Annotated in this window: 810 protein-coding genes, 12 tRNA genes, 5 pseudogenes and 1 riboswitch (2 of these 828 running past the window's edge); of the genes and pseudogenes, 372 read left to right on the top strand and 455 right to left on the bottom strand. The window is 59.4% G+C overall.

The features are described from left to right. The 7 genes from gspG to A3OQ_RS0113475 form a co-directional block, all read right to left on the bottom strand. Positions 1-332, bottom strand: partial view of a type II secretion system major pseudopilin GspG gene (gspG, locus tag A3OQ_RS0113510; RefSeq protein ID WP_040581114.1) — the 5' portion only. It extends 136 nt beyond the left edge of the window; only the first 332 of its 468 coding nucleotides appear in the window; the start codon lies at positions 330-332; the stop codon falls past the left edge of the window. Positions 333-529: 197 nt separating this feature from the next. After that, entirely contained in the window at positions 530-2551 is a 2022-nt protein-coding gene (gspD, locus tag A3OQ_RS22390; protein ID WP_280109811.1) for a type II secretion system secretin GspD, read from the bottom strand. A gap of 859 nt (positions 2552-3410) precedes the next feature. After that, positions 3411-4016: an RNA polymerase sigma factor gene (locus A3OQ_RS0113500; protein ID WP_020175935.1), complete on the bottom strand. Its 606-nt coding sequence runs from the start codon at positions 4014-4016 to the stop codon at positions 3411-3413. Positions 4017-4381: 365 nt separating this feature from the next. Beyond that, entirely contained in the window at positions 4382-5350 is a 969-nt protein-coding gene (locus A3OQ_RS0113495; protein ID WP_020175934.1) for a UDP-glucuronic acid decarboxylase family protein, read from the bottom strand. A gap of 1003 nt (positions 5351-6353) precedes the next feature. Further along, complete coding sequence (locus A3OQ_RS0113485) at positions 6354-6554, bottom strand: hypothetical protein (RefSeq protein ID WP_020175932.1); 201 nt, start codon at positions 6552-6554, stop codon at positions 6354-6356. 66 nt (positions 6555-6620) lie between these two features. After that, positions 6621-7847, bottom strand: coding sequence for a tetratricopeptide repeat protein (locus A3OQ_RS0113480; protein WP_020175931.1), 1227 nt, complete (start codon positions 7845-7847; stop codon positions 6621-6623). A 26-nt stretch (positions 7848-7873) separates the two neighbouring features. Further along, positions 7874-10081: an O-linked N-acetylglucosamine transferase, SPINDLY family protein gene (locus A3OQ_RS0113475; RefSeq protein WP_020175930.1), complete on the bottom strand. Its 2208-nt coding sequence runs from the start codon at positions 10079-10081 to the stop codon at positions 7874-7876. 326 nt (positions 10082-10407) lie between these two features. On the opposite strand from A3OQ_RS0113475, the gene A3OQ_RS0113470 reads away from it, so the two are divergent. Further along, positions 10408-12204, top strand: a complete 1797-nt coding sequence (locus tag A3OQ_RS0113470) for a substrate-binding domain-containing protein (RefSeq protein WP_020175929.1) — start codon at positions 10408-10410, stop codon at positions 12202-12204. Positions 12205-12701: 497 nt separating this feature from the next. Here the strand turns inward: A3OQ_RS0113470 and A3OQ_RS0113465 are convergent, their stop codons facing one another. From A3OQ_RS0113465 to A3OQ_RS22365, 14 genes are all read right to left on the bottom strand, one after another. Then, the gene (locus tag A3OQ_RS0113465) at positions 12702-25394 is read right to left on the bottom strand and encodes a filamentous haemagglutinin family protein (RefSeq protein WP_161607339.1); all 12693 of its coding nucleotides are present in this window, start codon (positions 25392-25394) and stop codon (positions 12702-12704) included. Positions 25395-26120: 726 nt separating this feature from the next. Then, entirely contained in the window at positions 26121-26363 is a 243-nt protein-coding gene (locus tag A3OQ_RS22385; RefSeq protein ID WP_244427142.1) for a hypothetical protein, read from the bottom strand. 209 nt (positions 26364-26572) lie between these two features. Continuing rightward, positions 26573-27307 carry a lytic transglycosylase domain-containing protein gene (locus tag A3OQ_RS0113455; protein WP_020175926.1) on the bottom strand — a complete coding sequence of 245 codons (735 nt, stop codon included), beginning with the start codon at positions 27305-27307 and terminating at the stop codon, positions 26573-26575. A 59-nt stretch (positions 27308-27366) separates the two neighbouring features. Then, complete coding sequence (locus tag A3OQ_RS0113450; protein ID WP_161607338.1) at positions 27367-28374, bottom strand: peptidylprolyl isomerase; 1008 nt, start codon at positions 28372-28374, stop codon at positions 27367-27369. 47 nt (positions 28375-28421) lie between these two features. Continuing rightward, on the bottom strand, positions 28422-29024 hold the full coding sequence (locus A3OQ_RS0113445) for a hypothetical protein (protein WP_020175924.1): 603 nt from the start codon (positions 29022-29024) through the stop codon (positions 28422-28424). After that, complete coding sequence (locus tag A3OQ_RS0113440; protein ID WP_200860029.1) at positions 29024-30841, bottom strand: putative porin; 1818 nt, start codon at positions 30839-30841, stop codon at positions 29024-29026. Before A3OQ_RS0113440 ends, A3OQ_RS0113445 begins: the two co-directional genes overlap by 1 nt. A gap of 77 nt (positions 30842-30918) precedes the next feature. Continuing rightward, positions 30919-31431 (bottom strand): TonB family protein, encoded by a 513-nt coding sequence (locus tag A3OQ_RS25280; RefSeq protein WP_341872080.1) that lies wholly within the window; start codon positions 31429-31431, stop codon positions 30919-30921. 319 nt (positions 31432-31750) lie between these two features. Next, complete coding sequence (locus A3OQ_RS0113430) at positions 31751-32155, bottom strand: ExbD/TolR family protein (RefSeq protein WP_020175921.1); 405 nt, start codon at positions 32153-32155, stop codon at positions 31751-31753. 4 nt (positions 32156-32159) lie between these two features. Continuing rightward, entirely contained in the window at positions 32160-34154 is a 1995-nt protein-coding gene (locus A3OQ_RS0113425) for a DUF2341 domain-containing protein (protein ID WP_051116112.1), read from the bottom strand. A gap of 35 nt (positions 34155-34189) precedes the next feature. Then, positions 34190-35878 carry a ShlB/FhaC/HecB family hemolysin secretion/activation protein gene (locus A3OQ_RS0113420; protein WP_020175919.1) on the bottom strand — a complete coding sequence of 563 codons (1689 nt, stop codon included), beginning with the start codon at positions 35876-35878 and terminating at the stop codon, positions 34190-34192. Between the two features lie 449 nt (positions 35879-36327). Next, entirely contained in the window at positions 36328-37326 is a 999-nt protein-coding gene (locus tag A3OQ_RS0113415; protein WP_020175918.1) for a FecR family protein, read from the bottom strand. A gap of 979 nt (positions 37327-38305) precedes the next feature. Then, positions 38306-38995, bottom strand: coding sequence for an energy transducer TonB (locus tag A3OQ_RS24105; protein ID WP_083931577.1), 690 nt, complete (start codon positions 38993-38995; stop codon positions 38306-38308). A gap of 33 nt (positions 38996-39028) precedes the next feature. Next, entirely contained in the window at positions 39029-39796 is a 768-nt protein-coding gene (locus tag A3OQ_RS22375; RefSeq protein WP_020175915.1) for an STN domain-containing protein, read from the bottom strand. Positions 39797-43086: 3290 nt separating this feature from the next. Continuing rightward, a complete protein-coding gene (locus tag A3OQ_RS22365; protein WP_020175913.1) occupies positions 43087-43518 on the bottom strand; it encodes a hypothetical protein in 432 nt (143 codons plus the stop codon). A gap of 1017 nt (positions 43519-44535) precedes the next feature. On the opposite strand from A3OQ_RS22365, the gene A3OQ_RS25360 reads away from it, so the two are divergent. Then, entirely contained in the window at positions 44536-44781 is a 246-nt protein-coding gene (locus A3OQ_RS25360; protein ID WP_083931576.1) for a FecR/PupR family sigma factor regulator, read from the top strand. Positions 44782-46319: 1538 nt separating this feature from the next. On the opposite strand, the gene A3OQ_RS0113370 is transcribed toward A3OQ_RS25360, so the two are convergent. From A3OQ_RS0113370 to A3OQ_RS22350, 7 genes are all read right to left on the bottom strand, one after another. Then, complete coding sequence (locus A3OQ_RS0113370; protein ID WP_020175908.1) at positions 46320-47510, bottom strand: CaiB/BaiF CoA transferase family protein; 1191 nt, start codon at positions 47508-47510, stop codon at positions 46320-46322. 70 nt (positions 47511-47580) lie between these two features. After that, positions 47581-48381, bottom strand: coding sequence for an enoyl-CoA hydratase/isomerase family protein (locus A3OQ_RS0113365; RefSeq protein ID WP_020175907.1), 801 nt, complete (start codon positions 48379-48381; stop codon positions 47581-47583). Positions 48382-48424: 43 nt separating this feature from the next. Next, positions 48425-49183 (bottom strand): cupin domain-containing protein, encoded by a 759-nt coding sequence (locus A3OQ_RS24460; protein WP_051116038.1) that lies wholly within the window; start codon positions 49181-49183, stop codon positions 48425-48427. Continuing rightward, positions 49180-50103, bottom strand: coding sequence for an NmrA family NAD(P)-binding protein (locus A3OQ_RS0113355; protein ID WP_020175905.1), 924 nt, complete (start codon positions 50101-50103; stop codon positions 49180-49182). Before A3OQ_RS0113355 ends, A3OQ_RS24460 begins: the two co-directional genes overlap by 4 nt. A gap of 4 nt (positions 50104-50107) precedes the next feature. After that, a complete protein-coding gene (locus tag A3OQ_RS23610) occupies positions 50108-57991 on the bottom strand; it encodes a type I polyketide synthase (protein ID WP_051116037.1) in 7884 nt (2627 codons plus the stop codon). Positions 57992-58039: 48 nt separating this feature from the next. Then, a complete protein-coding gene (locus tag A3OQ_RS0113345) occupies positions 58040-58582 on the bottom strand; it encodes a 3-phenylpropionate/cinnamic acid dioxygenase subunit beta (RefSeq protein WP_020175903.1) in 543 nt (180 codons plus the stop codon). A gap of 17 nt (positions 58583-58599) precedes the next feature. Continuing rightward, a complete protein-coding gene (locus tag A3OQ_RS22350; protein WP_020175902.1) occupies positions 58600-59856 on the bottom strand; it encodes an aromatic ring-hydroxylating dioxygenase subunit alpha in 1257 nt (418 codons plus the stop codon). Between the two features lie 997 nt (positions 59857-60853). On the opposite strand from A3OQ_RS22350, the gene A3OQ_RS22340 reads away from it, so the two are divergent. The 3 genes from A3OQ_RS22340 to A3OQ_RS0113320 all read left to right on the top strand — a co-directional run bounded on the left by A3OQ_RS22340 (position 60854) and on the right by A3OQ_RS0113320 (position 64073). Continuing rightward, on the top strand, positions 60854-61774 hold the full coding sequence (locus A3OQ_RS22340) for a LysR family transcriptional regulator (RefSeq protein WP_020175900.1): 921 nt from the start codon (positions 60854-60856) through the stop codon (positions 61772-61774). A gap of 224 nt (positions 61775-61998) precedes the next feature. Further along, positions 61999-63414 carry a sensor histidine kinase gene (locus tag A3OQ_RS22335; RefSeq protein ID WP_244427299.1) on the top strand — a complete coding sequence of 472 codons (1416 nt, stop codon included), beginning with the start codon at positions 61999-62001 and terminating at the stop codon, positions 63412-63414. Beyond that, the gene (locus tag A3OQ_RS0113320) at positions 63411-64073 is read left to right on the top strand and encodes a response regulator (protein WP_020175898.1); all 663 of its coding nucleotides are present in this window, start codon (positions 63411-63413) and stop codon (positions 64071-64073) included. The genes A3OQ_RS22335 and A3OQ_RS0113320 overlap by 4 nt, the downstream gene beginning before the upstream one ends. On the opposite strand, the pseudogene A3OQ_RS25085 reads toward A3OQ_RS0113320, so the two are convergent. From A3OQ_RS25085 to A3OQ_RS0113300, 5 genes and pseudogenes are all read right to left on the bottom strand, one after another. Next, positions 64057-64299 (bottom strand): annotated as a pseudogene (locus A3OQ_RS25085) (integrase core domain-containing protein); the annotation flags it as partial. The gene A3OQ_RS0113320 and the pseudogene A3OQ_RS25085 overlap by 17 nt on opposite strands. 59 nt (positions 64300-64358) lie before the next feature. Further along, positions 64359-65240 carry an NmrA family NAD(P)-binding protein gene (locus tag A3OQ_RS0113315; protein WP_020175897.1) on the bottom strand — a complete coding sequence of 294 codons (882 nt, stop codon included), beginning with the start codon at positions 65238-65240 and terminating at the stop codon, positions 64359-64361. A gap of 130 nt (positions 65241-65370) precedes the next feature. Beyond that, positions 65371-65967, bottom strand: coding sequence for a carbonic anhydrase (locus A3OQ_RS0113310; protein WP_026595806.1), 597 nt, complete (start codon positions 65965-65967; stop codon positions 65371-65373). Positions 65968-66294: 327 nt separating this feature from the next. Beyond that, a pseudogene (locus tag A3OQ_RS22330) lies at positions 66295-67126 on the bottom strand (alpha/beta fold hydrolase). A gap of 212 nt (positions 67127-67338) precedes the next feature. Next, on the bottom strand, positions 67339-67962 hold the full coding sequence (locus A3OQ_RS0113300) for an HD domain-containing protein (RefSeq protein WP_020175894.1): 624 nt from the start codon (positions 67960-67962) through the stop codon (positions 67339-67341). Positions 67963-68402: 440 nt separating this feature from the next. Between A3OQ_RS0113300 and A3OQ_RS0113295 the strand changes: the two genes are divergently transcribed. Both A3OQ_RS0113295 and A3OQ_RS0113290 read left to right on the top strand, forming a co-directional pair. Then, complete coding sequence (locus A3OQ_RS0113295; protein ID WP_020175893.1) at positions 68403-68819, top strand: nuclear transport factor 2 family protein; 417 nt, start codon at positions 68403-68405, stop codon at positions 68817-68819. A 124-nt stretch (positions 68820-68943) separates the two neighbouring features. Beyond that, positions 68944-69945: a GlxA family transcriptional regulator gene (locus A3OQ_RS0113290; RefSeq protein ID WP_040580084.1), complete on the top strand. Its 1002-nt coding sequence runs from the start codon at positions 68944-68946 to the stop codon at positions 69943-69945. A 258-nt stretch (positions 69946-70203) separates the two neighbouring features. Here the strand turns inward: A3OQ_RS0113290 and A3OQ_RS0113280 are convergent. Together A3OQ_RS0113280 and recJ are read right to left on the bottom strand one after the other, a co-directional pair. Then, positions 70204-70279: transfer RNA gene (locus A3OQ_RS0113280), tRNA-Glu, on the bottom strand. Positions 70280-70474: 195 nt separating this feature from the next. Beyond that, entirely contained in the window at positions 70475-72295 is a 1821-nt protein-coding gene (gene recJ / locus A3OQ_RS0113275) for a single-stranded-DNA-specific exonuclease RecJ (RefSeq protein ID WP_020175889.1), read from the bottom strand. A gap of 71 nt (positions 72296-72366) precedes the next feature. Here recJ and A3OQ_RS0113270 point away from each other — a divergent pair, with 71 nt between their 5' ends. Beyond that, positions 72367-72957 (top strand): hypothetical protein, encoded by a 591-nt coding sequence (locus tag A3OQ_RS0113270; RefSeq protein ID WP_020175888.1) that lies wholly within the window; start codon positions 72367-72369, stop codon positions 72955-72957. A 13-nt stretch (positions 72958-72970) separates the two neighbouring features. On the opposite strand, the gene A3OQ_RS0113265 is transcribed toward A3OQ_RS0113270, so the two are convergent. Further along, positions 72971-74149, bottom strand: coding sequence for a patatin-like phospholipase family protein (locus A3OQ_RS0113265; protein ID WP_020175887.1), 1179 nt, complete (start codon positions 74147-74149; stop codon positions 72971-72973). Between the two features lie 346 nt (positions 74150-74495). Here A3OQ_RS0113265 and A3OQ_RS0113255 point away from each other — a divergent pair, with 346 nt between their 5' ends. Together A3OQ_RS0113255 and A3OQ_RS0113250 are read left to right on the top strand one after the other, a co-directional pair. After that, the gene (locus A3OQ_RS0113255; protein ID WP_020175885.1) at positions 74496-75278 is read left to right on the top strand and encodes a 3-hydroxybutyrate dehydrogenase; all 783 of its coding nucleotides are present in this window, start codon (positions 74496-74498) and stop codon (positions 75276-75278) included. A gap of 40 nt (positions 75279-75318) precedes the next feature. Further along, on the top strand, positions 75319-76113 hold the full coding sequence (locus A3OQ_RS0113250) for an acetoacetate decarboxylase (protein ID WP_020175884.1): 795 nt from the start codon (positions 75319-75321) through the stop codon (positions 76111-76113). A gap of 60 nt (positions 76114-76173) precedes the next feature. On the opposite strand, the gene A3OQ_RS0113245 is transcribed toward A3OQ_RS0113250, so the two are convergent. Then, on the bottom strand, positions 76174-77487 hold the full coding sequence (locus A3OQ_RS0113245; protein ID WP_026595805.1) for a homoserine dehydrogenase: 1314 nt from the start codon (positions 77485-77487) through the stop codon (positions 76174-76176). Between the two features lie 227 nt (positions 77488-77714). On the opposite strand from A3OQ_RS0113245, the gene A3OQ_RS0113240 reads away from it, so the two are divergent. Continuing rightward, complete coding sequence (locus tag A3OQ_RS0113240) at positions 77715-78035, top strand: hypothetical protein (RefSeq protein WP_020175882.1); 321 nt, start codon at positions 77715-77717, stop codon at positions 78033-78035. Between the two features lie 99 nt (positions 78036-78134). Here the strand turns inward: A3OQ_RS0113240 and A3OQ_RS0113235 are convergent, their stop codons facing one another. Continuing rightward, a complete protein-coding gene (locus tag A3OQ_RS0113235; RefSeq protein ID WP_026595804.1) occupies positions 78135-78530 on the bottom strand; it encodes a dihydrofolate reductase in 396 nt (131 codons plus the stop codon). A 103-nt stretch (positions 78531-78633) separates the two neighbouring features. Here A3OQ_RS0113235 and A3OQ_RS0113230 point away from each other — a divergent pair, with 103 nt between their 5' ends. Next, positions 78634-79110 (top strand): SRPBCC family protein, encoded by a 477-nt coding sequence (locus tag A3OQ_RS0113230; RefSeq protein WP_020175880.1) that lies wholly within the window; start codon positions 78634-78636, stop codon positions 79108-79110. A 77-nt stretch (positions 79111-79187) separates the two neighbouring features. Here the strand turns inward: A3OQ_RS0113230 and A3OQ_RS0113225 are convergent, their stop codons facing one another. After that, complete coding sequence (locus A3OQ_RS0113225) at positions 79188-80357, bottom strand: phosphoribosylamine--glycine ligase (RefSeq protein ID WP_020175879.1); 1170 nt, start codon at positions 80355-80357, stop codon at positions 79188-79190. Positions 80358-80550: 193 nt separating this feature from the next. Beyond that, complete coding sequence (locus A3OQ_RS0113220; protein WP_152428440.1) at positions 80551-81006, bottom strand: hypothetical protein; 456 nt, start codon at positions 81004-81006, stop codon at positions 80551-80553. A 123-nt stretch (positions 81007-81129) separates the two neighbouring features. On the opposite strand from A3OQ_RS0113220, the gene A3OQ_RS0113215 reads away from it, so the two are divergent. Beyond that, the gene (locus tag A3OQ_RS0113215) at positions 81130-83169 is read left to right on the top strand and encodes a PHA/PHB synthase family protein (RefSeq protein WP_020175877.1); all 2040 of its coding nucleotides are present in this window, start codon (positions 81130-81132) and stop codon (positions 83167-83169) included. A 44-nt stretch (positions 83170-83213) separates the two neighbouring features. After that, positions 83214-83753 carry a hypothetical protein gene (locus A3OQ_RS0113210; RefSeq protein ID WP_026595803.1) on the top strand — a complete coding sequence of 180 codons (540 nt, stop codon included), beginning with the start codon at positions 83214-83216 and terminating at the stop codon, positions 83751-83753. Positions 83754-83771: 18 nt separating this feature from the next. Here the strand turns inward: A3OQ_RS0113210 and A3OQ_RS0113205 are convergent, their stop codons facing one another. The 4 genes from A3OQ_RS0113205 to rplM form a co-directional block, all read right to left on the bottom strand. Next, positions 83772-84995, bottom strand: coding sequence for an MFS transporter (locus tag A3OQ_RS0113205; RefSeq protein ID WP_020175875.1), 1224 nt, complete (start codon positions 84993-84995; stop codon positions 83772-83774). A gap of 94 nt (positions 84996-85089) precedes the next feature. Further along, positions 85090-86046: an N-acetyl-gamma-glutamyl-phosphate reductase gene (gene argC / locus A3OQ_RS0113200; protein WP_020175874.1), complete on the bottom strand. Its 957-nt coding sequence runs from the start codon at positions 86044-86046 to the stop codon at positions 85090-85092. A gap of 234 nt (positions 86047-86280) precedes the next feature. Next, positions 86281-86757, bottom strand: coding sequence for a 30S ribosomal protein S9 (gene rpsI, locus A3OQ_RS0113195; protein ID WP_020175873.1), 477 nt, complete (start codon positions 86755-86757; stop codon positions 86281-86283). After that, complete coding sequence (gene rplM / locus A3OQ_RS0113190) at positions 86757-87227, bottom strand: 50S ribosomal protein L13 (RefSeq protein ID WP_020175872.1); 471 nt, start codon at positions 87225-87227, stop codon at positions 86757-86759. Before rplM ends, rpsI begins: the two co-directional genes overlap by 1 nt. 223 nt (positions 87228-87450) lie before the next feature. Here rplM and A3OQ_RS0113185 point away from each other — a divergent pair, with 223 nt between their 5' ends. Continuing rightward, positions 87451-88740 (top strand): O-acetylhomoserine aminocarboxypropyltransferase, encoded by a 1290-nt coding sequence (locus A3OQ_RS0113185; RefSeq protein WP_020175871.1) that lies wholly within the window; start codon positions 87451-87453, stop codon positions 88738-88740. Here A3OQ_RS0113185 and A3OQ_RS0113180 read toward each other — a convergent pair. Continuing rightward, the gene (locus A3OQ_RS0113180; protein ID WP_020175870.1) at positions 88719-89795 is read right to left on the bottom strand and encodes a COX15/CtaA family protein; all 1077 of its coding nucleotides are present in this window, start codon (positions 89793-89795) and stop codon (positions 88719-88721) included. The two genes, A3OQ_RS0113185 and A3OQ_RS0113180, sit on opposite strands and share 22 nt — an antisense overlap. 101 nt (positions 89796-89896) lie before the next feature. On the opposite strand from A3OQ_RS0113180, the gene A3OQ_RS0113175 reads away from it, so the two are divergent. Together A3OQ_RS0113175 and A3OQ_RS22325 are read left to right on the top strand one after the other, a co-directional pair. After that, on the top strand, positions 89897-90103 hold the full coding sequence (locus A3OQ_RS0113175; protein ID WP_026595801.1) for a DUF2842 domain-containing protein: 207 nt from the start codon (positions 89897-89899) through the stop codon (positions 90101-90103). A gap of 39 nt (positions 90104-90142) precedes the next feature. Beyond that, positions 90143-90958: a hypothetical protein gene (locus A3OQ_RS22325; RefSeq protein WP_152428439.1), complete on the top strand. Its 816-nt coding sequence runs from the start codon at positions 90143-90145 to the stop codon at positions 90956-90958. 6 nt (positions 90959-90964) lie between these two features. On the opposite strand, the gene A3OQ_RS0113165 is transcribed toward A3OQ_RS22325, so the two are convergent. Then, positions 90965-92014 carry a polysaccharide deacetylase family protein gene (locus A3OQ_RS0113165; RefSeq protein ID WP_020175867.1) on the bottom strand — a complete coding sequence of 350 codons (1050 nt, stop codon included), beginning with the start codon at positions 92012-92014 and terminating at the stop codon, positions 90965-90967. 113 nt (positions 92015-92127) lie between these two features. Between A3OQ_RS0113165 and A3OQ_RS22320 the strand changes: the two genes are divergently transcribed. Continuing rightward, the gene (locus A3OQ_RS22320; protein ID WP_020175866.1) at positions 92128-93336 is read left to right on the top strand and encodes a GNAT family N-acetyltransferase; all 1209 of its coding nucleotides are present in this window, start codon (positions 92128-92130) and stop codon (positions 93334-93336) included. A gap of 5 nt (positions 93337-93341) precedes the next feature. Here the strand turns inward: A3OQ_RS22320 and A3OQ_RS0113155 are convergent, their stop codons facing one another. Beyond that, positions 93342-95510, bottom strand: a complete 2169-nt coding sequence (locus tag A3OQ_RS0113155) for a GumC family protein (protein WP_020175865.1) — start codon at positions 95508-95510, stop codon at positions 93342-93344. Positions 95511-95814: 304 nt separating this feature from the next. Between A3OQ_RS0113155 and A3OQ_RS0113150 the strand changes: the two genes are divergently transcribed. Genes A3OQ_RS0113150 through A3OQ_RS0113135 form a run of 4 tightly spaced genes read left to right on the top strand, consistent with a single transcriptional unit; the run spans position 95815 to position 99582 of the window. Further along, complete coding sequence (locus tag A3OQ_RS0113150; protein ID WP_020175864.1) at positions 95815-96372, top strand: polysaccharide biosynthesis/export family protein; 558 nt, start codon at positions 95815-95817, stop codon at positions 96370-96372. A gap of 8 nt (positions 96373-96380) precedes the next feature. After that, positions 96381-97598: a glycosyltransferase family 4 protein gene (locus tag A3OQ_RS22315; RefSeq protein ID WP_020175863.1), complete on the top strand. Its 1218-nt coding sequence runs from the start codon at positions 96381-96383 to the stop codon at positions 97596-97598. A gap of 18 nt (positions 97599-97616) precedes the next feature. Next, a complete protein-coding gene (locus tag A3OQ_RS0113140; protein ID WP_020175862.1) occupies positions 97617-99155 on the top strand; it encodes an undecaprenyl-phosphate glucose phosphotransferase in 1539 nt (512 codons plus the stop codon). Between the two features lie 40 nt (positions 99156-99195). Continuing rightward, complete coding sequence (locus A3OQ_RS0113135; RefSeq protein ID WP_020175861.1) at positions 99196-99582, top strand: DUF423 domain-containing protein; 387 nt, start codon at positions 99196-99198, stop codon at positions 99580-99582. Between the two features lie 111 nt (positions 99583-99693). Here the strand turns inward: A3OQ_RS0113135 and lpdA are convergent, their stop codons facing one another. Beyond that, the gene (lpdA, locus tag A3OQ_RS0113130; RefSeq protein ID WP_020175860.1) at positions 99694-101139 is read right to left on the bottom strand and encodes a dihydrolipoyl dehydrogenase; all 1446 of its coding nucleotides are present in this window, start codon (positions 101137-101139) and stop codon (positions 99694-99696) included. 164 nt (positions 101140-101303) lie between these two features. After that, positions 101304-104759, bottom strand: a complete 3456-nt coding sequence (dnaE, locus tag A3OQ_RS0113125) for a DNA polymerase III subunit alpha (protein WP_152428634.1) — start codon at positions 104757-104759, stop codon at positions 101304-101306. Positions 104760-105155: 396 nt separating this feature from the next. On the opposite strand from dnaE, the gene A3OQ_RS0113120 reads away from it, so the two are divergent. Then, positions 105156-105374 (top strand): hypothetical protein, encoded by a 219-nt coding sequence (locus tag A3OQ_RS0113120; RefSeq protein ID WP_020175858.1) that lies wholly within the window; start codon positions 105156-105158, stop codon positions 105372-105374. 101 nt (positions 105375-105475) lie between these two features. Continuing rightward, positions 105476-105748, top strand: a complete 273-nt coding sequence (locus tag A3OQ_RS0113115) for a hypothetical protein (protein WP_020175857.1) — start codon at positions 105476-105478, stop codon at positions 105746-105748. 201 nt (positions 105749-105949) lie between these two features. Here A3OQ_RS0113115 and A3OQ_RS0113105 read toward each other — a convergent pair whose 3' ends face one another. Continuing rightward, entirely contained in the window at positions 105950-106261 is a 312-nt protein-coding gene (locus A3OQ_RS0113105) for a hypothetical protein (RefSeq protein ID WP_152428437.1), read from the bottom strand. 45 nt (positions 106262-106306) lie between these two features. Further along, positions 106307-107128, bottom strand: a complete 822-nt coding sequence (locus tag A3OQ_RS0113100; RefSeq protein WP_026595796.1) for an FkbM family methyltransferase — start codon at positions 107126-107128, stop codon at positions 106307-106309. Positions 107129-107281: 153 nt separating this feature from the next. Between A3OQ_RS0113100 and A3OQ_RS0113095 the strand changes: the two genes are divergently transcribed. Next, a complete protein-coding gene (locus A3OQ_RS0113095; RefSeq protein WP_020175853.1) occupies positions 107282-107629 on the top strand; it encodes a hypothetical protein in 348 nt (115 codons plus the stop codon). Between the two features lie 10 nt (positions 107630-107639). On the opposite strand, the gene A3OQ_RS0113090 is transcribed toward A3OQ_RS0113095, so the two are convergent. The 9 genes from A3OQ_RS0113090 to yidD form a co-directional block, all read right to left on the bottom strand. Continuing rightward, positions 107640-107879, bottom strand: coding sequence for a hypothetical protein (locus A3OQ_RS0113090; RefSeq protein ID WP_020175852.1), 240 nt, complete (start codon positions 107877-107879; stop codon positions 107640-107642). 272 nt (positions 107880-108151) lie between these two features. After that, positions 108152-108421: a hypothetical protein gene (locus A3OQ_RS0113085; RefSeq protein ID WP_152428436.1), complete on the bottom strand. Its 270-nt coding sequence runs from the start codon at positions 108419-108421 to the stop codon at positions 108152-108154. Positions 108422-108741: 320 nt separating this feature from the next. Then, a complete protein-coding gene (locus A3OQ_RS0113080) occupies positions 108742-108975 on the bottom strand; it encodes a hypothetical protein (RefSeq protein ID WP_152428435.1) in 234 nt (77 codons plus the stop codon). Between the two features lie 55 nt (positions 108976-109030). Next, positions 109031-110599, bottom strand: a complete 1569-nt coding sequence (locus A3OQ_RS0113075; protein ID WP_020175849.1) for a B12-binding domain-containing radical SAM protein — start codon at positions 110597-110599, stop codon at positions 109031-109033. A 307-nt stretch (positions 110600-110906) separates the two neighbouring features. After that, positions 110907-111173, bottom strand: coding sequence for a hypothetical protein (locus A3OQ_RS0113070; protein ID WP_152428434.1), 267 nt, complete (start codon positions 111171-111173; stop codon positions 110907-110909). A gap of 124 nt (positions 111174-111297) precedes the next feature. Then, entirely contained in the window at positions 111298-111552 is a 255-nt protein-coding gene (locus A3OQ_RS0113065; RefSeq protein ID WP_020175846.1) for a hypothetical protein, read from the bottom strand. A gap of 110 nt (positions 111553-111662) precedes the next feature. Further along, on the bottom strand, positions 111663-112262 hold the full coding sequence (locus tag A3OQ_RS0113060; RefSeq protein ID WP_020175845.1) for a nitroreductase family protein: 600 nt from the start codon (positions 112260-112262) through the stop codon (positions 111663-111665). A gap of 98 nt (positions 112263-112360) precedes the next feature. Then, positions 112361-113395: a sulfate ABC transporter substrate-binding protein gene (locus tag A3OQ_RS0113055; RefSeq protein ID WP_020175844.1), complete on the bottom strand. Its 1035-nt coding sequence runs from the start codon at positions 113393-113395 to the stop codon at positions 112361-112363. A gap of 105 nt (positions 113396-113500) precedes the next feature. Further along, positions 113501-113860 (bottom strand): membrane protein insertion efficiency factor YidD, encoded by a 360-nt coding sequence (yidD, locus tag A3OQ_RS22310; RefSeq protein ID WP_051116036.1) that lies wholly within the window; start codon positions 113858-113860, stop codon positions 113501-113503. Between the two features lie 155 nt (positions 113861-114015). Between yidD and A3OQ_RS22305 the strand changes: the two genes are divergently transcribed. Continuing rightward, positions 114016-114852: a MipA/OmpV family protein gene (locus A3OQ_RS22305; RefSeq protein WP_020175842.1), complete on the top strand. Its 837-nt coding sequence runs from the start codon at positions 114016-114018 to the stop codon at positions 114850-114852. Positions 114853-114965: 113 nt separating this feature from the next. Here A3OQ_RS22305 and A3OQ_RS0113040 read toward each other — a convergent pair whose 3' ends face one another. Continuing rightward, entirely contained in the window at positions 114966-115424 is a 459-nt protein-coding gene (locus A3OQ_RS0113040) for an iron-sulfur cluster assembly scaffold protein (RefSeq protein ID WP_020175841.1), read from the bottom strand. Positions 115425-115635: 211 nt separating this feature from the next. On the opposite strand from A3OQ_RS0113040, the gene folE reads away from it, so the two are divergent. From folE to A3OQ_RS0113020, 3 genes are all read left to right on the top strand, one after another. Then, the gene (gene folE / locus A3OQ_RS0113035) at positions 115636-116268 is read left to right on the top strand and encodes a GTP cyclohydrolase I FolE (protein ID WP_020175840.1); all 633 of its coding nucleotides are present in this window, start codon (positions 115636-115638) and stop codon (positions 116266-116268) included. A gap of 165 nt (positions 116269-116433) precedes the next feature. Further along, entirely contained in the window at positions 116434-116841 is a 408-nt protein-coding gene (gene hisI, locus A3OQ_RS0113030) for a phosphoribosyl-AMP cyclohydrolase (RefSeq protein WP_020175839.1), read from the top strand. 162 nt (positions 116842-117003) lie between these two features. Next, positions 117004-118026 (top strand): patatin-like phospholipase family protein, encoded by a 1023-nt coding sequence (locus A3OQ_RS0113020; RefSeq protein WP_020175837.1) that lies wholly within the window; start codon positions 117004-117006, stop codon positions 118024-118026. Between the two features lie 74 nt (positions 118027-118100). Here A3OQ_RS0113020 and A3OQ_RS0113015 read toward each other — a convergent pair whose 3' ends face one another. The 5 genes from A3OQ_RS0113015 to A3OQ_RS0112990 form a co-directional block, all read right to left on the bottom strand. Continuing rightward, positions 118101-118532, bottom strand: a complete 432-nt coding sequence (locus A3OQ_RS0113015; protein WP_020175836.1) for a CBS domain-containing protein — start codon at positions 118530-118532, stop codon at positions 118101-118103. Between the two features lie 538 nt (positions 118533-119070). Further along, complete coding sequence (locus tag A3OQ_RS0113010) at positions 119071-119907, bottom strand: rhomboid family intramembrane serine protease (protein ID WP_020175835.1); 837 nt, start codon at positions 119905-119907, stop codon at positions 119071-119073. A 46-nt stretch (positions 119908-119953) separates the two neighbouring features. Next, positions 119954-121085, bottom strand: a protein-coding gene (gene prfB, locus A3OQ_RS0113005) for a peptide chain release factor 2 (RefSeq protein ID WP_152428433.1) whose coding sequence is annotated in 2 segments (ribosomal slippage) — positions 119954-121015 and positions 121017-121085 — 1131 coding nt in all. Because the reading frame shifts where the segments join, the coding sequence is not laid out codon by codon here. 109 nt (positions 121086-121194) lie between these two features. Beyond that, the gene (locus tag A3OQ_RS0112995; protein ID WP_020175832.1) at positions 121195-121872 is read right to left on the bottom strand and encodes a methyltransferase family protein; all 678 of its coding nucleotides are present in this window, start codon (positions 121870-121872) and stop codon (positions 121195-121197) included. A 42-nt stretch (positions 121873-121914) separates the two neighbouring features. Next, positions 121915-122934: an alcohol dehydrogenase gene (locus A3OQ_RS0112990; protein WP_020175831.1), complete on the bottom strand. Its 1020-nt coding sequence runs from the start codon at positions 122932-122934 to the stop codon at positions 121915-121917. Positions 122935-123136: 202 nt separating this feature from the next. On the opposite strand from A3OQ_RS0112990, the gene A3OQ_RS0112985 reads away from it, so the two are divergent. Then, entirely contained in the window at positions 123137-124087 is a 951-nt protein-coding gene (locus tag A3OQ_RS0112985; RefSeq protein WP_020175830.1) for an aldo/keto reductase family protein, read from the top strand. Between the two features lie 122 nt (positions 124088-124209). Here the strand turns inward: A3OQ_RS0112985 and A3OQ_RS24885 are convergent, their stop codons facing one another. Together A3OQ_RS24885 and A3OQ_RS0112975 are read right to left on the bottom strand one after the other, a co-directional pair. Continuing rightward, positions 124210-124359: a hypothetical protein gene (locus A3OQ_RS24885; protein WP_020175829.1), complete on the bottom strand. Its 150-nt coding sequence runs from the start codon at positions 124357-124359 to the stop codon at positions 124210-124212. A 139-nt stretch (positions 124360-124498) separates the two neighbouring features. Further along, positions 124499-125977 (bottom strand): putative sulfate exporter family transporter, encoded by a 1479-nt coding sequence (locus A3OQ_RS0112975; RefSeq protein WP_020175828.1) that lies wholly within the window; start codon positions 125975-125977, stop codon positions 124499-124501. A gap of 305 nt (positions 125978-126282) precedes the next feature. Between A3OQ_RS0112975 and exaC the strand changes: the two genes are divergently transcribed. Beyond that, positions 126283-127803 (top strand): acetaldehyde dehydrogenase ExaC, encoded by a 1521-nt coding sequence (gene exaC, locus A3OQ_RS0112965; protein WP_020175826.1) that lies wholly within the window; start codon positions 126283-126285, stop codon positions 127801-127803. A gap of 192 nt (positions 127804-127995) precedes the next feature. Beyond that, positions 127996-128397: a DUF779 domain-containing protein gene (locus A3OQ_RS0112960; RefSeq protein WP_020175825.1), complete on the top strand. Its 402-nt coding sequence runs from the start codon at positions 127996-127998 to the stop codon at positions 128395-128397. 127 nt (positions 128398-128524) lie between these two features. On the opposite strand, the gene A3OQ_RS0112955 is transcribed toward A3OQ_RS0112960, so the two are convergent. Beyond that, positions 128525-129310 carry a VOC family protein gene (locus A3OQ_RS0112955; protein WP_020175824.1) on the bottom strand — a complete coding sequence of 262 codons (786 nt, stop codon included), beginning with the start codon at positions 129308-129310 and terminating at the stop codon, positions 128525-128527. Positions 129311-129438: 128 nt separating this feature from the next. Here A3OQ_RS0112955 and A3OQ_RS0112950 point away from each other — a divergent pair, with 128 nt between their 5' ends. Beyond that, entirely contained in the window at positions 129439-129885 is a 447-nt protein-coding gene (locus A3OQ_RS0112950; protein WP_020175823.1) for a MarR family winged helix-turn-helix transcriptional regulator, read from the top strand. 35 nt (positions 129886-129920) lie between these two features. Here the strand turns inward: A3OQ_RS0112950 and A3OQ_RS0112945 are convergent, their stop codons facing one another. Next, a complete protein-coding gene (locus A3OQ_RS0112945; RefSeq protein WP_020175822.1) occupies positions 129921-130679 on the bottom strand; it encodes a glycoside hydrolase family 25 protein in 759 nt (252 codons plus the stop codon). 273 nt (positions 130680-130952) lie between these two features. Between A3OQ_RS0112945 and A3OQ_RS0112940 the strand changes: the two genes are divergently transcribed. Together A3OQ_RS0112940 and A3OQ_RS0112935 are read left to right on the top strand one after the other, a co-directional pair. Next, positions 130953-132683 (top strand): ABC transporter permease, encoded by a 1731-nt coding sequence (locus A3OQ_RS0112940; RefSeq protein WP_020175821.1) that lies wholly within the window; start codon positions 130953-130955, stop codon positions 132681-132683. A 220-nt stretch (positions 132684-132903) separates the two neighbouring features. Beyond that, positions 132904-134214, top strand: a complete 1311-nt coding sequence (locus A3OQ_RS0112935; RefSeq protein ID WP_020175820.1) for an ABC transporter ATP-binding protein — start codon at positions 132904-132906, stop codon at positions 134212-134214. Positions 134215-134367: 153 nt separating this feature from the next. Here A3OQ_RS0112935 and mgtE read toward each other — a convergent pair whose 3' ends face one another. Further along, entirely contained in the window at positions 134368-135807 is a 1440-nt protein-coding gene (gene mgtE / locus A3OQ_RS0112930; RefSeq protein ID WP_020175819.1) for a magnesium transporter, read from the bottom strand. 197 nt (positions 135808-136004) lie between these two features. Between mgtE and A3OQ_RS22300 the strand changes: the two genes are divergently transcribed. Further along, positions 136005-136910, top strand: coding sequence for a polysaccharide deacetylase family protein (locus A3OQ_RS22300; protein ID WP_020175818.1), 906 nt, complete (start codon positions 136005-136007; stop codon positions 136908-136910). Between the two features lie 190 nt (positions 136911-137100). After that, positions 137101-137310: a hypothetical protein gene (locus A3OQ_RS24880; protein ID WP_152428431.1), complete on the top strand. Its 210-nt coding sequence runs from the start codon at positions 137101-137103 to the stop codon at positions 137308-137310. 6 nt (positions 137311-137316) lie between these two features. On the opposite strand, the gene A3OQ_RS22295 is transcribed toward A3OQ_RS24880, so the two are convergent. From A3OQ_RS22295 to A3OQ_RS0112905, 3 genes are all read right to left on the bottom strand, one after another. Beyond that, positions 137317-138864: a diguanylate cyclase gene (locus A3OQ_RS22295; protein WP_020175816.1), complete on the bottom strand. Its 1548-nt coding sequence runs from the start codon at positions 138862-138864 to the stop codon at positions 137317-137319. A gap of 237 nt (positions 138865-139101) precedes the next feature. After that, a complete protein-coding gene (locus A3OQ_RS0112910; RefSeq protein ID WP_020175815.1) occupies positions 139102-140436 on the bottom strand; it encodes a dihydroorotase in 1335 nt (444 codons plus the stop codon). A 5-nt stretch (positions 140437-140441) separates the two neighbouring features. Further along, entirely contained in the window at positions 140442-141392 is a 951-nt protein-coding gene (locus tag A3OQ_RS0112905; protein WP_026595792.1) for an aspartate carbamoyltransferase catalytic subunit, read from the bottom strand. Between the two features lie 314 nt (positions 141393-141706). On the opposite strand from A3OQ_RS0112905, the gene topA reads away from it, so the two are divergent. The 6 genes from topA to rpmG all read left to right on the top strand — a co-directional run bounded on the left by topA (position 141707) and on the right by rpmG (position 149781). Next, on the top strand, positions 141707-144718 hold the full coding sequence (gene topA / locus A3OQ_RS0112900) for a type I DNA topoisomerase (protein WP_020175813.1): 3012 nt from the start codon (positions 141707-141709) through the stop codon (positions 144716-144718). A gap of 35 nt (positions 144719-144753) precedes the next feature. Then, positions 144754-147072 carry a ribonuclease R gene (gene rnr / locus A3OQ_RS0112895; RefSeq protein ID WP_020175812.1) on the top strand — a complete coding sequence of 773 codons (2319 nt, stop codon included), beginning with the start codon at positions 144754-144756 and terminating at the stop codon, positions 147070-147072. Between the two features lie 106 nt (positions 147073-147178). Further along, entirely contained in the window at positions 147179-147643 is a 465-nt protein-coding gene (locus A3OQ_RS0112890) for a DUF983 domain-containing protein (protein WP_020175811.1), read from the top strand. A gap of 2 nt (positions 147644-147645) precedes the next feature. After that, positions 147646-148347, top strand: a complete 702-nt coding sequence (locus tag A3OQ_RS22290; protein ID WP_020175810.1) for an NUDIX hydrolase — start codon at positions 147646-147648, stop codon at positions 148345-148347. 32 nt (positions 148348-148379) lie between these two features. Further along, entirely contained in the window at positions 148380-149516 is a 1137-nt protein-coding gene (locus A3OQ_RS0112880) for an MFS transporter (RefSeq protein ID WP_020175809.1), read from the top strand. A 97-nt stretch (positions 149517-149613) separates the two neighbouring features. After that, a complete protein-coding gene (rpmG, locus tag A3OQ_RS0112875) occupies positions 149614-149781 on the top strand; it encodes a 50S ribosomal protein L33 (protein WP_020175808.1) in 168 nt (55 codons plus the stop codon). A 67-nt stretch (positions 149782-149848) separates the two neighbouring features. Here rpmG and dprA read toward each other — a convergent pair whose 3' ends face one another. From dprA to A3OQ_RS0112830, 9 genes are all read right to left on the bottom strand, one after another. Continuing rightward, positions 149849-151093 (bottom strand): DNA-processing protein DprA, encoded by a 1245-nt coding sequence (gene dprA, locus A3OQ_RS0112870; protein WP_020175807.1) that lies wholly within the window; start codon positions 151091-151093, stop codon positions 149849-149851. Next, complete coding sequence (plsY, locus tag A3OQ_RS0112865) at positions 151090-151698, bottom strand: glycerol-3-phosphate 1-O-acyltransferase PlsY (RefSeq protein ID WP_020175806.1); 609 nt, start codon at positions 151696-151698, stop codon at positions 151090-151092. The genes dprA and plsY overlap by 4 nt, the downstream gene beginning before the upstream one ends. A 205-nt stretch (positions 151699-151903) precedes the next feature. Continuing rightward, positions 151904-152221 carry an acylphosphatase gene (locus A3OQ_RS0112860; protein WP_020175805.1) on the bottom strand — a complete coding sequence of 106 codons (318 nt, stop codon included), beginning with the start codon at positions 152219-152221 and terminating at the stop codon, positions 151904-151906. A 184-nt stretch (positions 152222-152405) separates the two neighbouring features. Beyond that, positions 152406-153068 carry a hypothetical protein gene (locus A3OQ_RS0112855; protein WP_020175804.1) on the bottom strand — a complete coding sequence of 221 codons (663 nt, stop codon included), beginning with the start codon at positions 153066-153068 and terminating at the stop codon, positions 152406-152408. Positions 153069-153293: 225 nt separating this feature from the next. Further along, positions 153294-154145, bottom strand: a complete 852-nt coding sequence (panC, locus tag A3OQ_RS0112850; RefSeq protein WP_020175803.1) for a pantoate--beta-alanine ligase — start codon at positions 154143-154145, stop codon at positions 153294-153296. A gap of 3 nt (positions 154146-154148) precedes the next feature. Further along, positions 154149-154625 carry a gamma-glutamylcyclotransferase family protein gene (locus A3OQ_RS22285; protein ID WP_020175802.1) on the bottom strand — a complete coding sequence of 159 codons (477 nt, stop codon included), beginning with the start codon at positions 154623-154625 and terminating at the stop codon, positions 154149-154151. A gap of 5 nt (positions 154626-154630) precedes the next feature. Continuing rightward, positions 154631-156634 carry an acetyl-CoA carboxylase biotin carboxylase subunit gene (locus A3OQ_RS0112840; protein ID WP_026595791.1) on the bottom strand — a complete coding sequence of 668 codons (2004 nt, stop codon included), beginning with the start codon at positions 156632-156634 and terminating at the stop codon, positions 154631-154633. A 35-nt stretch (positions 156635-156669) separates the two neighbouring features. Continuing rightward, complete coding sequence (der, locus tag A3OQ_RS0112835) at positions 156670-158067, bottom strand: ribosome biogenesis GTPase Der (RefSeq protein WP_020175800.1); 1398 nt, start codon at positions 158065-158067, stop codon at positions 156670-156672. A gap of 107 nt (positions 158068-158174) precedes the next feature. After that, a complete protein-coding gene (locus A3OQ_RS0112830) occupies positions 158175-158834 on the bottom strand; it encodes a tetratricopeptide repeat protein (protein WP_020175799.1) in 660 nt (219 codons plus the stop codon). A gap of 250 nt (positions 158835-159084) precedes the next feature. Here A3OQ_RS0112830 and A3OQ_RS0112825 point away from each other — a divergent pair, with 250 nt between their 5' ends. The 5 genes from A3OQ_RS0112825 (at position 159085) to A3OQ_RS0112805 (ending at position 161409) form a co-directional block, all read left to right on the top strand. Continuing rightward, entirely contained in the window at positions 159085-159627 is a 543-nt protein-coding gene (locus A3OQ_RS0112825) for a TlpA disulfide reductase family protein (RefSeq protein WP_020175798.1), read from the top strand. Positions 159628-159818: 191 nt separating this feature from the next. After that, positions 159819-159950 (top strand): hypothetical protein, encoded by a 132-nt coding sequence (locus A3OQ_RS25200; protein WP_280109795.1) that lies wholly within the window; start codon positions 159819-159821, stop codon positions 159948-159950. Next, on the top strand, positions 159951-160292 hold the full coding sequence (locus A3OQ_RS0112815; protein WP_020175796.1) for a hypothetical protein: 342 nt from the start codon (positions 159951-159953) through the stop codon (positions 160290-160292). Positions 160293-160554: 262 nt separating this feature from the next. Then, positions 160555-160731, top strand: a complete 177-nt coding sequence (locus A3OQ_RS0112810) for a ChaB family protein (RefSeq protein WP_341872078.1) — start codon at positions 160555-160557, stop codon at positions 160729-160731. 15 nt (positions 160732-160746) lie between these two features. Further along, positions 160747-161409 (top strand): phosphoribosyltransferase, encoded by a 663-nt coding sequence (locus A3OQ_RS0112805; RefSeq protein ID WP_020175794.1) that lies wholly within the window; start codon positions 160747-160749, stop codon positions 161407-161409. Positions 161410-161499: 90 nt separating this feature from the next. On the opposite strand, the gene A3OQ_RS0112800 is transcribed toward A3OQ_RS0112805, so the two are convergent. The 3 genes from A3OQ_RS0112800 to A3OQ_RS0112790 form a co-directional block, all read right to left on the bottom strand. Further along, positions 161500-161919: a DUF3775 domain-containing protein gene (locus tag A3OQ_RS0112800; RefSeq protein ID WP_020175793.1), complete on the bottom strand. Its 420-nt coding sequence runs from the start codon at positions 161917-161919 to the stop codon at positions 161500-161502. Between the two features lie 25 nt (positions 161920-161944). After that, positions 161945-162391 (bottom strand): baeRF12 domain-containing protein, encoded by a 447-nt coding sequence (locus A3OQ_RS0112795; protein ID WP_020175792.1) that lies wholly within the window; start codon positions 162389-162391, stop codon positions 161945-161947. A gap of 94 nt (positions 162392-162485) precedes the next feature. Further along, a complete protein-coding gene (locus tag A3OQ_RS0112790; RefSeq protein WP_020175791.1) occupies positions 162486-163016 on the bottom strand; it encodes a flavin reductase family protein in 531 nt (176 codons plus the stop codon). Positions 163017-163370: 354 nt separating this feature from the next. Between A3OQ_RS0112790 and A3OQ_RS0112785 the strand changes: the two genes are divergently transcribed. The 4 genes from A3OQ_RS0112785 (at position 163371) to A3OQ_RS0112765 (ending at position 166474) form a co-directional block, all read left to right on the top strand. Further along, positions 163371-164018, top strand: coding sequence for a BON domain-containing protein (locus A3OQ_RS0112785; RefSeq protein ID WP_020175790.1), 648 nt, complete (start codon positions 163371-163373; stop codon positions 164016-164018). 115 nt (positions 164019-164133) lie between these two features. Next, positions 164134-164979, top strand: a complete 846-nt coding sequence (locus A3OQ_RS0112780; RefSeq protein WP_020175789.1) for a universal stress protein — start codon at positions 164134-164136, stop codon at positions 164977-164979. A 415-nt stretch (positions 164980-165394) separates the two neighbouring features. Then, positions 165395-165895 (top strand): peptide deformylase, encoded by a 501-nt coding sequence (locus A3OQ_RS0112770; protein WP_026595787.1) that lies wholly within the window; start codon positions 165395-165397, stop codon positions 165893-165895. Positions 165896-166015: 120 nt separating this feature from the next. Then, a complete protein-coding gene (locus A3OQ_RS0112765) occupies positions 166016-166474 on the top strand; it encodes a YybH family protein (RefSeq protein ID WP_161607336.1) in 459 nt (152 codons plus the stop codon). A gap of 139 nt (positions 166475-166613) precedes the next feature. Here A3OQ_RS0112765 and A3OQ_RS0112760 read toward each other — a convergent pair whose 3' ends face one another. Further along, positions 166614-166961 (bottom strand): ArsC family reductase, encoded by a 348-nt coding sequence (locus tag A3OQ_RS0112760; RefSeq protein ID WP_026595786.1) that lies wholly within the window; start codon positions 166959-166961, stop codon positions 166614-166616. Between the two features lie 170 nt (positions 166962-167131). On the opposite strand from A3OQ_RS0112760, the gene A3OQ_RS0112755 reads away from it, so the two are divergent. The 3 genes from A3OQ_RS0112755 (at position 167132) to A3OQ_RS0112745 (ending at position 171863) form a co-directional block, all read left to right on the top strand. Further along, entirely contained in the window at positions 167132-168016 is an 885-nt protein-coding gene (locus A3OQ_RS0112755; protein ID WP_040581050.1) for an NAD(P)-dependent oxidoreductase, read from the top strand. 289 nt (positions 168017-168305) lie between these two features. Continuing rightward, a complete protein-coding gene (locus tag A3OQ_RS0112750) occupies positions 168306-170618 on the top strand; it encodes an FdhF/YdeP family oxidoreductase (RefSeq protein WP_026595785.1) in 2313 nt (770 codons plus the stop codon). 261 nt (positions 170619-170879) lie between these two features. Further along, entirely contained in the window at positions 170880-171863 is a 984-nt protein-coding gene (locus tag A3OQ_RS0112745) for an NHL repeat-containing protein (protein WP_020175783.1), read from the top strand. Positions 171864-171895: 32 nt separating this feature from the next. Here A3OQ_RS0112745 and A3OQ_RS22275 read toward each other — a convergent pair whose 3' ends face one another. The 5 genes from A3OQ_RS22275 to A3OQ_RS22270 all read right to left on the bottom strand — a co-directional run bounded on the left by A3OQ_RS22275 (position 171896) and on the right by A3OQ_RS22270 (position 174896). After that, complete coding sequence (locus A3OQ_RS22275; RefSeq protein WP_020175782.1) at positions 171896-172399, bottom strand: DUF3016 domain-containing protein; 504 nt, start codon at positions 172397-172399, stop codon at positions 171896-171898. A gap of 69 nt (positions 172400-172468) precedes the next feature. Beyond that, positions 172469-172900, bottom strand: a complete 432-nt coding sequence (locus tag A3OQ_RS0112735) for a DUF1489 family protein (RefSeq protein ID WP_020175781.1) — start codon at positions 172898-172900, stop codon at positions 172469-172471. A gap of 8 nt (positions 172901-172908) precedes the next feature. After that, positions 172909-173565 carry a DNA-3-methyladenine glycosylase family protein gene (locus tag A3OQ_RS0112730; protein WP_020175780.1) on the bottom strand — a complete coding sequence of 219 codons (657 nt, stop codon included), beginning with the start codon at positions 173563-173565 and terminating at the stop codon, positions 172909-172911. Between the two features lie 22 nt (positions 173566-173587). After that, positions 173588-174160: a 2'-5' RNA ligase family protein gene (locus tag A3OQ_RS0112725; protein WP_152428429.1), complete on the bottom strand. Its 573-nt coding sequence runs from the start codon at positions 174158-174160 to the stop codon at positions 173588-173590. A gap of 124 nt (positions 174161-174284) precedes the next feature. Next, entirely contained in the window at positions 174285-174896 is a 612-nt protein-coding gene (locus A3OQ_RS22270; RefSeq protein WP_051116035.1) for a TetR/AcrR family transcriptional regulator, read from the bottom strand. A gap of 140 nt (positions 174897-175036) precedes the next feature. Here A3OQ_RS22270 and A3OQ_RS0112715 point away from each other — a divergent pair, with 140 nt between their 5' ends. Both A3OQ_RS0112715 and A3OQ_RS0112710 read left to right on the top strand, forming a co-directional pair. Further along, positions 175037-175897: an alpha/beta fold hydrolase gene (locus tag A3OQ_RS0112715; RefSeq protein ID WP_026595784.1), complete on the top strand. Its 861-nt coding sequence runs from the start codon at positions 175037-175039 to the stop codon at positions 175895-175897. Positions 175898-175990: 93 nt separating this feature from the next. After that, positions 175991-177610, top strand: a complete 1620-nt coding sequence (locus A3OQ_RS0112710) for a GMC family oxidoreductase (RefSeq protein ID WP_020175776.1) — start codon at positions 175991-175993, stop codon at positions 177608-177610. Between the two features lie 78 nt (positions 177611-177688). On the opposite strand, the gene A3OQ_RS0112705 is transcribed toward A3OQ_RS0112710, so the two are convergent. From A3OQ_RS0112705 to A3OQ_RS0112685, 4 genes are all read right to left on the bottom strand, one after another. After that, positions 177689-178213 (bottom strand): cytochrome P460 family protein, encoded by a 525-nt coding sequence (locus A3OQ_RS0112705; protein ID WP_020175775.1) that lies wholly within the window; start codon positions 178211-178213, stop codon positions 177689-177691. A 262-nt stretch (positions 178214-178475) separates the two neighbouring features. Continuing rightward, the gene (locus A3OQ_RS23605) at positions 178476-180497 is read right to left on the bottom strand and encodes an FRG domain-containing protein (protein ID WP_020175773.1); all 2022 of its coding nucleotides are present in this window, start codon (positions 180495-180497) and stop codon (positions 178476-178478) included. A 64-nt stretch (positions 180498-180561) separates the two neighbouring features. Further along, on the bottom strand, positions 180562-180696 hold the full coding sequence (locus tag A3OQ_RS24450) for a hypothetical protein (protein WP_020175772.1): 135 nt from the start codon (positions 180694-180696) through the stop codon (positions 180562-180564). Between the two features lie 117 nt (positions 180697-180813). Beyond that, a complete protein-coding gene (locus A3OQ_RS0112685) occupies positions 180814-182076 on the bottom strand; it encodes an alpha/beta fold hydrolase (RefSeq protein ID WP_020175771.1) in 1263 nt (420 codons plus the stop codon). 542 nt (positions 182077-182618) lie between these two features. On the opposite strand from A3OQ_RS0112685, the gene A3OQ_RS0112680 reads away from it, so the two are divergent. Next, positions 182619-183539 (top strand): hypothetical protein, encoded by a 921-nt coding sequence (locus A3OQ_RS0112680; RefSeq protein WP_020175769.1) that lies wholly within the window; start codon positions 182619-182621, stop codon positions 183537-183539. 131 nt (positions 183540-183670) lie between these two features. On the opposite strand, the gene A3OQ_RS0112675 is transcribed toward A3OQ_RS0112680, so the two are convergent. Further along, positions 183671-184567: a LysR family transcriptional regulator gene (locus A3OQ_RS0112675; RefSeq protein ID WP_020175768.1), complete on the bottom strand. Its 897-nt coding sequence runs from the start codon at positions 184565-184567 to the stop codon at positions 183671-183673. A 276-nt stretch (positions 184568-184843) separates the two neighbouring features. On the opposite strand from A3OQ_RS0112675, the gene A3OQ_RS0112670 reads away from it, so the two are divergent. The 3 genes and pseudogenes from A3OQ_RS0112670 to A3OQ_RS25075 form a co-directional block, all read left to right on the top strand. Continuing rightward, complete coding sequence (locus A3OQ_RS0112670; protein ID WP_020175767.1) at positions 184844-185578, top strand: SDR family NAD(P)-dependent oxidoreductase; 735 nt, start codon at positions 184844-184846, stop codon at positions 185576-185578. Between the two features lie 201 nt (positions 185579-185779). After that, entirely contained in the window at positions 185780-186382 is a 603-nt protein-coding gene (locus A3OQ_RS0112665) for an NADPH-dependent F420 reductase (protein WP_026595782.1), read from the top strand. A 23-nt stretch (positions 186383-186405) separates the two neighbouring features. After that, positions 186406-186495: pseudogene (locus tag A3OQ_RS25075) on the top strand (alpha/beta hydrolase); the annotation flags it as partial. Between the two features lie 190 nt (positions 186496-186685). Here A3OQ_RS25075 and A3OQ_RS0112660 read toward each other — a convergent pair. Together A3OQ_RS0112660 and guaA are read right to left on the bottom strand one after the other, a co-directional pair. After that, positions 186686-188017 carry a hypothetical protein gene (locus A3OQ_RS0112660; protein ID WP_040580074.1) on the bottom strand — a complete coding sequence of 444 codons (1332 nt, stop codon included), beginning with the start codon at positions 188015-188017 and terminating at the stop codon, positions 186686-186688. 25 nt (positions 188018-188042) lie between these two features. Next, entirely contained in the window at positions 188043-189650 is a 1608-nt protein-coding gene (guaA, locus tag A3OQ_RS0112655; RefSeq protein ID WP_026595781.1) for a glutamine-hydrolyzing GMP synthase, read from the bottom strand. A gap of 126 nt (positions 189651-189776) precedes the next feature. Here guaA and A3OQ_RS0112650 point away from each other — a divergent pair, with 126 nt between their 5' ends. Beyond that, on the top strand, positions 189777-190034 hold the full coding sequence (locus A3OQ_RS0112650; RefSeq protein WP_020175763.1) for a hypothetical protein: 258 nt from the start codon (positions 189777-189779) through the stop codon (positions 190032-190034). A 7-nt stretch (positions 190035-190041) separates the two neighbouring features. Here A3OQ_RS0112650 and A3OQ_RS0112645 read toward each other — a convergent pair whose 3' ends face one another. Genes A3OQ_RS0112645 through guaB form a run of 5 tightly spaced genes read right to left on the bottom strand, consistent with a single transcriptional unit; the run spans position 190042 to position 195398 of the window. After that, positions 190042-191322 (bottom strand): RsmB/NOP family class I SAM-dependent RNA methyltransferase, encoded by a 1281-nt coding sequence (locus A3OQ_RS0112645; RefSeq protein ID WP_020175762.1) that lies wholly within the window; start codon positions 191320-191322, stop codon positions 190042-190044. Then, positions 191319-191705: an MAPEG family protein gene (locus tag A3OQ_RS0112640; RefSeq protein ID WP_020175761.1), complete on the bottom strand. Its 387-nt coding sequence runs from the start codon at positions 191703-191705 to the stop codon at positions 191319-191321. Before A3OQ_RS0112640 ends, A3OQ_RS0112645 begins: the two co-directional genes overlap by 4 nt. After that, on the bottom strand, positions 191702-192706 hold the full coding sequence (locus A3OQ_RS0112635) for a ParA family protein (RefSeq protein ID WP_020175760.1): 1005 nt from the start codon (positions 192704-192706) through the stop codon (positions 191702-191704). Before A3OQ_RS0112635 ends, A3OQ_RS0112640 begins: the two co-directional genes overlap by 4 nt. Continuing rightward, complete coding sequence (locus A3OQ_RS0112630) at positions 192703-193896, bottom strand: ATP-binding protein (protein ID WP_020175759.1); 1194 nt, start codon at positions 193894-193896, stop codon at positions 192703-192705. Before A3OQ_RS0112630 ends, A3OQ_RS0112635 begins: the two co-directional genes overlap by 4 nt. Before the next feature lie 11 nt (positions 193897-193907). Continuing rightward, on the bottom strand, positions 193908-195398 hold the full coding sequence (guaB, locus tag A3OQ_RS0112625; RefSeq protein WP_020175758.1) for an IMP dehydrogenase: 1491 nt from the start codon (positions 195396-195398) through the stop codon (positions 193908-193910). Between the two features lie 341 nt (positions 195399-195739). Here guaB and A3OQ_RS0112615 point away from each other — a divergent pair, with 341 nt between their 5' ends. Then, a complete protein-coding gene (locus tag A3OQ_RS0112615) occupies positions 195740-197170 on the top strand; it encodes an MFS transporter (protein ID WP_020175756.1) in 1431 nt (476 codons plus the stop codon). On the opposite strand, the gene A3OQ_RS0112610 is transcribed toward A3OQ_RS0112615, so the two are convergent. The 15 genes from A3OQ_RS0112610 to katG form a co-directional block, all read right to left on the bottom strand. Continuing rightward, on the bottom strand, positions 197128-197832 hold the full coding sequence (locus A3OQ_RS0112610) for an RlmE family RNA methyltransferase (protein ID WP_020175755.1): 705 nt from the start codon (positions 197830-197832) through the stop codon (positions 197128-197130). The genes A3OQ_RS0112615 and A3OQ_RS0112610 overlap by 43 nt on opposite strands. Next, complete coding sequence (locus tag A3OQ_RS0112605; RefSeq protein WP_020175754.1) at positions 197829-198908, bottom strand: Ppx/GppA phosphatase family protein; 1080 nt, start codon at positions 198906-198908, stop codon at positions 197829-197831. Before A3OQ_RS0112605 ends, A3OQ_RS0112610 begins: the two co-directional genes overlap by 4 nt. A 273-nt stretch (positions 198909-199181) precedes the next feature. Beyond that, entirely contained in the window at positions 199182-203399 is a 4218-nt protein-coding gene (rpoC, locus tag A3OQ_RS0112600) for a DNA-directed RNA polymerase subunit beta' (protein WP_040581033.1), read from the bottom strand. 121 nt (positions 203400-203520) lie between these two features. Continuing rightward, on the bottom strand, positions 203521-207648 hold the full coding sequence (gene rpoB / locus A3OQ_RS0112595; RefSeq protein WP_026595780.1) for a DNA-directed RNA polymerase subunit beta: 4128 nt from the start codon (positions 207646-207648) through the stop codon (positions 203521-203523). A 400-nt stretch (positions 207649-208048) separates the two neighbouring features. Continuing rightward, positions 208049-208423 (bottom strand): 50S ribosomal protein L7/L12, encoded by a 375-nt coding sequence (gene rplL, locus A3OQ_RS0112590; RefSeq protein WP_020175751.1) that lies wholly within the window; start codon positions 208421-208423, stop codon positions 208049-208051. 57 nt (positions 208424-208480) lie between these two features. Continuing rightward, positions 208481-208996: a 50S ribosomal protein L10 gene (gene rplJ / locus A3OQ_RS0112585; protein WP_020175750.1), complete on the bottom strand. Its 516-nt coding sequence runs from the start codon at positions 208994-208996 to the stop codon at positions 208481-208483. 536 nt (positions 208997-209532) lie between these two features. Then, on the bottom strand, positions 209533-210228 hold the full coding sequence (gene rplA, locus A3OQ_RS0112580; protein WP_020175749.1) for a 50S ribosomal protein L1: 696 nt from the start codon (positions 210226-210228) through the stop codon (positions 209533-209535). Positions 210229-210231: 3 nt separating this feature from the next. Next, entirely contained in the window at positions 210232-210660 is a 429-nt protein-coding gene (gene rplK, locus A3OQ_RS0112575; RefSeq protein ID WP_020175748.1) for a 50S ribosomal protein L11, read from the bottom strand. A gap of 199 nt (positions 210661-210859) precedes the next feature. Beyond that, positions 210860-211390, bottom strand: coding sequence for a transcription termination/antitermination protein NusG (nusG, locus tag A3OQ_RS0112570; RefSeq protein ID WP_020175747.1), 531 nt, complete (start codon positions 211388-211390; stop codon positions 210860-210862). A 43-nt stretch (positions 211391-211433) separates the two neighbouring features. Continuing rightward, a complete protein-coding gene (secE, locus tag A3OQ_RS0112565) occupies positions 211434-211628 on the bottom strand; it encodes a preprotein translocase subunit SecE (RefSeq protein ID WP_020175746.1) in 195 nt (64 codons plus the stop codon). Positions 211629-211862: 234 nt separating this feature from the next. After that, complete coding sequence (locus tag A3OQ_RS22255) at positions 211863-212465, bottom strand: helix-turn-helix domain-containing protein (protein WP_020175745.1); 603 nt, start codon at positions 212463-212465, stop codon at positions 211863-211865. A 116-nt stretch (positions 212466-212581) separates the two neighbouring features. After that, the gene (locus A3OQ_RS0112555; protein ID WP_026595779.1) at positions 212582-214672 is read right to left on the bottom strand and encodes a molybdopterin-containing oxidoreductase family protein; all 2091 of its coding nucleotides are present in this window, start codon (positions 214670-214672) and stop codon (positions 212582-212584) included. A gap of 64 nt (positions 214673-214736) precedes the next feature. Then, positions 214737-215963 carry a chromate efflux transporter gene (chrA, locus tag A3OQ_RS0112550; RefSeq protein WP_020175743.1) on the bottom strand — a complete coding sequence of 409 codons (1227 nt, stop codon included), beginning with the start codon at positions 215961-215963 and terminating at the stop codon, positions 214737-214739. A gap of 18 nt (positions 215964-215981) precedes the next feature. Beyond that, a complete protein-coding gene (gene ndk, locus A3OQ_RS0112545; RefSeq protein ID WP_020175742.1) occupies positions 215982-216404 on the bottom strand; it encodes a nucleoside-diphosphate kinase in 423 nt (140 codons plus the stop codon). Positions 216405-216553: 149 nt separating this feature from the next. Further along, positions 216554-218797 (bottom strand): catalase/peroxidase HPI, encoded by a 2244-nt coding sequence (katG, locus tag A3OQ_RS22250; protein WP_051116034.1) that lies wholly within the window; start codon positions 218795-218797, stop codon positions 216554-216556. A gap of 244 nt (positions 218798-219041) precedes the next feature. Between katG and A3OQ_RS0112535 the strand changes: the two genes are divergently transcribed. Then, the gene (locus tag A3OQ_RS0112535) at positions 219042-219959 is read left to right on the top strand and encodes a LysR substrate-binding domain-containing protein (protein WP_020175740.1); all 918 of its coding nucleotides are present in this window, start codon (positions 219042-219044) and stop codon (positions 219957-219959) included. Positions 219960-220477: 518 nt separating this feature from the next. Here the strand turns inward: A3OQ_RS0112535 and A3OQ_RS22245 are convergent. The 3 genes from A3OQ_RS22245 to A3OQ_RS0112515 form a co-directional block, all read right to left on the bottom strand. After that, complete coding sequence (locus tag A3OQ_RS22245; RefSeq protein ID WP_161607335.1) at positions 220478-221485, bottom strand: energy transducer TonB; 1008 nt, start codon at positions 221483-221485, stop codon at positions 220478-220480. Between the two features lie 251 nt (positions 221486-221736). Continuing rightward, the gene (gene ahpD / locus A3OQ_RS0112520; RefSeq protein WP_020175737.1) at positions 221737-222276 is read right to left on the bottom strand and encodes an alkylhydroperoxidase, AhpD family; all 540 of its coding nucleotides are present in this window, start codon (positions 222274-222276) and stop codon (positions 221737-221739) included. A gap of 185 nt (positions 222277-222461) precedes the next feature. Next, positions 222462-223016 carry a peroxiredoxin gene (locus tag A3OQ_RS0112515; protein WP_020175736.1) on the bottom strand — a complete coding sequence of 185 codons (555 nt, stop codon included), beginning with the start codon at positions 223014-223016 and terminating at the stop codon, positions 222462-222464. 203 nt (positions 223017-223219) lie between these two features. On the opposite strand from A3OQ_RS0112515, the gene A3OQ_RS0112510 reads away from it, so the two are divergent. The 6 genes from A3OQ_RS0112510 (at position 223220) to A3OQ_RS0112485 (ending at position 228269) form a co-directional block, all read left to right on the top strand. Continuing rightward, on the top strand, positions 223220-223672 hold the full coding sequence (locus A3OQ_RS0112510; protein WP_020175735.1) for a MarR family winged helix-turn-helix transcriptional regulator: 453 nt from the start codon (positions 223220-223222) through the stop codon (positions 223670-223672). 17 nt (positions 223673-223689) lie between these two features. Then, positions 223690-224253, top strand: coding sequence for an isochorismatase family protein (locus tag A3OQ_RS0112505; RefSeq protein WP_020175734.1), 564 nt, complete (start codon positions 223690-223692; stop codon positions 224251-224253). A 2-nt stretch (positions 224254-224255) separates the two neighbouring features. Then, complete coding sequence (locus tag A3OQ_RS0112500; protein WP_026595778.1) at positions 224256-224585, top strand: hypothetical protein; 330 nt, start codon at positions 224256-224258, stop codon at positions 224583-224585. An 8-nt stretch (positions 224586-224593) separates the two neighbouring features. Next, entirely contained in the window at positions 224594-225850 is a 1257-nt protein-coding gene (locus A3OQ_RS0112495) for an MFS transporter (protein ID WP_020175732.1), read from the top strand. 75 nt (positions 225851-225925) lie between these two features. Then, complete coding sequence (locus A3OQ_RS0112490) at positions 225926-227806, top strand: ABC-F family ATP-binding cassette domain-containing protein (RefSeq protein WP_020175731.1); 1881 nt, start codon at positions 225926-225928, stop codon at positions 227804-227806. 82 nt (positions 227807-227888) lie between these two features. Further along, complete coding sequence (locus A3OQ_RS0112485) at positions 227889-228269, top strand: hypothetical protein (protein WP_020175730.1); 381 nt, start codon at positions 227889-227891, stop codon at positions 228267-228269. Positions 228270-228401: 132 nt separating this feature from the next. Here the strand turns inward: A3OQ_RS0112485 and A3OQ_RS0112480 are convergent, their stop codons facing one another. Together A3OQ_RS0112480 and A3OQ_RS0112475 are read right to left on the bottom strand one after the other, a co-directional pair. After that, entirely contained in the window at positions 228402-229436 is a 1035-nt protein-coding gene (locus A3OQ_RS0112480; RefSeq protein ID WP_020175729.1) for a phosphotransferase family protein, read from the bottom strand. Continuing rightward, the gene (locus A3OQ_RS0112475; protein ID WP_152428426.1) at positions 229406-230158 is read right to left on the bottom strand and encodes a class I SAM-dependent methyltransferase; all 753 of its coding nucleotides are present in this window, start codon (positions 230156-230158) and stop codon (positions 229406-229408) included. Before A3OQ_RS0112475 ends, A3OQ_RS0112480 begins: the two co-directional genes overlap by 31 nt. A 173-nt stretch (positions 230159-230331) precedes the next feature. Here A3OQ_RS0112475 and A3OQ_RS24875 point away from each other — a divergent pair, with 173 nt between their 5' ends. The 5 genes from A3OQ_RS24875 (at position 230332) to A3OQ_RS23600 (ending at position 234191) form a co-directional block, all read left to right on the top strand. Then, positions 230332-231459, top strand: a complete 1128-nt coding sequence (locus A3OQ_RS24875) for a hypothetical protein (protein ID WP_152428425.1) — start codon at positions 230332-230334, stop codon at positions 231457-231459. A gap of 231 nt (positions 231460-231690) precedes the next feature. Next, positions 231691-232335 carry an HAD-IA family hydrolase gene (locus A3OQ_RS0112465; RefSeq protein WP_026595777.1) on the top strand — a complete coding sequence of 215 codons (645 nt, stop codon included), beginning with the start codon at positions 231691-231693 and terminating at the stop codon, positions 232333-232335. A 38-nt stretch (positions 232336-232373) separates the two neighbouring features. Then, complete coding sequence (locus A3OQ_RS0112460) at positions 232374-233195, top strand: ATP12 family chaperone protein (protein WP_020175725.1); 822 nt, start codon at positions 232374-232376, stop codon at positions 233193-233195. Further along, on the top strand, positions 233192-233713 hold the full coding sequence (locus A3OQ_RS0112455; RefSeq protein ID WP_020175724.1) for a glutathione peroxidase: 522 nt from the start codon (positions 233192-233194) through the stop codon (positions 233711-233713). The genes A3OQ_RS0112460 and A3OQ_RS0112455 overlap by 4 nt, the downstream gene beginning before the upstream one ends. Then, positions 233697-234191: a GNAT family N-acetyltransferase gene (locus A3OQ_RS23600; protein ID WP_020175723.1), complete on the top strand. Its 495-nt coding sequence runs from the start codon at positions 233697-233699 to the stop codon at positions 234189-234191. Before A3OQ_RS0112455 ends, A3OQ_RS23600 begins: the two co-directional genes overlap by 17 nt. 101 nt (positions 234192-234292) lie before the next feature. On the opposite strand, the gene A3OQ_RS0112445 is transcribed toward A3OQ_RS23600, so the two are convergent. Next, positions 234293-234502 (bottom strand): hypothetical protein, encoded by a 210-nt coding sequence (locus tag A3OQ_RS0112445; protein ID WP_020175722.1) that lies wholly within the window; start codon positions 234500-234502, stop codon positions 234293-234295. 101 nt (positions 234503-234603) lie between these two features. Here A3OQ_RS0112445 and A3OQ_RS0112440 point away from each other — a divergent pair, with 101 nt between their 5' ends. Both A3OQ_RS0112440 and queF read left to right on the top strand, forming a co-directional pair. Next, positions 234604-235965 carry an acyl-CoA carboxylase subunit beta gene (locus A3OQ_RS0112440; RefSeq protein WP_051116033.1) on the top strand — a complete coding sequence of 454 codons (1362 nt, stop codon included), beginning with the start codon at positions 234604-234606 and terminating at the stop codon, positions 235963-235965. Between the two features lie 19 nt (positions 235966-235984). Continuing rightward, on the top strand, positions 235985-236476 hold the full coding sequence (gene queF / locus A3OQ_RS0112435; RefSeq protein WP_020175720.1) for a preQ(1) synthase: 492 nt from the start codon (positions 235985-235987) through the stop codon (positions 236474-236476). A 111-nt stretch (positions 236477-236587) separates the two neighbouring features. On the opposite strand, the gene A3OQ_RS0112430 is transcribed toward queF, so the two are convergent. From A3OQ_RS0112430 to tpiA, 7 genes are all read right to left on the bottom strand, one after another. Then, positions 236588-237751 carry a glutathionylspermidine synthase family protein gene (locus A3OQ_RS0112430; RefSeq protein WP_020175719.1) on the bottom strand — a complete coding sequence of 388 codons (1164 nt, stop codon included), beginning with the start codon at positions 237749-237751 and terminating at the stop codon, positions 236588-236590. Between the two features lie 5 nt (positions 237752-237756). Further along, positions 237757-238143, bottom strand: coding sequence for a hypothetical protein (locus A3OQ_RS24870; RefSeq protein ID WP_020175718.1), 387 nt, complete (start codon positions 238141-238143; stop codon positions 237757-237759). Positions 238144-238146: 3 nt separating this feature from the next. After that, the gene (locus tag A3OQ_RS0112420) at positions 238147-238554 is read right to left on the bottom strand and encodes a DUF350 domain-containing protein (RefSeq protein ID WP_020175717.1); all 408 of its coding nucleotides are present in this window, start codon (positions 238552-238554) and stop codon (positions 238147-238149) included. 89 nt (positions 238555-238643) lie between these two features. Beyond that, complete coding sequence (locus A3OQ_RS0112415; protein WP_020175716.1) at positions 238644-240272, bottom strand: CTP synthase; 1629 nt, start codon at positions 240270-240272, stop codon at positions 238644-238646. A 158-nt stretch (positions 240273-240430) separates the two neighbouring features. Continuing rightward, positions 240431-240736, bottom strand: a complete 306-nt coding sequence (locus A3OQ_RS0112410) for an HdeA/HdeB family chaperone (RefSeq protein WP_020175715.1) — start codon at positions 240734-240736, stop codon at positions 240431-240433. A 122-nt stretch (positions 240737-240858) separates the two neighbouring features. Next, entirely contained in the window at positions 240859-241254 is a 396-nt protein-coding gene (secG, locus tag A3OQ_RS0112405; protein WP_020175714.1) for a preprotein translocase subunit SecG, read from the bottom strand. Between the two features lie 138 nt (positions 241255-241392). Continuing rightward, complete coding sequence (tpiA, locus tag A3OQ_RS0112400) at positions 241393-242142, bottom strand: triose-phosphate isomerase (RefSeq protein ID WP_020175713.1); 750 nt, start codon at positions 242140-242142, stop codon at positions 241393-241395. 458 nt (positions 242143-242600) lie between these two features. On the opposite strand from tpiA, the gene A3OQ_RS0112395 reads away from it, so the two are divergent. From A3OQ_RS0112395 to A3OQ_RS0112380, 4 genes are all read left to right on the top strand, one after another. Continuing rightward, positions 242601-244505: a peptidylprolyl isomerase gene (locus tag A3OQ_RS0112395; RefSeq protein ID WP_020175712.1), complete on the top strand. Its 1905-nt coding sequence runs from the start codon at positions 242601-242603 to the stop codon at positions 244503-244505. An 8-nt stretch (positions 244506-244513) separates the two neighbouring features. After that, a complete protein-coding gene (gene trpE / locus A3OQ_RS0112390; protein WP_020175711.1) occupies positions 244514-246031 on the top strand; it encodes an anthranilate synthase component I in 1518 nt (505 codons plus the stop codon). Positions 246032-246054: 23 nt separating this feature from the next. Then, a complete protein-coding gene (locus A3OQ_RS23595) occupies positions 246055-247770 on the top strand; it encodes an FAD-dependent monooxygenase (protein ID WP_020175710.1) in 1716 nt (571 codons plus the stop codon). 88 nt (positions 247771-247858) lie between these two features. Continuing rightward, on the top strand, positions 247859-248194 hold the full coding sequence (locus A3OQ_RS0112380; RefSeq protein ID WP_020175709.1) for a carboxymuconolactone decarboxylase family protein: 336 nt from the start codon (positions 247859-247861) through the stop codon (positions 248192-248194). A 180-nt stretch (positions 248195-248374) separates the two neighbouring features. On the opposite strand, the gene A3OQ_RS0112375 is transcribed toward A3OQ_RS0112380, so the two are convergent. Next, the gene (locus A3OQ_RS0112375; protein WP_020175708.1) at positions 248375-248968 is read right to left on the bottom strand and encodes a cytochrome b; all 594 of its coding nucleotides are present in this window, start codon (positions 248966-248968) and stop codon (positions 248375-248377) included. A gap of 313 nt (positions 248969-249281) precedes the next feature. Here A3OQ_RS0112375 and A3OQ_RS0112370 point away from each other — a divergent pair, with 313 nt between their 5' ends. The 9 genes from A3OQ_RS0112370 (at position 249282) to A3OQ_RS0112330 (ending at position 256688) form a co-directional block, all read left to right on the top strand. Then, the gene (locus A3OQ_RS0112370; protein WP_020175707.1) at positions 249282-250772 is read left to right on the top strand and encodes a glycosyltransferase family 2 protein; all 1491 of its coding nucleotides are present in this window, start codon (positions 249282-249284) and stop codon (positions 250770-250772) included. 48 nt (positions 250773-250820) lie between these two features. Then, the gene (locus tag A3OQ_RS0112365; protein WP_020175706.1) at positions 250821-251420 is read left to right on the top strand and encodes an anthranilate synthase component II; all 600 of its coding nucleotides are present in this window, start codon (positions 250821-250823) and stop codon (positions 251418-251420) included. A 171-nt stretch (positions 251421-251591) separates the two neighbouring features. Next, a complete protein-coding gene (trpD, locus tag A3OQ_RS0112360) occupies positions 251592-252608 on the top strand; it encodes an anthranilate phosphoribosyltransferase (RefSeq protein ID WP_020175705.1) in 1017 nt (338 codons plus the stop codon). A 5-nt stretch (positions 252609-252613) separates the two neighbouring features. Then, positions 252614-253441, top strand: coding sequence for an indole-3-glycerol phosphate synthase TrpC (gene trpC / locus A3OQ_RS0112355; protein WP_020175704.1), 828 nt, complete (start codon positions 252614-252616; stop codon positions 253439-253441). Then, positions 253438-253929, top strand: coding sequence for a cyclic pyranopterin monophosphate synthase MoaC (gene moaC, locus A3OQ_RS0112350; RefSeq protein ID WP_020175703.1), 492 nt, complete (start codon positions 253438-253440; stop codon positions 253927-253929). The genes trpC and moaC overlap by 4 nt, the downstream gene beginning before the upstream one ends. Before the next feature lie 10 nt (positions 253930-253939). Next, positions 253940-255175, top strand: coding sequence for a molybdopterin molybdotransferase MoeA (locus A3OQ_RS0112345; protein ID WP_020175702.1), 1236 nt, complete (start codon positions 253940-253942; stop codon positions 255173-255175). Between the two features lie 33 nt (positions 255176-255208). Further along, on the top strand, positions 255209-255517 hold the full coding sequence (locus tag A3OQ_RS0112340; RefSeq protein ID WP_020175701.1) for a GlsB/YeaQ/YmgE family stress response membrane protein: 309 nt from the start codon (positions 255209-255211) through the stop codon (positions 255515-255517). Positions 255518-255552: 35 nt separating this feature from the next. Beyond that, the gene (locus A3OQ_RS22225; RefSeq protein ID WP_020175700.1) at positions 255553-256032 is read left to right on the top strand and encodes a hypothetical protein; all 480 of its coding nucleotides are present in this window, start codon (positions 255553-255555) and stop codon (positions 256030-256032) included. After that, positions 256029-256688, top strand: a complete 660-nt coding sequence (locus A3OQ_RS0112330) for a hypothetical protein (protein WP_020175699.1) — start codon at positions 256029-256031, stop codon at positions 256686-256688. The genes A3OQ_RS22225 and A3OQ_RS0112330 overlap by 4 nt, the downstream gene beginning before the upstream one ends. Before the next feature lie 162 nt (positions 256689-256850). Here the strand turns inward: A3OQ_RS0112330 and A3OQ_RS0112320 are convergent, their stop codons facing one another. Together A3OQ_RS0112320 and A3OQ_RS0112315 are read right to left on the bottom strand one after the other, a co-directional pair. Beyond that, positions 256851-257156: a hypothetical protein gene (locus tag A3OQ_RS0112320; RefSeq protein ID WP_020175697.1), complete on the bottom strand. Its 306-nt coding sequence runs from the start codon at positions 257154-257156 to the stop codon at positions 256851-256853. 628 nt (positions 257157-257784) lie between these two features. Next, entirely contained in the window at positions 257785-258426 is a 642-nt protein-coding gene (locus A3OQ_RS0112315; RefSeq protein WP_026595776.1) for a sensor histidine kinase, read from the bottom strand. A gap of 222 nt (positions 258427-258648) precedes the next feature. Between A3OQ_RS0112315 and A3OQ_RS0112310 the strand changes: the two genes are divergently transcribed. Next, the gene (locus tag A3OQ_RS0112310) at positions 258649-259485 is read left to right on the top strand and encodes a LuxR C-terminal-related transcriptional regulator (protein ID WP_161607334.1); all 837 of its coding nucleotides are present in this window, start codon (positions 258649-258651) and stop codon (positions 259483-259485) included. A 244-nt stretch (positions 259486-259729) separates the two neighbouring features. Continuing rightward, the gene (lexA, locus tag A3OQ_RS0112305; protein ID WP_020175694.1) at positions 259730-260446 is read left to right on the top strand and encodes a transcriptional repressor LexA; all 717 of its coding nucleotides are present in this window, start codon (positions 259730-259732) and stop codon (positions 260444-260446) included. Between the two features lie 54 nt (positions 260447-260500). On the opposite strand, the gene A3OQ_RS0112300 is transcribed toward lexA, so the two are convergent. Further along, positions 260501-260986: a MarR family winged helix-turn-helix transcriptional regulator gene (locus tag A3OQ_RS0112300; protein ID WP_020175693.1), complete on the bottom strand. Its 486-nt coding sequence runs from the start codon at positions 260984-260986 to the stop codon at positions 260501-260503. A gap of 61 nt (positions 260987-261047) precedes the next feature. On the opposite strand from A3OQ_RS0112300, the gene A3OQ_RS0112295 reads away from it, so the two are divergent. After that, a complete protein-coding gene (locus A3OQ_RS0112295; protein WP_020175692.1) occupies positions 261048-262010 on the top strand; it encodes a quinone oxidoreductase family protein in 963 nt (320 codons plus the stop codon). A gap of 5 nt (positions 262011-262015) precedes the next feature. Here the strand turns inward: A3OQ_RS0112295 and A3OQ_RS0112290 are convergent, their stop codons facing one another. After that, the gene (locus A3OQ_RS0112290) at positions 262016-264295 is read right to left on the bottom strand and encodes a ComEC/Rec2 family competence protein (protein ID WP_020175691.1); all 2280 of its coding nucleotides are present in this window, start codon (positions 264293-264295) and stop codon (positions 262016-262018) included. 174 nt (positions 264296-264469) lie between these two features. Between A3OQ_RS0112290 and gltX (A3OQ_RS0112285) the strand changes: the two genes are divergently transcribed. The 7 genes from gltX (A3OQ_RS0112285) (at position 264470) to A3OQ_RS22220 (ending at position 273240) form a co-directional block, all read left to right on the top strand. Further along, positions 264470-265891, top strand: coding sequence for a glutamate--tRNA ligase (gene gltX, locus A3OQ_RS0112285; RefSeq protein WP_020175690.1), 1422 nt, complete (start codon positions 264470-264472; stop codon positions 265889-265891). Between the two features lie 161 nt (positions 265892-266052). After that, complete coding sequence (gene gltA / locus A3OQ_RS0112280; protein ID WP_020175689.1) at positions 266053-267342, top strand: citrate synthase; 1290 nt, start codon at positions 266053-266055, stop codon at positions 267340-267342. A 58-nt stretch (positions 267343-267400) separates the two neighbouring features. Then, entirely contained in the window at positions 267401-268696 is a 1296-nt protein-coding gene (locus A3OQ_RS0112275) for an FAD-dependent monooxygenase (RefSeq protein ID WP_020175688.1), read from the top strand. Between the two features lie 65 nt (positions 268697-268761). Continuing rightward, positions 268762-269637: a lysophospholipid acyltransferase family protein gene (locus A3OQ_RS0112270; protein WP_020175687.1), complete on the top strand. Its 876-nt coding sequence runs from the start codon at positions 268762-268764 to the stop codon at positions 269635-269637. Between the two features lie 227 nt (positions 269638-269864). Next, complete coding sequence (locus A3OQ_RS0112265) at positions 269865-270050, top strand: hypothetical protein (protein ID WP_020175686.1); 186 nt, start codon at positions 269865-269867, stop codon at positions 270048-270050. Positions 270051-270240: 190 nt separating this feature from the next. Further along, positions 270241-271017 carry an exodeoxyribonuclease III gene (gene xth / locus A3OQ_RS0112260; protein WP_026595774.1) on the top strand — a complete coding sequence of 259 codons (777 nt, stop codon included), beginning with the start codon at positions 270241-270243 and terminating at the stop codon, positions 271015-271017. Between the two features lie 3 nt (positions 271018-271020). After that, positions 271021-273240, top strand: a complete 2220-nt coding sequence (locus A3OQ_RS22220) for a CHASE2 domain-containing protein (protein ID WP_020175684.1) — start codon at positions 271021-271023, stop codon at positions 273238-273240. A 207-nt stretch (positions 273241-273447) separates the two neighbouring features. On the opposite strand, the gene A3OQ_RS0112250 is transcribed toward A3OQ_RS22220, so the two are convergent. From A3OQ_RS0112250 to A3OQ_RS0112220, 6 genes are all read right to left on the bottom strand, one after another. Then, positions 273448-274242: a DUF72 domain-containing protein gene (locus A3OQ_RS0112250; protein WP_020175683.1), complete on the bottom strand. Its 795-nt coding sequence runs from the start codon at positions 274240-274242 to the stop codon at positions 273448-273450. Positions 274243-274503: 261 nt separating this feature from the next. Then, positions 274504-274899 (bottom strand): DUF4260 domain-containing protein, encoded by a 396-nt coding sequence (locus tag A3OQ_RS0112240; protein ID WP_020175681.1) that lies wholly within the window; start codon positions 274897-274899, stop codon positions 274504-274506. An 83-nt stretch (positions 274900-274982) separates the two neighbouring features. Further along, a complete protein-coding gene (locus tag A3OQ_RS22215) occupies positions 274983-275837 on the bottom strand; it encodes a tetratricopeptide repeat protein (RefSeq protein WP_040581015.1) in 855 nt (284 codons plus the stop codon). After that, the gene (gene ilvD / locus A3OQ_RS0112230; protein ID WP_020175679.1) at positions 275824-277554 is read right to left on the bottom strand and encodes a dihydroxy-acid dehydratase; all 1731 of its coding nucleotides are present in this window, start codon (positions 277552-277554) and stop codon (positions 275824-275826) included. The genes A3OQ_RS22215 and ilvD overlap by 14 nt, the downstream gene beginning before the upstream one ends. A 328-nt stretch (positions 277555-277882) precedes the next feature. Further along, positions 277883-278341: a manganese-binding transcriptional regulator MntR gene (mntR, locus tag A3OQ_RS0112225; protein ID WP_020175678.1), complete on the bottom strand. Its 459-nt coding sequence runs from the start codon at positions 278339-278341 to the stop codon at positions 277883-277885. A gap of 128 nt (positions 278342-278469) precedes the next feature. Then, complete coding sequence (locus tag A3OQ_RS0112220) at positions 278470-281265, bottom strand: valine--tRNA ligase (RefSeq protein ID WP_020175677.1); 2796 nt, start codon at positions 281263-281265, stop codon at positions 278470-278472. 181 nt (positions 281266-281446) lie between these two features. On the opposite strand from A3OQ_RS0112220, the gene A3OQ_RS0112210 reads away from it, so the two are divergent. Next, positions 281447-282238 carry an NAD kinase gene (locus A3OQ_RS0112210; protein ID WP_020175675.1) on the top strand — a complete coding sequence of 264 codons (792 nt, stop codon included), beginning with the start codon at positions 281447-281449 and terminating at the stop codon, positions 282236-282238. A 1-nt stretch (position 282239) separates the two neighbouring features. Continuing rightward, complete coding sequence (locus A3OQ_RS0112205) at positions 282240-282821, top strand: NUDIX domain-containing protein (protein ID WP_020175674.1); 582 nt, start codon at positions 282240-282242, stop codon at positions 282819-282821. Positions 282822-282832: 11 nt separating this feature from the next. Here A3OQ_RS0112205 and A3OQ_RS22210 read toward each other — a convergent pair whose 3' ends face one another. Further along, complete coding sequence (locus A3OQ_RS22210) at positions 282833-284194, bottom strand: DUF2336 domain-containing protein (protein ID WP_020175673.1); 1362 nt, start codon at positions 284192-284194, stop codon at positions 282833-282835. Positions 284195-284393: 199 nt separating this feature from the next. Continuing rightward, on the bottom strand, positions 284394-284957 hold the full coding sequence (locus A3OQ_RS0112195; protein WP_026595771.1) for a nitroreductase family protein: 564 nt from the start codon (positions 284955-284957) through the stop codon (positions 284394-284396). Positions 284958-285352: 395 nt separating this feature from the next. Between A3OQ_RS0112195 and A3OQ_RS0112190 the strand changes: the two genes are divergently transcribed. The 6 genes from A3OQ_RS0112190 to A3OQ_RS0112165 all read left to right on the top strand — a co-directional run bounded on the left by A3OQ_RS0112190 (position 285353) and on the right by A3OQ_RS0112165 (position 291823). Continuing rightward, entirely contained in the window at positions 285353-287800 is a 2448-nt protein-coding gene (locus tag A3OQ_RS0112190) for a YfhO family protein (protein WP_020175671.1), read from the top strand. Beyond that, the gene (locus tag A3OQ_RS0112185) at positions 287790-288782 is read left to right on the top strand and encodes a hypothetical protein (RefSeq protein WP_020175670.1); all 993 of its coding nucleotides are present in this window, start codon (positions 287790-287792) and stop codon (positions 288780-288782) included. The genes A3OQ_RS0112190 and A3OQ_RS0112185 overlap by 11 nt, the downstream gene beginning before the upstream one ends. A gap of 161 nt (positions 288783-288943) precedes the next feature. After that, positions 288944-289114: a DUF3311 domain-containing protein gene (locus tag A3OQ_RS24085; RefSeq protein ID WP_020175669.1), complete on the top strand. Its 171-nt coding sequence runs from the start codon at positions 288944-288946 to the stop codon at positions 289112-289114. After that, a complete protein-coding gene (gene mctP / locus A3OQ_RS0112175; protein WP_020175668.1) occupies positions 289111-290667 on the top strand; it encodes a monocarboxylate uptake permease MctP in 1557 nt (518 codons plus the stop codon). The genes A3OQ_RS24085 and mctP overlap by 4 nt, the downstream gene beginning before the upstream one ends. A gap of 14 nt (positions 290668-290681) precedes the next feature. Continuing rightward, positions 290682-291452 (top strand): COG4705 family protein, encoded by a 771-nt coding sequence (locus tag A3OQ_RS0112170; RefSeq protein WP_020175667.1) that lies wholly within the window; start codon positions 290682-290684, stop codon positions 291450-291452. Positions 291453-291592: 140 nt separating this feature from the next. Continuing rightward, the gene (locus A3OQ_RS0112165; RefSeq protein ID WP_020175666.1) at positions 291593-291823 is read left to right on the top strand and encodes a hypothetical protein; all 231 of its coding nucleotides are present in this window, start codon (positions 291593-291595) and stop codon (positions 291821-291823) included. Between the two features lie 43 nt (positions 291824-291866). Here the strand turns inward: A3OQ_RS0112165 and thrS are convergent, their stop codons facing one another. The 3 genes from thrS to thiL all read right to left on the bottom strand — a co-directional run bounded on the left by thrS (position 291867) and on the right by thiL (position 297531). After that, the gene (gene thrS / locus A3OQ_RS0112160) at positions 291867-293804 is read right to left on the bottom strand and encodes a threonine--tRNA ligase (RefSeq protein WP_026595768.1); all 1938 of its coding nucleotides are present in this window, start codon (positions 293802-293804) and stop codon (positions 291867-291869) included. Positions 293805-294106: 302 nt separating this feature from the next. After that, positions 294107-296239 (bottom strand): sodium-translocating pyrophosphatase, encoded by a 2133-nt coding sequence (locus A3OQ_RS0112155; RefSeq protein WP_026595767.1) that lies wholly within the window; start codon positions 296237-296239, stop codon positions 294107-294109. A gap of 296 nt (positions 296240-296535) precedes the next feature. Further along, a complete protein-coding gene (gene thiL, locus A3OQ_RS0112150) occupies positions 296536-297531 on the bottom strand; it encodes a thiamine-phosphate kinase (RefSeq protein ID WP_020175663.1) in 996 nt (331 codons plus the stop codon). 97 nt (positions 297532-297628) lie between these two features. Here thiL and A3OQ_RS0112145 point away from each other — a divergent pair, with 97 nt between their 5' ends. Next, on the top strand, positions 297629-298339 hold the full coding sequence (locus A3OQ_RS0112145) for a hypothetical protein (protein ID WP_152428422.1): 711 nt from the start codon (positions 297629-297631) through the stop codon (positions 298337-298339). 63 nt (positions 298340-298402) lie between these two features. Further along, complete coding sequence (locus A3OQ_RS0112140) at positions 298403-298939, top strand: hypothetical protein (protein WP_020175661.1); 537 nt, start codon at positions 298403-298405, stop codon at positions 298937-298939. A 24-nt stretch (positions 298940-298963) separates the two neighbouring features. Here the strand turns inward: A3OQ_RS0112140 and A3OQ_RS0112135 are convergent, their stop codons facing one another. The 4 genes from A3OQ_RS0112135 to glmU all read right to left on the bottom strand — a co-directional run bounded on the left by A3OQ_RS0112135 (position 298964) and on the right by glmU (position 303329). Beyond that, positions 298964-299542, bottom strand: a complete 579-nt coding sequence (locus A3OQ_RS0112135) for a gamma-glutamylcyclotransferase family protein (protein WP_020175660.1) — start codon at positions 299540-299542, stop codon at positions 298964-298966. A 115-nt stretch (positions 299543-299657) separates the two neighbouring features. Next, positions 299658-299945 carry a GIY-YIG nuclease family protein gene (locus A3OQ_RS0112130; RefSeq protein ID WP_026595765.1) on the bottom strand — a complete coding sequence of 96 codons (288 nt, stop codon included), beginning with the start codon at positions 299943-299945 and terminating at the stop codon, positions 299658-299660. 118 nt (positions 299946-300063) lie between these two features. After that, a complete protein-coding gene (gene glmS, locus A3OQ_RS0112125) occupies positions 300064-301890 on the bottom strand; it encodes a glutamine--fructose-6-phosphate transaminase (isomerizing) (RefSeq protein ID WP_026595764.1) in 1827 nt (608 codons plus the stop codon). Between the two features lie 80 nt (positions 301891-301970). Beyond that, entirely contained in the window at positions 301971-303329 is a 1359-nt protein-coding gene (gene glmU, locus A3OQ_RS0112120) for a bifunctional UDP-N-acetylglucosamine diphosphorylase/glucosamine-1-phosphate N-acetyltransferase GlmU (RefSeq protein WP_020175657.1), read from the bottom strand. A gap of 233 nt (positions 303330-303562) precedes the next feature. On the opposite strand from glmU, the gene A3OQ_RS0112115 reads away from it, so the two are divergent. The 3 genes from A3OQ_RS0112115 to A3OQ_RS0112105 all read left to right on the top strand — a co-directional run bounded on the left by A3OQ_RS0112115 (position 303563) and on the right by A3OQ_RS0112105 (position 308374). Further along, entirely contained in the window at positions 303563-305137 is a 1575-nt protein-coding gene (locus A3OQ_RS0112115; RefSeq protein ID WP_020175656.1) for an OpgD/OpgG family glucan biosynthesis protein, read from the top strand. Beyond that, positions 305125-307329: a glucans biosynthesis glucosyltransferase MdoH gene (gene mdoH / locus A3OQ_RS0112110; RefSeq protein ID WP_020175655.1), complete on the top strand. Its 2205-nt coding sequence runs from the start codon at positions 305125-305127 to the stop codon at positions 307327-307329. The genes A3OQ_RS0112115 and mdoH overlap by 13 nt, the downstream gene beginning before the upstream one ends. A gap of 205 nt (positions 307330-307534) precedes the next feature. Then, positions 307535-308374 (top strand): FTR1 family iron permease, encoded by an 840-nt coding sequence (locus A3OQ_RS0112105; protein ID WP_020175654.1) that lies wholly within the window; start codon positions 307535-307537, stop codon positions 308372-308374. A gap of 60 nt (positions 308375-308434) precedes the next feature. Here A3OQ_RS0112105 and A3OQ_RS0112100 read toward each other — a convergent pair whose 3' ends face one another. The 3 genes from A3OQ_RS0112100 to A3OQ_RS0112090 all read right to left on the bottom strand — a co-directional run bounded on the left by A3OQ_RS0112100 (position 308435) and on the right by A3OQ_RS0112090 (position 311211). Further along, on the bottom strand, positions 308435-309124 hold the full coding sequence (locus A3OQ_RS0112100) for a Crp/Fnr family transcriptional regulator (RefSeq protein ID WP_020175653.1): 690 nt from the start codon (positions 309122-309124) through the stop codon (positions 308435-308437). Between the two features lie 123 nt (positions 309125-309247). Further along, the gene (locus A3OQ_RS0112095) at positions 309248-310168 is read right to left on the bottom strand and encodes a bifunctional 5,10-methylenetetrahydrofolate dehydrogenase/5,10-methenyltetrahydrofolate cyclohydrolase (RefSeq protein WP_040581008.1); all 921 of its coding nucleotides are present in this window, start codon (positions 310166-310168) and stop codon (positions 309248-309250) included. Between the two features lie 53 nt (positions 310169-310221). Continuing rightward, on the bottom strand, positions 310222-311211 hold the full coding sequence (locus A3OQ_RS0112090; RefSeq protein WP_244427138.1) for an aldose epimerase family protein: 990 nt from the start codon (positions 311209-311211) through the stop codon (positions 310222-310224). A gap of 130 nt (positions 311212-311341) precedes the next feature. Between A3OQ_RS0112090 and A3OQ_RS0112085 the strand changes: the two genes are divergently transcribed. The 6 genes from A3OQ_RS0112085 (at position 311342) to A3OQ_RS0112060 (ending at position 319326) form a co-directional block, all read left to right on the top strand. Then, positions 311342-311713: a DUF2147 domain-containing protein gene (locus tag A3OQ_RS0112085; protein WP_020175650.1), complete on the top strand. Its 372-nt coding sequence runs from the start codon at positions 311342-311344 to the stop codon at positions 311711-311713. A 49-nt stretch (positions 311714-311762) separates the two neighbouring features. After that, positions 311763-313625 carry an AsmA family protein gene (locus tag A3OQ_RS0112080; protein ID WP_020175649.1) on the top strand — a complete coding sequence of 621 codons (1863 nt, stop codon included), beginning with the start codon at positions 311763-311765 and terminating at the stop codon, positions 313623-313625. Between the two features lie 122 nt (positions 313626-313747). Beyond that, positions 313748-316096, top strand: a complete 2349-nt coding sequence (locus A3OQ_RS0112075) for an ATP-binding protein (RefSeq protein WP_020175648.1) — start codon at positions 313748-313750, stop codon at positions 316094-316096. A gap of 153 nt (positions 316097-316249) precedes the next feature. Continuing rightward, complete coding sequence (locus A3OQ_RS0112070) at positions 316250-317389, top strand: response regulator (protein WP_020175647.1); 1140 nt, start codon at positions 316250-316252, stop codon at positions 317387-317389. Beyond that, complete coding sequence (locus A3OQ_RS0112065) at positions 317386-318060, top strand: Crp/Fnr family transcriptional regulator (RefSeq protein WP_026595762.1); 675 nt, start codon at positions 317386-317388, stop codon at positions 318058-318060. Before A3OQ_RS0112070 ends, A3OQ_RS0112065 begins: the two co-directional genes overlap by 4 nt. Positions 318061-318183: 123 nt before the next feature. Continuing rightward, positions 318184-319326 carry a calcium:cation antiporter gene (locus A3OQ_RS0112060; RefSeq protein ID WP_020175645.1) on the top strand — a complete coding sequence of 381 codons (1143 nt, stop codon included), beginning with the start codon at positions 318184-318186 and terminating at the stop codon, positions 319324-319326. A gap of 220 nt (positions 319327-319546) precedes the next feature. Here the strand turns inward: A3OQ_RS0112060 and scpB are convergent, their stop codons facing one another. The 6 genes from scpB to A3OQ_RS0112030 all read right to left on the bottom strand — a co-directional run bounded on the left by scpB (position 319547) and on the right by A3OQ_RS0112030 (position 327007). Next, entirely contained in the window at positions 319547-320356 is an 810-nt protein-coding gene (scpB, locus tag A3OQ_RS22205; RefSeq protein WP_020175644.1) for an SMC-Scp complex subunit ScpB, read from the bottom strand. A 35-nt stretch (positions 320357-320391) separates the two neighbouring features. Continuing rightward, positions 320392-321189: a segregation and condensation protein A gene (locus A3OQ_RS0112050; protein ID WP_020175643.1), complete on the bottom strand. Its 798-nt coding sequence runs from the start codon at positions 321187-321189 to the stop codon at positions 320392-320394. 48 nt (positions 321190-321237) lie between these two features. Then, positions 321238-322254, bottom strand: coding sequence for a beta-N-acetylhexosaminidase (gene nagZ, locus A3OQ_RS0112045; protein WP_020175642.1), 1017 nt, complete (start codon positions 322252-322254; stop codon positions 321238-321240). 27 nt (positions 322255-322281) lie between these two features. Further along, on the bottom strand, positions 322282-323817 hold the full coding sequence (locus tag A3OQ_RS0112040; RefSeq protein WP_020175641.1) for an SPOR domain-containing protein: 1536 nt from the start codon (positions 323815-323817) through the stop codon (positions 322282-322284). 170 nt (positions 323818-323987) lie between these two features. Beyond that, complete coding sequence (gene argS / locus A3OQ_RS0112035) at positions 323988-325769, bottom strand: arginine--tRNA ligase (protein ID WP_020175640.1); 1782 nt, start codon at positions 325767-325769, stop codon at positions 323988-323990. Between the two features lie 17 nt (positions 325770-325786). Then, positions 325787-327007 carry a deoxyguanosinetriphosphate triphosphohydrolase gene (locus tag A3OQ_RS0112030; RefSeq protein ID WP_020175639.1) on the bottom strand — a complete coding sequence of 407 codons (1221 nt, stop codon included), beginning with the start codon at positions 327005-327007 and terminating at the stop codon, positions 325787-325789. A gap of 128 nt (positions 327008-327135) precedes the next feature. On the opposite strand from A3OQ_RS0112030, the gene erpA reads away from it, so the two are divergent. After that, entirely contained in the window at positions 327136-327486 is a 351-nt protein-coding gene (gene erpA, locus A3OQ_RS0112025; protein ID WP_020175638.1) for an iron-sulfur cluster insertion protein ErpA, read from the top strand. Between the two features lie 493 nt (positions 327487-327979). Further along, a complete protein-coding gene (locus tag A3OQ_RS0112020) occupies positions 327980-329485 on the top strand; it encodes a DEAD/DEAH box helicase (RefSeq protein WP_020175637.1) in 1506 nt (501 codons plus the stop codon). 101 nt (positions 329486-329586) lie between these two features. Here A3OQ_RS0112020 and A3OQ_RS0112015 read toward each other — a convergent pair whose 3' ends face one another. The 9 genes from A3OQ_RS0112015 to A3OQ_RS22200 all read right to left on the bottom strand — a co-directional run bounded on the left by A3OQ_RS0112015 (position 329587) and on the right by A3OQ_RS22200 (position 338253). Further along, entirely contained in the window at positions 329587-330117 is a 531-nt protein-coding gene (locus A3OQ_RS0112015; protein WP_020175636.1) for a GlcG/HbpS family heme-binding protein, read from the bottom strand. A 155-nt stretch (positions 330118-330272) separates the two neighbouring features. Next, positions 330273-330791 carry a GlcG/HbpS family heme-binding protein gene (locus tag A3OQ_RS0112010; RefSeq protein WP_020175635.1) on the bottom strand — a complete coding sequence of 173 codons (519 nt, stop codon included), beginning with the start codon at positions 330789-330791 and terminating at the stop codon, positions 330273-330275. A 122-nt stretch (positions 330792-330913) separates the two neighbouring features. Continuing rightward, complete coding sequence (locus tag A3OQ_RS0112005; RefSeq protein WP_020175634.1) at positions 330914-331285, bottom strand: HesB/IscA family protein; 372 nt, start codon at positions 331283-331285, stop codon at positions 330914-330916. Positions 331286-331473: 188 nt separating this feature from the next. Further along, the gene (locus A3OQ_RS0111995) at positions 331474-331872 is read right to left on the bottom strand and encodes an iron-sulfur cluster assembly protein (protein ID WP_020175633.1); all 399 of its coding nucleotides are present in this window, start codon (positions 331870-331872) and stop codon (positions 331474-331476) included. A gap of 16 nt (positions 331873-331888) precedes the next feature. Further along, complete coding sequence (locus A3OQ_RS0111990; RefSeq protein ID WP_020175632.1) at positions 331889-333130, bottom strand: cysteine desulfurase; 1242 nt, start codon at positions 333128-333130, stop codon at positions 331889-331891. A gap of 99 nt (positions 333131-333229) precedes the next feature. Then, positions 333230-334558 carry a SufB/SufD family protein gene (locus tag A3OQ_RS0111985; protein WP_020175631.1) on the bottom strand — a complete coding sequence of 443 codons (1329 nt, stop codon included), beginning with the start codon at positions 334556-334558 and terminating at the stop codon, positions 333230-333232. 18 nt (positions 334559-334576) lie between these two features. After that, the gene (gene sufC, locus A3OQ_RS0111980; protein WP_020175630.1) at positions 334577-335332 is read right to left on the bottom strand and encodes a Fe-S cluster assembly ATPase SufC; all 756 of its coding nucleotides are present in this window, start codon (positions 335330-335332) and stop codon (positions 334577-334579) included. Between the two features lie 133 nt (positions 335333-335465). After that, positions 335466-336992: a Fe-S cluster assembly protein SufB gene (gene sufB / locus A3OQ_RS0111975; RefSeq protein WP_020175629.1), complete on the bottom strand. Its 1527-nt coding sequence runs from the start codon at positions 336990-336992 to the stop codon at positions 335466-335468. 73 nt (positions 336993-337065) lie between these two features. Beyond that, complete coding sequence (locus A3OQ_RS22200; protein WP_020175628.1) at positions 337066-338253, bottom strand: cysteine desulfurase family protein; 1188 nt, start codon at positions 338251-338253, stop codon at positions 337066-337068. Between the two features lie 405 nt (positions 338254-338658). Here A3OQ_RS22200 and A3OQ_RS0111965 point away from each other — a divergent pair, with 405 nt between their 5' ends. Further along, on the top strand, positions 338659-339348 hold the full coding sequence (locus A3OQ_RS0111965) for an alpha/beta hydrolase (RefSeq protein ID WP_020175627.1): 690 nt from the start codon (positions 338659-338661) through the stop codon (positions 339346-339348). 312 nt (positions 339349-339660) lie between these two features. Here the strand turns inward: A3OQ_RS0111965 and A3OQ_RS0111960 are convergent, their stop codons facing one another. Next, positions 339661-340767: an anhydro-N-acetylmuramic acid kinase gene (locus A3OQ_RS0111960; RefSeq protein WP_210162194.1), complete on the bottom strand. Its 1107-nt coding sequence runs from the start codon at positions 340765-340767 to the stop codon at positions 339661-339663. Between the two features lie 281 nt (positions 340768-341048). Here A3OQ_RS0111960 and tyrS point away from each other — a divergent pair, with 281 nt between their 5' ends. Further along, on the top strand, positions 341049-342305 hold the full coding sequence (gene tyrS, locus A3OQ_RS0111955) for a tyrosine--tRNA ligase (RefSeq protein ID WP_020175625.1): 1257 nt from the start codon (positions 341049-341051) through the stop codon (positions 342303-342305). Between the two features lie 113 nt (positions 342306-342418). Here tyrS and A3OQ_RS0111950 read toward each other — a convergent pair whose 3' ends face one another. After that, positions 342419-345889: a YhdP family protein gene (locus tag A3OQ_RS0111950; protein ID WP_161607333.1), complete on the bottom strand. Its 3471-nt coding sequence runs from the start codon at positions 345887-345889 to the stop codon at positions 342419-342421. A gap of 670 nt (positions 345890-346559) precedes the next feature. Between A3OQ_RS0111950 and bcp the strand changes: the two genes are divergently transcribed. The 3 genes from bcp (at position 346560) to A3OQ_RS0111930 (ending at position 349615) form a co-directional block, all read left to right on the top strand. Continuing rightward, complete coding sequence (gene bcp / locus A3OQ_RS0111940) at positions 346560-347030, top strand: thioredoxin-dependent thiol peroxidase (RefSeq protein WP_020175623.1); 471 nt, start codon at positions 346560-346562, stop codon at positions 347028-347030. Positions 347031-347127: 97 nt separating this feature from the next. Continuing rightward, positions 347128-348660 (top strand): M23 family metallopeptidase, encoded by a 1533-nt coding sequence (locus A3OQ_RS22195; protein ID WP_020175622.1) that lies wholly within the window; start codon positions 347128-347130, stop codon positions 348658-348660. Between the two features lie 103 nt (positions 348661-348763). Next, the gene (locus tag A3OQ_RS0111930; RefSeq protein ID WP_040580999.1) at positions 348764-349615 is read left to right on the top strand and encodes a formate/nitrite transporter family protein; all 852 of its coding nucleotides are present in this window, start codon (positions 348764-348766) and stop codon (positions 349613-349615) included. Positions 349616-349681: 66 nt separating this feature from the next. Here the strand turns inward: A3OQ_RS0111930 and A3OQ_RS0111925 are convergent, their stop codons facing one another. Together A3OQ_RS0111925 and A3OQ_RS0111920 are read right to left on the bottom strand one after the other, a co-directional pair. Then, positions 349682-350044, bottom strand: coding sequence for a hypothetical protein (locus A3OQ_RS0111925; protein WP_152428420.1), 363 nt, complete (start codon positions 350042-350044; stop codon positions 349682-349684). 129 nt (positions 350045-350173) lie between these two features. Beyond that, entirely contained in the window at positions 350174-350365 is a 192-nt protein-coding gene (locus tag A3OQ_RS0111920; protein WP_152428419.1) for a hypothetical protein, read from the bottom strand. Between the two features lie 204 nt (positions 350366-350569). Between A3OQ_RS0111920 and A3OQ_RS0111915 the strand changes: the two genes are divergently transcribed. Beyond that, entirely contained in the window at positions 350570-350809 is a 240-nt protein-coding gene (locus A3OQ_RS0111915) for a hypothetical protein (RefSeq protein WP_020175618.1), read from the top strand. 86 nt (positions 350810-350895) lie between these two features. Here the strand turns inward: A3OQ_RS0111915 and A3OQ_RS0111910 are convergent, their stop codons facing one another. The 3 genes from A3OQ_RS0111910 to A3OQ_RS0111900 form a co-directional block, all read right to left on the bottom strand. Then, on the bottom strand, positions 350896-356205 hold the full coding sequence (locus tag A3OQ_RS0111910; RefSeq protein WP_020175617.1) for an autotransporter domain-containing protein: 5310 nt from the start codon (positions 356203-356205) through the stop codon (positions 350896-350898). 312 nt (positions 356206-356517) lie between these two features. After that, entirely contained in the window at positions 356518-356802 is a 285-nt protein-coding gene (locus tag A3OQ_RS22190; protein ID WP_020175616.1) for a hypothetical protein, read from the bottom strand. A gap of 188 nt (positions 356803-356990) precedes the next feature. Further along, entirely contained in the window at positions 356991-357665 is a 675-nt protein-coding gene (locus A3OQ_RS0111900; protein WP_020175615.1) for a Crp/Fnr family transcriptional regulator, read from the bottom strand. A gap of 538 nt (positions 357666-358203) precedes the next feature. Between A3OQ_RS0111900 and A3OQ_RS0111895 the strand changes: the two genes are divergently transcribed. Further along, positions 358204-359100, top strand: coding sequence for a fatty acid desaturase (locus A3OQ_RS0111895; RefSeq protein WP_083931571.1), 897 nt, complete (start codon positions 358204-358206; stop codon positions 359098-359100). A 64-nt stretch (positions 359101-359164) separates the two neighbouring features. Next, positions 359165-359950, top strand: coding sequence for a phosphate/phosphite/phosphonate ABC transporter substrate-binding protein (locus A3OQ_RS0111890; RefSeq protein ID WP_026595757.1), 786 nt, complete (start codon positions 359165-359167; stop codon positions 359948-359950). 277 nt (positions 359951-360227) lie between these two features. On the opposite strand, the gene A3OQ_RS0111880 is transcribed toward A3OQ_RS0111890, so the two are convergent. Genes A3OQ_RS0111880 through A3OQ_RS0111870 form a run of 3 tightly spaced genes read right to left on the bottom strand, consistent with a single transcriptional unit; the run spans position 360228 to position 364170 of the window. After that, complete coding sequence (locus A3OQ_RS0111880) at positions 360228-360998, bottom strand: ABC transporter ATP-binding protein (protein WP_020175611.1); 771 nt, start codon at positions 360996-360998, stop codon at positions 360228-360230. A 5-nt stretch (positions 360999-361003) separates the two neighbouring features. Next, positions 361004-361747 carry an ABC transporter permease gene (locus tag A3OQ_RS0111875; protein ID WP_020175610.1) on the bottom strand — a complete coding sequence of 248 codons (744 nt, stop codon included), beginning with the start codon at positions 361745-361747 and terminating at the stop codon, positions 361004-361006. Next, positions 361744-364170 (bottom strand): DUF3604 domain-containing protein, encoded by a 2427-nt coding sequence (locus A3OQ_RS0111870; protein ID WP_020175609.1) that lies wholly within the window; start codon positions 364168-364170, stop codon positions 361744-361746. Before A3OQ_RS0111870 ends, A3OQ_RS0111875 begins: the two co-directional genes overlap by 4 nt. Before the next feature lie 151 nt (positions 364171-364321). On the opposite strand from A3OQ_RS0111870, the gene A3OQ_RS0111865 reads away from it, so the two are divergent. The 10 genes from A3OQ_RS0111865 to A3OQ_RS0111815 all read left to right on the top strand — a co-directional run bounded on the left by A3OQ_RS0111865 (position 364322) and on the right by A3OQ_RS0111815 (position 373646). Beyond that, complete coding sequence (locus A3OQ_RS0111865; protein ID WP_020175608.1) at positions 364322-365362, top strand: ABC transporter substrate-binding protein; 1041 nt, start codon at positions 364322-364324, stop codon at positions 365360-365362. Positions 365363-365452: 90 nt separating this feature from the next. Next, positions 365453-365821 (top strand): DUF971 domain-containing protein, encoded by a 369-nt coding sequence (locus A3OQ_RS0111860; RefSeq protein ID WP_020175607.1) that lies wholly within the window; start codon positions 365453-365455, stop codon positions 365819-365821. Continuing rightward, a complete protein-coding gene (locus tag A3OQ_RS0111855; protein ID WP_020175606.1) occupies positions 365818-367563 on the top strand; it encodes a fumarate reductase/succinate dehydrogenase flavoprotein subunit in 1746 nt (581 codons plus the stop codon). Before A3OQ_RS0111860 ends, A3OQ_RS0111855 begins: the two co-directional genes overlap by 4 nt. Positions 367564-367587: 24 nt before the next feature. Beyond that, the gene (locus tag A3OQ_RS0111850; protein ID WP_020175605.1) at positions 367588-367821 is read left to right on the top strand and encodes a 4Fe-4S dicluster domain-containing protein; all 234 of its coding nucleotides are present in this window, start codon (positions 367588-367590) and stop codon (positions 367819-367821) included. Between the two features lie 8 nt (positions 367822-367829). After that, positions 367830-368789, top strand: a complete 960-nt coding sequence (locus A3OQ_RS0111845) for a HEAT repeat domain-containing protein (protein WP_020175604.1) — start codon at positions 367830-367832, stop codon at positions 368787-368789. Positions 368790-368929: 140 nt separating this feature from the next. Beyond that, positions 368930-369709: a Crp/Fnr family transcriptional regulator gene (locus A3OQ_RS0111840; RefSeq protein ID WP_020175603.1), complete on the top strand. Its 780-nt coding sequence runs from the start codon at positions 368930-368932 to the stop codon at positions 369707-369709. Between the two features lie 196 nt (positions 369710-369905). Continuing rightward, positions 369906-371336 (top strand): ABC transporter substrate-binding protein, encoded by a 1431-nt coding sequence (locus A3OQ_RS0111830; protein ID WP_020175601.1) that lies wholly within the window; start codon positions 369906-369908, stop codon positions 371334-371336. Between the two features lie 2 nt (positions 371337-371338). Then, positions 371339-372235 (top strand): ABC transporter permease, encoded by an 897-nt coding sequence (locus tag A3OQ_RS0111825; protein WP_020175600.1) that lies wholly within the window; start codon positions 371339-371341, stop codon positions 372233-372235. 14 nt (positions 372236-372249) lie between these two features. Beyond that, positions 372250-373113, top strand: a complete 864-nt coding sequence (locus A3OQ_RS0111820; protein WP_020175599.1) for an ABC transporter ATP-binding protein — start codon at positions 372250-372252, stop codon at positions 373111-373113. Positions 373114-373208: 95 nt separating this feature from the next. Next, positions 373209-373646 (top strand): efflux RND transporter permease subunit, encoded by a 438-nt coding sequence (locus A3OQ_RS0111815; RefSeq protein WP_026595751.1) that lies wholly within the window; start codon positions 373209-373211, stop codon positions 373644-373646. A 71-nt stretch (positions 373647-373717) separates the two neighbouring features. On the opposite strand, the gene A3OQ_RS0111810 is transcribed toward A3OQ_RS0111815, so the two are convergent. After that, a complete protein-coding gene (locus A3OQ_RS0111810; RefSeq protein WP_026595750.1) occupies positions 373718-374596 on the bottom strand; it encodes a transglutaminase family protein in 879 nt (292 codons plus the stop codon). A 443-nt stretch (positions 374597-375039) separates the two neighbouring features. Here A3OQ_RS0111810 and A3OQ_RS0111805 point away from each other — a divergent pair, with 443 nt between their 5' ends. Next, the gene (locus tag A3OQ_RS0111805; protein WP_020175597.1) at positions 375040-375711 is read left to right on the top strand and encodes a Crp/Fnr family transcriptional regulator; all 672 of its coding nucleotides are present in this window, start codon (positions 375040-375042) and stop codon (positions 375709-375711) included. Positions 375712-375872: 161 nt separating this feature from the next. On the opposite strand, the gene A3OQ_RS25070 is transcribed toward A3OQ_RS0111805, so the two are convergent. Further along, the gene (locus A3OQ_RS25070; RefSeq protein WP_020175596.1) at positions 375873-376328 is read right to left on the bottom strand and encodes a Crp/Fnr family transcriptional regulator; all 456 of its coding nucleotides are present in this window, start codon (positions 376326-376328) and stop codon (positions 375873-375875) included. A gap of 163 nt (positions 376329-376491) precedes the next feature. On the opposite strand from A3OQ_RS25070, the gene A3OQ_RS25065 reads away from it, so the two are divergent. From A3OQ_RS25065 to A3OQ_RS24080, 5 genes are all read left to right on the top strand, one after another. After that, the gene (locus A3OQ_RS25065) at positions 376492-376824 is read left to right on the top strand and encodes a hypothetical protein (protein ID WP_244427136.1); all 333 of its coding nucleotides are present in this window, start codon (positions 376492-376494) and stop codon (positions 376822-376824) included. A 558-nt stretch (positions 376825-377382) separates the two neighbouring features. Then, entirely contained in the window at positions 377383-377571 is a 189-nt protein-coding gene (locus tag A3OQ_RS22180; RefSeq protein ID WP_026595748.1) for a hypothetical protein, read from the top strand. 608 nt (positions 377572-378179) lie between these two features. Continuing rightward, the gene (locus A3OQ_RS0111780) at positions 378180-378641 is read left to right on the top strand and encodes a Spy/CpxP family protein refolding chaperone (RefSeq protein WP_020175592.1); all 462 of its coding nucleotides are present in this window, start codon (positions 378180-378182) and stop codon (positions 378639-378641) included. Positions 378642-378899: 258 nt separating this feature from the next. After that, entirely contained in the window at positions 378900-379073 is a 174-nt protein-coding gene (locus tag A3OQ_RS22175; RefSeq protein ID WP_020175591.1) for a CsbD family protein, read from the top strand. Between the two features lie 348 nt (positions 379074-379421). After that, positions 379422-379586, top strand: a complete 165-nt coding sequence (locus tag A3OQ_RS24080; protein WP_020175590.1) for a DUF3309 family protein — start codon at positions 379422-379424, stop codon at positions 379584-379586. Between the two features lie 575 nt (positions 379587-380161). Here the strand turns inward: A3OQ_RS24080 and A3OQ_RS24075 are convergent. Next, positions 380162-380401 carry a hypothetical protein gene (locus A3OQ_RS24075; protein WP_244427135.1) on the bottom strand — a complete coding sequence of 80 codons (240 nt, stop codon included), beginning with the start codon at positions 380399-380401 and terminating at the stop codon, positions 380162-380164. 234 nt (positions 380402-380635) lie between these two features. On the opposite strand from A3OQ_RS24075, the gene A3OQ_RS0111760 reads away from it, so the two are divergent. Continuing rightward, the gene (locus tag A3OQ_RS0111760; protein WP_020175588.1) at positions 380636-380818 is read left to right on the top strand and encodes a hypothetical protein; all 183 of its coding nucleotides are present in this window, start codon (positions 380636-380638) and stop codon (positions 380816-380818) included. Positions 380819-381050: 232 nt separating this feature from the next. Further along, on the top strand, positions 381051-381512 hold the full coding sequence (locus A3OQ_RS24070; RefSeq protein WP_020175587.1) for a Spy/CpxP family protein refolding chaperone: 462 nt from the start codon (positions 381051-381053) through the stop codon (positions 381510-381512). 126 nt (positions 381513-381638) lie between these two features. On the opposite strand, the gene A3OQ_RS25355 is transcribed toward A3OQ_RS24070, so the two are convergent. From A3OQ_RS25355 to A3OQ_RS0111730, 4 genes are all read right to left on the bottom strand, one after another. After that, the gene (locus A3OQ_RS25355; RefSeq protein ID WP_020175586.1) at positions 381639-382730 is read right to left on the bottom strand and encodes a sensor histidine kinase; all 1092 of its coding nucleotides are present in this window, start codon (positions 382728-382730) and stop codon (positions 381639-381641) included. 207 nt (positions 382731-382937) lie between these two features. Further along, positions 382938-383669, bottom strand: a complete 732-nt coding sequence (locus A3OQ_RS0111745) for a Crp/Fnr family transcriptional regulator (RefSeq protein ID WP_020175585.1) — start codon at positions 383667-383669, stop codon at positions 382938-382940. Between the two features lie 468 nt (positions 383670-384137). After that, complete coding sequence (locus A3OQ_RS24065) at positions 384138-384302, bottom strand: DUF3309 family protein (protein ID WP_020175583.1); 165 nt, start codon at positions 384300-384302, stop codon at positions 384138-384140. Between the two features lie 124 nt (positions 384303-384426). Then, positions 384427-385149 (bottom strand): Crp/Fnr family transcriptional regulator, encoded by a 723-nt coding sequence (locus tag A3OQ_RS0111730; RefSeq protein WP_020175582.1) that lies wholly within the window; start codon positions 385147-385149, stop codon positions 384427-384429. A gap of 208 nt (positions 385150-385357) precedes the next feature. Here A3OQ_RS0111730 and A3OQ_RS22160 point away from each other — a divergent pair, with 208 nt between their 5' ends. Beyond that, the gene (locus A3OQ_RS22160; protein WP_020175581.1) at positions 385358-386485 is read left to right on the top strand and encodes a sensor histidine kinase; all 1128 of its coding nucleotides are present in this window, start codon (positions 385358-385360) and stop codon (positions 386483-386485) included. 176 nt (positions 386486-386661) lie between these two features. On the opposite strand, the gene A3OQ_RS0111720 is transcribed toward A3OQ_RS22160, so the two are convergent. Together A3OQ_RS0111720 and A3OQ_RS0111715 are read right to left on the bottom strand one after the other, a co-directional pair. Further along, positions 386662-386961, bottom strand: coding sequence for a hypothetical protein (locus A3OQ_RS0111720; protein ID WP_152428418.1), 300 nt, complete (start codon positions 386959-386961; stop codon positions 386662-386664). 165 nt (positions 386962-387126) lie between these two features. Further along, positions 387127-387200, bottom strand: a tRNA-Gly gene (locus A3OQ_RS0111715). A gap of 356 nt (positions 387201-387556) precedes the next feature. Here A3OQ_RS0111715 and A3OQ_RS0111710 point away from each other — a divergent pair. The 3 genes from A3OQ_RS0111710 (at position 387557) to A3OQ_RS0111700 (ending at position 388875) form a co-directional block, all read left to right on the top strand. After that, positions 387557-387808 carry a hypothetical protein gene (locus A3OQ_RS0111710; protein ID WP_152428417.1) on the top strand — a complete coding sequence of 84 codons (252 nt, stop codon included), beginning with the start codon at positions 387557-387559 and terminating at the stop codon, positions 387806-387808. A gap of 316 nt (positions 387809-388124) precedes the next feature. Beyond that, on the top strand, positions 388125-388406 hold the full coding sequence (locus tag A3OQ_RS22155; protein ID WP_020175578.1) for a hypothetical protein: 282 nt from the start codon (positions 388125-388127) through the stop codon (positions 388404-388406). Positions 388407-388518: 112 nt separating this feature from the next. Then, a complete protein-coding gene (locus A3OQ_RS0111700; protein WP_020175577.1) occupies positions 388519-388875 on the top strand; it encodes a hypothetical protein in 357 nt (118 codons plus the stop codon). Positions 388876-388964: 89 nt separating this feature from the next. Here the strand turns inward: A3OQ_RS0111700 and A3OQ_RS22150 are convergent, their stop codons facing one another. Together A3OQ_RS22150 and A3OQ_RS0111690 are read right to left on the bottom strand one after the other, a co-directional pair. Further along, positions 388965-389234, bottom strand: coding sequence for a helix-turn-helix domain-containing protein (locus tag A3OQ_RS22150; RefSeq protein ID WP_020175576.1), 270 nt, complete (start codon positions 389232-389234; stop codon positions 388965-388967). Between the two features lie 36 nt (positions 389235-389270). Beyond that, positions 389271-389528 carry a hypothetical protein gene (locus A3OQ_RS0111690; protein WP_152428416.1) on the bottom strand — a complete coding sequence of 86 codons (258 nt, stop codon included), beginning with the start codon at positions 389526-389528 and terminating at the stop codon, positions 389271-389273. 443 nt (positions 389529-389971) lie between these two features. On the opposite strand from A3OQ_RS0111690, the gene A3OQ_RS23590 reads away from it, so the two are divergent. Continuing rightward, positions 389972-390706, top strand: coding sequence for a C40 family peptidase (locus A3OQ_RS23590; protein ID WP_152428415.1), 735 nt, complete (start codon positions 389972-389974; stop codon positions 390704-390706). 51 nt (positions 390707-390757) lie between these two features. Here A3OQ_RS23590 and A3OQ_RS0111680 read toward each other — a convergent pair whose 3' ends face one another. After that, positions 390758-391195 carry a hypothetical protein gene (locus tag A3OQ_RS0111680; RefSeq protein WP_020175573.1) on the bottom strand — a complete coding sequence of 146 codons (438 nt, stop codon included), beginning with the start codon at positions 391193-391195 and terminating at the stop codon, positions 390758-390760. A 165-nt stretch (positions 391196-391360) separates the two neighbouring features. Here A3OQ_RS0111680 and A3OQ_RS0111675 point away from each other — a divergent pair, with 165 nt between their 5' ends. After that, the gene (locus A3OQ_RS0111675; protein ID WP_020175572.1) at positions 391361-391702 is read left to right on the top strand and encodes a hypothetical protein; all 342 of its coding nucleotides are present in this window, start codon (positions 391361-391363) and stop codon (positions 391700-391702) included. 125 nt (positions 391703-391827) lie between these two features. Next, positions 391828-392067 (top strand): hypothetical protein, encoded by a 240-nt coding sequence (locus A3OQ_RS0111670; protein WP_020175571.1) that lies wholly within the window; start codon positions 391828-391830, stop codon positions 392065-392067. A 125-nt stretch (positions 392068-392192) separates the two neighbouring features. On the opposite strand, the gene A3OQ_RS0111665 is transcribed toward A3OQ_RS0111670, so the two are convergent. Beyond that, positions 392193-392663 (bottom strand): J domain-containing protein, encoded by a 471-nt coding sequence (locus tag A3OQ_RS0111665; protein WP_020175570.1) that lies wholly within the window; start codon positions 392661-392663, stop codon positions 392193-392195. 571 nt (positions 392664-393234) lie between these two features. Next, positions 393235-395562 (bottom strand): molybdopterin-dependent oxidoreductase, encoded by a 2328-nt coding sequence (locus A3OQ_RS0111660; RefSeq protein ID WP_020175569.1) that lies wholly within the window; start codon positions 395560-395562, stop codon positions 393235-393237. A gap of 346 nt (positions 395563-395908) precedes the next feature. Between A3OQ_RS0111660 and A3OQ_RS0111655 the strand changes: the two genes are divergently transcribed. From A3OQ_RS0111655 to A3OQ_RS0111645, 3 genes are all read left to right on the top strand, one after another. Further along, positions 395909-396490 (top strand): TetR/AcrR family transcriptional regulator, encoded by a 582-nt coding sequence (locus A3OQ_RS0111655; RefSeq protein ID WP_020175568.1) that lies wholly within the window; start codon positions 395909-395911, stop codon positions 396488-396490. Between the two features lie 209 nt (positions 396491-396699). Then, positions 396700-397950 carry an efflux RND transporter periplasmic adaptor subunit gene (locus A3OQ_RS0111650; RefSeq protein WP_020175567.1) on the top strand — a complete coding sequence of 417 codons (1251 nt, stop codon included), beginning with the start codon at positions 396700-396702 and terminating at the stop codon, positions 397948-397950. Between the two features lie 4 nt (positions 397951-397954). Then, positions 397955-401131, top strand: a complete 3177-nt coding sequence (locus A3OQ_RS0111645) for an efflux RND transporter permease subunit (RefSeq protein ID WP_020175566.1) — start codon at positions 397955-397957, stop codon at positions 401129-401131. Positions 401132-401242: 111 nt separating this feature from the next. On the opposite strand, the gene A3OQ_RS0111640 is transcribed toward A3OQ_RS0111645, so the two are convergent. The 5 genes from A3OQ_RS0111640 to A3OQ_RS0111615 form a co-directional block, all read right to left on the bottom strand. Next, entirely contained in the window at positions 401243-401881 is a 639-nt protein-coding gene (locus A3OQ_RS0111640) for an outer membrane protein (RefSeq protein WP_020175565.1), read from the bottom strand. 494 nt (positions 401882-402375) lie between these two features. Next, positions 402376-403098 (bottom strand): outer membrane protein, encoded by a 723-nt coding sequence (locus A3OQ_RS0111635; protein ID WP_020175564.1) that lies wholly within the window; start codon positions 403096-403098, stop codon positions 402376-402378. Positions 403099-403280: 182 nt separating this feature from the next. Continuing rightward, on the bottom strand, positions 403281-403943 hold the full coding sequence (locus A3OQ_RS0111625) for an alpha/beta hydrolase family protein (protein ID WP_020175562.1): 663 nt from the start codon (positions 403941-403943) through the stop codon (positions 403281-403283). A gap of 213 nt (positions 403944-404156) precedes the next feature. After that, complete coding sequence (locus A3OQ_RS24435) at positions 404157-404921, bottom strand: hypothetical protein (protein ID WP_026595743.1); 765 nt, start codon at positions 404919-404921, stop codon at positions 404157-404159. Between the two features lie 113 nt (positions 404922-405034). Next, positions 405035-405119: transfer RNA gene (locus A3OQ_RS0111615), tRNA-Tyr, on the bottom strand. 184 nt (positions 405120-405303) lie between these two features. Between A3OQ_RS0111615 and rlmB the strand changes: the two genes are divergently transcribed. Further along, entirely contained in the window at positions 405304-406242 is a 939-nt protein-coding gene (rlmB, locus tag A3OQ_RS0111610; RefSeq protein ID WP_020175559.1) for a 23S rRNA (guanosine(2251)-2'-O)-methyltransferase RlmB, read from the top strand. Here rlmB and A3OQ_RS22135 read toward each other — a convergent pair. After that, positions 406239-406586: a hypothetical protein gene (locus A3OQ_RS22135; protein ID WP_026595742.1), complete on the bottom strand. Its 348-nt coding sequence runs from the start codon at positions 406584-406586 to the stop codon at positions 406239-406241. The genes rlmB and A3OQ_RS22135 overlap by 4 nt on opposite strands. 295 nt (positions 406587-406881) lie before the next feature. Between A3OQ_RS22135 and A3OQ_RS0111600 the strand changes: the two genes are divergently transcribed. Next, the gene (locus tag A3OQ_RS0111600) at positions 406882-408588 is read left to right on the top strand and encodes an MFS transporter (RefSeq protein ID WP_020175557.1); all 1707 of its coding nucleotides are present in this window, start codon (positions 406882-406884) and stop codon (positions 408586-408588) included. A gap of 95 nt (positions 408589-408683) precedes the next feature. Here A3OQ_RS0111600 and A3OQ_RS0111595 read toward each other — a convergent pair whose 3' ends face one another. Continuing rightward, the gene (locus A3OQ_RS0111595; protein ID WP_020175556.1) at positions 408684-408989 is read right to left on the bottom strand and encodes a hypothetical protein; all 306 of its coding nucleotides are present in this window, start codon (positions 408987-408989) and stop codon (positions 408684-408686) included. Between the two features lie 317 nt (positions 408990-409306). Between A3OQ_RS0111595 and A3OQ_RS0111590 the strand changes: the two genes are divergently transcribed. Continuing rightward, positions 409307-409382: transfer RNA gene (locus A3OQ_RS0111590), tRNA-Thr, on the top strand. Between the two features lie 105 nt (positions 409383-409487). Then, a complete protein-coding gene (locus A3OQ_RS0111585; protein WP_020175555.1) occupies positions 409488-409691 on the top strand; it encodes a hypothetical protein in 204 nt (67 codons plus the stop codon). Between the two features lie 136 nt (positions 409692-409827). On the opposite strand, the gene A3OQ_RS0111575 is transcribed toward A3OQ_RS0111585, so the two are convergent. Continuing rightward, on the bottom strand, positions 409828-410622 hold the full coding sequence (locus A3OQ_RS0111575) for an outer membrane protein (protein ID WP_020175554.1): 795 nt from the start codon (positions 410620-410622) through the stop codon (positions 409828-409830). 487 nt (positions 410623-411109) lie between these two features. Between A3OQ_RS0111575 and A3OQ_RS0111570 the strand changes: the two genes are divergently transcribed. The 3 genes from A3OQ_RS0111570 to A3OQ_RS0111560 all read left to right on the top strand — a co-directional run bounded on the left by A3OQ_RS0111570 (position 411110) and on the right by A3OQ_RS0111560 (position 412828). Further along, positions 411110-411385 (top strand): hypothetical protein, encoded by a 276-nt coding sequence (locus tag A3OQ_RS0111570; protein WP_040580039.1) that lies wholly within the window; start codon positions 411110-411112, stop codon positions 411383-411385. 346 nt (positions 411386-411731) lie between these two features. Then, a complete protein-coding gene (locus A3OQ_RS22130) occupies positions 411732-412106 on the top strand; it encodes a CidA/LrgA family protein (RefSeq protein ID WP_020175552.1) in 375 nt (124 codons plus the stop codon). Beyond that, positions 412103-412828, top strand: a complete 726-nt coding sequence (locus A3OQ_RS0111560; RefSeq protein WP_020175551.1) for an LrgB family protein — start codon at positions 412103-412105, stop codon at positions 412826-412828. The genes A3OQ_RS22130 and A3OQ_RS0111560 overlap by 4 nt, the downstream gene beginning before the upstream one ends. Before the next feature lie 44 nt (positions 412829-412872). Here A3OQ_RS0111560 and A3OQ_RS0111555 read toward each other — a convergent pair whose 3' ends face one another. After that, the gene (locus tag A3OQ_RS0111555; RefSeq protein ID WP_040580036.1) at positions 412873-413367 is read right to left on the bottom strand and encodes a DUF3455 domain-containing protein; all 495 of its coding nucleotides are present in this window, start codon (positions 413365-413367) and stop codon (positions 412873-412875) included. Between the two features lie 14 nt (positions 413368-413381). After that, positions 413382-413531 (bottom strand): hypothetical protein, encoded by a 150-nt coding sequence (locus tag A3OQ_RS24700; protein WP_020175549.1) that lies wholly within the window; start codon positions 413529-413531, stop codon positions 413382-413384. 39 nt (positions 413532-413570) lie between these two features. On the opposite strand from A3OQ_RS24700, the gene A3OQ_RS0111545 reads away from it, so the two are divergent. After that, a complete protein-coding gene (locus A3OQ_RS0111545; RefSeq protein WP_020175548.1) occupies positions 413571-413993 on the top strand; it encodes a cupin domain-containing protein in 423 nt (140 codons plus the stop codon). Positions 413994-414155: 162 nt separating this feature from the next. Here A3OQ_RS0111545 and A3OQ_RS22125 read toward each other — a convergent pair whose 3' ends face one another. Next, positions 414156-416522 carry an FdhF/YdeP family oxidoreductase gene (locus tag A3OQ_RS22125; RefSeq protein WP_020175547.1) on the bottom strand — a complete coding sequence of 789 codons (2367 nt, stop codon included), beginning with the start codon at positions 416520-416522 and terminating at the stop codon, positions 414156-414158. A gap of 297 nt (positions 416523-416819) precedes the next feature. Between A3OQ_RS22125 and A3OQ_RS0111535 the strand changes: the two genes are divergently transcribed. Then, positions 416820-417089 (top strand): hypothetical protein, encoded by a 270-nt coding sequence (locus tag A3OQ_RS0111535; RefSeq protein ID WP_020175546.1) that lies wholly within the window; start codon positions 416820-416822, stop codon positions 417087-417089. 82 nt (positions 417090-417171) lie between these two features. Here the strand turns inward: A3OQ_RS0111535 and A3OQ_RS0111530 are convergent, their stop codons facing one another. The 7 genes from A3OQ_RS0111530 to A3OQ_RS0111495 form a co-directional block, all read right to left on the bottom strand. After that, on the bottom strand, positions 417172-419361 hold the full coding sequence (locus A3OQ_RS0111530) for a sensor domain-containing phosphodiesterase (RefSeq protein WP_040580033.1): 2190 nt from the start codon (positions 419359-419361) through the stop codon (positions 417172-417174). 122 nt (positions 419362-419483) lie between these two features. Beyond that, positions 419484-419918, bottom strand: a complete 435-nt coding sequence (locus A3OQ_RS22120; protein WP_083931569.1) for a response regulator — start codon at positions 419916-419918, stop codon at positions 419484-419486. A gap of 119 nt (positions 419919-420037) precedes the next feature. Then, positions 420038-421567 (bottom strand): helix-turn-helix transcriptional regulator, encoded by a 1530-nt coding sequence (locus tag A3OQ_RS0111520; protein ID WP_020175543.1) that lies wholly within the window; start codon positions 421565-421567, stop codon positions 420038-420040. Positions 421568-421764: 197 nt separating this feature from the next. Continuing rightward, complete coding sequence (locus tag A3OQ_RS0111515; RefSeq protein ID WP_020175542.1) at positions 421765-422094, bottom strand: DMT family transporter; 330 nt, start codon at positions 422092-422094, stop codon at positions 421765-421767. A gap of 214 nt (positions 422095-422308) precedes the next feature. Continuing rightward, on the bottom strand, positions 422309-422740 hold the full coding sequence (locus tag A3OQ_RS0111510; protein ID WP_020175541.1) for a cupin domain-containing protein: 432 nt from the start codon (positions 422738-422740) through the stop codon (positions 422309-422311). Positions 422741-423113: 373 nt separating this feature from the next. Continuing rightward, positions 423114-423190: transfer RNA gene (locus tag A3OQ_RS0111500), tRNA-Arg, on the bottom strand. Positions 423191-423219: 29 nt separating this feature from the next. Further along, the gene (locus tag A3OQ_RS0111495) at positions 423220-423525 is read right to left on the bottom strand and encodes an ETC complex I subunit (protein ID WP_026595740.1); all 306 of its coding nucleotides are present in this window, start codon (positions 423523-423525) and stop codon (positions 423220-423222) included. Between the two features lie 402 nt (positions 423526-423927). Between A3OQ_RS0111495 and A3OQ_RS0111490 the strand changes: the two genes are divergently transcribed. Then, a complete protein-coding gene (locus A3OQ_RS0111490) occupies positions 423928-424428 on the top strand; it encodes a hypothetical protein (RefSeq protein ID WP_152428414.1) in 501 nt (166 codons plus the stop codon). A gap of 99 nt (positions 424429-424527) precedes the next feature. Here A3OQ_RS0111490 and A3OQ_RS0111485 read toward each other — a convergent pair. The 6 genes from A3OQ_RS0111485 to A3OQ_RS0111460 form a co-directional block, all read right to left on the bottom strand. Next, a tRNA-Pro gene (locus A3OQ_RS0111485) sits at positions 424528-424604 on the bottom strand. Between the two features lie 231 nt (positions 424605-424835). Next, entirely contained in the window at positions 424836-425318 is a 483-nt protein-coding gene (locus A3OQ_RS0111480) for a DUF192 domain-containing protein (RefSeq protein WP_020175538.1), read from the bottom strand. 77 nt (positions 425319-425395) lie between these two features. After that, positions 425396-425989, bottom strand: a complete 594-nt coding sequence (locus tag A3OQ_RS0111475; RefSeq protein WP_020175537.1) for a cold-shock protein — start codon at positions 425987-425989, stop codon at positions 425396-425398. A gap of 295 nt (positions 425990-426284) precedes the next feature. Continuing rightward, the gene (locus A3OQ_RS0111470) at positions 426285-427049 is read right to left on the bottom strand and encodes an SIR2 family NAD-dependent protein deacylase (protein WP_020175536.1); all 765 of its coding nucleotides are present in this window, start codon (positions 427047-427049) and stop codon (positions 426285-426287) included. Between the two features lie 149 nt (positions 427050-427198). After that, a complete protein-coding gene (locus tag A3OQ_RS0111465; RefSeq protein ID WP_020175535.1) occupies positions 427199-428041 on the bottom strand; it encodes an indole-3-glycerol phosphate synthase TrpC in 843 nt (280 codons plus the stop codon). A gap of 87 nt (positions 428042-428128) precedes the next feature. Next, positions 428129-428419, bottom strand: a complete 291-nt coding sequence (locus A3OQ_RS0111460) for a hypothetical protein (protein WP_020175534.1) — start codon at positions 428417-428419, stop codon at positions 428129-428131. Positions 428420-428996: 577 nt separating this feature from the next. Between A3OQ_RS0111460 and A3OQ_RS0111450 the strand changes: the two genes are divergently transcribed. The 5 genes from A3OQ_RS0111450 (at position 428997) to A3OQ_RS0111430 (ending at position 432212) form a co-directional block, all read left to right on the top strand. Beyond that, on the top strand, positions 428997-429506 hold the full coding sequence (locus tag A3OQ_RS0111450; protein WP_020175532.1) for a hypothetical protein: 510 nt from the start codon (positions 428997-428999) through the stop codon (positions 429504-429506). 148 nt (positions 429507-429654) lie between these two features. Beyond that, positions 429655-430104: an RrF2 family transcriptional regulator gene (locus A3OQ_RS0111445; protein WP_020175531.1), complete on the top strand. Its 450-nt coding sequence runs from the start codon at positions 429655-429657 to the stop codon at positions 430102-430104. A gap of 160 nt (positions 430105-430264) precedes the next feature. Then, positions 430265-431500 (top strand): molybdopterin-dependent oxidoreductase, encoded by a 1236-nt coding sequence (locus A3OQ_RS0111440; protein ID WP_020175530.1) that lies wholly within the window; start codon positions 430265-430267, stop codon positions 431498-431500. Further along, the gene (locus A3OQ_RS0111435) at positions 431500-431844 is read left to right on the top strand and encodes a hypothetical protein (protein ID WP_020175529.1); all 345 of its coding nucleotides are present in this window, start codon (positions 431500-431502) and stop codon (positions 431842-431844) included. Before A3OQ_RS0111440 ends, A3OQ_RS0111435 begins: the two co-directional genes overlap by 1 nt. A 131-nt stretch (positions 431845-431975) precedes the next feature. Continuing rightward, on the top strand, positions 431976-432212 hold the full coding sequence (locus A3OQ_RS0111430) for a hypothetical protein (RefSeq protein ID WP_020175528.1): 237 nt from the start codon (positions 431976-431978) through the stop codon (positions 432210-432212). Between the two features lie 256 nt (positions 432213-432468). Here the strand turns inward: A3OQ_RS0111430 and A3OQ_RS0111425 are convergent, their stop codons facing one another. The 8 genes from A3OQ_RS0111425 to A3OQ_RS0111390 all read right to left on the bottom strand — a co-directional run bounded on the left by A3OQ_RS0111425 (position 432469) and on the right by A3OQ_RS0111390 (position 437720). After that, positions 432469-432714 (bottom strand): hypothetical protein, encoded by a 246-nt coding sequence (locus A3OQ_RS0111425; protein ID WP_020175527.1) that lies wholly within the window; start codon positions 432712-432714, stop codon positions 432469-432471. A gap of 239 nt (positions 432715-432953) precedes the next feature. After that, positions 432954-433031, bottom strand: a tRNA-Pro gene (locus tag A3OQ_RS0111420). A 54-nt stretch (positions 433032-433085) separates the two neighbouring features. After that, on the bottom strand, positions 433086-433646 hold the full coding sequence (locus A3OQ_RS0111415; protein ID WP_020175526.1) for a MerR family transcriptional regulator: 561 nt from the start codon (positions 433644-433646) through the stop codon (positions 433086-433088). A 56-nt stretch (positions 433647-433702) separates the two neighbouring features. Continuing rightward, complete coding sequence (locus tag A3OQ_RS0111410; RefSeq protein ID WP_020175525.1) at positions 433703-434077, bottom strand: integration host factor subunit alpha; 375 nt, start codon at positions 434075-434077, stop codon at positions 433703-433705. Positions 434078-434338: 261 nt separating this feature from the next. After that, complete coding sequence (locus tag A3OQ_RS0111405; protein ID WP_020175524.1) at positions 434339-435331, bottom strand: beta-ketoacyl-ACP synthase III; 993 nt, start codon at positions 435329-435331, stop codon at positions 434339-434341. Positions 435332-435387: 56 nt separating this feature from the next. Then, on the bottom strand, positions 435388-436494 hold the full coding sequence (gene plsX, locus A3OQ_RS0111400) for a phosphate acyltransferase PlsX (RefSeq protein ID WP_083931672.1): 1107 nt from the start codon (positions 436492-436494) through the stop codon (positions 435388-435390). A gap of 48 nt (positions 436495-436542) precedes the next feature. Beyond that, on the bottom strand, positions 436543-437160 hold the full coding sequence (locus A3OQ_RS0111395) for a YceD family protein (protein ID WP_020175522.1): 618 nt from the start codon (positions 437158-437160) through the stop codon (positions 436543-436545). Next, positions 437157-437720, bottom strand: coding sequence for a ubiquinol-cytochrome C chaperone family protein (locus A3OQ_RS0111390; RefSeq protein WP_020175521.1), 564 nt, complete (start codon positions 437718-437720; stop codon positions 437157-437159). The genes A3OQ_RS0111395 and A3OQ_RS0111390 overlap by 4 nt, the downstream gene beginning before the upstream one ends. Before the next feature lie 281 nt (positions 437721-438001). Between A3OQ_RS0111390 and A3OQ_RS0111385 the strand changes: the two genes are divergently transcribed. Together A3OQ_RS0111385 and A3OQ_RS0111380 are read left to right on the top strand one after the other, a co-directional pair. Then, positions 438002-438439: an outer membrane protein assembly factor BamE gene (locus A3OQ_RS0111385; RefSeq protein ID WP_341872077.1), complete on the top strand. Its 438-nt coding sequence runs from the start codon at positions 438002-438004 to the stop codon at positions 438437-438439. 233 nt (positions 438440-438672) lie between these two features. Next, positions 438673-439149 (top strand): SRPBCC family protein, encoded by a 477-nt coding sequence (locus A3OQ_RS0111380; RefSeq protein WP_026595734.1) that lies wholly within the window; start codon positions 438673-438675, stop codon positions 439147-439149. A 125-nt stretch (positions 439150-439274) separates the two neighbouring features. Here the strand turns inward: A3OQ_RS0111380 and A3OQ_RS0111375 are convergent, their stop codons facing one another. Then, entirely contained in the window at positions 439275-442154 is a 2880-nt protein-coding gene (locus tag A3OQ_RS0111375; RefSeq protein ID WP_020175518.1) for an Rne/Rng family ribonuclease, read from the bottom strand. After that, positions 442087-442563, bottom strand: coding sequence for a hypothetical protein (locus A3OQ_RS24430; RefSeq protein ID WP_152428411.1), 477 nt, complete (start codon positions 442561-442563; stop codon positions 442087-442089). The genes A3OQ_RS0111375 and A3OQ_RS24430 overlap by 68 nt, the downstream gene beginning before the upstream one ends. Before the next feature lie 444 nt (positions 442564-443007). Here A3OQ_RS24430 and A3OQ_RS0111365 point away from each other — a divergent pair, with 444 nt between their 5' ends. Together A3OQ_RS0111365 and A3OQ_RS0111360 are read left to right on the top strand one after the other, a co-directional pair. Then, on the top strand, positions 443008-444363 hold the full coding sequence (locus A3OQ_RS0111365) for an N-acetylmuramoyl-L-alanine amidase (RefSeq protein WP_152428410.1): 1356 nt from the start codon (positions 443008-443010) through the stop codon (positions 444361-444363). Positions 444364-444785: 422 nt separating this feature from the next. Next, on the top strand, positions 444786-447188 hold the full coding sequence (locus tag A3OQ_RS0111360) for a penicillin-binding protein 1A (RefSeq protein ID WP_020175515.1): 2403 nt from the start codon (positions 444786-444788) through the stop codon (positions 447186-447188). A 436-nt stretch (positions 447189-447624) separates the two neighbouring features. Here the strand turns inward: A3OQ_RS0111360 and A3OQ_RS0111355 are convergent, their stop codons facing one another. Together A3OQ_RS0111355 and A3OQ_RS0111350 are read right to left on the bottom strand one after the other, a co-directional pair. Continuing rightward, a complete protein-coding gene (locus A3OQ_RS0111355; protein ID WP_020674452.1) occupies positions 447625-448995 on the bottom strand; it encodes a PleD family two-component system response regulator in 1371 nt (456 codons plus the stop codon). A gap of 33 nt (positions 448996-449028) precedes the next feature. Beyond that, positions 449029-449400 (bottom strand): response regulator, encoded by a 372-nt coding sequence (locus tag A3OQ_RS0111350; protein WP_026595733.1) that lies wholly within the window; start codon positions 449398-449400, stop codon positions 449029-449031. 105 nt (positions 449401-449505) lie between these two features. Here A3OQ_RS0111350 and A3OQ_RS0111345 point away from each other — a divergent pair, with 105 nt between their 5' ends. Together A3OQ_RS0111345 and A3OQ_RS0111340 are read left to right on the top strand one after the other, a co-directional pair. Next, positions 449506-449829 (top strand): DUF3572 domain-containing protein, encoded by a 324-nt coding sequence (locus tag A3OQ_RS0111345; RefSeq protein WP_020175511.1) that lies wholly within the window; start codon positions 449506-449508, stop codon positions 449827-449829. Continuing rightward, positions 449826-451115, top strand: a complete 1290-nt coding sequence (locus A3OQ_RS0111340) for a DNA polymerase IV (RefSeq protein WP_020175510.1) — start codon at positions 449826-449828, stop codon at positions 451113-451115. The genes A3OQ_RS0111345 and A3OQ_RS0111340 overlap by 4 nt, the downstream gene beginning before the upstream one ends. A gap of 247 nt (positions 451116-451362) precedes the next feature. On the opposite strand, the gene A3OQ_RS0111335 is transcribed toward A3OQ_RS0111340, so the two are convergent. Beyond that, positions 451363-452256 (bottom strand): cell envelope integrity EipB family protein, encoded by an 894-nt coding sequence (locus tag A3OQ_RS0111335; RefSeq protein ID WP_020175509.1) that lies wholly within the window; start codon positions 452254-452256, stop codon positions 451363-451365. Between the two features lie 330 nt (positions 452257-452586). Here A3OQ_RS0111335 and A3OQ_RS0111330 point away from each other — a divergent pair, with 330 nt between their 5' ends. After that, positions 452587-453063: a RidA family protein gene (locus A3OQ_RS0111330; RefSeq protein WP_020175508.1), complete on the top strand. Its 477-nt coding sequence runs from the start codon at positions 452587-452589 to the stop codon at positions 453061-453063. Beyond that, on the top strand, positions 453060-453821 hold the full coding sequence (locus A3OQ_RS0111325; RefSeq protein WP_020175507.1) for a glycerophosphodiester phosphodiesterase family protein: 762 nt from the start codon (positions 453060-453062) through the stop codon (positions 453819-453821). The genes A3OQ_RS0111330 and A3OQ_RS0111325 overlap by 4 nt, the downstream gene beginning before the upstream one ends. A gap of 41 nt (positions 453822-453862) precedes the next feature. Here A3OQ_RS0111325 and A3OQ_RS0111320 read toward each other — a convergent pair whose 3' ends face one another. From A3OQ_RS0111320 to A3OQ_RS0111310, 3 genes are all read right to left on the bottom strand, one after another. After that, complete coding sequence (locus A3OQ_RS0111320; protein ID WP_020175506.1) at positions 453863-454414, bottom strand: hypothetical protein; 552 nt, start codon at positions 454412-454414, stop codon at positions 453863-453865. Between the two features lie 74 nt (positions 454415-454488). Continuing rightward, positions 454489-455277: a class I SAM-dependent DNA methyltransferase gene (locus tag A3OQ_RS0111315; protein ID WP_020175505.1), complete on the bottom strand. Its 789-nt coding sequence runs from the start codon at positions 455275-455277 to the stop codon at positions 454489-454491. Positions 455278-455519: 242 nt separating this feature from the next. Next, entirely contained in the window at positions 455520-456035 is a 516-nt protein-coding gene (locus tag A3OQ_RS0111310) for a c-type cytochrome, methanol metabolism-related (RefSeq protein ID WP_020175504.1), read from the bottom strand. A 235-nt stretch (positions 456036-456270) separates the two neighbouring features. On the opposite strand from A3OQ_RS0111310, the gene A3OQ_RS0111305 reads away from it, so the two are divergent. Together A3OQ_RS0111305 and A3OQ_RS0111300 are read left to right on the top strand one after the other, a co-directional pair. Then, entirely contained in the window at positions 456271-456519 is a 249-nt protein-coding gene (locus A3OQ_RS0111305) for a hypothetical protein (RefSeq protein WP_152428409.1), read from the top strand. Positions 456520-456542: 23 nt separating this feature from the next. Continuing rightward, on the top strand, positions 456543-457211 hold the full coding sequence (locus A3OQ_RS0111300; protein WP_020175502.1) for an O-methyltransferase: 669 nt from the start codon (positions 456543-456545) through the stop codon (positions 457209-457211). Between the two features lie 47 nt (positions 457212-457258). Here A3OQ_RS0111300 and A3OQ_RS0111295 read toward each other — a convergent pair whose 3' ends face one another. Continuing rightward, positions 457259-458068 (bottom strand): sterol desaturase family protein, encoded by an 810-nt coding sequence (locus tag A3OQ_RS0111295; protein ID WP_020175501.1) that lies wholly within the window; start codon positions 458066-458068, stop codon positions 457259-457261. A 440-nt stretch (positions 458069-458508) separates the two neighbouring features. On the opposite strand from A3OQ_RS0111295, the gene A3OQ_RS0111290 reads away from it, so the two are divergent. Next, positions 458509-459207, top strand: coding sequence for an orotate phosphoribosyltransferase (locus A3OQ_RS0111290; RefSeq protein ID WP_020175500.1), 699 nt, complete (start codon positions 458509-458511; stop codon positions 459205-459207). A 190-nt stretch (positions 459208-459397) separates the two neighbouring features. Further along, a complete protein-coding gene (locus A3OQ_RS0111285; protein ID WP_026595731.1) occupies positions 459398-459991 on the top strand; it encodes a hypothetical protein in 594 nt (197 codons plus the stop codon). A gap of 154 nt (positions 459992-460145) precedes the next feature. Here the strand turns inward: A3OQ_RS0111285 and A3OQ_RS0111275 are convergent, their stop codons facing one another. Together A3OQ_RS0111275 and A3OQ_RS0111270 are read right to left on the bottom strand one after the other, a co-directional pair. Beyond that, entirely contained in the window at positions 460146-460385 is a 240-nt protein-coding gene (locus A3OQ_RS0111275) for a hypothetical protein (RefSeq protein WP_020175498.1), read from the bottom strand. Positions 460386-460554: 169 nt separating this feature from the next. Continuing rightward, positions 460555-461535, bottom strand: a complete 981-nt coding sequence (locus A3OQ_RS0111270) for a S1C family serine protease (RefSeq protein ID WP_020175497.1) — start codon at positions 461533-461535, stop codon at positions 460555-460557. 478 nt (positions 461536-462013) lie between these two features. Here A3OQ_RS0111270 and A3OQ_RS0111265 point away from each other — a divergent pair, with 478 nt between their 5' ends. Then, a complete protein-coding gene (locus A3OQ_RS0111265; RefSeq protein WP_020175496.1) occupies positions 462014-463645 on the top strand; it encodes a phytoene desaturase family protein in 1632 nt (543 codons plus the stop codon). A 217-nt stretch (positions 463646-463862) separates the two neighbouring features. Beyond that, positions 463863-465464: an esterase-like activity of phytase family protein gene (locus A3OQ_RS0111255; RefSeq protein ID WP_020175495.1), complete on the top strand. Its 1602-nt coding sequence runs from the start codon at positions 463863-463865 to the stop codon at positions 465462-465464. 80 nt (positions 465465-465544) lie between these two features. Here the strand turns inward: A3OQ_RS0111255 and A3OQ_RS0111250 are convergent, their stop codons facing one another. Both A3OQ_RS0111250 and A3OQ_RS0111245 read right to left on the bottom strand, forming a co-directional pair. Further along, complete coding sequence (locus A3OQ_RS0111250) at positions 465545-465868, bottom strand: hypothetical protein (RefSeq protein ID WP_020175494.1); 324 nt, start codon at positions 465866-465868, stop codon at positions 465545-465547. 114 nt (positions 465869-465982) lie between these two features. Next, positions 465983-467818, bottom strand: coding sequence for an ABC transporter ATP-binding protein (locus tag A3OQ_RS0111245; protein WP_020175493.1), 1836 nt, complete (start codon positions 467816-467818; stop codon positions 465983-465985). Between the two features lie 219 nt (positions 467819-468037). Between A3OQ_RS0111245 and A3OQ_RS0111235 the strand changes: the two genes are divergently transcribed. Continuing rightward, complete coding sequence (locus A3OQ_RS0111235) at positions 468038-468454, top strand: hypothetical protein (RefSeq protein ID WP_026595729.1); 417 nt, start codon at positions 468038-468040, stop codon at positions 468452-468454. 90 nt (positions 468455-468544) lie between these two features. On the opposite strand, the gene A3OQ_RS22115 is transcribed toward A3OQ_RS0111235, so the two are convergent. Then, the gene (locus A3OQ_RS22115) at positions 468545-469774 is read right to left on the bottom strand and encodes an MFS transporter (protein ID WP_020175490.1); all 1230 of its coding nucleotides are present in this window, start codon (positions 469772-469774) and stop codon (positions 468545-468547) included. 287 nt (positions 469775-470061) lie between these two features. Between A3OQ_RS22115 and A3OQ_RS0111225 the strand changes: the two genes are divergently transcribed. The 13 genes from A3OQ_RS0111225 to A3OQ_RS0111155 all read left to right on the top strand — a co-directional run bounded on the left by A3OQ_RS0111225 (position 470062) and on the right by A3OQ_RS0111155 (position 482979). Then, on the top strand, positions 470062-470358 hold the full coding sequence (locus tag A3OQ_RS0111225) for a hypothetical protein (RefSeq protein WP_152428407.1): 297 nt from the start codon (positions 470062-470064) through the stop codon (positions 470356-470358). A gap of 355 nt (positions 470359-470713) precedes the next feature. Next, entirely contained in the window at positions 470714-471184 is a 471-nt protein-coding gene (gene rpsF, locus A3OQ_RS0111215; RefSeq protein ID WP_020175486.1) for a 30S ribosomal protein S6, read from the top strand. Continuing rightward, the gene (gene rpsR, locus A3OQ_RS0111210) at positions 471184-471438 is read left to right on the top strand and encodes a 30S ribosomal protein S18 (RefSeq protein ID WP_020175485.1); all 255 of its coding nucleotides are present in this window, start codon (positions 471184-471186) and stop codon (positions 471436-471438) included. The genes rpsF and rpsR overlap by 1 nt, the downstream gene beginning before the upstream one ends. Positions 471439-471710: 272 nt before the next feature. Beyond that, entirely contained in the window at positions 471711-472775 is a 1065-nt protein-coding gene (locus tag A3OQ_RS0111205; protein WP_020175484.1) for a DUF2232 domain-containing protein, read from the top strand. A gap of 22 nt (positions 472776-472797) precedes the next feature. Beyond that, positions 472798-473367 carry a 50S ribosomal protein L9 gene (gene rplI, locus A3OQ_RS0111200; protein WP_020175483.1) on the top strand — a complete coding sequence of 190 codons (570 nt, stop codon included), beginning with the start codon at positions 472798-472800 and terminating at the stop codon, positions 473365-473367. 268 nt (positions 473368-473635) lie between these two features. Continuing rightward, positions 473636-475147 (top strand): replicative DNA helicase, encoded by a 1512-nt coding sequence (locus tag A3OQ_RS0111190; protein ID WP_020175482.1) that lies wholly within the window; start codon positions 473636-473638, stop codon positions 475145-475147. Further along, complete coding sequence (gene radA / locus A3OQ_RS0111185) at positions 475144-476553, top strand: DNA repair protein RadA (RefSeq protein WP_020175481.1); 1410 nt, start codon at positions 475144-475146, stop codon at positions 476551-476553. Before A3OQ_RS0111190 ends, radA begins: the two co-directional genes overlap by 4 nt. Before the next feature lie 298 nt (positions 476554-476851). Continuing rightward, positions 476852-477466 (top strand): CvpA family protein, encoded by a 615-nt coding sequence (locus tag A3OQ_RS0111180; RefSeq protein WP_020175480.1) that lies wholly within the window; start codon positions 476852-476854, stop codon positions 477464-477466. A 10-nt stretch (positions 477467-477476) separates the two neighbouring features. Beyond that, complete coding sequence (gene purF / locus A3OQ_RS0111175; RefSeq protein ID WP_020175479.1) at positions 477477-478955, top strand: amidophosphoribosyltransferase; 1479 nt, start codon at positions 477477-477479, stop codon at positions 478953-478955. Positions 478956-479244: 289 nt separating this feature from the next. Then, positions 479245-480015 (top strand): SDR family NAD(P)-dependent oxidoreductase, encoded by a 771-nt coding sequence (locus A3OQ_RS0111170; protein ID WP_020175478.1) that lies wholly within the window; start codon positions 479245-479247, stop codon positions 480013-480015. A 41-nt stretch (positions 480016-480056) separates the two neighbouring features. After that, complete coding sequence (locus A3OQ_RS0111165; RefSeq protein WP_020175477.1) at positions 480057-480635, top strand: DUF1214 domain-containing protein; 579 nt, start codon at positions 480057-480059, stop codon at positions 480633-480635. Beyond that, the gene (locus A3OQ_RS0111160; RefSeq protein WP_020175476.1) at positions 480632-481273 is read left to right on the top strand and encodes a DUF1254 domain-containing protein; all 642 of its coding nucleotides are present in this window, start codon (positions 480632-480634) and stop codon (positions 481271-481273) included. Before A3OQ_RS0111165 ends, A3OQ_RS0111160 begins: the two co-directional genes overlap by 4 nt. 176 nt (positions 481274-481449) lie before the next feature. Continuing rightward, on the top strand, positions 481450-482979 hold the full coding sequence (locus A3OQ_RS0111155) for a hypothetical protein (protein ID WP_020175475.1): 1530 nt from the start codon (positions 481450-481452) through the stop codon (positions 482977-482979). A 42-nt stretch (positions 482980-483021) separates the two neighbouring features. Here A3OQ_RS0111155 and A3OQ_RS0111150 read toward each other — a convergent pair whose 3' ends face one another. Further along, positions 483022-483213 carry a hypothetical protein gene (locus A3OQ_RS0111150; RefSeq protein ID WP_020175474.1) on the bottom strand — a complete coding sequence of 64 codons (192 nt, stop codon included), beginning with the start codon at positions 483211-483213 and terminating at the stop codon, positions 483022-483024. Positions 483214-483456: 243 nt separating this feature from the next. Continuing rightward, entirely contained in the window at positions 483457-483804 is a 348-nt protein-coding gene (locus A3OQ_RS0111145; RefSeq protein WP_020175473.1) for a DUF1491 family protein, read from the bottom strand. Between the two features lie 82 nt (positions 483805-483886). Between A3OQ_RS0111145 and A3OQ_RS0111140 the strand changes: the two genes are divergently transcribed. From A3OQ_RS0111140 to A3OQ_RS0111105, 6 genes are all read left to right on the top strand, one after another. Continuing rightward, positions 483887-485497 carry an inorganic phosphate transporter gene (locus A3OQ_RS0111140; RefSeq protein WP_026595727.1) on the top strand — a complete coding sequence of 537 codons (1611 nt, stop codon included), beginning with the start codon at positions 483887-483889 and terminating at the stop codon, positions 485495-485497. Between the two features lie 185 nt (positions 485498-485682). Next, a riboswitch (cobalamin riboswitch) is annotated at positions 485683-485879 on the top strand. A gap of 87 nt (positions 485880-485966) precedes the next feature. After that, complete coding sequence (locus A3OQ_RS0111135) at positions 485967-487031, top strand: HoxN/HupN/NixA family nickel/cobalt transporter (protein ID WP_020175471.1); 1065 nt, start codon at positions 485967-485969, stop codon at positions 487029-487031. Between the two features lie 101 nt (positions 487032-487132). Continuing rightward, on the top strand, positions 487133-488515 hold the full coding sequence (locus A3OQ_RS0111130) for a M20/M25/M40 family metallo-hydrolase (protein ID WP_020175470.1): 1383 nt from the start codon (positions 487133-487135) through the stop codon (positions 488513-488515). Positions 488516-488828: 313 nt separating this feature from the next. After that, positions 488829-490505, top strand: coding sequence for a formate--tetrahydrofolate ligase (locus tag A3OQ_RS0111120; protein WP_026595726.1), 1677 nt, complete (start codon positions 488829-488831; stop codon positions 490503-490505). A 466-nt stretch (positions 490506-490971) separates the two neighbouring features. Next, positions 490972-492000, top strand: a complete 1029-nt coding sequence (locus A3OQ_RS0111115; protein ID WP_020175468.1) for an FkbM family methyltransferase — start codon at positions 490972-490974, stop codon at positions 491998-492000. Further along, positions 491973-494171, top strand: a complete 2199-nt coding sequence (locus tag A3OQ_RS0111105) for a glycosyltransferase (RefSeq protein WP_200860003.1) — start codon at positions 491973-491975, stop codon at positions 494169-494171. The genes A3OQ_RS0111115 and A3OQ_RS0111105 overlap by 28 nt, the downstream gene beginning before the upstream one ends. A gap of 27 nt (positions 494172-494198) precedes the next feature. Here A3OQ_RS0111105 and murJ read toward each other — a convergent pair whose 3' ends face one another. After that, positions 494199-495752: a murein biosynthesis integral membrane protein MurJ gene (murJ, locus tag A3OQ_RS22110; protein ID WP_020175465.1), complete on the bottom strand. Its 1554-nt coding sequence runs from the start codon at positions 495750-495752 to the stop codon at positions 494199-494201. 237 nt (positions 495753-495989) lie between these two features. After that, on the bottom strand, positions 495990-496994 hold the full coding sequence (locus A3OQ_RS0111095; RefSeq protein ID WP_020175463.1) for a glycosyltransferase family 2 protein: 1005 nt from the start codon (positions 496992-496994) through the stop codon (positions 495990-495992). 219 nt (positions 496995-497213) lie between these two features. On the opposite strand from A3OQ_RS0111095, the gene A3OQ_RS0111090 reads away from it, so the two are divergent. Continuing rightward, positions 497214-498062 (top strand): ChbG/HpnK family deacetylase, encoded by an 849-nt coding sequence (locus tag A3OQ_RS0111090; RefSeq protein ID WP_020175462.1) that lies wholly within the window; start codon positions 497214-497216, stop codon positions 498060-498062. 289 nt (positions 498063-498351) lie between these two features. Beyond that, positions 498352-499998, top strand: a complete 1647-nt coding sequence (locus tag A3OQ_RS23585) for a methyl-accepting chemotaxis protein (protein WP_161607332.1) — start codon at positions 498352-498354, stop codon at positions 499996-499998. Here the strand turns inward: A3OQ_RS23585 and A3OQ_RS0111080 are convergent. Then, positions 499995-500612 (bottom strand): superoxide dismutase, encoded by a 618-nt coding sequence (locus A3OQ_RS0111080; RefSeq protein WP_020175460.1) that lies wholly within the window; start codon positions 500610-500612, stop codon positions 499995-499997. The genes A3OQ_RS23585 and A3OQ_RS0111080 overlap by 4 nt on opposite strands. Positions 500613-500872: 260 nt before the next feature. On the opposite strand from A3OQ_RS0111080, the gene A3OQ_RS23580 reads away from it, so the two are divergent. Further along, the gene (locus tag A3OQ_RS23580) at positions 500873-501898 is read left to right on the top strand and encodes a hypothetical protein (protein ID WP_020175459.1); all 1026 of its coding nucleotides are present in this window, start codon (positions 500873-500875) and stop codon (positions 501896-501898) included. Position 501899: 1 nt separating this feature from the next. Here the strand turns inward: A3OQ_RS23580 and A3OQ_RS0111070 are convergent, their stop codons facing one another. Both A3OQ_RS0111070 and msrB read right to left on the bottom strand, forming a co-directional pair. Continuing rightward, on the bottom strand, positions 501900-504020 hold the full coding sequence (locus A3OQ_RS0111070; protein WP_020175458.1) for a S9 family peptidase: 2121 nt from the start codon (positions 504018-504020) through the stop codon (positions 501900-501902). Between the two features lie 61 nt (positions 504021-504081). Further along, a complete protein-coding gene (msrB, locus tag A3OQ_RS0111065) occupies positions 504082-504498 on the bottom strand; it encodes a peptide-methionine (R)-S-oxide reductase MsrB (protein WP_020175457.1) in 417 nt (138 codons plus the stop codon). A gap of 449 nt (positions 504499-504947) precedes the next feature. Here msrB and A3OQ_RS0111060 point away from each other — a divergent pair, with 449 nt between their 5' ends. Continuing rightward, entirely contained in the window at positions 504948-505376 is a 429-nt protein-coding gene (locus A3OQ_RS0111060; protein ID WP_026595723.1) for a Ros/MucR family transcriptional regulator, read from the top strand. Positions 505377-505492: 116 nt separating this feature from the next. On the opposite strand, the gene A3OQ_RS0111055 is transcribed toward A3OQ_RS0111060, so the two are convergent. Together A3OQ_RS0111055 and A3OQ_RS0111050 are read right to left on the bottom strand one after the other, a co-directional pair. Then, complete coding sequence (locus A3OQ_RS0111055) at positions 505493-505921, bottom strand: SufE family protein (protein ID WP_020175455.1); 429 nt, start codon at positions 505919-505921, stop codon at positions 505493-505495. 104 nt (positions 505922-506025) lie between these two features. Then, complete coding sequence (locus A3OQ_RS0111050; protein WP_020175454.1) at positions 506026-506391, bottom strand: hypothetical protein; 366 nt, start codon at positions 506389-506391, stop codon at positions 506026-506028. Positions 506392-506728: 337 nt separating this feature from the next. On the opposite strand from A3OQ_RS0111050, the gene A3OQ_RS22095 reads away from it, so the two are divergent. Beyond that, a complete protein-coding gene (locus A3OQ_RS22095; protein ID WP_152428405.1) occupies positions 506729-508576 on the top strand; it encodes a sensor histidine kinase in 1848 nt (615 codons plus the stop codon). Further along, positions 508569-509246 (top strand): peptidoglycan-binding domain-containing protein, encoded by a 678-nt coding sequence (locus A3OQ_RS0111040; RefSeq protein WP_020175452.1) that lies wholly within the window; start codon positions 508569-508571, stop codon positions 509244-509246. Before A3OQ_RS22095 ends, A3OQ_RS0111040 begins: the two co-directional genes overlap by 8 nt. A 19-nt stretch (positions 509247-509265) precedes the next feature. Here A3OQ_RS0111040 and A3OQ_RS0111035 read toward each other — a convergent pair whose 3' ends face one another. Then, entirely contained in the window at positions 509266-510819 is a 1554-nt protein-coding gene (locus A3OQ_RS0111035) for a helicase HerA-like domain-containing protein (protein ID WP_020175451.1), read from the bottom strand. A 140-nt stretch (positions 510820-510959) separates the two neighbouring features. On the opposite strand from A3OQ_RS0111035, the gene A3OQ_RS0111030 reads away from it, so the two are divergent. Continuing rightward, positions 510960-511340, top strand: a complete 381-nt coding sequence (locus A3OQ_RS0111030; protein WP_020175450.1) for a DUF2267 domain-containing protein — start codon at positions 510960-510962, stop codon at positions 511338-511340. Positions 511341-511526: 186 nt separating this feature from the next. Here A3OQ_RS0111030 and A3OQ_RS0111025 read toward each other — a convergent pair whose 3' ends face one another. Together A3OQ_RS0111025 and A3OQ_RS0111020 are read right to left on the bottom strand one after the other, a co-directional pair. After that, on the bottom strand, positions 511527-511868 hold the full coding sequence (locus tag A3OQ_RS0111025; protein ID WP_020175449.1) for a c-type cytochrome: 342 nt from the start codon (positions 511866-511868) through the stop codon (positions 511527-511529). Positions 511869-511891: 23 nt separating this feature from the next. After that, positions 511892-513190, bottom strand: coding sequence for a PQQ-dependent sugar dehydrogenase (locus A3OQ_RS0111020; RefSeq protein ID WP_020175448.1), 1299 nt, complete (start codon positions 513188-513190; stop codon positions 511892-511894). 401 nt (positions 513191-513591) lie between these two features. Between A3OQ_RS0111020 and A3OQ_RS0111015 the strand changes: the two genes are divergently transcribed. Next, positions 513592-513963, top strand: a complete 372-nt coding sequence (locus tag A3OQ_RS0111015) for a hypothetical protein (protein ID WP_020175447.1) — start codon at positions 513592-513594, stop codon at positions 513961-513963. A gap of 203 nt (positions 513964-514166) precedes the next feature. Here the strand turns inward: A3OQ_RS0111015 and A3OQ_RS0111010 are convergent, their stop codons facing one another. From A3OQ_RS0111010 to A3OQ_RS22085, 11 genes are all read right to left on the bottom strand, one after another. Further along, complete coding sequence (locus A3OQ_RS0111010) at positions 514167-515381, bottom strand: ceramide glucosyltransferase (RefSeq protein ID WP_020175446.1); 1215 nt, start codon at positions 515379-515381, stop codon at positions 514167-514169. 107 nt (positions 515382-515488) lie between these two features. Next, positions 515489-516238 (bottom strand): phosphate regulon transcriptional regulator PhoB, encoded by a 750-nt coding sequence (phoB, locus tag A3OQ_RS0111005; protein ID WP_020175445.1) that lies wholly within the window; start codon positions 516236-516238, stop codon positions 515489-515491. Between the two features lie 94 nt (positions 516239-516332). Next, a complete protein-coding gene (pstA, locus tag A3OQ_RS0111000; RefSeq protein ID WP_020175444.1) occupies positions 516333-517172 on the bottom strand; it encodes a phosphate ABC transporter permease PstA in 840 nt (279 codons plus the stop codon). A 3-nt stretch (positions 517173-517175) separates the two neighbouring features. Next, the gene (gene pstC / locus A3OQ_RS0110995) at positions 517176-518171 is read right to left on the bottom strand and encodes a phosphate ABC transporter permease subunit PstC (RefSeq protein ID WP_020175443.1); all 996 of its coding nucleotides are present in this window, start codon (positions 518169-518171) and stop codon (positions 517176-517178) included. Positions 518172-518295: 124 nt separating this feature from the next. Then, on the bottom strand, positions 518296-519339 hold the full coding sequence (pstS, locus tag A3OQ_RS0110990; RefSeq protein ID WP_020175442.1) for a phosphate ABC transporter substrate-binding protein PstS: 1044 nt from the start codon (positions 519337-519339) through the stop codon (positions 518296-518298). A gap of 156 nt (positions 519340-519495) precedes the next feature. Then, a complete protein-coding gene (locus tag A3OQ_RS0110985; RefSeq protein WP_020175441.1) occupies positions 519496-520554 on the bottom strand; it encodes a glycosyltransferase family 4 protein in 1059 nt (352 codons plus the stop codon). Continuing rightward, on the bottom strand, positions 520551-521372 hold the full coding sequence (locus tag A3OQ_RS0110980) for a UDP-2,3-diacylglucosamine diphosphatase (protein WP_020175440.1): 822 nt from the start codon (positions 521370-521372) through the stop codon (positions 520551-520553). Before A3OQ_RS0110980 ends, A3OQ_RS0110985 begins: the two co-directional genes overlap by 4 nt. 275 nt (positions 521373-521647) lie before the next feature. Beyond that, a complete protein-coding gene (locus A3OQ_RS0110975; RefSeq protein WP_020175439.1) occupies positions 521648-522238 on the bottom strand; it encodes a D-sedoheptulose 7-phosphate isomerase in 591 nt (196 codons plus the stop codon). A 36-nt stretch (positions 522239-522274) separates the two neighbouring features. After that, a complete protein-coding gene (locus A3OQ_RS22090) occupies positions 522275-523288 on the bottom strand; it encodes a GDP-mannose 4,6-dehydratase (protein WP_020175438.1) in 1014 nt (337 codons plus the stop codon). Between the two features lie 145 nt (positions 523289-523433). Next, the gene (gene gmd / locus A3OQ_RS0110965; RefSeq protein WP_020175437.1) at positions 523434-524492 is read right to left on the bottom strand and encodes a GDP-mannose 4,6-dehydratase; all 1059 of its coding nucleotides are present in this window, start codon (positions 524490-524492) and stop codon (positions 523434-523436) included. A 115-nt stretch (positions 524493-524607) separates the two neighbouring features. Further along, the gene (locus tag A3OQ_RS22085) at positions 524608-526023 is read right to left on the bottom strand and encodes a glycosyltransferase family 4 protein (RefSeq protein WP_083931568.1); all 1416 of its coding nucleotides are present in this window, start codon (positions 526021-526023) and stop codon (positions 524608-524610) included. A 983-nt stretch (positions 526024-527006) separates the two neighbouring features. Here A3OQ_RS22085 and A3OQ_RS0110950 point away from each other — a divergent pair. Next, positions 527007-528074: a glycosyltransferase family 2 protein gene (locus tag A3OQ_RS0110950; RefSeq protein WP_020175433.1), complete on the top strand. Its 1068-nt coding sequence runs from the start codon at positions 527007-527009 to the stop codon at positions 528072-528074. A gap of 33 nt (positions 528075-528107) precedes the next feature. Here A3OQ_RS0110950 and A3OQ_RS0110945 read toward each other — a convergent pair whose 3' ends face one another. Both A3OQ_RS0110945 and A3OQ_RS0110940 read right to left on the bottom strand, forming a co-directional pair. After that, positions 528108-528836, bottom strand: a complete 729-nt coding sequence (locus tag A3OQ_RS0110945; protein WP_020175432.1) for an FkbM family methyltransferase — start codon at positions 528834-528836, stop codon at positions 528108-528110. A 418-nt stretch (positions 528837-529254) separates the two neighbouring features. Continuing rightward, entirely contained in the window at positions 529255-530082 is an 828-nt protein-coding gene (locus A3OQ_RS0110940) for a phytanoyl-CoA dioxygenase family protein (protein ID WP_244427131.1), read from the bottom strand. Between the two features lie 153 nt (positions 530083-530235). On the opposite strand from A3OQ_RS0110940, the gene A3OQ_RS24060 reads away from it, so the two are divergent. Together A3OQ_RS24060 and A3OQ_RS0110930 are read left to right on the top strand one after the other, a co-directional pair. Further along, on the top strand, positions 530236-531165 hold the full coding sequence (locus A3OQ_RS24060) for an FkbM family methyltransferase (protein ID WP_083931567.1): 930 nt from the start codon (positions 530236-530238) through the stop codon (positions 531163-531165). A gap of 84 nt (positions 531166-531249) precedes the next feature. After that, entirely contained in the window at positions 531250-532554 is a 1305-nt protein-coding gene (locus A3OQ_RS0110930; protein ID WP_020175429.1) for a glycosyltransferase family protein, read from the top strand. Between the two features lie 49 nt (positions 532555-532603). Here the strand turns inward: A3OQ_RS0110930 and A3OQ_RS0110925 are convergent, their stop codons facing one another. After that, on the bottom strand, positions 532604-534457 hold the full coding sequence (locus A3OQ_RS0110925; protein ID WP_244427130.1) for a methyltransferase domain-containing protein: 1854 nt from the start codon (positions 534455-534457) through the stop codon (positions 532604-532606). Between the two features lie 232 nt (positions 534458-534689). On the opposite strand from A3OQ_RS0110925, the gene A3OQ_RS0110920 reads away from it, so the two are divergent. The 8 genes from A3OQ_RS0110920 (at position 534690) to A3OQ_RS0110880 (ending at position 541850) form a co-directional block, all read left to right on the top strand. Further along, positions 534690-535919 (top strand): class I SAM-dependent methyltransferase, encoded by a 1230-nt coding sequence (locus A3OQ_RS0110920; RefSeq protein ID WP_026595720.1) that lies wholly within the window; start codon positions 534690-534692, stop codon positions 535917-535919. Between the two features lie 342 nt (positions 535920-536261). Next, positions 536262-537386 (top strand): glycosyltransferase family 2 protein, encoded by a 1125-nt coding sequence (locus tag A3OQ_RS0110915; protein WP_161607330.1) that lies wholly within the window; start codon positions 536262-536264, stop codon positions 537384-537386. A gap of 187 nt (positions 537387-537573) precedes the next feature. Continuing rightward, positions 537574-537960, top strand: coding sequence for a YidH family protein (locus A3OQ_RS0110910; protein ID WP_020175424.1), 387 nt, complete (start codon positions 537574-537576; stop codon positions 537958-537960). 159 nt (positions 537961-538119) lie between these two features. Next, the gene (rfbC, locus tag A3OQ_RS0110905) at positions 538120-538674 is read left to right on the top strand and encodes a dTDP-4-dehydrorhamnose 3,5-epimerase (RefSeq protein WP_020175423.1); all 555 of its coding nucleotides are present in this window, start codon (positions 538120-538122) and stop codon (positions 538672-538674) included. A gap of 17 nt (positions 538675-538691) precedes the next feature. Beyond that, positions 538692-539759, top strand: coding sequence for a dTDP-glucose 4,6-dehydratase (gene rfbB / locus A3OQ_RS0110900; protein ID WP_020175422.1), 1068 nt, complete (start codon positions 538692-538694; stop codon positions 539757-539759). Beyond that, complete coding sequence (gene rfbD / locus A3OQ_RS0110895; protein ID WP_020175421.1) at positions 539749-540690, top strand: dTDP-4-dehydrorhamnose reductase; 942 nt, start codon at positions 539749-539751, stop codon at positions 540688-540690. The genes rfbB and rfbD overlap by 11 nt, the downstream gene beginning before the upstream one ends. 4 nt (positions 540691-540694) lie before the next feature. Beyond that, on the top strand, positions 540695-541567 hold the full coding sequence (gene rfbA / locus A3OQ_RS0110890; RefSeq protein ID WP_020175420.1) for a glucose-1-phosphate thymidylyltransferase RfbA: 873 nt from the start codon (positions 540695-540697) through the stop codon (positions 541565-541567). A gap of 209 nt (positions 541568-541776) precedes the next feature. Continuing rightward, positions 541777-541850, top strand: a tRNA-Gln gene (locus A3OQ_RS0110880). Positions 541851-542567: 717 nt separating this feature from the next. Here the strand turns inward: A3OQ_RS0110880 and A3OQ_RS22075 are convergent. The 6 genes from A3OQ_RS22075 to A3OQ_RS0110845 all read right to left on the bottom strand — a co-directional run bounded on the left by A3OQ_RS22075 (position 542568) and on the right by A3OQ_RS0110845 (position 551338). Beyond that, entirely contained in the window at positions 542568-543530 is a 963-nt protein-coding gene (locus A3OQ_RS22075; RefSeq protein ID WP_152428404.1) for an efflux RND transporter periplasmic adaptor subunit, read from the bottom strand. Beyond that, the gene (locus A3OQ_RS0110865) at positions 543527-545533 is read right to left on the bottom strand and encodes a preprotein translocase subunit SecA (protein WP_020175416.1); all 2007 of its coding nucleotides are present in this window, start codon (positions 545531-545533) and stop codon (positions 543527-543529) included. The genes A3OQ_RS22075 and A3OQ_RS0110865 overlap by 4 nt, the downstream gene beginning before the upstream one ends. Beyond that, positions 545526-547613, bottom strand: a complete 2088-nt coding sequence (locus tag A3OQ_RS0110860; protein WP_020175415.1) for a PqqD family peptide modification chaperone — start codon at positions 547611-547613, stop codon at positions 545526-545528. The genes A3OQ_RS0110865 and A3OQ_RS0110860 overlap by 8 nt, the downstream gene beginning before the upstream one ends. 62 nt (positions 547614-547675) lie before the next feature. Beyond that, positions 547676-549550 carry an RND family efflux transporter gene (locus tag A3OQ_RS22070; RefSeq protein ID WP_020175414.1) on the bottom strand — a complete coding sequence of 625 codons (1875 nt, stop codon included), beginning with the start codon at positions 549548-549550 and terminating at the stop codon, positions 547676-547678. Positions 549551-549605: 55 nt separating this feature from the next. Continuing rightward, complete coding sequence (locus A3OQ_RS0110850) at positions 549606-549923, bottom strand: DUF3467 domain-containing protein (protein WP_026595718.1); 318 nt, start codon at positions 549921-549923, stop codon at positions 549606-549608. A gap of 38 nt (positions 549924-549961) precedes the next feature. Then, positions 549962-551338 (bottom strand): outer membrane protein, encoded by a 1377-nt coding sequence (locus A3OQ_RS0110845; RefSeq protein WP_026595717.1) that lies wholly within the window; start codon positions 551336-551338, stop codon positions 549962-549964. A 140-nt stretch (positions 551339-551478) separates the two neighbouring features. Here A3OQ_RS0110845 and A3OQ_RS0110840 point away from each other — a divergent pair, with 140 nt between their 5' ends. Then, complete coding sequence (locus A3OQ_RS0110840; protein ID WP_244427129.1) at positions 551479-552402, top strand: methyltransferase; 924 nt, start codon at positions 551479-551481, stop codon at positions 552400-552402. A gap of 146 nt (positions 552403-552548) precedes the next feature. Here the strand turns inward: A3OQ_RS0110840 and A3OQ_RS0110835 are convergent, their stop codons facing one another. The 8 genes from A3OQ_RS0110835 to A3OQ_RS0110795 all read right to left on the bottom strand — a co-directional run bounded on the left by A3OQ_RS0110835 (position 552549) and on the right by A3OQ_RS0110795 (position 603381). After that, on the bottom strand, positions 552549-595442 hold the full coding sequence (locus A3OQ_RS0110835) for an LEPR-XLL domain-containing protein (RefSeq protein WP_020674451.1): 42894 nt from the start codon (positions 595440-595442) through the stop codon (positions 552549-552551). A 96-nt stretch (positions 595443-595538) separates the two neighbouring features. Beyond that, positions 595539-596321, bottom strand: coding sequence for a SapC family protein (locus A3OQ_RS0110825; RefSeq protein WP_020175410.1), 783 nt, complete (start codon positions 596319-596321; stop codon positions 595539-595541). A 167-nt stretch (positions 596322-596488) separates the two neighbouring features. Then, the gene (locus A3OQ_RS0110820) at positions 596489-597391 is read right to left on the bottom strand and encodes a radical SAM protein (protein ID WP_020175409.1); all 903 of its coding nucleotides are present in this window, start codon (positions 597389-597391) and stop codon (positions 596489-596491) included. 62 nt (positions 597392-597453) lie between these two features. Beyond that, on the bottom strand, positions 597454-598332 hold the full coding sequence (locus A3OQ_RS0110815; RefSeq protein ID WP_020175408.1) for a hypothetical protein: 879 nt from the start codon (positions 598330-598332) through the stop codon (positions 597454-597456). Then, positions 598329-599144 carry a hypothetical protein gene (locus tag A3OQ_RS0110810; protein WP_020175407.1) on the bottom strand — a complete coding sequence of 272 codons (816 nt, stop codon included), beginning with the start codon at positions 599142-599144 and terminating at the stop codon, positions 598329-598331. The genes A3OQ_RS0110815 and A3OQ_RS0110810 overlap by 4 nt, the downstream gene beginning before the upstream one ends. Continuing rightward, positions 599141-600637, bottom strand: a complete 1497-nt coding sequence (locus A3OQ_RS22065; protein WP_020175406.1) for a tryptophan halogenase family protein — start codon at positions 600635-600637, stop codon at positions 599141-599143. The genes A3OQ_RS0110810 and A3OQ_RS22065 overlap by 4 nt, the downstream gene beginning before the upstream one ends. Before the next feature lie 84 nt (positions 600638-600721). Next, complete coding sequence (locus A3OQ_RS0110800; protein ID WP_020175405.1) at positions 600722-602041, bottom strand: B12-binding domain-containing radical SAM protein; 1320 nt, start codon at positions 602039-602041, stop codon at positions 600722-600724. Continuing rightward, positions 602038-603381: a B12-binding domain-containing radical SAM protein gene (locus A3OQ_RS0110795; RefSeq protein ID WP_020175404.1), complete on the bottom strand. Its 1344-nt coding sequence runs from the start codon at positions 603379-603381 to the stop codon at positions 602038-602040. The genes A3OQ_RS0110800 and A3OQ_RS0110795 overlap by 4 nt, the downstream gene beginning before the upstream one ends. A 112-nt stretch (positions 603382-603493) precedes the next feature. Between A3OQ_RS0110795 and A3OQ_RS0110790 the strand changes: the two genes are divergently transcribed. The 5 genes from A3OQ_RS0110790 to A3OQ_RS0110770 all read left to right on the top strand — a co-directional run bounded on the left by A3OQ_RS0110790 (position 603494) and on the right by A3OQ_RS0110770 (position 607303). Then, complete coding sequence (locus tag A3OQ_RS0110790; protein WP_020175403.1) at positions 603494-604312, top strand: 2OG-Fe(II)-dependent halogenase WelO5 family protein; 819 nt, start codon at positions 603494-603496, stop codon at positions 604310-604312. After that, positions 604287-605126 (top strand): class I SAM-dependent methyltransferase, encoded by an 840-nt coding sequence (locus A3OQ_RS0110785; RefSeq protein ID WP_244427128.1) that lies wholly within the window; start codon positions 604287-604289, stop codon positions 605124-605126. Before A3OQ_RS0110790 ends, A3OQ_RS0110785 begins: the two co-directional genes overlap by 26 nt. Positions 605127-605155: 29 nt before the next feature. Then, complete coding sequence (locus A3OQ_RS0110780) at positions 605156-605764, top strand: nucleoside/nucleotide kinase family protein (protein ID WP_020175401.1); 609 nt, start codon at positions 605156-605158, stop codon at positions 605762-605764. A gap of 152 nt (positions 605765-605916) precedes the next feature. Then, positions 605917-606288 carry a hypothetical protein gene (locus tag A3OQ_RS23570; protein WP_152428402.1) on the top strand — a complete coding sequence of 124 codons (372 nt, stop codon included), beginning with the start codon at positions 605917-605919 and terminating at the stop codon, positions 606286-606288. A 73-nt stretch (positions 606289-606361) separates the two neighbouring features. Next, positions 606362-607303, top strand: a complete 942-nt coding sequence (locus A3OQ_RS0110770) for an extracellular catalytic domain type 1 short-chain-length polyhydroxyalkanoate depolymerase (protein ID WP_020175399.1) — start codon at positions 606362-606364, stop codon at positions 607301-607303. Positions 607304-607437: 134 nt separating this feature from the next. Here A3OQ_RS0110770 and A3OQ_RS0110765 read toward each other — a convergent pair whose 3' ends face one another. After that, the gene (locus A3OQ_RS0110765) at positions 607438-609084 is read right to left on the bottom strand and encodes an alpha-keto acid decarboxylase family protein (RefSeq protein WP_020175398.1); all 1647 of its coding nucleotides are present in this window, start codon (positions 609082-609084) and stop codon (positions 607438-607440) included. 323 nt (positions 609085-609407) lie between these two features. Here A3OQ_RS0110765 and treZ point away from each other — a divergent pair, with 323 nt between their 5' ends. Together treZ and treY are read left to right on the top strand one after the other, a co-directional pair. Further along, positions 609408-611201 (top strand): malto-oligosyltrehalose trehalohydrolase, encoded by a 1794-nt coding sequence (gene treZ / locus A3OQ_RS0110760; protein ID WP_040580928.1) that lies wholly within the window; start codon positions 609408-609410, stop codon positions 611199-611201. Next, positions 611188-613974, top strand: coding sequence for a malto-oligosyltrehalose synthase (gene treY / locus A3OQ_RS0110755; protein ID WP_020175396.1), 2787 nt, complete (start codon positions 611188-611190; stop codon positions 613972-613974). Before treZ ends, treY begins: the two co-directional genes overlap by 14 nt. Positions 613975-613977: 3 nt before the next feature. Here the strand turns inward: treY and epsC are convergent, their stop codons facing one another. Then, positions 613978-614934, bottom strand: a complete 957-nt coding sequence (gene epsC, locus A3OQ_RS0110750; RefSeq protein WP_020175395.1) for a serine O-acetyltransferase EpsC — start codon at positions 614932-614934, stop codon at positions 613978-613980. A gap of 281 nt (positions 614935-615215) precedes the next feature. On the opposite strand from epsC, the gene A3OQ_RS0110745 reads away from it, so the two are divergent. Genes A3OQ_RS0110745 through A3OQ_RS0110735 form a run of 3 tightly spaced genes read left to right on the top strand, consistent with a single transcriptional unit; the run spans position 615216 to position 618208 of the window. After that, complete coding sequence (locus A3OQ_RS0110745) at positions 615216-616337, top strand: MlaE family ABC transporter permease (protein ID WP_020175394.1); 1122 nt, start codon at positions 615216-615218, stop codon at positions 616335-616337. A gap of 3 nt (positions 616338-616340) precedes the next feature. Then, the gene (locus A3OQ_RS0110740) at positions 616341-617129 is read left to right on the top strand and encodes an ABC transporter ATP-binding protein (RefSeq protein ID WP_020175393.1); all 789 of its coding nucleotides are present in this window, start codon (positions 616341-616343) and stop codon (positions 617127-617129) included. An 11-nt stretch (positions 617130-617140) separates the two neighbouring features. Further along, entirely contained in the window at positions 617141-618208 is a 1068-nt protein-coding gene (locus A3OQ_RS0110735) for an ABC-type transport auxiliary lipoprotein family protein (RefSeq protein ID WP_020175392.1), read from the top strand. Positions 618209-618283: 75 nt separating this feature from the next. On the opposite strand, the gene A3OQ_RS0110730 is transcribed toward A3OQ_RS0110735, so the two are convergent. Further along, positions 618284-618661 carry a hypothetical protein gene (locus A3OQ_RS0110730; RefSeq protein ID WP_026595713.1) on the bottom strand — a complete coding sequence of 126 codons (378 nt, stop codon included), beginning with the start codon at positions 618659-618661 and terminating at the stop codon, positions 618284-618286. A 224-nt stretch (positions 618662-618885) separates the two neighbouring features. On the opposite strand from A3OQ_RS0110730, the gene A3OQ_RS0110725 reads away from it, so the two are divergent. The 3 genes from A3OQ_RS0110725 to A3OQ_RS0110715 are packed head-to-tail and all read left to right on the top strand — an operon-like array spanning position 618886 to position 624061. Next, entirely contained in the window at positions 618886-620088 is a 1203-nt protein-coding gene (locus tag A3OQ_RS0110725) for an HlyD family secretion protein (protein ID WP_020175389.1), read from the top strand. Next, entirely contained in the window at positions 620085-622895 is a 2811-nt protein-coding gene (rbbA, locus tag A3OQ_RS0110720; protein ID WP_020175388.1) for a ribosome-associated ATPase/putative transporter RbbA, read from the top strand. Before A3OQ_RS0110725 ends, rbbA begins: the two co-directional genes overlap by 4 nt. A 17-nt stretch (positions 622896-622912) precedes the next feature. Continuing rightward, positions 622913-624061, top strand: a complete 1149-nt coding sequence (locus tag A3OQ_RS0110715; RefSeq protein ID WP_020175387.1) for an ABC transporter permease — start codon at positions 622913-622915, stop codon at positions 624059-624061. A gap of 90 nt (positions 624062-624151) precedes the next feature. On the opposite strand, the gene A3OQ_RS0110710 is transcribed toward A3OQ_RS0110715, so the two are convergent. The 12 genes from A3OQ_RS0110710 to A3OQ_RS0110655 form a co-directional block, all read right to left on the bottom strand. Further along, positions 624152-624541, bottom strand: a complete 390-nt coding sequence (locus tag A3OQ_RS0110710) for a hypothetical protein (protein WP_152428400.1) — start codon at positions 624539-624541, stop codon at positions 624152-624154. Positions 624542-624775: 234 nt separating this feature from the next. Further along, positions 624776-625342, bottom strand: coding sequence for a hypothetical protein (locus A3OQ_RS0110705; RefSeq protein ID WP_020175385.1), 567 nt, complete (start codon positions 625340-625342; stop codon positions 624776-624778). Continuing rightward, positions 625339-625728, bottom strand: a complete 390-nt coding sequence (locus A3OQ_RS0110700) for a response regulator (RefSeq protein ID WP_020175384.1) — start codon at positions 625726-625728, stop codon at positions 625339-625341. The genes A3OQ_RS0110705 and A3OQ_RS0110700 overlap by 4 nt, the downstream gene beginning before the upstream one ends. Then, positions 625728-626786 (bottom strand): protein-glutamate methylesterase/protein-glutamine glutaminase, encoded by a 1059-nt coding sequence (locus A3OQ_RS0110695; protein ID WP_026595712.1) that lies wholly within the window; start codon positions 626784-626786, stop codon positions 625728-625730. The genes A3OQ_RS0110700 and A3OQ_RS0110695 overlap by 1 nt, the downstream gene beginning before the upstream one ends. Continuing rightward, positions 626786-627682, bottom strand: a complete 897-nt coding sequence (locus A3OQ_RS0110690) for a CheR family methyltransferase (protein WP_020175382.1) — start codon at positions 627680-627682, stop codon at positions 626786-626788. The genes A3OQ_RS0110695 and A3OQ_RS0110690 overlap by 1 nt, the downstream gene beginning before the upstream one ends. Further along, positions 627679-628140, bottom strand: coding sequence for a chemotaxis protein CheW (locus A3OQ_RS0110685; RefSeq protein WP_020175381.1), 462 nt, complete (start codon positions 628138-628140; stop codon positions 627679-627681). Before A3OQ_RS0110685 ends, A3OQ_RS0110690 begins: the two co-directional genes overlap by 4 nt. 4 nt (positions 628141-628144) lie before the next feature. Beyond that, on the bottom strand, positions 628145-630337 hold the full coding sequence (locus tag A3OQ_RS0110680; RefSeq protein ID WP_020175380.1) for a chemotaxis protein CheA: 2193 nt from the start codon (positions 630335-630337) through the stop codon (positions 628145-628147). A 21-nt stretch (positions 630338-630358) separates the two neighbouring features. Then, on the bottom strand, positions 630359-630724 hold the full coding sequence (locus A3OQ_RS0110675) for a response regulator (protein ID WP_026595710.1): 366 nt from the start codon (positions 630722-630724) through the stop codon (positions 630359-630361). Further along, the gene (locus tag A3OQ_RS0110670; RefSeq protein ID WP_020175378.1) at positions 630721-631023 is read right to left on the bottom strand and encodes an STAS domain-containing protein; all 303 of its coding nucleotides are present in this window, start codon (positions 631021-631023) and stop codon (positions 630721-630723) included. The genes A3OQ_RS0110675 and A3OQ_RS0110670 overlap by 4 nt, the downstream gene beginning before the upstream one ends. A gap of 7 nt (positions 631024-631030) precedes the next feature. After that, on the bottom strand, positions 631031-632953 hold the full coding sequence (locus tag A3OQ_RS0110665; RefSeq protein WP_020175377.1) for a methyl-accepting chemotaxis protein: 1923 nt from the start codon (positions 632951-632953) through the stop codon (positions 631031-631033). A gap of 308 nt (positions 632954-633261) precedes the next feature. Continuing rightward, entirely contained in the window at positions 633262-633717 is a 456-nt protein-coding gene (locus A3OQ_RS0110660) for a DsrE family protein (RefSeq protein ID WP_020175376.1), read from the bottom strand. A gap of 79 nt (positions 633718-633796) precedes the next feature. Beyond that, positions 633797-634057, bottom strand: a complete 261-nt coding sequence (locus tag A3OQ_RS0110655) for a hypothetical protein (protein ID WP_020175375.1) — start codon at positions 634055-634057, stop codon at positions 633797-633799. Between the two features lie 1396 nt (positions 634058-635453). Here A3OQ_RS0110655 and ligD point away from each other — a divergent pair. The 5 genes from ligD (at position 635454) to A3OQ_RS22035 (ending at position 638488) form a co-directional block, all read left to right on the top strand. Next, a complete protein-coding gene (gene ligD / locus A3OQ_RS22050) occupies positions 635454-636347 on the top strand; it encodes a non-homologous end-joining DNA ligase (RefSeq protein ID WP_020175371.1) in 894 nt (297 codons plus the stop codon). 110 nt (positions 636348-636457) lie between these two features. After that, positions 636458-636934, top strand: coding sequence for a hypothetical protein (locus A3OQ_RS24415; RefSeq protein ID WP_152428399.1), 477 nt, complete (start codon positions 636458-636460; stop codon positions 636932-636934). Between the two features lie 16 nt (positions 636935-636950). Then, on the top strand, positions 636951-637316 hold the full coding sequence (locus A3OQ_RS22040) for a helix-turn-helix domain-containing protein (RefSeq protein WP_161607329.1): 366 nt from the start codon (positions 636951-636953) through the stop codon (positions 637314-637316). After that, positions 637316-637978: a DUF6941 family protein gene (locus A3OQ_RS24865; protein WP_200860001.1), complete on the top strand. Its 663-nt coding sequence runs from the start codon at positions 637316-637318 to the stop codon at positions 637976-637978. Before A3OQ_RS22040 ends, A3OQ_RS24865 begins: the two co-directional genes overlap by 1 nt. Before the next feature lie 57 nt (positions 637979-638035). Then, positions 638036-638488, top strand: a complete 453-nt coding sequence (locus A3OQ_RS22035; RefSeq protein ID WP_020175366.1) for an SOS response-associated peptidase — start codon at positions 638036-638038, stop codon at positions 638486-638488. Here the strand turns inward: A3OQ_RS22035 and A3OQ_RS0110605 are convergent. The 3 genes from A3OQ_RS0110605 to A3OQ_RS23555 all read right to left on the bottom strand — a co-directional run bounded on the left by A3OQ_RS0110605 (position 638428) and on the right by A3OQ_RS23555 (position 641047). Next, positions 638428-639105, bottom strand: a complete 678-nt coding sequence (locus tag A3OQ_RS0110605) for a Crp/Fnr family transcriptional regulator (RefSeq protein ID WP_020175365.1) — start codon at positions 639103-639105, stop codon at positions 638428-638430. The genes A3OQ_RS22035 and A3OQ_RS0110605 overlap by 61 nt on opposite strands. A 295-nt stretch (positions 639106-639400) precedes the next feature. After that, on the bottom strand, positions 639401-640369 hold the full coding sequence (locus A3OQ_RS23560) for a phytanoyl-CoA dioxygenase family protein (RefSeq protein ID WP_161607328.1): 969 nt from the start codon (positions 640367-640369) through the stop codon (positions 639401-639403). A gap of 21 nt (positions 640370-640390) precedes the next feature. Further along, positions 640391-641047: an acyl-homoserine-lactone synthase gene (locus A3OQ_RS23555; RefSeq protein ID WP_020175362.1), complete on the bottom strand. Its 657-nt coding sequence runs from the start codon at positions 641045-641047 to the stop codon at positions 640391-640393. A gap of 167 nt (positions 641048-641214) precedes the next feature. On the opposite strand from A3OQ_RS23555, the gene A3OQ_RS23550 reads away from it, so the two are divergent. Next, entirely contained in the window at positions 641215-641961 is a 747-nt protein-coding gene (locus A3OQ_RS23550; protein WP_020175361.1) for a LuxR family transcriptional regulator, read from the top strand. Between the two features lie 70 nt (positions 641962-642031). Further along, positions 642032-642244, top strand: coding sequence for a MerR family DNA-binding protein (locus A3OQ_RS25350; RefSeq protein ID WP_083931561.1), 213 nt, complete (start codon positions 642032-642034; stop codon positions 642242-642244). A gap of 266 nt (positions 642245-642510) precedes the next feature. Here A3OQ_RS25350 and A3OQ_RS0110575 read toward each other — a convergent pair whose 3' ends face one another. The 5 genes and pseudogenes from A3OQ_RS0110575 to A3OQ_RS0110550 all read right to left on the bottom strand — a co-directional run bounded on the left by A3OQ_RS0110575 (position 642511) and on the right by A3OQ_RS0110550 (position 646093). Next, a complete protein-coding gene (locus tag A3OQ_RS0110575) occupies positions 642511-642954 on the bottom strand; it encodes an energy transducer TonB (protein ID WP_020175359.1) in 444 nt (147 codons plus the stop codon). Between the two features lie 57 nt (positions 642955-643011). Continuing rightward, the gene (locus tag A3OQ_RS24410) at positions 643012-643560 is read right to left on the bottom strand and encodes a hypothetical protein (protein ID WP_152428397.1); all 549 of its coding nucleotides are present in this window, start codon (positions 643558-643560) and stop codon (positions 643012-643014) included. Beyond that, the gene (locus tag A3OQ_RS0110565; protein ID WP_152428396.1) at positions 643490-644359 is read right to left on the bottom strand and encodes a hypothetical protein; all 870 of its coding nucleotides are present in this window, start codon (positions 644357-644359) and stop codon (positions 643490-643492) included. Before A3OQ_RS0110565 ends, A3OQ_RS24410 begins: the two co-directional genes overlap by 71 nt. 455 nt (positions 644360-644814) lie before the next feature. Further along, complete coding sequence (locus tag A3OQ_RS0110560; protein ID WP_161607327.1) at positions 644815-645651, bottom strand: hypothetical protein; 837 nt, start codon at positions 645649-645651, stop codon at positions 644815-644817. A gap of 101 nt (positions 645652-645752) precedes the next feature. Then, a pseudogene (locus A3OQ_RS0110550) lies at positions 645753-646093 on the bottom strand (helix-turn-helix domain-containing protein). Between the two features lie 211 nt (positions 646094-646304). Between A3OQ_RS0110550 and A3OQ_RS0110545 the strand changes: the two are divergent. The 14 genes from A3OQ_RS0110545 to A3OQ_RS22000 all read left to right on the top strand — a co-directional run bounded on the left by A3OQ_RS0110545 (position 646305) and on the right by A3OQ_RS22000 (position 657000). Then, the gene (locus A3OQ_RS0110545; RefSeq protein ID WP_040580009.1) at positions 646305-646709 is read left to right on the top strand and encodes a hypothetical protein; all 405 of its coding nucleotides are present in this window, start codon (positions 646305-646307) and stop codon (positions 646707-646709) included. Then, positions 646702-647445 carry a hypothetical protein gene (locus A3OQ_RS0110540; RefSeq protein ID WP_020175352.1) on the top strand — a complete coding sequence of 248 codons (744 nt, stop codon included), beginning with the start codon at positions 646702-646704 and terminating at the stop codon, positions 647443-647445. The genes A3OQ_RS0110545 and A3OQ_RS0110540 overlap by 8 nt, the downstream gene beginning before the upstream one ends. A gap of 150 nt (positions 647446-647595) precedes the next feature. Continuing rightward, positions 647596-647976 (top strand): head decoration protein, encoded by a 381-nt coding sequence (locus A3OQ_RS22015; protein ID WP_020175351.1) that lies wholly within the window; start codon positions 647596-647598, stop codon positions 647974-647976. Beyond that, positions 647963-648184 (top strand): helix-turn-helix transcriptional regulator, encoded by a 222-nt coding sequence (locus tag A3OQ_RS0110530; RefSeq protein WP_026595708.1) that lies wholly within the window; start codon positions 647963-647965, stop codon positions 648182-648184. The genes A3OQ_RS22015 and A3OQ_RS0110530 overlap by 14 nt, the downstream gene beginning before the upstream one ends. Next, a complete protein-coding gene (locus A3OQ_RS0110525) occupies positions 648184-648663 on the top strand; it encodes a hypothetical protein (protein WP_020175349.1) in 480 nt (159 codons plus the stop codon). The genes A3OQ_RS0110530 and A3OQ_RS0110525 overlap by 1 nt, the downstream gene beginning before the upstream one ends. Continuing rightward, the gene (locus tag A3OQ_RS23545; RefSeq protein WP_020175348.1) at positions 648660-650024 is read left to right on the top strand and encodes a hypothetical protein; all 1365 of its coding nucleotides are present in this window, start codon (positions 648660-648662) and stop codon (positions 650022-650024) included. The genes A3OQ_RS0110525 and A3OQ_RS23545 overlap by 4 nt, the downstream gene beginning before the upstream one ends. 55 nt (positions 650025-650079) lie before the next feature. After that, positions 650080-650688, top strand: a complete 609-nt coding sequence (locus tag A3OQ_RS0110515) for an efflux RND transporter periplasmic adaptor subunit (RefSeq protein WP_020175347.1) — start codon at positions 650080-650082, stop codon at positions 650686-650688. Continuing rightward, positions 650681-651391: a hypothetical protein gene (locus A3OQ_RS0110510; protein WP_152428394.1), complete on the top strand. Its 711-nt coding sequence runs from the start codon at positions 650681-650683 to the stop codon at positions 651389-651391. The genes A3OQ_RS0110515 and A3OQ_RS0110510 overlap by 8 nt, the downstream gene beginning before the upstream one ends. Positions 651392-651485: 94 nt before the next feature. Further along, complete coding sequence (locus A3OQ_RS0110505) at positions 651486-651800, top strand: hypothetical protein (protein ID WP_152428393.1); 315 nt, start codon at positions 651486-651488, stop codon at positions 651798-651800. Positions 651801-651847: 47 nt separating this feature from the next. Beyond that, positions 651848-652153, top strand: coding sequence for a phage tail assembly protein (locus A3OQ_RS0110500; RefSeq protein ID WP_152428392.1), 306 nt, complete (start codon positions 651848-651850; stop codon positions 652151-652153). A 130-nt stretch (positions 652154-652283) separates the two neighbouring features. Continuing rightward, positions 652284-654728 (top strand): phage tail tape measure protein, encoded by a 2445-nt coding sequence (locus A3OQ_RS0110490; RefSeq protein ID WP_020175342.1) that lies wholly within the window; start codon positions 652284-652286, stop codon positions 654726-654728. 167 nt (positions 654729-654895) lie between these two features. Further along, the gene (locus A3OQ_RS0110485) at positions 654896-655471 is read left to right on the top strand and encodes a MarR family transcriptional regulator (protein WP_083931560.1); all 576 of its coding nucleotides are present in this window, start codon (positions 654896-654898) and stop codon (positions 655469-655471) included. Between the two features lie 142 nt (positions 655472-655613). Then, positions 655614-655874: a helix-turn-helix transcriptional regulator gene (locus A3OQ_RS0110480; protein ID WP_020175340.1), complete on the top strand. Its 261-nt coding sequence runs from the start codon at positions 655614-655616 to the stop codon at positions 655872-655874. A gap of 10 nt (positions 655875-655884) precedes the next feature. After that, on the top strand, positions 655885-657000 hold the full coding sequence (locus A3OQ_RS22000; protein ID WP_020175339.1) for a tyrosine-type recombinase/integrase: 1116 nt from the start codon (positions 655885-655887) through the stop codon (positions 656998-657000). Between the two features lie 454 nt (positions 657001-657454). On the opposite strand, the gene A3OQ_RS23540 is transcribed toward A3OQ_RS22000, so the two are convergent. Together A3OQ_RS23540 and miaA are read right to left on the bottom strand one after the other, a co-directional pair. After that, positions 657455-658705: a glycosyltransferase family 4 protein gene (locus tag A3OQ_RS23540; RefSeq protein WP_026595707.1), complete on the bottom strand. Its 1251-nt coding sequence runs from the start codon at positions 658703-658705 to the stop codon at positions 657455-657457. Between the two features lie 281 nt (positions 658706-658986). Further along, positions 658987-659922: a tRNA (adenosine(37)-N6)-dimethylallyltransferase MiaA gene (gene miaA, locus A3OQ_RS0110465; RefSeq protein ID WP_020175338.1), complete on the bottom strand. Its 936-nt coding sequence runs from the start codon at positions 659920-659922 to the stop codon at positions 658987-658989. Positions 659923-660009: 87 nt separating this feature from the next. On the opposite strand from miaA, the gene A3OQ_RS0110460 reads away from it, so the two are divergent. The 6 genes from A3OQ_RS0110460 to A3OQ_RS0110435 all read left to right on the top strand — a co-directional run bounded on the left by A3OQ_RS0110460 (position 660010) and on the right by A3OQ_RS0110435 (position 665100). Then, positions 660010-661017, top strand: coding sequence for a P1 family peptidase (locus A3OQ_RS0110460; protein ID WP_020175337.1), 1008 nt, complete (start codon positions 660010-660012; stop codon positions 661015-661017). Between the two features lie 37 nt (positions 661018-661054). Beyond that, entirely contained in the window at positions 661055-661876 is an 822-nt protein-coding gene (locus A3OQ_RS0110455) for an RMD1 family protein (RefSeq protein ID WP_020175336.1), read from the top strand. A gap of 191 nt (positions 661877-662067) precedes the next feature. Beyond that, on the top strand, positions 662068-663390 hold the full coding sequence (gene purB / locus A3OQ_RS0110450; RefSeq protein WP_026595705.1) for an adenylosuccinate lyase: 1323 nt from the start codon (positions 662068-662070) through the stop codon (positions 663388-663390). Beyond that, entirely contained in the window at positions 663390-664028 is a 639-nt protein-coding gene (locus tag A3OQ_RS0110445; protein WP_020175334.1) for a hypothetical protein, read from the top strand. The genes purB and A3OQ_RS0110445 overlap by 1 nt, the downstream gene beginning before the upstream one ends. Positions 664029-664034: 6 nt before the next feature. Further along, the gene (locus A3OQ_RS0110440) at positions 664035-664583 is read left to right on the top strand and encodes an RBBP9/YdeN family alpha/beta hydrolase (protein WP_020175333.1); all 549 of its coding nucleotides are present in this window, start codon (positions 664035-664037) and stop codon (positions 664581-664583) included. Between the two features lie 139 nt (positions 664584-664722). Further along, the gene (locus A3OQ_RS0110435) at positions 664723-665100 is read left to right on the top strand and encodes a hypothetical protein (protein WP_020175332.1); all 378 of its coding nucleotides are present in this window, start codon (positions 664723-664725) and stop codon (positions 665098-665100) included. A 3-nt stretch (positions 665101-665103) separates the two neighbouring features. On the opposite strand, the gene A3OQ_RS0110430 is transcribed toward A3OQ_RS0110435, so the two are convergent. The 3 genes from A3OQ_RS0110430 to A3OQ_RS0110420 form a co-directional block, all read right to left on the bottom strand. Continuing rightward, positions 665104-665427, bottom strand: coding sequence for a 2Fe-2S iron-sulfur cluster-binding protein (locus A3OQ_RS0110430; RefSeq protein WP_020175331.1), 324 nt, complete (start codon positions 665425-665427; stop codon positions 665104-665106). 261 nt (positions 665428-665688) lie between these two features. Next, positions 665689-666306, bottom strand: a complete 618-nt coding sequence (gene rpsD, locus A3OQ_RS0110425; protein ID WP_020175330.1) for a 30S ribosomal protein S4 — start codon at positions 666304-666306, stop codon at positions 665689-665691. Positions 666307-666588: 282 nt separating this feature from the next. After that, on the bottom strand, positions 666589-666876 hold the full coding sequence (locus tag A3OQ_RS0110420; protein ID WP_020175329.1) for a hypothetical protein: 288 nt from the start codon (positions 666874-666876) through the stop codon (positions 666589-666591). Between the two features lie 220 nt (positions 666877-667096). Between A3OQ_RS0110420 and A3OQ_RS0110415 the strand changes: the two genes are divergently transcribed. From A3OQ_RS0110415 to A3OQ_RS0110400, 4 genes are all read left to right on the top strand, one after another. Beyond that, positions 667097-667663 (top strand): dienelactone hydrolase family protein, encoded by a 567-nt coding sequence (locus A3OQ_RS0110415; RefSeq protein ID WP_026595704.1) that lies wholly within the window; start codon positions 667097-667099, stop codon positions 667661-667663. 128 nt (positions 667664-667791) lie between these two features. Continuing rightward, complete coding sequence (locus tag A3OQ_RS0110410) at positions 667792-668358, top strand: dienelactone hydrolase family protein (protein ID WP_020175327.1); 567 nt, start codon at positions 667792-667794, stop codon at positions 668356-668358. Positions 668359-668444: 86 nt separating this feature from the next. Next, the gene (locus A3OQ_RS0110405; RefSeq protein WP_020175326.1) at positions 668445-669227 is read left to right on the top strand and encodes a fumarylacetoacetate hydrolase family protein; all 783 of its coding nucleotides are present in this window, start codon (positions 668445-668447) and stop codon (positions 669225-669227) included. Positions 669228-669389: 162 nt separating this feature from the next. Then, positions 669390-670427 carry an alpha/beta fold hydrolase gene (locus A3OQ_RS0110400; RefSeq protein WP_020175325.1) on the top strand — a complete coding sequence of 346 codons (1038 nt, stop codon included), beginning with the start codon at positions 669390-669392 and terminating at the stop codon, positions 670425-670427. A 60-nt stretch (positions 670428-670487) separates the two neighbouring features. On the opposite strand, the gene A3OQ_RS0110395 is transcribed toward A3OQ_RS0110400, so the two are convergent. Both A3OQ_RS0110395 and A3OQ_RS0110390 read right to left on the bottom strand, forming a co-directional pair. Next, entirely contained in the window at positions 670488-671765 is a 1278-nt protein-coding gene (locus tag A3OQ_RS0110395; protein ID WP_020175324.1) for an aspartate aminotransferase type Ic, read from the bottom strand. Between the two features lie 141 nt (positions 671766-671906). Further along, the gene (locus tag A3OQ_RS0110390) at positions 671907-672911 is read right to left on the bottom strand and encodes an NAD(P)H-quinone oxidoreductase (protein ID WP_020175323.1); all 1005 of its coding nucleotides are present in this window, start codon (positions 672909-672911) and stop codon (positions 671907-671909) included. Between the two features lie 379 nt (positions 672912-673290). Here A3OQ_RS0110390 and A3OQ_RS0110385 point away from each other — a divergent pair, with 379 nt between their 5' ends. The 3 genes from A3OQ_RS0110385 (at position 673291) to A3OQ_RS0110375 (ending at position 676472) form a co-directional block, all read left to right on the top strand. Beyond that, complete coding sequence (locus A3OQ_RS0110385; protein WP_020175322.1) at positions 673291-674010, top strand: GntR family transcriptional regulator; 720 nt, start codon at positions 673291-673293, stop codon at positions 674008-674010. 86 nt (positions 674011-674096) lie between these two features. After that, the gene (frc, locus tag A3OQ_RS0110380; RefSeq protein WP_020175321.1) at positions 674097-675374 is read left to right on the top strand and encodes a formyl-CoA transferase; all 1278 of its coding nucleotides are present in this window, start codon (positions 674097-674099) and stop codon (positions 675372-675374) included. A 66-nt stretch (positions 675375-675440) separates the two neighbouring features. Next, complete coding sequence (locus tag A3OQ_RS0110375; RefSeq protein WP_020175320.1) at positions 675441-676472, top strand: 2-dehydropantoate 2-reductase; 1032 nt, start codon at positions 675441-675443, stop codon at positions 676470-676472. A gap of 91 nt (positions 676473-676563) precedes the next feature. Here A3OQ_RS0110375 and A3OQ_RS0110370 read toward each other — a convergent pair whose 3' ends face one another. From A3OQ_RS0110370 to A3OQ_RS0110360, 3 genes are all read right to left on the bottom strand, one after another. Then, positions 676564-677211 (bottom strand): 2OG-Fe(II) oxygenase family protein, encoded by a 648-nt coding sequence (locus A3OQ_RS0110370; protein ID WP_020175319.1) that lies wholly within the window; start codon positions 677209-677211, stop codon positions 676564-676566. Between the two features lie 211 nt (positions 677212-677422). Then, positions 677423-677809, bottom strand: a complete 387-nt coding sequence (locus A3OQ_RS0110365; RefSeq protein ID WP_020175318.1) for a response regulator — start codon at positions 677807-677809, stop codon at positions 677423-677425. Between the two features lie 214 nt (positions 677810-678023). Continuing rightward, entirely contained in the window at positions 678024-679631 is a 1608-nt protein-coding gene (locus A3OQ_RS0110360) for a porin (protein ID WP_020175317.1), read from the bottom strand. Positions 679632-680090: 459 nt separating this feature from the next. Between A3OQ_RS0110360 and A3OQ_RS0110355 the strand changes: the two genes are divergently transcribed. The 3 genes from A3OQ_RS0110355 to A3OQ_RS24400 all read left to right on the top strand — a co-directional run bounded on the left by A3OQ_RS0110355 (position 680091) and on the right by A3OQ_RS24400 (position 681548). Then, positions 680091-680184 (top strand) — tRNA-Ser (locus A3OQ_RS0110355). 62 nt (positions 680185-680246) lie between these two features. Beyond that, entirely contained in the window at positions 680247-680882 is a 636-nt protein-coding gene (locus tag A3OQ_RS21990) for a DUF2147 domain-containing protein (protein ID WP_020175316.1), read from the top strand. A gap of 393 nt (positions 680883-681275) precedes the next feature. Beyond that, a complete protein-coding gene (locus tag A3OQ_RS24400) occupies positions 681276-681548 on the top strand; it encodes a hypothetical protein (protein WP_152428390.1) in 273 nt (90 codons plus the stop codon). Between the two features lie 1695 nt (positions 681549-683243). Here the strand turns inward: A3OQ_RS24400 and gatB are convergent. The 7 genes from gatB to A3OQ_RS0110295 all read right to left on the bottom strand — a co-directional run bounded on the left by gatB (position 683244) and on the right by A3OQ_RS0110295 (position 690083). Next, on the bottom strand, positions 683244-684731 hold the full coding sequence (gatB, locus tag A3OQ_RS0110325; RefSeq protein ID WP_020175311.1) for an Asp-tRNA(Asn)/Glu-tRNA(Gln) amidotransferase subunit GatB: 1488 nt from the start codon (positions 684729-684731) through the stop codon (positions 683244-683246). Between the two features lie 92 nt (positions 684732-684823). Continuing rightward, on the bottom strand, positions 684824-685546 hold the full coding sequence (locus tag A3OQ_RS0110320) for a DUF1614 domain-containing protein (RefSeq protein ID WP_020175310.1): 723 nt from the start codon (positions 685544-685546) through the stop codon (positions 684824-684826). Between the two features lie 50 nt (positions 685547-685596). Then, positions 685597-687078, bottom strand: a complete 1482-nt coding sequence (gatA, locus tag A3OQ_RS0110315) for an Asp-tRNA(Asn)/Glu-tRNA(Gln) amidotransferase subunit GatA (RefSeq protein WP_020175309.1) — start codon at positions 687076-687078, stop codon at positions 685597-685599. Positions 687079-687131: 53 nt separating this feature from the next. Beyond that, the gene (gatC, locus tag A3OQ_RS0110310; RefSeq protein ID WP_020175308.1) at positions 687132-687419 is read right to left on the bottom strand and encodes an Asp-tRNA(Asn)/Glu-tRNA(Gln) amidotransferase subunit GatC; all 288 of its coding nucleotides are present in this window, start codon (positions 687417-687419) and stop codon (positions 687132-687134) included. 132 nt (positions 687420-687551) lie between these two features. After that, positions 687552-688895 carry a YhjD/YihY/BrkB family envelope integrity protein gene (locus A3OQ_RS21980; protein ID WP_020175307.1) on the bottom strand — a complete coding sequence of 448 codons (1344 nt, stop codon included), beginning with the start codon at positions 688893-688895 and terminating at the stop codon, positions 687552-687554. Further along, on the bottom strand, positions 688873-689286 hold the full coding sequence (locus A3OQ_RS0110300) for a phage holin family protein (protein WP_161607326.1): 414 nt from the start codon (positions 689284-689286) through the stop codon (positions 688873-688875). The genes A3OQ_RS21980 and A3OQ_RS0110300 overlap by 23 nt, the downstream gene beginning before the upstream one ends. Before the next feature lie 98 nt (positions 689287-689384). Further along, complete coding sequence (locus tag A3OQ_RS0110295; RefSeq protein ID WP_020175305.1) at positions 689385-690083, bottom strand: metal-dependent hydrolase; 699 nt, start codon at positions 690081-690083, stop codon at positions 689385-689387. A gap of 84 nt (positions 690084-690167) precedes the next feature. On the opposite strand from A3OQ_RS0110295, the gene ruvX reads away from it, so the two are divergent. Then, on the top strand, positions 690168-690653 hold the full coding sequence (gene ruvX, locus A3OQ_RS0110290; protein ID WP_020175304.1) for a Holliday junction resolvase RuvX: 486 nt from the start codon (positions 690168-690170) through the stop codon (positions 690651-690653). A 16-nt stretch (positions 690654-690669) separates the two neighbouring features. On the opposite strand, the gene A3OQ_RS0110285 is transcribed toward ruvX, so the two are convergent. Continuing rightward, positions 690670-690948, bottom strand: coding sequence for a hypothetical protein (locus A3OQ_RS0110285; protein ID WP_020175303.1), 279 nt, complete (start codon positions 690946-690948; stop codon positions 690670-690672). 270 nt (positions 690949-691218) lie between these two features. Between A3OQ_RS0110285 and A3OQ_RS21975 the strand changes: the two genes are divergently transcribed. Continuing rightward, the gene (locus A3OQ_RS21975) at positions 691219-692700 is read left to right on the top strand and encodes a methyl-accepting chemotaxis protein (RefSeq protein WP_020175302.1); all 1482 of its coding nucleotides are present in this window, start codon (positions 691219-691221) and stop codon (positions 692698-692700) included. Positions 692701-692892: 192 nt separating this feature from the next. On the opposite strand, the gene A3OQ_RS0110275 is transcribed toward A3OQ_RS21975, so the two are convergent. Further along, on the bottom strand, positions 692893-693513 hold the full coding sequence (locus A3OQ_RS0110275) for a YqgE/AlgH family protein (protein WP_026595701.1): 621 nt from the start codon (positions 693511-693513) through the stop codon (positions 692893-692895). 74 nt (positions 693514-693587) lie between these two features. On the opposite strand from A3OQ_RS0110275, the gene A3OQ_RS21970 reads away from it, so the two are divergent. Next, positions 693588-694475, top strand: coding sequence for a protein-disulfide reductase DsbD domain-containing protein (locus tag A3OQ_RS21970; protein ID WP_083931557.1), 888 nt, complete (start codon positions 693588-693590; stop codon positions 694473-694475). Positions 694476-694514: 39 nt separating this feature from the next. Beyond that, positions 694515-695000, top strand: coding sequence for a peroxiredoxin (locus A3OQ_RS0110260; protein WP_020175299.1), 486 nt, complete (start codon positions 694515-694517; stop codon positions 694998-695000). A 192-nt stretch (positions 695001-695192) separates the two neighbouring features. Here A3OQ_RS0110260 and rnhA read toward each other — a convergent pair whose 3' ends face one another. The 9 genes from rnhA to coaD form a co-directional block, all read right to left on the bottom strand. Continuing rightward, positions 695193-695663, bottom strand: a complete 471-nt coding sequence (rnhA, locus tag A3OQ_RS0110255) for a ribonuclease HI (protein WP_020175298.1) — start codon at positions 695661-695663, stop codon at positions 695193-695195. Further along, positions 695660-696625: a homoserine kinase gene (locus A3OQ_RS0110250; protein WP_020175297.1), complete on the bottom strand. Its 966-nt coding sequence runs from the start codon at positions 696623-696625 to the stop codon at positions 695660-695662. Before A3OQ_RS0110250 ends, rnhA begins: the two co-directional genes overlap by 4 nt. Positions 696626-696668: 43 nt before the next feature. Next, complete coding sequence (locus A3OQ_RS0110245; RefSeq protein ID WP_020175296.1) at positions 696669-697139, bottom strand: HXXEE domain-containing protein; 471 nt, start codon at positions 697137-697139, stop codon at positions 696669-696671. Positions 697140-697145: 6 nt separating this feature from the next. Further along, entirely contained in the window at positions 697146-697901 is a 756-nt protein-coding gene (locus tag A3OQ_RS0110240) for a DUF502 domain-containing protein (protein ID WP_020175295.1), read from the bottom strand. 628 nt (positions 697902-698529) lie between these two features. Then, positions 698530-699657: a tRNA guanosine(34) transglycosylase Tgt gene (gene tgt, locus A3OQ_RS0110235; RefSeq protein ID WP_020175294.1), complete on the bottom strand. Its 1128-nt coding sequence runs from the start codon at positions 699655-699657 to the stop codon at positions 698530-698532. After that, positions 699654-700742, bottom strand: coding sequence for a tRNA preQ1(34) S-adenosylmethionine ribosyltransferase-isomerase QueA (queA, locus tag A3OQ_RS0110230; RefSeq protein ID WP_020175293.1), 1089 nt, complete (start codon positions 700740-700742; stop codon positions 699654-699656). Before queA ends, tgt begins: the two co-directional genes overlap by 4 nt. A 186-nt stretch (positions 700743-700928) precedes the next feature. Then, a complete protein-coding gene (locus A3OQ_RS0110225) occupies positions 700929-701384 on the bottom strand; it encodes a peptidylprolyl isomerase (protein WP_020175292.1) in 456 nt (151 codons plus the stop codon). Positions 701385-701560: 176 nt separating this feature from the next. Further along, the gene (locus tag A3OQ_RS0110220) at positions 701561-702154 is read right to left on the bottom strand and encodes a peptidylprolyl isomerase (protein ID WP_020175291.1); all 594 of its coding nucleotides are present in this window, start codon (positions 702152-702154) and stop codon (positions 701561-701563) included. Between the two features lie 87 nt (positions 702155-702241). Next, a complete protein-coding gene (gene coaD, locus A3OQ_RS0110215; protein WP_020175290.1) occupies positions 702242-702742 on the bottom strand; it encodes a pantetheine-phosphate adenylyltransferase in 501 nt (166 codons plus the stop codon). Between the two features lie 123 nt (positions 702743-702865). Between coaD and A3OQ_RS0110210 the strand changes: the two genes are divergently transcribed. After that, complete coding sequence (locus tag A3OQ_RS0110210; RefSeq protein ID WP_020175289.1) at positions 702866-703759, top strand: helix-turn-helix transcriptional regulator; 894 nt, start codon at positions 702866-702868, stop codon at positions 703757-703759. A gap of 39 nt (positions 703760-703798) precedes the next feature. Here A3OQ_RS0110210 and A3OQ_RS0110205 read toward each other — a convergent pair whose 3' ends face one another. Next, the gene (locus A3OQ_RS0110205; protein ID WP_020175288.1) at positions 703799-704005 is read right to left on the bottom strand and encodes a TOBE domain-containing protein; all 207 of its coding nucleotides are present in this window, start codon (positions 704003-704005) and stop codon (positions 703799-703801) included. A gap of 139 nt (positions 704006-704144) precedes the next feature. Here A3OQ_RS0110205 and A3OQ_RS21965 point away from each other — a divergent pair, with 139 nt between their 5' ends. Then, positions 704145-704384, top strand: coding sequence for a hypothetical protein (locus A3OQ_RS21965; RefSeq protein WP_020175287.1), 240 nt, complete (start codon positions 704145-704147; stop codon positions 704382-704384). Positions 704385-704442: 58 nt separating this feature from the next. Here the strand turns inward: A3OQ_RS21965 and A3OQ_RS0110195 are convergent, their stop codons facing one another. The 7 genes from A3OQ_RS0110195 to A3OQ_RS0110165 all read right to left on the bottom strand — a co-directional run bounded on the left by A3OQ_RS0110195 (position 704443) and on the right by A3OQ_RS0110165 (position 713519). After that, positions 704443-705093 (bottom strand): class I SAM-dependent methyltransferase, encoded by a 651-nt coding sequence (locus A3OQ_RS0110195; protein WP_020175286.1) that lies wholly within the window; start codon positions 705091-705093, stop codon positions 704443-704445. 178 nt (positions 705094-705271) lie between these two features. Beyond that, positions 705272-708103: a DNA gyrase subunit A gene (gyrA, locus tag A3OQ_RS0110190; RefSeq protein WP_020175285.1), complete on the bottom strand. Its 2832-nt coding sequence runs from the start codon at positions 708101-708103 to the stop codon at positions 705272-705274. 163 nt (positions 708104-708266) lie between these two features. Further along, positions 708267-708821 (bottom strand): c-type cytochrome, encoded by a 555-nt coding sequence (locus A3OQ_RS0110185; RefSeq protein WP_020175284.1) that lies wholly within the window; start codon positions 708819-708821, stop codon positions 708267-708269. Next, positions 708811-710073: a sulfite dehydrogenase gene (gene soxC, locus A3OQ_RS0110180; RefSeq protein ID WP_020175283.1), complete on the bottom strand. Its 1263-nt coding sequence runs from the start codon at positions 710071-710073 to the stop codon at positions 708811-708813. The genes A3OQ_RS0110185 and soxC overlap by 11 nt, the downstream gene beginning before the upstream one ends. 210 nt (positions 710074-710283) lie before the next feature. Next, on the bottom strand, positions 710284-711369 hold the full coding sequence (locus A3OQ_RS0110175) for an E22 family MetX-like putative esterase (protein ID WP_020175282.1): 1086 nt from the start codon (positions 711367-711369) through the stop codon (positions 710284-710286). A gap of 163 nt (positions 711370-711532) precedes the next feature. Next, entirely contained in the window at positions 711533-712036 is a 504-nt protein-coding gene (gene ssb / locus A3OQ_RS0110170; protein WP_020175281.1) for a single-stranded DNA-binding protein, read from the bottom strand. A gap of 163 nt (positions 712037-712199) precedes the next feature. Then, positions 712200-713519 carry a dicarboxylate/amino acid:cation symporter gene (locus A3OQ_RS0110165; RefSeq protein WP_020175280.1) on the bottom strand — a complete coding sequence of 440 codons (1320 nt, stop codon included), beginning with the start codon at positions 713517-713519 and terminating at the stop codon, positions 712200-712202. 286 nt (positions 713520-713805) lie between these two features. Here A3OQ_RS0110165 and uvrA point away from each other — a divergent pair, with 286 nt between their 5' ends. Together uvrA and A3OQ_RS0110150 are read left to right on the top strand one after the other, a co-directional pair. Then, complete coding sequence (uvrA, locus tag A3OQ_RS0110155; protein WP_020175278.1) at positions 713806-716700, top strand: excinuclease ABC subunit UvrA; 2895 nt, start codon at positions 713806-713808, stop codon at positions 716698-716700. A 239-nt stretch (positions 716701-716939) separates the two neighbouring features. Further along, positions 716940-717104: a Flp family type IVb pilin gene (locus A3OQ_RS0110150; protein ID WP_020175277.1), complete on the top strand. Its 165-nt coding sequence runs from the start codon at positions 716940-716942 to the stop codon at positions 717102-717104. Between the two features lie 66 nt (positions 717105-717170). Here A3OQ_RS0110150 and A3OQ_RS0110145 read toward each other — a convergent pair whose 3' ends face one another. Then, complete coding sequence (locus A3OQ_RS0110145; RefSeq protein ID WP_026595698.1) at positions 717171-718100, bottom strand: histone deacetylase family protein; 930 nt, start codon at positions 718098-718100, stop codon at positions 717171-717173. Positions 718101-718391: 291 nt separating this feature from the next. Between A3OQ_RS0110145 and A3OQ_RS0110140 the strand changes: the two genes are divergently transcribed. The 7 genes from A3OQ_RS0110140 (at position 718392) to A3OQ_RS21960 (ending at position 722826) form a co-directional block, all read left to right on the top strand. After that, positions 718392-718997 (top strand): L,D-transpeptidase, encoded by a 606-nt coding sequence (locus A3OQ_RS0110140; RefSeq protein WP_020175274.1) that lies wholly within the window; start codon positions 718392-718394, stop codon positions 718995-718997. Positions 718998-719181: 184 nt separating this feature from the next. Next, the gene (locus A3OQ_RS24860; RefSeq protein ID WP_200860000.1) at positions 719182-719460 is read left to right on the top strand and encodes a hypothetical protein; all 279 of its coding nucleotides are present in this window, start codon (positions 719182-719184) and stop codon (positions 719458-719460) included. 346 nt (positions 719461-719806) lie between these two features. Continuing rightward, the gene (locus tag A3OQ_RS0110130; protein WP_020175272.1) at positions 719807-720595 is read left to right on the top strand and encodes a hypothetical protein; all 789 of its coding nucleotides are present in this window, start codon (positions 719807-719809) and stop codon (positions 720593-720595) included. Positions 720596-720609: 14 nt separating this feature from the next. Then, on the top strand, positions 720610-720945 hold the full coding sequence (locus A3OQ_RS0110125) for a hypothetical protein (RefSeq protein ID WP_020175271.1): 336 nt from the start codon (positions 720610-720612) through the stop codon (positions 720943-720945). Between the two features lie 33 nt (positions 720946-720978). Then, positions 720979-721263: a hypothetical protein gene (locus tag A3OQ_RS0110120; protein ID WP_020175270.1), complete on the top strand. Its 285-nt coding sequence runs from the start codon at positions 720979-720981 to the stop codon at positions 721261-721263. Between the two features lie 128 nt (positions 721264-721391). Then, a complete protein-coding gene (locus tag A3OQ_RS0110115) occupies positions 721392-722378 on the top strand; it encodes a hypothetical protein (protein ID WP_244427126.1) in 987 nt (328 codons plus the stop codon). A 232-nt stretch (positions 722379-722610) separates the two neighbouring features. After that, entirely contained in the window at positions 722611-722826 is a 216-nt protein-coding gene (locus tag A3OQ_RS21960) for a GIY-YIG nuclease family protein (protein WP_020175268.1), read from the top strand. Positions 722827-722864: 38 nt separating this feature from the next. On the opposite strand, the gene A3OQ_RS0110105 is transcribed toward A3OQ_RS21960, so the two are convergent. The 5 genes from A3OQ_RS0110105 to A3OQ_RS0110080 form a co-directional block, all read right to left on the bottom strand. Then, a complete protein-coding gene (locus tag A3OQ_RS0110105) occupies positions 722865-723212 on the bottom strand; it encodes a hypothetical protein (protein WP_210162193.1) in 348 nt (115 codons plus the stop codon). Next, the gene (locus A3OQ_RS0110100; protein WP_040579997.1) at positions 723212-723595 is read right to left on the bottom strand and encodes a hypothetical protein; all 384 of its coding nucleotides are present in this window, start codon (positions 723593-723595) and stop codon (positions 723212-723214) included. Before A3OQ_RS0110100 ends, A3OQ_RS0110105 begins: the two co-directional genes overlap by 1 nt. A gap of 9 nt (positions 723596-723604) precedes the next feature. Next, the gene (locus A3OQ_RS24855) at positions 723605-724072 is read right to left on the bottom strand and encodes a hypothetical protein (protein ID WP_020175265.1); all 468 of its coding nucleotides are present in this window, start codon (positions 724070-724072) and stop codon (positions 723605-723607) included. Positions 724073-724270: 198 nt separating this feature from the next. Further along, entirely contained in the window at positions 724271-724981 is a 711-nt protein-coding gene (locus A3OQ_RS24850) for a hypothetical protein (protein ID WP_020175263.1), read from the bottom strand. 54 nt (positions 724982-725035) lie between these two features. Further along, entirely contained in the window at positions 725036-728716 is a 3681-nt protein-coding gene (locus tag A3OQ_RS0110080) for a vitamin B12-dependent ribonucleotide reductase (protein ID WP_020175262.1), read from the bottom strand. 345 nt (positions 728717-729061) lie between these two features. On the opposite strand from A3OQ_RS0110080, the gene A3OQ_RS0110075 reads away from it, so the two are divergent. Together A3OQ_RS0110075 and A3OQ_RS0110070 are read left to right on the top strand one after the other, a co-directional pair. Further along, positions 729062-729475, top strand: a complete 414-nt coding sequence (locus tag A3OQ_RS0110075) for an NADH:ubiquinone oxidoreductase subunit NDUFA12 (protein ID WP_020175261.1) — start codon at positions 729062-729064, stop codon at positions 729473-729475. Positions 729476-729715: 240 nt separating this feature from the next. Beyond that, positions 729716-730405: a DUF2155 domain-containing protein gene (locus A3OQ_RS0110070; RefSeq protein WP_020175260.1), complete on the top strand. Its 690-nt coding sequence runs from the start codon at positions 729716-729718 to the stop codon at positions 730403-730405. An 18-nt stretch (positions 730406-730423) separates the two neighbouring features. Here the strand turns inward: A3OQ_RS0110070 and aat are convergent, their stop codons facing one another. Further along, a complete protein-coding gene (gene aat / locus A3OQ_RS0110065; RefSeq protein WP_020175259.1) occupies positions 730424-731107 on the bottom strand; it encodes a leucyl/phenylalanyl-tRNA--protein transferase in 684 nt (227 codons plus the stop codon). A 146-nt stretch (positions 731108-731253) separates the two neighbouring features. Between aat and A3OQ_RS23535 the strand changes: the two genes are divergently transcribed. Beyond that, on the top strand, positions 731254-732117 hold the full coding sequence (locus tag A3OQ_RS23535) for a hypothetical protein (protein WP_020175258.1): 864 nt from the start codon (positions 731254-731256) through the stop codon (positions 732115-732117). Positions 732118-732527: 410 nt separating this feature from the next. Then, positions 732528-734588, top strand: coding sequence for a carbohydrate porin (locus tag A3OQ_RS0110055; protein ID WP_020175257.1), 2061 nt, complete (start codon positions 732528-732530; stop codon positions 734586-734588). Positions 734589-734614: 26 nt separating this feature from the next. Here the strand turns inward: A3OQ_RS0110055 and cimA are convergent, their stop codons facing one another. From cimA to cysS, 3 genes are all read right to left on the bottom strand, one after another. Next, complete coding sequence (cimA, locus tag A3OQ_RS0110050) at positions 734615-736210, bottom strand: citramalate synthase (protein ID WP_020175256.1); 1596 nt, start codon at positions 736208-736210, stop codon at positions 734615-734617. After that, entirely contained in the window at positions 736207-736722 is a 516-nt protein-coding gene (locus tag A3OQ_RS0110045) for a GNAT family N-acetyltransferase (RefSeq protein WP_020175255.1), read from the bottom strand. The genes cimA and A3OQ_RS0110045 overlap by 4 nt, the downstream gene beginning before the upstream one ends. Positions 736723-736807: 85 nt before the next feature. Then, positions 736808-738172 carry a cysteine--tRNA ligase gene (gene cysS / locus A3OQ_RS0110040; protein WP_020175254.1) on the bottom strand — a complete coding sequence of 455 codons (1365 nt, stop codon included), beginning with the start codon at positions 738170-738172 and terminating at the stop codon, positions 736808-736810. Between the two features lie 305 nt (positions 738173-738477). On the opposite strand from cysS, the gene A3OQ_RS0110035 reads away from it, so the two are divergent. Further along, positions 738478-738807 (top strand): hypothetical protein, encoded by a 330-nt coding sequence (locus tag A3OQ_RS0110035; protein WP_020175253.1) that lies wholly within the window; start codon positions 738478-738480, stop codon positions 738805-738807. Between the two features lie 19 nt (positions 738808-738826). Here A3OQ_RS0110035 and A3OQ_RS0110030 read toward each other — a convergent pair whose 3' ends face one another. Next, on the bottom strand, positions 738827-739357 hold the full coding sequence (locus A3OQ_RS0110030) for a CreA family protein (protein WP_051116030.1): 531 nt from the start codon (positions 739355-739357) through the stop codon (positions 738827-738829). A gap of 274 nt (positions 739358-739631) precedes the next feature. On the opposite strand from A3OQ_RS0110030, the gene A3OQ_RS21950 reads away from it, so the two are divergent. Next, the gene (locus A3OQ_RS21950) at positions 739632-740795 is read left to right on the top strand and encodes a DUF2865 domain-containing protein (RefSeq protein WP_020175250.1); all 1164 of its coding nucleotides are present in this window, start codon (positions 739632-739634) and stop codon (positions 740793-740795) included. On the opposite strand, the gene gltX (A3OQ_RS0110020) is transcribed toward A3OQ_RS21950, so the two are convergent. After that, on the bottom strand, positions 740758-742098 hold the full coding sequence (gene gltX / locus A3OQ_RS0110020; protein ID WP_020175249.1) for a glutamate--tRNA ligase: 1341 nt from the start codon (positions 742096-742098) through the stop codon (positions 740758-740760). The two genes, A3OQ_RS21950 and gltX (A3OQ_RS0110020), sit on opposite strands and share 38 nt — an antisense overlap. Between gltX (A3OQ_RS0110020) and A3OQ_RS21945 the strand changes: the two genes are divergently transcribed. Further along, positions 742092-742619, top strand: coding sequence for a PilZ domain-containing protein (locus A3OQ_RS21945; RefSeq protein WP_152428387.1), 528 nt, complete (start codon positions 742092-742094; stop codon positions 742617-742619). The genes gltX (A3OQ_RS0110020) and A3OQ_RS21945 overlap by 7 nt on opposite strands. Positions 742620-742846: 227 nt before the next feature. On the opposite strand, the gene A3OQ_RS0110005 is transcribed toward A3OQ_RS21945, so the two are convergent. The 7 genes from A3OQ_RS0110005 to A3OQ_RS0109975 form a co-directional block, all read right to left on the bottom strand. Continuing rightward, on the bottom strand, positions 742847-743392 hold the full coding sequence (locus A3OQ_RS0110005) for a hypothetical protein (protein WP_020175246.1): 546 nt from the start codon (positions 743390-743392) through the stop codon (positions 742847-742849). A gap of 24 nt (positions 743393-743416) precedes the next feature. Continuing rightward, complete coding sequence (locus A3OQ_RS0110000) at positions 743417-745624, bottom strand: xanthine dehydrogenase family protein molybdopterin-binding subunit (protein ID WP_051116029.1); 2208 nt, start codon at positions 745622-745624, stop codon at positions 743417-743419. Between the two features lie 11 nt (positions 745625-745635). Beyond that, a complete protein-coding gene (locus A3OQ_RS0109995; protein ID WP_020175244.1) occupies positions 745636-746091 on the bottom strand; it encodes a (2Fe-2S)-binding protein in 456 nt (151 codons plus the stop codon). Between the two features lie 239 nt (positions 746092-746330). After that, positions 746331-747998: an NAD+ synthase gene (locus A3OQ_RS0109990; RefSeq protein WP_020175243.1), complete on the bottom strand. Its 1668-nt coding sequence runs from the start codon at positions 747996-747998 to the stop codon at positions 746331-746333. 257 nt (positions 747999-748255) lie between these two features. After that, positions 748256-749044 carry a DODA-type extradiol aromatic ring-opening family dioxygenase gene (locus tag A3OQ_RS0109985; RefSeq protein ID WP_020175242.1) on the bottom strand — a complete coding sequence of 263 codons (789 nt, stop codon included), beginning with the start codon at positions 749042-749044 and terminating at the stop codon, positions 748256-748258. Between the two features lie 263 nt (positions 749045-749307). Then, positions 749308-749511, bottom strand: a complete 204-nt coding sequence (locus tag A3OQ_RS21940) for a DUF1902 domain-containing protein (RefSeq protein WP_020175241.1) — start codon at positions 749509-749511, stop codon at positions 749308-749310. An 80-nt stretch (positions 749512-749591) separates the two neighbouring features. Continuing rightward, complete coding sequence (locus tag A3OQ_RS0109975) at positions 749592-750980, bottom strand: class II 3-deoxy-7-phosphoheptulonate synthase (RefSeq protein ID WP_020175240.1); 1389 nt, start codon at positions 750978-750980, stop codon at positions 749592-749594. A 312-nt stretch (positions 750981-751292) separates the two neighbouring features. Here A3OQ_RS0109975 and A3OQ_RS0109970 point away from each other — a divergent pair. The 4 genes and pseudogenes from A3OQ_RS0109970 to A3OQ_RS0109955 all read left to right on the top strand — a co-directional run. Then, a pseudogene (locus tag A3OQ_RS0109970) lies at positions 751293-752033 on the top strand (manganese catalase family protein); the annotation flags it as partial. A 174-nt stretch (positions 752034-752207) separates the two neighbouring features. Next, a complete protein-coding gene (locus tag A3OQ_RS0109965; protein ID WP_026595693.1) occupies positions 752208-752603 on the top strand; it encodes a PRC-barrel domain-containing protein in 396 nt (131 codons plus the stop codon). Positions 752604-752641: 38 nt separating this feature from the next. Then, the gene (locus A3OQ_RS0109960; protein ID WP_020175238.1) at positions 752642-753889 is read left to right on the top strand and encodes a DUF2252 family protein; all 1248 of its coding nucleotides are present in this window, start codon (positions 752642-752644) and stop codon (positions 753887-753889) included. 230 nt (positions 753890-754119) lie between these two features. After that, on the top strand, positions 754120-754575 hold the full coding sequence (locus tag A3OQ_RS0109955) for a response regulator (RefSeq protein ID WP_020175237.1): 456 nt from the start codon (positions 754120-754122) through the stop codon (positions 754573-754575). Here the strand turns inward: A3OQ_RS0109955 and gor are convergent. The 4 genes from gor to A3OQ_RS0109935 form a co-directional block, all read right to left on the bottom strand. Next, positions 754518-755936 (bottom strand): glutathione-disulfide reductase, encoded by a 1419-nt coding sequence (gor, locus tag A3OQ_RS0109950; protein ID WP_020175236.1) that lies wholly within the window; start codon positions 755934-755936, stop codon positions 754518-754520. The two genes, A3OQ_RS0109955 and gor, sit on opposite strands and share 58 nt — an antisense overlap. A gap of 35 nt (positions 755937-755971) precedes the next feature. Then, on the bottom strand, positions 755972-756523 hold the full coding sequence (locus A3OQ_RS0109945; RefSeq protein ID WP_020175235.1) for a DUF2059 domain-containing protein: 552 nt from the start codon (positions 756521-756523) through the stop codon (positions 755972-755974). A gap of 77 nt (positions 756524-756600) precedes the next feature. Further along, positions 756601-757311: a ribose-5-phosphate isomerase RpiA gene (gene rpiA / locus A3OQ_RS0109940; protein WP_020175234.1), complete on the bottom strand. Its 711-nt coding sequence runs from the start codon at positions 757309-757311 to the stop codon at positions 756601-756603. Between the two features lie 131 nt (positions 757312-757442). Next, positions 757443-757829, bottom strand: coding sequence for a hypothetical protein (locus A3OQ_RS0109935; protein ID WP_026595691.1), 387 nt, complete (start codon positions 757827-757829; stop codon positions 757443-757445). 108 nt (positions 757830-757937) lie between these two features. Here A3OQ_RS0109935 and A3OQ_RS0109930 point away from each other — a divergent pair, with 108 nt between their 5' ends. Then, complete coding sequence (locus A3OQ_RS0109930; RefSeq protein WP_020175232.1) at positions 757938-758633, top strand: HAD-IA family hydrolase; 696 nt, start codon at positions 757938-757940, stop codon at positions 758631-758633. 69 nt (positions 758634-758702) lie between these two features. Further along, positions 758703-758777: transfer RNA gene (locus A3OQ_RS0109925), tRNA-Val, on the top strand. Positions 758778-758791: 14 nt separating this feature from the next. Here A3OQ_RS0109925 and A3OQ_RS0109920 read toward each other — a convergent pair. Together A3OQ_RS0109920 and A3OQ_RS0109910 are read right to left on the bottom strand one after the other, a co-directional pair. Further along, positions 758792-759019, bottom strand: coding sequence for a hypothetical protein (locus A3OQ_RS0109920; protein ID WP_026595690.1), 228 nt, complete (start codon positions 759017-759019; stop codon positions 758792-758794). A 509-nt stretch (positions 759020-759528) separates the two neighbouring features. Further along, positions 759529-761013 (bottom strand): mechanosensitive ion channel family protein, encoded by a 1485-nt coding sequence (locus tag A3OQ_RS0109910; protein ID WP_161607325.1) that lies wholly within the window; start codon positions 761011-761013, stop codon positions 759529-759531. A gap of 143 nt (positions 761014-761156) precedes the next feature. Between A3OQ_RS0109910 and A3OQ_RS0109905 the strand changes: the two genes are divergently transcribed. After that, positions 761157-761567 carry a PaaI family thioesterase gene (locus tag A3OQ_RS0109905; RefSeq protein ID WP_020175229.1) on the top strand — a complete coding sequence of 137 codons (411 nt, stop codon included), beginning with the start codon at positions 761157-761159 and terminating at the stop codon, positions 761565-761567. A gap of 58 nt (positions 761568-761625) precedes the next feature. On the opposite strand, the gene A3OQ_RS0109900 is transcribed toward A3OQ_RS0109905, so the two are convergent. Further along, positions 761626-762369, bottom strand: a complete 744-nt coding sequence (locus tag A3OQ_RS0109900) for a TerC family protein (RefSeq protein ID WP_020175228.1) — start codon at positions 762367-762369, stop codon at positions 761626-761628. A 4-nt stretch (positions 762370-762373) separates the two neighbouring features. Next, entirely contained in the window at positions 762374-763063 is a 690-nt protein-coding gene (locus A3OQ_RS21935; RefSeq protein ID WP_020175227.1) for a pyroglutamyl-peptidase I, read from the bottom strand. A 90-nt stretch (positions 763064-763153) separates the two neighbouring features. On the opposite strand from A3OQ_RS21935, the gene A3OQ_RS24385 reads away from it, so the two are divergent. The 4 genes from A3OQ_RS24385 to A3OQ_RS0109875 all read left to right on the top strand — a co-directional run bounded on the left by A3OQ_RS24385 (position 763154) and on the right by A3OQ_RS0109875 (position 765945). Next, positions 763154-763480 (top strand): hypothetical protein, encoded by a 327-nt coding sequence (locus A3OQ_RS24385; RefSeq protein WP_152428385.1) that lies wholly within the window; start codon positions 763154-763156, stop codon positions 763478-763480. Positions 763481-763602: 122 nt separating this feature from the next. After that, entirely contained in the window at positions 763603-764760 is a 1158-nt protein-coding gene (locus A3OQ_RS21930) for an alpha/beta hydrolase (RefSeq protein WP_244427124.1), read from the top strand. A 77-nt stretch (positions 764761-764837) separates the two neighbouring features. Next, positions 764838-765194, top strand: a complete 357-nt coding sequence (locus A3OQ_RS0109880) for a hypothetical protein (protein WP_020175224.1) — start codon at positions 764838-764840, stop codon at positions 765192-765194. A gap of 46 nt (positions 765195-765240) precedes the next feature. After that, positions 765241-765945 carry a hypothetical protein gene (locus A3OQ_RS0109875; RefSeq protein WP_020175223.1) on the top strand — a complete coding sequence of 235 codons (705 nt, stop codon included), beginning with the start codon at positions 765241-765243 and terminating at the stop codon, positions 765943-765945. 112 nt (positions 765946-766057) lie between these two features. On the opposite strand, the gene A3OQ_RS0109870 is transcribed toward A3OQ_RS0109875, so the two are convergent. Beyond that, positions 766058-766366 (bottom strand): hypothetical protein, encoded by a 309-nt coding sequence (locus A3OQ_RS0109870; RefSeq protein ID WP_020175222.1) that lies wholly within the window; start codon positions 766364-766366, stop codon positions 766058-766060. Positions 766367-766564: 198 nt separating this feature from the next. Continuing rightward, positions 766565-766649 (bottom strand) — tRNA-Leu (locus A3OQ_RS0109865). 142 nt (positions 766650-766791) lie between these two features. Between A3OQ_RS0109865 and lipB the strand changes: the two genes are divergently transcribed. Together lipB and A3OQ_RS0109855 are read left to right on the top strand one after the other, a co-directional pair. After that, positions 766792-767523: a lipoyl(octanoyl) transferase LipB gene (gene lipB, locus A3OQ_RS0109860; RefSeq protein WP_020175221.1), complete on the top strand. Its 732-nt coding sequence runs from the start codon at positions 766792-766794 to the stop codon at positions 767521-767523. A gap of 4 nt (positions 767524-767527) precedes the next feature. After that, on the top strand, positions 767528-767986 hold the full coding sequence (locus tag A3OQ_RS0109855; RefSeq protein ID WP_020175220.1) for a hypothetical protein: 459 nt from the start codon (positions 767528-767530) through the stop codon (positions 767984-767986). A gap of 145 nt (positions 767987-768131) precedes the next feature. Here the strand turns inward: A3OQ_RS0109855 and A3OQ_RS0109850 are convergent, their stop codons facing one another. Next, complete coding sequence (locus A3OQ_RS0109850) at positions 768132-768371, bottom strand: hypothetical protein (protein WP_020175219.1); 240 nt, start codon at positions 768369-768371, stop codon at positions 768132-768134. A 146-nt stretch (positions 768372-768517) separates the two neighbouring features. Next, entirely contained in the window at positions 768518-770695 is a 2178-nt protein-coding gene (locus A3OQ_RS0109845) for a malate synthase G (RefSeq protein ID WP_026595688.1), read from the bottom strand. A 323-nt stretch (positions 770696-771018) separates the two neighbouring features. Between A3OQ_RS0109845 and A3OQ_RS0109840 the strand changes: the two genes are divergently transcribed. Continuing rightward, positions 771019-772314: an NAD(P)/FAD-dependent oxidoreductase gene (locus tag A3OQ_RS0109840; protein WP_040579990.1), complete on the top strand. Its 1296-nt coding sequence runs from the start codon at positions 771019-771021 to the stop codon at positions 772312-772314. A gap of 202 nt (positions 772315-772516) precedes the next feature. Here A3OQ_RS0109840 and A3OQ_RS0109835 read toward each other — a convergent pair whose 3' ends face one another. The 18 genes from A3OQ_RS0109835 to A3OQ_RS0109750 form a co-directional block, all read right to left on the bottom strand. Continuing rightward, entirely contained in the window at positions 772517-774184 is a 1668-nt protein-coding gene (locus A3OQ_RS0109835; RefSeq protein WP_020175216.1) for a ribonuclease J, read from the bottom strand. Then, positions 774181-774963 carry a biotin--[acetyl-CoA-carboxylase] ligase gene (locus A3OQ_RS21925; protein WP_152428382.1) on the bottom strand — a complete coding sequence of 261 codons (783 nt, stop codon included), beginning with the start codon at positions 774961-774963 and terminating at the stop codon, positions 774181-774183. Before A3OQ_RS21925 ends, A3OQ_RS0109835 begins: the two co-directional genes overlap by 4 nt. 162 nt (positions 774964-775125) lie before the next feature. Next, entirely contained in the window at positions 775126-776562 is a 1437-nt protein-coding gene (nuoN, locus tag A3OQ_RS0109825) for an NADH-quinone oxidoreductase subunit NuoN (protein ID WP_020175214.1), read from the bottom strand. Next, complete coding sequence (locus A3OQ_RS0109820; protein WP_020175213.1) at positions 776559-778244, bottom strand: NADH-quinone oxidoreductase subunit M; 1686 nt, start codon at positions 778242-778244, stop codon at positions 776559-776561. Before A3OQ_RS0109820 ends, nuoN begins: the two co-directional genes overlap by 4 nt. Next, on the bottom strand, positions 778244-780232 hold the full coding sequence (gene nuoL / locus A3OQ_RS0109815; protein ID WP_020175212.1) for an NADH-quinone oxidoreductase subunit L: 1989 nt from the start codon (positions 780230-780232) through the stop codon (positions 778244-778246). The genes A3OQ_RS0109820 and nuoL overlap by 1 nt, the downstream gene beginning before the upstream one ends. A gap of 5 nt (positions 780233-780237) precedes the next feature. Next, on the bottom strand, positions 780238-780546 hold the full coding sequence (nuoK, locus tag A3OQ_RS0109810; protein WP_020175211.1) for an NADH-quinone oxidoreductase subunit NuoK: 309 nt from the start codon (positions 780544-780546) through the stop codon (positions 780238-780240). Between the two features lie 24 nt (positions 780547-780570). Then, positions 780571-781179 (bottom strand): NADH-quinone oxidoreductase subunit J, encoded by a 609-nt coding sequence (locus A3OQ_RS0109805; protein ID WP_020175210.1) that lies wholly within the window; start codon positions 781177-781179, stop codon positions 780571-780573. A 159-nt stretch (positions 781180-781338) separates the two neighbouring features. After that, positions 781339-781827: an NADH-quinone oxidoreductase subunit NuoI gene (gene nuoI, locus A3OQ_RS0109800; protein ID WP_020175209.1), complete on the bottom strand. Its 489-nt coding sequence runs from the start codon at positions 781825-781827 to the stop codon at positions 781339-781341. A gap of 10 nt (positions 781828-781837) precedes the next feature. Then, a complete protein-coding gene (gene nuoH / locus A3OQ_RS0109795) occupies positions 781838-782875 on the bottom strand; it encodes an NADH-quinone oxidoreductase subunit NuoH (protein ID WP_020175208.1) in 1038 nt (345 codons plus the stop codon). A 7-nt stretch (positions 782876-782882) separates the two neighbouring features. Next, entirely contained in the window at positions 782883-784946 is a 2064-nt protein-coding gene (gene nuoG / locus A3OQ_RS0109790) for an NADH-quinone oxidoreductase subunit NuoG (protein WP_020175207.1), read from the bottom strand. A 76-nt stretch (positions 784947-785022) separates the two neighbouring features. Next, positions 785023-785289: a hypothetical protein gene (locus A3OQ_RS0109785; protein WP_020175206.1), complete on the bottom strand. Its 267-nt coding sequence runs from the start codon at positions 785287-785289 to the stop codon at positions 785023-785025. Between the two features lie 8 nt (positions 785290-785297). Continuing rightward, a complete protein-coding gene (gene nuoF, locus A3OQ_RS0109780) occupies positions 785298-786608 on the bottom strand; it encodes an NADH-quinone oxidoreductase subunit NuoF (protein ID WP_020175205.1) in 1311 nt (436 codons plus the stop codon). 1 nt (position 786609) lies between these two features. After that, positions 786610-787254, bottom strand: a complete 645-nt coding sequence (gene nuoE / locus A3OQ_RS0109775) for an NADH-quinone oxidoreductase subunit NuoE (RefSeq protein WP_020175204.1) — start codon at positions 787252-787254, stop codon at positions 786610-786612. Beyond that, positions 787251-788441: an NADH-quinone oxidoreductase subunit D gene (locus tag A3OQ_RS0109770; protein ID WP_020175203.1), complete on the bottom strand. Its 1191-nt coding sequence runs from the start codon at positions 788439-788441 to the stop codon at positions 787251-787253. Before A3OQ_RS0109770 ends, nuoE begins: the two co-directional genes overlap by 4 nt. A gap of 7 nt (positions 788442-788448) precedes the next feature. Further along, entirely contained in the window at positions 788449-788883 is a 435-nt protein-coding gene (locus tag A3OQ_RS0109765) for a thioesterase family protein (protein ID WP_020175202.1), read from the bottom strand. Then, positions 788880-789506 carry an NADH-quinone oxidoreductase subunit C gene (locus A3OQ_RS0109760; RefSeq protein ID WP_026595686.1) on the bottom strand — a complete coding sequence of 209 codons (627 nt, stop codon included), beginning with the start codon at positions 789504-789506 and terminating at the stop codon, positions 788880-788882. Before A3OQ_RS0109760 ends, A3OQ_RS0109765 begins: the two co-directional genes overlap by 4 nt. A gap of 134 nt (positions 789507-789640) precedes the next feature. Next, complete coding sequence (locus tag A3OQ_RS0109755) at positions 789641-790174, bottom strand: NuoB/complex I 20 kDa subunit family protein (protein ID WP_020175200.1); 534 nt, start codon at positions 790172-790174, stop codon at positions 789641-789643. Continuing rightward, the gene (locus tag A3OQ_RS0109750; RefSeq protein ID WP_020175199.1) at positions 790165-790530 is read right to left on the bottom strand and encodes an NADH-quinone oxidoreductase subunit A; all 366 of its coding nucleotides are present in this window, start codon (positions 790528-790530) and stop codon (positions 790165-790167) included. Before A3OQ_RS0109750 ends, A3OQ_RS0109755 begins: the two co-directional genes overlap by 10 nt. 919 nt (positions 790531-791449) lie before the next feature. Here A3OQ_RS0109750 and recG point away from each other — a divergent pair. After that, positions 791450-793558, top strand: coding sequence for an ATP-dependent DNA helicase RecG (recG, locus tag A3OQ_RS0109730; protein WP_020175197.1), 2109 nt, complete (start codon positions 791450-791452; stop codon positions 793556-793558). 22 nt (positions 793559-793580) lie between these two features. Then, on the top strand, positions 793581-794237 hold the full coding sequence (locus A3OQ_RS0109725; RefSeq protein ID WP_020175196.1) for a hypothetical protein: 657 nt from the start codon (positions 793581-793583) through the stop codon (positions 794235-794237). A 168-nt stretch (positions 794238-794405) separates the two neighbouring features. On the opposite strand, the gene ispH is transcribed toward A3OQ_RS0109725, so the two are convergent. Further along, positions 794406-795368: a 4-hydroxy-3-methylbut-2-enyl diphosphate reductase gene (gene ispH, locus A3OQ_RS0109720; protein WP_020175195.1), complete on the bottom strand. Its 963-nt coding sequence runs from the start codon at positions 795366-795368 to the stop codon at positions 794406-794408. A gap of 170 nt (positions 795369-795538) precedes the next feature. Between ispH and A3OQ_RS0109715 the strand changes: the two genes are divergently transcribed. After that, a complete protein-coding gene (locus A3OQ_RS0109715; RefSeq protein ID WP_020175194.1) occupies positions 795539-796444 on the top strand; it encodes an alpha/beta fold hydrolase in 906 nt (301 codons plus the stop codon). Here A3OQ_RS0109715 and A3OQ_RS0109710 read toward each other — a convergent pair. Then, positions 796428-796856 (bottom strand): nucleoside deaminase, encoded by a 429-nt coding sequence (locus A3OQ_RS0109710; protein ID WP_020175193.1) that lies wholly within the window; start codon positions 796854-796856, stop codon positions 796428-796430. The two genes, A3OQ_RS0109715 and A3OQ_RS0109710, sit on opposite strands and share 17 nt — an antisense overlap. Before the next feature lie 138 nt (positions 796857-796994). Here A3OQ_RS0109710 and A3OQ_RS21920 point away from each other — a divergent pair, with 138 nt between their 5' ends. Both A3OQ_RS21920 and rsmD read left to right on the top strand, forming a co-directional pair. Beyond that, positions 796995-798656: a pseudouridine synthase gene (locus A3OQ_RS21920; protein WP_020175192.1), complete on the top strand. Its 1662-nt coding sequence runs from the start codon at positions 796995-796997 to the stop codon at positions 798654-798656. 4 nt (positions 798657-798660) lie between these two features. Next, on the top strand, positions 798661-799215 hold the full coding sequence (gene rsmD / locus A3OQ_RS0109695) for a 16S rRNA (guanine(966)-N(2))-methyltransferase RsmD (protein WP_020175191.1): 555 nt from the start codon (positions 798661-798663) through the stop codon (positions 799213-799215). A 162-nt stretch (positions 799216-799377) separates the two neighbouring features. Here the strand turns inward: rsmD and purD are convergent, their stop codons facing one another. Then, the gene (gene purD, locus A3OQ_RS0109690) at positions 799378-800640 is read right to left on the bottom strand and encodes a phosphoribosylamine--glycine ligase (protein ID WP_020175190.1); all 1263 of its coding nucleotides are present in this window, start codon (positions 800638-800640) and stop codon (positions 799378-799380) included. A 71-nt stretch (positions 800641-800711) separates the two neighbouring features. On the opposite strand from purD, the gene A3OQ_RS0109685 reads away from it, so the two are divergent. Continuing rightward, the gene (locus A3OQ_RS0109685; RefSeq protein WP_020175189.1) at positions 800712-801707 is read left to right on the top strand and encodes a DUF3298 domain-containing protein; all 996 of its coding nucleotides are present in this window, start codon (positions 800712-800714) and stop codon (positions 801705-801707) included. A gap of 169 nt (positions 801708-801876) precedes the next feature. Here A3OQ_RS0109685 and mutL read toward each other — a convergent pair whose 3' ends face one another. The 11 genes from mutL to yajC all read right to left on the bottom strand — a co-directional run bounded on the left by mutL (position 801877) and on the right by yajC (position 816105). Further along, a complete protein-coding gene (mutL, locus tag A3OQ_RS0109680) occupies positions 801877-803694 on the bottom strand; it encodes a DNA mismatch repair endonuclease MutL (RefSeq protein ID WP_020175188.1) in 1818 nt (605 codons plus the stop codon). A gap of 440 nt (positions 803695-804134) precedes the next feature. After that, entirely contained in the window at positions 804135-805415 is a 1281-nt protein-coding gene (locus tag A3OQ_RS0109670) for a M16 family metallopeptidase (protein WP_020175186.1), read from the bottom strand. Between the two features lie 77 nt (positions 805416-805492). After that, positions 805493-806866 (bottom strand): M16 family metallopeptidase, encoded by a 1374-nt coding sequence (locus tag A3OQ_RS0109665; protein ID WP_020175185.1) that lies wholly within the window; start codon positions 806864-806866, stop codon positions 805493-805495. A 212-nt stretch (positions 806867-807078) separates the two neighbouring features. Next, positions 807079-807774, bottom strand: coding sequence for a hypothetical protein (locus A3OQ_RS0109660; protein WP_020175184.1), 696 nt, complete (start codon positions 807772-807774; stop codon positions 807079-807081). Between the two features lie 88 nt (positions 807775-807862). Beyond that, complete coding sequence (gene lspA, locus A3OQ_RS0109655; RefSeq protein ID WP_020175183.1) at positions 807863-808405, bottom strand: signal peptidase II; 543 nt, start codon at positions 808403-808405, stop codon at positions 807863-807865. Further along, a complete protein-coding gene (ileS, locus tag A3OQ_RS0109650; protein WP_020175182.1) occupies positions 808402-811461 on the bottom strand; it encodes an isoleucine--tRNA ligase in 3060 nt (1019 codons plus the stop codon). Before ileS ends, lspA begins: the two co-directional genes overlap by 4 nt. A 236-nt stretch (positions 811462-811697) precedes the next feature. Continuing rightward, on the bottom strand, positions 811698-812552 hold the full coding sequence (locus A3OQ_RS0109645) for a phytoene/squalene synthase family protein (RefSeq protein ID WP_020175181.1): 855 nt from the start codon (positions 812550-812552) through the stop codon (positions 811698-811700). Positions 812553-812637: 85 nt separating this feature from the next. Further along, positions 812638-813024 carry an Mth938-like domain-containing protein gene (locus A3OQ_RS0109640; RefSeq protein WP_020175180.1) on the bottom strand — a complete coding sequence of 129 codons (387 nt, stop codon included), beginning with the start codon at positions 813022-813024 and terminating at the stop codon, positions 812638-812640. Continuing rightward, entirely contained in the window at positions 813021-813986 is a 966-nt protein-coding gene (secF, locus tag A3OQ_RS0109635) for a protein translocase subunit SecF (protein WP_020175179.1), read from the bottom strand. Before secF ends, A3OQ_RS0109640 begins: the two co-directional genes overlap by 4 nt. A gap of 131 nt (positions 813987-814117) precedes the next feature. Then, positions 814118-815707: a protein translocase subunit SecD gene (secD, locus tag A3OQ_RS0109630; protein WP_020175178.1), complete on the bottom strand. Its 1590-nt coding sequence runs from the start codon at positions 815705-815707 to the stop codon at positions 814118-814120. Positions 815708-815748: 41 nt separating this feature from the next. Next, on the bottom strand, positions 815749-816105 hold the full coding sequence (yajC, locus tag A3OQ_RS0109625; protein WP_244427123.1) for a preprotein translocase subunit YajC: 357 nt from the start codon (positions 816103-816105) through the stop codon (positions 815749-815751). Positions 816106-816435: 330 nt separating this feature from the next. Between yajC and A3OQ_RS0109620 the strand changes: the two genes are divergently transcribed. The 4 genes from A3OQ_RS0109620 to A3OQ_RS21915 all read left to right on the top strand — a co-directional run bounded on the left by A3OQ_RS0109620 (position 816436) and on the right by A3OQ_RS21915 (position 819403). After that, complete coding sequence (locus A3OQ_RS0109620) at positions 816436-816900, top strand: globin family protein (RefSeq protein WP_020175176.1); 465 nt, start codon at positions 816436-816438, stop codon at positions 816898-816900. 282 nt (positions 816901-817182) lie between these two features. Next, positions 817183-818193: an ATP-binding protein gene (locus A3OQ_RS0109615; RefSeq protein ID WP_020175175.1), complete on the top strand. Its 1011-nt coding sequence runs from the start codon at positions 817183-817185 to the stop codon at positions 818191-818193. Positions 818194-818294: 101 nt separating this feature from the next. Next, positions 818295-818912: a DJ-1/PfpI family protein gene (locus A3OQ_RS0109610; protein WP_020175174.1), complete on the top strand. Its 618-nt coding sequence runs from the start codon at positions 818295-818297 to the stop codon at positions 818910-818912. 74 nt (positions 818913-818986) lie between these two features. Further along, positions 818987-819403 carry a ribbon-helix-helix domain-containing protein gene (locus tag A3OQ_RS21915; protein WP_020175173.1) on the top strand — a complete coding sequence of 139 codons (417 nt, stop codon included), beginning with the start codon at positions 818987-818989 and terminating at the stop codon, positions 819401-819403. Here A3OQ_RS21915 and dusA read toward each other — a convergent pair. Then, positions 819355-820365, bottom strand: coding sequence for a tRNA dihydrouridine(20/20a) synthase DusA (dusA, locus tag A3OQ_RS0109600; protein ID WP_020175172.1), 1011 nt, complete (start codon positions 820363-820365; stop codon positions 819355-819357). The two genes, A3OQ_RS21915 and dusA, sit on opposite strands and share 49 nt — an antisense overlap. Before the next feature lie 543 nt (positions 820366-820908). Here dusA and A3OQ_RS24845 point away from each other — a divergent pair. Together A3OQ_RS24845 and A3OQ_RS0109590 are read left to right on the top strand one after the other, a co-directional pair. Continuing rightward, positions 820909-821193: a hypothetical protein gene (locus tag A3OQ_RS24845; protein ID WP_020175170.1), complete on the top strand. Its 285-nt coding sequence runs from the start codon at positions 820909-820911 to the stop codon at positions 821191-821193. 112 nt (positions 821194-821305) lie between these two features. Then, on the top strand, positions 821306-822745 hold the full coding sequence (locus A3OQ_RS0109590; RefSeq protein WP_040580856.1) for a cobyric acid synthase: 1440 nt from the start codon (positions 821306-821308) through the stop codon (positions 822743-822745). 163 nt (positions 822746-822908) lie between these two features. Here the strand turns inward: A3OQ_RS0109590 and cbiB are convergent, their stop codons facing one another. Next, entirely contained in the window at positions 822909-823877 is a 969-nt protein-coding gene (gene cbiB, locus A3OQ_RS0109585; protein ID WP_020175168.1) for an adenosylcobinamide-phosphate synthase CbiB, read from the bottom strand. Positions 823878-823952: 75 nt separating this feature from the next. On the opposite strand from cbiB, the gene cobD reads away from it, so the two are divergent. From cobD to bluB, 3 genes are read left to right on the top strand one after another with little or no spacing between them, the layout of a single operon-like run. Continuing rightward, positions 823953-824942, top strand: coding sequence for a threonine-phosphate decarboxylase CobD (gene cobD / locus A3OQ_RS0109580; RefSeq protein WP_020175167.1), 990 nt, complete (start codon positions 823953-823955; stop codon positions 824940-824942). Beyond that, positions 824939-825964, top strand: coding sequence for a nicotinate-nucleotide--dimethylbenzimidazole phosphoribosyltransferase (cobT, locus tag A3OQ_RS0109575; RefSeq protein WP_020175166.1), 1026 nt, complete (start codon positions 824939-824941; stop codon positions 825962-825964). The genes cobD and cobT overlap by 4 nt, the downstream gene beginning before the upstream one ends. 20 nt (positions 825965-825984) lie before the next feature. Further along, positions 825985-826674: a 5,6-dimethylbenzimidazole synthase gene (bluB, locus tag A3OQ_RS0109570; RefSeq protein WP_020175165.1), complete on the top strand. Its 690-nt coding sequence runs from the start codon at positions 825985-825987 to the stop codon at positions 826672-826674. Here the strand turns inward: bluB and A3OQ_RS0109565 are convergent. Both A3OQ_RS0109565 and cobS read right to left on the bottom strand, forming a co-directional pair. Continuing rightward, a complete protein-coding gene (locus A3OQ_RS0109565) occupies positions 826667-827182 on the bottom strand; it encodes a tyrosine phosphatase family protein (RefSeq protein ID WP_020175164.1) in 516 nt (171 codons plus the stop codon). The two genes, bluB and A3OQ_RS0109565, sit on opposite strands and share 8 nt — an antisense overlap. After that, positions 827179-827952 carry an adenosylcobinamide-GDP ribazoletransferase gene (gene cobS, locus A3OQ_RS0109560; protein ID WP_051116028.1) on the bottom strand — a complete coding sequence of 258 codons (774 nt, stop codon included), beginning with the start codon at positions 827950-827952 and terminating at the stop codon, positions 827179-827181. The genes A3OQ_RS0109565 and cobS overlap by 4 nt, the downstream gene beginning before the upstream one ends. A 68-nt stretch (positions 827953-828020) precedes the next feature. On the opposite strand from cobS, the gene cobU reads away from it, so the two are divergent. Then, the gene (gene cobU, locus A3OQ_RS0109555) at positions 828021-828545 is read left to right on the top strand and encodes a bifunctional adenosylcobinamide kinase/adenosylcobinamide-phosphate guanylyltransferase (RefSeq protein ID WP_026595679.1); all 525 of its coding nucleotides are present in this window, start codon (positions 828021-828023) and stop codon (positions 828543-828545) included. 58 nt (positions 828546-828603) lie between these two features. On the opposite strand, the gene hmuQ is transcribed toward cobU, so the two are convergent. Beyond that, positions 828604-828945, bottom strand: coding sequence for a heme-degrading protein HmuQ (gene hmuQ / locus A3OQ_RS0109550; RefSeq protein WP_020175161.1), 342 nt, complete (start codon positions 828943-828945; stop codon positions 828604-828606). A 241-nt stretch (positions 828946-829186) separates the two neighbouring features. Between hmuQ and hemP the strand changes: the two genes are divergently transcribed. After that, entirely contained in the window at positions 829187-829366 is a 180-nt protein-coding gene (gene hemP / locus A3OQ_RS0109545; RefSeq protein ID WP_020175160.1) for a hemin uptake protein HemP, read from the top strand. A 128-nt stretch (positions 829367-829494) separates the two neighbouring features. On the opposite strand, the gene A3OQ_RS23530 is transcribed toward hemP, so the two are convergent. The 5 genes from A3OQ_RS23530 to A3OQ_RS0109515 form a co-directional block, all read right to left on the bottom strand. After that, complete coding sequence (locus tag A3OQ_RS23530) at positions 829495-831396, bottom strand: ice-binding family protein (protein ID WP_152428380.1); 1902 nt, start codon at positions 831394-831396, stop codon at positions 829495-829497. A 564-nt stretch (positions 831397-831960) separates the two neighbouring features. Then, on the bottom strand, positions 831961-833154 hold the full coding sequence (locus tag A3OQ_RS0109530) for an NAD(P)/FAD-dependent oxidoreductase (RefSeq protein WP_020175157.1): 1194 nt from the start codon (positions 833152-833154) through the stop codon (positions 831961-831963). Next, positions 833151-833858 (bottom strand): methyltransferase domain-containing protein, encoded by a 708-nt coding sequence (locus A3OQ_RS0109525; protein WP_020175156.1) that lies wholly within the window; start codon positions 833856-833858, stop codon positions 833151-833153. Before A3OQ_RS0109525 ends, A3OQ_RS0109530 begins: the two co-directional genes overlap by 4 nt. Positions 833859-833922: 64 nt before the next feature. Continuing rightward, positions 833923-834996, bottom strand: a complete 1074-nt coding sequence (locus A3OQ_RS0109520) for a type III polyketide synthase (RefSeq protein ID WP_020175155.1) — start codon at positions 834994-834996, stop codon at positions 833923-833925. 246 nt (positions 834997-835242) lie between these two features. Continuing rightward, positions 835243-835713, bottom strand: coding sequence for a (2Fe-2S)-binding protein (locus A3OQ_RS0109515; RefSeq protein WP_020175154.1), 471 nt, complete (start codon positions 835711-835713; stop codon positions 835243-835245). A 186-nt stretch (positions 835714-835899) separates the two neighbouring features. On the opposite strand from A3OQ_RS0109515, the gene A3OQ_RS0109505 reads away from it, so the two are divergent. Then, positions 835900-836430, top strand: a complete 531-nt coding sequence (locus A3OQ_RS0109505; RefSeq protein WP_020175153.1) for a phosphate-starvation-inducible PsiE family protein — start codon at positions 835900-835902, stop codon at positions 836428-836430. 147 nt (positions 836431-836577) lie between these two features. On the opposite strand, the gene A3OQ_RS0109500 is transcribed toward A3OQ_RS0109505, so the two are convergent. Next, a complete protein-coding gene (locus tag A3OQ_RS0109500) occupies positions 836578-837387 on the bottom strand; it encodes a family 1 encapsulin nanocompartment shell protein (RefSeq protein WP_020175152.1) in 810 nt (269 codons plus the stop codon). Then, positions 837384-838460 (bottom strand): Dyp-type peroxidase, encoded by a 1077-nt coding sequence (locus tag A3OQ_RS0109495; protein ID WP_083931668.1) that lies wholly within the window; start codon positions 838458-838460, stop codon positions 837384-837386. The genes A3OQ_RS0109500 and A3OQ_RS0109495 overlap by 4 nt, the downstream gene beginning before the upstream one ends. A gap of 277 nt (positions 838461-838737) precedes the next feature. Between A3OQ_RS0109495 and A3OQ_RS0109490 the strand changes: the two genes are divergently transcribed. From A3OQ_RS0109490 to A3OQ_RS0109475, 4 genes are all read left to right on the top strand, one after another. Further along, the gene (locus A3OQ_RS0109490; RefSeq protein ID WP_152428379.1) at positions 838738-839136 is read left to right on the top strand and encodes a DUF302 domain-containing protein; all 399 of its coding nucleotides are present in this window, start codon (positions 838738-838740) and stop codon (positions 839134-839136) included. A gap of 44 nt (positions 839137-839180) precedes the next feature. Continuing rightward, positions 839181-840149 carry an MBL fold metallo-hydrolase gene (locus A3OQ_RS0109485; protein ID WP_020175149.1) on the top strand — a complete coding sequence of 323 codons (969 nt, stop codon included), beginning with the start codon at positions 839181-839183 and terminating at the stop codon, positions 840147-840149. A gap of 132 nt (positions 840150-840281) precedes the next feature. Further along, a complete protein-coding gene (locus tag A3OQ_RS0109480) occupies positions 840282-840701 on the top strand; it encodes a DUF983 domain-containing protein (protein WP_020175148.1) in 420 nt (139 codons plus the stop codon). 148 nt (positions 840702-840849) lie between these two features. Beyond that, positions 840850-841884 (top strand): catalase family protein, encoded by a 1035-nt coding sequence (locus tag A3OQ_RS0109475; RefSeq protein WP_020175147.1) that lies wholly within the window; start codon positions 840850-840852, stop codon positions 841882-841884. 21 nt (positions 841885-841905) lie between these two features. Here the strand turns inward: A3OQ_RS0109475 and A3OQ_RS0109470 are convergent, their stop codons facing one another. Together A3OQ_RS0109470 and A3OQ_RS0109465 are read right to left on the bottom strand one after the other, a co-directional pair. After that, positions 841906-843132 carry a GGDEF domain-containing protein gene (locus A3OQ_RS0109470; RefSeq protein WP_020175146.1) on the bottom strand — a complete coding sequence of 409 codons (1227 nt, stop codon included), beginning with the start codon at positions 843130-843132 and terminating at the stop codon, positions 841906-841908. A 155-nt stretch (positions 843133-843287) separates the two neighbouring features. Beyond that, positions 843288-844082 carry an enoyl-CoA hydratase/isomerase family protein gene (locus A3OQ_RS0109465; RefSeq protein WP_020175145.1) on the bottom strand — a complete coding sequence of 265 codons (795 nt, stop codon included), beginning with the start codon at positions 844080-844082 and terminating at the stop codon, positions 843288-843290. Positions 844083-844617: 535 nt separating this feature from the next. Here A3OQ_RS0109465 and A3OQ_RS0109460 point away from each other — a divergent pair. After that, positions 844618-845700 (top strand): glycosyltransferase family 2 protein, encoded by a 1083-nt coding sequence (locus A3OQ_RS0109460; protein ID WP_020175144.1) that lies wholly within the window; start codon positions 844618-844620, stop codon positions 845698-845700. 90 nt (positions 845701-845790) lie between these two features. On the opposite strand, the gene A3OQ_RS0109455 is transcribed toward A3OQ_RS0109460, so the two are convergent. From A3OQ_RS0109455 to A3OQ_RS0109440, 4 genes are all read right to left on the bottom strand, one after another. Continuing rightward, positions 845791-847692, bottom strand: coding sequence for a propionyl-CoA synthetase (locus tag A3OQ_RS0109455; protein WP_020175143.1), 1902 nt, complete (start codon positions 847690-847692; stop codon positions 845791-845793). A gap of 173 nt (positions 847693-847865) precedes the next feature. Continuing rightward, the gene (gene prpB / locus A3OQ_RS0109450; RefSeq protein WP_020175142.1) at positions 847866-848786 is read right to left on the bottom strand and encodes a methylisocitrate lyase; all 921 of its coding nucleotides are present in this window, start codon (positions 848784-848786) and stop codon (positions 847866-847868) included. Between the two features lie 4 nt (positions 848787-848790). Beyond that, on the bottom strand, positions 848791-849984 hold the full coding sequence (gene prpC / locus A3OQ_RS0109445) for a bifunctional 2-methylcitrate synthase/citrate synthase (protein ID WP_020175141.1): 1194 nt from the start codon (positions 849982-849984) through the stop codon (positions 848791-848793). A 67-nt stretch (positions 849985-850051) separates the two neighbouring features. Further along, entirely contained in the window at positions 850052-851551 is a 1500-nt protein-coding gene (locus tag A3OQ_RS0109440) for an MmgE/PrpD family protein (protein WP_020175140.1), read from the bottom strand. Between the two features lie 199 nt (positions 851552-851750). Between A3OQ_RS0109440 and acuI the strand changes: the two genes are divergently transcribed. Together acuI and A3OQ_RS0109430 are read left to right on the top strand one after the other, a co-directional pair. Continuing rightward, entirely contained in the window at positions 851751-852749 is a 999-nt protein-coding gene (gene acuI, locus A3OQ_RS0109435) for an acrylyl-CoA reductase (NADPH) (protein ID WP_020175139.1), read from the top strand. 485 nt (positions 852750-853234) lie between these two features. Beyond that, on the top strand, positions 853235-853675 hold the full coding sequence (locus tag A3OQ_RS0109430) for a hypothetical protein (protein ID WP_026595675.1): 441 nt from the start codon (positions 853235-853237) through the stop codon (positions 853673-853675). Positions 853676-853820: 145 nt separating this feature from the next. On the opposite strand, the gene A3OQ_RS24695 is transcribed toward A3OQ_RS0109430, so the two are convergent. From A3OQ_RS24695 to A3OQ_RS0109400, 5 genes are all read right to left on the bottom strand, one after another. Continuing rightward, complete coding sequence (locus tag A3OQ_RS24695; protein ID WP_161607324.1) at positions 853821-854075, bottom strand: hypothetical protein; 255 nt, start codon at positions 854073-854075, stop codon at positions 853821-853823. Positions 854076-854449: 374 nt separating this feature from the next. Beyond that, entirely contained in the window at positions 854450-854866 is a 417-nt protein-coding gene (locus A3OQ_RS24380) for a hypothetical protein (RefSeq protein WP_152428377.1), read from the bottom strand. Between the two features lie 59 nt (positions 854867-854925). Continuing rightward, positions 854926-855789: a universal stress protein gene (locus A3OQ_RS0109410; protein WP_020175135.1), complete on the bottom strand. Its 864-nt coding sequence runs from the start codon at positions 855787-855789 to the stop codon at positions 854926-854928. A 220-nt stretch (positions 855790-856009) separates the two neighbouring features. Next, complete coding sequence (locus tag A3OQ_RS0109405; protein ID WP_020175134.1) at positions 856010-856519, bottom strand: hypothetical protein; 510 nt, start codon at positions 856517-856519, stop codon at positions 856010-856012. 49 nt (positions 856520-856568) lie between these two features. Continuing rightward, the gene (locus A3OQ_RS0109400) at positions 856569-857150 is read right to left on the bottom strand and encodes an HdeD family acid-resistance protein (protein ID WP_020175133.1); all 582 of its coding nucleotides are present in this window, start codon (positions 857148-857150) and stop codon (positions 856569-856571) included. 593 nt (positions 857151-857743) lie between these two features. On the opposite strand from A3OQ_RS0109400, the gene A3OQ_RS0109390 reads away from it, so the two are divergent. Then, the gene (locus A3OQ_RS0109390; protein ID WP_020175131.1) at positions 857744-858100 is read left to right on the top strand and encodes a phasin family protein; all 357 of its coding nucleotides are present in this window, start codon (positions 857744-857746) and stop codon (positions 858098-858100) included. Between the two features lie 439 nt (positions 858101-858539). Here A3OQ_RS0109390 and A3OQ_RS0109380 read toward each other — a convergent pair. Then, positions 858540-858613, bottom strand: a tRNA-Gly gene (locus A3OQ_RS0109380). Between the two features lie 298 nt (positions 858614-858911). Here A3OQ_RS0109380 and A3OQ_RS0109375 point away from each other — a divergent pair. The 7 genes from A3OQ_RS0109375 (at position 858912) to A3OQ_RS0109345 (ending at position 868577) form a co-directional block, all read left to right on the top strand. Beyond that, the gene (locus A3OQ_RS0109375; RefSeq protein WP_020175129.1) at positions 858912-860015 is read left to right on the top strand and encodes an acyltransferase family protein; all 1104 of its coding nucleotides are present in this window, start codon (positions 858912-858914) and stop codon (positions 860013-860015) included. 51 nt (positions 860016-860066) lie between these two features. Then, positions 860067-863183 carry a double-strand break repair protein AddB gene (gene addB / locus A3OQ_RS0109370; RefSeq protein ID WP_020175128.1) on the top strand — a complete coding sequence of 1039 codons (3117 nt, stop codon included), beginning with the start codon at positions 860067-860069 and terminating at the stop codon, positions 863181-863183. Next, entirely contained in the window at positions 863180-866626 is a 3447-nt protein-coding gene (gene addA, locus A3OQ_RS0109365; RefSeq protein WP_020175127.1) for a double-strand break repair helicase AddA, read from the top strand. Before addB ends, addA begins: the two co-directional genes overlap by 4 nt. A gap of 92 nt (positions 866627-866718) precedes the next feature. Beyond that, positions 866719-867039, top strand: a complete 321-nt coding sequence (gene trxA, locus A3OQ_RS0109360) for a thioredoxin TrxA (protein WP_020175126.1) — start codon at positions 866719-866721, stop codon at positions 867037-867039. 97 nt (positions 867040-867136) lie between these two features. Then, on the top strand, positions 867137-867772 hold the full coding sequence (gene queE, locus A3OQ_RS0109355; protein ID WP_020175125.1) for a 7-carboxy-7-deazaguanine synthase: 636 nt from the start codon (positions 867137-867139) through the stop codon (positions 867770-867772). Between the two features lie 24 nt (positions 867773-867796). Further along, positions 867797-868153: a 6-carboxytetrahydropterin synthase QueD gene (queD, locus tag A3OQ_RS0109350; RefSeq protein WP_020175124.1), complete on the top strand. Its 357-nt coding sequence runs from the start codon at positions 867797-867799 to the stop codon at positions 868151-868153. Then, entirely contained in the window at positions 868140-868577 is a 438-nt protein-coding gene (locus A3OQ_RS0109345) for a DoxX family protein (protein ID WP_040579979.1), read from the top strand. Before queD ends, A3OQ_RS0109345 begins: the two co-directional genes overlap by 14 nt. 57 nt (positions 868578-868634) lie before the next feature. Here A3OQ_RS0109345 and A3OQ_RS0109340 read toward each other — a convergent pair whose 3' ends face one another. The 6 genes from A3OQ_RS0109340 to A3OQ_RS21895 form a co-directional block, all read right to left on the bottom strand. Beyond that, the gene (locus A3OQ_RS0109340; protein WP_020175122.1) at positions 868635-868880 is read right to left on the bottom strand and encodes a hypothetical protein; all 246 of its coding nucleotides are present in this window, start codon (positions 868878-868880) and stop codon (positions 868635-868637) included. A 138-nt stretch (positions 868881-869018) separates the two neighbouring features. Then, a complete protein-coding gene (locus tag A3OQ_RS0109335) occupies positions 869019-870338 on the bottom strand; it encodes a bifunctional folylpolyglutamate synthase/dihydrofolate synthase (protein ID WP_020175121.1) in 1320 nt (439 codons plus the stop codon). Positions 870339-870360: 22 nt separating this feature from the next. Then, a complete protein-coding gene (gene accD / locus A3OQ_RS0109330) occupies positions 870361-871224 on the bottom strand; it encodes an acetyl-CoA carboxylase, carboxyltransferase subunit beta (RefSeq protein ID WP_020175120.1) in 864 nt (287 codons plus the stop codon). A 252-nt stretch (positions 871225-871476) separates the two neighbouring features. Then, entirely contained in the window at positions 871477-872313 is an 837-nt protein-coding gene (gene trpA / locus A3OQ_RS0109325) for a tryptophan synthase subunit alpha (protein WP_020175119.1), read from the bottom strand. Between the two features lie 121 nt (positions 872314-872434). Beyond that, a complete protein-coding gene (locus A3OQ_RS21900) occupies positions 872435-874360 on the bottom strand; it encodes an ATP-binding protein (protein ID WP_020175118.1) in 1926 nt (641 codons plus the stop codon). A gap of 209 nt (positions 874361-874569) precedes the next feature. After that, on the bottom strand, positions 874570-875856 hold the full coding sequence (locus A3OQ_RS21895) for a hypothetical protein (RefSeq protein ID WP_020175117.1): 1287 nt from the start codon (positions 875854-875856) through the stop codon (positions 874570-874572). Positions 875857-876192: 336 nt separating this feature from the next. On the opposite strand from A3OQ_RS21895, the gene A3OQ_RS0109310 reads away from it, so the two are divergent. The 8 genes from A3OQ_RS0109310 to A3OQ_RS0109275 all read left to right on the top strand — a co-directional run bounded on the left by A3OQ_RS0109310 (position 876193) and on the right by A3OQ_RS0109275 (position 883132). Beyond that, the gene (locus tag A3OQ_RS0109310) at positions 876193-876633 is read left to right on the top strand and encodes a DUF2214 family protein (protein ID WP_020175116.1); all 441 of its coding nucleotides are present in this window, start codon (positions 876193-876195) and stop codon (positions 876631-876633) included. 319 nt (positions 876634-876952) lie between these two features. After that, the gene (locus A3OQ_RS23525; RefSeq protein WP_152428376.1) at positions 876953-878098 is read left to right on the top strand and encodes an alpha-amylase; all 1146 of its coding nucleotides are present in this window, start codon (positions 876953-876955) and stop codon (positions 878096-878098) included. A gap of 22 nt (positions 878099-878120) precedes the next feature. Next, entirely contained in the window at positions 878121-879122 is a 1002-nt protein-coding gene (locus A3OQ_RS0109300; RefSeq protein WP_020175114.1) for an ABC transporter substrate-binding protein, read from the top strand. Beyond that, positions 879119-879856 (top strand): ABC transporter permease, encoded by a 738-nt coding sequence (locus A3OQ_RS0109295; RefSeq protein ID WP_026595673.1) that lies wholly within the window; start codon positions 879119-879121, stop codon positions 879854-879856. The genes A3OQ_RS0109300 and A3OQ_RS0109295 overlap by 4 nt, the downstream gene beginning before the upstream one ends. After that, positions 879853-880590, top strand: a complete 738-nt coding sequence (locus A3OQ_RS21885) for an ABC transporter ATP-binding protein (protein ID WP_020175112.1) — start codon at positions 879853-879855, stop codon at positions 880588-880590. Before A3OQ_RS0109295 ends, A3OQ_RS21885 begins: the two co-directional genes overlap by 4 nt. A gap of 40 nt (positions 880591-880630) precedes the next feature. Beyond that, the gene (locus A3OQ_RS0109285; RefSeq protein WP_020175111.1) at positions 880631-880960 is read left to right on the top strand and encodes a hypothetical protein; all 330 of its coding nucleotides are present in this window, start codon (positions 880631-880633) and stop codon (positions 880958-880960) included. A 37-nt stretch (positions 880961-880997) separates the two neighbouring features. Further along, complete coding sequence (locus A3OQ_RS0109280) at positions 880998-881444, top strand: thiol-disulfide oxidoreductase DCC family protein (RefSeq protein ID WP_020175110.1); 447 nt, start codon at positions 880998-881000, stop codon at positions 881442-881444. Then, on the top strand, positions 881441-883132 hold the full coding sequence (locus tag A3OQ_RS0109275) for a saccharopine dehydrogenase family protein (protein WP_020175109.1): 1692 nt from the start codon (positions 881441-881443) through the stop codon (positions 883130-883132). Before A3OQ_RS0109280 ends, A3OQ_RS0109275 begins: the two co-directional genes overlap by 4 nt. A 46-nt stretch (positions 883133-883178) precedes the next feature. On the opposite strand, the gene A3OQ_RS0109270 is transcribed toward A3OQ_RS0109275, so the two are convergent. The 5 genes from A3OQ_RS0109270 to A3OQ_RS0109250 form a co-directional block, all read right to left on the bottom strand. After that, positions 883179-883793, bottom strand: coding sequence for a hypothetical protein (locus A3OQ_RS0109270; protein ID WP_152428375.1), 615 nt, complete (start codon positions 883791-883793; stop codon positions 883179-883181). A 241-nt stretch (positions 883794-884034) separates the two neighbouring features. Next, a complete protein-coding gene (locus tag A3OQ_RS0109265) occupies positions 884035-884661 on the bottom strand; it encodes a hypothetical protein (RefSeq protein ID WP_020175107.1) in 627 nt (208 codons plus the stop codon). A 47-nt stretch (positions 884662-884708) separates the two neighbouring features. Beyond that, positions 884709-886004: a flavodoxin-dependent (E)-4-hydroxy-3-methylbut-2-enyl-diphosphate synthase gene (gene ispG / locus A3OQ_RS0109260; protein ID WP_020175106.1), complete on the bottom strand. Its 1296-nt coding sequence runs from the start codon at positions 886002-886004 to the stop codon at positions 884709-884711. Between the two features lie 183 nt (positions 886005-886187). Beyond that, entirely contained in the window at positions 886188-887147 is a 960-nt protein-coding gene (locus A3OQ_RS0109255) for a threonine dehydratase (RefSeq protein ID WP_020175105.1), read from the bottom strand. A gap of 127 nt (positions 887148-887274) precedes the next feature. Beyond that, complete coding sequence (locus tag A3OQ_RS0109250; protein ID WP_020175104.1) at positions 887275-887505, bottom strand: hypothetical protein; 231 nt, start codon at positions 887503-887505, stop codon at positions 887275-887277. Positions 887506-887788: 283 nt separating this feature from the next. On the opposite strand from A3OQ_RS0109250, the gene rpsA reads away from it, so the two are divergent. The 9 genes from rpsA (at position 887789) to A3OQ_RS0109205 (ending at position 896449) form a co-directional block, all read left to right on the top strand. Then, positions 887789-889579, top strand: a complete 1791-nt coding sequence (rpsA, locus tag A3OQ_RS0109245) for a 30S ribosomal protein S1 (protein WP_020175103.1) — start codon at positions 887789-887791, stop codon at positions 889577-889579. A gap of 95 nt (positions 889580-889674) precedes the next feature. Further along, entirely contained in the window at positions 889675-890958 is a 1284-nt protein-coding gene (locus A3OQ_RS0109240; protein WP_020175102.1) for an Hsp70 family protein, read from the top strand. An 82-nt stretch (positions 890959-891040) separates the two neighbouring features. Continuing rightward, positions 891041-892021: a signal peptide peptidase SppA gene (gene sppA / locus A3OQ_RS0109235; RefSeq protein WP_020175101.1), complete on the top strand. Its 981-nt coding sequence runs from the start codon at positions 891041-891043 to the stop codon at positions 892019-892021. A 129-nt stretch (positions 892022-892150) separates the two neighbouring features. Continuing rightward, on the top strand, positions 892151-892441 hold the full coding sequence (locus A3OQ_RS0109230; protein ID WP_020175100.1) for an integration host factor subunit beta: 291 nt from the start codon (positions 892151-892153) through the stop codon (positions 892439-892441). 67 nt (positions 892442-892508) lie between these two features. Further along, a complete protein-coding gene (locus A3OQ_RS0109225; protein WP_020175099.1) occupies positions 892509-892871 on the top strand; it encodes a LapA family protein in 363 nt (120 codons plus the stop codon). A 39-nt stretch (positions 892872-892910) separates the two neighbouring features. Further along, positions 892911-893585: a phosphoribosylanthranilate isomerase gene (locus A3OQ_RS0109220; protein WP_020175098.1), complete on the top strand. Its 675-nt coding sequence runs from the start codon at positions 892911-892913 to the stop codon at positions 893583-893585. 10 nt (positions 893586-893595) lie between these two features. After that, the gene (gene trpB / locus A3OQ_RS0109215; protein WP_020175097.1) at positions 893596-894810 is read left to right on the top strand and encodes a tryptophan synthase subunit beta; all 1215 of its coding nucleotides are present in this window, start codon (positions 893596-893598) and stop codon (positions 894808-894810) included. Between the two features lie 109 nt (positions 894811-894919). Further along, a complete protein-coding gene (locus tag A3OQ_RS0109210) occupies positions 894920-895768 on the top strand; it encodes an intradiol ring-cleavage dioxygenase (protein ID WP_020175096.1) in 849 nt (282 codons plus the stop codon). A gap of 201 nt (positions 895769-895969) precedes the next feature. Continuing rightward, positions 895970-896449, top strand: a complete 480-nt coding sequence (locus A3OQ_RS0109205) for a hypothetical protein (RefSeq protein WP_020175095.1) — start codon at positions 895970-895972, stop codon at positions 896447-896449. Positions 896450-896462: 13 nt separating this feature from the next. On the opposite strand, the gene pheS is transcribed toward A3OQ_RS0109205, so the two are convergent. Both pheS and A3OQ_RS0109195 read right to left on the bottom strand, forming a co-directional pair. Further along, positions 896463-897545, bottom strand: coding sequence for a phenylalanine--tRNA ligase subunit alpha (gene pheS / locus A3OQ_RS0109200; protein WP_020175094.1), 1083 nt, complete (start codon positions 897543-897545; stop codon positions 896463-896465). Positions 897546-897631: 86 nt separating this feature from the next. Further along, complete coding sequence (locus tag A3OQ_RS0109195) at positions 897632-899035, bottom strand: DEAD/DEAH box helicase (RefSeq protein ID WP_020175093.1); 1404 nt, start codon at positions 899033-899035, stop codon at positions 897632-897634. A gap of 743 nt (positions 899036-899778) precedes the next feature. Between A3OQ_RS0109195 and serB the strand changes: the two genes are divergently transcribed. Both serB and A3OQ_RS0109175 read left to right on the top strand, forming a co-directional pair. Further along, a complete protein-coding gene (serB, locus tag A3OQ_RS0109180; RefSeq protein ID WP_020175090.1) occupies positions 899779-900753 on the top strand; it encodes a phosphoserine phosphatase SerB in 975 nt (324 codons plus the stop codon). 95 nt (positions 900754-900848) lie between these two features. After that, positions 900849-901211, top strand: a complete 363-nt coding sequence (locus tag A3OQ_RS0109175; RefSeq protein WP_020175089.1) for a hypothetical protein — start codon at positions 900849-900851, stop codon at positions 901209-901211. A gap of 239 nt (positions 901212-901450) precedes the next feature. On the opposite strand, the gene cutA is transcribed toward A3OQ_RS0109175, so the two are convergent. Further along, positions 901451-901783 (bottom strand): divalent-cation tolerance protein CutA, encoded by a 333-nt coding sequence (gene cutA, locus A3OQ_RS0109170; RefSeq protein ID WP_020175088.1) that lies wholly within the window; start codon positions 901781-901783, stop codon positions 901451-901453. A gap of 213 nt (positions 901784-901996) precedes the next feature. Here cutA and A3OQ_RS0109165 point away from each other — a divergent pair, with 213 nt between their 5' ends. Next, entirely contained in the window at positions 901997-902560 is a 564-nt protein-coding gene (locus tag A3OQ_RS0109165; protein WP_026595670.1) for a urate hydroxylase PuuD, read from the top strand. Positions 902561-902624: 64 nt separating this feature from the next. Here A3OQ_RS0109165 and A3OQ_RS0109160 read toward each other — a convergent pair whose 3' ends face one another. Continuing rightward, on the bottom strand, positions 902625-904241 hold the full coding sequence (locus A3OQ_RS0109160) for a fumarate hydratase (RefSeq protein WP_020175086.1): 1617 nt from the start codon (positions 904239-904241) through the stop codon (positions 902625-902627). A gap of 134 nt (positions 904242-904375) precedes the next feature. Here A3OQ_RS0109160 and A3OQ_RS0109155 point away from each other — a divergent pair, with 134 nt between their 5' ends. After that, on the top strand, positions 904376-905374 hold the full coding sequence (locus A3OQ_RS0109155) for a glucokinase (RefSeq protein WP_020175085.1): 999 nt from the start codon (positions 904376-904378) through the stop codon (positions 905372-905374). Between the two features lie 48 nt (positions 905375-905422). Here A3OQ_RS0109155 and ptsN read toward each other — a convergent pair whose 3' ends face one another. Continuing rightward, the gene (ptsN, locus tag A3OQ_RS0109150) at positions 905423-905887 is read right to left on the bottom strand and encodes a PTS IIA-like nitrogen regulatory protein PtsN (RefSeq protein ID WP_026595669.1); all 465 of its coding nucleotides are present in this window, start codon (positions 905885-905887) and stop codon (positions 905423-905425) included. Here ptsN and A3OQ_RS25195 point away from each other — a divergent pair. Further along, positions 905853-905987: a hypothetical protein gene (locus tag A3OQ_RS25195; protein WP_020175083.1), complete on the top strand. Its 135-nt coding sequence runs from the start codon at positions 905853-905855 to the stop codon at positions 905985-905987. The two genes, ptsN and A3OQ_RS25195, sit on opposite strands and share 35 nt — an antisense overlap. A 45-nt stretch (positions 905988-906032) precedes the next feature. Here A3OQ_RS25195 and hpf read toward each other — a convergent pair whose 3' ends face one another. The 6 genes from hpf to A3OQ_RS0109115 form a co-directional block, all read right to left on the bottom strand. Next, entirely contained in the window at positions 906033-906602 is a 570-nt protein-coding gene (hpf, locus tag A3OQ_RS0109140; protein WP_020175082.1) for a ribosome hibernation-promoting factor, HPF/YfiA family, read from the bottom strand. 242 nt (positions 906603-906844) lie between these two features. After that, complete coding sequence (rpoN, locus tag A3OQ_RS0109135) at positions 906845-908398, bottom strand: RNA polymerase factor sigma-54 (protein WP_020175081.1); 1554 nt, start codon at positions 908396-908398, stop codon at positions 906845-906847. A gap of 171 nt (positions 908399-908569) precedes the next feature. After that, positions 908570-909523: an LPS export ABC transporter ATP-binding protein gene (lptB, locus tag A3OQ_RS0109130; RefSeq protein WP_152428374.1), complete on the bottom strand. Its 954-nt coding sequence runs from the start codon at positions 909521-909523 to the stop codon at positions 908570-908572. Between the two features lie 205 nt (positions 909524-909728). After that, positions 909729-910373, bottom strand: a complete 645-nt coding sequence (locus A3OQ_RS21875; protein WP_020175079.1) for an LptA/OstA family protein — start codon at positions 910371-910373, stop codon at positions 909729-909731. Between the two features lie 8 nt (positions 910374-910381). Further along, a complete protein-coding gene (gene lptC, locus A3OQ_RS0109120; RefSeq protein WP_026595668.1) occupies positions 910382-911035 on the bottom strand; it encodes an LPS export ABC transporter periplasmic protein LptC in 654 nt (217 codons plus the stop codon). Between the two features lie 425 nt (positions 911036-911460). Beyond that, complete coding sequence (locus tag A3OQ_RS0109115) at positions 911461-912075, bottom strand: ribonuclease D (protein WP_020175077.1); 615 nt, start codon at positions 912073-912075, stop codon at positions 911461-911463. Positions 912076-912306: 231 nt separating this feature from the next. On the opposite strand from A3OQ_RS0109115, the gene A3OQ_RS0109110 reads away from it, so the two are divergent. After that, entirely contained in the window at positions 912307-912723 is a 417-nt protein-coding gene (locus A3OQ_RS0109110) for a DUF1236 domain-containing protein (RefSeq protein ID WP_020175076.1), read from the top strand. A 49-nt stretch (positions 912724-912772) separates the two neighbouring features. Here the strand turns inward: A3OQ_RS0109110 and A3OQ_RS21870 are convergent, their stop codons facing one another. The 4 genes from A3OQ_RS21870 to A3OQ_RS0109090 form a co-directional block, all read right to left on the bottom strand. Further along, positions 912773-914710, bottom strand: a complete 1938-nt coding sequence (locus A3OQ_RS21870) for a tetratricopeptide repeat protein (protein WP_020175075.1) — start codon at positions 914708-914710, stop codon at positions 912773-912775. Continuing rightward, positions 914707-915153, bottom strand: coding sequence for a DUF6165 family protein (locus A3OQ_RS21865; protein WP_244427122.1), 447 nt, complete (start codon positions 915151-915153; stop codon positions 914707-914709). The genes A3OQ_RS21870 and A3OQ_RS21865 overlap by 4 nt, the downstream gene beginning before the upstream one ends. Before the next feature lie 201 nt (positions 915154-915354). Beyond that, positions 915355-915588 carry a hypothetical protein gene (locus A3OQ_RS21860; protein WP_210162192.1) on the bottom strand — a complete coding sequence of 78 codons (234 nt, stop codon included), beginning with the start codon at positions 915586-915588 and terminating at the stop codon, positions 915355-915357. Between the two features lie 138 nt (positions 915589-915726). Further along, entirely contained in the window at positions 915727-917070 is a 1344-nt protein-coding gene (locus A3OQ_RS0109090; protein WP_020175072.1) for a UDP-glucose dehydrogenase family protein, read from the bottom strand. 325 nt (positions 917071-917395) lie between these two features. Between A3OQ_RS0109090 and gloB the strand changes: the two genes are divergently transcribed. Further along, positions 917396-918166 (top strand): hydroxyacylglutathione hydrolase, encoded by a 771-nt coding sequence (gene gloB / locus A3OQ_RS0109085; RefSeq protein ID WP_020175071.1) that lies wholly within the window; start codon positions 917396-917398, stop codon positions 918164-918166. A 100-nt stretch (positions 918167-918266) separates the two neighbouring features. Next, a complete protein-coding gene (locus A3OQ_RS0109080; RefSeq protein WP_020175070.1) occupies positions 918267-918695 on the top strand; it encodes a cupin domain-containing protein in 429 nt (142 codons plus the stop codon). A gap of 4 nt (positions 918696-918699) precedes the next feature. Here the strand turns inward: A3OQ_RS0109080 and phaR are convergent, their stop codons facing one another. Further along, positions 918700-919344, bottom strand: a complete 645-nt coding sequence (phaR, locus tag A3OQ_RS0109075) for a polyhydroxyalkanoate synthesis repressor PhaR (protein WP_020175069.1) — start codon at positions 919342-919344, stop codon at positions 918700-918702. Positions 919345-919689: 345 nt separating this feature from the next. On the opposite strand from phaR, the gene A3OQ_RS0109070 reads away from it, so the two are divergent. Together A3OQ_RS0109070 and phbB are read left to right on the top strand one after the other, a co-directional pair. Further along, positions 919690-920865: an acetyl-CoA C-acetyltransferase gene (locus A3OQ_RS0109070; protein ID WP_020175068.1), complete on the top strand. Its 1176-nt coding sequence runs from the start codon at positions 919690-919692 to the stop codon at positions 920863-920865. A gap of 131 nt (positions 920866-920996) precedes the next feature. Then, the gene (gene phbB, locus A3OQ_RS0109065) at positions 920997-921722 is read left to right on the top strand and encodes an acetoacetyl-CoA reductase (RefSeq protein WP_020175067.1); all 726 of its coding nucleotides are present in this window, start codon (positions 920997-920999) and stop codon (positions 921720-921722) included. Between the two features lie 74 nt (positions 921723-921796). Here phbB and rpmF read toward each other — a convergent pair whose 3' ends face one another. Together rpmF and mtgA are read right to left on the bottom strand one after the other, a co-directional pair. Then, positions 921797-921985 carry a 50S ribosomal protein L32 gene (rpmF, locus tag A3OQ_RS0109060; RefSeq protein ID WP_026595667.1) on the bottom strand — a complete coding sequence of 63 codons (189 nt, stop codon included), beginning with the start codon at positions 921983-921985 and terminating at the stop codon, positions 921797-921799. 176 nt (positions 921986-922161) lie between these two features. Beyond that, positions 922162-922746, bottom strand: the 3' portion of a protein-coding gene (gene mtgA / locus A3OQ_RS21855) for a monofunctional biosynthetic peptidoglycan transglycosylase (RefSeq protein WP_040580836.1). The gene runs 72 nt beyond the window's last position; the window shows 585 of its 657 coding nt (coding positions 73-657); its start codon lies off the right edge, out of view; the stop codon is at positions 922162-922164.

The following is a 922746-nucleotide window of genomic DNA, read 5'->3' as shown; positions in this document are numbered from 1 at the left end:
GTGGGGACGCGGCCGCCTTTGACATAAGGCCCGTTCCAGATCTCGATACCGGTGGGACGCTCGGCGAGCGCGGTCAGCCCTTCCGACTCTGACGGGTAGCGCCCGGCATCGACGTAAAAGAGGTCGAGCGCCGAACTGAAACTTGCAATCTGCAATTTCGCGGTCTTAACACGCGATTCCCCGAGATATGCAAGCACGCGTGGTCCGACGAGGCCAAGGATCAGGCTGATGATCGTCAAAACGACGAGCATTTCGATCAGCGTGTAGCCAGGGCTCGCGGCGCCGAAGATGCGGTGACGGCTCAATTTATTTTGTGGCCTGTTGACGATCATGACGCAAGCTCCTGATAATGTCCGCGCATCGACATTGGCGCCCGCGATCATGAAGGCCGCGAGGAGAGTTGAGGCAGCCGCAAGGGGCCAAGGGAGAAAGAGAAAGGACAACAACGCGGCGGCCGTCGTCCCAATGAGGAGGATGGCGATATTCGGCGCCAAGCTTGGAACCGGTGTTTGCTCGCCCGAAGCCATGATCACTTGATAACAAGCGGCGCTCCTCTCGGCTCTGGCACATCCCTGCCGCTGATGACCGATGTATTACTGCGCATCGTGCTCATCCCGGCCCGGAAGGCCTCGGCCACGTTTTGAGCATCGTTCGCGTTTTGGATGACGCTCGGTTTGACGAAGATGATGATTTCCGTCCGAGTCTTGTTGCCGTTGGTGGTGCCGAAGAGATCGCCGAGACCTTGAATCTGGCGCAGAATTGGAATGCCGGTCTGCGTCTTGTCATCTTCCTCGCTGATGAGGCCGCCAAGGAGAACTGTCTGACCGCTTATGACAGAAACCGTGGAATGAACACGCCGCTCCGAAATCGTCGGGTTCAGATTGGTTGTTATGGCCGATGTGCCGCCGACGACATTGGAGACTTCCTGCTGGATCTCAAGATCGACCTGCCCGTTGCCATGAATGTGAGGCCAAACCTTCAAAATAATGCCAGTGTCCTGCATCGTGACCGTATTGACGATGGTATTGGTCGACGACAGCACGGTGGCAGAACCAGTGGAAATGGGAACTGAGTCACCGACTTGCAGATAAGCTGGCAGATTGTCGGCGACGACAAGCGTTGGCGCCGAAAGGACCTTCACGCTGGTCAAAGACGATAGAGCACTGAGAACGACACTAGGTGAAGCCTGCTGGCCCAAAAGCACATTGAGCCCGGGCAATTTTTGCGACAAAAGCGCGGTCGCGGTCGAGGTGGAAAGCGAAATCGATCCATTGTTGGTACCGGCACCGACCTGCGAACTGCCGAGATAATATTGAACGCCATATTGTAGCGCGTCTGTGAGGGTGACCTCGGCAATCGTCGCCTCGATCTCGACCTGCAATTGCGGTCGGTCGAGCTCGCGGATTGACCGCTCGATGACTTTGTAGTCCTCTTGGTTCGAATAGACCACAATCGAATTATTACTCGTATCGGGTGTGATATGAACACTCTGGAAAACACCCTTCGGCGGGCCGCTGCCGCCCGCCGCGTCGCCGGTCAGATCGCCGTTCGCGCCTTTCTTGTCCTTTTCGGACAAACCGTCCGCGAAATCGTCGAAAGACGCGGCGTTCTTGGCACTGCCTGAGCTATTGGCCATTCCATTGGCACTGCCAGCTGCATTACCGGAATTATTTGATCCACCGCTCGACGCGCTTGGCCCAACGGCATCGAGCTTAGAGAGTGCGCCGTTCGTTCCAGGCGCGACTTGGCTTCCGGAGGACTCGGAAGCCGACCCGCCGCTCTTGCCGACAAACATGTCGTTCAAGATCCGCGCGATCTTGAACGCGCTACCATGATCAAGACGATAGACACGTACCGTCGTCCCACTCGAATCCGACTGATCCAGACGTCTGATCCATTGCGTGGCCTGATCCAGAAATTTGCGATTATGAGCGACCGCCATCACGGCATTCATGCGGCTGATCGGTTGAAAACTGATCAAACCCTCGCCTTGCCCATCCTTGGCTGTTTCAAAGACGCGCCCGAGTTCGCGCACCATCGTGTCCGGCGAGGTGGACTTAAGAGGATAGATCCCAACCGACTGATTGCGCATCCACTCAACGTCGAAGCTCTGGATCATCTCCATGGCGTTTTGACGTTCCGCGGCCGTCCCTTGCACCATGACAACGTTTCGAGCCGCATCAGCGCGTATCGCGCCAGGCCGAGAGAGGAAATTCTCCGCGGTCTTGGCGACCGAAGCGGCTGATGTGTATCGAAGTGGAATCACAATAACGCCAAATCCCACCTTGCCACCGGCAAATGACCCTTTGCCGCTTCCGGCTGCTTCCGGAAGGGGCACAATCCTAACGAGATTACCCTCCCGAACAACCGCCGCATTGTACATTCGTATCGCGTTTTCAAATGTCGCCAACAGATCCTTTCGCGGGACAGGCGTTGAGGAGATAATCGTCACATTTCCCTGGACGCGGGGATCAACGATAACGTTAAGACCGAGGGTGTCGCTGACGACGGTTTTCGCGACTGTTTGGACATCCATATTATCGAAATTCATCTCGACGCCAGGATCATCCGCATTGTCCTGCGGCGGCAGAGACCCCGTGACTTCGCGGCCGTCGCTTTCACCGACAGCCGCAGATCGGCCGGCGGAGATCGTCTTGCCGCCTGATCCGGGAAAGATCTGAGGCAAGTTGACCCCTGGAAAGACTCGCGGCTTCGGCGGAGTGCCTGTCATGACAGCCTGGCCACCATTATTTGCCGGATAGTGGGCCGTGAGGTCCGTATTGCGCACCAGGTCAACCGCGTCCCCCGGCCCGACTCCTGCCAGCTGCAACGGCGACGCGCAGCTTGCTAAGGCAATGAAGCTACCCGCTGTCATAAACACTGGGAATTTAGACCGAAGACCCTGCCACAAGACATAGTTCACCGGCCCACTCCATTGCTGACGGCCTCGAATGACTCTGAGAACTCCGCATACATGCCGCAGATTTCATTTCGTCATCTACAAGTCGGCCAATTTAACGTTGCATCAACGTGAGTTCTGCTCTGAAAATTCCCGGCAGAAGCGAAACTCACGACGTTGCACGGACTATCTAACCCATAACCGCGTTTGCACTTCCGGCACCGACTGTAGAGGTGTGAGCAACGCCCGTCCTTTTGATGCAAGCGGAGCCATTTATTCACACAACACAAAGACCGCGATGTCGGTACTGACCAACCCACGCGCGAAAACACGGGCCCATCCAACGCTCCCTCGTTACCGAGGACGAGACTGTCTCTATCCCTCCAAGACAATTAGCGGGAGCGAAACCCGAATCAAAAACCTGAAAATAAAAAATAAGTTTCCATTTCCTGATCCCGATCTCCATCGCCCCAATGTTGCTTATTTCATTTGAGCGAGATAATTGGCGGACTCATTCTCCTGGTACTTCATTATGCTTCCGGTTTGTAACCCGAGTAGTACGAGCAGCGTGCTTGCCGGCTGCGCTTCTCCGGAGGGAAACGTCATATCCGGATTCTCTCAATTCGCGGATGCATTCCTGTATTGCGTGACTCAATTCGCTTTCGACAGTCCTGGTCGTGACGTTGAATGCAGCGGCCACTTCCTCTTTTTTTCTGTCCTCAAAGGCCATTGCAACCATGATTTTGCCGCGCCTCCCAGGCAACCTACGTACCGCATCCGCAAGAACGAGACTCCCTTCGATATCCAAGAATGCTTGGAGAGGTGACGGAGCCTTATCAGCAACCTTTTCCAACACCTCCTCGTCTCTCTCGCGATCGTCAATGCGCTTTGATTTCTTATGTTTTTTCTTAAGATGGTTGACTGCCACGCGTATCAGATAGGCTATGGAGTCTTTTCGAGGTACGATTTCCATCTTCGACATCACGATTAAATAGGCTTCGTGCAGGGCCTCCGTGGCAAGATCGAGCGAACCGACGGATAGCGCAAGTCGACGCCTCAAGTCGGCATAGTTCGTTTCCAGCACTTTGGCGAGATGACTGCGGTCAGGTTCGACCATCGCTGCACACGCCCCGTGTGTGTCGAGCCAGAAGGCACGATTGCTGCAAGCACGTAGAGAAATAGACCTATTGAATGTCCGATGGGTGACAAATGTCGATGGCAATCGAGTCTTGGCGTTATCCCGAGGATCTCGTTTTTGATGAGTTGATATGATGAACAACTTGCGTCCTTCGTCATAACCTAACGGCAACACAACACACGAACGTTGCAAATTAAAATGCTTTGCGATTCATCGTTACGTCGGTTCCGCGGCAATCTGTTTTGTCTTGATTCTGGGCGTTGATTTCCGCGTGACCCGGTAGGCATCGCGTATGAAACATCGCTTAAAATCTACGAAGGCCGTTATGCGGTCCCATTGCAATTTCAAGCTGCCGCGCGCCGGGCGCGGCCAACAAGGCTCTCGAAATAAGGAATGGTCCGTTCGAGACCTTCATCCAACGAAATATAGGGCTGCCAACCGAGGAGCTTCTCCGCTTCGCCAATCTCCGGGCGCCGTTGTTTGGGGTCATCCGAAGGCAGCGGCTTGCGAACGATCTTGGATTTTTCGCCCGTAAGGACCTTTATCTTTTCAGCGAGCTCAAGAATCGAAAACTCCGCAGGATTGCCGAGGTTGACGGGACCCATGATCTCGTCGGGCGCATTCATGAGGCGAACCAGTCCATCAATTAGATCAGAAACAAAACAAAAGGATCGTGTCTGAGAACCGTCGCCAAAGATCGTGATGTCTTCGGCCTTTAGGGCCTGGCAGATGAAATTCGACACGACGCGGCCATCGTCTGGGCGCATAGAGGGGCCATAGGTGTTAAAAATACGCGCAACTTTGATCTTGACTTGATGTTGCCGTTGATAATCGAAAAAGAGCGTTTCGGCGCAACGCTTTCCTTCATCATAGCAAGCGCGAAGACCGACGGGATTGACATGCCCCCAATAGCTCTCAGGCTGAGGATGGACCATCGGATCGCCATAGACCTCGGATGTCGATGCTTGAAGAATTCGGATCTTCAAGCGCTTCGCCAGTCCAAGCATGTTTATCGCGCCAAGTACGCTGGTCTTCGTCGTCTGCACGGGATCGAATTGATAATGTACGGGCGATGCAGGACAGGCGAGGTTATAGATTTCGTCGACTTCGACAAAAAGCGGAAACGTTATATCGTGGCGCAGAAGCTCAAAACGTCTATTGTCGAGAAGATGCTCGAGATTGCGCCGTGTTCCAGTAAAGAAATTATCGACGCACAGGACCTCGTGACCATCTTGAAGCAAACGATGGCAAAGATGCGAGCCTAAAAATCCCGCCCCGCCGGTTACAAGAATGCGCTTTTGTCCCAGAAGCATATGCCGACTCCCGAAAGGAGAAAAATTCTATTTGTTCGGTCAAATGTAAAACCGCATGCTCAATGCAGCACGAAAACTTCGACGGGCCAGACGATAGGAATATGCGGGCATCATCACGCAGGAAACGCAATGCACGCCGCATCGACTTCTTAGCCTGCTGATGGAGACAATTTCGATGCGCCAAACCCGCAGAAGATTCTCTAAATAAATTTCAGCGGACCGATGCCGATCGTTGTAGGAAAGTTTCTCTTCGACACGATTGCAGCCAGGTCAATTAGCAGAACCGCCGTGTTTCATTTAATTTGATGCATGCGGTTCCGGAATTCGATTCGGAGGTTGATGTGCAGTGTTGGGCGCTTGCGACGGGTGCGGGTGACAAGCGCGTGTAATGTGTGTGTAGATACACAAGTACGCGGTGAGCAACATCGATTTGTCATCAATACAGATTTCCGGACAAGGGATGTGACTTGGTCGACACGAGCGCTCGATATCGCCCTTACGTTGCATACGCCTTGACCATGATGCGTCTCAGACCGTTGGCCGAACCGTTAATTGGACCGGTTTGAATAGATGCCATAGGGTAAAAATCTGCGGTGTTGGCGAAGCCCGCCCCCCTTGAACACTTCGCTCTTGCGAATGTGGCCGTGGGCACGTTTTTGCTTTTGGTGGATGCGTTTCCAGGCAGGAAGGCGGGTCTGTGGCTCGCAGTTCGGATCGACGCAAGACTCGGAGATAAAGCGTTCGACTGGCGCAGGAGTTTTTTAGCTATTTATCAAGAGCACGGATCCGACTCCGGCGCGAGCGCGCGGAAGAGCGACAAGGACGGGCGTTTTGTTGGGAAACATGAGGGTCAATAACCGTGCCAATTTACGGGGTAAATAGCCCACCTCGTTCCGAATATGCTGTTATGGACTCGTGCCTTTGGCGCCGGGACAATCCCGACTGTTGGATGAAATCCATTCCGGTCGGCTAGCAGCCGTCTTAGCCTCACCCCGTCGCTTAATTATTTATCGACGCCGCAGACGGCGCGCTCGAGCGACTGAGAGATTAGCGTCTTAATAATGGGTCCGGCGATCCGCAACTGCATCGGGAGCCATAACGTTTTTCCCGGACGATGCTCGCGATCAGGATTCCTGGTAGAGGCGGAAACGGCAATGAAAAGCCTCGGCTCCGATATCGCGACGTGGATCAGATAGCCGGTCATCTGTGGCAAGCCCCCTCCAATTGATTTGGAGGCTATACCAAACGCAGGACGGCAATTCAGTTTGACTTAATGGCTCAGGCGGCACCGAAGAGCTTCGATCTCCGGATCAGATGGATAGGCAGAGAGCATGAGGTCCAATTGCGCTTTGGCATCAGTCGTTCTTCCGAGCGCCAGATAGGTCTCGAAGAGACCGCGTATTGCTAGTTTTAATCCCGGGGCCAAGGCCGCGGCGTGATTGAAGGGTATCTCTGCGCGATCGGGCGTTTCGATCTCGAGAAGTGCGGAGCCCAACGCGCAATAGAATTCCGGAGATTGATTCTGATTGAGCGTGACGGCTCGCTCGAAGTGAACGATTGCGTCGCGCGACTGACCTATCTTTTGGAGGGCCATAGCGCAGGACGCGTGAATTCCTGCGTCGCCTGGCGCAAGTTTGACAACGGCATCGATCTGGGAACGCGCCCTCTCGCTATCACCGAAGGTGATATAAGCTTCTGCCATCACCAGACGGCCGGGAAGAGCCTCCAACCTCGAGACAGGTACCTGGTCAAGTAGGACCCTAGCGCGATCGAGCAGCTCCTTGGCAAGACCTAGATGTCCCGCCTCGCGCTCCAGAATGGCGAAATTGCACATCGCGAGGTGGTGAGACGAATTAATCTCTAAAAGGCTTTCGAATAATTTCCGTGCACGATCTAGATCGTGATTGCTCTGATGCCGGGTCGCTTCGAGAAGCAGAGCGTCACAGAGAACAGATTGATCTCGCGAATGTGCTTTGTGCGATAGCGACTGTCGGAGATCCTCGCTTGTCTCCTGTGCCGCCAAAGCGTCCGTTTCATTCAAGGCGTCAGCGTGGCTTGTTGACAGGGCAAGCGCGTCCTTGAGACTGTTCTTTGCAAAATCAGTGAATCCTAATCGATTGAAGGCTTTTGCGAGCCAGACATTCCAATCCGGCTTTGCCGGGTCGAGAGTAAGAGCCGCGGCAAACGCGGCGGCGGCATGTGCAGGTTGATCGTCGAGCAATGTCTCGCCGAGGAGCGCATGCGCATGCGCATTGCGAGGGTTGGCCTCTAAAGCGGTCTTGAAGAAATGCTGAGCAACGTTCTTTCTGCCGAGGCCGCTTGCGGTAACTCCCCGCAAATATGCGACCTGTTCACGGACCGTCATTTCATCGGCCAAGGCTTCAAGCAGCACGTCCGCGCTGTTGAGTTGCCCATCATTGATGAAATGAACGGCGCGGTCCAAAACAGTGCGGATGAAGTCTGGATGCCTCGCCGGAGAAGTCTGCTGAAGGCTCATGTTATCCCCTTGGGACCGCGCCCCATTTATTGAACAGAAACGTTCGAATTCATAAGACGCTTCGTCGACCAGTCTCCCCAGAGTCGCATCAGCGCAGCCGAAAGATTATCGCCAAACCCAACTTGGTCGTTCAATGGCGAGAGCGAGACACGCTGGCGTAGCTCCGCACGCAGAATAGCGAGCTCTTCCGGGCGTCTGGCCCAATCCACGGCTAGGTCGATATAGGCTTCAACCGAATAGGTGCAAAAATCTTGAAGGCCTGCCGCTGTGAGATGGCTCGCCGAATGGCGGCCCGCGAAGGTGTCGCCGACAAATGTAACGGCGGGCACGCCCATCCACATCGCTTCAAGCGTCGTGACACCACCTGAGTAAGGAAATGGATCGAGCGCGAGATCAACTCTTTCAACATACGCCTCTAGAAGTTTTGGCTGCTCTGTCTCGCCGACGAGATCGATGCGGTCACGCAATAAGCCGCCGCTTTCTAAAATCTTGTAAACGGCATCCTGCGTGCTTTCCTCATCCAGGCCACCGTACACCATGAGAATGCGGCTTTCAGGCACCTGCTCCAATATCCTCGCCCAGGCACGCGCAACTTCTACATTGAGCTTTGCAGGACGATTAAAGCAGCCAAATGTGAAAGTCCCTGTCTTGAAAAATGGCAGCGGTCCTGGATCCGGAGCATCGATCGGCGGATGGTAGCAAACATAGCAATTGGGGAGACGGACAATGGGCTCGACATAAAAATCATCATGAGCGGGCGGAACTTCCACAGTGTCGGCAATGAGGCCGTCATAGGTGTCAAGCCCAATTGTGCCGACATAGCCGGCCCAGCTCAATTGCACCGGCGCCGCGCGTATCGCAAAAACGGAGAGTCGATTTCCCGCCGTATGTCCGGCCAGGTCGAAGAGCACGTCGATTTCATGCTCGGCGATTAGCGCAAGAAGCCCCTGATCGTCGAGATCGGAAACGTCAACCCATGACTGTGCTACAGCCTTGTAACGTTCACTGAAATCATCATCCTGTCGCTTCCGATCGGTCTTGTAGCAATAAATCTTATATCCCAGAATAGCGAGTTGCTCGATTGCGCGCAGGGTTAGGAATGCGGCGGCATGCCGATGCATGTCGGCTGATACGATCCCGATCCGGAGCCTCCGCCCCGGATCTGGATCATTCGCGAAAGACCATCTATCCCTTGGCGTTTGATTTCTATAGAGACTGGCCCATTTTTTGTGGGCATCAAACAAATCGGTTTCAGTGACACCAGGCTTGTGTTGCAAAGCAAAGAGCAGAGTGCCTGCTATATTGGCGCTTCCCGGGCTCAACTCACCGGCGTGGCGATAGCTCGCGACGGCTTCATCAATACGCCCTTGGCCAAGGAAGCCGAAGCCTCTGGCAACATATGGCTCGGCCTGCAATGGATCGAGCTCGATGGCCCGGCCTACATATTGGAGCCCAAGCTCATAGCAGCGATTGTTGATAAGGAATTGACCAAACACATATTGAGGCAAGGCAATATCGGGAGCGATTTTCGCCGCCATTTCAAAAAGCCGGCCCGCCTGATGATCGCGTGCTTGCTGACCTAAAGCTGCCCCGACCTCAAGCATGGCTCGATAGTTCTTGCTGTCAAGCGCAGCTGCCGCGTGCAGATCATCTGTGGATTTTTCGTAATTGCCATCCATCGCATGAGCGAGACCGCGCGTGCGATAGACATCCGCATAGGCCCCATCGAGCGCAATCGCGCGGTCGAAGGCTTCGATCGCTTCTTTGCGGCGGTTTTCGGTGAGCAGCGCGAGCCCGAGGCTATAGTGAGCAAGCGGCATGTTGGGCATGCGCTGAAGGCCCTTTTGTAACCAAGGAATGCCTTCGCGCGTACGCCCGGTTCGGGCGAGGCAAGTGCCGATTTCCGTTATCGCTGGAGCATGCCCCGGCGTGATCGAGAGTTCGCGCTGAAAGGCTTCGATCGCCTCATTGAAGCGATCGAAGCGGCAGAGTGCGACGCCATGCGCATAGTGAAAGCTCGGATGATCGGGTGCGCATCGGACCGCATCTTCGAATGCGCGCAATGCTTGCTTCCAACGATCGGCGCGGGCGTGTTCCACGCCCTGGCTGTGATGTTTGCGGCCGCGGCGGATTTGAACGCTTGGCGCAACGACAATCGGCTTGGTAGGCAGCTGAGCCTTAACCTCCGCGCGGTAGGAAGCTTGGGGAACGAAAGGCAGCGTATTCCCAGCCATTTTTAAATCGCTCTTCTGACCAACACTCTACCCAAAGCGTAGATTCCGACACATCTATGCGTCAAGGAATTTATTTGCAGATTTTCGCGTTTATTTTTTCGCAAAATGCTGGTTCGAGTCCTCTACCTAAATGTAGGGCATCACATCGGGATGACCCGTGATCGGGGCGGAGATTTTTATACTCAACTTCTCAAGACCTATTCATGGGTTTGTAGGCCAACTGAAATAGAAATGTCATGTTTAGACTTTGTGAAATCGACCTTTCGTTGAGAGGCCGAACCCTCTCGTGCGCTCTACAGGATACTTCCTACTGGAGAAACTTTGTGATGACTCGTAGATTAAATGAAAACCTGCGGAGCGGGACTTCGGTCCTCGCCATTTCAGCCGTCGCGCTCATCGGCGCCTCGGTCCTTCAACCGGCCTTCGCCCAGACAGCTGTGGACGGGATTTTCGGCGGCGGCAGCACGCTTGCTTCCGTCAGCGCCCGCAACATTTTCGATTGCTACGGCACGCCGATCAACGGTGGCACGTTGCCGACCGGCTGCCCCGGTAACAATGTCGAAGGCCTTTATGCTGGCGTCGGCAGCGGCAGCGGCGTGCGCGGCTTCATCAGCAACGATCCGAGCCAGCTCTTCAATGGCAGTGGATCTTTGCCCGCCGTTCCGCCGAACTACATCGACAGCGTTCTGACCTCGAATACGCCGGTCCTGAGTTCCTATCCCTATCCGCACGTTGACTTCGGCGCAGGCGACTCGCCGCTGCCAAGCAATTTCACCAGCGGCTATACAACGACAACCTATGTGGTGAATTGGAGCGGCGTCTCAACCGCGGCGGGCTCTGCCTCCTATCCCGCGACAAACTTCGGCGCCCCGATCCAGCTTCCGCTGTTCGAAGCCCCCGTCGCCGTCGCCGTCAACGTTCCGGCCGTCCCGGCGACCGGCTGGACGATCAATTCACAGAACACGTCGAATCCGGCCAGCGCCGGCGGCGCCATTCAGCTCTCGGCCGCGCAGATCTGCGCCATCTTCTCCGGTCTCGTGACTGACTGGAACTCCAACCCGAGCATTCCGGCAGGCGCTTCTGGGGCGACAACACCGTTTGATTCCACCAACACCCCCGGCACGCCGATGTCCTATTCAAGCTCGACCACCCCGATCAAGGTGGTTTACCGCTCGGACGGCAGCGGCACGAGCTTCATCTTCACCAATTATCTGAGCACCGTTTGCCCGCAGATCGATGCTACGAACGTAATGTATGCAGCTATTTTCTCGCCCACAATCACAACCGGTTCGCCGGCTTACACCTCTTATTCCACCTATGCTACCAATTGGCCTTTACCGAGCACCGGTTTCTCGAATCTTCTGTCGAGGATCAATGCTTATAGGACTGCGAATTCTACGGCGACGATCTCGAACTGGATCGGCACCAGCGGCAGCGGCAACGTGGCGGCGGCGATCGGAAACGCGGCCAACCAACCGTCGCAGATCGGCAACATCGGCTATCTAAGCAACGACTTCGTCCAGCCTTATAACACGGTCACCACGACCGCTCCGCTCGGCGCGAGCGTGCAAAACGAGTACCAGATCGCAAACGGGATCACCCAGCCGAGCTCGGCGAATCCTCCGACGTTCATCCCGCCGACGCCCACAAGCGCCGACGCGGCCTGGAGCTCCGCGTTTAGCGGTGTTACGCCATCGACGGCCTGGACCTATGCGGATTATAATGTCTATGCCAAAACCGACTCGAATGGCCGTTCCCTGTTGCCCTTGGCATCAGCTTCGGGCGCCTACCCGCTCACCGGCACGACCTTTCTCTACCTCTATAGCTGCTATGGGTCGGCAAATGACGGAAATGGCGGGTCAACTCCAGCTTCCACTCGTTACACCGATCTGGTGAACGATGGGAGAGGCAACGGCTTCCTCAACTGGTATTATGACGCCAGCGGCACATCACCGGCCGCAGACGTCATTACTGCGAGCGGTTTCAATCCGCTGTCCAGCGCTTGGCTCACAAATATCAACAGCGAATATGTTGATACGACCAATCTCAATGTCAACTCAATCGATTACGTCGGCAGCGGCAATGGCACGGGTTGTGTCACCGGAGCCACGGGCGCGAATTAAACAATCGTAGACCCATTCCACACTTCAGGCCGGGCGTGTCGCAAGACGCGCCCGGCTTTTTGCGCGCCGAGCGAGATGACGATGCGCTGCGCGGGGGCTGAGCCTTCGCGACGCTCTCTTCCGAATGCCCTATGATCCGGATTACCTCTGATCTGGCCGCCTATGACTTGGCGATCCCGGCATCGCCGAGTGTAGGCTTGGATGCACGGATCAAAGTCCACGCATGACGGCGGAGAGGCGTGAATCATTCATGACGTGGGGATCGTCATTGCGAGCCATAGGGCGTTGCGAAGCGACGCCCGTTGCAAGCAACGAGCTATGGCGAAGCAATCCAGAACGATTATTCAGAGAATGGCATTGGATGGAATGGATCGCTTCGTCGCGCACCTCACACTGACGGCTCGACGAATAAGTCCTGAGCCGGGTCAGTCATATCGGTCGGATGCGCATCGGTTGTGGGCGCATGGCCTCCACAAAAGCCTCAAAAAGCTCGTCCATTATAGGGGAGGCGATCCCCTTCTCCTCTGATCCATCTCGCTATTCGGCACATGCAATTCGTTGAGCGGCGCGCCGGTGCCTGAATTGCCGCCGTCGGAACTGCCGCCGCCATAGCCGAGCACTTCGACACTGATCAGCGAGGGCACCTCCGACGGCGCGTTGTTTTGCTTTTGCGGCTGGCTAACGCCGGCCTGGCTTGCGCCGGCCGTACTATTGGCCGATGTCAGAGCGCCGACATTCGGCGCTGCCGTTGTTTGCAGGCCTTGGGTCGTGCCTTGCGCCGAAATATTGTAGCTGTTCAGCACTTGTAACGCGACAATATTCAGATTGCCCGCGGTACGAATGCCCGCGGCTCCGGCATCCACCGTTCCATGCGGCGCGACCAAAGTTGCATTGCTCTTTTTCGGATCTTGATTTGGGAGACTAAGGACCGCGGCAATGCCGGCGCCGGTGACGAGGCCCCCCGCATTGGCCGCGCAATAACCATCCATGTCGCAGATTTCCGCGATGATGGGATTGGTGAAATAGGTTTTGGGTCCTGACCCAGCGTTAATATCGCCATTGGCGCTGAAAATGCCGATGTCGCCGCCCTCTTCCGTCATGATGCGGCTCTGGTTCACGAGCACGCTTCCATCGGTGAAAATGCTGATATCACCGCCGCGCAATGTGAGTATGCCTTCCTTACTCTGACCACCTCTGCCGGACGCGATCGAGTCCTGTCCGACCGTGCCGACGGTGATGCCGCCGCCGGGGCCGATAAGATTGATGTCGCCGCCTTGCTGTGTCTCGATCAGCGCATAACGCATGTTGAGATCGCCGGTCTTGATCGTCGCCGCCGCGCCATTGGCGCCGCTGCCCGTGGCATTATTCGTATAGCCATAGCGCGCCGGAAACAGCGTGTCGATCGCGCTATAGGCACGCGCATATTGCCCGTAATAAGGGCTCGAGGCATTGCGATAGTCGGTTGCGACCGTGGTCAGAAAATCAAGGAAGGCGCGATCGACCCATAATTGCTGCCTCTGGACCGAGAAGCCCTCGAATGTCGCCCAGGCTTGATCGGGCGATTGTCCCAGGCGCGCTGCGATATCGGTGAGGAAATCGATCCCTCCACTGCCAGCCGAAGCTGGATTGACATATTGGCTGATCGCATCCGCGTAATCGACGCCTGGCCCGACGCCGAAGAGCACCGTGACATTGGCGCTTTGCGCCGGCAAGTAGGCGCGGGTGTTGGTGCCGGCATAGGTGCCGAGATAAGTGCCTAATGTAATCATACTTTTTCCGAAAGAGGTACTGAGACTGGTTGTGCCTGCGCCGGCGGCGCCATTGCCGACGGCGACAATCCCGCCCGTCGTCACGTTTCGTCCGGCCTCGATCAGAAGCGCGCCCGGCCCGTAGAGCAGGTCCGACCCCAAGACATCGCGCCCGGCGATCAGGGCTGTGACATCACCATCGCTCAGATTCTCGCCGATAAAGCTGAGGTTGATATCCCGCCCGGCTTGGATCTCGGCCGGCCGGTTCACGCTCAACATGCTGCCGCCGGACGCAAGAGCGCCGGATAGGATGTCCCGCCCAGCATAGAGCACGACGGGATCGCTGGTCGCCAGATTTGCGGGGGCATAGGCATAAGAGGTCAGTCCGAGCGGATTGCCGCCGATGAGGCCAGTGTAGCTGTTTTCGGAAAGCAGCAAAGTGTCTTCCAGGGCGAGCATTCCGCCGCCGGCAAGAGTGATCGTGCCGCCCGCCGCGAGCGTGAGGCCGCCTGTGTCGTCGCCCGAGGCATCGGTGGAATAGGCCAGCATCACCGTTGTCGTGGAGTAACCGACCGGCGCGGCGGTATTGATCGTAATATTGCCCAGCGGCGCCGTGATGGACAGGAGGCCGGGCAAAACGATCGAACCGACAACAGAGCCAGATTGGGCATTGAACGTGCTGAAGGTCGCGGTCGCGTTGCCGGTGAGGCTCGTCAGCGACAGGCCGGCCTCGGGGCCATAAGTCGTGAAATAGGCGCCCCAATAGTTACTGTTAGAAGATCCGACTTGATAGCCACTTGCTAGGTTTACAAGGTTGGTCAAACCAAGGATATAATCTGTGTTAATGCCCAAGCTCGCCGGATCGGAAACGCTGCCAAGGCTGAGGGCGCCTCCCGCGACCATGTCGATATAGCTGTCCTGGATGAAAAGCTGCGGCGAACCTGTCACAGCCCCCGAGGCTGTGATTAAGCCCGCGCCCTGCCCGACATAGAAGGAACCGCCGTTCACATTGCCGCCAGCCTGCACCAGAAGGTCGCCGCCCCCGTAGACATGTTCCACCACCGGATCGGACGCGACCGTGCCGCCGCTCACGAAAAATGTCTGCGGCTGCGCCGTGGAAATATTGGTGATCGCGCCGCCCGCCCGCAGGCTGATATTGCCGCCGCCCAGCGCGCCGAAATTCTGGAAGAAGGTCGCATAATTGACCCAGGCCGCATTTTGGCAGGCGGTGGAGCCCGCCGCGGCGCAGGACGAGAAGGACGTCGCGGTGCCGTTCGATTTGCCATAGCGGTCGTACCAGTCCGCCGTCGTCTCGCTCACCGTGCCCACGGCAGCGAGGATCGATTGGCCAGCGTCCACTGTGATCGCGCCGCCGCCCGTGCCCCAGGCCAGAGTCGAGACGAGGCCATTGGGAGTGGCCGCATATTTGGCGCCGAGGCCCGGCGCGCTGAAATCGGACGGGGTCGTGACGGCCGCGCCCGCCGTATAGACCGCGCCTTCAATGACTGGATCGGTGAAGAGGACATCGCCGGGCGCCGCGAGCGTGATCGATCCCGTGCCGGTGCGCACCAAGGTCGGCACATTGACGGTCTGCGACGTGCTGAGCGGATCCGTATAGGATGTATGGCCCGAGATGACGATACTATCCACTGGGCTTGCGGTATTGACGGTGCTGGTAAGCAGGACAACGGCATTGGGATCGACGGACGCCGCGCCGCTGGCAGGGAAATAGGCGCCAGCGGTGAAACTATAGGAGAAGCTGTTCCCCAGGCTGGCCGGCATCAAGCTAGCGGCCGATGTTGTATTGTAGTCATTAGTGGCCACCGACGCATTCGCGGCGGGATTATTGGCGATCATATTCGCTGGTCCCGGTGCCCCCGTGGTGGGGATCGAAACCGCCGGCGTATCCGCCACCAAGGGCAGATAAGGAATCACATTGAGCCATAGGGACGAGCCGTAGCTGGTGGCCGTCGTCTTGCCTGTGACATGGCCCGGTTCGACCGCATAGGTATAATAATAAGTGTTATAATCGAGGTAATATGCATTATTGAGATATTGCGTTTCATAATCCGTCCTGTAGAGAGTCGCAACCTCCGTCGCCCCACCCGCATAGGCGGTTCCGACAGCAGGTGGAGGCAGCGGCGCAAGAATAGGTGAGGGTAGACCGCTGGTTTGGGTTGTATGGGCCGCATAATAACTCGACATAAACGTATGCATTACTGCGAAGTAATCTTTATAGGCGGTTACATAATTGACGTAGGATGTGTAGTCGGTGGGATTATTGTCAAAATTCGTGAGATTTTGTGTGGTCCCATTCACCGAGCTTGCCGGGGTCGCAAAAGTGGCGCTGAGTTCCCCGTTCGTATAAGTGCCGATCGAGGACGTGTAATAAGTGCTGCCGACGTAATATTTATTAAAGGCAGTCACATAGGCGGCGTAGCTTGTATAGTCGGTTGGGACATTATCGAACGTGCCCTTGGCCATGGCCGCGTTGTAAATTGCCGTGCTTGCGTAGTCGCCCGCATTCGGATCGTAGCTGCCACCTATGTAATTGGCGCTCGGTGCGATGCCGACGGTTTGAAGGGCCAAGTTCAGTCCATAATGGACATAATAATAATAATAATAAGCATACCACGTATTTTGTTCAGCCACCAAGCTATATGATGTGGGGAACGCAATGTTCTGAGGCGCGATGATTCCCGTGAAACCCGGCATGTAAGTTAAGGAAGCATATTGTCCCGGGCCTATCGTGTTTGTAGCGCCTGTCAGATTTCCATAAAGATACTCGTCTTGCTCAAGGGCTAGCGAATTGCCGGTGCCTGCAGGTGTGGTGATAGGAAACATCGGATCGCTGGTTTCGTAGAATCCATCGCTGATCGTGGCATCGATAAGAATATTATTGGTCGTGCGCAGGCTCAACACGCCCGGCGCGCCGCCCGTTGTCGTGCGGTAGTAAAGGCTGAAGGCCCCTGTCGCAGTGTTGTAGACGCCTGCCCCGAGGTTCCAATTGCTGGCGACGGTAATGTTGCCATTGTTGATGCTGGTGCTGCCCGTGGCCGGGCTGGGATTGACGAGATCGATCTCCGGCTGCAGGTGCAGCTTTGACGACGGAAGCGGTGATGTAGTGTTCGATCCAGCGATCTGAATCTGAGCTCCGGCGAAATCATTCTGCACCGCGGCCGTATTGGTTGTCGTGCCTGCCGGATCGTTGAAAGGATTATCGACAAACTTCAGCAGCGTGTTCTGGTAGAAATCCACATGCGGCAGATAGGCCCCCGTAGCAGGCGAAGCGTAAGTCGAATTCGGGTAGAGGCCGCCGGTCGCAGAGATAATTTGTGTCCCGGCGCCGTTGAAGAAACCGGCGGGATCGATGATGCCGTCGAAATGCGCTTCGAGCTGGGCCTGCTGCGCCGGAGTCAATGCGTTGAATTGGGCAACCGTGGTGATGGCACTGCAACCGCCCGCAATGAGCGTACAAGAATCTGTCGTGCTCCAAACGGCGTAGGCATCGGCGATGACGCCATTGCCGCTCGGGTTGCCATTGGCATCGGCATTGGTGACGATTGTGCCCTTGAAGCTGACATTGATGTTATTGGTTGTCAGGTTCGGAGCACGGACGGTGACCGACCCACCGGTATTGTTGATGTTGGTGCCACCGGGGCCACCTGAGACATCGAAGGTCGCGCCCGAGGCCACGGTGATGGCACCCGAAGCAGGGACATCCTCATAGCCATAGGCCGCATTCAGGGTCGTGTCTGGCACACCTGTTGTACCGAGCGTGATGGTGCCGCCGGTTTGGACCAGGTTTGATGTTCCGTTGGCATAGGCGGGATCGTTCGGGTCATCGGCTTGATAGCGGGCGTAGAGCTTGGCGTCCGAGCCGATGGTGACGCCATTGGCGCCTGCCGTTCCAGCTTGAGCCGTGCTCGTGCCTATCGCATAAAGCCCGATACTGCCGCCGGTCGGGCCGCTGGCATCGATGGTGCCCTCGACGTCAATGCTGCCATTATTGGCGACCAAAAGCACTTTGCCAGAGGTGAGGGTCTGGCCGGCGGCAATGGTGATATTGCCTTGGCCGAGTTCGACTGCGAAATTACCGGTAAAGCCGCTCGTGAAAGGCAATGAATCATTGGGGTTCAAGCTCCCGGCGACGAGGGTAAACGTGCCGCCAATATCATTATAGGCGGCGGCACCCTTCAATGTGCCTTCCAATGTCACGGCGCCATTTGGCGCATCAATGTTGACCGCTCCGGCATAACCGCTGCCAGCGGCAGCGACATTCACGAGACTGGAGAGCACGGCATTGCTGTAGAGCATGACATTGCCGTTCTGCGAAGTGAGATTCACCGTGCCACCCGGCGCATCCTCAACGACCGGGCCGAGGACGATCTCGGAGCCGCCCGCGTTGATGGTCGCGCCGGGATAGAGGGTGACGGCTCCCGCTGTGGGATCGCTCGGAGATGTTGCGCCTGTCGCCGTGAGCGAAACCGTGCCCGAAAGCGCAGTAATCGTGCCATAATCTTTAACGCTCGCCGCCGTAAGTGTGAGACTGCCTCCGATCTCCGTCGCTGCAACGGACGCGGCTAGGCCGTTTGAAGCGATCGTCAGATCGCCGCCCGTGGTGAGCGACTGCGAGCTGCCCGCCGCCGCGATAATATTCGGCGCCGTAAAGGTGACACTCGCCGCGCCGGCCCCGAAGTTGCCGCTGCCGCTGAAGGCAATCCCTTGATCGGCTGTGACGTTCACTTGGTTGAAATTGCCGATTGTAAAGCCGTAACTATTCGTTTGGCTGCCTTGCATGACAGCCGCGGGCGTCGCGCCGAATGTGAGTGTGCCGCCGGCATTGACATTAAGTGTCCCGGTCACCGCGGCGCTCGCCACATTGGCAATGTTCGGCGTCGCTTGGCTATTCGTGAACACGACGTTCGCAGCGTCGATCGTCGTCGTGCCGCCTTGGCTATAGAGACCTGCGCCGTCGAAGGTGAGCGTATCGATTGGATTGTTGGAATTGCCGACGGTGAGACCGCTCGCGTCGTAGAAATTGACCACCGAGGCGCTTTGCAGGAGAACGGATGCCGCCCCCGCGAAATTCGCAATGATGGCGTCGTCAAGCACGAGCCCCGACGTGCCGCCGCCGATGTTGATCACCTTTGCCGACAGATCGAAAGCATTGGCGGTGAGGGTCACATTCGAGCCGAGTTGATTGTTACCGCTCGAAGCGAGCGTCAGCGCACCGCCGCCATTGATCGTGACATTATCGCCGATCGAAATATTGCCGGTGCCGGACAAGGTCCCGCTGCGGGTCAGGTTGACCATCGTACCGTTCGAGACCCGCAACAGCGAGCCGTCTCCGCCGATGGTCATATTCCTGTTATTGCTTGACGGCAGGCTCCCGACGGCGGCGATAACACTGCCGTCTTCAACCGTGATTCCACTGCCACCCGCTTGCGTCACAAGAATGAGCTGCGGCGCGCCCAAGGGATGCGCCGCATCGGTCTCGACGTCGAGATTGGTGGCACCGGCAGTCAGCGCGAGATTGCCGGAGCCATCAATGCTGCTAGTGCCGCCGATAATGACAGTCATTGCACCGAGGCCGCTAATCTGATCGGCATTGAGAACGAGATAACCCGCATCCGCAGCCGGCGCGATTTTATCAGACGCGAGGACGAGAATATTATTGGCCGTGATGTCAGCTTGGCCACCAAGACCAGTGATGCCGGGCGCGAGCGAACTTATGCCGGCCGCAAAACGATTCGTACTCTCGATTGATAGAGTGCTGGAGGCCGCGAATGTCAGGATACCACCGTCGATCGGCAGCGCCGGGGGGGCTGTTCCCGCCGTCGCGGCGAGGCCGCTGAAGAAGCTCGTGCCCGAGGTGATGGTGATATCGGAATATTTAGACCATACAGGTCCCGATTGCAGTTCGAATAGAACCGTCTGCGAGGAACGAGCCCCAGTGATCATATTGGCGAAAGAGCCAGTTACGTAGAGCGAACCATCATCTGTCGTATAGCTCTGAGAGGCGGCGGTTTTAACGGGCGTCGAGGCAACGGTGACACGATAGGCGCCGGGCAAGGTCGCATACATGCCGGGCATCAATGTGTAATAGCCGGCTGCGATGCCATTGCCGCCGGCGATAAAGATGGCCGAACCGGCCGTGACGTTGATCAGGCTCGAGTTGTAGACGGCGCCGGCGTTGGTGCCGCCCGCGAAGGTCGGGTCATAGGGCGCTACCTTTGCCGTCGATGCCGGCACGAGCGCGTAAACCGTGCTGCCTGCCAGCACATTCGTCGTGCCACCGGTGCCCGAGACGAATTCGGTCGCATAGATGTCGCCGCCGCCGGAAAGATCGAGCACGGCGCCCGAAGCGGTGGTCACATTGGCGCCGGACAGCGTGATCGCCTTCGTGGGGCTCGCCGTGGCGGGGGTCCCCATAGTGCTGGTGACGTTGGCGCCTAAAGTTTCTGTATTACCGACATACCAAGCCAGGCCGTCAAGCGTGAAGCCATAAGGAACAAGCGAGCCGTTGCCCGAGACGGAGGTGAGACTGCCCGCGCCCAGCGTGACATTTTGGGTTGCGACGGAAGGCGCGAGCAGAGCGGATAGGCCGGAATTCGCCGCATCCAGGCTAGCGACGGTCGCCGGAGTCAGGCCGACGACGACTTGACCGAAGGGTGCCCAAACGGTGCCGTTTTGATTGATGTTCACCGCGTCGAGGATAAGCGTGCCGCCGGCGCTGAGCGGCTGGCTCGCGGCGCCCTTCTGATTGATCGTGAGGGAATTGTAATTCGCTGCCGTCCCCGTGGACATGAGCACAAAAGAGGTGCCGCTCGTGGGATAGATTTCCGCCGCCTGCAAAGTGAGATTGCCCGCGGTGTAGAGTCCTCCAAGAAAAGTGCTGGTCGCGTTCGTTGAAGTTGGATACCCAATCAAGCGGATGGCATCGGCGCTAGTGAAGGTCGCGTTGCCGACGTTGACGAGACTCGTCATTGAGGCACCATTAGCGCCTGTCATCGGCGAACCGAGATCGATCCATTGCGCGGTAACATTCAAAGTACCGTCCGCTGCGCTCGGTGACGGGCTGCTCGCGCCGCTCGAAAGCCAGAAATAGCCCGCCGTGAGATCTACGGTCGCTCCGCCGATCGAAGGAATGCACCCCGCGCCTGCACAAGTCGGCGCCTGGTAGCCGGTCGAATTGCTTGTTGCGTTATAGGTATAAAAATTAGTCACATTCGGCGCCAAAAGGCCTGTGCTCGCCTGCATGAGCATCAGATTGCCCTGAAGGATCAGCGAACCCGGCACATTGATGGCCTCAGACCCATTGAAGGCGATTACGCCGGTACCTGGGGCAGCGCTCGTTCCCGCATTCAAGATAATCGATTCAAAACCGCTGTTGTTGAGCGTATCCGTGCCGATGAAGGCCGCAGCGTTATAGGTATAAGTGTTGGTATTGACCGTCACGGTGGGTACGGCATAGGGAATTGGGGAGAGCAAAGACCCGATGAGGCCAGCCGGTTCGACGATAATCGAGCCTCCCGAGACATCGAGCATTCCTCCGCTGGCCAAGGGCGCGCCACCGGCCGCAGCAACGTTTCCAGCAAAGTAAACATTGCCATTCAGGGCCAGCGTGCCGCCATCGCTCCAGATCTCTTGCGTCACGAACCGTTGGCTCAGATTTACCGAACCCGACGGCATTTGAATCTGGGCGCTCGTGCCTTCGAGTTTGAACTGGGAGCCGGGCAACGCAACAACGGCGGTGTCCCCGGAAAGCGTGATCGTTCCGCCATCGAGCACACTGCCGGTCTGATAATTGGCGATGCTGGGGTTTGGAACATAGATGCCGCTGACATCGAGCACGGCATTGGCGCCGATCCAGACATCGCTGGCGCCGGTCACCCCAGTAAACCCAACGCCGGAAAGCAGCGTACTCGTTAAGGTAATGCTCCCACCCGGCGCAAAGATGCTGCCGAACACTGTCACCGGGCCCTGGGCGGTCAGATTAATTGACGCCTGTTTGGAGGCATTGGCCTCGGCTGTAATCGTGGCGCCCGCGTCGACCAGGACCGTCGCCCTCGTAGCTGGGCCGGTTTGATCAAAACCGTAAACTATCTGGTTAAGCGTCAGACTCACTGGATTACGCAAGCCATCAGGCGCGAGGCCGATTTCGGCGAAATCCCGGACAGTCGCGCCGGTCGGCTGCAAGGTGAGCGCAAGGACATCGGCGGGGATTACACCCGCCGCCGCGCCGAGCGTTGTCAGATTACTGAGCACCGTGCCGCCGCCGCCAACACCGCTCAGATAATTCGATTGCTGCAGCAGAAGATGAGTTCCGGCGGTGACCGTCGTGCTGCCATAGACGCTGGTCAACACATAATTCGAAAATCCATTGTCGGTGAAGAAAGATGTCGGCAGCACGATTGTGCCAGCATTCGCGCCTGACGTGTAAGACGTAACACTTGTCGCCGCGCCGTCGATCGTGATCGCCGGCGCCTGCAAAGTGAACGTGCCGCCGGTGTCGAAACTGTCGGCGTAGATGGTTCCCGCCATGACGACAGTCGCCGCGGTAGGTTCGTTACCGCCAGTAGGCGCTGAACGGAAGGTTCCATCCTTCCCGATTGCATAGGGCGCAGCCCAGCCACCGGAATAGGTGAGCAGCGAGAGGCTGCCGCCATTACCCTTCGGCAGTCCGTCTGAGCCGATAGCCAGCTTGCCATTGCTCCCGACATAACCGCCGCTCGACAGGTCGATGACACTGCCAGCGGCGAGGATAATGCTTTGGGTGACGTCGCTGCTGCTGAACCCATCGGTTGTGTGGTAGGCGGCGGCGGTGGTGCTGATGCTGACGCTGCCACCATTGATGAAAGCCTGGCCTTGAACTTCATCACCTATGGCGCCTGTGTCATTAACCCAGAGGCCCGCCACGTTGAGCACAGCGCCGGAGCCGATCGTGACCGGCGAAAGATTTGGAACGCCATTGCTGGAACTTGCACTCGTGTCGTAAACATAGCCGGAGAGGGTGATTTTGCCGGAGGGCGCATTGATGGTACCGTCAATCAGCTGTACGCCCTGAAGGTTGACGCTGCCGCCGGGCGCGACGGTGAGGACCGAACCGGCCGTCATGTTCACCGTGGGATAGCCGCCAGTGCTCGTCCCTTGGACCGTAATCGACGCGAAATCAACGGCCGAAAGCTTGTCCGTCAGCAGCGCGACCGTGCTGGGCGCCGTCCACGTGCTACCGAAGACATAATTTGAAAGGCCAAAGGGATCGCTTCCCGCCTGCGCGCTTGTCTCAAACCAGAAACTCGCACCGCTCGTGATCGTCAGCGACGCGCCCGCGGGCAGGGCTTCGAGCGAAGCTTGCGCCGTCGTGCCGCCGCCTATGGCATTGGCGCGCTGACGCCGCCCAGTGACGGTCTCCCCCAAAATCGTGCCGTCGAGAACCGGCAGGCCGGTGACGGAGAGAGAGCCCGCGCTGGCGCCCGCGATATAGGTCGGATCGTAATAGGTCCCACGGAGAAGCGGATTCGTAAAGGTCTGAGTGACGCCCCAATGCGGATGTTCGACGGTGAACTCCCCAGCGATCCCGACATAGCTGATGGCAGTGCTCGCCTTACCTATGTCATAGATGCGGCCATCCGAACCCAAAAGCTTGGTCGTGTTGATCGTCCCGCCGGTAAAGGTGACATAACCGCCGGAAATATCGATGAGCGAGCCGGGCTTCTGAATGAGGGTGGCAGCTCCGCCATTGGGGCTACTCACAGAGACAGAGCCACCCGCCGTCAGAACCTGGCCGATGGATTCCTGAATCAGATTAGCATAGCCCGTGTCGTCGATGATCGGAGAGCCAACGCGCGAGTCAATCGTTACCGTCGTGCCGATGAGGCTTCGCGCAAGCGGATCATTGGCGACTTCATTGGCTGTCACCACAAAAGTCACGAGATAATTAGTGACTGGCACCTCGACATTGGCCAGACCCGAGAGGTCGATGGTCGCGCCCGATTCAAGCACGACATTATTGTTGCTCATGAGCTTCAGGGCGGCGCTTGGAGCCCTGAGCAGCGAACCGGATTGGAAATCGATTCCCTGGTCGCCCTCGATCGTGATCGCAGGCTGAAGCCCAGTCGCCGCGCTGACCGGAACCGTGCCGCTATTGGGGTCCGGCAAAATGGCCGTGACGCTCGTTGGCGCGAAGATCGCCTCGCCTGCTGTCTGGAGCGTAATCGAGCCTATCCGCTGAGTACTTGTCGTCGCCTCGATCGCGCCATTCTGGGTGATCGTGCCATTGGTTAGATAGGTCCCAATCGTCACCGCGCCTTCATTCGAAATCAAAAGCCCGTTATTCGTGACACTATTGTCCCCGGCACTGAGGGTGAGCGTTTGCAGACTGCCCTGGAAAGCCGTGCTCGAAAAGGTCGCGACGCCGGTCAACGTTTGATTGAGCGAAATCGCCGTGTTGACGCCGGTCGCCGCGGAACTCGGTTCGGTAAGAAGTGCTGCGTTACCGGCGGCCAGAATGATCTGCCCGGCCTGCGTGACAATGCTGCCGGAATTGGTCACACTCGATCCGAGCAAAGCGACATAGCCGCCGTCTCCGGTCGCGTTGACCGTATTCGTGATGGACGCCCCCGCCTCGACCACAATCGAGCCGCGGCCCGATCCCGGAACACCCGGCAAGGCCGCGGTCGATAGCGACTGGTTGCCCATCGCGAACTGAACGGAATTGCCGTAATTTGGCTGGGAGGTGCCTGGCACCGCGAGGGTATAAAGACCATTGGCCACGAAATATAAGTTGGAAGACGCCTCCTCCGGCGGCGCCTCAAAGGTGATGCCGTTCACCGATAAAGCTGTGTAGGCTGAGCTTCCGTTGAATGCGCTGGCTGCCGTCGTGCCGTCGATGTCAAAAGATGTTGCGATCAGTGAATGGACATTGATTTGGCTCGCGCCACCGAAGATGATGCCGTTAGGGTTGATCAAAAGCACTGTGCCGTCGGCCTTGATCGAGCCTAAGATCTGGCTCGGTACACCCGTCGCGTCGATGCGATTGAGGGCGACCCAGCTCGGATTACCTTGGCCGAGCGGCAGTGTTACCCCACCGACTTCTTGTCGATAGACGACGGTCGTATTCGCACCAACATTGTAATAAAGCCAAGTCATGACCGCTTGCGGCGCGGTCTGGTCGATCGTGACGGTGGTTTGACCGTTGCTTGTCGTCTGCGTCGGCTGGCTGGCATTGATCCAAAGATTGGGAACGCCAGCGCCAACACGCGGATCGACGACAAGGCCCGGCAATTGCCCGTTGCCGCCTGTGCTTATGCCATTGGCGACAGTATTTGCGCCGCTTTGAAGCGCCGCCGCAGCAGCCTGCGCAGCCTGCTGCGGCGTCCACATACCGCGGATGGCGCTTGCTGCGGCATTGAGAGTTGCTTGAGACTGCGCGGCCACGGTAGCAGCTTGTTGAGAAGCAGCGGTGGCCGCCGCCGCCTGTGCTGCACTCGCTGCCGTGCTCGGACTCCACGAGCTGTGGGGCCCTGCGTTCGCCTGATGATATGTACCAAGACTCAGAGCCAGAGCGCTGGCGCTCGTTAAAAGATATGCAAACCGGTTTTTGCGGCTGTTTCGATACAGGCGCAACGTCATCGGAATTCCAAGCATGTCTATGTTATTTCTACTTGTATTTGCGCAAAGTTCGTCGCGCCCACAGCAGGAGCCGCAAGCGCACTGAGCCTAAGACAACTGGGAAGAAGCTAACCCGCAGCGTTTCGAAGAAATACTTCAAAAGTCCCAGTCGCGATGACGTATCGATCCACTGTTTGAAGGCGACAGAAGAAATCTGTCTTGAGAGCGTCATCAAACTGCTGCTCCACCCCCGGAGATCACCGTCGAAAAATCAATTTGGAGGAATTGGCATATCCGCAGGCGCTGCCCGGCCAGCCACGCATCATAAACACTGCTTTCGTCCGTCCGGGACGAGCCACCATTGGCCAATTTGATCTAAAAGACAGTCTTTGAAAGCGCCGACCCGCTTGCAGTTCAAAATCGATCGAGCCGGTCGGGGAAAGCTGGAGGCAAACGTACTCTTTGCCAATTATCGACATATGACCAATGATGGATTTACTGTGACGCACGTGGGATAATGCGGCTTCTGCCTTCGCCCCATTTACCAAGCCCTTACCTCGCCAGGAGCGGCGATGTGAATGTCGGCGTCGGCGGCCGGTAGGGAAAAGCCGAAACGCCGAAGTTCTTTCCATATTGTTCTCGCACGCCCGGAAGATTGATCACGCCTGTCTGCGGATCCGGCGATCGCGCGTCGATCGGCGGCGTGTTCAGGACCGGCGCAACCTTGTCCACCTGCCTGCGCAATTCCTCGTTGAGGCAATGGAAAGCACGCGAACCGTCGATTTCGACATCCACACAGCGTCCGACCCCCACGGTTAACGGCGGTGGCGTCGTATTGCCCCCGATGATGATTCCTCCCGGATCTCCGGCACGCGCGCTATTCGAGGTTAATGCAACGATCGTGAAGGCGAAAACGAAATAGCATCGCAGCGCGCGAAGACGCGAAGGACCGTGAGCGCTCTTCGCCGAGCGCGTGTCTCGCTTTACCGATCTAAACGGGCGGGCTACAGCCCGTGCGGCGTAAATGTCTTCGTCTGCCATACGAGCTCACTCAGTTTTTTGTTGAGAGGCGCTAAATCCGGCAAATGCGCGCCCGAGGCCATGAGGCAGCCCTTCCGGCAGGGACGTGCGCTGAGTAAACGTCCGAGACCCAGGGAAGGTTCACCAAAGGTCGCGATGGGAACGGTCCCGGTGACAGGATAGCCACGCGCCTGCAAATGCGACCTCACGGCAAGGCAATAGGCGACGGATCGGTCGGAGAAACGGGTCTCGCCATGGCCCGCACGATATTTCATCACGGTCGTGCAGAGGTCGCCACCAGCAATGCGCCAAGCTCGAGCCAAGTAGGTCGTGCCATAATGGATATTGGTTGCGGGAACGGCAAGATCGCTCAAACTGCCGCCGAAGCCGAGAAGCCGGGCGGTTGAAGGCATGACCTGCATGAGCCCGATCTCGCCTGAGGTGCCGATCACGTCAGGATTATAACTACTCTCGACCGCCATTACGGCATCGACGATTTCGGGCGCTATGTTTTCGCGGCGGGCTTCGGCCTTGATCAAAGCTTGCAGGTTTGCTTCTCCGCGCAGCTCCGAAACAGCTTTAGACGGGCTGGCCACGGCGCCGGAATCGCCGGACGGCTTTTCTTCCGTGCGCGCGACCTGCTCTAGTTTCACGTCTTCCGCGGCTAGGCAGGTGCGAACCATTTGTGCCTGCCCGGCCATCGCCAGAAGCAGAGACAAAAAGCTCCCCAAGATCCCTCGAATGAGACCTCTTCGCTTAGGTGTGGTTTTGAGCCGCATCATGGCGTCGGTGCAGCGACCACCTTTGAGAGAGCGAGTTCATTGATCGCTGGCGGGTCCTTTTTCAGCAATTCCCCGAGATAGGCACGGCGCATGGCATTGGCTCTCTCGTCGCGCAGCCGCTGGATCAATTGATCTTTTACATCGGAGAGCGGGAGCGTCGAGGCGGGCCTCGTGTCGATCAATTTGACGATATGCCATCCATCCTCGAGCTTAATCGGCTCAGAAACCGCGCCCTTCGCCATGCCAATGACCGAAGCCTTGATCTCCTGGCGCAATTGGGTCTCGGGGACCCACCCGACCGCGCCACCCTTTTCCGCCGCATCCTTAGCGTCGCTGTCTGTGCGGGCAACCGCGTCGAAATCGGCGCTCGGTTGTTTCAGTTTGGCCTGGACGTCACTCAATTTCTTGCGGGCCTTTTCCTCCGCGGCTTTGTCGCCGTCGGCGCCTGAAGCGACATAGAGTTGCGCGATTTGGAATTGGCGCGGCACGAGCATGGCGGATTTGTTCTGATCATAAACGGACTGCAGTGTCTCCTGATCAGGAAAATCCGCCGGAACGACCGAGACGGATCGCAGATAGCTCTCGACGATCGCAGCTTCACGAGCCTTCTCGATAGCTGCGGCAACTTCCGGTTTTTGATCCCAGTGCTTTGCCACCGCTTCTTTCAAGACCAGCTGGTTGGCGAGGAGAACGCGGACCATCTGTGCGAGAAGCGACGGATCGCGAGCGATGGCGGCCTGGTCGCGCGGATTGAGACCCGCGACAAGTGCCTTGACTTCGTCTTCCTTGAGTTCAGTTCCACCGACTCTAGCGATGGTTTCCCCCCCTCCACTCACTGGGGCCGGTGCGCTCTTCTCCTTTGCCGGAGCCGAATTGGTTTCAGCTTTCGTTCGAGCGGTTTCCGAAACCTTCACCGGCGGTTGACTGCGCAGCGGATGCGGCGGAACCGTTTGAGACAGTGCCGGTGTGGAGAAACCAATGAAAAGCCCTAGAGCGAGTTGCATTGCGAGGTAGCCAACCGACGAAGGCAGGATGTGCGACGGTATGCGGTTCATGGATTTGCCCTCTGTTCCAGGATCTTGTCCTGGTAATCCTGCAACATATTTTTGACATCTACCGCCTTGAAACCGATCACGGGTTCCTGGGCGGCAATCTGGTCACCAAGTTCGACACTCTCGAGCTTCTGTAACAGGTCCTTGCCGATCGCGACGAGCTTGATGTTGCGCTGAGCGCAGGCCTTCGTGCTCGCTTTGAAGGTCTTGTCCTCCGCCTCGAATTTGGCACGCTCGGCTTCCTTGCTCCGGGCGAGGTCAGCAGCTTCTTCATAAGCTGCCTTCCATTTGTCGAAGGCGTCAGCGTTTTCCTTCAATCGCTGATTGAAGGTCTCGACCGCCTCTTTGTATTGCTGCTCGGCGGTCTTCAGCTGGTTCTTTGTCGCGTCGACTTCCTTCTTGAGCCGCTCACGATCGCGATCGCTTTCGGCTTGTTTGGCCTGGAGCGATACACGCTCGTCTTCCAGGGTCCGCGTTTGCGCGATCGCAGCACGCAAGGCATCGCGCAGACGGTCAGTTTCGGATTGCTGTGCCCGGGCCGGCTGAGCAACGAGCCCGGAAAGCAACACAAGAACAGCAAGAGTGAGCAGAACGCGCATCATCAGAACTTTGCATTCAAATCGAGCTGAAAGACATCGGACGTATAAGGGGCCCCTGAGATGGAATTGGCGCTCATCCAACGCGCTGCCAGCCAGACGTTCGAACTCAAGCCTAGATTGCCACCGATGATATAGCCCTTGAGATTAGTGCCTCCCAATCCGCCGACCGCGCCGAAATCACTATCGGTGAAAGCGTCAATCACGGCATCAGATTCAATATATTTATAGCCGAAATTAACGTTCCAGTCCCAGAGTTTCGTGAGTTCTGGATAACCGACGGTGATACGGCCGAACCAACCGTTCGCACCGCCGGCGAAAGTGCCTGGGGCAGCAATACCAAAATCAGGACCGAGGTTGTTGACGGCAACCGATCCGATCGACGCAGAGTTGAACGCAACATTTCGGACATATTCGCCGTCGAGCGTAATATGAACAGGGTGGAATTGGCCAAAATCGATGAGGCCCGTCAAGACGACATCACGAAAAGGACTTGCCAGACCGAAATATTGATATTCCGACGCGCCGTTCGGAACGACGTTGCGCAGGAACATATAAGTGTTCCCGTTCTGCGCAAAGGATGGACGAAGATTATCCGTGTTGCAAGAATCTGTCGCACTCAAGACAACACATGGACTTGAGACCCTGCCCTGTACATTCGAAAAATCGTAATAAGCCGCGGCAAACTTGACGGTGTAATCTTGAGCGGGCTTCCACGAAACGCCAAGCTGTCCGCCGAAAAGCCACTTGTCCTGCGATGAATATTTAACTGGGTTCCCGGCGTTGGAATTGGCGAAATTCGTACTGCCGAAGTTCAAGTCCGTATTGTAGATTGGGAAAGCTCCGGCGTTCGCAAAGGGCACGACTCCCGGCGCGATCTCATATTTTGTCTGTACGGCGAAGCCGTCGAAATTGAGGTCCTGATCCCAAACAAGTTCGCTCGGTGCGAAGAAGGGATTTTCGAAGCGGCCGACCTTGAATGCGACGTTTTCGATTGGCTGATACTTAAGGAACGCGCGGTCGAGCCAGATTTGATATTTTGAGAAATTGCCACCAGAGCTGCCAAGGGTCTGATTCGTGGAAACAGGCGAATTGCTGTCGCCCGTGGCAAGCCTCAGCCCCACCGAGAATCCGTCGTAAACATTGGCATCGATACCAAGTCGCGCGCGCAAGCGGATGCGGTTGCGATCCTGGTCCGTATCAAGGGATGGAGGATAACTCGCACCAAGCATGTCGAAGGGACTGCCTCCGTTGATGGCCCCAAAGTTCACGAGCGAAGCGTTACCACTCGGATAATAATCGCCCTCATAGCGGGCTCGGAAATCGCCGTAGAGGCGGATACGCGACGCCCACTCCGGATAGAGGCCAGGCGAGGCCCAGTTGTCCCTTGCCGCGGTCTTCATGACCTCCTCCTTGAGTTCGTCGCGGATCTGCTTCTTCACGAATTCCGGCACATAGGTCACGCGTTTGGTGCCTGCCGGCATGGCGGCGGCCGCAGCCGCATTGGCAGCCTTCGCCGCCTCAACTGCCTTGACCGAAACGTCTTTTGCACTTTCGCGGGCGACCGAAGCCTGATCCTCGGCCTGTTTGATGAGCGCCTTGCCTTGCTCTTCGGTTACGACACCTTGTTGAACGAGAAGATTGACGAGATTAACCATGGCAATCGGCGACGTCGGCTTCTTGCGCGACACAGACGATTTACTTGGCGGCGCGCTCTGGTCCGTGTCCTGCGCAACTGCCGAAGAACTCAGATTCGTGACGAGGACCAAGCAAAGAGCGCACCCTGCCCCTGAGAGCAGCCCCCGGTGACGCGTCAAACGCATTCTCAACAACATTTGATCACTCGTCCTTCACTCTATAACTCAGTAACGGGCGGCGCGTTTTCCGCCGCGGTTAAGTGTCAACTTGGTTTGCGCGACGTGATGCGCATCACGATCGGCATCGGCATCTCCTTGGGCGGCGGCTCATGCAATATGAGGCCTGCGAGCACCTCGTTTCGGATTGCCGCGTCGACTTCGGGATTTCCCGAGGATGAATCGATTTGGACGCGGCTGATGCGGCCTGAAGGATCCGCCCAAAGCCTGACCTTCATTTGCATGACTGCGCTTCGTGTGCGCGGATTGGCATGAAGCGCCGTCTCGACCTGCGATTGCACGATCGACGCATACCAGCCCCAACGGCTTCCACCGCCACCACCCCCACCGATGAGACCATGGCCTCCGGGCTTGCCGCCCAATCCGAAAGAATCACCGGGGCCTACCGCCTTTGCATCAAGCGACAAAGGTCCGGGAGGCGGCATATCGAGTTTCGCCTCATCAAGCGGTTTTGGCTGCTCTTTCGCTTCCTCCTCCGGCTTTTCAACTGGCTTCTGCTCCTGAAAGTCCTGCTGCTTGACCGGCGTCTGCTCGATCATCTTCTGTTCGGGCGGAGGGGGTGGAGGGGGCGGCGGTGGCAAGATGTTGAAGAGTGTAATCTGCTGCACCTTCACTGGAGGCGGCAGATCGTCGCTTGACTTAAAGAAGAGGTAGATTCCTCCAATGACAGCGAACGCGAGGACACCGGCCGCGGTGGCGGCCCCATGCCGGCGCAAGCCGTTGCTGGTTTCCTCCTGCGTCTCTTCACGATCTTCCGTGACCGCTTGTCGTTCTCTGGTAAGTGGATCTCGCCTAGCCGGGCCACCCGATGGCTCGATCGGCAGATCGTATTCTAGGGGGTTCGAGCGCATATCCATGTCACTTCACCAGCGGCTTGGTTGCGAGCCCCACTTGCGTGATGTTCAAGCGTCCGAGGAGATCGAGGACGTCCATCACATTTTGGTATTGCGTTTGACTGTCGCCGCGCAGCACGACCGGGAATTCCGGTGTCAGTGCCTTTTGTTGGATAAGCCTTTGCTCGAGCTCCGTGAGCGTCACGGGGATCGTGTCGAGAAAAATCTTGCCTTCGCTTGAAACAGTAATGGCCTTTGTCGTTTGTTGCGCTAAGCTGGGCGCCGCGCTGGCCTTGGGAAGGTTGACCTTCATGCCCTGCACGGTCGCCGTCGTCATCACAATAAAAATGATGAGCAGCACATAGGCGAGATCGAGCATCGGGGTGATGTTGATGTCGTCATAGGGCTTGCTGTCGGCTTGAATCTGCATCGCGCTACTCCGCAGCCAGGGGTTGTTGGCGCTGCAGCGAATGAATCGCGTAGCGAGCAGCGGTCCGCGTCGTGAATTTATCGACGAAGACCTGCATGTCCGTGGACAGATCTTTGATTTGAGTAATGAGATAATTATAGCCAAAGAGCGCTGGGATCGCGACACCGAGACCCGCGACCGTCGCGACAAGCGCGGCGGCGATGCCAGGCGCGATGGCGTTTACGTTGACGTCTCCAGAGGCCGCGATTGCCGCGAAGGTAATCATGACACCCACGACGGTTCCGAGGAGGCCGAGAAACGGGCCGCCGGAGATCGCTATCGTTAGAAGCACCATGAGCCGGTTAAGTTTTTGGCTCTCGATGGCAAAGCCAGCATCGAGTTCAGCGCGTAATGCCGCAATCGCTTGGGCCGTCAAGATACCACCCCGCTGATAACCGGTCATGAGGAAACCGAGTTCCTCCTGCCCGACCCTATAAAGTCGATAGAGCGAGGAATGACGCAGCGCTTTCTGCATCTGAGGCGCCAACAAGCCTGATTCATTTTCGAGCTTGTCCACCTCGTCGCCTTCGGCCATTGCGACGCTGGTCGTTAATTGGCGGTAGATTCTCATGAAGCGCACATTCGCCTTGCGCTGCCGACCAACGAACATCGCCTTGTCGATCATCACGACCCAACTGACGACGGCCATGAAGACCAGGATCCCGATAACAACCCAGCCATCGAGCGTCACGGATTTCAAGATCACCGCGAAATAGCCGCTGAACCAGCTCGCAGTTTCTTCATCCACGCTGTAGGTGACGAATTTGGCGTGATCCGCGCCCTGCTCTTCTGCTGCGGCTTTGATATAGCCAGCGGAGCGCGCGACCTTTGCAATCTCAAGCTCGTCTAGATCTCCAGCGAAACCTGTATAGGCCGGCCCGGCGGGCGCCTGCGCAGAGGCGGGAATCTGCGCGTCGCCCGCCGGAGCCTGAGCACCGCCTGCGGCCGCCTGCGCATCGGCCGCGGGTGGGGATGCCGAGGACGCGCTGGACGTATCCGCCGGAGGCGGCGAAGCGGCGGGAGGCGCGCTATCGCCGCCCAGCAAGGCGGTGCTGTTCAAAGCCGGTAAGGTTGCATTCAACGTCGCGTAAGATGCGCCGTCGAGGTAGAGCGTAACGAGGCCGGGTGTGGCGCTGAGCGCGAGATGGTGCCAGCCATTCGGGGCAACAGGTGCGCCGGCAGCGCTGCGCTGAACCGTGCCATTATTGGTCACTTCAACGAAGGGCGCGCCATCATCGATGCCGATCAGCAGTGCGTTAGACCCGTCGCGGCGCGAATAGATGACCGCATTGCGTTGCAGCGAGGCCGGCTTGACCCAAACCGACCAAGTCATTGCGGCGTTGTCTGGAATGGCAAGCGACGGCGAGGCCGGAAGCGTGAAGCGTAATGTTCCGTCGAGCCTTAGGCCTGTGCCGATGATCGACCCTTCGGCGGTGACACCGACGCTTTGCGCATGATTGGCCCAGACGGAGGAATCCTGGGCCGGCGTACCCTTCTCCGCGAAATGATAGTCTAGAAGCTGATCTCCATCGTAGCTGCCCTTCGCATCGCCGCCGGCGGCCGCTTTTTTATTCCCATAATAAAGCCAGATATCTTCCTTGCTGCCAGGCTTCAAATCCGGAAGATAGACCCAGGCCAACCCTTCAGCGAGCAGAGGATCGTAATGCTCGATATGGAATTTAAGCGGCGTCTTGTCATCGCCCGCGACAAATCTCAGATCGCTCGCATCATCTTTCGCCTGGCCGAATCGGAAATTGCCGGCATGCAATCGGATCAAGACCGTCATGCCGTTGATCGGCTCGGTAATGTTGCCGCCCGTCGGACTCGTATCGAGCGTGATCTTCTTGCGCATCGACCAATCGTCGTTCCACCAAGCCGAAGCAGAACTCGACCACACGAAGAGGCCGAAAAAGACACAGGCCCAGAGAATTGAGAAAACCCGGTTGTGCGTTAGGGGCATGATGGGGCCTTTTTGCAGAAGAGTGAGAGGCATATTCAAAATTCCCCCCAGACTCGGAAATTCATGCGTGGATCTCGTGCTTGCGTGTAAGTTTGACTGATCATGGGTACGCTCAACACCACCATTCCGTTGAAATAGTCGGAGAGCTTGAACTTGGTGCCGATTCCATAGCTCCACAGATTGAAATGCGCCTGTTGTTCGGACAGTGGATCGTGGATGAACGAAGTCGCCCCGTCGGCAAAGCCAAAGAAACGCCACTCATTGAAGAAATTGGCCGTATGGCTTCCGTTATCCTCGAGCGCCTTGGTCAGCATCGGCCCAAGGTTCGGACTTCGGAACTCGAGCGTTCCGTACAGACTGTCGTCGGCAAGCACTTCCGATTCGAGATAACCGCGCACCGTATCAAGACCTCCCAACGAGCTTTGCTCGCTTGAGACAAGCGGTTGATCGGAGAGTTGCCCGGCCAATCTGCCATAGACCTGAAAGCCTGCCGGCAGGTCATGCGTGTGCGACACGTCAGCATTGACGTGCATGAAATTGGCCTGCGCATTATAGCGTTTGGCGTCGAACTCGGCGGGCGAGCTGCCAATACCGCGCAATCCAAACGTCGCCGCGGCGGTGAGCTGCGTCAGCGCGCCCTCGGTTTGCCAGCTCGCATTGTAACTGAGAACAATGGGCGCATATGTGACGGGTGTTGAATCGCTTGCTACGTTCTCGCCGACAACCTGTTCGAAGTGCTTGTAGTCGGCGCCAAACGAGACGGTGTGGAAGAAATTCTCTCGCGTTGGCAATGTCAGAACGATGCGGGCGCCCGCCACCTCGCCCGGTCCGACAACATCGGTGCCGCCGATCGTTGCAACATCACTGTTCGATTTGAGGCCATACATCAATAGGCTCAGGTATTCGAATTCGGGGATGCGCGCGAGATACGAGGCCGAGAAAACCTGCGCGTCCTTCACACGCTCCGGCGCAACTTGGTAAGTGAAACTGAAAGAATTGCCGAGCTGCCACAGATTGTCATAGTGAAACGTCGAGGTGATACGGAAGGGCGTCGTTCCAGGTGACTTCCGATTGTTGAATTCAACGTTTCCGTGGTACGGGACCTTGTCCTCGACATTGAGATCGATATCGACCGTGCCGGGCGCAACACCAGCCTTGAGCGCTGGTGTGACACGGCGATCCGGCCATTGGTTCAGGCCTACAATGTCCTTGGTTACGTCGTTGAAATTGACGATCTTCCCTTCGGCGACCGCAGGAGCGCCGCGCTTGATCGTATCAGGGTCATAATAGCGTGCACCTTTGACCCGCACACGCCCGACGCGATTTTCGGAAACAACAAGCGTAATCACGCCGGTGGATGCGTTCTGTTGTGGGATCGACACGACGACAGCCTGGTAGCCTTGATCGTGATAGACTTTTTCAAGAGCGGCGCGCGCCTTCTCGACATCCTCCGGCGTCCGGTTTGGACCGAGGAATGGATAAACAGCTTCCTCGACAACAATCTGCTCAAGCGCTTTGGCGCCCTGTATGCGATATTCATCGATTTCAAAACGTTCGAGCGCTTTCGGCTTGGTCGTCGGACTCTTTTTCTGGTCAGCCTCCTGCGCCTGACCAGCCTCCGTGATCGATACCTGCCCACCTGGATCGGCCATAGCAAACTGATCGAAGCTCAAGAAAAGGACGAGCGCGACCGCGGCAACCACGTCCGTCTGGACGAGCGGCACCGTGGAAGTTCCACAACTTCGAATCCGGCCACGAACTGTACTCTTCAACTTGGCGCCCCCGAGCCATTTTCGGATACGCACACTTCCCTGCATTTCGGGGCGTTACTTCGTACCTCAGGGTTTAGGACAACTGCGCGATGCCTAACCCGCAGAACTTTCTTGTCGCAGGTGTTGATTTGTTGGGCGTGGCCGCTATGGCGCCGTCAGAGCCGCGGGTCTCCGGCTGTCGGGACAGAAAATAATAAAGTTCAACCTCTAAAAGAAACATCCCATCATGACGATGAAATGACATCGCTCTTTTAGGAAATCGCGCATCTCGGCCCATGGGCCGGTATCGCATAATACGTTGCCGACGCGATGAAGTGACTGGCGGATCGCAGTCCGGGCCAACCATATATGAGAGTGGGCGTCGAGGCCCACCGACTTTCGAAGCTCAACTTATTTAAAGGTCAACTTAAAAGCGTGAGCCCACCAGGCAGTGAAATGACATGGGCACCGAACAATTGTTGAACCTGCCCGATGACATCATTAAGACGATCGATCTGAAAGGTGCCGTTCACGACCTTTTTGCCAAGCGCCGCATTGGTGACGACGATCCGGCCTGGCAGATAACGGTTCACCTCCTTGACGACTTCATAGAGCGGCCGGTTGCGGAAAATCAGGGATTTGTTCTGCCATGACGTGCGGTCTGCCGGGTCGGCTGCAGTCAACACGCCTAATCCCTGGTCGGTATAAGTAATTTCCTGATGGGCTTGGATACGCACGGATTGCTGGTTTTGCTCAACATTCACGGTGCCCTGAAGGCAGGTCACCTCGACTTGTTCGTCGAGGCAGCGGACGTTAAATCTCGCGGCGTCGTACGAAGAGATGAAACCGTCTCCAGCCCTTAAAACGAGGGGATTATCCGGTGCAGCTCGCGTTTCGACGAGTGCTTCTCCAGAAATCAAGTCGATCTCAAGTCCGCCTGCCAGGGCCTTCAAGCGAATGCTCGTTTGCGTATTCATTTCCATGGTAGCCCCACCGCCGAGGTCCACTCGACGCTGCTCGCCTTTTGCGGTGCGATAGTCCGCTCGGAGTTCAGCTAGCGACGGCCAAAGCTCGAATGGAGGGCGCACAACCATATAGGCCGCAACCGAGGTGGCTACAGCTCCACTGAGAAAAGCGCGGCGCCCAAGGAGATAGCGAGCAGCTGACAGAGGCGAAGCGATGACCGGTTCCGGGGCGCGTCTGGTCGCCTCTTCCTCACGGAGTTCTGCGGCGGCAATTCGCAATTGGCTCCAAAGCCTTGCGGCTTCGCGAAAGCGCGTCTCGTGCTCTGGAGATTGTGCCCGCCACGCGCGGCATGCATCGAGATCGCTCTGCTTCGGATCGCCCGTCTTGAGGCGGGTGACCCAATCGAGCGCCTGCCGCGTCACCTCATCAAGCGGGTCGTTATCGAGTTCACTCATAGCCAATCGAATTCCAAGGTCTATCTCGTCCGCATGAGAATTAGAGCCGCTTTCCTACCACCAGCAGAGTGGGCAGATGCGTATGACGCTAACTTTGCCTCGATTCGCCTTTCGTACTCCCAAAGACTTGGTTCCAGCAAACATAGGGGTCTCATGCTCATAAACGATACTAAAAATTTGATCACACTAGGCGAACCCCGTGCTTTATAATTCGCACGAGTGGGTTATTCGAGCCAATCAACGAGGCCCTAATGTTCCAGACAACTGAGATGCACTGAACCCGAAGTAGATTTGACGGAAATCTTATGGTCTCATGAATAAGATGACATGAGTAACCTGTCGGCCTGTGCCAGGCTTGCTTTCCATCAAGGGCACGACGCCCATCGCGAGCGGGTTTGAAAGCGGATCGAGTTTTGGGCTACGGGCCGCCGGGGCGACAACTCACGATTACGCTTTGCCGCACAATACCTTGCGTCTCGATTGAAGCTCCCTATGAAGCCGCGGGACACCATTACTGACCCCTTTTGAAACCATCCTTGGGGATAAGCTTTCAAGGCCGGGCTTAAACTCAGTCACCGTCTGCAAGAACGGCGGACAAGCGGTTCTTTGCAGGCGCGACAGGGAGCTTTCGCTTACGTGGAATCAGGATTTGAGACATCGATGGCAGCGCGAGGAAAATAATCGACAGCTCCGCCCCACAGGTCGACGCGACAAGTTTCGATCCAATCAAGGCCGCGGGTATCGTCGAAATCGTTGGAGCTGAAAGTAGCGGAAAGGATCGTCCAAGCGGGCACCGGAAGAACTGATCACGAGTGCCGGCCATAGATTGTGTAAATTCGCTGGCCTCACGTCACTCCCTGCCGCTTTCCTTTAGAGGGCTCATCCGAGGTGCGGTTGCCATGCTCTGCTGCACTGGGCTCTATTGAAAAAATATGACGCCTATGGATCGACGCACTGGGCTCCTGCCCTTGGCCTTGTCTTACGAAAGATCAAAGGCGATCGGCAATAGGATGCTGAGCTCGTCTGGCAGCTCCGATGGAATGTGAGGAAGGGGCTGAGCTCGGCGCAGCGTTTCCAGCGCCGCTTGATCTAGGATGGAGGTGCCGCTGCTCGTCTTTACTTGCATCGTCGCGATCGTGCCGTCACGGCGGATGGAAAACCGAACAAGAACTGTCCCTTCCGTGTGATTGCGTCTGGCTGCAGCGGGATAGGTTTGGAAGCGCGCAATATGATGCAGCAGAGCGCGCTCGAATTTGATCACGGCAGGATTTGTTGCGGTTGTCGGTGCTGGGGGAAGCCGTGCCGGTATGGCTTTCGCTGTGTCCAGCTCGGCAGACGTCTGAACTGGCTCCAGTGAGGCAGAGACTATCGGATTGACAAAAGATGCTGCTCGATCATGTTCCTCACTTGGTGCAGTTACGTCAACTGCCACGTCACGCTTGTTCACGGGCGCTATTGGAATGGCATCTGGCAGATTCAAAAGCCGAACCTGTATTGATCCGCCGGAGTCTGATGCCGTGGATCCGGCGGACATTTGACGCAGCCAATAGACGCCACCTCCCAAGAGCAAAGTGATGGTCAAAGGAACAAGGATGTAACGGACAACCTCTCCCCCCGGAGTGGCAGCTTCATCGTCTCGCGCGGATGCCCGGAAACCATATTCGACCATGTAAGACCTGCTGTTTTCTTACGACTCTGGATGCTACTGCAGCAGCGCACGGACGCTCACGCTGATGCGAACCGGCTGCGGCGTGTTGGCTGGCGCCGTCTGGCTGAGCAAGATGCCATGAAGCGCCGCGGCGATCGCCACATCCCGGTCCCTATCGCCGGTTGATTGAAAAATCTCCGTCTTTTGAACAGACCGAGTTCCATCGATCCAAATTTTGAGGCCTACGCGGTAAGTTCCGGATCGTGTGCGCGCGTTCTTGGCTAGTGCCGCTCGAATGTCGGCGCGAAGCGCCTCACTATAGATGTGTAAACGGCCCTCCTCCTCAGAATCTGCCGTGGCGTGCACCCGAAGCGTGTCGAGAGCCAGATCACCACCTTCGAGCAGACGATCCGGCGGAAGGTGATCATCGGCGGGCGCACGCGCGATCGTAATTGCTTCGGGTCGCGTATAGGAGACGTTGAGGTCGGTCGACGAAAGAAGCACGCGCAAGGCGTCTTCCGGAGAAAGATTTCCCACGACTGCAACGGAGCGCCGGCCTTCGGCAAGCGCACTTTCGTAAAGCACTTGTACTCCAGCGGTCTGACCGTAAGTTTGAAGCGCGCTTTCCAGAGACTGGCTCGGGATATTGAACCATCTCAATTCGGCTCCGTCGCCATCTCCATGATGAGACGCAGCAAAGGTAACGGCGGTGAAAGCGCAAAAAACCGCAGTTACAGGCAAATAGCATTTAAGAAAATATTTGGCGGCCTTGCCAGGCTTCAGCTGAGCGGACCACGGCGAAAGCCATGTTGCAAGTGACATTCTTGGAACCCTTACCCACCCGAGGTCTTCCGACCGTCAATACGCTTTCTACATGACAAAAATCCGGCCCCCCGGCAAATAACCGAGTGCCAACCGCATTACGATGACATGAAGCGATCACGCCTGTCCCATCCGAACGACGTCTCTTGCTTAGATCAAGGACAAAATGTCAAGGATTTCAATTAGCCGCCGATTTTATGTCTCGGCAAGCATAACCTGATCCGGGACGTGACCTAGAGCGGAATTGTCATTTTGCGAAAATAGCCGATCCCATTCGGGTTCCATTTTCAAAAGGTCCGTGAATGCGATGGCATCTCCGGTGAGATCGGGGGATAAGCGAATGCTCAGTGTGGAGGTATCTCCTTGAGGAGACCAGTAGTGAGTAGGAAGGTTTGCCGTAGTTATGTCAGTGCGAACGACGGTTTGACTTTCCTGCCGGTGACGGCGCTTTAAATAGTGAGAACGTGCTGCTGCGTTCCTCTTGCGCGAGAATGAGCTCGCGGGGCTCGATTACAGAGACCTTCCATCCGCCGATCTCATCGCCGATCTTTACCATGCGAATTTTATTAGGCGCGTCCGGCTGTACGATCGCACGGAGCCCCTGCCGCTCCATCAGGACGCCGAGTAGCGTAAGATTTGGTGGCGCTGGCGGGGGTGCGGGCGCTTGCACCTGCTGCGCAACGGGCGCGGCGGCCGGCGGGGGTCGGTGCCTAGCTGATGAGAAGAGAGGTCGTTGCAAGGTCGCATTAAGCTGGTCTATCTGAACCGCTGCGATGGGATTGGTCTTCATATGTTCGATCCCATCGGCCAACGTAACAGTCGTTTGAACCGCGAAAGCGTATGTCACAGAAAGCCAGAATTTTTTAAAAACTCGCGAGATTCCAGAAATGGCGAGCAAGCCCAGAAAGCTTCGTCGGCAAGCCACTAAAGCACATGCACGCGTTGGGCAATCCACCCACGCCGTTGATACAGACTCTCGACTTACGCTCATGACAATTTGTCTGCCGTAAAAATCTCTGGCCACGTAATGACCGCCTAAGTTTAGAGCGAGGTGCTACACCCGCAATCAATTTATTTTCGAAAATATCCTGCGGGTTAAGCCGTTCGGAATTGTCGTGGTCGCAATGAACGTTACGACCTGCTTAGTTCCTCAGTCGATAGCAGCACCGGAACCTCTCGCGACAGACGCAGGAATTAGCTCGGAGCCAACGGGGCAATCAATGGTGTCGAAACCGGAGAAGTTTTTCAAATTATTTTGCCACAACGTCTAAGCCAACTTGAAGGTCGGACTTGTATCGTCAGCAATGCTCGGCAGCTATCGGTTTCCCCGACAACTGACGCCGGCCGCAGTTGCTCGGTACGATTTGTATCGCTGCCGTTGGTGAATGCGCCAATCCGCCGCGGGCAAATTGGGCCTCGAAGCTGCGGGTTAGCTCTGCCCAATTGTCCTACATACAAATGAGCACATTTTTTGGCGAGTTCGGTTTGATGCAAAGACCTGGTGCCAGCGCGCAAGCAGGACACGCCCAATCAAGTAGGTTAACTCAAGTAATGTACACCGACTACGCCGACATCCGTGATCGCCTTGGAACGCCAATCTGGTTCGACGAGCACCGAGTCCCCCGCTATTGCACCTTCGATCCGAACCGCATAGCGCATTTCTACGCAAGCGAGACCGCGCTTCTCAGCATCAGCTGCGTGATCTGCCGGCAAGAATATATCGTTGCGATATCGATGCGTGCGCATAAACCAAGGCTCAGCGAAATGATTAACGGTCGCGTTTTAGACTACGGCGACCCGCCCAACGCAAATTGCTGCGGCAATCCGCATATGAGCAGTGAACCTCGCAGAGTGCTCCAATATTGGCGGCGGTCGCTGTCGGGAGAATGGCGGCGGAACTCTTCGTTCGAGATCGACATCAGGCCACAGTGGGTCCTCGATGAGGATTTAGATCGGCCGTGGAGGTCCGAATTCAAACCGAATTCAGCCTGCGAACCTCGACGCCGCTTGCACAATCAGGTTTCCCTCCCCATTCGGCCACAGGAAGAACGGTAATTGACGTAAGCCTCGCCTCCTGTCGGGTAGACTACATGCAACATGTCATCGCGCCCAACGTCGTGTGCGAGGGATAGCGACCCGAAACGGAGCGGAAACGGTCAGGTTTGGTCGACACAATTCGCGCCGCCGGCGATCAACCTGCATTCGATCAATCTTCCATTCTTAGTCCGGCAGTAAAATTCAAGAACCTTATCGGTCAGAACTCGCGAATGACCTGGCAATATCTCTATCTTTGTCGGGTCGCTTCCAGTGTGTCTGATCTAAGATCGCAAGCTTGTCCTTTGGTGTGAGTGCGGAGGCGCAAAAAGACGCCCTGAACATGGAACAGGACGGCCCGGCGAAATCGCCCGGCGAGCAATAGAAGAAAAGCACCTCTCCTCAAATATGATTCCAATGTGAGCTTTAAAGCGGGGTAGTGAGCCATGGCTCCAGGCTTTTTGACGGACATCAATTATCCTGCTTCAAGTCCTGACGGTAGCGCCACTCGTTGACTTGCGCTAACCGTATCGGATCGGCGCGCTGTGGCTCATGATGGGTCAGTTGTGAAGACAGCGATCCGCCTTGCGCGATGGATTGCTCACCTATGCGCGCCATAAAAAGCAACGCTCCTCACGTCGAAGCTGGTGCGAGAAAGGATTTTTAATAGACGAAATAAAAGTGAACCTGCAAGTTCGTTCCGCGTTCATCTCCTTGAGCAGGAAGGGCATTACTATGAAAAAGGTTTTAACTGCCACGGCTCTGGCGATCTCTTGTCTTTTCATCTCAAACTCTGCAAGGGCGCAAATTTGGGCCTATCCGCCGAATGCACCAAGCTACGCAATGCATGATTTGCGTCCGCAGTGTTTTGGGCCTGGTCATGTGATTTGGCCTGAGCGTAGGGGCGAGGTTTTTGGTCCGTGGCGCGAGGACCTTTATGTTGATGCGCCCATCGATGGCGGCGACTTTCCCCGGCCGGTTCCGTGCACACATCGCCCGCTCCGAACTGAAAGCGGAGCATGGTAGGCGGCTGCATTCTTGTCGATTAAACATACTTCATGCTGTAGCGTGAACGCCAATGAAGTCCGGCAATTCCGCGAACTTCAGACTTCCCCAAACGAGAGCCACTAGCCGGCAATCGGCGTGAGGACGGATCACTGATGCGTGATTAGATAGTGGACGACCTCAATATGGCGACGCTTATGGGTGGTTTAGCACCCAGGCTTTCGAAAAGCGGTGCTTTACACAATGCGACCTCAATGGGATTGGGGCTCGTGTGCAGCGGGTTGCGGCTCAGGATCCTTCTTCAGATTGAGCGAGAAGCGGAGGTTGAGAGGCTGCAGCATGTCTGGAGGCGGTGCCTCGCCGAGGTTGCCGCGCGTGAGGATGGTGTGCAAATCCGCATCGGCATGCGGATCGTTCAGCGGGCTGAACGAGACCCGCTCGACGGTGCCGTCGGAGTTAAGCCAAGCATGAACAACGAGCGTCTGCGGTACCGCGTCCTCTTTGCTGGCGTGATCGGTGATGTAGGCGCGGAAGCGATTTGAGACTTCATTATCCGCAGCGATCCATTCCTCGAACCGATATTTCACAAGTTTGCCGAACTGCGTCCAGGAGGGCGGCGCCTTATCGGGCTCGCGATAATCGAGCCCTTGCGCAATCGTGGCCGCGGGAAGGACAAGCGCCAAGATTATGGGGGCTGGTGATAAGAGCGCCATCAGCCACAAAACGACTGCAGGCAAGGAAACAGGGTGAAGACATTTGACCGGAGGCATGTTGAAACGATCCGCATTTGAACGAGGTTTTTAGGAATATGATGGCGTTCGCAGTTCAATGTTGCACACGAATGACAAGTACTAAGATCGAAGTGGCGCAGTTGATGTCTGGGCCCGATGCGGCAATCTGGGGAGAGCGTGTTGAAGCGAATCGCATTGGCCGCTAAGAACGCTTTCACCTTCCTTCACTGACGGCTACCACATGATTCTTTGGACTTCGGCGGCTGATCACGCTTTCCGTCAGGTCTTGGCTGTCTAAAACGAGGGCGACGCTTGCACCGAACGCCAACTATGAGTCGATCATGAAGTCGCAATGCGGTGCCCCATCGAAGCACAATATGACGATCGCGTTGGCGAGCATGCCGCTACCTGCGATCAGGTCCGTCAAACGATCGCAGGCCGCCGCGAAGGCCAGGTCATTAGCCGTGTGGCGAGGTCGGACTGGAAGCGAGCGCGACAACGCTGATTCCTAGCGTGCGACCTTCCCTGGAGATAAGGACGCCGGCGCGATTTTCGGCGACGCGCGTCGCTGTAAGCATATAGCCGAAGCCACCGACGAAAAACCTGTGCGGCTGTGTTCGTGGCAAGTGACGGGTGCTCAGACGATGTGCCAGCGGCGAATGCGCAAGGGTCCAAGGCGCCTGGGGCAGAAGGAACGTTGCTCATTGCTTGAGTTAATTGAGGTGGCAAAGCTTTTTCGTAACTATTTTCAAAAACCTGCTTCGGGTTTCATGCGGCTGAAGTGTCTATGGTTGTGAGACCTCTGCTTCTGCGCGGCGGTATCGATTGCACGCCGCACACCTTCTCTGAGACTACGCCGTTCTTAGAAAACGCGATGCTGCGAGTCTGGCCAATCGGCAGCTTATTACGGGACCATCGGAAAGTTGCGTGCGGATCATACCAGTCAGACTATACCGAACCGGCGCAGTGATGAGTAAATGTGACGCAAAGACGCTTGGTCGAATGCAAGAAGAAGCTCTCGATTGGATCGTGGTTCTCAAGGCGGGCTGGCCGACCTGGAGTGACATTGACGATTGCAGAGCTTGGCGAGCGCGCTCGCCGGATCATGAAGAAAGCTTTCGCCGAGCTGCCCTGCTTTGGCGTCAGCTTCGCGTGGCTGCGCGAGAGCTTAGAGATGAAGAAAAACGAAGAGCTGTCGGAGCGCCAGTTGCGTAGGATCGCCAGCGCCGCTTTCACATGGGGGATCTTATTATTTTCTCCCGTCAATTCTATTGCACAGCAACTCAATTGGTGCACCGAAGACGAAACGAAAGCGTGCGCTCTCGTAGATGGTTCACCGACCGGATTCGGATTTGCCGGTCCCCAGAACGCATCGATCGATAAGAGAGACGACGATCTGCAGCCATAAATCGTCAGAAGTTCGTCACACCTTCGGCTCAACAATCGAGGGATCGTTACCGCTGCCCTTGTTGACGCGCTTCGGAACGCGCTATTCGCGTGGAGCCTCTTCTGGCGGCATGTAGTCACTCTTTCTCACCCTTCGCCGCGATCCTCGGCATTTCCGACAGGCAACGGACCAGGAAGGCCCCGAGCCTCATCCGGGTCCGTCTTAATCGTTTGCGCGTTCTGCTGCTCTTGAGCGCCAGTCACATTATTGGCGCCGGCGCTCCCTCTTTTCTGTTTGACCGGTTCTGGGCTTGTCTCGGCTTTGGCGGGCGGCGTCGGTGCGGGCGGCGGAGGAGGAGGCGAAGTCGTCCGACGATCTGTTCGTTGGGGACGGTCTTAAGATCGAGGAAAAGCTCGACGTCGGCGTGTTGCAGACCGTTCGCGCAAGAGTGCCCTTTCCCCCTCCTCCAGAGCAGGTGACCGTGCAGTTCGTCTTAGACTTCTGACTTAAACACTGAAGCGAAATGCGACCAACCAACACTCGAGCGGACGCATCGAAGACAGGGCCAATTTTTCTGATGAGCCTCGCCGTCGGCGGGCGGCGCCATGCTTTGCGCACCGGCTCCGCGAAATCGGGCAACGCCCACAAATATTATGCCTGCTCCGCCTGCGCGCGGTAGCGCCGGACTGAGGCGGGCCTTCTCTTCGGGGCTTGTGTTCAAGACCGATCTTGCAGTTCTGGTCCTTCAGACAATATGTGGGACGAAACGACACTAAATCGCTCCGCAGGTGAATGATCGCCGCGACCTGATTTGACCTAAAGGAATCCGTGCTCTTTTGGGGCACTCATTAATGAAACGACCTGCGGAAAGTCAGCACGCCGGCTAACTTCGAAAGAGCGAAAGCAGGCGAATATGTTGGTGGCACCTTGATCAGGCCACCAATCTTGCCGCCGGGCGCTATGCCATGATCCAGACTTTAGGCGGCAACAATGGTCTCGGCTTCAGCCGCATCCCTGGCAACCTATCCTCGAGCAACGTATCGGCCGCCATATCACCGGTTCCATGCGCGATGACGGCCGCATCGAATGGGACCTCTGAAGGAAACGCGGATTGGGTCTGTGAAGGTATTGATAGCCACCTAGCATGAATCAGGTGCTGCCCAGAGAATTCACGCCATATTCAGGCGGCAAATCGTTTTATTGGTAAGAAATCGTCGCATCTTTCGAAGCATCGCGACCTTATTTGATTTGAACAAAGAGTTCTGATGCAGCTGATCCGTTCTTATTAAGATCGGCGTATGAGCGTTTAGCTGGGCATTTTCATTCTGGTGAAGCAGAGCTGCGGCCGCCTCCCCGCTGGGCTCAGCTAAACCACCTTCTTGGCACGCAGTGCGGCGATCTGCGCCTCGTCGAGGCCAGCCTCGCGCAGGATCTCGTCGGTGTGCTCGCCCGCTTCGGGAATCGGCGTAACGAGCGAGGCAGGCGTGCGCGACAAGGTCACGGGCTGGCCGACGAGACGGATGTCCGGCCTCCCATCACTGACCTTTTGCGCAATGCCCAGATGGCGCACCTGTGGATCAGCGAAGACCTCGTCCATCGCATAGATCGGCCCGGAGGGGACACCAGCCCTTTCCATCCTCTCGATCCATTCTGCCCCGCTCTTCGTCTTGAAGATTCCGTTGAGCAGATCCATCAGCGCCGCACGGTGCTGCTGGCGCAACGGCTGCGTGGCATAATCCGGATGGTCAGCAAGTTCCGGCCGCTCGATCGCGGCGCAGAAAGCGCGCCACTGACCATCGCCACCGACACCGATATTGATGAAGCCGTCGGCGACGGGCACGGTGCCCATCGGGGTCGCATAGGGATGGTCGTTTCCGGCCTTTTGCGGCACCTTGCCGTCCACGAGATAGAGGGCCGCCTGAAAATCGCAAAGCGCGATCTGCGCCTCAAGCAGCGATGTATGCACCCATTGCCCGCGACCTGAATGCTCGCGCTCTGCAAGCGCCACGAGAATGCCAAGCGCCGCATAGAGACCAGCCGAGCTGTCGGCAAGTGCGATACCGGCGCGCATCGGTCCGTCGCCCAGCTTACCTGTGATCGACATGAAGCCGCCCATACCCTGCGCGATCTGGTCAAACCCAGCGCGCTTGCGGTATGGTCCGTCCTGTCCGAAACCCGAAATGGAGGCGAGGATGATGCGCGGGTTTCTCGCGGCCAGAGCCTCGTAGCCGATACCGAGCCGGTCTTTCACGTCGGGGCGAAAATTTTCGACGACGATATCGGCCGTTGCGACCAGCTTCATGAACAAAGCGAGGCCGGCCTCCTGCTTCAAGTTGAGTGTGAGAGACCGCTTGTTACGATGGAGGTTCTGATTGTCATAGCTGCTGCGTTCCCCCAATATGTTTTCGTTGGGATCGACTCCAGGCGGTGCCTCGATCTTGATGACGTCGGCGCCGAAATCTGCCAACACGCGGCAGCAGGTTGGTCCGGCGCGCACGCGCGTCAGGTCGAGAACCTGCAAATGCTGCAAGGCGAGCGAAGCAACAGGACGGCTCATCCGCGTGATCTCCCTGGTCGAGGCAACCGATTCTCATGACAGAATGCCCGCACTGCGTTTTGAAATGTCCTTACCCGCCCTCCCAATCGATCGCCTGCTTCGAGCCGAAGGTTGCGACACCACGCTGGAAGTCGGCACTGCCATAGCAAGCCCGGATAAGATCACTAATATCCGCGTCGGGCGTGAAAGCGAGGCGCCTGATAGTCTCCCGCGCTGCTGCCATCGTGAGCGGTGCATGCCCAAGCAACCGGTTGCAGAGGCGAGAGATTTCTGCGTCGAGTGCTTCATAAGCAACGACCGCCGTCAGATACCCCGCCGGGAGCAGCGTCTCGGCCGTGGGCATCTCGGCCAGTAGGAGCATCCTCTTCACCCAACTCACGCCCAGAGTCGCGCAAAGCCGACGCATATTGGCAGCGGAAAGGCAGTTCCCCAAAGTTCGGGCAATCGGCACGCCGAAACGTGCTCCGGGTGTCGCAACGCGGATATCACACGCATTAGCAATAGCGAGCCCGCCGCCAACCGCATAGCCCTCCACGACAGCAATGTTGGGAACGCGCAGACTCTCGAGTGCCTCGACCCAGCCATCAATTCTGGATTCATTGACGACGCCGTCTTCACCCGTAGCGAACTGGCTAAATTGCGAAATGTCGCTACCGGCGATGAAAGCCTTTCCGCCAACGCCTCGCAACACGGCGACGCGGACTTGCGGATCGGCATTGATCTTCGCACAAGCGGCCGCCATTTCATCGTACATCGCCCAGGTCATGGCATTATGGGCTGCTGGCCGATCGAACAGGATATAAGCTACGGCGCCGTCGACACGCAACGTTACGTGTCCATCGCCGGCCGATTGTCTCAATTCCATTTTCATGGCGCTTGCTTTCACGTTGATCGAGACGAGCCGAAGCGAAAGTTTATTCGCCAAAGTTGACGACGGTGTTTTGCGGGCAGCGCGCAAGGACACCTCGCCAAGGTTGGTCGTCAAACGGATGATCGACAAGGTGAACCAGACCGGGCGGATCGAATGCGAAATCGCCGGGGCCCGGTTCGATGAAATCGTCGAAGTTCGGCCCGAAGCAGATTCGCGCGCGACCTGAAATGGTATAGGCGGCGGTATGCGTGCCGCCGTGGTGGTGCGGTTGGCCCCTCTCATGCGGATTGACGGAGAGATAGCACATCCAGATTTGCTTGGCCCCGACAGTCTCCGCGGAAATGGCAGCAATTCGCTGCATGCCTCGTGTCTGGGCTGTCGTACTGGTATCCTTTGGTGTTGGGACAACGCTCACGCCCCGGGCGGGGTTCAGCGCCTTCGATCCAGTAGGCGTGTTGGTGATCGACGGATCCAACGAGTAGGCGAGCACCAGCTTCACGGGTTCATCGTGAGGGTTCCGAATGACATAAGGCAATTGGACCGGTGTAAAGTAAAAGTCTCCCGCCCCGACATCCTTACTCTCAGCGAAGTCTTTCCCCGAAAGAATTTGCGCGCGGCCACTGACAATATAAGCCGCGGTCTCCGTATCGAGGTCGTTGCCGGGAACCGCCGTTTCACTTGGGTTCACCGTCAGAACCTGCATTGTTATCTTGGTTCCTGGAATAGTGGCGGCGGATACGCCGGACCGGCGACCGGGTTCGCTGTGAACCAATATCGACCTGCTCGCATCCAACACTATCATGACAGACTCCTATTCGTCGTTTCACCCGATATCGATCCATTGCGGTTGAGACCCCAAATGCGTTCGACGCAGGCTTGCAGGGGCGTCGGCGTCATTCCAAATTCGCCGGCCCAATCGGCTGATAAGGAATCGCCGATGGCGAGCCCGCGGTACAATCCGAGGTGCGACTGCTTCAAGGGATCGCCGCTGGAACTCATTGCGCTTTCGATGTGATCGAGCGGCATGTAATCGAGCACGAGCCTCTTACCGGTCATGTGCTCCGCCAGTTGCGCCACCTCGAGTTGAGAGTAGGTCTTGGGACCGCCCATAGGTATCGCACCCTTGCCAAGAGGCTCGGCTGCGCAACGGGCGGCGAGCCGCGCTACGTCCGACGTCGCCACGTAGCTGATCGGGCGCGTTCCGTCTCCGTAGATCCTGACCCGGCCTGCATTCACGTCGAAGCCCACCAGCGGCGTCATGAACTTTTCGGGAAAATACGAAGGCAACAGGATTGTGCATTCCATGGCGGAGTTTTCCAGCCGCCGCTCCGCTGCCCGCTTGAACCGCGACAGTGGCGTGTCGGCATCTATGCCGCGGCTGAAGGATACCAGAACGACATGATGCACGCCGTTTTGGATGCAGGCTGTGATCAATGTCTGCAGTCCCCGGCCATCGACAGCTTCGAGTGAGTCACCTTCCCGACGCGACAGAGTCGCTGTCGCGGTGATGATCACCGCACTAACTCCGCGAACCGCCATATCGATTTGCTTGGTGTCCTTTAGGTCCGCAACGCAAAGTTTCGCGCCAGCCGCGCGAAGGCGGACCGCCGCCGGTGACTGGCGATCCCGGACCATGGCGGCGACGGCATGGCCCTCCGCAAGCGCGGCTTCCGCGGCGAGAGAACCAAGGGTGCCTGTACTGCCCACGACAAGGATGGTCATTACCTCACTCCACCATCTGTGGCATTTGGCTGTGTTCGGGCGGCTGAAGCGACTTCAAAAGCCCGAGCAGTTCGGCCGGAAAGTTTTCGCTGCGTAGCGCGTCATCAGCATCACGATGGACCCAAAGCAATTGCTGGTGTCCAATGGCAAGCTTCTCGCTTGTGCCCTGCCTCTTTCGCACGAAGTCGTAGCGGATCCTGGCGCTGCGCTCGGTCGCGGCGATCAACCTCATCTCGACGTCTATGTCGTCGAATGGGAATGCCTCGCGCAGGTAGACCATCTCTTCGTCGATGCAAAGCGCTTCGCCGAGGCCCTTGGAGGAGGTGCCAACGCGGCGGACCATCTGTTTTGGAATGACCGAATGCAGGAAGCGGTCTCGAACATGGGCGAGCCATCCGAAGAACGTGATACTGCTCACATTGCCGACAAGATCCGAGTCGATTAGCGAGGGCCGCATTGTCTCGACAAACAAGACAGGACCGCCCCGCGGACCAGCCGGCGCTTCAAAAATCGGCTTGCCCTGGTGAAGTCCATCGAAACCCGCGCCTTCCTCCACTTCTGGGATGAAAGGCCTGGCTTGAGCGAACCTGCCATAGTCCCGAATGGCGTTCGACGCTCCCCGCGGCCGGCTTCCTTTGCTGCTCGCTCCTACAACGCCGCCTTCAGCTTCGACGGTTGCAACTGGCTTGCGGGCGCCTTCCGGCAACTTCTTGAAATAGTCGACGCGCCAGCTTGCCTCACCTTCGGACAGACGTGTTATCCAGATGCGGGCGCATAATTCATCATGAGCGGTCACTTCATCATGGAGTTTTGCGCGAATCGAACGAGCGACCAATCCGGCTGTTCCGTCGAGCACGCCTTCGACCCAGCGGCGTGCGTCCTGCGGCGAAAGCATCGCTTCACGTGTCCTGTGGAACCAATCGACGTAACACGCGGCCATTGCCTTGCGGCTGGGGGTCGTGCACTCCTTCCAGCTCACACTGAATTCATATTCCAGAACATCGCAGCCGAGACGCTCATCCTGGAGTATCCGTGCGCCCGGCTCTGAGGCCCCGTTTGGTTCATCGGCGCGAGGCGGGATCTTGACCGTCAGAGCGACGATGCTTTGCGGCCCGTGCGAGAAACGAAGCGGCAGCGTCAGGATGAAGGCTTCTTTGCCAGGCGTACGAGCCCGAAAAAGCACGCTCGTTTCGATGCGTTTGAGAAGCGTCAACTCTTCATCGTCTGTCGCGACAGCCTTTCGAGCCGCCTCCACTGCCGCCCAGATCCGGGTCCCTGCGACGTCGAGCGGCTCTTCGGCGCTTAAAGCATCAAAAAGAGGTTCGCGTGCGGAGCCGAGAAGGGAATACCAATATTCCTGATTGTGCTGTGAGATCGCAGCAAGATCACAGCCTTGCGCGCCCGGGCCGACCGCGCACATGCAGTACATCCCCTCGTGACTGAACGAGATATCGAGATCGAGATCGACCTCGAGCCGTGGCCGCCCATCCGGCAGCCAGCCCAAACTAGCCGCTTGCCCTGGAGCGACCGATGCCACGGCCCTCTCTGCGAGCGCATATTCATGGACATGGCGTTCTTCCACCAGAAAGTCAGCAAAGCCGCTGATGCATTCAAGCGTAACGAACGGGGCGACGACCGCGGTTTGTCCGGCGGCGTTTGCGATGCGCTCCGACAACTCGCATTCGTCCCTCGCCTTCGCTCGATCCAAATCGAGCAGATCTTGTAACTCAGGCCAGTTCGAGGATCTGGCGAGCGCCTTGGTGCAGAAGCCGGTCCAACGCTCGAGCATCTGGCCGTCTGTCGACGCCGCTACAAGTTCGTACTCGGAATCCTTGCCACCCGCCCACTGCAGCCGCGCGATGCAAAGGCGCCGCGCCGCCCGGGCCGGTTCGAATCCTTCAAAGAACTCGATTGTATCGATGCGTGAGGTGAAGGCCATATGGTCGAGATGGTGGAGCAGCGAGGTGTGCAAGAGCGTATCGCGAAAGAACGGGTCGCCGAGCACGAGTAGGTCGTCAGAACGCCCAGAGATGTCGTTGAACGCTTCACGGGCGGCCTCTTGATCGGCATGGCTTTCACCGAGGCAGACCGATTTGTTAGGATCTATGGAATAGATGGCTCCCATGCGCTGATACGTCGGACCGACGAAGAACTGCCGGCCGTAGAGGTCCGCACGCGCATCGATGGCGAGGGGTTTGCCAAGTGCGACGGGCTCTTGCTCCCCCGTTCGGCGCGGGGCGAAGACCACAGTCCCAGATAGCGCGGTGGTCTTGAACGCTGTTTGTTCGGTGGAAATTGAGACATTAACCCGCTGAAGCCCATCGGTTGTCACCGCCCGCTGCACTTCGGCACGCAATTCGATTTCAAGTCCATTCTCCGGATCAACCACAATCGGGTGAGGCATCTCGACAGCGTCGAGCCTGCACAAAGGACTTTCGCCGCCGGCCAAGGCATATGCGGATTGTGCAATGGCCTCGAGGGCAAGGACCGTGGGCACGATGTACATCCCGTTATAGATATGATCGTGCAAGTAGCGGTCGCGTTGAAGCGTTAGGCGGCAACGCGCGACAAGTTCCACTCCAGGCTCGATGTGGAGCACGCGCTCGATGAAGCGCAGGCCCGCCGGAATGACTGGCTTGAGCCGCAACTGATCCCATGGTCCGTATCCAACCGACCGGCCGTAGATGCAAAGGCGCTGAACGCCAGGATCGAGCATGAACGCTTCAACAAAGCGCCTGACCCCTTCTTCGGGAGGAATCTCGCCGTCGTGCAAGCCGACCGAAAGCAGGTGGTCGTTGGTTTTCAATACGGCTGGCCTTCCAACATGTCCCCAGAGCCCGAACGAAAGGATCTGCAGCGGCATCGGCGAGTCCGCCAGCGCGGCCGCCTGGACGATGCGCTCCATCACCTCGTTCGCGAACGCGTATCCAGCGCTCCAGGGCATGCCATGGTCCACGACGAGCGAAGAGAAGACTACGAACAACTTGAGGGCTCTTCCGTTCAGTACACGGCAGAGGTTCCAAGCGCCGAGCACCTTTGGGCTGACTTCTTGGAGAACACCTTCAACTGTCAGGTTGTCCGTCCGCGACGGCCGCAGGATCGACGCGCCGTGAATGACGCCGGTGATCGGGCCTGTCTGCGCTTCAATCTTCCTGACCAGCTCGGCCAGAGCGTCGAAATCGACGATGTCGCACGAGAAATAGAAATGGCGCAGCCCTTCGGCCTGGAACCGGTCAAGCGTGCGGTCGATCTCGCCATCGCCATTGACACCGGTGGCCGCAGGTTCTCCACGGCCGACCAGAACGAGGGTTGCACCGGTCTCGCGAGCGACGCCGAGAGCGCACTCGGCCATGATTCCTTTGGCCCCCCCAGTAACCAATATGACGTCTTGCTCCGTCCAGTCGATCTGCCGGGGCGGATAGCCAACCGGCTCGCTGAGGGTAGCGACGGGCGCTCGACGTATCAGCTCCGCATCGAATCCGACTGCTGCAAACGACTCATCTCCGGTGATTTCATCGAGCACGAGCCGGGCGACGGTTGCCGAAGCGGCTGACTTGGCAAAGTCTAGAACGCGTACGCGCAGCTCCTTGCGCTCAAGATGGAGAGTGCGCGCAAACGCAAGCGCGTTGCAGAGGTCAGGCTCCGCCCCGGTCTCATCGCTGCCGAAGAATCCCCCGCCGAATTGAACGAAAGCAACGGTCGTGCGGCAGTCCGGCGGCACGTCCTTAACGGGCGCCTGAGCCAGAGAAATTACGCGCGAGATCATTTCGCCAAGTCTAACCGAAGGCGTGCCTTCGCCAGGCAATCTCGGAAGCACGGCGATCTGGTGCGTGAAACGGCTGTCGCGCTGCAGCACGGCGCGTGCTGCGTCATCGAATGCTATCCGTTCAGCGCGGCCGCCGCGTGCCGTGATCTCCGCTGACAGCGCATCCGCCGGCTCGCGATCACGGGGGTCGAAGAAGATGAGAAAGATCGCATCTGCCAGATCCGCATCTGCCAACCCGAGGGCGCTCTTTTCGGCTTGACGCGGCGTCGGTTCGGCACGCACGACAAAATTCCTCGTCCATGTCTCATAACGTGACACGAATGACAGGTCACCGTCGATCGGCTGCATGGGCCGTGGCGGCAAGCTTGCCTGGGACGGCGAGATCGAAGTCTTTGCGCTGGGGTGGCTTGCGGGGAGCACTTCGATGAGTGCAGCTGCGATTTCTCTTAGAGACGAGTTCGCAAATCGGGTCGCATCAAGTGTACCGGCCGCGCCTAGGCGTCGCGACGCCTCCGCGACCAGTTCACCTGCCTTGATTGAATCAAGGTTGAGGTCATCCAGGAGCCGCGAGCCAACTGCAATCGAGGAACGAGGATAACCCGTCCTTTGGCTCGTCAGATCGACCAGCAATTCGATGACCGCTTCCATAGACGTTCCGCCGGTGGCAATGGCCGCGTCACCTCGTGCGGATGCTTGTGTCGGCGCCTCCACTCCAACAGCCTCGGGCGCAACCTCGTCGAGCGCCGTGGCAATCGATTGGATCGATGCATTTGCAAATTTTGTTGCGTCGATCGCACCTGCCGCACCAATGCGCCGTGACGCCTCCGCGACCAGCTCGCCAGCCTTGATCGAATCGAGATTGAGATCGTCGAGAAGGCGCGATTCAGCGGTGATGGAGGCCGCTGGATAACCGGTACGCTTGCTTGTTAGCCCGATCAGCAGTTCGATCAGATTATCGAGGGAAGGCCTGCCAACGGCTACTGCGCCCTGTCCCGGACGTGAGGAAGCCCGAGTCTCAACGGCGGTCGTGAGTTGGGGCAGATCAATTGCCATCTGCCCAGTGCTATTTGCGATGGACATCATGTCGAGACGCGCGACGCCGGCTAGAAATTTGCCTCGATGCCGCAGATATTCCGCGAGGTCCTTCCCATTCAAGCCGAGTTCGCGACTAAGAGCGCCTTCGGGCGTTTGGCCGTTTGCCAGAACCGATCGATTGCCCTGTATCGGAGACACGCTGTTCAGTGCAACGTGGTGCTCCGCGGGGTTACTCAAATACACCCGCTTTGACGGCTTTATGTATGTGCGGACCAACCGCTGAGCATAGAACGCTGGCCAGTTGAGGCTGGTGCCATTGATGAAAGCGACTGCCACCGCTTGATTTGGATTCCATTTGAGTGCGTTGGCAGCTAAGGGCGTGCAGATGTCGTCTTCGTCAAAGATATCGCGACAAAGCCCCGAAAGCGTCCGCCCCGGTCCGACCTCGATGAAGACGTCGCACTGGTCCTTCATCGCCCGCGCCAGCGCGATGAAGTTCACAGGGCTCGTGATCTGGCGTGCCAAATGCCGGCGTAAGTTCGTCGCTTCATCGATAGATACAGACTCGACGCCCGAGACGACGGGAATGCTCAGCGGTGGCAACGATGACAACATACTCAAAGCCGCTTCGAACGACTCTGCGCCATGTGCCACCAGCGGCGAATGGAACGCATTCGATACAGCGAGGCGGCGGCAGGGTATGTTTCGATCCGCTGCCGAAGAGACGACCGCATCAATGGCATCGACATCACCGGAAACGACGGTTTGATTTGGCGAGTTGATGTTGGCAACAACCACTGTGCCGGAAACCTGGGAAAGAATATTGTCGGCTTCCGTCCGCGAACACCCGAGGCTCGCCATTGCACCAGCGCGGTCAGCGCCGGCGCGCAGGGCCCAGCCACGGAGCGATACGATCGAGAACAGCGTCTCCGTGTCGAACGCGCCAGCCACGTGAAGAGCCGTGATCTCGCCGAGACTGTGGCCGCCGACCACCGCCGGGCGAATTCCGAGCGAAAGAAGGAAGCGGGCGCACAGAACCGACGCGAGACAGATCGTCGGTTGTGCGGTTTCGGTTGCCGACAGCAACGCAGTCCACTCGTCGATCTTCGACGCATCAGGAGCTCGATCGATCGGGCGGTAAATAACGTCGAGGAGTGACCGGTCTACCACTGAGCTTTGCGCCTCAGTGGCAAGCTGCCTTGCCCAGTCAAACCGCTCGATGAGCGTGCGAGCCATCAGCAGTTGATGCGAGCCCTGCCCTGGAAACAAGAATCCGATGCGCCCTACGTCGTTTCCGTTGGCGATGTATATGCCTGTGCGCGGCGCAGCCCTTCGTTCACCCACGGCCGGGGGATTGTCCACTAGCGCGCTGCGTAGCTCTGCCAGCTTCGCTGCGAGATCGTCGGCACTCTCCGCAATGACCGCGGCGCGGAACGGCATGGTGGGTGGCAACTCGTCTGTGAGCGCTGCGGCGAGATCGACGAGATCACTTTGACTGAGCATCGGCGCTTCGATAGCGACGGCATTGACCTGCGCCAGCACATCTTCTTTCGTGCTACCCCCGAAAACGAAGAGTTCGCTTTCCTGATGTGAGGCGAGAAGTGCCCGCTCATCGGTCCGCGTCGCCAGTCTGGGCGAAGGCGGCCCATCCGACTCTATAATGAGGTGGGTATTAATGCCCCCGAAGCCAAACGCGCTGACGCCGGCGCGCATCACAGCATCGGGCTGACGGACCTCTCCAAAGCGGATAGGGAATAAGCGCGCGCCCACACCGTTGAACGCATCGTTGGGTTCGTCACAACCGGCCGTGGGCGGCACGACTCTGCGGTTGACGGCGGCGACCGCCTTGATCAGCGACGCCACACCCGCCGTTGCCTTGGTGTGGCCAATCAAGGACTTGAGAGATCCAATGCCGCAAGCGCGTTCGAGGCCTTTGTCTGCGTCGTCTATGTCGCCGGAGTCCATAGCCATGGCGAGCGAAAGCCCTTCAAGCTCGGTACGATCCCCCGCGCGTGTTCCCGTCCCGTGGCCTTCAACGAAATCGAGTTCCCTCAATGTGCAGCCCGCACGGGCTGCTGCGCGCCTGATTGCGGCGGCTTGCTGGCCTGCGACTGGCTGCATGATCCCGGCTTTGCCATCCGAAGCGATACCCCAGCCCCGAATGACCGCGTAGACGGAATCGCCGTCGCGCCGCGCATCCGCGAGTCGTTTTAGCACGACCAAGCCGCCACCTTCTCCGGCAATGAATCCGTCTCCACGCCGGTCGTATGGGCGGATTTCGCCTTTGGATAGGGCGCCATTCCGCGAGAACCCTACGAGTTCAAACGGGTCCAGGCTGATGTCGACTCCTCCGGCTAGCGCAAGGTCCAGATCGTTGCTCGCCAGCATGTTTGCGGCGGTAATCACCGTGGCTAGCGACGAAGCGCAGGCGCCATCGATGACAAAGGCGCCGCCGTGGAAGTCGAAGTAATTGCATATCCTGCCCGCGATCGTCGCAGAAATGGATCCCGCGACAAAGTCTTCGGTGACGTCTGGAAAGATCGACTTGTAGCAATCCTCCGTTGTCTTCATGAATGAAGTAAGATCATCCGTTGATATGCCTTGTAGCTCGGCTGCCTTTGCCATCGCCCGTTGAACAACGGGCCAGCGCAGGCGCAGGCTGTTCGAACGCATCCCCTCGCCCGTGCAGGTGTTCCCGATAAAGACACCGGTCCGGTCCTTGGGCACCGAGTCACGCGAGAAGCCTGCATCCTTGAGCGCGCGATGAGCAATCTCCAAGGCAAGCCATTGGCACATGTCAGTGCGAAGGTAGCTGCTTTCGGGTATCCGAAAGGAAGCCCAGTCGAACGAGAAGCCGTCGATCACCGCTACCTTGCTCTGATAGAACTTGTCCGGATCAGAACCCGTCTGGTCATAATAGTCCGAAAGCGGCGTCCGGACGTCCGGCATGCGGCGGAACTCTCGCCGGCGCGCAAGGACATTCTCCCACAATTGCCGCGGGTCTGCGGCGCCCGGAAGCCAACATCCCATGCCGACAATCGCAATGGGAGACCTGACATTCGGAATATCAGCAAGCGGTTGGGGCATAGCAATTTCCCTTATTTCCTTAGGCAGACGTCCGTCAGCCTCAATTCGCTAGAAGAAGTTGCTGGCGTTTTTCGATGAAAGAACGTTCTGTGGTAGGATGATTTTTCGATAGGCAAGTTTCCAGTCCGCGCCGATGGATCTGAGGACGTCCTGCCGGCTTCCGACATAGAAGTCCTGCTCCGACTCACCGCGGGTGCGATAGAGGATGAAATTGGAATGCACGGCCATCTCGGAGTCCGAATCTCCTTCGCAAACACCGACATTGGAGATCATGTGGCAGGTCCGGGAAGGCGGATCCTCTGCCCACGCCATCCCTGAATCCAGGCGGGCTATCCGTCTTGCGAGAGAATCCTTCGTTTCGTCGAGGAGTGCCAACTCGCTTTCATTTGAAAGCTCCCTCTCTTCGTAGCGATCTGGATCTAGTATCGTTATTGCCTTGCTGGACGCGCGGTATCGGCGCCCCATCGATGGCATCCAATAGCGAATGTCCTCGGTGAGCAGGTTTAGCCATTCCTGGAATTTGCATTCGTCCAGAAGGCGGGCTTCTCGGTATAAAAACTGCTCGATATCGTGTACGACTTCGTGCTTCATCACGGCACAATCCCTGCTCAGAGGTCGGACCAATCCGTTGTGTCCATCATCTTCGCCCAGCGGCGATAAAAGTGACGGTGGTTGCTTTCGCTAATGCAAAACTCGCTGGTCCAGGCACCGAGCTCTTGGTCGAACCGCTCTCTTCCCAATCCCATCTGCATATTGAGGAAATGATTGCGCGACGCCACGCCGCGAGCGGTCTGAGTGCACTCCTGCCAATTATCGATGTCGTCTTGCTCGAATGTCCCGGCTGGGCCGAAGCTGCGCAGACCGGCAAGACGAACGGCTTCCTTGACGTGAGGCGGTGCGAGCTTATCGACAAAGATCCAAGACCAGATTTCGATCTGCTCAGGGCCGCGCGGATGCCACACGCGAATGGAATTGGCCGTACCGCGAACGAATGAAAAATTCGGGAAGACAGTTCCGGCGGCGGGTCTCACCAGGTCGATGCGACGACCAAGGCGCTCTCTGACTTCCGGTCGGACCTCTTTTTCATAGGCGACAACCTCCGGCGAATCGGATGCATCGTCAGGTTGTCGGGCCATCAAACAATGGCCGTTGCCGGGAGAAAGATGGAATCGATCAACATCATTCGGACGCGGCCGTCTCGCGCTGAATCCGGCGCTCATGCCGGATCGGTGCGACCAAGGTCCGTGGTAGCTATCGCCAGCGAAGTTCTCGGCAGCGAACTTCCAATTGCAAGGAACTGCCCATTTGTGCACGCCGGGAAATACTTCGACTCCGCCGTCACGCCGGTCGAAGATCGCGTCCAGATACCATGCCATCTCACCGAGGTACTCACGCAATGGCGGCGCGGAAGCGTCAAAGGTAGCGAAGACCAACCCTTTGTAGCTTTCCAATTGAGCTACGCCGATCAATGGCCATTGCTCTCTTTCGAAGCCATCAGGATAAGACGCTTGCTGATGTGGAACTCCCTTCAGGCTGCCGTCGTTGCCGTAGGTCCAGCCGTGGTAGGCGCAAGTGAACGCCGCCGCGTTTCCACTGTCGGCCCGGCAAAGGCGATTGCCCCGATGGCGGCAAATATTGAGGAAAGCCCGAACGGTGCCCTGGGTATCCCGCCACGCAATGACCGGATCTTCCCCTATGTAAGCTGTGCAGAAGTCGCCCGGCCGGGGAATCTGGCTTTCATGGCACAGATACATCCAGCATCGGGCAAACACCATCTTACCTTCCTGCTCATAGATCCTCGGATCGACAAAGATGGATCGGCCAATGAGGCCGCGGTCGACGTCGATGAGACTGTTAATGTCCATGTTCTTCCCTGAAGTCTCAATCCACTTGGAAGTCTCAATCCATTTGTGCAGTCCGCGTCCGGCTTGCCGCAGAGCAGGATGGCAATATTGAAAAAAGACGACTCTCCGGATGTATGAACCAACGGTCCAACCATTCTTTTCGAGGCCGTTGGCGTTCGCTTGAGATCACGCGAACGCCTTCCGCCCGTGCCATGTTCGTCTTCGACGCGTTGAGGGAATTAGATCAGCGATGTCGGGAGCGATAACGAGAAGCGCTCGTACGTATCGAAGTCGATCTGGATGAACGAACAATCGGGAGAAGCGAGATGACCGACGGCCATGTATGGGACGCCCATAGTGTTCTCATCCTGCGCAATGTCATTTCGCTTGCTCCGAACTGATGCAGTCGCAACAAGCAGATCATACACCCACACTTTCGAAGAACAGGATTGAAGATGTTTAATCACCGCGATGAGCAAAGCTCATGGATAAATTGAGCGGTACGCTCACTGATAATTTGAGAATTCAACTCATCGATAATTTGAGCTGTAAAGTATGATCACGACAAAGGCAGAGCAGTGATGAGCCGATGCTTAACGACACAATCCTCTGGCATGCCATTGCAACAATCAGCGGTTCCTCAGCTGAGCAAGCCGAGCAGGCGAATGACGCAACGTCAGGCCACGCTGATTTCAAATGCTTCGTTTCAAAAGCCACGCGCATGAAACCAGCAAATCGTAGTTAAGAGATTTGCCTGCAAAGTATGGGCAAATTGCCCGTCGATAGGTGGGTTGCTATCCATAGGCCAATGGCGCGTGTAGCGTTCCGTTGCATTGCGGAATCTCTATCCTAAATGGTCACTGACGCTTTCACCGCGCTGCTTGATATTCGGAAATCAACGAAGATGACGCTCGTTTCATTTTAACGACATTGAAAATGTCTAACGATGGTAAGCGCGGCTTATGGACAATTTGTGCGGCAAAACATGACGCGATGAGCTGGGAGGGGCGATAGGCTGATGCTTTACGACACCGTCCTCTTGCGGACCTTCGCCGCCATTTGCGATGTCGGCAGCTTTACCAAGGCAGCGCGTGAGGTAAACCTCACCCAATCTGCGGTAAGTCTTCACGTTAAACGCCTGGAAGATCAGATCGGTTCGTCCCTCTTCGTGCGCAATACGCATGGTGTTGGCTTGACCGAGCATGGTGAAGTTCTTTTGTCCTATGCGCGGCGCATACTTGCTTTGCACAAGGAAGCTGAATATCGCCTCGGTCGCGATGGTGGCGGCCTGATCCGGATCGGTGCGCCAGAGTATTTTGATCTTCGCACTTTATCATCTTTGCTTGGGCAATTCGCCGCCCGCTATCCTGCAGTCCGGCTGCAAATCGAGCTCGGCATAGGTCCTGACATCTCAGCCCTTTTAGACGAGGGTGAACTCGATATCGCGATCATTAGCCGTGAAATCGGAGAAGGCGACGGCGTCTTCCTATGCCGCGAGCGCCGCGTCTGGGCCGCTGGACGGGGGATGCAGCTCGACCCGGAAAAGCCAGCGCCACTCGCATTATATCCTCCACACTTTAGGTGGCGGCAACTGGCTTTGGAACAACTCGATCGGGCCGGCAGGACATGGACGGTCGTGCTTCAGAGCGCGGGTACAGCAGGCATCCTCGCCGCGCTCGACGCCGGCCTCGCGATAACGATGTTTCCGGAATATGGCTTACCCAATAAGCTGAAATCGCTCGGCAGCGCCGAAGCCTTGCCAACACTGCCCGATTTCGAATTCGTGCTGCGACGCGGTCGGAGAAGCTCCCTCGCGGCAGATCATCTCGCCGACATGATCATTAACTTCTTTCAGCTCTCAACAACCCTTAGCGCCAGAAACGGGATGTATTACGACGAGCACTCTCATTATCTTCTGCGGACCGGCCTCAATGCCTAGGACCGGACCATGCACCTGGAGATCTTTACAGAACATAGGATGAGTTCAAACCCCGCCTTGAAATATTCGAATCATGGGGTTACGACCGGCTGCGAGTTGACCTAGGTAAATACATATAGAGTATCGGCAAATTGCGGTTACTGTCGCCTATCAAAAGCTGGGCCGCTTTCTTTAGATCGACAGCATGTGTAGCCTAGCGTGCAATTCTGGAATGGTCCTTGGCAGTGGTAAACTCGCCGAATCTCGATCTCAGATGGTCGCTGACGCTCCGCGTCTTGGCAGCCGCGCTGTTTTGTTTTCTCATCACAGCCGCACTCACGTTGCTCGAAACCTATCATGACGTTCGGCAGGTCAATGAAAACGTAGCTGATATCATTGCCAAGCAGCTGCAAGTCCAATTGTTCCGCATCGACTCAAATATCGAAACTCCATCACGGTTTCCCGATTGGGACCCCGTAAGTGAACAAGTTCAAAGTCCAGGCCAATGCATACAATTTATAAGATCAGACGGAAGCCTTGGGCGATCAAGTTGTCTTGGTTTTAATCGAGGTAGTGCTATCCTACCAAGCTGGTTTTCGTCCTTAGGCACCTGGCTTATCACCACACGTACTGACGTTGCGCGCCCTATTTCCTACCATGGGAAATTTCCTGGGACCCTGGTCGTCACCACTGACCCCACCGCCGCTGTAGCCGCGATTTGGAAAGAGGTTTCTGGACTCCTGGGTTTCACTGCACTGGTCATCGGCGCGATTTGTGTGATGCAGTACGTAGCGATTAGCCAGGCTCTCCGCCCCACGAAAGATATCTTAGTCGGACTCGATAAGTTAGCGCTTGGCGACTTATCCAGTCGCCTGCCAAATTTCCGACTTATAGAACTGCAGCGCATAAGCGAAGTCTTCAACACGCTTGCGGCAAGCCTCGATCAGACGACGCGTGAGCGAACAGCGCTGGCAGCAAAACTCGTCGACGGGCAAGAACAAGAGCGTCGTCATTTGGCGCGGGAACTTCATGATGAACTCGCGCAAACCTTGAGCGTCATAAGTGCAGGCGCGGCATCAATCAGGGCAACCGCCGAAGCCGAGTGCCCCGCGCTCGTGCCCGAAGCGGACAATCTCTCGCAAACATCTATGGCCATGATGAGGTCTCTGCGTATCACCTTGCAGACCCTCCGCCCGCCCGAGATCGATGACTTTGGGCTCGCCGCCAGTCTTGCGGCTTTGGCGAGGGATCAAGAACGACGTGCTAGCGGGAAATTAAAAATATCGCTTGAGATTGATGGCGATCTCCAAGCTCTGCCACCGACATCGGCGTCGCATGTCTATCGAATTGTCCAAGAGGGTCTTACCAACATCTGCAAACATGCGAATGCGAGTCTGGCTCGCGTCGATCTCAGCTTTCGAAGAGAAGCCGAGGAACAGACGGCTCGCCATCGGCGCTGGCTAACGCTGACGATCGAAGACAATGGATATGGACGGGTCGACCGTGGCATAGCTGAGGAAGGGAGCAGGCTAGGATTAATTGGCATGCGTGAACGTGTGATGGCACTCGGCGGACAGCTAAACGTCATCAACCTCCCGCATCAAGGCCTCAAGCTCCATGCTATGATTCCGTTCGAGACGCCAGCGGAGCTCATACAATGAGCGAAAAAGCCATTCGCGTACTCCTCGTCGATGACCATGCTGTCGTTCGCGAGGGCTACCGCACCCTCCTCACGAAACACGAAGGGCTGACCGTCATCGGCGAAGCATGCGATGCGGCCTCCGCCTATCAGTGCTACAAGGATATGCAACCGGATGTTGTCATCATGGATATCTCGATGCCAGGTCGTGGAGGCATCGATGCTATCGAGCATATCCGCAAACTCGATGCCGACGCGCGTATACTCGTCTTCACGATGCACGGCGGGGCTATGTATGCCTTGCAGGCCTTTCGTGCCGGAGCTAGGGGCTACGTGACCAAGAGCAGCCCTCCCGATCTGCTCGTAAACGCGGTTCACGACGTTGCCGAGGGCCGAGTAACCATTTGCCCTGAGATCAGCGAGGTACTAGCGCTTCAACAGGTGCAGGAGGAAGGGACGGGGCTACAGCGTCTCTCACCGCGCGAGTTTGAGATTTTCCGCATGATCCTCCACGCAAAATCGACCGATGATATCGCAGCCGCACTTAATGTCAGCCGCAAGACTGTGGCGAACTATCACTACAGTATCAAGTCGAAGCTCGGAGTAGCTTCTGACATCGAGCTTCTTTATTTCGGCTTACGGCAGGGTCTAGTCGGGCCCTGGTCTACCCCTCTCGGGTGATCCGGGTGGATTGTTGGTTTAAAATTGACGGCCATGCCAGCGATCGAGCGCCCGGCGGAGCTGATTGAAGTTGCGCAGCCGGGCGCGGTAGAATGAAGGCCTCGGGTGCCGGCGGCTTGTAGCCGAGCGACGAGTGGGGCCGTACCTCGTTATAGTGTCGTCTCCAGCTTTCGATGATGATCCTCGCTTCTTCCAACGTGTAAAAAATCTCGCCGTTGACTAGATCGGGGACGCCCTTCGTCCCTCACGACTTTCATCAAGCTGCAGGGACTCTAAGCATCCTCGCTAAACAAAGGCGCTCCGGTACTTTTCGATGAAGGCCGGTACCGAAAGCGCAGGCGTCCCGGTGATCCTCTGGACAGCGTCGTTCGTGCCCGCGAAAATACCCTCGCGGTAGTTCTGAGCTACCTCGACGAGATGCTGCACCAGGAACGGCGGAAACTTGTAGAGTTGCACCATTTTCTGTTTGAATTCCTCGATCGATGTCGGCGCGTACACGATCTGCGCGCCGAGCACCTTGCTCATGGCGGCGGCGATCTCGGTATGGTCCATCTCGACCGGGCCATGGAGAGTGTAGATCTTACCCTCGTGGCCTTTTGGTTCGGCGAGGATATGGGCGATAACCCGCCCCTGGTCGTCAGTTGCGATGGGCGCGTGACGCCCATCCCCGAAGGGGAATTCGATCTTCTTTTTTGCCCAGATCTCCCGCGCGAAGTGCGGATAAACGAGCCAGTCGGCGAAAAAGGTTGGGCGCAGATGCGTCGTTGCGACTCCGGACCAGTCGAAGACCCGTTCGGAAATCCAATGGTCCTGCGCGGCGTGGCTCGTCGATTCTCGGCGCGCCGAGATCTGGGACATGTTCACGATCGCGGTAACGCCCGCCTCCGTCGCGGCTTGGGTGAAATAGGCGGCGGCGGCGACGATTCCCGGCGCGATCGGATGCAGAAAATAGGCCGCGCCGACGCCTTCCATCGCCGCACGGATGTGATCGATGTCGGTGAAATCGCCGACCGCGATGTCGACCCCGCGCTCACGGAGGGCTGCCGCCCGCTCGTCGTCCGAGCGCACATACCCCCGCACGCGCTTGCCCATCTTCAACAGTTCGTCGATGGCAGCGCTCCCGGTCCGTCCCGTCGCTCCGCTTACGAGAATGTCGGCTTCGCTCACGGCGCTGCTCCTTTGTAAGTCAAGGGTACATGCTGATCGAAATATAAGGGCCCGCGCGCAACGCGCTTCCGAACTTGGCCTATGTACGAGCGCAGCGACGCCACGCATCGCTCACTCATTTGCGTCCGATCTACGCGGGAATGTCTTTCACCACTTCGGTCAATTTTCCGGAATTCATCTCGTAGAAGAAGCCGTAGAGCTTGATATTCTTCGGAACCGCTGGGCTGGAACGAAGCAACTTGACGTCATGTTTGATCGATTCCTCGAAGTTTGTAATTGCGAGGCTGTCATGATCGAACATCGTTGAAATATCAGCGTGATGGTGATCGTGAAAGTCGCCGACAAGCGTGTCGGGTGTGAAAGCGGTCGCGCCGCAGAAGGAGTGGTGCACCACGACAACTTTCTGTACTTGGAATAGATAGTCCATGGTGGCGACCGATTGTAGGGCTGAAAGCGCGCGGCCGCCGGCGTTTGATACAGCGAATAACGTCCGTGTGTTGCCGACCCGATAACCATCTTCGTTGAGAATATTCTCTCCGGGATAGACCTCATCCCCGAAATAGTCGGCGACAGCCTGCGGGATCTCGGAGGCCCGCGGGTCGAAGCAGTGAATCACAATGGTCTTCATTGGGATGAAGTGACTAAATCCCTGGAATTTGGACCGGTCAAACCAAGCAGGGTCAAACCACGGTTGTGTTCTGAATTCGAATTCGCTGTATTTCGTCATTTCCTAGCTCCACTGCTCCGCGTTGTCGCTTTCTGAACGCGACGCCACGGAGTGCTGCGGTCATTTCCGAACATAGGCACACCTGCCAGCGGCTCAAATGACATTGCGCCCTCGATTTCTGCCATAAGTTCATTGTCCAAAATCGAGATGGGCCGCCCCCGCTCCCGATGAGGATTGGCTCGGCATGACGTCCGCCCAAGTGGTCAATTCAGCAACGAGAAGCCGCGCGGCTCAACCGTTTGAACACTAGCATTATCGGTAGCTAACGCGCTGTCGCGTGAGCTGAATAGCTCTCTAGCGTGGAGAAGAACCGCCGTGTTAGAAACATCAGCCTGGAACGAAAGCCAGAAGATCGTGATTGATCGTCTCCGCATAGGTGGTGAGCATGCCATGCGGAAAGCCGGGATAGAGCTTCAACGTCGCGTTCTTGAGAAGCTTGACCTGGAGCTCGGCCGCACCCTTGTACGGAACGATCTGATCATCGTCGCCTTGCATACATAACGTCGGGACTTCGATGCTCTTCAGGTCCTCGGTGAGGTCTGTCTCAGAGAACGCCTTGATGCCGTCGTAATGCGCTTTGGCGCCGCCCATCATGCCCTGACGCCACCAGTTGTCGATGACGCCATCCAGCGGCGGTTTGCTTGCCCGGTTGAAGCCGTAGAAGGGCTTGGAGGCAATCTCCCGGTAAAATTGAGCGCGGTTGGCAGCCAGGCTTTTGCGGAAACCATCGAACACCTCGATCGGCAGGCCACCCGGGTTATTCGGCGACATGACCATGATAGGTGGCACGGCAGCCACCAGAACCAACTTCGCGACCCGTCCCCTTACCGTGACGCGCGACATAGCGCGCCGCTTCGCCGCCGCCGGTGGAATGGCCAATGTGGACAGTATTGTGAAGATCCAGATGCTCGACAACGGCGACCGCATCGGCTGCGTAATGGTCCATGTCATGGCCTTCGGATATCTGATTGGAGCGGCCATGCCCGCGGCGATCGATGCCGATCACGCGGTAGCCGTTGTGGACGAAGAAGAGCATTTGGGTATCCCAGTCATCCGAACTAAGCGGCCACCCATGATGGAAGACAATCGGCTGACCTTGTCCCCAGTCCTTGTAGAAGATTTCGGCGCCGTCTTTGGTGGTCACCGTGCCCATCGTCATATCTCCGTTGCTCGTGTTGGGAGTGATTGCGTTCGTGCTGGCACGTCCAGAGGCGATTGCTGGAAGGGTGGTGGCTACCGCAAACACCGCACTCCCTACAACGAGATCGCGGCGGGAGAGATTTGCGTCACCGATTGGACTATTCTTCGGCATTGCGGCGCCTCCGAGCGATTGCGCTCACACAGGCAAGGCTTCTCTCAGTAATCGCGCGCTCACTCATCGAAGGGTGCCCAATCCAAAACAACCGGCGCGTCCACAATGGTGAGCGGCGACCTATTATGCGCAATGCGGGAGCAGATGTGGAACCAGTGCGGGTACGGATCCTTACAGTCCACATCATGGCTAAGCATTGCGTTAAATGCACGCTTGAAATTCAGCCTCGGATACCGGCGGACCACCTCGGCCACATCAGCAGGGTCGAGCTGCGCACCCTCCACACCAGAGACATCGTAGGCGAGCCCACGCTGCATCAAGCGGCTGGTATCGCCTCTGAATTGATTCATGTCCCAGGTGTGTAGCGCGATGTTGTCCCAGACTTTCTGGGCTCGGTCCTCCGAAACACCCCGGTCGACGAGGAACGTCCGTGCCGCTCCGGCGCCCTCAATCTCGAAGCGGTGCGGGCCGAAAGCATGGTCGGTAAGACCGAGATCGTGCAGCACGGTCGAAAGAAACATCAACTCGCTGTCGACCTTCGTTCCTTCCTGCCGCGCGAAAAGCTCGCCGAACCAGTAGCAGCGCATGACGTGGTTGAAGAGAATGTCATTGGACGCAGAACGAGCAAGCTCCTCGGCCTGGCGGGCAATGCTGGAGTCCGGAGCCTTGATATCTGCGATCATCACGATGCCTCAAAAGAACACCCGTCCCACTTGCTCGCGCCAAGGGTAGGAACCGGCGGCTATCGGCGGCAATGACATTCAGACCTCCTATTCTGCCAAGCTTCAGTTGGGCCGACTTCACTGGCGGTTGTTGAAATTTTGGCGGAGCTTCGATCTGTCCGGCGCCGCGCTTGGGGCTGCGCGGTTGACGTTTCCTTTTCGCCTCGTAGATCCACCCTCGATTTCAGGGCCAGGCCTCGCTCTCGCCGCGTGGCGCGCAGGATGTTGGCAGAATAGGAGGTCTGAACGTTGTTGCTGCTATAGCTCTCCAGCCGCTAGTTTGTGGATAAACATAGTCGCCGATTGCTTTGAGTCGCTGCATCGTTCTGCCGCATCGAGCCGCTTCCCAAAAGTGCGATTCCAGCTCGGCCGAGAGCCCCGTTCACATCGCGAGTGATGGCATGACCAAATTCTCTGCCGCGTCCTCGAACGACCCGATGGCGACCGTCGAAGCGTTCCGTGCCGCAATCACCAAAGGTGATGCTCAGGGCGTTTCCGACGCACATGTCGAAGGCGACGTCGCGATCATCGACAATGTGGCGCCCTTTATCTGGAAGGGGCCAACCGCTGTGGCTGACTGGATGCTGAGTATGACCGTCAGTGTGGAGGAACGTGGCATCAGGGATGGAAGCGTCGTCTACGACGACCCCGTCGCCGAAATCACTGACGGCGATCAAGCCTATGTCGTCGTTCCTGCCGTCTGGTCCTACGAGGCGAAGGGCATCCGAATGCGGGATGCCGCGACAATCGCCTTTGCGCTGCGCCGCACGTCGTCCGGTTGGAGGATTGCGGGTTGGAGCTGGAATCGGCACAAATGACCGCGTTTCGGTTGTCCGGCTCCGGCCGCCCAAGGCATTTGGGCGCGGCGGTCTGCCTTTCCTGCAGAGCGAACCTGCCGCGCTCTCAGCTGGACGGGCTGCCACGAGCCGCTTAGGCTGGGGTATGCCCTCAAAAACTGCCAAACCTGCCCGGGAAGGCCGGCGCAAGATCGTCATAGTCGCTTACGAGCGCGCAAAGTTGCTGGATGTATGCGGTGCGTTGCAGGCTTTCAGCGACGCTCGCCAGGAAGATGGTCATTCCGCCTATCAGGTAGCTGTGGTGTCCGAGGCGGGCGGCCTCGTCGCCACCGATACCGGTCTGATGCTGCAAACCGCGCGGCTTGATGAAACCACGCTCCAATCCGTCGACACGCTGCTTGTTGTAGGCTTCGACCCAGCAATGCCGCCTGTCACCACGGCTTCGCTGCGAGCCCGTCTCGCAAACTATCTGGACCGGCCGCGTCGGCTGGGTTCTATCTGTACCGGCGCGTTCATCCTTGCCGAACTCGGTGTTCTGGACGGTCTCGAAGCAACGACGCACTGGATCGTTTGCAACCGGCTTAAGCAGGAGCACCCAGCGATAAAGGTTAACCCCGACGCGATTTTTGTCACGTCGGGCCGCATCTGGACGTCGGCCGGGGTTTCTGCCGGAATAGACATGGCGTTAGCGATGATTGAGGACGATCTGGGCCACCTCGCAGCGCTCGACGTAGCCCGTGGGATGGTTCTTTTTCTCAAGCGACCGGGCGGCCAGTCGCAATTCAGCGTCGAGTTGCGTCAACAGATGCGCGATGCGCGCGGCCGGTTCGAGGACCTTCATGATTGGATTCGGAACAATCTCGAAGCGGACTTGTCCGTTCAGACACTGGCGGAAGTGGCTCGGATGAGCCCGCGCAATTTCGCTCGTGTCTATCTTCGCGAGACCGGGGAAAGCCCCGCACGGGCTGTTGAGAAGCTCCGCACAGAAGCGGCCAGACGCCTCCTCGAATCTGCACACGATCCAATCCAGGTCGTCGCGCGTCGGGCCGGCTTTGGCGATGACGAGCGCATGCGTCGCGCATTCGTTAAAGCCTATGGTGTGTCTCCACAGGATTATCGCGGTCGCTTCGGACGCCTGCAGGATTGAGGCGCAATCTGCTGGAGATCGCCCCTCGGTCGTGGCGAGAGCGCCGCGAACGAACCTTTCCCTTCGTCAAATGATTGCCTGCGCCGACAAGCCGAAGGTGATTTGGATGAAACGCAAGTTTGTCGCTTCCAAAAGACGCCACCGCGATCACGCCCCCGAAAGCCCGTAGCGAACTGGGAACGCGGAGAAGCCAGCGCGTCGCACACGCATCAACCGGGGCAAGCTGATATTTCGGAATATGATGCCATCGTTAAACGATGGCGCGCCCAAGGGGAATCGAACCCCTGTTTTCGCCGTGAAAGGGCGACGTCCTAGACCGCTAGACGATGGGCGCGGGAGACAGGGCTTTAACCTATGTCTCTAAACAAAGAGAGTGCCGGAAAGGGAGCCGATGAGGGCCGGCCGGCGCGCGAGGTATAAAGGCAGGCCGCGGGGCTGGCAAGACCGCGCAACAGGGCACTTTGTCTCTTTCCCCTGCCCCGCGACTCCCAAAAGGAACAATGTTTTCGGGGTCATAGGCCGAACCTCTTCAGACCCGACCGGAAGGCGTCGCCAGAGCCGCATCGATCACGCGGAGCTGGACCCGCTCGCGCCCGCCCCAGCGGTCGAGCGACAAGGTGCCTGCCAGATGGACCGCCTGCCCCCGCGCGGCCTCCAAGGCCATCCCCAGAGGCTCCCGCGCCGTCCTGAAGGCAATACCGTCGATCTTGGTACCGTCGCCCGCCTGCGCCCTCAGCCTTATATGGCCATTACCGACCTCTGCCACATCGATCAGCCGATGCGCGGGGAAGACGAAAACCGGCTCCGGATTGCCCTGGCCATAGGGGCCGGCGCGCTCGAGCGTCTCGAACAGAACGGGTTCAGCGCCGGCCGCCGTCAAAACCGCATCGACGAATAGCGCTTCCCCTGCCCGCGCATGCACCACGTCCTCGGCAAGCCGCGCCTCCAGAAAGGCGCGGAAATCGCTAAGCCTCTCGCGGGTGATCGTGAGCCCCGCCGCCATGGCATGGCCGCCGCCTTTGACGAGCAAGCCCGCCTCGACCGCCGCGCGCACGGCGCGGCCAAGATCGATTCCCGCAATCGAGCGGCCGGACCCGGTGCCGGTCTCGCCGTCGAAGGCGATCGCAAAAGCCGGACGGCGGAATTTCTCTTTGAGGCGAGAGGCGACGAGCCCGACGATCCCCGGATGCCAGCCGTCGGATGCGGTCACGATGGCGGCGCCTTTATCTTCGAGGCCGAGCAGACCCAGGGCTTCCGCCTCGGCCGCTTCCAAAGTGGCGGCTTCAAGCACCTGGCGTTCGCGGTTGAGCCTGTCGAGCTCTTCGGCGATGCGCCGCGCCTCGGCTTCGTCGGTGAGGGTCAAAAGCTTGGCGCCGAGCGCCGCGTCCCCGATTCGTCCGCCCGCATTGATGCGCGGACCGATGACGAAGCCCAAATGATAGGGCCGCGGCGGGCCGTCCATGCCGGCGCAATCGAAGAGCGCCTTGAGGCCGGGGCGGCCTCGCATCTGCATCACGGCGAGGCCCTTCGTCACGAAGGCGCGGTTGAGGCCCGTCAGCGGCGCGACATCGGCGACCGTCGCCAGTGCCACGAGATCAAGCCCCATCAGAAGATCGGGCTCGGGCCGCGCCTTGGTCCAGAAGCCGCGTTCGCGCAGTACCCGGTTCAACGCGACGAGCAGCATGAAGGCAACGCCCGCCGCGCAAAGCTGGCCCAGGCCAGACAGATCGTCTTGCCTATTCGGATTGACGACGATGGCGTCGGGCAAGAGTTCAGGGGCCTGATGATGATCGACGACGATCGCGTCCACGCCCAGCCTTCGCGCTTCGGCCAGAGGCACATGGCTCATCGTCCCGCAATCGACCGTTACGAGACAGGTCACGCCGGCTGCCGCCAGCGCCTTGATCGCCTCGACATTCGGCCCGTAGCCTTCGAAAATCCGGTCCGGAATGTGGATGATGAAAGACGTGCCGCAGCTTTTGAAAAAACCAGCGAGCAACGCCGAGGAGGTTGCCCCATCGACATCATAATCGCCGAAAATGCCGACGCATTCGCCTGTTTGAACCGCCTTTGCGAGCCGTTCGACCGCTGGCGCCATATCGACGAGGCTGAGCGGATCCGGCATCAGGCGGCGCAGGCTCGGATCGAGGAAAAGCTCGGCCGTCTCCGGCGAGACGCCGCGTCCCGCGAGCACGCGCGCCAAAAGCTCGCTATGGCCATGGACCTGGGCAAGCGCGAGCGCACGGGCCTCGCCCGCGCCGTCGAGGCGGCCGCGCCAGGCAAAGCCACGGGCCGAGCGCTCGACGCCGAGTACGGGGGGGGGTTGAAACAAGGGAGCCGATTCGTTCACGTCTTGATCTTATCGGCTTTCACCTCGAAAATCAGATATCTTCGGCAAGGCTTTTCAAGGATTTCCCTCTAATGCTGCGGCTTTTTCTCAGTTTTTTGATTTTAGCGGGTCTGCAGGCCCAGGCGAAAGCCGATTGCAGCGAGGAGCTTAAGGGCATTTTGAAGCGGGTTTTGAACAGCGGGCCTTTTCATGTGGACGGCAAGATGTCGGCGAAATCCCACGACAGTGTTTTATCAGCCGACATGAATCCGCCGGACGCGATGCATACCCGTATCACAACCGGCAATAAGACCGTCGAGATGATGAAGATCGGTCCGAAATTCTGGACCAATGACGGGAAAGCCTGGCATCAAATGCCGGAGGCCTATGGCGCAATGGCCGGCAAGATGACCACGAGCCTCGAAGATATCGCGCCGGACTATGTTCAAGGCGCGCAATGTCTCGGCGAGAAGACGGTCGATGGACAGACCTATCTCGCCTATAGTTTCAAGCTCGACATGCAGGGTGGACTTTTCTCCGCCCAAGGCATGCTCTACGTCGATCCCAAGACCAATCTTCTGGCGCGGCAGATCATCGACGGCGAGATTTTCGGCATTAAAAACCACACCGAAAAACAGTTCACCTTCGATCCCTCGATCAAGATCGAGCCGCCGCCGAAATAGACCCGGCGAGCGCTTATGCGCTTGGCGCCTCGCGCTCGGCGTCGCGATGCACGTCGAAGACGCAGATGCCGGCATCCTTCTTGGGCATGCGCAGATGGTCGCGGCGGGCGATCGTCTCCCGCGTGTCCTCATAGCCGCTCTGCCAATGCTCGTTCATCGAGGTGCGCGAGAACTCGTAATCCTTGGCATGGCCTTCGTAGGATCTTTGCTGATAGATCAATTGCAGGATGGTGATCTCCGGCAGCGCGGACAAATCCTCCTTCAGCGCGCGATCCTCGTCCGACAAATGCTCTTCGGGGATTTTGCACAGCGCGTCGTAGGTTTTCTTCTTCCAGCCGAGCAGCTTTTTATAGACATCCGTATTGTAGCGCGTGCGCGACGAATAGGTGATGTCCTTCTGCCGTCCCATGACGTCTTGAAGGCTGCGCGGCAGGTCGCCGCGCGCGCTGAAGAGATCGACCTGGAAGACGAGCTTGTTCAGCTTGTCTTCTTCTTCGAGCAGATGCTGCAAGGGCGTATTCGAGACGAGACCGCCGTCCCAGAAATAATCGGTACCGACTTTGACCATCGGCAGCGCCGGCGGCAGAGCCCCGCTCGACATAATATGTTCCGGCTCTATGTGATCTGTCGCATTGTCGAAATAGACGAAATTGCCGGTGAGCACATTCACGGCGCCGACCGAGAACCGGATATGCGTCGGATCATTGATGAGATCGAAATCGACGAGTTCGAGCAATGTCTGGCGCAAGGGCGCGGTATCGTAATAGCTGAGCGCGGTTTTGGCACCGGATGCGCTGAACACGGGCGACGTCTTCCAGGGCGCGAAGAATCCCGGCTGCCCGAGCGCGATCGTGTACCAGGAACTCAAGAGATTACGCATCTGCCGGTAAATATCGCCGTCGGGCGTATAGTAGCTGACCTTGCGGTCTGTGATGCATTCCCAGAATGTGCGCAGCCGCTCCAACCGGCGCTCCGGCCTATTGCCCGCGATGATGGCCGAATTGATCGCGCCGATCGAGACGCCCGATACCCAGTCGGGCATGATGCCCGCTTCCTCAAGCGCCTGATAGACGCCGGCCTGATAGGCGCCGAGCGCGCCGCCGCCTTGCAGCACGAGGCCGATCCGGTCGCAGCCTTCGGGACGCCAGCCGCGGCCCGAATGAATATCGGTTTTGGGAGTCAGGGCATCCATGCGCGTTCACCTTTTCGTTGCGAGCCACCGCCGCGATTTCGCGCAAATAGAGTGCAGTCTGTTCATCGGCTGGCCGGCTGCTCCGCCTCATGAAACGCACGCGCTGCGACAGCACCATGACAAAAGGACCAAGATCGCCAAATTCAGTGCTGTCGAAACCTTGGAGCGGCCAGACCCTCTCGTTAAAGTTATTAAAGAAAGAGCTTCATAAAAGGGTCACGGTGATTTTACGTGATCCGTTCAAGCTATTGTGCAGCTTGAATGGCTGGCGTTTTAGAGCCCTAATCGAGGCGCACGCTGAAGTGCAGCCTCGCACAAGCAGGCGGTTTTCGCGCGGGAGAAACATATGTTGAAAGGCAAATCGGCGGTCGTCACTGGCTCGACGAGCGGCATCGGATTGGCGATTGCACGGGCGCTCGCGAAGGAAGGCGCCAATGTCATGATCAACGGCTTTGGCGAGAAGGACGCGATCGACAAGGAGTTGGCCGGCATCAAGCAGGACTTCGGCGTGACCGCGGTCTATTCCGCTGCCGATATGTCAAAGCCGGATGAAATCGCTGCCATGATCGCGACGGCGCAGGCCGATCTCGGCTCCGTCGATATTCTCGTCAACAATGCCGGTATTCAATACGTCTCGCCGATCGAGGATTTCCCTGTCGAGAAATGGGATGCGATCATCGCGATCAATCTGTCGTCCGCCTTCCACACCATTCGCGCCGCCGTTCCCGGCATGAAGGCCAAGGGCTGGGGCCGGATCATCCAGACGGCGTCGGCGCATTCGCTCGTCGCATCGCCGTTCAAATCGGCCTATGTCGCCGCCAAGCATGGCATCGCGGGCCTGACGAAGACCGTCGCGCTCGAACTGGCCCAGCATAAGATCACCTCGAATTGCATCAGCCCCGGCTATGTCTGGACGCCGCTCGTCGAAAAGCAGATTCCCGATACGATGGCCGCGCGTCACCTGACCAAAGAGCAGGTGATCCACGACGTGCTTCTCGCCGCCCAGCCGACGAAGCAATTCGTGACGGTCGAGCAGGTCGCCGCCTTGGCCCTCTTCCTCTGCTCCGACGCAGCAAGCGAGATCACCGGCGCCAATATTCCGATCGACGGCGGCTGGACCGCCGAATAATCACCCGCTCCCCGATCCTCTCCCCATTCGGAGGTCTCATATGAAGAAGGCAGACGTCATCAAGCTCCCGTCGATGCCGCTCGGAAGCCCCAGCTATCCCGCCGGGCCCTACCGGTTCATCGATCGCGAATATATGGTCATTTCATACGAGACCGACCCCGAAGCCATCCGCACGCAATTGCCGGAACCGCTGGAACCGGCCGATCAGGCGATCGTCCATTACGAATGGATCCGGATGCCGGATAGCTCCGGCTTCGGCGACTATACGGAATCGGGTCTCGTGATCCCCTGCCGTTATAAGGGCGCGGACTATAATTTCGTCTCGCAAATGTATCTCGACGACGATCCGCCGATCGCCGCCGGCCGCGAGATCTGGGGCTTTCCGAAGAAATACGCGCATCCGAAGCTCGAGGTCGTCCACGATACTTTGACCGGCACGCTGACCTATGCCGGGCAGACCGTCGCCATGGGCAGCATGGGCTATAAGCATCACAGCATGACCGGCAATGGCGATCGCACCGTCGCCACTTTGTCGAAGACGCAGATCAATCTGAAAATCATTCCGAGCGTGACGGGCGAGCCCGAAATCTGCCAGCTCGTTGCGATCAACCTGACCGAGATCGTGCCGAAAGGCTCATGGTCGGGACCGGGCCGCTTGCATCTTGTGCCGCATGTCAATGCGCCGGTCGCCGATTTCCCGGTGCGCCATGTGATCGGCGCGCATCATTTCATCGCCGATCTCACCCTGCCCTATGGCCGCGTGCTCTACGACTATACCAAGGCCGAGGCGGAGCAAGAGAGCGAAGAAAAGCGCATTCTGATGGCCGGCGAATAAAGCCGCTTTCGCTTCGACGCCTCATCATCCCGGAAAGCCTCCAGCTTTTCGGGATGATGCTCACTCCCGCTCGATGCGTATGAGCTGCGGCTTTTCGGCGAGATAACCGTCGGCCACGACGGATTCGAGCGCCTGCCGGATCGTCTTCTCGTAAGTCGCATAGGTGATGAGCACCACCGGCACCGGATCGAGCGTGGCGGCCTTTGCACGCGACCCGGATACATTGCGCTGGACGATGCTCTCCAATGAAATGCCGTTCTCGGCCATGCGCGTCGCGATCGCCGCGGCGGCGCCCGGCCTGTTATGGACCGAGAGCCGGACATAATAGCCGCCCTCATGCATTTGCAGCGGGGCACGCTGCAAGGGCGCCAAGTCAGCCACGGGCAAGCCAAATGGCGCTATATGAGACCCGCGCGCCAGATCGGCGAGATCGGCGACGACAGCCGATGCCGTGGCCTCTCCGCCAGCCCCTGGCCCCGCCAAAGTCAGTTCATGTACTGCATCAGCATTAATGCTTACAGCATTGATAACGCCCATGATTTGTGCAATCGCCGACGACTTCGGCACCATAGTCGGATGGACCCGTTGCTCGATGCCTGACAGCGTCTTCTGCGCGACGCCCAAGAGTTTGACGCGATAGCCCAATTCGTCGGCGGCCTCGAGATCGGCCAGCGTGATCGTCTCTATGCCTTCGATCGCGATGGCGTCGGGATCGATCGTGGTGCCGAAGGCGAGCGCTGTGAGGATCGCGAGCTTGTGCGCCGTATCGAACCCGCCGATGTCGAAGGTCGGGTCGGCCTCCGCATAACCCAGCTCCTGCGCTTCGCGCAGGCAGGCAGCGAAGCTCAATTTCTCGGTTTCCATGCGCGATAGGATGTAATTGCAGGTACCGTTCAAAATGCCGTAGATGCGCTCGATCGCATTGCCGGCAAAACCCTCGCGCAAGGTTTTGATGACGGGAATCCCGCCGGCGACCGAAGCCTCAAAGGCCAGCGCCACGCCCTTTTCCTCGGCGGCGCGCGCGAGCGCCATGCCATGTTTGGCGAGCAGCGCCTTATTGGCCGTAACAACGGATTTCCCTGCCGCGATGGCAGTCTCGACGGCGGCACGCGCCGCGCCCTCCTCGCCGCCGATCAGCTCGACGAAAACGTCTATATCGGGGCTCGCCGCCAGCGCGACCGGATCATCGAACCAGGCAAAGCGCGAAAGATCGATGCCGCGATCCTTGTCGCGCGCCTTGGCCGACACGGCCGTGACCTCGATCCTTTGTCCGGTGCGCGCGGCAAGCGCTTGGGCGTGCCTGTCGAGCAGCCGCACGACCGCCGTGCCCACGGTGCCAAGGCCCGCAATCCCGACGCGCAAATGTCTCATCATCGATTTGATCGCTCGCAATGGGCCGGAAGATGCCCGCTTTTGCCTGAAATCCAGCCTGCCATCAAGGCGCCTCGACGGTAGACGCCGCCGCTTCTTACATTGATTTTTGGCCCCGACAGGGTATTAGAGCGCAGGCATTTGCAGAGGCTGTGCTGCAAGCGAGCATTTTCCCACAAACTGGTCTCAAGTTTGCTTTGAAAATGCAACGAGGAATTCAGGGGTCACAAATGGCGACGATCGATCTTAAAGGTGACTGGAGCGATGCTGACGTTTCCGCTCTGCTCGCGTCCGTGAAGGACGACCGGGAATGGCGGCTGGAAATCGATGCAAACGGCATCGTCTCCCTGCACGATATGACCGCCAACCCCACGGGCGACGATTACGACCAGGCCCTGCACGGGTTTTTCGAGATCTGGAGCGCCGGCACCGATTTCGTCGGCAAGAGCGCCGCGGGCGATAAGGACCTCGTCGGCAAAATCGCAAAGGCGATCCGCGAGAACTATCCGAAGCTCAAGGGCACCGAGAAGTTCATCTACGTCGCGCTTTAGAATCGATATCTCAAGGCGTCCAATTCCAAACCCTCATCCTGAGGAGCTTGCGCAGCAAGCGTCTCGAAGGACGAGGGTTTGAGTCATGGGGTTCGGCCCTTACCCTGCGACAAGCCAGGCGGGATCAAACCAGCTGTCGGCTTCGCCGTCATAGGGCAGCCGGTTGATGTCCCAATGGCGGATGAGGCGGGCATAGGCGGCATAGACCGACGGTCCGCCACCGATATAGACGATACGGTCCTGGAAGGGCGCCAGCGCCTCTTCCGGCGTCTGCGACGAGCGGATCGTTACGATCGTCCGATCTGTGAAGGCAAAGCTTGGGACCGACGCATAGGTCTTTGGCCCCATCAGCAGCACATGGCCGCGCGTCATTTCGAAAAATCGCGCCACATCCTCCCTGAATTCCGGCCTTTTATCGCCCTCCCAGGGCAATTTGCCGTCGAGGCCGAACTGGCCCCGTACCCCTATGGCGATCATGGCACGAACATCAGGCATAGCTTGCCTCCGAAAGGACGGGTGGACTAAAAGGCGGCTTAGATTTTGCTTCGACCCGGCAAACCTCGTGACGAGGACGGCCGCGACTTAATGGAGAGAACGAGTGGCAGAGGAAGAGGCAGCAGCACCGACACGCAGCATCGTCGCGTCCGTCGATATTAAGGACTATCCGATCGAAAAAATCTGGCGCGCGATCACCGATTCCGAGTGTATCGCCCTTTGGTTCATGAAGAACGATTTGAAGCCGGATTTCGGTCATAAATTCACGCTCCGTGCACGGCCGATCGAACGCTGGGACGGCGAGTTCCAGTGCCAGGTTCTGGATGTCGAGGAAAACCAGAAGATTTCCTACACCTGGAAGGGCGGCGCGAAGGAACTCAAGGGCTTCGGTCACTACATCGATACCTTCGCTATCTGGACGATCACGCCCAATGAGGATGGCAGCTTCAAAGTGACCCTCACCCATGAAGGCTTCCCGGTCGACGAGGAAACCGACCGTTGCTTCGCCGAAATGGAAAAGGGCAGCAATAGCGTGCTTCGCACGCTCGCCAAGATGATGCCCGACTTCGACGAGGAATAGGCTTCGGCATCCGCCGAAAAGGCCGTCAGTTTAAAAGCGCCTTCATTCGTGAAGGCGCTTTTTATTTTGCAGCGGGCTTAGCGCACCATGTCCAAAACCCTCGAGGCTGCCGCGTAAAGCCGCTTGCGTATGTCGGCGAGATCGGCGCCGGTCGCGGTGACGTTCAGTTCCTTTTCATCGTTCGAACGGTAGACGACGATATCTTCGTCTTCCGCTTCGATCGTATCGATGGCGATGCCGATCTTTTCCGTCGTCGCATTGGCGCCTTCCGCGCGCATCACGAGCGCGGCCGCCGAACCCGGATGCCAACGGAACGGATCGAATCGTTCCAGCATCTCGTCGTAGGAGGAAATCAACGCCGGGATCAGATCGCCATTGATACGCAACACGATCGCCTGCCATTCCGGATCGCTGAAGCGGACCTTGTAATCGATCACCTTGGGGCCTTCGGCGGTCAGGATCAGCCGCGTGTTGAGCAGGCCCTTGAAGGGCCGACGCATGTTTTTCATTGCATTGATGGTCGGGCGCAGGATCTTTTGCAGGATCTGCTTTTCGATTTCCGGCGTCACGGACGGCGCTGGCGACAGGCTGCCGCGATAGAGGCCCGGACCTTCGGGGTCCCAATCGTCCGTTGCCGACGTCATCGGCAGCACGATATGACCGTCGGTGACGGCGCAATAGCTGACTTCAGGGCCGGTCAGAAATTCTTCGAGGAAAATTTCGAGATCGCCCGCCGCGAAATGCGCGGCGACCGCGGCCTTGGCCTCTTCTTTCGTCTTGCAGATCGCGACCCGCGATCCGTCGACGGCGAAGTCGCCCTTCACCACGATCGGCAGCTCGCTCGCGTCTATATGTGCATCCGCCGAGGCCTGATCGGTGACGCGGACGAACTTCGCCATCGGAATATTGCCGGCTTGGCAGACCTCCCGCGAGAAAGCCTTGGATGTCTCGAGCCGCACGGCGCCCATATCCGGCCCGAAAGTCGCAAAGCCGTTGCGGTTCAGCATATCGACAATGCCGATCGACATGGTCTGCGTGTTGCTGACAATGATGAAGTCAATGTCGTTTTCTTCGCAGAAGGAGGCGATCGTATGCACGGCCTTGAGGCTGATCGGCACGCATTCGGCGATGAGCCCGACACCGATATTGCCCGGCGCGCAATAAAGCTCTTCGAGGACGGGCGACTCGCTGAGTTTCCAGCAGAGCGCATGCGCACGCGCGCCGTCGCCAATCACCAAGACATTCATCACAAGCCCCGTTTCTTCCGAGCCTTTCGGGCATCAAGCCGAATGGCCATGCGGCAGCGCGCAAAAACGCGTCGCGGGCACTCTTAAAGCAGCCCGTCCGCAAATCAAAGAACCGGGGCTTTCGGCCAACCCGCCAATTTGACGCAGAGTGATGATTTTTGGAGGCTTTGGGCGGGCGCGAAAAGCCAAAGACTTATTGCGTCGCCGTCGCCGGCTTCGGTTTGCTTGTCGAAGCCGAAGCCGCCGGAGCCGGCTTGATACCGGCCTTTTTATCAGCGCTCACGCGCGCGCTTTCGAGCTCCGTCTCCAGATCCTTGAGTTCGGCCGGCGTTCTCGGCTTCGGCCGCTCGGGATCGGTACCGGTCACCGGCTGGAATTTGAGCTTCTCTCTGTCGGGCCGGTGCTCTTTCACGAAATCCTTCGCTTCGGGCACATCGGCCCAGATGCGCGTCTGCATGATCGTATCGAGCGGCGTGTTGCGATGCCGTTCCTTCTTGGGCTTGTCCTGGCCGTCCTTGGGCTTTTGCTGATCGCCGGCCGCCGCCTGCGGCTTGTCCTGCGCGAAGGCCGGGCCGGCGGGCAAAGAGAGGCTGATGCTCAGGCCGAGACAGGCCAGCGCAAATCGGCAAGATTTTGGGAAAACCAGCATGACTTTCGTCCAGCCTTGTTCCAATCCTCGGATATTCGGCTCATCTTTAAGTGGTAATCAACTAGCGCTTTATTATGTCTGAACCGAGACCGGGGACTTAGACGCGCGGGGCAAGAATTGACCATGGACCAGAATGGGATCAACGAGCCTCCGGCGCAGGACGAAGACGGCGGACGCAAGAAAAAGAAAAAGAAGAAGAAGCCCTCGCAAGAGAAGCAGTTGCGCAAGGAGCGCAAAGCGGCCAAGCTCGTCAAGAAGAACAATAAATTATTTGCCGATCTCAAAAATGGCACGCCCGCGGTCAAGGTTGAAGAGCCACGCCCGACGCCTGCCGGCGCGCCTAGGGAGCCGCCTCTGACCGAGCCTGCGCCTCAAAAAGAGACCGGCAAGAACGGCACGCCGGATTTCGACAAGCTTGCCGCCAATGTGGCCGAACTCCTTGGCCAAAGCGGCAAGATTTTCGCCTCTTATCTTCAGCCTTTTGAGGCCTCCGAAACGCGCCAAGAGGCCTCGAACGAACTGACCAACGTGGTGCGAACGCTTGGCCGCGTCGCGGAACATTGGCTGAGCGATCCAGCGCGGACGCTCGAAGCGCAAGGCGCCTTGTCCAGCAATTTCCTCGGTCTCTGGGCCCAAACCTTGCGGCGTTTCTCGGGCCAGCCAGAGCCGCCCGTCGTTCCACGCGATCCGGCCGACAAGCGCTTTGCCGCGCCGCAATGGCAAAACAGTCCATTTTTCGATTTCTTCCGTCAGGCGCATGCGATCGCGACCACCTGGGCAGACGATCTCGCGGCCCGTGCGGAAAGCCTCGATCCGCATACGCGCGACAAGGCACGATTTTATCTGCGGCAGATTTCAGGCGCGCTGTCGCCCTCGAATTTCATCGTGACGAACCCGGAGCTTTTACACGAGACGCTGTCCAGCAATGCGGAAAATCTGCTGCGCGGCATCAGCCTCCTCAACGAGGATCTCGAAGCCGGCAAGGGCACGCTCAAGATTCGCCAAACCGACATTTCGAAGTTTCAGCTCGGGGTCAACATGGCTGCGACGCCCGGCAAGGTCGTCTTCCGCAACGATCTGATCGAACTCATTCAATATGCGCCGACGACAGAGACGGTCTGCAAGAGGCCCTTGCTCATCGTGCCGCCGTGGATCAATAAATTCTATATCCTCGATCTCAATCCCGATAAAAGCTTCGTCCGCTGGGCCGTAGCGCAAGGGCTCACCGTCTTCATGATCTCCTGGATCAATGCGGAGGCGCGCCATCGCGACAAGGACTGGAGCGCCTATATGCGCGAAGGCATTTTCGCTGCGCTCGATGCGATCGAACAGGCGACCGGCGAGCGCGATGTGAATGCGATCGGCTATTGCGTCGGCGGAACTCTGCTCTGCGCGACGCTCGCCTATATGGCCGAGACGGAGGATAATCGCATCAAGAGCGCGACGCTGTTTACCGCGCAGACCGATTTCAGCGATGCCGGCGATCTCAAAGTCTTCGTCGACGAGGAGCAACTGGCCTCGCTCGAAGCCTCGATGAGCGATACGGGCTATCTCGACGGATCGAAGATGGCGTCGGCCTTCAACATGCTGCGGCCGAACGATCTCATCTGGTCCTATGTCGTGAACAATTATCTCAAAGGTCAGGTACCGGGGGCCTTCGATCTTCTTGCCTGGAATTCGGACTCGACCCGCATTCCCGCTGCCAATCATTCCTTCTATCTGCGCGGCTGCTATCTCGAAAACCGGCTTGCGAAAGGCGAAATGGAGATCGGCGGCAAGAAACTGTCGTTGGGCAAGATCAGGATCCCGATCTACAGCCTCGCGACGGCTGAGGATCATATCGCGCCCGCGACCTCGGTCTTTCTCGGCGCCAAATATTTCGGCGGCGACGTCCGCTATGTGCTCGCAGGTTCAGGCCATATCGCCGGCGTGATCAATCCGCCCGCGAAGCAAAAATATCAATATTGGACCGGGCCGCGGCCGGAAAGCACGCTGGAAGACTGGCGTCGAAAGACGGTCGAACATCCGGGAAGCTGGTGGCTCGACTGGATCGCTTGGGTCATCGCGCAGGCGCCGGAAAAGGTCGCGGCCCGCAAGCCTGGCGGCAAGAAATTGAAGCCGCTCTGCGATGCACCCGGCGATTATGTGAAAGTTATGGCGTGATCCGGACGTCTCGGCCGCCGTTCTTATATCTTACGGGGATTATCATGCGTCTCGTTTTCGGCCTGAGCTTCTTTGCGATGTCATTTGCCGCGTGGCCCTGTTTGGCGGCGGCGCCGTCGCTGTGCAAAGCCGACGAACTCACCGTCTTCTCCTGCTCGACCGGCGCGCATGTCGCGTCGATCTGCGCATCGAAAGACATTTCGAAAAGCGGCGGCACCATGCAATACCGCTATGGCAAGGGAGACAAGCTGGACTTGGTCTATCCCGATCCTGCCGCGAAACCCGCCGATGTCTTTACCTCTGGTACGCTGAGTTTTTCGGGCGGCGGCGGCGCCTGGCTGCGCTTCGACAAGGCGCCATACCGCTACACGATCTTCACCGCCATCGGGAATTGGGGACGCTCGGGCGGCAAGGCGGAAGCGCAAGGGGTTGCCGTGCAAAAGGACGGAAAAGACTTCGCGAATTTCCCGTGCCGCGGCGCCGTCAGCAGCGAAATCGGACCGGACCTTTTCGACAAACTCGGCTTGAAAACCGGCGATAGCGCTGATGAGTTCGACATTCCGGACGCGTTTTTTCCGAAATGATCGCTGCGGCTCGAAAGATCAGACCGATGCGTCCCGATCCTTGCCGCGCTTCAAAAACTCGGTCGCGTAATAGAGAAGCGCGGCAAGGCCGAAGGCGACGCCGGTCCAGCAGGTGAGCGTCCAGCCGCCCTGCGCGAAAGTGAGCCCCGCCAAGGCGGAGCCGATCGCGCCGCCGCCGAAGAAAAAGGCCATGAAAAGCCCGTTGAAGCGGCTGCGCGTCTCGGGCCCCAGCGCGAAGATCGCCCGCTGACTCGAAATCAGATTCATCGACACGCCCATGTCGAGCAGGATCGCGGCTCCTGCCAGCAAAAGCACGGATTGAATATGCGCGGCCCAAAGGCAGAGAATGAAGGAAAAGCCGACAAAGACGATCGCGGCGCCCGTCAGGGGTCTCGTCCAGCCGCGATCGGCCGCGCGTCCGGCGAGCGGCGCGACGAGCGCGCCGGCGGCACCCGCAAGACTGAAGAGCGCGATACCGCTTTGATCGAGACCAAAGGGATCGCGGACGAGCAGCAAAGGCACCGCCGTCCAAAACAGGCTGAAGGCGCCAAAGAGCGCGGCATGATAAAGCGCGCGGCGGCGCAGCAGCGGATATTCGACGATATAGCCCGGCAGCGAGCGCAGAATGCCGGCGTAGCTCAGCGTCGATGACGGCTTTCCTTGCGGAAGTTTCTGCCGCATCACGGCGGCGAGCACCGCCATGACCACGGCGGAAATGACGAAGATCGAACGCCAGCCGAACCAATGCGAGAGAAAGCTCGATATTGGCCGCGACAGCATGATGCCGAACAAAAGTCCGCTCATCACATTGCCGACGACGCGGCCACGATGTTCGTCGGGTGCGAGATTGCCGGCGAAAGGCACGATCACTTGTGCGACGACCGATGTGATGCCGACGAGCAAGGACGCGGCAAGCACGAGCGCCGATGAAAACGCGTAGGCAAGCCCGAGAAGCGCCAAGGTCAACAGAGACAGGATCGTCACGATCAAGCGCCGGCCGGTGACGATATCGCCGAGCGGCACGACGAAGATCAGCCCGAGCCCATAGCCGATCTGCGTGAACGTCACGAGCAGGCCTGTGGCGGAAGCCGGCAGTCCGATGTCTTCGGCAACCCATCCGGCCAAAGGCTGAATGTAATAGATATTGGCCACGATCAGCCCGCAGGCGACGGCAAGCAACAGGGTCAGCGGCCCGGTGATGACCGGCGTGGGCGCAGGCGGAACTTTGATGGTTTGATTCATGTCACCGCTCACTTGCGGAGCGTCATACGCGGGCTTGACCCGCGTATCCAAGCATCGATGCATGCATCAATAAGGCTGTGCCTGGATGCCCGGCTCAAGGCCGGGCATGACGCGCGGAAAGATCGTTTTTATCGAGCCCGAGCATCAGGCTCATGTTTTGAACGGCCGCGCCGGATGCGCCCTTGCCGAGATTGTCGAGCTTCGCGACGAGCACGGCCTGACGCTGAGCTTCATCGCCGAAGACCGATAATTCGAGATCGTCGCGCCCGTTCAGAGATAGAGCTTCGATACGTCCGGAACCATTGTCCGTCATCACACGAACATGAGAGGTCGTGCCGTAGCGCGCTTTTAACGCAGCCTCCAGATCGGCGGCTTTCGGATGCGCCGGCAGTTCGTCCAGAAAGAGCGGTATGGAGACGAGCATGCCTTGCGCGAAATTGCCGACCGACGGCACGAAGATCGGCCGCCGCGTGAGGCCCGCGTAAGTCTCGATTTCGGGCAGATGCTTATGGTCGAGCTTCAAGCCATAAAGCTCGAAATCGGGCGCCGTCTTTTTCTCGTAGGACTCGATCATCGACTTGCCGCCGCCGCTATAGCCGGAGACGGCATTGATCGTGACGGGGAAATCGGCAGGCACCAGACCGGCATCGACGAGCGGCCGCAACAGCGCGATGGCGCCCGTCGCATAGCATCCCGGATTTGCGACGCACTTAGCCTTTGCGATGGCGTCGGCCTGCCCCGGCGCCAGCTCAGGAAAGCCATAGACCCAGCCCGCCGCCACGCGATGCGCCGTCGAGGCATCGAGAAGCTTCGGGGCTTTGTCGCCGAGCGTAGCTGCGAGCGCCACCGTCTCTTTGGCAGCATCGTCTGGCAGGCAGAGGATGACGAGATCGACCTCGCGCAGCAAAGCCAATTTGGCCTCGGGAGTCTTGCGATCCTTATCGGCGAGGCTTTTGAGCTCGATGCCCGGCATGGCGGCGAGCCGCGCGCGAATGCCGAGGCCCGTCGTGCCCGCTTCGCCATCGATGAAGATTTTCGCCATGCCGCACATCCCAAAGAAAAATTCGAACTACGGTGCGCGAACCTTCTCCCTGTGGGAGAAGGTGCCGAGCGAATGCGAGGCGGATGAGGGGTTACGGTCTCTCAACACCAAGACAGTAACCCCTCACCCGGCTTGCTCCGCAAGCCACCCTCTCCCACAGGGAGAGGGATCGCACAACCGCCATGACAGCCAATAAAAAAGGCGGCCGTGGCCGCCTTTTGATTCCGGGAACGATGATGAAGATCAACGTTTCGAGAATTGGAAGCTGCGGCGGGCTTTCTTCTTGCCGTATTTCTTGCGTTCGACGACGCGCGAGTCACGCGTGAGGAAGCCTTCCTTTTTCAAGACGGATCGCAGCTCCGGCTCATAATGCGTGAGCGCCTTGGCAAGACCATGACGCACGGCGCCCGCCTGCCCCGACAGGCCGCCGCCGGCGACGCTGACGATCAGATCGTATTGATCGACGCGTTTTGCAACGCCCAGCGGCTGCTGCAAGATCATGCGCAGCACCGGACGCGCAAAATAGACTTCGAGCGGACGGCCATTGATGGTCGTCTTGCCGGAGCCGGGCTTGATCCAGACACGCGCGACGGCATCCTTGCGCTTGCCCGTCGCATAGGCGCGGCCCTGCGGATCGAGCTTTTGCACATAATGGGCGGCTTCGGCCTGCGGCGCCGCGGCGCCCTTCAGATCCTGCAGCGAAGACAGGGTTTCGGCCATCAGGCGATCCTCACATTCTTGCGGTTCATGGCACCAACATCGAGCGTCTCGGGCGTCTGGGCCTCATGCGGATGCGCGGGCCCCTTATAGACGCGCAGATTGCCGAGCTGCTTGCGGCCGAGCGGGCCGCGCGGCAGCATGCGCTCGACGGCCTTTTCGACGATGCGCTCAGGGAATTTGCCATCAAGGTGGAAGCGCGCCGTGCGCTCTTTGATGCCGCCTTGAAAGCCCGTGTAGTGATAATAGACTTTGTCTTCGCGCTTGCGGCCGGTGAAAACTACCTTCTCGCAATTGATCACGATGACATTGTCGCCATCGTCCATATGCGGCGTGAAGGTCGCCTTATGCTTGCCGCGCAGCCGCATCGCGATCAGCGAAGCCAGCCGGCCGACGACGAGGCCCGTCGCGTCGATGAGAATCCATTTCTTCTCAATATCCGACGCTTTGGCCGAATAAGTTCTGCCATACATAGATGTAATCCGTTTGTAACTCGTGGCCGGGATCTTCCCGTGCCTGAGGAATGGCAGCTTATAGAGTCGCTTTGAATTCACGTCAAGGCCACGAATTATCATAAATTCAATGGCTTAATGATGATGGTTTTATAATACCACATCAGGCAACGTGAATTGATCCGCTCAAGCCTTCAGTCTATAAAAACACTAGAATAATCCCGCTCGACCCAGGAAACAGCTTATGACAGATCTCATCGCTCCCCCAGGCTTTGCCACACAGGCGGTTCATGCCGGCGCGCGGCCCGACCCGACGACGGGCGCCCGCGCCACGCCGATCTATCAGACAACCTCCTTCGTGTTCGAGGATGTCGATCATGCGGCGGCTCTGTTCGGGCTGCAGGCCTTCGGCAATATCTATACGCGCATCACCAATCCGACCAATGCCGTTCTGGAAGAGCGCATCGCCGCGCTCGAAGGCGGCACGGCTGGATTGGCCGTCGCCTCCGGCCACGCCGCGCAATTGCTGGTGTTCCATACATTGCTCGAACCGGGCGACGAGATCGTCGCCGCGACGAAACTTTACGGCGGCTCGATCAATCAGCTCAATCATGCCTTCAAGAAATTCGGCTGGGGCGTGAAATGGGCCGATCCCGATGATCTGCCGAGTTTCGCCGCGGCCATCACGCCGAAGACGAAAGCGATCTTCATCGAATCCATCGCCAATCCGGGCGGTGTCGTCACCGACATCGAAGCGATCGCGGCGATCGCGCATGAGAAGCATCTGCCGCTTGTCGTCGACAATACTTTGGCTACGCCCTATCTCGTGCGGCCGTTCGAGCATGGCGCCGATATCATCGTGCATTCGGCGACGAAATTTCTGGGCGGCCATGGCAATTCGATCGGCGGCCTCATCGTTGACGGCGGCACGTTCGATTGGATGGCGGATCAGCGCTATCCGAGCCTCTCCGCGCCGCGTCCCGAATATGGCGGCATGGTGCTCGGCGAGGTATTCGGCAATTTCGCTTTTGCGATCGCCGCGCGCGTTCTAGGCCTGCGCGACCTTGGCCCGGCGCTGTCGCCCTTCAACGCCTTCTTGATCTTGACCGGCATCGAGACTCTGCCGCTGCGCATGCAGCGCCATTCAGAAAACGCGCTCGCCGTCGCCGAACATCTCGCCCAGCATAATGCCGTCAATTGGGTGAGCTATCCGGGCTTAAGTGGCGACCGCTATCATAACTTGGCCAAGAAATATTGCCCGGCAGGCGCTGGCGCCGTGTTCACCTTCGGGCTCAAAGGCGGCTATGACTCTGGGATCGCGCTGGTGAAACGGCTGAAGCTCTTTTCGCATCTCGCCAATGTCGGCGACACGCGCTCGCTCGTCATTCATCCCGCTTCGACCACGCATCGGCAATTGGCCGACGACCAGAAGATATTGGCGGGCGCCGGCCCAGATGTCGTGCGACTCTCCGTTGGTATCGAGGACAAGGCCGATCTCATCGCCGATCTCGATCAGGCGCTATTGGCGGCATGATCCGGCGACAAAGCCTGCCGGTAGACGACAGCCTTGCCAAGCACCAGCATGGCGAAGGCCTGATGCAGCAATCCCGCCCAGAGCGGAACGGCAAGCAGCAAAGTCGCGATTCCAAGCGCGGCTTGTACCACGACGAGGGCGAAGAGGGTGAAGCCACGCAAGGCCAGCTTGCCGCCATATCGCGCGACAGCAACGGCTTGGATCGCAACAAGCGCGAGAAGCGTGTAAGCGACCAGCCGGTGGTCGAGCTGCACGAGCGCGACATTGTCGGTGAGATTGCGCCAGAGCGGCGTGAGGCTTGTGAGAACGTCTCGCGGGGGAATGAAAGCCCCATCCATCAAGGGCCAGGTGTTATAGACGCGCCCTGCCCTCAGGCCCGCGACGAGCGCGCCAAGCCCGATCTGTACGAAGACCACGAAGACGATCAGGCTGCCGAAGCGCCGCAAGCCCGGCGAGGTATTTGCTGGCGCGGCGCGCGTTACCGAAGCGGCAAGCCACACGAGGCAGGCGAAGGTGAAGCTCGCCAGCAGAAGGTGGATCGCAAGCCGCTCCTGTGTGACCTCGACGCGCTCCGAAAGCCCGGAGGAAACCATCCACCAGCCGACGAAGCCTTGCAGCCCGCCAAGTGCGAATATGCCGAGGAGTTTCAGCTTCAACGCGTTCGAAAGACGGCCCGCCGCCCAGAAGCCGATGAAAGGGATGAGCAGCGTGAAACCGAGCAAGCGGCCGATGAGTCTATGGCTCCATTCCCAAAAATAAATGAACTTGAAACCGCCCAGATCCATGTCCGGAAACAATGCGGAAAATTGCGGGATCTGTTTATATTTGGCGAATTCGGCTGCCCAATCCGCCTGGCTGAGCGGCGGGATCACGCCGGTCACCGGCTTCCATTCGGTGATTGAAAGCCCTGACTCGGTAAGCCGCGTCGCACCGCCGACGACGACCATCAAGAAAACCAGCGCCGCGAGGCTCCACAGCCAGATCGCGACCGGACGGACCGAGCGCGGCTTGGCTTCGGCTTTCGCGGTGGATACATCAAGGGCGAGATCGCTCATGAACGGCCTTCGTTAAGCGGAGCATTGACGGGGTGAACGAACGGACTTAAGCGCTCGTTTCGCATTAAGTCCATGCGCAGCCTGTCGCAGGGAGTCATAAAGTGCCACGTCGGATGCGCAAATTTCTGGGAACGATCCTGACGATCCTGTTTGTCGTGATCTATGCGCTTGTCGCGATGGCTCTGGCCCAAAGCCGGCTCATTCAAGGCGCGCCGGGGGTGCTGCAAGCTCTCTATTACGTCGTGCTTGGGCTCGCTTGGATTTTACCGCTGATGCCACTGATTAAGTGGATGGAGCGGCCTGATTGAGCTATAATTCGTTTATTATAACTTTTCCGAGTGATCAAATTGCGAAATCTTTTTTTGGGCTTCCTGTTTGCGACAATTGTCCAAGCCGCTTTGATTGCGCCCCCCTTCTTTGCTTGGGCACAAGCTCAAACACCTCCCACGCCACTCCCTCTACCATCAGACGTCGAACTCAATGCACTCGTGGACGCTCGCAATTGGAACGGCCTCGGCATGGCTTTCAACAAGCCGACGGACCCAGCTTCATTCAACAGAGGATTGGTTTGGCTGCGCAACCGTTTTTTCGGGGGCGGCGGCCTCATGGTCAGCCTTATCTATGCCCGCAACTTATGGCTCGCGGGCAGCCAACTCAATACGAGCGACCCGAACAAAGACATACGCCTGACGGCAGGAATGATGGCCCTTTATACTTTCGAGCAAATTGTGATCGACGGAGCAAAATGCGAGGATCAGACAGCGCCATCCCGTCGGATCACGCAAATGCTGACGACCAACCAAAAGGCAGCTTTGGATTTCGTGAAACAACAGCCGAATGAAACAAAGCTGAAGCTTGTAGATCTGGCCATAGCATTCGAAAATAAAACTGCCCCTTTGCGCAAGGATGACGACCTGATCTGCCGAGGCGGAATGGAGGAAATGAGGGTTGGCCTGGAAAGGGGAACCCAACATGAACTTCCGCCAGACGGGCATTACGGAAAGAACGTAGGGGTCGAAGCTCCGCCCGATTGGACACCGAAGTTTCGATCACCAGAAATCTATACGCCGATCCAAGAGAGCGCCCGGGCGAATATGCGGGCACAGTTGCTCAAGCTTGTCGACGCCGCGCCCATCGACCAGAAGCCGGCCGATCAGAAATAAGGCGCCTCAGGCCGCCGACACATGCCGCCCGCGATTCCAGAGCGCAAAAGGCGCACCGGACAGCAGCACTTCGACCATTTCCAATTTCTGCCACATGCCATTGATCGAAAGACGCGGCAGCGCCATCCGGTAGCGGTCGTGTTCAGGAAAGATCATTCCGGGCCGCGTCGTGACCGCGCTCGTAAACCGAAGCTCGCTTGCTAGCGCGAATTCCCGCGGGCCCGCGGAAGTCGGATCGCCGACCGGATAGGCAAGATGGCCGACCTCTTGTCCGAGCTTTTCCTCGAGCAGGCGGCGGCTCTCGGCAAGCTCATAATGCACAAGTGAGATATCATGCTTGGCGAGCATCGGATGCGTCAGAGTATGGACGCCAATCGTTGCAAGCGGGTGCTTTGCGATCTGCTCGAGGCCGCTCCAATCGAGGCAGAGATTTTCGACAAGGTCGCGCGCATCGATATTGGCAAGCCTTGCGAGCTCCGCAACCGTGTCGAGCAAAACCTCTTCCGGTCCGCCGCGTAACAAGCCATAGAGCGCCTCAAACGCCTGCGCCTTCTGCTCCGCGCTTTCCGTCGTAGCAATGAAATGCCGATCTCCGGCGATCACGTCGATCGACGGCAAGGCCCGGATCGCCTCTTCGAGTTCGACCCACCAGAGCCGCGCCGAGCGATCGGCATAGCCTGTCGTGACATAAAGCGTGAAAGGCGCGTTATGGCGCTCCAGCACGGGCAAGGCATGGATAGCAAAATCCTTATAGCCATCGTCGAAAGTCAAGGCGATGAACGGCCGCGCGGCCGGATCGCCAATCCGCGACAGCGCCTCGTCCAAGGACACGATGTCGAAACCCAAGGCGCTGACACGCGTCAACACCGCATCGAGAAAGTCAGGGGTGATTTCCAGAAGCCGGTTCGGCGCAAAAGCGTGCTCAACCCAAGGCCGCACATGATGGAACATCAGAATCGCACCCTGCCCGCGCGTCCAAGGCTCGACCAAACGGTGCAGTTTGGTCGCCTCGAAAACCGCGAAGCCCGCTGCGATCAATTGGCTTTTGCTCAACATGCTCTTCCTGCCCATCCCGAGACTTCATCGTTTATGCATGATCCTGGCAAGATGTCGTTGATCTTTCCTTGCTAGTTTCGAAGCGCAACACCGCAGCATGGTTAAGAAAATTAATGTCGCTCCTGGCATCCGGCGAGATCGTGACGGCACCGCAGATTGCGGCTTCCGAGAAGCGCCGCAGTCTCGGAGGCTTGCTCGAGGTTTGCGATGACCCGAGCCGCGCACTTTCCGTCTGGCAGGAACTCATCGCGGTTGCACCGGCGTCCCCCTATCAGACGCCAGGATTTCTCTTGCCTTGGCTTGCGACGCGCGGTGCCGAGGCCAAGATCGAGCCGCTGTTCATCCAACAAAGAGATGGTGGCGGTACGGCCTTGGCGCTGTTTTGTCTCGGTATCAAAAGCGTCGGGCCGTTTCGCGCAGCCGTGTTTCTCGGCGAGAAAGATTCGAATTTCAATTTCGCCTTGTTTCGGCCGGGCTTTGCGCCGGACCGCGCGGCGATCATTGCGATGCTTCACAGCGCGGCGCGGATGATGGGTGCAAAAGCGCCTGACTTGTTTCTTTTGCTGAACCAGCCTGTGGATTGGAACGGATGGCCCAATCCGCTCGCCACTCTTCCACGCCAATGGTCTCCGAGCTTTGCCTATAAGGCCACGCTCGGCTCGAACGCGGAGACATTCTTCAACGCCAAACTCTCAAAGGACACGCGTAAGAAATTGCGCAAGAAAGAAAATCGGCTCGCGGAGATCGGACCCGTCCGCTATGTCACCGCGGGCGGTGACAGCGCCATGCGGCAGAGGATCATTGAGGCCTTCTTCGCGCAGAAGATCGCGCGTTTCGAGACGCAAAAGATCGATGCCGGCTTCGATGGCGAGGCGATGCGAAACTTCGTCGAGACCGCGAGCCGGCCTTCGGACGCAAACCGTCTCGAACTTCATGCTCTGCTCTGCGGCGAAAACATCGTCGCCGTCTATGGCGGCGCGACGCACCAAACTCATTTCAGCGGCTTCTTCAATTCCTTCGACGCCGATCCCGAGATCGCGAAATCGAGCCCCGGCGATCTTCTGCTCTTGAAGCTCATCGCCGCGAAATGCGCGCAAGGCGTCACGACATTCGATCTCGGCATTGGCGAAGCGCGCTATAAGCAAATGGTCTGCGACGAGGCCGTGCCGCTCTTCGATTCCTTCATTCCAGTCACCTGGAAAGGCTCTATCGCAGCGATCATCTTGTCCCTGAGCCAGCGTGTCAAACGCGGCCTCAAGCAAAATCGGAAAGCCTTCGAGACCGCGCGGCGCCTGCGCGCGCTCTTATTTCGGAAGGCCTAAGTTCTTTAGGCGACGTCCAGGTGCTCGTGCTCAAGATCCGCAGGCACAGCATCCACGACGATAACCTCTTTCGCACCGGCTCCGATCAATTCCGCCTTGATCTTCGCTACTGTCTCGGACGCATCCGGAGGCGCGGAGACCAGAACGGCGTCGACTTGCGCGGCCAGGAGCTTGGCCATGTCGTTGCGCTCGAGCGGCGGGGTCATCAGGAGAATAAAATCGTAGGTCTGCGCCAGAGCTTCGAGCACGAGGTCGAAATCGCCGAAGTCGAAGCTCTCATGGCGGCCGGCCGAAATGAAGTGAAGCCTAGAGGCGTCGTCTCGGCGAATGACTTCAGCAAAGGACGCCTTGCCGCAAAGAAGATCGGTGAGGCCCAGCAGGTCTTCGTTCGGATGACCGTCCTCCGACCATGAGGCGAAGAGCGGATCGAAATTGGCTGGATGGCCGTCAAGATCGAGGATGATCGCATGCCCGTCCTGCGCGAGCTGGCGACCGATTGCGATCTCAACGCCGCTCGCGACGTCGGCGCGGGTCAGCCCCGTCGTGACGATACACATCCCGTCACCTTCCTTTTGTTTTCCTGCGATCTGCGCCGCAAAAGCCGCGGCCGAAAGCGCAATCGCATCGCTGCGCACCTCCGGCGCATCGGGAGGATCAAGCGAAGGCATGTCCACCCGCGGTTCGACGGCCATCGCGCGGCTGAAGACGGGTCCACCGCTTGCGGCCTCTGTCGCTGCCCGCGGAATGCGGTCCTTGCCGACCATGACGCGGCCCGAGAGAAGCTCGCCCGCCGTGATCCAGCCTGACGTCCCGAGGAAGGTCGCCAAAGTCGCGAAGACGATCAAAGGAATCTTTTTCGGATAGGAAGGGTCGTGTGGCACGACAGCGCGGGAGATGATGCGCGCATCGGACGGCGTCGCGGAGGAATCCTCCTGGGCGAGCGCTTCCTGATATTTCGTCGTGCTGCCTTCGAGCTGATCCTTGTAGGCGTCGGCGATGCGCTCAAGCTCGTGCAGATGAACTTCATCCGTATTGGCGACGCCCGCCGTCTTCTTTTGCTGGCTTAGCACCGATTCGAGATTGGTAACTCTGTCACCTGCGATGCGCGCCTCGTTTTCAAGCGCATGCTCGGTCTGTTCGCCCGCGGCACGCAATGCGGAATCCAGCTCGGCGACCTGGGCGTTCAGCTCCTTGATACGCGGATGGCCCGGCAGCAAGGTCCGCAATTCCGAGGCAAGCAGGGCGCGGACGGAGACCCTCTGCTCCGCGATACGGCGCACGAGATCATTATTGGCGACATCCGGAATATCGGAAATGCGGCCCTTTTTGATCATGTCGCGAATGAACGAGGCTTTGGCCTGAGCATCTGCCTGGCTCGTGCGCGCCTTCGACAATTCGGTGTTGAGCTCGGCCAATTGCTGACCCGTAATGGTCATATTATTGGTGCCGGCAAGAAGACCGGAACTCGAACGGAACTCCTCGACTTTCGCGCTTGCCTCAGCGAGCTTGCCGCGCAATTCCGTGGTCAGCGTCTGCAGCGATGCCGCCGCGGCCTTCGCCCGGGCGCGTTTCGCATCGGCCTGTTCCTTGAGATAGAGTTCGGCGACCTTGTTCGCGGCTCTCGCGGCAAGCTCCGGATCGCGCGATGTGAAGTCGATCGTGATCACGCGCGTTTTCGTCGGCGAAAAGGCGGCAAGCCTTTCTTGAAACGCTTCGAGCATCCTTTCTTCCGGCGACAAACGGGTCGGGTCGCGCGCGACGCCGAGCAGAATCAGGACCCGCGACAAAGGCCCGATTCCCTTGGCCAAAGGATCGAACTCCGGATTGCCTTCAAGATCGAGCACCTTGATCGCGCGGCGCGCGAGATCCCGCGATGTGATAAGCTGAAGCCCGCTGTTGACCGCCTCGGGGTCAATCAGAATGGTATTGTCCGCCTGAGCCTGGTCCTTTTGCGGGCGGGTGAAAAAGTTTTCCTGATTTTCGAGAAGAACTTGCGACTCGGCCGTGTATCTCGGCGTCACCAGCGAAACGATGAGCCAGGTCAGAAAAAACGCCGCGCAGGTCGGGATGAGGATGAAGGCCCGTTTGCGGACGAGAATCGCCCATAGGGCGCGTATGTCGATCTCGCCCGAGCGTTCCTCTCGACTCTCCTCAGAACCGAATCCGCTCTCCATCCCTCTGCTCCACTAGATCACGACGACTTTGGATGGACTTCGTGACGGCTTCTCCGCCAGGGGACACCGGATCGACTCGATCTTCCCTGGGCGTGCCCGCATGACCGATCCGAGGCGCATTTCCGGCAGACGATCTGACCAGCCGCGCCCCGGCACGGGCCCCATCAAGCAGAGTTATGGTTGCAACCAGGTTAATACCGGCCCGCAAACCTTAAGAGAGAGCATTTGTTAACCATGATTATCTAAAACTTCCTGGAGCGAGTGAGGCGTTTCAGTGACCGGATTTTAACCCACGGCAGGGACCATGCGGCTTGTCTTTTTAACTCTTTGCCTCGCGATGTCGGTGATCCTTGAAAGTTGCGCCGTGCCTCAGCACGTCCCCTATTTCGATGTCGATCCCAATGCCCCATATACTTTGGGGAGCGGCGACCGGCTTCGCATCATCGTGTTCGGGCAGGACTCGCTCAGCAACTCCTATGCGGTCGATGGTTCGGGCCATATTTCCATGCCCCTGATCGGCATTGTCGAGGCGGAGGGCCTGACGACGGCTTCGCTCGCAAGGCGCATCGAGGCGCAGCTTCGCAACGGTTTTTTGCGCGATCCCAAGGTGTCGGTCGAGGTCGAGGCTTACCGGCCCTTCTTCATTCTCGGCGAGGTCACGACGCCCGGCCAATATCCTTTCGTCAGCGGGATGACCGTGGAGACAGCCGTGGCCATAGCCGGAGGCTTCACTCCGCGTGCCTTTAAAGGCGGCGCCGATTTGAACCGCGTTATCGACGGACAGCCCTTCACTGGCACCATACCGATCACCCAGCTGGTGCGCCCCGGCGACACGATTTACATACACGAGCGGTTCTTTTGAAGGTGAACATGGATCGGTCGACAGCCATGGAAAGGACCGGGCAAGCCGAGCCGAAGCTTCGCATTCTTCATGTTTTGCGTGCCCCGGTCGGCGGGCTCTTCCGGCATGTGATCGATTTGACGCGAGAGCAGATCGCCCAGGGCCATGCCGTCGGCATCGTCGCCGATTCGACGACAGGCGGCGATAAGGCCGCGGCAATGCTCGAAAGCTTAAAGCCGTCCTTGGCTTTGGGGCTTTTGAGAATTCCGATGTCCCGGCAACCGAGCCCATCCGATCTCGTGACGGCCATCAAGATCGCGCGCTATGCGCAGAGTCTCGCAATCGACGTCATCCATGGCCATGGCGCCAAAGGCGGCCTCTATGCGCGCTTCCCGGGTCTTTGGCCCGGCTCGTTTACGGCCATACGAGCCTATACGCCGCATGGCGGAAGCTTCAGCATCACCATGCCTTATCAGCTGCAGCGTCTCTACATGTTCGTTGAGCGGCTTTTCGAACCCTTCACGGATGCCTATCTGTTCGAAAGCTCGTTTGTCGCCAGGCGTTTCGCGGAATATGTGGGAAAGACGCATGCCGTGACCCGGATCATCCCAAATGGCATCAGCGCCGCGGAATTTGCGCCGGTCGAGCCGCTGCCGGGCGCAGCCGACCTGCTTTATGTCGGGGAGCTCCGCCGGCAGAAGGGCGTCGAGCTCCTGATCGATGCCATGGTCGAGCTGACCAGCGTACATGGCCATAGGCTGCGTCTTCTCTTGGTTGGGCATGGACCGGACGAAGAAAAATTTGCCGCGCGCGTAAGTGCGCTCGGCCTTGAAAACCAGGTCACATTCGTTGGCGCCATGCCGGCACGCGAGGCCTTCAAACACGGACGTATTCTCGTCCTGCCGAGCCGCGGCGAATCCTTGCCCTACATCATTCTCGAAGCCGCCGGTGCTCAGCTTCCCATTGTCGCAACCAATGTGGGCGACATTGGAAACATACTTTCGCCTTACCGGGACCGCCTCGTTCCGGCGAATGATCTCAGCCGTCTAGTCGCGGCGATGCAGGACATGCTCGAAAAGAGCCCGGCCGAGCGGCAGCGGGAGTCGGCAAGCCTCGCAGCTCTCGTCGCCGAACGTTTTACGATCACGAATATGGTTGAGCAGGTTCTTGCCGTCTATCGCGAAGCGATCGAACGCAAGTCCGCGCGCCAGGCCAATTCGAAACCATCTTTCGCACTTCTCTCTTGAAAGTACCGAGGCATCCAGATGGCCGCCTTTTCCGTCGATGATCTGAGACATGTGGATCAAAAGGCCCCGGGGGACGAAGGCGCGCCCGCTCCCCGTCCCGCCGAGCTCTCCGCGCTCGCCGAGAGCCTCGCCACTTTTGCGACACCTCCCGCCTATTCGCGAATCGTTCTCGTGGGCGCCGTGCGGATTCTGGAATTCGCCTTGGTCGCTTTGACCGGCTTTCTGGTTCATATGAGCCATGTCGCTCCGGTGCGTGGCATCGAAACGGCCTATTTGATTACGATTCCATGCATTGCCGCGCTGACGGTTGTCATGTTTCAGGTTCTCGGCACCTATCGGATGAGCGCCTTGCGCTTCTTCGCCAAGGAAAGTTTGCGTGTGGCGACCGGCTGGACGCTTGTTCTGCTCATCTCGCTCGCGGTCTTCTTCTTTCTCAAGCTCGAAGATGTTTTTTCGCGCGTGTGGCTCTCGGGCTGGTTTCTCCTGGGACTAACCACACTTCTCGCCGAACGCGCGGCGCTATCGCTTTTCATCGATCATTTGACCAAGACAGGCCGGCTCGAGCGCCGCACGGTGATCGTCGGCGGCGGCCCTGCGGCCGATCTGTTGCTCGAACAGCTCGCGCATCAGCCGCATTCGGATCTGCGCATTTGCGGTGTCTTCGACGATCGCACCGACGAACGCTCGCCCGACATGGTTGCAGGCTTTCCGAAGCTCGGCACGGTCAACGACCTGCTTGAATTCGCAAGACGCGTCCGGCTCGATCTTGTGATCTTCACGCTTCCCATTTCGGCCGAGGCGCGTTTGCTCCAGATGCTGCGCAAACTCTGGGTCTTGCCGGTCGATATCCGCCTCGCCGCCCATATGAACAAGCTGCGCTTCCAGCCGCGCGCCTATTCCTATATCGGCACCGTGCCTTTGCTCGACGTGTTCGACAAGCCGATCGCCGATTGGGATATCGTCCTCAAATATCTGTTCGATAAAATCGCCGGAACTCTATGCCTCATCGCGGCCGCGCCTATTATGCTTTTGGTCGCGCTGGCGATCAAACTCGAGTCCAAAGGCCCAGTCCTGTTCAAACAAAAGCGCTATGGCTTCAACAATGAGTTGATCGAAGTTTTCAAATTCCGTTCGATGTATTGCGATCAGCTCGATTACAATGCGAAGAAACTCGTCACGCGCGACGACCCCCGCGTGACGCGCGTCGGGCGTTTCATCCGCAAGGCCTCTCTCGACGAACTGCCGCAATTCTTCAACGTCGTTTTCAAGGGCAATCTCTCGATTGTCGGCCCGCGCCCGCATGTCATGCACGCCAAGGCCGCTGAGCATCTCTATGACGAAGTTGTCGACGGTTATTTCGCCCGCCATCGCGTCAAGCCGGGCATCACCGGCTGGGCGCAAATTCACGGCTGGCGCGGCAGCACGGACACGCCGGAGAAGATCCAAAAGCGCGTCGAATGCGATCTTTATTATATCGAGAACTGGTCCATTCTGCTCGACCTCTATATTCTGTTTGTCACGCCCTTCGCGCTTTTGAAAACCGAGAACGCCTATTGAGGCGGAGCGCTCCTTAAAGCCGGCACGAGTGAGAGATAGAATGGCGGTCGAAAAATGGGCCTCTTGCCTCGTGGCCGCCGCAGGTCTTGCGGGTGCCGCGGGCGTCGCCGAGGCTGCCTATGCGGCGCATCAATCATCCGAGCCGCTGCTGCAGGTCTCGTCGCATTTCCTTCTGCTTCACGCCGCGGCGGTCATCGCCATCGCGGCCTTCGCTTGTTCCTTTCCGCAGAAGCCGCGATTGATGCTGAGCGCGGCCTCGCTGCTGCTCTTCGGCTGTATCCTCTTTTGCGGCGATCTGTCCGTCCGCGCCTTCGCAGGCTCACGGCTCTTTCCGATGGCCGCGCCCTTGGGCGGCAGCTCGCTGATCATCGGATGGCTTGCCACGGCCGTAGCAGCTCTTCTGCTTTTGCGGAAACCGGCGTCGTAAGGCGTTCTTAGAGCGTTTTCGAGCGAAGTGGATACCGGTTCGCGTGAAGAAAACGCGTCAAAAACAGAATCACAGAGCCTCGGTTCTGATTCCATCAGAACCGAACAAGCTCTATGTGTGAAGGACGCGCCCATAAGCGTCGAGCACGCTTTCGTGCATCATTTCAGACAGCGTCGGATGCGGGAAGACGGCCTGGATCAATTCTTCCTCGGTCGTTTCGCAATTCATGGCGATGACGAAGCCTTGGATCAATTCGGTGACTTCGGCGCCGACCATATGCGCGCCAAGAAGCCGCCCGGTCTTGGCATCGAAGATCGTCTTGACGAGACCGTCCGGCTCGCCGAGCGCGATCGCCTTGCCGTTGCCGATGAAGGGAAAGCGTCCGACCTTGATCTCGAAACCTGCCTCCTTGGCCTTGGCTTCGGTGAGGCCGACGGAGGCCACTTGCGGTTGGCAATAGGTGCAGCCGGGAATCATCGCTTTGTCGAGCGCATGCACGGGCAAGCCCTTGATCGCCTCGACACAGATGACGCCTTCATGCTCGGCCTTATGCGCGAGCATCGGCGGCCCGGCGACATCGCCTATGGCATAGACGCCCTTCACATTCGTGCGGCCATAACCATCCGTTTTGATGATGCCGCGATCGATCGCGACGCCCAGAGCCTCAAGCCCCAGATTTTCGATATTGCCAACGACGCCAACAGCGGAAATCATGCGCTCGGCTTCGATCACTTGCGATGCGCCCTTCTCGTCGGTGACGGTCGCTACGATCGAATTGGCCTTCTTCTCGACCTTGGTGACTTTGGTCGAAGTCAGAATCTTGATGCCTTCCTTTTCGAAACGCTTACGGGCAAGGGCGGCGATCTCCGCATCCTCGACCGGCAGGATCTGCGGCAAAACCTCGACGACTGTCACCTGCGTGCCCATCGTCTTGTAGAATGACGCAAATTCGATCCCGATTGCACCGGAGCCCATGACGATGAGCGATTTCGGAAAGGCCTCAGGCACCATGGCTTCGAAATAGGTCCAGATCAGTTTGCCGTCAGGCTCCAGGCCCGGCAGGACACGCGGCCGCGCGCCGGTCGCAACAATAATATGAGCAGCCTTGTAGAGGTCCGGCGGCAGGACATTTTTCGGAACCGGGTTTTGCGGCTGCATCGGTGCTTTCTTCGAGGCGGTGACGGTCACTTCGCCCGGCTTTGAAATCGCCGCCTCGCCCCAGATCACATCGACTTTGTTCTTTTTCAGAAGAAAACCGACGCCGCCGTTCAATTGCGCCGAGACGGCGCGCGAGCGCTTCACGATGGCGCCCGGATCGAAGCCAAGCTTGCCCTCGATCACGAGACCGTAATCCTTGGCTTGGTTGGCATAATGGAAGATCTCGGCCGAGCGCAGCAGAGCTTTGGTCGGAATGCACCCCCAGTTGAGGCAAATGCCGCCAAGATGTTCGCGCTCGACGACTGCCGTCTTCAACCCCAACTGGGCCGCGCGCAGAGCCGCGACATAGCCGCCAGGGCCGCCACCGATCACGATAATATCGTAGGATTTATCCGCCATCCCGTTTCTCGATCCGTCAAATGTCAGAGTGACGATTTGAGATCAAACCGCGCGGCGGATTTTTCAAGTCTTTCTTTCGGCGCATGATTTGTCTGCTGGCTTTATCTAGCCGATCGGCGGATCGGAGTCATGCATGGCGCAACACCGGCGAAATCACATCATGTTTAGACGTGTTCCACGGCGACAATCCCCGGAATGGCCTTCAAGGCGCCGGCCATATCGGTCGAAACCTGATATTTGCCCGGCAATTTGACCTCGATTTCGTCGTCGCCGCGCATGAGGATGAGCGAGACTTCCCCGTCGCCCTGCCTTGTGAGACGCTGGGCGATCGAGGCCAGAGGCGCTTCGTCGCGCAGGAAGACCCGCAATCCCTTTTGAATGCGCCCCGCGGCTATGTCCAAAGGCTCGGCCGAAATGATGCGGGCGCGCACATCCTCGCCTTCGACATTGGCCTGCAAGCCAAGCAGCAAAGCCGCGCCCTTCACAAGCAGATCGCGATAGAGATTGAGGCCCTCCTGAAACAGGATCGCTTCATATTGGCCGGATTGATCCGACAATTGGACGATGCCCATTTTCGTGCCGGATTTCGTGCGCCTTTCCTGCTTGTCGAGCACGATCGCGGCGAGCCGCCCGGCCGAGGCGCCTTGTTTCACGCTGCGAGCGAAATCGGTCCAGCGCGTCACATTCAAGCGGTTGAGGATCCTCGCATAGGCATCGAGCGGATGACCCGACAAAAAGAAACCGACGGCATCGAACTCGCGGCGCAGGCGCTCGGCGAGCGTCCAGCCGGTCGACTTCGGCAAGGCCAGTTCATCGACGGTCTCGATGGCAAAGAGCGCATTTTGCCCGGCGCGGCGCTCTTCGTCGCGGCGCGACGCGCAGGCCATGAGGGTCTCGATCCCGGCAAAGACCCGCGCGCGGTCTTGCTCGAGCGCGTCGAAAGCGCCGGCCGAAGTCAGACATTCGAGCATCCGCTTATTGACGTCATGCGGGTTGATCCTGGCGGCGAAATCGGCGAGATCGCGAAAGCCTTGCGCGCCGCGCGCGGCGACCAGCGCCTGCGCCTGCCCTGCCCCGACGCCCTTGATCGCCGACAAGGCATAATGAATGGAAAGCTCGCCCGAGCGGTCCTCGACCTCGAAATCGACGCCAGAACGCGTCAGCGACGGCACTTCGACCTTGATGCCGAGGCGGCGCGCCTCGTTGCAGAATTCGGCGAGCTTATCGGTGTTCGACTTATCGAGCGTCATCGACGCGGCCAAGAACTCGACCGGATGATTGGCCTTGAACCAGGCCGTCTGATAGGCGATCAGCGCATAGGCCGCCGCATGGCTCTTGTTGAAGCCGTAATCGGCGAATTTGGCGAGAAGATCGAAAATCTCGTCGGCCTGCTTCTTGACGAGGCCGCGCTCCACCGCGCCGGAGACGAAGCGGTCGCGCTGCGCGTCCATCTCGGACTTGATCTTCTTGCCCATGGCGCGGCGCAATAGATCGGCTTCGCCAAGCGAATAGCCGGACAGAACCTGCGCGATCTGCATCACCTGTTCCTGATAGATGATGACACCGCAGGTCTCTTTCAGGATGGATTCGATTTTGGGATGAATGTAATCGGCGTCTTCCTCGCCGCGCTTCACCGCGCAATAGGTCGGAATATTGGCCATCGGGCCCGGCCGGTAGAGGGCAACAAGCGCGATAATATCTTCGAATCTATCGGCATGCATTTCGACAAGCGCCTTGCGCATGCCGGCACTTTCCAATTGGAACACGCCGACCGTCTCGCCGCGCCCGAGCATTTCGAAGGTCCTGCGATCGTCGAGCGGAATTTTGGCGAGATCGATCTCGATCCCGCGTTTTGCCAAAAGCTTGACGCAGGTCGCAAGCGTGGTGAGCGTCTTCAGCCCAAGAAAATCGAACTTGACGAGGCCCGCGGGCTCGACCCATTTCATGTTGAACTGCGTTGCCGGCATATCGGATTTCGGATCGCGATAGAGCGGCACGAGTTCTTCGAGCGGCCGGTCGCCGATGACGATGCCCGCCGCGTGGGTCGAGGCATTGGAATAAAGCCCTTCGAGCGTTTCGGCGATCTTCAGCATTTGCGCGACGCGCGGTTCCGCCTCGGCCGCCTCGCGCAGGCGCGGCTCGCTTTCGATGGCCTGTTTCAGATGCACCGGCGCCGCCGGGTTCTGCGGTACGAGCTTCGCCAGCTTATCGACCTGGCCGAGCGGCATTTCGAGCACGCGCCCGACATTGCGCATCACGCCGCGCGCCAGAAACGAACCGAAGGTGATGATCTGCGCGACCTTATCGGCACCGTAGCGATCGCGCACATAGCGGATCACTTCGTCGCGCCGGTCCTGGCAGAAGTCGATGTCGAAATCCGGCATGGATACGCGTTCAGGATTAAGGAAGCGCTCGAACAAGAGCCCGAAGCGGATCGGATCGAGATCGGTGATCGTCAGGGCATAGGCGACGAGCGAGCCCGCGCCCGAGCCGCGCCCCGGCCCGACCGGAATGCCCTGCTGCTTCGCATATTGGATGAAGTCCGCGACGATCAGAAAATAGCCCGGGAATTTCATCTTCACGATGACGTCGAGCTCGAAATTCAAGCGCGCCCAATAATCCTCTTCGGAAATCCCCGGCGCGCGGCCGAGCCTCGAAAGACGCAGCCGCAGGCCTTCTTCGGCCTGCCGGCGCAGCAGACCCGCCTCTTCTTCTTCCTGGGCGGCGGGATTTTCCATCGACGTGCCGAAGCGCGGCAGGATCGGTTTGCGCGTCAAAGGCCGGTAGGCACAGCGCAGCGCGATCTCGACCGAGTGGCGCGTCGCCTCCGGCAGATCGGCGAAAAGCTTGCCCATTTCGGCGCGTGTCTTGAACCTATGCTCGGGCGAAAGCTGCCGGCGCGTCGTATCGGCGAGCACGGTGCCTTCGGCGATGCACATCAAGGCGTCATGGGCTTCATAATCGGAGGTTGCGGCAAAGAATGGCTCGTTGGTGGCGACGAGCGGCAGGCCATGGCTATAGGCCAGATCGAGGAGCTGGGGCTCGATCTCGCGCTCGCTCATCAAGCCATGACGCTGCAGCTCGATATAGAGCCGCGACGGGAAGGCCCGTTCGAGCCAGGCAAGGCGCTGGCCCGCGATCTCCGGCCGCCCGGAAGCCAATGCCCGGTCGAGCGCACCGCCCGGGCCGGCCGAAAGCGCGATCAGCCCACGGGTTCGTCCTTCAAGGCGTGCGCAAGAGACATGCGGCGTGTCGCCCGGCGCCGGATCGAGCCAGGCGCAGGAGGCCAAATGCATGAGATTTAAATAGCCGGCCTCGTCCTGCGCCAGAAGCACGAGCGCGGCGCGCCCGGCGCCCGTCTCTTCGCCGCGCGGCGCGAGCTGCGCGCCGTCGCCAAAATCGACGGCGAGCTGTAGCCCGATGATCGGCTGCACGCCCTCCTTGGCGAGCTTTTCGGAAAACTCCAAAGCGCCGAAGAGATTATTCGTGTCGCTGATCGCCAGCGCGGGCATGGCATCCGCCACCGCGAGCTTCGCCAATTTGGCGATCGAGAGCGCGCCCTCGCGCAGCGAGAAGGACGAATGGACATGCAGATGCACGAAGCCGACGGCATCGAGCAAAGCCGGCTCTACGATCTGCCGCGCATCCGGCTGCGGCACGGCTTCCGCGGGATCAGGAAGAACAAGGGTCACGAGGCCACTCCACCGAAGCGCCGGACAGTAGCTTCAGGCCGCGCCCCAAAGAAGCACCGGCCCAAAGTTCTCAACAAGATGCGGCCTCTCAGGCGACGGCCGCGATCAGCGCCAGAAGCGCCGCGAGAGACATGAGCTCGGCGAAATCCTCAAACATACGCAACATAGGAACACTCCCTGACCGATGTTGCGTTTATGTTCTATTTTTGTTCTTTTGTCAACACTACCAGGCGCTGGGTAGTGCATCAGTTTGAAATCTGTCCCTTTAATCGCCCGCTCGCCTATTCCTCCGCTATGCTTACGGGAAAGCATGGAGGTGCGACCATGGACCTAGATGCCACAATCATGGACACGCTTGGGTCTACCGACCAAGCGCTGACGTTTGAGGAGGTCGTCAAAGGCGTCGCGCAGAGGTTAGAGCCGCAGATCAGAGAAAAACTCAACGAGTTGGCAGGCAAAGATCATATCAAGCGCCACCAGGGCGGCAAAGATCAGCCTTGGCGCTACCAGGCCAATCCGATCACGCGCCGGAATTTGAATTAAGCCTGAGAACATCGTCGGTTGTTGTCGCAGTTTCTAAACTGAGACAGTACCCTGTTTTTCAAAGATCGCGCCCACGACCCACGATACGCGAGGATATTAAATTGGCGACATTCAAGAAAATCAGCAAAGCCGACATGAGCACCTATAAAGTGACGCTCGTTCCGATGCTGCGGGACGACAAAACAATCGCCGGCCGCGTCACCGCCATCGTGATCGGGGATTGCGGTTCCCTGGACGTCAGATCGACCGTGCCCGACGACCCCTCGATTTCGGAGGCCTTCGAACAAGCCTCCGGATTTGCCGGAGCAGACGGCATCATCGGTGTCTATGACCCGGAAGAGCTATGGGCGCCTGAATGGCCGCCGCTCGTGTAATCGAGCGCCCAGGGATCATAGCAACAGACCGATCTTCGATGGTGTCATGGCAGACCAAGCCCCAGGGTCATATTTTATAAGCCGCGGCTTTAGGCGCATCTTTCTTCGCATCGATCAAAGCCTCAATATCTTGCATGCTCCAAAGCCGATCAGAGATGCCAGCGTCGGCGGGACGCTTTGGCATTTGGGTCCTCTAGGCATCTACTGTTCTACCTGATTTTTCTCGCGCTCAACGCGCGCCGTAACGACCCTTTTTATACAATCCTGAATGTGCTCAGAGTCTGTTTGGGTTGGGCTTTTTGGATGCTCCTCAAGACAAGCTATCATCGCTAGATAATCTGAATAGCGCATCATCGCACTGTCCGGAGAATCAGGCCCGTTTGCGGCAATAGACGTTGTAAGCAGAACAATCGCGGCCAGCACCGCACCCTCCATGCTTTCCGCTAAGCATACCGGAAAGACATAGGGTTCGGCGAGCGGGCGATTAGAGGGACAGATTTCAAACTGATGCACGACCTCCCACGAGGCCTATCCTCGGACTCTGTGGAGCCATTTTGCTTATGAAAAAATGTTCCACCATCTATTTTTATTCGCCGCCGCCGCCGCCGCCGCTTTCTGTAGCGCTTCCAACTCCCGCGCGAGATCCAATGCTTGTCTTTCAGCGGTCTCGGCCCGTTCCAGGAGCTTAAAGGCAGACGCCGTAATAAAATTATCGTAGACGTTTGGAGGCACGAGAAAGGCGTTACGAAGCTCTTCGTGTTCCTTAGCCACGAAAAATCTATTGAGCCCATCGGAATAAACGAAGCAGTAATTTGCTTTACAAAGCAGATCTTCCCATGGCTGGTAGAAATTCACCATCGGGTCCGGGCCATGGGCTTCGCCAATGATGATCCATGGCCGCCATCGTGTGAAATCGGCGCCTTCAAAAACGGCAAGCTCGCCGCCTTCCACATCGACTTTTAGAAAATGAATGTCTCGGTCTTTGACATAGGTGCTGCAGACATCACGCAGCGTTGTTGTCGTGAGAGACTGCGAGATCACCTCACGTCCGCTTTCCTTGTGAAGAGCGGCCATATCTGGATTGAGCGTTGCGAAAGCTTCGCTTTCAGTGATGAGAAAAAGCGGCGCCTCGCCAGCTTCTTTCCAACACGCGGTTTTCAGATTGATATCGCGCGGCCGCGAAGCCTGAAGCTGCTCGAATGGATAGTCGGTCGGCTCGATATTTATGCCCGACCAGCCGCGATCGTAAAATGCCTTGGTGACGGATTCCGCTTCAGGGAGATTGGCGCCGACATCGATATAGAACCCGTTTTCGATAGCCTTTAGTGCGCGCCGAAGCATTACATCCTCAAAATTTTGAGCGTAGCTTATAAATTTCATCTTATTATCCAAACTTCAGAACAAAAAAATACGTTATTACGCAGCGTATAATATAGAAAAAACTGGGTAGTATCTCGGTTTGAAGAACTAACGAAAATGCATACTGTGAAGGCGACAGTTTCAATCTCGTAGATAGCCCGGCGGACCGCGCCCATGCACAAAATTTTCGCGATCCTTTTTCTCGCAACCAGCCTTGCCGGCTGCGGCTTGATCAGCATGCTGATGGACGGTTTCAAACATGTGAAGGCCGTCGGAGAGGACCTTGAACAGGTGACCGGACTAAAACCGGACGTCGGGTTCCACTGGACGAACGGCACGCTCGAAGTCGTGACGGTGACTTTTCCGCGCGTCTATGACGCCAAACCCTTAAGCGAGCTTTCCGAAGCGGTCCGCTTCGCCGTCCTCAAAGAGTTCAAGCAGACGCCCGAAAAGCTCGTGCTCGGCTTCTCATTGGGCTCCGCGGCTTCGGGTCAGTCGGCACAAATCGAATCGGCGCCTTAACGCCTCTGCCTCAGGCATCGTGAGCCATATTCCAAATCACGCCCGCGGCCCGTTCGCAATCCTCCGCGCTATAGGGCACTTCATAGGCCGTCTGGATGCTGGCCAAAGGCGCCTTCAGCGCATGGACGGAGTCGAGCTCCAAAGCCTGCCAAAGCACATCCTTCGCAAGGCGGCGCAATTCCTCGGCGTCCATATTCGCCGGCACGCCCAATTCGAGAAGCTCCCGTTCAACGATCGTGATCTGATCCATCGCGCCAACTCCCCCGTGTTTCCGCCCAAGCATGCGGTGAGACATAAGATCAGCATGTCATGGATCAATTATGAATAATCCGAAAGAAGGTTCCATCGCTGGCTGACCGCGGCCAAACAAAAGCCCCGCCGGCTGGAGCCGACGGGGCCTTGTGTCAGGCTATATGCGGCCTAAAGCGGTGGGCGTTCGCATCAAATTCGGTCCGGTGCTCTTGAGTCTTTTAATCGCATCGGGTTGGTCCGAAAACCGCTTCGCACTTTTCGGCCCGATGCTCAGTAGCCGTTGCGATCATAGCCATAATAGCCATAATAGCCGGGCGCGTTGAACACGCCGCGGTACGTGCCATCACCATAGGGCCAATTCCGATAGCCGAAATTCGTGCTGGCCTCTTCCATGGGCACAGCGGTGACGCCGAGCGGACCGTGAAGGACCGGAGCGCCGCGATAGGCCTGTGCATCGGCCGGCGACAGAGTCGCGATCGCAGTTGCGCCGAGCGTGAGTGCAGCCGCACTGGCCATCGCGAGGGTCTTTAAAGTTTTCATCAATAGATTCCTTCTCTTACCGTTACGCACAAGCGGCATGTTGCGCTCGCGAATTGGTTCTCAAGCCCCCCACTATGTCGCAGTGCAAGGCAGAGCTTCGCGACGACACGTCAATTGTGCCGAGCGCGCGAGACAAAGGCGGATGTTTTGAGCTTAGACCCCGCACCAGCCGGGCTTGCTGGGGTCGATCAAATATGTGCGAACGGGACTATGCCGCTGATGGCGATGACCGCCGGTTCAGGTGCGCCGCTACGTAAAATTATCTAGCAGAAGATCCAGCTCAAACGCTGCGATGTGCACGCATCGCGGCGACGCCAGGCTCAGCCTTCCGTCTTGTTCGCACGGTCCGAACTATAGACGAGCACGAGATCCTCCTCGAAGATCTTGAACGACGTGGCGCTGCCCCAGGAAAATCTGTTCGTCTGCATCAGAATATGCGCGGCTGTGATGGCGTCCGGCAGACGATCGCCTGGGAATGTCAGTTTTTCCGGTCCCGCCTGCGTGCCATCGGGCTTCGTTCCATAAAAATCGATCGCATACATGCGGCTGGTCATACTCCATTCCAAGCTCGAACAGGCCAAGCAAGACGCATGCGTATGTTCCGAAGAGTCAGAACATATTCACGAGATGCCCGTCCGCGTTCCGGCCCATGGTCGAGACCAGCTTGTGATAATGATAATGCATCACGAATTTGATCGCATAGGCCTGCACCACGAAGGGCGACGGGCGGCGGCGCAAAAGGTTCCAGGCGATGCGCCCATAGGCCTTCTTGAGGGCCGCGTCGTCGATGACTGTCCGCAATTTCACGAAAGCCCCGCCGGCGATGAGCAGCGCCTGCAGGCTGAGCAGGATACGGCGGACGGGTCGTTTGCTCAGCTCGGCATCGCGCGAACTCGGCTTCAGCCGGCCATCGAAATAAAGCGTATCGACGCGCTCGAAAAACCGCTGCGGATCGTAAAGTTCGCGCAGCACGCGCAGATAGCCATCGCGCAAGGTCGCGCGATCCATGCCGAGCGGAATGACATTGGTGCCATATTCCGTGCGATCTGCAAGGTCGAGGCGGTTCTCGCGCGCGACCCGGTCGTAGAGAGGCGTTTTCGGAATGGCGGACAACATGCCGACCGAGGCGTGCACGATACCTGCCTCCTCGACGAGACGGATCTGCCGGTCGAAAATATCCGGGCTGTCATTGTCGAACCCAAGGATCATGCCGCTCCAGACTTCGATTCCATGCGCCTGGATCGCCTCTACCTTCTCGGCAATACTGCGGTTGTGGCCGCGCAGATTCTGCGTCTTCTTGGTCTCTTTGAGGGATTCCTCATTCGGCGTTTCGATGCCGACGAAAACCGAACGGATATTGGCTTCGTCCATCAGCGCCATGAGCTCTTCGTCTTCGACGAGATCGAGCGAGGCTTCGGTAAAGAAGGTCAGCGGGTAGTCATGCGTCTTCTGCCAGGCGATGACTTCGCGCAACACCTCCTTGATGATCTTTTTATTGCCGATCAGATTGTCGTCGACGATGAAAACCGCGCGTATGCCCGCCGTTTTGCGCAACGCTTCCAATTCCGCGATGATCTGGGGCGTGGTCTTGATCCGCGGCGTCCGGCCGAAGGTCACGATGATATCGCAGAATTCGCAGGCGAAGGGGCAGCCGCGCGAAAATTGCACGGTGCCGACGGCATAGAATTTCATTTTCATGAGATCGTGGCGCGGCACCGGCACTTTCGTCATGTCGGTACGCTCAGCCTGCTCGTAGCGGCCGGCATGTTCGCCGTGCGACCAGTCGCTAAGAAATTTCGGCCAAGTCTCCTCCGCTTCGCCAACGATGATGACATCGGCGAGCGGTCCGAAATAATCTTCCTTCACCGAAACCCAGGGACCACCGACGACGGTGAAGCAGCCGCGGCGTTTCAATTCGGTGAGGATTTCCGTTGCGCGGAATCTCTGCACTGTCATCCCGGTCAGGCCGATGATATCGGCCTTGGCGCAAAGATCGAAATCGATCGGCTCGACGTTCTCGTCGATCAGCGTGATGTTATGTTCCCGGGGCGTAAGCGCTGCGAGCAAGGGCAGCGCCGCGACTGGCATATTGGCCTTGTATCCGATGAGATGAAGCGCGTGCTCCATCCCCCAATAGCTCGCCTCGAATCGCGGATTGATCAATATGATGTTGGCCATTCGCCATGGTCTCCAATCACATTTCTACCGGCAATAGGTCGTGTTTAAAAACGCAGCGTGTACGCTCTATCAAGCTGGCACGGCCCCGGCAGTCAACGAAAAAAATCTGAAGGAGCCGCAAGCCGCGATCATGGCGACCGAACTGAGGATTACGCTTTAAGCTTTTGAGTGAATGATCGATCCAAATCCTGGGCATTTGCGAAATCATGCGCCAGTTGAAAGCGCGAGGACGCGCGGCATCGCATGAGGCAATTCAATACCCCAATAGGGCTACGCTAGAAACGAGAGTCTTAGGACTTAAGCCGCCTCAGCTCTTGGCGTATTCTTTTCGTCTCTCGATGAATTCCTGCCGAAGCGACCAGCTTGCGACCTTGGCATCGCTCTCGTCCTTGATCTGAATGAGATCGGCGATGACTGGATGCGGTTCGACGGGACGCGGCTCTTTGCTGTCGCCGAAATAGCCGCGAATGATGTTGCGGGCAATGTCTTGCAGCGCATCGCGCCGATCGTCCGAGCCAAAGGAAAAGGCGAAAAAAACATTGCGATTATGGACGAATTCGATGCGGTACATCATGGGTCGCTCCCTCGATCGATGAAGGCGGGGAAGATGCCGGTCGGTTCAATGCAGGCGCGATCATCCTTGCGAGATGATGGACTCCGCATCCTGCGTCTTCGGCCGATGCGGAGCCGGAGTGGTCTTAAGCAGCCTTGGATTTTTTTACCGCTTTTGCGGGTTCCTTTACGGGCGCCGATGCTTTCGTAGGCGCAGGCGCAGCGATCTTCATCTTGGGTTTGATCGCGGTGGCCTTATGCGCCATCGGATCATTGCGCTGATCGTCCATGAGTCTCGCAGCCATGGACTTGATATCGGTCAAAGTTGCGGCTTCGGGATGTTTGAGGAAGTGCGCAGCTTTTTTGACGATTTCCGACGTGGGCTTCTGTTTCTCAGGCATGGCATCCTCCCTGTGGTGCGATGCCGTGTCAGAATAATCGAAGAGATCAGAGACTTCCACAGAAATCGCGACAAATTGGCACGTCCGTGGAAGGCAGCCCGCGGACCGGCTCACCCTCGCGGAAAGCCACCCTCGAAAATCAATTGCGTGAGGGGATTGCGGGCGCTTGGTTTTTCCCGCGCCTGCAAGGCTTCCGGAAGTACGCTTTTGTCGGCTTTCCGCCCGATCGCCATAGCCATTTCCACGCGATGTCCTTCGGGCAGGTTCAGTTCGCCCGGAGCACGGGCATGGTCGAAGCCGCCCATGCCATGCGTCGCCCAGCCCATTTTCAAACCCTGGAAGGCCAATGAGGCCCACGCCGCGCCTGTGTCGAAGGAATGGCTATAGGAATCGATCGGCGCCTGCTGCCCGGCCGGCGTGAAGCTCTTCTTCGAGACGACGAAAACAAGAGCCGCCGCGTTCTTGGTCCAGCTCTGATTGGTCTCCGACAAAAGGCCCAGAAATTTATCGAAGGCCGGCGTCTCCCGCCGCGCATAGCAGAACCGCCAGGGCTGCGAATTATAGGTGGACGGCGCCCAACGCGCCGCTTCGAAAAGCCGGAACAGGTCGGCTTCCGAAATGGAGTCTCCTGTAAAGGCGCGCGGCGACCATCGTTCGAGAAAGATCGGATCGATTTGGTGATCGGCTTTGCGCCCGTTTGCTTCGGTCATGGTTAAGGCTTTCGGAAGAGATAGCGGCCGCAACTTAGCCGGACTGGCCGAATTTTAAACCGGCAAGCTTCCTAAACGCATGTCGACGCTGAGAGGATTTAGCGGGACTTGTAGATTTGATCAAAGATCCCGCCATCGGCGAAATGCGTCGCCTGCGCCTTGGCCCAGCCGCCAAAATCCTTGTCGATCGTGACGAGATCGATCTTGTGGAAGCGCGCGATGTCCTCCGGCGCAGCGGACTCTGGAATCGTCGGGCGATAGAAGTTCTTGGCAATGATCGCTTGCGCCTGGGGCGTATAGAGGAATGCGAGATAGGCCTCAGCCAATTTGCGGTTGCCGTCCGCGTCGGCATTGCCGTCGACCAAGGCGACCGGCGGCTCGGCCAGGATCGAGATCGACGGCGTGATGATTTCGAACTTGTCCTTTCCGAACTCCTCGCTGAGCAGATAGGCGTCGTTTTCCCAAGCGACGAGAACGTCGCCTAGACCGCGTTGCGCGAAGCTAATCGTCGCGCCGCGCGCACCCGTGTCGAGAACCGGAACGTTTTTATAGAGCGCGGCAATGAACTCCTTGATCTTGCCCTCGTCGCCATTGAATTTTTTGGCGGCATAGGCCCAAGCCGCCAGATAATTCCAGCGCGCCCCACCGGAGGTTTTGGGATTGGGCGAGATCACCGCGACTCCCGGTTTGACGAGATCGTCCCAGTCCTTGATGCCCTTTGGATTGCCCTTGCGCACGGCAAAGACGATGGTGGACGTATAGGGCGTCGAATTATTCGGCAGACGCTTTTGCCAATCGGCAGGAATCTTGCCCGTTTTGGCCGCGATGGCATCGATATCGGCAGCCAGCGCCAAAGTGACGACGTCGGCGCCGAGCCCGTCGATCACCGCGCGGGCTTGCGCGCCAGAGCCGCCATGCGACGTCCGGATGTTGATGTCTTCGCCGGTTTTCTTCTTCCAATCGGCGATGAAAGCTTCGTTGATCGCGCGATAGAGTTCGCGAGTCGGATCGTAGGAAACATTCAGCAGGCTCGTGGCGGCATGCGCGAAAACCGTTGTGAAAACGATGGTCAAAAAAGCCAGCGCAAAAAAAGCCAGATCAAGGCTGCGGCGGAGGGTCCCAAATCTCGACACGACATTATCTCCAAGAAAGTAATTACACTTTCTATAGAAATACTAGACTGTCAATATAGAGCGGGATGAAACAGCTGCGGCATAGCTGCTCGTTCAGACATGAAATCAATGATCTGCAGCATCAAATGGGGAGGATGCCGGAGCGCAGGGCTCGCATATGAGCGGCCCACGCCAGGACCCATAACGCCACGGACGCCCCCAGTGCGCGCGTTCGGGCAAAACGGCCGGCACCGGGTCGAAACCTTCCGTTCCCCAAGGATGGCAGCGGCAAAGTCTTGCAAAGCCCATCCAGCCGCCAGCCCAAAGGCCGTGCGTCGTGATCGCTTCGTCCATATAGGACGAACAGGTCGGCAAGTGCCGGCAATGCCGGCCAAGGACGAGGGACAGGCTCAATTGATAGGCGCGGATGAGCCAATGGGCTGCCAGCCGCATAGGACGAATGCGCTTTTCGCGAGCCAAAGACATGACCACAATACCTCTTAACTTTCCCTGCGTAATTTCACGCATATGCTCACCGCGATTTGCTTCGCGTGTGTTGCATATATGCACTCGCGATTATGGGGCGACGGGTTCACACTGCACGTTGAAATTATAAGACTCAAACAGGATGCGGGGCTGCCTTGCGTATACAATCTCTTTTCTTCGCGACTGCCGCGGCGGCCTTGCTCAGCGGATCGGCCTTAGCCGCCGATCTCACCCCTCGGCCCCCAGTTGTCGTCCCGGACGAATGGCTTCTGACGCTCGGCGTCGGCGCCGGCGTCCAGAACCAATTTCCTGGATCCAAAACCTATACCGCGGTTCCGTTGGGCCAGATTACGCGCTGGCATTCCAACGAGCCTGCGCCTTTCATCGCATTGGATGACGGTTTCACCCTGGACCTCTTCGACTACGGCCCGTTCAAAGCAGGCCCGGTTGCGCGTTACATTTCGCGCCGTGGATTGAGCGACGGGAACGGCGCTTTCTTCGGCATGCATAACGTCGGCTGGTCAGCCGAGCTCGGCGGTTTTGTCGAATATTGGTTCGCCAATGTCATCCGGGCGCATCTCGAAGTCACTCAAGCCGTCAACGGCAATAAGGGTCTTGAAGCCAATCTGTCGATCGATGGCGTCTATCGTACCGGCCCCTGGACATTCTCGGCGGGCCCGCGCTTGGGCTATGGCGACACGCCCTTCATGGCCGCCTATTTCTCGGTGAATCCCATTGAAGCCGCGCTGAACGGAAGGGTCACACCCTATTCTGCATCGGGCGGCTTGGATACTGTCGGCGGCGTCCTGCAGGCCCGATATGATTTCAATCGGTCTTGGAATGTGATCGGTTACGGTGGCTACAACAGGCTGATCGGCGACGCCGGCGCGAGCCCGATCCCGAATAGGCTCGGCTCAAAGGATGAGTTCAAAGGCGGCGCCACGATCAATTACACATTTGCGTGGGGCGGTCTGGGCATCCTCGGATTCTAGACACTTGAAAGGCTGGCCCTAATGGCCAGTCTCGGAGCGTAAAAGCCAAGCTTAACTGCCCATCAAAGCCGCGCCCTGCGGCTTTTTTGGTCTTCCAGCTAAGCTTGCTGCGCTCAGCCCGCCTTCGCAGCCGGGTTGGCCGAGGCCTTTGCCTCGATCTGATTGAGGGCATCGACGGTCGCCTCAAAAGTCAAAAGCGTCGACGTGTGCCTCGGCTTGAAGTCGCGAACCGGCTCGAGCACCGCCATTTCCGCCCATTTGCCGTCCGGCGGCGGCCCGTTCTCCTTCAACATGGCACGCATCTTGTCACGCAATTCACGCAGCTCCGGAGCGGTCGAGCCGATGATATTGCGTGCCATGATTGATGCGGCGGCCTGACTCAGGGCGCAGGCTTTCACATCATGGGCGAAATCGACGACTTTGCCGTCCCGCATCACGAGATCGACGATAATCGTCGAGCCGCACAGTTTGGAATGCGCCTTGGCAGAGGCATCCGGAACTTCGAGACGACCCTGCCGCGGGATATTCGCGGCAAGGTCGAGGATATGTTCATTGTATATATTGGTGAGCATGATCGATTACGAAGCCTCGATGCGCCAGCCCTGGAACATTGTGCCCCGGTGACGGGCACCTACATATATTATATAGGAAGGCGGGGCTTGGCGAACGAGATCTGGCAAATTTCGAGGCGCGATTCTATTTCACCGGCCAAACGTCCGTCCGGTGTCCCCCGTCTGCGAAGCACTCCCAATGGACGAAGATTGAAACTTTTGGAGGCACCACATGGATGCCGTGGTTAAGTCCTTGCTCGAACGCACGCAAACCCAAGACAAAAACCCCGTCAAGCGCCCGACACGCGAAGAGGCGGAAGCCGCCGTCGAAGTTCTTTTGCGCTGGGCCGGCGACAATCCGGCGCGCGAGGGCCTGCGTGATACGCCCAAGCGTGTCGTGAAAGCCTATGAAGAGTTTTTCGCCGGCTACAAAGAGGATGCGTCCGACGTTCTCGCGCGCATGTTCGAAGAGGTCCACGGTTATGACGACATGGTCCTCATCCGCGATATACCGTTCTCGTCGCATTGCGAGCACCATATGGTGCCGTTCTTCGGTCACGCGCATATAGCCTATTATCCCGGTGAGGACGGCGTCGTCGGCCTGTCGAAACTGGCACGGCTCGTCGATATCTACGCCAAGCGCCTGCAGACGCAGGAGGCCCTAACGGCGCAGATTATCGGCGCGATCGACATCTTCATGAAACCGCGCGGCTGCGCCGTCATGCTCGAAGCCGAGCATATGTGCATGTCGATCCGGGGCGTGCAGAAGCAAGGCGCGAAAACGACGACGACGCAGTTCACCGGCATTTTCCGCGACGATCCGGCTGAGCAGATCCGCTTTCTAACGCTTGTGCGCGGAAAATAACGAGGCGCGCTCACCGTCTTTCTATGCATTTTTCGCGGCCGGCTTAGGTATAAACCTAGTCCGGCCGCGGATGCGTTTTTGACATCCGCGCCGCTTCATTTTTAGCGCGTGATCTTTTTCGAAAGTCTGCAGCTTTTGGGATCATGCTTTGAGAGGACATCCGCCATGGCGGACGCTTTTCCACCGCCGGGGACCAAGGCCGAACTCGAGGAAGGCGACGTGCTGACGCCGCGCTTCGATAAGGACGGGCTCGTCGTCTGCGTGACCGTCGACGTGAAGGATAACAGCATTTTGATGCTGGCTTATATGAATGCGGAAGCTCTGAAGCTCACGCTTGAAACCGGCACGGCGCATTATTGGTCACGCTCACGCCAAAGCTTATGGCGCAAAGGCGACACGTCGGGGCAGGTTCAAAAAGTGGTCGAGATCCGCGTCGATTGTGATCAGGACGCGCTTTTGATGTCGGTGGAACCAGGTGGCGACGGCGGCGCTTGTCACACGGGACGGCGTTCCTGCTTCTATCGCAAGATCGTCGCAGGCGACGGCGGCGCCAGACTCGTTTTCGAGTCCTAAAACCAGCCGTGCATTGGCCATCGAACACATCGATGGCAACACGAAACAAGCAGCAACGGAATATAAGCTTAATCGGCTCAAAAATGCGCCGAGACGGATTGATATGCCGCCCTACGCAACAATCTAGAAAACCGGAGCGATGCGCTTCGAGACGCGGATGCGATGTCCATACATACACAAAAACCCCAGAATACGGCCGGCGGGAACGGCACGATTCCGCTCGGGCCCCAAAGAGAGCACCGGCCGCGGCTGGGCCTTGCACTGGGTGCCGGCGCGGCACGCGGCTGGTCGCATATTGGCGTCATCCTGGAGCTCGCGAACCAAGGCATTGTTCCAGACATCATCGCAGGGACATCGATCGGCGCGGTCGTTGGCGGCTGTGCGGCGGCGGGCCGACTCGAGGCGCTCGAATCCTTCGCCCGAAGCCTCACCAAGAAACGCGTCTTCGGCCTGATGGATTTCAGCCTCTCGGGCATTGGGCTCCTCGGCGGAGGACGCCTGAAGACACGCCTCGATCAGGAACTCGTCGGCAAGAGAATCGAACATCTGTCGACAGTCTTTGCAGCCGTCGCGACGGAGGTCTCGACCGGCCATGAAATTTGGCTCAGCAAAGGCGATCTCGTTCAAGCGATCCGGGCGTCTTATGCGCTGCCCGGTATTTTCGAGCCTGTCCCGATTGGCGGACGCTGGCTTTTCGACGGCGCTTTGGTCAATCCCGTTCCGGTCACGGTTTGCCGCGCACTCGGCGCGGAAATGGTGATAGCGGTCAATCTGATCAGCGATCCGGCCTTTCGCGGCACCGTCATCAGCGATCATGGAATATTGAACAAAGCGCCGCCCGAACCTGAGCTTGACGTGCAGCCCGAACCCGAGCGCAAAAACCGCTTCCTCAACGGCATGCGCGGCAATCTTCATCGGCATTTCGGACGCAGACACGACGGCGCCCCAGGCATAGCCAATGCGATGATCGACGCATTCAACATCACGCAAGGGCGCATTTCGCGCTCGCGTCTAGCCGGCGATCCGCCCGACGTGATGATCAATGCGCGTCTCGGCGCCGTGGGCCTTTTCGATTTTCATCGCGCCGACGAATTGATCGCGATCGGCCGCGAGGCGGCCCGCCGCGCAATGCCGGACATTCGCGACAACATCACCCTCATGCCGCTCGGCGACAACAGCCTGTAGAGCACGGCCGCTCGAAGCCTTTGTTCGACGCATGATCTTGATCCGAAAAGTCTGCAACTTTTCGGGATCATGCTTCAGGCCGAAGCGATATATTCGCGCATGGCCGAATGTTCGTGCTCCATTTCGGCCAGACGATATTTGACCACATCTCCGATCGAGAGAATGCCGCCGAGCTTGCCGTTCCTCATCACCGGCAGATGCCGGAACCGCCCAAGGTTCATCTTTTCCATCGTTGCATGAATACTTTCATCGTCGGTCGTCGTCACGACCTTGGATGTCATATGCGTGGAGACGGCGTCGCCCAGCGCTTCGGCACCACGATGGCCGATGGCCCTGACGATATCGCGTTCCGACAATATGCCGAGCACGCTGCCCTGGATATCGGCGACCACGATCGCACCAATATCGCGCGTGGCCAGAAGCTCGGCGACCTCTTTTAAAGTCCTATGCGGCTGTGTGGTGACAACCTCCGTCCCTTTCACCGCGAGAATCCGCGCGACGGTCATGCTCGCCTCCTCCGATTAAATTCGCATCCCACATTAGGGTGCTGCAACATGACGCAAGCATGCCTGCGATTTGAGCAGGACGCAACAGTGCACTTTCCCTCTTTAGGTTGGGCTTCGGGCGCGTAAGATTAAACAATACTGGGATAAGTTCACCGGCTCTGACGCACTGCGAATGCCCTCGCACTTGCGGCAAGAGCAGGTGCCTGCTGATCATTTCGGCAATAGCCCCGTTTTTCCAAATTGGCGCTGAGCGGAGATTAAGGTCGAACCGCTAAGTTCGGGCCGCGAATTTCGGAGAGATTCCCGGGCAATGCCGCAAGGCGTGATTCATTTATTTTTGTTGGCGGCGGCGGGCCTGCCCATCAGGCTTTTCGATGCCGCGTTTCTGCCAGGCCTCGAAAGCCTGCTTTCGAGGCGGCCGAGGAGAGCTCGACGACGATCCGGTCGCCTTCGCCGTCAAGGATGGCGCGAGCCTGAGCCTGATGGGATTAACCGGCGTGCTGGTCCGCCGCCGCCTGGATCGGGCTTCCGTTTTAATTCAAGACTCGGGCTTCGGAGCCGCCGGCGTTGGATCAAACCAGGGAAACAGAAAAAAGCCCGCGAGAAATCCGCCGATATGGGCCTCCCAGGCAATCTGCGCGTTCTCTACGCTGCCTGCGCCGAGCGGCACCGAGAAAACCCCGAAAATAAAATTGATCAAAAACCAGATACCGAGAAAGGTCAAAGCGCGGCGGTCGGTCAGAACTTCGCGCAGAGGCGGTGCCGGTAGCTGATAGGTGCTTGGCTCTCCATGCCTGACCCCGAAGCCAAGCGTCTCGCCGAGCGGAGCGCCCGGCTGGAAGGCAAAGCGCGTGACGGCTGCCATCGTACCGGAGACGACGGCCGAGGCGCCGATCACCGGTTCAAGCGCCGTCATATGCGTCAGGAAATGCATCAGCGCGCCGGCGACGGCGGTCACGACGAAGAAGAGCATGAAACGCCACGTCGTGAGACGCCGTGCGACGGCCGCGCCGAAAGCCGCGAACCATAGGCAATTCAACCCGACATGCATCCAATTGCCATGCAGAAAAGCATAGGTGAGAGGCGTCCACCATTGCACGTCGCCGTCGCCCAAAAAGTAACGCGCGATCTCGGCCCGCAACGGGCTGGCTTTGGCGAGTTCGTTATAGGCCTGCGAAACCTTGTCCGGATCGAAGGCGAAGGTGAAACGCCCCGGCACGAAGGCAAAGCGCTGAAGGATGTCGAGGTCCTGTTCCGGCGTCAGCAGACCGCGCAACCCGTGGATCGCCAGCAAGACGGCGATGAGAGCTACCACGACGCCCGGCATGTTGAAGATGCGTTCGCGTTCGGGACGCTTGATGTCTAGCCGGTTCATCTTTACCGCCGTGCTTTGGAATCGAAGGCTAGACTCTTTAGCGAGATTATTCCACGTCCTCGACACTGACGGGTCCGCCGCCATAGGCCTTCTGCGCCAGAGTCGCCTCCATGAAATCGTCGAGTTCGCCGTCGAGCACCTCGCCCGGCGTACCCGATGTGTAGCCTGTCCGCAGATCCTTCACGAGCTGATAGGGTTGCAGCACGTAAGAGCGGATCTGATGGCCCCAGCCGATCTCCGTCTTCGACGCCTCGGTGGCGCTGGCGGCCGCTTCGCGGATCGCCATCTCGCGCTCGTAAAGCCGCGCACGCAGCATGTTCCAGGCCGTCGCCTTGTTCTTATGCTGCGACCGCTCGCCCTGACAGGCAACCACGATGCCGGTCGGAAGATGGGTGATCCGGACCGCGGAGTCGGTCGTATTGATGTGCTGGCCGCCCGCGCCGGACGAGCGATAGGTATCGATCCGGCAGTCAGATTCCTTCACGTCGATTTCGATCCGATCGTCGATGACCGGATAGACCCAGACCGAGGCGAAGCTCGTATGCCGCCGTGCATTCGAATCGAAAGGCGAGATGCGCACCAGCCGGTGCACGCCCGATTCCGTCTTCGCCCAGCCATGCGCATTATGGCCCTTGACCAGCAAAGTGGCGGATTTGATCCCGGCCTCGTCGCCCGCCGTCTCTTCGACGATCTCGACCTTGAACTTATGCCGCTCGGCCCAGCGCGCATACATCCGAAACAGCATGCGCGCCCAATCGCAGCTCTCGGTGCCGCCGGCGCCGGAATGGACTTCGATATAGGTATCGTTGGCGTCGACCTCGCCCGACAGCAGCGCCTCGACTTGGCGTCGTTCGGCCTCGGCCTTCAAGGCTTTAAGCTGTGTAATGCCTTCCTGCTCGGTCTCAGTGTCGCCCTCGCTTTCGCCCAGTTCGACGAGCGTCACGGCATCTTCAAGCTCGGCGTCGAAGCGCGCGAGCGCGCCCAGGCGATCTTCGAGCTCGGTGCGTTCGCGCATGATCTTTTGCGCGGCATCGGCATCGTTCCAGAGATCAGGATTTTCGACTTTGGCATTCAGTTCGGCGAGACGGCGCGTAGCGGTCTCGACGTCAAAGATGCCTCCTCAGCAATCCCATGGATTGCTTGATCGTTTCGACGAGCGCTTCGGCTTCGGCGCGCATAATGGACAACTCTCTTTTCTGTCGTGTTTCTATCGCGCGGGTTACGCGCGGCACTCCCCACACATAGGTGGCCGAGACGCGCCTGTAAACCTAGCTCCGCAGACTGGGGCTACCAAACGCGTGGGATAAGGCGGTAGCGCACTTTTTCCAAGTATCCCCCGTAGCCCGGCAGGTTTCGCTCCAAGAATTTTTCTTCGTCTAAAAGCCGCCAGATCAGCGCGGGCATGATCAGGGCGATCACGAGCACGCCCCACCAAGACCCGAGCGCGATCGGAATGCCGAGAAGCAGAACGAGCCCGCCCGCATACATGGGATGCCGGACAAGCGCGTAAGGACCGGTGTCGATCACCTTCTGGTCCGGCGCCAGCTCGATCGTCGAGGAAGAAAACGTGTTTTCCTTGAACACGAAATAGATTGCAAAATAGCCGAGAATGATAAGCCAGTCGCCTGCGAGGGCCACGGCGGGCGGCATATGAGACCATCCGAAGCGATGGTCGAGCGCCGGGATCACGATGAGACCGATAAATCCCGCTGAAGTGATGGACATGATGATCTTTTGAGCCGGCTCTTTCTCGGCCAATGGGCCGCCACGCATCCGCCGTTCCAGGAGCGCGCGATTCTCTTTGAACAAATACAGGATCATCGCGACAGAGGCCGCGGCATAGACGGTGAGAAAGACCCACGCCTGCCAATAATAGAGCGTTCCGGCTGGGATAAAGATCAGCGCCCCCATGACCAAAAAGAGGATCAGGAGACTGACGAAGGCTTTGATATTGAGCTTGCTCATCTCGAATCCCCGATGAGACGTCACGGTATTCGGTAACGCGCCCTACCCCATCGTCAAAACCATACGGAACCGCGCCTGCCCGCTCATCATTTTGGCGAAAGCCTCGGCGGCGCGCTCAAGCGGCATGGTTTCGATCATCGGCTTCACGCCGGTATTGACGCTGAAGGCGAGCGTATCCTGCGAATCCGAGGCCTGCCCATTGTACCAGCCTTCGATCGATTTGTGGCCGCCGACCAATTGGCCGGGCGTAACCTCCAAGGGATCACGCGCCACGCCAACGATCAAAAGCTTGCCGCCATATCCGAGCCCATCGATGGTGCGGCTCATGGCCTTGGCATCGGTAATGGTCGAGAGCACCAATTGCGCGCCGCCGAGCGCCTTCAACCGCGCGGCAATGTCCTCATTGTCGCTGTCGATATAATGCTTCGCGCCGAGCTTTTTCGCGAAGGGCTCTTTCTCCTTGCCGCGCGCGATCGCCACGGTCTCATAACCGAGCTTGGCGGCAAACTGCACGCCGAGATGGCCGAGCCCGCCGAGGCCCTGCACCGCGACGAGGCTGCCGGCACGCGCGCCCGAATGGCGCAGGGCATTGAAGGTCGTTACGCCCGCGCAGAGCAGCGGCGCCGCGTCGACCGAGGCGAGATCGTCCGGGATCGAGGCCAGGCTGGATATTGGCGCGACCATATATTCGGCATAGCCGCCGTCATAGGCGATGCCGGGAATCTCAAGCTTCGAGCAGGCGATGAAGTCTCCGCGCCGGCAGGCCTCGCAGACCCCGCAATGGCCGCCGAACCAGCCGAGCCCGACGCGCTGGCCTTTGGTCCAGCCAGTCACGCCTGCCCCCAGCGCGTCGATCGTGCCTGCGATCTCGTGGCCCGGCACGCGTGGATAGCGCAGCGAGGCCGACAATCCCGCGACGGTGACATTATCGCCGCGGCAGATACCGCAGGCCTCGACCTTGACCCGCACCTGCCCCGGACCCGGCTCCGGCATGTCCTTTTCGACGAGTTCCAGGGGGCTGCCCTTGGCGCCGATCTGCACGGCCCGCATCTTTTGGCTCATTCCTTGCTCCGCTGGTGCGAGCTTGATTTCGAGGTGCCCGCCAGATAGCACGCTCGACAGGGCACAACCACCATCCTTCGCGACGCGCTCCTGCGAAGCGCTCCTCAGGATGAGGGTCTACCACTCCAAGCCCTCATGCTGAGGAGGGTCCGCAGGACCCGTCTCCAAGCACGAGTGCCGCAGCTTAATTCAGGAGCCGCATTTGAAATATCGTCAGCTCGGCGACAGCGACCTGCAGGTCTCGACGATCTCGCTCGGCTCCTGGCTCACCTATTCCGGCGGCATCGAGAAGGAAAAAGCGATCGCCTGTGTGCATAAGGCGCTAGAGGTCGGAATCAACTTCTTCGATACCGCCAATGTCTATGGGCGCGGCGCGGCGGAGGAACTTCTCGGCGAAGCGCTCTCAGGCGTCGACAGGCAGTCCTATATCCTCGGCACCAAAGTCTATGGTCGCATGAGCGACACCGATCAGGGTCTCTCGCGTGCACAGATCATGAAGCAGATCGACGATTCCCTGAAGCGGCTCAAGACCGATTACGTCGATCTCTATCAATGCCATCGCTATGACGAGAACGTGCCGCTCGAAGAAACGATGGAAGCGCTGACCGAGCTCGTCGAAAAGGGCAAGGTCCGCTACATAGGCTATAGTGAATGGCCGGCCGATAAGATCGAAGCCGCGGGCGAGATGGAAGACGTCGCGTCTTTCGTTTCAAGCCAGCCGCAATATTCGCTGCTGTGGCCCTATCCCGAATCCCAGATCTTCGATCTGTCCGCCGAATATGGCGCGACGCAGATCGTCTGGTCGCCTTTGGCGCAAGGCGTGCTCACCGGCAAATATAAGCCGCAGGCCCCCGCACCCGCCGACGCGCGCGCGTCGAGCCCATCCATGGGCGGACAGGTCCCACAAGCCTGGCTTCAACCGCCCGTGCTCGAAGCGGTCGAACGGTTGAAGAAAATCGCCGAGGACGCCGACCTCACCCTGCCTCAGTTTGCCTTGGCCTGGGTCCTGCGCAAGGCCAATGTGTCGTCGGCGATCATTGGCGCGTCGCGGCCGGAACAGGTCGTGGAGAACGCCGCCGCCTCGGAGGCGCGGGTCACGCCAGAACTGTTTGGGCTCGCCGAGGATATTATCCGCCCCGTGCGGCAACCCTGAACCACCCTCGCCGCCGTTATGCCGGCCTCGAGCAGGCTTGACCCGGCCATCCAGGCGTTGCGCTTGAGCCTCGTGCCTGGATGCGCGGATCAAGTCCGCGCATGACGCACTCGAAAAGCCTGTCAAGACACCGGCAGGAAGTGATTGATAACGGCCAGCACGACCAGCAAAAATATGCCGAGCCCAAGGCTGAAACCGATCAACTTCTTTTCGATCGGCAATAGAGGCTCAACTTCCGCCTTCTTCAATTCCTCGCGTAGATCGGATGCCATACTGTCTCCAATAGTTTGTTGATTGAGGACCGTCATTGCGAGCGAAGCGAAGCAATCCAGGGCGACCAGTCAGACCATGGCATGGATTGCTTTGTCGCTCCGCTCCTCGCAATGACGGCTCGTTGATTTAAGTCCGACCTTAGCTCGCCAGCGGCGGGTGGACGCCGCCGAAGAAGATCCAGGAAATAAACAGCCCGACCCAGACCACGAAGCCGAACAGGCTGATGAGATAGACGGCTGCGAGCTTGCCAAATCCGTCTTCCCAAAGCTTGCGGAAATCGGACAGAACGCCGATCGAAAAGAAGGTCAGGATGAAGAAAATCACCCGGAACACATTGGCTTCGCCGATCGACGGCGTGAGCGCCTTGGCCGTCGCCGGAGAGGCGACGAGAGCGGTGATAAACGCCGCGAGGAAGGTCAGGACGAAGCCGATGATGAACTTCGGAAAGCGCTCCCAGATTTCGCCGATCTTCGCTTTGGCTTGGCCCGGCCGCACATTGATGTGGTTCGTCCAGATATAGGCGAGGATGAAGGCCCAGATGCCGATGAAGATGTCGATGAAGATTTTGATCGTCGTCGTCGTCGCCAGAATCCAGCCGGGCTCATAGCGCACACCTTCGACCGCCGCCTTGGCATTGACCAGAGCTTCCGTGATGCCGCCGGCTGCGACGGCCGCGCCGTCGGTTTTCACCGCGAGGCCGATCCAGGCCGCGGCAACGAGCGGGTCCTGCCATAGAAAATGCTCGGCCAAGAACGGCAGGATCAGCACTTCGACCATGGCGAAGAGCACGACGAGCGAAGAGACGAGGATCGGCACCTGCGGCCGCGCCCGGATCGCGCCACCGGTGGCAATGGCCGCCGCGACACCGCAGATCGAAATGCCGGAGGCGAGCGGCGCCGCCCATTCGCGCGAGAAGCCGAACCATTTGCGCGCGACGAAATAAACCACCGCCCAATAGATCAGATAGGCCTCGATGATCGCGGCTATGCCGCGCAGCAGGATCGACGATGCAAAATTGAGCTTGCTTGCCGCCGTCACCGCGATGAAAGCGCCGAGAATCACGATCGCTATTTTGATATAGAGCTCGGGCCGCACGGCCGGCTTCAGCCATGCCGCGAAGCGCGGGAAGAAATTGGCGATCACAACACCGGCGAGAAGCGCAACGATGAAGCCGCCTTCATTGGTGAGCCGGAGCGACCAGGAGATGTCGAATTTCTTCAAATCCGCCGGCGTGACCGCTGCGAAATGCGCATAGTTGCCGATAAACCAGCTTGCATAGGCGAGAAAGAAAAGCACCGTGAAGGTGACGGCGAAGCGCGCCACACTCGCCCCGGTGATCAAGGCGCCGAGGCCCAGGACCACGAGCAAAGATATATAAGTCAAAAGCAGCGCGGGAATACCGCCGAGGCTGGCGAAGGCTTTCGATGCCGGTGCGAGCGCCGCGCTTGGGTCGGTCCAAACAGAGGTGTTCACCGCCCAGCCGAGGAGATCGGTGCCCGATAGGCCTATGAAGGCAAGAATGACGATGAAAAGACCGATACCGGCCGCAAGCCAATCCTCCGTGAGAGGCTTTGGCGCTTCAATTTCAACGCTTTGTGTTTGTGTCGTATCCGTCATCGGCGTGTGGCCCCAGCATTCTATTACCGCTTTCCAGCGTTATATGAGTTAGTCTACTAGTCAAGTAGAAATATAGGACCACCTTCCCGGCCGCAAAGCGAAAAGGCCGGATTGAAACGTGAACACGGTTGATCCCGATCAATTGAGCCAAGCAGCACCGATGCCAAGTTTGCGCGGTCGGCGGCGGCGTCATCGCGACAGCCGCTTCATGCTTTTCTTATTCAAGCTCGACCGCGACTAAAGTGCCATTGTGCCGCCACACGCGAGGGCTCAAATAAAGAAAAACTTCACCAGGGAGGACGTCCATGCTCGCCAAAAGTCTCGAAGACCTCAAGACACAGATCGCGCTTCGCGAACGCTATGACAATTTCATCGGCGGTAAATGGGTGCCCCCCGTCAAGGGCCAATATTTCGATAATATCAGTCCCATCTCCGGCAAGCCGATCTGTCAGGTCGCGCGCTCCAGCGCCGAGGACATAGAGCTTGCGCTCGACGCCGCGCATGCCGCGCGCGAGAAATGGGCGCAGACGTCACCATCCACGCGCGCCAAGCTTCTGAACAAGATCGGCGATATCGTCGAAGACCGGCTGACCATTTTGGCCATGGCCGAGACGCTCGACAATGGCAAGCCGATCCGCGAGACGACGGCCGCCGACGTCCCATTGGTGGCAGACCACTTCCGTTATTTCGCCGGCTGTATCCTGGCGCAGGAAGGCTCCCTCTCGGAAATCGATCACGACACGATCGCCTATCATTTCCATGAGCCGCTCGGCGTCATCGGCCAGATCATTCCCTGGAACTTCCCGCTGCTGATGGCCGCCTGGAAGCTCGCCCCCGCGATCGCCGCCGGCAATTGCGTCGTGATGAAGCCAGCGGAACAGACACCGATGAGCATCATGGTGCTCATGGAGCTGATCGCCGACGTTCTGCCGCCCGGCGTCATCAATGTCGTCAATGGTTTCGGCGTCGAAGCCGGCAAGCCGCTCGCGCAAAACAAGCGCATCAACAAGGTGGCCTTCACCGGCGAGACGACAACGGGCCGTCTCATCATGCAATATGCGACCGAAAACATCATTCCGGTGACGCTCGAACTCGGTGGCAAGTCGCCGAACATCTTCTTCGCCGATGTGATGGCCGAGGACGACGATTTCCTCGACAAGGCGCTCGAAGGTTTCGCCATGTTCGGCCTCAACCAGGGCGAAGTCTGCACCTGCCCCAGCCGCGCGCTGGTGCAAAAGTCGATCTATGACAAGTTCATGGAAAAGGCGATCGCCCGCGTCGGCAAGATGATCCAAGGCCATCCGCTCGATTCAGACACGATGGTCGGCGCCCAGGCTTCGAACGATCAGATGGAGAAGATCCTCTCCTATATCGACATCGGCAAGCAGGAAGGCGCCAAGGTCCTGATCGGCGGCGAGCGTAACCGGCTTTCGGGCGAATTGGCCGACGGCTTTTATGTGAAACCGACCATTCTCGAAGGCCATAATAAGATGCGGGTCTTCCAGGAAGAAATCTTTGGACCGGTTCTCGCAGTCACCACCTTCGAGACGCAGGAGGAAGCGCTCGCGATCGCCAATGATACGCAGTTCGGGCTGGGCGCCGGCGTCTGGACGCGCGACATCAATCGCGCCTATCGCATGGGCCGCGGCATTCAAGCCGGCCGCGTATGGACCAATTGCTATCATCTCTATCCCTCGCACGCGGCCTTCGGCGGCTATAAGCAGTCCGGCATCGGGCGCGAGACGCATAAGATGATGCTCGATCACTACCAGCAGACGAAGAACTTGCTGGTCAGCTACAGCCCCAAGGCTTTGGGCTTCTTCTGAGCGGTTCGCGAGCAACTGCGATAATAGGGATCGTCATGGCCGGGCTTGTCCCGGCCATCCACGTTTTAAAGATGAAACCCGGCCCAAGACGTGGATGCCCGCGACAAGCGCGGGCATGACGCGTTATGCATGACGCGTTATAGAGTGAGCCGAGACATCGGAGAGTTTAGTCACTGACAAGGAACCCTCATCATGGTCGAACGAGTCGAGGCGACAGAGGCAGCGCTGGCGCTCATTGCCAAACTCGAAGCCATGCACGGGCCGTTGATGTTCCATCAATCGACCGGCTGTTGCGACGGTTCCGCGCCGATGTGCTATCCGCGCGGCGATTTCAAAGTCGGTGGCAGTGATGTCTATCTCGGCGAAATCGGCGGCCAGCCTTTTTATATCGGCGGGACGCAATTCGAATATTGGAAGCACACACATCTTTTGATCGATGTCGTGCCGGGACGCGGCTCCGGCTTTTCGCTCGAAACGCCGGAGAACTTGCGCTTTTTGACCCGCAGCCGTGTCTTTACCGACGACGAGGTGCAGGAACTGTCCAAGTCCCCTATCCTCGACGGCGAAGGCCAGCCGCTCAAGACGCCGGTGTAAACAGCAAAAAACTCCGCCGGCAGACGCCGACGGAGCTCATGGGGGGCGCTGACCGCAATTGATCAGCATCGCAGTCTAACTCCGGTCGCAAGCCCTGCGCGACCCGCAAATAAGGTAGGCGCAGCGCCTAATGGCTCTGCGGGCCGCCACGCGGTTCGACCAGCGCGAACATGGCACCTTGCGGATCAAGACATTGCACAATCATGCTGCCGCCGGGCACTTCCATCGGACCATTGAGGATCTGGCCACCGCCGGCCTTCACGCGTTCGACCGCGGCATTGATCTCCGCGACATTGAAATAGAAGAGCCAATAGGGCACGGGCTCCGCGGAGGGCTTTGTAAATATCCCTCCGGCCATGACACCATCATGGTTGAAGATCTGATAGACGCCCATCGGACCCATGTCCAAGGCATCGCCCTTGGTCCATCCGAAGAGTTTTGAATAATAAGCAAAGGCAGAGGGGCCATCGGCGGCATGCAGCTCGTGCCAGCCAGTGCGTCCCGGCGTCCATGGCGGCGGAGGCTCGCCCGGCGAACCTTCTCCCGGCTTGAACAAAGCAAAGACCACATTCTGCGGATCGGATACGACGGCGAAACGGCCGATGCCCGGAATATCGGTGGGCATGTGGCAGACGGCGCCGCCCGACTCCGCGATTTCCTTGGCCCGCGCATCGACGTCATCGACGGCCACATAGCCGATCCATCCGGGCCGGGCGCCGGCGGGCGCCTCGGGCGGCAGCGCCATCATGCCTGCGGTCGGCATCTCGCCGATCGTGAAGAGCGTATAGGCATGGTTGGGCAAGCCCGCGTCTTTCGCGCCCCAGCCGACGACATTGCGATAGAAAGCTTCCGCCGCTTTCATGTCGGTCGTCATAAGCTCGTACCAGACGAATTTGCCGTAAAAATTGGCCATGGCTTCCCTCCCCTGAGATGTATGGCGCATAGGGTTTGGCGCGATCCTTTGCTTAGTCCGGCCGGCAAACCCCTTGGGCGCTTTGGTTGCGCCTTGACTAAATAGGTTGATATCAACAGAATTATGACATGTCAAAAATCGTAACGATTCCATTCGAGACCACAGTTTATGTCCGCGATGCCTGCCTCTGCTTGCATGTGCAGCGCGCTGCGCGTGCCATGGCACGGCGTTTCGATGAGGCCTTGCGCCCGGTCGGTCTGACGAACGGGCAATTCTCGCTTCTCATGTCCCTGAACCGCCCGAACCCGCCCGGCATGAGTTCCGTCGCCGCGCTGCTCGCGATGGACCGGACGACCTTGACGGCGGCGTTGAAACCACTCGAACGGCGCGGCCTCATCGAAATCCTGGTCGATCCGAAAGACAAACGCAGCCGCTTGTTGAAGCTGACACCGGCCGGCCGCGCCGCATTGTCGAAGGCCGTGCCGATCTGGAAACGCGAACATATGAGCGTCGAAGCTCTGCTTCCAAGCCAAGATCCGGATCGGCTCCGCCGCGATCTGCAAGCCCTGTCCTGAACGATTTACGATGATGATCGAAGGGCGGCCTGAGACTACCCGTGCAGGCTCGACAGCCAGGCTTGCCATTCGCGGGCCGTGCCGTTGAAGCAATTGCGGTCGACATAGCCGCTGATGCCGGCGATCTTGCCTTCGGCCGTGTGCTGCCAGAAATGCCATTTTCGGTCGCCATATTTGACCGAGGGATAATATTTCACGCTGCGCACCCAGATCGGATAGTCGGTGAACTCGCCGGCCATTACATCGCGATGAAAATCGACGGATGTATAGATGATGGGGCGTTTGCCATAGGCGCGTTCCATCGCGACCAAAATGGTCTTCATCGTAGCGATGGCGACTTCGCGCGGTGGATGATGCGGGCAGGTCTTAGACTGGGCGTTCCATTCGACGTCGAGCACCGGCGGCAGAGCGTCGGGATCGTTCGGCACATGGCTCAGAAACCAGGCGGCCTGCTCTTCGCCCGAACGGCACCAATAGGCGAAATGATAGGCGCCGCGCGGGATGCCGACAGCCCTGGCGCCCTCCCAATTCTGCTGGAATTTTTCGTCGGCGTAATCACCACCTTCCGTCGCCTTGATCCAGGCGAAGCGCACGCCGGAGTCGTGCACCGCGTTCCAGTCGATATTTCCCTGATATTTGGAAACATCGATCCCGTGGATCTCGTAATCGGAAGGGTGTGGGAAAGGGTCGGTGACGCTCGGGCCACCGGCGCAGCCGGCTACCAAAGCCGTGAAGAAAAGCCCGGCGAGGCTCGAGAAAAGACGGCCGGCAACGGTCAAGGTCGAACGTGGCATGGGCTCAAATTATCGTTCACCTGGAAACGCCTCGTTAACAAGCTGCAGCGCCGAGGTCTAGTCCTGCCTCCCATACCGCGCCCAGCCGCTATCCTTGCAAAGAAGGTAAATAGAGCCTGAATTCAAGAATCTACCGGCTTCTCGTGCGACCGGCACCGCAATCGCTTGATCCACATCTTCTGTGGCAAAACCGGGGCCTGCGCGATTTCGTCACTTGAATGTCATCGCAGTCGGTGATGGACAGGGTTCAGCTTCCGCTATTGACCGGCATTTATGACGAAATTTGTGACCTTCCCCTCGCTCGGCCGCCGGACCCTTCCCAATCAATATGATCTGATGGCCATGGCGCTGATATTCGGCGCTTTCGTGGCCATCGGGGAGGCGGTGCGGGGTCTCAACGCGCCATTGGCTGCCCTGCCCGCGGCAGATATCTCGCTCGGATATGAGAACCTGCCGTATTACGCGTTGCGCACGACCTTGCGCATGTTCGCGGCGATCGGCGCCTCGCTCATCTTCACATTCACCTATGCGACGCTTGCCGCCAAAAGCCGGCGCGCTGAAATGGTGCTCATCCCGCTTCTCGATATTCTGCAGTCGGTGCCGATCCTCGGCTTCCTGTCCTTTACCGTGACATTCTTTCTCGGCCTCTTTCCCGGCTCGACGCTTGGCGCCGAATGCGCCGCAATTTTTGCGATCTTCACAAGCCAGGCCTGGAACATGGCCTTTTCCTTCTTCCAATCCTTGCGCAACGTCCCGCGAGATCTGAATGAAGTGGCGCGCGGCTTCGGTCTTTCCGGATGGCAGAAATTCTGGCAGCTCGAAACGCCATTCGCCATGCCGAGCCTGATCTGGAACATGATGATGTCCATGTCTGGCGGCTGGTTCTTCGTCGTCGCATCGGAAGCGATTACCGTCGGCGACACGACGATCAAATTGCCGGGCATCGGCTCCTATCTCGCGGTCGCGATCGAACACAAGCGCATCGACGCGGTGATCGCGGCCGTCATCACCATGTTCGTCGTGATCATGGCCTATGATCAGTTCCTGTTCCGGCCGCTCGTCGTCTTCGCCGGACGTTTCCGTGTTGAACTCTCCATGTCGCAGACCCAGCAGAGATCCTGGGTCATCGATCTTTTCACGCGCTCGCCTTGGCTGCGCGCCACGATAGATTGGCCGGGCGGCATATTGCGCAATGTTGCGCTCTGGCGTTTCGAGCTGCCGCTGCGCGCTTCGGGCCAGCCGGCAAACTCCCGCACGACAAAACTGATCGACGCGCTTTGGCTTGCCGTGATCGCGGCCGTGGCGGCGGGCGCGTTCTGGATGATCGTCAGCTATCTCAGCCAGACGCTCAAATGGAGCGACTTGGGGCAGAGCATCCTCCTGACGTTCTTCACGATGCTGCGGGTGATCCTCTTGATCCTCCTCGCCTCGCTCGTCTGGGTTCCGGTCGGCGTCTGGGTCGGCCTGCGCCCGGCGCTCGCCGAAAAGATCCAGCCGCTCGCGCAATTCCTCGCGGCCTTTCCGGCGAATGTGGTGTTTCCGATCGCGGTGGTCTTGATCCTGCGCTTCAAGCTCAATCCGGATATTTGGCTGAGCTTCCTGATCGTCTTCGGCACGCAATGGTATATTCTGTTTAACGTCGTCGCAGGCGCCCAGGCCTTCCCGAACGATCTGCGCGAAGCCGTGTCGAATTTCAAAATCACCGGCTGGGCCTGGTGGAAGAATGTGATCCTACCCGGAATCTTTCCCTATTATGTCACCGGCGCCTTGACCGCGTCGGGCGGGTCATGGAACGCCGCGATCGTCGCCGAATATGTGAAATGGGGTGACGACACGGTGACGGCGCATGGCATCGGCTCCTATATAGCGGAGGCGACCGCGGCCGGCGATTTTCCGAAAATCGTTCTCGGCGTCGCGATCATGTCGGTCTTCGTCACTTTGTTCAACCGCCTCTTGTGGCGGCCTTTGTTCGGTCTGGCCGAGCGCAGGCTGAGCGTCAATTAGAGCATCGGACCCAATTGGGTGCAACTCCAAACCCTCATCCTGAGGAGCGAGCGCAGCTCGCGTCTCGAAGGAAGAGGGTTTGGAATCGAGAAGATAACGTTGATCCCTCGCCCTTCGAGACGCGCGCCTATCGGCGCGCTCCTCAGGGTGAGGGAGCAGGTAAATAGGTTCAGACCCTAGGGCGTGATTGCTCTAAGTTGAATCGGGAAGGATGCAACCCATGCTCGATGCCCGCGCCAAACCTCTCTTCGAGATTCAAAACGTCTCGCAACATTATCAGACGGGCTCGGGCGAGATCGGGCCGCCGGTCCTCGACAAGGTCTCGCTCTCACTCAGCGACGGCGAAATCGTCGGCCTGCTCGGCCGCTCCGGCTGCGGCAAGTCCTCCCTGCTGCGCATCATCGCCGGACTCGCGAAGCCAGCCTCAGGCGAAGTTTCCTATTTGGACAAGCCGGTAACAGGGCCGGTCGATGGCGTCGCCATGGTGTTTCAGAGCTTCGCGCTGTTTCCCTGGCTCACCGTGCTCGCCAATGTCGAACTGGGATTGCGGGCGCGCAAAGTCGGCAAGGAGGAAGCCCGAAGGCGCGCCTTGAAAGCGATCGATCTGATCGGCCTCGACGGTTATGAATCCGCCTTTCCAAAAGAGCTTTCGGGCGGCATGCGCCAGCGCGTCGGCTTTGCCCGCGCGCTTGTCGTCAATCCGAACCTTCTCTTGATGGACGAGCCTTTTTCGGCGCTCGACGTTTTGACGGCCGAGACCTTGCGCACCGACCTCCTCGACCTTTGGGTCGAAGGCCGTATGCCGATCAAGACGATTTTGCTGGTCACGCACAACATCGAAGAGGCCGTGCTGATGTGCAATCGCATCATCGTGCTTTCGTCGCATCCTGGCCGGATCGTCGAAGAGATCACGGTCACCTTGAAACATCCGCGCAACCGGCTCGATCCCGAATTCCGGCAATTGGTCGATAAGATCTACGCCTTGATGACGCGGCGTCAGCCGAACGAGGCACCGCGCGACGGTACCTTCCCCGGCCTCGGCATGGCCATGGCCCTGCCGCGCATTTCGACCAATACGCTCGCCGGCATGATGGAGGAGATCGCGGCCGAGCCCTATCACGGCAAGGCCGATCTTCCGGAACTCGCCGAAGATCTGCAAATGGAAATCGACGAACTTTTCCCTGTCGGCGAAACTTTGCAGCTCATGCGCTTTGCCGAAATCGAGGAAGGCTCTATCAAGCTCACTCCGGCCGGGCGGCGTTTCGCCGACGCAGAGACCGATGCGCGCAAGAAGCTCTTCGGCGACCATCTGCTCGCCTATGTGCCGCTCGCGACGCATATCAAAGTCGTGCTCGACGACCGGCCGACGCATCGCGCTAGAGCCGTGCGCTTTCTCGAAGAGCTCGAAGATTATATGTCGGACGAATATGCCGACCGCACGTTAAAGGCCGTCATCACCTGGGGCCGTTATGGCGAGATTTTCGCCTATGACGAGACGTCGGAGACATTCAGTTTGGAAAACCCGGAGTGAGTCTGGGCCAGCCCCTCACCCTGAGGAGCGTTCCGGAGGAACGCGTCTCGAAGGGCGAGGGGCAGTATCAACAATCTAAGAAAACCCTCATGCTTCGAGACGGCACCTCCGGTGCCTCCTCAGCATGAGGGCAACAGGCTTCGGCTAATCACTTCACGACGCCAGATGAAACCAGAGCGTCGCGATCCCTAGGAACGACGAATAGCCGACGACATCCGTCACCGTCGTCACGAAGGCACCCGACGACACCGCCGGATCGACGTCGAAATGGTCGAGGATCAGGGGGATCAAGATCCCGCCGAGCGCGCCGGCGATGAGATTGGTCAGCATCGCCATCGCGATGACAACGCCAAGGCCCGTAAGGCCAAACCAGATGCTGGCAACGACACCCGTCAGAATGCCGAAAGCCAACCCGTTCCAGGCGCCGACCATGAGCTCGCGCATGACGATGCGAAACGCGTTGAAGCGCGACAGATCGCGTGTCGCAAGCGCGCGCACCGCGACCGTCATCGTCTGCGTCGCGGCATTGCCGCCCTGGCTCGCGACGATCGGCGCCAGCACGGCGAGCGCCACCATTTTCTGCAATTCATTCTCGAAAAGGCCGAGCACCGACGAGGCGACGAAAGCCGTGATGAGATTGACGAAGAGCCAGAGGAAGCGGCTGCGCGTCGTGCGCGCCACGCTGTCGGATAATTCTTCCGACATGGACACGCCGCCCAGCGCCTTCAAATCGGCGTCGGCTTCCTCTTGGATGACGTCGACGATATCGTCGATGGTGATGACGCCGACAAGCCGCTCGCCTTCATCGACCACCGGCACGGAGACGAGGTTGTAGCGCTCGAAGATTCGGGCGACCTCTTCGCGATCTTCAAGCACAGACACGCGGCGCCGATCCGCCAGCATGATCTCTTCGAGTCTCGCGCTGCTCCTTGCCCGCATCAAAGTGTCGAGAAACACATTTCCCAAAAGCCTGTGCGCCGGATCGACGATGAAGATTTCAAAGAACTGATCCGGCAGATCTTCCTCGTCCGCATCGCGCATGAAATCGATCGCCTGGCCCGCCGTCCAGAAGGGCGGCGCGGTGACGAGCGTCGTCTGCATGAGACGGCCGGCGGACTCCTCCGGATAATCGAGCGAACGTTGCAAAGCCGCGCGGTCGACCGGCGACAGAGCCTCGAGAATTTCGGCCTGCTCTTCTTTATTGAGATCTTCGAGCAGGCTGACGGCGTCGTCATATTCGAGATCTTGGACGCCCTCGGCGATATTGCGCGTCGGCAGTTCTTCGAGGATTTCGTCGCGGATATTATCGTCGACCTCGGTGAGCGCGGCGAAATCGAAGTCTTGCCCCATCAGCTCGATGAGCTTGGGGCGGAGGTTTTGATCGAGCGCCTCGATCAAGGCGCCAAGGTCGGCCTCATGCAAATCGCCGGCGAGCGCGCAGACGCGCTCCACCGATCCGGCTTCGATGGCGGCAGCGACCTCATGGACGAAGTCGGAGCGGACCTCGTCGTCGTCATCATAGATCGAGGCGGTCTCGACCGAAGGATGGCTCGCGGTCGCAAGTTCGGTGTGCTCGTCTTCGACATCGCTCATCTATCGATTCCGGGTTCGCTCCGGCCCTCAACTCTTTCAAGCCAAGGGATCGCGCTCGAAAATGGCCTGATTCTTATATTTAGACATCGGCTAAATCCGATGTCTCAGGAATGACGGGTTCTTAAGGGCGGCAGGCTACGAAGGCAAACGCCGAAACGGCTCTTCTTATGCGACATAGGGAAGGCTCAATCTGCAGAATGGCGATCGAGGACTGGAACACGCGCGTGAAACTCTCCCTGGCTGCGCTGATCCTCATGCTGGCGCTGCCAAGCCTTGCCGCGGCCGCGCCCTGCCCGCCCGACGCCCTGGGCACCAGCCGTGTTCTCGAAGTTGGCGCGCCGGGCGGCCTTCAGATCGGCTTCAAGACCTATCCTCAGACCTTGCAGCTTGAAGATCACGAGGTCGTGCTGACCTTCGACGATGGCCCGAATCCGGGCACCACGGACCACATCCTCGATGCGCTGGCGAAGCAATGCGTCAAAGCCACCTTCTTCATCATCGGCCGCGAGGCCATGGCCTATCCGGCGCTGCTGAAGCGCGAATATGAGGCCGGTGAAACGATCGGCCATCATTCCTATTCGCATCCAGCCAAGACCTTGCGGCTCATGACGGAAGAGGCAGCCAAAGCCGATATCGACAAAGGCTTTGCCGCGGATGATCGGATTCTTTACGGCTCCGCGGGGCCTGAGCCGCGCGTACCGTTTTTCCGGTTTCCAGGCTTTGCCGACACGCCTGCCCTTGTCACATGGCTGTCATCTCGGAACATCGCCGTCTTCGGCGCAGATTTCTGGGCCTTCGATTGGCTAGATATGTCGTCCGAGGAAGAACTTCAGATTGTCCTTCGAAAGCTCGAACGGGAAAAACGCGGCATTCTCCTGCTGCATGATTCACGGGCTTCGACGGCGGCTATGCTGCCTGACTTGCTCGACGAATTGAAGAAACGCGGCTTCAAGATCGTGCATCTCGTGCCGGGCGCGGCTCTGCCACCGCTTCAAAAGGCGCCAGAGGGTTGGTCGTCCGAGACGGAGGCAGTGATTGCTCGGACCTTGGCTGGAGCTTCTCCTCCTGCCAGTTCAAAAAAGCCGGAACATCTGCAACCATAAGTAGTATTCAAGCCATTTTGCGCTATACTAACGGTTAAGTCAGCTCGACGCTTCGAGCATGCCTGAACCAGGTCAACACTGAAAACTGCCTGCGGCTACCTTGGTTGCAGCCCTCTGCTTTGCGTTGAGAATCCGGCCTGGATCAATATTTAATACACTTATAAGTTGTACGGACCCGCGGTTGACCTTGATGCCATCACGCTCGCTGCCTCACACCACGAATCCTGCCGGTCAGCCAGAGGCTCCGCTTCGGGAGGCGCGAGAATCCACCGCGCAATATATCGCGCAAATGACCGCCGAACTCGCGAGCCTGGCAGAAACCGCGCAGCTCGATCTCCTGAACTATTTTCTGAAAATGGCGCAGATGGAGGCCGAGGCCTATCTGCGCGACGGGAAATGAGCCGTCCTATCCGACGCGCCGCACTTTCGACTCCGGCGGCGGTATGACTTGGTTGCGACCCGCCGCCTTCGCCAAATAAAGCGCCTCATCTGCCGCACGTAAAAGCTTCGCCGGATCGTCCTTTCGGCTCGGATATGCGCAGGCCAAGCCGATACTGGCCGTCACGACGCCATAGAGGCTTTTCTCATGCGTCAAGCCCATTGCCAAAACGCGCGCACGGATGGCTTCGGCAATGTAGAACGCGCCCTTGGGATCGGTCGCCGGCAATAGAACGGCAAATTCCTCGCCGCCATATCGTGCCGCGAGATCGGCCGGCCGGTTGATACCGGCTCTAATGCAATCGGCTATGCCGCGCAGCGCCTTGTCGCCAGCCTGATGCCCATAAGTGTCGTTATAGGCTTTGAAGAAGTCGGCATCGAGCATCAAAAGGGAGAAGGGTTTATTCTCGCGCTCGGCGCGGCGCCATTCGAACGCGAACACGTCGTCGAACTTCCGCCGGTTCGCGAGGCCCGTAAGCTCGTCCGTCGCGGCCAATTCCTCCAATGCCGTTTCGGCCATTTGCCGCCGCCGCAGTTCGGATTCAAGCTGTGACGTCAAAGCGAAGACAGCCGCGCAAAGGACGAGGAAGCATGCAGCGCTGATGATCGCCATGACCCAAAAGACGGTCGAGTTATCGCTGACGGAAATGCCGACGCTTTGGATGAGTGGCAAATTGCCGACCCTGCGATAATCCCGCAGCCGCTCAGCGCCGTTGGCTGAGGCCTTCACTGTCAGATGCCCATCCGGCGCCTGATCGATTTGCTTAAGGAGTTTGGGATCGCCCAGCTTCTGCCCGAGCACCGCTTCGGTAAAGGGCCAACGAACGACAATCGTCCCATCTCTATCAAAGAGCGTAATGGAATCGTTTTCCGCCAAAGTGATCTTGGTGAAAAGACGCTTGAAATGATCAAGCATGATCGCACCGGCCACCACCCCGGCGAAACTGCCGTCCGGATGGTTGATGCGGCGGCTCAAGGCGATCATCCACTCGCCGTTTCTTAAACGGTTGCGAAGCGGATGGCTGATATAGAGGCCCGTAGCGGAACTGGCTGTCTTGTGAACCAGGAAATACTCGCGATCGGATAGGTCGGCTTGCCGAGGCGGGGTGGATTCTGAATCCACAACCACCTTCCCGTTTTCATCAAGAACGATCAGGGATCCGATCCCCTCGTCATGATATAGTGAACGATGCTCGAACAGATTCTGCTGCTGCGTGTCCGGGTTTTGTCCCATAAGCTCCTGACGCGCGATACCATCGGCTACAGCCAGCAGCGAATGATCGTAAAACTCGATGTCGCGTTCGATATCCTGCTCGACCAATACGCTAATATTGTTGATCGATTGCAGAGAGCTCTGCCCTTGCGCGTTGCGGTCTTCAACGAGGTTCGCGACGGAAAAAAGGCGGATCGCAATGAGCGTGGCAAGCACAATCACAATGGCGATTTTGCTCGCCCGGCGCTGGAAGGCACCCTGGTTGGCTAAAGGAAACCATCGAGACAAAAATGAAATGAACATCGTGCCTGCGCATGAGATCAAGGTGATTTTGGATCGAACCGATCCATCATCGTGAACGTGATCGATACAAAGAGGTTAGAGCAGGATGCTGACGGAAAACCGCTACATAGTTCCCTCATCCCGCTCTAGTAATTCTGCGTAGTCATGCGACGATTATGTTAAGAGGCTTTAAAAATTCCCGCTGCGATACTTCTTATTTGAGGCTTTGAGCCTGAGGTGTGTCGCGAAAGCGATAAATTAGATCGTTTCGTGCGCGATTTTTCCGCCGACCAGCGTCAATTTTACACGGCCTTCCATCCGCGCATCGTCAAAGGGCGTGTTTTTGCTGCGGGAATGGAGCTTTGTCCGATCGACGACATAGGGTTCCGCCGGGTCGAATCGGATGAGATCGGCCGGTGCGCCCTTGGCAAGGCGTCCTTGAGGAAGGCCGAGCACTTCCGCCGGTTTCGTCGACATCGCATGCAGCAAGCGGAAAAGGCTTACCTCGCCCGAGGTCACAAGCCGTAACCCAGCGGAAAGCATGGTCTCAAGACCGATCGCGCCATCCTCCGCTTCGGCGAAAGGCAGCCGCTTGGTTTCGACATCCTGGGGATTATGATCCGAAACCACGATATCGATTACGCCTTCGGCCAAAGCTTCGACCAGCGCACGCCGTTCGTCCTCATGGCGAAGCGGCGGAGCCAGCTTTAAAAAGGTCCGGTAATCGCCGATATCATTCTCATTCAGCGTCAGATGATTGATGGATGTCGCGCAGGTCACCGGCAGGCCCGCGGCCTTCGCTCTTTTGATGATTTCGACGGAGAGTGTCGTCGTAACGAGCGCGGCATGGTAGCGCGCACGCGTGAGGTTTACGAGCCGCATATCACGATCGAGCATGATGGCTTCGGCCTCGCGCGGAATACCGGTCAGGCCGAGCCTTGAGGCGAATTCGCCTTCGTTCATCATGCCGCCGGCCGCGAGATCCGGGTCTTCGGCATGATGGATGATGAGCGCGTCGAAATCGCTGGCATAGGCCAAGGCCCGGCGCATCACTTGCGCATTGCGCACGCTGCGCGCTCCATCGCTGAAGGCGATGGCGCCGGCTTGCTGGAGAAGACCGATTTCGGCGATCTCCAGCCCCTGCAATCCTTTCGTCAAAGCCGCGGCCGGAAGCACCCGGACGCGGCCGGTGTCGCGAGCGCGCCGCAACAGGAAATCGACCACGGCCGCTTCATCGACCGGCGGCGTCGTATCGGGGCGCATGAGGATCGTCGTGATTCCGCCAGCTGCGGCGGCTGCCGTTGCGGAAGCAATCGTCTCGCGATGCTCGGCACCGGGTTCGCCCAGAAAAGCCCGCATGTCGATAAGGCCGGGCGCGACGACATCGCCGCCGCAATCGATGATTTGTGCGTGCGGCGGCAAGGCATCGGCGGTGATCGACGCTCCAAGGTCGCGGATGAATCCATCGGCGACCAAAACGCCGCCGCGCGTTTCGGTTGCCTGATCTGGGTCGATCAACCGCGCATTGACGAGCGCCAATGGCTGATGTGCGATCGACGGGGAGGAAATCGATGTGCCGGGGTTCGTCGCCATAAGCCCTAGCTATTCGGTAAATGTTGCGCGAGCGCTTCCAAGACGGCCATGCGCACGGCAACGCCCATCTCGACCTGTTCGCGAATAAGGCTCTGCGGACCGTCCGCGACGGCCGAATCGATTTCGACGCCGCGATTCATGGGGCCCGGATGCATGACCAAGGCATCCGGCTTCGCGAGGGCCAATTTCTCTTCATCGAGGCCGAAGAAGCGGAAATATTCCTTCGAGGATGGCACGAAGCCGCCGCTCATTCGCTCGCGCTGCAGGCGCAGCATCATCACGATGTCGGCGCCTTTGAGCCCCTTTCGCATGTCTGTGAAGACCTCGACGCCCATGCGCTCGATGCCGGGCGGCAGGAGCGTTGAAGGTCCGATCACGCGCACGCGCGCGCCGAGGCAAGCGAGAAGCAGAATATTCGACCGGGCCACGCGCGAATGCAGGATATCGCCGCAAATCGCCACCGTCAGGCCGGAGATGGAACCTTTGTTGCGGCGGATCGTCAAAGCGTCGAGCAGAGCCTGGGTCGGATGTTCATGCGCGCCGTCGCCCGCATTGACGACCGCGCAATCGACCTTTTTGGCGAGCAGATGCACGGCCCCCGCCTGGGCATGGCGCACCACGATAATATCCGGCCGCATGGCGTTCAGCGTCATCGCCGTATCGATCAGAGTCTCGCCTTTTTTCACGCTCGAGGTCGCAACCGACATGTTCATGACGTCGGCGCCAAGCCGTTTGCCGGCAAGCTCAAAAGAGGATTGGGTGCGGGTCGAGGCTTCGAAAAAAAGATTGATGAGGGTGCGGCCGCGCAGCGTCATCCGCTTCTTTTCGACCTGCCTCGACACTTCGACGGCGTCCTCGGCAAGATCAAGCAAAGCATTGATGTCAAGCGGCGAAAGTCCCTCAATCCCCAGCAAATGCCGGTGAGAAAATCGTATCTTTGGGGGCAATTCAGACATTAAACTCGCTGTATGGAGTGAATCCCTACCATTCGCAAGACAAACTCACGGAATTGGTGAAAAGGCTTGCCACGCCTCTCGCGCTGTGCCAATGGCGCTGCCGGCACTAAGCCGGGCGGCGCGCCGATACCGTTAAGCCGGTGTTGCTCCGCCTTAAGTCTTCGTGCCTATTTGACGATTGCACTGCCCTTACCCATCTTCTGTCATGAAGAACTGGGGCTAAGCTGAAAAGATAACGGCTGCTGCAAGCTTAATGCTTTCAAGTAAAGGCCTGTTCAAACTGCCTTCCTACGGGAAGAGGAGGACTTTCTTTTATGAATGTTGTCATCGTCGAATCGCCGGCGAAGGCCAAGACCATCAACAAATATTTGGGCCAGGACTACGAAGTTTATGCCTCATATGGTCATGTCCGGGACTTACCTTCGAAAGACGGCTCCGTCGATCCGGAGACCGATTTCACAATGGTCTGGGACGTCGATGCCAAATCGTCCAAGCGTCTGTCGGACATTGCCAATGCCGTAAAGCACGCCGATCGGGTTATTCTCGCAACCGACCCTGACCGCGAAGGCGAAGCCATTTCCTGGCATGTCCTCGAAGTCTTGAAGAATAAGCGCGTCTTGAAGGATAAGACGGTCGAACGCGTCGTCTTCAACGCGATCACCAAATCCGCCGTGCTCGAAGCGATGGAACATCCGCGCGAGATCGACGCGGCTCTGGTCGATGCCTATCTCGCCCGCCGCGCGCTCGATTATCTTGTCGGCTTCAATCTCTCGCCGGTGCTTTGGCGCAAATTGCCGGGCGCGCGCTCGGCCGGGCGCGTTCAATCCGTGGCGCTGCGGCTTGTCTGCGACCGTGAGCTTGAGATCGAGCAATTCGTCTCGCGCGAATATTGGTCGATCCTGGCGCATTTGAAGACGAAGGCCAGCCAGCCCTTCGCCGCCCGCCTGATCGGCGCCGACGGCAAGAAAATCGGCCGCCTCGATATCGGTACCGAAGCGGTTGCCAAGGATCTCCAGACCGCGCTCGAACGCGCCAAATTTTCGGTCGTAGACGTCGAGTCGAAACCGGCCAAACGGCATCCGTTTGCGCCTTTCACCACCTCGACCCTGCAGCAGGAAGCCTCGCGCAAACTGGGCTTTGCGCCGGCGCGCACCATGCAGCTCGCACAGAAACTCTATGAAGGCGCCGACATAGACGGTGAGACCGTCGGTCTTATTACTTATATGCGAACCGATGGCGTCGACATGGCGCCGGAGGCGATCAGTGCCGCGCGGCGCGTCATCGGCAAGGAATATGGCGACAAATATGTCCCGAAGGTGCCGCGCAAATATTTGGTGAAAGCCAAGAACGCGCAGGAAGCGCATGAGGCCATCCGCCCGACCGATCTCGGCCGTCTGCCGAAACATGTGATGCGCGCGCTCGATCCCGATCAGGCACGTCTCTACGAATTGATCTGGACGCGCACCATCGCAAGCCAGATGGAATCGGCAGAACTCGAACGCACCACGGTCGATATTGTCGCGAAGGACGGGACCCGCACGCTCGATCTGCGCGCGACCGGACAGGTCGTGCGCTTCGACGGCTTCCTGAAGCTCTATCAGGAAGGCAAGGACGACGATCCCGACGATGAAGAAGGTGGTCGCCTGCCGCCGATGGCGAAAGACGAGCCTCTGGCCAAGGACACGATCGACGCCAGCCAGCATTTCACCGAGCCGCCGCCGCGCTTCACCGAAGCCACGCTCGTCAAACGCATGGAAGAACTCGGCATCGGCCGGCCTTCGACCTATGCCTCGACGCTCGCTGTTCTGAAAGACCGCGAATATGTGCGGATCGAGAAGAAAAGGCTCGTGCCGGAAGATAAAGGGCGCCTCGTCACCGCCTTTCTCGAATCGTTCTTCACGCGTTATGTCAGCTTCGATTTCACCGCCGATCTCGAAGAAAAACTGGATCGCGTCTCCAATTCGGAGATCGATTGGAAACAAGTGCTGCGCGATTTCTGGGCCGATTTTTCAAGCGCGCTCGCAGGAACGAAGGATCTGCGCACCACGCAAGTGCTCGACAGTCTCAACGAGATTCTGGGTCCGCATATTTTCCCGCCGAAGGAAGATGGGTCCAGTCCCCGCGCCTGCCCGTCTTGCGGCACGGGGCAACTCTCGCTGAAGCTCGGCAAATTCGGCGCCTTCATCGGCTGCTCGAATTATCCGGAATGCAAATTCACCCGCACGCTGGCCGATACGGGCGCGGAGGCCAATGGCGTCGACGGCACCGATCGCCCCGGCGTCAAAGTGCTGGGCCAGGACCCGGCGACGGGTGAAGAGATCTCGCTGCGCGACGGTCGCTTCGGCGCCTATATTCAGCTTGGCGAGGGCGACAAGCCGAAACGGTCTTCGATCCCGAAAACCATGCAGCCGTCCGACGTCGATTTGGAAAAGGCGCTGAAGCTTTTGTCCTTGCCGCGCGAGGTCGCGAAACATCCCGAAACCAAGGAGCCGATTCTGGCAGGCCTTGGGCGTTTTGGACCCTATGTTCAGCACGGCAAGACCTACGCCAATATCGGCAAGGATGAAGACATATTGGAGATCGGCGGCAATCGCGCGATCGATCTCATCGTCGCCAAGGAAAGCGGCCTCAGCGGCCGGCGCTTCGGCGGCGATACGGCCGCCGCGACGCGCGCGCTTGGCGATCATCCGTCCGGCGGCGCGGTGACGATCAAGGCTGGCCGTTACGGCCCCTATGTCAATCACGGCAAGATCAATGCGACCTTGCCGCGCGAGGCGGACCCGACGACCTTCACGCTCGAAGAAGCAATCGCTCTGCTGGCGGGCAAAAGCGCCGGCAATGCGAGTGTGCAAGGCAGGCTTCTCGGCGAACATCCGTCGGGTGGCGCGATCACCGTGCGTAACGGACGCTTCGGCGCTTACGTGAATCACGGCAAGGTCAATGCGACTCTGAAAAAGGATATGTCGCCCGAGACCGTGACGCTTGAAGAAGCGATCCGCCTCATCGAGGACAAGGGTGGCCCGGTGCCCGTGCGGAAGGGCACGGCAAAGAAGGCCACGGCCAAGAAGGAAGCGCCCGCCACTAAAGTGGCGGCGAAAAAGACCGCTAAGGCCAAACCCGTGGTCGAGAACGACGAAGAGCCGCCATTCGAGGTCGCGCCTGCTAAAAAGACAGCGGGCACTAAAGCGGCGAGCACCGAGAAAGCACCGGCCAAAGCCAAACCCGCCGCTGCGGCGAAGGCCTCAGCGGCAAAGGCTCCAGCGAAGAAAACGGCAGTGAAAAAAGCACCCGCCAAAAAGGCGCCAACCAAGGCCCGCCGCGCGTGAGAAAGCCTGCCGGGACCCGCAAGACCGGCAGGCCCATGACCGAGGGAATGGATGCACCCGCTCCTCCCCCGCTTCCGACACGCGAGGAAATTCTGGCCTTTATCGCGCGCGAACGCGAAGCGCTCGGCGAAAAGACACCATCGAAGATTGGCAAGCGCGAAATCGCGCGAGCCTTCGGCATCAGGGGCTCTGATAAGATCGGTCTCAAACGTGTCCTGAAGGAGCTCGAAGCCGAAGGCGCGATCGAACGCCGCCGCAAAACTCTGCACAAGGCCGGACTTCTGCCGACCGTCGTTCTCGCCGAGATTTTCTCGCGCGACCGCGACGGCGATCTTCTCGCGGTTCCGGCCGAATGGGACCCGAGCGACGGCGACGTGCCGAAAATCGTTTTGCTTCTGCCGCGCGTGCAGCGGCGGGGCGCGCCGGTCCCAGGCCTCGGCGACCGCGCGCTCGTGCGCGTCGAGCCATTGCGCGACGCCGCGGCGCATGAGCCTGCCTATAGCGGCCGCATCATCAAGCTTTTGTCCCGCGCAAAGGCTCAGGTGCTCGGCATCTACCGCCGCGATCCGCAAGGCGGCGGGCGTGTGTCGCCGGTCGATAAGAAGATGGCCTCACGCGGGGATTACCGCATCCTGCCGGGCGACGAGAGTACGGCCGAGGAAGGCGATCTCGTCGCGGTGGAGGTTCTGGCCGCGAGCCGCCTCGGCCTGCCCTCGGCTCGCGTGCGCGAAAAGCTCGGCTCGCTCTCAAGCGAACGCGCGATCAGCCTGATCGCCATCCACACGCATGGCATTCCCAACCAGTTCCGCCCCGAAGCGCTCGCCGAGGCAGAGCATATGCGCCATGCTACGATGGAGCATCGCGAGGATTGGCGCGATCTTCCGCTCGTCACGATCGATCCGGCCGATGCCAAGGATCATGACGACGCGGTCTATGCGCGTGAAGATGATGACCCGAACAATAAAGGCGGTCATATTGTCGTTGTCGCCATTGCCGATGTCGCCTCCTATGTGAGGCCGCATTCGCAGCTCGACAAGGAAGCGCTCGACCGCGGCAATTCGGTCTATTTCCCGGATCGCGTCGTGCCCATGTTGCCGGAGCGGATCTCGAACGATCTCTGCTCGCTGCGCGCGCTTGAAGACCGGCCGGCCTTGGCGGTACGCATGTTCGTCGATGCGCATGGCCGCAAGCTTCGCCACACATTCCACCGCATCATGATGCGCTCGGCCGCGAAACTCTCCTATCCGCAGGCGCAGGCGGCGATCGACGGCGCGCCGGACGAAACAACCGCGCCGCTTCTAACCTTAACGCTGCGTCCGCTATGGGCCGCCTATGCCGCAATCAAGATCGCGCGCGACCAGCGCGCGCCGCTCGATCTCGACCTGCCGGAGCGCAAGATTCTGCTGAAACCCGACGGTTCGATCGATCGCGTGATCGTACCGCAGAGGCTCGATGCGCATCGGCTCATCGAAGAATTCATGATCATGGCCAATGTCGCCGCAGCCGAGTCGCTCGAAGACAAACGCGAGATGCTGATCTATCGCGTGCATGATGAACCGACCGTCGAGAAGCTTAATAATCTCGCAGAGTTTCTAGCCTCGATCGGCATCAAGCTCGCGAAGGGCCAGGTGCTCCGGCCGGAGCAATTCAACGGCATATTGAAACGCGTGCGCGGCACGGAGAACGAGCAGCTCGTCAATGAAGTCGTGTTGCGGTCGCAGGCGCAAGCCGAATATGCCGCCGAGAACTACGGCCATTTTGGCCTCAACTTGCGCCGCTACGCGCATTTCACCTCGCCGATCCGCCGCTACGCCGATCTCATCGTGCACCGGGCCTTGATCAAGGCTTTGCATTTCGGTCACGGTGGCATGCCAGACATGACGCGCGAGCAATTGGCGGAAATTGCCGCGCGCATCTCTGCGGCGGAGCGTCGCGCCATGGCCGCCGAACGCGAAACGACCGACCGCCTGATCGCTACGCATTTGGCCAATCAGATCGGCGCGCAATTCGAAGGCCGCATCTCGGGCGCGACGCGGGCTGGGCTTTTCGTGAAGCTCGCCGATACGGGTGCCGATGGGTTTATCCCGGCGGCGACGCTCGGAGCGGATTATTTCCGCTACGAGGAGACCCAGCATGCGCTCGTCGGCACGCGCTCCGGCATCACGCACAGGCTCGGCGATCCGGTGACGGTGAAGCTTGTCGAAGCAGCGCCCTTCGCAGGTGCGTTACGTTTCGAGTTGATCGACAGCGAGCCCCGGCGCGGTCAAAGACCGCTCAAGGGCAAGGTGCCACGCGACAGCGGGCCTCATGTTCCAAAGAGCCGATCGCGTCTATCTAAGGCGCATCGATCCTGACATTTGAGTCTCGACGCCTCAGTTGGATACCTATGAATTTTGATTCCCTGCGTTTGAGAATCTTTGCCTTTATCTCACTGAAAAGCACTGTTGCCTGGAGCTTGAAATGAAAGCTGTGCAAGTGTCTTATCCCGCCGTCGTAATGTCGCATGACGCGGGCATGCCAACATCCGAGCGCAGCGAGCGCAAGATTGGACGCTCGCTGTGGCGAGGCTTTCGCGGCCGCTGCCCCTCATGCGGCGAAGGCAAGATGTTTTACCGTTACCTCAAAGTTAACGATAAATGCCCGGCCTGCGGCGAAGAACTGTTCCATCAGCGCGCCGATGATGCGCCGCCCTATATGACCATCTTCGTCGTCGGCCATATCATCGGAGCCTCGATGCTGATCGTCGAGGACAAATGGCCGGACGCGCCGCTCTCGCTGCATATTGCGATCTGGCCGGCGCTGACAATCGTCCTGTCCCTGGCCTTGCTGCCGATGATGAAAGGCGCTTTGATCGGTTATCAATGGGCTTTGCGCATGCACGGATTTGACGATGCTGCGGAGGCCGAAAAAACACCTGCGGAGTAATCATGGTGACGGCGGCAAACGATCCGGAGCCGCGTCTCGCCGCAAGTCTGATCCTGATCGACCATAGTTTCAAAGCCGAACCGAAACTTCTTCTCGGACGCCGGCACGCCAATCACGTTTTTTTGCCGGGCAAATTCGTCTTTCCCGGCGGACGCAGCGAGCCCGAAGACGCCAAGATGACTGCGCTCGGCACACTTGCCCCGCAGGCGGCTAGACGATTGAGCCAACCCGCGACGGGCAACGCCATCGCCGCGCCCGAGGCACTCGCCCTGACGGCGATCCGCGAACTCTTCGAAGAAACGGGCATGCTGCTTGGGGATCGCAGCGAGCTTGCAGTGTCAGCCCCGCCCGATACCACCTGGGCGCAATTCGCGGCGGCGCAGGTGATCCCGGATCTCAACAAATTGCATTATGTCGCGCGCGCGCTGACACCGCCTGGATATCCGCGCCGCTTCGATACGCATTTCTTCGCCGCCGACGCGAAGGATATCTCCGCGACCAAAGAAGACGCGGTCAATGACGGCTCCGAACTCGTCGAGCTTCGCTGGGTGACCGTCGCGGAGCTGGCGCGCCTCGACATTCTGCCCGTCACTTATTTCATCGCCCTGGAGCTTGCGCATCGGCTCGCGGCTGGTCTAGGCCATGACCTGCCGGTTCCTTATTTTTACGCGCAGGACGATCGTTGGATACGCGCCGAAGTCTGAAAGAGCCTCGGTCCGACGCGTCCGCCGAGAACATGAAAACCGCGCTCGGAATCGCCGCGGCCATAGCCACGATCTCGATTGTCGGCGTCGGCCTGTCGCTCACCATCGCGCTTTTGTCGGTGCGCCTCGAAGAGGCCGGATATTCGGCGAGAGCCATCGGCTTGAACCCGGCGGCGGGCGGCCTCGCGACGCTCGCCTGGGCGCCCTTCGTACCGGTTTTAGCGCGATGGATCGGCACCCGCCGTCTTTTGCTGCTTGCGCTCATCATTGGCGCGCTCAGCCTCGCGGCTTTCGCTCTCACCGGCGATTATCTGTCCTGGCTCCTCATCCGCGCCATCTTCGGCGCCACGCTGACGACTTTATTCGTGATCAGCGAATATTGGATCAATGCGGTCGCACCGCCCGGCCGGCGCGGCATCGTCATGGGTCTTTACACGACGACGCTTGCCATCGGCTTCGCCCTTGGCCCGCTCATCCTTCTCGTCACCGGCGTCGAAGGGGCAAAACCCTTCGTCATCGGCATCGCGCTTTTCATCATCGCCACATTGCCGATCGCGCTCAATCAAAGCGCGCCGCAGATCGAGGCTCGCACCGCAATCCCCGTCTCCAGCTTTTTGACGCTGATGCCGGTCGCGACGCTGGCCGCGCTTCTCCACGGCGCCATCGAGACGGCGAGCATGAGCCTTCTGCCCGTCTATGCCTTGCGAATCCACCTCGGCGTCGAAGCCGGCGCCGGATTTCTCGGGCTCTTTCTTCTCGGCAATATGCTGTTTCAAATCCCGATCGGCCTGCTGTCGGACCGCTTCAACCGGCGCAGACTTCTATTCGCCGTCGCGCTCGGTGGCCTGCTCGGGACCATCGCGCTGCCTTTGGCGGCTTCCGTCAACTTTATCCTGTTCTGCGTGATGTTGACCGTCTGGGGCGGCCTCGTCGGCGGCTTTTATGCCATCGGCCTCGCGCTTTTGGGTTCGCGCTATGGCGGAGCGGAATTGGCGAGCGCCAATGCGGCTTTCGTCATGTTTTATTCGCTCGGCATGCTGGCCGGGCCGCCGGTGGTCGGTTTCGGGCTCGATCTTGTGACGCCGAACGGGTTTTTTATCGGGATCGCCGTGTTGATTTTGCCCTATTTGGCTCTCGTTTGGCGCAGCTTGCGACACGCGGATTCTTGACAGGCGGGGCGCGATCCTTATGGTGCGCGCAAATCTCCAATTCAGGTCGAAGCCGGCGTCTACGGCATTCGCCGTCGTTTGCGCTTAAGGATATCCCATGGCTAAGGCCGCGATGATCAAGATCAAGCTCCTGTCGACTGCCGACACGGGCTATTTCTATGTGACCAAAAAGAACGCCCGCACTAAGACCGAGAAGCTGACGTTCAAGAAATATGATCCCGTCGTGCGCAAGCATGTCGAGTTCAAGGAAACCAAGATCAAGTGAGCGGTCAGCTCACTTCTTCTATAAGATCAAATACTTATATAAATTTTCTCGCGTAGTGATTGAATAGTCAAACCAGCGAGACGAGATTGCCGCCATGCCGTTCGAGGCGGCCGGCCAGCTCCAGTTCGAGCAGGATTGCCCGAATCGCTTGTGCGGGCATGTCCGCCGCGCGGACCAATTCGTCGATCGAAACCGGCGACGGCCCTAAAAGACCGATGATCCGCTCCGGTCCCGAAAAGGGCTCGGCACCGGCAGAGTCGGCTTCATCGGCTGTCTGCTCGATGCCGTAAGGCGCCGGCGCCCGATCCGGAGAGTGAGTCTTAGGTACCGCGCCCGGCTCCAAACCCTCGTCGAGATCGAGTTCATCCCAGAGCGGTTCATTCGGATTTTCCGTCGCGCTCGGCTCAGAGAAGAGATCGCCATGACGCATATGCGCCTGCAGCCGCGCCGCTAGCGCGTCGAGCACATCCTCAACCCTCGTGCAGAAAGTCGCGCCATCGCGCAACAGAGCATTGGTGCCCTCGGCGCGCGGATCGAGCGGCGATCCCGGCACCGCGAAGACCTCGCGTCCCTGCTCGCCTGCGAAGCGCGCGGTGATCAGCGAGCCGGAGTTTTTTGCGGCTTCGACGACGACAATGCCGGACGAGAGCCCGGAGACGATACGGTTGCGGCGTGGGAAATCCCGGCCGCGCGCTTCCCAGCCAAACGGCATTTCGCTGATGGCAGCACCTCTTTCGAGAAGCTGCTCCAGAAGTTTCTCGTGATCGGCCGGATAGATCTTATCGTGACCGCCAGCGAGCACGGCAATCGTGCCGCTCTCGGTCGTAGCGCGATGCGCCCGTGCGTCGATGCCGCGCGCAAGGCCCGAGACCACGACATAGCCCGCTTCGGCGAGACCGCGCGCGAGGCGCTCGGTAAAGGCGAGCCCCGCCGCCGAGGCATTGCGCGAGCCAACGATCGCCGCTGTCGGTCGCGCGAAGACGGAGGGATTGCCGCGAATGGCGATCATTGGCGGCGCCGAATCGATCTCGCGCAAAAGCCAGGGATAGTCCGGCTCGGACCAGCCGATGAAACGCGCGCCGCAGCGTTCCGCCGCTTCGAACTCGGCTTCGATATCCTCGACATTGGCAAGCCGCAGCACACGGCCATTGGCGTTTTTCGCCGCAAGGCTTGGCAGCGCCTTGAGCGCCGCCGCCGCGTTGCCATGGCGCTTCAGCAGCATGGCAAAGGTGCGCGGCCCGACATTCTCGCAGCGCGACAAGCGCAGCCAATCGAAGCGCTCGCGATCGGAGAGCTGCGTGGCTGCGCTCATGCCTGCCCGATCTTATGTTCGGTGCCGCCCAAAAGCCGCATGATATTGGCGCGGTGCATGATCCAGAGCAGCACGGCGAGCCCCGTAAAGAGAAGCGCCTTCTGGCCTTGGCCCAAGCCCAAGAGAACCACGGGCACCAAGGCGCTGGCGCTGAGAGCCGCCGCCGAGGAATAGCGGGTGAGCGCGGCGACGCCGAGCCAGATGGCGACGAAGGCGAGCCCCGCCTGCCATTGCAGCCCGAAGAGACAGCCGAGAAAAGTCGCGACGCCCTTGCCTCCTTTGAAGCGCAACCAGACCGGAAAGAGATGGCCGAGAAAGGCGCCGGCAGCGGCACAAAGAGCCACCGGGATTTCGGTTTGGCTCACCGGCCAGAGACCATTCGCAACCAGAACGGCGAACGTCCCCTTCAGCGCGTCGAGCAGGAGTGTGAGCGCCGCCAGATCCTTGCGGCCGGTACGCAACACATTGGTCGCGCCTATGTTGCCGGAGCCGATCGCCCGCAGATCCTTGGTGCCGGCGAGCCGCGTCAAAATAATGCCGAAAGGAATGGAGCCGCAGAGATACCCAAAGACAAAGGCTGAAAAGGAGCCGATCACGCGGGACATCCATAAGCAAACAAGATTGCAAAGACCCTATCGCGGTTTTGGCAAATGAGTCCACGGAAAGCGCCCTCACCCTTGAGCTGCTGAAAGCAGCGTCTCGAAGGGCGACGGCACGCGAGCCATAGCCCGTTGCTTGCGACGGGCGTCGCTTCGCAACGCCCTATGGCTCGCTCCTCAGGATGAGGGATCCTTTCCTCCGATCGCGGACTCAGACGCTCGGCAGGATGACGAAGGAATCGCGCGGGCCGCCGGGCTCCAGAACCGACGCCTCCGCTTCGTCGATCAGGATTTGATCGACGCGCGCCATGGGCGGCCCCGAGCGGCAGAGTTCACATAGCGTCTGGACCGTTTCGGGAGGACCGGCCAAAACCGCCTCCACATCGCCGTTGCCGCGGTTGCGGGTCCAGCCGGTTACGCCGCGCGCGTCCGCCTCCGCCTTCAGCCAGACGCGATAGCTGACGCCCTGCACACGGCCGCTGATCGTCAAATGGAGGATGAGCTGAGGAGATGCCGGGTCTTCAGCCATGGTAGCAGATCATCATCTTGAAGAACGCAATGGAGCGGCGCGTCCCTTCTCCCGCTTGCGGGAGAAGGTGCTGATGAAATGAAGCGGATGAGCGTTCTTTCAGCTCCAACGACCCCTCATCCGACCTGACTTCGTCAGGCCACCTTCTCCCGCAAGCGGGAGAAGTAGCGCGCCCAACCTTTGGTTAGAAATCGATACCGATCGCGATCGCCGTGACTTTCGTCTCGACGAGATCGATCTTTTCCTTCCGCTTCGGCCGGAAACGGAACTTGTTGCGGAGGCTCGCGGTCAATTCCTTCTCGACGACCTTGACATCGGGGAATTTCGCCATCATCGCCTTATATTCGTCGTAGCGCGCTTTGTAGGTCTCGGAATCATGGGACCAGAACCGCAATTGCGCCGAAAACACCTTGCCGTATTTCTTGACGAGATAGGGGCGCGTTTCCGGGTTTTCCGGGATCAGCCAGCGCGGATCGAGAACGCCGTCATCGCAACTCATGGAGCGGATGCCGGTTTCAAGCATGTAGAAATAGCCGTCCTCGCCTTTCTCGTTGAGCGGGACGATCGCGCCGGTGTCCGGATTATAGAGATCGTAGCCGGTCTCGACCTCATATGCCGTGCTCGAGGCGAAAACCTCGAAGGGGCCAAGATGGTCCTCGTCCGTCTCCAGGACCTTTTCGGTGACGCCTTCCATCATTTTGCAGGCATTGGCGTAGATCAGGCTGACGCCGGTATTGCAGTTCTCGATCCACGACGGAAAGGAATTGTCGATGATCTTGTTCAGCCGCCCTTCGGCCGGCAGGTCGAAAAAGGCTTTCGCGAATTTGAGGTCGTAACCGGTAGGCATGCAGGTGATCCTTCATACGGTGCGGCCGGCTTTGCCGGTCCGAAAAGCGCTAACCCTTTGGGGCAGTTGGAATCCAAGCGGTTTTCCTCAGCCGGACCTCTCCGGTTGAGGAAAACCCACCTGGTCCACCCCGCCCCAGCAAATAAGGTGCCTCATTTAAAGGTCGGCGGCGGAAGCGGCAAGTCACTTGATTTGGCAGGGGAAGCTGAGACGGCTGGAAGCGCTCTATACAGCAATATTGTCGATGAGACGGGTCTTGCCGATCCGCGCGGCGGCGAGAAGCCGCACCGGCGCGCCGGCCAATTGATCAAGCGACGCCAGGGTTTCGGCATGCCGCGCCTCGACATAATCGATGGCAAATCCGGCTCCGGCAATAGCGATCCGAGCTTCTTCCAGCGCGGCCTCGACCGGCTGCCTCGTTTTGATGGCCTCGGCGCATTTTGTGAGCGCCCGATACAAGGCCGGCGCGTGCAGGCGCTCTTCGGCCGAGAGATAGACATTGCGCGACGAGAGGGCCAAGCCATCGGCCTCGCGCATGATCGGCGCGGCGACGATCTTCGTTTCAAAATCGAGATCGCGCGCGAGGCAGGTCAAGACTTTGAGCTGCTGATAGTCCTTCTCGCCGAAGACCGCGGCATCGGGACGGCATTGATTGAAGAGCTTGGCGACCACCGTGGCGACGCCTGCGAAATGCGTCGGCCGGAACCTGTCTTCAAGACCGACGGTCGCGGGTCCCGCGAGCGAGATCGTGGTCGCGAAGCCTTGCGGATACATGACATCGACAGAAGGGACGAAGACGAGATCGCCGCCGGCCTCTGTGAATTTTGCGACATCCGCTTCAAGACTGCGCGGATAGGTGGAAAGATCCTCGGTCGGCGCAAATTGCGTCGGATTGACGAAGATCGACATCACGATCTTCGTGCCATGGCTTTTGCCGGCATGGACGAGAGAAACATGTCCGGCATGCAGCGCGCCCATGGTTGGGACGAGCACGATGGTCTCGCCCGCCGCGCGCCAAGCCGAGAGCTGCGCCCTGAGGCTCGCAACATCATGCGCGATCGGAACCGGAGCTGCCATGCGTCAAATGCCTTTCAACTTGATCGCGCGCCGGGCGCCGGGCGCGGCTTCAACACTCGGGATGCCGCCCAGCGTCTCGAGCTGAGAAACATAGGCTTGCGGCAAGGCCCAATCCCGCGCCGCCTTGAGAATGGCCGGCCAGTAATCCGGCCTCGGCACGGCTTCCATCCGGCTGCCTCCGACATAGATCAAGGCCCGGACCGGCGCAGCACCCGTCCGTAACACGGGCTGCGTGACTTTTCGATAAAGCCCGCGCGAGACTTCTTCATAACGATCGAGCGCCGGCACATCGCTCAGCGCCAGATCATAAAGCACGCCATGCACGATCGCACTCGCCTCCGCACGAACGGACGCATAGCCCTCTTCCATGACAAAGATCCGGTGCTTCGCCAGCCGCGCGAGACCGAGCGCGCGCGACTTCGGGCAAAGCGCCCGCATCGCCTCGGTGTCCATGTTCGAGCCATAGGCGAAATAGAGCATGAGCCTTACTCGAACTCCAGGATCGGCATGTCGACGCCGATGAGATCGCCTGCGCTCACAAGAATTGCTTTCACGATGCCTCCGGTCTCGGCCCGCAGGACATGCTCCATTTTCATCGCTTCGATCATGCAAAGCGCCTCGCCCGCGGCGACCCTTTGGCCCGGCGCGACATGGACCAGTTTGAGCAGGCCCGGCATCGGACACAGAAGAATTTTGGGAGCGTCTTCAGCCCGCTTGCGCGGCAAGCAGGCGAAGAGCTCAGCCGCGCGGCGCGTCATGACACGCGCCTCCGCCTCGATGCCACGGCTCGATAGGCGCATGCCATTGGCGGCCACACGAACCTGCACGACGAGGCTTTGTCCCTCAACCGTGCCTTCCCATAAAGCAAGGCCAGGAACCCAGCCGGATCGGCAGCGCCAAGACCAATTGTCTTCTTCAAGCCGTGCGATCAAATCACCACCCTCTGCTTTTTCAAGCGTGAGGTCGAAGCGTTGATTGCCGAGGAAAACGCTGAGCGCCCTCGACCTGACTTCATGCGCATCAAGCTGCCCTGAGATTGCCCAGGCGCGCATCTCGGTGACATGATCGATCGAGGCCGCCACGCAGGCAAGCGCGCGTGCCATTTCCCCTTGCGGCAAGTGTGGCGCGAAGCCGTGCGGAAAGACGTCCGCGATAAAATGCGTCGAAAGATCGCCGGCCAGCCAGCGCGGATGGTCCATCATCGCGCCGAGAAAAGAAAGATTATGCGCGACGCCGTCGATCACGAAACGATCGAGCGCATCGGCCTGCATTGCAATCGCGGCCGCGCGGTCCGGCGCATGAGTGATGAGCTTTGCAAGCATCGGATCATAATGGACCGTGACTTCGCTCCCCTCGATCACGCCGCTATCAAGCCGCAAGGCGCCTGTCTCATCTGCCTTTTCGGGCGGCGGCTGAAATCGCGTGAGCCGGCCCGTCGAGGGCAGAAAATCGCGCTGCGGGTTTTCCGCATAGACCCGGCTCTCGATAGCATGGCCTTTGATCGTGACATCGTCCTGGCTCAGCGCCAGCGGCTCTCCCGCGGCAATGCGGATCATATGCTCGACGAGATCGAGACCTGTCACGCATTCGCTCACCGCATGTTCGACCTGCAGCCGTGTGTTCATCTCCAGAAAATAAAAGCGCTTGTCGGCACCGACGATAAATTCCACCGTGCCGGCCGAGTCATAGCCAACGGCCCGCGCGAGCGCGACGGCCTGCCGGCCCATGGCCTCGCGCATCACCGCATCGACGAAGGGCGACGGCGCCTCTTCGATCACTTTCTGATGGCGGCGCTGGATCGAGCATTCGCGTTCGCCGAGATGGACGACATGACCATGCCTGTCGCCGAGGATCTGCATCTCGATATGGCGCGGGCTTTCAATGAATTTCTCGATGAAGACGCGATCGTCGCCAAAGGCGGCTTTGGCTTCCGACGCGGCGCGCGCAAAACCGTCTTCGACCTCCTGGCGCGAGGCGGCGATCCGCATGCCTTTGCCGCCACCGCCGGCGGAAGCCTTGATCATGATCGGGTAGCCTATGGCCTCAGCGATCTCCACGGCGTCACGCGCGTTCGCGATGGCACCTCCCGAGCCTGGCACGATCGCAACACCGGCGTTGTGGGCACAAGCCTTCGCCGCGATCTTGTCGCCCATAGCCTCGATCGCAGCCGCGCTCGGTCCGATGAAAGTCATGCCTTCCGCCATCAGCGCCCGACAGAAATCGGCGCGCTCGGATAAGAATCCATAACCGGGATGCACCGCTTCGGTTCCGGACTTTTTACAGGCTTCGATGATGTTTTCGATCGAAAGATAAGAGTCGGCAGCAGGTGCGGGGCCGATGGGAAAAGCCTCGTCCGCGAGGCTCACATGCAAAGCCCGGCGATCGGCCTCGGAATAGACCGCGACACTCGCGATCCCCATGCGCCGCGCCGTCTTGATGATCCGGCAGGCGATCTCGCCGCGATTGGCTATGAGGATTTTCTTGAACATCGAATGGCGAACCGGTCTCATGTCGCCCGAAGACATTATCTCTGCGGGCGTTTTCTGTCGCCGTAAGGATTCTCGCTCGTCTTTTTCGAAATGCGGATCGGCACGCCGGGCAGATCGAAAGCCTGCCGCAGCCCATTAATCAGAAAGCGCTCGTAGCTCACAGGCAAGGCCGCAAGCTGATTGCCGAAGATGATGAAATAGGGCGGCCTTGCGCGCAATTGCGTCATGTAGCGGATCTTAATGCGGCGGCCCGCGGCAGCCGGCGGCGGCATGCGTTCGAGCGCATCGGCGAGCCAGCGATTGAGCCTCGCCGTCGAAATGCGCTTGTTCCAGATCTCATGCACGCGGATGACGGCATGCATCAAAGCCTCGAGCCCCTGCCCCTCGAGCCCCGACACGGGCACAACGAATGTGCCTTTGAGCTGCGGCAGAAGCCGCGATGCCTCCTCGCGCAAATGCACGAGCTGGCTCTTGTCCTCGATCAGATCCCATTTGTTGAGGCCGATGACGAGCGCACGGCCTTCGCGATAGACGAGATCGGCGATGGTCAGATCCTGCTTCTCGAAGGGGATCGTCGCGTCGAGCAGCAGCACGACGACTTCGGCGAATTTGGCGGCGCGCAAAGCATCCGCACCGGCCAGTTTTTCGAGCTTATCCTCGACGCGGGCACGACGGCGCAAGCCAGCCGTGTCGAAAAATTTCACCTTGCGGCCGTGCCATTCGAAATCGACGCTGATCGCATCGCGCGTAAGGCCTGCCTCGGGCCCGACCAGAAGTCGCTCTTCGCCGAGGATGCGATTGAGCAGAGTCGATTTGCCGGCATTGGGCCGGCCGACGATCGCAATGCGCAAAGGTTTGGTGAGATCGAGCTCGCTGCCGTCCTCATCATCCGCGAGCACGACATGTCTCGGCGCAATCTCTTCCTCGGGCTCCGCCGTCTCGATCGGAAAGGCTTCGCGCACGGCCTCGTAAAGTCCGGCCATGCCTTCGCCATGCTCGGCCGACAAAGGCACGGGATCGCCGAGGCCGAGATCGAAAGCCTCCATGGCGCCCGCTTCGCCGACCTTTCCTTCCGCCTTATTGGCGATGAGCACCAAGGGTTTGGCCGCGCGCCGCACGAGATTGGCGAAATAATTATCTTCGGGCGTCACGCCCACGCGCGCGTCGATCAAGAAGAAAAGCCCGTCGGCAGATTCGATCGCGGCCTCCGTCTGCGAGCGCATGCGCCCGGCCATCGTGGCCTCGGCACCTTCTTCGAGCCCCGCCGTATCGATGATGTTGAAGGTGAGATCGCCGAGCTTCGCCTCGCCCTCGCGCCTGTCGCGCGTCACGCCCGGCCGGTCGTCGACAAGCGCGAGCTTCTTGCCGACAAGCCGGTTGAACAGGGTCGATTTACCGACGTTCGGACGGCCTATGATGGCAAAGGTGAGCATTCGAGTTATGTGAATCCGATTGGGTCTGATGGAGTCTTCAAGAGACGCATGGTCTTATCTGAAAAGTCTGCAACTTTTCTTAGATCATGCTTTTTCTTAGATCATGCTTATTGTTGCGACGGCTTCCCGGCGCGGACGAATCCTAAGAAAGCCTCGGCCCGGCTGCGCAAACCCGCCGGAGCATTGGGATCGGAAACGATCTCGTCGAGCCAGCGGCCTGCGGCTTCGTAATCGCCCTGTTTGAAGGCGGCGAGCGCCAAAAGCTCGCGGGCCGAATAGCGGAAGGCACCGGTCGGGCCCGCCATGGCCGCCACTTTCTGCGCGAAAACCTTCGGATCTTCTGTATCGATCGCGAGCATGGCCGCGCGCAAGCGTGCCGCTGCTGCGAGAGAGGAATCATAAGTCGGGTCGCTCGCGAGAGTTTCGTAAGCCTTGATCGCAGCGGCCTGATCATGCGTCGAAAGCTCGTCGATCGCACGCAACCGCGCCAGCGCGCGATAGCCGGCAGGCGCGTCCTTGGCGATGGCCTCGAACGCGGCCTCCGCCTCGGCGGATTTGCCGTCATGCGCCAATTGTAGGGCAGCCTCGTAGCGCGCGCTGGCCTTTTCGGCAGCCTGCGTCTTGTAATAATCATAGATGCGCCAGCCCGCCGTCGCAGCGACGATGAGGAGGGCCGCCCCGACCAGCCAGAATTGATATTTCTCGAAGAATAAAACCGCTTTGTCGCGGCGGACTTCTTCGTCGACTTCACGGAAAATATCGGCCATCGGGGTCCTTTCACCCAACTCACATGATGTCGAGCTAGCACGGCTGGCTAAAAAGTGCGACAGGGCAGCAAAAGAAAGGTCGCCAAGCCTCACGGAAGCCGCGATTCATCATGATATCTCGGCCTTAACCTAACGAATGCCCAGGACGAATGCCCAAGTCATGATGGAACGCAAGTTTACACATGGGGATACACGCCGGGCCTTCCTGCGTCGTGCAGGTCAAGCTGCCGCCGCGGGCTGCGCCGCAAGCATGGCCGGCCGGGCATGCGCATCGGACGATCCGCCCTTTTTCGAGACAGCACGGCATCAATTCACCATTTTGGAGCCCCGCAAGGCGCCGCCCCCGGTGGCCTTCCAGCACCTCGACGGGAAGCCGGCGAGCCTCGCGGATTATCACGGAAAAGTGGTGCTTTTGAATTTCTGGGCGAGCTGGTGCCCGCAATGCCGGACGGAACTGCCGGTGCTGGACCGGCTCCAAGCGAGTCTCGATCCCGCCCGCTATCAAGTGCTCGCCGTCTCGACCGACCGTCAGGGAAAATCCGCCGTCGCACCTTATTTGAAGACATTCGACCTTCGGCATCTCGCCCTCGGCCTTGATCCCGAGGGCGTGCTCGGGCGGCCGATGCCGTCGGGCGGTGGCCCCGATCCGCATGCCGCCCCCTTCACCATTTACGGCATGCCCATGTCCTATCTGATCGACCCGGAAGGCCGCACGTGTGGCTATATGATCGGCGCCGCGGATTGGGATTCACGCGAGGCTCGCGCGCTTTTGAATTATTACGCAACATCATGAACCGCGCGGCTTAGACCCGCAGAATTCTTGTATTTTCGCTGCGCCGCCCCATGTTTACATGGTGCAGCGAAACATTTTCGCGTCGGCTGATCTTCCAAACTGGCAGCAGCCCGCTTGAGGCACGAAGCGTTCTATTGGCCCCGTGCCTCATCGAGGCGCGGGGTTTTCTGTTTTACGAACAGGAGGAACTCATGGCCAAAGGGCAGAAGCACGGCAACCGTGAAATCAAAAAGCCGAAGCAAAAGAAAGACCCGGTGACGGCGCCGGTCATCTCGACCAAAATCGCAACCGTTTTAAATAAAACGCCAAAGAAAGGGTCTTAAATGGCCAAGCACGAAGGTGCGCTTATGCGCTATCTCGGAGGAAGCTCAGGCAGCGGTGTGCTCCAACGCAACGGCGAGCAGATTGCACGAGCCTCTTATGATTTTGAAAGCTACTCCAAGAAACCAACAGGCGTTGCGAGTTCGGGCGAGATCCGCCTGTCTGTGGCAGCATTGGAAAATGTGTTCGGTTGCGACGGCCTCCAGCTTCTGACCGATGACGGCCGCCTGCTCGATCTCAAGTTCTCCGATAGGAAACTGCTGCCCGACAGTGGCGCCGCTCACGTCGATGTCACGGGAGAATCACGCGTCAAGCCGGCCGGTTTGCATCATCAAGCGGCTTGATGGCGCTTACGCTTCGGCGAAATTGGTCGCCGTCGATATAGGTCTCCCTTTCGGCATCTTGGCCTGAAGCGTACCCGCAGGCTGACGGTAGAGCTGCGCCCTCATTATCAATAAAGTCCGCTAACAGCGCAGACTTGAGGGAGTCCGCGCTTTGCGATGGATCAATTGCGGCGCCGGATGTGGTGCTATCCTGCCGACGGTCAATTTATCGACAATGGGGTTTTTGGTGCCCTATGCAACGATCGAGGATCTTCCTCAATCCGTGCGCGGTCATCTTCCGATTCACGCGCAGGAAATTTACCTCGCGGCCTTCAACAATGCCTGGACTGGTTATGCTTATCACAGCGAAGCGGAGCACGAAGAAACTGCTCATCGCGTCGCATGGGCGGCGGTGAAACGGCGTTATCGAAAAGCCGGCGCGGTTTGGATGGAGCGATAAGGACCGGAGGTTCAGATGCCTTTCCATGACCGATCGGATGCCGGCCGCAAACTGGCCAAGGCGCTTGCACATTATAAGGACCGCCACCCGGTCATTCTCGCTTTGCCGCGCGGCGGAGTGCCGGTCGCGGCGGAAGTCGCGGCAGCCCTCGATGCGCCGCTCGACCTCGTGCTTGTCCGCAAAATCGGCGTTCCCATGCAACCGGAATATGCCATGGGCGCGGTCATGGACGGCGCGAAGCCGGTCATCATCCGCAATGAGGACATTATCCGCGCCGCCGGGATCACCGCGGCGGAATTCGATACGGTCAGCCAAAGAGAACTTGCCGAAATCGAACGCCGGCGGCGGCTCTATATTGGCAAACGGCCGCGCATCGATCCGACTGGACGGGTCGTAATCGTCATCGACGATGGGATCGCAACTGGAGCGACCATGAAGGCCGCGTTAGGGGCCATCCGGAGGATCGGACCGAAAGAACTGGTGCTCGCGGTCCCCGTCGCACCGGCCGATGCGATCGACGATCTTCGCGGCGAAGTGGATAATTTGATCTGTTTGCATGCGCCGGCAATCTTCGGCGCCGTCGGCTACTTCTACGACGATTTCAGGCAAGTCAGCGACGAGGAGGTCATCGCCGCGCTTGCCAAATTCCCGGTCTCAAGCGGAAGCCATGTCGCATAATGTGCTGTTTCAAAGCAATGGGCTCTCAATCGCGTCATGCGCACGCGTGATCCGCGCATGACGCTTTAAACGATTCAAACGTCCACTGCTCTAGAGATGCTCGGCTTCCACGTCCTCGATCGACTCGTCGAATTGCGCCAGCCCCTCTTCGAGATAGTCTGCCAACATGGGCATGCCGAGCAGATAGGACGCCGTGCGCTTATTATGCTCCTGCAGCGCCTGCGCCCGAAGCTCATCCCAATCCGCGAGCTCGCCATCGCCGCGTCCAAGCCATGCCAGAGCGACAAGATCGGCGCGTTCGTCCTCATTCATCGCGTGGATAAATCCGACAAGTTCGGCGCGGACCGGATCGTCGCCATGGTCTTCAAGGACCGCGCCCTGCCCGTCGTCGGTCGGGTTGGAGCCCGGATCGGGTTCAGTGACTCCCTCCTTCACATCGAATTCGCGGGCCTTGATAATGATAAAGCCCAATTGTTCGAGCGAAACCGACAAGTCCGAAAATTCTGCCATGGCTTTCCTCCGGTCCGGCGAATTCTTAGGCGGCCAAATGTTTCTCGATCTCGGCCGTTGAAAGCTGCGCGAAATCCTTCGCCACTTCGGCTCGCACCAAAGCCTGAAGCTCCGGCGTCAAATGCTTTCGCAAAATGCCGAGTGCTTTGGGCGGCGCGATCAAAATCACATGTTTTACTTCATGGTCGCGCGTGGCCTTGTCGAGCCGTTCGGCGAGATCCTGTATGAAACTGGCCTCGGCCTCGGCATGAAAATCGGTGGTTTCGACGCTGCTGCGGCTCGACCCCTTGGATTGATGAACGCGCCCCGGCCGGTCGGTGCCTTGATCATGCGTCGGCGGGTCCGGCTCGACACGAATATCAAGCGGCTGAAGGTTGAGAAGCTCTGCGTCGCCCTCGTTGCTGAAGATCAGCGACTTCGTACCGTCACAGACCACCACCCAGCTCTTCCACGGAATCCTGATATGCTCCATCGCCGTTTCCTTTCTGCTTTTCTTCGATCACGCAAACTATTTCGAACGGGATGACGCGATCACGCATTGCGATCGATCAAATACCGATCCTGCGTCATGGCATGTGCGACGGCAGTTGGAGCGTGTCGCCGTCGACGACAAAGCTTCCGAACCCGCGATGGTGGATCGTCTTCGGTGCCGGCTGTTTCGTGTCCCGCCATGCTTTGATAACCTCCAGCACGAAAAGATTATATTTGTTCACGAGGCGCGTATCCGCCACCTTGCATTCGAGATTGACGAAACATTCCGCAATCAAGGGCGCCTCGACGTTTTCCGCCGGCAATTGCGTCAGCCCAAATACCTCGAACTTATCCGTATCGCGGCCCGAACAATTGCCGATCGCTACGACCTTTTCTGCGAGTTTTGCATCCGGTATGGCGATCACGCAGGCACGCGTCGCGCGCAATGCGGCAAAACTATAATCGCCCTGACTCACGACGCAGGCGATCAAAGGCGGCGTGAAATCGACCATCATATGCCACGACATGGTCATGACATTGGACCGACTCCGATGGCTCGTCGTCACGAGCACCACCGGCCCCGGTTCGATGAATTGATAGACGTCGGAGAGCGGCAGCGCCTTCATGAACGGCGGTGCGATACGGCCTTCACTTCGGCGCGTTTGGCTTCCGGAGCGCCGCGTAATGTAACTAAGGCGAAAGCGAGCGGGACAACAAGGGACATTATCATCACAATGGACATCATGGCTCTTCTCCGGCCGGGACAAGCGGGAATTCGTGCTTAATCTGCATATAGGGTCTGTCGTCCGGCATTGCGCCAAATCAAACGATTTCACGCCCGCACAGGTTCCTTCGGCAATCGTCAGCTCCGCTTTTGTGATCACTTGTTTGACCAATTGACGCAGGTCAAACCGTTTTCACCCCAAACCATGCGAGATGGTGTCACCAAGGCCAGCCATAGAAGCTCCGAGGAGGTAGCCATGAATGATCAGGATCTGCGCCAGCGCATTATCGATGAGCTCGAATTCCAGCCGAGCATCAATGCGGCAAGCATCGGCATTGCCGTCGAAAATGGTATCGTAACTTTGACCGGCCATGTCGCCAGTTTCGCCGAGAAATATGACGCGGAGCACGCGGTGCGGCGCGTGAAGGGCGTCCGCGGGATCGCCGAAGAAATTCAGGTGCGTTATCCCAACGAAAAGAAAACCGCTGACGATCAGATCGCGGCTCGCGCCCTTAACATCATCGGCTGGGATACGACGATCCCAGACGATGCCGTGCAGGTCAAAGTCCAGCAGGGCTGGGTCACGCTCAATGGAGCGGTCCATTGGCATTATCAGCGCGCGGGCGCTGAGGATGCCGTGCGTAAACTGTCGGGCGTGACCGGCGTCACCAATCTCATCGAAGTCAGGTCCCCGATCAAAGCAGAGGACGTCAAAAATCGCATCGAAAATGCGCTGAAGCGCAATGCCGAAGTCGAAGCCGCAAGCATCCAGGTCAAGGTAACCAACAATAAGGTTGTCCTCGACGGGCACGTGAGCAGCTGGCACGAGCGCACCGAAGCCGAGCGGGCCGCTTGGTCGGTACCGGGCGTAACCTCGGTCGAAGATCACTTGGCGATTCACTGAGCGATGGATTTCAGGGGCCGGGCGAGGCCTACGATTCGCCCGGACCCGCCATAACCTGCCGCAAGCGCGAGGACAACATCATGCAAAGCGGCCTCTTATCGATAGGGCGTAAGCTATGATCAAGGATATTGTCGTCCATCTAGATGGGTCTTCCGACGATACGATCAGGATCGCGCATGCCGACCGGCTCGCAGCTTTGTTCGGCGCCCATCTACGTGGCGTTTACACGCATCTGCTGCCCGAAATCTCAATGGCCATGGCGGATTTTGGCGAGGCCTCGGCCGCGCTCTCGATAAGCCAGGACGAAGCCTTGAGCGGTGGCGATCAGATCGAAGAGGCGCTGATCCGGCGCTTCGAAAGGCTCGCAACCCCGCAAGCGGAGGTGCGCCGTCTCGACATCGTTCCCGACGATCTGCGGGCAGGCTTCGCGAGCGAGGCGCGTACCACCGATCTCGTGGTGGGTCTCAGGCCTTACCGTCCTGACGGCATCGAGCGCTGGCCGGCGGTGATCGAAGCCGCCCTCCTCGGCGCCGGACGCGGCGTTTTTATCGTGCCGGATGAGGTGGTGCGCGTAAATTCATCCTTCGACACGATCTTCATCGGCTGGAGCAATACGCGCGAATCTGCGAGGGCCGTGACTGAGGCCATGCCCTTTCTCGAAAAGGCTCGTCAGGTCATCGTCGGTATGGTCGATCGCAAAGGGCCGCCCGAAGCGGAGCATGAGGCACCGGGCGCCGATATAGCGCGCTATCTCGACCGTCATAGCGTGAAAGTCGAATTGCGGCACATCCAGGATTGGGACAGCGTCGCAGATGCCCTTCTCAATGAAACCGTACGTATCGGTCCAGATCTCGTCGTGCTTGGCGCCTATGGTCATTCGAGATTGCACGAATGGATCTTCGGCGGCGTGACACGGGATTTTCTGACGCGCTGCGCCGTGCCGATTCTGATGGCTCATTGAGACAAAATGGACGGCTTGATTCAGATCAAAGCGCGAAATCCCGTTCCTGAACTTCTTAGGGTCATGTGCATGATCTGTGAAAACGCCACGCGGCTCGCCGCATGGGATCATGCTTCAAAATGAGGGCGGTTGACGCGGATCTTGCCGCAGTTGCTCCCCTCAAGGAGGGACCTTCATCCGGTCAGGAAAGTGGCGCTCCCAAGCCCTGGATGATGGTTTCCCGCCGGCGACTGCCCACGAGCTCGATCCTCCGTGGGCAGTCGCTTTTTCGCTCTGGCGCGATGGCCACCCGCATAACAAGCTGTTTTCACAGATATTTTAAACGCGATAAATATCTGCTCTCCCAAAGCCTCCAAAATCATTTATGTCAGGCCCCATAAGATGAGGCCGACGACGAGCGGACGCAGGAGGCAGCGTGACAATCCGACCCATTCTACAATTTCCAGATCCCCGCCTGCGCGAAGTGGCACTTCCCGTGACCGCTTTCGACGCGGAGCTTCGCACGCTTGCGGAGGATCTGCTGGACACGATGCGCGATGCGTCGGGGCTCGGGATCACCGCATCTCATATCGGCGTTGCGAAGCGGCTCGCCGTGATCGAACTCGAAGACGGCACCGGCGTCCGTACCTATATCAATCCGCGCGTCGTCTGGGCTTCCGACGACATGTCGTCCTATAAGGAAGGCAGCGTCTCGATGCAGGGCGTGCTTGAAGATGTCGAACGCCCTGCCCGGGTCCGCGTCGCCTATCAGGATTTGGACGGTGCCGAACAGGTCGAGGAGGCCGACGGATTGCTCGCCGTCTGTCTTCTCCATGAAATCGATCAGCTCGACGGGATCTTCTGGCTGCAGAAGCTGTCGCGCTTGCGCAAGGACCGCACCATCAAGCGCTACGAGAAAATTCAACGCGCTTCATAATTCCGTGCTGCTCGCGTCAGGCTGTTCAATCCGATGTGATCGTCCTGCGGGATTTTTTCTTTGAAGATGTCATCTCGGTCTGCTGCTATCCGCGCGGATAGAATGCAGGGAGACAAGCCCGTGTTGAAATATGTCTTCGGTTGCCTATGTGTCTTTGCCCTCGCAATACCGGCAAGCGCCGAAGAGATCACCGAGCAAAGCCTGATGCAGGCTGCGACCACACTCGCGAAGCAATATGACACCTATTACGGCGCCAAGGACGTCGATGGCATGACGAAGGTCTATGCCTCCGATGCTATCCTGATTTCGCCTTCGGGCGTGGTCGTGCGCGGCACGGCCGGCCTCAAACCCTATTATGAGAAGCGCTTTGCCTCCGGCGCCAAGGATCACGCGACCACGATCACCGAAGTCCATCTGCAAGGCAATGGCGGCTATGGCATCGGCCATTTCGCTGTGACCGTGCCCGAAAAAGATGGCAAGGAGAAGCGCGAAGAAGGCAATCTCGCGGTTGTCTATCAGCAGGAAGCCAACGGCTGGCACATCAAGCTGCTGGTGCCGAGCACATTGCCCGCGAAGTGAAAGTCAAAGACATCTCTAGCGTGATCGGAAGACCGTCATTGCGAGCGAAGCGAAGCAATCCAAGCAACCGCTCAGACAATGGCCTGGATTGCTTCGGAGCGAAGCTCCTCGCAATGACGCTCCCAGAGCGAGACATGCTTCATTTAAAAGCCTCGCTATAAAGATCAGCCTTGAAGCCGACCAACCGGCGTTTGCCGAGATCGACGACCGGGCGCTTGATCATCGAAGGCTGGGCCAGCATCAGCTTGATCGCCTTGGCTTCGTCGAGATTTTGCCGGTCCTCTTCGGGCACTTTGCGAAAGGTCGTGCCGGAGCGGTTGAGAATCGTCTCCCAGCCGAATTCACCGCACCAGGCTTTCAAGAGTGCCGGGTCGGCGCCCTCGATCTTATAATCGTGGAAGACATAAGTGACGCCATGCCCGTCGAGCCAGTCGCGGGCCTTCTTCACTGTGCTGCAAGCCTTGATGCCATAGACGGCGATGGTCATTGGTGCGCTCCAAAGTTGAACGGCAGTCATATTTTGAATTTTCTTTTGATGCGTCATGGCCTCTGAAAGTCTGGCACTTTTCCAGACAGGCATTACCCTACTCCGGCGAAATTGATCGCGCATCACCAACGTCACGTGCCTTTAAAAGTTACGAACAAGTGGAAGTGCATGTGGACATAGGCTTCATCGGTCTCGGCACCATGGGAGGGCCCATGGCGCTCAATCTGGCGAAAGCCGGAATGCCGCTCGCAGTGTGGAACAGATCCGCCGCCAAAACCGATGCGCTACGCGGTGCCGGAGCGCGCGTTGTGGCAACGCCGGCCGAACTCTTCCGTGAAACACGTATCGTGATTCTGATGCTCGCCGACGATGCCGCGATCGATTCGGTTCTCAGCCGCGGCACGCCGGATTTCGCTGCGACGGTCGCGGAGCACACGATCGTCCATATGGGAACGACCTCGCCCGAATATTCGCGCGGGCTCGAAGCCGACATCCGCGCCGCCGGAGGCCTTTACGTCGAAGCGCCCGTCTCCGGCTCGCGCAAGCCTGCCGAGAGCGGTGAGCTTGTCGCCATGCTCGCAGGCGACGAAGCCGCCGTAGAGGCGGTTCGCCCGCTGCTTAAACCCATGTGCGGCGAGACGATTATCTGCGGAGCGGTGCCGAATGCGCTTTTGATGAAGCTCGCGGTCAATCTCTTTCTCATCACCATGGTCACGGGCCTGGCGGAGGCGGTGCATTTTGCCAAATGTCATGCACTCGACCTCGATCAATTGCTGGCGGTGCTCGACGCCGGTCCGATGGCGAGCAGCGTGTCGCGCATCAAGGCGCAAAAGCTCGCCGCGCAAGACTTCGCCGTTCAAGCCTCGATTTCCAATGTGCTCGAAAACAACCGGCTGATCGCCGAGGCCGCGCGAAAGTCCGGCGTGGCATCGCCCCTGCTCGATGCCTGTCATGCGCTCTATGCCGAGACCCAAGCGCTAGGACACGGCGACGCCGATATGGCTGCCGTGGTCCGTGCGATGGAAGCGCGCACCGGCGCGCTTGATAGAAGCTGACGATCGCATGATCGCGATTCTATAAAGATCCGCTACCTCTCCTTGTAGAGCATCGAGATTGCGGGCGGCACTGCTCATACCTACATGCGCCTTTGAGCTTGGGATGCCGTGCGCTCATGCCGCCGATGATGTTTAATGATTGGTTTCAATCGAAATCTCCTATCGGCCATTCCAACAGTTTCATTGGATTGCGTGTGGCGCTTCGGTCTAAACGAGCTGCCAACGAGTGCTTCGATCTCGCCGCACGGCTGAGACCATGGAGCCGACGATCTCATGAATGGAGACTTGGATGTCACGGCCACGCAAGGTGCCGGGAATCAGACCCTATACACATCCGGCAGGAGGTTGGGGTGCATTGCGTGCGACGGCGAAGGCGATCCGGGAGCAGATGGATGCGACCGAAGCGGCGCTCACTCTGTTTCGCACGAACAAGCCGCGCGGATTTGACTGTCCCGGTTGCGCTTGGCCCGATAAGGAACATACATCCACCTTCCAGTTCTGCGAAAACGGCGCCAAAGCGGTTACGTGGGAAGCGACAAAAAAGCGCGTCTCGCCCGAGTTTTTCGCCGCGCACAGCGTTTCATCTTTGTGGAACTGGTCGGACTACGAGCTCGAAAACGAAGGCCGGCTCACGCATCCGCTCGCCTATGATGCCGCGAGCGACACCTATAAAGCGATCAGCTGGGACGCAGCCTTTCAGCGCATCGGTGAGGTTTTGCGCGCACAGCCCGATCCGAACATGGTGGAATTCTACACCTCGGGCCGCGCCTCGAACGAGGCGGCATTTCTCTATCAGATTTTCGCCCGCGAATATGGCACCAATAATTTCCCCGATTGCTCCAACATGTGCCATGAGGCGACGAGCGTCGGGTTGCCGCAATCGATCGGCTTGGGAAAAGGCACCGTCTCGCTCGACGACTTCGACCATTGCGAATTGCTCATCGCCATGGGGCATAACCCCGGTACCAATCATCCGCGCATGATGGGCACGCTTCATGAAGTGGCGAAGCGCGGTGTACCAATCATCGTATTCAATCCGCTGCGCGAGCGCGCGCTCGAACGTTTCGCCGATCCGCAGAACCCGATCGAGATGTCGACCTTCGGTTATGAAGAGATCGCCTCCTCCTATTATCAAGTGAAAGTCGGCGGCGACGCGGCTGCGCTCAAGGGCATCATGAAGGCGCTGCTGGCGCTTGACGAGGCCCGCAAGCCGACCGGCGGCGTGCTCGACCGCGATTTCATCGCGACGCATACGCATGGCTTCGATGCCTTGGTCGCCGATCTCGCCGCAACCGATTGGGCATCGATTGAAAAGGCTTCCGGCCTGCCTCGCGCAGCACTCGAATCCGTGGCCGAGGCCTATGCCAAGTCGAACGCGACCATCATCAGCTATGGTATGGGCATTACGCAGCACAGCAAGGGCACCGGCAATGTCCAGCAGCTCGCCAATCTTTTGCTGATGCGCGGCAATTTCGGCAAGCCTGGCGCGGGCATCTGTCCGCTGCGCGGCCATTCCAATGTGCAGGGCGACCGCACCGTCGGCATTACGGAAAAGCCCGGCGCCGACATGCTGTCGCGGATCGAGCAGACCTTCGGCTTCACGCCACCCGATGCGCATGGCCATGATGCCGTCGCATCGATGCAGGCAATCATCGACGGGCGTTCCAAAGTGCTGATCTGTCTCGGCGGCAATCTGGCAGTGGCGCTGCCCGATCCCGGACAATGCTATCCCGCCATGCGCAGACTCGATCTCGCGGTGCATGTGGCAACGAAACTCAATCGCTCGCATCTTTTAGTGGGCAAGGAATCGATCATCCTTCCCTGCCTCGGCCGCACCGAACAGGATGTTCAGGCGCAAGGGGCGCAAATGGTCACGGTCGAGGATTCCATGTCGATGGTGCACGCGTCGCGCGGCAAGCTTCCGCCCGTCTCCGAACATCTGCGCTCGGAGCCGGCGATCGTCGCTGGCATGGCCGCCGCGGCGCTGCCTGAGAGCAAAGTGGCCTGGATGGATCTCGTCGAGGATTACGACCGCATCCGCGACATGATCGAGTCCGTTTTTCCGGACTTCAAGGATTTCAACGAACGGGTCCGCAAGCCGGGTGGTTTCCGCTTGCCACTGCCGGCGACGGAGCGCGTCTGGAAGACGGCCTCCGGCAAGGCGGAGTTCATTCCCTTTAGCGGTCTGAATGAAGATCCAGAGGTGTCGAACGGCAATGTGCTGCGGCTGACGACGATCCGCAGCCACGATCAATATAATACGACGATCTATGGCCTCGACGACCGCTATCGCGGCGTATTCGGGCGGCGCGATGTCGTCTTCATGAATCAGGGCGATCTGACGGCGCGCGGCCTCAAGCACGGCGATACGATCAACGTCGAAACCGCTTTGCCGACGGGCGAGACCTTGCGTCTCGACGGCTTCATCGCTGTTGCCTATGACATCGCGCAGGGCTCCGTGGCCGCCTATTATCCCGAGGCCAATGGCCTGGTGCCGCTCTCCTATCACGATGCGCAAAGCGGCACGCCGTCCTATAAATCCGTGCCGGTGCGAATTATACGGCATGCGGATGAGACCGCATCGAGGACCTTGTCCTCATAAGAAGCCTAATAACCAAAGCTTATATTTGAGTCCTGTCTCGCAAAGGCAGGCTTGCATTGCCCGGGCGCTTTTTCGAGCGTTCGGGCAAATTTTTTCGTTGTCTGCGTTCGGTCGGCATCGGACGTCCGCTTCCCTCTTTAGGCATAGGCCTCCGTGAAAATTGATGACATGCCGCCACCTATGTCAGATCCGATCTTTCCATCGCACATGCCGGTCCTATATAGATGACGGAATAGCATAACACATACGGGGAAACTCCTAATGACGGCTCAAAAATACCTGACGGCATGCCGGATTGCGGCCGTCTCCATCGCAACCCTCATGATTTCGAACGCGTCGGCGCAATCCGCGCCGGACAGCGTGACTGTGCCCGGCGCGCGCGCCTTTCCCGAAAGCATCACATCCACGTCGGACGGCACGCTTTATGTCGGCAGCCTCGCGAGCGGCGGTGTCTCACGCGTTCCTCCGGGGGGCGCCGAGGCTCAGGCATGGATCGCGCCCGGCGCCTTCGGCACGCGCTCGACCTTCGGCCTGCTCGCGGATGAAAAGACCGGCACGCTTTGGGTTTGCTCGAACGATGCCTCGGCTCTGGGCGTGCCTGGACCCGGAGATGTCAAAGGCAGCTTTCTGAAAGGCTTCGATCTCAAAACCGGAGAAGGACGCGTCAGCGTTGCCTTCCCGGATGGGCCATCGCTTTGCAACGACATTGCCATAGGTCCGGACGGATCGGCCTATGTCACGAACAGTTTCGCACCGGACATTCTGCGCCTGCGGCCGGGAGCCAAGACATTCGAGGTCTGGCTGACAAATCCGCTGTTCACGCCGCCCGCCAAGGGCGCCGGCCTCGACGGCATCGCCTTCGGCCGCGACGGCACGCTCTACGTCGATACCTATAACAAAGCGCAATTCTTTCGCGTCGCGGTTCAGGACGGCAAGCCGGGCGCGGTGACGGAGCTCCATCCATCCCGCGCGCTGGTTCTGGCGGATGCGTTGCGCCCTTTGAGCGACGGCACTTTCCTGCTGGTCGAAGGCAGCGGCAGCCTCGACCGCGTCACGATCGACGGCGATACACCGAAGATCGAAACGCTCAAGGAAGGATTTTTGACGCCGACCGGCACGACCGTAGTCGGCAAGACGGCATGGGTCGCTGAAGGCCAACTCCCCGTGCTCTTCGACGCGGAGAAAAAGGGCGACGGCGCCAAGCTGCCCTTCCGTCTCTACGCCGTGCCTTTGTCGGCGCATTAAAGCCTTTAGATGCTAAAGGCCTCCGGCAGCGCTCAGTAGCGCGGCCCCGGCGCAGCGGTACCGAAGCGCGTGGCAAACCAGTCGCGCAAGGTCGCCTTTTCATAAACGAGCGGATCGCTCGAAAAACGCGCGTTCGTGTTTTGCAGATAGTCGATATCCGCAATCGTCTCCTGCGCATGCAGAATGGTTTTGCCATTCTGCATCAGCGCATATTGCACCTTGATGCGCGGCGGCGGCATCGTGCTGCTCACGATGCGGAGATCGCCAAGCGGGCGGCGCGGATCAACCATCCCAGCACGAGTAATGTCGAGCACCTCGATCTTCAGATTTTGGCCGGGCTTGAGATATTCCGCACCGAGTTGTTCGAAGGTCTGCCGGATCTCGTTCAACATCGACGCGCGGACGGCGGGCGCCTCCGCGTCGAAATCATGATAGCTCGCCGCCGGCAGAAAGCTCACCATGACGCCCGCTTGCGCGGGGCCTATGAACGCCGCCGCCGCGAGACCGGCGAAGACTGCGATTGCCGTGCGCCGCATGATGACCCTCCAGGATTGACGTATCGATATATTATGTCGGTCAGGAATTCACGGCGGCAAGGCTGGCTCTCACAGCAATCCCAAGGATATGAGTTCGCGCCGCAAGGCATCGGGCAAGTCCGCGCCCTTGGTCCATATGGCCATATCCGGCGGCGCATCCTTCGGGTCGAGATAGCGCCAGCCTTGAAAGGCGCGATGCGCGCGGGGCTCGACCGCAACAAGCTCCTTGTCATAGACGAGTGCGCAATGCGCGATGCCATTTTTCATCACCGGCCGGAATTCGAGCAGTCTTTGCCGCGCGCTGACCCAGCCCTTGATCACCCAATAGAGCGAACCGCCATCCAATATTTCCGCGGCGCGGCGCGGCGCATGACGGGTGACATGAATGAGTTCCTGTGTCTCGCCATCGCGTTTCTTTTCCTTGAGGCGCCGGCTCTGCCATGCCGCGAGGTCGGACAAGGTCTCGATGCCGACGCACAGCTTGATGAGATGAAGCGTCATGAGTGAGCTTAAACGGCCAATATTTTGGCGGGCTCGATTTCGCCGCGCCTGATGGCTCCATAATAGGACCAGAGCAAATGCGCGGCGACACCGCGATGCGGGCGCCAGGCTTCCGCGCGAAGATAGAGCGCCTTTTGGCTCAATCGTGCCTCGGCGCGATCGGCAAGACGCAGCGCCTCCTGCAAGGCAAGATCGCCGGCCGGAAAAAGATCGCCACGACCCTCGCAAAACATCAAATAGACTTCCGCCGTCCAGCGGCCGATGCCTTTGATCGCGGTGAGCATGGCGACAGCCGCCGCGTCGTCGAGGCTTCGCAGCGCCTCAAAATCCAATTGCCCCGCGACATTGGCTTCTGCAATCGCCCGGACGTAAGCCGCCTTCTGCATCGAAAGGCCAAAGGTTTTCAACGCATCGATATCGTGACGAAGGACTTTCTTCGGCGTGACGGCGCCAAGTCCGGCCTCAAGGCGCGCCCAGATGGCCGCGGCGGACGCGACCGAGACCTGTTGTTCGAGGACGAGCTTCACCAAGCCTGGAAAGCCGGCGGGCTTCGAGCGCCAGAGAAAGGCTGGCGTCGCTTCATGCGCAATGGCGAGCGCCGGGTCGAGAAGAGAGAGCGCGGCGCGGGCGGCGGCGATCTCTTCAGCCGATCGAGTGCTTTCCATCACGCAGCTTCTAACTCCACTGTCAGTCCTCAAGCGGCCAGCAGCCCAGCACATTATGGCGGCTCTCGCCATAGGGGCTATGGATCAGGCGGAATTCATCGACCTGCCAGCTCACCGGTTCAATGAAATCGTCCGGCAGCGCGGTAGTCTCGCGCGATAGAGTGAGATGCGGCGTGATGCGCTCGCGCGGACATCGCAGACCTTCCAGCCTCAGCGTCAGATAGATCGCGCCATAGAGCAAGTCTATACCGATCAATCCGTCATCGCCGGACAAAACGCAGGGGTGCAGGCCCTTCCTGTTTTGAAAGCTCATGAGGCGGTTCAGAGCAAGTTTGAACCGGCGGCGCTTCACCTTTGAGGCGGCCTCGCTGGCTCGACCGACCAAATCGTTGGGCGGGGCCTGATACGTGCCGAGGCCATTGAGCGAAATATGCAGACGTTCGCACGCCACGCGCGGACCTCTCAAAAGGCCCTTTTCGAACATGCGATCTGCGAAACGGGAAATGTGAGCCGCCGTCTCGACCGGCGGATAAAGCGCGAAGAAGAGAGCGTGCCGTGGCGCGCGGCCCAGCATAGCCGATAGCGAAGAACGCATGACAATAATTCCACAATGACAAGGACATGCTCATTGCCCTGCCCGTATGAAGCCTATCATCCGTTAAGAACAAATCAAGAATACATAATGGGACCGCGCATGTTCACGGTGCATCCTTCACGTGTCAGTTCTTGGCGAGTCTTCGGGCCTTGGCCATCCCATTCCCTGACTTGGGCTGTTTATGATCTTTGGCCTTTGCCTCGAGCCAGGCTCGCGTTTGATCGAGCACCTCATTGGACAGCTTCGGGTCGTCGCTCGCGCGCGCCAGGATCATCGCCCCGACCATCGCTGCCCAGCTGCCGATCGCTGTTTGGCGTTTCTGAACGCTATCTTCGCCCACGGCAACGCGGCTGAAACGCTCGATCTGCTGTCTGAGACCCTTCGTCAGCTCTGTGCGTGCGCCACCGGCCTGACGGATCGTCTCCGCGGCCAAAGCGGCGGTAGGGCATCCGCGGCCCAGATCGTCGCGATGCGCCCGCGACAGATATTCAGATGCGTAGGCCGACAGGTCGCTTAACGGCCCGGTCGTGGTCCGCGTCAGCGCTTCTGCGAGTGTTTCGGCGATGAGTTCATCCTTCGACTCAAAGTAGCCGTAGAAGCCGCCATGGGTAAGACCGGCCGCCTGCATGACGTCCGCGACCGTGACGGCCTCGAATCCACGCTCCCTGAACAGCCGGCCGGCGGCGTCGAGGATCGTCCGCCGGTTTTCCATCACCTTTTCGCGACTAACTCTCATGACCGTCTCCGGGGAAGCCTTGACAGATATACATGACATACATCATGTATACAAATACATGATGATGATCATGAATATCTCAAGCCGGAGCGCTCGTCATGAGCGTGAAGCGGCCCGTACTCGAGCGCCAGGAGGATGATATGACTGAACTCAAAGTCGCGAGCCGCGACCCCGCAACGCTGGAAACAGCGCCCACCCGTTACGTCGAAGCTGGCGGGATTCGCTTCGCCTATCGTCAGCTCGGCCCATCAACGGGGACGCCGCTGGTTCTGCTGCAGCATTTCTCAGGCAACATCGATGCGTGGGATCCCGCCGTCGTGAACGCCCTCGCCGCAGATCGCCCGGTGATCGCGTTTGACAACGCCGGGGTCGGCCGCTCGACGGGCCAAACCCCCGACAGTGTCGCAGCGATGGCGCGCGACGCGGTTACTTTCATTGGGCTGCTTGGTTTCGCCAAGGTTGACCTGCTGGGCTATTCCCTCGGCGGCTGCGTCGCCCAGCAGATAGCGGCCGAGCACGGTCAACTGGTTCGCAAGTTGATCCTCGTCGGCACCGCGCCGCAGGGCGGTGAAGAGCACTTGCTGGCGGTCCTCAAGGAGGCCTTCTCACACAAAGAAGCGCCGGATCCGCGGCTGCCGCTCTTCTTCACCCAATCGGCTGGCAGCCAGGCCGCCGGCAAGGCGTTTCTGGACCGGGTCTATGCCCGCAAAGAAGATCGGGACACGGACGGCGGCAGCGCTGTGACGGACCCGCAGGCCAAGGCGCTGATCACCTGGTGCGCCACGCCCGATCCTGAGCACGCCATGCTGCGGGCCATCAAGCAGCCTGCCCTCGTGGTCTGCGGCAGCAACGACACCATGCTGCCGGCCGACAACGCCTACGCGATGTTCAAGGGGCTGAGCAACGCTCAGCTGGTGCTCTATCCCGACTCCGGTCACGGTGCTCTCTTCCAACACCACGAAGCGTTCGTCAGCCATGTCCGGACCTTTCTCGACGCGTAATTGAGAGCCATCAACCCGGCCCGGTTCGCCACGCGACCGGGCCGTGCGGTCTGCGCCTGACGCGACATCCCCTTCTTATGTGTTGGAGTGCAAATGAGCGAAGCATCGACTCTTGACGCGAAATTCGTCCGCAAGGTTGAAGAAAACCAACTTCGGCTTCGCGGCTCCTTGCGGGACACCTACGATTTCATCGTCTGCGGATCCGGCTCGTCCGGCGCTGTCGTGGCGCGGCGGCTCGCCGAGAATCCGGCTGTCTCGGTGCTGCTGATCGAGGCCGGCGGCAGCGACAGCGTCCCCGAGGTGGAAATGGCTGTGGCGTGGCCGATGAATCTCGGCAGCACCCGCGACTGGGGCTTCACAGCCTTGCCCAACCCCCACCTCAACGGGCGTGCCATCCCGATGAGTATGGGCAAGGTACTGGGGGGAGGATCGAGCATCAACGTCATGCTCTGGGCGCGTGGCCACAAGACCGATTGGGATTATTTCGCCGCCGAGGCCGCCGACCCCGCCTGGAGCTACGATTCCGTTCTGGCCATCTACCGCGAGATCGAGAACTGGCAAGGCAAACCCGATCCGGTCCGGCGCGGAAAGAATGGCCTCCTTTACATCACGCCTCCGACCGAGCCGAACCCCGTCGCAGTCGCGATGCTCGACGCCGCCACCGAACTCGGCATCCCTGTCTTCGACGATCAAAACGGCGACATGATGGAAGGCCCGGGCGGCGCATCCTACTTTAACCTGCGCATTCGCGACGGCCGGCGGCAGTCGATTTTCCGGTCCTACACATTCCCCGTGATGCACCAGCCGAACCTTACGGTGCTGCCCGGCACTATGGTCACGCGTGTGCTCATTGAACGGGGCGCGGCGATCGGCGTGGAGTGCATCGTCGACGGCCGGGGCCGCCGTTTCCTCGCCTCGCAGGAAGTGATCCTGTCGCTTGGCGCCATCCACACCCCCAAGGTGCTGATGCAGTCCGGCATTGGTGATTCTGAGACGCTCGCGTCGCTGGATATCCCGTTGCTCCAACATCTCCCAGGCGTGGGCGCCAACTTCCAGGACCACATCATGGTCTCAAGCTGCATCTGGGAATATCCGGAGCCGATCGCCCCCCATGGCAATGGCGGCGAAGCGTCCATCTTCGCCAGGAGCGCGCCGGAGCTCGATAGTCCCGATATCCAATTGCTTCAGATCCAGTTCCCCGTGCCAACTCCCGAACTCGCGGCGCGTCACGCCATACCGGCCGGATCCTGGGGCATCTTTCCGGCGCTGCTGCGTCCCCACAGCGTAGGCCGTCTGCGCCTGACGGGCGCCAAACCCGAAGACCCCATCCTGATCGACTCGCAGATCCTTTCCGATCCGGCGGACCTGACCGCATTGCGGCGATGCGTCGAGCTCGCGCGCGAGGTCGGCAACACCAAGGCGCTTCGGAGCTTCGTGAAGCGGGAGGTCATGCCGACGGCACTCACCTCTGCCGCCATGGACGATTTTATCCGCGACGGCGTGACGACCATTTGGCACCAGAGCTGCACCGCCAAAATGGGGCAGGATGACATGTCCGTCGTGGACGGCCGTCTCAAGGTCTATGGCGTGGACCGTCTCCGCATCGCCGACGCCTCCGTGATGCCGCGGATTCCTCTGGCCAATACCATGGCACCCAGCGTCATCATTGGCGAGCAGGCAGCCAGGGCAATCGCCCGCGAACGTCAGCTTTGATCGGCTCGAAAGCGAACACGTAATCGACGCGCCGTTCGCTTCAACGATGATGCGCGGCGCGTTTTCAATTGTCGGTCATCACGGCGCGTAACGCGTAAAGACGAAGTCGTGGTCTTTCGCATTGGCCTGATGGCAGGGAAAGCAGGTCTCGTGCTGCGCTTCGTCGGTCGGCTTGCCGCCGATGAAGCGGCCGAAGCCCCAGCCGCCCGTCTCGGCATATTTTGACGAGTCCTTGACCATGATCTGAACCGTCGTAGGCGCGCCTGGGACATAGGCCTGCATGGAACCCAGCGCCGCGTCGTCGCCGACAGACGACAGTTCTTTCCAAGCCACTTTGGCGATGATCGTGCCGTCCGGGAAAGGCAGCGTGCCGTCGACAAAGGCTTTCATCGCGACGGGGTTTCCGAGAATGCCGCGCAGCTCGTTGAGCTGGCCTGCCTCATGCGACACGGCGATCATGGACCATTGCCTATAACCTGTAGGGATTCTGACGCCGAAGATCGGCGAGGCCTCGTCTTCGGCGCCTCCGGCGGGGGCGGACATCGATGCGATGATGCAGACGCTTGTCGCGGCTGCGAATGCCAAAAGTGGGATGCGTTTCATGGATGCGCCCTTTCACATGCATGAAAGTGAAAATGAATTTCACTTTGGATCGTTGGATCGCAATGCGTGCAGTCCTAATAGCCGCAATGGAATATCTGGCCGTCGCGGCCCCTCCCCGTATGCGGCGGGCTGGGCCTATGCAGAGGCTAACGCCGATCTCGATTGCCGTCGATGTCGACAAAGCTGCGGTGAAGCTCTGCTCGTCACATCATAGCACACGGCTGATGCCGTTTACTTCGCGGTTGATGCGGGCCTGCCGCGGCTAAGACACTGGCCCTGGCCAATCACGCGCACTCTCCGCGCGCGTCTGAAGGTTGGCATTTGAGATCATCAACTCGCCCCAGAACTCATCAAAGATAGGTTTTATATCTTCAAAAGCCTTACCATGGACTTCTGGAATCAAGCCCTTCGAAATCAGCCATATCTCAAATGCTCCAACTCCCTTAAAAACTTGCTGCTTTTCATCGTCCAGTGCCGAAGTCACCGAAGGGATAACGTCGAGTACAGAGATTCCACCAACTTCAACGATCCACTTCGATTGCTCGATAGCACGCTCAATCTCCCAAACTGGTCTCGGGTCAGAAGAATACCCATGAAATCTGACTTGGAATGGATTGTTCTTGCCCAAGACAGTTGGCAAGCATGAGATGAACAATTCCTCTAGGTCATGCCTGTCCATGTCAGGAAGGACATAGGCAATTTGCCGGCAATCCCTCTCACCCGCAATGGGCGAATAAAACCGGAACTCGAAGGGTGTTACATACCCAAGAAGTACTGGATTGAAGTTAATACTCCACAAGCAGCCAAGAGCGCCTTCGTACGATGCCAGATCTTCTCTCCAATAACCATCCACAGCGGTTGGAATGAATTGCTCAACAAACAGTTTCTTAAAAGCATTGAATCCAAAAAGCATCCAATGATCCGTGACGTACAACATCGGAAACTCTGGGTCTTCCTCGGCCTTTCTTTGCATGTACGCTGTCATCATGCCAAGGTATCGGCTCGACATCGCGCTCTTTAGGTCGGTTCTCGAAACTGCACCCGCTTCTATGTGCCCTCCTATCGGCGCAACTTCTATAGTTTTCAGCTCGCCGAAGAACTGTTTTGGCCAGTCATCAACGCCCTCTACCTCTTCTGCTCTAGCGAGAAGCAGCATCGCCGTTAGCGCCATCGATGCGGTCACCTCATCGGCTTGATAAGGCAATACTCGCACTCCGTCCCAGCATCGATTGATAAGCGTAGACACACTACCGGAGAGATGGGACTTCTGAGGAGAAAGACTTGCGACAAAACACATCAACCGACCTGTAGCGCGGCTTTGTCGAATTGGGCCTTGAAACGCCGTTACCAGCTCCTCCCTCGCCAAGTCTGGCTGAGTAAAATTTACAATTGGAAGAGTGATGATTTCAGGATCGTCAACGATTGAAACGCTTTCAATCGGCGGGAACACCCATGCGGGTTCTTGCTCAAACCAATTTGCTTCGAACTTCGGCATCGCACGCCATCGAAAAGAACCTGGGTACGTCTCTCGATGCGTAATAAATTTGTATCGAATGCCTTCCAGATTCTCCGTGACCTCTTCGACCTGCCTCCGATAAATCCACTGGTCGATAATACATTCGAGGGCGCTTTTTCTGACTGGATAAAGGCGAGTTCGTTCTTCGGCGGCTAAGCTTGACACGGGAAAGTAGATGCGGATTGCCTGGTCACGAAGCGTGTCCGCTAAGGTTTCATCAAGGAATTGAAGGAACAAGCCTTTCTGAGATTCCAATCGCCAGAGATTGTCAACATTGATCCTTGTTAGACGTGCTTCTTTAAGCGACGTCAAACCGGCTTCCAAAAAACAGTAGATGACAGCCTCGGATGATGCTTCTCCAGCGGCCGATGTCTTCGCGAAGAGTGCTGCGATTTCCGGATTTGTTGTCAGGTCAAGAAAGGCGGTTGGAATTCCATAGTGTTGTGCGATGGCGGTGATCGAAGCGTCTTCACCGCGGTAGACGGCCATTTGCGGCACGCTTCGGGCCCACTCTTTAAAGTACTCAAGTTCTTTCAATGCGGTCGCTCTGTACTCCCCCGAGGTGCGGAAGATGCTCGGAATGAGTTTCGGCCAATCGCGCGTTTGGCCACGAAATAGGTCGGCCTGTCCTTCCTGAACCAGCTGCCAACACTTCTCAACCGCGATCTGTACGCTCTCTACGTGAAAATCCATGCCCCCTCCGATGAAGCTGTCAAATCCTTTCTCCCACTCGGTAGTCGCCGGCGGCTCGCTTGCCACATCATACACAATGTATTGACGCCTTTCACTTCATTGATAATGCGTGGCTCGCTCCCTAACCCAAAAGCCGCGCCTACCCGCCATTCGTCTCGATCAGTTTCACGGCCTTCTTGTCGAAGGACACGAAAGCCTCAGCGCCGAGCCATCGGCCTTCATAGGCGATGACGCCATCGGCGAAGATGCCGCCCGACGCGGGGGCTGCCCCCATGGACGGAACTCCATCATGGCGGCGAGCTTAACGCGCCCTTTCTATTCTTGCCTTCGAATTCGACATTGGCCCGGCACCATCCAGCCACCCTCATCTCAAGTTACGTCGTGCGGCCCGTTATTTCTTCAGGAATGTGTCGAACCAATTCTTCTGCTCGATCACACCGAAAACGAATACGCCGCGATGGTCGGCAGAATCTCCCGCATCGATCGCCTGCGTCGGTGCGCCGCCCAGCAATGCCTGCGTCTCGGCCGGGAGCATGGCGATAAAATGCGGCGTGACCTCATCCTTGGCGCCATAGTAAGTGTGCAGCGGCATCGCACGCGTCCATCGATAGGCCTCGTCCTCTTCAAGAACCTGCCAATAGGGCGATCCGCCCAGTGCTACGCTGGCACGGAAGGCCGGATTTATGAAGTCCTGTAGCTTTGACGGAGTCTTGGCGGAGAAGGTCTCCCAATTCATCTTATTGTTGTAGAAGGCGCGCGCCGAATCCAGATATTCTGGCCGGATCGCCTCAGCCGTCAGCCCTGTCTGCTGATGATAATATTCCTGCGACTGCAACTGCAACGCGACCACAGCCGGCAGATAAACCGCATCGATGGGCTGATAATTATTCAGCCAGCGGTTCATCGTGAGCGTGATGTCGACTGGCGCACTTGCCACGGCGGCGGCCGTCACTTTCTCACCCAACTCCTGCAGTTTGTGCAGATAGATCATGGTTGCCCAGCCGCCCTGCGACCAGCCGCTGAGAAACAAATGGGTGGGTTCGATCTTCATCGACGCCAATACCGCGCGCGCGGCCAGCAGCATGTCGTAATTCGCCTGGCGCGTGCTGTCCCTGGACAGATAGCTATCTGGAAGATCCGAGATGCCGCGCCCGAAATAATCCGCGCCGATGACGATATAGCCATCCGATGCGAAGCGCGCGATCATGATCTGCGTCTCCGCCGAGCCGTCGGGATTCGACGGCACGTAGCTTTTGTCGAACACCGTCCCATGCTGATAGGAAACCATGGGCATCGCCTTGCTGGCGTCTGCGCCCATGTCGGGAATAGCCACCAGGCCGGAAGCGATGGTCGGACGATTTCCGAGTTCTGGCACCACCGAATGGTATTTTACCCGATAGAGCTTCACCGCATGGGCCGCCGGCGGGAAGGCTCCGTGAAAGGCCTTTGGCTCCGTCGAAGAACTCATGAAATCGTCGAGTTCAGAGCTGAGGATCGCGTTCAGTTTGGCGGTTGAATATGTCTCGATATATTCATATTCCACGCCCGACGAGACGGAAATCGCTTTATCCGGTGTTGCTGCTTGAAGCCGGTCGGCTGAGCCCAACGCGACGATCGCGCAAATTGTAACGGCAAAAGAGATAGATTTTTTCATGGGCCCGTTGTGTCCACTCGTTATTGCGATGCATCGGACACATAGCCGGTAACCCTTGATTTTTTCCTACGCTAGCGCCGAAGCGCCGAGCCATCGGCCTTCATACGAGATGACACCGTCGCCGAAGTCGCCACCCGACGCGAGCTAGCCGAGGCCGCTTTGTAATAGACGCTGCTGCTGCCGCCGCCGTGGATCACACAAGGTGATGGCGCGCAAGGAAGCCTTCAATGGCCTCGTTTACGGGCGCCGGATTGGTCAGGTTGACAGAATGACCACACTCGATGACGAACTCGACACATCGTCGCACAACGAGATGCACCGGGACGCATGAGTTATCAGTTAGCTCCGCCGACAGAATGTCCCGCATGCGAACGAACCACCGCGCGACCCTTGAGGTCATGAGCCGGAAAGCCTCTGGCGAAAATAAAATGCGCGTAACGAAATTATAGCTCCCTTCGAATGGTGATCAGCAAGACCGAACAGACGACTGTTCATCAATCGCGAAAACGTGAAGTCAACCTGATCGAGCGGAGATCAAAGACATGAAAGCACAATTTGCATTCGGGTTAGCCGGCTTGCTGCTCATCACGAGTCATGCAGTACAGGCTGCAACGCAGCCCGTGAATCCGGATAAGGCACCCATAGCAGCCGTGGACCGCTTCAGCGATAAAGCGGCGCATCTGCAGCTGCGCAAGCCCGGTAACGGCATCCCTGGTCCAAATCAACCGGTAGATTTCGACACCGGGCCGTTCATCACGCAAGGCTTTTCGCCCACCAGCGGCGCGCCAGTCCGCTACTATAATTTCGATGCGCAGAGCACCGTACCGGCACCCGACTATGTGCTGTATCGCGAAGGCGAAGACAAACCCGTGGCTGGCCAACTCGACATCATCGACAGCTTGCCTGGCGAGAAAGGCTACAACGATTTCCGGCAGGTCTGGAAAGTATGGGTGCCGAAGACCTATGTCGCAAATACGCTCACTGACGCGACGGAGCTGCGGAAGGCCGGCTATAAATTCGAGAAGACCGATGTGTTGCGCAACATGCCGGTAGTCCCGGACAAATCTGTGGCGCGCCTGCGACTCAACCACGAAAGTCCGGAGCTGCAGCGCGCTTGGTACCACGGCGAAGTTGCAAAATTTTTCGCTTTTAACGAAGCGAATTTATCGACTTCGGATGGAAGCGTTCCGGTTTCGCCAATCTTCGTAGCCTTCAATGTCAACCCGGATCAGCCAAACGGTGGCCCGGCGTCTGGTTTCAAAACGGAGGCGAATGCACTCCAAGCGCATAATGTGCCGGCCACGCTGCCAGGCGATCCGGGGTATTCGCCGCTTTGGTCGGTTGCTGTTTACGACAATGCCGATTGGTCGACGGTGCACGATCTCGCATCGGCTACCAAGGCAAAGATACTTGCCACTGGGGTGGCCGACGTGAACTGCCCGATAGTGTCCATTACGCCTTGAATATTAGGGCAGCAGCCCTTCAATAAAATCGATGGCCGGGCCAGCCCCGGCCATCCAAGCGCGTCCAATGCGGAATTGGGCGTGTGCCCTTCACTCGATTGCGGCAAGCGTCGCTGGCGATCTGCCGCGCGTCAGTCGCGCGATACGGACAGTCCCGCGAGAAGCGGCGCATACGCGGCGAGCCTGCGGGATACGAACTCCGTGAAAAGCCGCACGCGCTTCGTCTTGCGTGTCTCTCCCTGCGTGAGAAGCCAAAGCGTTCCATGCATGTGCAAGTCGGTGCCCGGCACCCTCGCCAGGAGGGGGTCGGCATCTCCGACGAAGCACGGCAATGTCGTCATCCCGAGCCCTTGCCGTACTGCAACGATCTGCGCCTCGGCGTCCGTGGTCCTGAACGGAACCCCCGTGGTGCGAACCTCACCCTCGCTGGCCCAATCCGGAATTCCATGCATGCTTATGACGATCCATCGGATGGGATCAGGCGCGCCCGCACGCCACGCGGCTAGTCGATCGCAGGACATGTAGACGCCGCCGAACAGCTCCGGTCCCTTCAGGCCGTGAAGATTGAGCGGCAGGGTTTTGCGGTCGTAGACGACGCGGATCGCGACGTCGGCCTCTCGGTTGGTCAGATTTGCCAGCTCGCCGGACGACAAGATTTCCATCTCGATGTCCGGATGCAGACGCGCGAAATCGGCGAAATCCGGCATAAGCAGGTGTGTTGCGAGGGGCGGTGCCAGCGTCACCCGCAGACGCCCGCGCACGCTCTGGTCGCGCCCGAAGACGCGCGTCTCCAGAAGGTGCGACGACGCTTCCATCTGGTCCGCGAACTCGAGGACCTCCTCGCCCGCAGCCGTCAGGCGGTAGCCCGAAGGCAGCTTTTCGAACATGTGCACCCCGAGGCGTTCCTCGAGCTGGGCGACGCGTCGCAGCACGGTCGAGTGGTTCACCCCGAGGCGCTCGGCGGCAGCCCGCACCGAGCCTCCGCGCGCGACGGCAAGAAAGTAGCGAACGTCATCCCAGTCGATCATGGTGCAATCCGGCACCGCGGGGTGCGCCTTCCAAAGCCCATATCTAACACATCGAACAGCAGTACAGGCGGTCATCATAGCCTATATCGACGAGTGGCGCGGCCCAATTCCGAACGGCGGACGCCGACGCTCGCGGCTGGCGTCAGTCGCCCATCCGGATCGATTTCGCACCACCGATGTGCGCGCTTCCGCACTCACCGCCTGACGCCGGCAGACCTAAGTCGGGGTCTCGGGGGCCTCCCCGAACGACCAAAGACGGAGCCTGAAGGAGAAGTCATGGGAAAGCTTGAGGGTAAGATTGCAGTCATCACGGGTGGATCGAGCGGCATGGCGCTGGCGAGCGCCAAGCGGTTCGTTGAAGAAGGCGCCTATGTCTTCATCACGGGCCGGAGGCAGGAGGCGCTCGACGAGGCCGTCAAGCTGATTGGCCGGAACGTAACCGGCGTGCGGGGCGACGCGGCCAATCTCGACGACCTCGACCGTCTGTTCGACACGGTCAGCCAAGAAAAGGGCAAGATCGACATCCTGTACGCGAGCGCCGGCATGGGCGAAGCCGTCCCACTGGGCGAGATCACCGAGCAGCATTTCGATGCGACCTTCAACCTGAACACGCGCGGCACGCTGTTTACGGTTCAGAAGGCGTTGCCGCTGTTCAACGATGGCGGATCGATCTTCATGACCGGGTCTGTTGCTTCGGTGAAAGGTTTTCCCGGTTACGGCGTGTATGCGGCCAGCAAGGCGACGTTGCGCTCATTCGCACGCACTTGGCTCAACGAACTGAAGGGCCGGAATATCCGGGTGAACGTGCTGAGCCCAGGGCCGATCGCCACGCCGATGCAGGACCAGGTGCTCACCGCGGAAGCGAAGCAGATGTTCGAATCCCTGATCCCGCGGGGAACGATGGGTCGACCCGAGGAAATCGCGGCGGTCGCGCTGTTTCTTGCCTCAGACGATTCGAGCTTCGTGAATGGGGTGGAGCTGTCTGTCGACGGCGGCTTCTCGGCCATCTGAAATCGCGCCGGATCGCGCCAAGAGATGAAAAGCTTCTACATCAATTCGCGAGGCCCTTACCTCTCGACGCGTCATGCGCGGACTTGATCCGCGCATCCAGGCACGACTCTCATTGATGCCTGGATGGCCGGGTCAAGCCCGGCCATGACGCAACTGAAAGTCTGTTGCTCTAGAGGCCCCTCGCCAAATCGGAGACACATGATGAGCTATGCGATTATAGGATTCGGCAAGATAGGCCAGGCCCTCGCCCACGCCTTCGCCCGTAAAAACATCGACGTGAGTGTCGCGAGCCGCCGGCCGCCCGAGGCGTTGGCGCCGCAGGCTCGGGTGATCGGCCCCACGGTCACCGCCAAGTCGCTGCGCGATGCACTCGAGGCCGACACGCTCATCTTGGCGGTCCCGTTCGGGGAGCATCGCGAGGTTGCAAAGGCCCTGCCGAGCTGGGACGGCAAGACGCTCATCGACGCGATGAACACGTTTGGCGTTCCCCCTGAAGAGCTGGACGGCCTTCCCTCCTCCGCCTTCGTCGCGAAGGCGTTCACCGGCGCCAAGCTCGTCAAAGGGTTCAACCACCTGATTGCGGCCACCCTGGCGACCGATCCGATCGTCGAGGGCGGCCACCGGGTCGTTTTTCTGTCAAGCGACGACGAGGACGCGATCGCTCCCGTCGCGGCCTTGGCCAAACAACTCGGGTTCGCACCCGTCAATCTGGGAAAGCTCGCCGAGGGTGGCGCGCTGGTGGAGGCGCGCGAGCGCATTTGGGGCCCGCTCATCTTCCAGGATCTGTTCAAGAAGGAGCCGTAAGCGATCTCGTGTGATCGACGCCCACGATCGAGGTGAAGGCCAGTCACCTATCGCTCATCTCGCATCCGCAGGAGATCGCCGGCCTGATCCTGAAGGCCGCGGGGTGCGGATAAGGCAAAATGCAGCGCGTCACGCAGTATCCGACAGCTAAGGCTTTTTCCGTCCTGTCCCGACGATAAAGCCGATGGCCGCGAGAATGGTGGAAAGCGCGACGTGCGCCCTCACGGCGCCTGCCGGCGCGGCAGCACGCCCTATACTTTTAAAAGTCCCGTTGTGCACCTGCTTCGATAGTCATCCTAGGTATCAGCCCAGCACTGCACCACCATCTGGCGACCATACGACTACGCCGCTCGGCTGCCCACGAAAAGCGTCTCCGAGAAGCGCCAAGCCATCTCGAAAGAGTGCGTATTGGTAGGCCTCTTCTGCCTCGCCTCTTAAAAGAGGCTCGCCCCCGTTAAGTCCAAAGCCGGTCGGCTCAAAGGTTGGTAAATCCATCGAGCCCGGCACCTGCCGCTCACCTCCACCTATCGCGGAACTCAGCGCATTTAAGAATTCTACTCCGGCCTTCTCCTCAATCGCGAACCAGCCGAAGTCCAAGCCCGGATGATGGCGTGACGATGTCAGACGCGCGCGCCGAGCAACTCGCCGCCAGTCGGGACGATAAAAAATATCTTCAATCCACCATGGAGGGCTATCAGATCGCCAAAGCCATGGCGGCGCTGCAAGGTAGGTACGTCCAGCATATTGAAGCCGAAGAAATACGACAGCGTCACGCTCTGGAATCGTGGTATCTCGTGAACTAAGCCAATCAATCCAGTTCGTGATTTCGGGTATCCCCATCAAGAGAAAGTTCGATCGATGTGTCGCTAGTATCATCGGCGCCGACGTACCTTGAAGCCGTGTAGTCGCTTGCGAGACCTTCATTGGCGCGGCAGCCGTTTTCCGAGGCTTTGAAATCCGCGTCTCCGACACAGCCAAGAAGCTGCCGGCGGCCGTTGGCTTCGACCCAAACGCAATTGAATATCCGTGGATGACTTTCCCGAATAGCGACGGCGTGGCGATGTAGGGCTTTACCTGCTTGACGTATTTACGCTTCGCTGCATTCGCCACTTTAGCAGCGGTCGTATCTTTTGCGAATGAGCCGTGTGCCTCAGCCAGAATCACGCCGTGGCCTGATGCATTGCCACCGTCATAGATAAAATCGGCATGGGGATCGAGCGCGGAGGACAGACACGCAGCATTCGCACGCCACGCGTACCCAAGCGCGTCCATATAAAGGTGGGCGATACCGGCACCGACCTTTGCGGCGAGTTGCGAGCCCGCGGTATCTGCAAGAAACTCGAAATAGGGCTCGAGCGCGAACGTTGTCCCATCTTGGAGCAGTGTCTCCAGCTCGATCAAAGCACTCAGTTGCAGTCCGTACAATAAGGCGGCGGGCGCGTTCTCCCGAGTAGTTGCGGTTCGGGCGATCGCTGCCGCCAGGGCTATTGGTTTGAATGACAGGCTCGGTTGAATTTGGGGCGCCACGAAGTTTGGAGTAACCGGACTCGGAACGTGCCGATGCTTAGTATGCCTCGTCAATCCAACCGACTTATTCGAGACCCCTAAACCGGCGGTTGAGATCAGTCCGTTCATTCTTCCTCCTTAACTGCGCGCGCCCTCACTCCCACTCGATCGTCCCGGGCGGCTTGCTCGTCACATCATACACAACCCGGTTGATGCCTTTCACCTCGTTGATGATGCGCGTCGCGGCACGGCCCAAGAAACTCATGTCGAAATGATAGAAATCCGCCGTCATGCCATCGACCGATGTCACGGCGCGTAAGGCGCAGACGAAATCATAGGTGCGGCCGTCGCCCATCACGCCCACCGTCTGCACCGGCAGCAGCACGGCGAAAGCCTGCCAGATCTGATCGTAGAGCCCGGACCTGCGGATCTCGTCGAGATAGACCGCATCGGCTCTGCGTAGGATTTCCAGTTTCTCGGGAGTTATCCCGCCCGGGCAGCGGATGGCGAGCCCCGGCCCGGGAAAGGGATGGCGCCCGACAAAGGCTTCGGGCAATCCCAATTCGCGGCCGAGCGCGCGCACCTCATCTTTGAAGAGTTCGCGCAAAGGCTCGACGAGCTTCATATTCATGCGCTCGGGCAGACCACCGACATTATGATGCGACTTGATCGTGACCGAAGGGCCGCCGCTGAAGGAAACGCTTTCGATCACGTCGGGATAAAGCGTGCCTTGCGCCAGAAATTCCGGCGCGCCGCGCCCGTCCTCTGCGATCTTTTTGGCTTCCGCCTCGAAGGTCGAAATGAACAGCCGCCCGATGATCTTGCGCTTTTCTTCCGGCTCCCGGATGCCGGTGAGCGCGCCGATGAACAGTGCCGAGGCATCGACATGCACGAGCGGAATATTGTAGTGGCCGCGAAAGAGCGAGACGATTTCTTCCGCCTCGCCTTGCCGCAACAACCCATGATCGACGAAGACGCAAGTGAGCCTGTCGCCGATCGCTTCATGGATCAATACGGCGGCCACTGCCGAGTCTACCCCACCCGATAGCCCGCAGAGCACACGGCCTTGGCCCACTTGCTTGCGGATCGAGGCGATGGCCTCGGCGCGGAAGGCCGGCATGGTCCAATCGCTTTTCAGGCCCGCGACCTTATGCACGAAGTTCGAAATAAGCTTGGCGCCGTCCGGCGTATGCACGACTTCGAGATGGAACTGCACCGCGTAGAATTTGCGCGCCTCATCGCCGATGACCGCGATCGGCGCGGACTCGGAGGTCGCCAGCCGCCGGAAGCCTGACGGCAATTGGCTGACCGCGTCGCCATGGCTCATCCAGACCTGATAGCGCTGGCCCTTCTGCCAGACGCCATCGAAGAGCGCGCTGTCTTCGACCACCTCGACCTCGGCGCGGCCGAATTCGCGATTGTCGCCCGCCTTCACCTCGCCGCCGAGCTGCGCCGCCATCACCTGCTCGCCATAGCAGATGCCGAGCACCGGCACGCCCGCCTTGAAGATGGCGTCGGGCACGCGCGGCGAACCCGCTTCAAGCACCGAGGCCGGACCGCCCGATAGAATCACGGCCTTCGGATTCAGGTTTTGGAAAGCCTGTTCGGCATTTTGGAACGGCGCCAGCTCGCAATAGACGCCGGCCTCGCGGACGCGGCGCGCGATCAATTGCGTCACCTGCGAGCCGAAATCGACGATCAGGACTTTGTCATGCGTCTCGAGCACATCTTTATGGAGGTCGGCCTCCGCCATTCCTGTCATCCTTCGTATGGGACGCCTGGCATCCTAGGAGAAATACGCATTTAGGGAGAATTCGAACGAATATTTTGAACGGGCCGCAATTCGCCTTGGATAGGGTTCAGTCATTCCAAGCTGGGTGCTGGCTCCATGTCCGAGTTTTTATTCATTCCTTCTCAATCGGCCAATGGCGAACGTATCCGCGTTCGCCTGAATGATATTCCGCAGCTCTTTTCCGAAGGACTCGAAGAGCCGCCGGCACCAGCCGCGTCATTCCCATGGCAAAGCCTCCGGCAGAGGTTCGCAACGGTTTTCGCGGCGGCGCTCCGCGACATCAGCCTCGATCTCAATCCCATCCCGGTGCGCGTACCGTCCAACCGCCGCCCCGATCCCTATCGTCCGGTTTAGAGCTGCTCTAGCGCCGCCTCAAACAGGCGATGTAAAACCCATCCGTGCCGCCGGCCAAAGGCGATAGGCGCAGCCCCGGCCCCAGGCTTGACGCAAAGGCCGCAAGCTCCGGCTGGCCCACGGCCGTCGCCATATCCTCCGCGCTTACGCTTTCGAACGCCGGGTGGGACGCTAGAAAGCGCTCGACCTGCGCCTCATTCTCGTCCCGCAAAAGCGAGCAGGTGATATAGAGCAGCCGACCCTTATCGTTGAGATAAGAGACCGCCTTTTCAAGTATTTCTGCTTGCTCATCGATATGATGCTCGAGCGAAGATGGCCTTATCCGCCATTTGGCGTCCGGATTGCGCCGCCAGGTGCCGGTACCGGTGCAAGGCGCGTCGACAAGCACGAGATCGCAGCGGCCCGCAAGATCGGCCAGCACGTCGGCGCCGCCCTTCGGCGGGCGAAGCTGAACATTCCGCACGCCTGCCCGCTCCAGACGCTTAAAGATCGGCATCAGGCGGCGGCCGTCACTGTCACTTGCGTAGATCTGCCCCTTGTTCTGCATCAGCGCGGCGAGCGCGAGCGTCTTACCGCCGCCTCCCGCGCAGAGATCCAAGACCTGCTCGCCTGGCTTGGCGTTGGAGAGAAGCGCCGCCAGTTGCGAGCCCTCGTCCTGAACTTCGACGAGGCCTTTCACATAGGCGGGCTCGGCCGAGAGCGCCGGTCCACGGCCGTCCGGCGTAAAGGGCAGGCGCAGCCCATCGGGCGAAAGCGGCGTCGCCTCAGCGTGTAAATGGGCCAAGGCCGTCAGGGCTTTCTGCCGTGTCCCCTTCAGACGGTTGGTGCGCAGATCGACGGGCGCGCGATCGGCCAAGGCACGGCCGAGCGCGATGGCGTCTTCGCCGAGCGCCATGGTCAGCCATTCGGGGAAATCGCCCAGGACATGCGGCGGCGCGCCTTCAAGCGTGGCTTCGGTGTAGGCGTGCTGCTCGGCCTCGCTCAGCGGCGGCGGCGCATGGCCCTCGCCCGAACAAAGCGCCGAGACCTCGGAAAGGCTCATCTGCCGCATTTCGCGCAGGCTCCCGAGCACGATCGCGCGGGATGTTTCCGCCCCCATGATCCAGGCGGCGGAGGCCTTGCAGCGCAAGGCGTCGAAGACGAAGGAGCCGATCGCGGCGCGATCCTTCGACCCGGCGAAACGATGCGACAGGCCCCAGTCTTTCAAAGCATCCGAGGCCGGCCTGTGACGATTGTCGATCTCGTCGAGCACTTCGATCGCAGCTGCTATGCGCGCGCCGGGAGTCATACCGTCGCGAAGGTCGGAGAGACGAGAATGCGCACCGCGAATATCGCCCACATGATCCCGAGGATCACGGCGCCAAGCATGAAAGCCATGCCGCGCTGTTTCAGATTATTCGACGTCGTGAAGATGAAGGCATGCCCCAAGCGCGTCAGAACGAAGAGCCATTCCAGGATCACGAAGGTCCAATCGGCCTTCCGGGTCATGATGGCGAGAATCACCAGGATGAAGAACAGCGGCGGCAGTTCGGCCTGATTGGAAAAGCAGGCACCGAGTTGCTGGGCTTTGGTTTGACCGCCCGCCATCCGCTCCTTAATCGTCCAGCTCAAAAGACAGAACATCAGGAAGACAAGAATGAAAACCGGTAAAAGAATCGATTGGATGCTCATGCGCTCTCTGCCAGAGCACTGTCCATTTTAACGAGTGCCAGAATTTTTTTAGCAAGGGCTTCGAAATCTCGCCGGCATTCAGCAACTGCCGATTGGTGGCCGCCTATGGCGCCGTCGGCTGGCTTCAATAAGAACATCGGCTTCCTTACTTCTTGAGCCATTGGCATAAGAGACCGGTAATCTTTCAGGCGCGCCAGATTCTTCGGATCGTCATCGACCGAAATCGAACCAGAAGCTCGGTCATTGTCTATAAATGAGTGATAGACACTTGGCGCCCTATCCAACCAACGCTGAAAAGCCTTGACTGGGCCGCGTGCGAAAACACTGTATCGTGAAAAGACATATCCGAGCGGTTGCATGTTTCCCGAAGGAAGCCCCAAGGAAAGGTTTTGGGGAGCGACTTCGAGCATTTTTTTCCATGTGTTGCGCCACTCGCGAAGCTTCGGCCCAACATTCTGCAGACCTCTTATCGCAAAAAGATCCGCCGAGAGAGGCACAACCACATAATCAGCTGCAACAAGACTGCTCCTGTTGATAGCGCCCAAGTTCGGACCAACATCAATAAGGGCAATCTCGGCGCCAACTTTTTCTCCAGCCGTCTGAATAATACGGCTGAATGCCGTCGTGACCCGAAATGCGCGCGGCTCACCAATTAGACATTTTGGCCAAGTTGTCGATAATTCGTCTTCGACAGCAGACAAAGTCAGATCGCCTGGAATCAGCCATAAACGCTCACTGATTTCTCGGGGCGTATCAACCGCAATATCTCCGATGCCTTCGATTAAAGGGCTAATAGCGCCATATATCGTTCCGCGCGCGCCGTCGTCCCAGAGCGCTTCGATCTGTTCGTCTCTCAGGAATGAGCTTGTTGCGTTAGCTTGCGGATCAAGATCTGCGACAATGACTTTGACCCCGGAGATGGCCATCATCCAGGCTAAATGGTAGACGAGAGAGGTTTTCCCGACTCCGCCTTTATTGTTGAAGAAAGCAATCGTCTTCAAAATCGTCTCCGCACAGTTATTTGCACGAAGTTAGGGAGTATTTCGACTTCCTTGGGAGGGTTTCCATTTTTTTGAAGCTCATTATCAACTATTTGTAAGCCGATGCCAAACCGTTCTACGAAGCCCAATGTGTACAGTGCCTCAGCCAAGGTAGGGTTACGATAATCCGTCACGCCGGGTTTGCCAAAAGTTTCAGGCGTTACTTGACCAAATAAACCGCCAGGGCTCTGGGCTTCAATCCGATCACCATACCAAGTTATTCGAACAGGTGAATTCGTTGCTTCGTAATTGCGGTGAATTATGGCGTTTCGAAATATCTGGCGCAAAGCTGAAACGGGATAATTGGGTGCGTCTTGTCTGGCTACGTCACCAATAGAGGTAGCAGTTTGTATCCACAAATCACTAACTTCGTCGAGCCGTCGAAGCTGGTCTGGCAGCGTGCCGGTCAATTCGTGCCGGTCGATAACATCATCTGTGAGCTGACTGCCATCGATTCTCAGCATCTGAACATATGCTCCAGGGAAATAATCCTGCGGAGATTTCCCTAATATCAACAACGCTGTGGCCGTCGGTATTCCGCGATTATCCACCAACCGTAATCCACGCATTTGCTGTTCGTCAGAACGTCCATTTTCTGCGAGCACATCGGCAGGCACAGCGGAAGGCACGTATTCCAACCTAAATCGTATCAGATCTATATCGTTGAGCGAAGCATCGGGGACAGCACGGGCGTCAAAGGGCAGATTTTGTGTCCTACGTTTTTCAGTCAGCCTTCTTTCTTCCTCCGCCGATGCCGTGCCACGTCTAGGTCCCACCCGGATCCATATACGCTCCTCATAGCGAACCGGAGTGTTCTCAGATGGGGCGACAGTCACGACAGCAACTACGCAGCCATCGATCTCTCTACGTTCAACGGACATCACCGGGAATGGCTGAAACTTTCCAGTGCTACGCCAACCACCTATTTTCTCAAGAAGCTTAGTATCGATCACAAGACCTGCACAAGTCAGATCCTTATCCCTCTGCCCAATGATGATCACACCGGGCAAACCACTTCCCGGCAGATCATTTGCAAAGGCGCAAATTGCCTGACAGATCTTATCCGGATCATTAATCGATTCCTTACGCTCAATTCGCTCGCTTTCTGCCGATCGAAACAAATCCGCTAAAGCTTCATCCGACAATCTCATCTGTGCACCCTTCACACATTCGTCGGGTAGTTCGGGCTCTCGCGCGTGATCGCCACATCGTGGACGTGGCTTTCGCGCAAGCCAGCCGCGGATATGCGCACGAAGCCCGCGCGCGCCTGGAACTCAGGGATAGACGGCGCGCCAACATAGCCCATAGCGGCGCGCAAGCCACCGCCGAGCTGATGCAGGATCGGCGCGGCAGGTCCGCGATAGGGCACCTGCCCTTCGATGCCTTCCGGTACGAGCTTCAGGCTGTCCTTGATGTCTTGCTGGAAATAGCGGTCAGCCGAGCCGCGCGCCATAGCGCCGACGGAGCCCATGCCTCGATAGGACTTAAACGAGCGGCCCTGGTAGAGATAGACCTCGCCCGGGCTCTCGTCGGTGCCTGCGAGCAGCGAGCCGACCATCACCGCATCGGCACCGGCCGCGATGGCCTTTGCAAAATCGCCTGAATATTTGATGCCGCCATCGGCGATGACCGGGACATTGGCGTGGCGCGCGGCCTCGGCGCAATCGAGGATCGCGGTGAGCTGCGGCACGCCGACACCGGCGACGATGCGCGTCGTGCAGATGGAGCCCGGCCCGATACCGACCTTGATCCCATCCGCACCCGCGTCGATCAAGGCCTTGGTGCCGTCGGCGGTCGCGACATTGCCGGCAATCAGCGCCACCTTATTCGAAGCACGCTTCACCCGCGCCACCTGATCGAGCACGGATTGCGAATGGCCATGCGCCGTATCGATGACGATGCAATCGACGCCGGCGTCGATCAGCATCAAGGCGCGCTCATAGCCGGAGTCGCCGACGGTCGAGGCGGCGGCAACGCGCAGCCGCCCTTCCGGGTCCTTGCAGGCAAAGGGATGCAGGATCGCCTTGTCCATATCCTTGACGGTGACGAGACCGACGCAACGGAAATTCTCATCGACCACCAAAAGCTTTTCGAGCCGGTGCTGATGCAAAAGCCGCCGCGCCTCGTCCTGCGAGACGCCCTCGCGTACCGTGATGATCTTCTTCGTCATCAGTTCCGAGACCGGCTGATCCGGATTATCGGCGAAGCGCACGTCGCGATTGGTCAGGATTCCGCAAAGCTTGCCGGCTTTGCCGTTCGGCCCGCGCTCGACAACGGGAAAGCCCGAAATGCCATGATGGCGCATGAGCCCTAAAGCATCGGCCAAGGTCTCGTCCGGAAAAATGGTGATCGGATCGACCACCATGCCGCTCTCATAGCGCTTGACCTTGCGGACCTCTTCGGCCTGCTCGTCGGGTGCGAGATTGCGGTGGATGACGCCAATGCCGCCCGCCTGGGCCATAGCAATCGCCAGCCGCGCTTCCGTCACCGTATCCATGGCGGAGGAGAGGATCGGCAGGTTCAGGCTGATCGTACTGGTAAGACGTGTCTTGAGATCGACGGCGCTGGGCAGGACCTCCGAATGGCCTGGCACGAGCAGCACATCGTCGAAAGTCAGCGCTTCATTGAGCGGGGGTCGCATGATGCGGGTCATTAGGCCAACTCCATTCGAGTCGTCGGGGGCGAGAGAGCCTTGTGGAGGCCATCACGCAGCGGGAAGGTCGAAAATGGGCCTCGACCTGAAGTTGGCAGCGGCTCATAGCATGCTTGTTTCGCCCCGCAAAGTGACGACCCTGCTCATATATGATCAATGCACGGTTTTGCCCGGCGCATGCGCCTCTATCCAGGGAAATTGACACGGTTTTTTGACGCATGTGGACAGCCCGGGCTCAATTCGCCGGGAATTTCACGCCTGATGCCTTGGCCGGCCTGCAAATGCCGCTAAATCGCTCATGACAACCGAATCGCTCGGAGGAAGCCCTGCCCCGTTACCTGTTGACGGCCCTGATCGTCGCCTGCGCCCTGTTCATGGAAAATCTCGACGGGACGGTGATTTCGACCTCTTTGCCCGCGATCGCGCTCGATCTCCATGAAGATCCGATCGCGCTGAAACTGGCGCTGACATCCTATCTTCTTTCGCTCGCCATCTTCATTCCGGCCTCCGGCTGGGCCGCCGACAAGTTCGGCGCGCGCACGGTCTTCCGGCTGGCGATTTTGGTCTTCACTTTGGGCTCGATCGCCTGCGGCCTGTCGAGCACATTGCCGGAATTCGTGGCGGCGCGGGTACTGCAAGGCATGGGCGGCGCGATGATGGTGCCCGTCGGGCGGCTCGTGCTGCTGCGCTCGGTGGAGCGTCCCGAGATGGTGCGCGCGCTTGCCTATCTCACGATTCCAGCTTTGATCGGGCCGATCGTGGGACCACCCGTCGGCGGATTCATCACGACCTATTTTCACTGGCGCTGGATCTTCTGGATCAATGTGCCGATCGGCGTGCTCGGCATCACGCTTGCCACGATCTTCATCGAGGATATTCGCGAGGCCAATGTCTGGCCGCTTGATCTGCGCGGATTCCTCCTGTCCGGCATTGGCCTGTCGTTGCTGATTTTCGGCTTGAGCGTCGCGGGCCGCGGCGTCGTGCCCTGGGCAATCATCGCTTCGATGATGGTTTTGGGCGGCGGCGCGCTTGCGCTTTATGTTTGGCATGCGCGGCGGACCGCGTATCCGATCCTCGATCTCAAATTGCTGCGGATCCGCACCTTTCGCGCCAGTGTAACCGGCGGTTCGCTGTTTCGGATTGCGACCGGCTCCATTCCCTTTCTACTGCCTTTGATGCTGCAGATCGGCTTCGGCATGAATGCCTTTCAGTCCGGCCTCACGACCTTCATTTCGTCTGCCGGCGCCATGGCGATGAAGACGACGGCGCCGTCCATTCTTCAGACCTTCGGCTTTCGACCCGTCCTCATCTACAACACTTTGCTGAGCGGGCTGATGCTCGCGGCCATCGGCTTTTTTTATCCCTCGACTCCGACCATCGTCATGATGGGTGTCCTGCTCATCGGCGGATTTTTCCGCTCTCTGGAATTCACCAGCGTCAATGCTTTGGCCTACGCGGATATCGAATCCGCCGTCATGAGCCGCGCGACGAGCTTTTCGTCGGTGGCGCAGCAATTATCCTTGAGTCTCGGCGTCGCCATAGGCGCGAGCGTGCTTCAGACGTTGCGCTGGTTTCGCGGCGGGACGCTTGAGATCGCCGATTTCCAATGGGCCTTCATCGTCATGGCGGTGATTTTGATGAGCGCGATCGCGTCCTTCATAGGCTTGCCCGAGGATGCGGGCTCCGACCTCGCACGAGGCACGGCCGCACCCGGCGAGCCGCGCTCAAATCAAGCCGATCCGGCACCGCGAAAGCCGCTCGCCAAGACGTAAAGCTCGGCCGACCCGGCACGGCTTGCCTTGGGCTTCACATGCCGCACGGTTGTAAAATCGCGCTTCAAGCGTGCGAGCACCATGCCCTCCGTGCCGCCCTGAAAGACCTTGGCAAGAAAACTTCCGCCCGGCGCCAAAATCTCGCAGGCAAAATCCGCCGCGAGTTCGATGAGGCCGACGATGCGCAAATGATCCGTCTTGCGATGGCCGGTCGCATTGGCGGCCATGTCGGACAAGACGACATCGGCTTTGCCGCCAAGCCATTCCTTGAGATGCGCGGGAGCGGCAGGATCGAGAAAATCCATCTTTCTGAATTCGACACCGGGCAAAGGCGCAATATCGAGCAGATCAATGCCGATCACCCGGCCACGGCCGTCGCGGCTGCCGGTCTTTTGCGCCGCGACCTGCGACCAGCCGCCTGGAGCCGCGCCAAGATCGACGATCTTCTGGCCCGGATGCAGGACATGATAGCGCTCGTCGATTTCGATCAGTTTGAACGCCGCGCGCGAGCGATACCCTTCGAGTTTTGCGCGCGCGACATAGGGATCATTGAGCTGGCGTTGGAGCCACAACGTCGACGACAGCGTACGCTTCTTCGCAGTCTTCACATGGGTCTTGAGCGAGCGCCCGCCTTCACGACCCGACGATTTGACTGGGCTCATGCGTCTTGCGCCGACCAGACATGGTCGGCGCTCATCAGCTGCATTAAAATCCCTTCGCGCAGGCCGCGATCGGCGATCCGCAACCGCTCGGCCGGAAAGGCGCGGCGGATCGCTTCCAAAATGGCGCAACCCGCGAGCACGAGATCGGCGCGCTCGGGTCCGATACAGCCATTGGCGGCGCGCTGTTCATAGGACATGTGGCGCAACTGCGTGATCGCCTGATCGACATCCTCGCTCACCATCCAGAGCCCATCGACCTTGCGCCGGTCGTAGCGGGCAAGGCCGAGATAGACGCCGGCAATCGTCGTAACGGTTCCCGAGGTGCCCAAAAGATGAAAACGCCCGCATCGCTGCTCGGATTGCGCCTTGGCGACGAAGGGTGCGAGCTGCTCGGCCACATGATCGACCATGGCCTCGAAGGTCGCATTCGAAACTTGCGTGCCGCCATATTTCTCGGCCAGCGTCACGACGCCTAGCTTCAACGACACCCAGAAGCGGACGCGATCCTGCTGCAAAACGCCGGCCGGCTGTTGCGTCGCCCGGCCATTGGCCACGCCGCGCGTCAGCCAGACGATTTCCGACGATCCGCCGCCGATATCGAACAAGACGACGCCTTCCGCCGCCTGATCCGCGAGAGCCGCGCAACCGGCGGCAGCAAGATGGGCCTCGGTTTCGCGATCGACGACCTCGAGCGCGAGTCCTGTCGCATCGCGCACTTTCTCCAGAAATTCGCCGCCGTTTTGCGCCGCGCGGCAGGCTTCCGTCGCAATCAGCCGCGCCCGCGTCACGCATCGAGCGTTCATCTTGTCGCGGCAGATTTCAAGCGCGCCCAAGGTCCGCTCGATGGCGGCATCGCCAAGCCGCCCGGTATGCGACAGGCCTTCACCCAGCCGGACGATGCGGGAGAAGGAGTCGACGATGCGGAACGCGCCGCGATCGCTGTCGCGCGGCTCCGGCTTTGCGACCAAAAGCCGGCAATTATTGGTGCCGAGATCGAGCGCCGCGTAAGTGGCGCCATCGCCTGGCCCGTGCGACGACCGGTAATGGCCGTGAGCCGGACGCGATCCGAAGTCCATATGGCCCTTGCCGTTGGAAAAAGAGGCTGCCGGGGAGCCGGGGCGCGATGCGTCGATGTTATGAGACCGCGCGATAGCCGCAGCGGTCCGATCCGTTGGTGCCACTCTTCGCTCCCTACACCCGGCGCAAGGACTTGCTCCTTTCGCGGGCACTTGATTAGAAGTGTAGCACGGGAATGCAAATCTCCAAGCGTCTTAAGAGCTTGAAAATCAGCCTATTCCTGAGGCATCGGATCGCTCCGACGCCTCAGGCTATGCCAGGACCCGCTTTTATCAGCTGCCCGACTTCGCCGTCGCGCGGCTCGGCTTGGCGGGGGCAGCCAGTTGCGGCACGGGTGCCGCGGGTTCCCCCGAGGACTCGGCCTTCTGCGCGAGGATCATCTCGTCGCGCATGGCCGCGACCCGGCGCAGTTTCGCCATGGCGGCGCCGGTGCCGGCCGGGATGAGCCGGCCGACGATGACGTTTTCCTTCAAGCCTTCGAGCGTATCCGCCTTGCCGTTGACGGCCGCTTCCGTAAGGACGCGGGTCGTCTCCTGGAAGGAGGCCGCCGAAATGAAGGACCGCGTCTGCAGCGAAGCCTTGGTGATGCCGAGCAGAACCGGTGTGCCGACGCCGGGCTTGAGCCCTTCTTCGATACATTTGGCGTTGGCCTCTTCGAGCTCCGTCTGATCGACCTGCTCACCGATGAGAAATTCGGTATCGCCGGGATCGGTAATATCGACTTTCTGCAACATCTGCCGGACGATGACCTCGATGTGCTTATCGTTGATGCTGACGCCCTGGAGCCGGTAGACTTCCTGGATTTCATTGACGAGATAAGCCGCGAGCTCCTCCACGCCCTTGATCGCCAGAATGTCGTGGGGCGCCGGATTACCGTCGACGATATAATCGCCCTTCTCAACGATATCGCCATCCTGAAGATGGATGTGCTTGCCCTTCGGAATCAAATATTCGACGGGATCGCCGCCTTCCTCATGCGGCACGATCGCGATGCGGGTCTTGTTCTTGTAGTCGCGGCCGAATTGCACAGTGCCAGAGATTTCCGCGATGATCGCGTGATCCTTCGGACGCCGCGCTTCGAAGAGTTCCGCGACGCGCGGCAGACCGCCAGTGATGTCGCGGGTCTTCGCCGATTCCATCGAGATACGCGCGATGATGTCGCCCGCTTTCACGCCGCCTTCCGGATCGACGCCGATGATGGAATCGACCGGCAAGGTGTATCGCGCATCGCCGCCGCGCTGGACCTTCAGGATCTTGCCATCCTTGCCCTTGATCACGATCGCCGGTTTCAACGTCGCGGACCGCTGGTTGAGGCGGTAATCGATGACCATGCGCTTGGCGATACCCGTCGCCTCGTCGATGGTTTCGGTCATGGACGAGCCTTCGACAAGATCCTCGAAACCGATCTTGCCGTCGACCTCGGTCAGGATCGGCCGCGTATAGGGATCCCACTCCGCGATGCGCTGGCCGCGCTTGACCTTGTCGCCCTCGTCGACCTTCATGCGCGCACCGTATTGGACGCGATGGACCGCCCGCTCGACACCGTCCGGCCCTTCGATGACGACCGCGACATTGCGCGCCATCACCATCAGGTCGCCATCGGTATTGCGCGCCAGATGCCGGTTGCGGATCTTCACCGTGCCATCGAAATTGCTTTCGAGGAACGACGAATCCGCGATCTGCGCCGCGCCGCCGATGTGGAAGGTGCGCATCGTGAGCTGCGTACCCGGTTCGCCGATCGATTGCGCGGCGATGACACCCACCGCCTCGCCCATGTTGACCGGCGTGCCTCGTGCGAGATCGCGCCCGTAACAGGTGGCGCAGACGCCGTTCTTGGCCTCGCAGGTCAAGACCGAGCGGATCTTCACCTCCTGAATGCCGGCGGCGTTGATCCGATCGATATGCCATTCCTGGATCATCTCGCCGGCGGCGACGATGATCGTGCCGTCCTGTTCCTTCAGATCCTCAGCCGTCGTACGGCCGAGAATACGGATGGCGAGCGAGGCCACGACCTGACCCGCGTCGAGGATGGCGCGCATGCGGATGCCGCCCGTCGAGCCGCAATCAGGAATCGTGATGATCGCATCCTGCGCCACGTCGACGAGGCGGCGTGTCAGATAGCCTGAGTTGGCCGTCTTCAATGCCGTGTCGGCGAGACCTTTACGCGCGCCATGGGTCGAGTTGAAATATTCAAGAACGGTCAGACCTTCCTTGAAGTTCGAGATGATCGGGCTCTCGATGATTTCACCCGACGGCTTGGCCATCAGGCCGCGCATGGCGGCGAGCTGCTTCATCTGCGTGGGCGACCCACGCGCGCCGGAATGCGACATCATATAGATCGAGTTGATCGGCTTATCGCGGCCATTATCGTCCTTATGGACGGCCGAAATACGCGCCATCATCTCTTCAGCGAGCTTGTCGGAACATTTGGCCCAGGCATCGACGACCTTGTTATATTTCTCGCCTTGGGTGATGAGACCGTCATTATATTGCTGCTCATATTCCTTGGCGAGCGCCGTGGTCGCCTCGATGATGGCAGGCTTGGTTTCCGGCACGACCATGTCGTCCTTGCCGAAGGAAATGCCGGCCTTGAAGGCTTCGCGGAAGCCGAGCGCCATGATCCGGTCGCAGAAAATGACCGTCTCCTTCTGACCGCAATTGCGGTAGACGACGTCGATCATGTTCGAGATTTCCTTCTTCGTCATCAGCTTGTTGACGACATCGAAGGGGATCTTCTTATGATCGGGCATGAGCTGGCCGAGGATGAGACGGCCGGGCGTCGTGTCGAAAATCTTCGACACGCGATTGCCGTTCTCATCATAGGTCCAGGCACGGCCCTTGATCTTGCTGTGCAGGGTGATCGCCTTCGCATGCAAGGCATGTTCGATCTCGCCTTGGTTGGCAAAGACCATGCCCTGCCCCGGCTCACCGTCGCGCATCAGCGTCACATAATAGAGGCCGAGCACGATATCCTGCGACGGCACGATGATCGGCTGACCATTCGCCGGATGCAGGATGTTGTTCGTCGACATCATCAACACGCGCGCTTCCAGCTGTGCCTCGAGCGACAGAGGCACATGCACGGCCATTTGATCGCCGTCGAAATCCGCGTTGAAGGCGGAGCAGACGAGCGGATGCAATTGGATCGCCTTGCCTTCGATCAGCTTCGGCTCGAAAGCCTGAATGCCAAGACGATGCAAGGTCGGCGCGCGGTTCAGCATCACCGGATGTTCGCGGATGACCTCATCGAGGATATCCCAAACCTCCGGCTTTTCCTTTTCGACCAGCTTCTTTGCCTGCTTCACGGTCGCCGACAGACCCTTCGCGTCGAGACGCGAATAGATGAAGGGCTTGAAGAGTTCGAGCGCCATTTTCTTCGGCAGGCCGCATTGATGCAGCTTCAGCTCCGGACCGACGACGATGACCGAGCGGCCGGAATAATCGACACGCTTGCCGAGCAGGTTCTGCCGGAAACGGCCCTGCTTGCCTTTCAACATGTCGGCGAGCGACTTCAACGGCCGCTTGTTGGCGCCGGTGATGACGCGGCCGCGGCGGCCGTTGTCGAAGAGCGCGTCCACCGCCTCTTGAAGCATGCGCTTCTCGTTGCGGATGATGATATCCGGCGCGCGCAGCTCGATCAGCCGCTTCAGACGATTGTTGCGGTTGATGACGCGGCGATAGAGATCGTTCAGATCCGATGTCGCGAAACGGCCGCCGTCAAGCGGCACGAGCGGACGCAGATCCGGCGGGATCACCGGCACTTCGGTCAGGATCATCCATTCCGGCTTATTGCCGGAGTGCATGAAGGCCTCGATGATCTTCAGGCGCTTGGCGAGCTTGCGCGGCTTCAATTCCGTGGTCGCCTCGGAGATCTCAACCTTGAGCTGCTCGGCGATGCGGGCTAGATCCATGTTGCGCAGGATCTCGCGGATCGCCTCGGCGCCAATCAAGGCAGTGAAGGAATCCTGGCCGTAGTCATCCTGAGCACGGAGGTATTCCTCCTCGTTCAAAAGCTGGCGGTCCTTCAGAGGCGTCAGGCCCGGATCGAGAACGATATAGGATTCGAAATAGAGAATCCGTTCGAGATCCTTCAGCGCCATATCGAGGAGAAGGCCGATGCGCGAGGGCAGCGACTTCAAGAACCAGATATGGGCGACGGGGGCCGCGAGCGAAATATGGCCCATCCGCTCGCGCCGGACGCGCGACAGCGTGACTTCGACGCCGCACTTCTCGCAGATGACGCCCTTGTACTTCATCCGCTTGTACTTGCCGCACAAGCATTCGTAATCCTTGATCGGCCCGAAGATGCGCGCGCAGAACAGACCGTCGCGTTCCGGCTTGAACGTGCGGTAATTGATCGTCTCAGGCTTCTTGATCTCACCAAAGGACCAAGACAGAATCTTCTCCGGGCTCGCGATCGAAATCTGGATCTGATCGAAAGCTTGGGGTTGCACCACCGGATTGAAGAGATTCATGACTTCTTGATTCATCATCATCTCCTAATTTCGGTTTGCGCGGCCAAATTGCCGGACCGCAAACCATTGAATTCGAATTCATCAAAGCGCAGCATGAGAAGAGCCGTCTCCGGCCCTTCTCTTTATTGGCTGCTGGCTATTCCGCCGCCTCGACCGGGGGCAGCGGGTTGACGGGCGCGATCGCGGAATTGAGCTCGACGTTGAGACACAATGACCGCATTTCCTTGACCAGCACATTGAAGCTTTCCGGAATGCCGGACTCAAATGTGTCGTCGCCGCGCACGATCGATTCATAGACCTTGGTACGGCCGGCCACGTCGTCGGATTTCACCGTCAACATTTCCTGCAGCGTATAGGCCGCGCCATAGGCCTCGAGCGCCCAGACCTCCATTTCGCCGAAGCGCTGGCCGCCGAACTGCGCCTTGCCGCCCAGAGGCTGCTGCGTGACGAGGCTGTAGGGCCCGATTGAGCGCGCATGGATCTTATCGTCGACGAGGTGATGCAGCTTCAAAATATAGATGTAGCCGACAGTCACCTTACGATCGAAAGACTCACCCGTGCGTCCATCGAAGAGCGTCACCTGGCCGGACGAGTCGAGCCCGGCCTTCCCCAACATCTCGACGATGTCCTTTTCGCGCGCCCCGTCGAAGACGGGGGTTGCGATCGGAACGCCGCGCATCAGATTCTCGCCGACTTCGAGCAATGTCGTCTCATCGAGATCTTCGATCGGCTGCTTATCCTTGTCGCCGTAGATCTCGATCAGCTTGCTGCGCAAAGGCTGCGTATCTTTATTCCTCATGTAGGAGTTCACCGTCTCCGCAACCTGCTTGCCGAGACCGGCGCAGGCCCAGCCAAGATGCGTCTCGAGGATCTGCCCGACATTCATGCGGCTTGGCACGCCGAGCGGGTTCAAGACGATATCGACAGGCTGACCGTCCGCGAGGAAGGGCATGTCTTCCTGCGGTACGATCTTCGAGACGACACCCTTGTTGCCGTGACGGCCGGCCATCTTGTCGCCCGGCTGGATCTTGCGCTTCACGGCGACGAAGACTTTGACCATCTTCATCACGCCGGGCGGCAGTTCATCGCCGCGCTGTAGCTTTTCGACCTTGTCGAGGAAGCGGCTTTCGAGACCCTTTTTGGCTTCGTCATACTGCTTGCGCATGGCTTCGATCTCGGCCATGAGCTTGTCGTCTTCGATGGCGAAGGTCCACCATTGCGAGCGCGGATAGCCGTCGAGGATCTCCTTCGAAAGAACCGTGTCCTTCTTGAAGCCCTTGGGGCCCGCGACCGCCTTCTTGCCGAAGAGCACTTCGGAGAGACGCGTGTAGACGTTGCGGTCGAGGATCGCGAGCTCGTCGTCGCGGTCCTTCGCGAGACGCTCGATCTCCTCGCGCTCGATCGCCTGGGCGCGCTCGTCCTTTTCCACACCATGGCGGTTGAAGACGCGCACTTCCACGATCGTGCCCTGGACACCCGGCGGCACGCGCAGCGACGTGTCGCGCACGTCCGAGGCCTTCTCGCCGAAGATGGCGCGCAGAAGCTTTTCTTCCGGCGTCATCGGGCTTTCGCCCTTCGGCGTGATCTTGCCGACGAGAATATCGCCCGCCTGCACTTCGGCGCCGATATAGACGATGCCCGCTTCGTCGAGGTTCTTCAGCGCCTCTTCCGAAACGTTCGGAATGTCGCGCGTGATTTCCTCCGGCCCGAGCTTGGTGTCGCGCGCCATCACCTCGAATTCATCGATATGGATCGAGGTGAAGACGTCGTCCTTGACGATACGCTCGTTCAGAAGGATCGAATCCTCGAAGTTGTAGCCGTTCCACGGCATGAAGGCGACGAGCACATTGCGGCCAAGCGCGAGATCGCCGAGATCGGTCGAAGGACCGTCCGCGATGATATCGCCCTTATGCACGAAATCGCCGACCCGAACCAAAGGCTTCTGATTGATGCAGGTCGATTGGTTCGAACGCTGGAACTTCATGAGGCGGTAGATATCGACGCCGGGCTTGCCGGCATCCATCTCTTCCGTTGCGCGCACGACGATACGCGTCGCATCGACCTGGTCGATGAAACCTGTCCGCCGTGCCGCGATCGCAGCACCTGAGTCCCGCGCGACGACCGATTCCATGCCTGTGCCGACGAGCGGTGCATCCGCCTTGACGAGCGGCACCGCCTGACGCTGCATGTTGGAGCCCATCAGAGCGCGGTTCGCGTCATCGTTCTCAAGGAACGGAATGAGCGCGGCCGCGACCGAGACCAACTGCTTCGGCGACACATCCATGAAGTCGACGCGATCACGCGGAACCATCATCACGTCGCCGGCATGGCGGCAGACGATGAGATCCTCGGTCAGGGCCTTGTTGTCGTCGACCAGCACATTCGCTTGCGCGACGTAATATTTGCCCTCTTCCATCGCCGACAGATAGACGACGTCATCGGTCAGATGACCGTCGCGGATGCGCCGGTACGGGGCTTCGATGAAGCCATATTTATTGACGCGCGCGAAGGTCGCGAGCGAATTGATCAGACCGATGTTCGGGCCTTCCGGCGTCTCGATCGGGCAGATACGGCCATAATGCGTCGGATGCACGTCGCGCACCTCGAAGCCGGCGCGTTCGCGCGTGAGGCCGCCCGGTCCAAGCGCCGACAGGCGGCGCTTGTGGGTGATCTCCGACAGCGGATTGGTCTGATCCATGAATTGCGAGAGCTGCGACGAGCCGAAGAACTCGCGCACCGCCGCCGCCGCCGGCTTCGCATTGATCAAATCCTGCGGCATCACGGTATCGATATCGACAGACGACATGCGCTCCTTGATCGCGCGCTCCATGCGGAGCAGACCAAGGCGATATTGATTTTCCATCAATTCGCCGACCGACCGCACGCGGCGGTTGCCGAGATGGTCGATATCGTCGATCTCGCCGCGGCCGTCGCGCAGATCGACAAGCGCACGCACCACCGCGATGATGTCTTCCTTGCGCAAGGTCCGCACGGTGTCGGCCGCATCGAGATCCATGCGCATGTTCATCTTGACGCGCCCGACCGCCGAAAGGTCATAGCGCTCCGGATCGAAGAACAGCGAATGGAACATGGCTTCCGCCGTATCGAGCGTCGGCGGCTCGCCGGGGCGCATGACACGGTAGATGTCGAACAGAGCCTCTTCCCGCGAGCTGTTCTTGTCGACGGCAAGCGTGTTGCGGATATAGGGGCCGATATTGATGTGATCGATATCGAGGATCGGCAATTCGTCGAAACCCGCATCGATCAAGGCGACCAATGATTTCGCGGTGATCTCGTCGCCCGCCTCGGCGAAAATTTCGCCGGTCGACGGATTATAGAGATCCGACGCGATATATTGGCCGTGCAGATCCTCATTCAGCACCTTGAGGAACTTGAGGCCCTTCTCGACGAGTTGACGCGCCGTGCGGACGGTCAATTTCTTGCCGGTTTCGAGCACGACCTCGCCCGTGTCGGCGTCGAGCAGATCGACGGTCGCCTTCATGCCCTTCATCCGCTCGGGATCAAAGGGAATGCGCCAGCCGTCGCCGTCCTTCGTATAGATGACGGTCTTGTAGAAGGTCGAAAGGATCTCTTCGCCATCCATGCCGAGCGCGAAGAGAAGCGACGACACCGGAATCTTGCGGCGCCGGTCGATACGCGCATAGACGATATCCTTGGCGTCGAATTCGATATCGAGCCAGGACCCGCGATAGGGAATGATACGTGCGGCAAACAGCAGCTTGCCCGACGAATGGCTCTTGCCCTTGTCGTGATCGAAGAAGACGCCCGGCGAGCGGTGCATCTGCGAAACGATGACGCGTTCGGTGCCGTTGACGATAAACGTGCCGTTCATCGTCATGAAGGGCATATCGCCCATATAGACATCCTGCTCCTTGATGTCCTTGACCGATCGCGCGCCGGTGTCGGGATCGACATCGAACACGATCAAGCGCAAAGTCACCTTAAGGGGCGCGGCAAAGGTCATCCCGCGCTGGCGGCATTCGTCAACGTCATATTTCGGCGGTTCGAACTCGTATTTGACGAATTCGAGAAGCGCCGTGTTGGAGAAATCGTGGATCGGGAAGACCGATTTGAAAACCGACTGCAATCCTTCATCCGGGCGTCCGCCTTGCGGCTCATCGACCAGGAGGAATTGGTCATAGGAAGCTTTTTGAACTTCGATCAGATTCGGCATTTCCGCGACTTCGCGGATATGCCCGAAGAACTTGCGAACACGCTTACGGCCAGTGAACGTCTGCGCAATATTTTGGGCCATGTCGCTCCTCGCATTCTCAAAACAAACCACGGCACCTGAGTGAGCGCCGCCGCTATGCCCGGTCTTGGGCCGTGATGAAGCGGGATCAACCATCCCGCCTTCGAGCAAGCCCCTGCCGGGACAGGCTCATTTCATTCCGCTCTATACCGTCACTTCGTACTCAAGCGACCCCGGTCGGTTTCGCCTGAAATGACTTATCCTCCCCGGTTTGATGCGTTTGCGTCCAAGCGACTCACCCGTCCAGAAGAATGGAAACACCTTCTGGAAAGGATCAACGGTCCCGAAGCTTTCTCCGGGACCGTTGCACAATAATTCGCTCCGCCCGCAGTCCCGGTGAAGCGAATCGATTCGCTTCGGGACGGCGCTCTGTCGGAGCAAGTCACGTGAATTACTTGAGCTCGACCTTGGCACCGGCCTTTTCGAGCTGGGCTTTGATCTTCTCGGCATCATCCTTCGTGGCGCCTTCCTTGACAGGCTTCGGCGCGCCTTCGACGAGGTCCTTCGCTTCCTTCAGGCCGAGACCCGTAATGGCGCGAACTTCCTTAATGACTTCGATCTTCTTGTCGCCAGCAGCGGCCAGAATGACCGTGAATTCCGTCTGCTCCTCAACCGGGGCAGCGGCGGCGCCGCCAGGAGCTGCCGCAACCGCAACAGCCGCGGCGGCGGAAACACCCCATTTTTCTTCCAGCAATTTCGCCAGCTCAGCAGCCTCAAGCACGGTGAGGCTCGAAAGGTCTTCGACGATCTTTTCAAGGTTAGCCATTTTTCAGTCCTTCGTATTGGTCGTGTTGTTCGATTGAAATCTTCAAGTGATCGCTGATCAGGCCGCGTCCTTGTCGGCATAGGCGGCGAAGACACGCGCGAGCTTCGCGGCCGGAGCCGTCGTGAGCTGAGCGAGTTTCGTAGCCGGAGCCTGGATCAGGCCGACGAGCTTGGCGCGGAGTTCGTCGAGCGACGGGAGCGTCGCCAGATTCTTCACGGCATTCACGTCGAGCGCTGTGCGGCCCATGGCGCCGCCGAGGATCACGAGCTTGTCGTTGTCCTTGGCAAAAGCCACGGCGACCTTGGGTGCTGCCACCGGGTCGTCCGAATAAGCGATCAGTGTCGGCCCCTTCATCAAATCCGCGATCGAGGACGTATCAGTCCCATCGATGGCGATCTTGACGAGGCGGTTTTTTGCGACCTGAACCTTGGCACCGGCTGCGCCCATCTGCTTACGCAGATTTTGCATCTGAGCCACGGTCAGACCCTTGTAATGCGCCACGACAACGACCGAGGTCTTGGTGAAGACCTCGTTCAAAGCCGCAACGGATTTCTTCTTTCCCTCTCTGTCCACAGTGCCTTCTCCTTCAACGGATCAGAGATCCGCCGGTTTCGCCCGCCACGTCGTCGAAACGTGGCGCTGTGCCTGCCCGCCGGGGCGATGCAATCGCCCGGACAGAGGGATTCGACCAACACGAAGGTTGCAGGAGATCCGCAAGGAAATCCCGCAATCAAATCCTGTTCTCTCACCCCGTCTATGCTGGCTACTTTCGCCTTGATCCGTGGAACCGGATCGAGGCTCTGGTCATTAAGGTCGGACAAACACCTCTCAGGGTTTGCCTTTCCGCCGGCAGTCTCGGACAGGATAAAGCCGGAAAGGACATGTCTGCCCTCCGGCCAATCCACCGCAAAACGAAACGCCCTTTTGGGAAAGAGCGTTTTCGAATCGCGGAAGCTTTTTTGGATGCGGGGTCGCAATTGCGATCGACCCCGAACGCCCTATTTAGACCGAACCGGCCCCGCTGCCAAGGGGGCATTCGGTATTTTTCGCTATTGTCAAGCGAGAAGTCACCCGCGCCGCGGTCCAGCTTGGCGGTCCGGCATGGCCGATCAGACGATCACCGTGCCGGGATCGACCTTCACGCCAGGCCCCATGGTCGAGGAAATCGCCACCCTTTGGATGTAGGTTCCCTTGGCGCCTTGCGGCTTGGCCTTAGCCACAGCATCGACAAAAGCAGCAATATTTTCAATAAGTTTTGCCTCATCGAACGACGCTTTGCCGACGCTGCCCTGGATGATTCCCGCCTTTTCGACGCGAAATTCCACGGCGCCGCCCTTGGATGCCTTGACGGCGGCCGTCACGTCCATTGTCACGGTTCCCACCTTCGGGTTCGGCATCAGGCCGCGCGGGCCCAAGACCTTACCGAGACGGCCGACCAGCGGCATCATGTCCGGGGTGGCGATGCAGCGATCGAAATCGATCGTGCCGCCTTGGACCGTGGTGACAAGCTCTTCGGCCCCGACGATGTCGGCGCCTGCCGCCTTGGCCTCATCCGCCTTGGCGCCGCGGGCGAAAACCGCGACACGCAGGGTGCGGCCGGTACCATTCGGCAGATTGACCACGCCGCGCACCATCTGGTCGGCGTGTTTGGGATCGACGCCGAGGTTCATGGCGATTTCGACGGTTTCGTCGAATTTCGCATTGGCGCGATCCTTGACCAGCTTTACCGCCTCGGTGATCGGGTAAAGCTTGGTCCGTTCGATGCCCTCTCGGGTCTTGACGACGCGTTTTCCGATATGTGCCATGGCTTACCCCACCACCTCGAGGCCCATAGAACGGGCGGATCCTTCGATCATCGTGGCCGCCGCTTCGATCGTGCCGCAATTCAAATCGGGCATTTTCTTTTCGGCAATCTCCTTGATCTGCGCGCGCGTGACCTTGCCGACGAAGCCACGGCCCGTGGTCTTCGCACCGGATTGGACGCCGGACGCCTTTTTCAGAAAATAGGAGACCGGCGGCTGCTTCATCTCGAAGGTGAAGGAACGGTCGGCATAGGCGGTGATGACGACAGGGATCGGCATCCCCTTCTCCAACTGCGCCGTCTTGGCGTTGAACGCCTTACAAAATTCCATGATGTTCAGGCCGCGCTGACCGAGCGCGGGACCGATCGGCGGCGACGGATTTGCCGAGCCGGCCGGCACCTGAAGCTTCACATAACCTGTGATCTTCTTTGCCATGTCTCACTCCAAACGAGCCGGTTCGTGCGAGCCGGCGGTTGCGGGTTCGTGGTGCAACGAGCTGCCCGGCTGGCTGACCGGACCCGTCTCCCACGTGCTTTTGGCTTCTCACCGGGGTCAAACTTCTCAGAATGACGCAGTTTCCACCAAACTCTCAGTTCCTTACCCTAAGTCAGGGAAAACTCAAACTTTTTCGAACTCAGACCTTCTCGACCTGCGCGTATTCGAGGTCGACCGGCGTCGCACGGCCGAAGATGGAGACTGCCACCTTGACCCGCGAGCGGCCCTCGTCGACTTCCTCAACGACGCCATTGAACGAGGCAAAGGGCCCGTCCGCCACGCGCACCGTCTCGCCGATCTCGAACGAGATCGAGGACTTCGGCCGATCGACGCCATCGGCCACCTGGCCCTTGATGCGGTCGGCCTCGGCATCCGAAATCGGCATGGGCTTATTGTCGGCGCCGAGGAAGCCCGTGACCTTCGGCGTATTCTTGATCAGGTGATAGAGATCGTCGGTCAGATCGCATTTCACCAGCACATAGCCCGGGAAGAACTTGCGCTCGGAATTGATTTTCCGGCCGCGGCGCACCTCGACGACATGCTCGGTCGGAACCAGAATCTCTTCGAACTTATCGGCCAAATGCCGTTGAGCCGCCTGCTCTCTGATCGATTCGGCGACCTTCTTTTCGAAGTTCGAATAGGCGTGGACGATGTACCAGCGCATGCTCATGGCAGAATCCGAAGAATTGGCTGACCCCGTAAAATGAAATGTTTCAATGGCCCAAACTCAAGATGAATCGGACCGCCAGCCGCAAAGTCTGATCGACCGCGACGAAGAAGAAGCTCGCGAAAACGACCATGATCATCACGAGGATCGTCGTGATGACCGTTTCGCGCCGCGTCGGCCACGTGACCTTGCCAGCCTCGGCGCGGACTTCCTGAAGGAACGTAAAGGGGTTGGTGGCCATAATCTCTCTAAGGTGAGTTGGTCTCTCGAAGGTGGATTGCCACCCGGCGCCGTCTTGCGTTCAAAACCGCTCTTGGATTCAAACCACCTGGGCAGGCGCCAGAAAAAATCGGGGCGCGGAGCCAGCCGGCCACGCGCCACAGAGGACTCATATAATCAAAGCGTCAAAAAACGCCAAGCCCCAATTTCAAAGCCCCAATTTCAAAACCGCGAAGCCCGAGCCATGCCAGCGGGCTTAGTTCGCGTCCTCCCGCGAAATCACTTGGTAGATGACCGCTTCATCCGCATCGGCGTTGCGGAATTGATGCGCAACGTTGGCCTCGTAGAAAAAGGCATCGCCCTTTTCGAGCCTATAGGTCTGGCCGCGCAGAGTGATTTCAAGCTGGCCGTGCAGGACCACAAGGTTTCCGACAGTGCCTTGGGGCAGAGGTTCGAATCGCTCGCTCGTGCCCGCGGCTAGCCGAAATTCGTAAAATCCCGCGCGGCTTCGCGCCGTCGCCGGAAACAGCGCGCGCGATGAAAAGCCCTTATCGCCCGAGACCAGCAGTCTGGCTTCGGCTTGCGGCAGCACGATCGTCGCCTGGCTTTCTGGCGCCGACATCAAAGCGGAGATCGGCAAGTCCAGCGCCTGGGCGATTTTCCACAAGACGCCCACGGTCGGCGAACTGCGCCCGAGCTCGATCTGCCCGAGCATGGCCCGGCTGACACCGCTTGCTTTGGAGAGCCGCTCAAGCGACAGGCCGCGGCGAGTCCGCCGCCGACGCAGGTTTTCGCCCAGGACGCCGATGACGTCGAAAGGCTGCGGCGCGGTATGCGCGGCGTGGTTAATATCGTCCATGGCGCAACGAACCTTTATCGCAATCAAGCATAAATCTATAATCTCTATAAAAATTATAGAGTGTCAACATTAAAAAATGGCCGCCGAAAAGGGGCCTGCATCCCACATCGTTCAGATCAAACTTTTCGCACCGCGACATGCGTGTCGTGAAAAGCCGCGCCGCCAAAGGGCGCGACGGGATCTGCGCCAGTCAGAGTATTGATGCCCTGCCCGTCTTCGAAGGACGCATTCGGCATTAAGCCTTCGGACACGAGCACGCCGCGCCGCAGGCCAGCGTCCAAGGCCGCGAAGAGCCGGACCTCGCCGCGCTCATTGGCGAGGATCACTTTGTCTCCGTCGCAAATCGCCAGTTCGGCGGCGTCCTCCGGATGAATGAGGACTTTCGGCACGCCTTCAAGGCTGCGGCTCGACGGCGTCTCGTTGAAGCTCGAATTTAGGAAATTCCGCGCCGGACTCGTCGCGAGCCGGAACGGAAAACGCGCATCCGCCGTTTCAAGAACATCCCAATGATCGGGGAGTGCCGGCATCTCCTGCCATGGCCCGTGCAGACCATGAGACCTGTCGAAGGGCACATGCGGCCAATCCGGCTTGAAGCGAAACTTTCGATCCGGCCAGGCAAAGCCGTCGAGATAATGCGAGGTGGCGAAATCCGGCTGCGCATCGATCCAATGGCTGGATTCAAGTTGCGCGAGCGCGGGCCAACCGGATTCCTTCAGCGTCGCTTCCAACAGCTCACGCGCGCTCATCTCAAAGCCTGGGTGGCTCGCACCGACGCGCTGCGCAATGGCGCAGACCACTTCATGATTGCTGCGGCATTCGCCGGGCGGATCGATGAGCTTCGGCCCCAACTCCAAATATTGATGGCCGCCGCCGAGATAGAGATCGTCATGTTCGAGGAACATGGTGGCCGGTAGCACGATATCGGCGAGCGCCGCCGTCTCGGTCATGAATTGCTCGTGCACGACCGTGAAGAGATCCTCGCGCATGAAGCCTGCCCGCACCTTGGACTGCTCCGGCGCGACGGCCATCGGATTGGTGCTTTGGATGAGCATGGCCTTGACCGGGGCGCCCTGCTTCAACGCTTCCGCATCGCCGGTGAGAATCGGGCCGATCCGCGATTGATCGAGTGCACGGACCTTGGTGTCGCAGACGTCGAGACCGTCGATGAGCGTCTGCTTGAAATGAAAGATCGCGCCATTGTTGTGAAAGGCGCCGCCGCCTTCATATTGCCAGGCGCCCGTGACGGCGGCGATCGACAAAGCCGCGTGCATATTGGCGGCGCCATTGCGTTGGCGCGCAAAGCCATAACCCAGGCGGAAGAAGGTCTTCTTGGTCTCGCCGATGAGATGCGCGAAAGCCTCGATCTCCTCAACTGAGAGCCCCGTGATCTCCGCCGCCCATTCCGGCGTCTTTGCGGCCAGATGCTCTTCGAGCTCGCGAGGATAATCCGTATAGCGGTCGAGATAATCCCGGTCGGCCAATCCGTCGCGAAACAGCACATGCATCGCGGCGCAAGCGAGCGCGCCATCCGTGCCGGGCCGCAGGCAAAGCGGCATGTCGGCCTGCTGCATTGTCACGTTATTGTAAATATCGATAACGACGATCTTGGCGCCGCGTTCTTTGCGGGCGCGCAACGCATGCGTCATCACATTGACCTGCGTCGCAACCGCATTGGTGCCCCAGATCACGACGCAATCGGCCTTCGCCATTTCGCGCGGATCGGAACCGGCCATGCGGCCAGTGCCGGCGAGAAAGCCGGTCCAGGCCATGTTGATGCAGATCGTCGAATGAAAACGCGAATATTTCTTCGCATGCGCAAGACGATTGATGCCGGTGCGCATGACGCGGCCCATCGTGCCGCCGTAATAATAAGGCCAGATGCTTTCGGGCCCGAAGTCGCGCTCCGCTTCCAAAAATTTTTGCGCGATCGTCTCCAGCGCCTCCTCCCACGAAACACGCGCGAACGCGCCGGAGCCCTTCGGGCCTATGCGCTTCAACGGATAAAGCAGGCGATCCTTGTGATGAATGCGCTCGGCATAGCGCGCGACCTTGGCGCAGACGACGCCATCCGTATAGGATTGATCCTTCGCGCCATGAATACGCCCGATCGTCCGGCCTTCGATCACCTCGACTTCGAGCGCGCAGACCGACGGGCAATCATGCGGGCATGCGGAGAACTTATGCTCTATCTTGGGCGTAGCGTTCATGCCGCCGATCATGCGGGCGGCGCATGGATTCAGCAAATGAAATCGGCATTTACCATGGAGACATTTACGCTATGAACATTACTTTCATAGCGTTCAGCAAAGGCAGCAGCACGACAATGACGATCGGCGGGATCTTCCAGACCACGCCGAGCAGAAAGCCCGTCAGCGCCATCAGGAAATCGAACGGCGTGCCGACGGCGCTCACCCAAACGGGATTATAAAGCGCGGCGCCGAGCAGGCCGACAACGGCGGCATTGGTGCCGCTCATGGCAGCTTGAGCTCGCGGCCGGGTACGAACCTCGGCCCAAAAAGGCAGCATGCCGTAGACGAGCAGCAAGCCCGGCAGGAAGATCGCGACCGTGGCGATCACGGCGCCGGTGAAGCCATGCGGTGCTGGACTCATCACCGCGCCAAGGTAAGTGGCGAAGGTGAAGAGCGGGCCCGGCACAGCTTGCGCCAGACCATAGCCGGTCAGAAAGGTGTCGCTCGACACCCAGCCTGGGACCACCACTTGCGTCTGAAGCAGCGGCAGCACGACATGGCCGCCGCCGAAGACGAGCGCGCCGGATCGATAGAAAGCCGCGAACAGCCGCAAGGTCTGCCAATCGAACAGCCAGGCAAACAGCGGCAGCAAAAGCAGAAGCGCGCCGAAAATCGCGAAGGCCACGAAGCCATTGCGGCGCGAGACCGCGACATGAAGCTCGCTTGGGCTGCGCATGGTGTCTCTGCCGCAAAGCAAAAGCCCGAGGCAGGCGCCGAGCGCGATGGCGAGAATCTGGCTGAAGCTTCCGCCGAGCAGCACCGTGATCGCGACGGCAAGCAATGCGATTGCCACCCGCTGACGATCCGGCGTCAATGTCTTGGCCATGCCCCAGACGGCTTGCGCGACCACGGCAACGGCGACGAGCTTCAATCCATGCAGCAGAGCCTCGACAAGCGGGCCATGCGAGACGCCGATGCCCAAAGCGAGGATGAAAAGGATAAGTGCCGAGGGGGCGGTGAAGGCGAAGGATGCCGTCAACCCGCCCAAAATACCGCGGCCCCGGATGAGACCGAGAGCGAAAGCAACCTGGCTCGACGCGGGTCCGGGTAGAAATTGGCAAAGCGCCACAAGATCGGCGAAACCCGCCTCATCCATCCATCGGCGGCGCAAGATCAGATCGTCGCGAAAATAGCCAAGATGCGCGATCGGACCGCCGAAGGAAGAGACGCCGAGCTTCAGAAATGCGCGGCAGATCTCGCCGAGGCCGCTGGCGCGTTCGTCCTTGTCTTCAGAGACATCATCGCGCACGGCATCCCCGCAGGCCGATCACCCCACGATTTCGTTGCCCGAAAACCATTGCGCGATTTCGATCGCAGCGGTTTCGACGGCATCCGAGCCGTGCGCCGAATTCTCGCCGACCGACAGCGCGAACTCCTTGCGGATCGTGCCGGCATCGGCCTTGGCCGGATCGGTCGCACCCAAAACCTCGCGATATTTCTTGATCGCGTCGTCGCCTTCCAAAACCTGCACGACGACAGGACCTGCGATCATGCTGTCGACCAGCTCTCCGAAAAACGGCCGGGCCTTATGGACGTCGTAAAAGGTCTCGGCCTGCGCCTTGGTCATCAAGACGCGCTTTTGCGCGACGATGCGAAGCCCGGCCTTTTCGATCAAGGCATTGACCGCGCCGGTGAGATTGCGGCGGGTGACGTCGGGTTTCAGGATAGAAAAGGTGCGTTCGATCGCCATAGGCGGCACATCCGGCATAGGAGAAAAGGGGAAGCGCCGGGCTTATAGCTGTGCCGTAAAAAGAGAGCAAGGCGATTGCTCGCCCTCCTCTCCTTGACACGGACGGAAAGTGGGAACTGGTTTTCCGTCCGTTAACTATGGCCCTTCGCCTATTCCGTTGCGACGAGCCGCTGCTCATGCACCGCTCTCGTGAGGAGATCGAAGCGATCGAGATTCATCACCTTGGTCCAGGCCGCGACAAAGTCATGCACGAACTTTTCTCCGGCATCCGAACTTCCATAGACCTCGGCCAAAGCCCGGAGCTGAGCGTGTGAGCCAAAGATGAGATCGACGCGCGTGCCGGTCCATTTCAATTCACCGGTTTTGCGATCATGGCCTTCAAAGAGGTCGGCAGCTTCCGAAACCGGCTTCCACTGCGTGCCCATATCGAGCAGATTGACGAAGAAGTCGTTTGTCAACGCGTCCGGCCGCTTGGTGAAGACACCATATTGGGTCTGACCGAAGTTGGCACCCAGGACGCGCAGGCCGCCGACAAGCGCCGTCATCTCCGGCGCGGATAGCGTCAGCAATTGCGCCTTGTCGATCAGCAAGGCCTCGGCCGGCACGGTGTATTTGCCTTTGAGATAATTGCGGAAGCCGTCGGCAATCGGCTCAAGCACCGCCATAGCCTCTACATCTGTTTGCGCCTGGGACGCGTCCGTGCGCCCGGGCGTGAAAGGCACCGTCACGGTGTGACCGGCGTTCTTGGCAGCCTGTTCGACGCCCACGCAGCCGGCGAGCACGATCAGATCGGCGAGCGAAACCTTCTTGCCGCCAGACTGCGCGCTATTGAACGCGCTTTGGATGTCCTCGAGCGTTTTCAGGACCGCCGCCAACTGGGCCGGCTCATTGACGTCCCAATCTTTCTGCGGCGCGAGGCGAATGCGGGCACCATTTGCGCCGCCGCGCTTGTCGGAGCCGCGGAAAGTCGACGCCGACGCCCAGGCCGTGGAGACGAGTTGCGCGACGGACAATCCCGAAGCGACAATCTTCTCCTTGAGAGCGGCGATGTCCTGCTCGTCGATCAACGGATGATCGACGGCCGGGATGGGGTCCTGCCAAATGAGCTCTTCCGTCGGAACGTCCGGACCGAGATAGCGCACGCGCGGGCCCATGTCGCGATGCGTGAGCTTGAACCAGGCCCGCGCGAAGGCGTCCGCGAACGCATCCGGATTCTCGAAGAAATGCCGCGAAATTTTCTCATAAGCAGGGTCGGCTCGCAGCGCGATGTCTGTGGTCAACATGGATGGGGCGCGATGCTTCGAGGGATCGAAGGGATCGGGTATGGTCCCGGCGCCCGCATCGCCTTTGGGTTTCCATTGATGCGCGCCGGCCGGGCTCTGCGTCAGCTCCCATTCATAGCCGAACAGATTCCAGAAGAAATTGCTGCTCCACTTGGTCGGCGTCGAAGTCCAGATGACTTCGAGGCCGCTGGTGATCGCGTCGGCACCGACGCCGGTGCCGAAGCTGTTCTTCCAGCCGAGCCCCTGCTCTTCGATACCGGCCGCTTCAGGTTCAAGACCGACATGAGACGCCGGGGCGGCGCCATGGGTCTTGCCGAAGGTATGGCCGCCAGCGATCAAGGCCACCGTCTCTTCATCGTTCATGGCCATGCGGGCAAAGGTCTCGCGAATGTCCCTCGCCGCCGCGATCGGGTCGGGCTTGCCGTCGGGGCCTTCCGGGTTGACGTAGATCAGACCCATCTGAACGGCGGCCAGCGGATTTTCGAGCTCGCGATCGCCGGAATAGCGATTGTTCGCGTTGGCGGGATCGGTGCTGAGGGTGAGCCATCCGGTTTCGGCGCCCCAATAAACGTCTTCGTCCGGCTCCCAGACATCTTCGCGTCCGCCGCCGAAGCCGAAGGTCTTGAACCCCATCGATTCCAAAGCAACGGTGCCCGTCAGTATGATGAGATCGGCCCAGGAAATCTTCCGGCCATATTTCTGCTTGATCGGCCAGATCAGCCTGCGCGCCTTATCGAGGCTGACATTGTCCGGCCAGCTATTGAGCGGCGCGAAACGTTGCTGACCGGAGCCCGCGCCACCACGCCCGTCGCCGGTGCGATAGGTACCGGCGCTATGCCACGCCATGCGAATGAACAAAGGTCCGTAATGGCCGAAATCCGCAGGCCACCAGTCCTGCGAGGTGGTCATCAGCGCCAGAAGGTCTTTCTTCACCGCCGCGAGATCGAGGCTCTTGAACTCTTCGGCGTAATTGAAGTCCTTGTCCATCGGGTCGGACAGGGATGAATGCTGATGCAGGATTTTCAGGTTCAACTGCTTGGGCCACCAGTCGCGGTTCGACGTGCCGCTGCCGCCGGTGTGATTGAAGGGGCACTTTGATTCAGCCGACATATGTTTCTCCTCTCGTTCCTCACACCCGCCTTCGTGGCTCGGCCCAACACCAAAATTGGAGCATCTTGCCATCGCTCAGGTGAAACAAGCTGAGCGATAACCGATGCTTTCAGGTCTATGTGGCAGCCGGACGAAAGAGCGCGGTTCTGCGCGTCGTTCCCACAAGCGCAGCCTTAATCTAGTCCCGCAGGCGTAATAGGAAAAATCGATTGTTTCTATAAGAGTCATTGTCTATAACTATGATATGAACCTACGCGATCTCCGTTACGTGCTGGCCGTCGCCGAGCTTGGCCACTTCGGCCGCGCCGCTTCGGCCTGCAATGTCAGCCAGCCGACGCTCAGCGGCCAAATTCTGAAGCTCGAAGAGGAGCTAGGCGTCGCCCTCTTCGAGCGGATCGGCAAATCCGTCAAAACGACCATGGCGGGCGAGGATATTTTGCGCCACGCGCGGCGCGCCGTGACGGCTGCGGACGATCTCGTCGCCTGCGCCAGAGCGCATCGCGATCCGCGCGCAGGGCCCTTGCGGCTCGGCGTGATCCCGACTCTTGGCCCTTACCTGATGCCGCTGGTATTGCCCCGCGTTCGCGCCGACATGCCGGAAATGCTGTTGATGCTGGTCGAAGATCTGACCGGGCGTCTCGTCAATCCGGTGGCCGACGGCCAGCTCGACGCGGCGATCATCGCGTCAGACCCCGAGGTCGCGGGGCTCACCGAAGATTTTCTGTTCGACGAGCCCTTCTGGGTCGTGGTTCCGGCCGATCATGCGCTTGCCAAGCAAAAGACGGTGTCGGCCTCGGACATCGATCCGAAAAGCCTGCTGTTGCTGCAGGACGGCCATTGCCTGCGCGATCAGGCGCTCGATCTCTGCGGCCAGCCCGAACTCGGCGATCAGAGCATGGCAGACATGCGCGCGACGAGCCTCGACACTTTGCTGCATATGGCGGCGGCGGGCTATGGCGTGACGCTGGTGCCGCAGCTTGCGCTACAGGGCGACAAACACCTGCCCGGCACTTTGGTGGCGCGGCCGCTTTCCGGCTATCACCCCTATCGCCGCGTGCGGCTGATTTCGCGAGTCACGAGTCCGAGACGCAAGGCTATCGAAGATCTGGCGGCGCTGATCCGGAAGAGCCTGCCGGAGGGGTTGGGGGCGATTGCGGATTAGCTTCATCGAAGCCGGCATTTCGGCCGTCCGACCATGGCGCTGACAGCACGACCGGCTTATTTACGGACGCGGCGGCTGGCTGCTTAACGGCTGCAGCCTTCACTGGCTTCTTTTTCTTGATCGGCTCGGGAGCTGGGGCTGGCGGCGGAGGCGGCGGCTCTTCCGCCTGCGCCGCGGGCTCGGTAGGCTGCGGCGCGGCCATCGGGCAATAGAATGAAAATAGCCCCCCGCACTGGTCCGGCTGCGCGTTATCTCGGACGTGTTGACTGAAAGCGAAAGAGGGTCCCGCGGCTATGAGCAAAGCCGCAAGCGCGAGCCCCAGAGGCCGGAGAAGTTCTTTTGACATCGAAAATGGCCCCCCGCGTTTTTGTTGTTCTTACGCGCAACGTTCTAGACGCGCAATCCTTGGCGCCTTATGACGACGTGCCGTCGCCCGCTCCACATCGCGGCTGCGGAAACAACGGTCTTGGATGCGCGGGGTAAGCCCGCTCATTGCGCCGATACCAAGTGCCCCCCTTCTACCTCCCTCGCTCAATATCCCTGCTGAAGAAGAACTTATGCGGGATATCGCGCGGCGGCGGCGGGAACGGCGCCGAGCGGCGCACGGCCTCCAAGGTCTCCTGATCGATGTCGGGAAAGCCGCTGCCCTTATAGACCACCTGATGGGTCAGATTGCCATTCTCGTCGAGCGAGAAGAAAATGACGACCTGCCCGGGCGAGCTGCGGACGACCTCCTTGTTCGACACGTGTTTCATGATGAGGCCGTAGAGAATCGAAAGATAGGTCGTGTTCTCGGTGCCGCCGCTCACGATCGCCGGCTTCGACATGGAGCCCAGCGTATAATCCGGCGTCGGCGCCAGCGCCGCGAGCTGCCGCGACAAGGCAGCTTTCTGATCGACCGGCAGCAGCTTCTTCGTCTTGGCCGGGTCGGAATTGCTCTTGGCCTTATCCGCCTTCATTTGAAGTTCGGCCTTGCTCAAGGCTTCGGCGTCGGGCTTGTCCTCATCCGGCACCGGCTGATTCGTTTGCTCCTGGCGCTCCTGAGTCGGCACAGCGGCGACTTTCGGCGTCTCGACCTGCGCGGGTTTTTCAGCCGGCGGCTGTTGAACGGGTTGCGGCTGTGGCTGCGGCGCATGGGTTTCTTTTTCGGGCGCCTCGCGTTCGACCTTTTCCTCATTGGGCGCGCGCGGCGCATCATAGGCAGGCTTCAGGCTCTGCTCATATTTGGGCTTCTGCTGCTCCGGCTTTTTTTGCTCCTGCTTCTTTTCCTCAGGCTTGGGCGGTTCGGGCTCCGGAGGCTTCGGCATCTCGGTGACGACTTCGATCGGAACTTCCTCGGACGGCGGCTGCTCGGGCGCATCGCCGGCGCGATAGAGGAGTGCCACCACCACAGCGAGATGCAGCAGGAGCACGAACACGAAAAGAAACGCGAACCGCCATTTCGCCGCGCGTGCGCCCAGCTCCGGCGGAAGCAGCCGCAGGGTCTTGTCGACGAAAGGAAGTGTTCCGAAGGAACGATCGAGCATATCTTCGCTTAGAAATCCGGCGGGCCGATCCGCGGGGCGCATCAATATCAGAGTCAGAGACGCAATTTAGCACTTCGCAGCATTTTAGCGGCGAATTTGGCGAAGCCGAGACGGATTTTAAACAGCCTCCGGCCGAGGAGCTTGAGCTTATCAAGCCTCTCGCTTGAATCGGCGGGTATTTTCGGGTTGAAACGACAAAAGGCCTGCTCCGGAGAGCAGGCCTCGATCTTCAATAATCGTTTAAATCCGACTTATTCCGCCGCGACCGCCAGCTCGCCTGCTTCCAAAGCCACGGCCGCCGACTGAATAATCGCGGCGAACCGCACGGCGGTCTGGATCTGATCCTCGGTGACACCCGCCTCGATCAGCACTTTTTCATGCGCGTCGATGCACATGCCGCAACCATTGATGGCAGAGACGCCGAGCGACCAAAGTTCGAAGTCGGTCTTGGAGACGCCCGGATTGCCGATCACATTCATCCGCAGCTTCGCCGGCATTTTCGCATAGGCCTTGTTCGTCGCGAGATGAACGAAGCGGTAATAGACATTGTTCATCGCCATGATCGAAGCGGCGGCGCGCGCGGCCTCTTGCGCCTCGAAGGAGAGATGCCGCGTCGCCTCCTGGCCGATGGTCGCGACGACGTAAGGGTTGCGTGTGGCAATGGCGCAGGCCAGCAGCAGACCATATTTGGTCTGCACCGCGAGCGTCTCGTCATTTGCCATGGTGGAGAGGTTCAAACGGACATCGCGTGCGAAGTCCGGGATCGCCTCCTTCAGCGTATCGATCGACATCGTCTTCCTTTCGTATCCTTTAGAAAGATATGCGGGCGCGCCCTTCTCCCGCTTGCGGGAGAAGGTGGCCCTCGCGTTAGCGAGGGGTCGGATGAGGGTACGTTGCGAACTGAGAGAACCCTCATCCGGCTCACTCCGTTCGCCACCTTCTCCCGCAAGCGGGAGAAGGGACGCACACCAAGGAATCATGCCGCCTTGAGGGTCTCGCCGCCGACTTCGCGCGAGCACGGGCAAAGATCGTCCGTCTGCAAAGCGTCGAGCACGCGCAACGTATCCTTCGGGGCGCGGCCGACGTTGAGATTGTTGGCGTAGACATGCTGGATCGTATTGTCCGGCGCGACGATGAACGTATAGCGATAGGCAACGCCGTCGGGCGAGCGCACGCCGAGACCGTCGGTCAGCGAGCCATTCGTATCGGCGAACTGCCAGATCGGCAGCTTGGCGAGATCCTTGTGATCGCGCCGCCAGGCGAGCTTGCAATGTTCATTATCGGTCGAGCCGCCGAGCACCACGGCATCGCGATCCGAAAATTCCGGGTTGAGCCGGGCGAATTCCGCGATTTCGGTTGGGCAGACGAAGGTGAAATCCTTCGGATAGAAGAAAATGATCTTCCACTTTCCGGCGAAGCTCTCTTCCGTCAGCGTTTCGAAGGCGCTTTCGCCGTTTTCTTCATGCTTCATGAAGCCGGGCTTCACGCCGACGACACTGAAACGAGGCATTTTTTCACCGATACCAAGCATTTAATCTCTCCTGTCTCGTCGAGTCGGGCTCGACCTGGACCGAGAGATAATGCTGCAATGCACATCGGTCTAATCGATAGTTTCAATAAAGATCATCGGTAAAACAAATTCTAAGGTGCCCGACGCCGCAGTTCACAAATCTTTGTAGGTTAACTTCACAGTCTACCTTTGAAGTTTAGCTTTATATCTCTTATAGTCTCGTCATGAACGAACAACCGGACGAGTCCGACGCCGCACGCGCGGCCGCCCTGGCAGGCGCGCTTCGCGATCTGATCGGCGTTTTGAAGCGGCGCTTCCGCGAACAGGGACAGTTGGGAGACCTGACCATGTCTCAGGTCTCGGTGCTGAGCCGTTTGGAGCGCGATGGGCCGGCGACGGTGACGAGCCTCGCCAAGGCCGAAGGCATGCGCCCGCAATCGATGAGCGCCAATGTCGCAGCCCTGGAGGCTGTGGGCTTCGTCAGCGGCGCCCCCGATCCGAAAGACGGACGCCAGACCATCCTCTCCGTCACGCCTGCCTTCACCGAATGGCTCAAGTCCCGCCGCGCGGCGCGTCAGGATTGGCTGATGCAGGCACTGCAATCGCATTTTACCGCAGCGGAACGCGACGAGCTCGCACATGCCGTCAGCCTGCTCAAACGCCTCGTCGACCTGTGACGGTAGAAAGAAATCTCATGGCCCTCACCACGCTCGATCCGAAGACCGCGCTCGTCGTCATCGATCTGCAAAAAGGCATCGTCGCACTCCCGACGGCCCAGCCGATGGCCGAGGTCGTGAAAAACGCCAGCGCGCTTGCCGCGGCCTTCCGCCAACAGAGCCTGCCCGTCGTGCTCGTCAATGTGGCTGGCCGCGCACCGGGCCGGACGGAACAGGTTCTCAGCCTCGCAGGTTTGCCAGCCGATTGGACAGACCTCGCTCCCGAGCTGAACCGGCAGCCAAGCGATCACACCGTCACCAAGAAGACCTGGGGCGCCTTCACCAACACGGACCTCGAAGCGCATCTGAGGAAACTGGGCGTCACGCAGCTCGTGATCGCGGGCGTTGCCACCAGCGTCGGCGTCGAATCGACCGCGCGTTATGCCTATGAGCTCGGGTTCAACGTCACCCTCGCCGTCGATGCGATGACCGATCGGAATGCCGACGCTCATACCAACAGCGTCACGCGCATCTTTCCGCGACTCGGCGAGACCGGCACCACGCAAGAGATCATCGCGCTCCTCGACAAAAGGAGCGCATGACGATGGAATGGGCTCACGACGCATCTTACTTTTTCGGCGCCGTTTTTCTCACGAACGCCATTCCGCATTTTGTCAGCGGCGTGATGGGGCGTCCGTTTCAAAGCCCATTTGCAAAACCGCCCGGCGAAGGGCTTTCCTCTTCGATCGTCAACGTGGTTTGGGGCTTCCTCAATCTGATCATCGGCTATTTTCTCATATGGCGGGTCGGAGACTTTGACGTGCGTTCGACGCAGCACGCCATCGCTCTCGGGCTCGGCATTTTTTTGATGGCTCTCATTCACGCACGCCTGTTTGGCCGGCTTCATGGCGGCAACGCCCCCGGTGAATTGTGAACGCACTGGTGAAGGACGCCCTGCGTTCGCTCGAAGGCTTCAACTACCGGATGTGGGCCGGCGGCGCGCTCGTGTCCAATGTCGGAACCTGGATGCAGCGGACGGCCCAGGACTGGCTCGTGCTGACCCAGCTCACAGACAATAATGCCACCGCCATGGGCGTGGTCATGGCGCTTCAGTTCGGGCCGCAGCTTCTCTTGCTGCCCTGGACCGGCTTCGCCGCCGATCATTTCGACCGGCGCAAATTGCTCATCGCCACGCAGACGGCCATGGGGCTGCTCGCCCTGGGACTTGGCGTTCTCACCGTCACCGGGCTCGTGCAGCTCTGGCATGTTTATGTGTTTGCGTTTCTGCTCGGATGCGTCACCGCCTTCGACTTTCCGGCCCGCCAGACCTTCGTTTCGGAACTCGTGGTCGAAGCGCATCTGTCGAACGCGGTCGCGCTGAATTCGACATCATTCAATGCCGCCCGGATGATCGGTCCCGCCATTGCCGGCGTGCTCATCGCCGCCGTCGGCTCCGGCTGGGTCTTCTTGATCAACGCAGCCTCTTTCGTCGCCGTCATCGGCTCGCTCTGTCTGCTTCGCATGGACGAGCTTCATCTGACCGACAGAGCGCCGCGCGCCCGCGGCAGCCTTGCCGAAGGGTTTCGCTATGTCCTGAGACGGCCCGATCTCAAAGCCGTCCTTTTGATGCTATTTTTGATAGGCACATTCGGGCTCAACTTCCCGATCTTCATCTCGACCATGTCGGTCACGATCTTTCACGGCGGTGCCGACCAATATGGGCTCCTGACCTCGGTCATGGCGATCGGTTCGGTCATCGGTACGCTCTTCGCCGCCATTCAGAGCCGGCCTCATATCGCACTGTTGATGGGCGGTGCTGCGATTTTCGGATTGGGCTTCGCGCTCGCCGCGATCACACCCAGCACATTTTTCTTCGGCAGCGCGCTCATGATCATCGGCGTCGCCGGGCAGATCCTCACCACTTCGACGTTGAGCCTGGTGCAGCTTTCGACAGAGCCCATGATGCGCGGGCGCGTGATGGCGATTCTTCTCGCCATTGCCTTGGGCGCCACACCGGTCGGCGCACCGATCGTAGGCTGGGTGGCGGACACTTTCGGCCCGCGCTGGGCGCTGGGCGTCGGCGCAGCCTCGGGTTTCGCCGCGGCCCTGGTCGCGCTTCGTTACCTCGCAAAATATCGTCATCTGCGTCTGCGCATCATCGCCGGGCGAATCCATTTTCAAACCGACGGTGCCGGATAGACTCTGGAGCATGCTGCGCTGCGACATAATGGCGCCCGCCTTGCGCCGGGACCTTCGCCAAGCCACAAGAACCCCATGCTGCACATTAATGATTTGACCTACCGGCTTGGCCCGAGGGTTCTCTTCGACAAGGCGACCGCCGCCCTGCCCGAGCAGGCGCGGATCGGCTTTGTCGGCCGCAACGGCGCCGGCAAAACAACGCTTTTCAATATGATCGCCGGCGAGCTGCATCCGGAAAGCGGCACCTTGACCCTGCCCCGCAACCAGCGGCTCGGCCGCGTCGAGCAGGAAGCGCCCGGCGGCCCGATGAAGCTGATCGATTTCGTGCTTGAGGCCGATGTCGAGCGCGCGCAACTCATGGCCGAAGCGGAAACCGCCACCGATCCCCAGCGCATCGCCGATATTCATACGCGCCTCGTCGATATAGATGCGCATGCGGCGCCGGCCAAGGCTGCCACCATTCTCTCCGGTCTCGGCTTCGACGAGGCAGCACAAAATCGTGCTTTGAGCGAGTTTTCGGGCGGCTGGCGGATGCGCGTCGCGCTCGCGGCGGTGCTGTTCTCATCGCCCGATCTGCTGCTGCTCGACGAGCCGACGAACTATCTCGATCTCGAAGGCACGCTCTGGCTCATCGACTATCTGCAAAATTATCCGGCGACGATTCTCGTCATCAGCCATGACCGCGACATGCTCGATGCCGTCGCCGATCACATCCTGCACTTGGATCAAGCCAAGCTCACTTTATGGAAGGGCAATTATTCCTCCTTCGAACGCCAGCGCCGCGAGCAGCAGGCGATCCAGCTCAAGCACAAAAAGAAGCAGGACGATCAGCGCAAACATTTGCAGTCCTTCGTCGATCGCTTCCGCGCCAAGGCGACCAAGGCGGCGCAGGCGCAATCACGCCTGAAGATGCTCGCCAAGATGGAGCCGGTCTCGGCCATCGTCGACGGGCAAGTGCTGCCCTTCCACCTGCCCTCGCCGCAAAAACCGTTGAGCCCGCCGATCATCGCCTTGGACGACGCCAGCACCGGCTATGGCGAGGTGCCCATTCTGAAGCGCTTGAACCTATCGATCGCCGATGACGACCGCATTGGTCTTTTAGGCTCGAACGGCAACGGCAAATCGACCTTTGCCAAGCTCGTCGGCGGACGGCTCGATGTGATGGGCGGCAGTCTCAAGAAATCCTCCAAAATGGAAGTGGGTTTCTTCGCCCAGCATCAGGTCGACGATCTCGACGAAAAATCGACGCCCTATCAATGCGTCGCCGAACTCATGCGCGAGCAGCCCGAGTCGAAGATCCGCGGAAAATGCGCGCAGCTCGGCTTTCCCAATGTGAAGGCCGATACGAAAGTGGCGCTTCTCTCCGGCGGCGAGAAGGCCCGCTTGCTGATGGGCTTGGCGAGCTTTCACGGGCCGCATCTCTTGATCCTCGACGAGCCGACGAACCATCTCGATATCGACAGCCGCGCCGCCTTGATCGAGGCGATCAACGATTATCAAGGCGCGATCATTCTCGTTTCGCATGACCGGCATTTGCTCGATTCCTGCGCCGACCGGCTTTGGCTGGTCGAAGGCGGAACGGTCAAGCCCTATGACGGCGACATGGACGATTATAAGAAATACGTCCTCGACCGTGCGGGCGGCAACACGTCACCGCGCAAGCGCGCCGAAGAGAAGTCACGCAACGAAGACAAAGCCGCCGGTGAAAAGCCCGCGGCGCTGACGCCGAAAGCCGCCATGCCGCTGAAGAAGCGCATCGCCGCCGCCGAAGACAAGATGAAGAAATTTCAGGACCTCTTGGCCCGCGTCGATAAGATGCTCGCCGATCCCAATGCCTTCGTGCGCGATCCGGCCAAAGCCAAGCAATTGTCGCAGCAGCGCGGCGATCTCGAACGCGCGCTGACGGCGGCCGAGGAAGAATGGCTGATGCTGACGAGCGAGCTCGAAGCATCCTAAATCTTCGGTTCTGCCGCGCCGCATTTTCTTCACGCGAACCGGCATCCACGTCGCTTGAAAACGCTCTAAAAAGGAGACAGCAATGGCCGATAATCTTCTGAAGCGCTTTTCCAATGCGACCGTCGGCCCGAACGGCAATCTTTGCTGGCGCGTCGAGACACGGTCGGGCGTGCTCGATGTCGAAGGCACTAAAGCGGACGTGATGGACTTGTTCACCTTTCTCGTCCATCTCGCAGCGGCAGCGCCGCTCGCGCCGGTCAAAGGACTTGAGACGCCTCAACAGGAAGATTTCGCATCTTTTCCGCTGCATAAGATCGGCCTGCAACCAGGCCCAGGCGCCGGGGATTTCACGCTTTTGATCCAGACGTCGGGCCAGATCAACATGGGCTTTCGCCTGCCAGCTGCGGAGCTCGAGCGTTTTGCAGGAACCGTCAGCCAGCTTGCCCAATCGCAGAAGCGTTAGATCTCGAAGTGTCGTAATCCGGCGCGACTCCCTCATCCTGAGGAAGGTCCGAAGGCCCCGTCTCGAAGGATAAGATCGGCGCTCCTCGTCCTTCGAGACGCGAGCTGCGCTCGCTCCTCAGGATGAGGAAGCTCAGTCTCTCCACCGGCTGATCGTCTCTGCGATTGCCTGCCGCGCGCTTTGAATGAATTCCGCCGACGCATGCGGCCGAAAGGACGATTCAACCCAAGCCAAGAGATCGGTCATGGCGGCAAGCGCGCGCCAATGGTCCGGCAGTGCACCGCCCGCCGCGCGATAGCCATCGGCGAGAGATTGGGTAAAGCCCGCGAGGCCACCTAAGGGTGCGCGGCAAATATTGCCGAGGTCGAAAAACGGCGTGCCGCTGAAAGCGAATTCCCAATCGATGATCCCTGCGATCGTCCAATCCGCGCCCGAGCGCGTCACGAGAATATTCGTGCCGCCGCAATCGCCATGCGTGAGACATGGCGGCCCCTGCCAGGTATCGAGGATTGACGCCTCCCGTTCTGCGAAAGCCAGCAAGGCATCGGAACATTCCGGCCCGAGCCGTTCGCGCCCAAGCCCTTGCGTCAAAACATCCTCGAAATAGCGCCGCATGCCGGCGCTGCCGAGATCGATCGGGCCATGGACATTGAGATCCGCGTCGAAGAAGCCGTACATGTCGAAATGCACGGCGTGAACCGCCGCCAAAGCCGCGCCGACCTTTTCGGCAAGCCCTTTGACGCTCGCCGCATCCCGATCGCGGATCGCCAGATCGAGCCGCTCGCCGCCGATCCATTCGAAAAGCGCATAAGGCGTGCCCGTCGCGGGATTATCATCAGCGCCGTCGAGAAGTTTCGGCATGGTTAGGCGGCGCGTAGCGCCCAGCCGATGCACGGCGCGTTCGACCGGCGCGAGATTACGCTCGTTTTGATAAAGCTTCGCCTCGATGCTCGACTGACCATCTCGAAACAGGAGACGATAATTGCTGTTGGTGAGGCCGCCCGGCAGCGGAAAGACGGCCGCGACCTCCGGCTGACCCGGCAGATTGGCGACAAGCTTCGTCGCCTCGGCCGGGGTCAGAGCGAGGACCGGGATCGTCCTTGGCCAATGATCGCGCGTGATGTGTCTATCCTCGTTTATGAGGCTCGGCGAAACAACACGCGCCAATGACGGCGCGCGACTTCCGCCGTAGCGCTGATGTCCTCGATCATGACCGGCGTGAGTCCTTGTCGCTTCGCCTCGTCTATAAAGGAAGGAGGCAGAGGCCAAGGCGGCCCGGAGACGTCGTCGTCTTCGCCGCGCCCGCGCGCGACGACGAGCAAATGCCCGCCGGGCGCCAAAAGCTGCGCCAATACGCCGAGCGCCTTCGGCACCAACGCGACCGACAGAGCCTGCAACGTGTAGCATTCATGCACGAAATCAAAAGAACCCTGCCATTTTGGCGGCAGCGTGAAGAGTTCGGCGACCTGATAATCGACTTTGCTTGCCGGAAACCGCTGCTTTGCCCAGGAAATCGCCTCGGCTACGAGATCGAAAGCCACGACCTCCGCGCCGGCCGCGGCGAGGCATTCGGCATTGTCGCCGAGCCCGCAGCCGACATCGAGCACCTTCAGGCCGGTCAACCCGCGCACTTGTCCTAGGGTCCATGCCCTTGTCAAAGGATGGGCGCTCAGATTGGCCCAAGGCACGCGCGCCGGATCGTTTTCCGCCAGACGATAGACCGATTCGAACCAATCGCGCCGCAAGGGGTCGGCGACGGTGCCATCCTGCATAGCGGGATCGAGGGCATCGAGCTTTTTGCGGGCTGCCGCGCGCCGTTCAGCAAATTCAGGAGATGCGGGATCGAGATCCGATGCACTTAGGTTGGATGAGTTTGGATTGGAGGTCATGTTCGACTCATAGAGGCGCCTCAGCTCTGCGTCCAGCTCAGTACCCCTCCCCTTATTTTGGATCACGATGAGTTTGGATTGAATCGATCCACAATCATGAAGGTGATCTATTTCAAAATTTTAGAGCGGAATACGGTGCGAACGACGTGCACTCTGGATGCGGATTTCGTTTCTTGATAACAAGCAATCGAGAGCATGTGCGGCGCCTGCGCAAAGGATCGGCGAAGTTGATTAATCGCGCTCGCGCGCTATGGCGCGTTCGAAACCCGATGCTGCTCGGCTTCACGTGGCACCTCATGCGCGCGGTGGGGCGACAATCCTGGTTAATCGATCTCGGTCGCGCGATCTTCCGCAAAAGGCGTGTGAAAGCGATATTTGGCACCGACCTCGTTAAATTGCGACCGGCAGCTTTCAGCTTCCACCAGACCTGCCATGCATCAGGTTGCGACCCAACTGTCGAACTTGTGGCGTCTTACGCTCGAATTTGCCTACGCGCTGAACAGGCGGCCCGCTGGAGCGGCCTGTTATATCCGACGCCGCTGGTTCTTGACCTCGGCCGTTTCGCGACTTTCGATATCTACCGCAAGGCGGTCTCGAAAGTCACCGGTGGGCGCTACCATCGTTCCGCGAACAAGGCAGCGCGCCTCGGCTACACCGCCCGGCCGATCGATGTTGGCGCATTCGCGGCCGGAGCGGCCCGCATTCGAACCTCGAAAGTTTGGCGTTCGCATGGCCCGGTCAGGGAGGCCATTTTCAGCAATTCTCCAGACTACGCCGATCTCGAAATTGAGCCGAGTGAGCCCGCTTGCCACGAACATTGGACGCAGGCTTGGGGCGTCTTTGGTCCACTGAAAGGAAGCCATGGACTCGTAGCGCACGCTGTGCTTCGGCGCGCTGGCAACGTAGTGTCGTTTGATTTTTTCATGGGGCATGCGGATGTATTGAAGGACGGGGTCACCAAACTGCTGATGTTCGAAATCATGAAATGGATGCTCGATCGGAAGGACCCGTCCGTTCGCGGCCTTGAATTTGCTTTTCAAGGCGTGGTCGAAGTCGGCAGGCGTGGCATCATCGACTGGAAGCGTTACGTTCAATTCGAGCCGCGCTGCTTGATTTTGGCGGATGATCGGCCCTTCGAGTATCCTGCGGGGTTCGACCCCGACGTCTACCTGCAACTCAACCCCGATGTCAGAGCGGCGGGCGTGGATCCCAAGCATCATTTCATCTGTCATGGCCTCGAGGAAGGTCGGCCTTATCGGCACCCGGCTAAGGAACGCACCAGTGAAGTCCGCGACAGCTAAGAGTCGAAATGAGGAGTTGCATAGCGGCGGGCGGCCTCGGTATACGAATATAAGCGAGTAGCGTTGCCCATTGCTGGTCGTAGCGCATCTTGCGCCTGCCGGTCCTCCCCGCGCCCTATGCGCTTCAGCATCTACAATTGTTGAGGAAACGGGCGGATGCGGGATTGTCCAGTGAATGGCTGGAGATCCCACCTGCCTCCGGCCATCTCCCCCTCGATGGCGACGGAAACAATGAAACTCATCATCTTCGACATAGACGGCACATTGGTCGACAGCCAGGATTTCATCGTCGAGGCGCAGCGGCGCGCCTTTACCGCGCATGGCATGAGCGTGCCCGACCGCGACGCCTGCCTCTCGATCGTCGGCTTATCGCTGACGGAAGCTTTTACGACACTTGTCGGCGCCGCGGGGCCCGTCACGAGCCTGGCCGATGCCTATCGCTCCGCCTGGCATGAGATGCGCGAAGACAAGAGCTTCGCTGAGCTTCTATACCCGGGGGCGCTCGACACCGTGGCCGAGCTCGCCAAGCGCCAGGATATTGTGCTCGGCATCGCCACCGGCAAGGCGAAGCGCGGCGTCACCCATCTTTTCGATCGCTGCGGCTGGCATGAGCATTTTGCGACCGTTCAGACCTCCGACGATCATCCATCCAAACCGGCGCCAGACATGATCCTCGCGGCGCTGAAGGAGACCGGGATCGATCCCGCCTCGACTTTCATGATCGGCGACACGACATATGATATGGAAATGGCCCGTGCGGCCGGCGTCCATGGACTTGGCGTCGCCTGGGGCTATCATGCTCACGACCAATTGAGAGAGGCCGGCGCCGAAGCCATCGCTCGCGATTTTACCGAGCTTCTGGCGCTGATTTCGTGAAACTCGCGTCGTCCAGGCGCCAATGCTAAAAGACCCCCATGTCAGACGATTTTACCAATACCGGGGTGCCAGTCCCCGGCGAGCCGATCGATCCTGTCGCCATGGCGCGGCGGGATCAGAAAAAGGCTCTCCCTAAACGCTTTTATAAGGAAGCCACTGCCGAAGCCCGCGACGGCGGCTTCGCTATTCTCCTTGATGGACGGCCGGTGAAGACTCCGGCGAAAAACGCGCTTGCGCTGCCGACACTCGCCGCCGCGGAGGCCGTCGCGGCCGAATGGCAGGCGCAAGGCGAATATATCGACCCGCAGGAGATGCCGCTGACCAGGCTTGTCCATAGCGCGCTTGACGGCGTCGCCGGCGAAAAAGCCGCCTGCGTCGAGGAGGTCGTGAAATATGCGGGCTCCGATCTCGTCTGTTACCGCGCAGCCGAACCCGACGCCTTGGTCAAGGCGCAGGCCGAGGTCTGGGACCCCTATTTGACTTTCGCGCATGAAAAATTCGGCGCGCGCTTTATCTGCGCCGAAGGCATCATTTTTGCTGCTCAGCCGGAGCCGTCCTGTCAGGCCGTGCATGAGGCTGTGCAAGCCATTGCCGCACCAAAAGCAACCGGAGCCTTCGCGCTCGCTTCGCTCAATGTGATGACCAGCCTCACCGGCTCGGCCTTGATCGCGCTTGGCGTTGTGCATGGGGCTTTCGATACGGAAGCTGCATGGGGTGCCGCGCATGTCGATGAAGATTTCCAGATGAAGATCTGGGGACGTGACGAAGAAGCCCTGCAACGCAGGGCAAGACGCTGGATCGAAATGGAAGCGGCAGCAAAGCTGTTCCGGCTTGTCCATCAAGAGGAGACAAAAGGATGAGCACAGAGCTTTATGACATTCCGCTGAAGACGATCGAAGGCAAGGATGCATCGCTTGCCGATTATAAAGGCGGCGTGGTGCTGATCGTTAATGTCGCCTCCGCCTGCGGGCTCACGCCGCAATATGGTGGCCTGGAGAAAATCTACGAGACCTATATCGACCGCGGCTTCAACGTGCTCGGCTTTCCCTGCAATGATTTCGGCGCGCAGGAGCCAGGCACCGAAGCCGAGATTTCGACATTCTGCGAAACCCGGTTCAATGTGCAATTTCCGATGTTCAGCAAAGTCACGGTCAAGGGCGCCGGCAAGCATCCGCTTTATGCGGCCTTGATGGCGGCGCAGCCAAAGGCCGTGCAGCCCGACGGCTCCCTCGACGGCAATGGCGATATTTCCTGGAATTTCGAGAAATTCCTGATCGGCCGCGACGGCAAGGTCATCGCGCGCTTCGCGCCGAGCGTGACGCCGGAGTCGCCGCAGGTGATTACCGCCATCGAAGGCGCGCTTGGCGCGGCGGGGTGATTGCGTCATCAAATCCGATTTGAAGATTCGGCCGATACAACCGGGCGATGCTGACGGGCTTATCAAGCTGATCAATGCGGGAACGGCCGCCGTTCCCGCATTGGCAAAACATTTACCTGACGCAATCCGCCATAGGATTGAGGGTGGCGATCAAAAGACTTTTCGTCTCGTCGCGCTGGTGGCTGCCGAGATTATCGGCCAAGCGGCGCTAACCTTCGGCTTCGCGCCGCAGTTAAGCACCGGCCGTCTGACAATGCTCATCCGCGCGGATCAACGCAGCCGGGGCGTCGGTACGGCGCTTCTCGCAGCGTTGCTTGCGCGAGCCAAGCGCGACATCGGATTGACACGCATCGAACTTGCCGTCTTGAGCGATAACCAAGCGGCTATCCATCTCTATCGGCATTTTGGCTTTGCAGAAGAGGCACGGCAGTCGGGCGTCAGAGGCTGCGAGGCTCTGCTGATGGCAAGGAGCATTTAAACATGTGAGCCAAAGGCCGGCAGGGAAGGATAACCGGGCCTTCAGCTCACATGGTTCAGCGCCTTATGATCGGTGCTTCACTCCGGACCAGCGCCTCGGCGTCAGCGTTTGACTTGCGGATCTTCGCCGTGCGCATGGCTCTTGCCAAGGACCTCGGCACCGATCAATTCCTTGCGCTCCTTGCCTTCGAGCGCTTTCTTCGCGTCTTGCGCCGCGGCCTCGACACGGCCGCTTTTTGCGAATTCCGTGGCGCCCTTATTGTATTTCTCAGCGGAAATCTTGTCGCCCTCGCCTTGATTCTTATCGGTCATTCTTTGCCTCCTGTTGTCATGGCGATGGCTGAACGTGAGATTTTGCCGAGGGTTCCAATCTCGCTCCACTTCGTTCAAGCTGCGCTTGAAGGGTGTTAAGCTTGGACATAGACGGAGCGCCATTGGCCAATCTCGTGACCGCCGCGCAGCTTGAGGACGAAAAGATCGAAGCGCAGCACGCGCGGGGCCGCCTGACCGCGCGCGAACGCATCGAGCTTCTTTGCGACGAGGGCTCGTCCGAGGCGTTCCTCGGCGACAAGAGCGTGGTGACGGGACGCGGCACGATTCATGGCCGGCCCGTGTTCGTCTTTGCCAAGGATCAGACGATTTTTTCGGGGGCGCTTTCCCCCGCTCACGCAGAGAAGATTGTGGCGCTTCAGAAGCAAGCCATCACCGCCCGTGCTCCGCTGATCGGGCTTTTCGATTCAGACGGCATGAGTTTACAAGACGGCATGGCCGCGCTGGCGGGCTATGGCGAAATCATCACGCATTACGTCGAAGCGTCGGGCACGATCCCGCAGATTTCCGTCATCATGGGACCCTGCATCGGTGCCGACGCTTTCGCGGCCAATATGGCAGATGTCATCTTCATGGTGGCGGAGACGAGCGCGCTTTGTGTCACCGGGCCGGAGATCGCCAATCGCCTGACTGGCGAAGACCTGACGCTTCAGGCCCTCGGCGGCAGCACGCTGCATATGGAGACGAGCGGCCTCGCAGACGCTGCTTTCGATGATGATATCGCCGCCTTGTCTCAATTGCGCAGGTTCATCGATTTCCTGCCGTCTTCCAATCTGGATCACGCGCTGGAGCGACCGAGCTTCGATCGATCGGACAGGATCGAGCCGTCGCTCGATACGCTCGTGCCCATCGAGGCCGCGACGCCCTATGACGTGAAAGAACTCATCCTGAAGATCGCCGACGAAGGCGATTTTTTCGAACTGCAAGAGGCCTATGCGGCGAATCTCGTCGTGGGCTTCGCGCGTCTAGAGGGACGCACCATCGGCGTCATTTCCAATCAGCCTTTGGTCCTGGGCGGCGTGCTCGATCGCGACGCAGCGCAAAAGGCCGCGCGCTTCGTGCGCTTCTGCGGCAGCTTCAATATCCCGCTTGTCACGCTCGTCGATGTGCCCGGCTTTTTGCCCGGCCTCGCTCAGGAAGAAGCAGGAATCGCCCAGGAAGGCGCGAAGCTCCTCTCAGCCTATGCAAAGGCGCGTGTGCCGAAAGTCACCGTGATCCTCGGCCAGGCCTATGGCGCTGCCTCTGTCATGATGGGATCGAAGCAACTCGGCGCAAACACCGTCTTGGCTTGGCCAAGCGCGCGCATCGGGCTTATGAAGACGGAAGGCGCCAGCCTTTCGGTAGAAGAAGCGCGGGCTAAGGGCCTCGTCGACGCCATCATCGAGCCGAGCCGGACGCGCATACATATTCTTGCGGCTCTGTCGGCGTCGCGCGACAAGACCTGATCGAGACTGAGAGACATCCATGGCCAAAAAGCCAGCATCGCCATCCAAACCTGCAACGCCCAAATTGGGCCTCACGCAACTCGGCGAGAAAACGCCCCTGCCCGCTTCTCCGAGCGAGGCCAAGCTCGAACGCGTGCCCAATCCGCATAAGGGAACACATTATATCGCGCGCTTCACCGCGCCGGAATTTACGTCGCTCTGTCCGGTGACAGGCCAGCCGGATTTCGCCCATCTCGTCATCGACTATCTGCCGCGCGACTGGCTGGTCGAATCGAAATCCTTGAAGCTTTATTTGACGTCTTACCGGAACCACGGCGCCTTTCACGAGGACTGCACAATCACGATCGGCAAGGACATCGTGGCGCTCTTGAAGCCGGTCTGGTTTCGCATCGGCGGCTATTGGTATCCGCGCGGCGGCATGCCGATCGACGTGTTCTGGCAGGCTGGCACACTGCCGGAGGGCACGTGGGTGCCGGATCAAGGCGTCGCACCCTATAAAGGACGGGGGTGAAGCTCAACCTTTCAGTGCGTCATGCCCGCGCTTGACGCGGGCATCCAGGCATTAATGATAAAGATTGTGCTTGGATGCGCGGGCAGACCGGCGCATGACGAACCCATCCGCTTATTCCTCAATGATCGCATGCGGCACGAAGCGCGAGGAATTGCGCGTGATCATCGTGTCGTCTTCCCGGATGCCTATCCCGCAAGCCTCATCGCCAATGATCCAACTCCCGATCACCGGATAATGGCCATCGAAGCATCGCAAGGGCGCAATCGCCTGGCGCACGAAACCTTCGGCGCCATAAGTGCCCTCTTCGCGCGCGAGCACCTGCTCGCCATCGACGATCAGCACGTTCTCGCCCTCGCGCGAATAGATCGGTTTGCGCGCGAAATGCGAACCGAGTTCGGCCTTCTGCGGGTCGGTCTCGAAAAAGGCCGGAAGAAGATTGGGATGTCCCGGCGCCATGTCCCAGAGAAGCGGCAGAATGCCTTTGTTGGACAAAACCGCCTTCCACGCCGGTTCGATGAACCGCGTACGCCGCATCGCGGGCGATGAGCCGAAGGCATCCGCCAGCATCCATTCCCAGGGATAGAGCTTGAACAGGCATTCGATCTTGCGGTTTGCGAGATCGACAAATTCCGCATGGCTGTCGACGCCAATATCCGAGATGGCAAGGCATGTCGTAGAAAGCCCCGCCTGCCTCGCGCAGTCTTCAAGATAGGCGATGAAGCCGCGATCCTCTTCATTGCCGGCCATGGCCGTCAGATGCAAAGGCACGCCCTTCACGATCGTACGAAGACGCGCGATCAGCTTCTCGTGGAGGCTGTTATATTGATCGGCGTCCTTATGAAACGTGCCCGCGCCGATCAAATCCTCGAGCCAGACCCATTGAAAGACGGCGGCTTCGAAAAGCGAGGTCGGTGTATCGGCGTTATATTCAAGGAGCTTGGCCGGCCCCGTGCCGCCATAGGCCAGATCGAAGCGTCCATAAAGCGAGGGCTCTTGCGCCCGCCAGCTCGACGCGATCAGATCCCAGGCATGTTTGGGAATCGCGAGCTTTTGCAGCAGCCGCTCGTCGGCACAGATGCGCCCGGCGAGTTCGAGGCACATGGCGGCGAGTTCCGCCGATGGCGCTTCGAGATCGCGCTCGATCTCTTGCAGGCTGAAGGCATAATAGGCGCTCTCATCCCAATAGATCTGATCGCCTTGCGCATGGAAGGTGAAACCATATTCTTTGATGCGCGCATCCAAATTGGCGCGTGGAGAGATCGGAAGTCTGCGCATGTGCCCTACTCGCCGCCGCTAGCATGCGCGGAACCGGTGAAGCCAAACCCGCCGCGGCTGGTCGAACTCGACTCCGAGGACGAGCTTCCCGAAGACGAGCTGCCGCCCCAGTAATGGCCGCCGCTGCCGCCTCCACTTGATCGGCACGAGGCCACTTGGTCGGGCGGATAGGACTCGCAGTTCCTCGAATGCGCCACGCCGTAAATCGCGGCGGCGCCTGCGCCGGCCGCCAGTAGGGTCACAACCACCGTGCGCTTGCGCCTGACGAGAAAACCTTGCGCCATTTGCGGCAGTGGCGGCTCAGGCCTGTGAGTCGGGCCGAGATTCGCCTCCCTGAAACTGAGACGCTTCGGCTTGTCGGGATCATCGGGCGGCGTACCGGTCTCGCTCATGGCTTAGGGGCTCATGCAGGCGGCGCTGAGGATGCCCGCTGAAACCGAGACAAAGCCAAGCCATAGGCCGCTCGCCAAGGCGTTCTGCCGGATGGCTTCGGAAATATGGGGATGCGCCAATCGCGCCAGATAATAGGCTGCGATTTGGACGATGAGCGCGACCAGACCCCAGATGATGCAATCGAGAATATTCACCGAATGAAGGATCGCGCTCGCCAAAGCAATGGCGAAGCCAAGAAGGCTCAGACCGAGCGCAAGAGCGGCCGAGGCATTATGCTCATGGATGATGAGGTCATATTCCTGATGCGGCGTGACCCGCGTGTAGACGACGAGGTAAAGGATACAGAGCGCTACTGCCGTCGCGAAATAGGCGGCGAAGGCCGGAAGCCCCGTCAAGGAATGGATCACCATGTAACCTGCCCGCGTATGGCGTTGTAAGTTCGAGTTGAACTCAACTTAACGCGGACGCAAAAAGCCGCTGTGTGCTGACACACTGCGCGCTAAACGAGCCGGCTCTGCTCCACGGCGGCGGCGATGAAGCTCGCAAATAAAGGATGCGGCGCGAAGGGACGCGATTTCAATTCGGGATGGTATTGCACGCCGATGAACCAGGGATGGTCCTTGGCCTCGATCGTTTCCGGGAGAAGACCGTCGGGCGACATGCCCGCGAAGATCAGGCCGTTTTCTTCGAGCCTCTCGCGATAGGCCGTGTTCACCTCGTAACGATGCCGGTGACGCTCGGAAATTTCCGTCGTGCCGTAGATTTCGGCGATCTTCGAGCCCGCGCTGAGATGCGCCGCATAGGCGCCAAGCCGCATGGTGCCGCCGAGATCGCCTTCGCTGGCGCGGATCTGCAGCTCGTTGCCGCGCATCCATTCCGTCATCAAGCCGATGAGCGGCTCGCGCGTCGGGCCGAATTCCGTCGAATTGGCATCGGCTATGCCGGCAAGCGAGCGCGCCGCCTCGATGACCGCCATCTGCATGCCGAAACAAATGCCGAAATAGGGCACTTTGCGCTGGCGGGCGAAACGCGCCGCGAGAATCTTGCCTTCAGCGCCTCTCTGCCCGAAACCGCCCGGCACGAGAATGCCGTTGACGTCCTCGAGATAGGCGGAAGGATCGTCGCTTTCGAACACCTCCGACTCGATCCAATCGAGCTTGACGCGCACGTGATTGGCGAGACCGCCATGGCCGAGCGCCTCGATCAGCGATTTATAGGCGTCCTTGAGGCCCGTATATTTGCCGACGATGGCAATCGTGACTTCGCCTTCCGGATTATGCACGCGCTCGGTGACGGCATTCCAGCGGCTCATGTCGGGCTTTGGCGCGGGCTCGATCTCGAAGGCCGCCAAGACTTCCTTGTCGAGGCCCGCCGTATGATAGGCCTGCGGCACATCGTAGATGGAAGCAACGTCGCGGGCTTCGATCACCGCGCCTTCCCGCACATTGCAGAAAAGCGCGAGCTTGCGGCGTTCCTCCACCGGAATCTCGCGCTCGGTCCGGCACAGAAGAATATCCGGCTGAATGCCGATCGAGCGCAATTCCTTCACCGAATGCTGCGTCGGTTTCGTTTTGAGTTCGCCGGCGCTCGGAATGAAAGGCAAAAGCGTCAGATGGACGTAGACCGCATGGTGGCGCGGCAGATCATTGCCGAGCTGGCGGATGGCCTCGAAGAAAGGCAGGCCTTCGATATCGCCGACCGTGCCGCCGATCTCGACCAGCACGAAATCCACAGTGTCATTGCCGCTCAGGATGAATTCCTTGATGGCATTGGTGACATGCGGGATGACCTGGATCGTCGCGCCGAGAAAATCGCCGCGCCGCTCCTTGTTGATGATGTCCTGATAGATGCGGCCGGTCGTAATATTGTCTTCGCGGCAGGCCGGGCGCCCCGTGAAGCGCTCGTAATGGCCGAGATCTAGATCGGTCTCTGCGCCGTCGTCGGTGACGAAGACCTCGCCATGCTGATAGGGACTCATCGTCCCCGGATCGACGTTCAGATAGGGATCAAGCTTGCGTAGGCGGACCGTATAGCCTCGCGCCTGCAAGAGTGCCCCAAGAGCTGCGGATGCCAAACCTTTGCCCAGGGATGAGACCACGCCGCCGGTGATGAAAATATACCGCGCCATGGGCTTTGAGAACTATCCTGTTTTCCGCGCTTTGGGGAGCCCTAAAGATGGCACGCCGGTCTCATCCACAATAGGTTTTTAGTCCAAACCGCCTCCGATCCGCGTTAATTCGACCGGAGACGGACTCAATCGGCGCCGCGCCGCGGCTGATTTTGGGCTTATTTGCCGAAAAGCTCTTCAGCGGCGGTGCCGACACCCACGTCAGGATGTTCCCCGCAATAGGCTCCGAGCTTGCCGGAATTGGCCTTCAGCTTGTCGAAGTCGATGATCGCGGCAGCATCCTCGTCCATGTAATATCCATCGAGCCAAGCCAGCGTATAACCGATCTCTTCCTTGCTGCTGTTCAGGAAATCCTTGCACTTGACCGTGCCAAGATCGAGCACATCGGCCTGAGCGAGAGTGGCGGTCGCGGCCTGGCACAGAAAAGCCGCGGCAAAACCCAACACGATATGAGACGCCTTCATAATCCCTCCCATTTTTCACGCTGGTCCGCTGAGCGAGCGGGCGAAGCCAAAGCTTTCTTAAAAGCGATTGCGCGGCGAAGCTAGCCAAATTCTCGGACGATAGAATGACCCTGCGCGCTCGCTTATTGCGAGCGCGGCACTTCCGGCGCCGCGGGAGCCTCGGGTGCCTGAGGCGCCTGCTTCTGCCGCTCCTCTTCGATTTTCTTCAAATCGTCGAGCACGCTGCCGCCGCCAGTGCTGGCAGGCGCGGTCGTGCTCACCGGCGGCGTCACGCCTTCCAAAATCGATTTTGGCGCGCGGTTCCAATTGGCTAGAAGCGTCAAGGACAGACTCGTGGCGAAAAATAGCGCAGCGAGAATGGCCGTCGCCCGGGTCAGCACATTGGCCTGTCCGCGTCCTGTCATGAAGCCGCTGCCGCCGCCGACCCCCAAGGCGCCGCCCTCCGAGCGCTGAAGCAGCACCACGGCCACGAGCGCGATGACGACCATGAGGTGAATGACGATCAAGACGGTCTGCATGTGGGTTTTATCGGCTCCGGGGCGGAAAGGAAGGAATCTAAGCTATTAAGCGGGCTTCTATCATCTTTTATTTGGCAAAAGCTAGGGTCCGCCGGTGAAAGCGCAAGGGCTTGGCGGCAAGCTCTTACTGGCAAAGGCTTACTGGAAGGCTTTTACAATCTGCATGAAGTCGGCGCTTTTGAGGCTCGCGCCACCGACGAGAACCCCGTTCACATTGTCGATGGCCACCCATTCCTTGACATTTTCCGACCTGACCGAGCCTCCATAGAGCAGCCTGACCTTCGTCCCGCCTACCCCCAGCCCGATGCCAAGTTCGCTCCGGATGAAAGTATGCATCTCGGCGACTTCCGTGGGCGTCGGCGTATGGCCAGTGCCAATGGCCCAGATCGGCTCATAAGCGACGACAAGCCCCGGGCCCGGATGCGGCGGAATCGAGGCCTTCAATTGCGCTCCAACCAAAGCCAGGGCCTCGCCTGCTTCGCGTTCGGCCCGTGTTTCCCCGACGCAAATGATCGGCATGAGACCGGCGCGGAGCGCCGCATGCGCCTTGATCCGGACCTCTTCGCTGGTTTCGCCATGCTCGGCGCGCCGCTCGGAATGGCCAAGAATGACGTAAGCGGCCCCGGCATCGGCCAGCATTTCGGCCGAGAGGTCGCCCGTATGCATACCGCTTGGCTCGTTATGGCAATCCTGGCCGCCCAAGCGCACCGCCGTGCCCGCGCAGATCTCGGCCGCCGCCATCAGCAAAGTCGCCGGAGGACAGATCAGGATCTCCGGCCGCGGCAGGTGCGCGCTTGCCCCGGCAATGGCGCGAATCTCGTCGAGGTCGCGGCGCAAGCCGTTCATCTTCCAATTTCCCGCAACGAGCGGTACCAGACCATCCGTCATTCAAATTTCCTGCAAATTTCCTGCAAAACGTCCTGAAGGCGCGCGGGTGCGGGATGGCATAGAGCAGGCTGAGACGCCGGCATGCCGGAAACGGTGAATATGCGCAGAAACCGGCATTATACCGGCCATAGAGTAAACCTATAATAGGATCAAATGGTTGCAGGACCGGAGCCTTGCCACAAGACATGCTCTAACATCGGATTCGACAAGACGCAAAACCGCAAGCTCTCGACAGGCCGCAAGTTGCGGGCGCATAAGCCGCTTCCTATAGTCCTATTCGATTGCCCTAGAGCGGGATGAGGAAAAGTGGGTACCGGTTTTCCGCCCGCATCCCGCTCTAAACTATGAGAATCGATCACGTTCATAATTTTGGATTAGTTCAAGTCGGGCTTGCCCGACTTGAACTAATCCAAAATCATCGTGATCTAAGTCTATCTTGTCACTGGAGAACAGCCTTCATGCTCGACAGCATGCGCGCCGCCACGCAAACTTGGCTCGGACGCGCCATCATGACTATCGTGATGGGTTTCATCATTTTGAGTTTCGCCGTCTGGGGCATAGGCGACATTTTCCGCGGCTTTGGCGCCAATGATCTGGCAAAGGTCGGCGGAACCAATATTTCGGCCGATGCCTATCGCTATGCCTATCAGACCGAATTGCAGCGTTTGCAGCGGCAATTGCGCCGCGCCGTCACCAATGACGAAGCGCGTGCCTTCGGCCTCGACGGCCAGGTTCTGTCGCGCCTCATCAGCGAGGCGGCGCTCGACCAGAAAGCGCGCTCGCTTGATCTTGCGATTTCGGATCAGCAGATCGCCAAGACGATCTACAACGACGACGCCTTCAAGGATGCAGCCGGGCGTTTCGACAAGCTGAAATTCGATGGGCTTTTGCGCGAGAACGGATTTACCGAGCGCAGCTTCGTCGCCGACCAGCGCGGCGTCTACTTGCGGCGCCAGATCGCCGACGCGGTGAGCGCCGATCTCGAGGTTCCAAAGGCCATGATCGAGGCGCTCAATCGCTTCCAAGGCGAGGCCCGCAGCGTGGACTATGTCGTGCTGCCGGCAACCGCCGCGGGCGAGATCGCGCCGCCGAGCCAGGATGTGCTCGAAGCCTATTACAAAGTGCGTCAGCAAAATTACCGGACGCCCGAATACCGTAAGCTTGTTGTTTTGGCCTTGACCCCCACCAAACTCGCCGAGACACAGCAGATCTCCGACGAGGATGCGCAAAAGCGCTACGACGAGGTCAAAGCGCAAAGATATGAGACGCCGGAAAAGCGCACGATCGAACAGATTCCTTATCCCGACGAAGCCTCGGCAGCGGCGGCCCGGGCGGAAATCGATGCCGGGAAAAGTTTCGACGACCTGATCGCGGAGCGCAAGCTGACGCCGAAAGATGTCAGTCTCGGCACGGTGACGAAGGACGCGCTCGTCGACAAGGCCGTGGCGGACGCGGCCTTCTCCTTGCCGGAAGGAAATGTCAGCGCGCCCATCAAAGCCCAGTTCGGCACGGTGCTTTTGCGTGCGAGCAAGATCGATCCGGCTTCGACACTGCCCTTTTCCGCCGTGGCCGGCGCGATCAAGCAGGAGCTTCAAGTCGTACGTGCAAAGCGCGAGATGAACCGGCTGCACGACGAGATCGAGGATCAGCGCGCGTCCGGCAAATCACTGACCGAAGCCGCCAAAAGCGTCGGTCTCGAACCCCGTACCATCGAGGCGATCGATTCACTGGCACATGACAAGACGGGCTTTCCGGTGCCCGACCTTCCGAACAGCTTGGCTTTGGTGAAAGCAGCCTTCGCCTCCGACGTCGGCGTCGATAATGATACGCTCTCGACCCCCGATGGCGGAACGATCTGGTTCGAGGTCGCAGGCATCGACCCGGCGCGCCAGCAGACATTCGACGAGGTCAAGCCGCAAGTCGAAAAAGCCTGGATGGCCGACGAAACAGCCAAGCGCCTGACCGCGAAAGCCGCGGATTGGATCAAGAAAATCGCAGCGGGCGAAACACTCGCAAGTCTCGCCGCCGAAGGCAATCTCGACGTCAAACATGCAAATGATGTCAAACGCGAAGGCGCCGCCGGCCTGCCGGCCCCGGCAATCGCGCAGATCTTTAACGTACCTGTCAAAGGCGCCGAATCGGCGGCCGACGGCGATGGCCGGATCGTGTTTCAAGTGCTGGAGTCCACCGTGCCGCCTCTGAACGAGCAGGATCCGTCCCTGAAAAAACTCGTCGATCAGGTGAAGGGAAGCCTGACCAACGAGATTTTGGGCGAATATGTCACCCAGTTGCAAAAGGATCTCGGCGTGAGCGTCAATAATCAGGCGTTGCGCGCGGCCTCCGGCACCGCCGCCAATTATTGAAGGCGGCGATGATCGATCCACCATACGATCTCTTCGCGAAGCGCTACGAGGCAGGCACCTCCTGCCTCGTCTCGACGAAACTGATCGCCGATCTTGAGACTCCCATTTCGGCCTTTCTTAAACTCTCCGCTGGGCGCCAGGGTCTCATTTTTCTGCTCGAATCCATCGAAGGTGGCGTGGTACGCGGGCGCTATTCGATGATCGGCCTCGATCCCGATGTGCTTTGGCGCGCGCAAGGCGACAAAGCCGAAATCAACCGGCAAGCGCTCAAGGACCGCACGGATTTCAAACCCTGCGACGCGCCGCCTTTGGAGTCGCTGCGGGCTTTTGTGGCGGAATCGCGGATCGACGCGGGCGAAGAGCTTCCGCCGATGGCAGCCGGCGTCTTCGGCTATCTCGGCTATGACATGGTGCGCCAGATGGAGCATTTGGCGCCCGCGAAGCCGGACCCGATCGGTGTGCCCGACGCTTTCATGATGCGGCCGACCGTCATGCTCGTCTTCGACACGGTGAAGGACGAGATGACCCTCGTGACGCCGGTGCGCCCCGCCGATGGCGTTTCGGCGAAAAGCGCCTATGAGGCGGCGATCGAACGAATCGACGCCATCGTTCTCACGCTCGAGGGGCCTTTGTCGCATGAGGGCTCGGCGGCCGACCCCTATCTTTTGACCGCGCCGCCGCAGTCCAATACGGACGAGACCCGCTTCTACGACATGGTCGAACGGGCCAAGGCCTATATTCGCGCCGGGGATATTTTTCAGGTCGTGCTGTCGCAGCGTTTCACGACGCCTTTCGCCCTGCCCGCCTTCGCGCTTTACCGCGCATTGCGGCGCGTCAATCCGGCGCCATTTCTCTGCTATCTCGATTTCGATGCCTTTCAGATCGTCTGTTCGAGCCCGGAAATCCTGGTGCGCGTGCGTGACGGCAAGGTCACGATAAGGCCGATCGCCGGCACGCGCTGGCGCGGCAAGACGTCCGCTGAGGATCTCGCGCTTGAAGCGGAACTGCTCGCTGACGAAAAAGAATGCGCCGAACATCTGATGCTGCTCGATCTCGGCCGCAATGACGTCGGCCGCGTCGCCGAGATCGGCACTGTCGAGGTGACGGACCGCTTTTCGATCGAGCGTTACAGCCACGTCATGCATATCGTGTCGAATGTCGAAGGCAGGCTCGACGCGAGCCATGACGCGATCGATGCGCTTTGCGCGGGCTTTCCAGCGGGCACCGTCTCCGGCGCACCGAAGATCCGCGCCATGGAGATCATCGATGAGCTGGAAGTCGACAAGCGCGGCATTTATGCCGGCTGTATCGGCTATTTCGGCGCCTCGGGCGAAATGGACACTTGTATCGTTTTGCGCACCTCAGTCGTTAAGGATGGTTTCATGCATGTTCAGGCCGGCGCTGGAATCGTCTATGATTCCGATCCGGCCTATGAACAACGCGAATGCGTCAACAAGGCCAAGGCGCAATTTCGAGCCGCAGAAGAAGCGGTGAAATTCGCGACGCGGCCGAAGCGAGGACAATAGGCTCGGCTCCTGGAGGAAATGCCATGGCGGACGCAGATGTTCAAATCGAATCCATGGCCGCGCCCGAGGTGGCCACGACCGAAGTGCTTATCGTCGGTGCCGGACCGACCGGCCTCATGGCGGCGGCGCTTCTCGCCCGCTGCGGCGTAAAATTCCGCATTCTCGATAAAAGCGAAACCGCGGTGCATGAATCCCGCGCCTTCGGTGTTCAGGCAAAGTCGCTCGAGCTTTTTCTATCGATGGGTCTCGCCGAAACGGTGATGGACAAAGGCCTGATCGCGGCCGGCGTGCAAATCTTCGTCGACGGCAAAGAAGCCGCTGAATTGAACCTCGACGATATCGGCCATACCGATACGCCTTATTCCTTCATCCTCATGGTGCCGCAATCCGAGATCGAGGCGATCCTGCTTGAAGATGTCAGGCGCCACGGGATCGAGGTCGAGCGCGGAATCGAAGTCACGACTTTCGACCAATCCGCCGACGGTATCGTCCTTCATGGCTTGGACAAATCCGGAGAAGCCTTCGACATAAAAGCTTCCTATCTCATCGGCGCCGACGGCGCCCATAGCGTCGTGCGCCATATTCTCGGCTTGAGTTTCGAAGGCGCCCCCTACCCGCAAAACTTCCTGCTCGCCGATTGCAAAATCGACTGGCCCTACGACTATGATCACGTCAAAATCTTCCTGCGCGGCCGCAACATGGCCGTGTTCATGCCGCTGCGCGGCAAGGAGATCGGCCGGATCATCGCGATCGAGCCCGCCGAAACCGATATGAACGCACCGATCGAACAGCAAGGTTCGTCCGAACTGCCGTTCAGCGAAGTTCAAAGGGCTTTCGCAGCGGTGAGCGGTGTCGATGTGCGCCTCTACGATCCGATATGGACATCGCGCTATCGCGTCCACCACCGCGCGGTAAAGAGCTATCGCCAAGGCCGCGTCTTCGTCGCTGGCGACGCCGCGCATATTCATAGCCCGGCCGGCGGCCAAGGCATGAACACGGGTCTTCAAGATGCGGCTAACCTCGCTTGGAAACTCGCACTGGTTTTGAAAGGCCATGCGCGCGACAAGCTTCTCGATACCTATCAGACCGAGCGCTGGCCGGTCGGCCAAATGGTGCTCAAGAGCACGGACCGGCTTTTTGGCAATATGACCGTTCAATCGGAACGGGCGACGAAGATCCGCAATTTTTTAGTGCCCATCGTCTTCGGGCTCTTGACCAAAAGCCGATGGGTCCGCGCCAAAGCCTTCCACTTCATGTCGCAGCTCGGCATCCGTTATGACGTCAATGATTATCTGCTGAACAGCGCGCCGCAACCTATGCCGCTTGGCTTCGCCTCGTCGCCAGTCGGGGCCGGACGCCGCGCGCCCGATGCCGCGATCGCGCATGACGTCTCGATCTTCGATCTGATCAAGAACTATCATTTTCACGTGCTGGCCCTGTCGCGAAAATCCTTGGACCGCGACGAGATCGAAACATTGAGCACGCAGCTCGCCAGCCTACCGAAATCGATCGGCCTGCCAGTCGAGACCCATATCGTCGCGCATTCGCTGATCGGCCGCGATCCGAGGCTTCACCGCGCGGAGTCGTCCGACGTGTTCGAAGCCTATCGCGTCACCCGCGCGCGGCCGCAGGCGCTTTTTCTCATTCGCCCGGACGGCTATATCGCCTTTCACGCCGAAAGCCTCGCCATCGAGGCTTTGCAGGATTTTCTGACAACGCGCTTCGGGCCCGTAGCATAATCGATCACACTGCCGCGACTTGCTTTTGGCAGTTCCATAGGCCACTTCAATCTTCGAACCCCATTCTGCCAAAAGAGGACTGTCCATCATGTTGGATTGGAGCGCCTATCGCACCGCATTGGGAAACACGCTGCGCAAGGTCAAGGATATCAGTCCGGATATTCTCAAGGCCAATAAGCTCATTTCCGAAGCCGCGACCTCACAGCCGCCGAAGCTCGATGCCAAGACGCGCGAATTGATCTCGCTCGCCGTCGCGGTCACGACGCGCTGCGACGGCTGCATCGCCTTTCACGCCGAGGCCGCGCGCAAGGCCGGCGCCACGAAAGAGGAAGTCGTCGAGGCGCTCGGCGTCGCGATCGCGCTCAACACGGGCGCGGCTTTGGTCTATTCGGCGCGTGCCTTCGACGCTTTCGAAGCGCCTTGATCGCAGTCCAGACTTGCTTAAGTCCAACCCCAAAACCCTCGTCCTGAGGAGCCCACAAAGTGGGCGTCTCGAAGGATCGACGGTTTACGCTTTGAGAACGTAACGCCGATCCCTCGCCCTTCGAGACGCCGCTTTTAGCGGCTCCTCAGGGTGAGGGATCGGGTAAATTAGATCTGAACCCTAGGAGCGGCTCCGCCCCGGCAATATGCGCTGAAACTCCGGCTCCTTGTCGAGAAACTGGTGCTTCAACGCGCCAGCTATATGCAAGGCCAGCACGGTGTAGAGCACGTAACCCAGGCCGGTATGAATGTTGCCGAGAAGCGTGTGCATCGCCTCCTTGGTCTGCGGTTCGAGATCCTTGATAACGGAAACCGGCGGCCAATAGAAAAGATCGAACCACCGCATCGGATGCAGCGCATAATCCTTCCAGGCGGAATCATGCATCCAGCCGGAGAGCGGCAAAGCGAAAATCAAAACATAGAGCGCCATATGCGCCACATGCGAGCCAACCTTCTCCCAGCGTGAATAATAGGTCGGCAGAGGCGGCGGCGTATGACCGAACCGCCAGAGAACGCGCAGAATCGCAAGGCCAAGCACCGTGATGCCGATCGACTTATGCGTATTGACGAAAGGCCTCACCCAATCGTCGGGCAGCGAGTCGACCGAAAGCGCAAGGCCGACATTGACGATCAGCAGCGCCGCGATCAGCCAATGCAGAAAAATGGCGACGCCCGAATAGCGGCGAAAGCCTTCCGTGGTGACATTGGCTTTCATACTTGCACCTTCGTTCTTGTGCGCTCGTCTCGGCGTTCCTATGACCTATATCGCAGCCGAATGACGCGATTTTATGGATCGACACGAGGCTCACCGCGATGTGATGCAGATGTTCACATGAATCTTGCTATAATCTAACGGTGTAGCGGCATAGGCCTCAATGGCCGGGTCGTTTTTAAAAGGGTCTCCAATAAAAAACCCATAATGGGCCCGCAAAAGACACATAAGCTATTGACTTAGCATATATTTATTAAGGCGGCGCTCCAACGTCGCCCGGACTTTTACGGCTCTGTTTCAAGGCTCAAAACCAACGATGTCCCCACTCGATCAAGCGCTCGCCGATGCTTCGCCGCGACTCAATCCGCGCCCCATGCCGCTGCTGAGCCTCGCGATTTATCTCGCGGTCTTCGCGCTTTGGATCGTGCTTTTTTTGCGCGGGCTTTTTCTCGATAATATTTTCGCCTGGTCGGCCGGCATTCTCTATGTCTCCTACGACACGTTTCTGTTGGCCTTCGTGACCTGGCGAACTTTACCTCTTAAAAATTGGCCGCTTCAAAATGCAGCCGCGGCGCATATCGAAGACCCATCGCATCTGTCGCTCGGCGTCATCATCGCCGCGCATAATGAGGCGGCGGTTCTCTCCGTCACTATAGAGGCGCTGCGCGCCCAATCCGACGCGCCCGATTTTATTGTGATCGCCGATGACGGATCAAGCGATGCGACGCGCGAGGTACTTTTCAACCTTTATGGGTTGATGCCGCCCGATCTCGGCGGCATCAGCGCGCCCGCCCCGCAGTTTCCGGCCCTGCGCTGGCTGCGCCTGCCGCATGGCGGCAAGGCGCGCGCACTCAATGCGACCGTCGCGCGTCTCGACGCAGATATCCTCCTCACCGTCGATGCCGATACATTGCTTGCGCCGGATGCGATTCACGCGATGCGGCAGGCTTTCATGCGCGAACCGCAGCTTGTTGCGGCCACAGGCATCCTGACGCCCGTCTGCGCCAAGACGCTCACGGGGCGCCTGTTCCAATGGTTCCAGACCTATGAATATGTCCGCAATTTCATGTCGCGCTTCGCGTGGATGCAGTCGCATGGGCTTTTGCTGATTTCCGGCGCATTCGCCGGCTTTAGGCGCGAGGCGCTGCTGAAGGTCGGCGGCTTCGATCCCGAATGCCTTGTCGAGGATTATGAAGTCATCCATCGCCTGCATCGCTGGTCGGTCGATCATCGCCTCGGCTGGAGCGTCCGCGTGCTCGGCAATGCGCATGCGCGCACCGACGCGCCGGGCACGCTGCCGGCCTTTCTGCGCCAGCGCCGCCGCTGGTTCGCGGGCTTTCTGCAAACCCAATATTGGAATCGCGATATGACCGGCAATGCGCGCTTCGGTCAGCTCGGCACCATCATGCTGCCGATCAAGGCTGTCGACACATTGCAGCCGGTCTATGGGCTCGTCGCCGTGGCTCTTCTGCTCGCTTCCCTTGTGACGGGCCATGTGACGCTCGCCGGCGCGATCCTCGGCGTCATCAGCGCGAAGATCGCGATCGACCTCGCCTTTCATCTGTGGTCGCTTCACCTCTACCGGCGCTGGACGGGCGACACCGAGAGCACCCATATCTGGCATGCCGTGATGGCGGCCCTCATCGAGCCCTTCAGCTTTCAGATCCTGCGCCATCTCGGCGCGGCTTTGGGCTGGGTCATGCTGCTCTCGCGCAAGACAAGCTGGGGACGTCAGAACCGCGCCGGGCTTCTCGCCATGAGCGGCAGCAGCCATAGAGATGAGCCTCGCCCCTGCCGCGCCCCATAGGCCGATAGAAACCTTGACCCGCGCGCGCTGGGGCGGCACAACCAGCCCATGCGCGTCACGCTCATCGACAATTACGACAGTTTCACCTTCAACCTTGTGCATTATCTGGGTGCGCTCGGCGCCGAGGTGAGCGTCCATCGCAACGACAAGATCAGCGTCGCCGACGTGCTCGCCGCGCGGCCGGATGCGATCGTGCTATCGCCCGGCCCCTGCACGCCGCACGAGGCCGGCATCTGCCTCGATCTCATTAACGCGGCGAGCGAAACGACACCGATTTTCGGCGTCTGCCTCGGCCATCAAGCAATCGGCGCCGCCTTGGGCGGAGACGTTGTCCGCGCGCCGCTGCCGGTGCATGGCAAGCTTTCGCTCATCGATCACCAGGGCGAGACGGTGTTTCACGGCTTGAATCAGCCGTTCAAGGCGACGCGCTATCATTCGCTTGTCGTCGAACGCGCGACGCTTCCGGATGAACTCAAGATCACCGCCGAGACGGATGGGCTCATCATGGGCCTCTCGCATAAGACAAGGCCGCTGCATGGCGTGCAGTTTCACCCAGAAAGCATAGCCTCGGAGCAAGGCCCGCTCATCTTGCGCAATTTTCTCGATCTTGCGATGGATTGGAACGCGAAGAACGGGCGGAGTTCATAATTGATGCTTCATCCTTCGAGACGCGAGCTTCGCTCGCTCCTCAGGATGAGGGTAGTGCCACGTGGCCTTGCCATGAAGCCCTCATGCTGAGGAGCGCTTTCTAAAAAGCGCGTCTCGAAGCACGAGGGCTTCACTATTTCTTTGCCGTCTCCTGGTGATATCGAAACCCGCATGGATGCCTTCAAACCCTTTCTCGCAAAGACCGTTTCCGGCGCACCGCTGGATCGCGCCGAAGCGCGCGCGGCCTTCGATCTCATTTTGTCCGGCGAAGTCACCCAGGCACAGATTGGCGGCTTTCTGATCGGTCTGCGCCAGCGTGGCGAGACCGTCGATGAAATCACCGGCGCGGTATCGGCGCTGCGCGCGCAAATGCGCCGCGTCGAGGCACCCGGTAACGCGATCGATATCGTCGGAACCGGCGGCGACGGCCATGGCACTTACAATGTCTCGACGCTCGCCGCTCTCATCGTCGCGGCCTGCGGCGTGCCGGTCGCCAAACATGGCAATCGCGCGGCCTCGTCCAAATCGGGTTCGAGCGATGTGCTCGCAGCGCTCGGCGTAAAGCTCGGGCTTGCGCCGGCGGATGTCAGTCGCTGCATCGCAGAAGCAGGCATCGGCTTCATGATGGCGCAGGCCCATCACGAAGCCATGCGTCATGTCGCCGGCGCCCGCGCCGAACTCGGCACACGCACCATCTTCAATTTGCTCGGACCTTTGTCCAATCCGGCGGGCGTCAAACATATGCTGCTTGGCGTCTTCTCGGCCGCCTGGCTTCAGCCTCTGGCGGAGGTCTTGCGCGAGCTCGGCACCGAGAAAGCCTGGGTCGTCCATGGCGCCGACGGGCTCGACGAGATATCGACGACCGGCCCGACGCAGGTGGTAGCCCTCGAAGGCGGCAAGATTCGCGCCTTCGAGATCACGCCGGAGGAGGCAGGACTGCCCCGCGCCGCTCTCGCTGACCTCAAGGGCGGGGACGCTGCTCATAATGCCGCGGCGCTGACGGCTGTTCTCAAAGGGGCGCAAACGCCTTATCGTGATATTGCCCTCTTCAATTCGGCCGCTGCCCTTGTCATCGCGGGCAAAGCGGCCAATCTCCAGGAAGGCGTGGCCTTGGCGGACGCGGCCCTGCGGTCTGGCAAGGCGGCAGACGTTCTGGCGAGGCTCGTAGACGTCAGCAATCGCGGATAGATCCATTGGCCGATATTCTGAAAAAGATCGAAGCCTATAAGCGCGAGGAGATCGCCGCCGCCAAGGCGCGCCTGCCCTTGGAAGCCTTGATCGCTAAGGCCCAGGCCATGCCGGTGCCCCGCGGCTTCGTCAAAGCGGTCGAAGCGAAATTGGCGGCGCATGAATTCGCGCTTATCGCCGAGATCAAGAAGGCGAGCCCGTCGAAGGGACTGATCCGCGCCGATTTCGATCCGCCGGAGCTCGCCCGCGCCTATGCGCAAGGCGGTGCCGCCTGTCTGTCGGTGTTAACAGATAAGCCTTCTTTCCAGGGCGATCCCACCTATCTCGAAGCGGCCCGCGCGGCGGCACCCCTGCCCGCTTTGCGCAAGGATTTCCTCTTCGAGCCTTATCAGGTGTACGAGGCGCGCGCCTGGGGCGCCGATTGCATCTTGATCATCATGGCCTCGGTCACCGATGCCGAGGCGCAGGCGCTCGCCGCCACGGCGCGTGAGCTCACGATGGATGTCCTCGTCGAGGTGCATAATGAGGCCGAACTCGATCGAGCCTTGAAGCTCGACACAAAGCTCGTCGGCGTCAACAACCGCGATCTCCACACGTTCGAGGTCTCGCTCGCCACATGCGAGCGCCTCGTGAAGCTGATCCCGCAGGATCGCATCGTTGTCGGCGAAAGCGGCATATTCACTTATGCGGATTGCCAGCGTCTCGCAGCATCTGGCATCAATACATTTCTGGTCGGCGAGAGCCTCATGCGCCAAGCCGATGTCGAAGTCGCGACGCGGCAGCTTCTGACCGGCTTCGAGGCTGCGCAGCCGCGCGTGCAGAAAGCCCTATGAGCGAGCTTTCGCATATATCGGCCACGGGCGAAGCCAATATGGTCGATGTTTCGGGCAAGCCCGTCACCGAACGTATCGCCGTCGCCGAGGGCTATGTGCTGATGCAAAAGGCGACGCTCGATCTCGCTCTCTCTGGCAATGCCAAGAAGGGCGATATTTTCGCGGCGGCGCGGCTCGCCGGCATCATGGCCGCGAAGAAGACATCGGACCTGATCCCGCTCTGCCATCCGCTGGCGCTCAGCAAGGTCTCAGTCGATCTCGAAGCCGATCCGGCCCTGCCGGGTATCCGCGTACAGGCTTTCACCAAAGTCTCGGGTCAGACCGGTGTCGAGATGGAGGCTTTGACGGCGGTCGCCGTCGCCTGCCTGACGATCTACGATATGTTGAAGGCCGCCGATCGCGGCATGCGAATCGACGGCATCGGGCTTTTAGAAAAACAAGGCGGCAAGTCCGGCATCTGGAAACGTGAGGCGCAGCGCCAAGAATGAGTTCTGAAGTATGAGTTCAAAGAATGCGCTTTCCGTCGCCGAGGCGCGCAGCCTGATCCTCGCGTCGGCTTCGCCTATAAAAGACATCGAGCCTGTCCCGCTTCACCAGACGCTTGGCCGGACTTTGGCCGAAGGGCTGGTCGCGCTGCGGACGCAGCCGCCGCTCGCCGTTTCCGCCATGGACGGCTATGCCGTGCGGGCGGAAGATCTCGCCACGCTTCCAACCAAGCTGCATCTCATCGGCGAGAGCGCTGCGGGGCATGGATTCGACGGCGCGCTCAAGCGCGGCGAAACCGTGCGCATCTTTACCGGTGCACCAGTACCAGCTGGCGCTGATGCGATCCTGATTCAGGAAAATGCCACGGCCCACGGCAGCGAGGTCGAGCCTCTGCAAAGCGTCGCCGCCGGGCGCTATGTCCGGCCGGCCGGATTGGATTTTAAAGAGGGTCAGCTTCTCCTGCCTGCGGGTACGCGCTTGGGCCCGTCTGAAATTGCACTCGCGGCCGCCATGAATCACGCCAAGGCTCCGGTCGTCCGGCGCCCGCGCGTCGCACTTCTCGCGACAGGCGATGAATTGGTGAAACCCGGCGAGCCCATCGGCCCCAATCAGATCGTCGCGTCGAATAGTTTCGCGGTCGGCGCGCTCGTCGAAGTGGCCGGCGGCGAGGTGATCGATCTTGGCATAGCAGGCGATGATTTCGCCGCGCTCGAGACCGGCATCAGAGCGGCGCGTGAAGCTCGCGCCGATATTTTGGTGACACTCGGCGGCGCTTCAGTCGGCGATCATGATCTTGTCAAGACGGCGCTCACGAAAGAGGGCATGGAACTCGGCTTCTGGCGCGTCGCCATGCGTCCCGGCCGGCCGCTGATTCACGGCAAACTCGGCGCCATGTCGATCTTGGGCCTCCCCGGCAATCCGGCTTCCGCCATCGTCTGCGGCCTGCTCTTCCTCACGCCGCTGATCCGTGCCATGAATGGAGATGCGCAGGCCAATGCCGATAATCTTGAAACGGCGGTTCTCGGTGCGCCTTTGCGCGCCAATGATGCGCGGCAGGATTATTTGCGCGCTACGCTCGCGCCAAAGGAGACAGGCTTACCCGTCGCTTTACCTTTCGAAGCCCAGGACTCATCACTGTTGCGGGTCTTCGCGCAATCGCAATGCCTGATCGTGCGAGAGCCCGATGCACCGGCCGCTAAATCCGGCGATCTGTGCAAGGTCATCAAGCTGACACCAGGACGTTTTTAGACTCGAAGCAATTTCCAATAGAGAGGGATCAGCATGAGCGTTTCGCACATTTTGTGGATCATCGCCGTAGGTTTCGTCGCCGGAATGCTGGCCCGCTGGTTTTCACCGGCCCCGAACAACCCGCAAGGGTTCATCCTGACGGTGATTCTCGGCATCATCGGCGCCTTTGTCGCGACCTTTATCGGTCAAAAGATCGGCTGGTATCATGAGGACCAGGGCGCAGGCTTCATCGGCGCGACGATCGGGGCGATTATCGTTCTCATCGTCTGGCGGGTGATTGCCGGCCAAGTCTATCCGTCGGCGGGCGGGCCGCCGTCCGTCGGGCCGCGACGCTGGCTCTGAAGCCGCGCGCCGCTCTCGGCCTGGTTCTGGCGGCATTGCTGATCGCGCCTCTTCAAGAGGCGCGGCAGTCTGCAGCGGCGACCATCATCGCCACCGAAGAACCCGTCGCCGTCATCTCGGCAATCTACCGGCAGGCGATCAAAGAAGCTGCTTCCTCCTGGCTCGAACCGAAGGAGCGGCGCAAATATCTATCGAAATCTCTGCTGGCCCTTTGGGCGAAGGCCGACGCGAAGAAGCCGCCCGATGGCGATGCCGGTCCGATCGATTTCGACCTGACGGCCGATACCAACGGCCTCACGCTCGAAAGCTTCACGGCCAGGCTGCAGATTCAAACCGCCGATACAGCGACCGTCGCGGTCGAGCTCGTCTATCAAAAACCCTATGTGCGGTCCGACGGCCCTTTCGTCGTGACTTATGATTTCCTGCGCGAGACCGGTGGCTGGAAGATCGATAATATTCACACCAAACGCTGGTCGGTCCGGGATCTTTTAACACGATGGCTGAAGGACGCATGAGCCGTAGGCCGAGACCGTCGCGCGCGGTCTTTAGCCTTGCCTGCCCCGTCGTTATTTTTCTTGCGAGCCTTGTCCTTCCGGCAGGCGGGACATCCGCGCTGGCAAAATCACCTTCAGCGCCGCTCGATGAATTGCGGAAAACATTCACAATCGATGGCAAGCCCGTGCCGCCCGAAGTCTTCCGCGATATGGGCGACGGAGACATGGCCGATTCCGGCAGCATCATCGTCACGATCGATGTGAAGGCGGCAATCGGCAGCAATCTCTATTTCGACGATATTAAAGCCAACGGAGACTGGTTCACGCAGACGCATAAGCGCATCGGCGACGATCTCACGGAGGAGTCCGCCTATCGCTTCATCGGCGCGACCGAGAACAAGCTGCTCGTGGTCATCGCGTCTTATAGCGGCGGCGGATCCGGTGTCTTCTACACGCTGCATATTTTGGATGCGCAAGCCGGACGCGGCTTCGATTTGGAAGGCAAGCTTTACGACCGCCTCAATCTTACGGTACTCCGCAGCGTCGCGCTGGGTGACCGCTGGGATGGCACGGTAAAGATCACCGGCAATGTAATTGCGATCACGGCGACCGGCGGTGTTCCTGCCGGCGAAGCGCGCAAGCCCACAACCGTCACGCTCAAAGCAGAACGGCCATAAATTCAAAGATCGATGGACTTCGCTTCCGGCCAGGCCAGCGGCCGAAGGAGGACGATGGTCGCTCCAGCGTGAGCAAAATGCGACGAGATCGTCATCCAGCAAAAGCAAAAGGGCTCCCCGAAGGGAGCCCTTGATCTGGCGTCTGTCGCGCGGGCGCTTTTATCAGCACCAACGGTGGCAGGAATGGTCGTCCGCATCGTTCGGCAGCTCGAGATGGCCGAGACGCCGCCACGCGTCCGAACTCGTCTCGTTCGAGGTTTCCCATTCGCGCAAAAGCTGCTGATAGGCATCTTCCTCGAAATTGAAGACGCTCTCGTAAGAGACGCTGACAATGCCGTGGTCGCCCGTTTCGATATCGGACAGCCGATCGGGATCGCCGACGATGATCTCGCTTTCCTCGGCGGTCATGAACACGCCCTTCAACGGCTTGCCGCAATCGCCTCTGAGGATCACAAATTTTTGGAGCATGGATGCCGACACTCTCTGAAAACGCACTTGCCGGGGGAGGCAATGGATGAGACGCCGTCTCTATGCCGCGAATTATGCCTATTTTCAAGCCCCTGTGGGCAAGAATCATCCTTCTCAATGCTTATATTTTAAGCTTTCTTTCCCCGCGGCGGACGGGTGGCAGCTGTTCACCCAACGAATCATTGGACGAATCCCTGAAACGCTCCCTTCGTCCTCAAGCCGCCGGGGTGCTTTTTACCGGGTGTCTTTGGCGCTATCGTCGCGCGGCCGAAACGGCCCGTATATTTATTTTAGGGAGGGAAGCGATGCGCAAACTGATCGTTACGCTCACCGCAACAGCCGCGATTTTGATAAGTGGAATGCCAGCAGGTGCCCAAACGTTACGTGGCGCCGCGAATGTCGTGGGAACCGCGCGCAATTATACGCCAGTCGAAGAAGCCGCCTGCCGGGGATGGGGCCGCTGGTGCGGTCCGGGCTATGTCAGGGCCTGCGGTCCGTATCGCTGCTGGTGTCGACCCTGCTGGTAGTCGATCCGCGGCGACGCCGCGCAGTTCAATAATGTGTTGCCGGGGGCCGCCGCAAGGCGGCCTTCGTATGCGCGGGTGACGGCATTCCGCCGCGTAAGGTTTCAAACGCCGGTGCGCATCTCGGCGCTGCAGGGATTCATGGCGAGCAACGGAAGCCGTATCCGTGCGATCGTTCCCGGAAATCCGTTCTCGATTTCCATTTGTGCGCCGATGGCGGCGCTCAATCGTTTCATTATGTTCAGCCCGAGGCCCTCGGATTTCAGCGCCTCTTGCGGCAAGCCCGTACCATTATCCGAGATAGTCAGTTCCGCCTCGGGACCCTTGCGTTTGAATTTGATTTGGACACGCCCTTCGACGTCGCCGAGGTGGTGCTTAACGCTATTGGTCACCAGCTCCTGGACGATCAAAGCCAGCGTGGACGAAACGCCTGGGCTCAAGTCGATGGAATCAACATCGGCTTCGATGCGAACCGTTTGATCCTTGAGCACGGATTGCCAGCTTTCTACAAACTCGGTGAGGTAATGACCGAAATTTGTTTCTCCATAACATTGCAGGCGTCGTTGAAGGACACAGATGGTTAGAAGAATATCGTTGATCCACGCCAATTGATCCCGCGCCGAGGGATCGGCTGTTTGGTTGAGCTTAAGACGAACGAGGCTCATGACGAGCTGAAAGGTATTCGCGCTTCTATGTTCCGTTTCCACCAATTGAAGCACGAAATCGCTTTCGGTGAGATTCATCATTTTGCCTGCTCCAATCTGTGGCATGAAAGTGCCGTAGCACGTCAACAATCGCGTCCTCCCCCTTGAGCTAGATCAAGGATGAAAGACGAGTTCTCATGTTGACTGCGATCGGTGCAATAGGCCGAAAGGACTGTTATAAGCCTTGGCTGATGCGCTGGGCGAATGCCGCTTTTTAATAAAATGCAATGCATTCATCTCGGTGCTGTCTGTGGATCCGCTCCAATGTCTGATCACTTGAATGAGACAGACGCAGCCGGGGCCTTTCAGGCGCTGAAAGCGCTACCCGTAAGCGCGGTCATTCTCGATGCCACCGGGCGGATCATATCGGTCAACGACACATGGAAAGAGTTCGCCCGTAAAAATGGGCTGCATATGCCGGATTTCGGAATTGGCACGAACTATTTTCAATATTGCCAATTTGACGGACCGCAGGCACCGCGGCTCGTCGAGGATCTTCGAGAGTTGCTGGCAGGCCGGATCGATGTCCTGACCTTCATCTATCCCTGCCATTCGTCGAGCGAGCAAAGATGGTATTCGCTCATCGGATTGCCGCTCTCGCTCGATCGGCCGACAGGAGTTGCGCTCCTGCATGTCAATCTCACGGACATGCTTCCGCATTTGACCCATGCGCGTCCGATCCTGGTCGAGCCCGACCCGAGCGCTGGTTCGGTAACGATCAGCGACGCCATCGAGCACTCGGTTTCACAGACGCTCGCCTCGCAATTAAGTCAGATGATCGAAGGACAGTTCACCGCTCCGCCTTCGCTTGAAAACGGAGAAAAGCCCTGCGCGCCCGATGAGGCTCTTGGCTCGCTCCTGAGCGAACGTCAGATGCAGGTTCTCCGTCTCCTCGGAGAAGGCAAGACGAACAAGGAGATCGCCGCGGCTCTCTTTCGCTCGCCCTATACGATCAAGCTACATGTATCGGCGATCTTGCAACGCTTGAAACTCAGGAGCCGGACCGAGGCGGCGCTTCTGGCCTCAAGACTGCTCGAAGCGGATGCGCCCGATCTGAATCAGGGGCGTCTCAAGTCGTGGATCAAGACGGACGCGGCGTAATCCTCAAGACTGGCTTATGCTAAAAGGCGAAGCGCGACCGGAGAACCGCGTAAAGCTCGCGCTTGGCTGATGCCCAAGCGTTGCCGGCGCGCGGCTGAAGCCCATATCCACCCCTTGCACAGCGTTGAGAGAACATATAGAGTACGTTCACTCTTTGTTTAAGGCTCTTTGAGTCTATGGAGGGGATGCGGCGCTTGATTCGAGCGTGTGCGGAAGGCGACGCCGCCTAGGGGATTAGGAACAGATGCTCACTAAGAAGCAGAACGAATTGCTGCGTTTCATCCACGAACGCCTGAAGGAGACCGGCGTGCCGCCCTCCTTCGACGAGATGAAGGACGCGCTCGATCTGCGGTCCAAATCCGGCATTCACCGGCTGATCCTCGCGCTTGAGGAGCGTGGCTTCATTCGCCGCCTGCCGAACCGCGCGCGGGCTCTCGAAATTCTGCGCCTGCCCGATTCCTCTTCACCGCCGTCTCCGTCGCGCGGCAAAAAATTCGAGCCAAGCGTGATCGAAGGCAATCTCGGCCGGGTCCATGCGATCGCGAGCCCGGCTTTGCCCGATGATGATTTCAGCCGCTCCGTCATCGCGATCCCTGTGATGGGACGGATCGCGGCGGGCACGCCGATCACCGCGCTACAGACCCGCAGCCATACGATCAGCCTGCCGCCCGACATGCTCTCGCCCGGCGAACATTATGCGCTTGAAGTGCGCGGCGATTCGATGATCGAGGCCGGCATTTTCGATGCCGACACCGTGGTCATCCGCAAGCAGGAGACAGCCGAGACCGGCGATATCATCGTGGCGCTCATCGACGACGAGGAAGCCACCTTGAAGCGCTTGCGCAAGCGCGGCGCCTCGATCGCGCTCGAAGCCGCCAATCCGGCCTATGAGACGCGCATCTTCGGGCCAGACCGCGTGCGCATCCAAGGCAAGCTGGTGGGTCTGCTGCGGCGGTATTGACGCCATTTCCTTCTCCCCGGCTGCGGGAGAAGGAGGGCCGCGACGCTCCAGAAATTATAGATCAGGCGGATCGTCCTTCACAGCATCGGCGAACTTCCGAGTGAGGCGAACGAACTCGCTGATATCCTGCGCGTCCCATGTCTTAAAAATCGCGCGGCCGATCCGGTCGCGCGCCGCATCGACAAGATCGGTCATGGCCTTGCCTTTTGGCGTGATGACGGCTTCGCGCACGCGCCGGTCGGCGGCGCTCTCCTGACGTTCGACAAGGCCAAGGCTTTCGAGCTTGGCGACCTGCCGGCTGACCGTCGTGTAATCGCGCCCGGCTCTGTCGGCCAAGTCCACGACTCCGATCGGGCCGAACCGTTCGATGCCGACCAATAGCGGAAACAACGCCCGGTCGAGCGGAATCCCAGCTTCCTTGATGAGGAATTCATCGCGCTGCGGCCGGTTCATGGCGCTGACAATATCCAGCAAAGCGTCATGGAACTGCCTGAGCTGCGCGCTAATATGTGTATTTTGCACTCTTTTGCTTGACGGCATCGGCGGCCTCTCATATATGTGTATTATGCACATAATAAGCGCATATGGAAAGGCAAACATCTTGAAAGCTGCACTCGTGAAGGGCGCCGGGCTGATTCCGGTTTATGGAGATTTCGCCGATCCCGCGCCGTCCGATGGCGAAAGCCGCATCGCTGTGAGCGCCGCCGCTCTCAGCCCTGTCGTGAAAAGTCGCGCATCGGGGACGCATTACAGCTCGTCGCAGCGGTTTCCTTTTGGTGTGGGAATAGATGGCGTGGGCCGGCTCGACGACGGCCGCAGGGTCTATTTTGTCATGCCGCGCGCGCCTTATGGCAGCATGGCCGAACGGACAGTGGCGCCCTCCGCCCAATGCCTCGCCATCCCCGACGAGCTCGACGATGTGACGGCGGCAGCTATCGCCAATCCCGGCATGTCGTCATGGGCAGCCTTTGTCGAACGCGCAAAACTAAAAGCTGGGGAGACAGTGCTGGTCAATGGCGCGACCGGCACCGCGGGGCGTCTCGCCGTCCAGATCGCGAAATATCTCGGCGCGAAGAAGGTCGTTGCGACGGGCCGCAACGCCGATGCTTTAAAATCCATCGCGGCGCTTGGAGCCGATATCACGATACCGCTCGCCGCAGATGACGCCGCCTTGGAAGACGAGCTCAAGATGCAGTTCGCGCAAGGCGTCGACGTCGTTATCGATTATTTATGGGGAAGAAGCGCCGAGCGTCTGCTGATCGCCGGGGCGAAAGCCGGGCTCGATGCAATACCGATCCGCTTCGTTCAGGTCGGCTCCGCCAGCGGGTCGGACATCGCCTTGCCGAGCGCGGCTCTGCGGTCTTCTGCAATCGAGCTGATGGGCAGCGGCATCGGGAGTATCCCACTCGATCGCTTCGTCAATGCGATCGGCAATCTCCTCCATGCGGCCGTACCGGGCGGCTTTCAGATCGCCACCAATCCTATTCCGCTATCGGATGTCGAAGACGCGTGGTCGCGTGACGATAGCAAAGGGCGCATCGTATTCACCTCCGCGCCTGCATAAGACATCTATTGCTCGAAAGCATCGCCGCCGCTTTCGATCGCGTCTTCGTCGTCGCGATTGGTCAGGGGAGACGCCTTTCCCCAATGTTGCGGCGGAGGCCGCGACCAAGGGCGGTCTTCGCCCGGTGCCCGCGCGGTGCGCATCAGCAAGCTGTCGCCCACGATCTTCAATGTGAGAGCGCCCGTATCTCTCAATCGGTCGCGGTCGATAATGAGCGGCGCGGCGCAGCCGCCCGGCGCAAAGAGCGGCGTCACGATCACCGCCGCGCGCGTACAGTCCTCGGCGAAAGCCTGTTTGTCGGTGACGAGCGAAACCGCGCGGCCGTCCTTCAGATGGCCCACGCAACCCCATTTGTCGCAAGCCTCTTTCTGAACGGCGGCGCGCGCAAGACGCCCGTCGGCGTCGGCGCGCAGCCATTGTTCGGCGGCAAAGGCGCTTGGCCTGCGGCCGATGACGGCGAGCTGGCCATCGGCGCCGCGCAGCGCCGCGGCATCGCCCGAAGGCGCAATGGCCATGTCGAAATCGGGGCCGGAGACCGCGCCGCTGAGCCCAATCAAGATCAAGGGAATGGCGCTCAGCCGGAAGATCATGCTGCGCCAGATCACGGCCGACAACACGCCGAGCGCCAGAAACACGATGGCCCATGGCGCGAAGGCCGGCAGATGGATCGTCGAGCCTGGCAGCGCACCGATGAGCCTGGCCGCCCACATGATGAAGCCGACGCCTGCGCCAACAAAATGCCAGACCCAGGCATCGAGCCCGAGCGGATAGAGCAGCGTGCCGAGCAGCGCGCCGGGCACTGCGAACATTTCGATGATGAGCAAAGTCAGCGGATTGCCGATGAGCACATAAGGGCTCAGCTCGTGAAAATTATAGGCCATGAAAGAGGCCGTCGCGGAGGTTGCGCAGAAGGTGGCAAACAAAAGCGCACCCGGGCCGTGCCGCAGCCAGTCGCGCAACGGCGCGAGCCGCGCCCATAGGTCTCCGTCGCGCACGGGAATGGCCGTGTGGGAAACCCGGTCGTCGCGCTCGCGCGAGAGGCTCGCCATGCGCGCCTCATAGACGGCGACGAGCGCCGCGACCGCGGCGAAAGACAATTGAAAGCTCGCGCCCAAAATGGCTTCCGGCTCGATGAGCATCACGGTTAGCGCGGCGAAAGCGAGATTGCGCATCGTCAGCGCCTGCCGGTCGAAGATGACGGCGGCGAGCATGATCGTGGTCATGATCAGAGCGCGCTCGGTGCCGACACGCGAGCCGGTCGCAATATCGTAGAAAATGGCGCCCGCGATGGCCGCCGCCGCGGCCCATTTTTTTATCGGCTGCCGTAAGGCAAGCGCCGGCGACAAGGCAAGGATGCGCCGCAGGCCGACGAAGAAAATCGCCGCGACAAGCGTCATCTGCACGCCGGAAATCGTGATGATGTGAAATATGCCCGCCTCGCGGATCACTTCCTTGGCATCGTCGGACAGAAGATCGCGCTTGCCCGTCACCATGGCCGCGGCGATGGCGCCCGCATCGCCGGTGACGATCTGATCGACGCGGCGCGCCAGAGCATTTCGGCCGCGATCGATCGCGCTCGTTGCTGCCATCAGCAGGCCCTGTGGCGCAGGCGGCTGCACGACGCTGATGACGCCAAGCACATTACCGACGCCGCCAAGCCGCATGAACCAGGCATCGCGGGCAAAATCATACCCCCCTGGAAGGCTTGCATGAGATGGCGGCAGGAGCCGCGCCTTCAGATGGACATAGGTGCCGGCCTCAAAGGGAGGCGTGCGGCGGATGGTGAGACGGACGCGATAGGGCATCTCGGCCGGTTTCAGGCCATCCGCCGAAGTCAGACGCAGCAGAAACCTTGCGCCTTCTCGGCGAAAATCCATTTCCTCTATGAAGCCTTCGAGCGTGGCAATGCGGATATGATCGAGCACGGGAGCCGCGACCCGCGCCGAGCGCCAGCCGGCCGAAACGAGCCCAAGGCAAATCGCGCAAAGCGCGATCAGCGGTATAAAGAGAAGGCGGTTGCCGCGCGCAAACCAGGACGCGAGCGCGAAACCCGCCGTGAGCGCTGCCGCGAAACCGAGCGAAGGCTCGCGATCGGCTTCAAGATAGAAAACGACGCCGGCACCGACGGCGACGGGTATCCAGAGAAAAAGCCGTCTCTGCGCGATCTCCTCTGCGAAGGCGCTTCGCAGCGCCGCCGACAGAAAAGAAAAGCGCCGCCACCGCACGGCGAAGGTCTGGCCGGCGGCAAAACGTCTCTTCGCGGCGGCTGATGCCGAATCCCCCATAACCCACTCGGGCGCAAACAATTGACTCAAAAGAGCGCAACAAGGGCTTCAAATATAAGGTGATCCGCCAAAACCCTTTGCTTTCGCGCCAGCCATGCTACACGACCGCGAGCGCGAAGCGAGCCAAAAGCTTCGTTTTTTGCATCGGTTTTGAGCCTCTCAGGAAAGTCCCGGATGTCCGACCCCGTGGTCACGCGTTTTGCTCCGTCGCCGACGGGATTTCTTCACATCGGCGGCGCGCGGACGGCTTTGTTCAATTGGCTCTATGCCTGCAACACCGGCGGCAAGATGCTGCTGCGCATTGAGGACACGGATCGGGAACGCTCGACCGATGCCGCCATCGCCGCCATTCTCGACGGGCTGTCCTGGCTCGGTCTGACCTGGGACGGCGATGTCATCTATCAGTTCCAGCGGGCGCAAAGGCATCGCGAGGTCGCGCAGTCTTTGCTCGACACAGGCAAAGCCTATTATTGCTATGCTACGCCGAAAGAGCTCGAGGAGATGCGCGAGAAGGCGCGCGCCGAAAGCAGGCCCCCGCGCTATGATGGTCGCTGGCGCGACCGCCCTGCCTCCGACGCACCGCCCGACGTGAAGCCGGTGATCCGCCTCAAAGCGCCGCAAGAGGGCGAGACCGTCGTCGAAGACAAAGTCCAAGGCCGTGTCTCCTGGGCGAACAAGGATCTCGACGATCTCGTGCTTCTGCGCTCCGACGGCACGCCGACCTATATGCTCGCCGTCGTCGTAGACGATCATGATATGGGCGTCACGCAGATCATCCGCGGCGACGATCATCTGACCAATGCCGCGCGCCAGATGCAGATCTATGAGGCGCTCGGATGGGCGGTTCCGGCCATGGCGCATATTCCGCTGATCCATGGTCCGGACGGCGCCAAATTATCGAAGCGTCATGGCGCTCTCGGCGTCGATGCCTATCGCGCCATGGGCTATTTGCCGGACGCCTTGCGCAATTACCTCGTGCGTCTCGGCTGGAGCCAAGGCGACAAGGAGTTTTTCTCGACGCAAGAGATGATTGAGGCCTTCGATCTCGCGCATGTCGGGCGCTCGGCGGCGCGCTTCGACTTCGTCAAGCTCGAAAGCATGAACGGCCATTATATGCGCTCCAGCCCGGACGAGGATCTGCTGAAAGCGCTCAATGCCGCCCTGCCCTTTCTGCCGAATGCCGAACCCATCCTGCAGAAATACGATGCCGCCATGCGTGCCAAACTCTTGCGTGCCATGCCGGGCTTGAAAGAGCGCGCGAAAACTTTGATCGAACTTTTGGACGGCGCCAATTTTCTCTTCGCGGAACGACCATTGCCCATCGACGACAAGGCGAAGACCATTCTTTCGCCCGACGGCCGCACGCATCTCAAGCAATTGATCCCGCGCTTCGCCGCCTTGCCCGACTGGACAGCCGCCGCGACGGAAGAGGTCGTGCGAAATTATGTCGAAGAAACCAAAGTCAAGCTTGGCCAAGTCGCGCAGCCGCTGCGCGCGGCGCTGACCGGGCGCTCGACATCACCCGGTATCTTCGATGTGCTTGAAGTTTTGGGGCGCGAAGAAAGCTTAAGCCGCTTGCAAGATCAATCGGACTAATGGACGGGCAGCCGGTCGCTTGACGAATTCAAATCCTCATGTAGGTGTGTTGCAGTGCAACACACTAGTGGATGCTCGAAATCTTCACCTGAGCGGCGACGTCGAAAGCTCACTTCGACATCCGTTTTGGTATACCAGTTCGGGCACCGAGGGCGGCATTCATGAGCGAGACGACCGGGTCTTTCAGCATTGGCGATCATAAGGTCGATATGCCCGTTAAAACGGGATCGATCGGTCCCTCTGTCGTCGATATCGGCAAGCTTTATGCGCAAACCGGGATGTTTACATTCGATCCCGGTTTCACATCGACGGCGAGCTGCGAGTCTCAAATCACATATATCGACGGCGATGAGGGCGTTCTGCTCTATCGCGGCTATCCGATCGAGCAGCTTGCCGAACATGGCGACTATCTCGAATCCTGCTATCTGCTGCTGTACGGCGAATTGCCGACGCCCACGCAGAAGGTCGATTTCGAACATCGCATCACGCGCCACACGATGGTGCATGAGCAGATGGCGCGCTTCTTCCAGGGCTTCCGCCGCGACGCGCATCCGATGGCCGTGATGGTTGCCAGCGTCGGCGCGCTCTCGGCCTTCTATCACGACTCGACGGATATTTCGGATACGGGCCAGCGCATGGTGGCCTCCATGCGGCTGATCGCCAAAATGCCGACGCTCGCCGCCATGGCCTATAAATACAACATCGGCCAGCCTTTCGTTTATCCGAAGAACTCGCTCGATTACGCCTCGAATTTCCTGCACATGTGCTACGCCGTGCCGTGCGAGGAATATAAGGTCAATCCGATCTTCGCCCGGGCGCTCGACCGTATTTTCATCCTCCATGCGGACCATGAGCAGAATGCCTCGACCTCGACGGTCAGGCTTGCCGGCTCCTCGGGCGCCAATCCTTTCGCCTGTATCGCCGCGGGTGTCGCCTGCCTCTGGGGACCCGCGCATGGCGGCGCCAATGAAGCGGCGCTCAAAATGCTCGAAGAAATCGGCAGGGCCGAGAATATTCCGAAATATATCGCGCGGGCAAAGGACAAGAACGATCCTTTCCGGCTCATGGGCTTTGGCCATCGCGTCTATAAAAACTACGACCCGCGCGCCAAAATCATGCAGCGAACCTGCCATGAAGTCTTGAACGAGCTCGGCAAGAAGGACGATCCGCTTCTCGAGGTCGCGAAAGAGCTCGAAAAAATCGCCTTGAGCGACGAGTATTTCGTCGAGAAGAAGCTCTATCCGAATATCGATTTCTATTCGGGCATCACCTTGAAGGCGATGGGTTTCCCGACATCGATGTTCACGGTTCTCTTCGCCGTTGCGCGCACTGCCGGCTGGATCGCGCAATGGAAGGAAATGATCGAGGATCCGGGTCAGAAAATCGGCCGGCCGCGCCAGCTCTATACCGGCGCGCCGCTCCGCGACTATATTGCCCCCGACAAGCGCTAGCGCATGATCCCGAAAAGTTGCAGACTTTTCGGATGAGATCATGCGTCAAGAGGCTAGTTTGAGTTCGCTTCCCCCCGCGGACATCATCGTTGCGGGTGCTGGCGCGGCCGGTCTGTCGGCCGCGATCGCCTTGGCCGATGCGGGTTTTCAGACTCTCTGCATCGGCCGCCTCGATTTCGGGGCGCATGGACGCACCGTTGCGCTGTTCGAAGGCTCCCTGCGTTTCTATCGCGCGCTGGGGCTTTGGCCGCACCTAACGCCGCTCGCCGCGCCGATCGAGACGATCAGCATGATCGACGACACGGGCGCAGCCATTCGCGCCCGGACCGTCACCTTCTCCGCGAGCGAGATCGGGCTTCCGGCCTTTGGTGCCAATATCGAAAATAACGCGCTCGTCGAGGCGCTGGCCGGCATCGCCCGCGCGCGGCCCAATCTCACGCTGCATGACGGGTTTTTAAAAGACATCGCTTTCGAAAAGGAAAGCGTTCGTGCGACCGCGGAAGACGGCAGCGTTTTCGAAGCCAAGCTCCTCGTTGCCGCCGACGGCAGAAAGTCTTTGGCTCGAGGCAAAGCCGGCATCGGCGCCCGCGCCTGGACCTATCCGCAAGTCGCGCTCACCGTTTTCCTCGCGCATGAACATCCCCATCGGCAGATCTCGACCGAATTTCACACGCGCTCGGGTCCCTGCACTTTGGTGCCTTTGCCTGCCAAAGCCGATGCCCCGCACCGTTCCTCCCTCGTCTGGCTGATGAGCGGCGCGGACGCGAAACGGCGCGCCGCGCTTGCACCCGACGCCCTCGCAGCCGAAATCCAGAACCAGGTCCATAGCCTTCTCGGCGCCATGCGCCTCGACGGACAGCCAGGCTTTTTCCCGATGACGGGCCTGCGCGTCAGCCGCCTCGCCGGGCACCGTATCGCGCTCATCGGCGAGGCCGCGCATGTTTTTCCGCCGCTCGCCGCGCAAGGCCTCAATCTGAGCCTGCGCGACACCGCCAATCTCGTCGAAATTCTGGAAGATGCACAGATGCTGGGCCGCGACATCGGCACCGCCGCGACGCTCGCGCCCTATAGCGTCGAACGGCGCAGCGATATTTCCGTGCGCACGCTCGGAATCGACGTGCTCAATCGCTCCCTGCTGACCGATCTTATCCCGGTCGATTTTTTGCGCAGCGCCGGGCTTCTGGCTTTCGCAATGATCGGCCCGTTGCGCCGCGCCATCATGCGCGAAGGCATTCTCCCGCACGGGCATCTGCCGCGCCTGATGCAGCCGCAGCCTTCGGGCCCCGCCGGGATCAACGAGCCTGCCCTCCGGCGAAACCGGGCCAGCCGGAACCGGTCTCAGCGCTTGACTTGATCTTCATTCCCCCTTCATACGCCTCAGCGAGCATCAGGTAGACGACATAGGGGCGTTTTCGATCGATGGGTTTCCGCCAATCCTCCTTGCGCTACAGACTCGAGGATATGGCCTTCGTTTTGGCTGGTTTCATCCTGACCGCCTTGCCGATCGAAGCGGCGTCATGGTTTTCCGGCCGCGTTTGGCGCTTTTTCGGCCCGAGAATCGGGCGCCGTCACGCGCGCGCGCTTGCCAATCTAGCCAAAGCCTTTCCCGAAAAAGGCGAGGCCGAACGCAGCGCGATCGCTTTGGATATGTGGGAAAACCTCGGACAGACCTTCGCCGAATCCTTTCGCCTTGCCGAACTCGCCGCAAGTCATCGCGTGGAGATGCAGAGCCAGGACATATTCGCCGCGATGGCTCCGGAAGAAGGCCGCGTCTTCTGCGCACCGCATCAAGCCAATTGGGAGATCGCCGTGCTTGCGATCACGGCGCGGGCCAAAACCCAGCCGGCCGGCGTCTATCAGCGCATCAAGAATCCCTTGGTCGACGCGCGCGTGCGCAAGATGCGCGGCTTTTTATATCCGGGCGGCCTCTATCCAAAGAACTCACAGACGGCGCGCCAATTGATCCGCCATACGCGCGAGGGCGGCACGATCGCCATGCTCGCCGACCAGCGTGATTTCCGCGGTCTCCGCGTACCGTTTTTCGGACATCTCGCGCCGTCTACCCCTTTCCCGGCCATCGTCGCCCGCACCTATGACGTGAAGCTTTATGCCGGCGAAATCATCCGCAAGCCCGGTGTGCGCTTCACCATCCGCCTGATCGAAATCGAAGTGCCTAAAACCGATGATCGGGAGGCCGATATTCTGGCCGCCACGGCTTCGCTGCAAGGCGAATTCGAGCGCACGATCCGCCAGCATCCGCAGCAATGGATGTGGTCGCATCGCCGTTGGGGCTGAGCATGATCCCGAAAAGTTGCAGAGTTTTCGGACAAAGATCATGCGTTAAAAAAGCTGCTCAGCCTCTGACGCTTCGGTCATACAATCTGAACGGGAGATGACGGGCGGGTTCAGGCAGCCGTCAGCTCGTGTTTGCGATTGTGGCTTTGGAGCAATCCCCCCCGGAGCATGATTTTCCCCGACGTCATGCTCCGGGTGCTTTCACAAAGGCTCCGAAGGAGATCTTAATGATTCGCCAAATCACTCTCAGCCTCGTCGCATTCGGCCTGATGGCCGCCGCCGCGGATGCCGCGCAGATGCCGGTTGCGCCCGAAAAGCCCGGCGTCGCCATGAAGGCCCCGGCTCTGACGACGGGACGTTCTGCTTATTACCACCATTGGCATCATCGCTGGCACCGCCATTGGCATCGTTGATACCGGCTCGATAAGCCGAACACGACGCATCCAGGGCAACCTGGATGCGTTTTCTGTTAAGATAGGTCCTCCAGAGCGCGATCGTTTTCCGGGATCATGCTCTAAGCTTGTTTTGACGCATGATCTTATTGCGAAGGGTCGAGCCGACTTTTCGGGTTCATGCTCTAGGCGCCGCTGGAGGATGACCGCCGTGCAAATCGCCACCTGGAACGTCAATTCCGTCCGGCAAAGAACGGAACACCTGCTTCGCTATTTGAAGGATGTTGGCCCCGACGTTCTCTGCCTGCAGGAAATCAAATGCGTGGACGAAGCCTTCCCGCGCCTGGAGGTCGAGGCGCTTGGCTATAATGTGGCGACCCACGGCCAGAAAGGCTTCAACGGCGTCGCGATCCTTTCCAAAGCCCCGCCCGAAGTGACGCGCGGCCTGCCGGGCGACCCCAGCGACGAACATGCGCGCTATATCGAGGCGATCATCCCGGACGGCGCCGGCGTCGTGCGTGTCGCCTGCCTCTATCTGCCCAACGGCAATCCGCCCGACACGGATAAATACCCCTACAAGCTCGGCTGGATGGACCGGCTGATCGCGCATGCGAAGACCTTGCTCGCCTATGAGGAGCCGCTCGTCTTTGCCGGCGATTACAATGTCATTCCGGACGCGCGCGACGCCTATGATCCGGCTGCCTGGGTCAACGATGCGCTGTTCCTGCCGGAGACGCGCGCACGCTTTCGCACGCTGCTCAATCTCGGCCTGACAGATGCCTTGCGCGCGACGACAGACGATGCCGGGCTCTATACATTTTGGGACTATCAGGCCGGCGCCTGGCAGCGCAACAAAGGCATCAGGATCGACCATCTCCTCTTGTCGCCGCAGGCAGCCGACCGGCTTTTGAAGGTGACGATCGACAAGGAGCGGCGCGCCGAGGAGAAGCCGTCGGATCACGTACCGATCCGCATCGATCTCGCGTGACGCGTGGACAAGCCCTCGCTGATCATTGGACTGGAAGATCAGCTAGCGAAGCTTTGGCGCGCGAGCCTCGGCGCAGCTCTGTGGTGCGCGCCGATCGCCATCGGCCTTGCGATCTGCTTTGCCAATCCGCCCGTCGCCGACAATCTCCGCAATCTCATTTTCGACAATTATCAACGCCTCAGTCCCCGCGCGTGGACGCCGGATCTGCCCGTCCGCGTCATCGACATCGACGATGCCTCGCTCGAAAAGCTCGGGCAATGGCCCTGGCCGCGCAGCCGGCTCTCGGACCTTGCCGAAAAACTCAATGAACTCGGTGCGGCCGCTGTGGTTTTCGACGTTCTCTTCGCCGAACGAGACCGTCTCACGCCGGAAAACATGCTGACGCAATTGCCGGATATCCCCGAGCGCGACGCTTTTCGCGACGCGCTTGTCGCCAAAGGCCTGATCAAGACCGATAGCCTCGCGGATACATTGGGCACGATCCCTTCGGTTCTCGCATTCGTGCTGACTTTCGAAGGCGCGCCGCGCGACATTCCGATCAAGACCGGATTTGCGACGATCGGCGACGATCCGATTCCGTTTCTGACGCGGTTTCACAGCGCCATCCTGCCTCTGCCGCGCCTGACCGAGAAGACGACAGGACTCGGCGCCATCAATTGGCTGCCCGACCGCGATCTCATCGTGCGAAAAGCGCCTTTGCTCTTTGCGCTCGATGATGCTCATGGCGCCCCGATGCTGGTGCCTTCGCTCGACACCGAAGCTTTGCGCGTGGCCCAAGGCGCCGATACGATCGTCGTGAAATCCTCCAACGCCTCCGGCGCGCAGGCCTATGGCGCATCGACCGGCATTATCTCGGTCAAGATCGGCAATGCCCTGATCGATACGGAATCGGACGGCATGGTGCGCGTCCGCTTCGCAGGAACGCAAGCGGGCCGCCGCATTCCGGCATGGCGCGTGCTCGATGGGTTCACCAGCGCTGACGATATCCGCGACAGGATCATGCTCATCGGCTCAAGCGCCTCGGCGCAAGCGGATATTCGCTCGACGCCATTGGAAGCCGCTGTCCCCGGCGTCGATATTCATGCCGAAGTGATCGAGCATATCGCCTCCGGCGCGCATCTGGCGCGGCCGGATTATGCGCCGGGACTTGAGGCTTTCCTCCTCGTTCTCGGCGGCCTCACGGCCACCTTATTGGCGCGCTTCGCCAACCCGGTCGCCGCCGCGCTCTTTACCTTTTTTGTGATCGCCGGTTTCGCAGGTGCGAGCTTTCTGGCTTTCTTGCGGGCCGATCTTCTGTTCGATCCGCTGCTGCCCGCTGCGACATCGCTCGCCTCCTATACAACGATGACGGTCGCCGTCTACCGCCGTTCGGAACGCCAAAGACGCTTCGTGCGTCAGGCCTTCGCGCGCTATCTCGCGCCCGCGCTGGTGGAGCGTCTGGCGGAAGATCCATCGCGTCTTCAGCTCGGCGGTGAAGCAAGGGATGTGACTGTGCTCTTCAGCGATATCCGCGATTTCACCGCGCGGGCCGAAGCCCTTTCGGCGCAAGAGGTCGTGCAATTTCTCAATATGCTGCACACGCCGCTGACCGAGATCGTGCTCAATGAAAACGGCACGCTCGACAAATATATCGGCGATGGATTGATGGCCTTCTGGAACGCGCCGACCGATGTTCCACATCATGCCGGACACGCCTGCCGGGCGGCGCTCGCCATGCGCGAAACGGTCGCTTTGATCGACGCGAGAGTCGCAGCCGAGACAATCGAAGCCGGACGCTCACATCAGCCGATCGACATCGGGATCGGCATTTCGTCCGGCGAAGTCTTCGTCGGCAATATCGGATCGCAACATCGCTTCGACTATTCAATCGTCGGCGATACGGTGAATATCGCAGCGCGGCTCGAAGCGACGACCAAGGTGCTGGGCGTCCCGATCATCGTCTCGGAAACGACCGTCGAAGCGGCGCCGGGTTTTCTCTTCGTCGGCCTCGGCGACATCGATCTCAAGGGCAAGAGTCACGCATTGCGCGTCTTCGCCCTGCATGGATCGGCGAAGGAGGAGTCCGCCGATTTCAAATCATTCCTCACGTTGCACGAGGCTGTGCTTTCGGCCGTCGAGCGAAAAGACATCAAGATCCACCAGATCGTCGCCGCCGCGCAGGCGCATCCTGAAAGCGCGCCTTATGTGAAATTCTACGCAAGCCTTTTGCGCGGCTTGGCTTAGGGTCAGGGCGCATAAATGGGAGGACTCATACTCAAAGGTCGAGCGCGTTCCTTCTCCCTGTGGGAGAAGGTGCCTCGCGGAGCGAGGCGGATGAGGGGTTTCGTTCCATCCGAATAAGAGTCTAACCCCTCACCCGGCTGCTTCGCAGCCACCCTCTCCCTCTGGGAGAGGGTTCGCCTCCCTCCTTTTTTGAATTCGTGACCTGGATCACTTCAACCGCTCCATCAGAGCCATGGCCGCCGCCGGATTGCGCTCCTTGGCCCCGGCGATGAAATAAAGGAAACAATCAAGGCCCTTGGCTTTCGCAGCGGGCGGCTTTGCGAGCAAGGGCAGTTCTGCAACCGCTTTGCCCCCGCTCCATTGCTTCACATATCCCGCCCAGCGATCGAGTTCCTTTTTCGGATAGCCTTGCTGCTCTTTCGCTTGGCTCGTCTGCAGCCGTGCATAGACGAAATCCGCGGTTGGATCAGCGATCAGCGGATATTTATCGGAGAGCGCAAGGCAGATCGCGACCTTGTGGCGCCGCGCGAGCGCGACGAAATCTTCATTGCAAAAACTCTCGTGCCGCACCTCGACGACGTGACGGAGTTTGAGGCTGTCCAATTTCGGTGGCAGGCAGCTGAGAAAAGCCTCGAAATCCTCCGGCTCGAATTTTTTCGTCGGCGCGAATTGCCAGAGGATCGGCCCGAGCTTCTTGCCCAATTCGGCAAGGCCGCTGTCAATAAAGCGCGTGACGGCCGGCGCCGATTCGGCGAGCACTTTGCGATGCGTCGTCAGCCGGTGCGCCTTGATGGAGAAGACGAAGTCTTTCGGCACTTCTTCCGCCCAGCGGCGGAAGCTCTCCGGCGATTGCGTGCGATAGAAGGTGCCGTTGACCTCGATCGTCGAGACATGCCGGCTGGCGAAGGAAAGCTCGTCAGCCTGCTTTAACCCGCGCGGATAAAAATTATCGCGCCAAGGCGCATAGGTCCAACCGCCGATGCCGACATATATCTTCGCCACGGCTCACCCCGGGTTAAAATGGCACACCGGTCTTAACGCGCTTGCACCATTCGCGTTTCAACGCATGGGCCGCGATCCGCATGATGTTAATCGTATCGTTCACCACCACAAGATGCGGCGCGAACAGGTCCGGAACTTCGTATGGGTCAGTGATTCGTCGCCGGTCCGTTCCGGGTTCCGTCTCGAAAGTTAAGATCGGGAAAGAATGGACCTGCAAAAGAACGAGAGCCTTCAGGGCTCGGTAACCATGAGGTCCTGCTCTCAAGCCTCTTTCCGTATGCCGAGCAGACCGAGATGCGTGTCCGAGAAGCCGGACGCATATTTCAGCCCAAAGCCGAGCATGCGATCGAGACCGATGTGAGCAAGCCATATGAGGCTCAAAGACAAGATCAAAGCACTGCCGGAGACGAGCCCTAACCCCAGAAGCATAAGGGAGCCCGTCAGAGTATGAACGGCATTGTAACTTGCTGCCCCTGCCCGCGCATTCACGAGATAGCCGAGCATGCTGAGATCCGGCGCCAGGATGAGCGCGGCAAAGGTCCACCACGATTGTCCCGTCTGACCATAGGCCAGAAGCGAGACGACAAGAATGGCGGCGCCTTCAAGACGCAGAAGAACCAAGGGTCCGCCCCGGACATATCCGTTCGACCTCTCCATTCACATTGCTCGCAATCGTTGATGCTTCAGCCGGCCATATCCGGGAATCGGCCTGTCGCCGATAGATCCTGGGATTTGGACGCTCAGTTGTGCTTGCTGTTCTTAAAATCGTCGCGATAGATCGTTGCGACCTGCCGGTCCGTATCGCTCGCCGCCGCCATGGCCTTGTCGTAGAGATCGACAATCCATTGGTCCTTCTTCGACAGCACCGCGTCTTTCGACGGCTGGACGGAGTCGCGCGCGATCGAGAGCCACATCAAACCGCGGGCGCGCTGCTTCTGCACACCATCATGGCCGGTGAAGAGCATCTGGCCGAGAAGCGCCTGCGCCTGCGGATGGCCCTTATCGGCCGCCAGATAGAGCCAACGTGCAGCCTGGCGGCCGTCTTTGGCCACGACATCGGCGCCGTCGAGATACATGCGCGCCAGATTATATTGCGCATTGGCGTCGCCGAAATTGGTCGCGGCATATTGGAACATTTCGAGCGCGCGCTCGGGATTCGCCACGACCTTGGTATTCGGGATGCCGTTCAAACTATAAATGCCGACGGCGACGAAGGCGCTCGCGACGACGGAAACTTCCCGGCGATTGGGATTGTCCTCGTCGTAAGTGTCGACGATCTGCGAAAAATATTCATAGGCCTTGATGTCGTCATGCGGGACGCCATCGCCATCCGCATACATCTTGCCGAGTTTCCAGCGCGCCAGCGACTCGCCGCCGGCCGCCGCATATTTCAAGGCCTCGACCGCCGAATGCTGATCGCCCGAGCGAAACCCTTCGAGTCCAGCCTGCAAAGCAGCGTGCGGATTTTTGAAGCTGCGGAACGGCGTCTTGTCACTGGCGACGGCGTCTGAGCCATCGAAGGCGTGCGAAGGCATGGCCAGGAACGCAGCCATCCCAATCCCGATAATGGCGGAGGAGACGCTAAATGTCAGCATAGGTTTGCGTCTCGCCGGAACCGCCCGGATGCGTCACCGCGCCATTGACGGCGGGACCGACGATCTGGGCGTATTTCCAAAGGGCACCTGAGCCGAAATCCGTCTTGCGCGGCTGCCACGCCTTGCGGCGCTCGGCGAGCTCCTCATCGGACACATGCAGCTCGATCGTGCCTTTGACGGCATCGATCTCGATGATGTCGCCATCCTTCACGAGAGCAATTGGGCCGCCGACCGCCGCCTCCGGCCCGACATGGCCGATGCAGAAGCCGCGCGTCGCGCCCGAGAAGCGCCCGTCGGTGATGAGCGCGACCTTCTCGCCCATGCCCTGGCCGTAAAGCGCCGCCGTCGTCGACAGCATTTCGCGCATGCCGGGGCCACCGCGCGGTCCCTCGTAGCGGATGACGAAGACGCAGCCTTCCTGATACTTGCGCTGGCTGACCGCTTCGAAGCAGCTTTCTTCAGTGTCGAAGCAGAGCGCCGGACCCTTGAAGACAAGGTGATCCTGCTTCATGCCGGCAACCTTCACGATCGCGCCTTCCGGCGCGAGATTGCCTTTGAGCCCGACGACGCCGCCTGTCACGGTGATCGGCTTATCCGCCGGATAGACCACGTCCTGGTCCGGATTCCATTTCACCTTGGCCATGTTCTCGGCAATGGTGCGGCCGGTCACGGTGAGACAGTCGCCATGCAGAAAGCCATGATCGAGCAGCGTCTTCATCAGGAGCGGGATGCCGCCCGCTTCGAACATATCCTTGGCAACATATTTGCCGCCCGGTTTCAGGTCGGCGATATAGGGCGTCTTCTTGAAGATCTCGGCGACGTCGAAGAGATCGAATTTAATGCCCGCTTCATGCGCGATCGCCGGCAGATGCAAAGCCGCATTGGTCGAGCCGCCAGACGCGGCAACCACCGTCGCGGCATTTTCGAGCGCCCGGCGGGTGACGATATCGCGTGGGCGGATGTTGCGGGCAATCAGCTCCATCACCATCTCGCCCGCCGTCAGGCAGAACCGGTCGCGGATTTCATAAGGCGCCGGCGCTCCGGCCGAATAAGGCAGAGCGAGGCCGATCGCCTCGGAAACTGTTGCCATCGTATTGGCGGTGAATTGAGCGCCGCAGGCGCCGGCCGAGGGGCAAGCCACGGTCTCGAGTTCGTCGAGATCCTCAGGCGTCATGTCGCCGACGGAATATTTGCCGACAGCCTCGAACAGGTCCTGAACGGTCACCGGCTTGCCTTTGAAAGTGCCGGGCAGGATCGAGCCGCCATAGATGAAGACCGACGGCACATTGAGGCGGACCATCGCCATCATCATGCCGGGCAGCGATTTGTCGCAACCCGCGAGGCCGACGAGCGCGTCGTAGCAATGGCCGCGCATGGTGAGTTCGACGGAATCGGCGATGACATCGCGCGACACCAGCGAGGACTTCATCCCCTGATGACCCATGGCGATGCCATCGGTCACGGTGATCGTGCAGAATTCGCGCGGCGTGCCGCCAGCCGAGGCGACGCCCTGCTTCACCGCCTGCGCCTGCCGCATCAAGGAGATGTTGCAGGGAGCGGCTTCGTTCCAACAAGAGGCGACGCCGACGAAGGGCTGATGAATCTGCTCGCGCGTCAGGCCCATCGCATAGAGATAAGACCGGTGCGGCGCCCGCTCCGGTCCTTCCGTCACATGACGGCTGGGAAGTTTCTTCTTATCGAAAACGCGCGCATCCATTTACTAAATCCCGGCAGCTTAGTTGAGCAGAATGTCGGCCCAGGCCACATTCTCGAAAGCCGCGCGGGGAAGCGGGCATTCAAAGAACCCTGTTACGCACGTTCTTCCAATCGATGTGCAGCCGACGGAAGAACCTTTTCTCAACTCGAGCGATTTCAGACTAGCCGTTGGTTTATGGCTGAAAAGCGGCTTTCTTCTTGTGAACCCAAGACAAGCGTAAGATGATTAATGGCTGTTGCTAGAAAGCAACAAATCTTACACAGCAAGGGCCAACCAGCCGGGCGGCGATCAACGCGAAGGGCAGCTTGGTTCGCCGCTCCGGTTCGCTTCAGCCGCGGCGTTTCAGGAAACGCGAGAAGGCTGCGAGCGCCACATCCGAAACATGGTGTTCGATACCTTCCGCATCAAGTTCCGCGCAGTGCTGCGGAACACCGACCGCGACCAAAAGATCGACGACGGTTCTATGGCGCGCGCGCACGCGCTGAGCCAGATCTTGGCCTTGCGGCGTCAGGAAGACCCCACGATAGAGCTTCGAAGTGGCAAGCCCCTCGCGCTTCAACCGGCCGATGCTCTTGATCGCGGTGGCGTGGGAGACGCCTAGGCGCCGCGCGATGTCGGTCGGCCGCGCCTCGCCCTCGCTGCGCAAAAGATCGTCGATGAGCTCGACATAATCTTCGAGAACGGCGGTCGCCTGCGCGGTGCGGGCGCGCTCGAACCTTTGAGCCTGGGCCGTCTCCGACGGAAGGACGATGTCCGAAGCGGCGGCAGCCAGTTTTTTCTCAGCCATGCGCGAACACGCCCCAATGATCCCGGATTTGAACTTTAACCCCGTTTGGTTTTCAAGCGGTAATCAGATTGTAGCCTGATCTACATAATGGACTTGGTGGAACAAAGCAGCCGGGTTGGAGCCCGAGCTCAGAGCCCCAGCCGGACCTGAGCCGCGCTCAATTTCTCGATGCGGGCGGCGATTTCCGCAAGCCGGTCTCGGTTTTCGTCCACCACTTCTTCCGGCGCCCTTGCGACGAAATCGGCATTTCCGAGCTTCGCCTCGATCTTGGCCGCCTCGCCTTTGAGCTTTTCGATTTCCTTGGTCAGACGCACTTTCTCGGCGGCGAAATCGATCACGCCCTGCAACGGCAGCGCCGCTATGGTGCCGCGCACAATGACCTGCACCGACTGCTCGGGCGCCCCCGCTGCGAAAGAAATCTCAGAAGCCCGGGCGAGCCGCTTGATCGTTTCGTCCCAGGCCCCGGCGCGGGCCTCGACCTCCGGCGGCGCAGCGACGAGCACCAGCGGCGCAAGGGCCCCCGCCGGGACATTCATTTCGGACCGGACCGAGCGCAATTCGGAGATGAGTTCCACGACCCAGCCGATCTCGGCCTCGGCGGCCGGATTTTCGCAGCCTTCCAGCACCGGCCATTCGGCGAGCGCCAAAACGGTCTTGCGTGGCAGGGCCTCGGTCGCCGTCAGACCCCAAAGCTCTTCCGTCAGGAAGGGCATGAAGGGATGCAGAAGCTTCAGGATCTGATCGAGCACAAAAGCCGCCGCGGCGCGGGTCTCGGCCTTGGCGGCCTCGTCCGTCCCTTGCAGCAAGGGCTTTGCCAGTTCGACATACCAGTCGCAGAAGATGTTCCAGACGAAGCGATAGGCCGCATTGGCCGCATCGTTGAAGCGATAGGCCATGATCGCGGCGGAGGTCTCGGCTACGGCTTTGGCGGCCTCGCCGATGATCCATTGATTGAGAGTGACTTTCGCGGCGCGCGGATCGAAGCTCTCGACGCCCGCGCAGCCGTTCAGCTCGGCGAAGCGCGCCGCGTTCCAGAGCTTGGTCGCGAAATTGCGATAGCCTTCGACGCGCTGCGTCGAGAGCTTGATGTCGCGGCCCTGCGCCGCCATCGCCGCGAGCGTGAAGCGCAAGGCGTCGGCGCCATATTGCTCGATGAGTCCCAAGGGATCGATGACGTTTCCCTTCGACTTCGACATTTTCGCGCCCTTCTCGTCGCGGACGAGGGCGTGGATATAGACGTCGTGAAACGGGATCTCGTGCATGAAATGCAGGCCCATCATCATCATCCGGGCGATCCAGAAGAAGATGATGTCGAAGCCGGTGACGAGCGCATTGGTCGGGTAATAGCGTTTGACCTCCGGCGTCTCGTCCGGCCAGCCGAGCGTCGAGAAGGGCCAGAGCGCCGAGGAAAACCAGGTGTCGAGGACGTCCTCGTCGCGTGCGAGAGGCGTCGGCGCACCATAATGGCTCGCCGCCGCGACTTCGGCCTCCGCAGCGGAGGCCTCGACGAAGACCTTGCCGTCAGGCCCGTACCAGGCCGGAATCTGATGACCCCACCAGAGCTGACGCGAGATGCACCAGGGCTGGATATTGTCGAGCCATTGAAAGTAGGTCTTTTCCCAATTCTCCGGGATGAACTTCGTCTTGCCTTCGCGCACGGCGGCGAGCGCCGGTTGCGCCAGAGTCTTGGCGTCGACATACCATTGATCGGTCAGGCGCGGCTCGATGACGACGCCGGACCGGTCGCCATGCGGCACTGCATGTTGTGTTGGCTCGATTTTATCGAGAAGCCCCTTGGCTTCCATCAGCTCGACAACGACCTTTCGTGCCTCGAAGCGATCTAAGCCTCGCAGTTCTTCAGGAATATCCTCGAAGGTGGGACGCCCAAGCCCAAGGGCCCCTTGATCCGCAAACGTGACATTCGGATTTCGTGGGTCCGGCGCGCGATGACCAAACGTAAAATCGTCGAAGTCCGACGACTTCAGTTTTCCATCCGGCGTAAAAATATCGATCGGGTCGGTACCCTTAAGTTCGTTGTCTTTGTGCCGTTGCCAGACTTCGAAGTCGTTAAAATCATGCGCCGGGGTGATCTTCACCGCGCCCGTGCCCTTCTCGGGATCGGAATAGGTGTCGGCGACGATCGGGATCAGCCGTCCGACCAGCGGCAGCCGCACCTTTTTGCCTTGCAGATGTTTATAGCGCTCGTCATCCGGGTGCACGGCCACCGCCGTGTCGCCCAGCATGGTCTCGGGCCTCGTCGTCGCGACGATGATAAATTCGCCGGTCTCCTGGCCCACATCGTCCACAATCGGATATTTGAAATGCCAGAGGCTGCCCTTCGTCTCGACCTGCACGACTTCGAGGTCGGAGATCGCGGTCAAGAGCTTCGGGTCCCAATTGACGAGCCGCTTGTCCTTATAGATCAGGCCCTCGTTATAGAGCTGCACGAAGACCTTCACGACGGCCTTCGACAGGCCCTCGTCCATGGTGAAACGCTCCCGCGACCAGTCGCAGGAGGCGCCGAGCCGCTTCAATTGATTGATGATGGCGCCGCCCGATTCCTCTTTCCAGCGCCAGACTTCTTCGAGGAATTTGGCGCGGCCCATCTCGCGGCGGCCTACGTTGCCCCGCTCGGCCAATCGCCGCTCGACGACCATCTGGGTCGCGATGCCCGCATGGTCGGTCCCCGGCTGCCAGAGCACGTCGCGCCCGCGCATGCGCTCGAAGCGGCACAGAATATCCTGCAATGTATTGTTGAGCGCGTGCCCCATATGGAGCGAGCCAGTGACGTTCGGCGGCGGAATCACAATGGTAAAGGGTTCCGCGCTGGCCCGTTCCGGCCGCCCGGCGCGAAACGCGCCGGCGTCCTCCCAAAGCGCCGAAATACGGCCTTCGACCGCGGCGGGATCAAATGTTTTTTCCATGGGGACCGTTAAAAGCGGAGGCGTTTCCGGGAGTCAACGCGCGGAATGACGCCAGTCAAAAGATGTTGCATGTCATGTAAGCCAGATGGAGCCGAACGCCAAACCTTTGCGGCCGGCGCCGCTTCCGGCTATGTCAAAGCTCAGGAGAATCCGAAAATCTGGGAGCCGGAGGCCCAAAGCCATGGCGGATGGGAATGGAGCGGGTCGCCGCTTCGAGCGTATCGCATTCCTCTCCTCCGGAACCCCGGCGGCGGACGAAGCGTTGGAGCGGCTTGCGCGCGCCTATGGCAATGTCGAGCCGGCGCAGGCGGATGTCCTCGTCACGCTCGGCGGCGACGGGCTCATGCTGCAGACGCTGCACCGCTTCATGGGCCACGCCAAGCCGATCTATGGGATGAACCGCGGCTCGGTCGGATTTCTCATGAACGAATATCAGGAGGAGGATCTGAAAGCGCGGCTCGAGGCGGCTGAGCCTTCCGTCGTGCATCCTCTGGTCATGACCACGACCGATCTTGCGGGACATACCGAAAGGGCCAATGCGATCAACGAGGTCGCCCTGCTCCGCCAAACCTATCAGGCGGCCAAGCTGCGGATCTGCGTCGATGGCCAGGAGCGGCTCGGCCAGCTTGTCGCCGACGGGCTGCTCGTCGCGACGCCGGCGGGCTCTACCGCCTATAATCTCTCCGTCGGCGGGCCGATCCTGCCGCTCGACGCGACGCTGATGCCGCTGACGCCGATTTCGGCGTTCAGGCCGCGGCGCTGGCATGGCGCGCTCCTGCCCGACCGGGCGCATGTCGAAATCGATATTCTGGAACCCGATCTGCGGCCGGTCGCGGCCACCGCCGATCACTTCGAAATCCGCAATGTGGTGCGCGTATCGATCGCGATGGATCACGCCACGGGCCTCGTCCTTTTGCATGATCCCGGTCATTCGATGAACGAGCGGATTTTGCGCGAACAATTTGGATATTGAAATGGCTCAAGCCCGCATTCTCGCGCGCCAGGTCTTGTCGCACGTCCGCTATCTGCTCGAAAAAGTCACGATCGAGCGGCAGCGATCCGACGGCAAGACGCAGACGATCTCGCGCGAGGTCTTCGATACGGGCCAGGGTGCCGTCATCCTGCTTTACGATCCGACGCGCGGACGCGTCGCGCTGATCAAGCAATTCCGGCTGCCGGTTTTTGTCAGCAATGGCGAAGGTCATTTGATCGAAGCGGTCGCCGGCAAGCTCGAAGGCGAAGATCCGGCCGTCCGTATCGTCATGGAAGTCGAGGAAGAAGCGGGCTTTAAGATCGAAAAGCCGGTGCGGATTTTCGAGGCTTTCATGAGCCCCGGCAGCGTCACGGAGAAACTGACCTTCTTCGTGGTCCGCTACAGGCCGGAAGACCGCGTCGGGCCCGGCGGCGGCCTCGCCGACGAAGGCGAAGATATAGAAGTGATCGAGCCGACTTTGGACGAGGCGCTCGCCATGATCGAGAGCGGCGAGATTTGCGACGCCAAGACCATCGCACTTCTCTATTACGCGAAGGTCAAAGGACTCATGAACGAGGCGTGAGTCTTTAAGATTTACGCCGCCAGCAATTCAGCTTCGAGCGCGGTGAAGTCGATGACAAAGGATGGCTGCGGATCGATCTCCGCCGGAATTTCGACCAAAGGCGCGGTCCTGCCAAAATCCTCGCTTGCGACCAAGTCCTCGCCGATGTCGGTCAGCACCAGCACAGGCTCCTCGTCGAGAATCGGCACGGATTCTTCCTCCGCGTGCTCAAAGACGATGGCGGGCGCAACCGGCGTTTCCTGCAGGAATGTCGGCGTATCGAGACGCGCCTCCTCGCGGGCAGCCTCGGCCTCGAAGCGCCGCAGCACCGCGAAGAGCTTGTCGGTCAGCGCAGTGTTCGGGCTTTCGCAAGCCGTCAAAACCCGCTCGACCATCTGGCGCGACAGACGCGCCGAGCCCGGATAATCATGGCCGCAGACGCGCAAGGCTTCGAGCGCGGCGCGAAACGCCGGCAGTAATTTCTCGGGCAGGCCCGCCCTGCGATAGAGCGCCGCGAAACCAGCCGACATGCAATCCCCGGTCAGACCGCGGACGCGGCTCATCGGCAGGCCGGACAATTCGCAAAGCGCGGCTTCGAAAAGGCTCATATTGCCGGAGAGCAGCGCCCGCAGCACAAGGCCTGCCGTCAATTGTCCGGAGGCGCGCAAATGCGCGACGAGTTTTTGCGGCCCATTGGCTTCCGCTTCGGACGAGACCGCGATGATGACATTGGCTTTCTCGCGCGCCTCGCGCGCCGCCCGCTCCGCCCGTTCCGTCGGCATCCAATTGCAATTGGTGACGAAGGCAAAGAGCGTCTTCGATGTCGCCGCGACAATATCCGAGAGTAAGGCTGCGGGAAGATGCGGCCGCGACAGCAGCGCCTCGCGCATCTCGCCGTCGTCGCCGAATCGTTCGATCATCCGGTGCATGGAAAATTCCGGCAGATCGGCGCCGGGATTGATGGCAAGCGAGATCGCGGCCTCGCGGCCGCCGACTTCGGCGATGGCCGCCGCGACCGGCGCCGAAAGACGCGGACGCAAGGCGATCGCCGATTGCGCGAAAGCATCGCCGATGGCGGCGCAATCGATGAGCTCGGAATCGGTGAGCAAAGGCGAGCGCCCAAGCACGATCGAGGAAATATCGGATTGGTCGTCGGCGAGCGCGAGAACGATATGATGCGGCGCCTCTGCGGCGCTGGCAAAACTTTCGGCAAGCGCGCGGCGCACCAGCGGCGAGGCGTCGTCAAGGAGGCTGGTTAAGGCTTGCTCCGCCTCCTGCCTCTGCTCGCCGTCGAGATCCGCGTAGAGATAGGCCCTTGCCAATGCGCTCGCCCCATCGGCCCTTTGGCTGGCCGATGCGGTCTGCACCCATTGCATGAATTTCCGGACGATCATTTCGCGACTCCGGCGAAGCCGCCTCGGCTTCGCGCGGTATGAGTTTCCGCGAACATGGTAAACGATGCTTTAAGACGCCCGGCTCAGCTCAAGTCCCAAGGCATAAGTTCTCGTTTTACTGCATGATCTTATGAGACCAGGCTGTTGTTTCAACGCATGACCTTGATCCGAAAAGTCTGCAACTTTTCGGGGTCATGCTCTAAAACCTGGTCACGATGTCGGCGATCACCGGGCGCGGCCGGTCATCGCGCGGGCCCGGCGGCTTTCCGATATGGATGAAGCCTGCGATCTTTTCATTGGGCTCGAGACCGAGCAGCGCCAGAACCGCCGGATCATAGGCGTACCATTCCGAGAGCCAAACGGTCGCAAAGCCCTGCGCATTGGCAGCGATCGTCAGATTCATGCAGACGGCGCCGCAGGTCATGACCTGCTCCCATTCCGGAATCTTTTCGTGCGGGCCGGCGCGGCAGACGACCGCGATCACCAGAGGCGCCAGCGCCAGACGCTTGCGCTCGATATCGAGTTTGGCCTCGTCGGCTTCGGGATGCGCCTTGGCATAGGTGTCGGCAATGATCTGACCCGCGCGGTGGCGGGCCGCGCCTTCGAACAGAATATAGCGCCAGGGTACAAGTTTACCGTGGTCCGGCACGCGCGAGGCGATTTTCAGCAGGGACTCGAGTTCTTCAGGGCTGGGACCAGGCTCGCTGAGGCTCGCGGCCGGCGCGGATCGTCGCGAGGCGAGAAGCTCTAAGGTTTCATTCATGCCGAGTTCACACGTTTCATGCGAAAAGATGCCGGATAGAACAAGGCTTTCTCCAGCATGGCAAGCCTCTTCCAAGTCTCTTCAATGCCTTGAAATGGTCACCTTGCAAAGGGATTAGGCGGAGGGTTTCCAGTTGGGCAAGGCTGCACCGCACTCATGAGAGATTTTCTGTCTAAACAGAGGCCCGACGCCAGAGCGGCGGCCGACATGAAAATAATACGTGACGGCTTTCGCCTCTTATGCCTTAAAAACAAGCTTCGACTTAGTTTTGACCCTGGTTTCAATGAAGCAGGTGCCGTTTTGGGAGAAAGCCGCCAGACTTTTTCAAGACAGCCCCCCTTGCGTTTCAGTCTTGCCGGCATCGGCATTGTTCCCTTGCGTAGCCCCTTTCGCCGATGACCCTTCTCGACACAGCCGTATCTCCCGCCGCGCCCCTCACCGGCCGGTTGCAGCCTTCCGCCACCGAGGCGGCGGCGCGCGCCCGTGCCTGGACGCGGCCTGCCACCTTGCTCGCAATTGCGAGCCTGTGCGGCCTTGCCGGCGCCGCCTTTGCCTGCTGGCTGGCGACCGGCGCCGTCGTGCCATGGGATTCCAAAAATCATTTCTATCCCATGTTCCGCTTTCTCGCGGACGCCTTGCAGCATGGCGAAATCCCGCTCTGGAACCCGTATCATTTCGCCGGCCACCCGTCGGTCGCCGATCCGCAATCCTTGCTCTTTACGCCGAGCATGGTGCTCTTCGCGCTCGTCGCGCCGCACGCATCGATGCAGGTCTTCGACGCGGTCATCCTGTCTCACCTGCTCTTCGGCAGCTTCGGCATCCTCTGTCTCTTCCAAAAGCGCGGCTGGCATCCGGCGGGCGCGGTTCTCGCCGCCATGGTCTTCATGCTGGGCGGCGTGGCGTCATCCCGTCTGCAGCACACCGGGATGATCATTTCCTATTCGTTCTTTCCCTGGGCTCTTTGGGCACTCGATCTCACATTGGAGCGCCGCTCCTATAAATTCGCGGCCCTTTTCGGTCTTTTTGCCTGCCTGATGGCGCTCGGGCGCGATCAGGTCGCCTTCCTTCTGGCTCTGGTTCTGATCGGCCGCCTGGTCTGGCTGACGGCCGCGTCGGGAGATGTCTTCACCTATGTGAAGACCCGCGCCGGCGTGATCGCGCTGATGGGCGCGATCGTCCTCGTCGTGATGGCTGCGCCGACCTTGCTGACGATGCAATTTCTCGGGACATCGAACCGTCCCGGCATTTCCTATGGGGTCGCGGCCGCGGGCTCGTTCGCGCCGGTCAATCTCATCACCCTGTTTGCCCCGAACTTCTTCGGTTCTCTCGACTGGAATTATGATTACTGGGGTCCGGGCTACGAGACCATGGCCGAGACGGACTGGACCGACCGCTGCATCAATTATCTCTTCATCGGCACCGTTCCGATCCTGCTCTTCGTCTGGCACGGGTTGGCGGGCGGACGCATTTTTGCGCGCGGCCTTCGTTTTTGCGTCGCGGTCACCGTCGCCATGATGCTCTATGCCGTCGGCCGCGAAACTCCGATCTTCTCCTGGGCCTTCGACTGGCTTCCCGGTGTGTCGCTCTACCGGCGACCGGCGGATGCGACTTTCGTCGTCAACATCATGCTGGCTTTGATCAGCGGTTATCTTCTGCATCGCTATATCGAAGACGGGCTTCCCTCCATCGCAGGTTTCCGGCCGCGTTGGCTTAGGTTTGTTCTGCCCGTCGCGGTTGGCAGCGCCGTCGCAACACTGTTCGGGCTCGGGCTCGCCTTTTCGCTGGCGCAGAAACACGCACTGCCGTCGCTGCGAGAGCTTGCAATCAGCGTGGCGCTCATGATCTGCGCCGCAGCCATCCTCGTTCTTTTACGGTCGCGCCGCCGCCGCGCGCTGGCGGCCATTCTTCTGGTCGCAGCGACCGGTGCCGAGCTGATCTGGCGCGATGCAGCCTCATCGCTCAATGCCGAACCCAACAGCCGCTATGCGGTCTATGCGCATCTGTCGCCAGGCGATGCCCGGGGCATAGAGGTGTTGCGGCAGGACATCGCGAGCAAAGTCGCCGAGGGCGACCATCCGCGGATCGAGGTCCTTGGCCTCAGCGGCCCCTGGCAGAATGCCTCCATGGTGCTGAAGTTTGAAAATACGCTCGGCTATAATCCGCTGCGCATTTCCGATTATGAACGCGCGGTCGGGCCCGGCGAGAATGCCGAAGATCCTTATCAGCGGCATTTTCCCGGCACGTTCCGCGGCTATAAATGCACGCTGGCCGCGCTGCTCGGCCTCGAATATCTGGTGCTCGACCGGCCCCTGACCAATCTGCCGCGGCATTTCCCGAGGCCGTCGCACATCCAGCAGCTCTATGTCGGCGACTCGATGTATATTTATAAGCTCGGCAAAGGCGCCCCCCGGACTTATGTCGCCACCAAAATCAAGCCCTCCGACAACGAAACCGTCATCGACGAATCCACGTTGCCCAATTTCGATGTGTCGAAGGAGGTGCTTATCGATGGGACAAGTCTCGGCGATCTCAGCACCTCGCTTCTCGATTCGAGCGGCGAGTCAGCGCAAACGCAGGCAGCCATCACGCATTATGCCGATAATAGCGTGACGATCGATGTGACGACCGATCAGCCCGGCGTCGTCGTCTTGCACGATCTCTTCTATCCGGGATGGGAAGCGCGCGTGGATGGTCAGAAAAAGCCGGTCCTGCGAACCAATATTCTCTTCCGGGGCGTCGAAGTTCCGCCGGGCCATCATACGGTCGAATTTTCCTTTCATCCTTTGTCCATGGCCAATCTGAGCGCCGCCGTCTCCGGGCTATTGCACAAAGATGACGAGTAGAGCCGCGAAAGCACTGAGCCTCCGGCCGTACGCAAGCCTTACGCATTCGCTCATCGACTGGGCTCTCATCCTTCTCCTCGGCCTGGCGAGCCTGAGCACGGCCGCGGCCGATCCCGCCTCCTCCTTCGGCAATCCGGGCGCGCCGGCATTGCCGCCGGCGGCGCCGAACGCGCGGTTCGGCGCCCCTTTCGAGACGAGCCAAGGTGCCCTTCACCTCACCGCCGTTCTGACAGCCAATGACCCGCAACCCATCCATGCCGGGCTCAAATGGCGGGTCTTCAACGAAGCGACGGACCAGGACCAATCGCATAAGCTCGTCGCCGAATCTTCAGATGCGACGCCAACGCTACCCCTGCCCGACGGCGCCTATATCGTTCACGCAGGGCTCGGTCTTGCCGGCGTCACCAAACGCGTGGTGATCAACGGACAGACGATCAGCGAAAAGCTGGTCCTGAATGCCGGCGGCCTGAGGATCGTCGGACTTTTGGGCGATGTGCCGATCAATCCGACCAAACTATCGATCGCGATCTATGTGCCTGAACGCGGCAATTCGGAAGCCAAGCTCGTCTTCGCCAATGCCAAGGCAGGCGACACCATTGGCCTTCCCGAGGGCAATTATCATGTCGTCTCGACCTTGCTCGATACGACGACCAGCGGCAGCGCCAGTGCAACCAATTCCGTCGTCGGCGCGGATCTGCGCGTGCAGGCCGGCAAGCTGACCGACACGACTTTGCGCCACCGCGCCGCCGTCATGACCTTGAAACTCGTCGGCGCACCGGGCGGCGAAGCCATGGCCAATACGGCCTTCACGATTCTGACGCCCGGCGGCGACGTCATCCGCGAATTGATCGGCGCTTTTCCGTCGCTCGTCCTCGCCGAAGGCGAATATGTCGCCATCGCGCGACATGACAACAAGACCTACCAAACGAACTTCAAAGTGACCTCGACGCTCGATCGCGATGTCGAAGTGATCATGAAATAGATCATCGGATTATCAATTAAAGTGTAAGCGGTGCGCCGATTACAGGCACCGCTAAATCTTGAAATCTTGGCGTAACACTTGCCACCACTCTTGCGGAGATCAGCTTTGCCAGCAAAGCTGCGCTCTGGCATTCTCATCATGTCCCAACCGAAATACGCTCAATGAAATTTCTTCTCCTGCTCATCCCCTGTCTGCTCGCGGTGCTGCCGATCGTCTATAATCTGATCGAGCCGCGGCTTTTCGGCTTTCCGTTTTTCTACTGGTTTCAGATCCTGCTGATCCCGGCATCATGCCTCACCATTTACATCTTTCATAAGCAGGCCGGCCGATGATCGATCATCTCAACTGGCCAGCGACGCTCGTCTTCATCGGCTTTTTTGGACTCGTCACGGTGCTTGGTTTCTTCGCCGCGCGCTGGAAAACCGCAGACCTCAATGATCTCGCGGAATGGGGCCTCGGCGGACGCCGCTTCGGTCCGGTGATCTCCTGGTTTCTGATCGGCGGCGATCTTTACACCGCCTATACGATCATCGCGGTTCCGGCCGTGGTCTATGCGATCGGCTCCTATGGGTTCTTCGCCATACCCTATACGGTTTTGATCTACCCCCTCCTCTATCTGACCTTTCCACGCCTCTGGTCGGTCGCGCATCGCAAGAATTATATGACCGCGGCCGATTATGTGTTCGGGCGCTATAATCATCGCGGCCTGGAACTCGCGGTGGCCATCACCGGCCTTCTCGCCACCATGCCCTACATCGCGCTGCAGCTCGTCGGCATGGAGAAGGTGATCCAGGCGCTCGGCTTCGAGGGCCAGGGCTGGCTCGCACATCTGCCGCTGACGCTCGCCTTCGTTATTCTCGCACTTTACACCTATACGAGCGGGTTGCGCGCGCCGGCCATGATCTCCTTCGTGAAGGACATCATGATCTATATTTTCGTCATCGCCGCGATCATCGTCATCCCGGCAAAGCTCGGCGGCTATGGGGCGATCTTCGACGCAGCGGGCGCGATTCTCGACGCGAAGGCCTCGGCTTCCGGCGGCAAGGTCGCGGCCGGGCTCCTGCTCAGCCCTCAGCAGATGGCACCCTATGCGACGCTCGCCATAGGCTCGGCCATGGCGCTCTTCATGTATCCGCATGCCATGACCGGGCTCTTATGCGCGTCGAGCGCCTCGACGATCCGCAAGAATGCGATCGCTCTGCCCGCCTATTCGGTCCTGCTCTGCTTCATTGCGCTGATGGGCTACATGGCGCATGCGGCGGGCATCAAAGTCGATAATCCTCAAGACGCGGTCCCGCAGCTCTTCCTGAAAATGTTTCCGTCCTGGTTCGCTGGTTTCTGCTTCGCAGCAATCGCTATAGGCGCGCTTGTGCCGGCCGCCGTGATGTCGATCGGCGCGGCCAATACGTTCACGCGCAATGTCTGGAAACCTTTCATCAACCCGGCGATCGGCCCGCGTCAGGAAGCAACGCTCGCCAAACTGATGTCGCTCGTCGTCAAGGTCGGGGCTCTGGCCGTGATCTTGTTCATGCCGACAAAATTCGCACTCGATCTGCAATTGCTCGGCGGCGTCTGGATGATCCAGATTTTTCCGGCCGTGATTTTGGGGCTCTTCACGCGCTGGTTTTCCGGCTGGAGCCTGTTTACCGGCTGGGCGGCGGGCATGATCCTTGGCACATGGCTCGCCTGGGGACCGACGGCCTGGGTGCCGGTGCACAAGCTCTTCGACACGGATATCGGGGTCTATAACGGTCTGATGGCGCTTGCCGCCAATGTCACGGTCGCCACCGTTCTCGCAGCGCTTCTGCCGAACACGGCGCCGGACGAGACGAAGGCCGCCGACTACGAAGATCCGCCGCTGGGCGAGATCACGATCTTAACATAAATGGCGAGAAGCGCATGAAGGATAATATTCCGGCTCACGCCAGCAAAGTTCCGGAAGTCACCCTCGCCTTCTGGCTCATTAAAATTCTTGCGACCACGCTAGGAGAGACGGGTGGCGATGCCGTCTCCATGACGATGCAATTAGGCTATGCCCTTAGCACCGTCATCTTCTTCTCTGTCTTCGTCGTCCTGGTCGCGGCACAGATCGCCGCGAAGTCCTTTCATTCCTTTCTCTACTGGGCCGTGATCGTTGCGACGACCACGGCTGGGACGACCATGGCGGATTTCGCAGACCGCTCTCTCGGCGTCGGCTATATCGGCGGATCGCTCATTCTCTTCGCGCTCGTGGTGATTGTGCTCGCCGCTTGGCATTTCACGCTCGGGTCCGTATCGGCGACCGACATTGCCACCCGAAAGGCCGAGGGTTTTTATTGGCTGACGATCCTGTTCTCGAACACACTCGGGACAGCGCTCGGCGATTTCCTCGCCGACGATTCCGGTCTCGGTTATGAAGGTGCGGCTCTGGTGTTCGGCGGCGCCCTTATTCTTGTGGCGGCGGCCTATTTCACCACGAGGGTATCCCATGTTTTGCTGTTCTGGCTGGCCTTCATTCTGACCCGTCCGCTCGGTGCAGCGGTCGGCGATCTCCTGACCAAGCCGCATGAGAATGGCGGCCTCGACCTCAGCCGCCTGACTTCTTCGCTCGTCATCATGATCGCTATGATCGGCTGCATTCTGGTCACATCGCAAAGGGCGGGATCTCATCCCGGGGCCGCCGTGCCTTGAACCAAGAGACATAAGCCGCCAATGGCCTATGGCGCCCTCTCGCGATCCATGCTATAAACGCTCATTTATAGGAAGCCTCTCGCGTCCCCTATCCTCGGGCGCAATGATGGCGGGCAAAGTCCAATCGGAAGGAGCGTTAAATGGTTCAAACGACATTGGTCGAAATGAGCGCCGACGGCATAGCGAAGCTGGCGAACCATGCGGTCTACCGCATTCCCACAGGCCATATAGCGCGCACAAAAGATTGGCCGGGGACCGAGATCATCGTCGAGCGCAGCGACAATGCCGCTTGGCAATATATTTTGAAAAGCGCCGCGACGCCGGCGCAATGGGTCTATGCCACGCCATCGGGCGGAGTCGTCTTCGCGTAAGACCAAAGCGATCGCCGCACAACGGCGATCGCCTCACGATCGTTCAGCCAGCCCTCACCACATCAGGCGCGCGCGCCTCTTCGGCGAGCGCCGCCAAAGCCTCGTCGAGGCCCATCGTCTTCTGCTCCTGCGAGCCGAGCCGACGGATCGAAACCGTACGCTCCGCCGCCTCCTTCTTGCCGACGACGAGCAGTACCGGCACCTTGGCAAGCGAGTGCTCGCGCACCTTATAGTTGATCTTCTCGTTCGAGAGATCGCCCTCGACCTTGAGGCCGAGCTTGCGCGCCGCCGCCATCACCTCGAAGGCATAATCGTCACCCTCTTTGGTGATCGTGGCGACGACCGCCTGCACCGGCGACAGCCAGAGCGGCAGATGACCGGCATAATGCTCGATCAGAATGCCGGTGAAGCGCTCGAGCGAGCCGAACATGGCGCGATGAATCATGACCGGCGTCGTCTTCTCGCTATTCGCCGCGATATAGAAGGCGCCGAAGCGGCCCGGCAGATTGAAATCGACCTGGGTCGTGCCGCATTGCCATTCGCGGCCGATCGCGTCGCGCAACGTATATTCGAGCTTCGGCCCATAGAAGGCGCCTTCGCCCGGATTGATGCCGGTCTTCAAGCCTTGCGCTTTCAACTCGTCGAGGATCGTCATCAAGGCAGCTTCGGCCTTATCCCAAGCCTCATCCGAGCCGACGCGCTTCTCGGGCCGCGTCGAAAGTTTCACGACGACATCGGTAAAGCCGAAATCCTGATAGATCGACAGGATGAGTTCATTGACCTTCAGCGCTTCTTCGCGGATCTGATCCTCGGTGCAGAAAATATGCGCATCGTCCTGCGTGAAGGCGCGCACGCGCATGATGCCGTGGATCGCACCCGACGGCTCGTAGCGATGTACGATACCGAATTCGGCGATCTTCAACGGCAGATCGCGATAGGACTTCAAGCCGTTCTTGAAGATCTGCACATGGCCAGGGCAATTCATCGGTTTCAACGCGAAGACGCGCTCATCCTCCGTCTGGGTGATGAACATGTTCTCGCGATAGGTCTGCCAATGGCCGGACGTCTCCCACAAAGCGCGGTCGAGCACTTGCGGGGTATTGACCTCGACGTAGCCTTCGGCCTGCTGACGCCGCCGCATGTAAGAGATGAGCGTCTGGAAGAGCGTCCAGCCTTTTGGATGCCAGAAGACCGTGCCCGGCCCCTCCTCCTGGAAATGGAAGAGATCCATCTCCCGGCCGAGGCGGCGATGGTCGCGCTTCTCGGCCTCCTCGAGCATTTTCAGGTAGGCGTCGAGTTCCTTCTGCGAGGCGAAGGCCGTCGCATAGATGCGCTGGAGCATGGGCTTGGTTGAATCGCCGCGCCAATAGGCACCGGCAACCTTCATGATCTTGAAGGCCGTGCCGACCTTGCCGGTCGACGGCAGATGCGGGCCGCGGCAGAGATCGAGCCAATCGCCCTGCCGATAGATCTTCAGATCCTCGTCGCCCGGAATGGAATCGACGAGCTCGACCTTGAAGGCCTCGCCATGTTTTTCGAACCAGGATTTTGCCTGATCGCGCGTCCAGATTTCCTTGGTGAAAGGCGAATCCTTGGCGACGATCTCCGCCATCTTCTTTTCGATGGCCGCGAAATCTTCCGGCGTAAAAGGCTGCTCGCGATAGAAATCGTAATAGAAGCCGTTTTCGATCACCGGGCCGATCGTCACCTGCGTGCCGGGGTAAAGCGATTGGACCGCTTCGGCCATCACATGCGCGGCATCGTGGCGGATCAATTCGAGCCCACGCGGGTCCTCGCGGGTCACGAATTCGACCTTGGCGTCGTTCGAAAGTCTGTCGGTGAGATCGGTCAGCTTGCCGTCGACCGCCATGGCAAGAGTTTTCTTGGCAAGCGAGGGCGAGATGCTTTGGGCGATCTCGAACCCGCTGATCCCAGGCTCGAAAGGGCGCGACGCGCCGTCCGGAAAGGTCACGGATATCATATCTGTCTCCTTGTGCTCACTCGCCGAGACCATCGGCGTAAGCTTCGGGTTTCATTGTAGCCTGCGGCAACTTTTCTTCCTACCGCCCTCGTGCTTCGAGACGGCGCCTTTCGGCGCCGTCTCGAAGCACGAGGGCCTCGGCAAGGGCCTTTCAAAGCCCCCATCCTGAGGAGCTTGCGAAGCAAACGTCTCGAAGGACGAGGGCGTCACCCTTAACTGCAAGAAGGCCGTATAGCAAAGCCAGCCCGCTCTATATGGGAAGAGCGGGCGGCTTCGCCTATAGCACGTGAATCTCTTGCTTGTCAGTGCGCCAAAACGGCCAAGAGCAGCAGCGCGACAATATTGGTGATCTTGATGGCCGGGTTCACGGCAGGTCCCGCCGTATCCTTGTAAGGATCGCCGACCGTATCGCCGGTGACGGAGGCTTTGTGGGCCTCGCCGCCCTTATAGTGCTTGACGCCGTCCTTATCGATGAAGCCGTCCTCGAAGCTTTTCTTGGCATTGTCCCAGGCGCCGCCGCCCGACGTCATCGAGATCGCCACGAACAGGCCGTTGACGATGACGCCGAGCAGCGAGGCGCCGAGCGCCGCGAAGGCCGACGCCTTCGAGCCCGAGATCAGCAGCACGCCGAAATAGACGACGAGCGGCGCCAGCACCGGCAGAAGCGACGGAATGATCATTTCCTTGATCGCCGCCTTGGTCAGCATGTCGACGGCGCGGCCGTAATCGGGCCGGTCCAGGCCCTGCATGATGCCGGGCTTTTCCTTGAACTGCCGCCGCACTTCCTCGACGACGGAACCCGCCGCGCGGCCGACGGCCGTCATGGCAATGCCGCCGAAGAGATAGGGGATCATGCCGCCGAAGATGAGACCCGCGACGACATAAGGGTTGGAGAGTTCGAAATTCACCGCGCCGACATTTTTGAAATAAGGTACGCCGCTATCGACGAAATGTTTGATGTCGTTGGTGTAGGCCGCGAACAGCACGAGCGCGCCGAGGCCAGCCGAGCCGATCGCATAGCCTTTGGTGACGGCTTTCGTCGTATTGCCGACCGCGTCGAGCGCATCGGTCGCGTGGCGCACATCTTTCGGCAGGCCCGCCATTTCGGCGATGCCGCCGGCATTATCCGTCACCGGCCCGAAGGCATCGAGCGCGACGATCATGCCGGCGAGGCCGAGCATGGTCGTCACCGCGATGGCCGTGCCGAAAAGGCCCGCGAGCTGATAGGTCGCGATAATGCCACCGACGATGACAAGCGCGGGCAGCGCGGTCGATTCGAGCGAAACCGCGAGGCCCTGGATCACGTTGGTGCCGTGGCCGGTGACGGAGGCTTGCGCGATCGACACCACGGGACGCTTGCCTGTGCCGGTATAATATTCGGTAATGACCACGATGCAGCCGGTGATCACGAGGCCAACCATCCCGCTGATGAAGAGCTTCGTCCCATTGATGACCTGAGTCCCGACCGTGCCGATGTCGCCCCAGCCGACCGTGAATTGCGTCGCAACGGCGACGCCCAGAACCGACAGCAGGCCCGTGGCGATCAGGCCTTTATAAAGCGCGCCCATGATCGAATTATTGGCGCCGAGCTTCACGAAGAAGGTGCCGATGATCGAGGTCACGATACAGGTGGCGCAGATCGCCAGCGGATAGAGCATGGCGGAGGCAAGCACGCTTTGGCCGCTGAAGAAGATCGAGGCGAGCACCATGGTCGCGACCACTGTCACCACATAGGTCTCGAAGAGATCGGCCGCCATGCCGGCGCAATCGCCGACATTGTCGCCGACATTATCGGCAATGGTCGCCGGGTTGCGCGGATCGTCTTCCGGAATGCCCGCTTCGACCTTGCCGACGAGATCGGCGCCCACGTCCGCGCCCTTCGTGAAAATGCCGCCGCCGAGACGCGCGAAGATCGAGATCAGCGAGGCGCCGAAGCCGAGTGCCACCAGAGCGTCAATGACTTCGCGGCTATCGCCGGCATGTTTGAGCGGACCCGTGAGGATCAAATAATAAACCGAGACGCCAAGCAGCGCGAGGCCGGCGACCAGCATGCCGGTGACGGCACCCGCCTTGAAGGAAATATCGAGGCCCGCGCCCAAGGATTGCGAGGCGGCCTGCGCGGTGCGGACATTGGCACGCACCGAGACATTCATGCCGATGAAGCCTGCCGCGCCCGACAAAAGAGCGCCGATCAGAAAACCGATCGCGACCGTCCACGACAAGAGAAAGCCGAGGATGATGAAGATCACGACGCCGACAAGGGCGATGGTGATATATTGGCGCTTCAAATAGGCTTGCGCGCCTTCGGCGATCGCGGCGGCGATTTCGCGCATGCGGGCCGAACCCGCGTCAGCCGCGAGAAGCTGGGACGACGTGACGATTCCATAGACGAGCGACAAGAGTCCGCACGCAATCACCAGCCAAAGTGCCATCATCGATTCCACCCTGTGTCTTGTTTTTGTGACCTATTGCCGCATTGGGCGCGCAACATGTGGCAGAAAGCGGAGCGCTTCGCAATCACCCGCAAGTTGGAGCGGCTACCTCTCAGAACCAGGCCCCACCCACATGCAGCTTGAAAATCCTCATCCTGAGGAGGGTCCGGAGGACCCGTCTCGAAGGACGAGGATTTTTCTACAGAAACATGCCGATCTCTCGTCCTTCGAGACGCTTGCTTCGCAAGCTCCTCAGGATGAGGGATCGGTCGGCTCCCAAGATATTCATAGAATCGGCGCTAAAAATGCTGGTAGGAGCCTGCCTCGAAAGACAGCAATTCGCCCTTGGCGTCCCGGATGCGGACCGGCTCGCGCCCAGGCGTGCACATGCCGATCTCCTGCACCTTGATGCCCGCCGCCGCGGCAGACGCGGCAAAGCCTGCCTTTTCTTCGGGCGGGACGGCGCAGAGGATCTCGTAATCGTCGCCACCCGTCAGGATTGTGGAAAGGCATTGCGGCTCGGCGGCGAGTGCCGCTCGGGCCGCCTCCGACAAGGGCACCTGCCCCGCGCCGATTTCGATTGTCAGACCCGCGAGCCGCAGCATTTTGGCGAGATCCCCGGCAAAACCATCGGAAATATCCATGGCCGCGTGGGCGTAGGCGCGTAGGGCTTGCCGAAGTCCCACCCGCGGTTGCGGCAGGAGATAGCGGTCGCGAAGATAAGCCGCCTGGGTCTCGTCGAGCCCGCCGATCCAGGGCCGGTTGCTTTCCGCGTTCTGGCGCAATTTGAGGCCAAGCGCCGCGTCGCCGATCGTGCCGGTCACGAAGAGATGATCGCCTGCCTTGGCACCGCCGCGCGGGATCATCTTACCTTCGGGCACTGTGCCCATCGCCGTGATCGAGAGGGTCAAAGGCCCGGGCGTGCGTACCGTGTCACCGCCAAGCAGCGGAATGGCGAAAGTGCCGGCATCCGCGCCCAGGCCCGCGGCGAAAGCCTTCAGCCAATCCTCCTGCCAATCGCCCGGCAGGCCGAGGCCCAGCAGAAAGCCGCGCGGCTCGGCGCCTTTCGCGGCCAGATCGGAGAGATTCACCCGCAGCGCCTTGCGGGCGATCATATCCGGCGGATCGTCGGCAAAGAAATGCACGCCCGCGACAAGCATATCCTTGGTGAGGACAAGCTCGTCGCCCGCCGCGACTTTGAGCAGCGCGGCATCGTCTTCGAGCCGCAACGCGCCCGGCCCTGCCAGCGGGGCAAAGATCGTCGCGATCAATGCGTCTTCGGAGAGGCGTGGCATGATGTGTCTATGTCAGCCATGAATGGCTTGCTATTAGCGCCATGATCGACGAACTTCGCGAGATCGCAGTTTAGCCATTAACCCGGCAATAAAGCCAATGAGCCTCACCATCTACTCTATGCAAGAACATGAAAGGGTGATCGAGGCTGAGCAGCGGTACGGGAATTTCTACGTAAATGCTTACAACACGACAATTCTTCTATCAAATATCATGATGTGGCCAGTTACAGACTGCGAAATATTCATCCGTTTCCTGTCTCAATTGAAAAAGTATCACTCACTATCACTGATATCGACGGTGCGGCTTCATCGAATTCAGGCAAAAATGGACCTGCGCTATTTTTTGGAATCAACCGTCAATGCTGCCTATGCGCTAACCCATCAGAACACCGAAATTTATTTCAATTACGAAGGTAGCAAACAGCCCGAAGCGCAAAAAGCATCTTTAAAAGCCTACAAATGGATCGACGACGCATATAAAGAACACTCGAAAATGATCCAACAAATTAAGAATCAGATCAACGACCAATCAGCTCACGCGAACATTTTTAATAGCCAACATAACTTTAATTATGTGCCCGGGACGCGAGCAGAAATTCACACGAGTTTTTTCGACTTTGAGGACGAGAAATGGATCAAGGCCGACCTCTATCAATGCGCACAAGCTGGGCTCATCGCTATTGATTTGCTGCTCGCCGTACAAAAGCAGCATGGTGGATTTTTACCTTCGACCGATGCGATTGATGGCCTTCCCGCGCTGATCGCAGACAACGACGCGCTGCTGGAAGAACTTGGAGTTAAAAACTAAGGCGCAGCAAGCGCAACTCCCACTGTATGCAGCGGTAGCTCAAACTCAGAATGGCGAGGTGCAATGGCGACAAAATACACAATCGACAAGATTCAACACCATCTCAATTATGAGATTTGCATGCTAAATGGATCTTACGCCTTGATAATGAAAATCGATGACCTGCTCGAAAAAGCTGGAGCTTCCCATCTGCAGCGGCAAGATGCTCTAAATGCGATGAAGGAGAACTTCTGTCTGCATACCCGTGTGCTTGCCGAATTCTTCATCCAAACAAGAACGAACTCAGCGTCTGATTTCGCGACCCCTGAATATATCCCCGGTAAAGCTCCTGCGGGAATGATACAGAAACTGAACAATCAATTATCGCATCTAATGGATAATCGCACAGAAATAGATACCGACAAGATTCAGGGTGCGGATCGTGATGCTTATCTTCGATGGATAAGCGATGAATTGCAACGATGGCTGCCCATGCGTGCTCCTGAGTATTCCATGATGGACATATCTAATGTCGACCTATCAGCGATCCCCTTAGGGAATTTGTTTTCGGGATCAACCGAGACTACGAACTACGTGAGCTCTGTTTCCTCCCCTCATTGAATATCATATTTTGAGCTTTTTTGGTCACTCCGCATGCTCAACGCTGTGCAAATGCGCCACCCATGCGTCGGGCAGTCCATGCGCCTGCGCCCCCTCGCGCAAGAGCGTGATGTAGCGCAGCGACGGGCGGCCGTCGGCCTCATTGCCCTCGGCGACATAGGTGAAGGCTGCGATCTCGCCGCCATCGCCATCTTCCGCGTTGAGCCACACGGGCCGGTAGCGCTTGCCGGGGACCCCTTCCGATAGATTGAGGCGCAGCATCTCGCGGCCGGTGATGCGATAAAGCACGCCCCAGACTTCCGCCTCGGGATCGGCGCAGATGTTGGCCGGCGCGGCTTTGCCCTTCGGCCTGCCGTCGAGATTGAATCTCAGCCGATAGCCCTTGACGCGCCCTGGCCGCCGCTCGATCGGCCGCATGCCGCGCCGCTCGATAAAGGCGCTCTCATGCATGTTCGAGCCATAGGCGAAATACCAGACCGTATGGTGAGGGCGGCCCGAAAGTTCGATCTTATGATGCCGATAATACCAGCGCGACAGCGTCCAGGAATTCGCCGTCAGCCTGCGCCATCTTGTTCTGACTAAAGTTGCGATCCGAACAATCATCGAAAAATGCTCGTTTCACCCGTCATTGCGAGGAGCGAAGCGACGAAGCAATCCAGTCCCGCCCTCTGGATTGCTTCGCTTCGCTCGCAATGACGACAGTGCAATGACGAAGCCCTTATGCCAATGAGTCGTAAAGATCGTTCCATTCCGGGTTGAAACTTTCAATCAGCGCCAGCTTTTTGGCGCGGCTGCCACCCTTGATCTGCTTCTCGCGCGCAATCGCATCGATCATCAAATCGTAATATTCATACCAGACAAACCTCTTACAGTCGTAGGCGCTTGTGAATCCTTTGACCAAGCCTTCGCGATGCTCGAATGCTCGCCGCGACAGGTTGGCTGTGACGCCAGTATAGAGCGTGCCGTTGCGTTGGCTCGCCATAATGTAAACGCAAGGCTGTCTCAGGCGTCGCTCCGATCCTGCAACCGTCATTGCGAGGAGCGTCCAGCGACGAAGCAATCCAGAAAGCAAAGGCCTAGAGCTCTGGATTGCTTCGCTGCGCTCGCAATGACGGCGGAGAATGCTATTCCACCGTCACGCTCTTTGCGAGATTGCGCGGCTGATCGGCGTCTTTCCCCAAAAGCACCGCCGTATGATAGGCGATGAGCTGGACCGGGATCGCATAGACGAGCGCGGCGAAATCGGGTGGCATCAGCGGCATCACGATTACCGCCTCGGCGTCTCTCGCAAAATCCTGCGCCTGACGCGGATCGCAGATCAGGATCAGCCGCCCGCCTCGCGCCGCGACCTCCTGCATATTGGAAATCGTCTTGTCGAGCACGGCATCGGTCGGCGCCAGGATGATCACCGGCATGTCTTCGTCGATCAGCGCGATCGGCCCATGTTTCAATTCGCCCGCCGCATAGCCTTCGGCATGGACATAGGAGAGCTCTTTCAGCTTCAACGCGCCTTCGAGCGCCAAAGGATAGGATGTGCCGCGGCCGAGATAGAGAATATCGCGGACCTTAGAGAGGTCATGTGCGAGCTTTTCGACCAGCATTTCATGTTTCAGCACTTCCGCCATGAAGCCGGGCAGCGCCATCAGCTCCGAGACGAGCCGCGCCTCATTCACCTCGTCCAACGTGCCGCGCGCGCGTCCGAAAGCGAGCGCGAGCGCGGCCAGCACGGCGAGCTGACAGGTAAAGGCCTTGGTGGAGGCGACACCGATCTCGGGGCCCGCCAGCGTTGCCGCCGCGACATCGGCCTCGCGCGCCATGGTGGAGGTCGCGACATTGCAGACTGCGATCGTCTTTTGCCCGCAGGCTTTCGCCATGCGCAGCGAGGCAAGCGTATCGGCCGTCTCGCCCGATTGCGAGACGACGATCGTCAGGCCGCCCTCTTCGAGCGGCACGTCGCGATAACGGAACTCCGAGCCGATCTCGACATCGACGGCGAGCCGCGCGAAACGCTCGAACCAATATTTGGCGGTGAGCGCGGCGAAATAGGCGGTGCCGCAGCCGGCAATCGTCAGGCGCTGCAGCTTTTTCGCATCGACCGGCAAGTCGAACGGCAAGGCGACGCGGCCGGCAGACATATCGAGATAATGCGCCAGCGTGCGCGCCACGACTTCCGGCTGTTCGTGGATTTCCTTCGCCATGAAGTGGCGGTAATTGCCCTTATCGACCATGAAGGCCGAGGCCAAAGTCTTGATCTTGCGCCGCTCGACCGGCAGCCCGCGCGCATCGCGGAACTCCGCCGAATGGCGCGTCAGCACGACGAAATCGCCATCTTCGAGATAGGTCAGCGTGTCGGTGAAAGGCGCCAGCGCCAGCGCGTCGGAGCCAAGATAGATTTCGCCATCGCCGTAGCCGACTGCGAGCGGTGCGCCTTGCCGGGCGCCGATCAGAAGATCCTCTTCGCCGTTAAAGAGCAGAGCCAGCGCGAAGGCGCCTTTGAGGCGCGGCAGGCTCTCGGCCACCGCCTCGACCGGCTTCATGCCGTTCTGCATCGCATCGGTGATCAGATGGGCGATGACTTCCGTGTCAGTTTCGGTGACGAATTTATGGCCCTTGGCCCGCAATTCCTCCCGCAATTCGCGGAAATTCTCGATAATGCCATTATGCACGACCGCGACTTTGTCGGTCGCGTGCGGATGCGCGTTATTCTCGGTCGGGCGGCCATGCGTCGCCCAGCGGGTATGGCCGATGCCGATCGGCCCGAGCAGAGGCTCCTTGGCGAGCAGCGCCTCCAGATTCTTGAGCTTGCCTTCGGCCCGGCGGCGCGTCAGCTTGCCGCCTTCGAGTGTGGCGATGCCGGCTGAATCATAGCCGCGATATTCGAGCCGCTTCAGGGCTTCGAGAAGCCCGCTCGCAACCGGCCCCCGCCCGAGAATGCCGACAATTCCGCACATCGCATGTCTTTCGGTTTGGAGTTCGACGATGTTTACGCATGATCTCGTCCAAAAAGCCGGCAACTTTTTGGGGTCATGCTTCAGCTCTTCTTGTTCTTGGCGCGAAACGCCGCCGCCCATCCGGGCTTTTCGATCTGGTGTACGCGCGCAAGCGCCAGCGCATCGGCCGGGACATCCTGCGTAATGACGGAACCCGTTCCGATATAGGCGCCGGCGCCGATCTTCACCGGCGCCACCAGAGCCGAGTGGACGCCGACGAAGGCATCCTCACCCACTTCCGTAAAAAACTTCGAGAACCCATTATAATTGCAGGTGATTGTTCCTGCACCAATATTGCTCCTGGCGCCGATTTTGGCGTCACCGATATAGCTCAGATGATTGGCCTTCACGCCCGCTTCGAGGACGGCGGCCTTCACCTCGACGAAATTGCCGACGTGCACATTCTCATGCAGCACGGCGCCCGGACGCAGCCGCGCAAAGGGACCGACGATGGCATTCGGCCCGACGCTCGCCCCTTCGAGATGCGAAAAGGCCAGGATTGAAGCCCCCTCGGCAACGGTGACGCCCGGTCCGAAAACGACATGCGGCTCGATGGTGACGTCGCGGCCAAGCACCGTATCGAAAGAGAAATAAACGCTCGTCGGTTCACGCATCGTCACGCCGGCTTGCATAGCTGCGAGGCGCAGACGTTCCTGCAGGTAGGATTCGGCCACCGAGAGCTGGAAGCGATCATTGACGCCGAGGACTTCGTCGGCCGGCACGTCGAAAACGGCGGCCAGGACGCCATGCGCCCTTGCGACGGCAACGGCATCGGTCAGGTAATATTCATTCTTGGCATTGGTATTGCCGATAGCGTCGAGAAGCTTCAAGGCGCCATGCCCGCCGAAGGCCATGAGGCCGGCGTTGCAAAGGCCGATCTCGCGCTCTTCCTCGCTCGCGTCCTTTTCCTCGCGGATCGCGACGAGTTCACCATTCTCGCGGATCAGCCGTCCGTAGCCCGTCGGATCCTCCGGCTCGAAGCCGAGCACGACGACGGCAGCGTGGTAATCGGCCAGCGCCCGGCGCATCGCCAGAAAAGTCTCGCCGCGCACCAGCGGCGTGTCAGCAAAGACGACGAGGAGATCGTCATAGCCGCGGGCGATCGCCTGCCGCGCCGCCAAGACCGCATGCGCTGTCCCGCGGCGCTCGGTTTGCAGGAAAATTTCCGCTCCGGGCTTCAGTTTTTGCACCTCGGCCTCGACCGCCTCATGCCCTGGGCCGACCACCACCGCGACGTGATCGACCTCGGCCGCCGCGAGCGCCGCGAGCACATGCGCCAGCATGGAGCGTCCCGCGAGCGCATGCAGCACTTTCGGCTTCGACGACTTCATGCGCGTGCCTTCGCCTGCCGCGAGGACCACGGCGAGGCATGTTCGTTTCGACGTCGGCTCAGAATTCATGAATAGTCGCGGTCCTCGTGGTTACGGCCGGGCTTTCGCCATGATCATGTGGTGAAAGCTTATCTAATGAGTGAAAACACATCCCGTCGCGGCCAAAATTAGGTTATAGATAAAATAAACCCTTCTCAGATGGCATGGCGCGAAAATACCCCTCGGTTTTGCGACCGATTGTCATCTGAACTTCCGTCAAATCATATAGTAAAGCGGTACAGCCCAGGTCCGCCGGTTAGGTTATGTTCGAGCGTCGGGACGTACTCAAATTCGCTCTCGGCAGCCTAGCGGTGCAGCAGGCTGCGCGCTTGGACGCGTCGGGCCTCGCCGGCTTCGGCGCATCCCCAGCCTTGGCCCAAGAGCCGGCTCAAAGCTTCGCTTTGTCAGACCCTACCCCTTTCGAGGCCGGGCTGGTCACGGAAACAGCCAGAAATCTGTCAAAACAGCCGTTTAAGGCGGCGAGCAGCGACCTGCCCGAGTCCTTGCGCGGCCTCACTTACGAACAATATGTGACCATTCGCAGCAAACCGTCCGCGAAGATCTGGGCAGCGGAGAATGTCGGCTTCGCGCTGGTGCCCTTGCACCGGGGTTTTATTTTTTCGACGCCCATGACGATCAATCTCGTTGCCCAGGGTCAGTCGCGCCGCGTTATCTATGATCAGAATCTGTATGATTTCGGCAAGCTCGCCGTCCCGCCCAATCTCGGCGATATGGGATTCTCGGGCTTCAAGGTCGAGGCGGCCCAGGGAACGGATGCATTTTCCGAGATCGCCGTCTTCCAGGGCGCCAGTTTCTTCCGGGCCATGGCGCGCGGGCAAAATCCAGGCACAATGGCAAGGGCGCTGTCGATCAAGACGGGCGATCCGCGCGGCGAAGAATTTCCGGCGTTTCGCGCGGTCTGGATCGAACGCCCGGCGCTGGCTGTCGATGCAATTGTCATCCACGCGATCATCGATTCGGAGAGCCTGACCGGCTCCTACCGCTTTACCGTAAGGCCGGGCGAGGCGACGATCATCGACACCGAATGCACCTTGTTCGCGCGCACGGTGGTCGACCATTTCGGTCTCGCCACGATGAGCGCCACGCATCTTTTAGGCTCGATCGACCGGCGCCGGTCGGATGATCTGCGGCCCAATGTCAGCGAGGTCGGCGGCTTGCAAATGCTGACTGGGACCGGCGAATGGATTTGGCGGCCGGTCGCCAATCGGGAGACCTTGCAAATATCGACCTTCGTCGACGACAAGCCGCGCGGCTTCGGCCTCCTGCAACGCGACCGCGATTTCGAGCGGTACCAGGATGACGACCAGCATTGGGAGCAACGTCCCTCGCTATGGATCGAGCCGATCGGCGACTGGAGTTCGGGCGGTATGCAGCTCCTCGAAATTCCGACCGAGACCGAAGCCAATGACAACATCATCACCTATTGGCGGCCCAAACAAACTTTGGCGGCAGGCAGCGAAACTTCTTTCGCCTATCGGCAGTTTTGGTGTTGGAGCCCTCCCGAACGCCCGTCCTTGGCCGTCGCCACCGGATCCTATTCCGGCCGCGGTCTCGCTCAGCGTCGGCGGCGTTTCATTGTCGAATTCACGGGCGACATTCTTGCCGATCAAATTCAGGGCCAGGATATAAAACCGAGCTTGAGCATCCAGCCGGGAACGATCACATTGATCCGGACTTTCCGCTACAGGGATTTTAAGGTTTTCCGGGTCTTGTTCGAATTCGATCCAGGTAGCGAGACTTCGTGCGAAATACGCCTCGTTCTCGAGGCATCAGGTAAACCAGTAAGCGAGACATGGCTCTATCGATGGACGCCCTAACGGATCTGCGCAGCGACGATGGCCTCGGCCCCAAATGGGACGACCGCAGCCAACCCATCGACATCGCGTCTCCGATGCCGCCCGAAGCGCCGCTCGCCATGCCGGTCCAGAGCCTCTATCATTTCGATACATCGCAGTGCCATAAGGCCAGCCGCCGCTGGGTGAACTTCGGGACGGTTATGGCGCGTCTGATCACCTTCGGCGGCGCTTTGGCGCTCACCGTCTACGGCACCCAGCAAATGTATGAAGTCGTCGCCGTCGGCGGCGTGACGCCGCTCGAATGGGCGCTCGTCTTTCTCTTCGTCATCAATTTTTCCTGGATCGCGCTTGCCTGCACGAGCTCCCTGGTTGGATTTTTCGGGCTTTTGTTCCGCTCGCCGAAACCGGCTGCCCTGCCCGCGGCGCTCACCGAGAAGACGGCCGTCGTCATGCCGATCTATAATGAGGCGCCGGCCCGCGTCTTCGGCACCCTGCAGGCGATCTACGAGGACGTGCAGGCAACGGGCTTGGGCGCGGCTTTCGATTGGTTCCTGCTGTCGGATACGACCGACCCGGATATTTTCATCGCAGAGGAACAAGCCTTTATCGCGATGCGCCGGAGACTCGGCCCGACCGCCCGCGTCTTCTACCGGCACCGTCCGAAGAACATTGCCCGCAAAGCCGGCAACATCGGCGATTTCGTCACCTCCTGGGGCGGCGCCTATCCGCAGATGGTCGTGCTCGATGCCGACAGCATCATGACCGGGCATGCGATCGTCACCTTGGCCGCGACCATGGAGAGCGATCCCGATGCCGGCATCATTCAGACGCTGCCGCTCATCATCAATCGCAACACGCTGTTTGCCCGCGTTCAGCAATTCGCGGCGCGCATCTACGGCCCCGTGATCGCGGCGGGCCTCTCGGCATGGATGGGCCGCGACGGCAATTATTGGGGCCATAATGCGATCCTGCGCACCAAGGTCTTCGCCGATCATTGCGGCCTGCCGCTCTTGCGCGGACGCCCGCCCTTCGGCGGCCATATCCTCAGTCATGATTTCGTCGAAGCGGCCTTGATCCGGCGTGCCGGCTACGCGGTCTATATGCTGCCCGATCTCGGCGGCAGTTACGAGGAAAGCCCGCCCTCGCTCATCGATCTTTCGGCCCGCGACCGGCGCTGGTGCCAAGGCAATCTGCAGCATTTGCGGGTCCTGCCAGCCGCCGGGCTGCACTGGGCCTCGCGGCAGCATTTCATCACCGGGATCATGGGCTATCTGACCTCGCCCTCCTGGATGCTGCAGCTCATCGTCGGTATCGTGCTCGTCTTTCAGGCGAGCTACATAAGGCCCGAATATTTTTCAAACGACTTCACTTTGTTTCCGGCCTGGCCGCGCTTCGATGCGGAAAAGTCGCTCGAACTTTTCGCGACGACCATGGTCATCCTTCTGTTGCCCAAGGTCTTCGGCCTTTTGCTCGCGCTCTGGCAAGGCCAAACGCGGCGCGGCAGCGGTGGCCCCATTCGCCTGATCATTTCGGCGGTCTTCGAGATCATCATGTCGGCCTTGCTGGCGCCCATCATGATGCTGATCCAGACCGGCCATGTCGCGCATTTCCTCTTTGGCTTCGACACGGGCTGGGACCCGCAGCGGCGCGACGACGGATCGATCCCCTTCAAGGCCATCGTGCGGCGGCACCGCTCGCATGTGGCCTTGGGCGTTTTGAGCCTGATTGCGGGCCTCTTGATCTCTCCGTCGCTCGTTGCCTGGATGTCGCCTACGATCGCCGGACTCATCCTCGCGATCTTCATTTCCTGGGTGACCGGCCTTCTCGGCCCTGGCGTCGCCTTGCGCCGCCTGGGGCTGCTGCTGACGCCCGAGGAAAGCGTCAAGCCGCCCGTGGTCGTCCGGGCGAATGCGCTTGCCGAGGAGCTCGGCGTTCACGCCGAAATCCCCGACGGGCTGCGCGCATTGCACGACGACGCGCATTTCAGGCTTCTGCACGAAGCCTTTCTGCCGCCGCGCCGCCGCCGCAAGCGCGGCGAGATCACACCGGAATGGGCACTCGCCGAAGCCAAACTCACCGACGCCGAAAATCTCGACGAAGCCCTGAGCTGGCTCAATCCGAAGGAGCGCATGGCGACGCTTCTCGACAAGGTCCTGATCGAGCGCCTGAGCCTGCTCACCGACCCGCGCGCCGAGAAGGCCGAGGCGGCCTGACGCAGGCAAAGTCCTGACCTTTCAAGATTATAATAGTTCTAAAGATTCCAGCGACTTATTGCGGAACGGCTATCTGTGAGCTATTTCTAAGATTGTCATATGATCATCGCAGCGCGATCCACGGTGATCGCGCTTTTCCTGGCCTGCTTGATGCTTGGCTAGAGTCAGGGCCGCCGCCAGCCTTCCCGATCAGGAGTTCTTGAGAATGATTGGTGCGTTGATCATCGTCTTGCGTGAAGTCATCGAGGCAGGACTGATCGTCGGCATCGTGCTGGCCGCCACCAAGAACATTCCGGGCCGGATGACCTATATCGTCGCCGGGCTTCTGAGTGGTCTCGCCGCCGCGGCGATCGTCGCCGTCTTCGCGAAAGAGATTTCAGACGCGCTCGAAGGTTTCGGGCAGGAAGTCTTCAACGCCTCGATCCTCGCAGTCGCCGTTTTGATGCTGACCTGGCACAATGTCTGGATGGCGCGGCATGGCCGCGAGATGAGCGATCACATCCGCCAGATCGGCCATGACGTCGAAACCGGCGCGCGGTCTCTCTTGGCACTTGCGGTCGTCGTCGGCATCGCGGTTCTGCGCGAAGGCGCCGAAGTCGTGCTGTTTCTCTATGGCATCGTTATTTCGAGCGGCGTGTCTGGGCTCGGCCTTCTGGCCGGCGGCCTCACGGGCCTCGGGCTCGGCGTCGCCATCAGCTTCGTCACCTTTGTCGGTCTGGCGAATATTCCGCTTCGCTATCTCTTCCGCGTCACCGGCGTGTTGATCGCCTTCATGGCGGCCGGAATGGCGGCACAGAGCGCCGGGCTTTTGCAGCAGGCAGGCATCATCACGACATTCGACAGGATCATGTGGAACACGACCGGCGTCCTGCCGGAAAACAGCATGATCGGCCGGGTGTTCCAGACGCTGCTCGGCTATTCCGACCAGCCGACGCAATTGCAGCTTGCCGTCTATCTCGGCGCGCTGCTGATCATCTTCAGCCTGATGAAACTGATGACGCCGCCGCCGAAGCCGATGCAAAGGCTCGCGACGCATAAAGCATGATCGCGAAAAGCTGCGGACTTTTCGGACCAAGATCATGCGTCCCAAAGAATAGAGAAAACGTCACCCGTCTTCGCGCATGGCCTCGTTGAGCCGCGCTTCAAGGACCTGCGGCTTCAGCAGAACCAAGGCGCCACGCGTCTTTTCGATGAGGCCCTCCTGCGCCATGGCGGAGAGCTCGCGCGTGACCTGCTCGCGCCGGCAGCCGATTCGCGCCGCCAGCACATGATGGAACGGCGGCGGGGTCACGGTTTTTTCGGCGGGCTTGCCGGGACGCGGGTTCGACATGCGCAAAAGCTCCGAATAAAGCCGGTGCTTCAGGTCGAAGATGGAATGTTCGGCCAGACGCGCGTTGAGTTCACGGACGCGGCCCGTCAGCAGGCGCAACACCCTGTCGCAGCTGATCGGCGAAGCGAAAATGATTTCGCGGAAGACGGCCGCCGGCATGATGCACAATTCCGACTTGGTCAAAGCCGTGACATTGGCGGAGCGCTTCGTGCTGTCGATCGCCGATAATTCGCCGAAAAACTGCCCAGCCCGCATTTCGGCCAGGATGATTTCCTTGCCGGCCATCGTCCGGATCAAGATGCGGACTTCGCCCGCGATGATGAAATAGACGTCGGAAGATTCATCCTCGTAATCGACCACGACCTCGCCGTCGTCGTAACGGCGCCAGGCGCAGCGGCGATCAAACCGATCGAATTCGAGATCCGAGATATCTTTAAAGAAAGGAACACGTCCAAGAGTTTGCATTGGCTATTCGCCCCCCAAACCGGAAGATTCCGATATAGGCAGACCGCTTTTGTGAAGCCTTTGCAGCTCTCTGACAAGCCGGGCGCCGAAGTTACGCCCGCCAAAGTGCCGTCCGTTAACGGATCAGCGCGCCGCGGCGATCCTGAGCGCCGCCTTCAGCGTATTGGCCATCAGCATGGCGATCGTCATCGGGCCGACGCCGCCCGGAACCGGCGTGATCGCGCCGGCATGTGCGATCGCCTCGTCGAAATTGACGTCGCCGACCAGCCGGGTCTTCGGCTTTCCGTCGGCGGTCAGGCCTTCCGCCGGAATGCGGTTAATGCCGACATCGATGACAAGCGCGCCTTCCTTAATCCAGCTTCCCGGCACCATTTGCGGCCGTCCGACCGCGGCGACAAGAAGATCGGCGCGCCCGACCACCCCCGCCAGATCCCTGGTTTTCGAATGCGCGATCGTCACCGTTGCGTTCTGCGATAGAAGCAATTGCGCCATCGGCTTGCCGACGATGTTGGAGCGGCCGAGCACGACCGCGTTGCAGCCCGAGACCTCGAAGTTGAGCGCCGCCGCGGCGCGCTCGATGAGCACCATGGAGCCGGCCGGCGTACAAGGCACGAGCGCCTTGTCGATCTCGCCGACGCCGAGCAGGCCCACGTTGACCGGATGAAAGCCGTCGACATCCTTGGCGGGCGAAATCGCCGCCAGCACGCGCGTCGAATCGATGCCCTTCGGCAAAGGCAATTGAACCAGGATGCCGTGAATCAAAGGATCGGCGTTGAGATCCTCGACGAGCTTCAGCACTTCGGCTTCAGAGACCGTATCGGGCAGCGTGTGCTGCACTGAGTAAAACCCGCAGGCTTCGGCCGCCTTGCCTTTCGATCGCACATAGACGGCGCTCGCCGGATCGTTTCCGGCGAGGACGACGGCGAGGCCGGGTTTCAAGCCGGAAGCGGCGAGCGAGCGCACCTTTTCGGCGGTCTCGGCCAGGACGAGTTCCGAAACGCGTTTGCCATCGATGATCAGGGCCTTGCCTGCCGATGGGCGCAAAATGCCGTCCGACGCGGTTTCAACCGTATTTGCCGCTGTGCTGAGTGCCTCGCTCAATCCCGCTTGCTCCCGTTTTCTGCCAAATGGGTCTTGTTTCGACCTTCTCTGTCAGACTTGCGCCGGGCTGCCAAGCCCCGCCCCGAATCCTGTCCCAAAACCGCCGGAGTGAAGGCAAAGCGCGCGTCATGGCAGGCGCTCTCCCCTGGGCGCAAAAGCCGCATCGAGGGTTTGGCGGATAAATCGCCGTCGAACCCGTCCGGGTCGCCATGGCCTGTCCAGAACTCTATGGCGAGAAATGGTGCCGGCGGCTTCGCCCAAAGCGCGATATGGGGAAAATCCTCAAGTTCTATGTCGAGCGCCGCGCCGTCTTCCGCCTGGAACCGAAGGCCTTGGCTTCTGGCATTCAAAAAGCACAGGGCCTCGCGCGCGAAAAGCTCCGGGGTCAATTCAAGCACGCGGCCGTCGAGCGGCACGGACCGGCTTGTCTTCGCGAAAAGTCCCGCAGCAGTAATCTCCGGCACATAGGGATCTTCTTTCGTATCGAAGATAATCCGATGCCGGATCTGGCCGCCAGAGCCAAGCGGCCAGCGGAAACCCGGATGCAACCCGCAGGCATAAGGCATAGGCCCCGGCCCGCGGTTGGTAACATTCAGGCCGACGCGCAAAGACCGACCCTCGAGCCTGTAATCGACGCAGAGCCTGAAATCGAAAGGATAGAGCGCCAGCGTGTCCGGCGTGCTGTCCAGCGTCAGCCGGACGAAATCTTCGGCGAGGCGCGCAACGCGAAACTGCATGTGACGCGCAAAGCCATGCAGCCCAAGCGGATAGAGCTTGCCGCCAACCCGCACCCCGCCGCCACGCGTCCAGCCGACCACAGGAAAGAGAATGGGCGCCGTCTCGGCCCAGATCGCCGCGTCCGGCATCCAGAGCAGCGGCTCGCCAGCTACGTCCCAGCGCAGCAGTTCCGCGCCTCCGCTGGAGATCTCCGCGACGGCATCGCCCGACCGCAGCCTGATACGGCCCCTCCACGAACCGTTACTCAATTGCAACGCTCCTGCACAAGATCGCGACTCCCTCCCCTCGAGTGTGACCTCGATCACAGAAGCCAAAACCCGACTCGATCATGCTTTTTAAGTCGAAGCCATTCCCACTTCACAGCACCAAGAGGACGTCATGAAAATTCTGTCTTTGATCGGAGCCGCTTCCGTTCTTTCGATGTCTTTTGCCGCGCAAGTCCTGGCTGGCCCCGTCGGGGAATGGCGCATCGCCGACGGAAGCGCTAATGTCTCGATCCGTCCCTGCGGCAGCAATTTGTGCGGCTTCGTGTCCTGGTCGCAAGAGGGGCAGAACGTGGTCGGCCAAGAAGTTTTGATCAGCATGCGCCCGAACGGCGCTTTGTGGTCGGGCACGGTCGTCAACGTCCGCGATGGGCAAAAATATGCGGCGCGCATGTCGATGCAAGACGACGAGACTTTGAAGGTCGAAGGCTGCGTCATGGGCGGCATGATCTGCGGCGGCCAGAAATGGGCCCGCGTCCAACACTGACTTTTTAGCGACATATTAGACCCGCCATCAATTTGATTGGAACGATACAATGAAATGGGCCTTGAAAATTGGCACGGCCGGTCTCGCAATAGCCGCGGCGGCCGTCGGCGCGGGATTTGCGCTCGAACATCTTTTCGTCGATGCGCTCGCCCGGCGCATTGAAGACAAGACCGGTCTCCAGGCCCATTTCACGAAAACCGATCTCGGCTTTTGGCCCGAGCTTCATTTCACCGGCGATGATCTGCGCTTGACCGATTCCGATCCAAGCCACGATCCCGTGCTCGCGGTGGACCGGGTGAGTTTCGATCTCACCTGGGAATGCCTCGTTTCAGGCAAACCGCGCATCGCGCATGCAACCTTGATCCACCCGCAATTCTATATTGTCGAGGGCGAGACGAAGAAGGCCGCGCCTACCGTCCCCGAAAACAAGATGAGCCGTCTCGCCGAGGAGGCGAAGCTCGACGGCGTCACGATCCAGAACGGCGCCATCACGATCGAGAACAAGGCGCGCAAGGCGAAGGTCCATGCCGAAGCCATCGACCTTCGTGTGCAGGCCGCGGACAATGGCGCGCTCGATCTTTCGGGCAACGGCCGACTGAGCGGACATGACGTCAGATTCAAAGCCGAGGCGGCTTCGCTCAAGGATCTTGCCGCGGGCACACCGACCACGCTGAAAGCCGAGATCAACGCCGATCTCGGCGCGACGCCGGTGACATTGCAAAGCGAGATTCTTCTGACCGATAACGCCTTGCATTTCGCGGCGGGCCCGCAGCAGCTCAGCCCCAATCAGGTGAAAGCGACAGGCGCGCTCGACTGGTCGAAAGACGTTCCGGCCCTCTCGCTCACGCTCGTCGCCAATGAGCTGTCGATCGGCGCCGTCAATCTCGACGCGGTCCCTGCCGGAGACCTCCGCGACACGCTCGACCGGCTCAATGATCAGCCTTTGGATCTGAGCCCGTCGCGGCTTTTGGACATTGCCATCGATGCGCGCGTCAAAACATTGAAAGCCGGATCGGTGAAGGCCGGATCGCTCCAGGCGAAAGCCAATCTGAGCGACGGGTTTCTAAAGCTCGGCCTGCAAAGCGCCGACTTCTACCAAGGGACGATGCGCGCCGATCTCGCCGTCGACGGCAATCGGCCAGTGCCGCAGGAAAGCCTCGACATGGTGCTTGCGAGCGTCAACACCGCCCCGCTTCTCGCCGATGCCGCGCGTTTCAATCATCTCGAAGGCAGGCTCGACATGGCCGTGAGCTTGAAGACGACCGGCTCCGATTCGCATGCCATGGCGAGCGCTTTGACGGGCACGAGCCGCCTGCATTTCCATGACGGCGCGATCACCGGCATCAACGCCCCTTCGACCTTGCGCGCTGTTCTCGCCTATCTGCCGCCAGCTTGGCAAAGCCTGTCGAACCGCATCGATGTGACAGTTCTCGACGGAACCTTCGCGATCAAGGACGGCATGGCCGTCACCAACGATCTGCATGCTGCGAGCCCGATCATCGATGCACGCGGCAAAGGCAACGTCGGGCTTGCCGATCAGACCTTCGATCTGCGCTTCGAGCCGAAGGTCGTGACCCAGGCCGGCAGAGATGCCGCCGCGGCCAAACAGCAAGCGGCGGTCTCACCCCTCGATCTCGGCGCGGCCATTCTCGTTCGCGGAGCTTGGACCGATCCGCAGGTTTCAGCCGATCTTAGCGGCCTGTTGAACGATCCGCACGCGATCGAAAAGCTCTCGACGCTTGGCCAGGAATTTCTAGGCGGTGGCGCGGGCGGTAGCGGCGGACTTGGTGGCGGGCTCGGCGCCGGCGGCCAAATGCCCGACGCAGAGACGATGAAAAGCATGGGCGATCTTTTGGGCGGTCTCCTTGGCGGCGGCGGCATGCCGGACCAGCCCGGCAGACGTGGCCGTTAACACGATCGGACAAGGCCTAGCTGCGGCGCACGGTATTCCTTGCCGCCGCTTTGCCGAATGTTCGCGAGTATGACATTTTGCGGCGAAACTCAGCCTGCGGACATTGGTGAGAGTATTTCGCGGTGAACCTTCACCTCAATCGGCCCTGGCGGCGGACGCTCTTCGGGAAATACGTCACCTCATTTGTCGGGCTGATGATTTTTGTCCTCGCGATCATTGGCGCGACGGATATTTGGATCACCTATCGCGACACGAAACATGCGCTTTTGCACGCGCAGGGCGAGAAGGCGGATGCCGCCGCGCTCAAGGTCGAGCAGTTCCTCGCCGAAATGGAGCGGCAGATCAGTTGGGCGACCCGCGCCAGTTCCGTCACATCCGAGCAGCGCCGCGCGGATGACGAAACAATCCTCGAACATACGCCTGCGATCGCGGGGATCGCGCAGCTCGACGGGTCCGGCCGCCTGATTCTCAATCTCTCGCGCGATGGATCGGCTACCGCGACCGAGGCCGATTATGCGCTGGCATTTCGCTCCGCGCAGATCGACAAGCCGCAATTCGGTCCCGTGCGCTTCACGCCGAATGGCCCGCGCATGCAGCTCTTCATGGCGCATCCGGGCAATCGCGGCGGCGTGACGATCGCCGATATCGAGCTTCGCTACCTGTCCGATATCGTCAACGGCATTCAAGCCGGCTCCGGCGTCTATGCCTATATCGTGACGGCGGACGGCCGCCTCATCACCCATGCCAATGCGGGCGTCGCGTCGCGCCATGCCGATTTCTCGCATCTGCCGCAAGTCGCCGCAGCCATGAAAGGCGCCGAACAGCCGGTCGAGATCGGCAAGAACCTCGACGGCGAGGAGGTGCTTTCGGCCTATGCGCCCATTCCCGGCCTGAACTGGTTCTTATTCGTCGAAGAGCCGCTGTCGCAGGCCTATGGGCCGGTCTATGCGCTCCTGGCGCGGCTGCTTTGGCTTTTCGCCTTCAGCCTGGCGCTTTGCATCGTCACCAGCATTGCGCTGGCCCGGCGCATGAGCGTCCCGATCAAAGCGCTAGAGGCCGGCGCCTCGCGGCTTGCGGCGGGCGATTTCAACCATCCGATCGATGTCCATACCGGCGACGAGATCGAAGCTCTCGCCAATGAGTTCAACCGCATGGCGCGGCAGCTTCAGGACTCCTACGTCCGGTTGGAGCTGAAGGTCGAAGACCGGACAAGAGAACTTGCCCAATCGGTCCGCGAATTATTGGCGCTTGATGAAGTTGGACGCTCGGTCGCGGCGTCTCTCGATCTGACCGACGTTCTCGCAACCATCGTCGGACGCGCCGCCGATCTTGCTCAGGCGGAAGGCGGCGCGATCTATAGTTTCGACCGCGATCTGCGCTCCTTCAAGCTCGCCGAGGCGCATGGGCTCGATCCCGGTTTCGTGCAGGCCATCCGCGCGGTGCGGCTCAACCGCATCGATGGTCTTTTGAGCGAGATCGCCGCGCATAAGAAACCGATCCAGATTCCGCAGATCGCCGACGCCATGGATTTTCCCTTGCGCGCCGCGACGCTCGCGGCCGGATTCAAATCGGCTCTGATCGTGCCGCTCGTCGGCTCGCGCGATGTGCTCGGCGTTCTCATCGTGGAACGCCGCACGCCCGGACGGTTTCCGGCCAATACGGTCGCTCTCATGCAATCCTTCGCGAACCAATGCGTGCTCGCCATGAACAATGCGCATCTCTTCCATGAGGTCGAGGAAAAGGGACGCCAATTGGCGATCGCGAGCGAGCATAAATCGCTCTTCTTCGCCAATATGAGCCATGAACTCAGGACGCCGCTCAACGCGGTTCTGGGCTATGCTGAACTTTTGCAGGACGGGCTTTACGGCGAATTGCCGGAACGCGCCAAGCCCGTCATCGCCCGCGTGCAGAGCAATGGCACCCATCTCTTGGGTCTCATCAACGATATTCTCGACCTCTCCAAAATGGAGGCCGGCGAAATGTCATTGATGCTCGAAGCCTATTCGATGCGAAACGTCATCGAAGCGGTCGTCGGCACCACCGGCTCGCTCGCTCATGCCAAGGGCCTTAAGGTCACTCAAGAGATCGCCGACAATCTTCCGGCGGGCTTCGGCGACGAACGGCGCCTGACGCAGGTGCTTTTGAACATTGTGAGCAATGGGATCAAGTTCACCGAGACCGGCGGCGTGACTATCCGCGCCAAGGTGATCGACGAAGATTTCGAACTCTGCGTGGAAGACACGGGGCCAGGCATCGCGCCCGAAGACCAAGCCCGTATTTTCGAGGCTTTCCAGCAGGCCGACAATACGAGCACAAGGATCAAGGGCGGTACCGGGCTTGGGCTCTCGATCAGTAAACGCTTCGTCGACATGCATGGCGGGACGATCAGCGTGACGTCGGCCCCTGGTACGGGATCGATTTTCCGGGTTCTGATCCCGATCCGCGTCGATCAGGAGCGCCGGGCAGCCTAAAGCATAATCTCAAAAAGTTCGGGCAGGTCCAATACACATGCGCCCGAAATGCCCCACCTTCCTGAAACAAACGGCCTAAGACCAAAAACTCGGCGAATCTCGACGTTTTTCAGGTAATAGTGTACCCAGCAGTTTTTTCAGAGGGTGGAAACAGTGCGCAGCCCGCCGCGTATTCTTGCGGTCGACGACGTTCCCGAAAATCTCGACATCGTGCGCATGCGCCTCGAGGCGCATGGCTATGAGGTCGTGACCGCTATGGACGGCGAAGAGGCGTTGACCCAGGCCCGCGAACATCTGCCCGACCTCATCTTGCTCGACATCATGATGCCGAAGCTCGACGGCATTTCGGTCCTGAAGATCTTGAAGCAGGATCAGCGCTTCGGCTTCGTTCCGATCATTCTCCTGACGGCCAAGGCCGACCGCACCGATATTGTCGCCGGCCTCGATGCCGGCGGCGACGATTATCTGACGAAGCCCTTCGATCAGGCGGCGCTCATCGCGCGCGTGCGCTCCATGTTGCGGATCAAGGCTCTGCACGATGTCGTTCAGGATCAGACCGTGCAACTGGCGGCGCAGACCAAGCAGCTTGAGAACTGGAACCAGTCGCTCGCTCAGAAAGTCACCGAACAGGTCACCGAAATCGAACGCATGAGCCGCCTCAAGCGCTTTTTGTCGCCGCAGGTCGCAGATGTCATCGCGGCCAGCAGCGAGCAGGAAGACCTTTTGCGCAGCCATAGGCGCGAAGTCACGGTCCTCTTCTGCGACCTGCGCGGCTTCACCGCGTTTACCGAGATCGCCGAGCCGGAAGAGGTGATGGCGGTCCTGCATGAATTCCATCACGCACTCGGGCAATTGATCGACCGCTATGAAGGTACGCTCGAACGTTTCGCAGGCGACGGGCTTCTCACCCTCTTCAACGACCCCCTCTCCTGCCCCGATCATACGATGCGGGCCGTGCGCATGGCGGTCGAGATGCGCGAGAGCGTCGAAGTGCTCGCACGGACATGGCGCAAGCGCGGTCATGATCTCGGCTTCGGAATCGGCATCGCGCTCGGCTACGCAACCTTGGGCAAGATCGGCTTCGAGCGCCGCTTCGATTATGCCGCGGTCGGCACGGTGACGAATCTTGCCTCGCGGCTTTGCGACGAGGCCAAGCCCGGCCAGATCCTCGTCGATCAGCGCGTCTTCAACGTGATCGAAGAGACATTCGACGCCAGATCCATCGGCACGCTCAACCTGAAGGGCTTCCGCCGCGCCGTCGAAGCCTTCGAGATCATCGGAGCGCGAAGCTGAATAAGCCCGGCGACTTCGCGGCGCTGCTACGGATCAATCCGTTCTTCGCCGGGCTCGATGCGCAAGCGATCGAGAAGCTTGCCAGTCTCTGTCAGAAACGCACCTTGCCCGAAGGCGAGACGCTTTTCGTCAAAGGCGACAAAGGCGATGCACTTTACGGCATCAGGCGCGGCCAGATCCGCATCGAAACGGGCACGCCGTCCGGCGACACTCTGACCTTGAACGTGCTTGGACCCGGCGATCTTTTCGGCGAGATCGCGCTTTTCGACGGCCAGGCACGCACGGCCGATGCCGTAGCGGCGGAAGCCAGCGAGCTTTTCGTGCTCCGTCGCAGCGACTTTCTTGCCTATCTCGAAAAAGATGCCCGTGTCGCGATCCGCGTCATCGAGCTTTTATGCCAGCGCATCAGATGGGTCAGCGACCGTATGGAGGAAACGGCGCTGCTGCCGTTTCAGGTGCGCCTGGCGCGGCGGCTCGCCATCCTCGTCGAGGATTTCGGCATGGAAATTCACATCTCGCAGGACCGGCTTGCGAATTATGTCGGCGTCGCGCGCGAGACGGTGAACCGGCAATTGCAGATCTGGCGGCGCGCTGGCCTTCTCGATCTCGGCCGCGGGCGCATTTTGATCCGCGACCGCGAGAAGCTCATGCGGGAAACAGGCGCGGAGTAGACGCGATCAAAAATGGTCAAGGCAAGCTTTCAAATATACGCATAAATTGAGACAAGCCTAAAGCGGATTGTCGAGATATTGGATATAGTTCCGTCTCGCGATCAAAATCACTCCGGGATGGTTATGCTTCAAAACGTGCAGGCGCAACCGGCGCGCAAGAAAGTCCAAATATCAAAGCTCATCCGCGAAGATTGGTTTTTAGGCTTTAGCTACGCGACGAGTCTCGCCTTTTTCGTCGCCGGCGACTTTCTGCTTGCCGATCTGGCGAACCCCTTCCGGTGGGCTCTGATTTTCGGATGGCTCTTCGCAACCGTGCTCGGCTCAGCTCTAAGTGTGGTGCGTCACGCCGAACAGCTCGCATTGCGGCTCGGCGAACCCTATGGCACGCTGATCCTGACCTTGTCGGTCACTTCGATCGAGGTGATGAGCATCTCCGCCGTGATGACGCACGGCGACAACAATCCGACCCTCGCACGCGACACCATGTTCGCCGTGATAATGATCGTCCTCAACGGCATGGTGGGATTGTCCTTGCTGCTCGGCGCCTGGCGCCACCGCGAACAGCACTATAATCTGCAAGGCGCGAATGCCTATCTCGGCGTGATCATCCCGCTCGCCGTGCTCGCACTGATCCTGCCGAATTACACATTGACGACGGAGGGCCCGACGCTCTCGACCATGCAACGGATGTTTCTCGTCGTGACCTCGGGCATCCTCTATTGCGCCTTCCTCGCCATGCAGACCGGCCGCCATCGCGGCTATTTCACGGTCGCCGGAGAAATCCCCGAGGATCATAAGGCCGAGAAAAGCGAGGCGCCGTTCATCGTGCATGCTCTTCTGCTCGCCGCCTATATGCTGCCGATCGTTTTTCTGGCCGAGCAGCTCGCGCATCCGGTCGATCATATCCTAGAGACGATGCACGCTCCGGCGGTGCTCGGCGGTGTGATCATGGCGGTTCTCGTTGCAACGCCGGAAGCCATCGGCGCCGTCCGCGCGGCCGTTGCCAACCATTTGCAGCGGTCGGTGAACATCTTTCTGGGCTCGGTGCTCTCGACCATCGGGCTGACCGTGCCGGGGATTTTGATCGTCAGCCATGTCACCGGCCGCGATATCACGCTTGGCCTTGAGCACACAGATTTTCTCATGCTGCTATTGACGCTCGCCGTCAGCGTCGTGACCTTTGCGAGCGGCCGCACCAACGTCCTGCAAGGCGCGGTGCATCTCATCCTCTTCATGGCGTTTTTCATGCTCATTTTTGAGCATTGAAAAACCGCTGGTTTAGGATCAGGACTCAATCATCGAGCCGTGAGCCAACGGGCGTGCTCTGCACGCCCGTCGAAAAGAATAAAGACGCCCGGCTGAAGGCCGGCTTATGGCTCCGAAGCAATCCATGCCATTGTCTGAGCGGGCTGCCTCTGGATTGCTTCGCTTCGCTCGCAATGACGCTCCTCAGGTCACGATGAAGTCCTGACCCCGGATCGTGCTTCTAATCTTCGATCTCGCCGTCGTCGTCTTCGAGCGGCTTGTCATTGAAATCGTCGCCCTCGCCGTCGCCCTCTTCCGGCTCTTGCTCGCGCTCCGGATCAGGCTGGTCGATGTCGAGCAAGGGCTCCAGGGCTTCGTCTTCGAGCGGATCTTCGTCCGCGGTCAAAGCCAGATCGTCGTTCGGCAGCGGAATCTGGAATTCCTTCGGCAGGCGGCCGTCGAAAAGCCCGGCCCCTTTCAGCTCTTCGAGGCCCGGCAGATCGCCGATCGCTTCGAGGCCGAAATGCAATAGGAAAGTCTCGGTCGTTGCATAAGTGACAGGGCGTCCCGGCGCTTTGCGGCGACCGCGCAGACGCACCCAGCCGGTTTCGAGCAACAGATCGAGCGTGCCTTTTGAAATGCCGACGCCGCGAATATCCTCGATCTCGGCGCGCGTCACAGGCTGATGATAAGCGACGATCGCAAGCGTCTCGAGTGCCGCGCGGGAGAGTTTCTTCGGCTCGGTTTCGGTCCGCGACAAAAGCCAGCCGAGATCCGCCGCCGTGCGGAACATCCACTTATGACCCACCCGCACGAGATTGACGCCGCGCGCGGCATAATCCTGCTTCAATTGCGCCAGCACCTGCGAAACGGCGATGCCATTGGGCATGCGCCTGGCGATCTCGCCTTCGTCCAGAAGATCAGCCGCGGCAAACAGCATGGCTTCCGCGATGCGGATGGCCTCGCCAAAAAGCGCGTCAGAGGACTCAGATTCGTTCTCGATCTTCGTTTCACCTTCAAGGTGCGGAAACAATCTTGCGATCTCGCCCAAAAATCTCTCCTCCAAAACTTAACCGCCGAGTGCCATCAAACCGGTGCCGCATCCACCACACGCGGCGCACTCTTGATCCAGATCGGGGCGAAGGCCCGGTCCTGTCTGATCGCGACCGTACCCTCCTTGACCATTTCGAGCATGGCCGACAAAGCCGAGGCGCGAACCGTGCGCCGCATCTCGGGCGTCGTGCAATATTCGATGAGATAGGAATCAAGCGACGTCCAGTCCAAGGCCTGACCGGCGAGCTTCTCAAGCGCCGCTCGCGCCTCGATCAGCGACCAGACCAAGCGCTTTGGCATATGCATGGTCGAGAGCGCCTGTTTCTGTCTTTGCCGTGCATAGGCGGACAGAAGATCGTAGAGGCTCACCTGCCAAAACGTGGTCGAGATGATGTTGAGCTGCTCGGGCTGGCCGCGGCGGAAGACATCGCGATCGAGGCGCGGCCGGTTGACGAGCGCATCGGCCGCGGCGCGGATCGCCTCCAGCCTTTGCAGGCGCAACGCGAGCGCTTCGGCAAGCTCGGTACCGTCGGGCTCCGCATCTTGCGGACCTTGCGGCAGCAAAAGCCTGGATTTCAGATAGGCAAGCCACGCCGCCATGACGAGATAATCGGCGGCGAGTTCGAGCCGCACGCGCCGCGCCTCGGCGATGAAGGAGAGATATTGATCGGCAAGCGCCAGGACCGAGATTTTGTGCAGATCGACCTTCTGCCGGCGCGCAAGATCGAGCAAAAGGTCGAGCGGCCCTTCGAAACCGTCGAGATCGACCAGAAAAGCAGCCTCGCCTTCGCTCTTGATTTGCTCTTGTTCGTCGAACGGCAGGTCCGCCACCGAATCAATCTCCTAACGCATGGTTACTTTATCGGAATCATGGCCCGATCAAGCGGTGATCGCAAGCTCGGCTTCGATCGCTTTCCAGGCGTCCACAGGATCGAAATCGCCCGCGGCAGGCTTGCCGCCGAGCCTGGCCATGGCGGCGTCCGCCCGTTCCAGAGCTTTGCCTTCGAGCAGAGGCGTGCCGGCGGCGACGGCGCGCGCCTCTTGCAGGTCGCCGTTGCAATGAAGCGCTATGTCGACGCCTGCCGCGAAAAGGCCCTCGGCCCGGTCGCGAAATGAGCCTTTCAGCGCGCGCATCGAGAGATCGTCGCTGATCAACAGCCCGTCGAAGCCGATTTCATGCCGGATGATCGTCTCGACGACCAGAGGCGAGAGTGTCGCGGGCCGCTCGGGATCGAGCGCCTCATAGACGACATGCGCAGTCATCGCGGCGGGCAGATCCGCGTTTGCCTTGAACGGCGCGAAATCGCTTTGCCTCAAAGCTTCGACCGGCACCGTTACGATCGGCAGTTCCATATGGCTGTCGGCCATGGCGCGGCCGTGGCCCGGCACATGTTTCATCACCGGCAGCACATGGCCATCGAGCAGCCCTTCGGCCGCAGCTCGGCCGAGCGTCGCCACGGTCTCGGGCGTATCGCCATAGGCGCGGTCGCCAATGACGCTATGGCTGCCCGGCACCGGCACATCGAGCACCGGCAGACAATCGACCGTGATGCCAAGTTCCCGGAGATCATGCGCCATGATCCGCGCGGCGCCGCGCACGAGCTTGGCTTGCCGGTCGAGCGGCAGACGCGTCTGCCCGAAGCGGAAAGCCGGCGGATAGGTCCGCCAATGCGGCGGCCCGAGGCGCTGGACCCTTCCGCCTTCCTGATCGATGAGGATCGCGGCATGGTCGCGGCCGAGACAATCGGCGAAAGCGTCGGCAAGCGCCTTCACTTGCGCGGGTGTGTCGATGTTTCGCTTGAAGAGAATAAGACCGAAAGGCTCAGTCTCACGCAGGAAGGCGCGTTCGTCCTCGCTCAGCACCAAGCCGGAGCAGCCGCAGACGAAAGCGCGCATCTCAATTGTGTGCTTTCAAGTTCCGGCCTAGTCCTTTGCGACAAAGCAGGAGCCACCGCTCGCCTGGAGCTTCTGGCAAATCCCTGTTGCCTCTTCGTGAGACATCCCGGCCGCGCGGACACGGAAGACGGTTTTGTCGTTCACTTTCGCCCGGTGATAGGTGAGGTGGTGGCCCTTAAGCTCGCTGCCGAATTTCGATGCGAGCTTGTTGGTCAGGTCATGCGCTTCCTGTTCGGATCCGGGAGCTGCCAATTGCACGGCGAATGAACCGCCCGAGGCATGTTTGTCCGCGCCATCCGGAATGGAATCCGTGGTTTCCGTTTCGGCGACCTTCATCGGCTTCGCAGATGCAGGCTTCGGTTTCACGGGCGCCGGAGCCACCGGCGTGGCGGCGGCCGGCGCAGTGGGCGCCTCGCCGTTGTCGTCGGCAACCTGCTGCTCGGCCGACTGCGGCTTCGGCGTGGTGACGACACGTGCCGTCGACTTCGGCGTTGCGGGCTTCGGCGTCGTTGCACCCGAGGTCGCGGGCGCTGCCGGATGCGGCGCCTGCATGGCAGGAGCAGCGGCGGGCGCGCTTTGCGGCATTTGCGGCGGCGTATCGTTTGGCAGCAGCGTGCCGTCGGACCGCACGGAGACGGTCTTGACCTTCTTCGGTTCGATCAGAGCACCGATCCCATAGGACTGGATGTTCTGCGGTGCCGCGGCTTGCTGGCTGGTTGGCGGCGGAGGAACGGGAACGCTGGCCGCGCCCATGGATCCTGCGGCATCCGCCATGATGGTCCGCGGCGCAGCCTGCTGACGCCCGAGATCGACGGGCCGCTCCTGGTGATCGACGAGTGCCACCGGCGTCGGCTGCGGCGTCTTGTCGAGAATGGATGCATCCTGGTTCGCAACATCAGCGCCGCCGGGCGAATCCGGCTGGACCTTGGTCGGGCCGCTCATCGCCTTGATCATAGCGAGTTCATGCGGCCCGGACTTGCTCTTATAGGCGAAGCTGACGCCGATCCCCGCGATGCCTGCTGCGATGATCGCAGCCATCACATAAAGCGGCCGGCGCGAACGCGGCGCATCGGCGAGCGCAGACCTCATCGGCTCGGCAGCCCCGACAGGCGCTCCCGCCTCCGACCAGGCATAATTCTCATCTTCGGCCGAGGCCGCGTGATAGCCGGCCTGAGCCGCCATCATCGCCTGCTCGTCGTGAGCATAAGTCTCGGCATAATCCGGTTCGGCATAGCTTTGATCGGCATAAACTTGCGGATGAATCGTGCCATGCAAATGCTGATCGCTCGCAGCATAGTCCTCGGCGCCGAAATCCTCCTGCACGACGCGCGGCGCGGCCTGCACCCGCGGCGCCGTCTGCACGACGCGCGCTGCGCCGCCCTGAGCCGATGCGAAGCGCGGCGAACGCGGCAGATGCCGGTCCTGCTCGAAAACGTTTTTGAATGGATCTTCCTGGACGCCGCCGACAAGGCGGGCGAGTTCGGCCAGCGGATCCTCCTGAGAATGCACAGCTGCTGGCGTCGGACGGCGCAGACGCCGTTCGAATTCGTCCAGATCGATCATCGGGCGCTTAGCTGCTGGCTCACTCATAACTCAATACCTCGCAACCGTAAGATTCGGCCCAATAGCATCATGACTTTCGGGCCAAAATATCGCGGCGATCCAGCAACAAACGGGCAAAAATTTGCGTTTATTTCCCGTAAGTCCTGTAAAACGCACTCTAAATCCGCGTTTTAACGCATTTCTTCTGGTGCGCTGACACCCAGGATATTCAGTCCCGAGGCAAGAACCGAAGTCAAGGCTGTCACCAAAGCCAGCCTCGCAAAGGTCAAATTTGAAGTATCTTCATTAACAAAGCGTAATTGTGGCTGATCTTTGCCCCGCGTCCAATGCGAGTGGAAGAGCGAGGCCAGGTCGTGCAAATAAAACGCTACTCTATGCGGCTCGTGCGCCGCGGCGGCAGCGTCTATCGCGCGCGGAAACTGCCCGATCAACTTTATAAGCCCGAGCTCACCCTCGTCGGTCAATAAAGAGAGGTCGGCTCCAGCCAAGCTCTCGGTTGAGAAATCACTTCCGGCAAATGTGGTAAGCGCCTGCCGTAGCACTGATTTTCCGCGTGCATGAGCATATTGCACGTAAAAAACCGCATTGTCTTTCGACTGTTCCACGACTTTGCTCAAGTCGAAGTCGAGCGGCGCGTCGTTTTTCCGAAACAGCATCATGAAGCGCACGGCATCGACGCCGACCTCATCGACGACTTCGCGCAGAGTGACGAAATCCCCTGCCCGTTTCGACATTTTGACCGGCTCGCCGTTCCGCATCAGCTTCACGAGCTGGCATAGTTTCACGTCGAGGACGGTTTTCTCGCCGGACAGCGCCGCGACCGCGGCCTGCATCCGTTTGACATAGCCGCCATGATCGGCGCCCCAGACATCGATCAAAGTCGCATAGCCGCGTTCGATTTTGATCTTGTGATAGGCGATATCGGAGGCGAAATACGTGTAGCTGCCGTCCGACTTCATCAAAGGCCGGTCGACGTCGTCGCCGAAATCGGTCGACTTGAACAGGGTCTGTTCGCGATCCTCCCAATCGTCCGGGAGCTGGCCCTTGGGCGGCGGCAAACGGCCTTCATAGACGAGACCTTTGTCGCGCAGGTCTTGGATCGCGCGTATGACCGCGTCGCCTTCCGCGCCGCGCGTCAGCGAGCGTTCGGAGAAAAAGACTTCATGGGTGATGTTGAGCGCGGCGAGATCGTCGCGGATCATGCCCATCATGGCCTCGATCGAAATGACCCGCACCATCTCGAGCCATTCGGGCTCCGTCTTGCTGAGGAGAGATATCCCGTATTCGTTCGCAAGCGCTTCGCCGACGGGCTTTAAATAGTCGCCAGGATAAAGCCCTTCCGGGATCGCACCGATCTCCTCGCCCGTCGCCTCGCGGTAACGCAGATAAGCGGAGCGTGCGAGCACATCGATCTGCGCGCCGGCATCGTTGATATAATATTCGCGCGTCACGTCATAGCCGGCATAGGCGAGAAGATTGGCGAGCGCATCGCCGAAGACCGCCCCCCGGCAATGGCCGACATGCATGGGGCCCGTCGGATTGGCCGAGACATATTCGATATTGATCTTGCGGGCGGCGAGCGCCGGCGCCGGTCCCGCTTGGCCGAAAGCCGCGCCTTGCGTCAAGGCCGCCAGCAGCACCTTGCTCCAGACTTCCGGCTTTAGGCGGATATTGATGAAGCCAGGACCCGCCACTTCGGCTTGCGCAACATCTGGATCGTCGGCAAGAACGGCCGCGATTTCGGTTGCGAGCTGGCGCGGATTGGCAAAGGAAGCCTTGGCTTCTTTCGCATAGACCATGGCGGCATTGGTCGCGAGATCGCCATGCGTCGCGTCGCGCGGCGGCTCGACGACAAAACGGCCGAGATCGAGATCGGCCGGCAAGCGGCCGGAAGCCACGATCCGCGCCAGATGCGATGCGATGCGCTCTTGGAATTCAGCAAAAATATTCATGGCGATAGTATCGCGCCCTATCTGAGTTCAGGTGCAACGTCAAAAAGACGGCGGTGTTCGGCCAGCGCGAAACGATCGGTCATGCCGGCAATATAATCGCAGACGAGGCGCGCGCGGCGCGCTTCTTCCTTCGGCGGCATCGCCGCTGCCATATGCGCCCATTCTTTCGGCATCAGCTCGACCTCGGCAAAGAAGCTGCGAAACAGATTGATGATGACTTCATGCGCATCGGCCCTGATGCGGGTGACGTTCGGGTGCCGATACATATGCTGGAACAGGAAGCTCTTCACCATGCGATCGACGCTGTTCGTCGCTTCCGAGAAACCGATGACGGGCTCGCCGCGGGCCCGGATCTCCTCGACGCTTTCGATCTTCGCTTCCGACAGACGACGCCGGCTTTCTTCGATGGCGTCCTCGATGAAATGGGTAATCATGCGCCGCACCAGCTCGTGAATGACGCGCGGCTTTTCGAGACCCGGATAAAGCGATTCGATCTCGCTGCCGATGTCGCGCAGAAAATCGGTTTCCGAGATCTGCTGGAAATCGAGGATTTCGGCGCGCAGCCCATCGTCTATATCATGTGCATTATAGGCGATATCGTCGGCGATGGCTGCCGCCTGGGCTTCGCCGCTGGCAAAGCTCGCAAGCTCCAAGGGATTGATCGCGTCATATTCGACGAGTGCCATCGGAAGGCCCCGCTCGGCATAACGCGGCACCGGCGTGCCATCCTTTTCCAGAAGCGGCCCATTGTGCTTGACGAGCCCTTCAAGCGTCTCCCAGGTCAGATTGAGGCCGTCGAAGGTCGCGTAGCGCCGCTCCAATTTGGTGACGATCCTGAGCGCCTGGGCGTTATGATCGAACCCGCCGTAAGGCGCCATCAGCTCGTCGAGAACGTCCTCGCCCGTATGCCCGAAGGGCGTATGGCCGAGGTCATGGGCCAGAGCCAGCGCCTCGGCGAGGTCGTCGTCGAGACCGAGCGCCCGGGCAATCGCGCGGGCAATCTGACCGACTTCGATCGAATGGGTGAGGCGCGTCCGGAAATGGTCGCCCTCATGCGGCACGAAGACCTGGGTCTTGTGGGCAAGCCTGCGGAAGGCGGTCGAATGGATGATCCGGTCGCGATCGCGTTGAAATTCGGTGCGAGTCGGCGAGGACGGCTCGCTCAAGAGACGGCCGCGGCTGCGGGCGGCGTCCGAGGCATAGGAGGCCCGCCGGGGGAGATAACTGGAATCTTTCATGAAAACTCGTTTTCCGGCCTAACTTGTTGCAGTTAGGGGCAAGGCGACGTATCTTCTCTAAATCGAAACGAGGCAAGCGCTGTGGCGCGGAGGCCTCCTCCAGTCCCAATCATTCCGAGGTTTTCCCCATGAGTGAAGCCGCAACCGTCGACGCCCCCGTCGTCATTCTTACCGAGGCGGCCGCGCGCCGCGTAGCAGAAATCATGAAGACCGAGGCCCCCGGCTCGGTTCTGCGCGTCGGCGTCGATGGCGGCGGCTGCTCGGGTTTCCAATATACCTATACCGTGACCACCGAGCGCAACGAAGACGATCTCGTCCTGGAGCGCGAAGGCGCGACCGTTCTCGTCGATCAGATCTCGCTCGAATTTCTGAAGGGCTGCCAGATCGATTTCATCGACGATCTGATGGGCCGCATGTTCAAGGTTTCGAATCCGGCGGCCACCGCTTCTTGCGGTTGCGGTTCAAGCTTCGCCGTATAAAATCCTTCGATTTCAAGCAAGGCTTCGCCAGAAATGGCGGAGCCTTATTGTTTTTAAAGAGAAAGCCCCAGTTGAGAGCCGTTAAACATAGCGCGGCATTTTGGCGCGTTTCAGCTTCTATCCCCAGGCAATCGGCCCTCGCAGGACTTGTCATTTCAGCACTTTAGCCTCATATGTGTGGGGAACGTGAGATGCCGCCTCGTCACAGACGCGGCACAAAAGAGCGATTTCGTTCTTTTCAAGAAAGCGAACGCACGTTTTTTGCTTTCCCATTAAAGACTAAAAGCAAGCCAAACTCTGTGTCGTCATTCGACTGTCGGCACGGGCTTTCGCAATCTCAAATTACAGAGCTGCGCTTCGGCAACGGGTAAGGCTCCGCTGCAAAATATGCGATTCGAACAGACGATGGCTGAAGCAGGTATTCGCCGGCACGCATTGCTCGATGCAATCGCCAACTCAACCAACCTCATGTTCGTTTTTTCTTAGGATTAGAATGTCGTTTCGAGAACTCGGCCTTAGTGAAAAGGTTCTGCAAGCCGTCGATGCCTCCGGCTATACAAACCCGACGCCCATCCAAGAGCAGGCCATACCCTATGCCCTCGCCGGCCGCGATATTTTAGGCATTGCTCAGACGGGCACGGGCAAGACGGCGGCCTTCACCTTGCCGATGCTGTGCCGCCTGGAAATGGGCCGCGCGCGGGCGCGAATGCCACGCACATTGATCCTCGAACCGACGCGCGAACTGGCCGCCCAAGTCGAAGAGAGCTTCACGCGTTACGGCGTCAACCACAAACTCAATGTCGCGCTTCTGATCGGCGGCATGTCCTTCGGCGATCAGGAAACCAAGATCACCCGCGGCGCCGATGTCCTGATTGCGACACCCGGCCGGCTGCTCGATTTTTCCGAGCGCGGCAAATTGCTTCTGACCGGCATTGAAATTCTGGTCATCGACGAAGCCGACCGCATGCTCGACATGGGCTTCATTCCCGACATCGAGCGCATCTGCAAGCTTGTTCCCTTCACGCGGCAGACCTTGTTCTTCTCGGCAACCATGCCGCCCGAAATCACCCGTCTCGTCGACACGTTCCTGCATAACCCCGTCAGGATCGAAGTCGCCCCGCCCTCCTCGACCGCAAGCACGATTACCCAAAAGCTCGTCGCCTCCGCGCCAGGCGCGGCCAAGCGCGAGACTTTGCGCAGGCTCATCGGCGAAGCGAAGGACGCCGAGAATTTCAAAAATGCGATCATCTTCTGCAATCGCAAACGCGATGTCGCGCTGCTCCATAATTCGCTGCAAAAACACGGCTACGCCGTAGGCGCCTTGCATGGCGACATGGATCAGCGCGCGCGCATGGCCTCGCTCGATGCGTTCAAATCGGGCGAAGTTGCTTTGATCGTCTGTTCGGACGTGGCGGCGCGCGGATTGGACATTCCCGACGTCAGCCATGTTTTCAATTTCGACGTCCCGACTCATGCAGAGGATTATGTGCATCGGATCGGACGTACAGGGCGCGCCGGACGTAGCGGCATAGCACTCTCCATCGTGACCCATGCCGATCAAAAATATATCGACGAAATCGAAAAACTCATCGCGACCAAGATCGAATGGATGAACGAAAAGCCATCGGCCTCGGAAGCGCCTGAAGAAGCACCGGCGGAAGAGCCGCGCGGACGCACGCGTGGCGGGCGTGGGAACTGGCGGCGTGCATCGCCTTCGTCGGGCGAGCGGCCGAGCCCCGCCATTGCCGCGGCTGAGCCAGATGACGTCCTGCCACCGCGCTTGCCGCGTCAAAACGTAAAATCGCGACGCCGCGACGGCCGCGAGGCGCCGGAACGCGCCGCGCCCGAACGTGTGGCCGCACCCGAGCGGACTGAAAGACGGCCGCGCGCGCAAGTCTCCAATGATCCGCCTGTCGTCGGCATGGGCGATCACGTTCCCATGTTCCTGCTGCGGCCAGTCAAGCTGAAACCGGTGAAGGTCGTCGAAGAGCAGGACTAAGGCACATGCCGGAAACGCATCCGGCATCCCAATGGCGTTCTTTTTCATTTTTTCTAACGCATGATCTCAGCCGAAAAGTCTGCAACTTTTCGGGATCATGCTTATTGCAGCTTGTCCGCCCCCGCCTTGCAGATGACGGCATCCTGCACGCTGGCACCGCCGCTGCAGCCGATCCCCCCGATAAGTTTGCCATTCTCGACCAGCGGCAGGCCGCCGGGTATGCCGACGAGCGTCGGGTCGATCACGGCGATCGACGGATGGCCCGTCTCGATCGCATCATAGAAAGCCGAGGTCGGACGGCGAAAACGCGCGGCCGTGCGGGCTTTAGCTTGCGCGATCTGGATCGACGCGAATTGCGTGTCGTCCATCTTCTCGAAATAGACGAGTTCGCCCGAGGGATCGACGATCGAGATCGCCATCTTCCAATGGCGCTTTGCGGCCTCCGTCTCGGCGGCGCCGGCAAGCTCCTTGGCTTTGGCGAGATCGATCGACCGGCCGATCGGAATGTTGAAAGGCATTTGCTCGGGCACGGGTGCCTGAGACGGCAGCGGCGTCGACGCCTGCGCAAAGGCCGCACCGCATCCGGCGATCATTGTCAAACCGATCACAAACCCCAAGCTCGCGCGCGCCATGATAGGTCCCTTCCCCGGTTCAATCCAGGAGGGAAATATGGCAGCCACCGTCGCCCCAAAGGGGTCGGGACGATCAATTGTTTCGTGAAGGCGAAAGCACAACGAAGACCATCATTGCGAGCGAAGCAATGACGGCTCGATGAGTGAATCGTGTTCTAGTGAAGTGTATCGACCGCTGCCTTGCAGACCACCGCGTCTTGAACCGGCGCGCCGCCGCTGCAACCGATCGCGCCGATCAGCTTACCGCCTTCGACGAGCGGAAATCCGCCGGCTGACGCCACCGGATGAGGATCGAGCGTCGCAACCGAGGGATGGCCTGTCTCCATCGCATCGTAGAAGACCGCGGTCGGCCGGCGATAGAGCGCCGCCGTGCTGGCCTTTTTCTGCGACACGATCACCGAGGCCAATTGCGTATCGTCGATCTTTTCGAAATAGACGAGAGCGCCGGAAGGATCGACGACAGAAATCGCCATCTTCCAATTATGCTTGATGGCCTCGGCCTCGGCGACCGCCGCGAGCTGTTTGGCTTTCGCAAGATCGACCGTCGGTCCATAGGGAATATTGAAAGGCATTTGCTCCGGCACGGGTGCCTGAGACGGCAGCGGCGTTTCCGCCATAGCCTTACCCCCCGCGATCAAGGCAAGGCCGATCGCAAGCCCAAAAATGGCGCGCATGATTTCCCCCCGCGTTTATCTTTGCTGGTCAATGAGCCAATTCTATTAGGCCTAAGCCCAAAGCCTATCCGCCGAAAGGCCGAAGTCAAAGCTTGCCGCGCGGGGTCGTGGCAAGCTTTGTTTCAGGAGGAAGCGCTGACCGCATCGGCCGGCTTCAATGTGACGGATTCACCGCAGCCGCATGACCCAACCTGATTGGGATTGCGGAAGACGAAGCCGGAAGAGACAGTGCTCGTCTCATAATCCATCTCCGTGCCGAGCAAAAACATGAGCGCCTTCGGGTCGACGACGAGCTTCACGCCTTTGTCTTCGACAACCTCATCGAGCGGCCCCAGCTCGTCGGCGAATTCGACAGTATAGGCCATGCCGGCGCAGCCGCCGTTCTTGACGCCAACCCGCAGACCCAGCACCGGCTTTCCGGCTGTTTCCGTCAAGTCCCGGACGCGCGCCGCCGCCGCCTCCGTCACGGACATAATTGCAAATCTCGAGGCCATGCCTAGCTCCTTGAGCCCTGAAGTCCATTTCGTGATCCGGATATGGGGACTCAATCGCCGATTTGCAGCCTCTGGCAGGCGAGGCAGCCCGCCGGCAATAAAAAAGCGGCTGATTTCTCAGCCGCTTATCAGAAGGAAAGATGAATTGAACGGTTTCGCGACCGCTAAGGCCGCGAAACATCTCAAGGTCAGAACATATCGAGCGAGACCCGAGCCTCGTCCGACATGCGGCCCTGCTCCCACGGCGGCTCGAAGACGATGCTCACGACCACGCCGAGGGTGCCAGGCACTGTGCCGATGGCCGTCTCGACCGATTCCGTGATCTGTCCGGCGACGGGACATCCCGGCGCCGTCAAGGTCATCTCGACGCGGATCAACCGGTTCTCGTCGACATCGACTTTGTAGATAAGACCCAGCTCGTAGATATCGCAGGGAATCTCCGGGTCGAAGATCGTCTTGAAGGCCGCGACGCAATCGCCCCTCAAGCGGTTGCGCTCCTTCTCCGAAACATCGTCGGAGAAGATCCACTGTGGGTCGTTCGGCGGAACCGTTGTGGCTTCTGCGTCTGCGGTTTGAGCCTCGGACATAAATCGCTCCTCGTTCTCAGGCGAACAAACCTTCGGCCCGGATCAGGGCCTCAGCGAGTTTGTCGACTTCTTCGAATGTATTGTAGACGGCGAAGGAGGCACGGCACGTCGAAGTGACGCCGAACCGCTTCAACAAGGGCTGGGCGCAATGCGTTCCAGCCCGCACGGCGATGCCGGAACGATCGATGATCGTCGCGACATCGTGGGCATGCGCGTTTTTCATTTCAAAGGCGACGATGGCGCCTTTGCCTTTCGCATGCCCGAAGATTTTGAGCGAATTGATCTTGCCCAGACGCTCATGCGCATAATCGCTCAAGGCCATTTCATGCGCATGGATGCGGGCGCGCCCGATCTTCTGCATGTAATCGACCGCGGCGCCGAGCCCGATCGCCTGGATGATCGGCGGCGTGCCGGCCTCGAAGCGATGCGGCGGCTCGTTGTAGGTCACGGTATCCATCGTGACCTCGTTGATCATCTCGCCGCCACCAAGGAAGGGCGGCAGCTTCTCAAGCCATTCCGTCTTGCCATAGACAGCGCCGATGCCCGTCGGGCCATAAAGTTTGTGGCCCGTCACGACATAGAAATCGACATCGAGATCGCGGACATCGACTTCGAGATGGACGGCGCCTTGCGAACCGTCGATCAGGACCGGAATCCCGCGCTCATGCGCGATTTTGACGATCTCCTTCACCGGCGTCACCGTGCCGAGCATATTCGACATATGCGTCATGGCGACGATCTTGGTTTTGGGCGACAAGGCCTTCTCGAAGGCCTCGAGGGAGAAATTCCCCTCGTCGTCGACATCGACCCATTTGATCACCGCGCCCTTGCGCTCGCGCAGGAAGTGCCACGGGATGATGTTGGCGTGATGCTCCATGATCGAGAGGACGATTTCGTCGCCCTCTTGAATGAAGGCCTGGCCGAACGAGGCCGCGACCAGATTAATGGCCTCGGTCGCCGATTTGGTGAAGATGATCTCGTTGACCGACCCGGCTCCCAAGAAGGCGCGCACGCTTTCGCGCGCCTGCTCGAAAGCATCCGTCGCGGCCGTCGCGAGATAATGCAGTCCGCGATGCACATTGGCATATTCGGTATAGGTCGCGCGGACCATGCGATCGACGACTTCCTTCGGCTTTTGCGCCGAAGCGGCATTGTCGAGATAGACGAGCGGTTTGCCGTAGACTTCCATCGAGAGGATCGGAAAATCCTCTCTGATCTTCATCACGTCCAAAGGCGCATCGGTGATATGCTTATTCATTGTCCGCACCATATCTGAGCCCAGTGCAAAGCCCCGTGCTCGATCCGTTGGGCAGGCAAGAGCAATATCCGGCCGCTCCTGCCATGCGCATCCAGGCCATTACTTCTTGACCCGCTCGTTGAGCCAGGTTGCAATCTCGGTCCTAAAGGTTCCGACGAGAGCCTCGTTTTGAATCTCGTCTGCCAGCTCACCGGCAAAAGCCTCAAGCAGAAGCGACTCCGCATCCGCATAAGGAATGCCGCGGGACTGAAGATAGAAGATCTGGTCTTCGCTCAAGCCGCCGCACGTAGCGCCGTGGCCGCAAGCGACATCGTCGGCGAAGATTTCAAGCTCGGGCTTGTTGTTCATCGCGACCATATCGGTCAGCAGCAGAGCCTTGCTCAGCATCTTGCCGTCGGTCTTTTGCGCACCCGGGGCGACGCGGATCTTGCCTTGGAAAATACCCGTCGCTTCATCGTCGAGAATGTAGCGGAAGGTCTCGCGGCCGACACAGCCTTGGCCGACATGCTCGACGAACAAAGTCGTGTCCGCATGCTCTTTTCCGCGCAGAAGGGATACCCCACGCAGCGAGCCCACCGTCTCGTCTCCGGCAAAGCGCATGAAGATCTGGCGACGGACGAGGCCGCTGCCGGCGATCAGCGCGAAACTGTCGAATTTCGCTTTGGCGCCCACCTCGACAATGAAGGTGTCAAGCCGAACGCTGCCGACCGCTGTCTTGGTCAGCATCACCGTATGGCCGACATCGGCTTCGTCGGCGACCGAGAAAATCAAGGCGCCGAAAGTCTGGCCGGTCCGGCCGCCATCGCCAATGCTCGACTCCGAGATCCGGACAGAAGCGCCTTTGCCGACGACAACGAGAGAGCGCGAGAAGGATGCCGAAGGCGTCGTGGACGCCGTTGCGTAAAGAAGGTTGATCGGCTCGGCGATCGTAGCACCCGGCGCCACTTCGATGACGACGCCGTCCTGCATCAAAGCGGCGTTCAAGGCGACGATCGGATCTTGTGCGCCCAAACCCATGCCGCTGACCAAAGAGATCAGCCCGGCTTTGCCTTCGGCGAGCACGCTTGCGAGCGAACGCACCGTGACACCAGAAGGCAGGGTATCCGACAATTCGGGAACGAACACGCCATCGACCAGAACGAGCTTCTGTTTCAGCTCCGTGCCGATGTCCTTGCGAAGCGCTTCAATCGCGGCAGGCGTCGGCGCCGGCGCGATCGGCAGAGCTTCACGCATCAAGGTGCGAAGATCCGTATAATGCCAGGACTCGACACGCCGATGCGGCAGTCCGGCCTCATTGAAGGCGCTGAAGGCGTCGTCGCGAAGCTTGATGACCTCGGCATTGCCGGGCAGCTTGGCTTTCGCCGCGCCATAGACCTCGGCAAGGCCCGTCTCGGCCTGCGTCTTTGAAGGGATGATTTGAGCGCTCATGAAAGATCACTCCCCTTCTTAGGCCGCGGCCGCTTCGGAAGCATATTCCGCATAACCGCTCTTCTCGAGCTCAAGTGCGAGTTCCTTGCCGCCGGTGCGAACGATCTTGCCGCCCGACATGACGTGAACCGTATCCGGCACAATGTAGTCGAGCAGGCGCTGGTAATGGGTGATGACCAAAAATCCGCGCTTCGGATCGCGCAGCGAATTCACGCCCTCCGACACGATGCGGAGCGCGTCGATATCGAGGCCCGAGTCGGTCTCGTCGAGAATGCCGAAGGACGGCTCAAGCAGAGCCATCTGCAAAATATCCATGCGCTTCTTCTCGCCGCCGGAGAAGCCGACGTTCAAAGCGCGCTTCATCATGTCGGACTTGATGCCGAGCTTGTCGGAAGAAACCTTGACCTTCTTCATGAAGTCCGGGGTCGACAGTTCGGCTTCGCCGCGATGCTTGCGCTGCGCGTTCAGCGCCGCCTTGAGGAAGGTCATGGTCGCGACGCCCGGGATTTCCAGCGGATATTGGAAAGCCAGGAACAGGCCCTTGGACGCCCGGACATCAGGCTCGAGGTCGAGCAGGTTGACGCCGTTGAGAAGAACCTCGCCGCTATGGACTTCATAATCCTTCTTGCCGGCGATGACGTAAGAGAGCGTCGACTTGCCGGTACCATTCGGCCCCATGATGGCAGCGACTTCGCCGTCCTTCACCGTGAGGGAGAAGTCATTGAGGATCTTGCGTCCAGCAACGGAAACATTGAGGTTCTTGACTTCGAGCATGGCAAATCCCGTTCTTTAATTAAGCAAAAGTTGAGGCGCCCTCGCCCTCAGGCGAATGTGCCTTGTGGTTGGCATGCCCGGGAGCCCCGGACATGCGCTTTCTTAGGTGTAGAGCTCATGGCTCGCGGCCCTGTTAGCCGACGCTGCCTTCGAGCGAGACCGCGATCAGCTTTTGCGCTTCGACCGCGAATTCCATCGGCAATTGCTGAAGGACGTCGCGAACGAAACCATTGACGATCAGAGCTGTCGCCTCTTCCGCCGAAAGACCGCGCTGCTGGCAATAGAAGAGCTGGTCTTCGGAGATCTTCGAGGTCGTCGCTTCGTGCTCGAACTGGGTCGAAGGATTTTTCGACTCGATATAGGGCACCGTATGCGCGCCGCAGGTTTCGCCGATGAGCAGCGAGTCGCAATTGGTAAAATTGCGCGCGCCGGTCGCTTTGCGATGCGCCGAGACCTGACCGCGATAGGTATTCTGCGAGTGACCCGCCGAAATGCCCTTCGAGATGATGCGGCTCGAGGTGTTCTTGCCGAGATGGATCATCTTGGTGCCGGAGTCGACCTGCTGATGACCATTCGAGATCGCGATCGAGTAGAACTCGCCGCGTGAATTGTCGCCGCGCAGGACGCAGGACGGATATTTCCAAGTGATGGACGAACCGGTCTCGACCTGCGTCCAGGAGATCTTGGAATTATTGCCACGGCAATCGCCACGTTTGGTGACGAAGTTGTAGATGCCGCCCTTGCCATCCGCGTCGCCCGGATACCAGTTCTGGACGGTCGAATATTTGATCTCGGCATCGTCGAGCGTGACGAGTTCGACCACGGCCGCGTGAAGCTGGTTCTCGTCGCGCTTAGGCGCCGTGCAGCCTTCGAGATAGGACACATAGGCGCCCTTGTCTGCGATGATCAGCGTGCGCTCGAACTGGCCGGTGTTCTGCTCGTTGATGCGGAAATAGGTCGACAGTTCCATCGGGCATTTCACGCCCGGCGGGATGTAGACGAAAGATCCGTCCGAGAAGACGGCGCTGTTCAGCGTCGCATAATAATTGTCGGTCGTGGGGACCACGGAGCCGAGATATTTCTGGACGAGTTCGGGATGCGTATGAACCGCTTCCGAGATCGGGCAGAAGATCACGCCGGACTTGGCCAGCTCTTCCTTGAAGGTCGTAACCACCGACACCGAGTCGAACACGGCATCGACGGCGATTCTGCGATCGGCGATCGGCTGGCCGTCTTCGTCGTAAAGCTGCTCTTTAGGCGCTTCAGGCTGCTGCTGGACGCCGGCGAGGATCGCCTGCTCCTTCAGCGGAATGCCGAGCTTCTCATAGACCTTCAGAAGTTCCGGATCGACTTCGTCCAGGGACTTCGGGCCGGACATCGATTTCGGTGCCGAATAATAATAGAGGTTCTGGTAATCAACCGGGGGGAAATTCACCCGCGCCCAGGTCGGCTCCCGCATGGTGAGCCAGCGCCTATAGGCTTCGAGACGCCATTCCGTCAGCCACGCCGGCTCGTTCTTCTTGGCAGAGATGAACCGAACAATGTCTTCATTCAGACCCTTCGGCGCCTTATCGGCTTCGATCTCCGACGAGAACCCATACTTATATTCGCTTACGTCGATCGATTTGACCTGATCAACCGTTTCCTGGACCGCAGCCATACTATTCTCCTCACCTTGGCGGTTACAAGGACCGCTGGTTCAGACATCATCTCAACCAGGTTGCCCCGGTCATTCACGCAGCAGATTTCACATGTTGTCTTTGTGCCAATCGCCTCATCCTGACCGTTCCGACCGCCTTTTCGAATGCCCGACTAAAAAGCTCTACATCCTCAACCTGCGAGTTCCACCCGAGACTGACCCGGATCGCCCCCCGCGCTACGTCCTTTGGGACGCCCATCGCAGCCAAAACATGCGATGGCTTCACTTTGCCCGACGAACACGCCGAACCAGACGAGACTGCTACGCCCTCAATGTCGAGTAGCATAAGCAAGACTTGTGCCTCCAGACCCTCCATCGCGAAGCAGGAGGTATTTGGTAAACGGCTCGCGCCGCGCCCAAAAAACACGGCGTCCCCAGCGAGACGCGCAACCTCGGCTTCGAGCTGGTCGCGCAGAGCACCGAGATGCGCCGCATCATGGCTCTGCCGGGCGATCGCCGCAGCCGCGCCGAAACCGGCGATGGCAGCGACATTTTCCGTCCCGGCCCGTAAACCGCGTTCCTGACCACCGCCGCCAAGCAAAGGCGCACCGATATGAATGTCTTCTGTCGCCATGCAAACCGCCCCTGCACCTTTCGGGCCGCCGAACTTATGGGCCGAAAGCACCAGAATATCCGCGCCGAGCATGGATATGTCGCAGGCGGTCTTGGCCGCCGCCTGCACGGCGTCGCAGACCAGCAATCCGCCCGCGGCATGGACCAGGGCCGCCGCTTCGGCGACCGGCTGCACCACGCCGGTTTCATTATTAGCGGCCTGCAAGGCCAGCATCACGTGCTGACCGGCGTATTTTTCAAGCGCCGCATGAAGCGCGGAAAGATCAATGACACCAGAGGATGTTAGAGCGATATCCTCAACCTTTTCGCGCGGAAAGCGATGACCGGAGCGCACGCAGGCATGCTCGCCCGCCGCGACCAGAAGCACATCGAAAGGCTTCGTCGAGCCTTTGGTCTCGATGAAAGGCGTCAAAGCCAGATTGAGCGCTTCCGTTCCGCCGGAGGTGAAAAAGGTCGATTTCGGATGCGCTCCGACAAGCTCGGCGACGTCGATTCGGGCTGCTTCGATCATAGCGCGGGCAGCGCGGCCCTCGGCATGGACAGAGGAGGCATTGCCCACCTGCTCCAAGGCCGCCCACATCGCAGCCTTCGCCGCCGGATGCAGCGGTGTCGTCGCATTATGATCGAGATAGGCACGAGACTGCGACACGGCGCCAGCCTTTTTGAAACCTGCGGACCCTACTTAGAGGGCAACAGCTTGCCAAAATACTTGCAATTCGGGCGATCAACCATGGTAGAAGGCGGATGCGCGCTCCAAATCATGGAGTCTGGGCCCGCCCGCCGAAATGGGCGCTCGCCAAGCCGTCAAGGGCTTAGAATTGTTCTAACCGCATATAGGCGCTGCAAGATGCCAGAGTCAAGTGCAGACGGCGTAAAGTTCGGCAGGTTTCAGAGCCAATTCTATAGTTTCATGAACGAGATATGCGCAAAAACTCAGCACCGCAGCCCGCTTTCCAAGCAACTGCAGCGATAGAGCCTGAGTCCACCGCCAGCTTGACAGTTTTATGTCGGGTTTAATCCCGCCACCCCGCGAATGAGCACATAAGGAACGACGATGCCCGAAGTCATCTTCAATGGTCCCGCCGGCCGCCTCGAGGGGCGGTTTCATCCCTCCACGAAACGCGGCTCCCCCATTGCGATCATCCTTCATCCGCACCCGCAATTCGGCGGCACGATGAACAATCAGATCGTCTATAATCTTTATTATGCTTTCGCCGAGCGCGGCTTCTCCGTGCTGCGCTTCAATTTCCGCGGGGTCGGACGCAGCCAGGGCGGTTTCGATCACGGCCAGGGCGAATTGTCCGATGCGGCCGCGGCGCTCGATTGGGCGCAGACGATCAATCCGGAGGCACGCGCCTGCTGGATCGCCGGTGTCTCCTTCGGCGCCTGGATCGGCATGCAACTTTTGATGCGGCGGCCTGAAATCGAGGGCTTTATTTCGATCGCCCCGCCCGCCAACCGATTCGACTTCTCATTTCTGGCGCCCTGCCCCTCCTCGGGGCTCTTCGTGCATGGCGATCAGGACCGCGTCGCTCCCTTGAAGGAGGTCACCGGCCTCATCGAGAAGCTCAAGACGCAAAAGGGGATCTTGATCGAACACGCCGTCATCCCCGGCGCCAATCATTTCTTCGAAAATTGCGTCGAGCCCTTGATCGAGGAGGTCGGCATCTATCTCGACCGTCGTCTTGGCAACCCGCCGCGCCTGCCGACGCCGACGCGTGCCGAACCGGCGGATCGCGGCTGACCGAAACTCCGGATTAAATCGGCCCGCGCAGGCCGATTTTCGGGAACTTCGCTGCGATCGACGCCGTTGGTTTGGGCGTTCGGCTCTGTCGTTTTCCGGTGACGGCAGGATTCTCAAACGCAGATAAGTGCGACTGCTCCTGCAGGCGCACGCGATGCGGAGGAAGAGGCCGGACAGGCCTTATTCGCTCGTTGCAATCGCGATTGGCGGCAGCACCTTCGTGGTGCTGTCGCTCGCGTTAAAATAGCGGGTTTTGCGCAAAGCCCTCGCTTCTGGTCTTGTCCGTTGAGCCGCACCGGCCAGTCATCACCTTCAAACAGTCAGAAGCCTTCCGCCTTCGAGCGGCCGCGTGATACCTGTCGTCGTCGGGAAGGTGATCGGCAGGTTCTTCAATCTGCGCACCGCGAGATAGGCGAAGGCCTGGGCTTCCATCGCATCGGCCGACCAGCCAAATGAGTCGGCGGTAATGACACGGCATGACAGACACAACGCGAGTTCGCGCATCAAAGTTGGATTATGAGCGCCGCCGCCGCAAATGATCGCGAGACTCGGCGCCGCGGGCAAATGCCGGAAGGCAAGCGCGAGGCTCGCCGCCGTGAAAGCCGTGAGCGTCGCGGCAGCGTCCTCCGTCGAGAGGTCACTCACCCGCACAGCCGAAAAATCATTGCGGTCGAGCGATTTCGGAAACGGCTTGTCGAAATAAGGATGCGCGAGCAGCTCCTGCAATATGACCTCGTCGACACGGCCGGCGGCGGCAGCGGCGCCGTCGAGGTCCACCGCGGCGCCGGTTCGCGCAAACATGAGATCGTCGAGGAGCGCATTGCCTGGCCCGGTATCGCAAGCGATCGGGTCTGAGCCCTGCGCGAGAAAGGTAAGGTTGGCGACGCCGCCGATGTTGACGACAACCACAGGCTCGGTGAGGCCGGCGGCTGCGACCAAAGCGCGGTGGTATGCAGGCACGAGCGGCGCGCCCTGCCCGCCCGCCTCGACATCGGCGGCCCGGAAATCATAGGCGACCGTCATCCTCAAAGATTGCGAGAGCGCGGCGCCATCGCCGATTTGGACCGTCAATCTGTGCTCCGGCCGGTGCAGCACCGTCTGTCCATGAAAACCTACGATGTCGATGCTGTGCCGGTCGATCTTCTCCGCCACGAGAAAGGCCTCGACCGCCTCGATATGGCGCTTCGAAATCAGCGCTTCGGCGGTAGCCAAAGCGCCCGGCCGGGCGGTCCGATCCGTCAATGCTGTGGCCTCCGCCATGGCGGCGCGCAGCACATCCCGGTCTTCGTCGCTATAGGCCAGAAACCGGCTCGCGCCGGCCGTGACGCAAGCTTCTCCGTCCGTATCGAGGAGCGCCACGTCGACACCGTCCATGGAGGTGCCGCTCATCAGACCGATCGCGCGCGTCATCGTGGTCATCGACTCCGAGTCTTGTCCAGCCTCAGTCTTTTCTATTTGCAGATCGCTTTCAAGGCCTGCCATCCGCGTCCGGCAGCAAAGGCGGCTTCAACAGAGAAGCCAGCCGCTGGCCGCGTTTGAACCGCGCCTAGCGCCGCGAGGTTGCTGAAGATGTCATTTTGGCCGGTGAAGCTCCCAGGGCCTATTTGGCGTAAAGCGCCGCTTTCTCTTGACCTACGAGGCCGGTTTTGTATTCGTAGCCGCCTTCCAAACCGGCCGAGGGCCGGGCGTGCGAGGTTATTGTGTCCGACGCCTTCCGGCCTGCATCCGACTTTCTCAACCTGCTCATCGAGCGCGGCTTCCTGCATCAATGTTCCGATCTCGAAGGCCTCGATCAAAAGGCCAAGAGCGGCGATCTGACCGCCTATATCGGATTTGATTGCACCGCCGCCTCGCTGCATGTCGGCTCGCTGGTTCAGATCATGATGCTGCGCTGGCTGCAGAAGACCGGCGGCAAGCCCGTCGCTCTGATGGGCGGCGGCACGACGCGCGTCGGCGATCCCTCCGGCAAGGACGAGAGCCGCAAGGTTCTGACGCTTGAGACCATCGCTGCCAATAAGGACGGGATCAAACAGGTCTTCTCGCGCTTTTTAACGTTCGGCGACGGCAAGACGGATGCCGTCATGCCGGATAATGCGGAATGGCTTGCGAGCCTCAATTACATCGATTTCCTGCGCGATGTCGGCCGGCACTTCTCGGTCAACCGCATGCTCGCGATGGATTCGGTCAAGATGCGGCTCGAACGCGAACATGAACTCTCCTTCCTCGAATTCAACTACATGTGCCTGCAGGCCTATGATTTCGTCGAATTGCACAAGCGCTACGGCTGCGTCCTGCAGATGGGCGGCTCGGATCAATGGGGCAATATCGTCACCGGCATCGATCTCGGGCGCCGCATGGGCACGAGCCAGCTCTATGCTCTGACCTCGCCGCTGCTGACGACGGCCTCAGGCGCCAAGATGGGCAAGACGGCGCAAGGCGCGGTCTGGCTCGACGCCGCCATGCTGCCGGTCTTCGACTATTGGCAATATTGGCGCAATTGCGAGGATGGCGACGTCGGGCGTTTCTTGAAGCTCTTCACCGAATTGCCGCTCGAGGAGATCGCCCGATTGGCAGCGCTCGAAGGCGCCGAGATCAACGAAGCCAAGAAGATTCTGGCGACCGAAGCAACCGCCATGGTGCATGGCCGGCAGGCCGCGCTCGAGGCGGCCGAGACGGCGCGCAAGACCTTCGAGGAAGGAACGCTGGGCGAAACCCTGCCGGCGGTCGCCGTCGAAAAAGCCGAAGTCGAAGCCGGCCTCGGCGTTCTGACAGCTTTCATGAAGGCCGGGCTTGTCGCCTCGACCGGCGAAGCGCGGCGTCAGATCAAGGGCGGCGGCCTCAAGATCAACGACAAGGCAGTCGAGGATGAGAAAGCCATGGTGGGTTTAGGCGATTTCACCGACGGCGTTGCCAAACTTTCGCTCGGCCGCAAAAAACATGTGCTTTTGAAGCTCTAGCCCCCATCCCGAGGAGCCGCATTCCCCTATCCCGAAAAGTCAGCACTTTTCGGGATCAGCTAGCTTTAGACGCATGATCTCATCCGAAAAGTCTGCAACTTTTTGGGATCATGCTATCGCTCCGTCGGCATGGGTGGCTGCTGCGGATTCATGTTCGCAGGATCGATCGAGCCGAAAATCTTGCGCAGGAATCCCGGCGCGAGCGATAGCGGATTGATCGCGAGCGTCGGCTGGCTGGCCAGGCCGGTGATGTGATAATTGATCGCGAAAAGCCCTTCGTTGGTTCCGCCGCCGAGGAACAAGCCGAAGACCGGTATCTTCGAGAACATATTGTTCAGTTCGTAGGCCGGCACGAATGTGCCGGTCAGCGCCACTTTGTCATGCGGAAAATCGAGCGAGCCGTCGACGGTCAGGCCGATTTCATTGCCATACATCACGCCGTTATGCAGATCGAGGCGGCTACCGGACCGCTGAAATTGGACCTGCAATTTCTGGAACGGAACCGCGTCGGCATCGATTCGCGGCGCATGCATGGGGTCCAGGCCCGGCGCCTGCTGCGAAACGCCCGCCACGAGCCTTTTCATCGCTGGTTCATCACGCAAGGTGAAATTCTCGATCTCCAGCCCTCCGGCAAGCTGGTCATTGCCGCCGAGCTGCAATGTCGCCAAAAGCCCGCCGCTCTCCATGTGACGGTAAAGATCGATGAAGGAGAGCAGAGATCCCGCATCCTCGCTTGAAATAACGAGCTGCGGCGAACCAGGAGCCATGGAACCCGACACCGCGTCACGGCCGAAATGGCCGGACATCGAGAATTGCCGCAAGAGGTCGTTTTGTTTGACGAAATGCATATCGAAGTTCGAGATCGACTTCTTGTTATGCCCTGTCAGCAGGCCACATTTCATATCGATGTCGATATTCTTGAATACGCCCGAGTCTTTCGCCGCATCTTTCGCATTGGCCGATGCGGTTGAGGCGTTCGCGCCGCCTCCAGGGCTGACAGAGAATGGCTTCAGGAAAGGCCTGGCGTCGATCGTCGTCCCGTGGATCGTCACTTTCAGCGTTTCGCCGGGTTTGCTGACCTCGACTTTCATGTCGTCGCCGGGCGACAATCGCACCTGCGAGAATTTCGCCGAGATAAGAGATTGATCCTGACCCAATTCGAGCGCACCGCGCACCTGGACCGCTCCCATATCGAGCGAGATCTGATCGATCTGCATCGGCCCGTCTTCGGGTGCCGCGATCGAGAAACTCGCCTTGGCTGCCGTCCCGGCAGACTTCGAGAGGCCCGGCAAAATGTTGTCGAGAACCGTCTTCGTCAAATCGAGTTCGACGAGCGCCTTCTGCTTGTCGGGCGAACCGAGCACAGCGCTGATCTTCGTTCCAATCGGTCCGCTCAGACCGGAAACAGTGGAGACGCCCAGTTTCGCCCGCGCGGCATCGTCGGTGGTGAAAGCGAGCGAGGCTTCTACCGTCTTGGCGCCCATCGGCCGTGCGAGTTCAAGCGTCGCGGGCACGCCGAACAAACGCCCCTGCCCGCTGGCTTTCAGCCCTGTCGCATCGACATTGACCGTCATGGTCGCCGCATCGAGCTTTTCTTTTCCGATCAGCTTCTCGATCGATACGTTCGTCCCCGTCGCGTTGATCAGGATCAATGGCTCGATCGGCGGCGACCCTGGTGTGCCTATTTTCAAATCCACTTCGAGCCGGCCATCGACCTGCCCGTGCATGGGCGAAGCATCGAGCGGCATGCTCGCATAGGGCTTGAGCGCGTCGTATGAGAGAAGATCGCGAACGCCTTCGAGCGGTCCAGTGACCTTGGCCGCGACGATCGCCGGCGTCGGCTTGAGCGCGTCGTCGGCGATACGGAAGCTTCCTTCGGAGATGGTAACCCGGTGCCCGGATTCGGTATCGAGCACGCCGCTCGAAACGGAAAAGTTCGTGGTCCTGCCGGTGATATGGGCGGTCCCGGTAATGTCGTGCAGCGGCGGCACGCCGGGAAGAAAGTTCACGCTGCCATCCGTCACCGTCAAATCGAGCGAGCTCGAATCGTTAGGCGGCGGAATATCCATTTTCATCGCGTTCACGGCGGCTTCGTCGAAATCGGCCCGCATCGTCGCGCTCTGGATGGTGCCGCCGAGGAAATGCGCAAGAAGCCAGGAGCGTACGGGCGGTGCGATGAAAGACGGCCATAATCTTTCAGCGATGCGCACCGAAGTTGGATCGATCGAGGCTCCCAGCCGTATATGCGGCCCATTGCGCCAATCGACGTCGGCTGCCAGCGCCAATCCGAAATCGGCGCCGGTAAAGCTCAATCGATCGACCACCAAGTGCTTGTCCTTCAGCAGCAGCCGTGCCGCGAGATCGCCCTTTTCGATCTTGATCGGCGTCTCGCCAGGGCGTTCGGCGCCATAGATGCCGGGCTCTGCCAGGCGGAAATTCAGGCCGAAGGCATCGCCTTCCAGCACGGGCGGCGTCACCGCGCCAGCGATCACAAATTTTGAACCGCCGGCTTTCATGCGGGCATTGTCGACAAGAATGCGGCGTGTCGCAGGGTCCCAGTGAAAATGCCCGTCGGCCGCATCGATCATCAAGGGCTCATCATTGGGATCGTCGATACGGAAATAGCCGGAATTCATTTGAAACTGACCGACGCCTTGCGAAACCGCACCCTCCGGAGTCAGCACCACCTTCAATTGCGCCGAGACCGGCATGTCGAAATCAACACCAAGGCTACGGACGCCCGAGGCAAGCGAGATCTCGTCGAGTGTGATATTGTCGAAAGCCATGTCCAGATGACGCTCGGTGCCGGGCGCGCCATTCGCCTTGAGCGACGCCTTCCAGCGGCCGTTGGGACCCTCGGCCGATAAATGAAAATTGGAACCGCCGCTCGGCTTGTCGAAGGCGAGTTCGAGATCGTTGAAGACAGTTGTCTCATCCGTCGTGCGATCATCGATCACGAGACGCCCGCGCTCCACGCCGACATGATCAATGGCGGCGATCGCGCTGTCCGGGTTGGTCAGCGTATCGATCAAAAGCCGCACGGCCGCGGCGGCCTGCTTGATGATGACGGCGCGCGCGACTTTGGGCTTTCCGTCCGCCCCGATCTGGTCGGGTTCGGCAGCCGGCGTCAGCAAGGATGGCTGTGGCGGCACAACAAGGCTCGGGCCATTGGAGTTGGAGCCTGCCGATACCGTCAAGGCACCATTGGCGAGAACCGAAAGCTTGATTTCGACGTCGAGGACCTCGAGCCGCTTCGGGATCACCCGGCCAATGACGAGAGCGAAGGGATCGACCGAGACTTCCGCGTATGGCGCGTTGAAGATCGTCTGGCCGTCGGCGCCCTTCAAGGACAGGCCGTCAATGCCGAGCGTTGGACCGTAGCCGCGCTGGGTAATGGCCGTTTCGCCAAGAGCGAAATGATAGCCGCGCCCGAATTTTTCATCGAGGCCCGCGGCGATCCTCGGACCGAGCCCTTCGATCACGATCGGCGAATGGCTGAGGCGCATCACGAATACGCCGCCGGCGACCAAGAGGAGTGCGGCGAGACCGGCGAGCAGCGTGCAGGCGGAAACGGCAACCTTCAACGATTTACGCCGCCCGCGCCAAGCCATGCCTGCCACATAAAAGCACGCCACCTTGCCAGCGGATGCACACCGCAGGAGCGAAAAACCGGACGGGGGGCGCGTTCCTATTTGATCGACCAATCGCTGACGGCCTTTCCGACATTCATGCTCTGGAGCTCATCTCGAAAGGCCCTGCCCCCTCCGGTCGGCGCTCCTGTTCACAAAGCGATAACGCGCTTTTCCGACTCAAACCTGAACGATCGCGCTTTCGCGAGACCATTCGCCGGCCGACGGCTCATCCAAGCCGCCCCGCCGCTACTTTTGGCCAAGGGCTCCCCGACATTAAACTCAAGGCACATGATCTCGATAAAATCATGGCCGCTCCCGTCTTTCGAGTGATTTTAATTTCAGTCATGGAAGCAAGGCGATACGAACTGAATGCCGTGCCGTTACTTTGCCCAATCGACGAAAATCCTTCAACCCGGCCTTTTTACATTCGCGTGGCGTTTTGGCTCGTCTTCGACGATAGTCGCCCCCGGATTGCCCTCAGGGTGCCGTTCTTAGCGTGCTGGAAACGCACACCGACTGCGACTATACGAGCAAAGCTCCCGAAAGGCCGCCGCAGACCCCTTTGGAGTTGTGTCAGCCGGGCTGAAGCAATCGCTGTTTAATGAGACGAAAGGAAGGCGACATGGCCAAGAAATGGGCGGCCGGCGACAAAGCTCCCGATTTCGAACTGCCGGACGATAAAGGTGGAAAACTTTCGCTCAAAGCATTCGCCGGCAAAAAACTGATTCTCTACTTTTATCCGAAAGACGATACGTCCGGCTGCACCAAGGAAGCCATCGACTTCAATGGTCTGAAGGACGATTTCACGAAGGCAGGCGTGACGATCGTCGGCGTGTCCCCGGATTCGGTTGCAAGCCACGTCAAATTCAAGACCAAACATGATCTTGGCCTCGTGCTCGGATCGGACGAAACGAAGGCCATGCTCGAAGCCTATGGAGTCTGGGTCGAGAAAAGCATGTATGGCCGGAAATATATGGGCGTCGAACGCACGACCTTTCTGATCGATTCCAAGGGCAAGATCGCGGCCGTCTGGAACAAGGTCAAAGTTCCGGGCCATGCGGAAGCGGTACTCGCCGCTGCCAAGGCTCTTTGATGCCGATCTGCACGAATACGTATGACCACGTCCTTTAGCGTAATATTAACCTTAACATAGTGTTCTTATCCCTGGTTCCCCCCGATCCAGGTGCAGGATGTCGCTGCGTTACAGTCATCTAGAAAGTAGAGAGGCGCGCCGTATCTGCCTTTCCTTCAGCTATGGCAGAGGCACGCGCAGCATTTCCATCCGGCCGTTCCTTTTCTACATTATCGCCGGGGTGCTGCCGGTGCTTGCCCTCTGGTATCTTTTCGCGACCGTCTACCTGATCTTCCGCGACGACATGCTCGCCTCGCTGATGAACCGTCAGGCCGAAATGCAATATGCCTATGAGGACCGGATCACGTCGCTGCGCGCGCAGCTCGATCAATCGACGAGCCGCCACCTGCTCGACGAAGCCGCCATCAGTGCCAAAATGGAAGACCTCGCCTCGCGGCAGGTCCGGCTCGAACGGCGAAGCGCCGTGGTGACAAGCTTGGCGGAGCGCGTGCTGCCGAAGCCGGACGCCAAGGGCAGCCTCGCGCAGGCTCAAAGCACTCGGGCTCCAAGCATTCTGGTTCAAGGCACGCCCGCCGCCGGCGACGCTCATGCCCGGCAGGCGTCCCCCCACACCACCCCCAATCCGCTGTTGAGCGGAGCTTTTTCGCCGAGCCCTTCGCAAGCTCTACCGCAAGGCGTCGCGGCTTTCGCGCCGCTTGAGAGCGCACCGCACGAAGCTTTGCAGGAAAGCGCGCCTGCGACCAAGCCGCGTCCAGACGGGCTCGACCTGCGCCATAGCGAGGACTCGGGCTTCGCTTTGCCCGCCGCTCCCGAAAAGACCAGCGATGCGCGCGGCCCCGGCGACGGGGCTGAATCCTTATCACGCATGACCGCTTCGCTCGACCGCATCGAAAAGGATCAAGACCGCATTGTCGCGCGGCTGCAGATGCCTTTGATCGGAGAGATGACACGCGTCCGCACCGTGCTTGCGCAGGCCGGACTTTCCGATCGTTTGGCTCTGCGGCAATCCTTTCCGGTCGAAGATCGCAAGAGCCGCGACGCCGGATCGAAAACGGCCGGAGCCCAAAGTGCCGTTGGCGGTCCCTTCATTCCTTTGAAGCTCGATGCGGATGGGTCGGCCTTCGAACGCGCCGCCGTTTCCTTGCAAGAGGCCATTCTCGCCGTCGAACATATGCGCCGGGCCATATCGTCGGTGCCTCTGCGAAAACCGCTCGCCGGCGATCCAGACGTCACCTCCGGCTTCGGTGCCCGTCTCGATCCGTTCTTCGGACGCCCGGCCATGCATGCCGGCATCGATCTTCGCGAAGACTACGGGACGGACGTGCATGCGACGGCTTCCGGCAAAGTGACGATCGCCGGCCCTGACGGCGGCTACGGCAATATGGTCGAGATCGATCATGGCAATGGGCTCTCGACCCGTTATGCGCATATGGCCTCGATCACAGTGAGCGAGGGCCAAGTCGTGCAGGCCGGTCAGGTCGTCGGCCATATCGGCATGACGGGACGCACGACCGGACCTCACCTGCATTATGAGACAAGGATCGATGGCGAGCCTGTCGACCCGCTTCGTTTTCTCAAGGCGGGCAACCGGCTTTTCTCGGAAAACCCGGACGCCTTCCCGCAAGACTGAGCGCTCCTGCAGCCGAGCCAGCGGTGAGCGATGAGCGAGCCAATGACGCTCCTATAAGCTTGGCATGGGGCTTGCTGCCTCATGCTTGCAGGAGGGCGAGGAGATGGATTACGTCAAGCCTATAGACATGGTGGCCAATATGGCTGAGTCCGGTGCGATCCGGGCCAAGCTCTCGATCACGGATATGCTGGTGCGTGGCATGATGGCCGGCGCTTTGCTCGGCATCGCGACAAGCCTCGCCATAACCGGCGCCGTGCAGACCGGCGTTCCATTTGTCGGAGCGATCGTCTTCCCCGTCGGCTTCGTGATGATCGTCTCTCTCGGACTTGAACTCGTGACCGGCAATTACGCGATCCTCGCGGTTGCCGGTCTCGCCAAAAAATGCACATGGGGCGCAGTCAACCGCAATTGGTTCTGGGGCTTCATCGGCAATCTGATCGGCAGCGTTCTCTATGCGCTCCTGCTCGTGATCGCGCTGACGAATACATGGCACGTCGCGGTGGCTCCCGGCACCATCGCGCAGAAGATCATCGATATCGCGCAAATGAAGACGACGGGCTATGAGCCCTTCGGCGCCGCCGGGCTCCTGAGCTGCTTCGTGAAGGCCATGCTCTGCAATTGGATGGTCTGTCTCGGCGTCACCATGTCGATGATGTCGACCTCGACCTTCGGAAAACTCTTCGGCGCCTGGCTGCCGATCTTCATTTTCTTCGCACAAGGCTTCGAGCACGCGGTCGTCAATATGTTTCTGATTCCGGCCGGCATGATGCTCGGCGCCAAAGTCACCATCGCAGATTGGTGGTTGTGGAATCAGATCCCGGTAACGCTCGGCAATCTGGCAGGCGGTCTCTTGTTCATCGCCGTGCCCTGGTTTCTAACCTTCCATCCGGAGCCAGGCGCCAAGGCGCCGGAAGGCGATCTTGATGTCGGAGCCTCGTCGATCCCGACGAACTAGATCGAAAGATGCACGAAGCTCGTGGCGTTGCACGGACAGGAGCTTCGATAGATTGATGTAAGGGATCTATTGATTCTGACCCGGCGTGGCGGACGTTCCGCCGGTGTTGCCGTTGCCATTCATGGAGTTGGGATCGCTCGCACTCGGCACACTTTCTGTGCCGATGCCCGGACCCGTATTTCCATTCATGCCGGTGCCGCTGCTTCGGCCTGTGGCAGTAGCGCCTGCACCACCCATGTTGCCGGGCGCCGTGGCATTGATGCCGGCGCTGCCGGACCCATTGGTCACACTGCCCGTACCTGTGCCCACGCTCCCGGTTCCGCCCGCGGCAGCGCGGCCAGCTCCTCCCGCTCCGCCGCCTGCGGCAAGAGCCGCCGAGCCAAGACCAAGAGAGATCATCGCCATCATTACAGATTTACCTACGCGCATCGCTCGCTTCTCCCATCCCAAGGCATCTGGGAATGTGCGGCGGCGAACATCGTTCCGGCGACATGCAATCACGCCGTAGAATAAGATTCTGCCCTGGCTGTTTCGTTCGAGCGAGACGATGCTTGATGCTTAACGCGTGGTGACGATTTTTTCGTAATGCGCCCAATCCGGACCGCGCGCATTGTCGGCCATCTCAACCTCTCCGGCGAGACCGGAAATCCCGAAGGGCACAGAACGCACGCTCGCATCGATTGCATGATGCCGATCGCAATTCTGCGGCGGCACGTAGACGCTGCAAATCAAAATCAGGGCCTGGATCATCATCTTTCCTTCAACAGCCAAGCATGGAACAAAAGCTTCATATGGTTGTCGAACGCACCAGCTTGCTTTTTGATCCATGCTCAAGGCTCACAATGCCGCGACAGATTATGCCTAACTGCGCCGGCTCACGCTTGTTTGAACGGATTCGGAACCGTTCCCGCGGAACGGCGTTGCGCTTCGCATTTCATCAACGGAGCACCACACATGAAATTAATCCTGATTTGTGCCAGCGCTTTCGCTTTCCTCACGGGCAGCGCCTTCGCCGAGGACGTCATCATTCACCGCGATTCGCCCGACATGGACCGGACAGTCGTCCATCGCAGCGTCGGCGGCGAGGTTGAAAAGAAGGTCATCACTCATGATGAGGACGGCTGCGCCAGCAAGACCGTGAAGAAGACGAACGGAATGGGCGACAGCGTCTCGAAGACCAAAACAAATTGCTAATGAAGATTAAGCATGTTCAGACGCCGGTTTTGAGGCCGGCGTCTGGGTACGTATTCCTAACAATGCACCGCAGGCGCGGCGCATCATCACCAGGTCAGTTTGATGCCGCCCTTGCCGCCATAGAGCTGGTCGCGACCGGAGAATTCGCCGTCGAAATTGGCGAAGGCCGCGGCGCCGGGCGCCAGCGCCAATTCAAAGCCCACTTTCGTCTGCGCGAAGTCGCGCGCGATGGCTGCGCCATCGACCTCGAAGGACGCGCCCGGCAAAGTGAGGAAGGTGGTCGTCAAATTCCGCTCCGGCGCGAAATCGTGGCCATAGGCCAGCGAAAGCACCGGCTTCACCGTCATGCCGTTGCCGATATCGAAGAACTTCTCGAAGCGTAGCCCGAGATAGGCCGGCACGGAGGCCGTGTCCCTGCCCTGGACATTGAGCGCGAAGGCACCTGGCCCCATTGTCGGCGTTTCGCTGAACCCATTGCTGCGCAGATCGGCGATCTCGAGCGCCACGAAAGGCGTAACCGTCGAGCCATAGAAATTGGCAAAGCGCCGTCCGGCTTCGAGCCTCGTGCGTACGGCCATCGAATCATAGCCGCCGTGATCTGTCTCGCCGCCAAGCGCGCCGAGGCCAGCGATCGTACGCGTCTCGCCATTGTGAAGGAACGACAGGCTGGTGGCCGACGCGACATAGGAAGCCCCAAAACTCGCGATGCTATAGGCACCGATATGGCCGCCGGTCACGTAACCATAAGTCGCGCGGCCCGGTACCGAGAAATTGCCGCTGGAGCCGCCGCCCGCGACACCGATGAGAAACGTGGGATTGACCTGATAGTCGATGCCCATGGCGCCGCCATAAAGCTCGGCCGATTGCGCGACGGTGCCGAGACCCGCGTTGCCATGCACGTTTTCGTCGGCGCCAAAGCCGCTCGCCCAAGCACTCCAGGTACGCACAGGCGGCAAGAGCGGGTCGTGCACGACGATCGGGCTCTTCGTGACCGGCGCATAGAAAAGCGCGCCGGGCGCCGGTTCGCTCAGCACGACGGAATTGGCATTGCTGCCGCCGTTGAGCCAGAGGGTTCCCTGGTCGCTCATCGCGCCGGTGAAAAGCTGGTTCATCCGCAGGCCAGTCGTATCGGCGGCGGTGATCCCCTCGCCCGATACGGAATCAAATCCGGCATTCGCCTGCCCTGTCGTCAGACTGTCGAAGGCAAGCAGGATGGGCGAGTTCGGATTGAGTTGGCCGCCGAGTGCGAGCGCGTTCGCGACGCTGAACTGATTTCGGGTCAGCGCCGCGGCGGCGAAATTGTAATTGGGCGTGATGCTGAGGAAGACATCGTTCGCATCATAGCTGAGCGACGGCGTCAGGAAGGCGAAATTGCCCCGGTCGACGCCGGAGAACATGCCGTTGACGCCGCCGGTCGCGGACAGGATCGTGTAGCGCGACGAAGGCTGATAGGTGCCGGTGCCGAATGCCAGATTCACCACGCCGCCGTTGATCGTCGTCACGCCGTTCACCTGCGTGAAATCGTTCGAAGCCGGCGTGATGCGCACATTGTAGAAGGAGCCCGGCTGGAAGGTCAGCGGACCATTGATAGTGAGCGTACCGATCGCCGATGAGGTGCCCGGCGCCAAAATGCCGCCCGCATTGATGATCGGATCGGTGATCGTTCCGCTGCCGGACAGCATGCCCCCGGCGTTCACGATCACATTGGAGGTCGTCGTCGAACCGTCGATCTCCAAGGCGCCGCCGTTGATCGTCGTCGTGCCGGTATAGGTGTTCGTGCCGGTCAGGACGGCCGTGCCGGTCCCCGCTTTGACGAGATTGCCGCTGCCCGAACCGTCGACGATCGAACCGCCGAAGATGAAAGAGGCGTTTGGATTGACGCCGCTTGTCGTGCCGAGCGTCAATGTATGGCCGTTGAGCGAGACCGAAGTCGTATTGGTCGCCTCCGAGGTCAGCATCGCCAGGGTTTGATCGGCGTTGAACGCGAGGGTTGCGATGGCTCCGCCGCCGACGCGGCCGAGATCGACGCCGGCCGATGTCTTCAATGTATCCGTCGCGCCGAGCGTCAAAGTGCCGGCCTCGACGAAGGTCATGCCGGTAAAGGCCTGCACCTGGCTCAAGGTGACATTGCCGGTGTTGGCGCCGGTGCTGTCGTCCTTGATGAAGGATCCCGATAATTTGGCCGTGCAGGCGGTTTCCATCTGACAACCGTCGCTGATGACGCCCGCATAAGTGCCGGTCGCCGCCTGATCGAAGACAACGAGACCGCCGGCATTGGTGATATTCGCATTGCCGGACGAGATATTGGCCGTCGTGAGGTCGAGAGTGGAACCCGCTTCGACGATCGTGCCGCCGGAATAGCTGTTGCCTGTGCCGGTAATCTGGAGCGTGCCGCCGATCAGATGCAGCGCGCCCAAGCCCGTCACGTTACCGGCATATATGCCGCCGCCGTTCTGCGCGAATTGCACCTCGGTGCCGGAAGCCAACGCGATGTTGTTCGTATTTTTGAAGGTACCCGCCGCTACCCGCAATTGACCGCCGGTCACGGAAATATTGCTGCCCGCGGTGAGTGTGAGCGTGCCGCCGGACAGATCGAGAAGGCCGGTGCCCGCCTTGATGATCGATGTCGAGCCTGCGGCAACGGCCGTATCGGTGATGGCGCTCGAAAGCGTCGAACTCAGATTAGTGCTGTCGCCGATCGTCAATTGCGTGGCGGCACCGTTGATCGTCACCGTGCTATTGTTGCCGGTGCTGTTCAAAGCGGCGAATTGGTTGCTGGCGCTGATCGTCAAATTGGCTTTCGCCAAATTCTTGGTGTCTTCCAGCGTGACGCCGAGGGAGCTTGACGAGAAGACATTGGCGGCCGACAGCGTCAACGAGCCGGAATTGACGACGATCGCACCTGTTTCGCTGCTCGCCGTCGAAACCGTCAAAGTGCCGGTGCCGGACAGAGTCAAGCCGCCGGTTCCGGAGATCGTCGATGAGATCGTGCTCGATCCACTGATGTTGATGACGGCCTCGCTGCCGCCAAAGGCCAAAGTGCCGCCGCTGATCCCCGAGCCGCTGCCGCCGTTGAAAATGAGACCCGCGGGATTGGTGCCGTCGCCGAGCGACAGCGTCCCCGTATTGGTGATCGAGATGCCTTTTTGAACATTCAGCGCATAGGCGGACGTATCTGCCCCGAGTGCCACATTGGCCGATTGCTTGACGACACTTGTGTTGGTCGCCGCCGCGATGCTCGTCGAATATCCAGAGCCAGAGAGGGCGGTGTAACCGGTGCCGGCATTATAAGTTGCGAAATCATAAGGGTTATTGGCGGCGCCACTGTCGACGATGACCCACGGCGAGACAATGCCGTTTGTCGTTCCCGTTCCTGCGCCGGCGAAGACCGTTTCCGCTGTCCCCAATGTGCCGCTGTTCGGCTTCAGGAAAACAACGGCATTGCCATTGCGGACGATGCCGTTCGTAAAGGTCAGGCTGGTCGATGTGCCGGTGCCTTTGTTCACAGTCAGTTCGAATGCCGACGCCGCCTGCAACGATCCGAAACTCACGGCGCCGGCGCCCGTCCCCGAATTCGTGAAGGTCAAATTGCGCTGAGTATCGGAGAGTGATCCTCCAAAGGAGGTCGTGAAGCTGTTCGTATCGAACGTGCTGCCGCTCGTCACGGTGACGTTGCGCACCGAGGAGAACGAGGCGAGCGGCTTGAATGTACCGCCGTCGAGATCGAGCGCGCCGATCGAAACGGCGGGGCCCGTCGTATTGCCCATGGCTGCGTCGCTCGAAACTTCGAGCGTGCCGCCGGAGACGATCAGATTGCCGAAGAAACCGGAATTGCTGCCGCTTGTAGGCGCGAGAACAACGGTGCCGGCGCCATTGATTGAAAGGTCCGACTCGCCGGTCGCATTGCCAAGGCCGACGCCCGCGGAACCCAGCGACACGATCTGACCGGTCAGAGTCAAAGTGGTGCCCGAAGCCGGTGCAAGCGTCGCGACCTCGCCATCGACAGCGATTGGACGATTCGTCGAGAAACTCGTGGTCGTCGCAAGCGTGCCCGCACCCTCGGAGAGGCTATTGAAGATAATGCCATTTGCGGCACGGACACTCGCCGCGATATTGTTCGGGTCGATCGTATAATTCGCCGGTGCCGCCGCACCTAAAGCTGCGTCGCTATTGACCGACAAAGTGCCGGCGATGATCGTGGTGCCGCCGGTGTAGGTATTGTTGCCGGTGAGCGTGACGCTGTTGCCCGAGTCATGACCAAGCTGCATGATGAAGCCGTTGAGCGGCGTGCCGATCGTGACCGATCCGACATTGATGCTGGTGACGCCGTTAAACGAGGCAAAGGTGGACGTTTCGTCGAAGGTGCCCGTCACCGTTCCGTCGAGCGTGCCATTGGCGAGCGTCGCATTGCTGATCGTACCGGTGATATTGATGTTGCCGCCGAGGATGAAGCCGGGCAATTGGCCGGCTTTCACCGTGCCGGACACGCCCGGCAAACTGGTTACGCTATTGGCATTGAGATTCCATTGCGTCGCAAGCGCGATGTCGCCCGGCGATAGATACGCCAAGCCAGTGCCGCCGAATTTCGTGGTGGCGTTGCGGTAGGCGTCCGCCTCGATGAAGTCCGAGTAGAAGCCGGTGATCTTGTCGAGACCCGCCGTCGAAGAGCCGACGGCGCCGGTGATATTCGCTGTCGTCGGAAACAGCTTCGAGCTTTTGTTCTTGAGGATCGAATATTCGAGGCCGCGATAGGGATCGCTGGACAATCCTGTCAACGTGGCCGGGATCGGCGCACCCGTGTTGACATTGAAAGTCTGCGGAATTCCATCATTGATCGAGAAAACGAAATTATTCGCCTGCATCATCGCCCAGAACTGGGCGGTGGTCAGGTTCGAGTAATTGGCGATGACATCGACATAGACGGTCGGGTTCGACGATCCGAAGGTCGAGCTTTCCAGCGCCGTAAACGTATGGTGGCCGTCAGTGAGATAGAGCTTGCCGCCGGGACCAATCACCACAGGCTCGATGTCGGTCAGTAGATTCGAGGTAAGCGCCGCTTGCGAGGTGAGAAGATTGAAACCCGCCGTCTTCTTGCCGACCTCGACGAAGCCTTCGTTCAACTGGGTCGGCGAAAGCGAGTCGACGTTGACGCTGAAGAGCGAAAAGGGCCCGGGTGTGATCGTGCTGAAATTGACCGACGAATAGGCCGTAAAAGCCGAAAGGTCGAGCTGGCCCGCATAAGCTGCCGGTAGCAGCACCAGATCCGCGAGAGCGACCAGCGCGGTACTTGCGAGCAGTCGTTGCGCAAGCCGCCTGCGGGTTTTGGCTGACCGAAAGCCAGCAACGCGCTCTCTTTGCCGGCCCATGCGGACCGGCAGCGAATGAATACTCAACATAACGCCCCCCACAGCGGTAGCCCTGGGCTACCACTCCCCGGCGGCGTTTAAGCTTAATGACGTGACATTTGGATGACGCCCATAAAAAAGCGGCCTCTTCCAGCTTCGGCCAAACCGGCCATTCGTTGCCTCTCCGCCTATGACACCATCATCCATGCGACTGCTGAGGCCTAACGGCGGCAATCCGCAACGCAGTTGCAGAAGGGTCGCCATTTAAACAGTGAGTTGGAAGCGATTTAGTTCCGAAAACTTATAAAAGCTTGTTTGCTTATCTCGAACTTGGAGAGAACGCCGCTCTCAGTTCGGCTCGGGTTACGCCGCATGAACGGCTTCCGTCGTTTGCTGGTCGTCGCGCTCAAGCGCTGACGTAAGTTCGGCCGGCTGGATCGGTACGCTTTGGCTCTGGCCGTCAGGTGCTGAGATCGACGGCGTTTGCAACGACGTAGCTATCCGCTGGTAAGCGAGAAACGAAAGGCCGAGGATTTCCTCTTCATCGGTTACAACCCGGTAGGTTCCAGCCGGCAGAAGGTCGTCAAAGGCGCTCATGCGAAAAGGATGGTTGAACGTAACCATGGACTCAGTCGAACGGATCGCCATCTCGCACTCCTCAACTTTATGTCTGGGGTTGTCACTGCTTTGTCCGGGAGCATGTCTACCGTTGCAGCGAACTACCTATTAACATGATGGGAGTGCCGCAAGGTTACAAGGCCGTCTTCGCTTCCCATAAAGTGCGGCGCGGAGCAAAATCGCTTTCCATGGCGACCGCGGCTGGAAGCGACGCGCGATCAGTCCTCAATCTTCTTGGTGGTGTCGTCAAGCAGGACGACATTCAGCAAAGAGCTATGGACTTCGATATGGCCGTTGTAATCGATGAAACCGAGCTGACGAAACTTATTCATGAAAAAGCTGACGCGAGACCGGGTGGTTCCGATCATCTCGGCAAGTGTCTCCTGGCTGATCGAAGGAATGATCGGCTCAGGTTTTCCTTCTTTACCGAAATTGGCAAGGATCAAGAGCATTCTCGCCAAGCGCTTTTCACTGGAATTGAACAGTTGATCGACAAGATCGGCTTCCACTCGAGCGTTGCGCGCCAATAGATAGGCGGTGAACTGCTCGGAAAACTCCTTGTCTTCATGGAGCACGCGAATGACCGCGGCCTTCTCCATGTGAATGGAGATGCAGTCGGTGAGTGCCACAGCGGACGCCATGCGCACCTGCTGCCCGGTGAGACACCCCTCGCCGAAGAAACTGCCAACCTTAAGGATCGCGATCACGGCCTCTTTTCCCTGTTCGGACACGACCGTGACTTTGACCCTGCCGTCCTGGAGGAAATAGAGAGAATCAGCGGGGTCGCCCTGAGCGAAGAAAACCGTATCCTTTCGCGATACGACGCCGGCTGTTACCCCGCTCACATTTGACAAGCGGGTCAGATCAATGAGTCTGGTCTGTTCTTCTGCCACCTAGCCCTCGCCCCGAGGGCGACCTACAGGCCGCCATAAATAGATTAATAGCAATCGTCATAAATCGAAGACATGGGCCTTTGCATCACCGGCAAATATGCGCCATCACGCGAGCAACCATAACCTGGGCACTGACGCATTTCATTGCCACAGATATCCCATACGCATGCCCTCCTGGTTCGGGTGAAGGCATAGCAGGAAGGCCTCTCATCGAGTGGTCAAAATTGACCACCCTTCACGCCGTCAGCGATGTTTCTCGCTCATAATGAATTGATCTCATTTGAATTCTACGGTCTCATGCCCGATCGCGACTGAGACTGAAGTAAGAGGCCTTTTCCGCGTCGGTTCGCGCCACCCGCCTATCGGGGCGGCCATTTCCACACATCGCTCGCAAACCGCTATCAGCCGATCGGTGGACGCTCAGGGCACATCCGCGACTTTGTCGCTAGGGCTCGACGGTGGCGCGACCTCACCTATTGACTTATTATATAGTTATTATGTAGACTAGCTAAACTTATGTCTGATAATCATGCTGCTAATGTCGAAATCGAAAATAATTGAATGGTTTACGGTTGGTCTAACGATCGTTATTTACGGCAGCTGGATCGCGTTAACTCTTTTCCATGCCCTCTTGCCGATATGGTTCATCGTGCCTGCAGGGGCGTGGCTCATCGCATGGCACTCTTCACTTCAACATGAGAATCTGCACGGGCACCCAACGCCGTGGCAAGGCGTGAATACACTGCTGGCTTTTCCGCCTTTGTCGCTTTGGCTGCCCTATCACGTCTACCGGGCCTCACATCTCGATCATCATCGCGCCGAGACATTGACCGATCCCTGCAACGATCCGGAATCTTACTATTGGACGCAGCACGGCTGGTCAGAGCTCGGCTCAATCGGCAAAACACTTGTTCAGTTGCAGACGACCTTGATAGGAAGACTCCTGCTAGGGCCAGCCTGGAACGCAGGTCGTTTGATCGCACGGGAGCTAGCTGCCGCTCGCGACAATCCGCGCGACGGCCTCATAAATTGGGGTGCGCATCTTGTGGGATGCACGATCATTCTGATTTGGATCGTCGGCATCTGTAAGATGAACCCATGGTTTTATCTGCTCGGCATCGTCTACCCCGGGACCTCATTGTCGCTTGTGCGATCGTTCGCGGAGCATCGGGCCGCACGGGTTGCGGGAGAACAGACTGCGACCGTCGAGAATGCCAAGGTCCTCGGACTTCTTTTCCTCTTCAATAATCTTCATATTGCACATCACTGCCGCCCTGATTTGCCTTGGTACAAAATCCCGGCTTGGTACAAAGAGCATCGCGAGAGCCTGATCTCGGCAGAGGTCACACGCGTTTACCGGAGCTACTTCGAAATCACGCGGCGCTATCTTCTGAAGTCGTTCGACGATCCAATCAACCCTCTTAGCTATGAATAGAAGCGCCACGCTGGACAATGATACCCGGGCTGCCGCGGCCTCACGAACCGTCGCGGCCCTTCCGATGTATGATCTGCCGCAATTGAAACCGGCGACCGACGCCTTCTGGCACGCGATCGCCGAGCGTCTGAAAAACGCCGGGCTGACGGCCGTCCCGGCCTCACTGACCAGAACAGATGATTATCAAGGAGCTTGGCGTGATCCCGACCTTCTGTTCGGCCAGGCCTGCGGCTACCCTCTGGTCAAGCAATTCAAAAGCGCCGTACAGATCGTCGCAACGCCAATTTATGGATCTTCAGGCTGCGAAGGCTTCGAGCATTGCAGCTTCTTCATCGTCAACGCGAAGGCTCAACATCGAACGTTGCGTGATGTGCGCGGAAGCGTCTGCGCCGTAAACAGCTTTGACAGCAACACCGGCATGAATTTGCTGCGAGCCGCGATTGCACCAATTGCCGAAAGCAATGATTTCTTTCGTTCCGTCGTCATAACGGGCTCCCACCACAAAAGCCTTGAAGCCGTAGCAGAGGGTCGCGCCGACATTGCCGCGATCGATTGTGTCAGCTTCGCGCACTTCGAGCGTTTTGAGCCTGAACTCACCGAGCGCGTGTCGAAGATCGGTGAATCGGTGCGCACGGCCGCTCCGCCATATATCACAGCCCGAAAAACCGATGCTGGCATTCTCCGCGTTCTGAGAGAAGTACTAAACGACGTTGCGACAGCACCCGGACTCGAATTAGTTCGATCGGCGTTGAATATCGAAGGCTTCGCATTCGAGACTGACGCTGACTACGAACGTCTATTGCTCATTGAAGAAGACGCCGCCGCACTGGGGTACCCAGAGCTGCGATAAAAGGACGGCTACCGGCTGTTTTCAGTGTGCCAAACACGCCGTCACCGGTCGCAGCGAACCCATATTCGGTGAACCTTTACGAGAACATCGAGAAGCTCAAACTCAATATCTCTCATCTTACGGCTTTGCATGGCCCAGGCGCCGTAACGTTCGCCGATCAGTGCGCCACCATCGGCGATGGTGAGACATAATAGTACCGTCACAATATGCGTTTAACGGTCACGTGCAATGACCGTAAACGCAGCATCAGCCGGTCCCTTATAAAGCCGCAGTTCGTTCAGATCACCCAATCGTCCCTTGCGATGGCTTCCGCCTTGAGTTCGTCTTTGACTCGCTGTGCATGGGCCTGCAAGACGCGATCTTGCCGCTCGCGCGGCCGTGGCACATCGATCGAAAGAGAGGCTTTGACCTCCCCGGGCTTGCCGCCGAGTGCAACCACGCGATCCGCCAGATAGACAGCTTCATCTATGTCATGTGTGACGAAAAGGACGGTCTTGCCGAACGCGTTCCAGACGCGGGTCAATTCATCCTGCAACGCTTGCCGCGTCAAAGCGTCGAGTGCGCTGAAAGGTTCGTCCATCAGCATGATCGACGGATTGACGGCAAGTGCTCTTGCAAGTGCTACCCGCTGCCTTTGACCGCCTGACAATTGATGCGGGTAGCGGTTCGCGAAGCTCTCCAGACCGACGCTGCGCAGAACGGTCAAAGCCCGTTCGCGCCGCTCGCTCTTGCCGAGCTTGGTCTTCTCGAGGCCGAAGCCCACGTTGGTAATGACGCGTCGCCACGGCAGCAGACGCGCATCCTGAAAAACCAGCGCCATGGCCCGTTCCGAATTTGGATCGGCGTGAACCTTAACCGTGCCTGACGACGGCGCGGCGAGCCCCATCAACACCCGTAGCAGGGTCGATTTGCCGACCCCCGAGGCCCCGACGATCGCAACGAATTCGCCGCGCTCCACAGTCAGATCGAGACCGCGGAGAATCTCGGTGACGGCGCCTTCGCGCTCGTAAGCGAGGCTCAGGCCTTCGATCTCGATGACCGGATCCATGGCGCTCACGTCTTCCATGACAGGAAGCGCGATTGGGCAAGCAGAAAGCCGGTGTCGACGAGGCCATAGAGCGCGGCGATCGTCAACATATAGACCACGACGATGTCGGTCGCGAGCAGGCTCGCCGCCTGATTCATCCTCTGCCCAAGCCCCGGAACGCCGAAAAGTTCGGCGGCGACGACCGCCATCCAGGCTTGTCCGAGAGCCGTGCGAACGCCAACCAGAATGCCTGGAAGGCTTGCGGGAAAGAGAACCTTCACGAGCTTCTCCCAGCCGCTTGTAAAGCCGAAGGCCTCAGCCACTTCGATGAGTTCGTGATCGACGTTGCGGATCGCCGCATGGGCCGCGAAAAACACGATCCAGAACACCCCGATCGCGATAATGAAGATCGCCGCGGCTTGCTCCACTCCGAACCAGAGAATGGCAAATGGAATCCAGGCAAGCCCCGGAATCGGACGCAGAGTCCGGATCACCCAGCTCAGCGCGACTTCCAGGCTGCGGTACATTCCCGTGAGGATACCGATCCCGATGCCGAACAGGATGCCGAGAACGAGACCATAGAAATAATGCGAGAGGCTTTGCCCGACGCAAACGATCCAGATGCCGCTTCGGACTTCACGCAAGAAAGCCGCCGGCAATTGGCTCGGCACCGGCAAGAGCGCCTGCGCGCTCGGATCAAGCAATGGAATCGATTGCCAAACCAGAAGGAAGACCGTCAGACCGATCGCAGATAAGAGATAACGGTTCAACGATCTTTTCCTGACTCCAGAGCTTCCGTGAAAGTGATGAATTGCGCCGAGGACCAGATCTTCGCGTCGTCGCGCTGGCGGCCGAACAGATAGACCGGCCTGAAGCCGAAGGGGCCATTGACCGGTTCAACAGTGAAGTGCCCGGAAATGTCCCGCGGCAAGGGGGATGCCGTCAAGCGCTCGAGCGCTAGAAAGAGATCGGTGCCGCCGAGATCGAGGCGCAACTCGCCATTTTCGAGAAGCTCGGCGCCGGAGATCTCCCAATGAAAATCCGGCCTGTGAATGAAGGGCGCAGGCTTGCGCGGATCACCAACTTTCACAAAGCCGCCGATCGTGCCTTCGACGATGAAGCGCGCAGCACTTAGATTGCTTACTTCAATCTCTATGGAATCCGCATCGCCATAGGTTTCCGAGCGAAAGCCAACATCCGTTGGTCCGGCACGCCATGCCGTTTCCTCGACATGTTCGAAGCCACTCGCCGAAAAGCGATGGATCGTTCCGTTCAAGATACGGATGCGGCCGTTCCAACTCGCCCAACGGTAACGATCCTTGATCCGTGCGCCGCCCCAGCGCAATCGGATGAGCCGGTCGGAGAAACCAAGCTCTTCGTGAAGGTTACGCCGCCAGATAAGGCCGGTTTGATCGAAGGCTGCAAGCTCATCCCATCCGAGATCGCCCAAAAAGCGATAGCTGATCTCGGCTGACCCTGTGTGTTCGAAAGCATCGCCTTGGATGTGGTCGCCGCAACGAACGATCAGTGCAGTGCGTTCACCCGTCGTCGCGAAGGTATGACGGGCACGCAAGGCCACACCGATCGCGGCACGATCGAGGCTTTCCGCGAAAATGCCTGTCAGCCCACCGCGCACCCCAAAGACCTGCACACCCGGCGCACCACCGGCAGGACGGCCGCGATGTTCGTCGCTATTGGCGCAGACTCCGAGTCTGTAGCCGCGTTCAATCACATCTTGATAGAGCCAGGGAAAATGCCCCCAGGACGAAGCAATCTCGACCAACCGTTCCAGCTCCGGGTGGTGCCAATCCGCGATGTAACGGCGGCCGCCGACATGCGGGATGACGAGATGCGCCTCGGGTCTGTCGAGATAGGCGTCCCAAAGCTCTTCGATCGGCCAGCGGCCGAGATTGGCCGAGGCGCCTTTCATATCTTCATTCCAGAGCAAAGTGCGATTGTGCTCGCCCTTGCGGTTATAGGGAAACTCCGGCGGCTCATCGCCCAAGAAGATCACTTTATGATCGCCGCCGGCCGTCGAACTGCCGCACCATTCCTGCACCGGATAGGCGATGAAGCGTCCCGGCTCGTTGAATGTGCCGATTGTCTCGACGCCGTCCTTCCAATTCGCATCGGTGATTTGAAAGTCGTTCGCGGTATAGCCAAAGACATCTATGCCGCCGATATCCCGCGCGAAAGCAGCATTATAAGCCGGGCTATTGGTGCCGACCGTGTCATGCGCATGAACGTGAAGATCGGCATAGTACGCGCGAGGACTTGGCGCGTCGTCAAAGACGGAAAGGAAGGCCTCGGCGGGAGCAATGTCGCGGGCTTGCAGAGCCTCTGCAACGAATCGCAGATCGCCACGATCCGACGGCAGATCATCAACGGCAACGGCGGCCCAGCCTTGCGCAGGCAACGTGAGGTCGCGGCTGAAAAGCACCCCATCTTGCCCGAAGGCAGTCAAATGGATAGCGCCCCCCGTGTCGCTCACGATATTGCCCCAACGATCCTGCAGCGACAGATGGAAGGGCGCGGCTACGCCGGGGCGCGCGAAACGTGGTCCATTGAGGATGATGCGGGCCGCGGGACCAGCCGCGATACGCAACGAGACATCGCCCGGCACCGCGACGAAACGCGAGGTACCGAGAATGTCGACATAGGCGCGAAACCTGAAATGGTCCTCGATAAAGGTCTGAACACGCGTGCCGGGTCCGCCGCCACGCCGGTCACCAAGCCGAATGAGGATATGATCGCCAGCGTTCAGATAACCATCGACAATATCGACGATGACCGCCTTTTGAAAAGGACGCTCGTGGCCCTTCTGATCGAAGCGAACGGATAGATATTGAACGCTTGCTGGCGACTGGCCTGCGGCCAAAGGACCTGCCTGGTATTCAGCGGAGAGGTAATTCGCCGCGGTGGGATCGGCCGTCTGGAATAAAGCCCAGTCCGAGTAGAACTTAAATGTCACTTTGAAAGTGGCACCATCAGCTATGCCGCCCGCGCCGACCTCATAATCGAGAAGAATCTCCTGCCAGGAACCGGCCTCGACGCAATCGACATTGCATCGAAGAGTTCCTGCAAAGGGAAGGTTTTTCGTCCTGGCATAGAGATCATGCGGCGCGATATGCGCGCCAAGCCTCGCGTTAAGCTTCGAGGCGCGCTCGTCATTGTCGTCACTGGAAGGTGGCACGCGATCTTGATCTCGGTTTATCGGCCCGGCGCGGCCAGCTCCGTATCCTATATCGAATTGACATCATGAATTAAATACCACCAAATCTATATCGTAACTTATTTGTGGTGATGCGCGGGGGACCGCCTCTCTCCAAAAATGGAGCCATTTCATGAAATTCAGCCGCGTAAGGCTTATTTTGGCAATGGCCTCGGCCTTGATGATGGCGACCCACGCCGAAGCCGAAACGCTCAAAGTCCGGGTCGGCGTCATTCCGGTGATCGGCGCTTCTCCGCTTTTTGTCGCCGACAGAGAAGGCTGGTTGCGCGAAGCGGGCCTCGATTTGTCCATCGCGACTTTCGAGTCGGGGCCAAACATCATTCAGGCCGCGGCAGGTGGAGGGATCGATCTTTATGTGGCAGGCATCGCGCCGCTCGCGGTTGGCCGCACGAAGGGCGTCGATTTCCGCGTCGTCGCGGCAACCGCCGTCGATGAAAACGTACTCGTCGCAGGCGCCAAGCTGCACTCCTATTTCAAGTCCGGCGTGGCGCCGGCCGCGGCCTTTAGACAGTTTCATGCCGACACGGGCCGGCCTGCCAAGATCGCGACCCAGCCGCCAGGTTCGGTGCCCGCCGCCAATCTGCAATATTGGCTGCGCGAAGCCGTTCATGTCGATCCGGCTGATGTTCAAATTGTTCCGATCGGCATAGATGCGACCCAACAAGCCATCCTGGCCAATGCGGTCGATGCGGCAACCGTGCGCGAGCCGACCTTGACGATTATCCAGCAGCGCAATCCCGCAATTGCGCTCATCGCATCGGGTGAAGAGCTGTTTCCCGGCCAGCCGGGAACCGTCGTCGCCGTCTACGGCCCATTCCTGGAACGGCATCCTGAAGCCGTACAAGCGATCGTCAACGGCATTGTGCGTGCGATCGACGAATTACAAAAGACGCCGGACCGCGCCGTGCCCCATATCGAAGCTGCGCTGTCGAAAGGTATCGTGGATCAGGCAACGATCCGCAAATCGCTGTCGTCGCCGGCCGTGCATTTCGTCGCCGATCCGCAAGCGATCATGGCGTCCACGAAGGCATTGCTCGCCTATCAAGTGAAGCTCGGCGCGGTTACCGAGGCCCCGAGCATCGACGGGCTTTTCGACCGGCGCTTTTATGAAAAAGCCCTGGGCAAGGAAAAGGAAAAGACGGTCAACGATTAGGCGCAGATGCCGGACATTCGGCGATTTTGCAACTAATTGCTGTCAAATCCTGCCATTTCGGGCGAGATCCTCCTCCGGAAAGGAGCCCGCATGACAGCCGATCCGATACGCCCGGCACGCGACGAAGCCATATTCGATCAAGCGGCCACACCTGAAGAGGTCGTGCTCGCGGCCGACCGCCGTCATTTGCGGCTGAGCTGGCGCAGCGGCGATAAGATGACGCTCGGCGCCGAAGACATGCGGCTTGCCTGCCGTTGCGCCTGGTGTTCGCGCGCCCGGATCGAAGGGACGTTCGAAGCGCATTTCGAAGACGCCTCCATTGCCTCCATCGAACCTATTGGAGATTACGCGCTTAACATTGGTTTCGCTGATGGCCATGCGCGCGGCATTTTCCCGTGGACCTATCTTCGTACGATCGGGGTCTTGTCTAAAGACTCAAACGCCGGATCATCAGAATGAACGCAAGCGACATCAAGAGCGAGACGATCGAGACGGATCTCCTCGTCATCGGCGGCGGAACCGGCGGCCCGATGGCCGCGATCAAGGCCAAGGAGCGCAATCCAAACCTGCGCGTCATCCTAATGGAAAAAGCCAATGTGAAGCGCAGCGGCGCCATTTCCATGGGCATGGACGGGCTGAACAATGCCGTCATTCCCGGCTACGCGACGCCTGAGCAATATGTGAAAGAAATCACCGTCGCCAATGACGGCATCGTGAATCAAAAAGCGGTCATGGCTTATGCGCAGGGCAGCTATCCGATGATCCGCGAACTCGACAAAATGGGAGTCAAGTTCGAGAAGGACGGTTCCGGCGAATTCGATGTACGCAAAGTTCATCACATGGGAAGCTATGTACTGCCCATGCCGGAAGGCCATAACGTCAAAAAAATCCTCTACCGGCAATTGAAGCGCAACCAGGTCGCGATCACCAACCGCTATATGGCGACACGGCTTCTGAAAGGTGCCGACGGCCGCATCGCGGGTGCGATCGGCGTCAATACGCGCACCGGCGAATTTCTCATCATCCGCGCCAAAGCCGTGATCCTGGCGTGCGGTGCGGCCGGACGCCTGGGCCTTCCGGCGTCCGGCTATCTCTTCGGCACCTACGAAAACGCAACCAACTGCGGCGACGGCTATGCCATGGCCTTTCATGCCGGCGCCGAACTCGCCAATCTCGAATGCTTTCAGATCAACCCGCTGATTAAGGATTATAATGGCCCGGCCTGCGCCTACGTGACGGGACCTTTCGGCGGCTATACGGCGAACAACAAGGGCCAGCGCTTCATCGAGTGCGATTATTGGAGCGGCCAGATGATGCTCGAATTCTGGCGCGAATTGCAAAGCGGCTCCGGACCCGTCTTCCTGAAACTCAATCATCTTGCCGAGGAGACGATCACCGAGATCGAAACGATCCTCCACAGCAACGAGCGGCCATCGCGCGGCCGGTTCCACGAGCGGCGCGGCACGGATTACCGCCATCGCATGATCGAAATGCATATTTCGGAGATCGGCTTTTGTTCGGGCCATAGCGCCTCGGGCGTCTGGATCAACGAACGAGCCGAGACGACCGTGCCCGGCCTCTACGCCGTCGGCGACATGGCGAGCGTGCCGCATAATTATATGCTCGGCGCTTTCGTCTATGGCGGCATCGCAGGGGCCGAGGCGGCGGCCTATTGCGCCGAACATGACTTGCCGGCGTTCGATGCCGAAGATGTCGCCCGCGAACAGACACGCGTACTGGCGCCGACCCTGCGAAGCGACGGCCTCACGCCGTTTGAAATGGAATATAAGGCCCGCCGCCTCGTCAATGACTACATCCAGCCGCCGAAAATCACCACCAAGATCGAGATCGCGCAGCAGCGGCTCGGCGAAGTCCGCGCCGATCTCGGTCAGCTTGTCGCCCGCGATCCGCATGAACTGATGCGGGCGCTCGAATTGCAATCGATCCTCGATTGTGCCGATCTCGCCGCCGCCGCTTCGCTCTATCGCACCGAAAGCCGCTGGGGCCTTTATCATCTCAGGGTCGACTATCCCGAAACCGACAATGAGAACTGGTTCTGCCACAGCATGCATTTCAAGGATCAGCATGGGCGGATCGCGCACCGAAAGCGTGAGGTCGAGCCCTATATCGTGCCGGTCGACGAAAGCGAAATGTCGGCCTATCATCAATTGCGCATCAAAACGCCAGCGGCTGCCGAATAGTCGCGTAGGCCACCGGAGAGCAAAATGCCCTTAGCCAATCATGCGACGAGCGTGCCCGTCATCGTCGACGAGGAGAAATGCATCGCCGACAAAGGCTGCCGGACCTGCATCGAGGTCTGTCCGCTCGATGTGCTCGCGATCAACGAAGGAAGCGGCAAGGCCTATATGAAATATGACGAATGCTGGTACTGCATGCCTTGCGAGGTAGATTGTCCGACCGGCGCCGTCAAAGTCAACATCCCCTATCTTTTGCGGTGACGCGGACTATGCCTGTCTTTGAAGCTTTCGAGCCGGAACTCGACGAGATCGCCGCGAAATGCACGAGCGAAGACGCGGGTGTGCGTCGCGTCGGCATGCTTGAACTGGCGGATATTGTCGAAGAGGGTGCCGTGCCTTTGCTGCTGCAAGGCCTGCGCGATGGCGACATAATGGTGCGCGAAGCCGCCGCCAAGGCGCTCGACGCACATGATGGTATCGAGGTCATAGAAGCACTGGTCGAAGCACTCGAAGACCCCGGTGCCGGCGTTCGGATGGCCGCCGCCGAAGCGCTTGCCGAGAAGAAGCTGCCAGCGGCCGTTCCTTTACTGGTTGCACGTTGCAGCCATCAGGATGCTTTCGTGCGCGCTGCGTCCTTGCATGCCCTCCGTGAATTGGTTGATCCGCGCGCCCTACCGGCGGCGCTTCAGGCGCTCGGAGATTCCGCGCCGGACGTGCGGCGCGAAGCGATCGGCGTGCTCGGCTATCTCAAGGCCGAAGAGGCTTTGCCCGCGCTTGTCGCAGCCGCGAAGGATCCGGATTTTTCCGTGCGGCGCGCAGTGATGTCGGCGCTGGTTTTCTCACAAGCCGGCGGACATGGCGCGAAGGCGCTCCTTGGCGGGCTTGGTGATGAAAATTGGCAAGTGCGCGAGGCCGCCGCCGCGTCGATCGGGAAGATCGCTTTTGCTGAAGCGGTCGACGCATTGATTGCCGCAATGAATGATGAAACTTGGCAGGTGCGCATCAAGGCCGCCAATGCACTTGGCCGTACGCATGCCGCGCGCGCCGTGCCGGCTCTCGGCGCGGCGCTCACGCATGAGGTGAGCAATCTCCGCAAGGAGGCCGCGGCGGCGCTCGGCGAGATCGCCGACCGCAAAGCGCTCACCTATCTTGAAGCGGCAAGCGACGAACCGGATCCGGACGTGCGCAAATTGATCCGCTGGGCAATTTCCCGCTGCCAAGCTGCGTGATCACGAAAATCTGTCTCAATTCTTGCGGCGCCAAAGCCACAATTCATTGCTGTTGAGCTAAGCGAAGATTATTTTTCTGCTCGCCATGGCATCGTGTTTGCAGCATCCTGAGCTATACTGTGAAAGCCTCAGGGAACACGATGGAAAGCTTTGTGGCCTCGGCCGAGCTGCGAACCAAACTTAATGTGAAGCAACCGGTGCAACCGGCATCTACGCAAGCGCTGCTGCTGACCGAAAATCCCACGCTCCTCGGCGGCCCCGTTCCTCTACTTCAAAATCTGTCGGAGCGCGAACGCGACATGGTGTTGAGCCATGGGCAGAAGCGTGTGCTGAACCGTGGCCAAACATTGTTCAATCAAGGCGCCTTGCATGACGGGATCTTTTTGATCACGAGCGGGCGCATCCGGGTGTTTTACATGGCGCCCTCCGGCCGCGAGATCACGCTGGCCTATTGGCTCCCCGGCAATTTCGTCGGCGGTCCCGAAATTTTTGGCGGCGGCCTGCATCAATGGTCGGGCATCGCAACTTGCGCCTCGAGCGTCGTCCATCTACCCGGCAAAAGTATGCGCCTATTGGTGCAGAAGATTCCCAATCTCGGCATTGGCCTGATCGAAGGCCTGACCTTCAAAGGCAAATGCTATTCGGCGCTGGCGCAAATGCTCGGCACACGCTCGGTGACGGAGCGTTTAGCACATCTGCTTTTACATCTGGTCGAGCTCTACGGCGTCAAGGATCGCGACGGCGCTCTGATCAGTGCGGGATTCACCCATGCGGACCTCGCCCATATGGTCGGAGCGACGCGGCAATGGGTGACGATCAGCCTCAAGCGTTTGCAAGACCAGGGCGTCATCCTCTGCCGGAAATCGAACATCGTCGTCTGCCGCACCGACCGGTTAGCCGAAATGCGCGGCGGCGAGTGATGAAAACAAACTCCTTTTGGTCGGTTCATCGCATCGTTTTTCATCAGTTCCGCCTCGATTTTAGACAGCTATTCCTTTTCGGCAACTAATCAACCTGCGGACGCGATCTCCGTTTGCGCCTCGCGGTGTCCAATCCGAAGATGGAAGGAGCGAGCCTGATCGCGACCTGAACCGGTGCTCATGCGAGGTTGATCCAATGATGATGCGAAGCTTTCTTGGCGCTGCGACCTTGGCCCTCGGATTTGGTTTGGCCGGACCAGCCGCCGCTGAGACAGTGACGATCGGCATCGGGACGCAGGACACGACGACCAATACGGCAACGACGGGCGTCATCATCCGTCAGCTTCATCTCCTGGAAAAGTACCTGCCCAAGGACGGTAAATATGCCGATATTAAATTCGCCTTCGATTGGCAGAACTTCACCTCAGGTCCGCCCGTCACCAATGCCATGATGGCTGACAAGGCGCAGATCGGCACCATGGGCGATTATCCGCTGATCGTGAACGGCTTTACCTTCTTGAGCAATCCGGAAAGCAAGAGCAAGCTCATCGCGGTCGCCGCCTATAATCTGTCGGGCTCAGGCAATGGCATCGTTGTCCATAAGGACTCGCCTTATTTCGAATTCGCCGATCTCAAAGGCAAGGTCGTCAGCGTGCCCTTCGGCTCTGCCGCGCATGGCATGGTGCTGAAAGCGCTGCAGGACCGTGGTCTGTCGCCGGATTTCTTTCAATTGGTCAGTCAGAGCCCGGAAGTGGGTTCGACCAATCTTCAAGAAAGGAAGATCGACGCGCACGCCGATTTCGTGCCCTTCGCCGAGCTTCTGCCGTTTCGTGGTTTCGCCCGCAAGATCTTCGATGGCGTCGAGACCAATCTGCCAACTTGGCACGGCGTCGTCGTCCGCTCCGATTTCGCGCAAAAATATCCCGAAGCGGTTGTTGCCTATCTGAAAGCCGTGGTTGCTGCCAATGAGTGGGTGCGCGCCGATCCGGCCGCCGCCGCCGCGAAGATCGAAGAATGGACAGGAACCAATAAAGAAGTCGTTTATATTTTCCTCGGACCCGGCGGCAATATGACGACTGATCCGACGATCAAACCCGTCCTTCTCAAAGCCGCGGAAGAAGACGTGAAAGTCTTGCAGAAACTCGGCAAGATGAAAGAGTTCGACGTTCAGAAATGGGCCGACGACAGTTTCATCCGCAAGGCCTATGCGGAACTCGGCAAAGATTACGACAAGGAGCTCGCGAGCACTGCGAATTACGAGGTGAAGGGCACGGATGACTTCTGCCACAAGCCCATCACCGAGCCGCGCAAGGCTGGTGAGATCTGGGTCGCGGACGAAGGCATCCATCCGTTCAGCAGCACGGCTTGCACGCTCGGCGCCTATAAGGATCTGACGACCAAGGGCAAGAAGATCAATGTCGCCTATGTCTTCGACACTGCGCGCGGCATTAAATTATTCGCCGACCAAGCCTTCTACGCCGTCACCGACAAAGACGGCAAGTTCGAGATCGCGCCCTTTCTGCTCAAGACCGAGGCTGAGGCTTATGCTAAGAAGACCGACGGCAAAGTCGTCAGCCTCACCGATGCCCTCAAGCTTGAAATCAAGACCGCGGCAAATGGAAATTGAGTATGGCGTCTCTTAAATCCGACGTCGCCGTCAACGGGCTGCGTCTCGATTCTGCTGAAACAACGACGCCCGCGTCAATGGCGGCGCCGGCAAAAGACTCGTCTCGGGCGAAGCCGCGCCGCATCTTCACGTTCCGCGGCAAGGATTTCCAAGGGGTCGTCCTCGGCGCCTTTTCACTCCTCGCTTTTCTTATGGCCTGGCATTTCTTGACGGCATACCGCGTCAATTTTTATGTCCGCTTCGTCAATGTTCCTTCGCCCGAACTCGTCTTCGAAAGCGCAGCGCGGGCGCTTCACGATCCAAAATTTTTTTCGGATGTGGTCCTAAGTTGCCGCCGAATCCTATTCGGCTTCGTAGCCGCCGCTGTGATGGCGATCCCGCTCGGTCTGTTGATGGGACGGTTCAAAGTTCTGCGCGATATCGTGTTTCCGGTCACGGAAGTGCTGCGGCCCATTCCGGCGATTGCCTGGGTTCCGATGGCGATCATGCTCTGGCCGACCAATGAAGAGAGCATCGTCTTCATCACCTTCATCGGCTCGTTCTTTCCGATTCTCATCAACACTTTGCATGGGATGAGCCTGGTCGATCCCGTGCTGGTGCGCGCGGCGCAATGCCTCGGCGCCCGCGAGAGCGCGATTTTCCGCGAGGTCTATTTCCCCGCCGCCCTGCCGCATATTTTCACCGGCCTCACAGTCGGAATGGGCGTTGCCTGGGTGTCGCTCATCGCAGCCGAAATGATCTCCGGTCAGTTCGGCATCGGCTATTTCACCTGGGAGGCCTATTCGCTGGTCCAATATGCGGATATCGCGCTCGGCATGATCTGCATCGGCGTGCTCGGCCTTGCCTCAAGCGCAGCGATCCGCGGCCTCGGCCGCCTCGTCATGCCCTGGAATCACTAAATGGGAAGACGATGATGGACGCAATCGCACCCAAGGGTTTCATCGAGGTCGAGAATTTTCATCTGACCTATCCGTCGCGCGACGGCGAAGTCGCGGCCGTCGACGATGTCTCACTACATGTCCGTCCCGGCGAATTCGTCTCCATTATCGGGCCGTCGGGTTGCGGCAAATCCACCTTGCTCAATTCCGTTGCCGGCTTTCTCAAGCCCACGCAAGGCAGCGTCATGGTCGATGGCGAACCAGTCGAAGGGCCCTCCGCCGATCGCGGCATGGTCTTCCAGCAATATTCGCTATTTCCCTGGAAGACCGTGCGCGGCAATGTGGAGTTCGGCCTCGCGATGAAGGGCAAAGGCCGGTACGCAAGGCAAACGGCCGCCCGCACTTTGCTTGGTCTCGCGGGTCTGCTGCCCTTTGAAAACCATTATCCCGACCGGCTTTCCGGCGGCATGAAGCAGCGCGTCGGAATCGTCCGGGCGCTGGCCACGAGCCCCAAGGTTTTGCTGCTCGACGAGCCCTTCGGCGCGCTCGATGCGCAGACGCGGCTCATCATGCAGCAGATCCTCACCAATATGTGGCAGCATTTGAAAATCTCAGTTCTCTTTATCACGCATGATATTGACGAAGCGATTTTTCTCTCCGACCGCGTCTATTGCATGACGGCGCGTCCGGGCACGATCAAGGCTGAGATCATCGTCCCGCTCGAGCGGCCGCGGCAGCCCGATATGATGCTGTCGGCGGAATTTCTCGCGCTCCGCAAAGAGCTGATGTCGCTTATCCGCGAAGAAAGCCTCAAGGCCATGGGCGGGGAGATCAGCACGGAGGCCCTGCAAGGTCTGAGTATCGACTTGCATGGCCAAAGTCTCGCGAACATTCTTTAATCCGCACTCGCTTCGGCCATTGGCGGTTCTGGTGCATGTCCTGAACTATGCCTGCGCAAGGGAAGCGACGAGCGACTCACGTTGCTTTTCCTTGCATGGTCATTGGGATTGCGATCATCGGCGGCGCCACTCTTCCAGTGGTCCGCGTCGAACTCAACCCAACCGCTTTGTTCAAATATGGCGTCGGTCTTGAAGATGTACGCGCGGCTTTGGCGTCTGCGAATGCGAACAGTCCGAAAGGCGCCGTCGAAGACGGCGGCTTCCATTATCAGATCTACGCCAATGACCAAGCCGCTCATGCCGCCGATTATCGGCCTCTCGTGGTCGGCTCTCGCAACGGCAATGCAATCCATGTGTCGGACCTCGGCGAGATTGTCGACTCGGCCGAGGATCTTCGAAACGCGGGATTTGCAAATGGCCAAGTGGCGGTTTTGGTGATCCTCATCCGGCAGCCTGGCGCGAACATCATCGAGACCAACGAAAGGTCAAAGCTGCCCTGCCCTATTTGCGCGCTTCGATGCCGAGCGGCATAAGCGCGCCTTTGATGAGTCTCTAATGGATAAGGTATCCAATCGCTCGCTCTTTGTGACGATCATATTTCGACTTAAGCTTTGGACGGCAGGGACGCGATGTGGACCTCAACTTCCATTCCGAGGAACGCATCGTTCGTTCCCGCGAAACTGCCGGCGACTGGTACGGCCAGACGAATGTCGCGTGCGACGGCGACAGGAATCAGATTGAAGCCGCCAACATGACGGTTCGTCGGATCGAATGTGATCCAGCCCGCACCCGGCACATAGACTTCCGCCCAGGCATGAGTCGAGCCTGTATCGCGCGAACCTTCCATCTCCTGATCTGGATTGTAAAGATACCCAGAGACGACTCTCGCGCCGAAGCCGAGACTTCGTATCGCTTCGACGAAGAGAACCGCAAAGTCCCGGCACGACCCCCATCTCCGCTCCAAGGTCTGCAAAGGCGTTTGCGTACCTTCGTCCTCACGGCTCTGATATGAAATCCACGACGCAATATTGGCGTTGATATCTTTCAGGAGCGAAAGCGTGTCGGTCGGGTTGCCGCGGACGAAAGCGTATGCCCATGCCCGCAATCGCCCTTCAGGATCGGTATATTGCTGGATCGTCAGAGCTCCGAGATCGATCCAATCATCGTCGGAATAGCGGAAGGGGTAAAAGATAGCCGCGGCGGCAATGTCAAAGATCGGCCAAGCGATCGTATTGAGCTCGAGATCTGTGACGCTTTCGATCACCAGCGTGTCAGCCATGGCCGCAAAACTCGCCGTCGCTACGACATTGCCGAAGACATCCCGCGCCCAAGTCATCGTCGCGGCAGGCGTCACCACCACATCGTTTGAAATGAGGCGAAGCTCGTGGCTCTCACGTGGACGGAGCATCAAACGGTGTGGACCGAGACTGACTGGCGTCAGATAGCGGTAGGTCGTTTTGTGATGGAGTCGGAGGGAGATCAAAGAAGCACCAATAGGAAAACTGCACGATGTTTTTGAAATCTATGAACGAGCTTGCAGGGCATGACTACGATGCATTTGGAAATGGACGGTGGTGAGTCCCGCACCTTCATTCGATGATATCTGCGTCAGTCTTTTTTATATGGCCGTCGGAACCTGCTGTTCCAGACAATGAGGCTGAATTTAAACAGAATAAAGCTTTGTTTCGCACGAGGTATTCCCGATTAGCGGTGACAATCACGCTGTCGTACCTAGCGATATTTCGGTTTGATCGGTGTCAATGCTCGCATTTTGACGGTTGGCTATAAGCACGCGAAACGTGAGCCAAAGCGAGCTTGTTCGCGCATTGCGCCGAGAGCCCAGTGGCTAGAATTGCCGATAAATCATTTTGGGAATTCAATGGGCGTTTTGGCGCTCATGAACGAAACTCTTCGGAGGTCCGAAGGATGGCTGAGGAACCAGCATCGTTCTTTGACTTGCATCGTCTGTTGAACTTGAGCGGTACGATAGGCGATGTCAGGTTGCTGAAGAACCAAGCTCTCTTCGCGCAGGGTGATCCTGCGGATGCGGTATATTATATCCTGGAAGGCAAGATCAAAGTTACCGTCGTTTCCAAACATCGGAAGCAGGCCGTGATCGCGATTCTTGAGGCCGGCAGTTTCTGCGGCGAGGGATGCCTCGCCACGGAGTTCCGCACGACGTCCGCTGTGGCGATGACCGCCTGCGTCGTGGTCCGGATGGAAAAAAATGCTGTCATGGGCGCCTTACATGAAGACCAGGAATTTTCGAACCAGTTCGCCACCTATTTGCTGACGCGCAACGCTCGTCTGGAGCAGGATCTTGTCGATCACCTTGTCAACCCGAGTGAAAAGCGCCTAGCGCGACTTCTTCTCATCCTCGGGAAGTTCGGCAAAGGCGGAAATCGGGACGCGGTTCTACCGGAGATAAGTCAGGAAATGCTGGCTGAGATGATCGGAACCACGCGGTCTCGCGTCAGCCATTTCATGAACAAATTTCGTCAGAAGGGCTTCATTGATTATAACAGCCATATCCAAGTTCATAAGTCATTGTTGAATGCGCTTCTGCACGGCGACATAGGAAAGCCAGAGGATGACTAACCGTGCAAAACCTATTGATTAGATTTGCGCAGAGACGACGCGTCGGGCCGCGCCTGTACCTCGAAGAAACTATGTAAACGCCGTAAATTCACCAGCTCTCGAATCGCCAGCGTGTGAGAATGAAATCATATTTGAGTCAGTCGCAAGTCGAACTGGGGACGCTATGTGTCGCTCGTCTTGCCCCGGCCTTTTGTGTTGCCCTGAACCGCGGTCGAGGGCGGCGTAAGGAAGGCGTCAAATCGCTCCTTCACGATCGCGTAGCATTCGCATGATGCCTTTTCGAGGCCGATGCGATCGAGAACTTGAATCGTTCCCCGCCGATAACTGATAAGGCCGGCCCTTTGCAGAGCTTGCGCTGCAACCGTTACCGATTTGCGATTGGCACCTAGGATGTGCGCTAGAAAGTCGTGCGTGTAAGGCAGGGCTTCGCCTTCGGCCCGATCATGCATCATCAAGAGCCATCGGCACATTCTCTCCTCAGTCGAATGCAGGGCATTGCAGGCCACAGTCTGCTGCACTTGCGAGAGTAGCGTCTCGGAATAGCTGACGAAGAGATCGCGCACGTGTTCGCTGCTCTTGAATTCCGCTTGCAAAACTTCGATCGGACATCGAACCATATGGCCTTCAAGTTGAACAATACATCGATTGAAGGAGACCCGGCTGTACATGGCAGCGAAGAGGCCGAACGCTCCTTCGCGCCCCTATGTTTGCGGTTTCGATTGCCGAGCCGTTCTCCAAAACCGTGAGCAACGAGAGGACGCTTCCCTCGGGGAAATAGGCGTGCCTGAGAAGGCCGCCCGCATCGCAAACAACCGCTCCAAGCTTGAACTTCACATTTTCCAGATGCGGGTCGATCCGCTTGCGACTGGCAGGCTCCAAAGCGTCGAGCAATTGGTTGCTCTGTGGTTTATGCGCTGGAGATTGTGCCATAGCGTAGTTCTAAGGGATCATCCTCGCGGTGACAAATACAAAGGGCAAGATGCTCTAAGCATTTTCGCGAAGCCGGCATCATCCATAATATCAGCCATGAGCAACCTCTCGTTGCCGATCATCATCGACAATCAAAACAACCGGCTGAGAGGATTTGCCTCGCTTAAGCCAATGATGCTTTAGCTAGAAGCTTATATGTATCCTCGCTTGGCTCCTGAACGGCTAATTCAGACCAGAAGATTGCCATCGCAAGGAAATGTGACTGCAAGCTAGAGGTATGAGCCTCTTGCGCCAATTGCCTGCAGTCAGCCTCAAGCCGCAGGCACTCTAAGGCATACTTTCTTTCGAACTCTGACATAGCGGATCATTCCAACCTCATTTGGAATCATTGCACGCTATGGCTCGTACTGTCGGTGGTCTGCGCCACAGAGAAGAGGAATAATGATAATGGGGCGTCGCCTCGAGCACTCCAGCCATTCATGGTCAAGATGCGAAGAAATCTCGCCACGGATGCCGGCTATAGGAAGGCGGTAGAACAGCAGAGGGGCGCCGAGCCATACTGAACTTCGGCGACCTTGAAGACGACGAAGAAGCAATCATCGCAAGCTGCAAAGCCCCCGTCTGACTCAAATCGAAAGCTCTTGCGGCGAAAAGGCTGAGCACGATCATGAGTGGGTCTATGGATGACAGCCTGATGATCCAGATCAAAGCAATTGTCTTTGTCATTTATGATAATGATCTATGCAGTGGGAACCGATTTCTACAGCTCCGCTCGATCGTGAGCTTGAATTGGCCGTCATCGATGATGATGAGCCTCATGCGCTCGTTTTCGCCTGTCGCCGAACGATCGATGGCTGGGTCAATGCCGAGACGGATAAAAAAGTAGATGTCCACCCCACTCATTGGCGGGACTGGCAGCATACATCCTAAGATTTTCGCGCGGTCTTCTGCCGCTCCGACGCGCTATGTAGGACTGCTAGTTTTCTCTCTTCTTCCTCAAGAAGTTGAAGAAGAACCTGTCGCTTGGCTTCATCGCGCTCTTTAGTCAGCAATTTATGAAAGTGCTCGATATTCAGGCGGGCTATGTACTCATCCATCGCTGTGCCTCACAGGCAGTAGCAGCCAATGATCAGATACGGCTTAATACGTAGTCGCAGCACTCAACACGCTCTAGATCATTTCAGCTCAACGCGGATGCTGCTCCAGTATGGATGACATTGAAAGCTGAAATGAGATCGTCGCCATGACAAAAGTCAGCAACAGCTTCACTTTTGGAGAATCCTTTCGATTTCGGAACCCTTTCCTCGGCTGATCAATATGAAATCATCGGCACGAATGTGTCATCGCGACATCCGTATTCGCGCTGTCAAACCCTGGGAGTCGACGCTGGGCGAGAAGGCCTCGTCCGCGGCGGACAAGGCTGTATGATTGATTCACCTCAAGGCGAGTGCAAGCCAATCAAGAAAACTGACCGGTGTCTTTAGGGAGAGATATTGTCGAGACATAGTGCTCGGCAAATATCCTTTGGAGAGAATGCCATGAAGAAAGTACTTCTGACCGCAGCAGTCGCAGCCCTCATCTCTGGTACCGGAGTAACAGGTTCAGCCTTTGCGCAGAGCCGCGCAGACCGAGCCGCACTCACCGCCAACCAAATTGTTGCTGAATCGGACGCGCACACGGCACGCGTCAAGGCAGATCTACGTCTCACGCCGGATCAAGAGAAGAACTGGCCCGGTTTCGAAAGCGCTGTGCACGACATCGACAAGACCCGCGCTGATCGTCAGGTCGCCTTTCAAGCCGAACGCGAACAGCGGGAGGACGGAAGCGACGTCATCCAATATTTGAACGACAGTGCGAAGTTTCTCGGTGAGCACTCCGCCAATGTAAAGAAGCTCGCCGATGCCGCCCAACCGCTCTATGCGAGCCTAGACGAACAGCAGAAGAAGAAGTTTGCAAACGAGCTGATCGGTCTCAGCCGAGAGCGTGAGATTGATGAGTGAGCCTCATTTCGGCGTTTCAAGCGTCACGTCTTACGCATCCTACGTGATCGTTCTCTGGCATGTGTTTCTTGCTCGCCATATCAATTCTCAGTCTGAAGACATACTTCAAGCGGACCACTTCAAGGCGCTATCTACCGTTAGTTGACGTAGATCAACGATGATTGCTCGCGCCCGGTGCAATATTTCGAATTGTGGGACTAGCTACGCTCTAGCCCAACTCTCCAGTTCGGGAGAGGTGCGAGGTGAGAGGAAAAAGTCATGGACAAAGATCGTATCGCCGGCGCGGCCAAACAAGCCAAGGGCGCCATTAAGGAGACCGTCGGCAAGGCCGTTGGTGACGCAAAATTGGAGTCGCAGGGCAAGGCCGACAAGGTCGAGGGCAAGATCCAGAACGCCATCGGCGGACTCAAAGACACGCTCAAAGGGAAATAGGCCTCCGCGCCGTTTTACTTCGATCCTTGCCATCGTAAGCAGGCAAGAGTGTGCAATTTTGCTCAGACGCCGAACGCGGCGCCTGAGCAATCTATGTATGGCGCACATAGACTCTATCCGGAGACTCCGGTTCAAGGGTTAGCCCGCATCTATACGTCGATAGCGCGACAAGGCGCTTTCGTCGCGAGCCTCAAATTCGCTGACAATAAGATTGCGCCGACAGGCGGCCTGCGTTCCAATATTCGAAGAAGTGATCGAGCGTAATGTGCCCAGTGTTAGTGAAGTAGCGTTCGCGCTCGCGAGTCAATTGGTAGATTTCAGCTGATCCAAGAAAAAGGAAATTCTAAAATGTCACTTTGGACCATCATTCTCATCATCTTGGTGATCGCGCTATTGGGCGGCTTTAGCGGACTAGGCGGCGGCCCATTCTACGGTACCGGCTACTATGGCGGCGGCGGTCTCGGCCTTGTGATCATTATTCTGGTGATTTTGCTTTTGCTGGGCAAGATCTGAGTCAGCAGAGATCAACCAGCTCTCGAACCCTAGTCTCGGCTTGCGATTGATTGTCTCAAACTGAGGACTTTCGATCCAGGTGTGACGATTTTCAAGTTCGACCGACACATATGGGAAATAGCCGCACCCGGAACCCAACGGGTGCGGAAATGAATAGAAAGACCGCCGCGAGATCCGTAGCTCTGAAGTCTCTAATCATGACTTCGGATTGAAGCCAATCCGAAGTGGCGCCCTCGCGACGATCTTGCCGGCGACCGCGCCGCTATGTGCATGAGAGTCATCCGACCCTCCTTTGGTCAAGAGGGAAGACAGTCATGACATGCGCCGAGAGTGGCGACTTCGGCGCCACGGGTTCCGATGCATTTCATGGCGCTCTTGCTCTTTGGGGTGAGTGGACTTTGCCGCCATCTACCGACACCAAGCGGCGGGGCTTTGAGTTACCTCAAGCAGCGCGACCAAACGAAAAAGCGCGGTGACGAGCTGTATCACGGAGAGATAGGCGCTTACAAAAGGACAGCGCCTAGCTCCTTTTCAATCTCGGCTATTAGGCCACGACTCGATCGGTCCAGCCCCGATTAATGATAATAACGATGATGGCGATGATAGTAGCCGTGGTGATGGTGCCGCAGTCCAAGCGCGCCCCTGACGCCGCCGACGACACCGCCGGTCACACCGCCGACCACACCACCAACCGCCCCGCCGACCGGACCAGCGGCGCGTTCACCAGTCGCCGCGCCTCGTTCACTTCCCCGCACGACGCCCTGGGCCTGCACGGCGAGAGGCATAGCGAGGCAAGCGAGCATGCTAGCAGTCATTAGAAATCCAACTTTCACAGTCATCTCCATTATCCGACATTTCCAGATGAATTCTGGAACCGCCTGTAAGATAGTTGATGCCCGCGGGACGTTGATTGATTTCTATCAACATAATTCAGTCCGGTCTCATAATACTGTCCCACCGCAAGGTGGCGTTCGAACCATCACTCCGAGTGCGCCCCTTGCGGCCGGTCCAGATTTGGTTCGTATATTCGTCCAGCACAGGGGAACGTTATGCTTTCGATTTTAATTGGAATTCTGATTATTTTAGTCGTGGGTGCAATTTGTTTTTGGGCCATCGATAAGTTTGTGAATGATGGTCGTTTGGCAAACCTTCTCAAATTGCTAGTCGCGTTGGTCTGCCTGGGGGCGATTCTTCAACGGATACTGTTGCTGGCCGGGATTAATTGGCTGTGACAGCAGCTCACGATGACGCCGTTCTTCTTCGTAAGAACCGTCTGAGTGGTCTCGACGTAGAAGCAACGCAATACGTCATGAAAACTTTACTCAAGCACGAATTCAATTGCGATGCGTATGATTGATCCAGCTCAATGCGAGCGCAGGCCAATCAAGAAGACTGATCACTGTCTTTAAGGAGAGACAGTGTCGAAGCATTGTGCTGAGGCAAATATCCTTTGGAGAGAATGCCATGAAGAAAGTCCTTCTGACTGCAACTGTCGCGGCCCTCATCTCCGGTGTTGGAGTCGCAGGATCAGCTTTCGCGGAAAACCGCGCAGATCGTGCCGCATTGACTGCCAATCAAATTGTTGCTGAATCGGACGCCCGCACGGCACACGTCAAGGCCGATCTGCGTCTTACGCCGGATCAAGAGAAGAACTGGCCCGGTTTTGAAAGCGCCGTGCACGACATCGATAAGGCTCGCGCTGATCGTCTGGTGGCCTTCCAAGCCGAACACGAGAAGCGGAAAGACGGAGGCGACGTCATCCAATATTTAAACGACCATGCGAAGTTTCTCGGCGAGCGCTCTGCCAATGTAAAGAAGCTCGCCGATGCGGCCCAACCGCTCTATGCGAGCCTTGATGATCAACAGAAGAAGAAGTTTGCCAACGAGCTGATCGGCCTCAGCCGAGAGCGTGAGATTGATGAGTGAGCCCTCCGCCCACGTTTGGGAGCACACCGGCAATACGGTCCGCTAAAACATCCCGCTTTCAAGTGGGATTACGTGAAAAGTGTAGAGCGTCGTTTAGGCTTCGCTGACACTTTTGCGCACGATGCTCTAGCACGCCGGAAACCGGATCAGATAGTGCACCCCAAGTTTTGACCGATTGAGTTCGATCGTTCCCATCAATTGTTTGGCGAGAAGCCGCATCAATGCGGTTCCACCGACATGCTCTGACGGATCGACGCCTGGGCCTGGGCCATTGTCTCCGATGGTCAGAAGAATATTGCCGTCACTTCGAGATAGGCCAACGCTGATCTCCGTCGCTCCTTTTGGCACGGCATGTTTGAAACTGTTGGTGATTGCTTCATTGATCAACAAGCCGATATTGGCTGCCGTTTTGGCCGGAACGTTGATGTCTTCGAGTTCGAGCCGAAAGGCAACGGAGAGAGGCGCAAGGCAGAACACGTCTTTGAGCTTTCCAACGAGCTGGCGCAGGTAGGTACTTAAGGCAATCGACTGCTCCTCGCGCGCGAGGAGAAGCTCGCCGCCGACGCCGCTCAAGGCCGCAATCCGCGTCTCCATATTATTGAGCTCGGCTTTAGCTTCGGGGCCGATCGGGCGCGCTTTCTGAAGGCGAATCATAGAAAGGATGACTTGGTGGTTGTTCTTCATGCGATGATGAAGCTCTTCCAAAAGAAGCGATTTTGCCTCGACCGCTTCGCTCAGTTCCTTCAAAGCAGCGCGCATATGATCTTCCTCTCGTTTGCGTGCCGAAATATCGCGCAGGACCAGAATACGGATCCGAGCCTCATTTTGACGAGCGGGGGTAATCGAGGCTTCGGCGAAAAATTGCTTCCCGTCACGTCGCTGTCCGACGACCTCCGCTCCTTGATTGAGAACGAGGGATTGCGTGCAAAATGGTTGCATTGCCTGCGCCTGCCAGGGTGTCTCCGAGGAAGAAATCAGCGTGCCGAGAGCCCGGCCCGCGATCTCCTTGGCTCCATAGCCGAACAATTCTTCGGCTTGATGATTGACGAAAATGATTTCGTCCGCATCGCTGGCAACGATGATCGCATCTGCGATGAGGTTGAAAAGCCGGGCGGCCAGATTGCTCTTCACAGCCTCGCAAGCGTCGGCCGAAATCGCAAACAACGTGCAGATTTGAGAAGGCACAAAGTCTGAGGTTGGTTGCGGTTCGATCTCCATGCACTACTCTTCAGCACGAGACCTGACGATAATAAATATAGCGCCGGGCATCTTCTACTGATTGCCAGAAAACCAAAAACCCACGCGATGGACCTTGACCTCGATCAAACAGTGATGAGGTATGGCGTAGCTCCCTATCATAATGACATGGAAGTCCACTTCATGCGGCGATCGCGCAGCCGAGCCAGCCTTAAAATACGTCACGCTTTAATCAAAGTTGACGAACGCCTTTAAGGTGCTTGGCTTAAGTTCGATCTTGCGGGCTGTGACGCGGCGAACCATGCCTTCGCTTTCCAATCGGCTGAGAGCGCGGGTCACGGTTTCGGCGGAAGTACCGAGATAATCTGCGATATCGTAGCGGTTCATCGGCAGCGTCAGAATGTTGGCGCGATGATCGAAATAACGTTCATGTGCCGAACAATCGAGCAGAAACGCCGCCAGCCGCCGCGGGATGTCAAGCCGTCCCATGACAATGAGCTGGCGTTGCGTATTTCGTAAATCATGCACGGCTTTCACTAAAAAAATTTCTTGGATATTCGGGTTCATCAGAAGGAATTGCTCAAGCCTCCCGACGGGAAATCGATAGACCTTGGAAGAAGCAATCGTTTCTGAGGAATCGAGATATTTGCCATTTTCGGCAAGTCCGAACAGATCGCCAGGCCAATGAAAGGCCAGGACTTGGCGCTCTCCATTATTCAGAACGTGATATGTTCGGACTACGCCACTCGCCAGCAGATACAGGTAGGCGGCTTCGCTGCCTTGTGAAAAGATAAGTGAACCAGCCGTTTTATACTCGACGATCTGTGCAAGACGACCGAGCTCGATTTTATCCGTAGCCGACAAGGTTAGATGCGGCGCTTCCTTGACGTGTTCGCGTGGCCAACTGCGAACCGCACATATTTGGAGATCCGCATGACCTCGTATCGTCATGCGGCGCATTGAGCGCTTCCTAAAGCTTCCGAGACGAGCACGTTCATAAAAATGCAGAGGAATATTTTACCAAGGAGCTGCTCGGCATCGGATCATCAAGCTATGTCCAAGATCAGAAAATGAGGGATCGCTCCCTGACTTTTGTCAGGAACAGCGCAGATAATTATTTAGCCTTAATGAGAAAGGATGCGCCGATGGCGGAGGAGCTTGATGCCTTGGGGTAGACGACTGCCGTTCTGCTCCCTGGTGGCAATCCTCGGCCCGGGCTTGGATGGTATCGTCACCGCGCTGGAATGCCGGACCGAAAAATTGTTTCTGCTAACGACAACCACATGTGTTCAATATTGAACACATGTGGTTCATCTGCGACCAGCCGCCGAGGGATCCAGCGTAAGGCCGCGAAACGGCACGGTAAGAGGCGACACCAAAGCCTTCCGGGGCAAAGCAAGTGTCATCCGGGCTAGGAGAGCCGAAAAGTCACACGGTGTGGAGGCCGCCCACCAGCCAGAGCACGAGGATAATGATGAGCACTAGGCCAAGGACACCGCCCAAACCGCCTGCGCCATAGCGGCTATAGCCGTAGTAGCCACCCCCGCCGCCGAATAGCAGGATAAGTATCACTATAATCAGAATTGTTCCCATTACCCCTCCTCTAACGATTCCGCCGGCTGCGGATTGCAGCGGCTAAAATAAGATCCAAAGTTATCCCCACCGTCAATTGATCGCTTCGCGATGCATCGGGACTTTGGCTATGCTGGTCTGATCTTCAATTAAGGTCGATGAACGCCTTCAAGATAGCTGGCTTGAGTTCAATCTTGCGGGCTGTGATGCGCTGAACCATCCCTTCACTTTCCAATCGATTGAGAGCGCGGGTCACGGTTTCCGCGGAGGTGCCGAGATAATCTGCGATATCGTCGCGGTTCATCGGCAGCGTGAGGATCTTGGTGCGATGATCGAAATAATGCTCATGCGCCGAACAATCGAGCAGAAACGCCGCCAGCCGTCGCGGAATATCAAACCGTCCCATGACGATGAGCTGACGCTGCGTGTTTCGCAGGTCATACACGGCTTTGACGAAAAAGCTGTCTTGGATACTCGGGTTCTTCAAAAGGAAGTGCTCAAGCCTCCTAATGGGAAATCGATAGACTTTTGAAGGTGTAATCGCTTCCGCGCAGCTCAGGTATCTACCATTTTCGGCAAGGCCGAACAGATCACCAGGCCAGAGGAAGGCCAAGACTTGCCTCTCGCCATTATTCAGAACGTGATGTGTCCGGACAACGCCCTCAGCTAACAGATACAGGTAGGTCGCCTCATCCCCCTGCGAGAAGATAAGTGAGCCGACCGTTTTATATTCGATGATCTGTGCAAGACGCCCGAGCTCGACCTTGTCAGCAGCCGACAAGGTCAGATGCGGCGCTTCTTTGCCATGTTCGCGCGGCCAACTACGAACCGCACGTATGCGGAGATCGGCATGACCGCGTGTCGTCATTGAGCCATTCCTAAGGCTTCCGAAATGCGCACATTCATAAAGATGCATAAAAACATTTTACCAATAGGCATCAGGCCATCCACGTGCGTTCAGAGCCAAAAGAAAGGTTTAATCCTGACTTTTGTCAGGGCGAGGCAAGGCACTTCTCCTAAGTTGCCATACGAGCTGGGATCAACCTTGATCCAAAGCAAAGAGAAAGCGGGCGCCGATGCCAGAGGAGCTCGATCCTTGGGCGGATCTCACGGCCATCGTATCTGGCGCCCAGGATGCGATTATCGGCCAGAGTTTAGATGGCGTCATCTCGAGTTGGAACGCAGGCGCCGAAGAATTGTTCGGCTACACGGCAGGTGAAGCACTCGGACGACCCGCCTCCATGCTCGCCGGTACCTCTGAAACCGAAGATAGGCTCGCGATCTCAACGCGGCGGATCAAGGAGGGCGAAGCAGTCCCCCCTTATGAAGGCTTATGCCGTCGCAAGGATGGCGAAATCGTGCATGTCTCTCTAGCGCTCTCCCCAGTTCTGGGTCGCTCCGGGCAGCTTCTCGGCATATCTCAAATTGCACGCGCGATCGTCGTGCCATCGGCTGAGAGATCGGCGCGGCCGGCGGCGCTAGGACGGCAAGAGCTGGACCTTATCCATTTCTCTCGGAGGAGCGACATGGGCCAGATGGCCGGCGCGGTGGCTCATGAACTCAACCAGCCTTTGACGGCGATTATCAATTATCTAAATGCCGCGCGCAGGCTTTTAGGCTCTGATGACGCCGGTCACTCCGCGCAGCTTACGATCGCCGTGGATCGTGCCGCGCAGCAGGCGCGCCGCGCCACGGATATTCTTCACCATTTGCGATCCTTTACATCGAGGTCCGATGGAGAAAGGGAGCATATGACCCTCAGGGCGATGCTTGCCGGCGTAAACGATCTCGTTTTGATCAGCGCACGCCAAAGCGGCGTTACCGTCGTTTTTCAATTGATCGCAGATGATATCGTGTTCATTGATCGCGTCCAGATACAACAGGTTCTGCTCAACTTGATGCGCAATGCCGTCGAGGCGATGGCCGAGACGATCGAGCGCGAGCTTCGGGTCTCAAGTGATCGGTCGGGGGCACATGTCCGTGTCAGTGTTGCGGACACCGGCCTTGGAATATCTTCCGATGTGGCGGCTCGTCTCTTTGAGCCTTTCGTCACAACGAAGCCTGACGGAATGGGAATCGGCCTGCCGATCTGTCAGGCGATCATCAAGGCGCACGGCGGCGAACTTTGGTTCGACCGCGCGTCATCGCTCGGGGCGACCTTTCATTTCACGTTGCCGATTGTGGCGCGAGTTGCTGAAAGTTAAAGTTCAAAAATCAATTTTGCGTGCAACGCCCGGCGCGATGACAATGCCACCGGGTATGGCGCACATCGAGTCCGGCGATATGTAAAATCATTGGCGGTTGCGGCGCCGCCATCCAAACGGCTGTTCCGCATCCCACCGGATTAGGCCACGACGGCGATATGTTCGTTCTCTCGCCTTTACCTGCCCGTGGCGGAAATCACTCCCACTATGTCGTCGCCCGTCTTAGCGGCCGCGGCGCGGACAAAAGTATTAAGCTGCTCGCGTGTTTCAATGATGCGGATGACCGGATTTCGCGGCACGCATGTGCGGTCACGCGTCGCTTCATCAACATCATCCTGATCGATGGGCAGTATGCGATAGGTCCCTTTGGCCAGCTTGCGGCCCAGCAGATATATATTATTGTTTTCGATATCAGCCTCGATCAGGAAATCGCTGCCGTCCATGGTGACTGTTTCAAGGCACGTATCGAGCGCCATTGCGCCTAATGAGAAACGGACAACCAGTACTGCTTGATCGGTCCATGACGCCCGCCAAACGCTGCGATTGTTACCAAGATTATTACCGGAATTCGGATCGTTGGACCCGAATCACTCGATGATCCTGATGAAAGGCTAACGATGACAGGAGGTTAATGTCAAAACTGGAGCGGGTGAAGGGAATCGAACCCTCGTATTCAGCTTGGAAGGCTGCTGCTCTACCATTGAGCTACACCCGCGTCGCCTTGGTTTATGCAACGCGGCGGCAAGCATTGCAATATCGGGAGCGGGTGCCATTCCGGAGAGGGCGAACCGGGAAAAGCCCAGCCGCGCAATCAAGCCGCTCAATTAAGCCCCGCCGGCTGCGCAACCAAATCGACATTCTGACGTTAGGCCTGGGCTGAAGATTCCGTTCCCTCCCACACTTCGCCCCGTTGGCTTTGGCCGGCGGGGCTTTTTCATCAAGGGCGCGGCCTTGCGTAGTTTCACGCAAAAAATACGGCTTTCGTAAAAGTTTTAACGATCGTTTTCACGGCCTTAGAAGAGGCTCCCGCCTAAGCTTGCTCCAGTTCAATTTGGGCTGGAGTTCATGTCCATGCGTAATTCATTCAAGATCGCCACGATCGCCGCTTCATTTGCGCTCATTTTGATGCCGGTGATGGCGTCGGCGCAGGTCCATTCGCATCCGAGCCGTCACACGGTGGCAAACCGGGCGCAGGCGGCCCAGAACCGCGACAATGCGGCGTTTGAAGCCTATTACGCTCAGCAGCCCCGCGTCGAGCAGCCGGCGCAACCGTCGTGCGGTTCGAACTGCCAGCCGATGCAAATGTACGGCATCGGCTACTAAACCGAGCCGAGATCTGAAACGGCGGGCGGAAAACCCCAATCGTTCGAGACGCTCATCACCACTGCTTTTGAATGCCCCGTCCGGTTCGCCGAACGGGGCATTTTGTTTGTGCGCGGCAGCACTTTTTATCGCGATCCGCCATGCCACAAGGATCTCGTTTCGAGTACCTAGCGATTTCGGCCCCTGTTCGGCTTCGGCCCGCAGGGGCTTTTTTGCAATTCCGCCAAGCAAAGCCAAGATGGAACCATCGGACCTTCCCCGGCATAGGCAGACATCGGGCCGCCGAAGCGCGGCTTTAAATGAAGGTGGAGAGATCATGTCACTCAAGCACACCATTCTGATCCTCGGCATCGCGGCGGCCGTTCCGTCTCTGGCTTATGCTCAAGGCACCATTCCGGGCGCGGAGCGCGGCGCACACGAAGGCGGCGAGGCCGCCGGTCCCGTGGGTGCCGTTGTCGGAGGCGCTGTCGGCGCCGCGGCGGGTACGGTCGGCGGCGTTGTCGGCGTACCAGACGATCGCGGCTGCGAGTCGAAAACCGTTCACAAAGAAAACAGCGAAGGCGATTCCGTCACGGTTCATCGTACAAACTGTCCATAGGAACGCGAGGACCGAGCGCCTTCCCGCGAAAGTGAAACCCCGGAGCTTACACTCGCCACAATCCACGCTTTAAACGCGGGCATCGATCGTGGACATGCTTCGGGGGAAGACAATGATAAAGATGCGCCATCTTGCCGGCTTGCCGGCTTTTTGTTTCGCGATCTTCGGTTTAGCCGCGTTTAATCCGGTCTTGGCGCAAAACAGCAGCGTTTCGATCGATGCCCCTGCCGCCACCAAGCCTCCGGCAAAACACGCGCAAAAGCCGAAGGCTGCGCCTCACGCGCAAAAACAGGACATCTCCGACATCGAAAAAAAGCCGGCGTCGACGAGCATTCCGATGGATTTCTCCTACATCAAAAAGCCCGGCGACTCGCAGTCCGAAACCAGTTCGTCTTCCAAGTCCGAGTTTGATGGACCGATCAAACCGACCGTCGGCCCCGGTGGCGGCGGAATGAATTTTAAATGGTGACGCGCGAGCGGAATGAAGAAGGCTGCGCGGTGATTCCTCGCGCAGCACGTTTACGCAGATTGCCAAGCCGACCGGCTTTCTCCCGCGCTTTAATGCTTGAGCGGGACGACAGAACCACCTGCTGAAACTTCGATAATTCCGTCGAGCGTTCTGATCTTCACGCCGGGACGATCGCCGAAGGTGAACTCGACGCCCTCGGTCTCAAAGGCAGCTTGCACTTTGGCAAGCGTATCCTCGTCCAAGGGCGCGCCGGCTTCGATCCGCAAGATGATATCGGCCGTGACGCCAGCCTTCTTCGCCAATTCCTCGACGGTGAGATCGAGGATGGCGCGCGCCACGCTGCATTGTGCTGCCAGCATTCTGACCTTTCCTTTTATTCTTTATCCCGCCGCCATTCATTTTGACGCCCATGCATAACCAATCTCGGTCAGCGCACAGGCCGTCTCGTCCCGATCGGCCCAAAGCAGACCCTTTGCCATCAGCCCCATGATCGCGTCGGAAAAGTCGACATTGGTGCCTCTCGCACCCCATTCCTGCCAGAGCCTCTGCACATCGATCATCTGGTTCGGACCGACACTGACATCCATGAAGAAGGATAGAATGTCCCGCTCCTGCCATGTCAGGCCCGGGGCTTGAGGCTGTTCCTCGTTCATCATCAGATCCATCAAAACCGCGCCCGCTCACATGAGCCAATTCGACCGGGATCGAAAGCGGCTTTTTTGGCGGCGTGAGATTACATGGGTTGCCCGCGTGCGGTTCGACGAGAAGACTCCCCGACTCCGCTCAAGAGACGCCGTATAGGCAAGTAACTTCGAACGATCGGATTACTTATCGAACATGGCCGCATAATAGCTAAGCTTATATGTGCATATATATGACATTTTTTAGCCATAGTACTTAATTTATAGCCTGCGATAAGTCAGGCTGTGCGACAATAATACCAATGTCATACGCTTTTCATTTATTCATTTCATCGGTAATACGAAGCCATCACTTGTAGCGATTGTCTTAACCGCTCGTGATTCGCAGGCGTGCCTGGCGCGTCTTCCTTGGCAGCTTGAAGCTGCATCCCCCCATAGAGTGAGTGAGTAAGCGTATGAGCGTTATTTCCATGTGCCGCCGTGAGGCGGCCAGTTCCTTGCTGCGGCCCAAAGCCAAAAAAGCCTTGGGCGGTCTCTGTGTTTCGGCCGGCGCGGTTTTTCTGGCGATCACCGTATCCGGCGCGGCGCAAGCCAGACCGGCCGCCGCGGAACGGGTCCATCACAGGGTCTTCGGCGCCGCCTTCCGATGGCAGCCGCACCACCAATATGTGAGACACTTTGGACATTGGACGCGTCACGGACATTGGACGCACTACGCGCACTTTCAGCGCCACGGGCACGCGACACGCTACTCGGCCGCAAGTGCGACGGCAGGCTACGGCTATAGCGCCGCCACGCCCGACACGAACGACAGCTCCGCACGCAGCGGAAACTGGTTCGACACGATGAGTTCGAATGCAAGCTCGGTGCTGAGCGAAGCCAGCCGCTGGATCGGCCAGGGCAATGTCACGGGCAGTCATCGCGCATGGTGCGCGGATTTCGCCAATTTCGTGCTCCAGAGGACCGGCCATAAGGCAAGCGGCTCGGGCATGGTCAGCAGCATGCTGCACGTCGGGCAGCGCGTCGCCACGCCCGCCAAGGGCGATCTCGTCGTTATGCGCAGCCATGTCACGATCTTCGCCGGCTACGGCGGCCGGGGCTTTTACGGCCTCGGCGGCAATCAGCATCATCAGGTCAGAATGAGCAACTTTCCGCTCAGCTCGGTCGTCGCCTTCGTCCGGCCGAGCTAACCAAACCCGTGCCGCCGCTGCATCCGGCGGCGGCACAGTTTCGTGCAGCCTTCAATAAGGCTCGGGCACATCGACGAGCGGATCGCCCATGCTGCCGAAGGGCCGCAGCAGGACTTGCGTTTCGCCCTCCGCGCCAACGATGAATTGCAGGTAATAGACTTTCCCGGGAATGGTGCGCGACATTTCAGCGTTCAATCGCAGCGGCAGGCATTGCACGAATGACGCGCGGAGCCCCGAAATCAGACGCTTTCGATCGTCCCTATTACCGCTGTATCCAAGCCAGACCACGCGCGGACGCCCATAGATCGCGCCATCGCTTTTCAGCGAGAAATAAAAGGTGATCCGCGTGCCATCCGCTTCCTGCGGCGGCTGGACACAGGCCGCGAAATAGGTCTGAAGATCGTGCATGCTCGCCGCCGGGTTTTCTTGCACGGGTGCGCCCTGCGCCGGGCCGGCAACGAGCGCCGCGACGATGATAAGGCTGCGCAAGATTGTCCCCGTCTCGGTATCTGATGCCGTTTTGCGCGGCGGCCTTCGCGGTTATGTCGCGCGCATGAGGGGGCGGGGCAAGCGCGATCGCGGGGTGACACGCGCTTTTTACCAGCCCGCAGCATGTGATAATCCTGTCCCCTTCATTTTTAAAAGAAGGCCGTCATGCCCCGCACATTCATCCATCTCGTTTTGGCCGCCGCGCTTGTTCTGTGTCATTCGAGTGCGCGGGCGGAGATGCAACGCCTGCGGGTCTGCATCGGCGAGAATGCGTCGCATTGCGACGGCACCTTCTCCGATTTCTACAAGATCCGCCGCGGCCTCAAGGGCGATGTGGATCAGATCGCAGGGAAGGCCATCTGCACCATGGCGAAAGGCCATCTGCTCAGCGTCAATGCCGACGAGGCCCGCGAAACGCATGATGGCGACTGCTGCGGCTATGTGTTCGTCACGATCGAATGCGAGATCGATCCGGTCAGTCAGCTTCCGCCAAGCCGCGCACGATAATTTGCAAGCCGCACGCGGTGATTTTAGAGGCGCAGTCCTCGCGCAAGCTCCGCCGCGCCAAATGACCTACGGCGAATCGAAAATCGTTCGGCTTTCAAATCATCGGCTCAGTGGAGAGGTTTTGCATGACTGTACCCCCGATCGGCGGCCTCGGCGCAGCGGCCAATATTCAACCGAGCTCGGCTTCGACCACGGCGCAAGTCCATCACAAGCATGGTGCGCATGCGCTCAAGGGCGGCTTCGCGGAGGTCGCGTCCAATGCGCTCGGCACCGTCGGCCAGGCGCATGTCGCGGTTTCAAACGTGGTCCACACGGCTTCGAATTTGGTCAACGCGGCCTTGAGCAATCTGAAGGCCAGCGGCTAGAGCATGATCCCAAAAAGTTGCAGACTTTTTGGATAAGATCATGCGTTAAACCGAAAGATTAGAAGCGGTCTTGGCGCCGATGCAATGCAATTGAAAAACTTAAGGTCATCGGATCACGAGCTGCCCTATGAGGCGTTCTCATATTGCTCGATCAGCGCGTCGCGCGCTTCCGAGATGCGTCGATAATCTTCGTTGCTGCCGCCTGCGTCTGGATGCGCCTTCTTGGCCAGCCGCCGAAAGGCGGCATTGATCTCCGACGGCAGAAGCTCGCCCTCCATCGGCAGCTTCAGGATCTCGCGATGCTCCTGACCGTCATAGGCGTCGCGAAGCATAAGGGCCCGGCGTTTCTTGAGGGCCTCGGCGCGGAGTTCGTCCTGAAGCTGCGCCCATTTCTGCAGCGACAGGACGATACATGCGCCAAAGGCGACCTGCCCTTGCGTTTCAAGTTCGTCGAGACTGAACGGACCCACGGCGTCATAGGGTGGTGCCAGACAGGCGCTCCTGCCGCCCTCCCCCTCCTCGACGAGGCCGATCGTCACCTTATCGGCGACTCCCAGCGAGCCGTTGTAAACGACCCATCCCTCTTTCTCCGTCATGCCGCGCGCTCTCGTGCAGGGGGCCGGCGCCGCGTCCCCGTCTTTTGGCGACAAGGGTTCGCGACAGCCGGGCCGTCCGCGCGTCCATGCATGTTCAGAGCCAAATCCAGGTGCACCCAAGCGGCAGCCGGAAAGCCGCGGCGGATGGACCCATCATAGCTGTGGATTAGAACGCTTTTTCAGGGGCTTAACAAAACTGGCGCAGCTTTGCCCCCGGTTGCCGAAGGCGGGAAGCTGGCGTTAGAGCCGGTCCATGAGATGTGGCGGCCTAACAGACTCGGGACCGAAGGAGGATTTGCGGCGCCATATCGCGCCGGACATATCGTCCCTTTCGGTCTTTGCCGGGCACGATCCTGCATGGCGGATCGCGTTGAGAAAACGGCGGCGGTCCCGGCTTTTATCTGGCGACGAACGATCTGCGCCCGCAAAAGTTGCGGCCGAGCTTTTCCGGAAAGAGGAGTTTTGCCTAACGGACGGTATATGCCGTCCCGGCAAGTCTAAACATGCCCTCGCGGCCGCACCGGGCTGTGCTGCTCGGCGCGTGCCGTTGCATCTCTGCACCTTTCGGCCGTCATTCGGCCGCAACCCTCGCATGAATGCAGCGCGAGTTTTCCTCCGCCTCCAAGGTCTCTATTGCGGTCGCACGCTCCAAGCGGACGGGAACATGCTTGTGATACGGCGTACCGGCGATCGGGTCACGGTTGTCGCATGCCGTCAGGAGGTTGATGCGCGGCCCATTGGTCAGCCTTTTGCCATCGGCGGAGGGATAGGCCTGGCCGAAACCATGCGGCAAGGCGAGCTGCCCGGGCCGCATTGAATCATCGGCCTGAGCGCGCACGATCAGCCGGGCCTTGTCCGACTCGACGGCAACCCAGTCGCCGTCTTGGCTTCCGAGCGCTGCCAGGTCCTGCGGATGAACCAGCAAGGCACCGTCCGGATCGTCGCGGCGCCAGGCTGGATCGCGAAAAATCTGGTTCGCATTATACATCCGCCGCTGGCCGGCGGCGAGAATGAAAGGAAAATCAGGCGACGGGCGGACCTGCGCGGGATCGAGCCGGGCAAGCCAGTCGAGCATTTCCGGTATGGCCAGCCGGATCTTACGGTCCGGATACTCGATGAACGACCAGACATCTTCGAGATCGTGATGCGCGAAGGCCGTACCCTGTCTCTTGTTGATCACCGCATCGAACAAGGCCTCGCCCAGCATCTCGTCCGGCACCGCGGCAGGCGCGTCGATCGCGCGCCGGACTGCCTGGGGCGAACGGGCAGCGAGCGCTTGCGTCGCAGGCCATAGCACGGCGGCCGGAGCCGTCCGGTCCGGCAGCGTGGCACCGAGCGTATTATAGAGCACCAGCGCCGCAACAGGCGCCGCATTCGGGTTCTCCTTCATGAAGCGGCCAAACGCTTTTGCAAAGTCAGACCGGGAGCGCAAAGCAGCCCGGCGCAACGCAGCGAGATCTTTGTCGGCGGGCAGCAGTCCCACTGCGCGGGCAAGCCGCGTATAGATTTCCGGTTCGGGAAGCGTGCCAGGCAGCGCCGGCAGAACGGGGCTGCGGACATGAAAGTAGTTCGTCGGAAATTCGAAATTGAAGAGCGTGAACTCGGTCTTCTCGAATTGCGATGACGCCGGCAGAACATAATGCGCGAAAGCCGCGGTCTCGGTCATCGCGACGTCGGTCACGACCAAGAGCTCGAGCGCGCGCAGCGCGTCTTCGACCTGATGCGTATCAGCCGCCGTGTTTGCCGGATTATTGCTGTCCACGAAGACGGCCCGCAGCCTTTGCGGATGATCGGAGAGAACGGCCTTCGGGAAACTGTTGGGCGGCAGCAGGCCGCCTATAACTTCAACGCCGGTGACGGGGTGAAACTCGCCTGGCGTGTTCATCCAAAGCGGCACAAGCCAGCTATGCAGCTGATTGGTGCCCGGCCGGCCGAAGCTGCCGGTGAGCATGATAAGAAGCTTCTCGAGATAGGAATTCAGCGTGGAATTGACGCCCTGCTGGATGCCGAGTTCGACGCGCACGACCATTGCCTTGGCGGCAAGGATCATATCCACGCAGCGCGAGACGTCAGCAAGCGTTACATCGGCCGCGTCCGCCCAGGCCTCAACCGGGATCAGCAGCAACGCATCGCGTACCATCTCGTAGCCCTCCGTGTGTTCGTCCAAAAAGGCCCGGTCTATGGCATCGCGCCGGATCAGGGTCGCGAGCAGAGCGCCCATCAAAAACGTATCGGCGCCTGGACGCACGGCGATATGCAGATCGGCAAGTTCGGCCGTTTCCGTGCGGCGCGGATCGATCACGATGAGCTTGCGGGTCTCATCCTTGCGAATGTGATTGAGCTGATCGCGCGCATTGACGAAGCCATGCGCAACCCAGGGATTGCATCCGATGGCGAGCAGCAGATCACAATGATGGATGTCTTCCGTCGCATGGCACGTCTGACTTCCAAAGAGCCGCCCATTGACCCAGAAGTCGCCGGTCTTCTCCTGAGCCAGCGCATTGAACCTGTAGCGGGAGCCGAGCCCCTGCATAAATCCGCGCGCGTGTGGACCGCCGGCATGGTTGCCCTGACCGCCGCCGCCATAAAGCGTGAAAGCTGCACCGCCATGCGCCGCATGAATCGTGCGCACCCGCTCGGCAATCTCCGCAATCGCAGCGTCCCAGGTGATGGCATCAAAGCCGCCGTCCGCGCGGCGCCTGAGCGGCGACGTCAGCCGGTCGGCATGATGAGCGTAATAAGGAATGCGAGAGGCTTTGTTGCAGAGATAGCCTTGCGACTTGGGGCTTTCCCGATCGCCGCGCACCTTGACCATTCGGCCGTTCTCGACCTTCACTTCGAGCCCGCAGTTCAAATAGCAGAGATTGCAAGCGGTCTTTTGCCATTCACTTGAAGACATAACGATTCTCCGCAACGGATCTGGGTGGATGCGCCACGCGATGCCGCTCTCGCAGCCCGTGGCACTGGTGCGGGTTGCTCACCGCTCATCACATAACGACGAGCATTAGGTGGAGTTTGAACTTGCCCAGGTACGGCATCATGTCGGACCAAATGAAATTTGGTTACGGCCGAAACACAACCCGCCCCTTGGCGGATTTCGCGGCGAGACGCGGGCGGCACAAGGCTCTTCGTCGCCCCAATGCAGGCGGTTAAGGCAAAGCGATACCGAACGGTACAAAATCGTGGACGGCGGCACTTTCCCGTCCTATATGTGGGCCTTCGGAAGAGGAAGGCATTGCCAGATCATGGGTCGCCCCCGCGAGTTCTGCGTTGACGGCGCGCTCGATAGAGCACTGCAAGTGTTCTGGCGGCGCGGGTTTGAAGGCACGTCGCTGACGGACCTGACGGAAGCCATGGGCATCACCCGCCCTAGCCTCTATGCGGCCTATGGCAATAAGGAAGAGCTGTTTCGCAAAGCCCTCGATCTCTATGACGAAACCTATCTCGCCTTCACGCGCGACGCCTTGAAGGAGCCGACGGCGCGCGCCGTCGCCGAGTGTCTCCTCAGGGGGTTTGCCGACATAGCGACCGACACCGGCCATCCGCCGGGTTGCCTTGGCACGAATGGCGCGCTCGCCTGCTCCGCCGCGGCGGAGCCCATAAGGGAGGAATTGGTGAAGCGACGGGCTGCCTATGAAGCGGCACTTCGCCGCCGGCTCGAAAAGGCAAAGGCCGCCGGAGATCTGCCTGACACGGCCCATCCAGGCGATCTCGCGCGTTACATCATGACGCTCACACAGGGAATGGCGGTAATGGCTTCGTCCGGCGCAACGCGCAAATCGCTACAGCACGTCGCCGAAATAGCTCTCGAAGCTTGGCCAAGCTGACCGAATATCCCGCATCTTGAAACAGTTCTGAAACACTGTGCACATAGATGCGTCACACGCCCAACGTTTAATCCCGTTCAACGCAGATTCAGTACCGCTTGGTACATAATTAGGCTTGACCCTTCCAGCTTTGTACCAATATCGTACTGGTCAGTCTATAATGCCTGCAAATCTGCTCGTAGCTTCTTTATCATCTTGGAGTTAAACAGATGTCCGGTGATCTCTGGCCGCCGATTGATGCCGAAGGCAATATCGAGGGCGCTCCTGCTTCCACGGCAGCTCCGCGCCGCAGGCGATTCGGGCTTGCGGCATTCGGTCTCATCCTGGCTGGCGCTGCCATCGTCGGTGGCTACAATTGGATGAACAATCAGTCGACGACGGCCGTCGCCGCGACACCGCCGGCTCCTGAAGTCACCGTCAGCGCTCCCCTTCAAAGACAGCTCGCGACCTGGACCGATTTCACCGGACAGTTTTCGGCTGTCGATCGTGTCGAGATCCGGGCGCAGGTCAGCGGCTATCTGACCGAGATTCATTTCACCGACGGTCAGATCGTCAAAAAGGGCGATCTTCTTTTCGTCATCGATCAGCGGCCCTATCAGATCGTGGCTCAGCAAGCCCGCGCGCAATTGGCGACGGCGCAAGCCAGCCTCGAACTCGCCAATAAGCAACTGACACGGACGACGGAACTGCGGCGCAGCGACTTTGCGTCTGTCGAACTCTACGACCAGCGTGTGCAACAGCTGGCCTCTGCCGCCGCGGCCGTCGATCAGGCAAAGGCAGCCGTCAATTCCGCCGAACTCAATCTGGAGTTCACACGGATCACGGCGCCGCTATCGGGCAAGATCAGCACGCACCGCGTCTCTCTCGGCAATCTCGTGACGGGCGGACAAGGCGGCGCGACGACCCTGCTTACGACGATCGTTTCGCTCGATCCGATCTATCTCGACTTCGACATGAGCGAGAACGATTATCTCGCCTATCAGCGCTTTCTGCATTCGCCGCATGGCGGCGGCGACATCGACCGAACCGTCCAGGTCAGCCTGAGCGACGAAGGCACCTGGAAGCACCGCGGCGTACTCGAATTCATGGACAATGAAATGGATCGCAGCAGCGGCACGATTCACGCCCGTGCGACGCTTGCCAATCCTGACTTCTTCATCGCGCCCGGCCAGTTCGCACGGCTGCGGCTACCCACGGCCGCCAGCGCCGACGTCCTCCTCGTGCCGGACTCCGCGGTGAATACCGACCAATCGCGCAAGCTGCTCATGACCATCGGGGCCGATGGAACGGTGACCCCCAAGGCGGTTGAGATCGGCACGCTCGACGGCAATCTGCGCGTCATCAAAAGCGGCGTTACCCGCGACGACAAGGTGATCATCAACGGATTGATGCACGCCCGTCCCGGCATGAAAGTGACGCCGAAGGCCGGAACGATCACCGCCCCACCCGACGAAGGCTGAACCGATGCGCCTTTCGCATTTCTTCATCGACAGGCCCATCTTCGCGACGGTGCTGAGCCTGTTCATCACGATCGTCGGGGCTGTCGCCTATTTCGCGCTGCCGATCGCGCAATATCCTGAGATCGCGCCGCCGACCATCCAGATCAGCGCGAGCTATCCCGGCGCTTCGGCCGAGGTCATCAGCGAGACGGTTGCGACGCCGCTCGAAGAGCAGATCAACGGCGTCGAGAATATGCTCTATCTATCGAGCCAGTCGACGGGCGACGGCAATCTCGTCATCACCGTCACTTTCAAGCTCGGCACTAATCTCGACACCGCGCAGGTGCTCACGCAAAACCGCGTCGCCATTGCGACTCCGCGCCTGCCCCCGGCGACCCAGCAGCTCGGCATCACGGTCAAGAAAAGCTCGCCGGATCTGTTGATGGTCATCCATCTTCTGTCGCCGGACGGATCACGCGATCAGCTTTATATGTCGAATTACGCGACGCTGCATCTGCGCGACACGCTGCTGCGGCTGAATGGCGTCGGCGACGTCCAGGTGTTCGGCAACCATGATTACGCGATGCGCATATGGCTCGATCCGGACAAGGTCGCGGGGCGCAATCTGACCGCCGGTGAAGTCGTTGCGGCTCTTCAGGCGCAAAACGTCCAGGTTTCGGCCGGCGTGCTCAACCAGCCGCCGGTGCCCTCCCCCGGCGCCTTCCAGCTCAATGTGAAGACGCTTGGCCGGCTGACCGACCCGGCGCAATTCGCCGACATCATCATCAAATCGGATGGCGCCGGCCACGTCACGCGCGTCCACGATGTCGGCTTCGTCGAGCTCGGCAGCCAGAACTATGGCGCCAACGGCTATCTCGACGTCTATAACGCCGTGCCTATGCTCGTTTATCAGCAGCCGGGCTCCAACGCGCTTGCCACCGCCGAGCGCATTCGCGCCGCCATGGAGAGCATGTCACATCAATTTCCGGATGGGCTGAAATATGACATCGTCTACGATACGACGATCTTCATCGCGCAATCCATCCATGAGGTCGTAACGACCATCCTCGAGGCCATCGCGCTCGTCGTCTTCGTCGTCATCCTGTTCCTGCAAACCTGGCGCGCCTCCATCATTCCGATCGTCGCGATCCCGATCTCGCTCATCGGAACCTTCACGGTCTTGGCGGGACTCGGTTTCTCGCTCAACAATCTGTCGCTCTTCGGTCTCGTGCTCGCCGTCGGCATCGTCGTCGACGACGCGATCGTCGTCGTCGAAAACGTCGAACGCAATCTGCGCCTCGGCATGACGCCGCGCGAAGCCGCGCATCGCACCATGGATGAGGTCGGCGGCGCATTGATCGCCATCGCGCTCACCCTTTGCGCCGTGTTCATTCCATCGGCCTTCATCTCCGGCATCTCGGGCCAGTTCTTCCGTCAGTTCGCCGTGACGATCGCGGCGTCCACCATCATTTCCTGCACCGTGTCGCTGACCTTGAGCCCGGCGCTCTGCGCGCTTTTGTTCAAACCGCATGTCGCAGCCGACCATGCGAAACGGCAACCGCTGATCGCGCGGCCGGTGATCGCCTTTTTCAACGGTTTCAATTTCGTCTTCGAGTGGCTGTCCGAACGCTTCGGCCGCATGACGGCGCGACTCATCCGCTTGAGCGCGGGCGTGCTGGTGGTCTATGCCGGCCTCATCGGTCTCACGGCCTACCAGTTCAACCGCGCGCCCACCGGCTTCGTCCCGGATCAGGATCTCGGCTATCTCATCACGATCGTCGCACTGCCGCCGGGCGCCTCCTTGCAGAGGACGGATGACGTCGTCCGCCGGACCGTGAAGGGACTTCTCGATACGCCCGGCGTCAAGCACGCGGTCGCCTTCGCCGGCTTCGACGCCGCGACCTTTACCAATGCCTCGAACGCGGGTGCGATCTTCACGCCGCTCGAACCGGCGGAGGAGCGCGCCAAGAAAGGCCAGAGCGTCGCCTATGTTCTTGGCGAGATCCAAAAGCGGACGGCCGCCATAGAGGACGCCTTCATCATCACCATCATGCCGCCGCCGGTCAGCGGTATCGGCAACGCCGGCGGCTTCAAGATGATGCTGGAGGACCAGAAAAATCTCGGGCCGCATGCACTTGAGGCCGCGGCGCAGGATCTCGTCGGCGCGGCCCGTCAGACGCCGGGGATGGCTCAGATGTTTACGCCCTTCTCGACCGGCACGCCGAGCGTCTATGCCGACATAGATCGCGAGAAGGCGGAGAAGCTCGGCATTTCTCCGGACAAGGTCTTCGAAACGATGCAGGTCTATCTCGGTTCGGCCTATATCAACGATTTCAACTACCTTGGCCGCACCTATCAGGTGACCGCCCAAGCCGACGGCCGGTTCAGGAACACGAAAGAGGACATAGCCCATCTCAAGACCCGCAATGCGGCGGGCGCCATGGTGCCGATCGGCTCGGTCGCGCGGCTTCAGGATTCGACCGACCCCTATCGCGTGCCGCGCTACAATCTGTTTCCGGCGGCCGAAGTCCAGGGCGCGACGGCGCCCGGCACGCCGTCGAGCTATGGTCTCGCGGTCATGCAAAAGCTCGCAGCCGAGCGTCTGCCGGAGGGGATAAACTATGAGTGGACGGACCTTGCCTATCAGCAGACGACGGCAGGCAATACGACGCTCCTCATCTTCGCGGCTTCGATCTTCTTCGTCTTCCTCGTGCTTGCCGCGCAATATGAAAGCTGGACCCTGCCTCTGTCGGTCGTGCTGATCGTCCCGATGTGTCTGCTCGCGGCGGTGACCGGTATTCTCTATCGCGGGATGAATGTCGACATTTTGGCGCAGATCGGCTTCGTCGTTCTCGTCGGACTTGCGGCCAAGAACGCCATTCTGATCGTCGAATTCGCGAAGCAGGCGCAAGAAGAAGGCGCGGCGGTTCCGGACGCCGCCGTTCAGGCGGCGAGGACGCGCCTGCGTCCGATCCTGATGACGTCCTTCGCCTTCATCCTCGGCGTCATTCCGCTGATGACGGCGTCGGGCGCCGGCTCCGAAATGCGCCAGTCGCTTGGGACGACGGTGTTCTCGGGCATGCTCGGCGTGACCCTCTTCGGCCTCGTCTTCACGCCGGTCTTTTTCGTGGTCATCCGGAGCCTGTTCAAGGGCAAGCGCAAGCTGCATATGGCGCATGGGCTCGAAGCCCCGGCCGAGTGAGCCCGGACACCGATCACGCCGCTCGCTCGTAAAAAACCTCCGGCCTGGACGGCCGGAGGTTCAAAGAGGGTCAGCCAAGTCTGATCCAGATTCGGCTAGCGTCAAAGGACCTCAATATTTGGCGACGACCGGGGCCGGCGGAGCATAAGTATCGAACTTATAGCTGAAGCCCGCCTGCACGCGATTATCCGTCGAGTGATGGTTCAACGGGAAAGCGAAGACAGCATCGCTGAAGCGGCCGTAATCGGTGTAGCGGTATTCCGCACGAACCGACCAATTGTTGGTGACGGCATATTCGATACCGCCGCCGACGGTCCAGCCGACCCGGGTGCGATCGAACGAAGCGAAGGCGCCGGGAGTGACGAAGCTGTCCTTGATATCGGCGAAGGCGACACCGCCCGTTGCGTAGATCAAGGTGCGATCCCAGGCATAACCGACGCGGCCGCGGATCGAAGCGTCGACCGAAATCTTCGTGGAGGCGGAGATCGGGCCGAGGATGTTGAATGCGTTGCCGGAATAGCTCGTGCCGTTCACGTCGCCTTCGAGACCAATGACGAACTGCTGGACCTGGTAGTTATAACCGATGTGCGCGCCACCGACGACACCCGACGGCTGCGAAGACACGAAGGTCATCGGCTCACGCCCCCATTCGTAGCCGATCTGACCGCCGAGATAGACGCCGGTCCAGGTGAAGAGCGGCGGCGGAGCATAAACCGGCGGCGGAGCGCGCGAAGGCAAATCAGCCGCCATGGCCACGCTCGACAGGCCGCATAATGCAACCGTTAGAATCAGCTTTTTCATTGAAAATAACCCCTAAGGAAACCAGACAACCAAATCCTATATTATCGGCTTCAGTCCGGCCTATTAACAAAAGTATAGTTCAGACTATTAGTCTGCTGATGTTGCATAAATGCCTCGCCAATACCACTAAGATACGTATCAATACGTATCGATGATTTAGAATATTTCTCTTTTAATGTGGAAGATCGCCTACGCGTCCAACTTCTATCGCATTCTCCAGCGGCTCCATGGCGCCAGTCGGGGCGGGCGCGGCGTTCCTTGGAACCATCAAATCGAATGGCGCTGGCAGATAGGAACGAGTCTGCCCCAATGTCGTGGCACACCTCAGTCGAAGCATTGAAGCTGCTCGCGGCGAAGGGCGGAAAAATAAGACCTCCGGCTTGGACAGCCGGAGGTCGATGGCGGATTCGTGCCGATCAGTTTTCAGTAGCGTTAAAGCAACTTCAATATTTGGCGAGGACCGGTGGCGGCGGCGCATACATATCGAATTTATAGCTGAAGCCGACCCGCACGGCATGTTCGACATCGTGATGCGAGACCAGTCCGGACCCGATTGCATCCGTCCCGCGGCCGAAATCCGTATAACGATATTCACCGCGCACCGACCAATTATTGGTCACCGCATATTCGAGGCCGCCGCCGACCGTCCAGCCGACGCGTGTCGCGGAGTTGCTGAAGAAGGGAGCCGCCGGATTGAACGATCCCACATAAGTGTGCTTGATATCGGCGAAGGCGGCGCCGCCCGTGGCGTAAAACAGCGTCCGGTCCCAGGCGTAACCAATGCGGCCGCGCGCCGATCCTTCGACGGGTATTTTCATACCGAAAGTTGTCCCGGTCGCGGTATCGAAGGTCGATTTCGAAAAGCTCGATCCATCGACATCACCTTCAAGGCCGACGACAAATTGGTTGATCTGATAATTGTAGCCAATATGGGCGCCGCCGATCACGCCTTCCGGACTATTGCTTTGGGCAAAGGGCGTGGCGACGATGTAACTGTTGCTGGTGCCCCAGGCATAGCCGATCTGGCCGCCGACATAGGCGCCGGTCCATGTGAAGATCGGCGGCGGGATAAAGACGGGCGGCGGAGCCCGGCGCGAGGGCAAGTCGGCGGCAAGAGCCGCTGTCGACAGACTGCCGAGCACGACGGCGAGCAAAATCTGTTTCATGGTCGTGTAGTCCCCCGATGGTTCCGCGCTATTGCAATCATATAATTCTTAAAGGCCGCTTGAGATGCATCGGGCCGCCGCTTTCAAAAGCCGCGTGATAAATTTGCACCGTTTGGCCGGTGACGCGGTAATGGATTGCCGCGAGATCGCGATCCGCCCAGTTGGCCACAAATCGCCACCGGTTATCGCTTGTCCAAATGCTCCAAGACCCAATCGGTCATCGCATCGAGAACCATCGCCAAGATCTCTGCATCGTTGCGGCCGGATCGCGCGGGCACGTGAAATGAGTGATCCGCATCATCGATGCTCAGCAGCGTTGCCGCGTTGCCGAGCCCGGCGACCATTGGAGCCAACAAAGACAGGTCTGCTAATGCGTCGCGGCTGCCTTGAAGAAACAGCATCGGGATCTGTATCTGCGCCAAGTGGCTCGCGCGCTCGACCGATGGCTTTCCGGCGGCATGAAGAGGGAACCCTAGAAAGATAAGGCCGCGGACTCCGGTCAATGGAGCCGCCGCCTGCGCCTGCGATGTCATTCGGCCGCCGAACGATTTGCCGCCGGCAAATAATGGAAGCGCCGGCACCAAGCGTCGCGCCGCGTCAACCGCCGCGCGAACCGTGACATGCGCCAGTGCCGGACGATCGGGACGCTTCGAGCCCTGCTCCATATAGGGAAACTGATACCGCAGACTGGCAATCCGCCGATCAAAGAGACCGTTTGCAACAGCTTCCATGAATGGGTGCGTCATGCCGGCGCCCGCGCCGTGAGCGATAACATAACAAGCCGCAGCCTCGTCCGGGACCAGCAACAGGCTGGAGACGCTGTGGGCGTCGTCGATGGCGATCATTGTGCTCGCGCCTCCACCCTGCGCGTCTCTCGTTTCATGCGCGCTTTTCATACCGGGCACCGCAGCGGCTATTAGAAGAATTATACAATTCGGAGTCTTAAACTGGGGAGTACCGCGCCCCTGGCAGCCAAACATCTTCAAGCATGGATGGTCAGGGAACCGATCTCGCCCATACAAATAAACACCGCTTTGATGCTGGCTCCGGAAGGCTCGTCAGGTCGCAGGTTCATCTCGCGCGTGATCAATTGTGGGTGCGTTGACGAGCGCTCGAAGTGCGTCTGATGTCATAAAATGGAGGACGTCCGAGGACTTGCTTCCTCGCATGATCATCCCAGCAAGGCCCATGAAGTCGCGCTGCCCGCGCCTACCCATATAAAAAACCGGGCCGCCGCTCATGCCGTCCGGATCAAATCCATCTGGCCGCACTATTCTCAGTTTGTGCAGATGAGGCGATGAAGTAGCTCCGAGGTACTGACCATCGATGTATGTCGGAACAGCTACCATTCCCTGACCATCGTCATGATAGGTTTGAAGCTGCGTTGGATAACCACAAACCCATAAGGGGCCGGAAGCATGCCGGGGCCAGCAGAGATCATCTTGCACATCGAAAAAATTGGCTTCGATGGGGATGCCATCATAATTTTCAGGTTTGTATTCAAATGCCCTTACATCAAGCAGATCGGTGTCATCAGAGACGGGCTCTGGATTGTGAGCCCATAGGGCAGAAGGTATGGCAATCTTATTTTCATGAGCTAAGCGAAAGCCAATCTTTTCGGGCTCGACATGTGAGATTTGGTGCTGGCAACAGAACAAAAAGAACCGACCATTTATTTGCAGGGCAGTCCCACTTCCTGGAAAGAAATGTGGAAACTGTTGGTCATCTGTCGAAGCGAAGAGGTGTTTGCAATAGGTGGCAAGTCTTAAACCCGCGTCCCGCGTCGGATACCAGAGATTGCCAATCTGAATGCTCTCAAACATCGCGACTCGCTACGATGCCTAGAGGCCCGCTTTCAGCGCAGAAACGTGTAGCATCGACATGTGTATTTAACTTTAGCTTAAAACAGTCTTTTAAAATCAATAACTTAAGGCAATGGTGGGGGAGGTAGGACTCGAACCTACGAAGGCATAGCCAGCGGATTTACAGTCCGCCCCCTTTGCCACTCGGGACACTCCCCCTTAAGCCAGGTCCTCAACAAAGACTTGGCAGGGTTTTGGTGAAGGCGCTTATGGAAAGGCAGGCCCTGCCTGTCAACCCATAACCTCCTGCGGCCGCCTGCGCTCTCCCGTGTGAACATTGCCCGCGCCTGTCTGGCGTGACAATAAATAAGGCAATCGAGGCGGCAAACGGCGGAAACAGATCTTGGACAAGACCCATCGGCCGCCGGATCGCAACCGTAAAACCGGTCAAAAAGCCGCGAAGCCGTCGCCTCGGCCCGCGTCCCTAAAGGAGCGCCATGCGGCCCCGGGCGGCCAAAAGCAGCGCGATCCTCATGCGGGCCCCTTGAGCCGCCAGCCTTCCCCCGCCCCTGCCCGGCCGGCTTCAAGCGCCACGGCGCCGCAGGCAGCCTTCCGGCGGCCTTCCGCCGAACTCAGCGTCCTTTACGGCATCCATGCCGTGCGCGCGGCGATCACCGCCAAACGCCGGAAGATTTTATCCGTCTTCGCGACGGCGCCGGTGGCGCAGCGCTTGGCCGCGGATCTCGCCGAGGCCAGTCTTGTGCCGCAGATCGTCGGCAACGAGGATCTCGCCCGCCGCCTCGGTCAGAACGCCGTGCATCAAGGCATCATGATCGAAGCACGGCCGCTCGAGCCGATCGATCTTTCGGACATTGTTCCAGCCAGCGGGATTGTGCTGGCGCTCGATCAGATCACCGACCCGCATAATGTCGGCGCGATCATGCGCACAGCCGCGGCCTTCGGCGTCGATGCCGTGGTCACCACCGAGCGGCATTCGCCGGAGCTTTCGGGCGTGATGGCGAAGGCGGCCTCCGGCGGCCTGGATCATGTACCGATCGCGCTCGTCGGTAATTTTGCCCGCGCGCTCGAACGGCTCGGCGATATGGGCTATCTGCGCGTCGGACTCGACTCGGAAGCACCCATCGCCTTCGAAGCCGCGCCGCTCTCAAGTCCGCTGGTGCTGGTGCTCGGCGGCGAAGGCAAAGGGTTGCGCCGCCTCAGCCGCGAGAAATGCGATCTTCTGGTCCGGCTCGACATGCCGGGGCCGATCAAGAGCCTCAATGTCTCGAATGCCTGCGCCGTGGCTCTCACGCTCGTGCGGCTGAAATTGGCGCGGCCCTAAGTCCCCTCGTCCCGGCACGGCAAAGGCCCGCCATAGACGACGCGCGGCAGGTGGGATTTCGGCGGCGCTTTGCCGATCGTGATGATCCGCGGTTTGAAACAGCTCTGATGCGGCGGCCCATAGCCGTAGAGCCAAGGTGGCGGAGGTGGCGGAGGTGGCGGATAGCCTTCCCCTGACGGCACGCTGGCCTGGCCGGCGTCGGTCGGGTCATAGCTGCCATCGCCCCACGGCAGACCGTAGCCAACCCCGGAGGCAAAGGCCCAGCCATGCCGGCCAAAGCGAAAGGCACGCTTGGGCTTAGGCGTTTCACCCGGCCGCGCCGCGACGGCGGGATGCGCGGCCATATGGCCGGCGCCTCGCAAACCTGCCCCGCCCGCAAAACCTCTGGCATCCGCCGGTTGAATCGCAGACAGGAAAAGAGTGCCGGCCGCAGCCATACACAACCATCGACACATAATTCACCCATCGACGCGGTTAATTTTCAAGCCTAACATAGCCGGTATTGGCCATCTTCACAGAGGGCCGATGTCGCAAAGGCCGATCAAACCGGCAGTGCGATCGTTAAAAAAGCAATCGGGAGGATGCCTGCCTCTAGCCAAACGCCTAGAGGCCGGAAAGCCAGGGGAAGCCGACATGACTATGTCCGTAACAGCCGCGACACCGGCCGGCCGCGCCGGGCCGATGACCAGCGCCGAGAAGATGGTGATCTTCGCCTCTTCGCTTGGAACCGTCTTTGAATGGTATGATTTTTATCTCTACGGTTCGCTCGCAACAATCATCGGGGCGCAGTTCTTCAGCGAGTTCCCGAAAGCCACTGCCGATATTTTCGCCCTGCTCGCCTTTGCCGCGGGCTTTCTCGTGCGCCCGTTCGGGGCCCTCGTCTTCGGCCGCATCGGCGATATCGTCGGGCGCAAATATACGTTCCTGATCACGATCCTGATCATGGGCCTTTCGACCTTCATCGTCGGCCTGCTGCCCAATTACAAGACCATCGGCGTCATCGCGCCCATCGTTCTGATCGGCTTGCGTCTGTTGCAAGGCCTGGCGCTTGGCGGCGAATATGGCGGGGCCGCGACCTATGTCGCCGAACATGCGCCGGAAGGCCGCCGTGGCTTTTATACATCATGGATTCAGACCACGGCGACGCTCGGCCTGTTCCTGTCGCTTCTTGTCATTCTCTTCGTCCGCAGCTTCTGGGGCGAGGGCGCCTTCGCCGATTGGGCCTGGCGCATTCCCTTCATTTTCTCCTTCTTCCTTCTCGCCATCTCGCTTTGGATTCGTCTGCAACTCAGCGAGTCGCCCGTCTTCCTGAAGATGAAGGAGGAAGGCACGACGTCGAAAGCGCCGCTGACTGAATCCTTCGCCACCTGGTCGAATGCCAAATATGTTCTGATCGCATTGTTCGGCATGACCATGGGCCAGGGCGTCGTCTGGTACACAGGGCAGTTTTACGCCCTGTTCTTCCTGCAAGCGATCCTCAAGGTCGACGGTTATACGTCGAACCTTCTGATCGCCTGGTCGCTGGTTTTGGGCAGCGGATTCTTCATCTTCTTCGGCTGGCTCTCCGACAAGATCGGCCGCAAGCCGATCATCCTCGCAGGCTGCCTGATCGCGGCGATCACCTATATTCCGATCTTCAACGCGATCACAACCAATGCGAATCCGGCGCTCGAAAATGCGCTGAAAACCGTACAGGTCACCGTCATCGCCGATCCGGCCGATTGCGGCAATCTGTTCAATCCGGTCGGCACCCGCGTCTTCACCAGTTCTTGCGACAATGCACGTGCGCTGCTCGCCAAGAGTTCGGTCAAATATAGGACCGAGGCGGGACCGGCTGGACAGCCGGCGGTCATCAAGATCGGCGATGCGGTGGTCACATCCTACGATGCGAAAACAGCAGCCGATCCGAAAGCCGCAGCGGGAGATCTCAGCAAGGCCACAGCGGCTGCGCTGGAAGCGGCTGGCTATCCGAAAGCCAAGGATCCGGGCATCGTGAAGATCTCGGAGCCGTTCGATATTTTCAAGCCGCAAGTCCTGAAAATCATCGGACTCCTTTGGGTGCTCGTGATCTATGTGACCATGGTCTATGGGCCGATCGCGGCGGCGCTCGTCGAGTTCTTCCCCTCGCGCATCCGCTATACGTCCATGTCGCTGCCCTACCATATCGGCAATGGCTGGTTCGGCGGTCTGCTGCCAGCGACGGCCTTTGCGATGGTGGCCCAGACCGGCGATATCTACTTCGGTCTCTGGTATCCGATCTTCTTCGCACTGGTGACTTTCGTGGTCGGGCTCTTCCTGGTCCCGGAGACCAAGGACCGCAATATCAACGAGAGCTATGGCCGCTGACCAAACGAAAACGAATCAGGCCCCTGACCAAACGAAAACGAATCAGGCCCCGCTACGAGCGGGGCCTGATAAAGCCGGAACCGGCGATTTTAAGTTTACTGGCAGACCCGGACGCGCTGCACGACATAGCCATAGCCGTCCCAAACCTGCTGCGGCTGCCACCAGCAACGCGGCGGGGGCGGCGGCGGGGGAGCGTAATAACCGGGATAATAGGGCGGCGGCGGAGCCGCGCTGGCGGCGGCCGCGCCGGCCAGAACTCCAAGGGCGGTGCCGCCGATAATGCCCGCAGCAATAGCGCCACCATCGCCCGCGGCGGCAGGAGCCGAAGCCGTGGCTAAGGCCGCGGCGGCAACAGCCGCCACCAAAGTGGTCTTGAACACGTTTTCAAGTCTCATCAACATGGTCCCCTCCAAAGCAAAACGCTCGGCGGCGAATCGCAGATTTCGTCAAAAGGTCAGCTCGCTAAAATTCGAGAAAACCGTCCGCAGCTGGTGAAGATATCGTGCGGATCGCCTCATCCATGTGACGAACCGGGCGGGTTTCTTGAAGCTGGGCGGGATCTTATTCGTTCCCATTGCGGCAAGGATGAGGCCGTGTCACAAAGACGGCCGAAACGACCCTCTGAGCGAGCGCTCGGGCCTCGCCTGCGGCGGGCCGTGGAAGAATGTTGCAACTCGCGTCCGACACTGCTAGCTGAGCGCCGTCGGCCGCGCCGCATGCCGGTTTAGCTCAGTTGGTAGAGCAACTGATTTGTAATCAGTAGGTCGAGGGTTCGACTCCTTCAACCGGCACCAGATGATATCAGTGACCCGAATTCGGACACTCGCCTGCGTGGTCCTGGGTTCGTCACTTGCCAGAGCATGAATTCCAATGGCTGCGCCATGCGAGGAGCATAGAAAATGAATTTGGAACCGGGTGAAGAAATCAAGATTGCGAAAAAGCCGAATGGCAAATGGGGCATTTTCCTGCATCTCAACGGATATGCCGAGCCCTTCGATATTCGCGAGCTGAAGACCGAGGAAATGGCAGAGGGCTGGGTCGACACGACGGAGTGCAACAATCTCGTCGATCAATTCATCACCAAATACCGTGGAAAGGCCTAAAGTCCTTCGTCTACGGAAAATGCCGAGGGGTTAGAGATTCCTTTTTTCGAACATGTTCGAAAACAATTGCGCATTGACCTGAAAGCCCCTCACCGGCTGAAGATCAATGCGCAATTTTTTTATGCGCCCGGCAGCCTCAATATTTGGCAACGACTGGCGCCGGCGTCGACCAGAAATCGAACTTATAATTGAGGCCGGCGCGCACCACGTTGAACGTTGTCCGCTCACTCAGCGAGGCGATGCCACCGATGCCGTCAGGAAGCGTGAAGACGGAGTTCTTGCCGAGATCGACATAGAGATATTCCGTCTTGAACGTCACGTTATGTGTGAGCGCATATTCAAGACCGGCACCGATCGTCCAACCCATAGGCTCGTGCGTCCTGGAAAAAGTGCCGGCCGCGCCGCCCAATCCGCCGAAACCAGCGACGCCAGACGCAAAGCTGTTCGTCTCGCCATAGGCAAAGCCGCCGGTGATATAAGGCATGGCCTGACCGAAGGCATAGCCTGCGCGACCGCGGACCGTACCGAACCAATCGACTTTGGTCCCGGCGTCCAAACCGGCGGCGGCGCCTCCGGCGAAGACTGAAGCTATATATTCCGACTTGATCCAGCTTCCTTGGGCGTCGGCCTCGAGACCGAGCACGAAATTCGACGCCGGAAACTGGTAATTGAAGCCGACCTGGCCGCCGGCGAGAAACCCGCTGGAGGAGGAACTTCTCTGGGCGGTGACACCTGTGCCCGTATCCGAGGTATAGGACCTGATACGATCGCCGCCATAACCGCCGTCGATACCAACGTAGACCCCTGTCCAAGACCAGGCGGGCGGCAGCGGCAGAACAGGCGGCGGCAGGCGTGATGGAAGGTCGGCGGCAAGTGCCGAACCGGCCATCGCAGCCAGCGCGACGCCGGATATTAAGAGTTTATCGAACATTGCAGGCACCCCTTGCCTATTGATCTAGGTCATGAGCCTGCCCAATGCATGGTAAGCACAAAGTTACTAAGGCTATACCTGTAGATAAATCACTTTCAACGTGGCATAAATGCATCATTTAACGTCACTATGTAAGCAGTTATACTTATATATACTAAAATATACTTATACTTTAGGACTTATGCTTCTCTACTGGATCGCCCGCAGCGCAGATGCGCTCGACCGCTCGCGCTTTCCGCCTCAAACCTTGACGCGCGTGCATCCAGCAGCGAGGCGACCCTCAATCGGTGCCATTGCCGCAAGTCCGCGAGGATGCGTCGAAAGACCCATAGGCGCGTCACGGAAGGAACGACGAAGACAAAAGAAATCCGAAGACTTATAATCACCGCGAATGTGAGCGTCGGCGAACCCGCCTGCGCTCTTGAATTTGGTCTTGGCTGAAGACCTGCGCAGGGATGGATCGACCTGTCAGGGAGGAGTTTTGGGGATGACGGACTTGAAAGAGTCGATGAAATTTGTCGAGGGCGGTGACGAATATGAACTGCTCGCAAGCGACGATAAGCTCACTTACATGCTCATCTTCAAAACCGAGAATCAGACCGCCATCCTTCATGGCGAACAACTCGACGCGTTTCATGCCGAATTCGATCTCGTGAGAAAGCAATATCCGGCCTATAGCCCGGATCAGAGACTGGCTCAGATTTGGGATCAGGGCGGCTATAGCTGGCTCGCCGCCGAGCAGGAAGAATCCGACCAAGGCTAGAGCGCTCGCGCCTTATCATCGAAACCGGCCACGATGATTCTGATTTAACCCAACTTGGGCCTGCCCGAGTCGGGCATTTTAAAAGGTCAAAGTCGGCAGGCCCGACTTTGACTGATCCGAAATCATCGTGATTTATGTCCTTCGCGCCAGCGCGGCCTGAGAAGCCGGCATGGCCGAACGGGCGCGCGACGCCGCGATCTCGCCAGTGCCTCGCGGCATCGGCGCACTGCCTTCTTTGAGCAGAAACACTCAGTCAAGATTGAGTGATGATGCCCCACGGCAAAGCCGATCGATCTATGTCTACATTTGATACGCAGCCGCGCGATTCGGCGAAGTGAGCGGACGAATGTTGAAAGCCATATTGACCCTGTTTCTCTGCCTTGCAGCAGGCGACCTGATCAACAAGCTGACAGGCCTGCCGCTGCCAGGCGGCGTCATCGGTCTTGTCATCCTGCTCGCGATCCTGATCTGGCGCCGCGGTCCCGACCCCAAGCTGAGAGAAACAAGTCATTTCCTGCTTCGCAACATGACCGTGTTGTTCATCCCGGCGAGCGTCGGCCTCGTCACCCAGCTCCCGGCACTGAAACAAGACGCATTGCCGATCGGCATTGCCATCGTCGTTTCGACCGTGCTCGGCATGGCCGTCACGGCGGCCATCATGCATTGGCTGGCGCGTGGAGGCCACCCGGCGCGCGAGCCCCAATCGCGAGAGGCGCAATGACGGCAGCTTTCGCCAGTCTCGGCCATGCGATTCTGACCGACCCGCTTTTCGGCCTGATCGGCACGCTGGCCGCCTATCAGTTCGGCATCTGGTTTCAGCGGCTCTGCGGCGGTTATGTGCTGCTCAATCCGCTACTCATCGCCGTGATCTTGCTGGTCACTCTGCTGCGGGTCGCGGACATCCCCTATGAACATTATATGCAAGGCGGCAGGCTGATCGCTTTTCTGCTGGGTCCGGCGACCGTCGCATTGGCCTTGCCGCTTTACGACAATCTGAAATCGATCCGGCACGCGGCAATGGCAATTTTCCCGGCCGTCATCATCGGCTCGCTCACGACATGCCTCAGCGCCATGCTGATCGGGCATTGGCTCGGCGCCTCACACGCGGTCGTCCTTTCGCTCGGCGCCCATTCTGCCACGACGCCCGTCGCCATGGGCATTACCGAACAGCTCGGCGGCGAGCCATCGCTGGCAGCGGCCTTCACGCTCCTGACTGGCCTGGCCGGCGTCATTCTCTTCGCGCCGGTCATGTCTATGATCCGCGTGAAGGATTGGCGTGCGCGGGGACTTGGGATCGGCACCGCAGCTCACGGTCTCGGCACGGCACGGATGCTTCAGCTCAATGAGACGGCTGGTGCCTATGGCGGGATCGCCCTCGGCCTCGGCGCCCTCATCACCGCCGTCATCGTCCCGCTTCTCGTGCGCTACGGATTTGCGAGTTGAGATCGAAAGCAGCCAGGTCAACCTGCCGGTTGACCTGTAAAAGCTTATTTTTTTAAAAACACATAATCCGCCGAATAGGGTTCGGCATGGAATGTGCCGACCTTCGAACAGGCGCCTTCGAAACCACCACCCTGAGTTTCGAGCCGCTGCACCGTCGTGACGTCTTTCAAGAGACCGTCGCCGCGTCTGTCCGAGACATTCAATTTGAGCCAGGCAATGTCCTTGCCCGTGGCGCCCGGCGCCTTCGCGACGACTTTGCCGATGACAGCACTGCCGTCGGCCGCCTCCCAACTGGGTCCGGCGAAATGCCGTCCGACCGTTTTGCCATCGACCAGCAAGGTCGCGATAGGCTCACGGAATTGCCATGTCATCGTGCCGGTCGGATCGGCTTTGCATTCGTAGATCTGCGCGCCCTCCGCACGAACCTTGAGGACGATCGTTTCATCTGTAACGGCAACCGCACTCGGTATCTCCGCCGCGCGCGCGGGTGAGGCGGCGAGCAGCATCGTCATCGCCGTCAGCAAGTGGCCTATTTGCATCGATTCCCCCCAAGTCAGTCCCGGGCTTCGCCGCCGCGCGAGGCAAGAGCTACGCCAATTCCACCAGGCTTCGCGAGGCGTTCGGCTTGCAGCCCTAGGATCACGATGAACGTGATCGATTCCAGCAAATGCAGGCTGTTTTCCTCGATCCCCTCGAAGCCCATCTTAGATGAGATCGATAAGCCCGCAAGGAGATCGCCACGATGAATGCACAGAGCAAAAGCCCGGATTTCGGGCGCTTCGACGTCTACGATATAGCCAAAGCCTTCCCGGCATCGGCGGACACGCTGCTGCTCGACACCTATCTGACCAATGAGGAGGAGGCAAGCGCGCGCATCTTCCGCGTCTATCGGGAAACCCCGCCGCATTATCACGAGAAGAGCGACGAATATCTCTATGTGCTGTCGGGCAAGGGCACGTTCTGGATGGGCAGCCCGGAGAACGGCGGAGAATTCGCGCAGGGCCAGCTTTTGTTCTTCAAGAAACGCACGGTCCATGCGTTGCCGACGATCATCGAAGGGCCGGTCGTATTTCTATCGATCGATACGCCGCGCCGCGATCCGAAGGACATCATCTTCATCAATCCGGCGGATGGCACACCCGAAAGCTTCATCAGCGGGCGCTGACCCGCCGATGACTGTTGATGAGGATCAGGACCTAATCATAGCGTGATCCGAGGGCCGTCATTGCGAGCGAAGCGAAGCAATCCATGGAAACCACGGACAATAGCATGGATTGCTTCGTCGCTCTGCTCCTCGCGATGACGGATCGATGATTGAGTCCAGATTCTAAGCGATCGGCACCGCCATCGGCGCGTAAGGCGAGTAGCCGTCCGCGGTCTCAAGCACGCGCTCCACAACGGGTTCCAGCGGCTGCATGGCCTTGATCGTCACCGGCACGGACTTCGCCGCCGGCGTATTGCTGCGCTCGTCGCGATGCGACAGAGGCAGCACATTGTTGGTCTCCGGATAATAGGCCGCGCAGCAGCCGCGCGGGACATCGAAGGGCACGACCTTGAATCCGCTGGCGCGCCGCTCGACCCCATCTTCGATGGCAGAGGTGAATTCGATCAACGAGCCCGCGGAAAGGCCGAGTTCCGCCATGTCGCCTTCGTTCATGAAGACGACCATCCGGTCGTTTACGATGTCGCGGTAGCGATCGTTCAAGGAATAGACGGTCGTGTTGAACTGATCGTGGCTGCGCACTGTCATCAATTGCAGATGAGGCGTTTCCGGCGCATCGTCGTCCTCGTCCATCATGCCGGGCTTGAAGAGGAAATTGGCCTTGCCCGTAGGCGTATTCCATACGCGCTCTCTGGCCCCGTTCGGCAGATGGAAGCCGCCGGGCTGCGCGATCTGCGCATTGAAGTTTTCGAACAGATCGGGGAAGACGGCCTCGATCTTGTCGCGGATCAGTCCGTAATCCGCGACGAAGGCATCCCAATCGATAACGGCGCGGTCGGCGACGGTCGCCTTCGCCAATTCCGAGACGATCCAGGGCTCCGAGCGGCAGAATTCGCTCGCAGGCGTCAGAAGACCGCTCGACCCATGCACCATCGAGAAACTATCCTCGACCGTCACCGTCTGCTTCACACCGTTTTGGAGATCGAGTTCGGTGCGCCCGAGCGCCGGAAGGATATAGGCCTGCCTGGCGTGGATCAGATGGCTGCGATTGAGCTTGGTGGCGATCTGCACGGTGAGCTTGATGCCGCCCACTTTTGCCGCCACCCGCTCGAAGTCGGGGACGGCGCGAAAGAAATTGCCGCCCATGCCGAGGAAAGCATCGACCTCGCCGCGCAGGATCGCTTCGCAGCATTCGACCGTATCATGACCGCCTGCACGCGGATTATGAAAGCCGAAGACCTTATCCAGTTTGGCGAGGAAAGGCTCCTTCGGCTTTTGATAAATGCCCACGGTGCGATCACCTTGGACATTCGAATGGCCCCGAATCGGCGAAGCGCCCGCACCGAGCCTTCCGATATTGCCGCGCAAGAGCAGAAGATTGACAATCTGCTGCATGGCGTCGCCGCCATGGCGATGCTGGGTGATCCCCATTCCCCAGCAGATGATGACGCGCTCAGCCTTCATATAGATGTCGGCCGCCTGCTCGATCTGCTTGCGCGTCAGTGCCGTGAAACGCTCGATCTGCTGCCAGGTGAGCGAACGGACGTAATCGGCGAAAGCCTCGAAGCCATGCGTGTGTTCCTCGATGAAGCCGACATCGAGAACACGCGGCGCACCTGCCGCCTTCGCGGCATCGTCGGCCTCGATCACGACCTTGCAGACGCCCTGCAGAGCCATGATGTCGCCGCCCGTGCGCAGCTGAAAGAAATTCGAGCTGATCTCCTGCCCCGTACCGGTCAGCATTTCGACGGGATTTTGCGGATCGGTGAATCTGACAAGTCCCCGCTCGCGCAGCGGGTTGAAGCTGACGATCGGGATGCCGCGCCTCGCCATATCGTGCAAATTGCCCAACATGCGCGGGCTGTTCGTGCCGGGGTTCTGGCCGATGATGAAGAGCGCATCGCAATGATGCCAATCCTCCATCACCACCGTGCCCTTGCCGACGCCGATGCTTTCGGGCAGCGCAACGGAGGTCGTCTCGTGGCACATGTTCGAGCAATCGGGAAAATTATTGGTACCGATCAAGCGCCCGTAAAGCTGCCAGAGAAAGGCTGCCTCGTTCGAGGTGCGGCCAGAGGTATAGAGTTCGACGCGATTGGGATCGAGCGACCGCACAAAGGCGCCAATCTCGCGCAAGGCCACATCCCAATCAACAGGCTCATATTTGTCCGTCCCCGGATTATAGCGCATCGGATGCGTTAGGCGGCCATTGTCTTCCAGTGCATGATCGCTCCAGCCCTTGAGCTCTTCGACCGTGTGTTGCGCAAAAAACTCCGGCGCCGTGCGCTTTCGCGTGGCTTCCCAGGCGACGGCCTTGGCGCCGTTCTCGCAATATTCGGCGACATGCGGCACCTTCGGATCCGGCCAGGCACAGCTTGGGCAATCGAAACCGCCGGGTTTGTTCATCGACAAAAGGACCCGGTTTCCCCTCAATAAAATCCCCTGCTTGCCGAGTTGCTGCTCTGCTGCGTTTACAGCACCCCAGCCGCCGGCCGAGGCATGCTCGTCAGAAGGCTTACGCATTTGAGCCATGGAGTTTTCCTATTCGTTCGCGAACCGGAGAAGTGTCGCTGCCGTAACGCGCCTGCGCTGCAACTCGTTCGGAAGGCACCGGTCACTCTTCTCGTGAAGACGTTGCTGCTGCGCATGGCAGGCGGGGCGGTAACGACGGCCAAGCTCGCCGAGCTTGGCTTAAAGAAGCGATCACGGCGCTCGAAGAGCTGCCTTCGTACCGGCCATTGCAAACCGCTTTTCGGCAGAAATTAAGGAAACCAAATCAGCAAACGGCCGTTCGGCTATGGCAAGGATCGGAAACCAAGGAGGATATAAATGGGCATTCGTACATTGGCTTTGTGCGCCACGGCTTCGCTGTTTCTGGGTGGGGTCGCGGTTGCACAGACCTCGAATCAGAATATGGGCAACACGTCCGGCCCTTCCGCCGGCGGCAATGTGAGCCCGAGCACGGAAATGCAGTCGAATCGCAGCAGCGCCAAGGGGACCGATATGAACACCGGCGCCGGTGCGCCCGGCGTCCAAGCGCCCGGCGTCAAAGGCGCGGAAGGTTCCAAGAACGGCCCGGCTCCGAAAAGCCCCAAGTAAGACAAAACCCCAAGTAAGACCTGGAGCGCCGTCTCGCCCTGCCCCGCCTCTGCGGGTCGGGGCTTTTTTGCCGACTCTCGGCTCAGGCAGCCTCCGACGCCGCGCCCTTTTTCAAAAGCTTCAAAAATTGCGCGGCTGGCATCGGCTTGCCGAAAAGATAGCCTTGGACTTCCTCACAGCCGAAATCGATCAGTTTCGCCAATTGCTGCGACGTTTCCACCCCTTCGGCAATGACGTGAAATCCCATGCTGCGGCCAAGCGCGAGCACGGCTCGCACGATCGCCGCATCATCGGGATCTGTCAAAAGTCCCTTCACGAATTCCACATCGATCTTTAAACGCGTCAACGGATAGCGTTTCAGCAAACTCAAAGAGGCGTAGCCCGTCCCGTAATCGTCGAAGGCGATGCTGACGCCGCGCTTACGAAGGTTGCGCAAGGACTCGATCACGCCGTCATGAAGCCCGAGTATTGTGGTCTCGGTGATTTCAAGCTCAAGCAAATTGGCGGGCAGACGGTGGGTCGAAAGAGCCGTGCCCACCATGATATCGAGATTTTCGGCGCGCAACTGAGCCGCGAATAGATTGACCCCCATGCGGATCATATGACCGGACAGGACAAGCTCCACGGCGAAAGCGCAGGCAGCATTGATAATCCATAGACCGACATCGACGGCGATCTCGCTCGACTCGAGGGTTGAGAGGAAGGCGCTCGGCAAGAGAAGACCCCGTTCGGGATGGTTCCATCGCAAGAGAGCCTCGGCGCCCACGATATCCCTCGTGCCCACCCGCACTTGCGGCTGGAAATAAAGCTCAAACTCGCGGCGCGCAAAGGCAAGCCGCAATTCGTCTTCAAGATGCCGGCGCTCTTCGGCTTGCTGGCTGAGTTGCGGCCGGTACAATTCAACCCGGCGCCCGCCCGTCTTTTTCGCATGCAGAAGAGCGAGCATGCTGCATTTCAACACGGCATCGGCATTTTCGAAATGCAACGGACCGGAACAGGATGCTATTCCTATGCTCGCGCCAACATGGCTGATAGATCCATGGACATGGAACGGCTCGCTCATAGCCGCGAGGATTTGATCACCGACGGATTTGGCATGATGCGAATCCTTGCTCCGCAGCAAGACGCCAAACTCGTCGGCGCCGATGCGCCCGACGAAAGCGTCAGGCCCCGCGGTTCGAACAATACGTTCGGCAGTCGCCCTCAGCACGGCATCGCCGCCGGCCATGCCGATCGAGGAATTGATCATCTTGAACCGGTCGAGCCCAACCTTGAGCACGCAAAATATGGACGCTCCTCTAAGCTCGTCCTCGATCACCTCGATAAACCGCACCCTGTTGGGAAGCGCCGTCAGCCGATCGAAATGGGTCAGGTAGCGCATGTGCTCCTGGGCGCGATGGCGTTCCGAAACGTCGCGTATGATTGCACCGAATTGCCTGCCCTCGCCATCGTTCCAAAAGGTCAGCGAGAGTTCCGCGGGAAATAGGGTCTTATCCTGCCGCACGCCCGTGATCTCGATCGCCTTCCCCAGCGAAGATCTTTCGGGCGTCCAATGCGCAGCCTCCCTTTCGGCTCGGATGGTCGCACGAAATTCAGGAATGATTATTTCGAGCGGCTGGCCCAGGACGTCATTCGCCGAATAGCCGAACATTCCCTCGGCCGCCGTATTCCAAAAGGTCATAAGCCCGTCTTCGTTCGAACACACGATTGCGTCAGAGGTCGCCGCCGCCATCCGCAAAAAAGCTTGCTTCAAAATGGCAATGCGACGCCGCTCAAGCTGATCCATGCTAAGCGTCGCAAGCTTTTTGAGAATGCCCTTCTCATGCTCGTTCAGCCGCGGACGCGGCTCCGGATCGATGACGCAGATTGATCCAATCCTGTGCCCCTCGGCGGTGATGAGAGGAGCACCCGCGTAGAAACGGATGAATGGCTCTCCAATGACATAGGGATTGTTCTTGAAACGCGGGTCCACGCGCGCGTCGGGAATCACCATGACATCGTCGCAAACGAGCACATGCGTGCAAAAAGAGACATCGCGAGAACTGTCGCACGCCTCGAATCCGACGCGCGCTTTGTAGAATTGGCGATCTTTTTCAACATAGGAAATCAGCGCGATCGGCACGTCGAAAAGATCGGCGGCGAGCTCCGCAATATGATCGAATTCGGGCTCGGGAGGCGTGTCGACGACGACATATTCGGCCAATGCCGCGAGCCGCTGGGTTTCATCAGTCGGGATGGGATAGTTTTGTGCGGGCTTCGCCAATTTAGTCATTTTGACCTCAGCGGATTTGCGGCCACTGTGGCGGAGCGCCCTGAAAAATCTTCACTCCCAAACGTTAAAATAAGCGTCAAATTCTAACGGTAAGGCTAACCGGCAAGCTCAGCCGTAAGACGTCACGCGCTAATGCCCCACTCCCTCAGAATTGTGTTCAGCATCTCCGGCTGGAACGGCTTCGTCAGAATCCGCGCAAACGGATCATCGTGCAGTTTCCGCCGCAACTCATTCGTATCGTAGCCGGTTGTGACGATGATCGGCATCTGCGGTCTCAGAGCCCGGATCTTATCGATCAGATGCTCGCCGCTCACATCGGGCAGGCCGACGTCGAGAATGACGCACCGCAGCTCTTCTCCGGCGGCTTCGATCGCCGCCAAAGCTGATCGGCCATTGGCCGCTTCGCTGATTTGGAAGCCCACGTCGGCGAGCGTTTCGGCGACCATCATGCGGATCAGAACTTCGTCCTCAACCACCAAAATAAGGGACGGCATCTCGACCGGCTCAGCCAATGGAGGAGATGAGGTAAAGCTTTGGGTTTTTGGCAGGAGTTCCATAAAGGCTTCCGGGGTGTGTCATGAAAGAATGACTCTCAGCGTCAGGATGACGTATGAGAACATCATGTCTCAGCCCAGCTAGACAAGATCAGCAAATACCAATTCGGTTAGTAGCCCTCTCACTTTTGAGCCGGCTTGCGCGCCTTTGGACGCTTGGCCTTGAGTCTGAGGCCGGCATCGCGCCCGCTGACGCCGCGCTCTCTTGCCCAGATGATCGCCGCGGCTCGGCGCCTGACGCCGATCTTGCGGAACAGCGAAGAGACGTGGTTGCGAATCGTGTTTGGCGACAGGCCGAGACTCTTGCTCATGTCTTCATCGCTCTGGCCTTGGCAGATCAGACCGAGGATGTCGCGTTCGCGATTGGTCAGCTCGTCAAGTTCGATCGACGGTTGGGACGACGGCTTTGTCGCGCGGCGCAGCCCGGCCAGTTTTTCGACGACGGTGCGGCTGAACCAGGAGGTATCTTCCATGACGGCTTCAATCGCCGCGACCAATTCATCTTCCGAGCGCTTGCGATCGGCTATGTCTTGGATAACCCAAAGAACGCAGAGTTCGTCGCCGATCGTCACGGTCGCCGCGGAGACGAGGCAATCGGCCGCCACTTCATTCTTGGTTTGAATCTTGAGATCGACCTTGTCGATAAAGCCGGTCTTTTCGAAGGTGCCTTCGATCTGGCGCTGGGCCATTTTATCGTCCCAAAGAATGAGATCCGTGGCTTTATGTCCGATGATTTCGTCCTCGGCATATCCAAAAAGATCGCGGAAGGCCTGATTGATTTCCGTGATCTTGAACTCTTTCAGAGTCGTGATCGCCTGCGGCGCCGGCGAAAGCTGAAACGATTTGGAGAATCGTTCCTCGCTTTGGCGCAAGGCATGTTCGGTACCTTTCAGCGGATCGAGATCGGCGAAGGTAAACAGCATGCAGGCTTCGTCACTGTATTGAATCGGTTCGCCGGCGACGATGACAAATTTCTTTTTGCCATCGGGAAGCGGAACCGCGGCCTCCATTTGCGGAATGGTACGATTCTCCTTCAACCGCTCCATCGCCAGCTCGCGTTTGGAGGCTTGCGAAAGCACATCGATCTCATAGGCTGAGCGCCCGACAAGATCCTCGCGCGCATAGCCGGTCATCTCGAGAAACCCGGGATTGACCTTGACATAGCGCAGATCGGACAGGCGGCAGATGATTGCCGGCGCCGGATTGGCATTGAAGGCCGCCTCGAATCTTTGCTCGGCCTGATATTGTTCGGTGAGGTCATTGATGATGAGAAAGGCGATCTTGCCGTCGGACGGATCATCGGCGTGGAAACTGCGCACCGAGTGCACCCATAAGGCTTCGTCTTCATCGGTCTTGCGCACCTCGACCACGACATCTTGAAACATTTCGCCGGCGACGGCGCGCGCCATGGGATAGGCGTTCTCGTCGAGCCTGTGATTATTGCGATATCGAAGCTCGAAGCGCGCCGCGTAATCCTTGTAATGCGCACCGAGACCTTTGAGGGAAGCCAATCCGTGTTGGCCTAGCGCGGCATCGTTTGCCCAGACGAGACTGCCGCTTTCATCGAGTACGATGACCCCTTCGGACAGGGAAGAGATGATCTCTTCCAAGCGCGCCGGATCGCAGAATGCACGTTCAGCCTTTTGATTCATCGCCTGTTTGACCTCGCTGCCACACGCCAACGCGGCTCAGCTGACCCGGTTCCAAACGACTAATTTTTGGGAAAAGCCCACTATGAGTGTTCAAACCGTGGGCATTCTGCCTAACTCAGGCAAAATTAAGAGGCTGACCAACTCCTGCCCCGATGAGAACGCGGGCCTAGCACCAACAAGGCACCAACAAGGAGCGCCTAATGCGCGGCTGCTTTGGAGAGTGCGGTCATCACGACGATGCCTGCGATGATGAGCGCGATGCCGATCACCGCGGCGGCATCCAGTCTTTGCCCTTGAAAGAGCCATGCGATCGCCGCGATCAAAACGATGCCGACCCCCGACCAGATGGCATAGGCGACGCCGGTCGGTATGGTCTTCAGCGTGAGCGATAAAAAGTAGAAGGCGAGCCCATAGCCAAGCGCCGTAACGATCAAGGGCATGGGCTTCGTGAAGCCCTCCGACAGTTTCAGAAAGGTCGTGGCGCAAACCTCTGAGGCGATAGCAATGAAAAGGTAAACATAGGTCATCGGCGCTATATACACAAAATTTGTTGCATTGCCATGCGCGCCGTCTCTCCCCACCGCTTGACCGGATCGAGGCACAAAAACTCCGCCGGACATCATGTCCGACGGAGCCTCGTGATCTGGGGGATCACAGCATGCTTAACGCGGATTGTGATCCACGGTTCCGCTTGAGCACCAATGGGCGCAATTGCGAACGGCCCACGCCGTGTGCGCCGGTTTAGATGTTCCGGTTCGGGGTGCCTAGGACATGCACGTCCGGCGCGATCATGGCATTGTCGAAATGCTGCGTGAACATTGGCGCCGCGAAAAAGGCGACCGCCCGCAATGTTTCCGTGCCCGTGTTCGCAAGGTCATGACGTATGGGCGTCGGAATGACGAAAACGTCGCCCGGCTTGACCTGTTGGATCTTGCCGCCCTCCATGCGCAATTCGCCGGTACCGGCGATGATATATTGCGTCTCCTCGGTCGCGTCCGTATGCCAGCCGAGCCGCCCGCCCGGCTCGATTTCATAGACGATTGTCGAGGATTGTGTGGCTCCATGTCCTCCGTATGACGCGAAGGCTCCGGCCCAACGCACCGACGGATCATCCACGCCACCAACCTTCGCACGCGGAAGATCTTTGGTTGCAACGACGAAAATTGAATTCATTGCCGCCTCCTGATGTTGCGATCGACTATGTCGAGATCGTCCATGATGGAATAAATCGGCGCCCCATCGGCGCCAGCTGAATCGATAAATCTTGACGCGATGTTTTCCGCGCCCACCGTACCCGGACAGGTTTAGGGCGCATGCGATTTTAAGATGCGCGCAATCTATAGAGGATGAAGAATTTCACTCCATTGCTTCGTTCCGTGCCGCAGACGCGGGGCTGCTTCGGACGCAATGGAGGGGCCGGCAATATCGGGCAAAAGGCGCGGCCGGTATATGGATAACGCGATGGACCGTTCGCGCATGCAGACCAAACAGCATGAAATAACTGGCTCATCTTCAGACAAGCCATATCGGCGCGTAAAATTATTTCTGGCGACCCCGGCAGGGCTCGAACCTGCGACCTGCCGCTTAGAAGGCGGCTGCTCTATCCAGCTGAGCTACGGGGCCTCGTCAAATCCGTCCCGTCCGATCGCGTTTTAATGCGTCCATTGGCCGAGACGGGACGATTTGAAATTGTCCGAATAAGATTGAATTTTCCGTGTCGCGGGCAAAGGCTCTTCGACGCGATAGGCAAGGCCGTTGCGTTCGGCATAGGCGACGGCTTCGTCCTTGCTGCCGAACCGCAGGCGGATCTGGCTCTTCATATCGCCGGAACTCGTCCAGCCCATCAAGGGCTCGACCTCGCGCGGCATTTCCGGATCGAATTCGAGAACCCATAATTTCGTGCGCGCCGTGCCGGACTGCGTCGTGGTTCTGGTCGGCATGTAGATTCGTGCGCTCATCGTCTTTCCTCGAAACTGACGGGTCCAAATGCGGTTTTGATCGGGCAAGCGTTCCGTCAGGGCCCGGATGCGGAGGCCATTTCGGCCATTTTGACCGGAATTTAGGCGATGTTTCTGAATAAACCAGCCGGGCTTCCCTGACAACGGCCCGCGCCGGCCCGCCCCTCCTGCCGTCGAAACATAATTTCTTTAGGGCTCGGGTCTAATTTGAGCGGATTCAACTCGCTCCGCGCAGGTGACGTCCGATCGAGGCCGCGTCTGCGAAGAAATGCCAGCCGAGGCAATGCGACTATGGCAATCATCTACGACTTTTTCGAGTATGGGCCGTCAGACAGGTTGATTCAAAATAACAAAAACGCTTACCGTGAGAGTCGATGCAATGAGAGAGTCGTGGAGTCCATGATGGCGGACAAGTCCGTTATTCCCGCGCATATGCTTGACGAGTTGACCCGCCTGAGAGGCGCTCCGAGGCGGATATCGGACCTCGATCAGCGCCTGGATCAGCGCCTCGACCAGCGCTCCGACACGGACGTAAAAGTCGAGCGATCGATCAAGATGATCGAGCACGCCTCTGGACTGATGAAAATCAAATCCGAACAAACAGTCAGACTCGAACAGCAATTGCAGGCCTTGAAGCAGGAAAATGGAAAATTGGTCGCAATGTGCGATCAGGCCCACAAAGCCATCACCGATTTGAAACGTCAGCTCGATGCCCAGACCGCGCGGGCCAACGCCGCCGAACATTATGCCGTGCGGCTCGAGACGCAGTTGAACGTGACCGAAACGGCGGGCCGGGAAACCAAGGTCAATCTCGCGCGTCTCGCGGAACTCATCGAACAGACCTTCGGGCCATCTGCCAATGAGTTTACCATCGAGTCGGATCGGGACGCGGCGGTCGCCTGAAGGCGAGCGTAATTCGCTGAGAAGGTCTTGTGCCGGTACGACGGCACAGACATGGGCCAGATGCGACGCGCTCGCCACGGTCACATCAATTGGTGCATTTGGTCGGGGCAGCAGGATTCGAACCTGCGACCTATAGTTCCCAAAACTATCGCGCTACCAGACTGCGCTATGCCCCGCAAAGCATCGGATCATCCAATGCCTTATATGGAATTCCGACATCGGAATTCATCCGATGTCTCAAAGCGTAAAATAACCGCCCTTACCTGAAGTCTCAGCTAGCGGCCAGAGCGGCTTTGCCGACCGGCAGCGCAAAATGCCCGCTTCGTCGCCAGCGTCTCGCTAGCATGAGGGGCCTGGGCCGACAAGGCGGCTTGCCAACTTACTTGCCCGATCTTATTGCCCCCATCCTATTTGCCGAAGAGGCTGTGATGGACCTCATCGCCGATTTTGAGGTCGATCTTGGCCGCCGTTCCGGCATTGAGCTCCAGCACGCCATAAGTCGGAGCCCCCGATGGGATGATTTTTTCCGACAAAGGCTCGGCATTCTCGGCAATGCCGACGACACGGCCCGATTTCGCGATAAAGACCATATCGAGCGGCAGATAGGTATTTTTCATCCACATCATGACCGGCCGCTCAGTCTTGAAATCGAAGAGCATGCCGCGGTCCGGCGGCAGAAACCGGCGGAACATGAGGCCATGTTCGAGTTCGGGCGGCGTGCGCATGACCTCGACCGAGAAGTCATGCGTCCCGCTTGCGGTGACGATCGACAGCTTTTCGAGCGACTGCGCTCGCTCCTCAGCCGAGACGCCAGAGGGGATGGCAAGGAAACCGAAAAGAAGAGCAAAAGCGCAAAGACAGCCAGAGACGGCAAAAACCCATCGCGTCATGAACACACTCCGTCCCCTGCCCGAGCTGCGGGCTTTACACATCAGTGGTCGGGATTTGCCGGAGCTTTCAATAAAAATCAATGTGAGGGCGGCAGGACGGCCTCGAGCGGGCGGACTTCCGCCGCCATCAATCCTTTCGGCCCGTCGCCAAAGCGCACGAGCAGGCCCTCGCCCGGATTGAGCTCCGTGATTCCATAACGCCGCAAGGTTTCCATATGGACGAAAATATCTTCCGTCCCATCGCCGCGCGTGAGGAAACCGAAACCGCGCGTCCGGTTAAACCATTTGACGATTGCGATCTCAAAGCCACCCGAAGGCGTCACTTGCACATGCGTGCGTGCTGGCGGCAATTGCGTCGGATGGACGGCGGTCGTTTCATCCATGGAAAGGACGCGGAAGACCTGAAGCCCTTTTGCTCGCACGGCCGCTTCGCAGACGACACGCGCGCCTTCGCGCGCCGTTTGAAAGCCATCCTTGCGCAGAACGGTGACATGGAGGAGAACGTCGGCCGCGCCATCGTCAGGGACGATGAAACCATAGCCCTTCGCGACATCGAACCATTTGATGCGTCCGGCAACCTCGACGAGGTCGAGCGCCTCGAGACTCGCAGCGCCGTCTAACGCAGTGGGTTCGCTTGATACCGAAGTGGGATTCTTGTGCTGAATACCCAATGGACCAATCCTCAAAAGCTACGCTCAAATGCTTACGAACAAACCGCCTGGCAATGGTCTAAGTCCCGATATGACGAATCAATCAACCGCGACTCAAACTCATATGCGACAAGATAGCATCGACACGAACCCGCAACAGGGGTGAAATGGCGCGAAGTTGTGGATGGTTCGAAAAGATCTTGAAGATCCAATCAATGTGATCCGCTTCCATCTGCCCTTCCTACCTCAGATTAGGGTGTGCGATTTCACACTATGAGGCGAGGCTTGAGCGAGGATGGATTCAGGACCTGAGCGGTCAGGATGCGAAAGGCTGCAGAATATCCCCGATATCCCCGCGCAAAACGAGATCCGCGACATCGTCGAGGGGCGTTTGCTCGCCATTGAGGATCACAAGCCGCGCCCCATGCTGGCGCGCAAGCGACGGGAAGGACGCCGCCGGATAAACCACGAGAGATGAGCCTATGGCCAGGAACAGATCGCAGTCGGCGGTTACGGCCAAGGCTCGGCGCATAGGCTCCTCAGGCATAGGCTGACCGAATGAAACGGTCGCGGCTTTGATCGGCCCTCCGCAAGCGGGGCAGTCGGGCGCGGCGCCGGTCGCGTCGAAGGCGCGGCGAATCTCATTGAGCTCGTAGCGCAGCCCGCATTTCACGCATGTGGCGTAAGTGCCGTTGCCATGAAGCTCGATGATATGCTCTTCGGCGACGCCTGACATTTGTTGCAAATTATCGATATTTTGAGTGACGATCGCCGCCATTTTGCCGCTTGCGATCAGATTGGCGAGCGCGTAATGGCCCCGCCCCGGCTCCGCCCGGCCATAGATATCGTCCAATGCGAATTTCCGCCGCCAAGCTTCTTCGCGCATCAAGACATCCGACATGAAGAGATCGAATTCGATCGGCTTGTAACGCAGCCAAGGCGAGTTCTTCGAGCGGAAATCAGGCACGCCGCATTCGGTCGAAAGGCCAGCCCCGGTGAAGGCAACGATTTTATTCGCCTGATCGATCGCTTCGCGCAATAAAGTTCGCGCTTCTTCCAGCTCCGACACAATGACGGTCAATGTTTCGAACCTCCATCGGCCTCAGGACCTAGACCGACGCAAACCTCGTTCCAACGCGCCTTTGAGGATGATGGCGGCGATAGAACGGTTCTATTGCTTGATGACGCGCCAATATGACGTGAATTGCGCGTGCCGGGATGCCAAAGCATTCAAGCCTCGGCTTCATCCTCATCCTCGGGCGGCGTTGTTCCGAGCAGAAGATGCAAGGCCTCATAAGGGTCGGGCGCCTCCATCAGGACGCTGGCGACGCGCACCGCCTTGGCACCGAGTTTCGCCATATGCTCGATATCGGCGAGCGTTCTGATGCCGCCTTCCGCAACCGCCAAAGCGCGATCGTTCGGAATGAGCGGCAAGAGCCGGTCGCAAATGCTCATGTCGAGTTCCATCGTCTCGAGATCGCGATTGTTGACGCCGATCAGGCTCGACCCGGAGCGCAGCGCGATTTCAAGCTCGGCTTCGTTGCGCACTTCGACCAGCGCGTCGAGCGCGACCGAATTGGCTCGCGCCGCATATTCGATCGTATCCTCGCCAAGAATGCCCACGATCAAAAGCACGCAATCGGCGCCGGCATAACGCGTTTCGAGGACCTGATATTGATCGACCACGACATCGTTGGACATGATCGGCAGATTGGCCGATTTGGCCGTCGCGAGATCGGCGATGCTGCCGCGAAAGAAGCGCCGGTCTGGTGAGGCCGAGATGCAGGTCGCTCCCGCATCGCGAAAATCCTCGGCGATGTCCATGACGTCGACCCGCGAACGCGTCGACTTCGACAGAGGCGATGCGCCGCGAATATCGGCGATGACGCCCGGCTTGCCGGTCTGCCGGAAATGCTCGAACAAATGGCTCATGAAGCCGCGCGTCATCGCAAACTCGCCGATGGCGCCGGTCAATTGGCCGGCGCTTTTCTTGGCTTTGGATTTATCGACGTCCGCCTGGCGCTGCTCGATGATCGATTTCAGGCGCGGCCCGATCGTGGGACTATAGGTCATGTCAGGCTTTCTTTGGGCTCATCAGCGAGCCGTAACGTAAGGTGCCTGGTCACGCAACTTTGCGCATCAGGCATGCTGACGGCTTCGTCAGTCTCCGTCCTTCAAGGCCTGCGCTTCAATGCGTCCACGCTGGCTGAGCCCGATGAAGCCGAATCTGGCCCGCTCGGCCACAAGACCTTCGTTCAGGATCGCCATATGGACCGCACGCAGCTCGTCGCGCGTAAACTCGAGATCCTTCTCGATCGAAGCCGAGGCCATCGCATGATCGGGCGGCGCGCCCTTTTCATACAGATAGAGCAATAGCTGTCTGCGCAGGACCTGCATCCGCTCCTCGGCGAGCGTGGGAATTGCCGAATATTTCTGTGTTTCTTCCGCCATGGCTGGTTCCGATCTTCAGCCCGAACCGCGCATCAATGTGCGCGGGGCTGACTGCCTCATATGCCGGCCGGACATCGCAGATATCTGCCAAGGCCCATTTCACCGAGACAAGGGTTCGACGCCGATCCGGTTGGGTAACAAATGACCTTCCCGTCTCGCAAGCTTCTTCTTTGAGCGTCCTGGTCATTGAAACAGCAGTCATCCGAGGCTTTTTCTCAGAGGCGCAAAAGTCTCGGCCCTGGTTCGCAGCCAAGGGAACCGCCAATAAGGAACGCCGTCGGCGATGGCGTATATATGATGGAAACCGAGGCTAATATGGAATGATTTTAAATATAAAACATAGATATTGCAGAATATTACTACGTGAATTATCGTTTACATGTCGTTTAGCTACGAGAAATGAAGATGGACTATATCCTATACCATGGAATTAGACTTATTCTACTTTCCGGGACGGGTCTGAAACATCTCATGCGCCTCCTGTAGCCCGGCAGCGAAGCCGACATCCCCCCGGGATTTTTCGGCCTCCATGGCCAATATCGCGCAGCCCCGTTCACACCCGCATTAGAGTTTCAAGATGGACAGTCATGAGAATTTGGTTCCGGTCATTACCGGCATTCATGCCAATGCTCCCGCCGAAAAGATGCTGATCGCGCAATATCGCTCCTGGATGCATTGCGACACCTGCCGCAATCTGGGATTTCTCGACTGCGCCTGGACGACGCTCGCAACAGCGCTACCCTTCGAGTCGGCGAAGGCGGTTTTCAGCGAGTGCTACATCTTCATGCGCATTTTGCGCAGACGCGCCTGCCGGCCGATCGAATGGCGCAATGATCTACGGCCGGGCATCTGCGATGACGAATGTCTCTTGCTGCGGCTCGTCGCAGCCTCGCAGAGGCATGACGCTTTTGCCGAAATTTCGGTCGCCGCCGAGCTTCTTGGAACCCATAAGGTCGAGGCGCTTGTCGCGGCGAGCCGATCCCTTGCCCGCGCGCTTGAGGCCCGCCACCTCAGGCTTGAGCCGATCGTCGAAGTGACGGCTTCGGAATTTTCGGCCTTTGCCCAGGGGTCGGTGACGGTTCATTGAGGGCCTGTGCAGGCAAGCTTAACCGCAGGCGTTCGAAAATCGTGCAAAGCCCATAAAAAAAGTAGACATTTGCCCCTCTCCCGAATTAGCGTCCAAAACTCCTCCGCTATGGTGCCGCGGCCCCTTAAAAGCCGCTTTCGGTTCGGGAATGCTGACAAAAAAGGGCAAATACGGTCTCAAGGCCATGGTTCATCTCGCCGGTCGAATCCCCGGCGAGACGACGCTCGTCACGGATATCGCCGATACCAACGATATCCCGAAAAAATTTCTCGATACGATCCTCGGCGAATTGCGCAATGCCGGCTTCGTCAATTCGAAAAAGGGCAAAGGCGGCGGCTATACTTTGGCCAAGGCCGCCCATGAAATCCGCGTCGGACATATTATCCGCGTGCTCGACGGACCGCTCGCGCCGATCCAATGCGCCAGCAAATCCTCCTACAGGCGCTGCGACGATTGCACCGACGAGAAGACCTGCAGCGTCCGGCTGATCATGCTCGAAACGCGCGAGGCCATTGCAACCATCCTCGACAATCGCACGCTCGCGGAAATGCGCGCGCTGGCGAAGAGCGAGGAAGCCGAGTTCATGTATAATATCTAGCACCGCTTCCTAGCGCCAAGCGAGAGCCGCTTGACGCGGCAAGGCCACGCGTCCGATCGTTCGGGATCATAGATCGAAACGATCGCAATAATCCGATGGATAGACTTCCCGAAGACGACATCTTTTCCGGCGGGGGCGAAAGCCGGAGGGATTTCGTACGATGGATCGATTCAACACGGGCCTCAACCGGCGCCGGTTCTTGACCGGTGCCGGCCTCGCAACACTATCGCTTACCTCATCATCGGCGCTTGCCAAAGAATTCGCCGATCTGAGCCCGCCGGGGGATACTAGCTTTCGCGCCTTCGCAACGGCCTTTCCCGGCAAAGGCCCGATGATCCTGCAGAGGACGCGGCCGCCGCTGCTTGAGACGCCGTTCAACGTCTTCGACAAGAGCATCATCACCCCGAACGATCAATTCTATGTCCGCTGGCACTGGGCCAATATTCCGACAAAGATCGATGCCGATGCCTTCCGCCTGAATGTGCGCGGACAGGTCAATTTGAACCTCAGCCTGTCGCTTCAAGATCTTGCCGCGATGCCTTCCGTCGATCTCGTCGCCGTCAATCAATGCTCCGGCAATTCGCGCGGCTTTTTCCAGCCCCGCGTGCCGGGCGCGCAATGGAGCAATGGGTCGATGGGCAATGCCCGCTGGACCGGCGTGCGCCTGAAAGACGTGCTCGATCGCGCCGGCGTCAAGGCCGGCGCCGTGGCCGTGCGATTCAACGGCCTCGATCAGCCGGTCATGCCCGATGGGCCGGACTTCATGAAATCTCTGGCAATCGATCATGCGCGCGACGGCGAGGTCATGATTGCCTATCAGATGAATGGCGAGCAATTGCCGCTTTTAAACGGCTTTCCGCTCAGGCTCGTCGTGCCCGGCTGGTATGCGACCTACTGGGTCAAGATGCTGAACGACATAGAGGTGCTCGACAAACCCGATGACAATTACTGGACGGCCAAGGCCTATCTCATTCCCGATACGCCGATGGCATCGATCAAGCCGGGTGAGACGGGCGTCAAAATGGTGCCGATCAACCGTATGGTGCCGCGCTCCTTCTTCACCAATATGCCCTCCGGCGACAGCGTCGCCGCCGATACGCCTGTCAGTCTGCGCGGGATCGCTTTCGGCGGCGATGCCGGCGTCAAAAGCACCGATCTGTCGCTCGACGGGGGGATGACATGGCTGCCCGCGCAGCTTGGGAAGGACGAAGGCAAATATAGCTTCCGGCGTTGGGAAGCCTCTCTCAATCTGCCGCGCGGCAGGCACAATGTTCTGGTGCGCTGCACCAACAGCAATGGAGACATGCAGCCGCTGGCCGCGAGCTGGAACCCATCCGGCTTCATGCGAAACCCGATCGAGACGGTCGGCCTCTTCGCCACGCACGGAGATCGATGATGGGCGTCGCGAAACGGGTTTTTCAGGCCGCCCCGATCCTGCTTGCAATGGCCTTCGCCGCGGGGCCTTCGCTGGCCGGCAATCTCGCCACGTTCAAGTCCGTCGACACCGATCTGCCGACGGGCGAGCGCATGTTTCAAGGTCCGGGCTCGGACGCGATCAATAATAATTGCCTCGTCTGCCACTCGGCTGGAATGGTGTTGACCCAGCCGCCCCTGCCGCGCCCGACCTGGCAAGCGATCGTGGAAAAGATGCGTGCGACCTATAAGGCCCCGGTCGCCGACGAAGACGTTGGCCCTATCGTCGATTATCTGACGCGGATCAAGGGCATTCGCACCCCTTGAGCCTGCCATGGGCTCTTCGAGGCACGGGCGCGGCAGCGGAATTGCTTCGCCGCCAGGATCGCGACTGCTGGCGCTACCGGGCCTGCTGGTGTATGTCAGCCGCGAATTTTATCCTGATGGGGGAGTAGAACGTGTCTTTACCGACAACAACCTTTGAACTCGGCGGCAAAGAAGTCGAAGTCATCACGCTCGAAGACAAGGGCACCAAGGTCCATAGTTTCGAAGTGCTGTTCCTCGACAAAGCCACGCAACAGAATATCGCCACCTATGCCGTCAACCATCCGCGCTTCAAGGAAAAGGGCTTCGTCTACGACGTCGCGGCCTTTTTCGACGCCGCCGTGGCCGATTTCAAGCGGATCGGCGCCTGAAGACCGGACCAAGCAAAAGGCTCGGTCCCTGATCAGGATCGAGCCTTTTTTGATTCAATATCGAGCGGCTGGTTGCAGGTCACTCTTCAGATTCGACGTGAAGACTTGCCTCAGTCTCGACGGCCTATCCGGCGTATGACATGCGATTGAAGAGATGCAATGGATTCATCTCTCCCCTTAAGCATCTGATCTTTATGAAAAAGACCAAGCCCTTCGGACCGAGCGGCTTTTGCGGACGGTGCCGCGCGCGGCTATGTCAGCCGGCGACGACGTCTTCGCTGTAGGGACCGGCTTCGCCCGGCTTCAGGCCAAGCTTTTCCATGACTTCCTTGGGAAGGTCGATGACCATTGAAGCGATGTCTTCTTCGGCCAAATTGAACGTCTTGATGACGAGCAAGACCGCCGCATCTTCCTTAGGTTCCCAGGAAGCATAAAGCGCAACGTCTTGTTCGCCCTCCGCCGGGTTGCCCTTTGTCACCTGAATGAGCCATCCTTCGAACATATTGAATTTCCTGTTTTCACATTTCGGAACGCTAGCGCGTCAGGTTGCCAAATCCTGCAGTTCAAATCGGCCCGCTTCGCCCGGGGCAGCCCGGCTATCCCTGCGCAGTTCAAGCCAGTTTTATGCCACTCGCGCGGCGGAAAGCCTCGATCTAAAGGGTTCAGCGAGAAAAGGCCGCCTTTCTGGGGCCTTAGGTCGATCCGAACCCGGATCACGAGGGATTTCATGTGCCTTCGTGATGGTCGGAGTGAGAGGATTCGAACCTCCGACCCCTAGTCCCCCAGACTAGTGCGCTAACCGGGCTGCGCTACACTCCGATGCCGGTCCTTATAGAGAAAGCCCTGTGCCGACGCAACGCGCCGCTCATGGCTTTAAGACCGCCGGGCGGCATGCAAAATCCGTTCACATTCATCGAGCTCGGCTAGCAACGCCTCAAGCCGGCGCAGATCGGCCTCGTGAAGCGCCATCGCCGAGCCGTCGGACCCTTCGCCGGCATAGGCCTGAAAATCCGCGCCGTCAGGCGAAATTCCGGCCGCGGCATAGGCGCCGTTTCGTGCCGGCGCCGGATGCATGGCCTCTTCATAGCGGGCTTGTGGGTCCGCTTCGGTCTCGGCGCCCGGCCCGAAGATGAGACTCATCCGCTCGCCGCCAGCGATCGACGCAGCGCGATAGGCAGCGATGACCGACCGCGCGCCCTGCTCTTTCAGGATTTTTTGGACGCCCTTGATCGTGTAGCCCTCGCCGTAGAGAAGCTGGCGAATGGCACGCAGAAGCTCGACATCGTCGGGACGGTAATAGCGCCGCCCACCGCCGCGTTTCAGCGGCTTGATCTGGATGAAACGGGTTTCCCAGAACCGCAGCACATGCTGGGGAAGATCGAGCTCGTCGGCGACTTCACTTATCGTCCGAAAAGCTTCGGCGCTTTTTTCCATCCGAATGTGTCCAGCAGCAGGCCGTCAGCGATTCGTCACGCCGCGGCGAGACAGATTCAGTCCGCTTCGTTGTCCGGAACTGTCTGTCCGTTGATCCGAGCCTTCAGCACGTTCGACGGCTTGAAGACCATGACGCGCCGCTGCGTGATCGGCACTTCGACTCCCGTCTTCGGATTACGGCCGATCCGTTCGCCTTTGGCGCGCACGACGAACGAACCGAAGGATGACAATTTGACGGACTCGCCAGCAACGAGCCGGTCCGACAATTCCGTCAAGACGGCCTGCACGAGCGCAGCCGATTCCTTGCGCGAAAGCCCGACACGCTGATAGACGGCTTCGGCCAGATCGACACGCGTCAGCGTGCGCGACCGGTTCTGCTCCCTGGTTTCTCCCCCTGTTTGCAGGGGTGTTGCTATTTCGATGTCCGGCATCGGTCAGCCTCGATAATCATTACGGAGTATGCTGAAAAGGAAAGGCGATGATCTACCTGACTGCCCGTTTGCTGCAGAGGATCGAAAGAGCCTGTCGCAAGCGACCGCTTTTTACACGACCACCAATGCAAAAGCCTGATCGCAACGCGTTCTAAACACCTATGAATTCACGCAATGGCTGTCGGAAATGACAATTTTTTGAAGCTTCTTACAAAGTTGCGCACAAATCAAGACATCTTGCCGCAAGGCAGCTCTGCCTTTTTACCAACGGATCAGCGCCGACCCCCAGGTAAATCCGCCGCCCATAGCCTCGATCATGACGAGATCGCCTTTTTTGATCCGGCCGTCGCCGCAGGCGACCGCCAAGGCCAATGGAATCGACGCAGCCGACGTATTCGCGTGATATTGGACGGTCGTCACAACTTTTTCCGGCGAAATGCCAAGTTTTTCGGCGGAAGCGTCGATGATCCGGCGGTTGGCCTGGTGTGGAACGAACCAGTCGAGGTCGGCTGGCCCGGTTCCGGTCGCGGCAAAGGCATCCGCCATGACATCGGTGACCATGCCGACGGCGTGCCGGAAGACCTCCCTGCCCGACATGCGCAAATGCCCGACACTGCGCGTCGCCGAGGGCCCGCCGTCGACATAGAGCTTATCGAAATGCCGCCCGTCCGAGCGCAGATGCGAGGTCAGAACGCCCCGGTCCTTCACCGTGCCTGCCGAGGCTTGCGCTTCGAGCACGATGGCACCCGCGCCATCGCCGAAAAGAACGCAGGTGGTTCGGTCGGTCCAATCGAGCAGCCTTGAAAAGGTCTCGGCGCCAATCACCAAAGCGCGCTTATGCGATCCGGACTGCAGAAACTTATCCGCCGTCGCGACACCGAAGACAAATCCGGAGCAGACGGCCTGCACATCGAAGGCCGCGCCGTGATACATGCCGAGACCGGCCTGGATTTGGGTCGCCACCGACGGAAACACATAGTCCGGCGTCGAAGTCGCGACGATGATGAGATCGATATCCTTGCCGGTCAGGCCTGCATCCGCGAGAGCCGCTTCGGCCGCCCGAAGCCCCAGCGTCGAGGTCCGCTCATCGTCTGCCGCGATGTGGCGCTGCGTGATGCCGGTCCGCTGAACGATCCACTCATCGGTCGTCTCGAGCGATTTTTCGAGATCCTGATTGCTGACGATCCGGTTGGGAAGATAGGAACCGATCCCGACGACGACGGACCGCAGCCGGTCTTTCTGTTCATGAGTCAAAACGAGAGAGTCTCCGAGTCTTTTGGGAACTTGAACGGCAAAGCGAGATGAATGCTCTAGCGATCGGATGCTTCCATCGGGGCCGGCGGCGCGGATGCGTCGCAGGCCTTCGCATTTGGCTCGACGCTCAGCACGGGCGCCTCCTCGTGCGAAACGGCAAGGGCTTCGCGGATCTTATGCAAGAGTTCGTGCCGCGCCATGGCATAGCCGATCTCGATGGCGCGCGCCGTTCCGATCGCATCCGAACCGCCGTGGCTTTTGATGACTACCCCGTCCAGCCCAAGAAAGACCCCGCCGTTCAGATTGCGCGGATCCATTTTTGTCTTGAGCCTTGCGAAAGCCGGCTGCGCCAGGAGATACCCGAGCCGCGACAGCCAACCATGGCGCATGGCTTCGCGCAAATATTGGCCGATCTGCTTGGCGGTTCCTTCGGCCGTCTTGAGCGCGATATTGCCGGCAAAGCCTTCCGTCACCACCACGTCGACCGTGCCCTTGCCGATGTCGTCGCCTTCGACGAAGCCGTAATAGTCGAGGCTCGCGAGCGGCGTCTGGCGCAAGAGGCGGGACGCCGCCTTCACTTCTTCGAGCCCCTTGATCTCTTCGACCCCGACATTCAACAGGCCGACGGTCGGACGCTGCAGATTGAAGACGATGCGGGCCAAAGCCGAGCCCATGACCGCAAGATCGAAGAGATGCTGGGCATTGGCGCCGATCGTCGCGCCGACATCGAGGACGACCGTCTCGCCGCGCAGCGTCGGCCAGAAGGCGGCGATCGCCGGACGCTCGATATGGGCCATCATGTGCAGGCAGATTTTCGACATGGCCATGAGCGCGCCGGTATTGCCGGCCGAGACCGCCACATCGGCTTCGCCTTTTTTCACGGCCTCGATGGCAAGCCACATGGACGAGACGCGCCGGCCTTTCCGCAAGGCCTGGCTCGGCTTGTCCTCCATCGACACCGCGACGTCCGTATGATGCAGGCGCGAGACGGCGGCGAGGCGCGGCGAGGCTTCGAGCACCGGCCTGATCCGTTTCTCGTCTCCGAAAAACAGAAAACGCACATCGGGGTGGCGTTCGAACGCATGCGCCGCGCCCGGGATGATCACTTCCGGACCATGGTCGCCGCCCATCGCATCCACGGCGATCCGGACCGGTTCGATTATCGCCACCGCTGAGCCCCTAGCTGCATCACCGCCCCGTCTGTCCGCCGTTTAAGAGGTCTTGTCCCATTTACGCAAGATGGCAAAGGGCGATTCCCGCTCTTCCGGCTTTTCCGTCAGAACCTCTTCGAAGCTGACTCCCGGCTTTTTCGGGTAGGGATCGAGCGCCAGCGCCAGAAATTCGGTGGCCAGCACGCCAAGATCGATCTTGCCGTTAACGATCGGATCCGGCGGATCTTCGTCCTCTTCCTCGAACTTCGCTTGATCGCGCGGCATGGCCTTTTCGCGTTTGGCCCTTTCCTTCTCAGCCTTTTCTATCTCTTCAGGCCGCATGAAATCGACATCCACCTGCTCGGCGACCGCCGATTCAAACGGATCGAGGCTGACGACGCAGGTTTGCGTGATCGTCGCTCTGACCTCGCCCCTGACATTGACCCGGCCTTGCGGCCTGCGCATGACATGAAAAACAGCGTCGAGTTTTCCGATATCGACCAGCCCGTCCAGAGCCGCGAGCGCCGCGCGTTCCGCCGCATCGGCTTCGATCGCGACCTCGAAGCCCTCGTCCGGCATCGGATCGACCGTGACGAGGCGCGAAAAGGGCACGCCCGCGTTGAGATCGCTGCCGCCGGATTTCGCGCCGGACGGTTTTCCGCTTGATTTAGGTTTCATGCGATGGCCTCCATCGGCACGGCCGAGGGTGAAGGAAATGGCACTGGCCCCTTGATAAAGGCCTCGACCGGCGCGGCGGCAAGCGCGGCATCGAGCGCCGCGACATAGATGCTCAGGGCCTCGCCGCCCTTCCGGCCAGCATAGACATTGCGCTTCAAGGCGTCCGCTAGCTCGCCATGGCCGCAGCGCAGCGCCTCGTCATAGGCTAGGCCCCGGCCGAAGAAAGCTTCGGCAAGGCCCTTCATTTTCTTCGGCACCGAGGAGTCGCCGACGCCTAGTTCCCGCAAGGCGACTTCGAAATGGCGAAACAGCGCATCGGCCAGATCTTGCGCGACATCGGGTGCGGGCGCCGGCAAGGTGCGGAGCCTTCGCAAGACAAGGGCGGCATGCAGCACGACGGACTCAAACCGGCCTTCGAAATTATCTTCGATTCCGAAACCCGTGAACAGAACCGGATTGCGTGCGGCTGCCACGATCTCGCCGTGAAGCCGGTCGATGACTAATCGATTGGACGATGAACCCAGCAACCTGACTTTCAACCGCGCGAGACTTGCAAACATGATTCTCTCCGGGCGCTCGCCGCGTTGGACAACCATCCGATAGACCTGTGACCGGCGAAGGACAAAAAAACGGCGCGGATCGAAACCAAGTGGGTGTCAGCTCTGTGCTGGCAAGTGCTGCGATCTTGCTTTTCGCTTTGTTGAGCGCTAGGCATCGCAAGGCTTTGAGGCAAGCGCAAGCCCATCCGTCGCAGGCTTTTAAATCGACAGATAGAGGTTCAAAAATGCGTTTCGAGAAGGCAATTTCCTTTTCTCGACAGATGACAAAGCTCCGGAACCCCATGGTTTTGCTTGCTAAACCGATTTTGGCTGCCACGCTCGCCTTGTCGCTTGGCGGTTGCATTACGGGCTATGACGGCGAAGTTCTACATGGCTACCAGCCCGATCAAAGATCGTTGGCGCAGGTTCGCCCGGGCTCCTCGGCCGAACAGGTTCTCGTTTTGTTGGGCACGCCGTCCACCACATCGACGGTCGGCGGCGACGCCTGGTACTACGTCTCGCAAGAAACCAAGCGCATGGTCGCCTTCATGGATCCGAAGATTGTCGACCGGCATATTTATGCCGTCTATTTCGACAAATCGAAAAAGGTTCAGCGGGTCGCCAATTATGGCATCGAAGACGGCAAGGTCGTGGATTTCGTGTCGCGCTCGACGCCGACAGGCGGTGCGGAATCGACCTTCCTGCGCGGCATGCTGCTCAATCTTTTCAGGTTCGGCTAGAACCTGAACCATCCGACATGCTTTCAGATGGTTCACAAGCTGAACCAATGGCTTAAAGCCAGATCCTCTAGCTTCGCCTACGGCAGAGGCCGGCAGTCGGACGCCGTTTGCTTGCGAAATCACCCAATGGGCGCGCCTCTCCGCCAGTGCGGGTTCACAGAGTGTTGTAAAATAGTCTAAGCTGATGCTCAGCCGCCCCAAAAGAGCGCGGCATTGCAGAGAGGATATGCACCATGAGAGGAATGATCGGGCTTGCCGGAGCTATGCTGCTCGCCCTGACGAGCGGCGCTTGGGCAGCCGAAGTCACGGAAAAGGTCGAGGTCAAAGCGACGCCCGCGGCCGCTTGGGCTGCGATCGGCGATTTTTGCGGGATCAAAAACTGGCACCCCGTTATCGTCGGCTGCGAGGTCAAAATGGACGGCGCCGACAAGGTCCGGACGCTCACCGCCAAAGACGGCGCGAAATTCGTCGAAAAGCAGATCGCTTGGGACAATGGCGGCAAATCCTACACTTATGCGATTTTGACGAGCCCTCTGCCTCTGACGGGTTATAAATCGACCCTCGGCGTCACGGGCACGGGCGAGACTGCCACCATTACCTGGACCGGCAGCTTTACGCCGAACGCAGCCGACAATGGCGTCGAGAAAGTCGTCAGTGGCATTTATCAGGCGGGCCTGACCGGCTTGAAGACCAAACTTGAGACCAAGTGATCCGGATCTCGGATCCTGAATGATGAGACAAATAAAGCCCTGACCGTTTCACCCGGTCAGGGCTTTTTCTCAAATCAGATCATGATGATGTCGGATAGAATCCAAAATCATAAATTCATCCCGGTCTAGCCGCCGAGCGATGCCCGCGCGCGCTGCCACCAGCCGGTTCGCTTCGGCCGGTTCGGATCCTCCTCGGCGACCACCGGCGCAGGCGATGGCGCATGAGGCGCAGGCGCTTCGGCCGCGACAGGCTCTCTCACCTGTACGTCGCCTTCTGCCGCGTGCTCCGTACTGGAGTGCTCTGTGCCCGGATGCTCAGTGCTGGCATGGCCGGCATCCGAGTAACCGGAATGCTCGGTTTCATGCGATGGAGCCGGCGCTTCCGCGGCGGCGGCCTCGGCAGGAAAAGCCTCGCTTACCGGCATTTCGAAAGCCGAAGCAGCGACGGCGTCTTCGCCGGCGCCAGCTTCCGAAATGTGAATCTTTTCGCCGTTGGATGCGAAATCGCGTCCGCCGCGGCCGCGCCGGCGCGACCGGCGCCTGCGGCCCTCGCCTGTCGGCGCGCCTTCCGGCTCCGCCTCACCGTTTCTCTCTTCGTCGCCTGCCTCATAGTCCGCGCCGTTGGAGACAGGCGGAAAAGCCCCCGTCTCGGCAGCGATCACCGCCAAGCCATCGTCGGAAGGTTGCGGCGCATTGGCTGCGATCCCCGACCCTTCCCGATCGCCACCATGCGAGCGGCGGCGGCGGCGGCGCTTGCGGCGGCGGTTGTCGCCATTGGCATCGGCTTCGCCCTCGCCTTCGCCATTGGTTTCCTCGGCGCCGCTCTCCTCGTCGGCTTCGGCCTCGAGATCGGCATCTTCTTCATCGAAAGCCGCGATATCCGCAGGACGCACGGAGTCGGTGCGAACGAATTCGGCGCGGGGCGCCGCTTCCGGTGTGCCCGAAGCCAGTTCGCCGCGCTCGATCGCATGATAGGTCGTGCCGGTCAGCGAATCGTCGGGCGTGATCGTGATTGTCACGCCGAAACGGGTTTCGAGATCGTGCAGATTGTCGCGCTTCTGATTGAGAATATAGAGCGCCACGATAGAACGCGTCTTCACCGTGATATTATGCGTCGCGCTCTTGATCAGCGTATCTTCCGTGACCCGCAGCACATGCAGCGCGATCGACGACGTCGAGCGGACCATGCCGGCGCCGGCGCAATGCGAGCAAACGACGGTCGATCCTTCGAGCACGCCGGTACGGATTCTCTGGCGCGACATTTCCAAGAGGCCGAAATGCGAGATGCGGCCGACCTGAATGCGGGCGCGGTCGTTCTTCAACGCCTCTTTCAACCGGCGTTCGACGGACCGGTTGTTGCGGTTCTCTTCCATGTCGATGAAATCGACCACGATGAGACCCGCGAGATCGCGCAGACGCAACTGCCGTGCGATTTCGTCCGAGGCTTCAAGATTGGTCCGAAGCGCCGTATCCTCGATATTATGCTCGCGCGTCGAGCGGCCCGAGTTCACGTCGATCGCAACCAAGGCTTCCGTCTGATTGATGACGAGATAGCCGCCGGATTTCAGCGTGACCTGGTTCGAGAACATCGCATCGAGCTGCGCCTCGGCGCCCGCCTTGGCGAAGATCGGCTGCGGATCGCGATAGGGCTGCACATTCTTCGCATGGCTCGGCATGAGCATGCGCATGAATTCCTTGGCCTCGCGATAGCCGTCATCACCCGAGACGACGACTTCGTCGATGTCCTTGTTGTAGAGGTCGCGGATCGCCCGTTTGATGAGCGAGCCTTCCTCATAGACGAGCGTGGGGGCTGTCGATTTCAAGGTCATCTCGCGCACGGTTTCCCACATGCGCAGGAGATATTCGAAGTCGCGCTTGACCTCGGCCTTGGTACGCGCGGCGCCCGCGGTGCGCAGGATCACGCCCATGCCTTCCGGAACCTCAAGCTCCTGGGCGATGGATTTCAGGCGCTGGCGATCGCCGGCATCGGTGATCTTGCGGGAAATGCCGCCGCCGCGCGCCGTATTCGGCATCAGCACCGAATAGCGCCCGGCGAGCGAGAGATAAGTGGTCAGCGCCGCGCCCTTATTGCCGCGCTCTTCCTTGACGACCTGGACGAGAAGAACCTGGCGGCGCTTGATGACCTCCTGGATCTTATATTGCCGGCGCGAGCGATAGCTGCGAACCGGCATTTCCTCCATGGCGTCGCCGCCCAATTGCTCGACGTGCTCGGCTTCCTCGTCCGTCTCGTCGGACTCATGATCGCCATCCGCGTCGTCCGGCTCCGAAGGTTGCTGACGGCGGGCCTCGAGTTCTGCGCCCTCGGCTTCGTCACTATATTCGGCCTCTGCGCTCTCCGACTCAACGGACACATGAACGAAAGAGTCTTCCGCGCTTGCCGCGGCCGCGGCATCACCAATCTCAAGTACGGGCTCTATGTCCGGATTGCCGCGATGCTCATGCTCGGCGGCTTCGGCTTCCGCCACCTCCTCTTCGGAAGGTTCAGTCTCTTGAACGACGCCGGTGTCGTCGCCGAAATCGTCTTCCTGACCGGGGCTTAGCGCCTCGAAGACCTGTTCGCCCTCCTCGGCGGCAGATTCTGTGAGGGTTTCGTCCTCATGCCCGTGCCGCTTGGCGGCATGCTGGCCGTTGCGATCGCCACGCGAATGACGGCGGCTGCGGCGCGAGCGCGGCTCGTCTTCATCTTCCTCGCGCTGGGCACGCGCATCTTCTTCGATAAGCGCCTGCCGGTCGCCGACCGGGATTTGATAGTAATCCGGATGGATTTCCGAGAAGGCGAGAAAGCCATGGCGGTTGCCGCCATAGTCGACGAACGCAGCTTGGAGCGAAGGCTCCACCCGCGTGACTTTGGCAAGGTAAATATTACCGCGAAGCTGTTTCTTATTGGCGGATTCGAAATCGAATTCTTCGACCCTGTTACCGCGCAGCACCACCACCCGGGTTTCTTCCGGATGAGAGGCATCGATGAGCATTTTGTTGGCCATGTGAAACTCGTTGAGACATGCCGCGCGCCGAGCCTTTGGCACGTGCATCACGGCGCCCTTGTGGCGCTATGGGCGGCCAATGAGACGGCGCGTCGGGCATGTTGAGGATGAGAAAGGGATTGATGCGGGTGGATCCGCCATTGAAGCTGTGAGCGTGGAAGCTGCGAAGAAGACACGAACCCTTCAAACGCGCCGAGGCATAGGGGAACTGAGCGCGCGCGGAAAAGTCGGAAGCACAGGCCGTCAAGGCCGGGCGGAAACTAGTCTGATTGGCCGATAATTTACCCTTCAAAGGGCTGACCATGTCTTCTTCACCTATTCGAATCGGCTGTGTTTCGAGCCATCCAAATTTTAAACTGGGCAGGCGTTGCTTGCAGCCTTCCAGATCGAGCCCGTGGACGATCTCCACCGGGAACTTTCCTCGCCGAGACCTTTGAGACAGCGGATGGTCCGGTGCCTCATGTTTGCTTTGAGCGCATCCCCCGCCTGACCCGCATCCCAAGTTTGGGAAGCGCAGTCCGTGCGGAAAAGGCCTTATACGACGAAGATCTGGCCTTTCGGTCGAAGCCTTTGAGGGCTGAGGATTCGAAAGGTCACCCTTCATATCGGGTTTATTGGCGATTTGGCAAGTTTCCCTATGACTGTTGCCTAACGGCCACGGCCACTTCAACCGGATTCTGGCATGGTGAGAAGGCGTTAACGGATTCGACCTAAGTTTTCGAAATAAATGCGAAAGATTGGCACCGTTGGCTGATCTTCGCGTTTCCGGTCATGGCCCAGCGATGCGACGGCTTTCATGGTGAAGCGCCCCGTTTCAACCCTTCTCGGCTTGGCCTTTGGCCTGTCTTTTGCCATGAATCCTGTTGTTTTTGCACAGGCTAAGGGATTTATCGGCACCCGGGCGGCCGCGCTCGGGGAGAAAACACAAGCTGGACCGCAGGCGATCGCATCCGCCGCCGAACTCACCGACAACGGCGAAGCCGCCACCCTTACCTTTACGACGTCGGCGCCGGTCGAGGCCGCGGCCTTCGTGCTGGGCGAACCGGACCGCGTGATCGTCGATCTGCCCGCCATGGCCTTTCAGCTCCAGCTTCCGACCGGCAAGCCTGCGAAGCCGCGGGCGCGGCGCCCCTCGCCCGCCCATCTGGTCGAATCCTACCGGTTCGGCTCTTTTGCGCCTGGCCGCTCCCGCGTCGTCATCGATCTTGGCGGCCCCGCGCGCGTGGTGAAGACCGACGTCGCGAAAATCGCCGATAAGGATGGTTACCGGCTGACGATTCAGCTTGCCAAGACCGATCGCGCCAGTTTCCTCGCCGCGGCGCAGGCCGCGCGATCCGAGATGGCCGCGGCCGAACCCGCCCGTCAAACCGAGCCTCTTCCACCCACCACCGCTGCGAGCTTGCCGCGCATCGTGATCGATCCGGGGCATGGTGGCGTCGATAGCGGTGCCATGGTCGGCGGCCTGATCGAGAAGAACGTCGTGCTCGATTTCGCCAAAGAGCTCGCTGCCAAGCTGACCGCGACGGGCCATTACACCGTCGTGATGACGCGCGACGACGATACGTTCATCTCGCTCGGTGACCGGGTGAAAATGGCACGCGACGGCAGTGCGGCCCTGTTCGTCTCCGTCCATGCCGATACATTGTCGGAAGCCGACGTGACCGGCGCGACGGTCTATACTGTCTCCGACAAAGCCTCGGATGCCCAAGCCGCCCGAGTCGCCGAAAAAGAAAATCAATCCGACGCCGCAGCCGGCGTCGATGGCAAAGAGGAGGCGTCCGGCGTCTCCGATATATTGTTCGATCTGACCCGGCGTGAAACCCGCGCCTACAGCCACGTCTTCGCCCATACACTGGCAAATTATTGGAAGGTCGCGGCAAGGCTCAACAAAAACCCGGAACGGTCGGCGGGCTTCAAGGTCCTGACAGCGCCGGACGTGCCTTCGGTACTGCTTGAACTCGGCTATTTGTCGAATGAGAAAGACGCTTCGGCGTTGAATTCCCAGGATTGGCGCGAGAAGACCACAAGCCAGGTCGCCGATGCGATCGAAAACTTTTTTGCGGCACGGGGCGCTTCGGCTTCAGAGGCGGCGAGCCCGCCTGTGCTTGCCAGCAAAACCGTCGCCCCGGCACCTGCCGCCGCAACCGCGGTGCTCGCAGGCGAGATCAAACCCTTCAGCCCGCCCTCCGTCGCCGCAGCATCACATTAGGGACGTTTGCGGCCATTTACTTTTGGCCAAAGGTCTCCCATAGCGGGCACGCCCAACTATCAACACAAAGACACCCGAGGAAAGCATCCACGCGCGCTGATGAAACATCGCGGGTGCGGAGGGGGACATTTCTCTCAACTTGCGTTAGAACGCAGCATTGGGGCCGCGGCAAATCGCTGTCCCGATTCTCCGTGACGCAAGACGCCATCGTCAGCATAGTCGGATGCAAGCCGGCATCCAGCATGCCTGGAGCGGGATGCGAAAAAGTGGGTACCGGTTTTTCGCTAAAAGCCCGCTCTAATTATTGAATCGATCACGTTCATGATTTTGGATCCCCAAAATCATCGTGATCTGGTGCGCGAAACCCGCGCCGATCTTTTTGGCTAAGCGCAGCTTTGCGCATAAGTTAGGGGCCTGCTGGCATGCGGTGGATTGCCCGGTTATTCGGTTTCATTTTCGCGACGGGCGCGATCCTTTTCGTTGTTGGTGCTGGCGCTGTCGGCCTGGTCGTCTGGAAATTCCAGCAGGACCTGCCAGACTATACCCAGCTCAAGAACTACGAGCCGCCGGTCATGACGCGCGTGCATGCCGCGGACGGCTCGCTGCTCGCCGAATACGCGCGCGAGCGGCGGCTCTATCTACCAAGCTCCGCCATCCCGCCCCTGGTCAAAGAGGCGTTCATCTCAGCGGAAGACAAGAATTTCTACACGCATAATGGCGTCGATCCGGAAGGCATCGTGCGCGCCGGCCTGATCCTGATCCAAGGCGGCCGGCGTGTCCAAGGCGCGTCCACCATCACCCAGCAGGTCGCCAAGAACTTCCTTCTGACCAATGAGCGTTCGTTCGAACGCAAGATCCGCGAGGCGCTGCTCGCGTTCCGCATCGAGGCGACCTATTCGAAGGAAAAGATCCTCGAGCTTTATCTGAACGAGATCTATCTCGGGCTGGGGAACTACGGGGTGGCTGCCGCCGCGCTGAATTATTACGGCAAATCGGTGCATGAATTGACGGTGGCCGAGGTCGCTTATCTCGCCGCGCTGCCGAAGGCGCCCAATAATTATCATCCCTTCCTAAAGCGCGAGCGCGCCATCGAACGCCGTAACTGGGTCATCGACCGCATGGTCGAAAATGGCTACGTCCCGAAGGCCGACGGCGAGAAGGCCAAGTCGGAGCCGCTCGGCGTCAATCCGCGCGTGCTGTCGCCGAACACCTATGCCGCCGGATTCTTCGCCGAGGAAGTGCGCCGCGAGCTCGCCGACCGCTACGGCGAAAAGAAGCTTTACGAGGGCGGCCTTTCGGTCCGCACGACGCTTGATCCCAAAATGCAGTTCATGGCGCGGCGCGCGCTGGTCGACGGCCTCGTGCGCTACGACGAAGCGCATGGGTTCCGCGGCCCGATGCGCCATATCGACATCAGCCAGGATTGGGGTATGCAGCTCGCCGATGTCCCGGCCCTGGGCGACGTGGCACCCTGGCGGCTTGCCGTCATCCTCGATACGACCGACAGTTCGGCCAAGATCGGGCTTCAGCCGAAACGCGAGAAATCCGGCGAAGTCGGACGCGAGCGCGAGACTGGCACCCTCGCATCCGTCGGCCTCAAATGGACGCGGCGGGTCAGCGAGCGCTCGTCGCTTATCCCCGGCGACGTCGTCTATGTCGAACCGGTCGACGGTTCGAACGGTCAATATCGGCTGCGTCAAATCCCCGAAGTCGGCGGCGCCATTGTCGTGATGGACCCCTATACGGGGCGCGTCTTTGCGATGATCGGCGGATTTTCCTTCGACCAATCGGAATTCAACCGCGCGACGCAGGCCTTCCGGCAGCCGGGCTCTTCCTTCAAGCCGATCGTCTATGCGACCGCGCTCGACAATGGCTATACGCCCTCCTCGATCATCCTCGACGAGCCGATCTCGATCGACCAGGGCCCCGGCCTCGGCGTCTGGTCGCCGCAGAACTTCGAAGGCAAGTCCGGCGGTCCGCATACGCTTCGCTATGGCGTCGAGCATTCGATCAACCAGATGACTGTGCGTCTCGCGCGCGATGTCGGCATGCCGCTCATCGCCGAATATGCGAAGCGCTTCGGCATTTACGACGACCTGCCGCCCTTCCTGTCCATGTCGCTTGGCTCGGGCGAAACCACCTTGATGCGCATGACCACGGCCTATTCCATGCTCGCCAACGGCGGCAAAAGGATCAAGTCGACGCTGATCGACCGCATCCAGGACCGCTGGGGCCATACGATCTACCGGCATGACGAGCGCATCTGCCAGGGCTGCGATGCCGCGAAATGGGACAATCAGCCGGAGCCGAAGCTCATCGACAAGCGCGAACAGGTGCTCGACCCCCTGACCGCCTATCAGATCACCTCCATCATGGAAGGCGTCATTCAGCGCGGCACCGGCGTCGCCATCCGGGAAGTCGGCAAGCATCTCGCCGGCAAGACAGGCACGACCAACGAGGCCAAGGATCTCTGGTTTGTCGGCTACTCGCCCGATCTCGCGGTCGGCGTCTTCATGGGCTACGACCAGCCGCGCTCACTTGGCGACAGCGCGCAGGCCGCGCTTTATACGGCGCCGATCTTTCGCGACTTCATGAAAATGGCTTTGAAGGATAAGCCCGACGTGCCCTTCCGCGTCCCGCCGGGCATCAAGCTGATCTCCGTCGACCCCAGAACCGGACAGCGTTCGAGCGGCGCCGGCTCGATTCTCGAAGCCTTCAAGCCGGGTACGGCGCCGCCCGATTCCTATAGCTCGACGCCGCAGGTGCTTTCGAACAGCCCTGACGCCGATCGCGTCGTCGGAACAGGGACCGGCGGTCTCTACTGAGCACGATCCCAAAAAGTCGCAGACTTTTTGGAAAGAGATCATGCGTTCAAACAGACCCTTAAGAGCGCGGTCTTAATTCGGCTTGGAGCGATCATGCCCTAGGCCGGGACTGACATCTGTCACGATGAAGAAAGTCGTGGTGAAGAAAGAGGTGGCCGGCGGCAAATAGCTGAGGAGGCCACTCCTGCCACTTACACGCCGGCCCACCCTACGGACCCAGGAGATGCGGCGGACCTGAGCACTCCGTAGGGTATCTCGTCAAAACTGCCATTCGCATCGCTCTGCACGGCAGAGGTCTATCAAACTCGCGTCGGACCTTTAGAAGCTAGCGCCGCGGATTCGAAATGCAATGCGAGAATCACCGAATCGATTTCCATGCTTACTTTTTAACGTATGACTGAATTCGGCGCAGCCGGGCCTGCCGTCTGAATCCGAGTTACGCCGCGTCGGCGCAGACTTTGTTCCGGCCGCCGTCCTTCGACTTGTAAAGCGCCTTGTCGGCGCGGCGGATCAATTCCTCCGCATTCGCATCATGGCCGCGTTCGGCAAGGCCGATCGAGACCGTGATGGGAATGGCGCGTCCCTCAGGCCGAATGCCGAAGACATCCTTCTCGACCGCCTCACGGACGCGTTCTGCAATTTTCATCGCCGTCTCGATATTTGTGTCCGGCATGACGACGACGAATTCCTCGCCGCCCAGCCGGCAGAAGAGATCGACACCGCGCAGGACTTTTTTGATGCGGCCGGCAAAGCCCTTGAGAACCTGATCGCCGGCCTCATGGCCGAACGTGTCGTTCACAGCCTTGAAATGATCGATATCGAGAATCATCAGGCAAAGCGGCTGCGCCTTGTCCACGGCCTGGCAGACGAGCGTCGCGAGATGCGTGTCGAGATAGCGGCGATTGTTCAGTCCGGTCAAAGGGTCGACCACGGTCAGCTCGATCGAAGCTTGAACGTTGTCGCGCAGGTTATCCACATAGCGCTTACGCCGGATTTGCGTGCGGACGCGCGCGATCAATTCGTTGCGGTCGATCGGCCGCAACAGATAATCGTTCACGCCGAGATCGAGTCCCCTCAAGACGCGGGGACGATCTTCGGTTTCGGCGATGCAAAGCAAGGGCAATTGGCGCGTCCGCTCGAGCGAACGCAGCTGGCTGCACAGCCGCAAGGCGTCGTAATCCTGCAGGCCGAGACTGATGATGAAAAGATCATAGTCTCCCTCGACCCCGCGAAACAGCGCGGCCTGCGGATCTTTTTCGACCTCGACCTTATGAAGACCGCGCAGCGCGGTGATGACGCGGTCGGCGGAGGATTCGCGATCGTCGACAAGCAGAATGCGCGCGCCTTCGCCCTTCTCGGCCATGGCCGTCGCCAGGCTCGTCTCCATACCGAGCTGTTCAAGTGTCAGGACGCGGGAGCGCAATTCGTCCAAGACGATCTTGAGACGCGAGAGCGAGCGCACTCGGGCGATGAGCGCCATTTCATCGAGCGGCTTCGTCAGGAAATCATCGGCGCCGGCTTCGAGACCCTTCACCCGGTCGGCGGGCTGGTCGAGCGCGGTCACCATGACGACGGGAATATGCAGCGTCGCAGGATCCTGCTTCAACCTGCGGCAGACCTCCAAACCGTCGATGCCGGGCATCATGACGTCCAAAAGCACGATGTCGCAATCGCCGCGGGCACAGATGTCCAAGGCTTCCAGGCCATTTGTTGCCGTCACGACGTCGAAATATTCGGCCATGAGGCGCGCTTTGAGAAGTTTCAAATTTGGAATGACGTCATCAACAATGAGTATCCGGGCGGTCATCTTGCTCAGGCCCCAATCTTCCGTGCACGCACGCTACTGTTCAGCGAGATAATTTTTGACCGTCTCAAGAAATTTGACGACCGAAATTGGTTTTGAAAGATAAGCCTCGCAGCCGCCCTGCCGGATTTTTTCCTCATCGCCCTTCATGGCGAAAGCCGTAATGGCGATCACCGGAATGTGGCGCAAGGTTTCGTCATCCTTAATCCATTGCGTCACTTGGAGCCCGGAGACCTCCGGCAATTGAATATCCATCAGAATGAGGTTCGGCATGTGTGTCCGCGCCAATTCGACGGCCTCGACCCCGCTTCTTGTCTGCACGGTCTTGTAGCCATGCGCTTCGAGAAGATCGTTGAACAACTTCATGTTCAGCTCATTATCCTCGACGATCAGGACACTTTTCTGCATTTTCATCCAGCTCCGCGCCCGATTGGCGAATCTTCCCCATCGGCGGGAGAAACCTTACGCATAAACCAGTAGCTGAGAGAAATTGACGAAAGGCAAATTCCGCCGATGAAACACGGACGCATTTCGCCACCGGCGTCAGGCTCAGGGGGCCCGTCGCGAGAGGCGGCGGAGGCCCTGGCGATCGAGGCTTTGACCTTTCTCGCCGCGGAGCCGGAGCGCCTCGACCGATTTATGGCTCTTGGCGGGTTATCCCCAGGAAATCTGCGCGAAGCGGCCGGAAGTCCAGGATTTTTGGCCGCAGTCCTCGATCACCTCGCACAGGACGAGTCTTTGCTGCTCGCTTTCGCGGAAACAGCCGCCTGCGACCCAAAATTCATTCTTCTGGCGCGAAATCGCCTCGATCCGCCGGCGGAGGACACGTTTCCGTGAGCCAAACGCAAGGCCTTTGCCGCGATTGTCTGTCACCGCAGATTTTTGCGACTGACCGCTCAGTTCGCCGCTGCCAGGCTTGCGGTTCGCCGCGCGCGCTCGTCCATCCCGAATTGGACGAGCTTACCATCGCACATGTCGATTGCGACGCCTTTTACGCAACCGTCGAAAAGCGCGACAATCCAAGTTTGCGCGACAAGCCGCTCATCGTCGGCGGCGGCAAACGCGGCGTCGTCGCGACATGCTGCTATATTGCCCGCACCTATGGCGTGCATTCGGCCATGCCGATGTTCAAAGCGCTCGCCGCCTGCCCGCAGGCCGTGGTTGTTCCGCCCGACATGGCGAAATATGCGCGTGTCGCCCGGCAAGTCCGCGCGCTCATGCTCGAATTGACGCCGCAGGTCGAGCCAATATCGATCGACGAAGCCTTTCTCGATCTTTCCGGGACGCAAGCGCTGCATGGCGGCTCCGCGGCATTCGTTTTGTCGCGCTTCGCCACGCGCATCGAAAAAGAGCTGGGAATCACGGTTTCGATCGGCCTCAGCTATTGCAAGTTTCTCGCGAAAATCGCCTCCGATCTCGATAAGCCGCGTGGCTTTCAGCTTGTCGGGCGCGAGGAGGCCATAGCCTTTCTACGTGGCCGCCCAATCGGACTGATCTCTGGCGTCGGCAAAGTCATGCAGGAGCGCCTCGCGCGCGAGGGATTTGTCCGCTTCGGCGATCTGCAAAGCCAAAAGGAAGAAGATCTCTTGCGGCGCTATGGTCCGGAGGGACAGCGCCTTCATCGCCTGGCACAGGGCATCGACCGGCGCAAGGTCACGCCCGAGCGGGACACGAAAAGCATTTCCGCCGAGACGACCTTCGACACGGATATCAGCCGCGCCGAGGATTTGCTTCCGGTCCTGCACCGGCTCAGCGAAAAAGTCGCTGTGCGGTTGCGGCGATCCGCGCTTGCGACGCGCGGCCTCTCGCTGAAACTGAAGAGCGCGGATTTCAAGACACGCACCCGCGCAAGATCGGGCTTCGCTGCGACCCAGCTTTCGAACCGATTGTTTACGGCCGCGCGCGACCTCCTGCTGCGGGAATTGGACGGCACGCGCTTTCGTCTGATCGGCATCGCCGCGCATGATCTGTGTCCGGCCGAAGAGGCCGATCAAGGCGATCTCGTCGATACGGGCCTCGCGCGCGAAAAGGCGACGGAAGCGGCGATCGATGCCTTGCGGGACAAGTTCGGCCCGGGCGCCGTGGTCAAAGGCATTTCGCTTCGGCCACGCACGCGACGATAGAACTGCAAATGTTCAATTGAAACCATTTGGGCGCATCATACGCGGACTCGATCTACGGCTATCAGGTTTAGCACGCGAGCGATGGAATTTGCGGCCCCACTCCCAGCGCGTCATGCCCGTGCTTGTCACGGGCATCCACGCGGAGACGCTGCATCATCCTTGAAATTGTGCTCGCAATGTTTCGGCGTGGATGGCCGGGTCAAGCCCGGCCATGACGCGATTGGAAGTTTGCGGCTTCGCGACCGCCTCACTTGCTGCAGGTTTGCTGCGGCAGCAGTTCGAGGCTGGTCATTTCGCCGCCGAGGATGAAGTCGCCGTAATCGAGTTTTAACGCGCGGGAGATGCCGTTTTCGTAGAGATCGAAGGACAGGATATAATTCGGGCCTTCGTCCTTTTTGCCGACTTCGAAATAGCTGATCGACACCGGCCAGCGCTTCATGTTTTCGAGCGCCGGAATATGGGCGGCCTGTTCCACCACGGGCGCCAGGATCGGATGTCCGATGATGGTCGTGGTTTCATAAAGCTTGTCGCCCGTCTCGGACCCGTCATAGACGGTCAATTCGAGAATGTTGCGGCCCTCTTCGGCCGCATCGAGAATGCGGCGCAGATGTTCGGTCGGAAATACGACGTCGGTATCGAGATTGAGCTTGCCCGGCTTCGGTTTGGACAAAGCGATGGAGAGCGCGCCGTCGCCGGCCTTCGTGGCCTTGCCGTCGATAATGTCGTTTTGCGCATTATCGACATTGGTCTGCATGTCGAAGGCGAAATTCTTGCCGTCACCATCTTCGAATGTCGCCGACCGCATGTCGGAGACGCGCGTCGGTCCTTCCGCCGGCTGCAACTCGGTCAATTGCCGGAAGTTCTGCACATAGCCGTCGCAGGCCGAGCCGGAAAAATCGAAAGCGATGCGGCCCCGCGCGGCGGTCGGACTTTTGTTGCCGGTGGATTTCAAAAGCGTCAGCTCGTAGACGGCGCGATGCGCGGCGAGCGGCATGGTCGGATTGGTCTTCACGCTCGTGGTGCCGCCTTCGGGAGCAGGCCCTGCCGGCGGATTGGCCCTGAGTTCCGTAAGCGGCAATGAAGACAGGATAGCAGCCGTCAAAATGCCCGCTCCAGCCAAAAGAAATGTCCGATTTCGCATAGGGCTCCCTTTATCCTTCTGTTACGAAGGCCATGCCGGGTTGGAATGGCAAAATTACGGGCAATGGCGCCGCCAGACGCGGACCCGGATTTTTTGTTGCGTTGCGATTGAAGCAGAACACGCGTTTGAAATCAAACCATTAGCGCCAAAGCAAAGCCCGAAGTCGGGGCAAGGCACGGAAAGATTTGAGTAAATATATCCCAAATCTTTTTGAGTCGCAGGCATTGGTTTGGTTAACCGTTCGTCCGCGGCGCCTGTCTTGTCCGCCTGTCTTGCACCTTTCACGCCGATCGCGCATGTCTCCGCCGCAATGGAAGCCAGGAGTTTGGGATGAGCGAAGTCGAAAAGAAATTGCAGGCGCTGGGCATCAGCCTTCCGACGCCAGCTGCGCCGGTGGCCAATTACGTGGCCTATGTCGTCACCGGATCGCTTCTCGTCATCTCCGGCCAGGTGGCCTTCGGAGCCGACGGCAAGATCCCACCCGCCCATGCCGGCAAGATCGGCGCCGCGGTCTCGGCCGAAGCGGGCATAGCAGCGGCGCGGCAATGCGCGATCAATATTCTGGCGCAAGCCAAGGCGGCCGTGGGCGATCTCGACAAAATCGTCCGCTGCGTCCGGCTTGGCGGTTTCATCAATGTCGCGCCGGGATTTTCGGCCATTGCGCCGATCATGAACGGCGCCTCGGATCTGATCGTCGAAGTTTTGGGCGATAAGGGACGCCATGCCCGCTCGACGATCGGCGTCGCCGAGTTGCCGCTCGATTCCGCCGTCGAAGTCGAAGCCATGTTCGAAATCAGCCCGTCTTGAAGTCGCAGTCACCAAATGCGCCGGATTGGCTGACGGCGCGCCCTATCGCGCATCGCGGCCTTCACGACAGCACAAAAGGCCGCGTCGAAAATTCGATCGCGGCGGCTGAGGCCGCGATCGCGCAAAATTATGCGATCGAATGCGACGTGCAAATCAGCAAGGATGGCGAAGCCGTCGTCTTTCATGATTTCAGCCTCGAGCGGCTGACCATGGCGCAGGGCAATGTCGATCATTTCTCCGCCGAAGAGCTGCAAAAGATCGCCTATAGAGACGGAGCCGGCGCACCTCCGCCACTGACATCCTTCCTCGCGGCGATCGCCGGGCGGACGCCTCTGATCATCGAGATCAAGAGCCGGTTCGATGGCGATCACCGGCTTGCCGCCCGCACCGTTGCGGCAGTTGCCGGCTATACCGGGCCGGTCGCGCTTAAAAGTTTCGACATTGATGTTCTGCGTGTGGTCCGCAAGGCCGCCGTCGCTTGCCCCGTCGGCTTTATCGGCGAAGCGCATTACGAGCATGAAGACTGGACTCCTTTGTCGGATGCGACAAAGGCGGTTCTGACCGATTTCTCCTTCTACCCTGAGATTCAGCCGGATTTTTTGTCCTGGTCCGCGCGCGATCTGCCACATGCCGTGCCGCGCCTGTGCCGCGACGGCATCGGCATGCCCGTCATGGCTTGGACCATACGCTCGCCCGAGGAGCGCACGCGTGTATCGCCCTTCGCCGATCAGATCGTCTTCGAAGGGTTCGCAGCCTGATCGTTTTCGCCTTATTATCGTTGTAGCGATTCCCGGCGCTCTTAGGGGCCGACGTAGCGGATGGCTTTGCCGTTTCCGCTATCGATCATGACGCCCTTGGCGAGCGGGATGGTGCTTGCGGAAGACCGCCCCGATCTCAGCTCAACGGAGGATTTCCATCCCCTCGTGCCATTTGGATGCGCGGGATCGACCGCGTCCAATGCGATCTTTTGGCTAGGCTTCACGCGAACGTCTTGAAGCGGGCTGAAATCGTCGCGATCATGAGACGCTTTCCGCGTTCCCGTAAAGATTCTGATGCCGGATTTTGTCATGACGGCATCGCCGTAACGCAAGGTCGCGTCATGCATCAGATCCGTCGGCGTCTGCCGGGCGATCTTTTCGTCGGCCGGCGCTTTCGCATGATGCGGCCTGTGCGGGCCAGAATGGCGATAAGACCCCCAGCCGCCATAACGCGGGGATTGTCCGTAATAATAAGGCTGAGGCTGGGGCTGCTGCGTGCCGAAAAAATCGAAAAAGCCGGCGGCCGGAAGAGTCATGCTGACAACGGCGGCAATGGCCACGGCCGTCCCCAGGATGCGTGAGGTGCAATCCATTTCATGTCCCAGCGCTTTAAACAGTTCAATAAATGGAATGCGATTTGGTTCAAAATAATCGTCGTTTAGTTCGCCTAATGAAGCTTTTGGCAGACGTAATAGACAAGGCCATCATCGCGATCGTCCGCGCCCTCTTTTAAGGTGCGCCCGTCGTCTCCCACGACTTCGACGAGCGATAGGCCCACGGCCTCGATCTGCCGTGTCTGCGTCGCACGGTCCGTATAGTAGAAAACACCTTGAAAGCCGTGAACGACATCGTTCAAAAGCGCATAATCCTCTTCGCGATGCTCGAAGGCCTTCATCTTGTGATGATTTATACAATCTCGGACGAAACGCGCTGAGGTCAATGGCCAGCGGATCGTCGAACCGGAGAATTCGAGCCGGGGCGGACAGCCTGCCTTCTTGTAGCGGCGGTTATGGAAAGAAAAAACGAAAAGCCCTTGCGGCGCCAGCAGCGTCACGCAATCGACGAGCGCCTGCAGCCGCGCCTCATGCGTCAGCACGTCGAGGACGCCGCTGGTTGCCAGGATGAAATCGAATTGGCGCGGCGCGAGCTTCGCCAGATCGCGCATATCGAGTTCAGAGATATCGGCGGTAGGCCAGGTTTTGCGGCACAGCGCCAGCATCGGCGGCGAGACATCGGTGCCAAGATAGCTCGCGGTGAAAGGCAGAAAATAGCGTGTCGTGCGTCCCGAGCCGACGCCTATGTCGAGAACGCTTTTGCCGGCGAAAGCCTCGCGGTGACGGATCATTATGATCGCTTCCGCGGCGGCCAGCGGCTCTCCGGCGTACCAGTTCGCGAGCTTCGGCCTGAAGAAGATCCGCGTATTGTGATCGATCAGATTGAAACCCGGATGTTCCATGATGAAACGCCTCGTCGCTTTTTTGCGCTTCCGGCAGCAAGATTGGAGCGCATCGCGGCCGAACTAAGCCGTGTTTCATTTCAAGATCACAAATATCATACCCATATGATGCCAGCCGTGAGCGCGGCAGTTTTAGCCGCGGACCCATCCCATGCAGGCCCACCCTCGAAAAAGTTCAAGCCGGGCATGCCCGGCTTGAACGATCAAAATCATCGTGCGAAATCATCGCGACCGAGACGGGCTCAGTCTTTCGCGTTGAGACAGGCCATTTCAGCTTCGGTCGTCTTCGGGTCCTTGTCTTCGCGCTTCATCGGACGGCCGGGTCCGACCGCATCCGTCGAGCGCGCCCGGATATAGGTGTAGATGTCGTTCAGGTAGCACATCACGTTCTTATTCTCGCCGAAGGCCGGCATGACGTTTTCGTTCGCAGTATTCACGTTCTGCCTGCCACCGACGACAATGCCATAGAACTCCTGATAGCCGATCGTCTTCAACGAGTCCTTCAGAGCCGGCGCGTAGCTCGACCCTTCGGCATTCGGGCCATGGCAGACATGGCATTCGGAATGGTAACGGCGGAAGCCGGAATAGGTCGGCCAATCGACAGTCCCGTCCGCCTGCACATTGTAGGTGGGATCACCCTTGACGTCGAAATATTTGTCGCCTTCGTGCTTGACGGCCTTCGGATCGGCCGGCCCCTCAGCGGCGACGGCAGCGCCCGCGGCGCCAAGAAGAACAAAAGCGCAGACGCTCGCCAACATGGTGATTTTCACGATAACTCCCCCCGAGAAAGGCTATAGCCTGTTTATCCGGGCCTTATAGGCAAGTCAGCCGGACGTTTCAATTCGGTGACATTCACAAATTTCAAAAAAACGAAAGTAATTTCGTCGCGCCTGCCAAAACTAACCAAGACAAGGGAAATTTCTGCCGAGAGCCGGATTTTCCGGGCTCTTTCACGTTACACACGACGTAAATCCTCGGTATCTGGAGTTCCTTATGCTGAAAACTCGTGTGTTCTTCTCAATTCTTGCCTTTACCTCGCTGGCCGGCCCGGCGATGGCGCAAGAGGAAGCCTTCTTCGGCTGGCCTTCGGCGATCGTGTTTCAGCCCTATCACCCATGGCGGGACAGCGCGATCTGGTTTCCTGCCCCGCGCGGGCCGATCCCGGTTCACGTCAGAGTTTACTCCACCCCGATGCAGCCTCCTTATTATAATGTCCCGCCTTATATCGTCCTCGATCCGTAAGCGGGACGAAACAGCGAGATATTATGTCGCAGGACCAATGGAGCGCGGTCGACCGCTATATCACCGACCTTCTCGTCCCGCAGGATGAGGCGCTCAAGGCCGCGCTCGCTTCGAGCGCGGCGGCTGGTCTGCCAGCGATCAATGTCGCCCCGAACCAAGGCAAGCTTCTCCATCTGTTGGCACAGACGGCCGGAGCCCGGCGGATCCTCGAAATCGGAACGCTCGGCGGCTATTCGACAATCTGGCTTGCCCGGGCGCTGCCGCCGGACGGACGGCTTATCTCGCTCGAGGCCGACCCGAAACATGCCGAAGTCGCAAGAGGCAATATAGCGGCGGCGGGCCTCTCAGGCGTGGTCGATATCCGTCTCGGCAAAGCCCTCGAAAGCTTGGCGCGCATCGAAGCGGAAAAGCTGCCGCCCTTCGACTTCATTTTCATCGATGCGGATAAGGCGGGCCTGCCGGATTATTTCGCCTTCGCGCTCAAACTGGCGCGGCAAGGCACCTTGATTATCGCCGATAATGTCGTGCGCGAAGGCGGGGTCATCGACAGCAATAATGCGGATCCGAATATCAAGGGCGTGCGCCGCATGAACGAGTTGATCGCGGCCGAGCCGCGCGTCTCGGCCACGGCCGTGCAGACGGTCGGCGTCAAGGGCTATGACGGCTTCGCGCTTATCCGCGTGATCGCATAATCCCGAAAGTTGCGGACTTTTCGCATCGGATTATGCGTCTTTGAAAATCAGAACATGGATTGCGCCGGGACTCTCGGTCTCGATCCATGATCGGCTTTATCCCAGCGGGTCCCGAACAGCGTGTCGCAAATCCCCGGACTGCCGAAACCGTCGCTGAAGCTGACATTGCTGCGCCGGTGATGTTCGCCATGCGCGTGGCTTGTAATGGCGGCTGCGATCCATCCGCCAAGCCGCGGCCTTTGCGCGAAAAAGCGCGTCTTTCGCAAGGGCACCGCGAAATCATAGCCGGAATGTTCGTAAAGCCCCCCGAACGCCCCGGCGCCCGCGACAAAGCAATGAAAGAAGACATCGCCGCCGCCGCCGCCGATCAGGACGAGCGGAACGAGATATGGCAAGACGATTTCGAGAAAGAAATCCGCGGCACTCATGTAACAGGCGGTGATCGCCTGGCTCGCGCCCGTCCCGTGATGAATGCCGTGCCCAAACATCCGGCCAATTCCTGGCCGGTGCAGGATATGGCGATGGGCGATATATTGAACGATATCGTGACTAATTCCCATGAGGACGAGGTCCAGCAGGAACTGCCAGGCAGGGAGATGGGTGACGCCGGTGAAGGCGAGCCCCGCCCATTGCACCAGCATCATGGCGGGCAGAAGCACGAAGACCTGATTAACGAGGACGCGCGGCAAAGCCGCCCGATAGCTCAACCGCCCCACGTTGCGCACTTTGGCGCCGGAGAGCCGGCCGGTCCGGTCGCACCATTCGAAGGCGAAACCGATCCCGTGAAAAACGGCCATCTGAACCGCCCAGGCCAGGACGGAAAGGGGAAGCCACCCCAGCAGGATCCCGTCAGACATATGTGTCCTTCATTGCTTTGACGATCAGCCAGCCGCGACCGCGTGGATCGGACAAATGCCCCGAAAGGCTATACCGAAATCAGGCCATCGGATCGTCGAAATTTCAAGACGGGGAATAGCAGAATATCCCAAGCCGTACCGATGAGTTCTGACTCAAAAAACGTCGAATGTAAATAATAATTACCTCGCAACCCCTTGGCTTTTCGCATGGTATCGGCGTGGGCTCATGGGCTTCCTCGCGATGATACGATCAAACGAGCCTCCTCCCCCTCAGCGCCTCCAAGCGATCAAGGCTTCGCGAGCACGGGCGGATTCTCATGCCCCGGCATCGGAGCAAAAAAGAAAAACTTATAGTCGCCGGGGACGGCTTGAAGATGTCGGGACTTTAGCATTAATCCACGCGTCTCGGCACGCATTGGCCGCCAGCCCTGGAGACTCGCATGTCCGAGCGCACGCAAGAAAAACAGTTGATCGCCACCGAGACCGCCAAAATGCTGATCGAGGTGAAGGCGATCCTGTTCAATGCCGAGACGCCGTTTATTTTCACCTCCGGCTGGGCCAGCCCGGTCTATACGGATATGCGCAAGATCATCTCCTATCCGCGCCTGCGCAACAGGATGATCGATTTCGCGGTCACGACGATCGAGCACGAGATCGGCTACGAAAGCCTCGAGGTCATCGCCGGCGGCGAGACGGCCGGCATCCCTTACGCAGCGTGGCTCGCCGACCGGCTGATGCTGCCGATGCAATATATCCGCAAGAAGCCGAAGGGCTTCGGCCGCAACGCCCAGATCGAGGGCGATATTCACGAAGGCAAGCGCGCGCTGCTCGTCGAGGACCTCGCGACAGACGGCCGCAGCAAGGTGAATTTTTGCAATGCGCTGCGCGACGCCGGACAGACCTGCGACCACGCTTTGGTGTTTTTCTTCTACGATATTTTTCCGCATGCCCAGCAGATCCTCGCGGACCTGGGACTCACGCTGCATTACCTCGTCACCTGGTGGGACGTGCTGGCTGTGGCCCGGGCGCATCAGTATTTCGAAACTTCGACCTTGGACGCGGTCGAAGCCTTTCTCCATGCGCCGGCCGAATGGTCGGCCGCCCATGGGGGCATCGCGGAGTTCAAGAGCGCCGGCTAGGCCGGAGCCGAAAGATCCCGGGCTTTGTTACCTTCTTGCAACAAGTCTGCCCATCAATTGACGCAATGGGGAACTCAAATCCCCTAAAGCACGGAAGCGCCGTGTTGCACTTATTTCGAAGCAGATCGCGACCCGACTCAAAACCGTTTTCGAATCGCGCGATGGGCTCAAGAATAATTGCGAGGGCCTTATGCAATTACCTTTGTTTTTTCACGGATTGACCGGAGCCTCGCCGCTTCGGCCCGCACTCCAAGCGGCAATCGTCGCGGCAGCCGCCGTCGCCGGTTATGTGACGTTTCTGCCGCTGACTCAGACGTCCGGTCCGGCGCATCTCACTGTGGCCGAGGCGGAGCAACCGCAATGGGCGGGCCATATCGAGGAGCCTGGCATGGACGCCCCGCCGCCTGCGGCGCGGGTGACCTCGGCATCCTATGTCGTTCCCGAAGCGGGCACGCTCGACAACGCATCGAAGAAAAACGGCCTGGCGAGCGCCGTCATTCCGAAAATCCCCGGCAAGCCGGTCCTGCCGCCGCGCCGCCCGGCATCCACCGAAGAGGCTGCCAAGACGGCGGCACCCGTGGCGGCTTCCCTCGCAACGCCTGCTCCCGGCGCGCTTATACCGCCCGCGCCGATTCCCGTCGCAGTGGCCGCATCCGAAGTGCCAGCGAAACCCGCCGCGCGGAATATGTTTTCACCCGTGACGGATCGTCTGCCCACAACGGGAACCCTGCTCAAACCATTCCGTGTCGTCGGCGACGCCTTCCACAACCTCATCAAGTTCTGACGATAACTCGATGATATTTTTAACATGATCCCGAAAAGTCGCGGACTTTCCGGGATCATGCGTGGAGACCGATTTGAACTTTATTCTCATCCGGAAAAGTCAGGGCTTTGTCCGGACCTAGGCTGAGCGCCGCCATCGGCGGCGGCTCGAGCAATCAGACCATCAAAAGATGATCGATCTTGGAATAGGGTACGACATAGGTGCGCGACCCATCCGTCCATGAGATGGCATAGTCGCCAATCACGATTTCCTGATCCATGACGGCATTGCCCGCGATCGTCTGGATGCCGCCCGCCGTCGTCGTCATCTTGAAATCCCGATGGGCGTTTTTGGCTTTCGCCAACAGGTTTTCGATCAAGGTTTTCATCACGGCTGCTTCGGTCGGGTCACTCATTGTTGCCTCTCGTCTCCAAATTTCACTTCCTTTGCGCCTTGCGCAAAGACCGCCCTGACGGGCGAGCAATTTCGGGGCCGCTGCCGGGCGGATGTTTCCGACCGTGAGCGCCAGCCCTTTCTTTAAAGAGAAATCGGCCCGAAAGCGAGTTTGAAGAGAGCGGTCGCGGTCAGTGGGTCCGCACCCGCCGGAGGAAATGCTGCCGGTCGCTCGACGTGACCCCCACGTCGAAGACATCGCCTTCGCGATCGAGCGTCAAAGGCACGTCGACGCCGGCCAGCCCCAAAGCCCAAATGGCGCGAAAGAAGCCGGCCAGAGTTTCAACCGGCCGGCCAGCGACTGCCAGCACGATGTCGCCTTCGCGCAGGCCGGCGCGCTGCGCCGGTCCACGGCTGGCGCAGCCGACGATGACGATGGTCTCCTGGGTTTCGGCCGCATAAATCCCAAGCCAGGGCCGCGGCGGCCGATCAGCCGATCCCATCCTGCAAAGATCGTCAAGGATCGGCGGCAGCAGATCGATCGGGACGATCATATTGAGAGGTACGACCTGGGAACCGTGGATTTGTTGAGGAACCTGCAAGGAACCGATGCCGATCAGGTCGCCTTCGGCCCCGATCACTGCCGTCCCACCCCAATTCGGATGGGCTGGTGCCGTAAAGACCGCTTCATCGAGGACATATTCCCAATAGCCGGCGAACTCCCGTCGCGCGACGACATGTGCTGCGACGGAGTGCTTGCGTCCGCCTGCCCCGCCGATCACGACCCGGGCGCCGACGACGGCCTGTTGCGAACAGCCGATGGCCATCACCGGAATATCGAGCGGACCCAGAGCCTGCACGAGGCCAAAGCCGGTCGGCTGATCATAGCCGAGAACATGGCCCGGCACGACACGGCCGCTATTGGTGGTCAGCCAGATCTCCTCGGCTTCCGTAACAAGATAACCAATCGTGAGGATGAGACCGTCCTCGCGAATCAAGACGCCATTTCCGGCCCGCTCTGTACCGAGCGATTCAGCCGTAAAGGCGCCGTGCGCTATTCGCGCGCCGACGCGCACGACCGATTCCAGGGCATGATCGAGATCATACCGGTAATGACCGGGTTGCGGCTGCTCCGCTTCCGGGACTTCCCAACCCTCGCCGTCGGCGGTCATTGAAACCCTCAAATGTCATCGGAGAAAACGAACGCCCGGCGCAGCGACGGAATCGGTTTTTCTCAGGAGCCCGTCGCCATCGGCTTTTAAAGATATGTAGGGATCCGAAACCCGCGCCCACCAAATGAGGTAGTATCTCAGACGAATTTGGCGAGGTGGCTCATTAAAAAATAGAAAACTTGCACAGGGCATGCGCAAGCCGAGCCTTCCGGCTACGCTGCACCTTTTTGGTTTAACAGCTTAGACGGATTTGAAAAAGCCGCTGCGCTAAAGTCGTTTGTGAAGCGGTATTGTGCGGCGCCTAAGTAGTGAAGCGTAAGGTCATATCCGCCTGATGCCTGCGCTCATCGCGGAGGTTACGATGGCCGTACGAGTTGGCGTCCGCCGCGGCGCGAGCCAAGACTTCCCGCCGGCACGGTAGCATGTTAGCAGGCGAAGCCATTTAGAGGCGAAGCCATGGGCGCACGCCGCCTGCCCCATGGATCTGCGGAGAGACCAAAGCAAGGTGCATGATGTCGCGATCATCGGCGGCGGCCATAATGGCCTCGTCTGCGCCGCCTATCTCGCGGGCGCCGGGCTGAAGGTTGTCGTTCTGGAACGCCGTCACGTCGCAGGCGGCGCCGCGGTAACGGAAGAATTTCATCCAGGCTTCCGCAATTCCGTCGCGGCCTACACGGTCTCGCTTCTCAACCCGAAGATCATCCGCGATCTCGACCTGGCCGCCCATGGCTTGCGGATCGTCGAACGCAAACTGTCGAATTTTCTGCCGCTCGACGATGGCCGCTATCTGAAGGTCGGAGCCAGCCGCACCCGCGCCGAAATCGCGAAATTCTCGGAGAAAGATGCCGATCGCTTCGAGGCCTACGAGACGGAGCTCGGCATAGCCGCCGATTTTCTGCGCCGGACGATCCTCGAAACGCCGCCCAATGTCATCGAAGGTCATCCGCTCGCCGCACTGCCCGAGTTGATCAAGAGCGGCAAGCTCGGATGGCGTCTGAGCAAGCTCGGTCTCGAAACCCGGCGGCAATTGCTGGCACTCTTCACGCAATCGGCGGGAGATTATCTCGACCAGTGGTTCGAAAGCGCACCCATCAAAGCGGTGCTGGGTTTCGACGGGATCGTCGGCAATTATGCGAGCCCCTATACGCCGGGCTCAGCCTATGTGCTGCTGCATCATTGCTTCGGCGAGATCAACGGCCGCAAGGGCCTTTGGGGCCATGCGATCGGCGGGATGGGCGCGATCACGCAGGCCATGGCGAAAGCTGGGATGGCGCGGGGCGTAGACATCCGCCTTTCAACGCCCGTGAAGGAAGTCATCGTCGAGAAGGGCCGAACCACAGGGGTCGTCACGGAGACGGGCGAACGTATCTATGCCCGTGCGGTGGTCTCGAACCTGAACCCGAAGCTTCTCTATCAGCACTTGATCGATCAGGCCGCATTGCCGGATGATTTTCGCAAGCGTATCGCCGCCTACCGCTGCGGCTCCGGCACATTCCGGATGAATGTCGCGCTATCCGAATTGCCGGATTTCACCGCCCTGCCCGGCCGCGATCAGGCCGAACATCACAGCGCCGGCATCATCATCGCGCCGAGTCTTGCGTATATGGAGCAGGCCTATTTCGACGCGCGGACCCATGGCTGGTCGAAGCAGCCGATCGTCGAGATGGTGATTTCATCCACGCTCGACGATACGCTCGCACCCAGGGGCCAGCATGTCGCGAGCCTTTTCTGCCAGCATGTGGCGCCAAGCCTGCCCGACGGCGCCTCCTGGGACGCGCATCGCGACACGGTCGCCGATCTGATGATCGCGACGGTCGACGCCCATGCGCCGAATTTCAAGCGCTCGATTCTCGGGCGGCAGATCATGAGCCCGCTCGATCTTGAGCGGACCTTTGGTCTCGTGGGCGGCGATATTTTTCATGGCGCGCTCGACTTGGGCCAGATGTTTTCGGCGCGTCCGCTGCTCGGCCATGCCGATTACCGCGGCCCCGTTCCCGGCCTCTATATGTGCGGCTCAGGCACGCATCCGGGCGGCGGCGTCACCGGCGCGCCGGGTCATAACGCGGCGCGCGAGATTTTGCGGGATTTCAAACGGCGCAAGCTGACTTAACCCGAAAGCCTCCGGCACTACCTCCAGCTGTAATATTGCCGACATGGAATTGAGTCAGCTTCGCGCCATCCTATCTCAAGCGGTTCGGATCGCGGCTTGGCCTGCCAAGACGGCATTCACTCCGCTTCCCTGAACAATGATGAAAATACCGCAAACCGTCGTGCGATCCGCACGGTATTCACGCGGCTGCGCGAATGTGTATTTTGGAGATGAAAACATGAATGGCGAGCAGCATCCAAAAGATATTTCAAAGGGATTGCGCCATTGCGTTGCAAGCACGATGGGTATGGCGCTGAGCGTTTGCATCGGCCTGACGGCGGCTTCGGCTCAATCGGTCAATTTCGAAGGCCAGACCTATATCAATAAGGGTCTCGTCGGCGTCGTCCGTGTTCCCTCAAATGCCATAGACAAATTTGGCGACACGCTGGGCGGATTTGGCTCCGGCATGGCGATGGACATCGAGGCTTGGCATAAGAAGGGCGACGGATCTTACGGCGGCACGCTCTACATGCTGCCGGATCGCGGCTGGAACACCCAAGGCACTGTCGATTTTCACGGCCGGCTGCACAAGTTCCAGGTTACTTTGACGCCCTTCACCGGCGCGTCGACCACAACTCAAAATCAGCTCGTACTCGATTACAAAGACTCATTTGAATTCAGCAAGCCATTCGGAGCCAAGACCACCGGCCTTGACCCTACGGGCGTTTTCGCGCGGACCCGGTTTTTCCCGGAACTTCCGATGTCGAATAAGGAGATTCCCGTCGATGATGAGGCGGTCGTCTTTCCCGGCGACGGAACGGTCTGGGTCAGCGATGAATATGGCCCCTATGTTTATCATTACACCCTTGAAGGGAAACTGCTCGAAGCCATTCGGCCGCCGGACGCCTTCATCCCGATGCGCAAGGATTCGACTGGCGCCACTGTTGACAATTTCTCGGCCGACAGCCCACCGGTTGGCGTGACCTATAATCCCGATCCCGGCAACCCGGTCTCAGGACGCCAGAACAATCAAGGCTTCGAGGGTCTCGCTATGAGCCCCGACCGCAAGAAACTTTATGTTCTGCTGCAAAGCGCCCTGATCCAGGACCTCGATCCGGCTAATATCAAGACCACCCGCCGCAATACGCGCATGCTCGTTTACGATCTCGAGCATCGTGAACCCTTCGTCGTCGGCAAGCCGAAGCTCGTCGCCGAATATGTCGTGCAACTGCCCCTCTACCAGGATCAGACCACGAGCAAGACGAAATTGCTGACCGCTGCCCAGAGCGAACTCTTCGCCCTGAACGACCATCAATTCCTAGTGCTTGCCCGCGACAGCAGCGCCGGTTTCACCACATCAAACCCCGCCTCGGTCTATCGCCACATCGATCTGATCGACATCTCGCACGCGACCAATATCGCCAATACCTCCTACGATAATACTGGCGGCTCAGTTGCGCCGCTCGGCGTGTTGAATAGCGCGATCACCCCGGTTGCTTATCAGAGCTTCCTGGACATCAACGACAATTCGCAATTGAACCGCTTCAATCTGCACAATGGCGCGCCGAACGATTCCAACGATCTCTATGAAAAGTGGGAGAGCATCAGCGTCGTGCCCGTCCACGACCCAAAAGCACCCAACGATTATTTCCTGTTCGTTGGTAGCGACAATGACTTCATCACCCAGAACGGACATATGGCTGGCACGGCCTATGCCGATGCGTCGGGCGCCAATGTTGACACGCTTGTGCTGGTCTATCGCGTCGCCCTGCCGAGCTATGTTGCGCCGCGGCCAACATTCATTTCTGAACTGATCGATCTTCTCCTCAGCAACCGTTAAAGGCGCTGCTCAGGCAATCTAACGAAGGAGAGCCGCAATAATGCAGCTCTCCTTTTTATTTTCACCATCAAGAACGGAGATCAGTCGTTCGCGACGGTTTCCGTGTTGAAGACCGTGCCTTCGAGCGCGTCGAACACGATGAGACTGTCGACGCTTTCGTGGGCGACGTCCAAGGAGTTGATCACCAGCTCCATCGAAGCCGGGCTCAGGGGCGTTGCAATATGTTCCTTGATCGCATCCTCGCATTCGCCCAGCAATTCGGAAATTTTCTTCAAGGTTTCGCCGAGCGGCACCGGCAATTCGCGCCGGCCCTCGGCGGCCCGGATGATGTTATCGTTCAGCTTTTCCAATTCCGTCTTCAGGCTCAGAATCGACTTTGTGCTCGCTTCGTCCAGATCGGCCATCTTGCATCTCCAACTCGAAAATCCTGCCGCTTACCGGCGTTTCGGGATTGGCTATAAATCAAGCCTGCACATGTGTCGAATGACTTTGGCACTGGCAGTTTAGGAGCGCCGCGATCAGGCCGCGTCCTCGGCGTCGATGAAGCCGCCCGACTGGCGATGCCAGAGCTGCGCATAAAGCCCGTTGCGGGCCAGAAGCTGGGCATGGCTGCCGGTCTCGATGATCCGGCCCTCCTGCATAACGACGAGCCGGTCCATCCGCGCGATGGTCGAGAGCCTGTGCGCTATGGCGATCACGGTCTTGCCTTCCATCAGGCTCGAAAGGCTTTCCTGGATCGCGGCTTCGACTTCGCTGTCGAGCGCCGAGGTCGCCTCGTCGAGGACGAGGATCGGCGCATTTTTCAAGATCACGCGCGCGATCGCGATGCGCTGGCGCTGGCCGCCCGACAATTTGACGCCGCGCTCGCCGACCTGAGCCTGGTAGCCCGCTCGGCCTTCCCAATCCTCGAGATCCAAGATGAAATCATGCGCCTGGGCGCGTTTGGCCGCCATGACGATCTCGTCGCCGCTGGCGAGCGGCCGTCCATAGGCGATATTGTCGCCGATCGAGCGATGCAACAGCGACGTATCCTGCGTCACGACGGAAATCGCGGCGCGCAGGCTCTCTTGCGTCGCTTCGGCTATATTCTGACCGTCGATCAGAATGCGGCCGCCTTCGATCTCATGAAAGCGCAGGAGAAGATTGACGAGCGTCGTCTTGCCGGCACCGGAGGGTCCGACGAGACCGATCTTCTCACCCGCCTTGATGGTGAGATTCAGATCGTCGAGCAGGCCGCGCTCGCGGCCATAGCCGAAGGTGACATGCTCGAAGCGGATCTCGCCGCGTCCGACTTTGAGCGTACCCGCTTCCGATTGATCGGCGAGCAAAAGCGGTCTGGCAATGGTGAGCATGCCTTCTTGCACCGCGCCTATATGCTCGAAGACGCCCGTCACTTGCACCGCCACGGAATTGGCGATCGATGCGATCTGCCAAGTGAGCGGAATCGTCATGGCGATGACGCCGACATCGACCGCGCCTTGCCGCCATAAGATCAGAGCGAGGCTCGTGGTTGCTGCGAGCAAGACGGCATTCAGAACCGACAGCGAGGTCGAAAACAAAGTCGTCAGCCGCAACTGTCTGCGGAAGGCGGAGGTATGCGCATCGACCGAACGGCGGACGTAATCGTCTTCGCGTTCGAGCTTGCCGAAGAGTTTGAGCGTCAGAATATTCGTATAGCTGTCGACGATGCGGCCGACGATCGTCGACTTAGCTTCCGACAAGCGCTTCGATTGATCGCGCAGCCGCGGCACGAAGATCCGCAGCAGGCTTAGATAAAGGCCAAACCAGGCGACGATCGGCAAAGACAGCCGCCAATCGGCCGCAGCCAGCATGGAAAGCGCAAGCAGGCCATAGACGAGAATGCCCCAGACGGCGGTGATCGAGACCACCACGCTTTCGCGCAGCGCCGGCCCCGTATCCATGACGCGCGCGGCGATGCGTCCGGCAAAATCGTTCTGGAAGAAGGGCCAGCTTTGCCGCACGACATGGCGATGGCTCTGCCAGCGGATAAGATTGGTGACATTGGCCACGATCGCCTGATTGGCGACAAGCCCCTGCGCCATCACCGCCAGGGGCCGCAGGATCACGACGGCGAGGCCAAATGCGAGGAAGGGTTCGGCAGCCTCGAAAAAGGCGTCGCGCGGCGTCGCGATCACGAGCCGCACGATGCGTCCGACAAACCACGGGATCGCCGCGTCGAGCGCGGCAACCGTTAGCCCCACCCCGAAGAGAAGCAGGAAGGGCACCCGGCTTTGGCGGATGAAATGCCAATAAAACGCCAGCAGGCCCGACGGCGGCTCTTCGAGCCTTCGGTCGTGTGTCGGGGCGATGATGGATTCAAAGAAGTGGAACATATTCGGTCGACGAGCCTATGCTCCTCCTTTGTGGCAGAGAGCGGGTGAAAGGGTCATGTGTCATCTTCGCACGGCGAATTTATGGATCGCATCGGCCATCGCCTTTGATTATAAAAAGATAGGCGTGCGTAGCGCGTCTTTGCACTTGCGCGCGGAAAAGCGCCGTTGATGATGCCCAAAGCCGATTCTTGATCGGCCCCGACTGCCAGGCCAGATGAGATGATGACAATTCCCGGGAAAGCCTGCGCCGAGTGCAGCCTCTGCTGCCAGGTGCTTGAAATCGAAGAATTCGCGAAGCCGGCGGGCGAGCTCTGCGAACATTGTCTTCAAGGTCAAGGCTGCGCCGTCTATCACGACCGGCCGCAAGTCTGCCACGATTACGAATGCCTCTGGAAGAACGACCGCGCGCTCGGCCCGCAATTGCGCCCGGATCGTGTCGGCACGATCCTGATGGAAGACCCGGACAGCGACGAATATCGCGCCGTCTGCGACCCGGCCAGACCCATGGCTTGGCGCAATCCGCTCATCTTCAAACATCTCGTCGCCATGGCCAAGGCTGGGCGCATCGTCGTCGCCAAGGCGGGCGTCAAAGCTTGGCGTGTGCATCCTTCCGGTCAATGGGGACCGTGCATTTAGAGCATTGACGCGTGAGGCGAGCAGTCTTCACGCTTCACCACACCTCGCCATTCATCCGATTGGGCGCTGGCTTCAATGCGACCTTTGCAATCAGAAATCCGCCTCGCGCTCCCTTCGCTCCATCTTTTTTAGATAGAGCCCGATGAGCACCGCCAAGCTCAGCAATGTGGTGACGAGACCGACGATCCCCGGCCATCCGGCCATGGACCAGAACTCGCCGCCGAATGAGCCGATCGTGCTCGAGCCCAGATAATAGCAAAAGAGATAGAGCGACGCGGCCTGCGCCCGCGCCACGATAGCGCGGTGGCTGACCCAGCCGCTTGCGACCGCGTGCGCCCCGAAGAAGCCTATGGTCAGCAAACAGAGCCCGGCAACAAAGAGCAAAAGCGTATCCGCGATGGAGATGAAAATTCCGGCCAGCATGAAGGCGAGGCCGGATAGAAACATGACGCCGCGGCCGAACCGTCCGACAAGCCGTCCGAAATAGGCCGAAGCGGCGCCGCCGACCAGATAGACGAGAAACACGGCGCTGGCCGCGGCCTGGTTCAGACCGAAGGGCGGTGCCAGCAAGCGGTAGCTCGCATAATTATAGACCGTGACGAAACTCCCCATCAGCAGAAAGCCTATGACGAAGAGCGCCGCGAGGCCTGGGTCCTTCAGATGGTTTGCGAAGGCCTTTTTCAAGGCAGCCAAGGATAGACCGCGCTCTGAAACGAAATAGCGCGACGGCGGCAGAGATGCGTAAAAGACGATCACCGCCAGGAGACCAAGCACGCCCACTGTCGCAAGCGCGATGCGGGCTGAATGCGTGAATTGAAGCACGATGCCGACGAGCACGCGCCCGGCCAAGCCGCCATAGGCATTGCCGGCGATATAAAGGCCCATCGCCGAGCCAAGATCCTGCGGATGCACTTCCTCGGCGAGATAGGCCATGCCGATCGCCGGCACGCCCGCCAAGGCAAGCCCCTCGAAAGCGCGAAAGACGAGCAGGCTCGTCCAATTGGGCGTGAAGGCCGATAGAATGCTCAAGGCGGCGACGGCAAAGAGCGAAACGGCCATCACATTCTTGCGACCGAAGGCATCGGAAATCGGCCCCATGATCAGCATGCCGATCGCGAGCATCGCCGTCGTCACCGATAAAGACAGACTGCTGACCGAAGGCGCGACGCCGAATGTCGCGGAAAAGACCGGCATCAAAGGCTGCACGCAATAGAGCAGCGCGAAGGTGGTGAATCCCGCCGCAACGAGCGCCAGCGTGACGCGCCGATAGGCGGGCGTTCCGCGTCGCAGATAGGTTTTGCCGGATTCGGTTTGCGTCACGTTGGGCCGCCGAAGGAATGGCCGAAGAGTCTCACGATCGCGAGGAAATGGCCGTTCAATATATCGTGCACGAAACCGAGCCCGCATGCAGCATAGGCGCGTCGAGGCCGCGTCCTATTCAACATTGTTTGCACAAGACAATATGTCTCGTCATATCGAACTCCGCGTTCTTGCCCCTAAGTCACTTGCAGGATCCTCCTCAGGCTTTCTCGCGCCCGCGGTCCAAACGCGGGCATCACAGCCGCGCAGATTTTTTCCTGCTCAAAAAACGAGAAAAGGAGCAAGGCATGCGGATCAATCAAACATTGGCCTTGGCGGCTGCGATCTCGATCGGGCTGGCCAATGCCGCGTTCGCCGCCAAGGGCGGTGCAGCCGTTCCGTTCCTGCCGCACGCAACGACGACTGTCCCGGCCGCGCCCGGCATGGATAATGGCATCGGCTACGGCGTTGGAAATACGCCGAGCCCTGGCACCGTCCGCGGCGCCAATGCCTCTGGCGCTGGCGTCGGCACCAACCCCACACTCCAAGGCGGGCTCGGGGCCGGCACCGGCATGGTGCCGAAACCGGTGGGTCAGGGATATTAACCCGGCCTTGAACTCAGCCCTGCCCGGTTCCTGCCGGACAGGGCTACGCTTCATGCCAAGCCTGCTTGCATCGAGGACAAATCCGCGTATAAAGCCCGCTTCCCGGCATCGGCTGGGGGCTGAACGGAGGGCTCGCCTCGGCGAGCAGGATCATTGATCCATCCTCCTGTGTCTCCGCCTTCGTTGTTTCCGTCGAGCCTTTCCGGGGCTCGAAGGGCTCTGCGCCGATGCTGAACGCATAAGTCCGAAAAGTTAGAGACTTTTCGGGGAAGCTTATGCGCAAAAGAGCAGCATCCCGAAAAGTCTCAGACTTTTTGGATCTGATGATGCGTTTGAGACAGTAGAAAGGCTCAGCATGGCTCTCTACGAGCATGTCTATCTCGCGCGCCAGGATATTTCCGCCCAGCAGGTGGAGACCCTGACCGAGCAATTCAAAACCATCATCGAATCTCTCGGCGGCAAGATCGAGAAGAACGAATATTGGGGCGTGAAGTCCCTCGCCTACCGGATCAAGAAGAACCGCAAGGCGCATTTCTCGCTGTTGAACATCGATGCGCCTCCGGCCGCGCTCACCGAGATGGAACGTCAGCAAGGCATCAACGAAGACATCCTGCGTTTCATGACGATCCGCGTCGATGAACTCGAAGCGGGCCCTTCGGCCATGATGCGCAAGCGCGACGATGACGATCGCGATCGCGGCGGCCCCGGCGGCCCGCGCGGCGGACGTCCGGACAGAGGCGACCGGCCCGATAGAGGCGATCGCGGCGATCGTGGACCCCGCCGCCCGCGCGACGACAACCCAATAGCTGATGAAGGAGGCTTCTGATGGCCATCGCAGCCACCACTGGCAGCGGCGGACGCCGCCCCTTCTTCCGCCGTCGCAAGACCTGTCCCTTCTCGGGCCCAAATGCGCCGAAGATCGACTATAAGGACACCCGTCTGCTGTCGCGCTATATTTCCGAGCGCGGCAAGATCGTGCCGTCCCGCATCACCGCCGTTTCCGCCAAGAAGCAGCGCGAGTTGGCGAAGGCGATCAAACGGGCCCGTTTCCTCGGGCTTCTGCCTTACGTGATCCGCTAAACGTGCTTGTAACCTTCTCCCTGTGGGAGAAGGTGGCCCGACGAAGTCGGGTCGGATGAGGGGTTGCTGCCCTTCATTTTAAGACCGTAACCCCTCACCCGGTCAGCTCCGCTGACCACCCTCTCCCTGAGGGAGAGGGTTGCCGTAAGTGCTACCGGGCAATACGCAATGAATAAAGACCGGATGGACATTAATCCGTCCGGTTCGGCTGGGATGAGACGGATGTTCAATCCGGATTTTTCCCTAACCGCGAACAGCGGGACAGCTCGGCGATGGTAACGAAAACTCTCGAAAGCCCCGGCTTTGGCTCGATCGTGATGGTCGGGGCCGGTCTTTGCGCGGCCCTGCTTTTCACCGTCGCGCGGCAAGACACGCTGCCCGCCGTGGTGCTTGCCTGTTTCGCGCCCTTGCCGATCATGATCGCGACGCTGGGCTTTGGCCCGGCCATCGGTCTCGGCTCCGTGGCCCTGGGCGCGCTTTCCGTCGCGCTTCTAGCGGCAGTTCATCACGGCGGTGCCCCGAACGCGGAGCTTTTGGCTGGCCTTGGCACCGGAACCATCTTTGCCGTGATCCCGGCTCTGCCCGCCTGGTGGCTTTCCTTCATCAGCGGTCTGGCGAGAGCCGAAGGCGCACGCCGCTGGCGGATCCAAAAGCCCGAGCAGAAGACCTCGCATATTCTCTTCTTCTTTCCGATCGGCGATATTCTCGTTCATGCAGCAGCGATCGTCATCGGCATTATCAGCTTCGCCATAGGCGCGGTCGCGCTTGGCTTTCGCGGGTTCGATGTCGAGATCGCTAAAGTCTCGGAAGATGTCGCGGCCTGGGTTCAAAAGCTTCTCGAAAAGCACCCCGAATTGCCGGGCGAACTCGGCGTCGCCGATCCGACCGAGATCATTCTGAAAAGCATGCCGATGATGATCGCGGTCTTTGGCCTGATGATGCTCATCTTCAATCTCTGGCTCGCCGGGCGCGTGGTTCTCACCTCGGACAGGCTCCCCCGCCGCTGGCCCGACATCGCGCATGAATTGCGCACGCCGCGTCTTCTCGTCCTGGTTTTGGGCGGCGCGCTCGTTCTCTGCCTGATGAAAGGCTGGCCTGCCGTCATCGGTGTCGTCGCGACGGTAACGCTGGTTCTGACCTATGCCTTGCAAGGCCTTGCCGTCATTCACGATCTCTCGCGCGGATCGCGCTGGCGCGGGCTGCTGCTCTTCATCGTCTATACGACTTTGGTCTTTCTCACGCCTTGGCCTTTGGCGCTGCTCGCCTTGGTCGGGCTCGCCGACACAGCCTTCCCGCTGCGCGACCGCAAGGCCGCTCTCTTATCCTCGAAATCCTAGAAAGCCTCCGAAGGAGTTAGTCATGCAGGTCATTTTGTTACAAAGGGTCGCCAAGCTCGGCCAGATGGGCGAGACGGTGCGCGTCAAGGACGGGTTCGCCCGCAATTTCCTCTTGCCGACCGGCAAGGCCTTGCGCGCGACCGAAGCCAATAAGCAGCGCTTCGAAGGCCAGCGCGCCGATCTCGAAAAGCGCAATGTCGAATTGAAGGGCGAGGCCGCAGCCGCAGCCGAGAAGATCGACGGGCAGGTCTTCGTCATGATCCGTCAGGCCGGCGAAACCGGCCAGCTTTACGGCTCCGTCTCGACAAGAGACGTTGCGGAAGCCGCGTCCACGGCCGGTACACCCGTCAATCGCAACCAGGTCGTGCTGGCAACGCCGATCAAGACGATCGGCCTGCATCAGGTGCCCGTCCATCTGCATCCGGAAGTCGAAGCCAAGATCACGATCAATGTCGCCCGCTCGCCGGAAGAGGCCGAACGCCAGGCTAAGGGCGAATCGATCAATATCGTCGAGGAAACGACGATGGACGATCTCGGCCTCGAAGTCGGCGCCGCTCTCGCCGACGCCAACGGCAGCTTGGGCGATCGCTGATCGGCTTTCAAACAGGTAAGGCGTGATCGTTGAGATCGCGCCTTACCATGCCATTCGAGACACAAGCCAAGCGAAGCAAGCGGTTGCGCAAAGCAAGCTGGTTTGCGCGCGCAATTGAAGATTCTTTTCGGGCGTTTGTGGATAGCGGGACGCGCAGCAGGCGGGTTAAGCTTTGCTTAACTCTTCCGTTCCATTCCGCCGCATTGGCGTGCGACAAGGGTGGTGAGGTACCGATTCGGTACGCATTTTCTCATCACTCGAAGCATAGATGCCCGCTGTAGAAAATATCGTCGGCCGGATCGGCCTACTGCAAGGACAAGGCTCCTCCGCGGAACCCAAATTTCGCGTCGCACCGCATAATATCGAGGCCGAACAAGCTTTGCTCGGCGCGATCCTCGTCAATAACGACGCCTTCGACCGCGTCTCGGATTTTTTGCTGCCCGAGCATTTTTCCGAGGAGCTGCACAGGCGCGTCTATGACGTCGCATCGCAACTCATTCGCGCCGGAAAAATCGCGACGCCGATCACGCTCAAGACCTTCCTGGGCGAGCATGATCTCGGCGGCATCACGATCCCTCAATATCTGGCGCGCCTCGCGGCCGAGGCGACGACCGTGATCAATGCCGAGGATTATGGCCGTACCGTCTATGATCTCGCCTTGCGGCGGCATCTGATCCTCATCGGCGAAGATATCGTCAATGCGGCCTATGACGCGCCTGTCGGCGCGACCCCGCGCGGTCAGATCGAGGACGCCGAACGCAAGCTCTATCAGGTGGCGGAAAGCGGCCGTTACGACGGTGGTTTCCAGCGTTTCTCGGATGCCTTGACGACCGCCGTCGACATGGCCGCGAAAGCCTGGGAACGCGACGGCCGTCTCTCCGGCATCGCGAGCGGCCTCACCGATCTCGACCGCATGATGGGCGGCTTGCAGGCCTCCGATCTTGTCATCATCGCCGGACGCCCCGGCATGGGCAAGACGGCGCTCGCGACCAATATCGCCTTCAATATTGCCAAGGCCTATGAGTTCGAGGTCCGTGCCGACGGAAGCCATGCGACCGTCAATGGCGGCGTCGTCGGTTTCTTCTCGCTCGAAATGTCGGCCGAGCAATTGGCAACCCGTATCATCTCCGAGCAATCCGGCGTCGCCTCCTACAAGATCCGGCGCGGCGACATTTCGGAGAACGATTTCGGTCATATCTCCGCCGCTGCCCAGGACATGCAATCGATCCCCTTCTATATCGATCAGACCGGCGGTCTCTCGATCGCGCAGCTCACAGCCCGCGCCCGCCGCCTCAAACGCCAGCGCGGGCTCGACGTGCTCGTCGTCGACTATCTTCAATTGCTGTCGGGATCGAGGAACCGGGGCGGCGACAATCGTGTGCAGGAGATGACCGAGATCACCACCGGCCTCAAGGCGCTCGCCAAGGAAATGAACGTGCCGGTCGTCGCTCTCTCGCAGCTCTCGCGTCAGGTCGAAAGCCGCGACGACAAGCGCCCGCAATTGTCGGACTTGCGCGAGTCGGGCTCGATCGAGCAGGATGCCGATGTCGTCATGTTCGTCTTCCGCGAGGAATATTATCTGAAGAACAAACAGCCGCGCGAAGGCACCGAGGAATTCCTGACCTGGCAGGCCGATATGGAACGCGTCCATGGCCGCGCCGAGGTCATCATCGGCAAGCAGCGCCATGGTCCGACGGGCACGGTCGAACTCGCCTTCGAGGCCGAGATGACCCGCTTCTCCAATTTGGCGCGCGAAGACAATCTGCCGGTGCGCCTTTGAAGACACGCGCCTCGTTCGTCTGCCAGAATTGCGGGGCCGTCACGCAGCGCTGGCAGGGACGCTGCGAATCCTGCGGGGCGTGGAATTCCATCCTCGAAGAAAACGCCGCCTCCGGCATCGGCGCGCAAGCTGCCCGCGGGGCCCAGAAAGGCCGCGTCTTCGAACTGATGGGGCTCGGCGATGCCACCACCCCGTCAGCGCCGCGCATGCTGACCGGCATTGCCGAATTTGACCGCGTCAGCGGCGGCGGCTTCGTGCCGGGCTCGGTTCTGCTGCTCGGCGGCGAGCCGGGCATCGGCAAATCGACGCTGCTCATCCAGGCCTGCGCGCTTCTGGCCAAGCAGGGCCAGCGCGTCGTCTATATTTCCGGCGAAGAGGCTGTCGATCAGGTGCGGCTGCGCGCCGAGCGCCTCGGCCTTTCCAAAACGCCGGTCGAACTCGCGGCCGAGACCAGCGTCGAAGATATTTTGGCTACGCTCAGCCACGGCCGCCGGCCGGCGCTGGTGGTGATCGATTCGATCCAGACCATGTGGACGCAAAGCGTCGAATCGGCGCCGGGCACGGTCACGCAGGTCCGGGGCTCGGCACAGGCGCTCATCCGATTCGCCAAGACGACGGGCGCGACCGTCATTCTCGTCGGCCATGTCACCAAGGACGGCCAGATCGCAGGCCCGCGCGTCGTCGAACATATGGTCGATGCAGTGATCTCCTTCGAGGGCGAAGGCGGGCGGGATGTCCGTATTCTCCGCGCGGTCAAAAACCGATTCGGACCGACGGACGAGATCGGCGTCTTCGAAATGACCGGCAAGGGCCTTGGCGAGGTCACCAATCCCTCGGCTTTGTTTCTCTCGGCCCGCGATGCCGCCGCGCCCGGCACCGCCGTTTTCGCGGGAATGGAAGGCACGCGGCCGCTGCTGATCGAAATCCAGGCTCTGGTGGCTGCGAGTTCGCTCGGCACGCCGCGCCGCGCCGTCGTCGGCTGGGACACGAATCGCCTGGCCATGGTGATCGCCGTGCTCGAAGCCCATGCCGGGCTCAAGCTTGGCCAGAACGACATTTATCTGAATGTGGCAGGCGGGTTACGCGTCAGCGAGCCGGCCGCCGATCTCGCCGCCGCCGCCGCGCTGATCTCGTCGCTGACCGGCGTCACTTTGCCATCGACCAGCGTGTTTTTCGGCGAAATCGGTCTCTCCGGCGCGATCCGCCCGGTCGCCCATACGCTGCCCCGGCTCAAGGAGGCGATGAAGCTCGGATTCGCCCGCGCCATAACGCCTCAGGAAGCGCCGGGCCAAGGCCGCAGCGCCGCTCAAACCATCGAAGTGAGCAGTTGTTCGCATATTTCGGCGCTCGTGGCGGAAATCGCCCGGATGCGCGGCCGCGCGGGCAAAAGTGCACAAGGCGGTTGAACTTCGCCTTTGGAAGGTGACGGAACCATTTCACTTCGTTATAAGATTTATGAACCCTGGACCCGTGAAGTTGTCGCATCCGAAGCGATGACCAAGCTCTATCGGTACGGCTGCCTCCGGCGGCGCCATGGAGCGAGTGCCGCAAAGCACTGCGAAATGCGAAAGCACATCGTAGCCGAAAAGCAGATGGAAACTTTTTTGCGGTGATTAAGCCATCTGCCACGTTTGGAGCGTGGTATGAGGGCGCGTCGCAAGTCTGAAAGTTCCTTTCGTAGGACGTGTTCCAGAGGCCAGAGTCATGCCATCCTATCTCGATCTCGGATTGATCGTCGTCGTTTTGATTTCCGCCCTGCTCGCCATGCTGCGCGGTTTTACGCGTGAGGTCCTGGCGATTGCCTCCTGGACCGCCGCTGCCGTGGCCGCGGTCTATTTTCACCCTCTCGTACTGCCTTATGTGAAACCCTATATTGGCAAGGAGGTCATCGCGCTGGCGGCCTCCGCGGCGATTGTCTTTTTCGTCACGCTGATCATCGTGTCCCTGATTACGGTCAGGCTCTCGGATGCCATTCTCGACTCGAAGGTCGGCGCGCTCGACCGGTCGCTGGGATTCGTATTCGGAGCGGTGCGCGGGCTTTTGCTTTGTGTGATCGCCTTCATTTTCTTCAGTTGGCTGGTGCCGACCGACAAGACGCCGGAATGGGTGAAAAGCGCCCGCATGCGTCCGCTGCTTCAGACGACCGGCGACGAGTTGATGGCCATGCTGCCCGACGACCCGGAGGGCCTGCTCGCCAAGCTGAAGACGCCGAAGTCGATAGGCGGCACCGAAGAAGCGCCGCCCGACAGCGATATAGATACGAAGCCTGTCCCGGCTCCGGCGGCTGCGCCGAAGCCCGACCCCGGCAAACATACATAGGAATAGATCCATGGATGATGGCCAAGCCCACCTGACGGATGACAATATTTTCGATCTGGATGCCGATAGGCTGCGTGAAGAATGCGGCGTCTTCGGCATCTTCGGTCATCCGGAGGCGGCCGCCATCACGGCACTCGGCCTGCACGCTTTGCAGCATCGCGGACAGGAGGCGGCGGGCATCGTCGCCTTCGACGGTCATAGGTTCAATTCGGAGCGCCGTCTCGGCCTCGTCGGCGATCATTTCTCCAAGGCTTCGACGATCGATCGTTTGCCCGGCACGGCCGCGATCGGCCATGTGCGCTATTCGACCACGGGCGAAACCATCCTGCGCAATGTGCAACCGCTCTTCGCGGAACTGAGCTCCGGCGGTTTCGCCGTCGCCCATAACGGCAATCTGACGAATGGGCTGACGCTGCGGCGCGAACTCGTGCTCGAAGGCGCGCTCTATCAATCGACTTCGGATACGGAAGCGATCCTGCATCTCGTCGCGCGCAGCCGCAAACCCCGTATCACCGAACGGTTCATCGATGCCTTGCGCGAACTCGAAGGCGCCTATTCGCTCGTCGTGCTCACCAATAAGAAATTGATCGGCGCCAGAGATCCGCTCGGCATCAGGCCGCTCGTCCTCGGCCAGTTGAACGGATGCTATATCCTCGCCTCCGAGACGTGCGCGCTCGACATTATCGGTGCCCATTTCGTCCGCGATATCGAGAATGGCGAAATCGTCGTGATCTCGGAAGACGGCATCGAGAGCCTGCATCCCTTCCCGCGCATGCCGGCGCGCCCTTGCATCTTCGAATATATCTATTTCGCGCGTCCCGATTCCATCGTGCATGGGCGCTCCGTCTATGACGTCCGCAAGGCGATGGGCGCCCAACTCGCGCGCGAAATGCCGGTCGATGCCGATGTCATCGTACCCGTGCCGGATTCAGGCGTCCCCGCGGGCATAGGCTATGCGCAGACGTCGGGCATACCTTTCGAGCTCGGCATCATCCGAAACCATTATGTCGGGCGGACCTTCATTCAGCCGACGCAAACGGTGCGCGAATTGGGCGTACGCCTGAAGCACAACGCCAACCGGTCCGTCATTGAAGGCAAACGCGTCGTTCTCATCGACGATTCGATCGTGCGCGGCACGACCTCGGTCAAGATCGTCCAGATGATCCGCGAAGCCGGCGCGAAAGAAGTGCATTTCCGGATCTCATCGCCGCCGATCACGCATCCCGATTATTATGGGATCGATACGCCAGAGCGCGACAAGCTTCTCGCCGCGACCCATACGCTTGAGGAAATGCGCCAATATATCGGCTGCGATTCATTGGCCTTTCTTTCGGTCGAAGGCATTTACCGCGCCATGGGCGAACCGGGCCGCGATCCGCTGCGTCCGCAATTCACCGATCATTGTTTCACCGGCCAATATCCGACGCATCTCACCGATGTCTCCGGCGAAACCAAGACCCAGCTCTCGCTGCTCGCCGAAGCGGGTTAGGTTAAGACTCATTCCAGCCATCTTATGTTTCATAGGTCGGGCGCGTTTCCTTCTCCCTGTGGGAGAAGGTGCCGAGCGAATGCGAGGCAGATGAGGGGTTACAATCCCAAACGTCTAAGATCGTAACCCCTTACCCGGCCGGTTCCACCGGCCACCCTCTCCCTCTGGGAGAGGGTTGTGCGCGTCCGGATTTAATTAGGTTCTAGCTCCAGAGCTTTTCGGAACGAGATCATTCGCTTAAACGAAGATATGAAGCGAAATCCCTCAATATCGAGCGAGATGACCTAGCTTGGCCTCCGAAAACGAACCCAACGCCCGCCCGCTCGCGAGGCGGATCGCGCTCGTGACCGGTGCCTCGCGCGGCATCGGCTGGGCTGTAGCTCGCGAACTCGCCCGCGCCGGCGCGCATATCATCGCCATGGCGCGCACCCAAGGCGCGCTCGAAGAGCTCGACGATGCGATCAGAGGCGACGGCAGCGAGGCGACGCTCGTGCCATGCGATATTAAAGATTTCGAAGCTCTCGACCGGCTTGGCGGCGCGATCTTCGGGCGTTGGGGCAAGCTCGACATTTTCGTCGGCAATGCAGGCGTGCTCGGCCCCGTCTCGCCGCTGGCGCATGTCGACCCGAAGCAATGGGATGAGGTCATGGCGGTGAATGTCACCGCCAATTGGCGGCTCATCCGTTCGCTCGACCCGTTGTTGCGGGCCTCGGACGCGGGCCGCGTCGTGCTGGTCACCTCTGGCGCCGGACATACGGCCCATTTCAAGCCCTATTGGGGCCCCTATGCGACCTCCAAGGCCGCCGTCGATGCCTTGGCGCGGACCTATGCGGCGGAGACGGTCAACACCTCCCCTATCCGCGTCATGGCGGTCAATCCGGGCCCGCTACGCACCCGCATGCGCGCCGCGGCCATGCCGGGCGAAGATCCGCTGAGCCTCAAGACGCCGGAAGAGCTCGCGCCGAAAATCCTGGCACTTTGCCACCCCGATTGGACTGAAACGGGCAAGCTCTATGATTTTCCTCAGGACCGTGTTTTGAGCTACATGGCGCCTAAATAAGATATCACTCTATTTCGATTCGCGGTCCGGCGGGCTTAACCGTGGCGATTCTGATCAAATCCTGCGTCGTCGTCGTCCTCGGGACTTTGCTCGGGCTGGCGCTCACGTTTTTCACGCTTGAGCACGGCTTTGGCTTCGGTGCGGTACGCGCCGGCCCCTGGACAGGATGGCCGAAGACCGGATCGGCCGATATCGATCCCTATGCGCGGGCGCTTCTGTCGCGCACCGGCGCCATTCCGCTCGGCACGGGCGAAGGCATTAGTTTTCTGGCGCGAACCGATAGCGACGGCGCGCCGCTCAATCCGAGATGCGAATATACTTTGAAAGGCCCGATGCCGCCGGCGCGGTTTTGGACCCTGTCGGTCTTTTCGCCGAACGGGGCTTTGATCGAAAATGCCGCCAAGCGCTATGGCTTCACGTCGGCGGAGATTTTGCGTGCCAGCGACGCGCCGCCCGAAATCATCCTCGCCTCAACCGCGCATCCCGGCAATTGGCTGCCGACCTCCCCGACATCGCCTTACGTCGTCGTGCTGCGTCTTTACGATTCGGTGCTGAGTGCAACGGCCGCGTCGCTCGACAGTTCGGTGATGCCGAAACTCGTCAAAGGCTTCTGCCGATGACCTCGCTCAAAATCACATCGGCCAACCCCGCCTCTTTCAGACTGAACCTGTTCAAGATCTCCTGGCTCGATTGGCTGCTGGCGTCGCTCTTATGGCTCCTGGCTATGCTCTTCGTGGCCGGCCTCGTCCATATCGTGTCCATCTTCGCCCTGCCGGAACTGGCCCAGAAGGATGCCTACTCGCGGCTCTCGACCTTGACCCAGCCGGGTCAGCTTTCCCTGCTGCCGGCGCCTTTGCCCGGACAGGAATATGCGCCCTTCGAAGATCCGGCACTTGTGCAAGGCGTCTGCCTCTACGATCTCGATCGCGGTCCCTTGGAACTCTCGGCCGATATCATCGGCGACGGGCTTTTGACCTTCTCGTTTCGCACGCGAACGGGCCGGGTTTTTTATTCGATGACCGATAAAGCCGCGTCGCATGGCAAGATCGATGTGCTCGTCTTGACGCCGAAACAGCTCGAGGCCGTCGAAGCCGACGACGATGAAGAGGAACTGCCACAGGAATTGCGGCTGACCGCGCCCGAAAAAAAGGGCTTCGTTCTCATCAATGCGCTGGCGGCTTTTCCCAGCGAGAGAGCGAATATCGAAACCCTGGTGAAGTCGATGAACTGCGAACTCGTCCAGGAAACCGCGAAATAGACTAAAATCGTAATATGTCCTTGCTACATCCCGCGAACTACGCGCGGAGATTCGGCGGCGGCATATCTTGTCTTCGACAGCTTGCCGGGCGAACATCGATGCCACTCACGATGATTGCTGCGTGACGGCCACAGGCCATCCTGCGCTATCCTGCTCATTTGCTGAAAGATGTTCCCATGATCGGGCAAAACCGCATGCATTATCTCGTCGGTGCGGGCATTTGCCTTGCCTATGCGGGCCTTCTCGCAGCTTCGAGCCCGGCTTTTGCGACCGACGACGCGCTCCGCAACAAGCTGGCGCGGAAGGACTGCGTGCGGGGCGCCTTCAAGGACTATTATCTTCAAGGCAAGGGCGGCGATCCTGCTTCCGACTATAAAGGCCGGGTTTTCAAACTCAGCCAGGACTATCCCGTCCAATTACCCCCGAAGGAAACCTATCCTTGGGAGAAGATCGCGTTCAAGAACGGCGGTCCGGTCGATCCAGAAGCCTATCTTCAGGCGCTTCTCCAATATGGCCTCGAAGGCAATATAGAAGTCGATTTCTACGTCCAGGATAACAAGCTCCGGAAATGGTACGGAATGCCATGGATGGACTGGAACACGGAAGTCGCCACGGATTGGCCGGGCACGGACGGGCGCGAATTCGTGCACGGCCTCACCCATGAATTCGATTCCGCCGGCAATACGTTCGGCGAAGCGCAAGCCGAATTCGTCGATACCTGGGCGCAAGCCTATGTCAACGACCGCTATGCGTTCAGCATCGGGCAGGTCTATTGCGATCCCGACGATCCTAAACCGGCGGCGCTGAACCCCGATCCCACGGCGCTCAACTCCATGCCGGATGGATCTTATGTGATCAAGCTCCTCTTCTCGACGGCGAACGAGACGGAACTGCCGACCGTCAAAGGCGCCTTTGAATGGGACGCGGATATTTACGCCAATAAGAGCCCGCCCTTCCGCAATGCAGGGCCGTTTTCGCGTTTCGAACGCAAGCTCGGCAAAGTCCGTCTCATCCAGATCGACCTCCAGGTGCGCGACAACCGCAGCACCACAGGCTGGCTTCTCGGCACCTATGGCTATAACGGCAATGCGAAGGGCGATACGCCGTGGAAGCGCATGGTGCCGCTCGGCCTCCAATGGGGCAATAATCCGACAGTGACCTTCGCCGAGACCTGCGCCTCGGCGGACGGGCCTTGCGACTACGACAAATTGACGGAGCAATGGATTAATCGCCAAGCGGTGAAGGATCTCGCGACGCCGCCGCTCAGTTTCAACCATCTCGGATTTGGCGGACGCCTCGCTGGGCCCGTCGACAATCCCAAAAGCTCCTGCATGGGCTGCCATCAGACGGCAGGCTTTCCGAGCGTGCCGATCCTTGCCGAATTCTCACCCAATGCGGGCGTGCTGAAACTCGATGCGCAGAAACACCCGGAAGCAGCGCAGAGCCTGCGCATGATGTATTTCGGCAATGTGCCCGGCGGTGCCGTCTTCAGCGATAGCCAGCTCTATTCGGCCGATTATTCGCTGCAGCTTTCTATGGGTCTGCAGAATTTCGTGTCGCTGCGCTGCGCCAAGGATGCGAGCCCGCCGCGTCCTTCTCTTTGCGACCAGTTGAGCGCCTGGACCGAAGCGCAAAAGCGGGGGACGGGTTTTGTATCGATATTCGGCACGCCCGGCTCCGATGGCGCTCCGCTGAAGCAACCATAGGCCGCGACCGGAAGAACGGTCATTGCGAACCAAATGGGTCCGCTACGAGACTTTCTCTGTGTCGGGCCGCCGCCTTGCGGGACGGCGGGAAACCCGTTTCGGCGGCTTCGCCGGCTCACTCATCCGCATATAGCGCACGCCGGGAAACAGAATGATCTCGGCGTCGCCTGACGGTTGCTCACGTCGCCGCTGCTGCGCGGTTTTATTTTGGTGGAACGCAAGAAGTTCGCCCATGTCGCCGTCCGGATTGCCGGCCTGATTCTTCCAGGCAGGCTTAATCTCGACATCTCATGGTTAATGATGCGTCAATTTCCAGAGCGGGATGAGCAAAAGTGTGAAGCGGTTTTGCGCCCGCATCCCCCTCTAAGTCTTTAGAATCGATCACGTTCATGGTTTTGGATCGTTCGATCCAAAACCATCGTGATCTGAGCGAAGTTTCCGCTGTGTGGTTTTTCGGTTGGCTGCACGACCAGCGTTTCAGGAGGCCAGGTCGAGAAACGATCGGCCCTGCCGGTCCTCGACCTCGACGATCCAAAGATCGGGATCGAAGTTGATTTCACGAGCGAGACGTTTCTCGGCTTCGCCCGGCTCGATCCGCGCATCTTTGTGCAACGCGGAAAATAGTCGGTCTTCACCGTCCTTGAGTTCGCTCTGCGGCGCCGGCCCGAACAAAAGCGCCGTGCCATCAAGCAGATCAATTTTGATGAAAATAGCGCCTGCCTCGGCGGCGCCGCGGCGGCGCAAAACCGCGAAGGCGCCCTCGACCGCGCATCGCCGCAAATAGGCCGAAACCCAGATATCGCTACGTAGCCTAGCCGTGCTCATTTACCACTTTATCGGTCATTGTCATACGGGTGTCACCTACACTCGCTTGGAGTCTGCCGCAGCCATTCCGGGGGCATTTTCCATGACATCCATTACATCTGCTGACCTGACAGAACCGAGTCATAAACCTAATCTCAATAGACCGATGGGGATCAAAAGCGTCCTCATCTATATGGCCATCGTTGCGCTTGGGTTGTTTTTCACAGCCTATAGCATCTATGCGGATATCTCCACGGTCGGCACGACGGTCACGACCATCCTGCCCTTCCTGCTCTTGGGCGTCGCCCTCTTGATCGCCTTGGGCTTCGAATTCGTCAACGGCTTCCACGACACCGCCAATGCCGTCGCGACCGTCATCTACACGCACTCGCTCGTACCGGAAGTCGCGGTCGTCTGGTCGGGCTTCTTCAACTTCCTCGGGGTCTTGACCTCGACGGGCGCGGTGGCCTTCGGCATCGTCTCGCTTCTGCCGGTCGAACTGATCCTCCAGGTCGGCTCGGAAGCAGGCTTCGCCATGGTCTTTGCCATGTTGATCGCCGCGATCATCTGGAACCTCGGCACCTGGTGGCTCGGCCTGCCGGCATCGAGCTCGCACACTCTGATCGGCTCGATCATCGGCGTCGGCGTTGCCAATGCCCTGATGCGCGGCCGCGACGGCACCTCGGGCGTCGACTGGGGCAAGGCGACCGAAATCGGTTATGCGCTGCTTTTGTCGCCGCTCTTCGGTTTCTGCGCTTCTGCTCTCTTGCTCCTGGTCATGAAGTTCCTTGTCCGCAAGCCTGAACTTTATCAAGAACCTAAAGCGACTGGGGCTCCTCCGCTCTGGATCCGTGGCCTTCTGGTTTTGACGTGTACCTTGGTTTCGTTCTTCCACGGATCCAACGACGGTCAGAAGGGCATGGGCCTCATCATGCTCATCCTGATCGGCACGGTGCCGACCGCCTATGCGCTGAACCGGGCTCTGCCCGAATCGCATGTCGCGGCTTTCACGGAAACCTCGCTCGCGGCCTCGAAGGTCGTCGACGCCAAGGCCGCCGGGTACAATGTCATCGGCGATCCGCGTCCGGCCGTGACCGGCTATATCACCCGCCATCATATCGACGAGGGCACCTATCCGTCGCTCGCCGCTTTGATCCGCGATATTTCGACCCAAGTCAGCACCTATGGCTCGCTTGCCAAAATCCCGGCAGCCGCCGTCGGCAATACGCGTAACGACATGTACCTGACCTCGGAAGCCCTGCGCTTCCTCGCGAAGGACAAGCAAGCGGATCTCTCCGCCGACGACGTCAAAGCGCTGAATGCCTATAAGAAAGAGCTCGACTCCTCGACGAAATTCATCCCGACCTGGGTGAAGGTCGCCGTCGCTCTCGCGCTCGGTCTCGGCACGATGATCGGCTGGAAGCGGATCGTCGTCACCGTCGGCGAAAAGATCGGCAAAACGCATCTGACCTATGGCCAGGGCGCCGCCGCCGAACTCGTCGCGGCAGGAACCATCGGCTTGGCTGATGGATTCGGCCTCCCTGTCTCGACCACCCACGTTCTGTCGTCGGGCGTCGCCGGCACGATGATGGCAAACGGCTCGGGCCTTCAAGTCTCGACGCTCATGAGCATCGCGACCGCCTGGGTTTTGACCCTGCCCTGCGCCATCATGCTCTCGGGCGGCTTGTTCTTCATCTTCCGCCACCTGTTCTGATTTCTTGACCGGAACGAAAAATTTAAAGCCGGGCTCAACGAGCCCGGCTTTTTCTTCTTCTTCGCCGCGACCCATCGGGGTTGGACCATCATACCGATCATGATTCGTGATTGCCGAACCGGCCATTGCGCCTTTTTCGTTCGCGCAGACGCCTCTGATCTCAATTGCCAAAAGCTGCGCGCTTCGCTAGGAGTCCCCGCGATGGTTCCCTTCGGGGATCAAAAGGGAACACGGTGCTGGCAGAAATGCCTCAATCCGTGACTGCCCCCGCAACTGTAAGCGGCGAGATCGATGCCAGCCTATGATCACTGGGCAAACCGGGAAGATCGGCATCCGTCAGAGACCCGTGAGTCAGGAGACCTGCCATCACCCGTGCAGCCGATCTCGGGCGGAGGTGTACCGATGGTCCATGGTTTTTGCGGCGTCACCCGCGATCGCGCTGTTTTCTCCAACAGCATGCGAGGGTGTCATGCCTGGATTTGTGACCCGTATTCTGAACGAAGGCGACGCTGATCTGCGCCGTAGATTGATTGTCATCTATGTTGTCTTGATCGGCGCCAATGTTCTTGCTTGGCTCTGGGCATTTGTTGTTCTGCATCAGCATCCCTTGCTGCTCGGCACGGCGTTACTCGCCTATACGTTCGGTCTGCGGCATGCGGTCGATGCCGATCATATCGCGGCGATCGACAACGTCACGCGTAAGCTGATGCAGCAAGGCGAAAAGCCGGTCGGCGTGGGCTTTTTCTTCTCGCTCGGCCACGCGGCCGTCGTTGTTCTTATGTCGGTCGGGGTTGCGTTGGCCGCGTCGGCAGTCAGCTCGCATTTTGACTCTATGAAGGCGTTCGGCAGTATCATCAGCACCAGCGCGTCGGCGCTATTCCTATTTGCCATAGCCCTCATGAACATCGTGGTGCTGATCGCAGTCCATCGCACATTCCAGGCCGTGAAACGGGGCAAGCCCTTTGTGGCGGATGATTTAGACCTTCTGCTCAATAACCGGGGTTTTCTCGCCCGCATCTTCCGTCCTCTCTTCGGGTTTGTGACCCAAAGCTGGCACTTGCTGCTCATCGGTTTCCTGTTCGGGCTTGGTTTCGACACCGCGACCGAGGTTGCGTTATTTGGCATTTCCAGCGCACAGGCGACCAACGGCGTGTCGTTCGGTACGATCATGGTGTTTCCGGCACTTTTCACAGCCGGCATGTCAGCGGTCGATACAACGGACGGCGTGCTCATGCTTGGCGCTTACGGTTGGGCTTTCGACAAGCCCATTCGCAAGCTTTATTACAACATGACGATTACCGCCGTTTCCGTGATCGTCGCACTTATGATCGGCGGCATCGAGACGCTTGGACTGGTCGGAGACCAATTCAAAATGGAAGGTCCTTTCTGGGACTTCATCGGCGCTCTCAATGAGAATTTCGGACTGCTCGGCTATATCATCATCGGCATTTTCATCCTGAGCTGGCTTGCCTCGGTGCTGATCTATCGGATCAAAAAATATGACGAACTGCGTGTCGGGATCGGCACGCCCTAAGGGAGGCCGACAACGATCGCATCTGGCACTTGCGGTCTCCGCCAGCCTGGCTAAATACGGGCTAGCATATCCATCCGTCACAAAAATCAAGGAGATCGCCCATGGCCTCGCTCGATAAAGTCCTCGCCAAGATCGACGCCAATCTCGATGCTTCCCTGGGCCGCCTCTTCAAGCTGATCTCCATCAAATCGGTCTCGACGGACCCTGCCTTCAAGGCCGATTGCGCCGAGGCCGCCCTATGGGTCGCGGGCGAATTGAAGGGCCTCGGTTTCGAGGCTTCGGTGCGGCCGACGGAAGGCCATGCCATGGTGGTCGCCGACGCGAAGGCATCTCGCCCCGATGCCCCGCATTTCCTGTTCTACGGCCATTACGACGTGCAGCCGGCGGATCCGCTGGAGCTTTGGGAAACCCCGCCCTTCGAGCCGCGTCTCGCCGACACGCCGACCGGCAAGCAGATCATCGGCCGCGGCGTCGCCGACGACAAAGGCCAGCTTATGACCTTCGTCGAGGCTCTGCGCGCCTTTAAGGAGACAGGCGAGCTGCCTTGCCACATCACCATCCTGCTCGAAGGCGAGGAAGAAACCGGTTCGCCGTCACTGCCGGGCTTCCTCGCAAAGAACAAGGACGAGCTCAAAGCCGATCTCGCACTCGTCTGCGACACGAGCATGTGGGATCGCAAGACACCCGCGATTACCACCATGCTGCGCGGTCTCGTACTGGAAGAAGTCGTGATCCGCGGCGCCGACCGCGATCTGCATTCGGGGATGTTCGGCGGCCCGGCGATCAATCCGATCCATGTGCTCTCCCGCATCATCGCCGATCTGCATGACGACCAGGGCCGCGTGATGCTGCCGGGATTCTACGATGGCGTCGCCGAATTGCCTGAGGATATCGCCGCGCAATGGCGCCATCTCCCGTTCAACGAAAAAACGTTCTTGGGCGATGTCGGGCTTTCGGTGCCAGCCGGCGAACATGGCCGCAGCACACTCGAAATGCTCTGGTCGCGCCCGACCTGCGACGTCAACGGCATCATCGGCGGCTATACGGCCAAAGGCTCGAAGACCGTGCTGCCGGCGGAAGCCAGCGCCAAGTTTTCATTCCGTCTCGTCGGCGCGCAAGATCCCGATAAAATCGCGGCGGCGTTTCGCGACTTCGTCCGCGCAAGATTGCCTGCCGACTGCCATGTCGAATTCGTTTCGCATGGCGGCTCGAGCGCGTTGCAATTGCCCTTCTCCTCCGACGCGCTCACCCGCGCCCGCGGAGCTTTACGGGAAGAATGGGGTCAGGAAGCGGTGCTCGCGGGCTGCGGCGGCTCGATCCCCATCGTCGGCTCGTTCAAGCATGATCTTGGCATGGACACTTTGATGATCGGCTTTGGTCTCGAAGACGACCGCATCCATTCGCCGAACGAGAAATATGATCTGTCGTCCTTCCACAAAGGCACGCGGAGCTGGGCCCGCGTTCTCTCGGCTTTGGCCGGCTGAACGCCGGGTTCAAGATCGACTTTCTTGCCTCTCGCCTCCGCGGATATGATGTGCTAGGTGCGCGTTCCAGCCGCTTGCGACGGCGGCGGGATTGTTTTGTCTTGATGCGCTGCCTTTCATTTTGCTGCAACGCGAACAGGCGCTGATCCCGGAAAGCGGCAGACGCCCCGGATAAGGATCATACGTTAAATCAAAAACTTAGCGTGTGACCGCAATCACGCTCCAAGTCCGGTTTTGACAAGACAAAAAATCCATTCTCATTAGGGCGCCGGACGCTTCCGGACCCGTGCTTGTATTCCAACGAGGAGTTTTCATGCCGACAGATCTTGAGATTGCCCGCGCCCACACAATGGAACCGATCGGCGCCATCGCCGAGCGCGCTGGCATCCCACAAGAAGCCATCAATCCGTTTGGCAAGCACATCGCCAAGGTCGGTGCGCAATTTCTGTCGGAGATCGAAGCGCGCGGCAAAAAGGGCAAGCTGATCCTCGTCACCGCGATCAATCCGACGCCGGCGGGCGAAGGCAAGACGACCACCACGGTCGGTCTCGGCGACGCTTTGCGGCGGCTCGGCAAGAAGGTCGTGATCGCGCTGCGCGAGCCCTCGCTCGGCCCCTGTTTCGGCATGAAGGGCGGCGCGGCCGGCGGCGGCCATGCGCAGGTCGTGCCGATGGATAAGATCAACTTGCATTTCACCGGCGATTTTCACGCCATCACGTCGGCGCATAATCTTCTTTCCGCCATCATCGACAACGCTGTCTATTGGGGCAATCCGCTCAACATCGACACGCGCAATATCGTGTGGCGGCGCGTGCTCGACATGAACGACCGCTCGCTGCGCCAGATCGTGACCAATCTCGGCGGCGCCACCAATGGCTTTCCGCGCGAGGCGGGCTTCGACATTACCGTCGCCTCCGAAGTGATGGCGATCTTCTGCCTTGCCAAGAATATCGACGATCTGCGCGAGCGACTGTCGAAAATGTACATCGGCCAGACGCTCGACAAGAAGCCGGTCTTCGCCGACGCCCTGCAGACGGTGGGCGCCATGGCCGTGCTGTTGCAGGATGCGATCGAACCCAATCTCGTGCAGACACTCGAAGGCACGCCCGTCTTCATCCACGGCGGACCTTTCGCCAATATTGCGCATGGCTGCAATTCGGTGATCGCGACGACGGCGGCGCTGAACCTCGGCGATTATGCGGTGACCGAGGCGGGCTTCGGCGCCGACCTTGGCGCCGAGAAATTCTTCGACATCAAATGCCGCCAGACCGGCTTGGAGCCCGCGGCCGCGGTGATCGTCGCGACCTCGCGTGCGATCAAATCGCATGGCGGCGTCGCCAAAGCCGATCTCGGCAAAGAGAACCTCGAGGCCATCAAGACGGGTCTCGCCAATCTCGGCCGGCATGTCGAAAATGTGCGCAAATTCGGCGTGCCCCCGGTTGTCGCCATCAATCATTTCTCCGGCGATACGCAGGCCGAGCTCGATCTCATCATCAAGATCTGCAAGGAGGAGTTCAACGTCGATGCCGTCATCTGCAAACATTGGGCGGACGGCGGCGCGGGCGCAGTGGGCCTTGCCGAAAAAGTCATCGCGCTCGCCGAGGGCGGCAGCGCCAAATTCAAGCCGCTCTACGAGACCGACAAGCCGCTCGCCGAGAAGATGAAGATCGTCGCCAAGGAAATCTATGGCGCGGGCGACGTCTCTTTCGCAGCCGCCGCGAAGAAACAGCTCGCCGATATCGAGGCGATGGGCTTTGGCCATCTGCCGATCTGCGTGGCGAAGACGCAATATTCTTTCGCGGCCGATCCGACCTTGCTTGGCGCGCCGTCAGGACATGTCGTGTCGGTCCGCGAAGTGCGGCTCTCGGCCGGCGCCGGCTTCGTCGTGATGATCTGCGGCGATGTGATGACCATGCCCGGCCTGCCGAAAGTGCCCGCGGCTTACACGATCACGATCAATGACAAAGGCGAGATCGAAGGGCTGTTTTAAGGATCGTGACGCCCTTCTTTCAAGATGATGATGTGCGCTTCGTAGGGTGAGAGCTAGCAATAGCTCTCACCGAGGAAGCGCACAAAGTCGTTTCGAAACATGACCACAATGATTTTTATGATCCGTCGACGGCCCTTTTCCGGGCTGGATATTGCTCGACGGTATGGGGTTATGGACCGCCCCCGCGCAGCGCTAGATCTTTCGCGCCCCGGTCCCCTCCCAGCGAAGATATTTACGGTGCAGTTCACATCCTAGCATCGATGCAAAAGCATGACCGCCGCTCAACGAACTGCAGTTGACCGAAGTTGGCACGAATGCTACCTCAGGTTGTAAAAAATAGAGCAGCCAATATAAGATAGCAATCGGATCCTAATTTACATCTGCTAATAAACTCGCACGGTTACGCAGCGTGTAAAGTATAGTTTGCAGCTATATTAAAATAATATGACGTATAAGAGTAATATAAATGCTTTATGACGCAATCAATTTCAAAAAAATCCAGGATGTCTTCGCGGAAAGCATTGAAGAAATTCCTCCTTGCGATAATTCCGGCCGCTTTATCTCTTGGGCCCAAAACTTCGAAGACGTCATGCTCTGGCGAGCGCTCAACGATATAAAAAAAGGTTTTTATATTGACGTTGGGGCATGCGATCCCCACGCGGAATCTGTGACCTTGGCTTTCTATCTCCGCGGTTGGCGCGGGGTTAACGTCGATGTAGTTGAAGATAACTGGCAGCGATTGCGGGCCGCCCGGCCCAGAGATGTTAATATTCATGCTGCTTTGGGTGCCTCGGAAGGGTCAAAACCTCTTTTCCTTGTCGACGGCGGCAACGGGCTCACAACCCTGCATAGAGACATTGCCCATCGCCAGGCCTGGGACGGCCGCAACGTTGAAGAAGTCGAATGCCAAATGTCGACACTCGCCCAAATTTGCCGCGAGTACGCAAACGACACGATTCACTTTCTCAAAATAGACGTCGAAGGTTGGGAATCGGAGGTCATCGCAGGCGCCGATTTCGATCGCTTCCGGCCGTGGATCATTCTGGCAGAAACGACTTTACCAACCACTCACCCGGACCATGCGCGCTACGATGCGAAATTGTCCGAAGCCAGGTACAAATTTGTTTATTTTGACGGTCTCAACCGCTTCTATATCGCGCTCGAGCATTGGCAAGCTTTAAGCCCGTCCTTCAACTCCCCTCCTAATGTCTTTGACAACTTTGTGCGCGCTTCTGAATATTATGCCGAAATAAATGCCGTAGCGTCGAACGCGAGATCGAAGGAGCTTCAACACGAATTGGAGAAGGCTCTCGCAGAAGGCGAGGCCTTCGAGCAGGACCTATACGAAGTCAACAGACACGCCGCGTGGCTGGCCAAGACAAATAGAGATCTGCGTTGGTGCATTGATGTGATGAATAATAGCTTCTCTTGGAAGGTCACAGCGCCGTACAGAGATGCGCGCCGAAAATGGAAACGCATCTTCGGCGGGACATGACAATGCCGTATCACAATACGCAAGAGGCCGACATATGTGTCGTCGGACGCTTCTCGTTTGGAAGCGGCATAGGGATGCTCACATATTCCGCATGCGAGATGCTGGCGCGCAGTTATTCGATCTGCGTATTGCCCACCGGGGCGTACCCATCTAACACAGTGACAGTCTCACTGCCGAATGGCAGAGAGTTGCCAATCTGCAGGGACAAATCCAGAATTAAAATCTGGTTTTTCGTCGATGTCCTATGGAACGGCGTCAATGATTTCAACTACTGCTTGGTGCCGGAGACGGGAGCGCGAATCGCATACGTTGTTTTCGATTCAGATGAATTTCCCTTTGAATGGGTTGAGATTCTAAATAATCGTTTTGATCTTGCGTTGATGCTCAGCCCACATTTGGAACCCGTTGCAATTCGTAGCGGCGTAAATATTCCAATCGGCGTCCTTCCGCTTGCACTGGATCTTGAACCATTGCTCTCATTGCCCGGTCCGAGGAAATGCAGCACCGGCCGTGTTCAATTCCTGACCATTTGCGCTTATCATCCGAGAAAAGAGCTTGATACGCTCTTGGAGGCTTTCGCCCAGGCCTTCGAGACACAAGATAGTGTGGAGCTGGTATTACATTCCAATCTCGCCTTTGGTGACACTCTGGATCGTCTGAAGAGATTGGCTGAACAACTCGGCTTAACGAACGTCAGCTTTTTGCACGAGAATTTATCGGAACAGGCGAAAAACAACCTGATCGCGAATTCCGATGTCTTTGTGAACTGCTCTCGAGGCGAGGGTTATTCGATAGGCGCAAGAGAAGCACTGGCGGCTGGCAAGCCGCTGGTGTTGAGTGCGGTCGGTGGTCATTTGGATTTAGCCGGATGCCCTGGCGTTCTGCTCATTCCCGCTCATCGTCGCGTACCGGCACGCTACCCCGAGATAGACAATCGCGTTTTTGGCGTTCAGTTCGCAGTAGAGGCAGCCGATTTGGCAACCGGATTGCGAGAAGCCGACACACTGGTCAGGTCTTCCCAGCATCTTGCCACCCAAACGATGCGCCGGCGTACGGCGGCACGTTACTCTTTTTCACATTCATGGCCGAGCTTTGCCAATATTATCGATACCGATTTCTACTCGTTTCGCCCTTCGGCGCCGCAACCGCCCGACGTTTCTTTACCGGATGGTTTCCGCAAAAAAATTGAAAGCGTCGCAGGCAGACGGGCGGCAAAAATAGGTAGCTCCACTGTCAGGGTGTCCCCTATGTACGATGGCGGCTACTATTCGAATTTCAACAGCTTCTTCAGCCATCTCGTCTGGGACCTTCGAGATGAACGAGTCCGAATGACATTGCCGGACTGGGATGTGCCTCGCTTATTGCAGCGCCACGATAGCGATAAGTTTATGAGCTTTTGCTACGGCACCCCGGAGGACGGCAACATCTGGCTCAAACTTTATGAGCCCCTATTCGGCCTCAGCGATATCGAGATGGAAGGTATACTGACTGGCCAAAATAACCCGACTGAAACGACGTTTAACGAGCATCGCGAGCCGTTGCTGACTTATGTTCATGCCTATCGGCTTTACACGTCACCGGAATTTCCGAAGTGGAGGCGCCAATATCATTCAGTCTATCGCGATCATGTGCATTTACGCCAGGACCTGTCATCGGAAGTTGAAACTTTCTGTGCGGAGCGTTTTCGCCGCAAGTATATGATCGCCGCGCATGTACGGCATCCGAGCCACGTCATCGAGCAGCCGGGGTTTCATCTCGCCAGCGTCGACGCCTATATCGACGAAATAAAGAAGCTTCTATTTCAGCGCGATCTCAAACCGGCGCGAGACGATTGGGGTGTGTTTCTCGCTACCGATCAAGATTGCGTCGTCGATCGGTTCGTAGAAGCCTTCGGCGAGCATGTTTGCTTTTTTGAAGACGTGCGACGTACCAGTCCCATCGAGGATGCGGCATTCGAGAAGCTGCCGAATGTAGAAAAGAATCGCCTGGGCCACCAATTGCAGCATCTCGTGTCGGCGGATCGCTCGGCTTGGTCAATTCGCATGGCAAGGGAAATCGTTCGCGATGCAACTGTGATGTCGCGCTGCCATTTTTTATTGCACGTCGTCAGCAATGTTTCGACAGCCGTATCCTACATGAATCCAAAGCTCGAAATGAAGTTCATGAATTAGTATGCCAACGCGCCAGATATTTTTCTCTCAACCAATAGTCCGCTTGAACTTTAAAAAGCGGATCGGCGGCATGATCCCATAGGCCGCGAAGCCTAGGGCGAGAATGAGCGCATAGACGATCGCGCCGCCCGCGCCGACAATGACGAGCGACAGCTCATTGCCGAAATGGCCGATCCTCAAGGCCAAAGGCAATGCCCATCTGCCTGCGAAGACGGCAAAGACCGACAGCGCGAAAGAGGCGACCGACACGCAGGCCACCATCTGCCCCAAGCCAAAGGTCGGTTTGGTGGCACCCTGCCGGAAGGCAAAGCCGATCAGCAGTAGAAAGTTGAGCCAGGCGCCGACCGCCGTCGCCATCGCAAGGCCCGCGGCGCCATAGGGTTTGAACAGCACGATTTTCAAGGCGACATTGACCGCTACCGCGAAGAGCGAAATATACATCGGCGTTTTCGTGTCGCCTTGCGATTGAAAGCTCGCCACCGCCGAGCGGATCAAAACAATGGCGATGAGGCCGAACCCATAGGCCTCGAGCACGGAAGCCGAGGCTTCGACGGCCTCTTCAGTGAAGGCGCCGCGCAGAAAAATCCCACGCATGATCAAGTCCGGGATCATGATGAAGGCGATGAAAAACGGCGCTGACAAAATGAGCGACAGCGTGAACGTGCCGTTTTGCGCAGTGAAGGCCGCGGCGGAATCGCCCGCCGCATGCCGCCGGCTCATTTCCGGCAAGAGCACAGTGCCGGCCGCGATCCCGATGACGCCGATCGGCAATTGATAGATACGGTCGGCATAATAGATGGACGATGGTCCGCCGGTTGGCAGAAGCGAGGCGATGATCGTATCGGCGAAAAGCGCGATCTGCACGCCGGCCGAACCGATGACGGCGGGCCCGAGAATGCGGAAGAATCTTTTGACGTCCTCGGTGAACTCAGGCCGGACGAGGCGCTCGAGTCCCCCCGCGTGCCAGACGCCCCAAAACAGCAAAAGGAATTGCGCGACGCCGGAGATCGTCACGCCCCAGCTCGCCGCATAGCCCGCGTTCGGAAATAGAAAGGCCAAAGCGAGACAGGCGATCATCGCGAGATTGAGCAGGACCGGCGCGAAAGCCGCTGCGGAAAAATAGCCAAGCGCATTCAAAGTGCCCGACTGCAAGGTGACGAGCGTGATGAACAAAAGATAGGGAAAGGTGATCCGTGTCAGCGTGACGGCGAGCGCGAATTTTTGCGGGTCTTCGCGAAAGCCCGGCGCCAAGAGATCGATGAAATAAGGCATGAAAGCCCAGGCCACGATCAGAAGAACGATCTGCGAGATCAGAAGAAGCGTGAAAATCTCGCTGGAGAAGGCGCGCGCCTTTTCATGCCCCTTCGTTTCGAGGAGCCGCGCATAGCAAGGCACATAGGCCGCATTGAAAGCGCCCTCGCCGAAAATGGCACGGAAATGATTGGGCAGCCGGAAGGCCACGACAAAGGCATCGGCAATGAGACCGGCCCCCAGAACGCTGCCAAGCAGAACGTCCCGGCAAAACCCCGTCGCGCGCGACAGAAGCGTCAGCGCGCCGACCGAAAGAAGATCCTTATGCATTGCCTCGCTTCACGCGAAACCGAAATGTCGGATCGACGTTTCGGCATCGGCCTTATTGCATTGAAAAGATATGGCGCATCCCTTCTCCCGCTTGCGGGAGAAGGTGCCGAGCGTATGCGAGGCGGATGAGGGGTTCTCTCGACCCGACAACCTTCCCTCATCCGACCCGGCTTCGCCGGGCCACCTTCTCCCGCAAGCGGGAGAAGGGACGCGCCGATCCATTGGGCATAATTAGACTTAACTCCCGCCGACTTTCCGATTCGCAACGGGATCATCGGCCACTCGCGCCGCAAGTCCAAGTTCGTCTCCGACGAGATAGAGCGGCCGCCGTTTCACTTCGGCAAAGATACGGCCGATATATTCGCCGAGTATACCCAGCGATAACAATTGGATGCCGGCCAGAAACGTCACCGAGACAATGAGCGAGGCAAAGCCCGGCACGTCGACGCCGAAGAGGATCGTCTCGCCGACGAAATAGACCGCCGAGGCGAGCGCCATGCCGGAAATGAAGGTCCCGATATAGCTCCAGACCTTCAAAGGCGCGTTTGAAAAGGACATGAGCCCGTCCAGCGCGAAACGCGTCAATTTGCGATAGCTGAATTTCGACGAGCCATAAGCACGCGGTGCGACATCGAAAGGCACGCCGATCGATTTGAAGCCGATCCAAGCATAAAGGCCTTTTGAAAACCGCGCCTGCTCCCGCATGGTGCGCAAAGCCGCGACGGCCTGCGCGTCGAGAAGGCGAAAATCGCCCGCCCCTTCCGGCAGCGGCGTCTCGCCGAAGCTTTCGAAGAGTTTGTAGAAACGCTGCGTCAGAAGCCGCCGCAGCCGGCTGTCGGCGGTTCTGTCTGTCCTCTGCCCATAGACATTCTTATAGCCCTGGCGCCAGAACGAAACGAAGGTCTCGATCATTTCCGGCGGATGCTGGAGATCCGCATCCATGATGACGGTCGCGGCGCCACGCGCATAATCCAACCCGGCGGCAATCGCGATTTCCTTGCCGAAATTGCGGCTGAGCGCCAAGGCCTTGACGCGGGGCTCTTGCGCATGCGCCTTGACCAATTGCAGATAGGTATCGTCACGCGACCCGTCATCGACGAAAATGACCTCGAAAGACGCGGCGCATCGTGCCAGCACCGGCAGAAGCTTTTCGAGAAGAATGCGGATATTCTCGGATTCATTATAGACCGGGATAACGACCGAAAGATCCACGGCTTCTGCGGCATCAGGCGATGATGTCATCAAGAACGATTTTCTCCGAGCATGACTCCGAAGTGCCTGCCGGCTTTCCGGGTCAAGATCATGCGTCCAAACAAAAACGGAAGCGACGCCGTGCTATAGGTGCTTCGATATCAAATCCTGCCAGATGACAAGACGTAAAAAGCGTCAATAAAATGTTGCCGGGCGCTACTTGTCGCGTTCGGGCAAGCTTAACCCAGCTCTCAAGGATTGAGCCTCCCTATGGCAACCGGCTTTTCATTTTGTCTTTGTGCCGATGATTTCGGCCTCTCGCCGGGCGTCAGCCGAGGCATTCTCGCGGGCCTCCAGGCCGGACGCCTGACGGCGACGAGCGTGATGACGACACGGCCGTCTTGGCCGGAGGCGGCCGAGGCGCTCCGCGCTTTTCAAACCACGGCCGACATCGGCCTGCACCTCAACCTGACCCTTGGCGTGCCGCTTACGTCCATGCCGCGCTTCGCGGCCTCCGGATCCTTGCCGCCGATCGGCAAAGTCATAGCCGCGGCTGGACGCAAGTCTTTGCCGGAGGCCGAGATCCGCGCCGAGATCGAGGCCCAGATCGATGCCTTCGCCACCCACTTCGGCAGGGCGCCCGATTTTATCGACGGGCATCAGCATGTGCAGATCCTCCGGCCTATTCGCCCCTGGCTCTTCGATGCGCTCGAGAGCCGCGGTCTCAGGGGTAAGGCCTGGCTCCGCGACGCCGGCGACCGGCTGCCCGCGCTTCTGGCGCGCGGGATCGAAATCAAAAAGGCTCTCGCCGTCGCCTGGCTCGCACGCGGCTTTGCCCACGACGCCGCGGCGCGTGGATTTCAAACGAATCAAGGCTTTTCCGGCTTTTCCAGCTTTGACGCCGACCGCGATTATGCAGGGGATTTCGACCGCTATCTCATTGCGCCCGGGCAACGCCATCTCGTCATGTGCCATCCGGGCTTTGTCGACGACGAGCTGATCGGCCTCGATCCGGTCACGGTCTCACGCCCGAAAGAGCTGGAATTCCTAATGTCTTCAAGATTTAAGGCCTGCCTTGACCTACGGGGAGCCAGTCTAGCGCGCCTTTCATCAGCTTGACTTGCGCATCATAACTCGGAAACGTTGTTTTAACCTGATTAATACATGTTCTGCTCATTATTGATTTTTGCTTGTTATTTTGTGGGCTGCGCCGCGCGAGATAACAAGCCCTTGTCGTTATCACGCCCACCCGCTCCCATACCGAACTCAGGACGAGGATCCTCTCGTCATAACGGCCGCGAAGACGGTTTTGAGTTGATAGATGATCTTAACGAGGCGAGGAATTTCAGACGCAGCCGAAAGCACGCCCGCGCCGGCCAGGTCGAGCGTGCCTGGCGGCGAGACGTCGATGCGTCATTCGATCGTCTCGCTCTCGCTGGCGATCATTGCCGCGGCCTTGATCATCACCATTATCGTCGCCGGGATTTATAATCAGCGGCAGGCGCTGGCGACGCTGACGTCGCGCGCCGAAATCTCGATCGACATCATCAAGCTGCCGTTGAGCAATGCGATCGAACAGACGCTTCCAGATCCCTCCAACCCGGCAAACCCCGTCTTCGGCGATCTGATAAAAGCCATCGCCCAAGGACTCATGAAGGATGGCGACGCAGTCGCCATCCTCGTCGCCGATCAAAACGGCCATGTGCTGGTGTCCGATGCGACGACGCCGGAATTGGGCCTGAACGACACCGCCATCAAGGCCGCCCTCAATCCTGCCGACGGAGCGACGCCGCTTCGAGGGTATGTGTCGGTGGACGATGACTCCGTCATTGTGGCGAGCCGCCTTTACGGCCAATCCGCACAAAAATCCTTCCTCGGCAGCGTCGCCGCGCGCTATTCGCGCGCGCATTCGCGCATGGGCGCAAATCATGAATTTCTCGTCTCGGCCGCGGGCGCTGCCCTTCTCCTAGCGATCGTCGGATCGATTCTCTACCTATTGCTCATAAGGATCACGTCGCCGCTCGATCAATTGGCAAAAGTCATTCTTCGAATGGGTGACGGCGATCTGAAAGTGCCCGTGCCTTGCTGCCAGCGCAGCGACGAAATCGGCGCCATGGCGCGGACGATTCAGTTTTTCAAAGAGAAACTGACGGAACGCCAGAGCCTGCAGGCGAGCGTGGAAGACGCCCGGCGGCATGCGGAAGAACGCCGGCACCAAATCGAGATCATGGTCGCCGATTTTCGCTCGATGGTCAGCGGTGCTTTGGCACAGGTCAATTCGCATAGCGACCAGATGGCGATGGTCGCGGACATACTCGCCACGATCGCCAAAGAGAACAGTCAGCGTGCCACCGATTCGTTGCAATCGATGAATGCAGCTTCGACCAATGTACGCATGGTCGCGCGATCTTCGGAAGAATTGTCGGCGTCCATCACGGAAATCGAACGGCAAGTAGAGCACGATCAGGCCGGAATGCGGGCGGCGGCACGCGCCACGACCGAGACGAGCGGCACCATTCACGGGCTCGCGGCCAAGGCCGGCGAGATCAGCGAAATCGTCGGCTTGATCCAGGCCATCGCGGCGCAGACCAATCTTCTCGCCCTCAATGCGACGATCGAGGCGGCGCGAGCCGGCGAAGCCGGCCGTGGATTCGCGGTCGTGGCGCAAGAGGTCAAGACGCTTGCAAATCAAACTGCGAAGGCCTCGCAGCGCATAGCCGAACATGTCGAAGCCATTCAAAGCGCGACCGCCAATGCCGTGAACGGTATTTCATCCATCGCCTCGACGATGACTGAGGCGCAGGGCTTCACGGCGATCATCGCCGGCGCTGTCGAACATCAGTCGCAGGCGACTGCGGAAATTCTGCAAAGCGTGATCAAGGCCGCCTCAAGCGCCGAGTCGGCGACCACAAGCATGAAGAGCCTGTCGATCGCCGTCGCGGAAGCGGATCAATCGGCGGCGCAGGTCCGTTATTCGGCCGCCGATGTCGCCGACCAGACCCGCCAGCTCAGCGCCACCGTGGATCATTTCCTGCGCCAGGTCGCGTCGGTCTAGGCTGCCTTCTGCACGCCCTTGATGGCATGCTCATATTTCTCGGCGGCATAGTCCCAGTTTACGAGGCTTTCCATGAAGGCCTTGAGATAATCCGGACGCCGGTTGCGATAGTCGATGTAATAGCCATGCTCCCAGACGTCGATCGCGAGCATCGGCATCGCGCCCTGGAGAAGCGGATTATCCGCATTTCCCGTCTTCGACACGCTGATCTTTCCGTCCTTCACGGAGAGCCAGGCCCAACCCGAGCCGAATTGGCTTGTGGCGGCTTCGACAAGCGCCTGGTGCATTTTGTCCATCGAGCCGAAGGAATCCTTCAGCGCTTTTTCCAAGGAGCCGGGAATTTTCCCGCCACCATTGGGCTTCATCGACTTCCAATATTCGTTGTGATTGTAATGCTGCGCGGCATTATTGAAAAGCGGTACGTTCTTACCATGAGCGCTCTTGATCACGTCTTCGAGTGACTTGCCTTCGAGACCACTGCCTTTCAACAGTTCATTGGCGGTCGCCACATAAGTTTTGTGATGCTTGTCGTGATGATATTCGAGCGTCTCCCTCGAGAGAAAGGGCTGCAACGCCTCATAGGCGTAAGGAAGTTCCGGCAAGGTAAAGGACATTGTCTGCTCCTCACGGTTAAAAGCCGTGCCAAAGATAAGCCCGGCCAATCCGTATGAAAATGAAGTAGCGCCCTACCTGTTCCAAACAAGTTTGATATAGAATCACTTTTTAAAAGCTTGAGCATAATAAAATATATGCCTTTATTTTGCCCTTGATTCGTCGTTTACTTCGCACACTTCTTGTTAAGCTGCCATGTGCGAAAACTTGTGAAACTGGTCTTGAGCCTTGGAGGAGACTCCGCCGCGTTGGGTCTGACATTATGAGTTATATCGTCTTCGTCCTCGGTGCCCTTTTGGCGATTGCAGGAGGTCTGTCGGTTTACGACGGATCCAGCATCATTACGCTCGAACGGGGCTGGGCCGAAGTCATCGCTGGCTCCGTCGCCCTGACAGGCGGGATCGTGACGATCGGCCTCGCGATGGTGCTGCACAAGCTGCAAGCGCTGCATGGCCTCTATAAGACATCCGTGCGGGTTGCACCCACGCCAGCCGACAGTATCGCCGTCGCACCTCCATTCGCCGCTAAGCCCCCAGCCGTCAAACCTCCGGCCATTGAACCGCCGCCGGTTGCCGCCGTTGCGCCCGCCACGCCGCCGCCTTTGGCCGCCGTGGAATCGAACGCAGGACAGCGCCGGGATGGCCCAGGACTTTGGCCGCCAGCGGCCCGACCGGCCTATACGCCAGAACCCGAGCCGCTCGAGGAGACAGTTCCCGTCTCGAGCGCCATGTTCGAAGAGGTCGAGACGAGCTTGACGGCTCTCAATCCGCCTCCCGTGGAAGAGGCTGCTATGCCTCAGACCCCGCGGCCGTCAGCCGCCGCTCTGTCGCTCGATGAAATGTGGAAGCGCGTCACCGAGGAAATCGACAGGCCCATTTTTCCGCCGGAACGAGAAGCTGCTTTCAGCCCTCCCCCGGTCGAGCCGGAGGTGGCGGCCGCCGAGCACCCGGCCGAGCCTGATGCACCGGTGGAGACAGCCGCGACCATCGAGCCCGAGCCGCAGATCGAAGACCCCACGCCCGAACCGGTTGAAGAGATAGCAGCCGAGGCGCCCGCGGCTCCGAACCCAGCGCATGTCGAGACGCCAGCCGAGGAGCTCTACACGCCCCCCGTCGAGCCGCCAATGGCGGAGCCGGCCGTCATCGGACGCTATGAAGCGGAAGGCACGTCCTATCTAATGTTCGCCGACGGCTCGATCGAAGCGCAGTCCGAAGCCGGCATCTTCCGCTTTGCCTCGATGGCCGAATTAAAGGCCTTCATCGAAGACAGGCAGGCGGTCGAGCCCTAACTCAACTCGCCGAAGTTTCGAATGTCCCATCGACGCAGGCGAGCGCGAAAGCATATTCGAGCGCGATTTCGGCCAGGTGATCGAAGCGGCCCGACGCGCCGCCATGTCCGGCATCCATATTGGTCTTGAGCAAAATGGGTCCGCCCCCGGTCATCGTGGCGCGCAGGCGCGAGACCCATTTCGCCGGTTCCCAATAGGTCACGCGCGGATCGGTGAGACCGCCGAGCGCCAGGATCGGCGGATAATGTTTCGCGCCGACATTGTCATAAGGCGAATAGGCCAGCATGGCCTGGAAGGCTTTTTCGTCGAGGATCGGATTGCCCCATTCGAGCCATTCCGGCGGCGTCAGCGGCAGGTCGGCATCGAGCATCGTATTGATGACATCGACGAAAGGCACGTCCGCGATGACGCCGGCAAAAAGCTCGGGCGCCAGATTGACGGAAGCGCCCATCAGCATGCCGCCGGCGCTGCCGCCATGCGCCACGATACGGCCAATGCGCGTATAGCCCAGGCTCGCAAGATGACGTCCGGCCGCGACGAAATCCGAAAACGTATTGGGTTTCTTTTCGAGCTTGCCGTCGGTGTACCAGTGCCAGCCCTTATCGGTCCCACCACGGATATGCGCGATCGCATAGACGAAACCGCGATCGACAAGCGACAGGCGATTGGTGCCGAAAGCCGCCGGCATCGGCGTGCCATAGGCGCCATAGCCGTAAAGCAGCAGCGGCGCGCTGCCGTCCTGCACGAGATCCTTGCGATGCAGGATCGAGATCGGCACCTGCTCGCCGTCGGGCGCCGTCGCGAAAAGCCGCCGTGTTATATAAAGCGCCGGATCATGGCCTGAGGGAATCTCTTGGCGCTTGCGCAATTGCCGCTCATGCGTCGCAAGATCGTAGTCGTAGATTTCCTTCGGCGTCGTCATGGACGAATAGGAAAAGCGCAAAGTCGTCGTCTGAAATTCGAGCTGCCCTTCGAGACCCAGATGATAGGCTTCCTCATCGAAGGCGATAGCGTGCTCCGCGCCGCCATCGAACGCGCGCACAACAATGCGCGGCAGGCCCCCCTCGCGTTCGAGCCGCACATGATAATCGGCAAATACACGTTGCGCGACGACCATCGTGCCTTGCCGATGCGGCACTTCATCGACCCATGATGCTGCACCAGGAGATGCCAGCGGCGCGCTGACGATCTTGAAATCCTCGGCGCCCCCCGCATTGGTGCGGATATAGAGCCGGTCGCCACGATGTTCGACATCGTAGCGGATGCCGGGCTTGCGCCCCTCGACCATGCGCGGTTTGGCGTCCACGTCAGAGAGATCGATCAAATGGCATTCGGCTGAATCATGATCGGCGATGCTGACGACGGCAAAGGCGCGCGAGCGGCTGCGTTTCAGATGAACGAACCATTTGGGATCGAGCTCTTCGAGCACCAGCACGTCGCTCGCGGGGTCGGTGCCGAGCCGATGCCGGAATACTTGCGCGGTGCGATGATTGTCGTCGACGCGGACATAATAAAACCCGAGCGAATCCGACATCCAGACGATGGTGCCGTCGGTATCGAGCACGACATCCTCCGCGTCCTTGCCTGTCGCAAGATCGCGGACGATGATCGAATAGAGTTCCGATCCCTTGGCGTCGCGGCTCCAGGCGAGCTTCGCATGATCGGGCGCATGGCTCGCTTCGCCGATCTCGAAGAAGGCTTTGCCCTTCCCCTCCTCGTCACCGTCGAGCAGGATGATTTCGTCGCCGCCGGCCTTCAACTTGCGGCAGATCAAAGGATGCTGACCGCCTTGGCGATGGCGATCGTAATAGAGCCAGTCGCCATCCGCGGCCGGCACCTCGGCATCGTCTTCCTTGATCCGGCCGCGCATCTCCGCGGCGAGCTTCTTCTGCAAATCGGCCGTCGGTGCGAGACATTGCGCAGAATAGTCGTTTTCCGCTTCGAGGAGCGCGCGAATGTCTTGCGGCAGAGCCGCCGGATCGCGCAAAACCTCCTGCCAATTGGCAGCCTTCAGCCAGGCGTAATCGTCGACAAGGCGCGTGCCGTGAACAGTCTTTTCCTGCGGCCGCTTTTCGGCGACGGGCGGCTTGGCGAGCGTGGCACCGGATAATGTCTTTGTCATTTCATCCAAACATGTCTGCGAGCGGCATGAACCCATGCGGCCCCATTGGAATCGGCCGTACTCAGCCTTCCTTCGGCGTGAATTTCAGCGCCAGACCATTGGTGCAATAGCGCTGGCCGGTCGGCTGCGGACCATCCGGAAAGACATGACCCAAATGCGCTTCGCATTTGGCGCATCTGATCTCGACGCGTTGCATGAAATGCGAATTGTCGACATGCTCGTCGACCACTTCTTTATCGACAGGCGCGTAGAAGCTCGGCCAACCGGTACCGGACTCATATTTCGTGTCCGAGGTGAAAAGCGGCTCTCCGCAGCAGACGCAAGAATAGATGCCGGGCTTTTTCTGGTCCCAGTTCGGGCCGGTGAAAGCCGGTTCAGTGCCGTGCTTGCGCGCGACGGCATATTGCTCCGGAGTGAGCAGTTCCTTCCACTCCGCATCGGTCTTCACAACTTTGTTTTTGACTTCATCTTTCGACATAGTGTCCTCCGGTTCGGTCATAGGTTAGTCGCTTGGGGAAGCCGGCTCCAGCCAAGCGCGATCGGCGCGACGGAACCTCTTTACCGCTTTTAACTGGATCTAAAATGAGCCTTTTAAGTCATTGGCTTATATATAGGTTCGGAGATGCGGAACCAGTTGTGACCCTATATCCTGGGCGCGTTATTTGGCGCTCCCGCACCGCTTTTCCATAAGTCCTTATGCAATTTCCAGCTCTTTTAAAGATTTCGATTGAAACACAAGAAATAAGCTTCCCGCTACTTGCGGGCGGTAAGTTTTCGTCATAAAAATAAGGCAACACTAACAAGTCGATTCCTTCGAAATCGCACAATAGTTATCTGAGCCATCCGATAGACCCTAAATAACCGTGATTGACCATAAGACATCACGGTTTAATTGATGATGCGCACCTTTTCAGGATGATGAGCGGCATGAGCGACACATCTGGTTCCGATAATTATATCGAATTGGCCGCGGACATTGTCTCGGCCTATGTCAGCAATAATTCAGTTCCGGCCTCGGATCTGCCCAGTTTGATTAATGACGTGCACTCGGCCCTCATCCGCGTCACGGCGGGAAATGTCATTGTGCCCGTCGAAGCGCCGAAGCCCGCCGTGCCGACGAAGAAGTCCATCACCAACGAATTCATCGTGTGCTTGGAAGACGGCCGGAAGTTCAAGTCCCTGAAACGGCATTTGCGGACACAATATAATATGTCCCCGGACGAATACCGTGAAAAATGGGGCCTGCCGCCCGATTACCCAATGGTCGCCCCGAATTACGCCAAAGCCCGCTCGAACCTCGCCAAGGAAATGGGGCTTGGACAGCAGCGCCGGCGGGTCCCGGCGGCGAAGAGGTAGGACCGCGGAAGCAAAGCAGGCTCGCGGCCTGCTTACCCGCCCTATCCGATTGCTTTAGAATTTAACGCCAAAAGCCGATCCCGGCGCCCCCAATCGGGGCGCCGTCCGTTTTGCGGTCAGGCGATGGCCTGTTCGGCGACCTTCGCATCCCGCTTGATTCGCTCGACCATGGACCGCACGCCATTCGTGCGTTGCGGCGTCAGATGCGCGGCAAGGCCGAGGCTTTGAAACAGGTCTTGCGCATCGGTCTTCAGGATCTCCGAGGCGGTGTGGCCTGAATATATCGCGAGAATGAGAGCCACCAGCCCGCGCACGATATGCGCATCGCTATCGCCCTTCAGATTGAGCACCGGCTTTCCCGACTCGTCCTTCACGATGGTCGTTTCCAGCCACACCTGGCTGGCGCAGCCGAGAACCTTATTCGCGCTATTGTGCGCTTCATCGGACAGAGGATCGAGCGCGCGGCCGAGTTCGATCAGATAACGGTAACGGTCTTCCCAATCGTCGAGGAAGGAAAAGTTGTCGAGTATTTCTTCGAGGTTCATAGCTGACCGGACGATCTAGAGAGAAATGATTGCTCTCTGTATATCGGCGGAAGGGGGGATGAGGCTATAAAAATTTCGCGCTGCCACATAGCCGAAGACTATGCTCAATTGTGCTGCACGGACGCCTTATGCATAGTCACTGGCCGGCTTGACTCGCCTTCGGCCAATCGGAGCGGCCGCTTCGGGGGAACCACCTCTACTGCCGGGGCCTGCGTCGTCGCGACAATTTGCGGCAGCTTCGCAGCGGCAGCGACACAGTCGGCCGGCACCTTCAGACATCCCTCTTCGAGCTTGGCCTTGACAAGGCTACCCGCGGCCGTCGCGAGATCTCCGGCCACGCCCGCCGCGGCTTTCATCATCCCGTCCTGCAGGCTGCTGCCCGCCGCTTGCGCGGATGGCGTCTCCTGCGGCCAGGTCATCGCGTGAAAGACGATCGTCAGCCAGAACACGCAGCGAATGAGAAAGAACATAGGCGCTATCCCCCAGAGCGGGATGAGGAAAACTGGATGGCCGATCCAGGCCACTTTGGGTTTTATAGCGCGGGCGGATAAAGGCCCCGCCAAAGTTCGCGCTCAAATCGCGCCAACTTGATTCACTTTTGAGTCAGCATGAAGCGGAGCTGACAAGAGCTTTTAAACCATAGGCCGAAGTTTCGCTGGTTTGGCACGGCTTTGGATTTGATTTTGCGCCTGATTCACCCGTTTTGCTCAGGTTGCTTAGGGTTCACTTAAGGCGCACCTGCGACTGTCTTCTCCGGAAGAGAGCGTGACCTTCTCTTCATCGGTGGGTTGCGGCTGGAGTTCGGCCTTGAGTTATTTTGTGCGTTTCGAAGATCAGGCGAGCACCTTGCTCCATCAAGGCGCTCTGAACGATCTCGCCGAAAAAACCCGCCATAAAGGATTTATGCTGCTGCAGCTCGCGATGAGCTTTGCCGCCTGTGCCATCGCACCTTTCTATCTTGCCTTTCACGGCGCGCCGGCACTCTGGCAGACATTGGCCTTCATCTTTGCCATGGTGCCGCTGGCAGGACTGGCTTTCGTCTGGCGCACGGGTCGGTTCGCCGTCGCACAAGCCCTTTCGAGCTTCAGCTTTATCGCCGTCGGCGTCACGCTCGCGGTCGGCGGCGGCGCGCCCTATCAGGCGGCGCTTGCCTGGCTGATCCTGGCGCCGCTTCAAAGCGTGCTCACGGCCAACCGTCTGTTGATTTCGGCAAGCGGCTATGGCGCGGCGCTGGCAGCCGCCGCGCTCGCGGTGCTGAGCGCAATGGGCGTCGTCTCGATCGATTTTCCTGTTACCCAGTCGATGCTCTTCATCGTCCCGGCCATCCTCTATGCAATGGCTTTGGCGCTCAGCGCGGCGCATATCGATACGCTGCAGAACAGTTCGGCGCGATTGCATGCAAGCCGGTATCAGGCGATCTCGCAGGCGGTCGGCGACGTCATCATCTGCTTCGATCACATGGGCGGCGCGGAATTTGTCAGCGCCGATTGCGAATCGCGGCTCGGCCTGCGGCGCCAGGATCTGATCGGGCGTGGCTTCTTCGAGCATATCCATGTCGCCGACCGCCCGAATTTCTTGAAGGCCGTGGCGGATGCGACGCTCTCGCCCGAACGGTTGAGCCTGACGCTGCGGCTGCGCACCCTCATACCGTCATTGGAGGATGGCCTGCCCTGCGTGCCGGTCTTCCTCTGGATGGAAATGCACGTGCGCCGATTTGCCGACGGGCATGATGGAAATGCGCGCGACGGCAAAAATCGGGCGAGCATCGCCGCCATCCTGCACGACGTCACCAGGTCAAAGCAGCGCGAGGAAGAGCTCGAAGCCTCCCGCGCCACGGCCGAGCGTGTCAGCCAATCCAAGGATCAATTCCTGGCCAATATGAGCCATGAACTGCGCACGCCGCTCAATGCCATCATCGGCTTCTCCGAAATGTTGAGCAACAGCGAGCTTGCCCCGCGCGATCCCGGCAAACAGCAGGAATATGCAGAGATCATCCGGCATTCCGGACTGCATCTCCTGTCGGTCGTCAATTCGATCCTCGACATGTCGAAGCTTCAATCCGGCAGTTTCGCTTTGACGCCGGAGCCCTTCGACATCGCGCCATTGGTCGATCTTTGCTGCGACATGATCAAACTGAAAGCAAACGAAGGCGAGGTCGAGCTCATCCGCGCCTATCCCGGAGAGATTCCGGAGATCGTCGGCGACAAACAGGCCTGCAAGCAGATCGTGATCAATCTCTTGTCGAATGCGATCAAGTTCACGCCCGCCAAGGGACGCGTGACGATCGGCGTGCAGCCGGAAGGCAATTCACTGCTGATTCGCGTGACCGACACCGGGATCGGCATCGAGGCTAACGATCTGACGCAGATCGGCGATCCCTTCTTCCAGGCAAGCGCCTCCTATAATCGCGCCTATGACGGAACCGGCCTGGGCTTGTCCATCGTGCGCGGTCTCGTCAGCCTGCACGGCGGGACGATCGCGATTGAAAGCGAACCCGGCAAGGGCACCTCGGTCACCGTGCGCCTGCCCCGTGATTGCCGCCAAGCGCGCGTCAAGCCAGCCAATGCGACAGAGTTCACGACCATTCCACGCCGCACGCGGCAAGACGACGTGCGGATATTTTCCAACGAGATGATGGTGAAGAAAATTGCGTGAGGCCCTTGCCCGTATCGACAATGATTTCGTCCTGTCCGAGCCAAGACGGAAAGGCGCGCGGCGTGACAACCGCGGCGTGCTGCGGACCCTCATAGGGGCCGTCCATTTCGCCGCGAAACACATCAATCTTCTGCTGGGGCTTCTCTTCGCCGCGGTGTTGGGGACCGTTTTTATGAACGCGCTCGTCTGGCAGAAGACCCGCCATCCGGCGCCGCTCTTCGGCCATAGCGTCGCGCTCGAGGCGAAGGTCGAACCCGTGCACGAGGTGCCTGTGCCCGCGGCGCGCCCGGCGGCTCTCCCCGAACCGCCCGCGCCTGCACCCGCGCCCCAGCCTGCCGAGCAGCCTGCAAGCGCGCCGCATGGACGCGATCCCATGGCCGAAGTGGCCGAGCTGTCGACCCAAAAGCCTGCCGCCTCGACGGCGTCGCATGATCCGATCGCGCAATTACTGAAATCGCCGGCACCGGCCGAATCGAGCAAGAGTATTCTTGCCGCGCAGCGCGCTCTGATGAAGCTCGGTTACGTCGTGAAACCGGACGGCGTGATGCGGCCCGCGACGCGTCAGGCGCTCGAACAATTCGAGCGCGATCACAACTTGCCGGCGCATGGAACTTTGACGCCGAAGGTCCTGCGCGAACTCAGCTCGGAGTCGGGGCTCACGGTCGAGTGAGCTTTCGATCAGCGCGCATTTAGCGCGACGACATGCTGCCCAAAATGCCGCGCAGGATCGCATGCGCGATCTGGGTTCCGGCCGAGCGCGCCGCCGATTGCACGGCAGAGCGCATGGCCAATTCGGCTGGCGACATTTTTTGACGCTTGCCGGTCCCGCCGCCGGTAAATATTTTGGCGAGCCATCCCCAAACGATCGTCAGCCCCCCGCCTTGCGAGGGAGCGCCGGCATTAGGTCCCGGCGAACCGGACTGCGGCGCGCCCGCCTGACCCATCCGCCCTTCGCCCCGCGCCTGCAAGACTTCGAAAGCGGACTCGCGATCGATCGCGGTTTCGTATTTTCCCAAAAGACCGCTGCGCTTGATGATCTCCTGACGCTCTTCCGGCGTGATGGGCCCGACCCGCGCGGAGGGCGGCGCGATCAAGGTCCGGGCGACCATTTCCGGCGTGCCTTTTTCATCGAGCATGGAAACCAAGGCCTCGCCGACGCCCAATTGCATGATCGCTGTTGCCGTATCGAAGCCAGGGTTCTGCCGGAACGTATCGGCCGCCGCCTTGACGGCGCGTTGATCGCGCGGCGTGAACGCCCGCAACGCGTGCTGAACGCGATTGCCGAGTTGGCCTAGCACCGTCTCGGGTACATCGAGCGGATTCTGGGTTACAAAATAGACGCCGACGCCCTTCGACCGGATGAGCCGCACCACCTGCTCGATCGCGGTCAGAAGCGCCTTCGGTGCGCTATCGAACAAGAGATGCGCTTCGTCGAAGAAGAAGACGAGCTTCGGCTGGTCGAGATCGCCGACCTCCGGCAATTGCTCGAAGAGTTCGGAGAGCATCCACAGCAGGAAGGTCGCATAGAGGCGCGGCGAGCGCATGAGTTTGTCGGCTGCGAGCACATTGACGATGCCGCGCCCGTCGCGATCTTTTCGCAGGAAATCGTGGATATCGAGCGCCGGCTCGCCGAAAAACGCGGTCGCGCCCTGGTTTTCGAGCACCAGCAACTGGCGCTGGATCGCGCCTATGCTAGAAGGTGCCATGTTACCATATTGGGTGGTCAGGCTTGCTGCGTCCTCGGCCAGATGCTGCATCAAGGCGCGCAGATCCTTCAGATCGAGCAGCAGCAGGCCTTGCTGGTCGGCAAGCTTAAAAGCAATATTGAGAACGCCTTCCTGGATCTCGTTGAGTTCGAGAAGACGCGCGAGCAGCAGCGGCCCCATATCCGAGATCGTCGCCCGGATCGGATGGCCTTGCTCGCCGAAAAGATCCCAAAACACGGTCGTGAAATCGTCGGGCACGTAAGCGGTGCCAAGATCCGCCGCGCGTTTCACGAAGGCAGGTTTCGAATCGCCCGGCATGGCAATGCCGGAGAGGTCGCCCTTGATGTCGGCTGCGAAGACCGCCGTGCCGGCCTTGGCAAATCCCTCGGCCAGCAATTGCAAGGTCACCGTTTTGCCGGTGCCGGTCGCACCCGTAATCAGGCCATGGCGATTGCCTTTCGAAAGGGTAAGATATTCGGGCTTATCGCTTTTGCCGAGGAAAATGCGTCCCGGCATTTGATTTGGATCATCGGCCATGGATACGTCCTGCACGAAATTTTGCCCATCCCGCTCTAAGCGGTCCTGCAACATTCATCATATATGAAGCAGCGAAGACCAAATGGCGATGGGCCGGCAACCGGCGGCACGTGAATACAACCGGCACTCAAGGAGCCTGCATGGAAGAACTCATCCAACGCGTCGCGACGGCCGCAGGCATTGCGCCGGACAAGGCGGAAACCGCCATCGGCATGATCTTCGCCTTTTTGAAAAAGGATGGACCCTCCGCCGAAGTCGACGCTTTATTGGCCGATCTTCCCGGCGCGCCGCAAGCCGCAGCCGCGGCGGCCGAGCATGGCGATGGGCTTCTGGGCGGGCTCATGGGCGCGATCGGTGGCGGGCTGATGGGGTTGGCCGGTCAATTAACGGGCATCGGGCTCGGCATGAGCGAGATGCAGGCGATCGGCAAGGAAGTCTTCTCCTTTGCGCGCGAAAAGGCCGGCGACGAACGGATCGGTCAGATCGTGTCAGCCATCCCTGGGTTGAGCCAGTTTCTATAGGCCAGGATTCGCTCAATGAGCCGTCATTACGGGAGCCATAGGGCGTGCTTTGCACGCCCGTCGAAAATAAAAAGCGCCCGGCTGAAGGCCGGGCTATGGCTCCGAAGCAATCCACGCCACCGCTTGAGTCCTGGATTGCTTTGCTTCGCTCGCAATGACGGTCTTTCGACGCCGCGCTAGCGCAAACTACGGTCTCGGCGGCGGCGCGACGCTGACCGCGATGCTCGAATAATAGGTGGCCAAATCGGCAATATCGGAATCGGTCAGCTTTTCCGCGACCGTATTCATCATCTCATTCTTGCGGCCGCCCGTGCGGTAGGCCTGGAGCGCCGAGGTGAGATAGATTTGCACTTGGCCGGCAAGGTTCGGAGCTTCCGCTAGTTTGGAAACGCCATCGCGGCCGTGACACGTGATGCAGCCAAATGTTTTGATCTTCTGCGCGCCATTCGCGGCAGACCCATCGGCATAGACCGCCGTTCCGGTCAAACTCAGAACGGCGGCTATCGCAGCGAATTTTATCTTAAGCACCGCATGCCTCTTGGCAGGTCGACCTACTTCTTGCCTTCATAGGTGATGCGATAGACCGCGCCGGCGAGATCGTCCGAGACGAGCAGCGAGCCGTCGCGCATCTGCTCCACGTCAACAGGGCGGCCGGTATATTCGCCGTCCTCGTCGAGCCAGCCTTCCGCGAAGGGCTTCGAGCCGTCCGGCGCCTTCCCCTCGGCGTCGATCTTCGTCACCATGACGCGGGCGCCCACGGGCACCGTGCGGTTCCAGGAGCCATGTTGCGCGGAGAAGATCGCGCCTTGATATTCCTTCGGGAACATCTTGCCCGTATAGATCATCATGCCGAGATCGGCGGCGTGAGCGGCCTCCTCGACGACCGGAAACACGACATCCGCCGGCGGGGTCTGGTCCTTATATTCGGCGGTCCTGGTATGACCACCGCCATACCAGGGGAAGCCGAAATTCTCGCCGGGCTTCGTCGCGTGATTGAGTTCGCCCGGCGGCTGATCGTCGCCCATGCCGTCCACCTGATTGTCGGTGAACCACAATGTCTTGTCGGCGGCGAAATCCATGCCGACCGAGTTGCGGATGCCATGCGCGAAAACCTCGCGGTTGGAGCCGTCACGGTCCATCCTGATGATGCCGCCCATGCCGAACTTATAATAGAGATCGTATTTGGCGGGCGCGTAGACATTATAAGGCTGACCGATCGTGATGTAGAGCTTGTTGTCCGGCCCGACGCGGCAGACGCGCGCCGAATGGTTGAAGCTCTCTTCGCTCGCCGGGATCAGCGCTCCCTGCTTGACCACTTCCGAAACCGCGACATCCGGATTCTCGTAGAAGAATTCCGCAGCCGGGAAGTTCAGCACCCGGTTCTGTTCGACCGTGAACAGGAACCCGTCCTTCGAAAAGCAGATCCCGTTCGGATTGTTGAACTCGATCGTCGGCGCGAACTCGCGCACGTCCTCGGCAGCGCCCACGTGGCCGCGATCGGTCAAACTGTAGATCTTCGTCTTGCGGGTCGAGACGAACGTGACGACGCCCTGCGGCCCGACCGCGATCATGCGCGCATCCGGCACGAGCGCATAGAGGCTGATCTTGAATCCCGGCGGGAGCTTGATGGTCTCCAAAGTCTTCTTAATCGCCGCCGCCTTTTCGCCGCCTTGAGGTACGGAGGGAATGGTGCGCGCGCCGGTCGACTTGAAGTCTTGAAGCTTGTTCATCGTGGCATCTTGCGCGGGTGCCTCCGCCGCCGGCTTTTGCGCGGCTGCCGGCAGAGCACCGGTCGAAGCCAGCAGCAGGCCGCCCAATACGATCGTAATCGCAGTTTTTGCTTGCGCCATAATGTTTCCTCACCCCTGGTTGGTGCTTACAAGCCCGCCTTTTCCGGCGGTGCCGAGTTTGTTCTGTTAAAAACGATATGCCGAACGAAACGTTCGACAGAATGGGATGCGTCGCTTGTGCGACCGTCTGATGCGGCGGCCAGATTGAGCCTTAATCTCATAGAGATTATCCAATTCGGAATGACCCGCAAATGACACCTTCGAGAGTGCCCTCGCCGTCTGGCCCGCAGAAGCCTCGATGGAAAAGTCCAGGACTGCAAGAGTTTAGCGCCAGGCCCCGACTTTCTCCCAGGCGCGTCATGACGCCTGTTGCATCGCACAGGGCTTTTGCGGCATATGCTACCGGTGGAAAGCCAATTCGCGCTTTTCGTCCCCTTCACGTCCTGGTCCAAGCCGTTCCGATGATGAAATCTTCGCGTTTTTTACACGTTGGCCTCGCTTTGACGCTCGTGGCCGCAGTGAGCCTGCCTGCTTTTGCGGCGACCAATTATGATGGCACCTATCGGATCGACGCCACGACGGACGTGGGCGACTGCCAAAGGACGGCGAGCGGCTCTGTGACCGTGTCCGATGGTCTCATTGTCGCTACGAGCGACAGCGCGGTTCAGCCCTTTGGCCGCGTCGGCGGGGATGGTGTCGTCTCTTTCGCCTTCCATCGCGGAACGGACGTTGCGCATGTCTCAGGACGCTTGAGAGGCGCATCCGGCCAGGGCGCCTGGTCGGTTCCGACGCAGCAATGCGGTGGCCGCTGGCACGCACAGAAAGAACGCTAGAACATCGGATCTTCCGATAGAATTGTCAGAAGGCGTCATGCGCGAACTTGATCCGCGCATCCAAGGAGCTTTCCGACACAGCAATGCGTCAAGCCAAATGCTGTGCGGCTTGAATTAAAGCATCATCCGGGAAAGTGGGCCCGACTTTTCGGAAAAAATAGTCTTTGAAACAAAGGCTTGAGCAACGCGCTTGAAGTTGCGATTCAGCGCGGAAAGGCGCGATCCCAGGACGTCCGAACCCGCTTCCAGACGAGCTTTGTCGAAGTCGCGGCGCGCGGCCGAAACCCGCGCGGGCTCGCCGCATCGACCTCGATTCCATTGCCGCGCCACGTAAAGTTGCGGCCCATCCAAGCCGCGACCCATAGCGCCGGAATCATGCCGTCGCGCAAAGGAAGCGCCAACGCGAGAGAAGGGTTGATCGGCCAGCGACAGAGCTTCGCCAAGATGATCTCGGGCGCGTACCACGCCAAAATATAGAGAAGAACGGCGAGCGGTACCGAAAAACCCGCCGTATAGGCCGCAAGCGCCAAAGCCAGAAGCGGCACCGCAGCTCCGGTCAGAATTTCCGGGACGAACTCCATCGGGAACGTCACGCGCCGCAACCGCGCCCAGCGCAATTGCCGCGACCACACATCCTTGACGCTTCTTTCGCCGAGTGGCTGCGACGAAGGCATGGCAAGGCGTGCCTTCAGGCCCCGCCGGCGCACCATTTTGGTCGAGGCCGCGTCTTCGGCCGGTTCATCCGCGAGCTCCATGAAGCCGCTCTCCAATTCGGAGCGGCGGAAAAACAGGGTCTTGCCTTGCGCGAAGCCCATCGCAAAAGCATCCGCCGCATATTGCCAGCGCGCCTCATAGGTATTGAGGAAGGCGCATTCGAGATGCGCCCAGAACCCGCGCGGCGAAAGCCCGATCGGCGGCGCCGAGACGACGCCTGTATCGTCGCGCAGCGCATGAATCAGGCTCTGCAAAAAGTCGGGGGCGAGAAGGACATTGCTGTCGATAAAGGCGATCCGGTCGAAGCGTGCCGTCTGCCAGCCGCGCACCATATTGTTCAGCTTTGGATTGATGCTGATCTTCTCGTCGCCGATGATGAGCTGGCTCGGCACCTCGGGATAGGTGCGCATGGCCGCTCTCACCCAAGGGATGATCGGATCCGATGGATCGGCGACGCAAAAAAGCAGTTCGTAGGACGGATAGCTCAACGTGAAAGAACTGCGCAGCGTGTCGCCCGAAAAACTCTCGAGCCCGCACAGCGGCCGGACCAGGCTGATCGCTGGAAACGTGTCCACCTTCTCCAAGGCCAGAGCGTCGCGCCGGCCGCGCGACGGACGACAACGCAGCCAGGCCAGAAAGGCCGTCAAATATTGGAGGAAGAGCAGAAGCCCCGCGACTGCGAGCATGATGATCGTAAAGGTCATGTCGTCCGATATACTCGACCAATATCCGAAGTGACTGCTGTCAGGGCGCCGCGCGTTTCGAGGACTCGCGGGCCGCCCCTCATCATGAACGCTTTAGCTACAAAAATCTAATTCCTCACCTTGCCGAAGGTTTCATCGAAACCATAGCCCGCGCCGCGGACGGTACGGATCGGATCTTCCTCATCCGGCTGTGACAGAGCCTTGCGCAACCGTCCGACATGAACATCGACGGTTCGCTCGTCGATTTCGGCCGCGTGGCCCCAGACACTGTCGAGCAATTGTGCCCGCGAGAAAATCTGCCCAGGCCGCTCCATGAGACATTCGAGAAGGCGAAATTCCGTCGGGCCGATGTGAAGCGAGCGGCCGCCGCGGCGCACCCGCCACGTGCCGCGATCAAGCTCCAAATCGCCGATCGAAAGCAAAGGCGCGATCCGCGCCGGATGCACCCGTCGCAACAAGGCGCGCACCCGCGCCAAAAGCTCCGGCACAGAAAAGGGCTTTACCACATAGTCATCCGCCCCGACGGAGAGGCCGCGCACGCGTTCGCCCTCTTCGCCGCGTGCGGTCAGCATAATGACCGGCAGCGATCTCGTGCTTTCCCGCGCGCGCAGGCGGCGGCAGATTTCGAGCCCCGAAACGCCCGGCAGCATCCAGTCGAGGATGACGAGATCGGGCGGCGCTTCGCTCAGGCGCAGTTCCGCGTCGTCGCCACGTTCGACGCATTCGACGTCGAAACCCTGGGCTTCGAGATTATAGGTGAGAAGCAGACCGAGCGCTGCCTCATCCTCGACCACAAGGACGCGCGGCGCGCCCCCGGACGAAATCCCGCGCGTTTGCCGGGTGCGAGTATCATTCATGCCGAAGTCACTTTCCAAGCTGAGACAGGCGCAGAGGGCGATAAGACCGACGCATGAGACGCGTTAAAGGACCCGAGCATTTTCATTCCGTCATTCATCCGCCCACCCCCTTGCGGGCGAGCACGCGCGCTGCGATGGAAAGACAAAGAACAGCGGCGGTGACAATCAGCGCGCCTGACCAGGCCAGTTGCTGCCAGTCCGCATAGGGGCTCAACGCAAACTGGAAAATAATGACCGGCAGGCTGGCCATGGGCGCGTTGAGGTTGGAGCTGAAGAATTGATTGTTCAGCGCCGTGAAAAGCAAGGGCGCCGTCTCGCCGCTGGCGCGGGCGATCGCCAGGAGGATACCGGTCACGAGGCCGGCGCTCGCGGCCTTATAGGCGATCTTGGTGATCACATGAAAACGCGGCAGGCCAAGCGCCGTCGCCGCCTCCCGCATCTGCGCGGGGACGAGCAGCAGCATGTCTTCGGTTGTCCGCACGACGACCGGTATCACGATGATCGCAAGGGCGACGGCGCCGGCGATGCCGGAGAAATGGCCCATTTTCGAGACCATGATCTCGTAAACGAAAAGGCCAATGACGATCGAAGGCGCGCTGAGCAGGATGTCGTTGATGAAGCGCACGATAAAGGTCAGTTTCGTGCCGCGGCCATATTCGGCCATGTAGGTGCCGGCCAGCATGCCCAACGGCGTCCCTATGGCGACACCGAGGAAGGTCATGATGAGACTGCCATAAATGGCATTGAGGAGACCGCCCTTGCTTCCGGGTGGCGGGGTCATCTGCGTGAAGAGATCGAGCGAGAAGCCTCGCACGCCCTTCCCGACAAGGGCGATGAGGATCAGCAATAGAAAACCAAGCCCGAAGGCCGCCGCTGCATAGCAAAGGCCGATCGAGAAGAAATTGAGACGCCGGCGCTGCGCGTAACGGGACATGGTTCAAACGCCCTTTTTCTGTTCGATGCGCAAGAGCAAGAACCGCGAGATCGCCAAGACGATGAAGGTAATGATGAACAGAATGAAGCCAAGTTCGATCAAAGCCGACGTGTAAAGGTCGCCGACGGCCTCGGTGAATTCATTGGCGATCGACGCCGAGATCGTCGTTCCGGGGGCCAGTATGGATCCGGAGATTCGATGCGCATTGCCGATAACGAAAGTGACCGCCATGGTTTCGCCGAGCGCGCGCCCAAGACCGAGCATGATCCCGCCGATCACGCCAACGCCCGTGTAAGGCAGCACCACGTTCCGCGAGACTTCCCAGGTGGTGCAGCCGAGGCCATAGCCCGCCTCTTTCAAGACCGGCGGCACCGTCTCGAAAACATCGCGCGAGATCGAGGTGATGAACGGAAGCACCATAATGGCCAGAACGAAGCCGGCCGTCAGAATGCCGATTCCATAAGGCGGCCCGGCGAAAAGCGTCGACAGGATCGGGATGTTGCCGAAAAGCGAAATGAGGGCTGGCTGGACATACTGCTGCAGGAAGGGCGCAAGAATGAAAAGGCCCCAGAGGCCGTAAATGATCGAGGGAATCGCAGCGAGTAGTTCGATCGCAACGCCGATCGGCCGCCGCAGCGATTGCGGGCAAAGTTCGGTCAGGAAAATCGCGCTTCCGATGCCGACAGGGACGGCAATGAGCATGGCGATAAGTGATGTGACAACGGTACCGTAGATCGGGGCCAGCGCGCCGAATTTATCGGTGACCGGGTTCCAAACCTCGGTGACGAAAAAACCAAAGCCGAAGGCCTGGAACGCAGGAAGCGAACCATAGGCCAGCGCAATCATGACGCCGCCGAGAAGGGCCAAGACGAGCATGACCGCAGAAAATGTGCAACGCCGGAAAAGCCCATCGCTCAGCCGGAATCGGGTGAAAACCCGAGCACGCTTATGCTCTTTGTCGAGCTGCATCGTATAGGTGTCGATGGTGAGGTCAGCCAAACTACGGTCCGTATATCAGAGAAGAACGAAGGAACGGCAGGATATCAAATTAAGGGTCCACATCGTCCTCAGAGAAGCAAGCCGCGGAGACGCATGTCCGCGGCTTGCCGCTTTCAAGACCTTATTAATTCAGCAAGGGCTTGCCGTCGCTGCCCTTGAGGTCGGCCGCCCAGGTCTTTTTCACCAGAGCGACGACATTGTCGGGAAGCGGGATGTAGTCAAGCTCTTCAGCCATCTTGTCGCCCTTCGCATAGGCCCAACTGAAGAACTTGAGCGCTTCAGTGGCGGCGGCGAGGTCCTGCGGCTTCTTTTGCATCAGGATGAAGGTCGCAGCCGTGATCGGCCAAGAGGCCGCGCCGGGCTGATCCGTGAGGATCTGGTAGAAGCCGGGCGCATTGGCCCAATCCGCGTTGGCGGCGGCGGCTTGGAAGGACGCCATGGTCGGCTCGACGTTCTTGCCTTCCTTGTTGACCAAGCCGGTATAGGTCAGCTTGTTTTGCTTCGCATAGGCGAATTCGACATAGCCGATCGAGCCCTTGGTCTGCATCACATTATTGGCGACGCCTTCGTTGCCCTTGGCGCCGATGCCAGCCGGCCATTCAACCGAGGTATTCTCGCCGACCTTGGCTTTCCAATCCGCCGACACTTTGGACAGATAATTGGTGAAATTGAAGGTCGTGCCCGAACCGTCCGAGCGATGCACGACGGCGATCGCAGCCGACGGCAATTTGGCGCTGGGATTGAGCTTCTTGATCGCCGGGTCATCCCAGGTCTTGATTTCGCCGAGGAAGATCTTGGCGAGCATCGGACCGTCGAGCACGAGTTCGCCAGGTGCGATGCCGTCGATGTTGACGACGGGCACGATGCCGCCCATGACCATCGGCCATTGAACCAGATTGCTGGCCGCGAGCTCGTCGCCCTTCAATGGCGCATCGCTGGCGCCGAAGGTCACCGTCTGGGCCTTGATCTGCTTGATACCACCGCCCGAGCCGATCGATTGATAATTGAGGCCGTTGCCCGTTTCCTTTTTATAGGCATCTGCCCATTTGGCGTAGATCGGATAAGGGAAAGTCGCGCCAGCCCCTGTAATATCAGCGGCTTGCGCAATCGCGCTCACGCCCATGGCGAGCGCCAGAACAGCGGTTCTCAAAAAACGTGTTGATTGCATGTGATGCCTCTTCGGCTGTTGAACGGATCGAGCTGGACGGATGAAACAGCGCAAGCGATGCGGCAATGGGGCCCGACCCATTCAACGGTGCTACTATAGGGTAGTGACAGTTCAATGACAGATTGTTGTCAGTAAAATAGCTGTCAAAAGCCCGGTTCAAGCGGGGCGGCCCCAGGCGACCACGGGCTTGCGTTTCCGAAGCCGGCCGGCCGGCCCCAGAACAGTATGGATATTCCCGAAGAACTGGGCCGCGCTGCGCTTCCAGGTGAAGGTCGTGGCATGCGCCCGGCACAACTCGCGCGGGATTTCGAGAGCGGCCAACGCCGCCCGCTGCAGATCGTGATCGAGCACCCCCGCTTTCGATTCCCCGATCACGTCGAGCGGGCCCATCACCGGATAGGCGGCGACCGGCAGGCCGGAGGCAAGCGCTTCGAGAAGAACGATGCCGAACGTATCCGTCAGACTCGGAAACACGAAGACATCCGAGGAGGCATAGGTCCGCGCCAGCTCTTCGCCCTGCTGCGGCCCCATGAAATGGGCTTCCGGAAAAGCCGCCTTCAACTGTCCAAGCATGGGGCCGTCTCCGACCACGACTTTCGAGCCCGGCAGTTCCAGGCGCAGGAAGGCCTCGACATTTTTCTCGACGGCGATCCGCCCGACAAACAGGAAAATCGGCCGCGGCAGATCCAAAACCTGCTCGGCACGCGGCCGGAACAGCGTTTCATCGACGCCCCGCGACCAGTGCAAAAGCCTTTTGAAACCTTGCTTTATGAGATTTCTTTCAAGGCTCGGAGAACTCACCATCGTGCCCGCGCCGGCATTGTGAAAGCGCCGCAAGAAGGCATAGCTGAGCCACACGGGCACCGGCGCGCGCGCCGCCAGATATTCCGGAAAGCGGGTGTGGTAGGAGGTGCTGAACGGCAAGCCGGCACGCAGGCAACAGCGCCGCGTGGCAAGCCCGATCGGCCCTTCCGTCGCGATATGGATGAAGTCCGGCTGGACATGCGTGATGGCCGCCGCCGCGGCCGAGGCGGTGGCCAGAGCGAGCCTGATTTCGCCATAGCCCGGCAAAGGCAAAGTGCGGAAGCTCTGCGGCGTCAGGAAATGGACTTCCATATCGAAGGAAGCCGCATGCGCAGCAATCGCCTCAAGCGAACGCACAACCCCATTGACCTGAGGGTGCCATGCGTCCGTCGCGATCAGAAGTCGGCTCACGCGGCGGAGGCCTCCGCCTGGGGTGCGAGCATCGCGGCGCGTTCGACGAAGGCCAATTGCCGCAATTCGTCGGCCCAGCGGATGATTTCGTAGCTGCCGTCGTGGTTCTCGACGAGAGCCGTGCAGCTTTCCACCCAATCGCCGGTATTCATGTAACTGACGCCGAAATCATGGTGGATCGTGGCGTGATGGATATGGCCGCAGACGACGCCCTGCACATCGAGCCGGCGCGCTTCGTTCGACAGAAGCTCCTCGAACCGGCCGATATGATTGACCGCCTTCTTCACCTTATATTTGGCCCAGGACGACAAGGACCAATAAGCGAGCCCCATCCGCCGCCGCACGATGTTGAGATATCGGTTGATCGCCAGAGCCAGGGTGTAGGCGCCGTCACCGATATAGGCGAGCCAAGGGGCATGCCGCACGACGAGGTCGAAGTGATCGCCATGGATGATCAACAGCCGGTTGCCGTCGAGTCCGTCATGGATCGCCGTGCCCATGATCTCGATGCCGCCGAAGTTATCCCCGACATAATCGCGGGCAAACTCATCGTGATTGCCGGGGATATAGACGACTCTTGTGCCCTTGCGCGCGCGCTTTAAAAGCTTCTGCACGACATTGTTGTGGGTCTGCGGCCAATACCAGCTCGACCTCAACCGCCAGCCATCGATGATATCGCCGACGAGATAGATCGTATCGGCTTCATAATGCTTCAGAAATCCGAGCAGCATTTCTGCCTGACATCCCTTGGTTCCAAGGTGGATGTCGGATAAAAACATGGTTCGAACACTGACGACGTCGCGATCTTTTTTCGCCAAGTCGGTTGTCCTTAATAGAGAAGTTTTTCCCTCATGGACGATTCCATTGTCATTTTCATGACGGTTCGCCCACACACGACGCCGCAAGCAGATGACGACTCGCAAATCGTACGTCCATCCGCACGAACCAGTGGCGCAATCTCGGCATGTGGGGCGACATCAACGGCGTTCGGGATAAGGTAACATTACCGACCCCCTCTTGGCGCGTCTCACGTCGAAATCCAATGGTATTCGATCTACTCAATAAGATGACGTATGATCGAGCGCGCGCAAATTCAAACTTTCGGGAATAGTGCGCTCTCGACGAGGCCGCAGACGATATGCGCCGCGGTGATATGCAACTGCTGGATGATGGGCGTGCGATCGGAAGGCGCGTTTAGGAGGAGCTCGCAATGATCCGCCATGACGCCGCCCTTGGCTCCCGTGAAACCGACCGTGCGGAGGCCCTTCGCTTGCGCGGCTTTGAAGGCCGCGAGAATATTCGGCGAGCGCCCGGACGTCGAAATACCGACGAACACGTCCCCGGCCTGACCGATGCCCGCGACCTGACGTGAGAAAATCTGTTCGTAGCCGTAATCGTTCCCGATCGCAGTCATCACTGATGTGTCGGTCGTCAGAGCAAGCCCGGCCAGAGGCGCGCGATCGTAGTTGAGGCGCGACACGAATTCGCCGGCAATATGCTGCGCGTCGGAAGCGCTCCCGCCATTGCCTGCGAAGAGCACTTTGCCCCCCTGCCGCAGGCTCGCGATGATGGCATCGGAGATCGCGTCTATCTGACCGATGAAGCTTGCCGATTTCGCGGCCGCCCCCAAGGCGGCCAGAGATTCATCAAGTTCGGCGGCGATGAATTTCGAAGATGTTTCCACCAATCTTGGCTCCCGCGCGGTGAAATGGACCGTCTGTCAATTCGATGCGCGGCCTGCCGGCCGTAGGATCGGCCCAGCGTCCCGGCGCTGAAGCTCCGCATCTATCAATTTAGTTACCACATCATGCATGAAAGTCTGCGCCTGCCACCCGAGCACCATCTTTGCCCTTTGCGGGTTGCCGACGCTGAAATGGAGATCGGTCGGGCGCAAGAGATCTTTTTTCAAGACGACATGTTTGCGCCAATCGAGGCCGAGGCGCTCGAACGCCGTCGCAACAAACGCCTCGAGCGTGTAAGACTGCCCCGTTGCGATCACATAATCTCCGGGCTGGTCCTGCTGAAGCATGGCCCACATGGCCTCGACATATTCTGGCGCCCATCCCCAATCGCGCGAGATATTGAGATTCCCGAGATTGAGCTCGGACGCCTTGCCGGACGCAATATCGATCGCACCATGCACAACTTTTTGCGTCACGAAGCGCAAAGGACGCAAGGGCGATTCATGATTGAACAAAATGCCCGAGCACGCGAACAAGTCATATGAATTTCGATAGTTGGCGACAAGCCAATGTGCGGCGGCCTTGGCGACGCCATAAGGGCTTGCCGGCCGGAACGAGGTCATTTCGTCGGCGGGCAACGAACCCGTATCGCCGAAACATTCGCTTGAAGATGCAAAATAGAGCCGGATGGGACGCCGTAAAAACCGCACGGCTTCCAGAATATTGAGCGTTCCGTTCAAACTGCTGTCGATCGTTTCGACCGGCTGTTCGAACGACAATCCGACGGAGGACTGCGCCGCCAGATTGTAAATCTCGCTCGGATTCGCGTTCGAGATCGTTTGAAGGACGCTGCGAAAATCATTCAGCGCGGTCGAATGCAAAACCACATTTTGGTAAGTGCCAAGCGCCTTCAGGTTGGAAAAGCCCGTCAGCTCTTTGTCTCGGGACGTGCCATGGACTTCATAGCCATGCTTGAGGAGCATCTGGCTCAAATAGCCGCCGTCCTGGCCCGAAACGCCGAAAATGAGAGCAACTTTCCCGCGTTCAGACATAGCCTCGTGTCCTATGGTGGTGTCGTGATATTACCAGACAGATCGGCACAAGGGCCGATTTAAATCCAAGCTCGTATGTTTCTGAGAGGCATTTGCTCATCACCAAGCTTATGCCGGCTAGCCCGATCTTTGACCGCGGAGCGCATTAAGCGAAGCCGCGCTTTTTCATGACGACGAGATCATTGGCGACCATTTCCGCGACAAGCTCCTGGAATGTTGTCTGATGTTTCCAGCCGAGTTTGGTAAAGGCCTTGGTCGGATCGCCGATCAGAAGATCGACCTCCGTCGGCCGGAAATAGCGCTTGTCGATCTCCACGACGACTTTGCCGCTCTTCATGTCGATGCCATGCTCATCGGCGCCTTCGCCCTTCCAGGCGATCTCGCGCCCGACTTCCTTGAAGGCGAGCTCGGTGAATTCGCGCACCGAATGGGTTTCGCCGGTCGCCAGAACATAATCGTCCGGCTCCGCCTGCTGCACGATGCGCCACATGCCCTCGACATAATCGCGCGCATGGCCCCAGTCGCGCTTGGCATCGAGATTGCCGAGAAAGAGCTTCTCCTGCAGGCCCAACTCGATCGCCGCCACCGCCCGGGTGATCTTGCGCGTGACGAAAGTCTCCGCCCGCGTCGGGCCTTCGTGATTGAACAAAATGCCGTTCGAGGCATGCATGCCGTAGGCCTCGCGGTAATTGACCGTGATCCAATAGGCATAGAGTTTCGCCACGCCATAGGGCGAGCGCGGATAGAAAGGCGTGGTCTCGTTCTGCGGCACGGCCTGCACCTTGCCGTAGAGTTCCGAGGTCGAGGCCTGATAGAAGCGGCATGTCTTCTCCATGCCGAGAATGCGGATGGCTTCCAATAGGCGCAAGGTGCCGAGCCCGTCGGCATTGGCCGTATATTCCGGCGTCTCGAAGCTGACGAGCACATGGCTTTGTGCGGCGAGATTATAGATCTCGTCGGGCTTCACCTCCTGGATCAGGCGGATGAGATTGGTCGAATCCGTCACATCGCCATAATGCAGAAAGAAACGCAGATCGGGCGTATGCGGATCCTGGTAGAGATGATCGACGCGATCGGTATTGATAAGCGACGCGCGCCGCTTCACGCCGTGAACGATATAGCCCTTCGCGATCAGCAATTCGGCGAGATAAGCGCCATCCTGGCCGGTGACACCGGTGATCAATGCGACTTTCGGAGCGCTCATTTCGCTCTATGTCCTTATCTGTTGGCAACCGCCTGCGTGGCATGAATATCTATAAAAAGTGCAAGTACGATGCAAATGAGTGAAATGCTTCAAAGAGCGCGAGCCCTACGCCGCATCACGAAGGCGGGACGTCTGGCACAGTAAATTCGTAGTCAGCTTCTTTGATAAGCTTTAGGAGCCGCTCAGTGGCATCAGCCCAGCTCAACACCGCGATAGTGGGCGCGGAGCGAGGACTTTTGAGTGCCTCGAGGACACGTCCCGCAAGAGTTTCAGCGTTCACAGGATCGAAATAAGAACAGGAGGATCCGCCAATCTCACGAAAGACCGGGATATCGCTTGCGATTACCGGCGTACCAAAATGCGCTGCTTCAACGAGAGGCAAACCGAATCCCTCTGCCAATGAGGCTTGGATTAGCGCGGTCGCATGGTGATAAAGATAGGTTAGATCAGCATCGCTACACGTCTCAAACCAAAACAGCTTGCGACCGAACTCCGGATGCCGCTGTATGCGGTCGCAGAGAGCATTAACAAGCCAGCCTCGTTTCCCGACGATCACACAACATGCGTCGCCGCCCAGTTTCCAAATTTGCTCGAAAGCGGCGAGTACTGTGACGTGGTTCTTGCGCGGTTCAAGCGTGCCCACCAATAGGAAAAATGATCCCCTCCCTCCGAGAGCTACAACATGTTCCGATGGAGTACTTTCGGCATTCGAATCGAAATCGGCTCCCAGATGAAACCACCCGACTCGAAGATTCGATTTGTGCGATAATTTTCTACTCGAGATGTACTGACTGACGTCAAGGGCAACGCTTCGCGAAATAGTCGCAACGGCCGAGAAATAGGGAAGACTCATCTCAAACCAATTTTGAAAAGCTTTGCTGGCCTCTGGAACGAAAAGGCCTGGATATAGTAATGGAATGATATCGTAGTAAAACCCAATAATAACTCCTTTACGTCGAACGACTTCATCCAAGATTGGTGGATACTCGTTGGCATGGTTCCAACTTGTATCAAGCAATAACAATCGATCTCCAGACTTGATTTCGATATTGTCCGGTAAATCTGGGTGCCTGAAATAAGAACGTAATTGACCATCTTCGATGATGACCGGGAGCGCCCACCCACTCTTGATCGAGGCTTTAGCGACCTCCCTAACCACACGCTGAATGCCGGTCTTTGCATCATGGCGATGGGTACTGGTCACATCAATGAACAGTCTTGGCTCACCGCTCCATTCGACGCGCTGCCGATTCGGCGAGGGCCGCGGAAGCGGCACCCCACACGTTGATCGAGTTGATTGGAGAAATGGGGACGCAATGTGCTTGAGAACTCGCGTCACCGTCCAATATAGCTGCATCATGTGAAGATGCAAAAAATCGATAGCTGGGTATACTCGACGACTTCTCAGCTCAGCTTGCAAGAAGGCAATTTCGTTGAGCAGAAATTCAATCTGATATGATGTGAATGTGCGATTTGGCTCTACCGAAGATGATGTGCCTGCACGTACATCACTCTCATGAATCCTTTCCATTACGTCGGTCCCGATTTAAAGTTAGGATTGATCTGCAGCCGACAGCGAGAGCACGATCCTCTTGCACATCTTAAGCAAGATTAGCTTCATAATAAAACAATCGAAGGTGTGGGGGTATGCCTCGCCGGAATAGACTCCATTCATTTAGCTGATAGCCTTCAAGATCATGAAACTATTCGCTTATCACTTCAGTATCGCAGTTGGAAGATCAATTGAACGGTAACGTGTTTATAGACGAAGTCGATCAAATTCTGACGCATACGTGCGCCAAATTTCCGGCTATAGCCGCGATGCCTCCCAGCGTACGCAAACTTTGCACAAACTCATTTTAGCAAAATTGTAGACGCAGCCGTTGAGACAGATAACCTCCAGACGCCTAGCTTGTTCTCTGCTGATGGATTATGTTATGTTTCCGTCTGTTCATTCAGTAAGAGAACAGCCCTTGATACAGCGCCTCGGAAGGGGTCGAGCTTCTTTCCGTTTTATTTTAAAATGCCTCCGTGCTCGGCGTTAAAGGCCAAAACGGAATCTACCTTGCCGAAGAATTTGGGCCGCCTTTGCCGGGTCTTCGGTGGCGGCAGAGACAAGGTAAGTTGTCACCTCAAGCCGACAGAAGGCCTTTTATACGAGAAGGCCAGTTTGCGCGATCTCGCGGTGCTCGAACCATAGGTGCGCCATGTATCGCCGATTTCCGGATCCACGGCAAAAAACCCAGATAGACACCGCTGAAGCGAAAGCGTCGATCAAATGGTCCCCGCAATCGCCACGGCCCAGCCATCAGCCTTGAGTGACTTGCGAACGGAGCGGATTCTTGCCTAAATTGCTACACTCCTGCAGCGTTTGCCTGTACATGCTGGTCTAGGCACAATTCATAAGCGGATCCGGTATGGACATCCCGTTGATCAACGGCGTGGCCCATTCCTACAATATATCGAAGACTTAGCGGCACTTGCAGAATAAGCTCCGAATGGGCCTTAACCGATATGAAATTGTCCATTGCCATCCCCGTTTATAACTTTGCAAATTTCATCCCTGAAACGCTGAACTCGATCATCGGACAAGAGCACGGCAATACGGTTGAGATCGTCGTGACCGACGGCGCTTCTACGGATCGAACGCCCGAGGTGATGGCCGAGTTCTGCTCCAAATATCCGAACATCATTTATAATCGCCTTCCCCAGAAAGGCGGCATTGACCGGGACATGGCAAGCGCACTGGAAGCCACTCACGGAGAATATGTTTGGCTCTTCAGCGGCGACGACATCATGCATCCCGGATCTCTCGCGACAATCCTTGGAGAGATACGCTCAGGGGATGACATCTATATCTGCAAACACATGGAATGCACGGGATGGATGGAGCCGCTTTTCGAATACCCGGTTCTCGAACCGGACATTCCTGGCGTATTCGACCTGTCAGATCCGGTCCAGCGCCTCGCCTATTTCAAACGCGCGATCAATTCCGAAGCCTTCTTTAGTTTCTGCAGCGGCCTGATCATCCGCCGTTCGACATGGGATCGGGTTCCGTTGGACGAAAATTTCGTCGGTAGTTGTTGGGCCCATTGCGCACGCTTTTTTTCGCTCATGCCCAAGGGTTTGAGAGTCAATTATCTAGGCCGCGTGCTATTAAGCCGCCGCGGCGAGAATGATTCCTTCTCCGACAAAGGTCTCGTCGAGCGCTACAAGATGCAGGTAGACGGATTTCACGATATCGTTGACGCGTTTTTCGGACAAAACAGTCCTGAAGCGCGCGAAGTGCGCCGGGCCATAAGATACGAAATTCATCCCCTCATGACGCTCATCTTGAAATTCCTTTGCTATTTACATCCAAAGATAGAGGATAAGGCGCTTCTCGACAGGATCGTGGCGCGTGCATATCAAGATCCATCGTGGGAATGCATAAAAGTTCGACTGAAATATGCACTGATCCCCAGTTGGGTTATCCGGCGGAAGCACAATAGAGAGTGCTTCGCCTACGACTACCCAGAGGCGTACAAAGCGGATCAAGCCGAAAAGCGAAAGGTTTATCTCGGCACTCTCCAGCAAAGGTAAGCACTTCGCATCATGTGAGCTGCTCGCGGACTACTACCCGTTTTTCAACGCCTTTGCAGCCCGAACTAATTTACCGAGCCAGTTTATGCGAGGCCTCTGTATCGATTCGGCGGGCGAAAGATCGGCCGCGACATACACATCATTCGGTTCGAGATGCCGCCACAAGGTGTAACCGATACTTTGCATATAGGCTGTATAATCATCTTTTTTGAAAAGATTTTCCAGTATTATCACGCGTGGGCTATATTTTGATACTGATAGCCCTCTCATTACGTTGAGTTCCCATCCTTCGACATCGACAGCAAGAATGTCGATATGCTGAACGGTCGGCTCATGTAATTCAAGTATCGTATCGAGCCGTCTCACTTTGACAGAAACGCTTCTGGTTTTCGTCTTATCCTTTACCGTTTCATGAAGTTCGTGAAACTCATCCTTGATCCCAAGCGACGAAAAGGATTCGAAGGAAACTGAACCGCCGAGATAATCAGCCCCCAGAGAATCGACGATGAAAAAATTTGCATCATCAGATTCGACGTCGCTGCAGGCATATTCATAAACATTATATCCCAATGCACGATGCAAAGCGCAAAAGTCCGGATTGGCTTCGACCGCGATGATTTTCCACCCGAGGCTACGGAAACTAGCGCTGATCGACAGGAAATCCGGACGGGCGGCACCAATTTCTACAAAAACACCGCCATCGCTTTTACCCTTGAAGAAGGCCTCTCGGACTTCGCGGTCCACATCCATTTCAGCGGCCATCCAAGAAACTCCGTCGCAACGCCATAGTCGAATTTCTGCAATCTACATTTCATACCCTTTCTAATCAATGGCGCCCGTATGCCCTTAGTCTTGAAGAGCATATCCAAAGATACATGTTCCTTTGCCATTTGGGGGCGGAAGAAAGCCAGTGGGAGTCTCGAATGTCTGTTGCCAAGCGACCCGTTCGGCGGTGTTGGCACGAAAGCAGGTTATTATACGATGCTCGCCACTAAACTCGTTGGGCGTGCACGACGGAACGACTTGCGCAGATCTATCGACCCTAATTGAGAGCTTCGAATTTAAGAGCAAGAAGCAGACCGAACTACAATCTCACCTAGAAGCCAGCGGCGATCGAACATTCGAACTCCAAGACATCTGGTATGCTTTGCCAAACTGACAATCGGTCAATGACAAGGTCTTACCTAAACAGCTCGCGGAATCGACCCAACATCGATTGCGGCTTATTTTTCTGCGGGTAAAGTCCTTGATTGACTCCCGATAAAAGCTGCTGTCTCGCGGCAGGCGCTTTGGAGACGAATTCGGCAGGCCATTCGATAACCGGACCTATGGGACGAGCCCAGGCGGGTCTAAAGCTGCAAAATACAATATGCTGGGTGGAGCCGGAGACATTGACCCCGCCGGCATGGACCGTGGAATGCAAAAATATGACGGCATCACCGGCCTTAGCCATCAATGTCACGGCATCATCTTTGAGCTCTTCCATATCCGTGCCTGGAACGAGATGATACATGCGGTGACTGCCCGGCACGACAGCAAATGGCGCGTGCTCAATGGTCATATCCGTCAAATAGCAAGCCACATTAACCCATACCGCACTTGTGTTGCGGTAATCACCCTCCCTCTCGCCGATGCCATAATCGACGTGCAATGCGGTCCTCTGGGGCTCAACCCGAGCCCGATCGAAAGATTTCTTAGCAACGTAGTCAGCTTTGAAACAGACAACGTTGTCTCCGATAATATTTTTGACCGTCGACAAGATTTTTGGGTTGTCTAAAACGCTGGTGAATGAAGGCGCCGAGCAAAAGGCCTCAGTCCCATCTCTCACATTTTTTTCCAAATCAAAATATTCTATCTCACCCATAATCTTATCAAGTTCGGCGTTGGAAAGAGCTTGCGGCACCACGATAAAGCCGTTCCCAGCTACAAAAGCACGCTGCTCCGATGCCGACATGGTGTCCCAGTTGCGATCAAGCACAGCTTCCGGAATTTGCATCACACCGCTCACTTTACGGCCTCCACTTTAGACCCTGATTAAAGGCCCCCTCTCCAAGTCTGGTTAGGGTCCGCCATATTAGCATTATTTCCATATTCGCAGGTTCACTTTAGCGCCTGGATATCCTATCGATGTTTTGTCTTTGCTTCAGGATCAAAGGTCATCATGTTCAGCTTCCCCCAGCTTTTCAAGATAAGGCTTTGGCAAACAAAATCGTCTGACAGGCCAAAGCGGGAAGGATTGATGTGGAGCTCATATTTGCCGAAGCCGCCACAACCAATTTCAGAAAATGATAAGTTTCACCAAGAGCTTGGAACGGCGCTAAATCGATGCCGTTCGTTTCCGTACGATCTCGACGTCTTTGCGCGCATCGAACCCGAAATAAAATATCTGAAGCATCTCACTTCACAAGAGAAAGTTGGGCTAGACCTAGGAGCAAACCTCGGGTTCTATTCAGCCCTGCTCGCCCCGCTTTGCAGTCGAGTGATTGCATTTGAAGCAAATCCGCAATTGATCCCATATCTCATGATCAATACTCATCGCTACGGCAATGTCACTGTTGTACCGCTCGCAGTTGCCCGACAGGCGGGCGAGGCCGTTTTCAACATCCCCTTCATCGAGGGAGAGGATCCTATCGGTTACATGGGCATGGGCGGAATTACGTCTGGCGATTTTCTCACAAAACTGGGCGTTCTCGGCGCCCCGATCCGGGTGCAAACGATCCCCATTGATGCGTTGGCTCTAACCGATGTGGGATTTATGAAGATCGATGTTGAAGGAAGCGAACACGAGGTACTGGAAGGCGCGCGCACGACAATCGAAAGATGGCGGCCGGCAATAATTGTCGAAAACGAGTTTCGCCATAATCCGGAATGCACCAAAGTGTTCGAATTTCTCTTGTCGCGCGGGTACGAAGGCTATTTTGTCGACCGCGTGACGCTTGAGCTTACGCCATTCGAAAAGTTCTCGCTCGAGGCCAATCAAAAGGCATTGCTTGATGAAAAGTCGGATATTACCGACAACGACCGATATATTTATAATTTCATCTTTGTGCCGCGTGAGGCAAATAATCTGAGGGAAATCTGCAAGGCATAGGCGGGAGAACACACGGCACAGCTGTGCATGGTATCTCGTTCTTTTGCCTCGGGAGCAGCGGGCATTAATTGGACATACCAGCCGATGAAATTAGCGATTATTTCCACTTACGGCGAAGTATGCGGGATTGCCTCTTATGCCCGGGCCATTGAGAAGACCTTCAAACATCGGTTCGACGTCACGGTCTTCGACCTGAAAACCGCAGCCTTAATTGCCAACGAAAAACTGAATGAGACGGCGGCGGCGGAAGAGCATATTGATCAAATTTGTCATATGCTGGCTAATTATGACTGCGTCAACATACAGATGGAATGGGATTTATTTGGCCGAAGCATAGAAGCGATCGAGCGGAGAGTGCTGAAGCTATGCCAGGCAAGCAAATGCCTCATTATCACGTTGCATTCACTGCATTTGTTTGTACGTCCCAAGCCCTGGCAGGACATGCATCATCGTGTTTTTGAATCACTCAAAAAGCGTAGTACGAAGCAACCATATTGGATCATCACTCACCTCCCCCGCGAAGCGGAGTTGATGCGATCAGTCTTCGCCATTGAAAATGTTACTGACTTTCCGGTTGTCTACCTTTCGAATGAGGAAGTGGCCACATATCGGCAGCTTGATAAAACTGCTTGGAAAAAGGACCTTGGCTTCCAGGAAGATGATATCGTCATTTTGCGTGCCGGCTATCTCATGCCCCACAAAGATCAGATGGTATCCATAAAATCTTTGGGTCTTCTTCCTCAACAATATAAGCTTGCGTTCGCAGGAGGCGAATATCCGCCTATCATTCAAACGAATGAAGTTTCAGCACTCGTAAAAGAGGCGACGGAATATCTGGATAATTACGATGAGGCGGCTCTAAAGGCCCGTCAACATTATGGCGCTGAAGCAAGGACGCTAGGCGATCGCATTCGCTTTCTCGGAAACATCAGCGATTCCGAACTTTATACCGCGCTCGCGTGCACGGATTTTGTAACAATCACTCACCTTGAATCCGGACAAGGCGCCTCCGGTATTGCCTCCATTGCTTTGCAATTGGAGCAGCAGGTTATACTGAGCTATAATCGATTATTTTTGGAGTATAATAAATATTATAGGGGTGGATTCAGTTTCTTCACGATGGGCAATCACTACGAGCTTCGTGATAAAATCCTGAATTTCAAACCAGCAACCAAGGCACTTTTGGGGGATTATGGAAAAAAATACTCGCTGGATAAACTAGCGGAATTATTCCGATCGATTTATCAAAACATGCTCGACGGAAAATTCAACAATGCTGGACAGTCTATCACGATCGATCGCCGCGAGGTTACTGCCGAGCCAAATGTTCGCCCTCGAACCGGCCAAATGAGCTCGTTCATACGAAAGCATTTTACAAACAACAGCTAGTCTCAAATGTCATGGGACAACGCATAGTTCTAGAGGATCACTCGGCCTATTACCTTCCGAAATGCCACAGGCGCTTTAATGCAGCCATCTTGTCACCGACAAGTGATTTTTTCCTTCCTTGCGACAAGAGCTCGCGCCAAACAGGATTTACTGCCGCTAAGCTAACAGACATCGCATCTAGTTTTCGAAAGACCAAGCCCGCGAATCCATATGGCATCCCCTTGTATTCGCAATCCTCGCGTCCTTCAGACCACCGAGGTTCGTCAACGAGGACGCAATCACTAATCGCCGCCATTAGCCTTTCGCGGATATCGCGAGTCATATAAAAACGCCGCACACTCTTTGGCTTATACGTGTCGGGCTGACCATTTTCTGCGAACTGGACAGTCAGAACGGCCAGCCCTCCCGGCCTAAGAAATTCACCGATCATCCGGACAAATTGCACATCTTCATCAACATGTTCGAGCACTGAGATGCTCAAGACGAGATCGTAAGACCCAAGCTGTGCGTTCGGCGCGATATAGAAGTCCCGTAATGTCATTCCATTGACGTTGCGGTCAATTTCGTCGATCCGGTATCCTTGAGCCCGGAGGGTCGCCACCGCTGTGCCCTCAAACGAGCCGGCGGCCAGGATACGGGGGTTCGGGCAATTTGCGAGGAAACGTAGAGCTGTGTCGAGGCCAAATGCCTGCTGGACATTTGCGCGTTCAGTTTTGCGCGAAAGCATATCCGGAGCAAACTTTGCCAAAGCCTCGAGCGCCGGGCGATAGGCCGCGCGCGACCGATCGTCGAGCATTTTATTGAAACCACGGCGATCTGGAGTCATACGGCTTTCGTTGATCGACGCAATCGCCTCACGAATAATGGCATTCCATTCCGCTGCCGCTTTGTCCGGCGCCGCAGCTGCGCGAGCTGCTTCGAACATAGACAGATCGCCGGCGGCGATGTCAGCCAAACTTCGATCTTCTATGAAAATTGATGGATTTAAGTGGAACAGGTTCCGAAACATCGAGGAGCGAGTTAGCGCAAACGGACGTCCACAAGCCAGTGCAAAGTCAGCACAACTGGAAATTCCATAATCTGCCTTTTCTTCATATAGAAATGCGTTGATGCTATTTGAGGCCAGGAAATCGATTATTTGTGCATTGTCGAAAAAGTAATGGGTGATAACCAAGTCTATGCCGGGTTTGGTGATCGCACGACGGCAACTGTCGGTAACTGCTTCCAGAGCTTGATCAGAAACAATCTCCGGCACATCATGTTTAGGCAAATTCAATCGGATAATTGCCCGTTCGAACTGTTGGTTCACGAGCCCGCAAAGCCGATCGAAGCCTTTTCCGGGTGTCGCGAATCCGAACGATCCCACTGTGAAAACTTCGGGCGGCGGAGGAAGGTTAACGGGTGTGGCAATAAGAAAGCGCGGGGCGCGCAACGTTCCAGGATTGCGCGGTACTATTGTCGGATCGAGGTAAATAAGAAAATCGAACGGATAGGGCTTTGCTCTGTCTGCGATCTCTTGCGTTATCTGATGAAATAAGCCGAGTAGAACGACATCCAATTCCTTAAGCGGTGCAGCAACCAGCCAAGGCATCGTGAAAGGATGGTGGTTAAATAGAATCACGTCCGGATCGATTCGATCCGCGACAGATTTCAATTCATCGAAATTTGAGCACTCGACATAATGCCAATCGATTGTGTGATCCCTCGAAATGACTGCGAATAGATTTTTTCCGAATTGACTCACGCCGCAGCGGTCACCCTTGTGAGATACGATTAAGCCTTTGACCATTTTCAATTCCCGCGCACTCGAAAGATGCTCCCGCCGCGACCGCAAAGCAATTACTGCGGCACCCATCACATCGCGCTCGCTGCCCGGGCGGCTTTTGAGCGTCGAAGGGGTCAATGTATGCCCGTTTAGGGGTCCATGACCTTCCTAGCACTGCTGTCGTGACTCTTGCATCGGTACCGCCGCCTGTGCCATCACTCGGAAATCTCGCACCGATAGGACAGTTTCCCCCTCGCCCGGACCTCTACGAGATGATCAACCAGTCAAGTCAGCCAGCATTACGCCATTGCACGAAAAGTTCACGCCAGGCTAATATCATCCTCCGAGTATAATAGTTGAGCTACTCAGTATGATAAAGCGAATTTCCCGTTGCCGTGTGAGTCAGTCCTCTAACCTGATCCCTATTCTATCCCTAGGAGATCAAGCCCTCACAGGCGTCTTTCCCGCGAGTCGAGAAACACCGGTAACTGTCGGGCCGCTCGAACTCGTGTGGTGTCCTGATTCTGGGCTCGTGCAGATCGCGCATACTTACGAAGCAAGCGAGATGTATGGGGATAATTACGGATATCGATCAGGACTGAACCAATCGATGGTTCGCCACCTCGGACAAAAAGTGGCCCACCTTGAACGGCTTGCGGAGCTATCGGCAGGCGACGTCGTGCTCGATATAGGATCGAACGATGCGACTCTGCTTAAGTCCTATTCAGTCCCTTCGCTGACGAGAATCGGCATAGATCCAACAGGCGCCAAGTTTCGTGCCTATTATCCAGATGACATCAAGTTAAATCCCGACTTCTTTTCTTCGCGCGCTTTTGAAAGTGTTTCCAAGCGCCAGGCAAAGATCGTGACGTCAATTGCCATGTTCTACGATCTGGATGATCCTACTTGGTTCGCCCGCGAGATAGCGCGCGTACTTGCTCCCGACGGGTTATGGCATTTCGAACAAAGCTATATGCCGTCCATGCTCCGTTTAACGTCCTACGACACCATCTGTCATGAACACGTTGAATATTATTCGTTGAAGGTCGTGAAGGATATACTTGCCGCCGCCGACCTTCGCGTCCTGGATGTGCAAATGAATGCGGTGAACGGTGGCAGCTTCGCGGTGACCGCGGTTCACAAGGATTCCCCGCGGCAAACCAATTCCGCCATCGTCGAGTGGTTGCTCGCGCAAGAAGAGCGGATGGGGCTTGGAACGCCACGGCCTTACCGCGATTTCGAAGAGCGCGTGTTCCGGCATCGCGAGGACCTTCGGCGGTTACTGCGGGCGTTGCGCGATGATGGCAAGCGCATTCTTGGATATGGCGCATCGACTAAGGGCAATGTCGTGCTCCAATTCTGTGGCATCGGGCCAGAGCTTGTCGAGGCAATTGCCGAAGTCAATCCCGATAAGTTCGGGTGTTTTACACCAGGAACGCATATTCCGATCGTTTCAGAGAGTGAAGCGCGCGCAATGGAGCCTGACTACTTTCTGGTTCTTCCATGGCACTTCAAGGACGGCATTCTGCAACGAGAGCAGAAATATCTTGCCAACGGTGGAAAGATGATTTTTCCTTTTCCGGAAATCGAAATCATTTAAGAAATCTTGCTGATCTATTAGCTGTTCAAATCGCTTAGTTTATTGAATTTACAATCGTTCGCCCTGCAGCAATTCGCTCCACCAAGGATACTTTTGCGAGAGCAATAACGGTTGACGTCTTAACATAGTATATTTCTTTTAAATAACTGCGCATTAAACGAGTGCACTCGAATATTGACGCGGTTGAAAATATCCAATTGTCACTAGTACTGCCCGTGATCAATAAAAAGGGCTCGGCGCGAACCCCAAGGTTATGGCCCCATTATGTCACTACCAATGAGCTAAGGTAAGGCCACTATGATTTGGGGCGACTATATGGGGCTAAAGACGCTTTTCCGAGGAATGACGCGTCGCTGGTTTCGTCCCTCATCAGGACAACCCGGAGCCGCAAGCAACGACTCCACATCAATAAATCCACTCCACCGCCCAAAACTCTCGCTATGCATCAGCACGTACAACAGGGCGGCGTGGCTGGCGAAAAATCTAGAGAATTGGTCGCAACTCTATCCCCTTCCGATTGCGGACGTCGAGATTCTCGTATGTGACAACGCTTCCACTGATCGCACAGGCAAAGTCGCCGCCCGTTATCGTCATCGCCCGGATTTTTCCTATCGCTGCAACCCGAAGAATGTCGGGATGCTCGGCAATCTCCGAGAAACGGCGCATGCGGCGAAAGGCGATTATATCTGGATCATCGGCGATGATGACCTGATCGTACCCGGAGCAATCGAACGCGTGTTAGCTGCAATCGAAGCGAATTCCGGAGTGTCCTTGATCTATTTGAACTATGCCTTCACCCGAATCGACGATGCCCGCAAGGTACGGAACTTCGCCGCCTTTTTTCGAGAGGCCATTCCAGTAGTCCCACCGGAACCCGATTGCACGGGACCAATCAGGACGATATGCGCGCGCAACGAAAATTTCTTTACAGCTATCTATACTCTTGTCTTTCGCCGGGATCACGCGGTGGGCGCCTATTCTCAGGATACAAGCGGGCGTCCATTTTCCACGATGTTGACTTGCATTCCGACAACCTATTACGTGCTTAATTACTTGATGGATGAACCTAGCGTTTGGATTGGCGAGCCACAGATTGTTGTCAACATGAATGTGTCGTGGATGCGCTATGCGCCTCTCTGGATACTGGAGCGCATCCCCGAAGTCTACGATACGGCCGAACGAAAAGGCGTCCCAAAGGACGAAGTAGATCGCTGGCGGCGTCATACGCTCCCCGGATTCATCCATTTTTTTAAGACGATTTTTCGAGACGATCCAATCGGCAATGCAGAGTTCCTTTCTGCGGCAAGGGCCATCCGGCGCTTTGCCCAGCTTCCAGAGTTCGAAGAATTCAGGCCGGAACTAAAAGCTGTCTATGAGGAGGCTCATCGTGCCGGTCATGTTGCAGCCAAAGACCCGGTCGAACTTGTTTTTTCCGACTCTTCGAATGAAGGCGCATTCGGCGGCTAGATTCATCGCTCTGCTCCGTCCAATAAAGACGCGATAGACGTCTATTCCCACAGATTGGATAGAACGGGCGGCGCTCATGCCATTTATAACAATCTTGTTCTGTTCCTGTCGCGTCCGTGCCCCAGCTACAAATAGCGTGCTATCGACCTGAAGTCTCGAAAAGCACATCTCCATCGAGATCTGCAAGATGATCAAGAATTTTACCAATCACTCCGCCAATGAGCGCACATTCCTCGCCTGGGTCCGCACGGCCATCGCCGTCATGGCCTTCGGATTTATCGTGGAAAAGTTCGATCTTTTTCTGGAGGTTGCGGCGCCATCGCTGGCCGGCCGCGCCTTGTCTCTGCCCGGCCAGAAATTCGGCAATATTGCCGGATTAGCGCTTATCATCCTTGGCACGGCCATGGTCGCCATCGCAGCCGTGCGCTTCCTGATCAACGCTAAGTACATCGACAGTGAAGACACACGTCCCTATTCCGGGTCACGGATCGATGTGGCGCTCGCCGTGCTGCTTGTCTTTCTTGGAGCCGCTCTTTTCGTTTATTTATCACATGCCCTGATCACCACACCATGATTGTGGCTCGAGCCGTTCTGAGCAACACGATCGGCCCGCGCCTGAATTGATCGAGGACCAGGCATTTCATCAAGGTGCTTAAGTACCTCGCACAAATTGACTTGAAATCGCCAATAACCACGGGTATTTGCGCCGCTGGCTATGGCGTGGATCCTTCGAATGGAAACAAAGAGCTTCTCGATTCCAGGGCCTGTCCTTTTGCATCCGCGCAAGTTCGAAGATGCGCGCGGTTTCATGTCCGAAGCCTATAATCAGCGCGCGTTCGAAACAATCTTGGGCGACGTGCGCTTCGTCCAGGATAATCACTCGCTCTCACGATCGGCAGGCACGATTCGCGGAATGCATTTCCAGGCCCCGCCAACCGCGCAAGGCAAGCTCGTGCGGGTGGTCCGCGGCTCCATCTTCGACGTCGCGATCGACCTCAGACGCGGCACGCCCAGCTTCGGACAATTCGTCTCCGTTACACTCAGCGCGGCGAATTGGGCACAGTTTTGGATTCCCATCGGTTTTGCGCATGGTTTCTGCACCTTGGAACCGGATACGGAAGTGATCTATAAGGTTACGGACTATTACAGTCAGGCGGATGATCGCGGACTTGCCTTCGACGATCCGGCGCTTGCTATTCCTTGGCCGGTCGACCCTGCGCAGGCTGTTTTATCCGATAAGGACAAGGTCCATCCGCGATTGGCCGACCTGCCCGTCTATTTCAAGTAAAGCCTGGAGCAACGCCAATGCGAATCTTGGTGACGGGAGGCGCGGGTTTTATCGGGTCGGCCTTCTGCCGCCATCTCGTCAAAGAGATCGGCGCAGATGTCCTCAATATCGACAAACTGACCTATGCCGGCAATCTCGCGTCGCTGCGCGAAATCGATTCAAATGCGAACTATCGTTTCCTCAAAGCCGATATTTGCGACCGGGCAGCGATCGAAGAAGCCTTCTCAAGCTTTCAGCCAGACGGCGTCGTGCATCTCGCGGCGGAGAGCCACGTCGATCGATCGATCACGAGATCAGGCGATTTCGTCGAGACCAATGTGGTCGGCACTTACCAGATGCTCGAATGCGCGCGGGCCTATTGGTCGTCGCTCGCAGGCGAGCGTAAGGCGCAGTTCCGTTTCCTGCATGTCTCGACCGATGAAGTCTATGGCTCGCTCGGGCAGGAAGGCCATTTTCAGGAGACGACGGCTTACGATCCCTCTTCGCCCTATTCCGCCTCGAAAGCCGCAGCCGATCACTTGGCCTCGGCCTGGCATCGCACCTATGGGCTTCCCGTCATCATCTCGAATTGTTCGAATAATTACGGCCCCTATCATTTTCCGGAAAAGCTCATTCCGCTCGTGATTTTGAACGCGCTGCACGGCAAGCCTTTGCCGGTCTATGGCGATGGCGGCAATATTCGCGACTGGCTCTTCGTCGCCGATCATGCGCGCGCGCTCTTCACCATTTTGACGCGTGGACGCCCCGGCGAAAAATATAATGTCGGCGGCCGCAACGAACGGCGCAACATCGACGTCGTTTTGCGCGTCTGCGAGACACTCGACCTGCATGTGCCTTGCGCTTCGCCGCGCAAGTCCCTCATCAGCTACGTGACGGACCGGCCCGGACATGACCGGCGCTACGCGATCGATGCGACGAAACTCGAAACGGAACTTGGCTGGCGCGCCGAAGAGACCTTCGAGACCGGCATCGAGAAGACCATCCTCTGGTACCTCGAAAACGAATGGTGGTGGCGGCCCTTGCGAGACAAGGTCTATGCTGGCGAGAGGCTCGGATTGATCGAGACGGCCGCCCATGGCACATGAGCGCCGCCTCCGGCTGGCGGTGACCGGGCGCAATGGCCAGGTCACGCGCGCTTTGCAGGATCGCGCCGGGCCGGATCTCGACGTGCTCGCCGTGGGGCGGCCGGAGCTCGATCTTGCGTCGGGCGAAGACCTGCAGGCGCTGTTTGGCGCGTTGCAAGCCGACGCGATCGTGAATGCCGCGGCCTATACCGCGGTCGACAAGGCCGAAAGCGAACGCGATCTCGCGCTTGCGATCAATGCAAAGGGGGCCGGTCGCGTCGCACACGCCGCAGCCATGCTCGGCATTCCGATCATTCAGCTTTCGACGGATTATGTCTTCGACGGCACATCCTCGCGCCCCTATCGGGAAGACGATCAAACCACGCCAGTCAATCATTACGGCGCCTCCAAGCTTGCTGGCGAAGACGCGATCAGAGCCGCCACGGCCAAACATGTGATCTTGCGCACAAGCTGGGTCTACGCGCCGCAGGGTCAGAATTTTCTGCGCACCATGCTGCGGCTCGCGGAGACCCGCGATGAAATCCGCGTCGTCGCCGATCAGATCGGCGCGCCGACCTCGGCGCTCAGCATCGCGGCGGCGATCGAAAAAATCGCACGCAATCTCAAGGACCGCCCGGACCAAGATCGCCTCTACGGCCTGTTTCATCTGACCGATGGCGGCGAGACGAGCTGGGCCGGCTTCGCCGAAGAGATCTTTCGTCTCTCCAAATCGCAGGGCGGCCCCGCGGCGCGCGTGATCCCCATCACGACGGCCGAATATCCGACCCCTGCCCGGCGGCCGGCCTCCTCGCGGCTCGATCTGACCAAAATCGGCACCGAACATAGCGTCGTCCCGCCGCATTGGACCGAAGCCCTGCGCACCGCCATGGCAGCGCTGGCGATGGATTCAGGCCTCACGCCGCCAGAGCAGCGGCTGCATTTGGAAGGCTGACAGCATGAAAGGCATTGTTCTCGCGGGCGGGTCCGGCACGCGCCTTCACCCGCTGACGCTTGCCGTCAACAAGCAGCTTCTGCCCGTCTACGACAAGCCTATGATCTTCTATCCCGTCTCGGTGCTGATGCTTGCCGGAATCCGCGAGATTTTGATCATCACCTCGCCGGAATTTCTCGATGCCTATAAACGCCTCTTCGGCAGCGGCGCACAATATGGCGTGTCGTTCGACTATGCGGTCCAGCCGAAGCCCGAAGGGCTCGCGCAAGCCTTCATCATCGGGAGCGGCTTCGTGGGCACGGACAATGTCGGCCTCGTCCTCGGCGACAATATTTTCTTCGGCGCCAATATGAGCCCATTGCTGCAGAAGGCGCGCGAACGCGCCAAGGGCGCGACGATCTTCACCTATCATGTCGATAATCCGGCGGCCTATGGCGTGGTGACGCTCGACGGCAACGGGCGGCCACTGAAGATCGTCGAAAAGCCCAAGCAACCGGATTCGCCATGGGCGGTGACAGGCCTTTATTTCTACGATAACCGCGTGCTCGACATAGCCGCTGGTTTGAAGCCCTCGCCGCGCGGCGAATTGGAGATCACGGACGTCAACCAAGCCTATCTGGACGCGGGCGACCTCCATGTGGAGCCGCTGCCGCGCGGCTATGCCTGGCTCGACACAGGCACGCAGGACAGTCTTCTGGAGGCGGCCGAGTTCGTCCGCACCATCCAGCACAGGCAAGGCCTGCAGATCGCCTGTCTCGAGGAAATCGCCTTTCTCCACGGCTTCATCGGCCGCGACCAGCTCCTGGACCGCGGCCACCTGTTTGAAAAGACGCCCTATGGGCAATATTTGCTGCGCCTGGCCGCCGAGCATAAGTGAGGGCCCTCCGGGGGCGAGAGCGGGCTGTGCTTTGGTCTGGATTTCCCTGCTTTTCGCTCTTGGAAAACCCTCCCGAATGCCCTAGATGTGGCTCGCGAAACGGGCGCTGACCTTCCGCGTCCGCCGGCTCCGATGGCGCGAAAAGCGCGGCGCTAAAGCCGCCGGCCATTTTGGGAGCACGACCAAAGTCTCTGATTGATCAGCGGTTTTGGGGGATAGTTCAACGGTAGAACAGCGGACTCTGACTCCGTCAATCTTGGTTCGAATCCAGGTCCCCCAGCCACTCAACTCACTTGTTCTTTATCGGCGCTGCTAACTTCACAATTAGTTGGCTTGGCATATGTCTGGAGATTTATCCGGACAGGCTTTGCATCGCGCAGGGCTTTGTGGGCAAAGGCTTTCATATGCAGCCAGCGCGTAGCACCGCGTTCGGCTTGACGCTTGGGTCCAAGGTTCTTGTCTTCTCCGCGCATTTCGGGGAATAATCATATCTGCGCTATGACGACGATAGAAAACAAGAAACGCCGAGGGCTCTCATGTCACCAAAACTTCTCGCTCCCCTGGGGCTCGCATTTTCCGCCTTGCTCGTGACGGCGGCTCCTTCCTTCTCCCAAGAATCGGGCGGTTGCGGCGGTCTGTTTGGATTTCTGTGCCCTTCGGCCCCCCCGCCGCCTCCACCTCCGGTCGCCGAGGCCCAGCCGGAGCCTCCGGCGCCTGCCCCCAAGCCGAAAAAAGTGAAAAAGCCCAAGAAGGCCGCAGCCAAGCAGCAACCCGCGGCTGCCCCGCAATAATCGCAGGAGAGAGGTGCTTCACACGCAGCCTCTGCTCTATGAACGGCGATCGCTGGGCAATTCGCCAGCATCAGGCGGCATCGGTGCGACACGCCGCTTGAGTCCGGCGGTTGAGAGCGGGATGCACTCAAAACCGCTCACACTTGCCCTCATTCCGCTCTTGCCGTATCCCGCTCGGCCGGCGGACAAGGAACCGCTTCGAAGCGTTCCTATCGTGTCTCGGGCGTTTTTGTGCCGGGTGGTATGCCCGCATCGGAATTCGGCCGCACGGTATCGCTTTGCGGACCGCCGAGCAAAGCTTGGGGCGCGCGCGGGCTTTCCGGCAGCGGAAGCGCCGGCACGTCAAAATCGACGCGGCAGCGCTCCCCGCCGGGCAATAGATTGCCTTCGTTCTTGAGTTCGAGACGAACGCCGTAGGTGGCGCTCGCCGCATCGAACACGCGGTCGACGACGGTGACGGGCGCCTTGTAGATTCCGCCGATCGGCTCGTCTGGATGGATCGTGCCGATCATCCCGATCGGGATCTTTCCGTAATAGGAAACCGGGATATAGGCCTCGACATGAAGCGGATTGAGTTGGACCAGCGTCATGATAAAGGCCTCCTGGTTGACGAACTCTCCAACCGAGAGATGCTTGTCGATCACGAGACCTGTGAGAGGGCTTTTGATAATACGAAGATTGAGCGCAGCCGTGGCGCGCTTCGTTTCGATCCCCGCGATATTATGCTTTAGCATTTCGGAATTGAGATCGCGCTCTGCGATTTCGTAATCCGCCTGAAAGCCCTCAAGCTTGTCTTGAGAGACAATATCCTTTGCCGCAAGCGGCCCGGCGCGGTCGAGCTTCTTGCGCGCGAGATTGAGGCGCGTCCGTTGCGCCTCAATGCCTTCGACCGAGTTCGCCTGCGCTTCGGTAAGATCCAGATTGGCTTGCTCGACCGTGGTATCGAGTTTGGCGATGATCTGACCGGCCTTGACCTCGTCGCCGCGTTCGACGTCGACTTCCGCGAGAATGCCGGTAACCGAACTCCCGATCTTCACCTTTTGCGCGGGCTCCATGATGCAGTCGAACGTCTCGGCCTTCGCGGGCAGTACGCTCCAGGCGCATGCGCCCGCCGTTAGAACCACGACAGCGCTTCGGGTGCCCATCAGGACGGATCTGCTAGGCGTGATCATTCGGAGCCTCCAGTGAATGCATTGAGGTGGCGTTCGGACGTGTCGGTTCGCAAGAGGTCCAGACGCATCTGCCGATGCAGTCCCTCCATCTGCCTTTGCTTGCGCAGCAGCAATAATTCCGGCTTGCCCAAACGCCGCATGATCAGCTGCTCGATATACCGCTCCAGCCACAGCGACCGAGCCGTCGTCATGAGAGGATCTTCAAGCGACAGAAAGGCTTGAAAGCAGCCAGGCTCCCCTTGCCTGGCACAGCGGCCGGCAAGCTGATCGTCGATCCGGCGTGCATCGTGACGCTCGGTCATGATGACGTGAAGCCCGCCGAGCGCGAGTGCCTCCGGCGAGACTTTGATATCCGTGCCCCTGCCGGCCATGTTCGTTGCGATCGTCACGCGGCCGACCTGGCCGGCTTCGGCGACGATCTCGGCCTCCTTTTGATCCTGAGCCGCACTCAGGACAAAATGATCGAGCCCGATCCCGGCAAATAATTCAGACAGATGATCCGACGCAATAACCGAACGCGTACCGACCAGCACAGGGATGCCCTTTTCCGAAAGACCCTGCACCCGGTCCATGACGGCGCTCCATTTCTCCGCTTCCGTCGCAAAAATCCGATCCGGAAGCATGAGCCGCTGCGGCGGCCTATGTGTCGGTATCGCGGCGATGGCAAGCCGGTAAACCGACCAGAGTTCCTTTGCGATCGGACGCAGGGTTCCACTCATGCCCGAAAGCACCTTATAGCGGCGGAACAGCTTCTGATAGGTGATGCGCGCGATCGTCTCCCGATTCTGGGAAACCGGGCAATTTTCTTTCGTTTCGACCATCTGATGAAGGCCGGCGCTCCACACGCGATCCGGCATCGTCCGACCGGTATATTCGTCGATGATCACGATCTTGTCGTCGCGAACGAGATAGTGCTCATCACGATGATAAAGATGAAGCGCCGCGAGCGCCTGGATGGCGAGTTCGTCGCGTATGATCGCGCTTTGCCAATGGGATGAAAAACCCCGCGAGAAAGCCTCGACCTTCTTCTGTCCTGCGAGCGTCAGAAGAACGCGGCGCTGACTTTCCAGCAGGACGAAGTCCGACTCGGGCTTGAGACGCTTCGCGATGCCGATCGCCTCTTCGCCCGTCTGAGCATAAATATCGGTAATGGCGGGCGCCGAGATGATCAGTGGCGTGCGTGCCTCATCGACGAAGACGCTATCGGCTTCGTCGACGATCGCAAAATGGAGACCGCGCAACCGCAGGCCAGAGATGCGCGCGTCGCGGCTATGCAATCGCTCTAGCTTCAGACGCAGATTATTGTGATGTTCGCCCAGAAGAATACGGTCTCTCAGATAGTCGAACGCCAATTCCTTATTGGTGCAATAGACGACATCGCACGCATAGGCCCGCTGGCGCTCGTCGAGCGACAGATCGGCGACGACCGTGCCGACCGTAAGCCCCAGCCGCTCATAGAGCGGCCTCAAGTGAGCCGCGTCGCGCGAGGCCAGATAATCGTTGACGGTGATCACATGGACCGGAAACCCGGCGAGAGCCGCCGCGGCCGCGGCCAATGTCGCCGTCAGGGTCTTGCCCTCGCCCGTTGCCATTTGTGCCAGCATGCCGTTCAGCATGGCATAGGCGCCGAGCATCTGGACGTCATAATGGCGTTGTCCGAGAACGCGTCCGGATATCTCGCGAATGACGGCAAATGTCCGCGCGACTGTTCTCCGGTCGAAGCGTTGCGATCTGCGCAGCAGATGCGCCTCTTCGGCGAGCATACGGGCAAGCTCGTCATCGCTCGCATCCGCGCAACGCCCAGCTTGCGCGGCGACCAAGGGAAGAACGCGCGCCAAATGTCTGACACGATGCCTTGCAAGATGGGGTACGAACTGGGCCTGAAGCCAGCGCCAGCTTGCCTCAAGCGGCTGATCGGGCGGCACGGCGCGTTCGGGCCGAAGCGCGAGCCGCGGAACGGCAGGTCCGCTCTGAACGCGCTCTATGATCGCTTGATCAGACATGGAAGTGGCTAAGGAAAGCCTGCCGGAAAGCGCGCACGAAACGCCAAGCGATCGGCTCCTTGCCGAAATCGAACAGCACGAAGGCACGTTCGCCGGCGTAATCGACAGGTACGGACGAATCCAAGGCAATATCGAATTGGAACAGTCCGAATAAGGCCTGCGGCTTCGGCGATTTCGAGTTCGGATCGACCGCGATCGTACCGCCGCCCTGCGTCGTCAAAGCCATGCTCGGGACTTCTTGCTCCGCCGAGGGAATCTCGCGAACGATTTCCGCCGCGTGGACGGTCGAGAGATCGTTGGCGAAACGCACCAGGACGCGCTTCGTCCTTTGCCGCACGAGGTCGACATCGCCCTGTGTTACGATCGTGCGGACCGTCACATCCTTCTTCCCGATTACGTAGCCGAGAAGCTCGCCTTGCTTAACGAAGCGGCCCGGCAGGTCATCCGCATGCAGGGCGACGAAATGCCCGCTTTCGCTCGAACTCACGCGGAGATCCGCGTTGCGGCCAGCGAGGACGGCAATGGCTTTTTGAATGTGATTGATCTGCTCGGTCAGAATTTCCGCTTGCACCCGATCTATCAGTCGAGCGGCGTTGTAGCGCTCTTGCAGTTCGTCCAGTTGCGCATTGCGCACGTCGACTTGCGACGCGATGATCGGATCGTTCATCTTGACCAGGACATTGCCCGGCGACACGTCCTCGGATGGGAGGACGGCGTCGATAAATCCCGACGTGCGCGCTCTCACCTCGGAGCGGTTTGGCATCCATAGCACGCCTTCCGCGACGGTCGCGTAAGGCAAAGGGAGCAGAAAAAGCACGAAAATGACAATAGCCGCGGTGCCCCCGACGGCGCTGAAGGTACGCCGCCTATAGCCGTCGAGGCGCCGGTCGTAGAGCAGGTATTTTGCACCCTTGACGCAAGGCATGACGAAAATGGTCGTAAGCGCCCAAAGCGCCATTGCAATGCCGAAGAAAAAGAACCGGCTCGCAAGAAACAGCGCGATTCCGATCGAGACCGTCGTCCGGTACAGAAACGAACTGATGGAATAGAGGAAGAGCCAAGGCTCCTCACCGCGCCCAGTTGCCGGACTGTCGACCTGATCGAGGCCAAACACATAGTGCTGAAGCAGATAGAAGACATATTTGTTCGAGCGGTCGGCAAGATTCGGAATCTCGATGAGATCCGACAAAATGTAATAGCCGTCGAAGCGCAGCAGCGGATTGCCGTTGAAGATGAGTGTGGACACGCCGCCGATCAGCATGGTGTTGAACGCAACCGTTCTGAGCAGCCCTGGCGAAGCATTAACCCAGACAAAGGCCGCGATCGCCGCGAGACCGAGCTCGACCATGATTCCGGCTGCGCCGACGATGATCCGGCGCCGCTTCTCGATGAAGGCCGCGGAACTCGACGCATCGACATAGGCCACAGGCACGAAGACCAGTAGCATCACGCCGATCTCATGCACCTCACCGCCCCAGCGCTTGGTCGCAAAGGCGTGCCCAAGCTCATGAAGTGTCTTGATGACCGGATAAATCAGCAGAATGACGACAATGTTCTCGGCCGCGAGCGCCCGGTCGGTCACGTTCTGGGTGAGTTCGGACCAATGAAGGATGACAAGAACCGCGGCGGCCGCGACAAGAACACACCAGACAAAAAAGCCAAAGGCGCTGAAGATCGGCCTCACCAGCGGCATCATGAAACCGACGAGCCGATCGGGATCGAAAAGCGGAAGCCGGAACGAAAGCGGGCTGCGCAGGCGCTGAATAAGCTCACGCCGGTTGTGGCGTTCCGAGCGTTCCGAAAGCTCGTTGAGATCGGGCGAGAATTCACTTTGGAGCAGATCCGACGCATGCAACTGCGACAGGAGCTGGATCGTCTCGTCCTGGGTCGGCGGCTGGTCCGTCGCCTTTGCCGCGACCGCGTCCCAGATCTCTTGGACGGTACGCTGACCGTTCATGAGACACAGCATGAGATTGACCGTCGGAGAGACGCGATGGAAGCGCCCCGTGTGATGATCCTGGAGCACGTACCAGACATCGCCCCGGAAGGTGTGGCGGTGCAGTTCCGCGTGCGAGCGCAATCGCGGCTTCAGGTTTGCAAACCGATACCATGAGGGGCTGAACAACGACCGCATCGCCGACCTTATGGCATATATTGCCACGCCCAAATGCGCAGCCAATCGACAAGCGAATGCGTCCAGATCCAGATCAGCCGCCGCCGGCCGATATCGATTTTCGCGACGCCTTCCATGCCCGGACGGAGCCGGTCGGAATTTTCGGTGAGCAGGCCTTCCACGCGGAAGCTGTTGCGGCCGGCCTTGGCCTCGGCGATCGGGGTCAGCTTGTCGACGACAAAGGTGAAAGGTTCGTCGGGGAGCGCATTCGTAATCAACGACCCCTTCTGGCCAACCTCGATGGCGCCGATCTGGCGCTCATCGACCGAGAGAATGACGCGATAGCCGTCGAGCGGCGCGATCTCGAAGAGAACCTGGCCGCGATTGACAGAGGCACCGATCAATTGGCTGAGATCGCCCGACACCACAAGGCCGTCGAAGGGCGCGCGAATGGTAATGCGCGACAATTGCTCGTTCAGCAATTTGATCTGAGCATCAGCCTGGGCGATCTGACTTCGCGTCACGTTGATGGCCGCCGGCTCCCGCCCTGCCAAGGCCTTGTCATACTCATAGGTCCGCTGCTGGCGTTCCGTGACCCAGCGCAGGCGCTCAAGCGCGAGATCGCGGTCATCGAGCGCGGCGAGCTGCTGGTCTTTCTTGACGGTGTCGCCAGCGCGGACGTTAGCTTCGCGGAGGAAGCCGTCATAGGCTGCCACAACGGCACGCCGGACCAAACCCTCGATTTGCGCATCCGCATCGACGCGGTAAATGTCGGTCGCAAAATAGAAAAAACAGGACGCAGCGATCAGCGCGAGGGCTACTGTCTTGCGCACGAGATGACCTGGACCCAGCAGACGGATGGCCTGCGCCCGCAAGGCCTCGCCCAGCTTGACGACCACCCACCGGTCGTTGCGGCGTTTCTCGTCGAGGACCGGACCGATGCTCGCAACCACCGTTTCGAGAAGCTGCATCGTCGGCGAGTCAAAGGCTTCCTGACGAGGCCGCTCGAAGGTCATCGCGCCGACGAAACGATCGACGCTGAAGAACGGAACGGTGAGGAGCGCCGAATCCGCCTGAATACGGGAGAGCTCGGCATGCGCCGCCGCGGCGACATTGCCATTCGGCACAGGAAAGGCAATGACGCACCGTTGATCGACGGCTTCGTTCATGGCTGCCGTCAGATGCGAAATCAGATTCATTTGGCGCCGGAATTGCGACGTATGCGATATGGCCACGACATGAATCGAGCGGCCGCGCACAAACCCAAGACTGACCTTCGTGCAGTTGAATCGAAGCGCCAGCTCGGTCACGACCGCCAAGGCTGAGGCCTGAAAGCTTTCGTGCTCAACCGATGAGGCAAGAAGATCGAGCGCCGTCCGCGATTGATCGAGAAGATGCCGTTCCGTCTCCGAGTGCGCCTTGCGCAATCGCTCCCGCACCCATGCCGCACCCCATTGGAGTTGGCGCAGCGAAGCACGCGGGTCTTGCGCGGTCGCCAATCCCGTCAGCGCAATGGCAACGGCCCCTTCGACGGTCTCATCGATGAGAATTGGATAGGCGATCGTGCATCTCGCGGCGTCCGCGCTCGCGGTCTCCGGCCGGTCATTGCGGCGCAGGACGCCGTGCCGTTCAAGAATGGCCGTCTTCGCTCCGTCGACGAGATCAGGCACTTTTCCGGCATTCTCAGGCCAAACGGCCGCCGGCTCGAAGACGCCAGCCTCGGCGCCGGCCAGCATGAGAAGACCGCGGCTCGCACCGTCGATGGAACGGCATTGAAGCGTGAGCCAAGCCGTATAAAAAGCCGCTTGGCTTTCCGTGCTGCTGATCTGCTGCCACAGGCCCGATTCGAGGGGCGTGACCGACCGCGCCTCGTCCGACCGCTGATCGAATGGCGCTTCGCCCATGTGCCCTGCCTGAAACCTCAGCGACGCCGATGCTGTCGCCTATACCTGTTCAATATCAAGCAGAAATGTCAATGGCGCCGAATCGCGACTCATATTCGCTCAAGACGTTGCCGAGGACGGTCGCCAGCCTTTTTGCGGCGAACGGAGTCAGGATAATGCGATGGCTCAGATCGACCGTGACCTCGCCGCCGGTTTCGGGGTTCCAGGTGCGGTTGGTTCCGAAGAAAAGATCCACCTGCTCGCGCGTGCTCTGAACGTTAACCACATTGGCAAATGCCGTCTGCATGGCGGCTTCGATCCAGCGGATTTGCGCGGGTGTGGTCCCGCCCGCCGGTGAGGCCGCCGGCTTATTTTGCTTCTCGGATGTTGTCATCACATGCTGTCCTGCGCTGGCGCCATCGGCTGGCTGCCTCAATATTTCACGACGAGGCCAAGCGCGCCAGTCATGGTGGATGGCTGCAAGGTCGTTTGCGCCGGCTGCAATCCGTCTATCACGACCGAATGGTTGGCGCGCGTATAGAGCCCTTCAATCCGCAAAGCGACATGATCGGCGATCAATGTTTCCATGCCGAGACCGCCTTGAATAGCCGAGAAATCATGGCCGCTGGTTTTCACAGACGGATTGATCGCCGCGAAATAGGCCTGCTCCGGCACGAATCTGATCTCAGCCGGGCCGACCTTTCCATAAAGGAGAATGGTCGGGCTGACCAGAAAGCCAAGGCGCCCCGTGACAGCGGATACCCGGTCGATGTGAGCGAAGCGATGCACCACCGGATTAAGCCCGGCCCCCACATCGTCGTCGAAGGTGGAATTCGTCCAGATCGTGTCGACGGCCGCGCCGACGACGAAATAATGCAGGAGTTGAATATCGCCGCCAGCCAGGAAACCCTTGGCAAAACGCAAGTCCGAATAAGGGCCCATGAGCCCGAATATCTTGTCATAGCGGCTGACCTGCCCCGCCCCAATGCCTAGGAGGCCGCCGCCATAGATGGACGTCCAACGCGGATCGGGCGAAATGAAGGGATTAGCCCAGCTGATGACCGGCAGCGCCGTCGAATGCGGCAAAGGATCGAGTTTGAAGGCGAGACCGACGGTGACTTGGAAGAATGACGGCCGGTAATGATCGAAACCCTGATTAAGAACAAGATCGGAATCGCTCTTGGTATAAGTTCCCTCGATCCGAAGCGCGAAATTATTGGTAATCAGATGTTCGATCCCAAGGCCGGTCTGCGTCCCGGGAACCGTGTGATGGAAATTGGATCCAGGGCCTCCAAAACCTTGAACGCCCGCGAGCTGAATGCGGCTGTAGCCCACGCGGCCGTAGACCATCGTGTCCGGCGTAACAACAAGGCCGGCGCGGCCGGAGACGGTGGAAATCAGATTGGATGTCTGCAGAAAATCGATGCTCGCGCCATTGAGCCGGAACGCGCCATTTGTGAACGTGGCGTCACCTTCGACGCCGAGAACGATGGCGCCGAACTGATAGTTGAAGCCTGCGTAGCCGCCTGGCGCCGCACCATTGATGCGCCCGATCCTTGTATGATTGTTCAGCGCGCCGGAAAACAGGGTCGAGTAATCGTAATGCGTAAACGCATCGGCAAGGCCCATATGGCCGCCGACATAAAAGCCCGTCCAATCCGGCGCGGCCGGGACGATCTGAACCTCGGGCACAGGCGCGAGGTCGGCGGCCTTAGCTTCCCCCGCACCGGCGAAAAGGACGGTGAGGGCCAACCCAAATGCTGCAAGACAGCCGGAAGCCAGCAGGCGCTTTTCCGTGCTTTGCGTCATACGCGGTGCAGGGTAGTGTCGCGGCGACGCATAAATGGGATGCTCGAGCGGCCGTGCCGAATACTGATTATCTTGTCGTTGACGAGTTTCTGAAAACCGAACTCGATGCGAAAGCGCTTGACTTCGCATTGCGGTGCGGAATGATCGACCAGCTTGAGGCGGGGGCATGTTCATTTAATCAGCTTCCTGTTCGCAATGTCGCTGGTCGCCAAATGCTTGTTGAGCTCCTCACCGCAAATAACATCATCCGGATGGATGTGGAGCAGATAGGTCTGACTTCGTCTTTTCGTACGGCCCTTGCGTTTCGCGAGCTTCTTGAAGCGAAGATCGCATTCGCAGAAGAAGTTGCGAAAGACATTAGTCTATATCTTCCATCCCTAATCGATAATTTGCCACATTTCATGGGAAGTTCCACGACCTTCCAGCTTTTCCGCTACGATCGTTGTTTCGAGGCCACACCTGCGAACCTGGAGCTGGCGCGACGCTGGATGCGGTTCACGACCGCCCTCACGCGCCACGAGGGTCGCGTTCTGGCAGATCATCTCGATCTTCAGGGCAACACGCATCTTCTCGACATCGGAGGCAATAGCGGCGAGTTGGCGCTTCAACTTTGCAAGGCTTTTCCTGAGCTGAAAGTGACATCCTTCGATTTGCCGGTCGTCTGCCAGATCGGCCTCGAAAATGTGCGAACCCGCGCCGGGCATGAGCGAATCGCCTTCCAGGCCGGAGATATGCGGCGCGACGACCTGCCATGTCATATGGATGTCGTGACTCTGAAATCTGTTCTTCATGACTGGCCCGAAGACCATGCAGGCACCCTGCTCCGAAAAGCGGCCCAATCCCTTCGGCCGGGCGGCAGGCTTGTGATCTTCGAACGCGCGCCCTTACACGCGCTAAACGGCCTATCCTATGCGCAGCTTGCGAATCTCGTATTCTTTCCCTTCTTTCGGCCCGCGGACCTCTATTTGCAGATCCTGGCGGCGCTGCCTTTCACCGAAGTGCATCACGAGATCATCCGCCTGGAGATGGATTTCCATCTGATCACGGCGCGGAAAGCCGCATAGCGGCACTAAACTGGCCATCGATCCCCGAAGAACGGGCAGGAGACAGATAGGCACGGCGGTTGGAGTGACCGCCGCGTTCCATTCGCGCCACCCACCGGGACTTGGAGCGGCGGACCTACAGTCCAGCAGGTCTAGACCCTGCTGACTCACGTCCAGAGCCGCGCCTTCACACTGTGGAGCATTTGGAAGAACCTCGAGCGGACGCCTGCATCTCCCCCTTCGGGCGCTACCGGACGATCTTCACAGGCGAACACAGGCTGCGGGTGGTCGAAATCACTCGTGCCGGCCTGCAGTCTGATCGTATCCGGCATTTCCGTGTCGGCGGCAGAAATGAACGATCCGTCCATATCGTCGAACAGCCACACACTTGCCGGGAGGTCGGTCGTCGTCTTGATTGCGATCGTGCCGCTTTTGATCGTCGTGATCACGTCCTGCGGTCGAAGCGGCTGCCAGGCGATGGCCCCGATCGGCGCACTATTGTCGGTGGTCTCGGTGTCGTCCGCGACGGTAACATCGCTGTCTTGCGGAGCCTTTTGAGCACTGGACGCCAACACGGTTTCGGGTTCATCCCCAGCAGACGGATTGCCCATCAAGAGAGACACCGGCGTGCCTGAGCCGACGGCCGATGTGACGGTAACCGCGGTCCAATTGCCATATTGGCTGCCGTTGCCCGCACGCACGTAAAGAGTGTCGCTCGTGCCCGAACCCGTATTGAATGTCAGCGAAGCGAGATTCTGCGCCGTCACCGTGACATAGGGATATTCCTGCGCCGGCTGCACCACGCCGTTCAAGACGAACGACCCATTGCCAGGCGTGTTGTCGTAGAACTGATAGCTTGTGATCGAAGCCGCCGCAGACCCCGCAGACGGCGCCAGAGCAAACAGCGAGGAAGCCGCCACGATCCCATCCGTCGCAACACTTTGATTCTGCCCCGTCAGCACGGGCGCCGAGACCTGGAATCCCGTCCACGAACTCCAATCCGTTCCATCGTTGCTCGCCCGCACATAAAGCTGGTCGGTCGAATCGAAACCCGTCTGGAAGCTGACGGCACCGCTCGCAAGCTGCGCCGCCGTCACCGTGATGTAGGGATATTCCTGCGCCGGCTGCACCACGCCGTTCAAGACGAACGACCCATTGCCGGGCGTGTTGTCGTAGAACTGATAGGTCAATGAACCGCCGCCCGGATTATTGGCCGTGATCAGGCTGCTCAAAGACACAATCGCATTCGGCGCAGCATTCGCCTCGCTCGTCGTGCTCACCGTCGGCGGGACATCAACCGCCGATGTGACGGTGACCGCGGTCCAATTGCCATATTGGCTGCCGTTGCCCGCACGCACGTAAAGAGTGTCGCTCGTGCCCGAACCCGTATTGAATGTCAGCGAAGCGAGATTCTGCGCCGTCACCGTGACATAGGGATATTCCTGCGCCGGCTGCACCACGCCGTTCAAGACGAACGACCCATTGCCAGGCGTGTTGTCGTAGAACTGATAGCTTGTGATCGAAGCCGCCGCAGACCCCGCAGACGGCGCCAGAGCAAACAGCGAGGAAGCCGCCACGATCCCATCCGTCGCAACACTTTGATTCTGCCCCGTCAGCACGGGCGCCGAGACCTGGAATCCCGTCCACGAACTCCAATCCGTTCCGTCATTGCTCGCCCGCACATAAAGCTGGTCGGTCGAATCGAAACCCGTCTGGAAGCTGACGGCACCGCTCGCAAGCTGCGCCGCCGTCACCGTGATGTAGGGATATTCCTGCGCCGGCTGCACCACGCCGTTCAAGACGAACGACCCATTGCCGGGCGTGTTGTCGTAGAACTGATAGGTCAATGAACCGCCGCCCGGATTATTGGCCGTGATCAGGCTGCTCAAAGACACAATCGTATTCGGCGCAGCATTCGCCTGGCTCGTCGTGCTCACCGTCGGCGGGACATCCGCCCCAGAGGTAACAGCGAATGTCGACCACTTGCCCCAGTTGGTGCCGTCGCTGGCGCGGACTTGGATTTGCTCGCTCGTCTCGACGCCCATAGCTAGCTGAGCCGTGGCAAAGTCCGCCGCCGAAAGCATGAGCGGCTGTGTCGCGCTGACGGCTTGGCCATTCACAAACAGCGTCACGCCCGTCGCGACCGGATCGACGATTTCGTAATAGACAATCGTACCGCCGAAGACCTCCGTCACAAGAGTCGGAAGCTGGACCACTGCGTTTCCGGCAACAGTCACGCTGTACGCATTGAGCCCGGGCCCAGCCTGCGGCAGCGTATAAATCCCAAGCGGAACCCAGGTGGCGACGCTCGGCGCGCCGGCCGCATCGGCCAGATACGCGGCCGCCAACGCTTGCGTGAATGGATTTGAGACGGTTGCCGAAAGGACTCCCGGATCTGAAGTGAAGTCCAGCACGCCGCGGGCGATGTCATTGCCGCCCCCCGCTACATGGGTGTCCGTCGCACGGTTGAACGAAATCAGATTCTGACCACCGCCGCCGCCCACCGTATTGTAGCCGAAGCCGCCGGAAATATATTCATTGCCCGAACCGCCGATGACCCTGTCGTCGCCGAGTTCGCCATAAAGGACATTCGTCCCGGCCCCGCCGGTGATCGTATCGGCATCGACATGGAAGCTCGACGGAGCGACCGGCGCCGACTGCCATTGATGCAGCGAACCGAAGGCTCCGAAGCCATAGACATAATTGTAACCGGAGGTCCCGGGCGATCCGAGTTCGTCGATCGGATTCGCCAACATCGAGGTCGAGAGACCAAGGCTCGCCGACGAGAAATCGGGTTCGACCACGGCATCGTCACCAAAGACGAGGTTGTTGCCGTTGCCGGAAGAGATGGTGTCGTCGCCAAGCGCTATATTGCCGGGAGTGAACTTGAAGCCGCCGGAGGTGGAGACATCGCTCGTACCGCGCTGAACGAAGGCCGGCTGGACACCGAAGGCCGCGCCATAGGCCGCCGCGGCCGAATATTGCCCGAGGAACAACCGATCCATCGCCGTCAACATGACCTGCTGACTGGCCGAAGCCTCGGAAACAGCGCTGATGACGCCCGTTATGACAGGCTGCAGAATCAAGGCATTATTGCCAATCAGGATGTTCGATCCCGTTCCACCGGTAATCGTATTGTCGTCCATGCTGATCTGATAGCCCTGCCCGTTATTGAACAGAGAGCCGGACGAAAGCAGGCTCAACGGATGCGCCGCGGCCAGATGCTGTGCGATCGCCGCATTGCCGGCCGAAATCATCCCGCTGACGGCTGATTGGGTTGCCGACACGGTGCCGGCATTATATCCGGCGACCCAATTCATCGCGGTATTGCTGGCGGGCGCGAGGACGATGCCGTTATTTCCGGCGACCAGATTGTTCCCGTTGCCCGCATTGATCTGATTGGAATCGATGACCAGCGAATGCGGCGTGCCGCGTGCAGCCGAGGCGTTGGGCAAGGCAGCGAAAGTATTGATCGCCTGCTGTGTCGCCTCATGCGCCGTGTAGGACAAGTCTCCGACCGCCTGCTGGAAGTCCAGCAGGTACGACGTGTAGGACAAGACCGCCGTCTCATAAGACTGGTCCGTCGGCAACGCATAGGCCGCGCCGGGTATGAAGATCTGCCCTTCATTGCCGAAGATCGTATTGTTACCGCCGTTGGCCGTAATGATGTTGTCGCCGATATTGACGGCATAGGCGGTCGTAACGCCTTGCGCCGTCGTCACCGCATCTTGCGCATAAGCAAGCGTGCTGAGATCGGTCGAGAGCCCGAGCAGCGAGACCGAAAGGCCTTGCAGCTCCTGATCGATCGCGGAAATGCCTGTGGTGACGAGCGGCTCGATCTCGCCGTCATTGCCGAAGATCAGATTGTTGCCGCTTCCGACCTTGATCGTATTGTTGCCCGGAAGCGCGGTTGAACCGTCAAGCAGGCTCGGCACGATGGATGCGTAGACCTGCAAGCTGGTGCCATTCGACTGCGCGATCATGCCGCCATTTGCCAGCGTGCTCAGTGTGCCGGCGCCGCTCGGACCCATCTCAAGCTGCGGCGCATCGACGATAAGCCCGTAAGGCTCGAGCGTGATGGACGGCACGACGAGCAGGCCGGAGGCCGGTATGGAAAGACCGTTGATGCCGGGCGCACTCTCGATCATCACGGCGTTGACGATAATCGGGATGTCGCTTTGCAGCGACGCCGTGTTCGAAGCCCCATTGCCGAAGATGATGTTATTTCCGTTGCCCGCGATCAGGGTGTTGTTGCCACCCTGACCGATCAGGACATTGGTGCCATTACCGACGGTAATCGTATCGTTGCCATCGGCCTGGAGGCTGAGAAGCAGAGCTTCTGTCTGCCAGTTGCCAGAGGTGGTCAACGCCTGCGTACCATTCGCATTGAAGCCGCCAGCGAGAAGCACGAGGTCGGCGGCGCTGATCGCCGCGAGATTCGAGTTTGCAGCATCAGCGCCGCTGTCGATGGCCAGCGCCGCCGTGATCGTCCCGATGGATTCAAGAACGATATCGCGATGGAAATCGCCATTCGAATTTTGGACAGGCGTGCCGTCGGCATTGAAGGCCTGGACGATCTCGGCATTGTCGCCGGTGACGATATTGTCGCCATTGCCGGCGGTTATCGTATCGCTGCCGTCGCCGCCGACGATCGCATTATTTCCGTTGCCGGCGATGATCGTGTCAGCGCTGCCATACAAGGCATCGATGGATTCGGCACGCGTCACGATGTCGAAATTGCCGACGAGCGCCAATTGAACGAGAGCGTTGTCGCCGAAGATGTAATCGTTGCCATTGCCCGCGGTGATCGTATCCGCGCCGGAACCGCCGGCCACGACATCGTAGCCATTGCCAACGGTAATGACGTCATTGCTTGACGTGCCGGTATCGCGCGTTCCGCCGTTGATGGCGTTTGGTGACAGGTCGAAGACGACCTGCAGGACGCCGGCTGTGGAGAATTGCGCCGAGGCACTGTCCCCGTAAACGACATCCGCACCGTCACCGAGCGTGATGGCGTCGGCCCCGAGGCCACCGAAGACGATGTCATTGCCGTTTCCGGCCTTGATCGTGTCGTCGCCGCCATCATTCGTATAAGTGCTGAACACTGCGGTCACGACACCGGCAGTAAAGTCCGCCTCGCCATTGTCGCCGAGGATGATGTCATTGATGCCGCCGAAGACGACGGTGCCGGGATTGCCGCTGTCGGCCGTGATCATATCGGCGCCGGAGCCGCCGAAGATGACGTTATTGCCGAGCCCGGTCTGAATCGTGTCGTCGCTCGACGTGCCGGTGTCCCTCGTGCCGCCGACCGGAGCGCCGACAAAGGTCGAGAAGACGTTGACGATGACGCCAGTGGCCGCGTCGAAGTTCGCGGTGCCGCTGTCGCCGAGGATGACGTCATTGCCATTGCCGGCCGTGATCGTATCGGCGCCGAGGCCACCGAAGATCACGTTATTGCCATTGCCGGCGGTGATCGTGTCATCGCCGCCATAGACCCTGCCGCCAGTCGTTTGACTTGCCGTCTCGACGGGCTGAGGTGACCCCAACGTCGCGGCGATCTCGGCTGTCGTTTCGATCTGTGTCAGGGTCCGGCTATAGGCCGCGTTGCCGCCGAGAACGGAGCCACTTGCCAAAGCCACCACGAAACTCGCGTTCCCATTGTCGCCGAGGATGACGCTATTGCCATCGCCGACGGTGATCCGATCGGCGCCAGAGCCACCCAGGATGACGTTATTGCCGTCGCCCGTCGTGATGGTGTCGTCGCCGCCATCGGTCTGATCGGTCGTTTCGATATAGCTGAGCACGCTGGTCGCAAACGTGGCGCTCACCGGCTCGCTCGTAAATGTCGCGTCGCCATCGTCGCCGACGATGACGTTGCCGGACGGCACCGTGTTTCCGCTCGTCTGCACGGTGATTGTATCGCCGCCGGTGCCGCCGAAGATGACATTGTCACCGCCATTGACCTTGATCGTGTCGCTGGCCCCGAAGGTCGGGTCCTGCGTAGCAATCGTCAGAATCTGGCCAGAGGTTCCGAAGGTCGCAATGCCGTCGTCGCCGATGATCGTATTGTTCGCCCCGCCGAGCGTGATGGTATCCGCTCCGATGCCGCCGATCGCGACATTGTCACCGGAGCCGCCGAATGTGCCATTCGGACCGCTGATCGTGTCGTTGCCGCCGATGCCAAGCGTGCCGTCGGTCGAGAAGATCTTGGTCAGGATGCCGTTGGTGTAATCCGCCTCGCCATCGTCGCCGATGATGACATTGGCGCCGGTCGTGCCGACGATGATCTGGTCATTGCCGGCGCCGCCGATGACGACATTATTGCCGTTACCGAGCGTGATGACGTCGTCGCTCGACGTGCCGGTGTCCCGCGTGCCGCCGACCGGTGCACTGCCGAATGTCGAGAAGATCTTGACGATATCGCCCGTCGTCGCATCGAAGGTCGCAGTCCCGCTGTCGCCGAGCACGACATCATTGCCATTGCCCGTCGTGATCGCGTCGGCCCCGAGGCCGCCGACGATCACATTATTGCCCGCGCCGACGTCGATCGTGTCGTCGCCGCCATAGACGATGCCGCCGGCGGTCTGATCCGCCGTTTCCGTGCCGTTGGCTTCTTGAGCCGTAGTCTCGATCAGAGTCAGAGTCCGGCTATAGGCCGCATCGTCAGCGGCGATCGAGCCGCCGGCCAAAGCGACGGCGAATGTCGCCTCGCCATTATCGCCAAGGATGATGCTATTGCCGTCCCCGACGCTGATCCGATCCGCGCCGGAACCGCCGAGAATGACGTCATTGCCGTCGCCGGTCGTGATGATATCGTCGCCGCCGTCGGTCTGATTGGTCGTCTCGATAAAGCTGAGCACGCTGGTCGCAACCATGGTGCTGACCTGCACGCTCGTGAATGTTGCATCGCCGTCGTCGCCGACGATGACATTGCCCGCCGAAGCGCCTTCCACGGTGATCGTGTCGGCGCCCGTGCCGCCGAAGATCTCGTTATTTCCGCCCGTGACTGTGATCGTATCATCGCCGCCGAAGGTCGGATCTTGAGTCGCAATCGTCAGGATTTGGCCAGACGTACCGAAGGTCGCGATGCCATCGTCGCCGATGATCGTGTTATTCGCGCCGCCAAGCGTGATGATATCCGCGCCGATGCCGCCGATAACGACATTATTGCCGGAGCCGCCAGGTACACCGTTCGGTCCTGAGATCGTGTCGTTTCCGCCGATGCCGAGCGTACCATCCGTCGAGAAGATCTTGGTCAGGACGCCATTGGTGTAATCCGCCTCGCCATCGTCGCCGATGATGACATTGGCGCCCGTCGTGCCGACGGTGATCTGATCGGCACCGGCGCCGCCGATGACGACATTATTGCCATTGCCGAGCGTGATGATGTCGGAGCTGGACACACCAAGATTGGCGCTGCCAATCGTGAGATCAAGCTGCGGGACTCCAGATGCGGACGTGACCGGATCCGAAGCAATCTCGACCAGCGCGCCCGTCGTCGGATCGAACACCGCGAAGCCGCTGTCGCCGAGAACGATCGCATTGCCGGCACCCGTTGTAATCGTGTCGGCGCCGAAGCCGCCGACGATGACATTGTTGCCGGTGCCATTGACGGTGATCGTATCATCGCCGCCGTAAACGACGCCGCTATTGTTCGACTCGCTTGATGGAAAAGCCGTGTTGCCGAACACTTCAGCGGGTGCAGTCTCGCCCGTCGTCGCGGCTTCAGTTAGAACGCCGTTCACATAGGCAGCGGCGCCATTGTCGCCGAAAATGACATTCTCTCCATTACCGTTGATCTGGATCGTATCGGCGCCGGACCCTCCGAAGACGACATTATTGCCATCGCCAGTGATGGTGATCGTGTCGTCGCCTCCGATCGTCTGATCGGTGGTTGCGATGGCGAACCCGAGCGACGGATTCGTAGCGAGCACGCCGTCATCGAAGAAGGCTTCACCATTGTCGCCGAGGATCGTATTACCCGAACCGCCGACGGTGATGTGATCTGCCCCGAAGCCGCCGAGGATCGCGTTGCCGCCGCCCGTGACATTGATGGTATCATCGCCGCCGACCGTCGGATCGAGCGTGGTGATCGACGTAAGCTTGCCCGTCACGCCATTATAGGTCGCTTGGCCGTCGTCGCCGATGACCGTGTTGTTGGTCCCGCCGATATCGATCGTGTCGGCACCGACGCCGCCGATGATGATATTGTTGCCGGCGCCTGCCGGCGTGTAATTGCCGTCCGAATCCTTCGGGCCGGCAATGATGTCGGCGCCACCATGCGCCGGGTCGATCGACTCGATCGATGTCAGAGCCAAGGGCTGCGTGGAAACACCCGTCAGCGTGCTTTGCGCCGGGATGGGGTTGATGGCGACCGGCGAAAGATTGACGGTCGCGACGTTTTCGACCGTCAGCGTCTCTCCGTCTACCAAAGTCAGCGTAGCGCCGTTGATCGCCGCGATCGTGTAATAGGCGTTTGATTTGGTCGGATCGAAAGTCGCGCCATTTTTGTTCGAATTGGTCGCCGAACCGATGAATATGCCTTGGCCGACCTGATAGCCAAGCGCAGCCCAGCTCTCGCCGTCGACCTGCGTTATGGTACCCGCATTGCCGGTATTGCTGAACGAGACCAGAGTGGGAATTCCGCTCAAGCTGCTCGCGGCGCTGTTTTGTGCGTTGATCGTGACCGGCGAGAGATTGACCGTCGCCTTTGCTTCAGCGGTGAGCGTCTCTCCGGTTTGCAAGGTCAGCGTCGCGCCGTTGATCGCCGCGATCGTATAATAGGGGTTCGGTCCGCTGGCGTTGAAGGCCGGCCCATTGGCGTTATTGGCATTCGGATCCGAAAGCGAGCCGATGAAGATGCCCTGGCCCACCGTGTAACCAAGGCTCGCCCAGTTCCCGCCATCCGTCAGCGTGATCGTACCGGCGCCATCGACATTGCCGAAGCTCACATTCGTCGGAATGCCGCTGATCGGCTGACCCGCGTTCGTATAATCGATCTCGCCATTATCGCCGATGACGACATTCTTGCCGCCGGAGCCGAGGAGGATCGTATCCGCGCCCGCGCCGCCGATGACGACATTATTGCCGTTGCCGTTGATGGTGATCGTGTCATCGCCGCCGAGCGACGTGTTGACGGAGGCCATCATGGTGATGGATTCCACGCCGAGGCTGTTGAAGGGATCGACAACGCCAGGTGTTGCCTGACTGGCGATCGCAATGGTGGCGTAATCGCCGAAGACCGTGCTGACGCCATTGCCTGAGATCGTGATCGTATCGGCGCCGGCCGACAGGACGCCGCCGTTTACGCCGGCATCCATTGGCAGGACGCCGTTGTTGATCGTCATCAGACGGCTGGACAGATCGAGCGTCTGGCTGATCACGCCCCTGAAAGTAACAGACGACAATGCGCCGACCGTAAAGCTCGAATCGCCGAAGATGTAATTGATCTTGCCCGAGGCGCTGATCGTATCGTTGCCCTCGCCGCCGGCGATCCAGTTGGTGCCGGTGCCGCCCGTCAGCGTGTCATTCTTGGGGCCGCCAACGATAACGACGGTGCCAGTCGCGCCCGAGGCATTGATCGTGTCGGAGCCGAAGTTGGTGAACGCGTTGGCATTGCCATTGGCTATGCCGGTCTGACGCTCCGGAGAATTATATTCAACGCCGCTGCCGGACTCGTTGCCGTAAAGCACGAGCGGATCGCTGCTCGCCTGCACATTGATCGTGTTGGAGCCGCCGCCGCCCTCGACCACCATCATGGTCTGCAGACCGTCATCCGCATTCACGGTCGGTGCGGCCGTGTCTATGTTGAACGTGTCATCGCCGGTGCCAAGATAGACTTGGATAGAGTCGACATTGACGACGTTGATTCCGGCTTCGTAGGTCGTGGTGATGCCGGTGGCCGAGCTCGTATGCGAAATGTCGCCGCTTGTTATGACATTGCCGTTGCTATCGTAATGGCTGTTGGTTCCCGGCAGACCGAGGCCGCTGATATTGACGCCCTGACCGCTGAAGAACTGGGAGTCGCCCGTAGTGACGGGGGTACCGAACTCGTCGGCCGCAGGAATATCGGTGAGATAACCGGTTTGGCCCGTGGTCGCGCCGTCGTCGTAGATTTTCACGACATCGGTCGCGCCGCTGCCGACGCCTTGCCCTTGCAGGCTCGGCTCGGTGACAGGCGTATTATGGATCTCATAGGGGAGACCCACGGCGGAAACCAGCGATGGCTGCCCGGCCTGCGTGCCGCCGTCGATGATCAGCGGCCCGTTGATTTGCGAGAGCGTATGCGGCTGGTTCGGGAAGGACATATCCGTCGCCGGATTGCTGCCCTGGCTGCCGCCGCTCGGCGCGACATAATTGGGATTGTCGCTCAGCGTAATGGTGATCGGCTTGTACCAATCCGGATTGTTCGGATCGGCATCGAAGGTCACCGTCTGGTTGGCCGCATTGAAGCGCGGATCGGTGCTCGACGCGATGGTCTGCCCATCGCCGACGAGGCTGATGGTGACGGGAACATCGGTCAGCACATTGTTGACCATGGCCTGCGGAAGGCCGGTCAGCACCATCTGATAGGTGTAAGTCTGCGTTGCGGTAACAGAGGCCGTGCCTTGCGGCGCCAGCACGAGGACACCGGCCGTATCGGTCGCTGCGATCGTGAGTTTGACGTCGCCGCCATTGGTCGCCGTGGCGGAGAAGACGGGAGTCTCAGTCCCGTTCGGATCGGTCGAGGTGATCTCATGCCCGATGTCGAGCGAGATCGCGTCATGCGAGCCGGTCAGCGTCGAAGACACTGTTATGGTCTGCGCCTGAGTCCAGTCCGACGCGGTGAAGGTGACGTAGGGCAGCCCCGAACTGGGATCCACCGGCAATGCCACGCCATTATCAAGCACCACCACGCCCGCAGGAACACCCGTCAGAGCGACCTTGACCGTCTCATTCGGGGCGGGCTGCTTGTTGAGCGAGAGATTGTAGCTGTAGGTGGTTTGTCCGGCGACGATCGTGGTCGGCGCGAGGCCCTGGTCGATGATGAGACCCGTCGCGCTTGTCTCGAGCGTGACTTTCACGGTCGGCAAGACGAGGCCGTTGAGAGATGGAACGTCGCTGCTGATGACCGTGCTGGCGACGACGATTGTTTCGTTCCGCGAATAGGTGTCATTCGCCGGAACGGGCGCCGCGCGCATATAGACCGTCTGCGTCCCCGTCGAGGCCGTGAACGCAAGCGTCAGATTGGAGGTCCAGCTGTTCGGGTCGTTAGGATCGGTCGAGACTTGCAGCGCTGCTGCGCCCTCCGAGCCCCACTCCGCCGAAGGCTGCGCCGGCGAAACGTTGACGTAAGCCACCTGATTGCCGGTCAGGCCAGGCGGCGCGCTGACGGTGAAAGACGTCATCGATGTCGGATCGTTGACATGGACGATCGACTGCGGCTGCTGGCTGATGATCTGGTCCGACCCGCCGACCAAAACGCTCAGGCCGGGGACGAAGGTGTTGTTATAATTCGGATCGAGACTCTGCACCGTGTTGTCGGTGACGCTCGATGCGCCTTGCGTATTCGCCGAAATGACCGCGCCGCTCACATCGCCGCCGACGACGATCGTGTCGCCACCCTGGCCGCCATTGATCGTCGTCACGACATCCTGCGGCGTGCTGAGCACATAGACCGTGTCATTGCCTTCGAGCGTATCGATCGTGACAGCCTGAATATTCGTATACGAGACGTTGAGGCCGCCGCCGAACACACCGTCCTTGGTCACGACGAACGTATCGTTCGCCTCTGTCCCCAATAGGACCAGCGTATTGAAGCCCGTGCCGCCCTCGATATCGACTGGAGCGTTGACGTTATACTCGATCGTGTCGTTGCCGCTGCCGCCCGTGACGCCGATATGCGTACCGGCGGCAACCAGGAAGGCGCGGACGATGAAGGTGTCGTCGCCGCTGCCCCCGATCAGAGACAGATCCGCCTTGTTCGAATAGACCTCGAACGTGTCGACACCCGAGCCGCCGTAAAGCACGGTCGCCTTGTCGACACCGTCCGACAATTCGCCGACGGTCGTACCGGTCAGGTTCAGACCGTCGCCGAGGAGGGCTCCGACCCCGCCCGAAAGCGCTCCGGGCGCACCGTTCACGAGCGCCTTGCCATTCGGATCATAGTTGAACGAGCTCGGGTCATAGACCTGCCCGACCTGGAAGAAATCGAGGCCATTGCCGGCATTGATCGTCATGACCGCGGAATTGCCGTCGAGATAATAGGAATTGCCGAAAGCGGTGGTATTGCCTTGCGTGATGTTGCCGCCGTTGATGGTCAGGCGATTGGTGATCGTCTCGTTGTAATTGATGCGCTGATAGGTCGGATTCCCATCCGACTCCAGGATAGCGACGAACTGGCTGCGGACGAGGAAGGTCTGCCCCTTGTCGGTTTCGGCGCCATTGATGATCAGCGAATTGGTGCCGCTGTTGAGCGCGCCGCTATCGTTGACGTTGATGACATAGTCCGAATTCACCGTCGTATCGATCAGATAGGTGTCGGCGCCGTCCTGTCCGTCGAGATTGACCGTGTCGACGAATTGCCCGTTATTCGCCAGGTAGCTCTGATAGCTCGTCAGGCTCGGCATATTATAGACGTGGATTTTATCCTTGCCGGCACCCGTATCGATGAACGTGTTGGCGGCCAAAGCCGACGGACTGAACTCGACGTCATCATCGCCGCCGCCGGTCGCGATATAGAGCGTTACCGCGGTGAAGGCGCCGAAGACGTCGACAATGACGCTGTTCGTGTCGAATTGGCCCGTTGCAAACAGATATCCAGCCTGCAGCGTGATCGTGGTCGCGGCGGTCAATTGCGCCGCGGCGATCGGCGCGGCCGCGCCGCGGATCGTGATGTCATTCGCGGCATTGATCGCGATCGACCCGGTGGTCGCTTGAACAACCGCGCCGGAGCCGATGGTCACGCTGTCGATGGCGCTTCCGCTTGGCGGATTCACCGTGGCGACGCAACCGGCGTTGAGGGCGACCGACGTGCCGGTCAATTTCGCGCCGGCCATCGTGACGGTCTGGCCGCTGGCAATCCCTCCATCGAGGAAGATGTCATTGCCCGCGTCGATCGTGATCCCCATGGTCGTCGCCTGCAAGACGGCGCCTGCCTCGATCTCAACACTGTTGGTCGTATCGTCGGTTGCTGTCGCCGATGTGCTTTGATTGCCGGCATTGATCATCAAACCGAGGTAGGACGTCAGTTGCGCGGCGCCGACCGTGACGAAGTTAGCCGCGGTGATTTCGAGCTCGCCCGTTTGCGCCGTAAGCTCGGCCCCCGCGTCCACGGTGACCTCATTGGTCGTAGCGTCGGTTGCCGGCCTCGACGTGGTTTGATCGCCCGCATCAAGCACCAGGTTGGTATGCGCGGTCAGATCTGCTGCGCCGATGGTGATATCATTGGCTGCGTTGATCGTGAGCGCCCCCGTTTGGGCCGTGAGGATCGCGGTCGCAGCCACCGTGACGCTGTTGTTGGTACCAGTCGTAACCACCGAATTGGTCTGATTACCCGCGTTGAACGTGAGGTTCGTGCCGGCAATGATTTGCGCGCCGCCGATGATGATATTGTCAGCCGAGTTCAGGGTGATCGCCCCACCAGCCTGCATGCTGGCGCCCGATTGAACCGTAATATTATCGGTGTCAGTGGCACTCGACGTATCGAAATAGCCGGACACGAGCAGGATCGTGGTCGCGGCGCTCAGCACCGCGCCGGTGGGCGTTCCGCTCCAAGTGCTCGAACCCGAACCGCCATCGAGGGTCAGGTTATTGCCGGCGATGAGCGAAATTCCGCCGTTGGTCGATGTGATGGAAACGCCCGCATCGACAATCAGATTATCGTCGTCTCCGGCAGCGGTGCCGGCCTGTTTGGTGATATCGCCATACGCAAGGACGTTCTCGACGATTTCGAGCGGGCTCGAGGTCAGGATTGAGATCGTTCCTGCCACCGCCTTGAGCCCATAAGACGTGTCGGCGCCTAAGACACCGCCCACATCGAGGCCGCCAATATTCCAAAGCCAAATATTGCCGGTGGTCGAGACCGCTTCGATATTATCGACGGTGCCGACGATGCGCGCGGTGCTCTTACCGATACTGCCATTGGCGATGAGGTCGGCCGCCCCGCCTACGATATCCTGATTATTGTCCGATCTGCCGTTCCAGATGCTCCCGACCGTGGCCGTGAGGAAAGCGATAGCGGACCCGGCATCGACCGACATCAATGAAATGTCGCCCGTCACTTCGACCAGATAGATATTTTCATCGCCGGCCGTCGCGGTCACCGTTCCGGCGCCGCTATAGGCGCTGACGATGTTAAAGGCCGTCGAGCCGTTGCCGATACCGCCCGATTGGGCCTGGCCCGCATTCAACTGAACCGTATTGCCATAGACATTCGCACCGTCACTGCTTCCGATGCCGGTCTTGACACCCGAATTCAGATTGGTCGGATCGGTGAGATTGCCCCCATTGAGGATGAAGCCCGCCGCCCCGAGCGTGACATTGCCCGCTTGCGAGAAAGCATCGAGCACATAGAGAGCGCCAGCGGTCTGGTCGATATTGATATTCGATTGCGCCAAAGCGCGCAGGACGCCCAAGGTGCCGGACGCGCCGAAAGAACCGCCATAGATAATATCGACATGCAGCGCGCCGAGCGTATCCGCGGCGACTTTGCCGGTCCCCGTGTCCGCGCCCGTACCGATGCTTCCGCCGGCTTGCAGCTCAAGCCAGTTCGCTTGAAGCTTGGCAAGGTCAGAGGTGACCGCGTCATAGATGGAGCCGCTGGCCACGAGATCGACGCCGCCCGACGCCGAATAGATGCCGCCGACGGGAATGTCGCCATCCGGCGCATTGATATAGATATCGTTGAGCGCGCGCGCCGTCAGCCCCCCGCCGGCACCGACATCGACAGTCACCGGCGTCGAAGACGTGCCGATGAAGCTCTGGCCCGCCTCGAGAACAATGCTGCCGCCATAGACGTTGACGCCGCCCGACGCGACATTGGTGAGGCTGCCCTGAGTCTTGATCCGGATGTCGGCGCCGCCGGTCGAACCGACGTGGTTGAGCTGGAGATTGACCTGAGAGCCAAGATAGATGAAGCCGGTCGCCGTCGCCGTAACGGTCCCCGACGGCGCGATCGCAACATCCCGGCTCTGTGAGATCAGGACGTATTTGACATTGTTCGCGCCGCTGTCGAGTTCGATATCGACCGGCGCGGCATTGATCGACACATTGCCTTCGCGGGTCAGAGTCTGACCCCATTGCAAGGTGATGGTCGCGCCGTCGATCGCCGCGATCGTGTAATAGGGCTTCGTCCCGTTGACGTTGAAGCTCGCGCCATTGCCGTTCGGGTCGCTCGCGGAGCCGATATAAATGCCGCCGCCGACCTTATAGCCCATGGCGGCCCAGTCCGCGCCGCCCCATGTTCCGCCAGTGCCATTGGTCAGCGTGATCGTGCCATTATTGGCGACGTCTCCGAAATTGACGTCGAGACCGGCCAGCGTGCCGATGGTGCTGTTGTCCGTGGTCCCAAGGTTGGTGACAACCGGCGCGACAAGCACGATCTGGTTGTTTTCCGTCTGAACCGTCTGGGTAAAGGTAATGCTCGAACCATTGACCCCATTGGCAGCGACCTGGAGATAGGCGCCGTTCTGGGTCGCATTCTGCGTCGTGCCGCCGACATAGACCCAATCGCCCGCCTGGATATTGGGATCGACGCTGCTCCAGCTCGCGCCATTGCTCAGCGTCATCGTATTGCCGCTGAAATTGACCGTGACCTGCGTCGGCGTCGCGGCAAGGAAGTTCAGGTCCGAGGCCTGCGCGGCCGCGAGCGCGAGTCCGGCCGGCGTGCCGCCAAGTTGGAGATTCGGCCCCGGCGCGAAACCGACCTGGTTCGTGACCGGATTGACGAGCGAACCGATATTGCCGCCGTTGGTGCTGGTGCCCTTGTTGGTCGTGATGGTGATATTCACCGCCGTGATATTCGGCGCCTCGATCGTGGTCTGCGTGCTCGTCGTCGTCTGGAGAAGACCGGCGCTGATTCCCTCGAGCAACTCGGCCGTCGTCCAGACCTTGATGCTGCCGACGAGATTGGCCTTTTCCGTCGAGCTGAGCAGATAGGTGAAGTTCGGATCGTAGGTGTTTCGATCGTAGGAAGTGCTGCTGACAGTGGAATTTGTCGCGGCGTCGTAAGTGTTCGTCGTGCCGGGCGCATAGGAGCCCCCCGGCCCGAATACGGCGGCAAGATTGTAATATTGCTGCGTCGTCGACAATTCGAGCGTCTGGATCGCATTAGCGACATAAGTGGCCAGGGACACGGTCTGCTGCGCCGGCGGCAGAGCATTGTAAACGCCCGTGTAATAGGTGGTGTAATAGGAGACGTCGGCCGCCGACATCTGGACAATGGCCTTCGGATCGCTTGGATCGGTCGGCTGCCCGGTAACGGAATCGACGAGCGCGTTCCGGTCCGTCCAATAGGCCTGATACTGCTGCTGCTGGTAAAGCTGGTACTCGTTCAGCGTAGCCTGAATCTTGGCCTGCGCCTGGTCGCCGGTCAGCGCCAACTCGCTCCACACGCCGTTTTCGAGCTGCGCGGTCGTGCGCGCATCCACCTGGACGTTAGTGTTGACGTTGATGAGGCTGCCATTGTCGACAAGGATATCGGCGTTGCCTGTCGTCGTCAGCGCGAAGAGCGGCAAATCGCCTTCTGTCTGTTCGATATAGACATCGCCCTTGGCGGTCAGATTCAACTTGTCGTTGCCGGCCTGGCCGACGGCGAGTTCAAGCCGCGCGGAAGATGTACCGACGCCGCCGCCGCTGGTGATCGCGACATTGCCACCCGTGATGAGACCTGTGGCGTTCGCCGCCACCGTTATGGCGCCGAAGGCCGAGAGATTCACGGCGTTATCGCCACCGGCCGTAATCGAACCGATTGCGAGCCCTGTCTGCGGCGCCGCGATATAGATCGCGCCATTGGTCGTGGTAGCCGTCAATTTCTGCCCGGCGGTGCCCGCCAAAACGACGTTGATGGGCAGACCGCTCTGTCCAATGTTGGTGCCTGCCGTCAGGGTGACAATCACACCCTCGACCTCATTGGCCGTGTTCGGCGCGGTGATCGAGCCCCCGGCGGTGATCGTCGTCGAACCCGTCACGTTGGTGAGATTGCCAAGCAGCTGGACGCTGCTATAGGGCGAATTGATCGTGATGTTCGAGCTGTTGCTGCCCAGGAAGTTGATGCCAACAGCTATATCGGCCTTGATCGAATGGGACGAGATCGTCTCGGTGCCCTTAACGTCCGTCGTTTGCTGGTAATAGGTCTTCTTTCCGTACCACGTGCTGTGGGTCCAGTGCCCCGAAGGCTGGAAGCCGGTATCCGTTATCGTATGCGTCGCGGTCGTATAGATGTAGGACGTATTTTCGTCGGCCGAGTTGGTGTCGACGTAGAAATAAAGGCTCGAAGCTTCGATTTGAGGCTGCGAGGTGGTGATCGTCTGCTGCTGGGGCGGCGCGTTGCCCGAGCCGAGGCTGATCAATCCAAGCCAGCTGCTGGTATAGTAGAGGTTGACGGTCGTCGTCTGAGCGCTCGTCGCCACCGAGAAATTATAGCGCAATCCCTTTTCGAGCCCGAATTGCGTCGAGTTCGTGGTGATCGGTGTCGTCCCGCCGACGCCGGCGAGAATCGTGCCGTCGAGCGTGTTGATGTACTGAGTCGACATCAGCATCCCGCCGCCCTGCTGCGAGAGATATTTCGTCTCGAGCACGTAGGCGCTATTGGAAGCATTGGTCTGATTATAGTCGGTAATGTCGATCAGACCGGCGCCGGGCTGAGACACGTTGATGCTCTTTACGGCAAGATTATAGGCCGTGTTGTTGTTGATGGTGACGCCGCCGTAATAGCCGAACGCGTTGAGCTCGGCCTGGGATGTGCTGAAGACGTGGCCCTTGATGGTGATGATGCCGCCGGCGAGATTGACCGTATCAACCTCGAGGCTGCCGCCGTTCGCGGTGTTGTAATAGACCGTGAACTCATTGTTCGGATTATCTGCATCCGGCAGGTTGAGCTGTATAAGGCCTGATAGTCCTTGGGCTTTGATCGTGGCGATCTGGCCTGCGATGTCGTTCGGGTTGATCGTCAGCGTCGGATTGCTCTGCCCGGCATTGAGCGCACCGTTCAAATCGACATATTCGGCTTGGATCGAGATGGTCTGGGCTATGAATTGGGTTTGCTGGACGACCCCCTCATAGGTCGAAACCTGCTGCTTGCCTGCGTCGGTCGTACCGCTCAGCGGCGGGATGCCGCTTTGCGATCCGAGCAACTGCGTCGCCGGATCGCCCGAGGCATAGAACTGCACTTCATTGATCGAGATATTGTTCTTCGCCTGAAAATTCTGCGTATGAACGTCGATCAACGGCGCATTGACGTTGATATCGCCGAGCGAGACGACATCGAGTTCCGCCTCGATGGCCGTGATGTTGCCTTGAATAATGATGTCCGCCGGCGTCGTCGGAAGCGATTCCTGGGTGACCACACCTGTTGCTGAAACGAAGGTCGGGAACTGAAATCCGGGCGGGACGGTCGGCGTTTGGTTGGTGATGCGGATGAACGCGATCGCCGGTGCGTTCGGAGCCGGCGGTGCCGGAGGCGGCGACAATGTGATGCTCGCAAAATTCGCGACGCCCGCCACCGCCGGATCGGTGCTGCTGGCAGGATTCTCATTGTCCGTGCTGGCGTCGTTCCCGTTCATCTTATTGATGACGCTATTGGCATTGGCCAGCGCCTGGGGAGAGGTCGGGCTGATCGACGTATCGGTATTGACCAGCGCAACGCCGTTTGCATAGACGCCGCCGATGAGCTGGGGAATCGTAATCCCCTCGATCTGAAGCGACGAGGCCGTCGTATTGGTGATGCTGACGTTGACGGTCGTCGGCGCGGTGAGCGTACCGGTCCCCTCGATCTGATCGCCATAGAGGTTGATCTGGCCCGCCTGCGCGATGAAGGCCGCTATATCGATGACCTGTACCACCTTGCCGACGACAACGAAGGTTCCGTCGGACTCCGTCTCTCCAAGACCCTGGGCTTTCAACTGCGACTCGATCGTCGCAATCTCCTGCTGGTCGAAGGCCACCTGCCCGTCGATAGTCGTGTCATCCTCGCCATTGGCGGTCAAAGATTTCTGGATCCCGAGATATTGGCCGAGCTGCGCCTCAGTGCTCAGATAGGTGTTGTACAGGGCCGAGGATTCCGTCTCGGTCGTGTTGGTGAAGCTGAGCGTCGGACTGTCGGTGCCGACGGTCTCGATGACATTGCCGTTCACATCGTAGCTGAACGTGACGTTGACATTGCTGGTGATGCCGGTCGTGATCGATCCGTTCACATCGACGATGCCGTGCGAAACTTCGAAAGCGGTTCCGTTGAACTCATTCGCCGGATTGCCGCCGGTCAGCGATAGGATGCCACCTGCAACATCGCTTGCCCAGCTCGTCGATTTGGCCTGCGCAACGACGGTGGCGAAGCCGACCATATTGGCCAGGAGATTTGCCGAGCCGCCGGTCTTGAGCACGGCATCGGCGTTGACTGTGATCTGATTGGTCTGAACGACGTAGGAATGCGCGTTCACGGAGCTCAGCGGAATGATCGCCCCGGCGTAGGCATCCGTATAGGCATAGAACGTATAGGGATCCATATTGAAGTTGATATCTTCGCCGGCCGTCAGATCGAGATCGCCATAGGAGGTGATGGTCGCCTGCGTCGGGGATCCCGCGGCACCGATGACAATCTCATTGTCGGGCCGGATGTCGATATTGCTATTGGCCTCGGCCGCCGTGACCGCGCCATAGGTGTCGGTATTGACCTGCGTCGTCACATTGCCGCTGCCGTCGGCGGCGAGCGCGACGACACCGATGCTCATCAATTTCGCGCCGGCTTCGATGTTGATTTTCGCAAGATCGCTGCTGGTTTGGATCGTCGCTTTCGCCGAAGCGCCGGCCAAAGCGCCGCCGGTCTTAAGCGTCACTTGGTCGTAACCCTGAAAATCGTTCAACGCCGACAGCGACAAGGCACCGGCATTGGAGAAGGCGCCGACGACGTTCAGAACGGCGGTGGAACCGACATCGACGATCGTGTTGAAACTGATCGTCGTCGTATCCGTGGCGCCGGCCGCGCTCGCAAGGCCGCCCGTGTCACCGGAGATGTTGTCAATGAAGGGACCGTCGGCCGGCTTGGCAAGGGTCGTATCCAGAATGGCCGGCTTGTTGAAATCATTGACGGCCGTACCGATGATCGACAGCGCGGTGACGCTGCCATCGAGTGTCGTCGTCACGTTCGAATTGACATTGTTGACGGCGACCGCGCCGGCACCGGAAAGGAGGCCGACAGCCGAGGCGATGACCTGTGTATTGACAGTCGAAACATGCCCGGCCGAGATGCGGAACGCGGAGTTGATCGTCCCGCCCGTGACATTGATCACCGCGCCCGTACCGATGGTCGCGTTGGTTGTGGCATTCGTCGTTGTGGTCGGAGCCACGCCCGCACCCGCGAGAACGCCGCCGCTGCCTGCCTCGCCAAAGGCGAAATTATTATCATTGCCAGCAGCATTGATTTGCAGCGTGCCAGCGGTGACTTGAGCCGAATCGCCGATCGAGGCGGTCGTTTTGCTCGTCGCCGTCGCGGAGGACTGCGCCACGCCGACCGCGATCAGACCGAATGCCGCATTAGATGCCCGGGAATTCTGCCACGTATTGCCATTGGCCACGACGAGCATGGCGCCCGCGATCGTCGCAACCGTTCCCGCGCCAACCGCCGCCGTGACCGTGTCGGTATCCGTCGTTTGCGCATTGCTGGCCACGATGCCGATGAGACCGCCGACAGAGCCGCCGGCCTGAGCGTTCGCCGCCTGATGGCCGTCGGACGGCAGGTTCACATTGGCCATGATCGACAGGCTGCCTGCCGTAATATGGCCGTTGACCGTCGCGCTGACGGTCGGCGTAAGATTGATGATCGCCACCGAGGCGCCGACAGCCAGAGTGCCGGCGGTGACCCCCTGCGCATTCGCATATGCCTCGGGCTGAGCCAACGCTTCGACAAGGACATTGCCGCTGCCTGCCTGGACAGTCGAACCATCGACATAGGCCGAAACCGTATTGTTGATCGTATCGGTGGCGCCCGAGCCGCCCGCCGCGAGCGAAATGAAGCCGGCCGCGATCGATGCCGCGCCTGTGGTGGCGCTGGCGGACGAGGTGTCCTGCGCATCGATGCTAAGGCCGCCGACCGTCAGCGTGCTCGTTTCGACAAAGGCCGAGGTGCTCGTGTCGATCGTGTTCAAAGCGACCGCTGCGCCGCCGCTGACTGCGATGACACCGGCGGAGAAAGTCGCAGCGACGGATGTCGCGGTGATCGACGCATTTTCCGTCGCATCGATGGTCGTCGTGCCCGACGTGGTCACGCCGGCATTGGTGATCGAAGCCTGGACCTGATTGTCGATATTGTTTTGCGCCAGCGACTCGCCGATCGCATAGCCGTCGCCAAGGCCGATCGTTGCCGCGAGCGCGGCGGCCCCGACGAAGGCGGTGATGCCCGACGTATCGCTCGCGTCGAGGTTGATCGCGCCGGCATTGATGCCGTTCGACCCGCTGCCCGAAACGGTCGCCTCGGTATTGACGGCGATCTTATTTTCAGCCGTCGCACCGGCGCCCGCCAGGCTGAACCCGACAGCAGCGCCGGTTATCGCGACCGAAGCCGCGGCGACATTCGCGTCGATCGTGGAATGATCCGTGGCGGTCTCGTTGAAATTGCGCCCAGCCTGAATGCTGGTCCCGGTCGAATAGGCCTCGACCTGGTCCGGATGACGGGAACCGGAAGCATCATAGCCGATGAAGTTTTCGGCGAGTGAGGCGCCGAGCGATCCGGCGCCGCCGCCCAAACCGGCCGCGATGGCTCCCGAAGCGGCGAGAACAAGCGCGTTGATCGTCGCCGACGCGTTCGCGTTTACCAGCACATCGGTGTTCGCCGTGATTTTGCTGGCCGAGAGATAGGCATTGGTGTCGTCGAGGATGACATTGGTGGCTTCGACGCCGGCACCCGACAGGGACACGCCGATAGCTCCGCCGCTCAGCGCCACGGCCGCGGCGGACGCATTGGCGTTGATCGTCGCCGCTTCCAGAGCCGAGACCGAAACCGAACCAGAGGTCGCCGTAACGCCGTCTCCGGCATTCGCGATATAGACCTCCATATTATTCGTGATCTCGTTCGTCGCCTGCGAAACGCCGATGGAAGCGCCGACGCCGACAGCGCCGAAGGAAGCGGTGATCGCGACTGCCTCGACAAGCGCCGTAATCGACGACGTGTCGCTGCCTGAGACGCTCACGCTCGCGGCGCTGATGCCCTTCTGAGATCCACCATTACTGTCGCCATTGATATAGGCGTTGATGTTCAAGCCGATGTCATTGAGCGCCACGGCGCCTGCACCGCCGACGGCTACACCGACGAAGCCGCCCGAAAGCGCGGCGGCGATAGAGCCTACCTCAGCCTCGATGGTTTCGGTCGTTACGGTCTCGACGGTCAATGCGCCCGAAGCGTTGATCGCCGTGCCGCTGATATCAGCCGTCACGCTGCCCGACGATGTGTCGCCCGTCGTTCCGTCGCCGATCGCGTTATGCGCAAAGGCCGCGCCCAGCGCCACGCCGACGCCCGCGATGCCGCCTGCGACGGCAACGGAGGCCGCGTCGACGATCGCGTTGATGGTCGATGTGTCAGACCCCTCGACCGTGATCGCGCCAGCGCCCGTGATGTTGGAGTTGGCGATATAGGCGTCGACATTCGCCTCGATCAGATTTTCCGCCGTCGTGGCAGCACCGGACACCGAGACGCCGGCAGCGCCGCCGATCGAAACAGTAATCGCCGCGGCGACCGCTCCGGCGTTGATGGTTGCGTTTTCAGTCGCCTCCGCGCTCACCGCGCCCGAGCCCGCCGCAAGCGAAGCGACGCCGGTGATATAGGCCTCTTGATCGTCATTGATCGTATTGCGGGCGATCGAGAGCGAAATGCTGACCGATACGCCGGCGATGCCGGCAAGCGCGACGCCGACGGTCGCTGCGCCGACACCGGCCGTGATGTTCGCCGTATCCGTCGCCGAGACCGCAAGGCCGGTCGAACTGATAGAGGCCGTGCCGCCGCCGTCGACATAAGCATGTGTCGCGACTTGGATCTCGTTGAAGCCGAGGGCGCCGGCGAAGGAAACGCTGACTGCTGCCACGCCGCTGCCTTCGAGCGCCGCCGCACCCGCTGCGACAAGGGCGCTGATCGCTTCGCCGGACGTCGAGGAAACGCTCGTCGCCCCGTTGCCAACAATCGAGCTTCCGGAGATATAGGCCAGAACCTGCCCGGTCCCATAAAGCGCGTCGCTGATCCGATTATGCGCAAGCGCCACGCCGATCGAGACGCCCACACCCGCCGCGCCGCCGCCGCCGGCCGCGACCGATACGGCCGCGATGAGCGCGTCGATCGTTCCGGTGTCAGTCGCCGAGACGGTGACAGCACCGACCTTGCTCCCCGACGTGCCAAGCGTCGAATTGGAAATATAGGCTTGCGTGCTTGACGCGATCAGATTTTCGGCAACCGCGCCGCCGCCACTGACGGAAACGCCCGCCGCGCCCGCGATGGCGACCGTGACGGAAGCCGTGGTTGCCGTCGAAAAGATTTGCGCGCCTTCGGTCGCCGTCACGCCCACCGCGCCGCCGCCGGTCGTCAACGTGCCGACGCCGGTGATATGCGCGTCGACATCGTCGCCGATCGTGTTGCGTGCAATGGAAAGCGCGATCGACACCGCGACGCCCGCCGCGCCGCCGAAGCCGCCGGCAATCGTCGCCGTGGCGACATTGGAGGTGATATTTGCCGTATCGCTGGCGCTGACCGACACGCTGCCAGCGGCGATGCTGCTGCCGCCGCTGATATAGGCATGGGTCGCGACCGCGATCTCATTGAGGCTGATCGAGCCGGCGAAACCGACACCGACGCCCGCCGCGCCGCCGCCGGTCAAAGCGACCGCCGCCGCCGCCACGTTGGCACTGACCGTTTCGCTGGACGTCGCCGTAACCTGCAAAGCGCCATTCGCGGAGATCGGCGTACTGGAAATATAAGCGAAGACCTGGCCCATTCCATTGAAGCCATTACCGTCGCTGATCGCATTATGCGCGAAGGAGAAGCCGATCGAAACGCCGACGCCCGCCGCGCCGCCGATACCGACGGTTGCCGACACGGCCGCGATCAATGCGGTGATGCGGCCGGCATCGGTTGCAGAGACGGTGATCGCGCCAACCTGATTGACGCTCGTCCCCAGCGACGAATTGGAAATATAGGCCTCGGTATTGGAGGTGATCAGGTTTTCGGCGCTCGCGCCGCCACCGGAGACCGAGACGCCGGCAGCGCCTGCCCCGCTGGCCGCGACGGAGGCCGTCACCGCCGTCGCATTGATATTGGCGTTATCCTCAGCCGTTACGCTGATGCCGCCGCCATTGGTCGTCACGCTCGCGGCGTTGGTCACATAGGCGGCGACATCGTCGCCGATCGTGTTGCTCGCGATCGAAAGGCCGATGGAGACGGCAACGCCCGCCGCGCCGCCGAAGCCGCCGGCGACCGAAGCCGCGCCGACGAGCGCCGTAATGGTTGATCCATCGCTGGCATCGACCGTGAGGCCGCCGGATGCGATCGACGCCCCGCCCTCATCGACATAGGCGGTGATATCGACCGATATTGTGTTGATATCCGAAACGCCAGCCCCACTGGCACCGACGCCGGCCGCGCCACCGCCGGCGATGGCAACCGCGCCCGCGGCCGTCGTCGCGTTGATCGTCTCGGTCGAATGCGCCTCGACGTCGACGAGGCCGGAGGCCTCGACCGGCGTGTCGAGCATATAGGCCTTGACCGCGCCGGTGCCCGTCAGGGTTCCGTCGGTGATCTGGTTGAAGGCGAGTGAGACGCCGATCGCGACGCCAACGCCAGCCTCACCGCCGAAAGCCACCGACGCCGCGACCGCGGCGACCAAAGCCTGGATCGTCGACGTATCGTTCGATGTGACCGTGACGGCGCCGACCTTATTGGCCGAAGTCCCGAGCGTTGAATTCGAAATATAGGCCACGCTCATCGCTTGGATGAAATTCTCAGCCGTAGCGCCGCCGCCAGCGACAGCGACCCCGGCCGCGCCGCCGATCGCCAGCGAGATCGCGGCGGCGACGGAGGAGGCCTCGATATCCGCGCCTTCCACAGCGGTGACGCTGACATTGCCGCCATTGGTCGTCAGAAGCGGCACGCCTGTGATATAGGCCGTGACCGGATCCGTGATCGAATTATCCGCGATGGAAAGGCCGATCGCGACGGCGACGCCTGCTTCGCCGCCGAAACCGCCGGCAAGAGCCGCCGCACCGGCTATGGCATTGATCGTCGAGGAATCGCTCGCGGCCACTTTGACGCCGCCGGACGCGATCGAGCTGGTGCTGCCACCATCGATATAGGCTTTGATGGTAACATTGCTTTGGTTGATGACGCCGACGCCTGCGCCAGACACGCCGACACCCGCCTCGCCGCCGCCGGACAGTGCCACCGAGCCCGCGAGCGTCGTCGCGTTGATGGTCTCCTGTGCATTGGCCTCGACATCGACAAGGCCATTGCCCGTAATCGACGTTCCGGAAATATAGGCGAGGACTTCGCCCGTACCGGTCTCGGTGCCGTCGCTGATCCTGTTATGGGCGTAGGCGACGCCGATGGCGACGCCGACACCGGCTTCACCGCCGAAACTCACCGACGCGGCGACCGCTGCGATCAACGCTTCGATCTCGGAATCATCCGTCGCCGTGACGGTGATGGCGCCGACAGGATTGCCTGCTGTGCCGACCGTCGAATTGGAAATATAGGCCGAAGTAACCGCGCCAACGAGATTTTCCGCCGTGGCGCCGCCACCCGCGACGGCTACACCCGTCTCGCCGCCGATTCCGACCGAGATCGCCGCGGCGACCGACGTTGCGTGGATCTTCGCGTTTTCGGCCGCTGTGACCTTGAGCGCATAGCCGGTCGTCGTCAGCGACGTCACGCCCGTGATATAGGCCGTGACCGGATCGTTGATGATATTGGCCGCGATCGACAGGCCGATCGAAACGCTGATGCCAGCCTCGCCGCCGAAGCTGGCGCTGATTGCCGCGGCACCGGCCGTCGATGTGATCGTCGCCGTGTCGGAGGCCGCCACGGTCACAGTGCCATCCGCCGCGATCGACTGCGTGCCGCCGCCATCGACATAGGCCGAGACGCCGACGGAGATCGTATTCATCACCGCGACGCCGGCACCGGCGACGCCGACGCCGGTTTCGCCGCCGCCCGAAAGCGCCGCCGCGACCGCGACGGTCAGTGCCGTGATGGTTCCTTTCGATGTCGCCTCGACATCGACGCTGCCATTGCTGGTGATCGACGATCCCGACACAAAGGCCTTGACGGTGCCGGAACCAAATCCGGTCGCATCGCCGATCTCATTATAGGCAAGCGAAACGCCGATCGCGACGCCGGCGCCGCTCTCGCCGCCGATGCCGGCCGTCGCCGCAATGGCCGCGATCGTCGCGGCGATCGTGGAATCATCCGTCGCGGTAACGGTCACCGCGCCGACCTGATTGCCGGTCGTGCCCAAATCCGAATTGTAGACATAGGCCTGCGTATCGGCCTCGATGAAATTGCCTGCCAAGGCGCCGCCGCCGGCGACCGCCGTGCCGCTTTCGCCGCCGATCGCGACCGAAATCGCCACAGCGGCGGAGGTCGCGTCGATCGTACCGCCCTCCTCCGCCGTCACGGACACTGCGCCGCCGTTCGTCGTCAAGGTGGGAACATTGGCGATGACCGCGGTCACGGGATCGGTGATCGAATTGCGTGCGAAGGAGACGCCGATCGCGACATTGGTGCTCGATTCGCCGCCGAAGCCGCCTGCGACGGAACCGGCCTCAACGGTCGCTTCGATCGTCGCTGTGTCGGCCGCCGCGACGGTCACACCGGTCGATGAAATATCATAGGTTGGCGTATCGGCCGTCGTGCCATTGCCGCCGTCGATGGTCGCGCTCACGCCGACCGCGACTTCATTGAAGGCGAAGGCGCCCGCGCCGGTCACGCCGACATCGGATTCACCGCCGCCCGACAAGGCCACAGCCGCGGCGGCAACCGTCGAGGTGATCGTCTGACTCGATGTCGCGGCGACATCGATGGCGCCGCTGTTGATGGCCGAACCGCTGATCCAGGCCGTGACTTCGCCGGTGCCGGTGTCGGTGCCGTCGCCGATCCTGTTATGGGCGAGCGATGCACCGATGGAGACGGCTGTCCCATCCTCTCCGGCGAAAGACACGCTGCCGGAGACCGCGGCGACGAGCGCGTCGATGGTGGATGAATCCGTCGCCGTGACATCGAGCGCGCCGACGGCATGTCCCGCCGAACCGACTGTGGTGTTCGTAAGGCTTGCAGTCGTGAAAGCGCCGATCAAATTGTCGGCGAGCGAACCGCCGCCAGCAACGCTTAGACCGTTCTCACCGCCGGCAGCGATCGACAGCGCCGCCGCAACGGATGTCGCCTGGATCTGGGCTTGCTGATTCGCCTCAACGGTGATCGGCGCGCCTGTCGCGGTGATCTGCCCGGCATTATCGACCGTAGCGATGACCGTATCTTGGATCGTATTGCGGGCGATGCCGATGCCGATCGTGATCGCCTTGCTGCCGGTGCCGGACAAATTGGCGGTGACCGCGGCCGCGCCATCGAGCGAGTTGATCGTCGCGGCGTCCGTGGCAGTGACGGTCAGTCCGCCGGACGAATTGACGCCCGTCGTGATCGTCGTCGTATTCTGGACGGTCGCCGTGATATTGGCGGCGATCTTGTTTTCCGTATAGACGCCGGCCGCCGAGGCGCCGTACGTGCTTTCGGAACTACCGCTGCCTTTCGAGCTTTCGCCGCTGCCGCTTTGACCCTTCGGCTGTTCGGTTGGGTTCGTCGGCGTCGACGCTTCTTTCGGATTCGTCGAGCTCGTCGGGTTTGTCGCGCTTTTCGGCGTCTGAGGCGGCGTCGTGTCCGTTGTCGGCGTCGTGGTGGGCGGCTTATCAGCCGGCTTTTTCGGATCCGGCGTCGAGGCCGGAGTCGTCGTCGTGGTCGTGCCGGTGAGGAAACCAAGTCCGGCGCCAAGCGTCGAAATCACCGATCCAGCCGTCGTGGATGCCGTGCCGCTGCCGCCGGAACTGCCGTTGCTGCCGGCCTGCCACAGGCTCGTATTCGTATAGTCCTGATTATAGAGATCGAGAGAAGCGCCTGACGAACCGATATAGGTGTAGACCGCGCCGATCGTGCCGCCGATCTTCGCCCAATCCGTCGGATCGGCGGTAAAACTGGTGGTGCTGAGATCGACGCTCGCGCCCGACGCGCCGAGATAGCGATAGACCGTGCCGTCGCTCGCCTCGACCGTATTGCCGGCGGCCAAAGTCTCGGTGCCCTGGCTGACATTATAGGTCGGCGAATCGTAGCCGGCCGCGATTTCAACCGTATCGCCATTGTTGACAGTGCGGGTTTCGGTCGTTTTGCCTGAGTCAGGCTCTGTCTGATAGGTCGGCGGAGTGGTCGAGCCGGAGAGCGCGCTCGAAATGACGCCGCCCAAACCGATCAATATGCCGCCGCCCGCACCGAAGCCCGTCGATGTGCTCGTGGTGCTGCCTTGCGCGGCGCCGGTTTCATTCGGCGACGTGGTCGTGGTGGTCTTGGCCGGATCTCCGGAGGTTGACGTCGACTCGGTGCCGTTCCCGGACTCGCCCGCCGCGCCGCCGCCCGCCTCGGCCTGATTCGTCTCGGAGCCACCTTTGACGTCCGAGCCTTCGTTGACCGTCGTTCCGTTGGCATTGCCTTCGTCGGTCGGCTTCGTATCGCCCGTGGTCGGATCGGTCGTCTTGCCTTCGCCCTCTTCCTGAGCCGAATTGGGTTCTTTGGTGGTTTCGTCGCCCTTGCCCGTGCCTGTCGTCTGCGCGCCGCCACCGCTGCCGCCGCTGCCGCTCGAAACTGTGACACCGACGGAGACCGCGGCCGTTGTCGCATTGACCGTAGCCGTGGAGCCGGACGTGACCGAAACGGCGCCATGTGCCGTAAGCGAGCCGCCGCTCACATTCGCCGACACGATGATGGGATCGCTCGAATCCTCGGTCTCATCGGCGACGGTGCCGCGCCATCCGATCAGGTTGAGGGAGACCGCCGCGCCGATGGCAACGACATTCGATGCTGCCGGACTGAAATTCACGGCGGCGCTGATGCCGGTGACAATGGCTTCGATGTCGGAGGAGTCGGTCGCCGAGACCGTGATATTGCCGGGAACCAAGCCCGAGGCCAGCGCCGAAACATTGACGCTCTGCGTGTAGGCCTCGACATTGCCGAGAATCGTATTGATGGCGACAGCGCCGCCGCCGCCGATGCTGTTTGAGCTGCTGATCGAGCCGCCGATCGCAATCGCTGTATAAGAGGCCGAGGACGCAATCGCCGTCGCCTGCTTGGCGATGACCTTGACGTTGCCGTCATTGGTCTTGAGCGTGTTGACGTTCAAGACATAGGACGAGACATTGGCTTCGACGATATTGCGGACGATGCTGAGCCCGATGCTCGTGTTGTTGCCCGCCGTATCTTGCGTGAAGCCGACACCGAGCTGGACGACCGGGGCCGAGACCGTGGAATCGATTTTTGCGAGCGTATCCTGCGCTTCGATATCGATATCGCCCGACGTCGTCGTCACCGCCAAGGCGGAATTGGCCGTATTGTCGATATAGGCATTGGTACCGGACGCGACGCGGTTGAAGGCGATCGTCGCGCCGACGCTGTAGCCGGGCTCGCCAAGAGCCGTCACCGAGTCGCTGACGGTCGAGGTAATCTGCGCGCTGTTCGTCGCTTCGACCGAAATGCCGGTGTCCGCAGACACCGAGCTATTGCTGATATAGGCGTCGACTTGATCTGGCTGCTCGCTGGAAAGATCGGTGCCGAACAGGCCATCGATCGTGTCGTAGAGAAGATTGCCTTGGATGCCGATCGCGTTGAAGGCGAGAACGACGCCGACGGCGTTGCCGTTCGAACTGGTCGTCGCCGCCATCAGCGCCGAAATATCCGCGGTTGAGGTCGCCTCGACCGAGACCGAGCCATCCGTCGAAGTCAAAGACGAGTTGGTCGCATAGGCCTGCGTGGATTCGAGTATGGTGTTTTCGGCAATCGCGGCATTGACCGCCAGCGAATTGCCGCCTGCGAACGGGCTGAAGGCCGACGAGGTGACGTCGCTATTGTTGCTCGCGGTGATCGATCCGGCGCGCGTGGCAGAGATCAGAATATTGCCTTGGCCGTTCAGCGTCGTGTTGTTGACGCTCGCCCGGACGGTGCCCGTTACGTCATTGATGGCGAGCAGGCCGCCGCCCGCCGTCGCGCTGGTTTTGCTGAAGCTGATTTTCGCAATATCGCCCAGAATCGTATTGAGCGGGCTCGCTGTTACGTCGAGCCACAGCGAGGTATCGCCGTAATCGGTCGTCGCAAGGTTGATATCGGTCCCTTGCGCGACCGACCCGACGAACGCGTAGACGTCGCCGACATTGCCGAGGAGCTCCCAATCATTCGGATTGCTGGTCGGCGTATCGGTTGCAAGGTCGACGGTTCCGGGCGTTCCTTTATACCGGTAAAGCGTCGCCGGTGTGTTGGGCGGCGCGGTGATCGGAGCCGGCATGCTGACCAACGTGCCGACCGCGAGCATGGCAGGCGTCGAGGTCGCCGTGCCGCCGACCGGCGCGACGGGGAAGCTGAGTTCGGCGGCAGGCAGGACTTGGACGGGAAGATCATTGCCGACGAGCTGCCATTGGCCCGGCTGCGTCGTGGGATTATTCGCCGTCGACAAGCTGGAAATGTCGAAGGTGCCGGGAGCTCCCTTGTATTGGTAGATTTCCGCTTCGCCGGTCGGAGACGCGGACGCTGGGAGTTCGACATAGGTGCCAGGCGTCAGCGCCTGCATATTCGCCGTCGTTCCACCGAATTGGAGCGCGGCGCTGGTCGGGTAAAGCAGCGTCTGAGTGCCGGAATAGTTGGTGTATTGATAGCTGTTCAGGAGCTGCTGGAGGAAAGTCGTCGCAAAGCTGACGCCGTAATTATTGACCGCGGTCGCCGAGGCGACGAGGACGTCAACGGCCGCCAGTATCGTGCCGTTGTCGGCGGTGATCGAAATTTTGCCGCCGGTCGATTGGACGAGATTGTTCGACGCGCCTGTATTGTCGATATAGGCGAGCGACGAACTGTTCAGCAGGTTCTGCCCGACGGTTGCGCTGACCGCCAAAGTGCTAGTGCCCTTGAACGCCGTGAACGAAGAGATCGTCTCGTTCGTCGTGGTCGCACTCACTGTCGCGGTATTGTCCGCCGTGATTGCAATGTCGCCCGACGCGGTGACGGATGTGTCGGAGAGATAGGCCGTGTCGTTTGCCGGATTCGGCGTACCAATGAGGTTGGGATCGCCCGTCAAAGAATTGATTAAGTCTGTGATCCAGTACCCCGCATCCCAGCCGACCGAATTGAACGCGAGCTGCACGCCGACGCCATTGCCGCCGCTCGAAATCGTGGCCGCGTTCGTCGATGTGAAAGTCGCCGTATCGTCGGCTTCGACATCAAGGCCGCCGGCGGTCGCCGTGATCGCCGAACCCGTAATATGGGCATCGGCCGAATCCTGCATCGAATTCACGGTGATGACAGCGTTGACGGCCCAGGTCGTACCCGAGCCGTCGAGATAACTGCCGCCGTTCATGACAACGGCGGAATTGTTGGTGGCCGACATTGTCGCGGCCTCGGTCGCAAGAACCGAAACCTCACCGCCGGCCTGGAGCGTCGTGTTCGTGATCGTCGCTTTGGCGCCGCCGCGGTCGTCGTTCAGCACGATCAGAGCGCCGACCGAAACGGCGTTGGACCCGGTGATATTATTGCCCTGCGGAACGATCTGCGAGATCAGCGACGACTTCCAGAACGCCGTATCGGTGTAATTCTGCGCATGCAGATCGAGATTGGCGCCGGTCGCAGCCGTACCCATATATTCGTAAACGACGTTCTGCTGGCCGACATAAAGCCAATTGGTCGAGTCGGTCGAATAGGACTGCGCGAGCAGGTCGACGGGCGATGTCGAGCTGCCGAGATATTGATAGACCTTGCCGCTCGCGTTGACCAACTCGCCCGTTTTCAGCCTGGCCGATCCCGCCGAAGTACTGACATCCGCGACGAGCCGTACCTCGTTGCCGTAAACGACGTTGCGGATCGTCGTAAGGCCTGTGCCGTCCGGGGTGGTCACATAATTGGCAGGCTGCAATTGATCGATCGAGTTCTGCAGGATCGAAGCGCCGCCGTCGGTCGTCGTCAGCGCCGAGGAGACCAGCGTGACATTGGAATAAAATCCCGACGTGTCATTGGCCACGACCGAGACGGTCCCGCCAGCCTGAACGTCCTTGGTGACGCCAGCCGCGGTCAATAGATTCGAACTGATGCCGGTCTCGTCGATATAGGCATTCGCCGCGCCGTTGTTTTTGTTCGAGGCGAGCGTACCGCCGAAGGCGAGCGATGAATTGTCAGCCTTCTTGGTTCCGGAAATCGCCGAAGAGGTCGATTCAGCGGCGTTGCTGACCGTCGCGTTGATTTGCGAGTTATCCGTCGCCGTGACAGACACGTCGCCGCCCGCGTTTACGGCCGAATCGAAGATATAGGCCGTGGTGTTCGCCGCATCCGGCGCGGTACCGGGGATGAGCGACGAGTCGCCGGCAAGAACATCGAGCGTGTTGTAGAGGATGTTCTGGGTCGCCCAGCCCACGGAATTATAAGCGAGCGTGAGGCTCTTGGCGCTTTCGGCGCCGCCGCCCAAAGTCGTGGACGAGCCGAGCACCGTGGCGTTCATCTGCTGGTTGTCTTGCGCGCTGACATCCACGTCGCCGCTGGCGATCAGAACTGCCCCGGTGGCGAAAGCCTGCGCCGTCGACAATACGCTGTTTGTCGCCGCCTGGCCGTTGGCGGCGGAGACTGTGCCGCTGCCGAAGGTGCTGCCGCCGGACGACGCGACGTTGCTGATTTCGGCCGCGACCATGGTCGATGCTTCATTCGCCGTGATCGCAATGTTGCCGGCCGTCGCTTTAATGACGCTGCCAGCATCGATCTCGGCGATTGCCGAACCTTTGACTTCGTTGAAGACGATCTGACCGCCGACCGAACTCGAATTGGAATCGGTCAGATTCCCGATCGACGGCAATAATGCGCTGACGAGGTCCGATGGCGCCTGCAGTTTCCAGTCGGCGGTATCGGTGGCGTAATTCTGACTCCCGAGATCGACCGGGTTGGTGCTGCTGCCAACATATTCGTAAGTCCCACCGGCGCCATTGCCGCCGGTATAATATGTCGGAACGTAAACGAGGCTGCCGCCGCCCAGTACAGGGACGCCGGCCACCAAAGTGCGCGGCCCGGACTCGGCGGTGTAGTCGAACGTATCGGCGGTCAATCCAATTACGAGACCGGTCAACGCGTTCAGCGTGTCCGTCGTATTGGTCGCATCATCCGAGTCGCTCATCGAGGTCATCGACGCGCTATCGGTCGCCGACACGGTGACGGATGCGCCGGTGATTTTCGAGGGCGTACTCGCGGACGAATCGTCGATATAGGCATGCGCGCTGCCGGCGACCTTGTTCATGGCGAGCAGCGCCCCGGCGCTCGAGCCGGTCTTACCGAACTTGGCCGCCTTGCCAGCGTCCTTGCCCGCATAAATATTGACCGCACCGTCCGGCAGGGCGAGGTCATTATTGGCGGTGATCGTAAGTTCGTTGCCCGTCGTCGCCGTGAGAGCCGAAGCGCTGACGGCGGTGACCGCCACGGCCGCAGCGGCGGTGACGGTCGAGTCTTGGATATAGGCATCGGCGTCGTCGGGCGTTGCGACCGGCCAAAGATCGTCCCCGAGAATCGCATCGACCGTGTTTTGGAGGATATTCGCCGCGGCGTAACCAACCGAGTTGAACGCGGCGATGACGCCGAGATTGCCGAGCGTTACGCTGCCCTTGTCATTGGTGGGCAGGATGTTCGCGCCATCCTTGCCGAGCACCTGGGTCTGCGCCGTCGCGGTGATCGTCGAACTGTTGTTCGCGCTGACCGAGACCCCACCGGCGCCGGTCTGAGTGACGTTGCTCGCCAGAATATAGGCCTGCGCTCCGGCAAGGACCATATTGGTAACGAATACGGCCGAGGCACCGCCCTTCGCGGCGACGTCGCTCGTATCATTGGAAGTCAGCGTCGCCGTATCTTGCGCCGAGATCGTCACGCTGCCATTCGTGGCCGTGACGCTGCTCGAATTTGCGATATAGGCCTCGACAGTGCCGCGCACGTCGTTGCGCGCAACGAGATAGGCCGTCGAATTCGCCGTGCCGGTGCTCTTGCCGAGGAATTTGACGAGGTCCTTGCCGGCGTTCGATGGGAATAAAGTCGTCGCCTGAACCGGCTTCCACAGGCCAAGGTCGTTGAAGCTTCCCTGCACCGTCCCGGCGGTGGTCAGCGCCTGCGTGTGGCCGAGATCGACCGAGGAATTATCCGGGCCGTAATATTCATAAACGGTGCCGTTCGCCGCCCGCACCATATTGCCGAGCGACAAAGTCTGGACGCCCGATTGGTCCGTATATTCGTAACTGTCGAGGAGCTGGTTCGCGAATTTGCTGAGGAGGCTTGCGCCCAGGTCGTTCGTGACGCTGGCTTCGCTTGAAAGCGACGTGTTCGACGTCACCGTGGACGTGTCCTGCGCGCTCACATTGATCGAAAGCGCCCTCGTCGTGCCGCCTTGAATGAAGGCTTGCGCGGTGCCGGTGACCATATTGCTCGCGAGCGCGCCGCCGATCGTTTGCGCGTTCCCGTCGAAAAGGCCGGTGAAGGCAGAGGTGGCATCGTTCGACAGGTTCGCTGTGAGCGTCGAATCGTTTGTCGCCGTCACCGAAAGCGCGCCGGTCGCGGTCACTGTCGAACCCGTGATCGACGCCGTGTCGGTCGCGGGCGACGAACCCAGGAAGTTCGTAGTCAGCAGCGTATTGACGATGTCGAGCCCGACATCGGTCGGCTCCCAGCCGACCGTGTTGAAGGCGAACAGAAGATCGAAAGCCGATCCGCTTCCGCTCGACGTCGTGGCCTGCTCGGTATTGGCGGTGAGCGAATCTGTATTCTCGGCATCGACCGTGACGGCGCCATCGCTGCCATCGGCAGTCAGGGTGCTGTTGGTTACAGTGGCGTTGGCCGCGCTCATGATCATGTTGGTCGCGAGCGTGATCGTCGCGGCCTCGGTCGTGCCCTGGCCGAAAATATTGCTGCCGGTCGCCGACGCCGCATTGTCGGTCACCGCCGAGATGACGGCGTTTTCGACCGCCTTGATTAGGATATTGCTGCTTGCCGCGGCGGTGTTGACTGTGCCGTTGAGACTCGTCGCGGTCTGCAGATTGGCCTTGGTGACAGTCGCGGTCGCGCCGCCACGGACATCGTTGAGGACGATCGCGCCGCTGTTGGCGCCAGAGTCCGAAGCGGTGAGGTTCTCGCCTTGCGGGACGAGTTGCGTGGTGCCGACCGGCTTCCAGAATTCCAGATTGGTGTAGTTCTGGGCATTGAGATCGGTGTTCATGCCGGTCGTGGCATTGCCCATATATTCGTAGACGCCGTTCTGGCCGCCGGTGATCTTCACAAATTCGGACGCGGTCGTCCCCGCCGGAAGATTGGTCAGGCTGAAGGTCTGCGGCTCGAAGTTTTGAATGTCGGTCGTGCCGGTATAGGCATAGACGGTCTGGCTGCCGTCGCTGTTGGATATAGTGAACTTCTGGTTCGACTTGAGGTCGCTGATCGTATTGAACGGATCGGTGTAATCAGCGTTTCCGTAGGTCGGCGACAGCCGCACCGTATCGCCGAATTGCAGGTTCTCGATATTCGTCTCGTGGCCGCTGCCGAGCGGCGGAGCGGTGGTGAAATCGGCCGGAACAATGTCGTTGAGCGCGGACTGCAGGATCGAGGCGCCATCGCTGCTGACCGTGGAGGAGTCCACGATCTTCACGTTGGAATAGATCTGTTCCTTGTCGTTCGCGGTGACCGAAATGCCGCCGCCCGCCTGCACGTTCGGCAAGGTCTGGGACAGGCCCGTTTCATCGATGAAGGCCAGCGCGGACCCGTTCACTTTGTTCGACGCTAGAAGACCGCCGAAATTGCCGCCGAGCTTGTTCTTGACGAAACTGGCATTGGCTCCGCCGTAGAGCGCCGAATTTGTCGAATCGGCGGCATTGCTCATCGTCGCATTGATCTGCGCCGCGTTGATGGCGCCGACGGCTATATTGCCCGCAGCCTTGACGACGCTGCCGATGATCGCGGCAACCGTGTTGCTCGGATCCGGCCCGCCGAACACGCCCGGATCGACGAGCGTCCAGTCGGAAGAATCCGTCGATGGATTGACCGTGCTCAGATTGACGTCCGTCGCCTCGCTGCCCGTATAGCGATAGACGCCATTGTCGAAACTGACCGTCTGGCCGTTCTTCAGGTCGGGGATCAGTCCGTCCTGATTGCTGTAGGTCGGCGTGGGATTGATATAAGGATCGTCGGTGATCGCGTTGATGGCCTGGCTCAGGATGTTGACTGGAACCCAGCCGATCGAATTGAACGCCAGCGAGAAGCTATAGGCGCTCTGAGTGCCACCGCCGCTCGTCTGCGCCGCGGCATGGACGCGGGCATCGAGGATCGCATCGTTCGATGCGTCGACCGTGACATTGCCGGCCGCCGTGACCGTCGCCAGTTCGATCAGCGCGTCGGCGTGAGATTGAACGACGTTGGTCGCGGCCTGGCCGTTGGCGGCAAGCACCGTGCCGCCGCCGAAGGTGCTGCCGCCGGACGTCGAGATATTGCTCGTCACCTCGGCGTAAAGCTGCGCCTGCTCGGTGGCAATCACCTGGACGTCGCCGACCGTGGCATTGATCACCACCCCCGGCTCGATGATGCTCTTAGCGGACCCGACGACCTCGTTATAGACAATGTCGCCGCCCACGGCGCGGGCGTTGGAATCGGTGAGATTGCCAAGCTGCGGCACCAGCGAATTTATGAGGCTGGCGTTTGAAAGCTGCGTCCAGTTCGGATCAGTCGCATAGTTCACGCTGCCGAGATCGAGTGTCGGCGTGCCGGTTCCGGTATATTCGTAAATGCCGCCCCTGTTGCCGCCGACGACCGGATCAGCCGTATCGGTCGGAATATAGACGAGCGTGCCATTCGACACTTCCTGGCTGCCTGATTCATTCGTGAAGTTGAACGTCGGCAGGAACTGCTCGATGAAGCTGGTCAGCGCGTTCAGATTGTCGGTCGTCGCGGTCGAATCGACGATCGAACTCGTCGCCGTCATGACCGCATCGTCATTGGACGTGACGCTGACCGATCCCGCCTGCACATTGGTCGTGTCGGCTGTGGCGTCCGATTTGCCGATATAGGCAATGGATTCGCTCGCGACCTTGTTCATGGCAAGGAGTGCGCCGGCGCTGCCGCCAGCCTTGCCGAACTTCGCCGCGATGGCGAAATCGTTGAGCGCCGTCGCCTGCGTCTCGTTGCCGTCGACCGCGGTGATGGCAGCGCTCGTCGTGGCGCTCAGCGAAACGGCACCCGCCGCCGTGATGGCCGAACCGGTGATATAGGCCTCGGAAACGTCCGGCTGCTCGCCGCCGAACACCGGGCTGATCGACGAATTGTCATTGGGCGTATTGCCCGAAACGACATCGCCGCCGAGCAACAAGTCGACCGTCGAGGCCAGTATGTTCTCCGACTGCCATCCGATGGTGTTGAAGGCCAGGATGAAGCCAAGATCGCCGTAGCCCTTGCCGAGACCTTTCGCGGCGACAATGCCGGCCGAGTCCTTCCCATTGACCGAAGTCAGGGCATTGGCGCTGATCGAGGCCTCGTCCGTGGAGATCAGCGTCACGCCGCCGGCAACACCCTGCTGCGTGACGGTGCTATCAAGGATATAGGCGTGCGAGCCGGAGAGCACGAGGTTGGTGACGACAACGCCCGACGCCCCGCCTTTGGCGCCGCCGATCTCGCTCGAGTCGGTCGCGTTGATCGTCGCATGATCCGTGGCAGTCAGCGACACGCCGCCATTGGTGGCCGTCACCTGCGTCGTATTCTGAATATAGGCGGCGACATCGCTGCGGACATCGTTGCGCGCGACGAGACCATTCAGCGCGTCGGCCTCGCCCGTCTTCTTGCCGAGCTCTTTGACCAGATCCTTGGCCGCATTGGTCGGGATCAGCGTGAACGACGTCACCGGCGTCCACAGACCGTCGTTGTTGAAGCTGTAAGACGGCGTGAGATCGATCGACGTGCCATCGGCGCCGTAAAATTCGTAGATCGTGCCATTCGCGGCGCGCACCATGTCGCCCAGATTCAGGGTCTGCTGGCCGGATTGATCCGTATATTTATAGGTGCCGAGGATCTCGCCGGCGACATCGTCAGCCAATCCATTCGCGATTCCGGCGCCGAGCGTATCTGTTGCGCTCGCCTCGCCGACAAGGGCCGTGTTATCGATAATCGACGCTTTATCCGTCGCCGTCAGCGCGACCGAGGCGGCGCTCGTCGTCCCACCGCTGATGAAGGCATGCGCTTCGCCGTTCACCATATTGCTCGAAAGCACACCGTCATATTCGGTGACGTTCGCGTTGTAGAAAGCGGTAACCGCCGCCGTCGAATTGTTTCCAAGCGTTGAGGAAATCGAGGCCGCGTCATTAGCATTCAGCGTCAGCGCGCCATCGGCTGTGACCGTCGAATTTGTCAGCGACGCCTCGACATCGGCCGGATTGGCGCTGCCGATATTGGTGTCGGCGAGAGCATCAATAGCATCAAAGAGAATGTTGGTGGCGGACCAGCCGACCGTGTTGAAGGCCAACAAAAGGCCCGCGGTCGTGCCGTCCGACGTCGTCGCCTGCTCGGTCTTTGCCGTAATCGAAGCCGTATTTTCGGCATCGAGCGTAACGTTGCCCGTGTTGTTCGCAACAGTCCCGTGGGCCGTCAGGCTGCTCGACGTGACTGTCGCCATCGCCGAGCCGGTGACCGTGTTGGTCGCGATGGTCGCACCGACGGCGAGCGAATGTCCCGTGCCGAACTCCGACTGGCCCGTCGAGGTGCCGCTATTGTCGTTCGTCGCGGTGATTGTCGCCGTATCTTTGGCGAGAACCGAAATATTGCCGTTGGTTGCGGTCAGGACGCCATTGGTGATCGTGGCCGAGGCGCCGCCATTCACGACATTGAGGACGACCGAGCCGCCGACGGCGAAAGCACTCGGATTCTTGAGATCGAGGTCCGCGGGCGTGACCTGGAACTCGACGTCTTCCTTCCAGTAATTCAGGTCGGTGTAATCATTATATTGGCTGAGGGTCTTGGTCCCGTTCGAAGCGCCCATAAACTGATAGATGACGCCGAGCGTACCCTTGACCTGCACCCAATTTGAATTGTTGGCATAGTCCTGGGTTTCGAGATCGATGGGATTGACTGGCGTCGTGCCGACATAGCGATAGAGATTGCCGCCGGTGCCAAGGTCGGCGGGAGAACCTGGCGTCACATAGACGATATCGCCCGTGGCGATCGAAACATCCTTGCTGTCCGTGTCGCCGAAGAGACCGAGATTGGTGTCGTAATTGGCCTCGAGCTTGACCTGATTGCCGAAGGCCGGCGTCGTCGAAGCCGCGGTCGACAGCAGATCGTAGGGCAGTTCAAGGCTCAGAACCTCATCGGGAATCTGCAAGCCGCCGTCGGTCGCCGACGTAGTATCGGTGACGATCAGGACATTGGAGTTGATCGTCGCCTCGTCGGTCGCCTTGACCGTGACCGAGGTTCCGCCTTGAACGGCGTCGCTCGGGGCGCCGCTCTCGTCGATTTTCGCGATGGCTTGGCGATTGACCTTATTGGTCGCGAGCACGCCGCCGGCGCCGCCGCTATAGCTCGGGTAATAAGTCGATGTCTGCGTCGCGCGCACCGTATTGCTCACGGTCGCATTGACCGAGGCATTGGCAACCGCAGCGACCAGGACAGCGCCCGCGGCAGTGACGACACTATTGGTGATCGTGGCCTGAACAGCCGTTGTCGCCGTCGATTGCTGGCTGAAGAAAGTCGTACCGATGAGATCGTCGAGCGTCTCGAGAGCCTGATCGGCCGAGGTCAGAGTGTGACCCCCGCTGGTATGGGTCGGAGCGCCTGGGTCCGAAGTCGCGATCCAGCCGATGGTGTTGAAGGCGACTGCGCCAGCCAGCGCGCCGCCGGCGCTGATGCCGCCGGTGGACGTGCCTGCCTGCGCCCGCGCATCGACGACGGACGTATCGCCGGCCAGCACCTGGACATCGCCGGCATTGCTCGTCGTAATCGTGCTGTTGCTGACAAGCGCGCTGATCGCGCCGAGCACGTAATTGTTGACGTAGGTCCCGGCGAAAGCAAATGACGCGAGATCGAGCCCGCTCGACAGGCTCTCGGTAGCCGCGTCGCCGATGATCTGCATCTGGTCCAGGGCCTGGACCAAAACGCTGCCAGCTGCCTGCACGGTCGAATTGCTGACAGAGGCAGTGATTATCTTGTCGACCGCGTTGATCGCGGAGGCCGCGTCAATATAGACGCCAGCGCCGCCGCCATATTCGCTGCTGCCGAAATCGTAGGACGTGGCCTGCGCGGTCACCGTCGAACTGTCGGTGGCGGTGATACCGACGCCGCCGGTGCTGGCGGTGATCGCATCCCAAGCCACGATCGCGTCGGTCTCGCCGATGATGCTGTTTGCCAGTATATGGGCGATGGAGCTGTAATTGGTCGCGCTTGTCGCCGAGAGAGCCAGGCTGCCGACATTGAGCTTTACGCCCGCGACCTCGGCGATCGTGACGTCGCCTTCACTGACCGAACTCCCGTCGGCGCCCGTGCCCTTATTGGTGCCGCCCGAAGCGTCGATATTAATCTCGCCCAACGCGTCGGAGTTCAGGGTAATGCTGATTGACCCGCCGCTCGTCGCTGCGATGTCCGCTGCGCCGGTGGCGCTGATCGGCGTTTGCGCCGATCCCGCCGTCGCGCCGGGATTACCGACGATGACAAGTGTGGAACGGGTGATCGTCGCGTTCGCAACGAGAGAATTGACCGACAGCGCACCGTTAACGATGGGCAGCGTGCTGATCGTGCCGGCGGCGAGCATCGTCGACGCATTCGTCGTGTCGTTCGCCGACAAGATGACTGCCTGGCCTGACGTTCCGATCGTCGACGCCCCGGTCTGCGTGATCGTCGCGGCGGCATTGACCGTAACCTCGGTCAGATTGGTGATGGTGGGCGTGACGCTGGCGAATATGCCGTCGGCGATCGCCTCGTCGCCGAGATCGCCCACCGAGATCGTCGAGTTGAACAAAGTGTTCGATTGGACATCCACCGTGCTGCCCGACAGCGCTGCTCCCGAGCCGATATTGATTTTCGCCGTATTCGAAGCCGTCAGCACCGCCGATGTAAAGTTCTGGCCCGGCGTTGCAGTGATATTGTCGGTTTGATCGATCGTGGCAAAGACGCTGAGGGCGGCGGTCGCATTGACCGTGCCGTTGAGCATGATGACCGCGCTGTTTACGGTGACGATCGTCGCCGTGTCGAGACCGACGGTGCCGTTCACGATGCTGTCGTTGGTGCCGCTGCTCGGGCTGCTGACGAATGTGCTGTGGTTGATGATGCCCGAATTGGCTTCAAGGTCGATCGTGCTGCCGCTGATCGTGCTGCCCGATAGCAGCGTGAGAACCGCACTGCCCGTCGAGCTAATGCTCGCATTCGCGGTATCGGTAGCCGTCTGATTTGCCGGAGCCGCCACCGCATCAAGCGTAACCCCGCCGGTGCCGCCGGCCACGACAGCACCATTATCGGCGATGATCGACTGCGCCGAGATCGAAATTCCATCGGAATCCGTCAGATGAGCGTTGGCAGTGATTTCGACCTTGGCACCGCCGCCGTCGATATTGAGGCCGGTGCCATAGGATGTGAAATCGATTGTGCCGTCGATGTTGAGCGTATTGCCCGACCCGACGATGACCTCAAACGGAGTCGCCGATGTATTCGGGACGACGCCGCTTATGGAGAAAGCGCTGTGGGTCGTGTCGGTAAACGTGAGCGTGCCGCCGCTCTGGGTCATGTCAATGACGTCGCCGGAGGGCGCAGTGGCGAAGCTCACCGACGCCGGATCGCCAATAAGCTCCGATTGGACATTGGTGTAATTGTAAGCCTGTCCGTCGATGGTCAGCGTATTGAAAAGAAGACCGGGCGAAGCGGCGACCGCCTCGTGCGTCCAGCTATTGAGAAGGATCGTATTGCCGCCGCCTGCGCCGCCGTCGAACACGCCGGACAGCGTGCCGCCCTGCTGGACGTTCAGCGTATCGTTGTTGTTCGCAGCGCCCGTGAGATTGGCGACATTGGTGAAACTCGCACTGACGCCGCCGCCCTGCACGCTACCCGTATTCTGGCCGGTCAGATTCCATTGGGTTGAAGCGCTGTTATCGAAGACGAGATTGCTGTTGCCCGTACCGCCATCGACAGAGATCGTCGGCGCCGCGACATTCTTGAAGGAATTCGCATCGATCGTCACCGTGTCATTGGTGTTGCCGAGATTGATCGAAACAGCGGAGATATTGTTCAGGGCGCCGAAGGCAAGGACGGCGCCGCCATTCGTCTGGTCGATGATCTGAACATTCTGCACCACGACGGTGGTGTTTTGAACCTGCTCGGTCTGCTGGACCAATTGGACGAGGAGCTGATGATCCTGCGCGACGGGCTGAGCCCCGTGCGCCATGTTCAAGGCGAGAACATCGGCGTTCAGCAGGACGCGCGATTCAAGCGCGTCGAAGATGAGGCGATCTCGCGGGGCTGCTACGTGGCGCCGGGCTCGGGCTGCCGAAAACCAGCGGCGGCGGGACCTTTCAGGACGAGGCACGGTAGGCTTGGGACGGCCAAAGAGACCGATCGACGCGAACGGAAAAGCCACGACACAACCCTCACAAAAAAACATTTTTGACGAAATTTATGCACCGCAAAATATTCGCGGTGCATCACTCTTTGTACGACGGCAATGCCGTCGTTTTCAGACGGGCGCCGACTCAAGCGCCTCTGATGTTGAACCGTTCGGAAGCGCGAGCGGCGGAACCGCCTGCGCCATACGCTCGGCAATAGGAGTGAAATTCCGCAAGGAATGCAGATGCGAATAGATGAGATCGAGACCGCCCGAGCGGGCGAGTTCTGCGAGCTTCTGCCCGTCCAATTGGCGAAGCCGTTCGCGATTGACCACCTTGAAGCCGCCAAGCTTCATCTGCTGACCCGAGCGCAAAGTGAATTGCGCCTCCATCGGATCGAACAGCTGAAGCTCTTCGAGCATCTGAACGAACTTGCGGGTGGCCAGGAACTGGACCTGATAGGCCTGCAGGAAGTTCAGCACATTTTGCAGATATTGGGTGCGTTCACCGGCGCTGTCGAACAGGCGCTCGCCGCGCCCTTCCGTATTGACGCCGCTATAGTCCTCGTCCACGCAAAGCGTGAAGGTTTTCCCGTCGTCGTTTGAAGAGAAGACGAAAGGATAGCGGCGCAAGAAGGCCGGAATATATTTGCCCAACCACTCGCCCGAAGCGCCGACATAAAGATTTTCATGATCGCGGACGCCGAGCATGGCGACGGGCATAATCGTGCCAGCCTCGCCCGCGAATACGATCGCATATTCGCCAACGCAGAATTCGAATTCGACCGACATCAAGGGCACGGAATTCACTTCGCGTGCGAAGCTGTAATCGGCGCCAAACTTGACTGACGTGTTGAGATGCTGCTTCGGCGAAACCGGTACTGCCTTATCGTATATCAACAGTTGCTTGGTCATTGAAAATCCAATGGTTAGCGTTCCCAGTGCCAGGTTGGCACGGCTCATTTCTGCCATGTTTAAGATTTCGTTAGCACTGTTGAGGGGTTACCACAACGCTCGCAGAGCGGATTTGATAATTATGACAGCGGCTTTCACACGTCTGTCGCGCCGCTTCGACGCCGGTCTCAGGCTTGCGCTATTGGTGCGAGCATACCGTCTTCCCAACCGAACTTGCGGATATAGGCGGTGGTTAATCCGAGGCATTCGGTAGAGCCGCAGCGCTCCCTGTACACGCATTGGTAGAAACCGTTGCGGCCAAACTCGGCCCAGAATGCCTCGTCCACGTAGAGGTGCGGCTGTTGGTTGACGAGAAGCGCTGCGTCGCTGCCAAGCATGCATTGCGGCATGTTCTTGATTTCGATGGAGCGTCCAAGAGATTGTGCTTTGGCGACAGCGAGCCTGAGTTGCGGCGTAACGAGACCGAGCGGTGCGATAAGATCTTTCTCATCGTCCTCGCGCATCGGCCAATAATTCCAGAACTCCATTTGCGCGAGGCATTTGATATGGGCGAGCACATCGACAATGGCCGGCAGGTCGTCCGCGCTGCGCCGGGTAATAACCGTATTGGTGAGTACTGTTGCGCCGCCGAGGCGGTCGAGGTTTTCAAGCCCGCGAAGCGTTTTTTCAAACGAGCCCGGCACCGTCGTAATCTCATCGTGCCGGGGCGCGTCGGACCCCGCGATGCTGATGAAGAACTCGTCGACACCGGCATCGAGAAGAGCCTCGCAGAAGCTCTCCTGTTCAAGTGCCATCCCGTGGCTCTGGATACGGACATGGGAAAACCCGGCTTGCCGCGCCCGCTTGGCGAGTTCGAGGAGATCCTTCCGTAAGGTTATCTCCGATCCCGTCAGGATCAGGCCCTTCCAGCGGGCTTCACGCGCATTGACCGCGAGAAGCTCGTCGAAGCGCGCATCCGATTCAGGCCGCAGGCGATCCATCGTGCCTTCAATCATGCAATGCACGCATTGCAGATTGCAGCGAAACTCCATCGTCATCGAGACATAGTCACGATTGTCGAAACGCGTCATCGCACCACTATCGCGAAGCCAGAACTTATTTGGAGCAGCTCGATTCACGCCAAGCATGAATGCTAAAGGAGCCCGTAAATCGCAGACTTGACGATCTTTATACCACTTTCAGTCGAAATGTAATCAATTCCGACGTCATAGAGCATATGGTCGAGTTCGCCGCTATGCTCGCTGATGAAACCGGCATAATCCGGCGGGAAGCCGACCTTGCGGACGAAGCGCTCGAAGCCGTCGAACGGCAGGCGCGCGAAATAGACGCCGTCGTTGAACTTCTTGTTCGCGACGACGACGATCCCGCAATCCATCATGTCAGGCCAGAGAATGGCGTCGAGATCGAAGTTCCTGAGATCGAGATGCGCCGAGCAGGCGATTTTCGCGCGAATGTCGGCGATCTCCCTTTCGCGATCGAAGAAATAATAGAGATTGTCGAGACGTATCGCTTCAGCCGTGACGTTGTAGCAAATGCCGGACGATACGCTGTTGGTCGGATTGCCTATGTAGAGGCTGAGTTCGTCGATCCGCCGCGTGGCGATGGTGCGGTCGTCGATATCGAGCGAAAACATGAAATAGGGCCGCTGCGGCGATACGGTGAGATTCGAGGATACGAAAGGCGACAATCCGCCGAGGACGCGCTCGATCGAAGTGGTGCGCTCAAGACGCTCGTAATCATAAAAATAGAATTCGTAGGAGAAGTGCCCGAACCTCTCCTTGATGCCCCAAACGGTCTTGAACGGGCCGAGCGTCCGGCGCATCGCCTCGCAACAATCCCTGACAAAGGGATCGGCGCCGGTCATTTCGAGGAAGGTCCAGAGCAGCGTGCTCGAGCGCAATTTGCCGGCCGCGGGCCCGCGCGGCTCATAGTCCCAGAGACAATAATCGGCGAATCGGTCATGCGGGCCGACACGCTCGATCGTAGACGTGCTCATCGCCGAAGTGCTCATAGTCCCTGGGCTCCGTAATAGAGCGTCGCGAAGGGAGAGCCTGCAGCATCCTGTCCGCCCGCGATGTGCCCGAGAACCGAAGCGGAGCGCCCAGCGAAAAAGGCCCCCAGCGCATCGGCCGGAATATCGAAGTCGCGGCCAAGCCGCATGACCTCGGCTTCGACATCGGCCAACCTTAACCCCGCATCGTAAAGCTGCAGATCGAAAGAGTGCCGCGCGCTATCGATGTCGGCGACGTCGAGCAGAATCAGATCATCCGCGCCGGTCCGCGTGAGCGCCTGACAAAGAACACCGCGCGCCATGTCGACCGCGGCATGGCGGCCCGCATCCCCATCATGCTGCGTCAGGCGGTCTGCAAGCGTGAGGCCGCCGTCAGGCACAAGCCGGTAATGCGTTTCGCGGACATGATCCGTATCGACACGCCACTTGAGCGCGCGATGCACGAGCACCGGCGCCGGCGGGCCGCCGGGGGTCGCCAGCGCGAGACGCGCATCGCGCACATATTCGAGATAGATCTTATGAACGAGGTTGCCGCCTTCCACCTCGAAGCCGAAATGGATGATGCCGGCGCCTGCAATATGGTCCGCGAGCCAGGTGTGGCAGACGGCGGGCGCCGCGAGATCCGAGAGGATACGCCGAACCACGGCGAGATCGGCGTCATCGCCGCAGAGGGCCTCGCGTCCGAAGCTGACGAGGCAACGATCCGTCAAAAGCCGGCCCTGGCCGAGCTTGCAGGAATCTTCGTAACCGAAAGGCATCCGCAAGGCCTTGAAAATCGCAAGAAAGCGGCTGCGCGGGTCCGGCGCGGTCAAATGAATTGTCCGTGCACCTGGGTCATCATGCTGTCATGCTTTCGAGCGCCGGATGCACCTTGGCTCACCTGCGCGCGGCGCTGCGCCAGCGCTTCGCCAACGGCGGCGATATTAATGACATCGGCGGGCGCGATCGGTCGTTCAGGAAAGCGACCCGAGCCAGCCAAAATATAGTGGTAACTTGCCTCCGGAAAGAGATCGAGGCTTTTGGTGTTCATGAGACCGCATACGTCATAGAGCGACAGAAACGCGGCGAGAGGTTCGGGGAGCGGAACCGAACGCGCGTCGCGCCAAAACGGCTCGTCGCGCTTCGACACGACATAATGCAAAATGATAAAATCGCGGATTTCCCGATAAAGGCGTCCCATCGCTTCGTTGAAACTCGCGCGCAGCGGCGGATCGATCCGTGACTTCGGCAGATGATCCGCAAGCAGCAGGACGGCTTTCTGGATGATATGGATGCCCGTCGATTCCAACGGTTCGAGAAAACCGGACGCCAAACCGATTGAGACGCAATTACGTTTCCAGAACTCGGTGCGCCTGCCGATGCGCATCTTGATGAAACGTGGATCGGCGGCGCGGCGTTTTGAAAGATCCGATACCGAAATCAAATGTTCGGCGGCTGCGTCATCTTGGATATGCGCGCTGGAATAGACGTAGCCTGTTCCGGTCCGGCTGTTCAGCGGGATCCGCCAGATCCAACCGGCTGGCGACGCAATGGAACGTGTATAGGGCACCTTCGCTTCGTCGGGAGGCAAAGGCATTGCCACGGCGCGATCGCAGAGAAGATGATTTGACCAATCGATCCAAGGGTCGCCTAAAACCTTCTCGATCAAGAGGCCGGAAAAGCCGGTCGCATCGATAAAAAGATCGGCTTCGATGCGGCGGTCGCCGCCGATGTCGATCGCCTTGAGATCGCCCGTCTCGGACAGAGTGACTTCGCCGACCGTTCCGAAAAGATGCCGGACGCCTTCGGCGATCGAAAGCTCCTTGAGATATTGCGCGAAGGCGTTGGCATCGAGATGATAGGCATAGCCGCCGTTGCGCAGGACATCCTCGGTCGGCCCGCAGAGTCGCTCGGCGAGCGAGGTCTGAACGGCATAGTCGCTGTAATGTCCGCAGTCGTCCCGGTCCTTTTTTCGTTTTAGCCAGAAATGATAGAGATCGATGCCGCCGGCCATTCCGCTGCCGCCGAATGGATGCCAGTAATCCTGGCCATCGCCCATCCAGCCTTCGAAATGGATACCGAGTTTATAGGTCGCCGAGCAGCGCCGCATCAGCTCTTGCTCGTTGAGACCCAAGATGCGCACGAGATGCACAAGAGTCGGAATGGTCGCCTCGCCGACGCCAATCGTGCCGATTTCAGCGGATTCGACGAGCACGACCTCGCAGCCGATGCGCCGCACGATCCGGTTGAGATAAAGGGCCGCGATCCAGCCGGCTGTGCCGCCGCCGACAATCAAAATGCGCTTCATATGACTGACGCGTTCCATGCTCTTTCCGGATCCGCTGTTCACTCTATCTGCACCGCATGGTCTTGAGAAGACGACATGGTTTGCAAGGTTTACGACGCACTGTCATCGAACCGGCGGGAAGGTCCAGAAGAATTGGCCCGCCCGCCCGCCGGACCGCCTGACCTCAGCATCGAGAAAGGCGCATTCGGCCGTGAGCGCCGCCTCCGACCAGCCAAGGCAGGAGTTCATCTTCAATGTGACAGGGTCGTAATCGAGACAATGATTTGGCGGCGAGCGGACCATCAAGCCCGATGGCAAGACCACGCAATGATAGACCCGCAAGGCACAGCGAAGTCCTCTAGCCCGCTCGTAATTCTTCCGGAAGGCCTCGGGATGATCGCCGGGCAGGCCTAGAATGATCTCGACGGCGACGCTCGCCACGTCGCGGAGCTTGCCGAACGTCTCATCGAATCTTTTCTCGTCATAGTTTCGTTCGACATTTGCCAGCACGGCATTGTCGAAACTCTGCAGGCCAATGCCGACATAGGCATCTCCGACCGAGGCAAGAAAGTCGAGATGTTCTTGCTGCACGGCGGCGGGATAGACCTCGCAGATCAACCCGCGCCGCTCGAAAAAGCCGCTCTCCCCGGCAGACCGCCGGAGATTGAGAAACGCGTTTCGATTGAGGTTGAGGCCCGCATCGACGAGCAATGCGGCTTGAACATTATGCCGTTCGATCGCGCGCAATTCGCCACTCAATGCGTCGGCGTCACGAACCCGTTTCGGGCTTTCCATCGTTCCCCATTCGCAAAAGGAACAGGAAAACGGGCAGCCCCGATAGGTCTGAAGCACGCCGAGGCCGCCATGCTGAAGCAGGTTCATCTTATAAGGCGACGGCAACCCATCGAGATCGGCAAGCGGCCGCGACGGCGTCTCCACCCAGGCGCCGTCCTCGTGGATGGCGACTCCCAAAAGCCCCCGCATCGAAGCCGCGGAGCGGTCTCTCAGCGCGACGATCTCGGCGAATGTCTCCTCGCCTTCGTTGATGACGAGCACGTCGATATCTTGCACGTAACGCTTGAAAGGCGCGAGTGCGAACATGGCGGGGCGCGCCGAAGGGCCGCCGAAGATAATGAGGCGGCTTGGATCGTCCGCCTTGACCAGCGCCGCGACCGCGCAGAAGAACTGAAAGGACCAGAGATAGGCGGAAAAGCCGAGAATGTCCGGATCAAACGCGATGATGTCGCGGGCGACCGCCTCGGCTTCGCCCTCGAAAAGATCCCACACTTTGACGGAGAGATCCGGAAAGCCCGCCGAACGCACCGCCGCTTCGACCATGCGCAGTCCGAAGTTTGGAATGAATTGCGGCATGGCCGGATCGCGCTCCGGATAACGGGCCAGCAAGGCGACCCGGCGTCCGGACCGGATCTTGGTCTCATTCATCCTGCGAGCCGCCGCATCTTCGGTCTCCGGAAGGACCACCAGAAATCGCCCGCCTTGCCGCCATTGGCCAAAGCATAGGCCTGCAATTCCTGGCGCATCGCGGCGATCGCCTCCTCGCTCCAGCCGAGACAGGAGCGCAGGATCAGGGTCTTCGGATCGAAACGGATCTGCCATTCGGGCAGGCTTCGCGTCAGCAGCGCATCCGGCAAGACGAGACAATGATAGACCCGGACATCGGCCGGCAGGGATTGCGCATAGGCAAAAGTCCGCCGGAACCCCTCGGGCGTATCGCCCGGCAGGCCCATGATGATCTGCAATTCGATTTCGGTATGTTCCGCCAGCGCGCGCACCGCCGCCTCGAAACGCTGCGCGTCGAAGGGGCGGTCCTGTTTTTCGAGGACGGCGGGATCCATGGATTGCATGCCGACGCCGAGATAGGCCGATCCGACATTTTCCAGAAAGGCGAGATGCTCGTCGCGGATGATGGAAGGATAGATCTCGGCCCATAACTGGGCCTCTTTGAAGAAGCCCGTCTGCTCATTGGCTTCCTGCAAATTGCGGAAGGCCTGCAGGTTCAAGTTCAGGCCCGCGTCGAGGAGGAAGACCGCCGGCGCTTCGGAGCGCTGGAACGCGTCGAGTTCGCGCGCGATATAGTCGGTGGAGAAAGCTGCCTTGGGGTTTTCTTTCGAGCCCCATTCGCAAAAGCGGCATGACAAAGGGCAGCCGCGAAATGTCTCGAGATAGGCGACCGCTCCCTGCGGCATGAGGCCGAGTTGATAAGGCGAGGCAAGGCTGTCTAGGGCAAGGATCGGCGCGCGTTTTTCCGTCTTGGTCCAGCCATCCTGCGTCGGCAAAGCAAGCCCGGACATTTTTTCGAAGGCCTGCCGCGTCAGCTCCGGCAGTTTGGCTATATCGGCGAAAATCTCTTCGCCGTCGCCTTCGACCACAATGTCAAGATAGGCCTGCGCCGGCCTGTAAGGTCTGAGACCCAGGAAGGATGTGCGGGCCGATGGGCCGCCGAAGACCACGGTGAGCGATGGGCGGCGTCGCTTGATCTCCTGCGCCACCCCGATCAGAAAAGGCGCCGACCAGACGTAAATCGAAAAGCCGACGATATCCGGATCGAAAGCCAGGATATCGTCCACATAGCTGGTCAAGTCCTCGGCGCCCCGGTCGATCAGCGCGACAGCAGCACCTTGAAGCGCGGGATCGGCGATAATCGCGGCTTGAATCCGTCTGATACCGAAACTCGGCATATGCATCGGCCGCAATTCCTGCGCATCGATCTTCGGCGTCAGGCAGACAAGTGCGATACGGCGATTGGAAAAAGCTTGATCCATTGTTCTTCCAAGAACGCAAATTTATGAGATAAGCTCTAAATATTACAGGTATATTCTTGATAAGTCAGTATGAAAGACACCACCTTCAGGCGTCGCGGCCAGGATCCCGCTCATGTCTTTTCTCAAGATCGCAACGGTAGATGCGCGCAAGGCGGAAAGCAATGCCGATATCCTCGCTCAGCTTCGCAAGGATGATGTGCAAGCTATTGTTATTGAAAACCTGTTGACATCATCCGAATGCGACGGGATCGTCGCGGATCTCGAGATCAACAGGCATGACTTTCCAAAGACCTATTTTCCCGAAGCCTTCCGGTCCTTCTTCTTCGGCGCCAATCTGAATCTCGCCCACCCCGATCTTGCAGACTATTTCGCAATGGCTCCCGCGTTCGGTCGGGCGCTCGACGCCTTGATGAAGCCCTATGGCGGGTTCGAACCCAGAGTGCTCGGCGTGCTGTCGGGCTTCGATCGCGGGCGCTCCTATCGGGCCCCGCCGGGGCCAAGTGCCGGCCGGCGCTACATGGCAACGACGATCCGCGGCCATGAACAGGCAGGCTATATCCCGCCGCATTTCGACAATGAGCAGATCAAGCGGCCGAGCTTCAACCATCTCATGCCTTTGATCGAAGGCGATGTTTTTTCTTTCGTGGTAACGCTGCATCGCTCCTTGGAAGGCGGTGCGCTCGAGGTCTATGACGTGACGGCGGACCGGTTCGGTGACAGTTTCGTCAATCGCGACGGGCATGACCCGAAGCCGGATCTCTCCGGACGCGAGCGTGTCACATTCGACGTCGCGGACGGAACCATGGTGATCGTGCGGTCCGGCCGCTATCTTCACCGGCTCTCCCCCGTCGGCGGCGGCCGAACCCGTTGGACCTTTTGCTCCTTCATGGCGCAGAGCCGGGCCGATGGCACGATTTTCTGCTGGGGTTGAGATGGCGCAACCGGCAGCCCCGCGCGTACCCGCCTATTTCGATGCCTTTCTCGACGCCGTCAGAAGCGGCGCATGCATCGATCATGTCCATCTCGGACATTGGGACAGGCCTGAGGCGGCCACCGGCAGTCCGGCGGATTTCGAGGCCGCTCAACACCGCATGGCCGAGAGGCTCCTTACTTTGGCGGATGTGCAGCCAGGTCATCATATCCTCGACGCCGGCTGCGGATTGGGAGGTCTCGCGCGGCTCGTCGACGCCAAGGTTTCACCCGTCTCTTTGATTGGTCTCAACATCGACCCGAGACAGCTCGCGGTCTGCCACGGCATAAGGACCCATTCGAAAAACAGGCTCGATTGGGTGGCGGCGGATGCTTGCCACCTGCCCTTTTCAAACGCGGCCTTCGACCGGATTTTCTGTGTCGAGGCGATCTTTCATTTCACAAGCCGGCGGCTTTTTCTGGCCGAAGCCTTCCGGGTGCTGCGGCCTGGCGGCTCACTCGTGCTGGGCGACATCCTGCTTCAGCGGCCAGGCACTGATGGCGCGCTTCCCGTAGCCGCGATCGAAGACACATTGGAGACGGAGCTTGGCCCCTGGCCCGACAAATGGTTTTCGCTTGCCGAGCTTCGGTCGTGCAGCCTCGACTGCGGATTTGCGATCGAGACCGAGATCGACGCGACGGCGAATACTTTGCCGAGCTATCTGACGATCGCACCCGCCTCAAGCACGCGCCTGACGGGTCCCGCTGTCATGCGCATGCTGCATGAACGGGGCGATTTGACATATATCTATCTCCGTCTGGCAAAACCCGCCTAAATTTTCAGGTCAACAGCAACCGGGCACGCATGAAACCCATTGTCATCGCTCTTTGCGGCCCGCCGGGCTCCGGCAAGTCGACGCTTATGCGCACCATAGCGGCCTTGCGGCCGGCCTATCCAATCGTCGATTACGACGCCTTCCCCAACGCGACGGCCCGGCCCTTTCGCGACATCAAGGCTTGGTTCGAGAGAAGCGCCGACCCGAACGAATTCCTTACGCCGGAGCTGGAAGCGCATCTCGAAGCGCGCACGAAGCCGAATGGATCGGGCGAAGCGGCAACCGCTGTTTTGTTCGAAACCCCATTTGGCCGGACCCATCGGCAAACCGGACGGTTCATCGACTTTCTCGTCTGGGTCGATATCCCGCTCGAAATTGCGCTGGCCCGTCAGATTTCGGCCATGTGCCAGCAACGCAAAAATCCGACATTGCAGGAATATGAGGCCTTTATCTCGGGGCTTGAAGTCTTCCTTCAAAACTACACCGAGATCATCGTAGAGATGTACAAGCGGCAAGCCATCGAGGTTCGCGCCGGTGCCGACCTCATTGTCGACGGATTGAAAAGCCCGGCTGAATTGGCCGAGACCGTGCTTGCTGCCGCGGCAGCCTGCGATCCTTCCGTCAAAAAACTGTCATAGGCTCGCCCAGACGCCAGTGTAAACATAGGCGGCTTGATGCCGCGCATCACGCCTCCCACGTTGAGAACGGTCCGCCCATGAACCATGGCCACGCGAACAACGACAAACGGTCCCCGGGCCACATGGGCGGCCACGCAGCCCAGGCTGCTTTCATGGCTTTCGTGGCAGGCGTTTGCGCATCTTCTCAATGTCTCGCGGCATCGGCTCCGCCGCCGCCAGCGGCCGTCGACCGCTTGACCGATATCGCCCCGCATATCTCGGCTTGCATGCACGCGCCGCATGAGAATGACGAGATCACTGTCCGGCTCAGCTTTAACCGGAGCGGCGCCTTGATTGGCAAGCCGCGGATTATGTTCATGAAGTCGAGCGCGGGACCCGACGGCGAAGCGGAACTTGCAAACGCCCTGCTGGCCGCGCTGCATGACTGTACGCCATTGCCGTTCACGCCCGGCTTTGGCGCCGCGATTGCCGGAACCGTCATGACGATCCGCTTCGTCCGGCGGCCTGCAACGCGCGATCTATAAGGCGCTGCTTCGCCTAAACGCCGCAACCATCGGACAGCGCCAGAGGACAGCACCAAGGGACAGTGCCAAGCCAATGTTTCGAAATTTTCTGAATGGCCTGCCCAAATCATCTTTCGCGAACGGTTGGACCAGGCGTGGCAAGGACGTCGGCGGCAGGCCACCCACGCCTTTGCCGAAACATGCGCGCTTCGAAGAACACGACTTCTCCAATACGGCCGGAAGCCGGACATATAAGCTCTATGTGCCCGGCCGCTACGATGGCCGGGCCTTACCGCTTGTCGTCATGCTGCACGGCTGCACCCAATCGCCTGATGATTTCGCCACGGGCACGCGGATGAACACTTTGGCGGAGGAACGGACTTTCCTCGTCGCCTATCCCGAACAAAGCAAGATGGCCAATGCCTCCAAATGCTGGAACTGGTTCAACTCAGGCGATCAGCGGCGCGATCTCGGCGAGCCCTCCCTCATCGCCGGGATCACGCGTCAGATCATGGACGATTTTCCGGTCGATGTCGGGATGGTCTATATCGCCGGCCTATCCGCCGGAGGCGCCATGGCGGCCATCATGGGTATCGCCTACCCCGATCTTTACGCAGCCGTCGGGGTCCATTCGGGCCTCGCCTGCGGCGCCGCGTTCGACCTCCAATCGGCCCTCACGGCGATGCGGTATGGTAGCGTCATTCGGCGTGCCGCCGAACAGATGGTTCCGACGATCGTATTCCACGGCGATCACGACAAGACGGTCAATCCCGTCAATGCCGATCAGGTCATCGCCCAGGCCAAGAGCGCGAGGCATCTGCGGGCTTCCGTCAGCACCGGCAAGACATCGGACGGGATAAGCTTCACCCGCACCCTGCAGTCGGATGAAACCGGCCGGCCCATGCTTGAACAATGGGTGGTTCACGGTGCGGGACATGCCTGGTCCGGCGGCAGCGCGGAGGGGTCCTATACCGAGCCACGCGGCCCCGACGCCAGCCGCGCCATGGTCCGCTTTTTCTTCCAGCACCGGTTGTGACAAGACATTTCGAGGCCGTCCAGAGCGGGATGAGGAAAAGTGTGAGCGGTTTTCCGCCCGCATCCCGCTCTCATATGTTGGAATCGATCACGTTCATGATTTGATTGATTCAATCAATCAAAAGTCATCGTGATCTATGGCTGATAGAGGCTCGTCAAAGCCTCGTGCAATCTGATCGCCAGCGGCGAGGCCGCATAGGTATCGGTCACGACTTCGATATAGACGCCGGTCGTGGCTTTATTCGCCGCATCGAGCGCGGCATCGAGTTCGCCGCAGGTCGTGACGCGCGCGACAAACCAGCCATCGCAGCCCAAGGCATGCGGCAGCTCGGTGTAGCGCCATTGCGCCACGTCATTATAGCTTATGTCCGGGTCCCTGCAGAGCAACCGCTCGATCAGATAGCCATTGTTGTTCAAGACGAAGATGATGGGCTTGAGAGCGTGGCGGCCGAACTGGCCAATCTCCTGCACCGTCATCTGATGCGCGCCTTCGCCCGTCACCAGAACGAGGCGGCGGTTGGGCTCGGCGATCGCCATGCCGAAAGCAGCCGGCGTCGCCCAGCCGATCGAGCCCCAAAGCGTCTGATTGTGGAATGAGGCGCCTGCCGGCATGCGGATGAAGCCGAGCCCCATGGAGGCTGTACCGGTTTCCGCGACGAGAATATCGTTGGGCTTGAAAAAACGCTCCCAACGCGGATAGAGCGCTTCGGCCGTGATCGGATCGTCGCCACTTCCGGCAGGCGCATCGGGCGGCGCTGGCTCATATCTCTTCCACATACGCGGCTTTGCGAGGCGCTTCGTCAGGGTCGCCAGAATGTCACCCATTTCGACGCCGCCATAAGTCTTGCCGTTGACCTGCGTGACGTGATGACCAATGCTCATCATCTTCGCCGGATCGAGATGCGCGGTGAAAGCGCCGCTGTTCAAATCGGTCATCCGCGCGCCGATCAGCAGAACCCGATCGCAACTCTCGATGAAATCGCGCAAGGGCGGGTTCATCAGAGTGCCGGCATACATGCCCATATGCGAGGGATTCTGCTCGTCGAGCACCGACTTGCCCATGAACATGGTCGCAAACGGCAGACCGGACGCGGCGACCATTGCCTGCATGGGATCGCGCAAGCCGACGCGGGCGACCAGCATGCCGATCAAAAGACAGGCCGTTTGCGCCTTATCCAACGCCGCGACGATCGCCTCGGTCGCAGCTTCGAGCGCGACGGGATCGCTATGGACGGCCCGCAACGGTTCATCCACGCCAAGCATGGGCCGGTTAGCGAGATCGGCCGGAAAAGCCATATAGACCGGCCGGCGGCGGTAAAGCGCTTCGAAGATCAGCCGCTCGGTCTCATAGGCCACGTTCTGCGGCGTGATCACCGCATGGGCGCAAACGACAGGTTCGCTCATCTTGCGGAACAGGTCATATTCGCCATTGGCGAATGTGTGATGCATGAGCGCGCGCGCCGATTGGACCGACATATTCGGCGTGCCGACGAGATGAAACACCGGCAGATGCTCGGCATAGCAACCGGCGATGCCCGCGAGCGCGCTAAGCTCGCCCACCCCATAAGTGGTCGAGAGCGCGGCGACACCCTTGATTCTGGCATAGCCATCGGCAGCATAGGCGGCGTTGAGTTCGTTGCAGCAACCGATCCATCGCATTTCGGGATGTTCGATCACGGCATCGGACACCGGAAAGGAAAAGTCGCCCGGAACGCCGAAGACGTCATCGACTCCGATCGCATGCAGACGCGCGAGCACATGTTGAATGACGGTTTGTACCATAAAGAGCTCCAAGCCGGATGCGCGCCGGCCCTCCTTGAACAGGTTGAGTCAATTTACGCGAGGACTGTCTCAAAAGCACGGCGTGGAAGCATTACACTTGTAACTAAACGCCAGGCTCCAAGCGCGCAGCCGGACAACAGATAGGCAGGGGCGCTGCCAATCTCAACACGCGAAACTCAGGCTGAAGCTATTTGCGTGACCTTTTGGTGACGAGATGGAACCTCGCCGCCGCGGGCGTGTTTGCACCGGCCCTCATTCTTTTTAATTTCCTTTTTCTTTGGCCCTGGCCAGCCTGGACGCCCGACTTGAAACGCAGCCACAAAATGACCTTCGGTACCGAAATAACCGAAGCTGGCACGCGCTTCCGCCTCTGGGCTCCAAAACACGATCTCGTGAACCTCAAAATCGACGGCGCCGGCCTTCAGGCGATGCGGCCGCAGGGCGGCGGCTGGCATGAGTTCGTCACGACGGACGCGCGTGCCGGAAGCCTCTATCAATTCGTCCTGCCGGATGGGCTCCATGTTCCAGATCCCGCCTCGCGTTTTCAGCCGCAGGATGTGCATGGCCCGAGCGAGGTCATCGATCCCAACGCCTATCTATGGCAGGACGGCGATTGGCGCGGCCGGCCATGGGAAGAAGCAGTTCTCTATGAATTGCATATCGGCGCTTTTACGCCGGACGGCACGTTTCGCGCGGCTATCGAAAAACTCGATCAGCTCGCCGATCTCGGCATCACTGCCATCGAGCTGATGCCCGTCGCGGATTTTCCGGGTGAACGAAACTGGGGCTATGACGGTGTCCTGCTCTTCGCGCCGGATTCAAGCTATGGCCGGCCGGAGGATCTGAAGGCCCTCATCGACGCCGCGCATGGCAAAGGCCTGATGGTTTTTCTCGACGTCATTTATAATCACTTCGGCCCTGACGGGAATTATCTGCCGTGCTATGCGCCCATCTTCAAAGATGTGCATACGCCTTGGGGCGCCGCGGTCAATTACGATGCGAAAAACTCGGAATGGGTTCGCGCATTGATCGTCGAGAATGCACTTTATTGGATAGAAGAATATCATTTCGACGGGTTGCGGCTCGACGCGGTCCATGCCATCCGCGACGAAAGCCCGCGGCATCTTCTGGATGTGATCGCGGCAGCCGTGCGAGAGGCCACAAATGGCCGCCACGTTCATCTCGTGATCGAGAACGAGGAGAATGAGTCCGCAAGGCTGCTGCGAGCCAGCCATGGCGAGCCGCTTCAATATACGGCGCAATGGAACGACGATATCCACCATACGCTGCATGTGGCGGCCACAGGCGAGACCTCAGGCTATTACGCGGATTATGAAGGCGATACGGCAAAGCTCTGCCGCGCGCTCGCCGAAGGCTTCGCCTTTCAAGGCGAGGTGATGGCCTATCGCGGCACGTCGCGCGGCGAGCCCTCCGCTCATTTACCACCATCGGCTTTCGTCGCCTTTATTCAAAACCACGATCAGATCGGCAACCGCGCCTTCGGCGAGAGACTGGTGATCATCGCGCCGCACGAAGCGGTGAAGGCCGTCGCCTCGATTTATCTTCTCTCGCCGCAGATCCCGATGCTTTTCATGGGCGAGGACTGGGGCGCCTTGCAGCCCTTTCCGTTCTTCTGCGACTTCGCAGGCGAACTCTCGGATGCGGTACGTGAAGGCCGTCGCGCCGAATTTGCAAAATTTCCGGAATTTCACGATCCGCAACGGCGCGAACGCATTCCAGATCCGACCGCCCGCGAGACATATCTATCGGCAAAGCTTCAATGGAACGAGGTAGCAGAGCCCGCGCATGCCGAATGGCGCACGTTCTACAAGGACCTTTTGCGCGTCCGGCATGCCGAGATCATCCCGCGCCTCAAAGGTGCCAAGAGTGGATGCTACGACATCCTGGGAGACGCAGCCGTTCGCGTCGCCTGGCCTCTGGGTGACGGTTCGACTTTGACGCTTTGCGCCAATCTCAAACCCGACCCGCTCGCAGATTTCGAACTCCCGCTGGGACATCGGATCTGGACGGAGGGCCGGTCTCTCACCCAAGGCCTCGGCGCCTGGAATGTCGTCTGGATCATGAACAAAGATGCGAGCGATCATGTCATCGCCTGAACACGCCCCCGGCATCCCACGCGCGACATATAGGCTGCAGTTCAACAAAGACTTCGGCTTCGATGACGCAGCAGTGCTCGCGCCCTACCTCGCGGCGCTCGGCGTGAGCCATGTCTACGCCTCGCCCTATCTGCGCGCCCGGCCCGGCAGCACGCATGGCTATGACATCGTCAGCCATACAGAGCTCAATCCCGAACTCGGCACGGCAGAAGCCTATGCGCGCATGGTCGCGGCTTTCAAGGCGCATGGGCTCAGCCAAATTCTGGATTTCGTGCCAAATCATATGGGCGTCGGCGGCGCTGACAATCCCTGGTGGCTGAACGTCCTCGAATGGGGGCCTGACTCGGAGTTCGCCGGCTGGTTCGACATAGATTGGGAAACCGACCGGCTTTATCTGCGCCAAAAAATCCTGGTGCCCTTTTTAGGCGATCATTATGGCGCGGTCCTGGCGTCCGGCGGACTCAAACTGAAGTTCGATGCGGATGAAGGCTCTTTCGCCGTCTGGGCCTATGACACGCATAAGCTGCCGATCTGCCCTTTGCATTATGGACGCATTCTCGGCGACAAACATGCCGAGCTTGAACGGTTGAGCGATGCCTTCGCGCATCTTTCGGCTTTCCGGCCGCATGTGCAGCGATGTGCGGATGAGCTCAAGGCCGAGCTCGCCGAGCACGCCAGGAACGATCCGAAGCTTGCGGCGGCCATCGAGACGGCGCTCGATCGTTTCAACGGTGCGTCCGGCAATCTTGAAACCTGGGCGAGACTCGATGAATTGATCGGGGATCAATATTGGCGCGCCGCGCATTTTCGCGTCGCGGCGGACGATATCAATTACCGGCGCTTCTTCAACATCAACGATCTCGCAGGCATCCGGATCGAGCTGCCGGAATTGTTCGACCATGCCCATTCGCTGATCTTCCAACTGCTCGAAGATGGCGTGCTCGACGGGCTGCGCCTCGATCACATAGACGGCCTGCTCGATCCCAAGGCCTATTGCCTGCGCCTGCGCGACAAGGCCCCGCGCCTGCCCTATCTCGTGGTCGAGAAAATTCTTGCCCCGCATGAGAGTCTCAGAGCCGATTGGAATGTCGACGGCACGACCGGCTATGAATTCGCAAATCTCGTCACGCGCCTGATGATCGACCCTGCAGGCGAAGAGGTGCTGACCCGCTTCTATGCCGAGTTCACCGGTCAGGACACGCCGTTCAGCGAGATCGCGCGCGACTGCAAGTTGCGCATCATGGAAAACGAAATGGCGAGCGAGTTGAACGTCCTTGCCCGCGATGCCGGGCGCGTCGCCCGCTCCAATGCGCGCACCGCCGATTTCACCGATAATGTATTGCGCCGCGCCTTGCAGCAGATCATCGCCTGTTTTCCGGTCTACCGGACCTATGTCGACGGCAGCGCGCCAAGCGATGCCGACCGGCGTGACATCGATTGGGCGCTAGCTCATGCGCGCCGCTACGATACGGCGCTCGATCCGAGCGTCTTCGATTTCCTCTATGGATTGCTCACCTGCGATTTGATCGCCGAACCGCGGAGCGGCTTTAGCCGGGTCGCGGTCATCCGCGTCGCCATGCGGGCGCAGCAATATAGCGGGCCTGTCATGGCAAAGGGCGTCGAGGATACGGCCTTCTACCGCTACAATCGCCTGCTCGCGCTGAACGAAGTCGGCGGTCAGCCGGATCAATTCAGCACCAGCCCCACGGCTTTTCATTACGCCAATGCCGAGCGCGCGAAACGCACGCCTCATGCCATGCTGAGCACCTCGACGCATGACACGAAACGCGGCGAGGACGCGCGGGCGCGTCTGGCGGTGCTCTCCGAATGCGCGGAGGCATGGACGCAACGCGTCGGCGCCTGGAGCCGGATCCTGCGCGCCGGCAGCTCCGGTTCGCCGCAAGACACACCGCCCGACCGCAATGATGAATATGCCTTCTATCAGCTTCTTCTCGGCTCATGGCCGATGGAGCTTTCGACGGGTGCTGTGCCGGATGCGCCAGCTTTGGACCTCTTTCGGCAACGCATCGAAGGCGCCATGGTGAAAGCGATGCGCGAGGCCAAGGTGCATACGACATGGGCTGCGCCAAACGCCGCTTACGAAGATGCTGTTCTCGACTTCATCCGCCATGCGCTCGACGTGTCGCGGACGAATCCGTTCCTGGAATCCTTCGTCGCCTTTCAAGCGCGCATGGCCTGGTTCGGCATGCACAACAGTCTGGTGCAGACGGTGTTGAAGCTCACCGCCCCCGGCGTTCCGGATATTTATCAAGGCGCGGAACTCTGGGACTTGAGCCTGGTCGATCCGGATAACCGGCGCCCGGTCGATTTCGCCGCGCGGCAGAAGATGCTCGCATGCGGCGCCAAGCACGCGCGGGATGCGTTGCAGATCAAGACGTTCTTGGAGACATGGCAAGACGGCGGCCTCAAACTGAGTCTGATCGAGGCGGTCCTGCAAGCCCGCGCCGCCCTGCCCGATCTTTTCCGGGGCTCGTCCTATATCGCGCTGAACCCATCAGGTCCGGGTGCCGGCCGAATCTGTGCCTTCGCGCGTCAAAGCGGTGACACCTGGCTCGTGGTGGCCGTTGCTTTATGCCCGAGCGCGGATCAAGCCTGGACGGATACAGACATCGCTCTTCCGGCGGGTTTCGAAAGCGGCGATTGGCGCAATATTTTGGATGGCTCGATCGTTTGCGCGACCAATGCTTCATTCGCAGCCAGCGCACTTTTTGCGACGCTGCCTGTTGCCGTGCTGACGACCCAGCTCACCTGAGAGCTAGATCCCGCCGCCTTCGATAAAGACGTCGTTTCGCGCCTGCATTTGGGTGATATTGCTACCCGGCGGCACGCTGTTCGTCAGCCACACATTTCCGCCTATGGTCGAGCCCTTGCCGACGGTGATGCGGCCGAGGATCGTCGCGCCCGCATAGATCACGACATCGTCTTCGATAATCGGGTGGCGGGGCGCGCCCTTCACCAAAGCGCCGCTCTCATCCTTCGTAAAACGCTTGGCGCCGAGCGTCACGGCCTGATAGATCCGCACATTCTGACCGATGATCGCGGTCTCGCCGATGACGACACCGGTCCCGTGATCGATGAAAAAACTCCCGCCGATCGTCGCGCCAGGATGAATGTCGATGCCCGTCGCCGAATGTGCGCTCTCCGCGATAAGCCGCGCGATCAAAGGCGCGCCCAATTGATAAAGCTCATGCGCGAGACGGTGCCTGACGACGGCCGTCACACCTGGATAACAGAGCAGCACTTCATCGAGGCTGCGCGCCGCCGGATCGCCGCGAAATGCGGCCTGCACATCGCTCTCGAGCAGAGCCCGCACCTTAGGCAGATTGGCCGCGAAGGCACGCGTGATCTCGGCCGCTTTCGGTTCGAGCGCGTCGGCGTCTTCCGTTGCCGACGCCTTGACAAGCAACAACTCGCGCCGGACCTGTTCGACAAGTGCCCGGAGGGCGCTGTCGAGACTGCGTCCGACGAAATCATCGATCGTATCCGCGTTCAAAGAGGCTGGGCCGAAGTGTCGTGGAAACAGCGCCGCGGAAATCGCCCTCACGATGACAAGAAGCGTGTCTTGCGACGGCAATTCATAGGTCACGCCTTCGGGTCGGCTCGCCTGCCGCCATTCCTTGCGCAAAGCCCGCAGTTCCAGAACAATGCGGTCAAGCTCCTGTTGGAGCAGCGCAGGAGCGGCTTCGCCATCGTTTTTCAGTCGAGACTCCATGCCGAGACATCTTTCACGGGGATCTGCCCATCTGATGTTAAATATGCGTCAAAACCGTAACACCGGAGACGCAGAATGTTTTTCTTTAATGTGGTGAGCCTTCTCTCATAAACAGCCTTCTAATTAAGCTTTTGTTTTTTATAATGTTTTAAAGAAGAATAAGCGCCGCTGCCACTGGCCTTCACCAGAGCAAGACGCCAGCATGTCGATTTTGACACAGCGCAACGCGCCTTCCGCCGATTAAAGTTCTAAGGCCTTCTCGAACGCCCAGGAGAGACGACGTGACATCGGAAGTGGCATTGCAAAGCACGCTGCACGGCGACGAATTGAATGTGACCGCGAGTGGCTCTTGGACGGCCGTTCACGCCTCTAAGCTCGAACCGCTGATCGATCGGGTCCGACGCGAATCCAAAGGTCACAGCCTGTCGGTCGATATGCAAGGCGTGAGCGAAATCGACACATTTGGGGCCTGCCTGCTGGAACGTTTGTTCCAAGATAGACAAGAAACCCATGTGGTCGGGAGGCCTCAAAGGGGACAGGAGCTGATCGACGAAGTCGATCGCATCAATCGTGTGGCGCACGTACCGATCGTCAAAAAGCGCCCGCGATTCGCCGCCATAGAGGCCATCGGCCGCGGCGTCTTCGGCAGCGTAGACTACATGCTAGGCTTCGTCGGCACACTCGGATCCCTCGGCGACGCTTTTAGCCGGACCGTTTTCCGGCCGCAGATGTTCCGCCTGACGCCTTTTGTCTATCAGCTCGATCGCGTCGGCCTTCAGGCCGTGCCGATCATCCTTTTGATCACATTCTTGATCGGTTGCATCATTTCCCAACAGAGCTTTTTCAGCTTCAAGCAATTCGGCGCCGATACTTATATCGTCAACCTTCTCGCCTTTCTCGTGCTGCGCGAATTGGGTGTGCTGGTCACAGCCATCATGGTCGCCGGCCGGTCGGGCAGCTCTTATACCGCCGAGATCGGTTCGATGAAGATGCGCGAGGAGATCGATGCCTTGCGCACGATGGGCCTCAACCCGGTCAATGTGCTTCTTCTGCCGCGCGTTCTCGCGCTGATGGTCGCGCTGCCGCTGCTGACATTCCTCGGATTCATGGCGGCGCTTTATGGCGGCGGCCTGGTCGCGTGGATTTATGGCGGCATGAGCCCGCCCATTTTCCTCTCCCGATTGCGGGAGGTGATTACCGTCACCCAAATCGAAGTCGGCATGTATAAGGCGCCTTTCATGGCGCTGGCGATCGGGATCATTTCCTGCGCCGAAGGTCTCGCCGTCAAGGGCAGCGCGGAGTCGCTCGGCCAGCACACGACCTCATCCGTCGTTAAGTCGATTTTTTTCATCATCTTGCTTGATGGCCTGCTCGATATGTTCTTTGCCGCGATCGGAATGTGAGCAATGGAGCCTTCGGATCAGCAAGTCATCATCAGCGTGCGCGACCTCGTCGTCGGCTTTGGCGATCGTAACGTGCTCGACCATCTTACGCTCGATGTGAGACGCGGCGAGATTCTCGGCATTGTCGGAGCCTCCGGGAGCGGCAAGTCGGTTCTGATGCGCACAATCATCGGGCTCGTCCCGAAACGCGAAGGTCAAATCACGATCCTGAATACGGACCGCGATAAAGCCTCAGTGGAGGCGATCAACGCCATAGAGCGGCATTGGGGCATTCTCTTTCAGCAAGGCGCGCTCTTCTCGTCGCTGACGGTCCGGCAGAATGTCGAATTTCCCATGCGGGAATATTTGAACCTGTCCGACGGCCTGCGGACCGATGTGGCGATGACCAAGCTCGGCATGGTCGGCTTATCCGCCCAGGATGCCGAGAAATATCCGTCCGAACTCTCAGGCGGCATGACGAAGCGCGTGGCGCTCGCGCGTGCCCTCGCCCTCGACCCGAAAATCGTCTTTCTCGACGAACCGACGTCGGGTCTCGATCCGATCGCGGCCGGTGAGTTCGACGCCTTGATCAAGACGCTCCAACGGACGCTTGGTCTCACTGTCTTCATGGTGACCCATGATCTCGACAGTCTTCATGCCATCTGCGACCGTATCGCTGCGATAGCCGACGGCAAGGTCGTCGCCGAAGGTCCGATGAAAACCATGCTCGCGTCGGAGCATCCCTGGGTCAAAGCTTATTTTCAAGGCACGCGCGCGCGCGGCGAAGTGCTTGGCGAACCATCCTCCGTTTGAAGGCCTAATTCATGGAAACTACGGCACGTTATCTTTGGGTCGGATTATTTACCCTGGCCGTCATTCTCGCCGGATTTGGCTTTGTCTATTGGCTGCATCACAATGGCGGCCTGGCCAAACGAACTGTCTATCAAGTCCACTTCGAAGGTCCGATTTCCGGTCTGCAGACAGGCGCTCCTGTCCAGTTCAACGGCATTCGCGTCGGTGAAGTGACGAATCTCGGGCTCGATTCCAACGATCCATCGAAAGTTGTGGCGACGATCGCCATCGCGTCCGGCGCACCCGTCAAGGCGGATACGAAGGTCGATATCGTCGTCCCTGGGCTGACTGGGACGCCTGAGATCTCACTTCGTGGCGGAGCCAAGGACGCTCCCGTGCTGCAAGGTTCGGAAGCAAATCCACCCGTTCTCATAGCCGACGCCGCCGCGGGACAGGATGTCATGCAGGCCGCGCGCTCGGCGCTTCAAAGCCTCAACAAGATTTTGGGCGATAATTCCGGCCATATCGATAAAATATTCGCGGGCCTGGAACATTTCATAGGCGGGGGATCGGATGAAAAGCCAAAGCAGATCTATGATCTGACCTTGGCAAAGGCAGCGGCGGCGCCGAGCCCTGCCGGGCATGCGTCCTTCACGATTTCCGACCCAACAGCCACCGTCGTTCTCCAAACGCAGCGCATCCTGGCCCGGTCCAACGACGGGCAGATCACGCAACTGGGCGATGCGCAATGGAGCGATTCATTGCCGAAGCTCCTCCAGGAAAAGATCATCCAGAGCTTCGAGAATGCCGGATTCCTGGCCTCGGTTCTGCCGCCGGTCGATCAGGTCACGGCCAATTATCGATTGCTGGTCGATCTGCGGAGCTTCGCTGTCGTCTCCAACCCGGATCCCGCGGCGGATATTGAATTCTCGGTCAAGATCGTGGCCGAGGACGGCCATGTCGTCGGCGGGAAGATTTTCCACGCCACGGTTCCCACGAAGGACATGGAAACGCCGTCGCTCGTCGCCGCTTTCAACCAGGCTTTCGGGCAAGTCGCCAGCGAGCTGATCGCCTGGACGACGAAAACGATCGCGAGCTGATCGCAACGATAAAAGTCCGGCTCGATACATCGAGCCGGACCTAATCTCCGCCTTCGATAGAAAGATCGCGCTGCTTTACGCCGGATGGATCTCTTTGATCTTGAAGGTGTGCGGATGGCCATCGGCATCGCGAATGGACACATATTCGTTTGCAACGAAATGATGTGTATCCAAGCGATAGCCGGACTCGTCCTCGTTGCTGGCCTTGGGATCGTAATCGATCTTCCAGGTCGCGCCATGAACCCCGCCCGCCTGATGCACGAGCAGTCCTGACCGATCGTCTTCGCCAACCCAGAACCGGCGGACGCGGCATTGCGCCTTTGCCTTGTGCCAAGCCTCGGGATCAAGGTGGCCAGCGCTATCGAGCGGTGCAACGATATCATATCCGCATTCGGTGCTCCCTTCGGGAAAATCCGGCTCGCGCGCCAAGGTCAAGGTAATATGTTGCAACATGTCCAGGCTCCCAATGCCAAAAAGTGGCTCAATCTAACCAAGCTACGCGATTTTGAATTGATTCTCGTCAAGGGAGGATCGCCAATGGCTCTGCGGCAAACCTAAATTCATCGATTGATCAACATCAAGCAATCCATGTGCATAAGGAGCTATAGGTTAATGCGAGGCTAGGGATTGCTTGACGTCGCAGCCTCAATTTTCCCATCGCCACTGGGGATCAAACCGTGACCAAGACCACCGAAGCGAAGGGGCCCCTCGCCCCTTCGGATGAAACCGCGCCCAAAGAGGGCGAGATCCTACCACCTGAAAATGCGCTCGTTGCCGTACCGCAGACCTTGCCCGTTCCGGTCAAAGAACTGCCGCGAAAAAAATCACGCTGGAAGCTTGCGGCTTTGCTCTTAGTCGTATTTGGCGCGGCAGGTGGCGGCGGGGCTTATTGGTGGCACTTGCAGCACCTCGGTCTGCCGGTCGGAATCGTTTCCGGCAATGGGCGGATCGAAGCGCAGGAAATCGATATCGATACCAAATTCGCGGGGCGCGTGATCGAACGGCTCGCGGATGAGGGCGACATGGTGACGGCGGGCCAAGTGGTCGCGCGCATGGATACGCGGGATCTTGAGGCTTCCCTCAAAGCGACCGAGGCACAGGTTCAGCAAGCCCAGCGGACGCTTGATGAGGCGCGCGCCAATGTCGTGCTGCAGATCACCCAGGTCACGCTCGCGCAGCAGGAAATCGACCGTACCAGCAACCTCGTCCAACGCGGATATGCGACCCATGAATTGCTCGACCAGCGCCGTCAGGCGCTCGACGGCGCCAATGCGGCGCTGACAGCCGCCAAGGAACGTGTCGGCCAAGCCGAGCACGCCTTGGACGCGGCGACGCATAATGTCGAACTCTATAAGGTCAACATCGCCGATAACACGCTGGTCGCGCCGACGGTCGGCCGCATCCAATATCGCATCGCCAATGTCGGCGAAGTCCTGCCGGCTGGCGGCAAGGTCTTTACCATGCTCGATATCTCGGATGTCTATATGGACATCTATTTGCCGACTGCGGCGGCCGGCCGCGCAAAGGTCGGATCGGATGCCAAAATCATACTCGATGCCTGGCCGAAATACGTGATCCCGGCGCATGTCTCCTTCGTTGCCACGCAGGCGCAATTCACGCCGAAAGCGGTCGAGACGGAAGACGAGCGCGACAAGCTCATGTTCCGCGTCAAGGTGCGCGTCGACCCGGGCATTTTGCAAGCGCATGCCGCCGATGTGCGGACCGGATTGCCCGGCAGAGCCTATGTGCGGACCGATCCCAAGGTCGAATGGCCTCAGAATCTGCAAGGCTCGCCCGACCAGGCATCGCTGGCCCCAGCACCGCCAGCTCAGGCATCACCCGTCCAAGGATCGCCGGCCCAAGGATCGCCCGCCCGATGAGCGAATCCCATGAAGCCTTCGGCGCGCTTCGCGGGGTTTCGCTGGTCTACGGCAACACGGCAGCCCTCGACAATGTGACGATCTCGTTTCCGGCGGGTTGCATGGTGGGGCTCATTGGCCCCGACGGCGTCGGCAAATCGTCGCTGTTGAGCCTGCTCGCGGGCGCCAGGCGCGTTCAAACCGGCGAGGTTCATGTGCTTGGCGGCGATCTCGGCGATACCGGTCATCGCGCCGATGTCTGCCCGCGCATCGCCTATATGCCGCAAGGTCTCGGAAAGAACCTCTATCCGGACCTCAGCGTGCGCGAGAATATCGAATTCTTCGGCAGGCTTTTCGGCCAAGACCGCGAAGAGCGCGACCGGCGCATCGCTACGCTTTTGAAAGCGACCGGCCTCGATCCTTTTCCCGACCGGCCGGCGAGCAAGCTATCCGGCGGCATGCGCCAAAAGCTCGGCCTCTGTTGCGCACTGATTCACGATCCCGATCTTCTGATCCTCGACGAACCGACGACGGGCGTCGATCCATTGTCGCGGCGGCAATTCTGGAGCCTCATCTCCCACATGCGGGCCGAACGCCAAGGCATGAGCGTCATCGTCGCGACGGCCTATATGGAGGAAGCCGAACAATTCGACTGGCTGGTGGCGATGGACGCTGGCCGCATCCTCGCAACGGGATCGCCCTCCAAGCTCAAGGCGAAGACCGGATCGCCCACGCTCGAAGAAAGTTTCATCGCGCTTCTGCCCGAAGAACGCCGCCGCGGCCGCAAGATCTTTTCAATCGCGCCAAGGCCGCCCGAAGATGGTGAAGTGGTCATCCTCGCCCGCAACCTCACACGCAGCTTCGGCGCTTTCACGGCCGTCGATAACGTCAATTTCTCGATCGAACGCGGCGAAATTTTCGGTTTTCTCGGATCGAACGGCTGCGGCAAGACGACGACGATGAAAATGCTGACGGGGCTTCTCCCCGCGAGTTCCGGCGAGGTGCTCTTGTTCGGCAAGCCGATCGATGCCTCGGACATGCGTGCACGGTTTCGCGTCGGCTATATGTCGCAGAGCTTTTCGCTCTATACGGAGCTGACGGTCAATCAGAACCTCGATCTTCATGCGCATTTGTTCCATCTCGGCAAGGAAGCGGAGCCGCGCATCGCAGCGCTTGTCGCGCGTTTCGGCCTTGCCCCCTATCTCGACCAGCGCGCCGCCGAACTGCCGCTCGGCATCCGCCAGCGCCTGTCGCTCGCCGTCGCCGTCGTGCACCGGCCCGAGATTCTCATTCTCGACGAGCCGACATCGGGCGTCGATCCTCTGGCGCGCGATCAGTTCTGGGAGCTTTTGGCGGATCTCTCGCGCAATGACGGGATGACCGTCTTCATCTCCACGCATTTCATGAACGAAGCGGCCCGGTGCGACCGTATCGCCTTGATGGATGCGGGACGCGTTCTCGCCATGGGAACGCCGGACGAACTCGTCAAAGCGCGCGGCAGCGCTAATCTGGAAGATGCCTTCATCGACTATCTCGAAGAAGCCAATCCCGCCCGCGAGCCGCAATCGCAGCCCTTGATCGCCGCGCCTCCGGCCCGGCAGGAGCAAGCCCCCCGGCCCGAACGAAAATGGTTCAGCCCGCGCCGGCTCTTCGCTTATACGATCCGCGAAGGACTTGAACTGCTGCGCGACCCGATCCGTCTGGGCTTTGCGTTTTTCGGAACGGCGTTTCTCATGGCTGTCTTCGGCGCGGGCATCTCGACCGATGTGAACAATCTGACCTTCGCGGTCCTCGATCGCGACAATTCGCACGAAAGCCGTGCGTATCTCGAAGAATTGCGCGGTTCGAGCTATTTCATCGAAAAGGCGCCAATCAAGGATCAGGCCGATCTCGAACGGCGCTTGCAATCGGGAGATATCAAGGCCGGCATTGAAATCCCTCCGGACTTCGGCCGCTTCCTCAAAAAAGGATTTCAGACCGAGGTCGGCGCCTGGGTCGATGGCGCCATGCCGTTTCGGGCCGAGACGATCCGCAGCTATCTGCTGGCCGCCCACCAGCAGTTTCTGGCGGATTATGCGGTGCGCAACGGTCAGGCCGCCGCCGATACGCCCGACGATAAGCGCGAGGCGCTGCGCAATAAAGATGTCGCCATGTTCAACCAGCCGAACGTCAATCCGGCCGTGCAGGCGCGGATCGAAACGCGGTTTCTCTACAATCAGAACTTCGAAAGCATCTATGCCCAGGTGCCCGGCTCGATCGCGCTGCTGCTCGTCATGATCCCCGCCATTTTAATGGCGCTCGCCATCGTGCGCGAGAAGGAGCTCGGCTCGATCACCAATCTTTACGTGACGCCCGTCACGCGCATCGAGTTCCTGCTCGGCAAGCAGATCCCCTATATCGGGATCGCAATGGCCAATTTTCTGCTCTTGTGCCTGATGGGACTCTTTGTGTTCGGCGTACCGATCAAAGGGAGTTTTTTGGTGCTGCTTTTGGGCGCCCTGCTCTATGTCACGGCGACGACCGGCATAGGCATGTTGATATCGACGTTCTGCCAGACACAGATCGCAGCTTTGTTCGGGACAGCGATCCTCACGCTGCTGCCGGCCACCACCTTCTCCGGCATGCTGACGCCGGTCTCTTCTCTCACCGGCGTGCCCGCCCTCATGGGGCGCGGCTTCCCGATGACCTATTTCTTGAAGATCAGCGTCGGCACTTTTACCAAAGGGCTCGGCTTTCAAGATTTGTCGATGACTTTGCTCCAGGTCGCCGCCTTCATTCCAATCCTGACCGTGCTCAGCCTCGTTTTCCTGCGTAAGCAAGAAACCTGAATACGGGACAAATAGCCATGCAAACGCTCAGCAATATTTTCTGGCTTGGAACCAAGGAGCTGCGCAGCTTCTTCCGGGACTTCGTGCTGCTTGGGCTTGTGATCTACACGTTTTCCTTCGCCATCTATGTGCAAGGCCATAGCAATGCGCAGGAACTGAACAATGGCTCCGTCGCCTATGTGGACGAGGACAATTCCGAATTGTCACGCCGGATGATCGCGGTCTTCCTGCCGCCCTATTTCAAGACGCCCGTTCCTATCGGCGGCGGAGATGTCGATCACCTGATGAATACGGCCGCCTACACGTTCGTCATCGTGATCCCGCCGAACTTCGAAAGAGACGTCTTGGCCGGCCGCAGCCCCGAATTGCAGGTCAATGTCGATGCGACCGCCATGGTGACCGCCGGGCTCGGCTACGGCTACATCCAGCAGATCCTTACGACCGAGATCAATAATTTCGTCTCGCGTAACGAGGGCAAGTTTCAGTCGCGTTCGCAAAATATCGCTAAGGCGCCGGCCACGCTGTCCGTGCGCGTCGCCTTCAACCCGAATGTCACGACCGCCTGGTTTACGAGCGTCATGGGCATCGTTAATAATGTGACCATGCTCGCGATCATTCTGGCTGGCGCTGCCATCATCCGCGAGCGCGAACATGGCACAATGGACCATCTGCTCGTCATGCCGGTCTCACCGTTCGAGATCGCCATGTCCAAGATCTGGGCAAATGGCCTGGTGATCACGGTCGCCGTGTTCCTGTCGCTCGAAATAGTCGTGCGCGGAGCTCTCAAGATTCCTATCGTCGGCTCGGTACCCTTGTTCATAGGCGGCGCCGCGATCTATCTATTCTTTGCCACGGCGATCGGCATTTTTCTGGCGACGATCGCACGATCCATGCCGCAGCTTGGCCTACTCTATATTCTCGTCGCAATGCCGATGAATATTCTGTCGGGCAGCAACACGCCGCTCGAATCCATGCCGCCGATCTTAAGCTCGATCATGATGTTTTCGCCATCGACGCATTTCGTGTCCTTCGCGCAAGCCATCCTCTTTCGCGGCGCTGGACTTTCGGTGGTGTGGCCGGACTTTCTCTTCGTTGCCTTCGTCGGCGGGCTCTTCCTGTTTTTCGCTTTGCTCCGCTTCCGGGCCATAGCCGTGCAAGCGGGATAGCGGCCGCAACGCTTTCCGTGGCGCTCGGCGTAAACGAGAAAGGAACTCTATGTGCCGCAGGCTATCGCCGGCTTCTCATAGAGGCCGGGGCTAGAAGAGCTCGAAATCGCCCGACACTTGCTCTGTCTCATCGGTTATATGTTCGGCTGTCCGCAACCGGCGTGCCAATTCCGACAGCGTGACGACTTCCGACGCTTCGCTCATATCGAGCACCCAATGCCCATGCATAAACGGTCCAAGCGCGCTCAGAAATCGCGACAGGCAGGTCAGTTTCTGCTCTATATGATCGACCGCCTGAATTTCCTGAAGAAACCCCGGCTCGAGCGATGATGCTTGCAGCACAAGCGGACTGATCAGTCCTTGCACACGTTGCAATTGCCCGGCGAGGTCGTCGAGTTCCTGACCAACACGGCCAAGAATTTCAGCTATAGGTTCAACGGCGGCTTCACGCTGCTCAACGGTCGCGACTTTCATGTTCACGTTCGGACTTCCAATGAAGGTCGAGCAGCATAAGAGGCATCGCTGCTCTAAACTCGAAGAACGATCACGGGATGGTGATCCTTGATCAGATTGAAAGAGATTGATGAAAACGCCCTTAGCGTTACGGCAGGAGCATAGCAATTCATCGATGAGTTGGATGAATGAAGATGCTATGCTTTATAATCTGTTGCCGATGGCAATGAAACGTGAGGCTTTACTCAGCAACGTCACGTCTCAAAAGAACTCAATCCCGCCACTGTCTACGGGCACAGGCGGCGCAATGATCTTCGGCGCGACCGGCGGCAATTTCTCGCTGGCAAAAATCGATTGGCGGGCGCGGCCCAGTACCGGCCAATATTGGAGACGCCGTCCGCCTTCTCCGCCCAGGCTGCCGCCAATATAATTTATGCCTTCATATTGAAGAAAATGCTCGGCAAATGCCGCGTTCTTGGCACCTATGTCGGAGAGACCCTCCATAGTCCGCGCGCCGCCGAATAATTTCGCCTCCAACCGCTCGCGACGGGCGCCGCGTTTCAACAGCCCGTTCACAAGAAGCTCCATAAGGTGGACGCAATAGGATTCGGACTCGCGCGCCGCCGCGCCGCCCTGCCCCGGCAAGAGAAAATGATTCATCCCGCCGACGCCGGCTTGCGGGTCGCGAATGCAGGCCGCCACGCAAGATCCGAGCAACGTCGTCAACACGACCTTGGGATCTTCCGTCACATGATATTCGCCTTGAATAATGTTGATACGGTGATCGCCATTGACCCGACTCTCATCAGCAGCCCGCAATGCCGTCATGTGAGAGGCCCCACAACGCCTTCGATCTGCATCTTGAGATCGGGAACCGTAAAGGGCTTCGTCAGATAGTTGTTCGCGCCATATTGATAGGCGCGTTTGATCAGCGAGGCGTCATCCTTGCCCGTGAGCATGATGAATCCGGCTTGGCTCGTCGGCCCGTGGGCACGCATGGCGCGCAGGAACTCGATGCCGTCGAGCTTCGGCATATTGAAGTCCGAGATGACGAGATGCGCCGGCTTTGCCATCATGGCTTTCAATCCGGCCTCTCCATCGGGCGCCATGTCGATTTGGGTAATGCCGATTTCCTGCAAACCATCGCGAAGCAGCATGCGGCTGGTTAGCCGGTCATCGACAATGAGCACTTTGACCGCGGATGCGTTGGGCATCAACTGACTCCTTCTAAGCTCATTTTTGTCGCGTCGAGAATCTCGCGACCCATCTTGTCGAGGGAAACTTGCTTTTGGACAGCGCCTATTTCAAAGGCGACCTTCGGCATGCCATAGACCACGCATGTCGCTTCGTCCTGGCCGAGCGTACGCGCACCCGCTTCCCTCATAGCGAGTAGGCTCGCCGCGCCATCCCGGCCCATGCCGGTGAGGATTACGCCGATCGCATCTGGCCCCACATATTTGGCGACGGATGCAAAGAGAACATCGACCGAAGGCCTGTGCCCGTTCACGGCATCGCCCAGACGCAAGTGGCACTTCAGACTTTTGCCGCTGCGCCCCACCTCGAGGTGGGTGTCGCCCGCCGGCGCGATATAGACGTGCCCTGGCACAAGCGGCGCACCTTCAGCGGCTTCGCTCACCTGCGGCGCACAAATCCGATCCATGCGCGCCGCGAGACTCTTGGTAAAAAGCCGCGGCATATGTTGCGTGATGACGGTCGGAGGGCAATCGGCGGGAAATTGCGAGATGATCTTGATCAGAGCCTCGACACCACCGGTGGAAGATCCGATGGCGATCAGCTTTCCGTTCGATTTGAAAGCATTGGCAACCGGGCCTGTCGCCTTGAAATCCTTCATCGGCTCGATCCCGCGCGAATAACGATGCACATGAGCATGCGCCGCCGCTTTCACCTTCGCGGCCAATTCATCGAATGTGTGCCGGTCCTGTGGCGAGGGCTTTGCCACACAATCCACGGCGCCGATTTCCAACGCTCTGATTGCCGTGGAAGTTCCGAGGCTTGTCTGGTTCGACACCATGATGACCGGCGTCGGGCGCAGGCGCATGATTTTTTCAAGAAAGTCGAGGCCGTTCATTTTCGGCATTTCGACGTCGAGCGTAATCACATCCGGATTGAGGAGCTTGATCGTGTCGCGTGCCTCAAGCGGATCGCCCGCCTGACCGACGACCTCGACGCCGGGATCCTGCCGCAAGGATTCGATGATCAGGCTCCGCATCGTGGCGGAATCATCAACAACCAAAACACGAACTGGCGTCATCAATGCAACTCCTTACGTAAACGGTAAATCGTGATCCCCTCGCTTTCGAAAACCTGCGCTGCGGGTCCCGAAACACGCTCGGAATGGCCGATGTAAAGGCGGCCACCGGGAGACAGAAGGGATTGAAAACGGCTCCACATCTGCTTTTGCGTGTCGTCCTCGAAATAGATCACGACGTTGCGGCAGAAGATGGCTTGAAATGAGCCTTTCATCGGCCAGGGGCCGATCAGGTTCAACTCGCGAAAGCTGACGAGTTCACGCAATTGATCGCAGACCGACCAGGCGAGGCCGCCATCCCGGCGCTCCTTGACGAACCAGCGCTCGCGAACGTCTCTCGGCACGCCATCCATCACGCCATCCTCATAGATGCCGTTGCGTCCATGCGCGACCATGTTTGGATCGATATCGGTCGCCAGCACTTTGACATCGAGGCGCGAGACATCGTTCATCAGCGACAGGATCGTCAGCGCGATCGAATAGGGCTCCTGACCGCTGGAACAAGCGGCCGACCAGATCCGCACACGTCCGCCGCGTTTGGCCGCGTCGAGAAGCGGTGGCAGCACGGTGTTTTTCAAATGTTCGAAATGATGCGGCTCGCGAAAGAACCGCGTGACATTGGTCGTCAGCGCCGCCAGCATCTGCTGGCGCTCGTCGATGCCCTCGGCGCCGGCGACGAGCGCGCAATAATCGCGGAAACTCTGCAGCCCCAAGGCGCGAAGCCGCTTCGCAAGACGCGAATAGACCATCGACGTCTTCGATTCCGGCAAATAGATTCCGGCATCGGCATGAAGCATCGCCGCGATCCGGCGGAAGTCGGCAGGCGTCAGCAGGAATTCGCCGGAGACAGCCTCTTGCCGTTCGTCGCTCATCCTGCTTGATGTCTTCGCCGCGTTCATGCTGCTTCGCGTTCCTGCGCCGGAAGAAGATTGTCGAGCGCGATCAGGCTGATCATGCGCCCTTCGACGGCGAGAACGCCGCGGACGAAAGTCTTCGCCATTTCGGATGCGACATCGGGCGTGGGTTGCACGATATCGTCGGTCACGGTGAGGATGTCGGACACCGCATCGACCAAAAGTCCGACGACCTGGGTTCCGATCTGAGCCACGATGATGACATGGCGCGCCGTGGGTTCGGCCGGCGGGAATCCGAGTCTCGCGGCAAGATCGACGATCGGCAGGACCGCGCCGCGCAAATTGATCACGCCGCGCACGAAACCCGGCGATTGCGGCAAGGCGGTCGCCGGAGTCCAGCCGCGAATTTCGCGAACCGACATGATGTCGACGCAAAATTCCTGCGCGCCTATGCGAAAGGCGATGAGCTCGCGTCCACTGACGTTTCTGGTGATCTCGTTCATGGCATTAACCTGCTAAGGCAAGGTGGGGTTCAAGATAGGCCGTCATTTCGGCGCGCGAATTCGCGACGACGGCATCGACATCAAGGATCAGAGCGACGCGGCCGTCGCCCAGAATGGTCGCGGCGGCGATGCCATGGACATGACGGTAATTGGCTTCGAGGCTTTTGATCACGACCTGGCGCTGGCCTTGGATCGCATCGACGAGCAAAGCGCTGCGCACGCTGCCTTCCGACTCGACGAGAAGCGCCACCCCGGTCAAAGGATCGGCCGCCTCGTTGCGATAGCCAAGCTCGCGCCCGACATCGATCAAGGGCGTGAACATGTTGCGGATCGCGATCACCCGCGCGCCGCCGCCAAACCCATGCACGTCGGCGCCCTTCGGCTGCAATGTCTCGACGATCGCGGTAAGCGGCACGACGAGCGTTTGGCCCGCGACCGTCACCACCATGCCGTCGAGCACGGCGAGCGTCAGCGGCAGGCTCAAGGTGAAAACCGACCCCTGCCCCGGTTTGGAGGTGATGGAGATACGGCCGCCCAGCGCCTGGATCGATCGCTTGACGACATCCATGCCGACGCCGCGGCCGGAAATATCGGATACTTTCTCGGCCGTGGAGAAACCCGGCAGGAAGATCAGATTGTCGATCTCATCGTCGGAGAGCTGCGCATCCGCCGCAATGAGACCCTTGTTCACGGCCGAAGCGCGCACCCGGGCACGGTCGATACCCGCCCCATCATCCGCGACCTCGATCACGATCCGGCCGGAGCGATGCGCCGCCGACAAGCGGACGAGGCCTTCTTCCGGCTTGCCCGCCGCGACGCGCTTTTCAGGCTTCTCGAGCCCATGATCGATCGCATTGCGGATCATATGCGTCAGAGGATCGGCCAGACGTTCGATGACGGTCTTGTCGACTTCGGTATTTTCGCCTTCGGTAAAGAGACGAACCGACTTGCCCGTCAAAGCCGCGACTTCTCGGACTAGGCGTGGCATGCGTTGGAAAACGGATTTCACCGGTTGCGCGCGAATGGCCATGACGCTGTCTTGAATGCCGCGCGTCAATTGCTCCAATTCGTCGAGACCGACCGTGACGTCGGAGCCGCGCGCCAGGCCCGCCTCCGTCACGCGTTGCGCCAGCATGGCCTGGTTGATCACGAGTTCACCGACAAGATCGATCAGCCGGTCCACACGGTCGAGATCGACGCGGATCGTCGTTTGCTGCGGACCCGACGACGCATGATCGCCTTTGGCCTGATCGACCTTCAAAGCATCGGCCGATTTGGCGGAAACACGGTCTTCCGGTTCCCGGGCCTTCGCAGTCGCCTCGGTAGCAGATGCTTCGGGGCCAACTGGCGTTTCTGGCTCGACCGCTTCGCGCACCTTGCGGATGAGGGCCAAAACGTCGAGTTCCTCGGCGGCGGATGCTTCGTCGCCCTCAATCTCGAGATCGCAATCCCATTCGACGAATTCGAAAACCTCGCGAATCGCGGCTTCATCCGCATCGGTCTTCAGCTCGACCGTCCACGCGAGATAGGCGCCTTCCGGGTCGAGTTCGCTCAACAGCGGCAGCTCGCTCATGTCGCAGGTGATCGTAGCCTCGCCGAGCCGTTCGATTTCGCGCAACAGCAAGGCCGATTCATTGGCCTTGGCATAGAGATCGGGCTTCGGTTTGAAACGGATCGAAAACGTCTTCTTCTCCGGCTCTGCCGGCGCGGCGGGTTCTTCGTCGAAGTTGAACGCGATCGGCCTCGGACGGAATTGCGAGAGATCGCCCTCTTCTTCTTTCTCCTGCGCCGCCGGGGCAGAGCCAGCCACGCCGCCATTGCCGAGCGCGGCAAGTTCCTGAGCGAGAGCCGCGGTTCGCGCATTGTCGAAATCGCCGTCGTCGCGCGCCGCGCGCACAAGATCGGCCAGCACATCGGCCGCCCGCAACATCGTCTTCACGACGTCCGGCGTCGGTTGCAGCCGGTTGCTGCGCATCAGGTCGAGCGTATTTTCAAAAATATGCGCGAAATGCACGAGATCATCGAGGCTGAAGGCGCCCGCGCCGCCCTTGATCGAATGAACCGCGCGGAAAACCGCGTTCACGATTTCCTGATCGTGATCGCCGTTTTCGATCGCGAGAAGACCCGTCTCCAATTCTGCGAGCTGTTCTTCGCATTCCTGGAAGAAGGTCTGCTTGATGACCGCCATTGCGTCCATAGCCATGGATTCCTCACGAACTCACGTAGCAACGCGGCGAATGGCATCGACGAGTTTGACGGGGTCGAAGGGCTTCACGATCCAGCCCGTCGCTCCGGCACGGCGCGCACGATCTTTCTTTTCGGCGTCGCTTTCGGTCGTCAGGACCAGGATCGGAATCGTGCGATGCTGCTCGTCGCCGCGCACGCCCTTGATGAACCCATATCCGTCCATCCGCGGCATGTTGATATCCGTGACGATGACATCCGGCTCCGTAGTTTTCAAAATCTCCAGTCCGTGAACGCCATCCTCGGCTTGGACCACATGGTAACCAGCCTCGGTCAGCGCCAGCATCAGCATGTCACGCATGGTACGCGAATCATCTACGGTTAAAACGGTCTTACTCATCGAGACAATTCCTGATCCATGAGTTTATCTAAAGAGAACCCGAAACCCTGAAGTGCTTCGGCAAAATCCTCGGATGGATTAATGAACTCGAGCGACACTTCATCTGCGTTCCACGTGTTTTTGGCGGAGAGCAGAATCTGCAGGCATTGCCCGCCCAAGCGGCGGACTCGCGATGCATCGAGAGCGACATCGCTACCGCGATGGGCCAGAAGCGAGCTTGCGAGCGGCGCCGCGGCTTTGAGGTCAAGAACCTCGGCAAGCTCTAAAGTTGCGTGTGGGGTGTTGGGTTCGGATGTCATGCTCGGCTCAGAACTCTTCCCAGCCGTCTTCGGCCACAGCTTCATGCTTACGGACGGCTGACGAACCGCCGCGTCCTGCGACCGTCTTCAGCGCCGGCGCCGATTGGCGGCCAGGCTTTGGCGATGCACTCCGCATCGGCTGCGAATGACCGACCTGGAAGCGGCTCACCAGCGCCGTGAGCTTTTCGGTTTCCTGATTGAGCGAATAAGCGGCCGCCGTGGTCTGTTCGACCATGGCCGCATTTTGCTGCGTGACCTGATCCATCTGGTTGACAGCGGCATTGACTTCTTTCAAGCCGGTTGCCTGTTCATGCGCGCTCGCGGCGATTTCGGAGACGACATTGTTGATGTCGGCAACCTGCGCGACGATGCGTTCCAGCGCCTTGCCGGTCTCGGCGACGAGATCGACGCCTTGATCGACCTGCGCGGTCGAAGCTGCAATCAGGCTCTTGATTTCCTTCGCGGCTTCGGCGGAGCGCTGCGCCAAAGCGCGAACTTCCGATGCAACCACCGCAAAACCGCGGCCGGCATCGCCAGCGCGGGCGGCCTCGACGCCTGCGTTCAGCGCGAGGAGATTGGTCTGGAAAGCGATCTCGTCGATGACGCCGATGATCTGGCCGATCTGCTGCGATGATTTTTCGATTCCGCTCATCGCCCCGATCGCGAGGCGGACGACTTCGCCACCCTTGTCGGCATCGGCTTTGGCCGACGAAACGACGTCACGGGCATGTGTTGCGCCGTCGGCCGTCTTGCGAACCGTCGCCGTGATCTGATCGAGCGCGGCCGCCGTCTCTTCGAGATTCGCGGCCTGCTGTTCCGTACGGCGCGAAAGATCGTCGGCCGCCATTGAGATCTCTCCGGTACCTGAGCGGATCGCTTCGGCATTCGAGATGATCGTCAGCATCGTCTTTTGCAGTTGCTCGACTGAAACATTGAATTCCGAACGCAGCTTTTCCGTCGACTCCGCAAAAGGCGTTTCGATGCGATGCATCAGATCGCCATTGGCGAGACATCCGAGGCCCTGGCCGAGCATGGTGATGGCCAATTGCCTGTCTTCGGCTTCCTTCGCCTTTTCAGCCTCGTGAATTTGGCGTTCGGCCTCGGTCATCCGGCGGGCGTCGGCTGCCTCGCTCGCCAGGCGCTTCTGCTCGATCGCATTTTTCTTGAAGGTCTGCACGGCCTTGGCCATCTGGCCCATCTCGTCGCCCCAACCGAGCGACGGAACGGTGATGCTATTGTCACCCGCGGCAAGCTTGTTCATCGCCTCTGTCATGTCGGCCAGAGGCGCAGTGATCCAGGACTTCAGCCAGCGGCCGATGGCAAGAGCGAAGCCAATCGTCACGCATGCGATCGCGACAAGCGCCAGATAAAGTCCGTAGGTCGTCCAATCCTGGACTTTCTGAATCGCTTGCGACCATGTCGCGACCTTGACCTGTGCGGCCTCCCCGGCCTCGCGGTAGTTGCGGCGCAATTCGCCGGCCCGTTCAGACTTCGCAAGTTCCACGGCCTTGCCGATTGTCTGCGGATCACGCGAGAACTGCATCTGCGGATCGCCCACGTCATGCTCGTAAGCGGCGATGGCGGCGCCGATCTTATCTATGCCGGCAAGAACATCGGCCTGGCCGGCTGCTGCTGCACGGGCAGCATTCAAAGCGTCCACGCCGGTCTTGACGGCATTTTCGTAAGAGCTGACAAAGCGGGGATTCTGCGTGATCACGAAGCCGCGCGAACTGGCGATCATATCCTCGGCGGCGGCGAAGCTTCTCTCAAGTTCGGCGCGCACCATAAAAGATTGCACACTCGCATCCGTCATTTTATCGAGTTCTCTGAAAGCGAAGAACAGAGCCACTTCGATGACGGCGATGACGACGAGAATAATCTTGCCGCCGACGGAGATCTTACCGGCAATATTTAGGTTGCTGAACCGCATGTGGCCCTCGTAGAAAACACTCGCCGATCGCTTCCGAGATCGCCGCGCGTTGCAATTTCTGGAGGGGGGAGTTCAGACCAAGCCAGCTGATAGAATGATTGCCCTCAAACCTTCTCGAATCAGATAGCGCGCAGCCCTTTTTCCCCGTCCCGAGGGTAAATACGTACGTTGAAACACTAAATAAACCGTCAACGTTTGTGACCGGCTGGTGTCAGACGGCATCGAAAGGGGAGTGGCCCGCGTATAAGATGCGGTAGGGCAGCCTCAGGTTTAGGACGGCAATTCGAAGGCTTGCGTTTCGTGCGAGCTCAGGGGCGGAGATAGGACCAACCCTGTTCCTGAAGTTCGGCGATGTGAATGACGCCTGCCTGCACGTCTGTGGCTTCAGCGATTTGCAAAATCTCTTTTCCTTCGGCGGCGGCCATGGCGCGCCGCGCATTCTGACAGGCCGAGAATCGGACAAACGAATAGCGCTGACTTATGTCGGCGATGCGCGATTTCACCGGCGACGTGTCTGCCCGCATCATCACATAGCCTGGCCCGAAGGCAGTCAGATCGATGAGGACGCTCTCGCCCGTGCTTTCATAATGCCTGGCGATATTTTCAATATTGCCCAGCGCCAAATTCATCAGCGCCGGATCGTTGACGCTGACCTGAACTACGATGCGGTGTTGCCGCCGGTCGTCCGCGGCCCGAGCGCGCGCCGAGCCGGCCAATGCCAGAAATGCAGCCGCGCCGAAGCGCCCGAAAATGCGTCTGTCCATCTGGCGTCCCTTGCTGCATTGGCGGGTTTCACGGGCGCTTGCGCGAAAGCGGGCAGGACTCATCTCTTCGGAGCCAGGCTCACTCTTCGCCCTCGCCATCGCCCTCGCATTTCGGGCATTCCTCACTGGCCTCACCGAGCACGCTGCCGATGGCGCCTAAGAATTTCTCTTTGGTCGTCTCGATCTGGCCACCGGACACCATTTCGGCGGCGGCGGCGTAAGCCTTGCTCACGGCCTCGGGATCGCCATTGTCGAGATAGACGCCCTTGTGAACGTCACATTCCGAAATGGCTTCATACTCGATCAAAACCTGCCGTGCCTTGCTCTCAAGTTCGTCCAATGTCACCTCCTCTTTGTCCTGAATATCGCAAGCAAAAGCCGTGCACTTAAACCGTCGTGGCCCGATCCCGGAGTCTTTAGGGCGTTGGTGCGGGCGGGGGTAGTACAATAATTTAATATTTACAATGGTTTATAACAAAGTGGGACCGGAAAAATTAGGTTATTCTTCCGAGGGATCATCGAAGCGAGTGTCCCACCTTTTGTGAAATCCCAATCCGCGCTCAAAATTGAGCACGGAAACGGGCTGCTGACGCCCAATCCTGCCAGATGGCGGCGGGTTTGACGTTAGGTCGAGAAAAGCAATTAACGACTCAAGCCTTTTGCTGACGCCGCAAGCCAGACGGCCGCACCTTCCTTTCGGTTTTGGGCTTCGGCGATTCCACCGCCGGCCGACCGATCGGCGGCTCGCCTTCCTTGATCAAGACGCCGCCATCGCGGATCTCGGCGCGCTCAAAGAATGCATCGTCCAATTCTGGTGCGTCGTCTGGATCTGCTCCGCCATGATTCTCTGGAGCATTTTTTCCGTTCGCGCTCATGGCTTTCCTTATGCGGCATCGCCGCTTTTGACCGGCAAAGTCACGCAAGTCGTGTGCGATACTGAGATATCCATAACTCAGTGGCGGTGACCATTTTAAGGCACCGATTCACCTTCCTTAACCGCCGTGCCTTATGCTCGGCCGTCCTTTGACGAGCGCAGGGCGTGGCGGCATCTGCCGTTGCGCGAACGCTATTATTGGCGCTCCGTCGCCGCTGTCATGGGACTTGGCATATTGATGGCGACGGCCTTGGCGATCAGGCTCATCGCATTTGGCGACGTCTTGCGATCTCCTCAGTAAGTGCCCTGATGCACCACGAACGACCCGGAGGATGCATGCCCATCAATTCAATTGGTTTGGGCAAAATTCAGTAGTGCATGCTACGGCCGATCCCGAATCCAGCCGGGTGAGAATCGACAGGCACAAGACGGTCGCGAGACCGATGATTAAGGCCCAGAGCAATGTCGTTTGACGCCGTTTCCCCGTCGACTCCTCAAACGAAAATGGCCTGCAATTGTCGGGCGGCGGAAGGTTGGTTGGCATAAGAAAATTGCTACCTAAAGGCATCGCAGCCGACTTTGGCTCTCAATGTTAAGCGCGTCACCGGGACATTTGGTTCCTGCTTCGGCATCGCAGCCAAGTTAAACTGACGATGCCCTTAACGCCGGCTTGCCTCGTCAACCCTCCAGATTCGTCAATTTGTAAGGAATGCCTGTAACCTTGTGGCATGGCCAAAGCCCCTGGCCGCCCGCGCCTGCGCAAAGCCAATAGGTCGCCGAGCATCTCGTCGATTTTGTCTCTAGCCGCGCGGTCGTCGCCAAGCCGGCCGATCGGCGCCAGCTCGAACTCTTCGACGAGCCCATGCCGGCCTGGGTCGAGCCCTGCAAGCCGACCCTGGCCAAGGTGCCGCCGGCGGGCCCTGCTTGGCTGCACGAGATCAAATGGGACGGTTACAGGGTCTCCGCCTATCTGAAGGATGGCAAGGCGACGGTCCGGACCAGCGGCGGCCTCGATTGGACCCGGCGCTTTCCGGCGATCACGTCGGCCGTTGAGGCGCTTCCCGTGCGCAGCGCCATCATCGACGGCGAGGCCGTGGTGCTGGACGAATTCGGCCGCTCGCATTTCGGGGATCTGCAAAAAGCGCTCGGCCGGTGCGGCGGCGGCGCAAAGATCCAGATCTTCGCCTTCGATCTTCTCTATTTCGACGGGATGGATCTTCGCGCATGGCCGCTCGAAAACCGCCACGCTGTGCTCGAAGGGTTGATCGGCGATGGCACCGGCGCCGCGCTCGTTATCAGCCAAGAATTCGACGCGCCTGGCGCGCGGATCTTCGATCATGCCTGCCGGGTGGGACTCGAGGGCATCGTCTCAAAACGGCGTGACCGGCCTTACCGGTCCGGCAAAAAGAATGGCGATTGGCTCAAGATCAAATGCGTCCAGTCGGACACCTTCCTGATCATCGGCTATCAGCCGTCAACCGCGATGCGCGGCGCCTTGGGCGCGATCCATGTCGCGACGGTGCTCGCCGATCGGCTGCATTATGCCGGCGCGGTCGGGACCGGCTTTTCGGAACGCGTCGCGCGCGATCTCAAAGCCAGGCTCGACAAGCTCGTGAGCCAAACGCCGATCATTTCCGGCCTGCGGCTCGACAAGGCCGTGTGGTGCCGGCCGGAACTCAAAGCGGAGATCGCCTATCGGGACATCACACGCGCAGGCCAGCTGCGGCATGCGAGTTTCAAACGAGTTACTGATTAAAAATTGACCAATAAAAATCACCGATTGTGCTATTTTTGCGTCGCCGAGCGCCTATGGATGTGCCAGCTTGGCTATATTTTTAAAAATCCAGTTAGGTTGCGTTGACTTAAATGGCAACAATTTCTATCTTAGTGCAATCGGGCCATCTAATATCCATTGGCGGCGGTTTAGAAGCGCACGAACCGCCTTTGCGCAGACTATACGGTTATCCGCATGTAATTGATTGGCTCGACAATGTACTACCGCATCTACAACCTGCACTCGACGCGGGGAGGCAATCACCCCTGGAACAGATTGAGACCCTGTTATACGACTTTGTGTCAGGAGACAATTTTGCCTTTTATGAGAAATCACATTCCATGCTTCCTACTACCAATGGTATTTGGGAGCTAAAGACAAGTGACGTGCGTGTCTTCGGTTGGTTTGTCGCTCGAAGCGTTTTTATTATCGCAGAAGTTGACGGTGCGGCAAAGATCAAAGCGAATAGCCTCTATACCGGCTATATGAATTCAGCGTTGCACCGCAGATCCACACTAAACCTTGACCAGCCAAAATTTATTGTCGGAGACTATAGCGATGTCCTTTGAGCTAAAGATAAGCGCGATGGATCGCGCAGCTAGTAGGTTCATCGGAAACGTACGGAAAGCTCTGGTTTCCGCGGCCATCGATGAGAAGCAGAACTCGGGGATCACGCAGCAGGGCATTGCCGAAAAGCTGGGGGTCAATCGATCTGTCATTAATAGACTGTTGCGCGGCGACGCCAACCTGACATTGCGAAGCGTCGCAGAGATCGTCTGGGCTATAGGCTGGAAAATCGAATTTCGCCTTTATAAGCCTGAGTTCGTAGGCGGGGCTATTCGCGTCCCGTCGCCTCCGCCTACTACTCGTGCAATTCCATTAATTGCAACAACTCGCGAAGAAATGACGCAATCAAACGCGGCCGCAGTAATTTCTCTTGAGGCGGTTTAATGGAGCCTTATGGGATCACCATATTCTGCGATGACATCAGATTTGAGCAGCAAAATAAGCTGATGTTGATCGGCTCGTATGGATCAGATTTGATCGTAAATTCCGCGCTGCCAGTGGCATTGCCAAAATTGTGCTTCTTCGTGCAGCTGCGCTTTCCGCCCATGAAAATTTCGTCATTAAAAATTTCAATTTATCTGCCCGAAAGCGACGAGGCATTCTTTACTCAAGAATTGCCTGTAAACGCGGCTGAGATAGCGACCGAAGTTGAGACCCCTTCGTTGCCTCCCATGTTGGGGGACATTCAAAGACAGATGGCGGTTAACTTCCCGATCACAATTAGTCCGGTGTTACTCACTCAAGAGGGATATCTCAAAGTTCGTGCTATTTACGATGGGGAAATTTTGCGAGTAGGAGCTCTCAGAATAAGTAGTACATCTACGCGGGGAAACGTGTTTATCGAAGCGCGACCCATAGGGCGCAAAGAGGGCGAGCCAATCGAGGATTATGTCGTCGAAGATCATGCAGAAAATGCGCTAGCGACCTTCAAGACTCAGGCCGAAGCGATCGCATGGGCCAAAACCTTGGGTCATTCGCCGCTGGTCGCTCGCGTCCGTCATCTGAACGACAAGGCGAAGCCCGACCATTGGCGTTCCGCCGATTGATATGTGCGGGCGCTTCACACTTGGGCCGAGGTCCACAAGTTCCTGAGCGAGTTTGGGATGCCGCGCAACCTCCGGCCGCGCTATAATATCGCGCCGACGGCGACGATCGACGTGCTGCGCCTCGATTCCGAAGGCCGGTGTGAGCTCGTGCCGATGCGCTGGGGCCTCGTGCCATTCTTCGTCAAGACGCCGCTGAAGGAATTCAAGGCCGCGACCTTCAACGCGCGGATGGAGACGCTCGAGACCGCGGCCTCCTTCCGGACCGCGTTCAAGAAGGGACGGCGCTGCCTCATCCCGGCATCCGGATTTTTCGAATGGGCGGGCCCGAAGACCGATCGCCAGCCGCATTATTTCTCGGCCGCCGACGGTTCACCTGTCATCGCATTCGCCGGCCTTTGGGAGCGGTGGAAGGATCGATCCCGAGCGACCTCTATGGTCATAATGGAGGATCAAATGTCATCCCCCCATGCAGCATCCCCACGCAGAAGAACGCTCCTCAAAGTTTTATAGACCTCAATATTATGGTCGTAATCGATAAAGCCGAGCCGTCTAAATTTATTCATGAAGAAACTTACGCGCGAACGTGTCGTGCCAATCATTTCGGCGAGCGTTTCCTGATTGATCCCGGTGATAACCCATGGGCGGGATGACGGATTTTGCACACCGGCGAGGTTCAAAAGAACGCGCGCCAAGCGCTCTTCTGTCGAATTAAAAAGCAGGCTGACATACTTTGCTTCCAGTCGAGTCCGGCCAGCAACCAAATGCTGAAGGAAATGCTCGAAAAATTGCTCGTTATCGCGCAACAAGCGGCGCATCGCCGATTTTTCCAAACGGCTGACGACGCAGTCGCTCATAGCGACGGCGGACGTTAAGCGCGAAGGCTGCCCCGTCAAGCATCCTTCACCGCAAAATTCGCCGGCGTCCAGGATCGCGACCACGGCGGCCCTCCCCTGCTCGGTAACGACCGTAACTTTGACCCTTCCTTCTTGCACATAAAACACCGCTTCGGCAGGTTCGCCCTGGGCGAAGATAGGTTTATCCTTGCGAAGTTTAATGTCCGGCATCACTCCGATTTCGCCGGAAGAGAGACGTATCGATTCGATCAGCCATTTGTCGTCCTCTAGCATCGCTTCTCGGCCTAGCGACTTGTCCACGTCTGGCCATGGGTTCCCGTGGCTATGGTCCTGTGGCGCGCGAAGAAGCGTTGCTCCTGATGCCTGCCGATCGGAATGTCCTTGCTAGCACCGTGGTCTATTGCGATGTCTGCCGACATTGCCGAAAATCCCCGAACTCCTCTATTTCGCAGCGGATGAGCAAGCAGCCGAAGCTCGTCACACATTTCAGGGATATAATCGGCGTTCTCGCGTAGCTGCTGGTTTGGCTGCGGCATTTTAATATTTCCGATCATTTGACCGCAGTCCGTCAAGCGGCGTCACGGGACTTGCTTCGGCTCCAAACAACAGGAAAATCGGGACCGCTCAGCACGTCGCCATCTTGTAAACGCGTCGTGTGGTGGAGCTGTCGCGGCGCCGATGGTCGCGTCTTGAAGCGTATGTCGTCACCGCAATAGCGCAGCGACGCCGCACGTCTGACCTGATACCGGCTCAAATTGCCGCCGGAGCCATGGACGGTTCTATAATGATGGACGAGGATATCGCCAGGCTCGACGTTGAATTGAACGATATCGAAATTTTCCGGATGGGTCTCAATGTCGGGCACGAGATCTCCTTCGCTGCCCGGCAAAGGCGTGCGCGAGACGAAGACGTTGGGCGCGTAAATGTGCTTCTCACGATGCGAACCGCGCCAATATTTCATGCCGCCAGATTCTGCGGTTACCGGATCGACCGGAATCCACATGACGCAGCATTGGTCGCCCTCGATTTCGAAATATGAAGCGTCCTGATGAAAGGCCGTCCGTTCGCGCGTACCAGGCTCTTTGACAAAGATCTGATCGCCGAAGAAATTGACACGCGCGGACTCCAATAGGGCGCCGGCGATCTCGGGAATGACGCCACGCGTACAAATTTGTTGGAATCGACTGTGTCTCGCCGCGACGCCGGTATCCAGCAGGAAAGATCCATTGGCTTTCGCGGGTTCATCGAACAAAAGAGGATTGCCGCTCTGCCTTATGTAATCAACGATGCCAGCAATATCGTGCTGACCATTGCTTTGCGATCGAAGGATTGCTGCGTCCGCGGCCTCCGCAGCATGTGTAAGAAAGGTGAGATCGTATCCGGCCGCACTTTGAAAAAGAGACTCTGCGGCCTCGTCGATGCAGCGACGTAAATCGTTCACGAATGCTAAATTGAGAATGCTGCGGAGTCGAACCACACCCGCGACATGGAGCGTGCGAACTTCGTCTGCGGTAACAGGTCTAACCAAGGCGCTCATCATTCGGCTCCTTCGGATCAATCAATGCATCGACAGCGCTGTCGCGCTGACAGCGGGGTCAAACTTCGCATAGTCGGAACTGCCGTAGAGGTTGATGTCGTCGAGGACATCGGTCGAAACAGGCCAGCGGAGAGCCATGCATTCGCCTCCACCTGGAACGCCACGGCCGCCGCCAAACGGATGCGCAAGGCCTAAGATTCGTGTGTGCGGTGTGATTTCGACATATGAGGCGAGCGCACTGGCATCGATCACGGTTTGGAAATGGACGAGCCCCTTTTCCAGGCACCATTCGAGCAGCGGAGCGAGGAGCCGGGCTTTTGCTTTACGCACAGTCTCGCGCGTTCTCCTGGTCGGCTGGACGATGAAGCGCGTCGTCTCGAAGATGCCGGGGCCTCGTGGGGACACACCGTTTTCGACCAAATGAGGAAAATAATCGGCGAGCAGTGACGAATGTGCGGTCGGTGTGGCTCTGACGCTGCCCTCTATGGACCCGTCGTCCCTCAAGGTTATAAAGTATACGGCTTCATCAGTATCGTATTGATCGACCTCTAAGCCGCCACGCGATGGCAGTGACCAGCCGCGGCCGCGCACGAATACTTCATATCGCAACCTAAAAATCTGGTCGAAATAGGCTGAGTATTTGCCATGTTCATGACCATAAATCACCATTGCTTCCATAACGCGCCATCCATACTGCATTAACTTAGATGTGGTGGTAACAGAACATCCATCGTGTTTCTCTCCCCATTTCTTGGGAGCGAAGAGTCTGTGTTACGGTTAAGCTTTGAATTTCCTTGCGTTTATCCCCCGGAATTCCATCAATGGTTGCAGCGGGGGATTGTGAGATGAGTTTTGCCGCAGACGAATATGGACGACGAACCTTTGAATTCATCGAGAAGCTTCAGCAGTTGCAAAACTGCGACGAGATTCAAAATCTGATCGTCAAAGAGCTTGATTGGTATGGCCTAACGCGGGTCACGAGTTGGTCTATACCGGGCCCTGGCGATGGCCCCGAAGGAAAGGTGTCTCTAAACACGCGGCCTGATGGATATATCGAACATTACCTGAGGCATCAGTACATCGATCGAGATCCGGTCGTGACGGAACTGCGGCGTTCTCTCTCGCCATTTACGTGGGACGATTTGAGACAGAACCGGCGGCTTACAAAAGCGGAACGGCGCATCATGGACGAGGCGCACGAGTTTGATTCCGACGACGGCTTTATCATCCCCATCGTGACACGCAGTGGTTCGGTCGCGCTGTTTAGCCCTTGTGGACTTCATCCAGATCTGTCACCGCGCGCCCGCTCAGCCTTAGAAATTGTAGGAACCTATGCGCATTGCGCTTTGCAGAGAGCGATGGCGCAGGAGCGGCGCGTCCAGCCAACCCTTCGCAAGCCGCTTACGCCGCGCGAACGCGAAATCATGCGATGGGTCGCTGCCGGCAAAACCGATGACGAGATCGGAGAGATCCTCACCATTGGCCGCGAAACGGTGACCACGCACGTCGAGAACGCAAAAGTAAAACTGAACGCGACGCGCCGCACCTATGCGGTCGTGCAAGCTCTGAGATTCGGAGAAATCCACTTGTGATCCGGACCACGTTTGAAGACGTTTGCTTCCGGGGCGTGCCCTTTTCCGTCCTTGAGACGACCGCAAAAGAATTGATCTCATTGTTCAAACGAAAAAACTCGGTTTCACGATCGCCGAAATACAAGAGATGCTTCGGGGCTACGACCTCGAGAGCGATGAGCCGCTGGGGCAGGCACTGCCGCCGGATCGCATTTCCCAACATATCGCGTTGCTTGAACGCCAGCGCGAAGAGATCGAGGTGGCAATCCGGATGTTGCGAGACCTGTTAGCGGGGCGAATGTGAAAACAAAAAAAGCCCCGCTGGCCGGAGCGAGCGAGGCAAAGTCAGCCGTCACAATGTCAATCGGGGAGGATCAACTTTGAAGGGTACGGTCCAAGAACTTCCGCAACCGGGGGTGATCTAGCTGAAACGCTACGGGCGCGATGGCCAATATTGACCACAAAATAAAAAAGCCCCACCAGCGCTAGGCTGACGGGGCTCGCATTCATTTGAGGTCGCTTCGGGGGCGGCCATGTGCAGGATCGAAGAGTCGGCTTTTGCCGGACTGACTAAGTAGCATGGCTTAGGCCAACGGATTTGGCGGCCGCCAGCCGAAGCTCGCTGTTTTTGAGACCAGATCTGAGTCCTCGAAAGTTGATCGGTACCGTGAGTTTGATGATGGCGCCGGGCAAGTCTGGAGGCGCCGGCTGGAATGGCGCGGAGCGGTTGATCGTGTCGATCGCCTCCTGGTCGAAAACGTCGAGGCCCGAACTTTTCGCGAGGGCCGCCGATAAAAGCCGCCCGTCCCGGTCAATGGAAAATGCGACCGTCGCGATGCCGCCGTCCGGCCGATCGATCGCGCCGGGTGGCCATCGTTTGTGGCTGTCGATCAGCTCGTAAAGCCTTTTCCGCCATGTCGGGAACGGCGCCTCGTCCTGCGTGATCGCGGTTGGTGCGAGGGCAATGCAGGTCGCGCCTATAGTCACCAAAAGTGAATGAAACCATGGCCACATTTGATTTTAATCCGTGCCCGTGAGGCGGCGCAAAGAGCCAATCCGTCAATGCTATAGCTATTCATACTTCTTCAGCGCCGCACACGACTCCTCAGTGCTTTCGCCTCGCGCGCCGGACTGCATGACGGCTACCATCGAATTCATCAAAGAGGCGTACCGGCCTTCCGGCGCTATATCGGCGTGGCTGATGCCCGCCTGGTCAGCCCAGATGGCGATCTTATCGTCGAGCAGCTTTCCCGAGTGGCAGCGCCGCGCAAGAACGATGACGCGAGCAGCCATGATCGCGAAGGTTTTCACGTCTTTTGAAATCGATTCATCCTGCCACCAGCGCGCGAAGGTCAGGGCATCATCGGTGCTTTTGGCTTCTTTTTCATGGATGAATTCCGAAGCCTTGCCCATGGCCGCAATCTCCGCGGACGTGGGCTGTTCTTTCGTTCGATAGCTCCCGAAACGTCGGTAGATCGTCACAGATCCTCCGCCGCCATCGCGCGCGAAGGCCTGGCAATCGACCTTGACACCTCCAAACTCTCGATCACTAAGCTTCCTGGGCCTCAGGCTTGAGAGCCGCAGTGAGGCAGGCATCCGCTTCGCGGCCGATTTCGGCACGAGATGCCCCTGTCAGATATTCGCCAGCGGACGCTATCAGCTCCCGTGTCGCCGCAGGAGGCCGTGCTCCTCGCGACCACGCTGCAGAAAAATCCGCTCCCTTCCTCGGATAGAATCCGCAGCCATAAGACGCTTCTTCAGCAGCAACGCCACCGATGAAAACGACCACGCTCGTTTGCCGGCCAACGCCGCCGCCGATGCGCGCCGCGAATTTTTGCGCTTCGTTCAGGCATGATGCCCTGCCGGCATCGTCATCGCGGAGCCCGGTTGGCTCCTTCCGAGAGGCTGAGATATCAGCGAGCAGGAGCGCCCGGACACTCATATCGTCTACGAGCTTACCGAACTCGACCGCCGGTCTTTGCACCGAAACGGGATAGTCGATGATATCAGCCAAGGCGTAGACATGCACATCCGATGCCTTCTGCGAAGTTTGCGTCCAGAGGCTGCTCAGCAACATTTCAACCGGCACCTCCGCGCAGCGCTTTTTGGCCGTGATGATCGCCGGTGCGAGGGTCACGATGCCGGCGTGGAAGAATGCTCCTTCTTGGACCTCATAGCTCCAAGTCGAAGGATCGGCGGCGTTGCCTTTGAGTGGACCTAAATCTTCGAAAACGGCCGTCGCCGGGAGTAAGATCGAGCCGCTGCGCGAGAGCTTGATGTCTTCGTCCGTGAGGCAAATTCGAGCGATCCCCGGCACGGCGCCTGAATCTCTAGCCGGGGCATTTGCCGCGGCCGCTTCGGCGCTTCCGTCGGCGATTTCTACGCGCAATGAATCCTGTAGTTCTTCTTTGAGGCGCATCGGTGCGGCGGCTCTGACGGTCGACCTGAATTGCTTGACCTCGCCGTTTGAAGATATGCTGCTCTCGTGCGTAAAAATCAACGTGCCCATCACGCCGCAAAGAATGAGAACTGCTATCCCATCGCGTTTGAGCTTGTGCATCGCGAATGACCTTCAAAAATTTTCTGAAATAAATAAAACGTGTAAAGTCGTCGTCTCCGGATCAACTGTTAGGCCAGCGGCGATGAGGAGGGCAGCGTGGCCTCGAAAGTCGATCGCGACAATGCTTTACCCTAAAGGCTTTTATTTAATAGAGGCACTGAAAGTAAGGGACGCAAAACAACACGCCAATTTCGCGCGTTGCGACGGTCGGTGTCAAATCTCTCTAGCGGGGGCTCTTCTTAAGGAGAACTTTCGCGCGGCCGAACACGCGTTCGGAAAATGTTCCGTCGCTCACCCTTTACTCCCACGCGATTTCAAACGTGCTTTTGCTTCGCTCGCCGCAGCGGTTTGATCGCCGCGTGGATTGTGTGGGGCGGCAGCTCATCTTCACCCAAAACCGCCATGGCGACATTAACGAAATCGGAAAAATCGTTGCTCTCCTTCGAAAGCGGAGGCGGAGAGCCGCGTAATCCTTCATAGACGGCGCCAAGAGCTTGGATAAACGCTGTCGCCCAGATGTCGTGTGCGAGCAACGCGTCTAGGCGCGTGATTTCCGCCTCCGCGAGATCAGCCAATAAACTCAGAGAATCGACTGCCTCCATTACCCTATCGATGTGATACTGTGCCCGCGCTTCCGTCTCTCGGCGGACGGATGTAATTCCGGCTTGAAAGCGTGGCGCCACATCGCGCGGCTTGAATATTTGATCGCCAGCGTCCCAGAGTTTTTTTCTTTGCGCCTCCGCCGCGGCAAGGGCCTTGGTGGGTCCCTTCTTAGATAGCTTTTCGACGCGCTGTTCTTCATATCTCACAGGTTCGACAGCGAAAAGCTTTGTGAGCTCTTCGGCTTGGCTTCGAAATCGGTCCGCATGTTTTTTCAGCCTATCGCGCTGCCGCGAAGCGGCATTCTTCTGTTGACGTGTGGCGATGGCCGCCGAGAAAGCGTCGGCAATCCCCTTTCTGGCGACGTAATATGGATCTCTGACGGCGCCGCCGCTGGCGCTTGAGACGATCGTCTCGATCGACGCGTCGAGATCGCGAAGGGTGTCGTTTGTCTGTCTCTTCCGCCGCGCGCCAGGATAGAGCTCCCGCAACCGATCCGGCGTAATCTCACCTTTTTTCTTGCTCAATTCCGGGAACAACACTTCAAGCACCTCGCAATATCCAGCGCTCTGTTCCCGCAAAGATGTTCTACTATTCGAGCCGCTAATAGACGTATCAGGAGAGAGTGATCGGCGCGAAGTCATGACCGTTGCTATTTCCTCGTCTTTTTTGTTTTGTGCAAGCGCACGCCTGGGCCTTCGCCGTTTTCTTCGACGAAGATGACACCGGCGGCCTCAATGGCCGATTGGATCGCTCCTAACCTCGGTCCTTTAGGCGTACGCCCGGCCCATTGCCATTACGATCAATGAAGATCACGCCCGCTTCTTCGAGCGCTCGGCGGAGATCGGTAAGAGTCCGTTCATAAGGCTCCCGCTTGCCTGACTCGAAATTGGCGATCGTGGATTTTGTCACCTTGGAAGCCTCCACAAGATCGTCTTGGGACCATCCGAGCAGCGCTCGGCCGGCCCGGCATTGCTCTGGCGTAATCGACATTAATAGTATTACCTCATCATTTTAATATTGACATTAACAGTATCAAACGATATCAAAATATCAATCTCCGGGCAAGCTGCTGCAGCGATTGTAGGGGCACCGCGCGCTGTCGTGCGGCTGTAACTTCGATATTGAGAGGCAAATTATGACAGTTAAATACTTTGATGAAACCGCCATATGGGGCGAAGGTATTTCATCGCGGCGAACTGTATTGCGCCAGCTGTGTGGCGTTCCGCTGATTGGTCTATTGGCTTCGGCAGCCATTCCTGTTGCGGAGGCTTTGCCGGATCTCGACTCCGACATTGTTGCTTTGGTGCATACAGCTCTGGCGCTTGACGGGGCTGCGGGCGCATGCGCGGCGCGGATCGAAAAAATGGAATGGGCGCATCTCACTGTGCCGGACGCCGTCAGGGCCGAACTCGAATCTCTCGAAGAGCGGTATCGGGCCGCATCCGATGCCATTGTCACGGCATCGCCAAAGAGCGTGCGAGGCCTGCGTGCAATTTTGGGTTTCGCAAAATTCGAGGTCTGTCTCGATCCGGAGCGGATGTTGCACATTATCGGCAGTCTCCTCGCGAGCCCGGCCCTCTCAGAGGGAGCGCCGGCCAATGTCTGAGACAAAAACCTTTCCCTCCCGCCGCGCTCTTCTCGCCGGATCGGCCACGGTCGGCGCGGCGGCCGCTACGATAGCCACGGTAACGGGCTCAAAATTGAGCCCGCTAAACGCCAAAGCTGGCCTCGACTATCCCGACGCCCCGCTGTTCCATCTCGTTGCCAAGTATCGCGCCCTTCAAGCCGCTGCCGATTTGGTCGATGAGACCATAGATCGGCTCTCATCCGAATATCAGCGGCTCAAGCCCGAAAGACCGCAGGCGCTCGCCTATAAGGGCCACCTTTATATTGATCACCGGTCCTCAACCGAGACTTTGCGCGACGGCACGACGCGCGAAATCTATGGCGAGAAGGAAGTCGCCGATTTTCGCGCAAATCCTCGAATGGCGTATATGATCACCAAGGATACCGGCGGCGAATTTGTCTGGATGGTCGACAAGGACCGCCAACGCCGTGCCGACGAGATCGTCGCGGCGCATGATGCATGGTGCGTCGAGTGCGAACATCTCGCGGGCCAGCTCGGTCTGCACGACGCTCACGACGACGCTCAAGATCTCGCTGACCGTTCTGATGCCGTCCTCGATGAATTGTTTGGGACAAAGGCCCGCACGACTGATGGCCTTAAGATCAAGGCCGAAATCGTCCGGGAGCGCGGCGAGGAACTCTGGGGCGAAGGGATGCTGGACGGGCTGTTAGACGAGATGATCGCCTTCCAGGCGCCGGACGCCAAAGCCGGCTGACCCGCATCTTTTTTTGTTTGTCAAGGACGCCGGCAACGCAAATTGCGCCGTGCCACGCGTCCCTGACTATCATCCAGGAATGCCTCATCTTCATCGTATTCGCTGCGCCACCAATGCAGGCGCTGCTCTTCCTTTCATAGGTGAGTCAACATGAATGCCTTGACCGAAACGCTCCACATTGGCTCGTTCCTAATCTCCCAGGAAGGCCAGTTCCTATCGCGTGACGCCGTCGCGGTCGACGCGTCGGCGCCACTGGCTGCCGGCACGGTGCTCGGCAAGAAGAGCGTACCTACGGATGTTTTCGAACCGCTCAATCTTTCGGCGACCGACGGCACGCAGATCGCCTGCGCCATCCTTCTCGCGCCTCTGACCGCCGATGAGGTCGTCGTGGGCGCGACGCTGCAAAAAACGGTCATCGCCCGTTTCGCCGAGGTGCGCTTTTCGGATCTGACTTGGCCCGCGGGCATCACGGCGGCGCAGATCGAAGAGGCCCAGAATCAATTGCGCGAGGTCGAAATTGTCTGCCGCTAACCTCGAACAAAGGCCCGATGCGCCTCAGATGTTCACCGAAGCCGAAGTTGCGCAGCGGCTCCGGCTGTCGAAGCGCACCCTGCAGGCTTGGCGCGCGCAAGGCTTCGGGCCTGCCTATCATCAACTTGGCCGCGTCATTCGCTACGACATTGATGATGTCCGCACTTGGCTCGAGACCAATCTCAGCGCGACGCGGGAGGTTATGTGATGGCCGCCCGCGCACTTCTCCCGCCGCGCGTTGCGGCCCTGTTTCTGGCCGCGATCGCTGAGGCCGCGAAGGACGGTCAGACGCCGTCCGGCGCAGCGACCTTTCGCCTCTTGAAGCGGGCAATCGATCCGCTGGCGCCGCAGATCGCTGAAACGCTCAGCGGCGGCACCGCGCGCCATGGCGCCGACGGCTGGATGGATCTCACCATTACACCGGCGCCGAACTTTCGGGCCGTCGGTTGCGCTGCCGGCACGCCGGTCGCAATTCAATTCTCCGTCCAGAGCGGCCGGTTCATTTCGAGCGCGGCGCCCTCGGCCCGCATCGGCATCGGCGATCTCGCCGCCCACGTGTGGCACGTCCGGGCGCCGGAGACGCGCGGCAGTGTCGAGCAGCGCCTTCTGGCGCTCCTGGGCCTGGCTTATCTGCGCGGTCTCGCCGACCCTGCTGGGGCGGCTGAAGCCGCTGAGGAGGCCGCATGAGCTTCGCGCGGCCGCGTCATCATCTGCGCATCGTCCCGAAGCCGGAGACAGACCCGCTCGTCGAAGCCGCGCGCGAGACTGCCCGCTTTTGGGCTTCCCGGCAGAGTTATTCTTCTGCGACCATGCGCTCGATCGTATTCGCGCTCGTCAAACTCATCGATGCGCGCGGCTATGCGGTCTACCGTCGCCGCGAGCTTGCGGCAAAGGTCTTATGCTCGCAAGCGACGGTCGATCGCTATCTTCGCGACCTCGCCTCGGCGGGTTTGCTTCATCGTGCCGGCCAAAGCAAGAATGGGCAACGCGGGTTCGCCCAGCCCGCCGTCGTGATTCTCTACAACGACCTTGCGCGCGATTTCGCCGCCGGCCTCGGCTGGCCCGATTCTGGCTTTTCCGGCCAGAAAAAGCCTCTCAGTGTGGCTCAACGTGCGCCACATAAAACGACGCTCAACGTGGCGCAAAATGCGCTACATACCGTGGCTCAAAATGCGCCACATTCGTCGCCAGAAAAAAGCGAAAAATCAGTCTCTTATACGACTCGACCAGAAGCCTCGCGCGCGTGTTCTAATAATATAGATATCTATAAACAATCATTCGAACACGTTACTGCCGCGGAGACTTCCAAACCAGCATCCGCCGATTACAGCAACGATCTCGATGCTGCGAGTTTCGAAGACTTCCAATCCATCTGGCCCTGGCAAGCAGGTGAGCCGCTCAAACCAGCGCGGCGCGCCTTCCAACGTTTGAGCCTGGCAGACAGGCTCTTGGCCATCCGAGGGGTGCATGCCTTTGCCGCAGCGCATCGCAACAGCAAGCGCGGCGCCGGCAAGGCCGTCAGCTATCTGAAAGACCACAAGTGGGAGGTCGCGCAGACGGCGAATCCGGGTGGTTCTCAAGTCTTCATTCCAGAAGGATCGCGCCGTCATGCGCTCTGGTCTGCCGCCTCGCGCCGCGAGGGCCGTGCGGCGCCTTACCTCATCGACTCACGCGAACACCGCATGCGCGGCTTTTATCGCGCGACGCCCCTGCCGCCAGCCTTTATGCACGTCGACTTTCCATCCGCCCGCAAAGTTTCAAAGGAGCTGTTCATGTCTTCCACCAATCTGCCCACCGCTGCCAACGACGACTTTGTCAAACGCCTCTTCGCATCGGCACCCAAGAGTAATCCGCCGACGCCCTACGAAATCGAGCTCGGTCATGGCTTGCCGACCAATGAGGCTGAGCTCGCCCAAGCCATCGCGGAAGGCAGGGCGCAGCCTGCCGAGCCGCCGCCCCAACTCCGCGCCGCCTTCGACTCGATCCCCGTCGTCGACACGGACCTGTCACTCGCGGAGCTAGCAGCCCGCGCGGTCACGCGCCGCTGATCGGATCTTAAAACACGCTGCCCGGATAGCAGCCCATCCAAACAAGGAAGCCGAAATGATGACGAAAGAGGAATTGGAAAAACACCGCGCCGCAGCCGACACGGCGAAAGCCGATCTCGAAGCCGCGCAGACGAAACAGGCCGAAGCGCAAGCCGAGGCCGAGCGTGTGGCAGCGGAGCGCGCCGGTCTGCCGCTGGACGAGAAAAAGATCGCGGCACATCTCGATCGCGAGAAGGCCGTCGCACTCAAACTCGAGATCGCGACGCGATTGGTGGCGCAAGCCGAGACCGCTCTCGCAGAGTCAGGAGCGGCATTGGGTGGGGCGGAATGGCAGTTCCAGCACGACGAACTGAATGCGCGCGGCGAAGCGCTCGCGAAAACTCTTCGTTCGGATTACACGCATCACTGCGCTGCCATCGTTAAAATCCTCGTAGAGCTCAAGCGCTTCGACGATGATGCCTGGAGCTTCCGTAGTCGCTTCATGCATTCTCCCCACAAAGGCGACTCTACCCTCCAATATCCTGCTTCATTGGTCGGCATGCGCGACTTCAACCAGGCTTTTATTCCGGGGCTCGATGGCGGCCAGCTATGGCCGCTCAACAAAGAGAGCCTTGCCGCCATCAAGAAATCGCTCGCCGAGTCTCTCGACCGGTCAATTGGCTGAGGCGGCCGAGCGGAAAGGAGAAGTAAAAATGGTGGGATCAGTAGATGAGGAGATCAAGGCCGCTCGCGATGACGTTTCTTTCTGGGAACAGGTGGTCGCGGTTGGCGGCTCGCACATTTCAGAGATCAATCTGGCATCTGCCAAGAGGAGACTTGAGGTTCTCCAAAACGAGCCGGAGCGCACGCACCTCGATGCACTCAATTCGGAGATGGATCGGCTCCGCGGCGCGGTCGAAGGACCATCGATCTGCACCGCTGATCCCGACGTGCAAAAATTCACGAAGCTCGTTGCCGAACGCGAGGTGCTTCTCTCGCCGAGGACGCGCTGCGCTCCGGCGCATCCGGAACAAGTTCAACCAGCAAAGGAAATCCCCATGGCAAAATTACCCATCAGCGAAAAAGATCGCCTAGCCGCAATTCTCTGCGCGGCGGACGCGATGAAGTATCCAGAATTCGCACAGCATCTCGCGTTCAAAACGGATCTGTCCGTCGAGCAGGCGCTCGAAGTCTTGGCCATCGGCGCGAAGGGCGCAGTTGCGGCGCCAGGCTCATTCCTGCTGCGCCGCCTCGGCCCTGCCGATGCTACGGCAGCGGCCCAACCGATCGTAATGCCGACGGCTGTGGTGTGGGGCGAGATCGCCGCTGCGCTCAACGACGAGATGAAGGCCGTAAATCCCAACTTCGTTGCACCTACGCATCACTAATTCGAACGCCGCGTAGCCTGTGCGCGGCGATCGATTGGTTGGGTGGCGCGCTTGGCTCGGCGCCGCCCAACGGCTCTTCCTCAAGGAATGCCAGATGAATCGCAAGAATTATCAGTTGAAACACCATCGGCCGGTGCCGTCAGATGCCGAGATCATCGACAGCGCTATCGGTTCCCGCCTCGCGGCGATCGCCAAAATGAACGCGAGCCCTACGCCGGCGCCGAACCAGCTCCGCGGCGCGCTGCGGCGCGAATATGCGCAAGTCGGACCTTCCGGCCATGCGGATCATCGCGGCGGTGCCGCGTTCGCGAGCGGCAATGATCTGACCAGCATCAGGTCCGCCTTTGTCGCCAACATTTGCGACGCCGACCCCGTTCAGACTCTCATGCAGAACGTCCGCGACGACTGATCGCCGCGGCGGCACACCTCCATTCAACCGAACTCAGGATAACCAACATGACCATAAAGACTGTTACGTTAAAAACACCCATCGAATGGCACGGGCAGATGCTTTCGGCCATCGAGATCCGCGAACCGACGGGTATGGAGCTGATCGAGCTCGGCGATCCCGTGCTCTATGCGCGCAGCGCCAATGGGGCGATTTATGGTGTCCCCAATGACTCGGCCGTGCAGGCCTACCTTGAGAAGTGCCTCAAGGTCGACGGCGGCTGCGCGATCCTCGCGCTTCTTCCGCTCGCGGATGGCATCGCGATCAAGGAGGCCCTCTTAGGTTTTTTCCACGTGGCCGCAGCCGAGGGCTAGCGGCCGCCATCGACGCGTTCCTCTTCGGTTGGCGCGTTGTGGATATTGAAGGCCTCGAGCGTCTATCGCTCTCGATGATCGAACATCTCGCGGCCCGCGCGGTCGACTGGCGCCAAAGGACGAAAACCAAATGAGTGGAACCATCCTCGAGGCCCGCGCCGTCATTTCGGCCGAAACCAAGGGCGTCGCCGAGGCGGAGAAAAAGCTCACCGACCTCGCACGCAAAATAAACACAGTCGGCACGTCGACGGGGGCCATCGATCGCGCGACGCGGTCGTTTGGCCGCCTTGGCGATCAGCTGGCTTCGCGCAAAATGGTCGACGGTCTCTCAAATTTTGAGAACAAGGTCGCATCGAGCCGCATGATCGAACGCATGTCGCGGCTTGGCGCCGGCGCCGACAAGGCGGCGGCGCATGTGACTCAGCTTGGCAAGGCGATGACCAGCATGAGCCAGGTCCGCGACCTCGCCGTCGGGTTTGCGCTGGAACGAGTCGCGGCACATGCGAAATCAGCCGGCAAAGCGATCGCGGAAACATATAGAGAGTATGACCGAGAAAGGCGCTACGGCCGCGCCGTGATGGGGATCACGGATGAGCAGCAAGAGCCTTTGGTGCGCCAGGCGATCCATGGCGGCGGCACAACCAAATTTAATGACATCCAATTTTTGGAGGCGCAGCGCGAGCTGGCCGCACGCGGGTTGAATGTTGACCAAGTCCGGGCGCTCACCGACGTCGCTGCGACGATCGGTATGGCCATGGACAAGTCGCTGCCGGAGAGCGTGAAGGCGCTTGAGGGCGCGATGTTCGGGTTTCACAAAGACACGAGCAATTATGACGCCGCGGTCAGGAACGCTACGCGCACGGCCGATCTTCTGGTTAAGGGATCGAAGATCAGCGGTATGAATTACGATGACCTGGTCGAGCTTTATAAATTCAGCGCCAATCCCTTCAGCAAGGCCGGCCTGTCAGAAGAACAACTCTTGGCCTTCGGCGCTATCGGCAAAAAATCCAATATGGGCGGAGCTGAGATGGGCACCGCGGGCCGGGCGCTCGTGGCCAACCTCCTCAGCCCGACAGCCGCCGCGCGTACAGCGATGCTAGCCCAGCATATCGATTATTCAAAGTATCAGACGCAAGGGCCACGTCCTATGGACGCCGGCACCTTCGCCGAGGATATCGCCGCAAAATATGGCGTCGCGCTCGACGCGGGCGCGAAGAGGGCGCTGCAGAAGGTCTTTGACGATAAAGCCGTCGTCGCGAGCGCGGCACGGTTCATGCCGGCCATCATGCAGGTGCTTGGCGATCAGCTCGGCGGTGACGATGCGAAGTCGAAGAAGTCCATCGCGGGTGAGGCGCGCCGTTACCGTGATGCCTCGGCGGCGGGGGTCGACACGCAGCGCCTGTTCGTTGATCTCATGGCGGCTGTCGCCAAAAGTCCGAACCTTGCCAACGTGATCTGGGGATCGAAACAAGGCGCGCGCATCCGTGCCGCGATCGGCGATCCCGAACTCTTCCAACAGTTCCTCGACCAGTTGAAGAACCATTCGGAGGGTTTTGCGGCGGATGTGTCGAGCCAACGGATGGCAGGCTTCGACGGCGCGGTTTCACGGTTCGAAGGTGCGATTAAGAATTTGGAGACGGCGATCGGTCGCTCGCTCGACAATGGTGGCAAGGGCGGGATGCTGACGGCTCTGGCCGACGGCGCCGCGAGGGCAACGCAGGCCTTTGCCGAACTGCCGCCGGTCGCTCACCAACTCACGGCGGCGCTCGGTGCCGGCGGCACGCTCTATGTGGCCGGCAAGAGTGTTCAGAATCTCATGTCGGGCTTCGGCTTGTCGGCCTCGGCTGTAGCTCTCGATGAATCGGCAGCGGCTTTGACGGCCGCTGCTGTGAGGCTCGGGGTCGGCGGTGCGGCAACGCCCTTGGCAACCGGCGCGCTCCGCGCCGGGGCGCCTGGGGCTGCCGCCGCGGCTGGCACCAGCGTCGGGCTGTTGCCCCTCCTGGCGCTCGGCGCGGTGGCGGCGGGTGCCGATTATTGGTTCAATACCCAAGTCGGCCCGCAGACGCGCACACGCGGACGCGGTGCAATGGCCCTTCCTGACCCGATCATCGGCTTCACGAAGCTTTCTGATATTCCTGACGCGAAGGCCCACGGCGGCGCAGGTTTTGATAGCGATCGGGCGGGCCACTACACCTATGGCCGCGGCGGCCGTCGCTGGATAGATGAAGGCCGCGAGCCCTTCGAACCGTTTGGGCTCGACACTGTGCCGCCGTCATGGGTGCATCGGGCAATGCCGCACGAGGTTGATGTGCCGCTTCCGCCGCGCCGTCCTTCGGACCTGCCGGATGACCACCATCCGGCGATGCCGTTGGAGGTTCACCTTCGGCCGGATCAGATCACCGCGCAACTCGAAGGCCAGGGCTCCGTGAATATCACGATCCACGTCGATGCAAGTAGCGAGCTGCTGAAGGTCGTACAATCGGTGAAGAACTCGCCGTCCATCGGCAAAAACATCCAATTGAACGTCGGCACGTCAATGCCCGAGGCCGCGCCCGGAGGCCGCGGGCCACAATGATGATCGCGCGAATGGCAAGCAGAACGAGAAGGGTGGATGCTTTGATTGCAGATTTTGCCGATATCCGGCCACGGGTCCTTCCCCCGTTTTTAAAACCCTGCGAGGCCGAAGGCATGTCTAAAAACGGTAGCAAGTGCTTGTTTTTTTAGGGTCAACAGGGGCAACGCGTGTCAACAGACAGCAACAACGGTGAGCTTACCGGTCTCTGGGTTTCGGTCTCAGAACTCGCTCGGCAACGGGACGTCGACAAGGCTGCTGTTTCTCGCCGCGTCAAACGATTTATAGAACAAGGCTTGCTAACGAGCCGCCCTGGTCCGCAGGGCTCAAAGCTTATCAACCTCGCCGAATTCGACAGGGTCACGGGCGAGACAACTGACATCGTCCGCGAATTGAATGGGACCGGCGCCAACCGCTCTGCGGTCTGGCCATTCAAGCAGCAAGACCTTGTTCTCTCGCGAGAGCAGGCGCGCCGCGCCGCTTATGATGCCGATCTGAAGGAACTCGAACTTCTGGAACGCGAGGGCAAGCTCGTTTTGATCGAGCGTGTCGAAGAGGCGATCACTCGTTTCGCAGAAAGCGTCGTCAGAAAGATTGATCAGCTCCCGACGTGCGCCGACGAAAGCGCTTCTGCTATTGCGCGCGATGGCGCACATGGCGCCGCGCGCGTTCTGGAGAAAGCCAGGGATGATCTGCGTGCCACGATTGCTGCTGAAAGCCGCAACGTTTTCGGATCATTGGCATGACGCATCGCGCCGCTCAGATCGTTCCGGGCGACGTTCCCTCGCGGCATGGCGGCCGCCGCGAGAACGTGTTTGCCGGTTCTCCGCACTGTCAGTGCCTGCCCCGCTCGCCAATCAGTATCTGCGTACCCGTCGAGACTCCATCATGACCAAACGTGCGTCAATCATTCCGCCGGCCGATCGCATCGGCCTGTCAAGAACCGAGGCGGCCAATTATATCGGTGTGTCGTCGTCCCTCTTCGATGAAATGGTCCATGACGGGCGCATGCCGCCGCCAAAACGCATCAATGGCCGCACCGTTTGGGACCGCCGGCGCGTCGAAGCCGCCTTCTCGGCCTTGCCAGGCGACGAATCTTTCGCCCAGAATGAGATCGAGCATGATCCTTATGCCGATGTCGCGCTCTGAAAGCCGAGAAATGGCTGACATACGCTTCAAATATCTGGTCCGCGACACCTCGCGCCATGACACGCACAGATATTATGTGCGGCTTCCTGGGGCAAAGAAGAAGATCCGGATCTGGCTCGCGCCGGACGATCCTGGCTTTCTGGACGCCTATCAGGCCGCGCGGGAGGGCCGCCAGCTCGCCAAGCCGGGATCGAAGGGCGCCGCCCCTCAGAAAGCCGTCCTGGCGATTCCGGGGACGTTTCGGGCGCTCTGCGAGGACTATCTCAGCTCGACGACGTTCAAGGCCGACAATAATCCGATCCGCCAACGGACAGTGCGCGGCATCCTCAATCATTGCTGGCTTGAACCGATCAGCCCCAAATCGCCGCTTCTGATGGGCGATTGCAAGATCGTGACCTTTGGCGCGAAGCACGTGATCATTTTGCGTGACCGCAAGGCCGATACGCCCGTCGCCGCCAATAATCGCGTGCGGGAAATACGCCGCGTGTTCAACTGGAAGCAGGAGGAAAGCCCCGAAGAGACGATCTATAACCCGGCGGCCAAGGTCAAAATGCTGTCGCATGAGACGAAGGGATTTCACTCATGGACATTGAAAGAGGTCGCGCAATTCGAAGCCAAATATCCGATCGGGACGAGGCCGCGGCTCGCCTTTGATCTTCTGCTTTATACGGCGCAGCGGCGCTCGGACATCGTGCAATTCGGCCGCCAGCATGTGACCGATGACGGTTGGCTCGTCTTCACGCAGAACAAGACAAAGACCACGCTTGAGATCCCGATCATCGAGCCGCTCGCCGAATCGATCGCGGCATCGGCCATCGGCCAGATGCAATTTCTCGTCACCAATTACGGCAAGCCCTATAGCGCAAACGGATTCGGCAATACCTTTCGCACCTGGTGCGATGACGCCGGATTGCCGCATTGCTCGGCCCACGGGCTGCGCAAGGCGACATCGGCGCGGCTGGCAGAACTTGGATGCAGCGAGGAAGAGATCGGCGCGATCACCGGTCATTTGGACCCCGATCAGATCAAGGTCTATACGCGCGCGGCCCGGCAAAAATTGATGGCCGCGAGCGCGATGCGCAAATTGGCCGCGAGCCTAAATCGCGAACAAAAAAGTCCCACCTAAAAAACACGGTGGGACAAATCAGACAAAAAACCGAATATATTCAATTAAGAAATAAGCGGCTGGTGCGGGCGGGGGGACTCGAACCCCCATGGGCTTTCGCCCTACGGATTTTCATACCAGCTACGGCTTTCGCCGCCGCCATGTCCGACGTTTGTGGTCTGGACTATCCCTTCACCTTAGCCCCGTGCTCGAAGCCTTAGGTGCTGCCCGTCTAGTCTCTACACCTTCCCTTTCGGGCTTGGCTCGGGATTGCCATGTGAAAGGGTTCCCCGAATTTGGGCAGTTCTACTTCCCCGGTTTCCCGCGAGAGCACTCAAACATTCAAGTCCGTTGCGTCTACCGATTTCGCCACGCCCGCTCATACAGCCGATGTCCTAGGAATAACGGCCGCAGTCCGCGTGATATAGCGGCAAGGCTTCGTCACGCCAAGCCTTCGTCGCGCTGGAACGAAAGCTCAGGAAACCGGCGTGTCCGGCTGCCACATGGAAGAATAGGAATTGCGTGCCGCCGTCACCTCCCCCTGAGGCTCGGCGGCGGCCACGGACAGATCCGAGACATGCGCCATCACCGCCATGGCGAGGTCCCGGCCCGCATCGTGCCATGTCCGCAAGGGTGCCGATTTGATCTTGCTCTCATAAGCAGCGCGCACGGCCGGATCGAGCAGCGTCTTTATTGCGGCTTCCATCTCGTCCGGCCGCGTCGGATCGAAATAGACGCAGAGACCTTGCCCGACCTCGGGAATGGATGTGGTCTGCGACGCTGCGCAGGCCTTGCCGAACCACAGGCTTTCGCCGACAGGCAAGCCCCAGCCTTCCGCGAGACTGGGAAAGACCGTGAAATCGCATGACGCGTAAAGCCACTGCAATTCCGCGTCGCTCGGCCCCTCGACGAAAACGATGGGCTCGCGGCGCCGGCTCCGGTCGCGTTCATTGGCCGCGTCGAGAAGCTCGATCACCTCTTTGGCTTTCCAGCCCCTCTTGCCGGCAATCACGAGCAGAGGCAGCGCGTCGCCGAGATCCTTTGCGAGTCTGTTCCAAACCTCGACCAGGCGCAGATGATTTTTCCGCACTTCGACGGTGCTGACATAGAGCACGAAATTGCGGCCATGGACCAAGTCCCGGAGGCGGTCGCTTTGCTCCCTCGGAGGCTGGTTCCTCGCTACGCCGGGAAATTCATGAGCGAAAGAGACGACATCGACCGAGATCGGCATTTTCGCCCGCGGGATGAGCTCTGCCGCGCGGGGAAGTTCGCTTTCCGTCGATCGCGCTCCGATGATCACATGGATCGGAAGCCGCAGAATCGGAGCGAAAAATCGGTCCGAATGTTTGATCATGAGATCGGGATGGGTGATCGGCAAAACATCATGCAGGAGGACGACGAGCTTGATGCCTTTTCGCGCCGCGGCGCGGTAAAACCGCATGATATGGGAATCGAGCCAATAGGCTCCAGGTATGAAGAGCGTGTCGCCCGGCTTCAGTTTCGGCAGACTGTCCCACGGGCGGCCGGTCAGTTTTCCGACCAACGTCCCAAAGACGTTTTGCACCGTGTAGAGTGCCTTTCGCTGAGCCAAATAGGTGCACTGAGCTGCCAGCTCTCGCAAAAGCTCGTCCGGCGAGCCGATCTTGTTACGAATGATCCAATCCACTTCCGGGGATTCGAAACCGAAAGAATTAACCAGCGTAAAATCGAAATTATTTTCGATCATGAACTGTAGAAAAGAGACTTCTACACGTTGAATACCAGTAATTCTCCGATTGTTAATCGCGTAAATCAATAGATCAGAAATATCTATAAATAGCTTTTTCATATCCCGCCGACGCATAATCATGAGTTACGAACTGTATTACCTGCCACCGTTGACACGTGATTGAGAACTCGTGCCTGCTCATCCTTTACAAAAAGGCGCACGTGAAGATTGCACCCACCACCAGAAATCAACGAGAACCAAGCCGCAAGATCGAAATCGCCCAAGCCCCAGATTAGACCTCATTGAACTCGGGAAAGTGGCATATTTTCAACACTACACATCCGAAATGCCGGTAACTGATGTCGCGCGAAGGTGAATTGACGCTTTGCATAATGCTGTGTGTCCATGATTCCGAACGTGGCAGCGGTTGCAAGGTCAATATCGCCGCGAAGATAGCGCAAAAGATGCGGAACGCCATGTGCCCGCATCACCGGGAGCGCCGGATCGAGAGACCGGGCCACCAGACGCTCGACCTCCTCCAAAGCACCCAGTTTCAGCATCAGTTCGAACCGCATTGCGATCCGCTTGCGTAAAAGACCGCGATCCGGCGCGAGAAACAGGGCCTCGCACCTGCCTATATCCAGAAATGGCGCGCTTTTTCGATGTTGAAACGAGGCCAGGCTTTGGCCGGTCGCGGCAAAGACTTCGAGGGCGCGCAAAAGCCGTTGCGGATCGCTCGGGCGCAGCCGGGCTGCCATGACTGGATCGCAGGCCATGAGCCGCTCGTGCAAAAGCGCGGGCGCAACACCCTCCGCTTCGGCACGGATCTTCAGACGGACCGCCTGAGGCACGCGCGGAATGTCGGAAAGCCCCTGCGTCAGCGCCTTGAAATAAAGCCCGGTTCCGCCGACGAAGATCGGCAGGCGCCCGGTTTGCCGAATGGCGGGCAGAACGCGCGCGACATCTTCCAGCCAATGGCCGACCGAATAATTGACGGCGCCATCGACGTGACCGAACAAAAAATGCGGGACTTGGCTTTCTTCGTCTTGCGTCGGCCGCGCGCTGAGCACATGCAGATCGCGATAGACCTGCATCGAATCCGTATTGATGAGCGCACCATTATGGCGGAGCGCGAGGTCAAGCGCCAAAGCCGATTTGCCGCTCGCCGTCGGACCCGCGATGAGAACCGCCTCGATTCTGTCTAAAGACCATTCGTTTCCGGTAAGATCAGGCATAGACATCTGTGTTCCAAGAAGGCGCTCACCCGAGCCCCAATGCCAAATCTGCTGTTTTAGCGCATCATAACGCGGGATCAGTGCCTCATGGCCAAGGCTGCTGTCAAAAACCTGATCACCGACGTCGAGGGCCTATGGGTCGGTCATGCCCAAGACGAAAAGCTCGCCTCGGGCGTGACCGCCGTCATTTTCGACGAACCCGCCACAGCCTCGGTCGCCACGCATGGCGGCGCGCCTGGCCTGCGCGATACGGCGGCGCTCGAACCCGAAATGACGGTCGATCGGATCGACGCCATCGTGCTTTCTGGCGGCTCGGCCTATGGCCTCGACGCCATGGGCGGGACCCAGGCCTTTTTGCGCAAGCAGGGCCGCGGCTTCCAAGTTCGCGACATCCGCGTGCCGATCGTGCCCGGCGCCATTCTCTTCGATCTTTTGAATGGCGGCGACAAGGCCTGGGGCGAGGTGCCGGTCTATTGGCAGCTTGGTTTCGAAGCGGCGGCCTCAGCCGGTCCGCAGTTCAAGCTCGGCAGTGCGGGCGCCGGTTACGGCGCGACGACTGTCAATCTTAAAGGCGGGATCGGCTCTGCGAGCACTGAGACCTCGGCCGGCTATCGCATCGGTGCTCTCGTCGCGGTCAATGCCGTCGGCCAAGCGACCATCGGCGACAGCCCGCATTTTTGGGCCGCTCCTTATGAGCAAAATGGCGAATTTGGCGGCCTCGGCTGGCCTGCGGCTTGGCCGCCGGAAGCGCTCGCGATGCGCATCAAGGGCGACGCGCTCGAAAATACGACGATCGCGATCGTCGCGACCGATGCGCCTTTAACCAAATCCGAGGCCAAACGCATGGCCATTGTGGCGCAGGACGGCCTCGCCCTGGCCTTGCGCCCCGCCCACGCCGCCATGGACGGCGATACGGTCTTCGCCGTGGCGACAGGCCGCGCCGCCACACGTCCAAGCTTGCGCGATCAGACCGAAATCGGACTTCTCGCGTCGAATTGCCTCGCCCGCGCCATAGCCCGCGCCATTTTCGAGGCGGAGCCGCTGCCTTTTAAAGAGGCCCTGCCCTCCTGGCGCGGGAAGTTTAGCCACAGCTAAGCTTCCATTGCCCGGTCCTCTCACCTAGATCTCATGCATGAACACAGTCACTTCGATCAATCAGGGCAGTTTGGCAGCCCATAAGACCACGGCGCGGGCGCTGCTTCTCGGCGACCGGATCGATACGGCCGGACTTGAGCGCTCCGACATGATCTCCGCCAATCCACTCGCCTTTCAGGCCGGCGCGCGGGGCTTTGTCGCGCTCTACCGTTTTGGCGTCGCCGTGATGATCGGCCTGTCTCCGCTCGAAGAAGACGATGTCCTGCAGGCGGTGAAAGTGCGGGTCTCCGGTCCGCACGCACATGTCGACGACGAAATGGCCGTCCTCGAAATTTCCACTGAGCCGGATGACAAGGTGACGCCCGGCGGCGCGATCGCGATGAAGGATCTTTCGTCCGAGCGCCTGCTTGTGCTGGCCGACGCGCTTGCCAAAAGCGTATCGCTCGGGCGCGACGAACGCGAGGTGAATGCCGTCTTCGATATTATCGAGCCTTTCGCGGCGCAGCTCGCCGCGACGGGCCGCCCACCGTGGAAGCGGCGTTTCATGCTGCGGCTGATCGGCCAGACGCTGCTCGTCCAGCATCGCGTCTCGGGCCGCGTCGCGGTCGAGGAAAAGCCGGATGTCCTGTGGGATCGACCCGATCTCGAACGTCTCTATGCGCGCCTCGAAGACGAATATGAATTGAAGGAACGCGCCCAGACCTTGAAGAACAAACTCGACGTCATCGGCGAGACCGCGCGCGCGCTCAACGATATGATCGATGCCGACCGCGCGACGCGGCTCGAAATCATCATCGTGATCCTGATCGCCGCGGAAATTTTGCTGTCGATCGCGCAAATGGTCATGTGGCACCGATGAGGCCAGTGCGTCCTCCGATTGCTGCATGCACTTGACCCCTTGGAGCCCTCGTGCTTCGAGACGGGTCCTGCGGACCCTCCTCAGCATGAGGGCTTTTGAGGCAACCTTAACCTAGCCCTCATCCTGAGGAGCGCCAGAATGGCGCGTCTCGAAGGACGAGGGCGGCAATCACAAAGGCTCTCCGAGCGCCCATGATCCCTCGCTATTCCCGCCCCGATATGGTCGCCATCTGGGAACCGCAGACGCGCTTTCGCATCTGGTTCGAGATCGAAGCCTATGCCTGCGATGCCCTGGCCAAGATCGGCGTCATTCCCGAGGAGGCGGCAAAGGCCATCTGGGAGAAGGCCGGCAATGTCAGTTTCGATGTCGCGCGCATCGACGAGATCGAGCGCGTGACAAAACATGATGTCATCGCCTTTCTGACGCATCTTGCCGAATTCATCGGCCCCGAGGCGCGCTTCGTCCATCAAGGCATGACCTCGTCCGACGTGCTCGACACCTGCCTCGCGGTGCAGCTCTCCCGCGCATCGGATATTCTCATCGCCGACGTCGAGGCGCTGATGGCGGCGCTGAAGCGCCGCGCCTTCGAGCATAAGATGACGCCCTCGATCGGCCGCTCGCATGGCATTCACGCCGAGCCCGTGACCTTCGGGCTCAAAATGGCCGAGGCCTATGCCGAATTTTCCCGCGCCCGCGAAAGGCTCGTGCAAGCGAAGAAGGAGATCGCCACTTGCGCGATTTCCGGCGCCGTCGGCACTTTCGCCAATATCGATCCGCGCATCGAGGCCTATGTCGCGGAAAAGCTCGGGCTCGTGCCGGAACCCGTCTCGACCCAGATCATCCCGCGCGACCGGCATGCGATGTTCTTCGCGACGCTCGGCGTGATCGCCTCTTCGATCGAGCGGCTCGCCATAGAGATCCGCCATTTGCAGCGCACCGAAGTGCTGGAGGCCGAGGAATATTTTTCCGAAGGCCAGAAGGGCTCTTCGGCCATGCCGCATAAGCGCAACCCCGTGCTCACCGAAAACGTGACCGGCCTCGCGCGCCTCGTGCGCAGCATGGCCATGCCCGCCATGGAAAATGTAGCGCTTTGGCACGAGCGCGACATTTCGCATTCCTCGGTCGAACGCATGATCGGCCCGGACGCGACGATCACGCTCGATTTCGCTCTGGCCCGCATCACCAATGTGATCGATAAATTGCTGGTCTATCCGGCCAATATGCAAAAGAATCTCGACCGGCTCGGCGGCCTCGTGCATTCGCAGCGCGTGCTTTTGGCGCTCACGCAAAAAGGCGTCTCGCGCGAAGACGCCTACGCGCTCGTTCAGCGCAATGCCATGCCCGTCTGGCGCGGCGAAGGCGATTTTCTGAGCCTCCTGAAGGCCGATGCCGACGTCAAGAAAGCCCTCACCGACGCCGAGCTCGAAGAGCTGTTCGACCTCGGCTACCACCTCAAAAATGTCGATATGATCTTCAATCGTGTGTTTGGAGACTCTGCAAAGGACAAAGCTTGATGAGTTCGCAGGACCGGTTCGAAGCGCTTGTCGCGCGCGTTGTGGCAGACCCAAAGCTCCACGCGCGCTGGCTGAACACCTTTTCCTTTCTGGAATATGTCGGCTTCCGCAAGATCGTGAAAAGCCAGAAGGCGGAAGCTTTGTCCGCAGAGGTTCTCGCGCACGCGCTCGAAGAGGGCCGTCATGCTTTGAGCCTCAAGAAGCTTGCGATCAAAATCGGCGGCAAGAGCTTCGAGTCCTACGCGCCCGAAGCACTGCTCTGCGGCGAAGCGGCCGAGGATTATTTCCAGACCCTCGATCACGCCTGCGACGAAGCGCTATCCGATCAGACCGAAGACGTGCGTGCGGCGCTCGTTTATCTTTATGTGACGTGGCTTGTCGAGATCCGCGCACTCGACGTCTACACCCAATATCGCAAGGCGCTTGCCGCTATGCCGGGTGTACAGGCTCTCGATGGCCTATTGGCCGAAGAAGAACAGCATTTGAGCCGCGTCTCCGGCGAGCTGCAAAAGCGCGACCCCGATTTCGCCGCGCGCTCGAAGGTTTTTTCGGCGCTTGAAGCCGCGCTTTATGAAAAGATTCTCGGCGCTTTCGAGGCGGAAGTTTCAAACCCCGCCCTTCTCGCACGCACCGCCTGATCGCTCATGCTGACATCCGATGCCGATATTCTGATCGTGCCCGGGCTTGGTGACTCGCCCGATGATCATTGGCAAAGCCGCTGGGAAAAGCAGCTGAAGACGGCGCGCCGCGTCGCGCAGGAGGATTGGGCGCATCCGATGTTTGCGGCCTGGATGCAAAATCTTTCGGAAGCCATCCACGCGGCGACGAAGCCGCCCGTCATCATCGGCCATAGCCTGGGGGCGCTCGCGGTCGCGCATGTGCCGGACGATGTCGCGTCCAAGATCAAAGGCGCCTTTCTCGTCACGCCGCCGGCGCCGAGCTTCATCTTGCAGATCGCCGAGATCGATCCGGCTTTCGCCGCGCCGATCACCCGCAAGCTGCCCTTTCCGGCGCTTCTGATCGCCTCCCACGACGATCCCTATTCGACCTATGAGGAGAGCGAAGCGCTCGCAGCCACACTTGGCATCGACGTGGTCGATGCGGGCCTCTCGGGCCATCTCAACATCGATAGCGGACACGGTCCCTGGCCGGAAGGGCTGATGCGTTTCGCCGGTTTCATGAAAACATTGTAAATGACATCGCGTAGAGACGCCGGATGCCGAGAACACCCTCTTCAGGATAGAGTCCAAATCTTCGGTCTTTGAACAAGTTGGCAATGAAAAGGACACGCGCGGCGGTTAAAACAAGCCCATTGCAAAATGGAGTTTCCCAATGCGTTCGTTCGCTCCTGGATTTTTCGCTGGTCTCGTATTTTGTTCTTCGTCAGCCTTTGCGCAGAATTTTCCGCTGTCAAAGGGCGAAATTCGCGTCAACACGAATTTTAATTTCGCTCAACCGGTCCCGTCCAGCGACAAGGACGCTTTGGCCGATTTAGAGACTTCGGCGCGCAAAGCGATCTACGCCATCGTCGGGAATGAATGCAAATTGCTGCTCGACACGATTGCGAGCGAGTGCAAGCCCGAGTTCATAAATGTCAACTCAAACCTGCAAAATCAAAATTTTCGCGGCGATGCAGGATCGCAAGTGTTGAACACAAATGCCAATGCCGGCTTTCGCGTGCTGTTGAAGGGCCAAGGCGACAGCAAGTAACTGTTACAGGTCAGGGTTTGGCAGGCGCAGGATCATCCCGTTCATTTCCGGCGTGACGGTGATCCTGCAGCTTAAGCGGCTGTTGGCCTTCTTCGTCAGAGCCAGGCTGCCGATCATCATCTCTTCGAGTTCAATCGGCGGGTCGAGCTTCTGATCCCAAGGCGCTTCGACATAGACATGGCAGGACCCGCAATCGCAGATACCGCCGCATTCGCCACGGATCGTCGGGATATCATGCGCCCGGCCGACACGCATCAGGACCGCGCCGTCCTCTGCATCGACCGGATGTTCGGTGCCGTTATATTCTATGAACGTGATCTTGGTCATGGGGGTCCGCCACTTGCTGCGCGCTCTGAGGTGCGTAGCGAGAAGGATGCCAACCCGGCGACGCCCTCGCCCTTCGAGACGCGCGCCTGAGAAGGCGCGCTCCTCAGGGTGAGGGCTAAGTGACTGATTGTTTTAAGCCCTCATGCTGAGGAGGCTGCGCAGCAGCCGTCTCGAAGCACGAGGGCAATTGAATCAGGATTGTCATCAAATAAGAAAAAGGCCGCTCGAAAGCGGCCTTTTGCAAAACATGTCAAACCGATATCAGCGCGAATAGAATTCGATGACGAGGTTCGGTTCCATCATCACCGGATAAGGCACCTCGGCCGGCAGCGGAACGCGCGTCAGCTTGGCGTTCATCTTGCCATGATCGACGTCGAAATAATCCGGCACGTCGCGTTCGGCGAGCCCGACCGCTTCCAACACCAGGATCATCTGACGCGAGGCTTCCTTCACTTCGATCACATCGCCGACGCGGACTTGATAGGAGGCAATATTCACGCGGCGGCCGTTCACCTTGACATGGCCATGGTTCACGAACTGCCGAGCCGCGAAGACCGTCGGGACGAATTTCGCCCGGTAGACGACGGCATCGAGGCGGCGCTCCAACAGGCCGATGAGATTATCGCCCGAGTCGCCCTTCATGCGGATCGCCTCGGCGTAATATTTGCGGAACTGCTTTTCCGAAATATTGCCGTAATAGCCCTTGAGCTTCTGCTTGGCCTTCAGCTGCGTGCCGAAGTCCGAGAGCTTGCCCTTGCGGCGCTGACCATGCTGGCCCGGCCCATATTCACGGCGGTTAACGGGGCTCTTCGGGCGGCCCCAGATATTTTGCCCCATACGGCGGTCGATTTTATACTTGGCTTCTGCACGCTTCGTCATTCGCGTCCTCTAAATGGCCGGACAAAGACGAGCGCGCGCCCGCGCTCGAAGCGCGTCGCAAAACCGCGTCCTCCCGGCTCAGTTGGCCTGTTTCAGACAGGTCAGGTGGCGGAGGTCCGCGCCCTCCTCTGCCAGCCTTTGGGCCGGCCGACAGACCGCTCGTTTCGATCAAAGATGATGGAAGAGCCGCCACGGGTGCGTCGGTACGGGATAAACCCGCCCGTTCCCGATACCGCTAGGCGGCACCTGGAGCAGGCGAGTAATCGCGTTTCTTAAAGAATGTCAACCCTGTGTCGCGTGATACATCTCGTCCGCGGTCATCACGTCGCGCATGGACGAGCCAAGCACCAGCTTGCCGGACGACGGCGTGGCGCTGACAAGGCCGGTGCTGCCCGGCACCGTAAGCTTGTATTGCCACATCGCATTGTCGCTCTTCTCGACTGTCACTTCTACGCCAGGGGCCCATTCGGCGATACGCGACAAATGACCGGGCGCGACGCGCCAAACCGATTTATCGGCTAAATGCATAATGTCCTTGTTCAATTCGACAAGAGCGCTCGTACGAGACATTTTCGATCCTCCTCATGACGCAGCCGTAAGTTCTTGCGGCCCATCCTTCCCAGATCTTCATCCGCTCCCATATTCGGATAAGACCAAGCTTGCTGACGGGTCCGATTTTGTTTTAGCAAACTTGGGGCCACACACCGGCCTACACTGAGCTATAATTTGACGTATACTTGGTTCCACTCTCAGCTATAACTTCTCGTATACTTGGATAGGCTGGTTTTTCATGGCGAGCGTAATCTTGTTCCATTCGGTAATGGGCCTGCGGCAGGTCGAACGCGACGCCGCCGAACGGCTTCGCGCCGATGGGCATGAGGTTCACACACCGGACCTTTATGAGGGCCGGACGGCAAGTTCTATCGCAGAAGGCACCGCCCTCATGGAGACGTTCGGCTTCGAGGCGCTTGCCGAGCGCGCGCTCAAGGCCTGTTCGGGTCTGCCGGAGAAAACGGTCCTCGCCGGTTTTTCGCTCGGCGCAAAGCTGGCCTGCCAAGTGTGGAGCAAGCGTGCCCAGACGAGCGGCGTGCTCCTCCTGCATGGGCTTGGCGACTTCCCGAAATGGGTGCGCAGCGGCCTTCCGGTACAAGCCCATTTCGCCGAGCCGGACAGCACTATTTCCGACCAGCAGGCGACAGATTGGCCAATGACGGCCTTCCGCATCGGGCTTGCCGCCGAGGTTTATACCTATGAGGGTGTCGGACATCTTTACACGGATACGGCCTCACCCGACTATGACGCAGCAGCGGCCGGGCAGACCTGGGAGCGCGCGCTGGCGTTTCTCAAGGATCTTTGAACCTCGCACCGCGGTTGCCGAGAGCCAAACACGCCCGATAATTATCGTAGCCTTCCGGCCATTCTTCCCTATTGTCACAAGCGCACGGTCGAACCACCGCTTGAGCTCAAGACATAGAGGCTGGTTTCATGGCGAGCGTGATCTTGTTTCATTCGGTCATGGGCCTGCGGCAAGTCGAACGCGACGCCGCCGCCCAGATGCGTGCCGCCGGGCACGAGGCGGTCACACCCGACCTTTACGAAGGCCAGACAGCGGAGACGATCGCCGAGGGTTTCGCACTGATGGGCCGGATTGGGTGGAACACAATCTGCGAGCGCGCCGAAAAGGCAATTTCGGAGCTTCCCGCTTCAACCGTGCTGGCGGGACTTTCCATGGGCGCCGGCATCGTGGCGGCCCTCTGGCCGAAGCGGCAGGCCACCAAAGGCGTGCTTCTCATTCATGCTCTGGCCGACATTCCAGACAATACGCACCCGGGCCTCCCCTTGCAGGTGCATATCGCCGATCCCGATCATTTCGTTCATGACGCGCAAATGTCCGACTGGCGGACGGCCGCAAAGCAAGTGAGCCTCGCCGCCGAGCTCTTCACCTATCCCGGCGTCGGCCATTTCTATACGGACCCGGCCTCGCCGGACTATGACGCCAAGGCGGCGGCTCTGACCTGGGACCGCGCGTTGGCCTTTCTCAAAGAGTTGTGAACCGACGCCGCGATGACGCGAGCGTGAATCGCAAATTCACCTGTGCGTCTTTATTTTAGAGCGGCAGATCTGGTTCCAAGGGCACAATGATGAGAAGCTCGCGACGCGGTTTATTCGGCTTGGGCGCCATGCTCGCGTTTTGGGGGTCGGCCCGCGCCGCCGAGACGTCCCCCGAGCCTTTGGTCTTCACCTTGCCCGGCCCAACCGTGCCGGTCGAGGGTTCTGACAAGCATTTCCCTGTCCGCCGCATCTATTGCATCGGCCGCAACTACGCGGAACATGCGATCGAGTCGGGGTCGGACCCGAAGACCGAGCTGCCCTTCTTCTTTCAAAAGCCATCTGACGCGGTGCAATTCGTGGCGCCCGGCACCACGGCCGATCATCCCTATCCGACACTTACCGAGAATTATCAGCACGAGATCGAGCTTGTCGCCTTTTTGAAATCCGGCGGGCGCGACATTCAAGCCGAGCAGGCGCTCGATCATGTCTATGGCTATTCGATCGGTCTCGACATGACGAGGCGCGATCTGCAACGCGCCATGGGCGCTCAGAAGAAACCTTGGGAAATCGGTAAGAGCTTCGACCATTCGGCGCCCATGGGGCCGGTGCATCCGGTGGCCTCGGTCGGGCATTTGACCAAGGGCGCGATCACGCTCGCGGTGAATGGCACGATACGGCAGAAGTCCGATTTGTCCGAGATGATCTGGAGCGTCGCCGAGCAGATCGCGCAATTGTCCAAGGCCAACGAATTGCAAGCGGGCGATATGATCTATTCGGGTACGCCGGCCGGTCCCGGCCCTGTCGTCAGAGGCGATCTGCTCGTCGGCACGATCGAAGGCCTGCCCGAGTTGTCTGTAAGGATTGTTTAGGACCAATGACTTCAAAAAAACCTCGTCCTTCGAGACGGCGGCTTTGCCGCCTCCTCAGGATGAGGTTTTTTCAAGCCCAGCCACCAAGCCCTCATCCTGAGGAGGGTCCGCAGGACCCGTCTCGAAGGACGAGGGCGCACAAAACTCGACTAAGAGTTCCAAATGCTTACCCTAAAAATAATCACGGCGCTCGGCCGCGCCTGCGTCCTCCTCGCCTCGCTTTGCCTGATCGTCGCCGGCGCTTTTGCGCAGGAGGCTCCGGCCGCCAATCCAAAACCGATGGGCATCGGGCTCGAAGACGTCGCCTATCCCTATCCGGTGCAATATCTCGATCTCACGATCGAGGGCCAATTGCTGCGCATGGCCTATATGGATGTGGCGCCCACAACGGCAGCGAATGGCAAGACAGTCGTGCTGTTGCACGGCAAGAGTTTTTCGGGCGATTATTGGGCCGATACGATCAAGCTGCTGACCGGCAAAGGCTATCGCGTCGTCGTGCCGGATCAGCTCGGCTTCGGCAAATCGGCGAAGCCCGACATCCGCTACAATTTCGATCTTCTGGCCCGCAACACCAAGGCGCTGCTCGACAGACTCGGCATCGAGAAGGCAGCGATCGTCGGCCATTCCTTCGGCGGTATGCTGGCTGTTTATTTCGCCCGCGATTATCCGGAGGTGACGCAACTCCTCGTGCTCGAAAACCCGATCGGGCTTGAGGATTATCGCTCGGCGATCCCACCGCAGCCGCTCGAAATGCTTTTCAAGACGGAGATGTCGCAGACGCCCGCGAGCTATCGCGCCTTCATGAAAGTGTTCTTCGTGGGCTGGCCGCCTTTCGCCGAGAAAACCGTCGAGCAATTTGCGCGCGCGCTCCAGAGCCCGGAATATCCGCGGCTCGCGAAAGCCTCGGCTCTCACCTACGAGATGATGTTCGAAGAGCCGATCCGGCACGAATATAGGTTCTTGAAAATGCCGGTGCTGCTCATCATCGGCCAGGAGGATCGCAGCGTGTTCTTCAGGCGTTACGCCTCACCCGAGGCGATCAAGCCGCTCGGCAATTGGCCGGTCCTCGGACGCGCCGCCGCGAAGGATTTGCCAGATGGCAAGCTCGTCGAGATCGAGGGCGCCGGGCATATTTCGCATATCGAAAAGCCGGAAGCGTTTCAGGCCGCGCTGAGCGATTTTCTCAGCGCGCGGTTCTGACGGATTTGCACCGCCGTGGATGGCCGGGACAGGCCCGGCCATGACGCAAGACGGCAAGAGCTACGCCGCGTCCCGCTTCTCCAGCCCCGCGAGCAGCATGCAAAGCGCGATGCCTTCGGCCGCGACCTTCACATCGCCGAGCGACGGAAAGGTCGGCGCAAGCCGCAGGTTTGAATCCTGCGGGTCTTGGCCAAGCGGCCAGGTCGCGCCGGCGGGCGTCAAGGCGAGGCCCGCGTCCTTCGCGAGGCTCACGACCTTCGAGGCCAATCCGTCCGCCATATCGACGCTGACGAAATAGCCGCCTTCCGGCTTCGTCCAGCGTGCGACGCCGGTGCCGGTGAGACGCCGGTCGAGCGCCTCTTCGACGGCTGCAAATTTCGGCGCGATCAAAGCGCGATGGCCGTCCATGAGCTGATGCAACCCGTCGATGTTTTTCAGGAAACGCACGTGCCGGATCTGGTTGAGCTTGTCCGGCCCGATCGTGCGCTTGCCCGCCCGCGCCAGATACCATTTCACATTGGTCGGCGACGACGCGAAGAAGGCGAGGCCGGCGCCAGCCAGCGTCATCTTCGAGGTCGAGGCATAGACGAAGGCGCGGTCGGGATTGCCCGCCGCTTCGCAGAGCTCCAGAATATTCGCGACCTCATGCTTCGTCGCCGTCAGATGATGCAGCGCATAGGCATTGTCCCAGAAGATGCGGAAATCCGGCGCGCCCGTCTTCATCGCGGCGAGCCGCTTCGCCGTCTCTTCCGAATAGATCTCGCCCGACGGATTGGCATATTTGGGCACGCACCACATGCCCTTCACCGCAGGATCGGCGACGAGTCTTTCGACCTCGTCCATATCCGGCCCCTGCCCCGTCAGGCGCACAGGAATCATCTTGATTCCATATTCTTCCAGGATCGCGAAATGCCGGTCATAGCCCGGCACCGGACAGAGAAAGGCAGGCGCTGACTCTTTCGACCAAGGTGCGGTTCCGCCCGGCACGCCCTTCAGCAAAGCCCAGACGATGGAATCATGCATCATCGCGAGGCTTGAATTGTCGCCGATGATGACGCGATCGGCGGGCGCGCCGAGCACGGGTGCGAAAAGCGCGCGGGCTTCCGCGATGCCCTGGAGACCGCCGTAATTGCGGGCGTCTTCGTTCGCTTCGGTCAGATAATCGCCATTGCCCGGCAGAGCGAGCATGCCGTTCGAAAGATCGAGCTGCTCGGGAGACGGCTTGCCGCGTGTCATGTCGAGCTTGTGGCCCGCCGCCCGGAAAGCATCATATTCGCCCCGCACTTTCGTAAGCAGGGCCTGATGATCGGCGGAAGAAAGTTCGGCAATGGAGGTCATCGCAAATCCTCGTAACGTACATGTATTTCGCTCGTCATTGCGTCCGAACAAATGGCGAGCGTTCGTGGGATACCAGCCTTCTAAATCAACCCACCAGCCGCAAAGCTGTGGCAATCACGCGCAGCGTCTATGACTTTCGGCTTATTTCCCGGTGAGCAGAATGATTTTGCCAATATGGGCCGAGGATTCCATCAGCTCATGCGCCTGACGGGCCTCTTCGAGCGGAAAAGTCGCGTGGACGACGGACTTCACCTTGCCATCCTCGACGAGCGGCCAGACATTGTCGCGCACCGCTTCCGCCACTTCACCCTTTTGCGCCAGCGTTCGCGCCCGCAAAGTGGAGCCGGTCAGCGTCAGACGGCGCAGCATCATTGGCATGAACTCGACCTCGGCCTTGCTCGCTTGCAGGAAGGCGATCTGCACCAGCCGTCCTTCCGTCGCCATGATCGAGATATTCTTTGAAATATAGCTGCCGCCGACCATGTCGAGGATGACGTTGACGCCTTTCTTGGCGGTGATCGTCTTTATCTCTGCGACGAAATCCTGCGTCTTGTAATCGATCGCATGATCGGCGCCGAGCACTTTGCAATAAGCGCATTTATCGGGCGAACCCGCCGTCGTGATGACCGTCGCGCCATAGGCTTTTGCGAGCTGGATCGCCATGGTGCCGATGCCGCTCGATCCGCCGTGAACGAGAAATATCTCTCCGGCTTTCAGTCCGCCGCGCGTGAACACATTGTCCCACACGGTGAAAGCCGTCTCGGGCAGGCCCGCGGCTTCGATCAGGCTCAAGCCTTTCGGCTTCGGCAGGCAGAGCGGCGCGTCGGCGAGCGCATATTCGGCATAACCGCCGGAGCCGATCAGCGCGCAGATTTCATCGCCTTCCTTGAAGCTCGCGACGCCCTCGCCCAAAGCGACGATCCGGCCCGCGATCTCCATGCCTGGGATGGCGGACTCGCCCGGCGGCGGCGGATAATGCCCGGCGCGCTGGATGCAATCCGGACGGTTGATCCCGGCCCCGACAACCTCAACCAGGATTTTGCCGGGCGCCACGGCGGGCAAGGGCGCTTCGCCGATCCGGATCACGTCGGGGCCGCCGGCACCGTCGAAATAAACCTGACGCATGGCGGAAGGCAAAGCTGGCATATGGGGTCCCTCGGTCAATTTCAGGCCGGCCTCTCTAGGCGCTTAAGCGTCGCGCAAAGGCCTTCGAGCAAGCGGCGATGCCTTGTGTCAGCTTGCACACACGGCATCAAGCCCAGGCGGGCCTTGGCTCCATATCCCAAATTAAATTTAGTGTAGCAAAAAGAAAATTTTCGTCGCCACAAATAAAAATTCTGTCGGCACCAAAGAAATTTGGGGCCAAGCTGAAAAAGTTAAGCAAATCGAAGGTTTTACCGCTATGGGGCCAAGCATAGCGCTTGGCAATCTGTCTGTCATATGCCAGTAACCATTCGGACGAAATGGCATACCAGCGCGCCACACTTGGTATGCCTTTAAACACTATTGGCAATGAGGATGTTGGATGGCGCCGCAAGCAAAACGTATGACGTCCGCCGCTTCGCTCGAAGCGTTCCCCCGCATTCAAGCGGATGAAAGTTTCAAGGCCAAGGTCTACGCCGCCCTCAAGGATGCGATCTTCAAGACGGACATTTATTCGTCGGCTGATCCCGTCATGCTCGACGAACGCGATCTGTCCGACCGGCTCGGCGTGAGCCGGACGCCCGTTCGCGAAGCCATCGCCATGCTCGAACAGGATGGTTTTCTGCGCACGGTCCCACGCCGCGGCATCCTCATTGTCCGCAAGACAAAACGCGAGATCGTCGAGATGATCCAGGCCTGGGCCGCGCTCGAGAGCATGGGCGTCCGCCTGATCACGCAGGATCCCAATGCCGATGTCGCGGCTTTGCGCCAGATCTTTCAGGACTTCACCGATAATCACAGGCCGAATGAATTCCTCAGCGAATATTCGCTCGCGAACCTCACGTTCCATCAGGCCCTGATCAAGATGAGCGGTTCGCAGATCCTTGTCGATACGACCGACAAGCTGCTCTTTCATGTTCGCGGCATAAGGCAATTGACGATTGGACGCGACGGACGCGCGGAACGCTCGATTTCGGATCATCTCACGATCATCGAGGCAATCGAGCAGCGCGATGTGAAAAAGGCCGAAAGCCTCGCGCTCGAGCATACCCTGGGCCTTGCCGCCTATGTCGATACGCATGGCCATGAATTGTTCGATTGAATCGCGGGCAGCGACAAGCGTTGTCGCTTGGCTGAACGGTGAGAACGAGCTCGATAACAGACGCTGAAGGCTGGGAGAGTTTGAGAATGGGGAAGGCTTTGGAGGGTGTGCGCATCCTCGATTTATCGCATGTGCAAGCGGGCCCGACGTGTACGCAATTGCTGGCGTGGTTCGGCGCCGACGTCATCAAGGTCGAGAAGCCTGGAGAAGGCGATATTACGCGCGGCCAATTGCGCGATGTCCCAGGTGCGGACAGCCTCTATTTCACGATGCTGAACCACAATAAGCGCTCGATCACGCTCGACGCCAAGAACCCGAAGGGCAAGGAAGTTCTGACGGCGCTGATCAAGAGCTCCGATGTCCTCGTCGAGAATTTCGGCCCGGGCGTGCTCGACCGCATGGGATTCAGCTGGGAGAAGATCCAGGCGATCAATCCGGCGATCATCGTTGCTTCGATCAAGGGCTTTGGTCCCGGTCCCTACGAAGATTGCAAGGTCTATGAGAACGTCGCGCAATGCACCGGCGGCGCGGCTTCGACGACCGGCTTCGACGATGGCCCGCCTCTCGTCACCGGCGCGCAGATCGGCGATTCGGGCTCCGGCCTTCACCTCGCGCTCGGCATCGTGACGGCGCTTTACCAGCGCACCGTGACCGGCAAAGGCCAAAAGGTCTCAGTCGCGATGCAAGACGGCGTGCTCAATCTCTGCCGCGTCAAGCTGCGCGATCAGCAGCGCCTGGGCAAAGGCGCCTTGAAGGAATATCCGCAATTTGCCGAAGGTCGGCCCTTCGGCGAGGCGGTGCCCCGCGCAGGCAATGCGTCGGGCGGCGGTCAGCCGGGTTGGATCTTGAAGTGCAAAGGCTACGAGACCGATCCGAACGCTTATATTTATTTCATCACGCAGGCGCCCGTATGGGACAAGATCTGCAAGGTCATCGGCAAGCCCGAATGGATCGAGGATCCGGGTTTTGCAACGGCCGAAGCGCGGCTCGACAAGCTTCGGATGATCTTCGACACGATCGAAGCCTGGACCAAGACCAAGACCAAATTCGAAGTCATGGACATCTGCAACCCGCTGAACATTCCCTGCGGGCCGATCCTTTCGATGAAGGAACTCGCAGACGAACCTTCATTGCGGGCGACGGGCACCGTGGTCGAGGTCGATCATCCGACGCGCGGCAAATATCTCACGGTCGGCAACCCGATCAAATTGTCCGAAAGCCCGACCGAGGTCGCGCGCTCGCCGCTTCTCGGCGAACATACGGACGAGATTTTGGCCGAAGTCCTCGGGCTCGACGATAACGCGATCTCCGAATTGCGCGAAGCCGGCGCGCTTGAACCGCCGAGGCGGCAGGCAGCCGAATAATAACTGACGCGATGCAGCGGTGATCTCGCACTCACCGGTCCTTTCCTCCGTTTCGGAGAAAATACGATGAAGATTTGCATTTACGGGGCGGGCGCGATCGGCGGCTATGTCGGCGTCATGCTTCAACGCGCCGGCGTCGACGTTTCGCTCATCGCGCGCGGTGCTCATCTCGAAGCCATCCACAAACACGGGCTTACGCTTCATGTGGGCGATGAGGTTCTCAACGCCAAAATACCTGCGAGCAAAGATCCGCGGGATTTCGGTCCGCAGGATTATGTGATCATCGGCCTTAAATCCTATCAGGCCTGGGAATCGGCCTATGACATGGAACCGCTGCTCGGACCGAATACTGCGGTCGTCACCGCGCAAAACGGCGTTCCGTGGTGGTACTTCTACGGGCTCGACCATCATACAAATCATCGCCTCAAAAGCGTCGATCCCGACAATCGCCAATGGGAGGTGATCGGGCCGGAGCGCGTGATCGGTTGCACCGTCTATCCCGCGACCGAGATTGAAAGCCCCGGTGTCATCAAGCATGTCTATGGCGATCAATTCGGCTTCGGCGAGCCGAACCGCACGAAGAGCGAACGCCTGACCAAGCTCTACGACGCTTTCGCGGCAAGCAAGATGAAGCCGCGTCTTTTCGACGACATTCGCGACGACATCTGGGTCAAGCTCTGGGGCAATCTGAGCTTCAATCCGATTTCCGCCTTGACCCATGCGACGCTCGACATCGTGGCGACCGATCCCGGCACACGCGCGCTGTCGAAGAACATGATGCTTGAAGCCAAGGCGATCGGCGATCGGCTCGGCGTCAACTTCCGTGTCGATGTCGAACGGCGAATCGACGGGGCCGCGAAGGTCGGCCCGCATCGCACCTCCATGCTGCAGGATGTGCAAAAAGAGCGCCCGCTCGAAATCGACGCCCTTGTCACGGCGGTTCAGGAGATGGGTCAGATCGTTGGCGTCGCGACGCCTTATATCGATGCGGTTCTGGCCTTGGTGCAGCAGATGGGCCGCGTCAAGGACCTCTATCCGACATTCCCCGACGCGGTGGACGACGTCGCAGAAGAAGTGCCCACAGCGCTCGCGAGTTAAGGGCAAGATCAGCGAAAGCGTATCTGATGGCCGGGCTTTGTTCCGGCCATTTGCTTTAGATCACGTTGATTTCGGATCGATCTCCTTCCGCCTAAACCGAAAAGAGCCGCGACATTTTCTTGAAAGCCGCGCTCGCAAAATGACGGCTGCGCTGCCACGCGACCGCTTCGTCTTTCGTCATCCAATTGAATTGAATGACGCGGCGCGGTCCCTCGTATGGCGCATGGCCGTGCCAAGAGACGTCCGAACGGCGGAAGGCCAAAAGAGTCCCGCCAACCGGCGCAACCTCCGCCACGGCCTCATTGAGCTTTGGAGCGCGCAAGAGACGCAGCCGCCCGCCGTCCTCGTCCCACTCTTCATTCATATAGAGAAGGACGCTGATCAGCTTCGTCGCCGTGTCCGTATGAATGTCGCCATCCTTGCGCCGCGCGTGCCCGCGAATTGTGAGCATCTTCGGTCGGCCGGTGAGATCGATCTCGAATTTGCGTTCGATCGCCTGCCGGAAACATGGACCGTCGAGGTCATCGAGCAACGTCCGGAAAGCCTCGCCGATGGCAAGAGTCTCCGGCGGAAACGACCCTGGGCCCGGCACATTCGGGAAAGCACCCGCGATATCTTTGAACGCCGCCGGCTTGATGAAATTCGGGACGATGACGAAAGCGAATGGATCGCGCGTGAGCGGCGCCGCGTCGAGCGCGCCGAAATCGAAAAACGGGCTGGCGAGGAGGTCTTTTCCCACGCCCGGTTTGGACCATGTTTGGGAAAAGCCTGTCAACTTCGGCGGCGTTGCAGCGAAAACGATGTCTTCGCGTCAAGACCGAATCAATGGGCCGTCGTTGCGAGGAGCGCGGCGACGAAGCAATCCATGCCTTTGATGGAGCGAGTACTTCCTGGACTGCTTCGCTTCGCTCGCAATGACGCTTCTGATCAAGTAATGATCAGGTCTGGGCCTAAGCAGCCGCGGCTGAGAGGCAGGCCTCGATCTTATGCATGAGCGTGCTCGGAGCATAAGGCTTGGCGACGAAGAGTTCGGGCAACCCCTGCTTTTGCCGGGGCGGCTCGCAGCGTCCGGAGGTCACGATCACCCCGATCGAAGGCCAGCGCTCGTGAACGCATCGGGCAAGCCCCAAGCCGTCCAAAGCACCCGGCATTTCCACGTCGGTGAAAACGATCCTGACGTCGGAACCGGCTTCGAGCACCCGCAAGGCTTCCTCGGCGTTGCAGGCTTCAATGACATTGAAACCGGCGTCGGCAAGAAGAAGCGTCCCAACGAGGCGGACGAGAGGTTCGTCTTCGACGACGAGGATGGTGGGGGATAAAGCCGATGTCTGTTCCATGGCCTGCCCATCTGTCGAATTTGACTTAAGTTTGAACAATCACACTCGGTTCTTAACAAAGCCTTATGGAAATCACCGGGTGAGTCTCGCCTCCGAAGCTTGAGCGGAGATGGTGATACGGACCGGCGCCGCACTGGAACCGCCTTGCGGCGGCGCCAAAAGAAAAAGCCCGGACCGAGGTCCGGGCTTCTTGTATTTTGATTTCGCCTTGGGATCAGAAGGCGCGCTGAACGCGGGCGCGAAACTCGCCTTCATCCTGAGTGTTCTTAAACGACGGAAGACCCGTGGTCGCCAAAGTCGCATTGGTCGCGAGACCCGCCGGGGTGTTTTGGGTCAAGTGAATCCACATGCCCTCAACACCGATGTCGAAGCCCTTGATCGGGGTCCAGACAAGGTTCGTGCCGATACGTGTTTCCTTGGGGGCGACGACGCCGACGGAGTTGGTCGTAGACCCAAAGCCAGACGTGCCCGCATAAGCCGCATTGCTGTAGAAAGTCTCAAGATGCGACCCGTAGATGGCCGACGACAGGGTCGGCATCCAATAATGCTTATAGGCCGCCGTCACATCCCAGCCCCATTGACGATCGCATTGACCAGAACTGGTGAAGACGCAGTCGTAACCGGGATTGGTGTTCCAGAAGACGCTGTTATCCATCGGGGTGAAGGCATCGCCTGCATAGCGGTTGCCGTTGACCGGACCGTAGGAGGAAGCGAGGTTGTTGCCGGCGATATAGGCGTAAGCGCCACTTTCATAAGCCGCCTGGACCCAAGCTTTATCACCGGGCGAGATAATGTCGGCATTATACATGATGCCGAGTTGCACTGCGCCGCCGATTTCGTTGGTGCTCAGGGCGGCAAAGTTGCCCGTAGTGGCCGGAGAGGTCAAAGCAGTAGTCGAGAGCGGGTAGAGAGCGGCGTCGATCTGGTGGATCGCGCCGGATACCTGCACCGCACCCCAAGGGGCGTCGTAACGGACGTTGCCGACGATTTCAGGCAGACGATTGCCTTGCGGGTTGCCTTGGAACGACGTACCGGCTGCCGTTACCAGAGTGGCTCCCACAAGCGTTCCCGCCGGGATGCCGGCGACTGTGCTGCCGATCGCCGTGCGGCGCGAGTTATTGTCTTCGACGGAGAGTGTGCTCGAGAAGCCGCCGCCGAACGTATAGGTGTAGGACAGGAGTTCGACCGTCGCGTTCGAGCCGCGCAGAGACGCGTAGTTATAGGCGTCGGCATAGAAGTCGAAGACCGATTGGGCGCGCCCCGCGGTCAGGCCCGCGAATTGGATGAAGGCCTTATTGACGATGGTCGTCTCGCGCGATCCTTGCGTGGCCTGGCCGTTACCGTATGTGTTGGGGATTGCGAAGTTGCTGCCGGTCGAGGCGTTTGCGCCCGAACCGTAGAAGGCGTCGATACGGATGAAGGTACGGACCGTGCCATAGCCGGACTGCGTGCGCGCATCCAATTCGACGCGGCCCAAGGCGCTGAAGCCTGTCGTGTCGCGGGCCTTGGCATTTGTAAAGCTGCCGCCCGTGTAGCCTGCGGCGGTCCTCGCGACGCCGTTGGCGTATCCGGTCCCACCAGCGTTGGAGGTGCCGATCGAATAATTATTCGTCAGAGAACGCACTTCGCCATAGGCCAAGCCGCCCACCTTCAAGCAAGTGTCCGTCCCGGGGATATAGAAGAAGCCGGCGCCATAGGCGTCGCAAATCCGCACATATTCGATCGGCGCGGCTTTCCGCACCGGGAGATCAGCAGCGTAAACGCAAGTGACAGCCGAAAAACTCGCTGTCGATCCAAGTAAAAGGCTCTTGATGAGCTTCATGAGTAGACCCCCAGAATGAACACGCCAGATCTGCCTTCGAGGCTCATCGCCTTCCCGCCAAAATCCAGATATTGTGACCGCCGACCGAGGAGGCTTGTGCCTCCCCTTTGAAATCAGGCCCTTTTCGAACCGATCCCCGCCGGTTCTGGCGGGCTCGGTTTCTTAAACTTATTTTTAATATAGCTGCGCCGCAGACAGCGTAAATCGAGAAAAGCCACCATCTCGCCATTCTTGGGGGGCTGTGGCATTCCAGCAACGTCATTGTTTTACAATCGCATTTGAGCGTGCTGGGCGCCGCTGCTGTGCAAAACGGAATAAAATCTAATATATTCCGCAACATAGCTGATCATAATTGGAAATGCCCATGAGCTGCGTACTTGCCACGCAGGCTAGGCTCGGGCATATCTCGCCAGCATTCCGGAAACGCATTCGAAGATGCGCCGCATTCGGCATGTGTGTGGAGACGTGGCCGAGAGGCTGAAGGCGGCGGTTTGCTAAACCGTTATAGGGTTGTAAAGCCCTATCGAGGGTTCGAATCCCTCCGTCTCCGCCAGTTTTCGGGCGGAGCACCTACCCGTTGAAAAGCCCCCAAGATTCCTTCTCTGGAGCAGAGTGATGCTGCTGGCACGTGCCTATTCTGCCTATCGCCCGTCATGCCCCGATTCGACCAGCGCCCGCGCGGGGTCCGCTTTGACTGCCGCTGCGGCGGCCTTGACGCTGATGACTACATCCGGCTTCGCCGCCCCGGCGGCGCCAACCGATCCTTCCGGCTATTGGTCAACCAAGGACGACGAATCGATCATCCGAATCGGCCCTTGCACCCCGCCGGCCGGTACGACCGCCACGCCCAGCACACCGCTGGTTTATTGCGGTATGATCGTATGGCTGAAGGAGCCGCTCGAAAAAGGCGTTCCCAAGGTCGACAATCTCAATACCGATCCGGCCAAGCGCGGCAGAGCGATTATCGGGATGGAGGTGTTCAGCGAGTTCGTCGCCGATGGCGATCATTGGAAGGGCAAAGCCTATAATTCCGATGACGGCAAGACATGGGACGTGACGCTCAAAGTCCAACCCGACAAGGTCAATGGCGACAAGGCCGAGATCACGGGCTGCCTGGTCTGGCCGCTTTGCCAATCGGAAACCTTTACGAAGGTTCAAACGGTTCCAGGCGGCGATCCGACACTCGCCGGCAATGCGCCGCCGCACGGCACGCCCGCGAAAGCCGCGCCGCCGCCGCCGCCCCATCACTGACGAACCGGCGTCCGGAGCTTCTCTATATATAATGGAGTGAGCGGGCGGCCCGGCGGGAGAGTCGCAGCCACCCGGCTCACGCTAGCCCACACGGCGAGTTCCGACGACCTGCAAAAATTCGCCTCGTTTGGCCCATAGGTTCGAATAATGCCTGGGCTATTCGATCCATTTTTGGCGTCAAACGCGGCCTTGACCCGGTCCGGCTCTCGGGCGACGTCCGCCAAAGAGGATGATTTGAGCTCCCAATTCCGCACGCCGCGCGCCGCTTGTCTTCCTCTTTTCAGAGCGAGTCATGGCTTCGCACTGGGGCTCGGCCTGGCTGCTCATCTGTGCTTGATGGTCCCTTTCGCGCTGGCCGCGGAAGAAGACGGCGGAAAAAATAAGCCGGCTCCCATGCCACCGGCGCGTCCGATGCATTTGCAGGCCTCGCCCACTCCCGCAGCCGCACCCAAAACCGCGGCGGCGCCAGCCGCGCCGATGGCTCCGCAGCAGGCCACGCCCAATGACGCGGTCTCGACGATTTATGTGGATCATGGACCGATGCTGCCGCCGGCATCCCGGTCCCGCATGCATCAATGCGGACATGAATGGGAGGCCATGAAGGCCTCTGGAGCCGCCGCAGACCAGACATGGCGGGCTTTCGCACAGGCCTGTCTCATCCGCTGATTTTTTTGAAACAGGCTAGCTTTCCGTCTCGCGGCATTGCCGACACAGACGCTTTATGGCCAAGACTTTCCGACATCGGAACAATCGCGATGTCCGGACGTATGACTTTGGATTACCCAACTTGGACCCGCCCAAGTTGGACTTTTTGAAAGGTTCACGTTGGGCAAGCCCGACTTGAACTCATCCAAAGTCATCGTGACTGGAGCGGGATGAGGAAAGTGTGTGCGGTTTTCCGCCCGCATCCCGCTCTAAACTATGAAATCGATCACGGTCACGATTTTTGATTGATTCGATCAAAAATCGTCGTGATCTGTGAGCGCAAGCCGATCGGGCACGGATGCCGGCGAAAGGCCGATCTTTTGAAAAGCGCCAAGCTTTCGAAATCAGATCAAGCGCGCAAAAACCGGAAACGCCTCGCTCGCCCGCCCGACCGGCACAAGCCCGATCAAGCCTGGCGAGGAGACGAGACGACCGGTGATCCCGAATTATCCGCAAGCTCTGCGGCAGCGGTAATCTCCGATCGTCTCTTCCTTGTCTTCCTCGAATTCAAGCAGACTCCGGCACAACCGGTGCAGGGGCTTTCGCCTTACGGGTCGACTTGCGGACGGCCTTTTTCGCCGGCGCCTTGCGGGCGGACGACTTCTTCACAGCGGACTTTTTGGTCGCGCTCTTTTTCGCTGCCGTCTTCTTTGTGGCCGTCTTCTTTGTGGCTGCCTTCTTCGTAGCCGACTTCTTGGTCGCCGACTTCTTAGCAGCAGCCTTCTTCGTGGCCGTCTTCTTCACGGCAGCGATTTTCTTGGTCGCTGTCTTGCGAACGGCTTTCTTGGCCGTGCTCTTCTTAGCCGCGGTCTTCTTCGCGGGCTTACGCTTGGTGGTTGCCTTCACCATCTTTAGTCCCCTTTGCTATTTCGTCAGCCGCATCTTTGTGCCGACAAGAGGCCTAAGTAGCGTAGCGTGGTTAATCAGTCGTGCAAGTAGTGCTTTATCAATTAGCGTCGAATCCTGGTCTTTCGATGCTTCAAATGGGCGCTTGAACGGTCTTCGAACATCACTCTTCATTGTCCAAAGACTGCCTCATCTAAGGCTATATCGAACGTTGATTCCGATCGAACAGATGCAAGGTGAAACCATGCCTTCAATGCATCGCAGATCGCTTGCACGGCACATCGCGCCAGCCTTGATCAAGTTCTTCCGCACATTTGAAAACAATTGTTTTTGCACAATAAAATTGTATTTCGAGGTTATGTACGATGGCTTGAATGACGTCTCGTTTCGTTGCGCGCGAAGCCTTCGTAAAACGTGCCGCGCGACAATGATCGGCGCAAGATCAAGCCATGTCGAGGCGTCGTTCCAACGCGCAATCGAGCCGTCAAACGCAACGCTCGACATGCGTCCGAACTCGGCCGCAAAGGCCGCAAAAATTTTTCATGTGGGAAATAAAAAAAATGCCGTTCGAACGGCATCGAGCACGCTTCATCGCGCAAAAATGAGCGAATCGAGCGAATCGTTTTGTGATTCGGAGCGCCGATTTCAGGCCCGATCGAGCTCGAAGACGCGCAAAACTTCGCCGATACGCGAAGCTCGCACCCATCAAAATGCCGGGGAGAAAAGCCGCTTCGGGGCTTTCGGCAGCGCCGATACGAAGGCGCGAAGGGTCCATCGCACGAGCGATGGACCCTTCGAAAAGCTCCGATGTCAGATGCCGAGTTTGGCTTTCAAGAGATCGTTGACGGCCTGCGGATTGGCTTTGCCGCCGGTCTGTTTCATGACTTGGCCGACGAACCAACCGAGCATCGAAGGCTTCGCCTGCGCCTGTGCGACCTTATCCGGATTGGCGGCGATGATCTGATCGACCGCCGTCTCGATGGCACCGAGATCGGTCACCTGCCGCATGCCGCGGGCCTCGACGAGCGCGGCGGGATGCGCCTCTTTCTCTTCGGCGATGATGAGCGCCAGCACGTCCTTTGCGATCTTGCCCGAGATCGTACCGTCGGAGATGAGATCGACGATGCCAGCGATCTGCGCCGGGCTGATATGGGTCTGATAGAGCGGCACGCCGATCGAATTGGCGTAAGCCGCGACGTCGCCCAAGATCCAATTGGCGATGGCCTTGGCATCGCGGGCCTTGCCGCCATGCTTGACCGTCGTCTCGTAGAAATCCGCCGTCTCGCGATCGGCGACGAGCACGCCGGCGTCATAGGCCGGCAGCCCATATTCGGTCATGAAGCGGGCTTTCTTGGCATCCGGCAGCTCCGGCAGATCGGCGGCCAAGGCATCCACATAGGCCTGATCGAATTCGAGCGGCAGAAGATCGGGATCGGGGAAATAGCGATAGTCATGCGCTTCTTCCTTGGAGCGCATGGATCTCGTCTCGCCCTTCCCCGGATCGAAGAGCCGCGTCTCCTGATCGATCTTGCCGCCATCTTCCAAAATGCCTATCTGGCGGCGGGCCTCGACCTCGATCGCCTGACCGATGAAGCGGATCGAATTGACGTTCTTGATCTCGCAGCGCGTGCCGAAAGGCTCGCCGGGCCGCCGCACGGAGACATTGACGTCGGCGCGCAGACTGCCCTGCTCCATATTGCCGTCGCAGGTGCCAAGGTAGCGCAGGATCGTGCGCAGCTTGGTGACATAGGCTCGGGCCTGCTCGGACGAGCGCATGTCGGGCTTCGACACGATCTCCATCAAGGCCACGCCCGACCGGTTGAGATCGACGAAGGAATCCGTTGCCGACTGGTCGTGGAGCGATTTGCCGGCATCCTGCTCCAGATGCAACCGCTCGATCCCGACCTCGATCTGTTCGGTCGGCGAGACATCGACCGTGACGATGCCTTCGCCCACGATGGGGGTCTTGTACTGGGAAATCTGATAGCCCTGCGGCAGGTCCGGATAGAAATAATTCTTACGATCGAAGGTCGAGCGCAGATTGATATGCGCCTTGAGGCCGAGGCCCGAGCGCACCGCCTGCGCCACGCATTCCTCATTGATCACGGGCAGCATGCCTGGCATGGCCGCATCGACAAGCGAAACGTTGCTGTTCGGATCATTGCCGAACGTGGTCGAGGCGCCGGAAAAGAGCTTCGAGCGCGAGGTGACCTGGGCATGGGTCTCGATGCCGACGATAACTTCCCAATCGCCGGTCGCACCCTTGATGAGGTTTGAGGGTTTGACGTGTGTGTTCATGAAAGACCCAATCGTAATCTGACGGATGATGTATCTGGACTTAATATAGTGGCATTTCCACCGCCCGTCAGCCTCGGCCGCCCGTTTAGGGATCAGCGCGGAGCGCGGGACGGGACAGGTCCCGACGAGAAGCTCGCAATCAGAACGGCGATGATACCGGCCAAAAATATGCCGTCGAAAGTCCCCGCGCCGCCGATTGAAGCGACCGGAGCCCCCAACCCCTGGATCTTATCAAGGTTGAGAAGATCAGCGCCGATCAGGGTTCCCAAACTGCCGCTGATATAGGCAAGCGGCGCGGCGTAGGACGCGGACAGCAGCACGGAAACAATGGCGGCGGCCAGTGGCGGCACGAAGATCGGTACAGCGATGCCGATGCCAGCGACAGGCTTTGCCATCATATGGCAAATGACCGCGACCGCGAGCGTAGCTAAAGCGCCCCTGATCCAAATTTGGTTTTTAGCGAGCAGATAAAGCGACAGGAGGGTCGGTATGACCGCGCCGCCGACATTGACGGCGATGATCGTGCCCGGCCAATCCGCAACCACGGGGACGACATAGCGCATGCCGAAAAAGATCACTTCTTCGCCGGACCGGACCTGCGCATCCGGCAATTGGTAGATGGGCAGATTAAAATAGCTGCCGAAAAGCGAGCCCAGCAGCAGCAAACTCGCGGCCGGCGCGCTCAGGCCGATGCGGCGATAGGCGTAGCGCAACGCCCCGATCTGGATAAGCACGACCAGCACCAGGAACGCGAAGACGAGGACTGAAAGGAAGGGCAGCGCTATCGGCGCGTAGTTCATCTGGGAGCCAAGCATCCGTCGATAACTCCCATACGCAGGCTACCGAAACCATCCGCGCCTGCCGATCACGCCCACCATTTCGCCGCTTGCGGCAATTTCGGCGCCGATTGCTCGATGACGTCTGCCACAGAAAAAAGGGTTTCCTCGTCGAAGGCGCGGCCGATGAGTTGCAGCCCGAGCGGCAGGCCCTCGGACGACAGGCCGGCAGGCACCGCGATGCCGGGCAGGCCAGCCATATTCACCGTCACCGTGAATATGTCGTTCAAATACATTTCGATCGGATCGGCGGAGCTTTTCTCGCCAAGCCCGAAGGCGGCGGACGGCGTCGCGGGCGTCAGGATCGCATCTATGCCCTTCTCGAAGACCGTTTCGAAATCGCGCTTGATGAGCGTGCGGATCTTCTGCGCCCGGACATAATAGGCATCGTAATAGCCGGCAGACAGCACATAGGTGCCGATCATGATACGGCGCCGGACTTCCTTGCCGAAACCCGCCGCGCGGGTGTTCTCATACATGGAAGCGATATCTTTGCCGGGCACACGCAAGCCGTAGCGCACGCCGTCATATCGGGCGAGATTGGAGGAAGCCTCGGCCGGCGCGACAATATAATAAGCAGGCAGTGCGTAGCGCGTGTGCGGCAGCGAAATATCGACGATCTCGGCGCCCGCCGCCTTCATCCATTCTATACCTTGCTGCCAGAGATTTTCGATCTCTGCCGGCATGCCGTCGATCCTATATTCCTTCGGAATGCCGATCTTCATGCCCTTGATCGAACGCCCGAGCGCCGTCTCGTAATCCGGCACCGGCAGATCGACCGAAGTCGTATCCTTCGCATCGACGCCCGCCATCGACCGCAGCATGATCGCCGTATCGCGGACGGTGCGGGCGATGGGGCCTGCCTGATCGAGCGAGGAGGCAAAGGCGACCATGCCCCAGCGCGAACAGCGGCCATAGGTCGGCTTGATGCCGACAGTGCCAGTAAAGGCCGCGGGCTGGCGGATCGAGCCGCCCGTATCCGACGCCGTGGCGGCAAGGCAAAGATGCGCCGCGACCGCCGCGGCCGAACCGCCGGACGAGCCGCCTGGCGTCAAAGGCTTGGTGTCCCCGGCCCGGCGCCAAGGTGAGACCACCGGCCCGAAATAAGACGTCTCGTTCGACGAGCCCATAGCGAACTCGTCCATGTTGAGCTTGCCGAGCATATTGGCGCCGTCGCGCAAGAGGTTCGACGAAACGGTCGATTCATAGGGCGGCACGAAGCCTTCGAGCATATGGCTGCCCGCCGTCGTCTGCACGCCCTTGGTGCAATAGAGATCCTTGATGCCAAGCGGCAGGCCTTCGAGCGGTCGCGCCTCGCCTTTGGCGAGCTTTTCATCCGACTGCGCGGCCGCAGCGAGCGCGAGCTCCGGCGTCTCGACGATAAAGGCGTTCAAGGCGCGCGCCTTCTCGATCGCGTCGATATGCGCCTTGGCGAGATCGACGGCGGAGATTTGCTTTTGCTTCAGCGCATCGCGTGCGCCGGCGAGGGTCAGATCGGTCAGGTCGCTCAATTTGGCTTAAAGTCCTTGGGTCGGCATGGGCATGAAGGCAGTTTGGCGGAAGCTTATTCGACCACCTTGGGCACCATGAAGAAATGATCCTCGCTGACCGGCGCATTGGCGACGATCTCGTCGGCAATGCCGCCGTCGTTCACGACGTCGTGGCGCTTTTTCATCGGCATCGGAATGACCGAGGTCATCGGCTCGACGCCCTCGACATCGACCTTGGTCAATTGGTCGACGAAGGCCAGGATCGCATTGAGCTCGCCTTGCAGGTGCGGAACTTCGTCATCCGTGACCTTGATGCGGGCGAGATGTGCGATGCGGCGGACGGTCGCCTGATCGACGGACATGGAAACTCCCTGAAAATGGCGCGGCGGGACGGATGCAGAGCCTATAGCATCTGCCGCGTTTCAGGGGCAATGCGACGGCTTGGCGTTCACCAAATCGGCGTATGCGGGCGAAGCCTCCCGGAAGTCAGGGACTTATGACGTTTGAGCCGCGCCGACCGTGTCGGCCATGGTCGCGCCGCGCGCGCCGAGCGGCAGAGGTTTGCCGGTGGTGGTGTCGGAAAGTGTCTGATGTTCCATTTCAGCGTCAAGTTCGGCGCCCATCAGAAACACCACGACGGAAAGCCAGATCCAGACCATGAAGCCGATGACCGCGCCGAGCGATCCATAGGTCGCATTATAGGCGCTGAAATGCGCCGTATACCAGGAAAACAGGATAGAAGCGCCGAGCCAAACCAGAGCTGCGACAGCACTTCCCCAGGTGATCCAATGCCATTTGGCACGAGCGCGGCTGGGGCCATATCGATAAAGGACGGCGAGCGCGAAAGTGACCACGACAAACATCAGCGGCCATCGCAGAAGCGGCATCATCGGATCGACCGTATGTTCGACGCCGACGAAATGCAGCACGATCGGAAGGACCACGATCGCGCCCAAAGCGAACAGAAAAAACATGATCGCGCCGCTCGTAAAGGCAAGCGAAAGCGCGTTGAGTGCGATGAAGCCGCGCTTTTCGGTCTCGCCATAGATAATATTGAGCGCATCGAAGAAGGCTTTCATCCCGGCGTTGGCGCTCCACAAGGATGTCAAAAGACTGACCGCGAAAGTGAATCCGAGCGTCCCCTGCCCCTGCGCGGCCAAACGCGTCATCTGTTCCCGCAACACATCGAGCGCGCCGCCTGGCAGGACGCCGGACAGATCGTCGAGATGCACCGCAATCGTTCCCGCATCCGCGAAAAGCCCGTAGAGGGAGACGATTGCTGCGATCGCCGGAAAGATCGCGAGGAGCGAATAGAAGGTGACGCCCGCCGCGATCGCCATGACCCGGTGCGCCGACACATTATTATAAATGCGCAGCAAAATATCTTTCCAGCCGCGCGCCGGAATCTCGGAGGGCACCTCCGCCTGGCGCCCTCGGTCTTGTGCCTCCTCGATGCAATATTGGCCATCATGTTCGACCGGCTTCGCGTCCAGGCCGAAAGAGACTGGCGACGCCGCCGAGGGCGACGATCGGGAGACAGCACCGCTCGCGAGAAAACCGAGGGCCGCCGCGATGATCCATTGCATCAGATGCATCGGCGGCCGGCCGGCCGTTTCGCCGAGCGGCTGTTTTCGCCTGATGAAAATGGCGAAAGCCGCGCCGGCCAGCAAAAGGATGGGGAGTGCCGCGCGCTGGCTGAGGCTGCTATTGCGGGCCGCTTCGAAAAGCTGAGCCTTTATTTCTTTCGGAGAAAGGCACGCACGCAGTTCAGCGAGCGTGTCAGCAAGCTTCTGCCGGGTTTCCTCAACCTCGCGTTCAAGCTCTTTTGTCGAAGGCATCGTCCGGCCCAAATTGACGCTTGGCCAAGTCCGCATCAGCGTGGATTTGGCTGGCAGTGGCGTGAAGCAACATGTTTTTGGCTTTGAGCCGGCTGAGACCCACCACCACAAGCACCGCACTCACCAGAAAAACACCAGCGGCAACGATCAGTGCCGCCCAATAGCTGGCAAAACCAATGGCCTCAAGCGCTGCGACACCCGCCAAGAGCAGAATGAAGAAGGCCGGGACCGATAAAATCCCGCCGGCTATGACAAGCCCCAGCCCGATAGCGGCACCCCGCGCCTTTTCCGAGATCTCGACGCCGACGAGCTGACGCTCCTGACGCAGAAGCAGCATCATTTGCGCCAGGGCTTCCGGTATGACCTGTGACAGGGGCCGCGTACTGCGCATGAATTCCAAGCTCATCTCGCTGACCGGGTGACAGCAAGATCGCAGTGCCTTGCTGCAATTGGAACATCAAGACCGTTGGGAAAGTTCCGCTCCGCCGCCTACCAAAACTCCACCGGCGTTCCGATCTCCGGCACCACCACCTTCTGGCCGGTGCCCAGAGCCGCGATGAAGGCATTGGCGTCGGGCGCAATCGCATCGAATGTGCCGTAATGACAGGGCACGACAGTCTCGAAGCCGAAATAGCGCTTGACCGCGAAGGCCGCCGTCCGCGCGCCCATCGTAAAACGGTCGCCGATCGGCACGAGCCCGATTTTCGGCTGATAAAGCTCATGGATGAGCGCCATGTCGGAAAACACGTCCGTATCGCCCATGTGATAGACCGACGGGCCGTCGTTCGGCGTGATAACGAGCCCGTTCGGATTGCCGAGATAGATCGAGCGGCCGTCGCGTACGATGCCGGACGAATGCAACGCCTGGGTCAGGGTGACGCTGAAATCGCCGCAAGCGATCGTCCCGCCCGTATTGCCGGGATTGATATTTTCAACGCCCTCGCTCGCCAGATACATGCAAACCTCGTAGCAGGAGACGAGCTGCGCGCCGGTGGCTTTGGCGATCTCGACCGCGTCGCCAATATGGTCGTCATGGCCATGGGTGATCAAAACATGCGTCGCGCCTTGGCTCGCAGCCGCGACCGTGCCTTTGAACTTTGCATTGCCGGACAGAAATGGATCGATGATGATCACGGAATTCCCGAACTCGATCCGGAAGGCCGCATGGCCGAGCCACGTGAGTTTCATTGACATCTCCTGAACGAAACAAAGGCGTCATCACACGCCGGACGAGAGCCTCTCATACACTTATTTATATGGTAGATAAGTGAAATGGCGGCTGAAGTACTCGATCTCGTGGATTTGAAGCCGCGTCTGCAGCGATTGCAGCGCCTGATCGGTATCGATCTCGGCACGAAAACCATCGGCCTCGCGCTGTCCGATGTCGAGCGCCGCCTCGCCTCGCCTTTGGAAACGATCCGTCGCACGACATTCACCAAAGACGTGGCACGGCTCCTCGCACTCGCCGATCAGCATGGCGCCGCGGCCTTCGTCATCGGGCTGCCACTTAATATGGATGGGTCGGAAGGCCCGCGCGTCCAATCGACCCGCGCCTTCGTCCGCAATCTCGGCCTGAAGACCGATCGCCCCTTCGTCTATTGGGACGAGCGGCTCTCGACGGCGGCGGTCATACGCGAGCTTCTCGCGCAAGATGCCTCCCGGGCCAAACGGGCCGAAGTCGTCGATCGCATGGCGGCGGCCTTCATTCTGCAAGGCGCTCTCGACCGGCTGGCCAATCTCGAAGCACGATTGGAATAGGTCCCGGCGGCTTGGATCAAGGATGCCTATCAAAGCCGCTAGACGTATCGCGTCCCGTCGCAAAGCCCCCTTGCAGACCGCCATAAAATCCAGAAAAGGAATGGCTTTCATCCGTCGCCGGCGCATCTTGGCCCGTGGCGCCGACGGCAGGCCGTTGTGCCTGGGTGGCCGAGCTTGCCGCGGAAGATTTGCCGGAGGCCCGCGACGAGTCTCTTGCCGGATCGGCCTGGGCTGCAGTTGCAACCGCGATGAGAAGAAGCGTGATCGCGAGGCCGTATCTGCCAATCATCCGCATGTGAGTGCCCTTTTGTGAAGCGGGTTCCTCGAGCCAACGAGCGCAGAACGCTTCTCGTAATCGTTTTTTAATGACGACGGCCTTAATTTCCAGAGATGGTTAACCATCGCACTTCAGTAGAATCCAGTTTTCTCTCCTGCACCCCGCTTGCGGCCTTTTTGGCCGCTGTTCTGGCGCCCGAACCCGGCCAAGCCGCGGTAACTCCGCTTTTTTCACCGTCGCGCAGGCGTACCCACCTAACAGACCTCGCTTTATAAGGATATCGAACCCATGGATGGCGTCCGCGCTTATCGGCTGGTGGTCGGCAAATGGTTCGTCGTCTTCCTTTGGGCCAATTTCCTTGCGCTCGCGGGACTCGTGCTTGCGACGAAACCCATGTTCGGAACCCCGATTCTGATGATCGGTTTCGGGCTCTGCACCCTGTCCACCTTCGCTTGGCAATGGAACCATATCGCTTTTCCGACCCGGCTGATCACCTCGCTCAGCGCCGTGGCTTTTGCCGCGCTTTTCGTCGCTTGCGCGAGTCCGAGGCTTGTTCTCGACGCGCATTTATATTTTTTGGCGATGCTCGCGATCTGCGCCACATGGTGCTGCTGGCGCTGTCTGATTGCCTGCGCCGCTTTCATCATCCTGCACCATCTCATTCTCAATGCTGTCCATCCGGGCTGGGTCTTTCCGGACGCGGGCTCGAGCCTCGATCGCGTCTTGCTGCATGGCCTGATCGTTTCGACGGAGGTCGCGGCGCTTTCGCTGATCGCTTATTACATTATCCGGGCGCTCAAGGCCGTTGAAATGGCTTTGGCCGAAACCTCGGACGCGCGCGCCGTCGCGCTTCAATTGGCGGAAGAACAGCAAACGATCGCCGTCCGCGAAAGCGACGCGCGCGAAGCGATCATGGCCAATGTGACCGATTTTCACGACGCCGTCGGCACGCTTTTCGTCTCGATCCGCTCGGCCGCCTCCAATCTCAAACATACCAGCCAGACGCTTCTCGCCACCGCCAATCAATCCGAAAACGATGCGAGCCATGCGGAGTCGGCCTCCTCTCAATCGGCGACGGATATTGATTTCGTGTCGGCCTCGACGCGCGAACTCGCCGTTTCGATCGGCGAGATCGGGCGCCGCATGGCGGCGACGGCCGGCATGGTGCAGCAAGGCACGACGAAAACGCTGGAGACGACCGAACTCACCTCGGCACTCGTCGATACGATGAGCCGCGTCGAGCAATTCGTCAGCATGATTCAACAGATCGCCGCGCAGACCAATCTCCTCGCGCTCAATGCCACGATCGAAGCGGCCCGCGCCGGCGAAGCCGGCCGCGGCTTCGGCGTGGTGGCCAACGAGGTCAAGGATCTCGCCTCCGCGACGGCCCGTGCGACGACGGAAATCGAAAAGAACGTCATGGAGATCCGCAGCGTCAGCCGGTCGGCGATTGAAGCGATCAGCGAGATCGCGACGATCATGAAGGGCATTCAAGACCACGCTTTCGAGATCGTCACGGCGGTTCGCGAGCAGCATAGCGTGACCGACGAAATCGTCGATGTCATCGGCCGCTTCACCGAGCGTCTTCACACTTTGATGCGCCATATCGGCATGGCCAGCCGGTCGGCCGGACAAACCTCGAGCTCGGCCATGGTCGTCGACCGCTCGGCAGAAGAGGTCTTGAACGCGGGAGACCAGCTCTATTCGGAAATCGCCGAATTTCTGCAGAAAATGATGGTCCACGAAGGCAAGCAAAAAACCGCGGCTTAGCTGCACCTGGACAATCGCCGAACCAGTCACCGCCCAATAAAAAAGGAGAGCGTGAGCTCTCCTTTTTGCATTCCAGCCTTGGAGGGGCCGATCACAAACCGATGATCACAGACAATCTAGGCTCGTCAGTCAGATTGGCAATTGGCATTCATCGTCAAGGTTAACCGCGCCGGCCCGATCGATAGGAAACGATCAGGCGTGTCCCGAATCCGACGACAGCCGCCCAAGGTCTATGCCGAGCTTTTGCAAAGCCCGCTCATATTTGGACCCGAGCGCCGTATCGAAGATCAAAGCAGGATCGGCGGGGCATGTGAGCCAGCCATTATGTTGCATTTCGGTTTCGAGTTGACCTGCCGACCATCCGGCATAGCCGAGAGCGAGGAGCGCCCGGTCCGGGCCCTTGCCATTGGCGATGGCCCGCAGAATATCGATCGTCGCAGTCAACGACACGCCCTCGTCGATCGGCAAGGTCGAATTGTCGATGAAGAAATCGTTGGAATGGAGCACGAACCCCCGGCCCGTCTCGACCGGCCCACCCTTGAGCACTTGAACCGACTCGGCTTGCGAGGGCAGACGGATAGCCTCATCCGGCGCGATCACATCGAGTTGAACGAGAAGCTCGGAAAAATTGACCTTGCGCGCCGCCTGATTGACGACGATGCCCATCGCGCCTTCTTCGGAATGGGCGCAAAGATAGATGACCGAGCGCGCGAAGCGGCTATCTGGCATTCCCGGCATGGCGACCAGCAATTGCCCGTCGAGAAACGCGCCGCTTGACTGACGCCTTGGTTCCGTCGTGGTCATGCTGTCCATGCTATGCGCCTCGCTTATATGGAACAAGATGGCGCAAGGCACAGCTTGTTCATTTGATCTGAATAGCGACTTAAATGCCAAACTCCCCGCAGGTTCCCATGCAAAATCCCTTCCAGTCCTGCAGATTGACGATTTGCGCAGCGGTACTCTCGTTTTTCTGCCTCTCGCCCCTTTGGGCCATGGCCGATTCTTATGCAAATGGCCGGCCCGGCGATAAAACCTCGGAATTGCGGCTGATCGCAGCCGAAAATGCCAGCGACGGCCTCTACCATCTCGGCGTCGAAATCACGCTGAAAGAGGGCGCCCTTACCTATTGGCGGCAGCCGGGTGACGCTGGTGTGCCGCCCATCTTTTCATTCGATGGGTCCGACAATCTGGCCAAAGCCGAAGTGCTCTACCCCGCGCCGACCCGGATTAAAGAGGACGAAGGCGAAGCCTTCGGCTATCGCGAGAAAGTCGTCTTTCCGCTGCATGTCACGCCACGCGACAAAACCCGGCCGGTCGCCTTGAAACTGACAGCCGATTACGCCGTCTGCGAAAGGATCTGCATCCCCGCCAAGTCTCACGTCGAGATGAGTTTGCCTCCGGCTCATGGCGATTCGCAAGATGCGGCGGTCGCCGCCGCGGAAGCCCGCGTTCCCCGTCGCCTTTCCGAGGATGAAATCGCTCGGAAATTGACGCTCACGCCTGAAAAAAATTCTGGGACTTCGGCGTCCGGCGCGGCCTCTTGGCGCCTCGCCTGGAAGGATGCCGCGCCGGCTACCGACCTTTTCGCGGAAGCGCCCGAGGGCTGGTATTTCGAAACCAAGAAGACGGCTCTTCCGAATGAATTCAGGATCGTCGCAGTGGAGACTCCGACGAAAGATGGGGCATCGCGGGTTCCCGTCACGCTGACCTTGACGGGGCCGCAACAGAATTTTGAATTCACCCTGCCCCTCGACGCCGCGCCCGCGGGCCGTTAGGTTCGGGTCAAGCTACGTTTCAGCTCCGAGGGTTTCTCAATGACGATCAAAGTCGGCGACGCATTGCCAAGCGCGGTTTTCACCTTCATCAGCGCGGATGGTCCGAAGACGACGACGACGGACGAGGTTTTCAAGGGCCGCAAGGTCGTGCTCTTCGGCGTGCCAGGCGCCTTCACACCCACCTGCAGCATGAACCATCTGCCGGGCTTTCTCGCCAATGCCGAAGCGTTCAAGGCCAAGGGGATCGATGCCATCGCGGTCGTCAGCGTCAACGATGCCTTCGTGATGAACGCCTGGGCCAAGCAGACGGAAGCCTTGGACAAGATCATCTTCCTGGCCGACGGCAATGGCACGTTCACCAAGGCGCTCGATCTCACGCTCGATCTGACCGAGCGCGGTCTCGGCCTCCGGTCGCAGCGCTATTCCATGCTGGTCGAAGACGGCGTGGTGAAGCAGCTCAATGTCGAAGATGCGCCGGGCAAAGCCGACATCTCCGGCGCCGAGGCTCTGCTGAAGCAGATCTGATATAAGTTAGGCGCTATCGACGATGTGCGAACCTTCTCCCTGTGGGAGAAGGTGGCCCGACGTAGTCGGGTCGGATGAGGGGTTACGATCCCTCAAAATTGGCAGATTGTAACCCCTCACCCGGCCAGCTCCGCTGACCACCCTCTCCCACAGGGAGAGGGTTTACGCGCACCGAAAATTCGCCTTACGAACTCAATCCGTCTTCGCCGCGAAATCGCTCGACCGTTTGAGCAAAAATGGCCGCATGCCTTCGCGCGCCAGTTCGTCGGCGCGCTCGTTCAATTCCGTACCGGCATGGCCCTTCACCCAATGCCAGGCGACGTCGTGAGCCTTGGCGGCCTCGTCAAGCCGCTGCCAGAGTTCGACATTCTTGACCGGCTTCTTATCGGCCGTGCGCCAGCCATTGCGCTTCCAATTGGTCATCCAGCTCATGATGCCGCCGCGCAGATAATTCGAATCCGTATAGAGATCGACGGCGCAGTCGCGGGTCAAAGCCTCGAGCGCCGAGATCGCCGCCATGAGCTCCATCCGGTTGTTGGTGGTTGCGGCCTCGCCGCCGGAGAGTTCCTTCCGATGGTTGCCGAAGAGCAGGATCGCGCCCCAGCCGCCGGGTCCCGGATTGCCGGAACAAGCGCCGTCGGTCCAGATTTCAACGCGGCTCATCGCAGCAAACCCAATTCGCGCGCGCTCCCGACCTTACGGTGGAAGCGAAGCTTCTGCACATATTCGAGCGGATCTTTCGGCCGCACCATGGCGCCGTCGGGCCGGTTCAGCCAATCGACGAGCCGCGTCAGGCCGAAGCGCAAGGCCGCGCCGCGCGCCAGGACCGGCAAGGCTTCGACCTCGGCCGGCTGGAGCTTGCGCAGGCGTTCATAGCCGTTGAAAAGCGCCATGCCCTTCGTGATGTTGAACGAGCCGTCCGGCTCGAAACACCAAGCGTTGAGACAGACCGCGAGATCGTAGACGAGGAAATCCGTGCAGGCGAAATAGAAGTCGATCAGCCCCGACAATGCGTCGCCGAGAAAGAGCACATTGTCCGGAAAGAGATCGGCATGGATCACGCCTTTCGGCAGGTCGGTCGGCCAGGATTTTTGCAGGAAGGCCAACTCTTCCTCAATAAAGGCCTTGAGCCCTTGCTGCACGTCGTCGGCACGGGCAGCGACTGTCTCAAAAAGTTTAGGCCATTGCGCGAGCGTCAGCGTGTTCTCGCGCGTGCCTTTGAAATCAACGCCGGCTTTGTGCAATTTGCCGAGCGCCTCGCCAAGTGCCGCACAATGCCGGACTTCCGGCCGCCTGTGCCAGATGCCGTCGAGAAACGTCACGATCGCCGCCGGGCGTCCGCAGAGATGGCCGAGCGCTTCGCCTTGGCGGTTTCGCACCGGCTGCGGGCAAGTGAGGCCGCGCGCGGAAAGGTGTTCCATCAGACCTAAGAAAAACGGCAGGTCTTTTTCTTCGACGCGCTTTTCGTAGAGCGTCAGGATGAAGTGGCCGGTTTCCACATGCAGAAGGAAGTTCGAATTCTCGACGCCTTCCGCGATCCCCTTGCACGACAAGACGCGGCCGAGATCGTAGGAGGCAATGAAGGCTTCGAGCTGTTCGTCGGAGATTTCTGTATAGACGGCCATGAAATAGCGTTTTCAGATCGCGGCGCGAAGGTCAATCGAGACGTCAAATCTGGCGGAAATAGGGGTGGCTTTTCAGGCGCAGCATGACAATCGGAAAGGCCATCAGGATGGCTCCGATGATCAAAGCGAGAATCGCTGAGCCAATGTCGAGCCGCCCTTCGGCATGCGCCCGGAGGAATATGGCGATTCCGATGGGATAGAAGAGAATGAGAGCCGTGACCAGACCCGGCGAAAAGCGGCCTTTCGTCCAAAGAAAGGGCGCCACATGAAAGAAGGTGGCGTTGATGAGCATGAGCGCAGCGAAGGTGAGCGGAGCTATGGCCAGCGTCGGCGCGAGTTCGGCTTGTACGATGCCGAGCACGACCACAATGGCATTCGTCATGTAGAAGTCGCTCCACTCGACCGGCAAACCAATCACCGCACGCGCCCAGTCACGCCAGTCGAACATATATTCTTCCAGCATGTGGACGGCATAGGCGGCGAGCGCCAGCCATGAGAGTTCGGCAAGCGACACGGCGGCTTAGACCGCGCCGGCGCCGTCGACCGGCTCGGCGATAGGCTTGTGCTTCACCGGCTCGGCCACGACGGCGTGAATATCCGGCTGAATGACGCCGCAGGACATGATGAGTTTGGCGGCATCCTCAGGCGTGAGGCTCACTTCGGTCACTTCATGCGCCGGCAGAAAGAAATAGAAGCCGGTCGTCGGATTGGGCGTGCATGGCAGGAACACAGAAAGGTAATGTTCGCCTTGCGGGAGTTTCTCCGCGAGACCATCGTTCGGCGGAGCCGAAATGAAGACCAGGGACCACATGCCCTTGGAAGGAAATTCGATCAGCCCGACCTTCCGGAACGATGTGCCGGACTGCGCGAACAGGGTCTCGAAGATCTGCTTCACGCCGCGATAGATGGAGCGGATGATCGGCATCCGCTCGAGGATGGCTTCGCCGAGCGTGATCAGCGTTCGGCCAGCGAGATTGGCGGCGAGGAAGCCAAGCAGCGTCAATCCGAGAAGCGCGAAGATGACGCCAAGACCCGGCACTCTCACCGGCAGATAAGTGTCCGGCCAGAAGGACACCGGCACAAGCTTCTTGACCCAGGTGTCGACCGTATCGACAAACCACCAGACAATATAGGCGGTGACCGCGAGCGGACCGGCGACGACCACGCCGGTCAAAAACCAGTTGCGGAGCCGCGCGCCGAAGCTCACCCCTTTCAGCGGCGGCAGCGCTGCTGCGCGCGGCATCTCGGCAAGAATTTCGCTGCGGCCAGGGGTCATCGTCGTTCCGAATGTGAGCTGCCCAATCCGTGCTTATCACCTTGCCGGACGACACGCATATGTTCCAGGCGGAGTATGCTGGGCCGGGACCTCCGGGAAAAGTCCTTCTTGGCCCCAGCCTGCCTTTTCGACTCGCAATCGACGACAGGCAGCAAGCGCCTGCGACACACAGACTGACGGGCCTAAACGCGTTTTCTCAGAGGAGACCCATTGTTTTTCACGGTAAGTCTACCGAATTCGCCTCCTATTGTTCCCGCGATGGAAAAAAATCGCAAAATTTTGCCTTTCCACCAAACAAGGGCCCTCTCTTCGCGTGACATTAAGTCACGCGTGCGATATAGGAAATCCGCCATCCGAAAAGGGGCTATGCCGAAGCAAAAATTCGGCGTTGAGCATGCAGTCCAAGTCGTGGGAGGACGCCCGTCCATCGTTATCAGCGCCGCCAGTTCGGCGCGGTCTTTCAAAGAGACTAAATATCGGCGGACGGTCATAAGGACAGGTGCACAAAGGGCGGGGACGACCGAAGGTCGCCTCGCCCTTATTCGTTGGAAAATTCGTTTCATCGATAAAGCGCATCGCTCAATTGCCTCCGGCAATTGTCACATTCGCTTTTGGCCCGTCACTTGCCTCATGGCTTGCCTTCGCCTTGCGCCCAGGCAGCCTTGGTCTCGGCGCGAAAACCGTCGAAACCTCCCGCGAGAATGGCCCCGCGCATCCCAGCCATCAGCTCCTGGTAATAGGAGAGATTGATCTCCGTCAGCAGCATCATGCCGAGGATCTCGCCCGCTTTGACGAGATGATGCAGATAGGCGCGGGAATAGATCCTGGCGGCCTCGCAGGCGGCCTGCGGATCGATAGGTGCCTTATCTGACGCGTGCTTGGCATTGCGCAGATTGATTCGCCCCGCGCGCGTATAGACGAGCCCATGGCGCCCTGCCCTCGTCGGCATGACGCAGTCGAACATATCGATGCCGCGCGCGACCGATTCCAACAGATCATCCGGGGCCCCGACACCCATGAGATAGCGCGGCTTCGCTTCCGGCAGATGCGGGACCACCGTCTCGATCATGGCGAGCATCACGGCCTGCGGTTCGCCGACGGCGAGGCCGCCGATCGCATTGCCGTCGAACTCCATCGAGGCCAGAGCCTTGGCGCTTTCGATGCGCAGAGGCGCATTGGCGCCGCCTTGTACGATACCAAAGAGCGCATGCCCCGACGCCTGATCGAAAGCGCGCTTCGAGCGCTCCGCCCAGCGCAAAGAGAGCCGCATGGCGCGTTCCACATCCGCGTCGGAACATGGCAGGCGCACGCATTCGTCGAGCTGCATCTGAATATCCGAGCCGAGAAGGCCCTGGATTTCGATCGCGCGTTCCGGCGTCAGCACATGGCGCGAGCCATCGATATGGGACTGGAAGGTCACGCCGGTCTCGTCGAGCTTGCGGAGCTTCGACAGCGACATAACCTGAAAACCGCCGGAATCGGTCAGGATCGGCCCCGGCCATTGCATGAATTCATGCAAACCGCCGAGCGCCGCGATCTGCTCGGCGCCCGGCCGCAGCATCAAATGATAGGTATTCGCCAGAACGATATCGGCGCCAAGCGCCTTCACCGCCTGCGGATGCATGGCTTTGACGGTCGCCGCCGTTCCGACCGGCATGAAGGCCGGCGTGCGGATTCCTCCGCGCGGCGTGGTGATGACGCCGGTTCGCGCTGCGCCCTGCGTGGCAGCAATGTCGAAGCTCAATCCGAGACTCATACGCCGGCCTCGGGAGCGCGATGCAGAAGGCAGGCGTCGCCATAGCTGTAGAAGCGGTAGTGCGACGCGATCGCGTGACTATAGGCGGAACGCATGACATCCAATCCGGAGAAAGCTGAGACCAGCATGAAAAGCGTCGAGCGCGGCAGATGGAAATTGGTCAAGAGCAGATCGACGGCGCGAAACTTATAGCCCGGCGTGATGAAGATCGAGGTGTCGCCTTTGAACGCTCTGACCTCGCCCGAGGGCGCGGCTGCGGATTCGAGAATACGCAGGCTGGTCGTGCCCGCGGCGACGATCCGCCCGCCCGCCGCGCGCACCTTGTTGAGCGTTTCGGCTGCCTCGGCGCTCACCTCGCCCCATTCGGCATGCATGCGGTGCTGCTCCGTATCCTCGGCCTTCACTGGCAGAAAGGTGCCGGCGCCGACATGCAGCGTCACCCGGCAGATATTGACGCCTTGCGCTTCGATCGCAGCGATGAGCGCCGGGGTAAAATGCAGGCTCGCCGTCGGTGCCGCCACCGCGCCGGAGCGCGCGGCGAACAAGGTTTGATAATCCTCGGCGTCGCGCGCGTCGATTGCGCGCTTTCCGGCAATATAAGGCGGAAGCGGCATCTGCCCGAAATGCTCGAGCGCTTCATCGAGCGCCGTACCTTCCAAGGAAAAGGCTAAGAGCACCTCGCCCTCGCCGGACTTTTCGCGTACTTCGGCATGAAGCGGCGCCGGATCGGCATCAGCGTTTGCCGTGAAGACGATCGTCTCGCCGATCTTCAATTTCTTCGCCGGTTTGACGAAGGCGCGCCAGCTCGAATCTGACTCGCGCTTGTGCAGCGTCACATGGATATGTGCTTCGGCCTCGCCCCGAAGACGCGTGCCTTCAAGGCTGGCCGGAATCACCCGTGTGTCATTGACGACGAGCACATCGCCTGCCTGAAGCAGGTTGCGCAGATTGGCGATCGTGCGGTCTTCGAGCATTGGGGCGGCGCTCGGCCGCACCACGAGAAGCCGCGCCGCATCGCGCGGTTCTGCCGGACGCAAGGCGATGCGGTCCGGCGGAAGCTTGAAATCGAAGAGGTCGACACGCATAGACGCGAAAAACGACTTAGCAGGCCGCGAGTCCTTCTCCCGCTTGCGGGAGAAGGTGCCGAATGAAATGAGGCGGATGAGGGTTCCTCCATCCCCAACCACCCCTCATCCGACCCCGCCTAACGGCGGGGCCACCTTCTCCCGCAGGCGGGAGAAGGGAGACGCCCCTTTTTGAGATGCAAAAGTTCAACTGATGGTCGCGCTGATGATCTTGTCGGGGTCCTTCACCGGCTCGCCCTTCTTGATCTTATCGACATTTTCCATGCCGGACGTGACCTTGCCCCAGACAGTATATTGCTTGTCGAGGAAGCGCGCATCGGTGAAGCAGATGAAGAATTGCGAATTGGCCGAGTTCGGGTCCTGCGCGCGCGCCATCGAGCAGGTGCCGCGCACATGCGGCTCGGCATTGAACTCCGCCGGAAGGTTCGGATATTTCGAGCCGCCGGTACCGGTGCCATAGGGGCAGCCCGTCTGCGCCATGAACCCGTCGATCACGCGATGGAACACGATGCCGTCGTAAAACTTTTCTCCGACGAGCTTCTTGATGTGCTCGACATGTTTAGGCGCGAGATCGGGCCGCATCTCGATCACCACGGGTCCTTGCGTGGTTTCGAGCGTCAGCGTGTTGCCGGGTTCCGCCATGGTATTCTCCTCGTCGATGGCTTCCAGAGAAGCACCGGATTGGTCCCGAAACGGGTTCCCGCTTTCGGGTCCGATGCCGTAAGTTGGCGCCTGCAATAAACGAATGGCCCCGGAAGGTAAACCGGAGCCATTTACCAGAGCGGCTGCAGGCAGCTTATGTCTTTCTTCGATTTGGCCTATTTCGCCTTGCCAGCGGGCGCCGCGTCCGTGGCGAGCTGCATCTTCACGATCTTGTCCGGGTTCGTGACGGTGCCGCTGCCGGCCGCGCCCTTCTTGATCTTATCGACTACGTCCATTCCGGAGACCACCTGACCGAAGACCGTATATTGGCCATTGAGAAAAGACGCGTCGTCGAAGCAGATGAAGAACTGAGAATTGGCCGAATTGGGATCGGACGAGCGAGCCATGCCGAGGGTGCCGCGCTTGAAGGGTTCTTTGGAAAACTCGGCTTTGAGATTGGGAAGATCGGAGCCGCCTGTGCCCGTGCCCGTCGGATCGCCGGTCTGCGCCATGAATCCAGCGATGACGCGATGGAAGACGATGCCATCATAGAAACCGCGCTTCGTCAGCGCCTTGATCTGCGCCACATGTTTGGGTGCAAGATCCGGCCGCAAAAGGATGGTGACACGGCCATCCTTCGTATCGAGATAGATCGTATTTTCCGGGTCGGGCGTCGCTGCCGGCGCCGCATCGAGTCGCTGTCCGAGAACGGTGAAAGCGCAGAAGCCTACGGCGAAAGCGGCCAAGACCGCGCGGCGATGAATGGTCATGAGAATCCTTCCCTATGTTTGCGGCGGTAAGCATGGTCCCGAGAAGTTGCAGACTTTTCGGATAAGATCATGCTTAAAAAAACCGCCTCAACTCTTCTTGAATTTGACGGCAAGCGCCTCGGCGACGCCTTTCGGTACAAAGCCCGACACATCGCCGCCAAGCGAGGCGATCTGCCGGACCAATGTCGCCGTAATGTGACGCACTGCAGAGGGGGCCGGTAAAAAGATCGTTTGGATCTCCGGCGCCATGGCCGCATTCATCCCGGCCATCTGCATTTCATAATCGAAATCGCCGCTGTCGCGCAGGCCGCGGATGAGATAATGCGCACCGGCCTCCCGCGCAGCATCGACCGCGAGACCCGCGAAGGTTCGAACCGACAGGCCGCAGGAGACTTTCGCCAGCGCATCGCCGCAGGCCTCCTTGATGAGGTTCGAGCGCTCCTCGGCCGAAAAAACCGGCGTCTTGCCAGGATGCACGCCGATCGCGATCACGAGCTGATCGCAAAAAGACGCCGCCGCCCTGACGACCTCGACATGGCCGTTGGTCAAGGGATCGAACGTACCGGTATAGAGGGCGATGCGGGGCATTGATCCTTCCTTAAAGAAGCTCCGGCGCAAGCGCAAATCTGGGGACGCGCCTTGGCCGGTGTATAAAGAGCCTCGTTTTTATGCAAATTCATGTTATTTTTCCGGAAATTCCGGAAAAAACACATGACCGAATATCTGACGACCCGCGAACTTGCCGCGATGCTCCGCGTCAAAGAACGCAAGGTCTATGATCTCGTGGCGACGGGGACGCTTCCGGTCCACCGCGTCACCGGCAAGCTTTTATTTCCGAAGCTGGAGATCGAGGAATGGATCGTCACCAACGGAGCCGCCGCAAAGCCCGATCAGAGCCAACGCAGCAAGCAGGTTTCCCCGGAAGCCGCGGTCATTATCGGTGGACATGACCCCTTGCTTGAATGGGCCTTGCGCGCATCCCATTCCGGCATTGCGAGCTTCATGGACGGCGCCGTCGACGGATTGCAGCGCTGGTCGGATCATCATTACCTCGCCGTCGGCTTGCATATTCCCGAGCCCGGCGGGGGATGGAACGTCGCATCGGTCAGCGGCGAATATGGCGATCAGCCGGTGGTCCTCATCGAATGGGCGAAGCGTAAACGCGGGCTGATCTACAGAGCCGACCTTCATCGCGCAATCGATTCCTTCAAGGCGATTGGCAAATTGCGATTTCAATCGCGCCAAGCGGAATCGGGCAGCGAATTGGTGCTTGCGCGTTTATTGGAGCGCGAGGGTTTGAAAAGAACAGCGCTGAATTGCGTCGATGCGGTCGAACGGTCCGAAATGGATCTCGCCATGGCCATTGCTGCCGGTAAGGCCGACGTCGGCCTCGGCATCGAGGCGAGCGCCCGTCAATTTCAGCTTGAGTTCAAGGAACTGATCGAAGAGCGCTTCGATCTTTTGATCTGGCGGAAAGCCTATTTCGATCCGGCGTTCCAAAAGCTGATCCGCTTTTGCGCCGGCGACGCGTTCAAGACGCGGGCGCGCGAACTCGGCGGCTATGACATAGCCGGGCTCGGTACCGTCCATTTCAACGGTCCCTAACCTTTAAGAGAGTTGCCGGTCACAAAGACCAGCGGTTGCTTAATCCGCAGCCACCATGACATCGGAAGATTTGATGATCGTCTTGACCTTCAATCCAGCCTTCAGGCCCAATTCGTCGACGGCTTCATTTGTGATCGAAGAGGTGAAGGTCACGCCTTTCACATCGACGATAACATGCGAAGTCGTCGAGCCTCTGTGGACCTCTTTGATTGTCCCCTCGAACACATTGCGCGCCGAAATTTTCATGTCTCAAATCTCCCCGACCTTCAGGCGTTGAAGATACTCTGCTTCGAACAATATGCGAAACGCCGGAATTTGCATGCACGTTTTCCGGCGCGCGCGAAACGAGCTCCCTGTTTTAAATTCGGTCGTGAAAGGACTAAAAATGAGCGCGGTCTGGAATATTGAAGAGGCGCAGAGTCAACTGCCGCAATTGATCGATCATGCCCTCACGATCGGACCGCAATCGATAGCCCGCGATGGAGATCGGCTTGTTATTGTCGTCGCGTCGCATGAATGGGACGGCATGGTTCAAAGAGAGTCCGATACCGCAGCTTTAGGCCAGAGATTGCAGGGCATCAATCAGCCGCAGGCGGGCAGTTTAAAAAGCTACATCTGCGGTTGAGAGGAAATCGGATCGCCTTGCAACCCTGCTAGGCCTCAAAGCCCGCGATCGTTCGAGATCAGGCGGTCCGCCCGATCACGGCCCAGAGCGGATCGATGCCCTTTTGCCCCGGCTCGACCAGCGCGCGGGTCTCGACCTGCGCGAAGCCCGCATGTTCGAGATAAAGCGTCACGAGCTTCGCATGGTCTTCGTCCCGCAACGCCTGCCAGACCGCGACCGCCTTCGTCGGAAAGCACCGGTTCGAGAAGGTGATCGACACCAAGCCGCCAGGCTTCAACACGCGCACAAGATCGCGCAACACGGCGACGGGCTTCTGCAAATATTGGATCGAGACGCAAATTGCCGCCGCGTCGACGCTTTGGGCTTCGAGCGGCAGGACCTGATTTTCGTTGAGATTTTGAACGAAGAACCGCTTGAGCCGCGGATTGGCCTTCAATTCCATCGCGTTCATGCCATGACCGATGACTTCGCCATAGGCGACGTCGGGCGGCAAATGGCTGATCCAAGACGACATGAGATCGAGGATCACCCCGCCCGCCGGCAAGACATCGTGATAAAGCGCGGTGACGGCTTCGACCGCATTGCCGTCAATATGAGCGACGAAACGCGGCGCCGCATAGAAGAGCTGATCCGGCGACGGGTCTTCTTTCAGAAAGGCATCGGCCGGCAGGCCGGGCAGTTGTTCGTCGGTTGCATCACTATCAGCCATCGATCCCAAACTCTGCCAGATGTCTTCAGGCGAATTATCGAACGCCTGACGCCCTCGTGCTTCGAGACGGCGCTTTCAGCGCCTCCTCAGCATGAGGGCTTGGGAAGGTTGCCCTCATCCTGAGGAGCGAGCGCAGCTCGCGTCTCGAAGGAGAGGGCAACACAGTTTGTATAGACGTCTAGCCCGGTTCGTCCGTGCCGGGATCTGACTCATCCGGACCCGCGTCCGGTGCAGGCTCGTCAGGCCCGGCCTCGTCGGGTCCTCTCTCAGGCTCGTCGCCGCCGCCGCGCTCTTCCTCGGTGATGCACTCGACCGAGACGACCTCTTCGTCCTCTGCCGTATCGAAGACGATGACGCCTTGCGTGCCACGCCCGGCGACGCGGATGCCCTCGACCGGACAGCGGATCAATTGGCCGCCATTCGTCACCAGCATGATCTCGTCGCCCTCCTCGACCGGCATGGAGGCGACAAGCTTGCCGTTGCGTGTATTGACGGCCATCGCGACAATGCCTTTGCCGCCGCGCCCGGTAACACGATATTCGAAAGACGATGTGCGCTTGCCATATCCATTGGCCGAAATCGTCAGAATCACCTGCTCGGCTTCCGACAATTGCGCGAGCCGCTCGACGGAAAGGCTTGCTGCCTGCACGGGCTCGGCCTCAGCGCCTTCCGACGCCACATCGTCGGGCACGACTTCGAGGGCCGTATCCCCCGACGGTTCACCGGCAACGGCACGCCTGTTTTTCAGGTAGGCGAGACGCTCGCCCGCGTCGACATCGATATGGCGCAGGATCGCAAGCGAAATCACCCTGTCGCCTTCGGCAAGCGCGATGCCGCGCACGCCCATCGAATCGCGACCCTTGAAAACACGGACGTCAGTCACAGCGAAACGAATGCACTGACCGTTCGCCGTTGTCAGCAGAACATCCTTGTCTTCCGTGCAGATCTGCACGTCGACGATTTCCTCGCCCTCGTCGATGCGCATAGCTATCTTGCCGGCGCGGTTCACCTGAGCGAAATCGGAGAGCTTGTTGCGTCTCACCGTGCCGCGTGTCGTGGCGAACATCACGTCGAGCGTTTCCCACTTCGTCTCGTCTTCCGGCAAAGGCATGATGGTCGTGATTCGCTCGCCCTGTTCGAGCGGCAGAATATTGACGAGCGCTTTGCCGCGCGCCGTCGGCGCCGACAGCGGCAGGCGCCAGACCTTTTCTTTGTAGACTTGCCCATGTGAGGAAAAGAACAGCACCGGCGTATGGGTTGAGGCCACGAAAAGCCGCGCGACGAAATCCTCGTCCTTCGTCTGCATACCGGAGCGGCCCTTGCCGCCGCGCCTTTGCGCCCGATAGGTCGAAAGCGGCACGCGTTTCACATAGCCGGCATGCGAGACGGTGACGACCATATCCTCGCGCTGGATCAGATCTTCGTCCTCAACACCGGCGTCGCTGTCGAGAATGATGCTTCGCCGTGGCGTCGCATGGGCGGTTTTGATCTCGGTCAGCTCATCTTTGATGATGCCGAAGAGCCGCGTGCGCGAGCGCAGGATGTCGAGATAATCGGCGATCTCGCCTGCGAGCTTGTTCAAGCTCTCGGCAATCTCCTCGCGGCCGAGCGCGGTCAGACGCTGCAGCCGCAGTTCGAGGATCGCGCGCGCCTGCGCCTCCGACAGACGGCAAGTGCCGTTTTCGGTCAAGACATGGCGCGGGTCGGCGATGAGCAAGACGAGCGGCGCCATGTCATGCGCCGGCCAATCGCGCGCCATCAAGGCCTCGCGCGCCGCCGCCGCATCGGCGGAGGTGCGAATGAGGCGGATCACCTCATCTATATTGGCGACGGCGATGGCAAGACCGACTTGCAGATGCGCCGCGTCGCGCGCTTTTCCAAGAAGGTGCCGGATACGCCGCGTCACGACCTCTTCGCGGAAGTCGACGAAAGCGCGCAGGAAATCCTTGAGGTTCAAGACCTCCGGGCGGCCGCCGTTCAGCGCGATCATATTGGCGGGAAAACTCGATTGCAGCGAGGTGAACCGCCAAAGCTGATTGAGCACGACATCGGCGACGGCATCGCGCTTCAATTCGATGACGATGCGCATGCCGTCGCGATCGGATTCGTCGCGCAGATCGGAAATGCCCTCGACCTTCTTCTCGCGTACGAGTTCGGCGATCTTTTCGATCAGCGTCGCCTTGTTCACCTGATAGGGGATCTCGGTGACGATGAGCGCCTCGCGCTCCTTGCGCATTTCCTCGATCTCGACCTTCGCGCGGGTGAGAATGGATCCGCGGCCCGTCAAATAGGCCGAACGGATTCCGGCGCGACCCAAAATGCTGCCGCCGGTCGGAAAATCCGGCCCCGGCACGATCTGCATCAGCTCTTCGATCGTCATCTCGGGCCGATCGATCAGCGCGAGGCACGCATCAATGACTTCGCCCAGATTATGCGGCGGAATATTCGTCGCCATGCCGACGGCGATGCCGCCCGCGCCATTGACGAGAAGATTGGGAAAACGGGCTGGCAGAACGACGGGTTCGTGTTCCTTGCCGTCATAGTTCGGCTGGAAATCGACCGTGTCATTGTCGATATCTTCGAGCAGCGCCATCGCCGGGCGGGCAAGACGCGCCTCGGTGTAACGCATGGCGGCCGGCGGATCGCCATCGACCGAGCCGAAATTGCCCTGCCCGTCGATCAAGGGCAGCCGCATCGAAAAGAGCTGCGCCATGCGCACCAGCGCATCATAGATCGCCTGGTCGCCGTGCGGATGATATTTGCCCATCGTGTCGCCGACGATGCGCGAACATTTCACATGCGGCCGGTCGGGCGTGTGATTGTTCTCATGCATCGAAAACAGAATGCGGCGATGCACGGGCTTCAAGCCGTCGCGCACGTCGGGCAGCGCACGGCTGACGATCACGCTCATCGCATAATCGAGATAGCTGCGGCGCATTTCGTCGGAAATGGAAACGGGGCGAACGTCGGAACCGGGCGGTCCGGCGCCATTCTCGTCGTTATCGGCCAAGGCGGGTCAATCCAAAGCTGCGGGGTATTACCCAACATATAATCTATCGGGCCGCCGATAGCCAGTTACGAGCCGTCAAACAGCTATAAAAACACCCCGTATTTCCAACCACTTACGCGACCATCCCAGAATGTGCACAGGCTGTTGAAGATGCCGCATTTTTTTACTTCTGAACGGCCTCCCCGTGCTGCCAATCGGCAGGCTTGAAACCGTCGCGGTTCGGCATGCGAACCTCCGGCAAAGTTCGCGCATCGAGCACGGCATTGTCAGGCACGATCTTGTTCAGCGAGAGCAGATAAGCTGTGACCGCATAGACCTCGTCATTCGAGAGCGATTGCGGCGCGTTGAAAGGCATGGCGCGGCGGATATAGTCATAGAGGGTGGTCGCATAAGGCCAATAGCTGCCAATGGTCTTCACCGGCTTTGCGCTCTTGAGCGTGCCCTGGCCGCCGACGAGCACCGCCCCGGTCGGCACGGCCGTTTCGCCCTTCTCTCCATGGCAGGACGCGCAGGTTGTTGCGAAGATCTTGGCGCCGTCCTGTACGCTGCCATGGCCGGGCGGCAGGCCCTGGCCGTCGGGGCGCACATCGATATCGAAGGCCGCGATTTCGGCCGGCGTCGGCGCGCGGCCGAAGCCAAAGCGCGCCGGCTCGCCTTGCACCGGCAGCGTAACGAGAATGGCAGCAAGGATCATCGCAGCGCGCGGATCACACAGCATAGGACAAGGCCCCGCTCGGTTCGATGCGCCACGTGTGGATCGCATTATAATGATAGTAGAAGTTGGTCCCGAGCTTGGCGACGAGTGCATCATGCGTCGGCTGCACATTGCCGAACTCGTCCGTCGCCCGGCTCTGCAGCAGAGCTTCGCGGCCGTCCCAGGTCCAGGGTAAGCGAAAGCGCGTCAGGCATTTGTTGAGGACGGGCTCCTGCAATTGCGCCGCGCGCCATGTCGCCCCGCCATCGGTCGAGACATCGACGCGGCTGATCCGGCCGCGGCCCGACCAGGCGAGGCCGGAAATTTCGTGAAAGCCCGGATCGCGCAATTGCTGCCCGCCCGATGGATACGTGATGACCGATTTCACCTCCATGACGAAATTGAAGCTCGTTGCCGTGCCATCCGGCAACAGGCCCGTATATTTCGAGGTTTCTTCGCGTGTAAAAAAGGGCTGATCCCCAACCTTCAAGCGGCGCAGCCATTTGACGCTCATATTGCCCTCAAAACCGGGCAAGAAGAGCCGCAGCGGATAGCCCTGCTCCGGCCGTAGCCGCTCGCCATTTTGCGCATAGGCGAGGATCGCATCGTCGAGCGCCTTTTCGACCGGGATGGAGCGCGTCATGGCGGAGGCATCGGCGCCTTCGGCCAGAAGCCATTTGGCTTGCGGCTTCAAGCCCGCCTCGGCGAGCACGGTCGAGAGCGGCACGCCGGTCCATTCCGCGCAGCTCAAAAGCCCGTGCGAATCCTGCGCGGTCCATTCCTTCTTGGCATTGGCCCAGCCCTGCGTATTGCCGGAACATTCGAGGAAATAGGTGCGCGAAACGGAGGGATAGCGGGCGATGTCCGCCATCGACAGGCTCAACGGACGCTCGACGAGCCCATGGATCAAAAGCCGATGCTGGTCGGGATCGATCGCCGGCACGCCGGCATGATGACGCTCATAGTGGAGACCATTGGGCGTGATGATGCCATGCAGATCCTGCAAGGGCGTGTCGCTATAGGCAGCGCTCGGAAAAGGAAAGTTCATTCCCCCGCGCGTCCGCCGCACGACATCCTTTTCGAAGGGCGAAGGCACGCCATAGGGCGGCGTTTCGATCGGCGCGCCTTGCACCTTCGTCCATTCGGGAATCTTGGACGAATCCGCGGTGTCGGCGCGGCTTCCGCCGCCTGCGAGAAATCCGCCCGCAAGGGCGGCCGCACCCGCGACAAGCCTTCTGCGGCCCGGATCGACGGGCTCCGATTTTTCTTCGATCAAAACAGCCTCTCCTCGAATTTGGCTGGTTAACGCAAGATCGCGCAGCAGGTCCCACTCACATTTGCGGGATATCTATATAGTTAGTCCATTGAATAAATATATTTTTAAAAAAGCAAGAGCCAAACTGCCCAATCGGGCGTCAGGCGGCCCATGCCGGGATTGCTCTATCTCTTTGTTTGAGCGTGGGATCGTCCCAAAGGAGCCGATGCTCTATCGCGCCAAAAATTCCGCGATCTTGGCGCCCAGGGGCGCCAGCGCCGCCAATCCGTTGAGATGACCGTAAGGCCCGAGGATCTCGGCCGTCTCCACAATGGCATGGCCCTGCACGATAGCGGCCGCCGTCGCCAAGACGTGTTCTTGTCGGAACACCTGGTCTGTCGGCGTATAGAGCAGCAAGGTCCGGGCTTTGATCGCCGCGAGATCGGCCGAAAAGGTCTGGTTCGCCTTGACGAGATAGAGAAGATGATTGGCGTCGGAGACGGCAGCCCGGGCCGCAGCCAGATCGGCAATCGCAGCTTCGACCTTGAACCTATTTGCAAGATCGGCCCCAGGATCAGCCCCCTCGACGGCAAAAGCGCGGCCGAATTGTGCATCGGCCCAAAGCCAATGATTGGCTTGAAGCGTGACCAATCGCAGAGCCAGCGTAAGACCTTTGACAGGTTGCGCGTCGGGCGCATAGGCGCCGTTCTTCCAGGCTGGATCGGCATAGATCGGCGCGGCCCAAAGGCCGAGCCAGGCGGTGAGCCACGCGTCGATCACACCTGCGCAAATCACCGGGACGATGCGCTCCATCATGTCGGGGAAAGACGAAGCCCAGCACAATGTCTGCAAGCCGCCCATGGACGGCCCCATCACGGCATGCAGTTTTTTAATGCCGAGATGATCGACAAGTTCTTTCTGTACGCCGACGAAATCGCGGATCGAGACCAGCGGAAAAGAGAGCCCATAAGGCTTGCCCGTATCGGGATCGAGGCTCGCCGGACCCGTCGTCACGACATTCTTGTCGCGCGCATTGAGATTGACGAGCGTATCGGACGAAAAGACGAAATAGCGATCGGTGTCGATCGCTTTGCCCGGGCCGATCAGATCGTCCCAATAGCCGGGCAGCGCGTCTTCTTCCGCATATTTGCCGGCGGCGTGGCTGGTGCCGGAAAAATAATGCGCGATCAGAATAGCGTTCGATTTATCGGCATTGAGCGTGCCGTAGCTTTCCCAGCCGACGCAGAGATTCTTAATGAGCCTCCCGCTTTGGGTCTGGAAGCTCGGAAGCTCGAAGGTTTTTTTCTGGACGATCATGCTCAAACACGATTTCGAGCGCCCTCGTCCTTCGAGACGCATGCTGCGCACGCTCCTCAGGATGAGGGCTAAGCAGCTGATCACAAAGCCGTCATGCAGAGGAGCGCTTCCTTAGAAGCGCGTCTCGAAGCACGAGCGCTTCCCACCAAACTTTAGCAAGCGACTAGAACGGGATATCGTCGTCGATCACATCGGCCATGCGGCCCGACCCTGCGGCCGCCGGGCGCTTCTCCATCGGAGACTGACGGCCAAAGCTCCCGCCGCCCGAGGATTCGTAGGAGCCGGAATCTCCATCCGACATGTCGCCGCCCCGGCCGCGGCTGTCGAGCAGAGTGAGTTCGCCGCGGAAGCGCTGCAAGACAACTTCCGTCACCTTGCGCGGATTGCCGTCCTTGTCCTGATATTCCCTCGTCTGCAATTGGCCTTCGAGATAGACCTTCGAGCCCTTCTTGCAATATTGCTCGGCGATCTTGCCGAGGTTCTCGTTGAAGATCACGACATTATGCCATTCGGTGCGCTCCTTGCGCTCGCCCGACATTTTGTCCCGCCAGGATTCCGTCGTCGCCACGCTGAAGCTCACGACCGAATCCCCCGAATTCATCCGCCGCACTTCCGGATCGCGTCCGAGATTGCCGACGAGAATGACCTTGTTGACGCTTCCGGCCATGACGCTCTCCTCATACTTGAAACTGACATCTTGATATTGACCTTAGACCCGCGCGCCGCCAGGGGCAGCACCGCAATCCAGCCATCCACTAAAGAATAATGTTCTTTATTTGTTCTTAAAGCCTGCTCGCGCTGAAAGCAAGCCTTCCGCGCGGTTTTCCGGCCTATTCGGCGGCGTGCGCGGCTTCCGGTTCCGGGCCGTGGGCGTCGAGTTCGCGCTTTAAAGTGGCGCGGTCGAGTTCATTTTCCCAGCCGGCGACGACGACGGTCGCGACACCATTGCCGATAATATTCGTCAGGGCCCGGTTTTCGCTCATGAATTTATCGATGCCGAGTACGATCGCCATGCCCGGCACGAGTGCCGGATTGATCACTGAAAGCGTCGCCGCAAGCGTGATGAAGCCCGCGCCGGTCACGCCGCTTGCCCCCTTCGAAGCCAGCATGGCGACGACGATGATCGTCAATTGCTGCTCAAGGTCGAGCGGAAAGCCCAGCGCCTGGGCGATGAACAGCGTCGTCAATGTCATATAGATATTGGTGCCGTCGAGATTGAAGGAATAGCCGGTCGGCACCACAAGCCCGACGACGGGTTTCGAACAGCCGAGCTTCTCCAGTTTCCGCATGAGTTGCGGCAACGCGCTTTCCGACGAGCTCGTGCCCAGCACGATCAGAAGCTCATCCTTGATGTAGCGCAGAAACTTCAAGATGTTGAAGCCGGCCAAGGCGGCGATGGTCCCGAGGACCACAAGGATGAAGATCGCCGACGCAGCATAGAACGTCAGGATGAGGCCTGCGAGATTCCAGAGCGCCTCGTGCCCGTATCTGCCGACCGTGTAAGCCATGGCGCCAAAGGCGCCGATGGGAGCGGCCTTCATCACGATATTGATGACACCGAAGACGGCCTGGGTCAGATCGTCGATCACCGAGCGCAGTTTTTCGACGCGGTCGCCGAGCGCCAGCATTGCAAAGCCGAAAAGCACCGAGAACAGCAAAACCTGCAGAATCTCGCCCTTGGCGAAGCCGCCGACGACGCTGTCGGGAATGATGTTCAAGACGAAGTCGACGGTCTTTTGCGCCTCGGCCTGTTTGGTGAAAGCGGCGACTGCCTCGGCGTTGCCCTGGCCGGAAAAGCCGGCGCCCGGCTTGACGACATTGCCGATAACGAGCCCGATCAACAGGGCCGCGGTGGAAACGACTTCAAAATAGAGCAGCGCCTTGACGCCGACGCGCCCGACCTTCTTGGCGTCGGAGACATGCGCAATGCCGGAGACCACCGTGCAGAAGATGATCGGCGCGATGACCATCTTGATGAGTTTGACGAATCCGTCGCCGAGCGCCTTGATCCAGTCATTGGTCGCAAAATGCGGGAACAGCCAGCCGACAATGGTGCCCAGCACGATGGCAAACAGGACCTGCACATAGAGGACCTGATAGAACGGCTTAGCCGGCCGTCGTATCAGGGCCTCCGGCGAAATTGCGACCATGGCGTTTCCCTACCGCTCTTGATTTGCTGCATTATTCTGAAGGGGATTTTAAGGCTTCGCAAGGCGTCCAAATGGACCAGATTCACGATTTCCGCGCCGAAACGCGCCTGGTCTTTCCCCAAAAGACGCGATTGCCGCAGGGGATGGCGCGAGTTTGGCATGGCGAGGCCGTGGCCGAGCCCCTAAATTAGCGCTATCTCGCCGCTTTACCCTTTGCGCAGGTTCCCGGAACAGTATGAAGACCCCCAGATCGAGAAAAGCGACGTCCGAGACCGCAGAACTCGCATTGGAGCCCCGTTCCAACCTCCGCAATATCACGGTGCGCGGGGCGCGGGAGCATAATCTCAAGAACGTCGATCTGACGATCCCGCGCGACAAGCTTGTCGTTTTCACCGGGCTTTCGGGGTCTGGGAAGTCGTCGCTCGCCTTCGACACGATCTATGCCGAGGGCCAGCGCCGCTATGTCGAGTCGCTCTCGGCCTATGCGCGGCAGTTCCTGGAAATGATGCAAAAGCCGGACGTCGATCAGATCGACGGGCTTTCGCCGGCGATTTCGATCGAGCAGAAGACTACGTCGAAGAACCCGCGTTCGACTGTCGGAACCGTCACCGAGATTTCCGACTATATGCGGCTTTTATGGGCGCGCATCGGCATTCCCTATTCGCCCGCGACCGGCCTGCCGATCGAGAGCCAGACGGTCTCCCAGATGGTCGATCGCGTGCTGGCTCTTCCCGAGCGCACAAGGCTCTTTCTGCTGGCGCCCGTGATCCGCGGCCGCAAAGGCGAATATCGCAAGGAAATCGCCGATTTCATGAAGCGCGGCTTTCAACGGCTGAAAGTCGACGGGCAATTCTACGAGATCGCCGATGCGCCGGCGCTCGATAAGAAGGTGAAGCACGATATCGAGGTCGTCGTCGACCGCATCGCCGTGCGCGAGGATATCCGCGCGCGGCTGTCGGAGAGTTTCGAGACCGCGCTCGAGCTGGCCGACGGCATATCGATCATGGAATTCGCCGACGAGAAGGAAGAGGACGGCACGCCGAAGCGGATCGTCTTTTCGTCTAAATTCGCCTGCCCCGTCTCAGGTTTCACAATTCCCGAGATCGAGCCGAGGCTCTTCTCCTTCAATGCGCCTTTCGGCGCTTGCCCCGTCTGCGGTGGCCTTGGCGTCGAGCCCAAGGTCGATCCCGAGCTGATCGTCCCCGATCCTAAAGTCACATTGCGCAAAGGCGCCATCGCGCCCTGGGCCAAATCGACCTCGCCTTATTATCAGCAGACGCTCGAAGCGCTCGGCAAGCATTTCAAGTTCCGGCTCGATACGGCCTTCGCGAACCTGCCGAAGGAGATCCAAAAGCTCCTGCTCTACGGCTCGGGCACTGAATCGGTGCGCTTCACCTATGACGACGGGATGCGCACCTATGACATCAACAAGCCCTTCGAAGGCGTCATCCGCAATCTCGAGCGGCGCTATCGCGAAACCGAGAGCGAATGGTCACGCGAGGAGATTGCGCGCTTCATGACGTCCGAGCCCTGCTCGGCCTGTCATGGCTATCGGCTGAAACCGGAAGCGCTCGCGGTGAAGATCGATATGAAACATATCGGCGAGATCACCGAACTCTCGGTCCGCAACGCGCATGCCTGGTTCGAGGCGCTGCCTGCGAAACTCGATGCCAAGCGCAACGAGATCGCCAAGCGCATCCTGAAGGAGATCCGCGATCGGCTGTCCTTCCTCATCGATGTGGGGCTCGACTATCTCACTTTGGCCCGCGCGTCGGGCACGCTCTCCGGCGGCGAGAGCCAGCGCATCCGGCTGGCCTCGCAGATCGGCTCCGGCCTCACCGGCGTGCTTTATGTGCTCGACGAACCGTCGATCGGCCTGCATCAGCGCGACAATGCGCGGCTCCTCGAAACGCTCCGCCGATTGCGCGACCTCGGCAATAGCGTCATCGTCGTCGAACATGACGAAGACGCTATATTGACCGCCGATCATGTCGTCGATGTCGGCCCCGGCGCCGGAATTCATGGCGGCGAGATCATCGCGCAAGGCACCGCGCAAGAGATCATGGCCAATAAGAAGTCGCTCACCGGCCAATATTTATCCGGCGTGAGAGAAGTCGCCGTGCCGCGCATGAGGCGCAAGCCGGAGGCGGCCCGCAAGCTGAAGATCGTCAATGCCTCCGGCAATAATCTGAAAAACATCACGACCGAGATCCCGCTCGGCCTCTTCACGGCCATCACCGGCGTTTCGGGCGGCGGCAAGTCAACGCTCATCATCGACACGCTTTATAAGGATGTCGCGCGCCGCCTCAATGGCGCCCTCGAACACGCGGCGCCGCATGAGCGCATCGACGGGCTCGAACATCTCGACAAGGTGATCGACATCGATCAATCGCCGATCGGCCGCACGCCGCGCTCGAATCCTGCGACCTATACGGGCGCCTTCACGCCGATCCGCGAATGGTTCGCAGCGCTCCCCGAAGCCAAGGCGCGCGGCTATTTGCCCGGCCGCTTCTCGTTCAACGTGAAGGGCGGCCGTTGCGAGGCTTGCCAAGGCGACGGCGTCATCAAGATCGAGATGCACTTTCTGCCGGACGTCTATGTCACCTGCGACGTTTGCAAGGGCAAGCGCTACGACCGCGAAACGCTAGAGGTCAAATATCGCGACAAGTCCATCGCCGACGTGCTCGACATGACGGTCGAGGAAGCGGGCATATTGTTCAAGGCCGTGCCGTCGATCCGCGAAAAGATGGAGACGCTGTCGCGCGTGGGCTTGGGCTATATCAAGGTCGGCCAGCAGGCGAATACGCTTTCCGGCGGCGAGGCGCAGCGGGTGAAACTCGCCAAGGAATTGGCGCGCCGTTCGACCGGCCGCACGCTGTATATTCTGGACGAGCCGACGACGGGCCTGCATTTTCACGATGTCGCGAAGCTTCTCGAAGTGCTGCACGAGCTTGTCGATCAGGGCAATTCGGTCATCGTCATCGAGCATAATCTCGAAGTCATCAAGACGGCGGACTGGGTGATCGATCTCGGCCCCGAGGGCGGCGACGGCGGCGGCGAGATCATCGCCGAGGGACCGCCGGAAGCAATCGTCAAAGTGAAGCGCTCCTACACCGGCAAGTTCCTTGCCGATGTGCTGGCGCGCCGGCCGCTCAAGAAAGAAAAAGCCGCGGCAGAGTAAAGAAAAGGATAACGCACGGGTATCAAAATGCCGTGCGTTACGCCGCTTCAGTTGCGTTTAGCGCCGCTGCTTCGAGCTCGCCGCAAGTAGACGGCGATGCTTCGACACAACGCTTCCGGACGCGGGAATTATAAGTAAATGTACCTATTTTTCATTTACGAGACTACAAGATCTTGGATGTAGCCTGCACGCGATCCGGGGCCACGATGGCACCGCGACACCGGAACGGGAAACACCCTATGCAGAATCTTTTATCGCTTTTTTCGCGTGATGAGTCTGGCGCGACGGCCATTGAATATGGACTGATCGCCGGCCTGATCGCCGTCGTCATCATTGCGACGATCACGACCGTTGGAACGAGCCTGTCGGCCAAATTCAACGCCATCGCCGCCAATCTGACCTGAGCTTTTTCGCTCAAGACCGAACGCGTCTCCGGATCGCTTGCCGCAGATCCGGAGACGCGTTTTCTTTCAGGCGCTCATCAGCATCAAAAGATGCGCGGCGGATGAGGCCGCCAGACCTTCGAGATCATAGCCGCCTTCGAGGACCGAGACGATCCGGCCCTTGGAATGTTTGGCCGCGAGCCCCATCAGCTTCTCGGTGATCCAGGCGAAATCCACCGCTTCGAGATTGATGCTGGCCAGCGGGTCGAGCCGGTGCGCGTCGAAGCCCGCCGAAATCACGATGAGGTCCGGCGCGAAAGCGTCGACGCGTGGCAAAACCCGCGTTTCCATCGCCGCGCGAAAGGCCTCGCTGCCGTCGCCGGGGCTAAGCGGCGCGTTGACGATCGTATTATGCTCTCCCACTTCGCCCACGGCGCCCGTGCCCGGAAACAAAGGCATCTGATGCGTCGAGCAATAAAGCACGCTCGGATCGTCCCAGAAGATATCCTGCGTGCCATTGCCGTGATGCACGTCGAAATCGACGATCGCGACGCGTTCAGCGCCATGCACGGCCTGCGCATGGCGGGCCGCGATGGCGGCCGTATTGAAGAAGCAAAAGCCCATCGGAGTCGCGCGTTCGGCATGATGGCCGCACGGCCGCATGGCGACGAAGGCGTTCGCAGCATTGCCGCGCATGACTTCATTGACCGCCGCCGAGGCACCACCGATCGTATGCATCAAGGCCGTCCATGTGCCTGGGCTCATGATCGTGTCGCCGTCGACCCGTACGAGCCCTTCCTTCGGCGCGGCGTTCTCGATCGCCCGGACATATTCCTCCGGATGGACCCGCAGCAGCGCCGGGGTATCGGCGCCTGGCGCCAGGGCGCGGTGAAGGTTTTGGAAACGTTCATGTTCGACCATCTGCTCGATGATTCGCAAACGGTCGGCCCGCTCCGGATGGCCGGCACCCGTATCATGTTCCAATCCGGACGGGTGACTCAGAAAAAGCGTGGTCAAGGCAAGCTCGCTGGCTGACAGAGAAAGGCAAGGGCCCCTCGCCTTTGTCCAGCATGGCGCGGGAGAGGAACGGCGCGGTTTATGACGGGCTTCGCAGCTTCTGTCCAAGCGAAAGTGAACGGCTGATTAAGCTTTACAGGAAGAAACACAGCTTGGGTCTCCCTAAAATTGTTTCTTTTCGGCCACAGCTCGGCGCGTTCTGTCATTCGCGGGGGTGAATGACGCATAAGTTTATGGAGTGTGTTGGCGTGCTGCGTTAATCGAGAAAACGAAGGTTTTGGGGGATTTTGAATGTTGTTTCGTGCGGTTTTCGCAGCGCTGCCTGCGGCTCTTCTTCTCAGCGGTTGCATGTATACGCCGATGCCCGACCCGTCCCTGTCGTCACGCGACGCCGAATTCCTCGCGGTCGTGCCGAAATACGATGTCGACAACAATTTCAAGCGCTATCTGGTCGAAGATCCGACCGGGGAAGCGCCCGGCACGATCATCGTCGATACCAGAGACAAGTTCCTCTATTTCGTTCTGCCCGGACGTAAGGCGGTCCGCTACGGCGTCGCCGTCGGCAATGAAGCCTCGGGCTGGACCGGCACGGCCACTGTCGGCCGCATGGCCGAATGGCCGCATTGGATGCCGCCGGCCGACATGCTCGAGCGCTGGCCGCACCTGAAGCCAACGGCCGCTGCCGGTGGCCTCGAAGGCGGCCCCGACAATCCCTTGGGCTCGCGCGCGCTCTATCTCTACCAGGGCAACAAGGACACGCTCTACCGCATCCATGGGACGAACGAGCCCGAGAAGATCGGCCAGAACGTTTCGTCGGGTTGCATCCGCATGACCGATATCGACGCGATCGATCTCTACAACCGGGTCAAGATCGGCACCAAGGTCATTGTCCGCTAAAGAGCCGGACTAAGAGCCAGATATGTGTGGGAGGACTTAAGTCCTCCCTGCCCGTCTTAGCACTCCTACGCACATCTTTACGTTAAAATTAACGCTTGCTGAACCGGACTTTCACTCAGGCTTCACCTGTGATCTACAATATGACCCATGGGGGTCAGGACAAAGTAGATACTGGAGGAGTTTCATGAAAACCAGTTTGAAATTGGCCCTGGCGGCGGGCCTGACCATTGCAGGGATCGGCTATTCCGCATCCTCTGCATCGGCACTCCCGATAAGCGGGCTTGACCCCGCGATCGCCACATCGAGCGATGTGGCACAAAATGTCGATAAAGTCTGGTGGTGCGGCCGTTGGGGCTGCCATCGCGGTTGGGGCTATCGCCGGTGGGGCTATTGGCATCGCCCCTATTATGGCTGGCATCGCCCCTACTATGGCTGGCATCGCTGGGGCTGGCGCCGCTGGTGAGTACGGACAGGCCGCCGCGATATAAAGCTCAAGTCTAACGCAAGCCTCTGGGAATAGAGGTTCCTCTTGCTGGGAATGTCGTCCCGGTTCGACTGAAAAATGTGAGCCCCGACGTGTGCCGCGCGTCGGGGCTTTTTCGTTGAATGCGGCACAAGGCCGACCGCAAGCCCGGCTGCGAAAGACTGCACCTTGGCGAGACGGGAGCGAAAAACCGCTTCACCTCCCCTCAGCCCCGGCAAGTTGCACGTGACTTGCACCGGCTCCAATAAGGACCTAGATGGGATCAATTTTACCGGGCGGCGCTGCGAAGGCCCCCCGCATTCAGCAACAGCGCAAGGAGAAACCCATGGCAGAGGGGGTTTTTGTCGTCCTGTCCGATCCGGCGACGAAAAAAGAAGAAGCGTATCACAATCACTACCCAGAATTTATCGATAGCATCACAAGCATTCCGGGCGTGAAAAAGGTTCATAGCTTCATGTTCGGCCCGCATCAGGTCGATGTGCGGCCGCTGCAGCAGTTCTTCTTGATCTTCGAGCTTGAAGACGTAGAGCCTGTCCGTAATGCCGTCGCGGAAAAATATGGCGTTAAGACCTCCAAGGAAAACCTGCGTTTCCCAGATGTTTTCGATGCCACAACGATTATGCCGACGTTTTTCGAATATGCTTCGCCCGTCATCCCCGCCCCGAACGCAGCTGATACGCCGATCGAACAGCAAGAGATCGTCATCTCGTTGCTCAGCGTGACGCTCGATAAGCAGGCGACTTTCGTCGAAGACTATTTGAACGAGCGTTTGCCAACCATGATCGAAATCCCGAACCAGATTTCGGGGCAGGTTTTCGCATTGAGCAAATTCCAGATCCAGAACGCGATCTATCCGTTCATAGCGCTTTATAGAAACAATGACGGCAAGTCTGTCGTGTCGTCATGGCCCAAGCCCAATACCAATTGGCGTTCGATCGCCGCGGCCCGCGCGACAGACCCGACGATCCGTCAAGACGGCCGCTTATACGGCATGAAGACGCGCGACTTCATGTTCGTGCCCTATGTGAAGCCGGAACCGCCGCCGCCCCCGCCGCCGAAACCAGCACCTGCGGCAAAACCCGCCGAAGCGCCGAAGCCCGCGGAAGGCGCCTGACAACACAAGCATTCATGGCCGGGCTTGTCCCGGCCATGAACTGCGCGCCTCTATCAAGCTGCGAGGGCACCGTGACGGTTTTCTGGATCTCGTTCCTCGATCCCGAGCGGCCGGTCGGGAAAAAGGCGACCGGCGTCGTGATCGTCGAGGCGGATGCACCCGAAGCGGCGCTCGATTCCGTCACGCGCCAGAAGCTTCATCCCGGTGGCGACCCGACGATCGAAGACATCACGCATCGCGCGCCATCATCCGAATGGTTCAACCGCATTCTCTCAGGCAAAGAAGCCCGCGACGTCACAAGGCTCATGTGCATCGCCTCACAAGACAGGTTCGACGACGATGAGGATTGAGACGACCCGGCTCGCCTGCGAAGGACTGATGCTATGAGGCTTGAGCCGAAGAGCGCGGAGCCGAAAGCGCTCACGACTATTCTTCAAACCGGAGGCCGCGAGGTAAAGATCTCGGTTCTGGACAAGGGCTTCATCTGCGAGATTGAAGTCGATCTGCCCAAATACGAACTGCTTCAGATCAACAGCGATAGCTGGGTGCTGTGCCGCCCCAAACAGCTCGATGATCCGCTGGCGCTCGTGCGCCGCCGCGAAGCCGCCCGCCTTCTGACGCCGGACGAGCAGCGCTATTGGAAGATGTGGCGCACGCTGCAGCTGTGAGCGGTTTACCGCCTTCATGCGCGATCCCCATATCGTGATTGGCGCCGATGTAACGATCCTCCTCCTGCCGCGTAACGACCATGAAGGGGCGAGAGAAGCGCCGCCTCGCGATGCGACAGGAGGGCCGGTTGAACCGACGCACGGGACTGGGCGTGATCGCCGCCGCGATAGCGGGCCCGCTGATCGGCCCGCGCTTTCAAAACGCCGCCGCGCAATCGGTCTACATGCCCGCTCAAGGCATGCCCTATGAGGCCTATGACGCCTTGCCGCGAACGAATGTCGCGATCGGCAAGAGCACGATCGGGGTTGCCTTCGCGCCGGGCGAGATCGCGCTGGCGAGAGAAGCCGTGCTCGCCTGGATCGATAAAGCGGCGCAAGCGGTCGCAACCTATTATGGCCGGTTCCCTGTCTCTTTCGTAAGACTGCTCATCCTGCCTGTCGATGGCAGCGGCGTCCGCGCCGGCACGACATGGGGCTATGCGGGCGCAGCCATAAGGATGCAGCTTGGCCGCGATGCCAGCGCCGACCAGCTCAAGCGCGATTGGCGGATGACGCATGAATTCGTGCATCTGGCCCTTCCCGATGTCGTGCGGCGCCACACTTGGCTTGCCGAAGGGCTCGCCGTCTATATCGAGCCGATCGCGCGGGTTCAGTCGGGCGATCTCACCGCGCAATCGATCTGGGGCGACATGGTGCGCGACATGCCGAAAGGCTTGCCCGCTAAAGGCGACAAAGGTCTCGACTTCACGCCGACTTGGGCGCGCACCTATTGGGGCGGCGCTCTGTTTTGCCTTTTGGCCGATCTCGACATCCGCAAAAGAACGGGCAACCGGCTCGGCCTGCAAGACGCCATGCGCGGCGTGCTCGCGGCGGGCGGCACGCATGAAGTCGAATGGCCGATCGGCAAGATCCTTGAGACCGCCGATCATGCCGTGGGGATCGACGCGATGAGCACGCTTTACGATCGCTGGCGGGCTGCGCCGGTGACGCCCGACTTGCCGGCGCTTTGGCGCGATCTCGGCATCGATGCCACAGACGACGGCACGATTCATCTGCGCGACGACGCGCCCTTGGCCGCCGCGCGCGAGGCGATTACGCGAAGGCCGGGTGATTAAAACCCTCATCCTGAGGAGCATACGCAGCATGCGTGTCGAAGGACGAGGGTTTGTTGAAAGAGGTTGCCAACGATCCCTCGCCCTTCGAGACGCCGCTTTCAGCGGCTCCTCAGGGTGAGGGGATTATGCTTGCGATAATTTGTAGTAGCGGCGCTAAACCAAAACCCTCATCCTGAGGAGCGCCTGCAAGGCGCGTCTCGAAGGACGAGGGTTTTGCGAGGTTGATAAACAAATGAGCCAAGGTGCATCGATCTACATTTTGCGATGCGCCGACGGCACCTATTACACGGGCATCACGCGTCGCTCTGTTGAAGAGCGCGTGAGTAAGCATAGGCAAAAGCTCGCCGATAGCTACACCGCACGGCGCTTGCCGATCGAATTGATCTTCAGCGAAACTTACGAGCGTGTAGATGAAGCCATCGCGGCGGAGCGGCGCATCAAAGGCTGATCGCAGACACATCGACCCATTCGAATAGGGTTGAAGACTTATTCGACGAACCAATTATACTCAGTTCCGTCAAAACCGTAATACCTACTTCTAAATGCGGAAAGTGCCCCCTCGTATTGCGACATCGCGAGGATTGCGTCCCCATATTGGGGCAGCGCATCATCGTCTAAAAGATCAAGGTACTTTGCCTCGGCTTGGCCTTCCAAGCATGCTTTTGCGTCCACCAAAACTCGATTAATTAAATCCACTTTGCTTTTACTTAATAAGGCTTCCGGTTTCTTTTTTCCTAGATCTTTCAGCTCTTTATAAAGCGCTGTAAAGACAGCTATTATAGCATCGTAGGCGTCCGCATTTTTCCGAGACGTAAATAGCTTGTTAGCTCGCATCATTTTTTCTCATTGATTTTTTTAGGAGGGGCCGTTCTTATTTTTTCTCCACTGTCAGAGATAATAAAGCTCCACCTACTCATCTCTTGCCGAATATTATCTGATCGAAGTCTTTCAAGTTCTTCCAAATATTGACTGACCACCAGAGCCACATCGCTGTTAGATGGTACGTCGTCTTCATCAAATTTGACGAAATCTTTGAAAGGCTGATACTCCGTGCCAAGGACAGCATTCGCTTCGACAATAGCCGTATTAACAAGTTTTAATTTGAATTTGTTTAAGGCATCATTGGACGATTTTTTCGCTAACGCGGTGACTTCTTTGTGCAAGCCTTCCATTTGGCCCATGACTTTTTCAAGCTGCTTCACTTGCTGCAATTTCATATTAATTCCTTAGGAAGGGCAGGCTCGTTTAAAATCGACATAAGCTTTTTTTAGAAGGTCTAGCGGCGAACGTTGCTTGCTCTCAAATACCTCTACCATTTGTTCTATATCGGCGTCAGTTAAAGTGACGATACAGCGTCGTTGTCCTGACCATAAATCAATTGTGCTTTGAAGCCGGGCTTTCTTAAGCCGGTTTCTTGTGACCAAAACGCCAAACCTTCCCAAACTATCGGTCATATAACGATTTAGTTGATTGACGTGATCGCGAGAAACCTCTGCTACATTCTTTAGCTCAAACACAATCTGACTCGACCCGTAGTCGCTATAGAGCTCCTGTAGGAACGGTTCTCGCCGTCCATTATAAAAAATCAAATCCCTGATGATTGCACCGCTGTCAGTTCGGCTTTGAACAGCTGCAAAATCTAAATGCGGATAAAACAATGATGGAAACAGCTCTCCAATCGCCTCCTCATACATACGGTCTGCATTTTCGCTTTTTCCAGAAGGTAACTTCCGAATAGTTTCGAACTTCCGCTTTGCGGAAACTACCGGGATTTGCGAAAAAAGCGGATCATTTTGGCAATCGTCGCGGCTACGCTCCTTTTCTTTGATGTACGAATCTACAACGCCGTAATTCCGTCTATTGAAATTGAGGACTTTTACTCTCTCTAAAGGCTAACCTGGGTGAAAAATCTCATCTTGTGGGCAATGGTGTTCAAAATAATTATCATAAGAAATCCATGGCATAAAACGCAAAAATCTTTTCGGCACCAAAATGAGAGGCTCGCCTGATTGTGGATTTATCGGCAATTCAACCTTTTCAAATTCGAAGTCGTTCTTTTGATAGTTGTAAATGTGGATGTTAGTAAAGCCGGTTGGTATACGAAGTGAATGACACTGGTCTATCGTAAAATCGACCAGAAAAGATTTTATAAAGTTGCAGGTGAAATCACTAATGCGGTCTTTTGAAATGCCTTCAATAAAGAATTGAATTTCCTCAAAGTGCCTAAATCCTTTTGTTTGATAATTGGGTATCTCCCGAAAAAGATCCAAAATCTCCGCTGCTTTATTTTTTGAAATGCGTTTTCCTTTCCTTTTCCCAGACGATCCCAATCCGACTTCATCACACTCGGAAGCCCTCACAAGGATATTTATTGCCTTTTCGCGCTCGCCGCGCCCGTCGAGCATCCCTAAATGATTAAAGGCATTTATAAGCGAAGTGTGAAGCGCTTGATCCAATTGGGACGGAGACTTCCATAGTAAGAAAGGATCGACATAGAGAGGGACATCTTCGTTAAAAAATGGAATAGCAAAGTCCAAATCGACCTGTGGTACTGCTATTCCATGAAAATCGGTCAGTCTTGGATTAATAAGCAAGCGCGACATCTTACAATTGAACTTTGTTGCAGCTGCTGCTGTTGTTGCAGTAGTAGCGACCCCTCAGCTACACCCCGTCGTGGCGCCGCAGGTGTCGCACTTGAGGCAGGTGCCGTTCCTCACCAAAGTGAAGTTGTTGCACTCGGGGCAGGATTCGCCCGTATAGCCTTTCATCCGCGCTTCGGACCGCCTGTTCGCGACCTCGGAACGCTCGGACGATGCCGGGCTCCAATCGAGCGCGCCAAGCTCGGCTTCCACTTCATGTTCGAGATCATGCTTCAAGGCCGTCGCGGCACCGGCCGCGGCTGCCTTGCGGGCGCCGCCTTGCAGCAGCATCAGCTTGTCGCGCACGAAGCCCGATGAGACGAGCTTGCCCGCGCCGCCGGACACGCCGGATGATGCACCGCCGCCTTGCGGCTTGCTCTGCGCCTCGCCCTTGCCGAGCACGTCATGGCCGATCTCGCTCGGATCGATATGGGCCAAATCGTTGCGGCCGAGGTAGGAGATGGCGAGTTCGCGGAACACATAGTCGAGGATCGAGGTCGCGTTCTTGATCGCCTCATTGCCCTGCACGAGACCCGCGGGCTCGAAGCGCGTGAAGGTGAAGGCATCGACATATTCTTCGAGCGGCACGCCATATTGCAGGCCGACCGAAATCGCGATGGCGAAATTATTCATCAGCGAGCGGAAGGCCGCGCCTTCCTTATGCATGTCGATGAAGATCTCGCCGATCCGGCCATCCATATATTCGCCGGTGCGCAGATAGACCTTATGGCCACCGACCACCGCCTTTTGCGTATAGCCTTTGCGGCGATCGGGCAGACGCTCGCGCTCGCGCGTGCGTTCGATCCGTTCGACGATGCGCTCCACGATCTTTTCGGCGACGACAGCGGCGCGTGCCGGCGCATTGGCGACCAGCAAAGTTTCGACCGCGTCCTCGGCCTCGTCGTCCTCGTCATCGATCAATTGCGAGTTCAAGGGCTGCGAGAGTTTCGAACCGTCGCGGTAAAGCGCGTTGGCCTTCAGCCCGAGACGCCAGGAGAGCATATAGGCCTCCTTGCAATCCTCGACCGTCGCATCATGCTGCATATTGATCGTCTTCGAGATCGCACCCGAGATGAAGGGCTGCGAAGCCGCCATCATGCGAATATGGCTCTCGACCGAGAGATAGCGCGTGCCGATGCGGCCGCAGGCATTGGCGCAATCGAAGACGGGCAGATGCTCGGCTTTAAGATGCGGCGCGCCTTCGAGCGTCATGGCACCGCAGACATGCACATTGGCAGCCTCGATGTCCTGTTTCGAAAAGCCGAGGAAGCTCAGAAGATCGAAGCTTCCATCATCCAATTTTTCTTCCGGCACGCCCAATTGCTTGACGAGGAAATCCGCGCCGAGCGTCCATTTGTTGAAGACGAATTTGATGTCGAAGGCCGACGCCAAAGTCTTTTCGACCTCGGCCAACTTCTCGTCGGTGAAGCCCTTGCGCTTCAGACTCGTGTGGTTGATCGCGGGCGCCTGCCCCAATGAGGCATGGCCGACCGCATAGGCCTCGATCTCGGCCAAATCGGATTCGCCATAGCCGAGCGCGCGCAAAGCCTCCGGCACAGCGCGGTTGATGATCTTGAAATAGCCGCCGCCAGCAAGCTTCTTGAACTTCACCAGAGCGAAGTCGGGCTCGATGCCGGTCGTGTCGCAATCCATGACGAGGCCGATCGTGCCGGTGGGCGCCACGACCGAGACCTGCGCATTGCGGAAGCCATGCTTTTCGCCGAGCGTCACAGCGCGCTCCCAGGCCGCTTCCGCATGTTTGGCGAGCGCCTGATCGCGCAGCGCGGCGCGGTCGAGCGGCACCGGCGGAACGGCCAAAGCCTCATAGCCCGCCGCTTCGCCTTGCGCCGCGCGCTGATGGTTGCGCATCACGCGCAGCATGGCGGCGGCATTCTTATGATAGCGCGGGAAAGGTCCGAGCTCGCCCGCCATCTCGGCCGAGGTCGCATAGGAAATGCCGGTCATGATGGCCGACAGCGCGCCGCAGATCGCGCGGCCCTCGTCGGAATCATAAGCGATGCCGGACGACATCAGGAGCCCGCCGACATTGGCAAAGCCAAGGCCCAAGGTGCGGTAGTCATAGGAGAGCTGGGCGATTTCCTTTGAGGGAAATTGCGCCATCAGCACCGAGATTTCGAGCACCACCGTCCACAGCCGGACGGCATGTTCGTAGCTCGCGATGTCGAAGGTCTTGCTCTGCGGGTCGCGGAACTGCAACAGGTTCAGCGAGGCGAGATTGCAGGCCGTATCGTCGAGGAACATATATTCCGAGCACGGGTTCGACGCGACGATCGCCCCACCTGCCGGACATGTGTGCCAATCATTGATGGTCGTGTGATATTGCAGGCCCGGATCGGCCGAGGCCCAGGCGGCATAGCCGATCTTCTCCCACAAGGCGCGGGCCTTCATGACCTTATGCGCACGGCCGTCGAGGCGGCGGGTCAAAGCCCATTCGCGATCCTCTTCGACGGCCGCGAGGAAATCATTGGTCACGCGGACCGTATTGTTCGAATTCTGCCCGGCAACGGTGAGATAGGCCTCCGAATCCCAATCCGTATTGAAGGTCTCGAATTCCATATCCTTATAGCCCTGGCGGGCGAATTGGATGATCTTCTTGATCGACTGATCCGGCACGAAGGCGCGGCGCGCGAGCTTGATCTCTTTCTTCAAGGCCGGATTCTTGTCCGGATTGAAGCAATCGTCGCCCGGCCCTTCGCAATTCACGCAGGCGCGCAGAATGGCCTTCAAGGCCTTCTTCACGACCTTCGAACCGGCAACCAGCGCCGCGACTTTCTCTTCCTCGCGTACCTTCCAATCGATGAAGGCCTCGATATCGGGGTGATCGGCATCGACCACGACCATTTTGGCAGCGCGGCGCGTGGTGCCGCCCGATTTGATCGCGCCGGCCGCGCGGTCGCCGATCTTCAAGAAGGACATCAGGCCGGAGGATTTGCCGCCGCCCGAAAGCTTCTCGTTCTCGCCGCGCAGCTTCGAGAAATTGGAGCCGGTGCCCGAACCATATTTGAAAAGCCGCGCCTCGCGCACCCAAAGGTCCATGATGCCGCCCTCGTTGACGAGGTCGTCGGCGACGGACTGGATGAAACAGGCATGCGGCTGCGGATGCTCATAGGCCGATTTCGATTTGACGAGCTTGCCCGTTTCGAAATCGACATAATAATGGCCCTGGCTCGGCCCGTTGATGCCATAGGCCCAATGCAGGCCGGTGTTGAACCATTGCGGCGAATTGGGCGCCGCCATCTGCTTTGCCAGCATGAAGCGCAATTCGTCGAAGAAGGCCTGGGCGTCCTCTTCGCTGTCGAAATATTTGCCTTTCCAGCCCCAATAGGTCCAGGCGCCTGCAAGCCGGTCGAAGACTTGCTTCGCCGAGATCTCGGAGACGAAACGATCGGGCTTGGCGAGGTTTTCGAGCGCCGCCTCGTCGGGTGCGCCGCGCCACAGGAAGGACGGCACGTCGTTTTCCTCGATCCGCTTCAGATGGGCGGGCACGCCGGCTTTGCGGAAATATTTCTGCGCCAGAACATCGGCCGCGACCTGGCTCCAGGCCTGAGGCACTTCGATCCCATCGAGCGAAAAGACCACCGACCCGTCCGGATTGCGAATCTCGCTCTTGGTCGAGCGAAACGCGATCTCCGCATAAGGTGACTGTCCGGCCTTAGTGTAATGCCGCTCGATCCGCATGTGTCCTATCCCCTGAAAATCGGCTGCCTGCCCACCTGAAACCCCTCATCGTCGCCAGATGAGGCCGGTTCCCACAGCCTTACTGACCCTAGGATGCGGCGGAATCACCACCGCAAGCAATAGATATTATCGGGCCACACAACACTAAATGTTGTGGATTAATATAAGAATAACGGGGATGAATCGCCAGGTCCGATAGGTCCGGACAAGCTAAGGCTGGCCGGTATTTGGGGGCCGAGTCGCGGTTTTTGGCAAGGCTCCAGCTCGGGTTCTTTCGGCCCCCTCTGGACAGTGGGGAAAGGCCCCGATAAGCCGTGCCCGACGATGTCCTGACCGGAAAATCCCATGCACGGCCTTCTGAATTGGCTCGCTCAAATCTTCACCTGGTGGAATGGCGCGACCCTCAACACGCGGTTTTACACTTGGCGTCACGGCGAGAAGGTCGGCGAGGACGAGTTCGGGAACATCTATTATCGAAAGCCCGGCCCCGATCCTGCGCTCGGCTTCGAGCGGCGCTGGGTCATCTATAAAGGCTACGCCGAGGGCTCGGAGACGCCGCCCGGCTGGTACGGCTGGCTGCACCACACGGTCGATATCCCGCCGACGGAGGAGAGCTATAAGCCCCGCGACTGGGAACTGCCGCATCTGCCCAATATGACGGGCACGCCGCTGGCCTGGCGGCCGCCGGGCTCGACCTTGCGCAGCGGCGAACGGCCTCCGGCCACGGGCGATTACGACGCCTGGACGCCGAGCCCTTGAGATTGGCCCTTGAGACTTTGGTCCCCAAAACGCGAGAGCCGCCCTATTCCGGCCCGTCTTTGATGATTGCTGTCGGCGTCATCGGTAACGCGTCTATCGTTCACCGCGTCATGCCCGGCACTCGGGTCCGCCTTGGCGGCCCGAGCACAGGCTCTTGAGCCGGGCATCCATGGATAGCCTTTATTTCTAGATCTGCGTCTGGATGCGCGGGTCAAGCCCGCGCATGACGGTTCAGGTTGAATGTTCTACCCAGAGACGAAGCACCCTTTGAGACTATCAATCAAACTCGCAGCTTCCGCGCTCGTCCTATGCGCAGCGGTCGGTCCCGCCTCAGCCGACAAGATCAAACATCCGATCGCTGTCTTCTCCGGCCTCGACAAGATCACCGGGCGCATCATTTCCTTCGAAGTCGCAACCGACGAGACCGTGCAATTCGGCTCGTTGCAGATCACCGAACGGGTCTGCTACACGCGTCCGCCGACAGAGGCGCCGCAAACGACGACCTTCATCGAAGTCGAAGAGGTCGATGCGGCGGGCGGATATAAGAAGATTTTTTCGGGCTGGATGTTTGCGTCGAGCCCCGGCCTGCATGCGATCGAACATCCCGTCTATGATATCTGGCTGACCAATTGCAAAGGCGGCACCGAGATCATTCCCTCGCCCCCCGATACGGCCGATGCCGAGCAGGTCCCGCCGCCGCCTCCGCCGGTCACCGCGCAAGATAAGCCGAAGCCTAAACCGCGTAAGGTTCAGCCAGCGGACGACCTCAATGGCGGACCTGTCGAAGTCGGAACGCCGCCGGTGCCGCCCGGCACCGTTCCGCGCGGGCAGCCATCGCAACGCTATTATCCGACGCAGGCGCAACAACCGCAGCCACAGCCGCGCCAGCAGCCCTCGTTCTGGGATTCGCTGCGCAACGGATTTCAATAAAGCCGGCCGCTCTGAAACTTAGTCCGTTTCAGCCGCCTTCGCCAAAGCCGCAAGCGCCTGTGCGCCCGACACGCACTCGCCTTTCGGCCAGATCCAGAAATCGCCGCGATGCGCCATGGCCTTGGCGAGCCGCAAGCGATAGGCGTCGCGCGGGATTTCGAGCGCGCCCAGCGTCGCCAAATGCGGCGTCACGAATTGCGCATCGAGAAGGCTGAACCCGCCGGCAGCCAGCCGCGCCGCGAGATGCACGAGCGCCACTTTCGACGCATCGGTCTTGCGATGAAACATGCTCTCGCCGAAATAGGCCGCGCCGAGGCTCACGCCATAAAGGCCGCCGACGAGTTCGCCGTCGAACCAGGTTTCGACCGTATGGACATGACCCATATCGAAGAGTTCGCGGTAAAGCGTCCGGATGCGATCGTTGATCCAGGTCTTCTCGCGGCCGGCATCGGGCGCCGCGCAACCGTCGATGACGGCGTCGAAATCATAATCGACTCTGACCTCGAACCGATCTGCGCGCACCACTTTGCGCAGGCTTTTCGAGATCACGATCCCATCCAAGGGAAAAATCCCGCGCGCTTCGGGATCGACCCAGTAAAGGTTCGGGTCTTCCGCGCTTTCGGCCATCGGGAAAAGCCCGATGGAATAGGCGCGAAGCAGAATATCCGGCGTGATCTCGAACTGATTGCGCGGGCGAGCCATAGGCTTAAACCTGGACCTTTCCACCGCGTGACGTCAAGCGCAGTCGAACCTGTCGTGCTTTTGAGATCGGATCAGACTATACTTAACGCGCCGACGGACGGCAGGGCTTGACGCTCTTTGGCAGGTCCCGCAGGTGATCAATGACAATGTTCCGCCCCCTACGCCTCACTTTTCCGCTTCTGCTGGCGATTTCGTTTCAGCCTTCGCTGGCCGATGAAGCAAAGACTGAGTCCGGCTCAACCGCGCCGGACATCGACACCGAGCATATTTTCGGTTTCGCCGAGGGGTCCGACATTGGTTTGAAAGGCGAACGCGAGATCGAGAGCGTCACCATCGGAAGTTTCGGCGCGATCGGCAACTACAACAATGTCGACAACGAAACCTCGTTTCGTTACGGCGTCACTGATAATCTGCGGCTCTCGATCGGAACGCTCACAGATTATTACAATATTCATGGTGTGCAGGGTCTCAGCGACCGCAGTTCGGTGAGTTTCAGTGGCCTGATCACTGAGTTGCGCTGGAAAATTGTCGATCGTCTGACGCAACCTTTCGGGATGACGCTCTCTATCAACCCGGCATGGCGCCAATTCGATCCGACCTCGGGCGAGAGAAGCGGAAATTATGCCGTTCCGGTGACGCTCCTCATCGATAAGGAGGTGATCCCGAACAAGTTGTTCGCGGCACTCAACCTTATCTACACGCCGTCATTCCTTCGCGTGAATGGCGCAAGAGGTCATGACGATTCCTTTGCGGTCATAGCGGCCGGGAGTTACGCGATAGCGCCGAATATTTTTGTCGGCGCGGAAATCCGCCACGAGAACCTGGCCGAGAACGGCTCTCTCGACGCCCATGCCCTCTTCGTCGGGCCAAGCCTATTTTACAGGTTATCCGGAGACTTCACGGTTAAGGTCGCCTGGGCCGCGCAAATTCCCGATATAGGTGCGACGCGCCTCGATCTTAGCATCTACGAACGCCACCAGGTCGAACTCCAATTCGCCTATACTTTTTGAGCTTCATGCACTCAAAACTATCGGCATGAGGTAGCATGCCACAGTGATCTCGGTTGACATCAATGCGTCCTGGCTGCGGGCCAGGAAGGTGAGCCATGAAAAAGCTCTTCGATGTTCGCGCGGTCGAGAGCCGCGTTCAATCCGTAACCTTTGTAAAGTCCTGCCGGGGCCGCCCTCGCGGCTGCGTCTGGCGGCCTGATTAGAACAAATCAAAAGTATTTCGCCATCATGTGGCAATAGACCAAATAATTCTGCAACATGTCCGTACGAAACTTCGCATTCAAGGCCCCGCTGCTAGACATTCGCCGCAGCTTAAATCTATTGAATAATAGGCGAGTTCGAATCGACGCGCTCTATAGCGTCACCGCTCTACCTGATGAAAACGAGCGACCGATAACCGGGGGGTTGTCATGAAGATCCTTGGGGCGTTCAGCACGGCCCTGGCGATGTCAGCTTGGCCGCTGACTCTCGCCTTCGCCGCCGACCCCGCCGGGATCCCGCAGCCTGCCCTGGTCTCGATCAACCCATGGGAAGGATTCTATGCCGGCGGAAATGTCGGATATGTTTTCGCCGGAAGCTCCTCTTACGCCACTGATCTCTCGGGCGTGCCATCGGCCGGACGGACGAGCGTGGTCGGCGAGGAACACATCGATTACGCGCACCAATTCGGCCCGCTCTCCGGCGGTTTTCAGGCCGGGTACAATCATGTGACCGCCTCGGGTCTCCTGCTCGGCGTCGAGGCCGACTTTTCCTTTCCGGCCATCCTGCGGAGCAATCTGCAGCAAAACATCGCCGCCCTGGGGCCGTCGGTCGTCAACGACAACATCCAAATATACGGTTCCTTGGGCGGTCGTGTCGGCTACACGTTCGGCAATTGGCTCGTCTACGGCACCGGAGGGTTCGCCTATGATCGAGACCGATTGAACACCACGGATTTCGCGAGCGGTAACGTCGACGATAATGTCTATTTCTGGCGGCCCGGTTGGACGGCCGGGGCCGGCGTCGAAGTTTTGCTGACGGCGAATTTGAGCGCCAAGCTCGAATATGCCTTCTTCGATTTCGCCCGCGCCAACACTTACCTTCCGATCGCCGGCGAACGATACAATTCCGATCTCACCTTCCAGACAGTGCGGGCCGGGTTGAACTATCATTTCGGCGACAATCCATTCGCTCCTACCGTTCCGGGAACGACCGGCGGGATTCTTCCTCCCTCCCTTCGCGACAATATGAGTATCCATGGGCAAGCGACTGTCATCGGACAGGCCAATGCGCCGTTCCCCGCCGCCTATTCCGGGACAAACAGCTTGAATCAATACGGTGAACTGCGTGAGACGTTCAGCGTGACAGGATATTTCGGTTTCAAAGACCCCTACGAAGGCACCGAATTCTATATCAACCCCGAGGCGTTCCAGGGCTTCGGACTTTCCAATACGCACGGCCTTGCCGGCTTCTCGAACATCGAAGCCCAGAAGGCCGGTTATGATTTTCCGCATTACAATTCAGCACGCTTGTTTCTTCGCCATGTCTTTGGTCTAGGCGGCGAGCAGGAGGATATAGCGGACGGTCCGAATCAAGTGGCCGCCAAGGAAGATATCTCCCGGCTGACGTTCACATTCGGCAAGCTCTCGGTTGGGGACATCTTCGACAACAACACCTACTCGCACGATGGACGAGTCGGCTTCATGAATTGGGCCTTGGTCGATTCCGGCGCGTTCAATTATTCCGCCGATCAGCAAGGCTATACTTATGGGTCGGTGCTCGAACTGAACCAGAAGGAATGGGCGGTCCGCGCCGGCTATTTTCTGGTGCCCGATGTTTCCAACGGGGAAAATATCGATACGAGGATCGGCCGGCGAGGCCAGACCCTTGTCGAGCTCCAACACAACTTCTCGCTGTTTGGAATGGACGGGGTCATCCGCGTCCTCGGCTTCGAGAGTCAATTCTACGCCGGCAGCTATGCCGCCACACTTTCCAATCCCGTGCTCATCAATCCTATGACCGATGGCGGTACGCCGGACATCGCGGCGACACGCAAGACGCGATCGCAATTCGGCTTTGTCGGCAATGCCGAGCTGGCCGTGACCAAGGACCTTGGCCTATTCGCTCGGCTCGGATGGTGGAATGGGCAATCGGAAATCATGTATACCGATATCAACAGCAGCATCTCTGCCGGAGCTGTCTTGGCGGGAACGTCGTGGGGGCGTCCTCTGGATAGGATCGGGTTGGCGACAGCCATCAACGGCATTTCCAGCAGTTACCAGAATTTCCTCAGAATTGGCGGCCTGGGCGTCAACATCGGTGATGGGGCGCTGAGCTATCGGCCGGAGTCGATCGTCGAGACTTACTATTCGTATAGCGTGACGCCGAATATCTTCCTCAGCGCCGATTACCAGTTCGTGGCCAATCCCGGTTACAACTATGTGCGCGGGCCAGTGTCGATCGGCTCGGTGCGGCTGCACGTGCAGCTTTAAGCGTCGCGAAGGAAGGCCAAAGTGGATTACTTCGCGCCCGCCTTCAGCAATTTATACGTAATCGCGTCGGTCAAGGCCTGAAACGAAGCATCGATGATGTTGGCCGAGACGCCGACCGTCGACCAGCGCATATCGTCCTTATCGGCGAATTCGACGAGCACGCGCGTCACCGCGTCCGTACCGCCCTGAAAGACGCGGACGCGATAATCGACGAGTTCGACATCCTCGATGAAACGCTGATAGCGCCCGAGATCCTTGCGCAGCGCAAGATCGAGCGCATTGACCGGACCTATGCCTTCGGCCGCCGACAGTAAAAGCTCGTCATGCACGCGGACCTTGACCACGGCCTCCGAGACCGTCACGAGATCGCCCTGCGCATTGTGGCGGCGCTCGACGCCGACGCTGAAGCGCTCGACATCGAAATAATCCGGCACCTCGCCGAGCACGCGGCGCACCAGCAGCTCGAAGGATGCCTCGGCGCCTTCATAGGCATAGCCGAGCGATTCCTTTTCCTTCACTTCGTCGAGCAGCCGATTGATGCGCGGATCGTCCTTCGCGAGCATGACGCCGATGCGCTCCAGCTCGGCCAAAATATTGGACCGCCCAGCCTGATCGGAGACGATGACCTTGCGCTGATTGCCGACGCTTTCGGGCGTCACATGTTCGTAGGTGGCCGGATCCTTCAGCACGGCAGAGGCATGAATGCCGGCCTTTGTCGCAAAGGCCGAGGCGCCGACATAGGGCGCATGGCGGTTCGGCTGGCGGTTCAGCAATTCGTCAAGCGCATGGCTGATCTTCGTGATTTGCGCGAGCTTCTCGAGCGGCACGCCGATCTCATAATGATCGGCATAATCCTTCTTCAACAGAAGCGTGGGGATGATCGACATCAGATTGGCATTGCCGCAGCGCTCGCCCAATCCGTTGAGCGTGCCTTGAATATGCCGTGCGCCCGCGCGCACCGCGGCCAGCGAATTCGCAACCGCGTGTTCCGTGTCGTTATGCGCGTGAATGCCGAGATGGGAGCCAGGAATATGCGCCGTCACTTCCGTGACGATGCGCTCGACTTCATGCGGTAGACTGCCGCCATTCGTATCGCAGAGCACGATCCAACGCGCGCCGGCCGCGTGCGCGGCCTTGGCGCAGTCGAGCGCATAGGCGGGGTTCGCCTTGTAGCCATCGAAGAAATGCTCGCAATCGAGGATGACTTCGCGCCCGCGCGCGGCTGCCGCCTCCACCGACTGGCTGATGCCTTCGAGGTTCTCATCGAGCGTGCAGCCAAGCGCCACACGGACCTGATAATCCCAGGTCTTGGCGACATAAGTGATGACATCGGCATCGGCTTCGAACAGGCTTGCGAGGCCCGGATCGTTCGCAACCGACCGCCCGGCGCGCTTGGTCATTCCGAAAGCCGCGAAACGCGCCTTTTTCAGCACCGGCCGCTTGGCGAAAAAGGCCGTGTCGGTCGGATTGGCGCCAGGATAGCCGCCCTCAATATAATCGAGGCCGAGATCGTCGAGCAGGGCCGCGATATGGCGCTTGTCGTCGAGCGAAAAATCGACGCCTGTCGTCTGCGCGCCGTCGCGCAAGGTCGTATCGAAAAGAGCGAGCGTCTCGCGGCTCATTTCGGCGCTCCTTGCTGCGCCTGCACCTCGAAGCGCTTTTCCATATGCGTATTGCCGAGCCATTCGTCGCCGCAAGGCACGGTCTGGCGGCGCTGCGCCACAAACCCGCGCTTTTTGAAAAAGGGCTCGGCCGTGTCGCTCGCGTCAACGGTGAGATGCGTCGCGCCGCGCGCATGTGTCAGCTTTTCGACCGCATCGGTCAGCAAGGTGGCCACACCGCACAGGCTCATGCTCGGATGCACGTAGAGCATGTCGATATGGTCCTTGCCCTTGACGCTGATGAATCCGACCGGCGAGCCCGCCACCGTGGCAACGAGGGTCAATTGCCCGGCAAGCCGCGCGATGAACGCTTCTTCGTCGTCGGCGACGGCGATCCAGGCGCCCCGCTGCGCGTCGTCATAATCCTCGACGGTCAATTCCTCGATACTGTCGCGAAAGATCTGCGCGAGGAGTTCGCCATCCTTTGGGAGAAACGGACGCAGCGCCGCCTTGGAAAAAGCCTCGGTGTTCATCGCTTCACCTCCCAGCCGGAGCGCAAACCCTCTCCCTGTGGGAGAGGGTGGCCGCGAAGCGGCCGGGTGAGGGGTAAGAGATGACTCATCGCTTCACCTCCCAGCTCGTCGTCCCGTCCTTATTGTCCTTCAGCGCGACGCCCATATCGGCGAGTTCATCGCGGATGCGGTCCGACTCCGCCCAATTCTTCGAAGCCCGGGCCTCAAGCCGCGCGTTGATCAGATGCACGACGCGAATTTCATCGATCGCCATCGATGCCGGCTTCCAATGCGCCCATTCGGCCTCGGTCTTCTCGAAGAGCCCGAGAAGCTGCCCAGAGGAGACAAGCCGCGCGCCTGCGAAAGCGACCTCTTCCACCGCCTCTTTATAAAGGCGGCGCAGATGCGTGATAGCCTCGGGCGTATTCAGATCGTCGTCGAGGGCTGCTTCGAACTCCGGCGGGATCATGGCTTCTGCCGCTGCATATTGCTTGGCGACCGGATACCAGCGGGAGAGTTCGCGCTCGGATTCTTTCAGACTGGCGATCGTCCAATCGATCGGCTGGCGATAATGCGTCTTCAGCATATTGAAGCGCACGACCTCGCCCGGCCAATCCGCGAGCGCCTGCCTGATGGTGACGAAATTGCCGAGGCTTTTCGACATTTTCTCGCCTTCGACCTGCAAATGCCCATTGTGCATCCAGACATTCGCCATGATCGAATGGCCGAAGGCGGAGCAGGTCTGCGCGACCTCGTTCTCGTGATGCGGGAAGACCAGATCGATGCCGCCGCCATGAATGTCGAAGGTTTCGCCCAGATGTTTCCAGCTCATCGCCGAACATTCGATGTGCCAGCCTGGACGCCCGCGCCCCCAAGGGCTCTCCCAGCCGGGTTCCGAAGGCTGCGCCGGCTTCCACAAAACGAAATCCATTGGCCCGCGCTTGTAGGGCGCAACCTCGACACGCGCACCGGCGATCAGCTCGTCGAGCGGACGTTTGGAAAGCTGGCCATAGGCGGGCATAGACGGCACGTCGAAGAGCACATGGCCCTGCGCCACATAGGCGTGGCCATTGGCGATCAGCTTCTCGATGATGGCGATCATCTCGGCCATATGCTCGGTCGCCCGCGGCTCGACGGTCGGCGTCAGGCAGCCGAGTTCGGCAGCGTCTTCGTGGAAGATCTTCGTCATCTCATCCGTCAACACGCGGATATCGACGCCACGCTCCGCCGCCCGCGCGTTGATCTTGTCGTCGACATCGGTGATGTTGCGGACATATTTGACATGCTCGGCGCCATAGATGTGGCGCAACACGCGAAACAGCACGTCGAAAACGATCAGCATCCGGCCATTGCCGATATGCAGATTGTCGTAGACCGTCGGGCCGCAGGCATAGAGCCGCACATGCGCCGGATCGATGGGCGTGAAGACGTCCTTCTGACGGGTCAGCGTATTGTAAAGGCGCAATGCCATAGAATCCCTCTCAAGCCCTAAGCTGGCCTGGGACGCCGGTGTCTTAACTCTGGAAGGAGGACAAGACGGCTCAAGCCAGCGCGGGGCTAGCCGATAATAATCTCAATGGTCGGACAAGTTCCGATCGAGCGCGTCATCCTTGAACCATGCCTGTTTCGGTGCCCCCGCGTCAAGCCTTCTTCACGGACTCGCTCCAAAGCCACTGCGCCAATTAACTTTTTCTTCAACGGAAGGCGGCAGATTCAGGGAATACGTAGATTCGACTATGCCGGCCGCTGGCAAGCAGGCCGGTGCGAGAGACACCCATGTTCCCGGCCCATATCGACTATCGCAAGGCCCTTCAGATCATCCTCACCTTGGCGGCGGGATGCCTGTTCATCATGGCCATGCATGTCACGGCCCAGGCGGGTCAGACCCAAACCTTCGTCATTCCCATGGGCGAGGGCTATGGCATTCAGGACTGCATGATGGATCGCGCATCCTGCGGCCAGGTCGTGGCGGATGCCTGGTGCGAAGCCCACGGACTTGCCAGATCAGCGAGCTACGGACCGGCCGAAGATATTACCGCCAGCACCGGCGTGGCGGACACGCCGAAACTGCAACCCGGGTCATTCGTCGTCACCTGCCAGGAATAACCCGTCATTTATTGACGAGTCAGTTCTTCAGCCAATCGGCGCATTTTTGCACCTCGCCGCTGCCGCCCCAGGGCGCGATCGGCACGGTCGATGTCGAGTTTTTCGGCGATCCCTCGATCAGCTTATCCGAATAGACCATATAGACGAGCACGTTGCGCTTGGTGTCGCAGCCGCGCACGATCTGCATCTTCTTGAAGATGAGCGACCGGCGCTCGCTGAAGACCACATCGCCCTGCGCGAATTTCTCCTTGAAGGTGATCGGTCCATATTGCCGGCAGGCGAGCGAAATATCCGAGACCTGCTCGGCGACGCCGAACGTACCGGCGATCCCGCCTTTTTCCGGCAAAGTATAGTGGCAGGCGACGCCATCGACCGCCGGATCGTCGAGCCCATAGGTGGCAAGCTTGTCATTCGGCGTCAGGAAGTGAAATACCGTCGACTTGCGGAAGATGAGATCCGGATCATCGGCCGCCGCCGCCGGATGGGCGGCCAGAAGCATCATGCTCAAGACGGCCGAAGCCGTTACGCGCACGAACCGATCTATAAGCATGTTCAGCCCCTTAATGTTACGGTGCCATACATATGGCATCCATGATCCCTCGCGCCAGAGGCGGAGGGCGACAGGGCGCCGCACCGATTTTTCGCGGCTCCGGTCAAGATTGTGCGGCCCGTCATGTTTGCACCATGAAAAAGGAGACAATCCCCACTCATAAAGAAGTAACCAATAATCGCGACATGATTGAAAATGAGACGATTCGGGGCGGGAACGCGTCAATCTTGTCCGCTTGGCTGCGCCGCGTTGGCAAGCGGCGCATGAGGATTGAATGAATCAGGTGCGGTACGGGGCCTATAGGTTTGGGGCCAATCCCGAAAAGCAAGGATCTGCGACGCGACGGCGGCTGCGCGGACGGTTTTGGCGTCTCGCGACGGGCCTTTTCGCGATCCTTACCGCTTTCCTCGTCACCGCGCCCATTCATGCGCAAAACGCAGATTGCGACCGCATCCGCGCCCAAATCGCCTATATCGACCAAAACGGCGGAGGCGGCAGCAGCCGAGCCGGCCAATATGCGTCCGCCGCGGCGCGTCAGCAGGCCGAACTCGAGCGGACATCGAACTATGCGCGCTCGCTTGGTTGCGACCGGGGTGGCTTCTCCTTTTTCGGCGCCGGCCAGCCATTGCCACCGCAATGCAGTGGGCTGAATGCGCGCATCCAGGCCATGCAGGCCAATCTCGGCAAATTGCAGGGCATGGCGGGCGGCGGCGGTTCGCGCCAGGATCTGGTGGCGCGCTACAATGCCTATTGCCGCAGCCAGCCGCGCGGCTTTTTCGACTCGCTTTTCGGCAATTCAGGCAATTCGCAACCCGATATTCCGCTCGAAGCGCCGCCCACCGACGAACAGACCCCGCGCGGCGGCTCGCAAGCGATCTGCGTGCGCACCTGCGACGGCGGGTTCTTCCCGCTGAATTATTCGGCCCGAAACGGCAATCTCGAAACGCTCGGAGAGCTCTGCACCGCGCTTTGCCCCAATGCCGAGGTGAGCCTTTATACCCGCAACCCGGACAATGACGTCGGCACCGCCGTGGGCGCCGACGGAACGCCCTATCGCGATCTTCAAAACGCGTTCAAATTCCAGAAGAGCTACGATTCCAACTGCACCTGCAAGGCAAAGGGTGAATCCTGGGTTCAGGCCCTGAGTCAGTCCGATGCGGAACATGTGCTCGGCCAGGAGCGCAAAGGCGACATCATCGTCACGCCGGAAAAATCGCTCGAAATGTCGCGGCCGAAAGTCGAAGCCGTGCGCAGCCGGGTTCAAACCGCCGATCCGAACCTGCCGGCCCTCCCGTCGAGCGCGACGCCCGCCACGAATAGCGCCATCACGAGCATGCCGCAGGCAAGTCCGCCATCTCCCGATCAGGCAGACACGGCGGAAGTCACCGGCCCCGATGGCGTCAAGCGGCGCGTCCGGATAGTCGGGCCGACGCCTTAAGCTTGCCGATCAGCGGCAGGAGCCCGGCCAATTCCGGCCCCTGCTCGCGCCCAGTGAGCGCCAGTCGCAAAGGATGGAACAAAGCCCTGCCCTTGCGCCCTGTCCGGCTCTTCAAAACCTCGGTCCAAGCGGCCCACGCATTTTCGTCCCAGGGCTCTTCCGGCAAGGCTCTGCCCGCTTCTTCCAGATAGTCGAGGTCTTCGCGCACCGGCTCGATCTCGCCCTCGATAATGCGCCACCAGGTGACGACATCGAGGAAGGTCGAAAGATTGCCGCGCACGGCAAGCCAAAAGGCTTCGGCCTTGTAGCCGAGGATGTCATGCGCCGCGAGCCGGTCGCGCACGGTCTCGAAAGGCAGCGCATGAAGCGTGCGCGCCGAAAGGCCCGCGAGTTCGGCCGGATCGAATTTCGCCGGCGTCCGTGAGATATGCGAGGGCTCGAGATCCTTGCCGAGCTCTTCGAGCGAGGTCACGGCATGAACCGCATGCGACGTGCCGGTCAGCACCGCCAAAGCGGCGACCGCCAAGGATTCGATGTCCTGGTCGCGCAACCCGCCGATCGACAGCGCGCCTGAACGTTTCGACAGACCTTCGCCGCTCTCCGACACCAGAAGATTGTGATGTGCGAAGACCGGCGCCGTGCCGCCCAAAGCCTCGAAAAGCTCGATCTGTACGGCCGTATTCGTCACATGATCTTCACCGCGGATTACATGCGTGATCTTCTGGTCGAGATCATCGACGACCGACGGCAAAGTATAGAGATAGGAACCGTCTTCGCGCAGCAGAACCGGGTCCGACAAGGATGCGGAATCGATGTGACTTTCGCCGCGCACGAGATCGTTCCAATGCACGGTTCTATGCTCGAGCAGAAAGCGCCAATGCGGCTTGCGGCCTTGCGCTTCGAGAGCAGCCCTGTCGTCGGGCGTCAGCGCCAGCGCGGCGCGGTCATAGACCGGCGGCTGGCCTTTCGCCTGCTGGCGTTTGCGCTTGCGGTCGAGTTCGTCCGCCGTCTCATAACAGGGATAAAGCCGGCCCGCCGCGCGCAGCCGCTCGGCCGCCTCATGATAAAGCGCGAAACGCTGCGACTGCCGCAAGACGAGGTCGGGCTTCACGCCGAGCCAGGCAAGATCGACCTCGATGTCGAGCGCATATTCTTCCTTCGAGCGTTCGAGATCCGTGTCGTCGAAGCGCAGCAGGAAGAGCCCGTTATGGGCCTTGGTGAAGAGATAATTGAGAAGCGCGGTCCGGGCATTCCCGAGATGGATGCGGCCGGTCGGCGACGGGGCGAAGCGAACGATTGTCATTAGGTTTTTTAGCATTTTCCAGTGGCGGGGACAGCCGCGTTGATTGGAGCCCAAGTCAGCTCAAATGCCGGCTTTGGTTAACAAAATCTAAAGTCTCGCATCGAAATGGCCTGCGTGTTGCTGCCTTGGCCTTATCAATTTTCTTTTGTGCCATTGAGGGATTCATGCAAGAGCGCCGCAATTTTCACAGGGGCCGGACGTTTCTCAGCGGCCGGATCACCTTCAACAATCGATTTTCCACCATGGATTGTTTGGTCCGCAACCTGTCCCAGAATGGCGCGAAGCTTATCATTTCGAGCCCGGTCATGATACCGCATGAATTTGATATTCACATTCATAGGAAAGGCGACAGTCAACGCGCGCGCCTGATCTGGCGCAGCGATACGGAAATGGGGATCGCCCTCGTACGTGCCGGTGACGGCGCAGTCGTGTCGATTGAGACGGCACGGCGGATCAGAATGCTTGAGGCCGATCGCGACGCCTTGGCAAAGCGCGTCACCGAACTCAGCGTGCCCGCATAATGTTCAAGTGGGCCGCAACCTTCATATTTAACCGGCTCGTTTTTTTGGCCGTGGTCATCCTTGTTTTGAACACCTACGCCAGAAGTACGTGTTCCCCCGGCGACGGCAATCTGTTCAGCCGGCTTGAGCAATCCCTGTCTTCGCTCAAGGATGTCGCCCGCGCATTGCAATAAGGCGCACCGGCAGGCCGCGCATGCGCCTGCCGGTGAAGTCGAACAGCCGGCGATCTAGGCCGGGCAAGGTGCCCCGGCCGCTTCCCAGACTTTCATCAGATCGATGAACTCGTCGTGCGAGATCGGCACCGGCTTGCGGCCTGCGCCGGGATTCCAGCCCCACAGCACGAGCGGCGTGCTCATATGCTCGATCAAGGCGGGCACGTCGCGATCGCCATTGCCCTTGCGGTCCTTCAACGCATGGCAAAGCTCGGCATGGGTCAGGCCCTGCCAGGACATGCTTTTGGGCGCGAGCGACCATTCGGGCGCACCGGGCACGATCGACATTTTGCTGTTCTCGTCGCGATGGCAGGCATAGCAGCGCTCGCCGGGCGCGCCGAGATTGTCCGCGCCGCGCGCGACATTCATGAGATGCGGATGGCCGTCGTCGCCATTCAGCGGGGCATCGCCCGCCGGATGGCAATTCACGCAGCGCGGGCTTTGGAGAACCGTCGCGATCTTATCGAAGGCCGCCGTCCCCTGATCCTCGGCCTTGCTTTGCGTGAATGTCCCGGGCGCGAACAGCGCCGCGAGGACCAAGACAGAAAGGGTCTTGAACATGGAAAATGCCTTTCGTCGCAAGAATCAGGAGCGGCTCAATTCGCCGAAATCCCAAGGCAGGGACGACAGGCGCTTTCCCGTCGCGGCGAAGACCGCATTCGAAACGGCCGGCGCGACCGGCGGCACGCCGGGCTCGCCTATGCCTGAGGGATCCTCCGTCGAAGGCACGATATAGACTTCGACCTTCGGCATGTCCGACAATCTCAAGGGCTCATAGGTATCGAAATTGGATTGCTCCACGACACCATCCTTCAAGCTGATCTGATTGCGCAGCGCCGCGCCAAGCGCATAGCCGGCACCGCCCTCGACCTGTGCCTTGATCACGTCGGGATTGACCGGAATACCGCAATCGACGGCGGCCACGATGCGGTCGACCTTGACCGAACCGTCCTTGCTGACGGTGACATCGGCGACCATCGCCACATAAGTCTTGAAGCTTTCGTGCACGGCGATGCCGCGGCCCTGGCCTGCCGGCATTTTTTGGCCATAGCCGGCCTTTTCCGCCGCGAGCTTCAAGACGCCGACATAGCGCGGCTCGTCTTTCAAGAGTTCGAGGCGGAACGCGAGCGGATCCTTGCCCGAAGCGGCAGCCAAGGAATCGACCATGGTTTCGACCGCTTGCGCGGTGTGGGAATGGCCGACCGAGCGCCACCACAGAGTCGTGACAGGCGATTGCGCGCGATGCCATTCGACCGAGAGATTGTCAATCGCGTAAGGCATGTCGGCCGCGCCTTCGACGGCCGTGTCGTCGACGCCATTCTTCACCATCACCTTCTCGAAGGGCGTGCCAAACATGAAGGACTGGTTGACGATGCGCGATTCCCAACCCGCCACATTGCCCTTCGCGTCGAGACCGGCGCGGATGCGATGCACCGTGGTCGGCCGGTAATAGCCGCCGGACAGGTCGTCCTCGCGTGTCCAGACGAGATGGATCGGCTCTTTGCGCTGCGCCACTTTGGCGATCATCGCAAGTTCAGCGATATAATCGGCCGTCGGCGTCGCGCGGCGGCCGAACGAGCCGCCCGCCCAAAGTGTGTTGATGGAGACCTGCTCAGGCTTGAGGCCCAAGATCGCAGCCGCCGTTCCCTGCTCTACAGTCTGGAACTGCGAGCCCGCCCAGATTTCGGCCGAACCATCATCCTTGATTTGTATGGTGGCGTTCAAAGGCTCCATCGGCGCATGCGCGAGATAGGGAAACTTATATTCGACATCGATGACCTTGACCGCCGCGTCGAGCGCTTTCGACGCATCGCCCTTGCGCTTCGCCGGCGTGCCCGGCGTCGCCGCCAATTTGCTATAGGCGGCATAGATCTGATCGCTCGACCGCGTTTCGGCCTTCTGATCATCCCACTCGATCTTCAACGCCTTGCGGCCCTTCATGGCGGACCATGTGTCGGTTGCAAGAACCGCGACGCCTTGCGGGATTTGAATCACATCGACGACGCCTTTGACCGCCTTGGCGCCTGTCGCATCGAAGCTCTTGACCGTGCCGCCGAAGCGCGGCGAACGCTGCAAGACGGCCGTCAGCATGCCCGGCTGCTTGTGATCGAGCGCGAAAATGGGCTGACCCGTGGTCTTCATCACCGAGTCGAGGCGGGGGATGACCTTGCCGATATAGATCCAGTCTTTCGGATCCTTTAGCGTGACATTCACCGGCACCGGCAGAGCCGCGGCCTTCTCAGCGAAGGTGCCGAAGGGGGCCTTATGGCTGCCCGAAATCAAGACGCCCTTGTCAATGCGAACGGAAGACGCCGGCACTTTCCACGTCTGCGCGGCAGCTTCGATCAGCATTGCGCGGGCGGCCGCGCCAGCCTCGCGCAACTGCTTCCACGAATTCGCGATGCCGGAGGAACCGCCCGTGCCTTGCACGCCGAACGCAAGATTATTGTAAAGCGCCACATTGGCCGGCGCGAATTCGGTTTTGACATGCGCCCAATCGGCATCGAGCTCATCGGCGACGACGGTCGCCAGGCCCGTTGCGATGCCCTGCCCCTTGTCGAGATGTTTGACGATCACGGTGACGGTACTATCGGGCGTGATGCGAATGAAGACATTGGGTTGCGGCGGATCGTTCGCGGTGAGCGCATAGGCTTTGTTGCCGAGCGGAACATAGGCGGAAAGCACCAAGGCACCGCCGGCGGCGGCAGACGTCTTCAGAAAATTCCGGCGCGAGGGCGAAGCCGGCATCGCGCTTTTCGAGGTCATGGGTGAGGTCGTGGGTTCGTCCAACATGGTTTTCCTCCTCACGCGATTTCTTTGGCGGCTTGATGCACGGCGGCTCGGATGCGCACATAAGTGGCGCAGCGGCAGACATTGCCGTCCATCGCCTTCTCTATGTCTTCGTCAGTTGGTTTTGGAATTTGCGACAGAAGGCCGATCGCGCTCATGATCTGACCCGACTGACAGAAGCCGCATTGCACGACATCGAGCTTCTGCCATACGGCCTGGACGGTGTGCGCGATCTTGCCGCTGACGCCTTCGATCGTGACGACTTCGCGGTCTTGCGCATCCCGCACCTGGATCTGACAGGAGCGCACGGGCTCGCCATCGAGATGAACCGTACAGGCGCCGCATAAAGCCGCGCCGCAACCGAACTTGGTGCCGGTCAATCCGACATGGTCGCGCAAGGCCCATAGAAGCGGCATTTCGGGATCGACGTCGACCGCATGAGCGGTGCCGTTAATGGAAAGGTTGATCATGATCAGAGCCCCAATGGCAGCAAGATTTCAGTGAACGCATCTGTTCGGGCGAACAAACGCTTTGATGGCGCGACCAGTTTTCACCGGCGCCGGACATCGCGGCAGGACTGCCGCGCAAAGGGAGAGACAGGCACGCAGCAGCACTGTTTCAGCCAAACAATGCATATGCCCGCTTTTTCTAAGGGTGGGGCGGAACCTTAATCGGTTCAAGAGGATCCGCTCTATTTCCGATCACGAAATTATGAAATGTCGCGGAAGCGATTCACGATCGGATATCGTCTGTCGCGGCCAAAATTTTTCTTTGTGACTTTAACGCCTGGGGCCGATTGCCTGCGTTTATATTCGGCAAGATATAGCAACCGCTCGATTTTTTTTACGGTCTCGGAGTCGTGGCCTACAGCGACAAGATCGGTGACGCTCAAATCATGTTCGATGAGACCTTCGAGAATCGCATCGAGGATGGCATAGGGCGGCAAGGAATCTTGGTCGGTTTGATTCTCGCGCAGTTCCGCCGTCGGCGGTTTCGTTATGACGTTGGGGGGAACAACGATCCCTCCCGGCCCCAGGGCGCCTTTCGGTTTCCAATGATTGCGCAAATGCGCGAGACGAAAGACTTCGGTCTTGTAGAGATCCTTGATCGGATTGAAGCCGCCGTTCATGTCGCCGTAGATCGTCGCATAGCCGACCGACATTTCGGATTTATTGCCGGTCGTGACCAGCATGGACCCGAATTTATTCGAGACCGCCATGAGAAGCGTGCCGCGCACGCGGCTTTGAATATTCTCTTCGGTGACATCGCGCTGTGTCTCCGCAAAAAACGAAGCGAGCACCGCCTCTATGCCTTCGACGGCGGGCGCGATGGGCAGAAGATCGTAGCGCACCTTCAGCGCCTCGGCGCAGGCCTTGGCATCGGCCAGCGACTCCGCAGAGGTGAAACGATAGGGCAGCATCACGCAATGCACGCGATCCGCGCCGAGCGCATCGACGGCAATCGCCGCGCAAAGCGCCGAATCGACGCCGCCTGAGAGCCCAAGCACCACGCCCGGAAAACCGTTCTTGCCGACATAATCGCGCAAGCCCAGCACGCAGGCTTGATAGTCGGCGGCATCGCCGTCCTCGCGCGGCGCCTGCGGCCCTTCGGTGCAGACCCAAGTGCCGTCGCGCCGCTCCCAGACCGTCTTGGCGACCGTCTCCGCAAAGGCCGGAAGCTGGAAGGCCTGGCTTCCATCGGCATTCAAGGCAAAGGAAGCGCCATCGAAGACGAGATCGTCCTGGCCGCCGAATTGATTGAGATAGATGAGCGGCAAATGGCTTTCGCTCACGCGCGCCTGGGCGACCGCCAGACGCTCCTCGGTCTTGCCGCGCCAATAAGGCGAGCCGTTCGGCACGAGCAAAATCTCGCCGCCGGTTTCCGACAGGCATTCGACCGGCTCCGGTCCCCAAATATCCTCGCAAATCGGAACGCCGATCCGCACGCCCCGAAACGCGATCGGGCCGGGCATGGGACCCGGCGCGAAGACACGCTTTTCGTCAAAGACGCCATAATTCGGCAAATCGACTTTGAACTTCACCGCTTCGATGCGGCCCTGGTCGAGAAGCGCATAAGCATTAAAGCATGACCCATCCTCGCCCCAGGGCAGGCCGACGAGAATGGCCGGACCTTCATCGGCCGTGTCGCGCGCGATCTCCTCGCAGGCGCGCCGGCAGGCGTCTTGAAATGCGGTTTTCAAGACGAGATCTTCCGGCGGATAGCCGGAGAGGAAGAGTTCGGAAAACATCACGACGTCGGCGCCGAAGCGTGCCGCCTCGGCCCGCGCCTTGCGCAGACGCGCGACATTGCCGGCAATGTCGCCGACAGTTGAATTGATCTGCGCGAGCGCGATGACGAGACGATCGACGGGTGTCATGAAGTGAAGAGCACCATGGGGCGGCTTATTGAAGGACAGGCACGCCAACCCTCTCCCATCCTAACTCGGGCTTGCCTGAGTTAGGCATTTTTATTGTGCAAGTTGGGCAAGCCCAACTTGCATGAGAGGGTGGTCAGCGGAGCTGACCGGGTGAGGGCTTAGGATCACGACTGAAAGAACGTAACCCCTCATCCGTCATGCTTCGCATGACACCTTCTCCCACAGGGAGAAGGATCGCACACCATGAATTTTACCGACTACTGGAACATATAGGCGTCCATCATCAGCGCGCCACGCTGCACCGATGTATGGATGCGCTTGCCCTTGGCGCCTTCGCCGCCCGCGCCGAGCGCGAAAGGCAGCGGGAAAAAATGATCCGCCTTCGGATGATGTTTGACCGCGTGAGGCGCTAGAGCACGATAATCGTTGATTTCGTCGACCGAGCCCGCCTCGGCCTTCTCCTTCACCCAATCGGCGAACTCTTGAACGAAAACCGGCGGCGGCGACACAAAGTCTTGGTGCGAGTCGTAGAGCTCGTCAAAATTATGCGTCAGGCTGCCGGAGCCGATGATCAAGACGCCATGTTTGCGCAAGGGCGCGAGCGCGCGGCCGACCACGAAATGATGGCCGGCGCCCTCTTCCGGCTGAATCGACATCTGCACAACGGGGATATCGGCATCCGGATACATGAGGCTCAAAGGGCTCCAGACCCCATGATCATAGCCGCGCCCGACGACTTCCTGCACCGGAAACCCCGCTTGCTCGACAAGGGTCGCCGCAACCGTCGCAAGCTCCGGCAGGCCCGGCGCGGGATAGACCTTTTTATAGAGTTCGGTCTCAAACCCTTTGAAGTCGTAGATCATGCCCGGCTGTTCGTCGGCGCCGAAAGATGGGACCGGCGATTCAAAATGCGCCGACATCAAGATGATCGCCTGCGGCTTGCCGATCTGGGCGCCTAGCCCCGTCAGAAACTCGCGCGCTGGATTGGGATAGAGGCATAGGTTTGGTGCCCCATGCGACAGAAAGAGGGTTGGAAATTCAGCCATGGCTTGATTCAATCATACGAGAATGGACACGCGGGCGATAGCATCTGAGATCCGCCGGAACCGAGAGATTAAAACTGCCTCGGTAATCCAGCGTCTTTCAGAATGCCATTGGCGGTATGGACCACCGTTGTATTTTTTGGAACGGTAATATTCCGGTTTGTATGTGGACTGTGCCAGATCTCATGCGAGCCTACCTTGCCGGACGAACGTACAGCCTGCCTCTTTGAGAAGGCGCACGAGCTCTGGATAGAGATTGGAACCCATCAGGCTGCGAGAGTTACAATCTGTTGAAAGCTGATCTCCGATCCAGGTGCAGCTTCGCCCAAAAGGTCCGGCGCCACGTCCTGGACGATATTGACGAACTCCTCGAACGTATCGGCTTCAACATGCAGCCCCGGAATATCGGACGAATCGACATAGTAACGGCCCGTCTCTCTATCTTGGCTGACATGGACCACATAAGTCATTGGATCACAGCTCCAGCCGCTCAACCTTATTTCAACGCATGATCTTGTCCGAAAAGTCTGCAACTTTTCGGGATCATGCTTTACTCTGCCGCATCGACCTCGGGTTTGCCGCGCGCGATGCGCTCGGCCTTCAAAAGCTCGGCCACCAGGAAAGCAACTTCGATCGATTGCTCGGCGTTGAGCCGCGGATCGCAGTGGGTGTGATAGCGATCGTGCAGATCGGCTTCCGTGATGGCGCGCGCGCCGCCGGTGCATTCGGTGACATTCTTGCCGGTCATTTCGAGATGCACGCCGCCGGCATAAGTGCCTTCGGCCTGATGCACGGCGAAGAACGAGCGGATCTCGCCCATGATCCGGTCGAAAGGCCGGGTCTTGAAGCCCGAACCGGCCTTCACCGTATTGCCGTGCATGGGATCGCAGGACCAGACGACGGTGCGGCCTTCCTTCTTGATCGCACGCACGAGCGGCACGAGATGTTCGGCGACCTTATCGGTGCCGAAGCGGCAGATCAAAGTCAGGCGCCCGGCCTCATTCGCCGGATCGAGAATATCGGCGAGGCGCAGGAGATCGTCCGGCTTCATTGAGGGGCCGCATTTGAGCCCGATCGGATTTTTGACGCCCCGCGCATATTCGATATGCGCATGGCCCGGATCACGCGTGCGGTCGCCCACCCAGATCATATGGCCGGAGGTCGCGTAATAATCGCCCGTCGTCGAATCGACTCGCGTCAGCGCCTGCTCGTAACCGAGCAGCAGCGCCTCGTGCGACGTATAGAATTCCGTCTGGCGCAATTCCTGATGGGTTTCAGGATCGAGCCCGATCGCGCGCATGAAGCCGATCGTCTCGGTGAGCCGGTCCGCCAATTCCGAATAGCGCGCAGACTGCGGCGTATCCTTGATGAAGCCCAGCATCCAGCGATGCGCATTTTCGAGATTGGCATAACCGCCAGACGCGAAGGCGCGTAGGAGATTCAGCGTGGCCGCGCTTTGGCGATAGGCCATGAGCTGACGCCGGGGATCGGGGATACGCGCTGCCTCATCGAAGGCGATGTCGTTGACGATATCGCCGCGATAGCTCGGCAGTTCGACATCGCCGATCTTCTCGTTCGGTGCCGAGCGCGGCTTGGCAAATTGACCCGCGATGCGGCCGACCTTCACGACAGGCGACGCCGCGGCGAAGGTCATCACCACGGCCATCTGCAAAAAGACGCGGAAGAAATCGCGGATATTATCCGCCGCATGCTCGTCGAAGCTTTCGGCGCAATCGCCGCCCTGCAACAAAAAGGCTTCGCCTTGCGCGACCTTGGCCAGGTACTTTTTCAGCTTGCGCGCTTCGCCTGCGAAAACCAAAGGCGGAAAACCGGCAAGCTGCCGCTCGACCTCGTCGAGCACAACGGCATCGGGATAATCAGGCACTTGCTCAATGGGTTTCGCCCTCCAGCTATCGGGCGCCCAACGTTCGACGGACATTTTCAACTCCAGACAGCCTCCTCGCGGAGCCATCGATTAAAAAAAGCCTTTTAGCGCATTTGCCGCCCGCATGGGAACTATCTGAAAAAGCCAGGCTCCGTGCTTTTATGCAGCACCCTTATTAAGGGGCGAGCTTGGCATTTATCAATGCCACAAGTGCCCCCGGACCAGCCCTCCCGCACGTGGGGTAAAACTGCCGGACAAACTATTGCGAAATAAAGCCTTTTTCTGCGGCCAAGCCGGAACCACCGCGCCCGCGCCCCGGTTGAGGGCCCACAGGCCGATAGCCGGCCGATACTCCAGGGGACGCCCATGTATCATCACGTTAAAAAGCTCATGTACACGGTCCGGGTTGCTGCGCCCGACCCGCGCTTCGGCAATATGCTGCTCGAACAATTCGGCGGCGCCAACGGCGAACTCGCCGCCGCGATGCAATATTCCATTCAGGGCATGAATTGCGACGATCCCGGTCTCAAGGACATGCTGATGGACATCGGCACGGAAGAGATCAGCCATCTCGAAGTGGTCGGCGCGCTCATCCGCCTGCATGTGGCGCCGATGAAGACCGCGCGCGACGCGGCCGAGATCAATCCTCTCGTCTCCGTTCCGGGCGGCGGCGGAATCTCGCTCTGCAATTCGATGGGCGGCGCTTGGACGGCCGATTATCTCAAAATCTCCGGCCAGCCGGAAGTCGACCTTCGCAGCAATATGGCGGCCGAAGCGCGCGCCAAGATCACCTACGAAAGACTCATCAACTTCTGCGACGATCCAGACACCAAGGACGCGCTCCAGTTTCTGATGACGCGCGAAATCACTCATATGAAAGCCTTCGGCTTGGCGCTTGAAAATCTCGGTCTCGAACCGCTTGAGATCGGCGCGATTCCGCCGACTGCCGGCCTCGTCGATCAATATTTCAACGATTCGACCGGCGAAGGCGATGAAGGCGAATTCGACGCGCTCGGCCCCTGGAACGATGGCGGCTCCTGGCAACGTGTCGATGCCCCGGCCTTTCAAGGGCTCGCCAACGGCGAGACCGGCGCACGCAAGACCAAGCCAGCCGCCAAGGGCGCTGCCCGGCATTAATTGGAACGAATGCGACTCCTAACGAAAGCGCGGCATGCGTATCAACGCTTGCCGCGCTTTCGCATTTTCGGATTCGAGGCGGAACATTTCGCAGATGTCGAGGTTAAGAGCGCACCCTTAGCTTCACTTCAGGAGGAAACATCTATGCGTCGTTCGATTCTTACTGCTGCCTTGATCTTCACGCTTCCGGCCGTGGCGCTCGCGCAAGCGACCGCGCCCAATCCGAAGGTTCAGCCGACCACCGTGCCTGCGAGCGCCGTTCTCAGCTATGACGTCATCGGCTTGAAGCTCACCAACGGCAACAATGAAAACGTCGGCGAGATCAAGGATCTCGTCATGGAAAATGGCAAGCTCGACGGCTACATCGTCTCGGTCGGCGGCTTCCTCGGCATGGGCGAGCGCTACATCGACGTGACGCCCTCGTCGATCGGCATCAGCTACGATTCCACCAAGAAGGAATGGAAGGGCGTCATCAATGCGTCGAAGGACGAGCTGAAGTCGGCGCCTGAATTCAAGTACGAAGGCAAGTTCAAGCACTAAAACCCGAGGGCTTTAGGCTGAATTTAAAGGCGAAGGTCTTGGACCTTCGCCTTTTTCGCGTTGCCTCAACCGACGAAAGCGATCCAGTGCCTCAAAATTTGAAAATCAGTCCGGACGAACGCGCGGCTTTCCTTGCAACCCAACAGAGCTTGAAGATGGCGCGTTCGGCGCATGCCTTTGTGCGCGGATCGACCGTCAGCTTCTATGAATGGCTCGAGACCGGCCGCGTCACGGATATTCCGACCGGACCCGCCATCTGGATCTGCGGCGACTGCCACCTTGGCAATCTTGGTCCACTGGCAAATGCAAAAGGCAAAGTCGACATCCAGATTCGCGATCTGGATCAGACGGTCATAGGCAATCCCGCGCATGATCTCATACGTCTCAGCCTGTCGCTCGCAAGCGCGGCGCGCGGCTCTGACCTTCCGGGCGTTACGACGGCGCGGATGCTGGAGGAAATGATCCGCGGTTACGGCCTGGCTTTGCGCGAACCGGGCCCGGATGATCTTGTGCCGGAGCCAAGCGTCGTCAGAAGCGTGCGGCGCCGCGCGCTCGGGCGCCGTTGGGATCATTTGGCGCGCGAGCGGATCCAAGATATTTCGCCGGCCATTCCGCTGGGGCAAAAATTCTGGGCGCTTGCCGACGAGGAGCGTCAGGCCATCGCCGCGCTGTTCAAAGAACCGGAGATCAAGCGGCTCGTTTTGACGCTGAACGCCCGCGCCGACACCAGTAAAATCGAAGTGGTCGATGCCGCCTATTGGATGAAAGGCTGCAGTTCACTCGGAAAGCTCCGCTATGCGGTGCTCGTCGAAGTGATTGACAGCCGTCAGAAAACTTATGCGCTGATCGACATAAAGGAGGCTGTCGAAGCCGCGGCCCCGCCCCATCCGAGCGCCGACATGCCTGCTCATTATGGCGCGCGGGTCGTAGCCGGTGCGCGGGCCCTATCGCCAAACCTTGGTAACCGCATGCTTGCGGCAAACCTGATGGGGCATCCGGTCATCATCCGCGAGCTCATGCCGCAAGATCTGAAACTCGAAGTCGATCAATTTTCGCGCACGCAAGCAGTCGAAGCCGCACGCTATCTCGCCTATGTCGTCGGCCGCGCGCACGCCCGGCAAATGGACAAGGCGGTGCGCGCCGAATGGTCAAATGAATTGGAGCGCCGTCATCCGGCGGATCTCAATGCCCCGAACTGGCTTTGGTCGAGCGTCGTGTCCTTGGCGGCAAAGCATGAAGAGGGCTATCTCGAACATTGCCGCCGCTACGCGCTCGAGGCGGTATGATGGTAAACGGCCACGCCTCTGTTGAGCAGTTTTCCACCGCGAAAAGCAAACAGCAAAGCCATCCGAGCAAGAGCAATATCTTACAGAAACAATATAGATTCCACCAGACTACACATCATCGCACAAATACATTATAAAATTTGAATAAAATCCTCTATATTATATTAATACTTCATTTTCACTGTAAATTTATTATTTATAAATCAAATTATACGGGTGAGGGAAAGACTTTGGAAAGCTTTCAGCACTGCCGTACGCTCATCGTCGATGAAAACATCCTAGCCTGCGCTCTGCTCGAAGAGACTCTCAAGCTCCTTGGCTTTCGGGTGATTCATACGGCGTCGCGCCTGGACACAGCGCATCACCTTATCCGAGAGGCGCAATACGATCTCGTCCTTCTCGATTGGCCTTCGAACCGCGATCTTCTGAAGGCCCTGAGGGGCGAACAAAACCGGCAAAGCCCGGCGATCGTCGCGACGGGCTTCGATAAAGATCCGCGCAGCCGGCTCGCCATCATTCAGGACGGCGCCGACGCCTATATCAACGCGCCTTTTTCAAAGGTCCAAGTGTTGATCACAATGGAATATGTGCTGAAGGATTTCCTGTCCCCGCCATGGCACTTGCGGCTCTATTCGCCTGCCACGGCCGCGTTGGGGCCTTCTTCGCCGATCGTCTCACGCTCGTAGCGCGCCGTGCGCACCCGCATGGTGACGAGTTCTTCCGCCGAGGTGGGATGGACGGCCATGGTCGCGTCGAAATCGGCTTTCTTGACGCCCAGCTTCACCGCGATGCCGAGAATCTGCGCCATCTCGCCGGCATCGTCGCCGAAGATATGGACGCCAAGCACGCGATCCGTCGTGCCGTCGACGACGATCTTCATCGATGTCTTTTCCTGGCGGCCCGACAAGGTCGCCTTGAGCGGCCGGAAGCTCGCCGCGTAAACATCGACGCAATCGAATTGCTCGCGCGCCTGCTCTTCCGTCAGGCCGACAGTACCGAGTTCCGGCGTCGTGAAAACCGCGGTCGCGATATTCGCATAATCGACCATCGTCTCCTTGTTGCCGAAGACCGTATCCGCAAAAGCATGCCCTTCACGGATGGCGACAGGCGTCAGCGCAATGCGATTGGTGACATCGCCGACAGCATAGATCGAATCGACATTGGTCTTCGAGAAATGATCGACCTTCACCGCGCCCAGCGCATCCAATTCGACGCCCGCCTTTTCGAGCCCGAGCCCTTTCGTATGGGGATGGCGCCCTGTCGCGAGCATCACATGATCGACATCGAGCACGGTTCCATCCGTGAGCGTGACGTTGAAACCGCTTGCGGCCTTCTCGATCTTGGTCGGCAGGGTGACGGTCTTAAGATCGACGCCTTCCTGAATGAGCGCGTCGCGCACACTGCAGCGCATATCTTCGTCGAACCCACGCAAGACATTTTCGCTGCGCACCACGAGCGTGATTTTAGTGCCGAGCCGCGTGAAAACCGAAGCGAACTCGACCGCTATATAGCCGCCGCCGACGATCAGCATATGGTTCGGCAGGTTCGGCAGATCGAACACCTCGTTGGAGGTGATCGTATATTCGAGGCCCGGAATACGCGGCTCCAGAACCGGTGTGCCGCCGGTCGAGACGAGGATATAACGCGCACTGATCTCCTGCCCATTGGATTTGAGGCGGATCTTGTGCGGCCCTTCGACTTCGGCACGGCTGTCGATGATCGAGACGCCGGCCTTGTCGAGATTGGTGCGATAGATGGCCGAGAGCCGCGAGATTTCCATCTCCTTCGCGGCGACGAGCTTGTTCCAATCGAAGGTCGGCTTGACGAGCGTCCAGCCGAAGCCCGCTGCGTCGGCGAAATCATCGGCGAAGCGGCTCGCATAGACCATCAGCTTTTTGGGAATGCAGCCGCGGATCACGCAGGTGCCCCCGACGCGAAACTCCTCGGCAACCAGCACTTTGGCGCCATAGCCGGCCGCGATGCGCGCAGCGCGGACGCCGCCCGATCCGGCACCGATGACGAACAGATCAACGTCGAAGGCGGACATCCCCACTCCTCATATCTTTGAGGGGCAAGCGCCCGTCAAAGCTGGTGGCCCTTCTTCGCCATTTCGACGCGGACGCGGGTCATCATGTCGGTCGAGATTTGCTCCCGCCAGCCTTCCATGATGACGACAATGTCTTTCATGAAACTCGGCTGGGTCTCGACATATTTCTTGCCGGCATCGGATTTGAAGAAGGCGTCGATCGCCTTCAGATCCTGCTCGGAGAGCAGCTTCGCGTAGAGATGCGCCGCCTTATCGGTCAGGTCATCGGCCTTTTTGTCGAATTCCGGCTTCAACTGCACGAAGACCTTGCCGAGGTCGGAGGCAAGTTCCGGCCGCGTCTGGGTCAAATTGCTGCCGACCTGATCGAAGAATTGCGGGATCGATGACGAAAACGAGGCCGCGATTCCGTTCAATTCGAGCAGTTCGCGAGCGGCCGCGAGGTGAGAGGCGGTCGGCTCGCCGGCAGCCGGCGCGGCGGCCGCGGGTGCTGTCTGGGCAGGGGTTGGCGGTTTCTGGGCCCATGCGGCCGCAGGCGCGAACAAAACAAAAGCCAAGCCGATCCAAAAGGGCCTGAAATGGGAACGCATGCACTTGCTCCTTGAGACCTGAAGGGATGACAGACGAATGACCCTTGCGGCCACGACGGGCTCCAATATCACGCGCCTCAATCTAGGTGTCCGAAAATTTCGATGCCCTGCGGCCCGGCGCTGATGACGCCCTTGGCGATACCTAGAAAAAGCCCGTGCTCGACCACGCCCGGAATGGCGGCGAACCGCGCGGCCAGTGCCTCTGGATCGGAAATAGACCCGAAAAAACAATCGACAATATGATTGCCATTGTCCGAGACATAAGGATGGCCACTGGGATTTTTGCGGATCTCGATCCGGCCTTCGCAGCCGGCCGCCTTGGCCTCCTTCGTCATCAAGGCCAGGGTGGCTTTGAGGCCGAAGGGCGTGACCTCTACTGGCAAAGGAAATTTGCCGAGAACCGCGACCAATTTCGAGGAATCGACGATCACGATCATACGTTTTGACGCCATGGCGACGATTTTCTCGCGCAAATGCGCGCCGCCGCCGCCCTTGATGAGACGGAGATCGCGGTCGAACTCATCGGCGCCGTCGATGGTCAGATCCAATTCCGGCTGCTCGTCGATCGTGGCGAGCGGAATCGACAGAGCCGCGGCCTGAGTACGCGTGCGTTCGGATGTTGGCACGCAAAGCACGTCGAGCCCCTCGGCGACGCGGGCACCCAGCAGATTGACGAAATGCGTGGCGGTGCTGCCGGTCCCAAGGCCAAGCTTCATGCCCGGCCTGACCAGCTCCAGGGCGCGTTCGGCGGCGGCCTTTTTGGCATCGTCTGGACTGAGGGCGGCCATGGCTCACGCTAACGACGGGACGCGGAAAGGATGCGGGACAAGGCCGCGGGGATAAAGGCCGGGTTAGGCTGCCGGGCTTTCGGCGTCAACCCCGCAGCTCTGGTGCGCTGGGACCGAGGTGCAGGCCTGCCCTATTTCGCCTGAGGCGTGCAGACGACATTGTCGTTCAACACATAGCAAATCGACATCATCCCGGTGCGCAGATCGACCCGGAACACGCCGCCTTCACGCTCGTGACGCGAGGCGACCAGGGCATATTCGCTCGAGGCCTGCGGGCCGGCCCCCTCGCCCGGCGCATAGCAGAGGGTGACGCCGACTCCCCCCTCCTTCAGGCCATATTGGCAGGCGCCCACCTCGCCCGTCGCCTTGTCGAGGCGGTAGACGCGGTTCAAATCGGTTTCCGGCGCTGCGAGAAATTCATAATTCGCCGCTTGCGCGGCGGAAAATCCCAAACCCGCCGAAAACGCGGTCAAACCGGAAATGAAGGCCAACCGCCTCCAGGCTGGTGAAAATTTCATGACATCGGCCCCCTGCGCCCGAATCATCGGCCCATCTTATACGCGGCTTTAGGCCTCTGTCTCACCTCTCGCTTGTGCCAGCGCTTCTTTCAGCCTAATCGGTCGCGCATGACGCATGAACCGCAAGCCAAACCGCTTCTCGTCTTCGATCTCGACGGCACGCTCGCCGAAACGGCCGGGGACCTGATTTCGACGCTGAATGTCATTCTCGCCCGCGAGGGCCTGCGCAAGCTCGCGATGGAGGAAGCCCGCCCGATGATCGGGGCCGGCATGCGCATGCTCATCAAGCGCGGCTTCGAGGCGGAGGGCGTGGCGCTTTCGGACGCAAGGCTCGAAGAGCTGTTTTTAGCCTTTCTCGCTCATTACAACGATCATATCGCGGATGAGACGCGGCTCTATCCGGGCGTGATCGAGGCGCTCGACCGGTTCGAGGCGGCCGGTTGGGGATTCGCCGTCTGCACCAACAAGCTCGAACGGACCTCCATCCTGCTTTTGACCGCGCTCGGCGTCGCCGATCGCTTCGCCGCCATTTGCGGGCAGAACACATTCGCCGTGTCCAAGCCGAACGGCGAGGCCTTGCGGCTGACGATCGAACGCGCCGGCGGCGATCTGCGCCGCGCCATCATGGTCGGCGATTCCAAGACCGACATAGATACCGCGCGCAATGCCGGCGTGCCGGTCGTCGCCATGACGTTTGGATATACGGACGCACCCGTTTCGACCTATGCGCCGGACCGTGCCATCGACCATTTCGACGAGCTTTGGGCGGCCGTCGCAGCGCTGGCACCCGCGCTCAATCCCTGAGCCGGCGCTGCGCCCTTGACTTGCAGCGGGCGGGGCTCGTACACGAAGACACCTGACGCTTCAAAGAGCGGGCGATTAGCTCAGCGGGAGAGCACTCCCTTCACACGGGAGGGGTCACTGGTTCGATCCCAGTATCGCCCACCATCGTTTTGGCTGGATCAGCGGATCACGCAAAAGCCGCCGACGATACGGCCCCGCGCGCACCACGCCTCGTGAACTTTCGCTTGCGGCCGCACTTGCACCATCGAGGCGACGTGAACCTCGCTTTTCGGATGCGGCACGGATGAAGGCGTGGGAAGCCTGATACCGGCAGCATAAGCCATGACCTCCGCGATCATCGCGAGGACGAAGACAAAAATGGCCGGACCGGCGATGCCCTGTTTCATGCCCCAATCAAGGCAGAGAGATTTTAACGCGCAGTCGACGCCCATCGTCGAATGATCGCAAAATTTTAGGCCATTTTATCTCTGCGATTTATTCAAAAGCCGCGGCTGCTGCGCGCCGAGGCCCTTCGCGGCATGCGCGATCGACGCGGTACGCCTCATTTCAGGACGCAAAAGCCGCCTTTGATCTCGCCGCCCTCACAGGCCTGAGCGCGCGGCTTAGGCTTAGGCTGGGGCTGAGCCTGAACCGGGGATTGAGGCTGCGGCGCCGCGGTCATTCGATGGTAGTCCGAAGACCGCCAAAATTGCGGAACCCAGCCGGATGCAAAAGCATACACAACTCCGCACAACACAAAAAATGCGGCTATTGCAACGAGACTGGTGTCTCCCTCTTTCATCCCGCGAGGGTAAAATAAGATAGGTTTAGAAATGATACTTTAGCTTTGCTTTGAAATGACTTTGGTCCTGCCGATCGGGGCTCATTCGTGATTCCGGCGCCCCTGGTTGAGCGCTTATTTTCCGCGCGCCATCGTCCGCGGCAGGGCGCTCTCCCTCACATTGAAGAAGGCGCGGATGCGACCAAGCAGATGCCCGTTCGGGGTTGCACCCGAGCAGGCCTGTGCCGCGATCGTGCGATCGAGAAGCGCCTGCGCTTTCGAGGCTCCCGCTTCGAAGGCATGGAGCAGATCCGGATTTTCATCGAGCAGCGGTGCGATCATCGCCTTGCCGACCTCATAGGCGAGAAACGGCGTCAAAGCCGTGACGGTCGCCGCATTCGGTTCACCCGTGAGCAGCGCGAGCTCGCCGAAATAATCGCCAGGTCCGATGGTGCCGAGCCGCCGCGAGCCTTGTCCCTCGTCGCGCGTCACTTCGAACGTGCCGCTTGCGATGATAAACAAGGACGCGAGCCCGCCGCCCTGATCGAAGATTTTATCGCCCGCTTCGCCATGATGCGCGATGAGGCGGGACGCGAGCACGGCGCGTTCTTCATCGGTCAGCGCTTCCAGCACATGGGTTTCTTGCAAGAGTTGCGAGAGATCGGGCGCCGCGACGGATGTGAGCGGCGTGCCATTTTGCGTGGCCAGCGCCACGCCGCCATAACGGGCGTGCCGCGCGACCTGCTGCAGTAGATCGGACCTTGCATTGCCGAGGCTCGATATCGACGCCGAGAAACTGATCTCATAGGTCGCGCCGTCGCCGCCAAGTTCCAAACAAGTGACTTTCGGCGCCGGATGGAGCACGAGCGCGCTCGCATTCAGCGCGGCAGCGCGCAAAAGCGTCACGCCTTTTCGCGGCGACACGGCCGGATCCAGAACGACTTTGACCGTTTCGGTTCTTGTCTCCGTCGGCGAGCTGCGGTTGAGGATGCGGGATTTGGCAACGACGCTGTTGGGCACTGTGGCAATATCGTTTGCGCCCGTTGCAATGCGCGTCGAACGCCAATTCGTCTCGATCACGCGGCCTTCGACCGGCCCCTCGATCCAGATGAGATCGCCGACCTTGAAAGGCCGGTCGATGCCGATCGCGATACCGGAAAACAAATCGCCGAGCGTATTCTGCAAGGCAAGGCCGAGCACGATCGCGATGACGCCGGATGTCGCGACGAGACCCGTCACCGACACGCCGAAGACGAGATCGATGATGGCGAGCGAAGCGCCGAGATAGATCGCGCCCGCCACGAGATCCAAGGCTAGCCTCGCCGAATGAGCCTGATGATTGACATTGAGCACGATCTGCCCGGTAACGACGGCGATGCGCGCAACGCCGATCCACCAGGCAGCGACGAAGAGCTTTTCGGAAAGCGCCTCGAAAGTGTTGGCGTCGGATGCAAAATGCGGGTCGAGGGTAGAACCGACGATTGGCCAGAGAAAATAGGTGAGCACGGCAACCGAGCCGATGCTCAAGGCCAATCGCACCCATGGCGAATGCGACCGCATCAGAATGGCCGTTACGATCGTGAAGACAACCACCAACCAGGGAAGAACAAACCACGGCATCAAGGGGACCATACTGGGCACGAGAGCGTTAGATCACCGCTTTTGGCGGCGTGGCATCATAGGGCTTGCGGATCGGCACGCCAAACGGGTGATTTTCCAGCCGTGCGCCAGAGTCTATATCTGCCAAATATGGAGGATCAGGGATGACGGATTTTTTCGGCGCGGACATTCCTTTCGCGCATCATTGCGGCATTGTTGCGCTCGAGGGGACGCCAGACAAAACGCGGCTCGGCCTCAAGCTCGGCGAGCCGCATCAAAACCATATGGGCACTGCCCATGGCGGTATTATCCTGACCCTTCTCGACATTGCGCTTGGCAGCGTCGCACGCCTGGCCTCGGGCCATTCGGTCATGACGATCAATCTGCAAAGCTCGTTTCTGTCGCCCGGCCGCGGCGAACTCGTCGCCGAGGGTCGCGTGCTGCAACAAGGCCGCTCCTTGATCTTTTGCGAAGGCGAGGTGCGCGACGCGCAAGGCGTTTTGGTCGCCAAGGCGACGGGCCTCTTCAAAACCGTGCAGGAGGCCGTCCCCAATCCGGATGCGCCCAAGGGCTAGAGCATCGGACCGAAAAGTTGCGCGACTTTTTGGATGAGATCACGCGTCAAACAAATGCTCAGGCGGGTTTCCGGCTCCAGCGCGCCAGGCCCGCTCCGGCCAGAACCACGGCCATGCCCGCGGGCGCCCACCAAAAAGCAAGCTGCGCGAAGCGCGGCCGCATCCAAGCGGCCACCGTCGGATCGGAGCCGATGAGATCGCCCGCGATCCAGCCGAGCAAAGCCGCACCCGCCCAAACTAGAACGGGAAACCGGTTCAACAGCGCTAGAATCAGGCTCGAGCCAAAGACGATCAGCGGAATGGACAGAGCCAGACCGAAGACGATGAGAACGAGATCCTCTTTCGCGGCGGCCGCGATGGCGATGACATTGTCGAGCGACATCACGCCGTCGGCAATGGCGATGGTGCGGACCGCGGCGAAAAGGCTCCGCGCCGGTCTCACGCTCTTCTCTTCTTCTTGATCGAAAACGAGCCTCATCGCGATCCAAAGCAAAAGCACGCCGCCAGCAACTTTGACGAAAGGCAGAGACAGAAGCTCGACAACAACGAAGGCGAATAAAATCCTGAGCGCGACGGCGGCCAGCGATCCGAGCAATATGCCCCAGCGGCGCTGATGATCCGGCAGAGTCCGGCAGGCGAGTGCGATGACAATCGCATTGTCACCGGAGAGAAGAATATCGATCCAAATGATTTCCAGAATTTGAAGGGCGATCGCCATGGTTTCGGGATGCGCCGATCCTATGCCCGACGCGAACTCCGATATCGTGATTGCGAATTGTTGCACCTCATGGAGGAAATCCATCCCGTCAAGTCCTGAACACTTCAATAGCGGAAGACAGCGTCCGTTTTGTTTGGCATCTCAAGAATGGTTTGTCACGATCAAGCTTTGGCAATGGTCTTTGCGACGTCCGCCGCAAAACCGGCTGCAAACTCATGATGAGAATAATTGCCGCCCGCGCGAGCGTCGAGGCGCGCATATGCGGCACATGGACGAAGCCGACGGTGCGATTCGTCGCCGTGGCCATGGCGAGCGACAGATAGAAGGTCTGATTGCAGACATAATTCCCCGCGTCGTTCGACGGCCTGCTGGCGATCCAGGCCCGGCGCAGCGCTGCGTTCAGCGCGGGCACCGGGACTCCTGCCCGTTTTACCGCAGCGGTCCCGCGCAGAATGCTGGAACCAGGCGCGCATTTTCCCGCCGCATCCGGAGAGGTACCAAAATGGTTTACAGCGCGCGTCTCGATGCTGATCGCACGCCGCCCTCGGGCAAGGCCGAAATGCAGGATGGCGTCAGGCGCGGTCTCAGCGATCAAAGCTGTCAATCTCGGCGCGATCTCGCTATAGACGACGGGCAGAACCCGGCGCTCAAGCTTGATGCCCATCCGCGCAAGCCGCCTCTCGTGGGCGGCGAGATTTCGCATCAAAACCGCCGTAGGATTATGAGGTGCTCCCGGAAAAGCACCAAAACCTGTGACGAGGATCACGGAGCCTTTCATATTAACCTTTTATGAGGATTCTTCCGAAAGACGGCATTCAATCACCGTGGGGTTGGTTAGGTTTCAATCTGACGAAGTATCGGGTTCTCGATGTCAAATATGGTGTTCTCATCCGCAGCTTTATTTGCAGTTTTCACGGGAATTGCGATTTTGCGCGCTGTTGACACTTTTCGAGGGGATGATCGGCGGGGTTTCCTGACTGCCTTGGCAATGACTTTATCGACGACCGCCGCTACCGGCGGCGCGCTCTGGATCGGCATTCAGTATCCGAACGCCAATTTTTGGGCGAACCAGGGTTTTGGCCCGGATTGGGAGTGCAGCAATCTTGGAAAAGGCAGCGCACAAGTCTGCGCCCCCGATCTTCCGAAACGCCTCCAAATTCAACCGGCTGCTCAACCCAATTCCAATGCAAATTAGGCCATCGTCCAGCGTGTCCCATTCTAGACATGTTCAAGGCCCACAAAGGGCAAATGCGGTTGCATTTTGATATTTCATCCTCGTTTGAGCTCCGAGGCGGCCTTTCGCACGCGGGTTTTGCCGTGCTCCTTGGCCTTTCGATGATTCTTGCCGGCTGCGCCTCTTCCGGGCTCACCGATATATCGACCAAAGTCGCGTCCATCGGCGATTTTTCATCCTCCGCCGCACCTGCGACGGCGCGAACCATTTCGGCTTTCGTCGTCTCGACACGCTCGCCCGATCATAAGGCGGCAACCGACAATAATGCGCATCTCTCCTTACAGATGATCAGCGTGCCACCAGGCCACCAGGCCGGCCAGATGGAAAAGCCGATGTTCGGCGCGCCTGACCCCAACAAGCATTTCGTCATCACCGCAAAACGCGAACTCGACGATGCGACGTTCAAAGCCGAGATCGAGAGCCATTTGTCGGGGCGCATCGGGTCGAACCGCGACGTGCTGATCTTTGTGCATGGTTTCAACACGAGCTATGACGATGCGCGGTTTCGCCTCGCCCAGATCGTCGCCGACGGCCGTTTCGGCGGCGTACCCGTGCTCTTCACCTGGCCGGCCACCAGCAATCTCCTCGACTATGAGGCTGCGAAGGAAAGCGCCGCCGCCTCGCGCGACGCGCTCGCCAAATTGCTGCAGGAACTGGCGGTCGCGCCCGGCGTCGGCCGAGTTCAGATCGTCGCCCATTCCATGGGAACATGGCTCGCGATGGAAGCCCTGCGCGAGACGGCGATCGCCGGCATGCCGGATCTGAACGGCCGGCTCGGCAATGTCATGCTGGCGGCGCCCGATATCGATCTGTCCGTCTTCCGCGCGCAGCTCGCGCGGATCGATGCTTCGCATGTGTCGGTTCTGGTCTCCGCCAATGACCGCGCGCTGTCCATTTCGCAAAGGCTTGCCGGCAATCGCCAGCGCGTCGGCGCGCTCGATCCGCGCAATCCGGCCGATCAAGATGCGCTCCGGCAGCTCGGCGTGAAGGTCTATGATCTCTCCGGCGATTCCGTCGGCTTCATCGGGCACGACACTTATGCCGATGCGCCCGAGATCGTGCGCCAGCTCGGCGCGCAGATCGGGGCGCCGCGGATTCAAGATGCCAATGTTCAATCGATCCTGGGCGACAGGCCCGTGTCTTCCGAGGTCACGACAGAGCCCCTGCCCGCGACCGCCCCCGCCACGGCTGCGACGACCCCCGGCGGCGCGGCGACGGCCAGCGCGACACCGGCACGGTAGATCTGCAATAGCTGCTCCACTCTAGACGGCTTCAACGCATCCCTATAGCCTTTGCCGCAGCCATGGGAGGGATAGCCATGCGTGAGCAAATTTTCGGAAGCGCCGCCCTTATCTTCTTGTCGAGCGCATCATGCGCGATCGCCGAAGACTCGTTTTGCAAATGCATGGAACTCAAGGACCCTAATCAGAAGGCGGAATGCATCAAACAATGCGTCATCGTTAAACATCCCTATGAACCGCGTCCCGGCGGCACGGCTTTCGTTCCGAATTCAAAGGACAATTGGGCGACCGGCCCCTGGCAGCCTTCGATCGGAGGTTTTTGGACAATCCCCGGCGAATCCTCGACGAACAGGCTGGTGATCGAACGTAAACCCAATCCTGAGTGGGATTGGACGCATGGCCAGACACCGCTCATTACGGGTCCAAACACTTAAGCGGCGGTTCGTTCTTTTAGGCTGAATTAAGAGGCGGGAGAGAGAAGTGGAACTTCTCAATTGGTGGGCGCTGAATGTCATCCTGACCGCCCTGCTTGTCAGCTCCGCCACCTCCTTCATCGTCTCGATCGCAGCCGTCCGAATCCGGCCCGCTGCCCCGGCAGGCAGTTTCTGGCTGCTCTTCCTGGCTGTGTTTGCATTTTCGATGCTGGGCTTCGTCACCGGCCAAATTCTGGGCGATAGCCGTGAATCGGTCGTGGGCAGTGTCGTTCCCGCCGTTCTGACTTTGCTCGGCGGCGTCGTCGCTTATATTTTCAGCTCGAAAGGCATAAGATCGCAGACCGCGATTTCCGCGGTACTTGTCTGCTTTACATTTTCGTTTCTGGTCGGCTCTCTTTTTGGGATCAGATTGCGCATCGAATATGAATACAGCCTCCAGGATCCTGCGTGGCTTTCGCAACGCGATCTGGCCTTAGAACAAAATAAATTGGCGGTCGAAATCCAGCGGTTGCAGAATTATGTCGTCTGGCTCCAACTCCGCAATGAATTTGCGGAGAAGGACAAGCTGGATTTGTCGCGTTTCGAGACCATTTTCGAAAAGTCCAAAGAAAAAGAAAAAGAAAGCAAGTCGCCGGACGAACCAACAGGCTCATCCCATCACCAAGCTGAACCTCACTCAACGGGACCTGCCGGCGAAAGTGCCAAACCGCATGGCTCTCCTTCGACGAGTGAAGGTCCAAAACCAAAATGACCGGCGCTTCGCAACATCATCTTTCTGGCAGCAAAAAGCCCCGCCGGCCTGAACCAGCGGGGCATATTGCAGGTCATGCATAAGGGCTGCATGGGGCTTCGAAGGCTTTCCCTCAGTAGCCGTTATAACCATAAGGGGCGTAGCCATACCCATAGGGCGCAGACCCGTAATAGCCGTAGCCATAGGGCTGATTGTAATAATAATTAGAGGCCGCTGCGCTGGCGATCGCCGCGCCGGCGATTCCGAGGCCAAGCGCGGCACCGCCGCGGCCCCAGCCGCCATGGCCGTAACCGCCGTGGAATCCGCCAAATCCGCTGTGAAAATGCTGCGCCTCGGCGGGCGAGATCGTTGCAACCGCCGCCGCTCCAAGCGTGACGGCCGTTATTGCCGCGATCGCAGCTTTTTTGAAAGTTGTCGTCATGGTCTCTCCTTTCGTGCGGGGACCAATGACGAGCGCCGGAAATGGTTTCGACGGCTCCGGTTTTAATCGCTGCCGGCGCAAAGCTTGAGAGCGGCTCGCGGCGGATCGATTCTCGGCCGGAATGCACGAAAACTCCCTTCCCTCAGCTTGGCGAAAGCCGAGGACAAAAAGTTTAATAGTGCAATAAAATCAATATAATGGTGCGGCCAAGAGGACTCGAACCTCCACGGGTCTCCCCACTAGCACCTCAAGCTAGCGCGTCTACCAATTCCGCCATGGCCGCGAATTCCCGCACGACAGACCTGTGACGGCGACATCGGGAGTGGCGTCGTCTAACAAATCGGGCCGGGCCTGACAAGGCTCCGTTCGTGTGGAATGATCGAAGAGACACATCTACAAGAGAAACCAAAGGCCGGACGAAGAGAATGTCGCGCCGCGAGAACCTGAAACCTTCGTTTTTGCCGATGCCGGACGCCCCGCCGGTCGAATGGCACATTTCCGAGGGTTTCATCGATTATACGCGGGCCGTCGCCGAAATGGAGGCGCGGGCGGAGGCGATCGCGTCCGGCACCGCGCCCGAACAGGTGTGGCTGCTCGAGCATCCGCCGCTTTACACGGCGGGAACCTCGGCCAAGGACTGCGATCTGAAAGAAGCGCGCTTTCCCGTCCATAAGAGCGGCCGCGGCGGCCAATTCACCTATCATGGTCCCGGCCAGCGCGTCGCCTATGTCATGCTCGACCTGAAACGCCGCAGGCAGGACGTGCGCGCCTTTGTCGCCGCCTTGGAAAGCTGGATCATCGCGACGCTTGCGGCTTTCAATGTCAGTGGGGAGCGGCGCGAGGACCGCGTCGGCGTCTGGGTCAAGCGGCCCGAAAAGCCGAAAGGCCCTGATGGCGAGAGCGCCGAGGATAAGATCGCGGCGCTCGGCATACGCCTGCGCCATTGGGTCTCGTTTCACGGCATTTCGCTGAATGTCGAGCCGGAGCTTTCGCATTTTTCCGGCATCGTGCCATGCGGCATCGCTGCCCAGCATTATGGCGTGACGAGCCTCGGCGATCTCGGCTTGATCGTAACGATGGATGAGGTCGATATGATCCTGCGCCGCGAGTTCGAGACCATTTTCGGCGCGACAGAACCGGCGAAAGCAGGCAGTTGAGATCATGCTCGATATCGTCGACCGGCGGCCGCACATCTGGCACGTCAATCTCCAGACAAATAAATCCTATCGCTCGCATCGCACCGACGTGACGGATGCCGCTGTCGATGTCCTGCGTCCGCTGGTCGCCGCCGATGGCGAATTCGACGTTCCGAATATTCCGGGCCGCAAATTATGGGTGACACGCTCCGGCAAGCTCCTGCTGGCGACCGTACAGGCGGAAAACCCCATTTGCACGATCGCGGTCGCGGCGCAGACCGTCGGCGCCGACAAGCTCTGGCAGATGCTGCATGAAAATATCAAATTAGCGACGCGGGCCGATTATCTGCCGTCGGAAAATCCCTGGTCGGCTGTGCGCACGGAGGTCGGTCTCGCCGATCATCCGGACGATATCGAGTGGCTTACCGATTTCGAACGATGCCTCGCCTGGACGTGGCTGGAGCGGGTCGGGCCGAAGAGGTAGGGCACGGACCTTTCCGTGCGTCATGCGCGGACTTGATCCGCGCATCCAAGCCCAATCGCTAAAAGGGTCGTACCCTTCGTCAAACTGCGTTCGTGGATGCCCGGCTCAAGGCCGGGCATGACAGCCACCAGGGTGGCAGGCGCGCTTAATCGATCAGATTGCGCTTGCGCGCCTCGGTCTCGGCAAAAGCCCGCGCGTCCGCGCCGAAGACGCTCGCATCGTTCAGCGTCCCATTATTGCCTATCGTGACATTGTCGCCGAGGATGCGCTTTTCACCGTCTTTCGTGATGAAATAGGCGTAGCGATGGGCCTCCGCGCGATGCGTGACCAGAATGCTCTCTTCATCGGCCTGATCTACCGAAAATTCCGCTTCTTCCTCGTCCATGATCCCGACCTTGAGCCTCGATGCGGCGGCACGACGCCCGCGCCCGCCAAATTTCCCCGCTGATAGCAGATCGGCACGCCTGCGGCCACCCATAGGGGAAAGCCGCCGGGATGCGCCATCAGGCGGGAAAAGGGCTTAGAGGCGCGTCAGGATGCCGCCAGTAGTTGGGCTGCCTTCACCTCGCGGCGGCGCTCATGCAGGATCCATTCGGTATAGCCGTTCGGCTGCGTGCGGCCCTTGAAGATCAGATCGCAAGCCGCCTTGAAGGCCGGCCCGTCGAAGGCAGGCGCCATCGGACGATAGAAAGGATCGTCGCGGTTTTGCCGATCGACAATCTCGGCCATGCGATGCAGGGTCGCCGTCACCTGGGCTTCTGTGACGATCCCGTGGCGCAGCCAATTGGCGACATGCTGGCTCGAAATGCGCAAGGTCGCGCGATCTTCCATCAGCCCGACATCGTCTATGTCCGGCACTTTGGAACAGCCGACGCCCTGGTCGATCCAGCGCACGACATAGCCCAGAATGCTCTGGCAATTATTGTCGAGTTCTTCCTGCACGTCGCCCGGGTCCCAATTGACGCGCGCGAGCGGCATTGTGAGAATTTGCTCCAGCCAGGGCTTCATGCTCTTGCGCAGATCCTCCTGCCGCTTGAACACATCGACGCGGTGATAATGCAACGCGTGCAAAGTGGCGGCCGTCGGCGACGGCACCCAGGCCGTATTGGCGCCGGCCAGCGGATGTTCGATCTTCTGCGCAAGCATATCGGCCATACGGTCGGGCGCGGCCCACATGCCCTTGCCTATCTGCGCATGGCCCGGAAGGCCGCAGGCAAGGCCGACATCGACATTGGATTTCTCGTAAGCGTCGAGCCAGGGCGTCTTCTTCATCGCATTCTTGCGGATCATCGGGCCCGCTTCCATCGACGTATGGATCTCGTCGCCGGTGCGGTCGAGGAAGCCCGTATTGATGAAGACGACGCGGTCCGGCGCCGCATTGAGGCAGGCCTTCAGATTGACCGTAGTGCGGCGCTCCTCGTCCATAATGCCCATTTTCAGCGTGAACTTCGGCAGGCCGAGCATGGACTCGACCCGTGCGAAGAGAGCATCCGCCAGTTCGACTTCGGCCGGCCCGTGCATTTTGGGCTTCACGATATAGATCGAGCCCATCGCGCTATTGCGCGGACCATCCGCGCGCTTCAGGTCGTGAATGCCGATGAGCGCCGTGACCGCGGCATCGATGATCGTTTCCGGCACCGGCTGGCCTTCTTCGTCGAGCACGGCATCGGTCAGCATGTGATGACCGACGTTGCGCACCAGCATGAGGCTGCGCCCCGGCAAAGTGAGCGTGCCGCCGTCTGGCGCGGTGTAGGTGCGGTTCGGCGCCAGCTTGCGCTCGACGGTACGGCCGGATTTTTCGAACGAGGCCGTGAGGCTTCCCTTCATGAGGCCGAGCCAGGCACGATAGACCTCGACTTTGTCCTGCGCATCGACGGCCGACACGCTGTCTTCGAGATCGACGATGGTCGTCACCGCCGATTCGAGCACAACGTCGGAAATGCCCGCCGCGTCGTCGTGGCCGATATCCGACGTGCGGTCGATCTTGATCTCGATGTGCAGGCCATGATTGACGAGCAGCACGAGCGCGGGACTTGCGGCCTCGCCCACAAAGCCCGCGAATTGTTCGCTCTGGAGCAGACCGCTTTGGCCGCCGCCGTCGAGTTCGACGACAAGCTGGCCGTCTTCGACGCGGTAGCCGATCGCGCTTTTATGGCTGCCATGCGCGAGCGGCACGGCTTCGTCGAGAAAATCCCGCACGAAGGCGATCACGCGCGCGGCGCGCACCTTGTTGAATTTCTTGCCCCGCTCGGCCCCTTCCGTTTCCGGGATGGCATCCGTGCCATAGAGCGCGTCATAAAGGCTGCCCCAGCGCGCATTGGCCGCGTTGAGCGCATAACGCGGGTTCGACGCAGGCACCACAAGCTGCGGGCCGGGAATCTGGGCAATCGGATCGTCGACATGGTCGGTGCGCACGGCGACCGTTCCCGGCTCCGGCACGAGATAGCCGATGATCCGCAAAAAGGCCTCATAATCAGCCATATCGAGGGGCTTGCCGGCCCGCCGATGATGATAGGCGTCGATCTCCTCCTGCAGGAGATCACGAACCTGGAGTTGGGCGCGAATCAAAGGGCTGAAATCGGCGACGAGTGCTGCCAAGCCCGAGGCAAATTGCTCCGGCGCGACCCCTGTTCCCGGCAAGGCTTCGTTTACGATGAAATCGCGAAGAAGAGTGGCGCACCGCAAGCCGCCTAAGAACGTGTTATCCATGTTCAACCCATCTTGTCGTAAGAGACCCCGAAGAGGTGATTCGTTCACTGGAGTACAAGATATTCGCCGCAAGCAGCCTTTAGAATGTGGACCTTCGGCTGAGAATGGCAGCAATGCGGCCTCAGCGGATTGCGCCAGCGCAACCGATGCCAATTCCGGAAAAGTCTAAATTGGTAATGACAGCGGCGATTTACCGCTTTACAGCCTTGCCAGTGCGATCACATTGGTTTGATGGAATCGCGCGTCGGGCCTGGGATTCCGTCCGAAAGACGTGCTTTTTCCGGTCTATGCTTAGATGTTGATGCAACGCGAGAAATTCAATCGTGGACCTTAACTCAAAACTTCCCCACGTGGTCATTGTCGGCGGCGGATTCGGCGGCCTCGAAGTGGCTAGAGGTCTCAAAGATCTCCCGGTTTGCATCACCTTGACCGACCGGCAAAACCATCATTGCTTTCAGCCCCTGCTTTATCAGGTCGCGACAGCCGTCTTATCGCCGGCCGATATCGCCTGGCCGATCCGCGGCATTCTTCGCGCGCAACCCAATGCCCGCGTGATCATGGCGGAAGTCACCGGCGTCGATACGGCTGCCAAAATCGTCCACACGGATTCGATCGATCTTCCTTACGATTATCTTGTGCTCGCGACCGGCGCGACGCATTCCTATTTCGGCCACGACGAATGGGAGCGGGACGCGCCGGGCCTGAAGCGCATCACCGATGCGACTGAGCTTCGCCGCCGCCTTTTGATCGCTTTCGAAGAAGCCGAGCTGACGGACGATGGCGCCAAGCAGCGCTCGCTTTTGACCTTCGTGATCGTGGGCGCCGGTCCGACCGGCGTCGAGATGGCAGGCGCCATCGCGGAAGTGGCGCTGCAAACCTTGCCGCCCGAATTCCGTGAAGTCGACCCGGCCTCGGCCCGCATCATCTTGATCGAGGCGGGTCCGCGCGTCCTGCCGTCGTTCCCTGAAGATCTCTCGGCCTATACGCAGAAGTCGCTCGAAAAAATGGGCGTCGAGGTCATGACCGGAACCCGCGTGACGAAATGCGATAAGGCCGGCGTCGATATCGAAGGCGGCCGCATCGACGCGCATACGGTCATTTGGGCGGCGGGCGTCGTCGCTTCGCCGGCCGCGAAATGGATTGGTGCGCCGGCCGATTATGCCGGCCGCGTCGAAGTCCTGCCCGATCTCTCCGTGCCGGACCATCCCGATATTTTCGCCGTGGGCGACACGGCGGCCGTCTTCTACAATGGCGGCAAAAGCGTGCCGGGCATCGCCCCCGCGGCGAAGCAAATGGGCAAATATGTCGCCAAGCTGATTGCGAGCCGCCTCAAGAATAAGCCCGCGCCGCCGCCCTTCGCCTATAAGCACCAGGGCGATCTCGCGACGATCGGCCGAAGGATCGCCGTGGTCAAACTGCCGAACCAGAGTTTCGCGCTCAAAGGCTTTATCGGCTGGCTCTTCTGGAGCCTGGCGCACGTCTATTTTCTGATCGGAATCAGAAACCGTTTCGTCGTCGCCTTTACCTGGCTCTGGCAATTCCTGACGCTTCAGCGCAGCGCGCGGATCATCTCGCAAGTGCCGAAATGGTCGAAGTACACGGCGGAAGAGGATACGTAAACGGCATATCCGCAAAGGCTGGCGCGGGTCCTTCTCCCCTTGCGGGAGAAGGTGTCATGCGCAGCATGACGGATGAGGGGTCGCACAATCATTCAGGGGTGACAGCAAAAGACGTCGGCCGTGTGGGCTGGCGATGTCACCCCTCACCCGGTTGGCTCCGCCAACCACCCTCTCCCGCAAGGGGAGAGGGAAGCTTGCGCCTCTAAACCTCGACCACCAGCACATGCACGGTGGGTTTCTTGCCCCACACGTTGCCGACCACGTTGCGGACGGCCTTTTCGATCGCGCTTGAAACAATATCCGCATCGCGGCGCTTCTGACGCGGCAGAGAGTCGAGCGTCTGAAACATAGTCTCGTCGATCAATGCATCGATTGCCGCGCCGCCACGCGTTTTCATCGGCAGGCCAGCGAAGACGACATCCGGCAGCCCGACGAGATCGCCCTTGTCGTTGAGCGCGAGCGCGATCGTGACAATGCCCGCGAAAGCGAGCTTCTGGCGCATGTGGATGCTCTCGTCATCCGATGGCAAAAGCGCGTTGCCATCCTTATAAAGCCGCCCATGCGGCACCTCGTCGATGACGCCCGGCTCGCCGGGCGACAGCAAGACCACATCGCCATTGCGCGCCTTGACGACATGCGGCACGCCGCGCGAGGCAGCAAATCGCGCATGTTCGGCAAGATGGATCTCCTCGCCATGCGCGGGCACCGCGATTGTCGGACGAATCCAATCGTAGAATTGCGCGACCTCGCCGCGGCGCGGGTGGCCGGACGCATGGATGAGCGCCGAGCGGTCGGTGATCACTTCCACATCCTGGCGGATGAAATTATTGATGATCCGGCCGACTTCCCGCTCGTTGCCGGGGATCGTGCGCGACGAGAAAATCACGCGGTCGCCGGGGTTCAAAGCCACCGGATGATCGTTTTCGGAAATGCGGGCGAGTGCCGCGCGCCTCTCGCCCTGGCTGCCCGTCGCAAGCACCACGACCTTGTCCCGCGGCATATGCGGAAAGGCCTCCATCGAGAGGAATTCCGGGATGCCGTCGAGATAGCCGCATTCGCGCGCGACCGTCGCAACGCGATCCATCGAGCGGCCGACCAAAACGACGTCGCGTTCCGCTGCCATGGCGGCGAGCGCCACGGCGCGCATACGCGCCACATTCGACGCGAAGGTCGAGACAACGACGCGGCCCGTCGAAGCGACGATGATCTCGCGCAAGGTTTTCGCAACCTCGCCCTCGGACGGGCTGATGCCCTCGCGCAATATATTGGTGGAATCGCAAATAAGCGCCAAAACGCCTTCATCGCCTATGGCGGAAAGACGCTTGGAATCGGTGACTTTGCCCAGGCCCGGGTCCACATCGATCTTCCAATCGCCCGTGTGCAGGACGGTGCCCGCGGGCGTGCGGATCGCCAGCGCGCAGGCCTCGGGGATGGAATGCGCGACGGGGATGAACTCGATGGAAAAAGGCTCCAGCGAGATTTTCGCGCCTTGCATGACGATATCGATCGGCACTTCCGGCGCGCCCGGCTCCGAAAGCTTTTTCATCTTGAGAAGGCCTGCCGCGAAAGGCGTCGCATAGAGCCTGCATTTGAAGCTCGACCAGAGATCGGCGACGGCGCCGATATGATCCTCATGCGCGTGGGTGATGATGAGCCCCAAAAGGTTCGGCCTGATCTTCTCGACGAAGCGCGTATCCGGCACGATGAGGTCGATGCCTGCCTGCTCGGGACCGGCAAAGCCGATGCCGCAATCGACCATGATCCATTTGCGGCTTTGTTTTGGCCCGAACCCGTAAAGGGCCATGTTCATGCCGATTTCGCCCAGCCCGCCGAGCGGCACGAAGACGAGTTCATCCGCTCCCGCGCTCATCGGTGCTCCTCACGAAAAGGTTGCGGCGCGGCGCTCTGCACACCGGCCAAGGCGCCGATCGGCGGAGCGCTCAAAAACACATCTCCCGCTTCAAGGTTCAGCATCTCACCATCGACATTCAAAATCAGCCGCCCGCTCGCGTCGATCGTCTCGAAAATACCGTCGCGCGGGCCGGACGGCGTCGAAACGGAAATGCGCATACCGATCCCGCCCGCATGGTTCAACCATTCGGCGCGGATCGCATCAAAATTGCGGCCCCGATCCCAAATGCCGAGCCAATGCACGAAACATTCAGACAGGCGCAGCAACACATCTTCGCGATGGCTGAGTAAGGTGCCAATTTCAGCGAGATCCGTCGCAGGATAGAGAGCGGGCGCAGGATGCGAGCAGCAATTGACACCTATGCCGATCACGCAAGCAAACCTGCCGCCCGTCAATTGCGTGCTTTCAAGCAGAATGCCGGCGAGCTTGGCTCCGGCATACAGAATATCGTTCGGCCATTTGATGCAAAGGAGCGGATCGCTTCCGAGGACACCCCGCAACGCGTGGAAAAGCGCGACGCCCGCGACGAAGCCGAGTTCCGGAGCCTTATGGGCCGGCGCCGCGTCGATCAGCAGCAGGCTCGCATAAAGATTGCCGGGCGGCGAAGACCATTGGCGGCCATGGCGGCCCCTGCCCTTTGTCTGTTCATCGGCGACAATCCAAAGGCGGCCTGCATCTCCGGCGGCAGCTATGCTTAAAGCTTCGTCATTGGTCGAGCCAAGCTCTGCATGATGCATCAGGCGATAAGCTTGGGCGAGAGCCGATTTGGCGAGATGCAACGGGTCGAACCACCTTGTGCATGATGTTTGAAAAGCTGCTGACTTTTCGGACAAGATCATGCGTTAAAACAAAGACTTGACGCGCTGCCACCGTTCAACCTGGATGCTTTCGATCCAAGTTCAGAACAAGGATTTGGCTGCCGCCGCGGCGGCCTCCACGAAAGCGGCCGGATAGGCGAATAAGAAGAGCACCAAAATCCCGCAGGCTGCAAGCACGATACGCAAAGATGGTGCCGCACGATCGAAAGTCACCACCGGATCGTCAAAATACATGATCTTGACGATCCGCAGGTAATAATAGGCTGCAACCGTGCTCAAGAGAACGCCGATCACGGCCAGAGGATAAAGCCCAGCCTGGATCGCACTGTTAAACACATACCATTTCGCGAAAAAGCCCGCGAGCGGCGGAATGCCCGCGAGAGAAAACATCATCAATGCGAGAAAAAACGCCATCGGACCATTGGTCCGCGCAAGGCCTGAGAGATCGCTAATCTGCTCCACGCTCTCGCCCTTCACGCGCATCGACAGAATGGCCGCGAAAGTGCCGAGCGTCATGATGAGGTAAATTCCCATATAGCAGAGCACGCCCTGCACGCCTGTCGGTGTGCCCGCTGCGAGGCCGACGAGCGCAAAGCCCATGTGCCCGATGGAGGAATAGGCCATCAGTCGCTTGATGTTCGTCTGCCCGATTGCGGCGAAGGAGCCGATGGCCATGGATAGCAGCGAGATGAAGGTGATGATCTGCTGCCATTGCGTCGTAATGCCCGGGAAGGCGGTGATGACAACGCGGATCGTCACCGCGATCGCCGCCATTTTCGGAGCAGAGGCGAAGAAGGCGGTCACCGGCGTCGGCGCGCCTTCATAGACGTCCGGCGTCCACATATGGAACGGCGCCGTCGACATTTTGAAGGCGAGCCCCGCCATCAGGAAGACGAGGCCGAAAATGACGCCAAGCGAAGCCTTGCCGCCGACCGCGTCCGCAATGCCAGCGAAAGATACGGTGCCCGCGAAACCATAGAGAAGCGAAGCGCCATAGAGCAGCATGCCGGAGGAAAGCGCACCCAAAACGAAATATTTGAGGCCCGCTTCCGAGGCTTTGACATTGTCGCGATGGAAGGCCGCGATGACGTAAAGCGCCAGCGACATCAGCTCAAGACCGAGATAAAGCGCGATGAGCCCCGTCGCCGAGATCAGCATCAGCGCGCCGAGGGTCGAGAGGATGATGAGGATCGGAAACTCGAATTTGTCGATCTTGGCGCGCGCCATATAGTCCTGGCCCATGAACAGCGAGATGAGTGCGCCGAGCAAAGTCAGAATCTTCATGAAGCGGCCGAATGGATCGTCGACGAAGGCGCCGTCGAAGACAACGGCAGTCCCCGTCCTGGTACTGAGCAGGATCGCGAGGATTGCCAACCCGATGAGGCCGACGGCGAGCTCCGTCATCGGGCCATCCGAGTCCCGGCCACGGAACGCGCCGATCAGGATCAGTAAAAGCGCGCCGACGGCGAGGATGATTTCCGGCAAGGCATGCGCGACGGCGAACGGCAGGGCATTCATGGGACTTTTCTCCCCTCACCCTGAGGAGGCTGCATCGCTGGCGATCTATCGCAACAGCGAGATCGCATTGCAGCCGTCTCGAAGGGTTGAGCTGGCGCCTCGTGAAGCTCACCCATCCTTCGAGACGCTTGCTGCGCAAGCTCCTCAGGATGAGGGCTCTGAACTTGTAGAGGCTGGCGACCTTCTGCCGCCGCGGCCTTGACCTTCGTCGATTCGTCGAACGTCTTGATCATGGCTTGCACGGAGGCCGCACTGCTGTCGAGAATGGGCCCCGGGTGAATGCCGTAATAAAGCGTCAGCGCCAGCAATGGCGCGAGCAGCACGATTTCGCGGCCGGACAGGTCGAGTATGTCCTTCAGACTCGGCTTGTCGAGTACGCCGAAAATGATGCGGCGATAGAGAAAGAGCGCATAGGCCGCCGAGAAAATGACGCCCGTCGTGGCGAAAAGCACGACCCAGCTGTTTACCTTGAACGTGCCGATCATGGTCAGAAATTCGCCGATGAATCCGGACGTACCCGGCAGGCCGATATTGGCCATGGTGAAGACCATGAAAGCCACGGCATAAAGCGGCATGCGTTCGGCAAGGCCGCCATAGGCTGAGATTTCGCGCGTGTGCATGCGGTCGTAGACGACGCCGACGCAGAGGAAGAGCGCGCCGGAAACGAGCCCATGCGAGATCATCTGGAAGATGGCGCCTTGCACGCCCTGCTCCGTCATGGCGAAAAGGCCCATTGTGACGAAGCCCATATGCGCGACGGAGGAATAAGCGATGAGCTTCTTCATATCCTCCTGCACCAGCGCGACGAGCGAGGTGTAAATGATCGCGATCACGGACAGCGCGAAAACCAGCGGCGCAAAATAGACCGAGGCGTCGGGGAACATCGGCAGCGAGAAACGGATGAAACCATAACCGCCCATCTTCAGGAGAATGCCGGCAAGAATGACCGAGCCCGCCGTCGGCGCCTCCACATGCGCGTCGGGCAGCCAGGTGTGGACCGGCCACATCGGCATTTTCACCGCGAAGGAGGCGAAGAAGGCAAGCCACAGCCAGGTTTGCATATGGGCTGGGAAATGCGTCTTTAACAGCACGGTCATGTCGGTCGTGCCGGCAAAGCCATACATGGCCATGACGGCGAGCAGCATGAGCAACGAGCCGGCGAGCGTATAGAGGAAGAATTTGAAGCTCGCGTAGACGCGTCTTTTGCCGCCCCAAATGCCGATGATGAGAAACATCGGAATGAGGCCGCCTTCGAAGAAGACATAGAAGAGCAGAAGATCGAGCGCGCAGAAGACCCCGATCATCAAGGTCTCTAGCACCAGAAACGCGATCATATATTCCTTGACGCGATAGGTGATCGACTTCCACGACGCGAGAATGCAGATCGGCATCAGGAAGGTTGTGAGCAGGACGAAGGGCAAGGACATGCCGTCGACGCCAAGCTTGTAGACGAGGCCCGCGCCGAACCAGCTTTTCTCTTCGAGAAGCTGGAAGGCCGATGAGGACGGATCGAATTTGCTCCAGACGATCAGCGACAGAACGAAGGTGATCAGCGTGGTGAACAAAGCTGCATAGCGGGCATTCTGCCGCGTCGGCTCGTCATCGCCTTGCAACGCGAAGATGAAAGCCGCGCCGGCGAGCGGCAGGAAGATAAGCCCGGATAGGAGGCCAAAGCCGAACATCAGCGAATGCCCCCGAAGAGATAATAGGTCATGAGCGCGGCGACGCCGATCAGCATGGCGAAAGCGTAGTGATAGATATAGCCCGTCTGCAATTTCACGACGCGATGCGTGATATCGATGACGCGCGCCGAGACGCCGTCCGGGCCCAGCCCGTCGATGATCGCGCCGTCGCCGCCCTTCCAGAAGAGCCGCCCGAGCCAAAAGGCCGGCCGCACGAAGATCAGGTCATAAAGCTCGTCGAAATACCACTTGTTGAGCAGGAACTTATAGAGAGCCGGATTAGCCGCCGCCCAATTCGCAGCGGTGCCCGGCCTCAAGATATAGACATAGAGTGCGACGAGGAAACCGCCGCACATCATCCAGAACGGCGAATAGGAGACGAAGGCCGGGATCGTATGCATCTCGTGCAGGATGTGATTGTCGGATGCGTAGAAGAGCGCGCCCTTCCAGAAGTCCGCTTGGCCCTCGCCGATGAAGAAGCCGCCGAAGGCAAGCCCCGCGAAGATCGAACCGAAGGCCAGAACCGCAAGCGGGATCAGCATGACCGCAGGCGATTCATGCGGCACGAAGGTGTGCGCGTGACCGTGAGCCTCATCGTGCGCCGCATGTTCGTCATGGTGATCAACGCCGTGATGGTCCCAATGCGCCGGCCCGTAAAAGGTCATGAAGATAAGACGCCAGGAATAAAACGACGTCAGCCCCGCCGCGAAGTCAATGAGCAGGAAGGCATAGAAGGACCCGAAGCGACCGGAGGCGAAGGCGGCTTCGATGATCGCATCTTTCGAAAAGAAACCCGCCGTCAACGGAAAGCCGGTGAGCGCCAAAGTGCCGATCACCATCATCCAGAAGGTGAAAGGAATCTTTTTGGCGAGACCGCCCATCTTACGCATGTCCTGCTCATGATGCATCGCGTTGATGACCGAGCCCGCGCTCAGGAAGAGCAGCGCTTTGAAAAAGGCATGCGTGAAGAGATGGAAAATGCCGAGGTCATAACCGCCGACGCCGAGGCCGACGAACATGTAGCCAAGCTGCGAGCAGGTCGAATAGGCGATGACGCGCTTGATGTCGTTTTGCACGAGACCGACGGTCGCGGCGAAGAAGGCGGTCGTACCGCCGATGATCGTGACAAAGGACAGAGCGACGGGCGCCTGTTCGAAGAGCGGCGACAGACGCGCCACCATGAAAACGCCGGCTGTCACCATGGTCGCGGCATGGATCAGCGCCGAGACGGGCGTCGGGCCCTCCATGGCATCCGGCAGCCAGGTGTGGAGCAGGAATTGCGCCGACTTGCCCATGGCGCCCATGAACAGGAAGAGGCAGGTGATGGTCATCGCATCGACGTCGTGCGAAAAGACATGGATCGTCTTATGCGCGAGACCGGGCGCCGCGGCGAAGATCGGATCGAAGGCGACGGAATTGGTGATATAGAAAACGAGGAAAATGCCGATCGCGAAACCGAAATCGCCAACTCTGTTGACGACGAAGGCCTTGATCGCCGCCGCATTGGCGGAAGGCTTCTGATACCAGAAGCCGATCAAGAGATAAGAGGCGAGGCCGACGCCCTCCCAGCCGAAGAACATCTGCACGAGATTATCGGCCGTCACCAGCATCAGCATGGCGAAGGTGAAGAGCGAGAGATAGGCAAAGAAACGCGGCCGCGCCGGATCTTCGTGCATATAGCCGATCGAATAGAGATGCACGAGCGCGGAGACCGTGTTGACGACGATCAGCATCACCACCGTCAGCGAATCGATCCGTAACGCCCAATCGACCTGCAAAGCACCGACGTTGAACCAAGTGCCGATGACCGGCACGCTCGCGGGAGTCGAGCCGAGCGCCACTTGCGAGAAGGCGATCCACGACAGGAAGGCCGCGCCGAACAAAAAGCTCGTCGTGATAATTTCGGACGCGCGCGCGCCGATCTGGCGGCCGAAAAGGCCTGCGATCAGAAAACCGGCGAGCGGAAGAAAGACGATCGCGAAATACACGTCCCTCACCCTTTCATCATGTTGATGTCCTCAACCGCGATCGAGCCGCGGTTGCGGTAATAGGTGACGAGAATGGCAAGACCGATGGCCGCCTCCGCCGCCGCGACCGTCAGGATGAAAAGCGCGAAGACCTGGCCGGTGAGATCGCTCAAGAAAGCTGAAAAGGCGACGAGGTTGATGTTGACCGAGAGCAGGATCAGCTCGACCGACATCAGGATGATGATGATGTTCTTGCGGTTCAAGATAATGCCGGCGACGCCGAGCGTGAACATGATCGCCGCGACGACGAGATAATGATTGAGTTCAATGGTCATTCTTTGGCCCCCGCCCCATCGTGCTCAAATTCCACGTCCCGAGGCGACCTTGCGCACCTCGATGGCATTCGCCGAGTTGCGCGCGTTCTGGTCCGCGATCACCTGCCGCTTGACGCCTTCCTTATGGCGGAGCGTCAAGACGATCGCGCCGACCATCGCGGTCAACAGAATGAGGCCCGAGGCTTCGAACAAATAGACATATTGCGTATAGATGACGCGCCCGAGCGCCAAAGTATTCGAAACACCGGGCGTAACCTTCGTCGTCGCACTGGCGATCGACGACGGGCCGACCACCCAGGTTCCGACGACAAGAAAAAGTTCGATCATCACGCCGACGCCGATCAACATGCCGACCGGCAGATATTGCAGGAAGCCTTGCTTCAACTCGGCGAAATCCACGTCGAGCATCATGATGACGAAGAGGAATAAAACCGCCACCGCGCCGACATAGACGACGATCAGGATCATCGCCAGGAACTCGGCGCCGAGCATCAGAAAAAGCCCGGCCGCATTGACGAAGGCCAAGATCAAAAACAGAACCGAGTGAACCGGATTGCGCGCCGAGATCACCATGAAAGCCGAGGCGATCATGACGGCCGAAAAGAGATAAAAGAAAAAGACGGCGACCGTCATAGACACTGCCCTTCCACAACACCCCCCTCATCCTGAGGAGGTGCCGAAGGCACCGTCTCGAAGGATGGGCAGAAACGCGAGACTATGGCCCATCCTTCGAGACGCGTCCTTACAGGACGCTCCTCAGGATGAGGGAAGTGCCGGTCCAAATTCATGCGCTCACCTATAGGGCGCATCGAGCGCGATATTGCGGGCAATTTCGCGCTCCCAGCGCGCGCCATTGTCGAGCAATTTATTCTTGTCGTAATAGAGTTCTTCGCGCGTCTCGACCGCGAATTCCGCATTCGGCCCCTCGACGATCGCATCGACCGGACAGGCCTCCTGGCAAAAGCCGCAATAGATGCATTTCACCATGTCGATATCGTAGCGCGTCGTTCGCCGCGTGCCGTCATTGCGGCGCGGCCCCGCCTCGATCGTGATCGCCTGAGCCGGGCAGATCGCCTCGCAGAGCTTGCAGGCGATACAGCGCTCTTCGCCGTTGGGATAACGGCGCAAAGCATGTTCGCCGCGATAACGCGGCGATTGCGGGTTTTTCTCATGCGGATAATTGAGCGTCGCTTTCGGCTTGAAGAAATAACGCATCGACAGCGCGAAGGCGCCGACGAATTCCTTCAGAAACAGAGCTTTGGCAGCTGTATCAAGTCTCATGAACTGACCTTTAATGCGCCATGGCACCGCCCCAGCCGCCAAGCTGCAAGACGCAGGCGACGAGGACGACCATGACAAGAGAGATCGGGAGAAAGACCTTCCAGCCGAGCCGCATCAATTGATCGTAGCGGTACCTCGGAACGAAAGCTTTCACCATGGCGAACATGAAGAAGACAAGCGAAACTTTCAAAACGAACCAGATCACGCCGGGAATCCAGGTAAACGGCGGAAATGGAATGGGAGACAGCCAGCCGCCGAGAAAGAGGATCGTCGTCATGGCGCACATGGTCATGATCGCCACATATTCGGCCAGCATGAACAGCATGTAAGGCGTCGAGGAATATTCGACCATGAAGCCCGCGACAAGCTCGGACTCGGCTTCGACCAGATCGAAGGGCGGCCTGTTCGTCTCCGCCAAGGCCGAAATGAAGAAGATCACGAACATCGGGAACAGAGGCAGCCAATACCAGCCGAAGAGCCCGAGCCTTGTATCTTGCGCGTGCACGATATCGCTGAGGTTCAAGGAGCCCACGCAGAGCAGAACCGTGATGATGACGAAGCCGATCGAGACTTCATAAGACACCATCTGCGCCGCCGAGCGCAGGGCCGACAGGAACGGATATTTCGAATTCGACGCCCAGCCACCCATGATGATGCCATAGACGCCAAGCGACGAGATCGCGAAAATATAAAGGATGCCCACATTGATATTGGCGACGGCCCAGCCGTCGTCGATGGGGATCACGGCCCAGGCGGCGAGCGACAGAAGGCCCATGACAAAGGGCGCCAGCAAAAACACGCCCTTGTTGGAGCCCGCCGGCACGACCGGCTCCTTGAAGACGAATTTGAGCATGTCGGCGAAGCTCTGCCAGATGCCCCAGGGTCCGACGACATTGGGGCCGCGGCGCAATTGCACCGCCGCCCAGATCTTGCGATCCGCGTAAAGAATATAGGCAACGAAGATCAAGAGCGCGACAAGCAGCACGACGCTCTTAATCAGCGCGAGAACGATCGGGTTCGTGAGAAAGGCGACAAGCTGATCCATCATCGCACTCTCACTCCGCCGCCTGCTGCAGGCGGGCCAGCGCCAGCGCCGAGCATTGCGCCATCACCGCGGAGGCCCGCGCGATCGGGTTCGTCAGGAAATAATCGCCGATCGGCGAGACGAAAGGCTCCCTGCCGGGCACTATGCCGCCCGTATCCAGTGCGGAAAGCGCGCCCGCATCGGCCGGCACGATTTGCTCGAGCTTGGCGAAATGCGGATAATCCGCATAAAGCTTTGCCCGCAGGGCTGTCAAAGAATCGAAAGGCAGTTTCGCGCCAAGCACATCGGATAGCGCCCGCAAAATCGCCCAATCCTCACGCGCATCGCCCGGCGGGAAATTGGCGCGATCGGCCAATTGAACGCGGCCTTCCGTATTGACGTAATGGCCCGATTTTTCGGTGTAAGTCGCGCCGGGCAAAATGACATCCGCGCGGGAAGCACCCCGATCCCCATGCGTGCCTTGATAAATCACGAAAGCACCTGGCGCGATGTCGATTTCATCGGCGCCGAGATTGAAGAGAACCTCAACAGCGCCTTGCTTTACCATGGCCGCCGCATCAAGGCCGCTTTCGCCCGGAACGAGGCCGAGGTCGAGCGCGCCCACCCGCGCGGCCGCCGTATGCAGCACACCGAACCCGTTCCAGCCGTCCCTGATCACGCCGAGCGAAGTTGCCGCCTTCAAAGCGAGAGCGAGAATGGCCGCGCCGTCTCCCCGCGCAAGCGCGCCCTGGCCGATGAGGAACATCGGCTTTTCCATCTTGGCCGGCGGATGCTCGGCAAAACTCGCGAGCGTTTCAGGCCCGGCGCCGAGATAGGCGTAATCATAGGTGAGATCGGCCTGCTCGCCGATGACGCCGATCTTGAAGCCGCCCTTGAGCCAGCGCTTGCGGATGCGGGCATTGAGCACGGGCGCTTCGCGGCGCGGATTGGCTCCGATGATCATCAAACCGTCAGATTGATCGATGCCTTGGATCGTCGGATTGAAAATATAGCTGGCGCGGCCCCATTTCGGATGAAGCTTCGCGCCGTCCTGACGACCATCGACGGAGGCCACGCCCAGGCTTTGCATCAAAAGCTTTAAGGCGAACATCTCTTCGACGGCGCAGAGATCGCCGGCGATGGCGCCGATCTTGTCGCGCGCCGTCGCCTTGATTTTCGCGGCGATGGCGGCGAAGGCCTTGGGCCAAGTCGCTTCCCGCAGCTTGCCGTTCTCGCGCACGAAGGGGCGGTCGAGGCGGCTGGTCTTCAAGCCGTCGACGATCTGTCGCGCCTTGTCGGAAATCCATTCTTCGTTCACGGCGTCATTGATGCGCGGCAGAATGCGCATCACTTCGCGCCCACGCGTATCGATGCGAATGGCCGAGCCCTGCGCATCCATCACATCGACCGATTGGGTCTTGGTCAGTTCCCACGGCCGCGCCTTGAAGGAATAGGGCTTCGGCAAAAGCGCGCCGACCGGGCAAAGGTCCGCGACATTGCCTTGCAATTCGGAGCTCATCGCGGTTTCGAGATAGGTCGTAATCTCCATATCCTCGCCGCGGCCGATCGCGCCCATATCGCCCGTGCCCGCGACCTCTGCCGTGAACCTGACGCAACGCGTGCAATGAATGCAGCGGTTCATCGAGGTTTTGACCAGCACGCCTATATATTTGTCCTCGACCGCGCGCTTGTTCTCGGCATAGCGCGAGCTATCGACACCGAAGGCGATCGCCTGATCCTGCAAATCGCATTCGCCGCCCTGATCGCAGATCGGGCAATCGAGCGGATGATTGATGAGAAGAAATTCCATGACGCCTTCGCGCGCCTTTTTCACCATGGGCGATTTGGTGAAAATCACGGGCGGTGCGCCGTCCTGGCCGGGGCGCAGATCGCGCACCGCCATGGCACAGGAGGCCGTGGGCTTCGGCGGGCCGCCCTTCACCTCGACGAGGCACATGCGGCAATTGCCGGCGATCGACAGACGCTCGTGATAGCAAAAGCGCGGGATCTCGACGCCGGCCATCTCGCAAGCCTGCAGAAGCGTATATTCCGGCGGAGCGTCGATCTCGATGTCGTCGACGATGAGCTTGGTCATCGCAAGAAATCCCCTGGAATGAGCCGATATACGCCATCCATGTCAGCGATGCGAATAGGTCTGTTCCGCGCGGCGCTCATTTGCAAGCCTCCAGCGGGGCGCCAGTCTGAGCCGCGAGATCGCGCCTAATCAGATCGAGCTTGTCGGCGATGCGGGCAAGCCGTTCATCGACAAGATCAAGGCGGCTGTTGGTACCGGCCAGCAGAATCTCCGCCTGCGTGCTGGGCGCGCCGATCTCGGCAACGCGCGCCTTGAGATCGGCAAAATCCTTCACGGCCAGATCGAGCTTGCCCTCGATCTGATGCAGCGATTTCAAAATGGGATTATCGGCGTCTTGCGTCATTCCCACCCCTACTCCGCCGCCACGCCGGTGATCACCACCGGCTCGGAATGCGGATTGGCCGCATATTGATCGATGCGCTTTTCGATCTCGCCGCGGAAATGCCGGATCAAGCCCTGGATCGGCCACGCCGCCGCATCGCCCAGAGCGCAGATCGTATGGCCTTCGATCTGCGTCGTGACTTCGAGCAGCATGTCGATCTCGCGCTTCTGCGCGCGGCCTTCCGACATGCGGCTCATGACGCGCCACATCCAACCCGTGCCTTCGCGGCAAGGCGTGCATTGCCCGCAACTCTCATGCTTGTAGAAATAGCTGATCCGGGTGATCGCGCGGACGATATCCGTCGACTTATCCATCACGATCACGGCAGCCGTGCCGAGACCCGATTTGAGATTGCGCAACGTGTCGAAATCCATTGGCGCGTCGGCGATTTCATGCGCCGGCACGAGCGGCACGGACGAGCCACCGGGGATGACGGCCAGAAGATTGTCCCAGCCGCCGCGGATGCCACCGCAATGTTTGTCGATCAATTCGCGGAACGGAATCGACATGGCCTCTTCGACATTGCACGGCTTGTTCACATGGCCGGAAATGCAGAAGAGCTTCGTGCCCGCGTTATTCTTGGCGCCGAAGCTCGCGAACCAGGCTGCGCCGCGTCGCAGAATGGCCGGCGCGACGGCAATCGACTCGACATTATTCACCGTCGTCGGGCAGCCGTAGAGACCCATATTGGCTGGGAACGGCGGCTTCATCCGCGGCATGCCCTTCTTGCCTTCGAGCGATTCGAGCAGCGCCGTTTCCTCGCCGCAAATATAAGCGCCCGCGCCATGGTGGACATAGACGTCGAAAGGCCAGCCGTGGACATTGTCCTTGCCGATGAGCTTGGCCTCATAGGCTTCGTCGACGGCCTGCTGAAGGTGAATGCGCTCCAGAATATATTCGCCGCGCAGATAGATGTAGCAGGCATGCGCCTCCATCGCGACGCAGGCAAGCAGACAGCCCTCGATCAGGAGATGCGGATCATTGCGCATGATCTCGCGGTCCTTGCAGGTGCCGGGCTCGGATTCATCCGCGTTCACGACGAGGTAGGACGGCCGCGCCGGGTCGGCCTTGGGCATGAAGGACCATTTGAGGCCGGTCGGGAAGCCCGCGCCGCCGCGCCCGCGCAGCCCCGAGGCCTTCATCTCGGAGATGATCCAATCCTTGCCCTTGTCGATCAGGCCCTTGGTATTGTCCCAGCCGCCGCGCGCCCGCGCGCCTTTAAGGCCGCGATCGCCGAAGCCGTAGAGATTGGTGAAGATGCGGTCTTTGTCCTCAAGCATCTTAGACCTTGTCCTTCACGCTTTGTGGACCCGAGCGGCCATCGACGCCATAAAGCGAGGTCAGCGATGTGAGCCCGCCAGCGGGCTCCGACGAGACGCGACCAGTCTGCGAGCCCACCGTCACCGGGCGCCCGGCCGCGAGATCGTCGAGCAGCTTCTCGAAATTCTCCGCCGTCAGATCCTCGTAATAATCGTCGTTGATCTGCACCATGGGCGCGTTGCAACAGGCGCCGAGACATTCCACTTCGAGCCAGGAAAAGACCCCGTCGGACGTTACCTGCTGCTGCGGCCCGATGCGTTTTTCGAGGACCGCCTTGATCGCGTCGGCACCGGCGAGCACACAAGGCGTCGTGCCGCAGAATTGAATGTAATATTTCCCGACGGGCGAAAGGTTGAACATCGTGTAGAAGGTCGCAACCTCAAGGACGCGGATGAGCGGCATGCCGAGCATATGCGCGACCGCTTCGATCGCCGGCTTCGGCAGCCAATAATCATTCTGTTTTTGGGCCTGCCAAAGCAAAGTGATCACCGCCGAAGCCTGCCGCCCCGGCGGATATTTGGCGATCTCTTTCTCGCAGAATGCGAGATTGTCGGGCGTGAAAGCGAAGCTTTCCGGCTGGATTTCGGCGAGACGGCGGACGCTCATCGATCGACCTCCCCGAAGACGATATCGAGCGAGCCCAGGATCGCGCTGACATCGGCCAGCATCATCTTGCGGCAGAGGAAATCCATCGCCGACAGATGCGCGAATCCCGGCGCGCGGATCTTGCAGCGATAAGGCTTATCCGTGCCGTCGGAGACGAGATAGACGCCGAATTCGCCCTTGGGCGCCTCGACCGCGGCATAGACCTCGCCGGCAGGCACATGGAAGCCTTCGGTATAGAGCTTGAAATGATGGATGAGCGCTTCCATCGAGCGCTTCATTTCTGCGCGCGACGGCGGAACAACTTTGCCTTGCTTCGAAGCGACGGGTCCCTGCCCGGTCGGCGACATCAGCTTTTCGACGCATTGCTTCATGATCCGGACGGACTGCCGCATTTCCTCCATGCGGATCACCTGACGATCGTAATTATCGCCGTGGAGACCAACGGGAATGTCGAATTCCATCTCTTCATAGCATTCATAGGGCTGGGCCTTGCGCAAATCCCAGGCGGCACCTGAGCCGCGCACCATGACGCCGGAGAAGCCGTGAAGCCAACAATCTTCGAGGCTAATGACGCCGATATCGACATTGCGCTGCTTGAAGATGCGGTTCTCGATGAAAAGGTCCTGCAGATCGTCGCAGACCTTCAGAAAGGGATCGCACCAGGCGCCGATATCTTCGATCAATTGCGGCGGACAATCCCAATGCACGCCGCCGGGCCTGAAATAATTCGCATGCAGCCGCGCGCCCGACGCCCGCTCGTAAAAGACCATGAGCTTTTCGCGTTCCTCGAAACCCCACAGCGGCGGCGTCAGCGCGCCGACATCCAAAGCCTGCGTGGTGAGGTTCAAGAGGTGTGAAAGGATGCGGCCGATCTCGCAAAACAGGACACGCAAAAGCTGGCCGCGGCGCGGCACGTCGAGGCCAAGCAATTTCTCGATGGCGAGGCAGAAGGCATGTTCCTGATTCATCGGCGCGACATAGTCGAGCCGGTCGAAATAAGGCACGTTCTGCAGATAGGTGCGCGCCTCCATCAGCTTTTCGGTGCCGCGATGGAGGAGCCCTATATGCGGATCGACGCGCTCGACGATCTCGCCGTCGAGTTCGAGCACAAGGCGCAGCACGCCATGCGCCGCCGGATGCTGCGGGCCAAAGTTGATGGAAAAATTGCGAACAGCGCTGTCTTCCATGATGATCCTAGTTCGCCGTTGCGCCAGCCAGCTTCGCTTTTTCGGCGACTTTGGCGGTAAACTTGTCCCACACAACGATCATGCGTTGGTGATTTCCTTCGCCAATCAGATCGATGCCGTCGTGCCCCCGCACGTGGAAGCTCACGCGGCGGCCCTCAACGCCGGTGCAAACCGCATCGACGGTTACCGTGAGCCCAGGCGGTGTCGCCGCGACATGATTGAAATCAACGTGCACGCCGAGGCTGCCCTCACCCGCATCGAGATGACCCTTGAGCAGTTCAATGCAGGACCATTCGAAAAGCCCGACCATGAAACCGGTCGCGAAAACATTCGGCATGTCTCGGAAACTCGGCGCTTCCGGATAGAGGCTCGGAACGGTTTTCGTATCGGTGATGGGGAAGATCAATTGATGCGTCAGTCCGGGGCGCAGCGTATCCTTCATTTACTGCCCTCCCCGCCATCGCGCGAGGCCTTTTCGTCGCCGGGAAGCACGTAGCCGATCGCGCCCTCCCATGGCGAAAGGAAATCGAACGAACGGTATTCCTGGTTGAGGCGCACCGGCTCGTAGACGACGCGCTTGCGATCGTCGTCGTAGCGCACCTCGACATAGCCGGTCATCGGGAAATCCTTGCGCAGCGGATGTCCGTCGAAGGCATAATCGGTGAGGATGCGGCGCAGATCCGGATGGCCCGAGAACATCACGCCGAAGAGGTCATAGGCCTCGCGTTCGAACCAATTGGCCGCCGGATAAAGCTCGCTCAGCGAGGGCACGGATGTCGCCTCGTCGGCCAGAACTTTCAGCCGGACGCGGAGATTGTGCTTCGGTGACAGAAGATGCGTCACCACATCGAAGCGCTTTTCACGCACCGGATAGTCGACCGCCGTCAGATCGATGAAGGAGACGAAGAGGCAAGACGCATCGTCGCGCAGAAAGGTCGCGGTCTCGATCAGCCTCTCGGGCGCGACCGTCAAGGTCAGCTCGCCATAGGCCACCAGGATATCCTCGATGGCACCGGGCAAAGCCGCCGCGATCTCTGCGCCGAAATCCTCAAGACTCTTATCCATCGATCCTTCTCGATTCGACTTATTTCTTGAACGCATGATCTTGATCCAAAAAGTCTGCAACTTTTTCGGATCCTGCTCCTCATTCTACGCATGATCTTTGTCCGAAAAGTCCTGCAACTTTTCGGGATCATGCTTTAGCGTTCAATCGTTCCCGTGCGGCGGATCTTCTTTTGCAGAAGAAGAATGCCGTAGACCAAGGCTTCCGCCGAAGGCGGGCAGCCAGGCACGTAAATATCGACCGGCACGATACGATCGCAACCGCGCACGACCGAATAGGAATAGTGGTAATAGCCGCCGCCATTGGCACAGGAGCCCATGGAAATGACATAGCGGGGCTCCGGCATCTGGTCGTAGACCTTGCGGAGCGCCGGCGCCATTTTATTGGTCAAGGTTCCGGCAACGATCATCACGTCGGATTGCCGCGGCGAGCCGCGCGGCGCGAAGCCGAATCGCTCGATATCATAGCGCGGCATGGACGCCTGCATCATTTCGACGGCGCAACAGGCGAGCCCGAAGGTCATCCACATCAGCGAGCCGGTACGCGCCCAGGTGATGAGATCCTCGGTCGAGGTGACGAGGAACCCCTTGTCGGCAAGTTGATCGTTGATCGACAGAAAGAAGGGATCGGCGGGGCCGCCGGCGGTTTGGATCGCCTGATCTAATCCCATTCGAGCGCTCCCTTCTTCCATTCGTAGATGAAGCCGATCGTGAGCACGCCCAAAAAGATCATCATCGACCAGAAGCCGAGCGCCCCGAGCTGGCGGAAGGCCACGGCCCAGGGAAACAAGAAGGCGACTTCCAGATCGAAAATAATGAAGAGAAGCGACACCAGGTAGAAGCGCACGTCGAATTTCATGCGGGCATCGTCGAAGGCGTTGAAGCCGCATTCATAGGCCGATAATTTCTCGGCGTCCGGCGCCTTGAACGCGACGATAAAAGGCGCGATGAGAAGCGCCCCGGAAATGACGCCTCCCACCGCGATGAAAATCACAAGCGGCAAATAATCGTTGAGAAGATCAGGCATTTCGTTCAGGCCTAGCCCCGGCTCTCGGCAAAGATGAGGGCGTCAGAAGATTGATGTCCAATATCTGATGCGCAGCCTTTACCAGAGCGGCTCGACGGCGAACCGTCATCAGATACGGGTTTTGTCTATCACGCATGTTCCCTTTGAGCGGGATATACAATACCGATAATTTTAAAAGCCCGCGGTCTCACGATATCTGCCTGCGGCCTCTTGCCTGCGCGGCCTTATACCGGCTGAAACTCCGATCTTTCGGAACCGGATCTCCGTGCACTGAGAAGCCGATGGGACTGTCTCGATCGCAAGAATTTCCGACCCGTCGAAAAGAAGGCTTCGCAATAGCGAAACCGTCCTAAGCGGCGCGATCCGTATCGCAGAGCTCACGTACGCGCAAGATGCCCCATTTGGCCTGAAAACCGATGTCTGTGGCCAATCGGCCTCTATTTGGGCTCCTCGCGCGACAGTCTAGAGGAGAGTTCGTGACAGCCTCAAGACTGATCCCTAAGCTGTGCGACAAAGGCAAGAAGACTTCTCCAACCTCGACTGCAAAGATCAGCAAAGGAAGATGTCGTCAAAAGCGGCATAAATATAATAAAATGTAGTACGGATGATAAGGCCTATCAGGCGCTCGCTCTGTCGATGTGATCCTTCGAATCGGAAGATTATATCTATATGAATATTGCTCAGATTGCTCGAAGCAGCCTGCAATTGCAGAGCTTCACTTTGAACCTACGCGAAAGAAAAAAAATTTCGGCCTTCAGCCTGAGCTATGCCCAATGGGCGCTCGCCATCGCGCAGGTTTGATCAACGTCCCGTTCTCCCCAGCCAAACGCGGGCATCGCGATTTTGCCGCATGATCTCCGCCGAATAAGCTGCGAGATTCGGGATCATGCTCAAAGGTTCAAAGCAGTTTTAAGCTCCGATGCGGCCGTCTCTCCTCAATCCGCTTTTCGCATCGGCCGCGGGCCTCCCCGGGATCGGCCCCAAGACCGGCAAGCTGTTCGACCGGCTTTTCGAGCGCACATCTGCGGCTGCGCCCGACACGCGTCTCATCGATCTTCTGTTTCATATGCCGCATGCCGTGATCGACAGGCGCCAGCGCGTCAAGATCGCCGATGCCGTCCCAGATCGTATGGTGCTGTTCGAGGCCAGGGTCGCCGAGCATCGGCCGCCGCCGCCACGCTCGAAGGCGCCTTATAAAGTGCTGGTCGAAGACGAGACCGGCGACGTTCTGCTCGTCTTCTTCTTGGCCAATCATCAATGGATCGAAAAAAGCCTGCCCCTTGGCGCGACGCGCTGGATCTCGGGCAAGCTCGAACTTTGGGACGGCTATCGCCAGATCGTCCATCCGGACCGCGTGCTCGATGCCGACGGCCTCGCCAAACTGCCGCCTGTCGAGCCCGTCTATCCGCTGACCGAAGGCCTGCATCTGCGGATGCTCGGCAAAGCGATCGACGCCGCACTGACCAAGGTCCCGGCTCTGCCCGAATGGCATTCCGACTTCGTGACGAAAAGCCCGGATTTTCCGTCTTTCAAAGACGCACTTACCCAGATTCATCGCCCTCCCACGCCGGAAGCCATCGGGCTCGAACAGCCGGCATGGCTACGTCTTGCGCTCGACGAATTATTGGCAAACCAGCTCGCGCTCGTCATGATGCGCACGCATATGCGCCAGACCGCCGGCCGGGCAAACACAGCCAGCGGCGCGCTCGCGGCACAAATCGAAAAGGCCCTGCCCTTCACGCTCACGCGCTCGCAGGTCGAGGCCTTTGCCGAAATCAAAAGCGATCTCGGCGAGGCGAAACGCATGCTGCGGCTGCTGCAAGGCGATGTCGGCTCGGGCAAGACGCTGGTCGCGCTGCTCGCCATGGCAAGTGTGGTCGAAGCGGGCCATCAGGCGGCGCTCATGGCACCGACCGAAATTCTGGCGCGCCAGCATTATGAGACCATCGCCCCGTTCGCCGAGGCCGCAGGGCTTCGCTTGGCGATCCTGACCGGCCGCGACAAAAGCACGGCACGCCAAAAGGTGCTTGCCGCTTTGGCCGAGGGCGAGATCGATATACTCATCGGCACCCACGCCTTGTTCCAAGAGGCCGTCGCCTTTCGCGATCTGGCCCTGGCCGTCGTCGACGAGCAGCACCGTTTCGGCGTGCATCAGCGTTTGGCACTCGGCCGCAAAGGCGAGGCGGTCGATGTTCTCGTCATGACCGCGACGCCGATCCCCCGTACTTTGGTGCTCACTTATTTCGGCGATATGGACGTGTCGGTGCTACGCGACAAGCCCGCCGGCCGGCAGCCGATCGAAACGCGCGCTCTGCCCTTGGACCGGATCGGCGATGTCGTGGCGCGGCTTGCTGCGGCGATTGCTAAAGGCACCCGCGCGTACTGGGTCTGCCCTCTGGTCGAGGAAAGCGAGCTGATCGATGTCGCCGCCGCGCAGGAGCGCTTCGCCACGCTTCAGCGGATCTTCGGCGGCAAGGTCGGCCTTCTGCACGGCAAGATGAAAGGCAAGGACAAGGACGAGACGATGGAAGCCTTCGCCAGCGGCGCAATCCAGATCCTTGTCGCGACCACGGTCATCGAAGTCGGCGTCGATGTGCCGGAGGCAACCATTATCGTGATCGAACATGCCGAGCGCTTCGGCCTTGCGCAATTGCATCAGCTGCGTGGACGTGTCGGGCGCGGAAAGGGCAAGTCGTCCTGCCTGCTTCTCTATAAGACCCCGCTCGGCGAGACCGCCAAAAGCCGCATCGAAATCATGCGCGAGACCGAGGACGGCTTTCGCATCGCGGAGGAAGATTTGCGCCTGCGCGGCGAAGGCGAAGTGCTCGGCACACGCCAATCCGGCACGCCTGGCTTTCGTCTTGCACGGCTTGAGGTGCATGGCGCGCTTCTCACGCTCGCACGGCAGGAGGCGCAGATGATCATGAAGGATAATCCGCGCCTCGAAGGCCCGCGCGGCGAGGCTCTACGCATTTTGCTGCATCTGTTCGAGCGCGACGAGGCGATCAAGCTGCTGAGGGCAGGCTGATCCTCATTAAACGGGATGAATAATGTCCGACACAGAGGTGTTTCTTCAACATGGCTTCGCGGCTTTGAGCCACCTCCTCCAAGAGGAGTATGGCCAGCCGCTTGCGCATTGGGCGCAGATGCCGAAATGGAGCGATGCCGAGAGTCTGCAGATCTCGCGCGCGCTCGCTATTCTGATGAAACAACCCATCGCCGATGCCGCCGAGACCGATGCCGCATCGAACGAGACCGGCGCACGGCGGCGCTGGACGATCAACGATACGAAGATCGCCAGCCCTGAATTTGCGTCGAGCTGGCAATATCATTTGCTCGCCGATATCGAAAATGCCCAAGAGAAAGAAACGGGGCAAATGGCCGTGCCCGCCGACCCGCGCCGCTTCGCGCTCTTTATCTCTTACGAGCGCGGCTATTTCGCCATTCTGGCCGGTCATCTGCTGCGGCTCTTATGCGACCGCGTGAAGCTCCCGGTTTTCGCCGCGCCCGCGCAGCTTTCGCCGGACCAGCCGCCCGCCGATGAAGCCGTGCTCGCAGCCGATCTTTTGCGTCAGGTGCCGGGGCTGGAGCAGGCCAGCGCCACGTTCATCGCTGGCCTCGTCTTTCTCATGTCGAAGCAGGGTGCGCGCGGCTTTGGCGATTGGTGCGACGAGCGCAGCACAGCGCAAAGCGACGAGAGGATGTAGGCAGCTGCGAAACCACTATCGTCCGCCCTCGTCCTTCGAGACGCCCACTTCGTGGGCTCCTCAGGATGAGGGCTTGGCAGCGGAACTGAATGAAGCCCTCATGCTGAGGAGGCTGCGAAGGCCGCCGTCTCGAAGCACGAGGCTTCGTTCACACTCTCCAGTAGGAGATTAAACCGCATTCTCCGGGCGCAATTCGCGCGGCAGCGGGAAGAAGACGCTCTCATCCGCGGTCGAGACCGTCTCGACGACAAGCTCGAAGCGCTCGGCGAAGGCCGCCATGATCTCCTCGACCAGAACCTCCGGCGCCGAGGCGCCGGCCGTGATGCCGAGCGATGAAATATCGGCAAACAGCTCCCATTCGACATCGTCGGCCCGCAGAACCAGACGCGCGAGCTTGCAGCCCGAGCGTTCGGCCACTTCCTTGAGGCGCTGCGAGTTGGAGGAATTGGACGATCCGACGACGATCATCGCATCGACGGAAGCCGCGATCCGCTTTACCGCTTCCTGGCGGTTCGTCGTCGCATAGCAAATGTCTTCGCGCAGCGGCCCAATGATTTTGGGGAAGCGCTTGGTGAGACATTCGACCATGGAGCGCGTGTCGTCGATCGACAGAGTCGTCTGCGTGACATAGGCTAGATTGGCTTCGTCGGCCGGCTGGAAGTTCTCGATATCTTCCGGCGTCTGGACGAGGAAAATCGAGCCTTTCGGCAATTGTCCCAGCGTGCCGACGACTTCCGGGTGCCCGGCATGGCCGACAAGCAAAACCTGCCGTCCGCGCTGATGATGAAACTCCGCCTCGCGATGCACTTTGGTGACCAAGGGGCATGTCGCGTCGATTGCGAAGATCTGGCGCTTCTCGGCGACTTCGGGAATGGACTTCGGCACGCCATGGGCCGAGAAGATGACGGGCTTTGTGGTATCGGGAATCTCGTCGAGTTCCTCGACGAAAATAGCGCCCTTGGCTTTCAGCCCCTCGACGACATATTTGTTGTGGACGATCTCATGGCGCACATAGACGGGTGCGCCATAGATTTTCAGCGCTTCTTCCACCGCGTCGATTGCGCGGACGACGCCGGCGCAAAAACCGCGCGGCGCACAAAGCAGGATGCGAAGCTTCGGTTTTTTTTCCATGCGCTGATCCACTCAAGATCCTTATGGTTGTGGGGTGGCGGCGTATTGGTGTCAAGGGGCCGTCTTTAACCCTGTGGCCGCCAAGCCTTTAGTCCGTGAGGTAACGCACAGATTAAGTCTTGGCTGTAAACTGCGATTCGTCGACGCATATCACGTACAGAGGGCCGATAATGAGTTCCCCTGATCTCGCTGATCTTTTCCCAGGTTTTGCGGTGCATTGGGTCGATACGAAGGCCGGCCGGATTTTTGCCCGCTCCGGCGGGTCCGGGCCGCCGCTGCTCCTGCTGCACGGATATCCACAGACCCATGTCCAATGGCACAAGATCGCCGCCGATCTCGCACAACAATTCCGAGTGATCGTGATGGATTTGCGCGGCTACGGCTGGTCCTCCGCGCCGCAGAGCGAAAAAGGCGAACTCTATACCAAAAGGCTGATGGCCGAGGATGTGATCGAGGTCATGCAGGCTTTGGGGCATTTACGCTTTCATGTCGCCGGACACGACCGCGGCGGGCGTGTGGCCTATCGCCTGGCACTCGATCATCCCGAACGGCTCGAACGCGTGGCCGTGCTCGATATCGTCCCGACCGCCATGCAATGGCGCTATATGGATGCCGAGGCAGCCCTTCGCGTCTATCATTGGATGTTTCTGGCCCAGCCGGCGCCCTTTCCCGAAACGCTCATCGGTCCGAACGCGCTCTATTACCTCGAACATACGCTGAAGAGCTGGAGCGCCTTTAAAACATTGGACTTTATCGATCCGGCCGCGCTGGAGCACTATCGCCGCGCCTTCAACGAGCCCTCCCGCATTCATGCGAGCTGCGAGGACTATCGCGCCGGTGCGACGCTTGACCGCAGTATCGACGAAGACGATCTCGCAGCCGGAAAGAAGATCGACCGGCCCCTTCTCGTGCTTTGGGGCAACCGCGGCCTGCCCGGCGGCGCACCCCTCGATATCTGGCGGGAATGGGGGACCAATGTGTCCGGTCAGAAGATCGACAGCGGGCATTTCCTGACCGAGGAAAACCCGCAGGCGACGCTGACGGCGCTGATGGGGTTTTTTAGCGCCGCTCCTTGAAAAAACTCCGAAGCAGATCGGCGCCTTCGCTCTCCCTTATACCGCCATAGACCTCCGGCGCGTGATGGCAGGTCGGCTGCGCGAAGAACCGTCCGCCGTTCTCGACGGCGCCGCCCTTCGGATCGTAGGCCGCGAAATAGACGCGGCGCAACCGGGCAAAGGAGATCGCCCCAGCGCACATGGCGCAAGGCTCAAGCGTCACGTAGAGATCGCAGTCGTTGAGCCGTTCCGAATCGAGTTCGCGGCAGGCCGCGCGGATGACCAGCATTTCCGCATGCGCCGTCGGATCCGCGTCGCGCAGGCTTTGATTGCCGGCGGAGGTCAAAATCTTGCTGCCGCGCACGATGACGGCTCCGACCGGCACTTCGCCGCGCTGCTGTGCTTGGCGCGCCTCGGCAAAAGCCCGCGTCATGGGGTCATCTCCTGCTAGAGACCGGTCAAATGTCATGTTTTTTGGAAACCTTGAGCATGATTTCGAAAAGATGCTGCGTTTTCGGATAAGATCATCGCAAGATTGCCATCCTGCGACATGATCGGATGATCAAACTCCATGATCGACAAAAGAGTCAAAAACGCCGCGCCGACCCGAAAGGGCGAGAATCCGCGCAAAGGCAAGCCGAGGCCCGAGCGCTCTGCCGTGGCGGCCAAGCCGGCCCGGCCGGGGCTTCATCGCAAGCCGAAACCGCGCAAGCAGGATGCGCGGCCGCCGCGCGACGAAACGGCCGGCATGCGCATCGCCAAAGTCATGGCGCGCGCCGGGCTTTGCTCGCGGCGTGACGCCGAGGTGTGGATCGAAGAGGGCCGGGTATCGCTGAACGGCAAAGTTCTGACGACGCCCGCGATCAATGTCGGGCCGGAGGATATGGTCACGGTCGACGGCGTGGCTCTGGCGCCGCGCGAGCGCACGCGGCTCTTTCTGTTTCATAAGCCGCGCGGGCTTGTCACGACGGACAAGGACCCGGAAGGGCGCCAGACGATCTTCGACTATCTGCATCAAAACTGGCCGGACGGTCCGCGCGTCATCAGCATCGGCCGTCTCGACATCAATACCGAAGGGCTTTTGCTGCTGACGAACGACGGCGGGCTGGCCCGCGTCCTCGAGCTGCCTTCGACCGCATGGGTGCGCCGCTATCGCGTGCGCGCTAACGGCAAGACCGATCAGGCCGTGCTCGACCGGCTGCGCGATGGGCTGACCGTCGACGGCATCGACTATGCCGGCATCGACGCCACGCTCGATCGGGTTCAAGGCGACAATGTCTGGCTGAGCCTCGGTCTGCGCGAAGGCAAAAATCGCGAGATCAAACGCGTGCTCGAACATATCGGGCTTTACGTCAACCGGCTGATCCGTGTGTCCTACGGGCCTTTCCAGCTCGGCGATCTGGCGGAAGGCAAGGTCGAAGAAGTACGCACGCGCATCTTGCGCGATCAGCTGGGACCGACGCTCGCCAACGAAGCCGATGCCGATTTCGACAGCCCCATTGCCGAACCGCATAAGGAGGAAGCGCCGCCGCCGCGCGGGCAAGTGCGAGCGCGTGGCCCGCGCGAAGCAGGAGGCGATAGTAAGCCCGCGCGAACACATGGCGACACCCCGCGTCCAAGAGGCCGGGATCACAAGCCGTCGCCCTTGCGCGGCGACCGGCGCGCATCTCCGGACAAGCGCGAAGCACCGGCGCCGGTGGAGCCTTCCTTCAAGCCGCGCGGTCCACGCAAACATATTTCGGCGATGCGCGCGACAGGCGCGACACCCGAACAGGGCGAACGCAAACGCAGCTTTTTAAGCGAAACAGCGGACCGCAAAGGCCGCGCAGTCGTTGTCGAGCGCAAGGCCAAAGTGGCGCCGCGCAGGCGCGAGGAGCCCGCGCGTGATCAACAGGAAGCCCGCGCACCGAGAGCTGCGAGCCGCTTCAAAACAGGAAATGCGGAGCGCCCCTCCGGCAAAACACGCACGGCTGGAAAGCCTTCGGCGCGACAGGACGCAGCGTCTCGTTCGCCGGACGGCAAGCGCACGCCGCGAAAGCCGGCGTCGGAAGCGGCGGCCAAGCCGGCAGCGGCCCGGCCGCAGGGTACCTATCCCAAAGGCACCTATCCAAAAGGCGCAAATTCGAAGAGCGCAAATTCGAGGGGTGCAAATCCCAAGGGCGCGCGGCCCGCGAGCGCAGCTCCCCGGGCCGGACGCCCGGTAAAGCCCGGCCGCCCACCGCGGCCGCGCTGACCCCATGCGGATTGTCGGCGGCCGTCTCAAGGGACGGGTCCTGAAGGGCCCATCCTCCAATGCCATTCGCCCGACGTCGGACCGGCTGCGCGAAACCCTGTTTAACGTTCTCGCCCATGCCTATGGCGATCCAGTCGAGGGCGCACGCGTGATCGATCTTTTCTCCGGCACGGGGGCGCTTGCCTTCGAGGCTCTGTCGCGCGGCGCAGCCTTCGCGCAAATGGTGGATGACAGCGACGCCGCGCGGGCGATCATCCGCGCCAATACGGACACGCTCGGCCTCGGCGGCGTCACGAAGCTTTTTCGCCGGGATGCGCGCAAGCTTGGCGCAGCCCCGCCGGGTGGCGCCTTCAGCCTCGCCTTTCTCGATCCGCCCTATGGGATGGGCCTCACTGAGCCCGCGCTTGCGAGCCTCGCAGCAGGCGGCTGGCTGATCGAAGGCGCTTTGGTGATTGTCGAGGAATTGGCCGAGGCCGAGATCGCTTTGCCTGCGGGTTTCACATTGCTCGAGACGCGCCGCTACGACGATACGCAGCTTTTGTTTTTGCGGGCACCGTAACTTGCTGCGTCAGTTTCTGTCGCCCTCGTCCTTCGAGACGCACGCTGCGCGTGCTCCTCAGGATGAGGGCTAGTTGCAGCTCTTCCCAAGCCCTCATCCTGAGGAGGGTCCGCAGGACCCGTCTCGAAGGACGAGGGCTTCGAGGTCATTTTCTGCGGCCCACTACGCCTTCCCCGCGCCGATATCTTTCCGGTAGACGGCCTCGGGCCAATCGATCGCGGCGACGGCCGCGTAAGCCTTCTCGCGGGCTTCCGCGAGATCGGCGCCGATACCGGTGACGCTCAACACCCGCCCGCCATCTGCGAGCAATCTTTTGCCGTCCTTCTTCGTGCCGGCCTGGGTGACGATGATGCCTGGCATGTCTTCGACCGCATCGAGACCTTTGATCTCCGAGCCAAGCTGTGGATCGAGCGGATAGCCGGGCGCCGCCATGACGACAGTCACAGCCTTTTTGCCGGAGAGCTTCACCGGATCCATCGGCATGTTTTCGTCCGAGCAAGCCTTGAACAACGGCAGGAGATCGGTTTGCAGTTGCGGCAGAAGCGCCTGGGCTTCCGGATCGCCGAAGCGCACGTTGAATTCGAGCACCTTCGGCCCATCGGCCGTGAGCATCAGCCCGGCATAAAGAACGCCGACGAAAGGCCGGTTCAATTCCGCCATGCCGGCGACCACGGGCTCGATGATTTCCTTCATGACGCGGGCCGTCAACGCCTCGTCCATGAGAGGCGACGGCGAAATGGCGCCCATCCCGCCGGTGTTGGGGCCGGTATCGCCGTCGCCGAGGCGCTTATAATCCTGCGCCGAGCCGAGCGGCAGCGCCCGCGTCCCGTCGCAAAGCGCGAAGAAGGAGACTTCTTCGCCGATCAGCTTTTCTTCGATGACGACGGTTTCGCCGGCTTCGCCGAATTGGCCGCCGAACATGGACTCGATCGCGGCTTCAGCCTCGGCGGCGGATTCGGCGACGACAACACCTTTGCCCGAAGCCAACCCATCCGCCTTGACGACGATCGGCGCGCCTTGTTCACGGACATAGGCCTTGGCGCTCTCGGCATCGGTAAACTTCGCATAGGCCGCGGTCGGCACCGCGAAACATTTGCAGACCTCTTTGGCAAAGCTCTTCGAGCCTTCGAGCAAGGCCGCGTCTTCGGAAGGTCCGAAAGCGGCGATGCCTTCCTCTTCCAGCGCATCGACAAGGCCGCGCACGAGTGGCCCTTCCGGACCGATCACGACGAAATCGATGGCCTGGCGGCGGCAGAAGGCGATGACAGCCTCATGATCGCCGCTGGCGAGAATGACGGATTTGGCCAGTCTTTCGATGCCGGGATTGCCGGGTGCGACGAAAAACCGGTTGAGCGAGGGGCTTTTGCGCAGGGTATAGGCAAGCGCATGCTCGCGGCCGCCGGCGCCGATGAGAAGAACGTTCATAATGCCAGTCTATGCCATCGTTTGAGGCCCGTGTAACGTCTGTTTTAGAAGCACATGAAGGAGCGGCGCATTTGACACATAAGCCCAGCCTGCGGGGCGTTTTAGCCTTTACCATCATGGCCCTCGGCCTTGCCCAGCCCGCGTTCGCCATGGATTGCCAGAAGGCAGCCTCACCCCTCGAAAAGGCGATCTGCGCCGATCCGGCGGCTCAAGCCGCGGATAAGGCGATGGATGGCGCCTGGTCGGCTCTCTACGGGCGCTCCTCGGAGGACGAGAAAAAACAGCTTCTCCAATCGCAGCGCGCTTGGCTGAAACAGCGCGCCAATTTCTGCGCCGAGGATAAAAAGCCCTCGGTCAAATGCCTGATCGACTGGACGCAACGCCGGGCTGCCTATCTGCAAGGCAAGCCAGAGTCGGGCCCCGGCACGGGACATGATCTCGTCCCGGTCATCGTCGCGCAGACGGCCACCGCCAAGCTCTATGAGCAGGATATCACCGTCTCGAAATTCGCCGCGCCGGTGCTGCCGGGCGAAAAGCGCTTCAACGTCGAAATCGATAGACTGCTGGAGGAAGCGCCGTCAAAAAAGGAGACCGACGATCAACGCGACATGACCTATACCTACGACCTCCATCTGCGCGTTACTTATGCCTCGCCGCAGTTTCTCTCGGCTTCGATGGAAACCTATCTTTTTTCCGGCGGCGCACATGGCAATAGCGGAACCACCGGTATCAACATCGACGTCGCCAGAGGCAAGGATCTGAGCTTCGGCGATGTGTTCGAGCCAACCGCCTTTCCGAAGCTCGAAGAGCTTTGCCTCACGCAGATCAAAGCGCAAAAGGCCGAGAAAATGCCGGATTACGATAAAAGCCCGGCCGCGATAAAGGAATTGCGCAGCACGATCGGCGACGATCTCAGCAAATTCGACAGATGGTCTTTTACGGCGGCGCAAGGCACCGTGAGCTTCGATCCTTACGAACTCGGCGCCTATGTCGAGGGCTCGTATGAATGCACCTTTCCGGTCGAAGTGCTGCACCGGTTCTATAAGCCCGGCAGCGTTTTGCCGTGAGGGATCTACATCGTATGCGAACCTTCTCCCTGTGGGAGAAGGTGCCGAGCGAATGCGAGGCGGATGAGGGGTTACGGTCTTAAAATTATAGAAGCTGTAGCCCCTCACCCGGTTGGCTCCGCCAACCACCCTCTCCCCCTGGGAGAGGGTTAGCGCCCAACAATAGTGCCTATCGCCGCCCGAACAATGTCTCGACGTCGGCGAGGGTCAGCTCGATATAGGTCGGGCGCCCGTGGTTGCATTGGCCGGAGCCGGGCGTGCGTTCCATTTCACGCAGCAGCGCGTTCATTTCCTCGGCGCTGAGATGGCGCCCCGCGCGCACCGAATGATGGCAGGCCATGGTCGCCAGAACATGGTCGAGCCGGCGCTCCAAAGGCACCGCCGTGCGCTCGTCTTCGGCGAGCACATCGGCGAGATCGCGCACGAGATGGACGACGTCGCCGCCTCTCAGCACAGAGGGCATTTCGCGCACGGCCACGGCGCCGGGGCCAAATCCTTCGATGACGAGTCCGAATTCCACCAGGCGCGGCGCCGCATCGATGAGACGCTCCACATCGGCCTCGGCCATTTCGACCACCGTCGGAATGAGCAGGATCTGGCGCTCGATTCCTTGCGTGGCCCGCGCGGCCTTCAACCGCTCATAGACCAGCCGTTCATGCGCCGCATGTTGATCGACGATCACGATGCCGTCGCGCGTCTGGGCCAGAATATAGGTGTCATGGATTTGCGCCCGCGCGGCGCCGAGGGGCGCATCGACAGCGGCTTGACCAGATGGCGCGGCCTCATGCGGCCGCGTATCGGCCTGCGGCATCACGCAGGTGTCGAACCGGTCCTGATGCCCCTCGGCGAAACCCGCCGGGCGCGCCGGCGATTGCCGCCAATCCCATTCGACCGCATGTTCCGAGATCCATTGCGAATCCTGCGCATGCGGCGCATGGCGATGGATGCGATCGAGCATGGCCGACGCCCCATTGGTCGGCGAAGCGCGATGCAGCGCACCTTCCAATGTCTGTTTCAACGCGCCGATGATAAGGCCGCGCACGAGGCCTTGATCGCGAAACCGGACTTCGGCCTTGGCCGGATGCACGTTGACATCGACTTCGCGCGGATCGCAGTGGAGAAACAGCACCAGCGCCGGATAGCGGCCGGGCGGCAGATAATCGAGATAGGCGGCGCGCACCGCGCCCAGAAGCACTTTGTCGCGAACCGGCCGGCCATTGACGAAAAGATATTGTGCCGAGGCATTGGCGCGATGCCAGGTCGGCAGGCCGGCATAGCCTGCGAGACCGAAGCCTTCGCGCTCGGCCATCACATGCAGCGCGTTGGCGCGAAAATCATTGCCGAGCACTTGCGCCAGACGCGCGAGAAGCCCCGCGTCCGAAGCCTCGCACGGCTTATAATCGAAGCTCGAAATATCCGGCCCTGAACAGACAAAACCGACGCCCCGATGCGCCATGGCAAGGCGCTGTACGACATCTTTCACGGCCTGGGCCTCGGCCCGGTCGCTCTTTAGAAATTTGAGCCGCGCCGGTGTCGCCGCGAAAAGGTCGCGCACTTCGACGCGCGTGCCGCGGCTCTGCGCGGCGGGCACGATGCCGCGTTTCAGTCCTTGATCGATGCGGATCGCAAAACCATGCTCGGCTTCGTCATTGCGGGTCGCGATGTCGAGCGTCGCGACGGAGGCGATCGACGGCAAAGCCTCGCCGCGAAAGCCAAGTGTCGCGATTGCCGACAAATCGCCGTCGGCGAGTTTCGAGGTCGCATGGCGTTCGACCGCGAGATCGAGATCTGCGGCGCTCATGCCGCTGCCATTGTCGATGACGCGGATCAGACGGCGCCCGCCCGCCTCGATCGCGACTTCGATGCGGCCCGCGCCTGCATCGAGCGCATTTTCGATAAGCTCCTTCACCGCCGCCGCCGGACGCTCAATGACTTCGCCCGCCGCGATGCGGTCGACAAGCAGAGGATCAAGGCGGCGGATGGGCATGAGACTCTTGACGCCAGCGTGACGGTGATTCTTTGGACTCTAACGCGTCCAGATTACATCGGCACGCACGCAATGGGCGGCAAGGCGGCTTTTACGCAAACTTCACAGGCAAGCCTGGCTAAACTTGGGAGCGAACCATCTCCCGTACGAAAAAGACAGGTGCCATCCTTGAGATTTGGGCCGCAAGATCAGATGTCGCCATTCATCTGATGGCGGACATTTTCGGCGAGGTGGGCATTGCTTTTGTCAATGACGGCCCGAAGGGCCGCCGCCTGCGGCGGTCGCGAAGCGATCATTGACTAAAGCTGCCCGCTCGCCATGCTCGCCGCCAAGAGATGATTGGCAAGCTGTGAATGACAATAGGGCTTTCGACTGCAAGCCCCTCATCCGGCTGGCTCCGCCGAGCATCTTCTCCCACAAGGGACTAGGACACGAAGGTCCTACATCCCCTCGGGCCTGCCCGCGACGGCGACCAGCAGCTTCGCATCGCCGAAGAGGTGCTTCGCGGCGCGCTTGGCGTCTTCCATCGTGACGGCGGCGATCAGCTTGTTGCGCTCGTCGAGATAGGTCACGTCATAGCCGTCGCTCTGCAAATGCACGAGCTGACCGGCGATCTTCGTCGATGTGTCGAAGCGCAGCGCATAAGAGCCGATCAGATATTTCTTCGCTTTGTCGAGCTCTTCCTCGGTCGGGCCATGCTCGGAGAGATTCGAGATTTCGCCCTGGATGACATCCATCGATTCCGCCGCGCGCTCGTTCTTGGTCGAGGTGCCACCGATCAGCATGGCGCCATGATCATAGGTCGCGAGCTGCGAGTAGACCGAATAGGCAAGACCGCGCTTTTCGCGCACTTCGCGGAAGAGGCGGGCCGAGAAAATGCCGCCGCCGAGAATGTGATTGACCACGGTCGCCGGCACGAAATCCACGTCCTTGCGGCCGATGCCTTGGCGGCCGAAGCGGATCGTCGATTGCGGCACGTCGACATCGACGACATAGCGCATGCCTGCGCCCGCCACATCGACGTCCCCGATGACGCCGAGATGCGACTTTTCCGGCAGATCGCCGAAGACGTCGTCGAGATGGCCTGCGAGCGTCACGGCATCGATGGCGCCGACGACCGCGATCTTCAACGTATCGCGAGCGAGCATCGAGGACCGCATGGCGAGAAGATCAGCGCGAGTCAGCGCCGGCAGGCTTTCAAGCTCGCCGCGCACCGGCGCGCTATAAGGATGGCCCGGATAGGACATGGCGCGGAAGGTCCGGCCCGCGACATAATCCGGATCGTTCACCTCGCGCTTGAGGCCGGCATAGAGCTGGCTGCGCACGCGTTCCAAAGGCTCCTCGTCGAGCCGCGCCTGGGTCACCGCCATGCGCAAAAGCTCGAACGCGCGGCCACTATTCCGGGACAGCGTCTGCATACGGCCGCCCAGCACATCGCGATCGGCCGAAAAGGACATTTCGATTGCATGATCGTCGAGCGCGCGATGGAACGCGTCCGAGTCGTAAGGCCCTGCCCCTTCGTCGAGCAGGCCGGCAAGCATGGTGGCGACACCCGGCTTACCTTGCGGATCTTGCGCCGCGCCGCCTTTTACCGCGAATTCGAGCGCGATAAGCGGCACCGCATAATCCTCGACAAGCCACGCTTCGATGCCGCCTTTCGAGACGACTTTCTGAACGCTCGCGGCGCGGGAGGGGCTTTCGGTCTTGGCCAGTGCTGTCATGTCCTAAAACGTCCAATCAAGGTGTCGCCGCGAACCCGTTGATTCGCGCGCAGAAGATGCGGCCAGCCGCTCGAGGCCTATTCCGCTGCTATGCCTTGTGCTTCCTGATGGACCGGCAGCAGGAAGCCGGTCACGCCGCGCCTTTTGTCGAGCCAGCGCGCCGCCTTTTTCACGTCCTCGGCGGTCACAGCTTCGATCCGGTCGGGCCAGGCCGCGATATCTTCGAGCTTCAAGCCCGTCGCGAGAGAGGCGCCGTACCAGCGCGCCAGCGTCGCCTGATTGTCCTGTGCGTAAATCGCCTCCGCCACGAGCCGCGTCTTGGCGCGGGTGAGATCGGCCTCCTCGATACCGTCGCGCACGACCTTGGCGACAACCGCGTCGATCGCGGCATCGAGCGCCTCGAGGCTGACGCCGGGCACCGGCATGCCATAGAGATAGAAGCGTGTCTGATCGACGGCCGTCCCGGCATAATGCGCGCCGGCTGCGACCGCGATCTTCTGATCGATCACCAGCGATTTGAACAAAAGGCTCGTCTGGCCGCCGCCGAGGAGATGCGCCAGAACTTCGAGCGCCTCGCCGACGCCGGGCTCGGCCGTCCGATAGGACGGCACGAGATAGACGGCCTGATGCGAAGGCTGTTCGACTTTTTCGTCGGCGAGTTTGACGAGGCGATGCGCCCGCGGCTCCGGCTCTTGCGGCCGGAAGCGCTTCGGCGCTTCGCCATGCGCTTCGATCTTCCCATAGATCGAGCGGGCAAGCTCGACGACCTCGGTCGGCTCGACATCGCCGGCAACGACGAGGATCGCGTTTTCCGGCGTGTAGAAGCGATTGTAATAGCCGAGCGCATCGGCGCGCTCGAGGCTTTCGATCTCATGGCTCCAGCCGATGATCGGCTTGCCATAGGGATGATGCGTGAAGAGCGCGGCTTGAACCGCCTCGTTCAATTGATCGGACGGATCGGAATCGGTGCGCATCCGGCGCTCTTCGAGAACGACGTCGCGCTCGGGCGCGACCACCTCGTCGGAAAGGACGAGGTTCTTCATCCGGTCGGCCTCATATTCCATGCAGACCGACAGATGATCCTTGGGCACGCGCTGAAAATAGGCCGTGTAATCATTCGAGGTGAAGGCATTCTCCTGGCCGCCGAAATCGGCGACGAGTTCGGAGAATTTGCCTTGCGGATTGTCGCGCGTGCCCTTGAACATCAGATGTTCGAGAAAATGCGCGATGCCGGACTTGCCCTGCGGATCATCCGCCGAGCCGTTGCGATACCAGACCATATGCGTCACGACCGGGGCGCGATGGTCGGGGATCACCACGATATCGAGGCCATTTTCCAGCTTGGCTTGCACGATCGCGGGGCCCGAGGGTTTCGCGGAAGCCGAAGCGGACGGTGTGAGGAAGAGGGAACCGGGAGCGGCCGGAATCTGACCTGACGACATAAGATCCATCGCTTTCATTCAAGAGCGCCCGGCCGGAGGCGGTCCACCGGCGCTCTATGATCTTGTTTCAACGCGTCTTTTGATGATCAGAAGACAGCGAAGCGGCAGCCTTCGCGGCGCCAGTTCGCACAGTTGATGAAAGCAATATAGACAGAAATTCCCAAACCGGCACCCCACCCCTGCGGAATTTCGCCGGGGTGGCATGCCTAGGTCAGGCCGGCTTAGTCGTTGTCAACCGAATGCTTATGTGCCTGCTCCTTGCGGATATAGGCCTGCGCATCGCCATCGTCGGGAGCGGTTTTCACCCTATCCGGCGTATCTGCGACTTTGGCCGTCGGCGCCCGGTAACCAGGCGGCGGCTCGGTCAAATATTTCCGGTCCGGCTCCTTGCCGGTCAGGACGACCGTTTCCTCTTTCTTCGATACGCCAAGCTTCTGGGTCACATAATCCCAGGCCGACCCTCCGCACGATGCGGCTCCGCCCAGCGCACCGCAGCTATCGTCTTTGTCATCCACGGTGATCGTCGTATCGCTCCGGCCCTTCATGAGCTCTTCTTTGGAGATTTCAGCCCGGGTGTTCGGCGTGATCTGCGGCGCCGGCCGGTGCGAGTCAGCTAGAGCTTTACGGCGGGCGGTCACGTCCGGATCGATCGGCCAATCCTGCGGATGGCCGGCGTTGGCGGCTTGAGGCGGCGGCAGATCCATCTTCGGCGGCACGACGAGCGGCGCGCGGGCACGATAATCAATCGAATCTTTGTCCTTATCGGCTTGCATGCCGAAGAAGCCCAAGAAGGAATTGAACGTATTCGTATCTTCGAAGGCCTTGGCCGGCACCGCATAGAACGCGCCGATCAAAAGCGCGGCGCCTGCGGTCGCCATGCATGTCTTCTGCGAGAACTTGAGATGATCGAAAGCCATGATATTCGCCTTTTTCACCGTAACACGCGGCGGAACCCCCGGACGACACCCGAAAACTCTATAGGTTTTCAGAGGCATGTCTTTGGAATTATGCCTCACTTCGCGGCGATTTGGTGGCAGTTTGGCTAATCCCGCCGGTCTCGCCCCTCCCGCCTGCCCTCTCGGCGAGCCGGAGAATGAGGGAGTCGTAGATGAGAAGGCCGACGCCCGCGACGATCGCGCAATCCGCAAGGTTGAAAATATACCAAGAGAAGCCGCCCACATGAAAATGGTAAAAATCCGCGACCGCGCCGAAGAAAAACCGGTCGCAGGCATTGCCAAGCGCGCCGCCGACGATGAGGCCGAGACCCAATGCGACGAGCTTCGTGCGCGCCCGCCACAGCCAGAAGGCGATGAGGAGCGTCGCAGCAAAGGTCGCAGCGAAGAGAGCCCAGCGCGCCAGCTCTGTATTGGCACTCAGCAGCGAATAGGAAATGCCCGTGTTGCGCGCATAGATGATGTCGAAGAAAGGTGTCAGCCGCACCGGCTGACGCTCGCCTATGCCGAAGACCCAGATCAGCCAAAACTTATTGGCCTGATCGGCGATCAGCGTGACGAGCGCGGCCAGGCCGCCAAGCAGCCGTGGGCTCATGGCCAAAGGCCCGCTGCCTTCAATTCGCGCAACGCCTGCGCGTCGCGCGGCGTCACATCGGGGAATTCGGGATCACTGCCGACGAGGGGCGAGATCTTCCACGAGCGTGCGCATTTGCGGCCTTCGGCCCGTGCGACGACGACGGCCACACCTGGAACATCCGGAAGACGGAAGGCCTCCGCCGGCCCCTCGCCCGCCTCGATCTTGAGATCCGAGGTGATGCAGATTTCGGCGAAGTCGATGCCATCGAGCAAAGCCCGCATGGCCGCATCCGCGATATAGACGATGGGCGCCGCCTCAAGCGACGAGCCGATGTGTTTTTGCGCCCGTTCGATTTCAAGCGCGCCGGTCACCACGGAACGGATGCGGCGGATCTGCTCCCATTTCGCAGCCAGCGCATCGTCGCGCCATACAGCCGGGATCTCTTCGAATGTTTCGAGATGTACCGAAACGGTGTCGCCATAACGCGCGAGCCAGCATTCTTCCGAGGTGAAGACGAGGATCGGCGCGAGCCACAAAGTCACGGCGCGGAAAATCTGCTCGATCGCTTCAAGCGCGGCGCGGCGCTTCTCGCTTGAGATCGGCTCGCAATAAAGCGTGTCCTTGCGGATGTCGAAATAGAAGGCCGAAAGATCCGTATTGAGGAAGGCCGACAGCCGTGCCACGACGCGCTTGTAATCGAAGCGCTCATAGGCATCGCGGATGTCTTCGTCCAATTCCTTCAGCCGATGCAGCATGAGGCGCTCGACCTCGCCCATGCGGTCGAAGCCGACGGTCGCATGCCGATCATAATGCGCGAGCGAACCCAGCATCCAGCGGATCGTGTTGCGCAATTTGCGATAGGTTTCGACAAAGGTCTTCAAGATCTCCGGGCCGATGCGCAGATCGTCGGAATAATCGGACGCAGCCACCCAAAGGCGCAGAATATCGGCGCCGGAATCCTTGATGACCGTCTGCGGCGCCGTGACATTGCCGAGCGACTTCGACATTTTCTGACCCTTTTCGTCCAAGACGAAACCATGGGTAAGAACAGCGTCGTAAGGTGCGCGTCCGCGGGTGCCGCAGCTTTCGAGCAGCGAGGAGTGAAACCAGCCGCGATGCTGGTCCGAGCCTTCGAGATACATGATCTCGTCCAGGCCGCCGTCGCGCAGACGATGGATTCCGGCGAGGCCCGGAAAATGAACCGGATCGTCGAGCGTGAACGTATGGGTCGAGCCTGAATCGAACCAGACGTCGAGCACGTCATTGACCTTCTCGAACAGCGCGGGATCGTAATCGGCGCCAAGAAAGCGCGAGGCGGCATCATCCGCGAACCAGGCATCGGCGCCTTCGGCCTCGAAGGCATCGGCGATGCGCTTGTTGACTTTATCGTCGACGAGAATTTCTTCGCTCTCGCGATTAACGAAGACGGCGATCGGCACGCCCCAGGCTCTTTGCCTGGAGACAACCCAGTCTGGCCGATTAGCGATCATGCCGGTGATGCGGTTCTCGCCCGCGGCCGGATACCAGCGCGTCTTTGCGATCTCTTTCAAAGCCCTGTTACGTAGAGTGTCCAGCGTCTGCAGATAGTTTGCCTCACCAGAGACGGCCCGCTGGGCAACATGATCGCCAGGCAAAAAAGTCGGAGAGCTGATCGGTCTGTCCAAAGCGATGAACCATTGCGGCGTGTTGCGGAAGATGAGCGGCTTCTTCGACCGCCAACTATGCGGATATTGGTGCTTCAGCCTGCCGCGCGCGACGAGATGGCCGGCCTCGATCAAAGCCTTGATGACGGCCTCGTTGGCATCGCCTTTATTGCCTTTGTCGTCGATGACGCGGCGGCCTTCGAAGCCCGGTGCTTCCTTGGTCAGGAAGCCGTCGGCATCGACCGTGTAAGGAATGCGGGTTTCGATGCCGCGTTCGGCGAGCACGCGGCCATTCGCCATCCATATGTCGAAGTCGTCGCGGCCATGCGAAGGCGCGGTATGGACGAAGCCCGTGCCGGTGTCATCCGTCACATGGTCGCCGTCGAAAAGCGGCACCGGGAAACTATAGGCAGGAATGACATCGGCCAGCGCATGCGCGCAGGTGAGACCGGCGAGTTCGGCGGCGGTGACTTCCCGCACCCGTTCGAAAGCATCGGCCTTGGCCGCCTTGAAGACGCTCTCGGCAAGATTGTCGGCAAGCACATAGGTCGCGCCCACCTTGGCCCAATTCGTCTCGGGCGCTGCCGTCACGCGATAGAGCCCATAGGCGATCTTATGCGAATAGGAGATCGCGCGATTGGCCGGAATCGTCCAAGGCGTCGTGGTCCAGATGACGACTTGCGCATTCAAGAGATCGGTCTGCCCGCTCGCGCCTTCGCATTTCAAGGACGAGACAGGAAACGCCACATAGACCGTGTCGCTGGTATGGTCCTCATATTCGACTTCGGCTTCGGCCAATGCCGTCTTTTCGACGACGCTCCACATGACCGGCTTCGAGCCGCGGTAGAGCAAGCCATTGGCCGCGAATTTCATGATCTCGCGGGCGATCTGCGCCTCGGCCGGAAAACTCATCGTGAGATAGGGATGATCCCAATCGCCGGCGACGCCGAGCCGCTTGAATTCCTCGCGCTGGATATTGACCCAATTCTCCGCGAAGGCGCGGCATTCGCGCCGGAACTCGATGACCGGCACGGCATCCTTGTTCTTGCCCTTGGCGCGATATTGCTCCTCGATCTTCCACTCGATCGGCAGGCCGTGGCAGTCCCAGCCCGGAACATAATTCGAATCCTTTGCCATCATCTGCTGCGAACGGGTGACGAGATCCTTCAGGATCTTGTTCAGCGCATGGCCGATATGAATATTGCCATTGGCATAGGGCGGCCCGTCATGAAGCACGAATTTCGGACGCCCGGCGGCGGTTTCGCGCAGGCGCTGGTAGAGGCCGATCTCGGTCCAGCGCGCCAAAAGCTCGGGCTCCTTCTTGGGCAGCCCGGCGCGCATCGGGAAATCCGTCTGCGGCAGAAAGAGCGTCTTTGAATAGTCCGGCCCATCCGTCTTCTCGGAAGCGGCCATTTTCGGTTGATCGTTCATGATATCCGGCTCATTCGAGCATTTCGTGCCAGGACCCTATGCAAAAAGCGCACGATGGGACCCGTTTTGCCACGAGATGCCGCTTAGATCATGTCCGGGAAATAGGATCAACTTTCCAGATATTAAGCCTGCGTCTAGGGCGGCGAATGTTTATATAGAATCGGTCCGATGCCTTCAGTCTTTTTGGTCGCATCGGATTTATCCGAAAACCGCTTCGCACTTTTCGGTCCGATGCTCTAGCTACGCCAATTGCGCGAGGCGCGCCACAGCGCCCATTGCCGCTGCCATTGCGGCAGGACGACCGGCGTCTTGAACGGGTCGTAGCGGCGCTTGTCCATCTGCTTCAGATAAAGCTCGCACAACGCAACCGGCAGAAACGGTGCCTGGCTGGCGTCGGGAAGGCCGGCGATGCGCGTCGCGAAGACTTCCAAATGGTTGCGCGCGAAATTGCGCATCTCCGCGAGCGCCGCGCAGATTTCGGGCGTCGCCCGCCCCAGCGCGAAATCCGTGCGATCGGCGCCAAACCGTTTCAGAAGTTCGCGCGGCACATAGAGCTGGCCGCGCGCACTGTGCCAAGGCAATGCGCGCAGAAGTCCCGTCACCGCATAGGCGATGCCGCCATGTTCGGCGACGCCGAGCCCGCCGCCAATATCCTCCGGATCGACGATGAGCCGCACAAGCCGGAAGAGATTGGATGTGGTCGCCGCCGCATAGACCTCGAAGGCGCCGATGTCTTCCATCGGTTCGTCATAAAGATCGAAAACACGCGCATCGATCAGCCGCAGAAGCGAATCCTTCGGCAGGGCGAAACGCTCGATCGTATCGAGCAAAGCCGCCGCGACCGGATTGGCTGCGACATCCCCCTCCCCGGGCTTTTCAAGCACATCGCGCCACCATTGATAGCGGATCTCACCGAGCAGAGGTTCGGAGACGATCTCGCGTACCCGCGCGATCTCGATGTTGAAGGCGTAAAGCGCATAGACATGTTTGCGAAACGCCTCGGGAACGAAGAAAGTCGCGAGCCACCGGTCGGAATCGTCGCGGCGCAGCATGGTTTCGCAATAAGCGTAATCTTCCGAGCGTTCTGGCATGGGATCCAATTCGCTTCAAATCGACGGGCGCGTCATATCTGATAATGGAATGTCTGTCTTGCCTGACGCCTGAGGACTCAGCAAATTATGGCACCGCCAAAAGCGCCGCGGCCACCAGACGATCCTCGCGCAAAAGGATCGAATATGTGTTGGCGGCGGCGCCCGTCGTCATCGGCTCTGCGACAATTCCGGCCTCGCGCAGGGCCTGGCGCAACGCTGCCGAAAGCGGCACGAGTGCCTGGCCCGTGCCGACCAAAAGATGTTCGATTGCGCCTTTGGGCTCCTGGAAGACCGACGCAAGCGAGGTGACGTCGATCTCGTCGGGTGTGTGCACGCTCCACGCACTGATGCCGGAGGGAAGCGCCAGGATCGAGCCCTTATGCGACATACCTCCGAAACGGAAGCCGCCTTGCCCATAGGCTTCGATGACATGTTTGCCGGGAAGAAAGCCTGAATATTTCGGTTCGCTCACGCGGCGGCTTTCGCAGCCGTTTTGCCCGTGCCCGTTTTGGCCGGGGCCGTCGGCGCAGGTTCGGGTCCTTCGTTGCGCAGGCCGAGATAGATCAGCATCGGCGAACAGATGAAGATCGACGAATAGGTCGCAACGAAAATACCCCAGATCATCGCGAGCGAAAAGGAGCGGATCACCGCCCCGCCGAATGTCACGAGCGAAAGAAGCGCGAGAAAGACCGTCGTCGCCGTCATGATCGTGCGCGGCAGAACGGCGTTGACCGAGAGGTCGATCAATTCATCGGTCGGCATTTTGCGGTATTTTTTCATCATCTCGCGGATACGGTCCAGCACGACCACGGTTTCGTTCAGCGAATAGCCGACGATCGTCAAAATGGCGGCGATCGATGTCGTGTTGAATTCGAGCTGGGTGATCGAGAAGAATCCAACCGTCAGCAGAAGATCGTGCATGGTGGCGATGATCGCGCCGACCGCGAATTGCCATTCGAATCTAAACCACAAATAGCAGAGCACAGCGATGATCGAGACGACGACGCCGAGCGTGCCGGATTGCACGAGTTCGCCCGAGACGCGCGGTCCAACGAGCTCGGTGCGGCGAATCTCATATTCGTCGCCGATGGCGTTTTTCACGCGGCTGATGGCGCCCTCTTGCGCCGCGTCGCCGCCCGGCTGAATGCCGAAGCGCAAAGTCACTTCCGAGGGCGAGCCGAAGCCTTGCACTTCCACATCGCCGAGATTCATTTTTTCGGTGGTCGCGCGCAATTGCGCGATATCCGCCACGCCGGATTTCGCCTTGAGCTCGATCAAGGTGCCGCCGGAAAAGTCGATGCCGAAATTCATGCCGACGCTCAGGAACAAGACGACGGAGACAATCGACATCACGGCCGAGAATGGATAGCTGATGCGCCTGAAACGCATGAAGCCGAATTTGGTATTCTCTGGCGCGAGGCGGAGAAGCTTCATCTAACTAACCTTCTACACATTCCTCATCCTGAGGAGCGAGCGAAGCTCGCGTCTCGAAGGATGAAGCCTCAGGATCGCCCTCGTGCTTCGAGACGCCCGCTACGCGGGCTCCTCAGCAGGAGGGCTGCGTATTATATCGGCAGGCGCTTCGGACGCGCGAATTGATACCAGACGGCGATCATCATCCGCGTCATGGTCACAGCGGTGACGATCGAGGTCAGAATGCCAAGGCCGAGCGATACCGCGAAGCCGCGCACGGGGCCGGAGCCCAGAAAATACAGGATCGCGGCGGCGACGAACATCGTCACATTCGAATCGACGATCGTCGCAAACGCGCGTTTGAAGCCGGCATCGAGCGAAGCGATGACCGAACGCCCCATATGGTTTTCTTCCCTGATGCGCTCATAGATCAGCACATTGGAGTCGACCGCCATGCCGATCGTCAACACGATACCTGCGATGCCCGGCAAGGTCAGCGTCGCGCCGAGCAAGATCAGCCCGGCGAAGATGAAGCTGATATGCACGAAGAGCGCGATATTCGCGAATATGCCGAACGTGCCGTAGGTGATCAGCATATAGAACGCGACAAGTGCCGCGCCCACATAGGCGGCGCGTTTGCCGGCATCGATCGAATCTTGCCCGAGGCCCGGACCAACAGTGCGCTCTTCGACGATCGTAAGCTTGGCGGGCAAGGCGCCGGCACGCAGCAAGACCGAAAGATTATTCGCCGATTCAACCGTGAAATGCCCGGAGATCTGACCGGAGCCGCCGGTGATCGGCCCCAGAATACGTGGCGCCGAAATGACCTTCCCGTCGAGCACGATGGCGAAGGGCCGCCCGACATTTTCAGATGTCACCTGGCCGAAGCGCTGGCCGCCGCGAATATTGAATTTGAAATTGACGATCGGCTCCTGCGTCCGGCTGTCGAAGCCGGGCGACGCATCGGTCAAGTCTTCGCCTTGCACCATGACGCGTTTCTCGACCGGGATCTTGCCCGGCTGATCGGTCTGATCGAGCATTTCGACATCGTTCGAATCGGCGCCTGGATCGGCGACGAGGCGGAACTCGAGCTTCGCCGTCGTGCCCAGAATTTCTTTGAGCTTATCGGGGTTCTGCAGGCCCGGCACCTCGACCAGAATGCGGTCGTCGCCTTGGCGCTGGATATTGGGCTCCGTCGTGCCGAGCGCATCGACGCGGCGGCGCAGAACCTCAATCGACTGCTCTACGGCACGTCTGATCTTGTCCTTGATACCCGCATCCGTCAGCGTAAGCTGAATAAGGCCGCTGCCATTGTCATTGACGTCCAGCGTGGACACGCGTCCTGTCAGTCCGGCGCCGACCGGCGTCCCAAGCTGGTGGAGCTTCGGCAGGATTCGGTCGCGCTCCGCCGCGTCGGCAATGCGCAATTGCACGCCGCGCGGCAAGATGCCTATGCCACCCGTGATCGAAACCTTCTCCTCGCGCAGCACGCGGCGCACGTCGTCGCGTAAATTGTCGACCTGCGTCTTCACCACCGAAGCGCTGTCGACTTCGAGCAGCACATGCGAGCCGCCTTGAAGGTCGAGGCCGAGCACGATGGTCTTGAAAGGCACCCAGGAGGGTATATGCGACGACACGACCTCGCGCGTCGCAGGCGAAAGCAGGCTCGGCACGATCACCAGGAAGGCCAAAGCCGTCATGGCGAGGATCGAAACGATTTTCCAAGTCGCGAAACGCAGCATGAGGGTTCAAATCATCCGGTTGGGCCCGCAATGGCGGGCGATCAAGCCTGTTCCTTGACGGGCTCGGCTTTGGACCGCACATCGGCGATCATCGGACGCGCCACGCGCACCCTGACATTCGGCGCGATCTCGATTTCGACTTCGGCGTCGTCGATCACCTTGGTGACCTTACCGATGAGCCCACCGGACGTCACGATACTGTCACCGCGCCGGACGTTCTTGACGAGTTCGGCATGATCTTTGGCTTTTTTCGTCTGCGGTCGCAGGACCAAAAAATACATGATGATGAAGATCAGGCCGAAAGGCGCGACATATTGGATGAGAATATCGTTCAAACCGACAGCCGCACCAGCCGCGGTCTGCGCATAAGCGGGCGTAATCAAAAGCGTCTCCATCATGGGCCCGGGCCGGATTGGCGGCGGACTATAGCCAGCGGCGCCCCGAAAGCAATGGCGCCGCGAAAATGCGCGGGAAAGCCTGCCGGACCCGATGAACGGCGGCGGCCCCGGCCAAATCCGCATCCCTAGCCGGAAGACGGTCGACTATCGCCGGTCCGATCCGCTGGTATTTCCGGCAGAAGATCAACGCGCTCGTCTATCAAGCCATCGATCATCGAGCCTTTGCGTGGGATGGAGCAACCGTTGATTCGACTTTTCCCGGAGTGGGCATAAGCTCCGCTGCCGAGCAAGGCTGCGCCACCAAAAGCTTTGCTGAAAGGGAGGTTTGTCATGACGCCTGCCGAAGTCGATATGGTCAAGACGACATTCGTTCAAATTCTGCCTCAGGCGGACGAATTCGGACCGAAATTCTACGAGCGCCTGTTCAGCCTGGACCCCACCTTGAAGGAGATGTTCAAGGAGGATATGGCCGTCCAGAGCAAGAAATTGGTCCGCATGCTCGCGACGCTCGTTGCCGGCCTTCAAAGTCTCGAGACCGTCGTCCCGACGCTCGAAGCCCTCGCGATCCGGCACGTCGGCTACGGTGTGCGCGACGAGCATTATAATGTCATCGGACAAAGTCTGATTTGGACCTTGGAGCAGCAATTGGGCGAGGCTTTCACGCCCGAGGTGCGCAATGCCTGGATCGCGACTTATGTCCTCATCGCTGAAACGATGAAGGCCGCGGCCCGCGACGCGATAGACCATTCAACCAAAGGCAATGCGGCCGCCGTCGAACAGGCAGCGCCGGGCTAGAAATAGGGATTCACTTATTAGGTGATCCGAGGACCGTCATTGCGAGCGAAGCGAAGCAATCCAGTGCAACCGCTCAATTATGGCATGGATTGCTTCGTCGCTTTGCGCCTCGCAATGACGGTCCTCAGTGATTCAAACGGTCCATAGCACGCGGGTCTTCGCGGGCTATCCGCCCTCGACTGGAATATGTGCGTATTGAAGTCGAAAGCGTTCATAATTCACAAGACATCGGATATATCCGGTGTCTTTTACGGCCCATCCTGATCGCAAGACCTCATCATCATGTCCAAAAATAAAAAGAATCCCGGCGGGCGCGGTTCGTCTCCGGCGGCGAAAGAGGCGCTTTTCCCGGCAGCCGCCCCCGATCAGAAAAAGAGCAAAAAAATTGCCTTGAAGGCGAAGTCGAAGCCGGCCCCGGTTTCCCCTACGGCGGCAGAGGATTTCGCCAAGGTCTTGGAGCGGATCGCAGACGCGCTCGAAAGATTGGCGCCGGGCGAGACGGAAGCGCCCGCCTTCGCAGCCGCCGATGCTTTCGTCTGGCATGCCGCGGCCGAAATGCTCCAGCCCGTGCCGCGCGTGAGCCGCGTCGAGATCGCGCTTTTACGCGGGATCGACCGCATCCGCGATATTTTGACGGAGAATACGGAACGTTTCTCGAGAGGTCTGCCCGCCAATAATGTGCTTTTGTGGGGCGCCCGCGGCATGGGCAAATCCTCCCTCGTGAAAGCCGCGCATGCCGAGATCAACGCCAATCTTTTGGCGAGCACGCCGCCTTTGAAGCTCATCGAAATTCATCGCGAAGACATAGACAGCCTGCCGCACCTCATGAGCTTGCTCCGCGACGCGCCCTTTCAATTCCTGCTGTTTTGCGACGACCTGTCCTTCGACGTCGCGGACACGAGCTATAAGTCCCTAAAAGCCGTGCTCGAAGGCGGTATCGAAGGCCGACCGCGCAATGTGCTCTTCTATGCGACCTCCAACCGCCGCCATCTCATGCCGCGCGACATGGTCGACAACGAGCGCTCCACCGCGATCAATCCGGGCGAGGCGGTCGAAGAGAAAATCTCGCTTTCGGACCGCTTTGGGCTCTGGCTCGGCTTCCACAATTGCTCGCAGGCCGAATATCTCGACATGGTCTTCGCCTATGTCGACCATTTCAGCCTAGGCGGCGAAAAGGAGAAAATCACCGCCGAGGCGCTCGAATGGTCGGTGACGCGCGGCGCCCGCTCGGGCCGGACGGCGTGGCAATTCATCCAGGAACTCGCCGGGCGGCTTGGCAAGGCGATCGCGTGAAAGAGACCGCGCGCCTGCTGTAACCGGCTAACACCCATCCGGCGCCAACGGGCGTATGATCCCCTGCATCATAAAAACCAATGCAGCAGGGAGAACGTCACATGGGCAAGCGTATCCTTTTGATCGCGGGCGATTTTGCCGAAGATTACGAAACCATGGTGCCGTTTCAGGCGCTCCTCGCCGTGGGCCTTTCCGTCGACGCGGTCTGCCCCAATAAAAAGGCGGGCGAGACGATCGCGACCGCCATTCACGATTTCGAAGGCCAACAGACCTATTCGGAAAAGCGCGGCCATAATTTCGCTTTGACCGCCGACTTCACCGATGTCGCCGCCGCGAATTATGACGGGCTCGTCATCCCCGGCGGCCGGGCGCCGGAGTATTTGCGCCTCGATCCCAATGTCATCAAAATCGTTCAGGATTTCTTCGCCGCCGGCAAGCCCGTCGCCGCGATCTGCCATGGCGCGCAATTGCTCGCCGCCGCCGATGTCTTGAAGGGCCGCACCTGTTCCGCCTATCCGGCCTGCCGTTTCGACGTGGAACATGCCGGCGGCACCTATGCCGATATTCCGATCAATGGCGCCGTCACGGATGGCAATCTCGTCACCGCGCCCGCCTGGCCCGCGCATCCGGACTGGATCGGCCAATTTCTCAAAGTTCTCGGCGTGAAAATCAGCTTCGAAGACCAAGCGGCTCAGGCTCAGGTTCAATCGGCGGCTTGATCTGGCCCGAGGCAATGATACGATTCTCTCCGGCGGACCCAACGAGGCTCCGCCGGGTGATCCAGGAGGCGCGCATGTGCGAGATTTTCATCAGCGCCGATCCGAAGCTTTATGAGATGAAGACGCGCTCATTGCGCCTGCATGGGGTTTCGACAAGCCTCAGGCTCGAGAACCTGTTTTGGACGATTCTGACCGAGATCGGCGCGCGCGACGGCATGACGCTCAATCAGCTCATCACCAAACTTTACAATGAGATCGTCGAGTCGGGCTTCGAAAAGCACAATTTCGCATCGTTTCTGCGGGTCTGTTGTGCGCGCTATCTGGCGCTGCAACGCGACGGGCGCATTCCGGCCGATCGTAAAGTGGCGATCGGCAGCCTCAATCCGGCTTTCGTTCTCGCCGACGAAAGACGGCCCCGGCCGCGTTTGGCGAAAGTGAATTCCTACGCCGCCGCCTCGGCCATATCGCGCCGCGCCGGATCGCGCACATAGGCCAAAGCCTCGCGCAATATCCGCGCATCGGCGCCGGGCTTCACGCCTTCGGTCGCCAAATGCCGCCGCCAGGCGCGCGCGCCCTTGCGCCCATTGAAGAGGCCCAGAATATGCCGCGTCATGGCATGCAGCGGCACGCCCTCGGCCAAACGCCGCTCGACATAAGGCATGAAAAGTTCGATCGCCGCGAAAGCATCTTCGGCGGCGGGTTCGGCACCAAAGAGCAGCCGGTCCACATCGAGCAGAAGCGCCGGGTCCTGATAGGCCGCGCGCCCGACCATCACCCCATCGACATGCTGCTGCAATTGCTCTTGCATCTGATCGAGCCGCACGAGGCCACCGTTGAGGATGACCGGCGTTTGCGGAAAGCGCTGTTTGAGCGCATGCACGAGGCCATAATCCAAGGGCGGCACATCGCGATTTTCACGCGGCGACAGGCCTTTCAGCCAGGCCTTGCGGGCATGCACGATCAAGGCGTCCGCGCCGGCCGCGATCACGCTTTCGGCCAGCGCATGAAGCGCTTCTTGCGGATCTTGATCGTCGACGCCGAGCCGGCATTTCACCGTGACGGGGATTGAAACCCGCGCCTTCATCGCGGCGACGCAGTCGCCGACGAGCGCCGGCTCGCGCATCAGGCAAGCACCGAAAGCGCCCTCCTGCACGCGGTCGGACGGGCACCCGATGTTGAGATTGATCTCGTCATAACCGAAGTCCGCACCAATGGCCGCGGCCGCGGCGAGGTCGGCAGGATCGGAGCCGCCGAGCTGCAGAGCCACGGGATGTTCAGCCGCGTCATAGGCCAGCAGCCGGTCGCGATGACCGCGCAGAATGGCAGCGGTCGTCACCATCTCGGTATAAAGCCGCGCATGGCGCGACAAGACGCGATGGAAGAACCGGCAATGCCGGTCGGTCCATTCCATCATGGGCGCGACGCTGAATATGAACCGCTGATCCAACTTCATTTACCAATTGTCTCATCGCTGGAGACGAGATCGCCGGCGCCTATTACGCCGGGACGAGGTTTCGGTGCACCGCAACTTGATCGATGTCAAAGAACGACACCCCGATCACGGCATACTCCACTCGGCGCAGGGAGGATAATATGCCGACTTTTGAAATCTGCTTTCTTGGATTGGTTGTAGCGTCTTTTATCGTATTCGCGGGTTCGCTCATGATCGTCGATTACCGGTCCCGCAAGCCGTAAACATGGCCCCTAGGCGCTGAACGGCTAACCCCCCGCCGCGATTGCCCGGGAAGCGACATTGTAGCGCAGGCCGGTTGCGATTTGATCCAGATCAAGTTTCAAACGGCTGTCACAATGCATCACCCTCGCCGGAAAGCGAGGGGGGCGGGTTTCGTCAGGCGGCAAAAACCGGCGCATCAGTCTCCAAATCTTCCAAATAGGCGGCCCGTAAAGGCCAAGCCCAGCCTTGACTCGTTATGTATTTTTAACCCATAACGATGCAGGAGCTGCGCTCAAATAACCGATAGTTGGAGATCATAAGATGACTGATAGCGCACCGGCCCAAGAAGCCACAAATGAAACGAAGCCCGCCTCGCCCGCCAGGTCCGGTCAAGGCGCCCGCGGCGAAGTCGTGATCAATGTCCGCTTCCAGCCGAACGGCCTCGTCAACATGATCAACCACAAGCCGCAGGGCCTCAAGGACCAAGAGTGGTTCGACCGCCTCTGCCGCGTCGCCTCCAGCTATTACATGGCCTTGTCGGGCGGCCGCGGCGCTTTCACCATTCCGGGCGATACGTTCCAGCTGATCTTCGAAGCCAATTCCTGATCGCCGCAGCGCCCAATATCTCGAAGACATTTCGATCGGCCTCATGTTTATCATGGGGCCGATTGGTTTTTGAGGGCCCACTATCTTGGACGAGACACGCGTCCCCGCGATCATGATCCAGGGCACCGGATCGGGCGTCGGCAAATCGACCTTGGTCGCGGGGCTCGCCCGCGCTTTCACACGGCGCGGTTTGCGCGTGCAGCCTTTCAAGCCACAGAACATGTCGAACAATGCGGCCGTGACCGCAGACGGCGGCGAGATCGGCCGTGCCCAGGCTCTCCAGGCCCGTGCCGCGCGGGTCGCACCCAGCATCCATATGAATCCCGTCCTGTTGAAGCCCGAGACGGATCGCGGCGCGCAGATCATCGTGCAGGGCCGATCGATCGGCCACGCCAGCGCGGCGGATTATGCGAAACGCAAGATCGAGCTTCTGCCTTCGGTGCTGGAGAGCTTCAGGCATCTCGAACAAGCTGCCGATCTGGTGCTTGTCGAAGGCGCAGGCAGCCCGGCCGAGATCAATCTGCGGGCGAACGATATCGCCAATATGGGCTTTGCCAATGCCGCCGATCTGCCCGTGATCATCGCCGGCGACATCGATCGCGGCGGCGTCATCGCGAGCCTCGCCGGAACCCATGCCGTTCTGGCGCCGGAAGACCGCGACAGGATCAAAGGTTTTCTCATCAATAAATTTCGCGGCGATCCGAGCCTGTTTCAGGACGGTATCGAGGCGATCTCGCGAATCACCTCCTGGCCCAGCCTCGGCCTCATTCCCTTTCTGCCTGCGACGGCCAATCTTCCAGCGGAAGATTCGCTCGACCTCCGCCGCCGGAGCACGGCCTCCAAATTCAAGATCGCCGTGCCGGCCTTGGCGCGGATCGCGAATTTCGACGATCTCGATCCGCTTGGGCAGGAGCCCGATGTCGAACTCGTTTTCGTGCGTCCGGGGAGTGCCCTGCCCGGCGATGCCGATCTCGTCATCCTGCCCGGCTCAAAATCGACCATGGGCGATCTCGCCTTTCTGCGCGAGCAGGGCTGGCACATCGATATTGCCGCGCATGTGCGCCGCGGCGGCCATGTGCTCGGGCTTTGCGGCGGCTATCAAATGCTGGGCCTTGCGATCGAAGACTTGGACGGCGTCGATGGCACGCCCGGCAGCATCGACGGATTGGGCCTCCTTTCGGTCGAAACGCGCATGGCGGCGGAGAAACGCACAACGCCCGTTCTGAGCGCCACGCATTGCCTGACGGGAGCGCAGATCTCGGGCTATGAGATCCATTTGGGCGCGACGCAAGGCGCCGATTGCGCAAGGCCCATGCTCATGATCGAAGATCGCCCGGACGGCGCGACATCGCCCGACGGCCGCGTGCAAGGCACTTATGTCCATGGGCTTTTTTCATCCGACAGCTTTCGCAAGCAATGGCTCGCAGGCTTCGGGATCGCGTCGCAATTGGCCTATGAGGCACAGATGGAAGCAGCGCTCGACGCGCTCGCCGATCACCTCGAGAAACATGCCGATCTCGATGCGGTTTTGAAGATCGCGCGGAGCCGTTGAAGCTGAAATCCATAACGTCGTGTGCGAACCTTCTCCCTGTGGGAGAAGGTGCCGAGCGAATGCGAGGCGGATGAGGGGTTACAATCTCTTCAATATGGATCGTAACCCCTCACCCGGCTTGCTCCGCAAGCCACCCTCTCCCGCAGGGAGAGGGTTCATCGCGCTAGAGAAGCAGCGCAAGCGCCGCATAAATCAAAATCTCAAGCCCGCACCCAGCGACCAGCAAATGCAGCGCACGCGAAATATCATCGGGCGTTGCCATGCGGCCTTGCGGATTTAAAAAAGGATCATCGACCACCTGCCCCGCATATTGGCGCGGACCTGCCAGCGCGAGGCCAAGCGCGCCAGCGGCGGCGCTTTCCGGCCAGCCCGCATTGGGCGAGCGATGCAGCCTCGCATCGCGCCACATGATGGAAAGCGTATGCTTTATGTCGCCGCCCACGACCGGCGCCACGACAGATAAAAGCAGACCGGCGAGGCGCGCGGGAGCGAGATTCAAAAGATCGTCGAACCGCGCGGAGGCCCAGCCGAAGGCGGCATGGCGCGGCGTCTTATGACCGATCATCGAATCCGCCGTATTGACGATTTTATAGGTAATGAGACCAGGCAATCCGAACAGCGCGAACCAGAAGGCCGGCGCCACCACGCCGTCTGAAAAATTCTCGGCGCAGGATTCAATCGCCGCGCGGCAGATCGCGGCCTCATCCAAAACCTGCGGGTCTCGGCCAACCACGCGCGCCACGGCACTGCGCGCCGACTCAAGTCCCTCGTCCGTGAAAGCGCTGCGCACTTTTTTGATGTGGCCGTAGAGGCTTCTCTGTGCAAAAAGCACCGAAGCCAGAAACGCTGCGATGAAAGACCCAAAAGGAATGGCGTCGAGCAGGCGTTCGAGGCCAAAGCCAATGCCGATGGCGGCGATCACCAGGATCGTAAGGACGAAGACCCCCGCAGCTTTCCTTCGCGCTTCAGATCGCGCGGGATCATTGCATCGCCGGTCCAAAGCCGCGATCAATCGTCCCATCAGCACCGCGGGATGCGGCACATGCGCCCACAGGACATCGGGATCGCCAATCACAGCGTCGAGCAGGAGCGCGAGAACGAGTATCCAGAGAGACTCATGTGATAGGAACATGCTAGTTGCGCAGGCTTTCGGTCTTTGCCGCCACCATGGCGGCGCCTCTCATAGGCAAGGTCACTTGAGTCTCCCATGAATCACGGCGGCGATCTTTCAGAAGCGATCGCGCATTATGGCGGCGCGCCTCAGGATTGGCTCGATCTTTCGACCGGGATCAATCCGCGGCCTTGGCCCGTTCCGGCAAGCCTCTTCGCCGATGCGCTGCATCGCCTCCCCGCGCAGGCCGACCAAGAGGCTTTGATCCTCAGCGCGGCCGAAGCTTACAATGCGCCGAAAGAGGCCGCCATCGTCCCCGCGCCCGGTACGCAAGCGCTGATCCAATGGCTGCCGCATCTCGCCCCGCCGGGCGGTGTCGCCATCCTCGGGCCGACCTATAGCGAGCACGCGCAATCCTGGCAGCGCGCCGGACGGACGGTTTTCCCGATTGCCGACATGAAAGCGCTTCCGCGAGAGGTCCGGCATGTGATCGTGGTCAATCCGAACAATCCGGATGGGCGCATTTTCGAGTCCGCGCGTTTCAAGCAGATCGCCGACGAGATGAGAAGCCGCGGCGGCTGGCTGATCGTGGATGAATCCTTCGCCGATATCGATCCGGCCATCGGCTGCGCCGCGCTTTGCACCGATCTTCCCATTGTCGTGCTGCGCTCCTTCGGCAAGTTTTTCGGCCTGCCAGGCCTGCGCCTGGGCTTTCTCATCGCAGAACCGCGCATCGCTGCGTCTTTCGAGGCTGCGCTTGGACCCTGGGCCGTGTCGGCACCGGCATTGACGATCGGCGCCGCGGCATTGAAGGATCGTGCCTGGGCCGTGGCTGCCCGGGCCAGTCTCGACATGATGGCGCAACGCCTCGATGCCATCCTTCAGATGGCTGGGTTTCGTCTCGTCGGCGGTCTACCCTTGTTTCGCCTCGTGCAACATGCCGACGCCCGCGCCCTGCATAAAAAGCTCGCACGAAAATATATCTGGTGCCGGCGCTTCGATGAATCGCCAGATCGCCTTCGCTTTGGCCTGCCGCGCGACGACAAGGACCTCGCACGTTTGAAGGAAGCTCTCGTATCGCCATGACCAAAACCACGCTCTCCTTGCATGACGATGTGCGTCATCTCCTCGCGCTGATGCCCGGCCCAAATCAAGACGCCATCAATGCCGCGGCAAGCCGCGATGCGCAATTGACGAAACCGCCCGGAAGTCTCGGCCGGCTCGAAGAGATCGTCCTGTGGCTCGCAGCTTGGCAAAGCGGTGCGGCACCCAAGGTCGAAGCACCGCTTGTCTGCGTCTTCGCTGCCAATCATGGCGTGACGCAACAAGGCGTCTCGGCCTATCCGGCGGAAGTCACGCATCAAATGGTTGCGAATTTCCGCTCCGGCGGCGCAGCGATCAACCAGATCTGCAAAAGCTTCGATCTTCGTCTCGAGGTGATCGAACTGTCGCTCGACCGGCCGACTCAGGATTTCACATCGGCGCCCGCGATGAGCGAAGACGAATGCCTGGCCGCTTTCACACGCGGCCGTGAGGCCGTGCAGCAAGGCGCGGATCTTCTTTGCCTCGGCGAGATGGGAATCGGAAATACCACATCGGCGGCGGCGATCTATGCCGCACTTTACGGCGGCAAGCCCGAGCTTTGGACCGGGCGCGGCACCGGCCTCGATAACGCCGGCCTTGCACGCAAGCAAAAAGCCGTCGCCGCCGGTCTCGCACTGCACAATGGCTCTTTGTCGGAGCCGCTCGAGGCGCTGCGCCGCCTCGGCGGATTCGAGATCGCCGCGCTGGCAGGTGCCATTTTAGAGGCACGTTTGCAGCGCATTCCTGTGGTGCTCGACGGCTATATCGTCACCGCGGCGGCCGCCGTGCTGCATGCGCTCAATCCAGCGGCCATCGACCATTGCATCGCGGGACATGCCTCCCCGGAAGGCGCCCATGCGGAGGTCTTGATCAGACTCGGCAAAAGGCCTCTACTGGACCTCGGAATGCGGCTTGGCGAGGCCAGCGGCGCCGCCCTGGCGGCTGGAACCATCAAGGCGGCTCTGGCTTGCCACCAAGGCATGGCGACATTCGCGGAAGCAGGCGTCGCCAACAAGGACAAATGATCCCCGAAAGGAGCAGCGTCATGGACTATATGCCCGGTCCCTCCGACAGTGATCTCCTGCCCTTTCGGGACACTGCCCCGCCCATTTTCGACAGCATGTTCCAGGAACAATTGGAGCTGCTCTTGAAATGGCGCCGCGACGTGCGGCGGTTCCGCCGCGATCCCATCGATGAAGAGCTGATCGCGCATATGCTCGATCTGGCGCAGTTGTCGCCTTCCGTTGGCAATAGCCAGCCCTGGCGCTGGGTGCGCGTCGAAACCCCCGCGCTCCGCGCGAAGATCCGCGAGAATTTCGAGACCTGCAACGCGAAGGCTCTGGCCGATTTCGACGAAAGCCGCGCCACGGCCTATGCCAAATTGAAGCTCGAAGGTCTTGACGCCGCGCCTTTGCAATTGGCCGTCTTCTGCGATGGGGCGACCACGCAAGGCCATGGGCTCGGCCACCGGAGCATGCCGGAAATGCTCTCCTATTCCGTCGCCGGGATGCTCGCGATCCTGTGGCTCTGCGCGCGCTCGCAAGGCCTCGGCATGGGCTGGGTGTCGATCCTCGATCCGGCGCAAGTGGCACGGACGCTCGAAGTGCCGCCGTCGTGGCAGCTTGTGGCCTATCTCTGCATCGGCTGGCCGGTCGAAGACCATCTCGATCCGGAGCTCGAACGCCATCACTGGCAGGAGCGGCAAGGCGACAGCCGGCGCGTGATCGTCAAATGAGAGAGGCGAAAGGCAATTCGAACGCATAGCCTTCGAACATGCCTTCGCCGCGCCCGATAGACGAAGCCGCATCCGACATGCGGCCTTTGCGATCGAGCACCGCATCGGCGAGAGCGATCATCAAAGGATTGGGTGTCGCCGAAGGCGAGGCCCGCCGCAAGAATGTCGCGATTGCCTCCTCGGCGATCCGCGGGTGGTGCTGACAGGCAATCGCAAAAGCCGCCGCCGTCGAGCGGCTGATGCCCGCGAAACAATAGATCAGCATGGGCGCCGCCGCGTCCCAAGATTGCGCGAAAGTCAGAATCGCACGCAGCTTCGCTTCATCCGGTGCGACGAGTCCATCTTGTTGCGCGGCAATATCGTTGAAGCGCAGCTCCAATCGATGCGCGGGCGCGCGAGACAGCACGGCCTCGTCCTGGCCCGGCGACAGAAGGCCCAGCACATGCGAGGGCTGATGCGCTTCGACATTTTGCGGAGCATAGATCGCGGGGCAGACGATCAGTTTCATGCAGCTGCGAGCCCCAACAGGCAGCCGATCTCGAAGACCTGTTCGATCGCGCCCAGCACATCGCCGCTATAGCCGCCGATCGCCTTGTGGCTGTAGAGCGTCAAAGCAAGAGACAAAGCCGCGCCGAATATCAATCCGACGATGAGCGCAAAGGGCCGCATGAACAGGATAGGAATGATGGCAAGCAGCGTCCATAAAAGCGCTTGGCGTGCCTCGGACATAGGGAGCCTCGTCGAAGCATAGGAGGTTTTCGCGGTTGACGGATCGCCCGCGTAGGTTTGCGCGGCGAGCACGGCGACAGGCGCGAAACGCGCGCCGGCATGGACTGCGACCAAGGCAAGGACGGCAATGCTGGGCGGCAGCGTTGCAAGAGCGCAGACTCGCAACGCGGTACCGAGACCCAAGGCAAGCACGCCATAGGTGCCGAGCCGAGAATCTTTCATGATCGCGAGCCTTTGCTCGCGCGTCCAGCCGCCGCCAAACGCATCAGCCGTATCGGCAAGCCCGTCTTCATGCAGAGCACCTGTCGCGATAAGGCTCGCGATCACGGCGAGCAGAGCCGGTATGAGACCCGTCCAGATGAGGCTTGCAATATAAAAAATGCTTCCCGAGAGCAGCCCGGCCAAAATGCCTACTGCCGGAAAAAACCGGGCATAGGTAAAAAGCCCAGCGTCCGCGCTGCCCCCAGCCTTCTCCCTCACCGGAAGAATGGTCAGAAAGCCGAGAGCCTGACGGAAGCGGTCGAACGCGATCATTGGTTTCGAAATCATGCAGAAGGACGCAAACTATTATCCGCAAGCCTATCACCGAGCTTCACTGAGCTCTATAGAAGGCCGTGATGAGCAGCATGATGCCGATCCTGGTTCTAGGCGGGGCGCGGTCGGGCAAATCCGCCTTTGCCGAGCAGCTTCTCCGCGAAAGCAATGTCGAGCGGACCTATCTCGCCACCGCCACAGCCGGCGATGACGAGATGAAGGCCCGCATCGCGCATCATCGTCTGGCGCGCTGCGAAAAATGGCACACAATCGAAGAACCTCTCGCCATCGTCGAAGCCTTGCGGCGCGAGACCGGCAAAGGCCACGCCGTGCTCGTCGATTGCCTGACGCTCTGGCTGTCCAATCTTTTCATGGACGCGCGGAACGTCGAGCTCGAAATCGAACAGCTCGCGCTTTTCCTGCAAGAAGCGCCGCGCAACATCGTCCTGGTCTCAAACGAAATCGGCCTCGGCCTCGTGCCCGAAACAAAACTCGGGCGCGATTTCCGCGATGCGCAGGGCCGCCTCAATCAAAGGATCGCGGCGGCCGTGCCGCGTGTGGTCTTTGTCGCCGCGGGCCTGCCGCTTTACCTCAAGGGCAGCGCGTAGTTTTTATTAACGCATCGGATTTTTCCCAAAACCGGTTCCTACTTTTGAGTCCGATGCTTTATTCCGCCGCCTTCAAAGCCGGATTGGTCACGGTCTGAATGGCCTCAAAACCTTCGAACTCGGGATGGCCGATCGTCTTCGGCTTGTCCTGACCGGTGCCGGCATTGGCATGGGCGGCGCGAAACTGCTCGGAATTCGTCCAGGCCGTGAACTCGTCCTTCGAGTTCCAGATGGTGTGCGAGACATAAAGAATATGATCCTCGCGCTCCGGCCCTTTGAGAAGATGAAATTCAACAAATCCCGGCAATTCGTGAAGACGCGACTGGCGCGTCAGCCAGGCTTCTTCGAAAGCCTCCGTGCGATCCTTGATGACCTTGAAACGGTTCATGGCGATGAACATGGGCTGTCCTCAATCTTTCTCGTGGCCGGAACCTATGGCGCGCGGCTTGTCCCGGCAAGGGCGCTTCCTTCAGCTTATTTCAACAGTTGATTGCCTCAGCATGACTTGACTATTCCGAAGAATACCAAATAGTTGCGTAAGTATTCCAAAGAATACTTTTAATTTATTCTAGTTCTAAACTGGCAGGAGCGCACATTATTGGACCACATCGTCTCAATCCGGTCGACGTGGGGAGACGGGCATGGCCGGTGAAAAAGCCGATGAAACATCTGCATCGAAGCCGGAAAAGCCAAAGCCCGACGTGCCGGTCATCAACGTGCGCGACCTCTTGGCCGATTCCCGCGAAGCCGTGCTGATTCACGAAGGCGAGCGCTACCGGTTGCGGATTACCGCCAAAGACAAACTCATTTTGACGAAGTGACCAGGTGCTGGAGCATCATCCCAAAAAGTAGCAGACTTTTTGGACGAGATCATGCGTCAAAACAAAAGATGGGAACATGGCGACGATATATAATTTTAAATCTCACGCGCGCGACTAAGCGGTCTCATTCACCAGACGTAGCGCAACACGCCGAGGCCGGTGTATCTCTGCGCGTTCTCGGCAAATTCGCCATCGAATCGTACGGCGATTGAAAAGCCGCTCTTGAACCAGACTTCCGCTTCGAGCGAGGTGAGCGCCGAATCGCGGGGCGGCGCTGCGCCGATCACGCTGAAGTTCGATCCGGGCAAGGTCTCGAACATCGCATTTGTGCTCGGCCTGGACCAATGGTCATTAGCCCAGGCCGCGCGGGTGCGCAGCACCAGCGTCGTTCCATAATCGCCAGGCGTCGCCCAATCGAACCAAGCGCCGAGCTCGGTACGGGTCGTGGTGATCGTCTGCGACGCGTATGAAAGCGCGAAAGTCGGGAGGCCCAGAGTCGCTCCCTCGCTATAGGCAGGCGTGAAGAAGCTCTGTGCCTGCACGGCGGCGTAAGGGATGAAGCCCATCCGGCCCGGCAAGCCGACATAGGGGAGAGCAAAGCGATATCCGCCTTCGATCCGGCCGCCGATATTATTGGTCGAGAAATTCGCGGTGAGATGGTCGACCTCCGTCAGACTCACATAGCGGTCGGTGGTCGCGCGGCTCCAAGCATAGGCGAGTGCGCCGGAGAGATAGGCTGCATTGATCCGCGTCGAGGCATAAACGGCGGCCTGCGCCATGTCGCTATGGCCGCCGCCAAGTGCGTCCGACAGTCCAAAGCGCGTGCCGCCTCCGCCGAGTGCAAAACCAGCCACCGTGTTCGGCAGAACGAGATAGTCGAGACCAACGACAGAACCGGCGTTGCTGACCGACCGGTCGTGGCTTCCGACTCCGGCAACGTCCCCATACCCCTGGCCTTGCCCACCATATCCCGCCGCCCAGACGCCCCACCGACTCGGCTCCGGACCGGCGGGAGCAGCGGGCAGCGGCCCCTTAATGATCAAAGGACGCCGCACCGGTGTTTCCGAGAAGGGGCGATTGTCTCCGGCAAATGGATTCATCACCAGCGACAGGAAGGAATTCATCGCCTGCGTGCCCGCCTGAGCGGTGCCGGTGCCAGCCTCTCCAGAAAGCTGATCGAACGCCGCCGCCAATTGCGCGGGTGACGAGAATGCAATGAGATTCACGAAGGCGGACGGCAGAGTTCCGCCATTTCTCAGGAAATTATCGATGGCAATGGCGACGGCACGTTCATTTGCCGTGGCATTGGCCGGCAGCCCTGCCAAGACCGAACCCCCGGCACCCCCGGCAGCCGTGCAGACGGTAATCGTATTGCTATCCAAAGTGACAGCGCCGTTTTGCGCCAAAGCATCACCGCAGATAATCGTGGCGCCGGTATCGAGCGTGATGCTCGTCAGCGCGAGAATGTCTCCCTCAAACGATGTGGACGTGCCGAGTGTCGCGGAACTGCCCACTCTAAAGAACACATGGTTCGCCTGGGCGCCGTTGATGAGCAAAATGCTCGAAGCGCTGGCCGTGGTCAGCGTGCTGTTGATGTTGAAGATGAAGACGGAATTGGGATTGCCCTGCCCATTGAGGACGAGGGTCCCGGTCAATTGTGCCGCGTTATTGAAACCGTAGACGCCTGCGACAAGGTTTTTGCCGCCAAGATCCTGACCCGAGAGGTTTACCGTGATCGGTGTAGCGGCCAGCTGGTTATACGCCGTCATGTTGTCTAATTGTGCCTGTTGCGCAACCGCGTTGCCTGCCGAAATTGTTGATGGTGCGGTCACGATGCCGGGCGGGAATCCGATCACGGTCGTGCCAGGCCACACACCGACGTTTCCATTGATCACGCTTGAGCCGGTATTGGTCACCGTCGAGCCGGCCAAGACTCCAAAGCTTCCCGCGGTCCCAAGCGATGGCGCCTGAGCGCGCGCGGAAGGTGCCGCGATCATCATCAGTCCAAGAGCCGCGCAGGTTGCGGTCACTCCTCGCTTTGCGGGAAATTCGGCACGTAAGAGGGGCGCACGCGAAGTTGGCACGATGCTGACTCCTGATCTAAGTCTGAAGGTTGCATTTCAATCGACGCGACGCGGGTCTCGAGACCGTCTTCACGCAACCTGACTGATGACCTTGACGCCGATCGCCGAGCTAAACGCGGTAAAACCAGCGAGCCGTTGGCGACGGCAATTTTTCGTCTCGGGCGAAAAGCGCCGGGCCAGCCGCACCCCTTCGTTTTGCCGCGCGCTTCAACGCAAAATATGCGTGAATCGGCTTCAGGCTGGGCTGTGATTTGATTGAAATTCATAGATCTAATTTAAATAATCTCGTTAAAAATTTCCTAAATTAGCGTATCCACAAACGAATTTTCAAATATTGACACAAAAATGCAACTCAAAGCTCCTGCATAATGGCTGAATAATATGTATTTATACTTATACGTATAAGTATAAATACTTGGCACATTTGGGGCAGAAAGACCGGCCCGTTGTCCTCCTAAGGCCGCCACGACACAGAGGACTCAGCTCTGCCGAGTCGGCTGAAGATTCTGTTCATCCATCGCGAAAGGCATCGAGCCTTGTCTTGCCGCTGAGCCTTGCGGCGAGAGTCAACATGGCCGGAAAGCGCGTGAGAACGGGCCCGAGCAGCGCAGGCGCCACGGGCTGCATGGCGAGATGCGCGAAGAGCGATGCCGCATGGATGCGCGGCGCGAAAGCCTGCCGCCATCGCTTCGCGTAGAGAGCGCCTATGGCATCGAGATCGCGCCCCTGCCCGACCTCGGTGCGGCTCGTCAGCAAGCGCGCGAGAAGCCAGCCGGACTGCATCGCCATGCTGATGCCTTCGGCCACGATCGGATGCGCCTCGCCGGCAAGATTGCCGACGCGGAAGAAGCCCTGCGCATAGCGCGGCCTTATGCCGGGCGCGATCGGACCCGCTGCGAGCGGCGGCGCTTCGAGCACCGCCTCTCGCAATACCTCGCGCGCACCGCGGCAATGCGCGCCGATATGCGCAAGAACCGCATCGGCGGCGCTGCCTTGATGGCGGCGCCGCACGTCTTGCAGCATGTCGCGGCGGATGCAGCATGTCAGCGACAGGGTTTTGCCGCTGCTGTTGACCATCCCGCCATAGCCGCCGGGAAAGACGATCAGCGGCATCAAATCGGAGGCAAGCGCCGCATCGCGGAAGCGCGCCTTGAAGGCGAGAAGATCGCTTGGCCGGTGCGGCCGCATATTCTGCGTCGGCAGATCGCCGCGTTCCCAGGACCCATGTGCGATGACGGCGACCGGCGCCCGGATCTCTTTTGTCTCGGCGCCGTCCATGATTGTGCAGATAAAGTCGGTACCATCGGGGGCAAGCGCGGTCGCGCGCCAAGGCATGAGCAGCGTGGCTCCCGCCTGCACCGCATTTTGGACCAAGAGATCGTCGAGCCTTTCGCGCGCCACGGCGACCCCCCAGCCGGACCTCTTTCCGGCGTGCTGCGGCATAGGCGCGGTAATGGTCCCTGTGCCGGCAAAGATCGCGACGCGGCGGATCTCCGGCCCCGTCTCGGCATGGATCGCAGCCTCTATGCCAAGGTCGGCAAAGAGCGCCGCATTGGTCGCCGACATGAACTCGCCGCAGACTTTTTTACGCGGGAATGGCACTTTCTCGATCAGCGCGACCGACCATCCGGCCCGCGCGAGTGCGAGCGCTGTCGTCGCGCCGGCTGGCCCGGCACCGATGATAACGGCATCAAAACGTGTCATGGCGCCTCGCGGCGCGCCGAAAAAATATGGGTGAACGGACCGCCGCGCCGCTCCTCCAATGCCCAGGTCTGGTCAGCCGGCCAGATGCCGGACAATTCCTGATGTTTGAAGCCCGCTTCGACGCTGACGCGCGCATCGTGGCGGCTGACGTCGTTGCAGCCGAGCACCCAGATCATGCGGCTCGCTGTCCAGGCGAGCGCTGTCCGGCGCGGTTCCGCCGCGACAAAAAGCTTCGTCCGGATCGCCGCACCGGCGAGCAGGCTGCGCAGCGCGGCCCCCTCGAAATGATGCAGGAAGAGATTGGCCGTGATCGCATCATAGAAATCCGGCTCAGCGGGGCTCAGCGCATCGAAGACGTCGGCCGTCTTCGTCTCGACCTGCCAGCCGAGATCGGCAAAGCCAACGCGCGTTGCCTCGCTCACGAGATCCTGCCGGTCGAGCAAAGTGACTGCCACGCCCGGCCAGACGGGCGCGAGCCGGCGCGCGACGCGCAGCATGAAGCTGCCATCGCCCGCACCGAGTTCGAGAAGAGTGCGCGGCGGCATATCGGCGCCCGCGCGCAAGGCATCCGCCACGATCGCGTCATGCCTCATGATCCAATTGAGCCAGACGAGATCGCGCCGCGAGCCGATTGCGCGCCGGTCGGTTGCCGACAAAGCGTCGAGCCGTTCAGGAGTCAATCGGCGTGCCGCGAGGAACGACATCTTCTATCTCTTGTTTTGCCGCATAATCTTTTCCAAAAAGTCTGCAACTTTTTGGGATCATGCTCTAATTCCCCGTATGAAACAGCATGGTCTCGGCGATGAGCCCGGGACCGAAGGCCATGCCGCAGCCGGACGCTTGCTTGGGCTGCGCCTGCAGCATTGATTTCAAAACGAACATCACAGTCGCCGACGACATATTGCCGAAGCGGCGCAAAACGTCGCGCGACGCGGTGAGCGCGGACGGGCCAAGCCGCAGCGCGTGCTGGACCGCATCGAGCACCGAGCGGCCGCCCGGATGCACGGCCCAAAGATCGATCGAAGGCACTTTCGCGCCGGCCAGAATCGCATCCATCTCGGCGGCGAGCACCTTGTGGATGATCGAGGGCACCATACCCGACAGGACCATATCGAAGCCCGACTCTCTTATGTGCCAGGTGATCGAATCGCTCGTGTCGGGAACGAGCACCGCATGAAAACGATCCATCGCTATACCGGCCGGCTCGGCGCTGATGAGGCTTGCCGCACAGCCATCGGCGAAGATCATGAACGACAGGATCTGTTCAAGATCGTCGGTTTCTTTGAGATGCAGCGTGCAGAGTTCAAGGTTGAGGACGAGCACGCGCGCATTCGGCTCCGAACGCACGATATGGCGGGCGAGCTTCAGCGCGTTCATCGCGGCATAGCAGCCCATGAACCCGATCATGGTGCGCTCGACTGAAGGATGAAGCCCGCAGCGCTCGACGATTTCGAGATCCAGTCCCGGCGCCGAAAAGCCGGTGCAGCAGGTGATCAGAAGATGCGTGATGGTCGAGCGATCGGGCCCCAAGCCGAGCTGCTCGACCGCATCGATCGCGAGTTGCGGCGCCAGCCGTTCGAAGGCGCGCATACGCGCAGCCGTATCCGGAAACTGGCCGCGGACATAGAAGCCATCGTGATCGAGCGCGCCATTGCTCAAATCGGTTCGCGGCAGGAAATAGGAGTAGCGATGGTCGATACCGCCTCTGTCAGCCATGCGCTGAAATGCCTGGACCTTGCGCGGGTCGTTGCCGAGCTGCGACAGCGCAAAGGTAAGAAAAGCCGTGTGAACGTCATTGTCCGGCACCGCAGTCGCGATTTTGTTGATATAAGCGGTCGTCATTTCACCAAGACTCCGGCGGCTGCCTCCCGCACTTGCGCCGCGCCTATCAGGCTGGCGCGGGGCGCTACCGCGCGTCTCGCGAAGAGCGCTTAGGGCGCGCGGTGCCTATATGACGCGTGTCTGCACCTCTTGATATATTATAATGTGCTAACGTCCAGCAATCCTCCTCACGCTCTTGTGCGCAGACGCTCATGCACACCGTCAGCTATTCGCGCCTCTGCGTACCGCGGCATCAGGACGCAGAAGTCACAGCGCACGCGCCGCACGTTGGACTGCGCGGACGATGCGTGACTGCGCGCCGCAACGGCAGGCATGACCGGCAAGCGCATCGCGAATATCGGCCGCGCTCGGATTGCGCCTTTTGGCGAGCAAGGCAGCCGCCCGCATGATCATGCCGCTGGCGCAGGAGCCACATTGCATGGCCGGTTCGCCGATGAAAGCCTGCCGGACTGGATGTGGATGGTCGGGCGATCCCAATCCCTCCAGCGTGACGATCTTTTGCGCCGGTGACAGTGCGGACACAGGCACCATGCAGGAATGCACCGCCTCGCCATCGATATGAATGGTGCAAGCGCCGCATTGGCCAAGCCCGCAGCCGAAGCGCGGGCTATCCAGATCGAGGCGATTACGCAGAACGAAGAGCAGCGGCATGCCCGGATCATCGACCTCGACCGTGACCGCATGCCCGTTGACATGGAGGGGAACGGAATGCGGCATGGTTCCTTCCGAGATGCAGCTCGGGCGAGCGATGACACGCAGGATGAGCGAAGTCTACCCTCGCGTATGGGTTAGCCTTTTAAGCTTGCATGATTCGCGTTTTTCTTAGGATGTTCGTTTATGTCCTGCGCGCGAAGCGTTGCCCGATCCGCGGTTTTGAAACCGTCCGCATCCAAAGGAGACGATATGGTTGAAAGCAAGCCCGGGGAGCTCAAGACGGATAATCTGCCGCCGGTCATTCACGCCGCCGAAACGAAACTCGTCCACTCTGCCAGCCGAATTTTCCTCACCATCGAGCAGCTCATCTATATCGTGCTTGGAGCGATATTGGCGCTCACGGCCGTATTGGCGCTCGCCGGCACCACCGGGCTCTTATGGGCAGGGTTCCAGAATTGGACGGGCACAACGGCCGTCATCGCGGTCATGGACCGGCTGCTTTTCGTGCTGATGCTGATCGAGATCCTTTATACGATCCGCGCTTCGCTGCAGTCCGGCACATTGAGCCCCGAACCTTTCCTGATCGTCGGCCTGATCGCCTGCATCCGGCGGATCCTCGTCATCTCGCTTGAAAACTCGGACGTCGCGCAGCAGGCCAAATGGTCGGCCGAACGCGCTGAGCAGTTTCAAGCCGCGATGATCGAGCTCGGCGTGCTGGCCTTTCTCATTATCGTGATGGTCGCCGCGATCTCGCTCGTGCGCCGGCATAAACTGTCGTGAATTAGAAAAGACCTCAACGTTCCATTGGGTCATGGCCGGGCTTGACCCAGCCATCCAGGCATCACGGAGTGTTTGCTTGGATGCGCGGATCAAGTCCGCGCACGACACCTTCAGACGATTCCGCTTAAGTATGCCGCGAGAGATCCGTCAGGCCTTCGGCGCCGGCGCCAGCGTGACGGAGGCTTCCGTCGTCAGCAGGAGGAAGGTGAAGCTCTCCTGAAGATAGAGCTGAACCGTCGTGTCCGTGTGATTGAGATAGCCGATCGAGACATCCTGACCGATGTGCAGATCGAAATCGCCGCCGCGCGTCGTCAGCACCACGGCGCCCTCGATCGCCGGGGCCCAGATGATCTCGGTCTCGATCAGCCGGCGGATATGCTGCAGGATCGGATAGCCATTGTCGCTCGACTCGGCGAGCGCCGTATAGGCCTGCGCACCGAGCAAAACCTGATAAGGTCCATTGACGCCGACAAGCCGCAACTGGCTCAAGGCCTGGGCGATCGCATCCGGGAACTGCCGCACGTCTTCGGGCAACGTCATGGGCGGATTGCTGCTTCCCGGCCGGATGCCGGTGATGTCGCCGGCGGGATAGCCTTCGAAAATGGCGCGATCTTCGGTGAAGGCCATTTTGAGTGCCGCGTCTTTCGCCGGCTGCCAATCCGAGTCGTTTGCGCCGCGCTCGACATCGTCGATCTGCTGGCGATCCAGTTCGAACGGAACCCGCACTTCAATGAGCGGCTTGACCTCGCGCTGGCGCGTGATGATGCCATTGCCCGGCCCCGAAATCGTCTTGAGATGGCCCGTGCCCACGGCGGAGAGAGCCGTTCCGGCAGGCCCCTGCAAATCGACGACGCGTCGTGCCGCGAGATAGCGCTTCAGCGTCCGCGTTGCCTCTTCCTCGATCTGGGCCCAGGCTTCGTCGGAGATGGGCGCAAGTTCACGATGCAGATTGTTCATGACGGATTTCCTTTGAGGGAGCCGATGCCAAGCGAACCGTCGCGCACCGGTGAAACAAGCTGTGCCGAGGCGTCCGTGGACATATCGGCGGGAGATGCCGCGGGCGCGGGATCGTCGACCGTCACATTGTCCAGGAAAGTCCCGGTCGGCACGAAAAACAGGGTGCCGGTGACGGCCTTGCTGAAATCGAGCAGCCGGTCGTAATTGCCGGGCGGCCGACCGATGAACATATTGTCGAGCATCTGCTCGATCGTGCGCGGGGTGCGGCAATAGCCGATGAAATAAGTGCCGAATTCGCCCTGCCCCGGCGTGCCGAAGGGCCGGTTCTCCCGCAAAATCTTCTTCTCTTCGCCGTTCTCGACAATGACCGTCAGCGCATTATGCGCGTAAGTCGGCTTGACGGTGTCGTCGAGTTCGACATTGGAGAGTTTTTTGCGGCCGATGATCTTTTCCTGCACCTCGGTCGGCAGGCTATTCCAGCCCGTCATATCGTGCAGATATTTTTGCGTGATGACATAGCTGCCGCCCGCGAAGGCCGCATCTTCGTCGCCGATCAATATGGCGTCGATCGCCTCCTGATCGGCCGGGTTTTCCGTGCCGTCGACAAAGCCCAGCAGATCGCGATTGTCGAAATATTGAAAGCCTTGAACTTCTTCTGCAACCCCAATGGAACCTCCGAGGCGTTCCAGGATCAGCGTTTCCAATTCGAAGCAGAGATCCATGCGGTCGGCGCGAATATGAAACAAGAGATCGCCCGGCGTCGCGACGGCGTGGCGTGTGTCGGCGATGATCTCGCGGAAGGGATGGAGCTCCAAGGGCCGCTCGGCGGCGCCAAACAAACGGTCCCATGCCGAAGATCCAAATCCCATCACGCAGGACAGCCCGGCGTCCGGATCGCGAAAGCCGACCGTACGAACGAGCGCGGAGAGATCGGCGCATAAAGATTTGACGGCGGCGGCATCGGCATCGGCGGGATTGATCGTTACCACCAGAAAGATCGCGGCGCGCGTCATCGGCGTCGAGATCTTTTGAAAGACAGTGTCTACGCTATTGGCCGAAGGAGGGGTAATCATAAGACCGAAGTTCGTGAGATACCGGACGTGCAAAGCAGTTCGCAAATGCGAATCTGTCGCCAATGAATATGACGATCGCATGAAGTCTTGACGCAATGATCGTGCCGACGATCATTCCCGAAGATGGATCATTCGGCAGCGAGGCTAATCATTGCCTCAATCGAGGTCAAGCTTAAGAAAAGGAGGACGAGCGATGCTCGGGGCTCGCCTATTTTTCGTAAGGTTCGGAAAGCTGCTCACAATCGTCGCAGCGATATTTTTATTGGGAGATTTTGCCATGGCCGCAGATGGACTGACGACAGTTGCGAGCAGCTTCGCGCCGAAGGAAACAATGGACAGGCTCGAGGCCGAGATCGCCGCTAAGGGTCTGACTTTATTCGCGCGCATCGATCATTCGGCAGGCGCCGCGGAGGTCGGCCTGACGCTGCGCCCGACAGTGCTTTTCATTTTCGGCAATGCGAAAGGCGGCACGCCTTTGATGCAAGCGGCCCAAACCGCCGGAATCGACTTGCCGCTGAAGGTGCTCGTCTGGCAGGATGATAAAGGCGTGACGCAGGTCTCCTATAATGATCCGGCATGGATCGCGAAACGGCACGGCGCCGAAAACGATCAAGTTGTAAATGCCCTGACCGGGGCGCTCCACGCGATCGTGCAAAAAGCGACTATGCCGCAATAATTTTTCAAATTCGCACGATGACGTGAAACAGACTGAAGGCAGCCATGATTCTTTCGCGGGCAAAAGCACCAACGCGCCGGCACTTCTGTCTTTGCTGCGCGGCCGCGCCTCTCGCGGCCACAGGCGTATGGCTGACGCCAAGCGAAGTCTTTGCTCAAGCCCGCGCCATTGTGCTGTTCATAAAGTCGGATGCCAAAAGCGCCGACATCATCGTCCATCCCTTGCGCGGTAACATTTTCGTGCTCGAAGGGTCCGGCGGCAATATTGCCGTCGCCGCCGGCAAGGAGAGCAAGCTTCTCGTCGATGCCGGCATAGGCGTGTCACGACCGCGGATCTTCGCGGCTCTGCAAGCGCTTGGTCAAGCCCCCGTCAAGCACCTCATCAACACCCATTGGCATTTCGATCATACCGACGGCAATGAATGGATCCATTCGATCGGCGCCGAAATCCTGGCGCATGAAAACACTTTGAAAAGACTTTCGACGACGCAGCGGGTCGAGGATTGGCTTTTCGACTTTCCGCCGCCGGCGCCGAGCGCCATGCCGACAGAGGTCTTTGCCGACGAGAAAACCCTCAAGCACGAAGACAATACGCTGGCGCTGAAATATTACGGCCCGGCGCATACGGATGGCGACATTTCGGTCCTATTTACGGAAGCCGATATTCTCCACACCGGCGATATTTATTGGAACGGCATCTACCCGTTCATCGATTATTCGACCGGCGGCAATATAGACGGCACAATCAAGGCCGCAGAAGCGAGCCTGGCGATGATCACCGATAAGACCATCGTCATCCCGGGTCACGGACATCCGGTCAGCAATAGGTCAGAGCTTCAAGAATACCGCGACATGCTAGTCGCCATTCGCGACAATGTCGCCGCGCTCAAGAGGCAAGGCCGCTCTTTGGACGAGATCCTCGCCGCCAAACCGACCGCCGCCTATGACGAGAAATGGGGCAATTTCGTCATCGACCCGAGATTCTTCACCCGGCTCGTCTATGAAGGCGTCTGAAGGATCACGGACTGTTGAGGGTGACCTCGACCGGGCTTTGACCCTTGACCCGGTGAAAGCGGTCATCTGCGCCCAATATGAGGTGGAAACGCACTCGCACATTCATCCAGCCATTTGGAAAGCCCTGCCGCGATGACGATGCATACAGAGTCCTATAGCCACGCCGAGGACGCGGAAAACCGCAATGTCCTGCGGTCCATGCTGCGCGGTTTCCATTGCCGCTGTCCGCGATGCGGCGAAGGCGCGATGTTCAAATCCTATCTCGAGGTCAACGACCATTGCCCGGTGTGCGATCTGGCGCTCTTCCATCAAAGAGCCGATGACGCGGCGCCCTATTTCGTGATCCTCATCGTCGGCCACATCATTATCGGCAGCTTGCTCTTCGTCGACAGCACCTGGCACCCCGCGGTTTGGCTTCAGACGCTGATCTGGATTCCGCTGACCATCATTTTATCGCTTCTCTTATTGCCGCGCGCCAAGGGGACGATCATCGGCCTTCAATGGGCCAATCGCATGCATGGATTTGGCGGCGGCGCCGACAGTACGCCTTGATGCCTCGTGCGACGACTTGCGAAATTACCGCTCAACACATAGTCTTCGGCATTATTTAAATCATTCGCGGCAAGCCGGAGACGGGGCGCGGTAAAACGCATCTCCACGCGGCAAAATTGGTTTGATTCGATGCTGTTGTTTTCCCGCAATGGATAACCCCTCCGTTCAGATTCAAGGCTTGATCCCGGCCGATCCTTCACCTTGGGAAGTCGTGCCGCCCGGCGAAGCGCAGGCCACGCAGACGATCGAGGCGGCGCTTGCCGCACTTGTGCGCGCCGGCGCCGCAAACGGGCCAGCCCGCAGAGATGCGCATCCCAAGGCACATGGCTGCGTCCGTGCCGAATTTCGCGTGCTCGACGATTTGCCATCCTCGCTGCAGGTTGGCGTCTTCGCGGGGTCGCGAACCTATCAGGCTTGGATCCGCTTCTCTAACGGTTTCGAGACGCCGCAAGACGACAAGATCGGCGATGCGCGCGGCATGGCGATCAAACTGATGGGCGTCGAAGGCAGTTCTTCCGGCACGCAAGATTTTCTGATGATCAATAATCCGACACTTTTCGTCCGCGACGCCATCGATTATGTGGCCTTTCAGGGGGCGACCGATCATCCGCTGCGGTTTTTCTTTCCGAGCTGGAATCCCTTCACATTCCGACTGCGCGAACTGTGGGTGATGCGCGCGATCATCAGCCAGACCGTCACCAATATGCTGAACATCCGCTATTGGAGTGTCACGCCTTATCTTTACGGCGATATTCCGTGCAAGTTCTCGGCGAAGCCCGCAGGGCCTGCATTCGCCTTCAACGAAACCGTAGGGCCTAACTTTCTGCGCGACAATCTCGCGAAATCGCTGAACGCGGCAGAAGCGACATTCGATTTCTGTGTTCAACTTCGAACGCAGCCGGAGTCGATGCCGGTCGAAGATCCAAGGATCGAATGGCGCGAAGCGGATTCGGCTTTCATTCCGGTCGCACGCATTACCATTCCGAAGCAGAGCTTCGAGACGCAAGAGCAGACGGCCTTTTGCGAAAACCTCTCCTTCACGCCGTGGCATGGTCTCGACGCGCATCGGCCGCTTGGCGGCATCAACCGCGTGCGCAGAACGGTCTATGAAACGATCTCCCGGCTTCGCCACGACATCAACGCTACGCCGCGCGAAGAGCCGACAGCTCGGACACCGCTATAAGTGCCCACTGGTCAGGACGCGTCAGCAGGTTCCGGACGATCTCAAAGATCCAAGATCGCCATCGACGGAGACGAAGCGCGGCCAGACTTGATTGCGTCCATTGCGCTTGGCCGCGTAAAGCGCCGCGTCGGCGCTGGCGATGATATCCGTGGCATGCACGTCGCAGCCCGGTTGGGCGCAGGCAACGCCGAAACTGGCGGTGACAACGGAGCCAGGCGCAAGCGCCGGATGCGGAATGGCGGCGCTTTCGAGAGCCTGCCGCATACGCTCGGCAATTGTGATGGCCCTCGCCAATGCGGTCTTTTGAAGAACCACGATGAACTCCTCGCCGCCGAAGCGGAAGGCATGATCGGCCTGGCCGCGCAACTCGGCCTGGATAATGCCGGCAACACGTTTGAGGCAGATATCGCCTGCTTGGTGTCCGGCCGTATCGTTGAACATCTTGAAATGATCGATGTCGAGCAGCACGATGGAAAATTCGTCGGACGAGCCGATGGACTGCTCGCAAAATTCCAAAGTTTCTTCCAGCGAACGGCGGTTGCCGAGCCCTGTCAAGGCGTCGCGCCGACTGATCATGTCGAGTTCGCGGTTCTGTATGCGGCCCCGCAGCGACAACAGGTAATGCAAACGCAGATCGCGCTCCATTGAATAGGAAGCGATAAGAGCAAAAATGACGGCGCCGCCAAAAACCATATTGATCGCGACCTGCTGGCCGATCGAATAGCCGTAATATCTTTCCAGCGAAAAGGCGTGTACGGCCAGGAAGGCGAGACACGTCGGCGCGAGATATAAGAACCTTATCCTCTGTACGACTGTCAGGAAGAGTACGACCAGGATCATCGATTGGTGCAAGGTGGCTTGCGGCGCAGGCACGCTCATCGCCATGAGATAAAGGATGGTCACCGTCGCGAGAGCACCCCCGCCGATGCACATGAGGCTTTCGCGGAGGAAAACCGGCGGCGACGTATAGAGGATCGTAATCAGAACAAGCGCCAGTGGCGTAAAAAAGATCAGTCTCACCCAAAGCGCTGTCGAAAACAGCTCCGGCGTCGCCCACCAATCGGCGATGGCGAAAAGATCGTATATAATGATTCCAATATAGGCGCGAATGATGAGTTCGCGGCATCTTTGTTTGCCGGTGTCTTGTTCGAAGAGCGTTTCCAGCTTCGGCGAGAACCGCAGCAGCCAGTGCCTCGACACAATGGCTTCTTCGACAGCCTCGAGATCGGTGCCCTCGGGCAGAGACATATCTGCGACAACGCCCGGCGTGCTTATGGCCGTGTCCCCTCTCAGCAAGTCAAGTGCAGAGCAAAAATAGACCGTAAGGCCCAGGCGGCGTCAATTCACGGCGAATATCGAACCCGCCGCAGGCATCTAGCACGATCGGCTGCGTTTCAAAACGCTCATCGGCCGGTGAACCGCGGCCTGCGTCTTTCGAAAAACGCGGCCATGCCTTCTTTCAGATCTTCGGAGGAAACGGCGAGCCCGAACAAATCGGCTTCGAGCCGCAGCCCCTCGGACTGCGTCATCTCCATTCCGGAGTTGACCGCCTCGAGCGCGTAGCGGACCGCCAGCGGCGCATTGGATGCGATGGTCAAAAGCACGGCCTCCGCCCGATCGATCAACTTACCCTTGGGAACGACCTCATCGACGAGGCCGATCCGGCAGGCTTCCTGCACATCCATCATATCGCCCGACAGAATCATCTGCAGCGCGCGTCCCTTGCCGATCAGGCGCGGGAGCCTTTGCGTGCCGCCGAAGCCGGGGATGAGTCCCATGCGCACCTCGGGCTGGCTGAGCCTCGCGTGCTCCGCGGCGATGCGCATGGTACAGGCCAGCGCCAATTCGCAGCCGGCGCCGATGGCATATCCGTTCAGCGCCGCGATGACCGGCTTGCCGAGCGTTTCGATGAGATCCATCAAAGCCTGCCCCTCGCGCGCCAGGGCTTTGGCCTCGGCGGCAGTCAGTCCGCTCAGCTCGTCCATGTCGGACCCCGCCGCGAAAGCCTTGTCGCCACTTCCCGTGAGGATGACGCCGCGTATGGCCTCATCGGCGCGAAGCTCTTGCATCGCCGCGGCGAGTTCCGCGATCACCCGCCGGTTCAACGCATTGAGGACGTCAGGCCGGTTGAGCGTGATTTGCGCGATCGGCGCGGTTTTCGCGATAAGAAGAGTGTCGAACGAGCCTAGCCCTGGCATACGGCGGTCCTATAAAATCTAGAGGCTTAGGAATCACGATGACACGGAATTAAAGTCAAAACCGGAGCCGGTGAAGGGATATTGAGGCAAGACTTTAAAATTGCCGGATTTCCCTGATAGTCAGGATGAACATGGCCAAATAGACCTTTTGGCCATCACCCTTGCGGATTTAACAGAGGCAAATTTGCGTGTTTAACGACGAAGAGCCGGCATCCTTGCGTTCGGACTCCTGCCCTGATGACAATCGGGACTCGCTCCCGTTTCATCAAATATGCTTGTCCACGGGACAACTTAGCCGGTCATAGTGTCATCATTGACGTAAAAGATTGGAATTATTCCCAAGGAGTACCGGATCCGGCGATGCTTCGAGGCTTGGGAAGCCACGCTGGATTTAGACCTGGGCCGATCTGCTCAAGTATTGCGGTCCCGCCTTGTGGCTTTTGCTATAGGTAGTTATACTTATTAGAGGGATTTTCCACGGTGCACCATCCTTTGTCTCTGAACATTCCATACTGCGTTCTTGTGGGTTTGCAGCATGTTCAACGGGTGTAATTTCAAGGTCGTTGTCCCAACGCGGGACAGTGAACGTTGGATTGGTCAATTTCTAAAAGCATACCGAGCGATCGGAATAGAGCCGCTCTATATCGTCGATTCAAGAACCCGTGATCGGACGGAAGCTGTACTGAGAGATGCCGGCGCGGATATCCGCCTCTTTGAGCCCGGTGGCGACTTTGTCGAATTCGGCATGCCTGCATTTGCGTCGCAAATGGTGAGCGAGGATTGGATCTATCGCCTGGACGATGATGAATTTCCGTCCACCGGGCTATTGCGATGGGCACAAGAGATCGGATGCCAATCGAATCGCACCGGCTGGCACCTGTCCCGGCGCGAGCTTTTTCGCAAAAAAGATCGCATCGTCTACAGCCGCCTGTGGTCGCAATTCTACACCGTCTCAGACCCAACTTATCTCAACGCGCAACTGCGGCTCTACCGGCATCGTGACGTCGATTATTGCAACGAGATCCACACTCCGGGCTTTAGACTTCCGCAAGAAAACACCGGCTACGCGCCGCAAGACCATTATTTCATTCACTGCGATGTTCTTTTACGCAGCGCCGAAGAGCGACTCGAAAAGCTACGCCGCTACGAGAGACTGCGCCCCGGCTCAAGCTGGAAGTTCGGCTATAATTATCTGCCCGAGCTTCTCGCCGATGAAGAGCATCCCGCGGCACCTATCGAAACGGACCAATTCGACTCCCTGCTCGCGTCTCTGCCGCAGCCGCTGCAAACGCAACATGTCGCGCTCATTCCAAGCGAACTTGACGCGCTTCAATCTGCGATCTCTGGATTCAGGAGAGAGTTGGAAACAGGCCCGCGGCGTGCCCGGATAATGAATCACTGGCTCGCTACCAAACCCATTGCTTGGGTGCTGTGTGCGCTCGCGAAGATTTTGAATCCTCTCGAACAGTCTGTGACCCGTCGTTGTACCTTTAGCCATCGCCTTCAAGAACTCGGCACGGATATATGGTATTGCGCCGACGTGAGACGATCCAGACGTAAGCTCACCTGGCATCGCCGCGCATTGGCGGCATGCAGGCTCATTCCGGCCGACTCGTAGATCGTTGCCAGCGCAAGTCGAAGGCGGCATCGCAGAATGTCCCACATTTGGCAGCCTGAACCGCCGATCGTACAAGAACGACCCACGCTCTCATATTCCACGCATTTGGAGCGCCGCAGCGATCTCGTCGAGGACGGTCGGATCTTCAATCGTCGCAGGCATGTTCCAAGGGTTGTGGTCGGCGATTTTCTTCATCGTACCTCTCAGTATTTTGCCTGAGCGCGTCTTGGGCAGACGCTTGACCACGATGGCGAGTTTGAAGGCGGCCACGGCGCCGATGTTGTCTCGGACCGATTGAACGAGCTCGCCTTCGATATCCTCCGGCTTTCGGGTTACACCGGCCTTTAAGACGGCAAATCCGCAGGGGCATTCGCCCTTCAATTCGTCTTTTATCCCGATGACCGCGCATTCCGCGACATCGCGATGCGCCGCCAAAACTTCCTCCATTCCGCCCGTCGAAAGCCGATGGCCGGCGACATTGATGATGTCGTCGGTTCGGCCCATCACGAAAATATAGCCATCCGCGTCAACGAAGCCAGCGTCCGAGGTTTTATAATAACCGGGAAATTCGGCGAAGTAGCTGTCCTTCATACGCTCGTCCTGCTGCCAGAGGGTCGGCAAAGCACCGGGCGGCAAAGGCAGTTTGATGACGATCGAGCCCATATGCCCGCGCGCCGCCAGTTGGGCGCCTTCATCGACGACTGCGACCTCATAGCCGGGCATTGCGACGGTGGCCGATCCATGCTTGACCGGCAAGCCGCCGAGACCGACCGGATTTCCGGCGATGCACCAACCCGTCTCGGTTTGCCACCAATGATCGATGATCGGAATCTTCAGAACCGCTTCGGCCCATTGCACCGTATTCGGATCGGCACGCTCGCCGGCGAGAAACAAAGCGCGCAACGACGAGATGTCGTATTTGCGAAGCAGGCTTGCATCGGAATCTTCTTTGCGGATGGCGCGGAAGGCCGTCGGTGCCGTGAACAGGCTTACGACTTTATGTTCGGCGATCACGCGCCAAAAAGCGCCTGCGTCGGGAGATCCGACGGCCTTGCCTTCGTAGAGCACCGTCGTAGCACCCCGGAGCAAGGGGGCATAGACGATGTAACTATGACCGACGACCCAGCCGACATCGGATGCGGTCCAGAACACTTCGCCCGGGGAAATATTGTAAAGATGCGGCATCGACCATGCGAGCGCGACCATGTGGCCGCCATTGTCGCGCACGACTCCCTTCGGAATGCCGGTGGTCCCCGACGTGTAAAGAATATAGAGCGGATCGGTCGCCCTGACCTCGACGCAGGATGCCTCGCGCCCTTCGGCTTCGGCTTTGGCGATTGCATCGGACCAGTCATAATCGCGCCCGGAGACGAGCTCGGCTTCAGCCTGCGCTCGCTGCCAGACGAGGCAGGCCTTCGGTTTGACATCCACCATATCGATCGCCGCGTCGAGCAGCGGTTTATAAGGAACGATGCGGCTGCCCTCGAGGCCGCATGATGCCGTCAAGACCAGTTTCGGCCGCGCATCGTCGAGCCTTTTCGCGAGTTCCTTTGCGGCGAAACCGCCGAAGACGACGGAATGAATGGCGCCGATGCGCGCGCAAGCCAGCATGCCGAAAAGCGCTTGCGGAATCATTGGCATGTAAATGACGACACGATCGCCTTTGCCGACGTTATGCTCTTGCAGCACCGCCGCGAGAGTCGCGACCTCGTCGCGCAGTTCGGCATAAGTGATCTTCCGGACGATGCCGGTCACGGGGCTGTCGTAGATGATTGCGATCTGCGCTCCCCGTCCCGCCGCGACATGCCTGTCAATGGCGTTCCAGCAGGTGTTGCAGGTCGCATCGGGAAACCAGTGGCCGTAAACGCCGGCGTCGGGATCAAACAGCGTGTCCGGCGGTTTGATCCAATCGATCGCTTGCGCCGCGTTGCGCCAAAAATCATGCGGATCGCTCTGCCAGAGCTGATACGTCTCATGATAACGGCTGCTCATGATGTCCTCCCGGCCCCTTGCGGGTTATGTCATGCGAAGCGCCACATTTTTACGGGCACTGGGAGTGCCTCTTGTTTGAGCTGGACAGGCAGGAGGCGTTTGCCTCCAGTCTTCAGTTTTTTAATCGCATCGGATTGGTCCGAAAACCGCTTCGCACTTTTCGGTCCGATGCTTTAACGCCGGGGCATGCCGTCCGGCGTAATGGTTCTGACGATCGAGCTATCGAGCGTCTCGTAGCTTTGATAATCGATCGTCGCATAAAGTTCGGTGCGCGTTTGCATGCGCTCGAGCTCGTTCTGCGCGCCGCCATCGCGTTTGATCGCGGCATAGAGATGTTCGTGGGCTTTCGCCGCGACCCGGAGCGCGCTGACCGGCCAAATCACCATGGCATAGCCCATGGCTTCGAATTCGGCCGCCGTGAAGAAGGGCGTCTTTCCAAACTCGGTCATGTTTGCGAGAAGCTTCACACCCGGCATCCGGCGCGCGAATTCCGTAAACATTCCCGCGTCAGTCAGGGCCTCAGGAAAAATCGCATCGGCACCGGCCTCGATATAGAGCTTGGCGCGTGCGACGGCGCCGTCCATGCCTTCGCTTCCAGCCGCATCGGTGCGCGCGATGATAGCGAGATGACGCCTGGCCTTCGCAGCCGCTGTGACCTTGGCGGCCATATCCCGCGGATCGGCAAGTTTCTTGTCGTTGAGATGACCGCATTTCTTGGGCAGAAGCTGATCTTCGATATGAACGGCGGCGGCGCCGGCATCTTCGAAGGTCCGCACCATGTGCATGACGTTCAGGATTTCGCCATAGCCGGTGTCGCCATCGACCAGAACCGGAAGATTGGAAGCGCGTGCGATCTGCCGGATGAAGAAAGAGACCTCATCGACCGTAATGACACCAAGATCCGGGAGGCCCATCGAAGCCGTCATCGCCGCGCCGGAGAGATAAAGACCTTCGAAGCCGGCGGCGCGGGCCTGTTGCGCGGCAAGCCCATTGTAGGCCCCTGGCAATTGCAGGATCTGCGGCCGCGCGAGCAGCGCACGAAAGCGAACACCTGCGGGCTGATCAGGAAGGTCGGCCGCGACGAGATAGGTCATAGGCTCAATTTCCCTTTTCGGCCATGGCGCCGCCGCGCTGTGCCAAGGGTGTGAAGGGACGCGGCTCCGGTCCAGTGTAATTGGCGGTCGGCCGGATGATCTTGCCGTCTTCGCGCTGTTCGATGACATGCGCCGCCCATCCCGTGGTCCTTGCGATGACGAAGAGTGGCGTGAACATGGCTGTCGGTACATTCATCATATGATAGGAGACCGCGCTGAACCAATCGAGGTTGGGAAACATCTTCTTGCCCTCCTGCATGACGGTCTCGATCCGCTCCGCAATGTCGTAAAGCGAGGTTGTTCCGGCCTGCTCCGAAAGGCTTCTGGCGACTTGTTTGATGACCTGATTGCGCGGATCGCCGATCGTATAGACGGGATGCCCGAAGCCGATCACGACTTCCTTCGCGGAGAGCCGGCGCTTGATATCGATGTCTGCCTCGTCCGGGTTCGCATAGCGGCGCTGAATTTCGAGAGCGACTTCATTGGCGCCGCCATGTTTGGGACCGCGCAACGCGCCGATCGCTCCGGTGATCGCCGAATAAATGTCGGAGCCCGTGCCGGCGATAACGCGGGCGGTGAAGGTCGACGCATTGAACTCATGTTCGGCATAAAGGACCAAAGACGTATGCATCGCACGGACCCATTCGGGCGACGGCTCTTTGCCGTGAAGCAGATGCAGAAAGTGGCCGCCGATGGTCTCATCATCGGTTTCGACTTCGATATATTTGCCGTTATGCGACAAGTGATACCAATAAAGCAGCATCGAGCCGAGACTCGCGATCAGCCTGTCGGCTATGTCGCGAGCGCCCGCGGCCGGATGATCGCCATTCTCCGGGAGCATGCAGCCGAGCGCGGAAACGCCGGTGCGCAGAACGTCCATAGGATGCGTCGCGGCGGGCAAGGTCTCGAGAGCTTTGCGCACTCCCTGCGGCAGACCACGCAGGGCGCGCAGCTTCGTCTTGTAGGCGGCTAACTGCGCTGCGTCGGGCAAGGAGCCATGGACGAGAAGATGCGAAATCTCTTCGAACTCGCAACTCTCCGCCAGATCCAGGATATCGTAGCCGCGATAGTGGAGATCGTTGCCGCTGCGCCCCACCGTACAGAGCGCCGTATTTCCGGCAACGATGCCGGATAGAGCGACCGACTTCTTGGGCGGCGGGGCCGCCAATGATGGCGCGGCCGCTTCAACGCTCGACATGAAAGCTCTCCCTTAAATTATACCCGTGTTCGCATCGTTTGGCGTGGAACAGCGGATGTCTTCTCAACTAGAAAAGGCCCGGATGCCCCTTGGCAAGCGTAGCCGCTGGAACAGCCACATTAAGGAGAAGAAGCTCCTCGGGCTTAAGCGAAGAAAGACGCTGCACGAGCTCCAGGAAGCGCTTCGCCTCGCCGGCTTCGATCAGGCCCTCGGTCAAAGTCTCGAACTTGCGGATATAGTCAGGCCGTTTCCACGGCGTCGCGCCAAGCGAATGCGCATTGGCGACGGCGAGTTCGTCGGCGATCTCGGTTCCATCTTTCAAGCGAATAATGATCCTGCCGCCGAACGCCTTTAAAGTCGGGTCCGGCGTATGATAGCGCTCGGTCCAGCGCGGATCCTCGACTGTTTTGATCTTCCGCCAGAGCCGCACCGTGTCAGGGCGTTGCGCCCGCTCGGGCAAATAGGAGCGCACATGATGCCAAGAGCCATCCTGCAGCGCGACCGCAAGGATATACATGATCGAATGATCGAGCGTTTCGCGTGATGCCGTCGGATCGAATTTTTGCGGATCCTTCGAGCCGGTGCCGATCACGTAATGCGTGTGATGACTTGTCTCGACGACGATCTCCTCGACGGCCTCCCAATCGGTGATCTCTTTGCCGAGTTTGAAGGCAAGGTCGATCAAAGCCTGACTTTGATATTCGGCGGAATGTTCTTTCGTATAAGTATCGAGAATCGCGCGCTTCGCCTCTCCCGGACTGGGTAAAGGCACATGATAATGGGCGCCAGGCCCGTCGAGCATCCAGGCGATGATTGCATCTTCGCCTTCGTAGATCGGGCTCGGCGCGCCTTCGCCGCGCATGCTGCGGTCGACGGCTTCTATGGCCAATTTCCCGGCATGCGCTGGCGCGAAAGCTTTCCAGGAGCTGATTTCGCCCTTGCGGCTTTGGCGCGTCGCGGTCGTTACATGCAGTGCCTGCTGCACGGCTTGATAGATGACTTCCGTTTCGAGACCAAGGAGTGTCCCCAATCCGGCCGCGACAGAGGGTCCCAAATGCGCGACGTGATCGATCTTATGTTCGTGCAGGCAGATAGAGCGGGTCAAATCCACCTGAATTTCATAGCCGGTCGCCAAACCGCGCACGAGGTCGTGGCCGCTGCGATTCATCTGCTGCGCGACCGCCAGGATGGGCGGAATATTATCGCCTGGATGGCTATATTCGGCGGCGAGAAATGTGTCGTGATAATCGAGCTCGCGGACTGCGACGCCATTGGCCCAGGCGGCCCACTCGGCATGGACACGAATATCTGCCGGTGAGCCGAAAAGCGTGGCACCGCCGGCGCGCGAATGAGCCAGCGCCTGATCGCGTGCGGTCACGACCGGATGCCGGTTGACGGAAGCAATCGCCACCGATGCATTGTCGATGATACGATTGATGGCCATCTCGGTCACGTCGGCTGAAACTTCCACAGGGTCGTTTGCCACTTCGGCGATCTTCCAAGCCAATTGCGCGTGGCGCGGCAGACGCTCGCTTTCTGGATGTACGTTCACATCATAGGTCTGCATCGATCGCCTTTGCCTGGGGTGAATGTTACTAAATTTCCAGTCGATGTTTTGGGGGTGACCACTTTAAGGTCGCGCGAGCCCGATCTTTGACAGACAGAACTCCAGGGTACGCAATCGGCGAGGCATTGCAAATCCGCCAAAAGGAATGCCAGGCCGAAATTTTCGCCAAGCCCTGCCCTCTCGCGATTAAGAGGATCTCATGTTCAAAGCCATTTTGGTCGACCAGACGGACGGCGGGACCGAAGCTGTTCTCTGCGATCTCGATGAAGCCCGTCTGCCGGAAGGCGACGTCACGGTCGCCGTTGAATACTCAACTTTGAATTATAAGGACGCACTCGCCATCACCGGCAAAAGTCCGATCGTCCGTAAGTTTCCGATGGTCCCTGGTATTGATTTCGCCGGCACCGTCGAGACAAGCGCCGATCCTCGCTTCAACCCTGGCGACCGCGTGCTGCTCAATGGCTTTGGCGTCGGCGAGTCGCATTGGGGTGGTCTTTCGCAACGGGCGCGCGTGAAGGCGGATTGGCTCATTCCGGTACCGGAGACGCTCAGCACAATGCATGCGATGGCGCTCGGAACGGCCGGCTACACGGCGATGCTCAGTGTCATCGCGCTCGAACACCACGGCCTCTCGCCGGATAAAGGCGACATCGTCGTCACCGGCGCGAGCGGCGGTGTCGGCGGCGTCGCGATCCTCATTCTGCACCGCTTGGGTTATCGCGTCGTCGCGTCCACGGGGCGCGTGCAGGAAGCCGATTATCTGCGCGGTCTCGGCGCTGATGAGGTGATAGACCGCGCCGAATTGGCGGCGCCGGGAAAGCCGCTTGCCAAGGCGCGCTGGGCGGGAGCCATCGATAGTCTCGGCAGCCATACGCTCGCCAACGCTTGCGCGGCAATGAAGGACAATGGTGTCGTGGCAGCCTGCGGTCTTGCACAAGGCATGGATTTTCCGGCCTCCGTCGCGCCATTCATCCTTCGCGGAGTCACGCTCGTTGGCATCAACTCGGTTTATCGCTCCAGGGCTGATCGGCAGGAGGCCTGGGACCGCCTCGCGCGCCAGATCGATTTCGCCGCGCTCGACCGCATGTCGCAAACCATTCCCTTGGCGGATGCGATAGATGCTGCCCGCGATCTTCTTGATGGCGAAGTCCGAGGCCGCTTAGTGATCAGCATGCCAAATACGCAGACAATGGCGTGAGTTGCATCACGGCAGTCCGTGTGTGAATCTTATAAAAAGTAATGAGCCAATGGCAGCTCGGAATCATGTCGACGCGGCATCAGCTTTTCGCAGCAGGCGGGAGGCTTCCGCAGCAAAGCCCCTGCTGCCGGCTCCATTCCAACGATTTAGAGCGATTGCATGTCTTATCCATTGGAGACTTACCAAGACGGCTAAGGCTACCCATATGTGTGTAGCCTGCGGATACATGATTAACGAGCCGCTTTCAGGGTGTCTTCTTCCTTCGCAGCCTGCGCGCCGGAACTTAGCTACCTTGGGGGCACTCTCCCTTTGCCGTGCGATTAACTGTCCACAGGATTGAAATCGAAATAGGACGCCACCGAGGCCGCGCTAAACTCTGCCGCGGCGAACCCAAAATCGGATCATCCATGTCTATGGCATTTCCCCCGCTTGACCCCGAGTACGATGCTTTCCTGTATGCCATCATTTGCAGCGAGAAGAACGGGATGCAGCTTACGATGGCCTCCGCGATCGCCCGTTCCGGCTGCGATCCCTGGAAGGAGGCGGCGCGCATTTCAAAAATGCCAAAGGATATGGCGCTCCAGGTCTTAGCGCTTTTGATGCCGGATCAGCCTGCGGCAGGTGAAAAGGCAACGAATAGCCAAATTACAATAGATCGGCTTTTCGCCTTGCTGCCGAAGCCAAAGCCGGTTCTCGCCATAGGAAAGCCGGTTCTCGCCATAGGCAAGAGAGAGGCGGTCCAAGCGGTGCGCGGCAATCGTGTGAGCGTCATTTTTATCCTCGCATTCTGCACCGCCTTGATCTTCGCGCAGATACTGATCAAAACCTCCCATCACAATGTTGAAGGTCAGACCGGCGCCCCCGCCGCGGCTGCGTCCACCGAGACCGTCCCCGCCGAGTCCGCCCCTGCCGAAACCGCCCAATGATCTCGCTTGAGCTCCAGTCCGGCTGGTGCTGCTGATCTGCTATGGCCAGTCAGTTGCCGATTGCAGCCGAATTGATGAGCCCGATCGTTACATGCGGCGCGGAGAAACCAAACGCCCCATCGCTTCTGACACCGTTGGCTTGGTCCTAAGGTTTGGCAAGCTGACTCCTGATCGCTTGATCGATCCAGGCCTTGTCGCTGATATTCGCCTTTTCGGCAGCATGTCGAAGCCGGTCGTAAAGCGGCGGCGGCAGAGGGACATCGACCAGAATATCTTCTTCAATATTATTCGGCCCCCTATAGATGAAGTCGGCGAGATTGGACGCGAAATGGCGAACCCGCTCGGCCTTGTTATCGTCGGAAAAAGTGGGATTTGCGTCGATGCGGGCACAATAGGCCATGACCAGATGATCTAGAATATCTCCATTTTTTATGCCTTTCGCTTTCATCCGATCTATCGCGCTCTTCAATGGCGTGCTGATGGTCGGCTCGCTCCCCGGCAATTCATCGGAGCTTAGACTCGGCTCACTGCTTCCTTTGGCGGCCTCTGCGGCCGGGCATTTGAAAGCGGCCCAGACAGGCTGAGGTGCAGAGACCATCGCCATGACGGCCAGGACCTTGAACATTCGACGACAATCATTCACTGCACAGCCTCCATGGATAGGATTGTTACAGAATCTTTGGCGACCGCTGCCAAAAAGGGCACTGGACCAATTGCGTCACTTTCACGCCTTCACGGCCTTGTCCTCTGAACGATCATCCGCCCGGATCCGGATCAAGAATGCGGCAGCGGGCAAAACGGCAAAAGATAAGCTATGCGACGGTTCAGCGGATGAACGATGACAATGTATCTCTTCGTGAGAAAATATTCATAGCGCGCATATTGAGGGAGAGCCTTGGTCAGAGCATGGGGCACTCCCGCGATTTTTTGGCGGGGGTCGATTTTTGAACCGACGCTCAGGAGTTTACGCCTATCTATTCGCCACGGCGGATGATCTGCTTCAATCGATCTCGCAATTGCATTTAGAGTAACACCGCTCACAGTTGGTTTGATGTCACCTCGGTTGCAAGCTTTCAGCTTGGCAGAAGCTTGCGAATGAAAGGTCAGTGCCAGTGCAAGGCCCAACGTCAAGCCAAGGTGCAGGGTGCTTTTACGCATTGCAGGGCGGAAGCAAGACACGCGTACGGCCATCCGAAGCTCCATTTCCGACCGGCAATGTCAGTCGATATGCCCGCGCGGCCGGCGCCATCTCAATAGGACATCAGCACCGGCATGCCGGTTTGATTTAACAAAGAAAGTGTCGTCCCACCCAGCAGAAACTCCGCGATCCGCGAATGCCCGTAGCAGCCTGTGACGAGTAAATCGGCACCGCATTCGCGAGCATGTCGTAGCAAGATATCGCCGGCATCTCCCTTTTCGTGAAGACAGGTGACCGATACTTTTGCGCCATGCCGCGCAAGGTGCTCGGCGATTTCGGTCCCAGGAAGCTCTTCATTACGATCCCCCTCACGCGTCTTCGGATTAACGGCGACAACCTCGGTCTGTTCGGCCTTCACGATAAGAGGAAGAGCATCATTAACCGAGCGTGTCGCCGCGCGGCTCGCATCCCAGCCAATCACGATCCGCGTTCCTATCTTCGAACTATACGTATCAGGCGGCACAATCAGCACCGGTCTCCCCGAGAGAAAGATGACTTGTTCCGCAGATTCTCGAACCAGAGGAAATCTTTCATCGTCAAGTGGATTGCTTCCGACGATGCAAAGATCCTTGTAACGCGCCATAGACGACATCGCGTCTCTAGCGGGGCCGTTGTGACATCGCCACTCGCCTTGGATATCTTTTTCACGAAGCGAACGCTCGAAACGCTCTTGCGTTTTTAACATCTCATCCAAAAGAGCCTGGTCGATACGCTGATTGACCTCACTTATGGCGGCTGCGGAGGCCAAACCCAATTCGCCAGCCTGAATGGATGCTTCGTGAGCCATGCTTTGATCTCGAACATAGAGCCCGGTCAGCCGAGCCCCATGCCGCCGCGCCAATTCAGCCGAAAGGTCGAGTCGCGCAAAGCCCGTTTCGGTATGATCGAGGCGAACTAAAATGTCTTTCAATGCCATGTCAGAAACCGCCCTCTCCTTGTGCTCTGTCCTCACCCTGTGCGGACGATATAGCCGCTGCGATCCGACTTAGTCAGCGACTTCAGACGCTCTGACTATTCTTTCAGACATGAAGCCTTCGTGGCATCTCGCGCTTTGGTGCCATGGCGGCGAGTGCAGTAACCGGAATGCTTGACCCCATTTGGCGTGCTAAGAAGGCCACAGGTTGCTGCCGTCAATGCTATGGCTTGACGTCATCGCGCTGCCCCTGGCTCACCCACCATGTAAGACCACCGAGCGCAATGATCACCAGCGTGACAGCCGTCAAAAGCAATGGTGATTGATCGAGCCACCCAAGAGCCGGCACCGCAAGGAATAGAGCGACGCCAACCGCGCAGATCTGCCATACCCTTGCCTGGACGCCGGCTACGAAAGTGCCGAGCGCCAACAAGATCATCATAGCGAGTGAATTGGCGTTGGCGTTCAGCACGCCCCGCACGCCGCTATTGTAGAGTAGATAAATGGCGATTATTAAGGCGCCCCAATTCAGAGCCAGAGAAGTGACCAGCGCCAGCCGTGCTTGTCTTGTTTCAAAATGGCGCCATCCTGCGACGATCGAAATGACACCGAATATCGGCGTCAGAATAACCCAATAAGCGACAGGCAAACGAAAAGCCAAGCCCACGAATGCGAGCAACAGCATTGCGATGAATGGCGAGTCATGAAGCAGCCAGCGGACGGTAACAGACATATTTGACGGCCTCAGTATGCATGCGACTTCGATTAAAGCTGCGAGGCGATCACCTTAAAGGTGCATTGCGTGCCTGTAATGCCATTGCGACGAGCGCAGCACCACCAAACAGCATGTCGATACCGACGAGGAGACCTAGCGCCCAGACCAGTGTACCCGGGAAACCGGAAATAATGATGCCGGCAAGGATCAAATCGACGACGCCATTTAGCATCATCCACTCCCATTTGCCCGACAGCTCGCGGCGATGCTCAAAAGCAAGAGCGATCGTCATAATGCCGTCGACGATGAAAAAGGCTGTCAGAACAAAGGTAAGGGTTGCCATGCCTTGCAATGGGTTCCACAGCAATATGCCACCGGCGACGACCGCGGCGCATGCCGATAGCAGCGACCATCCAAAGCCTGGCGCATGGCGTGTTCGGAATGTCGAAACGAGACCTGCCACGCCCGCGATAAGAAACAGCCAGCCGAGGAAGACCGTCGCGGCAAGACCGGCGATGGGGGGAATAGCAATCGCTCCGAGTCCGAGCAGACTTAAAATAATCCCCTCTGCGAGAAATACCCCCCAGTGGTCATGCATTGATTGGGTCAAAGCGGGGAATGTGGCAGCAGATAGCTTGAGCGGAGGCATGATGCGCCCTTCTTCGTTCGTGATGAGATGATAAACGCAAATTTATCTTGTTAGCTGGACTTTATGCGGCCGTTAGCTTTCGAGCGGATTCTCAAAATCGCGGCACTAGCGGCAGGTACCTTTATTGTTCCAGGCGATATTGGGGCGGTCAACGGGATTACTTGCAAGGCATCAAAACGGGCGTGCCAACTTTGTTCAACAAAGTGCCGGCCATGCCCTTTAGAAATCAGCGCCAAATCCACCTAGGTGTCGCAGTAGAATGCCTAATTATTAATACACCGATCAAGATCGACCCACCGCGTCGATTACTGATGCTACCCGGAAAACGTTACCGCGAGTTGTGCCAGATCAAATCGATCCGTCGCTGACATTATATGGTTTATTTTTATGTGGGCGTCGCAGTTTTATAATGGGAGAGGTTCTCGTGATAACGAGCCTTCAAAGGATGGGAAATCGCGCAGCCTTCGAGAGACATACAGCTTTTGTGCGCGATCATTAAAAATATGTCGAGCGTATCGGCGTTATCATCGGCCAAATCGGGTAATCAGTGCAACCGCAGTAGTTTCCTTCAATCGGCATAAGGACCTAGCGTGATGACCAACAAATTCGATGAAGTCCAGAAATTAGGGAAGGAACAGCTTGAGACGGCGAGTTCTGTTGCCGCTTCGCTTGCGAAGGGGCTCCAGACGATTGCCGCCGAAACAACTGATTTCTCCAAGGAGTCTCTGGAGGCGAACGCGGCGTATCTGGAGAAACTGCTGACGGCAAAATCGCTTGAGGACCTGATTCAAATTCAGTCCGAATACGCGAAGTCTAACTATGAGCGATTTGTGGCTCAGGCGGCGAAGATCGGCGAACTCTATTCCAGACTTGCCAAAGACGTTTCGAAGCCTGCGGAAGCCGTTTTGTCCAAGCTGCAAACGATCGATGGATTCAAGGCTCCAGATTAATGGCTCCAGATTAATATTGTAGCCGCGAAGACGTCGGAAGCATCGAGAAACGCGGCCCGGATGCGATTGGTTTCGATCCCGGCGTGGCTGGTCCTATATCTTTGCATCTGGCCGCAACGGCGGTCACTTTGAACCTGGCGTCCTGCAGATTGCTTGTCCGGGAAGATCATTTCGAACGTGACGATTTTCGACGCCCAGGCGAGCTGCACGTCATCTTGAACATGCGTCGCGAGTTTCGCCGGAAGGCTGCGATGATAAGAAAATTTATGGGTATCTGGCCGTTCAATGGGGAACGGAAATCCGATGCTGCTCGAGCGAATAACGCCGTGCCCACGCGGCGATTCTGACCAGGATTCTCATCGCTTTTTGGCCCAAAGGAGCCAGATCACTGAAGTGACCTGATAAAAGGCGGAGGATAACATTCGCGGAGAGTTAAAATTGGAGCGGGTGAAGGGAATCGAACCCTCGTATGCAGCTTGGGAAGCTGCCGTTCTGCCATTGAACTACACCCGCGCATGGCATCGGCGGCAGAGATAAGCCTACGCTGCCTTTCCTTTCGCATCAAGCACTTATCGAAATCATCAACCCGCGCTTTATGTTATTGAGATCGCGCTGATTTCGCCATCCATCCACATGTGTGAATACGGCGTGCGATCCCGAGCGACGGACGATTACGCCTACGGATTTGCAGGCCGGCCACCGAACAGCCTTATTGCGCCATGATACATGAGCCCGTCTTGCGCTATGCAGTTCGAGAGGCACTTGTAGACGGTGATCGTTTCCGAGCCCCGCCGGTACGGCAAAGCATCAAATGCGCGTCGTATTCGCTAACCAACTGCGCGGTATCGCCGCGCTTTGTGTCGTCGTTACGCATTATCTGGGCGTCTTCTGGAACAATTCCGACATCATAGGCCAGATCACAAGCACGCCCGCTCAGAATCCGCCGACTCCCACTTTCATTTCCGCACTGAAAAATGTTTTTAGCCTCATCTCGTTCAACCCCGGGGCTTTCGGCGTCGGCCTATTTTTCTTGATCAGCGGATTGGTTCTCCCCTTCTCGCTGGCGCACCATACGTCTTTGACCTTTCTCGCCGCGCGCGCTTTGAGAATTTATCCTACCTATTTCGCGGGCTTCGCCCTCCAGCTTTCCGTTATCGCTGCGAATGCGCATTTTTGGGGACTGCCTTTTGTCCATTCGAATAAAGAGATTCTGGCTAATGCGTTTTTGATCGAAGACCTGCTCTATCTGCCCGTTTTCGACACGGTCAATTGGACCTTGCTGACAGAGCTGAAGTTCTATGTGATCATGGCGCTTATCGCGCCTTTTATCCGGCTCGGATCATTGGCCGCTCTATATTCGGTGGCGCTCGCGCTGACCGCGGCGACTATGCTGGCGCTCTCCCCGATCATCCAGGCGAACGCCGCGTTTTTGGTTTTCATGCTGATCGGCGTGCTGTTTCATTACCGCTTGCGCAACTTGATCACGGCAAAGGCCTTGATCGCAGGAATAGCCGCGTTTTCGCTGATGTTCGTCATCTGCTGGAAATATGGCGTTTATGCCAATTTGTTTCCCGCGATCACCATCAACTATTTTTATGCTCTTATCGTGTTTTCCGCTCTCTTCGTGATGCGCGACTCGATTCGAAATGTCGCCATTCTCGACCGTCTGGCGGATATAAGCTATCCGCTCTATCTCATTCACGCCTTGATCGGCTATTCGCTTCTGAAGCTGTTGATGCTGGCCTGCGGCTTGGGTTTTCCGCTTGCTCTGGCGCTGACTTTGGCGATTGTCTTGGGACTGTCTGCGGGTCTCCATAAAGCTATTGAAAAGCCGACGATCGCTGCCGGACGCTATCTGTCCTCGCGCAAAAAAGCGCAGGAAACGAATGATCCCGTGCCGAGAAGCGCCGAATAGACTTTGGCATCTTTGCAAAGAGCAAAGCCGCCCTTCACGAATGACCGAACCATGCGCCCCAATGTCTTTTCAATCCCGCCCGGCGCGCCTTTTCTGAAGACGTTTGTCAAAGCCTTGCTCGACGGCGAGATCATCGCGGGTTTTTCACGCGCGCTTGGCCCGCTCGAGATCGCCGACGCGACAATCTATGTGCCGACACGACGCGCGGCCCGCGCGCTGGCGGATGAACTGGCCCACGCCCTCGATCGCCCGGCGACGCTTTTGCCGCGTCTCCTGCCGCTTGGCGCGCTCGACGCGACCGAGACAGATCTTTTCTTCGAAGAAACGGGCCTCGATTCCCCGCTCGATCCCGATCTGCCGCTCGCTGCCAACGACATTTTGCGGCGCATGCTTCTATCCGATCTCGTGCTGGCCTGGGCGGCGAGCCTGCCCCATGCCATCGTCTCGATCGATGCAGCGGGCAACCGCGCCATCGATCCCGATGAGGTGCCGATCGTCGGTAAATCGCCCGTCGATGCCTGGCATCTCGCCGCGGAACTCGCAGGCCTGATCGACGAATTGATCATCGAAGATGTCGAATGGACGAGGCTCGATCCGCTGGTCTTGCCGGAATTCGACATGTATTGGCGCATCACAATCGAGTTTCTCGATATAGCGATCCGGCAATGGCCGCATATTCTCGATGCGCGAGGCTTGGTCGACCCGGCACGCCGCCGCATGCAACTCGTCGATGCGCAAAGCGCGCGCATTCTCTCCGGCCGTGCGGGCCCCGTCATCGCCATCGGCTCGACTGGCACCAATCGCGCCACCGCGCGACTTCTCGCAGCCATCGCGCGCGCGCCACAAGGCGCCGTCGTCCTGCCGGGGCTCGATGTCCATCTCGACGAAGCGGCGTGGACTCTCATCTCGGCCGGTGTCAGCGAGGGCACGGAACCTTGTTTCGGCCATCCGCAAGCGGCGCTGGCGCGGCTCCTGCCGGCACTCGCGATCAAGCGCGAGGAGGTCACTCAGGTCGGCGATCCAACGCCTGCACTCGCGGCACGGCAAAATTTTGTGTCCGAGGCCTTGCGCCCGGCCGATACGACCGATCTCTGGCGCTTCTATCGCGAAGCGGTGAGCGATGCCGATCTCGCGCAGGCGCTCGAAGGCGTCACGCTGATCGAGGCTGCGGATGAACGCGAAGAAGCGCTTTGTCTCGCCATCGCCCTTCGTGAAGTCCTCGCGCATCCGCATGAGACGGCGGCGCTTGTCACGCCGGATCGCGAGCTTGCGCGGCGCGTGAAGGCGGAACTCGCACGCTGGGCGATAGAGGTCGACGATTCCGCCGGCGAGACATTGAGCGCAAGCCCGCATGGGCGGCTCGCAAGGCTCATCGCAAGCGCGACGCAAGACCACGTCGATCTTCTTGCCTTGCTGCAACATCCCTTGGCACGGTTTGGATTGCCGCGGGACAAAATCGAAGCCCTATGGCCGCTTTACGAAATCGGCATCGCGCGAGCGCCCATCAGCTTCGATCTCTCCGATCCGGCGAAGACCGTGGCCACCGCTCGCGAGGCGGCGCAAGGAAAATCGCATCCGGCCCAGAGGCGGATCGCGGATCGCGAGTGGGCTTTGCTTGAAGATCTTTTGCGGCGCCTCAAAAGCGCCCTGGCGCCGCTGCATGAGCTTCAAGGCAGCTACGCTCTGCCAGCTTGGATCGATGCGCATCGGCGCGCTTTCGCGGCAGCGACCAAGGGCGAGGATGGGATCGGCAGCGGCGGCGAAGACCGCGACGCGCTCGACATGCTTTTCGACGAATTGGGCGCCCACGCATCCCAGCGCATGATGTTCGAGGCCGAATCCTACGCCTATTTTTTCATGCGCGTCGCGCAGGAGACGCGTCTGCAAGGGCCTGCCCGCGCGCATCCAAGGCTGAAGATTTTCGGCCTGCTTGAAGCGCGCTTGATGGAAGCCGACGTCATGGTACTTGGCGGGTTCGACGAAACAATCTGGCCGCCGCAGGCGCAAAGCGACGCCTTCCTCAACCGGCCCATGCGTGCCGAACTGGGTCTGACGCCGCCCGAACGCAAGATTGGTCAGACCGCCCATGATTTCACGCAGGCCATGGGCAGCCGGCGCGTTATTCTCTCGCGCGCCGCCAAACGCGGCGGGACGCCGACGGTCGCCTCCCGTTTCATTCAGCGCCTCGCAGCGCTTGGCGGCCCTGCATGGGAAACCTCTGTCACGCGCGGCGAAAGCATTCTCGCGCTCGCCCGCGCAATCGACCGGCCCGAAACCGGGGCTAAAACGGTCAAGCGTCCGGCGCCGAAACCGCCGCTTGAGCTCCGGCCCACGCGGCTCAGCGTAACGCGCATCGAAATGCTGCGGCGCGACCCTTATGCGATCTTCGCCGAATCCATTCTAAGGCTCGCCGAACTGCCGCCTATCGCGCAAGAGATCGAATTGCGCGCCGTCGGCATGGTCATGCACGAGGCTTTGGCGAAGTTCACCGAACTTTATCCGTCCGGCCCCTTGCCGCCGGAAGCTGGCACCGTGCTGACGGCGTTGTTGAAAGATCTTTGCGCCATCTATCTGCAAGATCCGCAATTTGCAACCTTCCGTTGGCACCGCATCGAAGAAGAGATCGCGTTTCTCTTGAACGTCGAAGCGGTGCGGCGCAAGACGATCACCCATATCGACGTGGAGATCCAAGGCACGCTCGATATTCCCCTAAGCGATGGATCGGTCTTCACGCTCTCGGCCATCGCGGACCGGATCGAACATCTCAGCGACGGCAGCCTCGCCATCCTGGATTACAAGACCGGCGCGCCGCCCGGCCTCAAGGAAGTGCAAGTCGGCTTCGCACCGCAATTGACGCTTGAGGCCGCCATGGCGGAACGCGGCGCATTCGGTCCGGCGTCACCTGTGAGGGAGGCGCTTTATCTGAAGCTCGGCGGCGCCAAGAGTTTCGAACGGCTGCTTCGCTTTGAAAAAGGCAAAGTCGCTTTTGAAACCGTCGTGCAGAAACATTACGACGATCTCGTCCTTCTGCTCAATCAGTTGCGCGATGAGTCTCAGCCCTATCCGGCCCGGCCTTTTCCGAAATATGCGGCACGCTACAATGCCTATGATCACCTGGCGCGCGTCAAGGAATGGAGTGCCGGCGGTATTGACGAGGGCGCGGCATGACACTCGCCAATGACATTCCGCACGATACGCGGGTCCGGCAGCATAATGCGTCGGACCCCGCGCAATCGGTCTGGGTCTCGGCCAATGCGGGCTCGGGCAAAACGCATGTTCTCGTGCAGCGCGTCTTGCGCCTGCTGCTCAATGGCGTGCCGCCCGCCAAAATCCTGTGCCTGACCTTCACGAAGGCGGCGGCGGCCAATATGGCGCAGCGCGTGTTCGAAGCGCTGGCCGAATGGACGCGGCTCGACGATCAGGCTCTGCGCGCCGCCATTATCGAGACCGGCGCGACGGCGCGGGACAATGCGGTGCTGATCTTCGCGCGCCGTCTCTTCGCGCGAACGGTGGAAACGCCGGGCGGCCTCAAAATCCAGACCATTCATGCCTTTTGCGAAAGGCTCCTGCATGTCTTTCCGTTTGAAGCCAATGTACCCGCGCGTTTCGAAGTGCTGGAGGATTTGCGCCAGGCAGGCTTGCTCGAACAGGCGCGTCTCGACGTCTTGACGTATGCCGCGCAAGACAGAGGCATGCTTGGCGCGCATCTTGAGCGGCTTGTCACCGAAACCTCGGATGATGGTTTCGAGGGCATCGTCCAAGAGGCGATGCGCCATGCCTTTCTCTTCCGCAAAATGCCGCCCAGCGCGCATGAGGCGCGGCTGCGGCGGGCTCTTCTTCTGAGCCCGGACGACAGCACCGCTTCGGTCACACGGGAGATGATCGAAGGCGGCATTCCTCCCGCGCGCTGGAATGAGATCGCGGCTTTCCTCGATCAAAGTTCGAAGGTGACGGATCAGGGCCGCGCGGCTCTCTTTCGTGAAGCCGCTGGTACTTTGCGCATGCAGCAGCCGGAAGTGTGCGCCGATTTCTATCTGCAAATCTTCTTCACCGAAGAAGGCAAGGGCACGCCTGCTAAAAATCTTATGACCGGCACGCCGGCCAAAGCGCGCCCCGATCTCTTGGCCGAGTTGCAAAGCGAGCAGCGACGCCTTGAAACATTGCGCGACAAAGGCAAGGCCGTGGCGATTGTCGAACGCACGAACGCGCTTCTCGCCATCGCGCGTGAGGTTTTCGCACGTTACGAGCATTTCAAGGGTGCGCGGGGGCTCCTGGATTTCAACGATCTTATCGAGAAAACATTGGCGCTCTTGGCCCGCTCCGATGCGCGGTGGGTGCTCTATAAGCTTGATCGCGGCATCGATCATATTCTCGTCGATGAGGCGCAGGATACGAGCGAAGCGCAATGGAAGATCCTCAAAGAATTGATGAGCGATTTTGGCGTCGGCGCGGGCGCCGGATCGACGGCGCGCACATTCTTTGCCGTCGGCGACGACAAGCAATCGATCTTTTCGTTCCAGGGTGCGGCGCCGCATATGTTTCATCAGATGCGCCGCATGCTGGAGAAGAAATTCAAGGCCGGCAATGAGGCTTTCGCGCATGTCGAGCTGAACATGTCGTTTCGTTCGGTTCCTGCGGTCTTGAACGCGGTTGACAGGATCTTCGATCGGCCCGAGCATAAAAAGGGCGTCGTCGAGGATATTTGGATCGAGCACGCCGCTCTGAAACGCGACCTGCCGGGCCTCATCGAATTCTGGCCGCTTGCCGGCGCGCAGCAGCGCGATGCGCCCAGCGATTGGAGCCTGCCGCTCGACGCGCTCGACGAACAGGACCCGCCGAGCATCGTCGCAAATCGCATCGCGGCCAAGATCGCAGACTTGCTCGGCAGCTTCGGCGAATATGTCTTCGACTCGAAGACGAGACTGCCGCGCAATATCCGCGCGAGCGATATTCTGATCCTGGTGCGCACGCGCGGACCTTTTTTCGAAGCCGTGATCCGCGCACTGAAACAATCCAATGTGCCGGTCGCCGGCGCCGACCGCCTCGAACTCACCGCGCATATTGCTGTGATGGATCTCATCGCGGTGGGCCGCGTAGCACTTCTGCCGCAAGACGATCTCAGTTTGGCGACGGTCTTGAAATCGCCGCTCGTCGGCTTGGACGATGATGATCTGATGATGATCGCGCCGCGCCGCACCGGCAGCCTGTTCGAGGCTTTGGCTCAATCGCCGGTCGAGACGCACAAACAAGCCTTTGCCAAGGTTTCTACTTGGCGTCTGCGCGCGGCGAAAGACTTGCCCTTTGCTTTCTACATGCGGCTGTTAAGCGAGGATAATGGCCGCCGCGATATGGAAGCGCGTCTTGGTCCCGAGGCCTGCGATGCCATGGATGAGTTTTTGCGTCTGGCGCTTTTGCACGAGACGGAGCCGGCGCCCTCGCTCAGCCTGTTTCTCGACGGTCTCGAAAAGATCGATCTGACCGTCAAGCGCGACATGGAGACAAGTGCCGACGCGGTGCGCGTAATGACGGTCCATGCGGCGAAGGGGCTCGAAGCCAAGATCGTGTTTTTGCCGGATACGTGCGGCGCACCTGGTTCGCATCACGATCCGAAACTCTTTGCGCTTCGCGGTGCCGACGACGATACGATCCTCGCCTGGTCGCCGCGCAAGGCGGAGGATTGCACGGCTGTCGCGGTTGCACGGCAGCACGCGCGGGACACCGCTGAGGAAGAATACAGGCGGCTTCTCTATGTGGCGCTCACGCGCGCCGAGGAACGGCTTTATATCGCTGGCTTTCATGGTGCGCGTGCGCCGCAGCCCGAGTGCTGGTACGGCATGATTAAAGCCGCGCTCGAAAGCGATCTTGAGCCTTTCCCCGCATTTTGGAACCGGGAGGAAACGCTGCTGCGCCGCTTTTCGCCCGGCACGAGGCCGGTGCCGCCGCCCGTCGCACTTGCAGCGAAGCACGATGCGGCTCCGGCGCTGCCCGATTGCCTGCGCGCGCCTGTCGCCTATGAGGCCGCTCCACGTCCGCCGCTGCGGCCGTCGTCGGCGCTCGCCGCTGCCGATGCCTTCGAGATCAAGGCCATTTCGACGGCGCAGCGCGGGGCCATGCGGCGCGGTCAGTTGATGCATGTTTTGCTGCAATATCTGCCCGCGGTCGCACCTGAACGCCGATCGTCGATGAGCGAAGCCTTTCTCGCCGCGCGGGCAGAGGATCTAGAGCCGCTCGAACACGCCAAAATCGTCGAAGACGTCTTGGCCGTCATCGATGCGCCGGAGCTCGTCCAGCTTTTCGCGCCTGGCTCCAAAGCCGAAGTGCCGATCGCCGGGCGCATCATCCATAAGGGCACGCCTATCGACGTCATCGGCCAAGTCGATCGTATCGCCGAAAATGAGACGCATGTCTTGGTTGCCGATTTCAAGACCGGTCAGCCTTGCAACGCCGGTGACACGCCGCACGATTATTTGATTCAAATGGCGCTTTACCGCGCCGCTTTGGCACCGCTTTGGCCGCAAAAACAGCTGCGGATGCTGCTGATCTGGACCTATGGGCCAAAGATCGTGACATTGAGTGAATCCGCCCTCGACCATGCCCTGGCGGCGCTTTAGAGGAGCGGCTTGACGGCAGGGGGCCGGCTTCTTACGTTGCAGCCGAACAGTCGCGGGAATTGGCCCGCCTCCTCGAACGTTAAGAGATAAAAATGGCCACTGTGAAAGTCACGGACGCCAACTTCGCCAATGAAGTTGTCGGAGCCACTGGGCCTGTCGTTGTGGATTTCTGGGCGGAATGGTGCGGTCCCTGTAAGATGATCGGCCCGTCGCTTGAAGAAATCGCCGACGAGCTTCAGGGCAAGGTCACCATTGCCAAGCTCAATGTGGACGAGAATCCGGGCGTTGCCGGCACCTATGGCATCCGCTCGATCCCGACCTTGATGATCTTCAAGGATGGTAAGCTGGCCACTCAGAAGGTCGGTGCAGCACCTAAGGGCGAGCTCAAGAAATGGATTTCGGACGCGCTCTAATCGCGTTATTTCTCGTCCAGGACTCGGAAAGGACCTCGAAAGAGGTCCTTTTTGCTTGGCTTGACCCAGGGCACGGCAGGCACCGGGCCGAGCGGCCATGACCATCTATACGGTCAAGGAAATCTTTCTAACCTTGCAAGGCGAAGGCGCACAGGCAGGCCGTGCCGCCGTGTTCTGCCGCTTTGCCGGCTGCAACCTCTGGTCGGGCCGCGAGGCAGACCGCGACGGCGCCATATGCCGGTTCTGCGATACGGATTTCATCGGTACCGATGGGCAGGCCGGCGGCCAGTTTACGTCGCCCGAGGCTTTGGCCGAGGCGATTGCCAAAATCTGGGGGCCGGACGCAGCCGGCCGCTTCGTCGTTTTCACCGGCGGCGAACCTTTGCTGCAATTGGACGAGGCCTTGCTCGACGCCATGCACGGCAAAGGCTTTGAAGTGGCGGTCGAGACCAATGGCACGGTTTTGCCGCCGAAAGGGCTCGATTGGGTCTGCGTCAGCCCGAAGGCCGATGCGCCTTTCGTTGTGACCTCCGGCGACGAGCTGAAGCTCGTCTTTCCGCAGGAGGCTTTGATGCCGGACGCCGTCGGAGATCTTCATTTTAAGCATTTCTGGCTGCAGCCGATGGACGGGCCGCAAATCGCGGCGCATACACAGGCCGCCATCGCCTATTGCCTGAAGCATCCGCGCTGGCGGCTCAGCCTTCAGACGCATAAGTTCATCGGGATTCCATGAAGTCCGTTCAATGAAGATCGCTCAATGAAAATCGTGCAAGCCTTCAGCTTCGAAGCGGCGCATCAGCTGCCGAACGTGCCCGCGACGCATCGCTGCCACAATATGCACGGCCATTCCTATCGCGTGGAATTGAAGCTCGATGGCCCGGTTGATTCGTTCACCGGCTTCGTCGCCGACTTCTTCGACATCGAAGCGGCCTTCGGCCCTTTTCTGCACAAACTCGATCATCATTGCCTGAACGAGATTTCAGGGCTTGAGAATCCGACCGCCGAAAATATCGCCGTCTGGATTTGGGAAAAGGTCAAACCCGCTTTGCCGCAATTGGCGAGCGTGATCGTTTTTGAGACGCGCGACTGCTGGGCGGAATATGACGGACATTAATTCCAATCTGAACAGGGGCCGCACCATTGCGCGGTGGGTATTGGCGATCATCTATTTCGGCGCCGGGCTTCTGCATCTCTATTTCGCCGAAGCGCTGTTGCAGATCGTGCCCGACTGGGTGCCGTTCGCACGCCATGTCGTTTTCTTCACCGGCCTATGCGAGATCATCGGCGCCGTCGCGCTTCTGACCCGCAGCCTGCGGCACGCCGCGGGCATCGCCTTCGCCCTTTATGCTTTGGCCGTCTGGCCCGCGAACATCAAGCAGGCGATCGAGGGCATACCGCTCGGCCAGATGCAGCTCGGCTGGTGGTATCACGCGCCGCGCCTCGCCTTCCAGCCGGTCTTGATCTGGTGGGCGCTCTTTGCCGGCGATCTCATCACCTGGCCCTTTGGACGAGGCCGCGATCCTCAGAAGGCCGAATGAAAAGCCTCCCGCGACGCTTTGCGTCCGGGAGGCTTTCAATTTCACTGGCTATGACGATTAGCGGTCGCGGTCGTATGAACCGTCGCGAACGCTGGAGCGGCCGGTGTTCATTTCCATATTGCGTTCATGCGCGCGATGGTGCCCATAAGCGCAGCCCGCCGCGGCGCCGATGCCGCCATGGCCGACCATATGGCCCGCGATGCCGCCGACGATCGCACCGGTCATGCAGCCAGCCGCAGCCGGAGCCACCGACGTCACCGACGCAAGACCAAGAACCACCGGGATCAAAAGCAGTTTCCGCATAAATCTCTCCTCTGGCGCCAGAGCGCGACGAGTGGGGATGGGCAGCCTCGGCTGCCTCTCGCTCTAGCTGTGACAGGCCAACTGTCTCAAAGCGAAATGGTTCAGGTTTCGGAAACAATCTTCGAAACTTTTGACCGATCACTCCGGCGGCGTGCCGTTCAGCTTCAACACGGCGCCTGCGAGAAACAGGCTTCCCGCGATCAGAATGCGCGGCGGCACGCGCCATTCGCGCACCGCGAGATAGCGCAAAGCCGATTCAACGCTTTCGCAAGCCGCCGCCGGAATGCCGACCTCCGCCGCAGCGGCAGAAACCTCGCGCGGCGTGCGCGCGAGCGCCTGTTCGGCTTCGACAGGCACGGCGAGCACTTCTTGCGCGAGTCCTGCGAAGGCCCGCAAAAACGCGGCCGTATCTTTCGATGCCAAGGTCCCGCAAATCAATATCAGCGGGCGCGGCACCTTATCTTCGAAATCCGCCATGGCCTGGCCCAGCACGCGGCCGCCATCTTCATTATGGCCGCCGTCGAGCCAAATGTCGGCACCTTCCGGCGCGAGATCCACCACCTCGCCTTTCGTGAGATGCTGCAGCCGCGCCGGCCATTGCGCCTGTGTCATGCCCTTCTCGAAGGCCTCGACCGGCAGATCAAGATTGAGGCGGCGCAAAGTCGCGATAGCCGCCGCTGCATTATTATATTGATGCCGGCCCGGAAGCCGCGGCAGCGGCAGATCGAGCAAGCCGTCGGTATCCTCGTAGATCAGCCGGCCGTTTTCCTCGCGCCCCGTATAATCCTGTCCGGCGACCCAATAAGGCGCGCCGATGCGCAGCGCCTCGCGTTCGAGCACGGCGAGCGCATCCTCCTGCTGCGTGCTGAACACGGCGGGCGCGCCCGCCTTCAAGATACCCGCCTTCTCATAAGCGATCTTCTCGACCGTGAAGCCCAGATATTCCGGATGATCGAAGGAGACCGGCGTGATCGTGGTCGCCGCCGGATGCGCGATGACATTGGTCGCATCGATGCGTCCGCCGAGGCCGACTTCGAGCAGCAGAAAATCAGCCTTGTGCTCGCTGAAGATCTTGAACGCCGCCGCCGTCGTGATCTCGAAGAAGGTGATCGGCAGGCCCTTGTTGAGCTTCTCGCAATCGGTCAAAGCCGCTGCGAGCTCGACATCGCCGACAAGCCGTCCGCCGCCTTCATGCGCGAGCCTGATGCGCTCGTGAAAGCGCACGAGATGCGGCGACGTATAGACATGCACGCCCTTGCCCGCCGCTTCCAGGATCGCGCGCATGAAGGCGATCGTCGAGCCCTTGCCATTGGTGCCGGCCACATGGATGACCGGCGGCAGGCGCTCTTGCGGCGATCCCATATCCTTGAGCAGCCGCTCGATCCGGCCGAGCGACAGGTCGATCTTCAACGGATGCAGAGATAGAAGACGCGAAAGGATCGAGTCCCAATGATCCATCAATTATCCTTAGCCGCGCTCTTTACGCAGCTTCCGCGGCATGCGGCTGCGTGAGCAATCCGCAGAGCCGCGCGAGGGTTGCACGCAGATCATGGCGCTTGACGACCATGTCCACCATGCCATGCGCTTCGAGATATTCCGCCTTCTGGAATCCGTCCGGCAGGGTTTCGCGGATCGTCTGTTCGATGACGCGCGCGCCGGCAAAGCCGATGACGGCGCCGGGTTCGGCGATATGAATATCGCCCAGCATCGCATAAGACGCCGTGACGCCGCCCGTCGTCGGATTGGTGAGCACGACGATATAGGGCAGCTTCGCCGCGCGCAGGCGCTGCACAGCGACCGTCGTGCGCGGCATTTGCATCAGCGAGAACATGCCTTCCTGCATGCGCGCGCCGCCGGACGCCGTGAAGATGATGAAAGGCAGTTTGCGCTGCACCGCCGTCAACATGCCGGTGACGATAGCTTCGCCCGCCGCCATGCCGAGCGAGCCGCCGAGAAAGTCGAAATCCTGCACCGCCGCGATCACCGGGATCGTTTCGATCTTGCCCGCCGTCACCGTCACGCAGTCGGGCGTGCTGGTCTTCAGGCGGTTTTCCTTCAAGCGATCGGTATAGCGCTTCACGTCCTTGAACTTGAGCGGATCAAGCGGCACCTCCGGCGTCGCGATCACCTCGTAATGCGCATCGTCATAGAGCGCGCCGAGCCGCGCCTTCGCCGGCATGCGCATATGATAGCCGGAGCCCGGCACGACGAAGAGATTGGCTTCGAGATCCTTGTGAAACACAAGCTCGCCGCTCTCGGGGCATTTCACCCAGAGGTTTTCCGGCGTCTCGCGGCGCAGGAAGGACCGGATCTTCGGCGGAACCACATTCGCGATCCAATTCATCGCAACCTCGGTTTTCGGTCTTGGAGTTTCAGCCAATTTACGAGCCTCTAAGTCTGGGCGCCCTCGCCCTTCGATGCTTCGACCCTTCGAGACGCCGCTTTCAGCGGCTCCTCAGGGTGAGGGCGTTGGTCATATAAGGCATCCCCTCACCCTGAGGAGCATGCGCAGCATGCGTCTCGAAGGGTCGGGATCATGCTCTTATTTACCGCATGATCTATCCGAAAAGTCGGGCCAACTTTTCAGGACCAAACGTCACGCCAACTCTCTCTTCGCGCTCTTCACGCCCTCGGCGATCTCGCGCACCAGCGACGTCACCGCCTCGACCGTCTTGCCCGTCGCTTTATTGTCGGCATCGAGCGAAGCCCGCAACACCTCCACAATGGCCGAGCCGACGACGACGCCATCGGCCTCGCGCGCGATCGCCGCGGCGCTTTGCGCATTCTTCACGCCGAAGCCGACGGCGACCGGCAGATCCGTATGGCCCTTGATCCGGCGCACCGCCGAAGCGACCTGATTATAATCCGGCACCGCCGCGCCGGTAATGCCGGTGATCGAGACATAATAGACGAAACCGGACGTATGCGCGAGCACAGTCGGCAGGCGCTTGTCGTCGGTCGTCGGCGTCGCGAGACGGATGAAGGCAAGCCCCGCTTCGAGTGTCGGCAAGCAAAGCTCACGGTCTTCCTCGGGTGGCAGATCGACGACGATGAGCCCATCGACGCCCGCCGCCTTGGCATCGGTCAGAAAGCGCGCGACGCCGTAAATATAGATCGGGTTGTAATAGCCCATTAGCACGATCGGCGTCGCTTCATCGCTGCGCCGGAAATCGGCGACGAGCGTCAGAACCTTGGCGAGCGTCGTGCCTGCGTGCAGCGCGCGCAGGCCCGCCTGCTGGATCGCCGGGCCGTCCGCCATCGGATCGGTGAAGGGCATGCCGACTTCGATCACATCGGCGCCCGCCTTCGGCAGCGCGGTGAGGATTTCGAGCGACGTGGCGAGATCCGGGTCCCCCGCCATCACGAAAGTGACGAGCGCGGCGCGGCCCTCCGCCTTGAGGGTTTGAAATCTTTGGTCAATCCGGGTCGGCATGGGGGTGGGTTAGCATAGCGGGGGGCAAGGGGGAAGGGGAGGCACCAAGACGCGTCGAGCCGCCGAGGTTCCGGCTCTTTGTCGTAAGTTAGTTCAAAGTAACAAATGCAGATAGAAGTAATTAGTGCAAGCGTACCGCGATCGCCTCAATCCACTCGCGAACCTCATTCCGCGACGTTCCACCATCTTGGTAAATTGCACGCTGTTCGATCTCAGCCGCCGTCATTTTCCGCATGAGGAATGCACAAATGATTCGCTTGCATGGACTCTCTGCCATTCCAAGGATTGGCTTCGCTTCATGGTCAACTGGCTCAAAAATTAGGCCGGTGGCACGGGCCGCTGACAGTAGCGGAGCTATTGTCCTAGCCATTCGCACGTAGTCTAAATCCGTACCGGCAGGAAGTACAATACGGCCCCCCGTTTCACGAGCGATTACGTCAGGGTGAATATAATTATCTATGCATCGCTTTCTAGTCAGAAACGCTGTGACGTTTGGAAGACCCTGCATCTTCTGAAGCCATTCGGTTTTTTGGGTACTAACTGGAACCGCCTGAGCGCTTCGATCTGAATCCTGAATGATGATCTGATGGATACCTAGTTTCTCAAGATAACGGCGCTCAATCCAATCCATAAGGGTGTGATCTCCTCCACCGATCGTCCAGAAGATTGCCCCATCATCGAGGGCCTCAACTTCTCCGGCTGCGGCTAAGACGGAAGCCATCGAGCGAAGAGCGTCAATATCATTTTTCCCTTCAACAAGTACGGCAACTTTGAGCCCAGTGGTCCGAACAGGATCGGGTAAAACGCCTAATGCCGCAGCAATCTCCGCATATACGTCGGCTGACCCTGAGCGAACGCGAACATCTCCTGTGTTTGGCTCGCGATCAATATAGCGAAGACTATCGAGTGGAACGAGGCCAGCAAGCGCGGGAACATGTGTGGTTAGCAAAACCTGATCGCCCGCCTCTGCGAGTTCACGAAAAGCACGAATGATTTGTTCTTGGCTGTCAGGATGCTGAGAGGTCTCAGGTTCTTCAATTGCGTATACAACACGCCGACCCGGAATTCCTCCCGCCATCGCATCGACGCGTCGTTTCTCGGCCTCAGCCTGAAAAAAACTTAACAGTATAAGCCGACGAACGCCTGACCCGCGCTTATTAAGCGGAATACCATCATCGGCTTCCAAATCCAATTTGAAGATATTTTTCCACGGTGGCTTCTTGAATTTCGGCTGAAGAGTCGATGCAAGATTCGGAAATGTCGCTTGTAACTTCGCAAGGGTTCGCTCTGCAGTTTCCTGCGCCTTCTGTCGAACTTGATCCGTGATGGCATCCAATTCGGTGACAAGCTGATCCAATGCCAGCTCGATCGCAACCTTCATCGGATTCTGGACCTCAGGGTCCTGATCATTGCTGGGACGATCTGACTGGAACAGCGCGAAGATCGGTATGTAATTCTGGAGCGAAGACCAGATTGCTTTGCCGTTGTCTTCGTTCAACGGCACATCACGTGACTGAAGCTGTAAATCGGCGTGCGCCTGATATATGGCGTAACGCATTGAAGGGTTTTCCGTTTGGTTGCAGTTATTTTCCAGCCTCTTGTCTTTGATAATTGCCTTCAAATCTTTCTGGGCTTTTTGAAGAATCTGCGCAACGTCAGGCGCTGTCGGATGCACCGCATGTGCGAATACCGTGGCTTTCGGTGCCTGTAGTGCACAATTGAAAGCTTTATGAATTTCCAGGTCTCCATCGCCGTTCAACAGATACTCATTTGCCAATCTAGTTGGAGCCTTCGAATCCAGAATGAGTTCCGCGGGCAGATCCGCGAAAACGACACCGATACGAACGTTTTTAGAGTCTCCGCCCTTGCTGGCATCGGCGCTTTCGATCTTCACAGTCCCACCCTCGAAAAATATGTCAAGGGCCTCGAGAAGAGTCGACTTTCCCGCGTCATTCTTGCCAATAAAGGCTGTCAGGTTAGATACGGGAACAATTGTACGCGCCTTATATGCGCGAAAATTCTCTAAAATAATTGTTTTAATAAACACCGCGCCCCTCCCAAGAGTGGCCAGCTACGCGCTGATGTTTAAACCTGCGATTGTTTAACGTCTCCGTCAATAAGAAACGGATCAAATACAGCAGACATCGCAACGGTGTCCCGTCATCAACGCAAGATTATCGCCGATTGAACTACGAGCTTTGAGCTTGTTTCACCGTACGATCTTATCCAACAAGCCTCCAACTTTCGGGACACTCCTCAGCACGGCTTCCTCACGCCAAACACCATGCAGCCGCCCTTGCCTTGCGATCGCGGCCGCGCGCGCTGATGCTCGGCGCGTTCGCGATGGCGCGGGCGCTCCTGCTGCTGGCGCTCTTGCGGATGCTCTTGAAGATCGTCCTGCTTCAAGGGCTGCGATTGCGCCGCCGGCTTCTCGCAGGTCGCCGGATCGTCCGGGTTGCATTCGATGGCGACGCATTTGTCGCCATCGGGTTTGAGGCCGCGGTCGCAGACGAGCGGGCACACGCGTGACGCCTGACCCTGCACGGCCTTGAGCGCTTCGGGCGTCGCCGCCGTCACGTCGAGACTCGTGCCGGCATTCTCGTTGAAACTTTGCAGCGCGCGGCGCGAGCCCTCGCGCCACTCCGATGTCGATGGGCCGGGATCGCAGCCGACGCGGCGCAACTCCTCTTGAAGCTGGCCGGTGAGCAGCATGCCGCGTTCGCGCCGGGCGCGGTCGGCGAGCGGTCCGCCCGCGATCTCGCCCGCTCTCACCTTGGCGAGATAGGCGTCCCAGGCCTCGACGGTGCCCGCGGTCTTGGCCTCGTCGAAGGCCGATTGCGGGTTTTGCGCGGCGACGAGCTTGGCGCGTTCGCGCTTGGCCCGGTCGGCCAAGGGGCCGGATTGATAGGTCCCGGCCGTGACCTCGGCCAGAAACTCGTCCCAGGCCTCGACCGTATTCGCCGCCTTCGCCTGATCGAAGCCGAGGCGCGTGTTCTCGGCCGCAACGAGTTTGGCGCGCTCCTGGCGCGCCTGATCGACGAGCGGACCGCGTTGCACTTCGCCCGTATCGACCTTGGCAAGAAAATCGTCCCAGGCCTGGATCGTATTGGCGGTCTTCGCCGCGTCGAAGGCCGGCTGTGTCTCCTGCGCGGCGATGAGCTTCGCCCGCTCCTGGCGCGCCTGATCGGTGAGCGGGCCGGCTTGAACCTGACCGGCATCGACCTTGGCCAGAAATTCGTCCCAGGCCTGCACGGTATTGGCGGTCTTGGCTTCGTCGAAGGCGATCTGCGGGCTTTCGGCCGCAACAAGATTCGCGGGTTCCGCTGGCGTCAGAGCGGCCGCCGGCGCGGGCTTATCGCGCTCGGCCGTCTGCTGCTCGGCCGGACGCAACATGAACCAGGCGAGATCGAAGCCGCCGGCCAGGCCCGCGACGATGAGCACGGTCGCCCAGCGCGGCCAAGCCTTGCGCGGCTTCGCCTGCGGCCCCTTGCCTGCCGCGGACTTGCCCGCCGCGGACCAGTTCAAACCCGGCCGGTCCGTCACGACAGGACCGCCTTACCCAGATCACCCATCAATTCACCCGACTGTGTCACAAGCAATTCATCGAACCTAGGGTCCGGACCTAATCAGCCGATCCCTCATCCTGAGGAGCGAGCAAAGCTCGCGTCTCGAAGGATGAGGGTTTTGAGCCGCGGATAATTACGTCCGAACCCTAGCATAAGCCAGATAGGGGGTCATCGGCCGCGCCGATGCAGCCTTTGCAATACGCACAGTGACGAATAGGCTCGCGCGCGATGTACGGGCGCACACATCGCATGGACCTATCGCCGGACCAAAGGCCTAAGCCCTCTCTTTTCGCCGACATTATCGGAGCCGATCATGCTCGACCTCGTGCTGGCCATAGATCATCACCTTCTGATCTTCGCTCTGTTCGGCGTGCTCGTCGCCGAACTCATCCTCGTGCGGCGCGGCATGGATCTGGCGACGGTGGCGCAGATCGCTAAGATCGACCTCTGGTATGGCGTGCTCGCGGGCCTCATCATCATTGTCGGCTTCGCGCGGGCGATCTACGCCGCCAAAGGCTGGGACTATTACGCGCATAACGCCTTCTTCTGGGCGAAGATCGGGACCTTCGCCGCGATCGGCCTGCTCTCGCTGCCGCCGACTTTCGCCTATATCCGATGGCGCGGGGCAAAGGTCACGCCGAGCGATGCGCAAGTGAGCGGGACGCGGCTTTATCTTTGGCTGGAAGTCGGGCTCTTCGTCCTGCTCCCCGTTTTCGCGGCGGCCATGGCGCGAGGCTATGGCGAGTTCGGCTGACCGGCGGCCGGCGTATCATTCTCCTTCAAGCTATATACGTTATAACACAATATATTGTCATTCTCTTATGATGGCATGAATGCCACAGCCTTGATTTTACCTCTGGTTATAAACTTTAATTGCATAAACTCAGGTTCACATAGCAATATAAATATCTATATACCATCACGGTGATTTGCGGGCTCGGTCAGAGCCGCACCGGGGTGGGGGATTAAGGATGGATAGGGTTCGCTTTGCGAAGAAAACGGTCCGCAATCGGCGGACGGAACAGAGGGTCAGGACACGGATTTTCTGCCCATCGCGTTCCGGACTCTTTGCTTTGGCGGTCGCAGCAACAGGCCTCGCCGCCGCCCTGCCCGCGCAGGCCATGGACCTGGCCGCTCCGCAAATCCCGTTCCTTCCGATGCCCTTCTCCGTGACCTCCGGCATGGACGGCACGATGGATCACGGCAGCATGGATCACGGCACATTGGGTCATAGCCATATTCCGGCCGGCGTCTTCGGCGGCGGCATGGTCGGCGCTGGCGGCTTCATGCTGAGCTACACGCCGATGTTCATGCATATGGCGGATAATTACGTCGGCAGCTCCACGGTGTCGGACCGGGCGATCTTGAACACGAAGACGCCCGCGCCGGTGATGATGGGCGGCATGGCGATGAACTTCTATCGCATCGTGCCGACCTCCATGGATGTGCAGTCGCATATGTTCCACGCCATGTATGGCGTGACCGACTGGCTCAATCTGATGGTCATGGGCTCTTTTCTCCAAAAGAGCATGACCATGACCACCTATAATATGAAGGGCACCGGGATTGTCGGCTCGTCCACGGCGCAAACATCGGGCATAGGCGACACGATGGTGACGTCGCTCTGGCGGCTTTATCAGGACCAGGTCCATCATCTGCATCTGAATTTCGGTTTGAGCCTGCCGTCCGGCAGCACGACCGAACAGATTTCGATGTTGAGCCCCATGGGAAGCTATATGAACATGCGCGCCAATTACGGCATGCAGCTCGGCACGGGCACGGTCGATTTTCTGCCGGGCGTGTCCTATACGGGCCATATCGCGCAATGGTCCTGGGGCATGATCTATCGCGGACGCTTTCCGCTCGGCGACAATTCCGAGGGCTATCGCTACGGCAATCTGAACGAATGGAGCGGCTGGGCCGGCTATACGCTGATTCCGGGCATCACTTTGACAGGACGCGCCGTCGGCTCGATCCAGGGCCAAATTCATGGCGCCGATTCGCAGATCTCGGGGCTTATGCAGGGGACCAATCCGGCCTTCTACGGCGGCAAGCGCATCGATCTTTTGGGCGGCATCGAAATGGACGGCGCGCCGCTGGGTCTCGGCCCGGCGATGCATCTCGATGTCGAAGGCGGCGCGCCCGTCTTTCAGGATTTGAACGGCCCGCAATTGGGCCGCGCCTGGCAGCTCACCGTTGCCGCCAGACTCGGATTCTGAGGCTTGGCTTTAAGATCGGAGCATGGCTGACGTGTCTTTCACCTTTTTGTCGCGGCGCTCTGTCCTGACGGGCCTCGCCGCGGGCGCGTTCAGTCCGCTGGCGCCTTCGGCCTTCGGCAAGCCCGTGGCCGATGTCGAAATTCTCTGCGCGCCAACGGTCGCCTCGATCGTCGTGGCGCGTCTCTTCGATGCGGGCGCGCTCGCACCGGTTCTGCCCGAGGCGAGCTTTCATCTCTGGCACGATACGGATGAATTGCGCGCGGCGACCGTCGCCAATCGCTCGAAGCTCTTCACGACGCCGACCCATGTTCCGGCCAATCTCGCCAATCGCGGCCTGCCGTTGAAGCTTCTCGCCGTGCTCGGCATGGGCCATCTGACGATCGTCAGCAGCGACCACACGATCGCGAGCCTCGCCGATCTCGCCGGCAAACCGGTGCTGGGCTTCTTCCGAAACGATATGCCGGATCTCGTCTTTCGCGCCGTGGCGCATATGGAGGGGCTCGACCCCGACAAGGATTTCAAGCTCACCTATGTCGGAACGCCGATGGAGGCCGCGCAAATGCTCGCGGCGGGACGCGCCGAGACGGCCATTCTGTCGGAGCCGCCAGCGACCGTCGCGATCATGATGGCAGCGCATCAGGGGCGCGAGCTGTTCCGCGCTTTCAATCTGCAGGACATATGGATCAAGCATAAAGGCGGCGACGGCATTCCCATGGTCGGGCTCGGCGTGCATGAAAGCCTGATCGAAGCGGCGCCCGAGCTCGTGCCGCTCTTGCGCGACGGGCTCCCGCAGGCGAAAGATTGGGTCTTCGCCAACCGGCCGGAGGCGGCGGCGCTCGCCGAAAAACTCATGCACTATCATCAGCCCATGTTCCTCGGCGCGCTCGATCATTCGCAAATCAAGATCATGTCCGCCAAGGCCGCGCGCGCAGGCCTTGAAGATTTCTACAAGGTGATCATCGCGCTGCAGCCGGCCGCGCTCGACGGACACCTGCCGGACGCCTCTTTCTATCTCGATCTATGAGACTGGCACCCGCACGCCGCGCTTTGTTCGCCGCGCTCGGGCTTTGCGTTCTTGTCGGGCTTTGGCAATGGGCCTTTATCCTCGGTGGCCCCTTTGTGATGCCGGCGCCCGCCGAGGCTTTCGCGCAAGCCGTCGATCTCATCCGCGCAGGCACCGTCTGGCAGCCGGCCGGCGTGACCACCTGGCATGTGCTGCTCGGATTTACGCTCGGCGGCGCGGCCGGTCTCCTCCTCGGCCTATTGGGCGGCGCGCATGATGATCTCGGCATTGTGCTCGAAACGATCTCGACCGTGATCCTCGGCATCCCGCCGATCATCTGGATCGTGCTGGCCTTGCTTTGGTTCGGCCCGCAAGGTCTCGTGCCAACCTTCACGGTCGCGATCGGCATTGCGCCCGTGGTCTTCGCGGGCGCCTTCGCGGGCATCCGCTCATCGCATGCCGAATTCGACGAGCTCGCGGCGGCCTTCGATGCACCTTGGCGCCAGCGCTTCTTCGAGATCAAACTGCCGCAGATCGCCGTGGCGCTTCTGCCTGCGCTTGCAACCGCGCTGGGCTTTGCCTGGAAGATCGCTCTGATGGCCGAGGTCATCGATGCCGGCAGCGGCATAGGCGGAAAAATCGCCGATGCACGGAGCCATCTCGACACGGTGGAGACCATGGCCTGGGTCGTCATCGCGCTCGCTCTCTTGCTGGTGACCGATCTTCTGTTGGCGAAGGCCGCGCGCGCCGCATGAAGCTCGAACTCGAAGCAATCGATATCCAGCTCGGCGGCAAGACCATCCTCGAAGGAGTGGATCTCGCCATCGCAGGCCCCGGCCTCACCGCCATCATGGGACCGTCGGGCGTCGGCAAGACGACTTTGCTGCGCGTCATCGCAGGGCTTATTCGGCCGGATGGAGGCCTGCGGCGTGTCGAAGCGAAGGTGGCGGTCATCTTTCAGGACGCCCGGCTTCTGCCTTGGCAATCTGCCTTGGACAATGCCGGTTTCGGCCTGCGGGCAAGCGGCATGAGCCGCGATATAGCCCGCTCCCACGCGGCGGCGTTGCTCGAAAGGCTCGGCTTCTCAGCCGAGGATCAGATGAAGCGCCCGCGTGCTCTATCGGGCGGCATGCGGCAGCGCGTCGCAATCGCGCGCGCGCTTGCGATATCGCCCGATCTCCTTTTGATGGACGAACCCTTTACCAGCCTCGATCTCGGGCTTCGTGCCGACCTTCAAAATCTCGTGCGCGGAATCGTGGACGAACGAAAGCTCGCCGCGATCCTCGTGACGCATGATCCGATCGAGGCCGTGACGCTCGCCGACCGCATCGTCGTGCTCGGCGGGCAGCCTGCGAAAAAGCTGGCGGATTTGCCAATAGCCGCGCGTCCGGGTAATGCGGCCGAAGCCTATGCGGCCGCCGCCGGTCTCATGCGCCGGCCGGAGGTGGCCGCGGCCTTCAGGCCCTTCGCCTCCCAAGACGCGCGATGAACGTGCTAAATTGGGGCGAAGGAAAAAACGGAACCTGACAATGAGCTTGGAAGATACAGTCGCACGGCTCGCGGGCCTCGAGGTCGATCTCATCGACCGCATCTGGGGATTGGTGCAGCAGGAGGAAGACGCGTTCGAGGCCATCTCTCGGGAACTCGTCGCCAATCCCGACCATGCGGACTTACAGAATTTCATCAATCACGCCATGACAGGCGTGCTGCTCGCGGTAGCCTTTCACCGCTTCCGGGAAACGATGAAGCCGTTTCTGTCGCTGGATGAAACAAAACACGCGTTCAAACTGATGACCGAGGCCAAAGCCAGAAATGTCGTCGATCATTGGCGCGAGCCGCCGGAAAAGCCCCTCGCCTGATCGAGGCTGCTAGATCGGGCGTCATATGAGGCCGCAGATGGAAGCCTTCGCCTATCGAAACGATCCGGCGATTCCGCATTTCGCCGACGATCTCCCGATCGTGATCTTCGATGGCAAATGCATTTTATGCTCGTCCTTCGTCCGGTTCATTCTCTGCTTCGATAAGCACCGCCGTCTTCGCCTGCTCGACGGCGAGACGCCGCTCGGCCAGATGCTGTTCAAGCATTTCGGGCTCGATCACGTCGATTATGAAACGATCATTCTGCTGGAGGACGGCCGCCCCCAGCTGAAATCCGACGGATCGATCCGCATCCTCGAAATTCTCGGGCTCCCCTGGTCGCTCGCCGCAATTGGACGATGCCTTCCGCAAGGCCCGCGCGACCGGCTTTATGAATTCATCGCCAGAAACCGCTATCGCTGGTTCGGGCGGCGCCAAAGCTGCTATCTGCCCGACCCCGCAATGGCGGATCGCTTCATCGCATGACCGGAAAAGCGATTCTCATTCTCGGCGGCTATGGCACATTCGGCGGCCGCCTCGTCCGGCTTCTCGAAGATGAGCCGCGCCTCACCCTCATCGTCGCCGGCCGCTCGCGCGCCAAGGCCGAGGCCTTTTGCAAGAGCCGTGGCTCGGTCCGGGCAAGGCTGATTGCCGAAGCTTTCGATCGCGACGGCGACATCGCTGCGCAGCTCGCCGCGCATAAAATCGATCTTCTCGTCGATGCGAGCGGCCCATTCCAGGCCTATGGCGAGGGGCAATATCGTGTCATCGAAGCCTGCATCGCGCAGAAGATCAATTACGCCGATTTCGCCGACGGATCGGATTTCGTCGCCGGCATTGGCGCTTATGATGAAGCGGCGCGCGACGCCGGGCTTTTCGTGCTCTCGGGTGTATCGAGCTTTCCGGTCCTGACGGCCGCCGTGGTGCGCGCGCTTTCAGGCTTCATGATAGAGGTCGATCACATTCGCGGCGGCATCGCGCCATCGCCTTTTGCCGGCGTCGGGCTGAATGTCATCCGCGCCATCGCGGGCTATTCGGGCCAAAGCATCTTGCTGAAGAGAGGCGGCAGGCTCGTCGAGGGCTTTCCCCTGACCGAGCACATGCGCTTCACGGTACGCCCACCAGGCAACGTGCCCTTGCGCAACACTTTATTTTCGCTTGTCGACGTGCCGGACCTTCGCGCACTGTCGGAGCTCTGGCCGGAAGCACAGACGATCTGGATGGGCGCGGGCCCGGTGCCGGAGATCTTGCACCGTGCGCTGATCGGCCTCGCTTGGCTCGTGCGCTGGAGGCTCATCGCAACTTTGACGCCGCTCGCGCCGCTCATGCATTTCGCGACCAATCATCTGCGCTGGGGCGAGCATCGCGGCGGCATGTTCGTCGAGGTCGAGGGCAGAGATGTTTCGGGCAAAAGGCTGAAACGCTCCTGGCATATGCTGGCCGAAGGAGACGACGGCCCGCTCATCCCATCGATGGCGGTCGAAGCCATCGTGCGCAAATGGCTTGAGGATGCACCGCCCGAGCCGGGAGCCCGCGCGGCCATTCGCGATCTCGAACTTCAGGATTACGAAAAACTTTTCGCCACGCGGCGGATCCATACCGGCGCCAGAGACGACCAGCGCGACGAGCACCTTGGCCTTTACGCACAAATTCTAGGTTCCGCTTGGGAGGTGCTTCCGGCGGAGATTCGCGCGATGCATGGCGACATCGTGAGGGCCAAGGGCCGCGCCAGCGTCCTACGCGGGGCCAATCCGCTAGCAAAACTTGTCGCGCGTTTGATGCGCTTTCCTCAAGCCTCGGCCGACACGGAGGTCTCGGTCCATTTCGATCGCTCGGCGAACGGTGAAATCTGGGCGCGCCGGTTCGGAGATGACGGCTTTTCGAGCCGGCATTTCGCCGGGACGGGACGCGCCGAAGGCCTTGTGTGCGAGCGCTTCGGGCCTTTGACTTTCGCCATGGCACTTGTGGTCGAGCGTGAAAAGCTAGCACTCGTCTTGCGGCGCTGGAGCCTTTTGGGTCTGCCGCTGCCGATGTGGCTTTGTCCGCGCTCGCGATCTTATGAAACAGTCGAAGACGGCAAATTTCATTTTCATGTCGAAATCAGCCACCCTCTGACGGGTTTGATCGTGCGCTATCGGGGTTGGCTTGAGCCGCGCGACGAGACAGCCAAATGAAAAGGCCGGTCCAAGGACCGGCCATCATATTCACTATGTGAGCCGCTCAATTGATCGGCCTGCCGAAAAGCGGTTCGTCGTCGTCCGAGGCGTCGCGCGTCCCGGCGCTGTAATAGCCCGCGAAGAACGGCGTCCCGACGCCATCGATCGGATCATAGACGCCATATCTATAGCCATTGACCGCCGAGGTGGGCGTCCAGGCCCAGGAGCGCACGGAATCGTCGATCACAGCCTGCTGAACCGGATTGCCGTAAGGTCCATAATAGCTATGGGCGAGACGATAGCGCTCCGCGCCGGCCTGAATGCTTGCAGGCAACGGATAGAAGCCAAGCCCGCTCTTCCTGTCGCCAACGAGATCGACATAGCGCCGGCCATGCCGAAAGGTTACGCCCGTTTCGACATGCGCATAGCCGACATGACCGCGCGGACCGTGCCCGATGTCGCGATAGCTGCTGCGGCCCGTGTAAAGGCGGGCTTTCGGTAGAGCTAGCTCTCCCTTGAAAGGCTCGAATTTGAGCGTCTCGCTCTTCACCGCGTCGCCACTGGCCTTGCCACTCGCGAGCTGCGCACTCTGGATCGTCACTTGAGGCGCGGCGGAAGCCGCGACGGCCGAAGTCACGAGCGCGGCGAGGCTCGCCGCCAGCAGAGTTTTCATACCCATTGCCATTCTCCACTTGTCGCCACTTTTCGAATGGTGACAGCTCTATAACGGCTAAGGTACAGGCGAAGTTCCAATCAACGGGGCATGGCTATGGGCGAAAAAGATGCAATAGCCCTGCAACCTTTGGGGATGATGTCTCTCTCCCCGCATCATCTCATCCGAAAACTGCGCCTTTTCGGGATGATGTCTCTATCCGCCGCATCATCTTGTCCGAAAAGTCTGCAACTTTTCGGGATGATGCTTAACGCTCGACGATGGTCTCGACCTTCTGCGTGATCTGAGTGCCTGTCGCGTCCGGCGTAAAGTCCATCGGCACATCGAACGTGTGGCCACAGCCGACCAAGGTCCAGGTTTCCCACCAGGGGCGGAATTTAGCGCCGATGCCGGGGTCCGGCGTCGCCGGATCGCGCAGACCGAAACCTTCAAATCGCGTGTTGGTAATGATGAATTGTTCGCAATCCTTCTGCTTCAGGCCAGGACCGGTCGTCGCATAGGGAATCGCATCACGCTGCAGAAGCAAATTCGCATGTGTCATCCCAGGAAGCCCGGCCGTCATTTGCAGCTTGCCGTCGGCCGCCACGAAAAAACTCAGGTTGAGAATCGTATCATTGCCGCAGCCTTTGACGGGAAACCGCTCCCACCACGCGCCCGCCGTCGGAACTCCGTCCGGGCCAAATGTGATCGACTGGACCGGGCTTATGGTTGTCTCAGGCGATTCAAGCGTCGGGCATTTTTGGAAGACTTCTTTCGGGAAGACACCCAGCGCCTTGTTCAAGACCTGCTTGTGAATATCCGACGCCAGATATTTTTGAAAAAGCGCCCGGTCGAACGTCGGCGTTTGCGCTTGCGCGCCAAACGCAAAGCACATTGCGGCAAAGAATGAGAGAGCCCGTGCAGCCCCGCGTTTCAGCCGCCCTACTCCGCCGCCGTCTTCGCGCCGCCAAAGCGCCGTTCGATATAATTATCGACGATGGCCTTGAACTCGGCGGCTATGCCTTCGCCGCGTAAGGTCATCGCCTTTTCGCCGTCGATGAAGACCGGCGCGGTCGGCGTCTCGCCGGTGCCCGGCAGCGAAATGCCGATGTCGGCATGTTTCGACTCGCCCGGTCCGTTGACGATGCAGCCCATGACTGCGACATGCAGATTTTCGACGCCCGGATAACGCGTGCGCCAAAGCGGCATGCCTTCGCGGATATAGCTCTGAATATCGCGCGCGAGCTCCTGAAACACCGTCGAGGTCGTGCGGCCGCAGCCAGGGCAAGCGGCGACAAGCGGAATGAAGGTGCGAAAGCCCATGGTCTGCAGCAATTCCTGCCCGACCTTGACTTCGAGCGTCCGGTCGCCGCCGGGCTCGGGGGTGAGCGAAATGCGGATCGTGTCGCCAATGCCTTCCTGCAACAGAATGCCGAGCGCCGCGGACGAAGCGACGATGCCCTTCGAGCCCATGCCGGCCTCGGTGAGGCCGAGATGCAAGGCGTAATCCGTGCGCATCGCCAGCATGCGATAGACCGTGATCAGATCCTGCACCTGCGAGACTTTGGCCGAGAGAATGATGCGGTCCTTGCCAAGGCCGATCTCTTCGGCCCGCTTGGCCGACATCAGCGCCGATTGCACCATGGCCTCGCGCGTCACGGCGCCCATGTCGAGCGGTGCGCTGGATTTCGCGTTCTCGTCCATCATGGCCGTCAGGAGGTCCTGATCGAGCGAGCCCCAATTGGCGCCGATGCGCACCGCCTTGCCATATTTGATCGCGGTTTCGACGATGGTCGAAAACTGCGTGTCCTTTTTGTCCTTGAACCCGACATTGCCGGGATTGATCCGATATTTGTCGAGCGCCTCGGCGCAGGCCGGATGCTCAGCCAAGAGCTTATGGCCGATGTAATGGAAGTCGCCGATCAAGGGCACGTCGCAGCCCAATTGCAGGAGCCGCTCCTTGATATGCGGCACCGCGGCGGCGGCCTCATCGCGATCAACTGTGATGCGGACAAGTTCGGAGCCTGCCTTGGCGAGCGCTTCGACCTGGGTCACGGTCGAAGCGATATCGGCCGTATCCGTATTGGTCATGCTCTGGACGACGATCGGGGCGCCACCGCCGACCATCACGGCACCGGAACCCGATCCGACGCGCACGCCGACAGCAGTGCGGCGCGGTTTGGGGCCGGAGGCGAGCGGTTCGGAGGAAAAGCCCGAAAAAAGAGAGGCGACGGTCATGGATGCCCTTAGGGTTTCCGAAGCGGGACGCAGGATCAGGCTCTAACAGTCAATCATGACCCCAAAGCCACGATGGAAGAGGTGATCAATCACACCGCATCCGTCAAGCAACGGATTTTGGCGGCCCATCACTGAAACTTTATCGCAAAGAGCGTGTTGGGCCAAGCTTATGGTTGAAAAGCGTTAATCGGCCCCAGCCAAGATCCCCGCATATATGGCGCGATCTATATTGGCGCCCGTCAGGATGAGGCCGACCCGCCGGCCACGCTGACGCTCGCTTTCCTGAATGAGCGCCGCGAGCGGAGCCGCAGCCGCCCCTTCAGCCATATTATGTGTGTCTTCGTGGATCACGCGGATTGCGTGGCGAAGTTCCGCGTCGGAGACGCGGATGACGCGGGCAGCGCCAGCGCGGATAAGCTCCAAAGCGTCCGGATTGGGGACCCTGACCGCCAAGCCATCGGCCAGCGTCTTTGCCGTTTCCGTCGTGACGACCCTGCCCTGCTCGAAGCTCTGCGCATAGCAATCGGCCTCGGTCGAGACCACGCCGACGATCTCGGTCTTGAGACCGAGCAAGTCCCGCGTGCGGATCAGCCCGCAAATGCCGGAGCCGAGCCCGATCGGCACATAGACCGTGTCGAGATCGGAGAAAGCGCTAAAGAGTTCGAGCGCATAGGTCGCGACACCGCGTACCAGTTCGGCATGGAAGGACGGCACCATCAAAAGCCCGCGCTCCTGCGCGAGGTTCATCGCCGTTTGCCGCGCGTCATCGAAATCGCGGCCGGACTCGATCAGCTCGGCGCCGAAGGCGCGCATGGCGGCGTTCTTCTCGGTGGAATTGCCCTCCGGCACGACAATGACCGCTGGAATGCCGGCGCGGGTCGCGGCGAAGGCGATGCTCTGGCCGTGATTGCCGCGCGTCGCGCTGACAAGACCCTTCGGCGTCTCGCCCGATTTCACCAATGTGTCGACATAGACGAGCCCGCCGCGCACTTTGAAAGCCCCGGCAAACGTGTGGTTTTCATGCTTGACGACGGTGAAGGCGCCGGTGCGCTTGGCAAGCAATGGCCACGCATATTGCGGCGTCGGCGGCATGACCGCATGAACGATGGCACTCGCGGCCTCAAGCGCTGGAAGATCGAACAAAAGGAAATCCGGTTGGAGATGAGGGCGTCATTGCGAGCGAAGCGAAGCAATCCAGACAGCCGCTTAGACAATTGCATGGATTGCTTCGCTTCGCTCGCAATGACGGCTCGGCGATTTAGGCCTGACTCTAGCTCGCCTGATCTTCCGTCAGATCGACCAGCGTCATGCAGTCGATCTCGCATTCGACCGCGCGGGCGAAAGTCTCGACGTCCTGATGATAGCGCTGCACGGTCCAGGCCATATCGCCACGCAGGATGAACGTGACCTTTTTATCCTGGATTAGAAGCACCCGGCGCGGCGCGGACCCAGCGGCCTTGTAGCATTTGCCTGGGAGGACTCTCTCGGCTGAAATGGGCATGTCCACCTCCCTCGATTTCGGGGTATTTTTGATGGACTGCCCCCTTGCGTCAAGCTTTGATCGCTCTTTGGCGCCCAATCGGGCCCAAAACGCCTCATTTCCCTTGCCGGAACGCGGGGTTGTTGCTATCTGAGCCTTCATAACCCGCTTTTTCCCGCCGTCTCGCGCCGGCCCGCTGTTTCAGCGGTGGTTCAGTCGCAACGCCGACTGACGCCGGTGGGAAAAAGCACCATTCATTTTTGACCGCCGGCGCCGCCTGACTTCAGGCATTTCAGGAGACCATATGACTGCAACCAGCACCTCGTCGCCGTCGCGCGAGGATTTTGCCGCTCTTCTCGAGGAGACTTATGGCGAAAACGAAGCCTTTGAAGGCTCCGTCATTAAGGGAATTGTCGTTGCCATCGAAAAAGACGTCGCCGTGATCGACGTCGGATTGAAGACCGAAGGCCGCGTTCCCCTCAAGGAATTTCAAGGACCAGGGCGCGAAGGTGCCCTCAGTGTCGGCGATGAAGTCGAGGTCTATCTGGAGCGCATCGAAAATGCACTCGGCGAAGCCGTCATCTCGCGCGACAAGGCTAGGCGCGAGGAGAGCTGGATCAAGCTCGAAAAGGCGTTCGAAAAGCAGGAACGCGTCGAAGGCATCATCTTCAATCAGGTCAAGGGCGGCTTTACCGTCGATCTCGACGGCGCCGTGGCCTTTTTGCCGCGCAGCCAGGTCGATATCCGCCCGATCCGCGACGTGACACCTCTCATGCAGGTGCCGCAGCCCTTCCAGATCCTCAAGATGGACCGCAGGCGCGGCAATATCGTCGTCTCGCGCCGCACCGTTTTGGAAGAATCCCGCGCCGAGCAGCGCCATGAAATCGTCGCCAACCTCGAAGAGGGCCAGGTGATCGACGGCATGGTGAAGAACATCACCGATTACGGCGCCTTCGTCGATCTCGGCGGTATCGACGGCCTTCTGCATGTCACCGACATCGCCTGGCGCCGCGTCAACCATCCGAGCGAAGTGCTCACGATCGGCCAGACGGTCCGGGTCAAGATCATCAAGATCAACCACGAGACGCACCGCATCTCGCTCGGCATGAAGCAATTGCTCGAGGATCCGTGGCAGGGCATCGAGGCGAAATATCCGATCGAGGCGCGCTTCCATGGCCGTGTCACGAACATCACCGACTATGGCGCCTTCGTCGAGCTCGAGCCCGGCATCGAAGGCTTGATCCACGTTTCGGAAATGTCCTGGACCAAGAAGAACGTGCATCCCGGCAAGATCGTCGCGACGAGCCAGGAAGTCGACGTTCAGGTTCTCGAAGTCGATCCGGTCAAGCGCCGCATTTCGCTCGGCCTCAAGCAGACGCTCGCCAATCCGTGGGAAGTCTTCGCCGAGAAATATCCGGTCGGCAGCGAGGTCGAAGGCGAGGTCAAGAACAAGACCGAATTCGGTCTCTTCATCGGTCTCGACGGCGATGTCGACGGCATGGTCCATCTCTCGGATCTCGATTGGACGCGTCCGGGCGAACAGGTCATCGACGAATATAAGAAGGGCGATATCGTCAAAGCCAAAGTGCTCGACGTCGATATGGAAAAGGAGCGGATATCGCTCGGCATCAAGCAGCTCGCCAATGCGCCGGCCACGGCCGCAACAACGGCTGCTCCGAAAACGGCGGAAGAGGCAGCGGCAGCGCCCGGCGGTCCCGATCTCAAGAAGGGCGTCGTCGTCACCTGCGAAGTCACCGAGGTCAAGGACGGCGGTATCGATGTCGTCGTTTCGGGCACGGATCTGACGTCCTTCATCAAGCGCGGCGAGCTTGCCCGCGACCGCGCCGATCAGCGTCCGGAACGCTTCGCCGTCGGTGAAAAGGTGGATGCCCGCATCACCCAATATGATCGCCGTACCCAGAAGGTGACGGTTTCCATCAAGGCGCTGGAAGTCGCCGAAGAGAAGGAAGCCATTGCCCAATATGGTTCGGCCGATTCGGGCGCTTCGCTCGGCGACATTCTTGGCGCCGCCCTGAAAGCCCGCGATACCGACACGCCTGCCAAGAAGGCCGCGGCGAAGAAAAAGGACGAATAGGCGCCTTCCTTCGCCGGGCCATATCTTCACGGCCTATCTCCAAACCCGCGCGGATCACTGCGCGGGTTTTTTGCGCCGCAAATCTGAGAACGAAAATGCATATCGGTAAAGGTGCGGCAATTGGTGTTGATTTCGGCACGACCAACAGCGTCGTCGCCATCGCAAGTCCAAATGGTCACGTCGAAACGCTGGTCTGGCCGACCGCGGAGGGGCCAACGGAGACCTTTCGCACCGCCTTGATGTTCTGGCGCGAGGGCCGCAAGACCTTGCATGTCGCAGGTCCCAAGGCGATCGAACGCGCCATCGCGCAAGAAACCGAACAGCGTTTCATCCAATCGATCAAAACCTATCTTGCGAGTCCGCTCTTTACCGAAACCAGGCTCTATGGCGAACGCTTCACGATCGAACGTCTGATCGAGATCTTTCTCGGCCACCTGCTTGAGGAGCTTTCGCCCGAGGCGCTCAAGACCGTGCCGGTCGCGGGCGGAAGGCCGGTGATTTTCGCAGGCGAAAACCCGAACGAAGATCTGGCGGTCGCGCGGCTCCAAAGCGCCTATGCCGGTGCCGGCCTACCGCAGGTCGCGCTTGCCTACGAACCTTTGGGCGCGGCCTATTGGTATGCTCGCGCCTTGCAGCACGACGAGACCGTGCTGGTCGCCGATTTCGGTGGCGGCACGAGCGATTTTTCGGTCCTGCGATTCCATCTGCGTGGCAAAAGCCTTATGACCGAAGCGCTTGCCCATTCAGGCGTCGGCATCGCCGGCGACACGTTCGATTACCGCATCATTGATCATGTCGTGGCACCGCGCCTTGGCAAGGGTACCTTCTATCGGTCCTTCGAAAAGCTTTTGCCGATGCCCGCCTATTTCTATGCGGCTTTCGCGCAATGGCATCAGCTTTCCTGGTTGAAATCGGGATCGACGCTCGCGGAATTGAAAAAACTCGCCGCCGTCAGCGAAGAGCCCCGCATGATCGAGGACCTCAGCACTTTGATCGAAATGGACCTCGGTTTCGAGCTCTACCGCGCGGTAGGAGCTTTGAAAGCCGAGCTTTCGAGCGCCGAGCAAGCCCTGTTTGCCTTCGACCGCGACGGCATCAAGATCGAAGCCGACGTCAGGCGCAGCGATTTCGAGGCCTGGATCGCGCCGGACCTCGCAAAGATCGCAGAGGCCATGGAAAGCGCCATAGCGAAAGCCAATGTCCGGCCGAAAGACATCGATGCCGTGTTTATGACGGGGGGCACCTCCTTCGTGCCGGCCGTTCGTCAGCTTTTCACCAAACGTTTCGGCAAGGACCGCATTCATGTCGGCGACGCATTTCAGTCCGTCGCCTCCGGCCTCGCCCTTCTGGCACTCGACCAGACACGCCTCAAGACGTGATCGCTGGCGGCTTGCACCGGCGCACAGCGCGATCTAGGTTCGCTCGGCATTTCGCCAATAATCGCTGAGGTTTTCCGGACGCATGGCTTCGCTCCCCCCTTCTGACTATCTCGTCGATCGCCGCCAGTTGCGGCGTAAATTGTCTTTCTGGCGGGTTGCCGCGATCTTGTGCCTGATCGTCGCGGTCGTCGTCGCGGGCACGCGCCTGATCGGCACCAATGCCGGAAAGTTCACGCCGCATATCGCGCGCCTTTCGATTTCGGGCCTGATCACCGGCGACCGCAAAACCCTGACCCTGATCCACGATATCGGGGAGGCCAAGAACGTCTCCGCCGTTCTCGTTTCGATCGAAAGCCCCGGCGGCACGACGACGGGCGCCGAGCGGCTTTATGATGCATTGCGAAAGCTCTCGGCGAAAAAGCCGACCGTCGCAGTTGTCGGAACCTTGGCAGCCTCCGGCGGCTATATAGCGGCGATCGGGACCGACGAAATTTTCTCGCGGGGCAATTCCATCGTCGGCTCGATCGGCGTCCTCGTCCAATATCCGAATGTCGCAAAACTGCTCGATAAGATCGGCGTCTCGGTAGAAGCCATTAAATCGTCGCCGCTGAAGGCCTCGCCCGACGGCTATGAGCCAACCAGCCCCGAGGCGCGCGCGGCGATCGCGTCCCTCGTCAATGACAGTTTCGAATGGTTTAAGGCGCTCGTTAAAGAAAGACGCAAAATGAGCGACCAGGAACTCGCGGCTGTCGATGACGGACGCATCTTCACCGGACGGCAAGGCATCGGCCTGAAACTCGTCGACAAGATCGGCGGCGAGCAAGAAGCGGTCACTTGGCTTGAGCAGGAGCGCGGTATTCACAAGGGCCTGCCCATTCGCGACTGGACTGCAAATAAAAGCCTCGGGAGCCTAGGAATTCTGGGCGTTTCCGCGCGGCTCGCCGAATGGAGCGGGTTTTCCGAACTCAGCCGTACGTTAGATTACGGGCAATCTCTTTCAGACACGCGTCTGCTTGACGGTCTCGTATCGATTTGGCAGTTTGACTCACCTCAAGGAAACTGAGCTGATGAGTCTCGTTTTATAGTGAGCATAAATTTCTTTGAGCTTGGATCGAACGGTTTGATGTTGCGGTTCGCCGCTAACCGTGCATCCTCTTAAGATCAGCTCGGCATTGGTCGAACGGGGGAATGCGTGATCAAATCTGAACTCGTGCAGCGGATCGCCGATCGAAATCCGCATCTCTACCTGCGCGATGTCGAAAAGATCGTAAATGCGATTCTCGACGAGATCACCAAAGCGCTGTCGCGCGGCGACCGGGTTGAATTGCGCGGCTTCGGGGCCTTCTCGGTCAAGCATCGCGACGCACGGCTCGGCCGCAACCCGCGAACGGGCGCTCACGTTTCTGTCACGGAAAAGGCCGTGCCCTTCTTCAAGACGGGCAAGGAAATGCGCGAGCGCCTGAACGACGGCTATTCGGATTGATCTCCGCCGTTGTTAGCAAGTAACATCAAGAGGCCGCAACGAAGTAAGAGCCTGTGAGACCTCTGGCATGAAATTTCTGAAATGGCTCCTCATCGCGCCGCTGGCGCTCATCGGGCTCGCTTTTGCCATTGCAAACCGGCATGAGACGACCGTGTCCTTCGACCCCTTCGCGGGCACTGACATATCGAGCCCGCAACTGACCGTACCCTTGTTCATTCTCCTGTTCGTCGCGGTCCTCTTCGGCATTGTGCTTGGCGGCTTTGCCACCTGGGTCACGCAAGGGAAGAACCGCAAAGCTGCGCGGCTTGCGAAGTCGGAAGCCGAGAAATGGCACAGCGAAGCCGACCGGCTGCGGGCCCAGGTAGGCGCTCAAGTCTCCGATATAGGCCGGTCGCCGGTCGAAACACGGGCCTTGGTGCGGCCTTACTAAAAGAGTTGATTGCCGGGCCTTAAGCTCATAAGGCGAAGAATGAGCCTCACCATCAAAATCTGCGGGCTTTCGACGCCCGAAACGCTCGACGCCGCGCTCGCCGCCGGCGCCGACATGGTGGGCTTCGTCTTTTTCGAGAAAAGCCCGCGCCGCATTTCGCTTGAGGCCGCGCGGCTCTTGGGTGGCCGGACGGGCACGAAAGCGTTGAAGGTCGCCCTCACCGTCGATGCCGACGACGCGACGCTGGCTGCGATCATTGCCGAACTCAAGCCGCAGCTCTTGCAGCTTCATGGGCAGGAAACGCCCGAGCGCGTCGCCGGTATTCGCGCACGCTTCGGCCTGCCCGTCATGAAGGCCGTCGGCCTTGCCCAAAAAGACGACCTGGCCGCGATAGGTCCCTATGCGACCGTCGCCGACTGGTTGCTGCTGGACGCCAAGCCCGCGCCGGACGCCGCTCTCCCCGGCGGCAATGGCGAGGCCTTCGATTGGAGCCTCTTGCACGATCTCCAACTCGGCAAGCCCTGGCTGCTCGCCGGCGGTCTGCGCCCGGATAATGTCGCAAGCGCCGTTGGAATCAGCGGCGCGCCCGGCGTTGACGTCTCCTCCGGCGTCGAAAGCCTGCCCGGGGTGAAAGATATCGCGAAAATCGGGTCCTTTATCGCGAATGCCCGGCAGGTGACCGAAGGGCTTGGTTCGCTGCGCCAAAGCGGATAGATCATCTCTTATGAATAAGCCTGAGATCCCGAACTCTTTCCGCCTCGGCCCTGACGAGCAGGGCCATTTCGGCCTCTATGGCGGCCGTTTCGTCGCGGAAACCTTGATGCCGCTCATTCTCGACCTTGAAGCCGCCTATGCCGCGGCCAAGGCTGATCCGGCCTTCCATGCCGAATTGAACGGTCTCCTCAAACATTATGTCGGACGCCCGAGCCCGCTCTATTTCGCCGAGCGCCTGACCCAGCATCTCGGCGGCGCTAAAATCTATTTCAAACGCGAAGAGCTGAATCACACCGGCGCGCATAAGATCAATAATGTGCTCGGCCAGATCCTGCTCGCGCGGCGCATGGGCAAGACGCGCATCATCGCCGAGACCGGCGCAGGCCAGCATGGCGTCGCGACGGCGACCGCCTGCGCGCGCTTTGGGCTTGAGTGCATCGTCTATATGGGCGCCGTCGATGTCGAGCGGCAAAAGCCGAACGTCTTTCGCATGCATATGCTCGGCGCCAAGGTCGTGCCCGTGCAGGCCGGCGCCCGCACGCTGAAAGATGCGATGAACGAAGCTCTACGCGACTGGGTGACCAATGTCACCGACACGTTCTATTGCATCGGCACGGCAGCGGGCCCGCATCCCTACCCCGCCATGGTGCGCGACTTCCAATGCATCATCGGCGACGAGACCCGCGTGCAGATGCAGGAGGCGGAAGGCCGCCTGCCCGACTCGCTCTTTGCCTGCATCGGCGGCGGCTCCAATGCGATCGGGCTGTTTCATCCCTTTCTCGACGATCCATCGGTCGAAATCTATGGCGTCGAGGCGGCGGGCTTCGGGCTCGACAAGAAACACGCGGCCTCGCTCGCGGGCGGTCGCCCCGGCGTGCTGCATGGCAACCGCACGTATCTCTTGATGGATGAAGACGGGCAGATCGAGGAAGGCCATTCGATCTCGGCCGGTCTCGATTATCCGGGCATAGGCCCCGAGCACGCGTGGCTGAAGGAATCCGGCCGCGTGACCTATCTCTCGGCGACCGATGCCGAGGCGCTCGAAGCCTTCCAGCTTTGTTCGAAGCTCGAAGGCATCATCCCGGCACTTGAGCCCTCGCACGCCATCGCCAAAGTGATGGAGATCGCACCGCAAAAGCCGCGCGATCACCTGATGGTGCTCAATCTCTCGGGCCGCGGCGACAAGGATATTTTCACCGTCGCCGATCATTTGGGCGGGATGTAGCAGGCAACGCAGACGTTTCTGTTCAGACACACAGCGAAACGCAAAAGCCAAATCGAAAACAAATTGCTCCGTTAGCTCCATCGTTGCCGAACGATGGAGAGGCCATTTAATGAATTTATCCTCGCGCCGGATCTTCTTGAGAGCGCTTTCGACAGGCGCCGTCTCTTTCGCTTTCACCGGCACGCGATCAAGCGCTCATGCCATCCCGCTGGAGCAGTCCAAACAGGAGGGGCTTTATAAGCTTACGCCGCAAGTTGAAGAGGGACCTTTTTATATCGCTCCGCAATTGCAAAGGGCTGATATTCGCGAAGGCAAAAGCGGCGTACCGCTGCGCTTCAAGCTGACCGCCATAGAGGTCGCTTCATCTCAACCGCTTACGAATGCGCGCGTCGATATCTGGCATTGCGACGCGCAAGGCATCTATTCCGCCTACCCCGGACAAGGCGACAATCACCGTATCGACACAAGCAATGATCGTTTCCTGCGCGGCTCGCAAATGACCGATGGCAGCGGATCGGCCGCTTTCGATACGATCTATCCGGGCTGGTACGACGGACGCGCGACGCACATCCATTTCAAGATCTATCTCGGAGATCGAAACGTCCTGACCGGGCAAGCTTTCTTTCCCGATGCGCTGAACGAGTTTCTCTATCTGAATGTGCTCGCCTATCAAGGCCGGGCGGGCAATAGAATGGTGGTCAACGCCAATGACATGATCGTAACGGAGCAGGATCCGCAGCGGCTCGGGTTTTGCTCCATTCGCGAGGCACGTGACCACTACGAAGCGAGCCTCATTGTCGGCGTGGATCGGGCGGCCGATTTTACAAAAGCTCCGCCCACGCCCCCGCCCCCGCCCCCGGCAGGTTCTGTGTTTGGCAGGTTGTTTGGACGACCTTCTTTGCCGAAACTCAGGAACCGCACCGCCGCGCTCGTGCCAGGCCTCATTCAAGGCCCATAATTTTCGTCATACGCGGGACCCGCGCGATCAGTTCGTCTCTCCGCGCAATCGGGCCGAACGGGAAATTTGCCCGGCGCCTGTCAGGCGTCCTGCCTCTTCAAGCAAAAGCTCAAACCTCTTAGTTTTTGACAAAGGCGCGCAAGGAAACAACGGCCGTACGGCGGAAACCTTTTCGCAGAGACCAACCCACGGCGCCGGACTATGGAGGAGATCGCAATGGGTAATCAGCCTGTGTCGTTCGATGAGAGCCGTGTCACCTGGTACAAGCTCGACTGGCTGGACCATGTCGAATTCTACGTCTACAAAATCGACGAAGCCAACCGTATCGTCGACATATTGTTCAAGTTCGCGGCCAATCAGAAAGCGGACCTGCATCAGCACCATGCCGATTACGTTACATTCGTGGTCCAAGGGGAACTGCGCTTGTACAATAAGGCTGGGGATCTGATTGAGATCAGGCCGACAGGAAGTTACGTGTCGGGTTCGGCAATGAGCGAGCCGCATACCGAAGGCGGCGGCGATCGGGACGCGATCGTCTTTTTCAGCAATCGCAACGTCCAGGACGTGCTTTATCGGTTCCTGGACGACAATTTAAATCCGATCCGGGATCTGCGTTTTGAGGATTTCAAGGCGCAATTCGAGGCGCAGGGCCAGCCCATCTGGCAAAAAACTGCGGCCTGATGCCCTGAGCGATTTAGCTGCTTAGCCCGCCGATCAGGCTCGGCATGTCGAGCGGGCGGAAGCCGTAATGCGTCAGCCAGCGCACGTCGGCCTCGAAGAAGGCGCGCAGGTCCGGCATGCCATATTTGAGCATGGCAATGCGGTCGATCCCCATGCCCCAGGCGAAGCCCTGATAGACATCGGGATCGAGCCCGCAATTTCGCAGCACGTTCGGATGCACCATGCCGCAGCCGAGAATTTCGAGCCAGTCGTCGCCCTCGCCGAAGCGAATTTCGCCGCCTTTGCGCGAGCATTGAATATCGACTTCCATCGACGGCTCGGTGAAGGGAAAGAAGCTCGGCCTGAAGCGCATCTTGACGTCGGACACTTCGAAGAAGGCCTTGCAGAATTCTTCCAGCACCCATTTCAGATGGCCGAGGTTTGCCTGCTTGTCGATGACGAGGCCTTCGACCTGATGAAACATCGGCGTATGCGTCTGGTCGGAATCGCAGCGATAGGTGCGGCCCGGGCAGATCACCCGGATCGGCGGCTTTTGCGTCAGCATGGTGCGCACCTGCACCGGACTCGTATGGGTGCGCAGCACTTTGCGTTCACCCTTGGCGTCGGGCATCAGGAAGAACGTGTCGTGCATTTCGCGCGCGGGATGATCCGGCGGGAAATTCAGCTTGGTGAAATTATAATCGTCGCTCTCGATATCCGGCCCTTCGGCAATCGAAAAACCCAAGTCGGCGAAGATCGCGGCGAGTTCGTCCATGACCTGCGTGATCGGATGAATGCGGCCGGCTTCAAGCGGCGTGACGCGCACCGGCAAAGTCACATCGACGGTCTCGGCGACAAGCCTTGCTTCGAGCGCAGCTTCCTTCAAGATAACTTTGCGCGCGGCGAGCGCTTCGGTGACCTTGTCTTTGAGGGCATTGATCGCGGCGCCTTGAGTCTTGCGTTCGTCGGGCGCCATTTTGCCCAGGGTTGCAAGCAGGGCCGAGATCGATCCCTTCTTGCCGAGCGCGGCGACGCGCACCGTCTCGAGCGCAGCCTCGTCGGCGGCAGCTTCGACGGACGCGAGCACATCGGCTTCAAGCGATGCCAATTCGGACATGGATGATCGATCTCTATTTTAGCTTGTCTGATGCGCGGTTTTTGCCACGCGCATCAGAGCTTGTCGAGTAACGCCGGTTTCAGCGCTTAGCGAGGCGACGAGCCAGGCTTTTGCCGATTGAACCGTGCCGGCTTTTGCGCCGCGGCAGCCGGACCATTGGCATGCGGAGCAGCGCCCCGGCCAGCCGGCTGGGGGCGTTTGCCCGGCGCATGCGCCCGCGGCCCAGCGGCAGCACCCGCACCGTCTCCACGGAACTCGGCGCTTTTGCCGGGTCCGCGCGGCGGCTGCCGGTTGCTGCGGCCTTTCGGATGCGGCTGCGCCGGACGCTCGGAGACCGCCGGGCGCGGCATCGGACTTCCCGGCGGAAGCCTGCGATCCGTCGTTGCGATCTTCTCGCGGATCAAGGATTCGATCGCCCGCAGAAACGGCCGTTCCTCGCCGTCGCAAAACGAGATGGCAATGCCCGACGCGCCCGCCCGCGCGGTGCGGCCGATGCGATGGACATAGGATTCAGCCACGTTCGGCAGATCGAAATTGATGACATGGGTGACGTCATCGACATCGATCCCCCGCGCCGCAATATCGGTTGCGACAAGCACCTTCACGCTGCCGTCGCGAAACCCGGCCAAAGCCCGCTCGCGCTGGCCCTGGCTCTTATTGCCATGGATCGCGCCGGCCGGGATGCCATTGGCTTCGAGATGTTCGGCGACATGATTGGCGCCGTGCTTGGTGCGGGTGAAAATCAACGTGCGGCCGGAGCCTTCTTCCCGCAAAAGCTCGACGAGAACATGCCGCTTGCGCGCCGTCTCGACGAAGATCACCTGCTGATCGATTTTCTTGACCGTCGAGGCGACAGGCGTCACGGCGACTTCGACCGGCTCGTGCAGAAGTTCGCCTGCGAGCTGGCCGATGGCGCGCGGCATGGTCGCCGAGAAGAACAGGCTTTGCCTTTTCTTCGGCAGCACCTTGGCGATGCGGCGGATCGCGTGGACGAAGCCCATATCGAGCATCTGGTCGGCTTCGTCGAGAACGAGGATCTCGACCTTGTCGAGAATTAAGGTGCCTTGGTCGAGATGATCGATGAGGCGGCCGGGGGTCGCGACAAGAATATCGACGCCGCGTTTGAGGCGTTCGGCCTGCGGCCGGAACGAGACGCCGCCGAAGACGGTCGCAATCGACATATGTTGGTGACGGCCATAGGCGCGGAAGCTCTCGGCGATCTGGCTTGCGAGTTCGCGCGTCGGCGACAAAATCAAGGCCCGGCAGGTCTTGGGGTCCGGCCGGCGCCCGGCATCGGCCAGCCTGTGCAGGATCGGCAAAGCGAAGGCGGCCGTCTTTCCGGTGCCCGTCTGGGCGAGGCCGAGAATATCGCGTCCCGCCAAGGCATGAGGAATGGCCTGCGCCTGGATAGGGGTCGGCACAGTATATTTCTCGTCCGCGAGAGCCCTGAGGATCGGCGCGGCGAGATTCAATTCAGCAAAATCGGTCAAGAATGTTCTTTCAAAAAAGCGCGAAAACCGCCGATGCGAAGCATCGCGGTGTCCCCGAATCACAGGAGGATGTGCAGGCGGCCTCTGTTTATGCTTTCCGCACGCAGATTGGCCATTTTGGAGCCTGATCACTCCCATGCGGTGGAAGATCGAAATCAAATCCACCCGGCCACGCAATACCCATGTGGCCCGAAAGCGGCGTAAGGTCAAGACTTTCCTGACCATCTGCGCTTTTACCGCAGGCGCCATGGCTTGCCTGAAAATGGTGTCGTGACGATTTAACCTATAGTCAGAACAAGGCGACTCGGTTAACTTACTTCTATCGTCAACCATTGAAAGGAGGTGATCCAGTGTCTCAATGTCACATCGCAAGGCCGCTGGAGATCTCCGCCGAGGGTCGGCTTCGCTAACCATTGTTAGCGGAGGACTTTCTGGCCGAAGTCGGCGGGCGCGCTGACATTGTCTTTCGGTCCCTGACGTTGCCCCATCGCGGTGGCGTCTTGAGGATTGTGCATCGGAAAACCCCGGCCCTGCCGGGGTTTTCTTTTGAGCGCTCCGGCGCGATAAACCAGCTGGCCGGGCCGGACCTGATAAAAGGTCAGTCTGCCGTCATTGCGAGGAGCAGAGCGACGAAGCAATCCAGAAGCAAAGGTTAGAGCCTGTCCCTGGATTGCTTCGCTACGCTCGCAATGACGATCGGATGATTGAGTCCCGGTCCTAGATTAGTAGAGCGGAATAGACCGATGACCCATGTCGCGACGCTGGTCTGCGATCCGAGCTTTCCGATCGTACAGGCCAGCCATTTAGAGCTTGCAGCCGGCTTCCTGCCTGGCGCCCAGGCGCCGCAATGGCTCGATCAGGGCGTCGCCGCCGATATCACCTTCACGCCGCAGGCCGGTACCGATCTTCGCGCGCTCGCCGACCAGATCCGCGCCGGGCTGCACCCGTGGCAGATCGATGTGGTCCTGCAGCCGGTCGAAGGACGCCGCAAGAAACTGCTGCTCGCCGATATGGATTCGACCGTCATCGGTCAGGAATGCATCAACGAACTCGCGCAGGAAATGGGCAAGCGGGCGCAGGTCACGAAGATCACCGAACAGGCCATGGCGGGCGAGATCGACTTCGAGACCTCTTTGCGCGAACGCGTCACGGTCATCAAGAATCTGCGCGCCGATACGGTCAACCGCATCCTCGGCAAGAAGATCACCATAACGAACGGCGCGCGCGTGCTGGTGCAAACCATGCGTGCCAATCGCGCCTATACGGTTTTGGTGACGAGCGGCTTTTCGGCCTTCGCGGCGCCGGTGACGGAGAAGGTCGGCTTCAATGAATTCCAGGCCAATGTGCTTGGCGTCGCGGAGAATCGCTTTACCGGCCTGCTCGAAGAGCCGGTGCTGGGGACGGAGGCGAAGCGCGACATTCTCATTCGTCTGCGGGAAAAGGAATTCCTACCGAAGGTGCAGGTGATGGCGGTCGGCGACGGCGCCAATGATCTTGCCATGCTGGCCGAAGCCGGCCTCGGTGTCGCCTTTCACGCCAAGCCCGCCGTCGCAGCGGCGGCGGACGCACGCATCGATCATGCCGATCTCACCGCGCTTCTCTATCTGCAAGGCTATCAGCGCAGCCAATTCTGGAGCGAAGAGCGCAAGGAACTCGACGCATCCGAATGGATGAAGCGCTATGGCTGGATGGCCAGAGAGAATAGCAGGAAGAATTAGCGGCAGCATTTCGGCGGCAAGCTGCAGGCTGCGGTGAGCATATCGGCGATCCCGACCTGTTGCGGATATCAAGGAACCACTGTGGATTTCTTCTCATGAAGCCGTTCCCGCCCGCAGCTGATCTTACGAAATTCGAGGGCGGCTCGATTGCGCAGGTGCGCCTTGATCCACATGGAGTGCAGTTCGCCTTTGATAGTGGGCGGCTAATCGTGGCCGAGTATCGGATCGAGCAGATAGAGGCGGACGGCAGCAGATATCCTTACGAATGTTTAGCTCAAAATGGTTCGCCACTCATTCTTCACCGGCTTCTTTATCGGCGCATCGAAGCGATACGCCGCGCTGACCTAAATCTCACATTTGAAATTGAGGGTGGTTCGCTGCTGACGGTGTTTGCAGATATCGGCCCTTATGAAAGCGGCAATATCTCAGGGCCTGACTATCCCTTTACAATCTTCTAACCTGCATTCATCCAAGACGATAATGAGCAGAATTCAACCATTTGCACCGAAAATGCAGTCCTAATCGCAAAGAGCTTTTTGGTGCAAATCCCCTGTGACGAATTTAGGGCAAAAATCTGACCGTCATTGCGAGCGAAGCGAAGCAATCCAGGTAACTGCTCAGACAATGGCATGGATTGCTTCGTCGCGCCGCTCCTCGCAATGACGGCTTCATGATTGAGTTCTGAATATGTTGGCCTTCACCGCGTCACCGACGCGATCCATTGCAGATAGGCTGGTGCGCCTTTCTCGATTGCGATTTCGACAATCTCCGGCGTCTCATAGGTGTGAAGCGCGCGGATCGCCGCTTCAACGGCCGCATAATCTTCCGATTTGATTTTGCAGAAGAGCATCAGCTCCTGCGCCTGTTCGATAGCGCCCCGCCATTTGTAGATCGAGTCGATCGGAAACATCTGCACGCAGGCCGCGAGGCCTTGAGTCACGAGCGCTTTACCTATGGCCTCGGCATTGGCGCGAGACTCACACGTCGTCATCACAATGGCGCAAGTATTGGCATGAAGCTCGTCCGGCATGTCGCGACTATCCCTCAAACAATGGTGAGATCAATCAGATAGCGCATCGCTGAAAATCACGGCAAAGACGCCAAAACTTTAGGCTCCTGGCTCTTGACCGCACGCTTACACAGTCGAGAATGTGGCGAAAACCAAGCGGTGCCTTTACCATCGCCAATAAATTCCTTACAAGCGCGCTAAGACCACTTCATCCTTAGGGGTTGGGAGCTTCCTATGGCCAAGATACTTGAAAAAATGAACAGCGCGATCGCTGCCGGATTTGTGTTAGCCCTTATCGTCCTCGTCATCTTCAATGCCAAATCACTGGGCGAGGAAGAGTTCTGGCGCGGCTTCTTCACCGTGTTCCATGTCCTATCCGGTGTTCTGTGGATCGGCCTGCTCTATTATTTCAACTTGGTGCAGATCCCGACCATGCCGAAAATCCCGGCTGAGCTGAAGCCGGCCGTCGGCAAGTACATCGCGCCGGAGGCCTTGTTCTGGTTCCGCATGTCCGCGGCCTCGACGGTTTTATTCGGCCTCATCGTCGCCTTCATGATGCGCAAGAACCTGACCGTCATTCTCGATGTCGGCATGCTGCTCGGCCTCATCATGGCTTACAATGTCTGGTTCATCATTTGGCCGAATCAGAAGAAGGCGCTCGGCATCGTGCCGGTCGACGACGCCGCGAAGGCAGCCGCCGCCCGCATCGCCATGCTGACCTCGCGCACGAATTTCGTGCTCTCAGTACCGATGCTCTATTGCATGGTCATGTCGCGCTACGGCGTCAGCGCTTTCTGATAAGCGCAACCGGCAATCGGCAAAAAAAGGCGTCCAGCAATGGACGCCTTTTTTATGCGCGCGATCAGCCGAGATTCAATTCCTTGAAGAAATCATTGCCCTTGTCGTCGATCACGATGAAGGCCGGAAAATTCTCGACCTCGATCTTCCAGATCGCTTCCATCCCGAGCTCGGGATATTCCAGGACTTCGACCTTCCTGATGCAGTCTTGCGCGAGCCGCGCCGCCGGACCGCCGATCGAGCCCAGATAAAACCCGCCGTGCCTGGCGCAGGCCTCGCGCACTTGCGGCGAGCGATTGCCTTTCGCCAGCATGATCTTCGACCCGCCTGCCCGTTGAAAATCCTCGACGAAGGAATCCATGCGGCCCGCCGTCGTCGGACCGAAAGAACCTGACGCGAAACCTTCAGGCGTCTTCGCCGGTCCCGCATAATAGACCGGATGATCTTTGAAATAATCCGGCAGCGGTTCGCCTCTTTCAAGCCGCTCCCTGATCTTGGCATGAGCAAGATCGCGCGCGACAATCATAGAGCCGGTGAGCGACAAGCGCGTCTTGATCGGATAGCTGCTCAGCTTCGCCAGGATCTCCGCCATCGGCTTATTGAGATCGATCGAAACGACCTCGCCGCCGAGCGCCGCTTCATCTATCGCAGGCAGATATTTCGCCGGATCATGCTCGAGCTCTTCGACGAAGACACCCTCCTTGGTGATCTTGCCCAACGCCTGACGGTCGGCCGAACATGAGACGCCAAGCCCGATCGGCAATGAGGCGCCATGGCGTGGCAGGCGGATCACGCGCACGTCATGGCAGAAATATTTGCCGCCGAATTGCGCGCCGACGCCGAGCTGTTGCGTGAGCTTGTGGATCTCCTCCTCGAGCCCGATATCGCGGAAGGCGTGGCCATCGTCGCCGCCTTGTGTCGGCAGTCCGTCGTAATAGCGCGCCGAGGCGAGCTTCACGGTCTTCATCGTCTGCTCGGCCGATGTGCCGCCGATTACGATCGCGAGATGATAGGGCGGGCAAGCGGCCGTGCCGAGCGTGAGGATTTTTTCCTTCAGGAAAGCGACAAGCTTTTCATGCGTCAGGATCGACGGCGTCGCCTGAAACAGAAAGCTTTTGTTGGCGGAGCCGCCGCCCTTCGCCATGAAGAGAAATTTATAGGCTTCTTGGCCGTCGCTATAGATCTCGATCTGCGCGGGCAGATTGGTCTTGGTGTTGGTTTCCTCAAACATCGACAGCGGCGCCAGTTGCGAATAGCGCAGGTTCTTCTTGACGTAGGCGTCCATGATACCTTCGGCGAGCGCGCTTTCGTCATCGCCTTCGGTAAACACGAGACGTCCCTTCTTGCCCATCACGATCGCGGTGCCGGTATCCTGACACATGGGCAGAACGCCGCCCGCCGCGATATTGGCATTCTTCAAAAGGTCATAGGCCACGAATTTATCGTTGGAGCTTGCCTCCGGATCATCGAGGATCTTGACGAGTTGCGCCAAATGTCCCGGCCGCAGCAGATGATTAATGTCGATCATCGCCGTCTCGGCGAGAAGCCGTATGGCCTCGCGATTGACGACAAGCATCTCGCGGCTGCCGAAGGGCTGCAGCGAGACGCCGTCCGACGTCAGTTTGCGATAGGGCGTCGTGTCATGATCCGACGAGAAAAGCGGGCGATAGAGAAATGACATCGTGACATCCTGATCCGGTTTCGGCCCTTGTTTAAACCGGGGCCCGCTTCATTTGAAGGGAACCTTCGGCATGCTTGCGTGGCCCCTTCAACTATGCGGTGGCAGCCGTCCTGGGAGCCTGATACGACACGCAAATGGCGATGAAATTTCCTTTTCCAGTCCTGCTGTCGGACATCGGGGGGACCAATGTCCGCTTCGCTCTGGCCAAGGCGCCGGGCCTCGCGCTCGAACATGGGCCTCACATGAAGACATCGGATCATCCGAGCCTCGAAGCGGCGATCGAGGCCTCGCGGGCGTTTTTTTCGGCGACGCCGCACTCGATGATCGCCTGTGCCGCCGGACCCATCGACGGCCGCAAGGTCAAAATGACCAATGCGGCTTGGAGCATCGATGGTGCAACCGTCGCGGCGGCGGCAAAGCTCGATCAAGGGCTGCTTCTCAATGATTTCGAGGCGCAGGCTTTAAGCCTCGCGGCCTTGCCCGCCGCGGCTACCCAATGGATCGGCGATCCGCGCGAGGGGACCGGTCCGCAACTCGTGCTTGGTCCCGGCACCGGCCTCGGCGTCAGCCTCCTATTGAAGATAGACCAAAAATTCGTGGCGCTGCCGAGCGAAGCCGGTCATGTCGAATTCGGCGCGACCAATCTCGAGGAAGCCTCGATTTGGAGCAAGATAACCGGACCGCCCTTTCGTACCACCGCCGAGGCCCTGCTCTCAGGTCCGGGCCTCGTCAGGCTGCATTTCGCACGGCTTGCCGCGCTCGGCAAAGAACCTCCGAGCCTTGACGAGGTTTCTGTCGTTGCGCAGGCCCATGCCCATCCGCAGGGCGAGGAAGCCGCGACATTGCGGCTCTTCTGGAATTTGATCGCGCGTTTCGCCGGTGATATGGCGCTGGCCTTCCTGGCCAAAGGCGGCGTCACCTTTGCCGGCGGGGTTCTTCCGAAAATCACAGCTTTCCTGGATGAGACGGAATTCCGCAAGCATTTCGAAAACAAGGCGCCCTACGTCGCCTTGATGCAAAAGATCGGCACGCGCCTCATCATCGCGCCCGACTCGGTTCTCGACGGTATGGCGGCGATCGCCGCTTCGCCGGAGCGTTATGCGCTCGACGAAGAGCGGCGGGCCTGGTGCTAGAGCATCGGGCCGAAAAGTGTGAAGCGCTTTTCGGGTAGCTCATTATAGTCAGGCGGCTCGCGAAGCCTGTTCCTGAGTCAGCACGGCATAAAGCGCCATAGGATCGCGCGTCGAGCGGAGCTTCGCGGTCAAGGATGTATCGCGCAGCATGCGTGCGATGCGCGCCAACGCTTTCAGATGATCCGCCCCAGCCGACTCGGGCGCGATCAGAAGGAAGATCAGATCGACCGGAACATTGTCGAGCGCTTCGAAATCGAGCGGCCGTTCGAGGCGCGCGAAAATCCCGAAGATGGCCGGTGCTTTCGCCAATTTGCCGTGCGGAATGGCAATGCCACCGCCGACACCGGTCGAACCCAGGCGCTCGCGTTGAAGCAGAGCATCGAAAATTTCGCGCGAAGGCAGGGCGGACAAATGCCCGGCATGCTCGCTCAACTCCTGCAAAGCCTGCTTCTTCGTGTTGGCCTTCAACGAAGGAAGCATGGATTTGGGGGTGATCAACTCGCTTAAATTCATCTATTTAGAAAATCCGGTGAAGGGAGGAGACGTGTCGATCCTGGGGATCAAGCGCCGGCGCGCGGCGACCGCGCGCAAGCCTTCGGTGTTGCTCTTTTAAAGGGCAATTGCGAGCCATTGCATTCAAAGCGACAAACTCGCGCCCTCATACCAATATGGTGTCGATCCAGCCGATATTACCGTCGGCGCGCCGGTAGACGATATTGGGCCGGCCGTCCCCCGCATGACGGAAAACCACAACTGGCACATTGGTCAAGTCGAGTTCAAGCACGGCGCTTGAAACCGTCATTTCTTTCAGACTGGCCCGAGGCTCGGCAATGACCGCCGGCGAAGGTTCGCCGCGCTCGGTCCGCTCGCTCCCGTCCAATTCATCCTTGATCCCCGGTTGCACCTCGATGCCCGGCGGGAGGTCCTGCACCCCGTGCTTATTGCGGATCCGGCGCTTGTAACGGCGCAGCCGCTCCTCGATCCGATCGGCGGCCCTATTGAAACTGGCATAAGGCTCATGCGCCTCGGCCGCGACCTGAAGCGTCATCCCGGAATCGAGATGCAAAGTGCAATCGGCGCGAAAGCCTGAGCCTTCCGGTTCGATTGTGACATGTCCGCTGATGGGTCCGGCGGAAAACTTCGAGATCGCCGTATCGATACGGGTCCGCACATGGGACCGTAGAGCTTCACCGATGCTGATATTCTTGCCTGAGACACGCAAGGCCATGGCCTACTCCGTTTCCTCCAGCAATCTTTGATCCGGGAATGGAGTTCCCCAGTTTTAAAAGGGTTAGGAGCGTCCCGAACCTCTGTCAATGGGACGAAGAGGCTAGGCCTTGCCCCTTTATATAAAGATATCAGTTATTTGCGGCACTAACTGCGGCAGTTTCAAAGCGAATTTGGCTTCGCTAGAATAGCTCCAGGCGTGCATGCCGGAGGTAAAATGCTGCGGATATCTTTATCCAGCGCCTAATGCATCGCCTTTTCGCGGCGTCTTGCGACGGATGACGGGATTTTCAGGCTCTCACGATATTTCGCGACCGTTCGCCGGGCGATATCGATATTCGAGTCCTTCAACCGCGCCACGATGGCATCGTCCGACAGAACGTCGCCCGCGTCTTCCTGCTCGATCATCTGCCTGATCCGGAAGCGGACCGATTCAGCCGAATGCGCGTCGCCGCCATTATGCGAAGCGATCGACGCGGTGAAGAAATATTTGAGTTCGAACAGGCCGCGCGGCGTCGTCATGAATTTATTCGACGTCACGCGCGACACCGTCGATTCATGCATGCCGATCGCGTCCGCGATGGTTTTCAGGTTGAGCGGACGCAAATGCTCGACGCCATGCGCGAAAAACGCATCCTGCTGGCGCACGATCTCGCTCGACACTTTGAGGATCGTACGCGCTCTTTGCTCGAGACTCTTCGTCAGCCAATTCGCCGTCTGCAGGCAATTTGAGATGAAGGTTTTGTCGGCATCATTGCCCTTATTGCGCGAGACGCGCGTGGCATAGGTCTGATTGACGAGAATGCGCGGCAGGACTTCCGAATTCAATTCGACATGCCAGGACCCGTCCGGCATAGGCTGGACCAGGACGTCGGGCACGACGGGCTGGATCGCGGCGCCGCCGAAGGCCCGCCCTGGACGCGGATCAAGCCTTCGGATCTCAGCCACCATATCGAGCATGTCTTCGTCGTCCACGCCGCAGAGCTTGCGCAGGCTGGCGAGATCGCGCTTGGCCAGAAGATCGAGATTGGCGACAAGCGCCTGCATGGCCGGATCGAACCGGTCGCGTTCGCGCAATTGAATGCTCAAACATTCGGCAAGATTGCGGGCGGCGACGCCGCAGGGATCGAAAGTCTGAATTTTCTTGAGGATCTTTTCGACGAGTTCCGGGGCCGTCCCGAGTCGTTCGGCGATCTCGCGGATATCTTCCGTCAGATAGCCGGTCTCATCGATCGAATCGATCAGGGCATGGCCGATCATGCGCTCGACGGCATCCGTAGTGGCGAGCACAAGCTGACCCGCGAGATGATCCTTAAGCCCCAATTCCGCCGCGACATAGGCCTCGAGATTGGCAACCTCGCCATCGCCCGAGGGGCTCGAAGACCCGGACCAGGAGGTCGCGGAAAGTCCGTTTGAATCGGCCATCTCATGATGTTCGGCCGTGGCATGCACGCGGTCGTCCTCGAACGTATTGGACAGTTCCGTACCAAGGCTCGCTTCGAGCGCGCCGCGGTCTGTCGCAAACGTGTCGGAACTCCAGTCGGTGTCCGAGGCATCGTTGAATTCGAGATTGTTCTGGCTCTCGGCGCCGGCCTGTCCGTCGCTGACCCCCATGATTTCATGCGGGTCGGGCGCGTCTTCGGCGCGTTCCAGAAGCGGATTACGTTCGAGTTCTTCCTGGACGAAAGCCGCCAGTTCCAGATTGGAAAATTGAAGTAGTTTGATGGCCTGCAGAAGCTGCGGCGTCATTACCAGGGATTGGCCCTGGCGCATGATGAGCTTGGTCGTAAGCGCCATTTATGCTGTCGACTCTACGCTTTTCCAGGGTTCTCCGCATGCGAAGGCATGTCGCGGCCCGTTTTTTGCTTATAGCATAGAAATCCGCAGTGTGAGTCCCAGATTCCGCATCTATGGCAATTTTGTCGCAGTTTATCCCCTGCGACGCAAAAATCGCCTAGCGCCAGGGCTCTACATCCGGAAATCTTCTCCGAGATAGAGCCGCCGGACGTCCGGATCAGCAACGATCTCGTCGGGCGTGCCTTCGGTCAGGACATGGCCGGAATGGATGATATAGGCCCGGTCGATCAGGCCCAAGGTCTCGCGCACATTATGGTCGGTGATCAAAACGCCAATGCCACGCTGCGTCAGGTGCTGAACCAGACTTTGGATATCGCCGACCGCGATCGGATCAACGCCGGCAAAGGGCTCGTCGAGAAGAATGAAGGACGGATGCCCGGCGAGCGAGCGGGCGATTTCGCAGCGCCGCCGCTCACCACCCGACAATGCGATCGCGGGCGATTTACGCAAGCGCGCAAGATCGAATTCCTCAAGCAGGCCCTCAAGCTCGGCGGCACGGGCGCGCCGGTCCGGCTGAGTGATCTCGAGCACGGCTAGAATATTTTGCTCGACCGACAGGCCGCGGAACACCGAAGCCTCCTGCGGCAAATATCCGATGCCGAGGCGGGCGCGTCTGTACATCGGCAGGATTGTGACATCGTGGCCGTCGATTTCGATGGCGCCGACATCCGGCCGCACAAGCCCGCTGATCATGTAAAAAACAGTCGTCTTGCCGGCGCCGTTGGGACCGAGCAATCCAATGGCCTCGCCGCGCCTCACTTCGAGGCTGACGTCCTCCACGACGCGTCGGCCTTTGTAGATTTTGCGCAAATGCCGCACCGAAAGCAGGCCGTCGGTGTCAACGCGAGGTTGCTCCGCCGGCGCCCGCATATTCTGTTGGGGCTGGTTCGGCGCGCTCGCATTCTGCGGGGCGGAGAGGTCCTCGGGGATCCATTCGGGCGGAAGGCGATCGTGAAATTGCGCCTCGGCGGCCTGCGTTTCCTCCATGAGCCAATCGCCATAGCCGGCCGCTGGCGCTTCCAGCCGCTCCTTGCTCGATGACCGAAACAACTTAGGAAACAACATGATGATAGGCTCAACAAGCGCGGCAATCCAGCCCGCCGCGGCATTCCGCGCCGAAGAAGTACGGGTCGATCTCACAAGCAAAATGCGCAGACCCTCGACTAACTTAGGCTGGAAAGATGCGGTCCGACAGAGTGACATGATCAGGGCGCTTTCCCGTCGATCCATTTCAACGCCACGACGGGATTTGACAAGAGCCAGAACGCGCTCATTGGGTTTTTAACGCTGCGTCATTCCGAGGAGCGCCGAGTTTGGTGGATCCCCCGCATTTGGCAAATTTTTTGGGTGCCGCGTCCTCAGACGCGTTATTATTCGGCAAAAACAGGCTCCGGACATTGCCGATGACGACAGCCTGGCTCGTATTGAGGTCATAGACCAGTTTATCGCCCTTCGTGACATTGGGGCCCTGCGTCAACGTCACGTTTCCGTTCAAATAAACTTTATTGTCGGCCTTCACGTAAATGCCGTTGTCGCCGGTCCCGACCTGGTCCTTTTGCGTCAGGGTCACGGGACCTGACGCCTCCATCCGGCGGACCTGATTATTGGTCGCAGACGGCGTGCCGGTTCCATTCGACTGATCTTTCGGCATCAGAAATATGGTGAGCACGGGGGCCAGCAAACAGCTCTCGCCCTGCACGGCCACGACATTGCCCGTGTAGACCAGCTTTTGTTCCTTGTCGTAATAATCGAGTTTGGCGGCGTCTATATTGATCGGCTCTTTCGAATTCGATCCCGGCAGCGGGCCGCCGCCCGACGCTTGGTTTTTTTCCGCCGAAGCAGGGACTGCCGCCGCGATGCAAAACAACAAAGCCAGCATGGAGCTGCGGCATCGCGCAGGAAACAAGTCGCGCATCAAGCTCCTCATCGTTCGGCGCTCGTCAAAGCACCCACGGACGTGTCGGTGGAGTCTTGTTGAATGACGGATTTCACCGACCCTTCAAACGTGACCCTGTGACCATTGTCGCCGATGGTCATGCGATCGGCATCGAACCGCGCTCCGTTCAACAGCAATGTCGCCGGTTCGTCGGTGACCATGTCATTGCTTTTGAAATTCATCGTCACGGATTTCATTAAGAACTCATAGCCGGCCGCATTCAGGATATGCACATTTTCGCGCAGCTTCATCGTGTCATGCAGACTGTCATGCGTCCCGAAGCCGGCCAGCACGCGCGCGGTTGAGTCATCGCCCATGACCACTTTGGCCTTAACGCCGACGAGTTCCGTTATATTGGTATCGAGAATGTCCTGAATACCTGACGAAGCGACGATCTCATAGGCGCGGCCGTCCTTGCGAAAGCCGGTCATCTTCGGGTCTTCGGTCGTCACGCGCGTTCCATTCAAATGAACCGAAGCGACGGAAATCGTGACGGGCATATGTTTGAAGGGATCGAACAGCCCGATAACGGCGATGAAAGCGGTGGTCACGCTGGCGCCGATGACAATGGCTCGTCGCAGAAACCGGACGCGCGCGGAATGGCGGTCGGCTGTGCGAAGCGCATCATGCCGCTGCGGCACCACTATCTCAAATCGCGCGCCAACCATTCTATCCGTCACATCCCTCTGCGATCGATTTTACGCTATCGCGGCGCAATCCGAAAACCGTCCGCCCGCGCGCCTCATTGCTAAACTTAAGTATAAGCTTGAAAAAACCGCGGCCAGTTCGGAATTGATTCCGCAAAACCATTAAAATCTTTTCGGCCGGTTACGACAGCATTTCAACCATAGCAAGCTTATCTCGTCCGTGCGGCCTTTTTGCGGATGTTCCGGCCCGCCCTGCGCGCCGCTCCTCAAAAAGTCCCTGCTAAATCAATGACGGAAACCGGCGCCGTGAAGGCTCCAATAACAATTTGCAACAAATTTACAGATCAAGCCCGTTAAATATCCAGGTGCGCAAATCCCCCCGCGCCAATCGTTTATACGCGCGGGCAGGCGCGAGCCCCCTATTCGTGGGAAAATATATCCGTATTCGGCCAGCCGCCCAAATCCAGTTTGGCCCGGACCGGCAAAAACGCGAAACAGGCCTCGGCATATTGAAACCGGTTTTCGCGCAAAAGCATCATATCGAGCTTGGCGCGCAGAGCATGGAGATGCAGCACATCCGAGGCCGCATAGGTGAGTTGCGCATCGCTTAACGTATCCGCGCCCCAATCGGAGGATTGCTGCTGTTTCGACAATTCGACGGCGAGAAGCTCACGGACGAGATCCTTCAGCCCATGCCGGTCGGTATAGGTCCGTGCCAGTTTCGAGGCGATCTTGGTGCAATAGATCGGCTCCGCCATGACGCCGAAGGTCTTGTAGAGAATCGCAATGTCGAACCGCGCGAAATGAAACAGTTTGGTGACGGCGCGGTCGGCCAATAGACGCTCGATATTGGGGGCGCGCGTCTGTCCCGGCGCGATCTGAACGACATCGGCATTGCCGTCGCCGCCCGACAATTGAACCACGCAGAGCCGGTCGCGCTGAGGGACCAGGCCAAGCGTTTCCGTATCGATCGCAACCGCATCGCCGTAAGTCGTGCCGTCCGGCAGGTCACCTTTGTGAAGACGAATCGTCATCTCAGCCTAATAAACATTGGCCCAAAGTTTCGCTTTGTCGCGAAAAATTCTCATAGGTTCGGCGGTAGCATCCCGCCTTGCGCGGCGCAAGCCGGAGAGGCCAGGCGCCGGCAAAGGCGCGGTGGATGGCGCACCAGATGACTGCCGCCGGCCCTGCAAACTTCACGGCCACGCTGGAACCATCCCTCGAAGATGCCGTTCGGTTGGCAGTCAACTTCGGGAGAAGACTGCATGACGATAAAGATGGGTATTGCCGTTCTTTCGGGCCTTTTGACGCTTCCGCTCGCGGCCCAGGCTCAGGGCGTCGTCGGGGGATCTGAGAGAGGCGCGGCCGAAGGCGGCGCAGCCGCGGGGCCCGTGGGGGCCGTTGTGGGTGGCGTCGTCGGCGGGGTGACCGGCGGCGTCGCGGGCGTGCTTGGCGCGGACGAAGGGCCGCGGTTCCACGACTATGTGGTGCGCACGCACCGTTCGTCCTATCGCTACGCGGAACCGGTCGAGGTCGGTGCGGAACTGCCGACGGAAGGCATCACTTATTACGACGTGCCGCCGGAATATCATGTGGCACCCGCCTATCGTTACACCATCATCAACGAGCGTACCGTGCTCGTCGACCCGCACACGCGCCGCGTGGTTCAGGTAATCGACTAACCCTACGGCGAAACGATCGACGCCCCGTCTAGCAACAGGCGGGGCGTTTTTATTGGCGCGATGGACCAAGATGCTCATGAAGCGCGATGGCGACACGCGCGAGCAGATCTGTCCAACTCTCCGTCCCGGTCCGGCGAAACAATCGCATCGTCGGGTACCAGGGCGAATCGGCGCGATCGAGAAGCCATCGCCAATCGGGGACGGGCTTCAACAAAAGCCAGACCGGACGTCCCAAGGCCCCTGCGAGATGCGCGACAGACGTGTCGCAGGTCAGGATGAGATCGAGCCCCTGCATCACGGCGGCCGTATCGACAAACGCATCCGGTCCGGCGTCGAAATCAACGCCTAGCCGTTCGATCCGCATGGACGGCGGAAGATCGTCGAGCTGTTCCGTGCCCGCGCCCACCTGCAGGCCGATCAATCTGACGCCCTCGGCCGCAAGCGCCGCGAAAGCCGCCAAGGGAATGGAACGTGCCGGATCAGCGCGGACATTCTGATTGCCGTGCCAGCAAAGACCGATCTTGAACCCCTCGGGACCGAGGCGGTGCTTCCATTGCGCCACCCTCTCGGCTTCGGCGAAAATGTAAGGCGTTGCCGCGGGGATCGTCTCAAGCCGCGTTTTGAGGATGAAAGGGAAACTCGAAAGCGCCACCTGACAATCGAAATCCTCGGCGTTGCCGATCGTATCCACGAGGCGGATCGCCGGATCCAACGTGCTAAGAAGACGATGAAGTTTCTTCCGGCAAAAGAACGTCACTTTGGCGCCGGCTTTGATCAGCGGCGGCAGATAGCGCGAAAATTGGATCGCGTCGCCGAACCCCTGTTCGTCGAAAGCGAGAATACTGTCGCCCGGCTTCACCTCGCCCGACCATTCGGGCAGCGGCAATTTCAACTCGCGCTTCGGCGTCTCACCGCCGATCCAGCGAAACTCGTAATCTTCCCAGCCCCGTTCGAAATCGCCGAGGAGCAAAAGCGCGGCGCCGCGATTGTTGCGGGCATGGGCAAAACCCGGCGCAAAAGCGAGCGCCGTATCGAAAGAGGCAATCGATTCACGGATGCGCCCCAAATCGCGCAAGGCGATGCCTTCGCTGCTCAGGGCCTCGAGATAATCCGGCTTGTGCTTTAAAGCCGCCTCGCAATCGGCCAATGCCAAATCGGGCTTGCCGATACGCAGATAGACGTTGGCGCGATTGAGCAGGGCCTGCGGAAAATCGGGCCGCGTGCGCAAGGCTTCTTCGTAAGACGCGAGCGCCTCGCTGTGCCGTCCGATCTCGTAGAAGGCCACGCCGCGATTGGTCAGAACATCCGGGTGCCCCGACGCAAGGCCGAGCGCGGCGTCATAGGCGCCAATGGCCGCGTGACAGCGGTTGAGCTTTTGCAGCGCATTGCCGCGGCTGAACCAAGCCTGGCAGAAATCCGGCTTCAGCCGCAAGGCCTCGTCGAAAAACTCAAGCGACGCATCGAGCTGCCCGGCCTCGAGAAGGATGGTGCCGCCGGCATAAAGCGCTTCCGGATAGGCCGGGTTGAGCCGCAAGGCGGCATCGTAAGAGGCAATCGCCTCGTCGAGCCTGCCTGTCTCCCGCAGGAGATTGCCGCGATGATAAAAACCGCTTGCGTCGAGATCATCCGCCGCGAGCGCCTGATCGTAGGATTGAATCGCCTCCTGCTGGCGCCCCAGGCGCTGAAGCGCCAATGCACGATGCGCCAAGACGCCTTGCGGCTTCGGATCCACACAGAGCGCGCGGTCGAACCACGTGAGCGCGTCGCGATCGGCTTCTACGCTGAGGTAAATCAATCCGAGAAGCGCGGATTGGGCCGCGTCGAGATCCCTCTCATGCAAGGATCGCAAGAGATCGAGAGCCTCAGGCAAACGCTCGGCTTTCAGATGTTCGATCGCATGCGATAGCGTGAGGCTGATCGGCGCCGCGGCGCCCGGGAGCCGAGGCGGCACTGCCTCGCGCGAACGCGGCCGGGGCGATGATTTCATGCAGTCCCCGATTTCGGCGCCGAAAGCGGACCGCCTGCGTAGGATTTTTCCTCGACGATCGAGGAATTGAAGAGAATGTTGATCGCTTTCTTCAAAGCAGCGCGCCGGTCGTTCGTCTGATAGACCTGCCGCGCAAGCTCGACGAAACCCGTGCCGAAATCCTGCCTGGATTCGTGCAGGCGCAGCGCGTCTTCAATATCCCAAAGCCGCGCATTGGTGGTCTTGAGCTCACCTTCGAGACGCTCAAGCGCGGCACCGACCAGATTTTTTTCGATCTTCATGACGCGCAGCAGAGCCAACTCATAGCGCACGTTATCGAGCTGCTGCGGATCGGAAATGTGATCCGCCTTGATCTCCAAAATCGTGATCTTGTCGATGAGCTCGCCGATGCCGCATGGAACCATGATCTCGGCGCGATCACGGCGATGAAGGCTTCTGCTCACGCGGACCTCGTGAAGGAATCACTATAGCCCGCGCGGATGCGGGCCTCTTATCCCTTCGAGATTATTCGCGGGAAGCTTTCGCGGGCCTGGAGACTGCCATTGACTCAAGCGGCTAAGCGTCGAGGCGCCACTGGGAAGTGCTGGGCCGCCCGGAGGAATACCCTCCAGGCAGACCCCTTAGGCGAGCCGGCCATGCCGGCATCACCAGTCGTAACGATCGTCTTCTACGATCCCTGGGGGCAGCGGCTGCGGATTGAGAGCAATCTGAGCGCCCGCTGCCGATGAGCGGTTGTCGATCGCTGCAGGCCGCATCGCGGAAGTATATTGTTCCGTCGAACCGATTCCGTCGACGGTCTTGGCCGTAGCGCCGAAGGCTGTGGCCGAGGTTATGATTGTCGCGCCAATGGCGCAAAGCATCATTTTGGTGGCGTTCATCATCTTGTCCTCCTCGGGTTGAGGCGACCATCGCCGCAACCACAATGGAGACTCTATGATTCAATCGGAGATGCCGCCGTGCGTGCCCACACGCGTCAGAGCGCGACGCAAGTAGGCTTCAACTGGAGCGCATCCAGCCTACTCCGCGGCCTTGATTTCGGTTTTGAGGGAGGCGGTGGCGTTGCGGCCGACGCTCGTATAGGCGAAGCCATATTGGGCGGCGAGCTCGGCATTATAGACATTGCGCAGATCGACCAGCACGTCGCCGCGCATCGCGTTGCGCAGCCGGGTGAAGTCAAGCGCCCGGAACTCGTTCCATTCGGTCATGATGACCACGGCATCGGCGCCTTCCGCGCAGCTATAGGGATCGTGCGCGAATGTCACGTCGCTCAGGAGCTGCCTGGCCTGCTCGACGCCCTGCGGATCATAGGCGATCACCGCGCCGCCGCCGTCCTGCAAAACCGTGATGATCGTGAGCGCCGGCGATTCGCGCATGTCGTCCGTGTTCGGCTTGAAGGTGAGGCCGAGGATCGCGATCTTCTTGCCCCGCACCGAGCCGTTGCAGGCCATGATGATTTTGCGCGCCATGGTACGCTTGCGATAATCGTTCGAGGCTGCGACGACCTCGACGATGCGCAAAGGCGTGCCGGCATCCTGCCCGGTCTTGATCAGCGCCAAAGTGTCCTTCGGAAAGCACGAGCCGCCATAGCCTGGCCCGGCATGCAGAAACTTGCCGCCGATGCGATTGTCGAGGCCGATGCCGCGCGCGACATCCTGCACGTCGGCGCCGACGCTTTCGCAGAGATCGGCGATCTCGTTGATGAAGGTGATCTTCGTCGCCAGAAACGCGTTCGACGCATATTTGATGAGTTCGGACGTCCGCCTTGCGGTAAACAGGATCGGCGCGCGGTTGAGATAAAGCGGCCTATAGACTTCCGTCATCACCGCGCGGGCGCGCTCGTCCTCGGTGCCGACGACGATGCGGTCGGGCCGTTTGAAATCCTCGATCGCCGCGCCCTCGCGCAGAAATTCCGGATTGGACACGACGGCGACATCAGCGTCGGGGCGCTTGGCGCGAATGATCCGCTCGACCTCGTCGCCGGTGCCGATCGGCACCGTCGATTTGGTCACGACGACGGTGAAGCCTTGGATGAAGGGCGCGATCTCGGCCGCGACCTCATAGACATAGGAGAGATCGGCATGGCCGTCGCCGCGCCGCGACGGCGTGCCGACCGCGATGAAGACGGCGTCGGCCTCAGCCACCGCCTCGGCCATGTCGATGACGAAGGACAGGCGCCCGGCATGGATATTCGTCGCGACGAGTTCGGGCAGGCCCGGCTCATAGATCGGCACCTTGCCGTCGCGCAAAGCCGCGACCTTCGCGGCGTCCTTGTCGACGCAGGTCACGACATGACCGAAATCCGCAAAACAGGCTCCAGACACAAGCCCGACATAGCCGCTTCCAATCATCGCTATCCGCATCGATCACCTTTCAACCTAGGTTCAAATGGTCAGTCTCAGCTACCATAAACGGTTTCGTTGGCGAAATCGCCAATGCCCGATGTGAGGTGTTCAAAGCCGATCCTGACATGGAAAGCAGGTGGCGCGTCAATATGGCATTGCCATGATGTCACGTCCGCATCATGCGAGCCGTCATATTCTCTTCATGAACGCAAGACGTCTCATTTGACCCTCTAGGACAGCGGTTCTATAGCCTTTATGAGAATAGACATGATCTTCCCTTTTGCGAGGCGCCGCGCGAGCGATAACCAGCTCCGGCAGAGCTTCGCGGCAGCAGGCCGCACCCATGAGCCTTTCGATCCATCAATTCATGTGCCTATCGGATAATTTCGGCGTCCTCGTGCATGATCCGGAAACCGGGGCGACCGCCGCCATCGATGCGCCCGACGCCCAGCCGATCTTGCAGGCGCTGGCGAAAAAAGGCTGGGAGCTGACCGATATTCTCATCACCCATCATCATTTCGATCATACCCAAGGCATAGCGGGCCTCAAGGCGGCTTTTCCTCGCGCCCGTGTCGTTGGGCCAGCGCAGGAAGCCGCGAAAATCGCAGGTCTCGATCTCGAAGTCGGCGAAGGCGACGTCGTTAAGGTCGGCTCGTGCGAAGCCATGGTGATCGAAGTCCCCGGCCATACGTCCGGACATATCGCCTATTGGTTCGAAAGCGAGGATCTTTTGTTTTCGGGCGACACTCTCTTCGCGATGGGCTGCGGCCGCGGCTTCGAAGAGCCGGCGCCGGTGCTTTACCGCTCCTTGATGAAACTCGCGGCCTTGCCCGCCGAAACCAAGATCTATTGTGGGCATGAATATACGCTGTCCAATGCGCGCTTCGCCTTGAGCGTCGATCCGGAAAACAGCACTTTGCAGGATCGCGCCAATGTGGTCGCGATGCTGCGCGAGAATGGCCAGTTCACGCTGCCGACGACGATGGCCCTTGAACTCGCGACGAATCCTTTTCTGCGCGCCGACGAACCCGCCATTCAAGCGACACTCGGCATGCGCGGCGCCGATCCCGCCGCCGTCTTCACCGAGCTGCGCGAACGCAAGAACAATTTTTAGAGCATGAGCCCAAAAGTGGGCTGAACTTTCGGCTAAGATCATGCGGCTTAACAGAAGCTGAGCGCGCGACCATGAATCAACTCGAAAGGATCGCGCTCTAATGGATAAAAGCGCCGCCGAGATCATCCGGCTTCTCGATCTCGCGCCGCATCCGGAAGGCGGCTTTTTTCGCGAGACGTTCCGAGATCCCGCGCAAGACGCAGACGGCCGTTCGGCTTCGACTCTGATTTATTTCCTCCTGCCCGCGGGAAGCATCTCGGCCTGGCATCGGGTCGATGCGGTCGAATCCTGGCACTTCTACGCAGGCGCGCCGCTTCGGCTTTCGCAATGGTGCGGCGAAGGGCCGGTCGCGACGCATGTCTTGGGCGCCGATCTTTTCGCCGGGCAAAAGCCGCAATGCGTCGTGCCGAAAGATTGGTGGCAGAGTGCCGAATCGCTCGGCGAATGGACACTCGTCGGCTGCGGCGTCGCGCCGGGATTTAGCTTTTCAGGGTTTCAACTGGCGCCGCCCGGCTGGCAGCCAGTTTGAAAGATCATTCCTTGGGGATGATCCCCTCGATCCGCTTCTGCAATTCGCCGAGCTGGCGTTTCATTTCCTCGATGTCGCTCTTCGAATCTTCGGTCTGCGGCGGCGGCGTTGCGGGCTCGGGGTGGGAATTGGCGGTGGGTGCCGGCCCGCTGGCGCCGACGCCGAACGGGCTGAACATCGAGAGGGCCTGGGTGAACATCGCCATGTTCTTGCGGGCCTGTTCCTCGAGCGGGCCGAAAATCTGCCGCGTCTGGCTGCCCAAGGGCGAGGCGGCGCCAAGCCCGCCACTCAGCCCATTGGCGAATTGGTCGCGAAATTTTTCCTGATCCGAAGTCAGCCGGTCGATCGTAAATTCGAGATAACTCGGCACCAGCATTTGAATGCTGTCGCCATAGAAGCGGATCAATTGCCTCAGAAAAGTGATCGGCAGAAGGCTCTGGCCGCCTTTGCCCTCCTGCTCGAAAATAATCTGCGTAAGCACGGAGCGGGTAATTTCTTCCCCGCTCTTGGCGTCGAACACGACAAAATCCTCGCCCTTTTTGACCATATCGGCCAGGTCTTCGAGCGTCACATAGGCGCTTGTCCCGGTATTATAGAGGCGCCGGTTTGCATATTTCTTGATGGTGATCGGTTGCTTTTCGCTGCCCATGGCTTGCCTATACCTGAGTGACAAAGCGTGACGCCGCTGACGGATCTGGGTTCAACCGGCGACTTCCAGGTTATCCCCTTTATCGGTAAGCGGAAACCACGAACTGCGAATATGATTATCTCACCAATTGCTGCGGTTGCACAATATCTTAGTTCCTTCGTCGCGCTTGCCCCGCAAAGGCCGAAGTGCTCACTATGGATAACACCTCTCGCCGGCGGGGCATTTCGCACAGCCAAAGCTTTCTGAAACGCATTTGTCATCGATCAAAGACAAATTTGTTTCACTTGGCTGTGGTTTGCAGGTTTCGCGAGCGTCGGGAATCAAAAACGTCGAGGAGGATCTGGAATGTCGAGTGAGATCGTTGTGGTCGGTGCTGCGCGCACCGCTGTCGGATCCTTCAATGGCGCCTTCGCCAACACGCACGCGCATGAGCTGGGCGCGGCCGTCATCAAAGCCGCGCTCCAACGCGCCAAGGTCGATGCGGCCGACGTCGATGAGGTCATCCTCGGCCAGGTGCTCGGCGCTGGCGAAGGCCAGAACCCGGCACGCCAAGCCGCGATGGCCGCGGGCGTGCCTCAGGAGAAGACCGCCTGGAGCCTCAATCAGGTTTGCGGCTCAGGCCTGCGCGCGGTCGCACTCGGCATGCAGCAAATCGCCAACGAGGACGCCAAGGTGATCGTCGCCGGCGGCCAGGAAAACATGTCGCTTGCCCCGCACGCGGCGCATTTGCGCTCCGGCACCAAAATGGGCGATTTCAAATTCATCGATACGATGTTGCGCGACGGTCTGATGGATGCCTTTCAAGGCTACCACATGGGCATCACGGCCGAGAATATCGCCGCCAAATGGCAGATCAGCCGCGACGATCAAGATAAATTCGCGCTTATATCTCAGAACAAAGCCGAAGCCGCGCAGGCCGCCGGGAAATTCAAGGACGAGATCGTGCCCTTCACGATCACCGGCCGCAAGGGCGACACGATCGTCGATGCGGATGAATATATCCGCATCGGCGCGACGATCGAGGCTCTGGCCAAGTTGAAGCCGGCTTTCTCGAAAGAGGGCACGGTGACGGCCGGCAATGCGTCGGGCATCAATGATGGCGCGGCCGTAGTCGTCCTCATGAGCGCCAAGGAAGCCAAAGCGCGCGGCCTCACACCGCTCGCGCGCATCGCTTCATGGGCCACGGCGGGCGTCGATCCGTCGATCATGGGAACCGGTCCCATCCCCGCCTCCCGCAAGGCGCTCGAAAAGGCCGGCTGGAAAGTGAAGGATCTCGAACTGATCGAAGGAAACGAGGCCTTCGCCTCTCAGGCGATCGCCGTCGACAAGGAAATGGGCTGGGATCCCGCCATCGTGAACGTGAACGGCGGCGCCATCGCGATCGGCCATCCGATCGGCGCATCTGGCGCCCGCATTCTCGTGACGCTGCTCCATGAAATGGGCCGCCGTGGCGCAAAGAAAGGTCTCGCGACCCTTTGCATCGGCGGCGGCATGGGCATCGCGCTCACCGTCGAACGCTAGTCCAGTCGGCCGTCCGGCGCGTTTTCGCCGGACGGTTGAGGGACATCAAGAACCAGACCGGTCTTATGATCGATGCTGAATGAGCGAACCGTGAGAGTTCGCCTCGGGATGGAAGCAAAGGTGGGAAACACATGGCGCGCGTAGCAGTAGTCAGCGGCGGAACCCGTGGGATCGGCGCCGCGATCAGCAAGGCTTTAAAAGCAGCCGGTTATAAGGTGGCGGCCAATTATGCCGGCAACGATGAGGCAGCCGGCGCCTTCAAGGCCGAGACCGGCATACCCGTCTATAAATGGGATGTGTCGAATTACGAGGCCTGCGCGTCGGGGCTCGGGCGCATCGCGCAAGAGCTTGGAGCGGTCGAAATTCTCGTCAACAATGCCGGCATCACGCGCGACACGATGCTTCACAAGATGAAGCCCGAGCAATGGCATGAGGTGATCAACACGAACCTCAATTCGCTCTTCAACATGACGCGGCCGGTGATCGAAGGGATGCGCGAGCGCGGCTTCGGGCGCGTCGTCAATATCTCATCGATCAACGGACAGAGAGGCCAGCTCGGGCAGACCAATTATGCCGCCTCCAAGGCGGGCGATCTCGGTTTCACCAAGGCGCTCGCCCGCGAAAGCGCCAATAAGGGCATCACCGTCAATGCGATCTGCCCCGGCTATATCGCGACCGAAATGGTGAAGGCGATCCCAGAGGATTTCATGAAGCAGAAGATTCTGCCGGTGATTCCGCTTGGCCGGATCGGCGAGCCGGAAGAAGTCGCGCGCTGCGTGGTATTTCTCGCCGCGGACGACGCAGGCTTCATCACCGGCTCGACCATCAGCATCAACGGCGGCCAGATCATGTATTAGCATGTTCTGCTAAGGGCGGGCGGAGATGATCTCCGCCTCGCATGGGTCTAAAGCCTTCTTAGGCTTCTTTGGTCCTAGGCTTCTTTGGTCTTGGGCGTCAGGATTTGACGGCCGCGATACATGCCGGTCTTGAGATCGATATGATGCGGCCGGCGCAATTCGCCCGAATCCTTGTCTTCGACATAGGTCGGCGCCTCGAGCGCATCGGCCGAGCGCCGGAAACCGCGCTTCATCGGGGAGGTTTTACGTTTCGGAACAGCCATCAGAATCTCTCAATGCGCGGAGAAAAATGCGCAGATTGTCACCGGGAGCCGGGTGCATACAATGAAATGCACGGCCTGGCTAGTGCGGGATCGCGGAAAAGTAACCCGCCCCACCGCCTTCCTTAAGCATTAAATCCTTGATTTTACAAGTATGATGAGTCGGCAGGGGCGCGACATCACTCCACACATTCAAGCGGCACGCCGCCCTGCTCGACCCGCCGCATGAGGTTGCGGGCCAAAGCCGCATGGCGCCGGTGCGGCTGGCCCGGATCGCGCAGATGTGGGTTTGGCAGCGCGGTTGCGAGCAGCGCCGCCTCCGGCAAAGTCAGGTCATGGGCGCTTTTCTTGAAATAAGACCGGGCGGCGGCCTCGGCGCCGAAAATGCCGTCGCCCCATTCGGCAATGTTCAAATAGACTTCAAGCAGACGCCGCTTCGGCCAAGCTGTGTCGATCGCCAAGGCCAGCGGAATTTCCAGGCCTTTACGGACCACCGATCGCCCAGGCCATAGAAAAAGATTCTTGGCCGTCTGCATCGGGATGGTGGAGGCGCCGCGCGAAGGTCCCCGCTTGCCGGCTTTCTTGATGACCCCGTTCAAGGCGTCCCAGTCGACGCCGTGGTGCAGGCAAAACCGCGCATCCTCGGAAGCAATCACCGCTGCCGCCAAATGAGGTGACATGCGCGAGAGCGGGACGTAAGTCCGTTCGACGGATTTCCCGGTGATCCAGCGCCCGACCATCAAGGTCGAGACCGGCGTGACGAA

It is taken from the genome of Methyloferula stellata AR4 (assembly GCF_000385335.1).
Classification (GTDB): Bacteria; Pseudomonadota; Alphaproteobacteria; order Rhizobiales; family Beijerinckiaceae; genus Methyloferula; species Methyloferula stellata.
Note: the sequence above shows the minus strand (reverse complement) of the source record. Positions and strands in the feature narration are given on the sequence as shown.

Coding starts and splice junctions, on each gene's coding strand:
- gspD (WP_280109811.1), bottom strand. CDS start 2,551: ATGAATTTCGATAATATGGATGTCCAAACAGTCGCGAAAACCGTCGTC.
- A3OQ_RS0113500 (WP_020175935.1), bottom strand. CDS start 4,016: ATGGTCGAACCTGACCGCAGTCATCTCGCCAAAGTGCTGGAAACGAAC.
- A3OQ_RS0113495 (WP_020175934.1), bottom strand. CDS start 5,350: ATGCTTCTGGGACAAAAGCGCATTCTTGTAACCGGCGGGGCGGGATTT.
- A3OQ_RS0113485 (WP_020175932.1), bottom strand. CDS start 6,554: ATGACCGGCTATCTGATCCACGTCGCGATATCGGAGCCGAGGCTTTTC.
- A3OQ_RS0113480 (WP_020175931.1), bottom strand. CDS start 7,847: ATGAGCCTTCAGCAGACTTCTCCGGCGAGGCATCCAGACTTCATCCGC.
- A3OQ_RS0113475 (WP_020175930.1), bottom strand. CDS start 10,081: ATGGCTGGGAATACGCTGCCTTTCGTTCCCCAAGCTTCCTACCGCGCG.
- A3OQ_RS0113470 (WP_020175929.1), top strand. CDS start 10,408: ATGACTCGTAGATTAAATGAAAACCTGCGGAGCGGGACTTCGGTCCTC.
- A3OQ_RS0113450 (WP_161607338.1), bottom strand. CDS start 28,374: ATGCAACTCGCTCTAGGGCTTTTCATTGGTTTCTCCACACCGGCACTG.
- A3OQ_RS0113445 (WP_020175924.1), bottom strand. CDS start 29,024: ATGATGCGCGTTCTGCTCACTCTTGCTGTTCTTGTGTTGCTTTCCGGG.
- A3OQ_RS0113440 (WP_200860029.1), bottom strand. CDS start 30,841: ATGCGTTTGACGCGTCACCGGGGGCTGCTCTCAGGGGCAGGGTGCGCT.
- A3OQ_RS25280 (WP_341872080.1), bottom strand. CDS start 31,431: ATGATCGAGCAGACGCCGGTCAAGCAGCAGGACTTTCAGGAGCAGAAG.
- A3OQ_RS0113430 (WP_020175921.1), bottom strand. CDS start 32,155: ATGCAGATTCAAGCCGACAGCAAGCCCTATGACGACATCAACATCACC.
- A3OQ_RS0113425 (WP_051116112.1), bottom strand. CDS start 34,154: ATGCCCCTAACGCACAACCGGGTTTTCTCAATTCTCTGGGCCTGTGTC.
- A3OQ_RS0113415 (WP_020175918.1), bottom strand. CDS start 37,326: ATGAGTGAACTCGATAACGACCCGCTTGATGAGGTGACGCGGCAGGCG.
- A3OQ_RS24105 (WP_083931577.1), bottom strand. CDS start 38,995: ATGGTCGAATATGGTTTCCGGGCATCCGCGCGAGACGATGAAGCTGCC.
- A3OQ_RS22375 (WP_020175915.1), bottom strand. CDS start 39,796: ATGTCACTTGCAACATGGCTTTCGCCGTGGTCCGCTCAGCTGAAGCCT.
- A3OQ_RS25360 (WP_083931576.1), top strand. CDS start 44,536: ATGAGTAAATGTGACGCAAAGACGCTTGGTCGAATGCAAGAAGAAGCT.
- A3OQ_RS0113370 (WP_020175908.1), bottom strand. CDS start 47,510: ATGAGCCGTCCTGTTGCTTCGCTCGCCTTGCAGCATTTGCAGGTTCTC.
- A3OQ_RS0113365 (WP_020175907.1), bottom strand. CDS start 48,381: ATGAAAATGGAATTGAGACAATCGGCCGGCGATGGACACGTAACGTTG.
- A3OQ_RS24460 (WP_051116038.1), bottom strand. CDS start 49,183: ATGATAGTGTTGGATGCGAGCAGGTCGATATTGGTTCACAGCGAACCC.
- A3OQ_RS0113355 (WP_020175905.1), bottom strand. CDS start 50,103: ATGACCATCCTTGTCGTGGGCAGTACAGGCACCCTTGGTTCTCTCGCC.
- A3OQ_RS23610 (WP_051116037.1), bottom strand. CDS start 57,991: ATGCCCCAACCGCTTGCTGATATTCCGAATGTCAGGTCTCCCATTGCG.
- A3OQ_RS0113345 (WP_020175903.1), bottom strand. CDS start 58,582: ATGAAGCACGAAGTCGTACACGATATCGAGCAGTTTTTATACCGAGAA.
- A3OQ_RS22350 (WP_020175902.1), bottom strand. CDS start 59,856: ATGGACATTAACAGTCTCATCGACGTCGACCGCGGCCTCATTGGCCGA.
- A3OQ_RS22340 (WP_020175900.1), top strand. CDS start 60,854: ATGCTTTACGACACCGTCCTCTTGCGGACCTTCGCCGCCATTTGCGAT.
- A3OQ_RS0113320 (WP_020175898.1), top strand. CDS start 63,411: ATGAGCGAAAAAGCCATTCGCGTACTCCTCGTCGATGACCATGCTGTC.
- A3OQ_RS0113310 (WP_026595806.1), bottom strand. CDS start 65,967: ATGACGAAATACAGCGAATTCGAATTCAGAACACAACCGTGGTTTGAC.
- A3OQ_RS0113300 (WP_020175894.1), bottom strand. CDS start 67,962: ATGATCGCAGATATCAAGGCTCCGGACTCCAGCATTGCCCGCCAGGCC.
- A3OQ_RS0113295 (WP_020175893.1), top strand. CDS start 68,403: ATGACCAAATTCTCTGCCGCGTCCTCGAACGACCCGATGGCGACCGTC.
- A3OQ_RS0113290 (WP_040580084.1), top strand. CDS start 68,944: ATGCCCTCAAAAACTGCCAAACCTGCCCGGGAAGGCCGGCGCAAGATC.
- A3OQ_RS0113270 (WP_020175888.1), top strand. CDS start 72,367: ATGCTGCGGCTTTTTCTCAGTTTTTTGATTTTAGCGGGTCTGCAGGCC.
- A3OQ_RS0113265 (WP_020175887.1), bottom strand. CDS start 74,149: ATGGATGCCCTGACTCCCAAAACCGATATTCATTCGGGCCGCGGCTGG.
- A3OQ_RS0113255 (WP_020175885.1), top strand. CDS start 74,496: ATGTTGAAAGGCAAATCGGCGGTCGTCACTGGCTCGACGAGCGGCATC.
- A3OQ_RS0113250 (WP_020175884.1), top strand. CDS start 75,319: ATGAAGAAGGCAGACGTCATCAAGCTCCCGTCGATGCCGCTCGGAAGC.
- A3OQ_RS0113245 (WP_026595805.1), bottom strand. CDS start 77,487: ATGATGAGACATTTGCGCGTCGGGATTGCGGGCCTTGGCACCGTGGGC.
- A3OQ_RS0113240 (WP_020175882.1), top strand. CDS start 77,715: ATGGCGACGATCGATCTTAAAGGTGACTGGAGCGATGCTGACGTTTCC.
- A3OQ_RS0113235 (WP_026595804.1), bottom strand. CDS start 78,530: ATGCCTGATGTTCGTGCCATGATCGCCATAGGGGTACGGGGCCAGTTC.
- A3OQ_RS0113225 (WP_020175879.1), bottom strand. CDS start 80,357: ATGAATGTCTTGGTGATTGGCGACGGCGCGCGTGCGCATGCGCTCTGC.
- A3OQ_RS0113220 (WP_152428440.1), bottom strand. CDS start 81,006: ATGCTGGTTTTCCCAAAATCTTGCCGATTTGCGCTGGCCTGTCTCGGC.
- A3OQ_RS0113215 (WP_020175877.1), top strand. CDS start 81,130: ATGGACCAGAATGGGATCAACGAGCCTCCGGCGCAGGACGAAGACGGC.
- A3OQ_RS0113210 (WP_026595803.1), top strand. CDS start 83,214: ATGCGTCTCGTTTTCGGCCTGAGCTTCTTTGCGATGTCATTTGCCGCG.
- A3OQ_RS0113205 (WP_020175875.1), bottom strand. CDS start 84,995: ATGAATCAAACCATCAAAGTTCCGCCTGCGCCCACGCCGGTCATCACC.
- argC (WP_020175874.1), bottom strand. CDS start 86,046: ATGTGCGGCATGGCGAAAATCTTCATCGATGGCGAAGCGGGCACGACG.
- rpsI (WP_020175873.1), bottom strand. CDS start 86,757: ATGGCCGAAACCCTGTCTTCGCTGCAGGATCTGAAGGGCGCCGCGGCG.
- rplM (WP_020175872.1), bottom strand. CDS start 87,227: ATGTATGGCAGAACTTATTCGGCCAAAGCGTCGGATATTGAGAAGAAA.
- A3OQ_RS0113185 (WP_020175871.1), top strand. CDS start 87,451: ATGACAGATCTCATCGCTCCCCCAGGCTTTGCCACACAGGCGGTTCAT.
- A3OQ_RS0113180 (WP_020175870.1), bottom strand. CDS start 89,795: ATGAGCGATCTCGCCCTTGATGTATCCACCGCGAAAGCCGAAGCCAAG.
- A3OQ_RS0113165 (WP_020175867.1), bottom strand. CDS start 92,014: ATGTTGAGCAAAAGCCAATTGATCGCAGCGGGCTTCGCGGTTTTCGAG.
- A3OQ_RS22320 (WP_020175866.1), top strand. CDS start 92,128: ATGTCGCTCCTGGCATCCGGCGAGATCGTGACGGCACCGCAGATTGCG.
- A3OQ_RS0113155 (WP_020175865.1), bottom strand. CDS start 95,510: ATGGAGAGCGGATTCGGTTCTGAGGAGAGTCGAGAGGAACGCTCGGGC.
- A3OQ_RS0113150 (WP_020175864.1), top strand. CDS start 95,815: ATGCGGCTTGTCTTTTTAACTCTTTGCCTCGCGATGTCGGTGATCCTT.
- A3OQ_RS22315 (WP_020175863.1), top strand. CDS start 96,381: ATGGATCGGTCGACAGCCATGGAAAGGACCGGGCAAGCCGAGCCGAAG.
- A3OQ_RS0113140 (WP_020175862.1), top strand. CDS start 97,617: ATGGCCGCCTTTTCCGTCGATGATCTGAGACATGTGGATCAAAAGGCC.
- A3OQ_RS0113135 (WP_020175861.1), top strand. CDS start 99,196: ATGGCGGTCGAAAAATGGGCCTCTTGCCTCGTGGCCGCCGCAGGTCTT.
- lpdA (WP_020175860.1), bottom strand. CDS start 101,139: ATGGCGGATAAATCCTACGATATTATCGTGATCGGTGGCGGCCCTGGC.
- A3OQ_RS0113120 (WP_020175858.1), top strand. CDS start 105,156: ATGGACCTAGATGCCACAATCATGGACACGCTTGGGTCTACCGACCAA.
- A3OQ_RS0113100 (WP_026595796.1), bottom strand. CDS start 107,128: ATGAAATTTATAAGCTACGCTCAAAATTTTGAGGATGTAATGCTTCGG.
- A3OQ_RS0113095 (WP_020175853.1), top strand. CDS start 107,282: ATGCACAAAATTTTCGCGATCCTTTTTCTCGCAACCAGCCTTGCCGGC.
- A3OQ_RS0113090 (WP_020175852.1), bottom strand. CDS start 107,879: ATGGATCAGATCACGATCGTTGAACGGGAGCTTCTCGAATTGGGCGTG.
- A3OQ_RS0113085 (WP_152428436.1), bottom strand. CDS start 108,421: ATGAAAACTTTAAAGACCCTCGCGATGGCCAGTGCGGCTGCACTCACG.
- A3OQ_RS0113080 (WP_152428435.1), bottom strand. CDS start 108,975: ATGACCAGCCGCATGTATGCGATCGATTTTTATGGAACGAAGCCCGAT.
- A3OQ_RS0113075 (WP_020175849.1), bottom strand. CDS start 110,599: ATGGCCAACATCATATTGATCAATCCGCGATTCGAGGCGAGCTATTGG.
- A3OQ_RS0113070 (WP_152428434.1), bottom strand. CDS start 111,173: ATGATGTACCGCATCGAATTCGTCCATAATCGCAATGTTTTTTTCGCC.
- A3OQ_RS0113065 (WP_020175846.1), bottom strand. CDS start 111,552: ATGCCTGAGAAACAGAAGCCCACGTCGGAAATCGTCAAAAAAGCTGCG.
- A3OQ_RS0113060 (WP_020175845.1), bottom strand. CDS start 112,262: ATGACCGAAGCAAACGGGCGCAAAGCCGATCACCAAATCGATCCGATC.
- yidD (WP_051116036.1), bottom strand. CDS start 113,860: ATGTCTTTGGCTCGCGAAAAGCGCATTCGTCCTATGCGGCTGGCAGCC.
- A3OQ_RS0113040 (WP_020175841.1), bottom strand. CDS start 115,424: ATGCTCACCAATATATACAATGAACATATCCTCGACCTTGCCGCGAAT.
- folE (WP_020175840.1), top strand. CDS start 115,636: ATGGATGCCGTGGTTAAGTCCTTGCTCGAACGCACGCAAACCCAAGAC.
- hisI (WP_020175839.1), top strand. CDS start 116,434: ATGGCGGACGCTTTTCCACCGCCGGGGACCAAGGCCGAACTCGAGGAA.
- A3OQ_RS0113020 (WP_020175837.1), top strand. CDS start 117,004: ATGTCCATACATACACAAAAACCCCAGAATACGGCCGGCGGGAACGGC.
- A3OQ_RS0113015 (WP_020175836.1), bottom strand. CDS start 118,532: ATGACCGTCGCGCGGATTCTCGCGGTGAAAGGGACGGAGGTTGTCACC.
- A3OQ_RS0113010 (WP_020175835.1), bottom strand. CDS start 119,907: ATGAACCGGCTAGACATCAAGCGTCCCGAACGCGAACGCATCTTCAAC.
- A3OQ_RS0112995 (WP_020175832.1), bottom strand. CDS start 121,872: ATGAGCAAGCTCAATATCAAAGCCTTCGTCAGTCTCCTGATCCTCTTT.
- A3OQ_RS0112990 (WP_020175831.1), bottom strand. CDS start 122,934: ATGAGCCAAAAGATGCGGGCCGTGCAGATCGGCGCCAAGGGCAGCCCC.
- A3OQ_RS24885 (WP_020175829.1), bottom strand. CDS start 124,359: ATGGCATCCGATCTACGCGAGGAATTGAAGAAGGCGGAAGTTGAGCCT.
- A3OQ_RS0112975 (WP_020175828.1), bottom strand. CDS start 125,977: ATGACGGATACGACACAAACACAAAGCGTTGAAATTGAAGCGCCAAAG.
- exaC (WP_020175826.1), top strand. CDS start 126,283: ATGCTCGCCAAAAGTCTCGAAGACCTCAAGACACAGATCGCGCTTCGC.
- A3OQ_RS0112960 (WP_020175825.1), top strand. CDS start 127,996: ATGGTCGAACGAGTCGAGGCGACAGAGGCAGCGCTGGCGCTCATTGCC.
- A3OQ_RS0112955 (WP_020175824.1), bottom strand. CDS start 129,310: ATGGCCAATTTTTACGGCAAATTCGTCTGGTACGAGCTTATGACGACC.
- A3OQ_RS0112950 (WP_020175823.1), top strand. CDS start 129,439: ATGTCAAAAATCGTAACGATTCCATTCGAGACCACAGTTTATGTCCGC.
- A3OQ_RS0112945 (WP_020175822.1), bottom strand. CDS start 130,679: ATGCCACGTTCGACCTTGACCGTTGCCGGCCGTCTTTTCTCGAGCCTC.
- A3OQ_RS0112940 (WP_020175821.1), top strand. CDS start 130,953: ATGACGAAATTTGTGACCTTCCCCTCGCTCGGCCGCCGGACCCTTCCC.
- A3OQ_RS0112935 (WP_020175820.1), top strand. CDS start 132,904: ATGCTCGATGCCCGCGCCAAACCTCTCTTCGAGATTCAAAACGTCTCG.
- mgtE (WP_020175819.1), bottom strand. CDS start 135,807: ATGAGCGATGTCGAAGACGAGCACACCGAACTTGCGACCGCGAGCCAT.
- A3OQ_RS22300 (WP_020175818.1), top strand. CDS start 136,005: ATGGCGATCGAGGACTGGAACACGCGCGTGAAACTCTCCCTGGCTGCG.
- A3OQ_RS24880 (WP_152428431.1), top strand. CDS start 137,101: ATGCCATCACGCTCGCTGCCTCACACCACGAATCCTGCCGGTCAGCCA.
- A3OQ_RS22295 (WP_020175816.1), bottom strand. CDS start 138,864: ATGTTCATTTCATTTTTGTCTCGATGGTTTCCTTTAGCCAACCAGGGT.
- A3OQ_RS0112910 (WP_020175815.1), bottom strand. CDS start 140,436: ATGGCGACGAACCCCGGCACATCGATTTCCTCCCCGTCGATCGCACAT.
- A3OQ_RS0112905 (WP_026595792.1), bottom strand. CDS start 141,392: ATGTCTGAATTGCCCCCAAAGATACGATTTTCTCACCGGCATTTGCTG.
- topA (WP_020175813.1), top strand. CDS start 141,707: ATGAATGTTGTCATCGTCGAATCGCCGGCGAAGGCCAAGACCATCAAC.
- rnr (WP_020175812.1), top strand. CDS start 144,754: ATGACCGAGGGAATGGATGCACCCGCTCCTCCCCCGCTTCCGACACGC.
- A3OQ_RS0112890 (WP_020175811.1), top strand. CDS start 147,179: ATGAAAGCTGTGCAAGTGTCTTATCCCGCCGTCGTAATGTCGCATGAC.
- A3OQ_RS22290 (WP_020175810.1), top strand. CDS start 147,646: ATGGTGACGGCGGCAAACGATCCGGAGCCGCGTCTCGCCGCAAGTCTG.
- A3OQ_RS0112880 (WP_020175809.1), top strand. CDS start 148,380: ATGAAAACCGCGCTCGGAATCGCCGCGGCCATAGCCACGATCTCGATT.
- rpmG (WP_020175808.1), top strand. CDS start 149,614: ATGGCTAAGGCCGCGATGATCAAGATCAAGCTCCTGTCGACTGCCGAC.
- dprA (WP_020175807.1), bottom strand. CDS start 151,093: ATGAGCGCAGCCACGCAGCTCTCCGATCGCGAGCGCTTCGATTGGCTG.
- plsY (WP_020175806.1), bottom strand. CDS start 151,698: ATGTCCCGCGTGATCGGCTCCTTTTCAGCCTTTGTCTTTGGGTATCTC.
- A3OQ_RS0112860 (WP_020175805.1), bottom strand. CDS start 152,221: ATGGCTGAAGACCCGGCATCTCCTCAGCTCATCCTCCATTTGACGATC.
- A3OQ_RS0112855 (WP_020175804.1), bottom strand. CDS start 153,068: ATGCCTACCGGTTACGACCTCAAATTCGCGAAAGCCTTTTTCGACCTG.
- panC (WP_020175803.1), bottom strand. CDS start 154,145: ATGGCAGCTCCGGTTCCGATCGCGCATGATGTTGCGAGCCTCAGGGCG.
- A3OQ_RS22285 (WP_020175802.1), bottom strand. CDS start 154,625: ATGCTCTATTTCGCCTATGGCTCGAACATGGACACCGAGGCGATGCGG.
- A3OQ_RS0112840 (WP_026595791.1), bottom strand. CDS start 156,634: ATGTTCAAGAAAATCCTCATAGCCAATCGCGGCGAGATCGCCTGCCGG.
- der (WP_020175800.1), bottom strand. CDS start 158,067: ATGCTCACCTTTGCCATCATAGGCCGTCCGAACGTCGGTAAATCGACC.
- A3OQ_RS0112830 (WP_020175799.1), bottom strand. CDS start 158,834: ATGGCCGATATTTTCCGTGAAGTCGACGAAGAAGTCCGCCGCGACAAA.
- A3OQ_RS0112825 (WP_020175798.1), top strand. CDS start 159,085: ATGGCCGGCCGGGCATGCGCATCGGACGATCCGCCCTTTTTCGAGACA.
- A3OQ_RS25200 (WP_280109795.1), top strand. CDS start 159,819: ATGGCCAAAGGGCAGAAGCACGGCAACCGTGAAATCAAAAAGCCGAAG.
- A3OQ_RS0112815 (WP_020175796.1), top strand. CDS start 159,951: ATGGCCAAGCACGAAGGTGCGCTTATGCGCTATCTCGGAGGAAGCTCA.
- A3OQ_RS0112805 (WP_020175794.1), top strand. CDS start 160,747: ATGCCTTTCCATGACCGATCGGATGCCGGCCGCAAACTGGCCAAGGCG.
- A3OQ_RS0112800 (WP_020175793.1), bottom strand. CDS start 161,919: ATGGCAGAATTTTCGGACTTGTCGGTTTCGCTCGAACAATTGGGCTTT.
- A3OQ_RS0112795 (WP_020175792.1), bottom strand. CDS start 162,391: ATGGAGCATATCAGGATTCCGTGGAAGAGCTGGGTGGTGGTCTGTGAC.
- A3OQ_RS0112790 (WP_020175791.1), bottom strand. CDS start 163,016: ATGAAGGCGCTGCCGCTCTCCGACGTCTATCAATTCATCGAACCGGGG.
- A3OQ_RS0112785 (WP_020175790.1), top strand. CDS start 163,371: ATGAATGATCAGGATCTGCGCCAGCGCATTATCGATGAGCTCGAATTC.
- A3OQ_RS0112780 (WP_020175789.1), top strand. CDS start 164,134: ATGATCAAGGATATTGTCGTCCATCTAGATGGGTCTTCCGACGATACG.
- A3OQ_RS0112760 (WP_026595786.1), bottom strand. CDS start 166,961: ATGACCATCGCCGTCTATGGCATCAAGGCTTGCAGCACAGTGAAGAAG.
- A3OQ_RS0112750 (WP_026595785.1), top strand. CDS start 168,306: ATGTCACGGCCACGCAAGGTGCCGGGAATCAGACCCTATACACATCCG.
- A3OQ_RS0112745 (WP_020175783.1), top strand. CDS start 170,880: ATGACGGCTCAAAAATACCTGACGGCATGCCGGATTGCGGCCGTCTCC.
- A3OQ_RS22275 (WP_020175782.1), bottom strand. CDS start 172,399: ATGCGGCGCACGGCAATCGCAGTCTTCGCCGGTCTCGCGGCGGCGGCG.
- A3OQ_RS0112735 (WP_020175781.1), bottom strand. CDS start 172,900: ATGACGCTTCATCTCATCAAGCTGTGCGTCGGCATCGAGACCTTGTCC.
- A3OQ_RS0112730 (WP_020175780.1), bottom strand. CDS start 173,565: ATGGAAAGCACTCGATCGGCTGAAGAGATCGCCGCCGCCCGCGCCGCG.
- A3OQ_RS0112725 (WP_152428429.1), bottom strand. CDS start 174,160: ATGCGTTCTTCGCTATCGGCTATGCTGGGCCGCGCGCCACGGCACGCT.
- A3OQ_RS22270 (WP_051116035.1), bottom strand. CDS start 174,896: ATGAGAGTTAGTCGCGAAAAGGTGATGGAAAACCGGCGGACGATCCTC.
- A3OQ_RS0112715 (WP_026595784.1), top strand. CDS start 175,037: ATGACTGAACTCAAAGTCGCGAGCCGCGACCCCGCAACGCTGGAAACA.
- A3OQ_RS0112710 (WP_020175776.1), top strand. CDS start 175,991: ATGAGCGAAGCATCGACTCTTGACGCGAAATTCGTCCGCAAGGTTGAA.
- A3OQ_RS0112705 (WP_020175775.1), bottom strand. CDS start 178,213: ATGAAACGCATCCCACTTTTGGCATTCGCAGCCGCGACAAGCGTCTGC.
- A3OQ_RS24450 (WP_020175772.1), bottom strand. CDS start 180,696: ATGGGGGCAGCCCCCGCGTCGGGCGGCATCTTCGCCGATGGCGTCATC.
- A3OQ_RS0112685 (WP_020175771.1), bottom strand. CDS start 182,076: ATGAAAAAATCTATCTCTTTTGCCGTTACAATTTGCGCGATCGTCGCG.
- A3OQ_RS0112680 (WP_020175769.1), top strand. CDS start 182,619: ATGAAAGCACAATTTGCATTCGGGTTAGCCGGCTTGCTGCTCATCACG.
- A3OQ_RS0112675 (WP_020175768.1), bottom strand. CDS start 184,567: ATGATCGACTGGGATGACGTTCGCTACTTTCTTGCCGTCGCGCGCGGA.
- A3OQ_RS0112670 (WP_020175767.1), top strand. CDS start 184,844: ATGGGAAAGCTTGAGGGTAAGATTGCAGTCATCACGGGTGGATCGAGC.
- A3OQ_RS0112665 (WP_026595782.1), top strand. CDS start 185,780: ATGAGCTATGCGATTATAGGATTCGGCAAGATAGGCCAGGCCCTCGCC.
- A3OQ_RS0112660 (WP_040580074.1), bottom strand. CDS start 188,017: ATGAACGGACTGATCTCAACCGCCGGTTTAGGGGTCTCGAATAAGTCG.
- guaA (WP_026595781.1), bottom strand. CDS start 189,650: ATGACAGGAATGGCGGAGGCCGACCTCCATAAAGATGTGCTCGAGACG.
- A3OQ_RS0112650 (WP_020175763.1), top strand. CDS start 189,777: ATGTCCGAGTTTTTATTCATTCCTTCTCAATCGGCCAATGGCGAACGT.
- A3OQ_RS0112645 (WP_020175762.1), bottom strand. CDS start 191,322: ATGACTCCCGGCGCGCGCATAGCAGCTGCGATCGAAGTGCTCGACGAG.
- A3OQ_RS0112640 (WP_020175761.1), bottom strand. CDS start 191,705: ATGAGCATCCAATCGATTCTTTTACCGGTTTTCATTCTTGTCTTCCTG.
- A3OQ_RS0112630 (WP_020175759.1), bottom strand. CDS start 193,896: ATGAGATTGTCGGATGAAGCTTTAGCGGATTTGTTTCGATCGGCAGAA.
- guaB (WP_020175758.1), bottom strand. CDS start 195,398: ATGACCCGCATCATGCGACCCCCGCTCAATGAAGCGCTGACTTTCGAC.
- A3OQ_RS0112610 (WP_020175755.1), bottom strand. CDS start 197,832: ATGAGCCCAGTCAAATCGTCGGGTCGTGAAGGCGGGCGCTCGCTCAAG.
- A3OQ_RS0112605 (WP_020175754.1), bottom strand. CDS start 198,908: ATGGACTTCGGATCGCGTCCGGCTCACGGCCATTACCGGTCGTCGCAC.
- rpoC (WP_040581033.1), bottom strand. CDS start 203,399: ATGAATCAAGAAGTCATGAATCTCTTCAATCCGGTGGTGCAACCCCAA.
- rplL (WP_020175751.1), bottom strand. CDS start 208,423: ATGGCTAACCTTGAAAAGATCGTCGAAGACCTTTCGAGCCTCACCGTG.
- rplA (WP_020175749.1), bottom strand. CDS start 210,228: ATGGCACATATCGGAAAACGCGTCGTCAAGACCCGAGAGGGCATCGAA.
- rplK (WP_020175748.1), bottom strand. CDS start 210,660: ATGGCAAAGAAGATCACAGGTTATGTGAAGCTTCAGGTGCCGGCCGGC.
- nusG (WP_020175747.1), bottom strand. CDS start 211,390: ATGAGCATGCGCTGGTACATCGTCCACGCCTATTCGAACTTCGAAAAG.
- secE (WP_020175746.1), bottom strand. CDS start 211,628: ATGGCCACCAACCCCTTTACGTTCCTTCAGGAAGTCCGCGCCGAGGCT.
- A3OQ_RS22255 (WP_020175745.1), bottom strand. CDS start 212,465: ATGGACGATATTAACCACGCCGCGCATACCGCGCCGCAGCCTTTCGAC.
- A3OQ_RS0112555 (WP_026595779.1), bottom strand. CDS start 214,672: ATGAACGCTACGCCCAAGATAGAGCATAAGTTCTCCGCATGCCCGCAT.
- ndk (WP_020175742.1), bottom strand. CDS start 216,404: ATGGCGATCGAACGCACCTTTTCTATCCTGAAACCCGACGTCACCCGC.
- katG (WP_051116034.1), bottom strand. CDS start 218,797: ATGTCGGCTGAATCAAAGTGCCCCTTCAATCACACCGGCGGCAGCGGC.
- A3OQ_RS0112535 (WP_020175740.1), top strand. CDS start 219,042: ATGAACCTACGCGATCTCCGTTACGTGCTGGCCGTCGCCGAGCTTGGC.
- A3OQ_RS22245 (WP_161607335.1), bottom strand. CDS start 221,485: ATGCTCGATCGTTCCTTCGGAACACTTCCTTTCGTCGACAAGACCCTG.
- ahpD (WP_020175737.1), bottom strand. CDS start 222,276: ATGTCGATCGATACGCTGAAGGAGGCGATCCCGGACTTCGCACGCGAT.
- A3OQ_RS0112515 (WP_020175736.1), bottom strand. CDS start 223,016: ATGCTTGGTATCGGTGAAAAAATGCCTCGTTTCAGTGTCGTCGGCGTG.
- A3OQ_RS0112510 (WP_020175735.1), top strand. CDS start 223,220: ATGAACGAACAACCGGACGAGTCCGACGCCGCACGCGCGGCCGCCCTG.
- A3OQ_RS0112505 (WP_020175734.1), top strand. CDS start 223,690: ATGGCCCTCACCACGCTCGATCCGAAGACCGCGCTCGTCGTCATCGAT.
- A3OQ_RS0112500 (WP_026595778.1), top strand. CDS start 224,256: ATGGAATGGGCTCACGACGCATCTTACTTTTTCGGCGCCGTTTTTCTC.
- A3OQ_RS0112490 (WP_020175731.1), top strand. CDS start 225,926: ATGCTGCACATTAATGATTTGACCTACCGGCTTGGCCCGAGGGTTCTC.
- A3OQ_RS0112485 (WP_020175730.1), top strand. CDS start 227,889: ATGGCCGATAATCTTCTGAAGCGCTTTTCCAATGCGACCGTCGGCCCG.
- A3OQ_RS0112475 (WP_152428426.1), bottom strand. CDS start 230,158: ATGACCTCCAATCCAAACTCATCCAACCTAAGTGCATCGGATCTCGAT.
- A3OQ_RS0112465 (WP_026595777.1), top strand. CDS start 231,691: ATGAAACTCATCATCTTCGACATAGACGGCACATTGGTCGACAGCCAG.
- A3OQ_RS0112460 (WP_020175725.1), top strand. CDS start 232,374: ATGTCAGACGATTTTACCAATACCGGGGTGCCAGTCCCCGGCGAGCCG.
- A3OQ_RS0112455 (WP_020175724.1), top strand. CDS start 233,192: ATGAGCACAGAGCTTTATGACATTCCGCTGAAGACGATCGAAGGCAAG.
- A3OQ_RS0112445 (WP_020175722.1), bottom strand. CDS start 234,502: ATGACCGATAAGAATCAAGGCGAGGGCGACAAGATTTCCGCTGAGAAA.
- queF (WP_020175720.1), top strand. CDS start 235,985: ATGGCCAAAAAGCCAGCATCGCCATCCAAACCTGCAACGCCCAAATTG.
- A3OQ_RS0112430 (WP_020175719.1), bottom strand. CDS start 237,751: ATGCGCAGACTTCCGATCTCTCCACGCGCCAATTTGGATGCGCGCATC.
- A3OQ_RS24870 (WP_020175718.1), bottom strand. CDS start 238,143: ATGAGCGAGACCGGTACGCCGCCCGATGATCCCGACAAGCCGAAGCGT.
- A3OQ_RS0112420 (WP_020175717.1), bottom strand. CDS start 238,554: ATGGTGATCCATTCCTTGACGGGGCTTCCGGCCTTCGCCGCCTATTTC.
- A3OQ_RS0112415 (WP_020175716.1), bottom strand. CDS start 240,272: ATGGCGCGGTATATTTTCATCACCGGCGGCGTGGTCTCATCCCTGGGC.
- A3OQ_RS0112410 (WP_020175715.1), bottom strand. CDS start 240,736: ATGAAGGCGTCTCATATCGTGTTGGGTTTTGCCGCGGCTTTTCTGTGC.
- secG (WP_020175714.1), bottom strand. CDS start 241,254: ATGCAGACCGTCTTGATCGTCATTCACCTCATGGTCGTCATCGCGCTC.
- tpiA (WP_020175713.1), bottom strand. CDS start 242,142: ATGACGGATGGTCTGGTACCGCTCGTTGCGGGAAATTGGAAGATGAAC.
- A3OQ_RS0112395 (WP_020175712.1), top strand. CDS start 242,601: ATGCTCGACAGCATGCGCGCCGCCACGCAAACTTGGCTCGGACGCGCC.
- trpE (WP_020175711.1), top strand. CDS start 244,514: ATGATCGATCCACCATACGATCTCTTCGCGAAGCGCTACGAGGCAGGC.
- A3OQ_RS23595 (WP_020175710.1), top strand. CDS start 246,055: ATGGCGGACGCAGATGTTCAAATCGAATCCATGGCCGCGCCCGAGGTG.
- A3OQ_RS0112380 (WP_020175709.1), top strand. CDS start 247,859: ATGTTGGATTGGAGCGCCTATCGCACCGCATTGGGAAACACGCTGCGC.
- A3OQ_RS0112375 (WP_020175708.1), bottom strand. CDS start 248,968: ATGAAAGCCAATGTCACCACGGAAGGCTTTCGCCGCTATTCGGGCGTC.
- A3OQ_RS0112370 (WP_020175707.1), top strand. CDS start 249,282: ATGTCCCCACTCGATCAAGCGCTCGCCGATGCTTCGCCGCGACTCAAT.
- A3OQ_RS0112365 (WP_020175706.1), top strand. CDS start 250,821: ATGCGCGTCACGCTCATCGACAATTACGACAGTTTCACCTTCAACCTT.
- trpD (WP_020175705.1), top strand. CDS start 251,592: ATGGATGCCTTCAAACCCTTTCTCGCAAAGACCGTTTCCGGCGCACCG.
- moaC (WP_020175703.1), top strand. CDS start 253,438: ATGAGCGAGCTTTCGCATATATCGGCCACGGGCGAAGCCAATATGGTC.
- A3OQ_RS0112345 (WP_020175702.1), top strand. CDS start 253,940: ATGAGTTCAAAGAATGCGCTTTCCGTCGCCGAGGCGCGCAGCCTGATC.
- A3OQ_RS0112340 (WP_020175701.1), top strand. CDS start 255,209: ATGAGCGTTTCGCACATTTTGTGGATCATCGCCGTAGGTTTCGTCGCC.
- A3OQ_RS0112330 (WP_020175699.1), top strand. CDS start 256,029: ATGAGCCGTAGGCCGAGACCGTCGCGCGCGGTCTTTAGCCTTGCCTGC.
- A3OQ_RS0112320 (WP_020175697.1), bottom strand. CDS start 257,156: ATGCTCCAAAAATTTGTGATCCTCAGAGGCGATTGCGGCAAGCCGTTG.
- A3OQ_RS0112315 (WP_026595776.1), bottom strand. CDS start 258,426: ATGATGAATCTCACCGAAAGCGATTTCGTGCTTCAATTGGTGGAAACG.
- A3OQ_RS0112310 (WP_161607334.1), top strand. CDS start 258,649: ATGTCTGATCACTTGAATGAGACAGACGCAGCCGGGGCCTTTCAGGCG.
- lexA (WP_020175694.1), top strand. CDS start 259,730: ATGCTCACTAAGAAGCAGAACGAATTGCTGCGTTTCATCCACGAACGC.
- A3OQ_RS0112300 (WP_020175693.1), bottom strand. CDS start 260,986: ATGCCGTCAAGCAAAAGAGTGCAAAATACACATATTAGCGCGCAGCTC.
- A3OQ_RS0112290 (WP_020175691.1), bottom strand. CDS start 264,295: ATGGGGGATTCGGCATCAGCCGCCGCGAAGAGACGTTTTGCCGCCGGC.
- gltX (WP_020175690.1), top strand. CDS start 264,470: ATGTCCGACCCCGTGGTCACGCGTTTTGCTCCGTCGCCGACGGGATTT.
- gltA (WP_020175689.1), top strand. CDS start 266,053: ATGAGCGAGACGACCGGGTCTTTCAGCATTGGCGATCATAAGGTCGAT.
- A3OQ_RS0112270 (WP_020175687.1), top strand. CDS start 268,762: ATGGGTTTCCGCCAATCCTCCTTGCGCTACAGACTCGAGGATATGGCC.
- A3OQ_RS0112265 (WP_020175686.1), top strand. CDS start 269,865: ATGATTCGCCAAATCACTCTCAGCCTCGTCGCATTCGGCCTGATGGCC.
- A3OQ_RS0112240 (WP_020175681.1), bottom strand. CDS start 274,899: ATGGAGAGGTCGAACGGATATGTCCGGGGCGGACCCTTGGTTCTTCTG.
- A3OQ_RS22215 (WP_040581015.1), bottom strand. CDS start 275,837: ATGCTGACATTTAGCGTCTCCTCCGCCATTATCGGGATTGGGATGGCT.
- ilvD (WP_020175679.1), bottom strand. CDS start 277,554: ATGGATGCGCGCGTTTTCGATAAGAAGAAACTTCCCAGCCGTCATGTG.
- mntR (WP_020175678.1), bottom strand. CDS start 278,341: ATGGCTGAGAAAAAACTGGCTGCCGCCGCTTCGGACATCGTCCTTCCG.
- A3OQ_RS0112220 (WP_020175677.1), bottom strand. CDS start 281,265: ATGGAAAAAACATTTGATCCCGCCGCGGTCGAAGGCCGTATTTCGGCG.
- A3OQ_RS0112210 (WP_020175675.1), top strand. CDS start 281,447: ATGGCGGATGGGAATGGAGCGGGTCGCCGCTTCGAGCGTATCGCATTC.
- A3OQ_RS0112205 (WP_020175674.1), top strand. CDS start 282,240: ATGGCTCAAGCCCGCATTCTCGCGCGCCAGGTCTTGTCGCACGTCCGC.
- A3OQ_RS22210 (WP_020175673.1), bottom strand. CDS start 284,194: ATGATCGTCCGGAAATTCATGCAATGGGTGCAGACCGCATCGGCCAGC.
- A3OQ_RS0112195 (WP_026595771.1), bottom strand. CDS start 284,957: ATGAATGAAACCTTAGAGCTTCTCGCCTCGCGACGATCCGCGCCGGCC.
- A3OQ_RS0112190 (WP_020175671.1), top strand. CDS start 285,353: ATGACCCTTCTCGACACAGCCGTATCTCCCGCCGCGCCCCTCACCGGC.
- A3OQ_RS0112185 (WP_020175670.1), top strand. CDS start 287,790: ATGACGAGTAGAGCCGCGAAAGCACTGAGCCTCCGGCCGTACGCAAGC.
- A3OQ_RS24085 (WP_020175669.1), top strand. CDS start 288,944: ATGAAATTTCTTCTCCTGCTCATCCCCTGTCTGCTCGCGGTGCTGCCG.
- mctP (WP_020175668.1), top strand. CDS start 289,111: ATGATCGATCATCTCAACTGGCCAGCGACGCTCGTCTTCATCGGCTTT.
- A3OQ_RS0112170 (WP_020175667.1), top strand. CDS start 290,682: ATGAAGGATAATATTCCGGCTCACGCCAGCAAAGTTCCGGAAGTCACC.
- A3OQ_RS0112165 (WP_020175666.1), top strand. CDS start 291,593: ATGGTTCAAACGACATTGGTCGAAATGAGCGCCGACGGCATAGCGAAG.
- thrS (WP_026595768.1), bottom strand. CDS start 293,804: ATGATATCCGTGACCTTTCCGGACGGCGCGTCGCGCCCTTTCGAGCCT.
- A3OQ_RS0112155 (WP_026595767.1), bottom strand. CDS start 296,239: ATGATGGCACTTTGGCTGGTGATTGCGTGCGGACTCTTGTCGCTCGTC.
- thiL (WP_020175663.1), bottom strand. CDS start 297,531: ATGCCACGCCTCTCCGAAGACGCATTGATCGCGACGATCTTTGCCCCG.
- A3OQ_RS0112145 (WP_152428422.1), top strand. CDS start 297,629: ATGAGCCTCACCATCTACTCTATGCAAGAACATGAAAGGGTGATCGAG.
- A3OQ_RS0112140 (WP_020175661.1), top strand. CDS start 298,403: ATGGCGACAAAATACACAATCGACAAGATTCAACACCATCTCAATTAT.
- A3OQ_RS0112135 (WP_020175660.1), bottom strand. CDS start 299,542: ATGATTGTTCGGATCGCAACTTTAGTCAGAACAAGATGGCGCAGGCTG.
- glmS (WP_026595764.1), bottom strand. CDS start 301,890: ATGTGCGGAATTGTCGGCATTCTCGGGCGGGGGCCGGTTGCGAGCGGG.
- glmU (WP_020175657.1), bottom strand. CDS start 303,329: ATGAATTCTGAGCCGACGTCGAAACGAACATGCCTCGCCGTGGTCCTC.
- A3OQ_RS0112115 (WP_020175656.1), top strand. CDS start 303,563: ATGTTCGAGCGTCGGGACGTACTCAAATTCGCTCTCGGCAGCCTAGCG.
- mdoH (WP_020175655.1), top strand. CDS start 305,125: ATGGACGCCCTAACGGATCTGCGCAGCGACGATGGCCTCGGCCCCAAA.
- A3OQ_RS0112105 (WP_020175654.1), top strand. CDS start 307,535: ATGATTGGTGCGTTGATCATCGTCTTGCGTGAAGTCATCGAGGCAGGA.
- A3OQ_RS0112100 (WP_020175653.1), bottom strand. CDS start 309,124: ATGCAAACTCTTGGACGTGTTCCTTTCTTTAAAGATATCTCGGATCTC.
- A3OQ_RS0112085 (WP_020175650.1), top strand. CDS start 311,342: ATGAAAATTCTGTCTTTGATCGGAGCCGCTTCCGTTCTTTCGATGTCT.
- A3OQ_RS0112080 (WP_020175649.1), top strand. CDS start 311,763: ATGAAATGGGCCTTGAAAATTGGCACGGCCGGTCTCGCAATAGCCGCG.
- A3OQ_RS0112060 (WP_020175645.1), top strand. CDS start 318,184: ATGCTTCAAAACGTGCAGGCGCAACCGGCGCGCAAGAAAGTCCAAATA.
- nagZ (WP_020175642.1), bottom strand. CDS start 322,254: ATGCGCGCTTTCGTCTGCGGCTGCTCCGGCTTGGTGCTGAGCGAGGAC.
- A3OQ_RS0112040 (WP_020175641.1), bottom strand. CDS start 323,817: ATGATCGATCTGGACGAATTCGAACGGCGTCTGCGCCGTCCGACGCCA.
- argS (WP_020175640.1), bottom strand. CDS start 325,769: ATGAATATTTTTGCTGAATTCCAAGAGCGCATCGCATCGCATCTGGCG.
- A3OQ_RS0112030 (WP_020175639.1), bottom strand. CDS start 327,007: ATGAAAGATTCCAGTTATCTCCCCCGGCGGGCCTCCTATGCCTCGGAC.
- erpA (WP_020175638.1), top strand. CDS start 327,136: ATGAGTGAAGCCGCAACCGTCGACGCCCCCGTCGTCATTCTTACCGAG.
- A3OQ_RS0112020 (WP_020175637.1), top strand. CDS start 327,980: ATGTCGTTTCGAGAACTCGGCCTTAGTGAAAAGGTTCTGCAAGCCGTC.
- A3OQ_RS0112015 (WP_020175636.1), bottom strand. CDS start 330,117: ATGGCGCGCGCGAGCTTGGGGTTTGTGATCGGTTTGACAATGATCGCC.
- A3OQ_RS0112010 (WP_020175635.1), bottom strand. CDS start 330,791: ATGCGCGCCATTTTTGGGCTTGCGATCGGCCTTGCCTTGATCGCGGGG.
- A3OQ_RS0112005 (WP_020175634.1), bottom strand. CDS start 331,285: ATGGCCTCGAGATTTGCAATTATGTCCGTGACGGAGGCGGCGGCGGCG.
- A3OQ_RS0111995 (WP_020175633.1), bottom strand. CDS start 331,872: ATGTCCGAGGCTCAAACCGCAGACGCAGAAGCCACAACGGTTCCGCCG.
- A3OQ_RS0111990 (WP_020175632.1), bottom strand. CDS start 333,130: ATGAATAAGCATATCACCGATGCGCCTTTGGACGTGATGAAGATCAGA.
- A3OQ_RS0111985 (WP_020175631.1), bottom strand. CDS start 334,558: ATGAGCGCTCAAATCATCCCTTCAAAGACGCAGGCCGAGACGGGCCTT.
- sufC (WP_020175630.1), bottom strand. CDS start 335,332: ATGCTCGAAGTCAAGAACCTCAATGTTTCCGTTGCTGGACGCAAGATC.
- sufB (WP_020175629.1), bottom strand. CDS start 336,992: ATGGCTGCGGTCCAGGAAACGGTTGATCAGGTCAAATCGATCGACGTA.
- A3OQ_RS0111965 (WP_020175627.1), top strand. CDS start 338,659: ATGCCCGAAGTCATCTTCAATGGTCCCGCCGGCCGCCTCGAGGGGCGG.
- A3OQ_RS0111960 (WP_210162194.1), bottom strand. CDS start 340,767: ATGACCACGATGACGCGCGCGATCGGTCTGATGAGCGGCACCTCCATG.
- bcp (WP_020175623.1), top strand. CDS start 346,560: ATGGCCAAGAAATGGGCGGCCGGCGACAAAGCTCCCGATTTCGAACTG.
- A3OQ_RS22195 (WP_020175622.1), top strand. CDS start 347,128: ATGTCGCTGCGTTACAGTCATCTAGAAAGTAGAGAGGCGCGCCGTATC.
- A3OQ_RS0111930 (WP_040580999.1), top strand. CDS start 348,764: ATGGATTACGTCAAGCCTATAGACATGGTGGCCAATATGGCTGAGTCC.
- A3OQ_RS0111925 (WP_152428420.1), bottom strand. CDS start 350,044: ATGCGCGTAGGTAAATCTGTAATGATGGCGATGATCTCTCTTGGTCTT.
- A3OQ_RS0111920 (WP_152428419.1), bottom strand. CDS start 350,365: ATGATCCAGGCCCTGATTTTGATTTGCAGCGTCTACGTGCCGCCGCAG.
- A3OQ_RS0111915 (WP_020175618.1), top strand. CDS start 350,570: ATGAAATTAATCCTGATTTGTGCCAGCGCTTTCGCTTTCCTCACGGGC.
- A3OQ_RS0111910 (WP_020175617.1), bottom strand. CDS start 356,205: ATGTTGAGTATTCATTCGCTGCCGGTCCGCATGGGCCGGCAAAGAGAG.
- A3OQ_RS22190 (WP_020175616.1), bottom strand. CDS start 356,802: ATGGCGATCCGTTCGACTGAGTCCATGGTTACGTTCAACCATCCTTTT.
- A3OQ_RS0111895 (WP_083931571.1), top strand. CDS start 358,204: ATGTCGAAATCGAAAATAATTGAATGGTTTACGGTTGGTCTAACGATC.
- A3OQ_RS0111890 (WP_026595757.1), top strand. CDS start 359,165: ATGTATGATCTGCCGCAATTGAAACCGGCGACCGACGCCTTCTGGCAC.
- A3OQ_RS0111880 (WP_020175611.1), bottom strand. CDS start 360,998: ATGGATCCGGTCATCGAGATCGAAGGCCTGAGCCTCGCTTACGAGCGC.
- A3OQ_RS0111865 (WP_020175608.1), top strand. CDS start 364,322: ATGAAATTCAGCCGCGTAAGGCTTATTTTGGCAATGGCCTCGGCCTTG.
- A3OQ_RS0111860 (WP_020175607.1), top strand. CDS start 365,453: ATGACAGCCGATCCGATACGCCCGGCACGCGACGAAGCCATATTCGAT.
- A3OQ_RS0111855 (WP_020175606.1), top strand. CDS start 365,818: ATGAACGCAAGCGACATCAAGAGCGAGACGATCGAGACGGATCTCCTC.
- A3OQ_RS0111850 (WP_020175605.1), top strand. CDS start 367,588: ATGCCCTTAGCCAATCATGCGACGAGCGTGCCCGTCATCGTCGACGAG.
- A3OQ_RS0111845 (WP_020175604.1), top strand. CDS start 367,830: ATGCCTGTCTTTGAAGCTTTCGAGCCGGAACTCGACGAGATCGCCGCG.
- A3OQ_RS0111840 (WP_020175603.1), top strand. CDS start 368,930: ATGGAAAGCTTTGTGGCCTCGGCCGAGCTGCGAACCAAACTTAATGTG.
- A3OQ_RS0111830 (WP_020175601.1), top strand. CDS start 369,906: ATGATGATGCGAAGCTTTCTTGGCGCTGCGACCTTGGCCCTCGGATTT.
- A3OQ_RS0111825 (WP_020175600.1), top strand. CDS start 371,339: ATGGCGTCTCTTAAATCCGACGTCGCCGTCAACGGGCTGCGTCTCGAT.
- A3OQ_RS0111820 (WP_020175599.1), top strand. CDS start 372,250: ATGGACGCAATCGCACCCAAGGGTTTCATCGAGGTCGAGAATTTTCAT.
- A3OQ_RS0111815 (WP_026595751.1), top strand. CDS start 373,209: ATGGTCATTGGGATTGCGATCATCGGCGGCGCCACTCTTCCAGTGGTC.
- A3OQ_RS0111805 (WP_020175597.1), top strand. CDS start 375,040: ATGGCTGAGGAACCAGCATCGTTCTTTGACTTGCATCGTCTGTTGAAC.
- A3OQ_RS25070 (WP_020175596.1), bottom strand. CDS start 376,328: ATGGTTCGATGTCCGATCGAAGTTTTGCAAGCGGAATTCAAGAGCAGC.
- A3OQ_RS22180 (WP_026595748.1), top strand. CDS start 377,383: ATGCAGTGGGAACCGATTTCTACAGCTCCGCTCGATCGTGAGCTTGAA.
- A3OQ_RS0111780 (WP_020175592.1), top strand. CDS start 378,180: ATGAAGAAAGTACTTCTGACCGCAGCAGTCGCAGCCCTCATCTCTGGT.
- A3OQ_RS22175 (WP_020175591.1), top strand. CDS start 378,900: ATGGACAAAGATCGTATCGCCGGCGCGGCCAAACAAGCCAAGGGCGCC.
- A3OQ_RS24080 (WP_020175590.1), top strand. CDS start 379,422: ATGTCACTTTGGACCATCATTCTCATCATCTTGGTGATCGCGCTATTG.
- A3OQ_RS24075 (WP_244427135.1), bottom strand. CDS start 380,401: ATGACTGCTAGCATGCTCGCTTGCCTCGCTATGCCTCTCGCCGTGCAG.
- A3OQ_RS0111760 (WP_020175588.1), top strand. CDS start 380,636: ATGCTTTCGATTTTAATTGGAATTCTGATTATTTTAGTCGTGGGTGCA.
- A3OQ_RS24070 (WP_020175587.1), top strand. CDS start 381,051: ATGAAGAAAGTCCTTCTGACTGCAACTGTCGCGGCCCTCATCTCCGGT.
- A3OQ_RS25355 (WP_020175586.1), bottom strand. CDS start 382,730: ATGGAGATCGAACCGCAACCAACCTCAGACTTTGTGCCTTCTCAAATC.
- A3OQ_RS0111745 (WP_020175585.1), bottom strand. CDS start 383,669: ATGCGCCGCATGACGATACGAGGTCATGCGGATCTCCAAATATGTGCG.
- A3OQ_RS24065 (WP_020175583.1), bottom strand. CDS start 384,302: ATGGGAACAATTCTGATTATAGTGATACTTATCCTGCTATTCGGCGGC.
- A3OQ_RS0111730 (WP_020175582.1), bottom strand. CDS start 385,149: ATGACGACACGCGGTCATGCCGATCTCCGCATACGTGCGGTTCGTAGT.
- A3OQ_RS22160 (WP_020175581.1), top strand. CDS start 385,358: ATGCCAGAGGAGCTCGATCCTTGGGCGGATCTCACGGCCATCGTATCT.
- A3OQ_RS0111720 (WP_152428418.1), bottom strand. CDS start 386,961: ATGGCGCTCGATACGTGCCTTGAAACAGTCACCATGGACGGCAGCGAT.
- A3OQ_RS0111710 (WP_152428417.1), top strand. CDS start 387,557: ATGCGTAATTCATTCAAGATCGCCACGATCGCCGCTTCATTTGCGCTC.
- A3OQ_RS22155 (WP_020175578.1), top strand. CDS start 388,125: ATGTCACTCAAGCACACCATTCTGATCCTCGGCATCGCGGCGGCCGTT.
- A3OQ_RS0111700 (WP_020175577.1), top strand. CDS start 388,519: ATGATAAAGATGCGCCATCTTGCCGGCTTGCCGGCTTTTTGTTTCGCG.
- A3OQ_RS22150 (WP_020175576.1), bottom strand. CDS start 389,234: ATGCTGGCAGCACAATGCAGCGTGGCGCGCGCCATCCTCGATCTCACC.
- A3OQ_RS0111690 (WP_152428416.1), bottom strand. CDS start 389,528: ATGAACGAGGAACAGCCTCAAGCCCCGGGCCTGACATGGCAGGAGCGG.
- A3OQ_RS23590 (WP_152428415.1), top strand. CDS start 389,972: ATGAGCGTTATTTCCATGTGCCGCCGTGAGGCGGCCAGTTCCTTGCTG.
- A3OQ_RS0111675 (WP_020175572.1), top strand. CDS start 391,361: ATGCCCCGCACATTCATCCATCTCGTTTTGGCCGCCGCGCTTGTTCTG.
- A3OQ_RS0111670 (WP_020175571.1), top strand. CDS start 391,828: ATGACTGTACCCCCGATCGGCGGCCTCGGCGCAGCGGCCAATATTCAA.
- A3OQ_RS0111665 (WP_020175570.1), bottom strand. CDS start 392,663: ATGACGGAGAAAGAGGGATGGGTCGTTTACAACGGCTCGCTGGGAGTC.
- A3OQ_RS0111660 (WP_020175569.1), bottom strand. CDS start 395,562: ATGTCTTCAAGTGAATGGCAAAAGACCGCTTGCAATCTCTGCTATTTG.
- A3OQ_RS0111655 (WP_020175568.1), top strand. CDS start 395,909: ATGGGTCGCCCCCGCGAGTTCTGCGTTGACGGCGCGCTCGATAGAGCA.
- A3OQ_RS0111650 (WP_020175567.1), top strand. CDS start 396,700: ATGTCCGGTGATCTCTGGCCGCCGATTGATGCCGAAGGCAATATCGAG.
- A3OQ_RS0111645 (WP_020175566.1), top strand. CDS start 397,955: ATGCGCCTTTCGCATTTCTTCATCGACAGGCCCATCTTCGCGACGGTG.
- A3OQ_RS0111640 (WP_020175565.1), bottom strand. CDS start 401,881: ATGGCGGCTGATTTGCCTTCGCGCGCTCCGCCGCCGGTTTATGCTCCG.
- A3OQ_RS0111635 (WP_020175564.1), bottom strand. CDS start 403,098: ATGAAACAGATTTTGCTCGCCGTCGTGCTCGGCAGTCTGTCGACAGCG.
- A3OQ_RS0111625 (WP_020175562.1), bottom strand. CDS start 403,943: ATGATCGCCATCGACGACGCCCACAGCGTCTCCAGCCTGTTGCTGGTC.
- A3OQ_RS24435 (WP_026595743.1), bottom strand. CDS start 404,921: ATGTTTGAGAGCATTCAGATTGGCAATCTCTGGTATCCGACGCGGGAC.
- A3OQ_RS22135 (WP_026595742.1), bottom strand. CDS start 406,586: ATGGCCGCGCATCCCGCCGTCGCGGCGCGGCCGGGTGAAACGCCTAAG.
- A3OQ_RS0111600 (WP_020175557.1), top strand. CDS start 406,882: ATGTCCGTAACAGCCGCGACACCGGCCGGCCGCGCCGGGCCGATGACC.
- A3OQ_RS0111595 (WP_020175556.1), bottom strand. CDS start 408,989: ATGTTGATGAGACTTGAAAACGTGTTCAAGACCACTTTGGTGGCGGCT.
- A3OQ_RS0111585 (WP_020175555.1), top strand. CDS start 409,488: ATGAATTTGGAACCGGGTGAAGAAATCAAGATTGCGAAAAAGCCGAAT.
- A3OQ_RS0111575 (WP_020175554.1), bottom strand. CDS start 410,622: ATGTTCGATAAACTCTTAATATCCGGCGTCGCGCTGGCTGCGATGGCC.
- A3OQ_RS0111570 (WP_040580039.1), top strand. CDS start 411,110: ATGACGGACTTGAAAGAGTCGATGAAATTTGTCGAGGGCGGTGACGAA.
- A3OQ_RS22130 (WP_020175552.1), top strand. CDS start 411,732: ATGTTGAAAGCCATATTGACCCTGTTTCTCTGCCTTGCAGCAGGCGAC.
- A3OQ_RS0111560 (WP_020175551.1), top strand. CDS start 412,103: ATGACGGCAGCTTTCGCCAGTCTCGGCCATGCGATTCTGACCGACCCG.
- A3OQ_RS0111555 (WP_040580036.1), bottom strand. CDS start 413,367: ATGCAAATAGGCCACTTGCTGACGGCGATGACGATGCTGCTCGCCGCC.
- A3OQ_RS24700 (WP_020175549.1), bottom strand. CDS start 413,531: ATGGGCTTCGAGGGGATCGAGGAAAACAGCCTGCATTTGCTGGAATCG.
- A3OQ_RS0111545 (WP_020175548.1), top strand. CDS start 413,571: ATGAATGCACAGAGCAAAAGCCCGGATTTCGGGCGCTTCGACGTCTAC.
- A3OQ_RS22125 (WP_020175547.1), bottom strand. CDS start 416,522: ATGGCTCAAATGCGTAAGCCTTCTGACGAGCATGCCTCGGCCGGCGGC.
- A3OQ_RS0111535 (WP_020175546.1), top strand. CDS start 416,820: ATGGGCATTCGTACATTGGCTTTGTGCGCCACGGCTTCGCTGTTTCTG.
- A3OQ_RS0111530 (WP_040580033.1), bottom strand. CDS start 419,361: ATGACTAAATTGGCGAAGCCCGCACAAAACTATCCCATCCCGACTGAT.
- A3OQ_RS22120 (WP_083931569.1), bottom strand. CDS start 419,918: ATGGAACTCCTGCCAAAAACCCAAAGCTTTACCTCATCTCCTCCATTG.
- A3OQ_RS0111520 (WP_020175543.1), bottom strand. CDS start 421,567: ATGAATCAAAAGGCTGAACGTGCATTCTGCGATCCGGCGCGCTTGGAA.
- A3OQ_RS0111515 (WP_020175542.1), bottom strand. CDS start 422,094: ATGACCTATGTTTACCTTTTCATTGCTATCGCCTCAGAGGTTTGCGCC.
- A3OQ_RS0111510 (WP_020175541.1), bottom strand. CDS start 422,740: ATGAATTCAATTTTCGTCGTTGCAACCAAAGATCTTCCGCGTGCGAAG.
- A3OQ_RS0111495 (WP_026595740.1), bottom strand. CDS start 423,525: ATGAGCGCACGAATCTACATGCCGACCAGAACCACGACGCAGTCCGGC.
- A3OQ_RS0111490 (WP_152428414.1), top strand. CDS start 423,928: ATGGCGGACAAGTCCGTTATTCCCGCGCATATGCTTGACGAGTTGACC.
- A3OQ_RS0111480 (WP_020175538.1), bottom strand. CDS start 425,318: ATGACGCGATGGGTTTTTGCCGTCTCTGGCTGTCTTTGCGCTTTTGCT.
- A3OQ_RS0111465 (WP_020175535.1), bottom strand. CDS start 428,041: ATGACCTATAGTCCCACGATCGGGCCGCGCCTGAAATCGATCATCGAG.
- A3OQ_RS0111460 (WP_020175534.1), bottom strand. CDS start 428,419: ATGGCGGAAGAAACACAGAAATATTCGGCAATTCCCACGCTCGCCGAG.
- A3OQ_RS0111450 (WP_020175532.1), top strand. CDS start 428,997: ATGGACAGTCATGAGAATTTGGTTCCGGTCATTACCGGCATTCATGCC.
- A3OQ_RS0111445 (WP_020175531.1), top strand. CDS start 429,655: ATGCTGACAAAAAAGGGCAAATACGGTCTCAAGGCCATGGTTCATCTC.
- A3OQ_RS0111440 (WP_020175530.1), top strand. CDS start 430,265: ATGGATCGATTCAACACGGGCCTCAACCGGCGCCGGTTCTTGACCGGT.
- A3OQ_RS0111435 (WP_020175529.1), top strand. CDS start 431,500: ATGGGCGTCGCGAAACGGGTTTTTCAGGCCGCCCCGATCCTGCTTGCA.
- A3OQ_RS0111425 (WP_020175527.1), bottom strand. CDS start 432,714: ATGTTCGAAGGATGGCTCATTCAGGTGACAAAGGGCAACCCGGCGGAG.
- A3OQ_RS0111415 (WP_020175526.1), bottom strand. CDS start 433,646: ATGGAAAAAAGCGCCGAAGCTTTTCGGACGATAAGTGAAGTCGCCGAC.
- A3OQ_RS0111410 (WP_020175525.1), bottom strand. CDS start 434,077: ATGCCGGACATCGAAATAGCAACACCCCTGCAAACAGGGGGAGAAACC.
- A3OQ_RS0111395 (WP_020175522.1), bottom strand. CDS start 437,160: ATGAAACCTAAATCAAGCGGAAAACCGTCCGGCGCGAAATCCGGCGGC.
- A3OQ_RS0111390 (WP_020175521.1), bottom strand. CDS start 437,720: ATGTTTGCAAGTCTCGCGCGGTTGAAAGTCAGGTTGCTGGGTTCATCG.
- A3OQ_RS0111385 (WP_341872077.1), top strand. CDS start 438,002: ATGGTTTTGCTTGCTAAACCGATTTTGGCTGCCACGCTCGCCTTGTCG.
- A3OQ_RS0111380 (WP_026595734.1), top strand. CDS start 438,673: ATGAGAGGAATGATCGGGCTTGCCGGAGCTATGCTGCTCGCCCTGACG.
- A3OQ_RS0111375 (WP_020175518.1), bottom strand. CDS start 442,154: ATGGCCAACAAAATGCTCATCGATGCCTCTCATCCGGAAGAAACCCGG.
- A3OQ_RS0111365 (WP_152428410.1), top strand. CDS start 443,008: ATGAATCCTGTTGTTTTTGCACAGGCTAAGGGATTTATCGGCACCCGG.
- A3OQ_RS0111360 (WP_020175515.1), top strand. CDS start 444,786: ATGCGGTGGATTGCCCGGTTATTCGGTTTCATTTTCGCGACGGGCGCG.
- A3OQ_RS0111355 (WP_020674452.1), bottom strand. CDS start 448,995: ATGACCGCCCGGATACTCATTGTTGATGACGTCATTCCAAATTTGAAA.
- A3OQ_RS0111350 (WP_026595733.1), bottom strand. CDS start 449,400: ATGCAGAAAAGTGTCCTGATCGTCGAGGATAATGAGCTGAACATGAAG.
- A3OQ_RS0111345 (WP_020175511.1), top strand. CDS start 449,506: ATGAAACACGGACGCATTTCGCCACCGGCGTCAGGCTCAGGGGGCCCG.
- A3OQ_RS0111335 (WP_020175509.1), bottom strand. CDS start 452,256: ATGCGAAATCGGACATTTCTTTTGGCTGGAGCGGGCATTTTGACGGCT.
- A3OQ_RS0111330 (WP_020175508.1), top strand. CDS start 452,587: ATGAGCGAAGTCGAAAAGAAATTGCAGGCGCTGGGCATCAGCCTTCCG.
- A3OQ_RS0111320 (WP_020175506.1), bottom strand. CDS start 454,414: ATGGATTGCACCTCACGCATCCTGGGGACGGCCGTGGCCATTGCCGCC.
- A3OQ_RS0111315 (WP_020175505.1), bottom strand. CDS start 455,277: ATGGAACATCCGGGTTTCAATCTGATCGATCACAATACGCGGATCTTC.
- A3OQ_RS0111310 (WP_020175504.1), bottom strand. CDS start 456,035: ATGTTGGCGAGCGTCTGCGCTTTTGTTCTTCTTGGCGCCGCGGGCGCT.
- A3OQ_RS0111305 (WP_152428409.1), top strand. CDS start 456,271: ATGCTGAAAACTCGTGTGTTCTTCTCAATTCTTGCCTTTACCTCGCTG.
- A3OQ_RS0111300 (WP_020175502.1), top strand. CDS start 456,543: ATGTCGCAGGACCAATGGAGCGCGGTCGACCGCTATATCACCGACCTT.
- A3OQ_RS0111295 (WP_020175501.1), bottom strand. CDS start 458,068: ATGTCTGACGGGATCCTGCTGGGGTGGCTTCCCCTTTCCGTCCTGGCC.
- A3OQ_RS0111290 (WP_020175500.1), top strand. CDS start 458,509: ATGTCCGAGCGCACGCAAGAAAAACAGTTGATCGCCACCGAGACCGCC.
- A3OQ_RS0111285 (WP_026595731.1), top strand. CDS start 459,398: ATGCAATTACCTTTGTTTTTTCACGGATTGACCGGAGCCTCGCCGCTT.
- A3OQ_RS0111275 (WP_020175498.1), bottom strand. CDS start 460,385: ATGAGTGACCCGACCGAAGCAGCCGTGATGAAAACCTTGATCGAAAAC.
- A3OQ_RS0111270 (WP_020175497.1), bottom strand. CDS start 461,535: ATGACCGCCGACGGCGAGGGTTGGGAAGTCCCGGAAGCGGAGCAGCCG.
- A3OQ_RS0111265 (WP_020175496.1), top strand. CDS start 462,014: ATGGATCTGCGGAGAGACCAAAGCAAGGTGCATGATGTCGCGATCATC.
- A3OQ_RS0111255 (WP_020175495.1), top strand. CDS start 463,863: ATGAATGGCGAGCAGCATCCAAAAGATATTTCAAAGGGATTGCGCCAT.
- A3OQ_RS0111250 (WP_020175494.1), bottom strand. CDS start 465,868: ATGGCCGATCTGGACGAAGCGAGCACAAAGTCGATTCTGAGCCTGAAG.
- A3OQ_RS0111245 (WP_020175493.1), bottom strand. CDS start 467,818: ATGTTCCACTTCTTTGAATCCATCATCGCCCCGACACACGACCGAAGG.
- A3OQ_RS0111235 (WP_026595729.1), top strand. CDS start 468,038: ATGATGACAATTCCCGGGAAAGCCTGCGCCGAGTGCAGCCTCTGCTGC.
- A3OQ_RS0111225 (WP_152428407.1), top strand. CDS start 470,062: ATGCGGATCAATCAAACATTGGCCTTGGCGGCTGCGATCTCGATCGGG.
- rpsF (WP_020175486.1), top strand. CDS start 470,714: ATGGCTCTCTACGAGCATGTCTATCTCGCGCGCCAGGATATTTCCGCC.
- rpsR (WP_020175485.1), top strand. CDS start 471,184: ATGGCCATCGCAGCCACCACTGGCAGCGGCGGACGCCGCCCCTTCTTC.
- A3OQ_RS0111205 (WP_020175484.1), top strand. CDS start 471,711: ATGGTAACGAAAACTCTCGAAAGCCCCGGCTTTGGCTCGATCGTGATG.
- rplI (WP_020175483.1), top strand. CDS start 472,798: ATGCAGGTCATTTTGTTACAAAGGGTCGCCAAGCTCGGCCAGATGGGC.
- A3OQ_RS0111190 (WP_020175482.1), top strand. CDS start 473,636: ATGCCCGCTGTAGAAAATATCGTCGGCCGGATCGGCCTACTGCAAGGA.
- A3OQ_RS0111180 (WP_020175480.1), top strand. CDS start 476,852: ATGCCATCCTATCTCGATCTCGGATTGATCGTCGTCGTTTTGATTTCC.
- purF (WP_020175479.1), top strand. CDS start 477,477: ATGGATGATGGCCAAGCCCACCTGACGGATGACAATATTTTCGATCTG.
- A3OQ_RS0111160 (WP_020175476.1), top strand. CDS start 480,632: ATGACCTCGCTCAAAATCACATCGGCCAACCCCGCCTCTTTCAGACTG.
- A3OQ_RS0111155 (WP_020175475.1), top strand. CDS start 481,450: ATGATCGGGCAAAACCGCATGCATTATCTCGTCGGTGCGGGCATTTGC.
- A3OQ_RS0111150 (WP_020175474.1), bottom strand. CDS start 483,213: ATGGGCGAACTTCTTGCGTTCCACCAAAATAAAACCGCGCAGCAGCGG.
- A3OQ_RS0111145 (WP_020175473.1), bottom strand. CDS start 483,804: ATGAGCACGGCTAGGCTACGTAGCGATATCTGGGTTTCGGCCTATTTG.
- A3OQ_RS0111140 (WP_026595727.1), top strand. CDS start 483,887: ATGACATCCATTACATCTGCTGACCTGACAGAACCGAGTCATAAACCT.
- A3OQ_RS0111135 (WP_020175471.1), top strand. CDS start 485,967: ATGCCTGGATTTGTGACCCGTATTCTGAACGAAGGCGACGCTGATCTG.
- A3OQ_RS0111130 (WP_020175470.1), top strand. CDS start 487,133: ATGGCCTCGCTCGATAAAGTCCTCGCCAAGATCGACGCCAATCTCGAT.
- A3OQ_RS0111120 (WP_026595726.1), top strand. CDS start 488,829: ATGCCGACAGATCTTGAGATTGCCCGCGCCCACACAATGGAACCGATC.
- A3OQ_RS0111115 (WP_020175468.1), top strand. CDS start 490,972: ATGCTTTATGACGCAATCAATTTCAAAAAAATCCAGGATGTCTTCGCG.
- A3OQ_RS0111105 (WP_200860003.1), top strand. CDS start 491,973: ATGGAAACGCATCTTCGGCGGGACATGACAATGCCGTATCACAATACG.
- murJ (WP_020175465.1), bottom strand. CDS start 495,752: ATGCATAAGGATCTTCTTTCGGTCGGCGCGCTGACGCTTCTGTCGCGC.
- A3OQ_RS0111095 (WP_020175463.1), bottom strand. CDS start 496,994: ATGACATCATCGCCTGATGCCGCAGAAGCCGTGGATCTTTCGGTCGTT.
- A3OQ_RS0111090 (WP_020175462.1), top strand. CDS start 497,214: ATGGCAACCGGCTTTTCATTTTGTCTTTGTGCCGATGATTTCGGCCTC.
- A3OQ_RS23585 (WP_161607332.1), top strand. CDS start 498,352: ATGCGTCATTCGATCGTCTCGCTCTCGCTGGCGATCATTGCCGCGGCC.
- A3OQ_RS0111080 (WP_020175460.1), bottom strand. CDS start 500,612: ATGTCCTTTACCTTGCCGGAACTTCCTTACGCCTATGAGGCGTTGCAG.
- A3OQ_RS23580 (WP_020175459.1), top strand. CDS start 500,873: ATGAGTTATATCGTCTTCGTCCTCGGTGCCCTTTTGGCGATTGCAGGA.
- A3OQ_RS0111070 (WP_020175458.1), bottom strand. CDS start 504,020: ATGACAAAGACATTATCCGGTGCCACGCTCGCCAAGCCGCCCGTCGCC.
- msrB (WP_020175457.1), bottom strand. CDS start 504,498: ATGTCGAAAGATGAAGTCAAAAACAAAGTTGTGAAGACCGATGCGGAG.
- A3OQ_RS0111060 (WP_026595723.1), top strand. CDS start 504,948: ATGAGCGACACATCTGGTTCCGATAATTATATCGAATTGGCCGCGGAC.
- A3OQ_RS0111055 (WP_020175455.1), bottom strand. CDS start 505,921: ATGAACCTCGAAGAAATACTCGACAACTTTTCCTTCCTCGACGATTGG.
- A3OQ_RS0111050 (WP_020175454.1), bottom strand. CDS start 506,391: ATGTTCTTTCTCATTCGCTGCGTGTTCTGGCTGACGATCGTCTTTCAC.
- A3OQ_RS0111035 (WP_020175451.1), bottom strand. CDS start 510,819: ATGGCCGATGATCCAAATCAAATGCCGGGACGCATTTTCCTCGGCAAA.
- A3OQ_RS0111030 (WP_020175450.1), top strand. CDS start 510,960: ATGGAAGAACTCATCCAACGCGTCGCGACGGCCGCAGGCATTGCGCCG.
- A3OQ_RS0111020 (WP_020175448.1), bottom strand. CDS start 513,190: ATGGCGCAAGCAAAAACTGCGATTACGATCGTATTGGGCGGCCTGCTG.
- A3OQ_RS0111015 (WP_020175447.1), top strand. CDS start 513,592: ATGATGAAATCTTCGCGTTTTTTACACGTTGGCCTCGCTTTGACGCTC.
- A3OQ_RS0111010 (WP_020175446.1), bottom strand. CDS start 515,381: ATGACCTTTACGATCATCATGCTCGCAGTCGCGGGGCTTCTGCTCTTC.
- phoB (WP_020175445.1), bottom strand. CDS start 516,238: ATGAATGATACTCGCACCCGGCAAACGCGCGGGATTTCGTCCGGGGGC.
- pstA (WP_020175444.1), bottom strand. CDS start 517,172: ATGTCCCGTTACGCGCAGCGCCGGCGTCTCAATTTCTTCTCGATCGGC.
- pstS (WP_020175442.1), bottom strand. CDS start 519,339: ATGCAATCAACACGTTTTTTGAGAACCGCTGTTCTGGCGCTCGCCATG.
- A3OQ_RS22090 (WP_020175438.1), bottom strand. CDS start 523,288: ATGTCTGAACGCGGGAAAGTTGCTCTCATTTTCGGCGTTTCGGGCCAG.
- gmd (WP_020175437.1), bottom strand. CDS start 524,492: ATGAGCGCTCCGAAAGTCGCATTGATCACCGGTGTCACCGGCCAGGAT.
- A3OQ_RS22085 (WP_083931568.1), bottom strand. CDS start 526,023: ATGGAAAGGATTCATGAGAGTGATGTACGTGCAGGCACATCATCTTCG.
- A3OQ_RS0110950 (WP_020175433.1), top strand. CDS start 527,007: ATGAAATTGTCCATTGCCATCCCCGTTTATAACTTTGCAAATTTCATC.
- A3OQ_RS0110945 (WP_020175432.1), bottom strand. CDS start 528,836: ATGGCCGCTGAAATGGATGTGGACCGCGAAGTCCGAGAGGCCTTCTTC.
- A3OQ_RS24060 (WP_083931567.1), top strand. CDS start 530,236: ATGTTCAGCTTCCCCCAGCTTTTCAAGATAAGGCTTTGGCAAACAAAA.
- A3OQ_RS0110930 (WP_020175429.1), top strand. CDS start 531,250: ATGAAATTAGCGATTATTTCCACTTACGGCGAAGTATGCGGGATTGCC.
- A3OQ_RS0110920 (WP_026595720.1), top strand. CDS start 534,690: ATGATAAAGCGAATTTCCCGTTGCCGTGTGAGTCAGTCCTCTAACCTG.
- A3OQ_RS0110915 (WP_161607330.1), top strand. CDS start 536,262: ATGACGCGTCGCTGGTTTCGTCCCTCATCAGGACAACCCGGAGCCGCA.
- A3OQ_RS0110910 (WP_020175424.1), top strand. CDS start 537,574: ATGATCAAGAATTTTACCAATCACTCCGCCAATGAGCGCACATTCCTC.
- rfbC (WP_020175423.1), top strand. CDS start 538,120: ATGGAAACAAAGAGCTTCTCGATTCCAGGGCCTGTCCTTTTGCATCCG.
- rfbB (WP_020175422.1), top strand. CDS start 538,692: ATGCGAATCTTGGTGACGGGAGGCGCGGGTTTTATCGGGTCGGCCTTC.
- rfbD (WP_020175421.1), top strand. CDS start 539,749: ATGGCACATGAGCGCCGCCTCCGGCTGGCGGTGACCGGGCGCAATGGC.
- rfbA (WP_020175420.1), top strand. CDS start 540,695: ATGAAAGGCATTGTTCTCGCGGGCGGGTCCGGCACGCGCCTTCACCCG.
- A3OQ_RS22075 (WP_152428404.1), bottom strand. CDS start 543,530: ATGATCACGCCTAGCAGATCCGTCCTGATGGGCACCCGAAGCGCTGTC.
- A3OQ_RS0110865 (WP_020175416.1), bottom strand. CDS start 545,533: ATGTCTGATCAAGCGATCATAGAGCGCGTTCAGAGCGGACCTGCCGTT.
- A3OQ_RS22070 (WP_020175414.1), bottom strand. CDS start 549,550: ATGGGCGAAGCGCCATTCGATCAGCGGTCGGACGAGGCGCGGTCGGTC.
- A3OQ_RS0110850 (WP_026595718.1), bottom strand. CDS start 549,923: ATGACAACATCCGAGAAGCAAAATAAGCCGGCGGCCTCACCGGCGGGC.
- A3OQ_RS0110845 (WP_026595717.1), bottom strand. CDS start 551,338: ATGACGCAAAGCACGGAAAAGCGCCTGCTGGCTTCCGGCTGTCTTGCA.
- A3OQ_RS0110840 (WP_244427129.1), top strand. CDS start 551,479: ATGATCGACCAGCTTGAGGCGGGGGCATGTTCATTTAATCAGCTTCCT.
- A3OQ_RS0110825 (WP_020175410.1), bottom strand. CDS start 596,321: ATGACCAAGCAACTGTTGATATACGATAAGGCAGTACCGGTTTCGCCG.
- A3OQ_RS0110820 (WP_020175409.1), bottom strand. CDS start 597,391: ATGACGCGTTTCGACAATCGTGACTATGTCTCGATGACGATGGAGTTT.
- A3OQ_RS0110815 (WP_020175408.1), bottom strand. CDS start 598,332: ATGAGCACTTCGGCGATGAGCACGTCTACGATCGAGCGTGTCGGCCCG.
- A3OQ_RS22065 (WP_020175406.1), bottom strand. CDS start 600,637: ATGGAACGCGTCAGTCATATGAAGCGCATTTTGATTGTCGGCGGCGGC.
- A3OQ_RS0110800 (WP_020175405.1), bottom strand. CDS start 602,041: ATGAATGAGACCAAGATCCGGTCCGGACGCCGGGTCGCCTTGCTGGCC.
- A3OQ_RS0110795 (WP_020175404.1), bottom strand. CDS start 603,381: ATGGATCAAGCTTTTTCCAATCGCCGTATCGCACTTGTCTGCCTGACG.
- A3OQ_RS0110790 (WP_020175403.1), top strand. CDS start 603,494: ATGTCTTTTCTCAAGATCGCAACGGTAGATGCGCGCAAGGCGGAAAGC.
- A3OQ_RS0110785 (WP_244427128.1), top strand. CDS start 604,287: ATGGCACGATTTTCTGCTGGGGTTGAGATGGCGCAACCGGCAGCCCCG.
- A3OQ_RS0110780 (WP_020175401.1), top strand. CDS start 605,156: ATGAAACCCATTGTCATCGCTCTTTGCGGCCCGCCGGGCTCCGGCAAG.
- A3OQ_RS23570 (WP_152428402.1), top strand. CDS start 605,917: ATGGCTTTCGTGGCAGGCGTTTGCGCATCTTCTCAATGTCTCGCGGCA.
- A3OQ_RS0110770 (WP_020175399.1), top strand. CDS start 606,362: ATGTTTCGAAATTTTCTGAATGGCCTGCCCAAATCATCTTTCGCGAAC.
- A3OQ_RS0110765 (WP_020175398.1), bottom strand. CDS start 609,084: ATGGTACAAACCGTCATTCAACATGTGCTCGCGCGTCTGCATGCGATC.
- treZ (WP_040580928.1), top strand. CDS start 609,408: ATGACCTTCGGTACCGAAATAACCGAAGCTGGCACGCGCTTCCGCCTC.
- treY (WP_020175396.1), top strand. CDS start 611,188: ATGTCATCGCCTGAACACGCCCCCGGCATCCCACGCGCGACATATAGG.
- epsC (WP_020175395.1), bottom strand. CDS start 614,934: ATGGAGTCTCGACTGAAAAACGATGGCGAAGCCGCTCCTGCGCTGCTC.
- A3OQ_RS0110740 (WP_020175393.1), top strand. CDS start 616,341: ATGGAGCCTTCGGATCAGCAAGTCATCATCAGCGTGCGCGACCTCGTC.
- A3OQ_RS0110735 (WP_020175392.1), top strand. CDS start 617,141: ATGGAAACTACGGCACGTTATCTTTGGGTCGGATTATTTACCCTGGCC.
- A3OQ_RS0110730 (WP_026595713.1), bottom strand. CDS start 618,661: ATGTTGCAACATATTACCTTGACCTTGGCGCGCGAGCCGGATTTTCCC.
- rbbA (WP_020175388.1), top strand. CDS start 620,085: ATGAGCGAATCCCATGAAGCCTTCGGCGCGCTTCGCGGGGTTTCGCTG.
- A3OQ_RS0110715 (WP_020175387.1), top strand. CDS start 622,913: ATGCAAACGCTCAGCAATATTTTCTGGCTTGGAACCAAGGAGCTGCGC.
- A3OQ_RS0110705 (WP_020175385.1), bottom strand. CDS start 625,342: ATGACGGCATTGCGGGCTGCTGATGAGAGTCGGGTCAATGGCGATCAC.
- A3OQ_RS0110700 (WP_020175384.1), bottom strand. CDS start 625,728: ATGCCCAACGCATCCGCGGTCAAAGTGCTCATTGTCGATGACCGGCTA.
- A3OQ_RS0110695 (WP_026595712.1), bottom strand. CDS start 626,786: ATGACGCCAGTTCGTGTTTTGGTTGTTGATGATTCCGCCACGATGCGG.
- A3OQ_RS0110690 (WP_020175382.1), bottom strand. CDS start 627,682: ATGAACGCGGCGAAGACATCAAGCAGGATGAGCGACGAACGGCAAGAG.
- A3OQ_RS0110685 (WP_020175381.1), bottom strand. CDS start 628,140: ATGAACGAGATCACCAGAAACGTCAGTGGACGCGAGCTCATCGCCTTT.
- A3OQ_RS0110680 (WP_020175380.1), bottom strand. CDS start 630,337: ATGGACGCAATGGCGGTCATCAAGCAGACCTTCTTCCAGGAATGCGAA.
- A3OQ_RS0110675 (WP_026595710.1), bottom strand. CDS start 630,724: ATGAGTAAGACCGTTTTAACCGTAGATGATTCGCGTACCATGCGTGAC.
- A3OQ_RS0110670 (WP_020175378.1), bottom strand. CDS start 631,023: ATGACATCCGAACCCAACACCCCACACGCAACTTTAGAGCTTGCCGAG.
- A3OQ_RS0110665 (WP_020175377.1), bottom strand. CDS start 632,953: ATGCGGTTCAGCAACCTAAATATTGCCGGTAAGATCTCCGTCGGCGGC.
- A3OQ_RS0110660 (WP_020175376.1), bottom strand. CDS start 633,717: ATGGACAGACGCATTTTCGGGCGCTTCGGCGCGGCTGCATTTCTGGCA.
- ligD (WP_020175371.1), top strand. CDS start 635,454: ATGCCGGCCTGGGTCGAGCCCTGCAAGCCGACCCTGGCCAAGGTGCCG.
- A3OQ_RS24415 (WP_152428399.1), top strand. CDS start 636,458: ATGGCAACAATTTCTATCTTAGTGCAATCGGGCCATCTAATATCCATT.
- A3OQ_RS22040 (WP_161607329.1), top strand. CDS start 636,951: ATGGATCGCGCAGCTAGTAGGTTCATCGGAAACGTACGGAAAGCTCTG.
- A3OQ_RS24865 (WP_200860001.1), top strand. CDS start 637,316: ATGGAGCCTTATGGGATCACCATATTCTGCGATGACATCAGATTTGAG.
- A3OQ_RS22035 (WP_020175366.1), top strand. CDS start 638,036: ATGCCGCGCAACCTCCGGCCGCGCTATAATATCGCGCCGACGGCGACG.
- A3OQ_RS0110605 (WP_020175365.1), bottom strand. CDS start 639,105: ATGCTAGAGGACGACAAATGGCTGATCGAATCGATACGTCTCTCTTCC.
- A3OQ_RS23560 (WP_161607328.1), bottom strand. CDS start 640,369: ATGAGCGCCTTGGTTAGACCTGTTACCGCAGACGAAGTTCGCACGCTC.
- A3OQ_RS23555 (WP_020175362.1), bottom strand. CDS start 641,047: ATGGAAGCAATGGTGATTTATGGTCATGAACATGGCAAATACTCAGCC.
- A3OQ_RS23550 (WP_020175361.1), top strand. CDS start 641,215: ATGAGTTTTGCCGCAGACGAATATGGACGACGAACCTTTGAATTCATC.
- A3OQ_RS0110575 (WP_020175359.1), bottom strand. CDS start 642,954: ATGTGGCCATGGTTTCATTCACTTTTGGTGACTATAGGCGCGACCTGC.
- A3OQ_RS0110565 (WP_152428396.1), bottom strand. CDS start 644,359: ATGCGCCTCAAAGAAGAACTACAGGATTCATTGCGCGTAGAAATCGCC.
- A3OQ_RS0110540 (WP_020175352.1), top strand. CDS start 646,702: ATGTCTGAGACAAAAACCTTTCCCTCCCGCCGCGCTCTTCTCGCCGGA.
- A3OQ_RS22015 (WP_020175351.1), top strand. CDS start 647,596: ATGAATGCCTTGACCGAAACGCTCCACATTGGCTCGTTCCTAATCTCC.
- A3OQ_RS0110525 (WP_020175349.1), top strand. CDS start 648,184: ATGGCCGCCCGCGCACTTCTCCCGCCGCGCGTTGCGGCCCTGTTTCTG.
- A3OQ_RS23545 (WP_020175348.1), top strand. CDS start 648,660: ATGAGCTTCGCGCGGCCGCGTCATCATCTGCGCATCGTCCCGAAGCCG.
- A3OQ_RS0110515 (WP_020175347.1), top strand. CDS start 650,080: ATGATGACGAAAGAGGAATTGGAAAAACACCGCGCCGCAGCCGACACG.
- A3OQ_RS0110505 (WP_152428393.1), top strand. CDS start 651,486: ATGAATCGCAAGAATTATCAGTTGAAACACCATCGGCCGGTGCCGTCA.
- A3OQ_RS0110500 (WP_152428392.1), top strand. CDS start 651,848: ATGACCATAAAGACTGTTACGTTAAAAACACCCATCGAATGGCACGGG.
- A3OQ_RS0110490 (WP_020175342.1), top strand. CDS start 652,284: ATGAGTGGAACCATCCTCGAGGCCCGCGCCGTCATTTCGGCCGAAACC.
- A3OQ_RS0110480 (WP_020175340.1), top strand. CDS start 655,614: ATGACCAAACGTGCGTCAATCATTCCGCCGGCCGATCGCATCGGCCTG.
- A3OQ_RS22000 (WP_020175339.1), top strand. CDS start 655,885: ATGGCTGACATACGCTTCAAATATCTGGTCCGCGACACCTCGCGCCAT.
- A3OQ_RS23540 (WP_026595707.1), bottom strand. CDS start 658,705: ATGATCGAAAATAATTTCGATTTTACGCTGGTTAATTCTTTCGGTTTC.
- miaA (WP_020175338.1), bottom strand. CDS start 659,922: ATGCCTGATCTTACCGGAAACGAATGGTCTTTAGACAGAATCGAGGCG.
- A3OQ_RS0110460 (WP_020175337.1), top strand. CDS start 660,010: ATGGCCAAGGCTGCTGTCAAAAACCTGATCACCGACGTCGAGGGCCTA.
- A3OQ_RS0110455 (WP_020175336.1), top strand. CDS start 661,055: ATGAACACAGTCACTTCGATCAATCAGGGCAGTTTGGCAGCCCATAAG.
- purB (WP_026595705.1), top strand. CDS start 662,068: ATGATCCCTCGCTATTCCCGCCCCGATATGGTCGCCATCTGGGAACCG.
- A3OQ_RS0110445 (WP_020175334.1), top strand. CDS start 663,390: ATGAGTTCGCAGGACCGGTTCGAAGCGCTTGTCGCGCGCGTTGTGGCA.
- A3OQ_RS0110440 (WP_020175333.1), top strand. CDS start 664,035: ATGCTGACATCCGATGCCGATATTCTGATCGTGCCCGGGCTTGGTGAC.
- A3OQ_RS0110435 (WP_020175332.1), top strand. CDS start 664,723: ATGCGTTCGTTCGCTCCTGGATTTTTCGCTGGTCTCGTATTTTGTTCT.
- A3OQ_RS0110430 (WP_020175331.1), bottom strand. CDS start 665,427: ATGACCAAGATCACGTTCATAGAATATAACGGCACCGAACATCCGGTC.
- rpsD (WP_020175330.1), bottom strand. CDS start 666,306: ATGACGAAGCGTGCAGAAGCCAAGTATAAAATCGACCGCCGTATGGGG.
- A3OQ_RS0110420 (WP_020175329.1), bottom strand. CDS start 666,876: ATGTCTCGTACGAGCGCTCTTGTCGAATTGAACAAGGACATTATGCAT.
- A3OQ_RS0110415 (WP_026595704.1), top strand. CDS start 667,097: ATGGCGAGCGTAATCTTGTTCCATTCGGTAATGGGCCTGCGGCAGGTC.
- A3OQ_RS0110410 (WP_020175327.1), top strand. CDS start 667,792: ATGGCGAGCGTGATCTTGTTTCATTCGGTCATGGGCCTGCGGCAAGTC.
- A3OQ_RS0110405 (WP_020175326.1), top strand. CDS start 668,445: ATGATGAGAAGCTCGCGACGCGGTTTATTCGGCTTGGGCGCCATGCTC.
- A3OQ_RS0110400 (WP_020175325.1), top strand. CDS start 669,390: ATGCTTACCCTAAAAATAATCACGGCGCTCGGCCGCGCCTGCGTCCTC.
- A3OQ_RS0110395 (WP_020175324.1), bottom strand. CDS start 671,765: ATGACCTCCATTGCCGAACTTTCTTCCGCCGATCATCAGGCCCTGCTT.
- A3OQ_RS0110390 (WP_020175323.1), bottom strand. CDS start 672,911: ATGCCAGCTTTGCCTTCCGCCATGCGTCAGGTTTATTTCGACGGTGCC.
- A3OQ_RS0110385 (WP_020175322.1), top strand. CDS start 673,291: ATGGCGCCGCAAGCAAAACGTATGACGTCCGCCGCTTCGCTCGAAGCG.
- frc (WP_020175321.1), top strand. CDS start 674,097: ATGGGGAAGGCTTTGGAGGGTGTGCGCATCCTCGATTTATCGCATGTG.
- A3OQ_RS0110375 (WP_020175320.1), top strand. CDS start 675,441: ATGAAGATTTGCATTTACGGGGCGGGCGCGATCGGCGGCTATGTCGGC.
- A3OQ_RS0110365 (WP_020175318.1), bottom strand. CDS start 677,809: ATGGAACAGACATCGGCTTTATCCCCCACCATCCTCGTCGTCGAAGAC.
- A3OQ_RS0110360 (WP_020175317.1), bottom strand. CDS start 679,631: ATGAAGCTCATCAAGAGCCTTTTACTTGGATCGACAGCGAGTTTTTCG.
- A3OQ_RS21990 (WP_020175316.1), top strand. CDS start 680,247: ATGCTGCTGGCACGTGCCTATTCTGCCTATCGCCCGTCATGCCCCGAT.
- A3OQ_RS24400 (WP_152428390.1), top strand. CDS start 681,276: ATGCCACCGGCGCGTCCGATGCATTTGCAGGCCTCGCCCACTCCCGCA.
- gatB (WP_020175311.1), bottom strand. CDS start 684,731: ATGAACACACACGTCAAACCCTCAAACCTCATCAAGGGTGCGACCGGC.
- A3OQ_RS0110320 (WP_020175310.1), bottom strand. CDS start 685,546: ATGCTTGGCTCCCAGATGAACTACGCGCCGATAGCGCTGCCCTTCCTT.
- gatC (WP_020175308.1), bottom strand. CDS start 687,419: ATGTCCGTCGATCAGGCGACCGTCCGCCGCATCGCACATCTCGCCCGC.
- A3OQ_RS21980 (WP_020175307.1), bottom strand. CDS start 688,895: ATGCCTTCGACAAAAGAGCTTGAACGCGAGGTTGAGGAAACCCGGCAG.
- A3OQ_RS0110300 (WP_161607326.1), bottom strand. CDS start 689,286: ATGCGCAGTACGCGGCCCCTGTCACAGGTCATACCGGAAGCCCTGGCG.
- A3OQ_RS0110295 (WP_020175305.1), bottom strand. CDS start 690,083: ATGAAACTCACGTGGCTCGGCCATGCGGCCTTCCGGATCGAGTTCGGG.
- ruvX (WP_020175304.1), top strand. CDS start 690,168: ATGGCGGCTGAAGTACTCGATCTCGTGGATTTGAAGCCGCGTCTGCAG.
- A3OQ_RS0110285 (WP_020175303.1), bottom strand. CDS start 690,948: ATGCGGATGATTGGCAGATACGGCCTCGCGATCACGCTTCTTCTCATC.
- A3OQ_RS21975 (WP_020175302.1), top strand. CDS start 691,219: ATGGATGGCGTCCGCGCTTATCGGCTGGTGGTCGGCAAATGGTTCGTC.
- A3OQ_RS0110275 (WP_026595701.1), bottom strand. CDS start 693,513: ATGGACAGCATGACCACGACGGAACCAAGGCGTCAGTCAAGCGGCGCG.
- A3OQ_RS21970 (WP_083931557.1), top strand. CDS start 693,588: ATGCCAAACTCCCCGCAGGTTCCCATGCAAAATCCCTTCCAGTCCTGC.
- A3OQ_RS0110260 (WP_020175299.1), top strand. CDS start 694,515: ATGACGATCAAAGTCGGCGACGCATTGCCAAGCGCGGTTTTCACCTTC.
- rnhA (WP_020175298.1), bottom strand. CDS start 695,663: ATGAGCCGCGTTGAAATCTGGACCGACGGCGCTTGTTCCGGCAATCCG.
- A3OQ_RS0110250 (WP_020175297.1), bottom strand. CDS start 696,625: ATGGCCGTCTATACAGAAATCTCCGACGAACAGCTCGAAGCCTTCATT.
- A3OQ_RS0110240 (WP_020175295.1), bottom strand. CDS start 697,901: ATGACCCCTGGCCGCAGCGAAATTCTTGCCGAGATGCCGCGCGCAGCA.
- tgt (WP_020175294.1), bottom strand. CDS start 699,657: ATGAGTCTCGGATTGAGCTTCGACATTGCTGCCACGCAGGGCGCAGCG.
- queA (WP_020175293.1), bottom strand. CDS start 700,742: ATGCGTGTCGACCTCTTCGATTTCAAGCTTCCGCCGGACCGCATCGCC.
- A3OQ_RS0110225 (WP_020175292.1), bottom strand. CDS start 701,384: ATGGCGGAACCCGGCAACACGCTGACGCTCGAAACCACGCAAGGACCC.
- A3OQ_RS0110220 (WP_020175291.1), bottom strand. CDS start 702,154: ATGACCATTCATCGCCGCGCGGTCTTGGCCGCTTTCGCCGTAGGCTTC.
- coaD (WP_020175290.1), bottom strand. CDS start 702,742: ATGCCCCGCATCGCCCTCTATACCGGTACGTTCGATCCCTTGACCAAC.
- A3OQ_RS0110210 (WP_020175289.1), top strand. CDS start 702,866: ATGACCGAATATCTGACGACCCGCGAACTTGCCGCGATGCTCCGCGTC.
- A3OQ_RS0110205 (WP_020175288.1), bottom strand. CDS start 704,005: ATGAAAATTTCGGCGCGCAATGTGTTCGAGGGGACAATCAAAGAGGTC.
- A3OQ_RS21965 (WP_020175287.1), top strand. CDS start 704,145: ATGAGCGCGGTCTGGAATATTGAAGAGGCGCAGAGTCAACTGCCGCAA.
- A3OQ_RS0110195 (WP_020175286.1), bottom strand. CDS start 705,093: ATGGCTGATAGTGATGCAACCGACGAACAACTGCCCGGCCTGCCGGCC.
- A3OQ_RS0110185 (WP_020175284.1), bottom strand. CDS start 708,821: ATGCTGTGTGATCCGCGCGCTGCGATGATCCTTGCTGCCATTCTCGTT.
- A3OQ_RS0110175 (WP_020175282.1), bottom strand. CDS start 711,369: ATGATCGTCCAGAAAAAAACCTTCGAGCTTCCGAGCTTCCAGACCCAA.
- ssb (WP_020175281.1), bottom strand. CDS start 712,036: ATGGCCGGAAGCGTCAACAAGGTCATTCTCGTCGGCAATCTCGGACGC.
- A3OQ_RS0110165 (WP_020175280.1), bottom strand. CDS start 713,519: ATGGTCGCAATTTCGCCGGAGGCCCTGATACGACGGCCGGCTAAGCCG.
- A3OQ_RS0110150 (WP_020175277.1), top strand. CDS start 716,940: ATGCAGAATCTTTTATCGCTTTTTTCGCGTGATGAGTCTGGCGCGACG.
- A3OQ_RS0110140 (WP_020175274.1), top strand. CDS start 718,392: ATGTTGTTTCGTGCGGTTTTCGCAGCGCTGCCTGCGGCTCTTCTTCTC.
- A3OQ_RS24860 (WP_200860000.1), top strand. CDS start 719,182: ATGAAAACCAGTTTGAAATTGGCCCTGGCGGCGGGCCTGACCATTGCA.
- A3OQ_RS0110130 (WP_020175272.1), top strand. CDS start 719,807: ATGGCAGAGGGGGTTTTTGTCGTCCTGTCCGATCCGGCGACGAAAAAA.
- A3OQ_RS0110125 (WP_020175271.1), top strand. CDS start 720,610: ATGGCCGGGCTTGTCCCGGCCATGAACTGCGCGCCTCTATCAAGCTGC.
- A3OQ_RS0110120 (WP_020175270.1), top strand. CDS start 720,979: ATGAGGCTTGAGCCGAAGAGCGCGGAGCCGAAAGCGCTCACGACTATT.
- A3OQ_RS21960 (WP_020175268.1), top strand. CDS start 722,611: ATGAGCCAAGGTGCATCGATCTACATTTTGCGATGCGCCGACGGCACC.
- A3OQ_RS0110105 (WP_210162193.1), bottom strand. CDS start 723,212: ATGCGAGCTAACAAGCTATTTACGTCTCGGAAAAATGCGGACGCCTAC.
- A3OQ_RS0110100 (WP_040579997.1), bottom strand. CDS start 723,595: ATGAAATTGCAGCAAGTGAAGCAGCTTGAAAAAGTCATGGGCCAAATG.
- A3OQ_RS24855 (WP_020175265.1), bottom strand. CDS start 724,072: ATGTATGAGGAGGCGATTGGAGAGCTGTTTCCATCATTGTTTTATCCG.
- A3OQ_RS24850 (WP_020175263.1), bottom strand. CDS start 724,981: ATGTCGCGCTTGCTTATTAATCCAAGACTGACCGATTTTCATGGAATA.
- A3OQ_RS0110080 (WP_020175262.1), bottom strand. CDS start 728,716: ATGCGGATCGAGCGGCATTACACTAAGGCCGGACAGTCACCTTATGCG.
- A3OQ_RS0110075 (WP_020175261.1), top strand. CDS start 729,062: ATGCACGGCCTTCTGAATTGGCTCGCTCAAATCTTCACCTGGTGGAAT.
- A3OQ_RS0110070 (WP_020175260.1), top strand. CDS start 729,716: ATGTTCTACCCAGAGACGAAGCACCCTTTGAGACTATCAATCAAACTC.
- aat (WP_020175259.1), bottom strand. CDS start 731,107: ATGGCTCGCCCGCGCAATCAGTTCGAGATCACGCCGGATATTCTGCTT.
- A3OQ_RS23535 (WP_020175258.1), top strand. CDS start 731,254: ATGTTCCGCCCCCTACGCCTCACTTTTCCGCTTCTGCTGGCGATTTCG.
- A3OQ_RS0110055 (WP_020175257.1), top strand. CDS start 732,528: ATGAAGATCCTTGGGGCGTTCAGCACGGCCCTGGCGATGTCAGCTTGG.
- cimA (WP_020175256.1), bottom strand. CDS start 736,210: ATGAGCCGCGAGACGCTCGCTCTTTTCGATACGACCTTGCGCGACGGC.
- A3OQ_RS0110045 (WP_020175255.1), bottom strand. CDS start 736,722: ATGAACACCGAGGCTTTTTCCAAGGCGGCGCTGCGTCCGTTTCTCCCA.
- cysS (WP_020175254.1), bottom strand. CDS start 738,172: ATGGCATTGCGCCTTTACAATACGCTGACCCGTCAGAAGGACGTCTTC.
- A3OQ_RS0110035 (WP_020175253.1), top strand. CDS start 738,478: ATGTTCCCGGCCCATATCGACTATCGCAAGGCCCTTCAGATCATCCTC.
- A3OQ_RS0110030 (WP_051116030.1), bottom strand. CDS start 739,357: ATGCTTATAGATCGGTTCGTGCGCGTAACGGCTTCGGCCGTCTTGAGC.
- A3OQ_RS21950 (WP_020175250.1), top strand. CDS start 739,632: ATGAATCAGGTGCGGTACGGGGCCTATAGGTTTGGGGCCAATCCCGAA.
- gltX (WP_020175249.1), bottom strand. CDS start 742,098: ATGACAATCGTTCGCTTCGCCCCGTCGCCGACCGGCCGCATCCATCTC.
- A3OQ_RS0110005 (WP_020175246.1), bottom strand. CDS start 743,392: ATGTTCAAGACCCTTTCTGTCTTGGTCCTCGCGGCGCTGTTCGCGCCC.
- A3OQ_RS0110000 (WP_051116029.1), bottom strand. CDS start 745,624: ATGTTGGACGAACCCACGACCTCACCCATGACCTCGAAAAGCGCGATG.
- A3OQ_RS0109995 (WP_020175244.1), bottom strand. CDS start 746,091: ATGATCAACCTTTCCATTAACGGCACCGCTCATGCGGTCGACGTCGAT.
- A3OQ_RS0109990 (WP_020175243.1), bottom strand. CDS start 747,998: ATGACACCCGTCGATCGTCTCGTCATCGCGCTCGCGCAGATCAATTCA.
- A3OQ_RS0109985 (WP_020175242.1), bottom strand. CDS start 749,044: ATGGCTGAATTTCCAACCCTCTTTCTGTCGCATGGGGCACCAAACCTA.
- A3OQ_RS21940 (WP_020175241.1), bottom strand. CDS start 749,511: ATGACTTATGTGGTCCATGTCAGCCAAGATAGAGAGACGGGCCGTTAC.
- A3OQ_RS0109975 (WP_020175240.1), bottom strand. CDS start 750,980: ATGTCCGTCGAACGTTGGGCGCCCGATAGCTGGAGGGCGAAACCCATT.
- A3OQ_RS0109965 (WP_026595693.1), top strand. CDS start 752,208: ATGCGTCGTTCGATTCTTACTGCTGCCTTGATCTTCACGCTTCCGGCC.
- gor (WP_020175236.1), bottom strand. CDS start 755,936: ATGTCCGCCTTCGACGTTGATCTGTTCGTCATCGGTGCCGGATCGGGC.
- A3OQ_RS0109945 (WP_020175235.1), bottom strand. CDS start 756,523: ATGCGTTCCCATTTCAGGCCCTTTTGGATCGGCTTGGCTTTTGTTTTG.
- rpiA (WP_020175234.1), bottom strand. CDS start 757,311: ATGGCCGCCCTCAGTCCAGACGATGCCAAAAAGGCCGCCGCCGAACGC.
- A3OQ_RS0109935 (WP_026595691.1), bottom strand. CDS start 757,829: ATGAAATTTTCACCAGCCTGGAGGCGGTTGGCCTTCATTTCCGGTTTG.
- A3OQ_RS0109930 (WP_020175232.1), top strand. CDS start 757,938: ATGACGCATGAACCGCAAGCCAAACCGCTTCTCGTCTTCGATCTCGAC.
- A3OQ_RS0109920 (WP_026595690.1), bottom strand. CDS start 759,019: ATGAAACAGGGCATCGCCGGTCCGGCCATTTTTGTCTTCGTCCTCGCG.
- A3OQ_RS0109910 (WP_161607325.1), bottom strand. CDS start 761,013: ATGCCGTGGTTTGTTCTTCCCTGGTTGGTGGTTGTCTTCACGATCGTA.
- A3OQ_RS0109905 (WP_020175229.1), top strand. CDS start 761,157: ATGACGGATTTTTTCGGCGCGGACATTCCTTTCGCGCATCATTGCGGC.
- A3OQ_RS0109900 (WP_020175228.1), bottom strand. CDS start 762,369: ATGGATTTCCTCCATGAGGTGCAACAATTCGCAATCACGATATCGGAG.
- A3OQ_RS21935 (WP_020175227.1), bottom strand. CDS start 763,063: ATGAAAGGCTCCGTGATCCTCGTCACAGGTTTTGGTGCTTTTCCGGGA.
- A3OQ_RS24385 (WP_152428385.1), top strand. CDS start 763,154: ATGTCAAATATGGTGTTCTCATCCGCAGCTTTATTTGCAGTTTTCACG.
- A3OQ_RS0109880 (WP_020175224.1), top strand. CDS start 764,838: ATGCGTGAGCAAATTTTCGGAAGCGCCGCCCTTATCTTCTTGTCGAGC.
- A3OQ_RS0109870 (WP_020175222.1), bottom strand. CDS start 766,366: ATGACGACAACTTTCAAAAAAGCTGCGATCGCGGCAATAACGGCCGTC.
- lipB (WP_020175221.1), top strand. CDS start 766,792: ATGTCGCGCCGCGAGAACCTGAAACCTTCGTTTTTGCCGATGCCGGAC.
- A3OQ_RS0109855 (WP_020175220.1), top strand. CDS start 767,528: ATGCTCGATATCGTCGACCGGCGGCCGCACATCTGGCACGTCAATCTC.
- A3OQ_RS0109850 (WP_020175219.1), bottom strand. CDS start 768,371: ATGGACGAGGAAGAAGCGGAATTTTCGGTAGATCAGGCCGATGAAGAG.
- A3OQ_RS0109845 (WP_026595688.1), bottom strand. CDS start 770,695: ATGGATAACACGTTCTTAGGCGGCTTGCGGTGCGCCACTCTTCTTCGC.
- A3OQ_RS0109835 (WP_020175216.1), bottom strand. CDS start 774,184: ATGAGCGCGGGAGCGGATGAACTCGTCTTCGTGCCGCTCGGCGGGCTG.
- A3OQ_RS21925 (WP_152428382.1), bottom strand. CDS start 774,963: ATGCATCATGCAGAGCTTGGCTCGACCAATGACGAAGCTTTAAGCATA.
- nuoN (WP_020175214.1), bottom strand. CDS start 776,562: ATGAATGCCCTGCCGTTCGCCGTCGCGCATGCCTTGCCGGAAATCATC.
- A3OQ_RS0109820 (WP_020175213.1), bottom strand. CDS start 778,244: ATGTTCGGCTTTGGCCTCCTATCCGGGCTTATCTTCCTGCCGCTCGCC.
- nuoK (WP_020175211.1), bottom strand. CDS start 780,546: ATGACCATTGAACTCAATCATTATCTCGTCGTCGCGGCGATCATGTTC.
- A3OQ_RS0109805 (WP_020175210.1), bottom strand. CDS start 781,179: ATGACGGTCGCCGTCTTTTTCTTTTATCTCTTTTCGGCCGTCATGATC.
- nuoI (WP_020175209.1), bottom strand. CDS start 781,827: ATGAGACTTGATACAGCTGCCAAAGCTCTGTTTCTGAAGGAATTCGTC.
- nuoH (WP_020175208.1), bottom strand. CDS start 782,875: ATGATGGATCAGCTTGTCGCCTTTCTCACGAACCCGATCGTTCTCGCG.
- nuoG (WP_020175207.1), bottom strand. CDS start 784,946: ATGACCAAGCTCATCGTCGACGACATCGAGATCGACGCTCCGCCGGAA.
- A3OQ_RS0109785 (WP_020175206.1), bottom strand. CDS start 785,289: ATGACGCAAGACGCCGATAATCCCATTTTGAAATCGCTGCATCAGATC.
- nuoF (WP_020175205.1), bottom strand. CDS start 786,608: ATGCTTGAGGACAAAGACCGCATCTTCACCAATCTCTACGGCTTCGGC.
- nuoE (WP_020175204.1), bottom strand. CDS start 787,254: ATGAGCGTCCGCCGTCTCGCCGAAATCCAGCCGGAAAGCTTCGCTTTC.
- A3OQ_RS0109770 (WP_020175203.1), bottom strand. CDS start 788,441: ATGGAAGACAGCGCTGTTCGCAATTTTTCCATCAACTTTGGCCCGCAG.
- A3OQ_RS0109765 (WP_020175202.1), bottom strand. CDS start 788,883: ATGAAGGATACGCTGCGCCCCGGACTGACGCATCAATTGATCTTCCCC.
- A3OQ_RS0109760 (WP_026595686.1), bottom strand. CDS start 789,506: ATGGATAAGAGTCTTGAGGATTTCGGCGCAGAGATCGCGGCGGCTTTG.
- A3OQ_RS0109755 (WP_020175200.1), bottom strand. CDS start 790,174: ATGGGATTAGATCAGGCGATCCAAACCGCCGGCGGCCCCGCCGATCCC.
- A3OQ_RS0109750 (WP_020175199.1), bottom strand. CDS start 790,530: ATGCCTGATCTTCTCAACGATTATTTGCCGCTTGTGATTTTCATCGCG.
- recG (WP_020175197.1), top strand. CDS start 791,450: ATGCGGCCGTCTCTCCTCAATCCGCTTTTCGCATCGGCCGCGGGCCTC.
- A3OQ_RS0109725 (WP_020175196.1), top strand. CDS start 793,581: ATGTCCGACACAGAGGTGTTTCTTCAACATGGCTTCGCGGCTTTGAGC.
- ispH (WP_020175195.1), bottom strand. CDS start 795,368: ATGGAAAAAAAACCGAAGCTTCGCATCCTGCTTTGTGCGCCGCGCGGT.
- A3OQ_RS0109715 (WP_020175194.1), top strand. CDS start 795,539: ATGAGTTCCCCTGATCTCGCTGATCTTTTCCCAGGTTTTGCGGTGCAT.
- A3OQ_RS0109710 (WP_020175193.1), bottom strand. CDS start 796,856: ATGACGCGGGCTTTTGCCGAGGCGCGCCAAGCACAGCAGCGCGGCGAA.
- A3OQ_RS21920 (WP_020175192.1), top strand. CDS start 796,995: ATGATCGACAAAAGAGTCAAAAACGCCGCGCCGACCCGAAAGGGCGAG.
- rsmD (WP_020175191.1), top strand. CDS start 798,661: ATGCGGATTGTCGGCGGCCGTCTCAAGGGACGGGTCCTGAAGGGCCCA.
- purD (WP_020175190.1), bottom strand. CDS start 800,640: ATGAACGTTCTTCTCATCGGCGCCGGCGGCCGCGAGCATGCGCTTGCC.
- mutL (WP_020175188.1), bottom strand. CDS start 803,694: ATGCCCATCCGCCGCCTTGATCCTCTGCTTGTCGACCGCATCGCGGCG.
- A3OQ_RS0109670 (WP_020175186.1), bottom strand. CDS start 805,415: ATGACAGCACTGGCCAAGACCGAAAGCCCCTCCCGCGCCGCGAGCGTT.
- A3OQ_RS0109665 (WP_020175185.1), bottom strand. CDS start 806,866: ATGGATCTTATGTCGTCAGGTCAGATTCCGGCCGCTCCCGGTTCCCTC.
- A3OQ_RS0109660 (WP_020175184.1), bottom strand. CDS start 807,774: ATGGCTTTCGATCATCTCAAGTTCTCGCAGAAGACATGCATGGCGACC.
- lspA (WP_020175183.1), bottom strand. CDS start 808,405: ATGAGCCCACGGCTGCTTGGCGGCCTGGCCGCGCTCGTCACGCTGATC.
- ileS (WP_020175182.1), bottom strand. CDS start 811,461: ATGAACGATCAACCGAAAATGGCCGCTTCCGAGAAGACGGATGGGCCG.
- A3OQ_RS0109645 (WP_020175181.1), bottom strand. CDS start 812,552: ATGCCAGAACGCTCGGAAGATTACGCTTATTGCGAAACCATGCTGCGC.
- secF (WP_020175179.1), bottom strand. CDS start 813,986: ATGAAGCTTCTCCGCCTCGCGCCAGAGAATACCAAATTCGGCTTCATG.
- secD (WP_020175178.1), bottom strand. CDS start 815,707: ATGCTGCGTTTCGCGACTTGGAAAATCGTTTCGATCCTCGCCATGACG.
- yajC (WP_244427123.1), bottom strand. CDS start 816,105: ATGATGGAGACGCTTTTGATTACGCCCGCTTATGCGCAGACCGCGGCT.
- A3OQ_RS0109620 (WP_020175176.1), top strand. CDS start 816,436: ATGACGCCTGCCGAAGTCGATATGGTCAAGACGACATTCGTTCAAATT.
- A3OQ_RS0109615 (WP_020175175.1), top strand. CDS start 817,183: ATGTCCAAAAATAAAAAGAATCCCGGCGGGCGCGGTTCGTCTCCGGCG.
- A3OQ_RS0109610 (WP_020175174.1), top strand. CDS start 818,295: ATGGGCAAGCGTATCCTTTTGATCGCGGGCGATTTTGCCGAAGATTAC.
- A3OQ_RS21915 (WP_020175173.1), top strand. CDS start 818,987: ATGTGCGAGATTTTCATCAGCGCCGATCCGAAGCTTTATGAGATGAAG.
- dusA (WP_020175172.1), bottom strand. CDS start 820,365: ATGAAGTTGGATCAGCGGTTCATATTCAGCGTCGCGCCCATGATGGAA.
- A3OQ_RS24845 (WP_020175170.1), top strand. CDS start 820,909: ATGACTGATAGCGCACCGGCCCAAGAAGCCACAAATGAAACGAAGCCC.
- A3OQ_RS0109590 (WP_040580856.1), top strand. CDS start 821,306: ATGATCCAGGGCACCGGATCGGGCGTCGGCAAATCGACCTTGGTCGCG.
- cbiB (WP_020175168.1), bottom strand. CDS start 823,877: ATGTTCCTATCACATGAGTCTCTCTGGATACTCGTTCTCGCGCTCCTG.
- cobD (WP_020175167.1), top strand. CDS start 823,953: ATGAATCACGGCGGCGATCTTTCAGAAGCGATCGCGCATTATGGCGGC.
- cobT (WP_020175166.1), top strand. CDS start 824,939: ATGACCAAAACCACGCTCTCCTTGCATGACGATGTGCGTCATCTCCTC.
- bluB (WP_020175165.1), top strand. CDS start 825,985: ATGGACTATATGCCCGGTCCCTCCGACAGTGATCTCCTGCCCTTTCGG.
- A3OQ_RS0109565 (WP_020175164.1), bottom strand. CDS start 827,182: ATGAAACTGATCGTCTGCCCCGCGATCTATGCTCCGCAAAATGTCGAA.
- cobS (WP_051116028.1), bottom strand. CDS start 827,952: ATGATTTCGAAACCAATGATCGCGTTCGACCGCTTCCGTCAGGCTCTC.
- cobU (WP_026595679.1), top strand. CDS start 828,021: ATGAGCAGCATGATGCCGATCCTGGTTCTAGGCGGGGCGCGGTCGGGC.
- hmuQ (WP_020175161.1), bottom strand. CDS start 828,945: ATGTTCATCGCCATGAACCGTTTCAAGGTCATCAAGGATCGCACGGAG.
- hemP (WP_020175160.1), top strand. CDS start 829,187: ATGGCCGGTGAAAAAGCCGATGAAACATCTGCATCGAAGCCGGAAAAG.
- A3OQ_RS0109530 (WP_020175157.1), bottom strand. CDS start 833,154: ATGACACGTTTTGATGCCGTTATCATCGGTGCCGGGCCAGCCGGCGCG.
- A3OQ_RS0109525 (WP_020175156.1), bottom strand. CDS start 833,858: ATGTCGTTCCTCGCGGCACGCCGATTGACTCCTGAACGGCTCGACGCT.
- A3OQ_RS0109520 (WP_020175155.1), bottom strand. CDS start 834,996: ATGACGACCGCTTATATCAACAAAATCGCGACTGCGGTGCCGGACAAT.
- A3OQ_RS0109515 (WP_020175154.1), bottom strand. CDS start 835,713: ATGCCGCATTCCGTTCCCCTCCATGTCAACGGGCATGCGGTCACGGTC.
- A3OQ_RS0109505 (WP_020175153.1), top strand. CDS start 835,900: ATGGTTGAAAGCAAGCCCGGGGAGCTCAAGACGGATAATCTGCCGCCG.
- A3OQ_RS0109500 (WP_020175152.1), bottom strand. CDS start 837,387: ATGAACAATCTGCATCGTGAACTTGCGCCCATCTCCGACGAAGCCTGG.
- A3OQ_RS0109495 (WP_083931668.1), bottom strand. CDS start 838,460: ATGATTACCCCTCCTTCGGCCAATAGCGTAGACACTGTCTTTCAAAAG.
- A3OQ_RS0109490 (WP_152428379.1), top strand. CDS start 838,738: ATGGCCGCAGATGGACTGACGACAGTTGCGAGCAGCTTCGCGCCGAAG.
- A3OQ_RS0109485 (WP_020175149.1), top strand. CDS start 839,181: ATGATTCTTTCGCGGGCAAAAGCACCAACGCGCCGGCACTTCTGTCTT.
- A3OQ_RS0109480 (WP_020175148.1), top strand. CDS start 840,282: ATGACGATGCATACAGAGTCCTATAGCCACGCCGAGGACGCGGAAAAC.
- A3OQ_RS0109475 (WP_020175147.1), top strand. CDS start 840,850: ATGGATAACCCCTCCGTTCAGATTCAAGGCTTGATCCCGGCCGATCCT.
- A3OQ_RS0109470 (WP_020175146.1), bottom strand. CDS start 843,132: ATGTCTCTGCCCGAGGGCACCGATCTCGAGGCTGTCGAAGAAGCCATT.
- A3OQ_RS0109465 (WP_020175145.1), bottom strand. CDS start 844,082: ATGCCAGGGCTAGGCTCGTTCGACACTCTTCTTATCGCGAAAACCGCG.
- A3OQ_RS0109460 (WP_020175144.1), top strand. CDS start 844,618: ATGTTCAACGGGTGTAATTTCAAGGTCGTTGTCCCAACGCGGGACAGT.
- A3OQ_RS0109455 (WP_020175143.1), bottom strand. CDS start 847,692: ATGAGCAGCCGTTATCATGAGACGTATCAGCTCTGGCAGAGCGATCCG.
- prpB (WP_020175142.1), bottom strand. CDS start 848,786: ATGACCTATCTCGTCGCGGCCGACCTTCCTGATCAGCCCGCAGGTGTT.
- prpC (WP_020175141.1), bottom strand. CDS start 849,984: ATGTCGAGCGTTGAAGCGGCCGCGCCATCATTGGCGGCCCCGCCGCCC.
- A3OQ_RS0109440 (WP_020175140.1), bottom strand. CDS start 851,551: ATGCAGACCTATGATGTGAACGTACATCCAGAAAGCGAGCGTCTGCCG.
- acuI (WP_020175139.1), top strand. CDS start 851,751: ATGTTCAAAGCCATTTTGGTCGACCAGACGGACGGCGGGACCGAAGCT.
- A3OQ_RS0109430 (WP_026595675.1), top strand. CDS start 853,235: ATGCAGCTTACGATGGCCTCCGCGATCGCCCGTTCCGGCTGCGATCCC.
- A3OQ_RS24695 (WP_161607324.1), bottom strand. CDS start 854,075: ATGGCCTATTGTGCCCGCATCGACGCAAATCCCACTTTTTCCGACGAT.
- A3OQ_RS24380 (WP_152428377.1), bottom strand. CDS start 854,866: ATGGCCGTACGCGTGTCTTGCTTCCGCCCTGCAATGCGTAAAAGCACC.
- A3OQ_RS0109410 (WP_020175135.1), bottom strand. CDS start 855,789: ATGGCATTGAAAGACATTTTAGTTCGCCTCGATCATACCGAAACGGGC.
- A3OQ_RS0109405 (WP_020175134.1), bottom strand. CDS start 856,519: ATGTCTGTTACCGTCCGCTGGCTGCTTCATGACTCGCCATTCATCGCA.
- A3OQ_RS0109400 (WP_020175133.1), bottom strand. CDS start 857,150: ATGCCTCCGCTCAAGCTATCTGCTGCCACATTCCCCGCTTTGACCCAA.
- A3OQ_RS0109390 (WP_020175131.1), top strand. CDS start 857,744: ATGACCAACAAATTCGATGAAGTCCAGAAATTAGGGAAGGAACAGCTT.
- A3OQ_RS0109375 (WP_020175129.1), top strand. CDS start 858,912: ATGCGCGTCGTATTCGCTAACCAACTGCGCGGTATCGCCGCGCTTTGT.
- addB (WP_020175128.1), top strand. CDS start 860,067: ATGCGCCCCAATGTCTTTTCAATCCCGCCCGGCGCGCCTTTTCTGAAG.
- addA (WP_020175127.1), top strand. CDS start 863,180: ATGACACTCGCCAATGACATTCCGCACGATACGCGGGTCCGGCAGCAT.
- trxA (WP_020175126.1), top strand. CDS start 866,719: ATGGCCACTGTGAAAGTCACGGACGCCAACTTCGCCAATGAAGTTGTC.
- queE (WP_020175125.1), top strand. CDS start 867,137: ATGACCATCTATACGGTCAAGGAAATCTTTCTAACCTTGCAAGGCGAA.
- queD (WP_020175124.1), top strand. CDS start 867,797: ATGAAAATCGTGCAAGCCTTCAGCTTCGAAGCGGCGCATCAGCTGCCG.
- A3OQ_RS0109345 (WP_040579979.1), top strand. CDS start 868,140: ATGACGGACATTAATTCCAATCTGAACAGGGGCCGCACCATTGCGCGG.
- A3OQ_RS0109340 (WP_020175122.1), bottom strand. CDS start 868,880: ATGCGGAAACTGCTTTTGATCCCGGTGGTTCTTGGTCTTGCGTCGGTG.
- A3OQ_RS0109335 (WP_020175121.1), bottom strand. CDS start 870,338: ATGGATCATTGGGACTCGATCCTTTCGCGTCTTCTATCTCTGCATCCG.
- accD (WP_020175120.1), bottom strand. CDS start 871,224: ATGAATTGGATCGCGAATGTGGTTCCGCCGAAGATCCGGTCCTTCCTG.
- trpA (WP_020175119.1), bottom strand. CDS start 872,313: ATGCCGACCCGGATTGACCAAAGATTTCAAACCCTCAAGGCGGAGGGC.
- A3OQ_RS0109310 (WP_020175116.1), top strand. CDS start 876,193: ATGCTCGACCTCGTGCTGGCCATAGATCATCACCTTCTGATCTTCGCT.
- A3OQ_RS0109300 (WP_020175114.1), top strand. CDS start 878,121: ATGGCTGACGTGTCTTTCACCTTTTTGTCGCGGCGCTCTGTCCTGACG.
- A3OQ_RS0109295 (WP_026595673.1), top strand. CDS start 879,119: ATGAGACTGGCACCCGCACGCCGCGCTTTGTTCGCCGCGCTCGGGCTT.
- A3OQ_RS21885 (WP_020175112.1), top strand. CDS start 879,853: ATGAAGCTCGAACTCGAAGCAATCGATATCCAGCTCGGCGGCAAGACC.
- A3OQ_RS0109285 (WP_020175111.1), top strand. CDS start 880,631: ATGAGCTTGGAAGATACAGTCGCACGGCTCGCGGGCCTCGAGGTCGAT.
- A3OQ_RS0109280 (WP_020175110.1), top strand. CDS start 880,998: ATGGAAGCCTTCGCCTATCGAAACGATCCGGCGATTCCGCATTTCGCC.
- A3OQ_RS0109275 (WP_020175109.1), top strand. CDS start 881,441: ATGACCGGAAAAGCGATTCTCATTCTCGGCGGCTATGGCACATTCGGC.
- A3OQ_RS0109270 (WP_152428375.1), bottom strand. CDS start 883,793: ATGGGTATGAAAACTCTGCTGGCGGCGAGCCTCGCCGCGCTCGTGACT.
- A3OQ_RS0109265 (WP_020175107.1), bottom strand. CDS start 884,661: ATGTGCTTTGCGTTTGGCGCGCAAGCGCAAACGCCGACGTTCGACCGG.
- ispG (WP_020175106.1), bottom strand. CDS start 886,004: ATGACCGTCGCCTCTCTTTTTTCGGGCTTTTCCTCCGAACCGCTCGCC.
- A3OQ_RS0109250 (WP_020175104.1), bottom strand. CDS start 887,505: ATGCCCATTTCAGCCGAGAGAGTCCTCCCAGGCAAATGCTACAAGGCC.
- rpsA (WP_020175103.1), top strand. CDS start 887,789: ATGACTGCAACCAGCACCTCGTCGCCGTCGCGCGAGGATTTTGCCGCT.
- A3OQ_RS0109240 (WP_020175102.1), top strand. CDS start 889,675: ATGCATATCGGTAAAGGTGCGGCAATTGGTGTTGATTTCGGCACGACC.
- sppA (WP_020175101.1), top strand. CDS start 891,041: ATGGCTTCGCTCCCCCCTTCTGACTATCTCGTCGATCGCCGCCAGTTG.
- A3OQ_RS0109225 (WP_020175099.1), top strand. CDS start 892,509: ATGAAATTTCTGAAATGGCTCCTCATCGCGCCGCTGGCGCTCATCGGG.
- A3OQ_RS0109220 (WP_020175098.1), top strand. CDS start 892,911: ATGAGCCTCACCATCAAAATCTGCGGGCTTTCGACGCCCGAAACGCTC.
- trpB (WP_020175097.1), top strand. CDS start 893,596: ATGAATAAGCCTGAGATCCCGAACTCTTTCCGCCTCGGCCCTGACGAG.
- A3OQ_RS0109210 (WP_020175096.1), top strand. CDS start 894,920: ATGAATTTATCCTCGCGCCGGATCTTCTTGAGAGCGCTTTCGACAGGC.
- A3OQ_RS0109205 (WP_020175095.1), top strand. CDS start 895,970: ATGGAGGAGATCGCAATGGGTAATCAGCCTGTGTCGTTCGATGAGAGC.
- pheS (WP_020175094.1), bottom strand. CDS start 897,545: ATGTCCGAATTGGCATCGCTTGAAGCCGATGTGCTCGCGTCCGTCGAA.
- serB (WP_020175090.1), top strand. CDS start 899,779: ATGACCCATGTCGCGACGCTGGTCTGCGATCCGAGCTTTCCGATCGTA.
- A3OQ_RS0109175 (WP_020175089.1), top strand. CDS start 900,849: ATGAAGCCGTTCCCGCCCGCAGCTGATCTTACGAAATTCGAGGGCGGC.
- cutA (WP_020175088.1), bottom strand. CDS start 901,783: ATGCCGGACGAGCTTCATGCCAATACTTGCGCCATTGTGATGACGACG.
- A3OQ_RS0109165 (WP_026595670.1), top strand. CDS start 901,997: ATGGCCAAGATACTTGAAAAAATGAACAGCGCGATCGCTGCCGGATTT.
- A3OQ_RS0109160 (WP_020175086.1), bottom strand. CDS start 904,241: ATGTCATTTCTCTATCGCCCGCTTTTCTCGTCGGATCATGACACGACG.
- A3OQ_RS0109155 (WP_020175085.1), top strand. CDS start 904,376: ATGGCGATGAAATTTCCTTTTCCAGTCCTGCTGTCGGACATCGGGGGG.
- A3OQ_RS25195 (WP_020175083.1), top strand. CDS start 905,853: ATGGATTTGGGGGTGATCAACTCGCTTAAATTCATCTATTTAGAAAAT.
- ptsN (WP_026595669.1), bottom strand. CDS start 905,887: ATGAATTTAAGCGAGTTGATCACCCCCAAATCCATGCTTCCTTCGTTG.
- hpf (WP_020175082.1), bottom strand. CDS start 906,602: ATGGCCTTGCGTGTCTCAGGCAAGAATATCAGCATCGGTGAAGCTCTA.
- rpoN (WP_020175081.1), bottom strand. CDS start 908,398: ATGGCGCTTACGACCAAGCTCATCATGCGCCAGGGCCAATCCCTGGTA.
- lptB (WP_152428374.1), bottom strand. CDS start 909,523: ATGTTGTTTCCTAAGTTGTTTCGGTCATCGAGCAAGGAGCGGCTGGAA.
- A3OQ_RS21875 (WP_020175079.1), bottom strand. CDS start 910,373: ATGCGCGACTTGTTTCCTGCGCGATGCCGCAGCTCCATGCTGGCTTTG.
- A3OQ_RS0109115 (WP_020175077.1), bottom strand. CDS start 912,075: ATGACGATTCGTCTTCACAAAGGTGACCTGCCGGACGGCACGACTTAC.
- A3OQ_RS0109110 (WP_020175076.1), top strand. CDS start 912,307: ATGACGATAAAGATGGGTATTGCCGTTCTTTCGGGCCTTTTGACGCTT.
- A3OQ_RS21870 (WP_020175075.1), bottom strand. CDS start 914,710: ATGAAATCATCGCCCCGGCCGCGTTCGCGCGAGGCAGTGCCGCCTCGG.
- A3OQ_RS21860 (WP_210162192.1), bottom strand. CDS start 915,588: ATGAACGCCACCAAAATGATGCTTTGCGCCATTGGCGCGACAATCATA.
- A3OQ_RS0109090 (WP_020175072.1), bottom strand. CDS start 917,070: ATGCGGATAGCGATGATTGGAAGCGGCTATGTCGGGCTTGTGTCTGGA.
- gloB (WP_020175071.1), top strand. CDS start 917,396: ATGAGCCTTTCGATCCATCAATTCATGTGCCTATCGGATAATTTCGGC.
- A3OQ_RS0109080 (WP_020175070.1), top strand. CDS start 918,267: ATGGATAAAAGCGCCGCCGAGATCATCCGGCTTCTCGATCTCGCGCCG.
- phaR (WP_020175069.1), bottom strand. CDS start 919,344: ATGGGCAGCGAAAAGCAACCGATCACCATCAAGAAATATGCAAACCGG.
- A3OQ_RS0109070 (WP_020175068.1), top strand. CDS start 919,690: ATGTCGAGTGAGATCGTTGTGGTCGGTGCTGCGCGCACCGCTGTCGGA.
- phbB (WP_020175067.1), top strand. CDS start 920,997: ATGGCGCGCGTAGCAGTAGTCAGCGGCGGAACCCGTGGGATCGGCGCC.
- rpmF (WP_026595667.1), bottom strand. CDS start 921,985: ATGGCTGTTCCGAAACGTAAAACCTCCCCGATGAAGCGCGGTTTCCGG.